This is a genomic window from Vibrio sp. ABH4_348, assembly GCF_056159765.1.
On the sequence record NZ_JBSWVW010000001.1, the window covers coordinates 863,713 to 1,786,458 of the forward strand.

A 922,746-nucleotide genomic window follows, 5' to 3' on the forward strand; every position below is an offset into this window, starting at 1 on the left:
CAGTCGGATGATTAATTTGCATAATGTGCACCGCATTCGGGTGATTAACTCGACACGGGGAAGACAGGTCGCTAGAATGCGGCATCTAAAAATCAATCTAGCGATTGGTTGGTGTTTTTTCATAAAAGTCACTAGCTAGTCGAGACCATGAGAGTGGTCCAAGAATGCAGTGGTACGTTGTTTGTAAAAAGTAACGGCCGCTAAAAGGATAAGGTCACTGTCGTGGCTTAAAAGCTCAGTTAAGCTGAGCCAGTTTTGAGGTTAATGAATAATGCAAGTTACTGTTGAAACTCTAGAGGGCCTAGAGCGCCGTCTTAACATTACTGTTCCTGCGTCTAACATCGAAGATGCTGTGACTCGTGAACTACGCAACATCGCGAAAAACCGTCGTTTTGATGGTTTCCGTAAAGGCAAAGTGCCTTTGAAAATGGTTGCTCAAATGTACGGCAAAGCAGTACGTCAAGACGTAATGGGTGAAGTGATGCAGCGTCACTTTATCGAAGCTATCGTTAAAGAAAAAATCAACCCAGCTGGTGCACCTACTTTTGAACCAGTAAGCAACAACGCTGGTGAGGACCTAGTATTCAACGCGTCGTTCGAAGTTTACCCAGAGATCGAACTTAAAGGCCTTGAAAGCATTACAGTTGAAAAGCCAGTTGCTGAAGTAAAAGATGCTGACGTTGAAGAAATGATCGAAACGCTTCGCAAGCAACAAGCTACTTGGGTTGCAGTTGAAGAAGCAGCTGAAGACGGCAAACGTGCAAATATCGACTTCGTTGGTTCAATCGACGGTGAAGAGTTCGAAGGCGGCAAAGCTGAAAACTTCCCACTAGAAATGGGTGCAGGACGTATGATTCCTGGTTTTGAAGACGGAATCCAAGGCAAAGTTGCCGGTTCTGAGTTCGAAATCGACGTGACTTTCCCAGAAGACTACCACGCGGAAAACCTAAAAGGTAAAGCGGCTAAGTTCTCTATTAAAGTAAACAGCGTAGAAGCTCAAGAACTACCAGAAATCAACGACGAGTTCGTTGCTAAGTTCGGTGTTCAAGAAGGCGGCGTTGACGCTCTTAAAGCTGAAGTAAGCAAAAACATGCAGCGCGAGCTTAAGCAAGCGGTTAAAGGTCGTATTAAAGAGCAAGTTCTTGATGGTCTAGTTGAACAGAACGACATTGACGTTCCTGCAGCATTGATTGATCAAGAAGTTGACGTTCTACGTAAGCAAGCAGCTGAGCGTTTTGGTGGTAATCTTGAGGCAGCTCAACAACTTCCAAAAGAACTTTTTGAAGAGCAAGCTAAACGCCGCGTAGTAGTTGGTCTACTATTAGGTGAGGTCATCAAAGCAAATGAACTTAAAGCAGATGACGAAAAAGTGAAAGCAATCATCACTGAAATGGCTTCTGCTTACGAAGACCCAGCAGAAGTTGTGTCTTACTACGAGCAAAACGAGCAAATGATGAACAACATGCGCAACGTTGCTCTTGAAGAACAAGCTATCGACGCGATCATCGAAAAAGCACAAGTAAGCGATAAAGAAGTTGGCTTTAGCGAGCTAATGAACCAGCAACAACCTGCTGCTTAATTCGCCCAACGGTGCGCAGAGAGTTGACCTCTAGTTAACTAATCTGCTAACAATGGTCCGTATGATACTTGTCATCCGGGCCATTTATTTTAGGGATATAACAATATGAACTACCAAGAAAATAACGCTATGTCGCCAATCCTAGACGCCCTTGTACCTATGGTGGTTGAACAAACTTCCCGTGGTGAGCGTTCTTATGATATCTATTCTCGACTTCTAAAAGAACGCGTGATTTTTTTGACCGGTCAGGTCGAAGATCACATGGCAAATTTGGTTGTCGCACAGCTTCTATTCTTGGAATCAGAAAATCCTGACAAAGACATTTTCTTATACATTAACTCTCCAGGTGGCAGTGTAACTGCGGGTATGTCGATTTATGACACTATGCAGTTCATTAAACCTAACGTCAGTACGGTATGTATGGGTCAAGCTTGCTCTATGGGTGCATTCCTTTTGGCAGGTGGTGCGCAGGGCAAACGATTTGCACTACCGAACTCTAGAGTGATGATTCACCAGCCATTAGGTGGGTTCCAAGGTCAAGCATCAGATATTCAGATTCACGCCCAAGAAATTCTGACTATCAAAGAACGCTTAAACAAACACCTCGCTGAGCACACAGGTCAGCCTTTAGAGGTGATTGAGCGCGATACTGATCGCGACAACTTTATGTCTGCGGATCAAGCCGTCGAGTACGGTTTAGTCGATGCTGTACTAACGCATCGCGGTATTGAACAGGCTTAATATTGCTTCGCGCAATTAAGAATAATTTGATATACACTCAATAGTAATGAGTGAAGGCTAAGAGGTTAGCGAATGACAGATAAAAGCAAAGAGAGTGGAAGCAGCAAGCTGTTGTACTGCTCTTTCTGCGGCAAAAGCCAGCATGAAGTTCGTAAGTTAATCGCCGGCCCATCGGTATACATCTGTGATGAGTGTGTTGATTTGTGCAACGACATCATCCGTGAAGAAATCAAAGATGTGTTGCCGAAGAAACAGGCGGAGGAGCTACCTACTCCTAAAGCCATTCGCGAGCATCTCGATGACTACGTGATTGGTCAAGACTACGCTAAAAAAGTTCTTGCTGTTGCCGTCTACAATCACTATAAGCGTTTACGCAACGGTGATACGACCGCTGATGGCGTTGAACTTGGCAAAAGTAACATCTTGCTTATCGGTCCAACGGGGAGCGGTAAAACGCTTCTGGCTGAGACATTAGCACGTTTCTTGGATGTACCATTTACCATGGCTGATGCAACTACGCTGACAGAAGCAGGTTACGTCGGCGAAGATGTGGAAAATATCATCCAGAAGTTGCTACAGAAATGTGATTACGACGTTTCCAAAGCGGAGCGTGGCATCGTATACATTGACGAAATCGACAAGATCTCTCGCAAAGCAGAAAACCCATCTATTACACGTGATGTATCAGGTGAAGGTGTTCAGCAGGCGTTGTTGAAACTTATCGAAGGCACTGTCGCGTCTGTACCACCTCAAGGTGGCCGCAAGCATCCACAGCAAGAGTTCTTGCAAGTTGATACGTCGAAAATCTTGTTCATTTGTGGCGGCGCATTTGCCGGCCTAGATAAAGTGATTGAGCAGCGTGTTGCGACTGGTACTGGTATTGGCTTTGGCGCTGAAGTTCGTTCGAAAGACGAAAACAAGACCCTTAGTGATCTATTCAAGAAAGTTGAGCCAGAAGACTTAGTCAAATATGGCTTGATTCCTGAGTTTATTGGTCGTTTGCCAGTGACTACGACGCTTGAAGAGCTTGACGAAGCGGCCTTAATTCAGATTCTTCACGAACCAAAGAATGCGTTGACCAAACAATACGCTGCCTTGTTTGAGCTCGAAGATTCAGAGCTCGAGTTCAGAGAAGATGCGTTGCGTGCGATCGCTAAAAAAGCGATGGAACGAAAAACCGGAGCGCGTGGTTTGCGTTCGATCTTAGAAGGCGTGTTACTTGAGACCATGTATGAACTTCCATCAATGGACAACGTATCAAAAGTTGTGATTGATGAGTCTGTGATTAAAGGTGAATCTGAGCCATTGCTAATTTATAGCAATGCAGATAACCAAGCTGCTGGGGCTGAATAACCCTAAATAATTACGGAATAAAGGAGGTAAATCATTACCTCCTTTTTTTTATTCTTTCATTGAATCCAAATAATTAGCCCCCATATAATTTCCATAAAGAAGAAAGCGGAAGAGAGAATAATATGAACTTGGAACGTTCCGAACGTATCGAGATCCCCGTTTTGCCGTTGCGAGACGTGGTTGTATACCCGCACATGGTTATTCCATTGTTTGTTGGCAGAGAGAAGTCGATCGCGTGTCTAGAAGCAGCGATGGACAATAACAAGCAAGTTTTACTTGTTGCGCAAAAACAAGCCGAAACAGATGAACCGTCTAAAGAAGATTTATTTAGTGTCGGTACTGTGGCAACTATCCTTCAGCTATTAAAGCTACCTGATGGTACCGTCAAAGTATTGGTTGAAGGCCTGCAGCGTGCCAAGATCCACAAATTTACCGATGAAGAGTTTTTTATCGCGGACGCTAGCTTTGAGCTGACTCCTGAGCTGGATGAAAAAGAGCAGGAAGTGGTGGTACGCAGTGCTATCAACCAGTTCGAAGGCTTTATCAAGCTTAATAAGAAGATCCCGCCAGAAGTACTGACTTCTTTGAATGGGATTGACGAAGCAGCGCGCCTAGCAGATACCATCGCAGCTCACATGCCGCTAAAACTTGAAGACAAACAAGTAGTATTAGAAACACTAGACGTTACCGAACGTTTGGAGTTTTTGATGGGGCAAATGGAATCTGAAATAGATTTGCTGCAAGTAGAAAAGCGCATCCGTGGACGCGTTAAGAAGCAAATGGAGAAGTCGCAGCGCGAGTACTATTTGAATGAGCAAATGAAAGCCATCCAAAAAGAACTCGGCGAGATGGACGACGCACCAGACGAATTTGAAGCTCTGCAGAAAAAGATTGAAGAATCAAAAATGCCTAAAGAAGCTCGTGAAAAAACCGAGCAAGAGCTGCAAAAGTTGAAGATGATGTCGCCGATGTCAGCGGAAGCAACTGTGGTTCGCGGGTACATTGATTGGATGATCGGTGTACCATGGGCAAAACGCTCCAAAGTTAAGAAAGATCTAGCAAAAGCAGAAACTGTACTTAACGAAGACCATTACGGGCTAGAAAGAGTCAAAGAACGCATTCTTGAATACTTGGCGGTTCAAAACCGTATTAACAAGTTGAAAGGTCCAATCTTATGCCTAGTAGGTCCTCCAGGTGTTGGTAAAACTTCTCTTGGACGTTCTATTGCCGCGGCAACAGGCCGTAAGTATACGCGTATGGCATTAGGTGGCGTTCGTGATGAAGCGGAAATCCGCGGCCACCGCAGAACTTACATCGGTTCCATGCCGGGTAAGCTGATTCAGAAAATGTCCAAAGTTGGCGTCAAAAACCCACTGTTCTTGTTGGACGAAATCGACAAGATGGCCTCTGATATGCGTGGTGACCCGTCATCAGCGTTGCTTGAGGTTTTAGATCCAGAGCAAAACAACGCGTTTAATGACCACTACCTTGAAGTAGACTACGATTTGTCTGATGTTATGTTTGTCGCGACGTCGAACTCGATGAACATTCCTGGGCCTTTGCTTGACCGTATGGAAGTGATTCGTCTTTCTGGTTACACCGAAGATGAAAAGCTGAATATTGCTAAGCGTCACTTAGTTAGCAAGCAGATTGAACGTAATGGCTTGAAAAAGAATGAAATTGAAATCGAAGATTCAGCGATTTTAGGCATCATTCGCTACTACACACGCGAAGCTGGTGTACGTAGTCTAGAGCGTGAGATTTCAAAAATCTGTCGCAAAGCAGTGAAGAATATTTTGCTAGACAGCGAATTGAAGTCGGTGACTGTCACTCAAGAGAACTTAAAAGAATACTTGGGTGTTCAGAAATTCGATTATGGTAAAGCAGAAGACGACAACCGCGTCGGCCAAGTGGTTGGTTTGGCTTGGACTGAAGTAGGTGGGGATTTATTGACTATCGAAACTCAGTCCATGGTTGGTAAGGGCAAGCTAACTCAAACTGGTTCGCTCGGCGATGTAATGCAAGAGTCGATTCAAGCGGCAATGACAGTAGTTCGCAGTCGCGCAGACAAGCTTGGAATCAACACAGACTTCTACGAAAAGCGTGATATTCACGTGCACGTACCTGAGGGTGCAACTCCTAAAGATGGTCCAAGTGCTGGTATCGGTATGTGTACCGCGTTGGTATCGAGCTTGACGGGCAACCCAGTACGCGGTGATGTTGCTATGACAGGTGAGATCACACTAAGAGGGGAAGTGCTTCCAATCGGTGGTCTTAAAGAAAAACTTCTCGCAGCGCATCGTGGTGGCATCAAAACTGTGTTGATACCGAAAGACAATGAACGCGATCTAGAAGAAATTCCGGATAATGTCATTGCCGATCTTAAAGTCATTCCGGTTCAATGGATTGACGAAGTGCTGAAGGTTGCACTAGAAAGAAATCCGGAAGGAGTGGATTTCGAGCCTGTAAAATAGTGATGTGCAGCAAAAATAAGTAAAAGAGTACGCTGATAGGTTCAAAAAGGGCTTGTCAGCGTTTTTTTTGAGCGCTAAGTTTACCCAGTGTAGCTTCAAGCCTTGCTGTACAAAGGCTCGTGCTTACAAAGTGAAATGAATGGAACGAAAGCTACCGGAACAATAATTACTTATTTGGTGGCGCAAAGGGGAATCACAGTGAACAAAACACAATTAGTAGAAAAAATCGCATCAAGTGCAGACCTATCAAAAGCATCTGCGGGCCGTGCTCTTGACGCTCTTATCGAAGCAGTATCTGACACTCTTCAGTCTGGCGACCAAGTTGCTCTTGTTGGCTTCGGCACATTTAGTGTTCGCACTCGCGCAGCACGTACTGGCCGTAACCCAAAAACGGGTGAAGAAATCCAAATCGCTGAAGCTAAAGTACCTTCTTTCAAAGCAGGTAAAGCGCTTAAAGACGCGTGTAACTAATTCTAGAGGCTGTTCTAGTCTCAAAAAGGTTTTCAAATCTTTAAAATATGCGCATCGTACTGATGCGCATTTCTTTTTCTGATATTATCGCAAGATTGCTGTATAACAGTTGGCAGTCGCTCAACCCCGGTCCTTCCTAAGTATTTCAATCTAGAAAGTGGTGAGACAAACGGGTGTGTAGAGCAAGGTTTTTATTTGCGGAGAGCAGTTAGATTATGATGGATCGAATTCGCGAAGGCACCAATAGCCTCGTGGTTAAAATCATCTTGGGACTCATCATCCTTTCTTTTGTGTTTGCGGGTGTCGGCAGTTACATCGTCGGTGGTGGTCAAAACACCGCTGCTAAGGTGGGCAATGTCGAGATTGGCCGTGCTGAGTTTGAGCAAGCGTATCAAAATGAACGCAACCGTATGCAAGCTCAGCTTGGCGATTATTTTGCAACGCTTTTAGCCGATCCTAATTACGTAGAAACGTTCCGCAGTTCGGTTCTTCAACGTCTGGTTACGGACGCCTTGTTGGAACAACACGCTGCTGAGCTAGGGCTTCGTGTTAGTGATGCTCAAATCCGTCGAGAAATTCTTGCCATTCCAGAGTTTCAGGTTGACGGCCAGTTTGATCAAGAACGCTATCAAGCTGCTTTGCGTCGTGCGGGCTTCAATCCAGAAGGTTTTGCAGAGCTAATGCGTCGCGATCTTGTTAAGAACCAGCTCATCGCAGCGGTTCAAGCAAGTGATTTCTCTTTGGGTAATGAAATCGATACGCAAATGGCGCTATTTACGCAACAGCGAGAAATACGCCGTATCAATTTGTCTGTTGACGAGTACGCCAGCAAGGTTGAGTTGTCTGAAGACGAAATTTCACAATACTATCAAGATAATCCAGCTCAGTTTAGTCGCCCAGAACAGGTGAAAGTAGGGTATCTAGAGCTGTCTGCTCAGACTTTACGCGATCAGGTAGAAGTGAGTTCGGAAGAGGCACAAAACTACTACCAAGAAAATCTTGCTCGCTACTCAACGGCTGAACAGCGTGAAGTGAGCCATATCTTGCTTCAAGATAGTGAACAAGCTGAAGCTCTATTGGCGCAACTAAATTCCGGTGCAGACTTTGCTGAACTGGCCGCAGAGAATTCTGAAGATGTCGGTAGCGCAGACAGTGGCGGTTCACTTGGTGCAATTGAGCGCGATGTTATGGATCCTGCGTTTGAAGAAGCTGCGTTTGCTCTGAGTGAAGTAGGCGAAATTTCTGACATAGTAAAAAGCGATTTCGGTTTGCATATTATCAAGCTTGATGCCCTAAACCCAGGCGTTGCAAAACCATTTGATGCGGTTGAAGCGGAAATCACAGAGCAGTTGACCAGCGACAAGGCGGTGGAGCGTTTCTATGAGTTGCTGAATGACCTTGAAACCGTAGCGTTTGAATTCCCAGATTCGCTTGATGATGCTTCGCAAGCGGTGGGTGTAGCATCAGTGACTACCGATTTTGTCGCCATCGATGCACTGCCAAGTGCACTGAGTCACCCAGAAGTTATTCGTGCACTTGAATCTCCTGAAGTGAAAGAAGACGGCTTAAACTCATCCGCCATTGAAACGGCACCAGAGCAAGTGGTTGTGGTTCGTGTTGAAGATTGGCGTGAGCAAACTGTATTGCCGTTTGAAGAAGTTAGTGAGCAGGCAAAACAGTCTCTGGCGAAAGTTCGTGGTGCGCAACAAGCTGAAGATATCGCGATCGAAGTTGTCGAAAGGTTGCAAGCTGGTGATGAGAGCTTGCTTGCTGAATACGGATTGAGTTTTGGTGAGCCTGAAACACTTAGTCGTGGCCAACAGTTATCTGAAGCCGTATTTGCTATGCCTAAGCCAAATGAAGGTAGCGAGTTTGCGCAAACTGTGGCTTTAAATGGCGATGTACAAATTGTCGAGCTACTGAATGTTACTCAAACCGCAGGTGCCGAGTTTACCGATCAACTTAGTCAGCAGATCTCGTCACAAGCAGGCCAAGTAAGTATTACTGGGCTAGTGGATATCCTAGAAACAACGTATGAGATAGAGAACTACATTTCGCAACCGGTTTCTCAGTAATCTGTAATTGATATCTAAGTTATAACGGACCGCAAATGCGGTCCGTTTGTTTTTTTGAAGCTGCTTCTTTGGCGGGTTAAGTAATTGAATGATGTTATGCACTTCAATTGGTTAACTTAAGGGAGAACACTATGGGTCTACGTCATTGGCCAGATGTACGGCAGAAAAGTCGAATTTGGATGTTTTGGTTATTGGTTGTTGCACTATTTGGTTTTCAAGCAACGGTGCTCGCTGACCAAAGTAACACAGACAAACAACATGCAGGGATTGAGATTACAGTAAATATCAATCAAGCACCTGCGGAAGAACTTGCCGATTTACTTAAGGGTGTGGGGGCGAAAAAGGCTCAAGCTATTGTCGATTATCGAAATGAGTTTGGCCCGTTCGAATCAGCCGAGCAGCTTCAAAATGTTCCGGGTATTGGGCCAGCGACGGTGGAGAAAAATGCTTCACGTATTTTGCTCTGACTGTACAAATAAAAACAAAAAGATATAACAGAGATAACCAAGTGTTATCTCTTTTTACGTTTATTGGAAAGATAAACGAGGTTTTTATACCGAACTCAATCCGATGATACTGGTCTTGATGTTTTTCCCATACCTTGGTGGAGATCTTTTGCATATCACTATATAATTCCGGCGTTTTTTATTGCTGTTAGTTAAGCAGCTGAGCAAATGGAGCACGAGTATGACTCTGGAAAGCAAAGTAATTACCGTTGACGGTCCTAGTGGCGCGGGCAAAGGTACACTTTGTATGCTGCTTTCAAAGAAACTTGGATTCAATTTATTGGATTCTGGTGCTATATACCGCGTTCTTGCGTTAGCGGCTATGCACCATGGTATCGACTTGGATTCGGAAGAAGCATTGGTACCGATGGCGACGCATCTAGACGTACAGTTTGTCCCTGAAGGCGAACTGGTTAAAGTTTTCTTGGAAGGTGAGGATGTCTCACATGAACTAAGAAAAGAACAGACGGGAATGGCAGCGTCAAAAGTCGCGGCATTTCCACGTGTTAGGGAAGCGTTGCTTCGCCGTCAAAGAGCCTTTGCAGCAGATCCTGGATTAGTTGCTGATGGGCGTGATATGGGTACGGTTGTTTTCCCAGAAGCCAATGTAAAAATCTTCTTGGACGCCAGCGCTGAAGAAAGAGCGCTTAGACGCATGAACCAGTTGAAAGGCAAGGGCCTAAGTGTTAAATTTGACGACCTTTTGAGCGAAATACAGCAGCGTGATCACAAAGATCGAAATCGTGCTGTCGCGCCATTGAAACCAGCAGACGATGCGCTGGTACTTGACTCAACGGAAATGTCGATCGAGCAAGTGGTAGAAAAGGCGTTACACTATATTGAATCTAAACAAGTGGCCTAGGCGGCTTGTAAGGAACGTTGGTCGCATGGATGATGACCGATGAAGTTAATAACCCCACGCGGTAGGATACCCGTGGACGTTTATATTATTGAAGATTAATTAAATGACTGAATCTTTTGCTCAACTCTTTGAAGAGTTTCTGAACGAGACCGAATTCCAACAAGGCACTATCGTTAAAGGTACTGTAGTCGCTATCGAAAACGGCTTTGTACTTGTAGATGCTGGCCTTAAGTCTGAGTCTGCTATCCCTGCTGAACAGTTCAAGAACGCTGCTGGCGAACTTGAAGTTGAAGTTGGTTCTGAAGTAGACGTAGCTCTTGACGCTGTTGAAGATGGTTTCGGTGAGACTCAACTTTCTCGTGAGAAAGCTAAGCGTCACGAAGCTTGGATCGTTCTTGAGAAGGCTTACGAAGAAGCTGAAACTGTTGTTGGTATCATCAACGGTAAAGTTAAAGGTGGTTTCACTGTTGAACTAAACGGTATCCGTGCTTTCCTTCCTGGTTCTCTAGTAGACGTTCGCCCAATTCGCGACACGGCTCACCTAGAAAACAAAGAGCTAGAGTTCAAAGTAATCAAGCTAGATCAGAAGCGCAACAACGTTGTTGTTTCTCGTCGTGCAGTTATCGAATCTGAAAACAGCGTAGAGCGTGAAGAGCTACTAGAAACTCTGCAAGAAGGCAGCGAAGTTAAGGGTATCGTTAAGAACCTAACTGACTACGGTGCGTTCGTAGACCTAGGCGGCGTAGACGGCCTACTACACATCACTGACATGGCTTGGAAGCGTGTTAAGCACCCATCTGAGATCGTAAACGTTGGTGACGAGATCCTTGTTAAAGTTCTTAAGTTCGACCGTGAGCGTACTCGCGTTTCACTAGGTCTTAAGCAGCTAGGCGAAGATCCATGGGTAGCAATCGCTAAGCGTTACCCAGAAGGTCACAAGCTTTCTGGTCGTGTTACTAACCTAACTGACTACGGCTGCTTCGTTGAAATCGAAGAAGGCGTTGAAGGTCTAGTACACGTTTCTGAAATGGACTGGACTAACAAGAACATCCACCCATCTAAAGTTGTTAATGTTGGCGACGAAGTTGAGGTTATGGTTCTTGAGATCGACGAAGAGCGTCGTCGTATTTCATTAGGTCTAAAACAGTGTAAAGCTAACCCGTGGCAATCATTTGCTGAAGCGCAAGCTAAAGGCGACAAAGTTACTGGTAAGATCAAGTCTATCACTGACTTCGGTATATTCATCGGTCTTGACGGTGGTATCGACGGCCTAGTTCACCTATCTGACATCTCTTGGAACGTTCCAGGTGAAGAAGCAGTACGTGAATTCAAGAAAGGCGACGAAATTTCTGCAGTAGTTCTAGCAGTAGACGCAGAGCGTGAGCGTATTTCTCTAGGTGTTAAGCAAATGGAAAATGACCCATTCAATGCTTACGTTGCAGACAACAAGAAAGGTGCTCTAGTTAACGGTACTGTTACAGCTGTTGACGCTAAAGGCGCAACTGTTGAGCTTATCGAAGGCGTAGAAGGTTACATCCGCGTTTCTGAAATCGCACGTGACCGCGTTGAAGATGCTTCTCTAATCCTAAGTGTTGGTGACAGCGTTGAAGCGAAGTTTACTGGTGTTGACCGTAAGAACCGCGTAATCAACCTATCTATCAAAGCTAAAGATGAAGCGGAAGAGCAAGAAGCAATGGCTTCACTGAACAAGCAAGATGAAGGCTCGTTCGGTAATGCTATGGCAGACGCGTTCAAAGCAGCTAAAGGTGAGTAATTCCCTTTAAGCGAATAAAGGAGCCCATGTGGCTCCTTTTTGTTTTTTAGAAGCAAGATAAGCGTTATTTTGCTTCAATGACTAAAAAATGTTCACATTACATTAGGCAGTGTGATGGAATTGGAACTAAAATAGAGCCAAGTGTTTGTTGAAACAAGTATTACTGTCTATAATCAATTGAAAATAGTTCAAGAGGAACAATATGACTAAGTCAGAATTGATTGAGCGTTTGTGTTCTGAGCAGACACATCTTTCTGCGAAAGAAGTGGAAGACGCTGTTAAAGATATCTTAGAGCACATGGCCAACACATTGGAACGTGGTGATCGCATTGAAATCCGCGGTTTTGGTAGCTTCTCATTGCACTATCGCGAGCCGCGCGTAGGTCGCAACCCTAAAACTGGTGAGAAGGTTGAACTTGACGGTAAGTTTGTACCCCATTTCAAGCCAGGCAAAGAGCTACGAGAGCGTGTTAACGCTGGAATGTGATTAGAATTTTAAGAAACGGCATACTTAGGTATGCCGTTTTTTTGTCTTTGAGAGTCGACTGCTCGACTTCTATAAATTACTACCATTACTCCGGGAGAATTGACCGACAAGTTCAATATGAGCTTTCTGCTCACTTAACGATGCTCAAACTGGTGGTCTATAAGATCTGTAGTTGACGTTAAATTTTCATCGCCCTGTCTATATTGTCATGGTGCAACTGCATGAAATCCTGCATAATCGTAGGCTACCAAGTAATTGGAGATGACCACCCATGAGAGTGATCAAAATTGTTATTGTATTGGCTTTGTTTTTGGTTGCCCTTGCCCTAGGTGCGCAAAATCAGGAAGTTGTTCAGTTTAACTATCTTATTGCTCAAGGACAGTTTCACTTATCGACCTTACTCGGAAGTGTATTTGTTACTGGTTTCGCTGTTTCTTGGCTGATATTTGGTAGCTTGCACTTGCGGTCCAAAATGCAGGTTCGCAAGCTTAATAAACAACTCACCAAAGCTCGTTCTACTTTGCCAGCAGAAAACAAGTAAAAAGACTGATAAGGTACTAATCTAGAATGCTAGAAATTCTCTTCCTGCTGCTACCCATCGCCGCTGCTTACGGCTGGTATATGGGGCACAGAAATGCGCAGCAGGAAAAGCAGAAACAATCTCACCAAATATCTCGTCAATACGTGACGGGTCTTAACTTGTTATTGTCGGATCAATCTGACAAAGCGGTTGATCACTTTATTGAGCTTCTTCAGGTCGATAACGAGACCATTGATACCCATTTAGCGTTAGGTAACTTGTTCCGTTCCAGAGGAGAAGTGGACAGGGCAATTCGCATTCACCAAAACTTGATTTCGCGAACTGGCTTGACCATAGACCAAAAAAATATCGCCTTACAGCAGTTAGCAAAAGACTATATGGTCTCAGGCTTTTTAGATCGAGCTGAGAAAATATTTGAGCAACTGGTAGAAGAGCCCGATCACCAAGATGCTGCAGTCACTCAGTTAGTTAGTATTTACCAACAAACACGCGAATGGCAAAAAGCGATACATTACGCGTCCATTTTATTAAAGCAGGGACGTAAAAAAATGATTGGCCCGATTGCGCATTTTTGGTGTGAAATAGCACATCAAGAAGAGCTCGATGGGGATGATGCTAAGGCGATTACGAGTTACAAACGGGCATTAAAAGAAGATCCAAGGTGTGTTCGGGCCAGTATTGCGCTCGGTAAACTTTACATGCACCAAGAGGATTACGAAACTACGGTCGATTACCTATCGCAGGTTATCGACCAAGATATCGACTTTGCCAGCGAAGTCCTTCAACCACTAGCTGAGTGTTATCATCAACTGGGCAGAGAAGATGAGCTGCTTGGTATCTTAAGAGAATGCATCGTTAAAAAAGCAGGCGTATCGGCTGAGCTCATGCTGGCCCAATTAGTGGCTCAGCATGAAGGTGTAAGTTCTGCACAGGAGCTACTGACTCGTCAGTTGGTGAAAAACCCGACGATGAAAGGTTTTTATCGCTTGATGGATTATCACCTTGCTGATGCTGAAGAAGGTCGGGCCAAGGCGAGTTTGGCAACGTTACAAAAGCTGGTAGGTGAGCAGCTCAAGGTCAAACCTCATTATCGATGTCGAAATTGCGGATTTTCTACCCATTCACTTTATTGGCATTGCCCATCGTGTAAAGGATGGGGTACGATCAAGCCAATTCGTGGCCTCGATGGCGAATAGTTTTTCAAGCTGGTGATTTTCACCAGCTTGTTTTATGTAAGGAGAAAAAATGCTAGATCCTAAAGTAATTGTTGCCCTTGATTATGACAAACAAGACGATGCGTTATCTTTTGTAGATAAAATTGATCCGGCAAGTTGTCGACTAAAAGTCGGCAAAGAAATGTTTACCTTCTTTGGGCCTGACTTTGTTAAAGCACTCCATCAAAGAGGCTTCTCCGTATTTTTGGATTTAAAATTTCACGATATTCCAAACACTTGTTCAAAAGCCGTTCGCGCTGCTGCCGAGCTAGGAGTCTGGATGGTCAACGTTCACGCCAGTGGTGGTGAAAAGATGATGACCGCATCTCGCGACATTCTTGAGCCTTATGGCAACGATAGACCACTACTTATTGGTGTCACCATTCTCACCAGTATGGAGCAAGCTGACATGCGTGGGATTGGCCTAGATGTCGAACCTCAAGAGCAAGTTATGAGACTAGCTACTCTAACCAAAAACTCAGGCCTTGATGGTATTGTTTGTTCGGCGCAAGAATCTAGCCTTATTAAAAGTAAGCTTGGTCAAGAATTTAAACTGGTTACGCCGGGTATTCGTCCTGCCGGTGCTGCAGTGGGTGACCAAAAGCGTATTATGACGCCTGTAGACGCAATCAGTGCTGGCTCAGATTACTTAGTGATTGGTAGGCCTATCACACAAGCTGCCAATCCGTCTCAAGTACTAAAAGAGATCAATACCTCCTTGTCGTAGTTGTTATACCCGAGTAACCTCGAGATGCTAGTTTCAGCGAGAGTTAACTGACCTTCAGACAAGGCATCGATTGGAAGCTATAGTCATTCTACATCGAGAATCGATAACACAGTATGAAAGTCAGTTAAACTCGCCCTAGGGAGCTCATATTCTGTCTCATTCCTTCGTCAAAGAACATTGAAAGGACTCGTCATTCCACTGCGTTCCTGTTCTTTAGGTAGAGAGGCTTGCACTGAACCAGAATATGTAGCTCTGAATCCTGTATCTTGAAGTCACTCGGGTATAAGTAGTATAAAAAAACCAGCGTTTGCTGGTTTTTTTGTTTATACGGGCAGACCACTATGGAACTTAAAATCAGTATCTGGCTCTGAAATCAACTTAGCTTCTATCTCACCAAAATACTGAACCCTGTCTGAAATGTCGCTCGGACTAATACTTTGTGCAAGCGTCAGATAATCTTGATAGTGTCTAGCTTCTGAGCGCAGTAACGAGATATAAAATCGACCTATACCGTCTTCCATGTAAGGGGCGAGTTTTGCAAAACGTTCGCAGGAGCGAGCTTCGATATATGCACCGATGATCAGCTTATCGACTAGAGTTTGCGGTTCATAGGTCGCCATGTTACTTATCATTCCTTTCGCGTATCGACTTGCTGATACCGGCTTATAAGCAATCTGTTTTTGATCGAGTATTTCAAGAACTTGATAAAAGTGATGAAGTTCCTCTTTGATAAGCAGCACCATTTTGTCTATCAAATCTTGGCTATAAACCTGTTGGTTTTTCGCCTGAATCGATTTACTGAATTGGCTTTTTCCTTTGAGCGTTGCCAAGCTACCTTTTTGCTTATATGCAAACTCCTCATACGGTTTTATCCACTCGGTAAGCGTGGTGGCACTGTCTTTATCTACGGCGTAACGTCTGATCAAAAACAGAGCGCTTTGCGCGGCTTTCAGTTCACACAATAAATGATCAGTAAGAACCACCGGGAGGTTTTTTGGTTTTTTTGCCTCATCAAGCCAAGCTTGCGGGGTACTACAGTGTAAAAAACCGTTAATTGGTTCGAGTAGGTCTTGGTACTTAGTCAGTTCAATCATGGTTACACACAAAAAATTGAGGCCGCGTTTGCGGCCTCTGTTAATTCCAGCATTAGGGCTATTCTACCACTTTTTCTTCTCGCCGAAGAGCGCTTCCATATCGTCTTTACGATCTTTATCTTCCACTTGGTGCAGTTCTTCAGCATTACGGTCGATGCGTTTTTGTTCAAGCTCGTCGTACATAGTTTGTAGCTTCTCTTTCGCTTGTTGCGAGTAAGGGTCATTTTTGGTGCTTAAGGCATCAATGCCCTTGCGCAGCAACTGCACGGCGGTGCCTAGTTGACCTCTAGCAATAGCATCATTCGAGCGCTTAATGACGTTTTCAATGTTGATTCGCATTTGGATGCTTTCTAAACGTGCATTTTCAGCTACATACGCCTGGGTATCGAAACGGCCTTTGTTGTGCTCAGTTCTTATCGTGTCTCGCAGCCGTTTCGCCAGCTTGAGCATCATGATCGCTTGTTTGTCATTGGCAGGAACTTTGAACTTACTTACGTCAGAATCGACTTGGCCATCTTCGAGTTGTTTAACTTGTTGTTTGACCGACTCAACGCGTTGAGCTAGGTGTCTGTTCTTAGGATCGAGCTCTAGCATATTGTTGAGAGAGTCTAATATGCGATTGTTTAAACAAAGGAGTAAGTCTTTACTGTAGGGCAGATTGTGTGCATGACCAATTAACTCTTCCGTTGCATCGATAATGGCAACATAGCGAGCACTCTCTTGCTTGCGAACCGAATCCGATTTGACTTTGTATTGCAGCATGATGTTGTAACCCAACACCAAGATCAGCATAACGACAACAAGTGCGATAATTAACCCAATATTCATAACGTCCGTTTTCTACTCGATTGCTTAGCTGGAGCTTTGTAAATTACACATATATTTACATGCTAACACTAATTGATAGTTGAATATTAACCAAAACTCTCTTAATTGACTTCGAACTGAGCGATTGGTTGCAAATTACTCTCGGTTTTATAGTTTGCTAACTTTGATTCGACACTTTTATGGAATAAAACTGTTATTTCAAGGTATTTAGCGTTATAACTAAACATTATAAACTATGCATGCAATTTTGCTTTGCGTGATTCGCTTGAACACACCGAGGGTTAGAATGAAACTCCAACAGCTCAGATATATTGTGGAAGTGGTTAACCACAATTTGAATGTCTCGGCTACTGCCGAAAGCTTGTATACTTCGCAACCTGGTATTAGTAAACAAGTTCGGCTGTTGGAAGATGAGCTTGGTATTCAAATATTTGAGCGAAGTGGTAAACATCTCACTCAAGTAACTTCTGCTGGTGAAGATATTATTCGCATTTCGCAAGAGATATTGTCACGTGTTGAAAGTATCAAAGCGGTTGCTGGAGAACACACGCACCCGGAAATGGGAACGCTAAATATCTCGACTACGCATACGCAAGCGCGTTACGCACTTCCAGATGTAATCAAAGGATTTACTTCTCGATACCCTAAAGTGTCACTTCACATGCACCAAGGTACACCAAGCCAAATGTCTGAAGCCATTGCCAAAGGCACAGCCAATTTTGCCATTGCGACCGAAGCACTTCATCTTTATCAAGATGCCATCATGTTGCCTTGTTACCATTGGAACCGCTCTATCGTTGTTCCTAAAGATCACCCACTGGCGCAAAAATCTCATATCTCACTGCAAGATTTGGCGAGCTTCCCACTTGTCACTTATGTTTTTGGTTTTACTGGCCGCTCTGAGCTGGATACCGCATTCGATAAGGAAGGGCTCACACCTAAGGTTGTCTTTACCGCAACCGATGCAGATGTGATTAAAACATACGTGAGAATGGGTATCGGTGTGGGTGTGATAGCCAGCATGGCAGTAGACAAGCTCAATGACACCGATTTGGTGGCCATTGATGCGAGCCACATTTTTGGTTCAAGTACCACGAGCATCGGTTTCCGCCGAGGTACCTTCTTGCGTAGTTATATGTATGACTTCATGGAGCGATTTGCACCTCATTTGACTCGTCCAGTTGTGGAGCAGGCGATCTCATTGAAATCAAACGCGGAAATCGATGACATGTTTAAGGACATTGAGTTACCAATTCGCTAACTAACTCGATACCTTGCGTGTAAAAAATAGCGCATTACAATGGCCACCTCAGTTTCGTACGGGTGGTCATTTTGTTAGTCACTAATCAGTATTTTCGCGAAGTCACGCAGGTTCTAACTCAATACTCTGATCTGTGGCGCATTAGTCCCTACCACCTTTGCCAAACGACTGGATTCGAACAGCAGTTTTCTCATCCATTAAGTCATTGGTTACTCAACCTTTCTCAATATCAATCTGAGCTCTATCTCAGAGATTGGCCGCGATTCATCGACGATGTGGTCAACGCTTTTCCTGAATTTATCACTATTCAAACATTGCTAGCGCAAGTTGAAAAAAATGAGCGCGGTTCTGAACACCACTATTCTCGAGAGCTTGAGGGAATTCCAGGAAGGAAGCTTGAGCAAATTCGAAGATTTGTTGAATCGATTGATAATGACACCGACAGTCAGCGCTGGGTAGAGTGGTGTGCAGGAAAAGGATTTTTAGGCCGAGTTCTAGCGATGGAAACTCAAACGCCAGTCGAGAGCGTTGAGTACCAAAAGCCTTTGTGTGAATGCGGCCAGTCTTTTGCCAAACAGCATGAGTTGGATATTCATTTTCACCACGTTGACGTGTTGCTTGAAGACACCAGTGAGCTCCTATCACGAACTCCTTCGCCACATGTTGTCGCACTCCATGCATGCGGAGACCTTCATCAAACATTACTCAAACAAGCGCCGAGTAAAGCAGTTCGTCAATTATCCGTTGCACCTTGTTGCTATCACTTAACTCAAGACGATAATTACCAGCCCCTTTCTCACACAGGTAAGCGTTTTGATATCAAATTGAGTAAGACAGAATTACGGATTCCTCTAACAGAGTTAGTCACTGGCGGCAATCGAGTGGCGAGAGACCGTGCAGTCGAGATGACTTATCGCTTTGCATTTCAAGCCTTACTTAAGCAGCAAGGTTTAGCTACTGAGGTGGTTGCGATACCGAGTATTAGAAAATCTGAATTAAAAAAGGGATTTAGTCATTTTGTATCTTGGGCGGCAACCCAAAAAAACTATTCAATCGACAAGTTTGACGAAGCCCATTTACTCAAGCAAGGAAAAGACTCGTTGGTGTTGTTTGACAAGCTGAACCTACAACAATCCTTATTTCGTCGCTTACTCGAGCTTTGGTTGATTTTAGATAAGTCTATGTATCTTCAGGAGCAAGGTTATAAAGTACAGGTACGAGAATTTTGTGCTAGAAAAATAACCCCACGCAATTTGGTTATAAACGCAACGCTTTCCGCTTAAAAAGCTCCCAAATTGGCTGATTCCTCCAAGGTCACCTTTTGTTACTCTAGTGTTAAAACCTGCTTCCCTTTGCGAGCAGATATTGGTATTAATGAGTGTCTGTGTACATAGTGTGCTCAGTAATATAAAAAAGATAAACACAACATCATACAACTAACCAATATTGCTTAAATCAAGGAGTTCAGATGAAAGCAGCAAAAGTTCTAGCGACCGCCGTTATCGCTGGTGCAGCAATGCTATCTTCAGCAAGCATCATGGCAAAAACTGCTACTGTCGCAGTGTCACAAATCGTTGAACACCCCGCATTGGATGCAACGCGCCAAGGTCTTTTAGATGGATTAAAGGCCAAGGGCTATGAGCAGGGTAAAAATCTAGACTTCGATTACAAAACAGCACAAGGCAACCCTGCGATTGCGGCGCAAATTGCTCGTCAATTTGTTGGTGAAAACCCAGATGTGTTAGTAGGAATTGCAACACCGACTGCACAGGCTCTTGTGTCTTCTGCAAAAGGCAAAGGGATTCCGGTCGTCTTTACTGCAGTTACAGATCCAGTAGGTGCAAAACTGGTTAGCCAATTAGAAAAGCCAGGAAAATACGTGACTGGACTTTCAGATCTTTCTCCTGTTACTCAACACGTTGAGCTCATCAAAGAAATTCTGCCAAATGTAAAATCGATTGGTGTGGTGTTTAACCCAGGTGAAGCAAACGCGGTAACTCTAGTTAACTTGTTGAAAGAAGCTGCGGATAAGCATGGTATCGAAGTGGTTGAAGGTACGGCTCTGAAAAGTGCTGATGTTCAATCGGCGACTCAAGCAATTGCGGCTAAATCAGACGTACTATACGCCCCAACTGATAACACGGTTGCAAGTGCGATTGAAGGTATGATCGTTGCTGCGAATCAAGCGAAGACCCCTGTCTTTGGTGGTGCAACGTCTTACGTTGAGAAAGGCGCGGTGGCGAGCTTAGGTTTTGATTACTATCAAGTTGGTGTTCAAACAGCAGACTATGTAGCGGCTATTTTGGAAGGCGCTAACCCAGGTGACCTAGACGTGAAGGTAGCAACAGGTTCTGACTTGGTGGTTAATCCATCAGCAGCATCGAAAGTTGGTGTAACACTTCCTAAGTCTGTGCTTGATCGCGCGACAGACGTTAAATAAGAAAAAGAATGCCAGCCAAGGGTTTGGCTGGCACTAGCTTACCGCTATACGGTAACTTTTAAGCAGAAAGGGAGTTGTTATGTCTGCTTTTGCCTTTTTTGGCGCATTAGAAATTGGTCTGATTTATGGACTGGTAGCCCTCGGCGTATATCTTACGTTTCGAATTCTTGATTTCCCTGACTTAAGTGTCGATGGCAGCTTCCCTATGGGCGCTGCAGTTGCCGCAACAGCCATTGTTGCCGGTATTGACCCTTGGGTAGCCACTTTTATGGCTATTTTAGCAGGAGCGGCGACGGGATGGGTCACCGCCTTCTTAGCAGTTAAATGTGGTATTTTGCATCTTTTAGCTTCAATCCTTACCATGATCGCGGCGTTTTCAATCAACATCCGCATTATGGGTCGCCCTAACATGGCATTGTTGGGAGAAGATACTATTTTGACCCCATTTGAAGCCATGGGCGATGCCATGTATATCCGACCACTCGTGGTTGGGATTCTTGTCCTGTTATCTTCTTGGTTTATTGTCCGCCTACTTAATAGTGATTTTGGCTTAAGCTTGCGTGCGACGGGTGTCAATGCTCGCATGGTTAGAGCTCAAGGCGGAAGTACAGCTTTCTATACCTATTTTGGTCTTGCGCTGTCTAACGGATTTGTTGGCTTTGCGGGTGCACTTTTTGCTCAAACGAACAGTTTTGCAGACGTCACATCAGGCGTGGGTACCATAGTAGTCGGTTTGGCGGCGGTTATTCTGGGCCAAACGCTAATCCCGGGTCGAAAAATCTGGGTTGCAGTGGTCGCCGTGATTGTCGGTTCAATTTTGTACCGCTTGGCAGTGGCATTTGCACTGAGTACAGGAATGTTTGGCTTACAAGCATCAGACCTCAACCTAGTCACCGCGGTTTTGGTTGCAATAGCGCTTATTGCTCCAAAATTGAAAAGTAACCTGAAAGCTAAAAAAGCTTAATGGCCGGTTCCCTTAAAAAAGAACCGTTCGATAAGCTGGAGAAGTAACAATGATTCAATTAGACAATATTCAGGTGACTTTTAACCCGGGCACCATTCTAGAAAACAAGGCGTTGCGAGGTGTTTCTTTGGAAGTGCCCGAACACCAATTTTTGACCGTTATTGGCTCAAACGGCGCTGGTAAGTCTACCCTGTTGGGCGCTGTGACGGGCGAAACACCAATGGTGGGTGGCCGAGTAGTCATCGACAACTTGGATGTCACCAAACAAACGGTGGACCAACGTGCCAATCAATGTGCCAGAGTATTCCAAGACCCGCTTGCAGGAACCTGTGGCGAATTGACCATCGAAGAGAACATGGCGATTGCTTACATGCGTGGCAAAAAACGCGGTTGGTCTTTATCGTTATCCAGCAAACGCCGTAAGCTATTCCAAGAGCGCATCAGTATTCTTGGGCTTGGTTTGGAAGACAGGTTGGGTGACAGTATTGGTTTGTTATCCGGTGGTCAACGCCAAGCGGTGAGCTTGGTGATGGCAACGCTTTCTGACAGTAAACTCTTGTTGCTAGATGAACATACCGCCGCATTAGATCCCCGTATGGCAGCCTTCGTAATTGATTTAACAAAGAAAGTCATTCATGAGTTCAACCTTACTGTAATGATGGTGACGCACTCGATGAAGGATGCGCTGGATTGCGGAGACCGAACCGTGATGTTGCACCAAGGGGAAATTGTTCTCGATGTTTCTGGAGAGCAACGAGCCAATATGCAAGTGCCTGACTTGTTAGAGATGTTTTCTAAAGTGCGTGGCGAGGAGTTGGCTGACGACAGCTTACTGCTCAACTAAATCGTTATGGCACAGATAAAAATGCCCAGCGGATGCTGGGCATTTTTTGTTGTTCTGTATGACCTAAATAGCACGGTTTTTTAGCTGTTCTTGATAGTCAATCAGGTACTCGACGATCGGCGCAGCTTTGTTATGGGTACGAATATCTCGGAACAAATCCCCTGCTTGGCTGTAATGTTGTCTCAAATAGGCCAACCATTGCTTGATTCGGTTCGGGTAGTAGAGGCCCTTGTCGCCTTTAATTTCGTAGTCAGAATAACGAATCATGAGTTGCACAACATCTAGCCATGGCATTGCTTGTTCGTTGTGTTTAACCACGTTGCCTAAATTAGGAACATTGAATGCGCCGCGGCACACCATCAATGATTCGGTACCTGTAGTGGCGATGCAGCGTTGCCCGTCTTCGTAATTCCAAATCTCACCGTTGGCGATAACCGGTATGGCGGTATTTTTCACTATTTCGCCAATGTACTCCCATTTGATTTCTGATGCTTTGTAACCACCAGTTTTGGTTCGACCGTGAACGGTCACTTCATCGGCTTTGGCGGATTCAATCGCACTGATTATCTCAAAACAATCATTAGGGTTATCCCAACCCAGTCTTATTTTGGCACTAACCGGGATTTCGTTTGGAACGGCATCTCTTACCGCTTTTACTACCTTATGAACTTGCTCTGGGTATTGGAGTAAGGCGGCGCCACCTTTATTTTTATTCACGGTTTTTGCAGGACAACCGAAGTTGATGTCAATGCCATGAGCACCCAACTCGGCTGCATAAACGGCGTTTTCAGCCATCCAGTTAGGGTCTTGTCCTAAAAGTTGCAGTTTGACTGGGACGCCAGAAGGAGTTGTAGAACCATTATCTAGCTCCGGGCACAATCTTTTGAACACGTGCTCTGGCAGCTTTTGATCGACAACGCGGACAAACTCGGTGACGCAAAAATCATAGTCATTAATTTGCGTCAAAATGTCACGCATCAGGTGGTCCAAAACACCTTCCATTGGACCTAAAACAACTCTCATACAAATCCTAACTGGGGTAGAGCAATATAGGGTCGCTGATTTTAGAGTGTGGCAAGCCAATTGTCACTGATAACAGCAAAGGTAGTTCGAGCATCTTGGCGAGAGTCGCGTATAATTTGCAGTTCAGTACTGAGGAACTCGCATGTCGTATAACGTAATTTCACCATCTGAACTGTCGTTAGAGCAGTCGTCTTTTTATCTGGAAGGGGTGTTGTTCGCTGCCAACCTGGCAACAGAGCCCACAGTTCCCGAATCTTGGATAACTCCGCTATTTGGGGACATAGATACTGGAGTCACTCAGCGGGTAACCGAACAGTTACAAAAGCAATATTCATACATAAAAGGTCAGCAATATTCACTGGAAAGTTTGTTGGTAGAACCTTCCGATTTAGCCGAGTTCGCCGAAGGTTTTCTTGATAACTGGCAGCAGATATCAACACAATGGCAAGATAAAGCTCTCAATGACGGTACGGCCAGAATGTTACAAGCTTGGTTGATGACCATGATGCTGGCGCAAGATGAAGCGCAAACACAGGCAATGTTACAAGAGCAAGGTGTTGAACCAGTTCCTTGTTTGCAGGACTACCGAGACAAACTCGATCTAATGGCAAATGAGTTGGCGTTTGCGGCCGACGAATTTGTTCAAGGTCACCAATCTAATAGCGTCAACCCGTTTAAAAAAGTGGGTCGTAATGATTCTTGTCCATGTGAGAGCGGCAAGAAATTTAAGCATTGTTGTGGGAACTAATTAGGTTAACGCGGTTACTAACCAACAAAGTAGTACGGAGAAAATAATGAGAACAAAAGTCTGGCTTGGTTTGATGTCTGGTCTGTTATCAACGACCGTTTTTGCCACCCCACAGAATGAACTCGTCGAAAGATTGAGCCTTCACAAAGGCTTTAGCGCAAACTTCCAACAAACCGTGACAGATGCGGATGGTGATTTGGTGATGGAAGGCTCCGGGACTCTGGACGTGTTGCGACCTAATCGTTTTCGTTGGTCAGCGGTTGAGCCGGAAGAAAACACCCTAATTTCTGATGGTAGTACTTTGTGGTATTACCACCCGTTTTTGGAGCAAGTGTCTTTGTACTCTGCCCAGCAGGCGGTTGAGCAAACGCCATTTGTTCTACTAACTCGAAACCAAGAGTCAGACTGGTTGCGCTATCAAGTGCGTCAACAAGACAATACCTTTGTTCTACTACCAACAGATGTTGAGTCTAACACTCAACAATATTCATTGACGATCACAGACAGGGGTGAAATTACCAGCCTTCAAGTGACCGAGCAAGACGGACAAATCAGTCGTTACGATTTTAGTCAATCGCAGTTAACCGCGCCTAACAACAAACTGTTTACCTTTGACATTCCCGAAGGTGTGGACGTTGATGATCAAAGGGCAAACTAATGAAGCCAATGGCATTTGATTTCTCTTCCGGGGAAGATTTTCGACCTCTTGCCGCGAGAATGCGCCCAAGAAATGTCGAGGAATACATTGGCCAATTACATATCTTGGGAGAGGGTAAACCGCTTCGACGTGCGTTAGAGGCAGCTCAAATCCACTCTATGATTCTTTGGGGGCCGCCCGGTACAGGCAAGACTACATTAGCCGAAGTGGCTGCGTTTCATTCCGATGCTGAAGTGGAACGAGTCTCTGCGGTAACCTCCGGTGTAAAAGAGATCAGAGCTGCAATTGAGCAGGCCAAAGAAAACCAACAAGTTGGTAAACGCACAATTTTGTTTGTTGACGAAGTACACAGGTTCAATAAGTCGCAACAAGATGCGTTTTTGCCACACATAGAAGACGGAACGGTTGTCTTCATCGGCGCTACCACAGAGAACCCTTCTTTTGAACTGAACAACGCCTTACTTTCACGTGCACGGGTATACAAATTAACATCATTGACAGCGCAAGATATTCAGCAGGTCATTGAGCAAGCGATGGAAGACAAATCGCGTGGTTTGGGAAATCAGCAGGTCGAGTTTGATGAGGGTGTTCAAGAACAGTTAATTCAGCGTGTTGGTGGTGATGCTCGAATGGCTCTTAATTATCTAGAGCTTTTGTACGATTTGGCAGAAGATGACGGTTCTGGTCCGGCGAAAATTACGCTAAAGCTGCTAGCCGATGTGGCAGGGGAAAAAGCGGCAAGGTTTGATAACAAGGGCGACCTTTGGTACGACTTGATATCCGCGGTACACAAATCAATTCGTGGTTCAAATCCCGATGCTGCTCTGTATTGGAGCGCACGCATGATTACCGCCGGCTGTGATCCACTTTATATTGCCCGCCGATTGTTGGCGATCGCTTCGGAAGATATTGGTAACGCCGATCCCAGAGCCATGCAAGTTGCGCTGGCAGCTTGGGACTGTTTTAACCGTGTTGGGCCTGCCGAAGGAGAGCGAGCCATTGCACAAGCCATTGTCTACCTTGCATGCGCACCGAAAAGTAACGCAGTTTACAGTGCCTGGAAGCAAGCGTTAAGAGATGCGAAAGAGTATCCCGACTACGAGGTTCCACCTCATCTACGCAATGCACCGACTAAGTTGATGAAAGAAATGGGCTATGGAGACGAGTATCGATATGCTCACAATGAAGCTAGTGCTTATGCGGCGGGAGAGAATTATTTCCCGGAAGAATTGAAGGATCAGCGTTACTATCAGCCTGTAAATCGGGGGCTTGAGAGCAAGATTAGTGAGAAGTTAACCTATTTGGCAGATTTAGACGCAAAAAGCCCTCAAAAGCGCTATGAAAACTAGTGTCTTTTCGTTATCTTTGTCCGGTTCACCATAGAGCTACCTGATTTGACTTATCAGCTGCTCACGCGAACAACAGAATGTTTAGTTCGCTCTGTCGTTTGAACACAACACCTTTTGAAATCATTTAATGGAAGCATAGGATTAACAATGCTGGATTCTAAATTACTTCGCACAGAGCTGCATGAAACAGCAGCTAAATTGGCACGTCGCGGCTTTACGCTTGACGTGGAGGCCATAGCTAAACTGGAAGAACTGCGTAAGTCCATCCAAGTAGAAGTTGAAAATTTACAGTCCAGTCGCAACTCCATTTCGAAGCAAATCGGTCAAAAAATGGCGGCCGGTGACAAAGCTGGTGCCGAAGAAATTAAAAAGCAAATTGGTACATTAGGTGCTGATTTGGATGCCAAAAAAGCGGAATTGGTTGAGATTCAAAAGCAGTTAGAAGCGATTACACTGTCTGTTCCTAACTTGCCGCATGACGACGTACCAAACGGCAAAGACGAAAACGAAAACGTCGAAGTATCGCGTTGGGGCCAGCCTGCAACTTATGATTTTGAAGTCAAAGATCACGTTGACTTAGGCGAGCTTGGTGATGGCCTTGATTTTGCGAGCGCGACCAAAATTACGGGTGCGCGTTTCATTGTAATGCGTGGCCAGTTTGCTCGTCTGCACCGAGCTATCGCTCAGTTCATGTTGGACTTGCATACTGATGAGCACGGCTACACCGAAATGTACGTTCCTTACTTGGTTAATTCAGATAGCTTGTACGGTACTGGCCAACTGCCGAAGTTTGGTGAGGACTTGTTCCACACTGAACCATTGACAGAAAAAGTTAACGACGAAGAACCGCGTAAATTGTCATTGATTCCTACCGCGGAAGTACCACTCACTAACTTGGTGCGTGACACGATTACTGACGAAGCGGATCTGCCAATCAAAATGACGGCGCATACTCCGTGTTTCCGTTCTGAAGCCGGTTCTTACGGACGTGATACGCGTGGTCTGATTCGTATGCACCAATTTGACAAAGTTGAGTTGGTACAAATTGTTAAACCTGAAGATTCAATGCAAGCGCTAGAAGACCTGACCGGTCATGCTGAAAAGGTGCTGCAACTTCTTGAGCTGCCTTACCGCAAAGTGGTGCTGTGTACTGGTGATATGGGCTTTAGTGCAACTAAAACTTACGATTTGGAAGTCTGGGTTCCGGCGCAAGAAACTTACCGCGAAATTTCATCTTGCTCCAACGTGGGTGATTTCCAAGCTCGTCGTATGCAAGCGCGTTTTCGCCGTAAAGGAGAAAAGAAGCCGGAATTGCTTCATACACTAAATGGTTCTGGTCTTGCAGTAGGGCGCACTATGGTTGCTATCTTGGAAAACAATCAAGAAGCAGATGGCCGAATTCGCATCCCAGCTGTTTTGCAAAAATACATGGGTAATCAAACCCATATCGGTTGATTATCTCAATAATAAAAAAACCGACCACTCAGGTCGGTTTTTTGTTTTTTGCGCATTAAACACTATTTCCCACAGCACTTTTTGTACTTCTTGCCACTTCGACATGGGCATACGTCGTTGCGGTTGACCTTAACGACTCCAGAGTCTTGCAGCGAATCAGGAAAGGTACCGTCAATGTAGTACCAAGCGCCATTTTCTTTTAAAAATCGCGAACGTTCCGCTAACGTGATTAGTTTGTCTTGTTCAAGAAATTGTGCTCTGAAGGTTACATAGCCCTCGTTTTGAGACTCTTGGTATTCGGTGTTTAGTACTTCCAACGCTACCCAGTTTGAATGCACCGAGTCAGCGATTCCTTGCCTTTGCTGTTCCGCTTGGCAGCTAGGGTGGTAGGTTTCCACCACAAAATCTACCAGTTTTAGGACGTGTGCACTGTAACGGGCTCGCATTATCTGCTCGGGTTGAGTGGCGATGGAAAAATCTTGGTGTATTGGCTCACAACACATCTCATAGCTGTGTTGGCTTTCACATGGACATAACATAATGATTGAGGATTAGTTTTACTGATTAAATAGGTCTGCGGCCCAAGCGACAGAATCGTTATAGCTTTGATAAAGAACCGAGCTATCCAGTTTAAGTTCTTCACACAATGATTGAACCGTTACCCATTCGGCTTGCTCATAAGCCTTGGTCAACCTCAATAAACTGCCCAGTTCTCCTTCGCCTTGAAGAATCGCAGCTTTCACCTCTTCTTCTATCGGAATGGACTCTAGAAGGCTATCAATAGGTTGGTCTAACAAACTGTCTAATAGAGAGAACATGCCAGTCAAAAACGCGGCCCCAGGTTCCAGAGACGAGTTGAGATGATTAAACAGCAGTTCGCAGTATCTTGCTCTTTGTATGGCCAGATTGTACAGATATTCGGGCTTGTCATCTTGAGTTGAAGCGACCGCAATAAGTGAAACAAATTTGCGTAGCTTCTCTTCCCCTAAATAGACCAATGCTTGTTTGAACGAACGTATCTTGGTGCTTACCATGGCCGATGAATTGACCGAAGCGAGCAGCTTGTAGGACAAGCTTACGTCTGTGCTAATCAAAGATTCGATTTGGCTATAGTCAATTTCAGAGCGTGCAATCTCTTTACAAAGTTGAATGACAGTCAATACAGAAGGTTGCAAAGACGCATGCTCTAACATTTCAGGCTTTGCGAAAAAATAGCCTTGGAAATATTCAAATCCAACGGCTTTTGCGGCTTCAAACTCTTCGTGCGTCTCAACTTTTTCTGCCAAAAACTTAATAGGCGTACCAGAAAGTTTTTCGATTAAGATCTTTGCTTTTTCAATGGGGACGATCTGGATGTCAAACTTGATAATTGAAATGTATGGAAAGAACCGCTTCCATTCGGGAGACGGAACAAAATCGTCCAGCGCAAATTGGTAACCCGCTGCAGCCATCTCTTTGATGGCGCTATAAAGCTCATCCGTAGGATTACAATCTTCTAAAATCTCAATGATCAGGTTATCCGACGGAAAAAGGGTTGGAACACGATTGACCAAGCTTTGATAAGGAAAATTAACAAAGCCAAGGCGTTTTCCTAGCGTATTGTAATGAGTCGACAAAAAGTGGTCAGAGAGCAAACGGCTGGTTGCCAGCTCGGGCTCAATCGCTGGAAAGGTATTCTTTGGACCATCGCGAAACAGCAGCTCATAACCTATGGTTTTTTTCTCTTCATCAAGAATGGGTTGGCGCGCGATATAGGCGTATTTCAACTTAGTTCTCTCGTTTCCAGTGATTAAGGGCTCTATGACCTTTTTAAGTATAGTTTACTTTATTCAGCCAATTGGCGAGTCGTAAAAGGCTTGTTTTTTAGTGAACTGTTGTTTTGGTCAAAGAAAAGAATCGAACCTTGAGAATACCAGTCCCCTAAAACAATTCGTTGTCTTTGATCAGAACTATAGTCCCACGAATGGATCTTGGGACGATGAGTATGACCGTGTATCATTAATGATACATTGTGCTGGTCCATGACTTGGTCGACTTCAGACGGAGTAACGTCCATGATGGTCATGGCCTTAGTGGCTTTTTCGCTCCGAGTTTGATTTTGCACTTTGGCTACTAAGCGACGCTTAATGCTTAGCGGTAGACGGCGGTATAACCACTGTAGCCAAGGTTTATGGACGGTTTTCCGAAATTTTAGATATCCTTGATCTTCCGTGCACAAAGTATCTCCGTGCAAAACAACCGCTTTTTGTCCGTACAAATCAATCACGGTTTCGTCACCTAATAGGCTCATTCCTGTGTCGCGAATAAACTTAGGGCCGACTAGGAAATCACGATTGCCTTTGACAAAAAAACAAGGCACTCCAGTATCGGTATACGCTTTTAAGATTGAACGAATATGATTCGCAAACTCGGTGTCATCGTCGTCTCCAACCCAAAAGTCGAACAAATCACCAAGAATATAAAGCGCATCTGCTTGTTTGGCTTCGGTTTTTAGGAAGTGCTCAAAACAGGAAGTAATTTCCGGAGTGTGTTCCGATAAGTGAAGGTCTGCAACAAATAATGTGGTCATAAAAACTAAAAAGGGCGTTTAAACGCCCTTTGTCACTAATTTGAATTAAGAAATAGTCGTGCCAGTAATGATCACATCGTCTAGCGGTACGTCTTGGTGCATACCGTAAGAGCCTGTGCTTACTGCTTTGATTTTGTTGACCACATCCATGCCTTCGACAACTTCCGCGAACACGCAGTAACCCCAACCATCAAGAGACTCAGAACGGAAGTCCAAGAAAGTGTTGTCATTTACGTTGATGAAGAATTGTGAGCTAGCTGAGTGCGGTTCCATGGTACGAGCCATTGCTAAAGTACCGACCTTGTTGCTCAGACCATTGTTTGCTTCATTTTTGATTGGGGCGCGAGTTTGCTTCTCTTTCAAGCCTGACTCCATGCCACCACCTTGAACCATAAAGCCGTCAATCACACGGTGAAATAGGGTGTTATCGTAAAAGCCTTCTTGGCAGTATTGAAGAAAGTTTGCTGATGTTTCAGGTGCTTTTTCTTCGTTAAGTTGAACCTTGATGTCACCAAAATTTGTGTGAAGGGTGATCATGACCGTTTCCTATGTTTAAAAGAGTCAAAATGAAGGCTTGATTCTACCCTAAGTTAGAGACAGACCCAAACCGGAATCAGTGAAGTACAGAATCCAATTGATTCGATATTGTGAATGACTTGCGCACCAGTCCATTGATATACTGCGTGCTTTAGTTTTATCAACCAAAATAGAAAGAGATCATGCTTAAGATTTATAACACTCTCACCAAACAAAAAGAGGTATTTAAACCCATTCATGCGAACAAAGTTGGCATGTACGTTTGTGGAGTCACCATCTATGATCTCTGTCATATCGGCCATGGTCGTACTTTTGTGTCTTTTGATGTGGTTTCTCGTTACCTTCGCTATTCGGGTTACGACTTAACGTTTGTTCGCAACATTACCGATATCGATGACAAAATCATTAAACGTGCGGCCGAAAACAACGAAACTTGTGACGCGTTGACTGAGCGCCTTATCGCTGAAATGCACGCTGACTTTGATGCGTTAAACATGAAACGCCCAGACGTTGAGCCTCGTGCAACCGAGTTCATTCAAGAAATCATTGATATGGTTCAGCGCCTAATTGAGCGTGGTTTTGCTTATGTCGCGGACAACGGTGACGTGATGTTTGAAGTGAACAAGTACGACAACTACGGCTGCCTGTCCAAGCAAGATTTGGATCAGCTACAAGCGGGTGCTCGTGTTGGTATCGAGCAAAGCAAACGCAACGCGTTGGATTTTGTATTGTGGAAGATGTCTAAGCCCGGTGAGCCGAAATGGGAGTCACCTTGGGGAGAAGGCCGTCCAGGCTGGCATATTGAATGTTCAGCAATGAACTCGTCGATTCTGGGTGATCACTTTGATATTCACGGTGGTGGTTCTGACCTTCAGTTCCCACATCACGAAAATGAAATCGCTCAGTCATGCTGTGCGCACGACACTCAATATGTGAACACTTGGATGCACAGTGGCATGGTCATGGTTGATAAAGAAAAGATGTCCAAGTCACTTGGTAATTTCTTTACTATTCGCGACGTATTGCAACATTACGATGCAGAAACGGTGCGTTATTTCTTGATGTCTGGTCATTACCGCAGTCAACTGAACTACAGCGAAGAAAACTTGAATCAAGCCAGAGCCGGTCTTGAGCGCTTGTACACCTCTCTACGCGGTTTGGACCTAACGGTTGAGCCAAATGGTGGCGAAGAGTATGTGTCTCGTTTTGAAGCGGCAATGAACGACGACTTTAATACGCCTGAAGCCTATTCAGTGTTGTTTGACATCGCTCGTGAAGTAAACCGTTTGAAAGCGGAAGATGTTCAACAAGCGAGTTCGCTTGGCGCAGTACTTAAAAAACTGGCGGATGTGATTGGTATTCTTCATCAAGATCCAGAATCTTTCCTGCAGGGCGACAGCGATAACGATGAAGTGGCGGAAATCGAAGCGCTAATAAAACTACGCAATGATTCACGTGCATCGAAAGACTGGGCTAATGCTGACATGGCGCGAGACAAGTTGAACGAGATGGGTATCGTTCTAGAAGATGGGCCAGAAGGCACGACTTGGCGTCGTAAGTAAGATTTATATTTTGGGGGTGCAATCGCGCCCCTTTCTATTTATATGCTCTGCTAATAATTCAAGACTAGGATCATTCAGTGGCACAACTATATTTTTATTACTCAGCAATGAATGCGGGTAAGTCGACAACATTGTTGCAATCATCGTTTAACTATCAAGAACGCGGAATGAACCCGGTGATTTTTACCGCGGCACTGGATGATCGTTACGGAGTCGGGAAGGTCAGTTCTCGCATCGGGTTAAGCTCGGAAGCACATCTTTTCGACGGTAATACCGACATGTTATCCAGTATTAAAACGTTGCATGAACAAGAGCAACTGCATTGTGTATTAATTGATGAATGCCAGTTTTTGACTAAACAACAGGTCAATCAGTTAACCGATGTGGTTGATAAGCTGAGAATTCCTGTTTTGTGTTACGGGTTGCGTACCGACTTTCAAGGCGAGCTTTTTGAAGGAAGCCAGTATTTACTTGCTTGGGCGGATAAGTTGATCGAGCTAAAAACCGTGTGTCACTGCGGCAGAAAAGCCAACCGAGTCATTCGGACCGATGAAAATGGCAATGCTATTGCGGATGGCGACCAAGTGGCAATTGGTGGTAATGACAGGTATGTATCTGTATGCCGAATGCACTACAAAGAAGCGCTTGGACTGTAAGGCTGCAGCCTAACTGAGATTAATAAACACAAAAAACGGAGCCTTGGCTCCGTTTTCTTTTAAGCGACAAGATTAACGTGCGCGGAAGACGATGCGTCCTTTTGATAGATCGTATGGAGTCATCTCAACAGTTACTTTGTCACCAGTCAGGATGCGGATGTAGTTTTTACGCATTTTACCTGAAATGTGAGCAGTAACTACGTGACCATTTTCTAGCTCAACGCGAAACATAGTGTTTGGTAGAGTATCAAGGACCGTGCCTTGCATCTCAATTACGTCTTCTTTAGCCATTTATTCCTCTGTCAAAAGTGGTTCTCAACGAAATTCAAACGGTGACTTCACTGAGATGAAAACAATTTGGGCGGTATTCTAACCTCGCCAAAGCTGATTTACTAGCCTTTGATGGCGATGGAAGCGGGTTTTATAATTCATTGCTGGGCATTCGTCAATTTGATAGCCCAAATAAAGCCATTGTTTATTCGTGTCTTGGCATAACTGGATTTGCATCAACACGGCAATGGTGCCCAGAGAGAGGGGGTGAGTCGGGTCAAAAAAACTGTAAAAGGCGCTGGCTGAATTGGACAGTATGTCAGTAATCGCTATCGCAATTAGTGTGTCTTGATCATCGTAGATGTGTAAAAAGCCAGACTGCATCCATGAGCAATAGGCAAATTGTTCAAATTCATCTCGATTTGGCGGGTACATACTTCCGCCTTTATGTCGTGCGCAAATGTATGGTTCGTATAGTTGGTACCAACTACTATCCAGCTCGTTTTTTAATTCGTAGCGAAACCCGGCCGCTTTGTTCAATAAACGCTTTTGACTGCGAGTCGGGGTGAAATCAGGAATAGACAATCTCAACGCTTCACAAGATTGACAAGTTTCACAATGGGGTCGATATACGGCATCGCCACTGCGACGAAAGCCATTGGCCAATAGGACTTCATAATCGTCAGCGTTATGTAAATTACCGTCGAGTGCAACGGCGACTCGTTCTTGCTGCTGTGGCAAATAACTGCATGCATGATTTGATGTCAAACCTATGCGAATTTGTTGAATGTCCGAGCTCATGGCGTCCTTAGTTCTTGTGGTTCAAAGCAGCCCGATAGGAGATAGGCCTGTTTTAAGGATAGCAGTGAATCAAGAAAGTCAGCGCGCGGTAGTTCGATTGCGCCAAGTGAAGCTAGATGAGGGTTCATTACTTGCGCATCAATTAATTGCCCATGGTGTTGCTGAAAGTGGTGACAAAAATGCCAAAAGCCAATTTTAGAGGCATTGTCCGCCAAGCTAAACATGGATTCGCCGCAAAATACCTGCCCAACATTTATCCCGTATAGCCCACCGACTAATTGTTGATTCGACCACACCTCTACCGAATGGCAAATGCCTTGCTCGGCAAGCGCTTTATAAGCGTGTTTCATTTCTGGATGCAGCCATGTTTCATCGGCACTTCGCGTGCTAGAACACAAATCGATAACCCTGTCGGTTGCTTTGTTGATGGTCACCTGATAACCGTGCTTCCTGTGGAATTTTTTGAGGCTTTTGGCAGGCTGGTATTCATTGGGTTTAAATACCGCTCTCGGCGCGGGGCTCCACCAGAGCAAAGGTTCGTTCGGACCATACCAAGGAAAAATACCCTTTTGATAGGCCTGGACCAGCCGTTGTGGATCCAGATCGCCACCAATAGCAAGTAATCCATTAGGGTCATCGAGCGCATCAAATGGAGAAGGAAACCAAGTCAGGTCATCATTTAGTTCGGAAAGATAGATAGTCATGGTCTTAAAAACGGACAAGAACACATAGGTTTTGGCTAGTGTCTGATACAGCGCGTCGTTTTTCCAGTTCAAATTTTGTGATTAAGCCTATTAGGCGGTAGCCAGCTTTAAGTTTTTTAGTTAGTCTGCAAACACGAACAATTGGAGATCACCGCAAAGGAAATGCGGGTGAAGGAATCGTAATTTTTAATGGAAAGCCTAACGTTAAACCCGATCAGTAAAGTTAACGGGGAGGTAAACCTACCCGGATCCAAAAGTGTGTCGAACCGAGCCTTGTTGCTAGCAGCTTTGGCTAAAGGAACGACTCGCCTCACCAATTTGCTTGATAGTGACGATATTCGTCATATGCTCAATGCGTTATCAACACTCGGTGTCAGCTATACCTTGTCTGAAAACAATACCGTGTGTGAAGTGCAAGGTCTTGGTGGCGCATTCGATGTGAAAGGTAGCCACGAGCTTTTTCTCGGCAATGCGGGAACCGCAATGCGCCCGTTGGCGGCAGCGCTCTGTCTTGGTCAAGGTGAGTTCGTATTGACCGGAGAGCCGCGCATGAAAGAAAGGCCGATTGGCCATTTGGTTGACGCCTTGCTCGAAGCACAAGCAGATATTGAATACTTGGAAAACCCAGGCTATCCACCTTTGAAGATCAAAGGCACAGGATTAGCGGGCGGTACCGTTTCTATCGATGGTTCAATTTCGAGCCAGTTCTTGACGGCTTTTTTGATGGCGGCACCACTTGCCAAAGGTGACACTAAGATAGTGATACAAGGCGAGTTAGTTTCAAAGCCATATATTGATATCACTCTTCATATCATGCAGCAATTTGGTGTGTCGGTGGCAAATAACCACTATCAAGAGTTCGTAATTAAAGGTAATCAGAGCTACACCGCTCCAGGTGATTTCTTAGTTGAAGGCGATGCGTCTTCTGCTTCGTATTTCCTTGCCGCCGCCGCAATCAAAGGTGGTGAGATTAAAGTTACCGGCATTGGGAAAAACAGTATCCAAGGTGACACGCAATTCGCTTTTGCGCTCGAAAAAATGGGCGCTGAAATCGAATGGGGTGACGATTTTGTGCTGGCTCGATCAGGCACACTGACAGCCGTTGACATGGACTTTAATCATATCCCAGACGCCGCGATGACCATTGCTACTACGGCATTGTTTGCTCAGGGTACCACTGCAATTCGCAACGTTTACAATTGGCGTGTTAAAGAAACGGATCGTCTAAGCGCGATGGCAACCGAGTTACGCAAAGTTGGGGCGATAGTGGATGAAGGTGAAGATTACATTACCATCACTCCACCTGAATCATTAACTCATGCTGCGATTGATACTTATGATGATCACCGCATGGCGATGTGTTTTTCTCTTGTGGCGCTGAGTGATACGCCAGTAACAATTAACGATCCCAAATGCACTTCCAAAACCTTCCCGGATTATTTCGACAAGTTAGCGTCACTATCAAGCTAGGTTTGGAACAAAATTCCAAAAGGCCCGTCAGGGCCTTTTTTGTGCTTGTAAAAAGTTATTCGCCGGACAAAGTAAACTTGGGTGAAAGTTCATGCGCTAACCACTTGTATAGGTTAAAAGCAGTTGGGCTGTGTTCGGTTGGCAATCCGTTGGCATCTAAAAAACATTCACCTTTAAAGACCAACACATCGTCTTGTTCAAAGACGCTCGAAACTCGAACTCCTTCTCGATAATCAGAGTGCTCTTGCAATAAATGGTTGGCAATCAATACCAACTCAAATTCGTTAATCTGTTGTTTTTCAGCTTGTTGTTGCATAAAGGTTGAGTGCTAGATGAGAATTGGACTCAGTATAGGTGTGGCTTGTTCAACTCTTTTGTGACCCAAGACAAAAATTCGTTTACTAAACTAAGGTTTTTATCAAAGTGACGTTTAGTATGGCAGCGTTTTCAAATTTGAGTGGTGTGGCAAAACTACAGAAGCAAGCCTCGGTAACCGTTACAGCTGGTTTTGACAATTGACATGAGTTCACTAGCAATGACGTTTTCACCCACTCAATAAGGTTGAATTTCATTGTTGAATTGTCGAGCAGTTAATACTCATTTGAAAAAAAGATATTGATCTTCTGATTATCTAGCTCGATATTAAAAAAAGAAGCGTATTTTGGGATGTTTGATTGAACAACATCCGTTATTAAGGGCATTTGAGTCAAATATGGGCAAATCTCTCGTTATTGTCGAGTCGCCGGCCAAGGCTAAAACGATCAACAAGTATCTGGGTAAAGACTTTATTGTTAAATCCAGTGTTGGACACGTTCGCGATCTTCCGACTGCCGGTCAAAGTACTGGTCAAAAAGCAGCTGCGGTCTCGACTAAAGGTTTATCTCCTGAAGAAAAAGCAAAAATAAAAAAAGAGAAAGACCGTAAAGCTCTAATCAAAAAGATGGGTATTAACCCCTTTAAAGATTGGGAAGCAAACTATCAGATTCTACCCGGCAAAGAAAAAGTCGTTGCAGAGTTGCAAAAACTAGCAGAAAACGCGGATAACGTTTATCTCGCAACCGATTTGGATAGAGAGGGAGAGGCCATCGCATGGCACTTGAGAGAAATCATTGGTGGTGATGATTCTCGATACAAGCGCGTGGTCTTTAACGAAATAACAAAAAATGCGATTCAACAAGCTTTCCAGTCACCGGGTGAGTTAAGCATGCCTGGTGTGAATGCCCAACAAGCCAGACGCTTCCTAGACCGTGTGGTCGGTTTTATGGTTTCGCCACTTTTGTGGAAGAAAGTAGCTCGTGGATTGTCGGCTGGCCGTGTTCAATCGGTAGCTGTAAAGTTGTTAGTTGAAAAAGAGCGCGAGATTAACGCGTTTGTACCGGAAGAATACTGGGACATCCACGCTCAAACTACAACAGCCTCCAAAGAGTCACTGCGCCTTCTGGTAGCCCAAAAAGACGGTAAAGCATTCAAACCAACCAATGAAGAACAAGCTCAGTCGGCGGTGTCAGTATTAGAATCCGCTAAGCTTGAGGTTTGTAAGCGAGAAGATCGCCCAACCAGCAGCAAGCCGTCTGCACCTTTCATTACATCGACACTGCAACAAGCCGCCAGTACGCGATTGGGTTATGGTGTTAAAAAGACAATGATGTTGGCGCAGCGCTTGTACGAAGCAGGTTACATTACCTATATGCGTACCGACTCAACAAACTTGAGTGCAGAGGCAGTAACCACGGTAAGAGACTTCATTCAAAGCGAATATGGCGATGCGTATTTGCCGGAAAAAGCCAAGCTATACGGTAGCAAAGAGGGTGCGCAAGAGGCGCACGAGGCGATTCGCCCTTCCGATGTATCGGTTAAAACTGACGATCTTCAAGGCATGGAAGCGGATGCTCACAAGCTTTATTCGTTAATCTGGAACCAGTTTGTTGCTTGTCAAATGACACCAGCTAAATACGACTCAACGACGTTGAGTGTTAAAGCTGCTGAATACACTCTCAAAGCAAAAGGCCGAGTGCTGAAGTTTGATGGTTGGACTCGAGTTCAGCGTCCGCTTGGTAAGAACGAAGACCAGCTACTGCCCTCAGTAGAAGTGGGTGAAGCCATTTCTTTGGAATCCTTAGAGCCAAAACAGCACTTTACTAAACCACCAGCGCGCTTTACCGAAGCGGCCTTGGTTAAAGAGCTGGAGAAGCGTGGTATTGGCCGACCGTCGACCTATGCGTCAATTATTTCGACTATTCAAGACCGAGGCTATGTCCGAGTTGAGCAACGTCGATTCTATGCAGAGAAGATGGGTGAAATTGTTACCGATCGCCTCGATGCTAGCTTTAATGATTTGATGAATTATGACTTTACCGCGCGCATGGAAGAAAAACTCGACCAGATTGCCGACGGTCAGGTAGATTGGAAAACGGTTTTAGACAATTTCTTTGGTGATTTTACTGGCCATTTAGCTACGGCAGAGCTTGATGCCGAAGAAGGCGGAATGGCGCCAAATCACATTGTCATGACTGATATTGAATGTCCAACTTGTTCTCGTCCTATGGGTATTCGTACTGCGTCAACGGGCGTCTTCTTAGGTTGTTCAGGTTATGCGTTGCCACCTAAAGAGCGTTGTAAAACAACGATGAATTTGGGTGACGAGGAAGGCATCGTAAATGTCCTTGAAGAAGACGTAGAAACGGCGGCACTTCGAGCTAAGAGACGTTGTGATAAATGTGGTACTGCGATGGACGCATACCTCATTGATGACAAGCGCAAAATTCACGTGTGTGGTAACAATCCAAATTGTGATGGCTATGAAGTCGAATTTGGCGAGTTCAAGGTCAAAGGCTATGACGGGCCAGTTGTTGAATGTGACAAGTGCGGCTCTGACATGGTGTTGAAGAATGGACGCTTTGGAAAGTACATGGATTGCACCAGCGAGACATGTAAAAACACTCGAAAAATTCTTAAAAATGGCGAAGTTGCACCACCAAAAGAAGATCCAGTGCACTTGCCAGAGCTACCATGCGAAAACTCTGACGCGTACTTCGTGCTTCGAGACGGCGCATCCGGTCTGTTCTTGGCTGCCAGTACTTTCCCTAAATCAAGAGAGACTCGCGCGCCATCTGTGGAAGAGTTAGTTCGGTTTAAAGATAGAATTTCACCAAAGTTCCACTTCTTGACGGACGCTCCTGTTAAAGACCCTGATGGTCGACCAGCCGTAGTACGTTTTAGTCGTAAGACAAAAGAAAACTACGTGAGAACTGAAGAAAACGGCAAACCAAGTGGTTGGACGGCATTGTATGTGGACGGAAAGTGGGAAGTCACAGACAAACGCAAGAAGCCGAGCACGAAAAAGAAATAATCAAATCCAATTAGAGCGACCCAATCGGGTCGCTTTTTTGTCACTGGATTTTCTTAATTTTTTCATATTGTTACTGCGTAGTCTGATCCAACTCGGACTTTCTGTCTTTGCTTGCTAATTCAATAACGTATACATGGACTTTGAAGCAATATCACGCCAACATAGCAGCAAGTAATTGGGTCTACAGGACTTAATCAATTTCAAGGTCAGGTAGATCTGTTGCGAATGCACTGGATTGACCAAGCAAACCGCAATTTTACTCTAGTTAAAAGACAGCTCTCTCGATGCGCAAACACTCCTTCACCCTTTTGATTTTATTGGCAGTTAGTGCTCTTTTTTCTGGGGTCACCTATTTAGGGTCTCAGTATTACTTATCGCACATTGTGAAGACTATGATGTGGAATTACGGCGAAATGGCATCTCAATACGATGTCATCGAGTCGCTTAAAACGATTGAAGAAGAAATTGAAAAGGTTGAAAAGTTAGCAAACCATCCAAATGTGACGGGATGGTCAAGACAGCCTGGTGATTCCGTGTATCAGCAGGCAGCGCATCTGACACTCGAAACGGTGCGTCCTCAACTGAGTTCGGAGAACTATTTTATCGTTTTGGATAGAAACTTCGGATACTACTTCAGCTCGCCAGAATCTTTGTTTGTCAAAGGGCAAACTCATTATCACGTGGAACCATCTAACCCCGAAGATGCTTGGTATTTTGAGCAGCGCAGCTCCGGTTTACCATTTGCACTTAACGTTGGTTACGACGAAGCGTTAGACGTTACTAAGCTTTGGATTAATTACTCAATTATAGATGACGGTGAATTTCTCGGTTTGATTGGCACTGGAGCAGATGTCACCCCGTTTATCGATCGTTTACTGCAAAGGCAGTTACCCGGTATCAGCACGGTTTTTGTCGATCACAATCTCAATGTTCAGTTAGGTGCCGATGCGCTGTCGATTAACAATGTCGGTGTAACAAGCCGAGACAAGATAAAGCTGCGCCACTATTTTTCTACCGAGGCTGACTATGTGGCGGTTGAGCAGGCAATGCTCAAGCAAGCCAAGCTAGGTGAAACTAGTGCAATTTTGGTTAACGAAAACAACAAACCTGCGTTGGCATCTGTTCGCTTTATCAAATCTTTGAATTGGTATCAGGTCACGTTTGTGGATGTGGCAGAGATGGTACCAAGTAAGCTGCTGGTGAATTTAAAGTGGACTTTTATCGTTGCTAGTGCCGGCTTATTTTTGGTGCTGTTCCTCTATGTGTATTTGTATCATATCAGGCCGGTTAACGAGTTGGTTTCCCATGTGCAGATCAAAGCTGATCGCAGACGCTCATTAGAGGTCGATGGTTTGAGTTGGTTATCTACCACCATAGATGGCTTGGTCAGAGACATCGATAGACTAGAATACAAAATTCAACTGGATGCGGAAAGGAAGCCATTCCCTATTAAGGAGACCATACTTGAAGATCCATTGACTGGTTTGGTCAATCGGCAAGGTCTGGTGAGAGAACTCAAAACAGAATTGGCCAGAAATGCACGCTATCACTTCCCGATGGGTTTAATCCATCTCGAGCTCATTCCCGGTTCGAACAGAGAACTCACTCCGGAGTTGGTTAAACAGACTAGTAACGTAATTCTAAAGGCTATTCGTGGTTACGACACTGCCTCACGGTGGAAAGAGAATGCATTTTGTATCTTTGTCCGTTACAACGAACACGAAACCTTACCTGCAATTTTGCGTCGACTAGAATCAGAGACGTTTTCGCAACAGGCCCATGTCTCTATCGTAGGTGTTGCGATTGAACACAACAGTCAACTAGATGTAGTGATCGAGGATTTAGAGCGTGCGGCCTACCAGTCAAGAACAAGCCTAAAGTCACCAGAACCGGTACCGGAATCCTAAATACACACCAATGCAATCGTGATTAAGCAATTTTCGGCTAACAAAACTATCTGTGTTATTAGCCACTTATGTGACTGTCGACAAACTAACAATATTCCATTCAGTAAAAAGGCGAATTCATTAAAATTACACTGTACTCCTAGCCCAAAAACTGCTTAATTTATAGTCGCTTGATGAAAAAATGAGACTTTCGCTTGCTGCTCTCTTCATCAAACAATAAATAAAAATAGTGACTCAGAAGGATGTCGAGTCAACAAAAACATTAAGGAGTACTTTAATGGCTGGTGTACTAGGTATGATCCTCGCCGGGGGGGAGGGGTCGCGCCTAAGACCTCTCACGTCTATTCGCAGTAAACCTGCGGTTCCATTTGGTGGTAGTTATCGCCTCATAGATTTTGCATTAAACAATTTTGTTAACGCAGACATGATGAGGATATACGTTCTAACCCAATTCAAATCTCAATCCTTATTCCATCACTTAAAAAAGGGCTGGAATATTAATGGTATTACTGATCGATTTATCGATCCGATTCCCGCGCAAATGCGAACTGGTAAGCGTTGGTATGAAGGTACTGCAGATGCCATATACCAAAATTTGAGATTTATGGAGTTGGCAGAACCCGACCAAGTTTGCATATTTGGCTCTGACCATATCTATAAAATGGATATTCGCCAGATGCTTGATTTCCACAAGCAAAATCAGGCCGCACTTACGGTTTCCGCTATTCGTGTGCCTATCGAAGAAGCGCATCAGTTTGGGGTGATTGAAGTGGATACAGATCACCGCATGATAGGATTTCAGGAAAAGCCTGAAAAACCCAAGTCGATACCCAATGATCCAAGACACGCGTTAGTGTCTATGGGTAATTATATTTTCGAAGCAGATAGTCTGTTCCGTGAACTGATTGAAGATGCCGATAACCCAGATTCAAGCCATGATTTTGGTAAGGATATCATTCCTCACATGTTCCCAAACGGAGACGTGTTTGTTTATGACTTCGGAAAAAACAAGATAGAAGGTGAAACGGATACGGTCTATTGGCGAGATGTAGGGACCATAGATTCTTATTGGCAAGCGCACATGGATCTACTCAAAGCAGATGCACCTTTTTCTCTTTATAACCGAAATTGGTCTTTACACACTTATCACCCTCCGTTACCACCAGCAACTTTTAAAGATGCGACAAATGAGCGAGTACAAATCATTAATAGTTTGGTGTCTAATGGTAGTTTTGTACGAGGCTCAAGGATTGAAAACTCGGTTTTGGGCTTTCGGTCAAATGTCGACGCTTCCTGTAATATCCAAGACAGTATCTTTTTAGGTGATGTCAAAATAGGGCGCGGTTGTACCTTAAACAAAGTCATTTTAGATAAAGATGTTGAAATAGCACCGGGCACAAAAATTGGTGTAGATACCGAGGCGGACAAAGCCATGTATCATGTTTCTGAAAATGGTGTGGTGGTTATTCCGAAAGGGGCAAAAGTTGGTTACTGATTGTTTTAGTGTGTTGTTTGTTGCGTCCGAAGTCGATGGTTTGATTAAAAGTGGTGGGTTGGCTGATGTAGCACGTTCACTACCTCAAGCGCTTAACTCTGCTGGGCACGACGTCAGAATTTGTTTGCCGTACTACCAAGCGATTCAATGTGAGAGTAAGCGACTGGTTATTGAAACTCAGCTTGAGGCCTGGCCATTCACCAGCTACAAAGTTTGGTTTACTGAGTTAGGTAATACACAGGTCTATCTCATCGAGTGCCCCCAATATTTTGACCGTCCCGAAATGTATGCCGAAAAAAATATCGCCTATGCCGATAATGGCGAGAGGTTCGCTTTTTTTTCTGCGGCAAGTCTAGATATGCTGCCTAAAATCGACTTTCGCCCATCGGTGATTCACGCAAATGATTGGCACACAGGATTAATCCCTTATTTTCTTAAGGAGCGCTACCGCAGTCACAACTTCTACTCATCAATACGGACAGTGTTGACTATCCATAACGCGGTTTTTAAAGGTGTGTTTGGATATGAGCAGCTGGAGTGTATCCCCGAATTTAAACAAAAACGGGTACCTGAGGCTGCAATTTCTGCGGATAGCCTGTCATTTCTCAAAGCTGGAGTGATGACAGCAGACAAAATCAATGCAGTGAGTCCATCGTATGCACGGGAGTTAACCAGTGATTTGGGCAGTCACGGAATGGGCAAAGAATTCCAACAACGCTCCGCTGACCTTACCGGTATTTTGAATGGTTGTGACTATTCTACTTGGCATCCTGAGCACGATTCTTACTTGGCCCAAGCTTACAATCATGATTTGGTGAGCTTTCGATTGGGTAAAAAAGTGAATAAGCGAGCTCTGCGAGCGGAAGTGGGATTACCGCAGACACAGGTTCCATTGTTTGGCATGGTATGTCGCTTAACCAATCAAAAAGGGCTGCATTACCTTATTCCAATTCTAGAGCCGTTTCTGCGCCATCAGGTTCAGGTCATCATAGTTGGCACTGGCGACCCGGTGATTGCCAGTCAGCTGCGACAACTGGCTGAACGTTTCCCGAAATCATTGCAGTTTATTGAAGCTTATGACGAAAGATTGGCTCATTTAGTGGAAGCAGGTAGTGACTTCTTTCTAATGCCTTCTGAGTTTGAGCCTTGTGGTCTAAATCAAATATACAGCTTGGCGTATGGTACGACCCCAATTGTCAGAGCGGTAGGGGGGCTCAAAGATACCGTGTCTGACTATTTTGGGGATGCTGATAATGGAACTGGATTTTCGTTCGAAGAGCCGAGTCCACAAGCCTTGTTGTTAACATTGCTCAGAGTGACACTACTCTTTGAACAAGAGCATGAAAATATTGAACAGATACAAAGGCGTGGAATGACACAAGATTTTAGCTGGGAACAATCCGCCCTACAGTATACGAACTTGTATAGCAGTGCCCTTAGCGGATAGTCGATAACAAGAGCGGTGACGGTCTTTAGTAGAACGTTGCCGATTCTTGATGACTGGGATGAACTTTAAACTTTGGCCTTGGCTGACAAGCGTCAATACTTGTTGAACCTCGCTTCTTGAAGCAACTTGGGTATATACTTGAACTAAGATTTAGTTCGCAGAGAGTTGTTGTGAGCACCGCAAACCCTTCATTACTTTTTCATCGCACCTATACACACCCACAAAGCCAAGAGTGGGTGGTTTTTATACATGGTGCTGGTGGTAGCTCGTCTATTTGGTTTAAACAGCTTAAAGCGTATAAAGAACGTTTTAATGTGCTCTTGGTTGATCTGAGAGGACATGGCAAATCGAATCAACTGCTTGCTGATTTGATGCAAAATCGCTACACATTTAAAACCGTATCCGATGATATCTTGCAGGTTCTCGACTATTTAAAAATCACTCGAGCTCATTTTGTTGGTATGTCTTTAGGGACCATCATTGTTAGAAATTTAGCGGAAATCGCACCACAACGTGTTAAGACTATGGTGTTGGGTGGTGCGGTTACGCGGTTAGATATTCGTTCTCAATTTTTGGCGCATGTCGGAAACTTAGGTAAGCACATCATTCCATACATGTGGTTGTATCGATTGTTCGCTTTCATCGTCATGCCGCAAAAAAATCAACGTGAGTCTCGACACCTCTTTATTCGCGAAGCCAAAAAGCTGTGCCAGAAAGAATTTAAACGTTGGTTTTCTATGGCGTTTGATGTCAATCCATTGATGCGGTATTTCAGAGAAAAACCTATCGCCATTCCGACACTCTATGTCATGGGAGATCGCGATTATATGTTTCTTACCCCGGTGCGTGACATGGTGAACCGACACCAAATGAGTGAGTTATACGAAATTACTGACTGTGGCCATGTCTGTAATGTTGAGAAGCCTGAAGAATTTAACCAACAGAGCATCGCGTTTATCGACCGAAATACAAGGAAAACAGACCTAACGATTTGATGACTGCAAACTACCCATCAGCTAGCCGCTTTACCGCATTGCCAGCAAAAATCAAACGCCCCATCATTGTCTTCCAAGCACTTGGCACATTTCCATGATGGTCGATGTTTCGCCGATTCATATTCACTAATGAGCTTAAGAGCGTGTTGTTGATCTGATAACCGTTCAATCACGACAGTGACCGCAGTATCTTCAGAGATCGGTACTTCACCATAAATACTACTAATACCATCACCACGAACCTGGCAGTCAATACCTGCAGATTGAAGTAAGCCTTGCACAATGTAGCACTCGGTGGGGAAGGTGCTCGAGAATACTTTTAAATCCATACAAGACAAATTAATTGGCTTGTGGGCGAAGCTTGTCCATAACCCATTTACTTAAAATCGGGAAAACGCCCAAAAGTACAAAAGAGGCGATAACCGCTGGAGAGACAATACCGGACAACGAATCGATTTGCGCGAGTTGAGTGCCCGCATTGAGGTATACCGCAGTGCCAGGCAACATACCAAGCTGACTAACCAAATAGAACTTAGATGTCTTAATTGGCGTTAATCCCATCAGCAAGTTAATCGCGAAAAACGGAAAGACAGGAATAAGACGCAATGAAAACAGGTAAAAGCTACCATCTTTTTCGATACCTTGATTAATGGTTTCCAGCTTAGAGCCGAAGCGATTTTGCACCCAATCGCGCAGTAGATAACGACTGCTCCAAAACGCAATCGTTGCGCCAATGGTACTGGCAAAAGAAACCAAAACAAGACTAGAGGTAAAGCCAAAAAGAGCCGCGCCTAATAATGTGACAACTGCTGCTCCAGGAATCGAAAGCGCTGTAATTAAAATGTAGACGGTGAAGTAGATAGCCGCAGACTGCCAGAAGTTGTTCTGGATGGTTTGGCTAAAATCCTGATGGTATTGCTTGGCATTTTCCAACGTAAACAAATGGCCAAACTGTGTTGATAACACGACAATGGCAATGACTAGCAATAAAGCGACGATCAGTTTTTTATTCATAGTTCTCTCAAACAACTTACATAACACACGCTGGCTTGAACTTACTTTACAAGTAGCTCTTATCTAACCATAAAATAAGACCGAAAATCCTCAAGAAAAATTCTGTTTAATTTTCATAGTTTCACTCTATTTGCCGTGAAAACAAAAAGACCACCGATTGGTGGTCTTCAACAAAGAATACTTAAGTCATGGGACTTAGTTGACTTGATGACTGAGTTCGTCGCGTCGTTCTTGCGGTATAACAGACCAGTGTTGCCCCAATATGGCACCTTCTAGGGCCCACAGCAGTTCGACACTGACCTCCGAGGAGTGAGTCTCTTGAATTGAGCGAAACGCCTCTACAGACCCAGCGTTTTCGAGCTGTTCTACCGTTTCAATTCCCGCTTTTTTCAGCATTCTTTCAGTCGCTAAACGCAAATTAGGGAGGTCTTTAAGACGGTTTGGTTTGGCTTGTTTCTGCTCTTGCTTTTCCTGGCGGGCTGATTCCAATGCCTCTTTAGCGACAACCAGCAGTTGCTCTTCAGAATCAAGCCATTGCTGAGGGACTGCAAAGTACTTAGTGACCACAGGGAATCCACGTTTTTTGTACACGTACGGTTCCAGATCAAGTTGTTTAAATTGCTTGGTAGTTGAATTATCTGCTCGAATATGGAGTTTATTGTTAACGACAAGTGCAAACATAACTTCGTTTACAAAAATGCCAAATCCACCGAACATTGAACGAGACTTAACAGTTCCAAACTGTTCGAATAGTCTCATTGAGTCTTTGAGTATTGGTTTATCCATGCTGTAGTTTCTCGGTTCTAGCTATGCCACCAATCAGGTCCGAGAGATTAGCAAATCGATGCAAAATGAATGTCAACTGGATGTAAACAATCTGCATTTTTACCATCGGCAACCCCGCTACCTTTCTATGTTGAAGACACATACTGCAGTCATACTTCTTCACAGATTCAGGCCGGAAGCTTTGCGTCCCATCCTTTCGAATGGTTTGCCCTGTGCGTGGCGGAAATCAGTGATTAAAGGATAAAATAAAATTTTGGGTAATTATCACACTACCGTGATGCATTTGTGATTGCAGTCACAATATATTTTATGCTCATCAGTCGGTCTTGCTATTAATGCCTGTCTGTCTCTCACTTTGTGCATAAAATTGCCTAAAAACTCGCACTTTTACACTTGTATGCTAAGGCGCCTATTTCAAGCGTTTAACGGTGTCACGAACCACAATTTCAGGTTGCATTTCGAAGACTCGTTTTTCATGAGCGCGATCTTTGATGCGTTCCAATAAGATTTCAAATGCATTTTTACCCACACGACGTTTGGGTTGGTGTATGGTGGTCAAAGGCGGTGAAAAGTACTCGGCCAGTTCGATATTGTCGTAACCAATCACAGAAATATCGTCTGGGACCTTCACGCCTTTTTGTTGCAGGCGGCTCATCAAGCCAAGTGCCATAGTGTCATTGAAGCAAAAAATTGCGGTTGGCTTTTTATCCATGGCAATAATTTTGTCGGCTGCTAATACGGCAGTATCACATTCGAAATTGCCTTCCAAAATCCAATCATCTTCAACAGTCAAATTGGCTTCATTCATTGCGCGTTTAAAACCGGCAATACGTTCTTTACACGCTGCGGTTTCAAAATAGCCACTTAAACACGCAATGTCCTTATGGCCACTGTCGATGAGATATTTTGTCGCTAGATAGCCGCCTTCTTCTGAATTATCTATGATTTTGTCCGCATGTGAACTTTCTGGTCCCCAATCCATCACCACCTTCGGGATGTCTGATTGGCGATCTAACATTTCAGATAGTTCCTGAGTTAAATCAGAACACATGACTAACATGCCATCCACGCGTTTTTCAGCGAGCATACGGATGTAATCACGTTGTTTTTCATAGATACGGCCGGTGTTACACAAAATCAGAGTGTAACCTTGGCGATAACAATAACTTTCTACTCCGTCGATGACTTCTGAGAAAAATGGGTTAGTCGACTGTGTGACTAGCATGCCGATAGTACGTGTAGAATTGCATTTCAGACTGCGTGCAACTGCACTCGGCGCGTAGTTGAGTTCTTTAACGGCTTCCATCACCTTCTCTTGGGTCGCGTCCGCGACAAAACGAGTCTTGTTGATTACGTGTGACACAGTGGTCGTTGAAACGCCGGCTAAACGAGCCACGTCTTTGATGGTAGCCATAGGTTGGTCCTGTTGTGTTATGCCTTTACTCTAATAATACACCGATCGCAGCAGAGTGAATGCGATTGCAATGGGTGTTAAAGGTCTTAATGAAACAAGAAAACCGCTGTTTTCAGCGGTTTTCTCGAATTTAGCGTCAATTATTCGCAATTTTGAACGATTTTAGACATTAATCGAAACGCTGGCAATAGATTGCACGGGTGAAGTAATGCACTTTATAAATGCAATCGTTTGGCTTTTTAAACTTTGGATTCCGATGCTTCAATCACCACTTCTTCGTAGCTTGATGCCCAGTTTCGCAGTTGCTGCCAGATTCGACCCAATGTTTCGTGCCAGTATCTTTCTGTCTGCTCTAAATACTTACCTTTTGGGGTGTACTTTTCCCATGGCGCATCGATATTCTTTTGTGCCAGAAAATTGGTTGGCGCCGCATACGGGTCAAGACCAGCCGAGTTGAATTCGAGCAGGGCACGTTTCATGTGACTTGCCGACGTTACCACCACTAAACGCTTTTGCAAGACAAATGCAGCAGCTTGGCGGGCTTCTTCCCAGGTATCTTTGGCTGTCTCGAGTAAGATAATGTCGGATTTTGATACGCCAAGTGCCAGTGCAACTTTGGCCATCATTCGTGCATTACTTACTTCAGAGCCTGCCGCATAACCAGACAAGATTAGTTTTGCACCGGGGTACATGCGCAGAATTCGTATGCCTTCTGTTAGTCGCATCAAACCAGTTCGACTGAGCTCAGAAGTGGGGGGGATGTCGTCGTCGACCACATGGCCACTCCCTAATACCATCACAAAATCGATCGGTTCATCAACGGGAAAAAACGCCGAATACTGTCTTTCGAGCGGCATAAGAAGTCGAGATGAAACGGGTTGGAATGCGATAAGAAAAATACCGACAAAAGATAACAATACCACCATACAGCCCGTTTTCTGGCGAGTGGTGAACATGATTAACATCAGCCCGAAAAAACCAATGATAAGCATGGCCGGTAACGGCATAAGTAATGCTGACACTACTTTTTTCAGCTCAAACATAATCAATTAGCCCGAAAAAACATCAATTGAATGTAAAAAAAGTCGAAGGCGCTTTATTCCTGAAGCGCTTATGACAGAATAGCGGAATCCGAACCATGATAGCGCAGCACCTGTGACAGAAGACCGCAATTTCGACGACATTGCCCACAAATTTGCAAAAAACATCTACGGGTCTGACAAAGGTGAGATTCGGCAAGTGGTTGTTTGGCAAGATATTAGCCGAGTTCTCGATACATTAAAAGCGTCAACATCAAGCTTGAACGTACTAGATGCAGGCGGTGGCTTGGCTCAAGTGTCTCAGAAAATCGCTACACTAGGCCATCAAATTACACTGTGTGATCTTTCTTCTGAAATGCTTAAGTTGGCGGAAGCGGAGATTGCAAAAAATGGGTTGAGTGATCAGTATCGGCTAATTCATTCTGCTATCCAAACTTTGTCAGACAAGGTAACTGAGCGATATGACTTAGTCTTGTTTCACGCCGTCATGGAGTGGTTGGAAGACCCCAAATCCGTGTTGGAACAAGTACTCGATTACGTTAAACCGGGCGGGTTTGCATCAGTGATGTTCTACAACCAACATGGATTGGTTTATAAAAATGTGGTGTGTGGCAATATTCCGCATGTTTTGCAAGGAATGCCACACAGAAAGCGCTTTAAGTTACAGCCTAAACAAGGCCTTTGGCCAGAAGATGTATATAAATGGGTTGAAGCAACGGGTTGTGAAATTATTGAGAAAACCGGTATTCGCTGTTTCAGCGATTACATTGGCAACCAAGAATACATGGGCGATTATAGTCCAGAGCAAGTCTTGGAACTAGAGACCAACTTCTGCCGTCAAGAACCCTATCGTTCAATGGGGCGATACATTCACGTGACAGCAAGAAAACCCTTACACACTTAACGTCTTTGAAGTGTGCAAAAGCTAGGTAACAACATGAGTGAACAAACAACTGCGCTCATGGAGCAATCCTTAGACGAGTTAGTCGGTTGGGTAAAACAGCACGACTTTTCTCTCAACCTCTCCACAGAAAGACTGGCATTTGTCATTGCGCTTTCTGTCTTAAGCCAAGAACGATATGACGAAGAGCTTGGAGAAGGTGAGCTTCATGATGCGTTTGCCATTGTCAGCGACTTATTCCCTGACACTGGTAGTACGTCAGCCTTTCGGGCAAACAATGCGATTAATGATTTGGTTCAACAACGTTTGTTGAGCCGGTTTACCAGCGAAGTCACCGATGGGGCGAGTATTTATCGACTATCTCCTTTGGCAGTTGGTATCAGTGACTATTACGTGCGACATCGCGAGTTTTCAAAGCTAAAGTTGTCGATTCAGCTGTCAGTGGTGGCAGACGAAATGGCCAAAGTGGTGTCCGCTGCCAAAAAAGGTGGTGATCTCAGCTTCTGGAAAAACAAAGTCTACGGCGTGCTGCGTTACTCGGTCGGTGAAATATTTGATCAAATTGACCTAAACCAGCGAGTTATGGATGAACAACAGCAATCCGTTAAACAAGAAATCGCTGAACTGCTGAATAAAGATTGGCGTGAGGCAATCAATAATTGTGAAAAGCTGCTGACAGAAACCTCTTCGACACTTCGCGAATTGCAAGACACGTTGCAAGCGGCGGGTAATGAAATGCAAACCCAAATACTCGATATCCAAGAGCAGGTTCAAGATCGCGAAGAATTGGACTTTATTGGTGAGACCTTATTTGGTTTGCAAATGAAGCTGGATCGCATCATTAACTGGGGCCAGCAAGCGATAGATTTGTGGATCGGCTATGACCGACATGTTCACAAGTTCATTCGTACCGCCATTGATATGGACAAGAATCGCGCATTTAGTAGTCGCTTACGACAGTCGCTAAAGGACTATTTCGATGCGCCCTGGTTACTTACCTTTGCCGATGCTGAGAAATTGGCCGATCTAAGAGATGAAACATTGGTACTGCGCAATGATGAAGTCACCGGATTTGCACCGGCGGAAGTTGAGTATCAAGAGATCGAAAAAGTGAACGACGAGCTTTCCAGTCGAATTGGTCATTTATTGAAAGCGCATAAAGAGCAAAATATGCCAATCGATCTCAGTGAAGTGTTGCGAGATTATTTGGCTACTCACCCTTATGCTCTCCATTTTGATTTAGCACGCATCCTAGTCGACCAAGCGGTTCGATTAGGCTATTCAGAGTCCGATTATGCCGCCATTCAACCCGATTGGCAGGCAATCAACGAATTTGGTGCCAAGGTACAAGCAAATGTCATCAACAGATATTAACGAATACATGCCAGAGAACTTGGCAAAGGCGATCGCCAACCCACTGTTTCCGGCGCTCGACAGCATGCTGAGATCAGGTAGACACATCTCTACCGAAGATATTGATAATCATGCATTACTTGCTGATTTTGAACCAGAGTTAGCGTTGTTTTATCAACGTTACAATACTGAACTGGTCAAGGCGCCGGAAGGCTTTTTCTATTTACGCCCACGCTCGACTACATTGATCAATCGCAGTGTACTTTCTGAGCTAGATATGTTGGTCGGTAAAGTTCTGTGTTTTCTATACCTAAGCCCGGAGCGTTTGGCTCATGAGGGCATTTTCACCAATCAAGAGCTTTATGATGAGCTTCTTTCGTTAACCGATGATAAGAAGCTGATGAAACTGGTGACCAACCGAGCATCGGGGTCCGACCTCGACAAAGATAAGCTATTTGAAAAGGTTAGAACCTCACTACGCCGCTTAAAACGCTTGGGTATGGTGATCAATGTCGGTGAAAACGGCAAATTCAAAATTAGTGAAGCGGTATTTAGATTTGGTGCCGATGTTCGAGTTGGCGACGATTTAAAAGAAGCGCAACTACGCCTAATTCGCGATGGCGAAGCGGTCGTTCACAACGAAGCCCCATCACAGGGCAGTCTTCTCGATGTTTCGGAAGCGGAAGCTACTGAAGAAGATACAGCATCAGAAGACGATGAATCAGCGAATCAAATGGCAGGTGAAGCATGATTGAACGCGGTAAATATCAATCACTAACTATGGTCAACTGGAACGGCTTTTTTGCACGTACCTTCGACATTGATCAGTTAGTCACCACGTTATCTGGCGGTAATGGTGCCGGTAAATCTACAACTATGGCGTCGTTCATTACCACGCTGATTCCAGACCAAAGCTTATTGCACTTTCGCAATACGACCGAGGCCGGCAGTACTCAATCGTCTCGCGATAAAGGTTTGTACGGCAAGCTACAACCGGGAGCTTGTTATGCGGCGCTAGACATCGTCAACTCGCGCAAGCAGCGAGTGATTTTTGTCGTAAAGCTACAGCAAGTGGCGGGGCGAGATAAAAAGGTCGATATCAAGCCGTTTGTCATTCAAGGTTTGCCAGTTGCTCTTAAACCCACCCAAGTTTTGATCGAAACGATAAGTGACAATCAAGCTCGAGTTAGGCAGTTACCAGAGGTCAAACAAGCGATCGCTGAACTGGAAGGCGTGCAATTTAAAGCCTTCAACTCAGTGACGGATTATCACGCCTACATGTTTGAAATGGGTGTGATTCCGAAAAAACTAAGAAATACCAGTGACCGCTCTAAGTTTTACCGTCTAATTGAAGCATCGCTTTATGGCGGGATCTCTAGCGCGATTACACGTTCTCTTCGAGACTACTTGTTGCCACAAAATGGCGGGGTAAAAAAAGCGTTTCAAGACATGGAGTCAGCACTTCGTGAGAATCGCATGACCCTTGAGGCGATCAAAACCACGCAGTCGGACCGCGATCTGTTTAAGCATTTAATTACTGAGTCCACCCAGTATGTCGCTTCAGACTACATGCGCCATACTAACGAACGTCGCGCTAAAGTGCAGCAAGCACTAAATTTAAGAGCTGAAATGTTTGGCGCGCAAAGCTCGCTCAAAGAACATAACCAAGCGTTGCAACATGCTCAAGAGCAGCTAGGCCTATTGACTGAACAGCAAAGCGACTTAGAGCAAGATTATCAATCGGCTTCTGACCATATGCAGTTAGTGCAAACTGCGTTACGCCAAAAAGAAAAAATTGAACGCTACCAAGATGATCTGTTTGAACTGTCCGAGCGATTGGAAGAGCAAACTATGGTGGTCGAAGAAGCGCAAGAGCAGGTCTACATCTGTGAAGAGCAAGCTCAATCTGCTGAGCAAGAAGTGGATAGCCTAAAAACACAGTTGGCTGACTACCAGCAAGCGTTAGATATTCAGCAAACTCGCGCGCTTCAGTACCAACAAGCGGAGCAGGCGCTGAACAAAGCCGCTCAATTGTTGCAAGACTCAGAACTGACCCCAGAGAGCGCTGCGTCACATTTGCAAGAGCTCAAGCAAACCGAGCAATCGCAAACTCAAGCCATCTTGTCGCTTAAACACAAGCTGGATCTATCAGCAGCAGCGGCTGAGCAGTTCGAGCAAGCGTTGGCATTAGTTAAGCAAATTGTTCCAGATGTAACTCGCGACAACGCCTCTTCCCATGCCAAAGCCTCCCTTCAAAAGGCAGTAGATTTCCAGCAAATTGTTGGTCAAGAAGCGCAGTTGATTGCAAGTCACAAAGAGCTATCGGCCAAACTTGCTAACCAAAAAAACGCGAACCAAGCGCAAGCCGAGTACCTCGAACTTAACCAAGTTCTTGTCGATAGTGAAGCCGAGCTGGAATTGCAAAAAGAGCTGCAACAAGAAACCATAGAGAATCTTAATCAGCAGCGCGAAGTGAAGCGTGACCTAGTAACCGAAGCAAAGCAATCTCGCCAACGTGCTGATGAACGTATTCAGCAGCTTGAATCTTTGGCTCCTCAATGGTTGATTGCTAACTCTAAATTGGAAGAGCTGCGTCAACAATCAGGTCTTGAACTCAGCGATCGTTCTCAGGTGATGCGAGAGATGCAAAACACCCTAGAGAACGAGAAGCGCTTGTCTGTCGAGAAAGATAAGCTGGCAGAGCAACGTTCATCACTGGAGCTTGAAATCGAGCGCTTGGCGTCACCAGGCGGTTCCAATGACCCACGTCTGAAAGGACTCGCGGATACCTTGGGTGGCGTGTTACTTACCGAAATCTACGACGACATTACGTTAGAAGATGCACCGTATTTCAGTGCCATGTACGGACCCGCTCGTCACGCGATTGTGGTGTCTGACCTGTCCGGTATTGAAGAAAAGCTGGTTGATTTAGACGACTGCCCTGAAGACTTGTATTTGATTGAGGGCGATGTCGACGCTTTTGATGACAGCGGTTTTAATGCTGATGAGCTGCAAGACGCTGTTTGCGTGAGGCTAAACCAACGTCAAATGCGTTACTCCCGATTCCCTGAAATTCCTGTGTTTGGCAGAGCCGCCAGAGAATCTCGTTTAGAAAAACTGAGAGCGCAGAAAGATGAGGTAGTCGAGCAGCACGCTAAGGCGGCATTCGATTCACAAAAGCTGCATCGCCTATACCAAACATTTAATGAGTTTGTTTCTCAATATATTCAAATCGCGTTTGATACTAGCCCTGAAATTGAACTGCAGAAGTTGCGAACTGAGCGCACAGTCAATGAACGCGAACTTCAGCAAGCTAAAGAAACGGTAAAGTCCGTTGAAGCTCAAATCGCCAGAAGCAAAAGCGCGTTAACACTACTTGATAAAATGGCGGTTAACATCGGACTTCTCGAAGACCACGGTTTGCAGGCAAGATTTGACCAGTTGCAATTGCAGTTGGAAACGTTACGTGATGCGAAACGTTTCTTACAAGCCAATCAGTCCGCGTTGGAAAAGCTTAGACAATGTGCGTCAGCGTTAGAAACGGACCCGCAAAAACTTGATGAATTGCGCTCTGAGCACGAGAGTGCAGACCGAGCGCTTCAGGCTACCAAATCGACCATTTTTGCCTTGTCGGATGTCATTGAGCGTAAATCTCACTTTGCCTACCAAGACTCGGTCGATATCTTGAATGAAAGCAGTGACCTAAGTGAAAAACTAAAAGCGAAGCTCACACAAGCTGAAGACAGCAAGGTTCGAACTAGGGAAGTGCTCAAGCAAAACCAAAATCAGTTTGGGCAGTACCAGCAGGTACTGGCGTCGCTAAAAAGTACTTACCAAGCCAAAAAAGAAACCATGAACGAGTTTCAACAGGAAATGGCGGAGTTCGGCGTTGCAGCAGACCACATCGCGTTAGAACGCGCTGAGCAAAGAAAAGAAGAGCTATATTTGGCGTTGACCACTGCTCGTCAAAAACAAGCGGAATTTGAAAAAGTGTCAACGGCGGCCGAGCTAGAACTTAAAGGCCTGGTCAAGCAACTCAAGAAACAGAAAAAAGCGTATGCGGAGCTAAGAACTTTTATTGTCTTAGCGAAAGCAGGGTGGCGTGGTGTGATGCGTTTGGCGAGAGCTCATGACGTGGAACGACGTTTGAACAAACCTGAATTGGCTTACTTGTCTGCTGGCGAACTTCGCTCCATGTCTGACAAATCCTTGGGTGCGCTTCGCTTGGCGGTAGCCGCCAACGACGATCTGCGAGATGCGTTACGTGCATCGGAAGACAATGCGTATCCAGAGAGAAAAGTGCTGTTTTACATTGCGGTCTACCAGCACCTGAGAGAGCGTATTCGCCAGGACATTATTCATACCGATGATCCGGTTGAAGCCATTGAAGAGATGGAAGTTGAGTTGGCAAGACTTACCGAAGAGTTGACCCAGCGAGAAGCTCGCCTAGCGATCAGCAGTGAAGCGGCAGCCAGCATTATTCAGAAGACCATTCAACGAGAGCAGAATCGAATTCGCATGTTAAACCAAGGTTTGTCAGCGATTGCCTTTGGTCAAGTGAAAGGGGTTAGGCTTAACGTTAAAGTTCGGGAAAGTCATGAGGTGTTACTCCGTGGTCTGTCTGAACAACAAGAGAACCACAAAGACCTGTTTGAGAGTCATAGATATACCTTCTCAGAGGCCATGGCGAAGTTGTTCCAACGCGTGAATCCACATATTGATATGGGGCAGCGTTCTGCTCAGGTATTGGGTGAAGAACTACTGGACTACCGTAACTATCTCGAGTTGTCGATAGAGGTCAATCGCGGAGCAGAAGGATGGCTTCAGGCTGAGTCTGGTGCTCTGTCGACTGGTGAAGCAATCGGCACGGGTCAGTCTATCTTGCTGATGGTGATTCAAAGCTGGGAAGAAGAATCGCGCAGACTGAGAGCCAAAGACTTAGTGCCATGCCGACTTCTTTTCTTGGATGAAGCGGCGCGTTTGGATGCCAAATCCATCGCCACGCTTTTTGAGTTGTGTGAAAGATTGGACATGCAACTGCTTATCGCGGCACCAGAAAACATTAGCCCAGAGCGCGGAACCACCTACAAGCTGGTTCGTAAAATCTTTAAAGATAGAGAACATGTACACGTCGTTGGCTTAAAGGGGTTTGGTCAGCAATCTCAGATGGAAACGCCACAAGTGTCACCCGCCAATTTAAGTGTAGAAATGAGCGAATAGTTCGATAGCCACAATTCCCCTAAAGCCAGTCTGGTTAACCAGTCTGGCTTTTTTATTATGCAAATATTCATGGTGTTATAAGCGTAAGTTTATCAATAGCAAAGAATTTTCTGCGTCAAGATTGATTGGAGTGATACGTCAAATAACTTGAATACTTAAGTTAATAACATTAATCTCTCATTGTTATTAATAATCATTCTCAATTGGTATGAGCAAATTTTTCCGCTACGAGTTCGACCACAAAGAAATGACCGAAAAGGCAACTGAATCATGTATTTTGTTGGAAGATAACAGTTTTGGTCAAATGTCCGTCAGAAACACACAATTACAAGATGGTATTCACCTAAACACCTATACCGGTCATTTCAATCGCGCAGTGGAGCTGTGGTCCGACAATACCTATGAAAACAAATTACTGAATCTGTTTGTCAATTTGGCAGGTACTTGTGAATGCTACATTGCCTCAATTAATCAAACTTTTGTCGTGCCGACTAAAAAAATAGTCGTGTATTACTCAGCGGAAACAGCGGGCTACACCAGAATGTTGAAAACCAACATGAAGGGGGTCTCGGTATCTCTACCGTTAACCATGTTTAAAGATATGATTAATGAAGATCAAAATGAGGCAGTGATCAAACGGTTTTCAGGAGTGTTTAAATCGGACCCTGAACCTTTTTACTTACTTGTTGATGCAACACCAGCGATATTAGAGTCAATTACACTACTAGATGGACTGCAAGATGATACGTTTTGCTCTCGGCTTAAACAACGTGGTTTAGGCTGGCAGTTGTGTGGTGAGATCATCCATCAAATATATTTGCAAAACGGTCAATGTAATTGTCATCTCAGTCCAATTGATGTTCAAAAGATCCATCAAGCGCGCGATATTCTCGCATCCAATATGGAAAACCCGCCGACACTTATCGAATTAGCTCGTCAGGTTGGTTTAAATGATTTCAAACTTAAACAGGGGTTTAAGGCGGTATTTCAACAAACTGCCTTTGGGTTCTTACAGCAATACCGAATGGAAAAGGCGCGAGAGTTGTTGGTTAATGGCGAAGAGAAAGTAATCAATATTGCCAATGAAGTCGGTTATAGGAATCACGGTCATTTTTCTGCGGCATTCAGAAAACACTACGGCCAAACACCGAGGCAGTATTTAAAAAACATCAAAGGAATCCCGCTTCCGATTGAATAGAAACGGGATTCAGCAATCAATTTATGATGATCTGTTGCTCTTGATCAGCTTGGTTTCTATAGAAGACATCTTTCTCACCACGATAGACGAGATAAATCAAAATAACCGATGCGATAGATAGTACAGCAGACAGAATAAAGAACTGTTTGTAACCTAATGACTCAGTAATCCAGCCGCTAAGCGTGGCGAGCGGCATGGCTCCAAGGTAAGGTAACACTGACAATATCGAAAAATCAGTTGCTGCGGTTTCTTCATCACAGAAGGTCATCGAGACAATACAAACTACGGTAAACGCCGCGAAGCTTGAAAAGATCAATAAACCGCAAGCGGGATACAGCCACAACAATGGCATTGCGTGGCCTTCTACCTGAATAAAACAAACAACGGATATTGCGAGTAGTGCCGCGAGCATATTCAGTGAATTTCTGGCTCCCAGCTTTTTCACCATGATACTGCCGAGTACACCTGCAATAACGCCAACGATTGAGCTGAACAAACCAGTCAATAAAGCGATTGATTGGTTGCTAATACCTACGTCAACCATAAAGGGTTTAATCATGGCGTATACCCCTTGGTTGGCACCGTAAAACAGCATCATGATTAACGCCCACTTGCGTATCCCTGGCTTTTTGAATAGCGTCCAAATCCGTTTGAATTGAACTTTTTCACTTGATTGGGTCTGCTGTGTTGTTTTGGGTAACATGAACAAGCCCAACAAAGATGCCAGAGCCAAGGTTAATAGCGAACCCTGCCACCCAAGTGATTCGTATACATACAAGAGCAACCCACCGCCTAAAATCATCCCAACTGACATAGTCGAAACCATCAAGCCGTTTAACCATCCTTGCTCATCTTTACTGTGTTGTTTCACCACAATTGAACAGCAGACTAAGGTGAGTAAATTACTGGTCAAGCTACCGAACATCATCAGGCCAAATATAAGCCAGAAGTTTTCTTTGAGCTCCAACATCGAAATAACACCCATGCAAAGAGCTGTTGCCACGAGAATAATCCCAAGCCATCCAGATTCTGCTTTTCCCAAGGGCGAAAATTTGTCGATAAAGGGGCCCCAGATCCACTTAAATAATTGCGGCATGGCGAGCGCGTACATCATACCTATCGTGGCTAAGTCAAACCCTTGTTGCCTCATAATAACGGGAACCACAAGCATACAAAAAGACAAAATGGATGAACTTAAGCACCACAGGTAAGCCAAGGGTGCAAATTTTGCAGATAAGATTTTCATGGGAAAACACACCGAAAAAGAAAAGCAGTTTGCCAGCCTGAACAAAATAAACCGCTCAAATACGGATTATCTTATAGAAATGATCAGGTTAAAATTCAATTAAAACAAAAGCTTGAAAAAATCCGTTTCTGGGCGGTTTTTCTATGGTGGTTGTTTAAAGTACTCCGCTCAATCAAGGAGTACCTAATGAAAAAACTATTTTTGCCAGGGTTGGTTGTTTTAGCTGGCAACGCAGTAGCGGACGACCAAAACGTCAGTGTTATGGAACAAGCTGACTCTCATGAAACCATTACCGTTACCGCGAACCGAGTAGAAGAATCTTGGTTGGAAAGTGCAGAGACCATCACCTTACTTACCGCTGATGATATCGCTGAACGTAACATTACCAACGTGTCCAAACTTATTGAGCAGGTTCCGGGCGTTTCCCTTGCGGGTGATTACAATGGCGTATTAGATATCAATTATCGCGGTAGCAATGCCTCAGTATTTGAGGGTAGCTCACCGATTGTCGTTTATGTAGACGGCATTCCCCTTTCTCATCGCAACGGCATCTCATTTGACATTAATGATATTGAGTTGGTAGAAGCAGTTCGCGGTCCGGCTGGTGCGATTTACGGCAAAAACAACATTGGCGGTGTAATTAATATCACCACACGACAAGCTCAACAAGAAACTGCCAGCGCGGTGAGCGCCAGAGCAGGTAGCAAAGGTACGTATAGTTTAAACGGATTTGTCACAACTGGCATTGGCGACAATGTAAGGGTAAAGCTGAACTCAACATACACCAATGTCGACGGGGATTTACCTTATGCTGATACTTCGGTTTCTTCGAAAAATGTAGACCGAGAGCAAGAGTTCTATGTGAACGGAGGTATTGATGCTGACATCGGTGACAACGGAACGCTCAGTGTTGCAGTTTTCCATGATGACAGAAAATACGGCTACAGCTATCAAGATACCGTTAGCTCGCTCGTTGGTGCGCCTACGTCTCACCCGAAAAACGTCAACCATAACTTTGACAACAACCAACGGATTAAATCGCTCAACTACAAACTAGGGTATACCCACCAACTAGATAGCGGTGAACTTGAGTTCTTAGGTTCATCTCGCAATCAAGATTACAAAGCACATTTGGATTGTGATACAGGTGCGCAGAATATGGAGTGTTTAACGGACGTTGAATTTCAAGAATTCAACTTTGAAACACGTTGGTCACACATAACTGACAGCAATTCATTGTTGGTAGGTGCGTACGCTGAGCAATTGATAACAAAGCATATTCACAATGGTTATTTTAATCGAGTTGGAAATCAATTAAGTGTGATGCTGGATACCAATGGCGATCAAAAAGGCCAAACCTTTGCTTTGTTTGGACAAAACATATGGAAGTTTGCTGATGGTTGGCAGTTTGTAACCGGCGGCCGATTGCAACAAGTTAAAAAATCGGCAGACCACAATAACCCTAAAATGGGAGGCACTTTTGCCAAATTTAGCGGCAGCGAGATAGACAGAGCATTCTTACCAAAAGCTGCGCTTAGCTGGCAGTTTAATGATCAGCAGAGTAGCTACCTCTCATATAACCGAGGCTATCTTCCCGGTGGATACAACTTCATTAACAATACCTCAAACATCGCAAGTGCGAGATTCGAACCACAAACGTCTGACGAGTTTGAATTAGGCTACAAATTTAGTTCTAACAATCTCATGCTTACCTCCAATGTGTTTTACATGCTTGTAAAAGACATTCATTCCATGGAAGAAAGTACAGCTGGTATAAGAGCCATAAATATCGAAGGGGCAACCGGGCGCGGTTTTGAAATAGAAGGAAACCTAAGCCTTGGAGAGCATGTCACCTTAGATGGTGGTTTTGCATGGGTAGACACCACTTACGATTCAGGTTCAAAAGCTAATGGCAAAGATGTCGGTGGTAAACGTATTGAAGAAACGCCAGAAATCACCGCCAATTTCGGGATTAGTACTTGGTATCAAGATTGGTTTGCCAGAGTAGGAACCCGCTACATCGGTGATAAGTACACGACTGCTACCAATGAATTTAAGCTGGATTCTTACCAAGTTTGGGATGCCAGCATCGGTTATGACGCTTATGACTGGAGCGCTAGACTGTGGGTAAATAATCTAACTGATGAGTTTGGTGTTCAAAGTGCTATGCCTTCGCTAGCGGAACCTTTTGTGCGCTCACTTATTAGCTCACGCCTGTTTGGTATTGACGTAAAAATCGAGTTCTAAACGAGGTTATCTATGAACGAAACCAGCAAAGCCAGCTTAAGCTGGCTCTTTAAAATGGCGGCTGAGCACAAGCTAAAACTGTGGTTTTCTATGGTGTTTGCAGGAATCAGCTCAGTCATTTCTCTAGCGCCCTACGTGTTTGTTTTTTTGCTTCTGGAGCAACTTATCTCAGGCGAAATGACACTTGAGTCTGCATGGCCGTTAGTGGCTTCCGCTATTGGGTGTATGTTACTTCGCTATTTGCTGTTGCTGTGTTCCTTGCTTCTCTCTCACAAAGCGGCGTTTGCTATTCAATATCACGTGAGAACCCAAGCATTGGCACACATGGCAAAGTTACCCTTGGGTTATTTCACTTCGCGCAGTTCTGGAAAGGTTAAAAAAATCCTATCCGAAGATATTGACCGTGTAGAGCTGTTTGTCGCTCACCACATACCAGACTTGGTAAGTGCTATTTTATCACCTCTCATGGTGTTTATTTTCCTACTTTTCATTGACGTAAGAATGGCGCTCATTTCTTTAATACCCCTTCCTCTAGCCATACTGATTCAAGTAATCATGTATCGCGGGTTTGAGAAAAAGACAGAGGCTTATCATCAGTCACTAGAACAGCTAAATACCACGGTTACTGAATACATGAAAGCGATGCCTGTGATCAGAGCATTTAATGCTGGTGATAAACCCAATAAGCAGTTATCGCAGAGCCTAGGCCACTATCACAAACTCGTTGATGACTGGATTCAAGACGCTGGATGGCCCTTTGCCTTTTTCAAGACGTTGCTTGATTCGGGTTTGGTGGTTTTGCTGCCAGCTGGTGTTTGGTTCTGGTCTCAAGGAACGCTAGATATACCGAGCTTAGTTTTATGTATATTGCTCGGTGTTGGCATGATGGAGCCGCTTTATAATCTAACGTTACTTTCAGGGTACTTGAGCCAGATATTCGAGGGGGTGAAACGTCTGCAAAATCTTTTGAGTGCTTCGACCTTGCCTGAGCCTGAAGTTAGTAAGTCTATCCAAACTACGGATGTTAGGTTCGAGAACGTGAGCTTTAAATACGATGAAAACCTTCCGAACGTTATTGATAACGTCAGCTTCTCGGCGTCCAAAGGCACGGTAACTGCGATCGTTGGCCCATCAGGAGCAGGGAAATCGACGCTAGCATTGCTGTTGGCTCGTTTCCACGATGTAACTAGTGGCCGTATCAAATTAGGTGACGTAGATATCCGGGATTTGTCTCGCCAAGACTTAATGGAAAATGTCTCCTTCGTGTTTCAAGACAGCACCATGCTGAGTTTGTCAGTTAAAGACAACATTGCAATGGGTGCAGTCGCAGATCAAAAAGAGATAGAGTCTGCTGCAAAAGCGGCGCAGGCCCATGAATTCATTTGCAGCCTACCGAATGGCTACGACACAGTTATCGGGGAAAGTACCAACCTAAGTGGTGGGGAAAAGCAGAGGATTGCCATTGCTCGAGCCATCTTGAAAAACGCTCCGATTCTTATTCTTGACGAAGCGACCGCATACGCCGATGCCAATAATCAAGCTCAGATCCAACATGCTTTAAATGCTCTGATTGCAGACAAAACCGTGTTTGTTATCGCGCATCGTCTATCCACCATCGTTGATGCCAACCAAATTTTAGTGATGGAACAAGGCAAGCTGGTGGGGGCAGGCAAACACTCAGTGCTTATCGAGCAATGCAAAACGTATCGTGCTATGTGGACTTCTCATGAAAAGTCGCAAGATTGGAGTTTGTCGACTCAATCTCAAAAGTCTGAACAAGCAACTGAGAGTAAAACACGCGAGGAAAAGGAGGTCGATTATTATGCTTAATCAGATGAAAAAAATGACGGGCAGAGACGACCTGGCTTTCCCAAAAAATATTGCATTAGGTTTTATAGAGGCGATGCTAACTGGATTGCCTTTTGTCGCGCTGTACCTTGTCGTTCGAGAGCTATTTCAGTCACAGCCTGATCTGGATTATATTTGGGGCTGCTGTATCACGATAGCAATCTTGCTGGCATTACGCGTAATTGCATCTAGATTTGCACTTATCTCAAACAATCAATTTGGCTACCAGTCTGGCGTTGATATTAGGAATAACATTTCTAATAAACTTAAACGTGTTCCTATGGGGTATCTACTCAAGCAAGATCCTGGCGCGCTCAACAATACCATGCTGCAAGATGTTACCTTTACCGAACAAATATTTTCTCACCTGTTCGCACAACTTGTGGTGACAATCAGCCTTGTTAGTTTGGTCGCAATCGGACTGTCGATTGAAGATTGGCGTTTAGGTTTGGCAATGTGTGCGGGTCTACCCCTAGCGATAGCAACCTTCATTGTTCTGCGCAAAATCGGTGCAGTAATGAGTCGAAAGCTACTGGATTTAGTAGCGAGTATTACTGGCTCACTGATCGAGTACATTCAAGCTATTAAGGTATTACAAGCTTACAACCTCACTGGCAACCGATTTGGTACTTTGGACTCGAAACTCAAAGACTTACAAGGTTTACTTCTCAAACACGAATTTGTGGCAAGTACCGCTCCATTGGGTTTTATTTGTTTAGTCGAACTGGGTTTTGGTGTGTTGCTTGTTACCTTGGTTTATTTGTCTGTTGGTGGTCAAATAACACCAGACGTCGTGGTTTTGTTCCTGCTGGTGTCGAGCCGTTTCTTCAGGCCGCTGACCGCTATTGCGATTTTTCTAGCCGAGTACAGCTTTATGCAGCAAGCGGCCAATCGCATATCTGATGTTCTAGATGCGCCTGAATTGCCTCAAGGTGTAAACCAGCAGCCTTTGGTGGCAGATGTCCAATTTGAACAGGTGACGTTTGGTTACGAAGATGACACCGTTTTAACGGACGTATCGTTTCAGTGTCAGCCTGGCACGCTAACTGCGCTAGTGGGGCCATCTGGATCGGGAAAGACAACCATTACCAGTTTGTTGGCAAGATTTTGGGATGTGGAACAAGGGCAAATCAGAATTGGTGGTCAAAATATAAAAACGCTTACTGCAGAAAACCTAGCAGACCATATCAGTATGGTGTTTCAAGAAGTCTACTTATTTAATGACACACTATTTAATAATCTCACATTAGGCCAAGACAGCGTGAATCGTGAAGAAGTGGAGCGGGTATGTAAAGCCACTCGTTGCTACGATTTCATTATGTCGTTACCTGATGGGTTTGATACCGTGATTGGTGAAGGTGGCGCCACGTTATCTGGTGGTGAAAAACAAAGGCTGTCTATTGCCAGAGCAATATTGAAAGATGCGCCAATAGTGTTACTGGATGAAGCGACAGCGTCATTAGATCCAGAAAATGAGTATGAAATTCAATGTGCTATCAATGAGTTAATTCACAACAAAACCGTGATTATGATTGCTCACCGCTTGAACACCGTGGTTAGCGCTGATCAAATTTTGGTTCTTGATAAAGGCCAAATAGTACAGAGCGGCAAACACAGTGATTTGATAGTAGAATCTGGATTGTATCAAACACTTTGGGACGCTCAGCAGCAAACGCATGGCTGGAAGTTAACTACTTCAGTAACTGCTTAAACGCACAACGCCCTTTTAATAAAGGGCGTTGTGACACTTGGTTAGCCGGGACTAGGGTTTATTCGCAACCAACGTAGCTCGGCGTGGGGCCGGGTAGCCTTCAACGGTTTTAGTTGGGTCATTGGCATCCAAATAGTCTGGCAACGAGTTATGCGTCATCCAATCAGTAGTGCGCTGTTCGTCGGTGGTCGTTAACGTTTCATCGACAATACGCACGTTTTCAAAACCGATTTGTTCCAACCAAACTTTCAGCGCTTTTGCTGACGGGAAGAAGTAAACATTGCGCATTTGCGCGTATCTGTCTTTAGGAACCAATACTGCGTTTTCATCACCCGGAATCACAATGGTTTCTAGCACTAATTCGCCACCTGACACTAACTGATTTTTAAGTTGAATCAGATGATCAAGCGGCGAACGTCTGTGGTAAAGCACACCCATACTGAAAACTGTATCGAAGGCGTTTAATTCCGGAAGCTGTTCAATACCAAGCGGCAGCAGGTGTACGCGTTGGTCATCGCCCATTAGCTTTCGAATCGCTTCGAACTGGATTAAAAACAAATGCGAAGGATCGATGCCGACACACAAACGCGCTTGTTCTCCCAACATGCGCCACATGTGGTAGCCGTTGCCGCAGCCGACATCTAATACTGAACGGTCTTTTAATGGACTAATATGGGGTAGAACTCGATCCCACTTCCAGTCACTGCGCCACTCGGTATCAATTTGAATACCGTGAACTTCATAAGGTCCTTTGCGCCAAGGATGAAAAGTGCGCAACAGACTTTCTAGTTTTTTAATTTCACCATTTGGTAATTCATCGCTGGTTGCAATACGCACGGCATCTTTGAGTTCGATTTGGTCTGGCTGCAAAGAAGGGATTTTCTTTAATGCTTTCAGCCAGCGGCCAAAATCACCGTGTTCTGCGTTTTGCCAATCAGTTAATTGTTTTGGTAGTGTGTTGAGCCAAGGCTGCAATAAAGTGTCATTCGCCAACAGTTGGTAGACATTCGCAAAGTTAAACATAGAAAGGCCTATTTAATGGCTAACATGGAGCCGAAGTTAAAACACTGGAACCAGACTTCACAGCTGGAAAAACCGATATCCGCAAAGCGCTGTTTGTGAGTCTCAATAGAGTCAGGACGCATGACATTTTCAATGGCACTGCGCTTTTGGCTGATTTCGAGCTCGCTGTAACCGTTGGCGCGTTTGAAATCGTGGTGCAAATCAATCAACAATTCGTTGGAGACTTGGTCGTCAAACACAAATTTTTCAGAAACGATTAAAACACCGCCGGGGTTGAGTCCTTGATAGATTTTTTTTAGTAACGCTAAGCGATCATCAGGATTCAAAAACTGTAGGGTGAAATTTAACACCACCACAGAAGCGTTAGAGATTTCGACATCGCGAATATCATCTTCAATGACGGTGACGGGTGTGTCGCTTTTATAGGCGTTGACGTGCAGTTTGCAACGTTCGACCATGGCATGAGAGTTGTCTACCGCGACAATTTCACAGCCTTTCGCCATAACGTGACGGCGCATGGATAAGGTCGCCGCCCCCAGACTACAGCCTAAATCGTAGAGTTTCGTATCTTCACTTGCAAAACGTTCAGCCAACATTCCAATTGCCGAAATGATGTTGCTGTAGCCGGGCACCGATCGCTGGATCATGTCAGGAAAGACTTCCGCCACTTTTTCATCAAACGTAAAGTCACCAATTTTATTGATTGGCGCTGAAAAAATGGTGTCTTTATTACTCATAGACTCTTACCCATCACGAACTGCTGTGAATACCGAAATTAAGGGCGCGTATTTTAGGTGAAATTGGTGCCAGTGTCACCCTATCTGTTGCGCTACGTAGTGAGCAAATTACAGTGGCACTTTTACCTGATACGCAGAGGAGAGAAACGAATGGTCAACCGAAAATATCCAGTTGTCGTTTATCTTCAGAAACGGGGAATTCATTCAATTGTGGTAACGCTGTGTTTTGGCTAAGTGCCTGATAAAGAGTAAGTGCTAGTTCCGGCGCACAGATATTGTCTGCAGTGTGGATCATCAGATAGGGCTGATGACCCGATACAATCCATTCTGGCAGTTTGTTGAGCCAAGGAGCAAAAAACTCAAGGTTCCGTTCCAGTTCGGGGTAAGCGATAAAACGAATCATAGGGCGGTTGTGGGTCACAATCGCATGAACTGGCACTCTTGGTTTTTTACGCTGGGCATCAATGATGGCTTGCGTGTTTGCTGGGGCGGCAAATACAGGGCGGCTGTCCATAATCACTCGATTGAGTTTTTGTTCCATTAGCCATTGGTTAAAGTGCTTTTCTTCAGGGCCTTTGGCAAAAAATGCGGGATGGCGCACCTCAATGCCGATAGAAGATTGAGCAGGCATCTTGGCGATTAACGCTTGTAAACTGGGTAAGTCTTGAGGTGAAAAGCTTTTTGGTAGCTGAATGGTCCATTGACCGATTTTTTCTTGCAGAGGCTCCATTAGCTTCAAAAACTCAAACAATATGTCGTCACTATGTGCCAGTGCGTTGTGATGCGTGATGGCTTGAGGGAGTTTGAAGGTAAAGCGGAAATCCTCTGGTGTTGCGCTATGCCAGTTGTTTACGGTGTGTGGAGTAGGGGATGCATAAAACGTCGTATTTCCTTCAACGGTATGGAATACCTGTGAGTAACGCTCCAATCTTTCCGCGTTTTTGGTGCCTTTGCCGTAAAATCGCTGCTGCCAGTCATTGTGTGACCACATGGCGAGCCCAAGTCGTAATGGCAAGTTTTTTGACATTTTAATGCTTTCCTTTCCAGCCTAAATTGGGCCAATCAACTTCTGATTTGTTTAAATGATAACCAACCAGATCTTCAGAAATAAATTCTCGTTACGAGAGTTTTGAAGAATTTGTCTGTTTAACGCTATAATCGGCGCAAAATCGTAGGCAATTGCTTGCTTGCGTGACATAGTAACGCGTCGTTGAATCAGTTCAACGAAATTCGAAATACCAAACGTATTGGTTACAACATTATTATTTAGATCGGGAAAACACTATGCGCACCCATTATTGTGGTCACTTGAACAAGTCCCTAGTAGGACAATCGGTTGAACTTTGTGGTTGGGTTAACCGCCGCCGTGATTTAGGCGGACTTATCTTCATTGATATGCGAGATCGTGAGGGTGTTGTTCAAGTTGTAGTGGATCCGGATCTAAAAGAAGCATACGAAGTGGCTAACCAGCTTCGCAATGAATTTTGTATCAAACTTGTTGGTGAAGTTCGCGCTCGTCCAGAAAGCCAAATCAATAAAGATATGGCAACGGGTGAAGTAGAGTTAGTGGCAACGTCGCTAGAAATTATCAACCGCTCTGACGTTTTGCCGTTGGACTTTAACCAAAACAATTCAGAAGAACAGCGTCTAAAGTTCCGTTACTTAGACTTACGTCGTCCGGAAATGAGTGACCGCATTAAACTGCGCGCTAAAGCATCGAGCTTTGTTCGTCGTTTTCTGGATGAAAATGGCTTCCTAGACATTGAAACACCGGTACTTACCAAAGCAACACCAGAAGGTGCGCGCGATTACCTGGTTCCAAGTCGTGTGCACAAAGGGTCGTTCTACGCATTGCCTCAGTCTCCACAGCTATTCAAACAGCTGTTAATGATGTCTGGTTTTGATCGTTACTACCAAATCGTTAAGTGTTTCCGTGATGAAGACTTGCGTGCCGATCGCCAGCCTGAATTCACCCAAATCGATATCGAAACCTCGTTTATGAGCGCAGAAGAAGTTCGTGCGACGACAGAAAAGATGGTTCGCGATATGTGGCAAGAGTTGCTGAATGTTGACCTTGGCGACTTCCCAATTATGCCATTTAGCGAAGCGATTCGTCGTTTTGGCTCTGATAAGCCGGATTTGCGTAACCCACTAGAGTTGGTTGATGTTGCTGACTTGGTGAAAGACGTCGAATTCAAAGTGTTCTCGGGTCCAGCGAACGATGAAAAAGGCCGAGTTGCGGTAATTCGCGTACCGGGTGGCGCTAAACTAACGCGTAAGCAAATCGATGGTTACGGTGAGTTTGTTGGCATCTATGGTGCGAAAGGCCTAGCGTGGATGAAGGTCAACGATCGTGAAGCAGGTCTAGAAGGCATTCAATCTCCAGTAGCTAAGTTCCTAAACGAAGATGTTATTAACGGCATTTTGGAGCGTACCAACGCTCAAACCGGTGACATTATTCTATTTGGTGCTGACAAGGCTAATACAGTTGCAGAAGCCATGGGTGCACTTCGTTTGAAACTAGGTACAGACCTAGAGCTAACCGATACTAAAGCATGGGCACCGCTTTGGGTTGTCGATTTTCCAATGTTTGAGGAAGACGATGAAGGCAACCTGCACGCGATGCACCATCCATTTACTTCGCCATTAGGTGTGAACGCGGAAGAGCTAAAAGCGAATCCAGCGGCTGCGAACTCAAACGCTTATGACATGGTTATTAATGGCTATGAAGTCGGTGGTGGTTCAGTTCGTATTCACAATGCAGAGATGCAGGCTGCAGTATTCGATATTCTAGGTATTGATGCGGAAGAGCAACAGCTTAAGTTTGGCTTCCTGCTAGACGCACTGAAATACGGTACACCACCTCACGCAGGTTTGGCATTTGGTCTAGACCGCCTGACTATGCTGCTATGTGGTACCGAGAATATTCGTGATGTGATTGCATTCCCGAAAACGACGGCAGCATCTTGTCTATTGACAGACGCACCAAGTTTGGCGAATCCAGCAGCCCTAGATGAGCTAGCTATCGCAGTAACCGCTGCTAAGAAAGAGCAAGACTAAGCTCTGAGTTAGCCCTTGATTAAAAAACGCCAGCTTATTTCAAGCTGGCGTTTTTTTGTAATTAAACCCGGTATTAGGAATCGGCTAGCTTCCAAGCGCCATTAGCGATGTTATCCACAGTCCAAGGCCCGACTTGATAGCGAATCAAACGCAGTGTCGGAAAACCAATATTGGCCGTCATACGTCTCACTTGTCGATTACGACCTTCAATAAGAGTGATAGCTAACCAAGTGGTTGGAATATTGGCTCTAAAACGCACTGGCGGATTGCGAGGCCACACGTTAGGTTCTTCCATCCTTTCTACTTTGGCAGGCAAGGTCAGGCCATCTTTTAGCTCAACACCGTTGCGAAGTTTGTCCAAATCGGATTCAGCTGGATCACCGTCAACCTGTACCCAATAGGTTTTTGGGGATTTCGATTGTGGCTGGGTCAGTTTGGCTTGAAGCTTACCGTCATTGGTTAACACCAACAGTCCCTCACTGTCTCTGTCGAGTCGACCAGCGGCATACACGTCTTTGACATCAATAAAGTCTGCGAGAGTCTGTCTACCGTCCCCATCGGTAAATTGGCTGAGTACATCATAGGGTTTGTTGAAAAGAACGATTTTCCTTTCGCTCCGGTCGATCGATGGCCTTACTGACTTGGGTTTACGCCGAGATCTGCGTTGCTTCTCGAGATGATTTTTAGAGCCCGAAGAAGTGGATGGCTTAGCTTTCTTGTGGCGCGGGTTTGACGTGCGAACGCCTGAGGACATGTTAACTACCTTGCAAAAATGTAAACGAAGTGTGGTTGACCATTTTAAGGAAAACTGAAATAAGCTATGATTTGCGCGCCCAATTTTCAATAAAGCTTTGACGTGCAGATACGTTGCGCTGTAAGTATATACTCGTGATTGGGTAGAACAAGTTCTCATGGACTTTGCCCTAAGGAAAGGCATCACACAATAACGAGACAAAGTAATCACAAGAGACAAGTCGGTTGACAAACTCTACTTGTGCACATTCACACAATGTCATTATCAATGATTGAAGAGCGACGTTGTATAGAACAATAGGGAAATTTCATGCCTACAGAAAAACCTACAATTATTTATACCATTACCGATGAGGCGCCAGCGCTAGCAACTTACTCTTTGCTACCGATTATTCAGTCCTTCACGGCTTCGTCTGGCATCAATGTAGAGACACGTGATATCTCGTTGGCTGGACGTATTATTGCAAACTTCCCTGAGTATCTAACCGAAGAACAACGCATTGGCGATGCGTTGACAGAACTAGGTGAACTCGCCAAAACACCAGAAGCGAACATTATCAAGCTTCCAAATATTTCAGCTTCTATTCCTCAGTTGAAAGCCGCGATTGCTGAACTGCAAGCAAAAGGTTACGCGCTTCCTAACTACCCAGAAGAGCCAAAAACTGACGAAGAGAAGAAGGTTCAAGCAACCTACGACAAGATTAAGGGTAGTGCAGTAAACCCTGTACTTCGCGAAGGTAACTCCGACCGTCGCGCGCCAGGCTCAGTAAAGAACTACGCCAAGAAAAACCCGCATTCAATGGGTGCTTGGAGCTCAGATTCTAAGTCTCACGTGTCTAGCATGGCTGATAAAGACTTCTTTGGTTCTGAAAAGTCTCATACCGTTGACGGTGCCACCGACGTACGCATCGAATTTGTCTCTAAAGACGGCTCAACAAAAGAGCTAAAATCTGCGTTCGCACTGCAAGACAAAGAAGTGATCGATTGTTCAGTAATGAACAAAAACGCGCTAGTGAAGTTCTTCGAAGAGCAAATTGAAGAAGCCAAACAGCAAGACGTATTGTTCTCGCTGCACATGAAAGCAACCATGATGAAGGTTTCAGACCCAATCATCTTTGGTCACTGTGTGAAGGTGTACTACAAAGATGTATTCGAAAAACACGGTAAGTTGTTTGAAGAGCTAGGCGTTGACGTAAACAATGGTATTGGTGATGTTTACGCTAAGATTGAATCTCTACCAGCTGACCAAAAAGCACAGGTTGAAGCGGATCTAAACGCGGTATACGAAACTCAACCGCCAATGGCAATGGTTGATTCTGATCGCGGTATCACTAACTTGCACGTACCAAGTGACATCATCATTGACGCATCTATGCCTGCAATGCTGCGTTCTTCTGGCCAAATGTGGGGTCCGGACGGTAAGCAAAAAGATACTAAAGCCGTCATTCCAGATCGTTCATACGCAAGTATTTACCAAGCAGTGATCGACTTCTGTAAAGAGCACGGTGCGTTTGACCCTACAACTATGGGTAGTGTGCCAAACGTTGGTTTGATGGCTCAAAAAGCAGAAGAGTATGGTTCACACGACAAGACATTTACTCTTGAGCAAGACGGCACGGTTCGTGTTGTCGATGCAGCAGGTACTGTTCTACTAGAACAAGATGTTGAAGCGGGCGATATCTTCCGTATGTGTCAGGTGAAAGACGCACCTATCCAAGACTGGGTTAAGCTTGCGGTAACTCGCGCGCGTGCCACTGGTGTACCAGCGGTATTCTGGTTAGATGAAAACCGTGCTCACGATGCTCAGTTGATTAAGAAAGTTAATCAATACCTTCCAGAGCACAACACAGATGGACTTGAAATTAAGATCCTAGCACCATTGGAAGCGTGTAAGTTCTCTCTAGAGCGTATCAAGCAAGGTCTAGATACGATTTCTGTTACTGGTAACGTATTGCGTGACTACCTAACTGACTTGTTCCCAATTCTAGAGCTTGGCACGTCAGCGAAAATGCTTTCAATTGTTCCTCTGATGAATGGTGGTGGCTTGTTTGAAACAGGTGCGGGTGGTTCAGCGCCTAAGCACGTACAGCAGGTTCAAAAAGAAAACCACTTGCGTTGGGATTCACTAGGTGAATTCTTGGCACTTGCTGCTTCTCTGGAACACCTAAGCATCAACTCAGGTAACAGCAAGGCAAAAGTACTTGCCGATGCGCTTGACCGCGCAACAGGTACATTCCTAGACAACAATAAGTCGCCATCTCGTAAAGTGGGTGAATTGGATAACCGCGGTAGTCATTTCTTCTTGGCTACGTACTGGGCACAAGAGCTTGCAGCGCAGTCAGAAGATGCTGAGCTAGCAGCCGAGTTTGCACCTATCGCAGCCAAATTGACTGAAGGCGAAGCGACGATTGTCTCTGAGCTAAACAACGCGCAGGGTGTTGCTGGTGAGCTAGGTGGCTACTACGCACCTGAAGATGCGAAAGCTTCTCCGTTAATGCGTCCAAGTGCTACTTTGAATGCTATTATTGGCTAACAATTAGCTGGAACGACAAAAACCCGCCAGTTGGCGGGTTTTTTTAATTCTAACCAATTACTTAGCGGCTTCGCACTCCACAGGTGTGACTTCGCTAGCATGGTAGCCTTTTGGACCTTCCTCCACTTCGAAGTTTACTTGCTGTCCAGCTTTCAGTGTACGGTATCCATCCATTTTAATGGTTGAATAGTGTGCAAACACATCACTATCCTCGCCTTCAGGGCAAATAAAACCAAATCCTTTGGCGTTGTTAAACCATTTAACTGTACCTGTAGCCATGCTATACATCCCTCTCGCATTTTTATTACTGAAGTTGTCAAAAATCGGACTAATTAACGCAACGCCATCAGCATGTTGAACGAATAACGATTCAATCAAAGACATTTTTTTAGTCACTATTTGACCAATGTAGTCGATGATCATAGACAGTCAATAGTAAAAAAGTCGCATAGTCGACATATTTGCCAACAAATCAGTTTTGAGATTTACATTTTGATAACTTGACTAATTAAGACAGAGCTGTTTTGTGGGAAGGGTATCAAAATGTCTTTTGCTGTTAATCGTTTGTCTTCAGATGTTACCCGAATAGCAATCTTTTATTTGCAGCGATACAATTGCTGAATTAGGCTCTTAGTAAGGCCAATTTTTAACAACTGATTCACGGCGCTTACTGACAACCTAGCTCGACTAAAAACATTTCAATAATGATAAGATCCCTAGCAAGGTACATGGTTTTAATAACGTCATGAGTAAGCATTTTGAATGGGTGACTCCAGACTCAGATCTACTGGAGAGAGAAGAAACCAAAGTTAAACCGCCGTCGATGTATAACGTGATGTTAATGAACGACGATTACACACCGATGGATTTTGTTATCCACGTCTTACAAAGTTTCTTTTCAATGAATATCGATGCAGCAACAGAAGTGATGCTTAAAGTGCATTACGACGGAAAAGCGATTTGCGGCACGTTTACGGCGGAAGTGGCAGAAACAAAAGTGGCGCAAGTCACGTCCCATGCAAGGGAAAATGAGCACCCTTTACTCTGCATAATGGAAGAAGCGTGATCAGACGCGACATTGCAGACGTATTTATTTCAGGAGGTCCATATGCTGAATAAAGAATTAGAATCGAGCCTAAATGGCGCGTTTTCAAGAGCAAGAGACAAGCGCCATGAATTCATGACTGTTGAACACCTCCTATTAGCATTACTTGAAAACGATGCTGCTAGAGAGGCGCTCATTGCTTGCCATACCGATATCGACGCGCTGAAAAGTGAACTCGATATCTTCATTGACCAAACCACACCTTTAATTCCTGAAAACGATGAGACTCGTGAGACTCAACCAACATTGAGTTTCCAGAGAGTATTGCAACGCGCGGTGTTTCACGTGCAATCGTCTGGCCGCAGTGAAGTTACTGGCGCAAACGTGCTAGTGGCTATTTTTAGTGAACAAGAATCACACGCTGCCTACCTGCTGAAGAAAAATGACGTTAGCCGTTTAGATATTGTCAATTTCATCTCTCATGGCATTACTAAAGCGTCCAACTCTGACGAAGAAGAAGATTCCTCTTCCGATTCATTCGGCAGTGATAATGTCGAAGAAAATAGTTCAGAAGAAAAGTTAGAAAGCTTTGCTACCAACCTTAATCAATTGGCTCGAATTGGCGGTATCGATCCGCTTATTGGCAGAGATAAAGAGCTAGAACGAACTATTCAAGTCTTGTGTCGCCGCCGTAAAAACAATCCGTTGCTTGTCGGTGAAGCTGGGGTGGGTAAAACTGCAATAGCTGAGGGATTAGCGTGGCGTATCGTTGAAGGACAAGTTCCTGATGTGATTAAGAACAGTATTATCTACTCGCTCGATATTGGTTCTTTGCTGGCAGGTACCAAATATCGAGGTGACTTCGAGAAGCGTTTCAAATCGATTCTGAAACAGCTAGAAAAAGAAGACGATGCGATTCTGTTTATTGATGAAATTCATACCATCATAGGCGCAGGTGCAGCGTCAGGTGGTCAAGTGGACGCGGCGAACCTTATCAAACCACTTTTGAGTAGCGGCAAGTTGCGCTGCATTGGTTCTACCACTTACCAAGAATACAGTAACATCTTTGAAAAAGAGCGTGCCCTTTCACGCCGATTCCAAAAAATCGATATTATCGAGCCTAGCTTAGATGACACCACTAAGATCTTAATGGGGTTGAAAACTAAGTACGAAGCGCACCACGAGGTTCGCTACACCAACAAAGCACTGAGAGCCGCGGTAGAACTATCGGCCAAATACATCAATGAACGTCATCTTCCTGATAAGGCGATTGATGTGATTGATGAAGCAGGTGCGAGAAGTCGATTGGTTCCGGCGAGCCGCCGCAAAAAAACGGTCAGTGTCGGCGATATTGAATCCATGGTAGCCAAAATGGCTCGTATTCCAGAAAAATCGGTTTCATCTAGCGACAAAGACACGTTGCAAACACTCGATGAGAAAATGAAAATGTTGGTGTTTGGTCAAGACCAAGCGATTGATGTTTTGAGTGAAGCAATTAAGTTGAGCCGCGCTGGACTGGGTGCTGATGATAAACCAGTTGGTTCGTTCTTATTTGCAGGTCCTACTGGTGTTGGTAAAACGGAAGTGACCGTACAATTATCCAAGTTACTTGGCATTGAGTTACTTCGTTTCGATATGTCTGAATATGGTGAACGCCACTCGGTTAGTCGATTAATTGGCGCTCCTCCGGGCTACGTAGGTTATGATCAAGGTGGTTTGTTAACTGATGCCGTTATCAAACATCCTCATTCAGTGGTTTTACTAGACGAGATTGAAAAGGCACACCCTGATATCTTTAACTTGCTGCTGCAAGTTATGGATAACGGTACCTTGACTGACAACAACGGTCGTAAAGCTGACTTCCGAAATGTGATTTTGGTGATGACCACCAACGCTGGTGTTGCAGAAACGGTCAAGAAATCGATTGGACTGATTCAGCAAGATCACAGTCACGATGCGATGTCGGAAATCAAGAAGGTGTTCACTCCAGAGTTCCGGAATCGCTTGGACAACATCATCTGGTTTAATAGTCTGGACGAAGTCGTTATTCATCAAGTCGTCGACAAGTTTATTGTAGAACTCCAAGCGCAGCTTGATGCTCGTGGCGTTTCAATGGAAGTGGCGGATGATGCGAGGCATTGGCTTGCGAAGAAAGGTTATGACAAAACCATGGGTGCTCGTCCGATGGGCAGAGTCATTCAAGAGCAGCTTAAGAAACCTCTGGCTAATGAACTCTTGTTTGGAGCGCTAGTGAGTGGTGGTACGGTGAAAGTTACCTTGGTAAAAGATCACCTAGAGTTCGAATACCAAAACAACAAAGAGCCTGCAGTGCACTAGCTTCTTGAAGTTACATAGGTATAAAAAAAGCCGAAGTCTGACTTCGGCTTTTGTTTGCGCGTTTAATATTTTGAATATCTTAGATCAAATCTAGAACGTGTTGATGTTGAAACTTAAACCCGGTTTTCGAGAGCTTATCTGCACATATTTCTTTGTCTGGTACCGAAGTCAGCACGTCTTCAGAAAGTGATTCGCCTCTTTTATCAAGTGCCGCTTGGTAGAATTCAGCTTTGCTGACGGTATTGGGTGTTGTCACATTAAACACCTCATTTTTTTCGAGAGTCAGTATATGAGTTATCGCTCGAATGACGTCGGATTGGTGGACCATGTTTGTCGGCGCTTGGTCACTCACTGACTTAAGTCTTGAGGCAAAATTTGCAGGATCGCGGTTCGGTCCAACTAGCCCGCTCAAGCGCGCAATGAAATAGGGAACACCACTGCCAATAACTTGCTGCTCAGCGTCTAGTAATACTGATGACTTATCGGAAAAATCCGCCGAAGACTTGGCAAGGGAGAGAGAAGCGTCGTTTTCCACCATTTGACCCTGTCGGCTAGGGTACACACCCGTAGTGCTAACCATTAGCAATGTTTCGACATTAGCTAGTTTGGCTTGCTGAGCGACGTATCGCCACATTCCCACGTAATCTTGTACTGGCTTCTTTCGCAAACCCGGAGGGAAAGCACCAATAATGACTTTAACACCATACTTTGAACACAGTTCAGCCAGCTGATTAGTTGATAAGCTTTGATTGATGTTGAACTCAATTGCAGTCAGCTGCGGGAACGCTTGTTGGGTTGCATTTGCCTTGTGAGTAGAAGTATGGGTTACGATAACGTCTTGGGAGTTGGCCAAAGCGCAGGCCAGCGGTAACCCAAGCCATCCACCACCTATGACTAATGTGGTCATGACCTTTCTCGTTTAGATGAAAACGTTACTCTAACGATAACTTAGGTCTTGTATCAAGCGGCAAAGTGTAAACCGATTGTTTTTATTCAATAGTTCTTGCTCAAGATTCATGAGATGAGTGTCGGTTGGCTCGGCTAAACTGCTATCAATCCCGTTTATTTCAATTTTCAGCCAATTCTTCAGATCTACATTAGGGTTACCATATCGAACGTTCGCCGAGTGCGATGTACCTGCAGCCAATATACTGTCGATGTGAACATCCATGCTTTGTTCCTCCATTGCTTCATCAGAATTTTTAAGGCATTTGGTGAATATGCAATGTCGCAATCATGAAACTTTTATGATGCTTGCTCATAAAATCTTGTCTGTGTATTGACAATAGCGTTATCCACAGAATCTGTGGATAACCATAAGGATGAAATCGTGGAAACATTACTTTATTAGTTTTAGTCACTTAGCGTCTATTTCACTTTTAAAGCCAAGATCTTTCTTAACTGACCGCGAGAATAAATCGAAAATTGTTTAACGATAGCTTGATAAAGAGAACTTCAACGCACCAGAAGTGCTAAAACCGTAATGACAAATAAGTTTTAAACAGGCTGCGATGGAAAGATTTGAGACGCTAAAAATCGCGACCATGATTAGAAATTGATATTTCACGGCAACCAGAGGATCAGTACCACCTAAAATTTGACCAGTCATCATACCTGGTAGTGTCACCAACCCTGTTGCGCTTATTGATGCCAAGCTTGGCGCGAGTGCTTTTTCAATTGACTGACTCACAAATGATCGAGTGGCATATTCCGGTGTAGCACCTAAAGAAATGGCTGCTTGATACTCTGCATGTCTCTCGGAGAATAGAGTGAAAAAAGTTTGCAGAGCTAAAATGAGGCAGGTCATGCTGTTACCAATAATCATCCCAGCTAACGGAATCATGTACTGACTGCTGTAAAGTGGTATAGGCTGTATTGCAATACTCAAAAGCAGAGCTAAAGCGGGTAATAGGCAAACGAGAATGCTTAGTGTAACCATAGTAAACAACGGCTTGTAGGGAAGCTTAGCTTTACTAACAATCGCACTTGAACCTATGACTACCATAACAAGTAGCCACAGGGTGTTTACCGCCAGAGAATCCAGAATAAAGAGGTAGTTTAAATAAACACCGACCATCAACAGTTGGATTGCCATACGAGACATTGAGATAACAACATCTCTAGTTACTTTAACCCCTATCATTCGGTTCAATGATACTGGGACCAGTAAGATCAGCAGAAATACGACAATAGATTGCCAGGAAACGTCGATAGTTTGCATGTTAAGTTGCCTGTTATCTAGGGACACCTAGTTCGAAATAATTAACCGTGAAAGATCAACGCACACTCGCTGCTAATTTCACAAGAACGTTTCAAGTTTGTTAGTTTGACTCGTTTGTGTAACTAATTGCACTTATGTTTCATTTTTGAGTCAAGTTTCATGTTGCAATCAATAGACAATCAGCGCAGCGAAATGCTCTAATCTGCGCCATTTGTTAACTCTCTGATTTTACTTACATGTCCGGCAATTATAGACTCGATACACATAGGCAAGTCAAAGTGACTCAGTCTAATGTTGCTGCAACGCAAAAAGGAGACGAGTTTCGCTTTCATTTTGTCGGGCTAAGTAACGATCCTGTTGGAGAGCGATTTGAACTTTTTCGCTCTTCGGCTGAGTTTGAATCAAGTGCTAAAATTGCTGCTGACGGTTTTCAAATGCTGTCCCAATATTCAGGGACCATCGACTCACCAATCGGGATTGGTCGCCTATCTGACAATAACCCGCAACTTAGAGTTTATCCATCTCAACATTCTGAGCGATTTTACAACTACCTCGTCATCGAGAGTGCAATCGGTTTTTTTCTGTGGGGCTTTACCAGCTGTCAGCGATTCTCTGGCTATTTCGAAATTAACCACCACCAAAATCAACGAGAAATAGTGGCGTACATTGATGGTGAGGGGACATATCCTGCTGAGTGGCCAGATACTTATTTGGAATCGGTTGTACTGCTTTTTGATTCAGATCTGAACTCCTTGTATCGACGCTACAGTCGAGCCATCAATCTCAATCACCCTAGTCGGAACTTAGCGAGGTCATGCCAAATTAGAGGTTGGAGCACTTGGTATGCGTATTACGACCAAATCAGCCGAGATGCATTACTCTCCGAATTAACAAAAGTGCCCGAAGACTTAGATCACTATTCGTATTTTATGATTGATGATGGTTACCAATTGGCAATGGGTGATTGGCTACTCTCTTCAAATCGATTCCCTCACGGACTAAAAAAACTTGCTGGCGACGTTTTAAGGTTGGGAAAGAAACCAGCATTGTGGATAGCGCCATTTATCGCAGAAGCTGATTCAAAACTGTTTCAATCCCATCCAGATTGGTTTGTGAAAAATTCGGATGGCGCTCCACAAAAATCAGAGGAAACGGGTGCAGTGGGGTGGAGGCGCTCACCTTGGTACACCCTAGACGCGTCCAAACCGGAGGTTCAAGAGCACCTTACCCAGCTTTTCAAAACGCTATCTGCTGAGTGGGGTTTTGAGTTATTTAAAATTGATGCCGCGATGTGGGGGTGCCTTAAGGGGAATAGAGAACTTGCGGGAGTCACGAGCGTAGAAGCATACCGGATGGGGCTGATGGCCATTGCTGAAGGTGCTGGCAACGCTAAACTTTGTCTGTGCAACGCGCCACTATGGCCGTCACTTGGCCTCACCGATATGATGAGAGTTACCGACGATATCGAGCGAACTGACCGTCGATTTATCCAGTTGTCCAACGAACTGTTTCAGCGCAGCTGGCAACACGGTAATTTATGGAACATCCATCCTGCAGCCCTTACGGTAGTTTCACTTGCCAATCAAACTGCCGACCGAAAAAGTTATCAGTATTTGAGAGATGTACATTTGGCAATCGGAGGGGTACTGTTTTCCGGTGATCCCGTATCTGATCTCACTCCATTTGCCAAGCAAACCCTAAAAAAGCTGGCACTGCGCCTTAAACATTCTCAACAATCGGTTCAGTTTCCATCCTTGACTTCGAACTACGGTCGTCTACAAATCTCACAGAAAAATGAACTACATTGTTTGTTTAACAGCCGATCGTCGGCCCAAGAAATCACTCTAACGTCCACAAGGCCGGTCCTCTGGTTCGATTACTGGACTGGAGAAAAGCTTACCTCTCAACCCAGTAGAATTTACGACGTATATTTAGAAGGCGGGCCATCAAGTCGTTCGTTGATCACTGTGGGCTAAGACCTAACTCACCTTGTTCGAGTCCATACAAACACGTTATCATCCTAGCCGTTTGAGTATTAGAGATTGGCAATGAGCATAATTCTAGGGGTAGATCCAGGTTCGCGAGTCACTGGCTATGGCGTGATAAGACAACAAGGTCGACATTTGCAGTATGTAGGCAGTGGGTGTATTCGAACTTCAGAAGGAGAGTTACCGGGTCGGCTGAAGCAAATTTATGCCGGTATCTCTGAGATCATCTTACAGTTTCAACCCGAAGTGTTTGCCATCGAACAAGTATTTATGTCGAAAAACGCCGACTCAGCACTAAAACTTGGCCAGGCGCGAGGCAGTGCTATCGTTGCAGCAGTCAATGCAGATCTACCTGTTTATGAATACGCAGCGAGATTGATCAAGCAGGCTGTAGTGGGAACTGGTGGTGCAGATAAAGCGCAAGTTCAACACATGGTGCAGCATATGTTAAAGCTCAGCGCTAAACCTCAATCCGATGCAGCAGATGCATTGGGCGTGGCGATCTGCCATGCCAATACCAACAAAACTCTGGTTGCGATGGCTGGTAAAGCCAGTAGTGCGCGTCGCGGCCGTTACAAATAGACGATTGAGGTGCCGATCTAAACACTAATTACTGGCTATCCATCCAGTGATTGATTATTATCGTTGCCATCAACTTCCTACTTTACACCGAGGACACAACTTTGATTGGACGTCTACGCGGATTATTAATCGATAAACAACCACCCGAACTACTCATTGAAGTGAACGGTATTGGCTATGAAGTTCAAATGCCAATGAGCTGCTTTTATGACCTCCCAAATGTCGGTGAGGAAGCGATTATTTATACTCACTTTGTGGTTCGTGAAGATGCACAATTGTTGTATGGCTTTAATACCGTCAATGAGCGAGCTCTGTTCCGTGAAGTGATTAAGGCAAACGGCGTTGGTCCAAAACTTGGCCTTGGAATTTTATCTGGAATGACTGCGTCGCAGTTTGTCGATTGTGTAGAACGCGAAGATATTTCTACTCTAGTTAAACTACCGGGGGTTGGTAAAAAAACCGCAGAGCGCCTCGTTGTTGAGATGAAAGATCGCTTAAAAGGTTGGGGTGCAGGAGACTTGTTTACCGAACCAACGGTTGAACGTATCGATCACTCTTCTGGTCAGGTGTCGACTCAAGCGGTGGAGGAGGAAGCACTTAGCGCGTTGCTGGCACTAGGTTACAAACCTGCTCAAGCTTCAAAAGTCATTTCTCAGGTCATGCAACCAGAAATGAGCAGTGAATCGCTGATTCGCGAAGCATTAAAGTCAATGGTCTAATGGCCACGTTATTGTATTAGACGTTAGGAATCATAATGATTGAAGCGGATCGGTTGATAGCTCCAGAAAACCCTCAGTTTAAAGAAGAAGAGGCAATCGATAGAGCGATTCGCCCTAAGTCACTAGAAGACTATCAGGGCCAGGATCACGTTCGTGACCAAATGGAAATTTTCATCAAAGCGGCTAAGTTGCGTAACGAAGCGCTTGACCATTTGCTGATATTCGGACCACCAGGATTGGGCAAAACGACGCTGGCCAACATTGTGTCTAATGAAATGGGCGTCAATATTCGCACCACCTCTGGCCCTGTTTTAGAAAAAGCGGGCGATCTTGCAGCGCTGCTAACCAACCTCGAAGAAAACGATGTACTTTTCATTGATGAAATCCACCGCCTTAGTCCGATGGTGGAGGAAGTTCTATATCCAGCAATGGAAGACTACCAGCTAGACATAATGATCGGTGAAGGCCCGGCTGCGCGATCGATTAAAATTGATTTGCCACCTTTCACCCTTGTCGGCGCAACAACACGAGCGGGTTCATTGACCTCACCATTGCGTGATCGCTTTGGTATCACACAGCGATTGGAATACTACAAAACGGCTGATCTACAGCACATCGTCCAGCGCAGTGCAAATTGCTTGAATTTAGGTATGGATGCAGACGGCGCTTTGGAAATCGCACGCCGTGCTAGAGGGACACCACGTATTGCGAATCGTTTATTGAGACGAGTAAGAGATTACGCTGAAGTTAAGGGTAACGGCCATATTGACGCTGACATTGCCGACAAAGCGCTTAACATGTTAGACGTGGATGTGAAGGGTTTTGACTACATGGACCGTAAGCTTTTGCTCGCGATAATGGAAAAATTTGCTGGCGGTCCGGTTGGTTTAGACAACATGGCTGCAGCAATTGGTGAAGAGCGCGACACAATCGAAGATGTTTTGGAGCCTTACCTGATTCAGCAAGGCTATTTACAGCGTACACCTAGAGGCAGAATCGCGACTGACAGAGCATACCTGCATTTTGGGATCGATAAAGCCGATTAATTTGTAGCCCATGCGTGACGTGCTTCAAAAATCCATATAATAATCACAACTTTTTTGTATGGATATTTGGTTACAAAAGCGAATGAGATGTTGCTGTGTGAGAATTGCACAATAACAAGCACCTCGCCGAATTAACCTATTAATAACATGGTTAACTCTATTGGAATAATTCGGCACGTTTATAGGCAAAAAACGTGTCAATCCTATATGTAAAATTGATATAAATCAAAGACGTTTAATAAATAACCTTCCTTTGCGTCTGGCTTCTTTTTGTCGGTAATATTAGTTATATCTGTATTAGATATTGCTTTAACAATATTACAACCAAAAAGTACAAATAAGTAACAATTCATCACTTTCCAACACATTTTTGATTTCGATGAAGCGTGCTTTAGATGTACTGGTGTCACAGCCGACGCTAAGGAGCATATATGTTCGACATAGTTGAATTGTCGAGGTTGCAGTTTGCACTCACGGCAATGTATCACTTCTTATTTGTCCCACTGACGTTAGGTATGGCGTTCCTACTTGCTATTATGGAATCGCTTTACGTCATGACTGACAAACAAATCTACAAAGACATGACCAAGTTCTGGGGCAAGTTATTCGGTATTAACTTTGCCCTTGGTGTTGCCACCGGTCTTACCATGGAGTTCCAGTTTGGTACCAACTGGTCTTACTACTCTCACTATGTTGGTGACATTTTTGGTGCGCCACTTGCCATTGAAGCACTGGTTGCATTCTTCCTAGAGTCTACGTTTGTCGGGCTTTTCTTCTTCGGTTGGGATCGTCTCAGTAAGAGACAGCACTTGACTGTCACTTGGCTAGTGGCCCTTGGTTCAAACTTCTCAGCGCTGTGGATTCTGGTTGCCAATGGCTGGATGCAAAACCCGGTCGGTTCTGAATTCAATTTCGAAACGATGCGAATGGAGATGACCAGTTTCGCTGACGTAGTGCTTAACCCAGTTGCGCAAGTGAAGTTCGTTCACACGGTTGCGTCAGGGTATACCACAGGTGCCATGTTCGTGTTGGGTATTAGTGCCTACTACTTGCTTAAGGGACGAGATGTTGCTTTTGCTCGCCGTTCATTTGCTATTGCTGCGTCTTTCGGTATGGCAGCGATTTTGTCAGTTATTGTTCTTGGTGATGAATCTGGTTACGAGTTAGGTGAAGTTCAGCGGGTTAAATTGGCGGCTATTGAATCTGAATGGCACACCCAAGAGGCACCTGCAGCGTTCACGGTTATCGGTATTCCAAACCAAGAAAAAATGGAAACTGAGTACGCCATCAAGATCCCTTACGTCATGGGAATTATTGCGACACGTTCACTGACTGAAGAAGTAACAGGGCTTCGCGATTTACGTGAGGAACACGTTGAACGTATTCGCACCGGCATGATGGCTTACGAACTGCTGGAAAAGCTGCGAGCTGGAGAAAAAACAGAAGCCAACAAAGCCGCGTTTGATGAAGTAAAAGGTGATTTGGGCTACGGCTTACTGCTTAAGCGATACACCGAAAACGTAGTAGACGCGACTGAAGAGCAAATCCAAGCGGCTGCAGATGATTCAATTCCAACGGTTTGGCCATTGTTCTGGTCATTCAGAATCATGGTTGGTTGTGGGTTTATCATGTTGTTCGTATTTGGCGCAGCCTTTGTTCAAACTTGTCGCCACAAAATTGAGCAAAAACCTTGGGTGTTAAAAGCCGCATTATGGAGTATCCCCCTACCGTGGATTGCTGTTGAGGCGGGTTGGTTTGTTGCTGAGTATGGTCGTCAACCTTGGGCAGTAGGTGAAATCCTACCTGTGGATGTTGCGGCATCTGCTCTAACAGCGACTGAAATTTGGATTTCAATGGGCATGATATTGGCGTTCTACACAGTGCTGTTAATCGCTGAAGTGTACTTAATGCTTAAATTTGCACGCAAAGGTCCAAGTAGTCTGAAAACAGGCCGTTACCACTTTGAGCAGAATGACGACTCTGTTGAAGCTCGCGTTGGTCGACAAGTAGAAGCATAAGGTAGGAACAAGATGATTGATTACGAATTTCTACGATTTGTTTGGTGGGTGCTGATTGGCGTGTTGTTCGTCGGTTTTGCAGTCACAGATGGATTTGATATGGGTGTCGCAGCGTTACTGACACTAATTGGCAAAAGCGACAATGAACGTCGCGTGATGATTAACTCAATAGCCCCACACTGGGATGGTAACCAAGTTTGGCTGATCACGGCAGGTGGTGCGTTATTCGCGGCGTGGCCTTTAGTGTATGCAACGTCGTTTTCTGGCTTCTACCTTGCGATGATCTTAACGTTGGCAGCATTGTGGCTTCGACCAGTTGGCTTGGACTACCGTTCAAAGATTGAAGATAAACAATGGCGTAAGGCGTGGGACATTGGAATCGCAATCAGTGGTATCGTGCCACCAGTGATTTTTGGCGTGGCATTTGGCAATTTGTTGCAGGGAGTTCCTTTCCAACTTAGTGACTTCTTGATGCCAACCTACCACGGTTACTTCTACCACTTGCTTAATCCATTTGCCCTATTGTGTGGTTTTGTATCCTTAGCAATGATAGTGATGCAAGGGGCGGCATGGCTTGAAATGAAAACCACCGATGAGCTACATAGCCGCGCAAGAGTGACGACCCAACTTTCTGGACTAGCGACAGCAGTTCTGTTTGTCCTGGCGGGATTTTGGATCCAAAGCCTAGAGGGCTATGCAGTTGTTGGTACCATGGACCACAATGCACCATCGAACCCTTTAAACAAAGAAGTAATCCAAGAAGCCGGTGCCTGGATGCGTAATTTTGATGCTTATCCTCTGTTGTGGGCAGCACCTATCCTGGGTGTGGTAATGGGTTTGCTGGCGGCGGTTGCATCTAAGCTCAATCGTGGTGGTTTTGCTTTCCTATTTTCAAGCTTGTCTAACGCAGGGGTGATTTTGACCGCTGGCTTTGCCATGTTCCCGTTTGTTATGCCTTCAAGCTTGAACCCAAACCACAGTTTGACGATGTGGGATGCGACCTCCAGTGAGCTGACTCTGCAGCTAATGACAGGTGTCGCGGTTGTGATGGTGCCAATTATCTTGGCCTACACCATCTGGAGTTACGTCAAAATGTTTGGCCGTCTCGATGAGCAATTCATCGAAGAAAACAAAAATTCACTGTACTAACCAAGGAGCAAAGTTATGTGGTATTTCGCATGGATACTCGGTGTATTGTTAGCCTGTGCTTTTGGAATCATCAATGCCCTTTGGTTAGAGCATTCAGAAATGATGGATAAGGACAGTGAGGACTAACTTTCTGAACGAAATTCAGAACTTGCTAGAAAAACAATGCTACGGCCCTATTGGCCGTGGCATTGTGATACTTCTAGCAATAAGCCATTTGGTACTACTGATGGGGGATTCTCAGCAGTATTTGACTCAAGTCGGTGGGTTCAATTTTGTATCACTTAGTGCCTTTGTTTTGGCTTTGTGCAGTAGTGTGATCATAGGGATCGGATTCAAACCTAATGCTCGTGTATTTAGATACTTGTTTCACCCAATAATCTCGGTTGTGGTGTTGGGGTATTTCACAATTGTTTACATTGCATAACGAGTTGTTCTAATTGTCACCAGTCGAAAAGCGCAGTTCTGTGGAGTCTGCGCTATTTTTGGCTTCCCACCTAGTAAATCTCCTTTTTACGCTTGCACTGACACTATTGAGTTGCGTTATAGTAGGCTACTGAATTTAGTAACTTTGGCGTGTGGCGTGTTCACTAACACACAGGTATTTGATTGGCCAATAACGGTCTACTACGAAGATACTGACGCAGGTGGGGTGGTGTACCACTCAAACTATGTCAAATTCTTCGAGCGAGCTCGAACCGAGCAACTTCGTTCTTTTGGAATTTCTCAACAAATCCTTTTGGAACAAAACCTGGCTTTTGTAGTCCGACACATGGATATTGATTTTCTACAGGGCGCTCGACTTGACGAGCAATTGACGGTGAAAACACAGATTGTTGAATTAAAACGGGCAACAGTCATTTTCAGTCAAGAAATTGTGAATACTGCCGGCAAAGTCTTGTGTAAAGCGCGAGTTAAGTTAGCCTGTGTTGATATTGAACTTATGAAACCTGTCGCCATACCTAATTATTTGTTAAACGGAGCATCATCGTAGTGACTGCTGATTTATCTATTCTTGATTTGTTTCTCCAAGCCAGTTTTCTCGTCAAACTTGTCATGTTGACGTTGCTTGGAATGTCTGTTGTATCTTGGGCAATGATAATCCAGCGCAGTAAGGCTCTAAAAAAAGCTGAGAAGGATGCTGATACATTTGAAGACAAATTTTGGTCAGGCGCTGACTTGTCAACGCTTTATCAAGATTTAAAAGTTCGCAAAGATGAGCTTTCCGGAAGTGAAGAAATTTTCTATTCAGGCTTTACCGAGTTCGCCCGCCTAAGAAAAACCAACTCTGCATCACCTGATTTCGTTATGGAAGGTACCGGACGTGCTATGAGAGTTGCAGTGGCTCGAGAAGTAGATGATTTAGAACTGCATTTGCCTTTCTTGGCAACGGTTGGCTCAATCACTCCGTATATCGGCCTTTTTGGCACGGTATGGGGCATTATGCATGCCTTTGTTGCGTTAGGCTCAGTTAAGCAAGCCACACTAGCTATGGTGGCGCCAGGCATTGCAGAAGCACTTATCGCCACGGCGATGGGCCTGTTTGCCGCGATTCCAGCCGTTATGGCTTACAACCGTTTCAGCACCAAAGTCGGTAAACTGGAACACAGCTACGCAACATTCTCTGAAGAGTTTCACAGCATTTTGCACCGTCAAGCAATGGCAGGTAGAGAATAGTTATGGCAGGTTATCAGCGTAAAAAGCGCAAGATGACCGCGGAGATTAACGTGGTTCCCTACATTGATGTCATGCTGGTGCTTTTGATTATCTTCATGGTGACATCGCCCTTTGTTACACAAGGGGTGGAAGTTGATTTACCGGATGCCAGTGCTGCTCAATCAGCCGCTGATTTGGCAGGTGATAGTGATGCGAGCTTTATCATTGTTGAGATTGATGCAGATGGCAATTTGGGGTTAAGCGTTAATGATGAAGAATTTAGCCGAGGTTTATCAATCCGTGAGATTGTTCAGCGCATTCAAGTTGAATTAGAAATCAACCCCAACACCCCAGTGGCGGTTGGAGGAGACGCATCGACACCGTATGCTGAGATTGTGTTGATTTTAGACTCTCTGGCGCAGGCGGGAATACCCAAAGTGGGACTATTAACGGATATAAGTGAGTAGGTGCAAGCAGTAATGAGAAGCGCCAACAAATCCAGAAATGGAATTTCCAAACCAATCATCGCATCGTTCGTGCTACACGGTTTACTGGTTGCGGCCTTGCTTTGGGGAACCGATTTCCAAATGTCAGAGCAGCAGGCGGTAAGTGGTCAAATGGTGGAAGCCATCGTGATTGACCCGGCACTTGTCAGGCAGCAAGCAGAGAAAATTCGCAACGAACGAAAGCAAGCCTCAGAGAAAGAGCAAGAACGATTGGATAAGCTTCGTCGTGAGACTGAGTTGCTGGAAAAAAATCGCAAAGCTGAAGAAGAGCGAATTCGTAAGCTGAAACAGCAGCAAGCGGAAGAAGCTAAAGCGACTCGTGAGGCTGAAAAGCTGCGTAAAGCGAAGGAAGCCGAGCGCAAGAAAGAAGAAGAGCGAGTTCGCAAAGAAAAAGAGAGGGCAGCTCAACTCGAACGCGAGCGCAAGGCAAAAGAGAAAGCGCTAAAAGAAGCCGAAGACAAACGCAAAAAAGAAGAAGCTGCAAAGAAAAAAGCTGAACAAGAACGCGTGAAAGCGGAACAAGAGCGTCAAAAGGCTCAAGAGCAGCAGCGTAAGGCAGAGCAAGAGCGTCTTGCAAAAGAGAAGGCAGCTAAAGAAGCGGCAGAAAAAGCGCGCATCGAAAAAGAGCGAGCAGAAAAAGCTGAACAGGATCGCTTGAAGAAAGAGCAAGCCGCGAAAGAAGCGGCAGAGAAAGCGAAACAAGAGCAACAGCGCCTTGAGCAACTTGAAAAAGAGCGCAAGCAAAAAGAAGATGCGCTTAATAGTATCTTTGACGAACTTCAAGTCGAGCAGCAGGCTATGGATTCTGCAAGAGGCAAGTATATAGAGTCTGAAAAAGATCGATACGGCTTAGTATACCGACAGCTTATCCAACAGAACCTGTTGGTGGAGGATAGCTTTCGGGGAAAGCAATGTCGCGTGAACTTGCGCTTGATCCAAGCCGGAGAAAGCGCACTAGTTGGCGATCTTAAAGTATTGGGTGGCGACAGCATTGTATGTGCCGCGACAAAACGCGCAGTTGCTAAAGTGGCTTCTTTCCCATTACCTAAAGATCCAGAAGTGATTAAAGAAGTTAAAAACATCAACTTAACCGTAGAACCAAGATAACAGGGAGTCCTCGTGCTTAAGCGAATTATTACAGGAATCATGTTGGTCATGCTGAGCGGAGCGCAATACGCGCATGCCGCATTGGAGCTCGTGATCACTGACGGTATCGACTCAGCAAGACCTATCGCCATTGTTCCTTTTAAATGGGACGGTCCGGGAGCACTGCCTCATGATGTTTCAAGAGTCGTGGCATCGGATTTACAACGCAGTGGCAAGTTTAGCCCGGTAGCGGCACGCAACATGCCACAAACTCCTTATGATGAAGCGGACGTTGACTTTGAACGTTGGATGTCAATGGGTGTTGATGCGTTGTTAACGGGTACCATTACTCAGTCGACTAACGGAAACTATGTAATCAACTACCAATTGGTGGATGTTGCACGTGGACAGTTGACGAAAGGACAAGGCAAATCGCTAAACAGCGAAGGTCAGCTAGTTCTTTCTAAAGATCACCTGATTTTCAACAAACGAGCAAGCGTGCCGGGTGAGCGCTTAAGAGAATATGCACACAGAATCTCTGATCTTGTATACGAAGCGTTAACAGGGGAGAGAGGCGCATTTTTAACTCGCATCGCGTATGTGGTGGTAAATGACAAAGATGACTACCCGTATCAACTTCGCGTGTCTGATTACGACGGCTTTAACGAACGATTGGTTTTACGTTCTCGCCAGCCATTGATGTCACCATCTTGGTCACCTGATAGCCGTAAGCTTGCTTATGTGAGTTTTCAAAATGGTCAGGCTGAAATTTATGTGATGGACATCTACACGGGCGAACGCGAAAAATTGACGTCATACCCCCGTCACAATGGTGCGCCAAAGTTCTCACCAAATAGTCAAAAAATGGCATTGGTATTGTCTAAGTCTGGCAGTTTCCACGTTTACACTTTGGACTTAAATTCACGCAAATTGACCCAGATTACGAGGGGTAGATCAAATAATACCGAACCATTTTGGCATCCTGATGGTAAATCGTTAATCTATACCTCTGATCGGGGTGGTAAACCACAGATATATCACGTAAATTTGGAAGACGGGTCTTCAAAGCGTTTGACGTGGCAAGGTAGCCAAAATTTGGGTGGTCAAATTACCCCAGATGGACGTTTCTTGGTGATGGTTAATCGCAATGATGCTGGCTTTAATTTAGCTAAGCAAGATTTGGAAACCGGTGCAGTACAAATTTTGACGCGAACGTTGCTGGATGAATCACCAAGTATATCGCCAAATGGTGCTATGGTTATTTACAGCTCGATCTATAACGAAAAAAACGTTTTGTCTATGGTATCCATTGACGGAAGGTTCAAGGCAAGGCTACCTGAAACAAATGGGCGGGTTCGAGCTCCTGCTTGGTCACCGTTTTTGTAGCAGATACGTATCTAAAGTAAGGAAATTAAAAATGCAACTTAACAAAGTTCTTAAAGGGCTACTGATTGCACTACCAGTAATGGCTGTTACAGCATGTAGTTCAAGCAATGATGCTGCAGACTCTTCATCAAACTCTTGGCCTCTAAAAAACCAGAGCGCTCAAACTACTAACGACGATGGCACAGTAGCAACGCCAATCGGTGCTGACGGCGCGATGACTGAGCTTGAACTTAAGCAACAAGCTCTACGTGAATCTTCAACTATCTACTTCGCATTTGACAACGCTACAATTGCGGGCGATTACGAAGAAATGCTTGCAGCTCACGCTGCATACCTAGTTAAGCACTCTAACCTACAGGTTAAAGTAGAAGGTCACGCTGATGAGCGCGGTACTCCTGAATACAACGTTGCACTGGGCGAGCGTCGTGCTCAAGCTGTTGCAAAATACCTACAAGCGCTAGGTGTTCAGGCTGATCAGATTTCTATCGTTAGCTTTGGCGAAGAGAAGCCGCTGCTTCTTGGCCAATCAGAAAAAGTTTACGCTAAAAACCGTCGTGCGGTTCTAGTGTACTAATTCTAAGGCTAATAGTATGTTCAGTAACTTCAAGCGCGCAGTTACGCTGACGTTGCTGGCAGGTGCAGCGAGCCCTGTGCTCGCTGCCCCAGCACCAGTATCTGATTTGTCTGCCCCAGTAACTCTCTCAAGCAATACTTCACTAAACAACACATCATCAACGCTCAACCCTGCCAACGAAACGGACGTTCAACGCTTAGAACGCTTGTTGCAAAACCAAAATATGGTCAATGCCCGAATGCAGCAGCAAGTCGATAATCTCGAGCAAGAATTGAGTATTGTCCGTGGCGAGTTGGAACAAAAAAATTACGACTTGCAGCAAATTCTTAATAGACAAAGAGATTTGTTTGTAGAGATGGACAAGCTGAGAACTCAGCTGCAAGACTTGGATAGTGCTCCTCCTGTATCTGTAGTAACCAATGAAGGGTCGCAGGTTACAGATACTCAGACAGGGGTGAGCTTCAGTTCTGATGTAGACGAACAAGCAGCCTATACCCAGGCGGTCGATCTGATACTCAAAAAGAAAGACTTTTCAGGTGCGATTTCTGCTTTGCAAAAATTCCAGACTGATTTTCCAGACTCTGTCTACACACCGAATACCCACTATTGGCTAGGGCAACTGTTCTTTGCTGGTAATGAGGATAAGAAAGCTGTAGAGCATTTTGCATCAGTGCTGGCGTACCAAGACTCCAATAAACTTGCAGAATCGCTTTTGAAACTTGGTGACATAGCGAAACGCAATAATAACTCGACTCAAGCTCGTAAGTACTATCAACGAGTTATAGATGAGCACCCTAATTCATCGTCTGCAAAATTGGCAGCGAAACAGCTTTAAGTCATATCGTATAACTATTTAAAGAGACGCAAAGCGTCTCTTTTTTGATCCAGCTGCAAAAACCGTTGTACAATACTCGGATTACTGGAATTGCATTGAGCAATAGCAATGAGCCACATATTAGACAAAATCGACACGGTATATCCTTTCCCTCCGAAGCCGCCGGTACTTTCAGACTTAGAAAAACAAGAACACATCGCAAACATAAAGCGACTGCTTAAAGAAAAAGACGCGGTTCTAATTGCCCATTACTACACTGACCCTGAGATTCAAGCCCTTGCGGAAGAGACAGGTGGCTTTGTAGGCGATTCGCTGGAGATGGCAAAGTTTGGTAATCGTCACCCAGCTAGCACCCTGATTATTGGTGGTGTTCGTTTTATGGGAGAGTCGGCAAAAATTCTAACTCCTGAAAAACGAATCTTGATGCCAACACTTGAAGCCGAATGCTCACTGGATTTGGGTTGTCCTGAAGACAAATTTACCGAGTTTTGCGATGCCCACCCGGATCACACGGTAGTGGTATACGCGAATACATCTGCTGCCGTTAAAGCGAGAGCTGATTGGGTGGTAACATCCAGTATTGCCTTAGAAATTGTTGAGTATCTTGATGAACAAGACAAGCCGATAATCTGGGGGCCTGATCGTCACTTAGGCTCGTACATTGCCAATCAAACTGGTGCAGACATGCTGCTTTGGCAGGGAGAGTGTATCGTTCACGATGAGTTTTCTGCAGATTCGCTAAGGAAAATGAAGCACCTCTATCCAGAAGCGGCAATTTTAGTTCACCCAGAATCGCCTGCGAGCGTGGTTGAGTTAGCAGATGCGGTCGGTTCGACCAGTCAGCTAATTAAAGCGGCTAAAACCTTGCCCAATAAAAAGCTCATCGTCGCGACAGACAAAGGTATTTTCTTCAAAATGCAGCAATTGGTTCCTGAAAAAGAGCTAATCGAAGCGCCAACCGCGGGCGCTGGTGCAACGTGCCGTAGCTGCGCACATTGTCCTTGGATGGCTATGAATGGTTTACAAGCCATAGAAAATGCACTGCAAAATGGTGGTGCACAACATGAAATTTTCGTTGATGAAGAGGTTAGAGTGAAGTCTTTGATCCCACTAAATCGAATGTTGGATTTTGCAGAGCAGTTGAACCTAAAGGTGAAAGGTAACGCTTAAAGTAGTTTGCCTGAATACAACAAAGCCAGCAGTCGCTGGCTTTGTTGGTTTTGAGCGAACGAAAGTGCGGTAATTTTATTCAACCAGCTCATTACCTTTGATCGCGATGCCCGAAAGCATCATAGGAATCGCTTGGTATATTTCTTCAAACTGATCCAAACCTTCTACACCCTGAGACTGAAGCGTGGTCAGCGCAGTTTCCGGGTCGTAAAGCATACTCACTGATAGAAGCACACCACCTAATAAGACATTGGCGTCGCTTTCTTCAGGCATGATGCTCTCCCAATCGTCTCGTGCGAGTTGCCAGCCTTGTAATAACCCTTCGCAAAAAGAACGAGTTGCGTCGTTTACAATTTCTTCTTCACTAAAACTACAACTTTCTGGCCATTGCCATTGATTAGAGAGAAGTGAAGGCCGGTAAGTATTGAACATCGCGACAATGACATCGATATATTGCTCTAACTGCTCACCGTCTTCGAACGGTGCCGACTCTTCGCCTCCCCACAAAAAAGGTAGCCAGTTACTAGGATCAAGTGGATAGGGTGCAGCGGCCATTGCAGTAACAAAACCGCGTGTTTGGGCGGCATTCAACAGATGGGACTGGCATTCAAGCTGTTCCAACAATTGCTCAATAGTCATGTGAGGTTCCAAACGCAAAAGCGCATGATAACAGTGCCTACCGCACATTTAAAACAGTTGGTTAGGAAATCTCTCAGGTTCCAACAGCGTCTCGCCACTTTATTGCATATAATTAGCACTAAAACATTAAAACACACTGATTTATGGCGCTAGGTTCTTCTCTCAAACGCAAAAGCATATTTGCTCTTGCCGCTTATTTAGTTGTCACGTTGACCTTAGTCGGTTCGGTGACGTATTCAGTCGTCAAAAAGCCTGTGATAGAGCAGCTTGAACAAAACCTCGATCTGCGTACTGAACTTATGGCGAATCAAATAGGTGTTTCGCTCAATGGTTCTTTAGGAGTACTGCGAAGCCTAGTCACTATAGGTGGGAGCGACCGGACACCGGAAGATTTAGAGCGTGTACTTAGTGCAATGTTTTCGGTGCTCAATGAAGTCACAATGAGTGGCGGTATTTGGCCTAAACCCTTTTCACTGGATCCTGAAAGAAAATACTTTAGTTTCTTTTACAATCGAGCTTCTGATGGCGCAATAGACCGGATTCATTCGTGGGATAACCCCTCGAACGGTGGCTATGATCAGCAGCCGTGGTATCGTTCAGTGGCGAATAAACCGCCTGGCACCGTGGCATGGTCAGAAGTCTATATCGATCCCTATACTCATGTGAAAATGGTCACGGCTTCAATGCCATACTATAAACGCGGTGAGTTTTGGGGGGTTGCGACCGTTGATATCTCTCTGAATGACTTGATGGCCTTTGTCAAAAAGAACGCAGAACAATACCAACTTGGTGTCATGCTCTCCGATAAAAATGGCGCACTTATTATCGAGCACAACTATAAGCTTCACCACAATGCTTATATTGGTAAGCGAACATTCGGCCAATTTCAATGGCAGGTACAAGTCATCAATGCTAACTATCGAGTTAGCGATGCAATGTTTAACTTAGTTGGCAAAGTAGAACTGGGTATTTTGCCAATTCTTTTGTTGTGTCTTGTGGCGGGCTATTGGCTGATTAACCGCACCTTGATTAGCCCGATTACAGTAATATCGAAACAAGCACAAGACTCGCAAGAAGGTGGAGTTGTAAAACTCGAATATCACGGCCAGGATGAAATTGGGCAACTAGTTACGAGCATTAACCAAAAAACTACTTTCCTTGAGCGAGAAAAGAAAAAAGCATTAGCGTCGACAAAAGCAAAGAGTGCTTTTTTGGCAACACTATCACATGAGATCCGCACACCAATGAATGGTGTACTAGGTACCGCGCAGATACTGTTGAAAACCGAGTTATCTCCCGAACAGGCCAAACACCTCAAAACCTTGTATGAATCTGGCGAGCATATGATGACATTGCTCAATGAGATTTTAGATTTTTCTAAAGTTGAACAAGGGCACCTCGAATTAGAAAAGAGTCCTTTTGCTCTCGAATCTATTTTGGGAAGTATTCACAGCGTTTACTACACCCTCTGCGCTGAGAAAGGTCTGCATTTCAAAATCCAATCGGATATCACCACTCGGCGATGGTACTCGGCTGACAAAGCCAGGATCCGACAGATTCTTTTCAACTTACTCAATAATGCGGTGAAGTTTACCTCCGAGGGTGAAATCGTCGTTACCTTCAATGAAGTTCAGACCATCGAGCAAACAAGATTGATAATCAAGGTGACCGATAGCGGAATAGGTATTGCTCCTTCTGCGCAGACAAAAATTTTCAATCCTTTTGAACAGGCAGAATCTTCGACAACCCGTCAATATGGCGGTACCGGTTTAGGGCTGGCGATAGTGAAACGCTTATGCGAGTTGATGGGCGGAACGATCGAACTAGAAAGCGAACTAGGTAAGGGCAGTAGCTTTGTTGTTGACGTACCAATTGATATCACCGAACCGGAATCTTTCAAGGCGAAAGTTGTGCACAAACTCGATTGTCAGGGGGGTAGAGCCCTGATTGTTGAAGATAACCGAACTAACGCAATTATCTTACAAACACTATTGGCAACAAAAGGCTTCAGCTGTAAATGTGTGGAAGATGGCCAAGCGGCAGTAGATGAAATGTCTATTGGTTCATACGATGTAATCTTTATGGACAACCACATGCCAGTAATGGATGGTGTCGAATCCATTAGTCAAATACGCGCTCTTCATCAACGAGGTGCCAACATTCTAATTATTGGCTGTACCGCTGATGTATTCCAAGAGACGCAGGAGAGAATGCGCAAAGCGGGTGCTGATTGCATTATTCCTAAGCCGATCGATGAAAATAAGCTTGATGATACTCTGCACGCCTTCTCGCAAAAGTTGACACAGTTTAGGCCTAACCAAAAAGTCGCGTTGAAAGAAAAGATCAGTCAGCTCGAAAGCTCAATTGCAAAGGCAGACGTCAATAACGCCTTGCAGCTATGTGAAGAAATCATCGCTAAGTTTGATGATAAGTTTAGTTCTGTTGAGCGCACTGTTGTTGGCAAGCTTCTGTCAGACTTATCTGCAGGTAAGCAGCCAGATAAATCGATAGTCGAGCAATTTGTCGTTGTATTGTTAGATAAATGTAATTAGATTACATAATTCTTCTCAGCAAGACGAATTATGTTGACTTGAATCACGTTATTGGTTTCTTATTCTAGTTTAATTACTAAATTTGGTCGTTTATCAACTTTATGTAATTAAATTTGGTGCCAAAATCTACAAAATCAATGTTTTAATAGCGAAAGTTTCTGCCATAAGTGGTAGGAGTGGATTTTCTGTCTATTAAAACGTTATTTAGTTAGGTTTTTGTGCGTGAAAAGTGCATCTAAGGCTCCTTTTTGTGTTCGCCATGCAGCAGCAGACACATTTGCAATGGTGGTGTTTTGCTTCGTAACCGGCATGGCGATTGAAATTTTTATTTCGGGAATGACATTTCAGCAATCGTTGGCATCTAGGACACTCTCTATTCCTGTAAATATTGCGATTGCTTGGCCATATGGTCTCTTTAGAGATTATGTTCTTCGCCAAGGTGCGAAGCTCTCGCCAACTGGATTCATGAAAAATGTCTCTGATCTCTTGGCTTATGTTTTGTTCCAATCTCCAGTCTATGCCGCCATACTATGGGTAGTGGGGGCCTCACCGGAGCAAATCATTACCGCAGTAGCAAGTAACGCAGCGATTTCTTGTGTGATGGGAGTCCTTTACGGTCATTTCCTTGACCATTGTCGCCGTTGGTTCCGAGTCCCTGGTTACGCTACACGTTGATTTTGGCTTAGTTTTAATCAAACTAGCCAAGGATTAAGCAAGTGTTTTGATTGTTGGGAATAAAGCAGATATTTCCCTTGACCTAACCCAATAGAATCATTAAATTAGCGCCTCGTTAGCAACGCGCTAACCACAATTTGATTCGGTGAGTTGTCCGAGTGGCTGAAGGAGCACGCCTGGAAAGTGTGTATACGGCAACGTATCGAGAGTTCGAATCTCTCACTCACCGCCACTTTCATGTTTAAAGACGTCCAAGGACGTCTTTTTTCGTTTCTATTGTACCGTCCTAAATAAGGTTGACACATTCCCAACATGAAATTGGAGAGTGTCATGAAATCAACAAGTAAACGAACCCAGCGAGATTATTCTCTTGCCTTTAAATTGGCGGTTGTTGACCAAGTAGAAAAAGGAGAAATGACCTATATACAAGCCCAAGAGCGATATGGAATCCAAGGTCGGTCCACGGTCTTGGTTTGGCTTCGTAAGCACGGTCGTCTAAATTGGTCTAAAGGAATAGAGAAACCAAACACAGTAGGTAATGATATGTCTGATTCTCCTTCTGCTCATACTCCTGAACAACGAATAAAAGAACTCGAACAACAACTTGAGGAAACTCAACTGAAAGCGGACTTCTTTGAAGCGGTCGTAAAAGTCATGGATAGAGATTTTGGAGTTCGAATCTCAAAGAAGCGCAAAGCCGAGTTATTAAGGAAAAAACGCTCAAAAGACTCACAGTGACGAAAGCTTGTCAGTTTATTGGCATTACTCGGCAGGCATTTTATAAACGTTGTACGTCAGAGCGTCAGCGAATTCGGAAAGAGCAGTCTGTCATTGGGTTCGTCAAAGAGCAACGGATTCAACATCCTCGCTTGGGAACTCGCAAGCTCAAACACTTACTCAGTCAACATAACATTGATGTAGGACGGGACCATTTGTTCTGTTTGCTAAAACAACACCGTCTATTGGTCCCCAATCGTAGGGCTTATCATCGAACAACCAACAGCCATCATCGGTTTCACTGCCATCCAAACTGCATCAAAGAAGGCATGGTTCCAACGAAACCGGAGCAGCTGTGGGTCGCTGATATTACTTACTTGGCAACGCAAACAGGAAATACCTATCTCAGTTTAATCACCGATGCCTACTCAAGGAAGATAGTTGGGTATCATCTCGATGACAATATGAAGACACAAACAGTGAAGCGCGCGTTCCTGAAGGCCTTGAAAAATCGACGCTACGAGGGTGAGCTTATTCATCACTCTGATAGAGGTATTCAATACTGCGCTGAGGAATATCAGTCATTACACAGAAAATATCATGTGAGGTGCTCTATGACAGATGGATATGATTGTTATCAAAACGCTCTAGCAGAAAGAGTGAACGGCATCTTAAAGATGGAGTACTTACTGAGTAAGCCGAATGACTTGAATGAAGCAAAGAAAATGGTTGCCGAGTCGGTAAAACTCTATAATGAACAGAGACCACATACAGCTTTAAATTACAAAACGCCCGATGAAGTTCACCGAGCGTTTTAACCAAAAGTGTCAACCTATATCAGGACGGGACATATTTCTAATTCCTGTCACCATCCAACACCATTTCGCTACATTTTCAAAAGTACTTTTTTGTTTATTGGATCTAGTTGGGCAATGATCATTTGCTCCGGGGATACTACGATTACTGTTTATTTATACAAGTTATTTTTGTTAAGATTAGCGCTATCATATCCGGTCGTTTCTTTGACCTTACAGTCAGTAAAGTTGCACACTATGTTGTTGAGTTACTATGAAATTAAATAAAAAAGACAGCGCTTTTGGGCGTCATGAAACTTTCCAACTACGCTATAGCTGGTTACCTAAAGGCTTTCAAGAGTTTAAGAAAAATGAAAAAATCTTTGAATGCGCTGAGTCTACCGTTAGGCTCGGTGTGGGTAAAAACATGGTTTCTTCAATTAAGTTTTGGATGAAAGCAACTCAACTTCTCAGTGAAGACAATGAACTAACTCCAATGGCCATCTACTTGCTAGATGAAAATGAGGGGCGGGACCCTTATTTAGAAGATGAAGCTACGATATGGCTTCTTCATTGGTTGCTATGTACCAATAGTAAGCAAGCAACAACGTGGTTTTGGTTTTTCAATAAGTTTGTTTCTACAGGCTTTGACTTGGTGACGATGCAAAGGTCACTACAGGGATTTATTGATGAAGAGCTTGATATCAAGCAGCCCTCTCTAAACACTTTGAAGAATGATTGCTCTTTACTTACTCGTATGTATACATCTATTGATGGCGCAACTAAGCTTCAGCTAGATGATATTCTTGATTCACCAATGTCACTATTGGGACTGCTTGACAAAATTAATAATAAACAATTTAGTGCTGAACTAGCTCAACGGCTAGATCTACCTCTCGGTATTTTTGGCTACGCGGTTGCGGAGTGCATTAATGAGTTTTCTGAAAACTTATCACGTCTAACCATTCCAACTAAAGAGCTCATTTATAGTTCAGACGGGCAACCTTCTGTAGCTGCTATTTTTAGGTTAACTGAGTCTGATTTCATGACTAAGTTAGAGCTGCTTCAACACGCCTACCCTGACATATTTACGATTAATGAAACAGCAGGAAACTCTCAGTTATATCTAGTGAAAGACGAGGTACTAGATCCTTATGAATTTTTGAGAGCGCACTACGAGGGAGAGCTGACAGCATGAACTTGACGAATTTAGTATCTGTTCGCTCAACATATACACGCTCGGTTAATGTTGAAAAGCACAAGTCTTCTTTAGAAAGTGTTATAGGTTACTTGCCGACTTCGAGAGCGGTTAATACATTAGAGCGCGTCTGTGCAACTTTAAATGGTAGTGAGGTTCCACGTTCTTGGTCTTTAGTTGGTCCTTATGGTTCGGGTAAGTCTGCATTTGCTGTTTTTTTGAGCGCATTGCTAGCGGATCCAAATTCGGATCTTTTCAATAGTGCTCACTCAAATTTGATGGAGGTCGATAGTGAACTTGCTAATCGTTTTGATAAAGACATTAAAGGAACGCAAGGCTATATCCGAGTTCTTATCAGCGGATCATCTGAGCCACTAAGCCGAAGAATTGTCAAATCCTTACAATTAAGTTGTGAGGAGGCATGGAGATGTGCACCAGGTAAAAAGCCAGCCATATTTGCAAAGTTACTCAGCACTCTCAATGCTAGTGAAATTAGCGCTACTGAGATCGTAGAGCTGATTGCAGGTGTGCAAACAGCAGTAGCAAGTTCTAAGGCTGTTAACGCAAAAGGCATTGTGCTCATCATTGATGAATTGGGCAAATTTTTGGAGTATGCAGCTCGTCACACTGAGAGCAATGATCTGTTCGTTCTTCAAGCAATTGCCGAACACGCTTTACAACCACATGAAGTGCGTCTTTTGCAATTTGTAATGTTACATAAATCCTTTGATCATTATGCCCAAGGGTTGACTGAACATGCTAAGAACCAATGGGCAGCGGTCCAGGGGCGTTTTGAGGAAATCCCCTTTATTGAGAATAGCGAGCAGGTACTAAAAATTGTTTCTAAAGCCATTAAGCATGCGCCAGAGATAATTAATAATACGGATTTGCATAACCTAATTAGTCGCTATTCTGGTACTTTGGTCTCTGAATCTGCACTGCCAAGTTCATTGGAAGAAGGTGCAGCTTCTCGATTATTCTTAGATTGTTATCCATTGCATCCAGTAAGCTCTTTATTACTTCCATTGCTATGCCAGCAGGTAGCTCAAAATGAACGTACATTGTTCAGTTACTTAGGTAGTTCTGAGATGTATGGGTTCCAAAGTATGTTGACAAGCTTGGGTGAAGAACTGAGCTTTATACATCCAGCTGATATTTATGACTATTTCATTTCTAATCAGGCTGCTGCGTTAGGTGACATGCAGACAAGTCGCCGCTGGGCAGAAGTTGTAACTGCTGTAGAAAGGCTAGGCGATGTTAGTAGCCAAGTAACTATTGATGTTCTGAAAACGATTGGGATATTGAATATCGTAGGAGCTCGAGGAGGATTTAAGCCATCTTTCAATGTGCTGAACACATGTTTTAGTCATGATGAACTTAAAACGGCAATTGATGAACTTAGCAAGAAGTCGATTGTTACACTAAGAAAGTTCAACAATGAGTACCGTGTGTGGCAAGGTAGTGATTTTGACTTGCAAGCAGCGATCTCGGAAGAGGTAGATAAGTCAAGGGGTGTAGGTCAATCAATTGCACAGTTGTTAACTTCATCTAGTCCAATGATTCCCGTAGTAGCTCGGAAGTACACAATTCAAACAGGCAATTTGCGCTTCTTTACTCCAATATATGCAGATTATAAAACTTTAAAAGAGGGTGGGTTATCCTCGGGCGATTCAAAGATTATTTTTTACTTAAAGTCAGAGGGTGAATCGTTCTTAAGCCAACAAGAGATAACTCAAGTTGATGCTAATAGCGTTTTATGTGTTGTGTCCAATAGTGCGCAATTAGTAAGTCTTACTCGTGAAATTAACGCATATAGACGCGTAGCTACCCAGCAGGAAGTGCATTCAGACCCAATAGCTAAAAAAGAGCTAGAGGCTAACTTAACAGTGCTATTAGCATCGCAAAAAGCGTTGTTAAATGAGCTAATTAGCCTACCTCAGAAATCGAGCTGGTACTACGGTGGAAAATCTCAGAAGATATCAAGTAAACGAGATATTCAGAGACTACTTTCGACGGTAATGGAGAAAAAGTTCCATTCGACTCCCAAAGTATTCAACGAATTGATTAATAAGGATAAGCCTTCTTCACAAGCTGCTTCAGGTAGAGCAAAGCTAATGAAAGCAATGTTGGCTTCTTCGAAGCAAGCATACCTTGGTATCGATAAGTTTCCTCCAGAAAAAGCGATGTATATGGCTATTTTGAAGGAACTGAAGCTTCACGTTGAATATGAAGGTGAGCATGTATTTCAAGCTCCTCCAGGAGGCTCATACATAGATGTATGGGTCGAGATTTCTAAGTTTTTGGACTCTACAGAGGGGGAGGCTAAGTCGTTTTCTGAGCTGGATAAGCTACTGATTTCAGAGCCGTTCGGGGTAAAACAGGGTCTACTACCAATTTTCTATCTTCACGCTTATCTTGTTTATCAAGATGACGTGGCTTTGTTTGAAGATGGTAAATATCAACCCACAATGACTGAAGAGCATGTTGAACGTTTCATCAAGAGACCTGATAGTTTTAAATTTCAGCTATATAAGTTGGAAGGCCTGAATGGTTCTTTGTTAGCTGCTTACAGCAAAGCTTTGTATCAAGGTAGTAAGGGAAATAAAAAAGTACTTCAAATAGCTCAACCACTTGTTAAGTTTTTTGGGGGACTACCAGAGTTTACACAGTCGACTAGAGAATCTAGTTTACTTAGCCGTCGTACAATTGCGATTCGAGAAGCGATTAAGATGTCTAAGTCTCCAGAAAAGTTGATTTTTAAAGACCTTCCTAAAGCTATGAATGTTGAGAGTATTACCAAGAGTGATAGCGTTGATGCTAGCCAGTTTGGGGATATATTGATTGAGTCGTTGAGAGAGTTAAAAGAGGTATATGCAAAACTCTTACAACACTTGGCTCTAATGCTGTCTGAGCAGCTTATTGATGGTCATACACATACACTTGCAGAACTTAGAAAAGTGCTCTTAGGAATGGGGCTAACTATACAGAAGTTGGCGGCTGGACCTGCAAAAACTTTCGTGAATAGCCTGGTCGATGAAAAAAGTGATAGCGATGAGTTGTGGCTTGAAAATGTTTTTGTTTCTCTTAGCAGGAAACACCCGAGTAAATGGAAAGATCAAGACTTTGCCAAAGCAGAAGCTACGCTAGCAGATTTGAGCCGGAGATTTAGGGAGTTACAGGGAATCGTTCAGGATAGTAACTATAAAGCGATATTGAAGAATGATAGTGACTTTGAAGTTATTATGTTGCGTTCTATTAAGCAGAGCTCAGAGCCAAAACAAAGTGTTGTAACGATTAGCAAGAGCGAAAGAAAGCTTATCGATGAAGAAGTTACAAAAGTACAGGCATCATTAAATGGTCTTAAAGGACAGATGCGAATGGCGGTACTAGCTCAGCTAGTAGAGCTTGAGTTACCAGAGAGTGAAGATAATGAGTAATAGAATATCTATTGAAGAGGCTTTGGTTCGTCCAAACGCACGCCATGTGATCGGAATCTCGGGTGGTAAAGACAGCGCAGCACTTGCTATCCATATCCGCAATAATTACCCAGAAATTCATGAAAAAGTCGAGTACTTTTTTACAGATACAGGCGCGGAACTAGAAGAAGTTCTTAACTTTATTGATAGTCTAGAGTCGTATTTAGGTAAACCAATCGCTCGATTATCTAGCGATAAACCTTTTGAGCATTGGTTGAAAGTTCATAACGATTATTTACCTTCACCTCGTCAGAGGTGGTGTACGGTAAAGTTGAAGCTAAAACCATTCGAAGAGTTTGTGGGAGATGATGAAGTAATCAGTTATGTAGGTATCCGCGCTGATGAAAACCGCGAAGGTTATGTCAGCCAGAAAGATACAATTAGTGCGGTGTTCCCCTTCATAGAGGATGGCCTAGTTCGTGAAGATGTTTTCCAAATTCTGGAAGATACAGTAGGCATACCAAAATACTATGAATGGCGTAGCAGATCTGGATGCTTCTTTTGCTTTTTCCAACGTCAAGATGAATGGTTAGGTCTGAAGCGAAATCACCCTGAACTATTTGAAAAAGCGAAAGAAATAGAAAAAAAATCTGGGAATGGTTACACGTGGGTGCAGGGGAAAACTCTTGATGAGGTTGTAGCTCACGCAGAAAAAAGAGAAAAAGAAAAGGGTATTATCTTCAAAACCTCTTCAACATCAGAGGAAAAATGGCAGAAAGTTCTAGCCAATATGGAAGAAGATGATGCAGATGATCAAGCATGTATAATTTGTAGCTTATGAAATTTAAGTGGGATGAAATTTATCTAGGAAATGATGATATACCGTCAGCCAGTGGGATATATGCTTGGTATTACGTACCACAATTGAGCGATGTCGATATCCAGAATATGTATTCTGAATTAGCAATGAATAAACATTCAATACAGGCACGTAAGAGTATAATTTATCAATTCTTAAACAGAAGGCTATTTAGCTTTTATGGCGAAGACCCATATAGTATTAAGATTTCTGGTCCTTTAAAGCCAACGTATCGTGGCTCTATTTTCCATGATGAATCTGTATCGGACTCGTTAGTTACTAAAATTGAGAGTGGGGAAGTTTCAATTAGTCAGCTTAAGGCCCTATTATCTAATGTCACTGAACCTTTCTTAAGTCCCATCTATATAGGTATGGCAACGAATTTAAATAAGAGGATTAATCAACATAAACATAAAATTATTAAGATTCGCGATGGGGTCCCTCAAGATGATGGGAAAGAAGAATTTGAGCTTAGAGACAATAACTTTGCATCTCGAGTCTGTGAACGTAAATATATTACGTCCTTTATGTTTGTAGTATGTATGTCAGTCGACTCAGAAGACAAAATACAAAATCCATTTGAAAACGTATTAAATCGAATAAATTATCCGATTTTAGGGAGAAATTAATGGCTATAGGGTTAAAACGTCAGTCATCACTTGATCTGCATTTAGAGGGTTCAATCGGCAGTTTTAAAGTGAGTAAAGAAAAACAGGAATCTTTAGAGGTTAAATATTTCCTAACTCATGTTAGCCTCGATCTTGCTGGTGGCGGACAGAATGAAAAGTTTTTAAAACAACTATGCCCTGTGAGAGAGATATTTGATGTAAATCAGCAGGAATTTGATGAAATGATGCAGAGAGATATCGATGATGCTCGTGTCTCAAAAGATCTTGTTCCGTATATCTTAGATTCATCACAAACAGGAACTATAAAGTTCTTTCCCCCTATAGTTGTAATGTGCTTACCAATAAAAAATGATAGTAATAACCCAGATGACTTTTACCCAGAGGTTTTTCAAGGACAAGCGGAGGGAGATGACTTTAGTCCTGATGGGTATTTCGTTACACGTTCTGGAAAGTTTGGCTCCGAAGTATTTGAATTCAAACAGCCAATTTCCGATGGTGAGGCATTATCCCATGATTTAGCTAGACTTTCGATAAATACTTCAAAGACAAGAATGATAATTGTAGATGGTCAGCATAGAGCAATGGCTTTATTGGCTTTGTACCGAAATCTGCGAGACGATTGGTCAGATGAAAAACGACGACCTTTCAAAAGTTACTATTCAGAATGGTCTCCAGAGTACATAAAGGAATTTGACTTAGACTCTATTCAGCTTCCAGTAATATTGTGTACTGTTCCTACATTAGACAAAGAATATAATGGTGATGCTGATCTTAAAAAGGCAGCACGTTCTATATTTTTGACACTGAATAAAAATGCTAAACCAGTAACAAAAACAAGAAATATGTTACTCGATGATAATGATTTGATATCACATTTTATGCGAGGGACTCTTTCTAAAATTAAAAATGGTGATGAGCGCTCAAATACTGCATTAGATATATATTGTATAGAATTAGATCAGGATGGTGATAAGCAGAAAATATCAAACCCGATAGCTTTATCCGCTGTGAATCATTTCTACTATATGGTTGAACATCTTATGCTGAACACTCAGGAAGATGTCAATGGCGTGAGTGCTAGGGGAGGGCGTTTTTCTACACGGACGACTAATGAGAAAATAAGGCCTGCATTGGAAAGGTTAGATTGTTTTAACCTACTTGGATCGGATGCTATGAATACCATTCGACGAGACTTTTTCAATAACCAGCAGGTTGAGTTGTTAACTCACACTTTTGAGTCTAGATACGGGCAGTTTATCGCGCGTATGTTTCAGCGCTTTGGAGTGTTTTCTGCTCATACTAAGGCCGCAGAAAAGTTAAGAAGGGAAGTTGAAAGTCATTCAGATGTACATTTAAAGCCGATGTTATTTGAAGGGCAAGGTATGATCCGCACATTTGAAGCACATCGTGAAAATCTTGCAGAGAAATTGAAAAAAGATAGCGGCTATTTTAGCGATGAAGTGCCAAAGATTGAATCAATTAAGTCGAAACTAGACTCTACCAAAGTAGCGTTGGAAGAAGCTATAGATAACTTTAAGGAGTATCGGGCAAGAAACTTCCTCTCAGCTCTCCCTGACTCACAAATTGTTGAAGGCGAAAAAATTAAACCATTTTTGCGGAAAATGATTGATGAGTGGTACTCAAATATTTTTACCAGTGTAGCTTTTCAAAGTGGGATTATTTGTGGCTTTTTCTTTGAGTTGGAAAAGAAGAAGGGATTTCTTCAGTTTGATGAATCAACCTTATCTTTGTTCGATCAGTATCTAGAAAGTATAGAGGCTTACCTCGTTCCTCAGAGCATTCCAAAACTTAGAGGCTTGATTTCATTGCTTTCAGGTAAAGTTGAAGGTTCAAGCGTAGATGACTTTGCAAATATTTCTAGAGGTTCTGCTGACACGTTTAGATCTGTTGTATACCCAGCTGAAATGCAGCCTGATGCATGGACTTCATATAAATACCTATTCTGTGAAATGTGGGAAAAACGTATTGATAGCGAGGACGTTAAAGAGTCATTATCCGAGGGGTTAGTTGAGTGTCGAGAACAAATTAAGTCTAATCTTCTCGAACGAATGAAGAGTAACTATATTAAGGAAAATCGTCTTCCTACCGATGAGTCTTTAGATGAAGATATCCTAAAAACTCTCAAAGCTACTCGAACCGAAAACTATAAACTAATGCTCAGCTACATCGAAAAAAGCTCGGTTTTATAGTTAGCGCAGTATTGCATGTTTATATAGCTTCTTCACAGGGTATTATGAAGCGAATACCCTGTGATTTTTTTCTTCTCTTTATCTAAAAGCACTTCAAACTCAGCTCGAATCATTTGAGTTTCTTCGGTTGTTTCATAGTCCATTAACTTAGCTAGACGCTTATCAAAGCTTAGTTGCTTCTTATAGTTCTCGTGTTCATTTGGCATGTACAAGTGCTTATTAAGCAGCGGCGGCCTACGCTTTTCATCCACGTAATCAAAAAAGTCGATATCTTGATCGGCCATTTTGATTTTTATCCGCTCTACTAAGAAAGGAACCGATTTTTCAAAGTCGTCATAGGCGGTTAGGGTTAGCTTACCAGAGGTGATATGGATTTTGATTAGGTCTATCTCTTCATCCAGTTCCCCATACATTTGTAGTCCAGCCCCTACGTATACACGTAGTAATAGTGGTAAAGCATCGATAAAATCTCGATGTAGGATTAGTGAGTGTTCTTCATTTAACAAGCTTGCAGCCAATTGCTGGTGGGCCTTTTCACATTGCTTGTTGATAAGGTCGGTGTCGGCAATCGCAAACAGTAGCTCTGCAGCTAGATTAAGTGCGGTTTTATAGTCATCAAACAGGGCTTTGATATCACGCTTAAGTGACTCTGGTTGTTGAGTGTAGGGTTTACGTTTTTCAAATAATCCCATGGCAAAGTAGAGCAGCAAGTCTTCTTTGCGGCTCTTTTCTGCTTGTTCGAACTCAGTGGTATCAAACATCTCTTGCAGTAGGCCGAACACTTTTTTGTGTGAGCCTATAAGCTCTCGCACTTGCTCTGATTGCTCAAATTCATCGTTCGCAGGAATACGCCCTAACTCTAAACAGGTATTCCAAAAGTTGTTGAATAAGTCATGGTGCTGGGTGATGAGCAGTTTGGCTTTATCTTTGGCTTCGATTGGCTCTGGCGAAGTTAGCTGTTGCCATTTATGGTGGCGTTTGTATTTACTTTGTAAGTACTGCTGCTCTTCTAGTTTATCTTTGAAGATATAAAAAATGCCGGGTGCAACAGTAATGGCATCTTCTTGCAAACTTCGTTCAATGTAAGCTTTTATCTCAGACTGAGCGTAATACTTTTGAAAGGTGTTGCGAGAGGTAATCACCCCATCTTTATACGGTTTGAACTGGGCAATATAGCTTTCGTTCGCGAGCATAACAGAGACAACAAGCAACTTATTAGCCAAATCCCAAGCACCCAATAAAGCCTCTAGCCTTTCATCTTGGTCTTCAATAACGTTAATAACAAATCCAAGGTTGACGATATCAGAGCTAACTTTGTCGTTATCAGGTTGAAAGTTCGGATCCCACCCGAGGGCATCTAACCCATGAGCTTCTAACTCTCGCAAGTCATCTCCGCGCCCACAGCCGTAATCAAAAATCGAGTGTGAGCCTTCAAGGTAGCCGTGCTTAACCAGAGACTTCATCGGTGCAGAGAGCTCGTGCCTAACTAATGCGGTTTTGTGTCTATCAATACCGGACTCTTGTTGTTGAATGACAGATGAACTGCGAAACAAGCGTCCATCAATAAGCTCATAACCGTGGCGAGCGATAAGATTTTGCCAAGAACGTTTGAAGCCAATTACTCGGCTGTTCTCATAAAGCCCTGCGTTTTCACCTTCTTGTGTTAGAGAGACAAAATGCTCGTAATATTCACTACCAGGTAAGACCATGGTCTCTTTTCGGTGTAAGATCGGTGGATTCTCAGAGCCTTCATAGCTAGTGATTTTATGGCTCAGCTTTGCTAGGTCGACATTTAGGCTTTGTCTTAAAGTAGGGTAGGAGTCGGTATAAAAATCAGGATAATGTAGTAGAGAAAGTCGGAACTCTTTTTTAAATATCTTAATTAGGTTCCAGTTTTCATCGTCTAAGTTTACGGCTTTCGCTACCGCGGGAATAAATTGAACGAGAACTTTCGGCAAGGCGTTGAGGGCATCTCTATGAAGGTAAATCGCGTCCGGTAATTGCTTCCCTATCTTAATTTGTGTCACCAGTTCAGCAAATTGCTCTTCGTTCATACCTATTCCTTTGCGACGTTTTTAGCCATTATAAGTGATCGAATAAGCTTCGTGTGGCGTTGCCTTTTGCACTTTTTGTGTTTACGCGAAGCCCATCACTGCGTGTTGAACGAACAAGGGCATAACGCGAGTTGTCCGGACCGACACTGATATGTATCGGCCTATCTTTGCCATAAAAATACAGTCGATCAAAATCTAAATGCGTACAGATGTATTTTGCGATTTCATCCATGCGCTGTTCGTATCCGTCCACATAAAAATCGCAAGCCGCTCCATCGCGTTTGCAAATTCGATTGCCTTTACTGTTGAGCTCCATAGAAGCATGCTGATCGATGCTCGGAGCCATATCCCCAGCGCTATTCTTTAAGATAAAGCGGAGCAATGAATGGTTAGTAAAACCGTAGGTGATTTGAGTTTTACCAAGGTGCTTGTTCAATGGCTCAAGTATTTGTTTTTCAAGCGCTGTCAGTTGAACTAGAGATCGCTCATTTGCGTGATTCTCCTCATCGAAATCAGGATGTTTTGTTAGGTGCCAATCCACAAGCTGTTTGAGCATGAAATGTCTCTTCAATAAGTGCCTAATGACCATATTTAATGGACGAGTCGAGTTATCGCAATGTTTAACTTGGAGTTTATATGCTGTTTTTTAGATTCCATCACCCTTGCTCATATCAAAACACTGAACTGTTTTTCCAGTGCAAATCGAGTGGGTCTTCAATCAATTTTCTCACGTAAATTTAGAGTAAACATTCAGATTTTCATTCGTGAAGAATTAGTAATTTGATGTGTCAAATCGCATATATTTTGTATTTACATCTGTGTAACAAGAACATTTCTCAATTACATCAATATTTCTATCTAAAATAGAGATTAATCGTACAAAATGCAGACTATTAGGGGCGGCGGTCAGACCTCTCATTACGACGAGAGTTGGTAAAATTGTTGTATAAACTAGCTAATACAAATTGCGATTCAAGTCACATTAATTCGTGTTATTGAGCTGTTATTACAGCCATGAATGGCACGAAGGTGAAGTATTTGTAGCGTGATTGAGTGGTTTTGAAGGTGTCACAATAGTGAGACATAGTGTAATGATACTATGAATCGAGTCGAGAAAATCGCACCTTTAAGTGATATAAATCATAATAGATATGTTTGTAGCTTTTGTGTGTTAGCTAAGTGTTAAATTTACTCAATCTGGCTGAATAGTTTAGGTGCTTTGTCGGTTGCTGAATGGGCAGTAAAAAGGGAATTTTACAAGGTATACCTAGTCCTTTTAATAGAACTGGTTTTGGGGCAAATCTAGTTGTGTTCCAAATTAGTGTGGATGGAAAATGAAAAATCTAAAACTAAAGTGTGTAAGTCTTTTGCTAAGCGTTAGTCCGTTTTGGGCATCTGCTGATGACTTACTGGATGTTTACAACTTAGCTCTGGAAAACGATCCAATTTACTTGCAAGGGATGGCTCAACACGATGCTGACAAGGAGATATATGAACAGGCCTTGGCGGTGTTGTTACCTACGATAAAAGTAGAAGCGAGTAGAACAGAAACCAAACAAGAGATTGTCAGTTCGGACAACACAGTCTACAACCGTGGTAAAACGTCTTTCCCTACCGATTCAATTAGCCTCTCGTTAACACAGTCTCTCTATAGCTACAGCAACTGGGCTAATTTTAAAAAGTCCAAGGAAGAGGTTAAACGCGTAGCAGCTGAACTTGAGAATGTTCGTCAGGAGCAAATTCTTCGAGTTGCAGAAGCGTACTTTAATGTATTGAAGACAAGAGATAACTTCATAGGTATTGAGGCGGAAGTAAATTCTCTCAGCAAACACAAAGAACGAGTTGAAGTCCAGCTGGCTAACGGCCTTGCTCGAACAACAGATCTTCTCGACGCCGAAGCTAGATACCTACAATCTCAAGCTCGCCAAATCGAGCTAAGCAATGAACTGCGTGATGCATTACAAGCCATCTATGAAATCACAGGTGAAACGCCAGAAGCACTGGCTACCTTGGGTGAAGAAATCCAGTTAAGTGCTCCCGAGCCATTTGAAATTGAGCCATGGTTAACTAACGCAACTACAAATAACCCCAACATCTTAGCGAAGCAAAGTGCGCTACAAGCAGCACGCGAAGAAATTCGTCGTCAGGAAGGTGGCCACTATCCAACACTTGATTTTGTTTTTACTCAAAACAAAACCGAGACCAAAGGCTCGCTATTTGGGGGAGGTAGTGAGGTAGATACTGGTACTTATCTCGTTCAATTGACTGTGCCTTTGTACGCGGGTGGAGCGGTTCAGTCCAAAGTCCGCGAGAGTGAAAGCTTATACAGTAAAAGCCGAGATGAACTAGAGGAGGTTTGGCGTAAAACGGCTCGCGAAACACAATCCTCATTTACCGGTGTCGTGAGTGCAATTAGTAAAGTTCGCGCGTTAGAAAAGTCAGTTGAATCATATCAGCTTGCAATGGAAGTAAAGCAGGAATCTTTTGAGTCGGGTGTTGCTTCGAGCGTTACCGTTCTAGATGCGTTGCGCGATCTTTTTGTTGCAAAAACAGAGTATGCCGCAGCCAAGTACGACTATCTCTACAACAACCTTAGACTCAAAAAATCGGTGGGTACATTAACCATCGAAGATCTAAAACAAATCAACAGTGCGCTAGTGGGCGAGAAGGTCTCGATGGATCTGAGCAATCTAGATTCGCTAAGTGCAATCGGTGGCGCTGAAGTTTTTCAGTAAAACCCTTTACCTTTGAACTAAACACTTATTTGGAGTGACACAGTGGCTAAACAGTTACTTATATATGACAACGTAGAAGCGGTAAACAAACAGCGCCATGCGGATTGGTCTATCAAAGCGCAAAACAACTACGACTTTGCAAAAACCGTTAATTCAGTTCCGCTAATGGCAGTTGAATTCCCAAGTGCCGCAGCGGAGTACAGCATTGTCTTTGCTGGTGAGGGCAACGACGTTTTACCTGTTGTGGTGATGGGCGTGCGAGAAGATGAAAACCTGTATGTAAATTCAGAAGGAAACTGGACAGCAAACTACGTTCCTGCATTCGTTCGTCGTTACCCATTTGTATTCGCAACTGGTGATGGAGGTCAGACGTTAACGCTATGCCTTGATGAATCATACACGGGATGCAACCAAGAAGATCGCGGTGAGCGTCTGTTTGACGCTGAAGGTGAACAAACCCAGTACTTGGGTAAAGTGGTTGATTTCTTGAAAGACTACCAGGGTCACTACCAACGTACTCAAGCATTTTGCAGCAAGCTAGCAGAACTCGATTTATTTGAAGATATGGGTGCAAAGTTCCGTTTGCCAACAGGTGAAGAGCGCACACTAACGGGTTTTAAAGTTGTAAACCGAGAGAAGCTCAAAGCGATTTCTCAAGAAGACCTGTCTCAGTTGTTTGCTAACGACGGGTTAGAGTTAGTTTATCTACACTTAAATTCAATGAAGAACCTGAATAAAGTGTTAGAAAACTTAGCTAAGTCGAACGAAAAGAACGAAGAAGCTTCAGTGTCAAATACTGAGGTGCATTAAGTTGTGTCGTAATCCGAACAACTTGATTTGAAAGATAAAAAGCACAGCTCACGCGGGTTGTGCTTTTGGCTTTTTAACGTCAAATAAAGCCACATAAAAAGTAATGATGTATGTGTTCTCGTGCCGGAGAGCCAACAAAGGTTAAGTATTATGACTTCACAACTAAAAAAACGTACACAGCGCGAAGCGAAAACAAAGATGGTGGGCAAATCCCGTTATCGTTCAAAACTGTCTGAACTGTTTCGCGGTGTAAAGCGAGCCATGGGGGAGAAATCTCGCCAGCGCAGTGCGGAAACTGATTTGTTCACAATCGAACAACTCGAACCGCGATTGCTGCTGTCGGCAGACCCGCTAGCCACGCTAGCAGCCGACTCCGCCAATGTGACGTTAAAAGTTGTTGAAAATAATAATGAGCAATTTATTCAGCTGATTAACAACTCCGATGGCGTAACCGTTATTGGAGAAAGAAAGCTATCTGATATTGCAGAAAATACCGTTATCACTATCACCGGCACAGATAGTGATGAAGAACTAACGGTTGATAAGTCATTTTTAGACCTAGGCGAGCGAGCATTTGTTATTCAGTTTAACGGTGGCGATGGCAACGACACGGTTAAAACGTCTTCGGATGTTACCAGCAGTGCATGGCAAATCAGTGGCGATAACTCGGGCTCAATGGGCACCAATGGAATTGTTGAGTTTACAGGTATAGAAAAATTATCCGCGACTCAAACCAACGAATCGCAACACGTTCTATCGGCAATCAACAACAGTTTTAACTGGCAAATTAAAGAAGAGGGCAAGGGCACTCTTACTACTCAAGAAATTGTTGCGGGCAGTATCTTAAATGGTTCTACCTCTATTGCGATCGAGTTTGAAGGTTTTGATGAGCTTGGTGGTAGCGGAACTGACTACCTTGACTATAGCCAATACGCCTCTGGAGTGAACGTAAACCTAGAAACTGAAGCTGTGTCTGGTTTTGACAGTGTTACTGGTATGAGCACCGTAATTGGTTCGACGTTTACTGACCAAATTACTGGTGACTCAAATGACAACTTGTTCGTGGTTGGGATTGGCGATACGGTTGATGGTAATGAAGGTTTTGATACCGTTCTCTTTGCTGAAAGCGGCAACACAGGTATCGATGCAACGGTAACGGTCGACAAGACACAATCTGATTTTACCATTAATACCGGTACTTGGGACGGAACCAGCTTTACTGCTGATGGAAATAGTATCAAGACAGTCGATGTCGATATTTTGTCTGCGAAGGGTGGCGATGGTGATAACCACTTTGATTTTTCCAACGCTGACATCATGGTTCACCTTGATGGCCAAGGTGGTGACGACACCTTAATCGGTAGTAGCAAAGACGATATTCTTATTGGTGGCTCGGGTGCGGACAGTTTTGTTGGTGGCGCGGGTACCGATGAGATTATTGAAGTCAGAAATGCCGATTTTGTCCTTAACGGCAATACGCTGACCATCAATAGTGAAGACGACACCCTAGACACTGTCGAAAAGGTCTATTTAAAAGCCGTTGCCATCGATACGGATACCACAGGTAAAACGCTTAATGCAAAAGACGCGGGTGATTACGACATTACGTTAGTCGGTACTGAGTTGGATGACACGCTAATCGCTTCGGCATTTGGCGACACACTGACGGGTTTGGGTGGCGCTGACACCTTCACTGCAGGTGCAGGCAATGACATTCTAGAAGAATCATTTGCAGGCCGAGCTGAGATTAATGTTTCCGGTGCTGACTACAAACTTGATCTCTCGCAGGGCACGAACGAGACTTGGACCCTTGCTCTACCTCAAGCGACGACCGGTAGTGGTTACACGCTGTCAATTGTCGTTGGCTCAGATACCTTTGTTACCGATGAAATTGCGTGGAATGCGACGGGACGCGATGTCTCTCGTGCGATTGAAAAGGCGTTAGACCTCAATTTTGGTCAGTTGGTTGTCAGTGAATTAAGTGGTGATTGGGTTGTTTCTTTTTCTGGCCTTTACGCGAGTAAACCTATTGCTGATTCTATCTCTGCAAATAATGGTGTAACCGCAACCATCACAGAGACCGGGACGGTTTCTGAAGACACTCTAATTGGATTTAATAGCGCTGACACAATAAAAATTGAAGGTAGCAAAGGTGCAGATAACGTTAATTTGTCTGCTTTTGCGGGCCAAGCTGATATCAGCACACTTGCGGGTGTAGATACTATACGCGGTGCTCAAGGCATCAATAAAATAGATGCTGGTGCGGGCGATGACTTCATCTATGTCTCAGGAAATAGCGCTGACACTATTGTTGGTGGAGAAGGTGAAGACACGCTAATCGCGGATATGAGCGGCACCGCTGATACAGCCTTCACTATGGATCTGGATAACCATCAACTCCTAGTTAACAGCACTACTATTACTCTCACGGGGATTGAATCCTCGGAACTAATTGGCTCGAATTTAGACGATACGATAAATGCAGCTGATTTCCATGGTGTAAGTTCTAGCACTTCAGTAAACCTTCTTTTAGGTTGGAGTAATGTACAAGATTTCACCTTGCGTTTTGAGCTGGATGACAACACAACCGTTATTGATCTAGATGTCCAAGGTGTACAAACTCTTGAAGACCTCATTGCACTGATCAACGCGGCTGATGACAGAGACAGCGGTGCAATGACTGCAAGTTTCAATCAGCAAACAGCGTCGATAGATATTGCCGGAATTAAAAATCTGAGCGTGGTGGGTTCGGATTCGTCTCTACTAGATGTTCTTGGTCTAAATGGTACGGTTACGACAGGTCAACTAACGGGTGTTAGTATGAGCCTGCTCGCGTCTGTGCAAATGACAAAACAGCGAGGTAACGCAGGCAGTGATACCTTCATTGGTAGCAAAGGGTCTGATGTTTTCGAAATTGATAGTGATGACAAGTCGGTTTCGGGTGGCCTGGGAAGCGATACCGTCTCTGCTTCAACGACCGCTAGTCATACTGAAATTGTAATCACAAACTCTACAATTAGTTGGAAAGGTGCTTCTCAAACCGATAAATCAGTTGCTTTAACTGGTATAGAGAAAGCTTCAGCATTAGCTACAAGTGGCGCGACCGTTCTTGATGCAAGCTCTGCAACTATTGATGTAGTTCTCGATGCCGCACAATCAAACGCTACCCTCAAAGGCGGCTCAGGTTCAAATGAACTCCGACTCGATGTTAATAATCGTACACAAGCGGTCACTGTCGAGCTTAAAGCCGCGACCAATAATGATGTTGTGTTTTATGGCGGCAGTTCAACATTTAGCGCATCTGACTTTTCATGGGCAAACATTACAGGCCTTGATTACACATTAGTTTCAGAGCACGCTGGCGATCTGCAAATACTGCAAGACATCAATCTTGCTGGCCAATCTGTTCACTTTAAAGCAAATGGTAAAGTCACTGTTGGTGCTGATATTAATACTTCAGATCTAACAGGGACGGGTGGCGAGATCAGCATTAGTGCCACCAACATCGTGGTTCAAGATAACGTCGATATCAATTCGTCTGGTGCCTCTCTGTCAACCAGTGGTGATATTAGTTTTGCCGCGACTGATGCTAGAAATACAATAAAAGGCTTAGGCTTCTACAACTACGACAAGTTAAGCGCGAGTATTGAAATTGGTGACGCAAGAATAACGGGTAAAGATATTTCTGTTATTGCATTTGCTGAGTCAAACCCCGAAAACACGGTTTCTTATGGCGGGAACTCGATTGATTTTGGATTTTTAAGCCTAGAGAATTTAAAGCGAGAAGTAGACCAATTAAGCTTGGTCGCAGGTTATTCTCGCTCGGTCGTTGATACCAAAGTAACGATCGCAGATGGAGCACTACTAAAAGGTGACAATGTCACTATTGAAGCGAGAACCATTGCCCGAGTCACCTCAGAGCCTATTTCTGCAATCTTGGCGGTTGCCATTGGCAGCATTAAGTCTTCGGCCTTTGTGCAAGTTGACGGTTCCATTATCGCCGAAGGGAATGTAACCATTTCCGGTCAGACTGAAAACTACCTAAAGGTGAAAGCCGAGCCATTATTTGGTTACGCCGGTTATGCCGCTAGTGTTTCAGTAGGACTGCTAGAGTCTGATACCGATGTATTCGTTTCGGAAAAAGCCAAGATCGTAGCGAACGGCAATCTAACCGTTAAGGCGAATACGTCTGACTTCACCTATGTTGGGGCGTTAAGTGACGCTGAGAGCAATGGTAAGCTGGCTGCAAGTGTCGCGGTACACATTGAATCTGGAGATACTGATGCCACGTTAGCGGGTGACATTGTCGTCGCTGGTGATTTGACCGTTGAAGCCAATCAGAAACAGGGCAGAGTTGACGGTGAGTGGGGAACAGAAGCGGTTGCTAAGGTTGATCGCGTTCCGAGTAAACTGGAAAAATTTGGTGATAAGTACAGATACTTAGCAGCCAATACCTCGCTTGCTAAAGCCATCCCATTGGCGAGCAATGCGATGACTCCAAGTAACCGATTGGCCCCAACTAAGTTTACCGCTGGTATTGCACTGGTCTATGCGGACGATACCAATAATGCGCAAGCCAACATGGGTATCGATGGCCAAGTATCAGATATCCAAGTGGGCGGTGCTCTTGAACTAAGTTCTGATGTAGATAGCCGACAGTTAACTAGCGTGAAGTCCATTTCTAGCTCACCTTCGCAGCTGGATCAGGTACTTGGTGCTGCTGGTGCACAAGGTGCGTTTAAGCAAGTGCCATTTGGTGGCGCTGTTTCAGTTGCAATTGCAGATTTGGATAACACCGCCAAGGCTTACATTCGCGGTACAACTACGATTGATGCGTTTAAATCTGTCACAGTGAAGTCAAACGCAGAAAATCAAACTGGAATCATTAGCAGCGATACCAAGTTTAAATATGTAAAACCGACGTTCATTAATAACTCTGCAATAGATACCGATTACAGCATAAAGACTGGTGATCTTATTGGTTTTGAATCCGGCACCTATGATTGGCAGCAATCTGAAGGCCAACAACCTGAAATGGGTTTCTTTGGCGCGGTCTACAAATACCTTGGAAGTGCGACAGACACCATGCGCTTCGCTCAAACAGATTTCTCCGATACAACGCTGTGGGAGCTGCTGGGAGACAAGTTTACTAGCTTGCCTAGCCAGTTATTAGGCGGCGAGTCTGACCTTTACCTGTTAGACAACTCAATTTCATCTGAAGCCGCCGGTGCCAAGGTATCGCTTGCTTTGAATTTTTCGTTGTTAGATTCCACTCAAGATGCTGAATCGATTATTAAATCTGGCGCTATCATCAACCAGAGAGAAGCATTTGCTAATGGGTTTAATGAAACGACAGAAAAAGATCTACATGACGCTTTTGACGCGATTATAAGTCAAGGCGCAACGATCTCAGGACGCGACTTGTCGGTATTATCTAACACAGTCAATAAGGCTGTTGACTATATCGGCAATAAAACCTCCACTGACACTGATTACAATTTCCTTAAGAAAATTTATGCATCTCAAGGAGCGTCGGCGAGTTTGAATGGTGCTGGTGCCAGCGTCTACCTCAATAAAGTTACTATGAACAGCCAATCGATTATTGAAGATGGCGTTCAAGCATATGCGGACAAAATTAAAGTTGATAGCCACACGGAAACATTCGCGATCAACATCGGCTATGCCTACGGTGTCGGTAAAGGCAATTTGGGCATTGGTGGCTTATACCAAAGTAACGACATAAACAGTACGTCGAAAGCGTTAATCGGTTCTGGTGTGGATTTGGATATCGGAACGCGTGTAAATAATCCATCCGGTGTAGAACGTCTATCGGTCAACGCGGACAACCGAGTTGACATTATCGCGGTAAGTAGCGGTATGGCAGCTGGTGGTTCTGTTGGTGTAGGTGGTTCTGCGATTGTTAACGACGTCGTGAAAAACACGATTGCTCGTGTCGGCAATTCGAACTCAGCCAAATCCGGTACGATTGATGTTAAAGGTGATGTCAATGTAACAGCTAACAGCGATGGTTTTGTAATTGGCTCTGCGATTAGCGCGGCTTGGGCAACGGGTAAAGTTACCCCGTCAGGCCAAAGCGAGCCAGATTTTGTTAATGCAGATTATGGCGTTGCTATCTCGGGGGCGTTTATTTTTAACGACGTCGATCATACAACGAAGGCTGAAGTTTACAATTTAACAAGCTTGAATGCTGACAACCTGTCGCTACTAGCAACAGAACAGAGCGGTATCTACGCATTCCCAATTGCTTATTCTAGTGCGACTGCAAACAAATTTGCATTGGCTGCCGCGGGAATTGGTCTAAGAAATGACGCTGACTTTACGGTTCATGCTGGAATTAATAATGTAGATTCTATTCAGGTTAAAGAACTGTCCGTACTTGCTGACAATGTCAGCACAGTGATAACTACGTCGATTTCAGCTTCGATGTCTGGAATTGCCCAAACATCGGTCGCTCCAAATAGCAGCAGTATCGCAGTCGCGGGCAATGTGTCGATCAACAACGTTAATATCGATGTAGATGCAAATCTTATCGACATTGCTAGCCTAACCGTTGCAGGTCAAAATTCTGATGGTTATGCCGTTGATGTCAACGCTAAAGATCGTTCTGAAATATATGCAATTGCACTTGGAGTGGCATATGCGGGCAATGGTGCGGTAGCCGCTACGTATGCTGAGAACAACATTACCGCCAATATCGATTCACTGTTCAGTAACACGCAGTTGACTTCTACGTCAGGTAAGGTGGCAAACAAAGCGACCAGTGATTCAGATATCTTATCAATTGCGCTTGGCGCAGCGGTCAGCCAAGAGTCAACGCCTGACTTTGATACTAAAGTTGGTCTATCTTTAGCTGCGGCAATTAGTCACAACAAAGTTCGCCTTAATACTCGAGCTAAAATTACCGATAACAGCGTAATCACTCTGCCAAGCCACGACCAAGCTGGCTCTCGCCTTGATGTGAATGCAAAAAACAATGCGAATATTATCTCAATCGTTGTTGCTCCATCAGTCAGCTTGCAAAGCGGTTCGACAAAAAGCATTAGCTTGACGGGTGCTGGTGCGAGCACAAAAAATGAAATATTTGGTGATACGCAAGCTCTGATTGATGGTTCTGAAGTTAAACAAACGACTACTGTCAATTCTGCCACCTCCGAGCCGACCGGAGTTTTCTTAGATGCACAAGCAACAGGCAAGATTCACTCTACTGTTGTCTCTGCCAATATTGGCTATGCTGGCGCGTCAGCGGGCACGGGCGTCTCGGGAGGTGTGGGTGTTGCCCTAGCCGAAAACTACGTTGGCGAAGGTGATAAAAGTAATATCTCATCAACCATCAATAACAGTGTTATCGACGTAACTGGTAGCGTAAATGTCAACGCCAAAGGTACTCAGGACATCGTGGCAAATACGGTTGCCGGATCGATTGCAATCGCGAAATCAGCAACAGGTTCAGCAGGTTCATTGACTGGTGTTGGCGCTGAAGCGGTAAACAAAGTCAATGTCGATATAGACGCGTCAATCCAAGCGACACAAAACAATGTTACGATTCATGCCGATGATGTAGCTGTAACCGCGATAGATAACAGTACCATCACTAGCAATGTTGTGGGGGCATCCATTGCTGGCGCGTATTCTCCGACTGCGAGTTCAGGAACACTTAGCATCGGTGTTTCCTTGGCTGAAAATGTCATTGATACCAACACCACTGCCGAAATTGACGGTGTCCAAATTGGCACTTCTGCCGATAAAGTTGGAACGGTTACTCTTTTGGCCGATTCTGACGCAACCATAAAAGCAACCTCAGTGGCTGCATCTTTAGCGCTTAGCTATAGCACTTCAGGTTCAATCGCCCTGAGTGGTGCTGGCGCCGAAGCTAAAAACACAATCATTGGTAAGACATCCGCTGCAGTGAAGAATAGCCACCTTGAAACCAGTGGTAAGCTTGATATCAGTGCAGAAAATGATTCTACCGTTGAAGCCCAAATAGCAGCTGTTTCTTTGTCTGCAGCAGGTGGTCAAGGCGGTGGACTTGGCGTTTCAATTGGCGCAGCGGTTGCAACCAATAAAATCGGAACATCTGGAAACCGTCATACGGTTAATGCTTATATTCAAGATTCATCAGCTAATATCGGTGGTTCAACAGAGATCCGATCTACAGCTAACCTTACTATTAAAGCTGGTGTTGGTGCTGGTGGCATGGCAGTGGCAGGCGGCTCTGGTGGCGGAATTGCGGCGGCGGGTTCTGGTGTAAATACCGAAAACTACATCTATGCCGATGTTGATTCATACATTGATAACAGTACTGATTCCAGCAAGCAAATTCAGTCACAGTCACTGACGTTAACAACCAACAATACTTCTAAAATAACAGCTGACGCTGGGGCAGCTTCGCTAGCGATTGGATTTGGTTCGGGTGGTGGCGTAGCAGCTACCATTGGGGTTTCTTTGGCTCGTAATGTCGTTGATACCAACAATCGTTCATACGTACGAAATGCGAAAATTGCTTTAACGACCGGAACTCTGGATATCAATTCATCCAGCAAATCTACCATCACAGCGACTTCAGTTGCTGCGTCTTTGGGTATTGCTATAGGTTCAGGTGGTGGAATATCGCTAACGGGTGCTGGTGCAAACTCTGAGAATACGATCCTTGGTGACACGCAATCCTATTTAGACGGTGCAGATGTTGTTAGCGCAGGAAACGTTGACCTAGATGCGAGCAATGAATCTACCATCACAGCAACCACAGTGGCGGTAACTGTAAGTGGAGCTGGTGGTTCTGGAGGTGGCTTTGGATTATCTATTGGTGCCGCTGTTACAGATAACGAAATAGGTCAATCAGGTAATCGCCTGTCAGTTTCAAGCTTTGTAAAAGACTCAAAGATCAATGCGACAGGATTATTGTCTCTGGACTCAGTAGGCAATATGACTGTGAAAGCTGGTGTGGGAGCGGGTGGTGCCGCAATCGCTGGCGGTAGTGGCGGTGGTATTGCTGCTGCGGGCACAGGTGTTAATGCGCTGAATGATGTTTATACCGATGTCGACAGCTACATTGATAACTTGACGTCGGCTGACACGATTAACTCTGTCGGCTTGACTCTCAATGCCTCTAACACTTCGAAAATCACTTCAGAAGCTGGTGCCGCGTCGCTCGGTGGAGCGTTTGGCGCAGGTGGTGGTGTGTCTGTCACTATTGGAGTGGCACTCGCTCAAAACAAAATTGATAGCAATACTCGTGCTCGCGTGAATGGCGTGTCGTCGCTCACTGCTGGTGCAGGTAGCGTGACAATTAATGCCACAAGCAAACAAACCATAAAAGCAACCTCTGCTGCGGCGTCACTTGCGCTTGCCGGAGGTGCCGGTGGTGGTGTCAGTTTGTCTGGCGCTGGGGCAGATTCAGATAATACATTATTAGGTGATACTGAAGCCTCCATTCAAAATACAGATATTGTTTCTGCTTCTAAAGTCGATCTAGACGCTAAGAATGAATCAACGATAACAGCAACAACAGTAGCGGCCACCGCGAGTGGCGCCGGTGGTGCCGGCGGTGGTATCGGCCTTTCAATTGGAGCGGCGGTCACAGAGAACAAAATTGGTGAATCGGGTGACAGACTTTCGGTTGCCGCATTTATCAAAGATTCCGATATCAACACAGCCGGTTTGTTGTCGATTGACGCTGTCGGTAACTTGACTGTTGACTCTGGTGTGGGTGCTGGTGGTGCAGCTATTTCAGGCGGTGCGGGTGGCGGAATTTCTGCCGCGGGCACTGGTGTTAATGCGACCAATAAAGTATTCAGTGATATCGATAGTTACATAGATAATTCGGCTGAGTCTGATTCGATAACTTCTTCTGGTCTAACGGTTAATGCCTCGAATACCTCAAAGATTACCGCTGATGGCGGAGCAGCTTCGATTGGTGGCGCATTTGGTGCTGGTGGTGGTGTTTCCGTAACTATTGGAGTTGCACTTGCTTCTAACTCGATTGACAGCAACACCAGTGCTTATGTTAAAGGTGCGGATTCTGTTAATTCTTCGAACGGCGCAGTCAACGTTACTGCGACTAGCAAACAAACGGTGAAATCAACATCCGTTGCCGCCTCTCTTGCTCTGGCTGGTGGTGCGGGCGGTGGCGTCAGCCTTTCAGGCGCTGGTGCTGATACCAGTAACGAGGTTACTGGTAGTACAAACGCTTACTTACAAAACTCAAAATTGAGCAACGCTTCTAGCGTTACCGTTTCGGCATCAGATGAGTCTACGGTTGAAGCGCTTGTGGTTGGAACATCAGGCAGTGTGGCTGGTGGCGCTGGCGGTGGTATTGGCTTATCAATTGGTGCAGGTGTTGCGACCAATAAGATTGGAACCAGCGGCAATCGCCACGGTGTTAATGCTTACCTAAAAGATACACAAGTTAGCACCTCAGGTGCGCTGAAAATCAACGCCACATCTGACATGACTATCAAATCCGAGGTGTTTGCGGGAAGCATTGCGGCATCCGGTGGTGCTGGAGGAGGCATTTCGGGTTCTGGTTCGGGTGTTAGCACTACGAACAAGGTCTACTCCGATACTAAAGCCTATATTGATAACTCTGGAAACTCTTCGCTTACCATTGGAGCATCGAGTCTGACAGTTTCTAGTGATAGCACGTCAAAAATCACGGCAGATTCTGGTGCGGCGACGGTTGCTGCGGCATTTGGTGCTGGAGGTGGTGTGTCAATCACCATCGGCGTTGCCATTGCAGAGAATACGGTCGATACAAATTCCGTAACCTACTTAAAAGGTATTAACAACGTTACTGTTGGCGCGGTAAACGTCACTTCAAATTCAAAAAATACCATTAAAGGTACATCGGTCGCGGCGTCGCTTGCACTTGCTGGTGGAGCGGGTGGAGGCATTTCCGTAAGTGGAGCGGGTGCCGAAGTTGTTAACAACGTCTATGGCGATACATTTGCAAGTATCGAAAATAGCAACTTAGGGTCAAACGCCTCTAAAGTGGGTGGCGTGACTGTTAAGGCGACGAACACCTCTACTACGGACGCAACCATTGCAACGGCTTCTTTGGCTGGTTCTGGTGGAGCAGGTGGTGGCATTAGTGCTTCTATTGGCGCATCGCTATCCCGAAACAACATTGGTTCCTCGAGTGACCGATTGGCCGTTCGCTCCTTCATCGACAATAGCAATGTTTATTCATCGGGAGACATTAATGTCGAATCCGACTCTGACCTGACAGTTAACGCCGGCGTCGGTGCAGGAAGTGCTGCCGCTTCAGGTGGTGCGATAGGTATCAGTTTGTCTGGTGCAGGAGTGGGTGTTCACAATAAGGTTTACGCCGACGTTGACAGTTATATCGAAGATAGCGCCAACATCGTTGCTAACAACATCAATGTGAAGAGCGATAGTGACGCCAACATTGACGCGACAGCGGGTGCCGCTTCATTGGCGGCGACATACGCTCCAATAAGCTTTAGCGTGTCGCTTGCCGTAACTGACGTGACTAACAAAACGGATATTTTGGTCGATAGTGCAGTTCGTCGTTCGACGCTAACCGCAACAACAGATGTGGATGTAATTGCTTCAGAGAAAAATGTATCTCGAACTGAAGGTATCGCAACGTCTGTATCGGCTGGATTGGGCATTGGTGGCGCTGGCGTTATCGTCGACTCGGACGTGACCAGTAAAGTCAATGCGACAGTGGACAGCTCTACGCTTAATGTTACCGGTCATACAGATGTAAAAGCCCTGTCAGACTCAGAGCAGAAGAGCTATTCCTACGGTATTGCGGGTGGTTTGATCGCAGCCGGTGTGGTTATCGCTGACGCAGAAACCACTAACGAAACGAAAGTGAATATTACGGATTCTCAAATTACCGGCGGCAGTTTAGACCTTGTCGCTCAAGGTAAAGACAACAATTATGTTCATGCTGTAGCCGGTAGTGGTGGTGTGTTAGCAGGAGCGGGTGTTGGCGCCGACACTAAATCTACAAGCACCACATCTGTTAACGTTGACGATGATTCTGACTTTACGCTCGGGCAGACCTCCGGTACAGGCGTATTCGGAGTGAAATCCGAACACACGGCCAAATTCGATGCCAAGATTGTCGCTGCGTCTGGAGGGCTGTTGTCCGGTTCAGGTGCGGAAGTTGACCACAAAATCATCGCAGACACTACGGTGAATCTGGGTAGTGGAACTAGCAACAGCGATAAATTTACCGTGACTGCGAGAGACATAAATGTCGACGCAATAAACAGAGCCCAAAAAGATTCAGGTGGCAACATCACCGCTTCGGCAGGTGGATTGGCCAGCGCCGCCGGTGCAGACAGTAGAACGGTTCTGGATATCGCTACCAAGATCAACATTGGTGAAGACGCTGAGTTAACTTCAAATGGAACTGGTACAACAGATGGCATTTCACTTAATGCACTGAATGATCTGAATATTAAAGACAAGGTCATTTTGAATGCAAATGGTGCGTTGGCTGGAACCGGAGCAACAGTAAAAGTCAGTGATGACGAACTACTTGCATCGGTTGTGGTTGGCAAAAATGCGGTTCTAGTAAGTGAAGGTGATTTGCAAGTTTCAGCACGTGGCCAAGGCACGGTAGAAACTAACGTTGAGTCTGACTCTAGTGGTGCAGTGTCAGTTACCGTCACTAGTTCAAGAGCTGACATTACGCCTGAGAATTCCATCCTATTTGATGAAGGTGCATCAGTAACTTCATATGGCGATGTCAATATTTCTGCAGGTACGGATACCGATTTCAATCGCGATGACTACAAAATTCACGCAATGATTGATAGCTTTGCTGCCAGCTTGATTCCTATCGACAGTGCTGATGCTTACGCAAACTTACAGCAAGCTAACGCCATTACCATTGCTAGCAATGCCCATCTAAAAACATCGCGTCAAATGAACATCCATGCAGAACGCTTTGGTTTTGCCGATATGAATGCGCAAACCAAGACCGTTAACTGGGCTTCGGCACTTGGTGGCACCGCTGACTTGGGTGGTGATGTTCGCTCTGGTGCTACTGGTACGGTTAACAACCTAGGCACCTTGGAAACGGGTATTCGTCGCAACCAATCTATCGAAATCATTAGCCTTAACGATGACGGCACCGTAAATGAAGTTAACAAAACGGATGGTATTACCTTTACCACCCGAGTCGACAAAGTTAACTCCCAACTATTTGATGACTTAGATTTCGCCAAAGAGCAGCTAGCAATATTCAATGATGGCAAGGCGACAGATACCGAAATCGAAGCATTCTACAAGTCTGAAATCACCCGTTTGCAAGACTTGTTGGTTTCAAAAGGTATGCTGGAAGAGGTGACGTACGGCAATCAGACTCTGTACTTCGCCAATGAAGTCTACACAACGGTAGTATCTATTAACGATATCCATGCGGAAGCAGGTCGTGTCGATATCCGCGCAGGAAGTTATTCCAATACTGGGACGGTAACAACGCCGGGTGATGCTTCGGTCACCATTCACAACAAGACGCTGGCTTCTCTTGAAGTTAACAAGATTACCATTCCGCAAGAAAACGGTGGCACTTACTTAAATGGTGAGCGCCAAGATACTGCTGTGAGCGCAGATCCATCGATTGAAATCATTAATTCCTTCGATGTTGATAAATACAATGCCGATCTCGCACTAGGTTACCAAGGTAATTTCTCTTCTGTTGTTGCTTGGCCGTCGATCACTTTGGTTGGAGAAGTAACTAACCGCTCAGGAAGCATGCTACTGAAAAGTACCTCGGGCAATACTAACGGTGGTACTGAAGTTCTGGGTAAGGGCGACATCACTATCCAAGCGGATATCGATGTTAAAGATCAAGTCATCGCTACCGCTGGTTCTACGGTAATCAGTCTTCCACCGGGCTCAACCTATTCAGCGGGCGGCCAAGAATACGCCAAGTGGAATGCTGAAATCGGCAACAATGGTTTGCAACAAGCGACGCAGACCGACATTAACAACATGGTTAATCGCGCCATTTATGGGCCTAATATCTACGCCGACAGTATTTCAATTACCGCTGAGTACATAAACCTCAACGGTAAGCTGCAGAGTGGTAAAGAGTCATTCACCCTTAACATCGACAAGTCGCTAGAGAATACCATAGCAAACTATCGAGCATCGGGTGCGACTGGCTTGATTCGAGTAGACTCTGGCAGCGAAGACTTCTCGCTGTTCTATGACGCAACTAACGACCAATTGGTGGTCGGCGATATGAGAGTGAGCGGTGGTTACATCGAGCTTGAAGGTAATATCTTCAATACCAACAAAAACTCAGCGATTGAGTTGCTTGGCGGTTATGCTGACATCGACGTAATAAACAACACGGATCTGGATATCAAGATCATCGGTCTGGATGCCTCAACCCGTGGTAAAGGCACGCTTATCATCCGTGATAAAGCAAAAGGCTCTTCAGGTACTCCAATGGAGACCAAGTACGTCAAAGATGCGAATGGACTTACCGTTACTACGTCTGATAATAGTTCAGCATCAACAGCGAAATACGATCCTAAAGCGGGAGGTCGCTATTCTTGGACGATGGGCCAAGAGAGCTTTGAGCGTCTCTACACGACAAAAAGTACGTCTTCTTGGCTTGGTATCGATGCTCTTGCAAAAGACCCGTCAGATGTTTCTTTCTCCGGAACTCCTGAAAAAGTGGGCTCTCCTGTACTAAGAGGTGCAGGTGCGTATTTTGAATACGACAATACGAATATTGGCAAGGACTACATCTATGAAACAAAACGCACCGAACTTTCTAATGAAAAATCTCTAGTTAAGAAGTGGTCGAAGAGCACTTGGTGGGGCAAAAAAACCTACTACTCTAAGTTTGTTCAAGAGAGTAAAGTTCGAGATGAGTCGACTCACTCAATTCGCGCCGATTACAGCATAAATATTAATTTCACCGGTAGAGATCAGGGTTCGATTGATATCGTTTCTAATGCGGGTGGCGATGTCAATGTCCATGGCAACATCAGTAATGATTTTGGTACCACAACCATTACCACAAATGCCGACCTATACAATTCTTCTACCGGTACGGTTGGCGGTAAAAACATCGTTTTGACTGCTAGTAATATCGGCAAAGCGCCATACGTCAATGCCGATGGTTCAATCAGTGCTGCTGGTACTGCGCTGAAAACTAACTTGACCAACAATGCTGGTGGTGGCCTACAAGCCAAGACTTACGGCGGCTTAATCAATATTGTTGAGACAGATGGCCCACTAGTCGTGAAGAAAGTCGAGTCGGCGTCTAACTGGCAGTTGGCAAGAGATACAGGTGGTAAAGTATTCTTATCTGCAGTCGGTGGTATTGAAGCGCAATCGGGTACGGCCGGAGTGGTTCGTGGCGGTATCATCAACATCAATTCAGAAGCGCATGTGGGGTCATCTTCACAAGCACTTGCAATAGATGGTGGTGTTAAGAACCGTGACTCTCTGACAATTTTAGCTACTAGCGATATTTATATCTCGGAAACCGACGGCGATCTGCGCGTTAAGGAGATTAAATCCGAGGCTGGAAATGTCACGATTTCAGTTGGCTCAGGTTCGTTGGTAGATGCCAATCTTTCTGCGGCTCAAGATGAACGAACTACAGAGCAGCTTAGTTCCATGTGGGAAAATCTTGGTCTATTGGGTGGTTCTCAAGCGGCTACAGACAAACTCGCTTCATTGATTGAGTCTTACCAAAATGCTCGAGAACGTGAGTACGCGCAATATTGGGAAATCCGTAATGGTGAATTCCAAGGTACTTACGACGCCAGTCAAAGTGCCACTATCACCAGTGGAGAAGAAACATACTACCGCAGCTACTACCAGTCATTGGGAGAAAGCGAGGGCAAAACAGGTGCCGAGCTTACACAGTATGTTGATGATGCCATTGCCGCCCTCAACCTAAAACGCAATGCGGAATACCATGCTCTACACGCTAAGTATGGGCAAAATGCGTTTGACGCAAATTACACCTACACACTCACTGCAGAAGAGAACAAGCGCTTTAGCGACAACGTCGGCGTATGGACAGAAGACAAATTAAACAACCTAATCAGCGGTAGCTTACTCAAGCCAATTACCAGCACTCAAGCTACCATTGAAGCGTCTAACGTTATTGCTGCAGGTAACATAACTATTACCACGTTGAACGATGTTGGTTCGGCAGCAGGCAGTGAATTAATTGCCTTGGATGGTGACTATTCTGACCAAGAGCAGATCTTGTTGGCAGCCGCTGAGCGAAATGATGTCTATTTCCTTCTAGAAACTCGCAACAGCAATGTCACGGTAAATGTTGAAGGACAAAATACTCTGGTTCGCTCTTCTGGTTCATGGTCAACGGATGGCTTTGTTGCTGGAATGCAGATACGAATTGCCGGTGACAGTGCAAACGCAAATGACGAAGGTACTTTCTACGAAATTGTCTCCGTTTCCGGTGACAAACTTGTACTAGATACCACTAGCTTGACTAACGAAGTGAACGTGGCCATAGATGTTGCTGCAATTAGTTCGACTCCAGCATTAACTACATTCGTAACTGCAGATGGCGCAGATTGGCAGATTGCAGGGTTAGCGGTTGATGGCTTTGTAGAGATCGACAGTACTTACTATCAAGTTAAGCGACTATCTGGTGCGGTAATTGACTTAGAAAAAGTCACGACTGCGACCAACGTCGTTTCGATTTCGAGCAATTACAAACAGTCTAGATTGACCCATGTTGTTATCGATCAAAGAGAAGACATTGATGTTGATGCACTTGGCTGGGTGTCGGCGACTGGTAACGGCAATGTTTATCTTGGTTCGGAGAAAGATCTCACAGTTAACCAGGTTGCCGGCGATAACGTCAGAATCAAAACAAAAGCGAATTTGATGGATCTTGCGAGTTCCAGAATTGCTGCTGCCTCAAGCTTGGTCGTTGAAGCTGGATACGGTCAAATTGGTTCAACCAATAATGCGTTTGATGTCGATTTAGCCGATTCGGCAATTTTGACGGCTCGAGCTCAAGGTGATATCCGAATCAATGAGATTAATTCAAATCTAAATGTAGCAACCATTTACTCAAGCTCTGGCACCGTATATTTGACGGCAGCTCAAGGCTCTATCCTTGATGGCTTGAATCATGATTATGAGAATATTCGAGCTCAGAATATCGAACTCACAGCGCTGCAAGGCACAATTGGTACTATGGCGAATGCCCTAGAAATCAATTTAACGGCTGGAAACCTAATTGCAAAAGCACAAGGTGACATTGTTGTTACAGAGACAGAAGGTAACTTCGATGTCGACAACGTTGAGTCGACCAGTGGTGATGTTAAGCTGAGAGCAAACCTGGCACTTCGCGACGCGGTTACTGATGATGCGAGTGAAGTCGCCGATATTATTGGCCAGAGCATCACGCTTATTTCTGATCTTGATACTGTTGGTGAAATTGGCCAAGATCTAGAAATCGATACTGGGTCTCAGCAAGGTCAGAACCTTACTATTTCCAGCTTTAACAATTCACATGTTGTTGAAACTCGCGGTGATTTGTACATCGATCAGATTCAAACTGGTGCTGCGTCTGTCGCCTTTATAGCGGCGCCTGCTGGACGCATTCTGAATGACAACAAATCAGGTGCGAATGTCATTTCAGGTAAAGCTTATCTAACCGCCCAATCTGATATCGGTACAAGCTCAAATGCACTTTCAACAGAAACTGGTGCAATTCAGGGCGAATCCGTAAGTGGCAGTGTATTTGTGACAAATACAGGTGCGTTGGAAGTTGGTGGTGTGACTGCAAGTGGCTCAGCTGGATTAACAGCAGGCGGTTCAGTGACCTTAACAACCAACAGTCCGATGACGATTACCGAAAGTGTAACAGCAGCCGATGAAATCATCTTAATCTCAAATGACAACTCAGCTGACGACAACATCCGTGTGGTATCGGGCGTTACCCTGAAATCAGACAAACAAATTACCGTGAACTCAGGGGACGGATTCTATCTTGAGGCTGGAGCAACGCTAGACTCTGCAAGTTATGTAGAGATAAACACTGACGTAAACAGCCAAGATGCTGAAGGTGCGATGACTGATATAGCGGGCTTAATTAAGGCGGCTAACTCAATCACGATAAACGGTAACTCTCAGGACGACACTGTAAAAATAACTGGGACATTGGAAGCACAGACCATTCTAGTTGCAACAGGTGCTGGTGATGATCAAGTTGAAATAGATGCCACCAAACTTACGGGCGACGTATCTCTTAAGGGTGGTTTAGGATACGATCAATTTACAATCAACCAGCTACATTCTCGTAGCGAAGCTTTCTTAGTTGATGGTGAACGTGGTAACGATACTTACACGATTAATCGCACCGGCAGCGACGCAAATTACATTATCGACGTAAAAGATAGCGGTGATGACAATCTGTCTTCAGACAAACTGACAATTAACGGTCTATCCACAGAAGATCATTTCTTGTTGCGCGCCAATTTTGTAGCGGCCATGCATACCAACCCAGACGGCACATACACCGACAATGTTGAGCGAATTAACTACGACAAGAATATCAATGCCCGTTTGACCATTAACGCTCTAGATGGGAATGACCATTTCTTTAGTGACGACACTAGTACTATAGTGACGCTTGACGGTGGTGCGGGTAAGGATACGTTCCAGATTGGACAGCTATTTGGTAGCGACCGTGTCGCACCTAATGTCGCTGCGGGTGACGAAATCGAAACTACAGAAACCACGCTTGGTTACTTGAGTAAGGGTAACTCATTACCAATGCTGGTTTACGGCGGCTCCGGAGACGACACTATCAAAGTGTACTCCAACAAAGCAATTACTAAGCTTTATGGTGAAGATGGTGACGACAGCTTTATTGTTCGAGCATTTTTGAAGAAAGGCAGCGGTCTCACTAATAACAGCCATGACGTAGAGCTTTTTGGCGGCAAAGGCACAGATACCATCGAGTACAGTATCAATGCTCCGCTTAAGATAGACGGCGGTGACGGTAATGACAAAGTCATTGTGTTGGGTACTGAAGCTGATGACAACTTCATGGTTACCGAAGACGGTATTTTTGGAGCGGGTCTAAATGTGAGTTACGTCGGGGTTGAAGCTGCTGAAGTGGATGGCCTTGAAGGTAACGATACGTTCTACGTTCTCAGTACTAATGCTGATGTAGAAACCACCATTATCGGTGGCTTGGGTGCAGACGTGTTTAATGTAGCAAGTGATGTGACCCAGCCAATTGTTTCCTACTCAGTTGAAGGGCGCAGCAGCTTTGTAAACCACAGCGTATTTAGTGATGACCCAGCCTACGATGGTATTTTTGTCGATGGTGTGTCGCTAAATGTTGCTAGTAAAGAAAACGGTGCTGTTGCTGTAGATACTCAAGGTCAAGTGTTAGTCAACGAGGGTGATGGTTCCGATACCTATCAGCTGGCCCTAAGTGTTGACGAGCCAACCGCAGCGACAACTGCATACGTAATGGTTTCAGCGGCACGCTCGTCTACCAGTGACAAAGATAAAGACGCCGATGCTCAGAGCATTTTAGTGTCTTTGGATAACGTCAATTTCTATGAGTCTTTGGTAGTTGAGTTTGAGTCAGGCTCAAACTGGACAGATACTCATACCATCTATGTGAAAGCCATCGATGATACGGCGGCAGAAGGTGGGCGTGACTACGTCATCAGCCACAGTGTGAGCAGTACAAACCCTGACTTTGACGGTTTAGACATTGCGAACGTTGAAGTTGTGGTTAATGACAATGACCAAGCAGGGTTAATTGTTGTACCGCAAGGTAACAACGCGCTTGTAGAAGGTGGTGCTCAGTCGTTTGATGTGAAGCTTTCTAAGCAGCCTGCAGTTGGCGAAGTTGTAACCGTATCGCTAAGCGAAGTTGTTCCTGCGAATCTGCTTGCTCAATTTAGCTTTGACAAAGACACTCTAGAGTTCAACGCTAGCGATTGGAACCAGGTTAAAACCTTTACGGTAACGGCAATTGATGACAGCGCAGTTGAGAATTTCTTCCGTGGTGACGTGTCACTTTCCGTATCTTCTACGGGTGGCGAATATGCTTCGGTAGATGCAGTACTTGAGACACTGACCATTACCGATAATGACAGTGGCGCTGTAATAGTGACCCAATCAGATAGTTCAACTTTGGTTAGTGAGACTCAAGGTGACAGTTACACCTTAGTGTTGAGCAAAAAACCAACCAGTCCTGTGACAGTCAATTTGTTGAATGATGGTCAAACGTTGTTTAGTAGCTCAGATGCACGTTTTGACGCAGTTTCTAACTCAGTGACATTTGATGTCGATAACTGGGATCAGCCAATTGAAATTGACCTTGCGGTTAATCCAGATTACGACTCACAATCGACAAACCAACCGGTGCAAAATCCGCCGCTTCAACCTCATACCTTGACCAAGATTCAGGGCAAGTTGATCATCGAAGGTGGAGTACCGGAAGGTAAGTCTAGAGAACTCAGTACGGCAGTTATTCTACCGACGGAGAGTGATAGTGAGTTACCGATTGTTAACATTACGCTCGATGAAAATCAGCAAACTGACCGTTTGAACGTGTTCAATGACGGCAGTATTGTCAACGACAGCGGAGAGTTAACCGACAGTCAAATCACCGGTCTAGGTATGGCGAGTGGGAAAGGTATTCAGTATTCCGACATCGAAGTGATTGAAACCTTCCTAGGTCAAGGTAACGATAACTTTACGATATCTAATACAGCTAAAGGTGCGATAACCGTTGTCCACGGTGGGGGCGGCAATGACACCATCACAGTCACTGGTAGTGATGCAGACGGTGCGCTTATCTTGCTTGGCGATACCGTACAAGATGGCTCGTCATACAATGCCACGTCAGACGCTAAAACAGACAAAGCACGTGAGTTTACTGTCGCAGGTAATGACGTTATCGATGCCTCCGGTGCAGGTGGCTCTGTCGTTATTTATGGTGGTAAAGGCAATGATACTCTCACGGGTAGTGCTTTTGGTGACCATATCGCTGGTGGTTCAGGTGACGACAACATATTTGGGTTGAGTGGTACCGACCATATCTACGGTGACGCAGGCTTTAACTTTGACCTGACGACTCGTTATGACTTGTCTACGCAAATCATGAGCGTAGTGCTTAAAGCGGCTAACGATGACAATGTTGAAACGAGTGATGAGTTGACCCTCGGCTTTGATAACATCGACGCCGGATCAGGCGATGATATCGTGTTTGGTGACAAAGGAATCATCACCCAAGTAGCGGGTACGAACCGAATCAAATCAACGTCATTGGACGATGTTATTCAGGTTACTAATCAAGATATAGATTTAACCTTACCTAGTAATACCAATGATGATGGTTTTGCCAACATTGTTTCGGGTAACAGCGGCAACGATATTTTATTTGGTGGAGCTAATGCCGATAAGTTGGAGGGTGGCTCGAATGCCGATATGCTCTTTGGTGATTTTGGCGTGGTTACACTAGAAAATGGCGCGTGGGTGACAGCTCAGACCACCAATGAGACTTATGGCTCTCAAGACCATATTTCAGGAAATGATGGTGATGACGTTATCTTTGCTGGTGCAGACAGCGATACCGTGTTAGGCGGTGAAGGTAATGATTGGATTCTTGGTGATTTCGGTATAGTCGATATAACCAATAGTATCCAAGTAGTGGCAACGACGTATCGTGGAACTGACAAAACTGGTGTTGACACTATTGATGCTGGTATCGGCAATGATCGCATCCTAGCTGGTCTTGGAGCGGATATAATTTCGTCTGACTCAGGTTCAAATCATGTTGTGGGTGACAATGGAACTCTGACGTATACGGCAACTGGACTGCTACAAACTGCTTCAACACAACAACCGAACTTGGGTGGTAACGATGAGATTACCTTGGGTGATGGCGATAACGTCGTTCTTGCAGGATTGGGTAATGACGAAATTACTCTGCAGAAAGGGAATCACCATGTGATTGCTGACAATGGTTCACTAACCTTCAACGCTCAAGGTATTCTGACCAACGCGACAACTTCAAACCCTGAACATGGCGGTGGTAATGACACCATTAAAACGGGTGCAGGTAACCAAGTGGTGCTGGCTGGTTTAGGTGAAGATACGCTTGACCTACTTGGCGGTGGTACCAATCACGTCATGTTAGACAGCGGCTCATTTACCTTTACCGATGCTGGTGTGTTGACCAATGCGACGACCTCTAGCCCAGAGCTTGGCAGCAAAGACGTACTTACTGTGGAAGATGGCGATAACGTTGTTCTTGCAGGATTGGGTAATGACGAAATTACTTCACAGAAGGGTAATCACCATGTGATTGCTGACAACGGTTCACTAACCTTCAACGCTCAAGGTATTCTGACTAACGCGACAACCTCAAACCCTGAACATGGCGGTGGTAATGACACCATCAAAACGGGTGCAGGTAACCAAGTGGTGCTGGCTGGTTTAGGTGAAGATACGCTTGACCTACTTGGCGGTGGCAACAATCACGTCATGTTAGACAGCGGCTCATTTACCTTTACCGATGCTGGTGTGTTGACCAATGCGACGACCTCTAGCCCAGAGCTTGGCAGCAAAGACGTACTTACCGTGGAAGATGGCGATAACGTCGTTCTTGCAGGATTGGGTAATGACGAAATTACTCTGCAGAAAGGTAATCACCATGTGATTGCTGACAATGGTTCACTGACCTTTAACGCTCAAGGTATTCTGACCAACGCGACAACCGCAAACCCTGAACATGGCGGTGGTAATGACACCATCAAAACGGGTGCAGGTAACCAAGTGGTGCTGGCTGGTTTAGGTGAAGATACGCTTGACCTACTTGGCGGTGGTACCAATCACGTCATGTTAGACAGCGGCTCATTTACCTTTACCGATGCTGGTGTGTTGACCAATGCGACAACCTCTAGCCCAGAGCTTGGCAGCAAAGACGTACTTACCGTTGAAGATGGCGATAACGTCGTTCTTGCAGGATTGGGTAATGACGAAATTACTCTGCAGAAAGGTAATCACCACGTGATTGCTGACAATGGTTCACTGACCTTCAACGCTCAAGGTGTTCTGACCAACGCGACAACTTCAAACCCTGAACATGGCGGCGGTAATGACACCATCAAAACGGGTGCAGGTAACCAAGTGGTACTGGCTGGTCTGGGAGATGATGAGCTAACGTTAGGCAATGGCAACAACCATATTGTGGCGGATAATGGATCCTTGAGTTACACCGATGCAGGAGTGCTCACTAACGCTACCACATCGAATCCGACGAATGGCGGAGGAAACGACACCATTGTTGCTGGTAACGGTAATAATGTGGTGCTAGGTGGCTTAGGTAACGATGTTGTGACTTTGGGCTTTGGTAAAAATCAGGTCATTGCGGATAGCGGCGTCTTTGAATATACAACACAGGGTGTGTTAACTCAGGCTCGGACAAGCAGTCCTGAGTTTGGTGGTAACGACCGCATTACTACTGGCGACGGTGACGACATTGTCTTGGCTGGTAATGGCTCAGACATTCTGTCGACCAACGCAGGAGACGACCACATTGTCGCTGACAACGGTGTCCTGAACTACTCAGAACAAGGTGTGATTACATCAGCTCAATCTACTGATATTTCTGATGGTGGTAGTGACGTTATCGATTCTGGTGCCGGAGATGACATTGTTATTGGTGGCTTTGGTTCTGACACCATTACTGCGGGTTCAGGTAATGATTCGGTGTTGGGTGACAATGGTCAGATTACTTTCCTTGACGGTGTTAGATCTCTGATTTCCAGTTCAGACACCTCGGGTACCACTGGTGGAAATGACACAGTTAATCTTGGTTCAGGCGAAGACCAATTAGTCGCCGGTGTTGGAAGTGATGTGATCACCAATACTTCTGGCGAAACGGTCATCGTTGCAGATAACGGCTTTATCTCAAGTGACGCAACAGGTCGATACACGCAAGCCCGCACTGGTTCAACAACGCTAGGCGGAAACGATACAGTAGCAGGCGGCGTGAACCGAGACATTATCCTGGGCGGTGTTGGTAACGATACGTTAAATGGAGGAGCTGGAGATGACGTAATCGGTGGTGATGGTACGCTAGTTACTCGTACGGCAACGCAGATTATCTTTGAAGCAGTCGATTTGTTCACCGGTGGTGATGACACTATTCTCGGTGGCGCTGGCCTGGACCGTATGCAAGGGCATTTTGGTAGCGATACGTTCTTCGCAAGCTTTAATGAAGATATTTTGATTGGTGAGTACGGTCGATTTACCTTTAGCGCTAGTGATACAGGTTCAACAGCTACCTTTATAATTTCTTTGGCACAAGGTGGTTTGGATTTGATTCGAGCAACTCAAACTAGCCTATTTAGTGGTTTAGCAAGACAAGTATTCGAGGAATCTAACCTAGGGCAAGCCGCAAGAAGTAGAACAGCGGTAACAACAGTGTTCACTGCAGATGCACAATCGGCATTTGCTAATCTTGGTCCAGCATTCCAAAACTTTGGTTCTGGTGGAGCGGAAGGTGCCGACTTCGTGATCCCAACCGACCCAACCGCTGCTGGTATTCTGCCTGAAGAAACAATTGACGATGTAGCTCCTGAGGATGGAGATACCGATGAAGTAAATTCTGAGGAAATTATCTCTGAAGAAGGCGATACAGCTCCTGCAGACGAGCTTACAGAAGAACCGGCTGTCAACGGCGAAACTGAGGAGCAGCCTGAAGCAGTTGGAGAAGAGCAACAAGCGTGTTCTGAAAATGAAGGCGAAGAATGTTCTACAGATGAGCAGGCCTTGAACTCGGCAGATAGTTCTTCGGAAAACAGTACTTCGGCAATCAGTAATATAGATGTTGAAGCGGCTGTTGCAGGAATGGGTGGATGGATGGTGATGAAAGCCAAGAAACCTCAAACACCTCAAGCCAATAAGCCTTCAGAAAAGAAAAAGAAGAAGGTGGCGTAAACACCGCTATTCAACAATGACAAGCTAAATTCAAAGTTGCCCAAGAGAAGTATTCTCTTGGGCCTTTGTTTTGTTACTTCAACGGTATTAAGAATATGTATTGCAGCGTATTCTTAGTTACATAAATAGATTTTTCTTAAGCGAACGATGACTGCTCAGTTACCCAACACAAATTTAGATCCTCAGCAGAATAACGCTGCTTTAAATGATTTAGGCTCATTCGACTCAGTTTTCTATCACTATCAACAATGGATGGAAAAACTCGACAAAGCGTTAGAGGAATTAGTCGCAGGGTATGTATTGATGCCAATCGAGGGCAATTGGTCGACAGTTGCAGAATTGAACGCCAGCGATACCTGTTTTCTTGAAATCGCGAAGCTGAAATCCGATTGTTCGGACTTGACGCAACCAACGGTGTTCGCGCTCGATCAGGTTGCCACCAATGCTTTTGCTTTGTTGTATCCTGTCGTTGATGAGAATGGTCAACCCATCGCTGCAGTGGCTTTGGCGATTAAAGTAAACGATCAGCAAAGCCTAACAAAAACGATTTCAATCGTTGAACTGTGTTGTGCCAGCATAGAAGTGGTTGAATACCAAAGTCGCTTAAAAGATGCGGAAAACAAAGGTTCTACAGCGTTTGAGCGTGTCGATGTGTTAGCAAAGGTATTATCTGAAAAAGATTATGGCAGTGCAGCTTTAAGGTTAGTCACTGAGTTGGCGACCTTATTTGACTGTGACCGAGTCAGCCTTGGTGAATTTAAGAACAAGCGTTCTCGATTGAAGCACATGTCACATAATGCCGAGTTCGGTAAAAAAATGAACTTGGTTAGACAAATTGAATCGGTGATGGATGAGACCGCCGATCAATTGAAATCCTTGATTTATCCTACTGAAAAATCTGAAACCATACTCAATGTGGTCAAGGCTCATCAAGAACTGTCCAGCCAGCAAAAAAACTGCTCTATATTGTCAGTTCCTATGTTCTATCAAAATGAGCTTTATGGTGTCGTAGTGTTAGAGTCGGCTGCTGGCAAAGGGTTTAGCAACTCGGATGCCGAAATTTGTCAGAGCTTGCTCAGCCTAGTGGTGCCGGCCTTAGAAGAAAAACGCAAGAATGACCGACATATCCTAACAAAGATTTTTTATTCAATAACAAGACAATTACAGCGGCTATTTGGTCCTTATTATTTAGGGCGAAAACTCATAGTTATCTCGATTGTTGCTTTGTCTGTTTTTTTGAGCCAACACAAAATAGATTACTGGTTGTCGATGGATGCATCGATAGAAAGTGGTATTCAACGGGCTGTGGTAGCACCATTTGATGGATACATTCAGCAAGCCTTCGCTAGAGCAGGTGATGCGGTTGAGACTCAACAAGTACTGGTCACTATGGATGATAAAGAGCTGAGATTAGAGAAGCTCAAATGGCTAACAGAAAAAGGTAAGCTCAATCGCCAGTATCAAGAAGCAACGGCAACTAGAGATAGGGCCAAACTGAATGTAATTCGAGCACAGTTAGATCAAGTTGATGCACAGTTGCAGTTAGTGGAAAGCCAATTAACGCGTTCCCAATTAGCTTCACCATTTGATGGTATTATTGTTAGTGGAGATTTAAGCCGTAGATTGGGCGGCGCGGTAACCAAAGGTGAATTGCTGCTAGAAGTGGCGCCAGTGGATAGCTATCGAGTTCGCTTGTTAGCTCGAGAAAGTCGTATCGGAGATTTGTCTAAGGGGCAAAAGGGCTCTCTCCATCTATCGGCATTTCCGCAACAAACGTTTGATTTTGAAGTAAGCCGATTGACGCCAGTGACTTCAATCGAAGATGGCCAGACTTACTTCGTTGTCGAAGCTGAACTCCAATCAAATGTCGAGTTACTTAAACCCGGGTTGGAGGGAGTAGGTAAAGTCGCGGTAGACCAAAGGCTTGCGATATCAGTTTGGAGCCGAGACCTCGTGGAATGGTTTAGGGTTAAAATGTGGTCGTGGTGGGGTTAGAGCAGTCTTATGTCTAGCTCTTTATTTAGTCAAAACTGGTACAAAGTCTCTGACGTTAAAGTTCGACTTCGTAACCACACCAGTATTCACCGTCATATCTATCGGGGGCAAGTTTGGTTTGTTTTACAGGACCATGTAACGGGCCATTTTCAACGCTTCTCTCCGCAGGCGTACCACCTGATTGGCTTGATGAACGGTGAACATACACTACAAGAAATATGGGATAGCGCCTGTGAAAGCCTTGGTGAAGATATTCCGACTCAAGATCAAGTCATCCAACTACTGAGTCAGCTAAACCGAGCCAATGCCATTCAAACAGACAAGTTACCAGACATAGAAAGCCTACAACACAGACGAATAAAGCAACGAAAAAGCAAGTTGCTTCAACAACTAAAATCACCGCTTAGTATAAAAGTACCGTTAGTTGATCCCGAAGGGTTTCTTTCGGCTACCTCATGGGTTGCTAATTTACTATTCAGTCGATTAGGTGCTCTGGTTTGGTTCGTAGTCGTGATGACAGGACTCATACTGGCAGGATTGAATTGGGAAGAACTCGTCCAAAACGCCAGCGACAGAGTGCTGTCTGTAGATAACCTTTTAGTAATGGCAATGGTTTATCCCGTGGTCAAACTGGTTCACGAGCTAGGTCATGGCTACGCGGTGAAGCGGTGGGGTGGGGAAGTTCACGAAATGGGGGTGATGTTACTCATTTTTATTCCAGTCCCATACGTAGATGCGACTGCTGCTTCATCATTTCACAACAAATACCAAAAAATGATGGTAGGCGGGGTTGGAGTCTTAGGTGAAGTGTTTATGGCAGCAATTGCGATGATAGTATGGTCACTCGCAGAGCCCGGCATTACGCGTGCGGTTGCCTTTAACGTCATGCTTATTGGTGGCGTGTCTACAGTACTGTTTAACGGTAATCCTTTGCTTCGATTTGATGCGTATTACGTTCTTGCCGATTACCTAGAAATTCCTAATTTGGCATCAAGGGGCAATTCCCAAGTCGGCTATTTGGTTAAACGATATGCGTTTGGAATGACGGAAGTAAAAACTCAAGCGAAGACAAACAAAGAGTCTTTCTGGTTAGTGTCTTATGCGACATTGTCATACGTATATCGCCTGTTTGTAATGGTTGCGATTTCCTTATTCGTTGCCACGAAATATTTGTTTGTTGGTACACTACTAGCGATTTGGTCAGTGTGGACCAGTTTGCTGTTACCTGTCTTTAAACTCTTGGGAAAGCCTATGACCGATCCTAATTTAAAACAGAAACAATCTCGTGTTCTGACAATAAGTAGTGTGTTCCTACTACTCGTTTTTGGGTTTTTGTGGTTTGTTCCCATACCTCATAGTACTCAAACTGAAGGGGTATTATACGTTCCCCAAGAGTCACATATCAGAACGTCAGTCAGTGGCTTTGTTAAGGAAGTTCGAGTTGAAGATGGCGAAATGGTTCAAGAAGGGCAAATCATTTATATCCTTCATGCTCCGGACCTGTCGGCACGAGCAAAAGTCCTTGCTGCCCAGCTAAAAGAAGCCCGTTTGCGATATGAAGCCAGTATCCAAGACGTAACAGAAGCCGAAATCTTATTGCAAGAGCTTAATTTTATTGAAAATGAGGTTTCGGATATCGAACAACGTTTGTTATCGCTCGAAATTCGTAGCCCGGTGTCTGGACAATATATAGTTCCTTCAAGAGTGGTTCCGTTGGCTCGTTATGTAAACCGAGGCGACTCCATGGGCTATGTCATTAACTATGATGACTTACCGCTTGCGACATTAATACCTGAGGATTACGTTGAATTAGTCGATCGCGATACTCTATCAGTCAGTCTGAAGATAGCTTCTCTCCCCAAAAGTACTTTTGAGAGTCAAATTTTGCGCCGCTACCCATCATCATCAAAAGAGCTGATAAGTGAAGTGCTGTCAATCGAAGGCGGAGGCGCAATTGCTCTTGATCCTAATTCCGAACAAGGGATGGAGACGTTTCAGAATTACTTTAGGGTGGAGCTAGATAGTCGCCAGTTACCTAAGACTCGTTATGATGAGCGGGTTTATGTACAGTTTGAACACAGTCCAGAACCGATTGCGTGGCGTTGGTATCGAAATGTTCGTCGGGTATTCCTGAGGCAGTTTGATGTTTAAATTACCACAGCGGTTACCAGGCGATAAGATAGAACGGCCGCAAAAGCATATTGAAACACAGGACTTGATGTTTCGTTTGTGGCGAACTTGTACCTCGTATTTGTCCAAACCTATTCGGTCGAGTATTTGGATCTATCGTCCCATTCTGTGGAGAATTAAGCGTCGTTCAAGTTACTACTTTCGGCTCAGTGAGCATGAGCTAGATGAAGCCATTTCAAATTTAACTTTAAAGTTAAGACAATCAGGGCTCACACACAGTGGTGTTGTGGAAGCCTTTGCTCTGATTCGTGAAGTGTCGGGTCGAGAGTTGGAGATGCGACACTTTGACAGCCAAATACTAGGTGGGCTGTCGATTATCTATGGGACCATTGGTCAAATGCAAACCGGTGAGGGCAAGACGTTAACGGCCACCTTGCCAGTCGCAGCCGCAGCTCTAGCTGGGGTTCCAACTCACGTGGTAACGGTTAATGACTATCTTACGGCTCGAGATGCCGAGTTAATGGAACCCGTCTATAAAAGACTCGGTTTATCATTAGGGGTAGTTACTCAGGAATCCAAACCAGCAGAGCGCATTGAAGCTTATCAGAGTGACATTGTTTACTGTACCAACAACGAACTGGCTTTTGATTACCTTAAGGACAGTGTGATCTTACGCGACGCAGGTCAGACGTTGTCACTCCATGCCCGACGGCTGTGTGATCATTCTAATCACGATATTTCTAAATTAATGATGCGAGGCTTGCATTTTGCTGTGGTTGATGAGGCTGACGGCGTATTTATGGATGAGGCGACAACACCGCTGATATTGAGTGGTGAGGAGTTGAATCAACATTCTCAGTTGGAAATGTACCAACAAGCATTATCGATTAGTTCACAGCTCTTGGCTGGTGAACATTACACAATTGATACTCAGTTGAGAACGATTGAAATCAGCTCCAAAGGCAAAGAAAAAATTGATGATCTCACATCGGATCTTGGAGCAATTTGGAAAGGACGAGTGCGTCGACTCGAACTGGTTAGGCAGGCGTTAACTGCGCAGTTTTTATTTTTGCCAGAGAAACACTACATAGTCGAAGACAACAAAATAGTGATAGTCGATGAGCATACGGGTCGCAAAATGCCAGATAGAACCTGGGAGCGAGGATTACATCAACTTATCGAAATTAAAGAAGCGTGTGAAGTGTCGAGCCCACGTTTGACCTTAGCATCAATAAGTTTTCAAAACTTCTTTAGGATGTACGAACATCTGTCTGGAATGACGGGTACTGCCGATGAGGTGAAATCAGAGCTTTGGAATGTATATGAGCTGCCAGTCGTTGATATCCCAACCAACAAAAAAAGCCGACGTAACAATTTAGGTCGAGCTGTCTTTAATGATGTCTCGTTGCAGAATGACGCTGTGGTTAACCGCATCAAATATTTACATCAAGTGTCCGATAGGCCGATTTTGATTGGGACGACATCGGTTAAATCATCAGAAATTTTGAGCAATGAGTTGACAAGGCTTGGTCTAAAGCATCAAGTATTAAATGCAAAACAAGATAGTGATGAAGCTGGGGTCGTGGCTCAAGCTGGCGTGGCGAAAGCGATTACCATTGCAACCAGTATGGCAGGACGAGGAACTGACATAAAATTAGATGACCTTGTTGAACAACAAGGGGGCTTACATGTCATTATTACCGGTTTGCATGAGTCGTCTCGAGTCGATAGGCAATTAGTAGGGCGGTGTGCGCGCCAAGGAGACCAGGGGTCATTTGAATTTATTCTAAGCCTAGATGACAGCATAATCACAAACACATGGCGAAATATCGCCAAGGTTGTATTGGGGTTACCCTTACCGATAAAACTTCGATATTTTGCGTGTGGGCTTATTTTTAGATGGTGCCAACGTTCGTTAGAGAATCGACAAAAACAACGAAGAAAAGAACTACTTATTAGAGATGAAAGAGAAAAAGAAGCCTTGGCATTCTCAGATCAAAGGACATAGTTTAATGAAAAAAGGTTTGAAATGGTTGCGATACTTTAGTGCAACGACATGTTTATTAACGTCAAGTGCGGTGTTTGCAGACGATTTTGTTTCCGACCAGACTCCCATTAGCTGTTTGTTACAACCCAGTATGGAAGTGGCGCTTAGTAGTGAGGTTCCGGGAGTGGTTAAGTCCATTTCCGTTCAGCACGGTGACAAAATCAACAGAGGTGATGTCGTTTTAACCCTGAAGTCGGATTTGGAGACTGCCGCACTGAATACAGTTGCGGCTCGATTGGAGTTTGCGTCAAGAAAAGTTGAGCGTAATGCCGATTTAGTGCGCAAGAACTTAATATCAGATATAGAACAAGATGAAATGTTGACGGAACAGCGTCTCGCGGCACTTCAACTTAGAGAAGCCCGAGTACGATTGGATCAACGTGAAACTAAGTCGCCAATCTCAGGCGTGGTAATTGAAAAATTAAAGCAACCAGGTGAGTTTGTAGACGAAACGCCGTTTTTGCGTTTGGCAACGTTAGACCCTATTCATGCTGAAGTTGTTTTACCCTCGGAACTTTATCGTACTGTGAAGAAAGGTGAAGATGTAAAACTAGCCGTTGATGGCAATGAATCAATCTACCAAGGAAAAGTAAAAACAATAGATCCAATTATTGATGCTGCGAGCAATACGTTTGCGGTTACTTTGACTCTACCCAACCCTTCCAATGAGTTGGCGGCGGGACTTCGGTGTGCTGTTGATTTTTTGTCAATTAAATAGCTTAGTAGCTGGTAATTCATATTTAAACCCGAGCCTTATTATTTTTAAAGGATACTTCTATCAGGCAATAAGTTGCTCAGACGGTTAGTATCCCTTTAGAAATATATTGATACAATCTTCCAAATATATATATCCCTTCTGTTATTAAACCCAGCTAATCCGGCTTTTTTAGACTTTAGAAAATTAGTGTATTCGAATTTACATTTCCATTATAACCCTTTTTATTTTGTGTTTTATTTTTGATACAAGGTTAAATTGGAAAGTTTTGGTGTTGATTAATCGAAAATAAATTGAAGATCTAGCGCTTCTTGATAGCAATGTTAATTATAAGTCTCACAAATTGGACTAACTTCAATACAAAATATGCCGCTCCAATGTTCAGGTGAATACTTGCTCGTTTGGGCAGGATATTGCCATTATCTTTTTGTATTTTCCCGTATTTATTGGGTTCACTAGTGGCATGTGATTTGCCTACTAGGTCGGACTGAGCAAAAACTTGTTCAATATTTCGAAATGCAAAAATAGTTTGTATTTACGTTTATATCTAGGATGGACGAATGGGCAATGGAACAGTAGTAGGTCATATTGGAACTGACCATGATGGATTTCCACCAACACCAGTTGTAGCTGGTTCTGGCACGGTAAAATACGATTTTATTCCGGCAGCGAGAGTTACTGATCCGTTGGCCCCACACGCAAAACCGAAACATCCTCCACACCCAAGAGCGATAGCATCGGGCTCTGGAACTGTTTTTGTTGATGGCTTGCCAGCAGCTCGTTCAGGTGATTCTGTTACTTGTGGTGGCGTTTTACAAGGAAGTACCAGTGTTACGATCGGTTAATCAATTAGTTAAGGCCCTAACCATTGGCACCATGGTCTGGACACTAACCACTTCTAACTCCTATGCGGATGAGTATGAATTGTTTGGAGTAGATGCTGAGCAGGCATATGAGCAAGGACGTTTGTTACGTGCTCAACACAAAATTACCCAGTCATTAGAGTACCTGCAGTATGCAGCAGACCGCGGTAATAAAAAGGCCGCCTTTCTTTTTGCTGTGGAAACCATCGGGTCCAAGGCTTCGGAAAGAGAAATTCAACAAGCAAACAACTATCTATTATTTTCCGCGAATTCCGGTTATCGCCCTGCGATGTATTTTTACAGCAAACATGCGAAATGGTTACCTGCGGTACACCGAGAAAATTGGGCTCAGCAGTACTTTAAAACCCTATTAGTAGACAGTAAACACAGTCCATTGGATGTCATGTTGGAAGTGGCCAAATTTCATAAAGTAAGCCGTCCTGAGCTATACAAGGATTATCTAAACACGCTCATGAAGAAAGGCGTGCCACAAGCGTATATGGAAGCGTCAATAAACCGAATGCAAAACGCCGAGTTTCGACAGCTAGACCCAAACGATAGGCAAGAAGTAATGAGGTTAATGAAACAAGCGGCGGAGCAAGATTATATTCCAGCTATTCGGTCTTATGTTCAAATGTTGGAAGCGAATAATGACTACATTTCAGCTCTAGAATGGCGAGAAAAGGCAACTAGCCTTGGAGATTTAACGTCACTTTATACCATGGCTTCCATCTATTACGGTCGTAGTAAAAATTATGATTTTGTTGAACCCAATTTGGCAAAAGCTAAAGCGTATTTTGAAACCTATATTGAGCAAGCTGGACACGAAAAGATGTCAACACTATATGATGCTTCCCAAGAAAATTATTCCGAATTGTCGGCCATGCTGACAGAGAAGCAAATAGCAAAAGCTCAAGAAATTAAAGAATCTATCAATAAGAGCACTACGTTCTTTAATCATGATATGTATTGGGAAATTTAGATGTGGTTACATAACTTACCAAACAGTGTGCGGCACATGTCAACTTTAAGAACAATAGATAAATAAATTATTGGTAGATCGTATATAAAGCCGCTAGCAAAAGTCTAGCAAAAATACACTTTTATCAATAGTCGATACAAGTCTAAATAGTTAAACACCATTATTTTACTTTAGGTTTTCTAGAGCGGCTTAGCTCGTTCTTAATTTACAAATCTAATGATTCTAATTCATAAAATTAATGAAATGCTCGCTTATCGCATCATTTCAAACAAGTGGAGACCAATTAATGTCAAAGGAAGGTAGCGTTGCTCCCAAAGAGCGAATTAATATCAAATACATTCCAGCAACCGGTGATAGCCAAGCTGAAGTAGAGCTTCCGCTGAAAACACTCGTCGTTGGTGATTTTAAAGGGCATGGTGAAGATACTCCTTTGGAGGAACGCGAAACGATCTCGGTAGATAAAACCAATTTCGAATCCGTGATGAAGGCCAGCAATTTGAACATTTCCACAACAATCCCAAACAAACTCGTTGACGAAAAAGATGCAGAGTTACCAGTTGAATTGAGTTTTGAGTCATTAGTGGATTTCACACCAGATGCCGTTGCAAACCAAGTTCCAGAGCTGAAAAAACTAACAGAGCTAAGAGAAGCGTTGGTCGCCCTAAAAGGGCCTCTTGGTAACGTTCCGGCATTTAGAGAACAGTTAGAAAGTTTACTTAACTCAGAAGAATCTCGTTCTAAGTTGCTGTCGGAACTCGATATCGTGAACAAAGAATCTTAATTAATAATTGACTTATTACATTTGTCATTTTAGGAAGGGAATATGTCTGCCAACGAAGCAGTGTTAGAAAAACAAACCACGACGCAGGTGGGTTTGCTCGATGAAATTATGGCGCAAACCAAAATATCACCCAATGAAGAAGCGTATGGTATCGCGAAAAAAGGTGTTGCCGCATTTATCGAAAACCTCGTTGAGGGGCAGCGACTTGGAGAAAGCGTTAACAAGTCTTTAGTCGACCAGATGATTGTTGAGCTGGATAAAAAAATTAGCGCTCAAATGGATGAAATACTTCACAACGAACAATTCCAACAGTTGGAGTCGTCTTGGCGTGGGCTAAAACTCTTCGTTGACCGTACAGATTTTCGTGAAAATAACAAAGTAGATATCCTGCATGTCACGAAAGAAGAGTTGCTTGAAGATTTTGAATACTCACCTGAAACGGCGCAATCAGGACTGTATAAGCATGTCTATTCTTCTGGTTATGGCCAATTTGGTGGTGAACCGGTTGGCGCGATGGTAGGTAATTTTGCTTTTACGCCTTCGTCTCCTGACATGAAGCTTCTCCAATATATGGCGGCTTTAGGAGCGATGGCTCATGCACCATTTATCTCAAGTGTTGGACCTGAATTCTTTGGTATTGACTCCTTTGAGGAACTGCCAAACATCAAAGACGTAAAATCTATTTTTGAAGGCCCTAAATATACTAAGTGGCGTTCGCTTAGAGAATCTGAAGATGCACGTTATCTCGGTTTAACCGCGCCAAGGTTCTTGTTGAGAACGCCTTACGATCCAGTGGAAAACCCAATTCGTTCTTTCAATTATGTCGAAAACGTCAGTCGCTCTCACGAGCACTACCTGTGGGGCAATACCGCTTTTGCCTTTGCAACACGACTAACAGATAGCTTTGCCAAATATCGTTGGTGTCCAAATATCATTGGTCCTCAAAGTGGCGGTGCTGTTGAAGACCTTCCAGTACACATGTTTGAATCTATGGGTGCGCTACAGAGCAAAATACCGACCGAAGTGTTGATCACTGACCGCAAAGAGTTTGAGCTTGCGGAAGAGGGCTTCATTGCGCTGACAATGCGCAAAGGTAGTGACAACGCGTCTTTCTTCTCTGCTAATTCTATTCAAAAACCGAAGATGTTCCCGAATACAAAAGAGGGTAAAGAAGCAGAGACGAACTTCAAGCTGGGTACTCAGATTCCATACATGATGATTATTAACCGTTTGGCTCATTACATTAAGGTATTGCAGCGCGAGCAAATTGGTGCATGGAAAGAGCGTCAAGATCTAGAACGCGAGCTGAATACTTGGATTCGTCAATACGTTGCCGACCAAGAGAATCCGCCAGCAGAAGTACGTAGCCGCCGTCCTCTCAGGGCTGCCAAAGTAGAAGTAAGTGATGTTGAAGGCAACCCTGGATGGTATCAAGTGTCGCTAGCCGTCAGACCGCACTTTAAATACATGGGAGCTAACTTTGAGTTGTCTCTTGTAGGCCGTCTGGATCAAGCATAATGAGTTATGTTTCTCCTGAAGAGACAGCGTTTGGTGTTGGCTTTCTAGAGCGTCTAGAAGCCAACGCACTGCCAACCAGTTTCACTCAAGGCCCTGATCCTCTCGACGTATTGGATTCAATTAAACGTAATGTCGCGAGAATACTCAATACTCGGGTTGGTGGAGCACAAAGCGCGCCAGGCTTAGGGTTAATCGACTTCAATGATGCCACTCTGGAAAGCATGGACTTGTCTCTGCGTATTCGTTTGGCCATCAAAAGCTGTATTGACCGCTTTGAGCCACGACTCACAAATGTGCGAGTTCAGGCTCTCAACGATACCGTCAATGAACTGACTTTAAAGTTCTATATCGTTGCCGAGATCAACAGCCAAGCAATACACGACCGAGTTCAATTTAGTTTGTTACTGGACCAAAACCGACAGTATCGGGTGTTTTAATCACAATGAAACAAGATAAGTATTTCAAAGAAGAACTCGCGTTCTTAAAAGACCAAGGAAAGCAGTTTACTGAGATTTATCCTCAGCTTTCTCGCTTTTTACACGGTCGAAATACCGATCCCGATGTCGAACGACTTTTGGAAGGCTTTGCGTTCTTAACGGCAAAATTACGTGAGAAAGTAGACGATGAGTTTCCCGAGTTAACTCATTCGATTATCCAAATGCTTTGGCCCAATTATCTGAGGCCTATCCCTAGCATGAGTATTGTGAGGTTCACACCGGACAAAAGTGTGAGCGAGAAACAAACAATCAAACAAGGTTGTGCACTCGACAGTATTCCTGTTTTTGACACAAATTGTCGTTTTACAACCTGTCGTGATGTTGACGTGTTTCCTGTGGCGCTAACGTCCGTAGACAGTTTTCACACTCAAGATGCCTCAGTCGTGTCACTAACCTTACAAGGTGACTCAGCGTTTGTTCCAGAATTTTTGCTTTTAGATAAACTGCGCTTTTATATCGGTGGTAACAAATTTGATGCACAAACACTTTATCTTTGGTTGAGTCACTACCTTGATGGAATCACCATTCAAACTAATGATGGCGAACATAAACTCCCAAAAAACTGTTTGCGTTTGTTGGGATTTGAGCAAAGCGATAGTTTGTTGCCGTATCCTAAAAATGTCTATGACGGTTATCGAATTATTCAAGAGTATTTGGCATTCCCGGAATCGTTTTTGTTTGTAGAAGTAAATGATCTTCTAAAGGCTCTGCCTAAAAAGCCCATTGATTCTTTCACCATAGAGTTTTCTTTTGCCAAAACGCTTCCCAATGAGATTCGCGTTAACAAAGAACACTTCCAACTGTATTGCACTCCTGTCATTAATCTATTTAAGCACGACGCCGACCCGATTGATTTAACGGGTAAGAAATCTGAATATCGGATTGTGCCGTCAAGCCGCTATCCGTCACATTATGAAGTGTTCAGTATCGAAGCGATGACAGGGTGGCAAGATAACAGCCAACTTGGAGAGAGGATTCGAGGACAAAAAAGAGTTTACAGTCCATTCGAAAGCTTTGAACACGAGGTCGAAAGGAGCAAACACCGTACTGCGCTTTATTATCGAACCCGTGTGAAAGAAAGCATACGTGGTGATGGCCTTGAAAGTTACGTTTCCTTTGTTAGAGGTGATGAATCACTTGCTTGGCAAATTGATGAAGCTGTTTCCGTGAATTTGTTGTGCACTAACCGCTTACTACCGTCTGAATTGTCTGCAGGTGACATATGTGTGGCAACCGATACCTCGCCAACTTTTGCATCTTTTGAGAATTTAGACGAACCGACACAGTCGCTACGTCCCAATTTAGATGGCAGTTTACTTTGGACATTAATTTCCAACTTGTCACTTAACTACTTATCAATTTTGTCAAAAGAAGCCTTGTCGAGCGTGCTTAGAGCGTATGACTTCAGAGCGTTGGTGGACAGACAAGCGGAGCAAGTCGCAAAGCTAAGAGACAACGCAATAGTTTCGATTGAATCAACACCTGTGGACAGAATTCTTAAAGGTCGTCCCATTCGAGGGATTCAATCGACCTTAGTTCTGGATCAATCGGGTTTTGCTACTGAGGGTGAGTTGTACTTATTTAGTGCGGTTCTGAGTCGCTTTTTTGCTTTGTACGCCAACATTAACTCGTTTCATGAACTTGTGGTCATTAACGCAACCAATAAAGAGAAGTATCAATGGGGTCAGCAGTCGGGCATGCAGCCCATGATGTAGTCGCTACGCCCAATACCGAAGCGTTGTTACGTCTGCAAGAAGAGATAAAAGACTACAACTTTTATCAGTTGGTTGACTTGTTAGCTAGGTTAAATGGTTGGGATCTCGACCAAGGAGAGCAAGAGCGCAACTGTAGCTTGATATATCGATCAAATCCAAGCTTGGGGTTTTCACCTTCTGATGTTAGCGATATGTCGATTGGGGAGGCCAATGTTCAGTTGGTGGTGAATTTTTTTGGTATGTCAGGTGCGCAATCACCTTTGCCTGGGTACATCACTGAACAATTGTTAATTGAAGAGGGAGAAGGGTTAAAAGCGCCATTCTTTGATTTTTTTAGTAACCGTTTGATTCATTTGGTCTACCAAATTTGGAAAAAGTATCGCTATTACATTCGCTTTAAAGCTGAAGCTGAGGATGCTTTTTCACAAGACATATTTGCCTTAGTTGGTTTGGCAGATAAATCGTTAAGAAGCAAATCAGATATCCGCTGGAGCAAGATGCTGGCGTATTCCGGTTTATTGGCTGGACGAAGCCGCTCACCTCAGATGGTAGCGGGCATTATTGGACATTGTTTTGATTTAAAAAATGTAACGGTTAACCAATGGCAATTGAGGTACGTAACCATTCCAAAGTTTCAGCAAACCCAGATTGGCTTGCAAAACTTTGCTCTGGGTAACGACACCATGTTGGGTGAACGAGTTGCGGATAGGGCAAGTAAGTTTTCTGTATGCATAGGGTCATTAACCAAACAGCGATTTAACGACTTTTTACCTAATGGCAAAGACTACAAAAGATTAGTGCAATTGGTGGAGTTTGTGTTGAGAGAGCAGATGGCATACGACATTGAGTTGACCATGGCAGAGCCGGAAGTCCCGGCATTTATTCTGAAAAACGACTCGGAAACGGCACTCGGTTGGACTTCTTTTTTAAGCCATGAGCCAGTTCCTGTAACCATTCAAGTAAGACAGTAGAGACGTATGAACGCAATAACAAGTCACATAAATCTAATGATGACAATCACCAATACTCAATGGTTGGAGTCTGGGCTGATTGCCAAGCATAACTGGCGTAGAGAAGGTGGATTCATTGGATCCAGTCCGTCATCAGAGTGGCAATTGAAAGACCGTAAAAACACCATTGAAGGAGCGCATTGTCAGGTGCTGACGGTTGATGGGGATTTTTGCGTCAAAGATCTGAGTGGCCAAACCTATGTCAATGGTTCACATATGCCGATAGGCAAGGGCGCACTGGCTAGATTGTCCGACCAAGATGAAATTCAAATTGGTCCTTATCTGATAAGAGTTGACCTAAACCCATTTGATGAGGCGAAAACTGAAGCCGATCGTCTTTATTCTTTGATCGATTTTGACGATTCATTGGTACCACATGAACTAACTCAAGATGAGGGTGAAGATTGGACTGAGCCGCAAGCTGTCGATCCACTAAAACTGATTGATACACCAAGCTCTAATTCTGCGGTTGAACGAGAACTATTGGTAGGTTTGGACCAAGCCGAAACTTCTGAGATGAATGAATCAAACGCAATCAATAGATCTCTTGTTGCCAGTGAGAATTTGGGCTTGTCGAAATCAAGAAACACTGAGCCTTCAGATTCAAAACAAGATTTAAGCACGTCATTGCGAATCAAACAGTTTTTTGGCTTCAAAAAGTCCAGTGAGCCTTTGCCAAATACCAACCATCAAACGTCTTCAACGGTTCAATCAGAGATACCCAAGTCTCAACCAGAAAGTCAGAACGTCGAAGAGCCCAATACAAAATCCGCATTGGTGGATTCTTTTCGACCACAGGAGTCAAATATGGATAAGCATGTCCTCGATTTGTTAGAAACTGAAATGCCATCGAGCTCGGAAAGCAACCAAACACAAATCGATACTCAAAATTCAGGACATCTACTCACAGGGCCAATGTTAGCAGGACTCGATGTTGACCTTTCAGAAGGGAAGAGCGTCGAGCAGCTTCAGCATTTGTCTTTTGAATTAGGACAAGCGCTACAAGCGAGCATACGGGGTGTTCTTGCGATTCAAGACGATTTCAGAAAAAGTCGCTTTGGTGTACTTAATCGCAACCTTCAACCAATCGAAGATAATCCGCTTCGTCTTGGTGAAGATTACCAACAGACGTTAAAAACGCTATTTGATGACAGTCAGACTGGTGTGCACTTGTCAGCTACCGCTTCAATAGCTGAAAGCTTACGTAACTTTCAAATGCACAATATAGCAATGCAAACAGCAGCGTCTGAGGCTTTGCAACACATACTGAAAGCTATGAATCCAAGCGTGCTGAAACGACGCTTTGCCCACTACCGAAACAGCGAAGAGACGGGGCAACCGGGTCAAGCTGATTGGGCTTGGTCTATGTACGAAAAATACTACGACGAACTAGCATCAAATCGCCAACAAGGATTTGAGAAAATTTTCTGGGAAATCTTTGAACAAGCCTATGACCGCAAAGTGCGTGAATTGCAGCTGGAGGTCGAGTAGTCATGAGGTGGATTACATACCTAGTTGCACTATTGGTTCTGATTGGATGTTCTTCATCAAGTGATTTGGAGCTTGAGCAGCCCGAGCAAACGACTGTGACCTTTAGCCTGGTCGTGGACGAAGGTGTTAACCCCAATATATGGGGTAAAGCTTCGCCAATCGAGGTTCAAGTATTTGAACTGCAAGATGACTCGATGTTGATGTCAGCTGACTACGACATGCTCAGAGAAGACTATGAAGATGCGCTAAAAAGCAATTTCGTCGAGGCTTATGATTACGTGTTGATGCCGGGGCAATTCAAATTCGTGAATGAGTTTTCGGTCAGTGAAGATACTAATTATATCGGTGTGATCGCCAGATTTAATGATCTTGAGCTGAGTGAGTGGAAAAAAGCCGTCAAAGTACTGAATAAGGGAAGACAGTATCACTTGCTGATGTACTTCAAAGACTACGACGTCAAATTAGAGAAAGTGGAATAGATATCAATGCATAGCCGTACACGCGTGATATGGAATGAGGGGCTGTTTATTAAACCTCAGCATTTCCAGCAACAACAAAGACACATGGACTACCAACTACAACAATGTTTGCAGTCAATAAGTCAGTACCTGTTTGGTATATCGCAAATTGCCATTAATCATGAATATTTATCGTTTGGCAGAATAGCCGTAGAACGAGCATCAGGCGTTATGCCTGATGGAACCGTGTTCAAAATACCAGAAGAAGACCACTATCCCGACCCAATTGATGCGTCACAAAAGGACTTGACCAACCAACTGATATACCTCGCTTTACCGCTGCGTTGTGATTCGCTGCTTGAAGTGAATTGGCCTGAAATAAAAGGTACAGGTCGATATGTTTCAGAGCAGGTACAAGTGCGAGATACCCACAGTGTATCGGGTGACAGCATGACGATGGATGTGTCACCGGTTAACTTGCAATTGATGTTGGAATCAGAAGACCGAAGCAATCATGCTTTCATCGCGATTGCTCGCGTCATAGAACAACGCCCCGACGGCAGTATTGTCCTGGATGAAGACTTCTTACCGTGTCATTTAAACAGTGCCTCTAACGTACGTCTAAAACGATTCATGAGTGAGTTGGTGGGGTTGGTTAAAGAAAGAGCCAACAATATCGCTCACCGTATCAGTGATCCTTCTCAACAGGGTGTTGCCGATGTTAACGATTTCATGTTGCTTCAAGCACTAAATCGATATCACCCTGAACTCAAACATTTGGCAGAATTGGGCAGCTTGCATCCAGAGAGATTGTACCAAACCTTGTGTGGATTAGCGGGTGAGCTTTCCACTTTTACCGATGAAAGTCGATTGGCGCCAACCTTTCCGAGTTATAACCATGAGATGCCTGCGGTATGTTTCCGCGAGGTGAGTAAGCAACTGAGACAGAGCTTAAGTGTCGTGCTCGAACCCAAAGCCGTGTCTATTCGATTGGATAAACGCAAATACGGCCTTATGGTTGCGGCAGTCCATGACAACCATTTGTTTACTGAGGCTGAATTCATTATTGCTGTTAAGGCTAATATGCCGCCTGAGCAACTCAAAAACGCCTTTGTTCAGCAAACCAAAATTGCCTCGGTAGAGAAAATTAGAGAGCTGATTTCGTTGCAGCTTCCCGGTGTTCCACTTATTCCGTTGGCCGTTGCTCCAAGAGAGCTTCCTTATCACGCAGGTTACACCTACTACCAACTCGACCGTGAAAGCAGCCAATGGCAAATGTTACTAAACAGTAGTGGATTTGCGTTCCATGTAGCAGCCGCATTTGAGCAACTGGATATTCAGTTTTGGGCGATAAGGAAATAAAGATGTATAGCGATAAAAAGAATACGCAATACAGCAAGTTGCTGTTTGATGACGTAGAGCGAATCAATCATGACCAAGACTATTGGTTTCAGCTACGCGGCGATAACCACAATCCACTAATCGACGCCGCTACGCCCCTATTTGGTTTATCCCTCCGCGTAAGAAAACTGACGGAATGCCCCAACATTGATGCGATTTATCATCAGACCATCGAGGAGATCAAATCCATCGATGTCGAGCTATCAGAACAAGGTTGCGATCAAGCGGTTCTAGTCGCATTTCGATATGTACTTTGCACTTTTCTTGATGAAGCAGTGATGAGCACGCCTTGGGGAGCCGCAAGCCCTTGGGCTGAGCAGTCGATGTTGTCTCGTTTCCAAAATGAAACTTGGGGAGGTGAGAAGGTGTTTTCAATCCTAAACCGCCTCGAAGAAGACCCGGTAAAGTATCGACTGTTACTGGAATTCATTTATCACTGCTTATTGCTTGGCTATGAGGGCAAATATCGCGTGATGGAAAATGGAACGATGGCGCGAGACAAGGTTATGCAGCAGCTTCATGACTTGATTCGTTCAATTAATCCAGCCAAAGAAGGCGCTCTGCTAGACAGCTCTAGCAAAGTTCAGAAAAAACGCTATCGCGTCCGCAAGCAGATCCCAATCTGGACGGTTTTTTTCAGCTTTGTCCTTATCTGGGCGGCAATGTTTGCTGGTTATACCTATGTCTTGGACCAAAAAACAGCCGACGTTCTTTCTCAATTAAACCAAATTTTGTAACTAGCTAGGTGACACCGTGATTCAAATAGAACTTTCATCACTGATCGACAAACTTAACCAGCAGTCCAAGCTAGCTCTAGAGCAGGCAGGCGCTCTGTGTCTCGATAAAAAAAGCCCAGAAGTTACCGTTGCGCATTTTCTCCATTCACTGCTAGAAAATCCCCTAGCTGATATTCGAGTGTTGCTTAAAAAGACGCACATTGACCATCAAGCATTGCGAGACGCGTTATTGTTTCAAGAGCACCACGAGACAAGCGTTGAAAGCTACCCTTCGTTTTCACCGCTCCTTATCGAAGCTTTGCAAGAATCGTGGTTGCTCTCTACGACTGAACTTGATCAAACAGAGCTGCGCTCTGGTGCATTTTTATTGGCGGTACTAAAACGAGCACCGAGATACCTGATGCCAAAAGCCGCCGACTTATTGTCGCCGATTAATCGTGAAGTTCTGCAGTCTGAATTTGCAAGCTTATTGCAAGATTCCTCAGAAAACCCTTCTCAAACAAGCGATAAAGCGGGTCAGTCTACGCTGATGAGCCCGGAAAGCTCTGTGTTAAATAAATATTGTGTAAATCTCACGCAACAAGCCAAAGACAATGAGTTGGACCCTGTATTGTGTCGTGATCCAGAAATTGATCAGATGATAAATATTCTGTGCCGACGTCGCAAAAACAATCCAATCGTTGTTGGTGATGCGGGGGTGGGCAAAAGTGCAGTAATTGAAGGGTTAGCGCAGCGAATAGCAGCAGGAAAGGTACCAGAAAAGCTCAATAATATTAGCTTGTATTCACTCGATTTAGGTCTTCTTCAGGCTGGTGCGTCTGTAAAAGGCGAGTTTGAAAAGCGTTTGAAAGGCATCATTGACGAGATAAAACACGCCCCTGAGTCGATTATTTTGTTTATTGACGAAGTCCACACTCTCATAGGTTCGGGAAATGCCGAGGGAACCAGCGATGGTGCAAACCTATTAAAACCCGCATTGGCGAGGGGAGAGCTCAGTACCATTGGAGCCACGACGTGGAAAGAATACAAGAAGTACTTTGAAAAAGATCCGGCACTGACTCGCCGTTTTCAGTTGGTCAAGCTTGACGAACCTAGTGTCGAACAGTCGGTAGATATTCTTCGCGGCTTAAGTGGTGTATATGAAAAAGACCACGGTGTATTGATTTCTGATGACGCGCTGAGAGCTGCTTCTGAACTATCGGCTCGCTACATCTCTGGGCGACAGCTTCCAGATAAAGCTATTGACGTGTTAGATACGGCATGTGCGCGAATCTCCATTAATTTGAGTTCCCCACCTAAACAGTTGTCTTTGTTGGAAACCAAGCTTCTGCAAATGGATCTTGAAATTCAGTCGATTGAGAGGGCGAAATCGCTTTATCTGGAGATTGATCAGCAGCGCTATGACGAGCTACTGACTGGAAAACACGAATACAGTATTCGTATCGAAGAATTGCGCACAGAATGGCAACACCAGAAAGAGCTGGTGGAAACCATCATTAACTTACGTGACCAACAGCTCAATCCAGATGAAGATGAAAAAGAACATGATGAGAACGTTGTTTCTATTGAACAACAGCTGAGAGAAGCCTATCTCAAATATCAAAACATTGAGCAAAACAAGCGACTTATTCACCCTGAAGTAGACCATGAGCAAATTGCAGAGGTGGTAGCAGACTGGACAGGAGTGCCAGTCGATCAAATGCGCTCGGATGAGTTAGATAAAATTACTCAACTCAGTGACATACTTGGTGAAACTATTAAAGGCCAAGATGTCGCCATTAAAACAGTGCACCGGCACTTACTAACTGCGAGGGCCGATCTGAGGCGACCGGGACGACCCAAAGGTGCATTTTTGTTGGTGGGGCCCAGTGGTGTTGGTAAAACTGAAACCGTTGTCCAACTTGCCGAACAGCTCTATGGCGGCCAGCAATACTTGACCACCATTAACATGTCTGAATATCAAGAAAAACACACGGTGTCGCGCTTGATAGGCTCACCTCCTGGCTATGTTGGCTATGGCGAAGGCGGCGTTTTAACCGAAGCGATTCGCAAAAAACCATACTCAGTTGTCTTGTTAGACGAAGTGGAAAAAGCGCATCCAGAAGTGCTCAATTTGTTTTATCAGGCGTTTGATAAAGGCGAATTGGCCGATGGTGAAGGAAGAAAAATCGATTGTCAAAATATCGTGTTTTTCCTGACCTCTAATCTAGGGTTCCAGACCATCGTCGACCATCAGTCATACCCTGAACAATTGGAAAAAGCACTCTACCCTGAGCTGGCAGACTTTTTCAAACCAGCGCTGTTGGCACGAATGGAAGTGGTACCTTACTTACCGCTAAATAAAGAGACACTGGCCGAGATTGTTAAGGGCAAATTGAGTCGATTAGAACGGTTGTTTGCAGAGCGTTACAGTGCTCAAGTCACCGTCGAGGACACATTGGTTGATGAGATTTTGCTCCGTGCCACACGTTCTGAAAATGGTGCGCGAATGTTAGAGGCCATCATCGATGGACAGCTGCTTCCACCGGTTTCTCTAGCATTATTGAATAAGCTGGCAAGCAACGAGCCCGTTAAAGCAGTGAGGTTGGCTGCCGCTGACGGAGAACTCATCGGAGAGGTGGACTAAGCATGTCTCAATGGTTGGCATACACAACAGATTTGGTAAGCGCCAAGAGTAAATCGGAGCTTAACCAAAAGCTGATACAAAACTTAACTCGCGCGTTAGGCTTGTCTAAATGCGAGTTGCTGTTACCCAATGCCGAAGGGCGCATGTTGGTCGCACAACGCACAGATCAAAGGCTGGCGTGGCAAGTGGATAACTTGGATTGCCCATTTGGGCATATTCTCCAGTCGTCAAACAGTATGTTGTTAAGCAGCGAAGACTTACTGTTTTGGCAGTCCGACCGCCAGTTTGCCAAATTAACCGCGAATGTTGGCATGTTTGAATGCGTGTCTATACAACCACTCCCAGTTGGACAATCCCATGTCCATGCCATTGCTATGATGATAGGTGACAAAGATCGGCTATCAAAAGTATTGGGAGACGACAGCTTTGTTCAGTTTTTACAGGTGTATAGCCATCAGTTAGATCTTCTTTCTAATATGGAAAAAGGCGAGCGAGGACGAAAAGACCTTGCCGAGTCTTACTCTGATTTTCAGAAAGACACCAAACAAAAAGAATTGGCGTCGATTTTAGAATCAACCTTGATTGGTGATTCTGTGGTAATGAACAAACTGCGCACCCAGATCGCTCGCGCAGCGGATTCGTCTCTTTCTGTTATGGTGCAGGGTGAGACTGGTACGGGTAAAGAGCTTGTGGCTCAAGCCATTCACGATTTGTCTTCGCGAAGAGAGCAACCTTTTGTCGCGATCAACTGTGCCGCAATCCCTGAAAACCTGCTAGAAAGTGAACTGTTTGGTTACGCTAAGGGGGCATTTTCTGGTGCGGAAAAGCCACACGACGGGCTACTGCTTCAGGCAAATGGCGGGACTTTGTTTTTAGATGAAATTGGCGATATGCCTTTGCCCTTGCAAGCCAAACTATTGAGGGTTTTAGAGACTAAAACGTTTAGGCCAGTGGGTGGTAAGCAAGAGCTGTCATCAGATTTTCGATTGGTCTCCGCAACGCATGTTAACTTGAATGAACAAGTGCGCCAGCGTTTGTTCCGACAAGACCTTTACTATCGTCTGTTCCAGTACCCGTTGAGTTTGCCCAAACTCGCTGAGCGTTTGGTCGATATCGAGCAGCTCAGTGAGCACTTCATTAGTGATTATAACCAGTCGCATAATACGCAGGTAAGAGGGATTGACTACAGAGCGTTGGACCTTTTGCACCAGTATCATTTCCCCGGAAACGTTCGAGAGCTCAAACACCTTATTGAATTTGGATGTGCGCAAACTTTAGACGGTGAAGTCATTTGCCCAAGAGTTCTGCATAACCGATTACCGGCCGCTTCATTTGAACAAATACAACCGTCATTTGAAGAAGCGAGTGTGTATCCGCACTTACAGCAAGATCCTAAGCCGAAGAGACCTTTGGGAACCTCGGAAGGTCAGCGACATCGTTTTGGTAATCTCGCCATCATTGATGACCTAAAAAAAGCCATTACTGAATACGAAGCAGAAATCATCCGAGATCGACTGGCGTATTTTTCCGGCGACAGAGGAAAAGCCGCAAGAAGCTTAGGCATTCCCAAGCGGACCTTAGCGTACAAGTGCCAGAAATTGGAGCTTTAATCGATGGCTGGGATTAGGTGGGTTTTAGGTTTAATAGTCTGTTTTACGTTGGTATCTGTTCAATCTTATGCGGCTGAATCATTGGAGGTGAGCGAAGCGAAAGTGTCGGAGTGCACGTCAATAGTCTCTCGCTTGGATCGATTAGCGTGCTTTGATGCTCTGTTTCAAACACCCATGAATATTGTTGAAAATACAGCAGTTATCGCTTCATTTCCGCAAGCTTGGTATCGAGCCAAAAATACCATGAAGTCAACCCAAGAGCCGATGCAGCTAGTGGTCGATGGTGAAGGGCGTGGAGCAGAAGCTTGGCTAGTGCTAAGACCAATGCGAACGTTGCAAAATGAGGTGCCACCACTGCTTATGATGAGTTGTATTGACGACATCAGTCGCATTGAATTGGTACTAGATTCTCCAATTGCGGCGGCAAGAAGTCGCGTCTCTCTATTTAAAGATGTGACCGAAGTTTGGCGAGCTGACGACAGCGGATCCGTTTTTAGTTCAGCAAGAGGCCTTCCTGCTATTCGGGCGATGAAGCGTCTTTCTACGCAGTCAACGCTGAGCGTAAGGGCGGACCAATCCCAGCTGGACGGCTATGTTTTCGATTTGACTGATATTCGAGCAGGTTTGTCTGAACTCGGTGACCGTTGTGGGTGGGAGGTGTAATGGATAGTCAATCTGTTTTAACGCTTATTGCTCAACCGATACCGGGTGATAGCGCCATTGGGGCAAAGCTTATTGATGATCCTTTGTTTGATTTTGTTGATGAACAAATGATGAAAATCGGTTCGTTGTCCCATGGTTCGATTCAGTGGGTTGAGACCGAAAAAGCGGCTTTGTCTCTGTTATCTGAAAGAAGCAAAGACATTCGCTTGCTCGCTCATTTCCTGCAGTGTCTTCATCATGCAGGTTCTGTAGATAAGTTTATTTTGTCATGCAAAGTGCTAAGTACGTTTGTCGAAAACTATTGGGTAGAAAGCTATCCCGCACCGGGTGAGCGAGGCAGGCTCCCACGTCGCAAACTGTTCAATCAGATCTTAAAGCGATTCGAACTTTATTTTGAAAAAAATCAGCTTGATAACTACCGTGAGGAAGATCTAGATCTACTGCGCAATGCGGTTCAAGACTGGACTCAGGTTTTTGAATCTAAAGAAATACTCACTGAGGGCGCGAGCAATCTGATCGCACACGTTGAACAAAAGGTACGCAGCGCCAAAAATACCGCGCAAGAACGTGCCAAAGTAGACCAGCAAGAAGCTCCTAAACCAGCGGCAACTGCAGCCAGCGTAGATACGTCTTCAGACAAAGACGCTAAACAAACTCTATTAAAAGTAGCGGATTTTTTATCCGACTCTGAAATGGGTATTGCTCTTGGGCTTAGGTTGCGCCGCTACGCTATCTGGTTTGCGCTAGATTCACTGCCTGACAGTGACAGCAAAGGAAAGACTCAGCTCAGAGCGCCTCAAGGGGATCGCATTCAAGAATACCGTGACAGCGCGGACTCAGGGAATTTGCAGTTGTGGCGGCAGTTAGAGCAAAGCTTAACCCTTTCACCATTTTGGATTGAAGGACACTATTTAAGTGCTCGCATGGCAAAAGCTATGGGACAAGCCGAATGGGAAGTCGCTATTTTGCAAGAGACCCAAAGGTTTGTTGCTCGATTCCCCTCAATCACAAGTCTCAAGTTTAAAGATGACTCAGAGTTTACCACTAGCCAAGTTGTCGATTGGTTGAATTCCGGGACGAACAATAGCCAGCACCAAAGTGGTTCCGATGACTGGCTGACCCGGCGAGAAGAGGCCCTGTCACTGGCAAAAGAGGGCGGGGTAGCACTAGCAATGACCAGTGTGAATGACAGCTTGAATCAAGCACGAGAACTCAGGGACCAATTCTATTGGCGCCTGCTTTCAGCAGAACTACTAAAAGCGAGTCAACTGGATGCGCTTGCCAAAGAGCAATTTTCAACTTTGAAAAACCAAATAACCGATTTGAAGGTGAGTGAATGGGAGCCTTCATTAATCAAACAATTACAAACAGCAACAACGTCAGATTGAACAAGGATTCAAAACCATGTGGAACTTCGTATTTAGATTGGCAAGAAAATTCAAGCCCGGCTTGGTTTCTGCATTTCCAGCCTTGTTACTCACACTCTTTGTGTTAGTGAATGTGGCAATTTGGTGGGCAGGTCCTTGGCTTAACATCGCAGGTGATTTTCCGCTTGCTCCACTTATGGCCAGAGCTATTGCCAGTGCATTGTTTTCACTCTTGTGTCTTGCGGTATGGGGAATGTGGCAATCGCAAAAGCTTAAAAACTTACAAAAAGAGCAAGCTCATGCTCTCGCAGTGAAACAAGACCCAATTCGAGTCTTGGAGCTAAACCAAGAAAAAGAACTCGATGCTATGATGTTGGAAATGAAAACCAGCATTAACCGTGGCAACTACTTGTACGCGCTGCCTTGGTATTTGGTGCTTGGCTTGGAAAACTCGGGCAAAACCAGCCTAATCAACCGCTCGGGGCAAAATTTCATCTTCTCAAGTGTGTTAAAAGCGTCTGGTCGTCGCAGTGAAAATCCGTACACCTTTGACTGGTGGGTGGGTGACAACAGTGTACTCATCGATCCTGACGGCGAGCTGTTGACTCAAGGGCAGAAAACCCAAGAAGAAGGTGAGATGGAGCGCAGACTTTGGGTCAATTTTGTTAAGTGGCTTGAAAATACTCGCAACCGTCGTCCACTAAACGGTGTCATTCTAACGGTAGACATATCACATATTGCTACTGCGACAACGGCTGAACGCAAGGCGTATGCCAATATCTTGCGAGCGCGATTGCGCGAGCTGATGGAAACCCTTTCCAGTCAGATGCCTGTCTACATTGCACTGACAAAATTAGACTTGTTGTACGGCTTTGAACCTTATTTTAAATCGCTATCTAAGGCTGAAAAAGAGCAAGCATTTGGATTTACGTTTTCGCTAAATTCAAGCGGTCAGAACTTGGATAAATGGTTAGATGAGTTTGCAGAGCAGTACTCAGAATTTGTCGACCGAGTTAATGATTCTATTCCAGAGCGAGTCTTGGATGGTCTGAGTTTGGAAGACCGCAATGCGGTGTACAGTTTCAGTAGGCAAGTTGCTGGGTTGCAACGAGTATTGCATCAGTTTTTTGATGACGCATTGTCAAGTGATCAGTTCTCAACATCTGCTTTGGTTCGAGGCACCTATTTCACTTCTGTCTATCAACAAGGTGTCCCAACTAACGCATTTGATGACGCGGCGTCTCGACGATATGGCTTGTCTCACGCAATCAATCGAGCACAAAAAGCATCAAATTCCACAATCTACTTCACTAAACGTTTATTCCAAGACGTGATTTATCCCGAGGCCGGATTAGCGTCGGATAACTTCCGCGCCAGTCGCCGCAAGCGTCGTGCTCTGGCTTTATCGATGCTTACCTGCAGCGTCGCAACTGCGTTACTTGGGCTGGGTTGGCACAAGCATTATGAATTAAACATGACTCGCGCTGATGAAGTGTTGGAACGAGTTAATCTATACACGCAAGATTTTCCTAATTCACTACGCTCTGAGACCCAAGCGGATATTTTGGAATCCTTAAATCAGATTCGCAATGCAACCCTTGCCTTTGGGGTGTTTAGAGAAACACCCAAGCACATCTCAGATATGGGGTTGTATCAAGGTCATGATATTGGTCCTAAGGTTGAAGAGACCTATTTGAGTTTACTTCGCAGCAAGTTTCTGCCGATGTTAATGGCCGATGTGATTGTCGATATGGAAAATGCTCAGTTCAGTGAAGAAAGGCTGGCTAAATTACGTGTTTACCGAATGATGACGGACAGTAGCGGAGGCTATCCAGAGTATGTGAAGAACTACTACGGGAAGCTTTGGCAACAGAATTTTGCTGGGCAAAAACGTCAGCAAGGTCAGCTAATGGAGCACCTAGAGTACGCATTGGCTCATATTAGTCTCGAAGGTGAGCGACAAGCAGGCCATGAAGTTTCGTCTCGAGTTCTAGCACCTTATGACTGGACCATCCGACAGGCGCAAACTGAACTAGGCCAATTGCCTACAGCGGAACGCGTCTATCGCAATATAAAAGCAGATGCCGAATCTACGTTGGGCGCGGATACCACGCTTAGAACTCTGGTCGGTCCGGTCTTTGATGTCGTGTTTGAGTTTACGGGTGAAACTGACTTTGAAACTCTCATTCCTCGCTTGATGACGAAAGACGGTTATCACAAATACTTTTCGCCAAAAACAGAGTCGGTGACTGAACTTGCTTTGATCGACAGTTGGGTTCTCGGACAAGTCGCAGAGAACAAGTTCACCGAGGCGGATAAGCAGCAGCTAAAACGAGAAATTCGAGATCTTTATGCATCAGACTATGTGAATGTTTGGCAAGACGCGATTGAGCAGATTGATGTGAAGTATTTTGCCAATATTCAAGACGGTGTCAGCTTGTTAGATAAGCTAACCAGTAATCTGCAACCAATGCAGAAATTATTGCTGACCTTACATGAACACACTCGATTCATGAGCGCGCTGAATTCTGAGGCTGACGAAGAAGTAACTCAATCACCTAAGTATGAGCTAGCATCCAAAATATCTAGCCCGTTCTCTGACTTAACGCAGCTGGTGCATAATGAAGGTGGTGCGGCGTCTGATGTGTCTGAATTACTTGGCTCAATAGAAGCGCTCGAAGGGTACCTCCGTTCTATTGGAGAAGCTCCTGATGTCGGTATGGCAGCGTTGGATGCCACGAAATCGAGAATGAAGCTGGTGAATGCCGACCCTATCTATACGATTCAGCGAGTCGCGTCCGGATTGCCAAAGCCACTGGATCGAATCGTTAATAAGTTAGCGGACGAAAGCTGGATTGCTGTGAAGCGTGAGGCGATAGAGCACTTAGAAGTCAAATGGTATGAAGATGTTTATCAGCCATTCTATGCTAAGTTTGCCACTCGTTATCCATTCAAGAAGTCCGCGAAAAACGATGTTTCCCTTGATGACTTTGAAGCCTTTTTTGCTCCTAACGGAACACTGGATAACTTTTATCGTTCACAACTCAAAGTCTTTATTGAAGAGAGAAATGCGGCTGGTGTGATTGGCGAAAAAGAGGCGTTGATTCGTGCTGATGTTCTTGATCAAATTGAGCAAGCGCAGCGCATTCGTTCTGCATTTTTCAACAGGAAGGGAATTCTCGATGTGAATTTTGCTGTTGAACCCTTGTATTTGAGTGGCAACAAAAGACGAGCCGTCCTTAACGTCGATGGCCAATTTGTTGAGTACGCTCATGGCCCCCGCGAAAGTGTTGAGTTAATTTGGCCAAACACACTTCGCGACAGTGCTGTGTCTAAGGTGACGTTAGTGCCGACAAAACGCAATGTATCTCCGCGCTCTGTCCATAATCAAGGCCCTTGGGCACTATTTAGATTGCTTGAGAAAGGCGCGGTTGTGTCTGCGAGTAACACCTTTGTGGATTACAAGTTTGAGGTTGACGGGGGCGATATGGTGTATCGATTGCACTCAGAAGCAGACGCTAACCCGTTTACTGATCGTTTGTTTAAATCATTTAAGCTCTCAAGAACTCTGTATTAATTCATAACTAATCTTGTATTTACGGGCAGCTATTTGCTGCCCGAACTATTTATATGACAATCAAATACTATATCGGTAAACGCTGCCTGACAGTGTGTTATGAGCAATCCTTATTAGTTGAGAATCACCACTACGATCAAATTCTCGAGCAAATTCGCAATCAAACTAACCCGTTAGCAGGTAGCACGGATTGGACTTTGGTAAGACGCTTACTGGAACAAATGGCGATACAAACGGGTTTGGACGTCAAGCTTGCCTGCTATTGGGTTGCGGCAAGTTTCAAAACACGCGGTCTTGCTGGGTTGGTAGAATCCTTGCCATTTTTGTGCTGCTGTCTCACTAATTCTGATAATAGTAAACTGAAAAACAATGCGCTTCAGCAGCGTTCGTTGCATTGGCTCGCGAGGCTGTTAACGGATGAACTTAATGTTTCAACGTTTAACGAAGACGATCTCATTGACTTGTTTACCTGTGAAAAATTGATAGCGCAATTAGACGATATTATTCAGTGCGAACAGCCTAATTATGCTGTCGATTTCGAGCAACTCGCCTACGCGATATATCAAGTGTTAGAAAGCATGTCTGGGCTCGACGGTCGAAAAGAAGTACAAGTTCAAATGGCACTTAAACCATTTGTTCAATACTCAAAAGTAACTCAGGGCGCTTGGTTGTTTATTGCCTCAGTAATTGGCGCCGGTACCACTTTGTTTTTCAATTGGCTTTAGACCTGTTTATATACCCAAGTAACCTCGCATCTTGAAGTTACTTGGGTATACTCAAGTTACAAGTTTGCATCTGCAAATTTAAATAATTGAGTAAGGGAAGCGATGAATTCAAGTTGGTTGTTTGGGCTGTGTATTACAGTATTTGTTCTGGGCGGATGTACCACAGTTTCGCAACTAGATTCTGTGGCAGACAACGAAACTATCGTGACAGTTGTCAATGACCAGTTCTCTCTCGATGTGCCCACACTTGGTCAGCCCCTGTCGGCTACCATTGAAAGTTACAACCGTCGTGTTCAGCGTAAGAATCGTAGTTTGGTTATCAACTCTCAACTCGCTAACTCTCAATCGATGCAAAGCTATTTGTCAAGCTTAAGTGCTGAAGACGCGCAGAGCATCCAAGATTGGATTGATAGCCGCGATCCTGATCAGGAAGATGTCCTGAGTTTAATTGGTGTCGCCGATGTAGGTGATCTGGCGTATATGTACGATGAAGTTGGGGGGAATTTTCGGATCTATCGCTACGCTTACCCAAACAATTACCTTTCCGTTGAGATATCGTCGCTGGAAAATACAGCAGGTGAAAATGAAATTTATCGTTTTGCACTCGAGGTCGATGTAAAAAATTACCAATCCATCGCTAAGAAAGAGCCTCAGACATTAGATAATCTATTACTAGCGGAACAAATGTGGATTAGTACTTTAGTTCCAAGTCTGGATTACAAACAATTGGGACAAGTTATTCGCGATAGCTATCAAGCGTTAGAGGATAATCAATCGTATAAGGCATCTATTAATCGTTTCATGGTCTCTAAATCTTTTACTTCGCCACAGACTTTAGTGTTATTGATCGAACCCAAATAGGAGGGAACCCCAAGACTTTTTTAGAATGTAGTTAGTTCACGTTGAAAAATTAACGAAAAGACAGAGTGTTACAACTCGGTTTGAAATATCGATGACTCGCCCCTTATAAATTTCAATTGACCACAACGCCGTCAAGCCAATCTAAATCGCACAAAAATGTAATCGATAACACTCTCAGCGGCTTAAGTGTGTGCTTTGGGGCAAGTATACGGTAAAAATTCTGACCAAAATACTAATGATATTTTTATAACCTCAACCTTTTTATTAGCTTAATTTCGCGCAATAAATTAATAGGGGGTTTAACATGCGTATTGGTCTTTTGACACTAGCAATGGCTTCAGCACTGGGGAGTGCTTCAAGCTACGCTATAGAGCCAGCAACACTTTCTCAACTCGGTGATGGAATTGACTTAACCTACACCGTGTTGGACAACAAGCAAGATGACTGGCGTACCTTCCGAGCAAGTATCTCGCTCACTAACGACTCTGGCGTAGCGCTTCCTGCTTCAGGTTGGGCAATCTACTTTAGCCATATTCGAATGATTAACCAACTGGATACACAGGCTCTAAAAGTTACTCATATCAATGGTGACATTTTTAAAATTGAGCCAACTGCGCAGTTTGCAGAACTTGCTGCAGGTGAAAATTTGACGTTTGAATTTGATGCTGCCAATTGGCAAGCTGCTAAATCAGATGTGATGCCAAACTGGTATTTTGTATCAGAGCACGAAGGGCAAACTGTTACGGCATTAATTAAAAGCACCAGTAACCGTGTTAATGGTGCAGTACCAGTTAAACCAGACGAAGAGCTCGCTTTCGTCACCGATTTCTCTCAAGAAAAGCAATGGAAACGATACGGCAGTGCGGCAATCACCGATTTTTACGATCCTTTTAGTGCCAATGACCGTTATCAGCGCAACCAAGATCTCAGTGTGATTGCTGACATAAAGGGTATTGTTCCGACACCAGCAGAACTGACATTGGGTACAAACGCGGTCAACTTGGACTCTGAATGGGTTGTCGTTTATGACAATGAGTACCAAGATCAAGCGATGTTCTTGGCCAATGCGTTGAACCTAAATGCGGTTGATTGGACTCCACAAACCGAAAAAGTCATCAAAGTGGGTTGGGGTAAAGTGACGCTTAACGGAAGTGATGCTTGGACCGAAGCTTACAACTTAAACATTGATTCCAATACCAATGTCATTTCTATTAAAGCTGCAGACCCTGCAGGTGCGTTCTACGCAGCACAGTCACTATTGCAACTACAAGACGGTAATCAAATTCAAGATGCACAAGTAGTTGATGCACCTCGATTTGGCTACCGCGGTTTGTCTGTTGATGCGGTTCGAAACTTCCGTAGCAAAGACTCAATGCTGCAACTTATAGATCAAATGGCAACGTTCAAGCTGAACAAGCTTCACTTCCGATTGAGCGATGATGAAGCGTGGCGTATTGAAATTCCTGGTTTACCAGAATTGACAGAGGTTGGTGCGAAACGTTGTCATGACCTTTCAGAAACCAACTGTATGTTGCCATTCTTAGGAGCGGGCCCTGACGGCACCCCAGAGTCAAATGGCTATTACACCATCGCTGAGTACCAAGAAATCTTAGCGTATGCAGATGAACGAAACATTGAAGTGATTCCTGAGCTGGATCTTCCAGGTCACGCTCATGCTCCTATCAAAGCGATGGAAGCGCGATATCACAAATATGCGGCAACAGAACCTGCTAAAGCAGAAGAATATTTGTTGACGGATTTTGCTGACACGACTCAATATCTATCGGTACAAATGTTTACAGACAATGCGGTAAACGTCTGTATGGAATCGACTTATAACTTTGTAGATAAAGTTATTTCAGAATTAACACAAGTACATAATACAGTTCAGCCATTGCAACGTTTCCACTTTGGTGGTGATGAAATTGCCGGCGCTTGGAAAGATTCACCTAAGTGTGCCGAATTCTTTGCTAACAATAGTGATGGCGTAACTTCAGTTGATGACCTTAGCCAGTATTTTGTGCAGCGTGTAGCCAGAATTGCCGCTCAGTACGACCTGAATCTAGGGGGATGGGAAGATGGTCTTATGCACAACGGTAAAGTGTATGACCGAGCGGCACTCCCTAATACCAGCGTAAGCGGAAACGCATGGCAAAACATTTGGGAATGGGGTGTTGCAGATAGAGCCTTTAACCTTGCGAACAATGGATTTGATGTTGTTTACAACCAAGCTTCTCACTTCTACTTTGACCATCCATACGAGCCCGATCCAAGTGAGCGCGGTTACTACTGGGCCCCTCGTTTTACCGATACGCGAAAATCTTTTGGATTTATGCCTAAAGACTTGTTTGCCAACGCAGACTTCACTCGTGCTGGTGCACCTCTAACCAAACAAGATGTGCTAGATGCCGCCACAGTTAAGACATTGCTCCGTCCGGAGAAGGTATTGGGCCTGCAAGGTTCGGTGTGGTCTGAGACTATTCGTACTGAAGAACAGTTCGAAGGTATGGCTTTCCCAAGGTTGATAGCATTGGCAGAAAGAGCATGGCATGAAGCGTCTTGGGAAGCAGAAGATGCGACAGGCAAAGTCGTTGACAACGCGGCACGTAATGCCGATTACAACCGCTTTGCTAACTTGCTAGCTCAAAAGATTTTGCCGAACTTAGAAGCCGATGGCATCGCGTTTAACCTGCCAGTACCAGGCGGTGTTATTGAAGCGGGTGTTCTAAAAGTGAATTCACCTTTCCCTGGGCTAGCGGTTGAATACTCAGTTGATAATGGTGCGACTTGGCAAGCATATAATGCTGCACAAGCGCCAGCTGTATCGGCAGGTGTTTTAATCAGAACGGTTTCAGGTCAACGTTCGAGTCGTACGGCTCAAGTGAACTAATCTTAAGTTCCTAACCTTTGCCCCGCGAACGCGGGGCTTTTTTTATATACCCCATTCAAATTCAAAACAAGCGCATTCGTGCGTCACATCGACCAAAGTTTCAACCAAATACGACTCGCCACTAAATGAATTAATTTGTTCTGCATGTTTGGTTAACGCATTCAGTGCCGCAAGGTAAGCGGCATCAGACGCAACCCATACCTTTAATGCTAGATAGTTACCCTCTCTAAGTATTAATGGTTTTTGTATTCCGATACGTGACTCCCTGCCAACGTATGCCTGAATATTGTCTACCGATTTTTCAAGTTCGGACGCTTGAGTAACGGTGGTAAGCCCGACGCCATAACGCGGTGGCTTCTCTAAATAGGTATCCCAGTTTGGTGAGATAACCGATTTGCCGTAGATTTTCCGTAGCGGTTTGTGAACGATAGAAAATGTCAGTTCTTTCGCGAGTATCGCTTCAAGTGAGCTTGAACCAACGGGGTGTGCTAGCTTGGAAACCACCGAAGAAATTTCTTTTAATGTACCATTCTCAGAAAGGCTAACTAACTCTTTTGCGGTTAAGTTGAGCTCACGTTTAAGCGCTTTGGCAAAGGCTTGAGATGTTGAGAACCCAACTTGGAATGCAACATCCGTGACCGACATTTTTGAGTCAGCCATCAGGATTTCAGCCGCATATTGAAGTCTTATTCGAGCCAAATACTTTCCCGGTGTCTGATGAAACAAAGCTTCAAATTGGCGCAGAAAATGATAGTGAGAAATCGCACATTGCTCTGATATTGATTTCCAATCTAGCGCATTGCCATCTTCGATGCTGTTTAGCATCAAAGTTAGTGCTTTGATGAAACGTTTCTGCAAATGTTCAGGTAACTTGTCGACTAGTGCTTTTTCAGGAATTAAGTATTGGGTTTCCATGAGATGACGACCAAATAATTCAGTAATAGAAGAATAAAATATAGGCGTGGGAATCAAAACGATTGGTGATGAAAACTGCTTTTACTTCCACAAATCTTAGATGAGGTCTGACTAACCGCAATTTGAGACAATCTTAGGAGTTAGGATTTACATAGGCTTTTGGTCTTTCCCTTCTAGGATTAGCCTATGTCTAGCGTTAACAATTCGATATCGATTCAACGTGTATTAAAACGATTTCCAATGATTATTAGTGTCACGTGGACACTAGTCGTTCTTGAAAATATTTTTATCGCACTGGTGCCGTTGTTTATTGGTTTAGCGATTGATGGGTTGCTACTACAGACCTGGACAGATTTTCTGATTTTAAGTGGAATGTTAGTTGCGATTATTGGGATTGCGATGTTTCGACAATTTGTCGACACACGAGGCTACACAATTATAAAGCGGGAATTGTCTATAGAAATTGAGCAGGCATATCGACATCATCCTTTGTCTTTAAGAGTCGCGCGAGTTCAAATGGTCGACAGCGTGACCTCTTTTCTTGAACAGGAACTGCCACCCTTACTAAGCGCTGTTACCCAAGTAATCACGGCTTTGACGTTATTAACTTACTTTTATTGGCCTTTGGGTGTAGCAGCGGTAATTACGGCTGCCTTAGTATTGGCAATGTACGCGGCCAATCATTCTACGTTCACCAAACTGTATCGTGCCCTTAACACTTTTCATGAACAGCAACTAAAGGTTCTCCGTTACAACTGGAGTAAAACCTTCAAAGCGTACCTGAATCAGAAACGTAAAATTGAAGTTGAAAAATCCGATCTGGAGGCGGGAGTTTACGGGGCAATTTTCTTTATTCAATTTGGATTTGTTGTGGTCTGTCTGGTGTTAACGGCCAAACTGCCAGAGATTAGTGCCGGACAAATTTTTGCTATTGTCAGCTATGCGTGGGATTTTGTGGAAGGATTTGTTGCTCTGCCCATCGTATTGCAGTCTTATTCTCACGTTGAAGATGTGATGAGGCGATTCAATCAACAAGAACTCAAGCCAACGACAGAAAATGATTCGCCGAATTAGACTTTCATTGAGTTCAAAAGTTGTTCAAATAGTGTCTATCGAGGCGCTTCATTTTTAATCCAATGCTGTAAGTGCTGCGAAAACTTCTTTAACAATGGTGATTGCTGTCGCTGTTGAGGGTAAATCATATACAACTCAAGCTCTTGGGTAAAAAAATCGTCGAGAAAGGGGACCAGTTGTTTGTTTGCAATTGCTGGTGCGACTAAGTAGTTGGGAAGCTTGATGATACCTTGTCCCGCTAGTGCAGCGCGATAGAGTAAAAAATTGTCATTGGCGTAAAGATCGCCACTTGTTTGAACTTGCTGTAATTTACTGTTTCCATCTCGATAGGACCACAGAGTTAAGTTTGGGTCACTTAAACAGTTATGTTTGGTAAGTTGCTCTGGCGAGGTAGGTGTGCCAAATCGTTCTAAATAGTTCGGAGACGCGCAGCATTGATGATGATAATTCATTAGTTTAACTGCCACCATGTTCTCGGGTGGCGTACGGGTTGCGCGAATGGCGAGGTCAAAAGGTTCCGCATTGAGATCATGATTCGTGTAGCCGACATCAATGTTAAAGTTAACCCTAGTGTGTGAATCAGTGAAGGTTTGGCAAGCGGGCATCAAGTATCTTTCAGCAAAAATGGCTCCGCTTGTTATTTTGAGTGTGCCCTCAACGTGAGATGAAGATTGTTCAACCTCTCTTTCCAGAGTTTGCAGTTGAGCGTTGACACCCTGCATTTGTCGATAAATCTTTTCACCTAACTGAGTTAGCCGCACTGTTCGAGTCGTTCTTATCAATAGCGACTGACCTATCTCTTTTTCAAGAAGCTTGATTTGCTCGGATAGGTAACCGCGAGAAATACCAAGTAGATCGGCGGCTTGGCTGAAGCTCAGCACTTTTGCGACTTGGCTAAACAGATAATAACGTTCAAATTTTTTGTGTGATTTCTCAAGCATGTCTTTCCACCCTTTAACGCTGAACTAGATTAACTCAATTGTTCGATATAGCGAATAAACATTTCGTATTTATGGGTTCAATGGAACAATCTCAATGAGTAAGATTAGCTACAACGTTAATTTGCAAAGGAATTCCTTAATGGATATCGCACAACACAAACTTACCCACGCAGACTTCATCCAAGGTTATTGGCGAATGGGAGAATGGGGCATGACGGCTCAGCAAGTGGTTGAGTTCGTTAATCAACATTTAGAATTAGGCATAGATATTGTTGATCACGCTGCGATCTACGGTGGCCTTGATAATCCGTGTGAGGCTTTATTTGGACAGGCGCTAAGTTTGTCTCCACAGTTGAGGGAACAACTGCATATTGTCACCAAGTTAGGGATTATTCCACCAATAGGTGGTTCAACGGTGGCGTATTACGATAGCGGCAAGCAAGAAATCCTGCAAAGTGTCGATCGTTCACTGGAAAGACTTGGCGTTGAAACGATAGATACCTTGCTTCTGCACCGACCAGATATTTTGATGGATCCGCACGAGGTAGCCGAATGCTTTGATCTACTTGAACAGCAAGGAAAAGTGAAAAGTTTTGGTGTCTCTAACTTTTCGACTCATGAGTTTGCGCTTTTGCAAAGTGTTGTGTCACAACCTCTTGTGACCAATCAGATTGAAATTAATCCACTGAATGTTCAGGCAACCGAAGACGGCACATTAGCCCAATTGCACCAGTTAGGTCGCAGAGCCATGGCGTGGTCGTGCTTGGCTGGTGGTGGACTGTTCAACCCGCAAACAGAGCAACAGCATCGCGTGGTTGCTACTTTAACTGAAATTCAAAAGGAAGTTGGGGCAAGCTCTATTGACCAAGTGGCCTTTGCGTGGGTAAGACGACTTCCAGCTAAGCCATCCGCAATTATTGGTAGTGGCAAAATTGAACGAGTTAAAGCCGCGGTAGAGTCGAAGACAATCGAACTCAGTCGCGAACAGTGGTATCGCATCTGGACTGCCTCTAAGGGACACGGCGTTGCTTAGATTGCTAGACGTTGCCTAGATCAAAAATGATAGCGAAATTTAAGTCGTGAAAGGGGAGTACTAGCTTCCCTTTTTAGTCTTCAACATGCAATTTTAGCCACTTTGGTCGGCGACTGATGTAGGAGTGAGATTTCGGTTTTAGCGCTTTACGGCTTGGTGAATCAAAACTGCCTAGCGTAAGCGCAATCACCGGCTCATCGTCAATAGCACCTAATGTGCTTCCGCATTTTGGACAAAAACTGCGGCTCGAATAGTCCGAAGAGCGCCATGTCGCGGGTTTCTTGTTTAACCACCGAACCTGTTCGGATCGAAACTCAAGCCAAAACTGGATCATGGCTCCCGAATGTCGTTGGCACTGCCGGCACGAACAGGTATGTGCACTTGTCGGCTCGCCGACGACTTCAAATTTGACGCTGCCACATAAACATTGGCCAGTAAAAGGTTTTGACATAGCGATACGGTTTAGTGTTGGTTTAAGCCGTATTGTAATCCAATGTTTGAATGTTGTGCTATTGATTAGTTAGCCGGAATTGTTTCTAAAAGAGACCGACATTTTTACGTATTTCACACCAGATTTGTCGAATTCGTCGCTATCGACAACCAAGCCAAACTTACGGTAAAAATCTATCGCACTAGTTCGTGCGTCACACCAAAAGCCTTCGAAACCTTCTTCCATTAAACAATCTATAATGTGGGAAAGAACACGTTTACCAATCCCTTGTCCTTGTAACTCAGGCAAAGTGGCAAACTTTCTCAATCTAGCCCTGTTGTCGTGATTGTATATGGATGCCACGCAAACCAGTTGGCCATCAATTGACGCTCCATAGTGTTCTGCTGAGTCGTCTCCATCAACCAAGCAAAACGACTCTGGTTTATTTGGCCATAGAACTTGCTGCCTCAATGGCAGAACTTGAGCAAGGTTAACTCTTGAAATTGTTATTGAATCTAATGGTAATGCGGACATCCGTTGTCTTACTCCATTTCAAAAGTGCTTTATGCAATTTGACCAAATCATTAGTCACTATGTTCATTTCGAATAGTAAATAAGTCAGTGTAACTACAGACCTAAGCAGTGTCTGCCAGTAGTCTAAATAAATCAACAACAGGAGGAAAAGTATGAAGTTTATCGATTCCAAGTCATTTACAGCAGAGCGAGCGTGGGGAGCAATTACTATTGCATCAATGCAGGGAGTTTCTACACGACTCCATTGGACAGACAAACCCTATAAGTGGCATACCAATGATGGTGAAGAAGTGTTTGTTGTCTTAGATGGAAAAGTTGAGATGAAATACCGCCAGCAAGGTATTGAGAGTAGTAAGGTAATGAATGAAGGCGACATATTTTTTGCTTCAGAAGGTATTGAACATGTCGCGCATCCGATTGGGGAAGCTCGGGTTTTGGTTGTTGAGAAAGATGGAAGTATTTAGACGTACGTTGAGTTAACTAAACAAAATCGACGTACATGAATCCATACGCTGCGCCTACCAGACAGAGCGCAGCACCAGATAACAACAATCGGCCAGCGTAACGCGCCTTTTGCCAGTTAATGGCAACGTAAGCAAATGATAAAGGTAAGATCAGTAAGGTTAAAACTCCGAATACATACTGCTTATTACCCAAAGCGATAATGGCGGAAAACAGGCTACCAGCAAAAATAAGCGCTAAGCCAATGCCTACAATTAGCGCCATAATGGACATTTCCATAAAACATATCTCACGAAACTTCTTCAGAGGCACTAGTTTACTTAATTCCCTGCAGTTAGTGCAGAAATATCAGGAGGTTTGCCATAAAACTATGTTCTACCTCTCGCTGCGTATTGTTTGCTGTTTTAACAAGTTTTTAGCGGCTTAGGGGAGTTAATGTAAAAACGGCTACATGACGCGCAGATAAGATTTAAAAATGACCATTTAGGATTGATTAACCTTGCAGTATATGTGTTAATTTCAATTGGTTTGTATGTAAGGTGTTGTTATGTATAGATTAATTTTTGTTAATGTATTTAGGCTTGTTACAGCAGCGTTTGTTTTGTGTGCTATCCCTAGTGTTGCACACGCGAATAGCCCTTATGTTGGCGTTTATAAAACCAACGATCCTCATGAAAGCTATGTCCAAGTAAAGAAGATTGACGATGAGCATTTTCTCTATACTCATCAAGGAGTAGGCAAGCTTCAGATCAAGCAAGATGGCAGTTATCTCATTGAAGACTATTATGCAAGTGGTCAGTTTAAGGACAGCGATAAAGGCAACTATCATCAGTTGTCGTACTCAGATTTCGCGTCGACCTTACACTTTGAACGAGTTGAAGTGAATAACACAGATAACATTGAAACCATTCATCATGGTCACATTAACTCGATCGATGTTGGGCACCCAAATCCAAATAAGTGCGAACAAGAGTTTCCTTTTTCTCAAGATCAACTTAACAACGATTTATTTGATTCGCTATGGCAAGACATTAGCGATGGCGAATATGGATACATAAATAGTGTGCTAATTGCGCAAAACGGGCATCTGATTGCGGAAAAATACTTTAACGGTTTCAATCAAAATGAAAAGCAAACCGTTCAATCTGTCACTAAAAGTTTGGTATCCCTAATGGCCGGTAAGGCTATTGCAGATGGTTATATTTCGAGTGTTGAGTCGCCAATCAAAAATCACCTTCCAGCTTACAAAGCTTTGTTTAAAGGTGGAAAGGAACAGATTCAAGTGAAACACCTCCTTGAGATGAGACCCGGTTGGCAATGGGACGAATGGTCTACGCCTTACACTAACTCGAACAATCCTAGAACATTGCAAATGTCTAGCAAAGACACGATCAAGTACGTAATTGAAAGGCCGTTGGCCTATGAACCGGGGAAGGTTTTTACCTACAGCGGTGGTGCAGTCGATGTGATGGCTGAAGTGGTTAAGAACGAATCACCGCAAAAAGATGCGGCAAAATATTTCAAAAAGGAGTTCGGTGAACCTTTATGCCTGTCCAACGCTAGCTGGTGGCTGATGCAAGACAAGCGAATTGGGGCTGGGGGTGGTTTGATTCTGAGACCTCGAGACATGCTGAAGTTTGGCCAGTTGGTATTGGATAAAGGTGAATGGCTGGGCGTTCCGATACTTCCTAAACAGTGGATAGTAGATAGTACTCAAAGCAAAATGTACGGAAAATTTGCCAGCTATGCGTGGTATTGGTGGAACGAAATGTCGTTAAGCCGAGGAAAACGCTACCCGAGTATTTGGGCAATGGGGTGGGGTGACCAAAATATTATGGTGCTCGACGATCTTGGCTTAGTAGTCGTAACGACGGGGTATAATTTTGAGCGAGATACTAGAGGAAAAAATATTCTAGACCAGCATATTTTGCCGAAGTTGACTCGCAAATAGCTCTAAAAAAATGTGCCAGCTCCCAAAAGGGCCGGCACATCAATTTACCATTCCGGGCTAGAGATTAACTAGGTTTATTATTCAAGACGTTATCGATATCTGCCGCTGAGTGGCGCTCCGCAAGTTGCTCCCATTCTTCCCCCCACGGTTTGTTCACGATTCGTCCTCGTTGAACAGCCGTGCGTTGGTCAATCATCTTCGCCCAACGGACCACGTTTTCATACGTATGGACTTGTAGGAATTCTGCCGCGTCGTAGGCTCTGCCTAGCACTAAATTGCCATACCAAGGCCAGATTGCCATATCGGCGATGGTATAGTCTTCACCAGCAACAAATGTATTGTTGGCGAGCTGCTTGTCCAATACATCTAATTGACGTTTTGCCTCCATCGCGAAGCGATTAATTGGGTACTCTTGCTTTTCATCGGCGTAGGCGTAGAAGTGACCAAAGCCACCGCCTAGAAACGGCGCTGAACCTTGAGCCCAGAAGAGCCAGTTAAAGGTAGTGGTGCGAGCTGCCCCATCTTTAGGTAAGAAGTGCCCAAACTTTTCTGCGAGATGTACCAGAATTGATGCGGATTCAAACACATTAACTTCAGAGTCACCGGACTTATCAACTAAAGCTGGAATTTTGGAATTTGGATTTACACCAACGAATCCGGAAGAGAACTGGTCGGAATCACCAATCTTGATCAAATGGGCATCGTATTCTGCTTCTTTGATACCCAAAGCCAATAGCTCTTCGAGCATGATAGTGACTTTTTGTCCATTTGGTGTACCAAGGGAATATAGCTGAAGTGGATGTTGGCCAACTGGCAATTCTCTCTCAAATCGAGCGCCAGCTTCTGGGCTGTTGATGTTTGCCCACTGATTGCCGCCCGCTGTATCGTTTACCCATACTTTTGGTGGAACGTATACGTCTTTGCTCATGGTTATCCCTTACTTTTTGGTTTAGCTTGCCGAATGAATTCGACCTACTGAATACGAGACCGGGATCAAAACGGTTTCATTACAAGAAGTTTGGGGAGGAAAGAACAAAAATCAAGGTCAAAAAAAACGCCAGTAATAAATACTGACGTTCTATTTGATTACTCCACAGTTCTATTGAACGGCGAATGTACCTTTCATGATTGCCCAGTGACCTGGATATGAGCAGAAGAAGGTTAAGTCTTTGCCTTTAAGATCAGCTGTTGCGAAAGTGACTGAAGTCGTGTCGCCACCGCCAATCAATTTCGTCGCTGCAAGGACACGCGCATCACCTGGTGGCAAGTATTCGTTGTCTAGGCCTGCCTTCATTGCGTCAGTTGCCAATCCTTGTAAATTAGCCGTTTCGGTTAGCACCCAGTTGTGTCCCATGACATTTGCTGGAAGTGCGCCAGTATGTTTTAGCGTTAAGTTAACGTTTTCACAGCTCGCCGGTACAGTAATCGCTGCTGTGTTGAACTTCATTGCGTCAGTTGCCTCCACGACAACGTCACATTCACTAGCAAATGAAGAAAATGAAGTAAGACCTAAGGCTAAAATCAAAAATTTACGCATAAATAACTCCTTATAGTTTTCATGGGTATAGTAGCAACTCATGATGCTGAGAAACGTTATCACTATCATATATTTGGCTAGTAACACGATTTCTTCGTGCAGATCAAAGTTTCTTCAGTTTTCATACGTGAGTTTAGAATTTTTGACTCAAACCACCTATCTCACCCTCTACCCAAACACTTCTTCGACCACTTGTGATAAAGGCGTGATGTGTTTTTCGATCAATTGACGTTCTTTTGGTAATGGCGTTAACGCCAAACGGTGTTGCCACAAGTAACGCATTTCGACTACCGCACCAAGTAGCGGAACAAAAAGCCCGATCGACTTGTATAACCACCAGGGTGTCGGTTTGGTCACAACACGTTTGTTTAATCTCTTTTCTAGCTCTGCGGCCAGTTCTTGAATAGTAAATTCTTGCCCCGTGAAATCTAGACTTCGTAATTCACCACTCGCTAACTCCTGATCTAAGGTTTCACTGACCAATCTCGCGATATCCGGTAAATAACCCCAAGTGTGTAAGGTGTCTGCTTGATGTGGCACCTGCAGCGTAACTTTGTTCTTAGATACATTAACTAAGAAATCGAACCAGGTATTTTCCGCATGGCGACCAATAAAATCGCCCGCTCTTACCGAAATAACTCGCCCACCTTTTGCACAGAACTCACTAAGACGTTGCTCCATCTGGGCCCGAATTTGTCCTTTTCGGCTCACTGGTTGAAAAGCGTGATGACTGTTTGCTTCTTCAATGTTTTCTGGATTGAACACGTAAACATTGGCTGGGAATACAAGCGTTTGTGTCTGCGGATCAAGTGAGTCTAACGTCATTTCTAACCATGATAAGCAAGACTCTTCCCACTTGTGATAGGCAGGAGATAAACCGTAAACCACCACATCTTTACCCTCAACAAATTGTTTTAGGCGCGTTGGGTTAGTCGCTTCGCCAGTTTCTGATTGCACGAGATGTGACAACTTATCCGTGGGCTTACGTACTAATGCATGGACCTGATGGCCGTCTTCAGCCAATTGATTGGCAACATAGTGGCCAAAATTACCCGTTGCACCTAACACTGCGATAGTTCGTTTTATAGAATTCATGGTTATGTCCTTCTCAATAGAGTGGTATCCGTTTGCGTTATTTGTATTATTGCTATACAAAAACGTATTAAGAACAGACAAAATCGAAGAGTGGCTATTCAAAAATGGATATCGATTGGCAAGAAGTACGTTTTTTCTATCACATTGCGACCAGTGGCAGTGTGTCCGCCGCATCGCGTGAATTAAATGTGAGTCAGCCAACGCTAAGTCGTCAGATTCAGCAACTTGAAGAAAAGCTTTCGACTTCGCTGTTTCAACGCTCAACACAAGGCGTGACTCTAACCGAAGCAGGGCAGAGCTTGTTGGGGTCCGCGAGAGCAATGTTTGAAGCATCGCAACAGTTTTCACTTGTAGCCAAGGGGCACGAGCAAGCGCTCAAAGGTGATATTCGAATTAGCGCTAACGAAATCGTTGGCCACTATTTGCTACCTCAAGCAATAACGGCTTTTCTAAGCGATCACCCTGAAGTTAATATCGAGATAGTGATTGATAACAAAGCGACTAATCTAGCGAAGCGGGAAGCAGATATAGCTTGGCGTATGTTTCCACCAACTCAAAAAGACCTTGTAGTTCGAAAACTGCCGTCGATCCCATTGGGTTTTTTCGCACATAAAGACTATCTGAGTAAGCTGGGAACTCCAGTTAAGCCGCAAGATCTGGCGAACCATGTATTTGTTGGGTTTGATTCTTCTACCGCGATAATAGACGCGGCGAGCAGTATGGGTATTCCCATTCAACGCAAAGACTTTGCGATTCGTTCAGACAGCTTGATACAGCACCTAGCCTACTTAAAGTCTGGTGCAGGAATTGTTGTTACCCACAAAGCGGTTGGCAAAATGCTAGAAGACGTTGAGGCGATTTTACCTGTGTTGCCGTTACCGCCGTTAAGTTGCTATTTGGTCGCGCATTCTGACGTGCAGTTAAACCCTAGAATCAAGTCATTGATGAGATTTCTGGGAGAGTGGTTCACAGACCAGTATGATTACAATTTGTAGTTTTTTGATCAAAACCGAGACTTGGGAAAGCTTTGTAAGCGATTGCTAACAAACTGTCAGCAATTCTCACTACTGCTGTTAAATTTGTATTGATACTATGCATTTACTCCATAAACACACGTCCCGCCTCGCGCTCAATAACGTGATGTAAGCCGAAATCGAAAATGTAATTCACTGCACAAATGGAGTCTGATGGGTTTTCACACAATTCTGGGTGATTAGGTGCTTAGTTTCATTTGTGAGATGTAATACAATGACGGAAGTATGTTGAGTTGTGACTAGGGTCTTTTAAGGTTTGCGTTACCGATTTTCTAGGATTGATAGAGGTAGTATGAAGTTGAAGCTTTTCGGCATTTTGCTGAGTGCATTGAGTCTCGGAGTCAATGCTCAAGATACAGAGCAATTGCAAGAAGCTATCGCGACCATGAACATGTACGCGACTCAAAAATCCGCTTTTACTGACCGCTTCAGCAGCAGCTATTTTATCCTCTATAAAAAACTCCACGGAGAAGAAGCGTATTTGTCGCAGTTTGAATACCTAACGGGTATTGCCGATGAAAACCGTGCTGCGCTTATGTATAGCGCAATGAACGCAGAGCTAAATCAATCTCAAGAATTTCTCATCAAGATGCAAAAAGTCGAATCAACATGGCATGTTAATTCGATAGAGAAATTCCACATGACCAATTTCAAACTGAAAAAATACACACTGCTAAAATCGCGTTAATTCCGTTATGTTTTAGGCTGATTTAGGCTTAGACGTTTAAAGCATTGTTTACCCATATACGTTTTGACTCGTCGCCATCACTGCTTTAAGTCTTGTAAAAAAGCCCACCAAGCAAGCTTGAGTGGGCTTTCAACGCTGTTTAGCAAGTCGAACTAGACGTCTATTCTCTGCTCAGTCTTAGCGTCAAAGTAAACCGCTTTACTAAGGTCGATACCCAGTACGGCGGAATCGCCTATTTGATGGGGGATCTCTGGAGATAAACGACAGGCAATTTCTTCTCCATTAATCTCAATCATGGCAATAGTATCTGGCCCTGTAGGCTCCAGTACTTCCAAAGTTGCATCAATCATGACCCCTGTCTCTGAACTGACCAACTCATTTTCTGAGATGTGCTCAGGACGTAAACCAATCACTATGTTATTGCCTTCGTGGATTGATAGTGCTTTTGGCAATGGAATGACTTGATTGTGGCCGAGCCCCAGACGAATCAATCCAAAAACTTTGCCCGACTCATCGACTTTTACTGCGGTATGGATGAAGTTCATGGATGGCGAACCCATGAATCCAGCGACAAACATATTGTTTGGCTTGGTGTAGATGTCGTGTGGTGTACCAAGTTGCTGAAGTTCACCATCTTTCATTACCGCAATTCGGTCGGCGAGTGTCATTGCTTCAATTTGATCGTGGGTGACATAGACAATCGTGGTTTTCAGCTTCTGATGGAGGCGTTTGATCTGATGTCTCATCTCAACTCGTAATTTCGCATCAAGATTCGAAAGTGGTTCATCGAACAGATACAGCTTTGGTCGACGCGCTAGAGCGCGCCCCATAGCGACTCGTTGTCTTTGACCACCTGATAGTTGAGCTGGTTTGCGGTCCAACAAATGGTCAATTTGTAGCATGTTGGCGACGCGTGATACTTCTTCATCTATTTCAGTTTTGGGCAACTTTCTAATTTTAAGACCAAATGCAATGTTATCTCGAACTGTCATGTTCGGGTACAAAGCGTAGGACTGAAACACCATGGCAATATCTCGGTCTTTCGGCTCGACTTCAGAGACATCTCGGCCGTCAATCACGATGGCGCCAGATGAAATGTTTTCCAAACCGGCGATGGTGTTCATTAAGGTGGATTTACCACAGCCAGATGGGCCAACTAAAATAAGAAACTCACCAGAATCGATACTGATATCAATCCCTTTTAACGTTTCTTGTTCAGCTTTTGGGTAAGTTTTTCGTATTTGTTTAAGAGTTAAAGCGGCCATAGTCTTATCCTTTTACAGAGCCAGCGGTGAGACCGCGAACAAAATATTTACCAGCGAGTACGTACACAACCAAGGTTGGTAGCGCGGCGATAATGGCAGCTGCCATGTCGACGTTGTATTCCTTCACACCTGTACTGGTGTTAACTAAGTTGTTAAGTGCGACGGTGATTGGTTGAGTATCAGAACCGGAATAGACAACGCCAAATAGGAAGTCATTCCAGATATTGGTGAACTGCCAAATCACGGTCACCATAATGATGGGTAGTGATAGTGGGAGTAGTATCTTGAAGAAAATAGTAAAGAATCCAGCGCCATCCAATTTTGCTGCTTTGACCAGCTCATCTGGAATGCCCACGTAGAAATTCCTAAAGAATAAGGTGGTGAAAGCGGCACCGTAAATGACGTGCACCAAAACCAATCCAGTTGTCGTATTCGCTAACCCGAGCTTCCCGAGTACGGCAGCCATTGGCAACAACACGACTTGGAAAGGAATGAAGCAACCAAATAGCAATAAGCTAAAGAACAGATTTGAGCCGCGGAATTGCCATTTAGAAATGACATAACCATTGAGTGCACCAACCATAGTGGAAAGTACGACAGCAGGGACGACCATCTGAATGGAATTCCAGAAATATCCTTTAACGCCTTCACACTTCACGCCTGTACAAGCGCCACTCCACGCTTTTCGCCACGCTTCGAACACCCACTCAGTAGGTAAACTCATCAGGTTACCAGCGCGAATGTCTGGCAGAGTCTTAAATGAGGTGATGACCATGACAAAAAATGGGATTAGGTACACCAAACAGAAAAACAACAAAATGCTGTAGATGGTGATCCGACCAAAATTTAGAGATGCGGTCATGATTTCTTCTCCCTAAGTTCTGAATACAGATAAGGCACTAATATTGCCAAGATTCCAGCCAACATCATCATTGCGCTGGCCGCGCCGAGACCAATTTGTCCGCGGGTAAATGAATGTGCATACATAAACAGGGCAGGTAAGTCAGATGAATATCCCGGACCACCAGCGGTCATTGCGGTGACCAAATCAAAGCTCTTGATCGCGATGTGTGAGGTAATAATTACGGCACTGAAAAAGACGGGACGCAAACAAGGTAAAATAATTCGCCAATACACAGTAGGTAAACTGGCACCATCAATTTGGGCTGCTTTCACTATTGAATTGTCAATCCCGCGAAGACCAGCAAGGAACATGGCCATGACAAAGCCAGATGATTGCCAAACGGCGGCGATGACCAAGGTATAGACCACCATTTCACTGTCTACAATCCAGTCAAATTGGGCATTTTCAAACCCCCAATCATGGAGCAATTTTTCAATGCCTAAACCGGGATTAAGAATCCATTTCCAAGCGATACCAGTAACAACAAATGACAATGCCATTGGGTAAAGATAGATAGTTCGTATGGCTCCTTCGTTGCGAATGTTTTGGTCCAGCAAAATTGCTAACAAAACACCTAGCCCGATAGCAACAATGATAAACAGCCCGCCAAAAACGGCTAAGTTGCCTATGGAAGTCATCCAACGGTCGTTTATGAGTAGCTTTTCGTATTGAGCGAAGCCAACGAATTTAAAACTGGGTAGAAATCGTGAATTTGTCATGGACAGCGCCGCTGTCCAAAATATGTAGCCATAGATACAAACGACGGTGATTAACATAGTGGGTGCCAACACTAATTTGGGCAGCCAATTTTGTAATTTATCACCGAACGAACGACTAGAGCGTGATTGCTGAAGTACTTGCTCCATGAAGAATCCTTCTTCAAAACGGTTTAGGTGCAACTACGGATTTACTGTGAGGCACCGACAGATGGGCAAAATAATGCATCTGTTATTGGTGACCCAGTCATCAATATCAGCGTGCATTGAAAAAGCGGCGACACTTGTCCCTACTGATGAAGCAATCTTCATCTATCAAGTGACGCCGAACCAAGGAATTAAGGTAAGCCGCAGGCCACGGCTCCCTGCGAATTACAACGCTTGTTGAACGGCGCTGGCTAACTTTTTAGTTGCTTCTTTAGCTGTGATTTTGGAGTCATTAAAGTAGTTTGTGACTACGTCGACAATCGCACCTTGAACGTAGCTAGTGGTCGCCATACCTTGAGAGAAACTAGGTACTAAGCCGCCATTTGACGCTGACGCTTGGAATGCTGAGAATGAATCTTTAGCACAAGAATCAAAGTTGCTGTAGTCCATGTCTGTACGAACTGGAATTGAGCCTTTGTTTAGGTTAAACGTCTCTTGGAAACTCGGATTTAAGATGGTTGATGCCAACGCTTTTTGAGCCGTTTCGTTGCCTTTGTCTTCCAATTGGAAGAATGCAAAGCTATCGACAACGTGTGTGAAGCTGTCTTGAGTTCCAGGTACTGCGACACAAAGGTAATCTTTACCAGCGACTTTGCCCGCTGCAGAAAATTCGCCTTTTGCCCAGTCACCCATGATTTGCATTGCCGCGTCACCGTTGATAACCATAGAGGTAGCAATGTTCCAGTCACGTCCAGTTGCATCTTTATCCATGTAAGATTTAACGCGTTTGAACTGTGCTAGCGCTTCTTCCATTTTTGAACTTTGTAGTGTTGCGATATCGTGGTCAATGAAGGCTTTTTTGTAATCTTGTGCGCCAAGAACACTTAGCGCAATAGCTTCAAATAGCGTAGAGTCTTGCCAAGGGTCACCACCGTTTGCCAGCGGAGTGAAGCCTGCCGCTTTGATTTTTTCCGCTGCTTCAAAGAACTCATCTAATGTTGTCGGTACTTTTGCTCCTGCCTTAGCAAACACTTCAGGGTTTACCCATAGCCAGTTTACTCGGTGTACTCCTACTGGTACGGCAGAGTATGAGTTGTCGTACTTCATGAAGTCCGCGATAAGATCTGGAAGAACGCCATCCCATTTTCCTTTACTGGCAACATCATCCAAATTTGTTAGAAAGCCCAAATTACCCCACTCTTGAATCTCGTGACCAACAATCATCGCAGCAGCTGGTGGATGTCCGGCCACTGCGCGTGTTTTAAGTACTGTCATTGCACTTTCACCGCCACCACCAGATACCGCAAAATCTTTCCATGAGTGACCTTGATCTTCGAGCATACTTTTTAGCGTTGCTGCTGCTTTGGCTTCACCGCCTGAAGTCCAGTAATGAAGTACTTCGACTTCACCAGCGTGCGTAGATGACATAACACCAGCGAGTGCTAGACCGAGTAAGGTTTTGTTCATTTTCATCTTTAGTTCTTCCATGTTTATTGTTCTTAGTTGAGCAATTTCTTAGCTGAGAAACCGCTTAGTTAAGCAATAGTTGCTTCACGTTTTTCTGAATCACAACGAGTTATGCGTGGAGTCATAACTCATTGCTTTTCGTCCATCCTTGGGAAAATTAGGATGTGAAAAATATGTTAACTATTGGTAACGAGCGAAAGGCTACAAATGGTTATAGGTTTGTAAGGGTGGGCTTACATTGAAATTTTGGTTATTTAAAACAATTGGATAGAGCAATGCTGTAGGTGTTTTAACTTGGGTTAATTCATGTTCAGTTGAAAGGCAGCACAATATGGAGCATGATTTGTAAGTGAATTGTTAATTATCTTGATGTTAAAAAATACTTCGATTAAGAATTGGTTTTTGGACCTTCAGATAAAACCGCCAGTTGTGTTGTCCACTTTAATTGTTGCTGCCGTGATGTTGCAGTTTTTGGTACCGAAGCTGTTTCATCCGAGTTTCAATTCGACTTGGATAGGAATCGATTTAATTTTGCTTGGACTATTTGTGTCTTTTACGGCCAAGTATCAACTGACGAGAGCTCGCTCGACATTCGAGACCTTTGATTTACCGACGAAACTGGAAACCACCGGGCTTTTTAGACTTAGCCGCCATCCAATTTATGTCGGGATGACTCTTGTCTTGGTTGGTGTTGTTCTCTTGGTTGGATTGAGTGCGGTGACGCTGCCACTTATTGTTTTGTGGGTTATGGTTATCGGCCAATATATGAACTACGAAGAGCGCATCATGCAGCAGCATTTTGGCCAGTGCTATTTAAACTACTGTTGCAACGTAAGGCGTTGGCTATAGTTTTCCTTAACTCAAATAGGGTTCCGCATGGTCTTTGGCCCAGTTTAAGGTGTGGTCGACAAATTTTGGGACATGTATGGCGTTCTACTTTTGGTTGAATGGTGCTCAAGTTTTAGGGGCCGCACCAACGACAACGGCCACGAATCTTATTCCTGTCTTTGCAACTGCCATTGCCGTTTTGTTGGGAATATGGCCAATTTGGGCCCAATGGTTGGGGTTAGCTATGGCTATTGCTGGTATAACTATTGCCAATCGAAACACAGAAAGTGCGGCTAAGGAAATTCAAAATACAAATAAGTCCTTGATTGGCAGTTATAAATAGTTAGCGAGTAGGGGGGAATTTCTTACTCATACCTTTACTTTTATTCAGCACTTTATAGCCAAGTTTCTCGTAAAAAAGGGGTTCGTCGGCAATCATGGCAACATAAGTACCATGATAAGCATTTTGACTGAGATAGCTGTCAATGTGCTCCATGATCATTCGGCCAATTCCTTTCCCTTGGTATTGTGGGTCGACAGCGACATCTACAATCTCAAAATGACACGCTCCATCACCAACCACTCTGCCCATTCCAATAAGAGAGCCATTATTACGGACTGATACACCATAAAAGGTATTCGGTAACCCAATTTCTGCCGCTTTAAGCGCTTTAGGTGACATACCCGCTTTGACTCTCATGTCACAATATTCTTGAGGTGTAGGCACAGAATCCTCAATCGTCAAACCACTATAGTGCGTTTCCATATTACAGCTCCTTCGTAAAGAGGCTGCATTTTTACATGGAACTGTATAAATATGCAGATCAAATTTTTATTTGACATTGAACAGCATACCGAAGTCTTTTTCAGTTCGAATACTACTCAAAAGAGTCTTTAAATATTCGTAGGCAGCGCTATGAGCATAATTACCCATACTGATGCGTTTTACACCTAACTCTTGCAGTCTACTGAAACTTGGTAATGCTTGGGAGCTCATCACATTCAATGGTATTTGAATGGAATCTACGATGCATTTGATATCCGCTTCCCCTGTCAAAAATGGTACAAATAGGCCATCTACTCCCGCGTTTTGATAGCATTGACCGCGAGATAATGTTTCGTCAGTTTGATTTTCAGATCCCAATAAAAAGGTATCGGTTCTCACGTTGATAAAAATGCGGGTATTTTGTTTTTCTAATTCTGACTTAAGCCAAGACACCTTCTCTGAAAAAAAGTGTTGGGGAACAAGAGACCGCTTACTTTCCCTCACTAAACTATCTTCTATATTGATGCCTACAACGCCCAACTCATGAAGTTGTTTGATATTAGTTAAAACCTGTTGTAGCGAGCTGCCGAATCCAGATTCGATGTCGACAGTTAGAGGTAAATTGGAAACACGTTTGATGCTTTCGACACGTTTAATTAACTCAGAAAATGGAAAATTTTCGCCATCAAGAAAGCCTAATGAAGAAGCGATGGCTGCACTTGAAGTGCCGATGGCTTGAAAGCCGGATTCCTGTGCAATTTCAGCACTAATTGCGTCCCAAACATTACATAAAATTAAAGGTTGTTTTTGTTGGTGTAAATCGAAAAATTCCATAGTGCTCTCACTGTCAAAATAGGTAGGAGAAGAATACTTTGCCGAAATATTTTGGTTGGCCATTTCCGGTACTTAAGGTTTAGCGCAGCGAATGACACAGCTTCAATTAGGTCAATCAAATCAGTTGTTCAGCATTGCATCTATGTTTTATGACAAGATTTGATGGATATTTAAATCGTAGAGCTTTTTTGTCCGATAACATTTATTCGCAGCATAAGAAATTTTGCCCAGTGGGCTACAAAAATTGCCCATATCTATTGAGGTGTCAGCAAAAATCCATTTTCTTGCGGCACCCAATTCCAAATTGGAAAGTTGCAGCTGATATCCAGCAATTTGCACTAGTGTTTTTGGTTACTATTCCATCAAACATTAACTCGGTGACGGCAAAATGGGTTATAAGCTACTGCGACTGGACGAGCTGATGTCGCATGAGTTTTCGCAGATAGAGGGTGACTGGCAGGTTGTTACGAATAGGGAATTGCTAGGTTCGGCAAAATCGATTTATTCGTATTCAAAAGCAAGAGAGCTGCTCAATTCTGGGGAGTTGGTACTTTGGACGGAAACACCTCGTTCTCCTTTATTTAAGTACGATTCTGACTCTCAAACATGGGGTATTGACCCCAAATTCGAACACACACTTTATTCCTCTGCTAAATGCCGATACCTATCGCGACTTAATATGGGTTCTGGTGTGCCCACGGGTTCAAGTGTTTCGAATGGCCTAACGCAAGCAGCTAGAGAAGCGTCGACGCAATCTTCAAGTCTCCCAACCGGTTCATCATCTAATGTCAGTTCAGAGTGCACAGAGCCGCAACCACTTCCAGAGAATAGCAGTAAGCCAAAATTTGAATATGTATTTGAAATTGCAGGGCCAGAGCAAATAGCGGCAAAAATCGGCGGCTATGAATTCTCTTTGGCAGCAACGGAGCAAAGCGCGGAGCTCTCGGGTTGGCAGCGTGAGCGCACTGAGAAGGGTTACCGCTACAAAGTTGTCTCTGTTGATGACGAAACGAGAAGCCTTAATGTAAAAATTGCTGGTGAGTTAACTCAGCTGACCATCCATGACATTACGCTTGACCCAATTGGAAGTAATGTCGTTCGGGACAAGTTTGTGCCGGTTATCCCTGCTCTGCAGTTGGGTAAGCGACTTGGGCTGCCAAGTTATGGCTTTTTATACCACTTTGTGGGGACTGAGCTTGTACACGAATGGTCGTTTCCCGAATCAGATAAAGCCGTCTTTAACACAACCAAATCAACTAAATCCTCAATTAGTGATGATTTGTTAAGTGACAAAAGCCAATCAGCATTGCTTCTTTATTGGCAAAAAAACAACCAAGCGGTGACAAATCAAACTTTGGTTCACTCTGCGGTACGGCTCGCTAATGATGAATTAGCGGCAATCGATCAAACTTGGTTGGAAGAAAATGGTATCATCATTGATGTAAATGCATTGCTCGAACATGTTTCTTATTCTGAATCTGATTTAATTGAGCCAAATTCCACTAATACACAAAATCAAGAAGAAACCGTAAACAAGTACACAGTTAGATCTTTACCAAATGGTGAGCGGGAATCTTGGGGAGAAATAGCCGCTAAATTTCAACTGTCAGCTAATGAACTGCTTGACCTCAATCCGCAATACGCAGACAACCCAATGAGCTTGGCTGTTGGCGATGAGTTGACAGTCATGGGACCTAAATCAAATCGATATGCTGGACAAAAGATTAGAACCTACCCAGATAAAGAACCAGTCGCTTACAACAAGCCCGCTGAGAGTACTTATTCATTTGATAATACCCATCTCATAGATAAAAAACTTTTGGCAGTTTCAAGCCGTCAGTTAGTTTCCAGTGCCTTACCCATAGTGAATTTACGCAGCTACAAACTATTTCGAATAGGGGTATTTTTTGATGGTACAGGAAACAACCGTGTCAACGACGAACACAAAGAGAAGCACGGTGACAAATCGCGAACTAACATAGTCAGGTTGTTTGAAAGCTATTCAGTAATAACAGGAGAGCAAGACAAAATTTACGTATCGGGCGTTGGTACCGTCGACGGTTTAGAAAACAAACCAGAAGTTATTGATGCCGGGGATGATGAAGAAAAAACATCCACTCAATCTGGTGGGGTGAGTCAAATATTTGGTTCGACGGGTGCGTTTTATAAATGGCAGTCTTTATTAAATGAGCTTCACAAGATGCTACGGACCGAGTCTCTAGTCGGAGAGATTCATATAGAATTCGACGTTTTTGGCTTCAGTCGAGGTGCAGCGTTGGCGCGCCACTTTGTTAACGCCATTTCATTAGGTTTCCCGAATTACAATCAAACGTTTGTAGCGGATGTATCTTGTTATGGGTACCCAAATTATTGTTCATTTACACCGGCTTACCCAATTACCCCAAATCTCTTTGGTTTAGCCGGCAGTCAAAGCAGTCAACGCTTTGATGACACGAGATTGTACAGAAAAAGTGACCTCGTTAGCTTGTCAGCTCGATTTGTTGGTCTATTTGATACTGTGGGCTCGTTTTATTGGCCCGGCAATGAAAACAATGGTGAGTTTAAGCTTGGATTAAGGCCAGATTGTGCGGAAAAAGTGTTGCAGCTTTGTGCCCATCATGAATACCGTAAGAACTTTCCACTTACTTGTTTAAAAAAAGATGGCCAGCTTCCTGCCAACTTTTTTGAAGAGGTATTTCCGGGGGCTCATAGTGACGTTGGTGGGGGTTATCCATCAAAACGTCAATACAATGAAAGGGGCTTTGACGAGCAATATGGTGTACCTAGAAATAGTAGCTATAACCGTATTTTGCTCCATCGAGAAAGTTATGGTCACAAAAAGATCGAAATGATGAAGCCTACGCAGTGGGGAGTTACTGATGGAGGTTTTAGCGAGTTTATAAAAAATCAAAGAGAAGTAGAGGCTAAAAAATTACAAGAAAAGTATGTTGAACAAGAGATACATACTAGAGTGCTTATTCATGGTTCAGACCTTTTATATTATGTATTACAACCAGCAAACAATGTACTTGCCTCTTTACCTTTGCTTCGAATGTATGAGATTGCGAAGAAAATTGGAATCAAGTTCAAAGGTTCTGGTGCTAGTCTGATAATGCAGGAGGATTGGGAGCATGAAACTGACTTTGAAAGTTATTGGATCTCTTTGAAAAATAAAGAGATAGGGGCAATTACAGAAGACGATTGGTCACACTTAATAAAAGACGATGATTTAGAAGTATTACATAGATCTCACGATACCGTTATTAATCCCGGATTTGATTCATTTTTAGAAAATCGTATTAATGGAATTACCAAAGACCAACATGGTAAGCCAAAGAGGAATATTTTTGAAAACAAGTAGTCACTATATAATCAGTCGGTATCTGGTAAGGTTAACTATATCGGTTGTATGTCTTATTATTATCGGTTGCGAACCAGTTAAAAATGATAAACAGGATATTATTTCAACCTCGGTATCTGGAGGTTCAGCTCAAGGTGATTATTCAATTCGTGAAATTGAATTAGTCTATAAGGGGGGAGGCTCTTCGAATCTTTCTTTTGGATTCGTTAATGGGCCGTCTGGTGCGCATATGTCTGTTGGTGGAATTGGTATACCAATAAAAATTAATGGCTACTGGTCATCACATGAAGATGTCGACAGTAGAGAAAAACAGGTTTTTTACAAACTACAAAGCCAAGTAGATATTGAATTAGTGGAGCAGAAATTAAACACATACAGAAATTTGTACAAAAATTTTGACTCAAATGTAGGGTATATTGAAGTCCTAGTTGATAAAGATATCTTTGAGTTATGGTTTGTTTCTCAATGCTCAATGAGTAATGACTGTTCATGGCGAGATAATGCCGATCCCAATAGTTATATTGTCGTAGAGGATTTTGACAAGTTCCTCATCCATAGAGGACGTGCAAAAACATCTGAAATTGCTTTTCCAAACTCACCTTACGATATCCGTCATTTTTGGAAGGACGAACATTTTAAAGACCAGCAATTTATTACTCACTTTGACGCCTATACTCGCGATGGCGAAAAACTGAGGTATGCACAGCTCATTGGGGAGTTTGAGCGTTTTGAAGCCTATTGGAAGGTGAAAACTTATGAAGTCGATGATGAGGGACTGCCGATTTATCGAGATTACTTTATGATAGAAGGGAAAATTGATCCGGCTGAACTGCGAGAAAAAACTACGGCAGTGCGCAATATCATGAAGCAAAGTAATCATCGTAGTCGATATTTAATTACTGCGGATTCAAACGGGGAGTTTGCAATCAATTACTTCCAATCTTGCCTTATAATTGGTTGCCCAGATGGGGGGAATATTGACGACGAAAGAATTACTTACCTAGAGTCTCAAAGAGGTTATTCAATTGAACTATTTCGCGGTCAAGGTATTCACTCTAATCAACCATTTCCAGGCGATAAAGAAAATCGATTGTTTAAGTGATTCTTACCAGTATGATTTTGTTTCAATCTCGTATTTTTCGAATTTCGTTAACTTTGGTTCTTATTTTTTCAACCATATTGGGAGCCAAATTTTGGTGGGAGTCTGAGGAACGAAAGTCAAAAATCATAGCCACTTCAGTTTCTGGCGGTTCAGAAGGGGGACCTCATTCAATTCGAGATATTGAACTTGTTTATGAAGGTGGAGGTGCGTCGCACTTGTCTTTTGGATACGTGAATGGCAGAGCTGGAGCTCATATGTCCGCAGGTAACGTTCAAGTTCCAATAAAGGTGAGGGGTTACTGGACTAAATATAGGGATGAGGATAAAGGAACCAAAAAAGTATTTTATAGATTTGATAATGAAGTTGACTCAGAGTTAGTAAAACAAAAAATACAAACATATCGGAATATGTACCAAAACTTCGATGCTGATATTGGTTGGTTGGAGGTAACCGTTAACGGTAAGTATTTTGAACTATGGTTAAAGTCCGAATGTCGTTTCAATAATGATTGTACCGTTAAGCCGGATATTGACCTTAAAGGACATATCGAACAAGGTCGTCGCGATAGACTTCTCATTCACAAAGGTGAAGCGCAAGTGTCTGAAATTGCCTTTCCAAATTCTCCTTACGATATCCGCCACTTTTGGGAGGACGAGCATTTTAAAGACCAGCAATTTATTACTCATTTTTCTGCCTATACTCGTGATGGTGAAAAGCTTAGGTATGCGCAGCTTATTGGCGAGTTTGAGCGATTTGAAGCTTATTGGAAGTTAGATACCTATGAGCTCGATGATAAAGGACTACCGATTTATCGAGATTACTTCATGATCGAAGGAAAAGTTGATCCGGTTGAACTGAGAGAAAAGACAACGGTAGTACGTGATATCTTCGGGCAAAATAGCAACCATAGCCAGTACTTACTCACCGCGGATTCAAACGGAGTGTTTGTCATTAGCTATTTTCTGCCTTGTTCTTATACAGGTTGTCCTGACACAAGCACTAATGATAGCAGAATAATTTTTAAAGATTCTCAACCAGGTTATTCAATTGAACTATTTCGGGGTCAAGGCATTCACTCTAATCAACCATTTCCAGGCGATAAAGAAAATCTACTTATTAAATAGTTGGTCATTTTCCAATAAACTAATAGGAAATGATAATAGACACGCCTTCCCAGCTGGCGGTTGGTTTTTTGTTTTCGCTTTGGTGCCATTGTTCTATTTCATCCCATGAATGATGGCCGCTCTCAGATTCACTATCAAACCAGGTTCCACGCTCATCGTTCAAAATCCACTGATTTTTCAGCAAGCCTTCATCATTTAGAAAAGAGATTAGAGAAATTTTTAACTGCCGTTTTGTCTCGTTTCGGTGAGAGCGTTGCTCGGTTAAATTAACTCCTAGCTGTTTTAGTTGTGAGAACTCAATTGGAAAACGCCTCCTAATCACCTTGTGTGCGTCGGGAACGATCTGTATCTGGATAGAAAATCCTAAAGACATCAGAACATGACTCATCATAAACAGTGGATTACCACCATCTTTAGCAACAAAACGGTTTGGGTTATCAAGAGCACCTATGCCGGTTATCGAATAGATCTTTGAGGCGAGTTTGTGTTCTTGCAAAGACGTATCAATAGTTGTCCACCGTTTTGAAAAAGTCTGTGTGGCAGTATCAAATTGAGCGACGTTTATTACGCTGTCTGGGAGTTCTAAGTCGCGAATACACGCTACGATACAGTAAGGTCCGCACATACTCGTGTGTAAAGGTTGTTGCAATTTGGGGAGAGCCATATTTGTAGTCCGGAAATACTTCGATAACAAACAATGCTCAATGTTACTAAGTCATTTTTAGGATTTCTTTTAAATAGAACAAATTAGAGTCAATTTGGTTTATAACATTTTCCAATGATGCACTTAAACAAACCATCATTAGTATCCGGTCAGCACCAAATATCCCATGACTACACTATAGTTAACTCAGTCAAAATCTTTCTGTGGTGACAAATCATGTATGGCTTTTCAGTAACCTTTAGAGGCAGTTATGAACAGGCAATTACGGCTGAACCTGATATCGGCTTGCTATTACCGTGCAATGTGGTGATTAGAGAAGAAGACAATGGTCAGATTACCGTTTCTTTTATGGACCCTTCTGCGGTATTAAATTTAGTCGACCGCCAAGATATCAATCCTTTAGCTATAGAAGTAAAACAAAAGCTGCAACGCGTTCGTGATGGTTTGGTTATCTAACTGAGACGATCTAAGTTTTGTCATTTTTTAAGGGGTTTTGAAGTATTGTTCTAATGCTTCTTACTGTTAATTTATAACAGCATGTTTCGCTGAAAGTTAAAATTTTGTATCGATTAACTCTCTTCTCCCTGACGTTTCTTTCTCCAATTTCCAGCATAAAAATTCGTGAAGTATTGATTCTCCAAGGCAAAGATCAATTTCAAGAGTTATTGATCACATTTTACGTGAGATCTATATGTCGTGTCTTTGAACGCGATCTGTGCCTACATATAGTAAATTTCTGCAGATCTTTCTTTGAAATATAAATGATAATGATTAACATTAAGGTGTTTTGAGGCGTTACCAACGTCTTAAGTAAAATCATCTTTCAAAGGGAATCATCATGAAAATTACTGTGTATTCAAAACCCAATTGTATGCAATGTGTGGCAACAACAAGAGCTTTGAGTGCCAAAGGTGTTGATTATGACTTGGTCTCACTAAACGAAGACCAAGCAGCTTTGTCTCATGTGGAGTCTTTAGGTTACCGACAAGTACCTGTTGTTGTAGCCGGGGATGACCATTGGAGTGGCTTCCGTCCAGATCGCATTCGTCAACTATGAGCGAATTGGTTTATTTCTCCAGTGCGTCTGGCAATACCAAACGGTTTATCGAAAAACTGGGTATGCCTGCCAAGCGCATACCGATAACTGAAGGCGAAGCCTTTCAAAATCCCGAGAAGCCATTTGTTTTGGTGTGTCCGACTTATGCTGATGGGAACGGCAAGGGCGCCGTTCCCGAGCAGGTGATAAGCCTACTCAAAAATCCATCAGTTCGAGACTTATTGCGCGGAGTAATTGCAAGTGGAAACCGCAATTTTGGCCATTTGTTTGCTTGCTCGGGTGACATCATTTCAAGAAACTGCCGGGTGCCAATACTGTACAAATTCGAATTAGCGGGCACCCCTAAAGATATCAACGCGGTCTCTCAAGGTTTACATTCTTTCTGGTTAAAACAATGACAACATCGACTACAGCGTCACGTTCAGACTTAGATTATCACGCACTCAATGCGATGCTTAATCTACTGGACGAGGCTGGCAACATTCAATTTGATGCGGATAAAAAAGCCGCACGACAGTACTTTTTGCAACACGTGAATCAAAATACGGTCTTTTTCCATAACCTCAATGAAAAACTCGGATACTTAAAAAAAGAAGGTTATTACGAGTCAGAAGTATTAGAACAATACTCTGAAACGTTTCTTCACGAAATCTGGGATAAAGCTTACGCCCACAAATTCCGTTTTCCTTCTTTCCTTGGTGCGTACAAATTTTTCACCGCGTATGCACTGAAAACCCGAGATGGAAAACGCTATCTAGAGAGATTTGAAGACCGAGTTGTGATGACTGCGCTAACGCTTGCTCGTGGCGATACTAATTTCGCGGTCAATCTTATGGAAGAGGTCTTGTCTGGTCGTTTCCAACCTGCGACGCCAACCTTTATTAATGCTGGCAAAAAGAGTCGTGGAGAGTTGATATCCTGTTTCTTATTGCGAGTTGAAGATAACATGGAAAGCATTGGACGTGCGGTCAACTCATCGCTACAGCTTTCCCGTCGTGGTGGCGGCGTTGCTTTGTTGCTGACCAACTTGCGCGAAAACGGTGCACCAATTAAGGGGATTGAAAACCAATCTTCTGGCGTAATACCAGTGATGAAACTGCTCGAAGATAGTTTCTCCTACGCAAACCAATTGGGCGCTAGACAAGGCGCGGGAGCGGTATATCTTAACGCTCATCACCCCGACATTATGCGTTTCCTAGACACTAAGCGTGAAAATGCCGACGAAAAAATTCGAATTAAGACATTGAGCCTGGGTGTGGTAATCCCTGATATCACGTTTGATTTGGCGAAGCAGAACAAGGATATGTATTTGTTCTCACCGTATGACGTTGAACGAGTCTACGGTAAACCGTTTTCTGATATCAGTGTTACTGAGCATTACCATGACATGGTCGAAAATGCGGAAATCAAAAAGACCAAAATCAATGCTCGTCAGTTATTCCAGACTCTGGCCGAAATTCAATTTGAGTCAGGTTATCCATATATCATGTTTGAAGACACGGTGAACCGACTCAATCCAATTGACGGTCGAATTACCATGTCGAATTTGTGTTCAGAAATCCTACAGGTTTCCGAAGCATCTGAATTCAAAGACGACTTAAGTTACGAAAAGTTGGGTAGCGATATTTCTTGTAATTTAGGTTCTCTCAACATCGCCAAGACTCTAGATGGTAACGACTTAGAAAAATCTGTTGATGTCGCGATTAGAGCGCTAACTGCCGTTTCAGAAATGAGTGCGATTGACAGCGTACCTTCAATTCGCAAAGGCAATGATGACAGCCATGCCATTGGTCTTGGCCAAATGAATCTGCATGGCATCTTGGCGAGAGAGCGTATCCACTATGGAAGCGACGAGGGCATTGATTTCACTCAAGCGTATTTTGCCGCGGTTGCTTTCTACGCAATTAAGGCGTCGTGCCAAATTGCACAGGAACGCGGTCAGAGCTTTGTTGGCTTTGAACGTTCTGATTACGCTAGTGGTATTTTCTTTGACCAATATCTAAACGAATCGTTTTTGCCGAAAACGGAACAAGTGGCGCAAGTATTTACTCGCTTCAAAATCAAACTGCCGACTCAAGCCGATTGGGCTGAGCTCAAGCAGCAGGTGATGGAACACGGTTTGTTTAACCGAAACCTGCAAGCGATTCCGCCGACAGGTAGTATTAGTTACATCAACTATTCAACGTCTTCTATTCATCCGATTACATCGAAAATTGAGATTCGAAAAGAAGGGCAGGTAGGTCGTGTTTATTATCCAGCGCCATACATGAACAATGAAAACTTGGAATTTTACACTGATGCCTACGAAATTGGCCCATTCAAGATAATTGATACCTATGCGGCTGCTACTCGTCACGTTGACCAAGGCTTATCTTTAACCTTGTTCTTCCCGGCGAGCGCGACGACTCGAGACATCAACAAAGCGCAAATTTATGCTTGGAAAAAAGGTATTAAAACCTTGTATTACGTTCGTCTCCGTCAAGAGGCGCTCGAAGGCACACAGATGGATTCTTGCGTATCTTGTACGCTGTAGGTGGTGATATGACTTCAACAAACAACTCTTTGGGTAATAAGCCTGTAGCGATTACTCGTGCAATCAATTGGAACCGATTAGAAGATGATAAAGATCTTGAGATTTGGAATCGTCTAACCGTTAACTTCTGGTTGCCAGAAAAAGTGCCCCTCTCTAACGATATTCCAACGTGGAATCAGTTAACCGAAGAAGAGCAAACCCTCACTATTCGCGTATTCACTGGCCTAACCATGCTGGACACCATTCAAAATACGGTTGGCGCTCCGGCATTGATGCCGGACGCGGTGACGCCTCATGAAGAAGCGGTACTAACCAATATTGCTTTTATGGAAGCGGTTCACGCACGTAGTTACTCGTCGGTATTTTCAACCTTGTGTACGACGCCTCAGATAGATGAAGCGTTTAGGTGGTCTGAAGAAAATGCGCATTTGCAGCGCAAGGCTGAGCTTATTCTTCGCGAATACCGCGCGGAAGATAATGCCTTGAAAAAGAAAGTCGCCAGCGTATTTCTAGAGAGCTTTTTGTTCTATTCGGGTTTTTATTTGCCTATGCATTGGTCGAGTCGAGCGAAGTTAACCAATACCGCTGATTTGATTCGCTTGATCATTCGCGACGAAGCGGTTCATGGCTATTACATCGGCTACAAGTTCCAAAAAGCCTATCAGCAGCTGAGTGAACAAGAACAAGCCGATATTAAAGATTATGCATTTTCATTGATGTTTGACCTTTATGAAGTGGAGAACAGCTACACTGAAGAGCTATACGATTCGGTTGGTCTGACCGAAGACGTGAAGCATTTTCTTCATTACAACGCCAACAAAGCGTTAATGAATTTGGGCTTTGAGCCGTTGTTCCCCGACGAAGTTTGCGAAGTAAACCCGGCAATACTATCGGCTTTGTCGCCTAATGCTGATGAAAACCACGACTTCTTCTCTGGGTCTGGCTCGTCTTATGTTATTGGACAAGCGGTCGCGACTGAAGACGAGGATTGGGACTTCTAAGTCAAGTTTTGATACGAAGCTACCATTGTATTTTCCATTGGTTGTCGATCAAAGTATCTAAATCTTTGTAATTGCATAGTAAAAGCTTGGGTGCGCACCCAAGCTTTTTTATTGGAAGAAAACAATCACAGAGGAATCCAAGATGTACCCAGATGTCATATTGCTTAACGGTACCGGTAGCTCAGGCAAAACAAGTGTAGCGAAAGAGCTGCAAGAACTTCTTGAACAGCAGTACCTTAACTTTAGTATCGATAGTGTGCTCTATGCTTTACCGCCCTCAGACCTAAAAAAGATGATTGCTGGTCAACCTATTGAACGGGGCGGGTATGATTATGCACAGCTAGTAGAAGGCTACCACAAGTCCGTCAGAGGGTTGTTACAAGCTGGCTGTAAGCTGGTGATAGATAATGCCTGGGTAGACAATGCCGAGTTTTCCAATCTGCTCCAAGATCTTCAAGGCTTCAGTTCTTTAATTATCGGAGTTGAGTGTGAGCTAGATGTTTGCAAAGCGCGTGAGATTGCCAGAGGGGATAGAGCGATAGGTCTGGCTGAGTATGAGTTTCCTCTGGTACATAAAGATAAACAGTATGATTACCGCATCGACACAAGCCATGTAACACCAATGAAAGCGGCGCAAGATATTTTGAGATTTATTCAACAATCTTAGGCTGCTAATCACTAAAAGATGAAAATGCGTATTTATATTATTAACAATAATTAATCATGCAGTTATACTCGGAACGCTGTTTTGTTCCCACATGTGCAGTACTTGCAGTTGCATTTAAGTCTCGGGCTGAAACTCAACTCGCTACACGTGCTGTTGGAACTTACCTATCAATGAGCCGTAATAGGAATAAGTATGAAGTTCGGATTTAAGGCCAGTATAACTGCGAGTGTGCTCGCACTGTTCACATTATCTCTCCTCGTTTTAGTTTCACTTAATAATTCTCAGCTCAAAAACACCATGCTGGATAATCTAGCGGTGTTAACCAGTAACAAACTTGAACGTCACGTCACTGAAATAGAGCAAGTTGTTGCCAAGAAAATCCATGCACTTGAGTATGCCGCTGGTCATTTTGGCAATGACTTGTCGGACGACGAAAACTTAGCCCGTGTCAAAATGTTAGCCGATAGTGCTGACATAGCCATTGTGCTGATGGCTTATGCCGATGGCCGGAGCTACCTGTCAGTAGATGGTGGTATTACTGAAGTTTCAGACCGTTTTGTTAATCGTCCTTGGTATATAGAGACTGCTCGTAAACGAGCCGTAGTGACCAGCGACCTATATCAAGATATCGTGACTAAAAAGCAAGTCATGAGTATTTCCGCACCAGTCATGGAGAATGGCAAGCTGGTGGGTGTTATTGTTGGTGATGTTCACCTAGATGAAGTTACAGAGCTAGTTAATACCATGCGATTTGCTGGTGGCGCTGCAACACTGGTAGACCGAAACCAAGTCTTTTTTGCTAGTGATGACCCTTCCGATATTGGGCGTACGCCGTCGCAAGTTAGCCCCACGTTTAATGAAATGGAACAGGCATTCCGAACGCAACAAAAAGGTATGATTGAATTCCCATACCTAGGAATCGATTTCCGCGGTTACTTCCAACGAATTGCTATAGATAACGACAACTTTTGGACGTTAATGGTGTTTGTTGACCAAGAATCGGCAACGGAACAAGTGGATGAGAGCTTATTCGAATCCATCCTAACCGGTATCGCGCTGCTTTTGATTTCTAGCGCCGTTATCTTTGTGGTTCTAAACCGCTTGTTTAAACCGTTAGACAAACTTAAGCAAGCCGTTACTGACCTATCGAATGGCAGTGGCGATCTTACGGTTAGATTGGAAGAAGACCGCAGCGATGACTTAGGTGATATAGCTAAAGGCTTCAATTTGTTCGTTGCTAACATCCGCAGCTTGGTTATTGAACTGACCCAATCTTCTCAGCAAATTGCGCATGATGTTCAGTTGCTAGCGGCAAGTACCTCTGAAAATGAACGTGTGCTTTTGGCGCACTCGTCAGAAACAGACCAAGTCGTCACGTCAATCACTGAAATGAGTGAGAGTGCGCGTTCAGTCGCTGAAAACGTGAGTCAATCTTCCGTGGTGGCTGAAGCAGCTAATCAGGAAGCTCAAGAGTCACAAAGAGTTGTAAATAGTGCTGTCGAAAATGTTCGCTCGTTAGTTGATGACGTTGAAGACATGGCCGAACGAATCCAAACGATGAACAACGATGCCAACTCCATCAGTGCAGTCCTCAATGTTATCGGTGATATTTCTGAACAAACCAATTTACTTGCGCTGAATGCCGCAATCGAGGCAGCTCGCGCCGGTGAACAAGGGCGCGGATTTGCCGTTGTTGCCGATGAAGTTCGAGCACTAGCGGGTCGCACGCACAAGAGCACAGAAGAAATCTCAGAAATGCTATCTCGCCTACTAGAAGGGACAGATAAAGTGGTGTCGGCGATGGATACCACAAAGCAGCGCTGCCAGAGTACGGCTGAAACTACTTCAGAAGTTTCAGGGAGCCTGGGTTCAGTCTCGACATCTGTTTCACAGATTGATGAGATCAGCTCCCAGATTGCGGTCGCCACTGATCAGCAAAGTGCCGTGTCTGACGAGATTTCCCGCAACATGTTAGCTATCCGCGATATCGTGGAAACGCTTGTCAATAATGGTCGCCAGACCGCTGAGAGTGTTGAATCACTGTCTAGTTCAAAAGCACGACTAGAAAGACTGGTATCTCAGTTCAAAGTAAAGTAAAACACTGCCAAATAAAATTGGGTGCAAATAAAACCCTTAAAAAACATGTGTAGTTAGTAAAAGTGACCAATTATCTTGGTCACTTTTTTCAATGCGCAACTTTTAGAATAATTTGAGAAAGTAAATGGATATTTCATTGTTGAAAAACACTGAGGCGAACGCAATCACCTCAGAATTTGATCGTACCTATCAAGAAGTGTTTCGTGATTTCTTTTCGCGTGACCCTGAACTTTGGCCTATGTACAAAGATCCTGGCTTCCAAGCGCTAAATCAATTCAGACAGTTGCATTTACCACCTAATCAACGTATCGATGCATTTGCAAATGGCGCGCAACACCTAGAAACATTGAAATCTAACGGCTTTGTTCCCGCCAATCGCACTCGACCAACCGGTACTCCTGATGAATTACTGGCTTTCTCTGCGGCGCTTTCTAAAGACTGGGAGAACCCTGCGTCGGTAGAAAATGTGATTACTATGCCATGTGACCCAAGTGTGTACGGCGCTATGATGGGCACGCTGGCGAATCCAAACCTAGTGTACAGCGAATATTCAGGCATGGCTGAACAGCTTGAAAAGTTTGTGGTTAAGCAAATTGCCAACGTTGTCGGCTACGATTCTGAAACTTCGACAGGTCTGTTTACTCAAGGTGGTACATTCTGTAACTTGTATGGCTACTTGTTAGGTATTCGTAAATCTCTGCCTCAAGCTATCTCTAAAGGCTTGGACTCGTCGCAAGACTACCGAATTCTGAATTCTCAGGGTGGTCACTACTCAAATATGACCAACTTGTCTCTACTTGGTGTGGATATTACAAACAAGACGATTCGTATCAAGGTTACAGAAAGCCATGATATTGATTTGGCTGATCTAGAACGCAGTATGCGAGCTTGTTTCGATGTAAATACGGTAATACCAACCATCATGCTAACGCTGGGTACCACGGACACTTTCGCGATCGACCGTATCAAGCCGGTTTACGAGCTGCGTGAGCGTCTGTGTCAAGAATACGGTATGAAGGTTAAACCGCACATTCACGTCGATGCGGCAGTGGGTTGGTCGATGATGTTTTTCATCGATTATGACTTTGCAAACAACCCACTAGGCATAAACGAAGCGACGCTTAAAGGCATAGAAGCGGTGGCAACAAAGGTTCGTGAGCTAAAGTACGCTGACTCATTCACTGTGGATTTCCAAAAGTGGGGCTACGTGCCATACACCTCAAGCCTTGTCATGATCAAAAACAAGAAGGATATGGACGCACTGAAAAACGATCCGCAAAACTTCTCGTATTTTGAAGACGACTTGCAAGAAGAAACGCATTTGCAATCAACCATTGAATGTTCGCGCAGTGCAACAGGCTTGTTTGGTGCGTACTCAGCGCTTAAGTACATGGGCCTAGAAGGTTACCAAACGGTGCTAGCCCATGGTCTACAAAATGCTAACTACATGCGCAATCAATTGTTGCTAGATCCAGCGGTTAAAGTTGTAGTGCCTGAGAACCAAGGCCCGTCGGTTACCTACCGTCTCTATGACCGAAATCTAGTGACAGATGCAGATGCTGAATTTAGATTGGAGCGTCAGGCGTTGGAAAACCCTGAAGTTGCGGCGCGTTTAGGGCGTAATACCGAGTTCCACCGCCAGATTTTCAACACTCGTGGTAAACACGGTCTGTACACCAACTGGGTCGAGTTTATTTCACGTTCCAATTACGTTGGGCGTGGCAAATACTCCTACATTCCAGGTGAAAAAGCCGTATTTATGAATCCAGCAACACAACGTTCACACATTGACACGTACCTAAAGGTGCTTTTTGGAAGCAAGTAGTGATCTAATTTCGGCAAAAATGTCAATGTAGACAAAATGTTAAAGCCAGCCTATGCTGGCTTTTTTATTGCCTATTTCATCTCAAAAAGGAGATTGGCAATAGCTAATCGCACGCTTACAAAAGGAAAGGCCCGATGCTAGAAGAATCCCCCGTCGTAATCATTACCGGAGCCAGTCGAGGAATTGGTGCAGAAAGTGCGATCGTGTTCGCCGAAAAAGGTTACCGAGTGGTAGTGAGTTATTTATCGAACCATAAAGAAGCGAACAAGGTAAAAGACAAAATCAACAGTCTAGGTCAGGAGTGTTTGTTGCATTCGGGCGACGTGGCCGATCCTAAGGTGGTCGATGTGTTATTTAAAACGACACTGGAACAATTTGGCCAAGTTGATGTGCTGGTTAATAACGCTGGCGTTTTGGACACCCAATGCCGTTTCGATGAAATTAGCCTTGAGCGGTTTCAAAACATCTTTCAAACTAATGTACAAAGCTGCTTCTTATGCAGTCAACAAGCCGTGAAGCTTATGTCTACTCGTCATGGTGGCAAAGGCGGCTCGATTGTAAACGTTTCCTCTGGCGCCGCTAAATCCGGTTCACCTTTTGAGTATGTGGATTACGCCGCATCGAAAGGTGCGATGGATACCATGACCCGAGGCTTAGCGCTAGAAGTGGCCGCAGAGGGGATTCGGGTCAACGGTGTAAGACCGGGACTAATCTATACCGATATGCATGCCGATGGCGGTGAACCGGGACGGGTTGATAGACTCAAAGAGAAAATCCCGATGCAAAGAGGTGGTAATGCAGTGGAAGTGGCAAATGCAATTTTCTGGCTAGCCAGCGAGCAATCCAGTTTTAGTACTGGCACTTTTGTTGATGTGATGGGCGGCTTGTGAGTTTGAATAAGTCACAAGATAAAAAAAACCATCTGGCAACTGCCAGATGGTATAGGATGGCTGATATATTCGATCAGCAAATTCGTTAACCAGTCGAATACTAATTGTTCAGTAGTGAGTAAATTACTACTGTAAGTATACGGATTGGTTTGCTTTCTCTACTTCAGACAAGAATAAATCCAAAAGTTCCGCACCTTTTTCACCATGTGTATCTTTTATGTATTCGATCACACCTGGTTGAGTAACTTCGCGCATTTTTTGACGCTCGGTTGCTGTTAGTGCGTTAACCTTCATCTTAGATTTCAATCCTTCTAGGCCACGGTCGCTAGAAGCCTCGATCAAACGAGATAGACCACGGTTAGAGCTCAGTGCGATTTCAACCGCGTCAGCTAGAATCTTCTGCTGTTCGGCTGTGAGATCGTCGTAAAACTCTTTGTTAATCATGAAGGTGTATGGGGCAAATAAGTGGTTAGTCAGTGTTAGGTAACCCTGTACTTCGTTGAATTTAGCGAATGAAACGGTTGGAATTGGGTTCATTTGACCGTCAATTACCCCCGTTTGTAGTGAAGAGTAAACTTCACCCCAAGACAGCGGATATGCTTCAGCACCTAAAGATTGAATGATTTTCTGGTGCGTCGGTAGTGTCATGGTACGAATACGCAAACCTTCGAAGTCTTCTAGAGTCTTGAGTGGACGCTTTGAGTTAGTTACTGAGAAGAAGCCGCCTGTATCCGGGAAACCAAGTACTTTCACGTCTTTCAATTCAGATTCGATATCGCTAGCCAGTGTTTGACCAAACTTGCCATCTAGAACTTCATAGGTGGCTGAGTTACTTGCAAACGCAAAAGGTACGTCAAGAACACCAATTCTTGGGTAGTAACCCGCAAGAGCACCAACTGAAGATAACGTACCTTGCAGTTGACCATCACGGACCATTTGAACGTGCTCTTTCGCGCTACCTAACTGGTTGCTTGGGAACACTTGAACCTTGATTTCACCATTAGTGGCAGTTTCAACAATGTTCTTGAAAACACCTGTGAACGCGTGAGCTGGGTTTTCCATGATGTCCGCTTTGTTATCGTGACCGATACGCAAAACTTTATCCGCCATGGCGAATGGAGCAGTAAGCAAGCTGGTTGCTAGTGCTGCTGCAACTAATGATTTATTGATGATTTTCATAATCACTCCATTGTTATGATTGCTTCCACTGTACTCATTAAGAGCTGAAGTGGGGCATGTAGGGTTTTATAGGTATTGTGTTTACACGGCTAGTAACCGAGTAATCTAGGTATGTACAGCACCACGTCGGGTGAGTACGCAATAAAGAACAGCAGTAACAACTGACCAATCAAAAATGGCATCAGTTCTTTAGAGATTCCTTCTATCTTGGCGCCGGTGACCGACGACAAAACAAACAGACAGGCTCCTATAGGAGGTGTCATCAGTGATATGTTCAAAGCAAGTACAAAAACGATACCTGCATGCAGCGGATCCATACCGATTTCAGCTGTCAATGGCACTAAAATTGGCGCAAGAATGATCAGCATGACATTGATGTCCATTAACATGCCGATGGTAAGCAGCAACACGATAATCATCGCTAGAACAACATGCGGGTTGTTCGAGAATGAAATGAACACATCGGCAATCATTTGCGGGATTTGATTGAAGCTAAGCCACCAACCGAGAATTGACGCTGAACCGATTATCAAATAAATGACAGCTGAGATTTGAGCGGTACGCACTATCATGGTGTAAAGCGCGGGCAGGCTTAAGTTACGATAAATAAAAGCGCCAATAATCAAAGCGTAAGCCACCGCAATCGACGCCGCCTCTGTCGGTGTAACGATGCCAAAGACGATGCCTCCGAGGATAATAAGTGGCATTAATAGCGCCAAGCTTGATTGTTTGAAAAGCTTAAGTACCGCCATCAAAGAAGCGCGTTGCTGCATTTTCGGAAGGTTTTTGCGCTTGCCCATTGAGGCGATGATGGCCATACAAACAAAGCACACGAGTAGACCCGGCAGTATGCCGGTTGCAAACAATCCACCAATAGATACACCCATCAACGAACCATACACAACCATCAAGCCTGATGGCGGAATGGTAGGGCCGATGATGGAGCCGGCAGCGGTGACCGCACACGCATAGTCTTTCGAATAGCCTTCTTTTTCCATCGCCGGCACTAATGTGCGACCAAATGCCGCTGCATCAGCAGTAGCCGAACCCGTAATGCCGGAGAAAAACACAGAAGCCACCATATTGGAATGGGCCAATCCACCGCGGAAGTGACCGACTAATGCTTGAGCCAAATGAACCAAACGACTTGTGATACCAGTGTGGTTCATGATTTCGCCAGCAAGAATAAAAAAGGGCATGGCAAGGAACGGGAAGATGTTCAGCCCATTAAAAACTTTACTAGGTGCCAGGGAGGTGAAATGTGATCCACCAATTTCGTACATACCGATAAGACCGGCGACACCAAGCGCAATTGCTATTGGTGCGCCAAGGAACATTAGGGCAAAGAAAAGAACGCCAACCATTATACATTCTCCTCATGTAGCTCAGATTCTTCGACCGATGGGTTCGATGACATCCTTAATAAATCTTCAATCAAAACCAGAGATGCCTGAAGCGCCGAAAGGCCGAAGGTGACAGGAATGGCGGCATACGCGTAAGCCATCGGCATGCCAAATACGGTTGATAGTTGGTTCATGCCTTTATTGGTATAGGTGATCCCCAAATAAGCGATGTAACAAAAGAAGGCGATAGTCAGAACGCTGATTGCGACTTTGAGCCATTGTTGTGCGATTTGAGGAAAACGTTTCACGACGAACTCCAAACCCATGTGCTCTCGATTTGCGGTACAGCAGGGAACTGCCATCAAGATCGCCCAAATCATAATGTACCTAGCCAGCTCCTCGACCCAAACGAGTTGTAATTTCAACCAGTAGCGATCGAGTACGCCTAGCCAAACATCCAATATCAGGAGGGTCATTAAAACCGCAACGACAATTTGGTTAGCTCTGTTAAGCCGGTTTTTAAACGTTGTCACTGCCGTTAACATTCCAGTGTTTTTACTCATGATGCTTCCTAATTCATGACTTCTGGTGTCATTTATTTAGTTATTGAGTAAGAACATTAAATGTGTGGTCGTTATTTAACCGAGATCTATCTCACGAATCTCTCAATGTTTGATAGTTTCTAACATGTAGTTTGGGCTTGAGGTTAAGTGTTTGAAATTTATTAAAAAATATATTCGTTTCGTTTTCGCTCTAGCGTCGTGATAGAAAAAGTAACATCGAGCTAAGTCCGATTTACCAATGTGATTGAATCACAGCGAGTGAAAATAAGTTAAAAACTATCATGGTTAAAATTGGTGGTAATTTGTTCTAAAAATGTGAACTTAGTCGGTGTGCAGAAATGAAAAGGCCCGATCAGTTTTTTGACTGTTCGGGCCGTAGTATCGATTAGAAAGGGTTGTTAGAAGTAGGTGTCAATCCACTTAACAACATTTTCAGACTGATCCGCTTTGACACCGATGTACCGCCATTTATCGAACGTTAGACATGGGTGCGACGTGGAAAACGCAATAATATCGCCAACTTGTAGTGCTCCCGCCTCACCAAATTCCACAAACAAATGCTGATCCATGATCGCTGTACTGTTGAGCTCTGGTAGGTCAATTAACTCGCCATTGCGGTAAACTCGTACTGCTTGGGGGAGGCCAGCGTCGAATGCTGAGTCTCGCTTACCAAGGCCAATTACAGCTTTGTCGTCTTCAGGGACCGAGAGTACGTGAGCATAAAGCTCCAAGGCTGATATCAGATCTCCACCAACTCGACAGGCTTCCCCATGATTTCGTTTTGCTCGCTCGATTACCGCATTTTGGGCATCTAAGTAGATGCCTTCGTCATGAATCATGTAGCATCCGGGGCGTATTACCGGTGTGAGTAAAATAGAGTTAGCAAACTCTTCGGCTACAACATCGTACCAAGCCGATCCTGCACCAGTGACGATGGGTTTATCGAGAGTCGATAGACCTACTAGTGATTCAGTTAACTGAACGGCTCCTTTCACAAACTCTCGCACCTGAGGTTCTGGGTCGTCTTCAGGGGTTTCGCCGTGAATTACGCCTTCATAAAACTCAATTCCAGCAAAACGAAGCTGTTCGGATTCTGCAATTAGTTCGGCAAGTCGTAACGCGTCTTTATGAGTACGTACTCCGCAGCGTCCACCAGGTACACCGAGTTCCACTAATAGCGAAAGTGGTATATTGCGAACCATAGCAACTTGGTTCCAATGATTGACTAGCGTTTCACTATCTACACAAGGGATGACGTCAATCTCGAATTTTTCAATGATGTCAAAAACAGCATTTTGATTAGCATTACCAACCACTTGGTTAGCAATAATGACCCTTTTGGCACCAGCTTCTGCGGCGATAGAAGCCTGTGCAGGATTGGCAACGGTTAAACCCCAAGCACCTTGATCTAACTGCATTTTAAACAACTGCGGCGACATGCTGGTTTTGCCATGAGGGCACAGCTTTACATTGCTTTGATTGGCAAACTTTTGCATCCAGTTCGCGTTGTGTTCGAGTGCACTTTGAGACACAACAGCTGCGGGTAAGGGGAGATCATCAAGTAGTGAGTATTGCCCGCTGGTTTTCGTTGCAAGTGGGACACCTTTAGCGCCAATTTCAAACGGTAGGGAATCGATTGCATGAAAATAACTATCTAAATTTACTTCGAACCGTGACATGGGTGGTTGTCTCCTAACATCTCTCGAATGTGCCTTGGAATAAGGGGTAAGAATGATATAGAATATTTTTCATGTTGGAAACTATCAAACAAAAAGAGTTTAAATGTGCGTCTGCTCACTTTCTAACAGCAGCCAACTCTTTACGATGGGCACAAAGGTAATCGGAATGACGATGGAAGTAGATATCTTGTCGCAGATCTCTCAGCGCTTTGATGCATTGAGGGACGCAGAAAAAAAAGTCGCCGCCTGCATCATGGACAATTTGGCCATTGCGGCAAGCGCTAGCATCACAGAGCTGGCTGAAGAGGCTGACGTTAGTGAAGCGACGATTACACGCTTTGCCAAAGCTGTTGGTTGTCGAAACGTGCGTGACTTAAAAATGAAGCTAGCCCAGTCATTGGCGGTTGGACAACGATTCATTAATGAACCTGTTGAACAAACGGGTACACAAGGTGTGTATGAATCAATCAAACAGGCAATGGATCTGAATCGCAAGCTGCTCAATGAAAAAGACATCGCAACTGCTGTTGAATGGCTGCACGGTGCGCGACAGATTCTGAGTATTGGCATGGGTGGCGGTTCAACCATGGTCTCTCAAGAGCTACAGCATCGTTTGTTCCGTTTGGGTTACGCCATAACTGCATACCACGATGGACTACTAACTCGAATGGTTGCTGCAACTGCAGACAGTAACGACGTTATGGTGGTGATGTCCACGACGGGTTACACACCAGGAATCCTGGATGCCACCCAGTTGGCAAAGCAATACGGAATTAAGGTTATTGCTATTACTCAGGCTGAATCACCATTGGCTGAAACCAGTGATCTAGTGCTACCGATTACCACAACCGAAACGGATTTTATTTATAAGCCTTCTGCTTCTCGATATGCCATGTTGGCGCTTGTTGACGTTATTTCGATGCAATTGGCGGTGACACATAAGCGGCGTTCGCGAGACAGGTTGAGAAGGTTGAAACTGGCGCTCGATTCATACCGAGGTGGTGGCGATCGCCAGCCACTCGGGGATTAAGCGGCGCAAAAGAGAATATTATGAATTATGACATCTTAATCAAAGGAGCGACGGTGTTGAATGGTTTGAACCATCCTCCGTTCAATGCTGATGTGGCAATTAAGGGTGAGGTCATCGCCGCAATAGGGCAGTTTACCGATGAAGATGCAGAACAAGTAATCGATGCTCAAGGGCTGGTACTCAGCCCCGGATTTATTGATGTTCATACTCATGACGATACCAATGTAATTCGCATGCCAGAGTGTTTGCCTAAAATTTCCCAAGGCATAACAACCGTTATTGTCGGAAATTGCGGTATTAGTGCCTCTCCAGCCGTGCTTACTTCACCTCCACCGGATCCAATGAACTTATTGGGTGAGCAAAAAGATTTTACCTATCCAACATTTGCAAGTTATGTACGCGCGGTAAATGAGGCGAAACCGGGCGTCAACGTCGCCGCATTAGTGGGGCATACCACATTGCGTAACAACGTGATGGACTATCTCTATCGCACCGCAAATGACGATGAAATTAGTGCAATGCGCTCAGCACTTAGCCAAGCGTTAGATGAGGGCGCACTTGGGCTGAGTACAGGCTTAGCGTATGCCAGTGCTAAGTCTTGCAAAGAAGATGAAGTGATTGCGCTCAGTACTGAACTGACGCGAGTGGGTGCAATCTACACCACTCACATGCGTACTGAGTTTGAAGGCATTCTCGATGCCATGGATGAAGCCTTTGATGTAGGCAAACATGCCAAAGTTCCGGTGGTGATTTCTCACTTAAAGTGCGCCGGTGCCGGTAACTGGGGCAGAACAGAAGAAGTTCTCGCCAAACTCGATGAAGCGCGAAAACAGCAAGATTTAGGATGTGATTGTTATCCCTATACTGCGAGCTCATCGACACTGGATCTAAAACAAGTTACCGACGAATATCCAATATTTATTACTTGGTCTGAACCCCACCCTGAACTTGCAGGACAGATGCTGTCAGAAATCGCTGAAAAGTTGGGACTAGAGCTAATGGATGCAGCAAAACAGCTGCAACCTGCCGGCGCTGTTTACCACAACATGGATGCGCAAGATGTAGAACGCGTCCTTAAGTACCCGATGACAATGATAGGGTCAGATGGCCTGCCCAATGATCCACATCCACATCCCAGACTATGGGGTGCATTCCCTCGAGTGCTGGGTTACTACAGCCGCGAACGCAAACTTTTTCCACTTCAAACCGCTGTGCATAAAATGACGGGGTTGTCAGCAAAACGTTTCAACATAGAGCGTCGAGGCGAAATTAAGGTAGGAAATTTCGCGGATCTGGTCTTGTTTGACGCAGAAAAAGTTAATGACGCCGCCAATTTTCAACATCCAGTACAGGCGGCGGAAGGCATTTACAAAGTGTGGGTAAACGGAAAACTCAGTTATTCAAATACGGACGGAGCGATCGGCAGAAATGGTCGTTTTTTACCGAGAGCTACTAACAAACAAATGGGCGACAACGCCAATACACAAGCAGTAATGGAGACAAATCAATGACAATTAAACGTTACGGAATCGAAGGCGGAACTGGAACAGGCGGTCAGCACTTACCTTTTGCTCGAGCAACGGAAGCTGGTGGCTTCTTGTATGTTTCAGGGCAAACACCGATGACGGATGGTGAAGTGGTGGAAGGTGGAATCATCGACCAGTCAAGATTGGCGATTCAAAACTGTGTCGACATAATGACTGAGGCTGGCTATACGTTAGCAGATGTGGTTCATGTCAAAGTGGTGTTGACAGACTCGCGTTACTTCCAGTCGTTTAACAAAGTATTTAAAGAATTCTTTGGCGAGCACCCGCCAGCCCGTATTTGTATGGTGTGTGATCTCGTCGTCGACGTGAAAGTGGAAGTGGACGTAACTTGTTACCGAGCTGATCGTGTCTAAATTGCTTTAGGTTTAAGTAGGTAGTCAAGTCATGGAACGAATAGTGTTTGTTGGCGAATGCATGGTTGAACTTAGTGGTGACCCGATGCAACGTACTTTTGGTGGTGATACCTTAAATACCGCCCTTTATCTCTCTCGATTGCTTAAATCAACCGAAATACAAGTTCAGTATGCCACGTCATTGGGTGATGATTCTTTGAGTGGGGAGTTACTTGAGCAATGGCGACAAGAAGGTATTGATAACAGCTTAGTTTCCATCGAAAAAAACAAAATGCCTGGCCTGTACTTAGTCGAAACAGACCAATACGGGGAAAGAACCTTTCACTATTGGCGCAGCGACAGTGCTGCTAAGAGTTACTTTGATACGATTTCTCCGTTAGAAAAATCATTAGCTTCCAATACACCAAGCCTAATTTACTTTTCAGGCATCAGTTTGGCGATATTGTCGACTGAGGCGAAGCGGTCTTTGTTGTCAACAGTAAAACAAGCTTCCCTACAGGGGGCGCTGGTTGTATTTGACAACAATTATAGACCGCGCTTGTGGACTGAAGGCGATGAGCGGGTTTGGTATGCAGAATGCTTGCGGCTCGCAGATGTTGCTTTGATTACTGAAGATGACGATGAGGCAGTATGGGGTAACACCGACATTGAAAATCGATGCAGAGACTTCGGTTGTAACCATTTGGTGATTAAGCGAGGCGAACATCCATGTGTTGTTATCGATAGCCTGCAAAGCGGTTCACCAGATTATTATCGGGTTGAAGGAAACGTTGTAGAAAACGTGGTGGATACCTGTGCTGCCGGCGATTCCTTTGCGGCGGGCTATTTAGCTGGAATGTTGCTTAATCAACCTGTTGTCGAAAGAGCGAAAATGGCTCATCGACTAGCCTCTACCGTGATTCAATACCCTGGGGCCATTATTCCGACGGGAGCAATGCCAACGTTTAATACTGCTCAATCGGAACCTGTTTAACTTTTTGGAGTAAATTGTGAGTACTTCACTATTAGAACAACTGGCAACACATCGTTTTGTTCCTGTCATTCAAATTGACGATGTTGCACATGCGAAGCCTTTGGCGCATGTACTGGTTGCTAACGGCTTGCCTGTTGCGGAAGTGACTTTTCGAACCGATGCTGCGGCAGAAGCGATCAAAATCATGCGAGAAGCGGAGCCTAGCCTTTTGGTTGGTGCTGGGACCGTTTTGACTCGAGAGCAGGCTGATCTGGCCAAAAATTCGGGTGCCGTATTTGCTGTGGCTCCTGGTTTGAATCCAAACATGGTCAAATATTGTCAAGATATTGAGCTGCCTATGGTATCGGGAATTAACAACCCGAGCCAAATAGAGCAGGCTTTGGAGTTAGGCTTAAACTTTTTGAAGTTTTTCCCTGCAGAAGCTTCTGGTGGCATTGCAATGGTGAAGTCACTGCTTGCGCCATACCGCGATGTGAAATTAATGCCAACGGGTGGAATCAATACTCAGAATATCAATGACTATCTGGCTATCGATCGCGTTGTATGTTGTGGCGGCACTTGGATGGTACCGACAAAATTAATGCATGAAGGCAAATGGGATGAGCTGGGCAAATTAATCGCTGAAGCGGCACAACTAGTGAAATCCTAGCCACGTTCAATAAAGCTGTTTAAAAATGACGCCATTATGATGGCGTCATTTTTGTTTCTATCGATTAATTATGGCGTTCGCTAGCTCTTGTGGTTGTTCGCTGATCACCATGTGACCCGCTGAATCTATTACCTTAATGTTGACATTGGGGAAGCGCCTTTGTACGTCGTTAATTTTGCAGGAAATTTCTTCACTTCCTATAACCAGTTCAACGGGAGCTTGCACTAAATCAGTAACTTCTTTGCTTAAAGAAAAACGATTAGTGTATGTCTTGCTTGATTCAATCCCTGTTTGCATCAGCTCAAAAATGAAAGGATCGACTTGATTGCCTTTGGCAACCAAATGACGAGTAAACTTGGCCACTTGTCGCTCTGTTTGATTGAAGATTAGACCGAGAGTGTCTTTTAAAATCGACCAAGAAAATTTGCCTCTTCCAGCGAATGGACAAGGAGCGACTAAAGAAAGCCTAGTCAACGATTGGGGTTGACGAGCCGCGTATTGAAGAGCAAGCCAACATCCAAATGAATACCCCAAGACTTGATGCTCTTCAATATCCAGAGATACCAAGCATTGCTCTAGCCACTCGCCGACAAGATGTTTCTTGGAGACATTGTTGGAGGGTATGGAAGCACCGGGTGAACCGGGAAAATCAATCAGATGACATCGAAAATGGGTACTCAGTTGTTTGATAACTGGCTTGAACATTAGGCTATTAACTGCAGTTCCGTGAAGTAGTACTAAGTGAGGTTTTTGTACATCACCACAGCTTACGATTCTAGTCATACCCATTACTGTTTCAGTTATCGAGTTGTTATAAGCGATTGGCCAAGTGGACCAACCATAAGTAAGCAGTGAATCGATGTCACTCATACCTTTGGCACTTCGATAGACCTTTTTAGAGGCGCCATGAAATTCTCTAGTCATGCCCATGTCTTAAATCCTTTTGCTTAATTATCTTGGAGATAGATTCATGGATTGGCACCAGCTTAGAAAGAGCAATTTGTCATGAATAGATATGACAAATGTCACTACTGGTTTAATTCAAAAAGACTTATTCTGTCCTTACTCAATTAAGTAAGGTTAACTTGTGCCGCTGACAAACCCCGATTGGTTTCCGGAACACATGCGCGCTTCGATGAAAAGTGTGCCATTGTTGTATTCACTCGTTTTTGTTCCCTTATTCTTCGAAGCAACTTCACTAATAGATAAACTTGTGTTTGCCATTTCGGCAATGGTTTATTTTGCTTTGTTTATCAGGTCACTTTGGGAGGGGCACAATACCTACAAACTTCTGGTGGCTAGCCAAATTTCCATCATTGTTCTTTCCAGCTTTTACAGTACGGGTGCGATTGGGTTATTAGCCACAATAGTGCTCTTGTTTGCATGGACCGATAGCAAAAAGCAATATGCGGTTAAACTGGGTGGTTTGCTTGCGCTTTTTTCATGCCTTGCTGTATTGCACGATTGGGCGATGTTAGCTTGGGTGATCGGTTTATTTGCCATCCTAATCAATGGGCCTAACGTATATTTTCAAATCCACGTTGCTAAAGCTGAAAGTGACCAGAAAGCGCGTGATGAAGCCATCGAACTTGAGCGTGAAAGGATCGCTCATGATTTTCATGATCTCATAGGTCAAAACCTAACAGCGATTGCACTGAAAGCAAAACTCATACAAAAGGCGATCGGAACTGAAAATGAATTGGTATCCAAACAAAGTGAAGAAATTGAGCTTTTGTCTCGAGAGGCTCTAACCTCAGCACGAGAGTCGATTAAATCACTTAACCGGTTAACAGTCGCTGCTGAGTTAGCAAACATGCGGTCTTTGATGGCACTAAATGGAATTCAATTCTCATTGGATTCCGTCGATCTTGAATTGACAGATGAAGAGGACAATCAGTTAGCTTATGTTATTCGAGAAGCTGCCACCAATATACTGCGCCACTCGCACGCGAGTTTCGTCTCTATAAATTCGGTGCGAATGAATAATGGGTGGCAGTTACGTATCCAAGATAATGGACTAGCAACCTTGCCTCTTCACGAAGGAGTAGGGCTATCTGGAATGCGTAAGCGAATAAGAAAAATTGATGCTGAGTTTGAGTTGTTTTCCAACCAACCAGGTTTGTCGGTAGTGATTACAAAGGAAGTGGCATGATTAGGCTAGTAGTGGTTGAAGATCAGGTTATGGTGTTAGAAGCATTTTGCGCTTTGCTGCAACTGGAGGAAGATTTTGATGTCGTCGCAAAATTTTCCTCTGGTAAAACGGCCCTCGACTATCTACGGGAAAATGAGATCGATGTCTTAATAACTGATATAGAGATGCCAAACTATTCTGGATTGGACCTTGTCAGGGACATCCAACTTTCTAAGATGAATACTAAACCAATCCTTCTGACAACGTTTGCAAAGTCTGGCTATGCTAACCGTGCGCTTGCTACAGGGGTTAGGGCGTATTTGCTTAAAGATTCTCCGATTGAAGCTCTATGTAAGACTATTCGACAGGTAAACGATGGCGAGACAGTTTTTGCACCCGAACTATTGGACAAAGCTTTTAACTCAACATCGCCACTAACTGAGCGTGAGACGGACATCTTGCAGCTCGTATTAACGGGCGCGTCTAGTAAAGAAATTGGAGAAAAGCTATTTATATCCAACGGTACGGTTCGAAACTACACACATGCGGCCGTACAAAAGCTAGGTACAAAAAATCGAGTAGAAGCGGCACAAATTGCTAAAAAACGCGGATGGATTTAACGATTGAATCCGGCATGAATTAAGTTCCTAATTTGCTAGTTAGCGCTAAGTTGGTTATCATCGTTATTGCGGCTTAGGGTGGGGTTAAGAGGGTGTTTCATGGGATACGAAAAGAGCAGATACCAGATTTTGAATGGTTTGGATTTTGTGGACTTCAGCTAATTACTTTCTGGCTGTATCAGACATTTTTACTCTAATCTCTCCGCTATAAAATCGATAAACGTCCTTACTTTAGCTGACATATGTTTGCGGCTTGGGTAAACCAAACACAAATCATTGGTAATTTTTGGTAGGTTGCCAAACAATTCGACTAGCTCACCATTTTGAATTGCTTCTTCTGCGATTTTTCCCGGTAAACGGGAAATGCCCATTCCTTTCAAGCACATGCTGAGTATCATTTCTGGGCTGTTTGCAGAGAAAACACTGTTTACCGTGACATCAATTGATGAGTCACGATCTTGCTTGTAAGTCCATTGCAGTGGATTTTTTTGCAAGCTGTAAGTAATAGATTTATGGTCTGGTAGCTCTGACGGGTGTGTAGGGGTTCCATTAGCCAACAGGTAACTTGGTGCCGCGACAGTAAACAAATCGATTGTTTTAATTTTCCGGCTGATTAACGTTGAGTCAGACAGTTTGTGTACGGCTCTAACGGCAACATCAATTGCATCGGCTACGAGGTCTACTTGTCGGTCATTTAAGTCAACGTCAATCGTCACTTTTGGATACGCTTCCATAAATTCTGCAAATAGTGGGCTCAGTTCAGTAACGCCAAAGCTAACTGGGCAACTAATCCGCAAGTGCCCTTGAGGTTCAGATTGTTTCCCTCCCAGTAACAACTCTGTCTCCAAGGCGCTATCAACTAACTGTTTGCAGTTTTCATAATACAACTGACCTTCAGGTGTTAAGTTTAGTGTTCGAGTGGTTCTATGCAATAAGCGAACGCCGAGTCTATCTTCTAATTTACTGATCTCTTTACTAATAAATGAAGTTGAATGCTGAGTTGCGTCTGCCGCCTTAGTGAAGCTTCCTGTGTCAACGACAGAGACAAAAATAGTTATGCTCTCAAATAGGTTTGTTTGCATTGCTTGCCCCTCAATGTATTGGAAGTCATTTGGAAATAATTATTCCACATTTAGGCTATTAATGCATTTTTAGACTTAATGTAAAGTTAAATCATTAAGAAACAAGAAGGACAAAAACATGAAAGCTCTTGTATTTGGCGCATCGAATAGTAAAAACTCAATTAACCAAAAATTGGCGCTCTATTCTGCAAAACAGATCTCGGGAGTCGAAATAAATCTTATCGACCTTAATGATTTGGAAATGCCGATTTTTAGTGAAGACCGAGAAAAAGAGCTGGGTTCACCAGAGCAGGCGCAAACTTTTTATAACGCGATTGGTGAGGCAGATGTTTTAGTGGTGTCATACGCCGAACACAACGGTTCTTATACTGCGGCATACAAAAATTTGTTTGATTGGACGTCGAGAATAGATATGAAGGTATTCCAAAACAAACCAATGCTATTATTGTCGACGTCACCGGGCCCTGGTGGGGCGAAGAACGTACTTTCTACAGCAGAAAGCTCAGCTCCCTATTTTGCTGGCGAGGTGAAGGCAGCGATATCATTACCTAGCTTTTACGATAACTACGATGCTGCAAGCGATTCGGTTAGTAACCAAGAGTTCAATACTAAATTGGAACATGCAATAGCGAGTTTATAGACCAAGCCGTTTTCAGCGAGATAAAAAAAGAGGTATTTGCATACCTCTTTTTTGCCTTAACCGCGATTTTTCGGGTCGTTGAACATTTCTTCTACTTTCAACCCCGTTAGCTTCTTCAAGGAGTGGAAGAGGTAAAATAAGGTCACAAAAAACAAAATCATGCTTGGAACCATAATGACTGGGTAACTCAGAGCTGTCATTCGGCCCAATTCGCTATTGTAGGCTTCTGTGCCAGGCTGACTGACAACGACCATCTTTGCCAATACATAATTTAGAACTGAAGATAGAAAAAACGAACCAGCCAAGATATTGGAAGCGACTATCTGTACACGTGGTAGCTTCGATGTCGTCCCTTTTTCTTCCAGTTTTTGTTCAATCTTATCGATATCCAACACATCTCGGTTAAACATCAAGGTCTTTAGAAGTGGGTACTTAGTGTATTGACTGACCACCACTGCTAGTCCGAGTAAGCCGGGAATGGCAGCTTCTTTGATCGCAATGTATTTAGGGTCAAGTTCGAGAAGACTGATCCCACCCGTTAGCAAAACAGAAACGATACCCATGCCAGAGATAAAACTGAATTTGCCAGTTTTCTTCATTTCCCAAATGCCATAGCCAATTGGGAACCCAAGGGCGACAAGAACACCCATGGTTGGGCCTAAGTAGTCTTCACCAGAAAAGCGAGAAAGAATAATGACAGGAATAATAATGTTGAAAAGAAGCTGGTTCAGAAAGCCTGGCTGCTTGGTGTTGGCCGTTGTCACGATAACCTCTGTGTTAAATATTCGTAATGCGACGTCGAGTGTAATGGAAACTGGCAAGAAGGTCAGCATTAGAAACGAAACAGCACGTGTCTGTCACTAATTGAAGTTTGTAACAGGTGATGGTTGTGGACTAAACCTTAAGTAGTCTCGTTACATAGGAAACGCGTCGATGAAAATTTGGATATTGCTACTAGTTACTATGTTTGTATTGTCTGGTTGCCAACTCACTCGGGTAGAGGGCGAGGTTGAAGATGTCGAAGTGTCTATTAGCAAAAAAGGTGAGGCAGACGATGACGACGATTCGCAGGGTAAATTTTGCCCACCGGGACAAGCAAAAAAGGGCAGGTGCTAAGTTGCCAACTTAGTGTGACTGGGTGGTCACACTCTAGATTTGCCGAGCTAGCTTAAATACGGTTATGGTACTGGGATGATGTTTTTGGGAGAGATGTATGAAAAAGCTTCATCGAGTAGGACTTTTGCTGGCTCTGATTATTACTGCGATAATTTGTTATGGCGTGGGTAGCGTAAAAGGTGCAACTACGTTTCTTTTGATGGGTTTAATGCTCGAAGGTGCGTTTTGGTTTAAATTATTGGGAACTAAGAAAAACTGAAACCCCAATAATGTTGGCCGTGTTTGACCTAGTCGAGAAAAGTCCCATTGAACCGATTTGACCGTGTAAATTCGATTTTGCTGTTAATGCAAACCCGCTCTGTAGTCACTGCGAAGTATTTGTCTGAGCACTTTAACGTTTCCGAAAGAACGATTTATCGTGATGTTAGAACATTAGAAACTGCTGGGATTCCCGTTTGTTCTGAAGCTGGTGTTGGTTACTTCCTCGACAAAAACTATCACTTGCCGCCTGTTCGATTCTCGTTAGATGAAGCATCTGCCCTGCTGGTGGGCGAAAAACTGCTCGCGGCTAGTTTAGATAGTAAGTCGAAGCAAGACTTCAATTTGGCTCTTCAGAAAGTTAAAGCAGTGTTCAGCAGCGGTGAAAAAGACGTACTGAGCACATTGGATAAACAAGTCGAAGTCCTGCCTATGGGGAGCTCTTTACCCAATGATCTCCGACAAATTCCAAGCAATGTCCAAGAATATAAACAACAGACCTCTTTAACCAGTGAGGAAAGGGATCTCCAATCTGGAGACAAGTGGTTGCAAGAATGTCGTAAGGCCCTAATTCATCAGAGTATTTTGAATGTTGAATATCAGGCAGTGAACCAAGATACTCCCGTGTTCAGAAACATTGAGCCAATTGGTTTGTATTATTACAGTTGGCATTGGCACTTAATTGCTTGGTGTCAGCTAAGAGATGGCTACCGAGATTTTCGGCTAGATAGAATGAGCTCTTGCCAGCTGACAGGTGACGTGTTTTCCAAGAGAAGTCGACTGACATTGCAAGAGTATCTGAACCAAAGACCAGGTCAGGACGAACTCAAGGAAGTGGTTCTGCTGTTTGGTTTTCGCGCTGCAAAGTTTGTACAAGAGCAGCGATATATGTTCGGGTTTACTGACGAAGAAGTGACGCCGGAAGGCGTAAAAATGCGTTTTTTAACGCCAGTAACAGACTATATGGCACGTTGGTTACTTCAATATTTAGATGAGGTAACAATAGAAAAAGGAACATTGCTCGAACAAAAAATGCGTTCATTTTCTAATGTTCTGAATGAACACTGGTAAATGTTTAGACGCGGTTTACGTGTGAGATGTGGGCTTATTTTTTTATCAGTTTTCGATTTTTCTATCTCTTTACTAATTTCTATCAGCTTCTAAAAACACTCCTGACATAGGGTTGTCAGTAGTCAGTGTCATTGTTTCCCTTGTTGAACTAAACACCATCAAATGAGGAATAACAATGAACAAGACAGCAATTAACCCGTGGCAATGGTCTCTAAATATTGGCTATAACCAAAGCGAGCTTGTAGAAGGTGCGACAACTCAACTCTACTGTGCAGGCCAAACGTCAGTTGATGAAAATGGCGCTCCACAGCACATCGGAGATATGCGAGGCCAAATTTTACTCGCTGTTCAGAATCTAGAAGCCATTCTTGAACAAGCAGATATGAACCTTTCGAATGTCGTTCGACTGCAGATATTTAGTACAGACGTTCAAGAATCAATAAAGAACTTTGATGTGCTAGGTCAAAAATTTGGCCCCTACAACGCTCGACCACCAATGACTCTGTTAGGAGTAACTGAATTGGCGATTCCAGGTTTGATGTTTGAAATTGAAGCAACGGCAGTAAAATAGGTATTCAACCATGGAAATCGTAAAACTGGACGGATTCACGGTCACTGGACTAGCAATTCGCACGTCAAATACTGCTGAGAGTGATCCCACTGCAGCTAAAATTGGTGAGCTGTGGCAGCGATTTGGTACCGAGTTAATGCCGCAACTCAGTACCAATTCAAAAGTGCTTGGAGTATATACCAATTACGAATCGGATTTTCGTGGCAAGTATGATGTCTATGCCGCCGCAACAGAATTAACGACTAATCACCAAGACGTTCAGTCACTCAATATAGAACAGGGTAACTATTTGGTGTTTACTAAATCTGGAGAAATGCCTCAAGCGGTAATTAAAGCATGGCAGGAGGTATGGGCCTATTTTGACGAGGAGAATTGCCCTTATCAACGTTCATACACGACAGACTATGAATGGTACAAAGCGGATACTGAAGTTCAGGTGCTGATTGCAATCCAATAAGGTATAAATACTCAGATATGGGTACAAGTGTTGGAAATGTTGGACTAGCTTAGTTAATCCAACACTTGTATTCGAACTCGGTTTTCAATGTCGGTTAAATACAATTGGAAATCGTCTTGAGAGCAGAAGGGGATCACCGCTTGATATCGCTCAGCTTCTTTCGAGTATTCAATTGGAATCAAGGCTCCTTCAAAAATCGGCAATTCAACGAAAATCTCGTGTGAGACCAATTTGTTGTACGCAATCAATGTGAAGTTAGCTTGTTGCAATGGCACAAAGGCACCATCAATTAAGTTCAGTTGATAACTGGGGTGATCACACATCTTTCTGGATAGTGAACACTCCACTTGTTGATAGGTATCGCTATCGGTTACAAATGACGCACTAGCTAAAGGGCTACTTAAAAATAAGCTTAGACTTAGCGTAACGCTCATCGCATGTCGTAGTGTAGAGGGCATCATCTTTGAGTATTCTTACTTGGTACTTTTGGTGCAGTTTGCCTGTGTCAGTCCTTTAGCTCAATGAGTTAGATCAGTTTGCTAGCTTCTAGTACGCAGTTTCTGTATTAGAGTCACGGTATATTGAGAATTCGATGATTCACCTAATTAGAACACTAGATCTGGTTCATTTTATTGACTAAAAAATCGATAAACGCGCGAATACCCGGTTTTAAATAGGGTGTATTGGCGTAGTACGCATAAATTGAACCGCTTCCTTCCTCGTACAAGGAGGGCTTCCAATCGGTCAGTAGCGGAACCAACTGATTTTTGATTTCCGCTTTTTTAGACATCCAAGATGGGAGTTGGACTATACCGGCTCCGTCTATGGCCGCACTCAACAATGCTTCACCGCCGGTTGATGTCAAATTCCCTTTTATTTCAACTTTATAGACGTCGCTTTGGTTTCTGAAGTACCACCAAGTTTGTTGCCGTTTCCGATTAAGTGTTAGGCAGTTATGCGCGATTAAATCGTCTGGATGGTTAGGGATGCCACGACGCGATAAGTAGCGTTCAGAGGCGAGGACTTGCGTATGATTGTCGATGAGCTTTCTTGCTTTTAATCCGGAATCTTTTGGCTTACCAATTCGTATCGCAATGTCCACTGGGTCTGAATACAGATCGACCACTCTATTTTCATACTCAATCTGCATGGTGACCGATGGATAAAGAGCCAAGAATTCGGCAATCCAGGGACCGATCACATTTCTTCCAAAGCTTTCAAACACTGAAACCGAAAGCAAACCAGTAACGGTTCTTCCCCGTGGGCTGACACTATTTAGCAGAGCTTCTGACTGCTCTACCAATGGTCGCGCACCTTTAACAAACGTTATTCCATCTTCTGTTAGCGAGATAGATCGAGTGCTCCGTTTTAGCAAGGTCGTTTTGGTTAGCGCTTCAAGCGAGTCCATTTTTCGGGCAACAGAAGAAGGCGCCATATTTAGCTGAGCACCTGCTTTTGAGAAGCTGCCTGTCTCGATGACTTTTAACAACACCTGAATCAGTTCTAACATCTATTAACCTTTGCGATTTGTGCAAAAAACAATTGCAATATCTCTGTATTCTATATTTTTTAGCAAAGATTAACATGGTTAGCGAACAACAAAACATAACCTGATAAAGGAGACTCTGATGTCTATTCGTCTACCATTTAATCGCGTACCTCAAAGTGCTATCGAAAAACTCATGTCGGTAGAAAATTACTTATCTGATCTACCTGAGTTTGATACTCGCACTTTGGAGTTGATGCGAATTTACGTATCAAACCTGAATCAGTGTGCTTACTGCGTGGATATGCATTACAAAGAAGCCTTGGCTGCCGGCGAAACACCGGAGCGTTTAGCCTCTATTCTTGTCTGGAAGGGTTTACCGTTTTATTCAGACAAAGAGAGAGCGATCCTAGCCTGGGCCGAAGCTTTGACACTACAAAAACCAGAGAGTGAAATTTCCCAAGCATTTCAGACATTGACGGAGCATTACAGCCAAGAAAACATTGCGAACTTGACCATAGCCATAACGCAAATCGATAGTTGGAACCATATTTGTAAAGCCTTTGGATGGCCCGGTGGCCATTACGAAGTAGGGCAGCACTAGCCGCTTATTTTATAGATAAACCATTAAAAGTTGGCGTTTGCCAACTTTTTTACTTTTGAGTTTTCCAATACACAAATGTCTAGCCTCCTGACAGACCCTGACAGGAGAAGTATGTCGAAGAGATGGAAAAGCGACGAAGTGTCAATATCCTAGCTAAAGGGAAAGAAACGAACTCATCGACAAAAGGAAAGACTATGTTAAAGGGTAGCTGTTGTTGCAAAACCGTAAAATTTGAACTCAGTGAGGCTCCCAGTATTATGGGGACTTGTCACTGTTCCAGGTGCCGGAAGCTGGGAATCAGTACATCGGTGTTTGTAAACTCTAAGGCGTTTAGAATAGTTGAGGGGCATGAAAAAATTTCAGTTTATAAAGCGGTTTCTCCTAACATCTATGACCGATGTTTTTGTTCCGTTTGTGGCACTGCATTAGGGGAAGTGTTTTCGAAAGAGGAGTCGTTTCCGGTTGCTGCGAACTGTTTTGATGATGAATTGAGTATTTCAAATCAAATGCACGAACACGTTGAAGACAAACCAAGCTGGTTACAAATTAGTGATACATAGTGGCAGTAAGATCGTTTGTCAGTTAAGTCTACTTTAAAGGGCTCGCATCAATAGCGAACGGCTTTTTGATAAGCAACAAAAAACCAAGACCGCATTTAAGGCCTTGGTTTTTATACTAGAGAGCTTCACGTTTTTATGCTGCTCACTGCTTGATTTAATTCGTTGACATTGCTGTGCAAATCTTGAACTAACGGGGTGAGTTCACCAATGGTTTGATTCATTTCTTCGGATAAGGTTTTAATTGAGGAAAGATTGGAAGAAATTTCACCACTTACTGTCAATTGCTCTTCGGTAGCTGAAGCTATTGACGAGTTGAAACTGTGTATTTCCGAGACCGATTGTTTGATGACCTGAAGAGATTGGTTGGCGCTCTGAATGTTCTCCGTCGTTAAGGTCATTTTGTCTGAACTACTCCCGATAGACTCGGTGGATTCATTGGCTTTTTGCTGCAAAATTTGAATCATATTTTCAATTTCAACTGTCGATTCTTGCGTTCGTTGTGCTAGCGAGCGGACTTCATCTGCAACCACGGCAAATCCGCGTCCTTGTTCACCCGCTCTAGCTGCTTCAATTGCGGCATTGAGTGCAAGTAAGTTAGTTTGCTCTGCGATTGCTTTAATTACGTCGAGCACGTTACCTACATTGTTGCTTTCCGATGCCAGTTGATTGATAACTTCGGTGGCTTGACCAAAATCATTTTGCAATTGACTAAACTCATTGGAAGTTCGACTGATAATACCAGCGCCATTGCTGGACTCTTTTTCGGCTTGAGCCGCGTGTTCTTCTGCTTGGTTTGTGCTTTGCGTAACATTCGACAAGGCCGATGTCATCTCTTCCATTGCGGTTGCCGCCATTTCTAGTTCACGGTTTTGCTTATCGGAAAGTTGGGCGTTATGAGTGGAAATGTGTTCGAGTTTAGAAGATATCGACGTTATAGCTTGGTTGAGCGAGTGAATTTTGGTGATAGTACTTGCGTAACTATTCAGGACTTTGTTGATAGCGCTGCCGATCACCGATAACTCGTTGTTACCTGATTGAGAAACGGCCAATGTTAAATTGGACTGGTCATCAATTTCTTTTAGTGTTGTCGCCATTGCACTGATGGGTTTAACTACTTTTTTGTTGACCAAAACATAGCCCAAAATGGCAATGACAAAGACGACGACCAGAATGGCGTTACCCAGCAATACCGTATTGATGACATTCCGCGCCGCTGCCACGAGTTGGTTCTGAGTTCGAGCTTCTAGAGCCACAAAAAATTTGTCAATTGGCGCCATAATTTTGGCTTTTTCGACATGGTATTCTTGGCTATGTAAAAGCTGAGTTGCACCTGCGAAATCGGGCTCTTTTTTTATGGTGTAGCTGCCGGAATTGTCAGGATAGAGACCCTTGACTGCATTCATGGCGCGAACTTCCATGTTGACCAATGCGTCTGAATTTCGTTGAGCTTCGTCGAGTAAGTCAAATTCTTGAGCGCTAAATCCTAAATCAGTTTTCATTTGCTTAAGGGCAATTGTTGCGCCGTCCGGTTTAGGTTTATCCCCATAATTCAGTACTAAATCCCAATAGATAGTGTGATAGTTTTCTGGACGAGGTTTTTTGCCGTTTCGTATATCCAAGATGTCCATATACATCTTTTCGTATTTTTCATCCCCGGTTACGACATAAGTGCGCCCTAAGCGAGTTAAGTCGTCAGAGCTTTGTCGCAATTCATCCGCCGCTTGATAGGATTGATAACGGATATCTGACATCACTCTCAGCTCTTCCATCAGGCCATTTAATCGCAAAATGGTGACAGCACTGATTAGCATGCCAATGGCAATGACCCCAAAAACGAGTTTCATCGTGTTGTTTATTGTCATCGAATTGTATCCCTAGCCTAAATGTCCACATTGTTTAACTGTTTTAAATATAGAGCATATTTCTAAAGTTTTAGCGGAAGGGAGCTTGGTGGTGAATTAGCGCAGGATATGATTTGTGTTTACGCAAACTTTGATCGTTATGACGCGAGAAAGTTAACAATTTGTTACCGAGCCCCTGGTTTTTGGCACACGGATTACAGTACGGTTGAGGTTGGTAATTGTTAAGGACAAGCTATGACCAACGACACACTCTTCCATAATCATTCTGCTCTATATCGTTCATCTCGACCCACTTATCCTCAAAGCCTATACGATAAAATCGAACAGCATTGTGCTGAGAAAACTGCTGCCTGGGATTGTGCGACAGGCAATGGACAAGCCGCCATTCACCTCGCGACGCTTTTTGAAAAGGTGCACGCCAGCGACATCAGTTCAAACCAAATAGAGCAAGCTATTGAGCAATCCAATGTTGAGTTTCTGGTTTGTCCTGCAGAAGAAACGCCTTTCCCAGATAATCATTTTGATTTGGTAACCGTAGCTCAAGCGCTGCATTGGTTTGATTTTGATAAATATTGGGTGGAAGTTAATCGCGTTTTAAAAGAAGGCGGATTGTTCTGCGCTTTTGGTTACGGTTGGCTATACGCACACAACGCTCTAGATTCAGAGGTGATAGAGCCCTTCAAGCGTGAAATTTCAAGCTTTTGGGCAGCAGAAAATCAATTGTTAATTGATGGGTACAAAGACGTAAAGTTTCCATTTGAAGAAATTGATTTTGGTGAACACCAAATACACGTCTCTTGGACTGTTGACCAGTTGTTTGACTATTTAATGTCGTGGTCTGCTTCTCAACGTTACCAAGCGCGATACGGCGATAAAGCGTTAATGTCACTTAAAGCGAGAGCTGTCGAGATTGTTGGGACAAAAACAGTGGTCGACTTAGTCATGCCACTAACCGTCGTTGCTGGTTACAAAAAATAGATAATTCAAAGTCTTATCAAGCAATGTTTCAATTGAAGAGAATACATCTCCCAAAAATGGTGTTATGTTCGCTTTGAATTTTGACAGCTAATTTAGGTGAGTTAAGTGGTATCCCAAATTAAGTTACAACCAGTCGATCAGCAAAACTTTCGAGAAGTAATCGGTCTTGAGCTCGACGAGAGCCAAAAGGCTTATGTGTCCACCAACGTTTTTTCTATGGCAGAGGTATCAATAAACCCTGACTACCAGCCGCGTGCGTTGCTGGTGGAGGAAAAAGTCGTAGGTTTTGTTATGTATACCGAGTGGGTCAATGCCAATTGGATGAAAGAGCAAAAGCCCGGCGAGTATTACATCTTTAGAGCCATGATTGATAAAAATGAACAAGGCAAAGGCTATGGCCGAAAAATGATGGAGCTGGTGCTCGATGAAATCAAAGCGAAAAACCCTAAGATTATTCACATCGTTTATTGTGATCAGAACGTCGCGGCCCGGTCTTTATATAAAAGTCTAGGCTTTGTAGAGAATGGACGTTTTGACTGTGGTGATCTCGCGGCAAGAATTGAGTTTTGATTAAACATACCTAAGTCAAAACGTCCTAGTCCTCACTAGCAACCGCTTTTGGTAAATTTTCTCTGATGTACTCGGCTAGCGCTTTGATATGCGCCGGTACGCCAAGTCTAGAAGGCATCAACAAACTTAAACTGGCTGATTGCGATATCCAATCTGGCAAAACTCTGGTTAGCTGACCTAGTTGAACCGGAGTTTTGCAGACGTAATCGGGTAATGCGATTACACCCAAGCCATTAATGGCCGCATGTCGCAATGTCGACATATCCTCAGAGCACATGACTATTTTGGTAGATTGATGAGTCCGCAAGCCATCTTTGTGCAGTAAGGGGATGGCATCTTTCGCATTGGCCCGGCCCACTTTTAGCATACGGCAATTAGCCAAATCATAAGGGCTCTCCAACTTGTCTATGGACTGAAGGTAATCGGGTGATGCGTATAACGGCCATTCCACTTTGGTAATAAAGCGTTGTATTAATGTTGAGTCGGGTAGGTCTCCGCTGTGGCCGCGAATTGCAATGTCTATTCCCTCGGCAACGAGATCAACATGTGTATTAGAGACTCTCTGTTCGACAAGCACTTGAGGGTGGAGTGACGCGAACTCAGCTATCAGGTCTATCAGTGCAAACTGTGCGACACCCGTTGAGCAACTTATTACCACTTTACCGCTAAGCTCTCCCGAACGACTTTCCATGGCGGCTTCTGCGAGCTCCATGTTGTCTACCAGATTTCTTGCATGTTGATAGAAGCGCATTCCTTCATTGGTCACAGTGACATTACGAGAAGTTCTCTGCAGCAGCCTGACTCCCAGCCGTTCTTCCAGCTGCGTAACATGCCGGCTCAAGCGAGATTTTGGCATGTTGAGTTCGCGAGCAGCCGCGGAATAGCCCTGCTTTTCCACAACGTGCACGAAATAAAAGTAATCGTTTAGATCTATTTTCATAGCGTTCTATTATTGGAACGAATGGTTTGAATTTTAGCCGTTTTTTTGATTAATCCAAGAGTCTATAGTGTTTTTAAGCCAACAAATGGAACAAATAAAATGAAAACACTTAATGCTCAACAGATAAAAGCAACGGGAAATCCACTAAGCGTAGGTAATGGTTTCAGTGGGTTAGGGTTTCGCCATTCTCAGTTTAACGGAACCATGGACCCAATTATCATGGTCGATCACTACACTATGACGACACCTACATTTGGAGCACATCCACATGCGGGAATTTCAGCAGTTTCTGTGTTGTTTGAAGATACAGAGGGAAAATTCAACAACAGAGATTCACTCGGTAATGATTTTGATATCGATGCGGGTGATTTGTACTGGCTAAATGCAGGTTCCGGTGCGCTACATGACGAAGCACCACGCGAGGGTGCAAAAATTCACGGCTTACAGATATTTGTTAATTTACCGGCAGTTCTAAAACACAAAGCTCCAAGCTCGTTGCATATCAAGAAACAAGCGATGCCGACAATAGAAGGTGTCGGCCATAGAGTACGTTTGGTTTTGGGCGAGAGCAACGGTTATCGCCTAGAAGAAAAAGCAGTATGGCCTTTTACCATTTTGGATGGTTATGTAGGTCAAAAGTCAGACTTTTCACACCAGATTCAGAAGGGGTTCAATACATGGCTGTATGCTGTTGAAGGCAATATTCAATATCAGGTCGATGGCGAATGGTTCGAACTACAACAAGGGACGTCGGTCACGATCAGCAGCGCCGATTCTGACCTTATTTCAGTGAAAGGAGAATCGGACAATCATAGCCATTTTGTGGTGCTTTCAGGTGAGACCGTCAACGAGGCATTTGTTCAGCAAGGTCCTTTTGCAATGAGTAATCAATCTGAGATTGATGATGTTGTCGCAAGATACCAAGCCGGAAAACTAGGCTCACTTTAACTCGCAACAAATACGCATATCTATTAAGCCAATTTGAAATAGGAATAAAGCATGAAACTACTTACTTTTGCCGCCAGTAACAGCAAGCAATCCATCAATAAACAGCTAGTAAAATATGCTGCAAGTAGAATCGCTGACGTAAATATTGATTACGTCGACATAAACGATTTTGACTTGCCAATCTATAACATTGATTTGGAAGAAGAGTATGGCATTCCTACAGCAGCTCATTCTTTTGCAAAGAACATTGCAGAGGCTGACGCAGTATTGATTTCACTTGCCGAACACAATGGCAATTACACAGTAGCCTTTAAGAACTTGTTTGACTGGCTAAGCCGTATTGACCGAAATGTATATCAAAGTAAACCATTAGTGTTATTGGCAACGTCTCCAGGTCCCGGCGGTGCTAAGAATGTTCTGAAACTTGCAGTAGAAGCTGCCCCTCATTTTGGTGGAAACTTAATTGGCCAGTTAAGTATTCCGAGTTTCTATGACAACTTTAGTACTGAAGAGCAACGTTTGATAAACCAAGACTTGGACGATCAACTTACAGAGTTACTGCGTCATTTAGAAAGCATAACGGCAAGCAAAGAGTTCCAAGACTAAGGAGGACGTGTTATGAAACAAGAGCGGATAGAGTTTTATCTATTTTCAGCCATCATGTCTTTGATCATGTCTGGCGGAATGTCATTAGCGATGGGGTTGATCACTGTTGAGTTGGTAGAAGCACTAAGCACGTGGCCAATGATGTGGATATTGTCATTTGCTGTTGCATTTCCGCTGAGCGTTTTTGTGGTACCAGTTACTCAAAAGTTGGTAAACAGACTAGTTGGTAATAAACCCTGAGAGGAAAATGTGGAACTTGTACAGCTGACATTTCAAGAGAGGCCAGCGGCTTATCAACTTTACCGTTCAGCGCTTTTTGAAGACATAGAACAAACGTTTGGCTGGGATGAGGAATTCCAACAGCAAAGGTTTAATACTAGCTACTCACTAGAGAACTGCTACTGGGTATTTTCTAACAAGACGCGAGTCGGTTTTGTGTGTTACCGACTCGACCATGACAACCTTCATCTTCATTTACTGGTTATAGAAGAGAAGTTTAGAAGAAGAGGTTTTGGGAAAACTTGCGTAATACTACTGCAAGACATCGCTAAAAAAGCTGAATGTAATCGGTTCACATTGAGTGTATTTAACAGTAATTCTTTTAACAAAAGTTATTATCAAGAACTTGGTTTTGAAGTAGTTGAACAAGACCAGCACTTCTCGGAGTTGGCTAAATACCTGTGATTATTCAGCATGATTGACTGATTAAGACATCAGGTTACCTTGGCTAAGTTGTTCAAACTTATGCGTTATAAACTCCAACAGTGCTTGTGTTTTTTTAGGCATAAACTGTTTCGATGGGTACACACCATAGATTGGGCCGGGTGTTTCAAGACGATAACTAGAAAGCAGTTTTATCAGCTTTCCCTTTCTAACAAACTCGTCACCATAAAGAGTGGGTAACACGCCTATGACAGGATTGTGAATGATGCCTTGCGCAAGCGGGCCAAAGTCATTGGCGTATATTCGGTAATTGGTGGTGAGTTGAAACTCTTTACCGGATTTATATAGATTCCAAGGCTTAGCTAGATAGGGCAGGGTAAATGCGTCTGCTTGGTTGAGATCTTGTGGCTTTCGAGGCAGCTTGTTTGTTTTTTGCCAACTTGAACTGGCATAGATGTTCATCGACGTATCGTACAGTTTGCGCGCGATTAAAGAAGAATCTTTAAGTGGTCCGGGTCGAATGGCCAAATCAACGTTTTCCGCCAGTATGTCTTCCATTGTGTTGCTAATTCGGTAATTCACATCCAAATTGGGATGCAGAGATTGAAACTCTGCTATCCAGTCTGACAAGCATAAATAGGAAACAAAAATAGGTGAGATGACGGTGAGTTTGCCACTCAGTTCTTGTTCTTGCTCTTTTAAAAAACTCACCCCGTCAAGAATTCCCTGAAGATGTGGTGCCACTTGCTGATAAAGCAATCGTCCTTGCTCGGTTAACGTTACTGTTCTTGAAGTACGCTGAACCAATTTGACGTCCAACTCTTTTTCTAAGGAAGCGAGGCGGCGGCTTAATGTGCTTGTTGGCAAATCTAGGTGAGTAGCGGCACTGACAAAACTGCCTTTCTCTGCAATCGCACGCAATATGGTTAGATCGTTAAGATTCATACTATCCCATTATTGGCATTCAGGGTTTTAAAAATGCTATTTTTTAGTGAGTATCCCGAGATTACCATGACTCAACAATATGTAAAGGAGTCAACGATATGAGAGTGATGTTAAGCGGGTTATTACTGGTGATTTCAGGAGTACTAAGTGCTCAGGACAATTCGCCAATTTCAACACGAGGTAATGTAGAAGTTTCTTTGTCGGCGATAGATTGTGGTCGCATCGAATCACGCCAACCCAGTATGTTTAATCCAAACACTAAACTAACCAAGCCACTAAAAATGGCGAATACCTGTTATTTAATTACCCATCCGCAAGGAACCTTGTTTTGGGATGCAGGATTTAACGACGGATTGAGTCAGATTAAAGAAGGAGTTGAAGCCTTGGGGGGCGCATTTCACTTTTCATTGCCAAAAACGACCCAGTCGCAACTTGACGAACTTGGACTGACGTTTTCGGATATTAAATACTTTGCCGCTTCTCATTTACATTCCGACCATATTGGAAACGCTAACAAGTTTTCCGAGTCAACTTGGTTGGTACAGAAACCCGAATTTGATTTGGCGTTCGCAAAGAATGCGGCCGAGTTGGGTTTTGATCCTTCAATGTATTCAGACCTAAAGCCTAACGCCAAAGTCATTCATGGAGATCATCAGGTCTTTGGAGATGGCTCAGTGGTAATCTTGTCGGCGTATGGACATTCGCCAGGTCACCAAGTGTTATACATTGATTTGCCTAATTATGGTCCAGTCGTTTTGTCCGGTGATTTGTACCACACTCGCAAAAACCGCCGATTGCGCGCTATTCCGATTTTTAATCAACCGAAACAAAGCAAGTTAGCGTTTGAAAAAATTGAAACCATTATTACTAAAACTGGGGCAGAACTATGGATAGGGCATGACTTAGAGGAGTTTAATCAAAGAAGGCTATCGCCATACGTGTATCGATAACCCGATTAGAAAAAGGTAAGGCACTCCGAAGAGTGCCTTGTTAACGTCAACGATAGGGAGAAAGCTGACGCTAATTCTGTATGATTCGTTTAGATTGCAGTTTTCAGCGCACGTTCGTGACGATCAAAAAGGTGACACTTTTCTGCTTCAATTCCCAATGTTAACTCAGAACCGTTCGCAAGATTGAGACTTAACGCTTTTTCTCCATCAATCATCATACTTAACTTATCAACTTGTTGCGATTGACAGTGCACATATGACGACGCACCTAGGAATTCTGCAACGTTTACAGTCATATCAACAACACACGCGAAGTTGTCCATGGTTTCTGGTGAAGCAATCTTAATATGCTCGGGGCGAATGCCTAGTGTGATTTGTTCACCTTGTGTCAATGCACTGCCATCTTTATCAAGCTTGATTTGGCGGCCATTGGTTAGTGCAACCACAACTTGAGAAGATGAGGCTTCTTCAACGGTAACCGGTAAGAAGTTCATTTTCGGCGAACCGATAAAACCGGCAACAAATTTGTTGTCTGGCTTGTAATAGAGCTCGAGTGGCGGTCCAACTTGCTCTACTTGCCCATCACGCAATACCACTATCTTGTCCGCTAAGGTCATGGCTTCAACTTGGTCGTGCGTTACATACACCATGCTTGATTCTAATGAACGGTGTAACTCGGCAATCTGTATACGCATGTCAACACGCAATTCTGCATCCAAGTTTGATAGGGGCTCATCAAACAAGAACAAGCGAGGGTTTCGTACAATGGCACGGCCAATCGCAACACGCTGACGCTGACCACCTGATAGCTCTTTGGGTAATCGGTCAAATAGCTTGTCGAGTTTCAGCATTTTCCCAGCGTAGTTTACCTTTTCGGCAATCTCATCTTTAGGGCGCTTATCCATCGAAAGTGCAAAACCCATGTTCTCACGAACTGTCATTTGCGGGTAAAGGGCGTAGGACTGAAATACCATGGCGATTCCACGGTCAGCAGGAGCTTGATTGGTAACGTCTTCGCCATCAATGAAAATGCTACCGCTGGTAGGCTCTTCTAAACCGGAAATCATACGAAGTAGCGTTGATTTACCACAACCAGATGGGCCAACAAAGGTTACAAACTCGTTGTCATTAATTTCTAAATCAATCCCTTTGAGAACTTCTGTTTTGTCGTAGGACTTTTTAATATTGTTGAGTTTAACGTGGGCCATAATTATTCCTTAATACCACCTTGAGTCAGACCTTGGATAAAGGCTTTTGACGCAAGTAAAAATGCAATGAGAGTGGGAGCCATCATGATGATTAAGCCTGCGAACATCATGTTCCAGCGAACGGCAAATTCATTTTCGAATTCTTGTAGCCCCAAAGTTAATGGGAACAATTCACGATCTTGTAAGAACAAGAGCGGGAATATGTATTCGTTCCATGCGCCGACAAATGAGAGTAGGGCAACCGTTGCAATTGCTGGCTTTACAAGCGGAAGTACGATTCGCCAATAGATTTGGAAGGGCAGTGCACCATCGACTCGCGCTGCCTGTTCGATTTCAGGCGATAATTGCTTAAAGAATGTAGTTAAGATAAATATCGCAACAGGCATCATACTTGCCGCTTGCACTAAGATAATGCCGAGTAAGCTGTTCAGTAAGTCCAGTTGCTGAACCACGACAAACAAAGGTGCCATCGCCAATCGAAGTGGAATGATCACGCCGAGCATGAACATGATAAATATGAGTTTGTTACCTTTGAACTCTACTCGCGCCAGAACAAACGCGGCCATGGTACTGAACAACACAGCTAGAACGACGGTTCCCGAGGCAATGATCAGCGAGTTCATAAAGTAACTACTAAAGTTAGCCTGTTCCCACGCTTCCACATAGTTACTAAAGAACCATTCGTTTGGCAGAGAAAACGGATGACGAATCACTTCGCCTAGGCTGCCTTTTAACGAGTTAATGAATGCCAACCCAAATGGAATGGCAACAACTAATGCCCATGCTAGTAGTAAAAACTGAACTAGAACCTGCTCGGTAGGGCGTAATTTAAAAATGCGTTCCATGAGTTCCCTTATCGATTGCGCAAGTTGCGAAGAGCCAAGAAGATAGACGCGGGTAGGATGAATACCGCAATCACCATACCGATAGCCGCTGCCATACCTAAATCTGCAGCGCCTGAGCCACCACTCGTACCAAATGCAGTTCGATACTGGAAAGTACCCATAATGTCAGTCGAATAATAAGGACCAGCATCTGGTCCCATCAGAATCAAGACATATTCGGCGTTGTTGAAGACATCGACCAAGGTAAGAATGGTGATCAAGATAAACGCTGGCTTAAGAACTGGAAATACAACGTGCTTGATACATTGCCAGCGATTGGCTCCGTCGAGAACGGCCGCCTCCAGCAAATCAGAACGCACACCAATGATGGCGGAGAGTATCAGCATGATAGAAAAGCCAAGTTTTTGCCAAGATTGGAAAATTGCGATGGTTGGCAGCGCGGAAGTTTCGTCACCTAAGAAGATAAATGGAATTGAAATAAACTCCCAATCCATCAAAATTTGGTTAATCGGACCACGTACATCGACAATTAATTGACCTAAGAAGGCAACGGCTACTGCCGCCAGTGGATAAGGCATGAAAAACAACAACTTGTAACCAGATTTACCAATCGTGTTCCAACTTAAAAGGAGCGCGAATCCCGTTCCTACAAGTAAGAACATGCTGATACAAATTGCGAAAAAGATGAAGGTTTGGCCAAGAGCATTCCACATTTGACCACTTAGGTAGTCATCGGTGAACAGTTTTACAAAGTTGTCCCAGCCAACGTAGGTTGCTGGTCCAATTCCCGGCCATTCAAAAAAGGATAAGAAAAAGGTGCCGATCAGAGGAAAAAGATTAAATACCGCATAAAGCAAACAACCCGGAATCAGCAATGCAGCGTATTGCATTTTTTCCTTTTGTTTGAAGCTGAACATCGACGTTTTCTTACGAGGTTTCGTTGCTTCAGTATCGATTGGGGTGCTTACCTCGCTGGTGCTAGGCGAGTGAGACATGCATTACTCCTAAATGTGAACTTGTATACCTAAATAACCTAGTTGCATAATTCAAGAGTTAAGCAACACAGTCGAAGTTACTTGGGTATAGAAAGGCTCAAGTCACCTTGAGCCTTTGAAATAAGATGAGACTTATAGGTTTTTCGCTTTGAAACCTTTTTCGATTTCAGCAGTTAGACCTTTCGCATCAACTTTACCTGCAAGGAATTTTTGGAATGCAGGACCAACGATCTCTTCATACTGAACGTTGTATGCACCTTTCCAGGTTAGGTACGGTTGAGCTTGATTTGCTAAGAAGCCTGCAGCCTCTGATTGGTAAGCGCCTTCATACGTGATACCTGAGGAGTAAGTAGAGATTTCACCTACGTGGTCAGCAAATAGCTGTGCAAACTCTTTTGTTGCTGTGTAAGCTAGAACTTTGTCTGCGGCTGAGCGCTGGTCGCTCTTAGCATTTACTAGGTAGGCGCCATCAGCAAACGCGTAGACTTTGCCGCCATCACCAGGTACCGGCATTAGCCCTAGACGGATATCTGGATCAGTTGCTGCCATGTTACCGTGTGGAGAGGTTGCCCATAGTCCATCAATAACCATTGCTGAATCACCGAGCGCAACGTTTGCGTGAGAAGTTTGGTAATCTAACGCTGATGCAGCTGGGTTTACGTATTGCTTCCAGCTTTCAAAAACGTCCGCAACTTTCTGGTAAGAAGCAGCAGTGAATGGCTCATCACGAGTTGAAACGCCCTTCATGTTTTCACCAGAAATACCAGCTTCAAGACCGGCACTCATCATCGCCAGTGCCCAACCTGCGCGACCAGGAACTTCTAGAGGAGTGACGCCGTTGTCTTTAAGTTTCTTCATGACGGCTTCAAACTCAGCGCGAGTTTTTGGCTCTTCGATACCATATTTTTCAAATACGGCCTTGTTGTAGATAACTTGAACGGTTTGAACCGCAAATGGAACACCGTACATGTTGCCATCTGAACCCATTGCAGATGCGAATGTTGCTTCAGCAATTCCACTTAGGTCTACATCAGAACCTAATGGTTCAATGATCCCGGCTTTAGCATATTGATCAAGGAAGGATGGACCTGGGCGACCTTGGAACAAATCAGGTCCATCCTCACTTTGCAGGCCAAGACGAAGGCGAGAGTTGTAATCTACGCCTTTAAATACTTCTACTTTAACTTTTACACCATCAATGCGTTTGCTGACCTCTTCCCAAAGAGGACGCTCTTGTTTACGCCAAGTCCATAGCGTTAGTGTTTCGTCTGCGAATGCGGTAATAGGCATCGCGACGGCCAAACCGAGTAGGGCGGTAATGGCTTTTACTCCACGTTTGATTTTCATCGATATATTCCCTTTTATTAGTTGCCGATGGAAACTTATTAAAAATCTAAACGGTTTGTAGAAAAAAACAACGATCTCAATCACAGTTACATTAACAAAAACGTTACAATTTAATAGTAATTACGTTGAAATAAATTTGACGTAAGTACTTGCAAAGTCTTTATTTGGTGTGGTCTGGATGCTGTTTTTTATTCTTTCTTGCATTTAGTGGTTAAAGTGGGCGAGAATGGGGGAATCAATTAGTTGATATTGGAAACTAAATGCCACTTGTCGCGGACAAAGTAAAACGAACTAATCTTGCCAGAGTGATTGAAACCCTTTGGCGACACCAGCCTATCTCTCGGGTCGACATTGCGGAGAAGTTAAGTTTAGATAAATCTACAGTTACGAAACTGGTATCAGTTTTGTCTGAAAAGGGCTTGGTGAACGAATCAGAAATGCGTAAACCAACCCAGAGTGGTGGCCGGCCTAAAGTTTATCTGAATCTCAATGATGAGACGGGTGTATTGGTGGGGTTGGAGCTCACTGATAGATTGATCAACATCTCTGTCGTTACTTTGTCATGCCAAGTAGTCGACCGACGCTTAATTTCAGTCGATAGAACTCAAGTTGAGCTAACCGATATTGCGAGTTTGATTTTGCCCGCTGTGAAAGAACTAGAGGAAAAGTGGGGTCCAATATTGGCCATTGGTGTTGGAATGCCAGGGTTAGTTGAACCCGATACAGGTCTTGTTCGTGTATCCGTGGCGTTTCAGATTAATGCACCAGTTAACTTAACTGAGATTCTAAGAAAAGAACTCGATTACCCTATTTACTGCGACAATGACGCCAATTGCGCGGCATGGGGCCAATTGATGCTGGGCAGACGAGATCTAAAAGACAATTTGGTTTACGTGCTGTTCTCATCCTACAGCCACAAACCCGGAGTTGATAATTTGGGTATTGGTATGGGTTACATATTCAATGGCCAAGTCTTTTATGGCGACGATTGTTGGACCGGTGAGTATGGTTTGGGGAAAGAGCCCGCATTGAAGAACCACAAAGAATTACTACAAAACTTTGTTGCAAAGCTTGCCGCTTTTTCTCGATTCCTAAATGTCCACCATTTAGTACTAGGTGGTCAGGTCGAGAAGCACTTTCACGCTATAGAAGAGCTCGTCCAGGAGGAATTGTCAGAGTTTTGTGGGCACGAAACCTGGCACCCAAATATAGAAATTTCAACATTAGGAACACAATCTGTATCTGCGGGTGCGGCGGCTATGGCTTGGAAGAAGTTAACCACACAAGAGTTAGTTCTTTTTGACGTTTTGTGATCGGTGTGACCTAGGATTTACCGACAAAGTAAACATTAATTAAAGTAGGACGTGTTTATGGCCTTAATTGACAAACTGTACCCTCAACCAAAAGAGAAAGACATATTAAGTGATGCGGTTGTGGATTTGACACACCTTATCGGACAGATCCCACTGACTTTTGGTCAGCGACTTGACGAAAGCCGTATTGTCTATGTTCAAGATAAGACCATTGATTCTCAGGGCTATCAGTTAACAACGGGTGTAGAGAACGTGCAGCTCAGTTATGCCGATGAGCATGGCCTGTTGTATGGACATTACTGTTTGGCTCAACTACTTGATATCTTCCAAGCGAAACTACCTGAGCTTAACATCAAAGATTGGCCGAGCTTTGATAAACGCGGTGTAATCCTTGATATCAGCCGTGACAGGGTTCCGACTAACGATACACTGTTTAAACTCATAGATTTCTGGTCTGAACTGAGAATCAACCAAGTTCAGCTCTATACCGAACATACTTTTGCCTACAAAAATCATCAAACCGCATGGGACGGATACTCGCCGATGCTGCCGGAAGAAATTCAAGCCCTAGATAAATACTGCATTAGTAAGGGCATTGAGCTTATCCCCAATCAAGCGACGTTTGGACACATGGAAAAGTGGTTATGCCATCCGGAGTATCATGACATTGCTGAACAAACTAGTGGCTTCTACGACCAACGCGGAGACTATCGTCCTGAGTCGTTTGGATTAAACCCCGTTAACCCTAAATCAGCACAGTTTGTTGATGAATTGTTTGCTGAGCTTTTGCCCAACTTTACGTCAGACACCCTCAATATTAATTTTGATGAAACCATGGATCTTGGTGTTGATGGCAGTCAGCAAGCGTGTGAAGAGCAGGGGCACGGAAAGGTGTATCTTAACTATCTAACCAAAATTCTTGATCTTGCTGCCAATCGCGGTAAACGATGCCAGATTTTCAGTGATATGTTGTTTCGATATCCAGACTTGTTACCCTACTTGCCCAAAGACCTTGAGCTTTTAAACTGGGGTTACGAAGAAGACCATCCATATGATGAAGAGCATCAAAAGCTTTCGGGATATGGCTACCCATTTCAAGTCGTCGTGTCAACGAACACATTTGCTTCGATAGCCGGACGTCGTCAGGCAGCCCGAGTACATATGCAGCGCGCCGCGATCTCCGCGAAAAAGTTTGGTGCCAAAGGTTATCAAATTTCTGAATGGGGCGACATGGGTTATGGGCAGGCATTTTTTACCGCGCTCCCGCACTATGTCTTTGGGGCGTGTGTAGCTTGGGATCATGAATCCAAATTAGAAAGCTGGGCAGATTTTGTTGCCAAGCATTTTGGTAAAGAGTTTATCGGATTGGAAAGTCTTATAAACAATATTCAAGACGCTTATCTAACCAGCGGAGTGACGACGCCAAACTGTGCGTATTACGGTCCTTTTGTGTTCGATCAACGCTCACGCAGACATATCAGACGCGCCGACATCGCTGATAAAGAGGTTCTACAACAAGCTCAAGAGTACCTTACTAATTTGACCAATGAGTTATTAAGTCAACCAGCTACCTGGCTATCTAAACAAATTGCCTGGACTTTGGAATGTATGAAAGTGGCAAATCAAATTGCCATTGAATATCAACAGTCTGGTACCAGAGAGCTAGAGCAGCTAGATGACCAAGCCAAAGAGCGTATTGCAGAGCGATTAAGTGGATTTAAACTGCGCTATCAAAACTTGTGGCTACAGCATTATCGAGAGGGCGGGTTAAAACAAAGTTCAAGCCGACTGACACTGCTGGAAGAGTTGTGCAAAACCAATGCAGAACAGCAAACACCAGTTAGCTAGTGTCATTTAACTAAGAAGTAAAAAAGGAGCCTTAGGCTCCTTTCTTGATGTTAGGTTAGTTGCTTACGCTGCAACTTCTTCAAGGCGAGCTAGATATTCATCTTTGCGTGCATTAAAACGGTTCACAAGATCATCAATTGCATCTTGATCGTAAGGTTTTAGGCCACTTGCGACCATGCGCTTAACGCCTTTACCCACTTCTTCGCCGTTTTCATTAAACGAGAAATTCAAAGTAACCACGCCACGTTTACCCTCAACATCAAAGGTTGCGCCTGCAAACTCAACTTGAGGGCGATGCAAATCTAAACGAGTAAACTCCACTTCCATACTCTCGTATATCACTAGAGGGCGCTGACAATTGATCATCATTTGCGCCTCTTCCATAAGAGGAACCATAATGTGAGGGAAGTTCATGCCTGAAAACTGGACGTAGTTTGTAACGACATATTCGATAAATTCAGCGTCGTGATTAACGTCGCCTTCGTGTGTCATGTGCAAATATTCTTTGCCATTGGCATCAACCACAACGGCGTCATGCTCTGACTTAGCATCGATATTAAGTGCAATACCATCGGTAACCATGCCTGCGAAGTCAAAACGCATTTTTTGACGAATACCTTGCTGGCTAAGCATTACAGCAAATAGCAGGTCTCCGGGTACACAAAAGCGTTTGTTGTCTTCGTCGTGAATAGGGTTGAAATCACCAGCTACTTTTTTAGCAAAGCGACTTGCTTGTTCACGAGTGAATTGGAATTGATTGTCAGTTAGCGAAAAGTATGGTGTCAAAAACATAATTAAAATGTCACATTAATATCTGCGGCGAAGTATACCCAAGTTCGACAGTGTTAATGGTCTATCCAGTGTTTCTGGAATCTATTCGCAATATCGAATTAGGGCCTAAATCAAAGCGAGTATTCTACTGTTGTAGACTCAATGTGCAATTAGTTTTATTTTCCACAGCGGTAACCTCTTATACGGAGTCATACATGTCAGCGAAATTTGACCAATCATTATTGAAAAATGCCCAGTATATTAATGGCGAGTGGCAAGCTGGAACGGAGTCTGACCTAGTGGTGGTGAATCCAGCAACTGGGGAAGAGTTAGCCAAGATAACGCAAGTAAGCAGTAAACAAGTCGATGTGGCGATAGAAGCAGCGCACCAGTGTTTTCAAACTTGGAAATCGACATTGGCCTCTGAACGCAGTCAGTTCTTGCATCGCTGGCACCAGTTGATCATTGAACATAAACAAGACCTCGCAAGTATTATGGTTCTTGAGCAAGGCAAACCGCTTAACGAGGCCATAGGTGAAATTGATTACGCTGCCAGCTTTGTCAAATGGTACGCCGAAGAGGCGTTGCGCAATTACGGTGAAACCATTCCTAGTCATTTGGCCGATTCAAAAATCGTCGTGAACTATCAACCTGTTGGTGTGGTAGCTGCGATTACACCATGGAATTTCCCAGCGGCGATGATCACAAGAAAATGTGCGCCCGCGTTTGCGGCTGGTTGCCCTGTGGTGCTAAAGCCAGCGCCAGATACACCATTAAGCGCTTTAGCACTAGCTGAGTTAGCTGCTCGTGCCGGTGCTCCGAAAGGTTTATTACAAGTCGTCATTGGTGATGCGAAAATGATTGGCGAACAGTTAATGAGTGATAAACGAGTTGCTAAGCTGTCTTTTACTGGTTCAACAGCGGTTGGCAAATTACTCATGTATCAAGCGGCAGACAGCATAAAAAAGCTATCCCTAGAACTTGGGGGGAACGCGCCTTTCATCGTTTGTGCCGACGCGGACATCAACAGCGCGATTGACGGTGTCATGGCAGCTAAATTTAGAAATTCCGGGCAGACTTGTGTCTCTGCCAATCGCATTTTTGTTCACAATGATGTGTATGACAAGTTCGCCAACAAACTGGTCGATAGGGTCAGTCGCCTTGTCGTAGGGGATGGGTTTAGTTCTGTTGATATTGGGCCACTTATTAACTCATCTGCGGTGGAGAAAGTTAACGAACACCTAGAAAATGCGTTAACCAAAGGCGCGACAATACTTTTTGGCAAGCGTCACATTGATTCGTCGAATTTGTTTGTGGCACCGGTTGTCCTGTCTGAGATGCAAGATGACATGATTGCAGCAAATCAAGAAACCTTTGGCCCTATTGCAGCCTTGTACCGTTTTCATTCCGACGATGAAGTGATAACTCGCGCAAATTCAACTCTATCGGGTCTGGCTTCTTACGTGTACACGCAAAACTTGAAACGCACCTACCTATACAGTGAGCGGCTAGACAGCGGCATGGTGGCGGTTAATAAAGGCATTTTGTCGACCAGCGTCGCGCCATTTGGTGGCGTGAAAGAATCTGGATTAGGCCGAGAAGGTGGTCGTCAAGGTATGCAAGAATTTCTGGAAGCCAAATACGTGCTGATGGGCGGTGTGTGAGTAGCGCTTTTCTGGTTACAGGCACAGTCAGGGACCTTTAGCGATAAAAAGTATTTGGAGAGTTTTTAATGTCGATAGCTATTGTGGTTGGTGCATCGGGGTTAGTAGGTTCAAACGTCGTGGATCAACTTGTACTTCAGCGGGAAGTTAGACAAGTTGTCACTCTAACTCGAAGGCCATGCATCCATGCCAATGAAAAAGTCGTAAATCATGTCATTAATTTCGATGATTTAGAGCAACACAAAGACCTGATAAAAGGCGACATGTTGTTCTCTTGTTTGGGCACGACGTTGAAAAGAGCAGGTTCTATTGCTGCGCAGCGAATCGTTGATATTGATTATCAGCTTAACGCTGCAAAAGTAGCCGCTGAGAATCAGGTTAAACATTACTTACTGGTGTCATCGAGTGGGGCTAACTACCAATCAAGAAATCAGTATTTGCGAATGAAAGGAGAATTGGAGCAAGCAATCGGCTTACTGAATTTTGAGAAAATCAGTGTTTTTCAACCATCGTTACTTTTGGGTGAACGAGATCATACGCGATTTGGGGAAACACTAGGAGGCGTGATTTTGCCTCAGTTATGTAAGTTGCCAGGCTTGCGTAAATACCGGCCAATCAAGGGTGAAGAGCTGGCTCAAAAAATGGTTAAATTTGCCCTATCTAATTACCAATCGACGGGTTGCAGTCACTTCACTTTGGACCAATGTTTCCCCTAGCTAATTTGGGGTTTTTATTATAATACAATCACTTAAACTAACTAATGGTGGAGTGCGGTTTATAATTAATCAATCTATCTATTAGCCGTAGTGAAATCAAAGAATCAAAAGGTTAGTAGAAGTACATTTGAAAAAAACAACAACGAATAACGGCTATGTCGACTGGACTACTTTTACAATGTGACGATACCGAAGAAACCAAACGATTCTATGAAGACTACTTGGGCTTCGACGTTATCGAATTTCTTCCCGATACTTGCACAGTCAAAAAAGGTGATTGTGAGCTGGTTTTCACCACTGAGGATATTCGATGCAGCGCCCCGCATTTTTCTGGCGTGATTGAGCTATATATTGAAGATCTTGAAGAATATTACCAAAGGCTACAACCTTATCTAGAGTCATCATTAATGCAAAGTGACGGCGTAGGGTTCACATTGACAGACTTCGATGGCTATCACTTGGCATTTTTGCAAAAGCAGGGACACAGCAACCTAAGGATAGATTCTTCTCTTTGACAAGTTACAAGAAGCCTAGTTAAACAGAAGAGGATATTTCCGTCGGTAGCGGCTTAACATAGATTCATTGCCTTTTAACCCCCCTTGGTGAATGTATAAATTGGGGTAGGGATACGATTTTTGTATAGCTGCAAATTGTTCTTCATTCAACAGACAATGCCACATTATCGGGTCATAGAGTAGATCAAACTCGATTCCGGTTTGCTCCCGAAGCTGCTGCCAAACCGTAAAATTTTCTCGATAGGTTTTGCCAAAGTGTCTCTTTTTGTCCACCGAGAGAATCGATGGAAAACTGCTTTCTCCCAAATCGGTAAATTGCTGTTGTAAGTAGTCATCATCTCCGACGCACGAACAAGTAAATACCTGAATTCGCTGGGGCTGCAAATATTTATGCAAGTACAAAGCGGTAGTTCCTGTGCCAGATGGCAAAAACACGTTGAGAGAGTCAAACCCCTGTTGTTCTCTAAATTCAATGATTTCAGACGCGAGTTGTTTTACACCCAGTTCTGCTTCTTTGATCCGCCCACCTTCCGGAAGACAAAGACTCGTTGCACCGAATTTTTGCTTTTCAAACCAGGTTTGTAAGTTTTCATGCTCGTCTAGTTGGACAGGAATAATGTTTGCTGACAAATTGACGGCAGCTTGGAAATTACCGATTGGGTTTGCCTGTAACCAACTTGGAATTCGAGTGACGTAGTAATCAAAACACCAACCTCGAAGTTTGGCCAGTGCGGCCATAGAATACAGTGAATTAGCTTGTGGACTCCCATAGCCAATCAGAGTATCAACATGCTCCAGCGGGGCACTCAACCAGTAAGCAAATTTTCTCGCCTTGTTTCCTGAAAACTCTGGATGAAGTAGATCATCTCGTTTTAAGTAAAACTCAACATGCTGGAAGGTGTGATGAGTCACTGGAGAGTGAGTGAGTCGAAACATAGAAGTAATCTATCAGAAGGCGATGTAATGCATTATACAAAGACACCGACGGTTAGTTCAGGATAAAAAGTAGAAGCCAGTGTATCTAGATAAAAAATGCCCAAAGCAAAGGGCTTTGGGCAATCAATAGGAGTTGGATTAGATAGAAAAAGCAGCATTAAAGGGTCACGGTCTAAATTCAAGTTGACGGCCAGTAAACTTCTCAATGCTCCGCGACCTACACAACTTCAGACGCTTGTTATCTCAATAAGTTCAAAAATTATTACCAAAAAAATGAAGTTTCTAACTTTTCACATTTATTCAATGTTTTAGATCAAGGAGGTTGGGTCGTTACAACGTCGAACGACGAATTTTTAGATTAACAACTTGTTAACTTCTGCTACTGGGCATATAGTCAAATGGTAATCTGGTTAGACCAGTTGTGGAGGTGTGCCATGAAACAGTTTAGACGTAAGTGGTTAAGCGATCCGACATTCGCATTTTTTCGCAAAGCTTTACCACCCCTATCAACGACAGAGCAGCAAGCCATGGAGGCGGGAAGCACCTGGTGGGAGGCAGACTTGTTTTCGGGCTCGCCAGATTTCCAAAAGATGTTGAGTTACCCCAAACCTGAGCTGACATCAGAAGAACAGTCCTTTATTGATAACGAACTTGAAACCCTGCTCGGCATGCTAGATGACTACACCATAGTCAAAAAAGATCGCGATCTACCAGCGCCTGTATGGGACTACTTAAAAGAAAACAAATTCTTCTCGCTCATCATTCCAAAAGCGTATGGTGGAAGAGAGTTTTCGGCATTAGCGAACTCAACGATTGTTGCAAAAATCGCCACTCGAAGTATCAGCTCCGCGGTTACGGTCATGGTACCCAATTCTCTTGGACCAGGCGAGCTACTCACTCACTATGGAACCGAAGCGCAAAAACAACACTGGTTGCCGAAGCTAGCGGTCGGTGAAGAAATTCCTTGTTTTGCTCTAACGGGGCCAGAAGCGGGATCGGACGCGGGTGGTATCCCTGACACGGGAGTGATTTGTGAGCAGGAATTTGAAGGAAGCCAAACACTAGGAATTCGACTTAACTGGAACAAGCGTTACATTACGCTAGCACCTGTTGCAACAGTTCTTGGTTTAGCATTCAAACTAAAAGACCCAAATCATCTTATTGGTGATGTCGAAGATATTGGAATTAGCTGTGCCTTGATTCCCACCTCTCATTTAGGCGTTGAAGTCGGTGAAAGGCATGACCCCATTGGTCTTGCTTTTATGAATGGACCCACCCGCGGCAAAGACGTGTTTATTCCTATCGACTGGCTGATTGGTGGGCAGGAATATGCGGGCAAGGGTTGGAGAATGTTGGTTGAGTGCTTGTCAGCTGGACGCGGTATTTCATTACCGGCATTAGGCGCAGCAATCGGTCATTTGACCACTCGGACTACAGGCGCGTATGCATTGGTCCGTAAACAATTTGGCAACCCAATTGGCAAGTTCGAAGGGGTTGCGGAACCTTTGGCTCGAATTGGTGGATTCACTTATCTGCTTGAGGCGGCGCGGACCTTTACCACGACGGCTCTTGATAGCGGCGAAAAACCTGGCGTTGTCACCGCGATTGCAAAATACCACATGACAGAAATTGGTCGGCAGGTTCTCAATGACGCCATGGATATTCACGCAGGGCGAGCCATTCAAGATGGTCCGTTAAACTACCTTGCCACTCATCACTTAGGAATCCCCATAGCAATCACCGTAGAAGGGGCGAATATTCTTACCAGAAATCTGATGATATTTGGTCAAGGTGCCACACGCTGCCACCCATTTGTCGGCCAAGAGATGGCTTGTGTGGCAGAAGCTCAAAAAGAGGGTGGGTTTGAATCAGCTGCAAACCAGTTTGATGAGCTCTTAGTTAAGCACATCAAACATGCTAGTAAAAATGCACTAGTTTCGTTGTTCCATGCTTTAACTGGGTCTAAGTTTGCATCTTCACCTGTATCGGGCCAGACTTCTGATTACTTCAAGCAAGTAGCTCGATTGAGTAGAGCCTTGGCAATTTCAGCCGATTTGGCGATGCTAAGTTTAGGAGGTGATCTAAAGCGCAAAGAGATGATTTCAGCACGATTGGGAGATGGCTTGAGCTACCTATATTTAGCTAGTGCGGTGTTAAAAAAATACCACGATGAAGGGCAACGCGTAGAAGATTGGGAGTTCGTTCAATATGGCGTGGAGTACTGCTTAACGTTAGCAGCTCGCTCGTTGCGACAAGCTTATCGAAACTTTCCTCATGTCTGGATAGGCAGGTTACTTAACTTCATCGTCTTCCCGTTGGGAAACCGCTATCGTCTGCCCAGTGACAAACTGGTCCATGGGTTGGTTAAACGCTTGATGACACCAAGTAATCAACGCGACCGGTTAACCCACCTGTGTTTTTGGCAATCTTCTGAACAAGATAGTGTCGGTCTGATGGAACTTGCATTTAACGCAGTTCACAAGGTGTCTCCGATTGAAGCGAAAATTACGACTTCGATTCGCGAAGGTAAGCTGGAGCGCAAAGCTACTTGGGCAGAAACGGTCATAGAGGCTGAACAAGCCGAAATTATCACCACCCAAGAAAGACAAAACATAGAGCAAGCGGATCGGCTTCGTTCTAAAGCCATTCAAGTCGACCATTTCTCAAATGATCTAGAAAAAGTGCTTACATCGAGCAACGAAGCATCACTTTCATCCACGAAACCGTCTGAGAAGATGAACAACGTGGCCTAACACCACAAACTCGAGTCACCCAATGATGTAATGGGTGACTCGAACTCTCTTTGAAATGAGCTCAGTGGTTCAACCACTTGGGCAAAATGGTCATTTTGAGAGAAATAAGATGAGTTATGTTTACGAACCTTTTATCCTATGCCAGTTTTTTAAAGGAAGTTGAATATGATCATCAAACCTAGAATTCGTGGATTTATCTGTACCACAACTCACCCAGTGGGCTGTGAAGCTAATGTAAAAGAACAAATTGCTTACACTAAAGCACAAGGTCCAATCGCAAATGCGCCAAAGCGTGTATTGGTCATTGGCTCTTCAAGCGGCTATGGATTGTCTTCTCGTATCGCGGCAGCTTTCGGCGGCGGCGCTTCGACAATTGGTGTGTTCTTTGAAAAAGAAGGCACTGAGAAAAAACCAGGTACGGCTGGTTTCTACAACGCAGCAGCATTCGACCGTCTAGCGAATGAAGAAGGCCTATATGCCAAAAGTCTAAACGGCGATGCGTTTTCACATGAAGCCAAGCAAAAAGCAATCGAGCTTATCAAGCAAGACCTTGAGCAAGTTGACCTAGTCGTTTACTCATTGGCGTCACCAGTTCGCAAACTGCCTGATTCAGGCGAACTAATCCGCTCAAGCTTAAAGCCAATTGGCAAGGCATACTCTTCAACGGCAGTCGACACCAACAAAGATGTGATTATCGAAGCAAGCGTTGAGCCTGCTACAGAGCAAGAAATTGCTGATACGGTAACGGTAATGGGTGGCCAAGACTGGGAGCTGTGGATGTCTGCGCTAAAAGATGCTGGTGTTCTGGCTGAAGGTTGTAAAACCGTTGCTTACAGCTACATCGGAACGGAACTAACATGGCCGATCTACTGGGATGGTGCGTTAGGTGAAGCCAAAAAAGACTTGGATCGCGCGGCAGCAGAACTGAATAAATCACTAAGTGGCTTAAACGGTACAGCGAACATTGCGGTATTAAAATCAGTGGTGACACAAGCGAGTTCAGCAATTCCAGTAATGCCTTTGTACATTGCAATGGTGTTCAAGAAGATGCGTGAAGAAGGCCTGCATGAAGGTTGTATGGAGCAGATTCACCGCATGTTCACTGACCGTCTGTACAAAGAAGATGGTTCAGTGCCTGACGTTGATGACAAAAACCGTCTACGTCTAGACGATTGGGAATTGCGTGAAGACATTCAAGCGCACTGCCAAAACCTGTGGCCGCAGATTACATCTGAAAACCTAAAAGAACTGACTGACTATGTTGAGTACAAAGAAGAGTTCTTGAAGTTATTTGGCTTTGGTGTTGAAGGCGTGGATTACGAAGCGGACGTTAGCCCTGCAGTAGAAACAGATTTTATCACAATTTAATTGCTGAACTATCTGAAAGTTAAAAAAGGTGCTGATTCAGCACCTTTTTTTGTTGGGGTTAGCCCAATTTATCCTGCTAGCTTTATACCCAAGTGACTTCAAGATGCAGGATTCAGAGCGACATATTCTGTTTTAGTTCTAGCCTCTCTACCTAAAGAACAGGAACGCAGTGGAATGACGAGTCCTTTCTAAGGGTATATCAAATCTAACTAGTTTTTCTTAGTGCAAGGGCAGCGCCAATTGCTACTCCAAGACTAGCACCTAACGCAATATTGCCAATAGCGGTTCCAATACCTATGCCAATCGCGGTACAGGCTCCTAGACTCAATGAATTAAATTGACGAGATTCAGTCACTATTAACCCTCAAACGTTCAATACGATAATAGACCCATATATGGTTATAAACTGACACGAATGATAATGATATGCAACAACTTGGTTTAATAAAACAAAAAGACGACCGCTTTGGGTCGTCTTTTCGATAAAACTCATAGGGTTTGTGCTTAGTCGAACAATCCTAGGTTTTCTTTAGCGTATGCTTCAAAGTCATCACAACCACCAATGTGGTCTTGATCGATGAAGATTTGTGGAACCGTTTCAACAGGTTTACCAACTGTCTTCTCAAGGTCAGCTTTGCTAATACCTTCCGCTTGAATATCAACGTAACGGTAGTTGAAATCATCGCGTTTTGCTTTCAGTGTTTCTGCGTGCTCTTTAGCGCGAACACAATACGGACATGCTGGACGGCCGAAAATAACTACAAACATATTAGTTCTCCTTTTTAGTAAGCCAACTATGCCTGAACGACGTATCGAAATAAAGCCACTATTACCTTTCAGTGTGATAGGTACAGTCTATTGCTGAAGTAATGAACGCATTTGATTTACCAAATATTGATCAGTCTCCGAGAGTGTGACTACAACGATGAATTAGTAACCAGATAAAGAGTATTGTTATTAAGTGCTCTTTAGTGAATTGGCGATGTTGGCCCAGCGTAAACAAGGAGTCTAAACGTGTTCAGTTTTATGACATCGACTCAAATAATCTTCGGCGAAGGCGCTCTGCAGTCCTCGTTATCTATGATTAATCATTTTGGATACAGTGTGTTATTGGTGACAGGCAAAGACCTAGAGCGTGCCAGCCCTGTTGTTAATTATCTCAAAAGTCAGAACATGCGTTATCAACACATGGCCGTAAGCGGGGAACCTTACATCGCTATGGTGGAGGAAACTGCCGTTCAGGGGCGAAAGTTCAAACCTGATATGGTAATCGCTATGGGGGGAGGCAGTGTCATTGATATGGGAAAAGCACTGGCAGCCATTATTCCAAATCACGGTAATGTCTATGACTATGTTGAGGTAGTCGGTCGCAGCGTTCCACTAAAAACACAGTGTTTACCTTTCATTGCTATACCTACCACAGCGGGAACCGGGTCTGAAGTGACTAAAAATGCCGTGTTAAAGTCGGGACAAGATAGGGTGAAGGTGAGTTTACGCAGCTCGGATATGTTGCCAGACGTTGCTATCATCGATCCGACCCTGACGTACGGAATGGATTTAGATTCATCAGGACGGGGCGCTATGGATGCGTTCACTCACCTAGTGGAAGCCTATGTATGTGGCGACCCCAATCCAATTACGGATATGATTTGTGAAGAGGGCTTACGTCGCTTGAGTCGTTCAATGATTGCAGCTTGTGTCCATGATGACTACAAAGCGCGTAGTGATGTTTCTTTTGCTGCTGTATTGGGCGGTATGGCGCGAACTAATGCTAAGTTGGGTGCTGCTCACGGTCTTGCGGCGGCATTGGGCGGAAAATTGTCGGCGCCTCATAGCGTAATAACTGCGCACCTCGCGCCTTTTGTTATGCATGAAAACATCCGAGCAGCAAAACAAGCCGGGCGCAACGATGTGTTGTATCGATACCGCCGAGTGGCAAGTTTGCTTACGGGGCGAAACAACGTAAATGTCGAAGATGGTGTACTTTGGGTGAACATGATGCTTGAAAAACTTCAGCTGTCATCGCTGAAAGATTTTGGAGTGTGTACCACCTCATTTGAGCAAGTCGCGGAAGATGCGATGAAGTCTGTTGCTATCAAAGGTAACCCACTTCCACTAACAGAAGAGCGTTTAATCTATATTCTACAACAAGTGTGTCAGTGCGATGTACAGTGTCAAGTAACGCAAACGTCGGACAATCAAGCGTCAATCGAATACGTAGAAGAGTCGGATGTTCACATGCCTTAGTGAATGTTCTACTAATAAAAAAGCGAAGCTGATGCTTCGCTTTTTTCTTTTTTGGTTACTACTAAAACTGTGAAAGCTTGTCGTAGCGAGAATCTTTCAGTGCGTCTTTTACGCGTCGCAGGTTTTCTCTAAAACCAGAACCGCGACGTAGCGTAAATCCAGTCGCCAGCACATCAATTACCGTCATCTGAACGACTCGGCTTGCCATTGGCATATAAACGTCTGTGTCTTCTGGAACATCAAGACAAATAGAGAGCGACGCAGCCTGATCAAGTGGCGAACCTTTAGCGGTGATAGCTATCACTGTCGCGCCATTTTCCTTGGCGAGATTAGCGATTTCTACCTGACTCTTGGTTCGTCCAGTGTGTGAAATCAACACAATGACGTCGTTGTCTGTACAGTTTATGCAGCTCATGCGCTGCATCACAATGTCTTCAAAGCAGGTAATTGGGATATTGAAACGGATGAACTTATTCTGTGCATCTTTAGCAACAGCGGAAGACGCACCCAGTCCGAAAAACGAAATGCGTTTGGCTTGAGTCAATAGATCAACAGCTCGATTGACTTGAATTGGGTCTAGGCTGTTTTTCGCTACATCCAAGCAGGCCATCGTCGATTCAAAGATTTTATGCGTGTATGCATCGGGTCCGTCGTCTTCTTCGACATTGCGATTTACATATGGCGTACCGTTAGCCAAACTCTGAGCTAAGTGCAATTTAAAGTCGGGAAAGCCCTTGGTATCAAGACGTCGGCAGAAACGGTTAACGGTTGGCTCACTGACATCTGCCATTTTAGCAAGGGTAGCAATGCTTGAGTGAATAGCCGTCTGCGGAGACGCCAGTATCACTTCAGCTACCTTGCGCTCTGATTTGCTAAAGTTTTCCAGATTTTTTTGAATTTTTTCTAATGTATTCATAGTGTTCACGAAAAGTTTGAGAACAACTTGTCAACTTGTGCGCGGATAAAACAGGGTACAAACATTCAAGGGCTATCCAAACGCAAACGAATTAAGTTGACACCTTTAGGCCAGTATAAACCTAAGCCAAACGTTTTCAGTACACTTTGTCAGATTGGATGAGCGAGAATATGATAAGCATCAACAAATTTTGCCTAAACTACATTTTTGTGCAGTTTAGGCGTAATTTGATCAGTGAACTGGCTTCAATTGACAGGCAAATTACAAACTTTTAGAAAGAAAGTTTCAACTTAGTAGCCCACGGTTGGCTATTCAACAATGCTGTCTGCCAGAGATAAAAGGCGTTTCATCAGGTTTGGTGCCTGCTTCGCGATTTCACGTTGTTCCTGCAAGATATTTTTTAAAATTGTATCTGTGGTTAGCGGGTTGGCGAGGACAACTCTGAACACAATGGTATCTAGCGACTGGTATGTCTCTGGATTCAGCTGGGTTCTGGAAACAAACGATTTACCAAGTTCACGCTGACGTTTTTGCATAAACTTAGTGAGCTCGTTAAGTAGTTCATTTAGCTGCTTCAACTGAGTCGAATTGGCTCTAGTCAATGCTTTTCGAACGGACACAGGAACGTATCGATAAGTTAGAAGACACAATTCAGGCTTAGAGATTAACTCAAAGTCTTCATCTGAATTGATCATATCAGCAAATCGTTTTGCTTTGCTGACACTCTCATCGATAAGCAATTGGTAACCAGGGCGACCAATAATGTGCATGGCTGCCGACACTAACATTGCCATCCCAGAACGAGAGCCCTCAAGTGTGTGACTGCCTAAGTCCTTTGACCCTTTGCGTAGAATATACTGGGCGTGGTGCTCGATACTGCTGACAGCACTTGGATCTTTAAACAACACCATGCCTGCCCCCATTGGGATGTAGAGCTGTTTGTGCGCGTCTATGGTAACCGAGTCTGCTTTATCGATGCCTTTCAACAAAATACGGTGTTGATTTGACATTAAGGTTGCGCCACCCCACGCCGCGTCGACATGGAAATGGGTATCAAATTTTCTACATATTTCGGCCATCGCATCGAGCGGGTCAACATTGCCCGTTTCAGTGGTACCGGCAACACCGACAACGGCGATGGTTTTGATTTGTTTGGCTTTGAGATCAGCCAGTGTTTGCGCAAGAGCATCGGGACAAATTTTATTGTCTGCATCGGTTTTAACCGTTACTAAACCCTGCTGCCCAATACCCAAGACATCCGCTGCTTTTTTTAGCGAATAGTGGCCGCGATCAGAGACAACAATAGCCAGCCCACGGTAGCCGTAATGGTTCATCGCTTCAAAGAGTCCAGCTTTCTCAACGCCAACAAACTCTTTTGTCGCACCAAGTGCTTTGTTTCTCGCTACCCACAGTGCTGTAATGTTTGCAATGGTACCGCCAGAGCAAAACGCGCCGAGACTGTGATTGGCACTGTGCATCCAGCGGCGATAGAACCCTTCATCTTCTTGGTAAATTAGATTGTGCAGCATGCCTAGTACTTGGCGTTCAAGTGGTGTAAACGCCTTAGAGGTCTCTATTTTTACCAAGTTTTGATTGAGCGCGATCATGATTTTGGACAACGGCATCAAGAAGTAGGGCAATGCAGAGGTCATATGCCCAATAAAACTGGGCGAGGAAGTATGAACAGAATGCGCGACTAGGTTATCGAGTAAATGCTGAGTATGTTCGGAAACAAAAACTGGTTGTTCAGGCACGCTTGCATTGGCAAACATCTGTTCGATCTCATGCAAGGGACGCTCTTCTGTCACGATATGATTGCGCAAAAACACATTGAGGTTGTTTGACAGTGCTTGGTCAATGCGTGTCAGAGTTGAATCTGGGCCCTCTGGCACGGTGAAGATACGCAAGAGACTGTCAAAGCTAATGTCTACGGTTTTTTGTTCAGATACCATACAAATAAGTGACTGATTAGGAGATCAAAACTAGGCGGTCAATCTAAACGAAAACGGGACGAATGTCCCGTTTAAAATGGAGCAGCTACCGGATTTAGCGGCATTGAGCGATATCAATTTGTGAAATCGCTGTGTTGTAGCGATTTAATGCCGTCTCAATTTTGACTGGATGGCTCAGCAAATCAGCAAACGCTGAACGCAAATCGTAGTTCTTCGCATGCGGCTTGGATTGTCTGTCAGAAAAGGTTTTGCTAGCTAGTTGGCCTAATTGATCACTGCGAGACGCGAGTACTTTGATATCCGCTTGTTCTAGTTGCAACCAGCTCTCTACCGAGCGCTCGGTCTTCACTTTACTCGGGTCTTTTTCCAAATAATGCTGAACAGCAGCGCGGTTTAGTTCAAAATGGTTTTTTCGGCCTTCTAGAAACCACAAACTGACTTCTTGTAGATTGGGTTGTTGCGACACAGTGAGGTCGGTTAAATCCTCGTACCAATTGAGGGAGGCATCAATGTAAACATCATATTGATTACTCAAACATTGTGTATCTGCCGCGCTAACACCAGTCGATGAAAGGGCGATTGCGAGAGACAAAAACAAACGTTTCATGGGCATTCCTTTTTAAAGTTAATTGCTTGCAAATGTTTAACTCGCATATTCCACCCCAAGGGTGCCATGAAAGAATGTGCGGAAACTATGCTATGTATACTTCGATGAGTATTGATAATTATATTGTGGTTTTAATTATGATACTAAGCGGGACTTTTCCCGTTTATTGTTCCGATGAACAATAGGGTAAATCGGAAAACTACCGCAATATAGCGGTTTGTCACATAATTTCTGAGATCTAGCCTGCAAGCCCAACAAAGAAGGTCATCAAGACCGGGACTAAAAGACTAAGAATAAAGCCGCTAACGATGGCGACCGGAACACATTTAACCCCCCCAGTGTTTTGAATCAGGGGTAAAGTGAAGTCCATTGCGGTTGCACCGGCGTAACCAATTGACGTACATGGGAAGCGGCGTATAAACAATGGGATGAAAGCCAGAGCAAATAGCTCGCGTAACAGTTCGACCAAAAATGACGCGCCACCGTAAATCGGACCAAAAGCATCTCCCATCAAAATCCCTGCTAGTGAATACCAACCGAAGCCAGAGGCCATGGCAAGGCCATGATAGGGACTGATATCTAAGAACCAAGCCGCGATTAAACCTCCGACAAAAGAAGACACGATCACGAGTAGTGCAATCATCATCCCTTGTTTGTTCAGCAAAATCTGTTTTAAGGTCAAGCCACTGTTTCTGAGTTCGATACCAATGAAAAAAAGTAATAGATAGAGTACCCATTCAATCGCTGTGTCGGCCCACGAGAAATCAAAAGGCAACCCAATACCTATCAAAAGGCCGCCGCCTACGACAACAATTAACTTGCTCGACTCTAGCATCATCGCTGACAGAGGAACTTTGGTAGATTTGTCTGTTGTCTCTAGGGGTAAGTACTTGTCTATGAGAGGTAACACCAGGAGGTTGCAGCCTCCAAGGCAGACAAAAAATACCGCGGTATACTGCAAGATGGTTTGTAGGTTATCGGCGAGGTTATCAAGTGCTGCCAGAGTTAACCCCATTAACCCCAAAATTAGATAAATCAGCTGGCAGGTGCTGCGGTTGATTGTTTTGATGGTGGAAGGGTTTTTAATAGAAACTAAATACCCCGCAACAAGCGGGGCAAATATTAAAAGAATTCCTGACGACATTAACTACTCTTGAACTACAATCCTGAAGCAGATATCACTTCATTTAGTTGACTACTAAAGTCATTGTCACTTAGATTGCTAATTTTGTACAGTATGTCAGCACCATTAACATCAAACTCTACGATGTGTTGATCAATCTCTTCGTCTTGGCGTCGGAACATCAGAATATGGTTGGCGATTCTCGCCACATCTAAATACGTCACGTCCGCATCACTTGAACCATAAGGTGAGTTAGAAGCCACCTCGAGGAAATCTTTGTCAAAGCCCCAGTTAGTTAGCACCATCTGACTGGCACTGGTGCACTGGTTATCAAAAATCTGTAACGCGATATCTTCATTCAGGTAATTTCCGCGCTCTAAATACCAGTGATATTCGTTCACGATACAGAACAAGCCGATATCCGCAAGTAGACCGGTTAACAAGGCTTTATCGGTTTCTAAATTATGGTATTTAGCATCCCCCGTTTCTTTGAAACCTCGTGTCACCATGACCATAGTGGCGGCCAGTTCACGAGAGTTGGCGGCACTATCAAACAGAATTCGGTCACAGGTTTTACTCAAGTTTACCGAGTGTTTGAGTTGTTCAATTGCTTGCGCGGTGACAATGTCTCTAACACGGCTAATCCCCAAACGAGAGACGGCGGTGATTAAGTCAGTGCAAGTGATGTTGCGACGATTGAAAATAACCGAGTTCGCTACGCGAATTACAATAGCGGCAAGACTTGGATCTTCAACTAAACAATCAGCAATGTCAGAAATACCCGTCGCTTCTTCAGTACACAGCTTCTGAATTCTCAGTACAACTTCAGGAATAGGGGGAAGGGTAATTTTTCCCGAGTTAATGGATTGCTCAAGCATTTGCGCAAATTCGGATTCGATACCTTGCAGCATGGCATCATTGTTGTCTGGCAGCCAATAGAACGATAAATGATTCATAGTTATTTTTACCCTGTGGTCACACCTTAAGTGTATCTTCTAGCTTTGTTGTCTAGCAAATGAAGCTTAATACCAAAGTGCAAGAAACTGTGATCTAATCCGAGTAATTCGATCCTGCTCAAATAAAATAGACGGCACACTTCGCAAATCCATATTCTGTCTCAGATTTAGGACAAACGAATTAAATCTCTGTGAACTGTGTACGGACTTCTTTCGATGCGTAAACTATTCTGGATTTCGTAGCGACACACTTTGATTACAAACTTATAAATAACTGTTGCTATTAGGTTTTTTGCTGCTGATTTCTGGTAACTGCTTACTCGGGGTAAACAGATGCGAGGATCAAGGAAAATGTCAGAACACGGTTTTTTGGATTACGTTGGCAACTTAGGTGACTTTCAAAAACGTTCTATGTTTGGTGGGACAGGTCTGTTCAAGGATGAGGCGATGTTTGCCCTGATCAGTCAAGACAGACTCTTTATTAGAGGAGGAGATGAGCTCGATAAAGAATTAAGTGCTTTAGGCTGTGTAAAATATCGACATGTAAAACGACAAACGACAGCTACTGTAAATTATTACGATGTCACTGAGTTATACAGCAAAGCTTCGCATGAGCTAGAAGCTTTGATCGAAAAATCGATTGCTAACTCTTTAACTCAAAAGAAAGACAAAAAATCTGTTTCTAATCGTCGTCTACGTGATCTGCCGAATATGCAGTTGACGTTGGAAAGAATGGTTAAGAAAGCGGGTATTGAAGATGTCGAATCCTTCTTGGATTTGGGTCCATCGGAAGTGTTTAGCCGAGTTAAACAAGCTTATGGTAATGATGTAGATGTAAAGCTGCTTTGGAAGTTTGCAGGCGCCAAACAAGGCATCCACTGGAAACTGCTGCAAGAGCCAGCGAAACGCGAATTGCTAGACGCTTGTCAGTAAATGGATTTTTACCAGTAAACTGAAAAGAAATTGCTTCATTGAGTACTGACTCATAATAAAAAGCCGAGGTTGTAAACCTCGGCTTTTTTACGTCTGTTTGTATGGCTGTTTAGCTAATCAGAACTTAAAACGGCTGGTGAACATCAATTGGTCACCATAAAAGTCGTTAACACGGGCTTCTGCACCAAGAGAAAATAGCTCAGTGGTATGGAATCTCGCATATGCTGACCCTGCCCAGTTGTCGTTGTCTTTGTCGTCAATCGATACATATTTAATCTGACCACCCACTTCTAGTTGTGGGCCTAACCACTGACGGACACCAAGATTGAGTTCAATGCCGGTATCAGTGCCATTTGGGCCATCGTCATCAGTTAGTCGAACTAGCATCTCACCGGTCAAATCCGCCCAGTTATTGATAGGAGAATGGAAGCCCAGACCAGCGCCTGTGTCGTAGTCACCTTCAAATTCTGAATCGGCACGTGCGATAATATGTGCGTTAGGGTGAACAGATGCGCTGTACGCTAGACCAAATGTAACCGGGCTGGCACCAATTCTTGCTTCTATGTAGTCGTAGCTGAAGTTGCTCATGACGGCGGGGTCATCGTTGTAGCTTTGCGCGAAAGCTGACGCTGAGGCAAGTAGCAATGCTGAGGCTGTAAGTATTTTACGCATGATTAAGATAAACCTTTACCATAATGAATTTCTGTCAGTGGATTCAGGAATGACAGCTTTCTGTCTTTCTCAATAAGAACCCGGTTTTCAACATCTTAACGAAAGCAGCGACAAAGTCATCAGCAAAATGTCAGAGAATTGTCGTTGTTTGTGTCTATCTGTGACTTTATGCAAGCGTCGTACCAGCTGACTTTACTTAGTCGCCGTAGTTGATTCTGTTATCAGAAATTGCTTGAAAGATTTTTTCTGTGTCTAACACTTGTGCCCATGGCATAAGGTCAGGTTCGTTATCAATAACGTACTGAGTAAGTTGATCTTTAATAACATTTCGCAGTTCATCACCACGCCAAGGTTTGGCGATAAAATAATCTAGGCTACTGTGGTTGACGGCTTCAACTGTATCTTCCAATCCCGCTTGCCCAGTGAGTAGCAATTTCTTGGCTGTATGGGTTTCAGGCTTGTCATTCAACTCTATCAAAAAACTGACACCCGTTTGCTCCGGCATAATGTGGTCACACAAAACCAACGCCAGTGGAATTCCATCGTTTTGGTAATCTTCAATAATGGATTTGGCTTCCTGGACTGATTCGGCTGGCTCAATATCAAAATGCTCTTCAAATTCATCAAGGTCTTGAATAACACTGTCTAGCACTTCTCGTTCATCGTCGATGCACAGTATTAGATATGGGTTCATCGTCTGTCCTATGGTTTAGAGGTTCGAATTCAGAGTAATGGGTAACATGACCCGCATTAGTGTGAATTGGTTTGGTTCACTTTCCACGTCAATAATGCCGCCGTGTTGGTTGGCTATCTGCTGACAAACCGACAAGCCAATTCCCAAACCAAAGTTGCCTTCTTTTTTGGTAGTGAAGTTGAGGTCAAAGATGTTGTCTTTCATATGTTTGGGAATACCGCAGCCATTGTCTCTAAAGCTGACAAGAATCCAGTCTTCCTGGTTGCGTGTAATGGGCTGAGTTTCTATTGTGAGCACGCCTTGCTCCGGAAATGCATCGATTGCGTTGGCAATCAAATTGGTCCAGATTTGCTGTAGAGCGTTTACCTGACCGTAGATTTGTGGAATTTCTCCATAGTGTCGTTCTATTTTGTGCCGCTTCAACGAGTTTTCAAAGATCAATAAGGTGTCTTCTAATCCTTCATGAATGTCGATGAGCCGGAAAGTTTCATCATCTTGCCTGGCGTAGCCTTTTAAGCTTTTGACCATTTCCGCGATTCGGTTACTACATACATTTAGTGAACGCAAAGTATTGCCAATAACGCCAAAGCACTCCAAAGCATGCAGTTCGGGTAACGTCAGCGTTTTGGCTTGTTTATCATCATCTAGGCCGAGTTTGATCAATTTTTTTGCAACGGATTTATCTACACCGAGTTGGGTCAATTGTTTGGCTGCCTGGCGTTCTTCGCTGGTTGACCGTGTCTTACCATACAAGCCGTGGCGTAGCACATGAATTTCTTGTGGATCTATGAGGTCTTTTCTACTGGCAAACAAAGATTCGAGTGACTGCGTAATTCGCTCACTTCCGCGCAAAATAGCGGCGATAGGATTGTTTATCTCATGGGCAACGCCCGCAATGAGTTGACCAAGAACCGCCATTTTTTCTCTCTCGACCAGTTGCTCTTGGGCGAGGTTAAGCGAGTCTAAGGTTTTTTGAAGCTCTATCTTTGTGGTGATACTGCGTTGTAAGCGTCGATTAAAGTGCCGCAATAATAAGTTTGTGAACAAAGGTAGCAGGTCAGTGTTGCTGTGCATCACTCTAGCAAAATCCTCGCGGTCGAGTTTTATTACGGATGTGGGTTCAAGGGTTATCCCGGTTGAAAACGAAGGTTCGCCAGTTACAAATGACATTCCGCCAACCAAATTACCTTTACCAAAGCGAACCACTTCCGTGTTGTCACCAAATTCATCTTTTTTGAACAAAGCGATCCGACCTGATGTTACAAACCACAAAAACCGGTTAGGACGACCTTCCGAGGTTAATACGTGCTCTTTGGAATACTGGCGTATCGCGTTTTGCTCGTCTCCGGTGTTGGAGAAATGATCTGTTAAGGTTGAGATGACTTTGTCGGCAAGCTCTTGGTCAGATAACTTGTGGTGATCCGTGATAAATCCTTCGCGGTAACGACGCATTTTGTTTTCTATGTGACTGCGAAGAAGCGCTTGGTGGTCCAGAACTTGGCTGTAGGTAAGGATATTATCGTTGTCATGGCGAATAACAAACTGAGTGAGTTCTTTTTTGGCCGTTTCCAGTACCTGTTTGTCTGGTAAGGGATGAGTTAAGCAGTGATCTAGCCTCCCTTCGTTGACGGCAGAGACAATAGCCTGAACGTCGCTACCGCAGCTGATCAAAATTCGGCGAGCACGTTTCGTATGAGCATTATCGTTAAGCTGAATTAAGAAGCTGACACCATCTAGGTCATCGTGTTGACTGGCAATGACCAGTGCCAGCTCTTGTCCTTTTTGCTGGGCAAATTCGAGAGATTGCTGGGCTTCTTGCAAGCTATAAGTCAAATAAACGTCAAATTTACTAGCGAACGGCTGCAATTCAATCCGGAATTGATCAAGCGTAACTGGATTGTTATCCAAACATAAAATGGCAAAAGGTGTCACACGGCTCCCAAAACGTACAAATAGACTCCAACCACCAATCTAGCAGGCTTTTTGTCCTTGAACTGCGAGCCGAGTTGTATAATGCTGCGACCTCTTGTTAGTTGAGTACTATGTTCTAAAAAACCGTGAAGCTGGCAACGTTTGGCATGATTTAAATAATCATGACGGCCGGTAAGCGTTAATCAGAGAAACGAATTTATGCATCCTTTAGTAAAACTTGGCGCCTTTGGTGGCGCATTCGCTTTAGCAGGTATTTGGCCGTTAGCCGTCGGGCATATTGGCGAGAAGGTCATCCATAACAGTGCACAAGCGACCTCATCAGATCAGTACAAACTAGAAGTTATTGAGTATGACCGTGGTTATTTGAGCTCAACGGTAAAAACTCAGTTTGAATTTACCGATCCGAGTATTACTGAAGCGTTTTTGGCATTGGGAATTGAAAACCGCGTAGTGCTGATTAGCCAATTAGACCACGGATTAACGGGTATTGATTCGGTTTCTTACATCGAAGGCTGGGATGAGTTCCCAGTAGAAATGCTGGCACGCACTCAACTTAATGGTAATACAGATTTTACCGTAAACACTCAGCAGTGGAATATCAAAGTTCCTGAAGAAGAATCAGGCAACATCGCGATTGAACCTATGACCTTAACAGGCAAGGCAACGGTTGACGGGAAAGTAGACTTTAACTTTGTGGCTCCTCTTATCACTGCCTCTTTTGAAGATGGCAGTCAAATGAAGGCTGCTGACATGTCTCTGACTGGCGAAACTTATTACCAATCTGGTATTTGGGCTGGCACGCAAAACATGACGTGGAGCTCGGTATCTGCTGTAGCTGCAGACGGTTTATCGATGTTCCAGATGGACAATCTGAAAACGGCAGCTCAAACGGATTTCTCTGAAGATGGTAGCAAGACGAGTAGTGCAGTTCAGTTCACCATTGATTCGATTCAATCTGAAATAGATCCAATTGAAATTCGCGATATCAAACTGGATTTTGCCTTAACAGACCTTGATGCTGACTCGTTTGTTAAAACCATGAAGCTATTGGAGCGAATGGATCGTCTGAACGCAGAGGAAGTGGCAGAGTTGCAACAGCAAGCACAAACGTTGATTGGTCAAGGTTTTGGTATCGCCATTGACAACTTTAGCTTTGTGAAAGATGGTGCTCCGGTCAACGGGCAATGGACAATGCAATTACCTGCAGGTATCGATAATGCATTATCGGCGCCGGACCAACTAATCGGAAAAATGACAGGAAAAATCGACCTTAATGTCTCACAGGCTTTTGTCGATCAAATTCCTGGTGCCCAATACACGGTTGATGATTTGATCGTCTCTGAATGGATCAGCGAAGAAAACAGCCAATATGTCTTTGATGGGAAAATTGAAAATGGTCAATTGGCCTTAGCGAATGGCAAGCAGGTACCACTTATGATGCTCTTTATGCAGGGTATGATGATGAGTCAGTAAACATCTGTTTTTGGCCATTAGAATGAAAAAGGAGCCTGAAAGCTCCTTTTTCTTTTTTTGTTTCTCAAAAAGTGGTATACCGACATAGGTCACACTTATTTTGGAGTAAAGGAATCTCATGTCGTCTGAACAGGAAACCATTTATAATTTCAGTGCCGGTCCAGCTGCTATTCCAGCACCTGTGCTAAAGCAAGCTCAGCAAGAACTCATCGATTGGAATGGCCTTGGAACCTCCGTAATGGAGATTAGCCATCGCAGCAAAGAGTTTATTCAAGTTGCTCAAGAAGCAGAGCAAGATTTCCGTGATTTGTTGTCGATTCCTGATAATTATAAAGTGTTGTTCTGCCAAGGCGGCGCAAGAGCGCAATTTGCTGCCGTTCCACTTAATTTGTTAGGTAAAGCAAAAAAAGCCACCTATGTCGATGCAGGCTACTGGGCGGAAAGTGCGATTACAGAAGCGAAAAAATATGCTGAAATCGAAGTTGTTGATGCTAAAACGGAAATTGATGGAAAAGTTGCCGTTAAACCAGCCTCAGAGTGGCAAGCATCATCAGAATCGGCTTATCTTCATTTCTGTCCAAATGAAACGATTGATGGTGTCGAACTGTCTGACCTACCAGACACCGATTTACCTATCGTCGCAGACATGTCGTCGAACATTCTTTCTCGTAAAATTGATGTATCCAAATACGGTGTAATTTACGCAGGCGCTCAGAAGAATATCGGCCCATCTGGCTTGTGTATCGTGATCGTCCGCGATGATCTTTTAGATTTGGCCAATGAATTAGTTCCAAGCTTTATTAGCTACAAAATCCTGGATGCTAAAGAATCGATGTTTAATACACCACCATCCTTTGCGTGGTATCTGTCGGGCCTAGTATTTAAATGGCTTAAAGAGCAAGGCGGTGTTGAAGCAATTGAAAAGGTGAATGCTGAAAAGGCGCAGGCACTATACAGCTATATCGATTCGTCGGATTTCTACAAAAACAACATTCACCCAGCGAATCGCTCTCGCATGAATGTGCCGTTTCAATTAGCGAAACCTGAGCTTGACGACTTATTCTTGGCGCAAGCTAAAGAGCAGGGCTTAGTTGCGTTAAAAGGTCACAGAGCAGTAGGTGGAATGAGAGCTTCTATCTATAACGCCATGCCATTAGAGGGTGTACTAAAGCTCGTTAATTTCATGAAAGAGTTTGAATTGGCTAACGCCTAGTTAAATCTCTACTTTTCAAAGACTAACAAAAAATCCCAAGCATAGCTTGGGATTTTTTTTGCTCTTTTTTTGTCTGCGGTTTCATAGAGTTCACTATTATGGACTAGTCTATTTACTAGATTATTACTTAAACACAGGGTCTAAAGTGAAAACCGGACATATGGTACTAGGCTTGTTTGTGGTTTCACTACTGACCAACAGTGTCATGTTTGGGGTCAGCTGGATGACTGTACTCTCAGCTTTATGTATTTCAGGTTTGTCCGTTGCTGGTTACAAGTGGAAAACATATCGCATCAATTTATCGTATCAGCATGTCTATCAGGCACTGCAGACCTCATTGTTTCCGACGTTGAACAAACAACTGGAAGGCTCGTTTTCATACACATCGAGCGCGGTTCGGCAGCTCACTAAAAAAATCATCGAGCTTAAGGAATTGTCTTACGAGCTTTGTCAGCTTTCTGGTCAGCAAGGTGAGGTAGAAAGACAAAAGGCTTTGTTGAGCCAGATCGAAAGTTTACATCAGGAACTAATAATTTTAATGCAGTTTGGTGACCGCATGCAGCAGAAGCAGGCGGGTGTGATTGAGGGCTTAGAGATCATATCAGCAGCGCTGCGTCGGGTTAAAGATGAACCAGACAGTTTTAACATCGAGCAGCTTGTTGATTCTTTAAAACAAATTGAACAACGTACCAAGCTGGAACAGGAAAAATCCCCTCAAGATGAGGGAAGCGTTACTTTTTTCTAGCGGTATTACGTAGGGTAAGGTATGAAGAAAACGATATTAATTGTTGATGATTCCGATTCGCTGAGAGAGGTAGTGAACATTGCCCTTACGGGTGCTGGTTACGACGTTGTTGAAGCTCGGGATGGTGTTGATGGGTTAGATAAGTTGAACGGCGACAAATATCACTTAATTATCAGTGATGTAAACATGCCGAATATGAACGGTATTGAATTTGTCAAAGAAGTGAAAAACCGTCCTAAATACAAATTTACACCCATCATTATGTTAACAACAGAGACTCAAGAATATTTAATGGAGGAAAGTCGAAAAGCAGGGGCTAAAGCCTGGTTGGTGAAACCATTTCGACCCGATCAGATGTTGCAAGCTGTCTCAAAGATACTCGCTTGTTAAGAGAGCTGAGGTAGCAAGATGGACACACCTATCTATCAATTGCCTTATGAATTGACGATTTACGAAGTTGATGAAGTGTATCAAGAACTTCTTCATCTTATGAATACGTCGCAAGCCATTTATCTAGACGCGTCGCTAGTAAAAGAAATGGATGCAGCAGGCTTTCAGTTGATCGTCTGGTTCGTTAAGTGGGCAGCGAAAAACAACGTATTAGACCCATTTTCAGACATTAGCGAGTATTTAGACGAGTACGTCAGCTTATTCGATTATCGATTGATCGTCTCTGAGGGCGATATATGAAGAATCAATATGAGCAAGCATTGCAAACCTTTGTTTCTGAAGCCAATGAGATGCTGGAAGAAACAGAGCACACTTTGCTCGATGTGAAACCCGAAACCGATTCATTGGCATGGGTAGATTCCGTCTTTCGCCACTATCACACGATTAAGGGTTCAGCCGGACTGTTTGGTTTAGACAATATCGTTGAGTTCACTCACTTATTAGAATCCACGCTCGATAAAGTTCGTCGTCACACGCTGGTGCCGGATGACAAATACCTGGAGCTATTGATTGAATCCAATGACATGATTAAAACCTTGGTGCAGGGTATTCACGGTCATTCACCTGCTATTAACGCCGATGTAGTAAATGCGACAATCAGCAAACTCAAAGGGTATCTAGAAGGGCAATTGACTGAAACGGTTGAGAAGGTCAACCAAAAAGAAGCAACGGTCCACAGCGGTATCTGGCACATTTCCTTCCGACCGCATAAAAACGTATTCCAAGATGGGCTCGACCCAGTCGCATTTATTAAATATCTGAAAAATCTCGGCAATGTACAGAGTGTGAAAATTATTGAGGAAGCTTTAGAAGCTCACTTTGATGATTTTGACCCAGAGCAGTGCTATCTAGGATTTGAAATTCGATTTTCAGGCACAGTATCACGACAAGATCTATTGGACGCGTTTGAGTTTACCGAGAAAGACGCGGATATCGTTGTGATTCCACCACACAGTCAAGTAGAACAATATCTGGATTTGATTCAAAAGTTACCAGATAACAACCAGAGGATTGGTGAAATACTGGTGCAGATTGGCGCGATCAGTGAAAAAGAGTTGAAGCAAGGACTAGAGCAACAGGCGAGCATTCAGACTAATCAACAAATTAAGCCACTCATAGGGCAGTTGTTAAAAGAAAACCAGCATTTACCGGAATCAGTAATTAACGCCGCGGTGGAAAAACATCAACCTCAAACCGTCGTAGCTAAAACATTGCGTATTGAAGCAGAAAAACTCGATCAATTAATCGATTTAGTTGGAGAGATGGTGATCACTGGTGCAAGAACCAGCCTCCTTGCTCATGAAACGGGCTATGAACCGTTAACTGAAGCTATGGCTCAACTAGAAAGATTGGTAGAGAGTATCCGAGACAATTCTCTTCAATTACGAATGGTACAAATTGGCGATACCTTTTCGCGGTTCAAACGCATGGTTCGAGATACAGCCAAAGAAGCCAATAAAAATGTTGAGCTACATATTAGCGGTGCCGAGACCGAATTAGACAAAACCTTTGTCGAAAAATTAAGTGACCCATTAACTCATCTTGTTAGAAATGCCATTGACCACGGTATTGAAAATGCGGAAGAACGTATCCGCCGAGGCAAGAATCCTATTGGCAAAATTCGCCTCCACGCTTTCCACGATTCGGGTTCTATAGTGATTCAAGTATCAGATGATGGCGGTGGGTTGGACGAGGATAGAGTATTAAAGCGTGCCATAGAAAAGGGTTTGGTTAGAGCCGGTGAAAGTCACAACCCGCGTGATATTTGGCGGCTCATTTTTGAACCTGGTTTTTCAACTCGTGACGTTGTCACTGATTTGTCTGGCCGTGGCGTCGGTATGGATGTGGTCAAGCGCAATATTGAGAGCCTAAGAGGCAATATCGAACTTGAAAGTGAGAAGGGTGTCGGGTGCAAATTTACCATTCGGCTGCCGCTTACTTTATCCATTATTGATGGCTTTCTGTTTAAGGTGGCAAACGTTGATTACGTCATCCCGCTGGATAACGTCGTCGAGTGTCTGGAACTTCGAGAAGTGACATCCGAAGAAGAAATCAAAGGCAAACAATTCGTTAACTTGAGGGATGGCCCAATGCCATTTATTCGCCTAGCTCAGTGGTTTGGGTTGGAAAGCGAGAGTGATTTTGAAGAAGAAGCCTTAGTTGTGGTTCAGTTTGGCACCCTTAAGGCGGGTTTGGTCGTTGACAGTTTAACTGGCGAATACCAAACCGTAGTTAAGTCTATGGGGCCTCTATTTGAAGGGCTACGTGGAGTCAGTGGCGCAACCATTATGGGAAATGGTGAAGTTGCCATAATTTTGGATATTTTTGCTTTGATTCAAGCAGCGTTGAGTCAAATTGAAGCCCCTGGGCGCTTTAAGCACTAATAGTTCTAAGTCTATATGACGGAGATAACATCATGTTTTTTAGACTATCTATAAAAAACAAAATCATACTCGCTATGGTTACTATGGGTTTGGTCCTATTAGTGATAGCGGTATCAGTTCAATCCAAGAATCGCACCATTGAAAATTACGCGCTTAGTGTGGGTAAGGAAGAAATACCCAAAGCGGTCCTTTCACTGGCTATGCTGGATGAGCTAGGCGACATGAACTCCAATGTGTTGGAGTTCATTACTGGCGAAGCGGAAGAAAAAGAAGATTTTCAAATTAACTACAATGAGTTCGTAGCATTCTTCGAACAGATTCGTCGCTTGCCAACGTCAGACCCGGTCGAGATGCGTCAAATTGACGACATGATGGGTCGATACTACAACGACTTACAAAATTTAGTGTTCAATAAATTTGATCCAACTTTAGAAGATAGAGCGGTAGCTGAATACAATCGTCTGCTAGATGACTATGCAAGACCACTTGAGGCGCTGCTTGATACGTTGAAAGAAGAAGAAGTGGCCGATGCCGGGTCCTCCGGAGACTTCCAGGAAGTAGTAAATGATGATTTGCCGGGTGTACGTTATTACCTTGAAATGATCGATGAAGAAGGTGACATGGTTAATGCCCTTAATGCCTATATGCGTGGCGAAATAGGTGCCGAGGCTCAATATGAGGTCGAGGCCAGAAACTTCCAATCGTTTCTAGCCGAAATTAAACCATTGGAACGTCGACCTGCTGAGATAAAAGCGCTAGGTGAAGTGACTGAGAGTTTTTTCCAATTGTATAACGGTGGTAAGGAAATTATGGCCACCTACAATCCACGCGACAAAATTGAAGCAGCGAGAACCATAGACCAACTTGAGCACGAGGTGTTTAACAAGATAGAAGACCTACTTGAACAAATAAGTGCTCGAGCGGATACCAGAGCAACAGGCTCTTTGGATGACTTAGTAGAAGCTGCTCGAGAAAGCATTTCTCTAGTTTGGTCTTTGTTGGTGATTGCGATTGTGCTTGCCACTGCCACTGCACTTTTCTTGATTCGCGGAATAGTTCAGCCAATCAAAGCACTTTCGGAAGCTGCAGAGGATTTACGTTCGGGTGAAGGTGACTTAACACGTAGAATCCCAGATTTTGGTAGCGACGAAATTGGCGAAACCGCACGAAGCTTTAACGGATTTTTAGAAAGACTGCAGCGCACCATGCTAGATATCCGTCGTTCGGTTGAGTCTATCTCGCATAGTACCAATGAGGTCACCGGCACCTCTCAAATGCTTAGCAGCACTTCCAGTCAACTTGCGGCCAGTGTGGAAGAAACAAGCGCTTCACTTGACCAAATGAGTTCTTCGATTTCTATGAATACTGAAAACTCTAAAGTAACCAACGGTATTGCTACCCAATCTAGCTCAGAAGCGCATGAAGGCGGTAAAGCGGTAAACGACACGGTTGATGCAATGACGGAAATTGCTGAGAAAATTGGCATCATCGAGGACATCGCATACAAAACCAACTTGCTAGCCCTGAATGCAGCGATAGAAGCGGCGCGTGCTGGAGAGCATGGCAAAGGGTTTGCTGTGGTTGCGGACGAAGTACGTAAATTAGCGGAACGCAGTCAAGTTGCTGCTCAAGAAATTAGTTCCTTGGCAGATAACAGCGTGAAAGTTGCACAGCATGCCGGTGACATGCTTAATCGCATGGTACCTAATATCCAAAAAACGGCTGACTTAGTACAAGAGATTACAGCCGCCTCAACTGAACAAAGTACCAGTGTTGCTGAAATCAATCGTACGGTTTCGCAGCTTGATGAAATCGCTCAACAAAACGCGTCTGCTTCGGAAGAACTGGCAGCGACTGCTGTGTTGGTTCAAGAGCAAACGTCTGACATTCGCAAAATTGTGAATTATTTTAAAGTATCGGGACAAGGTGAACACGGATACTCGACAAACTTGTCTGTTGCTCCGGCGCGCGACAGTGCTAGTAAAGGCAAAGCAGATCAAGAGTCTGGTTTTGTGCCTTTTGAGGAATAGCTATGAGCTCAATGTTAAGCGGTAAGAAAAAACATCTTGAGTTTAGACTTGGAGAAAAACTCTTTGCTTATCCTATTGAGCCAGTTCGAGAAATCATTGAATTTCCGGTGTTAGAGTCGGTAGACAGCTGTCCACAAAGTGTAATGGGGGTAATGAACTTGCGTGGCAGTCTGGTCATTGTGTTTGATCTTTCAATAGCACTAGGGCAACAACCTAACGCGATAGGCAACAAAACCTGTGTCGTGGTGACCGACATTAAACAGGGCGGACAAAGCTATACGGTTGGGATCAAAGTTGACCTGGTCAGTCAGGTCATTGACATTGAATATGAGCAGGTGGAGTCTGTCCCAGAACTTGATGGACGCTTGACCGCTCCCATGATCCGTGGCTTAGCAAAACTACCAGACCGATTACTGACCATTTTAGACATTGATTCTGTGCTTTCAGATGAGCAATGGAAATGGATAACCAAAGGCAAGTTAGACGCAATCGACACAGATAAGGAGCCAGAACCTCATGTCTGAGCTTTATCAAGACTTCAATCAAGTAGGGCGGCAAATTGAAGTGCTTATCGTGACAGTCGCTGATGAGCTGGTGGCGGTGCCTTTAGAATCGGTGAAAGAGGTGATTGAATACACCAAAGTGACAACGGTTCCAATGTGTCCTGAAGTAATCCGAGGGGTGATCAACGTTCGCGGAAGTGTTGTTCCCGTCGTAGATGCAGCATCCCGTTTAGGTTTTGGGACGACGAAGCTCTATGACAAATATAGCTGTATTGTTATTTACGAAACGCTAAATCGAAAAACCGGTGATTTAATTACCATTGGTCTAATGGTGTCGAGGGTACGTGCAATCGAAACGTTCGAGCTAAAAGCTCTTTATGACAAACCCGCATTTGGTGCCCATATTGATACTAAATTTGTTTGGCGCATGGCCAACTATGAAAATACCAATATCCCAATACTAGTGATGTCGAATTTATTTGAAATCAATGAGTTGAACAACCAGATGCTGTCCTTTCAATCGGCAAGCTTAGCAAAATGGGACAGCCATGGAATGTAGCCTGTCACGAGAGCAGTTTGTCAAACTGATTCAAATGTTTAGGTATCACACTGGAATACAAATCGCAGAGCACAAGCGCTTACTTGTTGAGAACAGGCTAGCCGCACGACTGCGGGAACTGGAAATCAACAACTACGACGATTATTTACTGCGGCTAGACAGTTCCGAACTAGAGCTGAGTTTCTTTATCGACAAACTAACCACCCATGAGACCAGTTTTTTTAGAGAGGCGGAGCAGTTTCAAACTCTCATCGATAACTTACACCACTTTCCATCCAGCTACTCTCTAAGAGCTTGGAGTGCGGCATGTTCAACTGGAGAAGAAGCCTATTCTCTGGCTATGGTGTTAGATAGCGTTAGAGGGCCGGCAACGTGGAGTGTAGTCGGTACAGATGTTTCTCAAGACGTCATAGACAAAGCGGTAAAATGCCAGTACCGCATTGATAAGGTGCAAAAAATTCCTTCTGAATACCGAGTTCAGTATTGCTTAAAAGGCATTGGGGATCACGAAGGAAGCTTTACGATTGCAAAGTCTATCCGTCGCTTTTGCCAGTTTAAAACCTGTAATCTGATGGAAAAACAAAAAAGCCTTAAATATCACGTTATTTTCCTTCGCAATATTCTTATCTACTTTAATTCGGATGATCAAAAGCAGATTGTTAACAACGTATTAGACCAATTGGAAGACGGTGGTCTACTATTTTTAGGTCATAGTGAAAATATACTACGCGGTCGAAAAGGGCTGACCGAAATTGGCAACTGTGCATTCAGAAAGGGGGATGAATGGCAGGAATAAAGGTCTTTATTGTTGACGATTCAGCGGTAATCAGACAGGTAATGGGCGGGATTCTCACTCAAGATAAGGACATCGAAGTCATCGGCTCTGCGCCTGACCCAATTTTAGCCTTGCGCAAGATGGAAAAAAATTGGCCTGACGTGATTATTCTCGACATCCATATGCCGAAGATGGATGGGATTTCATTCTTAAAACAAATCATGTCCACCAGACCTACCCCAGTAGTTATTTGCTCCGCCATGACTGGCGACAATCCACAACTATCCCTTGAAGCTCTTTCCTCTGGTGCCATTGAAGTTATCAATAAACCGAGTACTAATTTAAACGATTATCTGAAATCTGAAGAAGTTGGGCGCGTATTTAATGCAATTAAAGCGGCCTCTAAAGCACGGGTGAAGCAGCTTAAATACATCCATGGCGAGTCCTATCGAACCAAGCATACTGCCGACGTAATTTTGTCGACCGAGAAACCGGTTAATAACAATCACAATAACGGTAGCGTTATAGTGATTGGTGCATCGACTGGCGGCACTAAAGCGGTGGCTGATGTTTTGTCTGGTTTAAAACTCGACTCTCCACCAATCGTTGTCGTTCAACATATGCCTCCCAAGTTTACCCACGCGTTTGCCGAAAGACTAAATGGATTAGTTGCTTTGAATGTAAAAGAAGGCGAGCAGGGTGAAAAGCTGTTAGCTGGACATGTTTATATAGCCCCAGGAGGGATTCATTGCATGATTAGCAGCCAAAATCCATTTTATTACCTAGAATTAAAAGATGGACCGTTAGTTTCCAGACATAAACCTTCTGTTGATGTTTTGTTTAGATCTGCAGCTCAGACAGCTGGCGCAAAGGCAATCGGAGTTTTATTGACGGGTATGGGTGATGATGGCGCTCAAGGAATGGTTGAATTGAGACAAGCTGGTGCTTACACCTTGGCACAAGATGAAGATTCCAGCTTGGTGTATGGAATGCCTAAAGAAGCCTATGAAAGAGGCGGTGTGACATCCATGAGCAGTCTCTCAACCATAGCCTTCAAAATCCAGAAAAAAATGGCAAAGGCGTAGGTGAAGTATGGAGCGAATAGAAAGCAGACTAGAAGCATTAGGTGTGGCTTTTATCGAGCTAGACCAAGCTTTTCAAATCCAATTCTTATCTCCTGCCGCTAGAGTTTATTTCGATTCAGCAATTGGCAATAGCCTGTTCAATGACGACACCGTTTTTTTGGACGAGGAATACAAACGCATTGATGTCAAAACCCTATTTGAAGAATGGACACATAAAGATGGGACGGAATGCATCGAATGTGGTTTGAGTGTCAATGGTGGAAACGTCAATTGGGTGAAACTGTTTCTAAGCCCCTTTGAAGGTGGCTACTTACTGAATGTTGCCGAGCAAGGTGAACTAGTAGCTACTCGAAGACTCAATCGTCAACTTTCAATGCAGGACCCTCATACTGGTTTGTTGTATCGCGAGGCCTTCCTGAATCGCCTGTATCAAGAATTCGAGCAGGGTATCGTTTGCTGTGTGCGCATTTGCAACTACCAAAGAATTAATGAAATTTGGGGCAATGCGGTGGCAAACCTGGTGTTCATGGAAATTCTGGCCCGGGTCACTAGCGCTATTGATCAGGCGATTTGCAGCAAGCATTCTACAGATACCTTCAATGTTTTTGTGCCTAGTGGTGCCCATTTTGATATTGAAAGTTTCTACAGCATTTTGAACGAACCGTTCCATTTTAATGGCCGTCATTTCTTCAGTAATGTTGCCTTGGGTTATTACATTGAAAGACCGGGTGACGTGCATGAGCAAAGCTTAAATAAAGCTGAAATGGCCATATTGGATGTTTTGTCTGAACGAGTTCGTTTGTGCGAATTCCAAGAAGAATTGGCCAAACAGATTGAGCATCAGAATACGCTGGAGAACGAGTTTAGAGCGGCGATCAATCAAGAAGATTTAAACCAAAGTTTTCATTTGGTTTTCCAGCCAGTGCACAATGCGAACTCGGGCTACGTTACTGGGGTTGAATGTCTCATCCGGTGGAAACTGCACGATAAGTTTGTCTCTCCTATGGAATTCATTCCCATCGCCGAAAAAATTGGTGATATTGGCTTGTTAACTCAATTCAATATAGAAAAACTGAGTGAATTATTGGAGAAACTCAAACGGGAGAACATCAATACTAGTGTGATGCTCTTTGCTCTGAATATCAGCGTGGTAGAGATTCTTGATGTCGAGTTTGTGAGCAAGCTAGTATCGAGTATGGAGCACTTCGGCATTGACCCAAAACAAGTCAAATTGGAACTGACTGAATCGGCATTGATTGATAATTTTAATTATGTAAATCAAATACTCGGTAAGCTACAAGAGCTGGGCTTTAAAATATCCATCGATGATTTTGGTACAGGCTTTTCAAGTCTTAGCTATCTGTGTCGATTACGGTTCGATGAAATAAAGATCGACCGAGCGTTCGTTACCCACGTGATTGAAGATGAGAAGCTGCAAACTGTGTTTAATTCTATTGCGTCTCTCGCTACAAACTTGCATAAACCTGTTGTGGCAGAAGGGGTAGAGACCAAAGAACAGCTTGACTATGCCAAACTAAAATCAATTGATTACATTCAAGGCTATTACTTTAGTAAACCTTTACTAGAGCAAGAGTTGATTGATTACCTACATTTAAACACCGCTAAAAAATAGATTACCCCCACATAACTATCATTTCTTCGAATCTAGTTACAAGGCTTAACTTTGACGTTGATAAGCCGATTTGGTGACTTTTAATTGGTGTTAGCGAAACATTTAGTTGGAACTGGATTTCGAAGCGGGAGCGTCGACTTAAAACATCAGAAGACACGATTCGCAGATCTTGAGTCAGTAAAAACGCCCTTTTCTTGGCAGAGCAAACTTTTAGGTTGTTTCGGCAATAGCTTTTGCTATCCCGATACAGTTATTGTTGCTGGCAACACCGGCAAGAGGCCAGAATTGCCTTTTACTTGCTGTGATACGCATGAGAACTGAGTCTATTCGTTACTCTATAGTCGCTAGCATGATGGCTTTTATTCAACTAAAAAGACCAACCGTAAAGGTTGGCCTTGGTAGTAGAGGTAATCTTAGAGTTTGAAGCGAGAAACCAAACCTTCTAGCTCTTCAACTTTTTGATAAAGTTGAGAGACGGCGTTAGCCCCTTCTTCCGTTGCTTGAACCGAGCTGTTAGCGATCTGGCTAATCACACTGATATCTTTGGACATTTCTTGTGTTGCGGTTGCCTGTTCATTACCGGCAGTCGCAATCATATCAATCATGTTGTTCACGTCCTGTGCTCGGTCAACAATCTTAACCAGAGCTGCTCCAGCGGCATCTGAGAGCTTAACGCCATCAGCTACAAGCTGAGTACCTTCACTCATACGTTCAACTGCACTGCGAGTTTCATTTTGGATTGAAGAGATGAGCCCGCCAACTTCCTCTGTTGCCTTAGAAGTGCGCTCTGCCAAGCCACGTACTTCATCAGCTACGACCGCAAAACCTCGACCTAGCTCACCTGCTCGGGCTGCTTCTATTGCTGCGTTCAATGCTAGAAGGTTGGTTTGCTCAGCAATATCATTGATCACCTGGATGACATTGCCGATTTCTTCACCGCGTTTGCCTAGGCTATCGACGGTTTCGGCCGTTTCGTTAACCACTTCGGAAATTCGGTTCATTCCATCAACCGTTTCTTGCATCACTTTACCGCCGTTAGTCGCTTCTTCGCCGGCTATTCGAGCATTGTCAGCAGCATCGCGACTTTGGTCAGCGACCTGATTTACTGTTACGGTGATTTCTTCTACTGCACTGGCAATAATGTTTGCTTTGTCGGATTGTTCTTGAATGCCTTTCGCAACTTCACGGCTGGTATTGTCAACCATTTGGGTACTGGAAGAGACTTCTGTTGCCACATTTCTGATGTTCGCGATGATGTGTTTCAGCGAATCTTGCATATTATCGACTGAGCGTGCCAGTTCACCAAGTTCATCCTTGTTTTCATCATTGATAGGGTCACCCGATAGCTCTCCATCGGCAATGGCCTGAGCTGTTTTAGCAATACTGGCAACGCGAGTTTTGAGCATCGTAGACAAGCTCCACGCCACGAGGACACCCACAACCAGCACAACCACAACGTTAACCGTTAACCAGATGACTATGGTATCCATATTGCCGTTCAACTTGACCAGTGCTGAGTTGGCATCGTCTTTCTCTTCTTGAGACGAGTCATCCAGTATGTCTTCGAGCGGTGAAATGATACCGTGTTCAAGTTCATCCACTAAGTTAATGGCTGCGATTTTGGTTTTTGGATCGTATATCGTAAATACTTCGTCGGCCACGCTCAGTATGTCTTTGTAATACTGCTCAATTTGCGCAATTTGAGTGACTTCATTTGGCTTGCGCTCAAGCGGCTTTAACTGCTCGAGATAGCCAGAGAAAGAATTGGAATCTTTTTTGAACGCGTTTTTAGCATCTGGGTCACCCATGATGTACGCATTGAGCGAAGAAATCATATCGCCAGCTTCATCAACGAGTTCAAGGTAAAAGCGGACCCCTGGCAAGTCGTCATTGAGTGACTCGTTCAGGTCTGTAGTTTTGTATGCGTCCGCAAACTCCTCGTCTTTGAGCTTGTCTAATAAGTTTTCGAGTGGCACCCCAACATTCTTCGTTAAGTCATTGATCTTTTGAATGACGAGTTGCTCGTCAGCTGGGTTATATTTACCAAACACTTCCGCTTCCATGGCGTTAATGTAGTCTTCCGCATACTTTTTGATGGTATCCATCTTCTCGATATCTGAAGCTTTTGCCGATTCTAGAGGACGAAGGATGCCGTAGTAGTAGTTGTATTCTTCAACATTAACCCTAAAAGCTTCGACTTCATCAGCTTCACCGTTGAGGTATTCGAGTACATTGGTTTGCAAGTCACCGACTTCATCAAGAACGTTCAAATAGGCTAAGACACCGGGGACATCATCTGCTTCGATTTCAGCTGAGATAGCGGCGGAGCGGTTTACAACCGACCAAACCACAAAAGCTAATATTAAGGTTGTAGTTATTATTATCGAAAAGCCTAAAAATAGTGCGTGTGTCAGTCTCATCTTCATGACTTATTTCTCCGCGAGGTTTTCGGGGTAAATTCAAAAATAAGTATGGTACTGTTCGCACTATGTGCAACTAACTATTTATTAAAATATCGATAACATAGAGTAAGTGGTTGACAATTAAGATACCAAAAGTTTGCAGACAATTTCTGATTGGTATTTATTGTACGTGTGTTATTTCATATTTAGAATGCTCAAAACTGGCGCTTTGGTGCTAGTTTTGAGCTGGTCGGGAAATTACCGATTAGCGGTGACGTGAATTAACTTTGTGTTTAGTTTGAGTGGGTTTTGTCGTGTTTGAATGGTTCCCTTTCGACTGACCATTTCGCTGTGAATTAGTACCACTTTTAGAATCACGATTCTTTGAGGAAGACTTACCTTTCTTGTCAAATTGTGCCTTGGTGTGTTTAGTCGCGAAACGGTTAGCACCATGACGACCTGAACGTCTTCTCTGCGCAGGCGTTTGCTTTTCTTGATCTTCAGATGGTACTAGACAATGCGGTTTGTCACCGATGAGGTGTTTTTTACCCATAGATATCAAAGCTTCACGAATCATTGGCCAGTTGGCTGGATCGTGGTATCTAAGTAGCGCTTTGTGTAAACGTCTCTGACGTTCACCTTTCGCTACAGGTAATTCTTCACGCTTTTTGTATTTTACTCGTTTTAGTGGGTTGGTTTCCGAGTGGTACATGGCCGTCGCATTACACATTGGAGACGGGTAAAAATTCTGTACTTGGTCACACTCAAAATTATTGCCCTTAAGCCACAGTGCCAAGTTGAGCATGTCCTCATCCTCAGTTCCCGGGTGAGCCGATATAAAGTAGGGGATCAGGTACTGTTTTTTGCCAGCTTCTTTACTGTATTGCTCGAACATTTCTTTAAAGCGGTCATACGTGCCCATTCCCGGTTTCATCATCAGATTCAGCGGGCCTTTTTCGGTATGCTCAGGTGCAATTTTTAGGTAACCACCGACGTGATGCGTTACCAGTTCTTTCACGTATTCTGGTGATTCAATGGCGAGGTCGTAACGAACACCAGAGGCAATTAACACCTTGTTGATTCCCGGAACGTCTCGTGCAGCACGGTATAAATCAATTGTGTGTTTGTGGTCGGTGTTAAGTTTTGAACAAATTCCCGGGAACACACAAGATGGTCTCCGGCAATTGGCTTCTGCTTTTGGATCGCTACAGCCTAGGCGGTACATATTTGCAGTGGGACCACCCAAATCCGAAATAGTACCTGTGAAGCCCGGCACTTTATCGCGAATATTTTCTAGCTCATTGATGATCGATTCTTGCGAACGATTCTGGATGATCCGACCTTCGTGCTCGGTAATTGAACAGAACGAGCAACCACCAAAACAGCCTCGCATAATGTTGACCGAGGTTTTGATCATGTCATAGGCCGGAATTTTGGCTTTGCCGTATTTGGGGTGCGGTACACGCGCATAGGGAAGATCAAACACAAAATCCATTTCTTCTGTGGTCAATGGAATAGGGGCTTGATTGACCCAAAGCTCGCGGTTGCCATGCCTTTGTAGAAGTGCTCTACCCGAATAAGGGTTGGTCTCTAAGTGCATGATACGACTGGCATGGGCGTATAGCACTCTGTCATTGACTAACTTTTCAAAACTCGGGATACGAACCGCAGTGGTTTTAGCATCGTGGCGAGATGGACGAATGACAATCGGTTTGGCTTCCGCTTCACCTTCTGTCTTTTTGGTGTCGCACTTGGTTTCTACTTCATACGGGTTAGTCGGAACAAACGCCTCTTTACGCGGCTTTTCAATGCGAGAGCTATCGATAACCGTATAGCCTTCAGGAGCCTCGACCAAGTTGACGGCTGTGCCTCTTACTGTGGTCATGTCACTGATGGCTTCACCTGCGGCAAGACGGTGGGCGACTTCAATCAATGCGCGTTCTGCATTACCAAACAGCAAGACATCTGCTTTGGCATCAAACAAAATCGAACGACGTACTTTATCAGACCAATAATCGTAGTGAGCCAAACGCCTTAAGCTGGCTTCAATGCCGCCTAGTACAATCGGTGTGTCTTTGTAAGCTTCACGACAGCGCTGAGAATAAACTAGTGTCGCTCTATCGGGTCTTTTGCCACCTTCGTTGTTTGGTGTGTAGGCATCGTCGTGGCGCAACTTTTTGTCCGCCGTGTAACGGTTGATCATTGAATCCATGTTTCCAGCAGTGATGCCAAAAAACAGATTGGGTTGACCTAAGGCCTGAAACGCAGACTTATCCTGCCATTCAGGTTGCGAGATGATGCCAACTCTAAAGCCCTGAGATTCTAACAAACGGCCAATGATGGCCATGCCAAAGCTCGGGTGATCAACATAAGCATCACCAGTAACAATAATAATATCGCAGCTGTCCCATCCTAATGCATCCATCTCTTTTCTCGAGGTAGGAAGAAACGGGGCAACTCCATAACACTCGGCCCAGTATTTGGGATAGGCATTAATGGCGGTTACTGGCTCGTTCATAATCAATCTCTCATCTCATTTGAGCGCGGATTATATACATATGTTTAACATGGATACACATCAATTTGTTCTAGTGAGTGCGATTTTAAAGCGCATAATTATTGCGGTTATTTTTTTGAGTTACGCATCTAGATGAATTTGCATGGACTAAACTAAAGTCATACAAGGTAAATTTTTGGCTCAGCAATGCCTAATTCGACACAAGAGATGGATCTAAAACAGTTAGCGAATTCAGAAGCTGAATCAGACCAAGTTGGTGGGTCTGACCGTTCCGTCGTTTTGTTGGACTGGACTTGGGATATACGCAACAACGCTTTACAAATTGACCAAAACGCAGTTAAAAGCTTGGTGGGCAGTACGGTAGATGTTCGAAGAATAGAAGACGTCCTACAGTTTATTCCAAAACCGCAGCAAACTAAGTTTAAAACCTTTATTGCCGCTGTGGCGAAACGCGGAGAGTGCCAGTACTTTAGTTGTAATCTTCTGTCTGCGGAACGTCCTCTGGTTTATGTAGAGTTCTACGCTGAACGTCCAAACAACAACGTGCTACAAGGGACAATCCGCCATTTAGTTAGCATTGATGATAACCAAAACTTGGCGGACTTGTTTTACAGCATTTTCGAAAATGGCCATCACGGGTTGTTGCTAACAGACGCAGAAACTCGGATTCTGACCTGTAACCACTGCTTTGAAAAACAATCTGGTTATCAACGTAACGAATTATTGGGTCTGAAAACCAGTATTTTAAATGTTGGAAAACACTCTCAAGATTATTACCGAGATCTGTGGAAGCAGATTGAGCAGCAAGGTTTCTGGCATGGCACCATATTAACTCGCGAGGCGAGCGGTCGCAGTCATCCACAAGATTTAACCATACAAAAAATAGAAATGGCTGGCGAAACTTACTTCTTGGGCATCACCTTCGATTTGTCGAGCCACTTATATCGAGTCGCCGATACTGATATTGGTGGTGTGGAGTTGGTGACTCAATTGCCGACACAAAAAAAATTCATACGACTCTTGAATCAAGAACTCAATGACAACAATTCACAGGTGTTGATTGTTGCGATGAAACCTGAGTTTGATGAAGAAATTCAACATGAATGCAGACAGAACATTGCTGATGCCTTATCCCGGAAAAAACTCAATCTATTTAGTGGCTACATAGCGAATGGTATTTTTTTGGCGTGTGTGGACTTTTCTCATCTAAAAGCGGACGGCTCTTACCGAGCGATTCATATTGCAATTAGAGAATTTTACAAGGTCCTGAAAAAGCTGAGCTCAGCTCAAGCGTACCGGGGTATTGTTAACGGCAAAAGCGGTGTCTCTGTGGTGGGTGAAGATTCATCGTCGGCACAACTCGCGGTCAATCATGCCGTCCAGGCGATGCTGGAGAATCACTCTGGTCCTTCAAGTCATCTTAACTTCTATGACAGTAAAATACATAAGGAACAAGAGCGAAGAAAGGTCCTCGAATCTGTGGTGCGAGAAGCCATTGCGAAGCAGCAAGTGGATGTATTTTATCAGCCAATAATCGACCTGAACAAAGCTCGTATCGAAAAAGTAGAGGCTTTATGTCGATTTGGAGATGGCAATGGAGGTTATTACAATACACAAGAGTTGGTTTCGATAGCCGAAGACTTGAGTTTGGTTAATAAACTGGATGAAACAGTCGGTGAAGTGGCCTTAAGCCAATACAGCCAATTGCAATCGGTGTTAGGGCCGCACATACAGCTCACCATCAATCGTTCTTTAGACACTCAGGAATCCTTGACCAAAATCTTCGAAAGTATCAATGCCATGGTTGACCGTCACCTTGAAGTGGCACCAAAACTGACCATAGAAATAACCGAAACCGCGTATTTTGATGTGGGTAATCTTCAGTTTGCGGCGCTGTCTGCGTTAAAACAAAAAGGGGTCCATATCGCCATTGATGACTTTGGTACGGGGTATTCATCGATTGGTTATCTAAGTGATTGTAATTTCGAAGTATTGAAAATTGACCAAGCTTTTGTTAAGCAAATTCATAGCAGTAACAATCGCTGTATGATTGTCAAAATGATCACCCAACTTTCACACCGTCTCAACGTTCAAGTTGTCGCAGAAGGGGTAGAAACGGAGAAAGAATTGGAATTGCTAAAAACGCTGGGTGTTGACTACATGCAAGGTTACTTATTTGCTAAACCGGTGCCATTGGTAGAGCTTGGCGAAATTCGTCAATCAGTTGACAAACAGCTTCAACACTTGGTTAAGCATGTTAGGCAGCACCAAGTTTGTTCATTATTAAGCTCAAACATCCGCCGGCTCGATCCGGGTTCTCCAATTTCTTTGGCTTATGAGATGTTTAGGGAATCCAACGCATCAAGCTTGCCTGTGGTTGAAGGCAAACAGTGTGTTGGATTTGTTTCGCGAGAGAGCTTGAATTTAGTCTTGTCACCAGCCATGGGAACGGATTTAGAAAGCTCGCGTGAGAAACAAATATGGAATCGCCCAGTTAACAGTATGATGACGACCAAATACGACTCTGTGCTGGAATGCACCAGCTTAACCGAGCTGCCAAATTTGGTCGAAAGTAAACAATTTCCTTGGATACTAGTCAATGAAGAGAACCAATACAGAGGTATAGTCGAACAAAGCGCAGTGTTACATTTTCTCGCAAACTATGACCAAAAATGTTAACCGAACTTTTCCCTTGACCTGTCCTCGCTAATTAACTCGGGTATAATCTCGGACAATTTGTTTTCTCTGCTTTTAAATTATGCCGTTATTCAACAGTGCTACCGCGCTAATCTTTCCTGGTTTGGTCATTACCCAATTATTGTTAACTGTCATTTTGTTAAAGGGCGATATTTGCCCGGGACAACGAGGCCGTGTCCACAAGCTGTTTCCGATTATTGCTGTTTTGTGGCTAGGGTATGCCGTACAGCAAATAATGGCGCTGGCGATTATCGCGACCTTGGCGTACTTCTACACGCAAGTCAAAGTCAGTAAAACACGAGACTCCGGGCCAACTTGGTTGTTGTTTCTAATCAATGGACTGAGCTTTGGCATGCTTGCCGGTCATTTTGCCTCATTGCCTTTGGGAAGTGGGTTAATGGTGTTGGCTCAAGCAGCGTTAATTGGCGCGGCATTCACCCACTTGTTATTGCTGGTCGCTCGAAGCAGGTTACAAGCTTTCCATAGAATCTTGCCCTTTATCGGTGTGATTGCAACTATGGCAGTTTGCGTGATTGTATTAATTCTTGCATCGTCACTAGAGCAGAGCGAGTTAGAATTGTTCACTCAGACGTTGCTGTGGGTGCTACCGGCCAGCATATTGGCAGTTGTGATATGGTGTTGGCACATCCTCAAAAATTCACTCCCTATTAAGTTTCAGTTGAGCCTAAGTTTATCAATTGTGTTTGTCAGCCAGTTGTTTCTTATGCTAAGTACCTAGCCGATAAAGACAAATAGATATATTTATCAATAACCAGTTTTTTCAATCAAAATAGACTACTTTTAAATAAGGAAATCCTTTCAATTTAGGAGTGGAAACTATGGATATGAGTCAGCTTGGCGCGGTAGAAAATGCAATCCTACTCGGCATCGTCAATGAGAAGCTTCGTTTGGAGTGTGATAACTTGGATGAGTTGGTGAGTGTCTACGAACTGGATCGTCAACAAGTAATAGATAAATTGGATGGTCTTGGTTTTCATTACGATCCTTTGACCAACCAATTTAAGAGAATTTAGTGTCAATAAACTTTAATTTTTGGTGGCTGCATACAGGGCGGCCATCTTGACACCATCTAGATGTTGTTTACATTGCTGCCTTGCGGTGGAGAAAAAAGCATCAAGATAGCGCTTGTCTTTTTCACTATTTCGTACAGCGGCAAACAATCGTCTCCAAAGCCCGTTACCAAGCGATATATCGGCGACCAAACCCTGTCGCGAAAACTCGCTGATTGCCCAATTTGGCAGCGCGGCAACCCCCAAACCAGCGGAAACCATTTGAACCAACATCAGGGTGTTATCCGCTTGTTTCCACTTGACCGGCTCTACGCCTTTTGGATGTAAAAAGTGCTTTACCACATCAAGACGTTGTTTTTGCACTGGGTAGCTAATCATGGTTTGGTCTAACAAATCTTCAGGCTTGATTTGAGGCTGGCTGGCAAGTGGATGATTGGGGGCGGTCACCAAGCGCATTTCAAAATCAAACAATGGTTCGTAATGAACCTCACTTCGCGGTTGAATGTCTGAAGTAATCACCAAATCCAACTCTCCGTTAAGCAGTGCGGGTAGGGGTTCAAACCCGAAACCTGAAGAGAAATCGAGAGTAACGGACGGCCAAGCCACTTGATATTCTTTTAACGCCGGCATCAACCACTGGAAACACGAGTGACATTCTATTGCCATATGCAGGCGACCATTCACATCCTCTTTTAGACTGGCGAGGTCATTTTCCGCTTTGGCTAACTTAGGTAATAACTCGTCTGCAAGTGACAATAGTATTTGACCTTCTGGTGTGAATCGGACTGGGCGGGTTTTTCGCAAGAATAGTTGACCGCCGATACGTGTTTCCAAGTCTTTCAATTGGTGCGATAAGGCGGATTGCGTAAGGTGTAAAGAGGTAGCCGTAGCGGTCAAACTTCCCGTGTCTCGCAGTGATGAAATCGTTTTTAAGTGTTTTAACTCAATCATGAACCAGCCTCATATCCAATGTGAAAACCGTGAATTATCTTAACATACAGTTATGTTTTAGAGCTGTAAACATCTAGACGTCTATTTATTGAAATTAATGTATTGGTCGATAACTATGAATTTTAATAATGATCAAGTTGAGTATTTACTGATTGTTTATCAAGTTTAAACCTCTCATATTTTAAGTCATCAGTTTCACAGGCTCCGCAAGAATGCAAAAGCTTGAAAAATATAAAACTTAAAAATAGGAAATCACGATGACAAGAGCACACGTACTGGGCTACCCCCGTATTGGCGAAAAAAGAGAGTTAAAATTTGCGTTAGAAAAGTACTGGCGTGGAGACATAGACCAAGCGGAACTGAAGGCCGTTGGCTGTGACTTGCGAAAACAGAATTGGAAAACACAAGCCGATTCCAATTTGAGTACAGTGTCTGTTGGTGATTTTGCTTGGTATGACCAAGTATTGACGACGTCACTACTGCTTGGTCACGTACCCAAACGTCATAGAAACGGCTTCCCTACATTAGATACCATGTTCAATATCGCTCGGGGTCGCTCTCAGGTTCAATGTGGCTGTGGTGGCGCTTCCGACAAACAAGTCGATGGCCAAGCCGCGTCAGATATGACCAAGTGGTTTAATACTAACTACCACTACATTGTTCCTGAGTTCAGCTCAGACGATAGATTTGAGGTCAGCTGGCAACAATTATTCGAAGAAGTCAAAGAAGCCAAGGACGCTGGACATGATGTAAAACCTGTTTTACTAGGTCCTCTTAGTTACCTTTATTTGGGCAAAGAAGTTGAGCCAGATTTTGATCGTTTAACTTTGTTGCCACGGTTACTGACGGCTTATCAAGGTATTTTGGCCAAGTTGGTCTCGCTAGGTATTGACTGGGTACAAATCGACGAGCCTATATTGGCACTAGAGCTAGAAGCCAAATGGTTAAACTCGTTTAAACTGGCGTATCAAGTACTGCGCACTGATATTAAGGTCTTACTGACCACTTACTTTGACTCTGTTGAAAGTGTTTTAGATACCATAGTGACTTTGCAAGTCGATGGGCTGCATATTGACCTTTCTGCAGCCCCGGAGCAATTATCAGCCGCTTTATCAAAACTGCCACAGCATTGGGTGTTATCTGCCGGGATAATTAATGGCAGAAATGTGTGGCGAGCCGACTTGGAACACAGCTTTAATCTGTTAATCCCGGCCAAAGAGCAACTAGGTGAAAGATTGTGGGTAGCGAGTTCTTGCTCTTTGTTACACAGCCCAGTTAATTTGGAACTCGAGACAGAACTGAGTGACGAACGATACCAATGGTTTGCATTTGCCAAACAAAAAGTGGCCGAAGTCGGACTGTTAGCCAAGGCGCTATCCGGAGATGAAAGCGCAATAACCGCTTGCTCTGAATACAGTCAGCCGATTCAAAAGAGACAAGGCAATACATCAGTTCATAAAGCTGCGGTACAGAATAGGCTCGCAGGTATTTCTACTGAAATGGCGGAGCGCAGTGAGCCTTATGCTGTTCGAAGTAACGCGCAACGAAAAGCCCTATCTTTACCGCTTTTCCCAACAACAACGATAGGATCGTTTCCTCAAACCAATGAGGTTAGAGCTGTGCGAAGCGACTACAAAAAAGGCGCAATTTCTGCCGAGCAATACCGAGATGCAATTAAACACAATATTGCTGACGCAATAACGAGGCAAGAAGCACTCGATTTGGATGTATTGGTTCACGGCGAAGCCGAGCGAAATGACATGGTGGAGTACTTCGCTGAGCATCTCGCTGGCTTTCAAACCACTCAGTTTGGTTGGGTGCAGAGCTTCGGTTCACGTTGTGTGAAGCCAGCAATTGTCGTGGCAGACATCGAACGTGAAGATCCGATTACTGTCGAGTGGACTAAATTCGCTCAGTCGTTAACCAGTAAAAAAGTGAAGGGCATGCTTACCGGGCCGGTAACGATCTTGTGTTGGACTTTTCCAAGAGAGGACATTTCAAGAGAGCAAATTGCTAATCAGTTGGCGCTGGCGCTGAGAGATGAAGTCGCCGACTTACAAGCATCAGGTATTGATATTATTCAAATTGACGAGCCGGCAATTCGAGAGGGTCTGCCGCTGAAAAAAGCTCAGCATCAAGAGTACCTGAATTGGGCAGTGTCGGCGTTCAGAATTGCTGCAGGGTCAGCTAAGCCGCAAACGCAGATTCACACTCATATGTGTTACAGCGAATTTAATGAGATTATCGAATCCGTGGCGGCGCTGGATGCGGATGTCATCACTATCGAGACTTCACGTTCCAACATGGAGTTGCTCAAAGCATTTGAAGATTTCAATTACCCTAATGAAATAGGTCCTGGTGTGTATGATATACATTCTCCTAATATTCCAAGCGAAGAGTGGATTGAATCTTTGGTGAATAAAGCTACGACCAAGATTCCAGCATCAAGAATTTGGGTTAACCCGGATTGCGGATTGAAGACTCGTACTTGGGAAGAAACCGAGGCAGCATTGAGTAACATGGTGAGCGCTGCTAAGAAATTGCGACAAGCTCATCTGGTTAACTAAAAGCTAACTTTGATAGACCGCCAATAAAACCCGCTATATGCGGGTTTTATTGGTTGATGCAATTTTGAACTTCAAAAGTTGACTGCGAGCTATTGGCAACTGAGTTTAGATATTGGGCTATCCGCAACGAGTTGACCTCGAGCATTTCTCATTTGAATGCGGTAACTCAGCCCCAATGCCATGTTTTGCTGGATGTCGTCATTTTGACAATAACTTTGCAACGCACCTTGCAACATAGTTTGCGCGCTTGGAGCCCCTTGTACTTGGTCGTCATAAATCATCATCACCGTTACCTCTGCACCAGAGGCACGGGCTTGGACGATTTGTAATGGGCCCATTTGGATTGGCAGTTCAGACGACAACACTTGCGCGCGATTGCTCGCGAGTGCTTCAAGCTGAGGGGAAACCTTGGTTGATTGACAACCGGCAAGTATCAACCCGGCCAAGACAAACGTCGCCGCTTTAGCAAGTAATCTCATTAGAAGACTCTCTTGAAAGGTTTAACGATGACGGATTGATAAACACCTGCTTCCACATAAGGGTCAGCATCTGCCCACGCTTTAGCATCTTCAAGACTATTAAATTCCGCAATTACCGTAGAGCCTGAAAAACCTACGCTCCCTGGATCTTCTGAATCGAGTATTGGCATAGGGCCAGCAGTTAATAAGCGACCTTCGTTTTGAAGAGCTTCTAGACGAGCTAAATGTTTAGGTCTAACGGAAAGACGTTTTTCGAGCGAGTTTTCGACGTCTTGAGCGAAAATGACATACAACATGATGAAGGTTCCTTGGTGTAAACAATTACATTACTTTATATGAAGTTAGCTGTGGTTGCATCCAAAGAAAAATCGCTTTGTGTTCTAAACGAGACGGTTTGAAGATAAAAAGGGGAGTTTGACGAAAAGTTGGCGAAACTTACGCAATGAGCCTCTAATCTAAGGCAGATTGAGAGGCTCTATCTTTGTAGTACTATTTATACCCCTAGTTTTGGTATCGCGTGTTTGAGTTCTTCTAAATATCCTTCATCGCGCAGGCAATCTACGGTTAGCAGTAATTCTTCGTCGGACATTGAAAAACAGCTAGATTTGCCGGTTAATGATGACAAATACTGGTGATATTCGTTCTCGGTAAAATGCCCAATTCTATCTTGTAGCATGCTTTTGATGCCTTGATGAATCAGGTGATAATAGGTGTGTCTATGAATCTCCATAATCGGATTCCTCATACTGGCGAGACGCCAAAACTTCGCCTCTTAAATTGTTATACTTAAGTAAGCAGGAAAAGTGCCAGATTTAGTTGGTACAGAAATCTTGGGCTCAGTTATGAGTGTTGAGGGTCAATATTGAGTTGAATACCGGAGCAGTACTTGACTAGCATTTTTGCTAGAGAATGTTTGTTAGTCGGTTTTTCGAGTCGATCATCCATCAGCTGTGACATCAGTTGAACTTCTCGAGCGCCAGTTTCACCCGACAGGGCGATGATGGGAATATCAGGATTCGCTTGCTTAATGATTTTGGTCGCTTCAATCCCATCCATAACTGGCATTTGCACATCCATCAATATCATTGAAACTGGCTTGCGGGCTGCCGCTTTTGTCGCGATCAAGCCGTTTTCCGCTACCATGGATTTCACACCCAGCTGATTGAGTAGCAGTGTGACCATTTGTCTTTGAAAGTCCTTATCGTCAACCACAAGGACTAAAAAATCATTGCTGTTGTGTGAACGCAAAAAAGGCAATAGATCCAAAATACGGCGTTTAGCGCTGATAAGCTGCTTCAACATAACGATGTAAGCGTACAGAGTACGTTTTGTGCAAGAGTGAGTCTTTGATAACGCATCTATCAATTAATAAAAAGTGAAGGATTCTGTTTTGGGCGCAATTGCATATAAATAGCTGCAATAAGTGATTTGTTACACATAAAAACGGCCTCGTAATGAGGCCGTAATCAATTATACCCTTATTTAGGTATAGGAAAGAATTAACCGAGTTTTGTGGCCGCTTTCATTGAAGACACAAACACCGCTAATTGTTTTAGCATTTCGTCAACATCGTTAAGGTTAGCTTCGATAATCTTAACCACCGCTGAGCCTGAGATCGCGCCTGCGGCACCAGCTTGTATTGCTTGTTTAACTTGCTCAGGTTGTGAAATACCAAAGCCAAGTAGCGCTGGTGGAGCATTGTACGAACGCAGCGTTTCCAACATATGATCGACTGGCATGTTCGCTTTGGTTTCTGCGCCAGTAACCCCCGCACGTGATAACAGATAGGTATAACCAGAGCCAAGTTCAGAAACTTGTTTTAAGGTCTCTGCACTAGCCGTTGGTGGGGCTATAAAAATTGGTTCGATATCAAAAGCTTTTGCTGCACGAGTAAAGTCTTCGCTTTCCCCAGTAGGTACATCTGCAACCAGTACCGAATCTACGCCAACGTTAGCACATTGCTGATAAAACGCGTCGATACCTGGTGCAAAAACTAAATTTGCATAAGTTAGCAATCCAATCGGTAGTTGCGGGTAGTCAGCGCGAATTTTGGCGATTAAATCAAAGCAATCAGCTGGCCTTACTTTGGAGTCTAAAGCACGTGAGTTCGCGCCTTGAATGGTTGGGCCATCAGCAAGAGGATCTGAAAAAGGGATACCCAATTCCAGTGCATCTGCACCGTTTTCAATCAAAGTACGAATGATTTGCTCGGATACTTGGATGTTAGGATCGCCAATGGTGACAAAAGGAACAAAGGCACCTTCGCCTGTTTGCGAAAGTTGCGTAAACAAGTGTTGATAGCGACTCATTATAGTGCTCCTTTTTCTTCGAGAATTGAGTGAACAGTAAAGATGTCCTTGTCGCCACGGCCTGACAAGTTCACCACTAAAAGCTGCTCTTTTTCAGGGTTTTCGTGCGCCATTTTTACCGCATGAGCGAGCGCGTGGGCAGATTCAAGTGCTGGAATGATACCCTCGCTGCGTGCAAGCAACTGGAATGCCTCTAATGCTTCATCGTCAGTCACGTTATCGTATTCCGCGCGGCCGATTGAAAGTAAATGCGCGTGTTGCGGGCCGACTGAAGGGAAGTCCAATCCTGCAGACACTGAGTAGGACTCTTCAATCTGACCGTCTGGGTCTTGCATGATAGGGGCTTTCATACCGAAATAGATGCCGGTTTTACCGTGTTTTAGCGGCGCGCCGTGTTGGTCAGTATCAATGCCTTTACCTGCTGGCTCAACACCGATTAAGCGTACAGACTCGTCTTCAATGAAATCGGCAAACATGCCAATTGCGTTTGAACCGCCACCCACACAAGCAATGACAGCGTCAGGTAGACGACCTTCTCGAGCGAGAATTTGGTTTTTCGTTTCTTCGCCAATCATTCGTTGAAAGTCTCTAACAATCGTTGGGAAAGGGTGAGGACCTGCGGCGGTACCCAATAAGTAGTGCGCTGTTTCGTAGCTACCAGACCAATCACGTAATGCTTCATTACAGGCATCTTTTAGAGTTGAAGAGCCAGAATGTACAGGAATGACCTCTGCACCCATTAGTTTCATTCGAAACACATTTGGGCTTTGGCGCTCAACATCTTTAGCTCCCATGTAAACACGGCACTTCAAACCTAACAGGGCGCATGCCAATGCCGTTGCCACACCGTGCTGACCAGCACCTGTCTCGGCAATAATTTCGTTTTTACCCATGCGTTTGGCAAGAAGCGCCTGACCAAGAACTTGGTTGGTTTTGTGGGCGCCGCCATGCAACAGATCTTCACGCTTGAGGTAAAGACGTGTTTTAGTGCCCTTAGTTAGGTTACGAGTAAGGGTAAGTGCCGTTGGGCGTCCTGCGTATTCTTGTAGTAATGACATAAACTCGCTGCGGAACTCATCATCTTCACGAGCATCAACAAAAGCTTGTTCCAATTGGTCAAGTGCTGGGACCAAAATTTGAGGGACATATTGCCCACCATATTCTCCAAAATAGGCATCTAGCTTAGCCATGATTCAATCCTTTTTGTTGCCTCCCACCGAATGAACGGTCAGAGTGTAATCAGTGTTCTTTATTGAACTCGTAATTCTTTGATACGAGTTGTTTGTTAGTAATCTCTCAGCGCGTGGAAACAATGCTTGAGCTTTTCTGCGTCTTTTTTTCCAGGAGCCGTCTCCACGCCAGAATTAAGATCTAGACCTCGACAACCTAACAAAGCCGCTTGTTTGACGTTATCCTGATTTAACCCGCCGGCCAGTATGATTTTGCTTGGGTCATCAATAATTGACCAATCAAAGGTGGTGCCTGTTCCGCCAAGTTGGTCTCCCACTTGGGCGTCCAGTAAGTGTCTATCAACATTTTTGCTAAGTAGTGTTGGAATCGCATTAGAGTTCACGCCATAGGCTTTCCAAATTTCTACATCATCATTTAGGCGTGCTTTAAGTTCGTCAACGTAGCGCTGATCTTCTTGACCATGCAACTGCACCGCATAAAGACCAAGCTGCTCAACGACGCTAGCGACATCGCGAGTCGTGTGATTCTGAAAAACGCCAACATAGCGAAGTGGAGCGCCACTCATGGTCAATCGAGCTTGCTCGACATCGACATGACGCTTGGAGGATCCGACGAATATTAACCCACCATAGACAGCGCCCGAGCGGTAAACCTTAGCTGCATCGTCTGGATGAGTCAGACCGCAAACTTTGTTATCGCCAACAACAACCTGACGGGTTGCCAGCTCAATGTCGTCTTGTCCCATTAATGAGCTGCCAATCAAATATCCGTTGGCATGAGGACGCAGTCTCCGAACTTCTTGGTGTTGATAAATCCCAGATTCAGAAATCACAATAGCGTCTGGGTTTCCTGCGCGAACCAAGGGGGAAAGCTGCTCGGTACGGGCCAAATCGGTCGACAAGTCTCTTAGGTTGCGATTATTGATTCCGACCACTTTAGCTTGCAACGCTATCGCTCTGGCCACTTCTTCTTCGTTGCTGACTTCGGTAAGTACACCCATACCCAAAGAATGCGCGGTTTCTGCCAGCTCGCGATATTCATCGTCGGTTAATACAGAAAGCATTAACAATACAGCGTCTGCCTGATAGTGACGGGCAAGATAAACTTGGTAGCTATCTACCATGAAATCTTTACACAATACGGGCTGAGTGACTTGATTTCGCACTTTAGGGAGAAAATCAAATTGGCCCTGGAAATATTTTTCATCCGTCAAGACTGAAATGGCAGAGGCGTAGTTTTTGTATACTCCCGCAATTTTGTCCAAATCAAAGTCTTCACGAATCAGCCCTTTGGACGGTGATGCCTTTTTGCACTCAAGAATAAAAACGGCTTGTTCACTGGTGAGGGCTTGGTAGAAGCTTCGGTCGCTTTGCGTTAAGCCATCGACAAAAGACTCTAGCGGTTGAGCGAGTTTTCGCTCTTCAACCCAAACGCGTTTATCGCGAACTATCTTGGCGAGAACTTCTGCCATTTGCGCTTCTTTTGCGGTTACATGTTCAGATAGATTGCTCATAGTTAGGCTCTCTCCGCCAATCCTTTAACCAATTCAAATGCTTTACCAGACTGCATCACTTCTCTTGCGGTAACTGTGTTTGCCTTTAGATCTTCATGACCGAACAATCTCATTAACAGCGCCACGTTAACAGCGACTGCACTTTCTTGAGCATCGGTTCCTTTACCTGTCAAAATGTGTTCAACGATCAAACGGTTTTCACTTGGGCTACCACCCTTGATGGATTCAAGCGGGTAAGTTTTCACGCCAAAGTCTTCCGGCGTTAAGGTGTAGTGGCGAATATCACCATCGATAATTTCTGCAACAGTTGTCGGTCCGTGAATTGCAACTTCGTCCAAACCACTGCCATGGACTACAGCGGCACGTTTCAGTTTCATGTTGACCATGGTCTGCGCGATGGGCTCGACTAACGCTTCACTGTATACGCCCATGAGCTCGATATTTGGCTTCGCTGGGTTAATCAATGGGCCAAGAATATTGAAAATAGTGCGAGTTTTTAGCGTCTGACGAACTGGCATTGCATGTTTGACACCTTGGTGGTACTGCGGCGCAAACAAGAAAGCGACACCCAGGTCGTCCACCGCTTTACGAGTGTCTTGAGGAGACATCGCCAGGTTAATCCCGAAGGCGTCTAATAAGTCAGACGAGCCTGATTTACTAGAAACGCTTCGATTTCCGTGTTTGGCGACTTTCAGGCCGCACGCAGCGGCAACAAACGCCGCCGTCGTTGAAATATTGATGGTGTCGTGGCCGTCTCCGCCTGTACCAACAATATCAGCAAAGTCGTATTCAGGACGTGGGAAACTCACTGCGTTCGCTAATAACGCCTGAGCAGCTCCCGCAATTTCATTCGGGGTTTCCCCTTTGATTTTCAATGCGGTAAGTGAAGAGGCAATCAACAGAGGATCGAGTTCACCACGAATGATGGTGTCAAATAACTGGTGGCTTTCTTTCTGCGTCAATTCTTGCTGCTGATAAAGCTTTTCGATGGTATCAAGCATAGTAAGTTCCTTATTCGACCATTCCGTGTTGAGTTCGATCCTGTGCAGTGGCTGGTTGCTGTGCCCAGTCAATGGTGTTTTCCAAAAGTTGCGCGCCTTGAGTGGTCATAATGGACTCTGGGTGAAACTGGAAACCACACACTTTGTCTTGTTCGTTAACTACAGACATCACCATACCTTCTACTTCTGCAGTAACTTGCAGAGATTCAGGCACGTCAACCGCAATGAGTGAGTGATAGCGAGCGATTGCCATTGGTGCGGGTAGCTTGTCATAAGTTGCGTGTCGGTTGTGGCTCATCATTGAAACTTTACCATGAACAATCTGACCAGCGCCGGAGACTCGGCCACCATAGGCTTCAACGATCGCCTGGTGACCAAGACAAATACCAATGATTGGTACCTTGCCTTTTAGATGACGAATGATAGCGGGCATGTTACCAGCTTCTGATGGCGCACCCGGTCCCGGCGACAGCAGCAAAATGGACTGCTCTTTTTCTATTTGTTTTTCTACCACTGATAGCTCAACGGTATTTCTGAACACTTTGACCTCATGGCCCAGCGACCGAAATTGGTCTACGAGGTTGTAGGTAAAGGAATCAAAATTGTCGATGAAGATGATATTAGCCATAGTGATTCCTTATCTGCAATGCGCTGCTTGAATTGCTGAGATTACCGCTTGTGCCTTGCTACGAGTTTCTTCTGTTTCTGCCTGTGGGTCTGAGTCGTAAACCACACCTGCACCGGCTTGCACTTGAGCGACGCCATCTTCGACATAGGCCGAGCGGATTACGATACATGTATCCAATGTACCGTTTCCTTTTAGGTAGCCCACGGCGCCCCCATAGCTACCGCGACGCGCTTTTTCTACTTGGCGAATCAGCTGCATTGCGCGAATTTTTGGCGCGCCAGTTAACGTACCCATGTTCATACAGGCTTGATAAGCATGCAGGGCGTCTAAATCCTCGCGCAACTGACCAACCACACGAGAAACCAAGTGCATCACGTGACTGTATCGGTCAACTTGAAGAAGATCGGCGACGTGACGAGTGCCGGGCTGACTGATTCGCGCTACGTCGTTGCGCGCTAAATCAACCAACATCATATGTTCTGCGTTTTCTTTCATGTCGGTGCGCAGTTCTAACTCTATGCGACCATCCAAATCTAAATCGATACTGCCATCTTGTGCTTTGCCGCGTTTTCGAGTGCCTGCGATGGGGTAGATCTCCACTTGATTGGTGGAAGGATCGTACTTAAGCGCACTTTCTGGTGACGCGCCGAAAAGAGTGAAATTTTCATCTTGCATGTAAAACATGTAAGGGCTCGGATTGCTTTGCTTAAGTTCGCGATAGGCGCTGAGTGGAGCCGGGCAAGGTAAGGTAAAGCGTCTTGATGGCACAACCTGAAATACATCACCTTTAATCACGTAGTTTTTAAGTTCAGACACTAAATTGCCAAAACGCTCATCTGATACGCTTGGTTCAGGGTAGAGTGCGTCTTTTTCTAGTTTGGCTGGTGTTGGAATGGACTTAGAGGATGATAGGAGTTGATGGATTTCATCAATGCGCTGAGTTAAACGGCTTTGTTCTTCACTATTGCCACCAAAGACACTGATTGAGATTTCACACTGATTAGTCAGATGGTCAAAGGTAACTAGCGTCTCGGACAAGTAGAATACATAATCTGGGCAACGACTTGTTTGCTCCGCATCGCCAAGGGGTTCAAAATTGGCCACCAAATCGTAAGCAAATAAACCACCAATAAATACGGCGTTTGGATTGGACGAGTCGTATTCAAAATAGCGCTGGAACGCTCTCAATGCATCAAAGGATGAATGTTGACGTAATCGAGAGTCTTCGTCAGTTTCTAGGTCAGCTTCAGGGAAAACAAGCTCCAAGGTATTACCATCAAACTCACTAACCAAATGCGGCTCGATTGCTTGGCTAAGGTGCGCAAGTGCGTTTTTACCGTTGTTGGTGAGTGCTTTTAAAGTGACGGCTTGGCCAAGACAAGTGATACGTACTGCGGTATCGACAATCATCATGCTGTTGATGTTGCGTTTTGAGTCAATTTCCGCAGACTCCATCAAAATACAATCGGGACGATCTTGGCAAAGTGTATACATCGCCTCGGTTGGATCTTGGGAATAAGGGGCACTCTGTTTAACAGAGGTAATCATCATTTTTTTAGTATTATTGGCCTCGTTCACAAGACCTCCTGTCCTTTGTGCTTGGGCAAATTGATACTCGCATAAAATGCATGCTCAGTCTCGAATTATTCCAACGCTACGTTTTGATTTTTAATGGTTATACAACTATTGAGCTCTTGATAATGTTCTCATGACCCAAAATCAAAAAAGCCCGCTATTAAAGCGGGCTTTTTCAACAAATATCAGTCACACAGAAACCCGCACCATGCGCCTATATGACAGCCACCACCAAGCCCATTGGTTTACACCAAAGGTTACAGGCGTGTTATGAGCTGTGTTTTCTAGTAACATGGCAAATCAAAGTCGGTGTGAGATTTTGTACTAGTAAACTGGTACAAGCACAAAAAGTCAAGAGAAGTAACAAAATTAGTATGAGAATAGATCTGCACAGTCACACCACAGCGTCAGATGGCCGTTTATCTCCCCACGAATTAATTGATCGCGCGATGAATTTTAATATCGACGTGCTGGCAATAACAGACCATGACACTTTGGCGGGTTTAGCTCCTGCACACCAATATATTGCTGAAAATGAACTGGCGATTCGATTGATTGACGGAATCGAAATATCGACCGTATGGCAGAACAAAGATATTCATATTGTCGGGTTGGGTGTCGATACTGAGTGCCCTCAATTACTTGATCTCATTGAACAGCAGCAACAAAGACGAGTGGTCAGAGCACAGTTAATTGCAGAGCGACTGGAGAAGTCCACCCAAGCTGGCGTCTATCAAGATGTTGTAGAGATAAGCAATGGAGCGCCAGTAACACGTGCGCATTTTGCTAAATGGCTTGTCGATAAAGGCTACGCCAAAAATATGCAGCAAGTCTTTAAAAAGTACCTAACTCGAAATAATCCAGGTTATGTCCCGCCTAATTGGTGCACCATGAGCGAGGCTGTCGACGCTATTCATCATGCTGGTGGACAAGCAGTTTTAGCCCATCCGGGGCGTTATCAGTTAACGGCGAAATGGGTTAAGCGCTTGTTAGCGGCCTTTGTAGAAGCCAATGGCGATGCCATGGAAGTTGCGCAACCACAACAAGCGCAACAAGAAAGACGCAACCTTGCCGATTATGCGATACAATACAAACTATTAGCGTCGCAAGGCAGCGATTTCCATTATCCTTCTCCTTGGTTGGAGCTGGGTCGAAATTTATGGCTGCCATCTGGCGTTAATCCAGTCTGGGAAAACTGGGAAATCAACGCATCACAACATGAATCTGAAAACTAAAATTAAGAATAGACAGAGGAAACCATGAGCCAATTTTTCTATTTGCATCCTGAGAACCCTCAGGCTCGCTTGATCAATCAAGCTGTGGCAATAATTCGCAGTGGCGGCATCGTTATCTACCCAACGGACTCAGGCTATGCCTTGGGATGTCAGTTGGAAAACAAAAAAGCGCTAGAGAGAATTTGCCAAATTCGTCGTTTGGATGAAAAACACAATTTCACTTTACTGTGTCGTGACTTGTCTGAACTGTCTTTATACGCAAGAGTAGACAACGGCGCATTTCGTCTATTGAAAGGCCATACACCGGGCCCATACACCTTTATTTTCAAAGGAACCAAAGAAGTACCTCGTCGTTTGATGAATGCCAAGAAAAAAACCATTGGTATTCGCGTTCCTGATAACAAAATTGCGTTGGACTTACTCGAAGCACTTGGTGAGCCATTGATGTCAACATCATTGATTTTGCCGGGTAACGAACATACCGAATCTGATCCCGAGGAGATTCGAGACAAGCTAGAGCACCAAGTCGACGTTATTCTTAATGGTGGTTATTTAGGTGAGCAACCTACCACAGTTATCGATTTTAGTGACGACGAGCCTGTGATTGCTCGTTTAGGTGCGGGTGACCCGACACCTTTTGAGTAACTAATTTAGTGCGATATATGACAAGTTTTGGCATAATATACGGCCGCCCCAAAGGCACCTATTTTACTTCGACGTCTGTGAAGACGACATTAAAGGTTAATTGATGAACGAAAAACTTCAGAAAGTACTTGCTCGAGCTGGTCATGGCTCACGAAGAGAGCTTGAAGCTTTGATCAAATCGGGACGAGTCAGTGTGAATGGCGTAGTGGCCAAACTCGGTGAGCGTCTTGAAGATGATCAAGCCATTGTTCGTATCGACGGTCATACCGTTTCAGTGAAAGCTCAAGAAGAAGTAGTATGTCGGGTGTTAGCCTACTACAAACCTGAGGGTGAACTTTGTACTCGTCATGATCCAGAAGGGCGACGCACGGTTTTTGACCGTTTGCCTAAGATTCGTGGCTCGCGTTGGATTTCTGTTGGTCGTCTTGATGCCAATACGTCAGGTCTTTTGTTATTTACCACTGACGGCGAACTCGCGAACCGTTTGATGCACCCAAGTCGTCAAGTAGAGCGCGAATACCTGGTACGCGTATTTGGTGAAGTTAACGAAAGCAAAGTACGTAACCTAGTGAAAGGTGTGGAGCTAGAAGATGGATTGGCCCGATTTGAAGATGTAGTCTACACCGGTGGTGAAGGTATGAACCATACCTTCTACGTCGTAATCAACGAAGGTCGTAACCGCGAAGTTCGTCGCTTATGGGAGTCACAAGATTGCACCGTTAGCCGCCTTAAGCGTGTTCGATACGGTGATATATTCCTCGACAAAAAATTGCCACGTGGTGGTTGGATGGAGTTAGACCTAAAAGAAGTCAACTACCTACGCACCTTGGTTGAGCTTAAGCCAGAATCTCAGTCTCTACTGGATCTGGACAAGAGCAATACATCACGCAAGCGCGAGCGCAGCCGCAGTCAAAAAATTCGCCGCGCAGTAAGAAGACATGAAGAGCGTGTAACATCGGGTGGTCGCAGTAATAAACAGCCAAAACGCAGACGTTCTTAATCTCGTTTTCTCTAGAACTATTTTCAAAGCAGCCAACAGGCTGCTTTTTTGATCCTTCAATATATTCACATTCAATTCGCATCTAAAAACTCGAATCAGTAACTAAAAATCTCTATGCATTTTCGGTTGCAGTAGTTTATTAAACATTGAGCTACTTGTTTTACAAACGCTCATTTTGATTTGAAAAAATAGTATTTATAGAATTATCATCAATATGAACTAAAGTATTACTAGTCGTTGTTGGAAACGCTTTATGTTGAAATACTATCTAAAGTTCATAGCAGTCGTAGTCACGCTCGCTGGCGTGTGCTTTCCAGCATCTTCTCACACGAATTTCTATCCCATTTTTGAACGTCACAATGTTGTTAGTTTGCTTATTCGCCCATCCAGTGGAGAGATTGTGGACGCCAACCAGGCTGCAGCTGATTACTACGGCTATTCACGATTGCAGCTAACCGAGATGAATATTCAAGATATCAACGCACTCTCTGCTGAGGCCGTTGCCGCAGAAAGAGCCTTGGCGTTGGAGGAGAAGCGAAATTTCTTTTTGTTCAAACACAAACTCGCGAATGGTGATATCAGGTCGGTTCAGGTGTCTTCCGTTCCCGTCGAATTTGAAGAAGAAACTCTGCTCTATTCGATTATCTATGATGTTTCGGACTATCGAGCTGCTCAAGATTCACTGTTGCACTATCAAACACGCTTGGAAGAACTAGTAGAACAAAAGACCCAGTTGTTGGCTGCGACTAAGGACAAACAACTTATGGGAATGGCCTCACTTCTGCTCTTGCTGTTCATTGCGGTATTGGTGCTGATGAGAATGGTCTATAAATACAAATCAACGCAAAAGCAGCTTCACCATGAAAAACAACGATTAGATGAAGTTATTTGGGGAACCCACGTTGGGACCTGGGAGTGGCATATTCCTTCAGGAAAAATCTCTATTAATGAACGTTGGGCTGAGCTAATAGGGTATACCCTAGAGGAGTTAGGTGAACATTCAATTGATACTTGGGTAAAATTTTGCCATCCAGATGACTTACCCCGATCTCAGGAAATCCTAGACAAGAATTTCAGCGGCGAGCTTGATTACTATGAAGTTGAAGCCCGGATGCGTCATAAAGATGGACATTGGATTTGGGTACTTGACAGAGGCAAGGTGGTTGAATGGTCGAAAGATGGGAAGCCCGTTCGGATGTCTGGCACTCATCAAGACATTACGAGCCAAAAGAACTTGTTGAGCAAGTTGGAAAAAATGGCGCATTACGACTTGTTAACAGAGTTACCTAACCGTTCTTATTTCAGCGAGCGTGCAAGTCAACTAAGTCAATTTGCAGAGATGAATAGGCGACAGTTTGCCTTACTTTTTATCGACCTCAACGATTTCAAATTGGTGAATGATAAACATGGTCACGAAGCCGGGGATACAGTTTTGATTGAGGTAGGCCGTCGATTAAGAAGTTCAGTTCGCTCAAGTGATCTGACCGGCCGGCTCGGCGGCGATGAGTTTGCGGTGGTACTGAATGGCATATCAGGTGTGAAAGCGGCCGAGCAAGTGACACAAACACTGCTCGGCAATCTGAATATCCCCTATAAACTTAATAGTGGTCAATCTGTCGCGGTAACAGCGTCTATTGGTGTAGCTTGTTACCCTCAGCACGGCAATGATTTAGAACATCTGTTACAGGTCGCGGATGAAGCCATGTATCGTGCAAAAAGCGGCCCAGTGAAAGGCTCATATCAAATAGCTCCAACCATTCAATAATTGCTGGAGCTTTCGTGGACTTAGTGGTTTATGTTGACCTTAATGCCTGATTCAGCTTTGCATAGTGCCCATCTGCCGCTAATAAGTCGTCGTGTCGACCGGTCTCGATTAGCTTGCCGTTATCGAGCAAACAAATTTTGTCCATTTTATGTAGATTGACCAAACGGTGAGTGACAAACAACACCGTGCTTGACGAAAAGTACTGATCAAACAAGCCAAGCATTTCGGCTTCAGTTTGTTTGTCGAGGCCTTCGGTTGGCTCATCAAGCAATACAATTGGCGCAGGTTTAAGCATCGCTCGCGCTATGCCGATACGACGTTTCTCTCCGCCAGATAACTGTCTACCACCTTCACCAAGCCATGTGTCCAATCCCGGGGCTAATAACAGCTCTTCCAATCCAACTTGTTGTAATACGGTTTCAAGTTCTTGATCTGGATGTTCTTGACTCAGTTGAAGATTATCTCGCAACGAGCCATTGAGGATGTCGACTCTCTGGCTAACAACGGTTATTGCTGCGCGCAGTTCAGATTCTGAATACGTTTTGATCTCTCTTTCATCAATTTTGATAGTCCCTTGAGTTGAATCCCAAAAGCGGCAGAGAAGTTGAAGTAGAGTGGACTTACCACAGCCAGTTTTTCCAAGAATTGCAACTTTCTCACCCGCTTCAATATTCAACGTTAAGCTATCAAGTGCGGGTCTAGTCAAACTAGGTTCAAGATTTGAATTGTCGTGAATCGGGTATTGATAAGTGACATTGTCGATCTGAATAGCGCTACTTAAAGGTCGGTCATGGTTTTCGTCGGCCTTTTGGTTGTCATCGACAAACTGAACTTCAGGCTTGGTTTGCAATATCTCATTAAGACGACGTGCAGATGTCAGTGTCTGGCCTAAATGTTGGAACGCCCCAGCGATTGGCATCAATAACTCAAAGCTCGCCATGGTCGCAAAAGCAATTAAAGCGACAATAGGATCAGGTGCTTGACCAGCGATGCCATCAGCGGCAAACCAAAGAATGAAAACCAAGGTCCAACCGTTGGCAAGCAGTAGCAGTGCTTGAGCTAAGCCTGTGATATGGGCGTTGACCCACTGGTTCTTGAGCAAGTTCGTTTGTGCTTCGTGGATTCTCTCACGATAACGAGCTTCCGCGCCGAATAGTGTTAGCTCACTGTAGCCTTGAATCCAGTCGAGGGTACGAATTCTTAAATCAGCTCTATGCTCCGTTAATGAAGCACCATTGCGTTTGCCAAGTTTGTAGAAAAGTACTGGCCAAATTAGCAACAACGACAGCAGGACTGCAGCCAACATTAACCCAATACCAGGCGCAAACCAGGCCACGAGCGCAGAGACGCCGATGGTACCAAGCACCCCAACAATCATCGGGCTAACAAGACGCAGATAAACGTGGTCCATGGAATCGACATCTGCTGTGATTCGGTTGAGCAAATCCGCATCACGTAAGCTATTTGACGTACTTGGTATGAGTGGGACCAGCTTGCGATAGAAGTAGAGTCTTAAATCTGCCAATAGTTTAAAAGTAGCATTATGGCTAACGACTCGTTCGCCCCAACGCCCTGCGGTTCTACCCATGGCAAACCCACGAACAAAGGCCCCGGGTAACATGTAATTGAAGGTTTCGCGGGCGATTGTTAACCCGGCAACAGCCGCCGCCGATAAAAACCAACCGGACAAGCTGAGCAAACCTATCGACGCTGCCATGGTTAATAGCGCAAGCAGCATACCCAGTGTCAGCCCAAACCAGTGTTTTCTGTAGAGCTTTAGAAAAGGAATTAAATCACGCATCTAAATCTCCTTGAACTTGGTTGCTGTGGTCATGCGACAGTAGCTGAGCAAAGACGCCATCGGTATTAGACAATGTCTCAAAGTCACCTGATTCAACTAATGTTCCGTTATCAAGCACCAATATTTGTTGGCAGTCATTTAAATGCGCCAATTGATGGGTCACCATGACAACCGTTTTATCAATTAGGTTTTTGTTTAAACTTTGAGAAACAAGCTTTTCACTGTTGGCATCCAAACTGGCAGTCGGTTCGTCCAGTAGCCAAAAGTTACCGTCTTGAATCAGTGCTCTGGCGAGCGCCAACCGTTGTGCTTGGCCAACGGAAAGCCCCGTAGAGCGGTCGCCAACCATATACTCCATCCCAATTTGCGATACAAAGTCTGTGCTAAAGGATTCATCAATTGCTCTGTTCAAGGTTTCTGGTTGTACATCCTGGCGACCCAAGGTGAGGTTATCCCGAATTGAGCCGTGTACTAGAAGAGGGTTTTGTCCTACCCAGCTTACGTTTCTATGCCATGAGGCAATGTCTAAGTGTGAGCGCTCAATACCATTGATTTTGAGTGAACCTGAATAGGGGAGAAAGCCCAAAATAGCGTTGACGAGCGTGGTTTTACCTGCACCACTTTGACCAACGATGGCTGTTTTGGTTTTACTGCCAATAGAAAAGGAAATTGGACCCAGTAACGTTTTTCCTTCCGGGCTTTGCACCACAAGATCAGACGCGGAGATATGAATTTCTTGGTTTTCATCCAGTACGACATCACCATGATTGATGCTTTTCGCTTCGGTTTCCAAGAAGGCCACTATGCTTTCTGCCGCACCAATGGCTTGTTGTTTGGCGTGATAATAGGTGCCTAGCTCGCGAAGTGGCTGGTAAAATTCTGGTGCAAGAATCAAGATAAACAATCCAGCAAACAGGGTGACACCAATTCCATAGTGACCAAAATCGAGTTCGCCGATAAAGCTAAAGCCAAAGTAAACAGCCGTTATGGCAATTGAAATCGAGGTGAAGAACTCTAAAACGGCCGAAGATAAAAAGGCAATTTTAAGCACGCCCATGGTTTTGGTTCGCAGAACATCAGCCGCGCCCTTTAAGACTTCGTGCTCTGCGTCGGTACGGTCAAACAGTTTTAGCGTCGTCATTGCTTGTAAGCGGTCATAAAAATGACCGGACAGTCGCTGTAAAGCTTTGAAGTTTTTACTGCTCGCGTCGGCGGCTTTTATACCGACTAACGCCATAAACAATGGTACTAGTGGAGCCGTGAGAAGAAATATTAAGCCAGCCGCCCAGTTGATAGGAAATACCACTGCGAGGATAACGAAAGGAATCATTACCGACAGTGCCATCTGGGGTAAGTAGCGAGCGAAAAAGTCTTGCATGTTTTCGACTTGCTCTAGCAGCAATGTTGCCCAGGCACCAGCTGGTTTTCCTTTGATATAAGCTGGACCAAGCTCGCGCAACTTATCCAAAATGAGTTGACGAATATATACGCGTATTTGTTCACCGGCGCGAAAACCTGCCAGTTCTCTCCCCCAATTACAGGCAGCTCTTACCAGTACTGCGATCAGTAATCCAACGAAATAATGAGTGAGCTCGTGTTTATCTGTATTTTCGATGATGAGCTGGTGAAGAATATGAGCAATGAAATAGGCTTGGGCGACTAAGAAGAAACTGGCGGTAAACCCCAGTAAAATACTGACCATTAACCAACGGCTAGCTTGTCGGCTTTGTCCTCGTAACCACTTGTTGAGTACGCGCTGTTGTTTTCTATCCATTCGTATTATGTACGGGAAAAAAGAGAAGAAAATGAAGCACGTATTATACAACACAAAGCCCGATGGTTATACCATCGGGCTTTGATAATCACATACAAAAAGTAGGATTTAATCTCAATTTCGCGATAATCGACTAGTCGTCAAGAGAGTCTAAGTAGCGTTCCGCGTCTAGTGCAGCCATACAGCCTGTGCCCGCTGATGTGATGGCTTGACGGTAAGTGTGGTCCATAACATCTCCAGCCGCAAATATCCCAGGGATGCTGGTTTGCGTGGCGTTACCGTTCAGACCAGACTGCACTTTTATGTAACCGTCTTGCATATCCAATTGACCTTGGAACAGGTCGGTGTTCGGTTGATGACCAATTGCAATAAATACACCCATCAATTCAAGGCTAGTGATTGCGTCAGTTTTGGTGTCTTGGATTTCAACTCCTGTGACTCCCATGTCATCACCGACTACTTGATGCAAGGTTTTATCGGTATGCAAAACAATATTGCCAGACTCGACCTTATCCATCAGACGCTTGACGAGAATTTTTTCAGCGCGGAATGAATCACGGCGGTGAATCAAGTGTACTTCAGACGCGATGTTGCTCAGGTACAGCGCTTCTTCTACTGCGGTGTTACCACCACCCACAACGGCAACTTTCTGATTGCGGTAGAAAAATCCATCACAGGTTGCGCAAGCAGATACGCCACGGCCTTTAAATGCATCCTCAGAAGGTAAACCCAGATATTTGGCAGAAGCACCCGTTGAGATAACCAATGAGTCGCAAGTGTAAGCGCCTGAGTCACCCTGAAGTTTGAACGGTTTCTCAGAAAAATCGACGGTATGAATATGATCAAACACGATTTCGGTTTCAAAACGTTCGGCGTGCTCTTTCATTCTTTCCATCAACGCTGGACCTGTTAAACCTTCCGCATCGCCGGGCCAGTTTTCCACGTCAGTTGTTGTGGTCAATTGACCGCCTTGTTGCATCCCTGTCACCAGAACAGGGTTTAGGTTGGCGCGAGCCGCGTAGACAGCTGCTGTGTAGCCAGCAGGGCCAGAACCTAGAATCAGTAGTTTACAATGTTTGACGTCGCTCATTGGCGCTCCATTACCTTTCACTTGTCTTTCTTATTACGGTGATTTTAAAGGTTAGAAGGTCTATTGCAATGACAGATTCGTGCTTGTGGGCAATAAAAAGTTAGCCGCGAGACTTTTCCGGTGGTGTGAAACGAGAAAATTAGAAAATTCTGGATTAACTCAATGAAATATAAGCCTAATTTTTTCATTCGATCTTGACCATGGAATCTTAAACAACTTTTCCTAGTTAAAACTTCTAGATTTCAACCTGTGCGGGTGTTGTTGATTTTGGTTATGTGCTGATATTTTATCTGATTGTGGAATATTGAGCTAAAATTTAACTTAAAAAAGTCAAAAGAACTAAATTTTGTTGATTGGATAGTGCAATCGCGCAATACTAAGAATGTAAACAAGATGTAATCGTAAGTTGTTTTTACTGTTAACAAGGAGGCTGCGATGGACATCAATCATGAGAATACCCTACAACTCACCCATCTAAGTGATGGAGCAATACGTCAACTTTCCGGCTCGTTCGATGGTTTACCACATACCACTCATGCGGATGGTAAATATCGGTTAAGACGTTACTCCGTCATCCAGTATCGTTCCACAGGAGTCGTTGCCACAGACAAACACAGTTTTGTGCAAAGCGAAGACATTAACCACTTTCAAGGTGACGTGGTCCGTCAGTTCGAACCGGTAGAACACAGAACACTCAGCAGTGAAGGCTTTCAAGAATTGTGCGATATCTTTGTCGACAGTAATGCTCTGCCAGAAGATCAAGAAATAGAAGTGCATCAAATTCGCATTGAAACGGTATTTGATGAAACCCAAGTAGCACCGGAAGGTGTCCACCAAGACGGTTTTGACCATATTGCGATTGTCGGTATTGACCGTAAAAATATCGTCGGCGGTGAAATCATGCTGTACGAAGATAACCACGGAGCACCGTTTTATCGAAAAGTGCTGAACAATGGTGAAGTTGCGCTATTAGCAGATAGCAAACTTTGGCATAACGCGTGTCCTATTCGAGCAGTCGAGCAAGATCAATTGGGTCATATGGATGTGTTTGTACTGACTGCTAAGGTAAACAAATATGTCAGCTAGTTTTGATGTGCATGCACAAAGACGTCAGTTCACCGCACTTGATCAGCAGCACAACAATCAGCCCGTTTACTTCTTTGATGGGCCGGGTGGGGCACAAGTGCCCAATCAAGTTTTGAACGCGATGACATCCTATCTGGGTCGATACAACTCGAACTTGGGTGGCTCATTTTTTTCAAGCAGAGAAACGGTTAATCTGGTTGAACAAGCGAGAACCAGCGCGGCAGCATTGCTAAACGCAGAATCATCGAACAACATTGTGTTTGGCGCTAACATGACTAGCCTAACATTTCAGCTAAGTAGAAGCCTCGCGAGAACGTGGCGTTCTGGAGATGAAATCATAGTCACCGAACTAGACCACTTTGCCAATGTGTCCAGTTGGCAGCAGGCGGCGAAGGATAGAGGAGCTATCGTCCACACAGCACCCGTTTGCCCTAAAACATATCAATTAGACCTAGCAAAGCTCTCAATGCTTGTATCCGCAAAGACTAAGCTAATCGCCATCACGTATGCGTCAAATGCCATTGGCACCAATGTTGATATGCCAGCAGTCGTTGAAATTGCCAAGTCCGTAGGTGCAAAAGTGTATATCGATGCGGTGCATTACGCTCCTCATTCATTGCCTGACGTACAACAACTCGGGTGTGACTTTCTAGTGTGTTCGGCTTATAAATTTTTCGGCCCTCACTTGGGTATAGCTTATGTCGCGGATCCATGGCTCGAGGAGTTGCAACCATACAAAGTAGAGCCTGCACCCAGTCAAGGTCCTGGACGGTTTGAAACGGGCACACAATCGTTTGAAGCACTTGCAGGTCTGGTTAGCTGCGTGGACTATTTAGGACAGCATGGTGATCCAAAAGCGTCGTTGCGACAACGATTGATCGAAAGCTATGAATATTATCAAGCACACGAAACGCAACTGGCACAGTATTTTCTAGAGTCTATTGAGTCTGTAGAGGGATGCCAGGTGCATGGAATAACGAATGCTGACAGCAATCTGCGTACGCCAACCTTTGCGCTGACGTTTGATTTTTGCCGTCCTAGCGATATGGCGCAACACCTTGGAGAACACAACATGTGTACTTGGGCAGGGCATTTTTATGCAGTGGCGTTGATTGAGCGTTTAGGTTTATCGGATCAAGGCGGTGTGTTGCGAGTTGGTTTTATGCACTACAACACTAAGCAAGAAATTGACAAATTGATACTGGCGATTCAGTCGTACCAAAGTGATGTAAGCTAGTTCTTTGTCTGAATGGCAGTCTACTCCTTTTCACTGAGACAAACAGGCGCCCGTTTTTAACAGCGGGCGACTGTTTATCTAGGGCACTATTCGCTAGCGACACTAACCTCATAAGAACTGAACTTTCGGATGTTAATTACGCCAGTATCCAAGATCAGGTATTGACCTTTTATTCCCTGCAATAACCCGGACACCACGGGATTTTTATCAAAATTGTGCGACGTTATTTTGCTCGGATGTTGTTCAACTGGGTAGTGGATGTGCGTTTCTGAATCCAAAGGTAACCTTTCGATGGCGTCTTCACCAAACTGTTGCTTAAGCTCTTCAATTTTGGGCTCAATATTGGGCCAAATCGCTTCAAAACGAGCTTTCATATCTAACGGCTCACCATCTTCTTTAAGTAAGGTTCGCCAGTTGGTTTTATCTGCCACTTGTTTGGCTATTTCCACTTCGATTAAGCCAGATAAATAGCGCGTTTTCACTTTAAATACAGGGATGGCCTGAGTTGCCCCCTGGTCGATCCAACGGGTAGGAACTTGAGTATGACGAGTGATACCAACTTTGAGGCTTGAGGTGTTGGAGAAATACACATAATGGTCAATCATGCAGTTTTCTTCCCCCCACGAAGGTTCGCGGCAAGTGCCTTGATCGTAGTGACACGTTTCAGGCTTCATAATACACATGTCGCAGCTCGCGAGCTTTTTCATGCAAACAAAGCAGTGTCCTTGGGAATAACTTTTTTTGGTTTTCTTGCCGCATTCGCAGCAGTAAATATTGCCCGAATAGGTCAGTTCGATGTGTTTACCGATAAGTGGGTTTAACTCTACGAAGCTATCTCCTACTGGAAGGGAATAAGAGACAGGTGTGGTTAGCGAGGACTTAAGCTTGCGCAAAGTCCCAGTGGCGATTTGATTCATGACATTACTCTTTTATTGGTCTAGGTTTCGTGACCTAAACATCTTGTATCTAATAGTATATCTAATGCCTGTATAGATACTTAAAGAGTTTGTTTAAAAAAATCAAAACGCGGCGATTTACAAGGAGGACTGAGCGGCTGAAATACTGTTAGCGATATCTTCTGGCTGAGCAGGAGTTTCAGGGATAGGTTCTATTGGGCCTAAAAATTTTGGCTGAGTTTTAAATACATAGAGATCGAGTAGCGCTTTGGCGCGAGCAAATACCTCGCGAGTTCTCACTTTGAACCCGTTGTGTGAAACTGGATCTGGAACCGCAAAACAGCTCGCGTCAATACCAAAATGGTTGGCAATATACAGTGCGCGTTCACAATGGAATTTCTGTGTCACCACCAAAAATTCGTCGGTGGCAAAAATCTTTTTGGCGCGAACAACAGAGTCTAATGTTCTGAAACCAGCATAATCCAAGAAAATGTGGGCCTCAGGAACATCGGCTTTTAACAAATCCCGTTTCATTGTCCACGGTTCGTTGTAAGAGCGGTGGGCATTATCACCACTTAACAAAAACTGTTTTACCTTGTCGTTGTTATACAGAGACAGCGCTAAGTCCATTCTTGCGGTGTAATACTCATTTAAGCTACGGCCAAGATATTTGCTGGTGCCCAATACCACGGCAACGTTGAATGCGGGTACGTCGTCTATGTTGGTGTAGATTTGTGATTGAGTGGAGAGGCTGAACATTCTGTCAGTTGTGAATAAGCCCACTGCGATGATAAGCAGTGCGACCAATGCCATTTTCAACCAAGCTAACATATTCACTTTATTAAGTATGCTCTTCATCCAGTGGTTAATCTCTGGTACATCTTTGGATTTGATTCAAAAGCTAGCATCTCACGAGCTACCTCGATTTTTGGCTATATCTGACGGTGCTTTTGAGCCCACAAACCGATAGCAATAAAGGCTATGATGACGAATGCGACCAAGGATCCAGCATCAAGACTTCTAAGCCATTGAGAAACGTAAGGTGTTGCGTGAATTATAATTAAGCCGAAACCGAACGCATTTATCAAGACAAACACCAAGGTTTTGACCAAGAAAAATTGGTTTCTTAACTTGCGTCTGACGAAGGCATTAATGTCGCTACCAAACACCACCAGTAGACAAGCAACCAGTGCGACTGAAATTTCACCAATGTAAGGTCGGAACCACGGAGCAAGAGGGGCTAGAAATTCAAACATAAACTAATCATAAAAAAAGAAGCCCCCGTATGGTAACGAGGGCTTATCAGGATTAGAAGGAAGTTCGCTTGTATTTGCGATATACAGGCTGCCAGAACCAATTCTCAATGGATTCTACTAACGCATCATCTGTGATTGCTTGAGCAACGCCTTGTTCAATCGCTTTTTTCGCGACGGCAAACGCAATTTTCTTGGATACCGAATGGATGGCTTCCAATGGCGGTAGTAGCGCGCCGTGTCCATTGATAGCTAATGGTGAGCAGTCGGCAAGTGCACGACTAGATTCCATTAACATTTCATCCGTTACACGACGAGCACCCACGGCCAATACGCCAAGGCCAATACCCGGGAAGATGTAGCTGTTGTTACATTGAGCAATTTGGTAAGTCTTACCGTTTAGTTTTACTGCATCAAATGGACTGCCTGTTGCAACTAGTGCTTCACCATTGGTCCAGTTAAGAATATCGTGAGGTGTTGCTTCAACACGGCTAGTTGGGTTTGACAATGGGAATACAATAGGTCGCTCACAATGGGTGTGCATTTCTTGGATGACTTCTTGGCTGAACAAACCAGGAGCACCAGAGACACCAATTAGAACCGTAGGTTTGGCGTTGCGAATGACATCAAGTAAAGAATAGCCATTGCCATCAGATTCCCACGCTTTGGTGTTTTTGCCTTTTTGCACTAATCGTTGTTGGAAATCCAGCAGGTTAGGCATACCTTCTTGCAACAATCCCCAACGGTCAACCATATAGACTTGCGAACGAGCTTGTTCATCGCTGATTCCTTCGGACACCATTTGCGCAATAATTGCTTCGGCAATACCACAGCCAGCTGAACCGGCTCCCAAGAAGGTAACACGCTGGTCTTTCAGTTCTGTCCCTGCGGCCTTACATGCCGCTAATAGTGAGCCCACTGTAATGGCAGCGGTACCTTGAATGTCATCGTTGAAGCAACAAATTCTGTTTTTGTAGCGCTCCAATAATGGCATGGCATTTTTCTGGGCAAAATCTTCAAATTGAATTAAAGCTTCTGGCCAGCGACGCTGAACCGCTTGGATAAACTCTTCAACAAACTCCTCATACTCAGGTCCAGTAATGCGAGTATGTCGCCAACCCATATACATAGGGTCAGCCAGTCGTTGCGGGTTGTTTGTACCCACATCCAGCACGATTGGTAGTGTGTAAGCCGGGCTGATACCGCCACAAGCGGTATAAAGCGATAGCTTACCAATAGGAATACCCATACCGCCGATCCCTTGGTCACCTAGGCCAAGGATACGCTCACCATCGGTTACTACGATCACTTTTACGTTCTGAGTCGCGGCGTTGTTTAGCAAGTCATCGATGCGGTCTCGATTTGGGTAGGAGATAAACACCCCGCGCCCACGTCGATAAATGTTTGAGAAGTTTTCACACGCTGCGCCAACCGTAGGAGTGTAGATGATTGGCATCATCTCACTGATGTGGTTTTGTACCAGCCGATAGAAAAGCGTTTCGTTTGTATCTTGAATGTTGCGCAGGTAAATGTGCTTATCCATGTCGTTGTCAAAGCTAATGTACTGCTGATAGGCACGGTCTGCTTGCTCTTGAATGGTTTCTGTTGCCTCTGGAAGCAATCCTTCAAGGTTAAAAGAACTTCTTTCTTCAGCACTGAATGCACTGCCTTTGTTTAGCAAAGGTGTTGCTAGTAGCGCTGGTCCAGCATAAGGAATATAAAGCGGTCGTTTGGAATTATTCATTCGTGTCCTGGATTAAGCATAATGTCATTCGACATAAACAATAGAAATAACCAATAGAAAGGTTGGCAGTAGCACTCTAGGCAAGTCTTAATGCGCCTTTATTGAAAATGATAGGGAAGCGTTAACGGCTTGTAAACCGAGAAAAACACAAATCCCGACGAAAATGTTGTTTAGAATACTATGGACATCTTATTCCCAATATAAACTTCCATTTTATTAGCCAATTTTCCTTCAATCGATTCACCCAAGTAACTTGGGCTTGGCGCACTAAACAGATAAAATAAAAGGTCTTGTTCTCAGTTTCTAAATCCATATGTCTCGCTTACCCATTGATAGTATTCAACAGCAGGTTATCGACCTCGCGCAACACAACAATCTCGTGGTCGAGGCAGAAACTGGCTCTGGAAAATCAACTCGACTGCCTTTGTGGCTCAGTAAAACAAATCGTTTATTGGTGGTGCAACCCCGTCGTATCGCGTGTTTGTCGCTGTCCTCTTTTCTAAGTGAGCAACTTGAACAATCCGTAGGCGAAGACATTGGCTATGCAATCAAACTCGAACAAAAATTCAAGCCAACTACAAAAGCAGTATTTGTTACCCCCGGTGTTGCACTCAGATGGTTTGCAGAGAATCGACTCAGTGACTTCGACCTCGTGATTCTCGATGAGTTTCACGAAAGACGTTGGGACAATGAGTTGTTACTGGCCTTGCTTCGCCGTGAAACAAGGCTGCGTTTGATAGTGACTTCGGCCACCTTAAATGGCCAACAAATTGCCAGTTACCTTTGCGCAAAGCAAGTTCAAGCGGAAGGGCGAAATTTTCCAGTAAATGTCAAATACACTGCGCTCGAGTCACATCACTTGCCTGATGGCCGTGGGCTCGATAATAAGATTAATCAGGCCGTTCTCAGTGTTTTACAGTCAAATGATTCGGTTCACGATATCTTGGTTTTTCTTCCAGGGCGCAAAGAGATATCAGCCTGTTTGTCTCGCTTATCACAAAGCTTGTCGAATACAGATCTCGGTGTAAAAGTTGTCTGCTTGCATTCCAGTGTTTCAGATTCAGAGAGAGACATAGCACTTAATCAGCAGCCATTTCGGAAAATTGTATTGGCGACGAATGTGGCAGAAACCTCTTTGACCATTCCCAATATAAGCCATGTCATTGATTCTGGATTAGAGCGGCGCAATGAACAAAGAAATGGTTTAACCACATTAACTCTTTCCCATATATCACGAGCGAGTGCAGAGCAAAGAGCGGGTAGGGCCGGTCGTGTCATGGCGGGAACCTGCATTCGTTTGTTTGGACAACATGCCGCCCTATCGACGGCAACCGAGCCGGAGTTATTGAGAGAAAATTTGGCGGAACCCATGCTGTTAGCTGCCGCGTGTGGTAGCCGATTGGATTCGCTAGAATTTTTAGAGTCATTGCCGGAAAAATCGATGGCTCAAGCCCGTAACACACTACTGAGCCTTAACGCCATTTCCGAGAGCGGTAAGATTACTCCGCATGGAGAAAAATTGTATCCATTGCCGGTGGACATGGTTTGGGCTGATCTTATCAATCGGATGGAAAGCAAAAAAGACAAAGAAGCTATGATTGACCTTGCAGCCAGTTTGAGCGTTGGCGGCCAAATCTTTCAACTGTCTCAGTCAGAAACGGCAATAGAGCAGCTAGAACAATCAGAATCTTTAGGTTGCGATGCCAGTTTGCTTATTCGACTAGTGCGCGGTGACGCCATTGCCGGAGTGAAAACGGAATCCACTTTATTGGCCGAGGCGAAAGGATTAAGCCAGCAAATGCGCAGTTTGTTTGAGCTTCCTGATCTCAGTGTGACCAGCCGATATGAGAGGTCTTCGTTACTTAACTCTATCATCCGAACCAATCCAGAGTTGGTATTTGTGAGACGCGAGCGTCGACAAGAAGCGTTAAGCAATGGGGTTATCGAAGTTAAACTTGGTCGAAATTCTCGGCTACGTAATAGTGCGCAGGCCTGTATCGTCTTCGGCGTACATAGTTTACCGGGTAGAGGGTCTAAGCAAACACTTAACCTTACTCGCTATACCGCTCCAATCGAGTTGTCGTGGCTGTCGGATGCAGAACTAGGCGAGTGGCAAACTGTTTCTGAAAATGTCGAATCAGATTTGGCCGTTAGGACCGAGCAGCTCATTTATGCGAACCGAGTTATCGCGACTAAAAGGGAGCAAATAGCGCAGGATTTTTCGTCGGTGATCACACAAGAGATCATTAACGGTCATCTATGGCCTGGATACTTTGCCAATTTAGTAGAGGAAGTGAGATTGTGGAATCTGTATGTCGACTTTGAGCAATGCGGCGACAAAGTCGATTCCAAGTTATGGCTGGAAAGTCAAATGACCGACCTCGATATCAATAGCCTGGAAGAATTTGACCTCTTTTCTCCTAGCGATTTGCTGTTTGAAGGCATTCCGGAATGGGAAAAGCAAGATTTTGTCGAAAAGTACCCGGCGCAAGTCGTGCTTTCTGATTTGACCATGAATGTTGAATACAGTGTGAAAGCGAAATGTATTCAACTTATTCATGAGTCCGGGCAACGCAAAGTACCGCCAAAACGCTGGGAGCTGCCCGCTTGGAGTGGGTGGCGAATTCAATACCGAAAGGCAAGCCGTGTGGTTGATATCAAGTAGATTATGCGATTCATCCACAAACTTTAGGGGAAACAACGTGTAAGCGTTGACAGTTTGTAAAGGTAAAACGCTTTTCTGTTCATGTTTTGTTAGTTGCTTTGGTTGGATATGTCTTTTTGCCTAGCTTTGATGCTCTATTAGACTATTCATCCATAAGCTATTGATCTTCTTTATTTCTTGTTCAATTACTTATAACGTGAAATGAGGAGCATAGCTAGGTCGACATGGCCTTTGCTCCTGCACAGTTTAGCGGGGCGTTTGATTAAAAACGCTGCAAGACTCTAGAACAAATCTAAGGATGGCTTATGGGCAATTTAAGCGGTTCTGTACAGTTCGACTACATGACGTTTTTGGAATCGGCAGGTGAACATAGGCTGTCGCTCAGAGATGTCTGCTTCAATTGGTTTAATCACGTTACTCATTCTTCAACTCGGCAATATGACCAAGCTTCTGACGGGGTGGAAGCCTTGCTCATGCAACAAGCCATGTATGAACTCTCTGCGTGTCATAGTGACGATGCCAACTTAGAACAGTTGGTTCACTTGGCAAGGCAATATGGTGTCAAAGAGTTGGATGTGATCATGCCTTATGCACTAGAGCCCGAGCAGTTGTGTCGATTGCAAGGGTGTGGCCTGATTGTACGAAGCTCGCAAGAAGAGCATTTGTCTCTAGAATTATTGCCTGATCAGTAAGTTGTTTTCAGACCCAGTTTTGTTAGTTCACCACATAAGTCAGAATACAAGTTCGCTTTTCCAAACAGTTGGACTAACCTTTTATTATTGAAGCACTTTATAGGTTTGTTTGATGAAGCGATGTCTTGCCAAACTCTTAGCGCTGCTTGCTTGTGTGAGTAGTTATTCTGCGCTAAGCGATGATGCTATTACCAACCAACTCAGCTACCAACACCTATATACTCAACTGAGTTCCGGGTCACTTAACGAAAACCTCGGCGTGAACAGCAATATAACTGCATTGGCCATTGGTGGTAATTTATTGATTAGCCCTTATCTTGTTGCTTCGCTCGACTATTCTGCTCGTTTTATTCATCCTGGTTCTACTACAACTGAACATTACACTTTCTTGCCATCGGTCGGCTATCGCTTCCCGGTACAAGAACGTTTTGATCTGTTTATTCAAGGTTCTGTGGGAATACAGCGAGAAGTGATCACCCAAGATCAGACCGACAATCGTTTAAGCAGCCGAAATGAGCACGTTCTAGGTGGTAGCCTATCAGCGTTGTTTGCGCTAGACGAACAATGGTCTTTAACCACGACCGGAGCACTGTTACGCAGTGATATTGCGGATGTCGACAGTTTTAAACTGAAGCTGGATTATCGAATGTCGCCGCTTTGGTCGCTCGGTGGGTTTTACATTCATAGAGATGCGTCGAGTTATACCACCAACGAAGGTGGTATCAATTTCCAGTTTCACTACGCAAGATAACAAATCGAGTTTCACTTAAGCTCAGTTGGGTTTAAAAACGAAAAAAGGAGCCGAAGCTCCTTTTTTGGCGTTTGTTCTATAGAAATTAAAGAACTGCAGCGATGCCTTTGCAAAGCGGTAGCATGTTTTCTTTTGTCATGCCTGCAACACTGATACGGCCAGAGCCTACGATGTAAATAGCAAACTCATCTTTTAGGCGGGTTACTTGCTCTTTAGTTAGACCAGAGAAAGAGAACATACCGTTTTGACGAGAAATGAAGCTAAAGTCTTGATCAACACCTTGTTCTTTGAGCGTCGCCACAAATAACTCGCGCATTTCCTGAATGCGGTCGCGCATTTCTTTGACTTCTTGCTCCCATTCAGCGCGTAGCTCTGGGTTGCCCAAGATATGAGTCACAACTGCACTACCGTGAGCTGGTGGGTTAGAGTAAATTGAGCGGATGATAGCCTTAACTTGTGAAAACGCATTTGCTGCTGTTTCCGTAGACTGAGCGACCAGCGTAAATGCGCCAACGCGCTCATTGTAAAGACCAAAGTTTTTCGAGAATGAACTCGCCACTAGAATTTCGCCGTTGTGTTTAGCAAACTCGCGTAGACCAGCTGCGTCTTCTTCAACACCCTTTGCAAAGCCTTGGTATGCAAAATCGAATAGCGGAAGTAGACCTTTGCTAGAGACTAGCTTAGCCAATGTTTCCCACTCTTCTAATGTTGGATCGATACCCGTTGGGTTGTGGCAGCAACCATGAAGTAGAACCACATCACCCGCTTGTGCGTTTTCAAGATCCGCAAGCATAGCTGCGAAGTCTTTTTCTTTGGTTTCTGGGTTGTAGTAGCTATATTCAACCACTTCTAGGCCTGCAGCAGTAAATACACCACGGTGGTTTGCCCAAGTCGGGTTCGAAACCCAGATACGTGGTGCACCCAATTGACGCTTGATGAATTCGCCAGCAACGCGAAGCGCACCAGTACCACCAGGAGCTTGAGCAGTTTTAGCGCGGCTTTGTGCAACGATCTCAGAATCGTCACCAAATAGAAGTTTCTGCACGGCTAGTCCGTATTCAGCAGTACCTTCAATCGTTAGGTAAGATTTGGTTTTTTCTGTTTCAACCAATACTGCTTCTGCTTTCTTTACTGTTGCTAAAACCGGGGTAGCACCTTGTTCATTTTTGTAAATGCCTACACCTAAGTTAATCTTTTCAGCGCGGGTGTCTTTTTTAAACTCTTCAGTTAAGCCAAGAATAGGGTCCGCCGGGGCCGCAACAATACTTTCAAACATAAACGTCATCCGTGTTTAGATAAGGGGTTAATTAAAGTGAAACAAACCCTCTATTTATACTCTTACACGAAGCTGCTTACAACAGTAAAAATCAACAAAAATTGGTTTATTAAAGCGTTGGATGCAATCGCTGCGAAAAATTAACGTTTTGATAATGAAACTAAGAAAACCGAATGATATTTCGAGGAGTTTGGTGCCAAAAATCAGAGGATTTAAGGCACCAACTTTTTTGACTATTCGCCGTCTTTATAGCTGTTTGCTATGTCCTTAAACTCATCTTCGATTGCGATAAACGCCTCTACGACTTGAGGGTCGAAGTGTTGACCTATACCTTCGAGAATCATCGATTTGGCTTTATCGTGAGAAAAAGCGGGCTTGTATACGCGCTTTGAAATCAAAGCGTCATAAACGTCAGCTAATGCCATTAAACGTCCTGAAAGTGGAATATCTTCACCTGATAAACCTTTGGGATACCCCGAACCGTCCCACTTTTCGTGGTGAGATAGCGAGATTTCTTTAGCAACCGCGAGAAACGAACTGGTACCCAAGTGCTTTTCTGCAATTGAAAGCGCATTGGCCCCAATCTCCGGATGCTGCTTCATGATTTCAAACTCTTCCACCGTTAGTTTACCGGGCTTCAAAAGTATCGCGTCAGGAATACCTACTTTGCCGACATCGTGCAGCGGTGCAGATTTGTAAAGCAATTCAATATAATCATTGGTTAGCAGAGTCTGGTAGGCGGGTTTTTGCGCTAAGTGTTTGGCGAGGGCACGTACATACTTTTGGGTACGTAAGATATGTGCCCCAGTTTCGTTGTCACGGGATTCCGCGAGAGCCGCCAAGCTCACAATCGCCACATCTCGAGTTGTTTTTACTTCCTGTTGAGAGACTTCTAGGCTGTCGAGCATGGCATTGGTCAAGGAAGCCACTGAGCCAAACTCATTTGCTTCGAATACAGGCAATCTGCGCTCAGTTTCCCCGTCTTTGACTAGTTGCAGTTTGTCTTCATGTTGCTGCAACAATGCCTTAAAAAGTTTGCCCCACAGTACCAAGATGGTGAGGACATACCCGGCAACCACAATAGCGACATACATAAACTCTTTTATGACGCTGAGTGTTGCGGTCCGTTCAATAATCGTTTGCGGGTTCTGCTCTAGCCAGAACATGTCTTTTGAAGCAATCATTAGAAACAGTGAAATGAGCACTACGACAATCAGCGCCATCATACTCATAAAATACGCAACGACAGAGTACCGCTGACCGGATAAATGACAGTCAAACTTGTCGGCTTTTAAAATTGCCTTGAAAGATCGCAACTTGCTATCAATTTGAAGTACTTGCCCAGTAAAAAAACCGAACAGAGTCATGCCAAACAATACTTTAAAATTACTGTCAAGTGGGAACTGGAATTGATGGTTGTAGTAAAAGGCGAGGGGAAGAGAAAATAAGAAGAATAGCGCGGTATCGAGTCTACCGTGTTTTTGTTCCTGTAACAGCGAATGGTCGGCCAGAAGAAAATGTCTTACTAACCACATGGAACCAAATGTGACAAATACATGGGTGAATATTTCTGTCGAAGAAAGTTGTTCGAGCATCGGGCAGACACGCCCACCGTACAAACCAAAAAGAATTGCAGATAAAAGATAAAGTTTGGCGGTTTTCAGCGAGTCGTAAAACTGTTTTGGATCGCTGTCAGCAAAAGACGTATTAGTTGAAGCCGTTGAAAGCATGTTTCCACCTATTCCTGGTGATTGTTAATCCAGCCGTGACTCTGTTAAGAGTATTGCATCACATTAGACCTCGCGACCTAAGATTTGCTTTCGTGACATTTTAATTAAAAAGTGTGAGAGAGGGCAGTTACGGTGCCTAATGGATTGAAAGCAATCGGAAAACGCACTCAAATAAAAAAGGACCTGAATAGGTCCTTTTGGCATTGCGTAAACAAAAAGTTTAGAAATTTGCGCTACGTGGAGTACGAGGGAATGGAATTACATCACGTACGTTGCCCATACCAGTAACGTATGACACTAGGCGTTCAAAGCCTAGACCAAAACCAGCGTGCGGCACTGTGCCGTATTTGCGCAAGTCGCGGTACCAGCTCATGTGCTCAGGATCGATGCCCATGTCACGCATACGAGAATCCAGTACGTCCAAACGCTCTTCACGTTGAGAACCACCGATGATCTCACCTATACCCGGTGCAAGAACATCCATCGCCGCGACAGTTTTACCGTCGTCATTTAGACGCATGTAAAACGCTTTGATGTCTTTCGGGTAGTTTTTCACAATAACTGGCGCTTTGAAGTGTTCTTCAGCCAGGAAGCGCTCGTGCTCTGAAGACATGTCGATGCCCCACTCAACAGGGAATTCAAACTCACGGCCTGAATCAAGTAGGATTTGGATAGCATCAGTGTAATCAACTTGTGCAAAGTCAGAAGCAACAAACTGCTCTAGGCGAGTGATGGCTTCTTTGTCGATGCGCTGAGCAAAGAACTCTAGGTCATCACGACGCTCTTCCAACACAGCTTTAAACACGTACTTCAGCATATCTTCTGACAGCTTAGCAACGTCGTCTAGGTCAGCGAAAGCCACTTCAGGCTCTACCATCCAGAACTCAGCCAAGTGACGGCTGGTATTTGAGTTTTCGGCGCGGAAGGTTGGGCCGAATGTGTAAACCTTGCTAAGTGCACAAGCGTAAGTTTCGGCATTTAGCTGGCCAGATACCGTTAGGAAAGTCTCTTTACCGAAGAAATCTTCGTTGTAGTCTACTTTGCCTGCATCAGTGCGTGGTAGGTTTTCCATGTCCAGCGTAGAAACGCGGAACATCTCACCAGCACCTTCAGCATCAGATGCAGTAATTAGTGGCGCCGATACCCAGAAGTAGCCTTGCTCGTGGTAGAAACGGTGAATCGCTTGCGACAAACAGTTACGAACACGGGCTACCGCACCAATAACGTTGGTACGAGGGCGCAGGTGAGCCACTTCACGCAAGTACTCGATAGAGTGACGTGTCTTTGCCATCGGGTAGGTTTCAGCGTCTTCAACCCAGCCCACGACTTTCACTGCAATCGCTTCAAGCTCGAAATCTTGACCTTTTGCAGGAGATTCGACGACTTTACCCGTCACTTCAACTGAACAACCTGTTGTCAGCTTAAGTACTTCTTCTTGGTAATTATTCAACGAATTAGGGACCACGGCCTGAATCGGGTCGAAACAAGAGCCGTCATAAATGGCAAGGAAAGAGATTCCAGCTTTGGAATCACGACGTGAGCGAATCCAGCCGCGAACAGTGACTTCACTGCCGACTGAAAGTTTTGCGCTCAATACGTCAGAAACAGGCGCGTATGTCATTGAGTATTCTTCTCCGTTGAAGTGTTGTGCTGTAATCCATGGGGTTGTGGCGGTTAAATTTTCGCCACTAACACAATGAACTTGAAACATTTACTAGCAAACCGACAGTTTACCTGTGATTTCTTTCGCTTCAACCACTAATCTGCTGGAGGAAGCAAATAAATACCACTTTTACTTTCCTACCTAAGCTTAAACTGGCCAATCATGGATTCTAATTGCTCAGATAAAGATTCCAAATCAGATGAAATTTGACGAGTTTTGGCCGTAGATTTGGAGGTGTCAGTGGCATGCTGAGTAATGGTCTCTACTTTGGACTCAACGGTTTGACTCAGTAAGGTGGTTTGGTGGGTTTGTGTTTGAATGTTTTCGGTGTGTGTCAGTGCTTGTTTCATTTCAACCACGACTTCATGCATCTTCTGTGAAAGTGCCTCGACCTCGGACGAGCGTTGATGGGCAGTTGCGCATACTTGGTCAACCGAATCTAAAGAAGAACGAGAGCCTGCTTGGAATTGTGAAATAATGGCGGAGATACTTTCCGTTGCTTCTGCAGTGCGGCTGGCAAGATTACGCACCTCATCAGCAACGACTGCAAAACCACGCCCTTGTTCACCGGCACGAGCGGCTTCAATTGCAGCATTTAGTGCCAATAGGTTGGTTTGCTCGGCAATGCCCTTAATCGCATCGAGTATTTGCGACACTTCATTGGTTTGCGTATTCAGTGCTTCGATATTGCTTTTTACTTCATCAATATCAACTACAAGCGCCTTTATGTCGTCACTGGCATTGTGAGCAGACTGAGCCGATACATTAGCTGTTTCAGTAGTGTGCTGAATCAGATCTGAGGTATGAGTAATAGCTTGGTCTACAGCGCTCTGCTGGTTTTGTACCTCAGTCATATTGCTCTTTACGTCCACCGTTTCTTTTTGTTGGTTGGTGGCTGCGGAATCGGTGTGTTGGGCGACATGCGTTAGATCGACTGCAGAAGATGTTAATTGGTGCGAGGTGTGTTTCACTTTAAGCAAATTGTCATTAACCGTCGCCACAAATGAATTGATCGCCTTGGCAAGCTGTCCCACCTCATCATTGGTTGATGACGACAATTCTTGGCTGAGATCTTTGTCGGTGCTGATGGCCTGCATGTAACGAGAGGCTTGTTGAATCGGTTTGACGATAATTTTTCGAATCAGAAAAACGGCGATGGTAAACCCGACAACAGCGATGACTGCCATGATTCCAATCGCGGTTAACGTTTGTTTGTTAATCAGAGTATTGAGTTCAGATGTATTGTATTCAATTCGAATTGCACCTAGAACTTCACCTTCAGGTGCGGCGTGACAGGCGACACAGTTGGTTCCTCGGTAGTTTTCGCTCGATTTCATCGGCAGGGCAACCACTAAGCCTTTACCCCAATCGGCTGAGATCGGCTCGATCACTAACTCTCCGCTTAATGCGCGGTTATCAATATCATCGACGGGAGCTTGGCCATCTAATCCTGGCCCGTAGATCTTATTGACGGCTTCGGCACGGATCACTCGTACCGATTCAACGCCATTTTGCGAAAGGGCTTTTTCTCTCAAGGTTTCTTTTTGAAACATGGTGCCGGTTAGCATCATCATATTTAGGCTATCAAAATAATTACTAGCTTGGTGGTGTAACTGTTCACTGAGGACGGAAGACATAAGTTGGCGCTGTTGATAATGCTGGTAGCTAGTTGAGACGACAGACACCAATGCAAAGACCACGATTAATGTTGCTAGTAATTTTGTTGTAACTGTAGTTTTCATAAGTAAGTCTAAAGATTTAGATGACAATATGTTCTCCTAACTTAGGTATAGGATAAAACACTGCACATCGTAGAGTGTGACCTCACATTTAGTGTGGTTTAAGTAAATGTGATGTTGGTAACGTGTTGAATTGATTTTAAACTTACGGCTCTCATAAAAAACAAAGTTCTCAATAAGGTCTATAAAACAAAAGGTTATCTAGGATGCTGTGCGGAATGTGGAGTTTCAAACCACCTGAAAGATTGCTACACAAGACGTGAATGAAACAAGCTGAAAAACAGTGAGCCTTGTCACACGAGTTTGGATAATTTAGTATTGCCTGCCTTTTTTCTCCGGATACAGAATAATGAGAACCGAGCTTTACAAAGAATTTATGTTTGAAGCAGCACATAAACTGCCCCATGTACCTGAAGGGCACAAGTGTGGTCGTTTGCATGGTCACAGCTTTTTGGTTCGTCTGTATGTTGAAGGTGAAGTCGATCCGCACACAGGTTGGGTGATTGATTTTTCAGAGATTAAAGCGGCTTTTAAACCTATTTATGACAGACTGGATCATTACTACTTGAATGATATCGAAGGGTTAGAAAACCCAACCAGTGAAGTGTTAGCCAAATGGATCTGGAATGAACTAAAGCCAAGCCTGCCATTACTTAGCAAAGTTGAAATAAAAGAGACCTGTACAGCCGGTTGTATATATAAAGGTGACTAGAATCACCGTACATGGCGGCTCAATGAATCCAGAATTTGTGCCGTCATACCCCACACTAGTTTATCTTCGTAAACCAATCCCATCACTTTGTGTTGACGCGCATGCCGTCTAAAAGTGAATTTCTGCCAGTTGCGATTATCCAACGCGTAGCTCATTGGTATCTCAAACGCGTGTTCGACCTCGTTGGTGTCTAAGGTTCTGGTGTGAGTATCGCTTACCCAAGCCAAAATGGGTGTCACTGCAAATCCAGTTACCGTCGGAATTGTAGGAAGTTGTCCAAACACCTCTATCTCATGGTAACTAATACCAATTTCTTCGTTGGCTTCACGCATGGCAGTGTCGATCATAGTTTTATCTTCAGGCTCAACTTTGCCGCCGGGAAAGCTAATTTGTCCAGGGTGGTGTTTAAGGTGTTGTGCACGCTTAGTCAGAATCAAATGCAGCCCGTGCTCACGACCAACAATCCCAATCAAGACAGACGCTTGACGTAATTTCACCGCATCATCTGATGCAATAAGGTTTTTACCTCGGTAATGAGCCGGTGTGTTGAGTTGAAACTTGGCCAAAAAAGCTTGTTTATTAGAGTACGTATGCACGACAGATAGCATAGTTTTCCCATTCCTTGGTTTGAAAAACACCGTTTGGTCTTCCATTCTTGTAAATAGCATCCCTTGAAGAAGCAGACAAGAATGAAAGGTGTAATTTTTACCGAGTTTCTTGATTTAGTTGAAGATAAATTTGGCTTAGAGACGGTTGATCAAATATTGGATACTTGTGGCGACGACGGAGTCTTCACCTCTGTAGGCAGTTACGACCACAAGCGGTTGGTGAAGCTAATTGTCACGCTCAGCAAAAGTACTGGCATTGCGGCAGATACATTGCAGCAAGTATTTGGTAAGACCGTGTTTAACAATCTCTATCGTTCATTGCCAGAAGATGCCTCCATCTTATCTTGCAAAGACAGCTTTACCTTTATTCGACTGGTGCAGGACTACATTCACATCGAAGTTAAAAAACTGTATCCCGACGCCAATCCTCCTGAATTTGATTTTATCAGTGTTGACAAAACACAGATGGTATTTGATTACCAGAGTGCCCGCTGCATGGCACCTGTCTGTTTTGGTTTAGTGGAAGGGTGCGCGGAACATTTTGGCGAATCCCTCGACATCAGCTCAAGCAACATTGAAGAGTCAGGTTCAAAAGTCAGATTCACGCTAACCAAGGCCTAACTTTTATGCCCAACCCGCTTGAACGTAAGTTGAAACGTGAGCAAGCTGCGAGAAAAGCGGCCGAAGCATTACTTGAGCAAAAGAGTTTAGAGCTTTATCAGTCCAATAAGTCTTTGACCTACGCTGTTGAAAAACTGGAACGGCAAAGCGCCAAGGACATGGAAAAGTTCGAGTTTGAAGAGCACATTAGTGAAGCACTAATACAGTATGGCAGGCTGTTCTTAACTCGCAGCATAGATGACTCCATGCTGCATGGATTTGTTAGAAAGCTTTCAGATACCCCTTTAATCAACGACGCCTACTTGTCAATAAGTAGCGAACATTTAGATTCGCGTCACGTTGGGTTTTGGGGGAGTCAATCTTTGCATGATTTAGTGTTGCAATTAAACCATCTAAAAGGATTGGTGTGGTACGACAATGTACTTATTTTGTCACTAGAGGTCGGTGAGGAAAATTTTGGATTGTTAGCCATTGAAGCCATAAACGCAGAAACGCACCAGACTTTACTTGAAACTGGTTATCAGCAAATCGTTGACCTGATTTGCAGTGCAATCAACCGCCAGATTATGGCAGACAAAACAGAGCAAGCTCGAATCCGTGCTGAGAATTCAGAACAAGCAACGCAAGAGTTTCTGGCCATGATTAACCATGAGCTTCGCACACCTTTGAATGGCTTGTTGGGCAATGCCGACCTTTTGTCGCAAACTTCTCTATCAAAAGATCAATTAGCTCACTTGGAACATCTAAGACAGTCGGGCGGCATGTTAAAAGCCATCATTAATGATCTACTAGATTTCAGCAAAATGAACGCCGGAATGTTAGAAATCTTCCCCATCAATTTTCAGTGGCAATCCATATCTGATTTGATTGAAAGTGTGTTTTCGGAAAAAGCCAAGCAAAAGCAAATCGATTTCTCCCTGACGACCTCACCGTTACTCCCTGAGTGTTTGTACGGCGACTCAGATCGCATTTGCCAGATATTGGTTAACTTAGTGGGTAACGCCGTTAAGTTTACCGAGTCGGGAGGGGTAGAAGTACTTTTCGAGTGGAATGACAAAACGCTGGGCATGACGGTAAAAGACTCGGGCATAGGTATGACAGAAGTCGAGCAGCAAGAGATGTTTTCGCCATTTATGCAGGCTAATCGTCGGGCGAATCGGCGCTTTGAAGGTACGGGTTTAGGCCTGTCTATCTGTAAAACCTTGGTCGAGTTGATGGGCGGCACTATACATGTGAGAAGCGAGCTAGGAAAAGGAACACAGGTGAAAGTTGAGTTACCAATGGAACAAGGAGAATCCGCCAAACACACGGCCATTCAAGAAGAGCCAGTTAGCTTGCGAGATTTCTCGTCGTTAGCCATTTTAGTGGTTGATGACATCGTGATGAACCAATTGGTGATACGAAAAATGTTAGAGAAGCTCGCCATCACGCCCGAGTTTGCCAACAACGGCAAAGAGGCGCTTAACTGTGTGGCGCAAAAAAGCTTTGATTTGATCTTTATGGATTGCCGCATGCCGGAAATGGATGGGTTTGAAGCGACGCGATGTATGAGGGAGCAAGGGCTAGACTTGCCAATTATTGCCCTAACTGCCGGGACGACCTCTGCAGAAAAACAGCAGTGTATGGACTCGGGAATGGACGATTTTTTGAGTAAACCCTACACGGCTGAAGATCTCAGCCGTGTACTGAATAAGTGGCTGGACGTTAACTAAGCACCGGCAAAATTTTACTCACTTTGTCCAACGTTTCTTGGTATTCACTATCCACTTGGCTATCCGCAACAATGCCGCCGCCAGCCCATGCATAAATTGACTGTTCGTGAGCAATTAGAGTGCGGATGGTTATGCTGGTATCCATCTTTCCATGTCGGCTGATGTAGCCAATGCTACCGCAATATAGGTTGCGTCGATGTGGCTCTAACTCTTCAATAATTTCCATCGCGCGGATTTTAGGCGCTCCGGTAATCGAACCACCGGGGAAACAGGCTTTGAGCAAATCTGTCGCATGGTATTGCGTATCCAATTCTGCCGTCACAGTACTCACTAAATGATGAACCGCAGGAAAGCTCTCAATCTTGAAAATATGGGGCACTTTCACCGTTCCTGGCTTTGCCACTCGCCCAATGTCGTTTCGGAGCAAGTCGACGATCATTAAATTTTCAGCTCTATCTTTGGCTGAGTTCGCTAATTTGTCTGCATTGTCTTTGTCGATTTGAGTATCGCTGCTGCGCGGCAGGGTTCCCTTGATTGGCTTAGTTTCAATGTTACGATTGTCGAGCTGTAAAAAGCGCTCTGGCGATACACTTAGAATCGCCCCGTGTTCGGTACGAATAAAGCCAGAGAACGGCGCTTTATTTTGCTCTGCCAGTTTCAAGTAGGCTTGCCATTCACACCCTTGATACTGCGCTTCAAAACGTTGGGCGAGATTGATTTGATAGCAATCACCAGACAACAAGTACTCTTGTACTTTGTTAAAGCGCTGCGAGTATTCGGCTTTGGTTAGGTTGGATTGCCATGGCGCGGTCAGGGAAAACTCGCTCTCTTCTACAAGTTCTTCAGCAGATAACAGCCTTTGCCAATGCTTGGCAGCATTAACCCCAACCACAAATGCCTTCTGATCTTGGTTATCGAAAATCACTGCCCATTCATACAAACCAACGTTCATGTCAGGACTGTTGATATCGTGTTGGGCGAGTGAAGGTAGTGTTTCTACACGACGGCCCAAATCATAACCAAAATAACCTAACGCACCGCCAACAAAAGGCAAATGTTCGAAGTGGCTATCTGAGCAATTTGGTAGCCACTGTTCTAACAATGTATTGAGTAACTCGAATGGATCGTCTGCTGATTCGAAGTTTTCTTCAGGAGTGGCAACGTGTGTGGTTTCTCCAAAAGTCGACAAAGTGACAACCGGATTGGTGACCAAAATGTCATAGCGACTGTTAACGTGATTAGCTGAACTTGAGTCCAACAACATTGACCAAGGTTTATCTTGAATACGTGCAAACAACGACTTAGCAGCGTGGGCTTGGTAGTCGATGTTGATAATTTCAACAGTTTTGTGATTGATGTTATGCATTTGTGTAATTTGTGACAAAGAGAAGGCTCACTACATGGCACGTTTAGGCGAGCAAGAGTATCATAATCAAAACAACACCATCTACCGCCAACATAAGTAACACGGATGTTTGCAAGGATTTCTAAGCAAGCGAAGTGGATACAAAAAAATAATAGGTAGATATCTGGAAGCAAAAACGAGGCATACAATGACGGTTATACGCCAGCAAGACCTGATCAGCAGTGTAGCTGATGCTCTTCAGTACATTTCTTACTACCACCCTTTAGACTTTGTTCAAGCTCTCGAAAAAGCCTATCACAAGGAAGAAAGCCAAGCGGCGAAAGACGCATTGGCGCAAATCCTAATTAACTCGCGCATGTCAGCAGAAGGGCACCGACCCATCTGTCAAGACACAGGTATCGTGACGTGTTTTGTTAACATCGGCATGGCAGTGCAGTGGGATACTACTGAGCTAACCGTACAACAAATGGTGGATGAAGGGGTAAGACAAGCTTACACCAACCCAGACAACCCATTACGTGCATCAGTACTGATGGACCCTGCAGGTAAGCGAATCAATACCAAAGACAACACGCCAGCCGTTGTTCACATCAATATGGTGCCTGGCGATAAAGTGGAAGTTCAAGTTGCGGCTAAGGGTGGCGGCTCAGAGAACAAAACCAAAATGGTGATGCTTAACCCATCAGACGACGTTGCAGAATGGGTAGAGAAAACACTTCCTGCAATGGGCGCAGGTTGGTGCCCACCGGGCATGCTGGGTATAGGCATTGGAGGCACTGCAGAAAAAGCGGCAGTTCTGGCAAAAGAATCCTTGATGGAACACATCGACATTCAAGAGCTGATCGAGCGTGGTCCTGAAAATGCCGAAGAAGAATTACGTCTCGATATCTTCAACCGTGTAAATAAACTCGGCATTGGAGCGCAAGGCCTTGGTGGCTTGACCACAGTTGTTGACGTGAAAATCAAAACAGCGCCAACTCACGCTGCATCAAAACCGGTTTGTTTGATTCCTAACTGCGCGGCAACACGCCACGTACACTTCGAGCTTGATGGTTCAGGCCCTGCAGAACTGACGCCACCTAAGCTTGAAGAATGGCCAGACATCACATGGGAAGCAGGCGAGAATACGCGCCGCGTTAACCTTGATACGCTTACCAAAGAAGATACTTTGGAATGGAAAACTGGTGAAACTGTATTGCTATCTGGCAAGATTCTGACGGGTCGCGATGCGGCACATAAACGAATTCAAACCATGCTGCAAAATGGTGAAGGCCTGCCAGAGGGCGTTGAGCTAAACGGCAAGTTTATCTATTACGTAGGCCCAGTAGATGCGGTTGGCGACGAGGCGGTAGGCCCAGCAGGCCCAACAACCTCAACTCGTATGGATAAGTTCACCGACATGATGCTAGAAGAAACCGGCATTATGGGCATGATAGGCAAAGCCGAGCGCGGCCCGGCTACAGTTGAGTCGATCAAGAAGCACAAAGCGGTGTACCTAATGGCAGTGGGCGGCGCAGCTTACTTAGTGGCGAAAGCCATCAAAAAAGCCCGTGTGGTTGCCTTTGAAGATCTTGGTATGGAAGCCATATACGAATTTGAGGTGGAAGATATGCCAGTCACCGTTGCCGTTGATTCCAACGGCGCAAATGCACACCAAATCGGCCCAGATACGTGGAAAGTGAAAATCGCCGAAATGGATGCGTAATCACTCAGTGAATTAGTATTTTAAACTGAATTGATAAAAGCCTGCTGCTCTACGAGTGGCAGGCTTTTTTAGTATTTAGCGGGCGGTGCATACCCCCTCCAACTCCCCCCTAAAAGGGGGAGAGCTGTATCGAGCAAGTGGTATGTTCAGTAGATTGAACAGATTTATCATGTGCTCTAAGCTGCTGTGGTTATTGAGATAAAAGGCAACGCATTTTTGCTCCTCCCCTTTTAGGGGAGGTTGGGTGGGGTAAAGGACACGGTTTAAAAAAACTGTCGATATGGTTTAAACGTTTCATGCCCACTATCACGACGTCATGCAACATTGAGTTTGTTAACCCAGATTAGTGGTCGTTTTAGATCTGTATTACATCCTTCGGCAACTCAATTGGAGGTAAATCTTGGTACATCAAGCGGTGCTGCAATTCATGGTTCTCATTGAAATCTTCAAGTGCGTTAACCAACTGTTTAGTATTTGGGGCACGTTTGTAGAAGTCAGGTTCAGATAACGAAACAGCGTGAAGAATGAATTTTAACATTTCCACGGAAAACTCGTAGTCAATCGCCTCGATGTATCCTTGCTTTCCGTGAAAATTATAATCAGTTCTGCGTACTTCTGCAGCACTTAGCTCTAAAAGTTGACGATGCAAAGAGGAAAAGTTCAGTCTCTGTCCATCTTGCTCAAGATACATTTGTTCTAGAATTTGTTTAGAGCATCGCTCCAATCTATTTCGGTAGTGTTTAGAGACTTGGTCTATGTCACCCTTCTTGGAGTTCGGATACATCATTCTATACAGTCTTCGTATCTGCATAATTGAGGACTTTCTTCCGCTGATTTCGTTGAAAAAGGATTCGGCGTTTTTAGAAAACTCTTCTAAATGCTTGAAATAATTTGTGAAATTATTCTGTTCTCTTGTTGCGTCGACTTGTATACGCGCCAATTCAATCTGATTTAGGCTAACGTTTATTTGTTCTCTGGTTTGTTTAGAGCGATGCTCAAGTGAAAAAATACCAATTATTGCGATGGTACCAGTGGCAAGTGCGACAGGTACTTGGAGCATGTGTGTTAAGAAAAAAACTAGAGCTTTTACCGTAACGGCTTCTTTTTTAACTTCTAACACGAGTTTATCTTGCGAATCTATAAAATCTGCAATTGCTAACCCTGAAGAAAGGAAAATCAAGAAAATTCCAATCCCAAGAATTGTCCTTACGCGACTTAACTGGAAAATGCTTCTGTTGTCGATACTACTTTTAGTCATACGATATGTTTAATGAAAACAATGAATTGGAAAGAACTCTAATCGTATTTTAAGTTAAGTGAAAGGAGCCGTGAATAAAAATACGTACTTTACCTATCACATACTCCCTCAAAAAATGGTGTTAAACCAAAAGTTCCATTTAATGGTGGGCACATTCGCTATGTCTCGTACATCTTTAGCTAAAAAATATTAGAGCATTCCATTCCTCATATACCATTGACAAAGTGCGGCAATCGCTGCACTTTGTTGCTATTAAGCTTACGGCGCTTAGTAGTTGTAATTTCTAATAGTTAGCGGAGTGATATGGTCGGAATAAAACAAAGTGTTTCTGATGTGCTTAACCGAACGTTAGACAACAATGTGAGATTGGCAGTAACTGGGCTTTCTCGGGCGGGTAAAACGGCATTCATTACTTCACTCGTTGATCAATTGCTGCACAGTTCAACTCATCACAATCTGCCGCTATTGGAAGTATCGCAAGAAGGTCGAATCCTTGGTTCAAAGCGCATTCCTCATACAAACAGCATGGTGCCCCGTTTTGGTTACGAAGAGGGTATTAAACAGCTTCAGCAATCTCCGCCGCAGTGGCCATCTCCAACACGAGACGTCAGTGAAATTCGCTTAACCATCAAATACCGCTCTAAGCAAACACGCAAAAAACTGTTCTCCGAAACCTCAACGCTGACGCTGGATATTGTCGATTATCCGGGAGAGTGGTTATTAGATTTACCCATGCTCAATTTGAGTTTTAAAGAGTGGAGCGAAAGGCAGTTTTCTTTGCTGGAAGGAACAAGGCAAGAACTGGCTCAGTCATGGTTGGGTGAACTCGATGCACTAGATCTCAATGGTGAAGCGGATGAGAACAAGCTAGAAGCCATTGCCGCTAGTTATACAAACTATCTACATAGCGTGAAAGAAGCGGGACTGCATTGGGTGCAACCGGGGCGTTTTGTACTGCCGGGCGAACTAGATGGTGCGCCCGTACTGCAGTTTTTCCCGGTGCAAGCACACCCCGAAAAAGCGGCGAAAACCAGCCACTACGCGTTATTAGAGGCGCGATACAAAGATTATCAAACTCAGGTGGTAAAGCGTTTTTATCGCGAGCACTTTTCCAGTTTTGACAGGCAAATCATTTTAGTCGATTGTTTGTCTGCACTTAATCAAGGGCGAGAGGCGTTTCTCGATATGCGCCAAGCGCTGGATGAACTAATGCACAGCTTCCAGTATGGTCAGTCGAGTTTATTGCGTCGCATTTTTGCACCCAAGATAGACAAAGTGCTGTTTGCAGCGACCAAATGTGACCATGTCACGCCAGACCAACAAGTAAACCTCACTAAACTACTTAGACAGTTGGTGCAACCTGCGTGGCAAACGGCAGCATTTGATAATTTGACTATGGAATGCAGCAGTATTGCCTCGATTCAAGCGACCGATTCCGGTTTCATAAAAAACGGTGACGATAAACAAGCGGCGATTAGAGGCACATCCCTATCAGGCGAGTCTTTGACTTTATACCCTGGTGATGTCCCATCTAGCTTGCCACCCGAGTCGTTTTGGCTGGAACAAGCGTTTGAGTTTACTGAATTTCGCCCTAAAGAAACGGTGCCAGATTCTCCGCAACCTCACATCCGCCTCGATAGAGCACTGCAGTTTTTAATTGGAGATAAGCTGAAATGAGCGACATTAAAAACAAGCAGGTGTTTGATGATGATTTCCACAATGAATCGTCGAATAATCAGCAAGAGCATGCGGAGCCTCTTCAAAAAAGGCAGACACTTAACTCGGAACATTTGTTTGAAAAGCAGCAAACTCAGCTGCCTTCGAGTTTAGAGTCTGAAGAAAACAATGATGAGTTGGAATACAACCAAAGCGATGCACTAAACCCCAAAGGCAGTTCTTGGTTGATGTCGACCATGCTGGTGGGTTTTTCTGGTTTAGTTGGCTGGGAGTTAGTCGACAGCGTGGCAACCGCTTGGCAAACCAAAGATTGGTTATCACTAGGCTGGGCAGGATTTGCTGGCGTAGCCGCTGGCATAGTGACTTGGACGGGAGTTAGAGAATTTCTCTATCTGAGGCAGCTCAAAAAGCGCGACAATTTAAGAGAAAGTGCTAACCAATATTTAGACAGCGCGAGTATTTCCAATTGTACTGAGTTTTTGCAAAAAAATGCGTCTGAGCAGATCAAACAGTCTAAGCAATACCAGCAATGGCAAACAACCTTACAGCCACACTATCTCGATGGAGAAGTGGTCGATTTATACGATCGAATGGTGCTGGTGGAACTAGATAAACGGGCATCAGAGATTATTGCCAAACATTCGACCGAGTCAGCGTTAATGGTAGCAATCAGCCCGCTTGCAATAACGGATATGGCATTGGTGTTATGGCGCAACGTGGTTATGGTGAATCAGCTTTCAAAGCTTTACGGTGTCGAACTTGGTTATTGGTCTCGAATTCGCTTGATTAAATCAGTGTTCAAAAATATGGCATTGGCAGGGGCTAGTGAGCTAGCCATCGATGCCAGTATCGACTTAATGTCGGTTGATTTAGCAGGCAAGCTCTCTGCTCGAGCAGGTCAAGGCATTGCTATTGGAGTTATGTCGGCAAGGCTCGGGCTTAATGCGGTGCAAGCGTTAAGGCCAATTAGTTGGCGACAAGAAACGAAATTGAAATTGTCGACCATTCGCAAGCAAATTGTCGCCAAAGTAGCGTCAATAAGTCTGAAATAGCCCACAAAGCCTGCATTTGAGCACGTGTTTCACATGCTCGAGCTTGACCGAATTTGGGCATTAAGCCAAACTACTGTCAACTTTTCGTGACACCTAGTTTGGAGTGCGCGTGCGCTTACAAGTACATTGTGAAGACCGCTTGGGTTTAACTCGTGAATTGCTTGATATTCTGGCCTCTAAGAGTATCGATTTACGTGGTATCGAGATTGATATTTCAGGCATCATCTATCTCAACTGCCCAGATATTGATTTTGATACCTTCAGTGCTTTGATGGCGGAAATTCGCCGCATTGATGGCGTGAAAGACGTCAGAAAAATTCCATTTATGCCGATGGAACGCCACAACACTGAGCTTATCTCCCTGATCAACAACCTTCCAGACCCAGTGGTTGCGCTTGATTTAAATGGTGTGGTCGACATGGCTAACACGGCTGCCGTTGAGCTATTCCAATCAGAAAAAAACAGTCTGATTGGACTCTCGGTGAACTCGCTCATTCCAGCGTTTAACTTTGAACAGTGGGTCGATGGCAATATCAGTCGCCAGCGAGAAGATGTGGTCATAAACGGCATCGACTACATGCTGGAAGTAATGCCGGTTTACATCACCGACGAATCAGGCGAATCCATACTTGCCAGTACCGTGATGATCATACGCTCTCGCCAAGTGAAAGGGCTGCTCGATGACGCACTGCCTAACTACGACAATTTGGGTTTTGAACACTTTGTCGGTTCATCAAATCGCCACAAAACGCTGATTAACCAAGCTAAAAAATTGTCTTTACTTGACCAACCTTTGTTGATTCAAGGGGAAACGGGAACCGGAAAGGAAATGCTCGCAAGGGCATGTCACAATCGTTCAACCCGTGCCGCTAAACCGTTTTTGGTACTGAGCTGTGCTTCAATGCCCGACGATGTAGCGGAGACGGAACTGTTTGGTCATGCTCCGGGTTCATTTAACCACGAACAAGCGCAAACCGGCATTTTCGAGCAAGCGTCAGGCGGCACGGTATTCCTAGACGAAATCGGTGAAATGAGTCCGCATTTGCAAATCAAACTTCTCCGATTCCTACAAGACGGCACCTTTAGACGGGTCGGCGAAGAGCACGAAGTGCATGTCGATGTTAGAGTGATTGCATCAACGCGCTACAGTTTGGCTTCCCTGTCTGAATCGGGCCAATTCAGACAAGATTTGTTCTACCGTCTCAATGTGCTGACGTTAGAAATTCCGCCTTTGCGCGACCGAGTAAACGACCTTGCGCCGCTGTTGGATCTATTCATCATGAAATACGTCAAGCAGCTGGGTATCGACAAACCAAAAGTTGACGAAGAGCTTATTTCTAAACTGAACAGCTACCAATGGCCTGGCAACATGCGTGAACTGGAAAACATGGTGCTTAGAGCCTTGACTCAGCTTGATGAAGAAGTGCTGAGCGACAAACATTTCCATTTGCCTAAACACGATGGTACCGCAGGCGCATTTGCTAACTTGAATTTGGATGGCGCATTAGACGACATCATGAAGCAGTACGAGTCTAAGGTATTGGAGCGTTTGTATCAGAGCTATCCGTCGAGTCGAAAACTCGCGGCAAGACTCGAAGTATCGCACACCTCTATTGCCAACAAGCTACGTGAATACGGTATTCGTAAAAACTGATGGAAAGCTTTAGTTCAACAACTCGAGTCTATGAAAAGCGAGACGGCTTTTTGCTGAAAACCGCGGAAATAGTTGACTCTCAACGCATCGCGACTTATTACTCACAAAACCGAGAGTACCTTAAACCTTGGGAGCCTGAACGAGCGGAGTCGTTTTTTACTGAAATTGAATGGAGTAAAAAGCTCATAAAACTCAATGAGCTCCATCAGCTTGGACTTGCTTATTATCTGTTGATCATGGATGAAAAAGGCAAGCAAGTTCTCGGGACCATTTCGTTTAGTAATCTGTCTCGGTTCCCGTTTCACGCGTGCAGCGTAGGCTACTCATTAGCTCAAGACCACCACGGAAAAGGTTTGATGACTCGCGCGTTAAAAGTCGCGATTCGTTACATGTTTAGCCATCAAAATATGCACCGCATCATGGCTAACTACATGCCTCATAACCAAAGAAGTGAAGCCGTTCTAAAACGCCTTGGTTTTGAACGAGAGGGACTCGCAAAAGACTACCTGTTAATCGACGGTCAATGGCAAGATCACGTACTCACAGCGCTGACTAACCCAGATTGGAAAAAGACGCGATGACCTCGACTGAACGCTTGCAGAAACAGCTCAACCTAGTCTTAGAGCTCGATCAGCTGAAAAGTGTATTGAGAAAAACAAGAGTGAAGTCTGCGCAAAATCGTGATGAAAACTCCGCTGAGCACAGCTGGCAAGTAGCGCTGATGGCGTTGATGCTGGAAGAGCACAGTAATGAACCCGTCGATATTTCGCGTGTGGTGAAAATGTTATTGATTCACGACGTGGTGGAAATTGATTGCGGCGATGTGTTGGTTTACGACCAAGCGGCAATCGCAGCAAATACTGAGCTCGAGCTGCAATCCGCTCGCCGTTTATTTGGACTGTTGCCTGAAGACCAAGGTGCAGAGTTATTAGCGCTATGGCAAGAGTTTGAGGCAATGCAAACCGCTGATGCGAAATTTGCCAAAGCCTGTGATCGTTTGATTCCTATGTTGATCAACTACGATAACCAAGGTGTGAGTTGGCGCGAGAATAAGATTTCTCAGCAGCAAGCACTCAGAGTAAATCAAAAAATAGCTCTAGGTTCGGAAATCCTCTGGAACCAGGCCCAAACCATAATTGAAGATGCCACCCAAAAGGGGTGGCTCAGAAATGAAGAGAACCACTAATATGTCTTACCAAGCGCTTTCAGAATTTTCGCGCAAATGGATTTTTAACCACACCTCACTGCCTGTTCCTGAAGAAGACCAACAGCAAATCAAACCGATGACAGAAGCAAGAGCGGCGCAGCTATGGAAAGACTTTCTTAGTGCCACAAGTCCAGACAGTGAAAGGTTCAGCAGTTCAGATTGGCCTAGCAACGAAAAGAATTGGTCTGACACCATAGATTGGCAAACTGCATGGGATGCTGATGAAGATGCATTACCACAAGAAATTGCCGACTTCATTGATTGGCAAGACGATGTGACCGTGTATTTTTGCTATGACAAATACACGGTTTTAGAGACCAAATGGGCGGTATTTAAACGCCACTGGAAGAACTTCCTGTTTTATGACGATGGCCCAATTTTACTTGGTCGCAAACGCACGCAAGCGCTTTGGTTTCATGGGGACGGTTCGGTAAAGCTGGGGTCACGAGGCTAGTTCTGCTCATCGATTTAGCAAAAAGTAAGTAACGCCCTCTGCTAATGGTTAACTAATTAGTGATATTAGTGCCAATAATGAGCGTGTATGGATGTAACGTCTATACTTAGTCTATCTCTCTTGAGGTGATTCAGTATGGACACAAAAGTTCTGCAATCCGTTGTCGAAATAACCGAACAACGCAATACCCTGTCTCTCGGGCACTGCGTTATCGCAACTCTTGCAGAAATGTTGCCCGTTACTTGCGTTCAGCTAATGCAGTTCGAGGGCAATCGATCTTATCTGATCGCCAAATTGAAAGTTGAAAAAGGCAAAGACGGGTCCCGTGAATACAACTGGGAGTACGGGGGTGAAGTAGAGTTTTTGTCAGAGCATGACCACAAGCGCGATGAGATTGAAATTCTAAAGCGAGATAGTGGAGGATACATTTTCCACAACCCAATCCCGATAGATGATACGTCTTCTGCAATACTCTCTTTCTCAATGAAATCCAATCCAGAGAAATTTCAGTTACTCATTGATGGCTTTGCCAAAGTCTACAAAAACTATTTGCTCGTACTTCATGAAAGTGAGCGAGACAAATTAACCGGCTTACTCAATCGTAAAACCTTGGAAGAGCGTTTAAGCCGCAGCTTTGAGCTTAACAGTGACTATCACAACGAAGATGCGCCTCATGCTTGGGTTAGCTTGATAGACCTTGACCATTTCAAGAGTATCAACGATAACTTCGGACATATGATTGGTGATGAAGTTTTGCTGACCTTTGCTCAGCAAATGCAGAATTTTTTTGGATCTGATGAGCAGTTATTCCGATTCGGAGGAGAAGAATTTGTGATTATTTTTTCTCCGAGTGAGTTGCACGTAGTCAAAGCAAAAATGGAAGCGTTTCGCCAACACATTGAAGACTATAAATTTCCTCAAGTTGGAGAGCTGACTATTAGCGGCGGGTTATGTTCGGTGAACAAGCATGACTATATTCCAACCATATTAGATCACGCAGATAAAGCGCTTTACCACGCAAAAGGCAATGGGCGAAATCAAATCCATTGTTACGAACAACTTGTTGAGCAAGGCATTTTGGCTTCAAAGGTAGTGGTTGACGATGATGTAGAGCTGTTCTAATTGTGTAACTCCTTAGGGGGAAAGGTGACACTAGTCTCATAGTACTAGTTTGCTATGTGATGAATATTCCAATCTAGTTGCCGTCGCTGTGTTTTGAATCTGATAGTCGGTAAAGTGCTGTTAAACAAGGTTTTATCTTTTAAAAGGATCGGTAAAGTGAAGCCCCTAGTTCGAGAGCTCAAGAAAGAGTTTTATACCCAACTAGACTCAATGCAGTCTTCTACCTTACCGTTTTCTCAACCTTCGTTGTCAGTAATTAGTCCAGAAGAACTAGAGCAACTTGAAAGAATCTGGGTCGAACTGGCGATCTGGAAACATCAGCAAACTCATTAATCGGCATCTTTTGCTACCAACTCTTCGTTACTGTCATATCTATTAGTTATATCTCCTAACGAATCACTCCTACCAATGTGATCCATCTATTGAATTTTGGGGTATCTAACCTCATATTTACTAATGCATGCCTGGTGAAAAATAATGATATTAAAGGAAGTGAGTAAAGTTATGGCTGAAGTTCGTGCCAGAGTCGATTTCAAGGTTGGTGCCCAAAGTAACATAGATGCTGAGATACTTTCTTTTAGAGGGCTGTCATCAGACAAAGAACACGTCGCGATTGTATTCAAAAACGCCGACCAACAACCGGCAGCACCATTAGTAAGAATGCATTCTGAATGTCTCACTGGCGATGTTTTTCATTCTTCACGTTGCGATTGTGGTGAGCAGCTGGAAGAAACCATTCAGTTGATGGGCAAAGTTGGCGGTGTGATTTTGTATTTGCGGCAAGAAGGACGTGGCATTGGCCTCTACAACAAAATCGACGCTTATGTTTTGCAAAGCCAAGGAATGAACACATACGAAGCCAACAACCATTTGGGCTTTGGAGATGACCTGCGTGACTTTACCGAAGCGGCTGAAATGCTTCAGGCACTTGGTATCAACAAAATTCAATTGGTGACCAACAATCCGAAGAAAATCCGCGAATTGAAAGAGCACGGTATCGAAATCGCAGACGTAGTGAATACCTCTGCTCATGTTAAAGACGGCAACGCTCAATATTTGGCTGCCAAAGTGTCTCGAGGTAATCATGCGTTAAAGCTCTGAGCATTAACAAATAGACACATTCGTTAAGATATTGATAAAAGCCTCACAAATGTGGGGCTTTTTTTGTATTCAACTTGAAAAAAAAATGTAAGTTTGTATTATCGCGCTCAGTAGTACAAATGATAATTATTAGTACTTACACCTACTTTTGGCTCAACAAGGATGCAAACATGAATACCAAATCACGAGTAGCTCAAGCGATTCTCGTCTCTTTTGCCGTTTCGGCTTCTTCTTTCGCTAGCGCAGCGACGGTTACTCAATCTCAAGTTGTTGAACACTATGCTGATCTTGCACATGCGGTGTTTGAAGATTCATTAATTACTGCAAATCAACTAAACAAAGCGATTGATACATTTCTAGCAAGCCCTTCTCAACAGGGATTAGAAGACGTTAAAGCCGCGTGGATCGATGCTCGCGTACCTTACCAACAGTCTGAAGTTTTCCGTTTTGGTAACGCGATCGTTGATGATTGGGAAGGGCAGCTGAACGCATGGCCACTCGATGAAGGTTTGATTGATTACGTAGACAGCGACTATCAATACGAATTGGGTAACGAAGGCGCACTAGCAAACATTATTGCTAACAAAACACTTAAAGTAGGTGCTACTGAATTAGATGTATCAAACATCACGCCTAAGCTAATCGCTGATTTGAATGAAATTGGCGGTTCCGAAGCGAACGTTGCGTCGGGCTACCACGCGATTGAATTTCTACTTTGGGGACAAGACCTAAACGGTACAAATGCAGGTGCTGGACAACGAGCTTACACCGATTTTGTAGTAGGTTCTGGTTGTACCAATGGCAACTGTGATCGTCGTGGTGATTACCTAAAAGCCGCTGCGGATCTTCTTATCCAAGATCTAGAATGGATGGAAAACCAGTGGTCAGCTGATCACAAAGGTAACTACCGCTCTGAGCTATTGGCTGACAACGCAGAAAATGGCTTGCGTAAAATGCTGTTTGGTATGGGTTCACTATCTCTTGGTGAGCTAGCCGGTGAGCGTATGAAAGTCGCGCTTGAAGCGAACTCAACTGAAGATGAGCACGATTGTTTCTCTGACAATACACACAACTCTCACTACTACAATGAGCAAGGTATCTATAACGTATACACTGGCTTGTATGTTCGTGAAAACGGCAAACTCGTTTCTGGTCCAAGTATTCACGACCTAGTTGCTCAAAAAGACAAAGCGGCCGCCGCTTCGATTCAAAAGCAGTTTGACCTAGCACGTGCGCAGGTTAACCAACTTGTTGTTGCAGCTGAAAAGGGCAATCAACACTTCGATCAACTTATCGCTAGTGACAACAAAGCAGGCAACCAACTAGTTAACCAAACTATTATGGCACTAGTTAAACAAACGGCTGCTATCGAACAAGCTGCGGGTCTTGTAGGCATTGATAGCCTAAATCCAGATACCGCTGATCACGAGTTCTAAACACCCAACTCGCAACAAATAGCGGCTTTTTAAGCCGCTATTTTTCTAGTTAGCTGAGTTAACCATATTTTCCGCTACGTAGTTCTAGAGCAATGTCATTAAAAACAAAATTAAAAAAAATTAGTTATATCTCAATACTAGCGTCACTGACGGTTTCAACCTGTGTAGCGGCTTATGACGTTGCTTCGGGTGGTAAAACCTCGGTCAAAAAAGACGGCGCTAATGCCTTTTCACTTCCCGCCGCTAATTTACCTATGTCCAAACGCTTGGATTTTAGCGTTGGTAACAGTTTCTTCCGCAACCCTTGGGTTGCCGCACCGGCATCAACCGATGCAAGAGATGGATTGGGACCGCTTTTTAATACAAACGGCTGTCAAAACTGTCACATCAAAGATGGTCGGGGTCATCCACCAGAAGCTGGCGATTCTCATGCAGTGAGTATGCTTATTCGATTGAGCATTCCTGCTGTTACCCCGGAGCAACGTAAAGCGTTTATAAAAAACGGTGTGATTCCTGAGCCAACCTACGGTGGTCAACTACAAGATTTTGCTTTACAAGGTGAAACCCCTGAAGGGCAGATCGATTGGCGCTATGAGGTTGTACCTGCCGAATTTTCAGATGGTACGGTGGTAGAGTTGCGCAAACCCATTTTAAAGATCAAAGACCTTGGTTACGGCCCGATGCACCCTGATACATTAATGTCACCACGCATTGCGCCACCTATGATTGGCTTGGGCTTGCTCGAATCAATACCGAATGAAACTTTGTTGGCTTGGGCTGATGAAAACGACGCTGACGGTGATGGTATTTCCGGTAAGGTCAACAAAGTCTGGGATGTACAAACACAAGATTATTCTATTGGCCGATTTGGCTGGAAAGCTGGTCAGCCTACGTTAATACAACAAAACGCGGCAGCGTTTAACGGCGATGTTGGGTTAACTAGCCGTTGGTTCCCTAATGAAAACTGCACCGAAAACCAAAGCATTTGTGCTGATTTACCTAACGGGGGCAATCCAGAAGTCAGTGACAATATTCTCGACTTCGTGGAGTTTTATACTCAACACCTCGCGGTACCAATTCGTCGCAATGTAAAACAGCCGAACGTTATCAAAGGTCAGCAATTGTTTGCCAAAGCGGGTTGCGATGGTTGTCACATTCCGCAAGCGAAAACCGGTGTTCGCGAAGGCTTACCTGCGCTATCGAATCAAAAAATTCATGCTTACACCGACCTATTGCTACATGATATGGGACCCGGCCTTGCTGATAACCGACCAGAATATCTTGCCAATGGTCAAGAGTGGCGCACGCCTCCACTTTGGGGCTTGGGTTATACCAAGGAGGTCAATGGGCATACTAATCTTCTGCATGATGGTCGGGCCAGAAACGTATTGGAAGCCGTGTTATGGCATGGTGGTGAAGCTGAGAAAGCCAAGCAAACTGTGTTGCGCTTTAACAAAGAAGAACGAGAAGCTCTGGTCGCGTTTCTAGAGTCTTTATAGGGTGAAATGATGAAAAAACGGTTTGCACTTTTATTAGGAACTTTACTTGCGTCGAATGCTTCACTTGTTCTAGCGAGTCAGTCCAATGGGGTTTATCAAGTCCAGCTATCTGCCGCAAACAACTTAAGTGAACAGTTAATCAAGTTGAATGGCCAATTTGACCAATTCTGCCGACAAAAATCGGAACTGAGTTCTGTCAAAATGCAGTGGAAGGAAGCGATGACAGCTTGGATGGCATTGCAAGGTCAGGAGAGAGGACCGAAAGTCGCGGTAGAAAAAAGTTGGCAGATTCAGTTTTGGCCAGATAAGAAGAACACAACCGGTCGAAAGTTGTCTGCTCTTTTGAAACAAAACAAGGTTTGGAGTCAGGAAGAAATTGGCGAGCAGAGTGTCACAGTACAAGGCTTAGGTGCGATAGAGTGGCTATTGTTTGATACTGCAGCTGACCTGAATAAATCAGAAACTTGCCAAACTGCGGTCAATATATCCGGCTTCCTTGCTAATAATGGTCATCAGATTCATGCTGCGTGGAAACAAGGCGACCCTTGGAAAGCGCTCGATAACGCTCAGTGGTATAAGGAATATTTGGCGCTGATGAGTAATCAACTTGATTACGCGCTGAAAAAACTCTCACGACCGCTGGCGAAAGTGGGTAAACCCAGACCATACTTCGCCGAATCATGGCGCTCAAAAACGTCATTGCAGCATTTATACGCTAATGTTTTAGCTCTTGAAAACTTATATCAAGCTGAAGACGGCTTGCATTCAATACTCGTGTCACGAGGTGAATTAGAACTGGCGAGCCGAATCGAAAAGCAATTTGAGTCTTTGAAATCCTCTTGGCAAACCGAGGAATCATTATTTGATTTGTTAAAAACAGATGCAGGGTATACGCAGGTTCTGAGTCATTTCAACAAGCTTGAGTACCTTAAGCATTTGATACAAGAACAAGCAGCAGTAAAACTTGGCGTGATTGTAGGATTCAACGCAACCGATGGTGATTAACTGATGCCGACTGAAATGACCCGTCGTGCATTGCTAAAGAAAGCGCTGGTTGGTACCTCGCTTTTAGCAACCAGCAAGCTAACGTTTGCAAAGCAGGGTATTAGCTCAAATTCAGACCAGTTGAATAAAAAACCTGCGTTAATCGGTTGCGCGCGAACTGGTGAGGGTCGTTTTAGCGCTGTGGTTGCCAATGACGTTGGAGACGTGATTAGAACAATAGCGCTGCCAAGTCGGGGCCATGGCGTTGCTGTCAATCAAGCCTCACATGCCGCTGTTGTATTTGCTCGTAGGCCGGGCCGTTTTGCTATCGTCTTCGATTATCGAACCGGTGAGGCGCTGGTGAGGCTAACACCGCAACCTAATCGCTTTTTCTACGGCCATGGATGTTTCTCCAATGATGGAAATCTGTTGTACGTCACGGAAGGGGTTGAGAACACCAGTGAAGGGTTAGTTGGCGTTTATCAGGTAAACACCTGGCAAAAAGTCGCCGAGTTTTCAGGGTTCGGTATTGGTCCTCATGAAATAATCTCTCTTAGTAGTGGCAGTATCGCTGTCGCTGTGGGTGGGGTTCGCACTCGCGGCCGAGAAATACTTAATCTCGACAGTATGTCTCCTGCATTGATAGTGCTTTCACCTGAAGGTCAGTTGCTATCAAAAGATAGCCTTGAGCAGTCTCGTTTGAGTATTCGCCATTTGGCTTGCAATCAAAACGATCAAATTGTCTGTGCTCAGCAATTTCGGGGCGAGGCCGACGAGTATTACCCCTTACTCGCCATCAAGCAAGGAACCAACCCCATCCAACCTCTACTAGCAGACGATGAGCATTGGGCACAGTTTGATTATTATATCGGCAGCGTTGCGATGGATAATGACTGGATATTGGCCACTTCCCCGCGTGGCAACTGCTACGGAATTTGGTCGGCGAAAGACTACAACTTAGTCGAAATTGCTCGTTTGTCTGATGCGTCAGGAGTGGGTGTGAAAAACGGACAGTTTTTCCTCAGCTCTGGGAGTGGCCTAACGCAAAAAGTAACGAATGCAGAGCTGGGTCACAGGAGCGATAGCCAAGTACAATGGGACAACCATTGGACGCCAATAACGTAAGAAAACTGTGAGTTTTTTGCGACATTTTTCTGATAATTTTGTTGGCGTATTATCATGATTTGTCAAAAGTTTTATATAGAACTGGTACCTTAAGTCTAATTCCCTAAAAATAGATAAACGAACCTCAATATCTTTGCCATACTTTCAAAATAGCGGAAGGGAGTGTTCGATGCGTCTGTTGCAAATTCTAATAATCACGTTTCTCATCCTACCCTCTAAAGCGTTTAGCTTAGAGTATTTTCAAACGTTAGGCTGGCTTGATAAAGAATCAAAAGTGAATGCACTCGTAGAGTACCCAGAGATGGTAACGAAGCTCTACAACAAACACGATGATCAACTCATTTGGCTCGATTTACAGCAAAGCACTAAACTAGAGTTTCAACTGGAAATTATTCACCATGCTGGCTTCAGTCCGCAGTTTAGCGATCGCCTGGGGTATCTCCAGTTCTACCGAAAAAGTAATCGTTGGTTCGAATACGATTTGTTGGCAACGGATACCTTACTCTTGTACTTGAGTTACGCTGAATTTTCTCGCGAGCAAGGCTTTGACTGGTTTTTTCGTGATGGCCTAGCCAAGCGATTACCTCTTGCGCATAAAACGACGTTGGAGTTTTTGTCTACTGCAATAGAGCGTCAACAGCTATCCGAGTTGATTGACATCTACACTCCCAATAACGATTCATACAAACAGTTGGTCAGCACCTATTTACATCTGATCAAGTACCACAGCTTTGACTTGGCTGATTACAAACAGAAAGGCATTTTACGTCTCGGCGATAAAATCACTGAGCGACAAACTCTGATGAAGCGGCTTCAGTTAGTCGACATTGATTTGTCTCAAGTAAAACCTGACGTGCCATGGTATGACCATAATCTTCAACTAGCGGTAAAACAGTTCCAATCCATGCATGGACTCAAACCAGACGGAGTAATAGGGAAAGATACTATTCGCTGGTTGAACACAGACCCTAGAACACGTTTAAAAACTCTGGCGTTAAATGCTGAGAGAACACGTTTGTGGCCTGAGCAACGAGACACCATCATCTTAGTTAATGTCCCTGGTTATGAGATGAAGTACTGGCAATCTGGCAAAGAAGTATTTGAATCAAAAGTGGTGGTCGGTCGGAAATCCAGACCCACTCCTTTGCTACAAATTCAACTGGACGCGCTAATTTTGAATCCAACTTGGAATGTGCCGTACAAAATCATGGTGAAAGATATCATTCCTAAAGTGAAAAAAGACGTCAGCTATCTTTCCGATCAACAATTTCAAATCCTAACCAGCTGGACCGATAGTAGTCCCATTGATCCGGAAAGTATTGACTGGCAATCGGTTAACCCTAGGAAAGTACCATTTCGTTTAAGACAGCTTTCTGGTGATGCCAACGCGTTGGGCAGGTACAAATTCCACACACCAAACAATCGAGCTATCTATTTACACGATACACCGAGTAAACATTTGTTCGATGAAGACATGAGAGCGTTCAGCTCAGGTTGTATTCGCGTGCAGCATGCCGATGAGTTTGCCAAGGTGCTCGTTCGCACACAGGGTTTAGATGAAACGGTATTACAATCGCCAGTGAGCCGAGCGAATAAATCAATACCTTTAAAACGCGGAATTCCCGTTCATATTATCTACCAAACCGCCTGGTATGAAGAAGGTGTGATCCATTACCGAGATGACATTTATCGATTTGATAAGCTTAGTTACACAAAAAGCTAATTTGTCTCACAAAAAAGACAGTCAATAGTCAAAATAAATTTCTTTTACGTTCATAGACTAATTGAGATATGGATCCAATCGGTTAAAATTTGCACGCTTTATGCATTTGAACTTCACATAAGAGTTGGGTACCGTCGCAAACGGTATCAAATCGGAGTAAAAGTGAAGTTTAGCTATGTCGCAGATGTCTCGTCGCAAATTTTTGGGTTTATTGGGTGCGAGTGCCGCTTGTTTTGCAAGTCAGCCTACGTTTGCGCTTACTCAGCGCGATCTGCAAAAGCCTCGTGAGTTAGCTCTAACGCACTTGCATACGGGGGAGTGGTTGGAAACTTGCTACTTCGATGGCGAGAGTTATTTAGCGCCAGAACTCGATAAACTCAACTCAATTTGTCGCGATTTTAGAGCCAACCAAGTCCATCCTATGGACAAGCGCCTGTTCGACTTTATCAGCAAAATTCAAATGAAACTTGGTACTCAAGCAGAGGTAGAAATTATCTCTGGCTACCGAGCTCCAGCGACTAATGAAATGCTTCGCAAATCGAGCTCTGGCGTTGCTAAGAAAAGTTATCATATGCAAGGTAAAGCCATCGATTTTAGGCTAACGGGCGTTTCTTTATCCAAGGTGAGAGATGCAGCGGTGTCGTTAAAGAAAGGTGGAGTGGGCTATTACCCAAGTAGCAACTTTATCCACATCGATACCGGGCCAGTTCGTTACTGGACTTAGTCAAACCTAACCAAAGTGCTAATTGGTATAACTGTTGTTATCTAATCCTCCTTTTGTCATAGTGCGCCAAGATTAATCAAAAGTTATGGATAAACCTGTATGTCTCTGAAGTACAAAACCATTCCCGTTACCTCATATTCTCAAAATTGCTCAATTATTTGGTGCGATGAAACTATGAAAGGTGCCGTTGTTGATCCCGGTGGTGACGTCGACAATTTGCAACGCGAAATTCAAGCACTAGGGATTAAAGTCGAGCAAATTTTGCTAACGCACGGTCATCTTGATCACGTAGGGGGGACTGAGCCCTTAGCTGAAAAGTTAGGTGGTGTACCGATTGTAGGTCCACATGAAGCTGATCTGTTTTGGCTTCAGGGACTAGAGCAGCAAAGTCAGATGTTTGGCTTTCCACTTTGTAAAGCCTTTACCCCAACCAAATGGCTAAACGAAGGTGATGAGGTTCAAGTAGGTAATCAAACTTTATCGGTTTACCACACGCCTGGTCATACTCCGGGGCACGTAATTCTATTCAATGAAAGTGGGAAACTAGCATTTGTCGGTGATGTGCTGTTTAACGGCAGTATTGGACGCACCGACTTTCCGCAGGGTAGCTTTGATGACCTTATTTCGTCTGTGAAAACCAAACTTTGGCCACTTGGCAACGATGTCCGTTTTATCCCTGGTCATGGCCCAGAGTCAACGTTTGGCTACGAGCGACAAACCAATCCGTTTGTGGCAGACGAAATGCCGCTCTACTAGCGCCGAACAGCAATCAAAACTGACGGTTTATTGAGTGGCTGCTAGATAGCGTCTTAATAATCCAACAAAGTCTTCTAGAGGGCGGTCCAAATCGCCCTCCGCAATGAAAAAGTCATAACCATAAAACTGTCTTTGATACGCCATCCGATTTGCCATCATGGCTTGTAAGCCGGTAAACACTTCTCCACTTTCACTAACATAGTCTGTTGATTTTAAAACCATGTCTTCAAATGAGTCGGTGAGCTTAGCTTCTTGCGCTCCAACGTAAAGTAGCGCACGTTGGCCAAGCAGAATTTCGGTAGTGATTCTAGGACTCATCGCATTGAGAAACGGCCGGTAGTCTTTCAGTTTTATACCAATCCATGGCAGTGGTTTACCCCAGCCTTGTTCATTGAGCTGTACTTGACCGACGCGGCTGATGTTAGTCCAAGGAACCACCCATCCGCCTTTGAAGAAATGCTGTTGAAAATGGCTGCTGGTTAGGGTGAATTTAATGGTGCCTTTGATATGTAACCAATACAAAAAAGAACAGACACAAAGAATCGCCAAGCATCCGATAACAAAATGTCCCCAACTTTTCGCCAATAGCATGACACTGATAAAAGCAAGCGTTATGCCTACCGCCAACCAGTTTTTATAATTAGGCAGGTTTTGAAAAGGGTGATAGACAATTTGCATCGATTCCATTTTTACTTTTATCCTCCAGTTCGTCTGGTACTTGGGTATAAATATGTCCCCCAATCGAAAATGATCAGTTTTTCTAACTGCGATTGCTGAAAAGAAATGAGGGTTCAAGCTCATTTTTTGTGGCTTCAGTCGCCACGTACTACTAATTTGGGCTCCTTTTTGGTATAAAACGGCCTTTATTTTTTAACGCTGCGGATGGATGCAGCGAATCGGGAGAGACCAATGAGACTAGCTCACAAGCGCAAAGTACAACTCAAACTACAAAAGCGCATTAAAGCCGTGGCAGCAACGTCCAATCCAACTGTAACTAAAACGGCGAAGCCAGCTGTAGAAAAGAAGGTTATAAAAACAGCACCATCTAAGCCAGCAGTCGTTGAATCAGCAGTAAGCCTAACCCCTAAGCAGCAGCAAGTATTAGATATCGTGCTAGCTAACGCTGAAGGCATCAATCCAAAGGGCATTGGTCTAGCTGCAGGTCAAGAAGACGCAAAAGCGGCTTCTTGGGCGACTGGCGCACTCAAAAAATTGGTTGAAGAAAACCTAGTGGTACGTGAGCAACTTGCCGGTAACAAAGTTATCTACAAGGCCAACTAAGCTTGTGACGCCTACTATAGTGCTGTAGTTGCACACTATTTTTAACTGAAAAACTCCACCATTGCGTGGAGTTTTTTGTTTATTCACATTTGTGTCACATTTTTGACAACTGATTTGGCAAGAACATGTGTGCGTAGATCCTGCAAACCAGAACTCATTACCCATCATCACTGTATACGGTACATGATGCCTTAATGGCGTATGGACTACGTATAAATACGTAGTTTGGTGAGGTTGAATCTTTACGTAATTAAGTAAGTGTCGCGTGTTTTTGCTGATACAAATGATCTACTTGATAGTTCACTCTTTAAATGCAAATAACAACATCGTAACACTTGGTTAAAACAAAGGACGTGAACATGAGCCTGATCAGTAAATCAGTGAGCCGTGTATTAAAAGGAAGCTTAGCGGCAATCGCTGCAACGGTTTTTCTTGCCGGTTGTGGTGAGCAAAAAGCAGAAGATGCTCCTGCGGCACAAGCTGCTCCACAAAAAGTATACAAGCTTAAGCTAGCTGAAACGTGGGGACCTAACTTCCCAGTTTTTGGTGACGCGACCAAAAACATGGCGGCAATGGCGAACAAGATGTCTAATGGTCGTCTTGAAATCACTATTGACTCTGCTAACAAGCACAAAGCACCACTTGGCGTATTCGACATGGTTAAATCTGGTCAGTACGACATGGGTCACTCTGGCTCTTACTACTGGAAAGGTAAAGTACCGAACACTCTATACTTCACCTCTATGCCATTTGGTATGACGCCAGCTGAGCAATATGCTTGGTTCTACCACGGTGGTGGTATGGAACTAATGGAGAAAGTGTATTCTCCGCATAACCTTCTATCGTTCCCAGGTGGTAACACAGATATTCAGATGGGTGGTTGGTTCCAGAAAGAAATCAACTCAGTTGAAGACCTAAAAGGTCTGAAAATGCGTATTCCAGGCTTTGCTGGCGAAATCTTGGCAGAACTTGGCGCAAGCCCAACTAACATTGCACCGGGTGAGCTATATACCGCACTTGAGCGTCGTACAATCGATGCACTTGAGTGGGTAGGTCCGTCACTTGACCTTCGCATGGGCTTCCACAAGATCGCACCATACTACTACACAGGTTGGCATGAGCCAGGTTCTGAGCTTCAGTTCCTAGTGAACAAAAAAGTTTGGGAAGACCTACCAGCAGATCTACGTGAAATCCTTCGTGTAGCTATGCGTACCGCTGCGTACGACATGTACACTCAAGCGACTCACGAGAGCGGTAAAAACTGGGTTTCAATCACTTCTGAGTACCCAGATGTGAAAGTGAAAGACTTCCCACCTGCAGTTATGGACGCAATCAAAGAAGCAAACGATCGACTTCTAGCTGCGCATGCTGCTGACAATGAGCTAGCGAAAGAGATTCAAAAATCTCAAGCTGACTACCTAGAGCAAGTACGCTCGTGGACAGATATTTCGCACCGTGCTTACTTAAACAGCCAAGCAAAATAAGCCTGCTGTTTAACAAAGAATCAAAACAATAGCGGGTGTTCAGCACCCGCAAGCCCAAGAAAACCCCCTCGCACTTTGCCCCTAATTTTTAGGGGCCTTTTATCCATGTCGGGAGAATGGAATGAGAAGCCTCATATACATTGAACGAGTATTCAACAAAATCGGAGACTGGCTTGGCTGGTTGTCGAGCATGTTATTCATCTTGCTGTTGTTGAATGTCGTTTACGACGTTGTGATGCGCTATGCATTTAACAGCGTCTCTATCGCCTTCCAAGAAATGGAGTGGCACTTATTCTCAGCGGTATTCCTACTCGGTGTTCCGTATGCGATTAAAGCTAGCGGCCATGTCCGCGTTGACGTGTTCTACGAAAAGCTGTCCCATAAAGCGCAAGCGATTGTAGATATCTTAGGGACGATATTTTTCCTGTTTCCATTTTGTATTTTGGTTGCGTACTACGGTATCGATTTTGCTCAGCAAAGCTTTGAGCTGGCAGAAAAATCTGGCGATCCGGGTGGTTTAACTAACCGCTGGATTATCAAGTCCGTGATTCCGTTGTCATTCACGCTAATGGCAGTTAGTGGTGTTGGTTTGCTACTGCACTCAATAAACAAAATCGTGAACCCTCACTTAATCCATCAGTTATCCAATCAAGACAAGTAGGGACTTAGGACATGATCGGTATAGTAATGTTTTTTGTAGCCTTATTTGCGCTACTTTTAGGATTTCCTGTCGCTTTTACCTTCGGTGGTATTGCGTTAATTTTTGGTGTTTGGGCGGAAGGCTTCGACATGTTCGCCTTCATGCCGTATCGAATTCAATCGATAATGGAGAACACAGTCTTAATGGCTGTTCCTCTGTTTGTCTTTATGGGTTTAGTTCTGCAAAAAACCAAACTTGCAGAGCAGCTCCTTGAATCAATGGGCCGTCTATTTGGTGGCGTGCGCGGCGGTATCGCTATTTCAACAGTATTAGTTGGTGCCTTGTTAGCAGCTTCTACGGGTGTGGTTGGTGCTTCCGTAGTGGCAATGGGCCTTATTTCATTGCCAGTAATGCTCAAATACAACTATGACAAAGGTCTTGCGTGCGGCACCATCTGTGCATCTGGTACTCTTGGTCAGATTATTCCGCCTTCAATTGTATTGATCCTATTGGGTGACGTGCTTGGGGTTCCGGTCGGCGATTTGTTCCAAGCCGCGCTTTGGCCGGGATTGGTCCTAGTTGGTGCGTATGTGGTTTATATTCTGATTTATTCGCATCTGAATCCTGAGTCAGCAGCGCCTATTGAGCGCGATGATTCTATCAGCCGCAAAGAAGAAGTTATTAGTGCTCTTAAAGCGATTATCCCACCACTTGCACTAATTGTTGTGGTTCTGGGTTCGATTTTCGCTGGTGTGGCAACACCAACCGAATCTGCGGCTTTAGGCGGTGCGGGTGCGATTTTGCTGGCGCTGATTTATGGTCAATTCAGCTTTAGAATGGTTTACGACTCAGCAAAAGAAACCGTGAAAGTGACGGCTATGGTATTTGCCATCTTGCTAGGTGCGACAGCGTTTTCAATGGCATTTACCTACACAGGTGGTGATGAGCTAGTAGAGCAATGGATGCTACAAATCCCGGGTGAGAAATGGGGCTTCCTCATTATCACCATGATCGTGATTTTGATCCTTGGATTTTTCATTGATTTCGTAGAGATCTGTTTCATCATCGTGCCAATACTTGCCCCTGTTGCTGAGCTAATGGGTATCAATATGACTTGGTTTGCGATTTTGGTAGCAATGAACTTACAAACCTCCTTCTTGACGCCGCCATTTGGTTTTAGCTTGTTCTACCTGAAAGGTGTGGCGCCAAAAGGTGTGACAACCAATGATATCTATCGCGGGGTGATGCCATTCATTGGGATACAGATAGCTGTGCTCGCCTCAATCTTAGCTTTCCCTGGATTCTACGGAATGTGATCATTTAGTTATCCATGATGTAAAAGACTTGCTAAATTGATAGCCCACCGTCTGGTGGGCTTTGTTGTAATAGGAACCTAACCAAAGTATGTCTCTTAAAACCAAACTGATTTTACTGAGTTTGATGCCGCTGTTATTAGTTGCGGCCAGTATCAGTTGGATTGCGATCTACCAAGCCAAGCAATTGGGTGATAAAGAAGTTGAAATCTTTGAAGCCAAATTGATTGAAGCGAAAGAGAAAGCCCTCAAAGACACGGTTGATCTCGCGTTTGATGCTATTTCCCATGTGTATCTTGATGAAACGCTTCCTGAAGATATCGCTAAACAAGAAGTGAAGTCGATATTAACCAAACTCAGATATGGCACCGACGGTTACTTCTTTGCCTATGACGTCGATGGCATCAACCTTGTTCATCCCATCCTGCCAGAGCTGGTTGGCAATAACTTGATTGATATGGAAGATGAAAACGGCAATTTTTTGATTCAACTTCTGTTGGAACAAGCCCAAGGTGGTGGCGGTTATGCACAATATCTCTGGCAGAAACCATCGACAGGAGAGATAGTTCCTAAGCTGAGCTATGCGGCTTGGCTTGATAAATGGCAATGGATGATAGGAACCGGCCTTTACATCGAAGATGTGGATTTAGAAGTATCTAAGATGCAGCAGTCGGTGAATAACAATATCGAAACGACATTTTTTTCGCTAGTGGTCATCGTATTGATCACCGTCGGTTTGATCATTGTGATTACCTTAGCGGTGAATTTACATGAGCATAGGTTGGCGGATTTAAGCTTAAAAGAACTCGCGCACAAAACCGTTATGTTTCAGGAAGACGAGAAAAAACACCTGGCAAGAGAACTGCACGACGGTATTAACCAGCTTTTGGTGTCTAGTAAATGCCATCTAGAACTGTTGGGCAGTAAAATAGATGACGAAAGCCTTAAGTCTCATCTCGATAAGTCTCAGCATTCACTGCTGAGAGCCATTAACGAAGTGCGTCATATTTCCCACAAACTTAGGCCGAGTGCACTGGATGATATAGGCTTACAGGCTGCCATGAGTTCGTTGTTAGAAGACTTTCGTTCGCACTCAGAAGTCGAAATTGAATCGGTATTGGATACTCAAGCCGGTAAATTGAAGTCTGAAGTGTCGACCACTTTGTATCGAGTCGCGCAAGAATCTTTGACTAACATTGAAAAGCACGCCAACGGAAAACGAGTAACTGTGACTCTGCAGCAAATGGGCAATATGCTTCAGTTAATGATTCGCGATGATGGCGTTGGTTTTAGTGTTGATGAGGCGCTAAAACAGAGTGGAATTGGTTTGCGTAATATGCGAGAAAGGGTAGAGTTTATTGGCGGTGAGTTTGAGATAGAAAGCGAACCCGGTTTTGGCACCGAAATTACGGTTCTTCTGACACTTAATGGACTATTGCATGAAGAATGAAATTAACGTCGTGATTGTCGACGATCATCAAGTCGTACTTGATGGGTTCTTAGCTCGTTTGGAATTAGAACCAGAGATTAACGTTATCGGCACTGCCAGTAATGGGATGGAAGCGATAAGCGTGGTCGAAACTCTCAAACCAGATGTGGTGTTGATGGATGTGAGCATGCCCATTATGAATGGAATTGATGCGACTCAGCACATCAAAAATAGTGACCCAAATGCCAAAGTCTTGATGCTGACTATGCATGATAATCGAGAGTACATCATGAAAGTGATGCAGGCTGGTGCCGTTGGGTACATGCTAAAAGAAACGTCGGCAGAGAAGATGGTGTTGGCAATTAAAACTGTTAACCAAGGTTCGACTTATTTCTGTGAATCCGTTACGCAAACTCTATTTACTCAGTCTGTAGAGTTACAACCAAAAAAACAAAGTCCTTTAAGCCGTCGGGAAGAATCAGTCTTAAAACTGGTGGCTCAGGGCCATTCGAGCAAAAAAATAGCCAGTTTATTGAATATAAGCTGCCGAACGGTAGAAACGCACCGTCAAAATATTAAACACAAGCTGGACGTGTCCAGCACTGCAGAGCTCACCAAATACGCGTATGAACAAGGCTTGGTATAGCAAGCCTTTTTTGCGAACCCCTCAGGATATTTGACACAAATCTTGTAAGTCTTCTTTCCCTCATCTCCTACAATTGATTTAGCTATCAACAATATTATGAATGTAAAAGATGAAGGCAAAACCACGATTGCGCATGTTGGCGCTTAGCTTGTTGAGCGTATTCACGTTTATAAGCGCTATGGCGCAGGCAGAAGTCAAATTGACCATTGCAACCGTCGATAACCCGCACATGTTAGCCATGCAAAAACTCAGCTATGTGTACGAGGAAGCGAACCCCGGTGTGACAATTAAATGGGTGACCCTTGAAGAAGGGCTGCTGCGTAAAAAGGTGAGTCAAGATATCAAAAACCAGACCGGCGAATACGATGTGATGACCATAGGGATGTATGAAACACCCCTTTGGGGCTCGAGAGGTTGGTTGTATCAAATAGAAGATGACGAAAATTACCAAGCCAGTGATTTATTGCCTTCGGTAAGATCTGCGTTATCAGTTCAAGGTCAATTGCATGCTGTACCGTTTTACGCTGAAAGTTCAATGACCATGTACCGTTCCGATTTGGTCCAGCGTGCTGGTTTAAACATAGCGGGACGAGATAGCTGGGGACATATTCGAGATATTGCGGCCGCACTGCACAATCCAGACCAAGGTATCTATGGTATTTGTTTGCGTGGAAAACCTGGATGGGGTCAAAACATGGCACTGGTGGGAACCATAGTCAATGCGTTTGGCGGTCGATGGTTTGATGAAAATTGGCATCCCCAAATTAACAGCGGCGCGTGGCTCAATGCGATTGAATTTTACGTTGAGTTGCTTCAATCCTATGGACCAGAAAACGCTCATGATCATAGCTTTAATGAAATACTTAATCTATTTAGTAAAGGACACTGCGGAGTGTGGGTCGATGCCACGATTGCAGCATCGTATCTATCCAATCCTGCGACCAGTAAGGTCGCTCAGCAAGTGGCATTTGCGCAATCGCCGATAGCGGTTACCAGTCGCGGGTCCAATTGGTTATGGTCGTGGGCGCTTGGGGTACCTAAAGCGAGTCGGGAAGCACAAGAAGCGATCAAGTTTGTTAAGTGGGCAACGTCGAAAGAGTATATAAAGCTTGTGGCAGATAAAAACGGCTGGGGGCAAGTGCCAACGGGGACGCGCTTTTCTACTTATAACAACCCAGATTTTCAACAAGCGGTGGAGTATGCCATTGATGAACTCACAGCAATAGAAACCGCGACACCGGGAAACTCGACGCTGTTACCTTCACCTTATGTCGGCATTCAGATTGTGTCGATTCCTGAGTTTGAAGAAATCGGTAACTTTACTGGTGAACAAATTAGCTTGGCGTTGCAAGGAAAAATCACGGTTCAAGAAGCCTTGGAAGCGGCCAACAATCACGCCGATAATGTAATGAAGAAAGCGTATTACTATTAAGACCGACTTTCACAGAATTAACTAGGGCTGACGGCCCTAGTTGATTTTAAGAGCTAACTTCGAATCAATACCAAGCCTTGTGGTAAGGAGTCGCCATAAAGTTTGTTGCTGTCTTTTTGTTCAAGCTCAGCGACTTTGTAGACCATGTCATACCAAGATTTCGGGGCTTTGCTCTGGGTTAGTTTGAGCAATATTGACTCTCTAAGTTGGGGGTTGATATCGCTGGTACGGTCGCCCGTTTGACGAGCAAGGTTCGCAACTGCAAATCCTATACTTGGTTCTTGTTTCCAGTCCAATTCAAGCATAGTGTTTAACCATTTCTCAACTTGTTCTAGGGGAATCAAGTTATGTTTGCTGCCGTACATTGGAAATCTTGATCCCAAGCGTGCTAATGCCCACCAATGGCTTTGTGTGTAATTGCTTGAACGCTGTGCTTTGTTAAAAAACCAAGTCGCGAGCAGTGTTTTATCATCGTAATGCAGATGTTCGAGCGATGCTGCAAGACGAACCATGGATTCATACCCCAATGCGTGGACTTTCTTCAAGTTTGCCGCACTGTTTGTAGCACCTGGATGAAGATGTTTCGCCACCTTGGCTAAAATCATCTCTTGTTGCTCTTGGTTTAAGCCGCCGCTGACTCTACGCCAGAATACCCACCAATCTGACCAGCCTTGGTGATTTTCAAATTGGATACCTTGCTCAAACAAAGGCCAAATTTGGTCAACTCGCCACGTATCTGATAGATCTCCGAATCCTGGTCTTAAACCAAAACCTGCAAGGCGTAACCAGTTTTTCTCGTGGTCTTCACTGCGTCTACGACGTTTTCTGCCTTTGACGAGGGCATCAAAGACGGAGCGAGAGGTTTGTAGGTCCCAAGCATCTTTATTACCCAAACGCTTTTCGAGTATTTTTGCCAAACCTTTAATCTGTTTGGGATCTGCAGCTTTTTTATTACCACTGTAAGCCTGAGTGATCAGGGCTTCACACTCGTCAAATTTGGTTTTGTTGCTTGGTGAGTTGGCAGCCTTTGCATCCTCACTCGGCGCAGACTTTTTGCGCAGCTCAAAGTTCAACTCATAGGTTTTACTTGAATCCTGAACATCGTGGCAAGTGATTTCAAGGGTACCGATTGAAGTAAGCTGACAGGTTAAGGTGACTTCAATTTGTTTACGGTTTTGATGTGTGGCAGTTGTCAGCTGTGAAGATAAATGGCTCGGCGACGATTCTTTTGACTTCAATTGGTCCGCTGCAATGGTCACTACCATTGGTGGTAGGGGCGAAACCTGTTCTGCGTCTAGCGGTACGATTTGCCCATTTTTTAGCTCCTGATCTAGGTACTGAGTCGTTAGACTGGTAAAGAGATCAAAGCGTACTGGTTGACCGACCGTAAGTTGAAACCGTCGACTGGAAAGATGAAATTTCTCTCCTTCTTCTGTACCTTTGGCCATTAAACAAACCGCCTGAGGGTGCCCGGCATTGCTTTTACCCACGGAAAGCAAAAATGAGCGCGCAGACCCGCCGCCGATTTTAAGCTGCGCACCTTTTAGCGCTTTAGCGTAAGCTACAGCACCCTGCGCCACGGCAAGATCGGGTGATGGATTGTGTAGCGTTGTGACTTGTTGCCCGCGCCAATTTGTTAGCAGGGTCTGAACGCGAGATGTAATGATTGGGCTATTAAACGCACCACCATTGAGCAGCAGCGCATCAGGCACTTTGCCCTGATTATGGATATGCAAAAACTCAGCAATATGTTTACTTATTGCCGGTTCATTGGCGTAGGGCAGGCCAAACTCCACTACAGCAGCGCGTTTTTTAGCGGGTCGTTCGTCACTGCTAGTCAGCGGGAAATAACCCGTTAGCGCGATGTCTTCAACATTCGTTTTGGTAATCGGGACGGTTTTACTGCCGCCGATTAGCTTTGAGCCGGAACCCAGCAAGGTAATATTGGAACTTTCTTGCGCTGCGCCACTGAGAAGTTGCTCCTTTGCTTGGCGAGTTTGCTGAATGAGTTTTGACAACCTGGCGGCGGATAATCGACTTGAACCCAATTGCCTTTCGGCGAGATGGGCAAGGGCTAGGTCGATATTATCACCGCCCAACATCAAGTGTTCACCAACCCCTGTTCTATTTAGCGACAATGCTTGGTCAGTTTGGCTTGCTTGAATCAAACTCAGGTCGGTAGTACCACCACCGATATCAACCACCAGTATGTCGTTGATGTCATTAAGTTTTTCTTTAGCATTAGCTTGATTTCTTGCATACCAGTCGTAGACAACGGCTTGCGGCTCTTCGAGTAGATGGGGTTTACCAAGGCCGGCTAGATGACAAGCTTCAATGGTTAACGCACGAGCGGTTTCGTCAAATGAAGCAGGAACCGTCACTACCAATTCTTGTTTTTCAAGAGGGGAAGAAGAAAAGGCGTGATTCCAAGCCAAGCGAATATGATTGAGATAGCTGGCGCTGGCTATAACTGGCGACACTTTGGCAACGTCTTCGCTTGCGACCCAAGGCAGAATATCGGCACTTCTGTCAACGCCACTATGGCTAAGCCAACTTTTTGCGCTCGATACTTGTCGTCCTTCCACTTGCGACCCGAGTTGTCTTGCCCATTCACCTACAACGACATCGTTTAAATCACCGGTTAGTGGCTCGTTATCCCAAGGAAGCGACAAATTTTGGTCCTGAAACTGACCTGTCGCGGGATGGTAACGAAACGAAGGCAACTGAGGTTTGGCAACTACTTCTCCCGGACCAATAAGCTGTGGAATAGGGAATAGCTGTATCTTTGATTGTTCGAGCGGTTCGGTGTATTCACAATAGGAGACCACAATGTTTGTGGTACCTAGGTCAATACCCACTAAGAATTTACTAGGCGCAGACATCAGGCCTCCTTGTGATGAACTGTGATTTGAAACTTAAACGTACCCCAAACGAGTTCGGGGTAAGCTTTGGTTGCAATTAGCAATGAGCTATTTTGCTTATGACAATCGCCCTTATTGGCCCTCTCTCACATCAAACTCAACGTGCCAGCGTTGGCCATTGTCAGAGGCGACGGCTTCTAATCTTAAGGTGCCGATTTCAGTGACAGTGGAAGATAAGGTGACTGGAACAATTTGTCCCTGAGTGCGCCCTTCACTAACTGCAAGCGTGGCACTGATCTCCGGCAGTTCTTCTAACTCATTGTCGTTCCAGTGCTCTAAATGGGCACCGGCTTGATCCTCTTTGCGTGTGGATGAGCCAAAGAACTGAAAATGTACAGGTTCGCCAATCACAAGGCCAAACTCACGGCTTGTGATATCAGCTGTTGTGCCTTCTTCCATACCAAATGGAGCAACACACAAAGCTTCAACGGGAGGAGCCATTCCTGGAATCGCTGGCATAGCACTTTCAATTCCCACGTAGTAGGCGTTGGCTAATCCACCTCGAATTCGAACCCCATCACCCTGACGAACTTGGCCATAGTAGGAAGCGCCCGTTGCGACCGCGAGGTCTAAATCGCTGTCACTGAGTAGAGTGGCTGATTCAGCTCCTGATCCCTCTAACCAAGTATTGATGGTAGACAGGAGTCGGTTTGCCAATGACTCTGCTTTTAGTACGCCACCATTAAGCAATATTGCTGTCGGCTTAACAAAGTCCAGCGCGGTTTCAGTCGCCATTCCCGGCATACCAGCAAATGGATTTGCCTCTTGCGATGTGTTTTTACCGTGCTTAGTAAGAAATGCCGCAATATGGCGAGTGATTCCCGCGTCTTGTGCATACGGTAATCCCATGTGCGTCAGCGCGCCTTTGGCTCGTTGCACTGGATGCTCATCAATTGCCACACTTGGGAAGAAACCATCGACCAGTGTTTGTTGAACTTCTTGCTGAGTGAGTTCAGTTTTGAGCGTGCTACCAAGTAACTTGGAAGAACGGCTTGGTATTACGATAGGAACCGATTCAATACTTGAATCTGATAACAAAGATTCTTTGGCGTCACGACAGGCTTGTGAAATGGCTTGAATTTGCCAAGTTTGCAGCTCTTGCCCTTGTTGTGACATCTTCATTTTGATGCGGTAAGCCAACGCGAGATCCATATTGTCTCCGCCAAGCAAAATATGCTCACCAACGGCCACGCGCTCAAGGGTTAGGTTACCGTCTTGCTCACAAACCTCGACTAAAGAGAGGTCGGTGGTACCACCGCCGATGTCGACCACCAAAACGGTATCGCCCAGCGTTAACTGGTCTCGCCAAGTTTCTTCTGAACGATTTAACCAGCTGTATAACGCCGCTTGTGGCTCTTCCAATAGCGTAAGGTTAGTTAGCCCAGTATTGGCGGCAGCTTCTGCGGTCAGGTCACGCGCCGCAGGATCAAAACTTGCCGGAACAGTGATAGTCACTTCTTGCTGTTGCAGTGGATCATGACCGAATGTGTGGTTCCACGCATTTTGAATGTGCTCAAGATAAGCCTGAGTCGCTTCAAGCGGGGAGACTTTGGCAACGTCTTCCGGACTGCCAGCAGGTAGAAAAGCTTGATGACGATTCACACCGCCGTGACAAAGCCAAGATTTGGCACTGGCGACAAGACGAATTGGCGTTTTTCCACCTAAGTTACGGGCAATTTGTCCTACCAAGTACTTAGGTTCGCTCGTCCATGGCAAGACGCGCGATTGCGGATTCATTTCATGTTCATGAGGCTGATATAAAAACGAAGGTAGCTGATTTTTACTCTCGACCGTGCCTGGTGCGGTGAGCTGTGGAATATCGAAAACGTTAACTTTGGCGTTATCGTTGTTGAGTTCCAAATACGACACGACGCAATGCGTTGTACCCAAATCGATACCGACGCTGTATTTTGCATTAGACATTAGAGCTCTACCTCAGCAGGAGCAATCACAGCAGCGTTAAAGTTGTCGGCCGTTTTTGGCAAGGTAATCTGATCTACTTTCCAGCCTTTGTGGACTAGAGTGCCGTGGTAAGGCGCTTCACCTGTTACGTTGCCCACTAGACGAACGCTTTGGCTGTCGAAGCCTTGTTCTACTGAAATACGAGTTTCTTCTTGTTCGCTGCGAACTGGGGTCAGCGTCATGTAGTCATTTAGCACTTTTTGACCACCTGAGTGGATAACACGAGCGGCAGCACCCACTTCTTCGTCGCTAAACTGGCTGACGTCTTCATTCAGAAAATCGACCAATCTGGCTTCTTGTTGGAACAAGCCGAGCAATTGCAGTGCTGAATCCGTATTGGCTGTCGCAAGCTTTGATTCAACTTCAACGATCTTTTCGACCTCAACCACTTTTTCTACTTCTACAATTTTCTCGACTGGCTTTTCGACGATCTTTTCAACCGGCTTTTCGACCACTTTTTCGATGACTTTGGATTGACGAGACACAGCGATGGCCGTAAGTAAAACAGAAGAAACCATCAGACCAACGTGCAAGATGTCTAGGGTTTCGGGAACAAGTTGTAAATCGATATTCATAATCACTTTTCCGATTGTTGGGATGGCAAGGTTGGCTTGCCGAGATTACGCAAAAAATTGGCAGGATGTTAACACACCGTACCTTTGAGTCTGAATCAAATGGCGTAGTTTTCACGCAAAATAGGGTCTGAATGTCGATAAAACAGGCAAACATAAGCAGAAATAGGTATGGCTATCGCTAATGTCGTTATGAGACGTTAAACTTAGGTGTTTTAAATTTTCGTAACATGAGTACCCCATGAACCACAATCGCGTCGTTTGTTTTGATTTAGAAATGTGTTGTTGGAATGAAAACGGTGTGGGTACCACGGGCGAGATCATCGAAGTGGGCTTGGCTGAAGTCGATTTAACCAAAGGTGAAATCGTAAAACGCGCTCAATACTATGTAACCCCTGAACATGATGAAATATCCTGGTTTTGCTCGGAGTTAACCGGTATTACACCGCGAAAAATCGAGAAGCAGGGAAGGCCACTCGCTGAAGTGGTTAAGTCCATGGTGAAAAATTTCGGCGGGCCGAATAAAATCTACGCGGCTTGGGGACGCGATGACCACATTTTGTTTCAAGAATGCCAAGCAAAAGGCATAGAGCAACCCTTTAATGAGTTTCTAAATCTTGCGACCTTATATCGAATCGGACAACGTTCTAAAGACAAGCGAATTGGTCATCGGGCGGCGCAAGAAGCGCTGGGTATAGATTGGGAAGGACGTCAACATTCGGGATATGTCGACGCCTACAACTTAGCAAAAGTGGCGATAGCAATTCTCTAACGTCACATGTTAAACAAAGCTCCTAAAACAATTCAACCTCTTCGGTTTCCGCTTCTTGGTCATCGGATTCGAACAAAACTAGCAATTGATTGAGTTCTTCGCCGACACCGCGTCCAGACTCAAGCTTGTCATCAGCGCGGCTTCTCGCGCTTTCAATCATGGAAAGCAGAGCTTGTTCGGTGCTTTCTGACAGTTCGCCATCCACATTCAAAGCGCTAAATAAATCTTCGAGGTTGCGCTCTAAATCATCAATAATGTCAACGATACCTAATTTGATGGTCTCGTTTTGCTCTGAGAAACGTTTTACGGTGCGACGCAATTTAGTTTCGAGCAATATTTTTGCAGCCACTTGTTCCACGCCATCCATTAGGTAGGCTAAGTAGTCTTTCATTTCTCCGCATTCGGCCATATCGTCAGGCATGTTCTTGACCAAGAGGGAACACAAGCGCCAGTTGAACGCGGCACGGCTGTTACCAAATTCCATTATCCGGCGTGCACCCTGCAAAGATTCCAACAAAGCAGTATCGATGCCCTTCTCTAAGCCATCGTCAAAAAAGTACTCTTGGTTACTTTCATTTCGAAACACCAGCGAGCAATGCAGGCCAAAGGTTTCGGTAACTTTGAATATAGCGGTGGCCAACTGCTCAAAATCTTGGCTCAAATAGCTATTGGTAAAAAAGCGAATGATATGTCCCAATGAAGAAAGCTCCGACATTGCTCGTGCCGCAGCCATTTTGGCTTCTTGGCTTTGTTGAATATAGGGGTTGGTTAATAGAGACTGAATCTTTCTTTTAAGTTCAACAGGTTCGGCAGGTTTGGCGATAAAGTCGTTGCCACCCGAATCATACGCTTTTAGGCGCTCTTCCAATGATGTGAGCTGCGATAGGAAAAGTATAGGAACTTGGTTTCCTTTATCTCTTAGAGCGGTTGCCGTATCGTAGCCGTTCAACTTGGGCATTTGTATATCCATAAGGATCAAATCAGGCTGAAATTGAGGCACTTTATTCAATGCTTCCTCACCGTTATTGGCAGTGTCGATTTCATACTCACCTGATAAGCCGTTTATGTGGTAATCCTGAGCAAATTCATCGTCATCAACAATTAGAATTTTTGTCATGGTTTATTCCTTATCAGTGAGTGATTTATTGTGAATGTCGAGATGATCTTTTAGCCACAAATTGAAATCATTGGCAGACATTGGGCGCGCTACTAAAAATCCTTGGGCAAAGTCGCAGTTGAGTTTGGCCAGAAGGTCTCAATCGTCTTGTTCTTCAACGCCTTCAGCAACGATCTGCATCTTCAATTTTCTTCCTAGTTCAATACTCGACTCAAGGATCGCTCTCGAGGACGAATTTTTTGAAGCGCGGTGGACAAATGCTCTGTCAACTTTGAGTTCAGTAAATGGGATTTTGTTGAGTTGGTCTAAAGACGAATAGCCGGTTCCAAAATCATCAATGCTTAATCCAAACCCTTTGAGCCTCAACCTAACCAGTACATCAAGCGAAGTGGCTAAATTTTGTAGTAATCGGCTTTCAGTTATTTCGAGCACCACTGAACTGCAAGGCACATGGTAGACTCGAGTTAGATCTTCCACCTGTTCGGGTAAATCGATTTGACACAGGCTGTCACTGGACAAGTTGATACTGATTGCAAATCGCGTTTGATGAAAGGTATACCAGAAACTCAAGTTGGCTAACGCATTGCGGAATATAAGACGAGTCAGGGCATCGATAAGTCCAGCGTCTTCTGCGACGGGAATAAATTTGTCCGGCGGAATTGGCCCTTTTCTAGGATGAATCCAGCGAGCCAATACTTCAACCGCATGCAGTTGTTTAGATGCTAAACTGACTTGTGGCTGAAAGTATGGCTGGATTTCGTCATGAGCAATAGCATGTTGCAACTCTGCAACTGTTACGATGGACTCTGACGTAGGTTTTTTCTCCGCGTTTGACTTCAGCGTCTTGTCCAGTTCTTGTTTTAATCGTTCGGTGTGTACTGGTTTGGGAAGCGCGCCAATCACATTGAGTTTGTGCACTGATGCTAGGTTTTTCGCAGTTTCGAGCACTCTTAGGTCTTGAGCGCTAAACAAGATAATCGCACCCAGGTAGTGAAGGTTGGCTAAGGTTCGTATCAGCTCGATACCATCCATTTCTGGCATTTTTAGGTCGACAACCATGACATCAAACGTCACCCCATCTTTGACCAGTTGGATTGCTTCCATCCCACTGAGACAACTCACGTAGTTGGTGACTTGTAGCTCTTGCAGGTTGTGATGGATAGCCTCATGAAAAAAAGGGTCGTCGTCGACGATCAATACTTTAAGTTCTTGTAATGATTTTTCTGCCATTTGTAAGCCTGAACCGCTCGCTAGCCAAGGTAAGTTCTAACTAAATGACGTGGTTTTTAGAACAAACCGTGAGACATGAACTAATCCAAATTTAGCAGAGGAAACTCAAAAATGCGTAATTGGGTCTATAGTAAAACCAGAAACTAGTTAACTGGTTCATAAGGCTTTTGCTATGCAACGTTTAGTGAAGTTGACTCGAACTTGGCAACACTTTGGAGCAACGCAACTCTCGCTAGCACTGGTATTTGCACTATCTTTGTCGGGATGTCATCTGAAAGAGGATATTCGTGTTGGGACACATGTTTGGCCGGGGTACGAAACCTTACATCTTGCGAGAGAAATGGGGTTCTTGCCAGAAAATGTAGAAATGATCGAGCTGCTTTCTGCCTCAGATACGATGGAAGCATTCCGAAATGGTCGGATTGAAGTGGCTGCGCTGACTTTGGATGAAGCAATAACACTGAGCTCGGAAGGCTTTGACATCACAATATTCTTAGTCATGGATATTTCAAACGGCGCCGATACCTTGATTGCCCAGAATGGCATTAGCTCACTGGGTGAATTGAAAGGTAAGGTTGTTGGCGTTGAGCAAACGGCGCTCGGTGCATTTATGTTGCATCAAGCGCTGAGCCATGCTGGATTAGCGATCACAGAAATCGAGACCTTACCACTCCACATAAACGAGCATTTCAACGCCTTTGTTGATGGACAGATGGATGCGGTGATTACCTTCGAACCAGTCTCCACCCTATTAACCAATTTAGGACATAAAGTACTATTTGATAGCTCTGATATTCCCAATAACATCGTCGATGTTCTAGTCACCCAGCCTGACTTGCTTGAGTCAGATCTTGATGTGCTCAAAGGATTAGTCAATGCACAATTTGAAGCATTACTTTTTCTAGAATCTTCGCCGCAAACAGCGGCGGAAATTATGTCGCGTCGAATGGGAGTAACCCCAGATGAGCTTTTGTCCGCTTTACAAGGGCTAGTGATTCCAGATAGGGCGCATAACATCAGGTTGCTAGCCGAAGTTACAGGCCAAAGCCCAATTGGTAAAACACTGCAAATGCTCAGTCAGATCATGATTGATCATTCTATTATTCCGGAACAGAACCCAACCAAAATTATTGTAACTAGTGGGCTTATTGAGTGAAAAAAATACCCGCGCTTAGTTCTATCTCCATATTGCTACCAATTACATTGGTGATGGTGTTCTTGATTGCGACACTGCTTAGTTTCGGCACTGTGCTGTGGGGCAGTAAAGATATGACAAAAGAAAATAGCCTAGATCAGATTGGCTATTTGTTGCTGTCGATAAAAGCACGGACCGAGCTTGATTTAGCCAAAGGCGAGTTGGAAAAGCTTCACCATGATATTTCTATTATGGCAACCATTCCAGAAGTGGAGCGCATCGCCATTGTGGACGAATTCGGTGAAATCATACTTTCTAATCGCTATGCGGACGCAGGGAAAATATTGACTGATGTGGTGAAAACCTTATCCGTTGTTGATATGGAATCGGCCAGAGTACAAAAACGTATTCGCCACTACTTTAATGTTGAAGAATCCGAAATCGATGCTCTGCTGAGTTTTGCTTTGCCAAGCCAAGGGGAGTACCGCTCTACCAAACGGGGCTTAATCTATCTTCACTATGACCACAGCTCCGGACAAGGTCAGCTTTTCCTTATCTGGATTCAAAAGATTTCCATCAGCTTACTCATTGGCTTCATTTTGGTCATTCTAGCAATACTCTTGTTACGTCATTATCTTACTAAACCGCTGCGCTTTTTGGTCGCTCGTTCCACTGCACTGGCGGCGGGTGACCACAAGAAACATGTTCCATTAGCCGGTTTTTCAGAAGTCGTCGAGCTGGAGAAAGCCTTTGAGAGGATGCGCAAAGCCATCAACATTCAAATTGGTGAACTCAACCGAAACAAGCTGTATCTGGAGTCAAGTGTTGCAGTTCGAAGCAATGAACTTTATCAAGCCAATGTAAAATACAAACAAGCTCAAGAGATGGCGGGCTTGGGACACTTTGAAATCAACTTGGAAAATCTAAAGTGCGAGTTCTCAAGCGAGGCGTATGACATTTTGGGATTGAGCCGTCACTCGATGCTCACCCCTGAAATGTTATTCAACCCCATTGGATACCTGCCAGAAAGTTCCAAACAGTGGTTTGAAAAGATATTAGACAAAGATGTAAGAGAATTGGCGTTTGACTATTCCATCATCTTCGATGGCGAGATTCGTTACATCAGATTGAATAGCGAAAAAGTCTTCGATAGCAATGTGGCGGTCAAGGTGATTGGTGTTGTTCAAGACATCACTCAGCAACACAAAAAAGAAATCAAACTGGTGAAAAACCAGGCTATGACTCGTGCCATTATCGATACGGCTGCAGATGCGATAATAGTGATTAACAAAAGTGGAGAAATTCAAGAGTTTAGTCCAGCAGCAGAACGGATATTTGGTTACGACAAAAATGAAGTCCTATCTCAAAATGTGAAAATGTTGATGCCTGAGCCAAATCGGGGCAACCACGATGGTTATCTCACCACTTACTATGAGACTGGCGTACAGAAGGTGGTGAACAATAAGCGTGAAGTGAGTGCGCAACGTAAAAATGGTGAACAGTTCCCGATCGACTTAGCCGTAGCAGAAACTGTGATAGATGATACGGTATACTTTACGGCTATCATTCGCGACATTACCGAACGCAAACATTCAGAGCAAATGCTGCTTTCATCGATGCACGAAGCAAAATCAGCTGCGCAAGCAAAGTCTGCTTTTCTGGCAAATATGTCTCATGAGATTAGAACACCTATGAATGCCATTATTGGTTTATCGCATCTCGCCTTACAGTCATCGCCAAATGACGAGTTAAAAAACTACCTGACCAAGATTAAACGCTCTTCAGAAAGCTTACTTGGCGTTCTTAATGACATTTTGGACTTCTCAAAAATTGAGGCGGGTAAACTTGAAATCGAACTTGTGCCCTTTCATCTGCAAGACCTCGTCGATCAAGTAAGCAGTATATCTATGGTGCGTTCGGCGCAAAAACAACAACAGTTTGTGGTGAACGTATACCCGGATACGCCAACTAGCTTGATCGGTGACCAATTACGACTATCGCAGATCCTGATTAATCTGATTAGTAATGCCGTTAAATTTACGCCAGATAATGGCGCAGTCACTTTAGACATTGAAGCAACTGAGACAAATGCACTGTCCGCTGTATTGCGATTTTCAGTGACTGATACCGGAGTTGGGATTCCAAAAGAAAAACAAGCCAGTTTGTTTAAGGCATTTTCTCAGGCAGATGTTTCGACAACTCGCCAGTTTGGTGGTACCGGCCTTGGCCTGGCGATCAGTAAAAATCTCGTCAACATCATGGGCGGAGAGATTGGGTTCAATAGCTCTGAGGAACATGGGTCTACGTTTTATTTTTGTGTGCCATTTACCTTGTTATCGGAAGAGCAGCAACTGGAGACGGAGAAGGCAGTTGAAGACCAACCTTTAGACAAAAATGAACTAAAAGCACTGACCAATTTAAGAGTACTTTTGGTTGAAGACAACGATTTGAACCAAGAAATTGTGGTCGAGCTGCTCGATAATGTCGGAATGCGAGTGACTACTGCAAATAATGGCCAAGAAGCGATAGAGACTCTTTCAAAGCAAAACTTTGACTTGATTCTAATGGACTGTCAGATGCCGGTGATGGACGGTTATACTGCGACCGAAATCATCCGAAAAGACAAAAATTTAAACGGTACACCTATCATCGCGTTAACCGCCAATGTGTTCAAAGAAGACATCGAACGCATGAAAAATTCTGGCATGGACGACCATTTAGCCAAACCTCTAGACATTGAAATGCTCTACAAGAAAATCCACCATTGGGTTGATTTAGATAACCTGAATCCGCAATCAGCAGACAGCGATTTGCAAAAGCCGAGCGTAACTTTAGATAGTCAAAGCGCTAATCTTGAAGCGACAAGTATCAACGATGATGATCCTCAAAACACACCGCAAGAGTTCGATTACCAATCTTTAATGGCGAGTGGTGTGGACCTTAAACAAGGGCTTAAAAACGTCAGTAACAATCAAGGTTTTTATCAAAACATGCTGACTAAGTTTTCGGCAAAACAAAGTGAGTTCTCGGCCAGAATACTGGATGTCATAAACAATGAGCAATTAGAGGATGCTAAGTTAGAAGCGCATACACTAAAGGGGCAAGCGAGCTATTTAGGTTTCCATATTCTGATTGATCTTGCGTATGAGTTAGAGCAAATGTGCAACCCAGAGGAACCTGCCGAAATCGAACAGATAAAGTCGAAAGTTGCTGAAGTGCAGCAATCAATAATACGGAGCGTGGAAATACTGACCGGGGCGTTTTCATCGCAAGCCAGCAATGCTTGCTAGTCGTCTGAAGTAGGCGAGAGCTGCTATACCACTAAAAAGTTGTGGAAAAGGCTCGATCGACGCAGTGCATGGGTTTAGTATTGCCGCAAAGTTTGTTTAATCGGAATCATCTATGTCTTTACCTCCTTGTCCTCAGTGCCAGTCTGAATACGTTTACCAAGACCAAAGCCAGTTAATCTGTCCAGAATGTGCCTATGAATGGAACCCTGATGAAATTCTGGAACCCGAGTTTGTCGCGAAAGATGCTAACGGTGCGGCGCTAAGCGAAGGCGACAAGGTCACGGTTGTGAAAGATTTAAAGGTTAAAGGCTCTTCACTTGTAATTAAGATCGGTACTAAAGCGTTAATTCGCCGAATTGTGGAAGGCAAAGATCACGAGTTGGACTGCAAATTGGACGGCGCCGGCGAAATGATGATTACGGCCAAATTCGTCAAGAAAGCCTAGGCTAGCAGAAGAGTTTACCTAATTTGATTGTTTAAATGAGTAATTATAAGTACAGCATTATGAGTTCTTTTCTAACTGTCTTATGTCTTTGGCTTGTTGTATTTAACGCAGCAGCTAACGATGCGCTCGATATCGAAGAAGTCCTTGAATGGTTGGACTCGGAAATTGAAGAGATCCCCATCGACGAAAACGAGTGTTTTGTGTTTGAAGTCTATGATGCAGATTCGGACCAATGCGTCGTCGAGGTAGCATGTATCAACGATCAAGAATGTGAAGACTTTGACCTTGCTTACGACGACTTTCTTGAACGGCTAGAGAATTTGGATTTTGAGTTTGGTAATCACTACAGTGAAGGTGATGCTGAACAAATCGATAACTTATTTGCTATTGAAGATGGTCAATTAGCGCTGATTTCGGGTTCTCCAAGTACAGTTGCGACGGAGATGTGGTCTGTATTCTCGGAAATCATTCCACCACAATTGGTACAGCCATATCTTACCGAGTTCAGTACCTTTGATGATGGGGTGGGAAATTCGCTAGGCTTTGTACGTCAGACAGAGGGGAATTTAAATCAATGGCAACTAGCATTGGACTCAAGTGATTATCAGGATGGCGAGAACTACCGAGATTTCGTTCATACTTTGATTCACGAGTCTGCGCATGTCGCGTCACTTAATTCGACCCAAGTAAACTATGACAATCTAGATAATTGCCACGGTTATTTAATTGATGAAGGCTGTGTGAAAAAAGGTGCGCAATTAGATGCCTTTTATTTTCAGTTTTGGCACGGCAGCCTAATGGAAGCTCACTCGGCAACCGAGGAAGACCAAGAGCGCATCGATCAGTTTTACCAACGCTATTCGAACCAATTTGTTAGCGACTACGCCGCGACTAACCCAGTTGAAGATTACGCCGAGTCATTCGTGTACTTTGTCTTTAAAGCGGAAAACGCGTTAGGAAATCGAGTTAGGGATGACAAAGCCCGTTTTTTCTATCAATACCCGAGTTTGGTTGAGATCCGAAACCAAATCCGCGAAAAGCTGAGTCGCGACCCGAGATTTCATTCGAGTCTCTAATACCGGGCTTTGGTAAATACTAATTAAAATCGATGACGTCGCGATCAGCAGTTATTACACTGATGCGCTCCGCTTTACCTGACTCAGAGAGTTTTAGCCAACCCACGGCACTTCGATTAACCAAGTGACGGGTATCTCCCACAGTGGGTTTGCGCTTGGAGATTTTCAGCCGTTTACGCTTGGTGAAAAAGTTAAGTGGCGAGCGCGGTGCATAAAGCCAGGTATCCATCCAGTCACAGAACTTGAGTAGCTTGTTAGGGAATTGATTTTTAAACCCACTGGCGGTGACTTGAATGATTGATGGACTGGACTTTCTAAATCTTAGCTTGATGTCGTACGCAAAGGAATAATGCACATCGCCCGATAAGATGACAAAGTTCTGTGGCGTTTTACTGTGGGTGAATATGCTAACTAACGTATTAGCGCTTCCGGGGTGAGCCATCCAGTTTTCTGCGTCCACCATTAATGGCTTACCCATCCAAGTAACGATTCTTTGCAATGCTTCAATAAATTTGACCCCAAACATAGGCGCGGCAGACACAATAATAATCTGCTCTTGACCAACCAATTCATTTTGGAACTCCATCATGGATTCCCAATCCATCAAACCGGACGGTTTATTCATTTTTGATTCCGAGCGCCAGCGACGTGTTCGTGTATCCAACACCACAACTTTCGGCTTTAAGTCTAAGCTGTAGTGCCAATCCTCAAACGCCAAAACCTGATTGACAGCCTCAGCATGGTGATGATTTGCCGACATGGTTTCGATGGACCTTAGCGTTGGGAATAAGCTATCGAGAAACTTGTTGGGCTCATTGCCAATTCCCTGGAACAGCGCGTAGCTAATTAGCGCGTTGCCAATTATCTGTTTGGCGCTGTCGTTTTGGTACGCCGCTTGTTCCCAACCAACCGTTAGGTTCCAGTCATCTGTGACATCATGATCATCAAAGATCATATAGGTAGGAATGTGGGCGGTAAGCCGACGAAAACGAAACAACTCATCGGCAAATTCTTGAATCGATTGCTCGTCTTTTAGCCAGCTCTGCGCAATTTGCTCGGAGTGAGAGGTGCTCGAATCCAGCGTTTTGCGTTTCAATGCATGCCAGTCTATTTGTTCCCAAAGCGCAGGAGACCACACAAGCAAATACATGGCGTTGAATTCGGCCAAGGTGATCAAGTGATTACCTTTGTCGTTGGCGGTAAATATATCTTCTAGCGCACCTTGCGCCTTTTTAAAGGAAGCTTTGGGTGCTTTAGGTAAAAGTTGCGCGCGATTGGTGTAACAAAGTTCAGATTCGAAAAGACTTTGCCCCGATTTTATCCCGTTTAAATCCATAGATTCATCAAACAGTTTTAGCTGCGCAATCACATGGTGAATTGCAGCTAAAAGCGGCGTGGCGACATGGTCGGCATAGATTTGGTCACCGCTCATCAGCAACAGATCCGGTTGGTCTTGAAACTGACGACTTTCTATTAATTCATCTAACGAGCTTAATGCGTCACGTCCGGGGTGATGCGGTGCGCGACAAGAACCATGAAAAACTTCCGATGCGCGATCGGTAATAGTAAAACTCGGGGTTTTTGAGTCTGAATATGTGACGTTCGGGCACAATTTTGAAAGGGGTTGTGATTCCCCCAACAACTCATAGCTAATAGTCTGATTTATTGGCCAGTCACCATCAAAAACTAAAGTGTAAACATAGGCATGATCTCCAATCTGTATTGGAGTTTGCTCAGCAAGCTCTAGCGACGCCATCACGGATTGGTTTTGATTCAGTTGCCATTGACCCAAGAGTTTTTTGCTGGTGGCTAACCAAAACACAATCTGTTTCGATGTTGTCTTGCGTAACATTGGGCCGGCTAAGATAAGCGGCAAGGAGTTTGTATCATGCATCTTGTTATAATTATTCAGATATTGGTGACTAATTGAAACTTTTATTACTTTGGAAACAACAAATGGTTGTTCACTCTGGTTTATCGGATTTAGAAGGCAGATTCTCAATCGCTTCAATCACATCCGAACTCGAGCTTTCATGAGTGAGCATAAACAGCTCAACTAACTTATCTGCGGTAAATTCGTTTTTGTGTGCGAGCATATGTTCGAAGCGCTCTTTAATTAGCTCAACTTCGTGGCTAACAAACCCTCGTGGCTCTTCATCACCTTGAATGTCTTCCGGCGCGTTGTCGAATTCGAGAAACATTAAATTGTCTTCGACTCGACAACCAGTCAACCTTTCTGGTAGCCATTCATCACCAGTGACGACTTCCAAATGGGAATTACCCTCGTGTAGCGCTAAAAATTCTAAAAGGTCAGAAGCTTTCACTCAGTTGGCCTGTCTATACGTTTGCTTTGATGTAAGTGTAACGGAATTAATGCTGACATTTTTAATTTTTGAGTAACAAATTTGTGATGACTAATTGCAACCTGAGTTTGTGATACAATCCGCCGCAGTTAGAAAAATCAACAACAAGGCTACATTCTAAGTATGTCGAAGTCTGATATGCATTCTGAAATTAAAGCGTCAGCCAATACCGCTCAGTCATTGCGCAATGCAATTAAAGATTGTATGCGTAGAGACCAGTTTCGCTTGTCCAAACGAATCCAAGGGGCGAGTAAAATCAAAAACCAAGACTCTCGAAACAAGGTTTTTGATGAAATTGCACTTGATATTGCTCAGTCGATGAGTGTGCTGCAGCAACGTATTCAACATCAACCAAAGATTGAATACCCTGAAATTCTTCCTGTCAGTCAGAAAAAACAAGATATTGCCGAGGCCATAGCCGCCAACCAAGTGGTGATTGTGGCGGGTGAAACGGGTTCGGGTAAAACGACGCAGTTACCAAAAATCTGTGCCGAGCTAGGAAGAGGTAAGGCAGGTTACATCGGTCACACCCAACCTCGAAGGCTGGCCGCACGTTCTGTTGCCAATAGAATTGCCGAAGAGATGGAAACTCAACTTGGCGACTTTGTCGGCTACAAGGTGCGATTTAGCGATCAAGTTTCTGATAACACGCAAGTTAAGTTAATGACAGACGGTATCTTGCTGGCAGAGATTCAGCACGATAGATACCTGAATCAATATGACACCATCATTATCGATGAAGCGCACGAACGCAGTCTCAATATCGATTTTATTCTCGGCTACTTAAAAGAGCTGCTACCAAAACGGCCTGACCTCAAAGTTATTATTACCTCTGCGACCATTGACCCGGAACGTTTTTCAAAACACTTTGATAACGCACCAATAATTGAAGTCTCTGGCCGTACCTATCCGGTTGAAGTTCGTTATCGTCCGTTAGGCGGTGAAGATGACTCCGACAGAGATCAATTGGAAGGCATTTTCGACGCTGTCGACGAGTTGTGCGATGAAGGCTTGGGCGACATCTTGATCTTTATGAACGGTGAGCGAGAGATTCGCGATACCGCGGATGCGTTAAGCAAACGCAATTTGAAAAGCACCGAAATAGTGCCGCTTTATGCTCGATTGTCGGCAGGTGAGCAAAATAAGATTTTCCAACCCCATGCCGGAAGAAGAATAGTGCTTGCAACTAACGTAGCTGAAACATCGCTAACCGTTCCGGGTATTAAATACGTGATTGATCCGGGTACAGCGCGAATCAGTCGCTACAGCTATCGCACTAAAGTGCAGCGACTACCGATTGAGCCAGTGTCACAGGCCAGTGCCAATCAGCGTAAAGGTCGATGTGGTCGTGTTGAAGAGGGCATCTGTATTCGTTTGTATTCGGAAGACGATTTCCTTTCGCGTCCCGAGTTTACCGACCCTGAAATTCTAAGAACCAATTTGGCATCCGTTATTTTGCAAATGACGGCGTTAGGATTGGGCGATATTGAAGCATTTCCATTTGTCGAAGCGCCGGATAAGCGCAACGTGCAAGATGGGGTGAGATTGCTCGAAGAACTCGGTGCGATCAACGATAAGGCTAGCGATCCGCGAAAACGTCTTACGTCTTCTGGTCGCCAATTAGCCAAACTACCGATTGACCCAAGATTGGCTCGTATGGTGCTAGAAGCACCTAAGCTAGGCTGCTTGCAAGAAGTGATGATTATTACGTCCGCACTTTCTATCCAAGACCCTAGAGAAAGGCCATCCGATAAGCAGCAATCGTCTGATGACAAACATCGGCGTTTCTATCACGAAGATTCTGATTTCCTCACTTTTGTGAATCTTTGGGACCACTTAAAGAAAAAACAAAAAGAGTTAACCGGCAACCAGTTTAGAAAATACTGCAAACAAGAATATCTGAACTATCTGCGTGTCCGCGAATGGCAAGATGTCTATACCCAATTGCATCAGACGATGCGAGAGTTAGATTTTAAGCTTAACACCGAGCCGGGCAGCTATCAGGGCGTGCATAGCGCGATATTGACAGGTTTACTGTCTCATTTGGGTAACAAAGACCAAGAGAAAAACGAATATCAAGGTGCACGCAATGCTCGTTTTCACATTTTCCCAGCATCAGGTCTCTTTAAAAAACAGCCAAAGTGGGTGATGTCAGCTGAGCTGGTGGAAACCTCTAAGTTATGGGCCAGAGTAGTGGCGAAGGTTCAACCTGAATGGATTGAACCCTTAGCAAAACACCTCATTAAGCGAAGCTATAGTGAGCCTCATTGGTCGAAAAAGCGAGCGGCTGTGATGGCTTATGAAAAGGTCACACTATACGGCATGCCGATCATTGCCAAACGCTTGGTGAACTACAGCAACATTGACGCTACGATCAGCCGCGAGATCTTCATCCGCAGTGCACTTGTTGAGGGCGAATGGGAAACCAAACATGCCTTCTTTAAACAGAATCGACGCCTGTTACAAGAAGTGGAAGAGCTTGAGCATAAGTCACGCCGTCGCGACATTTTGGTCGATGACGACGAATTGTTCGACTTTTACGATCAGCGTGTGGGCACGGAAGTCGTTTCCGGACGTCATTTTGATACCTGGTGGAAAAAGGCGTCTCAGAAAAACAGTGAACTGCTGAACTTTGAAAAAGAAATGCTATTCAGAGGTGACGCAAGCCATGTCACCGACTTGGACTACCCTAATTTCTGGTATCAAGGCTCGTTAAAACTCAAACTTAGCTACCAGTTTGAGCCCGGTGATGACAACGACGGTGTGACGGTCCACATTCCGCTGCCGATATTAAACCAAGTGGAGCCAGATGGTTTTGACTGGCAAATTCCCGGTTTGCGCAAGGAACTCTTGGTTAGCCTGATTAAGTCGTTACCAAAAACACTGCGCCGCAACTTTGTACCAGCGCCTAACTACGCCGATGCTGTCTTGGCCCGAGTCGAGTCCGTTGATGCGCCATTGCTCGATACACTCGAGAAAGAGTTGCGAAGAATTACCGGAGTTGAAATCCTGCGTGAAGACTGGCAGTTAGACCAAGTGCCAGAGCACCTTAAAATCACCTATCGAGCTGTTGACCACCGAAACCGTAAGCTGAAAGAGCACAAAGACCTTTATGAACTCAAAGACAGCTTAAAGGACAAAGTTCAAGAAACCTTGTCAAAAGTGGCTGACGATGACATTGAGCAATCTGGTTTGCATACGTGGAGTTTTGGTACTTTGCCGAACGTCTACCAACAAAAACGCGGTGGATTTGAAGTCAAAGCTTACCCAGCATTAGTGGATAACAAAGACAGCGTTGAGATTAAATTGTTTGAAACCGAGCAAGAGCAACAGCAAGCGATGTCGGCAGGTCAACGACGTCTAGTTTTGCTCAATGTTCCTTCGCCAATCAAGTATTTGCACGCCAACTTGCCCAATAAATCTAAGCTGGGCCTGTACTTTAATCCTTATGGAAAGGTGCTGGATTTGATTGATGATTGCATTGCTTGTGGCGTTGACAAGCTAATCGCCGAACAAGGTGGTTTAGTATGGGATTCAGACAAATTTGAAGCTCTAAAAGAGCATATTCGCGCCGAGCTGGGTGATACCGTGGTTGAGATTGCTAAACAAGTTGAAGCAATACTGACCACGTCTTTCAATATTCAGAAGAAACTCAAAGGCAAAATTGACTTCACTATGGCATTTGCCCTTTCTGATATTAAGGCGCAGATGGAAGGTCTGATCTATCGCGGTTTTGCCACTGAATGTGGGTGGCAAAAGTTGGCCGACATTCACCGATACTTGAAAGCGATAGAACGTCGAATGGAAAAATTACCGATCGACCCGAATAAAGATCGTTTACATATGTTGAAAGTCGAATCAGTGACTAACCGCTATCAGGAGCTGCTTAACAAGATTCCAAAGGGCATGGCTGTTCCTGAGAACGTGAAAGAAATTCGCTGGATGATTCAAGAGCTTAGAGTGAGTTATTTTGCTCAGCAATTAGGGACACCGTACCCAGTTTCAGATAAGCGTGTTTTAAATGCGATTGAAGCCTGCTAAATGGCGGTGCGATTTTTGCTTAATAATAACCACAGTATTTGCAACAACAGGTTTGTTGCGCAAAAAGCCTGCTATGCTTCTAGCAGAACCAAATAGGAAAGCAATGATGAAAAAGACACTACTTGCACTTGTTTTAATGGGCGTTTCCTCATTCGCAAATGCGGATTCATGGATTTACGGAGGCGTTAACGTAGGACAAGCAGACCTGAACAACAAAGATTCTTCTAGCTTTGGTATTCATGCAGGAACAGGAATCTTGCCGTTTATAGGTGTTGAAGCCGGTTACCAAAACCACGGTGACTTCGAAAATGTCGCTTATGGCGCAAACAGCTCAATTACGCTTGAAGCTGATTCTATGTATTTGGCTATCAAACCGAGTCTAGACTTTGGTCCGCTGCATATATACGCCAAAGCAGGTTTGCATTCTTACGAAATGACCAATAAATCAAAAACCTTTAAAGAAGATGAAGTTGATACGGTTTACGGTGTTGGTGCTGAATATTTCTTGATGGGGCCAATATCGGTGGGCGCGAGCTATATGACTTTTTCGATGAAAGAAGAAGACATTTCAACACTAATGCTCAATGCGACGTTTCACTTCCTATGATTTGATTCTAAACTCATAACCAGAATGAATAGCGACTCACCATGGGTCGCTTTTTTTATGCATTTTGCTTCATTTTGTCGTGTGCTTTTGTCTTTAGGTTAAGTGCAAGTCATAGTTTTTTAACACTTTTTTTGATCTCGACCGCAAACAGACTAATAAACTAGTTCAGCTCCCAATACTAGTGATTTATACCGAATAGCGTTTTAAAGTTAACCGAAGCTAGATGGATGATAGTGAATAATCCGTTACGTATCTTGTTGTTTCACCGAGATTTTGCCGATAGTTAACATAAAAAAGTTGGCGATAATCAGAAGCTTGGCATACACTTTTGTGTAAATGCCGATATGTCGTTGATTGGCTGGCGAAAAGGTAGAGGGTTTTGAAGCCTCACCTATGTTTAACACAGCTTTGAGGGAAGTTTTATGGCGCTCACAAAGGCCGATTTGGCAGAAAACCTGTTCGAGAAACTTGGTTACAGCAAACGTGATGCCAAAGAAACGGTTGAAGCCTTTTTTGAAGAAATTCGTAAAGCTCTTGAAAATGGCGAGCAGGTAAAATTATCTGGGTTCGGAAATTTTGATCTTCGTGATAAAAATGAACGCCCTGGACGCAACCCTAAAACGGGTGAAGATATTCCGATTTCCGCTCGACGCGTAGTGACCTTTAGACCAGGTCAAAAGCTTAAAGCGCGTGTAGAGCAAATTGAAGTCGACAAATAATACAGTCTGATTTCAACAAAAATTCAAACCCTGTACATTGAGTGTGCAGGGTTTGTTTGTTTAGCGTTTTGGTATTTTATATCAGTTAACTGACAGCAGCCGGTACATAGGGGCTGAACTAGACTCTTTAGTGTTGGCTAAAAAAAGCGAGCTTGAAATGCTCGCTTATAAAAAACTAGTCCCGCTTCCACATGATGTGGCAGGTTTTGTCTTCAGCGACTCGGCTAATCAATACTCTGGCAAACACATCATCAAGAACATCATCTTGTTCGTTGACCAATCCGATTCTGACTTCAGCAAAACGTGTTTTGTCGATCGGTTGACCGGCTTGTTGCTCCCAATCATCTGCAACTTCGACTAATTCTGCGGCACCTCTGTCATCAAATTGTGCAGTGAATAGCATTAGATCTACAGTTTCTAGGTTACCTTCAGCCAACTCCAAAAAGATGTCATAGGCAGTTTCAATAGCGTCATCTAGGGATATGAGTTCTTCAGACATATTAGGCTCGGCTCATGTATTTTTTTTCAGCGGTATTAATAACAATACGATCGTTGGTTGCAATGTACTCTGGTACCTGAACAGTAAGTCCAGTAGCCAAACGTGCAGGTTTGGTGCGAGCAGAAGCTGAAGCGCCTTTAATTGAAGGGTCAGTTTCTTCAATCACCATCTCAACAGAAGAGGGCAGTTCGAGCGCTACCGCATCGCCATTAACCAACACAACTTGCAAACCTTGAATGTCTTCTGTCAGAAACAACAATTCTTCTTGAATATCGTCTTTCTGAAACGAATACTGGGCGTAATCTTCCGAATCCATGAATATGTATTCGTCGCCGTCAACGTAAGAAAAGGTTGCGTTGCGTTTGTTCATCTCCATAGTCTCGAGTATATCATCAGCTTTGCAACGCTCATCGACTTTGCCGCCTGTCGCCAAATCTTTAAATCGAAAACGATAAACAGTTGAAGCACCTCGTGCACTTGGTTTGGTTACGTCAATATCTTTGACTAGCAGGATTTTTCCGTTTCGCTCAACAACGAAGCCTTTTTTTATGTCACTTGCTTTTGGCATCAATACATTTCCGGTTTTTTATGAACGGCATCATTATAACAAAGAGTCGGAGCTTGATTCATTACTTACGCTGAGCGAACATTACAACTTGAGATGTATACCCACTCGGTCAATGAGCAAGGATTCCAAAATACCATGATGTTGTCGGTAATCGACCCAAACCAGCCGTTTCAGACAGAGTATCAAGCGGTTATTCAAGACTTAAAATTGTGTCTAACAAGCGGGCTGGGAGAAAATTTACATAGTATTTATGTGTTTGGTAGTGTCGCGACAAAAACCGCTCAGCCAAATCTGTCAGATTTGAATGTCATTGTAGTGGCTCACAATCCCTTCCCTGATAGCCGAAATGCCTTATACAACTCGATTAAATGGCGTTTTCAAAAAGACTATCCCCATGTCACAGGTGTTGATTTCAAGACAGCTTTGGTGGCAGACGTGACGTCAATTGAGCATATTCTGCATTGGGGCTTTATGCTGCGTCATTTGGCGGTCAACATTCATGGTGAAAATTTAGCAGAGTGTTTTGGAGATTTTGAACCTAGTTGGGAGATTGCCAAACACTGGAATATGGATACCGAAGACTGGCTTGCGGTCTATCGCCATCGAATTGGTCGTGCTGAAAAAGCCGATGATTTATTACGATCTCAAAAAATCCTTGCAAAGAAATTGCTAAGGGCAAGCTACTCGTTAGTCATCCCTAAAGACAAAAATTGGCATAATGATCCTAGATCTTGCGCGAAAGCGTTTCTTCGCTACTACCCAGATCGAAAAGTTGACGTGCAACGTTTGTTAATTTTGCTTTCTGGAAAACCCGTCCATAAACGTTCAGTCATTGGTCTGATTGATGGCTTTGGCGAGTGGTTGGTTGAACAGTACAAAAAAACCGAATTTAGGATCGGCTAGTCACGCAAGCCTTAGATGACTAAGGATTGCCAAACCTTGGTTGTACATTGCTACAAATTTAACTGACAAAACACTCAAAATCGCCATCTTGTGCTAACTTTATTAGAGACAACTTAATAAGGCGGCACTATGCCTGATCGCTTAAAAACGTGGTCTATTCGGGCTAATCGACTTTCTCTTATCCAACATGTATTTATGCCTTCTCTACACGCAATTAGGGAGGGCTTGTTATGGCTAATTCCTTGTTTAATACTGTCTTCTTTATTGCTATTTATCGCCAGTATCACCGAGTTTATAACTGGTGAACGCAGTGACTGGGTTGATTTACTGTATGTCATTCATTCATCAATCGCTGCTTACTTTCCCTTTCTGATGTCAGCCAGTATTGGCTACGTACTAGCGCTACAATGGAAGCTACCTAGACCGCCCATTGCGTTACTTTGTGTACTCTATTTAAGCGTAGTAAGCAGCCTTTTGGAGTCGGGAGCTGGTCTTCAGACCTATCTAATCGTTATGGCGATAACGATTCCCTTGTACGCGGTTCCTACATTAAGTGTGTTAACGCAAGTATCTTACTTACGTGTAACCAGAACCGACAGTGCGGGCCAAATTGTTAAGGAATCACTCAATCTGGTCATCCCGGCATTACTGACATTACTTTTTGTCATTGCCGTAAATCTTGTGGTCATCAATGGCATATTGGATAGACTTTCTTGGTTACCCATGGTCACGTTTGACTACGCCAACGAACCGACCTTATTTGGCGCAACCTTTGCCGCGCTAAACTCCACACTGTGGTTTTTTGGCATTCACGGTTACTACGCGTTGCTACCATTGGTGGATTTGCTGCAAGAAGCCAGTAACTTAAATCTCTCTACGGTGCTAGCTGGAGGAAACGCTTCAAATTTAATGAATTTGTCGTTAATGGGAACCTTCGTTTTTATCGGCGGCAGTGGTGCAACATTATCACTCGTCATAGCTTTACTTTTGTTTTCTGAACATCGCACTCATCGCTTGATGGCGTTGGCCAGTATCCCAATTGGCTTAATCAACGTGAACGAAATCTTGCTATTTGGGCTGCCTATCATTCTCAATCCTCGATTATTTTTGCCGTTTCTCATTGCGCCGATGGTCAACGTTGTAGTTTCGGTGGTCGCTGTATCCCTAAATGTGGTTCCCATTCCAACAGTTGCCGTGCCGTTCAATAGCCCGATTATCATCAATGCGTTAATGAGTACTGAAGGCAACTTCTCTGCTGTCGGATTACAGCTGTTTAATATCATGCTTGGCGTGTTTATCTACCTCCCGGCGGTTCGCGGTCTAAACAAAGCCCTCAAAAAGACCTCGATTCAGATGAAGTCGCTAGACACGACCTACACAAGGCGGCAAGAAGAAGTTCGCTATCAACTAGACGATCCGGTACTGGAATCAAAAACTAAGCTCAGAGATGCAACCATTCTAGAATCTCGCCTAGATATGCTGAGCCGCATTGAATTTTGCCTTGAATATCAACCACAAGTGGACCCTTCAACTGGGAAAACCAAAGGGTGTGAAGCCCTGATCCGTGCCAAAAACAGTGAAGGTGCTGTACTTTATCCAGGTGACTTTATTCCTTGGTTAGACAAGGGTGGTTTGATGAAGGACATGGATCTCTGGGTATGTCGACAGGTTGTGAAAGACATTAAGACACTGGAACTATCAGGCATTTACCTTACCGTAAGTATTAATGTGACAGCTAATCTACTTACCGATGACTCGTATTTTGAGCGGATGCTGAAAATCATTGAGCCGGTAGGTGACCGCATTCATTTAGAAATTGTCGAAGAAAGCATGCTCAACGATGAAAAGAAAATTGCATTAGCTTTGAACAAGCTACATCAAATTGGTTCGCAAGTTCATATTGATGACTTTGGGACGGGATTTTCTTCGTTAAGCTACTTAAACCAGTTCGATATTGATGCCGTAAAAGTGGACCGCTCTTTTGTACTCGCTTTATCTAACGAGAGAGGGGTAAAAGTGTTCAATGGTATTCTTTCTGTGGCTAATGAGTTAGAACTCAAAGTCATTGTTGAAGGTGTAGAAAGCCAAGAACAATTAGACAGTGTTCCTCGTGATGGAAGTGTACTAGTGCAAGGGTGGTTATATTCAAAATCACTACCACTAGAAAAATTGATCGCCTTTGTAAACCGCTAGAACAGACCTAGCTGAGGCGCGGTTAAATCCTCAAAGCGCATGCCAATAAAGGGGAGTATTCCATCTGCGACCGGTGCCAGTTGCTTGTCAATGTAGTGCTGATAATCTATCGGGCTTTGTCGGTATTCCCAAGGCTCAGGACCGTTAGTGGTAATGCAATATTCGATATAGCCTTTATTTTGGTATTGCAACGGACGCCCAAGTTGCTCATTCATCTGGTCAGCCAATTTTGCTGCTTTAACTTGAGGCGGAATATTCTTTTGATATTCTGAAAGCTTGCGCCTGAGTCGTTTGCGGTATATCAGTTGTTGGTCAAACTCGCCCGCTTGGGTTCGATTTACCATCTCTTGCACATACGCAGTTGGATCATCACCGTTGAACACCATTTTATACAAGGTTCTTTGGAATTCCTGAGAAAGCGGTGTCCAGTCTGTACGGGCACTTTCCAAACCTTTGAAAACCAATTCCGAATCACCTTGCTCCGATTGAATCAGTCCGGCATAGCGCTTTTTTGACCCTGTCTCTGAGCCGCGAATGGTCGGCATTAAAAATCGTCGATAGTGGGTTTCGTATTCCAGCTCAAGGCAGGAATCTAGGCCGTGCTCTTGTTTAATATGATGCTTCCACCAATCATTGATATGTCTAACTAAGTCTTTACCAATTTTATCTGCGTCGGCGGTGTCATATTTCCCGTTTAGCGACACAAATGTCGAATCAGTGTCACCATAAATCACTTGGTATCCCTTGGCTTCGATTAGGGCTTTAGTTTGTTTCATGATTTCGTGGCCCCGCATGGTAATGCTTGAAGCCAACCGGGTATCGAAGAACCGACAACCCGAGGAACCTAACACCCCATAAAACGAATTCATAATGATCTTTATCGCTTGTGAAAAAGCACTTCGTTTGAGTTTTTTCGCTTCGTCTCTTGCTGACCACAAGGTCTGAATTAAGTCTGGCAGAAAGTGTTTAGTCCGATGAAACTGCGCACCTTTGAAGCCGGCAACGGATTGATTTTCTTGCAAGCCCAGTGTTTGTTTCAAACCTTCGACTAAGCCCAACGGGTCGATTAAAAAAGTGCGTATAATTGCCGGATACAGGCTTTTAAAATCCAACACCAGCACTGAATCATACAAACCAGGAATAGAATCCATTACATAACCGCCTGGAGATGCCAGCCAATTTTCTGGCTCCAAATTTGGGGCGACGTATCCCGCTCGATGTAAGCGTGGCAAATAAAGATTGGTAAATGCCGCCACAGAGCCACCAACGCGATCGAGTTCTACACCGGTCAAGTTGCTACGTTCGATGGCGAACTCGATGAGGTTGGTGTGATCAAATATACGATTTACCAAGACGCAATCTTGGAGGTTGTACTTGGCGAGGGCAGGCTTGTCATGACGATACATTTGATTGATTTCATCCATTCGGTCATGAACATTGTTGATTGCTTTGCCTTCCCCTAAAAGTTCTCTGGACACCGACTCCAACGACCATGAACGAAAGTGATAGGTTGCGGTTTTGAGTGTATCGATACCATCTAATACCACTCTGCCCGGGATAGAGATAAAGCTCTTCATATTGGGTAACGCGCGATAATGTGCCTTTTGATTTCCTCGACCCAGGTTAAGTGGTACACAGTGGAATTCAGCACGTTTGTTCAGCAATCTGAGGTCAAAATCAATCACGCTCCAACCGACGATAATGTCCGGATCATATCGGTTAAACCAGACAACAAGTTCTTGCAGGAGTTGCTTCTCGTTATCCACCCATTGGATAGGCGTATCACTGTGTTGAGGCTGTCCTATCATCAGAACGCGACTGTCCAATTCGCTGTCTAAACCAATTGAGTACAAAATGCCTTTTTCGGAGCATTCAATATCAAGAGACACACGCGTTAAGGTTGGGTGATAACTGCCTTTACGGCATTGTGTTTCGGCAACTTCAAAATAGCCGTGTTTTTGATTAATGGTGCCGTGAAATTCAATACCGCCTTGGATAAATCGTTCCATTAAATATCGGTCGGAAAGTCGAACATCTTGCTCCCAAACGGGTTCTTGAATGGATTGTAGATAATCGAAAATACGTCGGTTATCTCGAATAGTTTGGGTATAGATTGCAGCGACGGCGACCTGTTTGAAGGTGTGTAAGCCGAGCGGCTTAACTTCGGCAGAGATGGATTGGCTGTTTAGCCATTGAGTGAGCGACTCAATTGAAGACTGAGCGACAAACATAACTGGTCGCTCATTTTGGATAAGAAGACGTTGAGGGCCATGATCTGTTTTTACCCAAAGCTCAATCAGAGTCGAATTACCGACATCACGAGCTTGCCGAGTAAGCAAGAAACCGTTTTCAACTGGCAATGGAGGCCTCAACCAATTCTGGATAAATAAACAGTATTGAGTATACCTTGTTTATTCGCCCTGCGAATACCCTTTAGTAGTACCAGTACATGGTCATTTGACCAACGAGGTCATCGCCATCCCATTTCTTGTATTGTGCTGAACTGCGCAGAGCCCACTGCCGCGACAACGACCAGTTCCAAGTTAACTTGGCTTGTGACATGAATTCATGCCCACCGGTTATTGCCTGTGCTTGTCCTTGAATACCAATTCGATGGCTTTCACCTAATTGAGCAACAAGCCCAAGCTCGACTCCCCCTCCGGCGGTTGCATCGTAATCGGTAAGTGGGCCTGATGAAGCGGAAACACCCGCTAGCAGGTAACTGTGAACCGAGTCAGCTTGTCCCCAAGCTTTACCATAACCGCCTTCAACGAAATAGCGGCCGCTAAATTTATTTCTTTCCGGAAAACGGTCGTAACCGGTGCGTAAGTTCCAAGCCCAGCTGTTGAATACTTTGTTACTCGGTGCCAGTGCCATAGTATCTATCGCGTACAGGTGTTCGAGCCGGGTGGTACCTTCTTCATCAACGCTCAATTGAGTATCTAAAAACGCAATTTTGGCACCGGGAATAAAACCGGCTTGGGAATCTAACAGATCATGATAGGCCACGCGCCAATCGAATGTGACGCGGTCACTTTGATCTTTGCGATATTGATAACCCAAGCCCGTACGAGCTGATGGATGACCTTGCTCTGGTGACACTGAAGGGACTGATACCTCAGGGAATGGAGAAGGCGCATCCAGTTTACTTCTTGCAATCAGTAGCTTAGTTAGTGTTTTAGCTGTGGTGTCTCGTTCTAACGCTAAGTCATATAAATCATAATTAAGCCACTCGTAAGCGAATTCTAGAATGGCGGCTTGTTCGCTTTCTGTAAATTTGTCGCTGCCGGGCAGTTCGCCCTGTTTGGCCGCAAGAGCAGCTTGATATTGTGCTTCGGTTAGGAATTCGACTTGGTGTAGTAATCGAGTGCCAAAAGCTTCACGATACTTTGGTCGCTCAACTAAATCGTTTTCCACTAAGCGTTCCACAGTATCAGACGGAATTGCGTACAAGTCGAATCCGGAAATGAGATCTAAATCATTTCGAGCAAGCTGCAACAACGCCAGTAATTGGTACGAGCAATTTTCATCAAAAAAGAAGTAGTCAAAATCGGCATCTTGCATTTCCCATAAATGCAATAACACTCTTTCTACTTCATCGTCGCTGAGTTTGAGTGGGTATTCCCAGATGTCGCGAGACTCGAAGTCATTATATTCACGTACCTTACGGTAGTACGGCATAACGCTAAATCGACCGGGGTAACTACCGACAATTCCTTTCATCGCATAAAGAGCAGCATTGTCGTTACCTTCTGGCTCCGCGGCAAAATTGACCGCGAAGGCAACAAGCTCTTTGTGACGTGTTTGGTCCTTAGCGTCGACGCGAATGAGCGTGTGACCAAACATAGACGATGGGTTATTCATAAACGCGGTAGGAAAAACTAACGTCATTCCCTTTGGATCGAGAGCTTGTCGCCACTCGTCCATTTCAGGACAAGAAAGCTCGGCCTTGTTGCCTTTTAAACTCTCTAACCAGGTATAGCGCGCAGGAAAGTCACATCTGGCTTTCTGAGCGATTGAAGAATCTGAGTGGTAAAGTTGCTCAACGGTTTGTCGCAGCTCTTTAAGTGGAGAGTATTTACCCTCATCAGAAAAAAAGAATTCTTCTGAGTCGACAGTACTTTCATAGCCCCACAAGGTATCTGGCAAATAATGTCCAAGCTTGAGCCAGTAAGGATCTTCAGCCAATTCACTGATCTGCTCATTGCCAATGAATGGTGAAACGGAAGCTTGTTGTTCAGCGTGAACTAGCGTAGCTGGCAAAACAGCAATGGTAACCAAGAAGGGTTTGAGAGGCTTGAACGCTGACTGGAAAAGTAGGGACAAATTCATAACTGCCGGATGTCCTGAGAAACAAAAATAGAAAAGTGCCCAAATAGGGCACTTTAATCAAATCAAAATTACTTGATTAGATAGCGTAAGCAGATAGTTCTGCGTCGCTTGAAACTAGAGTGTTTAGGTTTGCAAACACTTCGTCAGAAGTAACGTTTTCTGACTTAAATACTTCAGCAAAGTTAGACTTAGCTAGAGTGTTGAAAGCCGCTTTGTCTGCTTCTTCGATACCCCAAACTTCAGCAAGAGTCGCTAGAGTTTCGCCTTCGCCTTTTGCGATGTCACGAGCTAGGTTGTCTAGGTTGCCATCGATGAACATAGCAAGTTTTTGAGATGACGTTACTGGGCCAGAACCGTCACAGCCAAGAGTACCAAACGTGATACCGAAAGTTTGGTTACCTGAAGTACCGTTAGTAGTTGCACCTAGTACTTTTGAAACTTTACCTGATTTACCTTCGAAAACCATAGTACCTAGACCACAACCGATGTCCTGGTCAGCCATAGCTAGGTTAGATAGTGGAAGAGTGGTAGCCAGCGCAGCCACTGCAAGAAGCTTTTTCATAACATTTCCTTAATTGTAATGACGTTCCAACTTTTTCAATTGGTCTGTTAGCGCAAAATTGTGAGCGCAACTGCATATAACTAGCTGAAACTCGGTACATATTCAACTACAGATCGCAAAAATCTGTTACATCTTTGTCAGAATGAGAGCGACATTCAAAACCCATAGGCTTGATGATAAATTGAACGATAGCCCAATTGGTTACCGTTAGAGTTGCAAATAAGTACTTGCTAAACTTTGCGTTTCGGCACATATTCACTGGGAGTAATGTCAAACTAATTGAGTTACAATAACCGGCCTACATACCTTTTAAGTTTTACTGAGTGACCAGTGAGCTTAAAATGTGTTGAGCCAATTGAGAATGTGGAGATGCAAGTTTGATTAGTGTTTTCCTTGTAGATGATCATGAGCTGGTTCGCACAGGGATACGACGTATAATTGAAGACGTCCGTGGAATGACAATAGCAGGGGAAGCTGAAAGCGGCGAAGATGCAGTTAAGTGGTGTCGGGCAAATCATGCCGACGTGCTCTTAATGGACATGAATATGCCGGGTATCGGTGGACTCGAAGCGACACGTAAAATACTGCGCTATAACCCAGACATCAAAATCATTGTTTTGACTGTCCATACCGAAAACCCTTTCCCAACAAAAGTGATGCAAGCGGGATCCGCGGGCTATTTAACTAAGGGCGCGGCACCTGATGAAATGGTGAACGCGATTCGCGTTGTTCACAGCGGCCAACGTTATATTTCGCCAGAAATTGCCCAACAAATGGCCCTAAGCCAGTTTTCTCCGGCATCAGAAAACCCATTTGCGGATTTATCAGAGCGTGAATTGCAAATCATGATGATGATAACCAAAGGGCAAAAGGTAACGGATATTTCGGAACAGTTGAACTTAAGTCCTAAAACCGTTAACAGTTACCGCTATCGACTTTTCAACAAGTTAGATATCAATGGTGACGTAGAGCTTACCCATTTGGCGATTCGCCACGGAATGTTAGATACCGAGACCTTGTAGTGCAATCCCAGTTTGACTCGGTAGCCTTCCTAAAAACTGTTACCAACCAACCCGGCGTGTACCGTATGTACAACGTCGAGTCGGTGGTGATTTACGTTGGCAAAGCTAAAGACCTTAAAAAGCGCCTTTCTAGCTACTTTCGTAAAAAAGTAGACAGTGAGAAAACTCGCGCTTTAGTGAGTCACATCGCCAAAATTGATGTGACGGTTACCCACACTGAAACAGAAGCCCTCATTCTTGAGCACAATTACATTAAGCAGTATTTGCCCAAATACAATGTATTGCTTCGAGATGACAAGTCTTACCCATATGTGTTTTTGAGCGCGCACAAACACCCTAGAGTATCGATGTACCGCGGTGCCAAGAAGCGAAAAGGTGAGTACTTTGGGCCATATCCAGATTCAGGCGCCGTACGAGAGACACTTCACCTTATTCAACGTATCTTTCCAGTTCGCCAATGTGAAGACACGGTGTACAGCAATCGAACTCGTCCTTGTCTTATGTATCAAATTGGACGTTGCGCCGCGCCTTGTGTCAGTAGCGTAATTTCCGATGAAGAATACTCAGAGTTGGTCAATTATTTGCGCTTGTTTTTACAAGGTAAAGATAAACAGGTGCTTGAAACACTAGTTGGCAAGATGGAACAAGCCAGCCAGAACCTTGAGTTTGAAAGCGCGGCTAAATACCGTGATCAAATTCAAGCTATACGCCGTGTTCAAGAACAGCAGTTTGTTTCTGACAATAGCCTCGAAGACATGGATGTACTGGGTTTCGCGCAAGAAACCGGTGTGGCTTGCATACATATACTGATGATCCGACAAGGCAAAATACTGGGTAGCCGCAGTCATTTTCCTAAAATACCGAGAGATACTGATCGCGAAGAAGTATTCCACGCCTTTTTGACTCAATATTATCTCGGCCACAATGAAGCACGCACGATCCCATCTCGCATCGTTTTGAACAAAGAACTGCAATCGGATACGGATTCGTTGTCAGAGGTATTACTGGAATTGTCAGGTCACAAGGTACAGTTCAATTCGAACCCGACAGGTCATAGAGGTCGTTATCTCAAGCTTGCTAACACCAACGCATTGACCGCGATCACGACCAAAATCAATCACAAGATGACCATCTCGCAGCGCTTTAAAGCGTTGAATCAAGTCTTGGGTACTGAGTCAATCCAAAGAATGGAATGTTTTGATATCTCTCATACCATGGGGGAAAGTACGATTGCGTCTTGTGTCGTGTTTAATCAAGAAGGCCCGGTAAAAAACGAGTATCGTCGCTTTAACATTGATGGCATTACTGGCGGCGATGACTACGCTGCGATGGGGAAGGCATTGGAAAAGCGTTATGGCAAATTGCAAGAAGCTGAAAAAATCCCCGATGTCATCTTTATTGATGGCGGAAAAGGCCAGCTCAATCGCGCACATGAAATCATGCAAACGTGTTGGGAAGATTGGCCGCGAAAACCTTTGATGCTCGGCATAGCAAAAGGTGTAACCCGAAAACCCGGTCTAGAAACGCTTATCACCATTTCTGGCGATGAGTTTCACCTAGATAGTGACGATCCGGCACTGCACCTTATGCAGCATATTCGCGATGAGAGCCACAATCACGCGATAGCCGGACACAGGGCTAAGCGAGGAAAGACGCGAAGAACCAGTGCGCTTGAGGGTATCGAGGGTATCGGGCCCAAAAGACGACAAGCACTGCTCAAGTACATGGGCGGGTTACAAGAATTAAAACGTGCAAGTGTTGAAGAAATAGCCAAAGTTCCGGGTATTAGCCATGCCTTGGCAGAAAACATACATCAAGCATTGAAACACTGAGCAAAATCACTCACCATAGAGACCAACTGGCCAATGGCGAACTATTCACGCAAGCGAAAACAATAACTAACAATAATTATGCGTTTTACTATTCCAAATATTCTTTCTTTGTTGCGACTTTTTCTAATACCAGTATTTGTCGTCGCCTTTTATCTTCCTTATGAATGGGCGGCATTTGCAGCAGCATTGATATTTTTTATCGCAGGTGTGACAGATTGGCTAGACGGCCTCTTAGCGAGAAAGCTCAAGCAGATGTCGCGATTTGGCGCTTTCATTGATCCTGTAGCCGATAAAGTACTTGTGGCCACGGCATTGATACTGGTGACAGAGCACTATCACAGCATTTGGATCACCATTCCCGCCTTAACCATGATCGCCCGAGAAATCATTATTTCTGCGTTACGAGAGTGGATGGCAGAAATTGGTAAGCGGGCCAGTGTTGCGGTTTCTTGGATTGGCAAAGTCAAGACCATGACTCAAATGTTTGCGCTATTTGCTTTAATTTGGCGCTTTGATGAGTGGATAGTGTGGCTTGGTTATGTATCACTGTATGTTGCTACCGTCTTGACCTATTGGTCCATGTTCCAATATCTCGGGGCAGCAAAGGACGACTTACTCAACGAAGAACATCAGTAAACGGGCATTCGCCCGTTTTTTTGTATTCAATCCTTATTTTAAGCAACAAGCGCTTTTTCCTATAAACCATACCTCGGCTTTCGGGTCAGGATATCAGGCTTCAGTGCGCTAATACTTGGTTCTTTGACTAGCCTGAGCAGACGATAAAAACAAATCTACTAGTTAAAAAGTGAGTGATTTGACTAACTTTTTCTCAGTTGATACTGGTTTTGAGTGCTAATTAGTCAAACGATTCAAAAAACAAAAAAAACGTGTTGACGAACTTCGGTGAATCCGTAGAATGCATCCCGTACCCAAGAGGAGCACAGCGGAAACGCTAGAGCGACAAGGGTTACAGAGGCGCGTTGGCAGAGTGGCTATGCAGCGGATTGCAAATCCGTGGACCTCGGTTCGACTCCGGGACGCGCCTCCATTTGCGACACTAGCTCAGTTGGTAGAGCGCAACCTTGCCAAGGTTGAGGTCACGAGTTCGAACCTCGTGTGTCGCTCCAAATTTATTTGTGTTGACACGTCAGCATGAAAAATAATGGTGCTATCACGTTTGTGCCCTGGTGGTGGAATTGGTAGACACAAGGGATTTAAAATCCCTCGGCGTTCGCGCTGTGCCGGTTCAAGTCCGGCCCGGGGCACCATTATGCGACACTAGCTCAGTTGGTAGAGCGCAACCTTGCCAAGGTTGAGGTCACGAGTTCGAACCTCGTGTGTCGCTCCAAATTAAAAACCCAGCCTTAGGCTGGGTTTTGTCGTTTCTAGATGCTGAAATTCCTACTGAATCTTATAGATATTGCCATTATCCGTGGCGAAATAGATATAGGAATCTGGCCCGACAACGACATTGCGGATCCTTTCCTTCATTTCGCCAAATAACCTTGTGCTCTCGGTTACTGATAAGTCAGGTTCAATGGTCATAACATTCAAATGCGTCAGCTTAAGCGCGCCTGCAATCAATTTCCCATCTAGGCTGGGGTACTTATCGCCTCGATACAGAATCAAACTACTGGGTGCAATGGAGGGGACAAAAACGAGTTTAGGCGATTCAATCCCTTCTTTTTCTTCCGCTTCACCAACTTTGATCGGACCCCAGTATTCTTTGCCGTGTGACGTAATAGGCCAGCCGTAGTTGCGGTTTTCTTGAATCAGATTGACCTCATCGCCACCTCTTGGACCGTGTTCAATTGACCACAGATGATTAGTCTTCGCGTCAAAAACAATCCCTTGTGGATTGCGATGCCCATAGCTGTATATGGCTCCCAATTCTTTATTAGCGCTTTCGGGAATCTCGCCATTAGGCATCAGTCTTACAATGCTTCCTGCGTGGGTAGAAAGGTCTTGTCCGTTTTCCCGAACGCCCCTATCGCCAATCGTCATATAGAGGTAATTATCATCAAAGGTTACTCGACTACCAAAATGGTGACTAGAATCAGAATTGGAGCGGCTAACAAAGAGCTCTTGCCATTGCTCGAATCGCCCATCGACATAGTTGGCTTTAGCAAGCGCCGTGTCATAACCCGTGTCGGTCTTTTTACTGTAGGTAAAATAAAAGGTATTTTCTGCAAATGGCGATGCTTTGATATCAAGCAGACCGCCTTGACCACTCACGTGGATGTTTTGGTTAAATTTAATGGGCGTTACCACGCCGGAATCGATATCGACGGACTTAACTGACCCAGTCTTTTCGCTCACTAACAACTCGTTGTTATTAACAAATGCCATTCCCCAAGGAATAGAAAGACCACTCGCGACTTTGACCGCCACAAGTCTCTCTGTTGTATCACTGGCTAAGGCTTCATGTGCAATAAAGCTCGTTGCCGCTAGAGAAATTAATGCAATCTTCTTTGTTACTGAGAGCATTTCATTGTCCTCTCTTGTGTTTTTCAGAACATAGTATTTTTCGACTTTATAGCGATTACGTAATTTATGCGAATTACGTTTAAAAACTTGTTGCACAAACGATGAAATACACTATTATGACGAAAGGTCATTAATGACGATGCGTCATTATGTTTTTCGTTGCACGTATTGGAGATGTGGTAGACTAAGCGAACTTACGAGAAAAGCTGATAGGGGAATTATGTTCGGGTTTGGCTGTAAATCGAAACGAGACGGAACACTGAGCAAAAAACAGCAATCAATTGTTGAACGAGATCACGAGCTGATTTTGTTGGCTAAGTCTATCGTTCAGGAAGACGGTTTTTCAGGTCTGACGATGGACAAACTGACCGCCGCCAGTGCTTACTCTAAAGGTACGATTTATAATCACTTTTCCAGTAAAGAAGACGTGGTAGTTGCTCTGTGCGTTCATTCGCTAAAAAGTGAGATTGCACTATTTTCTCGAGCATTTAAGTTTGAAGGGTCTGCAAGAGATCGAATGACAGCGCTTAACGCTGGATATCGATTGTACGCAAGGTTGGAGCCAGTACTCTCTACTTGTGCGCTAATGGCCAAATCACCGGCGATTATCGAGAAGGCATCGGAAACGAGAGTAAAGCAGTTACAGGATTTTGAAGAAAAAATCATTGTTGAAGCGGATAAATTGGTAGAGCAAGCCATTGAAGCCGGGGATTTGAAGTTACCCCTGGGTATGAGTACCGATACCATTGTCTTCGCGGCATGGGCGAGTGCTTTTGGTGCAAATGCTTTGTCAGGTAATCACATTAAACAAGGTATGTGTGCACAACGTCTTCAAGATCCTTATACAGTTCTTCATACGATTAATATGCTGCTTGATGGCGTTCAGTGGTTTCCTCTTTCGAGTGAGAAAGACTACAAGAAAGTATGGAATCGAGCAGAGCAAGAACTGTATGGCGAAGAACTCCAATACTTGGAATCTATCGGACGATAGGATTTTAGTTTGAAAAAGCGCTTAAGGCGCTTTTTTATGACAACCATGTGACGATTCGTCAAAAAAATTAATGACCATCAAATACTGAACAACCTCAGTAGTAAGGTACCGGATTATCCGGTTTTTTTGAATACCAAATGACGTTTCGTCAATAATGGAGTGTGCAATGAGTATTGCTAATCAATCTCAAAGCGAACGAAAGAGCTGGGCGAGTTTGCCCACGCGTAGGTCAATATGGGTGTTGTTGGCAACCTTAGTTGTTGTCGTCGTTTCAACCATGGGAGCGGGGAATTTGTACTTTAGGGGGGATTATCGGGTCTTCTTTGATGATACCAATCCACAAGTGCAAGCTTTTGAATCCATTCAAGCCACGTTTGCTAAATCCGATAATCTGTCGATTGTGATCGCGCCAGATGATGGCAATGTGTTTGACCCGCGTGTTTTAGTCATGTTGCGTCAGATGACTGAAGAAGCGTGGCAAGTTCCTTATTCAAGCCGAGTTGATTCATTAGCCAATTATCAACACACCGAGGCGGTAGAAGATGATCTGATCGTTGAGGATTTACTCTTCGAAGGGAATGAACTGACACCAGAATACATCGCCAAAATTAAGGGGATTGCCCTTAGTGAGCCGAACTTAATCCACTCTGTTGTAAATGAAAATGCCAGTGTTACCGTCATCAACATCACTTTGCAATTACCCGGTAAAGATGACACGGCCGAGCTAAATGAAGTGGTAGACGCTGCGAAATTGTGGATAGACCAATATCAAGCCGCGTATCCCGATATCAAATTCTTCAAAGCCGGCGTTGTCGCAATGAACGATGCGTTTGCTAAATCAGCGGAACACGATTCGGCAACACTGATACCCGCAATGCTGTTGGTAATTCTGGTATTCCTAACGTTTATGCTGCGTTCATTCTTAAGCGTAGTCGCTACATTGGTCATCATAATCGGGTCGGTTTCCATGACTTTGGGCTTAGCTGGTTGGGCGGGAATGTTTATCTCAACCACAACGGTTAATGTACCGACGTTGGTGCTCACCCTAGCGGTTGCTGACTGCGTGCATGTTATCGCAACCATGCGCCAACAAATTCTGTCTGGTATGAGCAAGTCACAAGCCATTGACTATTCGATTCAAGTAAACGCAACGCCGATATTCATTACCTCTGTAACCACGGCATTGGGCTTCTTAATGCTAAACATGTCTGAATCACCGGCATTGAGAGAGTTTGGTAACCTTTCAGCCTTAGGTGTGATGCTTGCGTGTTTCTTAGCAATTTCGATGTTGCCAGCAATGTTGCATCTACTGCCTATCAAGGTAAAACAAAAGCCACAAACGGATAATCAATCAGATTGGATGAACCGTTTGGCTGATTTGGTGATTGCACATCAACGCAAACTATTGCCGTTGTCTATTCTTGCCATCGCAGGCTTTGGTGCTCTTATCCCACTCAACAAAGTCAATGATGAAGCGGTTAAGTACTTTGACCAATCCAGTGAGTTCCGTCAGGCCGCTGACTTCATGGAACAAAACATCAGTGGGATGACATCACTTAGTATTGCGATAGATTCAGGTGAGTCACAAGGTATTTCCCATCCTGATTTTCTTTACCAAATTGGTGAGTTTACCAAGTGGTTGAGAGCGCAAAATGAAGTCGACCACGTCTCGTCTCTATCTGACACCTATAAGCGTCTCAACAAAAATATGCACAGTGACGACGAGTCGTATTACCGTTTGCCAACCGATCGCGAGCTTGCTGCGCAGTACTTGTTGCTTTATGAAATGTCACTTCCGTACGGGCTTGATTTAAACAACCAAGTTAACGTGGATAAATCTTCTATTCGATTGATGGTCACACTGGCCAACCAAGGCAGCGTGGAATTGGTTGATATGGAGAATCGCATCAACGAATGGTTTGACAGCAACGCGCCTCAATACAAGATCACCATCTCAAGCCCAGAGCTTATGTTTGCCCACATTGGTGAAACCAATATGAACAGCATGTTGGGCACCTTGCCAATCACACTCATTCTGATTTCTGCCTTGATGGTTTTCGCTTTGCGTTCAGTAAAACTGGGGCTTATCAGCTTAGTTCCGAATATGGCTCCAGCGATTATTGGCTTTGGCGTTTGGGCTCTGGTTTCAGGTGAAATCAACTTAGGGCTTTCAGTAGTCGTGACCCTAACTCTCGGCATCGTAGTCGATGACGCAGTTCACTTCCTTTCTAAATATCAACGCGCAAGAAAGCAAGGCATGGGCGCTGAAGAAGCGGTTAGGTATGCCTTTAATACCGTTGCCCGTGCCCTTTGGATAACAACGGTAGTTCTAGTTGCAGGCTTTGCCATCTTGAGTATGTCGACATTTAGATTGAACTCAGACATGGGACAACTTAGCGCTTTAGTCGTGTTCCTAGCACTCGTTATCGACTTTGTTTTCCTTCCAGCATTGTTACTTAAATTTGACCGCAAAGAATACGCCGATGCTGAGCAAACCAGCCAAAAAGACAACCAAGCACCTGTTGGTGTGAATTCTTAATTAAGGAGTCAGTATGTTAATTCCGCAAAATCTAAAAAAAGTAGCCGTAAGTTTATTGATTGCAACAGGTGTTGGATTTTCGGCAGCTCCAGTATACGCCGATGCAGCACGTGGAATGGAAATCGCTCAAGAGCGTAAATTGAGAGATGAAGGTTGGGGGACCTCCTTCTCAGAAGTCGAAATGACCCTAACCAATTCTCAAGGTGAAAGCAGCAGTCGTAAGCTGCGCACTAAGACATTAGAAGTGAAAGATGACGGCGATAAATCGTTGACTATCTTTGATGAACCAAGAGATGTATCAGGAACGGCATTTCTAACCCATTCACATTCGGTTGGCCCAGATGACCAATGGCTTTATCTGCCAGCGCTGAAACGCGTTAAACGTATTTCGTCGCGCAACAAATCAGGTCCTTTCATGGGAAGCGAATTCTCTTATGAAGACCTGAGCTCATTCGAATTAGAAAAATACCAATTTGAATACCTGGGTGACGAAGAATTTGAAGGGACACAAGCCTACAAGGTGAAACAGATCCCTAAAGATGAAAACTCTGGGTACACACAGGTTTTGGTATGGCTTGATCAACAAGAGTATCGACCGCTAAAAATCGACTTTTACGACCGTAAAGGCGACAGACTAAAAACACTGACGTTTACGGATTACGAGCAGCACCTAGGTAAATACTGGCGTGCAAATAAAATGTCGATGGTGAACCACCAAACCGGGAAAAGCACCACGCTTACAAACACTGAAATGAGTTTTGGTGAAGACTTTGAAGAACGTGACTTCAACAAAAACGCGCTTAAGCGCCAAAAATAGAGGTGTTGAATGAGCATTTTCAAATTGCAGTCAAAATCTTGGAAAGCTCGACTCGCTGACGGCATTGCCGTCAGCCTGTTCGCCACGATGTCTTGGTCAGTCTGTGCTGACAGCAACATAGACATTTCAGGTTTGATTTCCCAAGAGCATCGCCAGTTTTTTGTTACAGGTAACGAGGGGCAGAGCCAAAACCAACAGTCTGTGGTTTTACAGCCTGAGTTGAGTATTGATTTTGAAGATTGGGGAACGTTTGATTTTGTCCCATTCTATCGATACGACGCCAGAGACGATGAGCGCAGTCACTTTGATATTCGCGAAGCGCTATACATGAACTACTGGGGTGATTACGAACTTAGAGTGGGTATCGGTAAAGTGTTTTGGGGCGTGACTGAATCAGTCCATTTGGTCGATATTGTTAACCAAAGCGATTCAGTAGAGAGCCTTGAAGGGGAAGATAAACTCGGACAACCCATGATTCACACAACCGTGGTAAAAGATTGGGGAACCATTGATTTATTGGCCTTACCATACTTTAGAGAACGTACTTTCGCAGGACGTGATGGACGTTTGAGAGGGTCAGTCATCAATACCGATAACGCTTTGTATGAGCACCAAGATAAAGAAAACCACCTAGACTTTGCCAGTCGCTACAGCACAGTACTTGGTGATTTTGATTTAGGGTTGAGTTACTTCAATGGCACAAGCCGTGACCCAGAAGTTCGCATCAGTGGTGGTCAGTTTGTTCCTTTCTACGGTCAGCTTGAGCAAATTGGCGTTGATGTACAGGGCATCATGGGTGATTGGTTATGGAAGCTCGAATCGATTTATCGCGATGACTCAGATTACTACAATACTTCAGCCGCAGGTTTTGAATACACATACATAGGAATCTTGGATTCTAATCTTGATCTCGGACTAATCGCTGAATATCAATACGATAGTCGCGATGAAAACGCCACAGTGCCCGGTCAAAATGATTTGTTCTGGGGAACTCGTTGGGTTTTTAATGATGAAGACGGAACAGAAATTCTGTTTGGTATGACGGACGATTTAGACCACAGTGATATTTACAGTGGCAAAATCGAAGCGTCCAGCCGTTTAAGTAACCATTGGAAATGGCGAGTAGAAGGTTACTTCTTCAAAAACGACACGCCGAGCGATCTGTTCTATTCCGCACGTAATGATGACTTTATCGAACTTGCTTTGGAGTACTACTTCTAGAGAGGTTCGTAATAATCTACGCATGACTGGTGCTAGGTAAAAAGCGAGATAGCGCAAGCTGTCTCGCTTTTTTGCTCTAGTCCAATGAATTGTTATATAGCCACTGATCAAGTGCAGGATTTTGCCTTTACTGACTCGCCATGGTTATAAGATTGGTAGAAAATGAAAATATAGGCATATCGAACTAATACCTAAACATAATCCTTTATGCCTGGCCCAAAAAATTGGGCACAAAGCGTAATGGTGAAACGAGAAGTTAGGTTGGGCGAGTCTATGGGATCATTTAATTGGGATAAAAACTTCGAAACGGGTATCGAAGATGTGGATGAACAGCACCAATATTTGGTGACGTTTATCAATCAGTACGGCGACTTAATTTCAGACAATACAGTTGAAATGACACACGTACGCAGTGCCTTGTTTGAACTCAATCGTTATGCTGAGTATCACTTCATCGAAGAAGAAACCTTAATGAGAGAGCAAGGGCTCGATCCAAGGCATATTGAGGAACACATTAAACTCCATCGCGCATTTATGCATGATGTGGTCAGTATGCAAGCCTTCATCAATGAAACGGACTTAACCAGCGCAGAGCAGTTACTCAACTTTCTAATCCATTGGTTGGCGTATCATATCTTAGGCATGGACAAAACCATGGCCAAGCAAATTGAACGCATTCAACAAGGTATGAGCCCAGATGATGCCTATCAAAAAGAACAAGCGAAGTCAGACAGTTCAACCCAACCTTTATTAGACGCACTAAACGGGCTGTTTGAACAAGTCTCTGATCGTAATAAAGCACTGCTTGAACTGAATCAGTGTTTAGAGCAAAAAGTCGAAGAGCGCACCCGCGAACTCACTTTAGCCAACAAAAAGCTCGAACACCTCTCCTTAACGGATTCGTTAACCCAGTTACCCAATCGTCGCTTTGCCATGAAAAACTTGGAACTGCTTTGGAATGAAAGTGAAGCAACGCAGAACGCTTTAAGTTGCATTATGGTGGATGTCGACCACTTTAAATCGGTCAATGATACTCATGGGCACGATGCAGGCGACCAAGTACTCATTGAGCTGTCACGCGCGCTTAAACACAGTTTCAGAAACGACGACCTAGTGTGCCGATTGGGTGGAGATGAATTTTTAATCATCTGCCCAAACACCGAAATAGGCGGTGCACATAAAGTAGCCACGCAAACACTAGATACCGTAAGAAAACTATCGGTGCCTACTGGAAGTGATTATTGGATCGGCAGTATCAGCGTCGGTATTGCAGAAAAGACCAACGAGATGCAAACCTTCAACGACTTAATGAAAGCCGCAGACCAGGCCGTTTATTTCGCCAAAACCTCTGGCCGTAACCGCATCTATGTTCAAGGGTATGAGTTGGCGGTGTAGTCGAATTCAATCGTCAATTTCTGCGACTGAGTCATTCAAGATGTGAATGATAACTGTATGTATTACATAACTTTATATGCTACTGTGACGCAGATAGCCACAAGCACAAAATAGTGCCTGTGGACGGATTATATGGACATTTTGTCTTTGAAAAATTGTTAGCTTACTCACAAACAGTAGTACTATAAGTAGACACAGAGATTTGGCCGTTTGCTACTATCCCAGAATTTTCATGCGTAATGTCGGTATCAACAATGTCTAATCTCAATGTTGTTCTGGTGACCAGTTTACTATTCAATTTGATGCAAGACTTAGTGGAAACTGAGAGTTCTAGGTCTGTAGCAGTAATAATCTCCTTTTTAGTGTCGTTGTCGTTTATCCTCGATGAGCGAACTTGGTTTCTGTCAACGATGGATAAGCTGGTTGAGTGGTCAAAGACCTTTTTCATTGCTTATGTGACTTGTGAAATTACGCTAGTAATAAACTTAGTGTATATCGTGGTTAATAAGTACAACGTGAGTTCTATGGCTTGGTACACGCCGAGTTTATTATTAGCCGCTTTTTCTCTCTATAGAATGCTCCATAAGCGTTAGGTGAAATTAAGCTAACCAGAATAACAAAGACACCCACTTTAGTGCCCGTTAACGAAATGGTTTTTGCTTCCATCGTCATTTTGGGACTTGAGTTGATTAATGTTGCTCCATCATGGTTAGGGGCTTAATAGAAACCAAATATGTCGGTTTGATGGGAAGTTTTCGAGATTTCAGGTATGGAAAACAAGAATGACAAGGACACCCACTTTAGTGCCCGTTAACGAAAAGGTTTTTGTCTACCATAGTCACCTTGGTATTCGAGTGGAATAATGTTGCTCCAACATGGTTAGGAGCTTAATAGAACCCAAATATGTCGGTTTGATGAGAATTTTTCGAGATTTCGTGCATGGAAAACAGCCGAAGGCCATCGGTTGGGTAAAAAGGGTGGTTGGGCTTTCGAAAAATTAAACGGTTGAAATGATGAGTCCAGTATTTCGTCGCCGCTTGAGTTTGGGTAGAGCAGATAACAGGCTTGGTTGGTTTCCAATAAGCGGCTTAGATTCAAATTTTGCGTAGGCGCGTTGCCAGTCTTTTCGGTCTATGTTGAGGCGAGTCAGAATACTGGGCTGCTTGTGCTTAATCGCACCTCTTTTGTCTTCGCGCTCAATTCGTCCTGTCCAGTCAACTAACTCTAGATAATCCATCAAACGAAATGGAAGACCTTCTGGCATGGTTTTTCTTGGATTTCCCACGAACGGGAACAGAAACGCTGGGGTGGGGCTGTTTTGTTCAATTGCTTCAATTCTGGCTTTGACAGATGTATGGTCTGAGCGCTCTGGCTTTTTCGTCATCTTCGCACGAATGGGATTTAAGTCCACATAGGCCATGGCTGCGGCAAGCGCTGCCTCATCAAGCAGTGCCTGACTCTTGTAGCGTCCTTCCCAAAATCGACCTGTGCATCCTTCTTCCTTGTTCGCTTCTCGCGCAATATGTTGGTTGAGCAAGGCCATAAACCAACTAATTTGAGTGAGGCGCACTCGCCATGTTTGAATGATGGATTTACAGATTTTCCATTCGGATGCAGAGACATGTTTCTCTTTTACATATTTTTGAATGAGAGGCGGCCCCACGTGAAAAGCTAACCAGCGTTCACACACTTCCATATCTGACAAGCTATTTGCTTTCGCCTCATTGATATGCAGAACCAAATGATAGTGGTTGCTCATAATGGCGTAAGCGCAGACATCAATACAAAAATGTTGAGCCAACAAAATCATCCGCTTTTCAACCCAAGCCCTGCGATGCTCGTAATTCTGGCCATCTGACTGACCACATAAAAATGCGCGACGAACACAGCGAGAAACACAGTGGTAGTAAGGGGTGATTTGGGAATCAATCAGTTGGTGGCGTGGCAGAGTCACAATTTAATCCAGAACTTTGATAGATGGCTCAACCCTAACGAAGCGCTTGGCAGTAACCAAATAAGACTAGCTGGTTTAAGAGCCAGTCGGGATACCAATGTAAATGAATTGTTTGTTGATGTTGATAACTACAAAGCCACTTCACTAAAGTGGGTGTCCTTGTATTTTGTTTTGTATTTTTGTTGCTTGTATCTAAATCAGCTTTCGATTTGATATCTCAATTTTCAATAATGAATTGTGAAGTCAGAGAAGCAGCTACATAACAAGGCCGTTAAACAAAGGACACAAAACAGCAGGCTTTTGCTCCTTCGTCGCCAGTTTCAGCCTGCTATTTTGTACCGTTTACAGCAAGCGTTATACCCCATTTTTAGTTAGTGCGTTTTGTGTCTGTATTTGTTGAAAATTCACCGCCTGCTTTAGTTCGTTACCATTCCAACTTCAGCTTAGTTTTGGGTTTCGAGCGGTTCAGAAAAAATCACCGCTAATCATTGAGTTAATCGCTTATCTTGGGCATCTTGGTGGGGCGGACAAGCCGCTTTGGGTTTAGAGTCAGCGTATTACTAAAACATGTTGGTGGCGCAAAACAGTCTGGCGGTTTTGGTTTAAAAATTCAGTGTGTGCTGCGGCTAAGTCGTGGCGCACCAAAGGCAAGTTTTATACCTCTTGTTCAAGTTAGTACTTTTGGGTTTCGCAATTGTTGAGAGTTTTTCACCATATTTGGTTCGTTTCCAATCTTCCTTTCCCACAGTTTCAGGTTTCGAGTGGTTTAGCAAAAATCACCACTGATCATTGAGTTAATCGATTGTTTTGGGCATCTTGGTGCAGAGGGCAAACCGCTTTGCGTTGCGGTCGGTGTCTAACAAAAACATATTAGCGACGCAAAACAGTCTGGCGGTTTTGGTTTGAAAATTCAGTGTGCGCTGTGGCTTGGTCGGGACGAGCGAAAAATTAGCGTAGTACGGTAAATTATACTTAAGACAATTTTTCAAGGAAGAATACTTTGAATACTAATCGGTTAGTTATTGATTCAAATGCTCTTATATCATCAGGTGGGGTTTTGACTCAGAATTTCGGAATTCGGATCTACGATGGGACAATTGCACCCTTTTCAAAGCAAGGTGAAAACTACCCGATACAAGGCTCCTACTCATTCAGTACAGATGAAGATATGCAGGATCAGATTACTTTGGAGTTTCATCGCAGTTCAGAAACCATAGCGACTAAAGAGAGCTTAATCGGTCAATTGAGTATTCGAGGATACAAACTAGAAAAAGCAAGAGAGCCTTTGATAAGGGTTCATTATGAGCTGTCTGGTGACCAAATTGCAGTCTGGGTGACAAATGAAAAAGATAACGGTGAGCTTTCAGTGTCAATGTTAAAAAATAGTGAAGGTTCGAATGTCCACTAAACATATATTTAAGGTCATATGAAATTGACGCTCGTTACTACGCTTATTTTTTGTCGCTGCGCTTTAAAAACAGTACAAAAGAAGCGTTATCATAATGAATCTATAGGGACTTAGTATGCTCCATAACAACATTCTTCGTGTTCGCGACGAAAGTGCCACTGGTAATGTACTCAATGAGTTTGATTTATCTTTTGACAAAATTACTATCTCTATTAGAGATGTTATTACTGTTCGAGTCCTCCATGAAGTTCAACGATATAATTCAGAAGCTTCAGAATACGAAAACTACCTCGTGCAACCAAATGACGATGAAATAAAACTTAATCGAACTAAAATGAAAAACAGAAAACGAATAGACGCAGATAAACAGATAGAAGTTGCATTCAATGCGTTTGAGAGTAATGGATTTTTTATACTTATAGATGATTATCAAGCTGAGTCACTTGATGAGCTCGTTGAAATCAACTCGAACCCAGCCATAAGTTTTATTAAACTGACTCCACTTGTGGGCGGGTGAAAAAAGATAACTATGCTAAAAGAATTAACTAATAGAATACTAAACAAAAGTGCTGAACCTGATCTACCCGCCGAACATATCACGCTATTTAAAGACATAGAGACATTCGTTTCAAATAGTAAGCAATATATATCTATATATTCTCGTCTAGAGTTAAAGGACTGCGAAACATACCAGGTTTTAAAAGGAATGAAACCTAGTGATAAAGTACCAATTCTAGAAAGCCTTATTATTTATACCAATAGTCTAGATAAACCAGATAAACGCTATAAAAATAGTCAACACTATAAGCACCTGCGCGGTGACGATTACACAGTTGCATCAAATTTGTTAGATGCCTTTATGCGTACGCGTTTTGATTTCGTTGAAGATTATAGTTTTGTTTGTTTATTCAAGGCACTCTATGCTTCCTCTAAGTCTATAGATCAGTACTCACTTGGACAACGTGCCTTTGGTGCTTTCGTTACAATGGTTGAAAAGCATGTCAAGCGCATAGGTTTAACAAATGTTATTGAGTATGAAATTAACACTCTTCTCTCTATACCTATTATCAAAAAACTTAATGAAAGTACAAACACTCAAACTAGCTATTATGGCCCTGATTTAAAAAAAGCCGTAAATAAACTATCCATGATATTAGCAACTAACTCAGACGACATAGCTGTTATTCCATACCAATATGGCAACGGCCCAATGGGTACGGTATTCACTGAAACACTTACTCCAGAGACCAATTCTGATATCGATAAATGGCATACGCTTTTTCATCATCTGGCGACCGCATCTGGTGGCAAGCCAAGCAAAAAATTTTTAAACCAAGTCAATGTTCTAATCGACGATATTGGTGCTGATAAATTTAAAAAGAACGCAAATATTTGGTTTAATGCCGCAGCAAACCTTAGCGTAGTCACTGAGACTAGAACCAATAACTTTAATGGGCGCGAGTATAACTATGAGACACATGAATATATTGAGAACCACAGTCAAAATCCTCTAAAAGGATTACTATGGTCTATGAGCCGATTTCATGATCAAGAATCGCTGAAGAACATCGCGCACGTGGCTGAAAAATGCTTCCAGAAAATCCCAGGTGTTGGCCCAGCAGCTGCTGGAGTTGGTAATTCAGCCATTTACGCTTTAGCGCAATCAAAGGGATTAATGGGTATAAGCCATCTATCTCGTTTAAAACTGCGTATTCGACAGAATAATACTCAGAAGTTGATTCAAAAATACATCGATGAACAAGCTGAAAAACAAGGTATAAAATCGTCAAAAATAGAAGAAATTGCAGCTTCAGATTACGGTCTTGTTAACGGTGAAAGGATAGAAACGTTTGATGAATACGGCTTTAAGATAACATTAAACCGTGTAGGAGAAGTAACACAACAATGGATTAAGCCCGACGGGAAACTGCAAAAGTCCGTACCCGCTTTCGTTAAAGAGTCAACAAAACTCTCTGATAAACTTAAAAAACTTCGTGAGCTAGTGAAGCAGATAAAACAAGCTTCTGTAACGCAGAGAGATAGAATCGATCGTCTATATTTAGAAAATTCGTCTTGGAATAAGGAAGACTTCGAAAAATATTACTTAAATCACGGCTTAATATGTGTGATCGCTAGGAAACTTATATGGGTAATCGATGGAAGACCAGCATTCTTTCACAATGGAAACTGGATCGATGAAAATAGTAACTCATTGTCATTTCATGAAAACTCAACGTTTCACCTTTGGCATCCGATAGAGACCGAACCTGATTCAGTAATTAAATGGCGCGATGTGCTTAATGACTTGGAAATCAAACAACCCGTTAAGCAAGCCTATCGTGAGATATATTTACTAACTGATGCTGAGATAACAACTCGAATCTACTCTAATCGTATGGCCGCACATATTCTGAAGCAACATCAGTTTAACTCCTTGGCTGCATTGCGAGGTTGGTCATATTCGCTGTTAGGTGCATACGATGATGGTCGTGATGGTGAGATAGCAAGAAAGCCACTGCCTGATTCAGCATTGACAGCTCAATTTTGGATTAACGAAATTATCGATGATGTCGATAGTTATAATGAAGCTGGAATTTGGAATTACGTAGCGACGGATCAAGTACGCTTTGTTAATGAAGATGAAGAGCCAGTGGAGCTAATACATGTTCCCAAGCTAGTGCTATCTGAAATAATGCGTGATGTTGATTTATTTGTCGGCGTGGCCAGTGTAGGTAATGATCCTCTATGGCAAGATGGTGGCCCAGAGGCAAGACAAGACTATCGAGACTACTGGCATTCATATTCCTTTGGTGACTTAACGGAAATTGCTAAGACTCGTAAAAGTGTTCTTCAACGATTACTTCCACGTTTGAAAATTCGCGATAAAGCAAAGATTGATGGAAAGTTTTTGTTTGTAACTGGGATCAAACATACATACAAGATTCACATTGGAAGCGGTAATATTTTGATTGCGCCTAACGATAAATACCTATGTATAGTTCCAGGGCGCGGCAAAGATAAAAATGTTGATAAGCTTTTCTTGCCGTTTGAAGGGGACAAAGGCCTATCAATTGTGCTTTCTAAAGCGTTCTTACTTGCGGACGACGATAAGATTACAGATCCAACCATTCTAAGTCAGATATAGCTATACGCTGTACAAGCCATTTATGAGAATTGCTTGTACATTAAATGCACAAGTAGGCATGTTACGAGTGTTATAAATAATGTGGGGATAACGACCCGCCAAAAGCGTTTGGCGAAAACGCGCAAATATACAAGGACAAGCATTAAGTGCCTCTTTTTTGCTTTCGTTGTTCGGCTGTAGTTGCGTTTATATAAAGGTAATTTAAATGGTCTTATCAACAGAAATCGAAGCCAAAATTAAAGCGTTGTGTTCGTATGGCGACCGTTTAGCTAGAAGTAATCGTTTTGAAGAGGCTAAGAACATGTACTTCGATGCACTGGAACTCATTCCTGAGCCAGCTTCCGACTACGAAGCATCTACTTGGATTTATGTCGCTTTGGGTGATGCTAATTTTCGAATGCTGGAATTTCAACGAATGAAAAATTGTTTTATTCAAGCAGTTCTTTCAGCTGGTGGAGTAGGGAACCCCTTTATCCACCTTAGGTTAGGACAGGCTTTTTTCGAATTGAATGAACTAAACAAAGCTTCTGAAGAGTTAACACGTGCATATATGTACGCAGGTGAAGAAATTTTCGAAGAAGACGATCCCAAATATTTGGAATTTTTAAAAACAAGAATCTTGATTTGATAAATCCAAATTGTACATTGTGACTAACTCATGAAATAGGAATTGGAAAAGCATTGTCTTCAACAAATCATTCAAAAGCGAAAGGGATGTTTCGCGTTCTAGCAATATTGTTGGTTGTCGTTGGCACGTCTGCCAGTATTCGAGAATTTAATAACGCGCTGTCTCCAGATTCTACCTTCATAGACTTAGTGATTTTGGCTTGTGTCGTCACCTCTACATGCGGAGTGGCGCTCTTTGCGTTAACTGGGCGTATGCCTAGTTGGTTGGCAGCAACCAGAAAATAGTTAAATAAGCCGGCTTCAATTCGGTAACTTTAGTTACTGCAGTCCGGCTAACCCGTAACGTTCAATCAGTTCATCTTTTTAATTCCATCTCCCATATATCGCTAAAAACGCAAATTTAGCCATTAATAGCTAAATTTGCGTTTTTAGCCTTTTGGAGCTAAATTGTCTCTGTGTGGATATTGGAGCTTGAACGTGAAAACGACCAACTGTGCTATCGCCGTGATAAGTGGCGATGTGGTTAACTCAACCAAATTGAATTCTGAGCAATTTGATCAACTGCTGCATCAGCTTAAAACCATTCAAAAATGGATTAGCCAAGGACATGCTGCTAATGACCATAGTATTTCACGTGGTGATGAGTTCCAGACTGTGGTTCACGATATTGAATACGCGTTAAAATATGCGATGTATTATCGAATTGGAATCAAAGCTTTAGGCAAAGCGTTTGACTGCCGAATCAGTTTTGCGATAGCTTCAAATGCAGATCTACGCGATTCGGTTTCGGAATCGATGGGAGAAGCATTTATTCTTTCTGGCCGTGGACTTAAAGACATGAAAAGCAGTCGTCTTTTATTCAGTTCGGACCAACCGAAGTTAGCCAATCAATTTGATTTGTTATTCAAGTATCTTGATAGACAGTTAAGTGATTTAACGGCACGTCAATGTGAAGTGATTTTACCAATGCTTCAAAATGCACAGGCCCTATCAGTGAACGAGTTGTCACAGCAACTTCACATTGCTGCGCCGACGGTCAGTAAATCACTCAAAGCATCGGGTTGGTCATTGATTAATGAGCTTAATGCTCACTTTGCAAAACAAGTATTGGAATTCAAACATGTTTGATTTTTGGGAAGTATTTATATCTTTCTTATTGATTCATATTGTTTTTGATTTTTACCTATTACCAAGCCGACTCAAGCAAGTATCCAAAAGATTAACGTACAAAGATGCTGAGCTGTATTTGCATTCGTTGATATATGGTGCGGCGTTAATCATTCCTGCGCTTATATTGGGCATTGATTGGCGTTCAACGTTTTGGTTGGTCATCATCATGATTGGCGGTCACTTGGCGGTTAACTTGTGGAAAGTCACTGTACGAGATAACAAAACCTTCTCTCATTTTCTATTCGTTCAAAGTGTACTTATCGTTTTGCTTGGGGGGATCGCTTTTCATATGTCCTCCAATGTAACGGTGGAGTCAATTCTAGCCCATGAACGTTTGTTTGATTCTCTTTTGGTGGCAGTAGCTTATCTAGTGATTTTGAAACCCACGTCGGTTGTTATCGGCTATGTGTTAAGCAAGCACTCTATTACAGAGGAAAACGAAAGTGCGCAGGTTAATGGGCTTATTGCTGGTGGAGAATTAATTGGATACTTAGAACGTATTTTGATTCTTACTTTTACGCTGGTGGGAAGCTATGCAGCAGTTGGCTTTGTATTAGCCGCAAAATCCATCTTTCGATTTGGTGATTTGAGCAAGTCAGATGATCGAAGTATTACTGAATATGTGTTGATTGGTACTTTGACTTCGGTGGTTGTAACGACATTACTCGGAGCCGCTGTATCACTTGGTTTAGACGTGAAAATAAAATAGATTCGCAAAAAAAGACAACGAGCATTAGGTACAAGAAGTTTGATCGATTCATTGTACCGGACCAAGAATACACGTCGTCTGTAAAGTGTTGTGGATTTAAATATCCAAGTAATTTATAACGCTTTCATCATCCAAACATCACAGCCTGTGTGTTCCGTTTCCAACGGCTGATCTAGGTGTTCAAAACCCATGCTTTCGTATAATTTGATAGCTGCTGTCATGGTTTTTAGCGTGTCTAGATAGCAGTGGGTAAATCCTTGTTCTTTGGCAAACTCTAAACAAGCAAGGCTTAGTGCTTTCCCGGCGCCTTTACCTCTAGATTTCGGAGAAAGGAACAGCTTTTTCAATTCACACGTCAATGTACTTTCATTAAAAGGTGCAACGCCACATCCTCCCAATACTTCACCGTCTTCGTCGAGAGCGACTAAATATAGACTGGAAAACTCAGGTCCATAGTGCTGGCTCATTGCTTGAACTTCCGGGTCTGATGGTCCGAAGCCTTCACCAACCGCTCCAAACTCTTTACCGACAGTTTCAATAATGTTTTTAATTTCGTCATCATAACGACTGGTAATAGGGACAATTTGTATCGACATACTGCTTAACTTATTTGATTTATTGGATAACCTGAACTTTTTTGTCGTAAGCCAATCTATCAGCGCTGTGCTTTTAGGACAAACAGCAAGTACTAATCAGAATGTCACTATTCATAAGTACAGCTTATGATGAATAATTCCAATTCACATAAAGTAATAGAGGTAGCAATTGCAAAGAGACTATGGGCGAAAAGTTCGATTTATGAGCACTTTATCTCGCAATTCCGCTTTGACGGTTTTATTTGATAGTAAAATCGAACAAATTTTAGCTAAAAGCCTATTTGAGTTTGGCTTTGACTAGCTGTTTTGGTTAGTATAAAAGGCTATTTATCTAATACTTTGTCTCCTTGTTCACGATTGAACGGGGATACCTTATGGACACTACCCAGCGGTAGATGAGGAAACGATGCAAAATCTACAAGAGATCATTGCCAAAGCGACCGCCGCGATTGAATCGGCTGACTCCTTGGTTGCACTCGATGATGTTCGAGTACAATTTCTCGGTAAAAAAGGGGAATTGACGTCTTTATTGCAAAGCCTAGGCAAATTGCCACCGGAAGAGCGCCGTGAAGCAGGCCAAGAAATCAATAAAGGTAAAGGCGCAGTTCAGCAAGCGATTTCGGCTCGTAAAGAAGCCCTACAACGTGCTGAGTTGGAAGCGAAATTGGCAGCAGAAACGATAGACGTTTCACTACCAGGCCGTCGCATTGAAAATGGTGCTATTCACCCAGTAACTCGCACTATCGAGCGTATTGAAAGCTTCTTTGGTGAGCTTGGTTTTACCGTTGAATCTGGTCCAGAAATTGAAGATGACTTCCATAACTTCGATGCATTGAACATTGCTGATGATCACCCTGCACGTACCGATCACGACACTTTCTTCTTTAATCCAAAGTTGATGTTGCGTACCCACACCTCTGGCGTACAGATCCGTACTATGGAAGAGCGTCAACCACCACTTCGCTTTATTGCACCGGGTCGTGTTTACCGCAACGACTACGACCAAACTCACACGCCAATGTTCCACCAAGTGGAAGGCATGTTGATTGACGAGAAAGTTAACTTTGGTCATCTAAAAGGCATTCTTAATGACTTCCTAACTAACTTCTTTGAAGAAGAGTTGGAAGTTCGTTTCCGTCCGTCATACTTCCCGTTTACTGAACCTTCAGCAGAAGTTGACGTTAAGCGTAAAGATGGCAAGTGGTTAGAAATTCTTGGCTGTGGCATGGTGCATCCAAATGTACTGCGCAGCGTTGGAATTGATCCTGAAAAATACTCTGGTTTTGCCTTTGGTATCGGTATCGAGCGTTTGGCTATGTTGCGCTACGGCGTGAACGACCTGCGTTCATTCTTCGAAAATGATCTTCGTTTCCTTAAGCAATTCAAATAATTCGGGGTAGTAAAACATGAAATTTAGCGAATCGTGGCTACGTGAATGGGTTAGCCCTGATGTAAATACTGAGCAACTTGCTCACCAAATCACAATGGCTGGTTTAGAAGTAGATGACGTTTTGCCTGTTGCTGGTGAATTCACTGGCGTAAAAGTAGGTAAGGTTGTCGAATGTGGTCAACATCCTGATGCAGACAAACTTCGTGTAACCAAAGTCGACGTCGGCGAAGACGAACTTCTAGATATCGTTTGTGGTGCTCCCAACTGTCGCCAAGGCCTGAAAGTGGCTGTTGCAACCGTTGGCGCTGTTCTGCCGGGTGATTTCAAAATCAAAAAGGCAAAACTGCGTGGTCAACCTTCTCACGGTATGCTTTGTTCGTTCTCTGAGCTAGGTATCGACGTTGAATCAGACGGCATCTTGGAATTAGTTGAAGATGCACCAATTGGTCAAGATTTTCGTGAGTTCTTATCGCTTAACGATGTCACTATCGATGTAGACTTGACGTCAAACCGCGCCGATTGCTTTAGCCTACGTGGTTTGGCTCGCGAAGTTGGTGTACTAAATCGCCTAGATGCTAACGAGCCAACTGTCGAGGCAGTATCCCCAAGTATTGATGATACCGTTTCTATTGACGTTAAAGCGCCAGCTGCTTGTCCGCGTTACCTTGGCCGTGTTGTTAAGAACGTTAATGTGAAAGCAGAGACGCCACTTTGGATGCAAGAAAAATTGCGTCGTTGTGGAATTCGTTCTATTGACCCGGTCGTAGACATTACTAACTACGTGCTGCTTGAGCAAGGTCAGCCAATGCATGCATTTGATTTGGCTAAGATCGAAGGTGGCATTGTGGTTCGTCTTGCGGAAGCGGGCGAAAAACTCACCTTGCTAGATGGCAATGAAGTTGAACTGACAGCTGAAACACTTGTTATTGCTGACCACAATAAAGCACTAGCCATTGGCGGTGTATTTGGTGGTGAAGAATCTGGTGTTACTTCTGAAACAACAGACATCTTGTTTGAATGTGCGTTCTTCGCTCCGGATCATATCCGTGGTCGCGCAAGAACTTATGGTCTGCATACTGATTCTTCAATGCGCTACGAGCGTGGTGTGGATTACGATTTGCAGTACCATGCAATGGAGCGCGCGACTCAGCTTTTGGTTGAGATTTGTGGCGGTGAAGTTGCTCCAGTTGTGGCGGTTGAATCAGAAGCGGATCTTCCTAAGCCAAATACTGTTTCCTTGCGTCGTGAAAAGCTAGATGACTTGTTAGGTCACCATATCCCAGATTCTGATGTGGTTGAAATTCTAGAAAGACTAGGTCTGACTGTTGTAACAACAGACAATGGTTGGTCAGCGACGGCACCAACATGGCGTTTTGACATTGCTATCGAACAAGACTTGATAGAAGAAGTCGGTCGAATCTACGGTTACGACAACATTCCTAATCAAGCGCCAATTGCTACGCTAGCAATGAATGATCACAAAGAAGCACGTCTGCCGCTAAAACGCGTTCGCGATTTATTGGTTGACCGCGGTTTCTACGAAGCTATCACTTACAGCTTTGTTGAGCCAGAGCAGCAGAAACTCATTGTTCCAGAAGTCGACGCATTGATTCTGCCAAACCCAATTTCTGCTGATATGTCAGCAATGCGCTTGAACCTAATTCAAGGCTTGCTGAATACGGTTTCTCGCAACCAAAAACGTCAGCAATCTCGTGTACGAGTATTTGAACACGGTTTGCGTTTTATTCCTGATGAGTCAGCTGAGAACGGCATTCGCCAAGAACCAATGCTGGCAGCAGTGATTTCTGGTGCGCGTAGCGAAGAGCATTGGTCAATTGAGACAGAAACCGTTGACTTCTTTGACTTGAAAGGTGACCTAGAAGCGATTCTTGAGCTTACAGTTAAAGACAAGTCATTTAGTTTTGTTCCAGCTGAGCATCCTGCACTACACCCAGGGCAAACCGCAGCTATCGTCATTGATGATGTACCAGTTGGTATCATTGGTACCGTTCACCCAGACCTTGAGCGCAAATTTGGCTTGAACGGCCGCACTATTGCCTTTGAGATTGAGTGGAATGCGATCGCTGAGCGTGTAATTCCTGAAGCTGTAACTCTATCTAAGTTCCCATCAAACCGTCGTGATATCGCTTTGGTTGTTGATGAGACGGTAAGTTCTAGCGACGTTGTCGATGCTTGTCTTGCATCGGAAGCGGAATTCTTAGTAGACGCTAGCTTGTTCGACGTTTACCAAGGTAAAGGCGTTGAAGAAGGTAAGAAAAGTTTGGCTATTGCACTGAGCTTGCTATCTACTGAACGCACCTTAGAAGATACGGATATTCAAGCAGCAGTAGACGCTGCAGTTGCAAAAGCATCTGAACTGACTGGTGCTGTGTTGCGTGACTAACTATTGGTGTGTTGATCAACACGCTTTTGAATCAAGAGCCCGGACTTTGTCCGGGTTTTTTTATGTCTACCTTTTCTCTGCTGATTTAAGTTTTTGTCTATCTCATCAGCGTCGCAACAAATTAAGCTATGCTCATTTAAGCCCCAAAAAAAGAGTGCTCAGTTAACTGAGCACTCTGGCTATTCAAAATCCTCGACAGGAACAGCTATATCCGAACCGTTGTGTGTACAGCATTTACGCTGGCGGCCAAGCAAACACAAGGCATAGCTAGGGGTTTATCCAAGACTTTGAATGGTAAGAAAACGCAACGTTTTTCTTACTGGGTACCTTTCAGTGTAGACACAGATCTTTTCACTCGCCAATTGTCAATACATTTCCTTAAGAACAAAAATGCATATAAGGATCCTATCCCTTTCAAAAAGCAAAAGATCATAATTTATAAAAATAAAATGCCGTTTTACTATGTGGCTCACACAAATTGAGTGCTAAAATCATTTAAAATGAAATCACGTTTCAAATAAGCCAGTATGCTGTGCTGGCCATGTTAAAGCATCGAGTTGAAGTAATGGGCTTAACAAAAATTGCCGTGATCGGCGAATGTATGGTTGAAATTCAAGAGTCCGGACAAGGCATGCGCCAAGGTTTCGGTGGAGATACACTCAATACGGCAGTCTACCTTGCTCGATTGACTGGTCAGTCTGATCTAGACATCACGACGCGTTATTTTACTGCGCTAGGGGCAGATGCTCTCAGCACCAAAATGATTTCTGCTTGGGAACATGAGGGTGTGGATAGTCAATATGTCGCCAGATATGAAGACAAGCTTCCCGGTTTGTACATGATCAACAATTTGCCGAATGGTGAACGAGAATTTTACTACTGGCGCAATGATGCGGCAGTAAGAGAATGGCTAGATCGCGAAAGTGAAGAAAAGCTCTACGACCAATTAAGCGGTCACCAGATCATTTACTTGTCTGGCATCACTTTAGCGGTTCAATCTCCGGAAAACACGGCAAAGCTGTTTAGATTGCTAACTCGCTTAAAACTTGAAGGCGCCAAAATCGTCTTTGATTCAAATTATCGTCCAAGACTCTGGGTGTCGCCAGCTCAGGCGAGGATCCGTTACGAGCAACTATACCGCCTAGTTGATATTGCGTTGTTAACGTTCGATGACGAGCAACTTCTATACGGTGACACCAGTATTGAAGACACCAAAAAACGACTACAACCTTATGAGCTGGATGTATTAGTACTCAAGCAGGGTGGTGACGGTTGTCAGGTGATAACCAAAGATGAAGAAACTCTGGTACCAACTCAGAAGCTTCACAAAGCAGTGGATACCACCGCAGCTGGTGACTCGTTCAACGCGGGTTTTCTATTCAAACTGATTCAAACTCAAGACCCAATTCAAGCTGCTAAGGCAGGGCATGCGTTAGCGGGCGAAGTTATTCGCCACAAAGGGGCGATCATCGAACGCCACCATATGCCAAAAATCTAAACTAATCATGGAGTTCACTATGAGCGAGTTGTCGCTAGAACAAAAACTACAGGCACTAAAAGTTGTACCTGTGATTGCAATTAACGACGCTGAGCAAGCGGTCGGTTTAGCCAAAACCTTAGTTGATAACGGGTTGCCTTGTGCAGAGGTCACATTCCGTACCGAAGCCGCTGCCGAATCTATCCGTTTGATGCGTGAAGCGTACCCAGAAATGCTGATTGGCGCGGGTACTGTATTGACCACTCAGCAGGTTGACCAGGCCATTGAAGCCGGTGTGGATTTTGTTGTGAGCCCGGGCTTTAACCCAACGACCGTTCGTTACTGTCAGCAACGCGGTGTAGCGATTGTTCCAGGCGTGAACAACCCAAGCCTAGTTGAGCAAGCAATGGAAATGGGTCTAAAAACGCTGAAGTTTTTCCCAGCCAGCGCCTCTGGCGGTACTGGAATGCTTAAAGCACTAAACGCGGTTTACCCAGTGAACTTTATGCCAACAGGTGGTGTTTCAGCAGCGAACATTGGTGAGTATCTAGAGATACCTTCAGTGTTGGCGTGTGGTGGTACATGGATGGTACCGGGCAAACTTATCGATAACGAAAACTGGGAAGAGATTGGTAAGCTAGTTCAAGACGCAGTATCTGCGTTGGCATAACAGATAAGAGAAAGCAGCAGTATGGCTTCGAATTTGTTCACACCGTTTCTCACTTGGTGGCCAAGTGTTAATCGCAATACATTAAAAGCAGATGTTCTCGCGGGGTTAACCGGTGCGATTATTGTGCTCCCTCAAGGTATTGCTTATGCGATGATTGCAGGCTTACCACCAGTGTATGGCCTGTATACGGCAATAGTTCCTGCCATACTTGCTGCAATGTTTGGTTCCTCTCGGCACCTTATATCTGGACCAACGGCGGCGTTGTCCGTCATTGTTTTTACTACCATCAGCCCGTTTGCTGAGCCGGGCACACCACTTTACATACAGTTGTGTCTCACACTGACGTTATGTGCCGGTATTCTTCAGCTATTGATGGGAATGCTGCGCTTTGGCGCGGTGGTCAACTTTGTATCGCACTCAGTGGTATTGGGTTTCACTGCTGGCGCTGCGGTAGTGATTAGCGCCAGCCAGCTCAAGCATGTATTTGGATTAGAGTATCAATCGGGTAGCACCGCAATTGATAACCTGATTCTATTTGCAAACCACATTGGCGATACCAATGTGGTTGCATCGCTTATAGGTTTGATCACGATTGCAGTTTGTGTGCTGATTAAACGCGTCTATCCCAAACTGCCCAATATGCTTTTTGCTATGCTGGCCGCAATGGCACTGGCGTATTTACTTAATGGCCAAGGGCAAGATGTTCGCCTAGTGGGTGAAGTATCCAGCGCATTTTTACAGCTTTCAGTTCCTGGCTTCGACTGGACCACGATAGAGTCCATGGCGACCGGCATTATTGCCGTTGCCTTATTAGGTCTAGTCGAAGCCATTTCTATCGGGCGCTCGGTTGCACTCAAATCTAAACAGCGCATTGATAGTAACCAAGAATTTGTCGGACAGGGCGTTTCCAATATCGCTGGCGCATTCTTCTCTTGCTATGTGTCGTCGGGCTCATTTACTCGCAGCGGTGTTAATTACACCAGTGGCGCGCAGACCCCACTTGCTTCGGTATTTGCAGCGTTATTCCTGCTGCTGATCATGATGTTTTTTGCCGATTACGCTGCCTATATCCCGATTGCAGGTATGGGCGGATTGTTATTGGTTGTCGCTTATAACCTAGTGGATGTTGAGCACATTAAAGATGTGATTGAGCACGACAAGAAAGAAGCGCTGGTGTTGGTGTCCACGTTTATCGCCGCTTTGTTCTTACATCTTGAACTGTCGATCTATGTTGGTGTTGCGGTGTCCTTATATTTCTATTTGCGTAAAACGTCTAGACCGCAAGTTGACGTGTTGGACGAGGATGATTTCGAAGATCACTACCCACTCGATCAAGACACCAAAATCGTCAGAATCAATGGCTCGATATTTTTTGGTTGTGTGCAGCACCTAGACCAAGAGCTTAAAAACTTAAATGCCAAGCGGCTCATTATTCTCGGTCGGGGTATTAACTTTATCGACCACTTGGGTGTGCAAATGCTGGATGAATTTGTCTCGCAAAGCCAGCAAGACATCTATTTCTGTCGATTCAAATCCACGCCCAAACAGACGCTTTTGAAACAAGCTCATCATATTAACGAAGAGCAGTTTAATGACAGATTAACTCCTTTATTAACGAGATTTAGCCAAGAGACTTAACAATGAAAATACTGGTAACAGGAGGTTGTGGCTACATAGGAAGTCACGCCTGTGTGTCCTTAACCCAAGCTGGCTACACGCCAATTATTTTGGACAACTTTTGTAACAGCAGCCCGGCGATTTTGGCACCGTTAGAAAACTTAATGGGAAAGAGTCCAATCTACTACGAGGGTGACATCCGTGACAGCGTGATTTTGAGCCGCATATTTAGCGAGCATGATATTGATGCCGTTATCCATTTTGCAGGCTTAAAAGCGGTGGGTGAGTCGGTTGAAAAACCACTTCATTATTACGATAACAACGTCAGTGGAACGCTGAATCTTGTCGATGCAATGGCGAAAGCAGATGTTAAAACCTTGATCTTTAGCTCTTCAGCAACGGTGTACGGCGATCCTAAGCGCGTTCCGATTAAAGAAACGGACGAAACAGGTGGTACGACTAACCCATATGGTACGAGTAAACATATGGTTGAACGTTGTCTGACTGACTATGCGGCTGCGAATTCAGATTGGAGCATCACTTTACTTAGATACTTCAATCCAATTGGTGCACACCCATCGGGCACTATTGGTGAAGACCCAAGTGGTATTCCAAACAATCTAATGCCATTCATTACACAAGTAGCGGTGGGCAGACGCGAAGTCTTATCCATCTTTGGCGATGACTACCCAACCAAAGATGGTACGGGTGTACGTGACTACATTCACGTTGAAGATCTGGTTGACGGTCATATTGCCGCCCTTGAAAAGAAAGGCAAAGAGTCTGGTTTACATGTTTACAACCTAGGCACCGGCAATGGCGTCAGTGTGTTGGAAATGGTTGAAGCAATGAATGAAACCACGGGTCGATTGCTGGCTACCAAAATTGAGCCGCGCCGAGCAGGGGACATTGCCGAGTGCTATGCCGATGCAACTAAAGCAGAAGCTGAACTTGGTTGGACTGCAAAGTACACATTGAGTGACATGGTTGCCCACAGTTGGAACTGGCAAAAACTGAATCCAACTGGCTACCAGAAGTAATCAATCTTTTAAGAGTAAGCGTTATGAGTAACCACACAGAATTCGATGCAACAGAGCATCCACATCGTCGTTTTAATCCGCTAATTGGCGAATGGATCTTGGTGTCTCCACACCGTGCAAAAAGACCATGGCAAGGACAGCAAGAAGCAACCGAAGATCAGCAATTGCCATCTTATGATAAGAGCTGTTTCCTTTGTCCGAGCAATGAACGCATTAGTGGTGATGTAAATCCAGACTACAAAGGCACTTTTGTTTTTAAAAATGATTTTGCTGCACTGACTCCTGGTGCTCCGATGGCTGATACCCATCACGATCCGTTACTTAAAATGGAAAGTGCTCGCGGCGAGAGCCGAGTTATTTGTTTTTCTCCTGATCACAGTAAAAGCTTGCCTGAGTTGCCGCTTGAAGCGATCCACCACGTAGTCGATACCTGGGTTGAGCAAACACAAGATCTTGGTGAGCAGTATCCTTGGGTACAAGTGTTTGAAAACAAAGGCGCCACTATGGGGTGCTCTCAGCCTCATCCACACGGTCAGATTTGGGCAAATAGCTTTATTCCCACTGAAGTCGCGAAAAAAGACACACACCAAGCGAATTATTTTGCTGAGCATGGTCGTCAGTTGTTAGCAGACTACGTCTCTCGTGAGCTTGAGCACCAAGAGCGCGTTGTTGTAGAGACGGAACATTGGGTTGTTGTTGTGCCTTATTGGGCAGCTTGGCCGTTTGAAACTATGGTCTTACCAAAATCGCCAGCAGCGCGATTGACGGATTTAACCGCTGAGCAAAAAACCGATCTCTCTGCGGCAATCAAAGCCATCACCATTAAATACGACAATTTGTTTAACTGCTCTTTCCCTTATTCAATGGGTTGGCACGGCGCACCATTTAAGCAAGACGAGTCGCCAGAGCATTGGGTCGTTCACGCCAGTTTTTATCCGCCACTTCTAAGAAGTGCAACGGTTAGAAAGTTCATGGTCGGGTACGAAATGTTTGCAGAAAGCCAGCGTGACCTGACTCCTGAGCAGGCGGCAGAGCGACTACGTTCGTTGCCAGGCATACACTACAAACAAAAGTAGTGCATCACATTTGATAAGTTGTCAGGAATTGTGCCTGAGCCTTATCACATTAACTAAAGACAAAATTTTTTTGACTTTAAATCTAGATGAAACAATGTTTCAATAAATAAAAATCAGAGTTTCTTTCTCGTTTTATGGAGAAACGAAACCAAAAAAACAAAAGGTAGTAGTAATGATTTTGGATTCATTCAATCTTGACGGTAAGGTTGCACTAGTAACGGGTTGTAATACCGGTCTTGGCCAAGCTATGGCGGTAGCGTTGGCACAAGCGGGCTGTGATATCGTTGGCGTTAACTATTCTGATCCTGAAGGCACACCTGCAATGGTCGAAAAACACGGCCGTAAGTTCCACTCAATCATTGCTGATTTAAGCAAACACGAAGAAATCAACCGCGTTGTTGATGAAGCAGTAAGCCTAGCGGGACGTCTTGATGTGTTGGTTAACAACGCGGGTATCATCCGCCGTAACGACGCAATCGACTTTACTGAGCAAGATTGGGATGACGTTATGAACGTCAACATCAAGAGCGTATTCTTTATGTCTCAAGCGGTGGCTAAGCAATTCTTGTCACAAGGTAACGGCGGTAAGATCATCAATATCGCGTCTATGTTGTCTTTCCAAGGTGGTATCCGTGTTCCGTCTTACACAGCCTCTAAGAGCGCGGTAATGGGTGTTACCCGTCTACTGGCAAATGAGTGGGCATCAAAAGGCATCAACGTCAATGCGATTGCTCCGGGTTACATGGCAACAAACAACACGGAAGCATTGCGTGCTGACGAAAAACGTAATCAAGAAATCCTAGAGCGTATTCCTGCAAATCGTTGGGGCCTACCGACTGACCTTGCTGGTCCAGCTGTATTCTTAGCGTCACCAGCGTCTGACTACGTTAACGGCTACACAGTGGCGGTTGATGGTGGTTGGCTTGCACGCTAATTAACACCGATAACAAAGGGCTGCATTTCGCAGCCCTTTTTGTTTTTACGAATAAAAATGAAATGCTGTTTTAAAAATGTGAGCGAGATTAATGATTCACTGTAAAGAGTGATTTATTATTAAAACATCGCAAGCATTAGTGTTTTGCTGCTGCAATTTATAGAGAGTGTATTCCTATGACCGAATCAATCCAGCTTCGTGCTCTGCCAAAAGCGTTAGACGAGCAACGAGTGCTAAATCATCTTCACACTGTTGTCGATTCAATTAAACGCAACATCCCAAAAATCGGTGAGCGCAACCCAAAGATTGGTACTGAAAACCACAACTGGCAGTACTGTGAGCAATTTGACTGGGTATCTTCATTTTGGACGGGTCAACTTTGGCTAGCTTACCAAATGACGTCAGAGCAGCAGTTCAAAAACAGCGCTAAATTGCGCAAGAGCTACTTTGCGGACATGCTACTAGATCCGTTCTGGTTGGATCACGATTTGGGTTTCCAATACAGCTTAAGCTGCGTGGCAGACTACAAGCTTACAGGCGATGAAGAATCAAAGATGATGGCGATTCGCGCTGCTGATCACCTGATTCATCGCTTTAGAAAAATCGGTGGTTATATCGTTGCTTGGAATGATACTCACCCGCTTGGCCCTGAAATTACTCAAGGCAAATCAATCATTGATTCGCTGCAGAACACAGCATTGCTTTACTGGGCATCAGAAGTTACTGGCTCACCGGTCTACGCCAAAGCGGCAACCCGCCACAGCGAAACACTAGCGAAGCACATCGTGCGTGATGACTTCTCAACTTACCACTCGTTTAACTTCCACCCAGTGACTCAAGAGCCAATCAAAGGCGAAACCTTCCAAGGTTACGCAGATGATTCTTGTTGGGCGCGAGGTCAGTCTTGGGCGGTACACGGTTTTGCACAAACTTACCTTTACACAGGTGACAAGAAGTTCCTCGAGCTTGCGAAGAAGCTAGGCCGCTATGCGGTTGAGCAAATCACAGACGATGGTGTTCCTGTCTGGGATTACTCACTACCGTTAGATGAAATCCAGTACAAAGACAGCTCTGCGGGTGCGATTACAGCAGCGGGTCTATTACTGATTTCTCAGTGCATCGAAGACAACGAAGAAGAAGCAAAACAGTTCCGTGACTGGGGTTTGTTCTTGCTGCAAGGTCTGATGGATAGCTGTGACTTAACAGCTGATGAAAATGCCTTGGGTCTACTGGCTCACGGTGCGTCATTTGTCAAAGTCGGCCTATGCGACAACATGCTTCCTTACGGTGATTACTACTACCTTGAAGCACTGATGCGCGCTAACGGATATCAGAAGTTCTTCTGGTAATTCCTCAGTCTTTTCAAAGACACAGATTTAAGTAATTGCGGGCGGTTGGGATAGTTTGCCCTTTACAGATTCCAATCGCTCGTCCCTTTTGTAAGACCCTTTAAGAAGATTCCCTTCTTACTATCCATTGTTGGAGATTAGCCATGACTACGGCGACCAATGGCAAAGGCCATATGACACTTCCTGTCGAAGTTGGACAAGAAGAAGTAGTGTTAGATCTATACAAGCGCTGGCAAGCGGACGCATTACGCGACAGTGATGGGACCACAATGCCAGATTCATTGGCTCAGCAAGATAGCGATATCTATTCTGTTATGTGTTTGGTTCGTGCAGATCAAGAATTTGCTAACCAGCATCCAGAATACCTACACCGCAAATACTTGATGTCTTTCCCTGTGACCGCAATGGACGAAACGGTTGTGATCAACCCGCTAGATGGTTACAGCAAAGATAAATACGAGCTTGACGATGACAGCAATCCAAAAGATTGGTGGGAAGTACGTAACCGCACTACCAACGAAGTGATCAGCAAAGACAACTGGGACTTTGATATTGCAAACAGTACGGTCACTGTAACCAATGTGACCCCATACCATGAGTACGCCGTGACATTTATGGCGCGCCAAGTGTGGGACAGCGTGTCTATGTACAATGCGCTAACCAACGATTGGAAAGGGCCACGAATCAAGAGCTTGGACCCGTACCACCCAGAGTGCCGCGCGCATCTTATTAAATATTTTCAAAAGTGGTTGGACGAGCATCCAAACACTACCGTAGTGCGTTTTACCACGTTTGCGTTCCTATTTGTCATTGATACGGGTGAGAAAAACCAAGATATCTACCGCGACTGGACTGGCTATGGCGAAACGGTTAGCCCACGTGCGCTAGAAGATTTTGAAAAACGCTTTGGCTACAAGTTGTCACCAGAAGATTTTGTCGATGCTGGTTACTACAACGGGACTTACAAGGTGCCAAGTCAGCGTTACCGCGACTGGATGACGTTTGTGCAAGATTTCGTGGTCGAGTTTGCAGGTGAACTGGTTGAAATGGCACACAAAGCGGGCAAAAAAACCGCGATGTTCCAAGGTGACCACTGGATTGGTACTGAACCTTTCTTAGCGTCTTACCAAAAGATTGGTTTGGACATCAACATTGGTGCAGTAGAAGACGGTGTGGCATTGCGTCGTTTAACGGATTCTGACGGCGATCAGATTCGCGAAGCGCGTTTTTACCCATACTTCTTCCCAGATGTGTTCCGCGAAGGCAACGATCCAGTTGTCGAGTCTATGTCTAACTGGACTAAGATTCGCCGCGCAATGCTGCAAAAGCCGCTTGATCGCATTGGTTACGGTGGTTACTTGTCACTAGCGAATAAATTCCCACACTTTATTGATCACGTTACTGAGATTTCGGCGGAGTTTGGTGAATACCTAGAAAACACGCAAAGAACCGAATCGAAAAAAGTGGCGGGCAAAATTGCCGTGCTAAGTGCGTGGGGTAAAGCGCGTAGCTGGCTACAAAACCAAGCGAAAGATCAGCGCTTCTACGTGCCACCACGTCCAGACGTGATGGAGTTTGTTGGTAACAACTTGCTAGAGTGTCTATCTGGTTTGCCATTTGAAGTGGAATTTATCAGCTTTGAAGACATCGCCACTAACGGTATCAGCGATGACATCAAAGTCGTGATCAATACTGGTGATGCGAATTCTGCATGGAGCGGCGGTGATTGTTGGGACAACGCGGACGTATTGGTTGAACTGCGTAAGTTTGTTGCCAATGGCGGCGGCTTGTTGGGCGTAACTGATCCATCGGCATTCCAGAAGAACGGACGTTACTTCCAGTTGGGTGACGTGTTCGGCTTAGAGAAAGAAACGGCACTCACTATGGGTCGTGTAGCAATGCCTCTAGAGCTCGATACAGCGCATTACTTGAGCCAATTCGTGTCATCTGACATTGATTTTGGTAACGCAAGTTACGTCTACCCACAAGCAGAAAACTTATCTGTGATTGCAGCTCAAGGTCAGCACCTTGCGTTGACAGCACGTGAATACGGCGAGGGTAGAGCGGTTTACTTAAGCAACTTACCTTTCGATATGACCAATGCCCGTTTGCTTCAACACATCCTAGTATGGCTTGGCCAAAACGATGCGCAAGAACAACCATGGTTGTCTAAGCATACATTGGTGGACGTGGCTTACTTCCCTGAAACGGGTAAAGCAACCGCGGTTAACTTTAGCGCGCAGCCGCAAACCACATCTGTGCTAGATACTAAAGGCAATACGGTTGAACTGTCATTAGCACCTTACGAGTGGAAGTGGCTCGACGCCTAATCTAACCAAGAGTTTGGGGTGCCTTCTGGCACCCCTTTTTGTTTTACCAGATTTCATTCAGTTATTGAGGACGTCTTTATGGTTTCTCAACACCATATTGAAATAAAGACCAAACTGGCCGATTTGTACTCCGAGCTCAGCCTAGGGCCTTTTGAGAGCGGTGAATTGTCAGAGCGCAAAAACAAACTTATTTCAGATTTTGAAGCCAATCGAGGTTGGCCTGATATTGACTTACCAGAGGGTAAAAAAGATGGCTTGATACTTAAAGCCTACTTGGAAAACGTTAATTTTATTGCTGCGTTCGCTTATCGATTTAACGACGATGAGTCTATTAAAACGAGCATTGCCGCTTTGGAATACTGGTTCTCATTAGATCTGGAAAACTGGAATTGGTGGTGGAATCAGATTGGGCCGCAGCGTTATCTCGGCCCTATCGCGTTTTACATTGAAGATTCATTGACTGACACGTTAAAGCAACAGCTTAGCGCCATTTTTCCTACGAGCCCGTCAATGACAGGCGCCAACTTGGCCGATTTGTGTCAAGCCAGTGCGTTAGGAGCGTTACTAGATGGAAATTCTGAGCAGTTAAAACAAGCACTTTGCCGCCTTCAAGAAACCTTTGAAATAACCACTTCTGAGGGAATGCAAGCAGACTTTTCATACCAGCAGCACGGCGAACAACTGCAAAATGGTGGCTACGGTGAATCTTTCCTTAATGTGGTGCTACCGTGGGCTTATTCGTCCGTTAATACGCAATTTCGCTTCGAGCAAGCCAATATAGATTTGCTGGTGAACTACTTTTTAGACGGAAGTATGTGGATGACCAAGCAAGGGCGCTGGGATTACAACGTTTGTGGCCGCGCTATTGCTAAACCGGATTTAGAAAAACCGAATTATCACTTGGTTCTGGCGGCTCAAGCCAAGATGCTACTGGATATTAAGCCGCAACTCAGCGCTCGTCTTGAACCTTGCCTTAAACACTTCCAAGGCGAAGACTACCCATATCGGGGCTACAAAAATTTCTGGCGTTCTGACTATTGCGCTTATGTTTCGAAGAACTATTCCGTTTCCGTCAAAGGCAATTCAGAGCGCATCATCCCCATTGAAACCGGCAATCAAGAAAATCTAAAGGGTTTCTGGTTAGGTTTTGGCTCGATGAACATCAATATTGATGGCGATGATTATCGAGATATTTATCCAGCGTGGGATTGGACGAAAATTCCTGGTGTGACTTGTCCACAATGGGAATCGGCTGCTCACGAATGGGGGCAAATAGAACAATCAACCAATTGGACCGGCGGTACGGGAGTCAACGGCCAAGGCTTGTTTGTCTTCCAGCTCGATTGCCAAAACACTCAAGCAATGAAGTCGTGGTTTTTCTATCAAAATACCGTTGTGGCCTTAGGTGCAGGAATCTGTTCCTCTAATCCAAACCCAATTTTTACCACACTGAATCAAACTCGATTGAAAAGTAGCGTGAAGTTGGATAACCAAGATTTGAACGTAAATTGTGTAAAAGATGGTACTTCGACACACGTGAAAACTTGGGTGCACCACAATCGAACCGGATATTGGCTGTTAAAAGGAGATGCCGAACTAAAATGTCCAACTAGGCAAAAAAATTGGCAAGCCATTAACCAGTGGCAAGAAAGTAGTGACGAAGAGGTATCACTGTTTGAGTTATCTATCGCTCACGGCTTAAGCCCAGAAAATCAAGAATATCAGTATGCGATAAGTCTTGATACTTCGGTTGAGCAAATGAATGAGCTAATAGAGCACCCACCGTTTGTGGTCGCTGAAAACACGGCGCAGTTGCAGGCAGTTGTGTTTAAAAATCCGCATGAAGCGCAGTTTGAGTATCCGAGCATTCAAGCCAACTTTGCAGAAAAAACCGACCTTAAACTGTGTGGCGGCATTAGTTTGTCTGTTAGTACAACTTGTTTGCTGGCTATTGAATTTAACCGCGGCGGTATTAACGGCTCTATCTCAACACCGGGCTGCGCTAAAGCGGTACAAGTCATCATTCAGTACAAAGACAAAACGTTTTCTCACACCATAACCACACCAGAAGACCCGCATATGGTTGGAAAATCAGTGGAATTTACAATTAAAAACAATGAACAGTGGAGCATCCAATGACAATTTTTCACTCGAACTCTTTTGAACTTGAGCTCGTAGAACCCGGAATTTCTCGCAAGATCCTTGCTCACAATGACAACATTATGGCTGTCGAAGTCCATTTTTCTGAAGGTGCAATAGGTGTTGCTCATAGCCATGACGCTCACGATCAAATGACGTATGTGATAGCAGGGAAGTTTGAGGTGACGGTCGACGGCGTAACCAAAATCATTGAAAAAGGGGATGGTTTTCTTGCGAGCCGCCACATCGAACACGGTGTAAAAGCGCTGACCGAAGGCGCTGTTTTGCTCGATGTGTTTAACCCTAAGCGCGACGACTTTTTGTAATCAAGATTAAAGCGATAGCTGGCTAATCGCCGAGGGCTTTTATTGGCGGTCTGCACGCTATTGTTTGTTTTATAGAAAAATAAATGTATAAGTATTCCCAAGTACTTGTTTTAGTTAGTCGCCTCGGGTACTTGGGAATTTTGCGATCTATAGGGAAGGGACTTTGTTACAAACGCTGCAAACTAGAAACGCTAAAGAAGCGGACAGTCAATTTTTGTATCAACTCAAAAAGCAAACCGAATTTCAGGCTATAAAAGACACCTTTGGTTGGGATGATAAGATTCAGTGGGACTACCATCTCGAAGAGTTACAGAAAGGTATGCCGACCATAGTCATGCACCAAGATAGGGATATAGGTAGCTTTCTGATCCAAGACCACTCAACGCACAGAGAGTTTGCTCGCTTTTTTATCCTTCCAGAGTACCAAGGACAGGGCTTTGGGCGAGAAATACTATTGCATGCGTTTGATACTTCACTTCCTATTAAACTTAGTGTGTTGAAGGTGAACCCTGTATTGGACTTGTATCGTAAATTTGGCTTTGAAATAGAATCGGATGATCAGTATTTCTTCCATATGATAAAGCCAGCGCGGTCAGTTTAACTCTATCTTTAATGGAGAAATACTTGAGATAAAACTTGTGCGCAATACAATAGTGAAAACTCTAAATGACTTTTCCTATGAGCAATCTCGACGACCAGAAACAAGCCAAACCCAATGACGAAGTGAGCTTAAAGTTGGAAGACCAAATTTGTTTTCCACTTTATAGTGCGGCAAACGCAATGGTTCGCGCTTATCGGCCACTGCTCGATGAAATTGGCCTAACTTACCCGCAATATCTGACCATGATGGTGCTTTGGGAGCAAAATGGTCTTGCCGTCAAGGAATTGGGCGAGCGTCTACATTTAGACTCAGGCACACTGACACCGTTATTGAAGCGTCTGGAATCAAAACATCTGTTGGTTCGCGCTCGCAGTGAAACTGACGAACGTGCTCGAGTCATCAAACTAACGGAGCAAGGCCAACAACTTTACAAACAAGCGCTGTCTATACCAGAACAGCTAGTATGCAATGTTTCTATGAATACTGACGAGTTACTGCAGCTAAAAGCCCTGTGTAATAAGTTACTCTCAGAATCTGATAACACGACAAGTAAATAGAAACGCAATTTACTTCAACTCACGAACTTTTAGCTTGTAAACAGAGCGCTTTTGAAATCGTACTGTAAACATCCAAGTTGATTGTAAATTCCAATTTACAGCGCAACATGTTTGGTATCGGTGTTCTGATTTCAAAATTGATATCAAACAAGAATCTAGGTCACTAGGTCAACTAGCTTTATAGATAGTTAAAGCGAATCTAAGTGGCCTTGTTATGCGAACCTTAACCATCAAAACGATTGGATTTGACACCCAAGAAACAACAGTGGTGCCCATCTCTTGTGCAGACATTCTTTTCCGTTTGTTGCCTAGCTCAATTAAGCAGCTGTTTGATACCAACCCAGAAGCCATGAGCACTTATCAGACTTACACCAAAAGCAAGTTTGTTACTGGAAAATTCCTCGAAATTAGCGATGAACAACAAGGTAAAAAAGCGATATTTACCATATCCGATTAGGTTTAGCGTTTTCCATTTGGGTGACAGTGTAGATATACTGGCGGCAACCCAAAGGAATTTAAATGATCAGACTTGCCACTAAAAACGATGCTCAAGCTATTTCCGCATTGTGTATTAATGTATGGATAGAAACCTATAGCTACAACGGCGTCGAGCCAGTACATGCCGAATATGTATTGGAGAATTTTTCTTGCGCTAACGTGGGTGATTGGATCAAGAATCACATAACCTTTGTGGCGCTTTCCGATTCCCAAGCTGTTGTCGGCGTAATAGTGATCAACGATAACAACGAAATCGTGACGCTTTACGTTCACAGTTGTGCCAAAGGGCAGGGTGTAGGTAAAGCTCTGATAGAACAGGCAAGAAAAAGTCAGAAAGAAAATTCAACTCATCGACCTTTGTTCTTAACTTGCTGGGAAGGCAATGATAGTGCCATCGCCTTTTATCAGAAGGTTGGCTTTATTCAAGCCGGAGAAACTTACTTTGAACTCGGAACAGAGCAACACCGTAATATCATTTTCCGTGATCGAAAATAACAACCTGTTACAGTTAGCGTTTTTGGATTTTTCACTCTTAACTATCTCCCGCCTAACATTTCTCTGACCATCAAGTGACGAACTTGTATCACTCTGTGACCAAATTCGTCTTTCTTGTAGCGAAAACTAAGATTTCGAGTTGCAGCACGTTATGGGAACTCCAATCCGAGTGTGTATCGAACTTGAGATATTATGGGAACAAATTTCAATCGGTGGCGTCAAACTAACTGATGAATATGATGTTTTAGTCTCTTGATTGTATTTCGTTCGTACAAGGTAGCGCCTTTTTTATCTGAATCATCTATCGACTTGAATGGTATTCATTGAGTCTAAGTACATATAAGTGAAGTGGTGACAGTATGCGACATTTAGCTATGGCAATCGTGATTAAAAACGACACTGTTTTGTTGCAACGCCGGCTGCGTCCGGGTAAAGGCATGGTATTTGAATTTCCGGGTGGTTCGGTAGAATCGCGCGAATCCGGGATTGAAGCCGCAAAACGAGAGCTATTTGAAGAAACCAAGTTAACCGCGCGCTCTGTGGTGGGCTGTCACTCGGCGACAAATCAATATGGTGGTGACATTCACTACGTCATATTGACCGTTGATCCGGATGCAGAACCCCAACCAGATTCCCAGAGACAGCAGTCTTTTTACTGGTTAACAGTTGACCAAGTTCCGTTGGCAGATATGTACCCGTCTGACATTAATTTTATTCGAACGCACTTAACGCCATTTGTCACTCACTATGATGCAGCACAGACGGCCTGATGTGAACGAATTAGAAAACTCAAACTTATGTTCCTGTTACACGCAACTACTGAACTTTACGTCTAAACCCATTTACCGCATTCGCTGTCATTGTCTGACCTGCCAGTCGTTCTATCAACATTGGTTCAACGATGAATGCGTGTATTTGGCTCGTGATATCGAAGGTTTAGATCAACTGGACATAACCTTTGAGAGAAAACAAAAAGGCGGAATAGCCATTTTACGTGGAACCTGTAATCAATGTGGTAAACCTGCATTCAGTAAAACACCAGACAACGCGCTTGTTCCTCTGGTGATGTTGCCGACACAACATTGTCCAAATACCCAAGGCATCAAACCGTCAGCAAACTTGTACTATCACCGAAAATCTTATCCCGGCGAGTTTCCTGAATTCAAGCTACGCAGGCCCATCACAAGTTTGGGTTTTGTTGTGTCACTGACTTTACTAAAGCTACCCGCTAGGATGCTCCGCTAGAGCAATTTACAAATTACAAGGAAGTTATGGATAACCACCGGTCTGTTTGGTTCGCGGCCCTTTGGATGTTGGGTACGCTGGCGTCGTTTAGTCTAATGGCAGTTGCTGGCCGCGAACTCAGCAATGTTATGTCAACCACACAAATACTTTTCGTACGCAGTGCAATTGGAGTTGTGGTGGTCTTATTGACCCTGTCAGTAAATTCCAATTTCTCATTATTGAAAACCAAACGAATTGGCTTGCACTTAGGAAGGAACGCCTTCCATTTTGTTGGGCAATACGGTTGGTTTGCAGGTTTGGGATTGATACCTCTCGCACAAGTGGTTGCGATTGAATTTACCGTACCAATTTGGACCGCATTGCTCGCCGCTATTTTGTTGAAAGAAAGATTAACTCTCGCGAAAGTAATTGCGATTGTGTTTGGTCTTATTGGTGTACTCATTATCGTTAAGCCGACAACGTCGAGCTTGGATTTTGGCACGCTATTAGTGTTTATGGCGGCTTGGGGCTATGCCTTTGCTTATGTGGGCACTAAAGCATTGGCGACAACAGAGCATCCAATAAGTATTGTTTTTTATATGTGCGCGATACAGTTGCCAATCGGTGCCGTATTCTCGCTGGGTGATTGGGTACCACCGCAAGGCATTCAATGGGTGTGGTTAACTATTGCAGGTGTGACGGCATTGAGTGCTCACTACTGTATTACACAGGCGATGAAAATCACCGATGCGGCGACCGTAGTGACAATGGATTTTCTAAGATTACCAACTATCGCTATCGTTGGTGGGATTTTTTATGGTGAGTCCCTCGAGATCAGTTTGTTGATTGGTGCTGTAATCATGGTAGTTGGCAACCTAATTGGGCTGCGCAAAACAGGGCGCACAAACAACCGTAATAGAACGGAAACTATAAAAAAGGTTTAAGAAAAATGCGGGTAACGCAACTCACTCCCCATATTGGAGCGGAAGTCACGGACTTTGCGCTTAAGAATGCCAATCACGACCAATGGGATCAGATCAAACAATTACTGTTAACCCACAAAGTTTTGATATTGCGCGACCAATTGCTCACGAAAGAGGAGCATGTCGCCATTGCTAGTGAGTTTGGTGTGGTAGAAAGGGCACATCCATTTTTTCCATTCTGCCCAGATCATGATGCGATAACTTTTATTGAAACCAAGGCCGGATTTCCTCCACTAGAGAGCCATTGGCACACGGATCATACTTGGCGAAACGTTCCTTCAACTCATGGTTTGTTGCACGCTCAGTACATTCCTGAAGTAGGGGGAGATACGCTGTTTGTTTCAATGACGGCGGTGTTTGAGAGCTTATCCGAATCGTTGCAACAAACGCTGAGAGGTCTGAGCGCAGTTCACAGTATGCGTGCATTTGAGAAGGTCAGCGAAGATAAACTCAATCAGTCTTGGCATAAAAATGTGATGAAAACCATTCAAGCACAAGAGTTGGTGGTACATCCATTAGTGAAAACACATCCCCAAACCGGAGATGAAACCCTGTTTTTTAGCCAGCAGTTTGTGAGAGATATTCAAGGTTTAAACGAGCGTGAGAGTAGTGAGTTGCAGAATCAGTTGAGTGAGGTGTGTTTGAAACCGGAGTTTCAATGTCGAGTAAAGTGGCAACCTAATACTCTGGTGATTTGGGACAATCAAGTCACACAGCACTATGCAGTGATTGATTATGGCGATACGCCGAGGAAACTGCACCGAGTGACGGTAAGTCCCAACTAAAAAAGCCCAGCATCAGCTGGGCTTGAAGATAATTATTTGCGCTGAGTATTAGCGGCTTTTCTCTTTAGCAATCACTTGTTGCAGTTTTTGTTCTAATTCTGCGACTTTTTCCGGCATTGAATCAGCAAGGTTGTTTAGCTGACCCACGTTGTCATTTAAATCGTAGAGCTGCGCCGAAGACATGTTGCCTTTTTCGTTGCCTGTATACTGACAAACAAAATCATCATCGTGTGGAGGAATATAGGCAAAATTCTGATCGCGGAACACTTTCTTGTATTGCATGCCTTCAAGCACCATATCGTCTCGGCCTTTTGAATCATTTCCTGTTAGCGCATCAAGCAGTGAAAAACTATCCGGTGCTTCCAGTTCGGACAAGTCGTACCCGGTAAGTTCTGCAAAACTGTGGTAAAAATCGACTTGATTGACCAGTGCATTGCTTTCACCAGGTTGAATTTTGGCAGGCCAACGCACAATAAAAGGTACACGAGTACCGCCTTCGAATAAGCTGTATTTGCCGCCACGTAGTGGTCCTGCCATACGATGTTCACCGTTTAACTCAACCGCTTCATCTTTGTAGCCGTCGTTGAGAACTGGACCGTTGTCACTAGAGAAGATAACAATGGTGTCGTCTTGTAAGTTAAGTGCTTCTAGCTTGTCGAGGACTTGGCCAATACACCAGTCCATTTCAACGATGACGTCACCGCGAACCCCATGTGGTGTTGCGCCTCGGAACTTAGGGTTTGGAATACGTGGTACATGCGGCTGGTGCAGCGCATAGAACAAGAAAAATGGCTCGGTTTGGTTCTCTTCAATGAAATCGATAGCCTTTTGGGCAAAGACTTCACCCATGGTTTCGTCATCCCACACTGCTGATTTGCCACCGCGCATGTGACCAATACGGCTTACACCATTGATGATGGTGCCATCGTGGCCGTGATCGTACATCACGTCGAGTTGTTCCGGGTGTGTTCGTCCATTTGGTACATCTGAGTAGGCTTGATCCCAGTCGTAAGTCACTTCGATGGGATCATTAGGATCTAGGTTGTCTACCTTGCGGTTGTCGATGTAAACACATGGAACACGGTCATTAGTCGCCGCCATGATGTAAGAGTCGTCGAAACCAACATCGTTTGGCGTACCTTGAATTTCTTTGTTGAAATCCAAATTACCGTCGCCCAAACCTAGATGCCACTTACCAACGATGCCGGTTTTGTAACCCACTTTTTGGAACATTTTGGGCATAGTGTCATCTAGCTTGGTGATGATCTGTGGTGCGTCACCAGGCAATACAGCGGCGTTTGGATTGCGCCAAGGATAAGAGCCAGTCAATAAGCTGTAACGCGAGGGTGTACAGGTTGCGGCGGTTGCATAGCCTTGATGAAATTTCAAACCTTGCTCAGCGAGTTTGTCTAGGTTTGGAGTCGGTATGTCATTCGCGCCATAGCAGCTTAAATCGCCAAAGCCTAAGTCATCGGCGTACATGATGATGACATTGGGTTTTTTAGTTTCAGTCATAGAGATTCCTACTGCTTACTTGTCTTGAAAATGAAAGAGGTCAGGTAATACTCGATTGGTAAACCAAGGGTCTTCAATACGAGCCAGTTCGTTGGCAAACAACTCGAGAAGCCATTGTTCACGCACATTTGCCTGATCAAACGGCAAATTGTTTAGTTGATAGGGGTCTTGCTGGTTATCAAAGAAAAAGATCTCAGCCAACTGGAAATTGCGGTCGATTTCAAACGCTAAGCTGTAGCGCTCAGTTCTAATCCCTCGACTCACCGGAAAGTAGTCAACCACCTGACCATCTTGGTTTTTTTCGCCGTCGATATTTCGTAGATAAAGCGCGCAATCTGGCATCTGAGCGTCTTGTTTACGTTCAATCAAGTAGGGTGAAAGATCCCTACCTTGGATGTCTTGTGGACATAAGTCGCCCAGTTCTAGCAGGCCTAGTACCGTAGGCATAATATCTGGACTACTGATTTGTAGTGGATGAATCTGAGGTTCTACATTTGGTGCGCGAATAATAAAAGGCACGGATAGCGACTCGTTGTAGATAACGTTCTTGGCGTCTTCAATACCATGCGTACACAAGGTTTCACCATGGTCACTAGTGAACACAACCAGAGTATTCTCTAGCTCCCCCGCTTGTTTTAGCGCGTCGATAATGCGACCAAACTCTTTATCAACGCCATCGACGTTTGCAAAGTAATAGGGTGCACATTTTGCCTTATCCATTTCTAGATCAGCGTTATCACGTACTAACAGGTCTGAAGTTGTCCAACCTTGGTAACGCTCAAGATCTTCGGCGCGACAATCATCCAAACTATTGTAAGGAGAATGGGGCGGGTTCATTGACACAAACAACGCAAACGGTTTGTTTGTATCTCGCTCACCTTCTTTGTTCAGGATGTAGCTGATGGCTTTGTCTGCCTCATGCTCGGCCGACCAAATTTTGGGTTCGTGGCGCACTCCGTTTGTGTCGTAATAATGCGGATTGGTATGTTGATCAAAGGTGCCGTAACCATACCAGTAATCAATACCATGGCGTCGTTGTGGCTCAGTGTACGAATCCCATGCCGGTCTGCGACTTTCAACATAGTGTCCAGGGTTAGCTGGATCATTCGGCGTTGGTAGATCGAGATGCCATTTGCCAATGTAACCAACGTGATAATCAGCTTGGCTGAGTACATCAGTAAAACAGGTCTGGGATTGTGGCAACTCGGAATTGATTCGGTTGGAATTGCAGTTAAGAGGCACGCCACTTTTATTCGGGTAATTACCAGTAAACAAGCTGCCGCGATGCGGACTACAAACCGGACAGTTACTCACGGCGTTGGGAAGTGTTGCGCCTTGTTTGGCTAATTTATCGAGATTTGGAGTTACAACCGGGTCTGGCTTGCCCGGAATATGTGACTGGTAACGCTCATCTTGCCAAAGACTTAACGCAACCGTTCGAAACTGATCGGGGAACACGTACAGCAGGTTCTTTTTCTTCATAACCACATCCACATAAAACATTGCCCATATTTTAAAATGAAATGTCGTTTTAATTGTGGATCGCGCTCACACAACGAAACAATGTGAAAAGCTGTTTCAAAAATATTGCCTGCTGCGATAGGAAGTTTATAATCAGTTTACTATCAATAAAGCTGATACAGAGGCACTGCTGCATGCAACGAATGACTATTCCAACCGTTAAGCCTAAGGCAAAACGTCCGTTTCATGTGCTCAGTAAGCCGATTGGTCCACTTTGCAATCTAGACTGTGAATACTGCTTTTATCTCGATAAAACAGAGTATTACCCGGGAACTAACCGGTTCGATATGTCTGACGATTGTTTGGAAACTCACATCAAAAGCTACATAGAAAGCCAACCAAGAGGCACCCAAGAAGTGACCTTTGGGTGGCAAGGTGGTGAGCCTACTATGCGGGGTGTTGAGTTTTATCGGCGGGTAGTGGCTTTGCAAAATAAACACCGCCGAGCTGGAATGAACATCGTGAATACTATTCAGACCAACGGTGTATTACTCAACGATGAGTGGTGTAAGTTTTTAAAGCGTAACAACTTTTTAGTTGGAATAAGTATTGATGGCGATGAAGAGCTGCATGATCACTATCGAAAAACTCGAAGTGGCAAAGGCTCTTATCAGCAAGTCATCAGGGGATTGCGTTATCTCCAAAAACACGGTGTCGATTTCAACATACTAACCGTAGTTCAAGCGAACAACGGAGACCACGGTCGACGCGTGTATCAACATCTAGTGGAGCTTGGAGCGACCTTTATTCAGTTTATTCCCGTTGTAGAAGCAGACAAAACTCATGGTGTGACTGATCGGAGTGTCAGCGCTCAGCAGTTTGGTCGATTTATGATTGATGTGTTTGAGACTTGGAGAAAATCGGATATTGGCAAGGTGTTTGTCAGCCACTTTGATAACGCGCTTGGGATGAACTTGGGAATACCCTCGAACATTTGTGTGCATTCACCAGTGTGTGGCGACAACATTGCCATTGAACACAACGGTGATGTATACAGCTGTGATCACTTTGTTTATCCAGAATTCAAGTTAGGTAATCTTAATCAAACTGATTATCCAGATCTGATTGAAACTCCAGTTCAACAGCAATTCTCAACTCGAAAGCCGATTGGCAGCGAAACTCATTGTCAGGGATGTCCGCAGCGCGATCTCTGTAACGGTGCTTGTCCGGCACAACGAATCAACGACGATGGCGAGTTAGATATTCTGGCGAAACATCGACTTTGCGAAGGCTATTTCGCCTTTTTTGCACATCTAAGGCCGTTTTTAAATGCCATGTCTTGGTGCGTAAGAAAGGGGGTTCCGGCAACCCAATATGAGAGATTTATGAATTAACGGGTTGGTTTGATAAATGATACCGGCATTTATGCAAATTGACGTATCGATTGAGTAGCTCTTGTGCATCGTTTGCCAGAACGTTAGGAACCATGTTAACCAACTTTTTTCGGTAATAAGGGTGTGAGAAAATACACTTTGTGGCTCCAACTAACGAGTCTTCAACACCATAAACAATCTGTTGAATACCCGCGTTAATGATAGCGCCAGTGCACATGGCGCAAGGCTCTAATGTAGAGTAAATAGAGGCAATACTGTTTGGCTTGATGGCGCTTCGGCCAAACAAAGCTTTAGATGCCATTTTAATAGCGATCATTTCAGCGTGTAATGTGTCGTCTTTCTTGTTGTCGACCTGATTGTACCCCACACCAACAATTTTATTATCGATTACGACACATGCGCCTATTGGTATGTTGCCGCTGCTTAATGCGTTTTCGGCTTGCTCCAGTGCAACTCTCATAAACGATTCATGCATGGTGATTTACCCCATCAAACTGAACGGACTCACAGCATAACCTTAACCAACTGGGTTTAGCACAAAGTGCCAAACCCAACTGAAAATCATGGATGTCAAATCACAGATTTCATGCGGTGGAACCAAGTGCAAAGTGGATCACTGTACTTTTGCATCTCTTGGTACATTTCATCCAAAAGGGTCTGTTTGATTTCGTGATGCTCAGGGCAATCGATCAAGTTTTTCATCTCACCCGGATCGGCTTGCATGTTGTATAGCTCGCTCTTACCACTGGCGTTGAAAACGAGTTTAAAGTCTTTTCTGCGCCACATCCGCTGCGGGTAAGGCGTAAAATGACCATTTTGCTGCGCTAGAATACCGGTTCGAGATTGATACTCTCCGCCACGCAGCAATGGCAACAAGCTTTTGCCGTCAAACGAATCCGGAACCTGTGCTTTACTTAAGTCCGCATAAGTTGCCGTGACATCGTGCAAGTAGACCATCTCCTCGCTGACTTGACCTGTGGAAACGGCATTTGGGTCTCGAATGATAAGTGGCACTTTATAGGTTTGGTCAAACATAAACTCGCCTTTTTCAATCATGCGGTGGGCACCCATGGCATCACCGTGATCGGCCGAAACCACAAACATAGATTGATCGTAAATACCTTTGGCTTCGAAATAGTCGACTAGGTTGCCAATCGCATCATCGATTAGGGTTATATAGCCCCAATATTTGCAGATAATTTGCTTCCAATCATGCTCAGGCATATCCCAAACTCCCCACATTTTAGCAATGTTGGTGTAATGCTCAGGTTTACCTTGCAAGGGTTCAAAGAAGCTAGGGTCAAGCTCGACCTGTTCAGGTTGGTACATGGAGAAATAGGGCTCTGGAATAATACAAGGCGTGTGTGGGCCCCAAAAATTCATCCATAAGGTAAACGGTTTATCTTTCGTTAAACATTCCTCAATGTGCGTAATTGCCTCGTCTACTAAGAAGAAGGGAATGGAAGCTTCTACAGGCGCGTTGAGCTTGCCGTAAAACTCTTGGATTTGCAGGTTAGGGTTGTTACCAAATACGCGGTCCGTGGCTTCTGGAATCGGAAAACCTTTTTCATGCAGCCAATCTAAATAGCGGTTACCGTTAAGTGGCACGCTATCAAATACCAAGTTTTTGTATACGCCACTGCCTGGGTAAGCATACCCATCAAAGTTGTGGCCTTTAAAGCCATACTCCTCAGGCAGCTTTTTGTGGCCGATATGCCATTTACCTATATAAAGATGCTCGTGTTCATCAAGTTCGGAAATAAGATTCGCTTGGTCGACAGGCACGTCTCGCTTTTCACCTTCTTTATCAGAATTGGCCATGACACCGTGGTGAGAGGGCATTTGGCCAGTGAACAAAGAAGTACGGGATGGCGTACAAACTGACGACGCACAATAGGCGTTATTAAAGCGTATTCCCTCAGCAGCAAGGCGGTCCATATTCGGCGTTTTTACTTGCTCATGGCCATAGCAGCCAAGCATATCCGCACGCGTCTGGTCCATTAATAATAGGGCCAAGTTCATGATTACTACTCCTTTATGAAATGGTGTTTTAATTATAGTGATTTAATGATTTCAAAATGTGATGTGAGTAGTCTTCGTTTCAAAAAACTGAAACGTAGTTTTGATCTATAACTCATAAATTCAAAAAACCGTTTCAAAAATGTTTTCGTTTTCGTTTTAATCTATCCATCGCGGAAATTGAGCAATCTGTAAATAACATGGCAATGACACTTCAATCTCTAGTCAACACAAGTGAACCCTTCGTTAGTCGTGAGTCGACAGAACGTACATTTGTTCGCCTAGCAGAGAAGCAGCTAAAAGTACTATCCGGTGAGAGCACACATTCTCCCTTGATTTACAGTGCCGCACACTACAACAAAACCACAGAATCAATTGAACACATCGCAAGACTGATGTGGGGAACCACACCGGCAGGGGAAGCAGTATCAGAATTACACTCCTTACTTATTGAAAAGGTTGTTGAAGGTACTGACCCTAAATCGATTGAGTTCTGGCAATTTCCCAAAAACTACGATCAGCGTGTTGTTGAGATGTCATCGATTGCAATGGCGCTGGTAGATCAAAAAGATCTTTATTGGAATGTGCTCAGCCAAGAGCAAAAAGACAACTTATCCGCGTGGCTAAGCTCATGTGCGGATTTAGAGCTACCGCCAAACAACTGGCGTTGGTTCCGCATTTTGATCTTGAGTGCATTGCAAATTCTTGGAGAAGATTTCAACCAAGATGTACTTGAAGCCGATTTAGATTTTGTTGATGACTTATACCAATCCAAAGGTTGGTATAAAGACGGAAAAGTCGGTGTTCTCGACTACTACAATCCGTTTGCTTTCCAGCTTTATGCGTTGGTCTACTGTCGCTGGAACGGCTACCAAGGTGAACGTTGTGACGTGCTAATGAGTCGTGCAATTGAATTTTCAAAGTCTTATGAACTTTGGTTTGCACAAGACGGAAAACAGCTTTGTTACGGACGTTCACTAAATTATCGATTTGCAAGCGCAGCGTTTTGGGCTGAACTTGCACGAACCAATTTGCCAACTGTCGAACACGCGAAAGCTCGCGGTTACTGGCAAGCCTCTATGAGCTGGTGGGCTCAACAAAACATCTGGGATAATCATGGTCAATTGGTCCCTGGCTATGCTTACCCGAATCTCCTTACCAGTGAGTTTTACACCAGCTCAGTTTCTCCTATGTTGGCATTTAAAGCGTTCAACGCGCTCGCAATGACAACTGATCACCCATTTTGGGCGACGCAAGCAGCGCAGATTGAAGCTAACGCAGACGCCATGTGGTTCAGCAATAACCATTTAATCTGGCGAAATGGCGGCAGCTATATGCTGACTAATGGTCCACTTGCCGGTGAACTGCGCGGCTGCACCGATAAATACGGAAAATTTGCTTACAGCTCAGATCATGGCTTTTGTGTTGAATCATGCCAATGGCTAGAGCAAGGATGGGCGGGTGACAACATGTTGGCCTTCAAACACCCTGAAACGGGTGTTTGGATGACCCGAAGTGCCAACATTGAAGCTTACCGAGACGGCGATACTTTAGTTTCTGTATGGCAACCGTTTGCGGGCTGCGCCGTTGAGACACGTCAAAGTCTAATTAATGGGGTGGAGTTACGCTGTCACAACATTGATTGCCAACAAGAAATTGAATTCGTGATGACAGGATATGCGGTTGACGCGTGGCAACCGTGGTTTAGCCACACTGAGCCAAAAGAAGCGGCTGTTGAATCAGAACAACTGTTTAGTGAAATGATTTTAAAGGATGGACAGGGTGAAAGTTGCGTTTACCCCTGTGCCCCAAACACCAATTTGCTTTTCCAACATGCAAGCGTTCCTGCCTTTAAAGGTACTTGTCATGTTGGCACTCAGGAATTCGTTCTTGAGGTAAGAGCTGGGCAAAAATAACCTCAATAAAACGCTAAATTAGCACTATTTTATAAAAACAACATCAGGGAGTGACTGATGAAAATTAAAAACAACTTACCTATGATCGGTAAAGTCGCAATTGCAGTAGCAGGCGCGATTTCTTTCTCCGCTTCAGCAAGTACCTACAACGAAGCTCCACAACTGGCTGAGCTAGTCGAAGCAGGCAAACTTCCTGCTGTTGAAGAGCGTTTGCCAGAGAACCCACTAGTTGTTGAACCAATCGAATCTATTGGTCAATACGGTGGTGAACTACGCCTACTTGGCCTTAAAGCAGACCGCGGTCACCGCATGCGTATGCTTAAGTACGACAACCTATTCAACTTCAACCGTCACTACACTGGCATTGAGCCAAACCTAGCGACTAGCTACACAGTTAACGAAGACTTAACTGAATACACTATTAGCCTACGTGAAGGGGTTAAGTGGTCTGACGGTACTGAGTTCACAGCTGAAGACATCAAATTCTACCTAGACTTGATCAACCGTGAAGATTGGTCTGGCAACAAACCACTTTACGCTCGTGCTCCTGGCGATGCAGTTGGTGAAGTGGTAGACAAGCACACAGTGAAAATCACACTGGCTAAGCCAGACGGTATGTTCATCCGTAAGCTAGCGAATACTGACGGTTCTAACATCGTTCAATTCCCTAAGCATTACTGTGAGCAATTCCTACCAGAAGTTAACCCTAAAGCTAACGACGTAGCCAAAGAAGCAGGCTTTGATAGCTGGCAGCAATACTTCCAGACTAAGTGTCGTGCGATTTACTTCCAAGAGAGCTACCAAAATGTAGAACGTCCAACAGTAAATGCATGGAAAGTTAAAGTAATCCCAGGTCCTAAAACCCAGTACGCAGTATGGGAACGCAACCCTTACTACTGGCAAGTAGACACCGAGGGTAACCAGCTTCCTTACCTAGATTCGGTTTACTTCTCTTACTCTGAAAACAAAGAAGAGATGGTACTGCGTGCGGCAGCGGGCGAGACGGACTTCCAAACACGTCATATCGGCCAAGCGAAATACCGTCCAATGCTAGTTGAGAACGAAACTAAAGGTGGTTACACCTACGCAACTCGTCCAAGCACAAGTATGAACGCGACGATTCTTGGCTTTAACCAAACTCACAAAGATCCAGTGAAGCGTGAGCTATTTGGTAACAAAGACTTCCGTATTGCACTTTCTCACGCAATTGACCGTGACGGTATCAGCGAAACTGTATTCTCTGGTGTTGTAGAAGGTTGGCAAGCAGCGCCTTCTGAAGGCAGTGCATTCTTTGATGAAGAGTTTGCAACTCAGTTCACTGAGTACAACCCAGAATTGGCAAACCAACTTCTAGACAAAGTTGGCCTAACTAAGAAAGACAAAGAAGGCTACCGCCTAGATAAAAACGGTGACCGTCTGCGTATTGAAGCCTTGGTTAACCAGCAGCGTGTAGGTGAAATGACTGACATCCTTGAGCTAGTTAAAAACGACTGGCAAGAAGTTGGCATTTTCCTAGACATTCGTATTGTTGAAGGTTCTTTCCTTCAAACACAGCGTCTAGCGAACGAATACGACCTAGTTCCAGCAAAAGGTGATGGTGGTATCGGTGTTCTAGATACATTCCGTAGCTACGCACCGCAAAACCCAGAGTCAACGTGGGGCCTAGGTTACTACTACTGGATGACTGACAACTCTCACGCTAATGCTGTAGAGCCACCAGCGCATGTTAAGAAGCAGATTGAGCTTTACAAGGCTATGGGTAAAACCGCGTCTCACGAAGAGCAATCTAAGCTTATGCAGCAAATCCTAGATATTGCTAAAGAGCACTTCTACGTGATTGGTACGGTTCAAGCTTTGGATGAAGGTGTACTCATTCGCGAAGGTGTACGCAACGCGGACACTGAAGTTCCAAACTCATACAGCATCGGATCTCCTGGTCCAATGCGTACCTCTCAGCTTTGGAAGGAGTCAAAATAACTCTAACCTAAGCTAGGTTTAGGTGTGGGTATATCCAGACCTGTTGGCCACGAAACCTTGCCCTCGTGGCCAACGAACTCTTTGTTATAACGATTTGCGATTACGCAAATGTAGGAAGAATTATGAGCAGTTTTTTTCTGTATATTGGACAACGATTAGTCGCCGTGATGACCACGCTGCTAGTTGTGTCAATTTTAGTTTTTGTCGTTATTGATTTACCACCGGGTGATTTTGCTTCTGCGAAGATCGCGGAAATGGCTGCCATGGGTCAAGATGTCGACCCAGAGCAAATTCTTGTTTTGCGTGAAATGTTTGGTTTAGACAAGCCACTCTATGAACGCTACCTAAGTTGGGTCGGGGGACTCCTTACAGGTGACTTAGGTTTATCTCTTGTTAATAACAAACCCGTTTGGGACAACATTCAGCCAACTTTATTACCAACTATTCTACTTGCTGTTGCTGTACTTCTGTTCAAATTCCTATTGGCGATTCCAATTGGTGTTTACTCGGCACTTCGTCAGTACTCAATTGGTGATTACATTGCCACTATCTTTGGCTTCATCGGAATGGCGACGCCTAACTTCGTGATTGCCATCGTCGCTTTGCTTATCGGTTACCATTCTTTCGACGTGATGTTGTCTGGTTTGTATTCACCAGAATACATTAGCGAACCAATGAGCTTTAACAAATTCATGGACGCGGTTAGCCGCAGCTGGTTATACATCTTGGTAGCCGGCACTGCAGGTATGGCGGGTATTATCCGCATCATGCGTGCCAACTTGCTTGATGAATTAACTAAACCTTATGTGAAAACGGCTCGCGCAAAAGGGCAAAAAGAATTCACTTTATTAGTTAAGTATCCAATCCGAGTGGCATGTCTACCACTAGCCGCAACAATTGGTTGGCAACTTCCACTACTTATTAGTGCCGACGTTATTGTCAGCCAAGTATTAAACATCCCAACAATGGGCCCAACGCTTTTAAGTGCATTGCGTAACCAAGACATGTACTTAGCGGGCGATATTCTTCTGTTTATGTCGATGCTTACCATCATAGGTACCATCATTTCCGACATCATTATGTACTGGGTTGATCCACGCGTTCGCGCTGGTCTGTAATTGGGAGCTCTGATAATGACTACTAACACACAAAACGCTCCTGCAACTGGTCTATTTGCTAAGTTGTTCAAGCGTAAGAAAAAAGAAATTGATCTTGCAGAAGCAACTGCATGGCAGTTAATTGGCATTAAGTTACGTCGTCACAAGCTGGCGTGGTACAGCATGTGGTTCCTAGGCCTGCTTTATTTTGTGGCTGCCTTTGCGGAGTTTTTTGCGCCATTTGACCCAAGTGACAACTGGCGTCGTTACACTTATGCACCGCCGCAAGAAATCAACTTGTTCGAAAAAACCGAGCAAGGTTGGGAGTGGGCACCGCATTTGATTGGCTACAAAGTCAAAACGGACATGCGTTCTCTGAAGCGCCATTACACTGAAAACCCAAACAAGAAGGTGTACTTCGAGTTCTTTGGTGAGACTAAGCCTTACACGCTAGCGGGCTTCATTCCAATGAAACACAAGCTGTTGGTACCTAAGAACAAGCGTGACCCTTTCTTTATTCTTGGTTCTGACCGCATGGGACGAGACATGTTATCGCGTCTAATTCACGGCGCACGTATCTCACTTTCTGTTGGTTTGATTGGTGTTTTCTGTACCTTCTTTATCGGTATCTTGATTGGTGGTATTTCCGGTTACTTCGGTGGTCGAATCGATAACTTCATTCAACGTGCGATGGAAATCGTCAAATCGATTCCAACACTACCACTATGGATGGCACTGGGTGCGTCATTACCTAGTGATTGGAGTTCGTTACAACGTTACTTCTTGATCACTATTATTCTTGGTTTGGTCGCTTGGCCTGATATGGCACGAGTTGTTCGAAGCCGCTTCATGTCTCTTAAGAGTGAAGAGTACGTCGCTGCAGCGTGGCTTGACGGTAACACACCATTTGAAATCATCCGTCGTTACATGGTTCCAAACTTCTTAAGCCACATTATCGCGGTTGTAACCCTTGCGATACCGGGCATGATTTTGGGTGAAACAGCATTGAGTTTCCTTGGTCTAGGTCTACAGCCACCAATGGTAAGTTGGGGTGTGCTACTGCAAGAAGCACAAAACATCCGTGCGCTTGCTGATGCAGTATGGCTATTGATCCCGGCTGCAAGTGTTGTGATTGCGATTCTTGCGATGAACTTCGTGGGTGACGGTCTGCGTGACGCATGTGACCCTTACCATGACCAAGGTGCAAAATAAGGTATATAAAATGGCTGAAAAAATTCTTGAAGTTAAAGAGGTTAACGTCAGCTTCCCTACGACCATGGAAACGTTCCATGCCGTAAAAAGCGTATCGTTCGATTTGTACCGAGGTGAAACTCTTTCTGTAATCGGTGAGTCGGGTTCTGGTAAGTCAGTTACCACCAGCGCGATTCTTCAGTTGCTAGACAAACCGGGTCGCATCGACTCTGGCGAAATTATTTACCACACAGACGGTTCAAAAGTGGACATCACTGATTTGGACCCACGTGGTGAAGAAATGCGTAACCTGCGTCGTTTCAACTTCTCACTGGTTTCGCAAGAACCGATGGCGGCGTTGAGCCCAGTTCATACGGTCGGCGACCAAATCAAAGAAGTACTTTGTCTAGTAGAGCCTGGTATTACTAAACAAGCAGCTCATGCCCGTGCCATAGAGTTGCTAGAACAAGTTCAAATGCCTGAGCCTGCGAGCTTGATCAATAAGTACTCTTTCCAACTATCAGGTGGTCAGCGTCAGCGCGTGGTAATCGCAATGGCGATTGCCAGCCGACCTGACGTTCTGATTGCCGACGAGCCAACAACGGCATTGGACGTAACGACGCAAGCTGAAATCTTGGATTTGTTTGCCAAGTTGCAACAAGAGATTGGTATGGCAATCTTGTTCATCACCCATGACTTGGGTGTCGTTGCACAGATTTCCGATCGCGTGGTCGTGATGGAAAAAGGTGTCGTTGTAGAGCAAGGTGATGTACGCCAAATTTTCGAAGCACCTGAGCATCCATACACCATTAAACTGATGAATGCGACGCGTGCTCTTGAGTTGCCATCGCAAGTTAAGAAGCCGTTTGTGTACGAAGGTCAAACGCCACTACTTGACGTTGCAAAAGTTACCAAAGTGTTCGAAAAGCCAGTCAAAATGTTTGAGAAAAAACAGTACATGACGGCGGTTAACGAAGCCACACTAAAGCTTCACCCGGGCGAATCTTTGGGAATTGTAGGGGAGTCTGGTTCGGGTAAGAGTACGCTTGGTCGCGCCATCTTAGGCATGCAGCCGGCCACATCTGGCAACATCAAATACGTTGATGAAAGCAATGGTATTGACCTGGAACTAGCGGACTACAAACGAATCAAGCGCGATCCTTTGTTCGCTGATTTGCGTCTGATTTTCCAAGACCCGTGGTCTTCGCTTAACCCACGTATGACGGTGGCTGATATCATCGAAGAGCCGTTAAAGCTGCTTCGCACTGAGTTGAGCTCGCAAGAGCGCAAAGACCGAGTCAAAGACATGATGCGCCGTGTGGGTCTGCCTGCTGAGTTTGCTAGTCGTTACCCACACGCATTCTCAGGTGGTCAGCGCCAACGTATTGTAATTGCTCGTGCTTTGGTAACGATTCCCAAGTTGATCATTGCCGACGAAGCAACAGCAGCACTGGATGTTTCACTGCGTGCGCAAGTACTGGATCTGTTGATTGAATTCCAAAATGAGTTTGGTACGGCCTTTATCTTGATCACTCATGATATCGCGACAGTGAAATACTTCTGTGACCGAGTAATCGTTCTGCAGCACGGCACCATCATGGAGCAAGGTACAGTAGAACAGGTCATCCACAACCCTCAAGATCCATATACTCAGCGTCTGATCGCCGCAGTTCCCGTTGCGGAATTGCCACAAGACGTGGCCTGACTATAGCTGGCCGTATGAGTTATACGGTCACCCTTAGTTGTTACATTAAGGCCGCATTAGCGGCCTTTTTTAATTTGAAATTATTCGTCTCTCAAATAATAAAGAAAAAAATATATAAGCCATCAATTTAACGTGAAACCAAAGTTGAAATCGATGAGAGACAGCGCTCGACACTATGAGGTATCCAATGAAGATTTGGTCAGATTTGTCTATCGTTCGCAAAATCGTTTTAAGCTTTGTGTTGCTAATCAGCGCCATTGTGTTTATTACCGGCCTGAGCTTAAAGCAAGGTTCTCAACAAGCTGAGAAAATGAACACCATTACCGATTTGGTGACACCGTATATGGTGGAACTGAATCGATTGACCGTTAACTTACTGAATGCGCAAAGTACAGCGCAAGCCCACTTTACTTCGACCGAGGTTGATCAGTTTGACTTGTTAAACACTCAGTTTTCTACGTTGTTGACCCAAACGCGCCAGCACTTAAACAACCTAAGCACAATGCAGGCAAACTTGCCCAATGATCTCAACAACAGTTTGGACTTCAAATCGACATTGCAGATTGAAACTCAAACCCAATCTTTGTTTGAACAGTACGAACACGTCGTTGTATCTGAACAATTGGTTACCAAGCAAAGCAGCCAATTTACGCTGGATGCAACAAAAATGAGGCGTGCAGCTTACAAACTCTCGGGTTCTGTAGACGACATGAACGCCAGTTTTATGGCTAACAATCTGGTCACCAATATTGATTCCCTGATCTTTAACACTGAGAAAGCTCTGCGCAGTCATGACTCAGAAGTGATCGCGAGTCTGCTAAAGAAAAATCAATCAATGGCAGCTAAGTTAAAGAAAACCAGCGAGTCACTAGCCAAAACGACCCGCAAGTACAATAAACGCGATCAAAAACTGCTTTCGGCCGTCATCGACCATGCGACGTCAGAGCAGGGTGTTGTGGTCGCGCACTTGCAAGCCATGAAATCTCAAGAACAAGTACTCAGTCAGTGGCAACAGATTCAAAGTGAAAACCAAGCCTACATTACGACCCTAATTGAAGAGTCGGAAGTGCTTAGAAAGGTAACGGGACAATATGTCGATGAGGCTCATCAACAGCAGCGCTTTGGTGAGCAAGCTATGTTGACGGTCAGCAGCATAGCGCTAGTAATTGTATTGTCTGTGGCTTTTGCTATCAGTCGCAGTATTAAACAGTCATTGGCGAGTTTGATTGATGTCGTAACCCGTATCTCAAACGGAAATTTGTCGAAACCCTGCACCAACGATTCGCAAGATGAATTTGGAGAACTGGCACGATATATCAACGAGATGCAAATTAATCTAAGAACCTTAGTCGATTCAATTAACCAGGTTTGCGACCAGCAAATGCAGTTAGCCCAGCAAAACTTACTAGCATCTGAAACCAGCCAAGCATCTATTCAGCAGCAAACGTCCGAGACAGAAAGTGTGGCTACGGCCATTCACCAAATGGAAATGTCATTTGGAGAGGTGGCAAGTTCGATTCACACCACAAAGAACAAGATTGATTCTATCGATCATTCTACTCAACAAGCTTTCGATGAAGTGACGTTAAATCTCAATATTCAGCATGATTTGTCCCAGTCACTAAACGTCTCTCGAGATCTAATAGGTGAAGTAAGCCGAGTAAGTGAAAACATTGGTCAGGTTTTGGATGTGATTCAAACCATCGCCGACCAAACCAACCTATTGGCACTGAACGCAGCGATTGAAGCCGCAAGAGCGGGCGAAATGGGACGCGGGTTTGCGGTGGTTGCTGACGAGGTACGTGAGCTTGCCAGCCGAACTGGCCGCTCGACACAAGAAATTCAGATCATGATTGATAATCTGCATCACGCCGTCAAACAAGCCGTTGAGCAAGTATCTCAGTGTGATGAGTTAATGGAAAACTCGCGCACATCGGCTGAGCAAACGAATCAAGCTGTACAAGGTATTCAAGCTGCCACCTCTGAGTTGGTTCAGCTTGGTGAGCAGATTTCAGCAGCAACCGAAGAGCAGCAGCGCACAGCGGTTGAAATTAGTCAGAATGTCAGCCGAATTGCAGAGATTGCCGAGTCTAACTTAAGTGGATCAGTTCAGGTTTCGGACAACGGTAAGATGTTGCAACAGCTTACCGACCATCAACACTCGCTTATCGAGGGTTACAAGCTTTAACCCTAGCTGAGTTGGCAATGCAAGCACGAGTTACACGCTAAAAACAGCAAATACAAAAAACGAGCACGACTTTCGACGAATTATTAAATTAGGGGATTTAATGATGAGACAAGGAATAGGATTGGCGAATAACGCCATACGCGTTCATAACAAACGCGCCGTATACAGTCATATCGTAAGGAGTAAAAGTCAGGTTAAATCGGAGTTGGCGAGCAAAACACAGCTCTCCATCCCTTCCATCACAAAAATTCTTGACGAGTTGGTGGCGGAAGGGCAAGTAACACTATTGGCGTCTCAGGAAACGATGCGCGGCAAAAGTGCCGGCCGATTTTGCTTAAATAGAAACTTAAAACCGACACTTTGTATAAAGGTTTCACCATTTGAACTGACTTACTGTGTGGTGGCATCTGATCATCATGTGCTAGTGCCACTGCGCAGAGAGAAGGTTGAGCCGCAAACACCAAATGAGTTAATAGAAGAAATTTGCCAAGTTTACCGCCAAGTTTGCTTAACTCTAGAAACTAAAAGCTGCCGTGTGGCCATTGGCTTACATGGCCAAGTGTCGCAAATGAGTGGTACTTCATTGCACATGCCGCAAGCGCCTTGGACCGGTGGTTTCGAGTGCCGCTATCTATTGTCACAACGACTGGCGACGGAAGTGGTAGTGGAAAATGACTGCGTGGGTCTCGCGTTGGCAGAGAAATGGCAAAATGATCGGCCGGCAAACTTTTGTGTTATCAATCTAGACTATGGCATTGGATCTTCGTTTGTAATCAACGATCAAATCTCAACGAGTCAAGGTCACGCAAATGGAGAAATTGGTCATACACTAGTGGATGTCAATGGTAACAGATGCGGTTGTGGTCAATCCGGTTGTTTGGAAACGATCGCTTCACTGTCAGCTATCGAAAAAAAATGGGCTGAGCATAGTCAGCAAGTAGACTTTTTTCAGGCTTTTCATGCAAACAATCCCGATGCCTTGACGCTTACTGAACAAAGTGTGACGGTTATTGGCCGGACGTTACGCAACGCGCTAAGCCTAGTAGGTGTGGAGCAAGTGGTGTTGTACGGACGCTTGTGTAATTTGGGTGATACATTGACTAACGGTATTCAAGCGCAAGTGAACGCGTTTCCGTTTATTGACAGCGAAGGGCTTGATAACGACCGAACCACAGTAATTCAAGGTCAGCTCAATATTGAGCAGCAGATTCAAGGCCTGGCCTACCTATATACGGAACAAGCGCTTAACTCCCACGAATATAGTCTTAGCGTAAGTTAGTTTATTGATACTCACTCCGAGAACAATACCGAGTGTTCTCGGGTGAGTCTGTAACAATACTTTCTTTATACCAGCGGTTTTAACCAGCGCTTGCTGATGATCCTTTTGCATGACCAGCCGATCTTAATGACTTCTTCGGTTAGTAGCAGTGCGAACACCCAATGAGCGGGCAATTTGAACATAACAGCTGCCGCAAAGACGACCGGTATGGTAACCAACCATTGAGCAACCAAGTCTTGTGACAAGCAAAATCTCGTATCGCCAGCAGGCCGCAATACACCGATCACCATCGCGATAGAAATACTTTTTAGCACGATTGCCAACAGCAACCAGTTATAGAACTGGGAGGCATAATTAATGGTTTCTGTACTTAGAGCAGGGGAGAGATTAATTACCCAATCTTTCAGAAGCCAAGTGACAAAAGCGATTAAGACTCCAGTAGCTGCGTTAAATCTGATGAACCACCAGGCGCGCTGATACGCTATCTCCATGTCTCCTTTTCCCAATGTCTCGCCCATAATGACGCTGGCTGCACTGCCTATTCCCGCCATTAATGCCAAACAGTAGGTTTCGATTGGGGTGACTAGAGACATCGCCGCCAGTGCATCTGAGCTCAAATGCCCAAAGATCGAATGGTAAATAAACATGGCAGCGGGCCAGGCAATGGCGTTTAGTGCCAACGGTAAACAAACTTTAAAATATTTTGCCCGCTCTTGAGAAAAATTCGAACTGAAGACGTTTTTCAAATGTGTAAAACCGAAACCAACCGGCTGTTTGTAATAGTAAACTACGATAAGAAGTAAACTTGCTTCGACGATGGCTGAAACCAAAGTGCCAATTGCAGCGCCTTTTATACCCATCTCCGGCGCACCAAAATGACCGAAAATGAACAGGTAATTGAGCGCAATATTAAGTAGTAATCCAATGCTGTTAATCAATGCAACCGTTTTTACTTTAGAGATAGCGCGCAAGCCAGACGCAAAGACATAAATGATAGCCATTAAAGGGAATGCCAAACTGGCAATAGCCAGATAGCTCTCGCCATGGTGCAAAATGGCGTTATCGTCGGTGGCTAAGTTAAGTATTGGCTGGTTGTAGAAGAAATAAATCAGGCTGCAGAGTAGAGCAAAAGGGAACGACAAACTGAACGCAAAACACGTTGACTGCATCATCCCTTGCGTATCTGCTTTGCCTTTGTTCTGGGCGGTAAAAATAGCCCCGGCACCACAAATACCGCCTAAAAATAAACTGGCGACCATAACGGCACGTAATGACAATCCCATTGCAGCGGTTTCGGCACTGCCGAGCTGGCTCAGCATCATGACATCAACGATGTTTCTCGATGACATTAAAAACGATTGAAGTGAAATCGGAATGGCCAAAGCTAAGGTTGCTTTGAGCAGTGATTGATTTTTGTTCATAGTATCCAAGTTTTTGGCCCTATTGCGGGCGAAAATGAGTAATTTGAGTTGCTTTGAAAACCGAAAAAGCCAGCTGGTCACTGGCTTGATATAATAAAATTTATTAGTTGCTTAGAAGTTAAACTCACCGCATTCGGACTGCTGCAGTTCGACACCCCTTAACTTAGCGCGTAGGTACTGGTTTCGATTTATCCTTCGCTGCTGCTGAGTTTTGAACTCCGCCTCTATTTCATCCAGTTGAGTGCTGGATAGTTTGCTGGATTGAAGAGGCTGGTTTTGTAGACTCGCGACCGGGTTATCGCGGGTGCTCAATCTCAACATTGCCGGAACCAAACTGTGCATGCCTTCTCGGAACGGCTTAGCGATAACAATGACGTCACCGGCAGTTTGAGTACTGCGAATGATGGCCGGTGCGCTTCCCCATTCGACGATTCTCGGATTGGCATCATCGTGATTATCAACTAGGCTAGCTTCACCGAACACTTCAAACTGGATCTTGTCACGAGCCAAGCGTTTAACGTTGCCGTCTTCATCAGTGACTTCTGCGATGATTGTCAACATGTCGCTACCATTGGCAATGAGTGACTCTTGAGAAACCGTCAAGTTAATTCGCGTCGGCCGTTTCGCGGGGTATTTAACTTCTTTAATCACACATTCGCCATCGACAAAGCCACGAGCAATGATACATGCCTCATCAAAACGCTCTTCTCTATGTAGGGTTTTAAAGTCCATAAAGTCAAAAGCAGCTGTAAACGTTGCGGGCAAAAACGGGATGCCGGGTTTGTCGTTGCGAATCGTGATTTTTCCGCAAGATTTGCCAGCCACTTCTAATGTTATGTAATCAACATTACCGACCACTGTTATGTCTGGTGAAGATATCGGGCTGGCTTCATGCAGTATTTTTAAGTGGTATCCAAGATGGGGCGACACGCCATTTCGCGCTGTTTCTTGTTGAGCTTTAAATAGGTGATAGCTGTATTTAGGCTGGCGGAACGCGTCCATAATGCCACCCCAAAATTGTTCAGGATGATAACCACGCTGATGATCAAACGCATGCCACAATGTTCCGCCAATGTGTTGCGGAGGAGCTTGATGTAATACGTTAAGATTGGTCGCGTACTCATTTTGATTTTGCCCGCTGCCAACACCGTAGTGTAAGGCTTGTATGACTTGCGCGGTTTCTCCCCAACAGCGATGAACACGGCTATTGGAATTGTGAGAGTTCCAATCGTCTACGTTATCACCCCATTCACGGGTAAAAATGGGCTTATCTATGTCTGAGCGATAAGTTAGCGCGCCTTTGTTGGTTGGCTCATCGGTCTTCATTTGGTTGGGGTGGGCGTAAATCAAATCGCAATGCTCAAGACTTTCGATGTAACTGTCGAGCGGAACCCAAGAATCTTGATGACACTCTTCATGGACAATGTTTTGCAGAGTTTTTAAAAACCATTGCGGTTGGTGGGTTTCATTCAATGCCGGTTCAAACATCCAGAGACAGGCGCGATTTCTATCTCTGCGGATTTTTTGGCGAACGTTAGTGTAAGCTTGTTGAACAAAACTATCTTCATCGTTCCAGAACTGCCAGCCAATTGAAGGCTGAATCACTAACACACCCAGCTCATCTGCGGCGTCGAGAAAGGCTGGATCTTGTGGGTAGTGACCGGTACGAATCACATCAACATTGGCTTCTTTAAGCAGTTTAACGTCTTGCCAATGTTGAGAATTAGCAAGTGCAGTACCTATATAGGCGTGGAACTGATGTCGATTTACACCTATCAGTTTTTTCTCAATGGGGCGACCATTAATAGATAAACCAGCGGCTTTATCAAAGGTTAGCGATTTAATCCCAATACGAGTGCGAAGATGATCGACGACGTTGCCGTTGGTATCGATGATGGAACATTCCAACCAGTACAAGTTAGGAGAGTCAGGATGCCAGAGTTCTGGTTGACTTAGTTGCAGACTGGCTGTGATGTGTGCGTTGTCTTTAAACTTGACCGGCTGGTTGGTTGTTGTAGCTTGTTGTTCGGTTTGGCAACTGGTTAATGAGAGTTGAAGTTGCCCGGCGAATCCAGTTTGAGCTTCATTGCAAAGATTAACGTGTATATCGATCGCCGCACTTACTTCACTGACCTGACGATAACTAACGTGGAGACCCCCACCTGCAACTTTGTCTTCGATTTGCTCATGAGTGATGTAGGTTTTCGCTGTGGTATATAGCCAGACATCGCGGTAGATTCCACCTACATAAGTAAAGTCGAGCTCACATTGGTTTTTACCAGCTGGATAGTGGGGATCGTCGCGGTTATCGGTTTTGACCGCAATGACATTGGTGGCTGGATACGGTAATAAGTGTTCTGTGATATCCATAACCACAGGCAAATAACCTTGATGGTTTTCACGGATCAGCTTTCCGTTTAGATAGATCTGCGAATGTCCTTGGATCGCTTCAAAATCAATCACAACGCGTTGGTCACACGTATCATGCGGTAACTGAAAGGATTTGCGATACCAGGCATCGCCTTGATAGTTGATCGAACCACTGGCGTCTTCGGGCAAAAGCTCGACACTGTGTGGCAGGCAAACGGTCTGCCAAGCAGAATCATCAAAGTCCACGCGCTCTGCTTTTTCACAACTTCCTTTAAGGAACAACCAGCCACCGTTGAAATCAAAAACTTGTCTTGGGCTCTCTGATTGTGGAAAAAAGCCTGATGTTGAAAACGTTTGGCTTGGTTTTACAAAATTCGAAGTAATGGTTTTAGCGGAATTATTGTTAGCTTTGTCATTAATGGCATTTTCGCGTCGCCATGTGAAAGAACGACATTTATGTGTTTGATTGGCTTGGTCTTGGCTAGACATAAGATACTACGTAATAGATTGGAAAATGTAAGACCGCACTATTATATCTAGTTACTACTTTGGGTGTTGAAGGCTTTTGGTGTGAGCTTCACGCGCATTACTAAACCTTGATTACTGAAAACTGTGTTGAGTACAACAGCTATTAGGATAGGTTTAGATCATTAAACTAGGTTTAGTGAAAACTGGTCGGTGGCGCAAAGCATTGCCGTTTGATTGAAATTAGATTGCTGAGCTTGTTGTTATATGGATCAAGCTGTAAGGACCAAATTAATGAATCAATCACTCGTAGACCATGTCGTAAACAATCACAAAAACAAGTTTAACCAAGCGCCAGCGATGGTGGTTCGAGCACCAGGCAGGGTCAATCTAATTGGTGAGCACACTGACTATAATGATGGTTTTGTGCTTCCTTGCGCTATTCCCTTTGCCACATATCTAAGCATTAGTCCAAATAACACCGGCACAGTGAATTCCGTCGCATTAGACCTCAATGATTCTGACCATTTCTTAATCTCTAAACCGATCACTAAGAGTGATAAGACTTGGAGTAATTACATTCGTGGCGTAGTAAGTGAATTTATAAAACGCACTCAGTTAGATTCTGGGTTTGACATTGTTTTTTCGGGTGATGTTCCGCAAGGAGCAGGGCTGAGCTCTTCCGCCAGTTTAGAAATAGCGCTGGCAAAAGCAGTCAATGAACTGTTTCAACTTCGGAAGACCAACACTGAATTGGCCGAAATAGGTCAGAGTGCCGAGCATCACTATGCAGGATGCCAATGCGGATTAATGGATCAACTGGCGTCCGTTGAGTGTAAAACGGACAGCGCGCTTTTGATTGACTGCGCTAACTATTCCAACCGCTCTGTAATGTTACCGCAGGGCTACAGCGTCTTAATCATTAACTCTAATGTAAAGCGTGGACTGGTTGATAGTGAATACAATTCTCGAAGAGAGCAATGTCAGTCGGCGGCCAGTAAGTTATCGCTGCCATCACTGCGCAGTGCGACGCTTGAGTCACTTAATCACTGCAAAGTTCAGTTATCAGAAATTGAATATAAACGCGCCTTACATGTTATCTCGGAAAACCAACGTGTTCTTGATTTTACAAACGCAATTGAAAATCAGGATTTATCACAAGCATTCGACTTGATGCGAGAATCACATAACTCTCTTAGAGACAATTACCAAGTTACCGTGACACAAACGGATTGGTTGGTGGAACGGCTCAATGAGTCATTACAAGATCAAGGTGCTGCAAGAATGACTGGTGGAGGGTTTGGTGGTTGTGTCGTTGCCTTGGTGCCAAATGATAAAGTGGAATGGCTAGCTCTAGAAGTGAAAAAGTACTACAAACAAGCATTTGATTTAGTCGCTGATACCTTTGTTGTTGAACCGTCACAAGGTGCAGAGGTAATTACGGAGTGAAAATTGATTCTTTCAAAACGGTTTCAATAAAAAACAATTTAGGTAGTGAAGCTAAGTTCATGTCATATGGAGCAACGCTGCTTAGCCTTAAAATTTCGATGCCGACTGGAGAGAGACGAGAAGTAGTATTGGGACTGAATCGAACCTCAGACTACCAAAATAATCCAACTTATATGGGGGCCGTGGTCGGTCCCTTTGCTGGCAGAATTCCCCGAGGAATAGTGGTCGCAGATAATAAAGCGGAGTCACTTCCCTGCAATGAAGCCTATTCCTTACTTCACAGCGGACAATGGGCATTGAGTTTCCAAAGCTGGAATCTAGTCTCTCACAAAACAAATGAGCTTGTATTTGAAATTGAGCAACTGGTTTACCAAGGACTAATCCAATCAAAGGTTTTAGTACAAGTTCGCTATCGGCTTAATGATGATAATGCGCTAGAGATTCAATATGTCGCTACTCCAAGTAATCCAGTGCCTTTGAGTTTTACGCATCACGCATACTTCAACCTAGATCGACACCAGACGGATCTCCATAAGCATCGGCTACAGGTTAATAGCAAGCAGTGTTGGCCAGTAGACTCGAAAGGTTGGGCTGACAGCCAAATGGTCAAATGCCAATCAACGGAGCTGGATTATTCAACATTGAAATTGTTGAATCTAAGTAGAGGGAGCAGCCTGACGGCGCAAACTAAGGGAATCGATCATTCTTTTAAATTGAAATCCAAACTCGAACCTGCAGCGAAATTGGTATCTACAGACCGAGATTTAACTCTTGAAGTTTATACGGATAGGCCGGTGGTACACATTTACAGCGGAAACTATTTGCAAAACACCAAAAGCCGCGACGGTGGTGTCTATAGTGACTACGCTGGGATTTGTTTCGAGACTCAACATAGCCCAATTACCAATTTTCAGGGAGATTGGATTCCCAATCTCAATAATTGGTACTCAGATAAATCGTCGTTTGTGAGTTCGACTCGTTTCGTATTTCTAGCCGAAACCTAACTTAGATCTCAAAGCGGTACATCTAAAACTTATGATATTTAAATAACTTGAAGTGAATCACCCTATACACTGGCTCTCAGACCAATCGTTTGCATAGAATACACACCGATGTAGAACTAGAACACCGCACTTAAGCTCGTGTCAGTGACTTGATCCAAGGGGTGTTGGTTACGATTCTCATTACTAATTTAGAAGCTTCAGAATCGGATTTGCTGGTCAGAATTCGCGCTGTACCAAATTTTTACGGAACAAGCCTTTTTTTTAGTAGAACATTGTTTTAAATTTACGTCTGAGTGATTTTTACTCTTGAATGCGGCCTAGTCTAACTCAGCATATTTCGCGCATTCAAACGTGCTCATCTTGAGGTGAGCTCGCAGAGCAGTTAATAGGTAATAATAATGACAAACGGGAAACAACCTGAATCTGTCTCATCGGTTTTGAAGACATTTGGAATTCTTCAAGCCTTGAGTACCCAAAAGGACATTGGCATAAGTGAGCTTGCCCAGCGTTTGATGATGTCTAAAAGTACGGTCTATCGTTTTTTGCAAACCATGAAAACGCTAGGCTTCGTATCTCAAGAGGGCGAAAGTGAGAACTATTCTTTAACGCTAAAACTGTTCGAACTTGGAGCTACTGCACTTGAATATGTCGATTTGGTCGATTTAGCCGACGTAGAGATGCGTCGTATATCAGACCAAACAATGGAAGCTTTGCACCTTGGTGCGTTGGACGGCGATAGCATCATTTATATCCACAAGATTGATTCAAAATATAATCTTCGCATGCAATCTCGTATCGGTCGACGCAACCCGCTTTATTCAACGGCAATAGGTAAAGTATTACTTGCAGAAAGAGAAGATTCCGAAGTTCGTGAGCTGCTTGCTGATGTTGAGTTCACCAAGTCAACAGAGAAAACCCATGAAAACGTGGATTCGTTGTTGGACGAATTGGCGTTAGTAAAATCTCAAGGAGTTGGTGAAGATAACGAAGAACAGGAAGTAGGACTTCGTTGCTTGGCGGTTCCAGTCTACGATCGTTTTAATCGTGTTATAGCTGGTATGAGTGTTTCCCTTCCAACTATCCGTTTTACCGAAGAGAAAAAAGAAGATTACATCGCGCAATTACATGCGGCAGCGGCAAGAATTTCTATGAAGCTTGGTTGCCAATCTTATCCACACGGACAGTAAACCTCCTCTCTCAACCTATACTTTATTCAAACCGCTCAACCGAGCGGTTTTTTTGTGTCGCTATAAGCCACAACTGAAATCCAATTTGGCTAGTATTTAAATAGACTGCTTTTGCGACACTCGATTCAATCACATATTCACTCAATGCCATTTAAAGTTTTATGCGCCTCTTTATTAGCCCCAAGTACTAATGAGGAGTTTAGATTAGGGCTAAAAACTCAGCTTGGCACCAAGCTTGTGTCTGCCGCAGCCATCATTATGAATCAGTACAAAGGTTGTTTTGGGTATATAGCGTATCGATTTTCGATCCAATGTTATTACGAGCTTGGTTTTTGACCAATTTTCCATCTAATGCTTACGAACTACTTACTTATGTCACATTTAGTTACATAAGTGGTAGGTATTGTCACTCATTGTCATCATATTGATACAAAATCATATAATTCTTCTTCATTATGATTTTAAGTATATGCTTAAGATCTGTATGTATTCATCAGGCTAATTGATTGCTTAAAACGAGATCAAAAAAATGAAACTAAATGCATTGTTTTGGGGTGAATAGTTTGTTGTTTTATAGATTTGAAACGGTCTTTTAAATTCTGTGGAATATGTCATAAAAAGCACTAATCCATTTTTTTTAGTGTTTACTTGTGGTTAGCGATTTTTATAATTCATCCCGCTCGGCAACATAAGCTGAGCAAATATAAAAAAACAAATAAATACTATTTTTTATAGGATGGATTTTAATATGAAACTAGTTAAACTATCTGCAGTTGCTGCAGCAGTTCTAGCTACTTCAGCTGTAAATGCTGATGTTATCTACTCTACTGACACTAACTCTGTTGAGTTCGGTGGTTGGTTGCGTGCACACGTTGACAACGTTGACGCGGCTGCATCTAACAGTGATGTTGACGCTCACGTTACTACTGACGCTAACATCAACTTTAAAGGTACTCACCAAGTAAACGAAGAAATCAAGGCTATCGCTTCTTTTGGTATCAACACAGGTTCTTCTGTTGACCGCAAAACAGTAAGCTTCGACGATATCGTTCTTAAGCTTGAGCACGCTACTGTTGGTACTTTCTCTTTCGGTGATACTGGCGATTCTTTCGCAGTGACAAAAGGCCACGTTGGTCTAGGTAACGACATTGCAAACTACGAGAAAAACGGCGTAGAAGGCAAAGGTGTACGTTTCGAGAAGACTGTAGATGAGTTCAAGTTCTCTGCTAACTACGAAACACTTAAAGAAAAGCACACTGCTGTTGCTGAAACCAAAGAAGTTGTAGCAGGCGCTACTCAAGGCTCTAACGCTACTACGAATATTACAGCGGCATCTACAACTACTCACTACGCTAACTACGCTGCATCGCTATCTTACACTGCTGACGACTACAATGTAATCGTTGCATACGGTACAGATGGTCAAGACGTTCAGTCTGTAGGTTTTGGTGGTGAATACACACTAAATGACTTAACTTTCGGTGCTCACTACGTTGACTTCGACGGTATCAATGAACTTTCAGTTGCTTCTGGTCTAACCAAGCACACTGCAGGCGCTGTCGTTAAAACAGCCGAAGGTAATGCTTTTGGTGCTAAAGTTTCTTACAAATTTAACGATGACGTAACTGTATACGGTTCATACCAGCTTGGTTCTATCGAAAACGCTGAAGCTGCTAATTCTGACGTTATCGAAGAAGTTAAAGCTAACCTGGTTAAAGTTGGTGCTAAGTACACATTCTCTAGCAACTTCTCTGTAGAGGGCGCTCTACAAAATGCTTCTGCTACTAAAGGTGAGCAAACTGAAGCAAGTCGTATTCACGTACGTGCACAATACACTTTCTAAGCTTGGCCGCACTTTAGAAAGTTAAATTTAACGTTTTAAAACTCCTTATTTCAAAGCCCCGAGAATGTACGCTCGGGGCTTTTTCGTTCTGAATATTCGACAAATTATATTTCACTAACTCTCTATTATTAATAGTGCTTTAATGTCGTTATCTATTGCTTTAATAAAGTGGGAAGTGTCGGCGGAATATTTAATATAGTCACCTTCAACAAGTTTATATGAGTTTTGTTTGTTACCTATTTTTGCCGTACCAGATATTATATAGACATGCTCAATGGTTCCTTTACTGTGTGGCTCGGAAAACTTTTGGCAACCAGATTTTAGTTCAATTAAATATATATCTCTTTTTCTCCCCGGAGGACATGCTGACAAAAATTCGGCCTGATAATCGCTTTCTTCAGAGTAAACTTTTGAACCATGACCTGATCGAATGAGTACAAAGTCTGGTTCTTCTTTTTTTATTAGCTCCGAGAAGTCGATCTGTAAGATCGAACACAAGGCCCAAAGTGTTTCAATACTTGGGTTTCCTTTACCTGCCTCTAGTTGGGATAACGTAGACTTACCAATTCCTGCGCGTCGAGCCAATTCACTCTGACTTAGTCCTTTGCATTCTCGTATTTCTACTAATCGCCTGGCAATCAGTTCAATCGGAGGTTTTGTGTTTATTTGTTCCATATATTGTAACTTAATCTTGATATAATGAACATAATTGTTCACTATGATGAACGAATAGCAAGAGTAAATCACATCTCTTGCGTAAAAACACGTTTGAGTTACCGAAATGATGGATAGAAAAGGAATACTTATGGATTGGTTTGTATCTGTTGCTCTGTTTGCTTTTGCAACCAGTGCAACACCAGGCCCCAACAACGTAATTGCGATGTCATCAGGGCTAAACTTTGGCATTCAGAAAACGCTTCCTTTATTAACCGGAATTTGTATCGGCTTTGCCCTGATGCTTTGGTTAGTTGGTCTTGGACTTGGGCAAGTTTTTGTTATGTATCCGTTATTACAATTACAGCTAAAAGTGATTGGATCTTTGTATTTACTCTATCTGTCATGGTCTATCGTTTCATCTACGTCGGAAGTGACCGCGAATGAACAGAGCCAGCCTTTAAGCTTTTTTCATGGGGCGGTATTTCAGTGGGTGAATGCCAAAGCGTGGGTGGTTGCGGTCGGGGCGTTAAGCGCATTTACTGCAGAAGGTGTTCACTATGGTGAACAAGCTTTGCTGATGGCACTGATTTTTTTGATCGTCGCGTTTCCCAGTGTCGGAGTGTGGGTCGGATTTGGGGCGTTAATGAAAAAGTGGCTTAATGAGCCAAGAAAACGCCGTTGGTTTAACTACGCAATGGGTGGGGCGTTGGCGCTATCAACATTTCCGATTGTGATGGATGTATTTGCAAGTTTGAAATAAGTAGGGTGAGTGAGTTACTCACCCTATAAGATAAAGCTATTGAACTCGAACTACAGGTAACGAGTACGTAAATGTTGTTCGAAGAAATTCGCGTTAAGATCTTGTCCCGTTGCGTCGGTGATAAGCTGTTGGGTCGTCTTTAGACTGCCGTGCTGCCAAATATTTTCAGCCAACCACGTGAAAATAGGAGTAAGGTCACCAGAAGAAATGGACGCAGAAACGTCAACTGTTTTCTTCATGCTGTCCATCATTTGAGCTGCATACATTGCACCTAGTGTGTAGCTCGGGAAGTAGCCGAATGCACCGTCAGTCCAATGAATGTCCTGCATGCAGCCATTTTTGTAATTGCCCTGAGTAGACAATCCTAGGTACTGCTGCATTTTCTGATCCCACAACTCAGGTACATCTTTGAAGCTAATATCACCATTGATTAATGCTTTTTCGATTTCGTAACGCAAGATAACATGAGCAGGGTAGGTGAGTTCATCCGCATCGACACGGATAAAGCCTTTTTCAACTCGCGTGTACAAAGCTTGGAAATTGTCTGCTGACAACAGTTTCTCATCGTGTCCTTGGAAGTGCTTTTGAGCGAGACGCGAGAGATGTTGGATAAACTGGTCACTTCGTCCTAATTGCATTTCAAAAAACAACGACTGTGATTCATGAATTCCCATAGAGCGAGCTTCTGAAGCTGGTGTACCGGCAATCGATTTTGGCAAACCTTGCTCATAGCGAGCGTGTCCAGTCTCGTGCACCGTACCCATTAGCGATTGAATAAAATCATCTTCTGCATAGCGGGTAGTTAGACGGACATCCTCCGGAACACCACCGCAGAATGGATGAACACTTTCATCAAGTCGGCCGTGATTAAAATCGAATTTAAGGAGCTTCATCACCTCTAGACCTAATGCTTTCTGCTGTGAAGCTGGGAAATGGCCCTCGGGCAAAATGATATTGGCACTTGACTGTTTTTCAATAACTTGATCAATCAGTCCGGGCAACCAAGTCTTAACTTGACCAAAAATTGAATCAAGCTTTTCTGACGTCATACCTGGTTCGTAAATATCAAGCATCGCGTCATACGGCGTTAGACCATTTGCCTCAGCTCGCAGCTGCGCTTCTTGTTTGGATAGATTGACTACTTCTTCCCAATTTTTAGCAAAACCGTGCCAGTCATTTTCGCCACGTTGTTCACGCCACGCGTGTTCACATTTGGAGCCTGCGAGAGATTTGGCTTGCACCAAGTCTTCAGGGAGGAGGTTAGCCTGTTGCCAATCACGATGCATCTCACGTAACTGGGCACTTTCGGCGTCAGTCAATGATTCTGACTCGGCTTCGCCCAGCCAGTGCTCTAACTCAGGGGCACTGCGTAAGTTGTGGATATGAACAGAGAGCTCCGCGAGTGCTTTTGAACGCGATTCGCTGCCACCAGCGGGCATCATGGTCGACATGTCCCAGTGACTCATCGCTGCCAGATGGTCAAAGTGATTGATTTTGTTGTAATGCTTGATTAGCTTTTCAAAGTTTGTCATGACTCTTCCATTCTGAGTGTTTTTAAGTACAGTGAAGATGACAGTGATTTTATCACTAAAGTCTTGAAGCGTTTTCGAATTTTCTGCGCCTAGCCACATTAGGATACAAAATGATCGTCGATTTCTATGCGTTTATCATCGCTATTACCCTACTAACCGTCACTCCTGGGTTAGATACTGCTTTAGTTATCCGAAATACACAACGCGGTGGCTTTTTAGATGGTTCCATCACCAGTATTGGTATCTGCAGCGGACTGTTTGTCCACGCGATGCTCTCTGCTTTGGGTATCGCAGCCATTTTAGCTACTTCCGCACAAGCGTTTATGTTGGTGAAATCCGCGGGTGCGCTCTACCTAATCTATTTAGGCGTAGTGTCATTGAAAAAGTTTCGTCATGCTTCGTTTGCCATCGGAAGTGAATCAAAGCTAGAAACTAAAATGACCCGTTCATTAACCGAAGGTTTTGTGTCTAACATCCTTAACCCTAAAACGGCGGTGTTTTACATGGCCTTTCTACCTCAGTTTATCAATCCTGAACAATCCGCATTGCAGCAGTCTATGTTAATGGCGCTGATTCATTTTGTGATCGCCATGATTTGGCAATGTGGTCTTGCTTTGTTGCTGCAGCAGTTTAAGCAAATACTTAATAAACCTCGTTTTACTCAAGGTCTAGAGGGGGTAACAGGGGCTGTTATGGTGATGTTGGGTGTTAAACTTTTAATTGAACAACCCGTAAAACTGTAAAGGGCAGTCAATAGTTTAGCTGATCCAGAGACAGCTTAACTATGTGACTCAAATATGCGACTTAAATATAGGCGCTAACTAAACACGTTAACTACACGCGTAGCGGAGTGAAAATGTTCGCGAACCAAAACTTATTGAGGATAGAGAATGATCAGACTTGGATTGATTGCCGCATTGGCAATAGTGGCATTTTTATTGCTTAGATATAACTCGAATGAAAAAGTGCGTCGGTGGATTGTCACTGGTATTGGCGTTACTTTTGTTGCCTATTTGGTATCCCTGGTAGTATTTGAGTTAATTAGGTAAAACGTAGATGGCAGACTCTAAGCATGGAAACAATCACGATGATGAAGACGTGGTTGTTATTGAAGAAAAAGACAAAAAAAGCCTATGGCTAATTGGGCTAGCAGGTGTGCTTGGAGTGGGATTGGGATTTGTTCTCGGCGTCAATGGTACGACACAAAAATGGCAAATGACGGTCGACGAATTGGAAACTCGTTATCAAACATTAGTAGAGGACAAAAAAAATTGGCTAGTCTCGATGGAAAAACAAGTAGCCAAAGTCGATCAAACGGCCATAGAGAACATGCAATTGGCCCTAGACGGTCAAAAAAGTGCGTATGAAGAAAAACTGATCGAACTCAATCAGCAATTGATCGCTTCACAAGCCGAAAAAGAAGCGTTAAAAATCCAACTTGAAACCTTAGCCAGTCGATTGGAAGTGTTAGATTCAGACAAACATCAACTTGAGCGCAGAACGGAATCAAACGAGCTACTGTTTGCACGAGCGCGCGAGTTGTTTCAAAGAGAGTTGTTAGTCAAACAACAACTAGAAGCGCTAGAGCAAGAGAAATCCGCGCTTACTCCTCAACTTGAAAAATTTGAAAGAGATTGCACCGCCTATCTTGACCGTTCAGACTGGGATGTGACCAAGGATTCTTGCGATCAACAAGACGCGGCAAGCTCTCGTCTCAGCCAAGTCAATCAAATGATTCAAGTACATCGCATGGATCTCGAGCAAATCCAATCGATTGCAGATGAGTTAGGTTTATAGAGTTGCAATTTGCATCGTAACGCGTTGATTGTCACACACTTGTTACTCGACAAGGTTACAAATCATAAAAAAGTCAGTATTTTTAACGAGATGACGACAGTTCGCTATACTGTGTATACCGTCGTGGGCTAAAACCATAACGGGGTCGCTATTAAAACAAATTAGTTGTCTTTTTATTTGTGCTGTTTGAGGTAAGTGGATGCAACGTGCTAGAAGGTTTTACGCTATTTTTGATAAGATACGCGTCGCTTGTTACCTCGGGTATTTCATTGCTGTAGCCGCCATTTCTCATACACTTCTTATTGCCCAGCCTGACCCAAATTACTTTTACATTACTTTCCCAATCCTAATGTTGACCGCTTTTTTCCTGTCAGATCAGCGCTTGCGTGTGATTACAGCCTGCGCAGCAATGTTGGTTATTTTGATTGGTGGTATCGTGACTCCATTGCCTTTGGATGCAGTAGAAGAAAACTTCATCATGCTGCCATTATGTTTTTTGGTGTTGTTTCCCGGTTCTTTATGGCCATTTACTTCTGCGGTCACATTAGTACTGATGTATCTCTATTCGTTACCAGCTGAAGAGTTTGATGAGTTTATTGAAGATGCAATTGAGCTTTTGGTGATATCGGGATTTGCGACTGTCATGATGTACTTCCAGACCAATATGAGAGAACTGATGACGGCTTATCGTCGTGACAGCGTCACCGATTATCTTACGCAAATTCCGAATAACAAAGCATTTTACGATCAAATTGCCCAAATTGATGATGCTTCAAAGTACGAATATGGCGTTCTGCAACTTGGCCTCAATGATTTTAGAAACGTCAACGATAGTTTGGGGTATGCCAACGGCGACAAACTGTTGTACGCATTTGCCCAACGTATCCAAGAAAAAACGCTAGATTTGGCGACTTTCTATCGCTTAGGAGGCGATGAATTCATTCTATTAGTGAAAAGTGCAGGTGCAATTGAGCCCAAGATCGAGCAGATTTTATCTGAGTTGCGTGACCAAGCGGATAATGTCTACGTAATTGACGCAACATCGCATCGAATCAACTTTAGCATGGGAATTGCGCTGTTAAAGGATGCGGGTGGAAACAAAGAACTCTGGGGTAAAAATGCTGATGTCGCGCTCTACAATGCAAGAGCAAAAGGTGCAAACACGACTCAGTGGTATGACGACCAATTGCTCGATGAAACCATTCGCCAGCACCAGATTGAAATGGAATTAAAAACCGCGATCAAAGAGTCACAGTTTTTGCTTAACTACCAACCCAAAGTGTCAATGGCAAATGGTGAAATTATAGGCGCAGAGGCTCTAATCCGTTGGCCTCATCCGTTATTGGGAGTGATTTCACCAGCCGAGTTTATCCCTATTGCTGAAAAAACCGCACTGATTGTTCCCATTGGCCGATGGGTTATAGAAAAGGCGTGTATGCAAGCTAAAGCCTGGGCAGATGCCAAGCAGCCCGTTTGCGTTTCGGTGAATGTATCGCCCGTGCAATTCGCCAATGATGACCTGTATCGTTTTATACAAGAAGTGTTACACGATATTCGTCTTCCAGCCCATTTACTGCAGATTGAGATCACTGAATCAACGTTAATGTTACAGCCTGAACACGTGGTTAACACTTGCCAAAAGTTGCGTGATTTAGGTGTCTCTGTGGCGGTGGATGATTTTGGCGTTGCATATTCTTCTCTGAACTACCTGAAAAAATTACCAATAGATGTACTCAAGATTGACAAGAGCTTTGTTGATGATTGCGTCACAGATCATACCGATCATATGTTGGTGAGAACCATAATTCAGATTGGTCACAACTTGAATAAAGTTGTCATTGCAGAAGGGGTAGAGAATGATGAGCAGCTAACACTGCTCAAAAATGAGGGATGTGACGAATACCAAGGTTACCTGTTTTCTAAGCCATTGGATCAGTTAGCCTTGACACAATTGCTAAATCAGCACAGCGGCTCAGTATAGTGTTGGTTAGGCTTTAATATTTGTTGAGCGGCTTCACTTTCAACCATATCTCCATATCCAAATAGTTGTTGTCAGAACAACCGTCCGGATCTGGCATAATGGGTTTGTTATAGTGTTCGATTAACGGCACGTCATCAGGTTCGTATTGGCTTTTTGCCATCCAATCACTGAAAATATCTAACTGCAATTCATAGAGTTCGGAACCATACCCTTGAAAGTGAAACACTGCGTATTTACCGGCGCCAAATTTTTGCGTTTTAAATGGAAATGCAACGCGCTCGGCAAGCTCATCGCTAATCTCAATGCACGCTTCATATCGTCCCTTTTCTTTTGGGGTAAACACGGGATTGTCGCACGCAAACCCAAACATACGATTATCTTTTGGGTTCAGGTTATGCATTTCTGCCCACTTTCGAAGTTCGCACCAGGTATCGATGATACCAGGAATGTCATAACCATTTTTCGATCTCAAGGTGCACATTTGAAATGAAGAAATCGTTTCAAACCTTACGGGTTGCGCGGGCGAGTATTCGGCGTCATTTGTACTGCGTTTGTGCTGAATTTGACTGACTTTTTCGACATCAAATGACAGCAAATCAGAATTGTCACTCAAGGCTCGAGATAGCTGTTTGGTCTTGCGAATGCTCATTGGTGTAACGCCAAACTGTTCTTTAAAAGAACGACTAAAGTTGGCGCTGCTCGAAAAACCAAACTTCATGGCAATTTCTGTGATTGAAAATCTCGTATCGAACAGCAAAAAGCTCGCGGCTTTTTCAAGCCTTATGCGATTGCAATACTGAGAAAAGGTTTCTCCCATCACCGCAGAAAAAATGCGATGAAAGTGATATTTCGAAAAGTGGCTCAATTGAGCCGCTTGTTCTAGCGATAGACTCCCATCGCAGTCTCGACGAATCTTGTCCAAAACCGGGCCCAGCCGGAACAAATACTCTGCCTGATTATCAGTCGTTTTAGTGTTGCTCGGCATATTCTATTCCTTGGTTATTTAGGTTTGTATCTCTTTTGAGCTTGCCAATCGCAGCGACCCCAAATATTGCTACCAATAGATTCGCACCAACGTCAGCTCCGACAATACCCCAGAATATGCCATCTAAGCCGTATTTTTCTGGCAACCAATATAACAGTGGTAGCATGACAATGATAACTCTAAATCCACTATGGAAAGTCGCGGCAGAAGCGTTTCCTTTTGCTTGATAAAAACCTGTTGCTAAGATTGAGAATGCAGCTAATGGCAGGCCCCAAATAGATGCCCAGACAATATGATGTCCAATATCGATGATTTCGTTTTGATTGCTAAATATTTCAATTAAGGGTCGTGTCGCTGACAAAAAGACAGCGGTTATTAGAACCCCAAATGTGAACATAGCTATAAATGCAACTTTGATAGACTCAATGACTCTGTATTGATTTTGCGCACCTAAATTAAAACCACAAATAGTTTGAAATGAAATCAGCATCGCAATAAGAGGTAGGGTGGCAAAGTTGGCTATTCTACCTAGAATTCCGTTGGCAATGATCCACTGGTCGTTTGCATACTCAATAAATAGAAGGTTGACCACCCCAACTTGAATCGCCATCGCCAATTGAGCAACCATAATTGGCATACCTAACGCCAAAACGGAAAGCCAAACAGGCATACTAAACGTGAAGTTAAACTTGGTCGAAGTTTGTCCATTTCTATATTTGAATAGGGCAATACTGACGGCGATACATTGTGCTAAAACTGTAGCATAGGCTGCACCTGTCACACCCCATCCAAACCAAGCCAAAAAAACGTAATCTAATACAATGTTGAGAATTGAAGCTGTCAACATCAGCTGCATAAGCACTTGCGGTTTACCTTCCGCGCGAAATATGTCGCCAAGCAGCGGTAAGAGAATTGAAACAAAACCAAACAGCGCTATTGGAAACGCGTAGTCCATTGCGTCTTTGTAATAGTGTGCCTCTACCCCTAAAGAAGTTAGGATCGTGTCCATAAACAGCCAAGCACACAAGGCTGAAATGATGCCAACCACAACAGCGATTAGAGCACTATTGCCAGCTACAATATTTGCACTATCTTGCGCTTTGGCTCCGAGCTTTCTTGTAATGATAGAGCCGGCACCCGCAGCTACCAGGGAACCGACCGCAGCTATTAACATTTGTAGTGGAAACACCATGGATACAGCTCCCATAGCCGCTTCACCCACGTAACGCGTAATGAAAATTCCGTCCACTACGTTGTAAAGACCGATCACTAGCATTCCAATAGTGATAGGGACCGCCATGCTGAAAAAAAGCGGCCACATCGGCTGCGTACCAAGATTGTCTGTTGAGTTGGTATCCATTTTGTCTGTTCCTTTTTCTAGCCAGCCAACATTATTCACAGACCTCGAATACCAAAATATTCAAATCTTGCGGAATCTAACTAAATGTTTTCAACTGAATGACCACTTTTAACATCGCGTTAAGGTGAGAATTTTATATGCGGAGTTAACTTTCGATAAAAACCGCTTCAATCTTGTGACCATCTAAGTCAAAAACATACGCAGCGTAATACCCATTACCGTACTCTGATCTAGGACCAGGCTTACCGCCACACAACGCACCCATCTTGATAGCGGCTTGGTAAAATGCATCCACTTGTTCCTTGTCTTCAGCATTAAAAGCGAGATGAAATCCCGAGCTTGGGGCAACGGTTTGTTTGTTGATAGGGTTACCAATCCAAAATTCAAAGTTAGCACCATAAGCGACTGCTTGATCGAGAGTCGCGGAGCGAGAAATGTTTAAGGTTTTAAGCACATGGTCATAAAAGTAAGACGCGGCGGAAAGGTCGTTGGTACCAAGAGATAAGTGATGAAACATAGACAACTCCAGAATTCATAAAAACATACTGTATTAATAACTAGGTATGTATATGTATCCAGTATTGCTGTTTTTAATGATTTAAGCGAGTGCTATGTTAAAGGGTGTGATTTCAGCCTTGTTCTGCAAGCTTCTGACGTTTTTCTGTGCGATACAATCTGAAAATAGTGATGCTATTTGCGAAGATCAAGCAAGCTTCTAACAGTGTCCCACCGATCGAACCGACATAAATATTATTGGCTAACCAACAAAAAGCTCCAACTAAAAAGGCAAGACGGAGTTGGATGCCTTTTAATCTAAACAGAGCAAAAGTACCAATACTGGTGCCGACAATAGGCAACATGTCGTAAGGAGATTCCGCTAAGATCCAACCAAGCACTAGGCCTACGGTAATAAACCCAGTTGCTAACCAACCTGAGTTAGTCTTAATAGAAAAGTAGGTTCTTAAGCCGGACAGCAAAGCGCCTAGTACCGCTGTTGTTGCGCCGAGGAGGGCGTAATGAACCATATGAGTAAAATTAAAAATAAGCATGCTGATTTTTAATTTGCGGTCATCTTTTTGGAAAAACGTGAAAATCCCGAGTCCAAAACTTACAAAACCGACCATCTGAGCAATATTTATGTCCATGAACTCTTTGTTTAGTCACAGTTAATCAAGTAGACGAATTATAGCGGCTTTATCCTAATTAGCCACCAATTTGAAATGGCGTTTTATTTAAGATTCAACTTTCGGTTATGTCGCTTGAAACGCAGAAACTGTAAAATAAATGTTACATAGATTTCTTGTTCATTTCACTGATTGAGCCTTTATGAATGGTTCAGTATCCGCCAATTTATCGATAGAGGTGTACGTTGGTAACGATAGTTTGACAGTGAGTCATTACAAAATGAGCCGATAAAACTTCACTCCGACATCTGGGCAAACGTTTCAGTTTGGTTCAGTGTGGTGTTAACGGAATGTTAATTTTGGAGTGAGTCATGGAACTGAGTAACACCGCAAAAGCCAAACAGAACGACGCAGAAACCTCTGCCATAAACTTTAATCCTTTGGGGACTGACGGTTTCGAATTTGTCGAATATACCGCAGCAAACCAAAAGGGGACTCAAGATCTAAAGAAGCTATTCATCTCCTTAGGATTCGCCGAAGTTGCTAAACATCGTTCTAAAGATGCATGGCTTTATCGTCAAGGTGATATCAATTTTATTGTTAATGCGCAGCCCAATAGCCAAGCTGAAGCCTTTGCGGCAAAACATGGTCCGTCTGTTTGTGGAATGGCATTTCGAGTCAAAGATGCAGCGATTGCACTCCACTATGCGTTGGATAATGGCGCGTCTGAATACCAAACAGAAATAGGGCCAATGGAACTTAGCATCCCGGCGATTCAAGGTATCGGCGGCAGCCTTCTGTATTTTGTTGACCGTTATGGTGACAACAGTATCTATGATGTCGACTTCAAGTTTTACGACAATTACCAACGCATTCTAAAAGACCAAGATGTTGGGCTGTATGAAATAGACCATTTAACGCACAACGTGCGACAAGGGAACATGAATCTATGGGCTGGTTTTTATGAACGAATCGGTAACTTCAGAGAAATTCGTTACTTTGACATTGAAGGGAAACTTACCGGTTTAGTCTCAAAAGCCATGACTGGACCCTGTGGAAAAATTCGCATCCCGATCAATGAATCCAGTGACGACAAATCGCAAATAGAAGAATTTATCCGCGAATACAATGGTGAAGGGATTCAACATATCGCGTTGACCACCGACGACATTTATCAAACCGTGCAAACCTTGAGATCTCGTGGAATGGATTTCATGCCCACACCAGATACTTATTATGAAAAGGTGAATCAGCGAGTAGAAGGTCACAGTGAAGACGTGGCGAAACTAAAAGATCTACAGATCTTAATTGACGGCGCACCGATGAAAGATGGCATTTTATTGCAGATTTTCACACAAACTGTAATTGGCCCAGTTTTCTTTGAAATCATTCAGCGTAAAGGTAATGAAGGCTTTGGAGAAGGTAACTTTAAAGCGTTGTTTGAATCGATTGAAGAAGATCAAATTCGAAGAGGAGTATTAAAAGATGCGTAGACCGATCCAGTTTCCGCATCGAGAAGGCATACACTCTCGTCAAGCGCACGCTGATTTTCCTGAACAAGCGATTTACGAAAGAGAAGCAGGGCGAGGGGGCTTTTTTGGTGCAGCGAGCCATTTTCATCACCGTCATCCACCCACAGGTTGGAGTGAATGGCAAGGCGAACATAAGCCGCGAGCCTTTAACTTCAATCATGTAGCAGAGACCGAAACAAGCAGTCCTTGGTCGGTTCCTAATTTGTTAGAAAATCAGGATTGTAAAGTGCGAGTGTGGCGTCTTAACGACAACATGAAAAATCTTTATCGCAACAGCGATGGTGATGAGTTGTTGTTTATTCACCAAGGGCGAGGAGATTTGTATTGCGATTACGGCCATTTGCCTGTGATGGAAGGGGATTATGTACTGATTCCACGTTCCACTAACTGGCGATTGGAAGTATCTAAGCCGCTTTTTGTCCTATTAATTGAAAACACTAACGCGTGTTATGAATTACCTGATAAAGGCATTGTTGGTAAACACGCCGTATTTGATCCTGCTGTATTACAAGTGCCACAAATCGACAATGCGTTCCAACAGCAATATTCGGAGCAACCCACGGTTGTTGAGATGAAACGTCACAATGCGATAAACCGCGTTACCTATCCATTTAACCCATTAGACGCAATTGGTTGGCACGGCGATTTGTCGGTTGTTAAATTGAATTGGCGCGACATCCGTCCGCTAATGTCGCATCGATACCACTTACCGCCTTCGGCTCACACGACATTTGTTGGGAATAACTTCGTTGTCTGTACTTTTGTTCCAAGGCCGATTGAAAGTGACCCGGGCGCTCTTAAAGTGCCGTTTTATCATAATAATGATGACTACGATGAGGTGCTGTTTTACCACGCAGGCGATTTCTTCAGTCGCGACAATATTGAAGCGGGCATGCTTACCTATCATCCAGCCGGATTCCCTCATGGTCCCCATCCCAAAGCGTTCAAAGCAGGGCAAGAGGGAACGAAAACCTTTACTGATGAAGTGGCGGTGATGATTGATACGCGTAACGCACTGGCATTTACAGCCGCTGCGCAACAGGTTGAAAACCCTGACTATGTGTACAGTTGGAAGGAATAAGAACAACAAGGAGTCACGATGAAATTAGCCAGCTTAAAAGATGGAACAAGGGATGGCACCTTAGTTGTTGTCAGCCGCGATTTATCTCAATGTGTTAGCGCTAAAAAGATTGCTGCTACGCTTCAGTGTGCAATTGATCAATGGGAGTCAACGGAAAGCAAATTACGTCAACTATCAGTGCAGCTAGAACAAGGTCATTGCGGTGACGCCATTGCGTTTGACCCTATTAACTGCATGTCGCCATTGCCACGCGCTTATCATTGGGCGGATGGCTCGGCTTACGTCAACCATGTTGAGTTAGTGAGAAAGGCGAGAGGGGCCGAAATGCCACCAAGCTTTTGGACAGATCCTCTTATGTATCAAGGCGGATCAGATACGTTTTTATCGCCAACTCAAGATATCCCCATTGCAGATGAAGCCTCTGGTATCGATTTTGAAGCAGAAATCGCTGTTATTACTGATGATGTGCCTATGGCCACACGCGCGATAGAGGCAGAAAAGCACATAAAGTTACTAATGTTAGTCAATGACGTTTCGTTGCGAGGTCTAATTCCTAACGAACTCGCCAAAGGATTTGGTTTTTATCATTCCAAGCCGTCTTCTGCATTTTCACCAGTTGCCGTTACACCCGATGAACTTGAGCAAGACTGGCGCGATAGCAAACTTCATCTACCTTTGAGATCTACACTAAATAATGAATTGTTTGGCTGCCCTAATGCCGGACAGGATATGACGTTCAACTTTGCTACGTTGATAGAACACGCAGCGAAAACACGAGCACTTGCTGCTGGTACGGTTATTGGGTCAGGAACCGTTTCTAACAAACAAGGAACTGATCACGGTAGCGCAATTGAAGAGGGTGGTGTTGGCTATAGCTGCATTGCCGAACTTCGCATGATAGAGGCCATAAGAGACGGATCGCCTTCAACTAGCTTTATGAGGTTTGGTGACCGAATTAGAATCGAAATGTTAGACCGAGAACAACGCTCAATTTTTGGTGCGATTGATCAAAGAGTGGTCAAAGCGAATGGATAAGCTCGAGCTATACAGCTATTGGCGTTCATCAGCATCGTATCGAGTTAGGTTAGCACTGCATTACAAATCTATGCAATTTGAGACGAAACCAATTCATTTGGTTAACAATGGCGGCGAGCAGCATCAAACGAAATTTAAAGAAAAAAATGCGTTCCAATTAGTACCGGTATTAAAAGTGACACAGCCAGATGGCCTGAGCGTATTGGTACGACAATCATTGGCCATCATCGAGTTTCTCGACCATTTACAGCCAAACAAGAGACTGATACCCGAAGAGCCGATATTGCGATGCCAAATTAATGCGCTATGCCATGATATAGCGATGGAAACGCATCCGTTGTGTAATCTACGGGTCTTACAATACTTAAAACAAAAAAAGTCTTCACAGTCACTAATCACTGATTGGATGCAACATTGGCTAACCTGCAATCTTACTTGCTTAAATACAGAACTAGTTAAAAACCGTGATGTATTTCAATATCTAAGTGACAATGTCACTCTGTTTCAATGTGTTTTGTTACCGCAGTTATATAACGCCAGACGCTTTGACGTAGACACATCGAAATTAGGTGCATTACTTGATATTGAGAAGACGGTGTTTAATGAAAGATGGGCAGTACAAGCGGCGCCAGCTGAGCAGCCTGACGCCGAATAACTTAGCTGTGTGTAAACTGACGGAGTTTACTGTAGATAATCAGTGGTTCCAGTGCTCCGTTGGGTAATCGAATGCAGTTGGCGAGAGAGGCTTCTCGTCGGTAGCCAGCTCTTTTCGCTACATTTTGCGCCGCTAGGTTGCTTTCCGCCATGGATATTTCCAAACGATTAGCGCCAAACTCCCCAAATGCTTTGGCTTCTAGAGCAGCAAGCGCTTGATGCATGATTCCTTTACCGGTTTGCGAAGAGCGTAACCAAAACTCGACGCCATAGTAGGGTACTTCACGATTGTGCAGCAGCAAGCCGATGACACCGAGTAACTGTCCGGTTTCTTGACAGGTAATCATATAGCGCAGCTCGTCTTCAAACTTTTTGTAGTTTTCGATGGCTTGTTCCATATCGATTTGAGTTTCGTGATACGACAATGAAAATGGTACCCAAGGCAAAAAGCGACTAAGCTCATTTTCGCTTTCAATTAGCGCTTCCAACACACTTTCACAATGTGTCATTTTGGGTGGCTCTAAACGAATACTTGGTTTGTGCATGACGTTTCCCTTTGCCACTGACAAGGCAATTTTGCTGGTTATAGTTCGCTCACTTCAAAAATGGAATCGATGATCAAAGGCAAATTACCTCGGACTGAATGTGCGCCAAACACCGAACGGGCGTGTACACCCTTGTCGCCAAATACCGCTTTCATGAGGTCTGAACAACCATCCAAAACCTTAGGATGCTGTTCGAAATCGGCAGTTGCATTGATGAAACCTTGAAGTTTTACCACGCGAGTTATTTTGTCTAGCGAACCCAAGTGCAATTGCAGTGCTGAAAGAATATCTAAGCCCGTTTCTTCGGCAAACTGATACCCTTGTTCGACAGAAAACTCTTGGCCAAGTTTTCCTGAGGGCGCTGTCTCATGGAACGCCGTGGGACCCTTACCGGAAACAAAAATTAAGTTGCCGGTTCGTACACAGTTGGTATAGCTTCCTTGGGGATCACTAGCCTTTGGAAGCTGAAAACCTAGTTCTTGCAAGCGTTGTTCGATAGACATGTTATTCCTTTAATCTAGTCCAATATTGTTGAGGTATGCTGGTTACAGCCGCTCTATACGGTAATGTATATTATGAAGTTGAGCGATATGTCACAGATTGCATTTAATTAACGCTTAGTTCAAGTAAAGAAAACTCAGTGGCTTTGGAAACTACTTGAATCGTTCTGGATAATCAGAGAACACACCATCGACCTCTGATAACAAAGGGAAGTCCTTAGGTTGGTTGACAGTGTAACACCACACTTTAAGTCCTCGATTCTTAAGGTACCTAAGATCCGTTTCTGTCAGATTCCGATAATCTAGGTTACACCTTGAAACTGACAACTTGTCTACCCAGGCTTTTGTGTTGGAGCAGAACTTTTCAGATAACAGGGCTACCTCAAATGCTTTAGCCAAAGACGTGAACTTGGAAAGCACTAAATTTCGGATTTCGAACAGTAACTCGGCGTTAAAACTAGACAGAATTATTTCACCTGAAAAGGAAACCTGAGAAAGCGCTTGCAATACAAGCTCAGCGACTTCGCTCTCATTGTATTTTCTACATGAGTAAGCTTCATTGGGTAGCTTAAGTTCCAAATTGACAGACAAACCCAAACGGCCAGTCAATTCCAATAACTCCTTCAAGGTTAAAATGCGCTGAGGTTCCTCCTGCTGATATTCCGGTTTCTCGAACCACGATCCAAAGTCAAGTTGCTTAATCTCTGCGAGAGAGAGGGACTCAACCGCCCCGTGGTGATCACTGCATCTATCCACGGTAAAGTCGTGAATCACCACGAGTGAACCATCCTTAGTGGGTTGAACATCGACTTCAACCCATTTCAAACCCAGGTTAGCCGCGGCTTCAATACTGACTTTAGTGTTCTCAGGATAATGTCCGGCAACACCTCGATGACCTATGATTATGGGTTTCATCTACTGACTCTTGATTTGATTCATTTCAACAGCTTACGACAATCGCACACGAATTCAATATTGGATACGTAGCTCAATAGTTAGCTTAATGTTTTGAAAGTTCGCCTTGGCGAGATAGATGTCTAAATTTCTGTTAAAATTCAGTTCATAATGTCGCAATGGAAAGGTTTTATGAAAATTGGTGTTATAGGTGCGGGTTCAGTTGGTGTTGGAGTTTGTCACTATTTAATTAACTTAGGCAGTGTTAGTGAACTGGTACTGTTAGATAGAGATTTGGCGCGAGCTGAAGGTGAGGTATTTGACTTTAGACATACTTCCGCACTGACGTTTAGCAAAAATACACATTTGGTGCCAACAGACAATTACCAAGATCTAAGTGATGCGAATATCGTCGTTATTACTGCTGGCGCCCAGATAAAACAGGGCCAAACTCGTAATGATTTGGCGGAAATTAATAGTAAAATATGTGTCGACATTGCCACGCAAATAGAACAAGTCGCGCCCAACGCGATTCTTATTGTCGTGACTAACCCCTGTGACATTGTCACGCACTTTATCGTTAGTAATACTGGTTTTCCAAGACATCGCGTCATTAGCAGTGGTTGTGTTATCGATACGGCTCGTCTAATGACTATTGTGGCAAATAGAGTCAACCTAGATCCCAAAAACATCTTTGGCTACGTACTAGGCGAGCATGGTAGTCACTGCTTCACGCCAAAAAGTTTGATTAGTATTGCGGCGCAACCCGCCGATTTTTACTGTGATACTCACAACATCGAACGCATTGATGCGGACCAGTTGTTGGAAGAAGTAAAACAAGCTGGTTATGAAATATTTCGTCGCAAGCAAAATACCACTCATGGAATCGCTGCAAGCGTTTTCCGAATTGTACAAGCGATAGTCGTTGATGAGCGGTCGGTACTGCCTGTGGGCGTGTATTTGGATGGCGACTATCAACTCGATAACTGTGTGTTGAGTCTACCTTGTGTAGTCGGTAAAAATGGAATTGAGCAGGTACTGCATCATCCATTTACGGAATCTGAAATAAGCCAGCTGCAATATATTGCCAAAGCTTTGTCAGACAATATTGATCAGGTAGCGCTCAAAACAGGCTTAGAGTCTAAGTAACCGGTTATCACTTTATACCCAAGTAACTTCAAGATGCAGTATTCAGAGCTACATATTCTGGTTCAGTTCAAGGAATAGAACGCAGCGAAATGACGAGTCCTTTCCAAGTTCTTTGACGAAGAAATGAGACAGAATATGAGCTCCCAAGGGCGAGTTTAACTAGTCTTCATACTACGTTATTGATTCTTGATGTAGAGCGACTAGATCTGCAAATCAATGCCTTGTCTGAAGAGTAGTTAATTCTCGCTGAACCTCGCATCTTGAGGTCACTTGGGTATAACCATTCGATATCGCAGAGATTCGTCGACATCGAATGGTTATTTGTTTTAAACCTTTCATTCCTTCTTCTGTCCGCCTCGTCTCGTTCACAGTTTTTCTGTATATCGTTCGCGACTGTCTATCATAAATGATAGGTTTCTCTGCCGCTAAGAAATTGCCGCTATAACACAAAGGTGCAAGGATGCGTTGGCAGCAAATAGGTTTCAGAAAAAGACTTCTTATCATCATGACACTAACGGGTTTAGTAGAACTCTTGGTGTTGGTTGCTGCGGGATTCCTGTATCTAAAATCTTCTCAAGAACAAGAAGTCGGAGAAAAAGCCCTAGGTGTGGCTACCTTTTTGGCACAGTCTCCTGATGTCGTTACGTTGATCGAAGAAAATCAGCCGTCTCAGGATCAGCAAGCAAAATACCGAGAGCTGACCAAACAAATTGGCGCTGCGTTTATCGTGATAGGAGATAAAACAGGTGTTCGTCTAGTTCATCCGGTTGATGAAAGAATTGGTTTACCAATGCGCGGCGGCGATAACACCAGAGCGCTGGTGGATGGGGAAGCTTACATTTCCTATGCCGAAGGCTCGCTAGGGTATTCGGTGCGAGGTAAAACGGCGGTCTTTAATCAAAACGGTGACATTATCGGAGTGGTTTCTGTTGGTTACTTGTTAGCGCGACTTCAAGATCGCGTAGAGCCATTTTTGTTTTACCTCTTGTTCATGACCATAGCGGTTGTATCTGTCAATGCAGTCATTTCGAGTTACGTTTCTCGCCGTTTTCAACGAGCAATTTTAGGTTTCGAACCCGAAGAAATTGGTCGCTTGTATGGTGAGCTAGATGTCACCATGAGTACCTTGAAAGAGGGTATACTTAGTATTGATGATCAAGCGAGGATCCGTTCTATAAACACCAGCGCTTGTCAAATACTGGGTTTGTCGAGACAAGGTGTGATCAACCAACCGCTCAAACAAGTTCTACCAGACAGTGATTTAGATTCAGTGTTGATCAGTGCCAAAACAGACCACGATATTAACCTCTACTTAAATGGCCACAAGCTTATTGCCAACCGCAGTCCAATCATTGTCGACGGTGCAGTGATAGGTGCGGTATCAAGTTTTCGTTTGCGAGATGAGATTAATGAACTGACTGAGCAGTTGGCCCAAACAAAAGCTTACGCAGATATGTTGCGCTCACAAACTCATGAACACAGAAACAAACTGAGTACCATTAGCGGTATGATCTCCATGGGTGAACTCGAATCCGTTCAACGTATCATCGGCCAAGAGACAGAACACTACCAACAGTTGATTGCATCTTTACGAGAAACGATTAAAGAGCCACTGGTCGCAGGTTTGTTGCTGGGTAAAACCGAACGAGCTCGAGAACTGGGTCTGACTTTGGTCATAGAAACGGGCTCCCGCTTGTTGCCGCTACCTCAATGGTTAGATGCGCAAGACCTGGTCACGATTTTAGGCAATCTGGTAGACAATGCTTATGACGCTGTTTTAGAACTGAGGCAGCGAGGTACTGCGTTAACTTCAGCTAATAAGTCGATAGAAGTCTCGATCAGCGACTATGGCAATGAGGTGATCTTAGAAGTCAGTGACTGCGGTTGCGGGTTGCCTGAAGAACTGAGTGGGAAAGACTTGGTCAAAATGGGGGTTACAAGCAAGCAAAATGATACTCGTGGTGTGGGTCTGTATTTAGTTAATCGATTAATTGAACGTTATTCTGGCCATCTGGAAATCATCGCCAACGCGCCATCTGGAACAAGGATGACCGTATATCTACCCAAGGAAATGGTATAGCAGTGAATAAAGTCATGATTATTGAGGATGACCTCAATATTGCAGAGCTCCATCGACAATTCTTTCAACAAAAACCGCAATTCGAGGTGGTCGGCATTGCCACGTCGTGCCAAGAAGCGGAAATGCAGCTAAACGTATTAGAGCCAGATTTAGTGCTGCTCGATGTTTTTCTGCCAGATGGTTCGGGATTAGATCTACTCAATACAATTCGGCTAAATCACCAAAATTTGGACGTAATTCTGATTACCGCTGCCCGCGATGTTGAGACATTACAAACAGCGATTCGCGGCGGGGTAGTTGACTATCTACTTAAGCCAGTTGTGTTTTCGCGTTTGGATGCCGCCTTGGACAAATATCTGATGATGTCACGTCAACTTGACCACATTAAGGAGTTTGATCAGAAGCTGGTGGATAAAGTGATATCAGGTCCCGCGGTTGAAACGTCGACAACCAGATCGCTTCCCAAAGGCATTGATTCGGTGACATTAGATAAAGTTGGTCAAATTTTTGATGAGCGCAAACAAGTGACCGCTGATGAAGCAGGGGAGTTGATTGGTGCCAGCCGAACAACGGCGAGACGCTATCTCGAATATCTAATTTCCACAGGTGAACTTGAGGCTGACTTACATTACGGATCCGTTGGTCGTCCTGAGCGCTGTTATAAAAAGCGCAAATAGTCAGCTTGATAGCCAATTATTGATAAATTGCACACTATACTGATTATATGAAGTTCTGATTGAAGTGCGAATAATGACGCGGCGGTTATTGAAGTTAAGGTTATTGAAGCTAAGGTTTTTGAAAATAGAGTCATTGAAAATAGTCTTACTTTTGACCATTGTTTTGTTGCTTGGTCTCCATATCCTAAAAGCCAACGCAGAAGAAACTATCGTTCTTAAACTTCCTACGCTGCGTGAGGGGCAACATGAGTATTACCACGATCTGTTGAAGCAATCATTAGAGGCGATTGGCTACCAAGTTCAAATTATTGAGCTTGATGAACATATTCCTCAATTGAGAACCTCAAAAATGGTCATGAACGGTCAACTCAGTTTGACTTGGTTGATTTCTACTTCCGAGCGCGATCAAACCTATTTGCCCGTTGATGTCTATTTGACGGATGGGTTAATCGGGAAACGGATTCTACTTATTCCCCCTTTACTTCAATCTGAATTTGATCAAATCAGTAATCTTCACGATCTTCGAGCGTCAGGTATGAATGCGGCTTTGGGCAAAAGTTGGTTCGATGTTGACGTTTGGCGGCATAATCGTCTTAGCTACCGTACTCAAGATGGCGAATGGCGCAATATCTACAGCAAATTAAATGTGTTAGGGCCGATGCACTATTTCCCCCGCGGCATGAACGAAGTGCTTTATGAGTCAGAGTTCAATTCCCACTTGGCTATCGAAACGAATCTTATACTTGCGTATCCGAGGGACTTTAAGTTTTACCTTGCGCCAGAGAATCGTGAGCTAAAACAAATCTTAGAAAAAGCGCTACTAAATGCTCAGAAGACAGGGCTTATGAAAGCATTGATTAGTAAGCATTGGCGCTCAACCTTTGATGCATTAGACATCGAGAACCGCAAAACCTTATACCTCTTGGATCCGAGTTCTTATTAGTCGCTTTGGCTTCAGGTCAATGAAATGCAAACTAAACTTGCTTAAACGAAATAAATGCAAATAATCAAGGTACGCACAGTCGTTAATTGTTGATTATGGAAAGCATTTTTTTAATTGTTGTTATTTTGGTGGTTTTCTTCGCATTCGCGCAAAAGAAGCTAGCGAAACCGGAAGTTCTTGCTGACAGTGAGTATCACCTGAAGAAGTCGGTTATGAGCGCCGCAGAAATTGCTTTTCTTAATGCCCTAGAAGAGGCGGTAGGCAAACACGGTAAAGTTCTCTGTAAAGTGAATATGGCAAATGTACTGTCACCCTCGGCAACAAACAAAAAACAATGGTTTATTGCAAATTCCCGAATAAACAAAAGCTTTTTTGATTTTGTTATCTGTGATCCAAGAACTATGCTGCCGCGAGTGGTGATTGAATTTGACAACGGAAAACCACTAGATAAAGGAAAAGCTGAGCGAGAGAAGCTGGTTATGCATGTGTGCAAATCGGCGAGTTTGCCTCTGATAGGCACGTCGATTAAACACAGTTATCAAGTAGGACGACTACGCCGTTTGCTAGCAGCGCACATTGATCTGATTGAACCAGATAAGGAAGTTCGATTTTGCAAAAAGTGTGGCGCGCCAATGAATATTAAAGTGGCAACTCAAGGTGAGCACAAAGGAAGACGTTTCTTCACCTGTGTAAGGCAACCAACATGTGATTACACGGAAAACTACAATGTGGTGTTTGAAGATTCGGAATGATGTCTCTAAGCCGGTTCGCTAACCATCACTTGGTTTCTACCATTTTGCTTCGCTTTGTAAAGCTCGACGTCAGCACGCTTTAACACGTCTTCCAAACTTCTAAAATGGTCACATTGATAAACACCAATACTGGATGTGATATTAATTGGTGTCTGATGGTTATTAAATTCGTACTGTTCAATTGAAGCCCGTAGAAGCTCGGCTTGTGTTTTCGCTTTGTCCAAGGAAGTGTTGTGTAGTGCAACACAAAACTCCTCACCACCAATTCGATATACCAAATGTTCGTCGCAAAGTGAGTCTATTAAACCAGCCGCTTGAACTAGGACCTTGTCGCCAACGTCATGACCGTGCTTGTCGTTCACCTGTTTGAAGTAGTCCAAATCGAGTATAAGCAAAGACAATGGAACCTTTTCACTTTCCTGGCGGTAACGGGTGAAATTATGGATAAGTGCGTGTCGGTTGTAGACTCCAGTGAGTGCGTCTCTGGAGGCCAATTGTCCAAGCGAGGTTTCAGAGACCATTCGCTTGTCTTCAAAAATATGGACTGCAACCCAAACACAAACAAAGCAAAGCGCGATGTTCATAAACAAGCTTGTATTTGTTACTTGCAAGAATTCAACGGTTTTGGGAAAGATGATGAAGCATTGCACAGCAATTGCGACTGACGTAGCTAACAATCCTTCCCGCTTTCCTAATAACAAGTAGAAGAAAGCTGGGAACAAAAATGCCCAGATGAAATTGGCTTGCCAAACCGGTTGAACATAGCTTTCAACACTCACAACCACAAGGAATGCACTGGCATAGAGCCTGACTTGGTTTGAGCCATGACGATTGGTTTTTGCCTTAAAGAAGATCCACGCAGACAGAGTCGAGAAAAGAAGTTGGCAGATACCTAAAGGCGTTAACTGAGAAATGAATAAATTGTAAATGCCGAGCAAGCCAGATATGACGCCCAGTAAGATACTAAGGCGAACCAAAACCATGCGACGCAGGTATCTTGATGGATTGAACAGATCAAGATTCATAACTCGGTTTGGTATGCTCCACATTGAATACTGATGCAATACTAATACTTTCGTCTTAGTCGTCAATCATTAAATCGACGAAGCGTTAAATATGATAGAAAAGTAACATTTTTTGTAAGTCTATTGTTAACATGCGATTTAAGTTATCAAGCCTGATTGATACTAGAAAACGACACTGGAGAGCAATGTTATTTGGTTTTAATCAGGATGGCCTAAACGATATCACTGGTAAGTTTTTGATCTATTTGTTTACAGGGTGAGCAAACAAACCAAAATTCGGAATTCAGGGCTTGCGTCGTCGGTCATCTATCGCTAATATCCTTTGCGTCCTCAGGGAATGCGTCCGTAGCTCAGTTGGTTAGAGCACCACCTTGACATGGTGGGGGTCGGTAGTTCGAGTCTACTCGGACGCACCATCGAGGGTTGAATAAAAATACAATGCGTCTGTAGCTCAGCTGGTTAGAGTATCGCCTTGACATGGCGGGGGTCGGTGGTTCGAGTCCACTCAGACGCACCAAATTTTACAATAAAGCCCGCTATATGCGGGCTTTATTGTATCTGAGTATTGAGACTTAATTACTCTATTCTTTCCATAACATTTGACGTCTCGCTGCAATAGGGCGGGTATCTTCCCCTTAACCACGAATAGAAATTTGCCATTGTCGAATGGTTAAACACAACATATTCGTTGGTAATTCTTGAGTAAAATAATGGGAATATACATTACTGATCTATGTATATAACTGATCTGCTCCAGCCAGACTGGACACCTCGTTTATCAATATTTAGCTGTTCAAACATTACTGGGCTCAGATACCCAAAAGCGATGTGCTTTCTTGTCCGATTATAATCAACCTCAAGGTACTCAAAGATCACATGGCGCATCTCATCTATGGCCGTGAACGGTACATATTGGATTACTTCTACTTTCAGTGAATGGAGAAAGCTCTCAGCACACATATTATCCCAGCAGTTTCCTTTCGTGCACTTACTTTGCTGTAGATCATAAGCAGTGATTAGGTCTAGATAGTCTTTAGAGCAACAATGCCTACATCGATCACTACAAACACTAACCGACTCAAAGGACCCTCGACGAAACAGAGATTTAGTTAATGTATCGTAGACCAGAGGTTTAGTCATCCTTGTATATATTGACCAACTAATTACTAGTCTTCAGTAAAGAACAATGATGACAGCCAATTTCATCCAACTTTCCCTTGTGGCGAGATACGTGATATCACCCGCCATTTTTAAATCGGTGCCGTTTCATTAAAGTGGCGAGCTGGTAAGTTCGAAGCGATAGGCATCTTTTGCTTTTGTTCTTTTGTAAACATAAAGTTGCGTGCCGCTGGCGTCAAACCCGTCCGTTTCATACTGGCTGCGATGGTTTTAACATTATGGCTATCACCATCCTCAGCCAGTGCTTTCTCGATGCGCCTTCCTTTAATGTTGCCTAAAGCATTTTTGACCTTTGTATCAAGCTCTTGGCGAGTTGTCTCGCGTTGGATAGTATTGTGGTGATACTTCATCCAGTAATAAATCCACTTTGAGAAACACTAAACACCTTAGTCATGCGGATAACACTAAAGCAAAGCAGATGTTCGAGCATAAATTCATGGCAACCTACTTTAGATTTTTCGCGAAGTAGGTGGCGGTCTTTCTTAAAATTTCTAGCTCTACGGCTAGCAATTGCTCTCGTTAACTAGTAGCGGTTTCTTTCTTCGAATTTTTCAACCACTAGTAGATTTGGGAATCAAACTAAGAAAGCTGCCTAGTCGTCGCAGCTACTCCGACTTTCTTTGCTAACTTTAGGGCTTCTACTTGAAATTCAGGGGAATGTTTAATCCAGTTTGCTTAGTTACCATTGTTCTCCTCTTTAGTGAATGTATTAATTAACTTAGTATCCCAAACTGCTGGGGCAGATCTGCTCAGCTGTATACATTAATTAAATTAACGGTCGCCATGCCACGAGTCTACGCGACCCGTACTGGGAGATACTGTGTTAGGTTCTCACCCACTTTGAATATTTCCCCTTCCTTCTTCTCAAACCTAAAGCCATGAATTTAATCTATATTTATGGTAACATTCCTAGTCTGCGTTCAGATATTGGCTATTGTAAAAAATGAGAAAAAAGATATATCCCAAAGAGGTGATACGAAAAGCTCGTCTCAGGAAGCATTTGAAAAATAGCATTAGTGCTGATAAAAGGCGGCGTAGAAAAGTTCGTGACCTAGAAGCTCGGAGAGAGGAAGCAAACATTGATGTTGCACAACTTTATTTTAAAGATGCAGATTTTTGCAACGAACTAATCGATAATCCCAAATTCATCAAATCGAAAAAAAAGTTTACAGAATACAAACTAAAACTACCTTCCACTTTTGATATATTTACAACACCTGAAGTGGCACTCCGAAAAGCTTACGAGCTTAGGGAAGCGTTGCTGATTCCAGAGTTAAAGACAGTTAAAGTTGACCACTACAAGGTATCTAGAACTAGTTTAGGTAGTGAAGCGTTACTTGGTATTCTTGCAAGTGAAATAGTAAGCTATAGGATTAAAGAACATTCAGATGAAGAAGGTGCTAAGTTTAGTTTTCTAGGAAAACCTCCCAAAAGTTCTGGCGCTTCTCAACTAGTTGACACGATCGGTTTGGTCAGGGAGCTAAATGATCCAGTTTTTGAGGATGCCGAGGAACATGAACATATAGATAACCTCCATTTTTTTAGAGCTGATAATCGATATTTTGAATCTGTAAGTATTAAAGAAGATAAAAAGCGGAAAGTTGCTGAAAGCTGTGTAGAGCACCTTGAAAAGTGCTTAGGCAGCCATATGTTAATAATCAAGGACGAGGCTAAGGACAGACTTGCTGCTTGCTTGGGAGAAGTTCTAGACAATGCCAATGAGCATTGTGCACGAACTAAGTCTGTATGGTATGTTAGAAGCTATTTCAATGATAAAGATGATTGCTCGCTAGAGCTTATGGTATTAAACATAGGCAACTCTATTGCACAAAATTTTGAAGCGTTGCCAGAAGATAGCAATATAAAAGAAGTGGCGAAAAATTATGTGGAACGACATGCCGATACTCATGACAGTCGTGCTTTGTTTACTGTCGCTGCTTTGCAAGGGAATGTCAGTTCGAAAAGAGACAGTGACCCAACAAGAGGCCAAGGTTCGGTAACTCTTATCGAGACGTTTGAATCAATATATACTGACTACTGTGATTTAAGGAGAAATGGAGATACATCAGATTGTGCTGAAATGAATCTGATTTCTGGAGATACTGTGGTCAGTTTCAATGGCACTCACCATTCGTTAGTTAAAGATAACGAAGATGGAAGCGAGAGCTTCGAAATGGCATTTAATTCCGAACAAAGTTTGCAGAGACCGCCAGATAAATCTAGTGTTTACACTATGAGAAACGTTTTTTTACCGGGCTTAATGATTAATATTCGCATCCCACTTACTGGGAGCACTATACCGCTTGAGGACGCAGTATGATGGCAGAACTTGAAGTAAAACCTGCTGTAGGTGAGTTCTTTAAGGTTGATTTCACAACAACTCAATTTAGTGGGATCACCCTATTCACTGGACGAAAAAATGGAAAAAAAGCAAAACCTTACTTTAATATTAAGAAAGCTGAAGGGTTTACTTTTGTTGCTAATTCAAATCAAGTAATTACAAGTTCTTATTTTTTGGGGCTAGTTGGCGAAGAGCTGTTAGAAATACTCGAATCAGTGGGAGATATAAATGCGTTGTTGGAAAGGGTTGATACGAGTAGCCTTAATGAAACGAGTAAGAACGAATGTGTAAGAGCTATTAAGAGAGGGCTTAGGTCAGAGGGTATTACCCTGTAATGAAAGCTGTAGTTGTTTTGTTTCTGGTTTTTGCCTTTGTCTATGCACTTCTTGGAAGTTCCTATTTATTTGCGAATGAGGCAAAAGATGAACAAGTGACAAAAATTATTGTAGGTAATGTGCCTGAGATTCAGTTACCGGATTTTAAAGTTAAATTAGATATAGACAAATTGAAACAACCTAACTCAATAGGGGCAACAGAAATTTTGTCTGGTTTAGCTTTGTTAGTTTCGCTTGGTACATTGCTTTACCAAGCGTTTCAGTTCAATCAGCAAAAAAAATTGTCAATTAAAGAAACGTTTTGGATGCGAGAAGTATTGATACCTCGTTTTCTAAAACGTTTCTTAGATTTTATTGAAGAAGCCCCTGATTTCTATCAAACTTCCGATGGTATGACAGATTTTTATCAAAGCTACGCGATCCACGAGATGAACAAATTGAAGGATGCTTCGGAATTACTAAATGTAGGGAAAAATGGGTTGGGTAATAAAGTATCGGAATTACTTATAGATTTCGATGATGATGTAGGACAAGTAGACTCTACTTCAGAACTTACAGCGCTTTTGAACGACTTAGCGGCTAAAGTTGTGAGGGAGATTCGCACAGCACAAGAAAAAATATCATGACTCTGAGTGTTGATACTCACTACTAACCGGCAATCTTTTCAAGAATTAAAACCTCGCCTAGTCAGCGGGGTTTTGTCGTTTTAGCGTTTCTGAATTCTTTAAGATTCCTTTTTGGGTATTTTCTATGGGGCAATATGGCGGTAGGACCTGCAGCGCCGCACATGCTGCTTATGAAAGCCACCAAACCAAAATTATCGTTACCGTCATTTCTGCACTAATTGTAGCTATATAATATGGGTCGACACTACGGTAAGCAGTAATCAAGTGTCACTGGCAACCGTGCAAACCTAGAAGCTCAGCCTTAGAGTAGATATTCAAGAACCCACACAATGTAATAACAATTTCAAGCGTCACTAAAAAATCGAAATGCGCGAACTAACGTTCGAGTCCACTCAGACGCACCATATTTAGAAAAGCCTGCTTTTAAGTAGGCTTTTTGCTGTTTACGGGTTGACGATTTTGTTCAGCCACATCTCTTTCTTAGCTCTTGCCAGTAAAGAACATGTTGTCGTGATGCTTGCTGAAGGCGAGAGTACGCGTTATCAAATCCGATCGAATACTCAGGATGCAGGCTGTCAACAGTTTTTAATGTTGGCGCCAATTGATAATATAAACCGCTTACTTTTGCCATATACGGCTGAAGTTGATCGATATAGTAGACTTGAAAAGCATTTTTCAAGCGATTGTATCGTGTTGGATCGCGCCCTGGTCCACAGGTAACAAGGGCATCATACTCTCGTAACTGTTGTTCCGCCTGATTGAGCGCACTGCTGAGTTGAACTAATGTGTAGATTAGCTTCCCTAGTAATGGACGTTTTTCCAAGGTTTCTTGATGTTCTATCAGTTGCGAGACTTCGGCTTCCAGCACTTTCTCGAGTGCCTGGTTGACTAGCGCTGCATTTTCGAAATCTGACTCTGTAAGCCATTGAGTATGTGCAAATTGTTGTCGCATACTTTCACTGGCGAACAAAAGATTGGCGTGGTGGCTTGCTAATTGAATTTTCTTGATTTCAACAATATCAGAAAGCTGTGTGTACAAATCTTGATCTAAACTATTTTCGGTCTGGGAAAGGCACGATGACGCGGTGGTTAAGAATTGAGTCTGATAGGCAAAATTTCGAAATTCGTCTTGCACCTTGCCCAATACCGAGTTTTTCTCTGCAATCAGGTTAAATAAACCACACTCTCTAAGCTCGTAGCTTTCTAAAAGCCCAATTCGCAACTCTTCAATTTCAATTTTCAGTTCACGTTTGTCAGGGAGCGACCAAGTGGGCGGTTCCCATACTAGAAGGGGACTTTCTTGGCTACCTGCGATACGTTCTAGGTAAGTTACCGCAAGTTTTTGTTGATTGTCACCTCCACAGGCAACTAAGAGCGTGATTAAAAATAGAGAGAACGCACCTCTAACCACCTTGTTTGAAAAACTGGTCTCGAATTTAGTCAATATAAACGGCTTGTTTGGGCTCATTGTTACTTGTTGGACTTATGAAAGGCATAACTTTTGTTACGTAATAAGAGGGTAATTGAAAGCAAACGGTTTGGCTATTATCAAAAATGGCACCCTAAGGTGCCATTTCTTTACCACGCGATGTCTATTTTTCGGCAAATACGAGTACAGCCTCGTCCGATTGTTTGAACATCCATAACAGTCGTTGGCCGAGTAATATCGCGGCGGTCGTCAAGCCGAGGATAAATCCAATCCAGAAGCCGTGTGCACCCATCGGTTCACCTAACCAATCAGTTAAACCAAACACGTATCCGACCGGTAAACCTACGCCCCAATACGACACTAAGGTACGCCAGAAGATGGCATTCATATCTTTGTAACCGCGTAAAACACCTGCGGCGATAACTTGTATCGCATCGGTGACTTGATAAACCGCCGCAAAAAAGATCAATGACAAAGCGATATCGATTACCACAAGGTCATCGGTATATATTTTGGCAATTTGCAGTTTGAATATCAGTGAAAGTGCTGCTGTCACAAAGGAGATTGCCACCCCAGTATACAAGGCGACCTTTGCTGCAACGGTCGCGCCATAAGGGCTTTTCTCACCCAATAAATGGCCGACTCTAATGCTAGCTGCCGCACCTATGCTCATAGGTATCATAAATACCATTGACGAGAAGTTGAGAACAACTTGGTGTGCGGCGACTGTGTCCGCTCCTAATGGCGCGATGAGCAGCGATACAACCGTAAACAAAGATACTTCGAAAAAGATGGCAGATGCTACCGGAACGCCGAGCTTGATTAAACGCCAAATCTCTTTGATTTCTGGAGCAAAGAGCTCGCGAAACAAAGCAATGTGTTTTAGTCTAGGGGTGATGAGTACATAGCCGACCAGCAATAATGCCATTACCCAATAGACAATTACCGTAGCAACACCACAGCCAACTCCGCCGAGCGCAGGAGCGCCAAATTTTCCATACACGAAAATCCAGTTGAGAGGGATGTTCAGTGCCAGGCCAATAAAGCCAATTACCATAACCGGTTTAGTCAGCGACATACCATCGGTATAGCTTCTAAAGGCTTGGAAGATCAAAAATGCTGGCGCAGCAAAAACCATCGCATCGATATAGCCGACAGTAATATTCGCCAAATCCAAATCGACATTTTGAAAGTCCATTATCAACCGAGTTTGCTTCAATACTATGATGGTTGGAATGGTAAGTGCCAACGCCAAATAAATGGATTGCTGTACTTCAAACGCGACTTTGTGGCCTTTTCCACTGCCATTGAGTTGCGCGATAATCGGCACCATGGCCATTAAAATTCCCATGCCAAACAATATGGTTGGAAACCAAATACTCGCTGCTACTGCCACTGCAGCCATATCGGTTGAGCTGACACCGCCAGCCATGACGGTATCGACAAATCCCATGCCCATTTGCGCAATTGACGCCAAAAGAACCGGGGATGCCAGTGCAATGAGATTGTTAATCTCTTTTTTATAGATCATGTCAGGTACTCCAAGAAAAACCCTGAGGAAACATCGATTGACTTATGGTTGAGAATGACTAGGTCCGAATAGGAGAGGATGAGGCAGTTCGAACGCGCAAAGTGTAATCTAAGACAAAACGTCAATCGCGACGCAATAGTATACGAATACAGTTACATTCCCAAACAAAATTTAAGAACAAAATAGCGAGTGTGGTGAACCATTAAGTGGTTCTCTCCATACAATTGGCACGTTGTAGAATTAACTCAATGGGTTATAGTGGCGCAGACTCCAATAGCTCTCAAAGACAGGTGATTTAATGTTCACAGGAATTGTTCAAGGAACAGCGGAAGTTGTAGAGATACATTCAAAAGCCGATTTTCAAACTCATGTCCTACTTTTACCAGAAACGCTTAGTCAAAACATTTCCACCGGGGCATCGATTGCTCATAACGGATGTTGTTTGACTGTGACCAAACAAGAGGGCGATCGGGTTTGGTTTGATCTGATGAAAGAAACCCTAAGACTCACCAATTTGGGAGAGATAGAGGTAGGAGATAAGGTCAATATCGAACGCGCTGCTAAGTTTGGTGATGAGATTGGTGGGCACAGCATGTCTGGTCATATCTCGACTGTAGCGAAAATCACTGACGTAGAGAAATCAGAAAACAATACAACGATCTGGTTTGAGCTGGACCAAGAACACCTCAAATATGTATTAGCGAAAGGCTACATCGGCCTAGATGGATGTTCGCTGACAATAGGTCAGGTTGAGGGCAACCGATTTAATGTACATTTGATTCCGGAGACGCTAACTCGAACTCTCTTTGGAACGCGCCGAATCGGTGACAAGATAAATGTCGAATTTGATCCGCAGACTCAAGCTATTGTCGATACCACAGAGCGCATCTTAGCGGCCAAAGGTTATACGGATTAAACACATCTAGAAAATTTGTTCGTCGTCTGCATCTACCTCAAGGTGCAGACGATCTTGCAAGTCATCGACCATTAACCTCAAATGAATGGGGTTACAACACGCGGAACAATCGTGGTAGAACTCCTGATCTCCGTTTGAACCATCGAGTGCTAAGGCATTGCTGAATCCGCAGTGTGGGCAGTTGACTCGGCGTTCAGTAAATTTCTTCATAATCCAAACTCCCTGAAGAACTCATTTTTACCTGTAAGTCGGTATAAGTTTAGCGCGAATAATTGGATTTGAAGGGTAGTATACCCAAATGACATCTAGATACAGGATTCACAGCACCTTGAGGTTATTTGGGTATATTAGAACTCTTGGATTTTTTCAACTAGTTGCTCGACTTCACCTAGGTAGTGGCCGCCAAACTGGTTGTAGTGGTTCATCAAATGGTACAGATTGTAAATATCTTTTCGCTGTTGGTAGCCAAAATCCAAAGGTAAAACGCTTTCATAACCTTGATAGAACTCAGGCTGGAAGCCTTCAAACAACTCCGTCATTGCTATGTCACATTCACGGTCGCCCCAATAGCTTGCCGGGTCGTAACAAATTGGTCCAAATGGGCTGCTGGCTACATTACCATGCCATAAGTCACCGTGTAACAAACTGGGTTTGGGATGATGTCCAATAAGCAAATATTTAATATGTTCCACAAAGTCGTGAATGTTAGTCAGTTCTGTTCCTTTTTCTCTTAACAGCTGTAACTGCCAACCAATACGTTGTTCAGCGAAGAAAATGTGCCATTTTTTTTGCCATTTATTTGGCTGAAGCGTGCTTCCAATAAAGTTATCGAAATCGTATCCGTACTCTGCTTGCTCACCAAATTGATGAAGTTCCGCTAACTGTTGGCCAAATTTGTAGCTTCCTTTGGCATCATCAAGCGGCTTGGTTGGCAAGTAATTCAGAATAAGGAACGCTTTGTCTTTGGTTTGCCCGTTCATGACGTATTCAGGCACTCTAACCGTGTTTGTGTTTCTGAGTTGCTGAATCATTTTCGATTCTATTTCGAATTTGGTTCCAAAACTACGCTCGTTAGTCTTCACAAAATACCGCTGAAAACCATCAGTGATCATATAGCAATCGCTGATATCGCCTCCGCTGAGTAACTCTTTTTCATCGATCTCAAAGTTAAACATCAACTCTTCAGACAATTGTTTTGCAATGGCTTGCCACATTTGTTGGTCCGCTGTATTTTGACAATATCCAAAGTGTAGGACATTAAATCGGATTCTCCACTATTGGTTCTTTTGGTTATCAATGAGTTGGACTTAAACTGGGTTATATACCTCAGCTATTTTAAAGCGCTGAGTTTGGCGTTTTACTTTCTAGCTCTGTTCAATGTTAAGGACGGCTGGTCACTTGCGAAGACTATAAGGGCGTTAACCTGCTGTGTTGAATGACCACCAAGTTTCTCGAATGATGATCTCAAGAAGAGCTGATAGAACAAAAAATGAAACGTTTTTGTACGAATAGCAGAATTCATGAACACTCAAACTAATGATTATTGTGTAAAACTCACCAGATGTCTTAGTATTATATAAGCAGCGAATTAGCTTGCGCTTTCAGTTGGAAATGGAGACATAGTGTGGTCGTAGAAACCGACGGTTACTTAGCGTTGATAGAACATTTGGCATTTAACCTGGACGTATTCAATAAAGAAGACGGGGATACAGGGCAAGAGAGTGTCGAAGATGTTGTGACCGATATGATTGCTAGCAACATTATGGCTATTTTTGAACAAAACCCAGAATTGCATTCAAGTGTGCGTTTTAAACTTCTTAAAGAAGCAGACTCGGTTGCTGAAGACCTGGGCGAGGTTTTGGCTGGCGTTTGGAATAAGCCTGCAACTAACGAGCAGATTAACTTTCTCGATGAATACATCGCGTTGGTCAAAAACTTATTTGATACGGCCGTTGCAAAGTACGACTAGTCGCGAAACGTCAATTCTGGTGAGGGGAATGTACCTAGGTTTCTTCTCACTTCTTCTCGCAGTTAAAGTCCGTTTATCTGACACTGAATTGTAATAAACCTGACCTACACTCATCGCATAAACTTTAGGATGAGTGTAGTTTAATGTCCCAAAAAGAAAAAAAGCCTGCGTCTAAGCTAGGTTCCCTTTCAATTGTTTATGTCCTGTCTGCAATCTTTTTGCTCGTCATTGTGCTAACTGCGTTGATCACATGGAGCAGTTACAAAAACCTGTCTTCAATAGAGCGCGAATTCGATGTACTTGCCAAGCGGGCGTTGCCATTGGCAACGATTAATTCATCTGTCACGCAAAATGTACTCGCGCAAATTAGTCAATTGTCGTACAGCATCGACAGCAAGAGCTTTGAACAGTTGGAAGCTAACCATCAGGGTTTACAATTACTGCAACAAGCAAACAAAAGCCAGTTAGAGCAGGCTAGACAGTTTCAACTTGCTTTAAATCTGTCCGACGTCGAAAGCGAAAGTTCCTCAGAGCAACTGATTGCAAAACTGCATCTGCTTTCAAATAGAATTATTGACTCTCAAAGCCAGATTTTAGAACTCAACCAGAAAATCGAAAGCAAAGTCACCAGCTTTCGCTATGGCGTTAGCTCTATCGGCCCCGAAATGAGTCGAATAGCATCATTTCTTGCCGTCGATAACCCCGAATCGATGGATGCTGCCAACCGATTCAGTGCTAGTGCATCTAGTATGGAAAGCACTTTTCTAATGTACTTAATGGAAACGGATCTACAAAAAGCGATAGTCGAAAAAAAAGAAATCGGGACCAGAATGGCCGGGCTTGAGTTAGCTTTTGATGATTTCTACCAATGGCATCCAGATGTTAAAGAGTTCGCCAGTCTTACTGCTCCCTATGAGATGGTGAAAGCAGAGTTCTCAGAGCAGGGGTTATTGGAACTTATTATCAATCGATTGGAGCTAGCTACTCAACAGCAAAGAGACATAGAACTAGCAGCGGAAATTGGCAATCAGACGATAGAAACACTTAATGCTATTTCCATTGAAATTCAAAACACCATAGCTTTGAAACAGACTTTGGTCGGTCAAACGATTACTTCATCAACAGTGACTAATTTGTTGAGTGGTGCAGCATTAATCGCAATTCTGTTGCTATGTTGGTGGACATTAAAAATCTGGATCAATAAAGGGATCAAAAATATAGTCGGTGCCCTTAACAGACTTGCCAATCATGATTTCCGGCAAGACATTAAGGCTATTGGACCACTAGAATTCAAGTCTATTGCCACCAAGTTAAATCTTGTAAGCCAATCTACGCGAGAATCGCTCATTTTGGTTACCGACAATTGTACCAGTCTCTACCAAAATGCAGAGCACAGCTGTGACAACGCTAAACAATCTAATCAAGCCCTAGTAGAGCAAAATGACTCTCTCAGCAGCATGGTCGAGACAATCAATCAGCTGGAATCGTCGATTCGCGAAATAGCCAGAATCACCAATGAATCAAATTCAGCCTCAGTTGAGGCATCGACCTTATCTCACCAAGGCGTTTCGGTTCTCAATGAAAATAAACACAGACTATCTGGATTAGAACTATCTTTGAATGAAAATGAAGCCCTGATGTCCCAGCTTGATGAAAAAGTGAGTCAGATTAAGCAAATGGTCGACCTGATATCTGGCATTGCCGAGAATACTAACTTATTGGCGCTTAATGCTGCAATTGAAGCAGCTAGAGCTGGTGAGCAAGGTCGAGGCTTTGCTGTCGTGGCCGATGAAGTGCGTAGATTGGCGAGCGATACCTCTAATCAAACCACAAGCATTCGGGCTTGTATGCAAGAATTGATTGATGCGACACAACGATCTCGAAATTCCGTCTTCGCCGCAAGAAACGAGATGCAACAGGCGCTGGTATCTAGCGATAGTGTGCAAACAACATTTGAGAAGATTGAAGAGGCGATGTCAGATGTTCAAAGCCGCGTTGAACAGATCTCAGTCGCAACGGAGCAGCAAGAGCAAGCGACGGCAGATGTGAGCCTCAACATATCCTCAATATCTTGTATGGGTGAGCAGACCCAACGGCAACTCAGTACCTTACTCAGTGGCTCAGAGGAGGTCGCAAAAATTGCAGCAACACAGCAAGTTATGCTAGCCAAATATGGCTTAACCTCTTAGAGCATGATTCTATCTAGGGCGCTATAGCGATTACTAAGGCATTACTAATCTTTGGAGTCACGGAATGGTTGGGTGAGCAAGTAGTCCAGACGTTTTTCTTTTGGGTCTCTAAACTCATCCAAGCCAATTGTCATGTTGTTATGACCTTCTTTAGGCTGAGGAATGTAGGTTTTGAAGGCTTTATCCCAGATTGACAAAAAGAAGCCAAAATTAGAATGAGTTTCGGCTTTCAGCACACTGTGGTGGACTCGATGCATGTCGGGTGTCACTACCAGCTTACGCAATTGCTTATCGAGCCAACTAGGAAGTTTACCATTACTGTGGTTAAACATGGCGCTGGCATTAAGAAGAACTTCAAAAAGGATAACCGCAACTATTGGCGCACCAAGCAAAAGAATAGCGGCAACTTTTATCACCATCGAAATCAATATCTCAAGTGGGTGGAAGCGCGTCCCGGTGGTGACATCGATGTCTAGGTCAGCGTGATGCATTCGGTGCAGCCGCCACAAAAATGGAACACGATGGAATAGCAAGTGTTGTAGGTAAATAACTAAATCTAGGCAGAATATTGTTAGCAGTATTTCCGGCCAAACACCCCAATTCAGATGATGTAAAAGCCCTATAGAAGACTGTTGAGAATAGATTGCTGTGTTAATCGCAATCGCAGGAGCGAGCAGAACAAGTAGCAGGCTGTTAAGACTTACTAGGGTTAAGTTGTTTATCCAGCGGCTCAGTTTTGTGTCCGTCAGTGGTCTACGCGGTTTTTGCCACTCCCAACAAGCACAAAGCAAAAACACCAGTATAAAAATTATCAATCGTATTGATTCAACTGACATCACAAATCCTTAAAACGTGGTGAAATGGTAGCTTGCACTAGGGTAAAAGGGGTAGAATTCGCGCCTATTTACTAGTTAAACACTTAGTCAGTTACAATGCGAATCCACGAATTTCATCATATCTATAAACATAGACAGTCTATCGCAACAAAACCTTTCAATGCGAGAGGTGCAAAAGTCGATAGATGTGAATATTGTCGAGTCGCAAAGCAACATTGTTTATGTCATCTACAACCTGATGTTACATCAAAGGTTTCTGCCGTATTATTACTGTCTGACAGTGAGATCCTAAAGCCGAGTAATACTGGTCGTCTCATCGCCGATGTGGTTAAAGACACACATGTTTTTGCTTGGCATAGAACCGAAATTGACCCCAAACTCATTGATCTGCTTGATAACAAAGACTATCAACCAATTCTGGTGTTCCCTGAAGAATATATCCAAGAAGAACAGCATCCGATCACTTTGCCAGTTCAAAATGTGTCAAAAGAGTCGGCTAAAAGACCATTATTGGTGTTTCTTGATGGAAGTTGGAGAGAGGCGCGAAGAATCTACCGTAAATCTCCCTACCTGAAAGCCTTGCCATTTTTGTCGCTCAATCCAGAGTCTTTGTCGCAATACATAATGCGTAAAGCAAGCAAAGATAATCATTTATCAACCGCAGAAGTAGCTAGCTTGGCAATGAAAAGACTAGGGGATGAATACAGTGCTAAAGTTCTGGAATTATGGTTTGATCTGTTTAGAGAAACTTATCTACTTAGCAAATCACGCTTGCCTCAGAGTAATACTCAACCACTAATTGATCGTTATCGCGAATTTGTAAATGACTAAAAAAACGGTAAACTTCAAGCGCTTGTTCGCAGTCAATGTTTGCAGTGGCGTTTGCAAAAGATGTTTGCGTTAAGTCAATGTCATTAACAGCATGGAAGACTAGTCTTACTACTTTAAGATGAAGTTTGTACGTGCTACTGACTTAAACTTGGGATAGGTCACAGTAACCAACCGGGACTTGTGGATAATCCACGCAGCCAGAGTAAAGCGCCAAGCGGCACTTTTTTGAGTGTCATTGGCATTTTGCTTTTATATTTACACCGGGTTAATGGGAGAAATGCCATGTTTTACGGCTTTGATGTCGGCGGCACAAAAATTGAGTTTGGCGCGTTCAATGATGCATTGGAACGAGTGGCAACGGAACGTGTTCCTACACCAACAAACGACTACCAACTGCTATTGCAGACCATTACTGATTTGGTAAACAAATACGATGCGGAATTTTCAGTTCAGGGTAAAGTTGGACTCGGTATTCCCGGCATGGAAGATGCGGAAGACGATACTATCCTTACTGTGAATGTTCCCGCTGCTAAAGGACACACTTTACGAGCAGACTTAGAAGCTAAATTGGGTCGCACGGTAAAAGTTGAAAATGATGCCAATTGTTTTGCCTTGTCGGAAGCATGGGATGAAGAGTTACAGGGTAATGAATCTGTTCTCGGTCTAATCTTAGGTACCGGCTTCGGTGGCGGAATGATTTTCGACGGCAAAGTATTTTCCGGCCGCAACAACGTTGCAGGAGAGCTTGGCCACGCACGGTTACCAATAGATGCTTGGTTCCACCTAGGCGATAATGCACCATTGCTAGATTGCGGTTGCAGCAACAAAGGCTGTATTGACAACTACTTGTCTGGTCGTGGCTTTGAGTTACTTTACGCGCACTATTTTGGTGAAACTAAGAAAGCAATTGAAATTATTGCAGCGTACAACGAAGGGGAAGCGAATGCGGTTGAGCATGTAGAGCGGTTCCTGGAGTTAACTGCGATCTGTTTTGCCAATATCTTTACCTCGATTGATCCACATGTTGTCGTTCTAGGCGGTGGCTTATCGAACTTTGAACTGCTTTATGAAGAATTGCCTAAGCGCATTCCAAAGCACTTACTTTCAGTTGCTCGTTGCCCGAAAATTGTTAAAGCGAAACACGGCGATTCTGGTGGTGTACGTGGCGCGGCATTCCTTAACTTGAAAGACTAGTTGGATATTAAAATCCAAACAAAAAGAAGAGCTCAAATGAGCTCTTCTTTTTTATCTGAACGCAAAAGCGCACGGCTATTTTTCACCAATCCCTTTGTTTTCTTTTGGTTGCAAAGCAATTTTTCCAAAACCTAACTTTTTGAAATGGCTATCTCGGTAATTACGCGCTGCCTTGGTATCCGACACCGCTTCGACTTGTTGCTCCATCTTCAGAAAATCCGTCAGATCAATACCTTCGGCTTCTGCTACCGCTTCCTGGATGTTTCTATGGGTTTGATAAGAAAAAACTAAGGTTTTTTTCTTCCCTTTGTATTCATATTCAATCACTCGTGAAGACACAATAGATACCTGACTATTTATTTTAAGTCGGGCATTTTGCCCTCAAAACGTGCTGGAATCTAGTACTTAAACTGACCGACTATATGTTTAAGTTGTTCACTGACATCCGCCACTTGTTCACTGCAGGTTGCAGAGGTTGAAACCGCCGCATGGGTATCGCTGGCTAGTTCTGCAATTTGCGTAATCGTCCGGTCAATATCATTGGATACCATACTCTGTTCTTCAGAGGCTGTTGCGATTTGTGCATTAAGATCTGACATATCAGAGACTTGTTTAACGATGTAACTAATCGCGTTATTGACCGCGTTTGTCTGATCTTTTGTGGTTGTCGCAGAACTCAGGCTTTCTTCCATAAGTTTGACTGATTCATTGATACCGATGACTAGTGTATCTATCGTGTTTTCAATTTGTTGTGTCGAGTCGTTTGTCATCAAGGATAACTGTCTAACTTCATCTGCAACGACAGCGAAACCTCGGCCATGTTCTCCGGCGCGAGCCGCTTCAATGGCTGCGTTTAACGCCAAAAGGTTGGTTTGCTCAGAGATACCACGAATAGTGGTAATTACTGCTTGAATATCTTTACTTTGTGCTTCTAATTTACTGACGTGTTGCTGAGACTGTTGGACCTTATTCGCCAGACTTTCAATGCCACTGCTCGCTGTATTGGTAAGTTTGAAACTATTTTCCGCTTCATCGCTAATCTGTCTTGCATTTTGCGCGGCATTTTCAATGTTAGATGTGATTTCTGCACTCGTCATGACCAATTCATTGACTGCAGTTGCGACCGATTCAGATTCAATTTTTTGCTGTTCGGCATTTTTTTGGCTTTGACGTGCTGCTGATTCTGAACTGCAGGAGTTATCAGTCAAGACGTTCATGACATTAGCCAGTTGTTTAATGTTCTGATGAAGTTTGTCGACAAAAGTATCGAAGGAATGGGCTAGCTGCGCCAATTCATCGTCGCCAGTGGCATTCATCCGCACCGTTAAGTCGCCATCGCCATTCGCAATATCGCGCATTAACTCATTTAACGAGGACAATCGAGAAGTGATTGAACGCCCAATAACGACCAGCATTGCCGATATAATTAGTGCGAGTGCAACACCTAGTAGATGAAGTTGATTCTTTGCAACTATGGCCTCCGAGCGAACAATCTGCTCAATTTGGTTTTGTAGATTGAGCATTGCTTCTTCGGTCTGGTGCACGCTAGAGCGCAAGCTTCCCTTCAAGCCTTCTTTTTCAGATAGACCAAGTTTCTCTTGTGCTTGCATCAGTTTTTTCATAGTTTCAATATACAAAACCGATGCTGCAGAATTGATATTGGAGCTACTGGAGTGCTGCTTAAACAACTCTTGCAGTTCAGCTGACGGCGAAATTAGATAGTCCGCACCGATATGATAAAGATGCATCAGATCAGAGCTATTCTGATCAGCGCCAGCAACAAAGCTCTGTGCTAATTGAGATTTGACTTGTTTAAGTTGAGACAGAAGTCCCTCATTGTCTGAAAGACCAATGATTGCAGTTTGGTCTCCAAGAGATTTGAATTTTTGTTGATAATCTACCAGCGTACTGCTGACTTTATCTAAAGAAGTCCGATAGCTTGTTTCTTGCGTGTTGTGATTCAGTAATCCACTTAAAGTGACGAGTCTTGCTTTCAACTCGTCTATCGTCTTATCAAACCTCTGTAAATACTTAGGGTCACGTCGAGCAAGAAAGTCTTTTTCATGTCGTCTGAGTGTCAGCAGATCTACCTTACTTTGAAGGTTTTCAAATGCCGCATTCTCTAGCTGATCCAGTTTGTTCAAACTGTATTGTTCGAACAATCCATAAGCTACGATACTTAAGCCTAAGCTCACTACGATGAGCCACACCTTTGCCTTTATAGACAAGCTTTCACGGTTAAACAGTTTTGTAATCATAATTAGCCTAACTGACGCTGTTAGATTTATGTTTCATTTTGATTTCATTTTTATTACTAACGAATAGCAGTTAGGTGACACAAAGCAAGTTAGATCGAGCAAGAAAATGCGCGGTTTATCGCTTAGATTTGAGAAAATACTGCTAACTCATTAAGAAGAAAAGAGTTCATAAATCTAAAGTTTAAATAAAGAATATGCCGTCAAAGTTGAACTTTAAGTGCATAGAAGTACAAAGCCTTTACAAACGCAGACCAAGGGAAGAGAAGTATTTGTACGGCTTATTGATTGTGGTTATTTTCATAAAAACAGCAAGTTATAGTTTTTATACCCAAGTGTCCTCAAGATGCGAGTTTCAGCGAGAATTAACTTGCCTTCAGGCAAGGCATCGATTTGAAGGTATGGTCATTCTACATCGAGAATCGATAACGCCGTTTGAAGGTCAGTTAAACTCGCCCCTGGGAGCTCATATTCTGGTGCATTTCATCGTCAAAGAACTTGGAAAGGACTCGTCATTCCACCGCGTTCTCTTCCTTGAACTGCACCAGAATCTGTAGCTCTGAATTCTGCATTTTGAGGTCACTTGGGTATCTACAAATGGAAAGTTGTTTTTGAGAGATTTGTCATTAATGTTAGTCTCAGATAGTTTCTACGGCTTAGTTTGTGTTTTTGATTGCTCTCTATCGAATCTAAACATACATCGTTTGCGGCCCTCTGATTAAGACTAGAGCACGGTTTAAAATAGCGTTGATAAGTAGAGGGTGATCATAGTGCGACTATGGTCGTAGAGCGCTTTTCTATTTGTATCAACTCAAGAATGCTAATCTATTAACACTACTCCTTAAATTTGAACCCATGAAGTAGGGAAGCATTGTGGCCTCAGATACCTATAAAAATATCGTGATTCTTACTGGCGCTGGCATTTCGGCCGAATCAGGGATCCAAACCTTTCGAGCCCAAGATGGCCTTTGGGAAAATCATCGAATAGAAGATGTCGCGACACCAGAAGGTTTTGAACGTAATCCAGACCTTGTTCAACAGTTTTACAACCAACGTCGAAAGCTGCTCCACAAAGACTCTATTCAACCTAACGCCGCGCACATCGCTTTAGGAGAACTCGAAAGCAACATCGAAGGTAAAGTCACCGTCGTCACTCAGAATATCGATAATCTCCACGAGAGAGGTGGTACTTCAAATATCATTCATATGCATGGAGAACTGCTTAAGGCGCGTTGCAGTGAGTCCAATCAAATATTTGAGCAAACAGGGGATATACAGCAAGGCGAACTTTGTCATTGCTGCCAAATCCCATCTCAAATGCGACCACATGTCGTTTGGTTTGGTGAAATGCCTTTAAGAATGGGGGAGATTCACGATGCGCTTGCTGAAGCTGACCTCTTTGTATCTATTGGTACTTCTGGTGTCGTTTATCCGGCCGCTGGATTTGTGCACGACGCAAAAGCTCATGGCGCCCACACAATAGAAATTAACTTGGAACCAAGTGCCGTACAAAGTGAGTTTGATGAACGCAGATATGGTAAAGCTACGGAAGTGGTGCCTAAGCTAGTTGAAGAAATTTTGACTCACTCACGCCAAACAGCCTAATTTTCAATAGTATAGAACTTCGCGAGAAGGACCGTTATCGGTTCTTCTTAGCTCTTTTTTTCATTTCGTACATGGCTTCGTCTGACTTTCTTAATGCCTCAAGTAAGGTCCGTTGACAAGCCGTCTCTATCCCAAAACAAAAGCTGATATTTTTGTCGACCGATAACTCGTTTATGCTGCGAACGTACTCTTCGCCGCGTCCTGCTTCAGTTATCACAACAAACTCGTCACCGCCAACTCGCATTGGTGTTTCGTTTGGTGTTGAGCTAGAGACTAAAATTTTGGCAAAGGAGGTGAGTAAAATATCTCCAGCATCGTGACCTTGGGTATCGTTGACGATCTTTAGACCATCGAGGTCAATATAGACCAAATCAAATTCTTTCTGCTTGATGTCTCTTAGTTTTTTTCGGTTGTAAAGGCCTGTCAGCTCATCGCGAAGACTTTCTTGTTTATAGTCTCTCAGTATTTCTGTCAGACCATATGCGATTAGCAGGAAACTAAGTTGAAGGATGCCGTCTTCCAAAAACGTATCAAACAGCTCTTCTTCATCGGCAAGTAACTCTAGATACATCCATTCGGTAATTAGGTCGTAGATTTGATTAAACAGGAGTAGCGCGAATCCATATGCGAACGCTTTGTTAGTTTTGCGAAGAGGGCGCGCAACCCAAAAGAGATAGCAGACGATTGCTACCGAGTTCGCTTCAAAAAAGAGGTCGTAGTAAGAATCAATCTCTAAATAGTTGCCAACCACAACCATGGTTGATGTGGCTAGAAACATCAAAGATAGAATCTTTAAAATCGCGTAACGTCCCAAAGTGTACCCCTTTATTTCGCTATCTATATAGTTTAGATAAAGAAAAAGCGGCTTGCCGCCGCTTTCTAAGATATCACTGATAAAATTTATTATCGCTCAATTTTAAGTTTCTGGAAGTACTCTTCATAAAGCGCGCTGGCTTCACCGACTTCATCTTGCCAAAAGCCGCTATCCATCACAGATTGTGGCGGGAATATTGTTGGGTCGTTAGCAAACTCTTCAGGTAATAGCTCGATGGCCGATTTCACTGGAGTCGGATAGCCAATCTCTAGCGCAATCTTGGCGGCATTTTCTGGTTTAAGCAAAAAATCGATCATTTGGTGAGCAGCATCGACGTTTTTGGCACCAGACGGGATTGCCAAGCTATCCATCCAGAACACCGCCCCTTTTTCCGGCCAAATAATATCAATCGATTCGCTTTCTTGACGGGCAATATAAGCAGATCCATTCCAAAGCATACCCAATGAGACTTCACCTGCTAAATAAGGGTTGGCAGGGAAATCGGAATTGAACACTAAGACGTTCGGCATTAGTGTTTTAAGCTCTTGGTAAGCGGCTTCAATTTCTTGTGGGTCTGTGGTGTTTGGAGAGTAGCCCAGTTTACTTAATGCAATATGGAAAACTTCTCGCGAATCATCCATTAACATAAGTTGTCCACTCCACTTAGGATCCCATAGGTCCGACCATGAATTGATACTGGCTACGTCTAGCATATCTTTATTGACGCCGATACCGGTTCCCCCCCAAATGTAAGGGACGGAGTATTCGTTACCCGGATCAAAGTCTTTGTTGAGGTAATTAGCGTCTAGGTGTTGGAAGTTTGACAATTTTGCTTTATCTACCGTCTGTAGCATTCCTTCTTTACGCATTTTTGATACGAAGTAAGTCGAAGGCACGACAAGGTCATAACCAGTTTTTTGCGTTTTTAGTTTGGCATACATACTCTCGTTGGATTCGTAAGTCGAGTAAATTACCTTAATACCAGTCTCTTTGGTGAAGTCTTCTAACACTTGGTTGGGTATATATTCTGACCAGTTGTAGAAGTAAAGTTCTTGATCGTGTGCAGCTAATGAAGCAGAAAACACAGAGGCTAAAGCAGCCGCCAAAGCAAATGTCTTTTTCATTGTATAACCATCCAATACCCGCCTGATATGGCGAATTTTTCTTTAAAAAGCACTACCAATCTCATGGGATAAGTAGCTAAAAAGTCTTTTGATTTGAGATCTAAATCACGGTGCTAAGTGAAGCATACCCTTGGCATAAACTCAAAACTTATTTGCCCGATTCACTACCTCGAAGTGTCGTAACCAAGTGAACACAGTCTTGGTTAAGCTTTCGAGCGACCGATAAATTGTGCCAATCCAACCAGAACAAGCGATACCACGAGCATGATGGTAGCCAGAGCATTAACTTCCGGTGAAATTCCCACCTTGACCATCGAATAGATTTTCAAAGGCAATATTTCATACGTTGGTCCGGTGACAAAAGAGCTAATGATTACGTCATCCAAAGATAAGGTGAAGCTCAATAGCCAAGCGGCGACAATTCCGGGTTTCATTAAAGGCAATAAAATCCGTTTCAAAATAACCCACTCACTGGCACCTAGGTCTTGAGCCGCTTCGATTATTTTGGAATCAAAGCCGTTAAGCCTTGAATAGACAGTGACCACAACAAAGGGTAAACAAAAGGTAATATGAGCGATGAATAGAGTGACAAACCCCAAGGATAAACCCAAGGTAAGAAATAGAGCCAAAAATGAAATGGCCATAACGATATCAGGAGACATCATGACCACGAACAACATGGTTTTAACTGTCTTCTTACCTCGAAATTGATATCGAAACAAGGCGATGGCCGTCAAGCTACCAATGATGACCGCAGCGGTTGCAGAAAAGACAGCTACCGTAATGGAATGGTAGGCGGCTTGAACTAAACTGTCGTTGTTGATGAGCGCTTGATACCATTTTGTGGTAAAGCCACCCCATTTCATCCCGAATTTGCTGGAGTTGAAGCTGTTTACAACCAGGACAATGATAGGCAAATAGAGAAACAGATAAACACCACCAAGATAGCTAAACTTCAACGATCTCACTGTAATTCTCCCTTTTTATTGGCGTGTTTACTGGCAACAAAGTTCAAGTAGAGCATAAAGGCCATCACTAAGGTGAGTGTAATGCTGGTTGCGGCACCAAACGGCCAATCTCTTGCATTGAGAACTTGGCTTTTAATGATGTTACCGACCAATGGGTTTCGCGCGCCGCCAAGCAGATCTGAAACATAAAACATCCCCATAGCAGGCAACAAAACCAGTAAACTACCGCCGACGATACCGGGTAGGGTGAGCGGTAAAGTAATTTTGGTGAAAACTTGAAAAGTATTAGCACCTAGGTCTTTGGCGGCTTCAATATAGCTCTTGTCTAGTTTTTCAATTGAGCTATAAAGGGGAAGAATCATAAATGGTAATAGGATATAGACCAGCCCAATCATGACCGCGGATTCGGTATACATAATTCTGATTGGCTTATCGATAAGGTCTAAGCTCAGTAAAGACTTGTTGATTACCCCTTGAGTACCCAAAACAATTTTAAGACCATAAGTGCGAATTAAGGAATTGGTCCAAAATGGCACAATGACTAAAAATAGCGCAAAAGGTTGCCACTTTTTGGGTAGTGTTGTGATCGCATAGGCAAACGGGTAACCAATAAGCAAGCACAGCAAGGTCGCAAACACTGCCAAGTACAAGGAATTCCAGATTACCTTAACGTAAAGTGGATCAATCAACTTGGTATAGTTTGTTAAAGTCAGTGGGGTACTGACTAAGTTCGCCTCATCTCTGGTTAGGAAACTCGTTACGACGATCATCAAATTAGGCAGAAGAGCAAACAAGACTAGCCAGCTGATGATAATGGCGACAATCCAGTTTTGCAGATTAAACTTAATCTTCATATGGCAAAACCACTTCCCAATTATCAACCCAAGTAATTCTGACTTTTTGTCCAAGAGAATGGTCTACATCCGGGTCATCTTCGTTAAAAAACTCGCTGACCATAATTTGCTGCCCAGAATCAAGCTCGATCACGGAATCAAGAGTCATGCCTTTGTAGGTGCGTTCAACAACGGTTCCGGTAATACCTTGCGTGTGGCTATCTGAAACTTCTTCTATTCTCAAGTCTTCAGGACGAAGCAATACATTAACCAAATCACCGGCTTCGCAAACTGTTTCAAAGTTAACGTTTGTTTCATTTCCTTCGACTAAGACTAGAACTTTACGAGCATCAATCCGCTTGACGACTTGCGCTTTGAATACGTTAATCTGCCCAATAAACTGCGCGACAAATAGGCTCGTAGGGTCTTCATACACCTCTTTTGGTGTGCCATCTTGTACTATCAGCCCGTCTTTCATGACTAGGATTCTATCTGACATCGACAAGGCTTCTTCTTGATCGTGGGTGACAAATATGAAGGTAATACCGAGTTTGCGTTGTAGCTGTTTAAGCTCAATCTGCATTTTTTGACGGAGTTTATAGTCTAGTGCAGACAAAGATTCATCCAGTAACAGGACTTTAGGTCTATTGACCACAGCACGAGCGATCGCCACGCGTTGTTGTTGACCACCGGAGAGCTGCTGGGGCTTTCTGTTGGCTAGATGCTCCAAGTTCACCATGGTTAACGCTTCAATGACGCGCTCATGGGCTTGATGTTTTTCAACCCCAGACATTTTTAAGCCAAAATTGACGTTGTCATAAACCGACATATGCGGGAAAAGGGCATAGCTTTGAAAAACTGTATTAACGGGGCGATGTTCTGGGGCGAGGGCTGAAACATCGTTACCAGCGATCTTGATTGAGCCAGAGTCAACAGTTTCAAATCCGGCAATAAGTCTTAGAACCGTAGTTTTACCGCAGCCAGACGGACCCAATATCGTCAAAAATTCGCCTTCATTTACCACGACATCAAGTTTGTCGACCACGGTTTTATCGTCAAACGACTTTACCAGTTGGGTGATTTCAATCACCGGATTAGCATGACGGTTTTGCAAAATTGCTGCTCACTTATTTCAATCAAAGTATGTAATAGAAAACCCAATTATTTTGAGTATAGATGTCGTATATCAGATAGACGATGTACGAATCGCGCGGATAATACGCCCAGTTTGAGATTTTGAAAAGCCCAGTTTTTACATTGCGTAATATCTTGAGTAGTACAAGTTACTTCTTGTTAATTCTCGGTTATGTGTATAATCCTAAATTACTCACTGCAACTCAGTGAGTGACGCATGCTTGATCCATTAACGCTCGGTAGGTTTGATGAGTAACAAAATAGAAAAAGATTTCGTTATCGGTGGTAGCGTTGAACGCGCTCTGTCAGGAGACTATGAACTTTCAGCAGCCAAAGTCCTAGGCGAGGCATGGCAACTGACTATTAAACATTTTTTGTCTTTCACTCCTGCGATTGTCGCTATGATTGCTCTGCAAGCGACCATATTTATTGTTGCGTTGGATTTCCAACTTGGGGACGCCAGTGTCTTATTGGATATTTTGGATAACCCGGACCTACTAGACGCGAACATATTGCAATCATTGATCATTGCCAATTTGAGCTTTGAAGTGATCAGTGCGCCGATATTTGCCAGCCTCAGCCTAATGAGCATGAGCCATGCAGCCGGCTTAAATTCCAAGTTTAAACATATTACCAAAGGTTTCCAATTCACTATCCCAGTAATGTTGGTCACTTTACTTGGTCTTGTTTTGCAAGGTATTGCTAGCTCTCTGGTTTCGGTGTTGTCTTTATATCTATCGTTAGCATTTACCCACTCAGTTTTGCTGGTTTGTGACAAGAAAATGAACCCGCTGATGGCCTTGTGGACCTCATTGAGAGCGGTAAACAAAAAACTGTTACCTCTGTTGGGAATTTTCGTTTTAATCGGAATTATGCTCGCCTTTGCTGCGGCATTCTTTGGAATTGGTCTGATTGTTGTGTTGCCATTCTACTTTCACGTCAAAGGCGTTTTGTATCGCATAATGTTTGGTGTAACGGTAAAAGTAGTCGCTGATGCACCAGATGATAATGACCGATCGAACGATGACAATGACAACAGCGACGATAATGATGATGCTGATCAGCCGCCTAGAGACCACTCTGACAACGGGCATCGTCCAGGCAGCCAAACGTTTGATGCTTAATTGTTTTAGTTTAACCACCTGAAATTTGGTTATTAATGCCCAATAAAATACTTCAATGGATGACGGCAGTGCTTGTAATAAGTACTGCCGTATTTGGTTGGTATCGATACGAATTCGAACCAGTACAAACTGCGCCAGAAATCCTGACCATTCCAAATTTTCCCTCTATGTCTGTAGCAGAACGAAAAACAGAATTTGCGCAGTATTTCTTCTTTCTCGTACAACAAGAAAACTCTGTTATACGAACGGAGAGGGCGAAACTAGAACAAATCGAAGCCAGTTTTAACAGCAATAATTTGAATGCCAAGTTAGTTAAATCAGCCAAATACTTAGGTAACAAATATCGACTACCTTTAGATAACACAGGTATTTCTGATGCATGGTTAAATCAAATGAAGCTTCGAGTTGGAGAACTCCCTGCTGAATTAGTCATAGCCCAGGCTGCTATCGAGTCGGCGTGGGGGACTTCTAGATTTGCACTTGAAGCCAATAACTATTTTGGCCAATGGTGTTTTTCAAAAGGTTGTGGTGTTGTACCCAAACAAAGGAATGCGGGTGCAAATCACGAAATACAAAGATTTGATTCTATTAGGGATTCTTTAACGGGTTACTTTGTTAATATTAATACCCATAGAGCTTATCAGGACATGCGTAGTGTCCGTTCGAATGAATTAGATTCAAATAAGTCAAGCCTTGAGCTGGCAATTCTCTATTCAAATACGCTGGATAAGTACTCCGAGTTAGGTACTCAGTATGTAGAACTGCTGAAAACCGTGATTAAATCGATTCCTTCTTTGTATCAGGAAAACTTAAATGAAACTGAATAAATCTCTTCTTTGGCTCGCTATCAGTTGTTGCGCCATACCAACTTACGTCCAAGCAGAGCAATACATGTTTACCTACTCCAAGCTGTTCAGTCAGGTAAAAGTGAATGCTGAAGAAAGAATTGATGATGTTAAAGTCGGGGTGTTTTTTATCGACGCAAAGACAAAAAAGACCTGTCGAATAGAAAAAGCATGGATGGAAAAAGAAGAGCATTACGAAGAAATTGCTTCTAGCGCTCACAACGAATTGCTATTGCCGCTGGACAATAACCTAAGAGAAGCGAATCCTTTAGTCTACGTTAACCTGCCAATGGACACGCGTTGTGATTTTGCTTTTATGGTCATGACGAAAGAGCCGTTAAAAGGCGAGGTCGGCTACCAACAAGTTGCGGACTTACTACCACAAATGCAAGTGACCCTTGAAGAGCTTGGCGGAATGTTTGCAAGTTGGTTTACCCCTGATGTAGAAGGCGTGACGCTTGAATTTCCAGAAGGGACTAATGGTAATATTGTTCTATCGAGTGGTGAAACGATCAAGCTTGTGGATAGAAAAGCAGTGGTAACACTTGCTCAAATTGGCAAAGGCGGTCATATGTTACTGCCATCTGAAACCATTCGAGTTTTGCCATACTTACCCAAAGCTAAATAACCAAATCAGGTCTGAATTAGTACCGAGTAAGAGCTTTTAAAATAGCCTGTAGTTGAGCCTGACGTAATAAGGGGTAGCATACGCTACCCCTTAATCTATTCAGTATGTTCGTTGAAAACTAGCTAAGGTTAGTGACATTGAGTGTCAACTCTGGATCAACGATTTGAACATTTTCTTCATCATTTATTGGCTCAGCCGGCATTGATTCTTTGTCAAAGCCAATATCACCGCCGTTGATAACACCTGATTCTTTGTTGATCGATTTAAAATCAAATAGATCGTAGTCTGCTAAATGGCTTGGAACAACGTTTTGCATCGCTCTAAACATACTTTCAATACGGCCTGGGAAACGCTTATCCCAATCATTTAACATCATCTTGATATTCTGGCGCTGCAAGTTTGGCTGTGAACCACATAAGTTACACGGAATGATAGGGTACTCGCGCATTTCTGAATATTTAATGATGTCTTTTTCACGACAATACGCCAATGGACGAATCACAACGTGCTCACCATTATCAGAGACCAACTTAGGTGGCATGGCTTTCATTTTTCCACCATGGAACATATTCAGAAATAGGGTCTCGATGATGTCATCGCGATGGTGACCAAGAGCGATTTTGGTCGCTCCTAGCTCGTTAGCTGTGCGATACAAAATACCTCGACGCAGGCGAGAGCATAGCGAACAAGTAGTTTTACCTTCTGGAATCTTGTCTTGAACTATCGAGTAAGTGTCTTCCTCTACAATTCGATATTCGACACCCAATGAGTCCAAATATTCGGGAAGAATATGTGCAGGAAACCCAGGCTGTTTTTGGTCCAGGTTAACGGCAATCAAATCGAAATGGATGGGTGCGCTTTTTCGTAAACTCAGCAAGATATCAAGCATAGTGAAGCTGTCTTTACCACCAGATAAGCACACCATGATTCTGTCGCCGTCTTCAATCATGTTGAAGTCTTCGATAGCTTGTCCGGTGTTACGGCGGATGCGTTTTTGCAGCTTATTAAAGTTGTATTGCTGCGCTTTGGTTCGCTCTTGTTGTTGCTCAGTCATCTCAGTGCAATTGTCGAGGTTAAAATCGAAGGTGTATGATACGGATAATTGACAGAGTTGCCAGCGAAAACGTAGTGACAGTGTAGTAGCAATAAAAAAGGGCGCTGAATACGCCCTAATCCGAAATCATAGATTAAACGGACTTAGTCACGGCGAGTTAGGATCCAGTGGAGAAATATAACCATCTGGTTTTAGAGCAAGAACATCGCATGTGATTTTATCTATCACCTGTTCAGCCGTATTGCCGATAAATACAGCAGACAAGCCGGTTCTGCCTGTTGTGCCTAAGATGACCATTCCCGCATTTAGAGACTCGGCTTTTTCCGCGATAACGTCTTCCGGTAGTCCTTGTTCTACAAATGTTTGCTCGTCATCATAGCTATGTTTCTGGCGGAATGATTTCATCGAAGTAAGGTGATGTCCACGAACCGTGTCTGAGTAAACATTTGGATCAAACTCTGGAAGTTCAATGGTGATGTTTGCTGCGGTGACTGGGTAGGCATTTACTAGATAAGGTCTTGCATCTAACCTTTGGCTAAGACTATTCAGCTGTTCAACCATCTTATCATTCAGGCCATGGTGAGTAGGGTTTTCAGATCCGACATGGATAGACGCGACAATAGAAGCGCCAGTTGGCCAATCACCGGATTTAGTCAGCAAAACAGGGCATGGACATTTTCTAAGAAGGTGCCAATCCGTGGGAGTAAAGATAACTGACTCTAGTGCATCGTGTTTTCGAGTCGCTTTCACCACAATATCGTGTTGACCTTCAAACACTTCAGAGATGATGGCTTCATAAGGACGATTGTGCCAAACCACCCGGATGTCAAAGTCAATTCCATCGACTAGATAGTCTGCAGCAACCTTACGCATCCACTGCTCTCTTTGATGAATGACACCACGTCGCATCGCGTTGCGTTCATCAATGGATAACATTGATGTCATGTCATACGAGAAATCATAAATCGACAGGAAGAAAGTAACGCGACTTGGGGAAACGCTTTTTGAGGCAAGTTGAAAAGCGCGGCTTAGAGCTGGTTGTTCCTCATTGTTTATGTCTGCAACAACAAGAATCTTACTATAAATACTCATAGACTCTCCTTAATTCCGTTTAGCAGCGACACTTTAACCTTAGCGTACTGCTGGTCTAGAAAAGAGAGATTTCGTTATAAAGGAGCAAAAATTTTGAAGCCGCTCAGAGAGAGCGGCTTCGATACAAGAAAATTGTTGGCAAAGTATACAGTGGGTTATTCGTCCGAGCTAACGCCGGCAAGTTCTTGTAACTCTTCGTGATTTAGGATAGTGATGTATTTTCCTTTAACAGCCAAAATTTCTGCTTTTTGGAAACGTCCTAACAAACGGCTGATGGTTTCAACGGTCAAACCTAAGTAGTTGCCAATATCACCACGTGTCATGGTTAAGCGAAACTCTCTTGGGCTGAATCCGCGTGCAGAGAACCTGGCAGAAAGGTTGTATAAAAAGGCAGCCAAACGTTCTTCCGCATTCTTTTTGGACAGCAATAAAATCATTTCTTGATCGCCTTTGATTTCATTACTCATCAAACGCATGATTTGCTGACGAAGCTTCGGCATTTGTCCTGATAGCTCATCGAGTGTGTCGTAAGGAATTTCGCAGATCATAGAGGTTTCTAGCGCTTGTGCGAAACTAGGGTGACTATGATCATTAATCGCATCAAATCCAACCAAATCTCCAGCTAAATGGAAAGCGGTAATCTGTTCATCGCCTTGCTCAGTAATGGTGTAGCTTTTTACTGTTCCTGAGCGAATCGCATACAGCGCCTTCATGTCTTCACCGGCCTTGAACAGCTCTTGTCCTTTCTGGATAGGCTTTTTGCGCTCAATGATGTCGTCTAATTGGTCAAGTTCTTGATCGTTTAAACTGAAAGGAATACAAAGTTGGCTAATACTGCAGTCTTGGCAATGTATGGCACAACCACCGGATTGGACTCGCTTAGTTGCAGGCTTTTCTGAAAACATAATTCATTTCACTGTTTGATTTGCATCAATACTTTACCACTGCCTAACATTAAATCCCAGTGCAAAAATGTGGAATAGACAGTTTCATCAGTTAGCTTATCGATAACATATTGATTGCACCGTGTAGCACATACATACCGTACATTAATAAACTAAGTGCGACAAGGTTTCTAAATAGGGAATTTTGCTGCAGCGCTTTTAAATAGTGGCCACTGTACGCTGCAATTAACATCGAAGGTAAAGTGCCTAGTCCAAAACTCAGCATGATCATTGCGCCACCGCTAGCACTTCCTGCTAACGCAGACCAAGTTAACGTTGTGTAAACTAAACCACACGGTAGCCATCCCCATAGCAATCCAGCAGGGAAGGCATGCCAATTGGATTTTAATGGCAAAAGTGAGGAAGCAACAGGCGAGATTACACGCCAAATCCGCTGGCCTGCTTTTTCTATTACCAACAAACCAGACCACCATTTTCCGATGTAAAGTGCGAGCGCGATAACAAAAAGCGCAGCTACAATACGCATCACGGCAAGGGCTTGGTTTAGATCACCGATGTTGGCTATGGTTGCGAAAGTTGCGCCAACAATGGCACCAAACAACAGATAAGTGACGATGCGGCCGGCGTTGTATAAAACGATGATGGAATGCGGCGCTTTTTGTTGTCCTAGACTTAGCATTGCCGATATGCCGCCACACATTCCCATACAATGCCCAGAGCCCGCAAGTCCAATCAAAAATGCCGCGATCCAGTCTGGATTCATTTTTTGTCGGACTCTTGTTGCTCGTCTTCGTCAAACAATATGTTGTGTCCTTGACGCTCAAGATCTTCAAATTGTTCGCTTTTAACGGCCCACAGGAAAATACCAACAGCTACGCAGACTAAGACAATCGCGATTGGAATGAGGATGTAGAGACTTTCCATGGTTTAGTCCTGATGTTCTTTTAGTAAGCGCAAAGAGTTCGTGACAACGATAATAGAACTCGCTGACATTCCGAATACTGCGAAGTAAGGAGCAACTAGACCAGCGACCGCTAAAGGTAGAATCAGCAAGTTGTAGCCCAATGACCAAGCGAGATTCTCACGAATAATCTTACGAGTACGCAGCGCCAGCTTCTTCGCTTGTAATATACGCTTCAGTTTGTCTCCCAACAGTACCATATCGGCTGAGGCTTTTGCTACGTCGGTTCCACCTCCCATTGCGATAGACAAATGGGCACCAGCGAGCGTTGGTGCATCGTTAATGCCATCACCTACCATCATGGATACTGACTTGCCATCGAGTGAATTTAAAAACGCGAGCTTATCTTCTGGCTTGGCACTAGCAACCACATGGTCGATGCCAATTGCGTCGGCAACAGGACGAGCGTTTCGTTCGATATCCCCCGTTAACAGAGTCACTTTTACGTTGGCGTCTTTAAACGCTTTAATAAAGTCGTGCGCTTCGTCTCGAATTGGATCTTGGTAATAGAAAGTTGCCGCGTGGTTGTCGTTAATCGACATGTAAATTGCATTAATTTCATTAACTTGGTTATCGCCCAACACATATTGCGCACTGCCAAGTTTTACAATTTTTCCTTCTATAGTCCCGACAATCCCAGAACCGATAATGTTATCGACATTGGTTGCTGTCATCTCAGCATTTTGGAAGGGTTTGAACGCACGTGCGATAGGGTGGTTCGCATGGCTTTCGATAGCCGCGGCAAAGCTCAAAGCATCCGTTTCGGTAAGGTCACCAAAGACTTTAGTCTGTGATATTTCTATCACGCCTTCAGTTAAGGTGCCGGTTTTGTCTATTACCAGATGATCAACCTTACAAAGCGTTTCAAACACGTGCTTCTTGCGAAGCAAAATCCCGAAGCTTCCCATAAGTGAAGTAGCACAGGTTAGCGCCGTAGGTGTGGCCAGAGACAAGGCGCACGGACAGGTCGCTACCAAAACGGCCAGCATGATCCAGAATGCGTCTTCCGGTCTATGTTGATGCCAAAATGCCCAGGTACAAGCAGAAATAACCAAGATAATCGCAACAAAGTAACGCGCAACAATATCGGCAACTTCAGCAATTTTAGGTTTAGACAGTTGAGCTTCGTCCTGCAGACGAACGATATTGGAAATCATCGAGTTTGCTTTGGTTGACGTGACTTCCAGTTCAAATGCTTCATCACCGTTTAAGGTACCCGCATAAACGGTATCATCGATGCTTTTAGTGACATGCAGTGATTCACCGGTCAACATACTTTCATCTACCAGAATCGAACGGTTAACGACTCGACCATCAGCTGGGATGTGCTCACCCGGCAATACTTTAATGGTGTCACCCGGTTTTAATGTTTTAACTGGCACCTGTTCATCATTCGTCAGCGTTGCCATCGCTGGGATCAGTTTAAGTAAGTTACCACTGGCGGCGGCCGCTTTCCTCCGTGCTCGCATTTCTAGAAAACGACCAATCAACAAGAAGAAGGTAAACATTGAAATGGATTCAAAAAACACTTCACCTTGTTCTGTAACGGTCGCAACCACACTCGCAATGTAGGCAAAAATCAATGCCAAGGACACGGGTACATCCATGCCCAAGGTCATTCCCTTTAAACTACGCCAAGCGTTCAAATAGAACGGGAGAGCGGAGTAAACCAATACAGGTGTAGCAAAAATGAGGCTGACCCATCTGAAGTAGTTTTTGAATTCCTCGTCAAGATCGCCAAACACTTCAAGATACAGCGCTACGGCGAGCATCATGACTTGCATCGATGCAAGACCGGCAACACCGAGTCTATACAAATATTGCTTCATTGAAGCGTGATAGGAGGCTTCTTGTTTGTCGGCTTCAAACGGTGCTGCTTTGTAGCCTAAAGAATGGATAGCTGACAACAATTCACTGAGTTTAGTTTCTGTCTTGACCCAAGACAAAAGAGCACGGTTTGTGGTGGTGTTAACACGAATGGATACCACACCAGGTTTGCCATTTATTTGTTTTTCGATTAGCCAAGCACAGGCCGCACAAGATACGCCATCTAGTGACAATGTCACTTCAGAAACATCTTCTTGGTTGCGAACAAACTCAGATTGAACGTCTTCATTGTCATAATGAACAAGTGCTTGGAGCTGTTCGGGTACCAAATCCGCTTTTTCAGCTGGCGCCGTCCGGTATTGATAATAAGAGACCAAACCGCTATCTACGATAGTTTGCGCCACCGTTTCACAGCCGGGACAACACATATCGCGAACTTCATCGAGTATTTCGACGTGAAAATCCGCACCCTCTGGGATTTCTTCACCACAGTGATAACAAGACTTACACATAGATTAGTTCGCCAATAAAGTCGGAGATTTTGATGGGAATGTTACTTTTCCTTGAATTAGCCATTGCTCGTCGTGAGGCAACAGTTTGACAAACCAAGGGCCTTGAATCGGGCTGTCTAATCTCAGGCGATAATTGCCTTTTGAATCCGAAGTTAATAACTGGCTGAAGTCTCTATCCGGTAACGTGCGATGAGCGAACTCTGCCTTAATTGCTGGGAAATGATCTAGTTTCCCTTTATTGAATTGAATGACAATACCGTCAGTATGAGAAGACACAGAAGCGGAAAGACCAAACGCTTTGGCCTCACTTAGCTTAGTGATATCAATATTGATACCTTTGCCTTTTTTATAGTAATCCTCGGTGACCAAGCTAACTGAATGCTGAGACAGAATATACACTCTGTACAAACTGGATGTAATCACGACGATGGGGAATGCCAAAAGAAACCACGGCCAAAACTGCTTATACCAAGGTTTTACCATAAAAAAGCTCTCGAAGACGTAATAGTTGTAGGGAAAATTTATAGAAAAGACAGCCCCTTAGGAAGGGGCTGTTACAGTGTTGTTACTCTTTACCAGAGTTGCTTAGACTCCAAACATAAGCTGAGACAAGTTGCACTTTATCTTCGCCTAGGATGTCTTTCCAAGCTGGCATCACGCCAGAACGGCCGTTGACGATAGTTTCTGTAACATCAGCACGACTACCACCAAACAACCAGTATTGGTCAGTTAGATCAGGTGCGCCTACAAGAGGGTTACCTTTACCATCTGTACCGTGACACGCAGCACAGACAACGAAACGCGCTTTACCCGCTTCGGCTTCACGAGCGTTGACTGATCGACCAGATAGGCTAAGGGTGTATGAAACCACTTCCTTCACACCTTGATCACCCAGTGCAGCTTGCCAACCAGGCATCTGACCGATACGACCATTCATGATGGTCGTGACGATAGCTTGAGGTTCACCGCCATATAACCAGGCGTTGTCCGCTAGGTTAGGGAACCCTTTCAAACCACGGGCATCTGAACCGTGACATTGCGAACAGTTTTGTAGGAACAAACGTTGTCCAACTTTTACTGCTTCACTGTCTTGCGCGATTTCAGGAATTGAACGTAAAGCTTCACCTCCGTCTACATAAGCTAAACGTTTAAACGCTTCACCAAAGTAGGTTTCTGCATCATCTAGCTCTTTTGCATACTGGTCCAAAACTTTGTTTTCTTGCGATGCCTTAATAGACGCGCGAGATTGCTCAATGTTAGTTACCGTTTGGTCTGAACTGGTCCAGCCCAATAGACCTTTGTAGTTGCCAAGTCCTGGGTATAGAGCAAGATAAATTGCTGCAAATACCAAGGTACCAACGAACAAATATGACCACCATTTAGGTAGCGGACTGTTTAGTTCGCGAATACCATCGTACTCGTGCCCCATGTCTGCGTTGTCTTCTACTCCCATTTTGTCTTTTAGACACCAGTAAAGTAGAGCCGCACAGCCAAGAAGAGAGCCGACAGTGATAATAATTATCCAAAGACTCCAAAATGTCGTCATTTCTTAGTCACTCCTTGTTCGTTAGAAGGGGCTTGCTCTTCGTCAGCGAACACTAGGTTAGCGGCTTCATCGAAACGAGACTTGCGGCTCTTTCCATACGCCCACCAAACAATGCCAATAAAGCTAACAAATAGCACTATGGTCCAAATACTGTGAATAGTACCTATGTCCATAAGTCCTCCCATTACTTCATTGCGTGACCAAGAGATTGAAGGTAAGCGATGATGGCATCCATCTCGGTTTTTCCTTCGACATCTTTCGCCGCATTTTGAATTTGCTCGTCAGTGTAAGGCACACCAAATTGGTTGCGGAACACCTCTAATTTAGCCTGAGTGTGTTTCCCATCTAGCATATTCTCTTCCAACCAAGGGAAGGCTGGCATGTTCGATTCAGGAACCAACTCACGTGGGTCAATCAAGTGAACTCGGTGCCACTCATCAGAGTAACGACCGCCAACACGAGCGAGATCCGGACCAGTACGCTTAGAACCCCATAGGAATGGATGCTCCCACACGTGCTCACCGGCAACAGAGTAGTGACCGTAGCGCTCTGTTTCAGAACGGAAAGGACGAATCATCTGACTGTGACAAACGTTACAACCTTCACGGATGTAAACATCACGACCTTCCATTTCCAACGCCGTATATGGACGCAGGTTATCAACAGGCTCGGTAGTTTGTTTTTGGAAGATTAGCGGAGTGATTTCAACTAAAGCACCCAAACTAATTGCGAAGACGATACAAATCGCCAATAAGCCAACATTGCGTTCAACAATTTCGTGGCGATTATTAGAATTAGAACTCATTCATCAATCTCCTTACGCTGGTTGCTGAATAGCTTTGAGGCTTTGCTTAGGTGCTACCAACGTCTTGTATGTGTTGTATGCCATTAGGAACATACCCACCAAGAAGATGAAACCACCGATAAAGCGAACTGTGTAGAACGGGTAAGAGGCTTGTACTGACTCAACAAAGCTGTAAGTCAAAGTGCCGTCGGAGTTAACCGCACGCCACATCAAACCTTGCATAACACCAGAAATCCACATTGCAACGATATAAAGAACAGTACCAATTGTTGCCAACCAGAAGTGCGCGTTAATCATGCCAACAGAGTACATACGCTCTTGGCCAAATAGACGCGGAATTAAGTGGTAAACAGCACCGATTGACACCATCGCCACCCAACCTAAGGCACCTGAGTGGACGTGACCAATGGTCCAGTCAGTATAGTGGGATAGGGCGTTAACCGTCTTAATTGACATCATTGGGCCTTCAAAGGTAGACATACCGTAGAAAGACAGTGAAACAATCAAGAATCGTAAAATTGGGTCATAGCGTAGTTTATGCCAAGCACCAGAGAGCGTCATGATACCGTTGATCATGCCGCCCCAAGAGGGCGCAAACAAAACTAATGACATCACCATACCGAGCGACTGTGTCCAGTCAGGTAGAGCGGTGTAGTGTAGGTGGTGAGGACCTGCCCAAATATAAAGTGATACTAGGGCCCAAAAGTGAACGATAGATAGACGGTAAGAATAAACTGGACGTTCAGCTTGTTTAGGTACGAAGTAGTACATCATCCCTAGGAAACCAGCAGTCAGTAGGAAACCTACTGCATTGTGACCATACCACCACTGAACCATCGCATCGATAGCGCCTGCGTAAATCGAATATGATTTACCCATTGCGACCGGGATTGCCATGCTGTTTACAATGTGTAAAACCGCGACAGTGATAATGAAGGCACCGAAGAACCAGTTTGCTACGTAGATGTGAGATGTTTTACGCTTGATCAAGGTTCCAAAGAACACGACGGCGTAAGCAACCCAGACTAGCGCAATGGCAATATCAATAGGCCATTCTAGTTCTGCGTACTCTTTACCCGAGGTGTAACCCAAAGGCAAAGTGATTGCTGCTGAGAGGATAATGGCCTGCCAACCCCAAAAAGTGAAGGGGACAAGTGGACCACCAAATAAACGAGTTTGACAAGTACGCTGCACAACGTAGTAAGACGTTGCAAAAAGCGCACTGGTACCAAACGCGAAAATCACCGCATTAGTATGCAATGGACGTAGACGACTGTACGTCAACCATGGCGTATCAAAATTCAACGCTGGCCATACTAATTGAGCGGCGATCAAAACACCAACTGCCATACCAACAATACCCCAGAGAATGGTCACTAGAGTAAATTGTCGAACGACGGTATAGTTGTAGTTTTGTTCAAGCTGCTTTTCTTGGCTCATTTGCATGCTTCCGATTTTTTAATTAACTACACTTTTACTTCCAACGCGGCAAGAAGCCGCAATGTCACCCAAACTTCGAAGAAAACCTATGACAAACAGTCAGTTAATTTCCCTTTCAATTTTAAGGAAAAGCGACATTTTCGGGTGACAAGTTTAAAACATTACATTTTGTAATGACAGGACAATAACCACAACAAAGCTCGGGTTTTACTCTTTTCTATCAAAACTTTGAACTTTGTTACACGGAGATATCACCGCTATGCCAGCACAAAAACTCACACCTGGAAGACTTGCTCAAATTATCGTCATGATGACGCTTTTGATCGTTGTCTTCTTTTGGCGAACCTTCACCCACGTTCCAGTGCAAACCGAAATCTGTACACAGAAAACGACGTGCCAGATGAGTATAGGACACGCGCAAAGCGTCAAAATTGAGTCAGATCATGATGGGATTTATTTAGAGCTAAAAAACGAACAAAAATTTAGCGTGGGTCACACGACATTAACAAAGCTAGAAATTCTATCAAAATCAAAAATTAAACTAGCTGAAGCGTGGTCTGGTAAAGAGGAAACCTTGGTTTTAGAGCTAGAAGACAAGAATGTTGAAATTATCTTTAAACCGTAAAGACATATAAATCACGACAATTATTACCGTGCGGTCTGATAAACGCTGACTTTACGCCTGAACTTTGATGATCTGTTAGAAAGGCGTTAACACCAGTTTTCTGGCGAAGCTTACAAAACAACGCGGCGACTAATTACCACCCAACGGTAGCTATAACGTGGCCAGTTTCTTTCAAGGAAATCTAATAATCAGTTGGTAAACCTGTTTAACCAACTGATTATTAGGTATTTTATGGTAAATCCATTATGTTTAATCAAGGGGAAAGAACGAATGCAGGCGGGGAAAAAATCCGAGCTAGTTGAGCTTATCAACAACACCATTTAACATAATATACATAATGCGCAGTGATTCTGTAGGCGCAATTTAGTAATGTCCGGTTTGAGCAATTTTAAAATGTCCACTTATGCTTAATAAACACGCTGAGCTTTGAGGACTTCAACCGATGCTAATTCCCATGAGTGACCGAGACATTAATCGTTTTAAAGTACTGCAAGATGTTCGTGAGTGCCGCCTTCGTCAAATAGATGCAGCCGACATACTCAACATAAGCCCTCGACAAGTTCGGCGTTTATTGAGCCAGTTAAGCCTGTACGGGGCTTCTTCTTTAGCCCATGGTTCACGTGGCCGACCGAGCAACCGACGTTATCCTGATGCTTTTCGTGCTGAAGTTCTGAACATCATACGCTCTCAATACGCTGATTTTTCACCCACATTTGCTTGTGAGAAGCTGACAGAACAACACAACTTAGTCCTGTCTGTCGAGACACTACGTCAGTGGATGATCGCCGATGGTCTCTGGGTACCACATTCACAACGCCAGCCTCGTGTTTACCAACCTCGTTACCGTCGTGACTGTTTAGGTGAACTGATTCAGATTGATGGCTCACACCACGATTGGTTTGAAGGACGCAGCCCTAAGTGCTGTCTCTTGGTCTACATCGATGATGCGACGGGACGGTTGATGAACTTACGCTTCAGTGATACCGAATCTGCCTTTGACTACATGGTGGCCACACGGGAATACCTAGATCAACATGGTAAGCCTGTGGCTTTTTACAGCGATAAACACTCGATATTTCGTGTCAACCAAGAGCATCTCAAAAAAGTGGGATTAACCCAATTTGGTCGTATTCTTGATGAACTTGGGATTGAACTGATTTGTGCGAACAGCTCACAAGCCAAGGGACGTGTTGAGCGAGCGAATAAAACACTACAAGACCGATTAATCAAGGAGATGCGTCTACAAGGTATCAATACCATTGAAGAAGCGAACGCATGGCTACCCTACTTTATTGAGGATTTTAACCGTCGGTTTGCAAGACCTGCTAACTACCCTAAAGATCTTCATCGTCCGGTTCGAGAAAGCCAAGATGAGCTGGATGACATTTTTGCTTGGCAGACTACGCGTAAACTCTCGAAGTCGTTGACGTTCCAATATGACAAAGTGCTTTATCTGATTGAAGACACAGAGAAAAACAGCCGCCTCGTCAATGAAGTGGTCAAAATACTCGACTATCCAGATGGTCGAATTGCCGTCCAGTATGGCGAGAGAAAGTTAAGTTTCAGAACCTTCGACAAGCTGGCTAAAGTGGACCAAACTCAAGTCGTCGATAACAAAAGACTGGGTAAAGTCCTTCAATTTGCCCAAGAGAAGCAGGAAGAATTTGACAAGGCTCAGCTTAGAGAAAGAAGTCAAAAGTGCCCTAAACGAACGGCTCAGAAGCGTGCTATGGCTCAGTTAAGAGCATTAAACCCAGTATTTGCCGATCCAGAAAGCTTTAAGGCTACTCACAGTAAAAATGGATAGAAAAATTTATTCAGATAAGCGACATTCGGAGCTGACCATCATATTAATGGTCTCGCGCTCAGCTTTTTTATCACCTAATTCATAATCTCTAACTACTGCTGACCAATACTCAACACAAGCATCGTAGTCTGAACGTTGTTCACATGCAGTTGTAAAGAAACAGAGTAAAAAAGAAGCTAAAAATCGTTTCATTCTGAAGAGAACATATCATCTCTAAACGCTTTATAACTTTCGTACGCTTGTTGCTTTCGTATCCAAGCTTGAGTTAACTCATCTTTAGAAGCACTCCCAAGCCTAAACTCTTCTACAAGCTTATCGTAAGCTTCATTCGCTTGGGTTTCCTCACTTTTCAGTAACATGAACTCATGCCAAGACTCCTTGTTAATGCTCCCCATCATTACCTCCAAACACCATTATGACACTAGGCACATACAAGTGTAGTTCAGTAAACAACCGGACATTTCTACTTTGCTGAGAACAGGACATTTTAAAATGGGATTGACAGATTCTGATCTGACTTATTGAAATTTGGATTCGTTTAAACTTAAACGATTTAGATAATCGATGGATTTTTCACAGAGTTTTTCTACAGTTTGATTTCCGTCTTGCTCAAGCAAAAACTGTTTCGTTTCAATGGCCTCATCTTTTATTAGTTCGTCGAACCAAAGACTTCTACCTAAGAAATTATTGCGCATCACTTGTGGATTTTCTGCGTGACTAAACCAAAGGTTTTTGGACTCTCTATCACTCAGTATCTTAGCGTCTACGTGTATCCAAATTGTGGAAACATTCGAATAACCAGCTTTATTTACCCAAGTTGGATGCATAAACCACCCATCAATTACGATTGGTGATTGAGAATCTTGTAAATGCTTTTGGATTAGAACTTCTATAAGTGGCCAAACAGCTTGGTGCTGTTTAACTGCATCTTGAATAAGCTTTTCAATTGAGTTGTTCGTGTAATAAGAATACGCTGATTGACTACGCATTATATGAATGTCTTGATGAGTCTCTTTTGTAGTCAAATTTATTGCAAGAGTTAAAATATCATCAGCAGACATGCATGCATATCCTAGGCGAGATGCCAACGCTCTTGCCAATGTCGTTTTCCCGGATCCTGGTGCTCCGCCAATCAGTATTACTTTTGAATACACTGTGTTACCTCAACTACTTAGCTTAATGTTGGTTCTTTATTTAAACTAAGTTGAGTGTTGTCTATACCATTCAGATTCACTGATTAGGTCACGAGGAGAATCCACTCGGTCTAGAAATGTTAACCCATTGAGGTGGTCTAACTCATGCTGAAAGATTCGAGCTAAAAAACCTTCAAAAACCGTTTCTTGTTCATTTCCTAACTGATCGAAGTAATGTACGTTTATTGATTTGAATCTCGGAACTAAACCTCGTATTTGAGGAACACTCAGGCACCCTTCCCAGCCTTTTTCAATATCCTTACTCGTTTCGATTATTTCTGGATTAATAATGGCTATTGGATCCATTCGTGGGGCATCTGGGTAGCGTACGTTAGGTTTTGAGCTCATAACAAAAATGCGCAAACTCTTATAAATCTGAGGTGCCGCTATCCCTACACCATTCGATTCTTCAACCGTTTGCATCATTTGGGCAATCAACTGCTGGCAGCTCTCGGCAAGAATATCAGTGACTGGACCTGCTGATTTACGAAGAGCTGGATGCCCAACTTGCGCGATCACCGGCAGATCATTTGAATTTTGTTTCTGCATACCATTCCTAATCATCTATACTTGCTTGTGTTTTCTTACGTTAACACAAGGTTTAGCAGAACGTTAGATGATACGTCGCTCACGACGAGATTAAGACAAGCAAACTCTATTTCGTAAGTTCTATTTTACCTGGATGCGAGTTTCTGATCTTTTCCAACGCACTTGGTGGCATTTGGACATTAGCAAACCAGAACGGTTTGTGTTTCTCTACAAATACGCCACTTCTATCAAGCCCGTCAAAAATTGCATAAGCTCGTGCCTGCGCTAACGCCGCGCCGTATTCGCTGCGTTCAATCACCGGAACGTTATCGAGGTCTTCTATCAGTGCATTTTTTAAATGGATATTGTTGGGTGCCCATTCAATGGCGTCAACAACGGTTCGGGTAAGTTTGTTTTCCAGCGATAACATCACTGCTGGTAACGCACTGAGTGTTGGTTTGATTTCGGCACATGCATAATACTGCTCGCGCATATTCTTCTCTCGAAAATGCTGCATGCGATCAATCAACGCATCTTCGAACAACTGACTGAACTGATTGGCAACGGCAAACAAACTTATCGAACGCAGTACCCCTAACAGAACACCAGTTTCCGGGAATTTTGTTTTACTGTCCTGCAAGCGCATGCGACAAACGTTGGCAGTCAGTATCATGTTTTGCCAAAGCTTTGGCGCAATACTCTTGGTATTGTCGTCATGCCACCTTAGCAGTGGTTTGGCCATCAGAACTGGAAACAACAATCGACAATTATCCACGCCAAGTGTCCCAAGTGCCATTTTAGGGTCATTGACATTGCGTGACGGTTTTCCCATTCGAGCACAAAATGCCTGGCTGCCAACAAGCTCGACCAAATTATTGCTTAATTGGTTGTCATTGGTGATGAGAGTTTGCAGTTTAGTAAATGTTAATGAAGGCGAATACGCAGTTTCAGCAAAGTAAGAAAAATCGGGGAATCGCCCAAACAGCTTTTCAGGAATCAAATCCTTCAGTTTTTCTATCATCAGTTCGTGAGTCTTAACCTTAACTTCACTGACGGCATCTTTTAGTACTTTTTGTCTGTCCAGCACTTTCTGTCTTTTCTCTTGCACACGAGCGCTTTCACACTCGAGTAAAAGTCGTTGATTCTTGGTGACTCTTTCAGCTTCTTTTGTAATTACAGTGTCACAGAATTCCGATTGACGACTTAAGTCTGAATCCACATCTGACTGGTCAAGAATGTACTTTATACTGACCAACCAACGACAATGTCTTTCTAAGGTGAGTCGAGTAACCTCTCGTGCCAATGCGTTGGCATCTTCATTGTATTTTTTGTTGGTGATGAGCAAGAAATGCACCGAGTATTGCTAGTCTACTTATAACTAAAGAGTAGCAGATCCAAATGCCTAGATGTAGCGTTAGTGACATTATTGACAATAGTCGAAGCAGTAGCTCGACTCCTGGCTTTTAAGCCCGTTTTTCGCCTTTGCTTTTAAATCCTTGATGGGGAAATACATTGCGTATTCTTTGCTGAATTTTTTTGGGGACTTGTTTAGAAAAGGTTAGCTTAACACCTTGTCGCGTTTGATAGACTTTAAATTCGCCATCGTAAGGAACGACCTCACCAATCTCAATGACATTGTGCCTAAACTTGGGCGGAAAGTGACCTCTGACTTTGGCAATCGTTCCTGCCTTTATCGTCACTTTTAATATTGGCCTGTCGATAAATACCAACCAAGCTATGGCGGCAATAGCGATTACGAGTAGATATTCCATACCCTTCCCTCACTTATTAGCAAGTATGGTCATTAGTCTGACAATAACTTACTCAAATCTTCTTTTAAGCTCGTTACCGTTTTACTAGCCTTCTCGCTTCGGTTAGCTTCGGAGACTAAGTATTCAATGGCGTCAGACAAAGTACAACCGAGTTCATTGGCTTTGAGAGAGAGTTTTTCCCATACGCGGTAGTCTAGATCAATAGACTTCTTCTTGGTATGAACTTGTTCGGCATTGAAGTGACGTTTTCTCTTCGCTCTAATTGCTTGCTTAAGCTTGTTATCAAGCTCTTCAGCCATATGAACATCTATCCATTCCAAAACTTGTACAGGTTCATGTTCGATCGCGATCAACTCTTCAACAGCAGCTTTATCTATGCTGCTGTCTATGTGGCGGGTGACTTTTTCACCGTCTTTCCATTTTTTGACCAGATAGTTCCACTTCCAGCCACATTCTAGGTTTTCTAACTGTTGGTACTTCATCAATCTTCCTCTGACACTCAGTGACAGTGTAACCCTATTTGGAAGTTTAGCAAACATTATGGCGAATTTTACAGCAAACAATCTCAGAGATGTCTCTTGTTATGGATTGTATTAGGTGCCCACGCGGTTTGCATTTATACTTACACGTTTTAAGAATATTATCAGAGACCTATGCCTAAAGAACAATGGTTCGATCTCGTTCCTAACTATACAAACGCAATTAATTCAGCGCTTTCTAAAAATTTGGCGAGTATTTCGAGTTATTGGCAGTTACAGGCGAAAGCAAACGTTGCAATAAAACGTTTTGTCAGTCTAGGTGACAACCATAATTTCATGCTGGTGAACGCCCCTGACCTTCCAGAATACCGATCTGTATTCCGTGAATTCTGCGACTTAGAGCCAACAGTAAGCGAATCACTAGACGCTGAGTGTTTGTTTGGTCACTATTTCGCTGATGCCAATGGCGACATCGTTTCGATTAACAACGGCTTGTTAGAGCAATCGCAACTAATAGTCCTCTCAGCCGCTTGGCTTATCAAAAACCACAAACTTTGGTCCAAGTTGCGTTCCTCATTGCATAACAAGCAGTTCACACCGCTTGAACACAAAAGAAGTGTTGGGGTGGCCAATCACCTCCCTGTCACAAAAACAACTGCGAAAGTTATCTTTGTAGGTGACAGAGAACAATTGGCGGATATCGAAGCAATTGAACCAGAATCGTTCTCGGGTCTTATGTCATTTGCCGAGATTGAACTTGAAACTAAGACTAGCGAAGAAAATATTACTGGGCTTGTTGAGTACTTTTCGAATAAATACCAAGTGTCCTTAACTTGTGAAGCCTGGAACGAATTGTTCATTCAAGGTTCACGCATTACTGAAGACCATAACTACCTGCCTCTCGACTTAAATTGGTATCAGTCAATTTTTGCTGAACTGAAGTTCGAATCGGGTTTTGATGATAATTCGATAGACCTCGTTACTGTGCAAAAAGTCTTTGGCTTACGAAGCCAAGCTAACTCGTATCTGACGGAGCGGGCAAGAGCTGACATTCTCGATGGACAAGTCATCATCGAAACGGAAGGAAAACGCGTAGGACAAGTTAACGGCTTAACCATTATCGACGTACCAGGCCACCCTACACCTTATGGTGAGCCCGCGAGAATTTCATGCGTGATTCACTTTGGTGATGGTGACGTCAACGATGTAGAACGCAAAGCGGATCTCGGCGGTAATTTGCACGCTAAAGGCATGATGATCATGCAAGCCTACGTGAGCAGTGCTCTTAATTTGGATGAACCCTTACCCTATTCCGCTTCGGTTGTTTTTGAACAATCTTATTGTGAAGTTGATGGCGATAGCGCTACCCTAGCAGAGCTGTGTTCTTTTGTGAGTGCGTTGTCTGAATATCCTGTCAATCAAAACGTTGCGGTAACCGGGGCTGTAGACCAATTTGGCCGCGTTCAAGCGGTTGGTGGTCTAAACGAAAAAATTGAGAGCTTCTATCGAATCTGTGAGCATCGCGGCTTAACGGGAGAACAAGGCGTTATCTTACCTGCCTCTAATTTAAAACACATCACATTGAATCGTGATGTGTTAGAGAGTATTGCAGAAGGAAGATTTCATATTTGGTCAGTATCTACGGTTGAAGAAGCGATTCCACTGCTACTAGACCAGCCATTTAGCGATGGTGAAGAGAGTGTGATTAACAAAATTGCTCAACGTATCGACAACTACAACCGACCTGAAGAGCCGCAAACACTACTAAGTAAAATCAAAAATTGGCGCTTCTGACACTGATCGGAGTTGTAAGCCACTGTTGGCGACACTAACATGCGTTAATCCGAAATTGGAGTAATTTAAAATGCAAAACAAAAAAGAGTCCTACACTCGCGAAGACCTACTAGCATCAAGCCAGGGTGAACTGTTCGGTGAAGGCTATCCTCAATTACCAGCGCCAAACATGCTGATGATGGACCGTATCACCAAGATGTCTGAAACTGAAGGTGATTTTGGTAAAGGTCTAATTTTAGCTGAGTTGGATATCACTCCAGACCTTTGGTTCTTTGATTGTCACTTCCCTGGTGACCCTGTAATGCCAGGTTGTCTTGGCTTAGATGCAATGTGGCAGTTGGTTGGTTTTTACCTGGGCTGGGTTGGCGGCAAAGGCAAAGGTCGCGCTCTTGGTGTTGGTGAAGTGAAATTTACTGGCCAAATCCTCCCAACGGCTAAAAAAGTTACCTACGAAATTCACATGAAGCGTGTTGTTAACCGCAGATTGGTGATGGGCCTTGCTGATGGACGCGTGTTGGTAGACGGTAAAGAAATCTATGTGGCGAAAGACCTGAAAGTTGGCTTGTTCCAAGACACGTCATCGTTCTAACAAGATTTTTGTTTATGTAGCGGCTAATATGGTCGCTATATTTTTCATCAACAGCTTTAGTTATAGTGCGCTTAGGGTTATATTAAAGCCCCATTTAAGGGGCTTATTGTATGTGGATTGAACCTGCTATTTATAGAGACCAGCTTGTTTATCTTCCCTGGCATCACGCCAACCGCCTAACCAATAAGACCGAGCATCCATCTGATTATATGGGCACATTTCAACAGAACGTCCGTTAAGGCCTGCTTTATAACCTTGGGAATGAGCTCTATCTAGACGGTCACGCTTTTGTCTCTTCATAATGACTTCCTCATACATAGTTCTAGTACTACTTGTGTGAAAGATTTGTGGTGTTTTTATGAACACTACCATTCTAGAATCGATCAAAAGATCACTTACTACAAGCGTTCCGACCTCATTGGTGTTGAATTTGTGAGACTGACTGAGTGATTACAATAACAGGATATTTTGTTACCACTGTTGGCATGATTAAAATTCAGCCACTTAGCTAATCACCTATTAAAATGATTGTCCTAAGTGGCTGTGATGAAAAAGAGATAGTCTTTTTTCAAGGGTTACATATTTAAAGTGATGGAAATCACAGTAATTGTGCTATTTCATCTCTTCCAATTCTTCCCATCGGATAAAAGCGTGTTCCAGATCTTGTTCAGCTTTTGCCAAGCTGTCCAGTGTCTGCTGTGTTTCATTAGGATCTTTTTGGAAAAAATCTGGTGCGTTGACTTGTAACTGCAGCGATGTAATTTTTTCCTCTAGCTTTTCTAATAACTCAGGAAGTTCTTCCAATTCACGTTGAAGCTTATACGAAAGTTTTTTCGCTTTTGGCTTTTCTTTGACTTTCTCTTTGACCTCTGCAGGTTTAGCTAATTCCGCTTCCATCATTGACTGTCGACTGGCCATGACTTGCGAACGCTGCTGCATCGCATCGTGATAACCGCCAACAAACTCTTCTATTAGTCCGTTACCATCGAAAATCCAACTGGTTGTAACTGTATTGTCGACAAATTGACGATCGTGACTGACTAGAAGTAATGTACCTTGGTAGTCGGCCAATAAATCTTCAAGGAGCTCCAAGGTTTCGATATCAAGGTCGTTCGTCGGTTCATCTAACACTAACAAGTTATTGGACTTAAGAAATATACGCGCCAACAATAAGCGATTCTTTTCACCGCCAGACAAGGCTTTAACCGGTGTTCTGGCGCGGTGAGGAGCAAAAAGGAAATCCTGTAAGTAAGAAAGCGCATGTCGCTGACGACCGCCCACCATCACTTCTTGCTTGCCATCGGCAAGGTTATCTAAAACCGTTTTCTCAGGGTCGAGGGCCTCACGATATTGGTCGAAATATGCAACCTCCAATTTGGTTCCGCAATGTAAGCGACCTGAATCGGGTTTTAGTTCATCGAGAAGAATTTTTAGTAATGTGCTTTTGCCACAGCCATTAGGACCAATCAATGCAATACGATCACCACGCATCACGTTAAAGCTAAAGTTGTTGACGATAGTATTGCCTTCAAATGCGTATTGAAGGTTTTCAGCTTCAAACACAATTTTTCCTGAACGCGAAGCATCATCAATTTGCAAATTAACTTTGCCTTGAACTTCACGACGTTCTGCACGTTCACGCCTCAATTGTTTAAGAGCTCGCACTCTTCCTTCGTTACGTGTTCGGCGAGCTTTGATCCCTTGACGAATCCATACCTCTTCTTGTGCGAGTTTTTTATCAAATTCTGCGTTTTGCAGTTCTTCTACTCGTAAGAGCTCTTCTTTGCCTGTCAGATAACCTTGATAATCGCCAGGAAAAGAGTTGAGATGGCCGCGGTCTAGGTCAACAATTCGTGTTGCCATGGATTGAATGAATGCACGGTCATGAGAGATAAAAATAATAGAACCTTTGAAGTCTTTCAAAAAGTTCTCTAACCATTCGATCGTTGTGACATCTAGGTGGTTAGTCGGTTCGTCTAATAGCAAAACATCAGGGTCACAGGCTAACGCTCTGGCCAACGCAGCTTTGCGTTGCCAACCGCCCGATAATTCTGAAAGCTTGGTTGCGCCATCAAGTTTCAATGCTGTTAACACATTTTTAATTCGGTCTTCAAAGCGCCACGCACCTGTATGTTCAAGCTGTTCTTGTATACGAGCTAGCTTATTAATGTTTTGTTCGCTTGGGTCTTCGGCTATCAGATCCAGCTGATCATGATAGATCTTGAGTTGTTCACCAATCTCAGCCAAACCACCAGATACGTAATCGTGAACCGTTCCAGTTTCATTTCGTGGTGGGTCTTGTTCTAAACGAGACACCACTACATCTTGCGTCACGGTAAGCTTGCCGTCATCCATTTGAACTTCACCGGCTAAAACCTTCATTAAGGTTGATTTTCCGGCGCCATTTCGTCCAACTAGACAAACTCTTTCGTTATCCTGTAACGCAAATTCAGCATTATCGAGTAATGGGTGATCTCCAAATGCCAACAGACCATTATGAATTGTTATTAATGCCATTTTCGTTTAACCAATTAGTAAGAGTTTGTGTATCAAAAGGCCAATTAAGCTCAGATTCGTTGTGATGAACCACAGGAATAGTGACACCGTAGCGTTTAAACAGCTCGTCGTCGAAGGCTATGTCCACCTTTTCAAACGAAACACCTAGATGAGCAAGCAGTTCCTCTGCTTGTTCACACAAATGACAGCCTTCCGTGCTAAATAGTTTCATTACTATCCTTTTGAATGAGTAATACGCCAACAATTGTGAATATGTTGATTGCGTTTGAAGTCCTGAGGTAACGTCTTGCTAGAAATATTCTGCGCGTCCAAACCCAAGGCTTTCAGAGCCTCAATGTCCATCTTAAAGTGACGTTTGTTGTTTGAGAAAATTAGCGTACCGTCCTGCGCTAGAATGCGCTTGAGATCTATTAGTAATTCAACGTGATCGCGTTGAACGTCGAATGTAGCTTGCATTCGTTTAGAGTTCGAAAACGTTGGTGGATCGATAAAAATAAGGTCGAATGTACGATCGCAGTCTTTTAACCATTGCAAGCAATCCGCTTGCTCAAACTGGTGTTGACGTCCTATTTGACCATTTAGTGCCATGTTTTCTTTGGCCCAAGCTAAATAGGTGTTGGACATATCCACAGTCGTTGTATTTTTCGCACCACCACAGGCGGCATGGACGGTTGCGGACCCCGTATACGCAAATAGATTGAGGAAACTCTTACCTTTGGCAAGCTCGCCAAGCATTTTACGAGTGAGCTTGTGGTCCAAAAACAGCCCCGTGTCCAAGTAGTCAGTAAGATTAACGATTAACTTAACGCCGTATTCATTAACTTCTAAATGATCTGCTTGTTGTGACAGTTTTTGATATTGCTGTTTACCCTTCTGTTTCTCTCGAACTTTCAGAATGACGTTGTTCGCATCGATTCCTGTCACTTGAATTGCAGCACGTATTACGTCTGTAAGGCGACGTTTCGCCTTCTCTGGCGCAATCTTCTTAGGGGCTGCGTACTCTTGGATTACAAGATGATCAGGATAAATATCAATCGCGACGTTGTAGTCAGGTAAATCAGCATCGTAGACGCGGTAACAATCTAGTTGCTCTTTTTTAGCCCATTTACCTATCTTTTGAATGTTCTTTTTCAAGCGGTTGGCAAAATCAGGGGCGATAATTGATTGAGTCGAACTGTTCCCGCCCTCTTTTATCTGAGTTTCCGCAACATCACGAGCACGATCTGAAACAAGATAGTTTTTCTGGTGACAGCGTAACGCACCGTTGCTGACTTTATACGTTTTGTCGGCACGCATTCGCAAGCAGCTCAACAGCTCTTCTGAGCTACTTAATAATGAAACGTGACAACCTGGGAAGTTATGCTTTAGGTTGCCACCAAATGCGGTGTAAAGAGCGATTAGTCCTGGATGCGTGCCCAATCGTTCGCCATAAGGAGGGTTAGATACGATAAAGCCTTTATCAAAACCTTGAGGACGGCTTGAAATAGTTGCATCCGCTTTGCAGAAAGAAATCAGGTCTTGTACACCTGCTCGTTGGGCATTTTCTTTGGCAACGGCCAATACTTTAGGCTCTAGCTCAATGCCGAATAGATTTGCTTCTGCTTTATTTATGCCGCGTTTTGCCTTAACGGAGGCTTCACTTTTTATTTCGGTCCATATATCGCGTTCAAAATCATTCAGATTCTCAAAAGACCAAGACTTACGATTGACACCCGGTGCACAATTGGCAGACATCATTGCAGCTTCAATTACAATAGTGCCCGAACCACACATTGGGTCTAAAAGTGGTTCACCTGGTTTCCAACCGCTGCGGATAAGAATGGCAGCGGCAAGAGTTTCTCTTAGTGGCGCTTGTCCTGCTCGGGTGCGATAACCGCGCTGGTGAAGCCCACTGCCAACCATATCAATGCCCAGCAAAGCCTGTTCTTTGTGTAGGCGGACATGAACACGTAGATCTGGATGATCTTTGTCGATCGACGGTCTTTTATGGCCTTGTTTTTCAAAGCTATCGACAATGCCATCTTTAACTTTCATCGCGCCATATTGACTATTGCGAATTTCGCGATTAGTTCCGTTAAAGTCCACCACAAATTTTTTGTTCGCCGCGAACTGCTGAGTCCAGTTCACTGCACTAACTGACAAGTAGAGATCCATATCGTCTTCGCAACGAAACTCACTCAGCACCTTCACAAAACGAGATGCCAAACGACTCCAAAGACAGCATCGATAAATGAGTTCATTGCTCGCTTTAAATTTTACGCCTGCCTGAATCGGCTCTGGGTTACTGACGCCAAGTTCTTTTAACTCATCAACCAGTAAGTTCTCTAGTCCATTAGCGGTCACTGCTAAATATTGGTGCATAAACGACTACTCAAGAAAATTTGGGGACGCATTATACCCTAGTTTACCGAGCGAATGAGAGTTACTGCGGCATTTAGCGAAAAAAGAAACGGCCAATGCGTAATTGTTGATTAAAACAAAGACAACTCCGTTATAAATTTTAGGTTTTGTTAGTCATGAACCGACTGAAATCGTCAAATATGTTACAGCGTAATTATTTTGCACGAACTTCAGCTAGCTGTTTTAAATCTAATCACTCAGTTGAACTTCGTTGTACACAGCCTTCAGATACAAGTCATTGAGTGAATTAAAGGTGATTCACTTCAATTTAGTCCAATCACCGCACTCAAAGCTTGTTTAGCCTTTTCCTATCACAAGACCTTTGTGATCAAACCGCTTTCCAGCCAAATCGCTCCATATTTTAGCGCTCAAATTGCCTATCACATTATTGGAACCCCAATTTTAGGGGCTTTCGAACGAAGTGCGCGCATACTTATTCGCCGTATAATTGGTATATACCAGAGCTGTTTTTACACTGTAAATTTATTACATAACGTAGCTAATACGGGAAATTTAGGTGGCATACCGCTCAAAACAAGCGAAAATCACCAGGATTTAGACGTAATTGTCTTTTCAAAAAAGGGATTAACATCACGAATTAATAGTGACGCTTAGTTGCTAATTTTGGTTTGACAGAACGGAAAACAAAAAAAAACCGGCTTTAAAGCCGGTGGGAAATGAAATTAAAGGAACGAAAATGAACGTAGGGCTTTGCCCTGGGGATTAACCTTTAGCCAACTTTGGCCATAGGCAAAACTTGAAACTCGTGATTGGCTAGTGCCATTCGGTCGTGCATAACCTTTATCGGTTCACCAAATTTAAGCGATTTACATCCATCAAGCTGGAAACCTTCTAGTGACGTACAGATGCAAAGGCTTGCGTTGTCACCTACTTCAACCAAGAGGAACAGCTCATTAGAATGAGCATTACTTAGGCGAACTAAGTCCCCTTCGTGCAAGATATCACCAGAATAATCAGTGTGGTCGAAATACCAACTTTTGGGCTGAATGGGTTTGTGAAATCGCTTGGCTGCAACAGCGTATAGAGCAAGTTCTGCAGCGCGCCATTGATTTACATCGTCGAGCTGCTCTAGTTGTTCAATAAAAGCTTGATATGCGGTTGCATCTTCGACACAAAATTCATTGACCCCTTTGGCGTGTTCCACCAATAGTTTTCGTGCAAGATTGGTTTTGAAGTGCATATCATCCAAAGACAGCATTAGACGTTCTTCGTGGTCATCATAGAACCAAGTCCAGCTTTCATTTGGCTTTAACATACTACTCCTCCCCTACACATTGATTAAATTGGATTTCAGATTGAAATAATCGTATGTAAAGGTCGGATAAATAAAAAGAGGAAACTGCATAACAGTTTCCTCTTAATTTCACGCTAAATTGCTTTTCACTATTTACGAATAGTTTATAAATTCATCGAGCTATATTTTGTGACAGTGTGACAATTAAATGTTCTTAACAATATCTTTGACCAAGTTTGGCCCATGATAGATAAAGCCACTGTAAACTTGCACCAAAGATGCACCTGCCATCATTTTTTCTTTCGCTGATACAAATGAATCGATACCACCTACACCGATAATTGGTAAACGGCCATCGAGTTCTTTCGCTAAGGTTCGGATCACTTCGGTGCTTCTCGACTGAACCGGACGTCCACTGAGTCCACCTGCTTCCGTTGAATGTTTCATACCTTCAACAATGCTTCGGTCAAGAGTAGTATTCGTCGCAATCACACCATCGATATTATTTTTGATCAGAGACTCACAGATTTGTGAAATCTCATCGTCACTAAGATCCGGTGCGATCTTAAGTGCTACAGGAACGTACCTTCCGTGTTTTTCTGCTAACTCAGATTGTTTTTCTTTTAATCGCTCAAGTAATTCATCAAGCGCCTCACCATATTGCAGCGAGCGCAATCCTGGTGTGTTTGGAGATGAAATATTCACCGCGATGTATCCCGCGTATTGATACACTTTCTCCATACAAATCAGATAATCATCAGTACCCTTTTCAATTGGCGTATCTTTGTTTTTGCCAATATTGATACCGAGAATACAATCGTATTTGGCTTTCTTGACATTTTCGACTAGGTTGTCGACACCAGCATTATTGAACCCCATACGGTTGATAATGCCTTCCGCTTCTACTAAACGAAATAGCCTTGGTTTGTCATTACCCGGTTGAGGACGAGGTGTTACTGTCCCTACTTCAACAAAACCGAAACCCATTGCATCAAATGCTTCGATGCACTCACCGTTTTTGTCCAAACCCGCGGCTAAACCAACTGGGTTGCGAAACGTAAGACCCATACATTCTACTGGGCGGTGAGGAAGTTGTTGACGATAGAAGAGATCGAATGGTGTACCAGTGAAACGTTTGAAATTTTGAATTGCGACATCATGTGCCTTTTCGGCATCAAGTTGAAATAAGCCAGCTCTGGCAAGACGGTAAAGCATTGTGCCTCCGAAAGAAAAAAGCCCCGTACAAACGGGGCTATATTATTTACTCATTCGAGGAACAATTCAAATTTAATAACATGAGTTCTCGCAATGCGACTGAGAATTTAGCAAATTCATGCACTGAACCAACTTTAAATTCATTGAGGATGTTTTCCCAACGATGTAAAGCCAGCTCATTTTTGGCAATCCACTCATCAAGTGCTTTGATTACATCGACGTCATCTCCGCAATTACAATTGAGCACTTGGCTAGTCAATTGACGTTGCTGCCAATCCAGGTCTTCTCGGAAAGCGGCTCTTGCTAACGCCTGCCAGTTATTATCAACTGCTTGGCCGTTAATTTGTTTCAAGAACCAATGCAGAGACAATCTATCACCCAAGGTGTAATAGAGTTTTGCACACTGCTCGACCGATACATTGATTTCACGCGCAACGGAAGAAATGTCCATGACCGAGTATAAACTCGACAGTCTTGATACGTAATGAGCGACATCTTTACTGATGCCTTTTTCAATCCATGACTGTGCTTTCTCTTTGTGCTCGGTCACTTCTGACTCTACCAAGGTAATATCAATTTTACCTTTCACTTCATCAACATCGTTTTGATACAAGGCTATCAGATCATTGACGTTACTCACTGAAACTTTATTTCTCAGTAACCAACGAGTCAGTCTGCGAAGTGTGCGACGCACGAAGAACAGCAAATCGTACTGAGCGTCGCTTTGAGCGATGTTGTCTAACTTACGGACCGATTCAAATACTTCACCTAAGCTGTATATTTCTCTTGCTGCGGTGTACGCATTGGCAATATCAACAACACTTGACCCAGTTTCTTCTTCAAGTCGAGTCACGAAGTTGCAACCCATTTCGTTAACCATTTGATTGGCTAACATAGTTGCGATGATTTCTGCGCGCAGTGGATGAGTATCCATTTTGTCAGCGTACTTGCCGCGAAGCTCAGATGGGAAATAATTGATCAAGCGTTGTGCATGGAATGGATCATTGGCGATCGCTTCATCTACCAACTGCTCTTTCAACACCATTTTGCCGTACGCCACCAAAACGGAAAGCTCTGGGCGCGTTAATGCAAATCCAAGCTTTTCACGTTCAAGTAGTGTTTCATCATCCGGAATGTACTCTAGTGCTCGATCGAGATAGCCTGCTTTTTCCATTGTATGAATAAAGCGAATTTGCTCTTTCACCAATGACACACCTTGATGTTCAGTGACTGAAATTGACTCTGACTGACAGTAAGCATCATCAAGAACGATTTCACTGACTTCATCTTCCATCGATTCAAGAATGTTATTGCGCTGCTTGACCGTTAAGTCTCCATCTGCCACCAGACTATTCAAGAAGATTTTGATGTTCACTTCATTATCAGAACAATCCACACCACCAACATTATCGACAAAGTCGGTATTAACGCGTCCGCCATTTAGTGCGTATTCCACACGACCTAATTGGGTTAAGCCTAGATTACCGCCCTCGCCAACAATTTTTGCACGCAGTTCGTTACCATTAATTCGCAACGCATCATTTGCGCGGTCACCTACATCAGTATCCGTCTCTTTCGAAGATTTCACATAAGTGCCGATACCGCCATTCCAAAGTAGGTCGACCTTCATCTTGAGGATCTTTTTGATCAACTCATTTGGTGTCACAGTCGACTTTTTGGTACCCAACATTTTTTGAATTTCAGGGCTAAGCGTGATGGATTTTGCTCGTCTAGAGAACACGCCTCCGCCTTTGGAGATCAGTTTAGGGTTATAGTCTTCCCAGCTAGACCTTGGCAAGTTGAACAAGCGGTCGCGCTCTTTCCAACTTTTCGCAGCATCAGGGTTAGGATCAATGAAGATATGCAGATGGTTAAACGCCGCTTGCAAGCGGATATGCTTGGAAAGCAACATACCGTTACCAAACACGTCACCCGCCATATCACCCACACCCATTGCGGTGAAGTCTTCGTTTTGACAATCAATACCAAGCTCACGGAAATGACGCTTAACTGATTCCCAACCACCTTTAGCGGTAATACCCATTGCTTTGTGGTCATAACCATTTGAACCACCGGATGCAAAGGCATCTCCAAGCCAGAAGTTGTATTCAGCAGAGACAGAGTTCGCAAGATCTGAGAATGTAGCCGTTCCTTTATCTGCGGCAACGACAAGATAAGCATCGTCTTCATCATGGCGAACCACGTTTTCAGGTGGTACCACCTGACCTTCGACAATGTTATCCGCAACATCTAGAAGAGCACGAATGAAGCGTTTGTAACAGCGTTGACCCTCGGCAAAAATCTCATCGCGCGAGGTAAACATGTGTTGCTTCTTACATACAAAACCGCCTTTTGCACCCACTGGCACGATAACGGTGTTTTTCACTTGTTGTGCTTTCACCAGCCCGAGAATTTCGGTTCGGAAATCTTCTTGTCTGTCTGACCAACGCAAACCACCACGAGCAACCTTACCACCGCGTAGATGAACACCCTCGATATCAGGCGCGTAGACAAATATTTCAAACGCGGGAACCGGTTGAGGAATCTCTGGGATTTCACTTGGTTTCAGTTTCAACGACAACCAAGGTTTAGGTTGGCCATCTTCACCTTCTTGGTAATAGTTAGTTCGCAATGTTGCTTGGATCATTTCCATGTATCGGCGGACAATTCGATCGTCATCCAAACTTTCAACATGATCCAGCTGCTCGGTGATGTCCTTAATAAGATCTTGTTGACCTTTTTGGCTGCCTTTGTTTTTTGGATCAAAACGTTTGGCAAACAACTTGACCAACGCCGTTGCTATTTTTGGATAGTGATTAAGCGTATCCTCGATGTATTGTTGGCTAAACGGGAAGCCAACTTGACGCATGTAACGAGCGTATGCGCGTAAAATAGAGATTTCGCGGCCAGTGAGTGATGCCCCCAAAACCAAGCGGTTAAAGCCATCACTTTCAATATTTCCACTCCAAATATCCGCAAAAGCGTGCTGGAATCGGTCGCGTGCTTCTCGCAAGTCTACCGAGTTCTCACTCTTATGCAGCATCGAGAAATCTAGAATCCAGAAAGTTTGACCATCAGATTTAACTATCTCGTATGGCGACTCACCTATTACACGTAAACCTAAGTTCTCTAACATTGGCATTACGTCAGAAAGGTGGATCGGCTCGTCCCTATGATATAGCTTTAAGCGTACCTCTTTAGAATTGATCCCGACCTCTTGAGGACGGTAGAACAACATATCTAATTTATGGTCATCACTCAGTTTTTCGAGGCGCTCGATATCTTCAACCGCAGCGCTTGGCAATACCGCCTCTTTGTATGAACGAGGGAACGCACGTAAATAGTCTTTTGAAAGTGGTAAACCTTTGCTATTGCCCATGCTACTTATCATCACTTCGGACAAACGGTCATCCCAAGTCGAAGATGCTTCCATAAGATTTCTTTCAATTGTCTTCACATCAATGTCTTTATTGTTGTTATCCACACGGACAATGTAGTGTGTTCTAGCCAATGGGCTTTCAGAGAAATACGTGGTGAACTCTACGTCTTGCTCACAGCCAAAATGCCGCTTAAGAATTCGTTGAGTTTGACGACGAAGCTCAGTGTTGTAGCGTTCTTTGGTAACGTAAACCATACAGCTAAAGAAGCGTCCAAATGGATCGCGACGCACAAACAAACGCAGCATGTCTCTATCCTGCATTTGTACAACACCGGTCCCCACTTCAAGCAGCTCTTGCTCTTTTGCTTGCAGTAGCTCGTCTCTCGGGTAGTTTTCAAGAATGTTGTGCAGAGCTTTATACGAATAAGAGCCCTCTCTATAACCGCTTTGCGCCAAGATGCGCGCCACTTTATCACCAATCAAAGGAATACTCTGAACACTCTGGTTGTACACCGCTGACGTGTAAAGTCCTGTAAAGCGATGTTCGCCAATGACTTTTCCGTTTTCATCAAACTTTTTGATGCCAATGTAATCGGTATACGCTGGTCTGTGAATGCGGCTCTGCTTGTTACCTTTAGTTACTATCAGTAAGTAAGGCTTTTTGGCCTCTTTACGTGCTGAGTCAGAAAACTCGGACAGTTTTACACCTCGAACGCGCTTGCTGTCAGCGAATAGTCCCAACCCAGATTCTTTAGTGGGTTTAAGCTCGGCGCTGTCACCTTCACCGACTAAGTCATATTCTTTGTAGCCCATGAAAGTAAAATTATGGTTGCCCAACCAACGAAGAAACTGAACTGACTCTTCGACGTGTTCAGATTCGAGTGCTGAGTTCTTAATTTGGTTGCCAACTTGGTTGGTTACCTCTTCCAGTTTTTCAACCATAAGAAGCCAATCTCTAACCACTAACCCTGTGTCAGACAAAATGCCTAGTAACTCATTTTTGAGCATACCCATTTGCTCTTTATTACTTAGGCGATCCACTTCCAAGTGGAATAGAGATTGAAGCGGTCCGCTTCCGCTGTTAATACCAGTGATAATTCCATTATCATCTCGATCAACCTGTGTGGGACCGTTCAACATAAGATGACATGACATATCTAAACGGCTTAATGCCATTTTTAAAGAATCCACCAAAAATGGACTGTCTGGAACGACGATTTCAACGATGGTATGAGTCGACTGCCAACCTTGTCGGCTTACTGTCGGATTGAATACTCTCACGGACACATCATTGTGCAGTTTCTCATTGACGTGATTCCAAAGACTGACAACCGCACCATAAAGGTCAGATTCGTTTCTTTCTATCAAGTCATCTTGAGAAATATTATTGAATAAATGTTGAGCAAGTTGAGTAACGAGGGATTGCTGGGTAGGTTCGAGTTTGTCTTGAATAAGTTGGTACACTTTTTCAAGAAGAACCGGCATTATTGTTTCACGCGCGGTCATAGACACACTCCACGTTTCGAATTGTCTGTTTTTATTGGGTTAATCTAAGCATAGTGCTTAAAACGGGTCTTGCCCGACTATTGTAAAAGCAATAGCACTAAAACGTTACCATTTTGCTAAATCCGCCCAGACAATAATTCAATTATTGTGATAAATGTATTATTTAATCTAGCGAAATAAGCCCATCTACAGCATTTCTAGCTTCAAGAACTTATTGTTTTGGTCAGTTGTCAATCTAAAACGACCTTTTATGCCCAACTGAGTTAAAAACGGACGAAAACGGGCAGCCGGTAATTGAAGTTTGAGTCCTTGATCGGTAACCACTAATACCGAAGATGCTGCACCTGAGTAATGTTGAAGAAACGCCTGATAAGTAATGGACAAGTTAAAGTAGAACTTTTGCATTTGATACGTTGCGCTTTACAAGGTCGAGTTGTAGTACGTCTTTCACAATACGAAAAGCACGAGCTAACTACAAGATTCAATACGAAAAAAGCTGGCAGAAGCCAGCTTAAAATAAAGTATGTTCAATATTGTATTGAATTAGTTTTCCAGTGCCTTACTGACTTTTTCAAATAGGTCTTTGGCAAGGTTGTCTAATTTTTGTAAAGACTCTAGCTCAGTGCGAATTAGCGCTTGACGCTGCTCATCATATTTCTTGAACTTCAACAGTGGATCAATAAGTCGAGATGCTACTTGTGGGTTTAGTGTATTCAGTTCTTTTAATATCTCACCAGCAAACTGATAACCCGCACCAGAGCGATTATGGAAATTGACTGGGTTTTGATTTAAAAATGCTCCAACCAAACTACGAGTACGATTTGGGTTTTTCAGACTAAAGGCTTCGTGATTCATCGAATCTTTAATCACCTCCAACGCATTTTCCGCAGGATTACTTCCTTGCAGCATAAACCACTTGTCCATGACTAGACCATCGTGCTTCCACTTATTGCTGTAGTCGTCAATCAACGTTTGACGGCAAGCAAGCTTAGCTGAGTTTGCTGCTTTCATTGCTGCAACCGTATCGGTCATATTGTTGGCTTGTTGATACTGAGATAACACCAGATCATTGCCTGAATCTGTGTACGCCAATAGGGCCAAACACACATTTCTCAAAGAACGTTTACCAATACTGATGTGTTCTACTGAGTACTTGTCTTGTTTATGACTGTGATACACCGCGGTAAGTTCATCAACCAATGCAACGGCAAGAGTTTTCTCGAACTGCCCGAGCACATCGGCAATCGCGTCTACATCGACAACATCGTACCAACCTGCTACTTCGTTGTGATTTGGCAACGTCAGCATTTCTGCAATGAATGCCGGCTCTAACGAATCGCTAAGCAATACGCCTCGGAATGCATCAATCACCGCTTCAGAAAATTCTAGATTGCGTCCAGCTTGGACATTTTCTACATTTGACTTGATGTATTTAGCTAGCAATAGCTGACCTGCATCCCAACGAGCAAAGTCATTACGAGCATGCGACATCAAGAAAATAAGTTCTTCGTCTGAGTAGTCATAACTCATTATTACCGGAGCAGAAAATTCTCTCAGCAGCGACGGGATTGGCTTTTCAGAAACACCTTCAAAGACAAACGACTGCTCGGCTTCAGTCACATTGAGTACATTGCCAACCGTTTTACCTTGGCTGACTAACTCAATAACTTCGCCATTACCGTTATACAGTTCAACATCAAATGGAATGTGCAAAGGTAGCTTTTCCGTTTGCTCTTGAGTCGCTGGAGTATGCTGCTTCACCGTCAAGGTATACGTTTGATTCTGGTCATCATAACTGCTGGTTACATCCAGTCTTGGCGTACCCGACTGACTGTACCAACGTCTAAATTGAGTTAGGTCGACACCACTGGCATCTTCCATTGCTTTAACAAAGTCTTCGCAGGTTGCCGCAGTGCCGTCATGACGATCAAAGTACAGCTTCATGCCTTTTTGGAAACCATCTTCACCCAGCAAGGTATGCATCATTCGGATAACTTCGCTGCCTTTTTCGTACACAGTTACTGTGTAGAAGTTATTCATTTCAATAACTTTATCAGGGCGAATTGGGTGAGACATTGGGCTCGCATCTTCGGCAAACTGAGGTCCACGAATAACTCGAACATTGTTAATTCGATTTACTGAACGTGAGCCGAGATCTGACGAAAACTCTTGGTCACGGAAAACCGTTAGGCCTTCCTTTAGACTTAGCTGGAACCAATCACGGCAAGTCACTCGGTTACCGGTCCAGTTATGGAAATACTCGTGACCAATCACAGCTTCAATACCAAGGTAATCAGTATCTGTCGCAGTCTCATCATTAGCCAGCACAAACTTGGAGTTAAAGATATTAAGACCTTTGTTTTCCATCGCGCCCATGTTGAAGAAATCAACCGCAACAATCATGTAAACATCAAGATCGTACTCTAGGCCAAAGCGCTCTTCATCCCACTTCATTGAGTTGATAAGCGATGTCATCGCATGAGGCGCTCGGTCTAAGTTGCCTTTGTCGACAAAGATTTCTAAATCTACTTTGCGTCCAGAGCCAGTAACAAATTCATCTCGCAACACATCAAAATCACCGGCCACTAGTGCAAACAAGTACGCTGGCTTTGGATGTGGGTCAAACCACTTCACCCAATGACGGCCGTTGTCTAATGTCCCCTCGTCTACTCGGTTTCCGTTAGCAAGTAAGTATGGGTAAGCCTCTTGCTGGGCAATAACCGTAGTGGTGTATCGGGCGAGCACATCTGGGCGGTCTAAGAAAAAGGTAATACGACGGAAGCCTTCAGCTTCACACTGAGTACAAAATGCGCCGCCAGATTTATAAAGTCCTTCCAATAATGTGTTGGCTTCTGGATTGACTTGAGTTTCTATGCGAAGTTCAAACGTTTTTGGAAGACCATGAATTGCCATCCCGCCTTCGACTAACTCGTAATTAGTCCAATCTTGATTGTCTACCTGAAGCGATTTCAGAATAAGATCTTCACCTTGCAGTTCTAGCGTTGAAGACTCACCTAGCTGCTTAACTTTTGAGGTAGCCGTAACAATCGACGAGGTATCAAATAAGTCGAAAACCAAGTCGATATCGGTAATAGTGTGGTTTGGAGCTTGGTAATCTTTACGATACTTAGCTTGAGGCGACTGTGACATGTCGTTTTCCTTATCACTTATAGTTGATTTTTCGGATGCTAGCTTACCTTCCAGCAAACAAAAATACGAGACGTGTTAACCAGCGTCTCGTATTAAACTGTAATAGAAATCAATCAATAGTGTTGGGTTTTGTTTACAGCGAGCTCTATTCAGAGTCCCGCGCTATTTTACTTAATCCGGTTCAACACCACCTGCATATCCCCTTCTTCGAGGTCAATGGTAAGCTTGTCGCGATTGAGCGTGTATTTGGTGTCGTGTTCACCGTCCTCATAAAGAAGCACTAAATGGTCGCCTTCGGTGTAATAGATGCCACGATGCACAGCTTCTTCGCCTGAACTATTGGTGATTCTGAACATAAAGACAAAGTCAGGTTGTAATACCAAGTCGAGTGCGTCCAAATCGTGTTCGTTCGATCCAGCTAAGGTTAGTTGCTCGCTGGACCACATCCCGGCTAGAGAATTGGATAACGCTTTAGTAAAAGTCACACCGTTTAGAGAGAGCGTGTTGTGACTGCCGGAATACTCGTAAACTTGAGGTTCATCTGAATTAAGCCCGAGAATAATGGTGCTATCATCTGCAGTGTAAATACCTTGCCAGTGATCAACCGTGTAGTCTTTCTTTTGGATATCAATGGTGAAGTCGTAATTTGAATCGAAGGTTAGCTTGATGGCCAAGAAGTTTTCTTGTGACATATCTGGGTTAGGGTTAACCAGATACCAGTCTCCAAGTAGGAACGGTACGTCGAACTGAGTGAGGTCATTTTTTGATGCAAAGGCATTAAATGACATCGACGTACAAGCAAACAAAATTAGAATCCACTTCATACTTTCTTCCTCACTTTTCTTTTAAGCGTAGGTTCAAGTATTCAACAAAGCGAGTTTATTAGATCTAAATCACATTAATTTCCAATCAAAAAAAAGCGGCTTATCAATAAGCCGCTTTCTAAGGGTTTGAATTTACTAGTTAGAAATCATATCAAGCATAATATCCACAGACTCGTCTAAATAAACGTCTGGTGCTTCATAATCCTTCGGAACATCATCTAGCGAGGCAAAAACTTTGCCATCAATCGATTTTTGACGCTCATTAATTCGGGCTAGTTTCAGTTCATCTTCTTTGCGATTTTCAGCTTGTCTTTGCGCCAAGTTCAGCGACAAAACATTATCGTCTTTTTTCTCGCGGTAATCTTTGATGTCTTTGAGAATAAAACCGAATTCCAAACTGCTATCTACACGTTCTTCATGCAGTTTTGATAGCTTAGACACCAAACTATCGTTACGGCGTAACTGGTTATAATCGGCGCGCTGAATGCTGTCCCAAGGTAGTGCATTGTCTTCGACACTCTCGCCTGTCTCATCCGGATTAATTGCGGTAGGGTAAGCAATATCAGGCACTACGCCTTTGTTTTGCGTACTTCCACCGTCAATACGATAAAACTTTTGAATAGTGTATTGAACGTAACCCAACTCTTTGTCAAACAAATCGTAGATATGATTTAGCGAGCGATGCTGCTGTACTGTACCTTTGCCGAAAGAGTTTTCACCAAGAATTATCGCTCTACCGTAATCTTGAAGTGCGGCAGCAAAAATTTCGGAGGCTGATGCACTGTAACGGTTAATTAGCACAGTCAGAGGGCCTTCGTAGCTGGTTTTGCCGTCGGTATCATTGTTGACATTCACACGGCCGTAACTGTCTCTGACTTGAACAACCGGACCTTCTTCAATGAAAAGTCCAGTAAGTGCCGTAGCTTCTGTTAACGCACCACCACCGTTGTTACGTAAGTCGACAATAATGCCTGAAACACCTTGCTTTTTAAGGTCTTGTATCAATGCATCAGTATCTCTTGCCAAGCCAACATAGAAACTTGGAACTTCAAGAACACCAACTTTCTCACCAGCACGCTCAATAACCTCAGCTTTAACAGCTCGGTCTTCTAAGCGAATCTTATCGCGAACAATAGTAACCACTTCTCTCTTGGAATCTTGACCTTCTGGCAAGATTTCAAGGAAAACCTTGGTTCCTTTTGGCCCTTTGATGAGTTGAACAACATCGTCAAGTCGCCAGCCAATGACATCAACGATGTCCTCGCCTTCTTGGCCAACACCTATGATGCGATCACCTTCCGCAAGCTGTTTGCTTTTTGAAGCCGGTCCACCAGCCACAAGAGAACGAATAACTGTGTAGTCGTCGGTCATTTGCAACACGGCGCCGATACCCTCTAAAGAGAGGTTCATTTCTGTTTGAAACTGTTCGGCATTACGCGGGGAAAGATAGCTGGTATGAGGATCGACTTCTCTAGCGAAGGCATTCATGTACACCTGAAAGACATCTTCACTCTGAGTTTGGCTCAAACGTTTTAGCGCATTGTTGTATCGCTTTGCCAAGACTTCTGTAATTTCATCCCAAGATTTACCAGTCAACTTTAGGTTCAGAGCATCGTGCTTGACGCGCTTTCTCCACAAGTTGTCTAGTTCGTCTTGGCTCTGAGGCCAAGGAGATTCAGCGCGATCAAGTTCAATAAACTCATCACCGCTAAAATCCATTTCTTCGTCAAGTAACGTTAAGGCGTATTGCAGTCTTTCGAAACGACGCTTCATTGATTCGTTGTACAAATCAAATGCGATTTGGTTATTACCGGCCTTTAGTTGATCATCCAGCAAAGACGACCACTTAGCGTATTCATCGACCTCTTGTTGGGTAAACAAGTGCTTGTTGTAGTCTAACGCTTCAAGATAACGGTCAAAAACAGCTTGAGAGAAATCGTCATTCAAATCGAAATGTTTGTAATGAGAACGAGTAAAGCGTGACTGGACACGTTTGCTAGCCGTTTTATGCTGAGCTTCGGGAGACAATTCAGGTAAGTCATTGATAGAAAGCGTTGACTCAACTGCTTGTAGAGGTGTTGCCGCTAGCACAAGGCTAGCAGCAACAAGGGTAAGTTTAGAGCGGCATTTCATGCGTAGGAGATTCTCCTTTATGCGCGCAAGTGCTCCACTTTAACAACCATTTGTAGGCCATTGGACAACTGAACGCGCACATCTTCCTTATTGATTTCAACAATGGTAGCAGCCATGTTTCCTTTGCCCATGTTTACGTTTACGTCTTTGCCTACGATCACTTCATCAGCATTGAGGTTACGCGTTTCCACAGGTTTTTGAGGCTTCTGGCTCTTACCTTGATTACGACGAGGTGCGGGCTTTTTCGCTTTCGCCTTAGTTTTGTTTTCTTCTTTATTCTTTTGCTGTTGCTCTTTTTTGCGAGCTTGAACGCGAGCCTTGCTTTCCGCCAACGCGTTTTGTGCGTGCTCTACGTGTTCTGCTTCAAGCTCACCACATGAGTTACCGTCCAAATCAACGCGTTCTGCGCCAACTTTAACACCATGAAGGTAACGCCATGATGAAGTGTACTGTCTCAACGCTGCACGGAGTTGAGTTTTGCTCACTTTAGGATCTTCATTCAATCTTTCAGCAAGATCTTGAAAGATACCAATTTTGAGTGGCTTAGCTTCACCTTTTACAGTAAAGCACTTAGGGAAACATTCAGCAATATATGCGATAACTTCTTTGCTGCTTTTCAACTTTTCAGTGTTTTCCATGAGGATTCCTGGTTATTACGGACTTTCCGTGAGCTTTTTTCTTCGCGCCAAAGGCGCTGAGGTAAAATAATGTCCGTATTATAGTGACCCAAATATGAAAAACCACCGTGTAAGTAGATTTTTATAATTTAATCGCGTGAGAAGTCAGCACCTTTTCCAATTCTTGTACCAAGTGTTCTAAACCTTGTTGATCCACTTCGCTAAATCTGCCCACTATCGGACTATCAATATCCAATACGCCAATTACGTTTCCGTTAACTGAGAGCGGAATGACAATTTCCGAGTTACTGGCGGCATCACAAGCGATGTGTCCCTCGAACTCATGCACATCATAAACTCGCTGTGTTTCATTTTTTTCAAACGCGGTTCCGCATACACCTTTGCCAATTGCGATACGTACACAGGCAGGTTTACCTTGGAATGGCCCCAGAACCAGTTGGTTTTCTTTCAACAAATAAAAGCCCACCCAATTTATATCTTTAAGTTCCATATTAAGTATGGCGCTCACGTTAGACAGGTTTGCAATCAGATCAGGTTCGCCTTCAGTCAAAGCAACAACTTGTTTAGAGAGGCTATTATATTGTTCTAGGTTCATTGGACTTCCTTACCACATTGGTCACAATTCGTTTAGAGACTTCTCACGAATTTCTACGTAAAATCAAATACAAGTCGTAAAAGCAAGGACGCGAGATGTCTCAAGTTGCCAACACTATTAACCGTTCTTGGTTGATAACACAAGCGAAAAAACACAAAGTAAAACTGCTTTTTGCCAATGCTATCGCTATTCTCGCCACGGTTATCAGTGTTCCAATTCCCCTACTCATGCCTTTGTTGGTGGACGAAGTGTTGCTCGAAAAACCCGCGACTGGCATCAGTCTTCTAAACATCGTGCTACCTCAGTCCTTACAAAACGCGACTGGATACATCTTTACCGCGTTGTTTTTGGTGGTCTTGATGCGGATTAGCAGCCAAGCTCTCAATATTTTGCAGAGCCGACAATTTACGCTGGTCTCTAAAACCATCACTTATAAAATTCGCACCTTGATGCTAGACAAGCTCTCTAGAATCAGCATTAGACAGTACGAAACCAGAGGCAGTGGAGGAATCAACTCCCATCTTGTCACTGATATTGAAACTATTGATCAGTTTATCGGAACCACCCTAAGTAAATTTTTAGTGAGCTTACTGACGGTCGTCGGGACCGCAGGTGTGCTTCTCTGGCTCGATTGGCGCTTGGGTTTACTGATCCTCACAGTCAACCCTATTGTGATCTACTTTTCACGAAAGTTGGGCAACAAAGTTAAACACCTTAAAAAGCGTGAAAACCAAGCGTTTGAAAAGTTTCAAAACAGATTGGTTGAAACTCTCGATGGCTTGTATCAACTAAGAGCGGCAAATCGAGAACGAGAATTCATACGAGAGTTAAAGCAGCAGGCAAACCAAGTTCGTCTCGACGCGGATAAGTATGCTTGGCAGTCCGAAGCTGCTAACCGACTGTCCTTTTTGCTATTTTTGGTTGGTTTTGAGTTGTTTCGGGCAGTCGCCATGGTCATGGTCGTGTTTAGCGACTTAACAATTGGCCAAATGTTCGCCGTGTTTGGCTACCTTTGGTTTATGTTAGGCCCGGTACAAGAATTATTAAGTATCCAATTTTCATGGTTTAGCGCCAAAGCCGCTATCAATCGAATTAACGATGTCATGTTGCTGGAAGAAGAACACAAGCCGGAATGCCAGCGTAACCCCTTTGAAAACCAGCAAGGTCATGAGAGCAACGTGGAGGTTCAAATCGATAACCTGTGCTTCTCTTACAATGACGAAAACCAAGTGCTCAACAACCTATCACTTCGTATACCTAGTGGTAAAAAAGTCGCGCTTGTCGGTGCTAGTGGCGGCGGAAAGTCGACCTTGATTCAATTACTCATTGGCGTCTATAGACAAACTTCCGGCAATATTTATTACAATGACGTTTCGACTCAAGAATCTGGATTTGATGTCGTTCGAAACAATATAGCGGTCGTCCTGCAGCAACCAATTTTATTTAATGACACGTTAAGAGCGAATCTAACCTTAGGTGCACAATTTAACGACGATGAACTTTGGCGCGCGCTCGACATTGCGCAGCTAGATGATGTGGTTAATCAGCTAACGGAAGGATTGGAGTCGCAAATCGGACGCAACGGGTTGCGTCTATCCGGTGGGCAACGACAAAGATTAGCTATCGCACGAATGATTTTATCTAGCCCTAAGTTCGTTATTTTGGACGAAGCGACATCTGCACTCGATACTGAAACTGAATCGCGGTTACACAATGCGCTTGATGCATTTTTGGTTGGCCGCACTACCCTAATTGTGGCGCATCGTTTATCTGCAGTTAAACGAGCCGATTTTATTTACGTTTTGGAAGACGGTACTGTGAGCCAATCTGGCACTCACGCCGATTTGCTCAGCGAAGAAGGAATTTACCAAACTCTGTATGGAAACGTCCAAACCGCAAGTTAGTTCTCAACATTCCCATGTCACGGATTCCGAGGACACGGGATACCCTGATGTGCGTTTGTGTCACGGTTGCGAGTTGCCTGTTGCCAATGGGCCACTTCGCCGTGGTAGAAGTGCTTATTGTCCTCGTTGTGGTAGCAAGCTTTATCGCGGTGGCCTATCTTCTTTGTCCGGTAACTTCGCCATTGCGTTGACATGCCTATTAATCTTTATTCCCGCCCACCTTTTCGATTTTGTCAGCATACGGCTGTTTGGCATGATGATTCCTGCCACGTTACCTGAAGGAATATGGGCATTAACCCAAGAAGGATTTTGGTTTCTTTCTCTTTTGGCACTGCTTGTTTGCTCAATTGCACCGCTGGTTTTATATTTCGCGGTCGTCGGCTTACATTTGGGCTTACGTCATCGCTCCTTTCTACTGTTTAAATACTCAGCCAAAACCGTGGATAAAGTAAAACACTGGGTTATGATAGACGTTTTCTTGGTTAGCGTCGCGATCTCGTGCTTTAAGCTTCAAGACTATTCAGAAATTTATTTACAGCCCGGTTTGTATGCATTGCTATTAATGCAGGTGTTTACCGTTCTACTTTTAACCCGTTTGAATACAAGACGCTACTGGGAATCTTGGCAACCAAGTATTGCTTTCAATACCGAAAAGCCTGAAATCCATTGTACGAATTGCAATTTGACTCAAGCAAATGGCAACGATTGCCTACGTTGCGAAAGCCCGCTACATCACGTCAAACCCAGAGCATTGCAAAAGACATGGGCATACTTGATCACTTCCTCTGTTTGTTTGTTTCCAGCCAATTTCATTCCAATCTCTATTCTGATGACCAACGGTAATCGACTTGAAGACACCATTATGTCCGGCGTCGCGTCGCTCATAACGAGCGGTAAAATTGGTATAGCTGTGATCATATTTGTCGCCAGTATTTTGGTGCCAATAGCAAAAATTCTTGGGCTCGCGTACCTGCTCGTCTCTGTTCACCTTAAAACTAAAACTCACCAACGGCATAAGATGCAAATCTACTTTGTGGTCAAATGGATAGGTAAGTGGTCAATGATGGATTTATTGGTCATTTCCATTATGATGACCTTAGTGGATCGCGGTCAGGTTCTCGACTTTACTCCAGGAATGGGTGCAGTTGCCTTTGGTCTCGTCGTCGTGCTAACCATGTTGGCAGCGGAAACTTTTGACCCCAGATGGCTATGGCATGCCAATAATCAGCAAGATAAAAAGACATAGATGACAGACAATAATTCTCCAATACCGGTTCAATCGCCTGAAATCAGACGCAATTTTGGTATCTCACCGTTGTGGTTATTGCCTATTTTGACCATGGCGCTTGCTGGGTGGCTCTTGATGAAGTCTATCCAAGACGCAGGACAACGTATCCAGATTCACTTTTCTGATGCTCAAGGGTTGATTGCTGGGCGTACACCCATTCGCTATCAAGGTCTTGAAGTTGGTATGGTGCGAGACATTAATCTTGCTGAAGATTTAAGCGATATTTTTGTCGATGCAGACATCTACCCTGAAGCCATCAAACTTTTGTCTGAAAACACGCGTTTCTGGTTGGTCAAACCAACAGCGTCGCTATCTGGTGTATCTGGCTTAGATGCTCTGGTATCTGGAAACTATGTCGCTATAGACCCCGGAAACGAATCTGAAGTCAGTAAAACCGAGTTTGTCGCGTTAGAGCAAGCACCTTCTGACCTGCACGCCAAACAAGGTCTTAATCTTACTCTAAAAGCAAATTCACTTGCGGGTATCAATATTGGTTCTCAGATCGTATTTAAAAAAATACCCATTGGTGAGGTTTACAGTTATCAGCTCAATCCAGAAGACAAGTCACTGTCTATTCAAGCCTATGTAAAAGAGCAATATCGCGGATTGATTAACGACAACAGCCGCTTCTGGAATGCCAGTGGCGTCAACGCCGAGCTCGGATTTCAGGGGTTGAACGTTCATATCGAAAGCCTCAGTGCGATCATAGGTGGAGCAATCGCCGTTGATTCACCGCAAGATGGTAAACCAATTGCCGATAGTACTGAGTTTACTCTCTACCCAGACTTATCCTCTGCAGGTAGAGGGATACCAATTAGTGTTCAGCTACCTGAAGACCACGGTATAACAGGTAGCCAAGCTCCCATCATTTATCGTGGGATCGAAATTGGTGAAATCACTTCTATCCATTTCGATAAAGCAAGACAAAACATATACGCAGATGCCGTTATCGAGCCAGCTTATCAGGACCTGTTAACTCAAGGTGCAATGTTTGTGGTTGAAGAACTGGAGGTGTCACTAAAAGGCTTAGACAACCTATCCAATCTAGTCACGGGCAATTACATTTCTTTGATTCAAGGCGGTGGTGACTCAACCACCAACTTTGTCGCGATCACCAAAGTTGAACAAGAAGAGCAAAACCTCAAAACGGACATCCTAACTCTCGCGGCGAACGAAAGCTTCGGCCTTAGCAAAGGCAACCCGCTACTGTATCGAGGCGTTGCCGTCGGTCATATTGTAGATATTGAGCTGGATAGAGATCAGGTTCGTTTCAAAGTGGCAGTTGAAAGGCCTTATGCTGACCTTGTTCGTTCGAAAAGCCGATTCTTTATCGATAGCCATATTCGCGCTGAATTGTCTGAAAAAGGACTTGATGTCACGCTTCCCAATGCGAAACAAGTACTGCTTGGGGGCATCACCTTCACCAGTGAAGGAAGCCAAACCAATAACACGTCGTTTACTTTATTTGCCAGCAAGGCGCTGGCTGAACTCGCATCGCAAACAGCCGTTGGAAACACTCAAATCGAATTGATTGCCAATAAACTTCCGCCGGTCCAAGCTGGTAGTCCTGTACTGTACCGCAATTTGCAAGTCGGTGAAGTGGTTGACTATCGTCTCGCCAACGAAGGTATCATCATCAAGTTGAGTCTCGAAAAATCCTATGACTATTTACTCAACCCCAATACGGTTTTCTGGAATTACTCTGGGGTAAGAGTTGACGCCAGTCTAGAGGGTGTGAAAATTGAAGCAGCTCCAATCAAATCGTTAATAAACGGAGGAATTGCCTTTGATACCCTCCCTAATGTGTCAAACCGTACAGGTGACAAATGGACTTTGTTTGAAAGTTTTGACGCAGCAAAACGCTCAGGTGCGGTGTTAACTTTGTTAGCTGATAAAGACGTCGAAGCATCAGTAGGCACACCAATACGCTATCGAAGCGTCGAAGTTGGAGAGATTACGGAAGTCATTCCTAACTTCACCAAGGAAACTCTAGTACTCAAAGCAATCATCGACCCACTTTTTATTAATCAGATTGCCAAGGAACATTCTGTATTTTGGGTTTCCAAACCGATCGTTGCTCTAACTCGCATCGAGAACCTTGAAAGCTTGATCGACAATAGTATCCAAGTTCAACCTGGCTCAGGTAAACAACAAACGCGTTTTCAGCTTCAAGATAAACCACCAGCAGAATCGAGTGTGCGCTTTGTATTGCAGAGTGAAAATAAAGGGTCAGTCACAGAAGGCACACCTATCCTTTACAGAGGAATCGAAGTCGGCCAAGTGGATGCAGTACACCTTGGAGAGGTCGCTGACAGAGTTTTGTTCGATGTGACCGTGTCACAAGAATACGCTTATTTAATTCGAACCAACACCCTATTCTGGAACGCGTCTGGATTTGATGTATCCATTGGTTTAACAGGTGCTGACATTAGAGCAGGCTCACTGGATAGCATTGTTCGCGGAGGCATCTCTTTTGCCACGCCTGAGAGTAAAGTTCTCAAGCCACAAGCTCAGGCTGGTCGCTCGTTCTATTTGCACCCAACCGCTAAACAAGATTGGTCTAATTGGCGAACCGCCATACCTAAGCCCTAATACCGAGTTCACCACATAAAAACGCAACCTTGTAGGTTGCGTTTTTTGTTATACTCACCAGCTAAATTCGCTATGCAGTTTCTCTACAAAATACTATGCACGACAAGGTTTATATACCCGACGCGTTTAACGATCACATTCGCCCACTGATTCCCGATGATCAGTTCGATGATTTCATTCGAGCATGTAAAAGGCCATTAAGAAAAAGTATTCGTGTCAATACTCTCAAAATCAGTGTTGAGGAGTTCAACCTCATAGCCCAGCGCAATAAGTGGTCCTTAGAGCCGATCCCTTGGTGCAAGGAAGGATTTTGGATAGAGGCTGACGAATCAACTACGCCGCTAGGTAATTGCCCAGAACACATGACCGGGCAATTTTACATTCAAGAAGCCAGTTCAATGCTTCCTGTTGAAGCACTAGCCCCAGAAAAATCATGTCGAGTATTAGACATGGCCGCAGCGCCAGGTTCGAAGACCACGCAACTTGCCGCTTTGATGGATAATCAAGGTGTGTTAGTTGCCAACGAATTTTCATCGAGTCGTGTAAAAGTGCTTCATGCCAATATCGAGCGTTGTGGTGTGCAAAATACGGCACTGACCAACTATGATGGCAACGTATTTGGTGGATGGCTAAGTGAATCGTTTGATTATGTTTTACTGGACGCTCCATGCTCCGGAGAAGGTACGCTTCGAAAAGACGAAAACGCAATGAAAAACTGGAGCTTGGAATCGGTTAATGCCATCGCAGAAAAACAAAAAGAGTTAATTGAGAGCGCGTTTCAAGCTCTAGTGGTGGGCGGGACTATGGTCTACTCAACTTGTACACTAAGCCTTGAAGAAAATCAGCAGGTTCTGCATTTTTTGAAAGACAAATTTTCCGATGCGGTTGAGTTTGTCAGTATCGCTGATTTATTTCCTGGTGCAGACAAGTCATTAACTGACGAAGGCTTTCTCCATGTTTTCCCTCATACCTACGACAGCGAAGGCTTTTTTATTGCCAAATTACGCAAGTTAGCTCCTGTAGAAACGCCGGTGGTAAACAAGAAACTGGGCAAGTTTCCATTCGAAAAAGCTTCTAAAAAGCAGAATCAACAACTTCAAGAAGCGCTAACGAAAAGCTTAAAGCTTGATATTCCTGTTAGTTACCAACTCTGGTTCAGAGACAAAGATGTGTGGCTGTTCCCTACTATGCTAGAACCGTTTCTGACTGAAATGCGTTTCTCTCGAATGGGAATCAAAATCGCTGAAGTCCACAAAAACGGTTATCGCTGGCAACACCAAGTCGCAACGTGCCTCGCTTCAGACCAGCTCAAACTCAACCAAAACGCCAATATGGTCGACTTAGATAGAGAACAAGCTAGAGACTGGTTTATGGGTAGAGACATCCGTCCCGAAGCCACTTCTAAAGGCGAAGTGATCGTCAGTCATCAAGGCGCTGTTATTGGTTTGGGTAAATGGGTAGGCAATCGTATTAAGAATGGACTGCCTCGTGAGTTGGTAAGAGATAAAAATCTCTTTTAAAGCTAGCAGCTTAGAATTTAGTCCCGTAGAAAAGTGGAAGTCTGCGCAATTTACACTAGCCTTATAGGTAACTGTCCCCTTACACAGTTTATTTAGCGCAGGCTCTTGTTAGGAGCCCTTCCCCAAGCCCAAGGTTTTGTTTCTTGGGCTTTTTTTCAAGGCCACCGAGTTACAATGTAACTATTTTGATTCGTTGTTGACCAAATAAATGCCGCTTTTTTCGATGCGGATTTTCTTCTGTTTGTACAAAGCACCAATTGATTTTTTAAACGTACCTTTACTGGTTCGGAACACGTCAAAAATGGCATCAGGGCTACTTTTGTCGCTAAGTGGTAAAAATCCATCGCGCTTTTCAAGCGTGTTTAGGATTTTAACACTTAAGTCATCCATTTTTTCCACACCGACTTTTTGTAAAGACAGGTTGATTTTGCCGTCTTCTCGAACCTCTTTAATATAGGCGGTTAAACGCTTACCAATAAACAGCTTTCCAAACACATCGGAAGGAAAAATCATTCCCCAATGCTGGCCATTAACAATCGCTTTGAAACCCAAATCACTGCGTTCGGCAATGAGTATCTGCACTTCTTGATTACGTGTGTAAGCCGCAGGTGTTTTGTCTAACAGTTTATTGAATCTCGTTGTACCAACAATTCGACCACTTGCTTTGTCGCTATAGACATAGACTAAGATGTTTTGTCCGGGACGCAATCGGCCTCTTTGCTCGCTAAATGGCACAAGTAAATCTTTGTCTTTCACTCCCCACTCGACAAATGCACCTGTACTATTAACACTTGCTACCTTCATCAAGCCCCATTCACCAATTTGGGCGATCGGCTTTTCCGTGGTCGCGACAACCTGACGATCGGCGTCGAAATAGAGAAACACATCAACTTGATCCCCAATTTCTATATCGTCTGGGGCAAATTTGTTTTTGAGCAAAACCGAGCCAAAATCATCGGCGTCTAAAAAAACGCCAAAATCGGTCTTTTTTGTGGCAGTTAGTCGATTAAATTGGCCAACTTCAATCATATATAGTGTCTCGTACAAAATTTGCGGTGATTATACCCAATCTCTGGTATTCTTGCGCAGTAAAATCATCGTAAAGGAGTTGTCGTTGGTCACCTTAGAAATTCAAGATGGCGTATCGCTAAAACTAACTCATTCATTAGCTGTCGCCAAACGCTCTAGATTGGATTACTACTTTTTCATTCCGGGCGAAATCGGATTTACACCTAAGGTCATCAAAGAAAGCGATTTTTACTACAATCACATCACGCAAAAACGCGCTTATTACAGTGACAAAACTCTACTCCCTCTGGTTCACAGTCGCTTAGCAAAACGTGGCAGATTATCCTCTACTCAATATCGAGTGAGTCTAAGCTTGTTTGCTTATCAATACGTAATTGCCTTAGACAAAGCGGTTGCACAACTCAACAAATCCAAAGAAGAAGCACTGACAACCGATGAGGTGGATGAATTACTTCACCTTGCTCTGGATATTTTAAAGCGGCTTCGACGCAGTGTGCCTTACGAAGAAAATCTAAAGCGCTATTACGCCAATATTGATAACTATTTGTCTTGGTACACTGGGCAAAAAATGTTGTCGTTAGTGGCGCACATGCCTCGCGAGGGTGACTATAAAGCTTTTAAAGACAGCTTATTGGCCATCGTCGAAAAAGAAGCGGCACATCGCAAGCTCAACAAATACAACTCTGAAAGTGTTCGTAAAGACGTCACAAGATTAAGTAATAAAATGCGTCTTCTTAGACGTCTTATTGAACACCCTATCGTTTTGCTGGAAAAAACCACTTCACTGGGTAACAACACCAAGCGCGCGGCGAAAGGTGTTGCTACAGGCTTAGTGATGATTTTGGTCACGATTGCCGTGTTAAGTGCACGTGATTATTGGGGGGAAATTACCGTCTCTTTTGTCGCTGCTATGTCCGTGGTTTACGCACTTCGAGAGATCTTTAAAGACGACCTACGAGACGTACTATGGCGATGGATACGCAAAGGTAAACCCAAGTGGAAAAAGACCTACAGCGACGCGACAACTCAAAAATCGGTCGGTTCTAAACTAGAATGGTTAGACTTTACCAAACGCGAAAAGCTGCCGGATGCAATCAAAGCAATACGCAAAAAGCGAGTTGTACAGCGTGGCGAAGACGTTCTTCACTATCGCTCTCAAACTGAAATGTCGACTTCACGATTTTTGAGTGGCTATGAAGAGACACGGGAAACTCTATCAATCGACATGCGAGCTATTATGCGTCATATGGACAAAGGCTCGAATCGCGTTTACGTGCTTAATGAAAACAATCAAGTTAGCCGAGAATCGGTAGAAAAACGACATCTTCTTAATTTGATCGCTCGCGAGCGTACTCCGGGTAAACCAGACAACTACTATCGTTGGAAAATCGTCCTTAACCGCAGCAGAATCGTTGCTATCGAAGCGATTAAGCTGGACGATCTTCCGTCTAAATCTTAGTGAAAATTCTGCATCCTTTCATGTACTAAGGTACACCTAGTACGGGAAATAAACGCTACTGGCTCAGTGTTTTAGACGCGTAATCGAGCTGATTGAATTTATGATCAAACGCTGCAACATGAAATCTTGAACCATCGTCGTAACGGAATACATAGTATTTTGGATCCTTCAACATCTGAAACTGCATAGTCTCTGAATCAAAATTGGGTAACGAAATAGCTGAAGTTTGATAGTTCGGATAGTGAATCAGATTAACCTGCCCACTTTTAGACAAACTGTAACCCACAAACTGCTTGGCTCGGTTTTCAGAAACATAAACATAACGACTGTGATCAAGGGAGTTCACCGAACCTACATTGAAAACATCGTCATGTTTCAACATATGAAAAACCTTACCTTCAGAGTCCTTAACGAAGTATCCCCAATCAAATGGCTTCATGTTGGTTGTTTTTCCCCAAATATCGGTTACTGGAAATCTAAACTGGTTCGACAACAGTTTTTGATTGAGAATTTCAGACTCGACTTTGTTGACACTGCCTCTTTCTCCATCAAAGACAACCAATTTACCGCCCGCAATAGCAAACATTTTCTCCGGAAATGGGATTGAACCAATACTGGATTTGGCATTAAACAACGGGAACAAAGCCCTATCGCTGGTTTTATTGCTTACCTGATACTGTAAACTCATACGCGATTGACGAATGTCGTTTTTTCCATATTGGCTGCCTTCAATTTCTATTGGTAACTGGCCTGTGATATCTAGGTTTTTCCAATGCTGAAAAGGTAATAACTGTTCAAAGCTTTTTTTATCAATCGTTTCATCTTGTGTACCGTATCTGAACTGATGATGTGGCAGGTTTTCTTGATAAACCAACCCTTTTTCGATGGGCGAATAAAACCAGTAGATATTGGCTTCTTGAGCGAGCAATCTATTGTTTAAAGTAAATGGTGCCGCGAGCAATAGAACTGGAAGTCCAACCGCCAAATAATTGAAAAGATTTTTGGGCTTATCATTGGCTTTCGTGTTTTCAATATTCAAAGCTAAAGTGAGAACGCTTAAAACAACCAATACAACTCCTACAAAAATTGCGACGTTAGTGTTGTTTAAGCTATGAAAGAAGAAAAGGAAGGAAAGTCCCAAACACGAGAGCCAAACCCGTTGAGAGTTCGATAACGCCATAATCAAATTAGCAAAGAACAGATAGCTCGCTACCGATAGCGCCAAAGCTGAAAAGCAATCTAGCGCAACTTGCGTCACTACATGTACCGGATAAAACCACATCATCGAAAGTATGGTTGTCGTACTTAAAGCCAAAGAGACTGCAATGACAAGACCGATACCGCATGAGAATAAGCCAAGGGTCAACTGTCGACTCGATATTGGCAGGTGGACTAATAGACGAATTCGGCCGGCTATCTGTTCATGAATAAATTGGGCACTGGCAAATAGACAACCTATGCCTAAGCTCAACCACCAAATCCAAAAATAAGGCCGATGACCGAGGGTACTGAATCTATACCAAACCATTGAGTTAGGTTCGATTTCTTCAGTAAGCCAGTATAGCTCGTGAAACAAATATAAACCGCTGATTATCGTCAACAGCAATGACAGAAAAAAATAAAGACGTAATTTTAGCCACTCTTTAGTAATGATGGCTGCTAGCGGACTAATATTTACCAACAAAACCCAAAAATCTCGCTTCAAATGTCATTGGAACTTCAACTAAATTGACTTGAAGCTCCGTGTGTAATTCAGTTAGATGGCGGAAAGAATAGATGAAATGTTTGCCCCGATAGTGTTCGTATCTGTGTACCATTGGGTGCAATTTGATGGCATTTTTTGATTGCTCATCAATGGATGTATTGTCATTAATCTGGTAGCAACGATAGCATTTATTGAAATTCCCCATATCGGATTGAAAAACCTCTGTTGATCGATCCACGATAGCAAAAGAGTCGATAAAGGATTCTAAATCATCCATCACGTGTGTAGTTAACAACACGGCTTTGCTTGTATTGGCTAAATAGTCATCCAAATAGTCAATAAATAGCCGTCGATAGCCCGCATCAAGCCCAAGTGAATAGTCATCTAAAATTAATAAATCGGCATCCTGCGCCAATAGCAAACCTAAGACGACTTGTGAGCGTTGACCAAACGACAATGAACCAACTTTCTGGGTGACATTTACATCCATCAAATCGAGTAGCTGTACAAAGTACTTACTTTTCCAATTCGGATAAAAGCTCGAATAAAACTGCTCTAAGTTACGTATCGACAAAGTGTCATAAGTTACAAAACCTTCAAACAGCAGCGCCACTCGACGTTTTGTTTGCACATCAAGTCGATTCGCTTTTTGTCCAAATAGGCGACATTCCCCTTTTTGTGGAGCAAGATACCCCATCAAAAGATTAATCAACGTCGACTTGCCAACACCATTTTTACCCAACAGACCAAATCGTTGTCCCGCCATAACTTCTAACGACAAGTTTTCGTAGATTTTTTTGGCTCCGTAACAGAAATCTACGTCAGCTACAGAAATAGGTAGCGATTCTAGGTCGTTATTGACTGATCTGGCTGCTTTCGATGTAGACCACATGCCCTTCTCCAGCATTGAGAACTAACACAAATTCGCCCTGAGGCTTTTCGATGTAGATCTCTCCAAATTCATCAAACTGACCTCGATACAATACATGGTCATTTTGCTCGATACGAAATTGCACACCTTGTGCAGAAGCACCGTCACTAAAGCCGCCCTCGCAAATCAGATAACCATTTCCTTCGTCATAACACGCCATCAATGCAGTATGGGCGTTGACCAAAGAGGTAAAAAACATAACGAAGCCAAATAAAGGCAGTCTCATCAATTCAAATCCCCAATAAAAAAGAGCCAACTTTCGTTGGCTCTCTGTCTCTCTATAAGCTCTGGGCTTCTATCCAAAGCACGGCGTCTTGCGACAGCTCTTTTCCTTCATACTCTTTGTCAGGTCCAGAACCTAGGCAAGCAAAGCCCCATTTACCAGCCGTTGGTATTCCGAAAGTGAAATAGCCGTTTTGATCAGTAATGGCGACAATGGCAGATGCTGGTGGCTCACGGAACGTATCTTTACCAAATGCATTCGCTTTTGAGTCTACCTCAGTATTCATAAACTCAATTTCACATTCCACACCAGATACCGGCTTACCGTCTGCTAGTACTTGACCAGTAAAGGTACTACCTGCAAATACCTGATACGGTTTGTTTAGTGGAACGATTTCTGTTTTTAAACCTAGCGGCTGTTCCCACCCTGTCGGCAAACCACCTTTGTTGACGTAACGTTTGGTAATTTGCTGAATGTAGATGTCTTCACCACCTTCGTAATAAGGTGTTGGCACCATTGAAAATATGTAGTCACCATTGCGGCGAATTTTGTATTCGGCTTGATAAGCTTTCGCGTCGTTATCTGGTCCGGTCCAAGTAATCGGCTTCAAGCTATCTAACAAATCTGTCGTTTTACCTTTAAAGGTAACCGAGAAGCTCTCTGGTTTTTCCAGATCCATGACATGACCATTGTCCATAGGATGACCAAAGACAAACTTCATATCTAAAGTTGCTGGTTTCTCCAACATGGATTCCGGTGTGTGCATAAGTAAAAAGTGAGCATTGGCGGCGCTAGACATACCAAGCGCAACCAAGCTTGCAATAAGTGTTTTTTTCATCGATTCATCCCCAAAAATGTACTACAAAAAATTATTCAACAATCTCGCTGCCTGGAATTTCAATTGCGTGTCCAGGGCCTGCATCAAACACTACGGTGTAATCGCCTTCTGGCTTTTGAAACTCAAACTCACCGTCATCATTAATTTTTCCTTCAATTAGTACTGCACCACTCGCGTCGAGTACCTTCATATCAACTCCAGCTGCTGAACCGCCATCTGAGAAACCACCTTCACACAAAATGGTGTTATCTCCGAAGTCGTAGCACGAGCATAAAGGCGTATGTGCACTCACACTTGCTGACAGTACCAGCGCTGAAAACAGCAAAATTAACCGCTTCATAACCTATCCTTAACAGTTTAATATTTTAAATTTCGATCGATTTTCATGCATTTACTGCGATTTTCGAAAAATACTAGGATGAAGCTTCATCAAACAAAAGTGATATTTATTATCAACTTCACTTCTGTTGATCTAAGTCAATCAAGTGATAATTGTTTGCATTATCAGCTACTCGTAACAAAGTGTAAGCAATACAATCACAGACACTAGACCAACTAGGAATCTCAGATGTCCATCCCTTTATCAAAACTTCAGCCAGGTCAAACGGGGACCATAGTCACTCACCGTTCCGAGGGTGCGATACGACAACGCTTAATGGATTTGGGTTTGGTTCCAGGCAGAAGTTTAACCCTAGTGCGCAGAGCACCACTGAGGGACCCAATAGAAGTCGCAATTGATGGAACTCATATCATCATTCGCCAATTAGAAGCACAAACTATCCATTTGCAGCTAGCCAAGGGAGATAACTGATCGTGCGTGAAATATTACTTGCCGGTCAGCAAAATGCCGGTAAATCAACCATTTTTAACTCGTTAACGGGGGCTAGGCAGCATGTTGCAAACTACCCAGGTGTAACGGTAGACAAGCGTTCCGGTACAACTACAATTGATGACATAAATTACACTGTCACAGATTTACCTGGCACATACAGTCTTTCTTCCTATTCGCTAGAAGAACGAGTCGCTCGCAAGGCTATCTTGGAATGCGAAGCAGCCACCATAGTTAATGTGGTAGATAGTGCTAACCTAGAACGCTCATTACTTTTAACAATTCAGCTAGCGGAATTAGGCAAGCCCTTTCTCGTCGCATTAAACATGTTTGATGTTTCCGAAAAGCTCGGGCTGCACATCGATGTTTCCGCTCTTTCGGAAAAACTGGGCGTTCCTTGCTTACCTGTAATTGGCCGAACTGGGCGAGGACTAGATGAACTGAAAGACAGTATTCAACTAGCAAAACCGAATACAGGAATTATTACTTACCCGCAGTTGGAGCAATCAATTCAAGAAATTGTTGCGTTACTTCCTGATTCAATAAATCAGTATTACCCCAAACGTTGGTTAGCGCTCAAACTCCTTGAAGGTGATATTGAAAGCAACAAACTAGTTTCAGAGAGTATTGAGACTAATGAACATGACGCTTTAAAGCAGACCATCGATGAGTTTGCTATAGCGTTTCAAGCGTCGAATGACATCAGTGTCGCAGATTACATATCAAAGACCAGATATCAGCTCGTTGAAGAATTGGTGACGGTATGTCGAACATCAAATTCAGATACTGCTAAGGAAACGCTGTCTGAAAAAGTTGACCGTGTTGTGTTAAACCCGCTAGGTGCCCCCATTTTTCTTTTAATGACAATCTTTGGCATCTATCAGTGCTCGATAGTGTACGGCTACGAGTTAACAAATTACTGGTGGCCCTATTTAGCTTCAGCCAGAGAAATCATCGCGGGTATATTGCCAAATGCAGGCTTTATCAATGATCCTCTAACCCGCTCTATGGGACTTTGGATTGTTGACTCAGCCAATACATTGCTCAACTACATCCCCATTTTTCTTATTCTGTTTGCGTTGATTGCGATTATAGAAGACTCAGGATACATGGCGAGAATCGCGTTTATAGCAGACCGTATATTGCATCGATTTGGCCTTCATGGACAAAGCACTTTGCCCATGATTCTATCCGGTGTTTTTGCTGGCGGTTGCGCCGTCCCCGGAGTAATGGCAACGAAAGGTATTCCAGATAATCGCGCTCGATTAGCTACGATTCTTACGGTCCCTTTCATGAATTGTCTCGCAAAAGTCCCTTTGTATACCTTATTGCTAGGCATTTTCTTTGTCGAAGATAAATCGCTAATGATGTTCTATATTTCGACGTTTTCCGTTATCGCTGCCCTGTTAGTTGCGAAACTTCTTACTAAAACCGTGTTAAAACGGACGGAAACGTCTCCCTTTATTATGGAATTGCCCCGCTACAACTTGCCAACAGCAAGAAGTGTTGTAACACGAACCATTGAGCGTACTTGGATGTATGTAAAAAAGGTAGGGACAATAGTCGTCGCGGTTTCTACCATTATTTTTGTCCTATTGCAGTTTCCCGGATTACCTGAATCTGAAGCTCAGCAATATCAGGTAAAGGCTGAACGGGCGGTCGCTAAATTTAAAAAAGTAGTCAAGAAAACCGATTATCAGGAATTGCTCTCTGATCAAGCAATTTTAGAATTGGTCAATTATTACTCGGATTTCAAACAGAGTAAATTGAATGCAAAAGGTGCCGAAGCCTCCGCCAAGGTTAATTCCATTTATATAGCACGCAATGCGACTTATTTTGAAATTGTTAATCGCAAAGGCGGCAAAGACTCTAAAGTCGCCTTCAAAGGCCTTCGTAAGCTCGTTTCAGAGCGTAATAAACTTAGACGTGCGATAAAAGAGCGACGGCTTGAAACCTCACTGCTTGGACAACTCGGTAAAGCCGTAGAGCCTGTTTCTCAGTACGCTGGATTTGATTGGAAAATCAATATCGCATTGCTGTCCTCCTTCGCTGCCAGAGAAAGCAGCGTGGCGACCCTGGGTGTGTTATTTCAGCAAGATGAAGAGAATCAATCCGAGAAACTTGAAAAACGCATGGCGAAAAGTGAAGAGTTTGCCAATAACGGGCAATTGGCGGCGGTTGCCTTAATTGTATTTTTCATATTGTATCCGCCTTGTTTGGCGACAGTCATGATGATTAAAGTACAAACTGGTGGTTACCGCTGGATGCTGTTGTCGATTACCCTTCCAACGTTCATTGGATTTGTAGCGGCCAGTTCAGTTTATACACTTGGTGGCGTGTTTAACTGGTCCGGTATCATTGCCATGAGTGTCGTTTACTGGACTTCTTTAGCCACGGTCCTGTTCTTAGGTATGAAAGGCATCTTTAGGAAGAAATCCGATTCTATGTCAATTCCAATTAAGGAGATTAGCTAGTGATGGATTCCGCTAACCATTGGAGTGATTGGATACTACCGACATTGGCAGTTTTGATGGCCGTTATGTTTTTGTTTCGAAAATTCCACCGAAAGCGAAACGATTGCGGCAACGGTTGCGGTAGTTGCCCCAGTTCGGCTAAAAAGTCTAATTTTTCTAGTCGGAACCGCTGATTAACAGTTTATTCCTGGTTTGGTTTCCGCTATCTTAACGGGCTTGCAGTAATCGAAGGATAGGCGACGGTATGCCCTTAAAAACAGACGAACTTAGAACCCAGCCTCTGGGACCTATGCCAACACCAGCAGAGCTAGGAAGCGCACACCCAATCACGGATGAAGTCGCCAATCGCATTGCTAAATCTCGCCGACAAATTGAAGATATTATTAGCGGTAAAGACTCTCGCTTATTGGTGATTGTTGGACCTTGTTCCGTACACGATACTGACGCAGCGTTAGATTACGCACAACGCTTAGCAGACATTCAAGATCAATATAAAGATAGCTTGTTTATCGTGATGCGTACTTACTTTGAAAAACCTCGTACTGTTGTAGGCTGGAAAGGACTTATCACAGACCCTAACCTTGATGGTTCTTACGCACTTGAAGCTGGCTTAAGCAAAGCGCGTAAGCTTCTTTTAGACATCAACAAGCTTGGATTGGCAACTGCAACAGAATTTTTGGATATGATAACGGGTCAGTACATCGCTGATCTTATTACTTGGGGAGCAATTGGTGCTCGCACCACGGAGTCGCAGATCCACCGCGAAATGGCTTCAGCGTTATCTTGTCCTGTTGGCTTTAAAAACGGCACAAATGGCAATGTAAAAATTGCTATCGATGCGATTCGCGCGTCTAATGCATCACACTATTTTTACTCGCCAGATAAAAATGGCCGTATGACCGTGTACCGTACTAGTGGTAACCCGTATGGTCACGTGATTCTTCGAGGTGGCGATAAAGGTCCAAACTACGATTCCGAATCCATTTCGCAAGCGTGTGAGCAACTAGCGCAGTTTGACCTACCACAACGTCTAGTGGTTGATTTCAGCCACGCCAATTGCCAAAAACAACATCGCAAACAGTTGGATGTTGCACAATCCATTTGTGAGTACATTCGAGCCGGTCACAAATCTGTAGCGGGCATTATGGCTGAAAGCTTTATTGTTGAAGGTAATCAACCAATGACTGATATTAATAACCTAGAATACGGTCAATCCATCACAGATCCGTGTTTAGGATGGGACGACACCGTCGCCATGTTAGACATGTTGGCGAAAGCCGTTAGAGAGCAGAAATAAGCTGAGGAATTCCATGCCTTCTTTTGACATTGTATCTGAAATAGATAACGTTGAACTTAAAAATGCCATCGATAATGCGTCGAGAGAGCTTAGTACTCGTTTTGATTTTCGCGGCGTAGAGGCGAGTTTCGAAATCCAAAAAGACGAATCGGTTAGATTAGACGCTGAGGGAGATTTTCAGCTAAAACAGATGCGTGACTTGTTACGCGGTCACCTCGCAAAGCGCGGTGTTGATGCCGGTTCAATGGACTCAAAAGATCCTGAACAAACTGGTAAGAAATGGCATCAGTTCTTGGTCTTTAAGCAAGGTATCGAAACACCTATCGCCAAAAAGATTGTCAAGTTAATCAAAGACAAAAAGCTGAAAGTCCAAGCATCTATTCAGGGTGATAAGGTACGAGTTACTGGTAAGAAACGAGATGATTTGCAGTCTGCTATTGCAGTAATCAAGGAAGCCGAATTGGGTCAGCCGTTTCAATACAACAACTTCCGTGACTGATTAAGTGGGTCATTAGGCAGGTACAAAATCCTGTAGTCCAACAAAAAACACCGCGATTATACTCGCGGTGTTTTCATTTCCGTTCTATCAACTTTACTGCTTGCCCAACTTAATTAGTGGTTTATCTTGTTGCAGTAACTTGTAGGTATGGTCGTTCGGAGGAGTGAAAATTAAAATGCGCGACTCTTTTCCAGCTTCGTGCATTAACTCAACCAACTCATGCTCATTGTTGAAAGGCATTCTTTCGGCATCTCTCCTAACCAAATCAACAAAGCTAAATGGACAATCGACGTGGTAAAAAACCCATTCGGCTTGCTGCATCAAGCGCATTGCTTTAAGTGTAAGCATTTCCGGATCATCGCCATACTCTAACCAGTTCACTTCTGCAGGATTCTCAGAAGCGTCAGTGCTGGACATGAGTTCAACGTATTCCTGCTCAAGTTCGGAATTGGTTTTGGCATTTTTAACCGCGTCGCGGTCAAAAAAGCGCTCCCAAAAATAACGGCGTTTATCTACTGAAGGAAGCCGCTCTTTTATGTCAACTCGTTTAGAAGAGCCATAATCGGCAAGTAATGCAAGATTTTGCGGAATAATGGTTTCAAGCTGTTGTCTGAGGTTGCGAATCAAAACCGGTGACGCTCCTCCGCTTGAAATGGCGATTTGGATACGTCCTCGATTGACAATCGAAGGTGTAATAAAGTCGCAATATGGTTGGTCATCGACAACATTAACCAGTAAACCCAACTTTTTAGCATCGGCATGTACTTGATGATTCAAGTGAGGATTGTCAGTGGTCGCCCAAACTTGGATGTATCGCGAATCCATGTATTCTTGAGAATAAAAGTTTTGGATCCAATGGACTTCGCCATTTTTTTCAAGAGTTTGAAGATACGGATCAATCGAAGGAGAAATGATAGTTACGTCTGCACCAGCACGAACCAACGCATCCACTTTTCTTGATGCGACTTCTCCCCCACCAACAACCAAAATAGGCTTGTTTTCCAAATTAATAAAAATGGGGAAATAACGCATTTTTCTCGGCCCCTGAAGAATTTACCGACCATAGTAGCAGATAACAGCATCAGGCTTCATCCGTTAAGTCAGTATGGATTTTAAAGATACCAAATTTGCTGCTATTGATAGAATTAAACTTCAAACTTAATGAAAATCAAAACAATATTTCTCGCACATTGCTTCCTTTACGAGCGTCCATTCTGATTTCGACCAATGTATCAAAAAGAACTATTTACAACTATTTAACATTTGGTCATGCTAATTGAGTTTCTAGGATGTGAAACCGGTCAAAATTCTTTTCAAATTATGAACTTGAGAATACTGATTTCCTTTCCTAGGCTAATAAATGATTGATTCGAGCTTTTAACAAGCCCGTCAACGACAAATAACAAATTATTACTCCAATAAGCGAACACACGAAACAACAAGGAATTACAGGAAGGAACATATGAATAAGAAGCTAACGCTACTGTCTGTAAGTATATTGGCTGGAGCCGTTTTAACCGGTTGTGGTGACAACCAATCTAGCGCTCAAGACAAAGAGACAATCGCTGCTCTAGAAAAGCAAGTAAAAGAACTTCAGGCTCAATCTTCTAGCACTGCTGCGCCAACATCGTCAGCTGGAACACTTAAAAGTGTTATGGAAAAAGACGTACTAAGCTGTGGGGTAAGTACTGGTCTACCTGGTTTCTCCAACCCTAACGCTAAAGGTGAATGGGCAGGTATCGACGTTGAATATTGTCAAGCATTGGCTGCTGCGGTTCTTGGTGACAAGACAAAAGTAAAATACGTACCGCTAACGGCTAAAGAGCGTTTCACTGCACTACAATCCGGTGAGATTGATGTGCTATCTCGCAACACCACATGGACGTTGCATCGTGATACTGCACTTGGCCTTAACTTTGTTGGCGTAAACTATTACGACGGCCAAGGGTTTATGGCTAAGAAATCACTCGGTCTTAAAAGTGCCAAGGAGCTCGATGGTGCGTCAGTATGTGTTCAATCAGGTACAACCACCGAACTTAACCTTGCAGACTACTTCCGAAACGAAGGCATGAGCTACAAACCAGTGGTATTTGATACTGCCGCACAAACATCTAAAGGTTTCGACACAGGCCGCTGTGACGTACTTACTACAGACCAATCTGGTCTTTATGCGCTTCGCCTAAACCTAGCGGATCCAAGTTCGGCTGCGGTACTTCCGGAAATTATTTCTAAGGAGCCTTTAGGGCCTGTCGTTCGCCAAGGCGACGACCAATGGTTCAACATTGCTAAATGGACTCTTTCGACAATGATCAACGCTGAAGAATACGGTATTAGCTCTTCAAATGCTGATGAAATGTTGAAATCTACTGATCCAAACATCAAGCGTATTCTTGGTGTTGACGGACCTAAAGGTTCAGGCCTTGGTATTCGTGATGATTGGGGCTATCAAATCATCAAGCAAGTTGGTAACTATGGTGAGAGTTTTGAACGAACTGTAGGTATGAGCTCTCCACTAGAGATCGATCGCGGTGTAAACGCCCTTTGGAATAAAGGCGGCTTTATGTACGCGCCACCTATCCGCTAATAACCAAAAATAACTATAAATGGGGCAGTGAATACTGCCCCTACTAACAATGGATTATTGAGGTTATCGTAGTATGAAACCTAAAAACCAATCAGACTCAGCTCCAAAGAGCTCAAAAAGTCTGTTTTACAACCCTACCTTTCGCTCTGTTGTATTCCAATTCATTGCCGTCTGTGCGCTCGCCTTTTTCTTTTACACCATAGTAAACAACGCACTAACTAACCTATCTGCTCGTGGTATTGCTACTGGTTTTGGTTTTTTAAACCAAGAAGCAGGCTTTGGAATCGGTTTAACGCTCATCGAGTACGACGAGACGTATTCCTATGGCAGAACGTTTTTTGTTGGACTTCTTAATACAGCACTCGTCTCAGTATTAGGGATTTTGATAGCAACGGTACTCGGCTTTGTTATGGGTATTGCGCGGTTATCATCGAACTGGCTTGTCAGTCGACTAGCTGCTGTATATATCGAAGTCTTTCGAAATGTCCCTCTACTACTGCAAATATTCTTTTGGTATTTCGCCGTATTGGCGACATTACCATCAACGCGCCAGAGCTTAAGCTTGGGTGAAGCCATCTTTTTAAACGTACGTGGTCTGTTTTTCCCAGCTCCAGTTTTTGAACAAGGGAGTGGAGTCGTCATTGCGGCGCTAGTCATAGGTATTATCGCGTCTATCGCCATTAATATCTGGGCTAAAAACAGACAAAATCTGACTGGCCAACAAACACCAATGCTAAGAATCGTTTTTTGCTTAGTCATTGTCTTACCAGTTGCAATATATTATTTTGCTGGCTCACCTATCAGCGCTGAGTACCCCGAGTTAAAAGGCTTTAACTTCCAAGGTGGTATTAGTGTTATCCCTGAATTAGCAGCGCTAGTTTTGGCACTCAGTATTTATACAGCATCCTTTATCGCTGAAATCGTACGTTCAGGTATCAATGCTGTCAGCCATGGACAAACTGAAGCGGCTATGTCTCTTGGTCTGCCGAGAAGTCGAACTTTAAAGTTGGTTGTGATTCCTCAGGCGATGCGAATCATTATACCGCCTCTGACGAGTCAGTACTTGAACCTAACCAAAAACTCTTCTCTTGCAATGGCCATAGGATATCCCGATCTTGTGTCGGTATTTGCAGGCACCACGCTAAACCAAACAGGTCAAGCGATCGAGATTATCGCCATGACTATGGCGGTTTACTTAAGTTTAAGTTTGTTGACGTCATTGCTAATGAACATCTACAACAAAAAAGTCGCATTGGTGGAGAGGTAACTTATGAATAAACACGAGTTTCTACCAGATTTACCACCGCCAGCAAATACGGTTGGTTTGGTAGGTTGGTTGCGAAAAAATTTATTTAATGGACCGGTCAATTCCATTGTCACTGTCATTTTGGCCTACTTAGCCGCGACATCAATTTGGGGTATTTTAGATTGGGCCGTGTTTACGGCAGATTGGGCAGGCTCAACTCGAGACGACTGCAGTCGTGAAGGTGCATGCTGGGTGTTTATTAGTGTGCGATGGGAGCAGTTCATGTATGGCTTCTACCCTGAAGCCGAGCTGTGGCGCCCTCGCCTATTCTACATCACACTGGCAATATTCACCGTATTGCTTGCGTATGAAAAAACACCCAAACGTTTCGCTATTTGGCTGGTTTTTGTAAACATCTACCCGTTCTTCATTGCTGGTTTGCTTTATGGTGGTGTCTTTGGACTACCCGTTGTAGAAACACACCAGTGGGGCGGTTTATTGGTGACCTTGATCATCGCTTTAGTTGGTATTGTAGTGTCATTGCCAATCGGTGTGGCGCTAGCCTTGGGACGCCGTTCTGAGATGCCAATCATTCGAAGCATATGTACCGTTTACATCGAGGTATGGCGTGGTGTTCCACTTATTACCGTATTGTTTATGGCTTCGGTCATGTTACCGTTATTTCTGTCAGAAGGCTCTGAAACCGACAAACTCATTCGCGCACTGATAGGTGTAGTCATGTTTGCTTCAGCCTATATGGCGGAGGTGGTACGCGGTGGACTACAAGCAATTCCAAAAGGTCAATATGAGGCTGCTGATGCTTTAGGCTTGAGCTACTGGAAAAAGACCGGTCTCATCATTTTGCCGCAAGCATTAAAAATTACTATTCCGTCTATCGTAAATACGTTTATCGGACTCTTTAAAGACACCAGTCTAGTCCTGATTATCGGTATGTTTGACGTATTGGGTGTTGGGCAAGCCGCGAACACCGACCCTGAATGGCTTGGTTTTGCTACGGAAAGTTACGTTTTTGTCGCGCTGGTTTTCTGGATATTCTGTTTTGGAATGTCACGTTACTCTATATGGCTTGAAAACAAGCTTCATACTGGCCACAAACGTTAATTGGATCAAAAGGATAAATTATGTCAGAACAACAAGATTACATGATCCAAATTGAGGACATGAACAAATGGTACGGTGAATTCCACGTACTCAAGAACATCAATTTAAATGTGAAAAAGGGCGAAAAAATCGTCATTTGTGGCCCTTCGGGTTCCGGTAAATCAACCATGATTCGTTGTATCAACCGCTTGGAAGAGCATCAAAAAGGTCACATTTACGTCTCAGGAACCGAGCTTACTGAAGATCTAAAAAACATTGAGGCGGTACGCAAAGACGTTGGCATGTGCTTTCAGCACTTTAACCTCTTCCCGCACTTAACAGTTTTGGAGAACTGTACGTTAGCACCGATTTGGGTAAAGAAGATGCCGAAAGACGAAGCTGAAGCCATTGCGATGAAATACCTTGAGCGGGTAAAAATTCCTGAGCAAGCGGACAAGTACCCAGGTCAGCTGTCTGGTGGTCAGCAGCAACGTGTAGCGATTGCCCGTTCTCTGTGTATGAACCCACAGGTCATGCTATTTGACGAACCTACATCAGCGCTAGACCCTGAAATGGTACGCGAAGTACTTGATGTAATGGTTGAGCTCGCCGAAGAAGGTATGACCATGTTGTGTGTGACTCATGAAATGGGCTTTGCCAAAGAGGTTGCAGACAGAGTGATCTTTATGGACGCTGGTGAAATCATTGAAGAAAACAACCCTGTCGATTTCTTTGAAAACCCGCAGTCCGACAGAACACAAAACTTCCTCGCGCAAATACTGCATCACTAATACTCACTAACAAGTAAAGGGCGACTTAGATCGCCCTTTTGTTTTATTTGCTCGCTTAAAGCTTCTCGTACGTACAATTATCTGTAACATACTGTTGGATAGACGATTGAGGGTGTTTTGCTAATACAGAAACTGTTATATCGTGTTACATCTTAACTCTCACTTAACATTAACGATCTATTATGATTTTAGTGTGTATTGAACCTAACCTTGAAATTAGGGACAAAAGCACACATATAATGCATTAGGAATCAAAACCTGTTTTTAAGAGGAAGATTATGAACAGCCCTATGTTTACCCGCACATCTACCCAAGAGAGTGCTCTACAAACCAACAAGGTTTTAAGAAACACTTATGCCCTACTCTCTATGACTCTTCTATGGTCTGCGGCAGTAGCTGGCGTTTCTATGATGATGAACCTGCCACACCCAGGCTTGATCATCACACTGGTAGCCTTTTACGGTCTGCTATTTATGATTGAAAAGAACCGTAACAACAGCCTTGGTTTAGTTTTCACCTTCGCACTAACAGGCTTCATGGGCTACACCTTAGGCCCAATCCTAAATGCTTACGTTGGCGCAGGCATGGGCGACCTGATTGTTACTGCACTAGGTGGCACAGCACTAGCATTCCTAGGTGCGTCAGCTTACGCACTTACGACAAAACGTGATCTGTCTGTACTTGGCGGTGTAATTATCGCAGGTGTGGTTGCGGTCGTTGTTGCTATGATTGCAAACATCTTCCTACAGATGCCTGCACTTTCGTTAGCAATTAGTGGTGTATTTGTTCTTCTATCTACCGCGATTATTATGTTCACAACTCAAAGCATCATCCGCGGTGGTGAGACAAACTACATCTCTGCGACGGTTAGCTTGTACGTATCAATCTACAACCTGTTTATCAGCCTACTAAGCATCCTAGGCGTGATGAACGACGACTAATAAGTCGTAGCATTCACAAAGCCCGAGGCATTGTCTCGGGCTTTTTTCTTGACCTAACCACAAGAAACAGTATCCTCTGGGTCCACTTTTCCAAACCCTAGTTCCACTATGTTCGAATTCAACGGCAAGCAAATTGAAACTGACGCTCAAGGCTACCTGCTCAACTACCAAGATTGGGAAGAAGCCATGATCCCTGTTCTAGCCGAGCAAGAAGGGATTGATTTGACAGAAGCACATGTAGAAATCGTTCTTTTTGTGAGAAAGTTCTATCAAGAGTACAACACCTCACCAGCAATAAGAATGTTAGTAAAAGCCATGGAAAAAGAGCACGGGCCAGAGAAAGGGAATAGCAAATACTTATTCAAATTGTTTCGACAAGGTCCAGCCAAACAAGCTACTAAACTTGCCGGTCTACCAAAACCAGCAAAGTGCCTCTGATTTACAGTTGCTGTAATCAGCTAATTTCAAATCCATAGATTGGATTGACAGCGTCATTACGGTCAACTTCAGTTACGCGATCCACTGACGCTGTTTTTGGCCCTGTATTTAGCCAACTAGCAAGTATATCAATTTTAGCTTCTTCGCCTTGCACTAACACCTCGACACAGCCATCTGACAAATTTTTTGCGTAGCCCGTTAATTCTAGAGACTTTGCTTCTCGAGCAGTAAAATATCGAAAGCCAACCCCCTGAACGTGACCGTAAACGATAAACTTAGCTTGATAAAACGGCATTCTGTACCTGTTTGTTGCAATATTTAGTATGGTGCACAAAAGTATCTACACTAACTATAGTTGTCCAACAGAGGCCATTCTATGAAAGAAATTCCATTTCGCTGGATTGACAAATACCTCATCCACTTAAAGTTACAGGAAAAATTTTATTTACTGTTTTTGTTACCTCTGTTTTCTGTATGTGTGTTAACGCTGATATTTGAAAACACTGCGACCAAAATGGTCGATACGCTGTATCAAGAAGAGCTTGCGCTAACAAAATCACTGATCGAAAAAAGCGGAATGGACCGTCAATCGGTACAGGAACTATTTGAAAAATCGCAGAGCGGAATAAGTATTTCCGACAATGGCCAAGGCTTGGCGATTTCAGGTGAAAATTACTCAATCACCTTCCAACATCACGTCACATTGTGGGAATCATTGACGAGCTTACAGATTGGCATTCTTGCTTTTACTCTCGTTATTTCACTTCTCGGTGTTTACTACATTATGACGTTCATTGGTGGCGCGATGTTTGCGATGAATAAGTCTCTACAAACTCTTGCGTCCGGCGACCTTACCAACCGAATGAACTATTTCGAAGTAAGGGACGAATTCAGCACCATTGCGATTACTATAGACAAAGTCTCTGAACGCGAACAAAAGCTTGTGTTGTCACTTCAGGAGAGTTTGGCCTTGATGCAACAGATAAGCTCTGATTTAAATGTCTCGGCCACTGAGTCTGCATCAGTATCAGATAATCAACAGCAACACTTAAGTTCATTAGCCAGCGCGACTGAAGAGATGGCAGCAACAATTCGTGAAGTTGCCAACTTAGCGCAAGAAGCCAGCAACGAAACTCACGAAGCGATGAAGGTCGCAGAAAATGGTCAGGTCAACGTTACACAAACTTTGAGCTCTATATCTGCACTAAGTGAGGAAGTGAGAGCGGCCTCAGTTGCCGTTTCGGAGCTCGATAGCAACGCAGTTAAAATCAATGACATTGTTACCGCAATTAGCGACATATCAGACCAGACCAACCTGCTCGCACTAAATGCAGCAATCGAAGCGGCACGCGCAGGAGAACAAGGTCGCGGATTTGCTGTTGTAGCTGACGAAGTCAGAGCGCTGGCTGGTCGAACCCAACAGGCAACGGTAGAGATTCGAGCCATGATCGAAGCACTGCAATCAAATAGTCATTCATTGACTCAGGTAATGCAGTCGACAGTTGAAGGTGCTGAAGACGGTCAGACCAAAATGAACTTAGTACAACAGGAAATCAGTTTGCTAGCGAGTAAAAGCCAGACTATTTCAGATGGTAGTACTCAAATAGCGACCGCCGCCGAGCAGCAAGGTGAAGTGGCTGAGAGTATTGCGGCCAGTGTCGAGGAGATTCGCCAACAGTCGCAAAAAGTGTGTGATGTCATCTCGTCAACCACCTCTCAAATTGATGGGTTACGTCAACAAAGCGATCAGTTAGAAACTCTTTTGATAGGCATTAAAGCCTAAGATACTTGTCAAATTAGCGATTGTCGAAACTCAATTGATTTTGGCTCATAGTTGAAAGACAATGAGCCACTTTTTTTATCATCGGTACACCATGTCTGCAATATATCTTGATAAAGGGCGCGACAAATCTTTGTTACGCCGTCACCCTTGGATTTTTTCGCGCGCAATCAAAACTGTTGAAGGTTCGCCTTCTTTGGGCGAAACGGTTGACGTGTACAATCATTCAGGAAAATGGATAGCGAAGGCCGCCTATTCTCCACACTCACAAATTCGTGCCCGTGTCTGGAGCTTTAATAAACAAAACATCGATAAAGAGTTTTTTATTAAACGTTTAAGCGAAGCTCAGTTGCTGAGAAACGAAATCATTGCACAACAAGGTTTAACTGGATTCAGGCTAATTGCGGGCGAATCGGATGGATTACCGGGTATCACGGTCGATAAGTTTGATAACTATTTAGTTTGCCAATTGCTTAGCGCTGGTGCGGAATACCAGCGTGATAACTTAGTCGCAGCACTGAACCAGTTGTACCCGGAATGTAACATTTATGAACGTTCAGATGTGGCAATTCGTAAAAAAGAAAGTCTAGAGCTGCGCACAGGTGTCCTTTCTGGCGAAACTCCACCACAAAGTGTTGTGATTGAAGAAAATGGCGTAAAGATTAGCGTTGATATTATCAATGGCCACAAAACGGGATTTTATCTCGATCAACGAGACAGTCGCTTTGAAGCCATGAAGTATCTGAAAAACAAAGAAGTGTTGAACTGCTTTAGTTATACCGGTGGATTTGGCCTTTACGCGCAAAAAGCGCAGGCAAAACGAGTAATTAATGCCGACGTTTCTCAACTTGCGCTCGATACTGCAAAAAAAAATGCAGAACTAAATGGTTTTGATACTTCGAAAAAGTCAGTGGTATTCTTAAACGCAGACGTTTTTAAGCTGTTGCGAGAATACAGAGAACAAGGCACAAAGTTTGATGTTGTCATTATGGACCCACCTAAGTTTGCAGACTCAAAAGCACAACTCAATGGTGCATGCCGTGGCTATAAAGATATCAATATGTTAGCGATGCAGATTTTGAAACCTGGTGGAACGTTACTGACCTACTCTTGCTCTGGCCTGATGGATCTCAATCTATTTCAGAAGATTATTGCAGACGCCGCTTTAGATGCAGGTCGAAAAGCGAAGTTTGTTGAACGTTTTCAACAAGCGAGTGATCACCCAGTCGACAGCGCATATCCTGAGGGTTTTTATCTCAAAGGGTTTGCAGTTAAGGTCATCTAAATGCAAATGCCGCGCTCGTTATTCACTTAGCGCGGCATTTAATTTTCTTATAGTCAAAACTTCTTTAGCTTTTTAGCAATATTCTGGATGAGTTTACATCCGTTGTTTGCTTCTTGTTTCAACGTCAATCTTACTTGGTCACCATCTTCTGTACCGGTAACTACAATTCCTTGTAAATCATCCCATGTGAAAGGTAAGCAGCTTTCTGACTGACGTTCTATATTTGATAACTTTGTTTTTTCACTTGGCATTCATCATTCCTTGTGTGGGTCTTTGCCATAAGCCCGTTGTTGCCAGGTACACTGACATCACACAGATGAGTTAATTATGTGACACAAATCACTTAAAGTCAACTTTTGTGATTTAAATCACTTATTTTTGTTCAGCCAGAATAGCGGTAATTACTAAACTTCTTTGGTAAAATACGGACGAATAGCGTGCTCAATTTTGCACTGTACTAAATGAGACTACGAGGGCCACATGAGCCAATTGACGCAAGATATCGACCAGAACTTCGAACTGTTTATTAAACAAAGCTTGGAGTCGAATTTAGTCTGGGGACTAAAAAATGAGGACGGTTGGCTTAGCTGCGAATCTACTCATTTCGAGGATTCAGAAGTAATGCCGTTCTGGTCTTCCGAAGAAGATGCAAAACGTCACAATGTAGAGGAATGGGCTGACTTTGAAGTATTGCATATTCCATTAGATATCTTCGTTGAAGACTGGCTGATAACACTTGACGAAGATGGTGTGTTGATTGGCCCTAACTGGAACGACAATTTAGATGGATTAGAGCTTGAAGCAGTAGAAGTTGCAAAAAAATATAGAGATGCATAACTCGAATTTTCACATCTAAAACTAGTCGACGCATTGCGTCGGCTATCTTCTCAGAACTTCCCCAAGCTACTCATTCCTACATTTGTCTTGATTCTGAACCCCTACTATTTTCGTTGCGAAGATAACGTGAACAAAATCAACAAACCGTTTAATGTCACACTCTTGTTCTGGAACCAATGACTTAGTTATTTTATATTGGCCGAGTGCAACGTATTGCACCTTCAGGGTTATGGGTCTCACTCAACCAACTATAAACTTAACTGAGTATTAACAACCTTAACCCACTTTTGCTTGTGAATTATGCTGCCACAATGGCCCTATATGATCTCTAAATTTTGCAAATTGATCTTGCTACTCGCAATTTGCGCGGTTAGCCCTATCTCGTTATCCCAGACTTATACAGACTGGGATGCAGCCTATTACAAGGCCGAAAAAAAAGGCGACCCTTCGGCGTTAACTCTGTTACAAGATCGTTATCACTCGTTAGAAGCTGGGCCAGAAAAACTCTATGTCAGCGCATTGATATTTGATTATTTGACAAGTCGAGGACAGCCTTACTACGGCTTAGGTAACCATATCGATACTGGATATTCAAAGAGAGAATCTCAACTCATTGCCGCACTGAATGCACAAAAGGATCTGGAATTCGATACCGCAAAAAAAATCCTGATTAAGCTACTCGACGAAGCACGCACCTACAAAGTGTCGCAGGCAGAGCTTCTAATACAGTATCATCTGTGTGTTTTACTCTCTCGTCAAGGTACACATATAGCAGCAAGTAAACACTGTACAGCTTCGCTAAGACTATTAGAAAGTGAAACTAATACCGTAATCCCAAAACACATTGCAAGACAGGCTATTGCAAACAACTTTGCTCGTCTAGGCAGCTATCCAGGCTCTTTTTCACAATTTAAACGAGTTTTGGACGAACTACCGCCGTATGAAGACCCCTCTGGTGTTTACAACCGATTAGGGGAAGTCGTCTACAATCTTGGTGATACACAAAGAGCGCTGAAATACCTTCATAAAGCGCTGGAGCTAAGACAAAATCAAACGGGTAACGAAGGCCAAGCACAAGTTTTACATACGCTTGGCGATATTATGCTGGCCGAAGAAAAATATGCTTTAGCTATGGATTATTACACTCAAGCACAGTCTTTACTTGGGCAATCGACTGCAAATCGTTTGGGTAGAATGTATGTTCTATTTGGTCTAGGCAAGGCGAATTATAAGTTAGGATTTAATGAACTCGCCCTAAATTATTTCAATCAAGCGCTTGATATCGCGACTGAAAGAGAAATGATCGACGTACAAAGCCAGATTTTCCTAAAGCTAGCAGAAACCTATCTAGGTCAGAACCAGTTGCCGCTCGCCAAGATCAACATTGATAATGCGCTAGCCATTTCAGCTCCTAAGACAATGCGCAGTGTTCAGTATGACGTCGCAAGAATCACAGCTCTTTACTACGAGAAAAGTGGTGACCCAGATAGAGCGTTAAGTATCTACAAAAGGTATGTTGAAACCTCTGCGCAAAGGCGTCAGAAGAATTTTAACAACGCGATGAAAAATATAGACAATTCTCGTGAGCAGTATAAAAACGATATTCAAACTGAAAACGCGATACAACAAAACAAGAATCTGAATCGAACCATTCAAGACCTCAAGACACAGCAAGCCTGGTATCACATTTTGTTAGTTGGCATGGTCGTGTTATTGATGGTCACGTTAATGACCGTCCGCCGCTACCGACTAGCCCGCCTTCGCGACCCAATTACAACTGCACTTTCCACTCAAGCTTTCATTAAAAAAATGTCGAGCCTTCGTGAGGTGTCAGAAGAAGACAAAGCGCATGTCGTTTGTTTGTACTCCATCAGCATGCTCAGCAATAAAAACCTTTCCGAGCTAGGGCATAATGTTGATCAAATTACAGTTAGCTCGCTAAAGCGTATCAATCGAATATCAGATAATAACGAGTTCTTTGTTCGAGTAGGGATGAATCGATTTATGATGGTAATAGCGGATTGCCCAATCAACGAAATTGAAAATCGTACTGGTGAGTATCAGCTATTGGTGATGCGTGAAATTCACTCCAAAGATCTGAGTGAACAGTTAACTTGCGAACACTCTTACCTGAACACACGTCAAGGAGAGCAGCGCTTGGCAAATCTATATCTATCGCTTTCCACTGGATTGACTGAGCATAAAGATAATGTTCAGCCAATCGACAGGTTTAGAAGTAAGGCGTAAGTTATAATCCCTATCTATGTAAGAGAGCTTAATACTTGTTGTTTGTCACTTAAGTAGTTGCTTAGTCCATTGGCTCTAAGATCACAGGCCGGGCAATCACCGCAGCCCTCTCCCACGATACCGTTATAACAAGTTAATGTATGCTGTTTGACCAACTCAAGTGCTCCTAGAGAATCCGCCAACGCCCAGGTCTGTGCCTTGTCTAACCACATCAAAGGGGTTTCGATTTTTAACTTTCGATCCATTCCCTGCTCTAATGCACTATTCATTGCTTTTACAAAAGAATCTCTGCAGTCTGGGTATCCTGAGAAGTCAGTTTCACAGACACCTGTAATGACTGAATCCGCTCCAACTTGATACGCATAAATGCCTGCCAATGTTAGGAACAGAATATTGCGTCCAGGAACAAATGAATTTGGCAGTCCATTTTCTTGTAGCTCGTGGGATACTTCAATATCGTCTCTGGTTAGTGAACTAATTGCCAACTCGTTGAGTAGCGTCACATCCATAACCTTGTGAGCGGCAACACCTAACTGATCAGCCAATGACTTTGCCACTTCAATTTCTTGGCGATGACGTTGCCCATAATCAAAGGTAATGGCATGAACTTCCTCATAGTTTTGAAGAGCTTGAACTAAACACGTTGTGGAGTCTTGACCACCACTAAATACTACAACCGCTTTTGACATGATCACTCCTAGGCAATATTGAGATATTTGTGAGTTTGAACTGATAAACGCCAGTTATTTTTGATGCAGTGCGTCATACATAACTCTGTGGCTCGCTTTTTCTGGCTAATTGGTTGTAAGGCAACTGATACTGAAGACTGATGTTGCTTTCTGCCTAATAAAGCATGCAAGCTATCAATATCTTTCTCTGTTCCAACTGGATGCTTAATCTCATTTGCCCTTTGCAGAGCTTGGTCCAATATTTCCTTCTTGCCCTTCATCGCCACTTTTGGTGACACCGTCACCCAACTATCATCCGAAACCACCACTAAACTTGTACCACTGGTTTCAATTTGACAACGACAGCCCAGCTTTTCAAATGCGTGCGTCAACGGAATCAAATTGTAGTCACAAGGCTCACCCCCCGTGATCACGATGTGTTTTGCAGAATAGCCCTGCTGTTGATACATGAAAACGATGTCATCGGCGGATGCAGAACACCATTTAGGATCGTCTGATTGCTTGACGATAATCTCTCCAAAGGTCTGTTCGCCTTTCGAATCGATTTCCCACGTTTGTTTGGTATCACACCAAGCACACCCGACTTGGCATCCTTGCAAACGAATGAAAACCGAAGGTACACCTGTGAACACACCCTCACCTTGTATGGTTTCAAACATTTCATTTACTTTATACAAGTTACCGCCTCAATACTGGGAGAAAGAAAATGGACGCCGACCATAAATAACCCGCAGCAAAAGATCAACCTCTTCCTATACAAAGTAGGCTATGCCAGTATGGAAGTAGACATTTAACCTATTGGATTAACGAAAAATGTATCAACTTCTTGCCATCGACATGGATGGCACTTTGCTCACGTCGGACAAGCAATTAACTCAACGAACTATAGAAGCTGTTCAAGAGGCAAAAGCTAAGGGTGTCAAAGTAGTGTTGGCCTCCGGCAGGCCGTTTGTTGGCATGAAGCCCTACTTAGATCAGTTGGGAATCTGTGGCGAGAACGAATATGTAATCAGCTTTAATGGTTCAATTGCTTATCAGCTTTCTGATATGTCACCTATTTATCAAGCGACACTCAATGGCAAAGCGGCCAAAGAAGTACTAAATGTCGCAACGTCTATTGGCCTGCATTTTCATGCTTTTAGCGAGAAGCTGGGTGCAATCACACCGAAAATGAACCCTTATACCTACAAAGAGACCTTAGTGAACAAAATAGAGGTTATTGAGGTCGATTTTTCTGAGCTAGACGACGAACACCCAATAATTAAAACATTAGCAGTAGGAGAACCGTCAGACGTTACTGCGGCTCGTTTAAAGGTTCCCAATGAAATGCACGAGAAATACGCTATTGTGCAAAGTGCACCTTACTTTTTGGAGTTCTTAAATCCTAATGCGAGCAAAGGAAACGCGTTAGCAAAAGTATGTCAAATGCTCGATATTGATTCAGACAAAGTCATTGCTTTTGGTGATGCGCAAAATGATAACTCTATGCTTAAATTTGCAGGTTTAGGAGTTGCCATGGGTAATGCCATGGAAGAAACCAAACAGGTTGCAAACCTAATAGCGGAAAGCAATAACGATGACGGTGTTGCAAAGATCATTGAAGGTTACGTTTTGTAACCTAGTTTTTTCATTTAATGTCAGGCATCGAGTTAACTCGCTGCCTGACACAAATTTGTTTACTTGGTTTCGCTTAGACTCTTTAGACGCGTAGTGCTTAGCGTAAAAATGATCAGTGGGTATAGCGATACCATCACCAACAAAGACCACAAACCACTAAATGACACCAAATAGGCAATCAGTTGGCTCATCCCGAACACTGCCAACGTTGCGACAATCGCGGTTGAAGATATGGTCAGTTTCTCAGTTTGATTCTTAACTGGCAAAAACAATCTAAGCGCCGCCAATGTCACCAGCACGGCCAACCAAACCATGAAATCTGGCTCCGGCCAAATCACTACCAATACCACTGATATAATCGCAACCGCCACCCAAGTTCCTAAACCAGAAACAACTTTGAACAAATCAAGTTCCGATTTTTTAGCTAAACGGGAAAAATGCCAAGCCACTAAGCTGCCAATAAACAAACCGGCGACCAGATCAATAATGTAAGCCGCCCCTAATAGATACGCACTCGCGCTATACAAAGACACTAACACCAGTGCCACAAGGTTAAACTTGTGTTGCCAGCGGTTATCAACGATAGGTTTAAGCATCCAATAAAACGCGATAATCACACCGATTATAATGTTCGGAAAACTAAAAGCAGCTAAATCCTCGTAACCCGCTTGAGGAATGAATGCCGTCGGAGACGGCCACAGAAGCCCTTTTTGCGCTATCAAGCTTAATAAACTAACACTTACTGTGGCTAGTATAGTCTTATCCATCTCGTGTAAACCGTATTTAACACCAACAAAAGCGATAACAGCTACTAATAGAAATGGCGTAAACAAGTGGTAAACAACAAGAGCTTTCGTTTTAAAGGCTTCAAAGGCTTCTGCGCCCAGTACAGAGAACAGTGTTTGATTCACACTTAATAGCAGCTCTAGCTCCGATTTTTGAATCGGCGAGTGCTGTGCATCGATTAAATGGGGTTGCAGCACAACATCCTGGCTTGGTATTTGTTGAAAAAGCTCAAGAATTTTGGGCCATGACTCACTATAGCGATAGTCTTTTGGATTAAGAAAATCAGGTTCTAACAAGGTGGCCGAGTGGGACTCAACACCGTAATGTGGTGCGAACCACATCGGGATGCTCCATCCATTAAACTGGTTGTTAGCGTCAATCGCGACAATCTCAGATTGAGATACACATTCGAATACTTCAGAACGGTCTACTCGTCCAAGAGAACGGACCGCCTCTACCACTAATCCCGTTTCTTCCCAGGTTTCACGAACTGCTGTTTGGGCGTGACTCTCTCCCGTTTTAATCCCTCCACCAGGTAATGAAAGTTTGTCTGTCATTACCTCATGAAATAGCACAATTCGGTTTTGTGCTTTGATCAAACATAAAGCGCCTTTGATCGATGGCTCGGTAGTGTTTGCTGACACTAGTAAGGGAAACAAGCTTAATAGACAAGCCAAGATTCGAGTAGTTAGTTTTGACATAGATATACTGAGTTAAATAGGCTTACGAAGCCAATTGATGTGATGAGAAAAACCTGAGCTTTGATACAATGCCATGGCACTTGGGTTGTCTTGCCACACCTCAACAAATAGTTGTTTTGCGCCACATTCTTTAAGACGAGACTCAATTTCACTTATTAGAGCTTTGGCAATTCCAAGCTGACGATATTCCGGTACTACATAGAGCTCATCAATACTGCCCATCAAAATCGCTTTTGAAACAGTCGAGTTCAGTTCACAAAAGTGCCCCGTTATAAAGCCGACAATTCTGTTTTCCTGCCGAGCGCACAACACCAAGCATTCTGGTGTATCTAAATAACGAGAGATACTTTTTAGTGTTTCGATGTCCGCAGCGGATTTAAAAAGATCTGGAGACAAAGCATGATGTTCATCATGTAATTCAAACATCATCGAGTTGAGCTGTTGCAAGTCACGCTGAGTCGCTGAAGTGATGGAACAAATTGACATAGACAAACCAGTTAGGTAGATGCCAGTATCTTACCCTCAAACCATACTGTGTTGTGAACTTTTGTTAGGTAACGCCTCATTGCTCTCACATTGTTTGCGCTGCGACAAAAACGAGCAAAGCAACCCACCAATGATTGCTTTGCTATAAATGATGACCTGACTGTCTGTGAATTAGTCGTTGAGCAACGCAGCTTCGAGCTCGTTCAGGCTCGCCGCATCGTCTATTGTGGAAGGTACAATGTAGTCTTCTCCATCAGCTATCTGTTTAATGACTCGGCGTAGAATTTTGCCCGAGCGAGTTTTGGGCAGACGATCAACGACAATAGCTTGTTTAAAGCAAGCAACGGCGCCTATTTCCTCCCTTACTTTTGTCACTAACTCCTTTTCGAGCTCGCTGTCTTCAACAGATACGCCATCTTTTAACACAACAAAGCCAAGCGGTAACTGCCCTTTAAGCTCATCGTGAATGCCAACAACCGCACATTCTGCAACCGCTTCATGGCCACCCACCACTTCTTCCATTTCACCTGTGGATAAGCGATGACCTGCCACATTAATCACATCGTCTATTCGCCCCATGATGAACAAATAGCCGTCTTCATCAAAATAGCCGCCATCGCCAGACACATAGTAACCCGGAAATTGCGTTAGATAGCCCGATTCAAACCTTTCGTGATTGCGCCAAATTGTCGGTAAACAACTCGGCGGGAGCGGTCTCTTAATGGCAACAAAACCCTGTGTTAGCAGGCTATTTTTTTCACCCATTTCGTTTAGAATTTCGACTTGATAGCCCGGCAACGGCTTGGTCGCTGAACCCGGTTTAACGCGCATTTTTTCAAGTCCTGTCGGATTGCCGGCTATCGCCCAGCCCGTTTCGGTTTGCCACCAGTGGTCAATCACGGGCTTACCAGTTTTCTCGGTCACCCACTCAAGTGTTGGTGGGTCTAAGCGTTCACCAGCCATGAAAATTTGTTTTACACTACTCAAATCGTATTGCCTGATGAAGGCTCCATCGGGATCTTCTTTTTTGATGGCTCGAAACGCTGTTGGTGCTGAAAACAATACATTGACTTTGTGCTCTTCACACACCCGCCAAAATGCACCTGGATCTGGTGTTTTCACTGGCTTGCCTTCGAATAAGACCGAAGTACAACCATAAATTAAAGGCGCATAGACGATATAAGAATGCCCCACCACCCAACCCACATCCGATGCAGCCCAAAACACACCATCTTTTGGCATGTCATAAACCACTTGCATTGAGTAGTACATCGCCACAGCATGACTACCATTTTCACGGACCACTCCTTTTGGTTTTCCCGTGGTACCAGAGGTATACAAAATATACAAAGGATCCGTGCTGGCTACTGGTACACAATCATGTGGCTGTGCTGATCTTAGTTCTTGTTGCCAATCATAATCGCGTTCTGGATTGAGCTGCGCAATTTGTTGTTCACGCTGCCAAACCAACACAGAATCGGGTTTCCACCGACTCTCTGTTATCGCTTGGTCAACAATGGGTTTGTATGCCAACACTTTGTCCACTTCCACACCACAAGACGCAGTGAGTACCACTTTAGGTTCAGCATCTTCTATCCGAACTGATAACTCGTTAGGGGCGAAGCCACCAAATACAACGGAATGAATCGCGCCGAGCCGTGCACAGGCCAACATACCAATTACTGCTTGGGGGATCATGGGCATATAAATAATAACCCGATCACCCTTGCCAACACCATGTGCTGCTAACATACCAGCCGCGGCGGCCACTTCATCTCGTAGTTCGCCGTAAGTAAAACGCTGTTTGGTGTTGGTCACCGGCGAATCGTAAATCAAGGCTGTATTATTTTCTCGGCCTTGATTGCAATGAAAGTCTAATGCGAGCCAAGCAGTGTTCATTACCCCGTCTGGAAACCAACGTTCAATGCCATTGCTATCCGATTGAAGTCCAACTTGCGGCGCCTTAAACCAATCAATCGATTTTGCCTGATGTAACCAGTAGCCTTGAGGATCATTGGCCGCTTGGTCGTACTCAGTTTGGTAATGAGACATTGCTCACCTCCCGCTAGTTGATAACGAACAAATCCATAAACTCATTGACTGGCAAAGAGTTAAGTTGTTTAGGTGCTTTACAAACATTGAAAATATGCTCAGCTTTGTGGCTTGGGAATCGAGTCTGTAAACTACGCATAAACTTGTTTTCCAGAACTGGAATACCTTCTTCTCGACGTCGTCGATGGCCAATCGGATATTCGACTTCCACTTTGTCAGTGTTGGTACCATCATTGAAAAACACTTGGATCGCATTGGCTATCGAACGTTTGTCTGACTCTAAGTACTCTCTTGAGTATCTGGAATCTTCAACGATGTGCATTTTTTCTCTTAGCTCATCAATCAATGGATTGGAGGTGTGGAAATCATCTTCATAATGCTCGGCAACGAGATCCCCGAAAATAAGAGGCACAGCGACCATATACTGTAAACAGTGGTCACGGTCAGCTGGATTGGCTAACTCACCTTGCTTGGAAATAATTCGAATCGCAGATTCATGTGTGGTTATTTCGATGCGTTCAATGTCATTGAGTCTGTCTTTGATTTGCGAATGTAACTTTACGGCGCACTCAACCGCAGTCTGAGCATGAAACTCGGCAGGGAAAGAGATCTTGAACAAAATGTTTTCCATCACGTAACTTGAAAACTCTTGTTTCAGTTGGAATGCTTCGCCGTTAAACAGAACATCGTAGTAACCCCACTTGGGTGCGCTCAACACTGTTGGGATACCCATCTCACCTTTCATGGAAATCATTGCCAGTCTAACCGCACGAGAGGTCGCATCTCCTGCTGCCCATGATTTTCTGGATCCCGCGTTTGGCGCATGGCGATAGGTACGCAACGCACATCCGTCGACCCAAGCTTGAGACACCGCGTCGATGACTTGTTGCTTGCTGCCTCCTAGCATATGAGTAACTACAGCGGTTGAAGCAACGCGGACCAGCAACACATGGTCTAAGCCCACTCGGTTGTAACTGTTCTCTAACGCCAATACTCCCTGAATTTCATGGGCTTTAACCATGGCTACCAGCACATCTTGCATGGTTAACGGTGGTTTTCCTTGTGAAACTGCTACTCGGCTCAAGTAGTCAGCTGTGGCTAGGATACCGCCCAAGTTATCTGACGGATGTCCCCACTCTGCCGCGAGCCAAGTATCATTAAAGTCAAGCCAGCGAATAATACATCCAATGTTAAATGCTGCAGTTACTGGGTCTAACTCGTGAGATGTTCCGGGCACTCTAGCGCCATTGACAACTGTGGTCCCCGGAACTATGGGGCCTAAGTGCTTAGTACATTCAGGAAACCTCAGTGCCAGTAACCCACAACCTAGCGTGTCCATTAAACAATTTCGCGCCGTATCCAAGGCTTCTTCTGACGTGATGGACCCATCACAAACGTACTCTGCAATTTTGATTAACAGCGCATCCGGCGCTTGACGTTGATTGAATTCGACGTTTTGACTCATGGTAACTTCCTTATCTTTTGTCTATTGGCAACCAATCTTGGTGCTCAGGCCCGATGTAATCGGCACTCGGTCTAATAATTCGATTGTTGGCGCGTTGCTCATAAATGTGTGCAGCCCAGCCAGTCAATCGACTCATAACAAAGATCGGAGTGAACAACTTGGTGGGTATACCCATATAGTGATAAGCGGACGCATGAAAAAAATCGGCATTACAGAACAGGTTTTTTTCGCGCTTCATTACCGATTCAACCCGCTCTGATACTCGATAAAGTGAATCGTCATTTTGAGAGAGTGACAGCTCCTTTGACCACTGTTTTATCAGGGCATTTCGTGGGTCACTGGTTCGGTAAACTGCATGACCAAACCCCATGATTTTTTCTTTGTTGGCGAGCTTTTCTAAGATCTTTTGCTCTGCCTCATCAGGTGTCTTCCAATCTTTAATCATATCCATCGCCGCTTCATTCGCCCCGCCATGTAAGGGTCCGCGAAGCGTCCCAATGGCTGACGCAATACAGGAATGGATGTCGGATAACGTGGACGCGCACACCCTAGCGGCAAACGTTGAAGCATTAAACTCATGCTCTGCATAAAGGATCAGCGAGCAGTGCATCACTTTTCGGTGTAACTCTGACGGTGTATTGCCAGTAAGCAGTTTTAGGAAATAGCCACCCGTCGTTTTTTCATCATTGTCTTGCGTCTCAATTCGAATCCCTTCATGACTAAATCGATACCAGTAGCAAATAATGGCTGGGAACAATGCCAACATGCGCTCAGTCACATCGAGTTGCTGTGAAAAGCTCTGTTCCTGTTCCAAGTTGCCTAATACCGAGCATCCCGTTCGCATGACATCCATTGGATGAGCGCTAGACGGAATCAACTCCAGTGCTTGCTTTAATGCTTGAGGGAGACCGCGCTGTTTAATCAGCCTATCGGTAAAATCGAACAATTCAGTTTGGTTTGGAAGAGTGCCGTGTAGCAGTAAATAGGCAACTTCTTCAAACGTCGCATGCGTTGCGAGATCGGTGATGTCGTAACCACGATATGTCAGTCCAGTGCCAGACTTACCGACGGTACACAACGCCGTTTCACCAGCACTTTGCCCGCGAAGGCCTGCGCCGCTGAGAGCTTGGGTAGTCATAATTGACCTCCTTTTGGCTGATTCCTGTGCTCTCTTTGGAGCTATTATGAAAAAATCAGCATTCACGTTATTGGATATAGCTTTTTTGTTTTACTGAGATTCGTTATTTGCTCTCAAAAAGAGAGTCTAATTTTTGTTCGTAGTCGTGATAATTTAGATAGTTGTACAGCTCGCTTCTTGTCTGCATCGAATCGAGGAGTTGAGTCTGATCACCAACTCGCAGTAAATGTTGATAGACATTTTCGGCTGCCTTATTCATTGCTCTAAACGCAGAGAGCGGATATAGCACCATATCCACGCCGCACTCAGACAATTCCGTTGTATTGTATAAAGGGGTTTGACCAAACTCGGTAATATTGGCGAGCACTGGAATGGTCCGACCAAATTCTGATTTGAGGGCGAGACTAAATGCTCTGTATTGGTTCAACTGATTCATTGCTTCTGGAAAAATCATGTCGGCACCTGCGTTAACACAGGCAATGGCTCGCTCGATTGCGCTATCAATACCTTCAACCGCCAGTGCATCGGTTCTTGCCATAATCACAAAGTCTGGATCGAGTCTCGCGTCTATCGCTGCTTTAATTCGATCCACCATTTCAGTTTGACTGACTATTGCTTTATTTGGCCTGTGCCCACAGCGTTTTTGAGCAACCTGGTCTTCTATATGTACTGCTGCTACACCCACTTTTTCCATTGCTTTGATGGTTCTCGCAATATTGAACGCGCCACCAAAACCGGTATCGATATCAACAAGCAAGGGAAGTTCACTAGCATTGGTTATTCGTTCAGCATCAGCCACCACATCATTCAACGAAGTCATACCAAGGTCAGGTAGACCATACGAAGCATTAGCGACTCCAGCCCCAGATAAATAAAGAGCTTTGTGGCCAATTTGTTCTGCCATCATGGCACAATACGCATTGACCGCTCCTACTATCTGTAGTGGCTTGTTTTGCTCGATCGCCGCTCTAAACTTTGCGCCCTGAGAGTTTGTTATTGCCATGGTATTTATGCTCCGTTTAGTTGTCTTGCTGATGATCTTGAATACTAGTTTCAATTAGCTTTCTACTACCTGAGATATGTCTGCGCATCAGCATTTCCGCAAGCTCTTCATCTCGATTTGCAATTGCTTGTAAAATAAATTTGTGTTCTTGCAGTGCATTGACAGGCCTAGAGTGAGAAGTCGGAGATTGATATCGGTACATTCTTAGTAGGTGATAGAGTTCCCCACACAGCACTCTGAACAAGTGCTGATTTCGGCTTGCTTTTATGATTCTGTAGTGAAAATCGAAGTCACCGTGTTGGTGGAAATAGGATTCACCGTCTACCTTATCAACGTGTTTTGAATGTGTTTCTAGTAGGTTGTTTAGTTCTTCGACTTCGCTATCAGATATATTTCTAGCCGCGCAACGTGCCGCCATCCCCTCTAGCGCTTCTCTGACTGCGTAGAGTTCAGTTAACTTCTCTTTACTTAACGAAACGACTCTTGCGCCAACGTGAGGTATGCGTTCGATCAATCCCAACCCTTCGATTCTCATAATCGCTTCGCGCAAAGGACCACGGCTGACGGAAAAACGTTTAGATAACTCAGGTTCAGAAATCTTTTCGCCCGCGCCCATTTGACCGCTCACGATAGCCTCTACCAGCTGTTCAGTAATTCCCTGTGATTTTGTTGTTTCCGGTGTGGTAACTTGTAAAACGTCTTGACTCATATTGTCGACACTTACCCAATCAATGCTTAATAAATAACCTTTAATAAGCTTACTATAGACCACATTGTCGACAATTAGACTTAGGTAGCATCTTTTACTTGAAGTTTTATAGATAAAAAAAGCCAACCGAAAAGGTTGGCAAGTTAAGGTAAGGTGAAACTCTTTGTCTCCGTGACTAGAGAAAAACTACACTTCGCTGGGCAGGGTGATTCGTTTATGGCCAACCACAATGCGATGTTGTTCGTGCATTGCTTTAAGTTTGGCTTTTCTCTCTTCAGCGCTTAAATCACCGTGATATTCTTCAATCATTCCTTGTAGCATTGACTTCAACTGACTAGATTGTTGTTGAGCTTGCTGGCAGACTTCTTTAGTCGCACGTATTTTCGCTCGTGCATCTTGGTAAATTTGGCTCATGCGTGAACTTCTCCCTGTTTTTGTGAAGTAAGCTGATAAACATTAATGCGGTTGAGTGTGCAATCTGGCAGAAATACCAAATCACCATGAACGTGAAGTAAATACGGCATCCAAAGCTGTCCTTTGCTTGGATCTGCTCCAAAGCCGTTGAAGCTGGTTACGAACTGCCCATCTGTATCAAATATTTTGATGGCTCTATTAACCAGGTCTGAAACAAACAGCCTGTTGTCTTGGTATTCGATACTGGTCGGTAAAAAGAAGTTATCGTTATCAACGCCATAACCCGCTTTACCAAAACTTTGAATCCACTTTCCTTTACTGCTCAGCTTAACAATTCGGTTGTTAGCTTGGTCAGAAACATAAATATTGCCAAGCTCATCCACGGCTAAGTCAGTTGGAGTATCAAACTGATTTTTGCCGTGTCCAAGTTTTCCGTAGTTGGCTAAATGGACTCCTTGACCAAACTCGTCAAGCTTCCACCTTGAGATCCGGTTATTGGCTGAATCGGCAATCAAAATATCGTTGGTCAGCGGGCACACAGTTATACCCTGTGGGTTATGCAGCTCAGTTTTTCCTCTTCCCATGTCCGCAAAAACTGAGTACGGGACTAGTTCGTCAATTAACGTATCATATTGATAAATAGTGACAATTCCAGTTAGATAATTAGTCACCAAAAGCAAAGGTAGTTGAGGAGCAATGCATCCCGGGAGCGCGTGTTTTGGTTGATAACGACAGACACCCAGTGAGCCCGGAAGCAGAGGTAGACTGTTGGGTTCTGCTGCAAACTCACTCGCGCGATCAGCCGATTGCATTTGAAAGTTTCCAGAATCGACTAACCACAATAGCTCTTTCGGATTTTCAGGAGAATCTTGAAATAGAATACGTAGCCACGATTGCTGCCAGCGCTGCATCCATTCAAGCTGCGTTGTTACCGCCATTTGACTCCAAGTACTCAAATGATGGGGAACCATTTTTTCTAGTAGATTCCATTGATGGTTAACGTTATCCAGTAATTTTTGATGATAGTCGACCACAGGATGCTGATTTGTTGGTTTGGACCAGCCACTAACTTGCCCCGCTGCTGAAGTGACAAAATGAAATTGCCCTTCTCCATCGCGTTCATCACCAATCACTTGGTCGACTTCAGCGAAGTTTAAATTATCTTTAGATAAATCTTTCCAATTAAAGCGATGCACCTGTAATTGAGCTAAGAAGGGCTCTGTGACTAGCCATTCGGAGTTCTCGCGCCCTTTGGTTATCTGCACGGGTGCGAACACGCCTCCCAGATAGCCTGCTAAATCGCCATTGGAATCATAAACCCCTATTTGATTGTCTCTTGCGCCGGGTACCAATACTTTGTCGTCGATAACGGCTACGCCACGAGCCAATTTGATACCTTCAATGCAAGGTGAACCATTGGCAAAGTTTATTGGATTCCCTTCCCAATCGCAGCGCACGATGTTCGAACATCCCGTGTTGGCAATATACAAGTTTCCAGCGGAATCCGTGTCAACGCCTTGCGGCCACAAAAATTTCTGCGGATTGTCGTCACCGACATGATGGATTTCACGAAGTATTTCACCATCTTCTGAGAAAATTACCAGTCGACTAGCCCCTTCATCACCTTCATAAAATTCATCGGCAACGCAGAGTTTTCCATCGTGAAACGCTAAACCATTTGGCCCTTTCAAATTGACAGGGTCTCCATGACCAAATGACTTGAGCGCGACAATATCTAGACCTTGATCGTATTCTAAAATTTGAACTCGAGTATTAGCTATATCACTAACATACATCCAGTTTTCAGTGGGATGCGGAAGAAGACGAAATGGCATGTTGAACTCACCCAAACCAGATCCGGTTTGTCCAAAACTCGCAATAATGTTTTTCAAGTCATTATCAAAAATCAAAATGCGGTTGTTGGCCGTATCTGCAAGCCAAATATTGCCATAATGATCGATGGCATTTCCAACTGGGGTGTTGAGCGTAATTCCACTATTGATGGTACGTGGCAAACGGCCGACCTGATGTTCAACAGAACCGATGAATGTTCGAAACTCGAGCTCCATTTCCAATCTCCTTGAGGTAAGTCTTTTGAAAATAGCAGCGCTAGTTTGGGTTTTTGGGCTATTTGCTAGCCCAAAACATGATTTGTGATTTAGTGAACAAGAATGACCAACAGTGCTGTCAATCTTATTAATCTAAGTTGAAGTGTATTATTTAGGCTTGTTCCGATAATACCTCGTCTTTCATCGTATTCTGCTTACTATCCCAGTTTTCGACTTTGGTATAGAGCGCAATCATCACAACACAAGCAAGAATACACAAAGACCATAGCCAATTAGGGTTCCACGTTTGCAGCATCACACCACCCACCAAAGGTGCTAGAGCAAATCCGAGTGAATAAACAGTAGAAGCACCGAAGTAAGAGCCACGTAAATGATCAGGTGCGACTTTATCAATTTGCACACTCAATGTTGGGAATGCAATCACCTCCCCAATCGCAATAACAAAACAGCTCAGTACCCACCCGGCTACCCAGTTTTCTGGAGTAATCAGAAAACCTGTCAACCCAATTGTCATCAATAACATTCCAATTTGTGTTCTTTTAAACAAAGGGAATCGCTCCATCAATTTGAGAAGCGGAAACTGGAAGATAATTATGGTCAAGGTATTTACGATTACGAGTGCAGCGATGAGTTTCGCAGCATACTCAATGTCAGTTCGAATCAATACTTGCGGTAGCGATGATTCTAACTGGCCGTATATAAACATCATCAACAAGTTAGCCACGACCAGTAAACGGAATATTTTGTCGCGAGCGATGACTTTCATAGTGCCACGAAAATTAGGTAGTTCCGCTGAACTGGCATCTTTGCTTTTTTCAGGCCATTTTATAAAACACACCCAAAACCAAACCATAAACATCAGATACACGAACCCAGTAGCAATGAACAGTAACTGAGGCTTGGATAACGCCAATGTTATCCCGATGAGCGGCCCAATTGCCCCGCCAAGATTGATCAAAAAGTAGCGAATGTTCAGTGCGAGTTCTCTATCTTGAGAGTCCGTTAGATTGTCACCAATGAGTGCTTTAGTTGGCGACTCGATCATGGCTCGCATCAAACCACAAATATTTATAAAAACCGCAAACTGCCATAATTCAGCGGAAATACCTATCCCAGTATAACCAATTGACGCTAACAACGCGCCTAGAATAATCATCCATTTCCGACCCAGTTTGTCCGATAGATAGCCGGCAAACAAACCCGCAATTACGCCAACAACGGCAGAGCCAGCCAACATAGCGCCGACTTCGATTTCTGAAGCACCATAATCGCGATACAAAAAGACAATGAGAAATGGCCAGGCCATAAAATAACTGGTTCGTGCGACCAGTGTTCCAATGAGAGCGCTCCAAATAATTGGGTTAAAACGACTTAACCTCTCCCTTTTAAACAAGCTTTCTACCTTTTGTTCCATCTTGGCTCCCTACTACTTAGAATCAACGTCATAGTAAGCCGCTTATCTCGAAACAAAAAGACACAAATTCTTATAAGTTTGTAAGTACAGCTTATAGTGTTTCCAATATTGGCAAAGGATAGTTATATAAACCGAATTAGCTTTGAATTAGCGGGTTTCTTAACGAAAGAAATGAAAAAGGCCGCAGATATGCGGCCTTAAAAGAGATTGTCTGTACTTACGACTTAGGGTCAATCGCTTCTTGCAGACCGTCACCTAAGAAGTTAATAGTGATTACGGTAAACAACACCATTAGACCTGGGTATACCGCTGCCATTGGGTAGCTCCACATCGCTTCACGGGCGGTTTGAAGCATGTTACCCCATGACGGTGTTGGTGGGTTGATACCAAAACCTAGGAAACTCAACGCACTTTCCGTCAAGATTGCACCACCGATACCTAGCGTTGTTGCAGTAATAACTGGTGCAATTACGTTAGGCACGATATGACGTAGCATGATGAAAGTATGACTAGCACCATAACCAATCGCGGCTTGCACGTATTCACGATGTTTGACTGATAGCGTGTTTGAACGAACCAAACGCGCTGCAAACGGCCAACCAAGCATAGAAAGAACAAATACAAGGCGGTAAATACTAAACTCATCAGAGCGAACCAACTCTTCAGAAAAGCCCAACTTAGTCATGTCGATACTTTGAATAAGGATCAAAAGCATGATGCTTGGCAAACTGATGATGAAGTCAGCTGTACGCATGATAAAGGCATCAACCTTACCACCGTAATAACCCGCCATTACACCGAGTAACGTACCGATCAACGAAGTAGTCAGTGCTGCCATGAAAGCAAACGTTAGTGAAACTTGGCCACCAAGCAATAGACGAGTAAAAATGTCACGACCTAGTTCATCGGTTCCCAGTACGTGTTCATCCGTTGGCCCTTCAAAACGACCAAACAAATCATCTTCGAAAGGATCGACACCCATCCAATCAGCAATAATGTTGGCACCAAAACACACAATGGTCAGCACCACCAAGAATGCCAAAGATACCATTGCTAATTTATGGCGAGACAGACGCTGCCAGACTTGTACCCATGGATTCTGGCTACGGTTTGCAATATAGCTCATTATTTGCCCCCCTTAGTCAAATCAATACGTGGGTCTACTTTCGAATAAAGAATGTCCGCAATAAAGTTCATTACAAGAATGGCAACGGTTGCCACCATGAAACAAAGCATTGCAACGTTGTAGTCGTTACCGCTGATAGAATCTACAGTAAGCTTACCTATACCCGGCCAGCTGAAAATAGTTTCGGTTAGCACCGCGCCACTCATTAGAGTCGCAACATCCATCGCTAGTACAGTTATCATCGGTAGCATGCCGTTTTTCAAACAATGTTTGAAAAGCACACGTTTCGAAGATGCACCTTTAGCCTTTGCAGTTCGCACAAAATCTTGACGGAATACTTCCAACATACTTGAACGCATAAAACGCGAAATAGAGGCAATAGAAAGCAGCGTCAGACTCAAAATAGGCAGAATCATATAACGCAGTTTTTCAAAGCCTTCCGCGCCTTCAGCAGCGCCCGTGCCACCTGCAGGGAAGATTGGGATCATTACTGAGAACACCATGATCAACATCAGTGCAAGCCACGCCGCTGGTGTGGACAAGAACACATAAGTTAAACCTGAGATGATGTAGTCCGTCGCTTTGTTTTGTTTTACCGCACAGATAATACCTACTGGTAAGGCAATCAAAATTGATAAAACTGTACCCGAGCCTACGAGTAGCAATGTATTTTTCATTGCATCCCACAGTACGTCGATTGCAGGCTGAGAGAACATACGCGAGTAGCCAAGTTCACCTTGCAACGCGTCACCGAGCCACAAAAAGTAGCGAACGTAGACTGGCTTATCTAAGCCGTGTTCAGCTTTTAAGCGGGCAATGTCTTCACTAGTGATATCTGGGTTATCTTGAACCAGCATATCAATAGGGTCACCCGGCATTAAGCCCATTAGGTTGTACGCAGCAAATGACGCTAGAAAAAGTACTAGCAGCATTTGAAGCAGACGAGAAAATAAAAATCGTTTCATTGCTCAAATCCTCAGTACTTATTTCGTTGCATTGCGGCGACGCGCGTTACCAATGTCCGGCACGGCATTTAGCAGCTCACGACTGTATTCGTGCTGCGGATTGGCGAAGAAGTCATCACGAGATGCTTGCTCAACAATCTCACCGTGTTTCACTACGACAACTTCATCAGCTAAGTGGTAAACCACCGCCATGTCGTGACTAATGAAGAAAAACGCGATTCCGTGTTCTTCCTGAAGGTCTTTAAACAAGTTAAGGATCTGAGATTGAACTGATACATCAAGCGCTGACAATGGTTCATCCGCTATGATCAACTCGGGCTTAAGCATAAGCGCACGAGCAATTGCAATACGTTGACGTTGACCACCGGAGAACTCGTGCGGGTACTTGGTCAATACATCTTCATGCATCCCAACCCACTCAAGAACTTCTAGCGCGCGTGCTCGTTGCGATTCCTTGTTACCAATTTTGTTTACCTTCATTGGTTCAACCAAAGAAGCCAAAATAGGCATTCTTGGGTTCAATGCGGAATACGGGTCTTGGAAAACAAAGCCGATTTTTTCGCGCAGCGGGCGCTGAGCTTTAAATGGCAGGCTCGTAATCTCAGTTCCGTTAAGAATGATTTCACCAGAATCAGGCTGCATTAACATACCAACCATGCGACCTAGTGTTGACTTACCAGAACCAGACTCACCTACTACGGCAAGAGTTTTGCCAGCTTCTAGGTTTAGTGACACGTTTTTAGTCACGTGCAGATACTGTGGCTTGTCACCAAAGATCGAACCTGGATCAAGCAAAAACGACTTGTTCAGGTTTTTAATTTGAAGCATTGCCATTACTTAGCGCCTCCTTCACGTTCTAGGTTGCGCTGTTTCGCACGCTCTACATAACTGTCGTAAAGCTCTGGACAGCGATCGCGGAACGTATAGTTTGGTCCACGCATATCTAGAGGAGGAACACTTCCTGGGATAGCCGGTAGGCGTTTTACATCAACGCCAACACGAGGGATCGTATCCATCAACGCTTGAGTGTAAGGATGCTGAGGGTTGTCAAAGATTTCGTTTACGTCTGCACACTCGACGACTTGGCCAGCGTACATAACCATAACTCGGTCTGAAATCTGAGATACGACACCAAGTGAGTGACTGATAAATTGAATCGCTGTTCCCGTGGTTTCACGTAACTCCTCAAGCAAGTCCAATACTTGGGCCTGAACAGTTACGTCAAGTGCCGTTGTAGGCTCATCTGCAATTAGCAGCTTTGGCTTACAAGCCAATGCCATTGCAATCATCACACGTTGACGCATACCACCAGATAGTTCGTGTGGATAGGCTTTTGCTCGTTTTTCCGGATACGGAATATGAACTTGCTTAAGCATATCGATAGCGCGGTCCATTGCATCTTTTTTGTTCATGCCTTCGTGAATGATGAACATTTCTGCAACTTGGTCGCCCACGGTCACTACCGGATTCAAAGCTGTCATTGGCTCCTGGAAGATCATGCCAATGCCTTCACCACGAATTTTTTGGTAGTGCTTCTCTGGAAGCCCGACAAGATTTTGTCCCATAAAGGCAATCTCACCAGACAGTTTAAGTTTTTTGTCTAACAAGCCCATCACAGACAGGGAAGTTAGCGATTTACCACAACCTGATTCACCCACGATACCGAGGATTTCACCAGATTTGATTTGATAACTGATGTTGTTCACAGCAAGGTGTGGCCCGTAGGCCACACACATGTCGCGAACATCAAGAATAATTTCACTCATAATGTTCTTTTAAAACGTGTTTCGCTTATTTGCGGAACCAGTTCTCTGCTGCAAAAGTTGAACCGAACTGATGACCTGTTGGCTCTAGACCACCCAACCAAGTTGGTAGTAGGAATGGTGAAGAACGGTAGTAAAGTGGCAATGCTGGAAGGTCAGCAGCGTAAAGCTCCTGAAGTTCTGCCCAAAGCTTCTTACGCTCTTCAAAGTTTAGTTCTACGCTGATCGCGTCGATTAAACGGTCCATTTCTGGGTTGCTGTAGCCAAGGTAGTTCTGACCAGACCAGCCGTTGTCAGCTGTTGGGATACTGGTTGAGTGAAGTGTTGTTTTTGGCACATTCTCTGGCGAGCTAACCCATGCGAACATCGCTAGGCCTTTGTGCTGACGCTGAGTTAGTGTAGTACCGAAGTAAACACGTGCAGGCTGGTTGTTGATTTCAGCCTTGATACCAATCTTCTTCCACTGACCTTGAGCAAATTGCTGTACAAGCTCACGAGTTTTGTTACCAGCAGTTGTCATGAATTCAAGCTCTAGAGGCTTGCCATCTTTCATTTGAACGCCGTTAACAAGCTCATAGCCCGCTTCTTTCAACAATTCTTTAGCACGTTTTGGATTGTATTCGTACTGCTGAACTTGGTCAGTGTAGATAGCATCTAGTTGTGAAATGTTTGTAGTTGCTACTGGGTTATGGCCTTCAAATAGCTTTTCTGTAATCAGCTTACGATCCAAGCCGTACATGATAGCCTGACGTACACGAATATCAGCTAGGTGCTCGTTTTCAAGCTGAAGGTCTAGGTGCTCGTAGATTGCTGAAGGTACAATTTGAATGTTGTACTTCTCGCCAAACTTCTTCTTAAATTGAAGAGCTTGGTCAAGAGTTAGACCTAATTCACCTGGAATCATGTCTACGTCACCAGATAGCAGATTCGCTTGAAGCGCTTGAGTATCTGATACGATTTTCAACGTTACTTCTTCGAAGTAAGGCTTCTTACCAGGCCAATGTGGATTATTGGTAAGTTTTACAAACTGACCTTGCTTAAGATCACTCACTAAGAATGGAGAGTGGTAAAGACCTGCAGTAGTAGGGTCTGTCACGTACTTAGAGTTTAAGTGGTATTCAGCAGGATTAGCTTTGTAGATTTCTTGCTCAATGTGACGAGGTAACAAATCAGGGATGAAGGTGTTTGCACCGTTGTAGCTGAAGTTAGTCTCGTTTACGTACACTTCTAGAGTACGGTCATTGATAACATTGATTTTTTCGATTTTCTTACGAGTAGTAAGCTGAGAGTTACCTTGCACTGCAGGGTCAGTTACTACGTCGTACCAGAAAAGTGCATCTTCCGTTGTAACCGGAGTACCGTCACCCCAAGTCAAACCTTCACGGAAGGTAACTGTCATTTTGATGCCTTGCTTAGACTCGCCTTCTTTAGCGTTTGGACGGTCAACAATTTCTGCTAGACCATTTTCCAACGTTGGCAGTTCTTCACAAAGGTAACAAACTAGGTTCCAGTCTGCGTCGTAACCTACTGTGTCACGGTGTGCAAAACCCAGTGTGTATGACTTTGCAGTCATCGAGTTAATTTCTGGGTGCAACGTCGACGGATACTGAGTGATACCGATCGTAAGAGACTTATCTTCAGCAGCTTGTGCTGCACCTGTCATACATGCGCCTGCGGCAACCATCGCCAAGGCAAATTTGTTCAATTTCATTTTATTTCTTCCTTTTATTAAATAAGTTGCACTCATTCTTTGAAGTCCATCCAAGAAGTACAGCTTAATTCCTTGTGCTGGGACAACTGCTCAACACATAAATGCAACAAGTTGAAATATCCTTGAGGCAAAAACGCTGCGATCATCTACGCATTATTACAAATAAACAAGTATTTTTTTTTTGCTTTCTATATTAGCTCTCACTATTGAAATCTATGTCCTAACAATTTGTAATAATTAATAGGATGTTGAACTAAAAAACAACACAACAAAAAGTTAACATATCAATATCATACGTTGGTTTTTTAATCAGTTATTACGTGGCTTAAATGCAAGTTACATTAAGAATTTGATACAAAATCTCGGAATATGAACCAACATTGATTTAAAACAACTATGTAATTCTTTCTTCATTAACCTGAATAAGAATTCAAATAACGCGAATAGAAGTAAATGAATACAATTGTACTAACTGGGTTTGAACCCTTCGGTGGTAGTGACGTTAACCCCTCATGGCTGGTAGCAAAAGCCCTCGACGGTTGGCAGCCTGAACCAAACTGGCAGGTGAAAAGTTACCTTTTACCTTGTTCTTTTGGATTGAGCCAAAAGGAAATTGAGCAGATTTCCAATCAAGTTAACCCATCAATTTTTATTTGTTTAGGGCAGGCATCTGGACGAAGTAAAATATCAATAGAAAAGGTTGCGATAAATTATGACGACGCAAGAATACCAGACAATTCTGGTAATCAGCCGACAGATAAACAAGTAATAACTGACGGACCGGACGCGTATTTCACGACGTTACCAATAAAGTCCATCGTAAAAAAATTGATTGATAATAACTTCCCCGCTGAATTATCTCTCTCCGCTGGAAGTTATGTCTGTAATCATGTTTTTTATACAACTCAAAACTTATTACTAAATAAAAATGTGAAATCAGGATTTATTCACATTCCTAATATTCCTCAGCAATCTTTAAATAACAACTTGCCATCAATGCCGCTCGATTTCATTTGTGATGCTATAAAACTCGCTATTATTGAAACCATCAATACCTCGGAAGACATTTCGACCCCGATGGGTAAAACAGAATAAAATTCAATAACTTACAATAACTTCAACATGTCGAATTAGGTGGGACACTTAGATCTATGTGTCCTCCTAATACTGTTTTACACTCAATATAAGCATTCTTTTTCTGCATACCGATTATTCTTGATTTTCATACTATTGTTATTACCATCAATAACAGTAAAACACAAAAAACCATGTAATCGCTTTCATTTCCGATTTAATAACCAGTTATTAATATTTAAATCAAAATTAAAGACTAACTAGTGATAACTTTATAGTTTTTTGTCTCATGAAACCAAAGTCCAACCGATTACATTCTATCGCTTTTTATGTGGTACAAAAAAAGCAGGCGAATCGCCTGCTCTAATGTAAAAGTTTTACAAGTTAACTAAGTTGTTCTCGCTTAACCAGGTAGTCTTCGTAATTTCCGCGGAAATCAATCACTTTATTATCTCGAATTTCCCAAATACGAGTTGCCAACGAAGAGACAAATTGTCTATCGTGGGATACAAAAAACAACGTGCCTTGGTATTGCTCTAACGCGAGGTTCAATGACTCGATGGATTCCATATCCATATGGTTGGTTGGTTCGTCAAGCAGCAATATGTTGTGCTTGTGCATCATGAGTTTACCAAACAGCATTCTCCCCTGCTCTCCACCAGAAATCACTTTCACTGACTTCTTGATATCATTTTGAGAAAACAGCATACGTCCGAGGTAACTTCTGATAACTTGTTCGTCGTCTCCTTCCTGTTGCCATTGAGACATCCAATCAAACAAATTCATCTCGTTAGCAAAGTCTTCGGCATGGTCTTGGGCGTAGTAGCCAATGTTTGCATTTTCAGACCACTTCACGCCACCTTGCTTCTCCGCCAAGCGACCAGCAAGCGTATGAAGCAGAGTCGTTTTACCCACACCATTCTCGCCAATGATAGCGATACGCTCACCAACTTCGACAATCGCATCTAACTCACTGAACAAAATTTCATCGTATCCTTGGCTAAGATCAGTGATTTCCAGTGCATTTCGGAAAAGCGGCTTTTCTTGTTCAAAACGAATAAACGGATTCTGGCGGCTTGACGCTTTCACTTCGCTCAGTTGAATCTTGTCAATTTGCTTTGCTCTGGATGTAGCTTGTTTCGCTTTGGATGCGTTTGCAGAAAAGCGAGAAACAAATTGCTGTAAATCAGCAATTTGTGCTTTTTTCTTTGCGTTGTCTGCCAATAAACGTTCGCGAGCTTGTGTCGCTGCAAGCATATACTCGTCGTAGTTGCCTGCATATACGTTCAATTCGCCATAATCAATGTCAGCCATGTGGGTACAAACGGAATTGAGAAAGTGGCGGTCGTGCGAGATGATGATCATGGTGCAATCACGTTGATTCAACGTGTCTTCAAGCCATTTAATCGTATAGATATCCAAGTTGTTGGTCGGCTCATCCAGTAACATGATGTCCGGTTCCGCAAATAAAACTTGAGCAAGCAACACACGGAGCTTCCATCCCGGAGCGATTTCCGACATTAATCCGTAATGTTGCTCAGTGGGAATACCAACACCAAGCAATAGTTCGCCCGCTTTCGCTTCCGCGGAATAGCCGTCCATTTCAGCAAATTGCGTTTCTAAGTCAGCAACCTTCATTCCGTCTTCTTCTGACATTTCAGGAAGCGCATAGATTCTGTCACGCTCTTTTTTGACATCCCACAGTGCCTTATGACCCATTATCACAGTGTCAACAACAGAAAATTCTTCGTATCCAAATTGATCCTGATTCAACTTGGCGATTCGTTCATTTGGATCGGTTGAGACGTTTCCAGACGTTGGCTCTAGCTCTCCACCCAGTATTTTCATGAAGGTTGATTTTCCACAACCATTGGCACCGATTAATCCGTATCGATTACCGCCACCAAACTTAACGGAAATATTCTCAAAAAGTGGTTTATCACCAAACTGCATGGTGATATTGCTAGAAGTTAACATCACAAACTCGACATAAATAAAAATTGGCGCAAGTTTAACACTCGTCACAGTTTTTAAACAGCATAGTACCAAAACTTCGTCTGAGATATGGTTTCACCCAAAGGCCTGAGCAAAAGATAATGAACGTTAACTTTGTTACACTAACCGCAATTAACTCTTTTGCGTTTTAACATGCTAAAAATTTCCAACTCTATTTCACTCGCCGATTGGGAAATCCAACTTACAGCGATTCGCGCTCAAGGAGCTGGCGGTCAAAACGTCAACAAGGTCTCTAGTGCTATTCATTTGAGGTTTGACATACATTGCTCTACGCTTCCGTCCTTTTACAAAGAACGCCTGTTGAAATTGAAAGATCAACGTATCACAAAAGATGGAATCATCGTTATCAAATCTCAGAGCTACAGAACTCAGGAGCAAAACAAAGAAGATGCATTAAAGCGTTTGCAACAATTGATCACTTCCGTTGCAAAGGTTGACAAAGCTCGTAAACCTACCAAACCCACAAAAGGCTCTCAGCGACGACGCGTCGACAATAAAACGAAACGCGGTCAAACCAAAATGCTGCGTGGCAAGGTCAACATTTAGGTTAGTTTAGAAAATTTGCATCATTGACTAGCCGAAGTTGACTGTCTTCCCATTAGCGCCAAACCAACCTCTCTGTAGACTTCCACAATATTTACTGGTTTGGTTAAATACTTAACTACATTGAGAGTTGCGGCTGTATTTAGCTCATCTACTCGTGAGCTGGAACTTAGCATCACAACTTTCGTTTCTGGTGCGAACTTTTGGATTTCTACAATAGCATCAAGTCCAGATTGTCTTGGCATATTCTGATCCATGACAATAAGTTCAGGTTTGAAACCAATGGTCTTCTCTACAGCTTCAACACCATCTCGAGCGATCTCCACATCAAACCCTATCGCTTTTAGCTTTTTTTGCAGCAAGTTTCGGATCATCATTGAGTCATCAACGACTAACACTCGTTTGCCTTTCAGCACGTTGTATGAATCATCTGCAATTACGACCTTAAACAACAGGTTACCTACGTCTAACGACATAATGATGATACGAGATTTACAGCCATAGTACGGCATCGAAATTAAAGTGCTTTCGTTTGCTTCGGGGGGTGACATCGCAGCGCTAAACCCGAGGTCTTCCCAGGCTGTTAAAGTATGCCCTACAGCAGTATTAAGCAGTTCACATAGGTAATCATCTTTAAAGGCCAGATCTTCCGGTGATCCTGTCGCCTTTGCAGTAGACATTGCAACACAATTAGCGACCTCAGAATCATCAAAGCAGAAGTGCACTGCGCCACTGATGTTCTTTTGTAAGTGGTTGTATTTTATGCTGTACGTTTGAGCGTAAATTGTATTTGGCCTAGCCTCCTCCTTTACAGTCACGCGTCTTACATGAATGTTGGCCATTTCGCTTAGAACATTCTCTGTCACTTTGGCCATGACATTGATGTAATCGTCTTTCATACTGTCCTCAACACAAGAAAATACTACCTAAATGATCAATCCAGCTCGTAGGGACTGTTTACCGTACGGCTGATATGGGCTGTATTTTTTTACAATTTGACACATTTATCAATAGAATGAGCAAAATTTAACTTTACTAATGAGCCCGAACTGTAAATTACCCTCTACAGAGATCAGCAAAACACAAACTTTAGTCACGTCAATTTCAAACTTATTCCACGCTACGAAAATCAAAATCGAGCGCCATAGGCTAGGACTAACTGGCTGAAGTAAATGATAAACAGATTCCAAAAATTGTCTGAAACCATGTCATCAAAGTATGGTTTTTCCCGTCGTCACTCCCAAGCGAGCCATCAGGCTAGGTGAAATGCTAAATCACCAGTAACACTTCTTGTTGGATATTTTTAATTCAAACAATGGAGTTTTTATGGCTAAGTACCTATCTAAAATTGCCATCCCAGCTTTTTTATGTTCGATGGCTGTCAGTTTTAATGTTTTTTCGGCAACCCCAATACCATGGGTTCCCGGCGAAACTACAGTCGTGAATGGAGACATCGTTTCTTTTCAAGGCCAGTGCTACAAGGCAGTAAATAGCCCTGGAAGTTGGGATTCGCCCGGTGCGAGTTCTTGGTTTTGGCAAGGTGTTAACTGCGATGGCACAGACCCAGTAAATCCCGGTGACCCTACCCCACCGGGAGAGCTTACGATTACGGAAGATGGTAATGGCGGTTACTACATTCCTCGTTCTGAGCTTGAAACGGTCGAAGCTGAGCTCACCAGTGGGCCACTTTTTGATTTGGTTCGAGCCGATATCGTTACCTTACCCAATATTGAAGTAGAAGCGGTTCAGCCATTGCGTTCTTTAAACCCAGATAACGTCAAGCGAGTTGAAAGTATCGTTAGTAGTGCAACTTGGGATTATTTCTTCCCAATACGAAATGAAAAATATACCTATACCAACTTCCTTAAAGGCGTAGCAAAATTTCCTGCATTTTGCCGCACGTATACTGATACGAGAAACTCAGATGAAATCTGTAAACGCTCTCTGTCTACAATGTTTGCCCACTTTGTTCAGGAAACAGGAGCTAACGCCCCAAACTGGGATGGCGCGCAAGGTAATCCAGTTTGGCGGCAAGGACTGTACTTTCTTAGAGAAAGATTTCAATCTGAAGATGTCTACACTACCACTTACAACAAATGTTATGGCTGGGTGCAAGAACGTTGGCCTTGCGCTCCTCAGAAAAGTTACTTTGGTCGAGGTGCGAAACAGCTCAGTTGGAATTACAACTATGGGCCATTTTCAGAAGCTATCTACGGTGAAAGAAGTGTTTTATTAGAAAATCCAGCTCTAGTTGCAGATACCTGGTTAAACCTTGCATCCGCAGTATTTTTCTACCTATACCCGCAACCACCCAAACCGAGTATGCTGCATGTTATAGACGGTACATGGACACCAAATGCTTCCGATACCGCTAATGGTATCGCGCTAGGGTTCGGCAGTACTATCCAAATAATCAATGGGGCATTTGAATGCGGAAAGGGACAGACTACCCCCCAAGCAGCCAACAGAATTAAATACTACAAGCTGTTCTCACAGTATTTAGGCTTAGATATCTCAGCAGAAAAACTAGATTGCGCTGATATGCAGCCATTCGATGCTGAAGGTGCCGGTGCGCTGCAGGTGTATCTATGGTGGAAGGATGGCTGGAAACCAAATACCCCAGGAAACAAAACCTTCGAATGTCAACTTGTTGGATATCAAACTCCATATAGTACATGGAACCAAGGCGACTACGAGAGGTGTATTGAAAAACACTTTAACGTAACAGCCACTGATCAAAGTGGCTCACCAATTTTGGATTAGTAAAAATTTGGTGTTAGTAAAAAGAGAGCAGGTTGCTCTCTTTTCTTTTACTTCAACACCTAATGAGCTATTGCTGAGTTTTTTATTGATTAACTAATTCTGTTTTTACCAGATGTACTTGGCTTTTTTCTTCAATCTCGAGGTTCAAAATCAAGCGATTTGCAGGTCGCGTAATTACCGAATTTTTTTCCGACAGAGTTGCAAATTACTCATAAAAATCGATTTTGAATTAAAGTTCACGATTGGAAAAAATAGGATTAAATTGAAACTTAAAAGTTTCGGCCGGTGGCCCTATTCAGCGCCTTCGACTGGTAAGAGATCTAAACTAGATAAATGTCTTTAAGTCATTTGTTATGTCACGGAAAAGTTCTTCTACTGTGAGCCATCCAAATTCGCCTCTGTAACCTTTTTCAAACTTACGACTTAAATCAAATACAATTACTTCATAGTCACCATTGGACATTTTCTTTAAGTCTAAGCAAACTGGACCAGCATCATTAGCATCGTACGCAAAAGGGAATAAGCTAAGTTCATTAAAGTAACTGACGTAACTTTCACAATACCCTTTCAGATCTCCTAACGGATTATCACTTTTAATTTCAGGTAATGTGACTAAAAAATCAGGCATCAAAATACATCTATATAAGAAGTAGTCCTTTAGAACCATTGGAAATTCAAACCCCAACTGAGTTTCAAAGTTGACTAGATCCTGTTCGATTGCGGGACTGTCTATCGATGCCCAAGAACACCAACCTTCAGAGTTAGGTTCACTTGTCCTCATTTCCTGAGGCACACCGACAGACCAACCTCCATCCCTATAGACTTCGAACACTTCCCAAAAATCTAATATCGCTCTTGATATTTCTTTATTCCCTGTCATACATTAAAACAAGAAGAATGACCCTAACTAACCGTTATAGCTTTCAACTTTTAAAAGTGGTTTTTAAAAAAATAAAAAATGGAGTGAAAAATATAGGAGTAATTATCTCCAAACACCTATTTCTTTCAATTTCATCATTCCACCCATCATAATCAAAGAATTATTCCAAAAAAGTTCACCCTCGGGTCGATCACTTTTTGCAACAACTATACCAACACCATATTCATCAGAAACTTGCGAAAAAGTGTAGAATTCTTCATTTCCCAAATCAATATTAAATGATTTGTTATCATCCAAATTTAAAACGTGGAGGCCATCCATAAGTGAGTAATAAAACAGAAAATTATTACTTACCTGAGCTTGTGTAACATTCTTCAAATCAAATTTAACTAAGTTATCTTTGTATGAAAATTCAATAAAATTTTTCCTAATCTTCAATTTTTACCCCTTTTTTAGCTTAGTATTTGAAACAACATTTAAATAAGGATCATCTGTAAAGTTATTTTCTAAGTTAGGAACAGCGTTTTTAAAATCACTGTACATTAATTTTACTTGTTGACCACCTCCTCTCAAATACTCAAAACTTCCGTCTTCCAGCTTGTTTATTTGAGGCCCGATTGGCCCATATTCAACCTCGAACGATTTGTTCACTTCATAAACCAATTTTCTATCGAGCGTTAATTTCCATTCATGAATTATTGCAAGATCTTGTCGGCCGTATTTGGCGTCTGGTATGTCAAGGGTAGATGCAAACTGACCTGGGTATCGCCCTCTTCCCGTATTAGTTATCATATAAAGTCGCTCACCAGGTTTAGTAAATCGAGTTTTCGGTGTATAACCAATTGGCCAAGGAGACTGTTTATCTCTTAGCTCGATGTAAGCTAGCTCCGCTTCAGCCGGTGAAGAAAATTGGCCATCGTGATGTTCCAAAAACTCCTTAAATACTTCTGATTCGGCCTTAGTTATCTTCGTAGGACAATTTGGATTTTGATTGCTTAACCCCAACGGATCCACCCACCCTGTTGGGTTGGGCGCGTATTGGTAGTTGTTTAAACCACCTGCTAAGCCGATTGGGTCTGCGGTAATGAAGCGTCCGGTGCTTGGGTTATAGTAGCGATGGCGGTTATAATGTAAACTGGTTTCCGCATCAAAATACTGGCCTTGGAAACGCAGAGGATTGTGAATATCTTCCACTGGCGCGAGAACCAGACTTCCGTAGGCGCGGTATTGTCCGCTCCATACGGTTTTACCCGTTTGGCTAGTTAGAGCTTGTGGTGTACCAAGGTAGTCTAGCTGATAGTGATAAACCTCGGCATCTTCACCCTCTCCTTGTATTAAAGCCAAGGGTTTAAAACTGTTTGGCTCGTAGAGGTAGGTTTGGTAATGCGAACCTGAGCTTTCAGCGATGAGATTATCACCCTGCCAAACGTAATCTGTTCGGGTTTGCTCACCGAAACGGTCAGTAATGGTCTTTTTAATCCGCCTCCCAAACGCATCGTATTGGTATTCAGCGGTTGCCTGGTCCGGCAACTCGACTTTTGTAAGGCGATGTTGGCAATCGTAATGGTAATGGGTAACCAACTTTTGCTCTTTGCCGCGCTTTTCTACCGATAGCCTGCCAAATTCGTCGTACTCAAAGTGACGGTCACCAAAGAAGGTCAGCTGATTACCGTTCGCTCCAACATGGTTACCTTCAAGCTGTGGGCCGAGTTTATGCTCAATAAGGTTGCCCGCTGGGTCATGGGCAAAACGCTCTTCTTGATTACCTCGAACCGCGGTTAATCGTGCCAGCGGATCATAATCATAGAAGGTATCCCCCCAATCACTGTCACTGATTTGGGAAAGGTTACCTTGTCCGTCGTATTGGTAGTCGCGTTGATGAAGGATTTGGCCTTGCTGCTGACGATAATGGGCTGTTAATCGTCCCTGTTCATCGTGCTCAAATTGACTGGTTAGCGCGCCTTGCTGGCGCAGTTTTTCTAGCCCGTGTTGATAATCATGTCGAGTCAGTAATTGCTCGTTTAGGTGGATAGCCGCGAGTGCACCGCCTTTATCCCTCTGATAATCCAAGCGGTTGGTATCGGGCAGTTGCCAATGTTTGAGCTGGCCGAGCGCATCATAGTCGTAATAATTGGAAGCCCATCCTTGATGCTCTTCGACTAGTTGTCCCAACAAATCATAGCGCCATGCCAGCGGCGTATGGCCGTCGTCGACGGAGAGTAATCGACCACGCTCATCATACTGGTAACTGACCTTGTCACCATCTGGTAGGGTCTTTTCGGTCACCCTTCCCATCACATCACGTTGGTATTCGGTGATGAGTTCTGTACCTTGGGTGCCTACTTCGGTTTTTTTGAGCAGTTTTCCGTTTAGGTCATATTGGTAATTGAATTGTCTACCATCAAAGGTGGTTTCCTGTTTAACCAGTCCATTGCTGAAATAATCAATCTGGTATTGCTCACCGCGTTCATTGGTGATTTGGCTGACAAAACGTTTGATGTTTTGATATTGGTAGTGGAGCGAGGTGCCATCGGGGTGAATCACGCGGCTGACTAAATGGCTATTTGGTTCGTAGTCGTACTCCGTGGCGGCTCCTTTAGCGTCAATGTGTTTGGTGATTTTGCCATAGGCGTTATACTCAAAACGCTCTATTGCACCACCGGGCTTTTGCAGCATGATTAGCCGGTCAGCATCGTCCCAAGTGTATTGGGTTACTCCACCTGCTGGAGAGGTTTGGTAAACAACTCGACCAAAAATATCGTGCCGATACTGAATTTCACTGCCGTCGGGATAGGTTTCGCCAACCAGCATCCCGAGTCGATTCCACCTCAGCTTGTGAATACTGCCATCTGGGTAGTGGATGGCATCAACATTGCCTTGTTGATTGTAAAAATATTGAGTGGTGTAACCGAGTGGGTCGCGTTTTTCAGTGATATCACCATGGCAATTGTATTTGTAGCGCCACTGGGCTTTGTCTTGAATGACTTTGCGAAGATTGCCTTTCCAATACTGAAATTCGGTGACACTGCCATCGGGGCTCACCGTGGCAACACGCTGGCCCTGAGTATTGTAGTGGTGATGAATCTCATTCCCCAACGGATCAACGGTTTTTGTTAAATTCCCATCTTGGTCAAATTCTTTAAGATGAACCGCACCATCAGGATCAACGGTTCGAACTGGATGGGCATTTGCGTCATGGGTATGCTCTTCTCGGCTACCGTCGGCATAGCTAACAAAGACGTTGCCCGTCTCATCATCCCAATCAAAACTGGCTTGGTAGCCTGTGTTACTCCAGTGCTTAACACAACGTACTTGCTTACTTTTTCCTTGCCATTTCCAACCAAAAGTAACGCCACCCGCCATTTTCCGTTCGCTGATGACGTTATCTTTATCGTATTGATAACTCTCTCCCTCACCGGCGGCATTTTTGTTACTAATAAGCTGTTGGACGTCGTTGTACTGATAGGTTTGACATACACGCTCAACATGCCATGTGTCTATGTTCGCGTTTTGTTGTTTGGTTCGAAGCTCTAACCGAGTAAGTAACTGCTGCTCATACACCAAACACAGAGCAATACCAGCTGGGTTCACCACCGCCAACGGCAAGCCTTGCTCATCGTATTCGATATCTAAACGATTATTGTAAGCATCTGAAATGGCTTTGAGCCGAGCTAAATCACCAATACGCTCAAAGTGATAAGTAGGACTACCAGACTGAACCAATACGTACTCAGCGGGCACTTTACCCAGGAAGATCGCCGCGCCCGCCAACTTATTCTGATGGGCTGGAACCTGCTTCGTGGGTTCGTTTAATTGTGTTCGTTTGTTTTCATTGTCAAACCAAAAAACCTTTTCGTCTTTAAACAATAACGTGTGGTTTAGTGAGTGGCTCCATCCGTAGCCCAAACCAGTGTTAATTTCGCAAGAACTGGTTCGATACAAACGTGAAAACTTAAAAGGTAAAGCACCTGGCAGGTTTGCATCATCTAGATTCAGTAACTCTTCACCGGTTACCAGTGAAACTGGACAACCGTTAGTGCTGGTCTCGCTGCTACTTTTGGAGCTATCCCCCGCTTGGTTCGTTGATGCAACATTATTATTCTCGGGTTGTAGCTCTTGTGTCTCGACATGCGTTTTTTGATCGCCATCTCGGCTCGCTTGCGAGGAGTTAGGTTCAGTTTGTCCTTCAAACGATTGTGTTCGGTTTCTATGGGGTGAAAATCCACCATTGCCCGCTTGGCTTGCTTTATTAATGAGTGGTAGATTCTTAGTGCCTTCTTCTTGCCCAATTTTTACCAAACTGTATATCTTGCCAATAAAATCTGGAATTCGCTTTGCCACCTTACACTCCTTGCGCCAGTTGAGCTGTTCCAGCGACACCGCGTAAGCGATTCACATTTCTCAATACCGCCCCTCCAGGAATGACTAAACTGATCACCACTTCCACTAGAATTGCTGACAAGTTATCAATGACACCTTTGAGTATCTGATCAGGACTTAACATTTTGAACCAACTAACCACGGCATAGAGCACCAAAAAGCACCTAGCTTCATCCTTTAATAAGGTCAACATTTTGGCTGCTTCATCTTTTGCATTGGCGAGCATATCAGCGATAAGTTCGGGGTTTTCCATATACTTACCCAGTTTTTCAGCAAGCTCTGTTGGATTCGCCAGTAGTCGAAATAGGTCTGCAATCTCATCCCACGCATCCACCACAGCATCGAGGATACTTTCGAAAATGTCTTTTACTACATCAACCGCGTTCATTGGGTTTGCCAAATAATCTTCCCATGCTAGACGCTGTTCTTGCCATTCGGTCGTCAACCAATCTTTGAAACGTTGAATCGTGCCATCATAGGAATCCAAGAGAGCTTTGATGTCGTTTTCGTTGATGTCAGGGTAAAAAACTATACGTAGCTGTTTGCCCGCATACTGACTTGGTTCGAGTTGAACATGGGCAATCCCTTGGTCATTCACTTGACCTGATACCGCTTCACCATCAGGCTCATAGCTAAAACCGTAGCCAAAGGTATTTTGTATACGTTTCATCGGTTGAATTTTGAACGGCGTATTTGGGATTGGAACGAAAGCTTCAGCTTCAAACGAATGAACAATGGTAAGTTTGCCATCCAGAGGACAAGTGATATGACCCGTTTGAATTTCATCCTCGTCAGTATCGGCACTTGCTTGCCATTCGTTGACTCGAACTTTTTGCTCCATATCCAGTGCCCAACCATATAGCCAGCTCTCACTTTTTTCTTTGTAGTCATCAATTGATGATTCGAAGTTAGTCATGATTTGGTTAAACATGGCATCTAGGTCGACAGGCTCTCGAACAACATTCGTGTTAGCTCGTCCAGTCGGAGTATAGTTGGATACCGGAGGCTGAGAGAGCCCTGCTTGATTCAGCATATAACTAGAAACCTGTGTCATCGGTACACCTCTTTACTTAATCGAGTAGCCAGGCTTTTTGTTAGTTCATGGGACTCTCTTTGCTGCGCTGGCATTTGCTGAATTATTCGCGTCACTTTTGCATTGAGCGTCGGTTCAGGCATAGCGAAGTACAAATCGGCTCTCTGCTCTTTAAGCCATTTCATACTGTTTTGAATGGAGACCTGTTGGCGGGTTTTGTCCATCTTAGCCGTGACTGACTCAGGTACATTCCACCATGGGAACTCGCTCCGAATACGCTCTGCATTTGGGTTTGGATTTTCGACTCGGTAACCTCGACTAAACCAAACCGAACAAGGCCCCATTAATTGTTCGCGCTGTTTTTCATTACAAAACTTGGCAACTTCAATTGAAAAACGCGGGTCGTAGAAACGGAAAAATACGTGTTGATTCGGTGCCAGCCACACTTGCGTTAGACTTTGAATGTGTTGATACACTGTCTCAAAGCTGTGCTCACTTAACACAAACATACCCCAATCGAGGTCAGCGCTATTTTCTACCCAAGCAACAAAATCAGAGTCTTTTGAGATCTGAGCCATATAGGGCATCACGGCATGCCATTCTGCATAGGGAGTGTTTAACCAAAGCGGTAAAGCATCACTGCCACCCAGTTCATAAAATTGAGCCAGCGCACTGTTCTCACTTGTGCCGTTGAAGATCGCGAATAACGTTTGTTGTTCGGACTGTTCGGTTAAATCGCGCATTGACCATCCTTACAAGCTTCACATTCTTCGCAAAATGGAGCAGCTGCTTGCATTGTTGCAATTTGAGCTGGAGTTAAAATTGGCACTGGATTTGCTGGCGCTGCGGCAAGTTGCCCCGGCTGCAGAGCTTGAGTGCCACCATATCCACTGCCGCTACCAGCACTACCACCGGCATTTAGATTGATCCCTGGACCGACCATGTCAACACCACCACCGTGGATTTTCATAAAGCTACCGCTGGCTTTTAAGGTAAGTTCCGCCCCTGCTTCAATGACAATTTTTGCACCGCTTTTTAAGTGCACTTCTCGTCCAGCCTGCACAGCCAACAAACCACCAGATTTTTGGTGATAGCTGGCGTCGTAGTTTTGAGTCACATCTTTAGCCACCTTGGTTCTTTTCTCTCCATCTACAGTTAGATGCTGATTGTTTTTGATGTGGCTAAACTCGTCGTTATCCACCGTCAGGTGCTGATCGTGTTTAATGTGGCTAATCCGGTCGTTTTTAACTTCGGTGTGCCAGTCTTTTTGCGCGTGCAGGTAGATTTGCTCTTCACCCGATTGGTCTTCAAAGGTGAGTTCGTTGAAGCCTTCACCTTGATGACTTTCACTGCGCCACGTGGTTTTAGTCTTGTGCTCTGGCAAGGCATAAGGCGGTGTATTGTTGGCGTGGAAGGTACGGCCTGTGATGATGGGCTGGTCTGGGTCACCGTTTAAAAAGCTGACGATGACTTCGTGACCAATTCGTGGAATGGCCATCATGCCGTATTGCGCCCCTGCCCAACCTTGTGACACTCGTACCCAACACGAGCTGTATTCGTCAGCATTGGAGTAGCGGTCCCAGAAGAAATGGACTTTGACTCGCCCATGTTCATCGCAGTAGATTTCTTCTCCCTCAGGACCGACAACCACTGCCATCATCGGGCCATCGACTTGCGGCTTGGCTTGCGGGTTGGCCTGCCAAGTGCGAGTGGACGGGATGACGGTGAATTGGTTAGCGTAGGTGGTGGCGCCGTGGTTACCATGCTCTTCCAAAGCTTGTGGCTGGCTGCCTTGGTGATTGACTTGCACCACTAGCCACTCTTGGTTGGCCGTCGGGTCTAAATGGTCTTGCAAGGTAAAGGCGTAACCTGCTTGCAGCGCTGGTTGGTTACTCTTACCGGTTGCTGTGTGGGTGTCACGGGTTAAATAGTTAAGCCGTATTTGGTTGTAGGCTTGACCGTTGCCATCGTCTTTGAAGCGTCCCGGATAATCAAAATGCTCGTAGTCGCTGCGCTGATGTTCGATATGAGAGGAAGTTTCGCTTTGACTCAACGGCGCAGTTGGCTTTTTGAAGCTGTAGTCTTTGAGCTCACTGTGGCTTGGGGCAATTTTTTTGTGCTGGGTGAAGGTGGATACATAAGGCACATGGATAGTGCCCCCTGACATGGCATTGTACGGAATCGGAGTGTCGATTCTGGGCAAACTGTGGGTTTGGTCGGTGATGACTAAAGTATGCTTACCTTGGTCGTGAACAAAGCTGTAAATCAGCCCTTCTTCAGCAGCTAAGCGATGGAAGAAATCTAAGTCGCTTTCTCGATACTGAACGCAGAATTCCCGTTTAGCGCAGTCACGCTGCACCGCAAAGCCGTAGTCGGTGATGCCCATCTCTTGCAGTAAAATTGACAGAATTTCTGGCACGGTTTGGGTTTGGAAGATGCGGCTGTTGTGGCGAAGGCCCAATCGCTCAAGCGATGGCACTAAGGTGAGTTGGTAGAACGTATGGTGATGACCAGTGTCACCTTGCTCAAAGGCTTTGACAATACCGTGCACTCGCTGCACCACTTCACCATCAAGAAACACGGTAAGCTCGGCGCCTTTATCCACGATATCATCGGCCAGTAAATCCGATTGACGACTTGCCAGGTCAATCTCATAGCGATAACCAAAACAGGGGTGTCCAGATTGGCGACCTTGGGTAATACCATGATTGGATAGTGACTCGACCCCATCGTAGCCCCTCACCACTAAGGTCTCGTCTTCCCTGCCCTCTAACGTCAGGTTGTACTGCAGCTGTGCCATGTGCTCTCCCACCCCACTTATTCCATCCTAAGCGGGTAATCCCTACAATCCATCAAGCAGCGGTTTTTTTAAACAAAGATGCTCTCAACCACCAAAACCTTAAGGCTCTATCGCAGTCTTTGAGTCCAATTAAAGGAGTTCGACTGAATAGAGCACTTAAGGTTTTGGCTCTGGCTGATGGAAGACCACCAGCCAGACAATCAAGCAGATTACGCTTCGATAGGCTTACGCCAGTCGTCGGCACCTGAAGTACCCGCGTTAACGTGGTCCCACGTCACTTTACGGTAAGTCAGAGCAACGGTTAGATTTTGAGTAAAGTCAGAGAACGATGGGTCTTGGCAGTGTGGCATTTCACACACAATGTCCACGATAGATGCGTTTTCTAGCTTAGTGGTGAAGAAGTTTTCTTGTTTGCCTTCAATTGACGTGCGGTACCATTTCAGCTCCACGTTTTTCAGCTTCTCACCCGAAGTCAGGGCGTTGTATAACAAAGGTACGGCTTTGTTTAGATTCACGGTGAACTTGAATGGCTTATGCACACGCTGGCCTGCAGGCTGGCCCGATTGTGGGTCGGTTGGCACGGTTACAACGTGGTCAAACTGCTGAACCAGCATTTCGTCTTCGTGACCTTCTACGTACGCATCACCGATAGAGTCAGCCGTGCACGCGCCTGCGGTAATCAAGCCTTGAGTTTCTCCTTCGATGGAGATGTAACATGGAGTTGGCATCTTAAATGTCCTTGTCTGTTAGCACTCGGCGCGATTCGACCGAGTATCGAGTTCAATATGAGTGAATTGCAATTCGGCAAGGACTAGAGCAAGGGCAATGCCAGAAAAAATAGTCAATAAATTTAGTCAGATACAAACAACCAAGCAAAGAATTGCTCGGTTATCTGCAAGGGTTTGGTTGTATCTGTGACAGGATTGCCTATCTGAAGTTCTCGTCAAACAAAGACGTGAACTTTATGAACAAAATGATTAAAACGCTCTTTATTATTTTTATAAACGTATTGCAGACAATGTGTTAACACAAATTTAACCTTCTGGTTATCTAAGCATAACTGTCTTATCAGTTGGGCTTGGCTTTTATAAAAATAATGGTGCTTAGCACCAAAACCACATAAGGAACGTGAACATGATAAAGGCTCTAAAACCTACACTTGCAGCTTCTCTCATCGCTGCTGCCTTTTCGTTTAGCTCTTTTGCAGCTGATATAGAAAAAATCCACTTTATTATTCCCGGCGGTGCTGGCGGTGGTTGGGACATGACTGCTCGTGGTACGGGTGACGTACTAGTCAAATCCGATATTGTAGAAAATGTGTCATTCCAGAACCTTTCTGGCGGTGGTGGCGGTAAGGCCATCGCTCATCTAATTGAAACGGCTGAACGTCAAGAAGATACATTGATGGTGAACTCGACGCCCATAGTGGTTCGTTCCTTGACAGGGATTTTTCCACAATCATTTCGCGACCTAACACCTGTTGCTTCCACTATCGCCGACTACGGCGCTATCGTAACTTCGCCTGATTCTGGTTATGACAACTGGGATCAAGTCGTCAAAGAATTTGAATCTAACCCACGTAAAGTCAAGATTGCTGGCGGTTCAGCGCGCGGTAGTATGGACCATCTAGTGGTTGCGGCGGCGTTCAAAGGTGAAGGATATGATGCACGTAAAGTTCGCTACATCGCTTATGATGCGGGAGGAAAAGCAATGGCGGCTCTTCTTTCCGGTGAAACTCAGCTACTCTCAACAGGACTTGGTGAAGTACTAGAAATGTCTAAATCTGGACAGGTTAAAATTCTAGCCATTACTGCACCTAAGCGCCTTGAATCTGCACCAGATATCCCAACACTCACCGAATTAGGCAATGATACTGTATTTGCCAACTGGCGTGGTTTCTTTGCGGCTCCAGGGACCCCTCAAGCAAAAATTGATGAGTGGAACGCAGCATTAACCAAGATGTACAACACGGATGAGTGGGCGGTTGTCCGCGACCGTAACGGCTGGATTGATAACTACAAAGCCGATAAAGACTTTTATAGCTTCCTTGAAGATCAAGAGAAACAAATGGGTGACCTAATGCGCGAGCTTGGCTTCCTTAAGTAACAACCTCTGGAGCTAGGTAACTGGCTCCTCATTTTTTCGTGCGTAAGGCGACAATCTCCTTTGTTTAGTGAACCAGAGTTCACTCCTTGAAAGGGAAACCAGCACTCTTCCCTCAGAGGCTTAGTTAATGAAAATTCGCTGCCAATACTTATGGTCTCGACTCATTAATTGTCCTTACGCACGCTTTTCTACTGGAGTTGGCAATGTCGGATCTTAACGCCACCAAAAACACAAATACATCTTTACTGACACGAGACAGAATATCCGCTCTCGTGTTTCTCACTTTTTGTCTAGGCTATGGCTATCAGACGTCTCTGATCCCGCTATTCCCCGGAGATGAATACGAACCTTTTACGGCAAGAACACTACCTCATATTCTTACTTTCGTAGGTATCGCACTTTCATTGTTACTTATGTTTTCGCCATCTCAGGGCGATAGTGAAAGCTTGGAAATACAAAAGCCGCAAAGCCACGTAGGATTGCTCCTCCAGTTTATCGTGCTGATGGCCCTGTACGGATTGGGATTAACCTACGTAGGGTTCGTACTGGCAACAATTGGTTTTCTTATTGTTGGCTTCTATTTACTTGGCGAAAGACGCAAAAAAGTCTTGTTCGGCGCCTCAATCCCGTTTGTGGTGTTGTTCTATTTATTACTTACCCAAGTCTTGGATATCTATCTAGAGCCTGGACTCATCTTTTTACTGTGGAAATAAGGAGTAACTCAGTATGTTAGATGGAATTTTACAGGGCTTGTCGGTGGCCTTTATGCCAACCAATATCATGATGGTAGTGGTTGGTTGTTTTGTTGGAACCTTTATCGGCATGTTACCGGGATTAGGACCAATATCTGCGATCGCATTAATGATCCCAATTACCTATGGATTGGAACCGAGCTCAGGTCTGATTTTGATGGCAGGCGTCTATTACGGTGCTGTATTTGGTGGTTCAACATCTTCGATTCTTATCAATGCACCCGGCTGTTCTTCTACAGTTGTTACAGCCTTTGACGGCTATCCATTAGCGCAAAAAGGTATGGCGGGTAAAGCTCTAGCATTAGCGGCCTATTCTTCCTTCACTGGCGGAACACTATCGGCGCTAATGTTGTTGGTAGCTGCCCCAGCTTTAGCAAAAGTATCTCTCAGTTTTCAATCATCCGATTACTTTGCCCTAATGCTATTAGGTTTGTCAGCTGTCGCCGCATTTGCAGGTAAAGGTCAAGTGATTAAAGCGTGGATGATGACTATACTCGGCTTGATGCTATCAACCATTGGTATCGACAAAGGCGTTGGTGTAGAACGATTCACCTTCGGGTTGACCGACTTAATGGATGGTTTCAGTTTCTTACTTCTGGCGATGGCGACCTTCGCGCTTGGCGAAACACTGATGGGTATCTTCAGACCTGAAAAGGATACTAGCCAAGAAGAGCAAAGCAAAATGAGCGACATTGGTAGCATGAAAGTGACTAAAGAAGAGGTTAAAGAGGTCGCGCCAGTGTCCATTCGCTCGTCCATTTTGGGCTTCTTTACTGGTGTACTACCAGGTGCAGGTGCCACTATCGCTGCATTTTTGAGTTACGGTATGGAGCGAAACCTCGCTCCAAAAGAAAAGAAAGAAGAGTTTGGCAAAGGCAGTATTCGTGGACTTGTCGCGCCTGAATCAGCAAACAACGCTGCATCTAGTGGATCTTTTGTTCCACTTTTGACTCTGGGTATTCCTGGCTCTGGTACTACCGCAATCATGTTAGGCGCTTTAATTGCTTACGGTATCCAGCCAGGACCTAGATTATTCGTTGATCATCCAGATGTGTTTTGGTCAGTGATTATTTCAATGTATGTCGGCAATGTGGTTCTGATTATCTTAAATCTCCCGCTTATCCCATACATTTCCAAACTGTTAGCAGTACCGAGAACCGTATTACTACCGATGATTCTTTTCTTCAGTATTACCGGTGTTTATCTCGTATCGTTTAACACTATGGATATCTTCATCATGATTATGTTAGCCGTAGCTGCGATAGGTTTGCGGTTGGCTAAGTTCCCACTCGCACCATTACTGCTTGGTTTCATTCTAGGTGGTCTGATGGAAGAGAACTTGAGAAGAGCGCTGATGATTAGCGATGGAGAGCTTAGCTTTTTATGGGATCGACCAATTACCCTAGTATTCACGGTACTCGCGTGCTTGGTTCTGTTTAGTCCACTGTTAGTAAAACTGGGCGCCAAACTTGTTCCTAACAAAAAGCCTCAAGCAGAAAGCAAAGGTTAATTACCAGACTCTATACAAAGCGGTGCTCTGCACCGCTTTTTTGTTTCGAATAAATACAAAAAAGCCACTTGTTAATTCAAGTGGCTGCGAAGTTAGGTTTGTCCTAACGGACTTTATAAGTTAACTAAGTCACCCAAGTTTTTCTCCAGTGCCCCATAAAAATGATTGTCGTTAAACTTATGATAAGTTGAAACGGGTTCAAAACTCGCTTCACGTATCTGATTCGCTTTTGCCAACAACTCTGCACCCGTTTCAGCCGCTTCTTCAAAACTGACATAAGGATTTGGAATCGCCGACAACAACAGTTTTGTATACGGATGTTGGGGATTGTCGATGACACTACCGGTATCACCGTATTCGACAATTTGACCTTGATACATTATCGCTATCTCTTCGGCAAAATAACGGGCGGTCGCAATATCATGGGTGATATAGAGAAAAGTGAATCCCAGCTCGTCTTTTAATCTTTTCAGCAGATCGAGCACATCCAAACGAATAGAAACATCGAGCATAGACGTTGGCTCATCGGCAAGAATCACTTCTGCTCCGACTGCCACAGCACGTGCAATGGAAACACGTTGACGCTGACCACCCGATAACTGATGTGGGAACTTAGGGGCGGTACTCTCTGCATCAAGCTCTACCATCTCAAGTAACTCGTTCACGCGAACCTTAGCTTCTGCATGATTCTTAACATGCTTGTGTGTAAGCAATGGGCGAGCAATATGATGATAGATGGTATGAGCTGGATTCAATGAACCATAAGGGTCTTGGAAGATCATTTGAATCTGTTTTCGATAATCTACCAAATCTTGGCGAGTGTTAATGTCACTAATATCCTGCCCTTTGAACAAGACTTTGCCACTGGTGTGGTCGTGCATTTTCGTCAAAAGTCGAGCTACAGTACTTTTACCAGAACCACTTTCACCAACCAAGGCCATCGCACGACCTTTTTTAAGATCGAAACTGACATTTCGAAGCGCTTTTACTTCTTTCTTCTTCACACCTTTCCCAGTGTGGAATGTTTTGGCCATATCTTTAACTGAGATTATGGTATCGCCACTTTTAAGATTGATCATGCCGTTACCTCTTCAGATTGTTGCTTCATTTTTTTGTTCAAATGCTGCAGGAATAGATTGCCACAGCTTTTTGGTATAGGCGTGTTGTGGGTTCATCAATATGTCTCGTGAAGCACCAACTTCGACAAGTTCGCCTTTGAGCATCACACCTATTCGGTCACAAAGCTGGGTCATCAAACTTAAGTCGTGGGTGATAAATAGAACCGAGAACCCAAACTGCTTTCGTAGTGCATGAACTTGCATCAAAATCTCACGCTGTACTACGACATCTAGGGCGGTAGTAGGCTCATCCATGATGATGAGGTCTGGCTTTAAGGCAAGGCCAATAGCAATGACGATACGCTGACGCATACCTCCAGAAAACTGGTGCGGGTAGTCCGACAATCTTTCTGGTGCAATTCCCACTAACTGTAATAGTTCACGGGCTTTTTCAGCAGATTGTTCACGGTTGTATCCTCGGTGCTTTTTGAACATATCGCGGAACTGTTCTTCCACCGTAATGACCGGGTTCAAGCTATTCATGGCACTTTGGAATACCATACTGACCTTATTCCAACGAATATCCGCCACCTGTTTATCTGTCATGGTGAGTGTATCTTCACCATTAAGCAGTATTTCACCATCTGAGATAAAGGCAGGCGGCTGAAGCAAGCGGCTAATAGCAAAAGCAATGGTGCTTTTTCCGCAACCCGACTCCCCTGCTAGTCCGAAAATCTCGCCTTGTTTGATATGAAAGCTCACATTTTTAACTGCAGAGAACTCACTGTCTTCTAATAAGTAATCAACGCATAGGTCTTTAATTTCTAATGTATTACTCATAGATTGCATCCTTTTTATCTAGATCAGGGTGCGATTTCATAGCTTGACGCTTACGCTCTCGAATCAGTGCGACGCGCTGTTTGAATTTCTTCATGCCTGTGAATGTACGCAAACGTGGGTTAGATATCTCATCAATACCGAAGTTAAGCAGTGCTAGTCCGACACCAAGTATTGCAATTGCAACACATGGGACTAACACTTCCCACCAGGCTCCGACCAGCAACGCTGACGTGTTTTGCGCGTTGTAAAGCATGGTGCCCCAACTTACGGATAATGGATCACCCAAACCGAGGAATTCGATTGTGGCTTGAGTAATAATGGTGAAGATGATCGAGCCAAGAAAGTTCAAACCAATAATCGAGGATAAGTTAGGCAATATTTCGACAAAAATGATGCGCCAAGCTGGCTCCCCTGCTAACTCACTCGCGTGAATGTACTCTTTATTACGGATCGATAAAGTTTGCGCTCGGGTTACGCGCGCTCCCCAAGCCCAACTGGTTAAACCAATGATTAAGGCGATGGTGAACGGACTCACCTCCCCGATAAACGCTGCTAACACTAGCAATAGTGGCAATTGCGGAACCACTAAGGCGACGTTGGTAACTAAGTTAACGATATCATCAAACTTACCGCCAAAATAACCAGCAGAAACGCCTAACGCAGTACCTACAATTACGATGATCACACCAGCACTAAAGCCAACCGCAAGCGACGTTGACGTGCCTTGGATGAATTGATGATAAACATCGCGCCCCATCCGCGTGGTCCCCATAACATGCTCTGCACTTGGTGCTTGGTGAGGTCTAGCTACACGCTTGTTCGCGTCGTGTTCGGTAAGTAAAGATGAACAAAGGGCAATACCGATATAGAACAGTACAATCGAAAGACCAAACGTCACTTTCTTGTTGCGCCCCAATAATTTTAAAAAACCTTTCATAACAACTTCCTATTAATCGCGGCGTAGGCGTGGGTCTAGATAAACATAAGCAATATCAGCAACAAAATTGGCACTGAGCATAGCTATCGTCATGATGAGCAATTGACCTTGAATCACCGGATAATCTCGGGCAACAATCGCTTCAAATAGTGTGTTGCCTAACCCTGGGTAGTTGAAAACTACTTCGGTAATAAGTGAGCCGCCCATGACGACACCCACGGTCATTGCGAACGCTGTAATTGAAGGAAGCAACGCGTTTCTTGCGCCGTAATTGAACATGACACGGCGCTCAGAGATGCCTTTTGCTCGGCCCATTACGATGTAGTCTTCGCCAAGTAAGTTGATAAGGTTGTTACGAATCGTCAGTAAGTAACCACCGATTTGCACTATCACCAATGAGATTATTGGCATGGTTGCGTGATGTAACACACTGGAAATGTATTCCCAGGACATAGCCGGATCGAGCTCGATGTTGTACGCATAGGAGTATGGGAACCAGTTTAGCGCCACACCGAATACAAACATAAAGGTCAGTGCCAACACAACCGCAGGAATTGACTGAAGTACCAAAGACAACGGTGAAAGAATCGTGTCCAACCAAGTACCACGATTCCACGCCGCGATGATTCCTGAAACTGAGCCAATAAAGAAACTAATTAAAGTGGATGAACCGACTAGAAATAGAGTCCAAATCATTGAACGACCAATTACTTCGCTCACTTCAAGAGGATAGAATTTTACAGAGAGACCAAGATCCCATGTGAATACACTTTTAAGATAAGTGAGATATTGAAGATACAACGGCCCATCAACAAAGCCGAAGGTTTGTTTGAGAGACTCTAAGCTCTCAACGGGTAGAGGGTTGCCTTGCGATGCGAACATAACCATGATCGGATCTCCCGGCATTAACCTGGGCAGGAAAAAATTAAACGTAGCCGCAAAGAAAAACGCCAAAGCATAAAAGGCGAGGCGGCGAAGCACGAAATCCATAGCTTGCTCCCTAAAAAAATGGAAGTAGTTTTTGTTCTTTTAGATATGGCCAAGCAAGCGTTTTACTGTTGGAACAGAAAGCAGTAATACGAACTCACTTGGCCAAGGTTTTACACGTCGATTAAGACTTCGGCTTAAGACTTAGAAGGTGTAACAGACGCTCCGGTACTTCTGGGTGTACCTGTGGACGTGCCACCGGATTTTCAGAACTGAAGAAGCCTTCGAATCGAGATTCGTTGTACTGGTACCAAGTTGGGTTATTGAACACAGGTACATAAGGCATGTTTTCTGCAACCACAAGCTGGATATCGTTCATCACTTCACGTTGCTTATCGCTATCGATAGTCAAGTAGAAACTGTCTAGCAACTTATCGAGTTCTGGTTTGTTGAAACGTGTAGCTGAGAAGCGAGATGCCCCTTCTTGACTACTGTTAAACGCAGTGTTGTACATGTAGTGCGGGGTGATACCCGGGAAGTATGAGTTGATCGCAGCTTGGTAGCTACCGTCAATTAGAGCCGATGTCCAGGCTGGTGCTTCCGGCGTTTGTACCTTGGCATTCACACCAACTTCCTGCATACCTTCAACGGCAATTTGTACTGTGTTAACCCAATCTGTCCAGCCATTTGGCACAATGACGTTAAACTCAATGCTTGAGCCATCTGCATTGTTAACGTAGCCATCACCCGTCGTGTCTTTGAAACCTGCATCAGCAAGCAGCTTCTTCGCCGCTTCAATGTTGTACTTTGAGTACTGCCCAAATTGTTGGTCAACTTTCTCGTTGTTCCACACGTGGTAAGCGGCACCCAAGCCTGATGGGTATTCGTTAATTGTCGGGTAACCGTAACCGGCAATGTTAACCATCGCTTGGCGATCCATTACCATAGACATTGCTCGACGGAAATCGACGTTATTGAACGCCTGATTGTTACCCTTGTGGTCAGACGCTAAGTTGAAGTTAAACGCCACCATTGACCCTGCAGGGAACCAGTATTTGTGGTTGTCTTTATCACTTGCGACATAGGTCTTGTCGATATCAGGTAGGAATGAACCAAACCAGTCTAATTCGCCGCGCTGTGCTAGAGCCAACACTTGGTCATTGTTTGCCAATTGCGGCAAACGTAAACAATCGATTTGCAGGTTGTCCTTATCCCAGTAGTGCGGGTTTTGACATTGAACGTAGAGACGCGAAGTAAAACGCTCGATTTCAGTCATAGGACCAGTACCAACGGGGTTTTCGTTGGTAAATGAAACAGGATCTTCTACATCTTTCCATACGTGTTCAGGAACAATAGGTACTCGCACAATCTCGATAGCTGCGCCACCATCAGGCTTTGGCAAGCTAAAGGTTACAGAGTTTCCATCGACGATCTCAATACCTTCAATGCGTTCCCAAATTGCACGGTTGTCTAACGCACCATGTTCTTTCAGCAGGTTAAAGCTAAATAGCACATCCTTAGCTGTGAATGGTTTACCATCTGACCATTTCACGCCATCGCGAATTTTGAATGTAACAGAGCGTAAGTCGTCTGAATATTCAATCGATTCCGCTAAACGATAGTGAATCTTGCCACCTTGCATTAGGTTGTAAATAGCTAGAGGCTCGTACACAAACTCGTTGGTAGTGGGTAGGAAGGTAGTTTTATTGTAAGGGTTGAAGTTGCGAACCCATGAGGTTCTCAAACGCGGTGCAATGTTCAGTACCGCTTTTTCACCTGTCGCGCCTGAATTATCAGCAGCTGCTATCGATGGAAAAAAAGCGGCACCAGCTAGTGCACTTGCGATGGTAGAGGATAAAAGAAGTGTCTTCACGGTCATTTTTCAGTTCCTTGAATATCTTTATTTTCATTTATAGTGACCCAAACTGTTTCTCAGAAACATTCCGCTTGGGCTTGGCTTGAAGCTCAAGGTCATTCAATCACGCGTACTCTAAAACCGACAAAGTAAAAACTCGTAAAACTAGCGTCAAAAACGTAAATATGGAACATAAGACATTGTTAAATATCAAGTTACCAGAGTTTACACTTTAGTAACAAAGCGCCAACCTTGTCACAGTTATGGCGCTTAAATAGACCAATTATCTAAAATTCAGCGGTAGTAAATCACCCCGTTTCTAGCACTCGATTAACATTTTTCATTAGGTGCCCAATATCGACAGCACGACTCACTTTTGTTTCTGCCGTCAATCCCATTGACCATTGCAACCGCACCAAGCTCTCGTGACTAAGCGGCTTAAGGTTACTTTCCCATTCAATCCAATCCTCGACATCACCGTGGCACGCTAGCACTAAGTCAATGCCAGCGTCTTGTACCTGTTTACAACGCTCCGCTATCGGTCCTCTTAAACTCTCCATATATACGCAGTCTGAGATAAGGCTGCCACCGAAACCCATTTGTTCTCGTAACAGGGACTTCACGGTTGTTGTAGACACTGAGGCTGGTTTATTGTCGACACCAGATATAACAAGGTGAGCCACCATTGCCATCGGCGCGCAGTGTAGTTGGGTAAAAGGGTAAAAATCGGTCTGTTCTAGCTCAGATAGTGGAGCATTGATGACAGGACGGGTTTTGTGGCTGTCCTCTGTTGCCCTCCCGTGGCCGGGAATGTGTTTAAGCATCGGCATGACGCCGGCTTCCATATGGCCTTGCACATAAACTTTTGCCAATTCAGTGACTATTTCCGGATCTGAGTGAAAACAACGGTTAGACATCACAGTGTCGGCGCCATTGACCAAGAGATCCAATATAGGTCCACAGTTGGCATTAAAACCCAGTTCTGCCATTTCCGTTGCCATAGCAAAGCTAGTGTCATAGGTTGCCTGTTTTGCGAGCGCCAAATCTTTGTCTGCCAACTCAGAAAAATCGCCATAAATTGGATAACGCTGCCACTCTTCTCCTTGTAGATACTGGATTCTCCCGCCTTCTTGGTCAGTCGTGACCATGACGAGCTCTTCTCCAACGGCATCTTTAAAGGTTTGAATCAGCTTAGCGAGCTGCGCTTTTGTTACTACATTTTGACGGCTGATCATCAGTCCAAATGGGCGATATTCGCGAATAAAAGCTAACTGTTGTTTAGTGAATTCGGTTCCAGGAAAGCCAATCACTAATGCCGACCGAGAGCGTGCTATTGGGTTGTTCGGCTGCATGCTTTTTCCTCTTATGTTGTACGATAAGCCCATTTTTACTTCAATTTGAACCAGTTCAAGAATTAAGCTCGATATTAACGATTTTTCTTTATTGTTAACTTTGCCTCGTAAAGACTGGCCTACAAAATTGTCATTTACACTAGGTTTTACTCTTTGGAGTTGGTTTAAATTGATCAGTGAATTGCGAAACATCAGTTTTAGAAACAAGTTGATTTTGGTCTTCTTGTTATTGTCACTCGCACCTATCGCTCTGATTTCCAGCGTGTTTTACTCTTCTTTTGTCAAAAACAACCAACAACAAGTTTATGAGAACCTTTTCTCGCTAGCTCAAGCTAAACGGGCAGCTATCAATCAATACATGGAAACGCTTCAGCAGCAAATCTATCACCAGAGTGATACCGATTTTGTAAGCTATTCGATGAGCCAATTTTACGGTTTTCCGTATGCGTTCAATTTGATTGACCCAGATCCAGAATCGGCCGCTCGCCTCTTACGATCAAGCTATGCTCAGCACAAAGATTTTAAGTCTGTACCCGCGACAATCCATGGCGCTTCAGGAACATACGAACAAGTCCATGGCCGTTTTAATACCGGATTTCGGCAGTTCATTGAACGAAGTGAGTTTAGTGACCTTCTACTAGTCAACTTGCACGGTCACGTGCTTTACAGCTATCGGAAAGATTCCTATTTTGGAGCTGACCTAAGCGACTCAGAATTCATGGATAGTGCACTTTCTGAAGCGTTTAGGGACGCCCAGCAAATAATTCCGTCAAACAATCCTGCAATTCACGGCGATCCTAAAAGAGAGATTGGCCATTTCAGCGATTTTAAGTTTGACCCGGTTACTGGTGAGATGAACGCCTATTTTATTTCTCCGTTAAACAACCACTCTCGCGTCTCTGGCTTTATCATTTATGTTCTACCTAGCCAATCGATAACCAACTTACTCAAAGGTGTCGGACAACTTGGCAGCGCCACTGAAGTTTACGTCGTTAACGAACGAGCCCAAGCCATATCGGAGCTTATGCACCCTCACCCGTCTTTTTCTGATCTAGAAGGTGAAAAGGTTCATCCACCAAGTCTAAATCTCGAAACAATTAGGCGCGCTCAAAATGGTGAGCAGGGTGTCATGAACACTACAAACTATGTATCTGAACCAGTCCTGTCCGCCTATGAATATGTCGACATTGGTGATTTGCGTTGGTCGATTGTCGTAGAACAAGACGAGAGTGTGGCCCAAGCGACCAGTCGAAAGTTTGGTCAGCAAATTGTTTTCTTCGGCGCACTGTTTATCGCTACAGTGATAGCGATTGTTTACTGGCTGTCACGATCACTGACGCAACCGCTCGACTCACTCATGAATGCGACAGAGTCATTGACTTACGGAGAGACACTTCCAGAAATAGTAGGTGCACACCGCAAAGATGAGATAGGACGTCTTGCATCCCGGTTTGACATTATGGCTAAAGCTGTCAGGCGACAACTTGAAGTAATAAATGATAAAAATCGAGAGCTGGAGGAGAAAGTTGAACTTATCGATAGTCAAAATAGTGCTTTGATTCATGCAGATAAAGTGAAAGACGAGTTTCTTGCGAATACCTCCCATGAACTTAGAACTCCGCTTACAGGGGTAATAGGAATTGGTCAATCGATGATAGAGGGTGTCGCCGGCCCGCTCGAAGATAAGCAAAAACAGCAGCTTTCAATAATGCTAAGTGGTGCTCAACGCCTCTCTCACCTAGTGGATGACCTACTGGATTTTCACAAAATAAAGAACAACAAACTGCGTGTTGAGCTTGGCGCTGTCGACGTAAAAAGAAGTGTCGAAAGTGTTGTTTCGCTATCGCAATCATTACTGGAAAAAAGTGCGCTAGAAATAGAGCTGATCTTACCTTCCGACAAATTGATAGCGTATGCAGACAGTATTCGTCTTGAACAAGTGATGCACAATTTGCTTAGCAATGCGATTAAATTTTCCGAGTCAGGGAAGATTACCGTTGCCTTAAGTCAGAGCTCGCAACAACACATAGGTATTTCGGTGACGGATACTGGTGTTGGCATCGAATCCGAGCATCATCGAGACATTTTTGACCCATTCACACAAGTTAACTTAGGGAACACACGTTCTAAAAATGGCAGTGGTTTAGGCTTAGCGATTTCTTCCCAATTGGTCACGTTAATGGGAGGGAACCTTAAAGTAGAAAGCCAATTAGGCGAAGGCAGTTGTTTTAGCTTTGAACTACCCGAGTTTAATGGGGCTGTACACAATGATTCAAATACATTATCTCACTATCAATGGCCATCTTATGGCAGCCACTTAGAGACTGAGCTGTCTGACCTACCAAATAGTGACAAGGTAACTAGTTCGCAAGGTACCATTCTTGTGGTTGATGACGAAATACTCAATCTGCAAGTTTTGCACAACCAACTGAGTTTGGCTTCTTATCAAGTCTTGTTATTCACAGATGGCTATAAAGCACTGGACTACTTAAACCACAATCGGGTGGATCTGGTTGTTTTAGATTTAATGATGCCGCAAATTAGTGGCTTACAAATGGCAAAAACCATTCGAAACAACGAGAAGCTTGCCAGCTTGCCTATTCTGCTACTAACCGCCAAAGGCCAAACCAAAGACCTGTTGCATAGTTTTGAGTCAGGTGTTGATGACTATTTACGAAAACCGTTTTTGCAACATGAGTTACTGGCTCGAGTTGGGCATCTATTAAAAGCCAACCAATCGGATAAGAATCTACAAGAAAACAAGCTGCTGAAAGCCGAAGTTGCTAAACATTTAGAAACGGAAGCCCATCTAAAAGCTGGTCAAGGAAGAATGCAGCAGTTGTTGGAGAAAATCGATGACGCCATTTTAAGCGTGAACGTGTTCAATCAAATCACTTTTGCCAACCCTGCTGCACTGACAATTCTTGAACATACCAATAAAGACTTAGTCGGTCGCGATATTAATGACTTTATTCACCAACAAGGTGGTAACGCCTTTAACTTTGGTGAATTAGAGAAATTAGACGATGGGCAAGAAAACCTATCTAGACATACGATCATTGAAATCTATAACGATGAAGGTGTTATTCAATCTTTGTCTGCACAACTATTCAAAACAGGCCATGCTCAAAACGTTGAATGGCATATCTTGGTCACATTAGCTTCCACTACCCAATCTGTACTGAATTCAACTGAACTCGCTGATAATACCAATTCAGAATCCGAGTTTCGAAAGAATCTAGTCACTTTGATGAACGACTCACTCACAGTATGGCAGGAAGCGACTGGCGGTTCTAAAGTTACACTGGCCGAAAAGAGCAAGATTTGGAGTGTGTACTTGGATAGAAGCTCTGCGCAAACTCGAACTTTGGATAAGTATTTCTTAGAGCAAACACTACCGAAAAAGCCGCGTTGGCGTGACGTTCTGCGCACGGCAAGTTATGTTTCTCATCATGCAGATGAAAGAAGACATAAAGAGTTACTGGCTCGTATTGCTAGCACTAGTAACAAAGTTAGACGTTACTTAAACGATCGTTAATCGAAGCGATGTCGACCACCGCTTCGTCGATTTGTACCGAGCCAAGATTATTTGGTATGTTCAGACTCACTCAACACAACAATCGGCGTCTTGACGCTGTTTGCCAAGAAGCAAGCATGATGGGCTTTATCGTGGAGCCTACTAATTTGCTCATCGGAAACCAAACCACTAAATTTTATCTTGGGGTGCAATTCGATTTTACTAAATGACATGGCTCCGCTTTCGTTTCGAGCCAATGTGCCTCGTGCTTGATCTATGTACTCTTCGACAACTAGCTTTTCTTTGGCAGCAAAATGTAAAAAGAACAGCATATGGCAGCTAGATAGTGAAGCAACAAAAGCCTCCTCAGGGTCCACCAACTTAGAGTCTGAATAGGGTTCTGGAACCACCGCTGGAGATGGCGATGCTTGGATTTTACTTCCTCCATCAAACGTCCACTCGTGAACACGGCTATATCGATTATCTACAAACACGTCATTGTTTTGCTTAGACCAGTTAACCGTTGCAACATGCTCAGACATCTCATTCTCCTTGTTTCGTCTTAAGTCATTGCAAATTATGCTTGCTTAGCATTGCCACAAGAAGCGATGATTACTCATAGTGTTTTGAATAAATCTAATATCATGAATCCATCAGATCTCGCTCGGTTGTATACTTTCTCAGTTGTCGCCGAGCATAAAAGTTATAGTCGAGCCGCAAAGCAGTTACATGTAAGCCCCAGTGCAATTAGCCACCAAATGAAGCAGCTTGAGGCGAACATTGGCAACCCTCTAGTCATTAGGCGATCAAAAGGGGTCGATCTAACCCCTTCTGGTGCTGAGCTGGCAAACCATTTAAAGCACGGAATCAGCCAGATTGAACGTGGCTTGAACATAGCTAAAAACACTAGACACGCTCGAATCGTGATAGCCGGGATACCATCCATCGTCGAGATGTTGCTACTGCCAAACTTACCAAAACTACAAAATGATCTTCCTGACGTTCAGATAGAACTGGTCACCTCACATCAATTTTTGGATCTCGAAAGCTCAGGTGTCGACTATCAGGTTCACTTTGGAGATGGCCAATATGGCACAACTACCGACAGTGTGTTTCTAGCAAATGAATGGGTCTACCCTGTTGGGCGAACTATCGACCAAACAGATCATACGTTAGACCAATGGATTGAGCTGCAGGGATACATTGAATATCGATCTGGTCTAGAAGACAGACCGGGAGCGCCAAACTGGTCTCAATGGTTAACCACATTGAACTACCCAACATTGGAAAAAACACCCAATCTGTTACTTCCGCAAATAAATATGATTATGCAAGCGACAGCCAACGGGTTAGGTGTTGCCTTAGCATGGCATCAGCTTTGTAAACAAAGTCTGTCGCGACTTGGACTCTGTCGTTTAACGGACGAAGCGATGAAAACGGCCTTTGACTATTACGTTATATTTCCTAGCCAGACCAAAACCACGAATCAACACCAGATAGTATGCCGCTGGCTAGAGAGCTTGTTTACCCAATACTGCCCTAATGGGGACAATGATTAGTAGTGTTGCAGAAACCTTAAGCAACTTGTTCGCTAGAGTGCTGTTGCTGAACGTCGACATACTTCTTAATATCAACCCCGTCCATCTGCCCCGACGGCAAGTACATCCTCGCGTATTTGATGTAAGTGCCGCTGGTTAAAAACAGCATAAATAAATCCATGTCTAAATGCTGGTCAAGAGCCATCTTGTACATGATGTCGACGGCAACACTCAAAGGTTTTGCTTTTTTGTATGGCCTGTCGGCAGCGGTTAAAGCTTCAAAAATGTCCGCTATCACCAGAATGCGCTCAGGAATCGACAAATCTTCTGCTTTGAGTTTTCTTGGGTAACCTGTTCCAATCAAGGTTTCGTGATGCGTTGACGCATAACGCGGTACACGTTTTAGCTCTTCAGGGAATGGTAGCGCTTCGAGCATTTTTATACCGCTGATCATATGCTCGTTTATTTTGTATCTTTCTTCTTTGGTGAGCGTGCCGCGAGAGATCGACAAGTTGTATATCTCTCCTTGGTTACTCAGCAATTCGGGTACATCCATTTTTATCCCCAATTTCGGGTCAAAAGTCACAGGTTCAGTGCGTTTAAAAATATGCTCAGGTCTGTCGCTGAGTAGAAACTCTCTTGCAGGTAGCGCCGCTGCCACTGACGGCTTATGCATTTCTTCGATAGGTCCAAGCCCCAATCTATCGTCAAAATGTCTTAACCATGTTTGTGACGCGATATGTTTAATTTTTTCTACATCTTTATCGCCAAGAAATTCCCCGCCCACATTACATTTGGCAATGAAAGCAAAGTCTTGCTGCAACGCCTGTTGCTTTTCTTTGAGTTGAGCTTTAGCGACTGAGACGTCTGCTTTTTCGTGATAGATTTCTTTTAGATAGTCGATTTCAGCGTCACGCCATAACACTTCAAAACGCATGCGAACTTCGTGAATTCGGTTATAAATAGCTTCTAACTTGGTGCCCTTGTCGACAATATGTTCCGGCGTTGTAATCTTTCCGCAATCATGCAACCAGGCCGCAATACGGAACTCTCTTCTCTCAGCGTCATTTTTGAACTTGAAGTCTTTAAATTTGCCCTCAGATTGTTCTTCAACAATTTGTGCAAACAGCAATCCAAGTTCTGGAACTCGATTACAATGTCCTGCTGTGTACTTCGACTTGTCATCGATTGCTTGTGCAATCAGCTTAATAAAGCTTTCAACAAAAGCTTGCTGATGCAACTCGTGCGCTTTGATTTCTAATGCCATTTCTTTGATTGATTTAGAAAGCTGCCACACCTCTTTGATATTGGAATCGACAAAATCCACTTCATCAAATTTTCTTGATTTAATCTTTTGTGTTTCTTCAGTTAAACGAGTAATTGGAGTAACAATCGGTGTACCGAACAACCAAGCGACGGGCAGCAAAACCGCCATAATGGTGAGTGTCATACTGATCGAAGTCCAAAGTTGCTGGTTCGCTTCTGCTGTTACTACAGTTTTTGGAATAAGAACCACCAGATACTCCCCACTTGGATTGTTTTTGAACAAAGGAGCGACATAAACATAGCGTTCGCTCCCATCAACGTTTTGTTCAAGGATCTGTTGATGAGTTTCTGGCTGGTCAATTCGAGCCACAACGTTGGAGTAGTTGAGATGCTTACTTTTGGCTGTTGATTCACCAAACCATTTTTCTTCTAATGCTTTGCGATAAGATTCTGGGATGGCTAAGATCGCCTTGTTAATAATGTTGAGCACTGGCCGCTGCTCTTCATGAACTTGCAGATGAAAAGGCATCATAGGCAGTTCTTTCAACTCGACCAGTGACAGGTTATCGCCCGATTGACGAATCAATATTTGTTGGAGCACAGGCGTGACATCAACCAAGACTTCTACTTCACCTCGATTAAGTGCATTCAGTGAGTCCCTAGAACTCGTGTAAGTGACAAATTCGGATGTGGATAGGTAAGGTAATAGATGTAAGTCAAAACCACGCTCTTCAACAATACCAACACGAATATTGTCTAAATCAGATAAGTTCGTGATATTTCGCTCCTCATGAGAGAGAAACGAGATTGGCAATTGGAAGAGAGGCAAGCTAGAAATTCCAACCCGACTTCCCGACGCTTGAAGCATCTGAAGGCGTTGTGCCGCGAATTGATCTTTTAGATCTCGCCAACTAAAACCATTGACGTACTCAAAACTGAGGCCTGTCATTTGAGCAATTGCATTTACTAAATCAACGGAATAGCCGTCGGGTCGACCTGAACTAGCGTAATCAATTGGCGACCAATCATTTTGGTTCGAGACTAACATTGAATCAGAAAAGATAACAAAGCTGCGTTCTTGTTCAGACAAAGTTAGGTTCGGTAATTCTGGTAAGGATACGGTAGGGTTTCTCGCTTGATTGGTTGCCACCAGCTCGCCAGAACTGCCAATGACATAAGCTTCTATCCCTTGAGCATCGGCTAAGCCTAGTGTTTCATTGGTTAACTTCTCATTGACAGAAGAAAGCACAATATCAATACCAATAACCACCGAATCACTTTTTACCGAATAGGTCTGACCGGTAATTTTCAAGTGTTTAAACAAATACGGATTGGTTTTAAACACCCCTTGTTTGCCAGCACCTTCGTACCAAGGGCGTTGTGTCGGGTAATAGTTACTGTTTTCGTAGAGCTGGCGTGTTTGTACTAAGTCTTGAGTTAAAAAACGAGTGGATTTTATTCTACTAATACCCTCTTCATACACTTCAATCACGGCCCAGCGTTCATTGTCCGTCGCTTGCATCCGCTCTCTAACAATAGGTGCAGAGTTAAGATTGATAATTTGATAGAAACTGTCGTCTTTTCGCGCGTAGTAAATACTGTAAAACAGAGGGTTATCACTGAGTACCTGAATCAACAATTCTCTAATTTCTTGTTGAGTGAACTGACCATCTGAAGCAATCGACACATGGCGAAGTACTTTCGCGTTACTTGATGCAGTTACATCGATATCTTTCACAAAGTCACTCACGTCTGCTGACGCCATCGCCAATTGTCGCAATATTTGCTCTTGTGACATAGAACGCGCAAAATAATACTGAGTCGCGATAGCAAACACCGCCGTTACTAATGTCGCCAGCAAAAACATGGTTCCAACAGTAAAGCGAATAGAGAATCTTCTAGCCGTTAACGTTTTAACATTCATGCCCAAATCCGAACCTTAGAGCAGTTTTATTATTGGTTTTCCACATAAGTGTAGTTGCCAATTCAAAAATATATCCTCATTGATGCATATATTTTCATTTTAATGAGAACTCAATCGTTATGAACTGATGGATTCGTAGTCGAATTTACGGCACCAGAAAGGCCCATTCATTACCAAGCTCAAGTAAAAAGACTCTTCGCCGAGCCCATTAAAAAACCGCCCTTGCTGAATTTTTCAGTCGACAATCGTAGTTGGTTGCGATATTTTTGGATGTATAGACGTCCAGATTTACAAAGGAAGTAAGACAGTGCCAATCAAGATCCCTGACCAATTGCCTGCGAGTGATGTGCTTAGAAAAGAAAACATCTTTATCATGTCTGAATCGAGAGCATCGACTCAGGAAATACGCCCGCTTAAGGTATTGATCTTAAATTTGATGCCCAAAAAGATAGAAACGGAGACTCAGTTTCTACGCTTACTGTCCAACTCTCCTCTGCAAGTGGATGTCGAGCTGTTAAGAATCGATGACCGCCCTAGTAAAAACACGCCAACTGACCACATGGATAATTTCTATCGTCAGTTTGAAATGGTCAAAAACCGAAATTTTGACGGTTTGATAATCACTGGAGCACCGCTTGGCTTAGTGCAATTTGAAGACGTGATCTATTGGGATCACCTGCGCACAATTATGGAATGGGCAAAAAGTCATGTAACGTCATCTTTATATGTCTGTTGGGCGGCTCAAGCTGGACTCAAGTTACTGTACGACCTACCTAAACGAACTCGTAAAGAAAAGCTATCTGGCGTTTATCGCCACGTTATTCACGACCCTTGTAATCCAATACTGAGAGGGTTTGATGATACATTTCTTGCACCCCATTCACGATATGCAGATTTTTCACAAGAATTTTTAACAGAAAATACAGACCTTGATATTCTCGCAACCTCAGATGTTGCCGGCGTCTATCTCGCTGCTACCAAAGACAAGCGTAACGTCTTTGTAACCGGGCACCCAGAGTACGATTCTCATACGCTTCACAACGAGTATGTTCGCGACCTTGGCGAAGGGATGGAACCACAAATTCCTGTAAACTATTACCCCAACAACAATCCAGACAATCCGCCAAAAGCGAGCTGGCGCAGTCATGGGCATTTGCTGTTTACTAACTGGCTTAACTACTGTGTTTACCAGCAAACCCCTTATGATTTGGACGGCTTTAGCGAAGATAAATTTACCAAAGACGTTTAGTTCATCTAAATTACCTACAAATAAAGAGCCAACGACTGGCTCTTTATTTTTGGCTTTCCACAAGTTGCACCAAACAAACTGATACCTAAGTCGCATAGGATGACTCAACCTCTGTCAATTGAACTCAAGCGCCATAGAATATCTAGCTAAATCAACTGCACATTGCACCTAACACCGATTCGGAGTAAATGAATGAAACACATTGCTATTGTGTCAGCGTTATTTTTATCAGCATGTGTCACGATGGAAACCGGAGAGGTATCCAAACCCGTAGGCGATCCGATTGAGAGAGCTGAAACGCGTATCGCCCTTGGTATCGGATATATGGAACAAGGTGACATGGGACGCGCACGCGAAAACTTGGAATTGGCGCTAAAGCACGCGCCGAGTTACTATCGCGCACAAATCACCTTGGCGCACTATTTCGAGCAAGTCGGTGAAAACGATGCCGCTCATGACATGTATAAACGCTCGCTGCGTCAGAATCCAAGAAACGGTAATGTACTCAACAACTTTGGAACGTTTTTGTGCAAACAAGGCGATTACCAGACCGCAGATCGATACTTTAACCGAGCGATTGAGCAACCTTACTATTACTTAATTTCCGCAAGTTATGAAAATGCGGCCTTTTGCGCGGCCAAATCTGGTAATGACGAGAAAGCCCGCCACTACTTCGAACGTACTTTGGATTATGATCCCAACCGCCCTCGTTCTATTTTGCACCTAGCAAAACTTGAAATAGACAGCCAAGACTTTACCGAGGCGCGTTTAAGATTAATGAGATTTCACCAGTCTTATGGCTTAACGGTTCCTTCACTTTCTCTCTTAGTCAGTTTAGAGAGTAAGGCCGGTAACAAGGCATTGGAAACCAAATACCAAAGCCAACTGGACAAACTAAAAGCCAAACAGGCTTCTTAGCTTTTACACTAAGCCGCGCGTGATCTTTTAGTATTTCAGCGCGGCGCATTCAACATTCCCTATTCCTTGCGTTTTCTCTTCTTAGATATTGCTTTCTCGCGGGCGCGGATTTTCAAATGCTCACGAACCAAAACAATGACGAAACCAATGAGCAAAGCCAATCCGAGCAGACCAAATCCGATCAAAATTAAGTCACAAATCCATTCAGGTCGACACGGTAGATAAATCTCGATTTCCATCGTTTCACACCTCCGTTAAATTGACTATCGACCAAAGAGATAGCGAAGCTTTGCTCTTACCAATACCATCAAATTTGATTACACTAGCGGCCCTTATTCAGAACACGACAAAAAAATATGGCCGCAACTCGAGTCGTCCTCTACGTTAAGGACAAATGCCCGCACTGCAAAGATGCACAACGTTATCTGGACAGTAAACGAATCAAGTATCGATTGTGCAATGCCAAGATGCAAAGAGGTCGCAAAGAATTGGACGCCATTGGTGCGCGTTCGTTGCCTGTACTAAAGATTGGTGACCGCATCATGATTGGCTGGAATCCGGGTAACTTTGAAAAGATGTTTAAAAGTTAAACGTCTAACGGCGATTCGATTTTACAAACTCTAAAAACGCCCGGTCGGCTTTAGATAAATAACCGTTCTTGCGGTGCGCCAACACCAAATTGAAATAAACCGGTTCTTTAAATGGGGTTGCTACCAAACCGGGTTCATTGTCTGTCACCAACTTAAGTAATGCGGTCACCGCAAACTCGTGTTTAACGACATTCAAAATGAATGGTAACAAATTGGTTTCAAATCCAATTTTTGGTGTTGAGTCTAAACTCACTGCGATTTGGTCAAGAAAATTTCGATGGAAATACCCCGGTTTGAACATCACTAGTTCTTCATCAAAAAACTCTTCAAAACTCACCGATTTTTTTTTCACAAAAGGATGCGAATCAGAACTCACGGCGACCATTTCCGCATCAATCATAGTTTCACACTGCAACGCGTCTGGCGCTGAATCTTGAACTACGACGCCGAGGTCTATCTCGCCTTTTAACAACATTTGTTGAACCAACTGGGTTCCCGCATCAATGATCGTCAGTTTTAGTTTGGGGTAACGATTTTTAAACGCCATCAGCAGTGGCGGCAGGTAATAGGAGGCAATCATGCTTGGCGCACCAATTCTCACCTCTCCTTTTTCCAGCCCTGTTAACTCATTCATTGCAAGCTGGGCATCAGCCAGATCTCGTAATACTTGCTCAGCGTGATGAAGCAAAACCCGCCCTTCTTCAGTTAGCGCTATCTGTTTGTCTTCGCGATGAAACAATACAATGCCTAGCTGCTGCTCCAATTTCTTAATTGAAATACTTAAAGCAGGTTGAGCAATATTCAAATTTTGCGCGGCCCGAGTAAAACTCAAGCAGGACGCGACTTCATAAAAGTGGCGTAGCTGACGACTTTCCATAATAATTTTTAATAGGTTTAATAATTTTAATATATTTTTTTAATTCACAGGCTATTGCTACTCTGATCACAGTTTCAGATAGAGGAAGCAAAATGATCCGTTATAAAAGTGCTGAATATCGACAAGTGACACTCAGCTTAGCCTTAGGCTCATTTCTTATCTTTGCGAATTTGTATGTGTTCCAGCCAATGCTGCCTGAGTTTGCCCAATCACTTGGCTACACGGCCAGTTTAACCAACTGGATATTCGCTGGCTCAACTCTCGCCCTCGCACTTTTTATGATCCCTTGGGCCATCGTTTCCGATGCAGTAGGCCGAAGAGTCATTATGGTAAGCGGGCTACTTGCTGTCCCTTTGCTGTCATTCACTATGCTTTGGTTTGAATCGTTTTGGCTTATCGTAATGGCCCGTGTCGCCATTGGTATTGCACTAGCCGCTTTTGCCTCCGTAGCGGTTGCGTTTATGGCAGAAGAGCTCGATAGCATAGCCTTCAAATATGCGATTGGAGGCTATATTGCGGCGAACTCGTTAGGTGGCATTTTTGGGCGCTTGTTGGGCGGCATGATCACCGAACATTTTGACTGGCAAATTGCCGTCACTGTACTGGCTGTTCTCACGTCTGTTGGCGCCATATTGGTTTTTAAAAACCTACCTCAAGCTCGTCATTTTAAACCTCAGCCAGTTAGCCTGAAACATCAGCTAACAAATATCGCTGCGCATATCGGCAACCCTAAACTTGTGCTCGCGATGATGATCGGTGGGTGTAATTTTGCGCTGTTTGTAAACTTGTATTCAATTTCAGGATTTAGATTGGTCGCCTCCCCCTTTCATATGTCCTTGGGCATGGCAGCTTTACTGTATCTTTGTTACTTGGCGGGTACGATAAGTTCAAAACTAACCGGTCAATGGACTAAAAAATACTGCGAAGCCAAAGGCATTTTCGTTGGCTGTCTGATATCACTGATGGGAATGTTGGTTGCTTACCTTCCTTCGGTAACAGCAATTATTGCTGGCTTATTGCTGATCAGTTTTGGTGCTTTTTTTGTTCATACCTTGGCCTATTCTTGGGTCAGTGCTAACGCAACTCATGCAAGAGCGACGGCAACGGCCTTGTATTTGGTGTTCTACTACGCTGGCGGCAGTTTAGGTGGTTTTTGGCTTTTGCATTGGTGGGAACAATATCAGTGGGCTGGTGTGATCGTTTCTGCTAGTGGATTGTATGCGTTTATTGCTTGGGCCAGTTACAAATTGGCAATCACCCAAGATCAAGCCGAGCGCGTTGCAACCTAACATCAAGTCAGAACTCAAGGTCGGTGTTCAATACACTTTCTGTTATCATGCCGCGCATAATTAACAATGAAGCTAGATTGTCGTGTCAGAAAATAAACACATAGAACAAAGCGTGGAAAACTGGTTAAACGATGCGGTTGTCGGTTTAAACCTGTGTCCCTTTGCGGCGAAGCCACAACGCAACGGCCAAATCAAAATAGCAGTAAGCAATGCCACTGAAGAATACCAACTCCTGTCTGATATTCTATTGGAGTTAAAAACACTTGAAGCCTCCCAACCGAATGAGCTTGAAACTACATTGGTTGTCATTCCAGACATGCTGCAAAGCTTTGACGACTACAACTGGTACATTGATTGGGTTGAAACGCTAATAACTGAAAACGAATGGGACGGCGTGTTTCAGGTTGCAACTTTTCACCCTGATTATTGTTTCGCTGACGTCGCACCTGACGATGAAGAAAATCTAACTAATCGAGCACCGTATCCGATTTTCCATCTCATTCGTGAAGAGAGTATGGAAAAGGTATTAGCACATTACCCAGATCCCGAATCGATTCCTGACAATAACATCGCGCGGGTTAAAGCCCTAACAGCAAAAGAAAAGCGCCAGATTTTCCCTTATCTATTTCAATAAAACCAACGTCAAGCGTAGTTCAAACCTTTTGCCTTTGTTACACTGCGCTCAGATTTGAACAGAGTTAACACCATGAAATACAGCCAATTAGATCAAACCTTGTTTGACCATTTGTACAAAGATATCTCAGAATTCAGAACCACTTTTGACTTGCCAGTCAACCAACCTAATACACTTGATGATCAAGCTGATACGCTTCATACGTCCCTAGCGATTGAAGAGCTAACGGAACTAGCTGAGGCGGACAGCAAAATCGAACAAGCTGATGCCATTATCGACAGTGTTTACGTACTGGTAGGCAGACTTGTTCATCTCGGCAATTCGAAAATAGAAGACAATCAAACTATTAGTTACTTAATTGACCTGTTGCTTAACGTTGCAAAAAATCGAGAAATCGAATTTTTACCATGTTGGGATGAAGTGCATTCGAGCAATATGAGTAAAGTGTGTCGCAACGAGCAAGAATACGCAGAAACCGAAGCTCACTACGCTGAGCAAGGTATCAAACTTATGGCGGTAGCCAAAGGCGAATACATCATCGCAAAATGCGCAGAAGATTTTATCTCCGAGGCAAAAACGATTAGGCAAGGAAAAGTCCTAAAATCGGTTTACTACCGCCCTGCCGACCTAAGTAACCTGGTATAAGCCGTCTAGTCACACAGTTTGGCTTCCAGACTAAAAAAACGGTAAAAACCAAATAGACAAAGGCCACATTGTGGCCTTTGTTATTACCCGTTTTGATAATGTCAGTTCTGCTGATTTGAACTAGTCAAATAGCAACACTGACTCGCCCTCAACCATCACCTTGCGAATTTGAGTTTGATAGACCTCTGACAACAACTCGCCGTTTAACACATTAGACGACACGTCGTAAGCAACCATTTGACCTTCGTTTAACAGCAGCGCTTTATCTGAATGGTGAAGCGTTCGGTTAAGATCGTGATTGGCGATAATAACAGTCACGCCGCGGGCCGCGACTTCGTGAATCAGTTGATACAATAAACCTTGCTGGCCAACATCTAGTGGCGCAGCAGGTTCATCCAACAAAAGGACTTGCGGGCCAGAGTTCAAAGTTGGCCAGATCTGAATAAACGCGCCCACCAACCTCACACGTTGCCATTCCCCACCAGACAGCTCAAATATATTACAGTGTAACTTATCGTCGATTTTTAACCGTGAGCAAAGTTGGTGAATAGCGTCATTTGCACGTTCCGATTCTGCTGAAATAGCTTTCGGCAAGGACAAGGCTAAATACTGAACAACGGATACATTAAACGCTGGTCGCTCCGATTGTGACAGAAAAGACCGAACATTTGTTTGTTCCTCAACAGAGAGTTTGGTCCAATCAGCTCCATTACAGCTCACCTCACCATCAAAGCCAATCATGCCAGCCAAAGCAGATAGCAAGGTCGATTTACCGCTGCCATTTGGCCCAATGATGTGAATCACTTCTCCAGCATCTATTGAAAAGGATATGCGGGCAAGCCTGGTATCGACCGTAAGCTGATTAACATACATCATGGTTTTTCACCAGCATCCAAATAAAGATAGGCGCACCGATAGTTGTCGTTACCACACCTAGTGGTAATTCCGTTGCACCAAAGCCAACTCTTGCAATTGTATCGGCTAAGGCCAGGACACAAGCTCCAGTCAACGCGCTTAACGGCAGCAGGTATCGATTTTCAGAACCAAGCCCGAGACGTAAGATGTGCGGCACCACCAGACCAACAAAGCTAATGACACCTCCCAGAGCAACGGTTCCTCCAATCAAAATCGACACTGCCAAGATAAGCTTCCAGCGGATTTTGTTTGCGTCTACACCAAGTTGCCGAGCATGCATGGCGCCTAGCATAAGTTTGTCCAATACATTGCCTTGAACTAACAGCCAAAGCAGTGGCAAAACCATGACAAGCAAGATTAAAATCTGTGACCAATTGACCCCGCTTACGCTGCCCATTAACCAATACATGAGTAACCGCATTCCCAAATCGTCACTATAATAGAATGCCCAAGTGACGACTGCACCAGACAAAATGCCTAGCGCAACACCGACCAATAAAAGCTTTGTGGTTGAGAGATGCATGGTCTTAGCGATGGTAACCAGCAAAAAAGTGAACACCAAAGCTCCCATCATTGCCGCTGCCATCATCGCAAATGGCGATACCAGTAGAGGGAAAGTGAAAATAAGAATGACCATGGCTACACTGGCGCCACCGGATATACCTAACACGCTTGGTTCAGCGAGAACATTGCTCAGTAAAACTTGCAGGACTGCTCCAGAAACCGCGAGTGCGGCACCAATTGCTAACGCGGCCAGTAATCGCGGTAAACGCAGCTCAAAAATTAGCTTTTGCTCCAAGCCAGATAATGGCTCAAACGGAGAGATCATGACGGAGCCAACCAACAAATAGAACACGGCGATGACGATTGTCATCACACAGGCAATGGCTATTGAAACCCGCCACTTGTTGCGTCGTTGAGCAAGTCGCTCACTGAATTGCATGTAACTGCACCTACCCCAAAAACCACGATCTTAGCTTTCTACGTTAGCTCTAACCATGAATTGAAACAACAAAAAGCACAAAACCCAAGCCTGGGCTTGGGTTTTGATGGACTAAATTCGACTATGTTTAATCGTAAACCAGCTCGTCATTTTCAAATCGAACTTTAACCGGACAGACCATCAATGCAGCCCGTTGTCCAACTTCAACATGTCGATTGGGAAACACGATGGCTTCGTCTTCGTTTTTGGCCATCAGAGGTTTGTCGCCATCATGACCAAAGACTTCCCCGTGTTTAAATGAGGTGAAGTTTTGAACATCGTCATCGAAGATAAAGTCGAAGTCCTCATGCAACCTGACTAGCGTTCGGCTTACTCGATACATACGAGCACGCTTAGGTAGATGTTCCGAGTCACTGCGGGCAATCAAATCGCGCAAAGACAAATCGAAAGCGACCAATTTGTCTAAATCATTTTCACCAAACGGTGCAACTCTACCCAGTTCGATGGTGATCGCTTGCGCGGCAAATTCCTCTGCACTAAACCAAGTAAATGTGCCCGATGGTGCGTTAGACAACAAGATGGCTTCAACGTGGGCGCTTTCTAAGAAGCTCATAAGCGCGCGTGAACGAACTTTATGGCGAACACGAGGACTTACTGCAAAAGAATAGTGTTTCGACAAGCGAATTGCACAATGCAGGTCCATATGCCAGCGAGTGTGTTTCTGTGTGCCCTCGTAGAATTGCGCCACTAATTCACACAGATGTGCGGCAATTTTGGTCTCGGTTGATTCGTCATGATCTTTGTTTGAGAACAAGCGATTCATGTTCTCATCGATAAAACGTACGTGTTTTAGCGTCGCTTCTGGGTGTGCGACAATGAATAGACAGCGCTCATTAACTGGCTGAAAGCCTGAAGTAATGTCACTAATGATCTTGTCGACAATCTCCATTGGCGCCGTTTCATCACCATGAATACCACAAGATACAACCAGATTTTTTGTGTCTTCGTTGTAGTCACGTGGGATGACTTCCAGCACGCCGCGCTCATGAAGAATGAGTTTGTGACCTTCGGTTAAGATATGCTCAGTCTTCTCAACCACTTGGTCCATATCCAAGGTATCGACTAAAAATGATTGACGAAAATAAGACGTCGTCATGCGCTACTCCTTTGTTGCACCGCGGGCATGGTAAGAAAATGGTGGCTCAAAATATACAGTGATTGTCTCACTTCTTAACTTTTACGAAAATTGAGCGCTGAAAAAAGGCCCTGTTGGCGTTGCACCTGATCACTTTACTCAAGCAAGTGTGGGCTTCACACCGCAACGGCGTTGAACTTTGATCTAGACGGCATTAATTAAGAGAGAATGTGACATGTCACTTTTCCAACAGTGGTTGACCTATCACTTTGATAGATTGGAACATTTGGTCACCTTTAAAAACTTGAATATGGGTAAGCGACGCGTTGCCAATTGACAAATGGGTATGCCAATTGGGGTTACTTGGTTCTATATCTAAAATGGATGCCAAGATACTGCGAATCACCCCTGCATGTGTGACAACCAAGGTATCTTCATTAACGGATGACGATATCCTGTCCCACACTCCAATCACCCTTTGATGGAACTCGATAAGACTTTCTGCGCCCGGCAATGGATTGTTAAAAGAGTCCGCCCAAAACTTTTCAAGGTGCGTCCAGTTCTCGCTGCCTTGTTCAATCGAATCAAATTCGACGCCGTCCAAATCACCGAAACTCATTTCTTGTAGGTCGTTCATACACGAAGTTGCTAGGTTGCGCCGACTTGCCACTAACCGCGCTAATTCAGCGCAGCGCGTCAAAGGCGAAGTGATAACGGAATTAGCATTGAGTGATTGCAGACTATCACAAATCGCTTGTTGAATATCTGAGCATACCGCGACATCAGTGCGACCATTTAGCGCCGCCGGACCGATGGTTTTGCCATGGCGAACCAAATAGATATTAATGGGAGTCATCTTAATAGCCTCTATTTCAGAGTCAGTGGGAGTCCAGCAGAAACTAGCGTGACATGATCGGCGATTGCGGCAACTTTTTGATTCATCCAACCAGCGTGGTCTACATAAAATCGAGTCAGTTTACCCATGGGCACCACACCCATTCCGACTTCATTGGACACCACAACTACTCTAGCGGGACACTTGTCGAGTGAAGCAGCCAAGGCATCGACATATCGACTAACTTCATTAGCACAATGCTGGTCCAAGTTATCGTCTTCACCTTTTGATATTTCAAACAAGACGTTGTTTAACCATACCGTGAGACAATCTACTAATACCACATCTTGACGAGTGAACTGGCAAAGGTAATCCGCTAACTCGAGTTGCGACTCGTGATTGATCCAACGTTTGTCTCTGCGTTGCTGGTGCAAATCAATTCTGTCTTTCATCTCTGAATCGAAAGCAACCGCCGTTGCAATGTAGTGAGCACGATCTTGAGTGGCACTGAGCACCAGCTGTTCCGCATGTCGCGATTTACCGGAACGCGCGCCGCCTAACACTAGGTGCACTGTCATGACAAGCCAACCCCGACTAGAACAACTAAATTAAACAAAAGCTCGAACACTTGCTGCGCACCACCCAAGCAATCGCCAGTAAAGCCACCGATTTTGGTCAACAGCCAACGTTTAAACACTGCACGAGTGACAAACAATACTGCTAGTACCGTGGCTATAAGTATGGGTTCAAACATAAAGAGCGGTAGTATTCCAATACCCCATAAACAAACCATTTCAAACACAGTTTGTTTGTTGATTGGTTTATCAGACTGATTGTCTGCAAGTGATTTACTTTTCGAATTGTCTGAATTGGATACATAAGGCAGTTGGTACATTAGGCTTGCAGCAAATGCTCGGCTGACACTGTAACCTGCTATCCACACCCAAAACAAATTAGTGGTGCTAACTAAATCCGAAAGTAGCGAAAATTTGACAATCAACGCCATAACAATTGCCACGGCACCATAGCTGCCGATTCGACTGTCCTTCATGATTTCTAGACGACGCTCGACCGTCATCCCACCACCCATGCCGTCGGACATATCGGCCAAGCCATCTTCGTGGAAAGCACCGGTTAACAACAGGCTGACAGTCATGGTAATCGCAATCGCTGAATTAACAGGTATTAGTTGAGCTAGCCCAAGCCAAACGGTCGCGCAAATTCCGCCGAGCAGCAGGCCCACCAGCGAGAGATAGCGAGCGGATTGCTGCATTCTGGTCTCGCTGTAGGGTGTTTTACTGGGAATGGGTAGCCGAGAGAAGAAACTCACGGCCAACCAAAATAACTCTAACTGATACTTCAGCCGGTTCACTACACTGTCACTCCAGCATCGGCAAAACTGGCCATATTATTGTAAAACTCAGCCGCCGAACGAACCAACGGAACCGCAAGTGCAGCGCCAGTTCCCTCGCCAAGGCGAAGCTCAAGATCCAGTAAAGGCTTGGCGTTCAGTTCTTCCAGCAAATATTTATGCCCGGCTTCATGACTTTGGTGAGCAAAAATCATCACTTCGCGGCAACTTGGCTCAATTAAAGTCGCGAGGTAAGCGGCTGAGGTTGCAATAAAGCCATCGACGATCACCGGAACGCGCTGACGTCCACACTCGATGAACCCACCGACCATTTGTACAATCTCAAAGCCGCCCAAATCGGCTAGAATTTCTTTCGCGCCTGTTGCTTCACAGCGCTGTACTGCTTTGGTTATTAATGCCACTTTTCGAATGTATTGCTCATTACTGATTCCGGTACCTAAACCCACACACTGCGGGACATCGCGGCCTGAACAATATGCGAGTAGCGCCGCAGCCGGACTGGTGTTGCCAATTCCCATTTCACCAAACAGCAATAAGTTTTTACCCGACTCGACCGCTTGTTTTACTGACTCCGCACCAAAGCTCAATCCTTGCTCCATTTGCTCTAGACTCATTGCGGGCTCGTTGGCAATGTTCGCGGTTCCAGCCCCTAAACGTTGCTCGGTAACGGATTCGCTTTCTATAGAAGCCAGCATTCCTGCATCCACCACTTTAAAGTCGATTTGGTTCGCACGACTAAAACAATTGATTGCAGCACCGCCACCAACAAAATTGTGGACCATCTGCTGAGTGACTTCGCTTGGCGCGATGCTCACTCCTTCCGCTGCAATCCCATGGTCAGCAGCAAATACAATAACTTGTGCATCACCAACCGTGATGTTTGTAGACAGTGAGCCCGCTTTAATACTCTCGTTTAGCGCCAAATCGTGGGCCAGTGTTTCCAATTGTCCGAGCGAACCTGGAGGCTTGGTTTTTTGATTGATAATCTCCCAGATTTGTTGGGATAAAATTTGAGTGTCCATTCATGGATTCCTGAAGTTAAAAATTATTTTGGTCGATTGACACTAAAGGCATCTTTTAATATTGCGTATTCACCACCGCCAAGTCGCGCGATAGGGTCCACTTTAATAGCGTCTACTTTGATTCGGTCGGTTCGCGAATCCAGTACCGTGTCGTCAATGTACACCTGCTCTATTTCTGCAAAAACTAAGGTCTGAGGTACCGAACCCACTTCTTTGATTTCGTAAAGCTTGCAGGCAAAGGCGATGGGGCAAGACTTTACTCTAGGTAAAGAAAATCCTTCAAACTCAACCAGCTCAATCTTATTTTCAACCACCTCTGATCTACCATGAGGTAGTGTAGCTGCAGTGTTAGTCATAACTTCCGCATCAGAGCTTGCCGCAATATGAATAACCATTTTTTCGGTTAGCTTGGCGTTGGCCGCGGTGTCTTTAAGCTCGCCAGTTGGTTTTTTACCCACCGAAAACATCATGATCGGTGGCTGACTGGCGATAGGAGTGAAGTATGAAAAAGGCGCAAGATTGTAGTTTTCACTTCCTGAATCGGTTAGTACCCAGGCTATCGGTCTAGGAATGATAGTTTGCGTCATCAAGTGATAAATTGAAGAAGCGTCTTGCTCACTAAAATTGATTTGCATCTTGCCCGGCCATCCTTAAGCGTTGTGTAAACTCGTGCGATGCAGATTGTAGCGCCTATGTCAGAGTAAGCTCAAGATCTCAAACCATTGCTTGTCCAACACGGTATAAAAAATGCTTCTCTAAACGAGAGATTCGAGAATAAAACAGTGAGTTGCTACGACTCAAATTCAAACTGACATATTATGTGAGGCTTAACATGCATTTAAACAGCCGCGGACTTAAAAATCGAAACAACAAAAAGCCAACTCATCAATCTTCAAAAAAAAGAATGCCTATATTCGTTTCAAATTGAAGTTCATTATGAGAACGAATAGGGCCATTAATTTAAGCTCGTTGTTACCGAACCAGTTCGTGAGTTGTACCAGATAACGTATTTAGCGGAATTGGGATCAGTTGAGAAGCCAGAACCCGTATAGATGTAATAACAAAGGGCCCACGACGTCACACTAGTGCCTTCTTTGGTTAAAAACGTCAGTTGTTCTCTTCGCGCGTAAAACTCAAATTCAACTGCAGGAGGCGAGCTTGTGGTCACAGAAAGATCAGTGTCGACAATTGCCTCCCATATACCTATACATCCATCATGGCCTCGCCCTATATTGTAAGGAGCTCCCATAGGATTATTTTTATCGATTCCTAAAGGGTAACCTTCATCGTTCATATCTAATTGAGGGTTCCCGTTAGCATCCAACCCATAGCCAGGCATGTCATTAATCTCAGCACTCGAAGTTCCGTTTAAAGCCCATCTCGTATGCGAGAATCTCACCGCCTCTTGAAACTGAGCTTTGACTCCCAACACTCTAGCTCTGTGTGTTTCCTCAGTTAAGTTAGTAAATTTTGGTGCTGCAATCGCTGCTAGAACACCAATCACTACAATCGCTACTATCAACTCAATTAAAGTAAATCCTTGTATTCGCAAGCTCAATCAACCGGATATAAAATCAAATGCACATAATAAAAGCGTAGCTTAAGAATGCTAAATTTAGGGAATTGTGTTCACACACACTATTAAAAGTCAGTCTAAAGTGAATAATCGACTCAATTCCTACCAAAACACAGACACTCGGCAAAGATTCCTCTATCATAACAACCTGAATTTACGTTTTACCTTCTTAGCAATTCACGATGCCAACTACAGATCCTACTTTTTTCGTTTTTGACTACGAAACATGGGGTGTTAGCCCTGCTAAAGACAGACCGAGTCAATTTGCCGGGGTCAGGACCGACCAAGATTTTAATATCATTGGTGATCCTTTGGTTATTTATTGCCAGCCGCCGAATGACTATCTGCCTTCGCCAGAGGCAGCGTTAGTTACCGGAATTACGCCGCAAAAAGCACTGAAGGACGGTTTGCCGGAACATGAGTTTATCAATCGAATTCATGCCGAATTATCAAAGCCCAATACCACCAGCTTTGGCTACAACAGCATTCGTTTTGATGATGAGGTTACCCGTTATACCTGCTACCGCAATTTCATCGATCCTTACGCGTGGAGCTGGCAAAACGGAAATTCCCGTTGGGATTTGCTAGACGTATTGCGCGCTTGTCACGCACTTAGGCCAGAAGGGATCGAATGGCCTGAAAATGACGAGGGGTTTACTAGCTTTAGACTGGAACATTTGTCCGTTGCTAACGGTATTGAACACAGTAATGCACATGATGCGATGTCCGATGTCATTGCCACGATTGAAATGGCAAAAAAAGTCAAAGCTGCTCAGCCAAAGTTATTTGATTACTTCTTGTCGATGCGCACTAAACGCAAACTCAATGAGTTAATCGATATCGTAAATATGACACCTCTGATGCACGTGTCAGGAATGCTCGGTAGAGAGTGTCAATACACAAGTTGGATTGTGCCTATCGCTTGGCACCCGACAAATCAAAACGCGGTCATTGTTGCCGACTTAGCAAAAGATCCAACCCCGCTGTTGGAACTTTCCGCGCTCGAAATTCAAGATAGGTTGTACACCAAACGAAGCGATCTACAAGAAGACCAACTACCCATTCCAATCAAGCTGGTTCATTTAAACAAGTGTCCAATTCTTGCTCCCGCAAAAACTTTAACTGCGGAAAATGCACAGCGGATTGGCATTGATCGTCAACAGTGTTTAGACAACCTAAGTCGAATTAAAGCCGATCCTTCAATTCGAGAGAAATTGGTTCAAATATATTCTTCAGAGCCTAACTACCCAGAAAGCAACAATGTCGATGAAAAGCTGTACAACGGTTTCTTCTCGGCTGCCGATAAATCCAATATGGAAATTATCCGTGAACGCAGCCCAGAGAGTTTAGCCTCTCTAGATTTGCAGTTTGATGATTCACGTGTAGAACCATTACTGTTTCGCTATCGAGCCAGAAATTTCCCTTGGACCCTCACCGCCGATGAGCAACTTAAATGGGCGTCACACTGCCGTGAATATTTTGAAGTCAATCTCCCAAACTATATGGCTAACTTAGAAGTCTTGGTGCATCAATATCAGGATGAGGAAAAGAAATTGGCTGTTTTAAAAGCGGTTTATCAATACGTGGAAGGACTAGCCAGTTGAGCAAAAACCTAATTAAGCCGCGATTGATTTTGGTAATTCAGTACCTGGTCTCCATTGTTTGCATTTATGCATGTCTTTTTGTAGGCAACTTTGTTCAATCATGGCTTGACGTGCCAATACCGGGTAGCATTTTTGGAATGTTATTGCTCTTCTTATTACTGGTATTTCGTCTTATACCTGCTCCATGGATTAAACCGGGCGCTAACCTCTTTATTCGATACATGATTTTGCTGTTCGTGCCGATTAGTGTCGGCTTAATGCAACATTTTGAGTTATTAATGAACAATGCCATGAGTATCATTGCAAGCGCATTAGGTGCCAGTTTTATCGTTCTTGTCTCTCTTTCTTGGTCACTGCAAAAAGTACTAGGTGAAAATAAACGATGAGTATTTGGTTAGCTTTTACCGTCATTACCTTTGTCAGTGCTCGTTGGCTGAGTCAAAAGTTCAAACACCCACTGTGCAATCCACTCATAATTAGTTTAAGCGTCATTATCCCCGCGTTAATTCTTTTACACGTACCATACGAAGAGTACTACGCAGGGAATAGTTGGATTAACGCTCTGCTACAGCCTGCAGTTGTAGCCCTTGCCTACCCACTGTACGAACAGTTTCCGCAAATTCGCGCCAATTGGAGAATCATAGCGCTTGCCTGTGGCGTAGGCAGTGTGATGTCTATGTTGAGTTCGATCTTGATTGCCGTATTGTTGGGTACAGACTTAACGTTAATCGCGAGTTTAATGGGTAAATCCGTGACGACGCCAATCGCAATGGAAGTTTCAACTGTGCTGGGTGGGGAAGCAGCCATCGCGGCGATTTTGGTCCTTCTGGTTGGGCTGTTTGGCGCTATCCTCGCCTACCCCATTTATCAATGGCTCAACATCACACATCCAATTGCACGTGGGCTAACCATGGGCACGGTTTCTCATGCATTAGGCACAGCCACTTGTGTGGAAAAACAACCCGGTGATGCGGCATTCAGTTCGCTTGCACTGGTTGTATGTGGCGTCATTACCTCTATTTTGGCACCCAGTTTGTTTGCGTTTGCGGTTTGGTTATCAAGCTAGTGTTGGGCTGTAAATCCTACTTCTAACAATGAAATCCATTGCATTCGTGACTTCACTCTAAATGTGTAACAAGAAAAACCAAATTTCATTATATGGTGATTTATATCACATTAATTATGTAACCAATGGGTAAACTAAAAGACCATAAACCCTGAAGGTACCATTGCAGGTGAAATAATGATCGAGCACATACACTCTGCGCTTAATGCGCTCAGCGAACCTCTAAAGTCTCATTTAATTCCCATTTTTGAACGTAACTATTACCGTGGTTTCCTAAGCAAAAAAGATGTTGACGCCCTTCTCGCTGAATCGGAATTGTCCATCCATGAACTGCGTTTAGCTCTGTTGCCCGTAGCCGCCGCTTACGCCTATGTACCGATTTCAGATTTTCACGTCGGAGCCATTGCAACCGGAGTCAGCGGAAACCTGTATTTTGGTACTAACTTAGAGTTTTCCGGTTCGCAAATTGGCCAAACGGTTCATGCGGAGCAATGCGCAATTAGTCACGCTTGGATGAGTGGTGAAAGTGGGCTCGCGAATATGACGGTTAATTACTCGCCATGTGGTCATTGCCGACAATTTATGAATGAGCTTCCCCTCGCCAATGAGTTGGAAATCTCTTTGCCAGGAAGAGAAACACAAACGCTCACTGAGTTGCTTCCAGATGCCTTTGGTCCTAATGATTTGGATATTACTGACCGCTTAATGGGTGCTTCTTCATTGTTAATAGAGTCGGCGACTGAAAGCCAAACTTTGGAGCAGTCGAACACAGTGCAAAGAGCCTTGCAAGCTCTTCAACTCAGTCATGCACCCTATAGTAAGTCGCCAAGTGGCCTTTGTTTAACTACCAAAAATGAAGAACACTTTTGCGGTGCCTATGCTGAAAATGCGGCTTTTAACCCAAGCTTGCCTCCTCTTCAAGTTGCGTTGTGTGTCATGCGTATGCACGCCAAATCGTTTGAGGACATCAATCAGGTAGCCTTAGTCGAATCTAGAAACGCTCATATTCAACAAAAAGCGGGCACCGAAAGCCTATTAACCGTCATGAATCCTAATCTGACATTAGATTACCAACAGATTAACTAACCTTAACTTGTTCTGGCGTTTGCCACGCCATAGACTAAAAATCACTCAACTAGCTATGGTGTGGCCCAATGAAAAAGTCAACATTACTCGTCTTGTCTTGTGCAGTCCTTGCACCTCTTAGTTATACCTATTACGTCAGAGCATCAACGCCCTCAACTGCCGAGTGTTTGGGATACCAAGCAACCGATAAAGTGCTAGTCATCAATGCGGATGACCTCGGCATGCACCCCGATCTTGATGCGGCAATATTAGATATGTACGAAAAAGGCGCGATCACATCGATGTCGGTAATGGCACCTGCGCCAAGTTTTCATCAAGCCATGGCTCAAGTGAAAGAAAAAGGCTTTAAGGTGGGCGTGCACCTTACTATGACTAACGAGTGGCAAAGCGCTCATCCTTGGGGCGGAGTCCTTCCAAAAGAGCAAACTCCTTCTCTACACAATAAAGACGGTTACCTATACCCGACTAGCGACTTGGTGGGGAAATTAGCCAAACCTGAAGAAGCGGAAAAAGAACTTAGGGCGCAAATTGAAGCGATACTGGCTTACGATGTGCCCGTGACTCATATCGACGCGCATATGTTTTTTTGGTACTACAATCCTGAACTGATCAAAATTGTACGCAGCCTTGCAAAAGAATACGATTTGCCTCTGGTTGAGCAATCATGGAAAACCAAACCAGAGCAACTTAAGCAAAGCAAGGTATACAAGGCGAATGGATTATTGGTCGAGGATTCCTACTCCATTATCTATGACTTAGACATCGCAACCAACCACCCTGACAAGCTGTATCAGCAATACCTGAACCTTGTCGATGAGCTTCCTGCAGGTTTTCACCATATTGCCATTCACCCAGGTTGGGTTACCGACCAGTCGTTACAAGACATTTCGGATATTAAGCTAAGACGGGCGGACTACGATGCTTGGCTACACCCCAAAATGTTAGACAGACTCAAATCATTCAAACTGACTGACTTTTCCGACATCAAAGTCAAGCAACAGGCGTATTATCAGGGAATAGATGCTTGCCAAAGCTAATATACCCAAGTAACTTCAAGATGCAGAATTCAGAGCTACATATTCTGGTTCAGTTCAAGGAAGAGAACGCAGCGGAATGACGAGTCCTTTCCAAGTTCTTTGACGAAGAAATGAGACAGAATATGAGCTCCCAAGGGCGAGTTTAACTAGGCTTCATACTGCGTTATTGATTCTTGATTTAGAGCGACTAGATCTGCAAATCAATGCCTTGTCTGAAGCCTAGTTAATTCTCGCTGAACCTCGCATCTTGAGGTCACTTGGGTATATCTACCCTATCTAAGGCACAACAAAGCAAACCTTAATCGGTTTGCTTTTTTCATCGGGCTCACCAATAGCCTAACGCAAACGTTGATACAGTTCTTGTTGATCTAACTCGTTTTGAAATTGAGCGGGATCGATTCCTGAATCAAACACAAATTGGGTGAGCAGTTTGCGCACTGCAATCACTAAATCGTCCGAATTCCATGGCTTCTCAAAGTAGTGTTGAATACCAGCGCCATTAATCGCACTAATTGTATCGCCATGGGTGGCTTGACCGGTAAGCAACACTTTTTTGGTGTGAGTAAATCTATCATCACGGTTTAATTCAGATAGAAACTCCACGCCCGTTTGCCCCGGCATCACATGATCTGAAATCACCACCGCGACACTTTCTCCCTCTGAGTCCAACTCATCGATTAGTCCCCAAGCCTCTGCTGCAGACTCACAGTCTTCTATGTTCACCCAATGCGACAATGAGTCTAAGTCTGCAACTACAGCGCTAAGCACTTCCCTCTGATCATCAACACAAATAACGTTAAGCGTTTGCATGCAAGCCGTCCTGTTCTTGAGCCTCTTGGAGAGTATCGAGAGGCAATTTAATGCGGAAAATCGTTTTCTCTTTAGTACTTTTGACAGCAATACTGCCACCGTAAGTCAACACAATACGTTTTACTATTGAAAGACCCAGCCCAAGTCCGAAATTTAAGCCCGTTTTTTTAGTAGTAAAATTGGGCTGAAATATTTGCCGTCTGATCGCTTCCGGGATTTCAGGCCCATTATTGCTGATCATGACATGAATCCGATTGTTGTCGACTCTAGACTGAATTTCGATAAGTGGATTCTCCGTACCACTCACAGCATCACAGGCATTTTTCAGTAAGTTGGTCCACACCTGTACCCATTCGGTCATAGACCCTAAAAAATTTGGTACCTCAGATTGCCGGAATCGAACTTCGACATGACGTAACTCGCCTTTTATTAACGTCATTGATTTATTCAATGTATCGTTAATGTCTAAGGATTCAGCCGGCGACACTTCACTGCGTCCGAGTTGCTTAACCGAGCGCACAATGCCAACTGTGTGCTTTGACGCCAAACGTAAATCATGAAGATCGCGGCCCAGAGACCAAAATCTCAGTGCTTGCTGCGGATCATCAAGCCACGCTTGGCAATTTTCATCTGCTGGTATTGCTTTGGCCAAACCCTTGGCGAGATGTTTTTCGCAACCAAATCTATCTATCAGCACACTGCGTCTTAGCCTAGCCTCTGATGACGAGACGCTTTGACCGTTGATTAATCCAGTATCAAAGAACTGGCTGGCTTCTGGATTGATCTGTTCCAACAAAGTAATCACTTCCGATTCAATGTTCTCAGTTTTGGCACTAACAACTCCAATCGCGTTGTTTAACTCATGAGCAAGCCCGGCGGCTAGTTGGCCTAAAGTCGTCATTTGTTCAGCAGCATGGAGTTGAGTCAAGGCGGCTTCTTTGGCTAATGCTTCTTCACTGGCCCGGGTCTGGCGACGCTGCAACTCTTTCAAAATGACTGGCATAAACTGTTGGCTAAGCGGACCATTTAACTCCGCATCAAGAACCGGCGTCTTTTTATCGATCCACGCCAATCGACTTTCTTGTTCAGCGACAATCGTCAGTGATGCTTCATCGGTCCCCGAAAAAAAGCTGTGTACGCCAAGAAAAGCGCCCGCTTGCGCGCTAAAAACCTTTGCAGATAGTCCATCACCCGAATCTAGTTGATAGTGCGCAGTTAAGCTGCCTGACAGCACCAAATACAAACGCTGATTAACCTGACCTTGCCTCAGTAAAACGTCTCCGGGAGAAAGCTCAATTTGTCGTTCTTCATTGGAAAAATAACGCTGAATTACTTGTTGCAGTTGGGTTTCTTTTGTCATCAATCTTATTTCTGCTCTCTGCCAACCCGTGTCTATTGGATGTAACCGACTAAATTTAGAATCCAAACCATCACAAAGCTGAGTAACACGCCCACTACACCTAAAATCACGCCAACTTTGGCCATCTGATTGCTTTCAACATTACCCGTGGCATGTGCCAAGGCGTTCGGCGGAGTGCTTATAGGTAAAGACATACCTAGTGAGGCGGCAAAAGTAACCACTAGGATTAACGTCATCTCACCACCCAGTGGTTCTAGAGAAACCATAGATGCACCCATAGCGGCCATAATCGGCATCAACAAGTTAGCTGTTGCGGTATGAGACATAAAGTTTGCCATCAGCAAACACAATAGCGCCGCGCCACCTAATATTACGTAAGGCGAAAAGTTTCCAAAGGGGATACTGTCTACCAATAGCTTGGCCAAGCCAGTTTGATCAAGGGCCAGTCCTAAGGCGATACCACCAGAAACAAGCCACAGTACATCCCAAGAGATACGTTTGAGATCTTCTTTGTTGATAATACCTGTTAACGAAAATACAGCTACCGGTATCAGAGCGACGGTATAGCTATTCATACCGTGGGCCGACCCCATCAGCCACAGCAGTATGGTGACACCAAAGGTAATGTAAACAACGATCGCCTGCCTAGTCTTTAAAAATTTACCTTTAATGGTGAGCTCTATAGATTGTTGCTGCGCGCGGAAAAGGCGATTTATCAATACCCAAGCTAGTGCCAACATAATGACGACAAACGGCACGCCAAACGCCATCCATTCACCAAAGCTAATTGCACTTTCACCCACGAGATATTTTAGGGCGATCGCGTTCGGAGGTGTACCAATTGGAGTGCCAATACCACCAATATTTGCAGCGACAGGAATACTTAGAGCAAAAGCAACTCGGCCAGGATCTTTTAAACCGAACACCGCAATGACCGGGGTTAATATCGACAACATCATGGCTGTTGTGGCGGTATTTGACATGAACATGGAAAAAATCGCGGTAATCAACATTAGTCCCAACATCACGTACTTAGGCTGTTGACCGAAGGGCTTTAACAACACTCGAGCTAAGTTGACATCTAGTCGATACTTGGTGGCGGCCATCGCTAGGAAAAAACCACCCAGAAACAGCATTATAATTGGACTAGCAAACGTAGCCATTATCGCCTTGTGACTCAATAACTCACCAAATTCTGGTTTGTCCTCGCCGAGTTTAAATAAGATAAATCCTTTGTCGGACAGCATCAGTAGTTCCAGTACGATGATCACCACGGAAGTTGCATAAATTGGTATTGGTTCAAAAACCCAACATAACGCCGCCAACAAAAAGATAGCAATCACCCTTTGCTGGACAATGGTCAAGCCCTCAAATGGAAAAGCACTAACCGGTAACAACAGAACCAACAGAGGGACAAAAATAGGAATAATGTACTTGAGATAGTGGCGCATCAAAGCTTCTCGCTAGTCAGGCGTTGGAGGATGGAAAAACCAAACAGTTGACAAAGTGTGCGCCGTTTTAGTTTGTAACATTTAGAGTCAGATCAAATTTGCTCGTAATAACTCAAATATTTTTGAGCCACAACAAAAAACTCTTAACTTATTTCGTAACTCAGCAAGCAAACGTTTGCTTTTGAGGTTCCGCAGAGTAACATGCTGACAATGTAATTCATGAATAGTTAAAAAAGGTTGAGTATGTTTGGTTCTGCAACGAGCAAAAGCGCCACAAAAGTCTTGTTACTAGGGTCTGGTGAACTTGGGAAAGAAGTCGCTATCGAATGTCAACGCCTAGGCTTAGAAGTCATTGCTTGCGACCGTTATGAAGACGCACCCGCAATGCAAGTAGCTCATCGTAGTTACACCTTGGACATGTTAGATGGTGAAGCTTTGCAGACTATCATCGCTAAAGAGCAACCTGCTTTTGTCGTACCTGAAGTTGAAGCGATTGCGACCGACACTTTAGTTGCACTTGAACAAGAAGGTATCAATGTTGTACCAACGGCAAGAGCGACCAAATTGACCATGAACCGTGAAGGTATTCGCCGATTGGCCGCAGAGGAACTTGGCTTAACCACCTCCCCGTACCAATTTGCCAGTGACTTTGAGGAATTCCAAAGCGCTGTGAAAACTGTGGGTCTGCCGTGCGTCTGTAAACCTGTGATGAGCTCATCGGGTAAAGGACAAAGCGTGTTAAAAACTGAAGCGGACATTGAAACTGCTTGGAACTATGCGCAACAAGGTGGCCGAGCAGGTGCTGGCCGAGTCATTGTCGAAGGCTTTATCGACTTCGATTACGAAATCACGCAACTTACTGTACGCGCTTCTGACGGCGTACATTTCTGTGAGCCCATTGGTCACCGTCAAGAAGATGGTGACTACAGAGAATCCTGGCAGCCACAAATCATGTCTGTTGCAGCAAAAGCGAAAGCACAAGAAGCAGCGGAGAAAGTTGTTAATGCGCTTGGTGGATACGGAATTTTTGGTGTCGAGTTGTTTATCAAAGGAGATGACGTCATTTTTAATGAAGTTTCTCCTCGTCCACACGATACTGGGTTGGTAACACTGGCGTCACAAGACAAATCTGAGTTTGCCCTGCACGTTAGAGCATTCACCGGACTTCCTATCCGAAACATCACTCAATACGGTCCTGCAGCCTCTGCGGTTATTTTGGGTCAAGGTACTTCAAACGATCTACAGTTTTCTAACCTTGCTCAAGCTCTTGAGCAAGCCAACACCGATATCAAGCTATTTGCTAAACCCGATATCGATGGACGCAGACGCCTTGGTGTCGCGATTTCAACCGCGGAAAATACTGAACAAGCAATACAGGCTGCCATTAAAGCCGCCACCAGCGTTAAGATTCACTACTAACTAAAGTAAATTAACCGAAAAAGCAGAGCATTTTTGCTCTGCTTTTTTGCGTTATGCTAAGTTTCATTTCTCGATCAAATAGACCACTTCATCCCAATTAGGATTATCTGTGCGTTTGTCCGAATTTGACAAGATGGTCACCTTTAGTCCTGAGAATAGAGTGTCTACTTCATTAGAGGTCAGATGAAACGGGGGGCCGGCTTGCTGGGCTTCGTGTCTTTCTATTCCAATCAATAACATTCTGCCATTGGGATTAAGTAGAGCGAGCAAACGATCGACGTACTCTTTTCTATCTTCAGACTTCATCGCTACCAAGGCTGCTCTGTCATAGATCAGATCACACTTTGGTAAAGGAGCAGTAAACAAGTCGCCTACATATAACTCGAGTTCATCAAACTGATAAAGCTCCACCGCAGGCGGAATTGTGGTTACGGTAGGTGTATAAAAATGCTCGGAAAAGAAACTGCGAATGGCAATTTGACTGAGTTCCACGCCGACCACGTTAGCGTGTTTTTGTGCAAGCCATACGAGATCTTCTGACTTACCGCAGAGGGGTACAAAAACAACCTCATCATATTTTGGTTCGAGTTTGTTCCAGTGTGCGGTTAAACTTGGATTCACATCCAGCTCGTGAAAACCAATATCTTGGCTTGCCCACTTTTGATGCCAAAATTCGTGTTCTTTCATACTATCATTGAGGTCTGCTGACCTTATCTTCATTGAACGTTATCGCATGAGTTTAGCACTCATGTTATGGCAGATTTAGCTGGTTGTTCTTGCTTATCGCACTCTTTGAGCCATTTCTGTTCGAACTCGTCTGCCGGTATCGGCTTTGAGTAATAGTAACCTTGTCCCAAGTTACACCCCAAATCTCTTATCTGATGTGCTTGCTGCTGTGTTTCAATACCTTCAGCAATACAAAGCATATTCAGGCTATCTGCAAGAGATACAATAGCTTCAACCAGAGATTGACTATGGACTTGATCACCACCACCGGAGACAAACGAGCGGTCTATTTTTACCCCATCAAACTGAAGTCGTTGTAAGTAGCTGAGAGAGGCATAGCCCGTCCCAAAATCATCTAATAGAACCGACACACCAAGCGATCTCAACTGAGAAAGCACTCGATTAGCGGCATCAATATCGTAGATTAACTGACTTTCGGTCACTTCAATTTTGAGTGACTGTGGAGTTAACTGATATCGATTTAAGTCATTGGCAACAATTGAGGTAATGTTCTGACGATACAATTGCTTGGCAGATAAATTGATTGCGACATGAAAATCACTACTGTAACTGTGTTGCCAAACAGAAAGCTGTTTGCAAGCCAATTCAATCAGATGACGACCAATGGGCAAAATCATGTCAGTGTTTTCTGCGATTTCGATAAATTCTGCAGGTGAAATAATACCCCGCTCAGGATGACGCCAGCGCACTAACGCTTCCGCTCCCATCGTTTTCTCTGTTGTCATACAGATTTTAGGCTGATACCAAAGTTCAAATTGAGACAAATCACTTAGCGCATTACGTAATTCACGCTCCATATCAATTCGTTGTTGAATGGCTTTGTTCATCGCCAAATCAAAGCGACAAAATGTATTCTTACCATCATTTTTGGCTTGGTACATCGCAATATCAGCAAATTTGATCAGGGTTTCTGCATCGTTTCCATGCTCAGGAAACGCCGCGATGCCCAAGCTACCGCCAACCACAACCGAAGACTCGTTTTGCAGTTCAATCGGTGTTTGTAGCGCATTTAATATTGCTGAAGCAGCCATTCTTTCTTGTTTACGAGTTAAGCCCGCAAAGCCAACCAGAAACTCATCGCCGCCAATTCTGGCAACACAGTTTTTTGAAGAAGGGGTAACGTCGTTGGCTGCCGCAGTCAAACGTTGGCCAACTTTAGACAACAAGGTGTCTCCTCGCGCATGGCCAAAATGGTCATTAACTTGTTTAAAGTCGTCCAAATCAATAAACATGACACTGTAACTATGAGTGTCGCCGGCAAGAAGCAACTCATCGATGAGCTGGACAAAGCGCAGTCGATTGGGCAACTGGGTTAGACTGTCGTGATAAGCCAAAAAACGTATTTCTCTTGCGTTATCATCGATACGAGCACCCATTGCGTTGTATGCGTTGATTAGCTCACCAATTTCATCTTGACGATCTTGTGTCGGCATACGCTTAAAGCGATCTAAACCCGATTTTTGTAAATTAGAAATCAAGTGAATAATTGGGGCTGTGAGTGAACGAGCGACTAGGCCGACCAGAATTAAAGCGATGATAAAACTGATCAAAGTGATGGTTAGATGATTGGCGGACAGCTCTTTTAGGTCGTTCCGATAGACTGATTCAATAACGCGGCGATTGGCATCAATATCCTCGCTAAGACGCTTTAACCCCATTTCTAGGTAAACAACGCCGACTTTTACACCAGATTGCTCAATTGGTGCAGCGTAAACCAGTTTGTCACTCAATTGATGTAAGTAGTAGCCGTTACTAATTAGTGCATGAGAAATCACTAACTGGTTTGGATGCAGCAATCCGAAGCTGTCCACATTTTTACTACCATCGTGAAACAGGCGTCCTTCCGTGTCCACGACGTTGACAACCAACACCTCTTCCTGTGAAAGAGCAGGCTCTATTACTCGGTAGGCAGATTCCAAATCGTAATTATACAGAGGATCGAAAAGGCGCTCAGAGAGATAACTACCAAGTGCTTTTCCTCTGAGTTTGAGTTGCTCTTTAAGAGTAAGCTGAGTGTGCTGTGTTAACGCTTCAGTAACTGCACTGCTGTGTTGTTGATAAAGGTGATTCTGAAAGAAAAAATGTACTAGCGACAGCATCAGCAAAATCCCAGCTGTTGCTATCATATACCTTGTCCTTAAGGTTAACCGTGCAATTCTCATTTGACGGATAAGTTCTCCACTTCTTGTAACCAAACTCTCGCAACATCAAGTGTTGCGAGCGCGCTAGCCGGCAATTCTTCAAACTTGGTGGTTTTTTGATACTCTTCTAGAGCCAATCGACCTGCTTCATCATTCTCAACATCGAGCAATGCCGCTTTGATAGCGTGAGTCATTTCGTCGCTAACGTGTTCAGACACTAACATTAATTCTCTCGGATAGTTGTCGGTTTGATAGAAAATTTTTAATTTATCTTTCATGGATGCGGGCGTATCTTTGTTTGAGTTCCAATTGTCACTACTAAACACTGCGGCATCGACACGCTTACCATAGGTCCAAGCCGTCATATTCACTTCATTTGAATCTGGCAAAACATCGTCGATAAATAAAAATCCAATGTTACCGTCTTTTGGCTGTTGGTCCGGTTGCTCTAGATGTTCGAGTCGATAACCATATTCTAACAAGGTTACCGCTGGTGCAAAGTAACCACTATGTGAGCTTGGACGCTCGAACAAGATGGTTTTACCCGCGAGATCGCTTACGGCAAAATCGTCGTTTTCAACGTGAGTAAAAAAGACCGAATGATAATGAGACTGACGCTTTTTCCAACGCTTTGCGACAATTTTTGCATTGGTATACTTTTCGAACATCAACGCACTGTAGACACTTGCACTGATCAAATCGACTTTACCAGTTCTTAATAGTTGCTTCATTTCTGGCATATCTTGCGCTACAACCACAGTACCATGTTGGTAGCCGAATTTTGTTAATCGTTTTGCCATCCAATCTGCCAAGGGTTGCGATGACTCAATTCGCTTTTTTGCCTTTTTAGAAACCACACCAAGGACAAAACTATCGCTTGGTGTAACTTCAGCCCACACTGGTTGGAACATTGAAATTGCAACACAGGCGGCAAGCAACCCGCCAATTAAACTGCCGTTTTTCATAGAGACCTCCAATATGGCGCTTTTCCGTATTTAACCTCGAGCCTTGCTCGTACTTTGTACGGAAAAATCCAATATTTACAAAGAGTTTGCTACTCCATTCTGTTCGAATTAACCCGACTAAGTCTAAGTATTAGCTCTCGTTTTGAGCGAAAAAACGAGTTGTATGTCACAATTTTCATAACCTATAGTTAAAGAAGTAATAGTTAGCTCTATGAGGAGCATCTATTGTCTGAAAAGCTTCGACATTTTTTGTTAGTTATATTTTGGGCAAATATCAGTATTTTTGCCTTGGTCACATCCGTGGCGCGCGCAAGCACAATTGAAAACTATTCGAGAAACACCTATTGGGGCCCGCTGCAAATCCACACTCAAGCCCCGCTTCACGTCAACAGCTTAACGCCACAGTTAAGGTCCAGTTTTGCAAATGAGATCAACCAAAAAGAAATTAGTATTAGAGGCAGTGTCGCGAGTATTTGGGCCAATACAAATGACTACCAGCTTGATTACTACCAAAACCAAATTGCCGTAGCATTGCAAAAACAGATAAATGAAAAGTGGTTATTCGAAGGTGGATACAAATGGAATTACGCGGGAAACAACTACCTAGATGGGCTGACCATTTGGTTTCATGATGTTTTTGATATTGACCAAAACGGTCGAGATCAAGTCGATAACGACAAGTTCGAAATCTCAATTCCGGAATACGATATCGAACTTAGAGACTTCCGTGGTCGAACCTTAAGCAGTGCGATCAGTCTCTATTCACAATACCAATGGCTTGAAACCAAACATCATGCCATTTCTTTAGGCGGCAGTGCTTACTACAACGAGGTGAATAAAGGTGTGTTTAGTTCAAGTAAGTTAGAAGTGAGCCTTCAGCTTAACTACAGCTTTCGTCAACAAGCTAACCAGTTTGATTTAAGCATCAGTGATACACATCGCTCAGAACCTGAGATTTTCCCTAGCTTGGCCTATAAAAATCACAACTTAGGAATAAACACTGGCTATACATTCTACTATAAGCCGAATCATCATTGGCTAATGCAACTCTCTGTGCACGAAGGCCTATCTGCTGGCAGCGATGACTTTAGCGAACCATCGGTAGAGTTTGCAGCGGGTTATCGCTACACACAAAAACGCTCAGCCATTGAGCTGAGCGTGATGGAAAATATGTTCAATGCTGATAACAGTACCGATATTGCATTTAACTTTACTTATCGGTATCGGTACTAACTTTTACACAGCCAGAATGCGTTTAACCTGATAATCCACTTCACTGTCTGATGCGTCGCGCGATAGCGTAAACGAAATGTACTGATCACCACTCAAGCTCAGCGATCGGTCAACCTCGGCTAAACAATGAACGGAGTCACCCGCCAAAATAAAGCTCAACTCGATTTCTTTATTATTGATTAGGCCGCCGCCACGAAACTCAATTTCTTGATAACAGCCAGAGTTAGAGCTAAATCCGTTGCCACGTAGGTATCCTTTTTCCACATCCGCTTTCATCAAAGAAAAGCCTGACGATTCTATCTGCCGGATAATTTTAGCGACGACGGGTAACGGATGAACTTCGATAAAATCCCTGTCTCTTGGATCTATCGCAAACTCAATATCCAGTGAAGTCTCAACCCAGACGTGGCATTGGTTATGATGCGCGTTTAACGCTGTGACGGGTGTCTCATCGTCCAGTTGAAGATGAAAAGGAACACTCTTTTGTTCACCTGGACCAATATCAAACGGTTCAACCGCGGCAATCTTAGCCAAAATGAAATTCTGATAAGAGGCACCGTTATCGGAATCTACTTTTACTTCCGTACACAGTTTCAGATGGATAGCGTCAATGCGCTGTTCAACATTACCACCAAAGATTTCAACGCGTCCGGTCAGGGTATCGCCCTGAGTAACCGACATTGAATCCAAAATAGTATCGACTTTTGCAGCACCGATTCCCAGTGATGCTTTTAGCTTGTTGAGCATGGTTGTTCCTTTAATAACGTTAAAGCGCTATCAGACTATCATTTCATCGTTTTAAATCGAGATAAATCCATTAACCAAAACCACATTTTTGTAAATTCAGCACCAATTCGCCGAAGAATTGGTCATTGATAGTTGCCAATACGCGGCGTTGCATTCATCATTTGTATAGTCAATAAACTAGTCGGTCAATACAATATGCCCCCTGCTCCGCGTTATTTACAAATTAAAACCTACATTCAAGATAAAATTGAGCAAGGTGAATGGAACCTAGGTCAACGTATTCCAACAGAGTTAGAGCTTACAAAACAGTTCGAAGTCAGCCGAATGACCGTAAACAAAGCAATTCGTGACCTCGTCGCGGAAGGCCAACTGCAAAGAAGACCTAGACTGGGTACGTTTGTTTGTTCAAAAGCAGATAAAGCGGAATCGCCCCTGCTTGATATCCGAAATATCGCGCTCGAAGTTGAGCAACGTGGTAAAGCGCATTCCTGCAGAGTGATTAAACTGACTGCTATTGTCGCAGATGAAACGGTGGCCACACGTTTGGGGGTAATGATTGACTCGAATGTATTTTATAGCGAGATCATACATTTTGAAGACAATCAGCCAATCCAACTCGAGCAACGTTGGATCAATCCGGATTTTGCACCAGACTATTTAAACCAAGATTTTACTCAGCAAACGCCCAACCAATTCCTATCAGAAAACTGTCCCTTGAGCGCCATTGAGCACAGTGTCGAAGCCATCGCACCAGATACTACTATTCGTGCATCGCTTAAGCTCGGTAATAATGAGCCTTGCTTGTTGCTTAGTAGACGCACTTGGAGCAACGACAAACTGGTCAGTTCCGCATTGCTTTACCATCCCGGCACCAAATACAAATTAAGCTCAAAAATAATTATAAATCAATAATATAAAAACCCACTCATCAAGTTGAATTTGCTAGCTTAGTATACTGAGCAAACTCGGTAAAACTGAATAGATCACAGTTTTGTAACATCTCACTTGAACAAATGACTATCCAAAGCTAATAATTTGTATATACATTTAATGTTTGAGTGACAATTTTGGGTAGTATCAAGCACTTTATCAATGCCAAACTCGTCTCTATGCAGGCTGGACCAAAGGGTTATCAGCCTAGCGAAGCTGCAACCGTAACGGTGGAAAATGGCGTAATCACTCGTATTCTCACATCACCTGAATCTGTTAAGAGTACTTCTTTGGATGGCATCAACCAAAGCGAAGATTCGGAAATTATCGATTGCCAAGGTTCGTTACTTACTCCGGGACTTATTGATTGTCACACGCATCTGATCTTTGCTGGCAATCGCGCCAATGAATTTGAAATGCGACTCAATGGCGTACCCTACGAAAACATAGCCAAACAAGGTGGTGGGATTTTGTCCACGGTTCAAGCCACTCGCAAGGCAAGCCAACTGGACCTCACCGAACTTGCTCTGCCAAGACTACAAGGTTTGTTAGACAGCGGAGTGACTACCGTCGAAGTGAAGTCCGGCTACGGTTTAACGCTAGAAGATGAACTGAAAATGCTTCGTGCCGCCAAAGCGCTTGAGCAGTATGCCAAGGTCAACATAGAAACCACATTTTTAGGTGCGCATGCACTTCCCCCCGAGTATCAAGACAACGCTGATGGCTATATAACCCATCTATGTGAGCAGGTGATGCCTATCGTCGCCCAAGAAAAACTTGCATCAGCAGTAGATGTCTTTTGTGAGGGCATTGGTTTTAACCTTTCACAAACAGAGCGTGTATTTGAAACCGCAAAGCGTCTCGGCCTAAACGTAAAAGGCCATACAGAGCAACTGTCTAATCTAGGTGGCAGTGCTCTTACCGCAAAGTATCAAGGACTGTCAGTAGACCATTTAGAATACTTGGACGAAATTGGTGTCCAAGCACTGTCCCAATCAGGCACGGTAGCAACGCTATTGCCAGGCGCATTCTATTTCTTGCGAGAAACTCAGCTCCCTCCAATCGAACTATTACGGCAATACAAGGTTCCAATGGCAGTCGCGACAGATTTAAATCCGGGCACTTCACCCTTTGCTGATCTCACCATGATGCTCAACATGGCATGTACCTTGTTCAGACTCACCCCAGAAGAAGCGTTAAGAGGCGTCACTTGCCATGCCGCTAAAGCGCTCGGCTTAGAGCAAATAATTGGTTCTATTGAAGTTGGAAAACGCGCTGACTTTACGCTCTGGGATGTTTCACACCCCGCAGATTTGAGCTATCAGCAAGGTTATAGGCGTGTTGCTGCACGCATAATCAACGGCGAGGTAATCTATGTCTAGTTCCAATTCTGTTGACCACACTAATGATTATCAGTGGACGGGGCGTGATGACAAAGAAGATGGTGATTTAAGAACGCGGGTCCATCACACGATAAACAATGTTCACGTTGACGACTTAGTTACCCACCAACAAGGTATCGCCATTTTAGGATTTGCCTGTGATGCAGGCGTGGCTAGAAACAAAGGCCGTATTGGCGCAGAGCGAGCTCCTGATCGTATTCGCGGCGCATTAGCGAATATGGCGTGGCATCAATCAAGTCCATTGTATGATCTTGGCACGATTCATTGTCAGAAAGATGATCTCGAGTTAAGCCAAGAAGCTTGCGGCCAAATGATTGCCAAGGCGCTAAAGCATTCGCCAGTACTTACCCTGGGTGGAGGCCATGAAATTGCGTGGGCTTCATTTCAAGGATTAGCAAACTACCTAAACAGTCAGATAAAAGAGCCAAAACCCAAAGTTGGAATCATTAACCTCGACGCGCATTTTGATCTACGCGCATTTAAACAAGATGAAACCGAGTCGAACTCAACAGTAATCCAACCAAGTTCTGGCACACCCTTTCACCAAATTGCAGACTTTTGCCAGAAGAATGAATGGCCGTTCCATTACGCTTGTCTTGGTGTAAGTCGTGCCAGCAACACCCCTGCTCTGTTCAAAACAGCGGATGAACTCGGTGTTTGGTACATAGAAGACAAAGAGATGACTTCTCTTAACCATGTTTACCAGTTAACTCAACTGCAACACTTCATTGATGGTTGTGATTACCTATATCTGACCATTGATCTTGACGTCTTTCCAGCAGCCACCGCTCCGGGTGTTAGCGCGCCAGCAGCGCGTGGTGTCAGCATCGACATGCTTGCACCCTTTCTAGAGCGGATACTGCACTACAAAAACAAACTCATATTGGCAGATATTGCCGAATACAACCCCAACTTCGATATCGACAATCAAACTGCTCGTTTAGCGGCGCGATTGACTTGGGATATCGTCAACGCATTTTCAGAAAAACAATAACGTGAATAAAGGAGTCTCATGATGACGGATCGCCCATCACAAGGTACGCGTCTTGATACTAGCCGTATTATAAAAGCGCCCACGGGTACAAAACTCAATGCAAAATCATGGCTTACCGAAGCGCCGCTTCGCATGCTAATGAATAATTTACACCCAGATGTAGCGGAACACCCTCACTCTCTAGTGGTGTACGGTGGAATTGGTCGAGCGGCAAGAAACTGGGAATGCTTCGACAAAATCGTCGAAGTCCTCGAGCGCCTTGAAGATGATCAGACACTGCTAGTTCAGTCTGGCAAACCTGTTGGTGTATTTCCGACCCACAAAAACGCGCCGAGAGTACTGATTGCAAACTCTAACCTAGTTCCTCATTGGGCAAATTGGGAACACTTCAATGAGCTCGATCGTGAAGGCCTAATGATGTACGGGCAAATGACTGCAGGCAGTTGGATTTACATTGGTTCGCAAGGCATAGTTCAAGGCACATATGAAACCTTTGTTTCGGTTGCCAAAAAACACTTTGACGGCGATGCCTCCGGCAAGTGGGTATTGACGGGGGGACTTGGCGGTATGGGTGGTGCTCAGCCCCTAGCTGCAACAATGGCTGGTTTTTCAATGATCGCAGTTGAATGCGATGAGAGCCGAATCGATTATCGTCTTCGTACTGGCTATGTGGACGTGAAAGCCACCAGCCTTGAACAAGCGCTTGAGATCATAAACCACTCAGATAAGCCTGTATCGGTTGGTCTTCTAGGTAACGCTGCCGATATTTTTGCCGAGTTGGTAGAGAAAGATATCACTCCTGACGTAGTAACCGACCAAACCTCAGCGCATGATCCGCTCAATGGTTATTTGCCGCAGGGGTGGACTATGCAGCAGGCCGCTGAGCGCAGAACAAATGATGAAGCAGGCGTAGTTAAAGCTGCTAAAGCATCCATGGCAGTTCAAGTGAAAGCCATGTTGGAGCTACAAAATCGCGGAGCTGCCACCTTAGACTATGGTAATAACATCAGACAGATGGCGTTAGAAGAAGGGGTGGAAAACGCGTTTGATTTCCCTGGCTTTGTCCCAGCTTACATCAGGCCACTATTTTGTGAAGGCATCGGTCCATTCCGTTGGGCAGCACTGTCTGGTGACCCGGAAGACATCTACAAAACCGACCAGAAAGTAAAAGAGCTAATTCCTGATAACCCTCACTTACATAACTGGCTAGACATGGCTAAGGAGCGAATCCAGTTCCAAGGTCTACCAGCGCGGATTTGTTGGGTTGGTCTAAAAGACAGAATGCGTTTAGGTTTAGCGTTTAATGAAATGGTAAAAAATGGCGAACTAAAAGCCCCAGTAGTCATCGGTCGTGACCACTTAGATTCAGGTTCCGTCGCCAGTCCAAACCGTGAAACGGAGGGCATGTTGGATGGTTCAGATGCTGTATCGGATTGGCCACTGCTCAATGCACTGCTTAACACAGCTGGGGGGGCGACTTGGGTATCTCTCCATCATGGTGGTGGTGTTGGTATGGGCTTTTCACAACACTCTGGTGTGGTGATCTGCTGTGACGGTAGTGATGACGCATCTGAACGTATTTCTCGAGTACTTCATAACGATCCGGCGACAGGTGTGATGCGTCATGCTGACGCAGGTTATGAAATCGCCAAACAGTGCGCCGCAGAGCAAGGCTTAGACTTGCCGATGTTAAATGAAGAATTGAAAGCATTGAAGTAGGAGCTTTCCATGATGAATCTTATTCTTAAGCCCGGACAATTGAGCTTGCATGAGCTGCGTAAAGTCAGCCGTTCTCCAGTCAACCTTTCATTGGATCCGAGCGCGATCCCGGCAATTGAAGAAAGCATGCAGGTAGTTGAGCAAGTTATTGCCGAAGATCGCACTGTTTACGGCATCAACACTGGGTTCGGACTTCTGGCGAATACCAAAATCGCCCCTCAAGACTTAGAGACCTTGCAAAAAAGTATTGTGCTTTCCCACGCCGCGGGTATTGGCGAGTGGATGGCGGATGAAACCGTAAGACTAATGATGGTGTTGAAAATCAATAGTCTATCGCGCGGGTTTTCCGGTATTCGAGTGTCGGTTATTCAAGCTCTTATCGATTTAGTCAATGCTCAAGTCTACCCATGTGTACCTCAAAAAGGCTCCGTTGGTGCTTCCGGAGATTTAGCACCACTGGCGCACATGAGTACGGTATTACTGGGTGAAGGTGAAGCGCGACACAACGGAAAAATCATCTCCGGGGCGGAAGCGCTTAAAATAGCTGGATTGGCCCCAATCACGCTGGCACCAAAAGAAGGCCTGGCGCTGCTTAATGGTACTCAAGCCTCGACTGCGTATGCATTAGAAGGGCTATTCGCTGCCGAAGATTTGTTCGCTTCAGCAACTGTATGTGGTGCCATGTCCGTTGAAGCTGCCTTGGGCAGTCGCCGTCCGTTTGATCCACGCATCCACAGAGTTAGAGGCCATCGTTCACAAATGGATGCAGCGGAAGCATTTCGTTATTTGCTAGATAGCTCTAGTGAAATGGGGGATTCACACACAAACTGTGAAAAAGTCCAAGACCCCTATTCTTTGCGTTGCCAACCTCAAGTCATGGGGGCTTGTCTTCAGCAAATTCGCAATGCGTCTGCAATCTTGGAGACGGAATCGAATTCAGTCTCCGACAACCCTCTGGTATTTGCCGATGATGGTGACATCATTTCAGGTGGTAACTTCCATGCGGAGCCTGTTGCGATGGCAGCAGACAACTTAGCTCTGGCGATTGCTGAGATTGGCAGCTTGTCTGAGCGTCGAATGGCCCTCCTCATTGACAGCGCATTAAGCAAACTACCGCCGTTCCTCGTGGACAATGGTGGCGTTAATTCGGGCTTCATGATCGCTCAAGTGACTTCTGCAGCTCTAGCAAGTGAAAATAAAACACTCGCTCACCCTGCATCGGTTGATAGCTTACCGACGTCGGCAAACCAAGAAGACCATGTATCCATGGCAACCTTTGCAGGCCGTCGATTGCGAGACATGTCTGAAAACACCAGAGGTATTTTGGCCGTCGAGTATTTAGCTGCGGCACAAGGTCTGGATTTTAGGAGCCCACTCCTCTCTTCGCCGAAAGTTGAAGAGGCTAAACAAATCTTGCGAGAAAAAGTGACGTTCTATGACAAAGACAGATATTTTGCGCCTGACATTGAAAAAGCCAATACGCTGCTAAAAATGGCGGTTCACAATCACTTGGTGCCGCAACACATTATGGTGAGTGTTTAGCTCTAAACGTCGCTCATTATCAGCTCGTGAATTTAAACCTGTCATTTGACAGGTTTTTTTGTGTTCATCAGATTGAATTAGACAAACCTCAAAATAGACGACTAAAGTATTACATGTGTTGCGCAATTTTTGACCCATAATTATCTCAATGTCACATAAAGAGCTGTTATCGCGATGAGCTCTGACTGAAAAAGTGCGTACAACATGGATGTTGAATCAATACACATGTGGAGAGTGTTATGTTTCGTCAGCTACCCGATACCGTTAACGACCTATGCCACTATGCCATCGACATGGCTGAAAAAGTTCAGCATGATGAGAGGTTTATGCAACGCTGTCATCACTTAGGCAAAGATGTGTTTGCCGCGGCGAAAGCTTTTATCTATCTCACTTTAGATTTTGAGTACACTGGTTGGGATTGGTGGGATAAACAAAGACTGATCACTGCTATCCGAGAATTGGAAGCTGCATTCAAGCGTTGGTATCCGGATCCAGAGGGCTATGCGGTTGGTACGCTTATCCATGTTCGACTGCAGTTAATCCAACATTAACAAGTACCTAACATGTCAAATTAGCACATTAAAGGCGCAAACGATTGCCAAACCTCAGTCGAGAACATCACGCTATAACCTTTGTTCTCCTTAGTTTAATAACCTTGTAATTCTGCTTCGCATGTTACAATTCAAAAAATAATTTGTAACATGACCGTTTTGTACAATTCTTAGTGATATAAATCGGTAATATAGTGGTTGAAAGTCGTTATAATCATAACTAACGAGGTCAGCCATGATTCAAACTAATGCTCTTCCCCAAGCTCAATCTTCTACTGATTTGCCTGAGTTACAGAATTTCTACAAAAAAACATTCGGTTTCGGCGCCAAACTTTTCGATAGCAACCACAAACTTTGCTTGACCTCATATGATGAGACTGTCCATTTCAACATTAATAATTCTCAAACGACCACTGAACATGATGTGGTGCTTCAGAAATTGATCTCCAATGCAGAATCTCTAACATTACAAGTTGATGATGTACATGCGGCTTATTTGACGGCGCAAGATATGGGGCTTTCGATTCTGGAAGACCTAAAAGAAGAGGTGTGGGGACATATTCACTTCGTATTGCAGGACGAATCTGGTGTGATGATTAATGTTGTTGAAACTCCAGAAGTGCTGCTCAATTAGATCCAACGTCTAACATCACGTAAGTATTGCTGATAAGGCTCTCCAAATAGATTTTGGAGAGCCTTTTCTTCAGGCGCAATTTGAAAGCGATTGATATACCAAACAAAAACCACACACAAAAGTAAGCTCAAGGGATTCGCGAGCCAGTAAATCCACGCGAGAAACCAAAGTAGAAGTCCTAAATACATAGGATTGCGGCTCATTCGATATATACCTGATGTCACCATATTTGAAGCAGTCGAAACCTTCATCGGATTCACCGTCGTACGAGCACGTCTGAAACTGATTAAGGCGGATATATCAATGACTAAAGCTAAGCCCGCTAGCAGCCAAGGTACTTGAGTGTTCCAAGGTAATTGCCAACCAGTAGCGAATAGATTCCAAGTATCAATTGCATAGGCGAAACTCGCCAATATCAGCATGACAATCGGCGGTGGGATTTTGTTGTCTAGGTTAAAACTCATCACGCACCGCCTCTAGATTGGTTTAGGTAATTATTTTTGGTAATTGTTATTGATTTAGAGCCTGCAACAGCGCTTGAACCGGATGCAAAGGCTGAACCTGCTCAAATCGCTTCACTTGACTCCGACACGAATACCCCGTCACTAGACACCTATCCTTCGGCAATTTCTCCAGATTCGGTTTCCAACTTAAGCCATATATGTCTTTCGACATTTGTAGCTTATCGGCCTCGTGACCAAAGGTTCCCGCCATGCCACAACACCCTACTGCGACTGACTTCAGGGTAGCGCCAAAATGATTGAAAATGGTGGACCATTCTTTTTCGCTATTCGGCAACTTAGTTTTTTCAGTACAGTGAGATAACAAATACCAAGCGTCATCTGCTACTGAATTTTGTGACTGAGCGTTGAACTCATTCAATCTAGGGTGCAACCACTCGTGAGCAGTCAGTACCTGAAAATCACCCCGAGAGTCATTTAAAATTTCTTGATATTCATCGCGATAACACAGTACCAAAGCGGGATCAACCCCAACCATCGGAATGTTTAAATCGGCAACCTGATTTAAGAATTCAGCGGTCGACTGCGCCGTATTTGAGAATTTTTTCAAGAACCCTTTAATGTGTTGTGCCTTGCCATTTGGTTTAAACGGCAGCACCACGGGGGTTTTACCTAATTTGATTGCCAATTGGGCAAAATCTTCGACCACTTGTGCATCGTAGTAACTGGTAAATGGGTCTTGAACAATCAATACGTGCTGCTGGCGTTGATGATCGTCTAATTGAGCCAATGCATCTAGATCAAAGCCTTTTAATGATTGCACTCGCGATTTTAACGTTGGTACAGACAACAGTGGCGTATCTATGTAACCAATCGATTTTCTAGTCAGGCTCTGAGTGATCGGTTGCTTGACCACCGCATTAACCAAACGAGGCGCTTTTGCCATCAGTGGTAACAAGGTCTCAATATTAGCGACCAAATAGTCTTTTGCAGGACGTTGATAGCGCGTGTAATACAAATTGAGAAAACGCGATCGGAAGCTCGGCACATCGACTTTAATTGGGCATTGACTGGCACACGCTTTACAGGCTAAACAGCCGTTCATCGCCTCAAACACTTCGTGAGAGAAGTCATTTTTACTTTGCTTGCTCAGCGAGTTTTTTACTCGATCAACAAGGGCTTTAACTGGAGCCGAACCCTTCAAGACTTGTTTTTCGACATCTAGAATGTCGACACCTTGTTCGGTCAGTTGGCGCAGCCACTCTCTTACCAAACCAGCTCTACCTTTAGGCGAATGTCGACGATCCGCCGTCACTTTCATTGAAGGACACATCGGAGAGGCCGTGTCGTAGTTGAAACAAAGGCCATTACCGTTGCACTCCATCGCTTGTTTGAAACTATCGCGAATGGTTATCGGGATCTGGCGATCGTAAAAGCCACGTTTAGTGTCACTAACTTTAACTAATTGGTCTTCACTATCGAGCGGTGTACAAATTTTACCCGGATTCATTTTGTTATCTGGGTCAAAGGCTGCTTTCACTCGCCTCAGCTCGAAAAACAGCTCTTCACCAAAAAACTCTGGTCCGTATTCCGATCGGAAGCCCTTACCGTGCTCGCCCCACATAAGTCCGCCATATTTGGCAACCAATGCCACCACTTGATCGGATATCTGGTGCATCATGGCTTCTTGGTTTGGATCGCATAGATCCAACGCAGGACGAACGTGAAGCACACCCGCGTCGACGTGGCCAAACATACCGTAATTCAGGCCTTTTTCATCCAACAGTGTGCGAAATTCAGCAATGAAGTCTGCTAAGTTCTCTGGTGGAACACAGGTATCTTCAGCAAAGGCAACCGGTTTGGCTCGGCCTTTCGCTGCCCCAAGTAGTCCCACTGCTTTTTTGCGCATGTTGTAGATCTTGCCAATGCCTGCAACATCATTACAAATCTGGTAACCAATAATGCCCGCTTCGCCCCGCGACATCATTTGATCCAACTGACTGCTCAAAGCCGCCACTTGTTCGTTTACTTCTTCAATATCTTGCCCAGCGTACTCGACCATGTTGATGCCCAGCATTTCTTTACCGGGGACATCGGTAAGTAAGTCACTCACGGTGTGCCAAACGATGTCAGCTTTCGCCAGGTTCAGTACTTTGGAGTCAATCGTTTCAACCGATAGCGCGTTTGCTTCCACCATAAAGGGGGCATTTCGAAGAGCAGAATCGAAACTGTTGTACTTGACGTTAACCAAAGTTCGAGCTTTAGGAATTGGCGTCAGATTCAATTTGGCTTCAGTAATAAAAGCCAGTGAACCCTCGGCACCACACAGAACGCGGGTAAAGTTGAACTCGCCTTCATCGGAAAGCGCATTTTTTAGATCATACCCAGTTAAAAAACGGTTTAACGGCGGGAACTTTTCATTGATCAGAGAACGATTTTCGCGACAAACGGACTCAGTAACTTGCAGCGCCTTAGACGCATAGCTGTCCTGTTTTGGGTCATCGCCACTTAAGTCAGATTCAAGAATCGAGCCATCCGCAAACACAGCTTGCAGTGACAGCACATGATCCGACGTTTTACCGTATTTAAGCGAACCTTGACCGGATGCATCCGTGTTTATCATTCCACCTAAGGTAGCGCGATTGCTGGTCGACAAATCAGGAGAGAAGAAATATCCATAAGGTCGGACGGCATCATTGAGTTGGTCTTTGACAACACCAGTTTGAACCCGGACCCAACCTTCCGCCTCGTTGATTTCAAGCACACGGTTCATGTGCCTTGATAAGTCAACCACGATATCTTGCGTTAATGACTGACCATTGGTGCCCGTACCGCCACCTCGCGGCGAAAATCGTACTGACTTAAATTGCGGTAATGTAGCTACTTGGCCAATCAGTGATACGTCATCTGTTGTTTTGGGATGAACAACGGCTTGTGGTAGCTGTTGGTAAACGCTGTTGTCGGTCGCGACGGCGAGTCGACTGGAATACTGAGTTTCGATATCTCCGCTGAATCCGAGACGACGAAGCTCGTCTAAGTAAGAGCAAACGTTTGCGTCTACTCCAGGAATTGAATCTAATTTTGGTAACATTGCTCGTTGTGCTTCCTGCCCCTCTCAAATCTGCCAAAAAACGAAATTGGCAAGATTGGCGACGTCCTGTTCACTGGGGTCTATTTTCCAAAGTTTTGAGTTCTGTCACTTTACCTTATTTATTTTGGTGATCAAATGACAAATCACAGGCAAAAATGGCATCTGAGGCCATTATTAACCACAATTGAATGAGGCACTTGCCGTAAGTAAAACGGCAAAGTGTTTACCAAAACACAACAATCGCAAAGAACTAATGAAACATGTAGACATAACTACATGAATTATATGAAAACCTTGAAAACTAGGTCGTATTGTTCGCCTAGTCGCTGTAATCGTTGAGTGAATAAAATGAAAAAAAATCGTATTGTTACAACCGAAGATATTCTTCTTAAGCTCTGCCAATCCGTTTCTAACGTTTTGACGTCTGCAACTGCTTCTCCTGTTACCTACTCTGCTATGGTGCAAAAAATCACCAAAACCAGCCTAAAACCGGACTTCGGTTGTTTTGTTCTTTTTGATGGTGGTTTTTCTGGTCTGGTGGTCATCAACTTCACGTCTAAAGCAGCATTGGAAGTTTATACCAACTACATGCGTAACATGGGGATGCCAGAAGAAGAGCTTGCTGTGTTGCACACCTCCGACGAGGTTGGCGATGTATTGGGTGAATTAATGAATCAGTTGGTTGGCGATTTTACCAACAAGGTTCGCAAAGAACTGAAAACCCACATCACGCAGAACCAACCTAAAATGTTGGCGCTGAACAAACAAGTTAATCTATCTGTCGACACTAACTTAGATCGCCCTCAAGCGAGACGTGTGACCTTCTCGACAGCTAACAACAACATTTTTTACTTGGAACTGGCGATGGACAAAACCGAGTTCATCCAACTTGGTGATATAGAGCAAGAAGACGAAGAGTCAACCGATGACATCTTAGAACGCGCAATTGCCGAGCACCAAGTTAAACAAGAGCAAGGCAGCGCTGCTAAATCATCTGGACCTGCTGCCGACGATTTGTTAGATGAATTAGGTATTTAATTCAGCCAGTAGACAATTGCTATAGAGTGGCCAGAATAGTCCTGGTCACTTTATCTTATCTGGCACGCTCCTTTCACCTTTCGATTTCAATCTTCTCCAGAACACGTTAAAATGGCCGACTTTGCTAATCTTGAGTGGTCGTGTTTTTAATGGACAAGCAAAAAGCCCTTAAAAAAATTGCTAAATGTTTAGAGTTGGGTAACTCCGCCAACGTAAACGAAGCGGCAAATGCCATAAAAATGGCTCATCGCCTTATGCTCAAATATGGTCTTGATAAAGACGATATTGAGTTCATCAAGCTTGGTAAAACTCAGTCCACTCATCTGCTTCCTGCAAGTATCGGCTCAGCGATTTTGCGCATTATTCGCGGTATAAACACACGCTTTGGCGTTGAAGCCGTTCTCATAAATCACAAGGGGTTGAAACGCGCCGAGTTCATTGGCGAAGCGGATCGTGCTATTTTTGCCGCCTTTGCGTTTGACATCATTTATCGTGAAATGAACGAACACACTGGCAAGTTTCGCAATAGCTTTGCGGGCACCGGGACGGCGGCGACCGAAGTCACCAGACGCGTTAACTCGTTTGTTTCAGGCTGGGTAGAAGGGGCATTAGAAAAATTGCCGATCATTACCCCTGATGACGAGTCCAATGGCAAAATTGAAGATTACATCGATAAAGAGTTCAAAAACATTGACCGTGAGACCTTCAAAAAACAGCTAAAAGAAGCGATGAAAAACCTGACGGATGACTACGAAAAAGGTCTCAAAAAAGGCAGAAAAATATCAGTTAGTCGCCCTATCGACGGAGCGCAGGCGCGCAAAGCTATCAGCTCTAACTGATAAATCTTCTTGAATAGTCACTTCAACAACACGCTACAACATCTTCTCAAATACATAACTACTCATACTGTACGTCACTTAATGGTGGCGTTTTGGTCTCTTTGTCCACAAAGTGTTCACTTAACGTCAAGATAGTGTAAAGAGCCATTGCATTGTATTGACCTCTACTTTACGCATGAGTTATTTATTTCAGCAACTAACGAGTAATCCGGGTGGGTAAGGCCCTATCTTGCCTCTGTTAAAAAAATAGGACTGACCTTGAAAAAATTAGCTTTAGCAATTGCAATATTGGCGACACTAAGTGGTTGTCAAATAACCCAACGTCAAAGTGCAACAACTGGCGAAACTGAAACAAACTCGGCTACCAAAGGCGCGATAATTGGTGCGATATCCGGTGTCGTGGCTGGTGTAGCAACGGGTGACAATGCCAAAGAGCGCCGCAAGCGAGCACTAATTGGTGCCGCAGGTGGCGCTGCTGTGGGTGGCGGTATTGGTTATTACATGGACCAACAAGAAGCCGCACTAAGAGAAGAGTTGCTCAATTCCGGTGTACAAGTTGAGCGAGTAAGCGAAAATGAACTGTTATTGAGATTAGAAAATGGCATTGGCTTTGCCACAAATTCTTATCAACTCAACGCCACAATTGAAAGAACCTTAGCGGGTGTTGCGAAAATTCTTGTTGAGTACCCTGACACTAGTCTAGTTGTCGAAGGACATACCGACAGCACTGGCAGCCATGAAACAAACCAAGTGCTCTCTGAGCGTCGTGCCGAATCAGTGCGAGCGCAACTTATTTCTCAGGGTGTCGTTCCGGGTAGAGCTATTGCCCGTGGTTTAGGGGAACGCTTTCCAATCTGTAGCAATCAAACTTCAGCCGGGAGAACCTGTAATCGAAGAGTGGAAATCCAAATTTTACCATTAAAATAGATCGTACCACTCCTCTTCTCAGTTGGGGTTTTAAACGAAAACCCTGACTGATTCTTCGCCTTGCAAATCGCAACGTATCTTTCTCGCAACTTCATTGCGTTAATCTTCTTAGACTCACCTACAGATATTTGATTATACTAACCCTATGGCGTGATGAGTGTTTTCTCAGCTAATCCAGATATATTCACATAGTTCAAACCTTGAGACCTATATGTTGACGTTAAGACTCTGTTTGCTTCTTCTTGTTTCTCCACTCGCCTTTTCTCAGTCAATCGAACAGATAACTCAACGTGCTAACGACAAAGACCCACGAGCCCAATTTGAATTAGCGGAACGCTACCGAATAGGAAATGGCGTTGCACGCTCCGATACCGATGCCTTGTATTGGTATGAACAGTCTGCTGTCAATGGTTCAAAACGAGGAGCTTATCAGCTCGCGCAATATCACTTAAATGGCTTTGCACCCAATCCTTCACCAGAAACTGCTTTGTTTTGGCTAACGAAATTAGCGCTTGAAGGAGATAGTTCAGCCAAATTTGCTCTTGGGGCTGCCCTAGAAACCTTGTCAGACTCACCAGAACCGGAGCAGCTTGCCAAAATTTGGTACCGTTTAGCGTCACCTAATAATACAGATGCAGAATTGGCTTATGAGAGATTGCTTGAACAGGAATTCAACAATCGTAAAGCGAAGCAACTGGCGTCATTCGATGAATTTGAGGCTCAAGCAAATCAGCCAATAATACAGCAAACAACTGAGTTTGTGCCCACTCAACCTCAGCAACATAATGCGGTTAACCTAAATTGGTTGTATCTTAGTATTGCAGTCGCTGGTCTGTTCGCTGTTACAACCCTGCACTTTCTCTTTCGTGCCAATCGGTTTAAGCAATCGATAAATGAGCTCGAACGCAAAAGTCTCAAGCCAGTTAAAGCAAGCAAGGGTGATGAACGAAATCAGATGCTCGAAAAACAGCTTCAAGACCAAAATCAAGTCATCTCAAAACAAAAAAAGCAGCTTGAGACGCTATTTAGGCAGTTTAAAAAGGTGCAGTCTCAAAACGGCACACCCTCAAAGCCTGTAGCCAAACCAGACCAAAAAGTTGCCTTAGCCTGTGCCCTGCTCGGCTTCACCGAAAACAATCTTCCCAATGAAAAAACACTAAAGCTTAGGTTTAAGCAGCTGAGTAAAATCTACCATCCAGACACCTATGGTTCTGAAGAAGAGATGAAACGCCTCAACGCCGCGGTCAAAACCCTTGTCCCACTTATCAAAAGAAACTGAATGGCCAACTGTTATTATTTTGTTAATTTCGGGCATTTTTGGCACTTTCTTTTATTTCACCCCTCGAAATATAATGCTTTCAAGAGCATTGGTTACAATTTTGATTAACATTTATGTAACCAAAAATCCCTTACTGTGTCATAATGGCTGGCGACAATTGCTGAGAAGCAACGAATGTCCTGAGACTTGGAGGATAGATGTTTACAATTGAAGGCACCTGCGATTGGTGCAAAAAACCCGGGCTATTAACTAAGCACGAATACATTGACGGCCAATGCCACTACTCTTGTGAAGACTGCAACGAGCTGGCGAAAATAGACGTTAGAAGTTATAACCAAGGTGAAATCGCGCAAAGAGAGCGCGAAGCAAATTCTTCTCAAAGCAGAGCCGCTTAACTGCTGCTGTCCAGATGTAATAGTTAATACCTTTCCTACCCCATTCACACCCGCTGACCGTCAGCGGGTGTTTTTGTATTCGACCAAAGAAATTCAAGTTACACCAAGCCCACATTCAAATTCGATCTAGATCTCTTTTTTACTCGTTTATAGCATTTTCTTGCTTGATCTTTGTCCAAACCAAAAGTACTGTATACACATACAGCATGTACAAATGGACAGTTATTATGATTCAATCAAATGGATTTAAATCAACAAATGAAGGTCACTACTCATCCGCTAATGTTCTAGCGCAGCCGACTAGGCCTTGCCGCTTCTCTGGAAACACAATGGCAGCGTTGGCGAGATTGTCTCAACAAAGACAATGGATCATTTTTACAGCTGAGTGTCCACGTCCAGATTATGTGCAGCTATACACAAACGACATTGAATACAAGAAAGTGCTACAAATGAAACCTTCTCGAACTAGTGACGAAGTAGCAACTGTAATTAAAGTGATTAGGTCTGGAAACGCGAGTGCGGTGGTCGCTTCTTCTAATATTGATGTCGTCAGTCAAAAGCTCTTGATTGAGTTAGGTCAGAAACACCAATGCGAAGTCTTTTTTGTTGAGGGCAGAGCAATACAGTATCACTAAGGATTTCAGTGTCTGTCCTGAATATCCCCAAGCTCAACAAAGATTTTATGTGAACGTCCATGTTTGCCCCTCTCCCGAGGGGCTTTTTTCTTTGCGATTTTATGCGACAGCAGGCTTTAAGATTTGCGAACTGTTAAAGCGCCTACATTAGATACCAAACCCATGTTTAACTCGTCTTCGGGTCATTTCCCGACCACAAAAAGCAAACGTTTGCTTTTTGTCTGGAAGTGTTGTGTTGTTCTGGTATTATTCTCTCGATTTTTTGGCTTTTAATGTAATAAGGGTTGCCCAATGAGCCTCGCTTCTCAAGTGTTAGCAGTTAATGATGATCTTCCAATCCGCACTCACCTACCTGTTCACAGTGGCAAAGTTCGATCTGTCTATTGGTTAACAGAAGAAGACAGCCGCAGGCTAATTAAAGAAAAAGGCTATGATGTACCAGAAGATGCACCACTAGCAATTATGGTCATCAGCGATCGCATATCTGCATTTGACTGTATCTGGCAAGCAGAAGGTGGATTAGCTGGCGTACCTGGTAAAGGCGCAGCCCTAAACGCGATATCAAATCATTGGTTTAAACTATTCAAAGACAAAGGATTAGCAGATAGCCATATTCTGGACATCCCTCATCCATTTGTTTGGATAGTTCAAAAAGCTAAACCAGTTATGATTGAAGCGATTTGCCGCAAGTATTTAACAGGTTCAATGTGGCGCGCCTATCAAAATGGCGAACGCGAGTTCTGTGGTATTGAAGTAGAAGAAGGCCTTGAGAAAGATAAGCCATTCAACGATCTATTATTGACCCCATCGACCAAGGGAATACTAAAAGGCATTCCAGGTGTTCCTGAAGTTGATGATGTTAATATCACCCGCAAAAACATCGAAGACAATTTCCAAGCGTTTAACTTTAGCTCGGCGTCTGATATCGACGTTTACGAAAGATTGCTAAAAGAAGGCTTTGCCGTTATTAGCGGTGCACTCTCTGAAGTTGGACAGCTTTTTGTCGATACCAAATTTGAATTTGGCTATGTAAATGATGCTTCAGGTAAAGAGAAATTGATCTACATGGATGAGGTTGGCACACCTGACTCATCGCGTATGTGGGACACAAATGCATACAGCCAAGGTAAAATCGTTGAGAACTCTAAAGAAGGTTTCCGTCAGTTCTTGCTAAATCACTTCGAAGATCCCGATATTTTACTCAACAAAGACCGTATGGATGAGCGTTCTGCTTTGGCGAAAAACAATCTTTTGCCGGTGCAAGCTTTTGAAGATTTGTCCAATGTGTATGTGGGCTTAGCCGAAAAAATCACCGGTAAAGCTATTGAGATAAGTTCTGATCCAAAACAAGAAATCATTGAAGTACTCAGAGCAGAATACCAACTGATTGATTAAGTTGGCTGATTGTCAATCTACGCTTGGTTGCGTAGAAACGCACAATAACACTATCCAAAAAGCCGCGTCCATCGCGGCTTTTTTCGTAGAACGAAGTTGAAAAGGAAGACAACATTGAAGGATAACCTGCAAAGCTATTTGTTACTTATGGGCTTCGTCGCACTTTGCAACTTCACCTTTCCTTCTGCCATCACCTTTGGTTCCTGGTTACTTGATTTGAATCTAGTAAATTTTGCCAGTGATGCCTTCTTCTACAGTTTTTGCTTGCAACTCGTCGCCGGATTCCTTCTTTTAGGTAGTGACAAAAGCTCACTTGAAAAACTCAAACACAGTCCGGTCAGATCGACACGAATCGTTGCAAGAATGGCTGCCCCATCTAATAACCAAAATCATACTCGCTTATACGACCAACTCTGCTATCGGCTTTTCATATCCGCTGGAGTTTCACTCAGTATTTGTTTTTTGGCTTAACGATAAAAATGGCACCCGTGGGTGCCAAGAGAAAACTCGAATCTGTCTTTACCACATAAGGTCGTCTGGAACGACAAAATGCGCATATGGATCATCTTCGTCAGCCGTGATTGTTTCTGGCTCTTTCTGATCGATTATGATGCTACTATCACGTTGTGCAATTTTGTTTGCAACACTGCTTGGGATAACTGAGTAGCTCTCGTCTGATTTAACAATACTTAACACCCCTTTGCTTAGTTGCGTACGCATCATCTCATCCACATAAAGGGATTTTACTAGCGTACCGTCAGTAAAGTTATACTTAATTTCGCCATCTGAGCTAGTAATTTTATTCATTTCAATCAGTTGCTTAATTTGCGCTTGAATTTCTTTATTTAAACGCTCAGCATTTTGCTGATCACTCAGCGCTTTGTCTCGCTCCAGTTGAGCTCGCTTTTGCTCTTCAACTGCCGCTTTTACTTCTCGATTTTGGACCCTGGATTTTTTCGAGCCTTTTTTTGCTTTTTTCAGCTTCTTTTCATTCACTAAGCCGGCTTTGAGCATCTGCTCTTGGAGAGTTAATTTTGCCATGAAGTTCTCTTTGCTTATTGGATATCGTGCAATGCACAGCAGTTTTGATGAATCTCGATAGTGTAGAGATTCCGCAAACGCAAATAAAGTACAGATGGAAAAATGGAGGGTTACCCCTCCATTTTTGTTCGCTTAGAACTCTTCCGTACGCATGGCTTTTATTAAACTGACGCACATTAGCAATAACACAAATGTGAATGGCAGCGCAGTCGAAATCGCACCAGCTTGTAAGGCTTGAATGGCCTGAGTACCACCTATCCATAGCAAGGCGGCAGCAATCGCACCTTCCATCACTGCCCAGAACACACGCTGCGGGACTGGAGCATCGACTTTGCCACCCGATGTAATACTGTCGATCACTAGTGAACCAGAATCAGACGAAGTGATAAAAAAGACCAAAACCAGAATAATGGCTAAGCCTGAGAGCAATTCACTCAGCGGCAACTCATCAAAAGCCTGGAACATCGCTAGCGAGACATCTTTAAGACCTTGAGTACCCAAAGCACCAACTTGGTTTGCAACTTGGTCTATGGCCAAACCACCGAATACTGACATCCAAATCAGAGTAATGACAGTTGGGACAATCAGGACGGCAAATAGGAATTCTCTGACGGTTCTTCCTTTAGAAATCCGCGCAATAAACATTCCAACAAATGGTGACCAAGATACCCACCAGGCCCAATAGAAAACAGTCCAACCTTGGAACCAAGCTTCATCTTGTCTGTCGTGTGGGTTACTTAATGGGATGATGTTTTCAAAATAAGCCATCAAGGTCATTGGTATTGCTGAAAGCGTAGTCGAAAACGACATTAATCCGACAAATATCAACAAAGCAAAGGCAAGTAACATATTAATGTTACTAATAACTTTGACCCCGCCATCGATTCCTCTTACCACAGAAACCACAGCGAGAAGAGTCACGACAACAATCACCACCAGCTGAATCGTCAAACCCGATTCTAAGCCAAGCACATGTTGTAACCCACTCGCCGCTTGTTGCGCACCCAAACCTAGCGAGGTAGCCAATCCAAATAAAGTGGCTAATACTGCCAAAATGTCAATAATGTGTCCGGCTATACCCCAGGTTCTATCACCCAAAATAGGGTAGAAGATAGAACGGATAGACAGAGGTAAACCTTTGTTAAAGGAAAAAAACGCGAGCGATAGTGCAACAACTCCGTACATTGCCCACGGGTGAATGCCCCAATGGTACATGGTTGCACCCAGCGCCATTTTTGCCGCTTCAGGTGTGTTAGCTTCTACACCTAAAGGAGTCTCATACCATGCTGTGAAATACGCGACTGGCTCAGCGACACTCCAAAACATCAAACCAATGCCCATGCCCGCAGCGAATAGCATGGCCAGCCATGATAGACCCGAATATTCTGCCTTAGCTTCTTTACCACCAAGGCGAATTCGCCCAAAAGGTGATAGAGCTAAAATCAAACAAAATAGAACAAAGATGTTGCCAGACCAAATGAAAAGCCAATCAAATGAACCAATAATCTGCCATTTGAGTCCATCTAACTTACTTTTTATAAGCTCTGCATCCATTAGCAAAGTAATGGCCAAGAATAGCAGGATAAGGCTTGCACTTACTGCAAATACTGGATTGTGGACATCAAAGCCCCACTTTTGAACATTGTCTTGACCCACTTCATAGTCGGTACTTTCGATACTGTACTTATCGTTTACTTCACTCATAAATCAATCCTGAGTTGTGTTACTCCAATGGAGTCATTCCTTACACCACAATAAACCGAGGTGCAGACATTGCAGGCGCAGGATCCTAACAACTTTTACTATAAATATCAGTACACGAAGCAATATTTATCCAGTTCTCCATGTAAAAACAGTTATAACCGCTTAAAAACAGAAACTTATAAAAACAAAACAATCACAAATACTTTATTGATCTAAACGTTACAATGTCGAAATCAAAGCCATAACATCTATTACCCGAACCTTAACATTCGTATACTAAACATACGTAGCGTAATTGAACTAGGCTTTTCACTCATTGCCTCTTTAGCCACCTACTACGCAAGTGATAAGCAAATCAAATGGTTGAAACAATCAGCGAGTATCTAATCTTTTATGGTGGTAAACTAGTTGCGTTGCGGTTCCATTAAACAAGGCAGCTTGCAACATTTAGCAGTAATTCAGCACTTTTTTGGAAAGACTCTTGGAAAAACACGAAGAAGTTTTAGTCTCATTGAGACAAATAATCAGAGCGATAGATTTACACTCAAAAAAATTGAGTAAAGAAGCTGGGTTGACCGCACCCCAGTTACTGTTAATGCGATCTATTCGAGATCTAGGCGAAGTTACCATTAAGCAGCTTTCTGATCATACCAACATGAGTCAGGCCACTGCGACTACCATCCTCGATAGGTTGGAACGAAACTCTTTGGTTGAAAGAGTTCGCAGCCAAACAGACAAACGTAAGGTTCATGCTCATTTAACTCCTAAAGGGAAAGAAGCCCTCGCCACGGCTCCTCTACCTTTGCAACAGCACTTTGTAGACAAATTTCAAAAGCTAGAAGAGTGGGAACAAACTTTGTTGCTCTCTTCGATTCAACGCATTTCTTCTATGATGAACGCCGAAGATATCGAAGTTGCCCCGGTGCTGGAGATTGGCAGCATTACTAAGAACGAACAGGAATAGAGTTTAAGAATCCCTGACAAATGGCTCGGTAAATCTTACAGTGGATTGACAAAGAAGGGTGACAAACAACTAGACTGAGTTTATCCAAGTGATTGATACCCGACACGGTATCTTGGGTAACCCCTGAACTTAGCCGGCTGACCAACAGCCGGCCTTTTTTTATCTTCTAGCCAGCCGAGTTATCTAAATACGCTTGTTGAGAATTTAGGTCCGCTAATGGCTCAAACATAGCGAAATTAAAGTCTGACAACTTCTGTTGATTTAGGACTCGGTTTGGCCAATCTGGATTGGCGAGTGCTGTTTTACCTAATGAGATAAGATCGGCACCAGTCACATTGAACGCTTTTTCCACCTGCTCAGCTGTATGTGCTCCGCCGTTAACAATGATTGGCAAGTTAGTGGCTTTAGCAGCGATTTCTCCCATCGTTCTCTCCCTGCCTTCAATCATTGGTCTAGTGACATCATATTCGGTGATATGAAGATAATCGGCGCCACATTTTTTAACCTGTTCAAAAATGTACTCCGCTTCGTCCTCGCTATCCCATCGGTATTCGTAATCATTTACCTTACTCTGAGAAAAACGCACTCCAACAATAAAACCTGGAGAGGTGACAGTTTTAATTCCCTCGAGGATCTGAATGATGAGCTTCAATCGATTCTCTACACTACCGCCGTACTCATCTTGTCTTTGGTTAGTATATTTAGTCAAAAACTGATCGAGTAAATAGCCATTCGCTCCATGAATTTCCACTCCAGAAAAGCCGGCTTTCTGTGCTAATGTCGCTGCGTGGACGTAACCATAAATAACTTGCTCGATTTCTTTTTTAGTTATTTCACGTGGAACGCTATAGTCCCCTTCCCCATAATAAAATGTCATTTGTTGGCCTTTGGGTTTGACCGCAGAGGGTGCAATCGAAATTGGCTTGTACTTATTAAATTGGCTTAATGCTCCCCCATGCATCAGTTGGGCAATAATCTTTGTCCCTACTGTTTCACTGCGTTTGATAAGTCCTCGCCAAGAGTTCGCCTGTTCTGGACTAGTTAAACCGGGTTGGTTTCTGTAGGTCTGGCTAAATGCCTTATCGGTGTAAAGTCCTTCTGTAATTACAAGACCAAAACCACCGTTCGCATAAGACATGTAATAGTCTTCTACTTGCTTAGTAATCATACCGTAAGGGTCTGAGCTTACCCGAGTCATCGGTGCCACAGCCAAAGAGTTCTTAAATTCTGTTTTCGAAATCGTCGCTGGTTTATTGAATGTGTTGTGCTTCATTGTTCTCTCCATCAAGCCTTAAATTGGCTTACATCTGAATCAATCTGATAGGAGCACTTTATATAATTTACTAAATATTTATAATACTCAGTAAAATTGAAATACAGTTAACCAAAAGTTAAATATGCGTGACATTAACTACTTAGAAAATCTAAAGGTCGTGATTGCCATATTTGAGAAGGGAAACTTTACACGCGCCGCACAACATTTAAATCTATCAAATGCCCGAGTATCCAAGGTCGTGGATGATCTTGAGGACAATCTAAACGTCACTTTATTCAAGCGCTCAACACGAAGCATCAAACCGACTATCGAGGGAGAAAAACTGTACCGGCATGCAGTGAAACTTTTACAAAACTGGCAAGATGCGCTGGATGATTTGTCTAATAAGCGGGATGACTTATCCGGAACAATTACACTAGCCGCACCTCTATCGTGGGGGCTGTCAGTCCTATCACCGATTTTGTCGGCTTTCCAAGCACAGCATCCTGAGATACAAGTTAATACGGTGTTCGACGATGAATTTGTTAACGCAGGTACCACTGAGTTCGACGTAATCTTACGACTGGCTCACCAGCTAGAAGATAGTAGTCTTATATGCCGAAACTTGACTCAGTATTCTTATCACTTGGTTGCGACGGAAGATTACCTACAAACTAAAGTGGCTATTAGAAAAACATCCGATCTTGCTGACCATCACCTCTTGGTCTATCAGCAGCTAAATCAAGTATCAACAGAGTGGATTTTGACTGATAAAGGCAAGGAACATCGAGTTCGACCAACTCCGCATGTAACGTCCAACAATAGTCAGCATTTATTAAATTTGGTGCTTAAGGATCTTGGCGTTGCACACTTACCTAGTTTTCTCTGCCATGAACTGCTGCGTAGCAAAAAGGTGACCGAAGTTTTACCAGATGTTCCCAAAAGACACCTTAACCTCTATGCTTTGCGTAGAAAGTCTGCCGTGCCACCAGCACGCCTCATCGCCTTGCTCGACTTTATTTCAAAAGCTATTAACCAATAAAGCAGCCAATGGCTGCTCTATATCTAATTACAATCGGTTTTCTAGTGCTCTCGATGTTTTTGCATTATCTATATTTGAGCGCTATCGATTTACCGAGGTCATTAACACACCTGCACCAACAAACACGGAGCCAGTTAGACGGTTAAACAGCTTTGCCCTACCTTCACTCAATAACCAGCGAGTCGACACGGCTCCAATGCGTCCATAGATAAGTAACCAACTCAGCTCCATCACAACAAAGGTTGAAGCGAGCGTTAAGTATTGGCTCCACATAGCGACTTCAGGGTTGATGAACTGGGGAAAAAGAGCCGTGAAAAACAAAATGGCCTTAGGGTTACTTGCACCGACAACAAAACCAGAAAAGTAATGCTGGTACCACTTTTGTTGTGGTACATCAATTCTCGTCTCATCAATTTCAAATGAGTTCTGATTCGAACGAAAAGCCTGAACACCAAGGTAAATTAGGTAAGCCGCACCGATGTACTTGATGGCGGTAAAAACCAAATCAGATGAGGCAATGACTAGCCCTAGACCAGTAAAAGATAAGCTCAAAATTCCAGTGATTGCCGTTAGACTGCCAAGTGCTGTCAGTACTGCAGCATGAAAACCTTGAGTCGCTCCTTTGGTAACACATAAAAGAGAACTAGGTCCGGGGGAAGCAGTAAGCACGAGCACAGCCGCGCAATACGCGAGCCACATTTCAATTGACATAGAATTCATCCTTAAATTCATTTGATAGCTCTCTTCTTGAGAGCAATATCTCGATAGGTTATGCGTGTAGCTTGAAACCTTTTGTTCACCAATTAATTAGACGAGACAATAAAAAAGCCGAGTCATCAGACTCGGCTTTAACATAGCAGCTTAATTAGCAATCACAAAGATTAATCTTCAGATGATTCTTCGCTATCTTGGCTTGGAGCTTCGGAGTCTTGCGTCGCTTCAGCAGATTCTGGCACTTCAGCATCCTCTGAACCGTCTTCAATCAAGTCTTCTTCAACTTCATCAATGCGCTGCAGCCCTACTACATGCTCATCTTCAGCGGTACGAATTAGTGTCACACCTTGAGTATTACGTCCAACTTGGCTGACTTCAGAAACGCGAGTTCTCACTAGTGTTCCAGCGTCTGTGATCATCATGATCTCATCGCCTTCTTCCACTTGTACTGCACCTACTACGCTACCGTTACGTTCAGAAACCTTAATAGATACAACACCCTGAGTGGCACGGCTCTTAGCTGGGTATTCCGCAAGGTCTGTACGCTTGCCGTAACCATTTTCGGTAACGGTTAGAACATCGCCGTCTGACTTAGGTACAATCAAAGAAACCACTTGGTCATTTTCAGCAAGTTTAATACCGCGAACACCTGCAGCCGTTCGACCCATTGCACGTACAGCTTGCTCGTTGAATCGAACCACTTTACCTGCTTTAGAGAACAGCATGATATCACTGTCACCATCAGTGATATCGACACCAATTAGCGAGTCATCATCACGAAGGTTAACCGCAATCAAACCATTGGCACGTACATTAGCAAACTGATCCAATGACGTCTTCTTAACGGTACCGTCACCGGTTGCCATAAAGATGTACTTGTCATCGCTGAACTCAGTCACTGGCAAAATGGCTGTAATGCGTTCGCCATCTTCAAGAGGCAACAAGTTAACAATTGGCTTACCACGTGCAGTTCGAGACGCTTGTGGCAATTGATACACTTTCAATCGGTAGGTTTTACCACGTGTAGAGAAACACAGAATGTTGTCGTGAGTGTTGGCAACCAGTAGACGCTCGATATAATCTTCGTCTTTCATTCGCGTGGCACTCTTACCTTTACCGCCACGACGTTGCGCTTCGTACTCACTCAACAGCTGGTATTTCGCGTAACCTTCATGTGACAAGGTAACTACGACATCTTCACGAGCGATTAGCTCTTCCATGTCGATATCGTGAATAGCAGCGGTGATTTCTGTACGACGTTCATCACCAAATGCATCACGAACCGTTTCTAACTCTTCGCGAATCACTTCCATCAAACGTTCTGTACTTGCCAAAATGTGCATTAGTTCAGCAATTTCTTCTAGAAGCGCTTTGTATTCGTCTAGAATTTTCTCGTGCTCTAGGCCTGTCAGTTTATGAAGACGTAGATCCAAGATAGCCTGAGCTTGCTGTTCAGTCAGGAAATACTGGCCATCGCGAATACCGTATTGCTCTTCTAACCAGTCAGGACGAGCAGCATCAGTACCTGCACGTTCAAGCATTGCAGCCACATTGCCCAAATCCCAACCGCGAGCAACCAAGCCAGCTTTTGCTTCAGCTGGTGTTGGCGCGTTACGAATTAGATCAATGATTTCATCGATATTGGCTAACGCGAGAGCTAAACCTTCAAGGATATGGGCGCGGTCACGTGCTTTTCTCAATTCGTAGATAGTACGACGAGTGACAACTTCGCGACGGTGGTCAACGAAGCATTTCAGCATGTCTTTTAAGTTAAACAGCTGTGGTTGACCGTTGTTCAACGCAACCATGTTGATGCCGAATGTAGTCTGCAATTGCGTGTTGGCGTATAGGTTGTTCAGAACCACTTCACCCACAGCATCGCGCTTACATTCGATAACGATGCGCATACCGTCCTTGTCAGACTCGTCGCGCAGAGCACTGATGCCCTCAACACGTTTTTCTTTAACCAGATCAGCGATCTTTTCAATCAAACGAGCTTTGTTAACTTGGTAAGGGATCTCGGTAACAATAATGGTTTCTCGACCATTTTTATCCGTTTCAATATCCGCTTTTGAGCGCATATAAACTTTACCGCGACCCGTTTTGTAGGCATCCACAATTCCTTTGCGACCACTGATTAGTGCGGCAGTCGGAAAGTCTGGACCCGGAATATGGTCCATCAGCTGATCAATGGTAATGCTCTCATCATCAATGTACGCCAAACAGCCATTGATGACTTCTGTTAGGTTATGTGGCGGGATATTGGTTGCCATACCAACCGCAATACCGGACGCACCGTTAACCAACAGGTTTGGAATTTTTGTAGGAAGAACCGCAGGGATTTGCTCAGTACCATCGTAGTTAGGTACGTAATCCACGGTTTCTTTATCGAGGTCAGCAAGCAGCTCGTGAGAGATTTTTGCCATGCGGACTTCGGTATAACGCATTGCCGCCGCAGAGTCACCGTCGATGGAGCCGAAGTTACCTTGGCCGTCTACAAGCATGTAACGCAGCGAGAAAGGCTGTGCCATACGAACTATGGTGTCGTATACCGCACTATCACCATGTGGGTGATATTTACCAATTACGTCGCCCACGACACGGGCTGATTTCTTATATGGTTTGTTCCAATCATTGCCCAGTACATTCATCGCGTAAAGCACACGACGGTGAACCGGCTTTAGACCATCACGCACGTCTGGAAGAGCACGACCTACGATGACTGACATCGCGTAGTCTAGGTATGAACCTCTTAGCTCATCTTCGATGTTAACGGGCGTGATCTCTTTAGCTAGATCGCTCATAGAGCCAATATCCCTCTATAGTTTCGTATTTCGAATACGTTGAAGACCGAGAAATATAACACACAAAATACTGGCTAGGCATCTCTTTCCCCCTTGTTTTACAAGGTTGTGAGCTTAGTTGTGAACCAAGTGCCGAGAAATCAAACGCATTGTGGCTACCAGACTGATTTTTGTACAATAAATCACCACAAATTGACAAATCTTCCTATATGTCTCTGACGGAGTATAATGCCGAGAAACCGTTGTAATCAGTAAGGAGCAGCGATGAGCGCTCAGCAAAATGTTGACCCGGCAGAAATCAAGAAGTTTGAAGACATGGCATCTCGTTGGTGGGATTTGCAAGGCGAATTCAAACCACTGCATCAAATTAATCCTCTCAGGCTCAAATATGTAATGGATTGTGCAGACGGTATTTTTGGCAAGACTATTCTCGACGTAGGATGCGGTGGCGGTATCCTTGCAGAAAGCATGGCACGTCAGGGCGCCAATGTTACTGGTTTAGATATGGGTAAAGAGCCGCTTGAAGTGGCGAGGTTACACGCGTTAGAAACCGATACTAAACTAGATTACATTCAAAACACCGTCGAAGACCATGCAGCTGAGCGACCGCAGTTTTACGATGTTGTAACCTGTATGGAAATGCTGGAGCACGTGCCCGACCCGCTTTCTGTAATCCAATCTTGCGCTAAGTTGGTCAAACCTGGTGGGCATGTATTTTTCTCTACTCTAAACCGCAATTTCAAATCCTATCTATTTGCGATTGTCGGCGCAGAAAAGCTGCTCAAGATCGTTCCTGATGGTACTCATGATCATCAAAAGTTTATCCGCCCTTCCGAGTTAATCGGGATGGTTGACCAAACTGAGCTCAAAGAACAAGGTATCACTGGCCTTTTGTACAACCCTTTGACGGACAGTTATAAGCTAGGACATAACGTCGACGTCAACTACATAGTGCACACTAAACTTTCAGCGTTTTAATCAAGTTACACAGTTAGTATGAGTAGCCGTTTTGCTGCTCGTACTAATTGCTTTGACATCCCTCTCAATCAAAAGAATTAACTTATTGCCCTGACTCAAATTTGTGCACTTTGTTCCATTTTAAATCAACACGCTCTGCACCCAAATTTTCCTAAAAGATCAAGGAATTTTTTTTTGTTTGTGGTTATGAATTCAACGATCCAAAAACATAAGTTTTCTCAGTCCCCGTGACGTCTGTTTTCATTCGGTTAGTGTTTACTTACTGTTTTTTTTTTATTTTGCTACTTATCCACAACTCTTCCAAGATCTGTTACTTGAAATCACCCCCTCATAGCTCTATCTTGTAACCCGAATAGCCAAACACCCCTATATGTTGTGTTTACGCTATAATCAAAACATACAACAACGATCACAAAGCCAGCTTACTAGCTTGCATAAATTGCACAAAATAGAGCTTTAATCAGTTTTGTTAGGGAAATGAAGCAGAATGAACCAACAACTCACCGTCACAAAGCGTAATGGACGCAAAGAGAATATAGATCTCGAAAAGATCCATCGCGTGATCACATGGGCTGCCGAAGGATTGGACAACGTCTCTGTCTCGCAAGTTGAATTGCGTGCTCATATTCAATTCTACGACGGAATTACCACTTCAGATATTCATGAAACCATTATCAAATCTGCTGCTGATTTGATTTCTGAAGAAACTCCAGATTATCAATATTTGGCCGCTCGCTTGGCGGTGTTCCACCTGCGTAAAAAAGCCTACGGCCAATATGAGCCACCAGCGCTTTTTGACCATGTATCTAAAATGGTGGAAATGGGTAAATACGATGGTCATATTCTGGAAGACTACACCCGTGCTGAATTAGATGAGTTGAACGACTACATCGACCACAAACGCGACCTAGATTTTTCTTACGCTGCGGTTAAACAGCTAGAAGGTAAATACTTCGTTCAAAACCGAGTTTCTGGTCAGATCTACGAAAGTGCTCAGTTCCTATACATTTTGGTATCAGCTTGTCTGTTCTCCAAATACCCAAAAGCCACGCGTTTAGATTATGTAAAGCGTTTCTATGACGCCGCTTCTACCTTTAAGATTTCTTTACCTACGCCAATTATGTCTGGTGTACGTACTCCTACACGTCAGTTCAGTTCATGTGTCCTGATTGAGTGTGGTGACAGTCTAGATTCAATCAATGCGACTGCGAGTTCGATCGTTCGTTACGTATCTCAGCGTGCGGGTATCGGTATTAATGCAGGTCGAATTCGTGCATTAGGATCAGAAATTCGCGGTGGGGAAGCTTTCCACACTGGCTGTATTCCGTTTTACAAATACTTCCAAACTTCTGTGAAATGTTGTTCTCAAGGTGGTGTGCGTGGCGGTGCGGCAACGGTTTTCTACCCACTTTGGCACGGCGAAGCGCGCTCATTATTGGTACTGAAAAACAACCGTGGTGTTGAAGAAAACCGCGTCCGTCATATGGATTATGGTGTTCAGTTAAACCGCCTGATGTACCAACGTTTAATTGAAGGCGGCAACATTACTCTGTTCTCGCCTTCAGATGTTCCGGGCCTATATGACGCTTTCTTTGAAGATCAAGATAAGTTCGAAGAGCTGTACGTTAAATACGAACAAGACCCTTCAATCAAAAAAGATACTATCAAAGCGCTAGAGATGTTCACCTTGCTAATGCAAGAACGTGCTTCTACTGGACGTATTTACATTCAAAACGTCGACCACTGTAATACGCACAGTCCATTTGACCCAAGCGTTGCGCCAGTGCGTCAATCTAACCTTTGTCTAGAGATAGCGCTACCAACTAAGCCGCTTAACAATGTTGAAGACGAGTCAGGTGAAATTGCTCTATGTACTCTATCTGCATTTAACTTGGGTGCGATTGAATCTTTGGATGATTTTGAAGAACTGTCTGATCTTGTAGTTCGTGCTCTAGACGCTCTGCTTGATTACCAAGACTACCCGCTTCCAGCTGCGCGTCGCTCGACAATGAACCGACGCACTCTAGGTGTTGGCGTGATCAACTATGCGTACTATCTAGCGAAAAATGGGGTCAAGTATTCGGATGGTAGTGCCAATGGCCTAACACACCGCACGTTTGAAGCCATGCAGTACTACTTGTTAAAAGCTTCTGTTGCGTTAGCAAAAGAACAAGGGCGTTGTCCGTCATTCCACGAAACCAATTACGCAAAAGGCTTGCTACCTACTGACACCTACAAAGATGCGGTAGACAAGATTTGTGACGAACCACTGCATTACGATTGGGACGCACTTCGTGAAGAAATCATGGAGTACGGTTTGCGTAACTCAACGCTAACAGCGTTAATGCCATCGGAAACATCATCACAGATTTCAAATGCGACTAACGGAATTGAGCCGCCTCGCGGCTACGTTTCAGTAAAAGCATCAAAAGACGGTATCCTGAAGCAAGTGGTTCCAGAGTTTACTCGCTTAAAAGAGAACTATGAGCTGCTTTGGGACATCGGCCAAAATGATGGTTACCTGCACCTCGTTGGCATCATGCAGAAGTTCGTTGACCAAGCGATTTCTGCCAACACCAACTATGATCCAACCTTGTTCGAAAGCGGTAAAGTACCGATGAAAAAGCTGCTGCAAGATCTTTTGACTGCGTACAAGTTTGGCGTAAAAACGCTGTACTACCACAATACGCGTGATGGAGCGAAAGACGAGCAAGACGGAAAAGTCGAGCAACAAGATGACGATTGTGCCGGCGGCGGTTGCAAAATCTAACTAAGCGACAGAGAACAATGACAAGCCCTTTGCAGATTCAAAGGGCTTTTGAGGAAATAGAACATGGCTTACAGTACTTTTAACCAGACTAAAAACGACCAACTCAAAGAACCAATGTTTTTGGGTCAATCGGTTAACGTGGCTCGTTATGACCAACAAAAGTTTGAAATTTTTGAAAAGCTAATCGAAAAGCAATTGTCCTTCTTCTGGCGTCCCGAAGAAGTCGATGTCTCTTCTGATCGCATTGACTACAACAAACTACCAGAGCATGAAAAACACATCTTCATCTCTAACCTGAAATATCAGACTCTACTGGATTCAATTCAAGGGCGCAGTCCTAACGTTGCACTCCTGCCTTTGGTGTCATTGCCAGAAGTCGAAACTTGGATCGAAACTTGGTCTTTCTCTGAGACAATTCATTCCCGTTCTTACACTCACATCATCCGTAACATCGTTACAGACCCTGGTTTGGTGTTTGATGACATTGTGGAGAACGAACACATCCTAAAACGTGCAGAAGATATTTCTCGCTACTACGATGACTTGATTGAAGCAACCTCTGACTACCACAAGTACGGTGAAGGTAAACATGAAATCAACGGTGAAACCGTCGACGTTAACCTGTACGAGTTGAAGAAAAAGCTTTACGTGTGTCTGATGTCAGTGAACGCGTTGGAAGCCATTCGATTCTACGTGAGTTTTGCTTGTTCGTTCGCTTTTGCAGAGCGTGAACTAATGGAAGGTAATGCCAAAATCATCAAGCTAATCGCTCGTGATGAAGCACTACACCTTACTGGTACTCAGCACATGATTAACTTGCTGCGCAACGGTCAAGACGACTTCACCTTCATGCAAGTAGCAGAAGAATGTAAGCAAGAGTGTTTCGATCTCTTCAAAGATGCCGCAGAGCAAGAAAAAGAGTGGGCAGAATACCTATTCAAAGATGGCTCCATGATCGGGCTTAACAAAGACATCTTGTGTCAGTATGTCGAATACATTACCAACATACGTATGCAAGCAGTGGGTCTAGCTCCAGCTTATCCAGAAGCAACATCAAACCCAATTCCATGGATCAACGCTTGGTTGACGTCTGATAACGTGCAAGTTGCCCCTCAAGAAGCAGAAATTAGCTCTTACCTTGTTGGTCAAATTGACAACGAAGTCAGCGCAGACGATTTTGAAGACTTCGAATTGTAATGGCTCGAGTTCAGATCAATAACGCGACTGTTGTCGAAAGCAATCCAGCCGATACTCTATTGGAAACAATGGAGCGTGCTGGATTGGCTCCAGAATACAATTGCCGTGATGGCCACTGTGGAGCGTGCAAGTGTAGTTTGATCAGTGGTGAAGTCGAGTATGTCGGCTTCGCTATGGCTTATATGCAGGGTAATGAGATATTACCCTGTATAAGCCGAGCAAAGTCTGATGTCGAACTGAATAATGTAGACTACCGGCCTCTAGAAAAGCTGGCCTAACTTTATCTATTGCTATTTGGGCAGAATTATCTCTGCTCAATAGTTCGGACACAGATGTTTACCTCCTAAAAATTAAAATTCGCCATCCCATCACAAATATATCTTGCCTTTTATTAGAACTAGGCAGATATTGGTTTTCTCTTACCCTTTGCAGACACTTTTCATGTCGGTTGAAATTAAACTCAGAGCGCTGGAACGCTCCGATCTTCGCTTTGTTCACGGTCTTAATAACAATCGTAATATCATGGCTTATTGGTTTGAAGAGCCCTATGAGTCGTTTGATGAATTAGAAGAACTCTATCAACAACACATTCATGATGATGACGAACGTCGATTTATTGTCGAATCTGCAAATGGTGAAGTTGTAGGATTAGTCGAACTGATCGAAATTGACTACATTCATCGCAAAGCGGAATTTCAAATCATTATTTCACCGAGTTTTCAGGGGCAAGGATATGCCCGGTCTGTTCTCAATAAGGCACTTGAATACTCGTTTAGCATTTTGAATCTCAATAAGGTATACCTGATTGTCGCCGAAGATAATCACAAGGCCATTCATTTATACAAGACCAGTGGTTTCATTGAAGAAGGACATCTAAAACAAGAGTTTTTTACCAATGGGCAATATAGAGACGCGAAGCGGATGTACATTTTGCAAAGTGACTATTTAAAGATTTGTCGTTAACCCTTTCCCCAGAGTAATGTTATTGAACACCAACACTCATATTCCACCGGAATTTCGGTGTGAAAAGACCTTAAAAGTCGATCAGGCACTGTTTAACCTAGTTCGTGATATTGAAATCCTCAATGCGGTTAACCCGTCAAATTTTAGCGACGAAAAACAACGATTTTTCGATTCAAACTGTTCGGTCGAGCCGAATTTTTGTTACGTTCCGAGAGAAATTAATAGCTATTCAATCAAAAGAGCGTTGTTAAACCTTCCTGTTGAAGAGATCCAAGACGACGACCTATGTCGTCTATATCGAGCGACTATTCTGTCCTACGTCGATAAGGTTGACCAGATTGAAACAGTGGGTACTCCTGAGTTTTTATATAACTCGCTGCGGTATTATGGCGAGCCAAGTCGCAAAGACATACAGAACGCTCAATTTATTCTGCATCTACCATCAGAGCAAAAAGCTGACGAATTACTCAATACAACTCAAATTCACCACGTATTGACTGAGTTTGCCAATACCCACAATTACTACCACACCGTAAGCATTGAAGAAAATATGATTGCCAATGCTTTGGTATCCGGCACTACTGTGAAACTGAACAAAAATGCCAAACTAAGCCGGCAAGATACGTTAGCGCTGGCCCATCATGAACTAGGGGTCCATTTGCTGACAACACTGAATGCGAGAGAACAACCACTTAAGCTGTTGTCGATGGGACTGCCGGTTAACACCAAAACTCAAGAAGGTCTGGCAATTTTAGCCGAAATGTTAGCAGGTCAACTTTCCATTAAACGTCTTAAAATATTGGCTCTAAGGGTGCTAGCCGTTAATTCAATGTTGGTTGATAAATCGTTTAAAAAAACCTATTCGATGTTAGTCGAGCAATACCACGTCGAAGCTAACGTGGTATTCACCATTACCGCGAGGATTTACCGAGGTGGCGGGTTTACCAAAGATTTTATGTACTTAAGTGGTTTGCGGCAGATATTACTTGCCAAAGAAAACGAAGTGAACTTTCATCATTTGCTGACAGGAAAGACATCATTAGAGTTTTTACCAGAATTGACTCGATTAATCGACAAAGGCTTGTTGTTACCTCCAAGTCGAATCACACCTGCATTTCACAGTACCACAGCTACTGATCCCGTAATGGAGTTGATCAGCAACGCTTTAATCTAATTAAAAGAGGTGGGAGTTAACTCACCTCTTTGGCTGATTCTGGTTTTATGCCGATTTCTTCTACTTTTTTGACCATGATGTTGCTTTTGCCAGTATCCGACAATTTAACCACCCCTTTCTGCAATATCAAATTATTGGGATAGCTAATGGTGTCACCGTCTTCATGTTTTATAAGCACGTGGAACATGGTGATATCAATGATTTTTCCTCGAATATCCGCATCTTTGTCAACCACCATGATCTTGTCGCCGATGCGATAAGGAAATACAAAGAAGATCAGGACACTGGCAGTCAAATTACTCAATATTGACCACTGAGCAAATAGCGCAACACCCAATACCGCGAATATTGAGGAAAGAAACAGAGAAATATCGCCAAATCCCACGCCCAGAACGATGGTAAAAACGGCAATAAAAACTAAAAAGGAAGAGACGTTCATTGATTTAACAATGAATTGCCTTCTTTGCAATGAGACACCTTTCTTCTGGGCTAAGGTCATTAACCACTTCGAGGAAAGTCTTTTAAAACTCACAAAAGCAATCAATAGCACTAATCCAATAGAAATTTGCTGGACTAATTGGTTATCCCACGTCAATTCCATAGTGGAGTATCCTTATTTACCTTAATAATGACCTAGTATTACGTTCGCGAGTGTAGTCACTAAGCCTCAGAATTAAAACGACTATACTGACATTTGGCCTAAAAAAATATCTATCGTCACGATAAATATTTTTCACTATAGTTCCGCGCGTCTTCCCGCTACATTCGCGCCAAAATCGATATACGTTATTAAGGACATATCGCTATGCGCATTGCCATCTTATCCCGAAATGAAAATTTGTACTCAACGCGTCGTCTTAAAGAAGCGGGAGAAGCTCGAGGACACACCGTCGACATTATTGACACTCTGCACTGCTACATGGACATCACCAGTAGTAATCCAAAAGTTCGCTATCACGGTGAAGAACTGCCCCACTACGATGCCGTAATTCCGAGGATTGGTTCCTCCATTACATTTTATGGTACTGCTGTGGTTCGTCAGTTCGAAATGATGGGAACATTTTGTGTGAATGAGTCTGTCGCGATCAGTCGCTCACGTGACAAGCTGCGTTCCCTGCAACTATTGTCTCGCAAAGGTATTGGACTACCTCGCACAGGGTTTGCCAGTAAGCCTGACAAAATTCAGGATTTGATCAAAAACGTAGGTGGCGCACCACTGGTAATTAAGTTACTCGAAGGTACGCAAGGCATTGGTGTGGTGCTAGCAGAAACCAATAAAGCTGCGGAAAGCGTGATCGAAGCGTTCATGGGATTGAAAGCCAACATCCTAGTCCAAGAGTTCATCAAGGAGGCTGGTGGCGCCGATATTCGCTGTTTTGTAGTGGGTAACAAAGTGATTGCGGCCATGAAAAGGCAAGCGGAAGACGGTGAGTTTCGTTCTAATTTGCACCGCGGTGGCAGCGCTCAATTGGTACGACTTACCAAAGAAGAACGACAAACTGCGGTTGATGCTGCCAAAGCCATGGGATTGAACTTGTGTGGTGTGGATATTTTACAATCAAATCGTGGACCAGTGGTTATGGAAGTCAACTCCTCTCCTGGTTTGGAAGGCATCGAAACCGCCACCAACAAAGACGTTGCCGGGATGATATTTGAGTTTATCGAGAAAAACGCTAAACCGAATGCAAATCGCACTCGTGGCAAAGGTTAATTAACTAGGAACTGGACAATGACAAACATACTGACAATTGCAGGTAAAGATATTGCCCCAGGCGAGTGCATCCAACTCGATTTGCCAGTGGCGAAACTCTACACAGACACAGAACTGTCGATACCTGTTCATATTGTTAGAGGCAAACGGCAAGGTCCAACAGTATTTGTGAGTGCGGCGATACACGGTGATGAACTCAACGGAATCGAAGTAATACGTCGCCTCCTTGACAAAAACATAGAGATAATCAGAGGCACATTAATCCTTGTACCCATGGTCAATGTGTATGGTGTGCTCAACCAAAGTCGGTATATGCCAGACCGCCGTGACCTCAACCGCAGCTTTCCCGGCTCGGTAAAAGGCTCACTAGCGGCAAGGCTAGCCGATACCTTTATGAAAAATATCGTCACTCATTGTGATTACGGGATTGATTTGCACACTGGGGCAATACATCGTACTAATTTTCCAAAAATACGTGCCGACCTCTCTGACCAGGAGACTCAAGCGCTCGCTAAAGCCTTTGGAGTTCCGGTTTTGCTGAACTCAAACTTGAGAGATGGATCGTTACGAGAAGCGGCCACTAAGAACCAAACACGGATATTGTTGTACGAGGCTGGGGAAGCATTGCGATTCGATGAGCTTTCAATCCAAGTGGGTGTAAAAGGCGTGATTAACGTATTGAGAAACCTCGGCTTGATGCGTAAAGCAAGGTCGAATAAGCGTCAATTAGAGCCGTACATTGCCAACCGTTCCGATTGGATCCGCGCAGCTGGAAGTGGGTTTGTGAACGAATACGTCAAACTGGGAGAGAGAGTGGAAAAAGGACAGTTACTTGCTGAAATTAACTCTCCCCTGGGTGCCCTGATTGGCAAAGTCAAGTCAACGCGTTCTGGGATCGTTATAGGGAAGCAAAACATTCCTCTGGTGCAAGAAGGGGACGCGATGTTCCACATTGCTTACTTTGGCAAAGACGAGGATGACGTTGCCGAACATATTGAACTAATGCAAGAAACATTTCAGTCTTAACACTACTTGAGAAATTATCATGTCGAAAATTGACAACCAACGACTTATTATTGGCAACCTAGAGCTCTGTAATCTGCCAGACTTCGGTATCCATGATCTTGAAGTACGAGTAGATACCGGAGCCAAAACATCGTCTTTGCATGTCGATAATATTCGTCGCTTTAAAAAAGCCGGTCAATTGTTTGTCGAATTCGATTTACATCCCGATGTTTACAATCTCGAACAAACCGAGAGATGTTCATCGCCGATAATCGACTCGCGAAAAATAAAGTCTTCTAATGGGGAGATCGAGCAACGGTATGTAGTGCAAACGACATTTTGTTTGGGCGGTCAATGTTGGCCAATCGAAATTACACTCACAAATCGAAAAGACATGAGCTATCGTATGCTCCTTGGACGTGAGGGAATGGGAAATCGTGTTTACGTGGATCCCAGCCGCGCTTTTACGCTCATTAATGATTAGGTTTTAAGGCCTTTGTTAGGCCATCACTAAATTGCGACTCAGTTTTAAGGGAGTGTCATGGCAGACAACCATCACCAAACCGTTATCGACGGAAGCTCAAACCTACTAGCCGAATTTCTAAACGCCCAAGTTCAAGGGCAAAGTTTCGAATTTCTACTAGACTACCAAGATCCGGAAATCGCTCACCTACTCGAGTCGGTCGATAATCAGCAGCGCCGCACGATTGTGGAAACTGTGCCAGCAAATCGCTACTGGTACATCCTTAATCTAGTGCAATACGAGACCGCTAAGCACATTCACAAAGCGCTGTCGGCTCAAGCCCAATCGGAACGACTAAGCTTTATTTCCGACAATGAAGTCATTGGCTTTGCTGATTTTTTGGATTCGGATTTTGTTGACGAGTATCTGCTTTCGAAAAGTGCTGAGCGCTTCTCTCAGATCCAACAAGCGCTTTCTTACGATGAAAATCAAGTTGGCCGCTACACAGAAGCACTGTTTATCGTTGCCAACCCAAAAAATAGCGTCGGTCGTATTAAGAGTGAAATCGCCAAAAATAATGAAAATCCCGTTCGACTAATTATTGTGTCCGATAGCACTGGCGTTTTAGGTACGGTGAACCCCTACACGCTGTTGATGAATGACGACTCGGTAAAGCTAAAAACCTTGGTCAAACCTTGCCCTTGCTTGGAAGACTCACAGGACATACGTGAAATCAGTAAGCAAGTGGCCATCGATGGGGGCACTCAATGGTTCCCGGTTTTGTCCAATGGCAAGGTGATGGGTGTGCTCTCTATGACCAATATTGCACTGACGCTGCGCGAACTTGGCTTGCAAGCCGTTGTTCAAGAAAACGTGCGAAGCGAGGAAGACTTGTTTACTCCGCTGACTGTCGCGGCGAGAATGCGTGCCCTTTGGTTGGTTATTAATTTGATCACCGCGTTGGCGGCTTCCGCCATTATTGGCGTATTCGATAACGTAGTGGAACAAGTGGTTGCACTGGCGATCTTAATGCCCGTCGTTGCCAGTATGGGCGGCATAGCGGGTAGTCAAACTCTGGCAGTAGCGCTGCGTGGTATCGCGTTAAACCACTTACACAAGGACAATTTAAAGCTCTTAGTTAATAAAGAGCTCAAAATTGCCTGCTTTAATGGTGTGATAATGGGCCTCGCGATTGCGGTCATTGTGTATTTCGTATTTAACTCTTATGCCCTTTCCGCCATTATATTTTGCGCGATCAGTATTAATAGCTTGGCCGCTGCACTCTCAGGGACACTAATTCCGTTTACATTGAAAAAATTTAATATTGACCCAGCAGTCGCTGGTTCGGTGGTATTAACCACAGTGACGGATGTGGTCGGGTTTTTAGTCTTCCTCGGACTAGGCGCTCTAATACTAATATAAGTGCTGTTAACTCACGCAAAATCACAACGCCTGAATTCAGGTGCCAGTGACAAAGAGTATTAACTTACCTATCTACAAGGTATTGATTCGAAGAGCCCTAGGCCATGGTCTAGGGCTTTTTTGTTGCACTGGCAAGGTTAAATGTTATTGATCACAAAGCGTCATTAAAAATTTTTCTGTCGATAAAATATTTTGTCGTCACGACAATAATTTTTGGTTAGACAGCCAGGGATTATAGGCCTATTTTTCACTTGCTAACGCCATTCTCTTTGAGGTTATTATGTTCGACAGTGACATTCGCTTTGGTGAAAAACGTTTTTTGACTTTAAAGCATTTCCACGCGGTTTTCGTAAATCTGGCTGCTTTACTATTATTGAAGATGAAATCTTAACGACATTAGGAAATACCCTGCTGGGATTAGAATCAGGTGAAATAATGCCTATTAATGCCGAAGAAAAGCATTTCGTAAAAACAATAAAGCAACCTGGAAAAGCGAAAACCAAAATAGAACAAACTTGGCAAAAATACATCAAAATTGCTCGTGGCAAGAAACGTTTGCATACACTATCTGGTGGTAAAAAAGTCCACTTCGATAAGTCACACGACTATGAAACGAACCAAGATGATTTGGTGGATGTTGCCTAGCCATAGGTAAAGCTACCGAACAAATAAAATAATCAAAATGGGCATATTATACCCAAACGACTTCAAGATGCAGAATTCAGAGCTTCATAGTCTGGCTCAGTTCTAGGAAGAGAACGAAGTGGAATGACGAGTCCTTTCCAAGTTCTTTGACAAAGAAATGAGCCAGAATATGAGCTCCCGAGGGCGAGTTTAACTAGCCTCCATACTGCGTTATTGATTTTTGATGTAGAGAAACTATGTCTTCAAATCAATGCCTTGCCTGAAGGCTAGTTAATTCTCGCTGAAACTCGCATCTTGAAGTCATTTGGGTATATTGCTACTTGGCAATTTTATGCCCATTTCTCTCTTATACCTTCCCACACCATAGCTTATAAATTCGCGTGTGTTGTTTCAGGATTTAAAAGTGTTAGAAAACTCTTACCTCTCTATCATTCCAGTATTAGTGGTATTGGCTGTCGCCATTACCGTTAGAAAGCCGATATTTGCATTAATTCTGGGTTCTTTGTCAGGATTGGCTTTACTTGATTACTCCAATATTCTCAGTAATTTTTCGAGTATTTCACTAAATGTAATGGGTGATGAGACTATCGGATGGTTGATATTAGTCTGTGGGAGCTTTGGAGCTTTAATTACGCTACTGGTACACACTGGTGGCGCCACTGCATTTGGGCAATACGCTTTGCAACATGTAAAAGGCCGGAAGTCGTCACTGATGATGACTTATCTATTGGGTATTGCCATTTTTATCGATGACTACCTGAATGCGTTGACCGTTGGAGAAACGATGCGACGCATCACCGACAAATACAAAGTATCGAGAGAGATGTTGGCTTACGTCGTCGACTCAACGGCTGCCCCAATTTGCGTGTTGGTCCCTCTATCTACTTGGGCCGTGTTTTTTGGTGGGCTGTTAGTTGACAATGGACTGGCTCACGACGGTGATGGTATCGCCGTCTATCTGCAAGCCATTCCCTACATGTTGTACGCGTGGATCACGGTAGTTATGGTTCCGCTGGTTATTTTTGGAGTCATTCCACTTATTGGCCCCATGAAAAAAGCAGAAGAACGTGTCCAAGCAGGTGGGCACACTCTGAGTTTTGACGATCATACAAGAGACGAACTACAAACTCCGGATGAATATACTGCCAAAGCGCTGGAACAAGAATTTGAGAAAACTGAAGTAACTGGGAAGTTATACAACTTTTTGGTTCCCATTCTTATGCTCGTGGGCTTTACCATTTATTTTGATATCGATATCTGGAAGGGATTGATCGTAACACTTGCGTTAACGCTTGCTATGTATCTGGTGCAACGCGCAATGACATTACCCCAGGGAATGGAGTGCATGATAGATGGTTTTAAATGCATGCTTCCAGCCATTGGTACTGTTATTGCCGCCTTTGTTTTCAAAGAAGTCTGTGATCAAATTGGCTTACCTAATTATGTGATTGAATCACTCAGTCCGTATATGTCGAAAGAAATGCTGCCGGCGCTGGTATTTTTAAGTATGGCCATATTGGCATTTGTCACTGGCTCTAGCTGGGGTATTTTCGCAGTTTCATTACCGATAGTGTTACCTTTGGCCAGCGCGATCGATGCAAATATGCCGTTAGTGATTGGCGCTCTGTTGTCCGCATCGTCGTTTGGCAGCCAAGCCTGTTTTTACTCGGATTCGACCGTTTTGGCCGCTCAAGGCTCTGAATGCAATTTGATGAACCATGCGATTACGCAACTTCCCTATACCTTAATAGCGGCAGCCTTGGCTTTCTTTGGCTTTATTGTTTGCGCGTCTTAAATTAAGGCACTAGACAATGAACCTAAAAAACCTATTTGGTACCACAAAGCGGTTCTTGAGAAACAACGGCTTAATGCTACATGAGCTTTACTCTAGCCTGATTGATTACCTCTCTGTAGAGTCAGGCGCTAAAAAAGACGTGGTGATCGTATCGGTATTGTCCAACTCTCTAAGTCAGAGTAAATATCGACTCGAAGAAGCCGAATACAGCCTTGAGTATGTGTTCCACTGGCACCAACATAGTCGAGTCCCCTATTGCAAACCGACCTACAATGGGGGTTTCTATACGCTGGATATTGATAGGACGGCAGAAACTCAGCACTTGGTTAAAACTATCAATGAGATGCGAGACCAAAATACAGTCGTTGTGATGTTTTCCAATACTAATCATGTCTTTTTGGAAAGCTGCGTCAGCACAGCAAATAAGTCGCTTGGGCTTATCAATATATCGCAACACAGCCTGACCAATAGTGGCCCTACTCTGTCATCAGTTCACAGCTATCCATTGATTGAACTGCGCAATCCTGGCATTCAAATACTGGAGGTCGGTTCTTCATCGCAAAGCTTGGATGAGGATTGGGCGCAGTTCAGTATAAATAAACAGGTCTTGGATAGTGAGAGTCTTGACCAAAGTAATGCAGTTCTGGTGGCGCAGTTCCTTGAGCGCCATGATGAAATTGCAATTCATTGCGAGCTGCAATCCATTGTACGAGGGATTACGCTTTCACCACCCTTTGCTCTCAATTTAGAACTGGTTACTGCGGTTTTCAAACAAATCACCCAAACGGGTAAAGTCACCTTGGTCCAGTTCACAGGCGATTCTGAAGCGACACTGGTGTCTAATGAAGTCACACAGCTACTCGATACACTCAGGGAAGGACATCAAGGAATCAGTTGACAAGGAGACAAACAAAAAGCATCAGAGCAAAGGTTGCTCTGATGCTTCAATTCCAAGGAAGACCAAAATGACAAAAACTACACAGTCAAATTAATGAATAACTATTCAATGCCACGTGTGGAATTAGATACTCGCTTCTTGAAGGCCCAATCCACCAAGAAACGCTTCAGCTGTCAGCATTGATACTGGCTTCTGGCCAATCTCTCTCCCACCATCATCAAACAGAGCAAGACTGTAACCTTGGCAACTTCCTGCGTCACCTTCTTGCGGAGCGCTTACCCACTGGGATACGGGGTCAGAAGAACCTTGTGCAAGTGCTTCACCTAAAACCATTTTTTGGCTAGCAATTTGGTAGCACACTAGGATTTTAGAATGATGATACATGTCAGCCTCCTTTGACATAACATTCAACGAAATCTGAGTTTATGTCGAATATTGAAATTTCGCAGTGACAATTTTGAGACGAAAACGGCCTTTCTTTTGTTTTCATCTGCTTATCTTTTATACCGTTTATCTATATCTGACAAAGCTTTTAAGTCTTAAAAAGAATATGCAATACCATCATTCACTTATTAGCTTTTTGATCATCTATGCACTTTTGCTCCATCACCAATCACTAATTTAACATCGAGCTCGGAATATGCATGTCTTTGATTTTTCGCATCGGTGCATAATCAACAAAAACTGGCTCACCGGATAAGTAGCGTCTAATCATGTCCCCTGCAATTGTCGCCATCCAAAGTCGTTTTGTGGCCGTTGCATAATGAGTATTGATGAACTCAAGTGTTTGTCCCCACTCTCCGTCCGGTGTTGAAATCGCTATCGAGTATTGTTCATTTTGCAATTCCCCGACAACCACCGCCAGATCACTCAAGCATTTTTCCTTAGTCGCGCCAGCTAATGCAAATGCCGCTGCTAAGCGGTCATTGTTGGCATCGCCAACACTCGTGTTCTGATTTAGAACCCAAGAATGCCCTAACCAGCTACTCGCCATGTCAGCTTGATGTAGCCAATGGGTCAATTCTCCTCTAGAACCCTGTTCCGATATCGCGAGAGTTTGTTTTTTCGTTTCTAACCAAAAACCAACCGATTCATTTAGCGGTCTATCAATGCCAACCACATGATCTTTAATTAACTGGTGAACTAGATTAACGGTTGCCTCTATTTTCACGTCGTCCTGCGGTGCAAAAATTTTTACTTCAATATAAGGAACATATGATCGATAACCCAAAGTGTAACCGTCAGGCAAGGTCACTTTGTCTAGTACATCAGACAGAGCAGATTCGGAAGAACCCAAGGTGTAAAGACGACGACAGGTCCTTGCTTGTGCTTCTGGAAAATTCGCTTTCAAGTCCGGAATAATTTGTTCAGTGAGCATTCGCTTAAACTCTCGAGGTACCCCAGGGGTAAAATAGAGCCAACACTCATTAAGACGCATTTTAAAACCACAGGCAGTTCCAATGGGATTAGGAATAACAACCGCATTTTCCGGCAGTGTGGCTTGTTTAATGTTGCTCTCTGGCATCCCTTTGCCACGTGCGGCAAAAAATGCTTGTAAGGCTTCGACCCATTCTTCAAAAATGACCAATGGTTCATCAGCTGCAATGGCGGCAGCCTCAGCACTGAGGTCATCCGATGTAGGCCCCAAACCACCATTTACAATCACGACATCTGAATTAAAACTCAGCATGTGAAGTTCTTCGACTAGCGAAGACAGATGATCACCTACTGTTGACCGCTTTGTCATCGCAAAACCTTGTTCGAATAGTGTTTCCGATGCCCAAGAAGCGTTGGTATCGACAATATCGCCATATAACACTTCTTCTCCAGTACTCAACATCGCGAGTTTCAACATCCTAGCTTCCTTCTGTGTTTAATTTTCGTGACACAAATTGACACAAACCGACACATAAACCTTGAGTTTTGTGTCAGTTTTAAGTAATTCAAAACCAATTCCTCGTGAAAGGCTCATATTCCCAGTATTATGGTTTGCAATTGTTCACTATTCAGTGATAATTGTGATTCTGATCATCAATTATTATCTAACTCGGAGCGTTTTGTGTCCCATTCTTTATCGCTGACAGTCGCGTTGACCGCGATGCTTTCTTCTTCAGCCTACGCTTTTAACGATTCTTCACTAGAACACAACGCCTTAGCCGATGATCGTTTTCAATTTTCGTACCAACCTGAAACCCTAAAGAATAGTACTTCATCGGTTTTACCTGAAAGTCGATTCCACTTCTCCAGCCAGTTTAGTGTTTCCGCATCACTTGCTAATGACAAGCCTCGTAAGAAATATTTTGTCATACAAGACGAAAAAGATTGGGATTACTTAACAGGTCAAACATATACCATATTAGGCCTCAGTGTTGCTACGGTCGGTTTAATGACTTTACTACCAGAGTCTGTGACAAAGTGGGACGAAGAAGACCGAGACTTAAGCCGCCTAGGACCTAAATGGAAAGACAACGTCACTGACGGCCCGGTTTGGGACAAAGATGAGCACTTCCTCAACTATGTGATGCACCCATATTTTGGTGGTGTTTACTACACAGCAGCTCGCCATGCTGGGTTTAATGAATTCGAATCTTTCGTCTACTCGGGTGTAATGTCGACATTTTTCTGGGAATACGGCGTCGAATCATTTGCAGAAATTCCATCGTGGCAGGACATTATTGTCACTCCTGTATTTGGTGCGTTGGTTGGTGAAGTTATGCTGGATCAAGAGCAAGAAATCCTGAATCGCGGTGGTACGGTACTAGGTTCCGAAACTCTAGGAAGTGTTTCCTTGTTTTTCTTAAACCCTGTTGGACACATACACGGTTGGATTTCCGGATTATGGGGTGGCAGTGCTGATGTCAGTTTCCGATACCAACCATTTGACCCGAATCCGTTTTCACAATCGTCTTATTCAAATAGTTACCATACAAGCTTCAATTTGCCTAGTGACAGCTTCCAGTCAGGGTTCCAATCTGCTCAGGACACTGAATTTTACGGTGTTGAACTGAAAATAACTTTCTAGCTCACTTTCGGCACCAGTGTGAAATAGCCACAATTTTTGTGGCTATTTTGTTATCTGTACCCTAAAAACCTTTTGTGTTCGTTAACTGGCAAGCACTTACAACCACAAATTCCCGCTACAATCATATTGATATCACCCCAAAGTCTTTTCCTATAGGGAGATTGAACTATGAATACGTCATTTATTGCTTCTTTTATTGGAACTGCTACGCCATCAACCATTAAGGAGCTCGCCGCTATTACACACAGTCATGAAGGTAAATGGCTAAATAGTAAAGTGAACTTTATTGGTGACAGAGTTGCGGGTATAGTCAAAATAGAACTACCTGAAGCCCGTAAGTCAGAACTTCAAAATACCTTTAATTCCGAGTTTGAACTCACTATCGAATTTTCAGATAGCGGAATCTTAGATAATGAGCCATCGCAAATTCATCGAGTCAGAGTAGATGCCAATGACAGAGCCGGAATCGTTAACGACATCTCCCACGTTCTTGATGAACAAGGAATAAGTATTCTAGATATGGATTGTCATCGTGTGTTTGTCGCCGACGGTGGCGGAATCAGCTCAAGCCTATTCAGCGCCGATATAGCGATTCAAGCACCGGAGTCGATCGACATTAACGATTTGATGAATGATATTGAAGCCTTGAGTGAAGATACCAAGGTAATTGTCGAGCAGGTATGAATCGACTCATTTATCAGAAGTAAAAGTCCATTGAGCGCAAAGCCCAATGGACTAGCGAGGGCGTGCTAACCTTTCGTGGTTAAATTTTGTTCGCGACAAAAGCGTTTTAATCACGGCGAGAAGTTTGCCGCCTAGTCAATCTATGCAAAACACTTCTCAACAATGAGTAAAACGCTTTTAGCCGAACCCTTTGGGCAGCGTTTGTGGGCACTTTCTACTGCGTTATCGGCTTATCGAGTAGAGCAACTACACATCAAAACCTCTGCCTTGTATAAAGAACCCACAAACTGCTGCAAAATTCAGCACGTAAGGTCAACACGCCCTAGAGTTACCTAACTCACACTCCATTGAGATAGCGAGCGCTTAAAGTCTGAATAATCAAACTCGTTCAGTTTTTCAATGCGCCCATCACTGCGCTCGCAGTAGATCGATGGCATTTTTAAACCGTTGAACCAATTAAGCTTCACCATGGTGTAACCCGCACTGTCCATGATGTGAAGCTTTTGGCCAATCTCTAGCGGCTTATCAAAGTTGGCCACACAGAATTGGTCACCAGCCAAACACGAACATGAACCAATCACGTATTCGTGTTCACCATTATCTGATGCTTCTAATATTGACGCCGGCTCATTGTAAATCAAGGTATCCAAACGGTGAGCTTCAGTAGCAGAATCGACGATTGCGGTCTTTTTCTGGTTCTCAACGACATCAACCACCGTCACTACAAGATCCGTAGTTTTAGTGATAATGGCTTCGCCTGGCTCTAAGTACATCTGCACGCCGTGTTTTTCTGAAAAACGCTTTAGGGCTAAGCCTAATTTTTCAATGTCATAGCCTGGCCAAGTGAAGAACACGCCGCCGCCCATACTGACCCAATCTAATTTATCTAGATGGTGGCCAAACTTTTCGGAGATAGAATCAAGAAGCCCAATAAACGCATCCACGTCTTTATTTTCACAATTCATGTGGAACATAACACCATCGATGCTATAAAAGACTTGCGAGTCGATATGATCAAACTGAACACCTAAGCGTGAAAATTTTCTCGCTGGGTTGGCAAGGTCTTGTCCTGCGTAACTCACACCCGGATTTAAACGCAAACCAAGTGATGCTTTACCCTCAACCAAATGACGATAAGCAGCCAGTTGGTTTTGAGAGTTAAAGATCATTTTGTCGCAGATATCCGCGACCTCTTTTACATCGTCTTCACTGTAACCCACGCTGTAAGCATGTGTCTCACCACCAAAGGTTTCATAGCCGAGCTTCACTTCATATGGGCCTGAACTTGTGGTGCCATCTAAATAAGGTTTAATAATGTCAAACACACCCCAAGTCGAAAAACACTTGAGGGCTAACACCAGTTTTACTCCGGAAATCTCTTTGAGTTGTTTGGCTTTTTCCAGATTAGCGATCAACTTACTTTCATCAATCATAAAGTAAGGCGTTTTCAAATCTTGTTTTTGCATGGCCTGTGCTGGCTCCAACATTCGAAGTAGTAGATGAAACAAAAGCCAATGATCAACATTGGCTTTTATCACGTTGCTTTTTATAAAAACCCTTAGTAATTACTTAAGAATCTTTATATCTGGCTGGCCAACTTCCAGTTCCTGTACATGCCAATCTAGACCGATTTCAGGCATCGTCTCTAGGAACGGGTCTGGGTCTAGCTGTTCCATATTGAACACGCCTTTATCAGCCCACTTGCCACGGAAATACTGAAGCGCTGCAGTAATGGCAGGAACACCTGTGGTGTAAGAAATGGCTTGATGCTCAACATCTTCGTAAGCCACTTCGTGATCCGCATTGTTGTAAATGAAGACGCTACGTTCTTTACCGTCTTTTTTGCCTTGTACCCAAGTACCAATACACGTTTTACCTGTATAGCCAGGTGCAAGAGAGGTTGGATCTGGTAACAGTGCTTTCAACACGTGAAGCGGCTGAACGACAGTACCATCGTGAAGTGTCAACGGGTCTGGGCTCAACAAACCAATATCACGCATGCAGTTAAAGTAGTTCAAGTAACGATCACCAAAGCCCATCCAGAACTCAATGCGTTTTGCAGGAATGAACTCTTGCATAGAACGCACTTCATCGTGTGCCATTGAATACACTTTGTGCGTGCCGACCAATGGGAAATCAAACTCAAGCATACGAGAGTGGCAAGCCACCTGTTTCCACTCACCGTTTTCCCAGTAGAAAGAGTCGCCTTGAATTTCTAGCATGTTGGTTTCTGGATCAAAGTTTGTCGCAAACTTCTTACCGTGGTCACCGGCGTTAACGTCCATCACATCGATAGTGTCGATTTCATCAAACAAATGTTTCACCGCGTACGCAGCAAATACTGATACCACACCCGGATCGAAACCCGCGCCTAGAATTCCAGTGATTCCTGCTTCGGCAAATTTCTCGCGGTAGCCCCACTGCCAATCGTAGGCTTGTGGCACTTGCTGACCTTCCGAACACAGGTCAACAGCAACTGAAGTATCCAAGTAAGACACTTTCGCTTGGTAACACGCTTCCATAATGGTCATGTTGACCCATGGAGGACCCGCGTTGATCACTAAATCTGGTTTGACTTCATTGATCAGCGCAACCAACGCCTCTACGTCATCGGCATTCACTGCGCGAGCTTCGAGTTTTTTTGAGGTGTCCTTTAGATTGTTTTTCTTCTGGATCGACTCAATAATCTTTTCGCATTTCCCCACAGTACGTGAAGCAATGGTGATATCACCTAAAACGTCGTTGTTCTGAGCCGCTTTATGCGCGACTACCCAGCCAACACCGCCAGCACCAATTTGTAAAATTGCCATTATTTCGGTTCCTTATTATTGCGCTAGCTCAGTGGCTAACGTGTCAATTTTGTTCAGTAGATTTTCAAAATCCGTCAAAGATAACGTCGGATTCAATATGGTAAATTTTAACGCCGTTTGCCCAGCAAATGTGGTTTCACCTAACACTGCTTCGCCACGCACAAGCGCTTGTAGTCGAATATTTTGGTTAAGCTGGTCAAGATTGGTTTCACCATGAGTGCAACGGAATAGTACCGTTGAGAGCGACGGTTTCGTCAACAACTCAAAGTTTGCTTTATTGGCAACCAAGGACGCGACTTGTTGGGTTTGCTCAAGCAGATGATCGTACATTTCCCCAAGCGCGGTTGGACCCACATTCTGCATCGTCATGTATACTTTCAATGCATCAAAACGTTTGGTGGTCGCGATCGATTTGTCCACCAAGTTTGGCAACTCATCATGTTCACGGTTTAAGTAATCCGCATGGTGAAGCAAAAATCTAAAGCTCGCTTTATCCTTAACTAACAATGCGCCACAACTGATGGTTTGATAGAACAACTTGTGGAAGTCGACAGTAATTGAGTCGGCTAACTCAATGCCGTTTAAACGGTCTTTGCTGTCACTTAGGATTAATGCACCGCCATACGCTGCATCAACGTGCATCCAAATGTCATGCTTGGCCGCGACCTCAGCCACAGTTTGCAGGTTATCAATAGCACCCGCATCGGTTGTACCAGCGGTACCTACTACTGCGAATGGAATCAAACCTTGGTCTTTTGCAGACTGAATGGTTGCATCCAACAGCCCCGCTTTCATGGTTCCGTCTTGATTAGCAGCGACTGGTAATACCGCTTTCTCACCCAGTCCCATCCAAGATGCCGATTTCTGAACCGTGAAGTGAGCATTCTCAGAGCATACAATGCGCAGCTTGTCCGCATAGTCAGGTAAACCTAGTTTTTGCACCGAGTGAGACGACAACTTATCCGCAATCCAGTCACGAGCTAACATCAAACCCATTTGGTTGCTTTGTGTACCGCCACTCGTGAAGATGCCGTCAGCTTGCTCACCAAGCTTGTATTGCTCACACATCCAGTCAACAACGCGCTGCTCTACGTAGGTCGCGGATGACGCTTGATCCCACGAATCCATCGATTGGTTAAGCGCGGCAATCATACCTTCTGCGGCGACCGCAGAGACCAAAGGTGGGGTATGTAAGTGAGCAATACAGTCTGGGTGCTGCACCATAATTGAATTTTTGGCGACCAATTCGCCCGTGTCAGAAATCACATCTGACAACGCATGATTACCTTGGTCTAAATCAACCGCGTTGATTTGGCTTTCTAATAGCTTTGGATCAAGCCCAGAATATGGTGCTTTTGTCTGCTCAAACACATCGCGCATCACCTCGGTAGTGTGATGCATCACTGCCGCGTACTGCTGGCTGCCTGCTTGCCCCGTTTGAATGAAGTGTTTTTTCCATTCATCGGCTTTGCACGAGCTATCGGTCAGGCTTGCGCCTGCCACCAACATGGCTTCTTCAAGCACACGAAGTGCAAAGTCAATTTGTTCAAAAGAAATGATAAGTGGTGGCAAGAAGCGGATAACGGAACCATCGCGCCCACCTTTTTCAACCATAAGACCGCGCTCTAGCGCAGCACGTTGGATTTTTAATGTAAGTTCGCCATCGGATACTGGCTCGCCAAATTTGTTGTTACCGCCGTTCGGTTTTTTGATTTCAACGCCTAGCATTAGGCCTTTGCCGCGAACGTCAGCCACACAGTTAACGCGCTTTTGAATCGCTTCCAAGCCCATTCTTAGGTATTGACCCGCGACATTGGCGTGTTCAACAAGGTTGTCGCGCTCGATGATTTCCAACGCTTTTGCACCGGAAACCATGGCAAGCTGGTTACCACGGAATGTTCCCGTGTGCTCACCCGCCTTCCACGTATCTATGCTTTTGTTAAACACCAATAATGACATTGGCAAGCCGCCACCAATGGCTTTCGACAAACACAGAATATCTGGGTTAATGCCTGACTCTTCAAATGCAAAGTGGTAGCCAGTTTTGCCAACACCACATTGAATTTCATCAAAGATCAACAAGATGCCGTGCTCATCACAAATACGACGAAGCTCACGCAGCCAAGAGGCTGGCGCTGGAATCACACCACCCTCGCCTTGAACAGGCTCAACAATCATGGCGGCAGGTTTCATGATGCCCGCTTCGTCGTCATTGAGTAGACGTTCTATGTAGCGAATGCTCGCTTTGGCACCTGCTTCACCGCCAAGGCCAAATGGACAACGTAAATCGTATGGGAATGGCATAAAGTGCACATCTGACATCAAGCCAGTTCGGCGCGCTTTAGTTCCCAAGTTACCCATCATTCCCATAGTGCCGTTTGTCATACCATGGTAAGCGCCGCGGAAAGCAAACATAGTGTTGCGACCAGTGGTTTGCTTGGCCAATTTGATCGCTGCTTCTACGGCGTCCGCACCAGAAGGACCACAAAATTGTATGGCTGAGTTCTCGGCAAAAGACTGTGGCAAAAAGCCTTTAACGGCTTTTACAAAGGTGTCTTTTGCTTGAGTGGTAATGTCTAGAGTTTGATATGGCAAACCAGTATCAAGCTGTGATTTTAGCGCTTGATTGATCTCTGGATGGTTGTAACCCAGCGCTAGCGTACCCGCTCCGGCAAGACAGTCTAAGAAGACTTGGCCACGGGTATCTTCGACCAACACTCCATAAGCTTGTTTGATAGCAATCGGTAAACGGCGCGGATAAGAACGCACCTCAGACTCATGCTGTTGTTGATCAAGTAAAATTTGGTCCGGTGTTAAATCATAAACACCATCGACAATAGGAATTTGCTTAGAAAATACGGTTTGCTCACCGCTTTCAAAATCAAAAGCTGTACTCATTCGGATACCCTGAACCTAAATGACAGTCAACGAATTTCGTTGGATAAAAAACACGAGGAATACCAGCACCTAACCAAAAATTGGTCATGCTGTATCAATTAGTCAGAAAGACTAGTTCTAGTTGGGAATCAAGGTTCCGTAATGACGCTATTCTGTTGAACAGGACATTTTCTTGGAATGAAGCTGATTACAGTGCGTTTGTTAAGTTTCAACGTTGGGTTTCCCATTGCGGCGTCTCCGCGGTTAAGTATCCCATCTACTAACAAAAGGGTTGTTAGTACCTACCCTACGCAGCATCACAATCAGCCTGAATGGTTGCTGCGCGTATCCCCCAGAGGACCATTTGGTTCACGTCCGAGATTGCGCGCGATGATAAACAAATCCAACCTGCGAGGCAATACATATTTGTTCAAATAATCGACATGTGACAAATTTATTAGTTAAAAAAATCCCCTCTTTTAAGAGAGGGGATTTTGTAATTTCTAGTAGAGCTTTTTAGGCGTTGGCTTTCTTAGGCAACGAGATGTGAAGCAAGGTATAACCAATAATAGCTGCGGTCGTTGAACCCATCAGAATGCCCAATCTCGCATAAGTATCAAACACTACGTGGTCCAAGCCAAACGCAAGTGAAGAGATAAATATCGACATGGTAAAACCTATTCCACACAGTACTGACACAGCAAAGATATGAATAAAGCGCACACCTTCTGGTAATTTTGCGATTCCAAGTTTCACCGCAACCCAACTGAAGCTGTAAATACCCAATGGCTTACCAACTAACAGACCAAGCGCAATACCCATTGGCAATGTCGCAGTCAGGCTTGACAAAGAAACCCCTTCTAGCGATATACCTGCGTTTGCAAAGGCAAATATAGGAAGAATTAGGAAAGCAACATATGGGTGCAGTGCGTGCTCCATGTGTTTCAGTGGCGATTTGCCTCCCGGCTTGCCTTTTAATGGAATAGCGAAACCGATAACGACACCAGCCAAAGTAGCATGAACTCCGGATTTCAGAACTGCGAACCATAGAATAGCGCCAACAATGATGTAAGGGGTTAACCTTGTCACTTCTCGACTATTTAAGATAAACAGAACCGCGGTCATGATGAATCCAACCGTCAAAGCGATCGTGGACAAGTCACCCGTGTAGAACAACGCAATGATGACCACGACACCTAAGTCATCAATGATGGCGAGTGCAAGTAAGAATACTTTCAAGCTAACAGGAACGCGTTTACCAAGCAGTGCCATGATACCCAAAGCGAAGGCAATATCTGTTGCAGCAGGAATAGCCCAACCTTGAATTGCGTCAGGGTCTTGGTAGTTAAAGCCTACGTAAACCAGCGCGGGGGCTAACATACCACCAACCGCTGCGATAGCAGGAAAAATTGCTGTTTCACGGGATTTTAGCGCACCTTCAAGTAGTTCGCGTTTCACCTCTAAACCGATAAGCAGGAAGAAAATAGCCATAAGGCCATCATTAATCCAGTGTGAAACTGACATGCCGAAAATGTAGGTATGTAGACCAGCTTGGTACATGTCATTAAGCGAAGAGTTTGCTACCAGCATTGCGATAGCAGCCGCGATAACTAGTAGAATGCCACCAGCCGACTCCATCTTGAAAAAATCGCGAACGATATCACTCATTAAGTGTTTCCTTTTATTAAAATTGTTTCCAAAGCAACAATACACCTGAGTCTAGCCTGTTGATCTAGCGCACAAAAATCGCTTGTACGGATATCATTATTCGGTATTTCCGATGATTTGGCGGCCAAACCCTTCCTTTTTTATAGGATAACGCTTTCGTTGCCCGAGTAAGTTACACTTTAAAACAATTGGTTAACACATACATGATAGCTGAAAATTGTTACAAGCTGTCAGGAGAGGAAACGGAAGATGGCAAGAGTCAATTATCTAGTCGAGACTACCTTGTCTAATAACCAGTCAATTGCATAAAGCCTTGGATGTTGATGTTGTTATCAACTTGGATTGGCCCCTGCCAATATGGAACCGCAAATTCGTGCCATGCATCTTTGACAGGAACTTCAATCGTGACGTCTAGATCAAACTCGTCGAGCTTAAGCTGCCAAGAGGTTGGAATTACTTTGCCGTTGTCGAGCTGATGGCTGGTCAAAGGTGTCAATGAGATTTGCTCGTTAGTTAAAGTTAACTGCTTGCCACTTGCGTCAGACAACGTTCCCGTGTTGTAGATAGGTTGCTTATTCGATCGAAAGCGATTTATTGACAACACTTGGCCGCTTTCTAAGCGTAGCACTAACCAATCCCAGCCTTGCTGCCTATCAGTAAATAGGCCGCTTCCCCATTCTTTTCCAAGCCAAGCTGGCCCGGAGACTCGCAATCTTTTATCTTCGAACATCAACTCACCGTTTACTCTTACAAATGGTGCGTTGAAACCGTAAGTCGCCACTGGCAGTAAATTATGCTTTTGTACAAAGCCATTAGTTCCTGGCAGCACATACGGCCCATAAGATCTTGCATTGAGGTCAACAGAAAAATCTCGGCCACTTAAATAGATCTCACCGGGAAAAGGTGTCGAATTCATTGACTCCCAACGCCAATCGTCTAACCAAAGTCGAAATGGGTTGGCAATCATACCCGCTTGACCAATCCCCCCGCGTGCCAGCCTTTGTTCAGAATAGACTTCACCTTGGTGGATGAGAATTTTCTGCGAGACAAACAACTGCGTATTTTCCCAGCTGCGAGGATTACTACTATCGTACCCCACTCGCATGGTGTTCCACTGTAGATAGTACGACTCTCCAGCATCATCGGTAAGCCACGCAGCCATTTGCCACCAGCCATGCTGATAATTGGGGTTGAACGAAAAGTCAGCTGGCAGTTGAACACCATTGGTCGGATCAACCTTCGCAAAGGCGTCTGATTGTGTGTTATAGAAAACTTGAGAAAAGCTGGAAGGCAGAATTGGCTCATCAGCACTATAGAAGCGATCGTAAAGCGCCCAACTAAAGCCAGTTAAAAACATCACTACAAAAATGGCAACCGCTCGAGCGCGGCTAAAAGCTAGCCAACGACTCATAGTGCATCCCTCAATAACTTCATTGGTCGATGCCTAGCCATTCTCACCACTGGGATGGCACCCGCCAATACCAAACTACCCAAGGCTAATAGTGCTGTTTTTAAGTATTCAATCGGCAAAAACTTCACTTCTAGTGTCCAACCAAATGAGTTTTTTATAATGATATCGACCACTAACTGAGCAAGCATAATTCCCAAAGGCATTGCGATTAATAGTGCCACAACACCAAACACCAATAACTGTAGAAGACTGGTAACGATCATTTCCTTACCTGAAACCCCCAGACAGCGCAGTAACATACTATGTCGTTGTCTCGATAGCTCTCCTGCCAAAGTGGCAAAGAAGATCCCAAAGACTGCGATAACCAACGTTATATGACCGAGCGTATTAGCGATAGAGAAGGTTCTATCAAACAGTTTCATTGCCTGGCCATGAATTTCATTGTTATTAAAGATTCGTTCATCACTGAGGCCAAACAAGGTTCTTAGCTTTCGTTTGATCAAGGTAGCGTCGGCATTGTTTTTGAGCATGGTGCCAAGCGCGACGTTGCCTGACCCCGCAAAGGCGTATAGCCAATTGCGATGTGATACCAAAATTTGATGATAAGGGTTGCCGTAATCGTAGTAGACCCCGACGACTTGCCAGCCACTACCCATCGCACCGGGCAAATCAATAATGTCGCCAGTTCTAATGCCGCGTTTTAGCGCCATCGACTCGCTAATCATCAAGCCTTTACCTTCGTGGAGATAGTGCCAATAGTTAGGTATCGCCAGTTTTACAGGTAACGCGCTCGATTCAGTTTGTGAAGGTCCAGTACTAACAACTTCCACCTTTCCTGAATCACTACTTAAAATCGTCTCCCACCGCCACCAGATTGACTCCACTTCTGGCTGCTGCACCAACCAGCGACTCAAGGTTGAGGCGTGGTCGTTGTTTGGATAAATGTATAAGTCTGCTGCAAGGCGTTGGTTTAGCCATTTATCTGTAGTATCTCTAAAACTGCCAACCATGGTTTCCACGCCAATGTTGGCGGCCATCGCCAACATAAAGGCCATGGTCGCCACACCGCGATAACTCATACTAGCCGCGGCATCAGCAAAGAACCAACGCGCTTTAATCCACTTGAGGCTATATGAGAACGATTGGAATACCTTCCAAATGACGTATGGCGTAATTAATGCCGTGCTCAAAAGCAACAGCGTGATAATTGTAAAACCGGACTCTTGTGTATGAGGCGCTTGATAAATCGCGATGGCCGAGACACACAAAACGCAAGCAAGCATCGCTTGCAAAAAGAACTCACGGCCAGCAAATCGCATCAATGACAATCTTGGGGTCAAACGAATTGGTTTCGAGCGCAACAACCGAATCAAAGGCCAGGTACAAGCCAGTGCAGACGCGAACAAACACATTGCAAAGCTGTAAAAACCAGCTTGCCAACTCCACTCCACGGCCAAACCAACATTTGCACCATACAAATCAGCCAAGCTTGCTGACACTTTAGGAATCAATTGATTTGCCAATATCAAACCAAACGTATTTCCGCATAGCCAACTAACAAATACCAACACAAATAATTCGATACTCAAGCCAGCTGCTAGCATCCATGCGGAAACACCGGTTTGCCTTAAAATGCCCACCATAGGTTGACGTTGAATCATAGACAGCGACATGGCTTGGTAAAAGATAAACAAGCCAACAACGAAAGCGAGCATGCCCATGGCGGTTAAGTTGGTGTGGAACGCTTGCGTCAACCCTTCTAACTCTGCTTTAGAGCTGCGAGTGAGCACCATACCATTGGGTAGTATGTGTTCTAGTCGGTCTATCTCGCTTTGAGACATTTCGCCACAGGCAATAACCGACACGCCTGCGCTGCGTTCAAGTCTTCGGAAAGTAGATAAGTCGATAATGGCGCGCGTACCATGAGTTTGACCATAACGGTCAACGATGACAGGTCCAATTTCACGACCATTCTGCAACACCAACTTATCGTTGTCTTTTAGTTTGAGGTGATACGCTAAATCTCGGCTAATCAGTACTGGGTGAGGCGGACGCATCAGAGACAAAGAGCGGTAATCCGCGATAACTTGCTCTGATTCAATTTGCATCATCGCCACCGGGTCGATTCCGACCAATTGAACATCAAGCCCACCAACCACAGGCACCCGTATACTATCTATCGGTGCACACTGGTTAAAACCTTGCTGACGAAGATGGATGTAAAAACCTTGCGGAATTTTGGCAACAACGTGCTTAGGGCGAATGCGATATGGCAGTGGATTGGAGAACAGCTTTTCACCGTGCTCGTAGCTCATTTGTGCGTGTTTATTTATAGACGTAACGCCAACGAGTAGAGAAACACCCAAGGTAAGCCCGAGCCAGACCAATAGGATCTGGAACGGATAACGCCGGTAGTGGCCCAGTAAAGCTTTAGTTACGGGCCACAACATGCAAAAGTCCTCCTTGAAGACGAATACAGCCTTGCATGTGGTCTGCAACCTTTTCACTGTGAGTGACCAGCAACAAGGTACAATTTAACTGTTGCGTCAGCGAGGTAAGGAGACGCATGACCGCACCTGCATTACGCTCATCCAAACTACCTGTTGGCTCATCCGCTAGTAGCAGTTTGGGCTCCATATAAAGAGCTCGAGCTATCGCAGCACGTTGCTGTTGTCCACCTGATGCCTCTTCTGGATATCGGCCAAGCAACGGCATCAAATCCAACGCTGACAATATCTGTCGCCACAGAGATTCGTTTTCCGGCAGCCCTTTTAGCTGGCGACAGAAGCGAATATTGTCAGCAATATTCAAAGTTGGGATCAAATTAAATTGCTGAAACACCAAGCCGATATTGTTACGCCTATAAAGGGTGCGTTTACCTTCGGAGTTTTGGTGCATTTCGAAATCAGAAAATGAAATTTCACCGGAATCAGCTTTATCAAGACCAGCGATTAGGTTCAGCAAAGTACTCTTTCCCGAGCCACTTTCGCCCATTAGTGCGATTTGCTGTCCCTGCTCCAACGATAACTCTGCACCTTGCAATACCGGATGAAATTCACCGCCATCGAGATAGCCTTTGCATAGGTTGGATAGTTGAAGCATTCAGAGATACACCGTCTATTTCTGACAAGGACGTTGAATCTACACTAAAACCTTTCGATGAGAAAGTGTTTTGCATGATTGATCACACTACTAGCATCAATATGCATGCGAATAACTACTAGCGTCTAATTTTCGATCAGATTTTTGATCCATTTGCGACTGCGTAAACGATAGATAGCACCAAACCATTTGATTGATTCTTCAGTCAAAAATAGTAAGTACACCCACTCAGGTGGCCAGCCAAGAAATATTGCCGCAAAGGCAGTAAAAGGAATACCCACCATCCATTGGGCAAATACATCTTGGTACAGACAGAACTTTACATCGCCGCCCGGACGAAGCACGCCTACAATCAGAGCTAGCGGAACCGAACGAATCGCTATACTCACACTAAGTACCAACATAAACTTTTCAGCAAGTTCACGAGTTTCCGAGGTAAGCGCACTAAACTGGTCAAGGACCCACCCATTAATACTATAAAGCCCAAGCGCAAACAGAATCCCAACCAACAAACAGATAGTCACTACAGCAATTGCTTGATAATAAACCGCTTCAAAGTTTTTAGCGCCGAGTTGATTGCCCGTGATAACAGAGGCTGCATTGGCCAAGCCAATTAACATCGCTAATGACAGCGATTCAACTGGCACCATGACAGACAAAACCGTTAACCCTTGAACCCCTGCCTGTCCCATAATCGCGTGGTATGCAAACAAGCCAGCAGCCCAGAGCAAAAAGTTAAAGGTGGTGGGTAGTGATAGCGACAAAAAGCGTTTGATATTCTGCCATTCAATGGTGGCAATAATGTCTTTCACCCCAAACGCCAACAAATGCTGCTTAAATCTCAAGTAGGCTAACAAGGCCAATACTTCGATAACACCACTTAAAACAGTCGCGAGCGCAGCACCTTTGATCCCAAGTTCAGGCATACCCCAGTTACCAAAAATCAATAACCAGTTTAAGAAGAAGTTAGACAGAATCCCGATCCCTGAGAAAAACGTACTAATTCCTGGCTGGTGCATTGCACGCAGGCCGCCGAGTAAACTGGCGACAAACGCGACATTTAACATGCTCGCCGCAGATATCATCAGGTATTCAGTACCTAATTGATTCACCAATTGAGAATCGGTAGTCAGCCCCATGATTTGCGAAGGAAAAATCATGTATGCCGCAACAGACAAGAGTGCAAATAGTGTCGAAATGACCCAGGTTAATGCGGTGCTTTCTCGAAGCCCCTGCTTGTCGCCTGCTCCCCAGTATTGAGCGGCTAACATGGCGCCCCCCGTCGTCACCCCAACCAACATGATCGTGGTAACGAACGTGGCACGAGCCGCAACCCCCACCGCCGCAATTTCAGCTTCTCCGAGCTGCCCCAGCATAAGCACATCCACCAAAGGACGACTTGAAAACATCATGCTTTGCAAAGTAATCGGAAACGCTATGCTAAACAGGCGCTTGATGAAATCTCCACGGGAGTGGTACAGAACTTGACTTACTAGTGACACGCAGCAACCTTCTAAAAAAACAACGATACAACAACGTCTTTGGACTCAATACAAGGATAGCGATTACTTCACTAAAGCAAGAAGTAGGATCAACTCGACAACCCAAGGTAGGCACAGAGCAAGAAATAGAAGTCAAAAAACGATTCGAGATAAAAGCTCAACACGAAATAGCATAAAGGTACGCGAAGTCGTTCAAATTCAAACCGAAAAGAAGCAACGAGTTGAGCAAAGGAACTGAGGAAAAGTCTACTGCTAAGTGACTATCTCCTCAACAACTTTATGGGTTTAATTTTCAGTTTTAAATCCGAAAGGAATCTCGGCGAGTTGCTCACCGCGATTCGCCGGATAAATCCAATATTCACCGTGATATTTTACGTTAGATTTGTAATCGGTAACTTTGTGAACCAGAAAGCCAGCTTTAGTAGCCAACTCGACAAACTCATTGTGATTCCCACGCACAAACCAACTCATTTTCTGAACTAATTCGGCACCATCAAAACAGTCATCACATTGATTTGCGCACAGCGCCAAGGAGTTTTTGCCATCGGTAAAAAATTGAATTTTCCCCGCATTAACCAATGGTTCTGATGTTGAAACACTCCACCCTTTTTCTTCTACCAATTCCAAAAAGGCTTCAATTTGCGCATCCGTCACCAAATGGTGCTTTTCATCGGAGAAAAACGTCTGATAAAACTGAGAAATTCGACGAAACGTTGTTACTAAATCAGACTGATTTCCCTTTGAACGACTGGCTTTTTGCCACGTCGTTAAATTTTTGGTTACGCACTTATCAAAAGCTTGTTGCTTGATCGTTTTAGCCAGCCAACGTGCCAAAAACGCATTATTTGCTGCCGACGCATTGATTAGTTTGCCGCTACTGTGTAACTGCGCCATTTCGTCGAGCGCAGATCCAACGACCTTTTGAATTTCTTCAGAATACTGAAACATTATGCTTTGCGTCCCCAGATAAGATAACAAAGCGCGGATCCTACCGCACACAAACCCATTGCTGCAATCATTGGCCAAACAGTTTCACTTGGAACCAAAGCAATCCCCACAGCAACTAGAGAACCAACACCAAAGCGAACAGAGCCTGACAAAGACGATACCGTACCTGAAATCTCTGGATAAGCTGCAAGCAACAGTGCCATGGTATTACTGCCAACAATAGCAATAGTAGAACAGAACATAGATACAAACGGTACTACGCCCCAAAGCCCCCAATCGAACCATCCGGCAAGAAATAAAAATGTGCCGGCTACCAATTGAATCGCAATACCTAAACGAAGCATGCCATGCATACCGACACGTTTAACAATACGGCTATTTACACTGGTCATAATGAATAGCGCTACAACATTAAGGCCGAAGTAATAACCAAAATGCTCCGGTCTGACACCAAATAAGTCGATGTAGACAAACGCCCCGGACGTCAAGAAGGCAAACAAACCGGAAACGGATAAAGCTCCTGAGATTATTAACCCAAACGAAATTGGATTTTTCAGTACTGAAATGTAATTACGTAGCACGGTGCTGAAGCTAATTGGCTGTCTGCGATCAGCCGGCAAGGTCTCGGGAATAAACCACCAAACCTTAATCAACAACACAACCGAGATGACGGCGAGCACCAAAAATATCGCGCGCCAAGACCACCAAACTGATAAATAGCCTCCAACAAACGGGGCAATCAAAGGTGCAACGGTCATCACCAATACAACAAACGACATGGCTCGAGAGAAATCTTCTTTTTCGAACATATCGCGAACTACAGCTTGAATGACAACCGCTGCAGCCGCGCCAAATAGCCCCTGAATTACTCGGGCATACGTCAACATACCTATCGAAATAGCACTCGCACACACCGCTGCCATTACCGCAAACAGTGCAATACCGATGATTAAAATTGGCTTGCGACCGTAGCTATCTGATAGTGGTCCATAAATCACTTGGCCAACTGCAAATCCAATTGTGTATGCAGTCAGCGTCATCTGAACATCGCCTGGGGTTACATTTAGTGAACGAGCAATTTCTGGCATCGCGGGCAAGTAGAGATCAATCGCAAGCGGCGTTAATGCTGAGACTGCTCCAAGCAATGCAAAAAGAAAAAAACCGAGCGAATGCGCTTTGGCATTAGTAGTGGTGTCTACCGACATATATTTCCTAAATCAAGTTAACAGAAACCCGATGCCAAATCCTCGATACTGCGGGCAGTATGATCCTTTGGCATGGTCAAAAAGAATATTGAAATGTCACCTCAGCAGGGGGCTGTGGTGTTTTTAAGTCAGTATAGTTTGAGTGATGAAGTTACAATTTACTAGTTCCATAATGGAATTAAAGCTTTTCCAAATTACTTAATTAATTCCATTAACCATCCTTTTAAACGGCTACTGGCTTAACTACGACCTGGTTCATTTCACTGTTCAAATAGACAACGATCGATAGTAGCGCCCAAAGACACAAGACCAAGAACACAAAAAACCATGAGGAATAGAGCACACCAAAGCCAGCGGATAATGAACCCATCATCCCCCCCGTTCTCTGAAATAGAGAACTTAAAGAAACCATGGTTGACCGAGCGTAGTCAGGAATATTGTTGTGTAACAGCTTGCCTGTAATACTTATCTTCAACCCCAGCGTGCCGAAATAAACCAACCAAGCGGCAACAAATACCCAAAGATTAGGGCTCGCGACCATTATCATGACAAAAATGACCTGTAACACCAAAGAGACAAAGGCTGCTTTGCCCAATTGACCGCCAAAGGCTTTAACCAGCTTAACTGAAAACTTTTGCGCAACCGCAATCAACAGCTGAGTAGAAGCAAACAGTGCATATAGAACCCAAAGACCCGAGTCTTTCATCGATAAAGCCACGCCAGAGAGTGTTGCCGCGTTTTCAATCAATATCGGCCAGTATTTTTCCATTGCACTTCCCACTGGCACAATTAGTAGTGACACGATTAGTAACCTGAAGACCACAGGATTTTTAACGAGCTTCCAAGTAGACAATTTGGCCAGCGGATTCACATTTTGATCGCCATCATTTTCGGGTTGTCGGACTGGTTTTGGTTCATCAATCCACCACACAGAAAAAACAAAGTGGGCAACATAACTAACTAAAGAAGCAATGATGATTGAATCCGTGTTTAAGTCACTGAAGAACGTACTGGTTACCAAAGCCAATATTGATAGCAACCCTATTCCTATACTCGAAAACAAACCAGCGACCTGAGTTACCTTCGCCAACCCAACTTGGAGGTCTGAATCTCCGGATAGCGTTGAAAAACGTTCGACATACCATGATTCCAACGTGCCCGAGTTCATTGCAATAGCAACGCCCCACAAGCCCATCCCCACCATCGCTCCAGTGAAGTTTTGCCAAACCAAAAATGTAAGGGTTGAAATACAGCAAAACGTAATACTTACCAGATACAGGTTTTTCCGGCCAAATCGATCCGAGAGAATCCCGCCCGGTAGCTCAGACAAAATCACCGATGTACTCATGGTAGCGTACACAATACCGATCTGCCCGGTAGTTAACCCCCAGTCGAGCATCATAATCGGCGTAAGCGCCACGATCATTAACATACTCAGCCTAGACCAACCTTGGTGTAACCCGAACTTACGTGAAAACTCCATTTTTGCTGTCATGATACTCCTTAATGACGATGTGCCGGACCGATTTAGATGCTCATTTGCCCCGAGAATATGTAAATAATGGGCGCATTGGCGAGGTGTTACGCAATGTCAACAAGACGAGAGACGTCGAAATCCCAAGTTTCGCACTGACGTTTGTCTGATTGAAATTGCAAGCGTTGCTTCGATATGTGCTGTTGCTGAAATAAACTAATCTGCCGTTATATTTATACCTTTATACGCTTAAACAACAAAGTACTATATTCTTCATCTTAAGCAATTGAATAAAATCTAACCTACAAAAAATGCAAAATCTTAGCAGATGATTTTACCAACTTTAAACTTGGCAGATTAACCGAACTAAATCCGCTACCTTCTGAAAATCCGTTTCACTTGACCCGTGATACCCAAACCGATAAAAACGACACCTTAGTGTCAATTCAAGGAAGTACAATGATTAAGGAAAATAGCTATTTTGAAGGTGGTGTGAAGTCGCTGGGTTTTGCAACGGCTTCTGGTAACTCAAGTGTTGGCGTAATGGCGCCTGGCGAGTACACATTTGGTACAGAGGCACCAGAAAAAATGACCGTGGTAAGCGGCGAGCTTATTGTTAAGTTACCGGCATCTGACCAATGGCAAAGCTTCCCAGCAGGGACAGAATTTGACGTGCCGGGTGATTCATCTTTTGATTTGAAAGTTGAGAAGCACACTGCTTATCTTTGCGACTATTTGTAATAGCAAAATGCTGACAAATAGAAACTGCAGCTTTAAGCTGCAGTTTTACTTTAGGAGTGTTCAAAAATTAAAGCGAGCTAGGCGGCCTGCGATGCTCGTTCTAACTGGTTTTCCAAAACATGTTTAACCAAGTTTGATACTGGGCTGCACTGATTTAACCCAATCCATTTGTATTCTGAGATTTCGTTGCTGGGTTTAAGAATACCGAGGAAATCTGCTCGGTAGCAATGAGATACGACTTCAACGTCATTAGAACTATTTGCGGCTTGGCAAGTAACAGTTTCGAGATATTCAATACTGTCAGTCAGTAGATGAACCGAAAGCTCTTCTCGAATTTCCCTGATCAAGGTCTCCTTGTGGGTTTCATCTTGTTCTACTTTACCGCCGGGCAAATAAAAACAGTCAATACCTTTACTCTTAACACACAGCAATTGGTTATCTTGAATCAGAATCCAAGATAATTTTGTGATTTGTTCAGCCATATCCCCTCACAAAGCTTATTACTACCGTCTAATCACCTTCTAACGGATCGAGCTTTCCGCTGAGCTTCATTTAAACGTCTAGGTGAAACGTTTCACCAATAATACACACTTAAAGCCACGGATCAATAGATTTAGTGAAACGTTTCACTTCAAGTTAAAAAGTTAACGCGATATGATTGAGTTGAATAATCGGAGACCAATTTGATATGGCAACACTAAAAGATGTAGCGGCAAAAGCTGAGGTGGCAGTAAGTACCGTCTCCTATTACCTAAACAATAAGAAGCAGTTAAAAGACAGTACCAAAGTCCGCATTCAAAATGCGATTGAAGAACTCAATTATCAATACAACACTGGCGCTGCACAATTAAAACGGGGTAAGAAAAAGCTACAAACCATTGGTGTTATTGCCTTGAGTAACGACAATCCATTTTTTATTGAGCTTTTTCTCGCGGTACAAAAACATATTAATCAGCAAAAGCTAACTATGTTGTCGAGTTTCCTCGATGGGGATAATGACACCATCGAGTCGCAGTTTGAGACAATGCGCCCCCAGATTGACGCTTTGATAATTCTTTCTAAAACATCTGACATTGGCATCGACAGACTTCAAACATTATCTGGCTTACCCATTGTCTACGTGAACTTTGATAGCAAACTCTGTAATAGCCACTGCGGTGGAACTTCTTTAGATATCAAGGACTTTGATGGCGGTTACTTAGTGGGTAAATATTTGTTAAGTAAAGGTCACATGAATATTGCCTGCCTTACCGGACAAGCTGACACCAATGCAACATTTGGCCGCTACCAAGGTCTGTGTAAAGCGTTAACAGAAAATGGTAACGCGACTTCTTCAGTGTGTATTGAGAGTGATTTTTCCTTTGAAGGTGGCAAAGAAGGAATGACACGTATTAGTCAGTTGGAAACGCTTCCATCTGCGTTATTCTGTTTCAATGACATGATGGCCCTTGGTGCCATCAATAGAGCTCATGAACTTGGAATCGATGTACCGGGAGACCTTTCCGTTATTGGTTATGATGGAATCTTCCATTCGCAACTCTGCTACCCAAAACTGACAACCGTTACGTTGCCACTCGATGAAATCGCCGTTCAAGCAGTATCGGGGATCCAATCAAAATTCAGTAAAGGGATAGACCATTGCAATATCTCAATCTCCCCCACTCTGCTTGAAGGGCAATCTGTTTCCGATGTTTAGTGTGCAATGCAACGTAGCATTTCGAGAATTTAATCTAGAAAATGCTACGTTCATACTTCTTGTTTAGACAAAAAGAAATGGTTACTTTTTCCACTCAAACGCGACTTTCTCTATACCGTAAGACGGCATCCAACGCTTTGTTTCTATGAACCCTGATTTCTCATAAAGCGCGATAGCGGGCAGATTGGCAGTTGCTGTCTCTACTGTCACAAATTCCGCACCCAACTCATTTAACACGTGCTCCAAAAGCTTGCGTCCAATGCCTTTGCGAAAGTGCGCGGGTTCAACGGTGAAGCTATCTATTTCTATGGTGTTGGACTGTTGTGATAGCTCCACTACTGCTGCCAATTCATTTTGTTCAAAAAAGCCATAAAAAAGACCACTTGAACTTTGAATATCGGAAGCACGACGCAGTAAAGGTGGAAAAACTTCAGCTTCAATAAGGTCTGCTTCAATTTTGTAACTATTCTGGAATACTTGATAGATGTCTGCCGCTACTGAGCTTTGGCAATGTTGCAATTTGTCAATCATGTTTGGTTAAAACCGTGGTTCTTAAGACGCGGTAACATAACCTAACTTTCCATGTAAAGATAGGAACCTAGCTAAGCCTCTATTTTAAAGGCGTTTCATCTATTTTTGTAGTGCCAAACTCGTTGTGGTTATACAACCTGATTCATTCACAAAGTAACTCGAGGCTAACTATAGTTCCTGTTAGTTGATAAAACTATCAGAGCACAATTATGGATATCGTCACCCTCTCCGTTATTTCGGTATTTCTGGCTTTTACCTATTCATTAAGCTTGCTACTGCTCAATCATTTGCACAGGCAGTATAAGGGTCTGGTTGTATTGTCACTCGCTCTGGCTTCAATTGGCACTGGGTTTATGCTGATTTCTTTGGGTAATGATGTCACGCACTGGATATCAAAAGTTCTTGCCAATAGCCTAATTGCCGCAGGCGCTGTTTTCTTAGTACACGGTTTCGGTACATTTCGAGGTTATGCTGCACATTACAATCAAATCGCCTATATCTCACTGGCTACATGCATCATCTCGTTGGTGTATTTCACCTTCTTTCATATTTCCACCGAGGCGAGGATCATTATTATCAGCGCGCACATGGGGCTTTGTATGATGCTCAGCATATTGGTTAACATCTATGGACAAAAAAAGGACAACCCATTTGCAAAAATGATGCTTACAACCGGGCTGACAGTGTTCGGTTTCTTCATGTTGTTCCGAATTGCTTGGACGGCAAACGCTCCGGGAATACCCGATTTCATGCAAGCTGGAACAGTACATCAAATTGCCTTCGTCGCTTTAATGCTACTCATTGTCTTTATCGGTTTTTCAGTAACTTGGATGGTGTCATCCAGAATGGTGGATACTGTCTATCATGCGTCTATCGAAGACTCACTGACTCGTTTGTACAACCGCAGAGCGTTGGAAGAATTTGTACCTAAAGAACTCGCTCGTGCAAAAAGGCATGGCGAGCACTTGTCTTTTCTGTTGCTAGATATCGATAACTTCAAGAAAATCAATGACACCTACGGTCATCAAACTGGTGACAGTGTGTTAAAGACCATCGCTCGAATCCTAAATTACGAAACTCGGAAAGAAGATTCGTGTTTTCGATATGGAGGAGAAGAGTTTTTGGTCACCCTACCGGCAACAGATGAAGACCAAGCGATGATAGTGGCGGAAAAACTTAGAAAACGGGTTAGCCGAAGTCAAATACTGCCCAGTCGTAGCGATATATGCACTATTAGTATTGGTGTGGCGACATTAGAGAGCGAAACCAATTGGCGAGACATTATTGAAAATGCCGACCAAGCACTTTATGTTGCCAAAGCGACTGGCAGAGACAGAGTAATGCGTTTCGACCTGGAAACCATGTCTCCAGCGAATGAAGTTGAATCCGATCATACTGGAAAAACTGGTAACGTCGCATTTATAAAAGACAGGGTCGCCAAAAAGCGGTAGCGCTACTAATGGATCTGCCTTTATCCAAACCAGCGCCAAAACCAGACAACTTGGCCATGGGCAATCAAATCAAAAATAGTAAAAAACACAGCAGTAATGACAATCAACTTTAAAATGCGCTTTGCAATTAACATCTAAAACTTCCCTAAAGCGAAAGCCTCGAAGTATATACCCAACTAACATCAAGATACGAGATGGAGTGAGTGATAAGAGCTGTTCTGGTCATTGTAGACTGTTATCAAATGTTACTGTGATAATGTGTTAATCAAAGAAAATGACGGGCAGTGCTAAACTCCCGCAGCGCTAGGTCGCGATTCATGGGTGCGATACTTAAAAATCAAGCCTACTATGACGAGCTGTAAAAAAGCGGTTAGCAAAAAGCTCAAAATTGACTGCATTTGAAAGTACTTTTCGGTGTAAATATATAACGACAAGTTACCGACCATAAACGCCGACCAAGACAACGCTGACACCCCGGCGGAGGACTTTGTTTTTAAAAGATGCACCAGTTGAAGCAATGTGGCAGCGGGAAAAATAATGGCAGGTAAGTACCCTATTAGTTCAATTATCGAATTCAATCGCTCGGCTCCTTTCTAGATCTAATAAATCACGACAAAGCCAAACCCGAGTTCAAACTCAAAGCTAAGCCGTGAAAACTAGACTACCTGTCAAACTCAATAGACACAATCACGAAAGCAGCAACCAAGTTACTTACACTCCCAAACCATAATTGTGGTTTCAAATTGATTAGAGGTTGCTTGATGGAGCGGTTCAAAGCCTTGAGAGACATAAAATCCAACATTGTGTTTTTCACACTGCAAGTAGAGCTTAGGAAACGATCTAGCTATTGCGATTTGCTGAGCTCGGCTGATCAGTGATTTGGCGATGCCTTGCCCGCGATATTGATTTGATACAAATACACCGCCTATCCAGTGTTCATAGCTTGGATAGCTTTTGTTTTCTGTCAATTTTAGTTCCAAGGTTGCTACTAATTCACCATCTATATGCGCAACCAAATTAAATGGCAACTCGCAATCAGCCGCATTGCTTTCGATTTTAGATTGAACCTTGTCTAAGGTGACATCCGCTACTTTGCTAATCCATTCATCAAAATACCATTGAGTGATGCGAGCTATATCGTCCGCTTTCGAGTCTTGGTCAGGCTCATTTGGGAGAGCTGAAATTTCCATCTTTATCTATCCCTAATTCTTTGATTGCGTCCTCTACCCACATAGCCGGTAATGAGTGCCCGCAAGAATACCAATACTGTTTTGACTGGCGGCAATCTAATTGTTCAAAGCACCACAGCAAATCCGCTCGACTGGAATCTTCATCCTGTTCACCACAAAAGAAGTACACGTCGCTGTACTTTAAGTGCGAGAAGTTATTATGAAGCGAATACTCATCGTCGTATTCACGCTCTGGAGTGGGTGATGCAAGAACAAAGCTTTCTACAGGAAATGTCAGCTTAGATGCTACTTTCACCCCAATAATGGAACCTGCTGAAAACGTCACTAACCGAATTGATTCAAAGCTATTCAGTTCAACGATCTGATTCACTCGGGAGACGATATGTTCCACTGACCGCTCAACAAACTTAGGCCATAACTCATCACTGATATTATGCGGATCAAATTCCGGTTCATCCGCAATAAACTCGCCATGCCCATACAAGTCGAAAGCGCAGAATGCGTAACCATACCTAGCGAGTTCCCGAGTGAAATTGCCACCTTTGGTATAGCCATCTAATTCAAGCCATTCTTGTTTCGAGCTTGAAAGACCGTGAATGCACACCGTTAAGGTGGAACCAACTTGATCAGCTAATTCAAGATGTTCAGAGTTGTTATCGTTCATAGAGGTAAACCTGCGCAAGAAGCCAAGAGCGATTAGAGTAACCATAACCGCTGAACCGTTGCCTAACTTAGATCAATACAATCATGAGGTTACTGATTCAAGATCACATTACGGGGTCTGGGTTCGCTGTTTGACATCGTATTGATTATGAAAACTTAACTCGCTTTGGCGACACAAATTAAACGCTTAGACAGTTGCGAAAATGGCGATTCATCCCAGTCAGCATAAAGTGCCATTATTTCCAAGCCCGCAGCGGTTAAGTATCGCTCTATTTCTTCGAGTGAACGATACTTTAGCTCGATACTACTCTGGTAGGACCGTTCGTCCTCGAACACCCGCTTAGTATGGTAAATCACTGTGTTATCAATGGATTCATGTTGGCTGCATTTTCCATAAACCTTAACAGTTGTTTGATCTGAGCTTTGGTAACTTTGCCAATATTGAAAATCTTCTGAGGTTTCAAAATGAGTTAAGCCGTTTAGACGAGTATCAAAAGCGAAAAGACCGTTCTCACTTAGGTGTTTGCGAATGTTGCTCAGTAAAGATTCAAGGTCACTATCTAACAAAAACGCCTGAAACGCGTTACCAGTCATCGCAACCAAATCGAAAGATTGGCTCAAGTCGAATTGGGTCGCATCAAGGTTTAAAAAATCAACGTTACCCTTGCCCATTGATTTACGCCTAGCATGCGCCAACATGGGCTCGGCGATATCTAAACCAATCGTGCGCTTGAATCTTTTTGATAATGGAATCGTTACGATTCCAGTACCACAACACAAATCTAAAAATCCGTTGCCGGGCGTTTGCTGAGCCAGATTTGTCAGAAATGCAATTTCACTCTCATATAGGTGGCCATATTGAGCGTCATACTCTTCTCCAGACCAAAACTCACTTAGATTTTGCTTCACTTCATACCTCTTATACTGAAGTTTTTCATAGTAAAACGCGCGAGTGACAATTTTTCAACAAAATCAGTAGCAAACAGCGAACATTAGAATGCAAAAAGCCAATCAATCGATTGGCTTTTGTTTAGCGTTTAGTAGTAAATATTAATCTAAAACCGTACAACCTATTAGGGACAATGAACCTTTGTTGATAGAATTTTATCTAAGTTGGTGTGAGGGTATTTTATAAGTACAAGCGCAAACCAAATAAACCAAACCACCCCGCTTATACCAAATGCAACTCGCAACATCATCTCTGTCGAAAATAGCGTAGCAATACCAATTATGCCTTTAACCACACTAAATATTGAAAACGACCGGCTAATTCTTTTCGAATAAATACCAAACATTCCAATAATAATCACCCAGACGCCGCCAATAAATTCTATACCACCTCCCAAACTATCCGTCATGAGTTTTGATGTCTGGTAGTAGTTTAGAGACGTTGATAATTCTAGTGGGGAATTGGAAATCAGGTTTGTACTGGTTATTGCGATCAACCCAGTTGACACTAACAATACAACCCAAAACAGCCCAAATATATACGCTACTGTGGCTAATATTTGCGATGTTGTGTATATGAGTTCCTTTACAGCCAAATTTGATACAAGTAAAAAACACGCAAAGAAAACGTAGCCAACGATATAAGTAAACTTAATTAGACTTGAGTTCTCAACAATAAATCCGATTCTATCTGCACCTTTAAGTTCCGCAGGTGCAACTAACACCGCACCGTAAATAACCATCAATAGCACATAGCTAATTGCCATCAACATAAGTGAAATAGCGGCAAGTTTGTTTAGAGTTTTCATGTTAACATTTTGGTTCATTCGTTTCGTTCTCTATCATCGTGTACAAGCGAGCACTCAAGCTCTGAGATGACTGTAGTTTTAACGAGCTAACCTAGATTTTTCGTCCTGTCCAAGCGAGAAGGACACATTTTTTTGGAGGTAGACATGGCTGAAGGTGCAACATTGGGCATGTGTCTTTTGTGCTTGTCGCATCAGCTGTTGTTTGGTGAACGCAAAAAGCTGTCCTTCACCATTTCAGCCATATTGATCCTTTTGACTTGGCTGAGTCTTGGTAGTTTTTGGATGTCTATCAACCCACTCACTGAAAAGATATTTATTGCCTTTATTCCATTGGCTTTTTTTCTACTGCTACTGTTGATGTTTTTCTACTATCAAATACTAGTGGGGAAGGAAGAAAATTGGACTAAAAAAAGAATTATTATTCATATCTTTCCTAGTGTCATCGCGTCCTTTCTGACGATTTCTTTATCACTAATGCCATATTCTGATTTCAAATCGATGTTTTGGGGATATGGGAGCGAATCAATATGGATTAATATCAATTCGATCTTTTTTGGCTCACTATTAATACTATGGGTGGCACTCAGCATAATTTATATCATAAATATGGTATTAATCAGTCAAAAATACCACCAGAGACTAAGCTATAGTTTTTCGAACTTCAAAGGGAAAACCATTAATTGGTTCACGTGGTTTATTGCACTGATTATTTTCACTTGGATATATAGCCTAATTACACTCACTTCACCGGGTGAAGGAATAAACCATATTTTTAACCTGACAGGTGTGAACCTTCTTGTACTATTGTTGGTTTGGTTCTTTAGCCTAAACTCAACCCGACACAAGCCGATTTCTATTGATGTTAAAGCTGAGAATCCAAAGGAGCTATATTCAAATTCTGGCCTGGATACCGAACGACTAACTAGAATCGCAACCAAAATTGCTGAGTCCATTCAGTCCAATAAAATGTACCTTAACGCCAATTTAACCGCGGCAGAACTCGCCCAACATCTAAATATCTCGGCACACTATCTGTCGCAAGCCTTTACTCAGCACCTCGACACCACGTTTTACAACTACGTAAATGAATGCCGTATACAGGATGCAAAGCAACAACTAACGGAAAGCAACGATAATGTCCTTGAAATTGCACTTCGCGTTGGCTTTAACTCTCGCTCAGCATTTTACAATGCTTTCAAACGTCACACTGGTCTCACACCCAGCGCTTATAGGAAAAGTACCCGCTAAATCAAGCCGAACTTGGATTGTGAAAATAGTATCGATAATATCCAACCAAGTTGCTGGCAATAAACAGAACTTCCATCACCACCGCAGTTGGCGAGCCAACAAGATAGTTGTGCAGAAGCCACAAACTGGTACCCACAATCATCAATTCTCTCAAACGCTTGTCGTTGTCTTGAAAGGCCGCGACTGTTTGAAATATAGAAGCAAGGCAACTTAATACGCTTATAAGACCAGAAAAAGTAACCGCAGTCGCGACAATCGACAACCCACTGAATAGATACATGAGCTTCGGATTTGTTGAAAATATACTGAGTAGATATCGCACTGTGGCGATAGCCATCAACGTAGCCGCCGTCCATTGTTCTAGCAGAGCAAAGTGGATTGAAATCAGTGTACCCGCAAAAAATAAGCAAGTAACATGTGTTTTCTAGATTTGAATTGAAAGGAAAGTAGATCAAACACGATCGCAATCCCCACCAGAACTTGTGAAAGTAAAAATGCGTCCATTCTTGATCCTTAACTTCAAAACGAAAAACGGAGCCCAAAGTATGGGCTCCGAAAATTTATTAGAAACTATTGTTGATGTGAAGGCAACTGCTGGCTGGCATAAGCATCGGCGAAGCCATGGTTACGGTCTCTATGACCGGCTTCATCTTCACGAACTCGAAGAATTACATCTCTTAGCATGGCGTAACTTGGCAACTGGTAATAATCGATAGCGATTTGAGGAGCAGGCGTATTTTCAACTTCGCCACTATCAATTTTGCTTAAATACTCAGTGTAGCTCTTGCACGCTTCTTCCTCGAAGTAACCCACCACACGGTGTGCCGTTCTAGAAGACAATAGGTAGATTAAGCCGTAAACGACAATGAAGGCACCTTGCCCCAACAAAACCAGCAGACGTTCAACCCAACTTGGTTTTGCGATATCGAGAAAAATCATTAAATGCATCCGTTCGTTTTCGGCTTCGTCAAGAAGTTCTCTAATCCAGCCTTCATCATCTTTCATTTTTCGGAGTGCTTTAAGATGATTGAACATTCCCGCGACCATTCCAGGAACCGCCGCTATCGTTTCAAGAATAACCGCGCGTTTAGCGTATTTTTTCCCATAAAAAATGTTCAAGGTGAATTTTAAAAGCTGGGTAATTCGGTAGGCAATACGTTCAGATAACTTGCTGGCTTTACGGTGTGTCAAATTGAACTCACTCATAATTATCGTCCCCATCGGATTTGTTGATCTGGTTTCAACCTACTCCTACTTTTTGACAAATTCAACTATTTTTGAATTATTAAAATTTATTTTAATAATGTTATATGAAAGTTAAAAGTCGACTTAACAAATTCATTTAAATAAAGATAACAGGTCAAATTTTAGTTCTTAAAATCGTTTACTGCGAAGAACTGACATACCTGTTAACAGATTCTTTTTAATACAGGTTTGCTGACTACTTAAAGTGATGGGCGTATGAAGACTCAATGCTGCGGTTTGAACTTTATGCCCCATTCCCCGTACCAAGAAGCAACACAACCGAGGGTCAAAGCAATGTTTTCAATGTTTAAACGAAATCCAGCAAAGAAGTTAACGAAGCGTCATTCAATGCTTCTCGAACAAGCGATGCAAGCGCAAAGACGCGGCGATATCAAAACATATTCGCTATTAACTGCGGAGGCAGAAGAGCTGCACGCAGAAATAAAAGCGCTTAGTGAAAAATGAGATAAAGATAATGGCGCCCCAGTTAGACATGACTGGGGAGCCAGACTGTTTTATGCAGATAGTCTTATGTTGCAGTTAGCGTGCTGGAGTAACGACTAAATTGTAGTTATCCAATCCCTTCCACTCGGTAGACAACACCGACATGAACACCTTGTCTACAAACTCTCCGTTACGATAGCTCGCCTGACGCATTATTCCTTCATGCTGAAATCCTGCTTTGGAGTATGCGGCGATCGCACCTTTATTTGCGGCACTGGCGGTCAGCTCTACTCGGTGTAATCCGAGTGTTTTGAATGCATAATCGGTTACTATTTGAGTAATTGATGAACCAATTCCCCTGCCCCAATACTCCTTCTCACCAATTAAGATAAAAAACTCACCGCAGCGATTAATCGTACTGATACCAACTAAACCTGCGTATCCTATCAATCGATGACTTTCTTGCTCACAGATTCCAAAAGACACATTCTTTGAGTTCGAATTTATGGACGTTAGCCATTTTTCAATATCCGCTTTTGACTGGGGGTAAGCGTAAGATGAGAGACTATAAATCGTGACCTGGCGGTCTAACGACCATCTGTAGAAAGCATCCACATCATCTACATTTATTGGGCGCAGGTAATACCCGTCAATCTCTAACTGCATAGCGTTCCTCAATAAAACTAAAAGTAGTGTATCCGGGTTAGTCCCGTCTGCTTGGTATAGTCTTTAGCAGAGGCCACTTAACTAGCCACTCTTTAGTGCTAACCCGTCTCTCAAATATTTCGCGTGACCGTTTGGGGTTGTGGGTAATACTGAAATTAAATAATGACTCAACACCAAACGCCGAAACTATTTCATATTCGTTTTGCTCTATTTGCCGTATTGCGACCGCGGTTTCTTTTTCAGGCCAATAGCTCATTGCGTCGATCGTGCTTTGATAGGGCTTATCTCCATTAGCGAAGTGCATTTTAGCTTGATTGCGAACTTGCCAATTAAGTTCAGGCACCCTGTCTCTTAAGTAGACTTCATAATCTGCACAAGCGTTGTCATTAGATTCACTGGGATCGAAATAAATCACATCAGCATCGTGCAGAGGTGTAGGTGACTTGTAATCGTGTAGCCAATCCCAAACCATATTTCGGACAAAGCCAGCAGCAATATAACATTGTGGAAGATTTAGTTGAGATACACATTTCAGTGCTTTCAATCTCAAATCATCTTGTTTGATTAGTTCGACGATTCTTTCCATGCTCTCAAAAGTTACTTATATTGGGTTCAGCCACCTTGTATAAGCCGTCGATGCTTCAACAACTCGCCATCTGCGCGTAAAGGCCTAGGCTGTAAATCCGAGAAAATCAGCTTTGTTAGATATTTGAGAATGATAAGAGCAGCAAGCTTATTGCGCTGATTAAAATACTGGTAAACGTGAGAGCCATCCCTTTGACTCTAAATTTAAAGTTCTCTTTTTCTTGAGAAACTCCCCAAGCATGAGCGCAACGCCCAACAAGTAATGTTAGACATACAAAATGTATAAGCCAAGTGCTACCGTTTGAAACTTCGACCATTAAGGCGAGCACTAACGCAATGGGAACATATTCGCAAAAATTTGAATGCACCCTCATGGCGCGAAGCATGACGTTACTCTCGCCGTGGCCAATTCCAATTTTTAAGCGGCGTCTTAAAACAATGGTTCTGGCACTAAGCCAAACAAACAAAAACGCAAGTAAAGCAGCATATATCCCGACAATCATATCAATCCTTGATCTAAAAAATGAGGTCACCGTTGATAATAGTAACGAGTAACCCAAATTATTCTAGTCAGCGAAATCTAACGAAGAAATACGACAAGTTCACTCGTGTTCAATTACTTTACAGCGCTTTCTTCAAACATTTGTTTATAGGACTTGGTTTGCAACTCTTTGTCTGACAAACCAAATTTAATAGCGAGAGTTTCGAGCTCCGATTTGTAAGTCGCCAACATCGATTCGTCATCAGTCATAATGGCGAACTCAGCAAAATCACCAATACCTTCCAACGAATCAACCGTAATATGAAATTTGCCCACAAAGTAAATACTGCGAGTTTTGGTTGCTTTCAAAGTAACCTGATAGCCCATAGTTGCAAGCATGCTCCTTGCGCTCTTGGCATCGGTTATATCCGTCGCTTCACATCGATCTGTTTCTGGACCTTTTACAATCCAAAGTTGGATACCGGATGGCTCCATAGTTCGAATACAAACACTCTTATTTTGCTGGCTTAGCGACTTATCAGCAGTATCAAAGTACCAATCGGTCTCTAGATTGTTTTCAATCATCACTTCGTACGGTATTTCATTTAAAACACTCAAAAAATGTTTCTTTGAATCAAGGCGATACTTAAGTTCTACCTCATACTTACCTTTAAAATGTTCGTTGCTCATTGGTTGTTCCAAAAGGAAATCGGTAATTTATAGCAATAAGAAAAGTCAGTCATGATTGGAAACAAAGATTAGGGGGCTTTTTTCGTTACTGAGCCAATCTGCCCATGCCATCCCGCATGTCCGACTGTTGTCATGTTTTTAAGAACTTGTGTCTTTTAGGTTAAGTGACCAATCTGCTTATCCAGCGACCTGTGCGAATTCTATAAAACGCCGGAAGTAACTTCGCGACTTCTTCTAAAAGTACGACGGCAACAACGGCTTGTACTGGCCAGTTCAACCAAAATGCAACCAAGATAGAAATCGGTACAGCCAACAGCCATTGCGCAATTAAATCTAACCAGAACGTAAACTTGGTATCACCGCCATTTTTTAGAATTCCAGACATCGCTGTCATTGTTATAGAGCGCAGTGCGATACTGGCTAGAATAAACGGAAATATCTGTTTAACTGCGTCCAACACTTCTTTTTCTAAGCCGTGCAGCCCTTTCCAAAGCAAAGGTTGGATAAACCATAGAATTGAGATCAACGTAATTGCCGCAACCATAGAGCTTACAAGCGCAGCCTTAATATAGGAGCCCAATAAATGGTCGTTATGTTCACCAATAGCTTGACCAATTAGCACACCTACTGCCGCAGCGCATCCCCAACTAAAAGAAGCTGCAACTATCTCTAACGGAGCCAATACCGCCATGGCTGCCAGCGCCGTATTATCAATATGACCATAGATAGAATGGTAGACAGAAAGCCCGAGGCTCCATACTAGTTCACCACCAATAAGAGGCAGAGCCAAAGTGATGTACTGCCTTGCTTTACTCGACACAAGCACTTCTCTGGCGACAGCCCAGCTTAGGCTCAAAATAGGTAGTCTACTGACGATAATCCAAGCCAAAACCGCGGTTGCTGTACTTCTCGCGATTAAGGTTCCTAAAGCCGCACCTTTGATTCCAAGCTCTGGGAGTCCAAATTGCCCAAAAATTAGCGCATAATTTAGGATTATATTCAGCACTAATTCGCCAACAAATAGTTGAAGAATTAGTTGAGGCCTTCCAATCGCTCTAAGACCGGCTCCCCAGATAAGTGCAAAAGAGCCGGGAATAAAACTAAACGCAGCAATTTGAATATAGGATGCCGCGAGTTCTACCGTATGTTCATCTGCCGCTATTAATCCAGCAAACATAGATGCGCCGAAATACAACACAGGCACCATGACAAAGCTAAAAGCAAGCGAAAATGCGATTCCTAGATGAACACTGTGCGCGACAGATTTATCATTTTTAGCCCCTGTACCTTGTGCAACAAGGATTGCCACCGCTCCCGACAGACCGATAATAATGTTGAAACATAGCCAAAGCACTCTGGCTCCCACACTACCTGCAGCCACATTGTGACCACCTAATTGAGCAAGCATGTAGGCGTCAACAAAGCCTAAACTTGAAAACAACACACTGTGCATTGCTATTGGTGCCGCCAAGATCAGTATTTTTTTATACACGTTCATAATTCTATATTTGGTAAATTTTGGACAGACTGAGCCCCAGGACATGTCCTGTAATCAGTTCAGATAATTGAGTTAGTTAAAACGGTCGATTAAATGCTTAATAAAGGCATTGATTTTTACGCTGCGTCGATTTCTTTCAGGATAAATGAGAAATACTGGCTTCAACGCCTGAGTATAGTTTTGCAGGATTGGTACTAATCGCCCATCGGATATGTATTCATACAATAAGTACTCTGGAGCTTTAACTATCCCTGCTCCTTGCAAAGCAAATTTGGATAACAATACTCGATTATCCGACCGGATCGCGCCTTCGGGGTAAGCTTCGATTAGATTGTTACCATCGAAGAAACGCCAGTTTTTTTCCCAAGATGTCATAAGACACGCGAAGTTCGACAATTCACTAGGCACGTCAGGTACCCCAAACTGGTCAATAAACTTAGGTGACGCACAACACAAATGTCGGTAACGAGTCAGCTCTTTAGCAATCATATTGTCGGGAAGCTCGTTTGTTGAGCGAATCGCTAAATCAAACTGGCTTTGGTCAAGAGCAATCGCTTCTGACCCAAGATCAATCTCGAACAAAATCCCCGGATGTTTTAGATTAAACTCATGACACACCTTTGGCAGAAAGGACTCACCAAACATAGATGGCGCTGTGATACGTATCGTGCCTTCAAATTGAGTTACGTCTTCACTGAGATCTTTTTCAACAGTCAAAAGCTCGGAATCAACTTGCAACATTTTATCTAGAAGCTTACTGCCATTGGTCGTCAAATTGACGGACCGCGTTGACCTAACCAGTAACGCAACACCTAAATCTTTTTCTAATGCCGTTATTTGGCTAGACAAGTAACCACGAGAAATATCAAGCTTCTCTGCCGCTTTAGCGAAGCTTAAATGCTTGGCGACTTCAGCAAACAAGAAATAGCGCTCAAACGTCTTATGTCGTTTAGTCATATCTATGCATACGATTGGGAAAACACGAGATAGCGAGAGTATAACAAACAACTATAGAGGCATTGTTTGCTATATCAAATTGTGTTTTTAGAATAGCTACATTCTGGATAAAACGGCATCGGGAATATTAAAGGCTGGGAACTTAATGCTGGCTATGGAGTAGTTGACTCTCGTTTATTGGCATTTGATAACGGGCGACATCGAAACCCAATGTTTCTTTTCTGTCCACAAAGTCAAATCCACAATTCTCATAGAACGCTCTTAAGCGCTTTCTAGCACCATGACAGTCACAGCGAACCCATGAGCAACCATGCTCTTCTGCCAACGAACGTATCGCCTTTAATGCTTGATACCCCAAACCTTGGGAATTAAAAGCATCACCAATTGCAAATTTGTGGAAAAACAGGCTTCCCTTTGTATCCATGTCTTTCCAGAAGTCATCACTATCGAAACTGATAAAAACGCAGCCGACGATCTTATCTGCATGTTTTAATAGAAATAAACTATCAAGAGCGTAACTGCTCTTTAATTCCTTTACTGAAACTTGTTCGTGAGTCCACAGAGGCAGTCCTTTCTTATTACACCGCTCAACGGTTTGAACCAAAAAATTGGATGCAATACTCCAATGCTCATCTTTAGAAGCTTTAACTAACTCCATTACGTCTCCTGAGAATGCTATCGACTACTTGATGCTGACAATTTCAAGTTAACTCAATCAAAACAACGCTTCTTGCCCAAATGCATGATAAATACCGTTTTCAGTAGCCGCCTTTATAGTTTCAACAACCGCCACAGCGCCCTCTTCAGCAGTATACTTGGCATCACTGGAGCCTGAATCGGTTTGCAACAATCCCGGGTTAATAGACAGAACCATATTTTCTGACAGCTCTGAATCACTTGATAGACACAAAGAAAGCATATTTTGAGAAGCTTTGGCGATTCGGTAGCTATATGAAAAGTCGCGTTTATCAAAATCGCCTCGCAGGGTTTGCGTAATTGAACCCAACCTTGAAGTGATATTGACTATTTTAGTGTTATTAAAAAACTGCTGACACCCCGAAATGACTCTTAAAGCCGATACACAATGCAAGTTCACTTGGTTCAAAACTTCTTCAGGATCGACCGAGGATATGTTTGTTCCAAAGCTACCCATACCAGCATTATTAATGAGTACGTCTATCTGACTTACCTTCAACGTGACCAAATAATCTTGAAGTTTCTTAGAAAAATTATTCGACCTAATATCCGCTGACAAATGTCGAAAACTATCGTGTTGTATATCATTAGAGGTACGCGAGACTCCGATCACAAAATGTCCAGATGAAAGATATTGTCTAGCTAGTTCATAGCCAAGTCCCTTTGACGTTCCGGTTACGAGAATTACATTCATACTTTTAATTTGTGGTTATTTGTGGGAAAGAAACTAAAATAGAGTGTAAGCATTGCGACTACTAAGTCTTTCACCCTGTATGTGGCCTCTACTAAAACCTAAGCTGCAAATGATGTAGATTAAACCCTTCAACATAGTTTGGGATTACCCCTATTTCTTGGTAACCAAGACGTTTGTAGAAAAGTACAGCTTTCGCGTTCAATGATTGAACCCAGATGCATGAGGCTCTTTGCTCTTTCGCCATCTCGACAACTTTTTCATGCAAGATTGAACCGTAGCCACTGCTTCTATGCTTTTCTGAAACCCATAGCGAATCCAGATAAAACTGCCTTACATGGGCTTTGCAAATCGCGCCGCCGATTACCTCATCGTCTGTTTTTAGCACCACCGAACATTTTTTCGGCTTTTCGTTATTTACTTCGCTTAACCCAAAGAGCATCAGCCCATCAACGACTTGTTGGATGTCTTCTTCGCTTGGGTTTGGATCTAGGACTACCTTCATGTTTTCACTCAGACTTACTACTAAAGGAAAGCGGGAAAGACGCTTCAACGATTTGAGGCACCAAAAGATGTGATGAGATTATGTAACTGCCTCTGTCGGTTCAGTTAGATCAAACTTCAACAATTACGGCATTTACACACGCGCTTGCTAGCTTGCTTTTTATCGGCATAACTAACTCACTAGGCACCCAAACATCGAGTGCTCCATTAGCGCTATTAAATAGCGACACACAGGTGCCAAAAATTGGGTTACTCGCAAACTGGATTCGTACCACATCAGACGAATTTATCGTCTCGCCCTTTAATCGAAACAGCCGCTCAAAAGCGTGTTTACGAATTTTTATATTGTCTTCCTCTACCTCAAGTATCGCGTCAAGCCGTGAAGACTTGACGCTGGCAATCACTACAAGTAGCGGAAGCAGAGCGGCCACCCCCCAAAAAGCAATGATGATAGTATCCAATTTCGTGTCATTCCAGGTTAGTGGTTATTTAACTCACCTTGAGTGAGTATCCCTATTAAATTTGTCCATACCCTAACGTGAAAAGTTAAGGGAGTGGGCTTCTCAATGAGTTCTGACCATAGATTCTCGCGACCTTCTTAGATTGCGTAAAGTATTGGACCCAGATCGCATAGTACAACCAAGAGTATGAAACTGGTCTAGGAAGCTCGAAACCTGATTTGAATACATAGTGAAAATATAGATATCCAAAAGCGACTATAGACATTTGGATAGTTAAGTCACAGCCAAGCCAAGCCCTAACCAACTGAGGAGTCTCGTGATGGTATTTTTTGAGTTTTCTCACAATCACTAGCGAAACGCTTATAGAGGCTAACTGGCCAACAATTGCAGACGTTGAGATAAAAACATCTGATCGCCCGTAGTCATTGTAATTACTAAACAAGTCGAGAAGCTCGTTAGAAAAGTAAAAAAGTGAAATGCAAACTACCAACCAGTTTATCGCAATAAAGAGCGCTAGCGACTCTGAGTTATCTTTTTTCAACCTGCCTCCCTGGTACCAAATTGTTGAATGGTTCTGTAAACACACTAAATGAATAAACGAAAGTCGTTCGAATCACATTAATTTATCGTTTCGGACGAGATAACATCTTTTGCGAGTACCAACAGGAACTATCGAATTATTACAAGACATTAAGCTTATTCAGCCTATATTTTATAAGCTAACAAGTAAACTGGATAGGCCAAGAAATAACCTCACGATATGTTGAGACTGTAAATACAAAAGAAACACTCTAAATTGAAAAGAGCAGCCCCAAAAGAATAAAGACAATTCATTGTCTCAACGTACCATTAACCTTAATGCTGGTTCTTCACTTCCAAATCGAATCAATTTCTTCTTGAGTGAGATAACGGTATTCACCGGGCTCTAGGTCCTCATCAAGCTCTATCGTACCGATACTTTCACGATGTAAGTGTTCAACTTTATTGCCTAGAGCAGCAAACATACGTTTTACTTGGTGGTATTTACCTTCGTGAATAGTGAGAAGCACTTCTTTTTCGTCAGCGTCTACAATTTCAAACTGCGCTGGTCTGGTTAGCTCTTTCTCGTTTCTTAGCTCAATGCCGGCTTCAAAGGCTTGTTGATAGTGCGCTTCAATTGGATCTGCAAGCCAAACTCGGTAGGTTTTTTCACATTTATGTTTTGGTGAGGTAATGCGGTGAGACCACTGGCCATCATCGGTAATCAAAACTAAGCCAGTGGTATCAACATCAAGTCTGCCGGCAAAATGCAGATCTTGCATGCGAACTTCATCGAGCAAGGTAAATGCAGTGTGGTTGAAGCCGTCTTCGTGCGAACAAACAAAGCCATCGGGTTTAAACAGCATGATATAACGAGGGCCGACTTGGTTTATCTCCCTTCCCTGCCATTCCACCACTGAGCCTTCTTTCACTTTGAAAGAGCCTGATTTTTGCATCACATCATCTACCGTGACTTCACCACTTTTAATGATTTTGGTTGCTTCTTTTCGTGTTGCTCCTAACGCATCACATAAGTATTTATCTAAACGCATTTACACCTCAAAACTGTTTGCGACACAAGTATATCTAGGCCAAGATAGCGTGTTCAATCTTTGTTTGTCTTACAGGTTAGTTTTCCGCCTCAATGTACACTCTTCGCCCTTACCAAGCTGATTCCGTGAAAGCGGTGGTTCATTATTTTCGAAAACACTCCACGCCCGCTGTGATTGTGTTGCCAACTGGTGCCGGTAAAAGCTTGGTTATTGCTGAATTAGCGCGCTTAGCTAAGGGCAAAGTATTAGTACTGGCACACGTTAAAGAGCTGGTAGAGCAAAACCACGCCAAATATGAAGGTTATGGGCTTGAGGGCGCGATCTTTTCGGCGGGTTTAGGGCGTAAGGAGACCGACTCACAAGTCGTATTTGCTTCAGTGCAATCTGTGGTGCGCAACCTCGATGAGTTTAAAGAAGCATTTTCGCTGTTAGTGATAGATGAATGTCACCGAGTACCTGAAGACATAAACAGCAGCTATCAAAAAGTCATTGAACACGTCAAAACGCTTAATCCGAATATTAAGATTTTGGGCCTAACGGCAACGCCCTATCGCCTCGGTTTAGGATGGATTTATCAGTATCACACACGTGGACAAGTGCGCAGCGAAGAACCAAGATTTTTCCGGGATTGTATTTTTGAACTGCCGATTCGCTATTTGCTTGATGAAGACTTTTTAACGCCCGCAAGAATCGTTGATGCACCACTGCTCAGTTATGATTTTTCGCAGATATCCCCAACACATATGGGGCGATATAAAGAATCTGACTTGAACATGGTCATTAACTCGCACAAACGAGCAACGCCACAAATTGTCGAGCAAATCATTCACCATGCCCAAGCTTCTACAGGCATTATGGTTTTTGCTGCCACAGTGCGCCACGCAGAAGAAATCGCCTCTTTATTACCAGTGGGCGAACACGCCTTGGTAATTGGTGATACACCTCTGACCGAGCGCGACCAAATCATTCAGGATTTCAAAAATCGAAAGATTAAGTATTTGGTCAATGTATCGGTATTAACCACGGGGTTCGACGCACCACACGTCGATTTGATTGCCATATTGCGCCCTACGGAATCCGTCAGTCTTTATCAGCAAATTGTTGGCCGTGGTCTGCGCTTGTCTGACGGCAAAACGGAATGTTTGGTACTGGATTACGCCGGTAACCAATATGACCTTTACCAGCCAGAAGTTGGCGACCCCAAACCCGAGCCCACCAGCGAAATTATTACCGTTCCCTGCCCTGCTTGTGGCTTCAACAACAATTTTTGGGGCAAGCTCGATAACAATGGCTACCTCATCGAACACTACGGTAGAAAATGCCAGGGCTATTTTGTAGAAGACGAAGGCGATAATGCTGGTGAGCGCGTTCATTGCGGGTATCGTTTCCGAGCGAAGTATTGCAGTGAGTGCGGCGCAGATAATGATATCGCCGCGAGAATTTGTCACGAATGCGATGCCACCTTAGTTGACCCAGACAAAAAGCTAAAAGAAGCGCTAAATCTAAAAGATGCCTTAGTGTTTGAATGCCACGACATGCAGTTCAAACGCCACGAAAACGACAAAGGACAAGCGCAACTTCAGGTCAGCTATTTCAGTGAAGATGGCGCTCAAGTCCACGAGTTTTGGCCACTGCGTACACCCAAGCAAAAAGAACGATTTGAGCTTCAGTTTGTTCGGCCACACTTAGCAGACAGGCATCGACCTTATGATGGGTTGTCACCGAGTAAAGTGGTTAATAATGAACACAGATTTAGGCCACCAAAATTTGTGGTCGCCCGTAAGTCAGGCCGTTTCTGGAAGTTGCGCGACAAGATTTTTGATGACGAATTGAACGGCTAGAGTTTTCTAAGTTGTATTTGGTTTGAAATCACTGAATTTCCTTGCTCAGCGTGGCTCACAATGCTAGTATCCGCGCGCTCTGTTAGTAACTTGTGTTACACAGAGCTTTTCCACTTTAGATAAGGTCGCATTATCAAAGTGACGTTTAATATTTATTTTGAGAGTAATACTATGAAATTTGAAGCAGTAGTACGTACTGAACTAGGTAAAGGTGCGAGCCGCCGCCTACGTCATGCAGGTCAATTCCCTGCTATCGTTTACGGTGGTGAAGGTGAGCCAGTATCAATCGCTCTAAATCACGATGACGTTGTTAACCAAATGGACAAGCCTGAGTTCTACGAAGGTCTAGTTCTAGTTATCGACGGTGCTGAAGTTAAGGTTAAGCCACAAGACGTACAACGTCACGCTTACAAGCCTAAAGTTGAGCACATGGACTTCATCCGCATCTAATTCCCCTTACCAAGGAATTATTCGGATTTAATCCAACCCTTTTGCATAAAATAGATTCTCGGCTTTACCACCCGAATATCTAAAAAATTTAAAACCCCAGAGCCTTACCATCTCTGGGGTTTGTCATTTCTGGTTGCCAATATTTCTAGCCTTCCGCACTTTTGATCATAGTAGTTTTCACGCCCTAAAACCAAAAACGCCCACCATATGGTGAGCGTGAGATAAATCGAGTCTGTATTTGGTAAAGCGACCTGTTAATGCAGTGATTCTTGCTGACGCAAACGCGCAAAGTAAACCGGATACTTAGCTCGGATAAAGCGCTGCTCTTCTACCATATTCTTAAACGACAGGCCTTGCCTATCGAGATAGATGATCATTTCATCACTATCAAAGCGCAAGATTGAGCCTTGAACCATGACGGTTCGGCCATCGTGCAGATTAAGCACGCCCGTTATAGTCAGGCCACGATAGAAATTCGAGAACTGGTTGAGCACCACTCGAATCCCTTTTTCAGAAACTTCACTGACGTGAAATTGTTCTTCCTGCATTTTGAAGTAAGGCCGTGCTTTTCTCGGATAGCGTAGTCGATAGTACTGACGTTTTTGGATTCCGGATTCTTGAGAGGCTTGCATTTGAATGCTCCGTTATTATTCGTTAAGCCCTGACTGCATACGAGCAATCAGACAGCATAGCTTACTTTTGTTATCGCCAACGTTAGCTAAAACTTTAGCATAAGGACTAACCGGATACCCTTGTATGTAGGGTGTTGCATGGTTTTCTGTGCTCTCGTCCAAAGTTTAGAAATGTTTTCCATATGCGTCTCATTTAACTTTTGTGGCAGGCCTTTGCCCAAGCCACGCTGCCAACAACACCCCAACTAAGGCTAAGAGAACTAAAGGATTAAAATCGCTAAACCCTAGCAATACTAAAGTCAATGTAGAGAGGACTGGTGAGAGGAAACTGGAGGAAGCAATAAGGCCTGTGTTACCTTTTTTAAGTCCAAGATCCCAAAGATAAAAAGCCCCCCCAATAGGGCCTAATCCCAACAAGATCGCAGCAAATATCTCACCTTGATTGCTTGGCACATAAGTCTTTTCAAACAATAAATGAATAGCAAAACAAATCACACTCACGGCTAAAGATAGCCAACCAATATCATCAACTTGAGTTTCTACTCTCGCCAAGTACCAAGAATAGAGAGACCAAATCATGGCACAACTCATCGCAAATCCGAGTGCGATAACACGGCTTGAAGACCAACTAATGGATAATTCATCATTAGTTTGTAGTATCAATAGCTGAGCAACGGAAAGAAAACCAATAACACCAAAAATTAAAGTCCGTTTTCGAGTACCGGGTTTCGCTACCAAGCACGCCAGTATTAGTGGCCAAAGGTAGACAACTAAGCTGGTTTGCAATACTGGTAAGCCTTTCATCGCTATGAAATAACAGAGATGAAAGCCGAGCAGTCCTATCAATCCTGCCACCCAAGTCGATAGCGGCATATTAGGTAAGGTCAATAACACCTCGTTTTGAAACTTTCGTTTCACCAACATCAAACCAAAAGAAATCGCGAAGCAAACAGATAGCAATAGAAATGGTGGCCATGCCAATGTCCATTGACTTAATGCTGCTAAACCACCCCACATTGCTATCGCCAATAATCCTAATCCTGTATAGCGCTGCTTCTCAGTTAATAGGTCTGGCCGTTTTTGTTTATCAATTAGTTGAGTCATCGAACACCTCTATCGCTCTTAGGTAATTGAGCAATAGTGTCTAAGTTTTCGAATAGAGTATTTGTGCAGATCGGACGGTTTAGTTTGCTAAATGTACCAATTTAATAGGTTTGAACTCTTTTGAACGCAAAAAAATAGGGACTGAAATGTGGCGTTTAATTTTTAACTCTTAGCTGTCTTGGGGTAATGCCAAAGCTCGCTTTAAATCTTCGCGTGAAAGCACTCATATCCGAATAACCCACCAGCTCAGCTACTAGACTCAAAGGGGTATCGGTAAACCTCAATAGAGACTCAGCTTTTTGCATTCTCAATGTTGTCAGATAATTCAATGCTGACTGACCGACATGCTGCTTAAAACGAGTTTTAAACTGAGTCGGACTAAGACAAGCAATTTCGGCCATTTTCTCAATTGTCCAAGTTTGTGAGAGGTCGTGATGTAAACGAGCTAATACAGGGTCAATTTTTTTATCCGAACTCGCAGCACGAGTTTGTTGTTGCACTAATCCCCAAAACAAACCCGTTAGCTGATCGAGTATTTGATTTGTTGTTCCTGTGCTTAAAGCTTCCGCAATGAATTGTAGAAAACGAACAAAGCTGTTCTCAAGATAGACTTTGTTTTGTTCCAATGTAGAAAGGTTTAGTGGCAAAACATCTAAATCTACGACCACAAATACCGAATGTTCATCGGCAGAAAATTCATGGTAAGTATTTGATTTGATCACCAGGCATTCGCCAGTATGAGTGTGTAGCGCGTTTCCAGAAAGGGTGACTGAGATAGAGCCAGACAAGGGCAGCACCAATTGATGATAGTCATGACTATGCCCTCTCACACTCTTTGTGTATTGACGCAAAGTTACCCGAAAGTGTTCTGGCTTGGTCGGCGTCGTTGTTTTTGAATTCAAAATATTGGTCATCGTTGAGTCAGTTTTTTCTAGGCAAGAGTGTTATCTAGCTTTAACACACAGAAAGTCGTTCAAGTTCTACAGCTGTTTTTGGCTATTCATGTAAAGCGAAAATTTCATAAATCTTTATTATTCGTTAACCGCTTAGTATTTCAAAAGAATTTCACTAACGTTTCAATCTGAATAAAAAATAATCAAATGTGACTTTGATCTCGCAGAATATGCTGTCTAAGTTTTAGGAGTGTCTCACACCATGGAGGTCCTAATGAATGAAACGTGCTAGCAATTCCTACCGATTACAAATGATAAAAGAAGTGGCGGTTAGTCAAGAAAGGCGGCAAAGCCTAGACCCAATGGTTGTACGAATACAATCTCTACTCGATAACCAGAATAAAGAATCAGAGCCGCAAACCGAATTCCGCAGTTTTGCAGGTGTACATTACGATGAGCGTGCCGGTGGGTATGTCAGCAACGATTGGTACGATAGTCAATCCAAATAGTGCCCCTACTAATCCAAGTTACTTCAGCAGAGCTCTTTGCTCTAGCTTCAACTATTGCTAAGACAGTTTGCCTCGAAGTAGCTTGGGCATTTATTCCGAATCATCAAAAAGCCCTGGTTGAGTGTTCTGCTCCTCGTGTTCTTTGTTCTTCGGCGTGGGCTTTCCAAATTTTTTCCGACGATAACGCTGACGACACAACTTAATGACATGAAGTTGCTCACTTGGCGACATCTCTAACCAGCGAAATCTTTCTTCTCGCTTTCTCATACAGCCATGGCAATAGCCTTTGTCGTCTACCGTACAAATGCCGACACAAGGGCTGGGTACAACAAAGAACTCTAGTTGCTCCATAACCTACCTCCTTTATCTCAGCATCACGTTTGTTTACATCAACTTAACCGCGGCTCGAATCATATGAACAGATTATCACTCATTTTTGAGACACGTACGTCACTTAGAAATACTCATGTGATTGCGCATCAAAAACGGCGTATACTTGCTGGCTATCAATCTATTCAACACAAAGTGAATAGCTAACCTATTATCTCTTTAACGCATTCAGTTGGATCAGGATCTCTATTATGAAGTGTTTCAAGTCCCTACCGCTCATCAAAAAGAATAGCGGAAAATTGGCTTTGATTCTTGTCGCAATGACTCTATCCGCTTGTGGGCAGACTCCAAAGCCCGCCACTCAATTTGACGTCTCTCATCTGTTTAATACTCGTTGGGAGCTGCAGAAAATTGATGGGCAGTCTATCGATGTGACAGCATTACGCGAAAGACCTGCTATTGAATTTAGTGATGAAGAGACAGCAGCAGGCCACGCGGGTTGCAATCATTTCTTCGGCCCAATTGAAATCGGTAAAGACTCAATCAGCATCAAACACATTGCCATGACACGAATGATGTGCGGCACAGCAGCGATGACTGTGGAAAATGCCGTCGCAGATACCTTGTCGTTTGAGAGCGAAGTGCAGTTCGATGGTGACACCCTATACCTTCGCAACAGCCGACACATTCTTGAATACCAACAAGTACCAGTTTCTGATTAGAAAAATATTCTCACACCCGAGTAACGTGTCGCTGCTCAATCTAGGCAAGCGACACTCATCAAATAGACCTTGCGCTACTCTCTGATAATATTCCGTGCATACCATCCCACCTCCTATGACCAGAAGTCACAAAACCCAGTAAATTGTTCATAAAGTAAGCCACTAAATACAAAAGAAAAAATATCTTCGCTACAATGAATAAAAACACGTAGCAACACGGTCTATTAGCGCAATGAGCTCGTGATGACCGATTTCAAGTGGTGCGCGAATTTTTACCCCAAAGGTTTAACCGAAATAGTTAAGGACAATTATGAAAAGGCTCTTAAGTTTTGCCACAGCTGCACTAGTTTCATTTGGTGCTGCTGCACAAGATTGGCACGATGTAACAGAGAAGGCCAAAGGCCAAACCGTTTACTTCCACGCATGGGGCGGAAGCCAGCAAATCAACAACTATCTGCGTTGGGCAGGTGAAGAGTTACAACAACGTTATGGCGTAACGTTTAAGCACGTTAAGGTGACTGACATCGCTGAAACGACGGCGCGCTTACTTGCTGAAAAAACTGCTGGCAAGAACGACGGTGGCAGCGTTGACATGGTTTGGATCAATGGTGAAAACTTTAAATATATGAAGACCAATGATCTGCTCCACGGGCCTTTTGTTGAAGAGCTTCCATCATGGCAATTTGTTGACAAATCTCTACCAGTAGACAGCGATTTTTCTGAACCAACCGAAGGATTAGAGGCGCCTTGGGGTGTGGGCCAATTAGTCTACATTCACGACGAAAACAAACTCAACAACCCTCCAAAATCCTATGCCGAGCTACTTAGCTACGCAAAGGCTTATCCAAACCGCATTAGCTATCCCAAGCCACCAGCGTTTCACGGAACCAGTTTCTTAAAATCTGTGCTGATTGAACTTATTGACAATGATGTTGCGCTAAGCCAGCCAGTTGATGATGCAACATTCGCCACCATTACTGCACCATTGTGGAAATACTTAGATGAGTTACACCCAGTGGCGTGGCGCTCTGGAAAACAGTTCCCAGCCAATTCAGCTGAGATGATCCAGCTACTTGATGATGGTCAGCTAGATTTGGCGCTAACGTTTAATCCAAATGCCGTGTTCTCAGCACAAATTGAAGGCAGTTTGCCTCAATCCGCTAAGGCGTATGCCATGGACGCAGGTGCACTTTCTAACATCCACTTCTTAGCGATTCCGTGGAATGCCAATGCAAAAGAAGGAGCTTTGGTGTCTATTAACTTCTTGTTAAGTGCAAAAGCTCAGTCTCGTAAAGGTGATGTTACCATTTGGGGTGATCCATCTGTGTTGAAAAATTCAGCCTTAACCGGAAGCGCAAAAAATACAACTTTGTTTAAATCGATAGCCGAACCTCACCCGAGCTGGCAGGGTGCGCTAGAAGCTGAGTGGCAAAAGCGATACGGCCAATAATTAATGCTACTAAGATTCACCTACTTATTGCTGCTGCTAATTTGTATTGCCCCCACCATACCTGGGTTAATTGGCGCAGCAATAACGGCCTTTGGCTACGCACCGAGTGTTGGTCAAACTCAATTGAACTTTGCGGGATTTGTAGCCGTTAGTCGCTGGCCAGGTGTATCGACCTCTCTACTGCATACGATTTCTACCTCTATTTTCAGCACCTATCTCGCACTGTTGCTGACCTTCTCTATTTTGCAGACACTTTGGCAAAACAAAGCCTGGCAGCGAATAGAAGGCATGCTTAGCCCGCTGCTTTCAATGCCACACGTGGCATTTGCCATTGGGTTTGCGTTTCTTTTTGCGCCTACAGGATTTGGAGCGAGACTCGTGGCTTCCCTTACTGGGGTTGAAGTGGATACGTCCGGCGCCCCTATCTTTATTAAAGACCAATGGGGACTGGGTTTAACCTTAGCATTGGCACTGAAAGAAGTGCCCTTTTTGCTATTGATGAGCATTCCGATACTCAAACAGCTCAAACTTGACCAGCAACTTAAGGTAAGCCAATCACTTGGTTATTCCAACGCTCAAGCTTGGTGGAAGACCATTTTCCCCCAGTGGCTATCAAAAATGCGTTTTGCCTTGTTCGCGGTGATAGCTTATGGCGCATCCGTGGTTGATTTGGCGCTGATACTTGGTCCTTCTCTGCCACCCACTTTCTCGGTGTTGGTATGGCAATGGTTCGCAGACCCTGACTTGTCATTTTTGCCGCGCAACGCCTCTGGTGCGCTGATCCTGTTATTGTTAACTAGCTCCCTCCTACTTCTAGTAGTAATTATTGAAAAAGCTATCACGGTTTGGGGTAATTCTTGGCAGTTCAGTGGGCGCTCTGGAAGCGGCCTTCCAGGTAAAACTGTTTTCTTACTACTTTCCTTGCTAGCTATCCTCATGGTGCCATTGTTTGTGTTGTGGTCTTTTGCGCAGCGTTGGCGATTCCCCGATCTGTTACCCAGTCAATTCAGTACACGATTTTGGCAAAACGAATGGATAAACGTGTGGCCGACTATTTATCAAAGTTTGACGCTTGCGATAACTGCAGCTGCCATCGCCTTGATACTGGCGATTTTTGCTCACGAATTTAAGATACGTCATGCCAAGGCTTTACCCGATTACGTGATTGCCTTGCCGATGCTGATTCCTCAGTTATCTCTCCTATTCGGCATTCAAGTCACCACACTTTGGCTTGCTGCCGACCAATTTATGTTGTGGGTAATTTGGTCTCATGTGTTTTTTGCTTTTCCTTTTGTTTACTTAGCATTAGATGGACCATGGAAAAGCTATGAAAATCACTACACCAAAGTTGCGATGAGTTTGGGACACTCCCCCTTATCGGTTTTCTTCACTGTTAAGGCTAAGCTCCTTGCACCGGCTCTTTTGTACGGTTTTGCTATTGGTGCCAGTGTGAGCTTGGCGCAGTATCTACCAACGTTAATGTTAGGAGCGGGTCGGGTCTCCACAATTACCACCGAGGCAGTTGCGGTTTCAAGTGGTTTTGACAGACGCGTGACCGCAATCTACGCGTTGTGGCAAGCAGCATTGCCATTGGTTTTCTTTGCTGGTGCACTACTCATTGCAAAGTTCACCTCCATTGGTAGAGTGCAAAGGCGAATACAATCACCTAATTTTTCTAAAGGATTCAACGTTTAATGGCTTTTGAGCTCAACAATATCACCCTTTTTAAAGCTGATGGCGCACGGTTGTTTTCGCCAGTCACTTTAACAGTTAAAGCAGGTGAAATAGCGACTATCATGGGCCCAAGTGGCTGCGGAAAGTCGACATTACTCAATGCCATTGCTGGTCACCTAGCAGACGAGTTCGATTTTTCTGGTGATATTGTTCTCAATGACCAATCACTGAAAAACGTAGCGCCACATAAGCGACGTGTCGGTATTCTGTTTCAAGATGACTTGCTGTTTCCACACCTAAACGTTTGGCAAAACCTAGCTTTTGCTCTGCCTAATGAGATAAAAAAAAGCGAGAGACAGCAAGCAGCACTTCAGGCTCTGGCTAATATTGAACTCAGTGAATTAGCTGAGTCTTATCCCGAGCAAATCTCTGGGGGCCAACGGGCCAGAATCAGTCTCACTAGAATGCTGCTCGCCAAACCTAAGCTCGCTTTGCTAGATGAACCCTTTAGTAAACTAGACATGGCTCTCAGAGCACGCTTTCGAGAATGGGTGTTTGAACAATTGAGAAACGCCAATATCCCTACCATTTTAGTTACTCATGACCCTCAAGATAGCTGTGGAAAGGTCTATAGATTAGACCATTCTTCATTTGCAGAGAGCTCGGCACAAGGTTTCTAAACATCTTGGTAGACACTAGATCTAGGTAAAGAGTAAAACATGCTAGATAGATACAGTATTCAAGTAATCCGAAAGCCGCTCGAATGGGGTGCACAGCACCTCGATCGCAAGGGTATGTCAGCGAATCAAGTGACCGTCTTCGGTTTTTTAGTTGGCCTATTGTCACTTCCCGCACTAGCATTTCAATCTTACGAGCTTGCGTTGGTCGCCATAGTGATTAATCGAATCGCTGATGGTGTTGACGGTGCACTCGCAAGGATTCAGGGCACCACAGATGCTGGTGGCTTCTTAGACATCAGCCTAGATTTTCTTTTTTACTCGGCGGTGCCGTTTGGGTTTGTTCTTGCCAATCCTGAACTCAATGCCATTGCCGGGGCATTTCTGATTTTTTCTTTTGTTGGCACCGGCAGCAGTTTTTTGGCCTTTGCTACCCTAGCAAGTAAGCGGAATATCGAAAACCCCGTTTACCAAAACAAGTCTCTCTACTACATGAGTGGGCTGACTGAAGGTACAGAAACCATCGCCTGTTTTATACTGATGTGTTTGTTTCCTAGTTGGTTTGCAGTTATTGCATGGGTATTCGGCAGCGCATGTTGGTTTACTACCGCGACGCGTATCTACTCCGGTTTTCACACCTTAAAGGGATGAGCGTTCATTTGGGTTAATTCTAATGAACGCAGCTGCTTTTTAGTACGCATTACTGCTTGCGAAATAGGAGTACCTTTAACGAGGCTTCAGGATCGCTGTCTTGGAACACCTCGGGGTTGTCTAATCGGCGGTTGAAGTGAATGTTTGGCGCATGTTCTGCCATGAGATCAATTAGGTATTGGCTATTGACCGCTGGAGAGTTAACACACGCTAATACTTGCCCACCTTCAGCTAACATGTCGTCTAAGCGACGTAAGATCTTTTGGTAATCTTTGGTGAGTGCAAAGCTGCCTTTCTGGAATGACGGTGGGTCTATGATTATCAGATCATATGGACCGCTTCTCTTAATTTTTCCCCAAGATTTTAAAATATCGTAAGGCAAAAATTTCACCTTGCGCAAATCGTGTTGATTTAGATGATGATTTTTCCGGCCTGTCGATAACGAAGACTTCGCCATGTCGACGTTGACAACTTGTTTTGCGCCACCAGACACCGCAGCCACAGAAAAACCGCAGGTGTAAGAAAATAGATTAAGCACGTTGGCATCTTCAGCGTTATCCGCGACCCATTTACGGCCGTTGGCCATATCCAAAAACAGGCCAATATTTTGGTTTCTGCCTAACTTTAACTGATAAATAAGCTGGTTCTCTACACCTACTATATCGGCTTGGAGTTCGCCAACAATCACATCAAGTTCTTGTGCTTGGTCATAGCGGTGCTGAATCACAATGGAATGAATCCATCGTTCATTGCTTTTCGCATCCAACTCCGAATGCCATTGCAATACATGTGCGGTCAGTTCTTGATAGAAGTCTTGCTCTACTGGCTTAAACAAACTAATTAACACAGTTGGGGAAATCCAATCTACCGTGATTTGTTCCAACCCTTGAAAACAACGCCCTCGCCCATGAAACCATCGCTGTAGATCGCCATTGGACTCGGCAGCTTTTTCATTCAGGTGAGAGATAAGTGTGGGTAACTGCAAGAGATTCATAGTTTGGGCCAGTTTAGATTCCATGGCTGTTGCCACTCGATAAGTTGTTGTGAGGTTTCAGCTGTTTGCCAATATTCACCAGACGTATTGCTATCGGGTGGGCAGACGATAGCAATCGACTCTTGTTGATAATGAAAACGCAGCGCATACGCGTGCAAATAACCTCTGTCTGCTTCATTGGCGTGGCTATAAATAGGATCACCTAAAATTGGAGAGCCAATGGATTTAAGTGCAACGCGGATTTGGTGCGTTTTGCCCGTTTTAGGTTTACACAAAAACAGGCGATGACCACTGCCCGCAGGCGCAGAGAAGAACTGTGTCACTGCAGGATTGTTCTGACTCGAACAGAGTTTCCAAGATGCTCGGCGAGACCGTTCCATATCTCCTTTCACTAAGCCTTGTTTCTTTTTCGGCTTTTTGTTGCCAATCGCAACGTAATACTTTTCTATTTCACGATTGGCAAACAAGCTAGACAGGTAAGAAGCCGCTGGTGAGTTTTTCGCTAAAATGAGTAACCCAGACGTCATCTTGTCCAATCTATGCACAAGATACAGCTTTTCGATATTCAAACTCTGCTCGACATAACCGACAAAGGCGGTGTCTTGCTCATCTTTGTGAACAGAGACGTTAGCGTGTTTGTTGACAACAACGAAGTCGGAATGCTGGTAAAAGAGATCAAACATTGATGGAAAAGGCGTGGCTGCAGGCTAGACGCGCTGAGTATATAGAAGTGACCGCAATAAGGGTATAGCTGATTTGATAAATCAATTCGCTATCCCTTATTCTTGTTTTAGAGTTCTGCCTACAAGCTAAAACGACGAACCAAAAGTTCTAATTCATCGACCTTTTGCAATAAGCCTTTTGCTGACTGATTACTTGATTGGGCGAGATTGAGAGACTGCGCTGCCACATCACTAACAGAAGTAATATCGCTGGATATTTCTTTGGTTACTGCGGCCTGCTCTTCTGTTGCTGTCGCAATGCCGTTTACCATGTTTTGAACGTTGCCCGCTCCCGCCACGATGTTTTCTAACGCTGCGACAGCTCCACTACTGTGCTCAACACTTCGTTCAACAGATAGATAATTCGACTCCGTGGCGCTTACCGCATTTTGCGTACCACTTTGAATGGCCTCTACGATGCTTGAAACTTCAGCAGTCGCTTTCGAAGTACGTTCAGCCAATGCTCTTACTTCATCTGCAACAACAGCAAAGCCTCGGCCCATTTCACCTGCTCGAGCCGCCTCGATCGCAGCGTTTAACGCCAATAAATTCGTCTGTTCGGCGATATCTTGGATCACGCGTATCACACTACCAATTTGCTCACCCTGCGCGCCGAGTTCCCCCATTTCAGATGACATTACCTTCATCTTCTGAGACACATCTTCTATGCTTTTCACCATTTCGACGATGACTTTACGACCGTCCTCAGCATGCACACCAGATTGTTTGGCTTCTTCAAGAGTAGCTGCACCTTGCTGGGCGACCTCATCAATGGTCATATTCAGCTGCTCAGCAGACGTTGCAATAAGATTTGCCTTATCGGCCTGGGTATTGGCTCCCTGCTCCATTTCATCACTGGTGCTTGCTAACGTGTTAGAGACGTCTTTGACTTCGGTTGATACGCTGCCAATCGCACCAATAAGCTCTCTTAGCTCTTTCTGCATCATATTGATAGCGCGAGCCAGTTTCGAAAGCTCATCCCCCGACTCATCGACAATGGTGTCTGCTGTTAGGTCGCCTTTAGCCACTAAACTTGCGACTTGTTCCAGTTTTTCTAAACGATTGGTTATTGATGATGAGATTAAGTAGGCGATGATCACCATAAGAACAGCAGCAAATACCGTTAAGTAAACGATGTTAAGCTCAATTTCCGAAAATGTTTCAAGAATAGTCATTAATGCCGCTTCGGTGTCTTGACGCTCATCGGTCGTTGCAGCATCTAATTCGTCTTCCATCGGCACAAGGTGCTCTTGATAGATACTGGACAACACCTTGTAGAGTGCTGCCTCACTCTCCCCTTTTTCCAATAATGGAACAACTTGTGTGTCTAGCTTGGAGAGAAACTGCTCCATGTGCTTCTCGGCTCTGAGTACCACGGCCATATCTTCTGAGCCTGGCTCCTCTAGAGACTTCACTCTTTCAAGGAAAACTAAGAACTCCTTATGATTGGCTAACATGTCATCTCTAGCGCCAGGAGATTTTAGAATCAGTCTTAGTGCATCGCGGTAGACGTCGCCGGCATCATCGACTAAACCTGTGTAAGCCAGTGCCGATGGAACGTCATCTTGTCTCACCACTTCGGCTAAGTCATGTGCCCCTTTTACTTTTAACCAGATAGTTCCATCCAGAATGACCAAGATCGTCAATACACTGGCGAATGCTAAATACAGCTTTTTGCGAACAGATAACTTCATTTGATGTGCCCTTGTTGCGAACAAATGATTTACAAACCCACCATTACAATAGGTATTGGTTTGAGATTTTTATAGTTTTTATAACTTTCGGTAAGTATAGCGGCCGGTAACGGCAAGACATGAGCGTAAAAAAACCTCCCAGAGGAGGTTTTTACAAAACTGAGTACGATATCTCTTTTTGTTATTGTTTTTCTTACATTATCGAAACAACAAACACAGTTAGAATCGCAACAGGACAGATGAACTTTACGTACCAAGGCCAGATTTTCCAGAACAGAGTCTGTTCAATTTCCGGATTGCCTTCCTTCAGCTCGTTGAGTACTTGATTGCGCTGCCAAATCCATCCAACAACGATAGCCCATACCACGCCAAGTAACGGCTGCATGTATACGGTAGAGATATCCGCAATGATGCCAAACAGTGCACCAAAGTTGAGTGAAATAACCGCGCTCAGTACCAAAATCGCACCACCAATCACCCACGCAGCTGTGCTACGTTGCATTTTCAGCTCATCTTGCGCACAAGCTACGGGTACTTCTAGCAACGAGATTGATGACGTTAATGCTGCAATGACCATAAGAACAAAGAAGCCCGTTCCAACCAGAACGCCAATACTGCCCATGGTATCAAACATAGAAGGAAGAACTGCGAACACCAAGTCGCCTGAACTCATCAATTGTCCAGCATCGTTAAAGATTTGAACACCATTGTTTTTAGCAACAAACATGGCTGGAATGATCAGCAAGCCGGCACCTAGTGCAACACCTGTATCAATTGCAGCAACTTGACCTGCTGTTTTTGGTAGGTTCACGTCTTTCTTCAAATATGACCCGTACACCATCATGGAGCCAACGCCCAGAGATAGTGAGAAGAACGCCTGGCCCATTGCATCAACGACCAGCGTTGGTGTCACTTGGCTAAAGTCAGGTACCAAGTACATTTTGAGGCCTTCCATCGCACCGTCTTGAGTGAAGATGTAGACGATCATCACCGCAAACAACGCGAACAACGTTGGCATTAAACGGGTTGACCACTTTTCAATACCGTCAGCTACGCCGTTCTTAACGACAAGAATGGTTAGTACAGAGAATAGAACCGCCAGAACAAGGTTACGGCTGCCGCTAAATTCGGTTAACCAACTTGCCGCACTTTCAAATCCAATCACTTCTAGCGTTGGCGCGCCTGCAAAGCCGATCAGCCATCCAGCTAGGATAGAGTAGAAACTTAGAATAAGAGATGCAGCGATCATGGCAATAACGCCAAATAGGCCAGCCGCAGCGCGATTGTTTTTCCAAACTTTTTTCAGTGATGAAATTGGGTTTGATTGTCCGTAACGACCAATGGTGAGTTCAGCAACCAGCATAGGGAATGCCAGTAGAACGACCATAGCTAAGTAAATGATAAGGAATGCGGCACCGCCATTACTGGCAGCTTTAGTTGGGAAACCCCAAACATTGCCAAGTCCAACTGCAGAACCTGCAGCGGCCATGATGAACCCCATCCTTGTTGTAAAATGACCTCGTGATTGACCTGCCATTGTTTAAATTCCACCCTAGAGCTAAAAATGTTTACAAACAAGATAAAAAGCGTAAATCCTTTTTTACGCCTAATAGTTTTATCAGCAATTATGCTGTAGGTGGCAAGTAAACCAGTTTAAATCTAAAATTGGAACCCCAATGCGTGCATTTAACTAATTCTAATAAATAGTTCCTCGTCAATCGCTGTCAATTTAACCAAAAACTAACATATACCTCCAACCTAAGCCGTAAAATCGGCTGATTCTACGTTTAACATTTATCCTCTAAGAAAAACTTGCTATCTCTGATTTGCTCAGTGTTCGTTTCGTTGTAAATTACAGATAGTGTGTCTAAAAGAGATGACTAACGCAGCTATGCAGCAGCTATACCATTACTTAACTATTGCCGGGATCGTTTTATATTGGCTACTGGTCGCTGGGGTTACGATACGTGTGGTGTTAAAGCGCAGTGCTGTCAGTGTTTCTTTAGCTTGGCTAATGATCATCTACATCGTTCCCATACTCGGTGTCATCGGCTATTTTTTGATTGGTGAACACAACCTCGGACGTAAGCGAGCAGAGCGTGCCAAAGACATGTTTGCACCTTTCAAACAGTGGTTTTTATCACTAAATGATTGCAACGCGCACGCGCCCGAGACTTTTAGCCGTCAAATATATCGAGTCGACCAACTCTGTAACCATCGACTTGGTTTACCAGCGCTAGCAGGCAACCACCTGCAGCTGTTTACTGATACTCACGATTCGCTAGACCACATCCTGCAAGATATTGAATCAGCCAAGCAGTCGGTACGTATGACGTTTTATATATGGCACCCCGGTGGACAAGCAGATGCTATCGCAGCGGCGCTCATCCAAGCTGCCCGGCGAGGAGTGCAAGTGAAACTACTGCTAGATTCTGCTGGTAGCCATAGATTCTTTAACAGCCATTGGCCTAAGATGATGCGAGATTCCGGGATAGAGTTGGTTGAAGCTCTGCAAGTCAAAGCTTACCGAGTATTCTTACGCAGATTAGATTTACGTCAGCATCGCAAAATAGTCGTGATAGACGAATCGATTGCCTATACTGGCTCGCTTAACCTAGTTGATCCAAAACACTTTAAGCAAGATGCGGGACTCGGTGAATGGGTCGATATCATGGTTCGGGTAACCGGGCCTACGGTCAGTGTACTTAGCGCTATCCATTGTTGGGATTGGGAAGTAGAAACGGGAGAGAGGTTTTTACCTCAAGTGCCAGAAGCACCTACTGAGTTTGAACAAGCCAGCAACCCCATCCAAGTCGTTCCTTCAGGCCCTGGTATGCCAGATTATCTGATACACCAAGTATTGATTATGGCGATACATCAGGCCAAGCATTCTTTAACTATCACTACACCCTACTTTGTCCCGAGCTCAGATCTTCTTGAAACGTTAAAGATGACAGCTCAGCGCGGCATCCGAGTTAAGCTGATTATCCCAATGCAAAACGATTCAACTATGGTGCAATGGGCATCGCGCGGCTTTTATAGTGAATTACTTAAATCTGGCGTTGAGATTTATGAATTTGACGGTGGGCTATTACACACCAAATCTGTTGTCATAGACGATGAGTTTTGTCTGGTTGGTACTGTTAATCTTGATATGCGAAGTTTGTGGCTCAATTTTGAACTCACCCTCGCCGTTGATGATTTAGAGTTCACTCAAACCATGTCCAAACTTCAAGTTGGGTACATCGAACAGTCCAAACAAGTCCTAGAGCATGATTGGCAAAAGCGCAGTTTAAAATGGCGCTTTTTGGAACGAGTTTTTTACCTGTTTAACCCTCTACTTTAGTACAGACATACCCAACTAGAATCAAAGCAAATTAACTATTTGAATTCGCTATATCAATCAGTAAACAAATCCGTATTCAATTGGTTATACTGCCCAGAAGTCAACGACACCCGTATCAAAAGGAAACAATATGTCAGAGGGAAAGAAAACACGTCTCGTCACCGCGGGCCGCAGTAAAAAATGGACCAATGGTGTTGTGAACCCACCTGTTCAAAGAGCGTCGACGGTCGTGTTTGATACGGTTGCCGAAAAGCACCACGCAACAGTTAATCGAGCTAATAAAACCCTATTTTATGGACGTCGCGGCACAACGACACACTTTGCTTTTCAAGAAGCCATGGTTGAAGTAGAAGGTGGTTTTGGTTGTGCACTGTACCCATGCGGAACGGCCGCTATTTCCAACGCTATCCTTTCTTTTGTGGAAACAGGCGACCATATCTTAATGGTGGATACCTGTTACGAACCAACTCGCGATTTTTGCGATGTCATGCTTAAAAAGCTCGGTGTTGAGGTTACTTATTATCCTTCAGAAATTGGGGCGGATATTAAAGACTTGATTCAGCCAAACACCAAGGTTCTGTTCTGTGAGTCTCCAGGTTCTATCACCATGGAAGTTCAAGACGTTCCAACGCTATCTCGTATTGCGCACGAACATGATGTCATTGTGATGCTAGATAACACTTGGGCTGCGGGGGTATTGTTCTCTCCTTTTGAGCATGGTGTCGACATATCCATACAAGCCGCCACCAAATACATTGTTGGGCATTCGGATGTCATGCTGGGAACGGCTGTCGCTAGGGAGGAACTCTGGCCACAACTACGAGAACAAAGCTACTTGATGGGTCAGTGTGTGTCACCGGACGATGCTTACTTAGGTTTAAGGGGGCTTCGCACGTTAGATGTGAGACTGAAACAGCACCATGAGAACAGTCTAGCGGTCGCTAAGTGGCTTGAATCTCGACCAGAAGTGGATCATGTTCGACACCCAGCTCTTGAGAGCTGCCCCGGCCATGAATTTTACCAACGCGATTTCGCTGGCAGCTGTGGCTTGTTCTCTTTTGTGCTCAAAACCAGCTACCCGAGGGCAACGACAGCCTTACTTGATGGCATGGAACATTTTAGTATGGGTTATTCTTGGGGCGGTTTTGAAAGCCTTATCCTTGCTAACGAACCTAAGTCATTTGAACGTTTGAGAAGTGTGGCTAATCCTAATTTTGAAGGGACACTGATTCGACTCCACATTGGTCTAGAGGATGTCGAAGATCTGATTGCCGATTTAGAACGAGGTTTTGCGCGCTACAATTCGTTAATTCTTGAAAAAGAATCGAATGTTTAGATTCTGATGTTTCCTTCCAAGCAATAAGCTCACGTCCTACGGTGAGCTTATTGCTTCTTAATCCAACACGAGACCGATAAACTCTAGGATGACCAGTAAACTCAACCTGAACAGCTCATCGTAAAGTTATTTAAGTATAGTCCTCAGTAGAAAACTTGGCTGAAGAATTGGAACAGCTGTTCTTCCACGATTCTCGGAAGATCACTGCTATGATCTCCATCGTAAACACGATAATCCAAACGTAACCCAGTTTTAACCAAGCTTCTGTGCAAGTTGTTTATCGGCTCGACAAGGTATAGATCTTGGTTTCCGACATCATATTTAATAATGGGTGAGTACTGATTTATCTTTTCTAAGTTACGGCTAAGGATTGAATCTAATGTCTGAGCTTTAAACGCTTCAATATGTTGGGGAGTTAGCGGGAATCGATAAAAGTCAGGAGCTTCATTGCTCGGAGTAAACGAGACCGCAAGCGAGTAAAAGAACAACACCTCAAACGGCCAAGATTCTGGTTCTTGTTTCAACGCAAGATTTAAATCTTCAAACGACATACCCGGTTGGGAAAAAAAGTCAAACAACGAAACATGAGGCATTCCCGTGCTCATTGGGTAGGCCGCGCTAAACAAATCTGGTCTGGTGAACACTGCTCGAAATGCGCCATAACCACCCATTGAATGCCCCGCAATACCGCGCGCGCTTCGATCTGCAATCGTTCTAAAGTTCTGATCGATGTAACCAACAAGTTCTTCATGAATAAAATCTTCCCAGTTACCCGTTACGACAGAGTTTACATACCAAGCGCCAAGAAAAGGTTCTTCATAAGCATCAGGGACTACCACGATCATCTCTTCGATCTGTTGCGTTTTATACAGATTTTCTAGGGTCTTATGTATATTCAGTCCATCGCTATCTTCATGAAACCAAGAACTCCCTTGCCCCCCTAACCCATGCAGTAAATACACAACAGGATATCGGCGAGCAGATTCTGATTGATATGATGGTGGTAGGCTAATCAGCACCTCTCGAGTAGGATTAACTTTCAGCTTCGACTCATTTAGTGAGTCACTTTTCAATAAGATTGTTTTCATTTCTGAACCTAAAATTGATGCGCTTAAAAACGCACTGATCGTTGCGGCGAGAATAAGACAATATTTGACTAGAAACGACACAATAAAACTCACCCACTACAATACTAATTAAGTATCAAAAGCTTAAAGCCAAAATCGCATAGAAAACTGACCATTTGTGCAATGAATAAAAAAATCCACCGCTAGGGTGGATTTTTTAAACTTACTTGAGGCTTATTGAGGTACTTCGATTCGATGGAATAGTTTGTAAAGTACGGGCACAACAATCAATGTCAGTACAGTCGCAAACCCAAGACCGAACATGATGGTTACCGCCATTGGTTTAAAGAACGCATCTGGCATTAACGGAATCATACCCAAGATGGTAGTGATCGCCGCCATACAAACCGGGCGAACACGACTTAACGCAGCATCCACAACCGCATCAAAGCCTTCTTTACCTGAGTTTATTTCAACCTGAATTTGGTCGAGCAAAACGATACCATTTTTAAGCAACATCCCCGTCAAGCTCAAGAAACCAAGCAATGCCATAAAGCCAAATGCGGTATCAAGCAGCAGTAAACCTGTCGCTACACCAACAATCGCCAAAGGCACAGTTAGCCAAACAATCAGTGGCTCTTTAACTGAGTTAAACAGAAACACTGTTACCATGAACATGAATAAGTAGCCCAAAGGCATTGTCACAAACAGGGAAGACTGTGCATCTGACGATGACGACTTCTCACCACCCCATGCAATGGTATAACCATCTGGTAGTTCTATGGCCTCAATGTCTGCTTCGATCCGCTTTTGTAACGTCGCTGCAGTTTCTTCACTGAGAAGATCTGGGTCTGCCATTACAGTTAGTACGCGTTTGCGGTCTTTCCTAACGATGATTGGATCTTCCCATACCATCTGGTATCCCAAAAGCACTTGTTGCAATGGAATGTAATCAGAAAGAACAGGGCTCCAAATCGTCATGCCCTCAATGTTTCTGATGTCTACTCTTTCCTCTTCAACAAAGCGAGAAACGATTGGCATTAAGGTCGTGCCATCGCGGTACATACCAATTGTGTCACCAGAGTACGCCATATTAAGAAGTTCATCGACGTCCATTTTGGTGATGCCGTAGCGACGAGCTTGACTCTCATTAAACTGAGGCTGAAGTACTTTGGTTCGTTCACGCCAATCATGACGAATATTGGTTGCACCCGGATCGTTATAAAGAACCTCAGTCACCTGAGCCGCTATACGACGAAGCTCTGTTGGATCGGAACCAGTAATTTTAGCTTCTATTTTAGCTCCACCACCAGGGCCTAACTCTATGAGCTTAAGCTTGTACTGAATTTCAGGATGTTCTAGCGCTAAGTGGTTACGGAAATCATCCATTAGTTCCGGAAGCAGTAAATGGTCTGTAACACGCGTGACAATTTCGCCATAAGAAGAGTAGCTCTTCTGAGGACCATAAGTCAGCATGAACCTCATCAAACCTTTACCAGCTGTGGTGGTAATATGTTCAACTTCGGAGCGTTCATTTAACCAGCCCGCTATCGACTCCAACTTTTCGTTCGTCGTTCTAATATCGGTACCTTCAGGCATCCAAATATCTACTAAGAACATTGGCGTATTTGAAGCTGGGAAAAACGCCTGCTTTACTTTGCCAAACCCGTAACCAGCTGCCACTAAACTTACGATAAGTACCGCGACCGTTAGCCAAGCACGGCTCATACAAGCAACGAGGAAGCTACGGTAAACCGTGAAGATAATCCCGTTATATGGGTCTTTTGCTTGTTCATTCTCGCCGTTATTTTTCTGCCCTTTTAAGAACAAGTCAGCAAAGAATGGAGTAAGAGATATCGCTGTTACCCAGCTCAACATCAATGAAATAAGCAGTACAAAGAACAATGAACCACAAAACTCACCAGTTGCATCATCTGAAAGACCAATTGGTGCAAACGCGGTAATTGCTATCACAGTCGCACCCAATAATGGCCATTTGGTTTGAGTAACCACATCGTTTGCGGCTTGCAAACGGGTCTTACCTCGTTGGGTTCCAACGAGTATTCCCTCGACCACCACTATCGCGTTATCCACCAGCATCCCTAATGCAATGACTAGCGCACCGAGTGAAACCCTTTGTAAGTCGATAGCGAAATACTGCATGAAAATGAAGGTGCCAAGAACGGTAAGAAGTAGAATCAGACCGATCAAAAGTCCAGAGCGCAGGCCCATAAAGAACAACAGCACGACAATAACAATGGCAACCGCTTGACCTAAGCTAGTGACGAAACCAGTAACGGATTTATCAACTTCTTTAGGTTGGCTGTAAACTTCTGATATATCGATACCAATAGGTTGATGTACCGATAGTTCTGCTAGTCTTTTCTCGAATTTTTGACCGATTTCAACAACGTTGACACCTTCAGCAAATGAAATCCCCAAATGCAACGCCAATTGGCCGTTATAGGTAATCACGTTTTTTGGTACTTCGATATAGCCACGGGTAATTTCAGCCACATCTCTTAGATAAATTAGTGACGTACCTCGTTCGGTGATAATCAAATTACCTAGCTGGTCCACATCGGTAAACTCACCCGTTGGCTGAATGCGTACCAATTCCTCACCAATTTTCACCGCGCCAGCACTTGAGACCATGTTTTGACTGGCAAGCAGGTTAGTAACCGTATCAGGAGACAAACCCAAGCTGCTCAGACGCTTTTGCGAGATTTCTATGAACAACTGCTCTTGTTGCTGACCTGCGACACCTACTTTGCTAACACCATCAATAAGCTCAAGTTCACGACGCAGGTAATCGACATAATCCAACAGTTCTTTATAAGTGTAATCTTCACCCGTTACCGCGAGTAAAATGCCATAAACGTCGCCAAAGTCATCAACGACTGTGGGTGGGTTAACACCTGGCGGCAAGCGACTTTCTAAGTCATTGACCTTTCTTCTAACTTCATCCCAAATCTGTGGTAGGTCATCCGGTCCATAGTTGGCCTTCATACTCACCGAAATCTGAGATAGCCCACGACTAGACGTCGAAGTAATTTTGTCTAAGTACTTCAATTGTTGAAGTTCTTTCTCTATAAGGTACGTCACTTCTTCTTCCACTTGTTGAGGCGTGGCCCCTGGATAAGAAGTGATAATTTGTGCATCCTTTAGCGTAAATGCTGGATCTTCTAGTCGACCTAGCTCAAAAAACGAAACTGTTCCGCCAATCAAAAACACTAACGTCATCATCCACGAGATAACTTTGTTCTGGATGAAGTAAGCTGCGATTCCCTTTACAGAGCTGTCAGAAGTAACCGGTGAATTACTCATCATTTACCTCCTTCGCCACGATTACTACTTCATGGCCTTCAAAAAGACGAGACATACCAGCGGTAACAACTTGGTCTCCTATTTTCAAACCTTCATCAATAAGAAGAGTATCTCGACTTGCTTTAATCACGTTAACCTGCTTTTTCGTTACTTTGTTGTCGCTGCCAACTACCCACACAAAACTATTTTCTGGGGACAACCCATCACCATCACCATTGAATACGGCTTCAATCGGAACAGACAACCCGCGTTCAAATGACACGCCTGCATTTTCGCCACGAGTGGTCACTTCTAGCGGCATACCATCAAAAATCAGTTCATCACTAGGCATTGGCATGATTAACGTAACCGTATAAGTACCAAAGTCTGGATCTGGCTCGGTTGTAAACGCTTTAATTCTTGAAGCATACTCATTTCCACCACCCGTTTTTACAGTGACAACGATGTCTTGGAAGGTTTCCATTGATGGCTTATTCGCATACAGACGATCCGGTAACTGAACAATGACCTCTACCGAATCAATACTATTGATATTGAGTATTGCTTGACCCGCTTGGATACTTTCAAAGTTTGCACCCAAAATTCTGGAAACCACACCAGAAAACGGTGCTCTTAGCTTAGTGTAAGAAAGTCTTAGCTCCGCGAGAGAAAGGTCTGCTAGCGCTATTTGTCTCTGAGCGGCTATCTCATCAAATTGGGACTTGGCAAGTAATCCCTTTTCAACCAGTGGCTTTGAACGTGTATATTGATTATCAATAACCTGGAAACGTGCCCTAGCGTTGTCGACTTCTAGCTGGTAATTGCTGGCATCTATCTCTGCAATCACTTGCCCCTTTTGAATGAGATCGCCTTCTTTCACGGAAATTGATACCAACTCGCCTGAAACTTTAAAGCTAAGTGGCGCTTTATTGGCAGCGGAGGCAACAGCAGGGTAAAACAAATCCCCTGTTGAGCTTTCAGTTTCCACCGTCGCCACCTTTACATTGGGCGCACTCCTCTCGACCACTTCTGCCGTCTCGCTACAAGCAGATAACATGGAAATCAACGCCAAAGCAGTAAGCGTTTTTTTAAAATGAATCATAATCCACGCTCCTTAACCCAACGTCTCACTTTCATACCTTCTGATAGAGAATCTACTCCGGCTGAGATTATCTCATCACCATTTTTCAGGCCTTTAACAATTTGCTGATTGTCGTCCAGCACAACTTCCACTTTTTCTACCGTTTGGTTAGGTGTAACTCGCCACACAAACGTCTTGTTTTGCTGGAAAACTAACGCATTGTCAGGAATTGGGGTAGGTTTGGTTGAAATTGCTTTTACCTTCACCGTTCCTGACATCCCGGGCAGGACACCCACATCATCTGGTTTTTGCATGATCATGGTTACCTTATAAGAGCCAGTTTTGTTATCGGCTTCAGTATCGATTTCCAAAAACTCCAACGGATATTCATTGTCGGGAAAAGCATCGAATGTCATATTCACGGTTGGCATTTCAGTTTGGGAGTACCGATTGAGCAAGTGCTCTGGTAACTGAAACACCACTTTAAGCGCCTGGTCGGTTTGAATGCTAATAACTGGTTGGTTTGCCCCAACAAACTCGAAGTTATTGACATCGATAAACGAAACTTGTCCGTCATACGGAGCCTTTAAGCTCGCGTAACTGAGATTTAGCTTGGCCTGCTCCCAGCTAGCCTTAGCGCTGTTGTAATTTGCTTCACTTGAATCAAAATCTTGCTCTGAGATTACTTGGTCTTTTTTGAGTTTTTTAGCACGGTCGAGCTGAACTTCAGTCAAAGTTAGCTGTGCTCGAGCCTTTCTCTCAATCAATTTATATTCGTTAATATCAAGTTCCGCCAAAATTTGTCCTTTGGAAACTGTTTGACCTTCCAAAACATCCATTGAGACAACTTGTCCGGGAACGCGAAATGACAGAACAGCATGTTCTCCAGCTTCAGAAGTAGCGGGAAACGTGCGCAGGAATTGGGAGTCACCTACTGAAACGGAATAAAATTTGGCGGGTCTAGCGGGTTCAGAATATACGTATTCGGAATTAACCAAAAACGCAAAAATTAATGGAGTGAGGGTAAGGGTTTCTCGAAGCATACTAATGGTCCGATGACTGTTGTTGTCAAAACCTTAGACCAATAGTAGATTGAATTCCAATGCTGGGAGACTGACTGCGGACTAATCACTCAAATTAATCAACTTGATAAATTAGTCCGTCTATTCAGATAGTTAAGTCTTATATCACAGCTCTTTGAACTGTCGATTTACTTGGAAAGAGTCGGAGGTGACGTGCGCTTCCATTTTTCTCAATGTCCGTTCGAATCCGTCAAACTCACGCTCTAAGGTACTCAGCATTTCACCTGGAGTCTGCCCTCTTTCCCATACATTTTCTTTTAGCTTGTGCTCGCGCGGCTGGCGTGGTGGCTCTGTTTTTGGTTCAGCTTTATGACCAACGCGCGCTACGGGCTTTTTTTCAAGCATAAATGCCAAACCAAAGTAACCAAATATCACTAATGGTCCACCACCAAGTAGAAACGCTGAGACAAATGCTATGCGGACGATCCAGGTTTCGATATCGAAGTAGTTAGCGATACCTGCACACACACCTGAGATCTTTCTGTTGTGCATATCGCGTGTAAGTTGACGCTTATTCATAACGTTGTCTCCATGAAGGGGATTCTGAATCTAATATCTTTTCAAGCGTGGCAATTCTCGCACCCATTTGTTCAGATTTGGCTGCCAAAGCCAGCAATCTGTCTTGGTCTTCACTTGTTAGGCCACCAGCAGTTTTTTTCTTACTGCGGTAGTGAAGAATTAACCACAAGGGTGCCACAAATATTAAGAACAATATTGAAGGCACAATAATGACGGCGGTGGACATAAGCTTTAACTCCTTTTACGTGGGTACAGAATTGTACCCACAACTAACGATTGATGGTCCCGATTATTTTGCTATTAAGACGACTTGTCTTCTTTGCCTAGACCTTGCTTAAGCTTGGCCAACTCTTGTTCGATTTCATCGTTAGCCTGTAGTTCAGCAAATTCGCGGTCTAGTGATTTGCCCTCACCTGTTTTGGCATATAGATCGGCTTCGGCTTCCAACTCATCAATTTTTCGTGAGTACTGGTCGAACTTAGCCATTGCTTCATTAGTGCGAGACGTATGAAGCTGCTTTTGCACATCACGACGGTTGGATGCTGCTTGACCACGAATCGCCAAAGCCTGCTGTTTTGCACGCGTTTCAGTGATTTTGGTTTCCAGCTTAGTAATTTCGCCAGTGAGTTTTTCAATAGTTTCTTCAACTAAGGTTTGCTCCGTTCTTAGCCCTTTAACTACGTCTTGCAGCTTTTTCTTTTCAATTAACGCCGCTCTTGCCAAGTCTTCGCGCTCTTTGTTAATGGCGAGTGTTGCTTTTTCTTGCCAATCAACAATCTGTGACTCAATGGCTTCTACTTTGCGTTGCAGCTCTTTTTTATCTGCAATGGCTTTTGCTGAGTTTGTTCTTACTTCAACTAAGGTGTCTTCCATCTCTTGGATGATTAGACGAATCATTTTTTCAGGATCTTCAGCCTTGTCGAGAAGCGCACTGATGTTTGAATTTACAATATCTGCAAAACGAGAAAAAATACCCATTTCGATCTCCTTACTATACAAAGTCAGCGTCACCGCCATAATTGTGAGTGAGCGGTTTCTCACTCAACCTGCTTAGATACAATCAAGTAGCGTGCCAACTTTTTAATCATTGTTTTATAACGATTTATTTAAAAACCACTTGCACTTCGACGTAATAAGTGTTCAATTTAACTCACAGTTGGTAAATTTCACCAAGGCTAATCAAATGCAACAAAACCTAATTGGCGAGAGCCCTGCTTTTCTTGCGGTCTTAGACAAAGTATCACGGCTCGCCGCAATTGAACGTCCCGTGCTTATTATCGGCGAACGCGGTACCGGTAAAGAGCTAATTGCTCAGAGATTGCATTATCTGTCCAAACGTTGGGATCAACCCTTAATCTCTCTGAATTGCTCTACTTTAAGCGAAGGCCTAATTGATTCAGAATTATTTGGTCACGAGTCAGGAGCCTTTACTGGCGCCAAAGGTCAGCACAAAGGCCGTTTTGAACGTGCTGAAGGTGGTACCCTATTCTTAGACGAGCTAGCCACAGCCCCACTTTCTGTTCAAGAAAAGCTACTACGTGTTATCGAATACGGACAATACGAACGAGTTGGTGGGCAAAAAACACTGAATACCAATGTTCGACTTGTCTGCGCTACAAATGCTGACTTACAAAAAATGGCTGCAGATGGCGACTTTAGAGCCGATTTATTGGATAGATTGGCCTTTGATGTCATCATGCTACCGCCGTTAAGAGAGCGCAAAGAAGACATTCTTGTACTAGCGGAATATTATGCAATCAAAATGTGTCGAGAGCTAAATCTCGAGCTATTTGTTGGCTTTTCAGAAAACACATGCAATGCATTGATCGAATATCACTGGCCCGGAAATGTGCGAGAACTGAAAAATGTTATCGAACGTGCCGTGTATCAGCATGGGCTAGAACCGGACCCCATCGACAACATTGTTTTTGACCCTTTCCAACGCCCTTGGCAATCCAACCAACAAGCTGAACCAACTCCATCAGGTAACGATGCCAATGCTTCTTCCATGTTCACCTTGCCGATGAACTACAAAAATTGGCAAGAAGAGTTAGACAAAACGTTGCTCAATACTGCATTAGAACAAGGAAAATTTAACCAGCGTAAAGCCGCTGAGTTGCTGGGTCTTAGCTATCATCAAATAAGAGGGATGATAAGAAAATACAACATACAAGTAGATTGAGTCATACCATACGCTAACAGCAAAAACATGAGCTAGGTTAGATACTACTAGCAATCCATGGCCTTAGCTTTGGTAGTAGCACTAAATAATGGTAAATTTGCGAAGCGAAGTAACCGCATTCTTGAATGTGGGTAACACGTCAGTCATAAAATGTCAGTAGTCAGGTGTAGAGGGCGTTTATTAGATGGAAATGCGAATTATGGGCCCGAGTGACTGTGCTAAATAGTCCTTCGAACAACAAGACGAGTTGGCTCGTCCGCTTAACACTTGTTTTCACCGGCCTGTTAGTTATGGCAGGTTGCGATACGTCCATTAGCCATCATCAAGTTCGTCAAGAAGGATTTGTCTACTGCGGTTATCCGTCTCCACATTCGTTCAATCCACAGCGTGTGCACGGCGGCGTTACCGCTGAAGCCCTTAGCGCTCAAATCTACGATACTTTGCTTGTTATAGACCCACTGTCTTTCCGCCCTGTTCCTAACTTAGTAAGAGATTGGAGTGTTGATTCAACGGGTACTCAATATACATTTGAGCTAAAACGGGATGTCTGGTTCCAAAACACAGCTTGGTTTACACCGAGTCGCCCGATGAACAGTGATGATGTGGTATTTAGTTTCCGCAGAATCATCGATCCTAGTCATCCTTTCTATCAATCGGTTGACGGCGATTTCCCTTGGTTTGAAAGTATTGGTTTCCACAATTTGTTGGTCGATGTGGTGGCGCTCGGGCCGCACACCGTCAAATTTACTTTAAGTCGACCTAATAACGCGTTTTTGTCTAACATTGCCACCCGATATGCGGTGATCTTGTCACAGGAATACAGTGAACAATTATTGGTGCAGAACAAACCCGAGAAAATAGATAGTACTCCGATTGGAACCGGTCCTTTCCAGTTATCTGAGTTCTACAAAAACGATTTTGTCCGCCTAAAACGACACCCAGATTATTGGGATGGTCTTGCGCACATGCAACAAGTGGTTTTCGATGTCTCAAATCAAGGGACAGGTACGCTTGCTAAAACACTGCGTAACGAATGCGATGTGTTAAACGCGCCAATTTCTAGCCAACTACAAACCATACGCTCGCAAACGAAATTGCGCCTTATCGAAACTCAAGCAATGAACAGTTCTTTCATTGCTATTAATACCGAATCGCCCGAATTACAAAACGTAGATCTAAGGCGCGCTCTTAACTTTGCCATCAATCGTCAGGCGATATTGGACAGCGTGTATTACGGAGCAGGCACTCATGCCTACTCTCTATTACCTCCTACCTCATGGGCCTACGCCCAAGACAACATTCAAATTCGCTACGATTTAAGCTATGCAAAAGGTCTTTTGCGGGAAGCAGGCATTGAAGATGGACTGCGTTTAACTTTGGCAGTGCCCAATCAGCCGACAGCGTTTAACCCTAGCCCAACAAAAACTGCAGAGCTAGTTCAAACGCAACTCGCCGAAATCGGTGTCGAGTTATTACTGATCAATATGGATGAACAACAAGACGGCTTCGCCGCTGATTTGTATTTAAGCGGCTGGATTGCTGATACGGGCGATCCTGACAACTTTTATCGACCTCTACTGTCATGCCTTGCTAAACGCTCGGGATTGAATCAAACCAACTGGTGCGATAGTGACTTCGACTTTTTGCTCGATTTGGCGCTGGAAGTAGATAGACATCGATACCGTGTAAATCTTTATCAACAAGCACAGAATATTTTGAACGCTGAATTCCCGCTGATTCCTTTGACGCATGGCACCCAACACAGAGCACAATCGACGTCGCTGGTCGGCATTGTCAGCAGCCCATTTGATGTACAACCGCTAAACACGGTTAAGAGGGTAGAATAATGCTGGTGTACTTAGTTCGCAGAATCAATCTACTGCTCATCACTCTGCTGATTCTATCTTTTGTGGGCTTTAATTTAGCGCGTCTTGAACCGAACTCGCATTGGTTACAAATCGAATTTTGGGCAGGCTGGTATCAATACGCGCAAGGTTTGTTACAACTAGACTTTGGGATTACAAGTGACGGGAACCCTGTGGTCGAAGAACTTAAACTGGTTTTCCCCGCCACGTTGGAGCTATGTTTTATCGCCTTTTTGTTTTCCATTGTGATCGGTATTCCTTTGGGTACCATTGCAGGAATGAGGCAAGGTAAAGCACTCGATACGGTCATCTCATTTGTGTCAGTGACTGGATTCTCCGCGCCCATATTTTGGATTGCATTGTTGATGATCATGCTATTCTCCTTGAATTGGGAAGTGCTTCCAGTTTCTGGCCGCTATGATTTACTCTATGAAATCCCCTACGTCACAGGCTTTGCCTTAATTGATGCATTCTTAATGGACGATCCAAAGAAGCCCTACGTAATACACAGTGTGTGGCAACACCTGCTGCTACCTTGCATGGTTTTGGCATTAACGCCTACAACGCAGGTAGTTGGTATGATGCGAACGTCGGTCAGTGAAGTCATGGCGACCAATTACATTCGAGCGGCGAGAATTAAAGGTCTTTCGACCTATAAGATTGTGGTGCAACACGTGCTGCGCAACGCATTTCCACCTATTATTCCCAAAATTGGCGCTCAGCTTTCCACCATGCTTACCTTAGCGATTGTTTTGGAAGCCATATTTGACTGGCCCGGTATTGGTCGATGGCTACTCGACGCCTTGTTCGAACAAGACTACGTCTCGATTCAAGCTGGTGTTATTGTCGTCAGCGCATTGGTGATGATGGCCAACGTGTTAGCTGAGTTCATCTCTGCCTTTATGAATCCACTCGCGAGGAAGGAATGGGATGCTAACCAATAACGTATACCAAGAAGAACGCATTCCTACCCAATTGGAGCGCTTTGGGGGCAGTTTTCGTGCCAACACCTTAGCCATGACAGGACTTTGGTTTTTGGCAATTCTCAGCTTACTTGTCATTCTATCGCCTTGGATTGTTCCACATGACCCTCTTCAACAAAGTGAGCTATTGCTGTTGCCACCTTCATGGCATGACGCTGGTCGAGTGGATTACTTCTTTGGAACTGATGACTTAGGTCGCGACATTTTGTCACGAATTTTGAGTGGCTCACAACATACTGTTGGGTCTGCATTTGTCGTCACTTTAATTGCGACATTGGCGGGTTGTTTGCTTGGTATTCTTGCTGGTATGACCCGTGGACTGCTATCGAGCACATTAAATCACTTTCTCGATACCGTTATGTCTATTCCATCCTTGTTATTGGCGATTATCTTTGTGGCCTTTCTTGGATTTGGTGAATTTAACATTCTAATGGCGATTACCTTAGCCCTAGTGCCGCGCTTTGTTCGCTCGGTATACACGGCCATTCACGCGGAAATGGAAAAAGATTACATCATTGCCGCTCGACTCGACGGGGCCAATGACTTCTATTTGCTTTGGAATTCTATCTTGCCCAATGTGTTAGTGGTGATGGCCGCTGAATTTACTCTTGCCCTATCGATCGCAATTCTTGATATTTCAGCGTTAGGTTTTTTAGGCTTGGGCGCTGACAGTAGCACCGCAGAATGGGGGTCGCTAATTGGCGATTCGACCGAACTCATTTATTTGGCCCCATGGACAGTAGCACTACCTGGTGTCGCGATTCTTCTCACCGTTATTGCAGTAAACCTGGTCGGTGAAGGGATTCGTCGTTCTCTGAATGCGGGGATAGAATAATGCCATTACTTGATATTCGACACCTAACCATTGAAATCGAGACCCCGCAAGGCTTGATGAAAGCGGTTGACCGTATGAGTTTGACCCTCAATGAAGGTGAAATCCGTGGTCTAGTTGGGGAATCAGGTTCGGGTAAAAGCTTGGTAGCGAAAGCCATTCTTGGTGTTTGTAAGGACAATTGGAAAGTCACTGCTGACCGGATGCGCTTGGGCAAATTGGATTTGTTGCAACTGACGGCCAAAGAACGGCGACGTGTGATTGCCCGTGACATTGCGATGATTTTCCAAGAACCGTCTACCTGTCTTGATCCGTCTGAGCAAGTCGGCAGTCAGTTAACAGAATCGATTCCATCAAGTGCGTTTGAGGGTAAATGGTGGGAGCGAATCAAATGGCGCAAAAAGCAAGCTATTGCCCTGCTGCATAAGGTTGGTATTAAAGACCACAAACGGATTCTTTCTAGCTACCCGTACCAATTAACTGACGGCGAGTGCCAAAAAGTGATGATCGCGATGGCGATCGCCGCAAAACCTAAACTGCTTATTGCTGATGAACCCACCAATGACCTTGACCCCATTACTCAATCGCAAATTCTGCGCTTACTGAGTCGTATGAATCAGGTTAACAACACTTCCATTGTGTTGATTGGTCATGATTTGGCGTCGATCACACAGTGGGCACATCGAATTACCGTGATGTATTGTGGGCAATCGGTTGAATCAGCAGATACGCAAAAGATTTTGTGCCAACCTAAGCACCCATACACCTTGGCTTTGTTGAAAGCCATGCCGGATTTCAATACCGAGGTCTCGCACAAGCAGAAACTGCACTCATTACCTGGCTCCATCCCTCCCCTTCAGCATTTGCCGATAGGCTGTCGGTTAGGACCACGTTGCCCACAAGCTCAAAAGCAATGTGTGGAACTGCCAAGGACTCGGAAAATCAAAGATCACAAGTTTGCTTGCCATTTTCCTATGAATACCAAATCACGTAAAAGTGACGCACCCAAAGCAATGACCCTTGATGTCACTCCCATTTCAAAGGAATCATCATGAGCGCGCTATTAGAAGTCAGAGATCTGAGTAAACACTTCACTACTCGTTCCGGCTTGTTTTCCAAGACCACAAAGCACGCCGTTCATCCGGTTTCATTTGATTTACAACCCGGACAAACCATTGGGTTTATCGGTCAAAATGGGTCCGGGAAGTCAACATTAGCGCGCATGCTGGCTGGTGTAGTTGAGCCGAGTTCTGGCGACATGCGCGTCAATGGCGAGTCACTGGTTCACGGTGATTATTCCACGCGGTGTAAATTAATCCGCATGATATTCCAAGATCCCAATACATCGTTAAACCCGCGCATTCAAATCGGCAGAATATTAGAGGGGCCACTTAAACGAAATACGGAAATGCCACCCGAAAGACGTATGCAACGAGTAAAGGAAACGTTGCTTCGCGTTGGTCTGCTGCCAGAACATGCTTATTTCTATCCACAAATGTTGGCTGCCGGCCAAAAACAACGGGTATGTTTAGCAAGAGCTTTGATTCTTCAGCCTTCAATTATTGTTGCCGATGAAGCCTTGAACGGACTTGATATGGCGATGCGTTCACAAATCATCAATCTATTTCTCGATTTACAGCAAGAAATGGGCGTTGCGTTTATTTACGTATCTCAGCACCTTGGAATCATTAAACACATTACCGACAAAGTCATGGTAATGCATGAGGGGCATGTGGTGGAAACCGGAGATACCCAAGACATTCTAACCGCCCCTAGCCACATAGTGACGCAACGAATGGTCGAAAGTCATTTTAGTCGAGCGAAGGTATGTCGTTAAAAGCGCTATTTTTGGGGCTAGTTTGCAGCATTCTCAGTGCTGGCTCGTTTGCCAAGTCCTTACAAAACACTGTCGCCTTCCAAAAAACTTGGCTCGACACTGAATTTGTCGAAGACGCGTTTGTTTCCGTTGCGCTCCGCAATGAATATCAAAAAGGTGAAAAGCCCTTAACCAAGTGGACTAAACCACTGCGTATTCACCTAAGTCACAAAGCGGGCGATGCAAAATTGCAACGAAAACTGACCTTGATGCACTTGTCTCACCTCCGTCAGTTGATCCCAGTTCCAATCCAACTAGTCGATTCGGAAGACAAGGCCAATATTCGCTGGGTGTTTACCAATCAAGAGAACTGGGGGGGTGAGGTAAAACGCCTACTTGGTCAAGCTGCGTCAGATAACCTGTTCGGCGCAATTTGTAAGGCGGGCTATAGATTGGACAACACAGGTGCCGTGAATAACGCTGCCATCATCATTCCAGTCGACCTTGCCCGAGAGAAAGGCAAACTTGTCGCCTGTATTGTTGAAGAAATCACTCAAGTTCTTGGCTTACCAAATGACTCACTAAACGCCTATCCGTCGATCTTTAATGACAATACGCCGGAAAACCTACTGTCTCCGTTAGACGTAGTATTAATCCGACTCTTGTATGAAGACACACTTCAGCCCGGAATGAATGACATCCAAGTTCGACAGGCGCTCAAGCCATTGCTCAAACAGTACCAAAAATCAGGTCGGTTAGACGACGCAGTACAGATCGCGCGCAAATCAGCCCTTGTTTCTATGTTTGGCCTCTAAAATTCAAACTCTTATCCGACGCTTTAGTCTCAATGTACTAGCCTATATTTGAAAATGTCGTTTATCTCAATTTGCGTTCAGTACCTAGACGCATTCCGTGTAAACGTCATTTTTAGCCAATGTAGTTAACGGTTGGCGATATACCCAAGTAACTTCAAGATGCAGAACTCAGAGCTACATATTCTGGTTCAGTTCAAGGAAGAGAACGCAGCGGAATGACGAGTCCTTTCCAAGTTCTTTGACGAAGAAATGAGACAGAATATGAGCTCCCAAGGGCGAGTTTAACTAGGCTTCATACTGCGTTATTGATTCTTGATTTAGAGCGACTAGATCTGCAAATCAATGCCTTGTCTGAAGTCTAGTTAATTCTCGCTGAACCTCGCATCTTGAGGTCACTTGGGTATAAGTATATTGAGTAGTTATTCGAACAAGGATTTTCGATATCGTGAAGCAGCAAGGAATGGTAAGGCTTCTAAACTGGGTAATCACGTTGATTATGTGCGGGTTAGTGGTGCTCACTACTTGGATTACCCAGCAGCAATTGGTCGTCAATGCAGATGTTGCATTCCTTACCCAAATTGCGCTACACGCTGAACATTCTGATTTCTACAAGCAGTATTTTGAAATTAACCCACCATTGATTGTTCTTATCTATCGAGCGTTTCTGCTTGGAGAAGAACTTGGCTGGAACCCCGTATTTGCCCTACGGATCGGGATGGTGCTGTGGTTACTTGTTGTTAGCGCAATATGTTCGCTCAACTTCCGTCTCGCCATTAGAAAGAAAGCAGCCGGCGTTAGTCCGCTTATTTGCAGTGCAGTTTTTATCAGTCTATTTTGGTTGCAGCCAGAGAGCTTTTTACAGCGAGAGCATTTTATAGCGGGCCTGGTGCTCCTGTACATGAGCTCGCTTGCCTTGGCTTGTTCAAAGCAGTCTGCACAGTTTTCATTGTTATCAGCCATTTCTGCATTAGCAATAGCGTTAGCCATTTGTTTGAAGCCACAATACCTGGTGGTTTGGCTCTTCGGAGAACTGTATTTAGCGATTCGTCTACGGAAAATCTTAAGCCTATTCAGATTATCCAATTGGGTAACCGGCATATGCGGGTTACTTTATCTGGGGTTCAGCTGGTTTTTCTTTCCAACTTATTTTGACTCTATTGTTCCTTTAGCCAATGCCAGTTACCACGGGTATTTTGCACCTTTGGAGCGACTGGCACTACAAGCCACATTGATGTTAGGTATGCTCTGGCTCGCCTGCAGAATTATTCGTGATTCAGCGTTACCCATGTGGTTTGCAGACATCAGCTTTTTGACTGGTGTAGCGTGTATTTTTGCTTTCGCCTTTGGCAGAACAGCATTTAGCTATCACATGATGCCTTTTTTCGCCGTGCTCGTTTTTTTGATGGTCACTGGCGCGGGAATACAGCTCAAAGCGCTAATGAAGACCAAATCGAGTAATACGGCATTCAGTCTTGTATTGCTCGCTGGTTTGTTAGCAATGACATTCCATCAAAAGCTATGGGGAGCGTCCGCATCTTTTCAGACAAACTTCAGTTTGAAATCACTAAACCAACAATGGCCATTAGCCACGCTGCAAGACAATCATCGACCTGAAATTGCGTCGCTATATGATTCTCTCAGTAAATACACGAAACCGGGAAACAAGCTATATGCTATTACTGCCACTCTGTTTCCGATGCATTCGATGACATTTTATTTGCAAAACCATTGGAGTGGTCGCTTTCCGGTTGTTTGGCCACTTCCGAGTTTACTGGCGCAGAACTTACCTACCCAAACCGTCGCCAAATGGATTGTTGCAGACGTAAAAACTCGCCAGCCTGACATTATCGTGATTGAGCGTTCCGAATTTCTATATCGTTATCCGGAGCATTTTCAGTTTAAGGAGTGGATTGCCACTCAGTTACCACAAGACAATTTCTTCGAAGATTATCAATACGTTGACTATATTCAATATAGCTATACTGGATTTAGTGTGTACACGAGGAAGGGTCTATGACAAGTACAAAACTTGTCTCAATTGTTTGCCCAGTGCTCAATGAAGAACATAGCCTTGGCCGGTTTGTCGACGCCATTGAAACGTGCTTTTCGCCACTGACAGAAAAACACGAAATCGTTTTTGTCGACGATGGTTCAACCGACGAGACATTGGGGTGCATTAAAGCCCTAGCTGAAGAATTTTCAGCGGTTAAGTTTGTTTCCTTGAGTCGCAACTTTGGTAAAGATGCGGCGCTTACCGCTGGCATCGAATTTTCGCGTGGAGATGCCGTGATTCCAATGGATGTCGATCTTCAAGACCCGCCCGACTTGATTCCAGAAATGCTCAGACAATGGTATGCCGGTAACGAAGTCGTACTGGCAAAGCGCCGTTCACGACTGTCGGATAGCTGGCCCAAACGCTTTACCGCCAGTCTATATTACAGCTTAATGAAGCGAGTAGCCGACAAACAACTTGAATCAAATGTGGGTGATTTCAGACTCATGGATCGCAAAGTGGTATCAGCATTTTTACGCCTGAAGGAGCGCACCCGTTATATGCAAGGGCTGCTTTCTTGGGTGGGCTACGACGTTGCAATTGTTGAGTTTGATCGCCAACCCAGGAAAAACGGTCAAACCAAATTTAACTTTCCCGGCTTACTGCAACATGCTTTGGATGGAATCACGAGCTTTAGCGTTATTCCATTGCGATTTTGGAGCGTGCTTGGAATGTTCTTTGCGCTGGTTGGTTTTGTCTATGGTGCATACATTTTGCTGTTCACCTTTGTTACAGGTGGTGATATCCCGGGCTACGCCTCTCTATTTACTGCTGTCGTGTTCTTTGGCGGAGTCCAGCTTATTGGGATTGGTGTGTTAGGCGAATACATCGGTAGAATCTACCTAGAAACTAAACATCGCCCATTGTATTTAATTAAGGAGAGTAGTCGTGGAGACGCACCTATACCAAAGCATGCGCGCGATTCAAGATAAACACTGGTGGTTCGAAGGGCGACGAAAAATCATCAACTCCACACTTGAGCAGCGCTACTCTCTCCACAATCGTAATTTCCGTATTCTTGATATTGGCACCGGCACTGGTGCTAACCTGTCTGTACTCGAACGCTTCGGTCAACTCACTTGTGTGGAGCCCAGTAACGAAGCGTTGCCCCATTTGGTCACCAACAAAAATATTGAGCTTGTAAAGTCCGTTTTTGAGGTTAATCAGCAAACAAGTGAACTATTCAACAACCAGTTCAACCTCGTAACCCTGTTTGACGTATTAGAACATATAGAAGATGATCGTTTAGCGCTCAAGAACATAAAGCAGTGTTTGCAACCCACCGGACATTTGATTCTCACTTTGCCCGCTTGCCCTAGCCTTTTCAGTCAGCATGATATTGCACACCATCATTATCGACGTTACTCAGCAAACAGCATCACTCTGAAGCTACAAGAATCTGGATTCAAGATAGAAAAGATTTCTCACTTTAATAGTCTTCTATTTCCCATTGCATGGCTTTCCCGCCAATACAGCAAACATCGGCCTACAAAGTACTTCTCGAAGAAAAAAAAGCCGATAGCTGACACACTTCCCATAAAGCCGGTAAACGATCTACTAACTGGACTATTTTCATTAGAGCGATTTTGGCTCAAACACGGCAATTTCCCATTTGGTTTGTCATTGCTGGTCGTCGCGACACCAGAATAAGCACTCGATAAACTGAGTGATATGAATCGTGTTGTGATAAGCCAAGGTGGATAGAAATGGCATACCAGAAAACCATTGGCAAAATGAGCCATAAATTCCATCGAGTTTAGTTGCAAATGATTCTCATTTGTATGATACTCTTTCCATCTACGCTGCTATGGAAATTCACGTTGGCTAATCAATCTGAAAAATTACATTCATGGTCTCAAAAACTGCCAGCTTGGTTGAGTACCCGACAATTTACAATAACTCACAAGCGTCTGTTCATCCCCATTGCACTGCTAGGTTTGGTTGTGTCAGACAGCACAAGAGAAATTGCAGTAGCAACCTTATCTGACGCGTTTTGGGCTGTATCGAGTTATGTCGCATTTACCTTGGCAATTTACCATTACGCTTCTCGATTTTTTGATAAGAAAAGCCATATCGTCACTCTTTACGAATCCTCTCGGTCTTATCAAGTCTTGTTTGCGTCTTTGCTCGGTGCCTTGCCTGGTTGCGGTGGCGCAATCATAGTCGCTACGCAGTTCGTACGTGGCAAAGTCGGCTTTGGCGCTGTGGTTGCAGTGTTAACCTCAACCATGGGTGATGCTGCATTTCTACTGTTGGCAAGCGAGCCAAAAATTGGCCTCGGTGTTATTGTTTTGGGTGCCGTCACAGGTGTGATCACAGGTCTGACAATCAATCTGTTTCATGCGGATGATTTCTTACGACCTCAAGCCAAAACAGCGTTTGGTTCTATTTGTAGCGATTCATCTCGTATCATTCATAAAAAAGCATTGAACCTTCAAGGTGTGATGTGGAAATGGATGCTGATTCCCGCCGCAATCATTGCGTTGCTCGGTTCGTTTCAGATTGACCAGAACCAATTATTCAATTTGCCCGACATGACCATTGAATGGACGGGTACGATCTTGGTGATTACCTGTCTATTTCTTTGGTCGCTAACTCAAGAGATCAGTGACTACCAATCTGCGGTTTCTGAAGACGACAAGCTAGTGGCTTCGCATCCAATTCAAAAAACAGCGCAAGATACTAACTTTGTCACAGCTTGGGTTGTGGTTGCGTTTCTCGCGTTTGAACTCACCGCAAGTCTTGGTGAAATTAATTTAGAACAAACCTTTACTGGCTGGGGAGTGTGGATGCCATTGATGGGAGTTGTCGTTGGCTTACTTCCTGGCTGTGGTCCTCAAATATTAGTGACTAGCCTTTATATTAGTGACTTAGCGCCGTTGTCTGCCCAAATATCCAATGCAATTTCCAACGATGGTGACGCTTTATTCCCTGCTATTGCAATTGCACCCAAAGCCGCACTAGCCGCAACCTTCTATTCCGCTATTCCTGCTCTGATTGTTGGCTACGGATATTACTATCTATTTGAAATGTAATTTAACTCTTAGACATTCACCACGATAAAAGTGAAAACAAAAATGCCAAGCGAAGTGCTTGGCATTTTGTTTTTATCTTTATTGGGACAAGTCTATTTATGTCGAGATCTCAGCTTATTGATAACGTCAGAGAAGCTTAAGCCTTGATCCTGTAAAAGTACTAGCAAGTGATACATTAGGTCCGCCGACTCCGAAACGAGCTCCTCCTTGTCGCCTGATGTCGCCGCAAGCGCGACTTCAACGCCTTCTTCACCCACTTTTTGCGAAATACGCTTTGTTCCACGGGCATAAAGACTCGCGGTGTAAGAGGAATCTGCGTCGGCATCTTTTCTAGACGCCAGCAGTTGTTCGAGTTGGTGAAGCCACACCATTTGTGTTTCATCTTGTGCATCACCATCAAAACAAGTAGTCGTACCTAAATGACATGTTGGCCCAATTGGCGACGCTTTTACCAACAATGTGTCTTGGTCGCAATCAAGCGCGATGTTATCTAAGCCCAAAAAGTTGCCGGAGCTTTCCCCTTTTGTCCATAAGCGCTGTTTTGAACGTGAAAAAAAGGTCACTTTGCCCGTTTCGATTGTGTGATTGATGGCGTCTTTGTTCATGTAGCCCATCATTAACACTTGGCTGGATGTAAAATCCTGAACAATTGCTGGTACTAAGCCACCCAATTTTTCCCAGTCAACCCTTTCCGCTAGTTCTGAGTAATTTAATTGCTCTTGGCTCATTTACGCACCTCAACACCGACTTGTTTCAAGTAGCTTTTTAGCTCTTGAATATTAATAATTTGCTTGTGGAAAACTGACGCGGCTAATGCACCGTCAACATTGGATTTTTGGAATGCTTCTGCAAAATGAACCATCTCTCCTGCTCCACCTGAAGCGATAAGAGGAACGTTACAGACTTCTCTAACCATGTTGAGCTGTTCAAGATCGTAACCGTTGCGCACACCATCTTGGTTCATCATGTTAAGGACGATTTCACCTGCACCACGTTTTTGGACTTCCTGTACCCAATCTCGGGTTTCCCACTTAGTCGCTTTGGTTCGAGACTCATCCCCTGTGAATTGATAAACCTGGTATTTACCTGTGTCTTTGTCGAAGTACGAGTCGATACCAACAACAATGCATTGCACACCAAATTTGTCTGAGAGTTCAGTAATCAAATCAGGGTTAGCTAGCGCAGGAGAATTAATGGAAATTTTGTCCGCGCCAAATTGTAGAATTTTTGATGCATCATCGGCCGATTTAATTCCACCTGCGACGCAAAATGGAATATCAATGACTTCTGCAACTCTTGCAACCCAGCTTTTATCGACAACACGTCCGTCACTCGAGGCGGTAATATCATAGAAAACCAGCTCGTCTGCACCTTCTTCAGCATAACGCTGTGCAAGCGGAACTATGTCACCGATGATTTCGTGGTTGCGGAATTGAACGCCCTTTACTACTTGGCCGTCTCTTACATCCAGACATGGGATTATTCGCCTTGCCAACATGCAAATGCCTCCTCTGCAGTAAACTTACCGTCTAACAATGCTCGTCCAACGATAACGCCTTTTACACCAGTTCCATTAAGTGCTTCAATGTCCGCTAAGCTGCCGATACCGCCAGAAGATTGAAACGCCACTTGAGGGTACTGGGCGCAAAGGTCGCGATACAGTTCAACGTTAGAGCCTGCTAATGTGCCATCTCGTGAGATATCTGTGCACAAAACATGCTGAAGGCCAACAGTCAAATAATCATCGATCAGAGCTTCAATTGTGACACCTGAGTCTTCTTGCCAACCAGAAATAGCCACACGCCGTTGACCGTTGTCATCAATATTAATATCGAGCGCCAGGACAATTTTCTCGGCGCCGTATTTTTCCATCCAACCTTTAACTTGTTCAGGTTGTTTAACTGCCGTCGAACCCACCACGACACGCTGAGCACCCGCCTCTAGCAGATCCACAACGTCTTGCTCGGTTCGCACGCCACCGCCAATTTGGATGTTTGCTGGTGTCGAAGCTAGTAGCTCAGCAATCAGTGTTAACTGTCTTGCTTGGGTATTTTTTGCTCCGGTCAAATCGACTAAATGCAACCAGTCAGCGCCAGCTGAGTGGTACAAATTGAACTGCTCCGCGGGATTGACCTTGTATTCCGTTACTTGACCGTAATCGCCTTGGTAAAGACGAACCACTTGGCCTTCGATTAAATCTAATGCAGGTATGATCACTGCGATTTCCTTATAATTCCAAGAAGTTACGAATTAGTTTTGCACCCGCTTTGCTCGAACGCTCTGGGTGAAACTGAACACCGTAAAAATTGCCACTTTGAATGACCGCGCTAAACGCGTTGCCATATTCACACGAGGCAACGGTATAGTCGCCAACCGGCATGGCATAGCTGTGAACAAAGTAAAAGTACTCGTCACTATCTATGTCTTTGAAAAGTGGATGTTCTGGTTGAGCATTAACCGTATTCCAACCCATATGAGGCAGAGGCAAATCGCCCGTTTGCATTAGCTTAACTTCACCATTGCATAGACCAATACAATCAACGCTATCGCTAGAGTCTTGCTCCGCTAGCGGCTTTTCTTGTGAGCGTAGCGACAACAATTGCATTCCTAAACAAATACCTAGTAACGGTTGTTTGACCTGCTTAACTAACGAAACTAGGTCGCGCTCTTGCAGGTTTTTCATTGCCTCTCGTGCTGAGCCAACGCCCGGTAGAAACAGTTTATCTGCGGCCAAAACCACTTCTGCATCACGTGACACCGTCACCCTATAACCCAGACGCTCAACGGCAAATTTCACGGATGAAACATTAGCACAGCCAGTATCAATGATAACTACGGTTTGCTGAGTCATCACAATACCCCTTTACTGCTTGGCAATTCGTTGCCCTCGACCTTGATCGATTGACGTAAAGTGCGACCAAACGCTTTAAAGAGGCTTTCAATGATGTGGTGATCGTTATCACCACTTGAAGATAAATGCAGGGTACAAGCCAAGGTATCAGTCAGTGAGCGGAAGAAGTGAACAACCATTTCCGTCGACAAATCACCAACTTGATCACGACTAAATTCAGCATCAAATTTCAAGTACGGGCGACCAGACAAATCTAATGCACACTGAGCAAGACACTCATCCATTGGCAGGCTAAAGCCAAAGCGGCCAATGCCTCGCTTGTCACCTAATGCTTCTTTCAGTGCTTGGCCAAGAGCCAACGCGGTATCTTCTATCGTGTGGTGATCGTCGATATGCAAATCGCCTTCAACTTCACACTTAAGCTGGAAGCCACCATGCGTCGCGATCTGATCTAGCATGTGGTCAAAGAAGCCCAAGCCAGTTGCGATTGTATTACCACCCGCAACGTCCAAGTTCACTGAGACTTTAATGTCCGTTTCTTTAGTCGTTCTCACCACTTGTGAGGTACGCTGTTTAACTGTTAACGCAGTAACAATATCGTTCCAGTTTTTAGTATCACGATGGTATTGAATACCTGCAATCGCCATATTTTCAGCCATTTGTACATCTGTGGCGCGATCGCCTATCACAGCTGAATGTTTAAAGTCGATTCGACCTTCTTGCAGATAGTGTTTAACCAGTCCTAAGTTTGGCTTACGGCAAGGGCTGTTATCTGACTCAAAGGCTGGGCTGATCAAGACTTCGTCAAACTTAACGCCTTGAGATGCAAATATTTCCATCATCATATTATGTGGCGCATCAAAATCCGCTTGCGGAAAACTATCTGTCCCAAGCCCATCTTGATTGGTCACCATCACTAACCGATAACCAAAATCTTGTAACTTCAACAACGCTGGAATAACGTTTGGCTCCAGTTTAAGCTTTTCTAGTTTATCGACTTGAAAGTCTACGGGCGGCTCTTCAATCAAAGTGCCATCACGGTCAATGAATAAAATCTTTTGTTGATTGCTCACAGAAAATTCCTTTTTAACTAACTACGTTGAGCTTCTGCTCTGCATAAAATTCTTGAATCAACGCAATTGAGCGCTGACACTCTTCGATACTACCGACGCTAATACGGATACCATTTTTCACTGGTGAACGTCGCCAAATTACGCCTTGATTCCAAGCCGAATCAAACAATTCTTCACCGTTTTCGAACTGCGTTAATACGTAATTACCCCAGCCCTTGAAAACGGTCGCTTGCCCAAATCGTGCAAGTTCACCCTCTAGCCACAAGCGGTTTTCGTTTAACTGCTGGACCTGAGTTTTGGTTCTTTTTATGCCTTCAGCAGAAAGTGCTTGAGTTGCAATCTCTGCTACTGGGATTGGCACTGGGTAAGGTGCGATAACTTTAAGCAATACCTGAATCACACTATCGTTTGCTAGCGTATACCCACAGCGAAGTCCTGCTAGCGCAAACGCTTTGGACATGGTACGCAAAATCGCCAAATTCTCATATTTTGCCAACAAATCAACAGTCGACGCTTCCGGGCAGAAATCAATGTACGCTTCATCCATCACCACAATCGCTTTATCTTTGGTAACGTCCAATAGACGAACGATGTCTTCCCGATTGACTAAGTTACCGGTCGGGTTGTTTGGACTGCACACAAATATCAGTTTTACTGAATCTAAGTTGGCTTCGATATTTTTCATATCCAGTTGCCAGTCATCAGTCAGTGGTACAGTTACGCGCTCAACACCTATTGTTTCGGCACTAATTCCATACATGCCATAGGTTGGTGGACAAAATAGAACAGCATCTTCACCCGGCTCGCAATACGCTCGGATGAGCAGCTCAATACCTTCATCTGCACCTCGAGTAGTTAGAACCTGGTTAGACTTAAGGCCGGCATATTGTGCATAGGCTTCCACCATTTCTTTCGGCTGGCACTCGCTATAGCGATTGAGATTGTCGAGAGAAAGAGAATACTCATTCTTATATGGTGATTCGTTGGCATTCAACCACACATCACCGGTGCCACCGATTCTTCTTGCCGACAGGTAAGGCGTGAGTGCTTGAACTTGTTTTCTTGCTAATCGGTTCATGCTCGCTCCCCTTTGACAAGAAGCTTTTCAACTCGAATGGTCACTGCTCTTTTATGTGCATCCAGCCCTTCGGCTTCCGCCATAGTGACTACTGTAGGCGCAAGTTCCAATAAGCCATCAGACGACAGCTCTTGTACCGTCATACGCTTGCTGAAATCAGCCAAACCCAAGCTCGAGTATGTACGAGTGTAACCGTATGTTGGAAGAACGTGGTTCGTTCCCGAGGCATAATCACCCGCAGACTCTGGCGACCAGTTACCCAAGAAGACGGAGCCCGCATTATCTAATAGAGGCAGCAGTTCACGTGAGTTTTTAGTTTGTACAATCAAGTGCTCGGGGCCGTAAAAGTTCGAAATGGCAACTGACTGAGGGATGGATTCAGCAATCACAATCAAACTCGATGCCAAAGCTTGCTGAGCGATATCAGCTCGACTTAGCTCTTTAAGCTGTTTTTGAACCGCATCCGTAACCTGATCGGCAAGAACTGGAGAAGGCGTCACCAAGACAACTTGCGAATCGGGTCCGTGCTCCGCTTGAGAGAGCAAGTCTGCCGCAATAAAGTCAGCGTCTGCTGTTTCATCTGCGATAACTAAAACTTCTGAAGGTCCAGCAGGCATGTCGATGGCCGCGCCTCTAAAGTCATTGCTGACCTGACGTTTTGCTTCGGTGACATAAGCGTTGCCTGGGCCGAATATCTTATCAACCTTGGCAACAGTCTCAGTTCCATACGCCATGGCTGCAACCGCTTGACCACCACCAACTTGGTAGACTTCATCGATTTTACAAAGCTTAGCGACATACAGAATTTCGTCAGCAATCGGTGGCGGTGAACATAACACCACTTTTCGACAGCCCGCGATTTGCGCTGGCACGCCCAGCATAAGTACGGTTGATGGAAGTGGTGCACTCCCTCCAGGGATATACAAACCTACTTTTTGAATCGCACGTGTAATCTGCTCGCAAACTACGCCAGGCTGAGTTTCAACTTTGATGGGTGTTGGTTTTTGTGCCTTGTGAAACTTAGAAATATTGCTGTAAGCCTGTTCGAGCGCTTGCTTCATCTCAGTGGTCAAACGCGAAGAAGCCGCTTCAATTTCGTCATTTGAAATTCGGATATTGTCGACGTCAACGCCATCAAACTTCTTAGTTAGCGCCTTGAGTGCCTGGTCGCCATCTTTCTTTACTTGGTCGATCACCGAGCTAACGGCTGCAGTAATGTTAGCCCCTTCTAAAATAGCAGGCCTCTCAAGAACATTGTTTTGCTGAGATTCGCTCAACGATTGCCAAACTACCGTTCTCATTTGCTTTACCCCATCATCTTCTCAATTGGAAGGACAAGAATAGAGCTCGCACCAAGCTCTTTGAGTTGCTCCATGGTTTCCCAGAACAAGTTTTCCGAACTGACTAGATGTACAGCCACGCGATTTTTTTCGGCAGATAAAGGCAAAACAGTTGGATCTTCCGCACCTGGTAGCAAAGCTTTAATTTGGTCCAGTTTTTCAGTCGGTGCGTGAAGCATGATGTATTTAGACTCTTTCGCTTGCTGTACGCCCTGCATACGCGTCAAAAGCTTTTCAATCAGCGCAGTTTTTTCTGCATCAAACTCGCCAACACGTTGAATCAATGTCGCTTTTGATTGGAAAATGACTTCCGCTTCTTTTAAACCATTTGCTTCTAGCGTTGCGCCTGTCGATACCAAATCAGCAATGGCGTCGGCTAACCCAGCTCGAGGGGCAACTTCAACAGAGCCTGTTAATACACAGGTAGAGAAAGGTACGCCAACTTCGTCCATGTATGCCTTAAGCAGTTGTGGGTAAGTAGTGGCGATTCTCTTGCCAGCCAAATCTTGTGGGCCGTTGTACTCTACGTCTTTATCTATTGCGATTGACAAACGACAACCACCAAAATCAAGACGACGCAGTGAAACAAATTCGTTTGGCTCACCGACCGCTTTACGGTCTAGACGAACCTCTTCCAGTTCGTTTTCACCAATAAAGCCTAGGTCAACGACCCCATCCATAATTAAACCCGGAATGTCGTCATCACGAACGAGTAGCAAATCGATTGGCATGTTGAGGGAGTGAACAACTAGGCGCTCCCCCATTAAGTTAAATTTAACACCGCACTTTTTGAGTAGTGTTTGACACTCTTTACTCAAACGACCTTTCTTTTGAATGGCGATTCTTAGACGATTTTGTGACATTACTCTATCCCTACCTGTCGATTCTAAAGTTCAAATTCTAAGCAAAAACGAAAAAACCCTCGGAAGTTTGGTCTCCCGAGGGTTTCGTATTGAATCTTAATGCCAATGACCTCCGGGAGTTTCCTGCCTCCCGGGTATGCGTGCATCTCCCGAAAGACTAAACTGGGTGATGATGGTGACGATGAATATTATTCAAAGAAAAACGCATACTTATTTAAATCATAACTGCAAACTTGTGATCACACTAACTAAGGATGTGTGTGATTGCAACTGAAATTTCTGTTTTTTTCATTTTTGTATTAGACAAATAAAAACGGGAGGCCAAAGCCTCCCGTTTATTACTAAACATGCATTTCACTTAGCTATGCTGAGCCACCGAAATTTTCGCCTTCGACAGCTTTGATAGTACCGCACAAACCACACCAAATACGATGGTGGCCGCCATGAACGATATAACTGTCGAACCTGTCCAGCCAAGTACCACAAATCCAACACAAGCTATGGCCGCCACAGACAGCGCATATGGAAGCTGAGTCGCCACGTGATCTATATGATCACACTTTGCACCAGTCGAGGATAGGATGGTAGTGTCGGAAATTGGCGAACAATGGTCGCCAAACACAGAGCCTGCCAACACAGCCGCAAGCATAGGAAGCATTAGTACAACATCAGTTGCAGCCGCCATATCACCTGCAACTGGTAGCATAATTCCAAAGGTACCCCAAGACGTGCCTGTTGAAAATGCCATTGCACCAGCTAATAAAAACAGAATCACAGGTAACCATTGAGGGGAAATATTACCTTGCGCTAATGTTGACAAGTACTTACCTGTATTCATATCACCAATGACTGAGCCGATACTCCACGCAAAGAACAATATCGCAATAGCACCAAACATAGACTTTGCGCCCACCCAAAGGGCATGTGCAATTTGTTTGCTTGGAATTGACTGTCTTACGTTAGCTAACAGAGCAAATGCGACACCGACGAGACCACCGTATATGAGTGACTTACCCACATCCGTGTTTTCAAACGCACCCAATACGCTAAATGCCTGACCATCACTCGATAGTGCTTGAGCACCCGTCATCATCATGAAGCCAACCGTAGACACAACAAGCGACAGTATAGGCAGAATAAGGTCTATTACCTTGCCTTTTTCGCTTTCTACGACGCCCAAGTCATCTTGCAAGTTATGAACAGAGTCGGTTTCGTTTGTTAGACCTTGTGAAGCTTTAATTTCGTGCTCACGCATTTTGCCCACATCTAGTCCGAACCAAATAACCGCAAACACCATCAAAACGGCAAATAACGCATAGAAGTTCATCGGAACTAAGTTTATATAAGCGCCTAATGCTGAGTATTCTTCAATACCGTGTGCAGTTAGAATACCGACAATGATCGTCATGATGTACGCACCCCAGCTCGATGCCGGCATCATTACGCACATTGGTGCGGCAGTTGAGTCAAGAATGTATGACAGCTTAGAACGAGATACATAGAATCGATCGGTAACCGGACGTGAGATAGCACCGACCGCTAGGCTGTTGAAATAATCATCGACAAAAATGAACACACCTAGAAAAGCTGCAAGGAGCTTAGAACCACGTTTGCTCTTCACTCTAGACTGAGCCCAGTTGGCAAATGCCCTAGTGCCGCCAGACAACGATAACAATGCTGTCATCATACCGAGTAGCAATAAGAAGCCGACAATGCTCATGTTCCAGCTATTTAGGCCGCCGTCTTCAAAAACCACCCCTTTCACTTTGCTACCGATATAACTCGCACTGTTAAGAAGTTGGAAATCGTTTAGTAACAAGGCGCCTAAAACCACACCTACACCCAAAGACAACAAAACTTTCCGTGTCAAAATCGCCAGGGCTAAAGCAATAATCGGTGGTAACACCGACAGCGGCGATGCCGCAAAATCAAGTAAATTCATGATCTTCAAAAACCATTTTATGTGTTATTGGAGATCTACTGTAGAAACTGAAGTTTAAATCAGAAAGCAAAAAGCTAGTGAAAGGAAAACGAATGTTTTCCCTACTGCCCACAGTAGCGCTCCATAGTATTAATAAACTATGGCAGTGTTAGCCCTATTCGAACTAACCCCAGCTAACGGCCTTGATATCAGCTCATTAACTTCGGCAAAGCAGCCTTTTACTTACATTCATTGGCATCACCCCAATGTAAGCGACTCTTCTACATTGCACCTCTACCGCGTGACATTGAAACATGTACAACTCGTTAAAATTGAAACAATATCTCAACATTTACGCATAAAGTCAGTGAATTATACCATCAACAAAACTATCATCAACAGATAAACCGTCACGACAGCCAGTATCTACCATATAATCTCAATCTATAGTTTGAGAACATATGCCACCAATGAAATACGCAACTTCGGAAAATAGACTTAGCCTAAACAAATAATTCGAACAGCCAGTATTCTTTATATATTCAATCTAATCGATATATTTTGATATTTAGTGACAGAATTAATTGGACAATCTAATTTCAATGGCTATTATTATTTGGAATTTGTTTGCACATTGACAAGATATTGATTTATATTGTTTTCAATATTATTAATTAGTCGCCATTTAAATTTAAGGAAGCAGCATGTCGGATCTGACTAAAACCCTTTTGAATATTCGTAGCCTGCGCGCACTAGCACGTGAATTAACCTTAGAGCAACTAGAAGAAGCGCTAGATAAATTCAGTACTGTTGTAGCAGAAAGAAAAGAAGCAGAAGAAGCTGAACGTGAAGCTCGTGCAGCACAAGAAGCCAAATTAGCAGAAATTGCTGAGCAAATTTCTGCAGAAGGTATCGACGTAGATGCATTAATTACTGCATTAAGCGGTGAAACTAAAACTAAGACAAAATCTAAGCGCGCTCCACGCCCTGCTAAATACAAATACCAAGATCAAAACGGCAACGAGAAAACTTGGACTGGCCAAGGCCGTACCCCATCAGCGATCCAAACTCAGCTTGACTCAGGCAAATCTCTGGAAGACTTTTTGATTTAATCTCAAAATAGTTAAAAAAAAGCCCTTCAAATGAAGGGCTTTTTTTATCTTTCCCAATAGGCTTCTTCCAGGCTATCTTCCCGTTCAGGTAAAGCGCCAGACAAACGTGGAGAATGCTGTACCAATACTTCGTAACTCACTCTGTTTGCGTATTTACAAACCTGCGAGAACGAGGAATAAGTTAAGTATTCGAACTTATGCTTGCTCGAATTTGGTACTTTCACTTTGTGATATTTATTGGCGGACATATCGTGCAGCAATGCAGATAAAGCAGCATCTCCAGCACCGATAGTATTTTTAATTTTTTCTGGACCACCCATATACGGAGCAATATGAGAATACACTTTCATTGGGGTTAGACATTTGTCTTTCAACATCGGACGGCTAAACTCAAAGCGATTAAATTCTGCAATTTTACCCGGTAGTAAAGGTCTCGATGTTTCTCGCTTACCACTTTCCTCGGTGTAACCAGCGATAAATAAACCTGCAGGCCCGGCGGTACACAAGACCAAATCGGTCCATTCAAGGGCAATATCGGCAGCGGTAAGTGGATCATCTTCTCCAGTCAAAGCACATGCTTCTTCTTCATTCATAGCAAGTACAGACACATGGTCGCGAATGAAGTTTTTCCAAAACTCAGGGTCTTGCTCAATTACAAACTTAGTACCTGTGGTCAACACAACCGGTACATCCGCGGCTTTCGCGTACTCTATGGCTTGATATACGGCTTGCGGCATCGGATCTGATTCTTTGCAACGAACCAAGTAAGAAGACAGAACTAATGCTGATGCATTTTCAAAAATAGACTCTGGAATACTATTCGGTCTCAGTTGGTTCATGTGACCGGCGTTGATCGCCATTGTTCGCTCGCCGTCTTCCGAAATAAGTGCAAAGCAGCGACCTATCGCACCATCTACTGCCTGCAAATAGTCCAGATCGACACGGCTTGAGGTATTACACAAATAGCGGTAACCATAACTACCAATCTTAATTTGTTGATTCATCACACCTAATAAGATGGATTTGTCGTCTGCCAACACAGAATAGTTGTGAAGCGTATTACCAATAGTTCCGCCGGCATGCTCTTCATGAACTAAGTCTTCTTTCTTTAATTGGTTGTATAGGGCCTCAGCTTGATCGTCACTGATTTCCAAAGAGTGTCCGCGACTTAACTGGTATTGCTCGATGACCGAGTTTTCTACTTTAGCTTCAATGTCCACCAAAGTTTGATCGATACCAATCACGTGTATGGTTTCTCGTTCTCCCATTTCATTCTGTGCGGTGACCAAGGGGTCACGAGAATCAACTGGAAAGTAGTGTTTGGACTTGCGTTTACCCGGAAATTTCATCAGCAGTACGGAGTTGTGTATGACAAAGCGCGCGATTGTAGCTTGACCCAAATCGAGCATCAATGGCTAAAATTATAGCAAACGTTTGCCCTAATAATTTCTTGAGTGGGAACAACAAAACAAAAGGCGGATTAATTGAGCAGGATTCATTCTGTGAGACCTGTCTAACCTCATTGCTTTCTGCTAGAATCTGCGACCAGTTAAACTTCGTGGTAAATGAGATGTCTGAAAACCATTCAATAAACAGCACTAAGAAAGTCATTGTAGGTATGTCCGGTGGCGTCGACTCTTCTGTATCTGCTTACTTGTTACAACAACAAGGCTATCAAGTAGAAGGCTTGTTTATGAAAAACTGGGAAGAGGACGACAATGAAGAATACTGCACTGCAGCAGAGGATTTAGCCGATGCGCAAGCTGTGTGCGATAAACTCGGTATTCATCTTCATACCATCAACTTTGCCGCGGAATATTGGGATAACGTGTTCGAATATTTCCTTGCTGAATATAAATCGGGAAGAACGCCCAACCCCGATATTCTTTGCAACAAAGAAATCAAGTTTAAAGCGTTCTTAGAGTTTGCAGATGAAGTGCTCGAAGCAGACTACATCGCCATGGGCCACTACGTGCGTCGTTCATTCCCAGCCAATGGTGAAAAGCCTGAGATGTTACGCGGCTTGGACGGAAACAAAGATCAAAGCTACTTCTTATATACGTTAAGTCATGACCAAGTGGCTCGTAGTCTGTTTCCTGTTGGTGAACTAGAAAAACCTGAAGTACGAAAGATTGCCGAAGAACAAGGGTTGATAACCGCGAAGAAGAAAGATTCCACGGGTATCTGTTTTATTGGTGAGCGTAAATTCACTGATTTCCTTTCTCGCTACCTTCCCGCTCAACCTGGTAACATTGAAACCCCGGAAGGTGAAGTTCTAGGACAACATCAAGGTCTGATGTATCACACCCTAGGCCAACGCAAAGGTCTACACATTGGTGGCCAAAAAGGCGGCGGTGGTAATGAGCAACCTTGGTACGTGGCCGATAAAGATTTGAAACGCAATGTCCTTATTGCGGTGCAAGGTGCCGACCACCCATTACTCAAATCAAATGGATTGGTCGCCTCCCAGTTACATTGGGTAGATCGAGAAACAGTCACAGAAACGATTAAATGCACCGTGAAAACTCGCTATCGTCAGCAAGATGTACCTTGTACCATCATTCCTGAAAACGACAGCACAATCAAAGTGGTCTTCGACGAACCTCAAGTGGCAGTGACACCGGGTCAGTCAGCTGTATTCTATCAAGGCGAAGTTTGCCTTGGTGGCGGTATCATTGAAAAGCGTATTTAGTAGAGGAAGACTTAAGTGGCGCACACTCAATATGATCGTACGATAGCTTTTGCAGGAATTTGCCAAGCGGTTTCTTTAGTTCAGCAAGTGGCCAAAAATGGAACTTGCGATGAGCAACTATTAGAAACTTCACTAAAAGCCATATTGAATATCCAACCTGCTAGCACCGTAGACGTGTTTGGCTCTGAAGAGAACATCAAACACGGATTGCAATGCTTGGTCGATGGAATTGACGGCAGTGCAAACGGGAGTGAATTGACTCGTTACATTATCAGTTTGATGGCGTTAGAACGAAAACTCGCGGGTCGCCCGGATGCTATGTCACAACTCGGTGATCGCATTCAAATGTTGTCGAGACAAACTGACCATTTCGAACTACTAGACGAACAAATGCTCAGTAATATCGCTAGCGTGTATCTCGACGTAATCAGTCCGATTGGACCAAGGATCCAGGTCACAGGTACTCCAACCGTTCTTCAACAATCTAGCGTTCAGCAGAAAGTTCGCGCATTACTTCTTTCTGGTATGCGTTGCGCGGTGCTTTGGCGACAAGTGGGCGGCAAACGACGCCACTTGGTTTTCGGTCGTAAAGGCATGACTGAACAAGCGAAACTATTACTAGCCCGACTTTAAGAAAAATGAGCTCATGTTTGACATGGGCTCTTTCTCATTAATCACACCCATTTCAGAAACACTATTCAGGAGAAAAACATGGAACTGTCAGCTTTGACTGCTGTTTCACCAGTAGATGGCCGCTACGGCAGTAAAACGATTGCGTTGCGCGATATCTTCAGTGAGTACGGTTTGCTTAAGTACCGCACAATCGTTGAAATCCGTTGGTTACAGAAGCTTTCAGCTACACCTGAGATCGCAGAAGTTCCTGCATTCAGTGCTGAAGCTAACCAATTCCTTGATGAACTTGCTGCTAACTTCTCTGAAGAAGATGCGGCGCGAATCAAAGAAATTGAACGCACCACCAACCACGACGTAAAAGCTGTCGAGTATTTCCTGAAAGAAAAAGTGGCAGGCGTAGCTGAACTTGATGCGGTTAATGAGTTTATCCATTTCGCATGTACTTCAGAAGACATCAACAATACGTCTCATGCGTTAATGTTAAAAGATGCACGTGACAACGTGATTCTGCCTGAAATTCGCAACATCATTGATGCCGTCAGTGAACTTGCAAAAGAATACCGTGATATTCCATTGCTATCACGTACTCACGGTCAGCCAGCTTCTCCATCTACTATGGGTAAAGAAATGGCAAACGTGGCGTACCGCATGGAACGTCAATACAAGCAGATCGAAAACGTTGAAATTCTAGGCAAGATCAATGGTGCAGTCGGTAACTACAATGCCCACTTATCTGCCTACCCTACTCTAGATTGGCACAAATTCAGTGAAGAATTTATCACTGAATCTTTGGGTGTTACTTGGAACCCGTTCACGACTCAAATCGAACCACACGATTACATTGCTGAACTATTCGATGCGATTGCACGATTCAATACGATCTTAATCGACTTCGACCGCGACGTTTGGGGTTATATCGCCCTAGGTCATTTCAAGCAAAAAACCATTGCTGGTGAAATCGGCTCTTCAACTATGCCGCACAAGGTTAACCCAATCGACTTTGAAAACTCGGAAGGTAACCTGGGTCTTTCTAACGCAGTACTTGCGCACCTAGCGCAGAAATTACCAGTTTCACGCTGGCAGCGTGACCTGACTGACTCAACAGTACTCCGTAATCTTGGTGTTGGTGTCGGCTACGCAATTATTGCTTATACTTCAACACTAAAAGGTATTAGTAAGCTAGAAGTAAACCGTGAAGCTCTTCTTGCTGAACTTGACCAAAACTGGGAAGTACTTGCTGAGCCTGTACAAACGGTTATGCGTCGTTACGGTATCGAGAAGCCATATGAGAAACTGAAAGAGTTAACTCGCGGTAAACGTGTAGATGGTGAAGCAATGCGTAACTTCATCGATGGACTAGAGTTGCCTGAAGATGAAAAAGCTCGTCTCAAGCAAATGACTCCAGCCAACTACATCGGTCAGGCGATTGAACTGACTGACTCTCTTTAATTTGAAGAGTTAAAGTTTGCACCAAAAGGCCTCATTCCGAGGCCTTTTGTTTTTGAAAAAAGATAGTAATGGTGCCTACTTCAACCCCAAACTTCTTGATGCTGGTTAAATTAAACACATGATTTTGATCTTGTCGATAAAGCCAATCATCTAGCGTGACCACAATCGGGCCGCTATCAAGTTGTAATTCAAGATCGTATTTCCAACGAAGTGCATTACCAACCACCTGTCCTGTGGCCTCACCAATTATGTCTCCCGCAGTGCCCGTGTATTGACCATCCGATTGACGGGTGATCACCCACACTCTTCGGTCTTCTTCGTCATCATCAAAAACAAAGTCTTCTTCCAACGTAAGAACATTTCCCTCTACTGTGCCTTTGAGAATAACTTCAAAGCGTCGTGTTTGCTTGCCCGAATAGTCTTGCACCATGCCCCATGCAGTGCTGTCACCTTCAAAATATTCAAACAGTTCAAAGTCTGGACTGCTCTCCTGGTAATCCGATAAATCAGCGGAACACCCTGCAATAAAAGACAAAGCGATCCCCAGAATCCATATTCTGTGAAATTTAAACATAATAATTTCCAATTAAAGAGAGGTGGCTTAATTGCCTATTAGTTGACGTCTTAACTTTGGATACTGGCTATTCTGAGCAAGCCATATAGAGAGAAACGCATCATTCAATTGTTCATCGTTAACTTCAGCAATTCGCTGAAATTCTTCGCCCGTCGGCCGGAAGTAGAAGTAACCATTTGAGCCGGTGGTTCGATAGGCCAAAACATCCCCGTCACGAACATCTGGAAAAACTTTAGCCAAAGTGGTTATCCAATCATCGGTGTCGCTGAAACCGAGCTTCTGCCATTGTTCTGCGGTCGCATTGAGCAGTTGTTCACCGGTAATATCTCTTTGGTACTGAATACTGAGCGTTAAAGGGTGAGGAGACACGTCTTCCCCTTCCTTATAACGTCCATCAGGCGTTAGCAGAGTCGATTGATACACATTGAAAAAGAGAACTTTCAGCTTTGCTTCTCCTACTACCGGCCAAGCCTGCCAATCAACCGATACATTAGCGCTAGAATCATCTACCGTGTTTGCCAAAACACTAAAAGAGACAGCACAAGTCAGCAAAGCTAGGAACTTACGCTTTGCCAAAGCCCAGGGATTACTCTTCTTCTGAGATAGTAATTTGTTCATGAGTACACCACCTCACGTGAACGGAACATCACCTTGTGAACGAAATAGCCAACGGCGGCCCATTGAAGAGCGAGAATCGCCATTGTCATTCCGGTACCGTATGGAAGACTTACCGCGTTAAACGTATATCCTGCGAAATAAGAAAATGGTCCAGAGATAGCGAAAGCAGTAATCACATACTTCGCTGCAAATTTTTTCAGCGTGGGATAGAGATAATAGGTATACCAGCTGAATATGACCCATAACATGATGAGCCATACCGGCATAAAGGTCGACCCAAAGTCAAACAAGCCAATCACTGTGTTCAGCGAATCTATTGCTATCCCGATTATCATTAACGCAGTAAGTCGGGCCACTGGCAAAGGCGACTTGATTTGATTCAAAATCAAAGTTGCCAAGACCAAAGGAGCTAAGAGCCATGCCCAGTTGTTCTGCCCAATAACGGCCAAAAACCACAATGACTGAAACCAAATTGATACGAACAACAAGGTACCCATTATTCACCACGCCTAAAGGTCATTTGGACAGTACTGATTGACTGTGCTCGAAAACCACCTTCGCAATAACACAGGTAGTAGCGCCACATACGAACGAACCGTTCGTCGTAACCCAGTTGTGATAAATGGTGCTTGGCCAGTTCAAATTGTTCTCGCCAATCTGCAAGTGTTCTGGCGTAATCGATCCCAATGTCGAACAAGTCTTTTACTACTAAGCTGGTATTTTTGGCACTGGTTTGCGCCAGCGCAGATACCGAAGGTAGGAAACCACCCGGGAAAATGTACTTTTGGATAAAATCGACATTTTGACTGTAATAGTCATATCGTTGGTCTGCGATGGTGATAGCTTGTATCGCCATTAAACCACCCGGCTTTAACAAACTTTCACATTTTTTCAGGAAGTTAGGAAGAAATTGCTTACCCACCGCCTCGATCATTTCGATTGACACTAGCTTGTCAAAACGGCCTTCTAGGTCTCGGTAATCGCGTTTCAGTAAGGTGATTTTATCCTCTAATCCTTCTTGCGCAATTCTCTCTTGTGCCCAGTTGTACTGCTCTTCTGAAATAGTGGTTGTCGTGACACGACAGTCGTATTGCTTGGCCATATAAATCGCCATAGCTCCCCAACCGGTACCAATTTCTACTACGTGGTCTTTTTCAGTGATATTTAGCTGCTGGCACAAACGCTCCATTTTGTTTATTTGAGCTTGGTGTAAAGACTCGTCATCCGCTTTATAAATAGCCGATGAGTAGAGCATATTGGTATCTAAGAAAGTTTTATAAAGGTCATTACCTAAGTCGTAGTGAGCCTCAATATTTTTTTTCGAATTTCCTAGCGTGTTTCGATTTAGCCAGTGCCCTAATTTAAATGCAATAGTAGTGAGTGGGTTGCGTCTTTTATTCATTGCATCAAGAGTATTGAGGTTTTTTGCCATCAGTTGCATTACTTTTGACAAGTCTGGACTGGACCACATGCCGTCCATATAAGCTTCACCTGCAGCAATACTGCCTCCGGAAATAAACGTTTTGTAAAAATCCGGGTCGTGAATATCAACCTCCGCGAACAAAGAATTGTCGCTGCCAAATACCTGTTTAAAATCCTGAGACCCAAATCGCTCGGTCACCATTACCTGACCAAACTGAATTTTTGATAGTGCCTCGAGAATGAATTTTCTCGCCAAATTTTGAAAGTGACTAAGACCAACCGGTTGGGAAATTGTTAATTCTGACTCAACCATTCTGTTTTTCCTTTTTATTATCTGGATGCAAATAACGATCGTCGGACGCATTCATTGCCGAGCTGGTTAAAGCTTCACTCGTTTTTGCTAATTTGTCTGGATGCGGATAGAAAGGTGCCTTCTTAAGCCACAGCCTCAACGCATGCCAATAAATACCTACACTCACTTTTACTGCCATTGCAGGGGTAGTGATCAAATTTGATAAAAATGTTTTTGTATCAAATGGTTGCGAAGACATCGCCAATGTCGCGTCAAACTCTCGGTCATCTCGATGACATTCAAGATGAACAAACAATCGCTCAGTGAGCGGTCTAAGTTTCCATTTGTAAGTCTGTTCAATTGGATTAAAGGGAGATACATGAAACTCTTTGTCTGCAGTATGCTCTTTTCCCGCTGGCACAGCGTAACAATGCGTTTGATTCCATGGCGTATTAGTCACTTCCGCTAGTAAATACTGCCAGTTTCCCTGTTCATCATATAAGTAGTAGAAGTTAACCGGACTAAAATAAAGTCCTAGGTATCTGAGGTGAAGCACAGCTTTTACTTTGCCAGTAAATCTATGGCCTGTGAGTTCAAAAACTTTATCTTGGACCGCGGTTTTCAGGTCGCCAGATCCAAAGTAGTCGCTTCGCTTAAAACGCGCCCAATGCCACCACTTTTCACCTAACCCCCACACTTTTTTTTGCAACGTTGACCATTCATCCAAATCGATGCAAGGCATGAACATGGGGTATTTCAGTTCGTGTTTAACAGGTGAATGTCGACGATGTCTGACATCACCAACCATGATGCGGCTAGAGAGCTCACCTTCGTAACCTTTGTTCACTAAGCTGCTCCCTGAATACGGCTGTCACTCAAAGACTTGACGTGTTCAACCGCATCTAAAGCACTTTTTACCCCATCTTCGTGGAAGCCGTTGTACCAGTATGCTCCGCAGAACGAGAAACTACTTGAATAGATTTCAGCTTTGCGCTGCTGTGCGGCAATTGTCTTTTTGGTGAACACTGGGTGGTCGTAAACAAATTCCCTTAAAATCTTGTCCTTGTTGATATAATCCGGGCTGTTCAGCGATACACAAAACGTTTTCTCGGATTCAATATGTTGGAGAATGTTCATATTGTAAGTCAGCGTTGGTTTTTGCTGCTCTTCATCGGCTTTGCCCGTCAAACGGTAGTTCCAAGAAGCCCAAGCCTTACGACGCTGAGGTAGCAAGGTTTCATCGGTGTGCAACACAACCTGATTGGATTGATATTCCAAATCGCCGAGAATTTCTGACTCAACCTGATTTAAATCTGCGATCATGTTTTTCGCTTGGTCGCTATGGCAGGCAAAGATGACATGGTCAAACTCTTCAGTCCTACCGTTGAACGCTACGACTACCTTCGCACCATTGCGAACAACGCTGTCCACCGGAGAATTGAGTCTGATGTTGTCGGCAAATCCTTTGGTTAAATTTGGAATGTAAGCTCTGGAACCACCTTTGACGACATACCACTGCGGACGGTTCTTAATGTCTAATAGACCGTGATTCAAAAAGAAGCGAGTGAAGAATCGTAGCGGAAAAGCCCGCATATCTGCCAATGTGGAAGACCAAATTGCCGCCCCCATAGGAAGAATATAATTGTCGTTGAAGTAATCACTGAACCCGTGTGTACGCAAGAAGTCGCCAAGAGTTAAGTTGTCTTGGATTTCACTCTGCGCTGCCTCTTTTGCCAATTGATTAAATCTCAGTATTTCTTGAATAAATCGATAAAACTTCGGATTTAGCCAGTTGCGTTTTTGGGCAAACAGGGTAGACAATTTGTGACCGTTGTACTCAAGGCCATTCGATTCGTTACATACACTGAAGCTCATCTGAGTTGGTAGACCTTCAATGCCTATTTCGTTCATCATTTTGATGAAGTTAGGATAAGTCCGGTCGTTGTAGACAATGAAGCCTGTATCTACTGAGTAGTCTCTGCCATCGACTTCAACGTCTACGGTCGCCGTATGGCCACCAATGTAGTCGTTGGCTTCGAAGACCGTGACGTCGTGTTCTTTATGTAGGTAGTAGCCACAGGTTAAACCAGAAATTCCGCTGCCGATAATTGCTATTTTCATAATGTTTTCTCGATTTAACCGTTAATGAGTTTTCGACCTAAAGCGATCTGCCAAGAGCTCGGAAGAAGCCTTAACATTCTTAATGTCCAAGTGAACCCTGCAGGGAAATAAATAAAGCTTTTGCCTTTCCGTAATGCATCGCGAATCGCTTTCGAAGCTTGTTGTGCGGTGACAATCATGGGCATGGCAAAGGTGTTTTTTTGAGTTAGTGGTGTGTCGACAAATCCTGGATAAACCACACTGACGTCAATTCCTTTGTGTTGTAAATCAACCTTCAGGGTCTTAGCTAAGTAATCAATCGCTGCTTTGGATGCGCCATAAGCTTCTGCTCGTGGCAAAGGCAAGGCGCTGGCGATAGAGCCGACAATTACCACTCTATCTTGCTGCTTGTACTGAGACTGAGTAGCTTCGATTGAATGCACAACTCCCATCACATTGATGTCGAAGACTCGCTTAAAAAGTGCCGAGTCTAACTCACCCTTTTCGATGTACTCACAATTACCAGCATTAAAAATCCACGTGCTTGGTTGCACTGGCAGTGAAGCAAACGCCTTTTTGGTTTCAGCTAAATCTGTTAGGTCACATGCTATGGTGTGAATGTTATTGCTGGATTCTGATAGTTCTTTGAGGACACTTAAATTGCGACCACATGCAATAACTTGTGTGCCGTTGTTGGCGTAATCTAACGCCAACTGCTTGCCAATACCTGATGTCGCTCCGGTGATCAATACCGCGCTCATTGCCCTAACCTCTTTTTGATTGCCGAAATGACATTGCCTAATATTGGTAAGTTCTCGTAGAGCATTTCACCGAGGTCGAAATAATCTCTGTGGTAAATCACTAAGCCATTTTCGAACTTGAGTTGACTGACCCCTTTTACCGAAACAGCTCGACCACCTTTAAGTTTTGGGTGCTCTAGCGTCATGGTCCAAGCCAAAAATGCAGTATCTTCTACTTGCTGCTGATGCTCTATCTCGAAGCTGCAGGTTTTGACGTTGGTATAGAGGCTATCGAAATACTTTTCCAGTGCAGGCCATCCTTCAAGTCGATGTGCAGCGTCCTCGAAAACAACATCTTGGTGGTATATCGTCGTCAAGGAATCCAAATTGCTTTTTTGCAAATTGGCATAGACATTGGCCACCGATTGAACGTCCATAATTACTTGTCCTGTTAGATTGTGTTTTTGACACGCTCTCTAGTTGAGAACGATTGTCTCTCTTAACTATGGGACTGTTTACGTAGCGAATTTTAAATAAGATCAAAAAAAGGCTTGGTATAAAACCAAGCCTTTTCAAAAGTATAGACCAATTTAACGCATTGTTTTATTGAGCGTATTACAAATTTCTTAGTGCATGAATACGTTTATCCAATGGTGGGTGCGTCATTAGCAGTTCAGACATGGTCTGTTTACCATTTATCCCAAATGCCATCATGCTTCCTTCAAGCTTGGAATCATGACTAACTTTAAGGCGCTCTAAGGCGGCAATCATTTTTTCCTTACCAACTAAATGTGCTGCACCCGCGTCGGCGTGAAACTCGCGGTGACGTGAATACCAACGAGTAATAAAGCTTGCTAAGAAGCCAAAGATTAACTCGAGCACAATGGATACCGCAAAATACACCATGAAGTTGGTGCCTTCACCTTCTTCCTCATCATTGGACGCAACTGCGTTAGCAATCAATCGCGACAAGAAAATTACAAAGGTATTTATCACACCTTGCATTAAGGTCATGGTCACCATATCGCCATTGGCAATATGACTCACCTCGTGAGCTAACACAGCTTCAGCTTCGTCACGTGTCATGTTGTGTAATAGGCCTGTTGACACGGCAACTAGCGACTCGTTCTTCTTCGCTCCGGTCGCAAAAGCGTTGATATCAGATGAGTCATAAATGGCGACACTTGGCATTCCAATTCCAGCTTGCTGCGCTTGTCTTGAAACCGTTTCCAGAAGCCAATGCTCAGTTTCGTTGCGTGGACTTTCGATAACCACACCGCCAACAGAGGCTAAAGCCACCTTTTTTGACATCAATAAAGAGATGAACGCACCACCAAAACCAAATACCGCAGCCATCACAAGCAGACCTGACAAACTGCCGGGTTGCATACCCGTCACTGCATAAACAATATTTAACGCAATACTTAAAACCAGTATTACGGCAAGGTTAGTTGCAATAAAAAGCATTGCGCGCTTCATTCATTTTCTCCAATGTGCGTGATGTTGAGTTTGTTTAACTAAGGTGTGGCTTGTCGCCTTTCTAGCGTAAGTCTCAGCTACCTTTATATTGTTGGCGCTGACGCACGATACGCCAAGTTATAAATGGCTTCTGTGACAGCTAAATTGCAACATTTAATGTCAGCCGCCGCATTCGACCCATTAGACTTTGGTCTTATTGTTACATCTTGGAAATGAACTATATTTAGTTCGAAATGACTTCCATGGGACAAAAGGACAACATCATGGTAGAAACTAGCAACTATCAAATGGCTATTGATTTACTTTGCTGCCACCTTGGCTTGTCGGAAGAAGAAGCTAGGAAGCAACTAGGCATTGCTGATCAAAACAAAGCAGAGCAACACATCGCGGAAACACAACAAGCCCTAATGGGACTGACTGCCGAGCACTAATCTATGCTTTGTTTCGGGTAACTACCAACTTGCTATAGCTAAAATTAGTGACCCAAATCATCACCCAAACAAAAAAAGCTGCCTTGGCAGCTTTTTTTGATCGCGGTAAATACTAGAGCTTCACTATTGATGAAATGTCGATAAAACCCGACAAATCGACACTATTCGGGTCAATTAAACGTGGGATCTCACCTAATAATGGGGCTGGAAGGTTTGCCTTCAAGAAGGCTATGTTCTCTTGATAGTGTGGCATGTCAGCATCAACGCAATTCGCGACCCAACCGATTAGTTTTACTCCATCGTTGCTAATGGCTTCTGCCGTCAGCAAAGCATGATTTAGACAACCGAGTTTGACGCCAACCACTAGCACAACAGGCAGTTGATGCTTTTCAACCCAAGTTGACAAGCTTTGCTCTAAAGTCATCGGAACTCGCCAACCACCCGCGCCTTCAACGAGAACGTAGTCAGCTTTGCTTTTGAGCTTTGCCAGCGACTCATCTAATACACTCACATCGATAGCAACGTCATCGATGTCTGCCGCGATGTGCGGCGAAGCGGGCGCCGTCAACGCAATTGGATTGACCAATTCATAGGGCACTTCGACCGAAGAGTCTGTTTGCAAGTGCAAAGCATCGTCATTTCGATTGCCTTCTGGTGTCGTTTCACAACCTGCAGCAATTGGCTTAAAGCCTACGGTCTTATGCCCTCCTTTCACTAGTCCCTGAAGAATCGCTTTAGAGACAACCGTTTTTCCCACATCAGTGTCGGTACCAGCGATAAAAAATGCCTTACTCATTTTGTTAATACTCCATAGGCAACGTGATAGGTAGCGGGTAATAATCCATTTTCATGGCGAAACGCCTTATAGCAGGACTCCAATTGAATCAAATCGGATTTAGTTAATTGACAACTACCTCCGGTACGATCAACCACCAAGTTCGCGCCGATTCCTTTAAGGTCTCTCATTAGTGACACTGCGCTCGAATAGAAAGTGACGTGTTGCTGCAGCCCAACATTTCGTTTAGAAAACTCGCACTGTTCGATTTCAGCTTGAATTAAATCTGCTGTTTTAAAACGATTGACATGTCTTTGATTATCAACATTTTGCCAAGACGAGTTTAATTCATAAAGTGAGCGATCGGCTAAAGTCGCAACCGCCACCATGCCACCAGCTTTTGTCACTCGGCGAGCCTCACTTAGTGGCTGAGATAGGTCTTCACACCACTGCAATGCCAAGCTCGAAAAGACAAAGTCGAACTCATTATCTTCAAAGGGCAAACATTCGGCGTCGGCCAATCGATAGTCTGCTCGACCACCACAGCGGATCTTTGCCTGCTGTAACATTTCCTCAGACAAATCCGCACACACTACCTGTGCGCCTAATCCAATAAGGACTTCCGAGAAGTACCCCGTCCCACAACCAAGGTCTAGCACCTTTTTACCTTGTAGATTTGCAGGTAGTTTTGAGATGAGCTCGCGCCCTACCTGCCTTTGTAGTTCGGCATGATTGTCGTAACTTTGCGCCGCTTTTCCAAATGACCGGGCTATAGCTCGTTTTTGTTGTGTTAGGTTGAAGGTGTGTAAAGGCTGCTGACTCACATCCTGCAAAGGTTCTAATTCTAACTGCATATTTAAAACCCTATCCTTTCAGATAAGTGCTTGGCTAATAACATGATGTCTTCTTTTTCATGATTAGCAGATAAGGTAAACCGGATGCGAGACGTACCTTTTGGCACGGTAGGCGGTCTGATCGCCGTTGCCCATACACCAGCAGACTTTAACTCTTGTGCTAACTGACAAGTTACTTCGCTGTCACCAGTAATAATTGGTTTAATTGGAGTATTGGTTTCCGCAACTCCCGCTATATCACCGCATTGATCGTGATAGAAATGGCTGAGTTCCAATAACTTATCGCGGCGCCATTGTTCATTTCGAACAATATCGATAGCTTTGGTTAGTGCTACGGCCTGAGAAGGCGGAATGGCCGTTGAATAAACGAAATGACGAGCAAACTGTTGTAAGTACTCGACGGTATCTTCACTCGCCAATATCGCCGCACCGGAAATCCCCAGCGCTTTGCCAAAGGTAACCACTAGCATATCGGGCTTTACACCGAATGCATCGATACTTCCTCTACCTTCGTGACCCAATACCCCGATGCCATGGGCATCATCGATAACCCAAGCCGCCTCATGTTGTTTGACCAAGGTCTCTATACACGATAGAGGTGCTTGGTCACCGTCCATACTAAACACGCCTTCGGTGACCACAAGGGTTTCACCTTCAGCGGTTTGCTTATTTAACTGCGAAGCCAAATGAGTGAGATCGTTGTGCTTAAAGCGCTTCATAGTAGCAGGCGAAAGAGTTCCGGCTTCTATTAAAGACGCGTGATTAAACTTGTCTTGCAATAGGTAATCTTGCTTGCTCAATAAGCTAAACAAGAGCGCTTGGTTAGCTGAAAAACCCGAGCCAAATAACAAGGCGGCAGGGTAATCTAGCCACTCACACAACGTATTTTCAAGCACTTGGTGAGCATAGCTTTGACCTGTTACTAAAGGAGAAGCGCCACTGCCACTACCGTATTCATCGATGCCTTTCTGCCAAGCGCGATTGATGTCACTGTTATTTGCCAAGCCCAAATAGTCGTTGCTCGAGAAATTGAGCCAACGTTGGCCGTCCTGAATTAAGAAACGGCCGGTATTCTGCTCGAGCGGAACAACTGTTCTGGTTAATCCAGTTTCTTGACGTTCATTGAGTGCTTGGCTAATTCTTGCCTCAAACGCTCGCATCGTAAAACAGATCGTCTTTGGTTGGACGAGCAGCAACACGTTCTACCACTCGATCTAATAATTCGTTTTCTTCAATCTCGTCTGGCTTTTGTGATACTTGCTGGCTATTAATTCCCAACTTGGCAAACAGCTGCATATCTTTATCTTCAGAAGGGTTTGGTGTGGTGAGAAGTTTGCAACCATAAAACACGGAGTTAGCACCGGCCATAAAACACAGTGCCTGCATTTGCTCGTTCATGTTTTCACGACCCGCAGAAAGTCGCACTGCTGATTCAGGCATCATAATACGCGCCACTGCGATTAGACGAATAAAATCAAATGGGTCAACATCATCAACGTTTTCAAGCGGCGTACCCTTCACTTTAACTAACATGTTGATAGGCACACTTTCTGGGTGAGTCGGCAAGTTTGCGAGCTCGACAAATAGACCGGCGCGGTCATTTACGCTCTCGCCCATCCCAATAATGCCACCGGAGCAGATTTTCATTCCAGCATCACGAACGTGAGAAAGCGTGTCTAGCCGGTCTTGATAAGTACGAGTGGTGATGATGCTGCCGTAGAACTCCGGTGACGTATCCAAGTTGTGGTTGTAATAATCTAAGCCTGCATCAGAGAGTTCTTTTGCTTGCTCTGGCGTTAACATACCCAAAGTCATGCAGGTCTCTAACCCCATGCCCTTTACGCCTTGAATCATTTCTCTTAAGTGCGGCATGTCTCGAGCTTTTGGATTTTTCCAAGCCGCGCCCATACAAAAACGCGTTGAGCCAGCGGCTTTTGCTTTTTGCGCAGCGTCAAGCACACGTTCCACTTCCATCAAACGCTCTTTTTCAACATCGGTAGTGTAGCGGGCACTTTGCGGACAGTACTTACAGTCTTCAGGACACGCGCCCGTTTTGATAGACAACAAGGTACTAACCTGCACGTAATTGTGTTGTTGGTATTGACGATGAACCTGCTGCGCTTCAAACACTAGGTCCATAAAAGGCTTATCCATTAGCTCGCGAACTTCTTGATGAGTCCAGTTATGACGCACTTCCACACTAATTCCTTTGTATCGTTATTATAGCTTGGCTAGTCTACCCATAGCCATTACACTGTCAACCTAAAGAAAATCACAAAGTTTACATTTGGTTATTTTTTGAGCAATTAAATGAAAGTTGATATTGAGTTCGACAAGAAGCATCTGTGGCATCCCTACACTTCTACCCTTGAACCTCAACCTTGCCTGCCAGTGGTTGGTGCAGAAGGTGTCTACATTGAACTGGAAACAGGTGAAAAACTCATCGATGGTATGTCGTCATGGTGGTCAGTGATACATGGCTACAATCATCCCAAACTAAATCAGGCGCTTCATCAGCAAGCCGATGCTTTCTCCCATGTGATGTTTGGAGGACTCACCCACCAGCCTGTTATAGATCTCGGCAAAAAACTTCTGCAGCTTGCACCCGATAACATGCAGCATGTATTCATGTGTGATTCAGGATCTGTGGCTGTCGAAGTGTCATTAAAAATGGCACTGCAATACTGGCAAGCCAAAGGAGAAAAGCGCAGCAAGTTTTTGACGTTACGCCACGGTTATCACGGTGATACTTTCGCAGCAATGTCCGTTACAGACCCTGATAACTCAATGCATAAACTTTACAAAGGTTTTCTCCCTGAGCACATTTTTGTTGATTCCCCAACTTGCCTATTTTATGAGGAATGGGATCCAGCAGATTTAGACCAGTTCACACAAGTTCTAGAAAACAATCGAAGAGAAGTTGCTGCGGTTATTTTGGAGCCAATCGTTCAAGGCGTTGGCGGCATGCGTTTTTATCACCCACAGTATCTTGCTGGTATTCGCGCTCTTTGTGACCAACATGGAATTTTGCTAATTGCGGACGAAATCGCGACGGGTTTTGGTCGTACCGGTAAAATGTTTGCAGTTGAACATGCTGACATTCAGCCTGATATTCTATGTCTTGGCAAAGGGTTAACGGGAGGCTACATGTCGTTAGCTGCAACCTTAACCACATCAAATGTCGCTCATACCGTATGTGGTGGCGAGGCAAAATGTTTTATGCACGGACCGACATTTATGGCCAACCCTCTGGCTTGTGCTGTCGCCAATGCCAGCCTAGAGATCTTGTTGCAAAATAAATGGCAACAACAAGTAAACAACATTCAAGATTGGTTTACTGAGTGTCTAACCCCGCTACAACATTTTGATTTGGTTAGAAATGTCAGAGCGTTTGGTGCCATTGGCGTGGTTGAAACCCATTTTCCTGTTGATCCTGTCGCAGTACAGCAAACTTTTGTTAAGCATGGCGTATGGGTACGCCCGTTTAGAAACTTGATATATATGATGCCACCGTACATCAGTGAAAAGCATCATATAGAGAAGCTTGCCAAAGCCGTTGAGGCCATAGTTTCCGACCAAAAGCACTTTAATCAGTGAACCTCTATGCCCACTTAACCTGATTAATCTGCTATCATCGGCGCCGATTTGAAAGAGGCGCCGCATGATCAATCCTAACGTCCAAAAAGCGATTAAAAAAAGCTACCAGAACCTTCAACATCAACTGGACAACTTTGTACCAAGACGAGCACAAAACTATCTCGTTGCTGAAATCGCTAAAACGTTATCCGGCGAATACCACAAGTCACAGCGCATGATTGTTGCCGAGGCTGGAACAGGAATCGGAAAATCACTGTCCTACCTAATGGCAGCAATTCCAGTTGCGATGCAAAATAATCGCAAAGTAGTGATCTCAACAGCAACAGTCGCACTGCAAGAGCAACTAATTGCTAAAGACCTTCCCCTCTTTAAACGAATTTCTGAATCCGACTGTCAGTTTGTGTTGGCCAAAGGACGTCACCGCTATTGTTGCCGAGAAAAACTGGCTCAAGCCAACGGCATGGACGCGGCTCAAATTGCGATGTTTGAGCAAAAACCGAGTGCACAAACGGGAGAACTTTTAAAAGAGCTCTACGATGCTCTATCGAGAGGTAAATGGGATGGCGAACGAGACTCATGGCCCACGCCCATTGATGACAATATCTGGCAAACTATTGTCAGCGATAGAATGACATGCAGTGCCAGCTTTCCAGCCCATCGCGACTGTCCTTTCCATCAAGCACGCTCTCGAATAGACAAATGTGACGTCATCATCGCCAACCACAGCTTGGTCATGGCGGATGCTGCACTTGGCGGTGGTGTTATTTTGCCCGAGCCTGAAAATACGATTTACGTGTTCGATGAAGCACATCACTTGCCAACCGTTGCCCGTGAACACTCTGCTGCAGCGGCGAGTGTCAAAGGTAGTATGTCTTGGTTAGAACGCTACAACAAAGCCCTAGACAAGTTGTGTGGGCTCGCTGAAGAAAAACGCGTATATCGCTATAAAGATACCGTTCGCGAGTGTATTCAAGACATCATTCCTAGCCTATCAGAGCTTCAAAGAGTGCTCATTGGTTTTGAATACACAGAAGGGACTAACCGATTTGAAAATGGTGAGCTTCCAGAATGGTTTGAAAACAAGTCACTTGAACTCAAAAACAGCACGCAAAAACTCGCTCAAGCATCAGGAAAGATCGCGGATTTAATAGGCGAGCGATTACGCCAAGGGGAAATTGGCAAACACCTTGGCGAACCTGCGTTGGCTGAAATCGGTTTTTTCTTGCAACGCGTCGATAACCTTCATGCCGTTTGGCTTTTGATGGCAGAGAAACACGAAACCAGCTCAGCCCCCCTTGCCCGTTGGATAGAACAAGTTCCAGATCAAAATGATGACCACATGGTTCATGTATCTCCAATCGAAATCGGTTGGGAGCTTGATCGTCAAATCTGGAGCCGCTGTGTGGGCGCAGTGTTGGTTTCAGCGACCATGAGAGCACTCAATTCATTTACCAGCTTTTGTATCCAATCTGGCATTAGTACTAAGCCAGAAGATGGCACACAATTTTTGGCGCTCGCCTCCCCTTTTGACTACCCAGGACGAGCGACCCTAGTGGTTCCTAAAATGAAGCACGAACCGCAACACCCAGATTTTAATGACTTGTTAGTAGAAACCATTCCTGATTTGATCAAGGAAAACAGCGGCAATTTGGTACTCTTCTCATCCTATTGGCAAATGAACAAGGTCGCCGAACAGTTAGAGAAACTGTTCAAAAACAAAACGTGGGGGCTTCAAGTTCAAGGAAATAAGTCACGCGAAGAAATCCTCGCTACGCACAAGTCTATTTTGCAGTTTGGAAAAACCTCTGTGCTATTTGGAACGGGCAGTTTTTCAGAAGGCCTGGATTTACCCGGCAAGCTCCTGGAAAACCTTATCATTACTAAATTACCTTTTTCTGTTCCTACCTCGCCTATTGAGCAAGCTCATGCCGAATACGTGGAGCAACGCGGTGGAAACCCGTTTATGCATATCTCAGTCCCAGAAGCGAGTAAGAAGTTGATTCAATCTGTAGGTCGCTTGATGCGTAAAGAGCAAGACTCTGGTACAGTCTACATACTCGATCGGCGGTTAGTCTCAAAACGCTATGGGAAGGCATTGCTCGACTCACTACCCCCATTTAAAAGAGAAATTCACTATTAATTGAGTTTCTCAATATAACTAGAAGAATAATTGTTTATGGAAATGCTTGACCCGACAATTTTTGTCGTGATTGCTCTCGTCGCGTTTATTGCTGGGTTTATTGATGCCGTTGCCGGTGGCGGCGGTATGTTAACCGTACCCGCATTGCTATCTCTCGGCTTACCGCCTCATGTCGCCCTTGGTACCAACAAGCTGGCTGCAACCTTTGCTTCATCTACGGCGGCGTTCACCTACTACAGACAAAAGCTATTTAGCCCCGAATTTTGGAAACGGTCTTTTATCGCCACGTTTATTGGCGCGGTAATCGGTACCTTAGTGGTCGACGCCATTAGTACTGAATGGTTGGAAAAAGCACTGCCTCTTGTCATTTTGATTGCCACAATTTATTCGGTCTGGCACAAAACTCCGCAGGGTGAAGGCACCACCCTTCCTAAAGTGGGTGCAAAACTGTTCCGTAGACAATACATACAAGGTGCAACACTGGGCTTTTACGACGGTGTAGCCGGGCCGGGAACAGGCGCATTTTGGACAGTCAGTACCATGGCGCTCTACCGTTTAAACATATTGCTCTCTTCTGGTGTCGCGAAAGCGATGAACTTCACCAGTAATTTTACCTCGCTGATCACTTTTGCCATATTAGGCCATATTGACTGGATGTTAGGTTTGACCATGGGTGTGTGTGTCATGCTTGGTGCCTATGTAGGCGCGCATTCTGCCATTCGATTTGGTGCCAAGTTTATTCGACCCGTGTTTGTCACCGTCGTATCTATTCTTGCAGTGAAATTGGCATATGACGCTTGGATCATTTAGATGAGTGATTTCAGCCAGTTAGAAGCTCAGCTTCAACAGATGAAAACTCAAGCTGCTCAGCTCGATAGAATGCGAGGTGAGCACCGCTTACCGCTATTTGATGAACGTTTATTTCGTTGTTTATCTCGCCTAATGACACCTTGCGTCGACGAGACTCTGTCAACGCTGAAAACGTTAATGCGAGAAAAAGACAGCGGTTTGCTAACTGGGCCAAGAGCCGAATTTCTAACGGAGAAGTTACTGGCGCAAACAGCGGCATTACAGCGAGAGCTTGCTACATCTGAACTTCGCAAAAAAGAGCCCAAGCATAGCCACTACTATCGAAAGCCAATAAACGAGCTTTATCAAGAGATGGCGCAACATCAAGAGTGGGAACGTAGACTGGTTCAACTATTAGATGAAAAACAACGAGCATTGCAAACTGCATCCTTGAGTATGCAAGCCTCGGCTCAACAAGCTGTGCTACAGACGGAACAAAGATTAAAGCGCTGCCAAGAATCTAAACTCAGAATAGAAAAACAAATCACCTATCGCGAGAGGAATCAATGATGGCTAATGACTCAGCAAATGGTTTGGAAAATGCGCCTGAGCACGTCAAACTCGCTGTGGATTTGATTATGTTACTTGAGCAAAACCAAATCGACCCTGCAACCGCCTTGCAAGCAATAGATATCGTGAAACAAGACCTCACGAATAAACTCACCAAAAGCTAAAAACCCAGAGCTAGCTATGTATTCCGTTACTTTTTCTTGGCAAGACTTTCTCGCTAAACACTGGCACCAATCGCCGACCATTATTCGTGGTGGATTTGCCAACTTTATTGATCCTATTTCACCAGACGAAGTCGCAGGACTTGCGCTTGAACAAGATGTAGATTCACGATTTATCAACAACGCTAATAACCAGTGGCAGGTTGAGCATGGTCCTTTTGACGAATCTCATTTCGAATCGCTACCAGAGTCGCACTTTCAGTTGGTTGTGCAGGCAGCCAACCACTGGCATCCAGACGTTCACGAATTTGAAAAAGCATTCGACGAGCTACCTAAATGGTTATTTGATGACGTTATGGTCTGTTTCTCCGCCCCCAAAGGCGGTGTCGGACCGCACATTGACCAGTATGACGTATTTATTGTTCAAGGTATGGGTAAACGTCACTGGAAAGTGGGCGCAAAAGATATCGGCCAATACCAAGAAAAAGTCAGTGGTGGCGCACTAAGACAAATCACTGGCTTTGAGCCAATTATTGATGAAGTTCTAGAACCCGGCGACATTTTATACATTCCACCCGGTTTCCCTCATGAAGGCGACACGTTAGAACCCAGTCTCAGCTATTCCGTTGGCTACCGTTCTCCCAAAGCGCAAGAGTTGTTTTCCAAACTCGCTGATTACTTAATCTCTGAAAACGCAGGCGATGTTCACTGGCACAGGCCGGGAGACGTTAGCTCACAAACTACTACAGCAATAGCATCCGACCATTTGTCAGATTTAAAAGCCATGCTATTGAACCTAGTAGAAGATGAAACTAAGTTAAACCAAGCAATCGCACTTGGTCTAAGTGAATCGCGCCACCATGTTGATTTGATTCAACCTGAACAGCCTTTTACATGGCAAGAACTGTCAGAAGCGCTTGCGCAAGGTGCTAGTCTTGTAAAAACCGCTGGCCTTAGAGTTCTCACTCTTCCAAAAAATCAAGACTCAGTATTCATCAACGGTGAGGCCTACGCTCTTGCTCCAGATTCCGAACTGAAATCCTTTGTAGAACACTATGAACTAAAAGTGGAACAACTGGTTGGGCTATGCTCAGAAGATCAACAAGCATTAGAATCTTGGGTTAACGAAGGGTATTGGTATCTGCAGTACTAAGTGAGTTACATAAAAAACGCAGCGATAACGCTGCGTTTTTTACAAAGAGCTTTACACTTTAAATTGGCCGACCAATTTCTGCTGCTCCGAGGACAACCTACTGATTTGTTGGCTGAACCCTTCAGATTCTTCAGCTTGGCTTAATATCTGCGCGCTCAAGTCTCGAATATTGCTGACACTTTGATTCACTTCACCAGAAACCGACTGCTGCTCTTCCGCTGCTCTTACAATTTGACTGTTCATGTCATTGATAGAAGCAATAGCATCATGAATATGTTGCAGTTCGGTCGACGCAAGTTTCACTTTTTCTGCAGCTTGACTGGCCGATGCATTACCGTCTTGGATAGCAGAAACCACATCTTGTGTCCCTTTTTGAACATTTTCGATAACAGTACGGATTTCTTCTACTGACTCTTGAGTTCGGCTAGCAAGGTTTCTTACTTCATCGGCAACCACCGCAAAACCACGACCTTGCTCACCGGCACGAGCCGCTTCGATAGCAGCATTAAGCGCCAACAAATTAGTTTGCTCTGAGATGCCCTCAATAACGCCCAAGATTTCAGTAATGTTGGCATTGTTAGTCGCGAGTTCTTCAACCACAGGAACCGCATTGTTCATTTTTTCAACCAGCATGCGCATTTCTTCTTCAGAAAGCTCTATCACTGAGCGACCAGCCTGCGCAGATTCACTTGCTTGTGTAGCAGCCTGTACCGCAACTTCAGCATTCTGAACCACTAAGCCAGCCGTTTGTGTCATTTCTTCTGACGCGGTAGCGACGAGATCCACCTCTTTAAACTGCGCTTCGCTGCTGCCTCTGGTGTGTTGGACCGCTTTGGCGGAGTCTTGAGTAACAGATACAATGTCATCCGTTGCAGTGATTACCTGAGAAATCGTGCCTTGCAGCTTGTCTAAGAAAGTATTAAAGCCTGTCGCGAGCTGCCCTATTTCATCTTTGTTTTTGACATCGAGACGTTGTGTTAGATCGCCTTCACCTGAAGCAATATCGTCAAGACGTGTCACTACTTCCCTGATCGGTTTCACCAAACGAGTGGCGGTTAACCAAATTGCCAATAAGCCAACCACAACTAAAATCAGGCCAGTAACTAGTTCCGACATAATGCCAGCTTCCACTTTGGCACTAATAACAATATCGAGGTTAGTGGCATCTTCTACCACTTTAGTTTTTGGCATATCAAATTGAATACCCCAAGTCTGATTCGCGACAGGAATCGGGGCAAAAACAGTAAGCCAGTTGTCATTCCAGTGAGTTTGCACTGAGCCGCTAAACAAATCGTTGGTAAGCTGATCCGCTGTGGTCGTTTCACTAGTAAAAGCAGTACCGATCTGACGCTCAGTTTCATCGCTCGCGATCAAAGCACCATTCATAGAAACTAGATTGACGTGCCCTTCTCCATTAAATAGCGCTTGGTCCGACTGACGAATAAACTCGTTCATAGCATCTAAACGTAAATCAATGCCAAAATAACCAATAGCAACTGTATCGACGATAATTGGTACTGAAATTGACGAAACCAAGAAGCTACCATTGTCATCTTGGGTTATGCGAGGGGTGGTAATACAGGTAGAGGCGCTGGCAATCGGGCAAAAGAAGCGTTCACTATCGCTGTCGCTTTTTATCGCTTTTTCACTAAGTAAGGCGGAGACAACATTCTCACCATTCGAAGCTGTCACCCAATATGGTGCGAAACGACCAATTTCGTTAGAACCAACGTATTCTGCACCTTCATAGTTAGTATCTTCACTATCGAGCATGTTTGGTTCAAACACCAGGTATGCCCCGTGAATGGCATCAAAATCGAGAACCGCTTTACGTGCCATTTGATCCAATGCGGTACGCAGCTCCTCACTATCTCCAAAATTTTCTTCGCTGTTGGTTTTTAAAAATAGTGCACTAGACGCTAACATTTCAGCACGATGTAATGCCTCTTCAATGTACTTGCTCACTTCGGTGGCATTGTACAAGGCACGCGTTTTGAGCAAATCTTCAGATTTGCTAGTCACTGATTCGTTGCTTAAATCGCGGATGACCTGTTGATTATTCGACGCGTTGAAAATCGAAAATCCGATTAGCGACATAGAGGTAACTAATAAACATAAACCCGCTAACAGGGTAATTTTCCATTGAACAGAGAGAGTTCGCATAGTACTTCCTTTTCCGCAAACACCAGTTGTAAATATAGGCCACTGCCTCTTAGCCATTACAGCACATTGACTCTAGATATCAATGGCATGGCGTCTCGTTTATCACAATAATTTAACAGTAGCTGAATATTCATACGGATTAGTGAAACAAGACAATTTCAATCCCAAATTGACCTACTTGTATCGACCTATGTTAGGATTATCTTTAACTCTAAATCGTAGGTTTTTCTTATACATGGGGAATTATTGAACCTAGCTCAACTTCTCCCTAAAACTACTGAAAATCCGTAAAGCGACATCAACCAAATTCGAGTTCGTCACAGTTAAGGACCTGAAATGAAGATAATTTCGTTCAACATCAATGGGCTAAGAGCTCGACTACACCAACTTCAAGCGTTAATTGACAAACACCAGCCAGACGTAATTGGCTTGCAAGAAATAAAAGTACACGACGACGCCTTCCCTCTAGCAGATGTTGAAGCCATGGGTTACCACGTGGAGTTTCACGGGCAAAAAGCCCACTACGGCGTTGCAATGCTCAGTAAGCAAAAGCCTTTGTCGGTTCAGAAAGGTTTTCCAACCGATAACGAAGACCACCAGAAACGTATGATTATCGGTAAGTTCCTTGATGAGAATGGAGAGGAAATAACAGTACTTAATGGCTATTTCCCGCAAGGCGACAACATCGAACACGAAACCAAGTACCCGTACAAACGTCAGTTCTACACTGATTTAATGACCTATCTAAATGAATACCACACTAACGAAGAACAGGTAGTGGTTATGGGCGATATCAACATCAGTCCGATTGATGCTGACATTGGCATTGGTGAGCCGAATCGCAAGCGTTGGTTAAAAACCGGTAAATGTTCATTCCAGCCAGAAGAAAGAGAATGGTTGGCGACATTGCTTGATTGGGGTTTGGTAGATACGTTCCGTCAACTTCACCCAGAAGTAGACGATAAGTTCTCATGGTTTGACTATCGCTCTCGCGGCTTTGACGACAACCGTGGTCTTCGAATTGACGTCGTGCTCGCAACACCTAGCTTAGCGAAAAAATGTGTTGAATCCGATATTGATTACGAATTGCGTGGCATTGAAAAACCCTCTGATCACGCTCCAATTTGGTCAACATTCTCTTAGTTTTGGCTTATACAAATCAAAAAGAGGCGTTAATCGCCTCTTTTTTGTTTGTATTGTACCGTCCTAAATAAGGTTGACACATTCCCAACATGAAATTGGAGAGTGTCATGAAATCAACAAGTAAACGAACCCAGCGAGATTATTCTCTTGCCTTTAAATTGGCGGTTGTTGACCAAGTAGAAAAAGGAGAAATGACCTATATACAAGCCCAAGAGCGATATGGAATCCAAGGTCGGTCCACGGTCTTGGTTTGGCTTCGTAAGCACGGTCGTCTAAATTGGTCTAAAGGAATAGAGAAACCAAACACAGTAGGTAATGATATGTCTGATTCTCCTTCTGCTCATACTCCTGAACAACGAATAAAAGAACTCGAACAACAACTTGAGGAAACTCAACTGAAAGCGGACTTCTTTGAAGCGGTCGTAAAAGTCATGGATAGAGATTTTGGAGTTCGAATCTCAAAGAAGCGCAAAGCCGAGTTATTAAGGAAAAAACGCTCAAAAGACTCACAGTGACGAAAGCTTGTCAGTTTATTGGCATTACTCGGCAGGCATTTTATAAACGTTGTACGTCAGAGCGTCAGCGAATTCGGAAAGAGCAGTCTGTCATTGGGTTCGTCAAAGAGCAACGGATTCAACATCCTCGCTTGGGAACTCGCAAGCTCAAACACTTACTCAGTCAACATAACATTGATGTAGGACGGGACCATTTGTTCTGTTTGCTAAAACAACACCGTCTATTGGTCCCCAATCGTAGGGCTTATCATCGAACAACCAACAGCCATCATCGGTTTCACTGCCATCCAAACTGCATCAAAGAAGGCATGGTTCCAACGAAACCGGAGCAGCTGTGGGTCGCTGATATTACTTACTTGGCAACGCAAACAGGAAATACCTATCTCAGTTTAATCACCGATGCCTACTCAAGGAAGATAGTTGGGTATCATCTCGATGACAATATGAAGACACAAACAGTGAAGCGCGCGTTCCTGAAGGCCTTGAAAAATCGACGCTACGAGGGTGAGCTTATTCATCACTCTGATAGAGGTATTCAATACTGCGCTGAGGAATATCAGTCATTACACAGAAAATATCATGTGAGGTGCTCTATGACAGATGGATATGATTGTTATCAAAACGCTCTAGCAGAAAGAGTGAACGGCATCTTAAAGATGGAGTACTTACTGAGTAAGCCGAATGACTTGAATGAAGCAAAGAAAATGGTTGCCGAGTCGGTAAAACTCTATAATGAACAGAGACCACATACAGCTTTAAATTACAAAACGCCCGATGAAGTTCACCGAGCGTTTTAACCAAAAGTGTCAACCTATATCAGGACGGGACATATTCAAGATGTACGAATACGGTTAACTTTGTCTTGGCTTCATATAGGCTAAGAATCGTTTCTCTGCTTGTTTAAAACAGAACAGAATTACAAAGGTAAGAGCCATATAGAACATACCCGCTGCCAAGAACGCCTCAAACGGTGCATAAGTACGGCTATTAACCAATCGCGCGGCTCCCGTCAGATCTAATATTGTCACAATCCCAGCTATCGCACTGCCGTGCAACATGAAAATGACTTCATTACTGTATGCTGGCAATGCTCGGCGCAGCGCACTAGGCAAAATAATGCGGCGATACGTTAGAAACTTACTCATACCGTAAGCTTTCGCAGCCTCAACTTCTCCTTTTGGAAGACCATTTATGGCACCGCGAACTATTTCAGCTGTGTAAGCACCGGTATTTAGGACAAAAGCAACGAGTGCACAAAACCAGGCGTGTTCCCAAAGTGTTCCCGGTACTTCAATAAACTGAGCGATTCCGTAGTAGATCAAGTACAGCTGAACCAACAATGGAGTACCACGGAAAAAGTAGATAAACAGCCAAGACGGCATCCACAAAATAGGGTTTTTACTATTGCGAGCAATACCCATTGGAATCGCAACAAATAAGCCAATAAACAAAGACACGGTAACTAACCAAGCTGTAGTCCAAAGGCCATCAAAATAGATAGGTAGGTTGTCCCAAATGATCGAAAAATCCATGTCCTACCTCGTATGAATACTGTATTTGCGTTCAGCAAGCTTGAGTAAGCCCGTCGACACGCTGGTAAAGAACAAGAAAACGATGGCGACTACCATATAAAAGGTAAATGGCATTTTAGTTGAGCCGGCAGCTAAAGCACCAACCCTTACCATATCTTCCAAGCCAATAATTGATACTAATGCAGTGGTTTTCAGCAATACCAGCCAGTTATTACCAAAGCCCGGCAATGCATGACGAATCATCTGCGGGAAAAGAATTCGTCCAAACGCCAATGATTTACTCATCCCGTATGCTGTTGCGGCCTCGAGCTCGCCTCGGTCAACCGCCATAATGGCTCCGCGAAAAGTTTCTGCCATGTAAGCACCGAAGATAAATCCTATGGTAAGCACACCGGCAAAGAACGGGCTGACATCGATGTAATCAGGAAGATAGGAAGTCCACTCATGGTCAGGGTTACGAGAAGTAAACCACTCGTTCAACCATTCATTGATTCCGTAGAGACTGTTGTTTAGAAGGATCTGACCACCGAAAAAAATCAGCATCATAAGGACGAGGTCTGGGATACCGCGAATAATGGTCGTATAGAGCGTTGCGATACCATTGCCTATTCTTGAGGACGACATTTTTGCCAGTGCACCAAGAATACCCAATACCACAGCAACAAGCAGAGAAAGTACTGCGACTTGAATGGTTACCAAGGCCCCTTGGAATAAGAGATTTTCGTAACCTTTTAGATCTAACATTGGTTTGTTCCTAACCCAAAAACAAAACAATGGTCATCAACGACAGCGTGGAACACGGTTGATGACCATTGCATTAGCGATTACTCGCCGTAAACGTCGTACTTAAAGTACTTAGCTGCGATTTCTTGGTAGATACCTTTTTCGCGTAGTGCCAAGATAGCTTTATCAAGCGCTGAAGTCAGGTCTTTGTCTTGCTTACGAGTTGCAATACCAAAGCCGTCGCCAAACCACTTAGGATCGGTTAGTGACGGACCAACAAACTCATATGCGTCGCCGCCTTCTGCATCAAGAAGACCAGATTCTAGTGCTGAAGCATCACCCAACACAGTAGCGATACGACCTTCTTTCAAGTCAAGATACGCGTCATCAAATGTACTGTAACGTACTACTTCTGCTGACTTGTAGTTATCTGTCACGTAACTGTCGTGAGTCGTTGAGATTTGAACACCAATCTTCACACCATCTAGATTGTTGAAATCGATATCCGCGCCTTTTTTCGCAACAAACTTGTTAGGAATAAGAGCGTATTTGTTGGTGAAGTCGATTTTCTTTTTGCGTTCTTCAGTGATAGACATGCCTGCAATGATTGCATCGTATTTACGAGCAAGCAGCGCTGGTATGATGCCATCCCAATCTTGCTGAACCAGCTTACATTTGACCGCCATCTCTTTACAAAGCGCGTTTGCAATGTCTACATCAAAACCTTGCAAGTTACCTTGGTTATCTGTGTAGTTAAATGGAGGGTAAGCACCTTCAATACCGAAACGTACTTGCTTCCATTCTTTTGCTTGTGCTACGCCTGAAACTGCGGTTGCTGCTAACGCTGCAGCAATAAACCATTTTTTCATTTCCTAACTCCTTTTTGGATTTTTCTTATTGAGGTATTCAAAGCCTAGTAAATAGAAGAGATAAATTGCTTTAATCTCTCCGATTTAGGCTGAGTAAATAATTGTGCAGGATCACCCTGCTCTTCCACCAACCCTTGATGTAAAAACATAACGTGGTTGGATACATCACGGGCAAATGCCATCTCGTGGGTTACCACCAGCATAGTACGGCCCTCAGACGCCAAATCTTTCATTACGCCCAGAACTTCACCGACGAGCTCAGGATCTAATGCAGATGTTGGCTCATCAAACAGCATAACTTCAGGGTCCATGGCTAGCGCTCTGGCTATGGCGGCACGCTGTTGTTGACCGCCGGACAAATGCCCAGGGTAATAGTCTTGACGTTCTAACAAACCAACTTTATCAAGTAGGTGCTTTGCATTTTCTATTGCCTGAGCGCGAGGTACGCCAAGTACGTGGATAGGCGCTTCAATGACATTCTCTAATACAGTTAAGTGAGACCACAGATTGAAGCCTTGAAACACCATGGCTAGGCGAGAGCGAATACGCTGAACTTGCTTTTCATCAACGGGCATAGCCTCACCTTTGCGGTTTGGCTTCATCTTGATCAATTCACCATTAACCCAAATCTCACCGTCCGTAGGGGTTTCCAGCAGGTTGATACAACGAAGAAATGTACTTTTACCCGATCCTGACGATCCGATAATGGAAATCACATCACCTTTGTGAGCGTCCAACGAAATGCCTTTCAACACCTCGTTATTGCCGTAAGTTTTATGCAGTTCCTTGATACTCAGCGCGGGTACCACTTGATTCATGCGCTTGTTTCTCCCTGATTTATCACTGCTTATATTGAGTTTATGCAGTACAAATTAGCACTGAGACCAATAACATGCAACAAATTATTAACCTAAATTATTCGACTAATCAGTTACATTGTATGACTAAAAATGCGTTCTACAGCTTAATATTGCACTATTTTATTCAAAAAGAATATTTACCAAGGTTCATATCTTTGTTAATCGAACAACCTGTTATCATTGTCATTCATTAACAACTTTATTCTCTATAAACACATAATTAGGCAGAACTTTTAGTCGGAAACTAGCCCACTAAAGTGAAATAAATTTTCATATAAAGACCAACCCATTTCAAAGTTCACCCGAAATTACGTAGCAAAATTACACAAGTCTCACTTTGGTGATCTAAATCAATCATAGGCCAAAACAAGCACGTTAAACTCCCAGTCATAGTGGTATGAGTTGGCTTTTATCTCCATTTCAAGGGCTTTGTTTTCACCCTTACATTTCATTTTGCTAACCATACTCGAAGAATAAATAATTGTTTTTACGAGGAATCTATGTCAGAAGCCGTCAAATCAAACTCAGCGGGCTCAGATGTTGACAACGATAGCTACGCTGCCAAACACCGCCCTGCCTCCGAGTTTGCTAATCGAGCAGATTACCTGAATCATGAACTGCAAATAATGAAGCCGCGTCGCTATGGTCTTAACTTGCCTGGGCGCGACTTTAGATTTGAACTTGAAGACTTGGTACCGGCACTTGCTGGAACAATCGGCATTATTGCGATGTATTCAGCAGTAATGATGTCTTGGGCTGATGGCCTCACCCAAGCTTGGGACCACGTGAACCTAGGTAAAGAGTTTGCCATTGAAGTCGCACGTGTCGAGATGCTGTTCCCTGCCCTTTTCTTCTGTGTTATCGCCTCTGGCTTTATCAACCCAAGAGCGAACTTGGCCGGTAACCACGGTCCAATGATCCCGCTTATTGGAGCAATCGCACTAGCGGGCGCTCACCCACTAGCACTTGCGATTCTTCTTGGCGTATTCGGATTGATTTTAAGCTACCTAAAAGGCGGCTCAAAACTCGTCAACCTCACCTCGGAAGGAACTGCTGGCGGATTGTTAATATTCCTTGGCTTTACCGGAACCATGAGCCAAATTGGCGCGATTCAAGATTGGGCGACTGGGCTACAAACTGCAGACAGTGCCGCCGGTAGTCTTGGCTATATCGGATTAGTGGTGTTAGGCGTCAATATTGTTCTTTACGCTTTCCTTGCAAAAATCAATATGCGTTGGCTAGCCATCCCTGTGTGTGCATTCACCGGTTTACTTCTTGCACTCGCGTTTGGCGCTGGTTTTGACCTTCAATTCGAAACTCAAATGGGTCTTCCTAACTTGAACCCTGTTTACTGGTGGGGCAGCACAGAGTCAGGTTGGCAATTAGGTCTACCAACAATAGAGCACTTCATTGCATCACTGCCGTTCGCGATCTTAGCCGTAGCAATGTGGTCACCAGACTTCCTTGGTCACCGAATCTTCCAAGAACTGAACTACCCAGCAAAAACTGAAAAAGTACTCATGGACGTTGATGACACCATGACCATGTGTTCAGTTCGCCAAATGGTAGGTACGGCACTTGGTGGCGGTAACATCACCTCTTCTTGGGGTACTTACATGATTCCTGCGGCCATTGCAAAACGCCCTATTCCAGGCGGTGCAATTATCCTTGGTGTACTAGTCATGGCCATTGCCATTCTTGGTTTCCCAATGGACGTTGCAGTTTGGCCTCCAGTCATGCGTGTTGCGCTACTTGTAGGTGTATTCCTGCCTTTGCTTGAAGCTGGTATGCAGATGGTGAAAAACACCAAAGACTCTCAAGCTGCTGGTATCTGTATCTTTGGTTCCGCTGTCGTTAACCCAGTGTTGGCATGGGCAATCACTATGCTGCTCGATAACAACGGTTTAATCGGTGACAAAGAGCGCGCAGCGAAACTGTCTTTCGTCGATAAAGTGGTTATCCCTGGCGGTGTGTTCGTTATCTGTTTAATCGCCATGCTGGCAGTCGGCATGCTTGAAGGGCAATACGGTATCCCTGCCTTCCTATAAGTCGACTAGACTCAACGGGTGACAACTATGTCACCCGTTTTTATTTGGATTTTTTAACTTTTATTGATTTAGTTTAAGTTTTGCAGATTATTTTTATCTTACTGTAGAACTCAAGGAACAACAGATAGTCTGAGTAATTAGAAGAACACACCAACTTACAATGACAATATCTATAGTTTTGTTCGGGTAGTTCAAGACGATACATATTGTTATTCATAAAGAGTGTACCGCTCGCTTCGGCGAATCAACTGGCTCAACGGTTTGATAGGTACGTGTTTTTTCTACTAAGAAAGGTAGGTATGTCATGGCAGAGCAATTTGCTAAAGCTTGGGAAGGTTTTGCTGAAGGTAATTGGCAAAACGAGGTTAACGTTCGCGACTTCATTCAGAAGAACTACACGCCATATGAAGGCGACGAGTCTTTCCTAGTTTCTGAAGGTACTGAAGCAACAAACAAGCTTTGGGCTAAGGTAATGGAAGGTATCAAGCAGGAAAACTCTACACACGCTCCTGTTGACTTCGATACGTCTGTTATTTCTACCATCACAGCTCACGATGCGGGCTACATCGAAAAAGATCTAGAGACGATTGTTGGTTTGCAAACCGACGCTCCTCTTAAGCGCGCCATCATCCCTAACGGTGGTATCCGCATGGTTGAAGGTTCTTGCAAGGCTTATGACCGTGAGCTGGACCCACAGGTTTCTAAAATCTATTCAGAGTACCGCAAAACACACAACGCTGGTGTGTTTGACATCTACACACCTGACATTCTTAAGTGTCGTAAATCTGGTGTTCTAACTGGTCTTCCAGATGCCTACGGCCGTGGTCGTATCATCGGTGACTACCGTCGCGTAGCACTTTACGGTATCGATTTCTTAATGAAAGACAAGCTTGCACAGTTCACTTCACTACAAGAGAAGTTTGAGAACGGTGAAGACTTGCAAATGACCATGCAGCTTCGCGAAGAAATCGCAGAGCAGCATCGTGCACTAGGTCAAATGAAAGAAATGGCGGCGAAATACGGCTACGACATTTCTCGCCCAGCTGAAACTGCACAAGAAGCAATTCAATGGACTTACTTCGGCTACCTAGCAGCTGTTAAGTCGCAAAACGGTGCGGCAATGTCTTTGGGTCGTACTTCTACATTCCTAGACGTCTACATTGAGCGTGATATTGCAGCGGGCAAAATCACTGAAGTTGACGCTCAAGAAATGATCGACCACTTCGTAATGAAACTGCGTATGGTTCGTTTCCTACGCACACCTGAATACGATGATCTGTTCTCTGGCGACCCAATCTGGGCAACCGAATCTATGGGTGGTATGGGTCTTGACGGACGTACGCTAGTTACGCGTTCAAACTTCCGTTTCTTGAACTCTCTATACACTATGGGTCCTTCTCCAGAGCCAAACATCACGGTTCTTTGGTCTGAGCAACTACCGGAAGGCTTCAAGAAGTTCTGTGCAAAAGTATCGATCGACACATCTTCTATCCAGTACGAAAACGACGATTTGATGCGTCCAGATTTCGACTCTGATGACTACGCAATTGCGTGTTGTGTATCTCCGATGATCATCGGTAAACACATGCAGTTCTTCGGCGCTCGTGCCAACCTTGCTAAAACACTTCTTTACGTTATCAACGGCGGTGTTGATGAGAAATTGAAGATGCAAGTTGGACCGAAAACTGAACCAATGACTGACGAAGTTCTGGATTTCGACAAAGTGTGGTCTGGCCTAGACAACTTCATGGACTGGTTGGCAAAACAATACGTTACTGCATTGAACGCTATCCACTTCATGCACGATAAATACAGCTATGAAGCGGCGCTAATGGCACTCCATGACCGCGATGTTCGCCGTACTATGGCGTGTGGTATTGCTGGTCTGTCTGTAGCTGCTGACTCACTTGCTGCTATCAAGTACGCAAAAGTGAAACCAATTCGCGACGAAGACGGTGTAGCGGTAGATTTTGAAATCGACGGTGATTACCCGAAATTTGGTAACAACGACGCACGTGTTGATGACATCGCATGTGAGTTGGTTGAAGTGTTCATGAACAAGATTCGTCAGCTAAGCACTTACCGCAATGCTGTACCTACTCAGTCTATCCTAACTATCACTTCAAACGTGGTATACGGGAAGAAAACAGGTAACACGCCTGACGGTCGCCCAGCAGGTGCTCCATTTGCACCAGGTGCGAACCCAATGCACGGCCGCGATGAGAAAGGCGCGGTAGCCTCTCTAACTTCAGTAGGTAAACTGCCGTTTGCTCACGCTAAAGATGGTATCTCATACACCTTCTCTATCGTGCCAAACGCACTAGGTAAAGACGAGGGTTCACAGCGCGCTAACCTAGCGGGTCTGATGGATGGTTACTTCCACCACGAGTCTGATATCGAAGGTGGACAACACTTGAATGTTAATGTTCTAAATCGCGAAACACTTGAAGATGCGGTCAAGAACCCTGACAAGTACCCACAATTGACCATTCGTGTCTCTGGCTACGCAGTACGTTTCAACTCGCTAACCACAGAACAGCAAAAAGACGTCATCGCACGTACGTTTACTGAATCACTATAAGAGATAGTGTTAGTTACTGGCCCCGCGGATGCGGGGCTTTTTTTGTTTAGCGAAATCTCCCACACCAGCTTACTGAGACCCACCGCACAATTTTTTGTTTATTTGAAGACAAGTTGCCAACAACTACTGCAATTACAGTAATATGGCATGCCTAATTTCCAGTCGCCATCAGCAAGTTTTATGCGCAAGTTGTTACCAGCCCTTTGTTTAGCCTTTAGCTCAAGTTTATATGCCAACACACCTTCTACTGTGTATTTGTCAGTTGAAAACGATGGTATTTATGGAACAGATAGAGATTACACCAGCGGTATCTTTCTAAGTTACGCAACCGGCGGTTTCAGTCCGGGATATTACACCAAACCATTCAGCCTTCAGGCTTGGGGAATCCAATCTCTAGACAAAGCAGAGTTTGTGTTGGGACATAAGATGTATACACCCAACGATATTTCCACCACCACGCCTGAGGTCAACGACAGACCTTACGCTGGCTACTTGTTTGGTGAACTTAATTATCTGAGCCTGAGCCCTAGCCTAGCGCAAAAGTTCAACCTTACCTTAGGAACAACTGGTGACCGTTCGCAAGCAGACTTTGCTCAAGATATCGTGCACGCGATTGTTGGCTCAGATGATCCGATGGGTTGGAAATATCAGATTGAAGAGAAGTGGCTCGGCAATGTTGGCTACGAGGGTCAATTTGCAATGACGCGCTCGAGTGGCTTTGAAATTTCTAATATCTCTAAGATTAATTTGGGCAATGCCCGAAGTGATGTTTCCACTGGCTTTATGTTTCGTTACGGACACAACCTTGAAGGTAACTTAGGCGCGGCAACTATCTCGTCAGAGAATCCATTTAGACCAAGTATGATCAGCGACAATCAAGGCGCTTGGTTTGTCTTTGCTGGAATTGAAGGTCGCTACCGTTTTAACGACTATTTGCTCGAAGGACCTAGACCTGGTATTGCTAACCCGTCAGCGTATCCGGTCACTTTAGAACCGCTGCAAGCGTCATCTGTTCTGGGATTTGCGTGGTACAACAACCACTTTGGCGCTGCAGTAACTTCAAGCACCCAATTACCTGAGTACAAAGAAGCGCAAAGCACTGTCTACAGTTCTGCGAGTTTGAATCTATTCGCCTTTTACTAGAACCTCGCCTAGCGCTTGGTTTTTCCCATTCTCTTTAGCTTTGTAAAGCCAATCATCCGCTAAGCTAAAGATTGAGTCTGGATTTTGGTTATCATTCGGAATAGTACTGACTATTCCGATTGATACCGTCACCATGGCAAATTTTCTATCTAAGTATTGCGGAAAATCACTGCAAAATTTGCGCAGTAGGCGATGACTTTCGTCTGGGTTTTGTTGACCAATAATCACAGCAAATTCATCGCCGCCTAAACGCGCAACAATGTCACTGCTTCGTCCGAAGCTCTCTTTTAATCGGCCAGAAAAGGTTTGCAATACCTCATCACCCGCAAGATGGCCATACACATCGTTTACTTCTTTAAAACCATCGAGATCAAACAGCGCTAATGTCAGAAAAGTTTGATTGCGCTTGTGGCGATACCACTCCTCTTCAATTGCTTCCTCATAGGCTCGTCGGTTTTTCAATCCGGTTAGCATGTCCTGTCGTGCGGTCAATTCAAGTTGTTGATTGAGTAATTCGAGCTCACGAGTTCGCTCGGCGATTCTCTCTTCCAACGACGCGTTCACCTGCAACAAGCTTTCTTGGCTAGCAATACGCGATACCACTTCACCGACGTTGTAACAAAACAGCTGAAACAATTCTTTTTGCTGATTGGTAAGAAGGCGGTGACGAACCAAATTATCGGCGCAAATCATGACCACCACTTCCCCGTTTATCGCAACCACAATACAAGCATTCCAACCTATGCCGACCTTTCGCCGCTCTTGATACAAGGGAACACTGTCTAGGACAATTAGTTCGTTAGGGTTAAGAAACGCCATGTCGGCTAACTGAGTATTCGGTTTGGGCATCGAAAAACCCGTTTCATCGATAACGTTCCCGTCAGTATCGACGCCATAAGTTCCTCTGAGTAAATCCCCATCTTGGAGAAAGATACCGACTCTATCGATATCTAAATGTTCAACGGTGAATTCAACCGCAATTTTGCATACCTCGATTGTGGTTCGGGCACTCGACATTAGCCCTAATGCTTTGCTGAGCAAACGTACTCGAGAGTTATGACGGATTTCCACCAAGAACCTAGCAATCGTTTTAGCAAAAATCGTTAGTGCTTCGTTCAGATGCTCTTGGTACGCTTCATGGCTTATCAGGTTATCCATAGCAAACCAGCCCAGCGCTTGGTCTTCATGTCTGAGTACCACCATTGCATTCCAACCAAATCCGGCAGGCTGCTCCTTGTGATATAGGGTGATGTCTTTTTCGACATGAATAATGGTAGATGTGTTCGAGAGTGCCTCGATAAATGGATCCGCCAGTTGGTCGTATCCATAGGCATCGCGCCTCTCATCGATAAAACTGCCCGTTGGGTCAATCCCATAGACGCCGTGATAACATTCGTCTCGATTGTCGATAATAAATGCCGCCGCGCGATCAATACCGAGTTCACCGTGAATCAACTCTACGCTTTTCTTTAGAAGCTCAAATTCTGTTCGGCATGCAGCCAACTCCGCAAGCCCGGTGGCGACTCTCTCCATCGCTTGGTGTTTTTGTGTTTCGTCTTGCAATTGGCGCAGTACTTTACCGTATTGCTTATCTATGGTTTTTCTTGCCTGTTTGGCCGACATTTCCGCATGTTGCAGACGCCAAAAATTCTGCAGAACCGCTGAGAACATACGCAGCTCAGAATCACGATGCGTCATCGGAGAGTCTGGGTCGCAATACAAGAGTAAAGATGCAGAATCGTCTTTGCTGTTTGCGAGTCGACAAGCGAAAATTTTGGAGCCAGCTTGAGTCAACATATCTGCTGGCAATAGCTTGAACCCAGTTTGACGTGTCATTAATGAAAACCATTGCCAAAGGTCACCCTCGCCTTTAGACAACATGTCAGAGGTTAAGACTTTCCCACTAGAGGCGTGGCAAATCTCATTTTCCGCTGGTCGGCAAACTTGTACTCCCTGAACAGGCAAAATCGAATGCAATTGCTCGCAAAAATTGGATGCGAAACTCAATGGTGATGAGTGAAAAGCATTCAGCTGTTGCAAAGTCGCCGCGGCATGGCTCAGGGTGTCAGGCATAGATCGCCCTAAAGTTTATTAATAACTAAATTAATAATAGCAGAAGACTAGGTCACCCTTTTTTATTAAATTATCAGTTGCTTGTTATTGTCTTGGTATAAACTTGAACTAGAATCACAAACGCTCTGAGAGCACGACTCAAAATACCACGACTTTTGCGTCAAATTTCAATAACATTTGCTCATTCAAAGGTTAGCTTTGGTGATCATTTCAGCGGTAGCGCACATCTTAAAATCAAAAATATTTGTAATAATTAAACTAAATTTGATTTGAATGCTGTATTACCCCTACTAATTGTCATAATATAAGCTGTGTTTAGGTTAGTGGAAGTAAACAATGTCAACACTGGGTCGAATTCATTCTTTTGAATCTTGTGGAACAGTTGATGGACCGGGTATCCGTTTCATTGTTTTCCTGCAGGGTTGTTTGATGCGCTGTAAATACTGCCATAACCGCGATACCTGGGATACTCACGGTGGACGTGAAGTCACGGTAAGTGAAATCATTAAAGAAGCGAGATCCTACCGGCACTTTATGAACGCCTCTGGCGGTGGCGTAACCTGCTCAGGTGGGGAAGCCATGTTGCAACCAGAGTTTGTACGTGATTTTTTCAAAGCCGCTAGAGAGGAAGGTATTCACACTTGCCTCGATACCAATGGTTACATTCGCCGTCATACTGACGTTATCGATGAAGTATTAGATAACACAGACCTAGTGATGCTCGATTTGAAACATATGAAAGACGAAATTCACCACGATTTTATCGGTGTTTCTAACAAGCGTACTTTGGACTTTGCTCGTTACCTACATAAAATCGGCCAAAAAACTTGGATTCGTTATGTCGTAGTTCCTGGTTACACTGACGACATAGAGGCGGCTCACATGCTCGGTGACTTTATCAAAGATATGGACAATATCGAAAAAATTGAGCTACTTCCGTACCACAAATTGGGTGCTCATAAATGGGAAGCCCTTGGCTTTGATTACCCGTTAGAGGGTGTAGATCCACCAAGCAAAGAAACCATGGAGCAAGTGGTTGCGATCCTAAGCGAGTACCACGATAACGTTAAGTATTAGGGTGAATTGAACTACAACAAAATCAATGTTGTGATGAAATTCAACGCTCAATCAGCCAGAAGGTTGCCATAACTATGCTGGGAATACTGTTTTGGATATTAACTCCGATGCTACTGTTACTCACAGTAAGTGATGTTCGACAGGTATTCCTTCCTAAACTTATTGCAGAAAGGCGTTTTCAACACCTGACCTTTGCCACTATCTTCATCCTCTACCTGTTGTGGATTACCAAGGCGGGAATCAAATCGGATTTAGACTTACATTTTTTAGGTCTCACCGCGTTATCTCTGATGTATGGATGGCGAGTCGCACTGTTGGTTGGCTTTATCGTGTCCTCATTGTTGGTCCTATTTCAACAGTTACCCGTCACTCAGCTTGCCCACTTTTTTATCATCTCCGTCGCACTACCAATTGGGATCAGTTACTTCACGTTTGCCAAGAGCTATCAGTATCTCCCGCGAAACATCTTTGTATTCATTTTTGTCGCTGGATTTTTCAATGCGACGCTAACAGCAAGTTTGCATTTAATTGTTAATGCGAGTACGCAACTATTGATGAACCACCACACCCTCGACACCATCATCGACCATTATCTTATTTTCATCCCGCTGATGGCACTTCCTGAAGGACTGCTTAACGGTATGGCACTTGCTATGATGGCAGTGTTTAAACCAGAATGGCTGCGAGTTTTCTCCGACAGAGCTTACTTATATCCCAATCAAAACGACGATTCCTGATAAGCAATCGCTCCAGAAACAAGTAGCACGTCTTTGCTGTGTCTTTTTTGACGATATCCACTAAAACCTGTGATCAGATCAAATTGAAAGACGAGTAGCAACGTTACTCTAACGTTAATGAAACGCTGAATTAGTAAAGAGTGAGGTTCCTATGGAAATGACAAACGCACAACGTTTGATCCTGTCCAATCAATATTACTTAATGTCTCAACTGGACCCAGAGAACTCAGATAAGTATCAACGCATGCAAACCATTGTTGAACGCGGCTACGCACTTCAAATTAAAGAACTTTCAAGCGACTTTGGCTGCATCACCGAGCACGTTTGCCAAGAAGTACTCAACACCATGGAAATGCACCATGCGATGCAGGAATCCAATCGCATGCTAGCGGCTGATGACCGCGAGTGTGTCGACCAACGTAGACTACGATTTTTGGGGTTCGATGCGGCAACCGAATCCAACCTAGTTAACTACGTGCGTTTCCTTACCGAGTCAGAGGGACTATACCCACAATTTGAAAAAGACGAACATCACTTTAACAGCCAAGTGCCTATGTTAGAGAAATACCGCCGCATGCTCACGGTTTGGCAGAGTTGCCCTCGGCAGTATCACCTTTCTCCGGCTGAACTAAACAAAATTTTCAACGCGTAATGTTTTAAGCCAGCCGAATATAAGCAACATGTTATTGGGTCAATCTGTTCAGATTGGCCTTTTTTGTCGCTCAAATTTGGTATTTTGAGCCGTTTTGTACTTTTTTAGCCATGCTTTATGCCCCCTCTCAATCATCACGTATTAGCAATTAAACACATATTTTTTAAGCAGAATTGCTAAAGCCAACTAGTCTTAAGTTAGGACGGATTGGTTATCAAACGTCATCGTTTGTCCAAATGACAAATTGAGAGGGAATCGAGCATGAGTATTTTTGACCATTATCAGGCCCGCTACGAAGCGGCGAAAGACGAAGAAATGTCTATCCAAGAGTTTTTGCAGCTGTGCAAAGACGACAAAAGCGCTTATGCCAATGCCGCAGAGCGGTTATTAATGGCGATTGGTGAGCCCGAGCTCGTCGATACCGCGCAAGACCCAAGACTCAGTCGAATTTTTTCAAACCGCGTCATTGCGCGCTATCAAACTTTCAAAGATTTCTATGGCATGGAAGAAGCTATAGAGCAGATTGTGTCTTACCTAAAACACGCGGCACAAGGTCTGGAAGAACGCAAACAAATCTTGTACCTACTTGGGCCTGTTGGTGGTGGTAAGTCATCGCTCGCCGAGAAACTTAAAGCATTGATGCAGCAAGTACCTATATATGTTTTATCTGCTGATGGTCATAGAAGCCCGGTTAACGACCATCCGTTCTGCTTGTTTGATGTAAATGAAGATGGCGACGTGCTCAAAAAAGACTATGGTATCGATAACCGTTACTTACGTTCTATCATGTCACCGTGGGCGGCAAAACGACTGCATGAATTTGGTGGGGACATAACGAAATTTAAAGTCGTGAAAGTTCGACCATCTATTCTTGATCAGCTTGCAGTAGCAAAAACAGAACCGGGGGATGAAAACAACCAGGACATCTCATCCTTGGTAGGTAAAGTGGATATTCGACAACTTGAACACTTTTCTCAAGACGACCCCGATGCATACAGCTACTCTGGTGCCCTGTGTAAAGCTAACCAAGGTTTGATGGAGTTTGTCGAAATGTTTAAAGCGCCGATTAAGGTGCTGCATCCTCTGTTAACCGCAACTCAAGAAGGCAACTACAACGGAACTGAAGGGCTTTCTGCACTGCCATTTGACGGCATGATTCTCGCTCACTCTAATGAATCCGAATGGCAAAGCTTTAGAAATAACAAAAACAACGAAGCGTTCTTAGACCGTGTTTATATCGTCAAGGTACCGTATTGCTTGCGCGTATCTGAAGAAGTCAAAATTTACCAAAAACTACTCGATCATTCTGAGCTCTCTCAAGCCCCGTGCTCACCAAGCACGCTCGAACTTCTATCGCAGTTTAGTATCCTGTCTAGGCTAAAAGATCCTGAAAACTCTTCCATTTTTTCCAAGATGAGAGTGTACGACGGTGAAACTCTGAAAGACACAGATCCAAAAGCGAAAAGCTACCAAGAGTACCGAGATTACGCTGGTGTTGATGAGGGTATGTCTGGCCTTTCAACTCGATTTGCCTTCAAAATCTTGTCACGCGTGTTCAACTTTGACCAAACTGAAGTCGCCGCCAACCCGGTACACCTGTTCTATGTAATAGAGCAACAAATCGAGCGCGAACAGTTTCCTCAAGAAATGGCCGAACGGTATTTAGAATTCCTCAAAGGCTATCTAGTACCGCGATACGTCGAATTTATTGGCAAGGAAATTCAAACCGCATACTTAGAGTCCTACTCCGAGTACGGTCAGAATATTTTCGACCGCTACGTCACTTATGCGGACTTCTGGATTCAAGATCAAGAATATCGAGACCCTGAGACTGGTCAGCTATTTGACCGCAGTGCGCTTAACGCTGAGCTGGAAAAAATTGAAAAAACCGCGGGTATTAGTAATCCAAAAGATTTCCGCAACGAAATCGTCAACTTTGTCCTACGTGCCAAAGCAAACAATAACGGTGAAAACCCAGTTTGGACCAGTTACGAAAAACTTCGCACTGTCATCGAGAAGAAAATGTTCTCGAATACCGAAGAGCTGCTACCCGTTATCTCCTTCAATGCCAAAACATCTTCTGAAGATCAGAAGAAGCATGACGACTTTGTCAATCGCATGATGGAAAAAGGCTACACGGAGAAACAGGTGCGCTTGTTGTCTGAATGGTACCTGCGCGTTCGCAAATCTTCATAGTGGACAATCAATACGTTGGGCCAAGGACTTCTGGCCCAACCCTTTGAATTCCGCTGCACTGGGGAGGAGCATATGGCCCAATTTATCGATAGGCGTTTGAACGGCAAGAACAAAAGCGCCGTCAATCGCCAGCGCTTTTTGAAGCGCCATAAAGAGCAGATTAAAGATTCCGTCGCAGATGCGGTCAATCGACGTTCAATTACCAACACCGAAACGGGTGAAGACGTTTCTATTCCATCGAAAGACATTACCGAGCCGATTTTTCACCAAGGTAAAGGTGGTTTTAAAGAACGGGTTCACCCGGGTAATGACCAATTTACGCGCGGTGACAAAATTGAACGACCTCGCGGTGGTGGTCAAGGTGGTGGTTCTGGAGAAGGTGAAGCAAGTGCTGATGGAGAAGGCCAAGACGAGTTTGTCTTCCAGATCTCTAAAGACGAGTATCTAGACATCTTGTTTGAAGACCTCGCGCTGCCAAATCTTGATAAAACCCAAATCAACAAAATCACTGAGTGGAAAACCACAAGAGCCGGTTATCAGACTGCAGGGGTACCTGCCAATATTGCCATCGTAAAGTCGCTGCAACAGTCATTCGCGCGCAGAACGGCAATGACCGCAGGTAAAAAAAGAAAACTGAAAGAGTTAATGGAAGAGCTTGAGCTTCTTAAGAAATCGGAACCCGCACAACCACTTGAAGTTCAGAAGTTAAACGACGAAATCGAAGTATTGCAGAGAAAAATCGATGCGGTGCCTTTTATTGATACCTTTGACCTGCGCTTCAAAAACTACGAGCGCCGCCCTATTCCATCGAGCCAAGCGGTTATGTTCTGTCTAATGGACGTGTCTGGCTCGATGGACCAAGCCACCAAAGACATCGCCAAGCGCTTTTATGTCTTGCTGTATTTGTTCTTAACTCGGACCTACGAAAATGTAGAAGTGGTTTTCATTCGACATCACACCCAAGCAAAAGAAGTCGATGAACACGAGTTTTTTTACTCTCAGGAAACAGGGGGAACCATCGTCTCCAGCGCTCTGAAGCTCATGCACGAAATTGTGGCCGACCGCTACCCCGAAGCACAATGGAATATCTACGCCGCTCAAGCTTCGGATGGTGACAACTGGGCGGATGATTCGCCAAGGTGTCGTGAACTTTTAGTGAAAAAGCTATTGCCGGCTTGTCAGTACTACTCGTACATCGAAATCACTCGTCGCTCTCATCAAACTTTATGGCACGAGTATGAAAAGCTTGAAGACACCTTCGACAATTTTGCAATGAAAAACATTAAGGATGTCGAAGACATATTCCCCGTTTTTCGGGATTTGTTTAAAAAGGAAACCGCTTAGGGAGGCCGGCTATGGCAACAAAAACTCAGCGCCGCACTAAGAAGAAAAATCATTTACCCGATGGTCCAGATTGGACCTTCGATATGCTTGAGCGATACCACACGGAAATAAAAAGGGTTGCCGCCCAATACCGATTAGACACTTATCCTAACCAAATTGAAGTCATCACCTCCGAACAAATGATGGATGCGTACTCCAGTATTGGTATGCCTATTAACTACAACCATTGGTCTTTTGGCAAAAAGTTTATTCAAACCGAGCAAGGCTACAAACATGGGCAAATGGGGCTCGCCTATGAAATTGTTATCAACTCAGACCCGTGTATCGCATATCTGATGGAAGAAAACACGGTAACGATGCAAGCCCTTGTTATGGCTCATGCCTGTTACGGCCATAATTCCTTTTTTAAAGGAAACTACTTATTCCAAGCCTGGACCGACGCCAGCTCAATTATCGATTATCTACTATTCGCCAAAAATTACATTTCTGAATGTGAAGAAAAATACGGGACACAAGAAGTTGAAGACCTATTGGATTCCTGTCATGCCTTAATGAACTTTGGCGTCGACCGATACAAACGGCCCGAAAAAATTTCCATAACAGAAGAGAAAGCGCGCCAAGAAGAGCGAGAGGCTTACCTGCAGTCGCAAGTAAATGATTTATGGCGCACGGTGCCCAAGTCCGATGTGAAATCCGAAAAATCCAAAGTGCGCTTCCCCACTGAACCACAAGAGAACATTCTTTACTTTATAGAGAAAAACGCACCTTTGTTGGAACCATGGCAACGAGAAACCGTTCGAATCGTTCGCAAAATTAGCCAGTATTTCTATCCACAAAAACAAACCCAAGTGATGAACGAAGGCTGGGCAACGTTTTGGCACTACACCATTCTCAATCACCTCTATGATGAAGGTAAGGTCAGCGAAAAATTCATTCTCGAATTTTTGCATAGCCACACAAGTGTCGTAGCCCAACCGTCTTACAACAGTCCGTATTACAGCGGTATTAACCCCTATGCGCTTGGGTTTGCCATGTTTCAAGATATCCGTCGAATTTGCGAGAACCCAACCGAGGAGGACAAGCAGTGGTTCCCTGATTTAGCAGGGTCTGATTGGTTAGAGGCGCTTCACTTCGCCATGCGCAATTTCAAAGACGAGAGCTTTATCAGCCAATACTTGTCACCCAAAGTGATGCGCGATTTTAAATTGTTTTCTGTTGTGGATGATGACCGCAAAAATTACATCGAAGTTAGTGCGATTCACGATGAGCTCGGTTACCGACAAGTGCGCGATAGATTAGCCGCTCAGTACAATTTGAGTAATTTAGAGCCTAATATTCAAGTCTATAATGTAGACGTACGAGGAGACCGGTCCCTGACGTTACAGTATGTGCCGCATAACCGTATACCTTTGGATGACAGTTACCAACACGTACTCAAACACCTTTATAGGCTTTGGGGATTCGATGTCATTCTGGAGCAAAAAAACGAGAGCGGACACAGAGAAATCATTGGCGCGTGCCCCAAACGCCAAGACTATGATCACACCATCTAACTAAGTGTTGTTCGCTAGCGTTGAAAACGTAAAGAGCGCCAAATTGGCGCTCTTTACGATTTAATCAACCAGATCAGCTGTTAGTTCCCTTTGCTCGCAAAGACTTGCCTAACTTTTTCAAGGTCTTCAGGGGTATCGACACCGGCTTCAGGTGCTTGTTTGGCAATATCGACATGGATTTTTTCACCATACCAAAGCACTCGCAATTGCTCCAAGCTTTCAATTTTTTCAAGCTGACTCGGTTGCCAATTAACATAAGTTTGAATAAAACCAGCTCGGTACGCATAAATACCAATGTGACGCTTTAATGGATTTTCTGAAGGCTCTCCAGCTTGGTAGGCGTCTCTATCCCATGGAATCGTCGCTCGGCTGAAATACAGCGCGTAACCTGACTCGTCAGTGACCACTTTGACCACATTTGGGTTACGAACATCGTCCTCGTCATCAATGTTGACTGCGAGTGTTGCCATTGGTGCTTGGCTCGACGATAAGTTATTCGCAACTTGGCTAATAATCACCGGCGGGATTAGTGGCTCATCACCTTGCACATTCACAACAATGTGGTCAGCAGGAAGTCCGAGCTTATCAACTACTTCGGCCAATCGTTCAGTACCAGACTCATGCTCTGCACTGGTCATGCACACCTCGCCACCAAAGCCAGTGACAACGCTTTCAACTCTCGAGTCATCTGTAGCAATAATCACGCGGTCGGCACCAGCAAGCTTGGCTTGCTCATAGACGCGCTCGATCATCGGCTTACCATTGATGTCTGCTAACGGCTTACCCGGTAGACGAGTGGATTGGTAACGCGCAGGAATGATGACTGAAAAACCCATTAACGTCCCTCATCCATCGACATCTGACGCGCTTCAGATTCCAACAATACAGGAATGCCATCGCGAATTGGATAAGCCAGCCTAACCGCCTTGCTAATCAGTTCTTGTTTGTCTTTGTCGTAAATCAGCTTACCTTTGCAGACAGGGCAAGCCAGAATTTCAAGTAGTCTGTGATCCATACTTCTGATTTTCCTCTCGTATTTTTGTCACGAGTTTATCTTCTAATAGTGTGTCAACGTCAGCCGTAACTGGTAAATACCACCAGTTGTCTTGGGCGAATGCCTTGCATTTTACTGCATCTTTTTCAGTCATGAACAATGTGGCATCTTTCGCTGCCAATTGAGCGATAGCATTTGAATCATAGTCTTTATGATCGGCAAATGCATGGGTCGAAATCAGCTCAACCGATAATGACGTTAGCGTGTCAAAAAAGCGCTGTGGATAACCGATACCGGCCATTGCATGAACCGATGAAAAATCTTGAACCTTGCGTTTTTCGCCACTAACCAGATTAACGGCCATATCTGGCTTGAGCGTCATTTGCCATTCGTTACCATGACAAGGCCCACCATTGTTAATTACAAAATCTACCTCTTCTAGACGAGTCACGGGTTCGCGCAGAGGTCCTAAGGGCATTAAGTGCTGATTGCCAAAACGACGTTTACCATCAACCACCACCAGTTCCACATCTCGCTGCAAGGCATAGTGCTGCAAACCGTCATCGGTGACAATGACATTAGCGTCAGGATTTTCGGACAATACGGCTTTGACAGCGTTCGAGCGATTGGGGTCAATGGCAACCGGGACTCCGGTGCGTTGTTTAATTAATGCTGGCTCATCTCCGACATCAGTCGCTTGGCAACTATCCGTCACCAATCTCGGGAAGTTTTTTGTTTTAGCGCCGTAACCGCGCGAAACCACCGCAGGGCGAAAACCGGACTGTTTGAGTAATTCCACCAGCCAAATCACTACTGGCGTTTTACCATTGCCGCCAACGGTTATGTTACCCACCACCACAACAACAACCGGAGGGCGATAAGATGGTTTAGTTCCAGATTCAAATTGGTTTCGCCTTTTGGCGCTGAGCAAACCAAAAAGCAGGCTGAGTGGTTTAAGCAGTGGCCAGGCTAGCCAATAAGCCAGTGATTGCCTGAACCAAATCTTTTCAATCAAGCTTAGTCTCCAAACTGAATTCGGTGTAACTGCGCATATGCGCCATCTTTTTCAATCAAAGTTTGGTGGTTACCGCGTTCGACAATTTCACCTTCATCCACCACAAGGATTTCATCTGCTTTCTCTATAGTAGAAAGTCGATGAGCAATCACTAATACCGTTTTGTTCTTCTGGAGTTCATCCAATGCAGCTTGAATCGCTTTTTCTGATTCGGTATCTAGCGCCGATGTTGCTTCATCCAAAATCAGCACTGGGGCATCTCTTAACAAAGCGCGAGCAATGGCGATACGCTGTCGTTGACCGCCAGACAAACTGGCACCGTTTTCACCGATAACTGTATCTAGACCATTTTCCATAGGCTCAATAAAGTCCATGGCGTGAGCTAGGCGCGCTGCATGTTCGATTTGCTCTCGGCTGTATTTCTCGGTCGCGGCGTAAGCTATATTGTTGGCAATGGTATCATTGAATAAGTGCACATTTTGCGACACTAAAGCGAAATGACTACGCAGATTAGTTAACTTGTAGTCGCGAATGTCTTGGCCATCCAATTCAATTTGACCACTATCGACATCGTAAAAGCGAGTAAACAGGTTGGCGATAGTGCTTTTGCCTGAGCCAGACCGACCAACCAGTGCCAACGTTTTGCCTTGTGGAATCGAGAACGACACATTATCCAGCGCCGGTTTTTCTTTACCTTGATAGGTAAAGGTGACGTTTTTCACATCTACTTTGCCGCTGACCTTGTCAACCACTTGAGTACCAGTATCTTTTTCAGTCTCAAGGTCCATTAACTCAAACAAAGTCTGGCTGGCCGCCATACCGCGCTGAAATTCTGAAGTCACGTTGGTCAGAGCTTTAAGGGGTCTCATCAAACCAAACATCGCTGAAAACACAACAGTAAACGTCCCTGGCGTCAGCTGCTCACGAATATCATCAAAACTGGCCAAAAATAAAACGGTCACCAACGCAACAGAGGCGATCATCTGAATAACGGGGTTAGCGATAGACTGAGCCGCGACCAACTTCATGGATTGCTGACGCATTTGATTGCTGACTGAGTCAAAGCGCTTTCGTTCTACCTCATGACCGCCGTAGCTCAGCACAACCTTGTGGCCTTTTAACATTTGTTCCGCCGAAGAAGTCACTTGACCCATGGCTTCTTGCATGTTTTTCGATATCTTCCTGAACCGTTTTGAAACAACACTGATACCCCAAGCTACAAGTGGTGCGACAACAAACAACACCAGTGACAACTGCCAACTGTTCCAGAACATCAAAACCAATAGACCGATAATACTCGCCCCTTCACGGACGATACTCACCAAGGCACGACTGGTCGCACCGGCTACTTGTTCAGAATCATAGGTAATTCTTGATAACAGTCCCCCCGTCGACTCTTTATCAAAATACGCCACCGGCATGTGCATAAACTGGTTAAAAATATTGCGGCGTATTTGCATCACCACATTGCCCGATACCCAACTCATACAATACGAGGATACAAACCCGCTCAGCCCGCGAACCAGCATCATGCCAAAAATAATAGCAGGAAGAATTTTCAGAAAGTTGGATTCCGCATCACCAAAGCCTTCATCAAGAAGTGGCTTGAGTAACGAAACCATATAGGTATCTGCGGCGGCATTAATAATAAGTGCGACAACAGCAACAGCAAGACCAGCTTTGTAGAGACGTATGTAAGTCCAAAGTCGCTTAAAAGTGTGCCAAGTTGATTTATCGTCTGAGCCAATCGGGGAAGTGTTCGTTGAGGACATATTAACCGCAGTATCTAAAAGGTTGCGCTCATTCTACTCCGTATCTAAGCATCTGCCTATACCAGGGTTCAAAACTCGGCTCTCTCTGAACGGTTACTTTGATTGAGTCATGGTAAAATGACACACTCACTTGCCCATTGACTCCGGTATCGAACCAACGGGCACCGATTTCTCGATAGCGCTGTGCCACATCTGGGTGCGGCAAGTTCCAGCGACCTGAATACGCGACTGACGCAATCGCAACATCAGGCGCCACCCGCTCGACAAAAGCATCAATCGATGAGGTTTTACTTCCGTGATGAGGAACCAAAACCACATCGCTATCCAATTCATAATCTTGCCGAATAAGGATCCACTCTCCGATTTTGGTGATGTCACCTGCTAGCAGAGCCGAAAATTGACCGTCAGTTATGCGTATAACACAGGAATGTGGGTTATAAGCACGTTTGACTTGCTTTGGAGGCCACATTGCTTGAAAAGCCAGACCATTTACTTTCCAATGTTCGCCAGCAATACAAGGCTGCGCGGAGGGAATTCTTTGGGAGGCGCGAAACCAAGTAGGTTTAAGCTGGGTTAGAATTTCGTTCATTCCACCTGCGTGGTCGAGATCTCCATGACTGACGATAAATCCTTCTAAACTATCAACACCGTGTTGGCTAAGCCAAGGCAATATAGTCGAACGAGCGTGGCTGCCCGAGTCCCAAGCGCTGCCTGTGTCATAGAGAATCCAGCGATTATCATGTTCAACTAACACTGCCAGACCGTGCCCCACATCAAGTACATGTAGTTTCCAGATGGGCTTAATGTACAAGGATGCAGAATAATAAATGCCCACCATCGCTAATATTATCGCGACCGCTCGTCGATTAAGTATTCGATGCAACAAGACCATTACGATTAACGACACTAACAACTCTTTCTCAGCCGTTTGAACATATATCCAAGACCACGCAGAGAATCGCAGCGCCCACTCTAGTGGATACAAAGCAGAGTCAATCAGTTGTAATAACGAAGTGGAGAGCTCGGGGAGAAGTGGCACCATCAGCAGCGATACGAGAACCCCGGGAATGATCAAGACACTAAAGACAGGGACGAAAATCAGATTGTAAACAATGCTGCCCACTGAAATTCCTGAAAACAACAGTGCAATGATTGGCATCATTAACACAGTGAGCCAAATTTGAATCACAAGCAATTTCGAAAACCAATGGTAGCGAGTGCCCATACTCTGTAACGAAAGCAACACACAGGTGACCGCGCCAAAGCTTAACCAAAAACTCATAGAAAGCACTGAGAACGGATCGATCACAAGAATTACCGCCATGGCAAGCATTACTTTCAGCCACACAGAGCAATGTAGCCGTATTTTCAACAGTGCTAAAAACAGTACGACCATCATGACTGCGCGCTGCGTTGGAATGGTAAACCCAGCCAAATACGAATAAACCAACGCAAAACACAAACCAGTGATCATTGGCAGCCAAAACCAACTTGGGGTCAATCTAACTAAGGCATTACCCAGTAACAAACCAAGGGTAAATGAGACTCCAACATGAAGGCCTGAAATCGCGATTAAGTGACTTAATCCACTTTGCTTCAGTTGCTCTTTTTGCTCTGGGGGTAGTTCACTTCGGTCGGCAAATGCTAACGCGAGTATCAGTCCGTGATGTTCAAAGTTTTCAGAAATGGCTGATAAGGACTGATGCCAAGACTGCTTTATAGAAGGTTTAGCGATCCAATACCAGTGCTGGTTGTGTTCCACATAGGCTTTGGCAACCACACCGATAGAAAAGTAGTATTTTTCTGCATCAAAACCGCCTTGATTTTTTATCCCTTTTACCCGAGAAAATCTGAACTTACCGGAAACTAAGTCACCTGGAAACGGTTTGAATGGCAAGGTGACTGCAATTCTACCCCTTTGATAAATGGGTAACTTTTGTCCATTTAACCAATGAACTTTCACCTGACCGCTAAAACCAGTACTATTTTTAGTAAAGTAGCTGTCAACTTCAGCAATTATGGTACTATCCAAGTCGGCTGAAAAAACGCTCTGGCTTTGATGTTGAATAATTTGAGCATGAAAAATTACGGTTAACATCCCGAAACAAAGGCCCAAGCACCATTTTCGGCACGGCAAGCAGATTCTGAGTATAATCAGCGGTATAAAAACCAAAATCCAATGCCACTGGGGCAAGATTGGACTGTGAAGCAAAGCGATAATAGATCCGATAAATGAAGCAAGAGTCCAGTAGTACCAATTAAGAGTCATCGTTATCCATGGCGAGAAAGTTCATTAAACGCTTAATGCCTGACCACAAACGCATTAAGGATCAAAAAGCGCTGAAGGTATTTGGTAAGGTGCTTTACAACCCAAATTTGTGGTGCCTTAACCGACGCTCTGCTTCTGGGGCATTCGCGGTTGGCTTGTTTATGGCATTTGTCCCTTTACCTAGCCAAATGATCATGTCTGCCGGACTCGCTATCCTTTGTGGTGTCAATTTGCCTTTGTCTGTCGCTTTAGTCTGGGTAAGTAACCCCATCACAATGCCTTTGCTTTTTTACTTTGCTTACAAAGTGGGCGCTTGGGTAATGCACACTCCACCCGTTGTATTTCAATTTGAACTCTCATGGGCATTTCTGATTGACCAAATGAGCACGATAGGCCCGCCATTTTTGTTAGGGTGCTTGATATGTGGCTTGGGTTCAGCAATGGCCGGATACTTTGCGATAAAGGGGCTTTGGCGCTATTCCGTTGTCCGTAGTTGGCAAAAGCGAGCCAACAATAAGCTCTAAACTGTCATGACAATGGTCACGAGAAAACAAAAAAAGCAGACTTTCCAGTCTGCTTTTTGTTTATCTGAAAAATGTATTAGTCAGGAGTATGAGTTATTGCAGGTGACTTCATACAAAACTCCTCTAACATTCAACTAAGACATAATTCAATTAAGACTGGCTACTTAACACAGTTGCAGGGTCAAGTTTCACCGCTCTGGACGCTGGATATAAAGTCGCTAAAGCACTCAATATCACCGAAGTCGCTACGACTAAAAACACATCTTGCCAATGCAGCTCAGAGGGCAAAAAGTCAACGAAGTAGATATCACCAGACAAAAACTGATGGCCAATGGCCGTTTCCAACAATCGAATCAGATGTGTCAGATTTAACGCAAGTAACACCCCTACCCCGGAGCCAATTAGGCTACCTATCAGCCCCGAAAACAAACCCTGATAGATAAAAATTCGTCGGACCAAATCATCAGACGCGCCCATGGTTCTTAAAATGGCTACCTCTCCGGCCCTGTCTTTCACCGCCATGACTAAGGTTGAGACAATATTAAAACAAGCGACCCCGATAACCAGAACCATCACCAAATACATGATAGTTCTCACCATTTGAATATCTCGGTATAGGTAACCAAATTCCTGACGCCAGTTCTTCAGATACACATACTCGTCTAACTGGTTGCCAACGTGTTTAACAATTTGCTCTGCCATCAATACATCATTTACTCGAACTGAAACACCAGAGACACCTTGGTCCAAATCACCGTATTGCTGAGCATCAACCAAAGGCACTAGCGCCAATTGGTGGTCGATTTGACCACTTAATTCTAGTAGCGCAACTATGGTCACTCGAATACGTTTTGGTGCTTGAACTTTGTTTGCATCACCACTTTTAGGCAACATCAAGGTAATGCGTTCTCCAATACCCACTCCCAGTAAATCGGCGATTCCTTTACCCAAAATGATTTGATTTTGTCCCGGGACTAGCTTGTCCAGACTGCCACCCACTAAAAAATGATGCAGGTCGGATACCTTTTTTTCCAGTTCAGTATCAATGCCTTTGACCTGAAGTGCTTTCATTACCGAGCCTTTTTCAGCCAATGCGGTTAATTTGACATAGGGAGCAGCAGCGATGACTCGTGGATCGCTTTCACTCGTTTCGACCACGCTTTGCCAGCGCGTAATTGGCCCCCGCACACCTTCAAATTCACCGTGCGGAATAACGGAAAGCACACGCTGATTCAACTCTCTTTCAAAACCATTCATGGCCGACAATCCCACTAGAATCACGGCGACACCAACCGCAATGCCTACAATCGACGACAGTGAAATAAAGGATAAAAGTCCGTTTCGTTTGCGACCTTTGCTAAAACGCTTGGCAATTTCTATGGCTAAAGAACTCACGCGTTAACCTCGGGCGCCAAGTCTCGGGAGTCATCGATTAGATCCTCGCTATTGCGAGCAAGAAGGCCGTCGCGCATGTGAAATTGAGTATCCATTTTAGACGCCAATTCAGTATCGTGTGTCACCACCAAAAAAGCAGTGCCAAACTCTTGATTGAGTTCGCGCATCAACTCATAAATCGTCAGTGCGGTTTTGTGGTCCAAATTGCCGGTTGGCTCATCGGCAAGTACCAAAGCCGGTCTATTGACTAGCGCCCTTGCAATGGCAACACGCTGACGCTCCCCGCCTGAAATTTCCGATGGGCGATGAGTCAATCTATGACTTAATCCTACTTTTTCTAGCAGCTGATCAGCCGCCTCTAAAGCTTGCTGTTTGGGTTTACCGGCAATCAACAATGGCATGGCGACATTTTCTCTGGCGGAAAAGTCAGACAGTAGATGGTGAAACTGATAGATAAAACCCAACTCTTGGTTTCTCAAATCCGCCTTTTGTTTGCTCGACAGTTCAGAAATATTCTGAGTTTTGAAAAATACCTCGCCGCTACACGGCTTATCTAACGTACCCAAAATATGCAATAGCGTACTTTTCCCAGAGCCAGACGTACCAATAATGGCGGCCAGTTCTCCCGTTTGCATTTCAAAGGTCACACCGTTCAAAACTTGGGTGGCGACCTCCCCTTCCAGATAGGATTTATTGACCTGTTTACAGGATAACAAACTACTCATAACGTAATGCCTCAGCAGGTTGAACTTGCGCTGCTCGATAAGATGGATAAAGGGTGGCAAGAAGGCTCATTAAAATCGCGGCTACTGTAACAAAAGCGATTTGTTGTGGATTGATGACGATCGGTAAGCTGCTTCCTGCAGCAAACAAAGCAACGCCAAGTAAATCAAGAATACTGTTTAAATTAAGTGACAGCGCCACCCCAAGCAAGCTCCCGGCTAATGCCCCTAAGGTTCCGCTTGTTGCACCCTGAACAACAAATACACTGACAATTTGTCCATCTCTCATGCCTTGGGTTTTTAGAATCGCCACCTCTGCGCGCTTTTCTACCACTACCATGATCAACGCAGAAATAATATTGAAGCCCGCAACGGCGACAATAAGACCCAACATCAGCCCCATCATGTTTTTTTCCATTCGAACCGCTTGAAACAGCTCTCCTCGCTGATCGCGCCAATCGTTCCATTGCCAACCTGATGGAATTGGGATTTGAGCCAATTCACTGACCACAAAAGGATCTTGAAAATGCAGGCGCCAACCGCCAAAGGAATCTTTTTTGTATTTGGTTAGTTTAGATACATCTCTTAAATGGCCAAACATCAACTGGGCGTCTATGTCTGAGCCTGTATTAAAAATGGCTGCAACTGTAAACAGCCGCTGACTTGGCATGCGGCCTAGTGGAGTAAACTGGCTCGCGCTAGTGACCATCAATCGAACCTGATCGCCAATGCGTACATTAAGCTGACGCGCTAAACTATGTCCCAAAATCACACGATATTCACCTTCCGACACATAACTCACTCGGCCCGCAATCATAGAACCAGACAAAGCCGCTATTTCGTCATTACCCAGCCCCACTAGATGCCCTGCCGCCAATTGAGTTCGGCTTTGCACTATAGTTTCAGTTTGAGAGATAGGTTGGGGTTTGGCGACGAGAGGCAACTGAGACAAATAGCTATCTGGCAATGATTGCTGGGTAGACTTGGCATCGGTGGGGGTAATTGTCGCTTGCGGCAACACTCCGAGAATTCGACTTTTCAGTTCATTTTCAAATCCATTCATCACCGATAAAACGGTGATCAGCGACATTACACCTATGGTAATACCGCAAGTCGACATCAATGACACGAATCGGCTAAACCTGTCCCCAGAACGTCCGCGTAAATAGCGGAGGCCTATGAACAACGATACAGGTAGCTGCATTATTCTCTCTCTAAAAACAGATTGTTGCCTACTCTACCGACTTCAACCACCGAGGTGTAGTGTTTATTGTTGCATTTTGCAGACTACTGACAGGTTTCGTCATCGGTCCATGAGATTCTAATCGAATGAGTAATTGGCTTGATTCCTGTCTTGTGATGACGATAATCATTAAAGAGCCACTTGATTCAACAAGTTGGTAAACAACGAGACGTCACTTATGAGCGAACAAGAGTATTTTACGGTCCACCAAAATCTGACGATGAATATTGAGTACCTTGATTCGGTTCAGAGCCTGCCCACTCAAACTCAGTTTGAAGCAGAAATCCCAGCTCCCTTTATTGTTGCAAGTGAATTCAGTCAATTGGATCGCACCGCGGAAGAAGCTCGTAAAGAATTGGGAAATTCAGATTTTCAGCAAGTTATCCGCTTGTTAGACAGTCAAAATTCCAAGTTAAATCTATTGCTCACCTTTATGTTGGCTCAACAAGATGACGAGAAGTTTAGAACCAAAACTCAAACCTTTGGCGCGAGCCAAATTACTTACCTTAGTTCAAGACAACCAGAACAAGGTGCTACAGCACGAGTAAAGCTATTTCTTGAACATCCAGCCGCGGCTATTTATTGCTATGCAGAAGTCGTTAAATCGCAGCCCGTGAGTCAAGACGATTCCAGCAGTTCAAATGCCAATGAATTCGAAATCACATTAAAATATTTGCTGCTGAGAGACGAAGACCAAGACTTGTTAATCCGCGCCGCGCTGCATCAACAACAGAAGCTGCTAAGACAGCGTTCGTTAAATCGAGACCAATCCTAAATCATCATGAGTAATACCCATTTTTTACAGCTGGCCACGCCCAAAGGCGCTGGCGACCATAAGTACGTCGGTAATTTAGTTGGCTCAAGCTTGGCATTGGCTATCGCTGATTACGCCAATCAATATTCAGGTCACACCTTATTAGCGGTAGCAGATCCTCAAACCGCGCTAAAGCTACTGCAAGAAATTGAACAGTTTACAGACGCTGATGTGTCACTATTTCCCGATTGGGAAACGCTGCCCTATGACAGTTTTTCACCACATCAAGACATTATTTCAGACCGCATTGCCAAGCTGTATCAATTACCTACGTCGCAATCCGGGATCACCATAGTCCCCATCAGCACCTTGCTACAAAGGCAGTCGCCAAGAGACTTTTTGCTGCAACACACACTGCTGGTCAACGTTGGCGACAATTACTCGCTAGAGAAACTTCGAATCAAGTTAGAGCATTCTGGCTATCGTCATGTTGACCAAGTATTTGGTCCTGGTGAATACGCGAGCCGAGGATCTATTCTTGACCTCTTTCCAATGGGCAGTCAGGACCCGTTTCGAATCGATTTTTTTGATGATGAAATTGATACGATTCGCACCTTTGACCCTGAAACTCAGCGTTCGATCGAAGACATGTCGTCAATTCGCTTGCTGCCAGCCCATGAATTTCCGACTAACGAAACCGCAATAGAAGACTTTAGAATTCGGTGGCGCCAACGCTTCGATGCTAGAAGAGAACCTGAGTCTGTATACATGCAGGTAAGCAAAGGCACGTGGCCTTCAGGAATCGAATATTGGCAACCGCTGTTTTTTGACAAAACCGAAACCTTATTCGATTACTTGCCTGAAGCGACACAACTTTTGACCGTGGGGGATTTGGAACACGCTATCGACCAGTTTTTGACGGACGTAGACTTTCGATACGATCAGCGAAAAGTCGATCCGCTTCGACCTTTGTTGCCACCGGACGAACTGTGGCTTAAAAAGGACGAACTGTTCTCCAACTTCAAGTCTTTGGCTCGAGTGTCGCTCAGTGAAGCACTGGTAGACAAAAAAGCAGGCCGCAGCAATTGCTCTCTTGAGAAGCTGCCAGACCTGTCTGTTGCTCATCAGAACAAAGAACCTTTGGCTGCGCTGAGACAATTCATCGAACAATACTCTGGCAAAGTGGTCTTCTCCGTTGAATCAGAAGGTCGACGAGAGGCGTTACTTGAGCTGCTAAATCGTATCAAACTGCGCCCTCAAGCCGCTGACGACCTGCAACAAGCGTTGGCGCGTGATGAAAAATGCACGCTCATCATTGGTTCAGCAGAAACTGGGTTTATTCACCAAGACCTCGACTTCGCCCTGATCTGTGAAAGCGACACACTTGGTGCGAGAGTAATTCAAAAGCGCAAGAAAGATCGCAAAGCGACCAACAGTGACGCGGTCATTCGAAACCTTGCTGAACTCAAACCAGGTCAACCTGTCGTTCATATCGATCACGGTATTGGACGCTACATTGGGTTACAAACTCTCGAGGCAGGTGGACTCACCACTGAATACGTGACGCTGGAATACCAGAATGACGCCAAGTTGTACGTACCCGTTGCCTCGTTGAATCTCATATCCCGTTATTCAGGCGGTGCGGAAGAATCCGCTCCCCTTCATAAACTCGGTGGCGAAGCGTGGGCAAAAGCCAGAAAACGCGCAGCTGAAAAAGTGCGCGATGTGGCGGCAGAGCTATTGGATGTCTACGCCAAGCGCGAGTTGAAACCGGGACATACCTTCGCGCTCGATCGCGACCAATACGCGACGTTTAAAACTGGTTTCCCATTTGAAGAAACCGATGACCAAGCGCAAGCTATCAACGCCGTTTTATCAGACATGTGTCAAAACAAGGCTATGGATCGCCTTGTATGTGGTGACGTTGGTTTTGGTAAAACAGAAGTCGCGATGCGCGCTGCGTTTGTCGCAACCGACAATGGAAAACAAGTCGCCGTGCTGGTCCCAACCACCCTCCTAGCGCAACAACACTTTGAGAACTTTAGGGATCGTTTTGCCAATCTGCCAATTCGCGTCGAAGTGCTATCTCGCTTTAAATCGGCTAAAGAACAAAAGCAAATCATCGAAGACGTAAAAGAAGGCAAAGTCGACATTGTTGTCGGTACTCACAAGTTGATTACGAGTGACATTGGTTTTAAAGATCTTGGGTTACTGATTGTTGATGAAGAACATCGCTTTGGTGTGCGCCAAAAAGAAAAAGTGAAGTCGATGCGTGCCGATGTCGATATCCTCACATTAACCGCGACGCCAATCCCGAGAACGTTAAACATGGCGATGAGTGGTATGCGCGACTTATCCATTATTGCCACCCCACCAGCACGCCGCTTGGCGATCAAGACCTTTGTACGCCAAAAAGACGAAGCTGTGATTCGCGAAGCGGTATTGCGTGAAGTGATGCGCGGTGGACAAGTGTACTTTTTGCACAATCAAGTCGAAACCATTGAAAAGGTGGCTGAAGACCTAGAGAAACTCATTCCTGAGGCTCGAGTTACCGTTGCACATGGTCAGATGCGTGAGCGAGAGCTTGAGCGAGTGATGAATGATTTCTACCACCAGCGTTTTAATCTGTTGGTTTGTACTACCATCATTGAAACTGGCATCGACGTACCAACCGCCAACACCATTATTATGGATCGAGCAGACAACTTAGGTTTGGCTCAATTGCATCAATTGCGAGGCCGTGTCGGACGATCACACCACCAAGCTTATGCCTATTTGCTGACCCCTCATCCAAAGGCTATGACCAAAGACGCCATTAAGCGACTTGATGCAATCGCGTCTTTGGAAGATCTGGGTGCAGGCTTTACCCTCGCGACCCACGATTTGGAAATACGTGGAGCCGGTGAACTACTGGGTGATGAGCAAAGCGGACAAATTCAATCGGTGGGTTTCACCTTGTACATGGAAATGTTGGAGCAAGCGGTGGAAGCCCTGAAAGAAGGAAAAGAGCCGTCACTCGAAGAGCTGCTGCGCGAGCAAACCGAAGTCGAACTGCGTATCCCAGCGCTGCTGCCTGAAGATTACATCCCGGATATAAACACTCGTCTATCCATGTACAAACAGATCGCTAGTGTTACCGATAGCCAACAACTTTCTGAGCTGAAAATAGAATTGATTGACCGATTTGGTTTGTTGCCAGATGCCGCCAAGCACTTGCTACTGATCGCCGAATTTAAGATCGAAGCTGCGGCCATCAAAGTAAAAAAAATGGAAGCGCACGATAAGGGTGGTTACATTGAATTTTATCCAGATGCTAAGGTCAATCCCGCTTATTTGGTCAAACTCTTACAATCGCAACCGCAAAAATTTGCAATGGACGGACCTACTAAGCTCAAGTTTACGATACCATTGGCAGATAGAAGGCAACGCTTAGATTTTGTCAAAAGCATGCTGAACGAGTTTAAGCAAAATTTACTACCCTAATTCTTCGTGCAGCCAATAGCCGATGAATTAAGCTGGAGCGTTAATGAAAAAACTGATTTTTCCATTATTAGTCATGATGGCATTTCCTACGTGGGCACAACGTCAATTTGATATTGAGGTCATTGTGTTCAAAAGGAATATTACCCCTGAGCAGACAAGCGAAGCTTGGCCAGAACAACTGGCACCAATTAGTTTTGAAACGGTTGGCTCGTTTGACGATGAGCTCTACACCAGTAATAAAGGTGTCACCTTGCTTCCGCTGAGTGAATATTACTTGCTCGATGAAGTGAAACGTCTCAACAACCACGCCAGCTACCAAGTACTTGTCCATACCGCGTGGCGACAAGGTGATGAAGCTCGCCGTCGCGCGCCTAAATTTCGTTTTCAAGGCGGTTTTGATTACTCGAATAGCTTTAATCCTGATGGTTCAGAGCTCACTGAGCTAGTTGGGGATGAAGTACTTTCTGGGATTACTGAAGTATCCATGCCAGAAAAAATTTCTGAGTTAGACGGTAAGCTTCAAATTTACGTTGAACATTACCTATATGCCGACGTTCAACTCGATTTAAAAATCCCAACTATTAAACAAGTGGAAGTTATCGATAACTCAGCTACCGAGAGCACAACGGAACAAGGTAAAGCGGGCGGTGTGCAACAGACCGTCTTTCAGGGCAATGACTCAGCAAGCACCAACACGTCTGAGTCTGTTCAACCTGGATTCATGAGTGAAGTTGAGCAAGCTATTACGACCAATCAAACGGTGACCTTCTTAAAATCGCACCGAATGAATCAGAAACGTCGCATGCGTAGTACGGAAACTCATTATCTGGACCACCCTTTGCTCGGAGTCATTATTCAGGTTAGACGCGTCGCTCAATCGGAAGCCAATCAATAATCCGATGGTTCCAGAATACAGTATTTACACTTCTAGATTGCGGCTAGCTCTGATTGATCCTCAGCAGGCCACTGACTTGCAAAGATTGGTTTCCAACTCCCCTACTTTGCACCGTTGGATTGATTGGTGCCAACCCGATTTCACTGAAGAGCAAGCCAAAGATTTTTTATTGGCAACCAAGGTAAATTGGGTAAAGTCAGAGGCATACGGCTTTGGCGTTTTCACAAGATCGACCAATCAGTTAATGGGCATGGTCGCAATCAACGAGCTTTATCATACCTTTAATATGGCCAGTATCGGATACTGGTTGGCGGATGAGTACCAAAATCAAGGCTATGGAAAAGAAGCGGTATCGGCTCTCATCAATTTCAGCTTTGAACAACTCAAATTAACTAGACTAGAAATCGTGTGTGATCCGCAAAACAAACCAAGTCAACAACTTGCGCTTTCTTGTGGCGCAACGTTTGAAGCCTTAGCAGAGAACCGATACTTGTACAATCGCGTTCCCAGACAAGGTGCCGTTTACTCAGTTACACCAAACTCCTCGAGTTAACCGTGCAGTGATGACAACTTGACTTCAGAAAAAAGGGCTTCCCAATGGAAGCCCTTCTTAATTAGTGCAGTTTCAAGTTAGGTCTTAACACTCGGTTAATACGACCCATTAATACGATCAACGCGGTTTTAAACACGCCATGTAGCGCCATCTGATGCATTCGGTATAGCGAAATGTAAACAATTCGAGCAATTCTACCTTCAATCATCATTGACCCTTTGGTTAAGTTACCCATCAGTGAACCGACGGTAGAGAAACGACTGAGTGAAACCAAAGACCCTTTGTCTTTAAATATGAACGGTCTCAACGTTTTGCCCGTTACCTTTGCCACGATGTTTTGGTAGGCACAGCTCGCCATTTGGTGCGCCGCTTGCGCGCGAGGCGGTACAAAGCTTCCGTCTTGTTGGGTACATTGCGCTAGGTCACCTAGTACAAAAATATCGTCATCGCGTGTCGATTGAAGCGTGTCTTTGACCACAATCTGGTTGATACGGTTAGTTTCTAGACCACCAATGTCCTTGATAAAGTCTGGTGCTTTAATACCTGCAGCCCAAACCATAATTTGAGCAGGAATGAGCTCGCCATCTTTTGTCGTCAGGCCATCTTTGCTCGCCTCAGTCACCATGGTTTGGGTGCGAACCTGAACGCCCAACTTGGTTAACTCTTGGTGAGCAGCGCCGGATATGCGAGGTGGAAGTGCCGGAAGAATACGCTCACCAGCCTCAACCAAGCTCACATTAAGCTTACTTGAGTCTAGATCTTTGAATCCATACGCTCGTAGTTCTTTAATCGCATTGTGCAGCTCTGCTGATAGCTCGACACCAGTCGCCCCTGCGCCAACAATCGCAATATCAACTGAACCTTCACCATTTTGAGCATGCAACTTCAAGAACGCGTTATTCATTTCAGTTCGGAAACGATGCGCTTGCTCAGGGCTATCTAGGAAGATGCAGTTATCTCTCACACCTGGAGTGTTAAAGTCGTTAGATTTTGAGCCGATCGCCAGCACTAAGACGTCGTAACTCAGTTCTCGACTTGGAACCAAGCACTCGCCCGCCTCGTCTTTGAGTTCATCGAGTTGAATGGTTTTGTTGTCGCGGTCGATATCAACCAAGCTGCCTAGCTGAAACTCGAAATGGTGGTTCTTAGCGTGAGCGCGATAACTAAGCGCATCTACCCCCTCATCCAACGAGCCTGTTGCTACTTCATGCAGCAATGGTTTCCATAAATGGCTGGGTTTTCGATCGACTAAAGTAATCTTGAATTCTTCTTTTCGGCCAAATTTTCGACCTAGTTTAGTAGCGAGCTCTAAGCCACCCGCGCCTCCACCGACAACGACAATACGTTTCAAAGTTCTATCCTCAAAAATAAAAAGCTAACAACGCGCCGCCACAGGCAACGCGATAAAATCATTGGGCAATGACAAGAGTGCTTACATTGCGCCGCTATGAGTGTTGAGGCTGAGTGTTAACGTATTTTATTGATCATTGTCGCTAACGGTTTTTTCAATCAGGTTTTGTTTCACTTTTGGTAGGAATGTTGCGGGCAAGTTGAACTTGCTCTTCATTTTTTCAATATTTTATTTGCGGTGTAAATTATATAGGTGGAAGTAACAGGTTAAAAGATGAAATTGCTATAGATCACACTTTTTACGTTCAACTGATTAACTTTAGCCCTGACACATTGGCAATGTGCCAGGACGTTAGCAAGCCAATCCGAACTAATCAGGCTGTCGTAGCTTAAGTGGATGCGCTTTCCTTGAAGGCTTTAATTTCTGATAGGTGATGTGAGATTTTTTTAAACTTATGGGGCTGGGTCTCATCCCACGTAACTTTGTAGAATGGAGCTAATGTTTGTTCAGCGCGCTGGTTGTCCAATACATCATCATTTTTGGACAGATAAACCAAACAACGTCCACGGTTTTTATTGCGAAAATCTTCAACACACTTGGTGGCGATATCTTGATATTCTTCAGGTCGATCAATTCGACATTCCATATTTTCATACGGGAACAGATTGGGGTTAAAAATAACCTGACGAATTCCACACAAAAATCCTATGCGTTCCGACCAGTACCCACCTAAACCAACCCCACAGATTATTGGATCTGAATCCTCGGATTGCTCAATCGCCTTATGCACCTCTTTCAGCAGGTGTTGCATGTCGTGTTTGGGATGCAGAGTACTGTAGTTGATAAAACGTACATCCTGGTCAATGAACTGAAGCTGAAGTACTTTTTCATGGTTACCTGGGCTGGTGCTATCAAATCCATGTAGATATATGATCATCTTAATTCCTTAAAGCCAGTCGAATTTGCACTCGTCACCTCTGCAGTATCGAGAGGAATACCTAAACTAACACATTTTGTATGGGTTTATTCAACCGGTTCAAAAAACTCAGATAAAAGTGATTCGGCTTGCTGGTGATAGTAGTTTTCACCCCAAAGCTGATAAGCCAATAAATACCAGAGCAAAGACATCAATTTGATCCTCGGTAACCAGGCTTTAACCCCTTCCACCCAGTCATCTACACCGTCTAATTGGCGCAATTTACAGTACTCAAATATTGGGGTGAGTTCTGCCTCACCTACAATGTTGAGTGATATCGCGAGGTCAAGTCTTGGGTCCGCTATTGTGGCATATTCCCAATCGATGACTTTTTTGTTGGAAGGTGTCTGCACCATGTTATAACCGGCTAGATCAAAATGGCATAGAGCATGTGGTAACTCGGCTATATTGGGGGCCACGCGCCATTGTTGATACAAACCCGTCACTAACTCGGTCTTTAATTTGGATTCAATTTGAATCCAGTAGTTATCCACTCGTGCCGTATAATTAAAAGGGGCGACCGCGACCCTTTCGGCATCCAAACCGTGAATTTGAGAAAGGCATTTTAAGAGGTTAGGCGTATCGAGTTGATCGGTAAGGCTCTGGCCTTCAACCCACTCCACTAACAAACCTTGATCACAAAGATATACTGGCTTTGGCGCAATACCTGAGTGCTCGATAGCTTTTAAGATTTGAAATTCTTGATGTCGGGAAATGGAAAATGCTTGAGTGATGGGCGTGACGGGCCTCCACACAAAAGCTTGCTGAGTGGGCAATACTACTTTCCAGCAACGATTGGTTAGTCCACCGGTGAGGGTTTGGGCGTATTCAGGGGGCGATGCGAAAAATCCGTCCAGAGATGCCAACGAGCTATCTAGCTGCTTCGCTTCTCTCCACGACAATCTAGCCATACGCCCCTCTCTTTTTACAAGCCTAACAAGCTCTTCGATTGCTGTTTGCGAATTTCGGTTTCATCCGCCCACTCAATCAAACCAGTTTCTAAGTCCATTAAGCGCATTGTCATTTTGTAATACACGTCTTTGTCGCTACCATCGCTCTTATTAATACTCGCTAGGTTGCCGTAAAGCATGTATTGCGCCCCTACCATCTTGCCGAACTGAATCGCAGTAGATTGGTTGACCAATTCATCATTGTTTTGGAAATTGAGTTGCTCTCGCACCGATTCCACTCGATTCATGTCGACAAAACGGAACTTGCCGGAGTTAAGCATCTTGGTTGAAATTGAATCTGTAATGGATTCGGTATCAATATGCTCTGAGGTTTTATTTTTAATGTTTTCAACAAATACGATTGGACGAGCATCTCTGGTGATTGCGGCAACTGAACCAGACATCATCATGCTGTCGACCATCTCTCCAGCGATTGTCTGCAAATCGGTTGAGCCAAAATCAATAGTTGTGGTCTCGACTGCTTGAGCATCACCATAGCTGACTTGATTAGAACAGCCAGCAAGAACAGCAGTTAAGCCAATTAACGCTGCTAACGTTGTTTTTTTCATTCTTCGTTCCTTAACTCGAACCGGGTGTTTTTATCCCATCTTAAGAAAATTAAACACGCTATTGCGCGCGGCGAATTTGTACTCTGAACTGTTCTCCATTTGGATTGACCGTCACTTCAGAGATGGATACGGTTTCTTGTCCCGCAATAATCTTTTGCTTCCATGGTGCAAGGCGGGTATTCACTTCTAACCCTTCTGAATCATACCAATAAAAGCGATACTCGATGTTTAAATCACTCGTGGTGGTATTGGCAAGTTGCACCACAGCTCTGGCGCGATCGTCGACCTGAGCTGTTGAGATATCAACAATGTCTAACTGACCGCTTAAAACTTTGTCTCCAAACAACACGGTTTGACTTTGCCCATCAATTCTGAGCCCTGCAGTATTACTGGAGCAAGCAACAATCAACAAGCTCGCAAACAGTGCTAGCCAAATTTTCATCCCATTTCTCCTAACTCTTTTTCTCGTTCTCTATGGCTCGTAATAACAAGCCAAAAGATGAACTTAAGTTACAACCGTCCTAACTGCTTATGCCAGATTTTAGCCGATTGACCCTGTCTAGAAATCCAAACTAGTGTTGTACCACCTTGTTTGACTTCAAATTGGTAAGTTTGTTCACTTATAGATAGTGTATGCATCCCCGGAGACAGCCATTTAGAGCCACTAGCCACCACAGAGGGTAAACTTTGCCAACTGCGCGTATCAGGTTGCTCAGTTAACGTATTCCAAACGTTCAGAATTAAATTTCCTACGTCTTCGGCTTCCTCAGTTGCTCCGCGCCTCAATTGCTCTTTGGCAATAATTCTCAAAAGCTGTCTAAACACCATGCTCGGCATTTGCTCGAGTAAATGGTATCTCGCCATGTTTTCAATATTGGCAAGTTGATCGAGCTTGATACTGTTTTCGGATATTTTCGGACTGGAATATTGGATGCCGGCTGCACTTGGATAAACCGGCAACGCGATGTTATACCAAGTAAAATCCCCATTACTACGAGTCACCGGTAAGGCAAACTCAGCCGAACTTAGAGAGCTCACCACCCCTTGTTCTTCAATTACGATGACCTGCCCTTGTTCAGTTGAACGAGTTGGTACATCGCCGTACTCAGATTGCAATAGTTTTACATCTTCAGACATACCCAAACGACGCGCAACTCGGAGCGTGGACTGAATCACCGATTGGTTGTCGCCTGCAACGGCCAACGCACGGCGGTAATCAACATAGGCGCTGTTTAAGTCACCATCCGTTTCATACAACAAACCGGAAAGGAAAAACAAATAGCCGTTTTGAACACTAGATAGCTTATCGCCAACGGAAGGTAGACTTGCTAACAACTCGCCCAAGTTAGCTTGAACACCTTGTTCGGAAAGCTGTCTTTCTCGTTGATCAAGCTCTGACTCTCGCGTTTTTTTCGCTTGCTCTTGGACTTGGTTGGCTTTGCGCACTTCGACCAAAGCAGACGATAAATCGTTGGATTTCAGGTAGTTTAAACTGGAGTACAAGTGCAAAAAACCAAGCTCATAGTCAGCGGGGTAATATTCGTTGAGGTTGTCATTTAACGCCAGCACGCCAACACTGGTTGCAACTTCACTTATTGACAGGGTCGCCCTGTCTTGCTGACGACGAACTGCCATTGAGCTGCGGTCTAAATAATCTAGACTGGCTTGGTAATCTTCTGCCAAATAACTCAAACGCCCTTTTTCCAGGTTGTCGAGTATTTCTCCTGCCGCATATTCAGGACGAATTTCGAGTGCTTGTTGATACAAGCCTGATGATAATGCCTGATAGGAATTTTGCGTTTGTACACTATAGTGACTGAACAGGTTACCCGTTGTGAAATTGGCGCAGCCAAACAACAAAGAGGAGGCACATACGATGCCCGTGGTTTTAAGCCATTTACTCAATTCGATACCTACTTCTATAAATTTGAATCGTTAACCCTAGAGATTCGGGTCTAGTATCGGTCCCAATGGCTGGCCGCCCACCAAATGCATATGTATGTGATATACCTCTTGCCCACCGTGTGTATTGCAATTCATGATCAGTCGGTAGCCATTTTGGTCAATTCCCTCTTTTTTTGCGATCTCCTTGGCAGCAATAAACAAACGTCCTAAAACTTGTTCGTCTTCAGCCGTTACGTCATTAACAGTAGGAATCAGTTTGTTTGGAATGATCAAAATGTGAGTCTTAGCTCTCGGGTTGATATCACGAAACGCCGTCACAAGTTCGTCTTGGTAAACGATATCTGCCGGAATTTCTTTGGAGAGGATTTTACTAAATATGGTTTCTTCAGCCATTTGAGCTCCTTGTTGATGATCAGACATCAATACGGTCAAAAAATTCACAAATCTACCCAAAATATGCAAGTTCAGCAGCAACATAGCGGGCAAAAAAAGAGTATGCGATAACTGCTGACAAACCACAATACAATGACCAGAAACGTCACAAAATTGAACATTCGCCTGACAAATAACTGTCGGGTTTAGATGTTTTTTGTTGAGAACTTGTCGCAAAAAGTCGCCATCTTGCAGGTAAATACACCTAGTTTCAGTTGAATTACTAAAAATGCTAGTAAGTTAACACATTGAGTCATTTCTGAGTGAATTCGCTCAAAAGTCGTGCTCATATCATAAAATAATTAACTTTAGTTCCATACAATGGTGACGTCGTTGTTAATTTTTTGGGACTAGTTAGTCCATTTGGGTAAGGGGGAGAAATATGAAGGGTTCCGTGATACGCCGCATGTATGCTGGCTTCACGCTAATCATCATCATGTTTATTGCAACAACATTAATGATGATGCGGGGAATGGAGCAGATACACGACAATTTTGAGACGGTATCTCGCACTTCATTGCCGCTGGTTTCGTTATCAAATGAAACCAGTGTAAGTCTGCTTTCAGCGGACAAATACTTTAAAGACTTTTTGACCACACAAAGTCCGGAACGCATGCAAGCTATGCGCGAGCAGTTTTCTAGTTCTAAAGTTCAGTTTTCCGAGACCATGACTAAGCTCGGGCAAGCTAGCCAGGATTACCCACAACTCGCGTCGCAAATAGAAGCGCTTATTCAAGTAGAGCAGCGTTACTTTAATGAAGCGTTTACCGCGATGGATAATTACCAAGCGATGTTTGAAGCTCAAGCTCAGGTACAAAAGTCATCTCGAGACTTCCAACGCTTGCACGGTGACCTGACTCTTGGCATGCGGCAGCTGATTTTTGATTCAGACAAAATCGCCGTTAAGGTTATGTCCAAAAGCTATTTCTCAAAATTAAAAGACGCCGAGACCATCACCTCTGATGCTCTGGCTAGCTCAGATTTAGCTTTTGTCGAACAGTCCATCAAGAAAAACAAAAAAGCGGTCAACCATCTCAATTTCGCTTTTCGTGGCCTAGCGACTCAGTTACCTGAGCTCAGAGAGCGTTTTGAAAAATCGGTTGAACAGTTTAGTACTGATATTGGTAAAAAAGGTGGCGTGCTTGACCAACATGGCACCTACTTGGCATCAAAAAACGCTCTGTACGACAACATTGCGGTTCTTACCGTCGAAGTCGACAATGCGATGCTTATTCTGAAAACCTTTGCAGATATCGCCCAAAGTGGATTGAACCAATCACTTACCGAAGCGGGTACTGTCTATGAAGACGGTGTAACCAAAGCGGTGATCATTGGCTTTGTTGTGCTATTGATCGCTGGCGGCATTGGCTATCACATTGCGCACAGCGTTCGTGAACCTTTGACGCGTATTCTGAAAACGTTGGAAAGCCTCACTGACGGCGATATGACTCAACGCATTGAAATACGATACAACAATGAGTTCAGTCGTGTAAGCAACCATATCAATGAGCTAGCTGATAGTCTGCACAATGTACTGGTCCGCTTAAATCAGGCGTCCGATAACCTTACCGCTACAGCGACCACCAACCAAACGACGTCGAGTCATGCGCAATCGCAGCTTAACTCACAACGCGAGCAAACCGCTGGTGTGGCCACGGCAATGACGGAAATGGCGCATTCGGTGGAAGAAGTAGCGCAAAATGCTCAAAGCTCGCAAAAGATGGTAGAGCAAGTCGAAGTGGCCTCTGAAACTGGTCGTCAAATCATGAGTAGTAATATTTCGACCATCAACCAACTAGAAACTCAGCTCAATCAATCGGTAGACGCCGTTGCGGAGTTACGCCAAATGAGTGGAAAAATCGGCGGTATTCTCGATGTGATTAGAGGGATTGCTGAGCAAACTAACTTGCTTGCGCTAAATGCCGCTATCGAAGCCGCTCGAGCGGGAGAACAAGGCCGAGGGTTTGCCGTGGTCGCTGATGAGGTTCGAGTTCTGGCGCAGAAAACGACTAATTCAACGCAAGAAATTGAATCCATGATCAGTAATCTTCAGTCAAGTTCGCTGTCAGCAAGTGAGGTAATCGAAAGCTGTGTAACTGAAATGACGCGCTCAGTTGATCAAGCCTCACAAGCCAACGGTGCAATGGAGGAAATTCAAGCGCTAATCATTGAGATCAGTCAAATGAGTAGTTTAATATCAGCAGCCGCTTCTGAGCAGAGCTCCACAACCGCAGACATCGCGAAGAATATTGAAGAAATCAATGTGATCGCCGATGAGAGCTACCAAGCGATGGCCGATATTGCAGGAACCAGTACTGCATTAACATCGCTAGCAACCGAACAAAGCGAGCTCGTTCACCAGTTTAAACTGTAACCTTCCAACTTGAGTAAAATCCACACAAGGGTGTTTTTTCGAAAACACCCTTGTTTTTTATTTGCTTAGTCTACATATCTTTATATAACGTCATACAAAAGGCATGTTAATGAGGACTTCATATGGCCGTACATGTAGGCATTATTGATTCAGATCCTATACGATTGGTCACTCCCCTTTTAGATAAGCGGATGACAGGCTCACACATTGTTCTCATTGGTGAACATAGCCAAATTCCAAATTACCACCGATTGGAACAGGTCCTCAGCCAGCGAAACATCACCACCGAATTTTTTGAAATCCCCTCTGATTCAAATACCTCCAAAATCAAGCAAGCCATCTACACTCTCGCCAACGATTTAAAAGAAAGAAATGTAGAGATCAAACTCAACGCCAGTTGTGGCTTAAGGCATAGATTACTTTCTGTGTATGAGGTGTTTAGAACCTATCATTGGCCGATTTTCGTTGTAGAACCAAATTCAGACCGTTTGTGTTGGCTATATCCGGATGGATTGGAAGACACTCAAGTTCAAGACCATATTACCATTCAAGATTACTTGACCATCTTTGGAGCTCGTGGCGAGTTTACCGATGTCCAATTACCTGCAACACTCGACGAAACGCTTTACAAACTCGGAGAACGTTGGGCAAGTAATGCCTTGGAACTTGGACCGGGACTAGCAACCCTAAACTACCTTGCCACTACCTGCCGCAAAGAAGGAAAGTTAGACGTCGCACTGACCGAAAAGCAGCAGGGCTACCGAGAGCTCTCAATGCTGATCTCTGATCTAGTCGATGCCCAAATAGCCAAATATCAAGACGGCATACTGGAATTTATCGACGAAGATGCCAGACGCTTCTCCAATGGTGAATGGTTAGAAACATTGGTTCACAGCACTGTGCGACAAATACAAAATGATTTGCCGACCATTCAAGACCATTCACTAAACGTGCAAGTTTACCGCAAGTTAGGTGATAGAGAGGTTCGCAATGAGCTGGACGTCGCTTCTGTGGTAAACAACAAGCTCCATATCATCGAATGTAAAACCAAAGGCATGCGCGACGATGGCGACGATACCCTCTACAAGTTGGAATCTCTTCGCGATTTGCTCGGCGGACTTCAAGCCCGTGCCATGCTGGTTAGCTTCCGCCCACTGCGCCACAATGATATTACCCGCGCTGAAGACCTCGGCCTAGCATTGATTGGCCCCGATGAATTGAAAGACTTAAAAACTCACCTCACCAACTGGCTGGTTGAAGCTGGGGGCGAATAAGTGTTATGAAAAAAGGCCTGAACAAATGTTCAGGCCTTTTTTATACAATTCAATCGATTCTGCAACCTAAATCAGCAATTATCATCTTGTGTGAAGTTGCTCGGTAAAGTCGTTTTCATTTGGTTCCAAATTTGGGCACTTTCCATACCGTAGTGGCGCACCGCGATGGAAATTTGATCGCGATTACCAGATTGACACACTTCCAATAACTCTTTGTAGAAATTCAAAGCAAGCGTTCGCGCTTTTTCATTTGAGAAATAGTAGCTTCCGACTCGGGCATACAATTTTTTCAACCCGTTGAAAATCAATCCGTAAATTTGGTTCCCGGAATGAAATGCTAAGCGTTGGAACAGCATGTAATCGTAGAAGTTAAATGTCTGCGCTACTAAATCAATCTGGCGCTGTTCTGCTGTCTTCTCGGCGTCTTCCTTTACGTGTGCTTTAATTTTTTCAGCGTACGGAGAAGACTCGACAAATGCATCCCAAGAATCCGCCGCCAATAATGACTCACATGACTCTATAACATTGGTTATAGTTTTCTCTGCCGCTTCTTTATTCGCTTTAAATGCGTATCTCATAAAGATAGGGCTGATGTTACTGCGAGCCGCTAACAAATCTTCAACGATAGAGCTTGCGTTACCCGTATCAAGGGTCATCAAGGTGTCGAGAATATGTAAACCCGACGTTTCCATAAACTCATTCACTTTAGTTGGTTTGCCGTGCTGTATGGTCAACCAACCATCTCGAGCTAAACGTTGTAATACTTCACGCAGCGTGGTGCGTGTCACGCCAATAAGCTCAGAAAGCTCTCGCTCGGCAGGCAGAATTGAACCTGGAGGGAAACGCCCCTTCCAAATACTTTCGATAATATACTTTTCGGCAAATCCTGCAGGGCTTTTTGCTTTTATAACCATCTAGCTCGGAATCCAGTCGTGTCTTACATATAAAAATTGGAACTCATCATACCACTAGTTCAAACACTTACAAACCAAGGACTGTGAGCTTAACAGCAACCCTGGAAAATAAAACAGAGTTTTTTTAAACTGAAATAAATAACATAGCGCTCGACTATCAAACCCAATTTTTCAACAACTTAACACCTTGTAACATGCAACAAGCCCAGTAATTACAACAAAGTAGGCCAATATTTTTTAATGCGAATTATCTAATTATCTATTCATGCAATCGCTAAAATGAACGCTTTTATACCCCTCTCAATTTAAAACCACCTCCTCGAAGCACGAATCGGCGTTTTTTTGCGTTTATTGATTGATAAATACGCCACCTAGATCTCGTTTTTCAATAAAAATCGGTAGGTAATCTAATTGTGCGCGAGTTTATGATTGACTCTAAAAATGCGAAGAGTAGAGTTGCGCCCGAGTGAAAAGTGCTTGCTCTCATCAGGGAGTGACTTGGCAAGACCACACCAAGATTGTTGTTTTTCTAAGTCACTGTTAATGAATTTGGAATCACTATTTTGATTCTGCTCGGGTAAGCGCTGTTTTTATCCCCAAAAAACAATATTTATTTAAGAGTGTCGTCCCATGCCTAAGTCGCTTGGAAGTGCCTTTCTAAGGAATTTTCTTGGTAAAGCACCTGATTGGTACAAAGTTGCCATCATATCTTTTCTGGTCATAAACCCGATTGTCTTCTTCTATGTCGATCCGTTTGTCGCGGGTTGGATGTTAGTTGGTCAATTTATTTTTACTCTCGCCATGGCGCTAAAGTGCTACCCATTGCAACCTGGTGGTCTTCTGGCTATTGAAGCTGTCGCGATAGGTATGACTAGCCCAGACCAAGTCCTCCATGAATTAGAACTTAACCTGCCTGTACTTTTACTTTTGGTGTTTATGGTTGCAGGCATCTACTTTATGAAAGAACTGCTGCTATATATCTTCACTAAGATACTGCTTGGCGTTCGATCTAAGACCATGTTGTCGCTATCATTTTGTTTTGCGGCTGCTTTCTTGTCTGCATTTCTCGATGCGCTAACCGTAATTGCGGTTGTGATTAGTGTCGCAGTCGGTTTCTATTCGATATACCACAAAGTTGCATCTGGTCAGGGTTCAAACTCTGCACATGACCACACCAGTGACGACAGCATCGGAGATTTGACTCGTGATGATTTGGAAAACTACCGTGCCTTTTTACGTTCGTTACTAATGCACGCGGGTGTGGGTACGGCACTAGGTGGTGTAATGACCATGGTCGGTGAGCCGCAAAACCTAATTATTGCAGACCAAGCTAGCTGGAATTTTGGTGAGTTCGTGGTCCGCATGTTGCCAGTTACGCTGCCAGTTCTATTCTGTGGCTTGGCAACCTGTGTGTTTGTCGAAAAGTTCAAGATATTTGGCTACGGTTCCCAGTTGCCAACTAACGTTCGTAAAATCCTGACCGATTTTAACGACGAAGATAAAACCAAGCGTACTAAGCAAGACATCGCCAAGCTAATCGTCCAAGGTTTCATTGGTGTTTGGCTGATCATCGCTCTTGCCCTGCACTTAGCGGAAGTGGGTTTGATTGGTTTGTCGGTCATTATTTTAGCCACTGCGTTTACTGGCGTGATTGAAGAGCATTCTCTTGGCAAAGCATTTGAAGAGGCCCTACCCTTTACAGCGCTACTCGCTGTTTTCTTTGCCGTTGTTGCCGTTATTATCGATCAAGGTTTGTTTAAGCCAGTGATTGATCTAGTGCTTCACGTTGAAGATAAAGGTCTACAACTCGTTCTGTTCTATATCGCCAACGGACTGTTATCCATGGTGTCAGACAATGTGTTTGTTGGTACGGTTTACATCAACGAGGTCAAAACAGCCCTTATTGAAGGTGTGATCACTCGCGACCAATTCGACTTATTGGCGGTTGCGATAAATACCGGTACTAACTTACCATCGGTTGCAACACCAAATGGTCAAGCTGCCTTCTTGTTCTTATTGACCTCAGCAATTGCCCCGTTGATTCGGTTGTCCTACGGTCGAATGGTAATTATGGCGTTCCCATACACCATAGTACTGGCGACGGTTGGTCTGATGGGAATCATTTTCTTGGTAGAGCCTATGACAGCATACTTCTACGAGATGGGTTGGATTGCCCATCACACCGCAGAAGAGGCCATGGGTGCTGTGAGCTCAGGCCACTAATTTTGCTTGAATAAAGGCCATAACCACGTTAAAAAAGCTCTGAGTGATCAGGGCTTTTTTGTTATCTATCTGCAACAGGAAATTTTCTTTGATTGAAATGGGTCTATTTGCTGTTACGTAAATGTTTGGAGTGTAGTGTGTCGTTACTATCAGGGTTATATGATTTTTCCGCACGTCGTTTATCTTGGATACTGTTACTAGCAAGTGTCGCCATATTTGAGCTGGTAGCGTTGTATTTTCAACATGTGATGTTACTTGCACCGTGTGTGATGTGTATTTACGAACGTGTTGCCTTGTTTGGAATTAGTGCAGGTGCTCTGGTTGGATTAGCCAAACCTGATTTACTAGTTTTTCGTTCACTTGGCTTAGCTTTATGGATTGGCTCAGCTTACAAAGGATTGGCACTGTCACTTCAGCATGTCGATTATCAATTTAACCCATCTCCTTTCGCCACCTGCGATGTATTTGTGTCTTTCCCAAGTTGGGCACCGCTAAATGAGTGGGCACCTTGGCTGTTTGAGGCTTATGGTGATTGCAGTAAAGTCGTATGGCAGTTTTTGGACTATTCCATGCCCCAGTGGCTAGTGGTAATTTTCGCTGGATACTTAATTGTTGGAGTATTGTTTATGTTGATCCAATTGGTGGGGCTAGTTAAAGCTCAAGAAGAGACAAATCACTCAGTTTTATAGCTTTCAAGAAGCTGAATTGGATGTAAAAACGCCGGCGAGAACCGCCGGCGTTTTTATTTTCAAATTGCGATACTGACTAATTGAACTCACGATCTGGCTTTGGAGCCAATACTTCACGGTTTCCGTTATGTCCGGGAGCGCTAACAATTCCTTGAGCTTCGAGTTGCTCAACTATTCTTGCCGCACGGTTGTAACCAATTTTAAACTTGCGCTGAACACCCGATACTGAGCCACGCTGGGTCTGAATCACGTGTTCAACCACTTGGTCAAACAATGGGTCGGTATCTTCATCTGCTTCAGCAGTTTCACCAGGTAATAGTGATTCTGGACCTTGGTCACCGTCGGTTATTTCAGAAATGTAATTCGGTTTACCACGCGCTTTCCAATTGTTTACTACCGCATGTACATCATCATCCGATGCAAACGCACCATGAACACGAATCGTATGACTCGAGCCCGGTGGTAGATATAACATGTCACCCATTCCCAATAGCGATTCAGCACCACCTTGATCCAAAATGGTACGCGAATCCGTCTTAGTCGACACAGTAAACGCGACTCGCGTTGGAATATTCGCTTTAATAAGGCCCGTGATAACATCCACAGAAGGTCTTTGCGTAGCCAGTATCAAGTGAATACCTGCGGCACGTGCCTTTTGCGCTAAACGAGCAATCAATTCTTCGACTTTTTTGCCAACGACCATCATCAGGTCCGCAAACTCGTCGACAATGACGACGATATAAGGCAGCTTCTCTAACAACGGTGGCTCTTGATCCATACTGTCACCTGCTTGCCACAGTGGATCATGAATAGGATGGCCCGCTTCGGCCGCCATTTTCAGTTTGTCATTGTAACCTTTGATATTTCGGACACCCAAAGCCGACATCAACTTGTAGCGTCGCTCCATCTCGCCTACACACCATCTCAAGGCATTGGAAGCGTCTTTCATATCGGTCACAACTTCAGACAACAAATGAGGGATACCTTCGTAGACCGAGAGCTCCAGCATTTTCGGGTCAATCATGATAAACCGCACTTCTTCCGGCGTTGCTTTATAAAGCATGCTCAGAATCATGACGTTAACCCCGACTGATTTACCCGAGCCAGTCGTACCAGCAACTAACACGTGAGGCATTTTCGATAAATCGGCCACTACAGCTTCACCGGCAATATCTTGTCCTAATACAACGGTTGTGGGTGATTTAGCCTGCTCAAATTGCGGGCTGCTAACCACATCAGATAAGAAAACGGTTTGGCGGCTGATATTGGGAAGTTCTAACCCGACGTAAGGTTTACCGGGTATTACCTCAACGACCCGCACGGCCATAGCTGATAAAGAGCGAGCTAAATCGGTAGACAGGCCAGAAATACGGCTGACTTTCACCCCAGGAGCCAAATCCAACTCAAAGCGGGTAATGACTGGCCCTGGGAAAATGCCGACAACTTTAGCCGCGATTTTGTAGTCCGCCAATTTAGATTCGACCAATCTAGCTATGTTTTCTAGCGCTTCTGTATCAATGAAGTTTTCACGTTTTTCAGGGTGATAAAGAAGCTCGAGTGTTGGCATCGGTTCGTCAGGCACGGGTAAGTCGATGGTCTTTTGCATCAAGAATGGGTTTTCTTTACCTGCGGCATTTTTTTGCGCATCGGCGACTAACGTTTGAAAAGCCTCAACATCCGGGTCTTCAGAGCCGTTAGTAACAGTTTCTGATTGCCCTTCTGAGCAATCTTCTAGCATCTCTTCATCTATATCGATATCAAGAGTAGAAATGGTTGGCGCAACTTTATCGAACTCTGAGGCTTCTAGTGAAACAGCATCCAAACTGCTCTCTGTTAACAAAGGTTCAGGTTCTTCGTTAATCTCGGTTTCAGCGGGTAGTTCGGAATGAGTGTCGTTGTAGTCTTGGCGATCATCAGTGAAACCGGTGTCTACTGAGTCAGATTCACTCTCAAGCTCTTCGATGGTTTTCTCAAGTGATATATCTCGATCAAATTCAACTGACTCAGATACCGAATTTATTTCTAAGCTTGTTGACTCAGAAGTCTCCCTTTCGTGGGACTTTTCTTGAGCACCATTAGGGATATGAATGTTGTATTGGGATTTCTCGCCGGTACCATTTTCTTGTAGCGAGCTAAATTTCGGTTCCTCATCGAGTTCGTTGACGTCACCAGTTTTGATATATTCGCTCTCGCTTAATTTCTGCTCAGGCAGCCGCGGTTCTTGCACATTGGCAGTCACGATTTGCTTGCTGTCACCACGCGCGGCATCAATCACAATTTGTACAACCCAGAAGCCCATCTGTCCCAGCTTTTCCACTACATAAAGCCAAGATATCCCAGTTAACAAAGTGAAGCCCGCTCCCCATAGAAACAGCAAGACAAGTGTTGTACCTAGGGTATTCAGTTGTGGTAGCAATAAACTGCTAATGACATCGCCAACCACACCACCGGATGAAAAATACCAAATATCGTCGAAGTTCACGTCGGCCAAACCACAGCTAGTTAGGACCAAAGTGATCAGTCCCAGCAGCTTCGCTCCCCATGCAAATAGGTCCAGCTCTCGATATAGATGACGATTAGCAAATCCCAAATAGCCCACTAAAAGGCATATAGGAGGGACAACATACGCGAGGGAGCCAAGGGCGAAAAATAAAGTGTCTGCAATCCAAGCACCTGTTGGACCTAGGTGATTGACAACTTCCACACCGGTTGCTGTTTGTGACCACGAAGGGTCGGCTGGGCTAAATGTCGCCAAAGCGAGTAACAGGAATACTGATGCCCCGAAAGAGACAATATAGAGCACTTCTCTGATACGCTGTAATCCAAACAAGCGAGAAGACGATTCTGGAACACCGGTTTTGACCACGGTTTCAATTTTATTGTTGTTCTTTTTGAACATAAACCACATTGACGTAACTGAGAGTTTGAAGGCAAAAAAATAGCCCGCAGCACTATTGTGCTCGGACTATCGATTTAAACACACTCGGTACTAAAACCCAATTTTATCGAGTCAGATTCTCGTCAAACTTGAGTATTCACCGAGGATTAACGGGTTTTGATCACCAACTGATTGGTTTGTTTCACTTCTTCCATCACCACATAAGTACGGGTGTCATTTACACCAGGAAGTCGCAACAAAGTATCACCCAACAGCTTACGGTATGCACTCATATCCGAAACACGTGTTTTGAGAAGGTAATCAAAATCGCCTGAGACTAGATGACATTCTTGGATATCATCCAGTTTTTGCACTGCAGTGTTAAATTGTTCAAATACATCTGGTGCACCGCGATTTAACGTAATTTCAACAAACACCAACAGTGATGCGTCTAGATATTGCGGGTTAAGCAACGCTGTGTAACCCGTGATGTATCCTTGGCGTTCCAATCGACGTACACGTTCCAGACATGGAGTTGGTGACAAGCCCACACGCTTAGACAATTCAACGTTCGAGATCCGTCCATCCTTTTGAAGTTCGTTCAGAATGTTACGGTCAATTCGGTCCAAATCCTTAGACGGCTTCTTGTTATTCTCAGCCATTTTTTATTCCACCTTATTACTTCCTTGCAAAAATATATACTACAACTTCTTAATATTCAGCATCTAATTTTACCAGACAACTTCTATACTAGTTGTTAATTCGATTAATAAACCCTACAACTAGTCAATACAACCATAATATAAAGAGGATTCAGGATGATCATTGGCGTACCTAAAGAAATTAAGAACCATGAGTACCGCGTCGGCATGATCCCGGCGAGCGTACGTGAACTCATCTCTCAAGGACACCAAGTTGTTGTTGAAACCAATGCGGGTGCCGGCATCGGTTTTTCTGATGATGATTACATCACCGTAGGCGCATCCATTCTTCCTACTGCTGCTGACGTTTTCGCGCAAGCAGACATGATTGTAAAGGTTAAAGAACCTCAAGCCGTTGAGCGCGCTATGCTCCGCGAAGGGCAAATATTATTTACGTATTTGCACCTAGCACCAGATTTTCCACAAACTGAAGACCTAATCAAGAGCAAAGCTGTCTGCATAGCTTACGAGACTGTAACAGATAATATGGGTCGCTTGCCACTATTAGCACCAATGTCTGAGGTAGCAGGTCGCATGTCTATCCAAGCTGGTGCTCAAACTTTAGAGAAATCTCACGGTGGGCGAGGTTTGCTACTAGGCGGTGTACCTGGTGTTGAACCTGCAAAAGTTGTTGTCGTGGGTGGCGGTGTCGTGGGTGCCAATGCTGCACGTATGGCTGTCGGTCTAAGAGCTGACGTGACGATTTTGGACCGTAACATCGACACTCTACGTCGTTTAGATGAAGAGTTCCAAGGTCGTGCTAAAGTTGTCTACTCAACTGAAGATGCAATTGAAAAACACGTTCTTGAAGCCGATCTTGTGATCGGTGCGGTACTTATCCCGGGTGCTGCGGCTCCAAAACTGGTCACTAAAGAGCACATCGCTAAAATGAAGCCTGGCGCGGCCGTTGTCGACGTGGCAATTGACCAAGGCGGTTGTTTTGAAACCTCAAAAGCAACGACACACGCAGATCCAACTTACATTGTTGATGAAGTAGTTCACTACTGTGTGGCCAATATGCCAGGTGCTGTTGCACGTACCTCTACCTTTGCACTAAACAATGCAACACTTCCATACATTGTGAAGCTAGCAAACAAAGGTTACCAAGCAGCACTGCGTGAAGACAAAGGTTTCTTAGAAGGCTTAAACGTTATTGAAGGTAAAGTTACCTGTCGAGAAGTGGCGGAAGCATTTAATCTAGAATACGTCGACCCAATCATCGCATTGGATGCAGCGCACTAACTTCCCGCTGGTTCTAAAAGATGTACTTTTAACAGCCTGCTTATGCGGGCTGTTTTGTTTTGAGCGAAATCAAAACGGCACCTACTCCAGTGATATACCATTGCGCCGTTTTACAAAATTAGGAAATGCCATCCGGTGATGTGACAAGCTTAGTAAGCGGCAAAACTGGAAAAGACTGAAATTCAATCAAATACCCCGTAACCACCTTTATCTATACCTTTTTATTAGGTAGGAAATGTTGCGGATGTTGATTGTCAGTCAGGCACTTAGATCTCATTCCAATCGTCCCCTCTGATTAGTTAACCTCCCTCGCCTACCTCTCAACTTTGAGAGACCAATTATGTTGATCAATAAACGACAACAAACCCAGATCACCGGCTATCTTACATCAGTTGGCTTAACCGCCAGTAGCCAGAGTAATGCGGACAAACACAAAAAAGTCGAACAAATCCTTGCTTACTTGGAAATTCTGCACGCAGAAATCAACAAGCTATCGACCAAAAAGACGCTGTATCTTTATGAGTGTGGCGCGGGTAACTGCTACCTAAGCTACGCAATTCAATACGTATATAGCGAGATTTTTCCTAGACCCGTTGTGATCACTTGCATCGACAAAAATATCGACCTGATGAACAAACACAGCCAACGAGTGAAAGAACTTGAAATCGTCAATATGAACTTCCACTCTGGTGAAGTGCAATCGTTTTGTCCGTCAGATCCTGTTGATGTCGTGTATTCTCTGCACGCGTGTGACCTTGCGACCGACCAAACGTTATCATTCGCCATTTTACACAAAGCACGACGAGTTTTGTCGGTCTCCTGTTGCCAGCACTCTATTATAAAAGCATTCTCCGCCAACGGAGTCATGCCTGGAGTCAGCCAGCACCAAGCGATTAAGCAGAAATTTTGTGCTTACATTGGGGATACGATGCGCAGCTTGATTCTGGAAACCAATGGCTACCAGACACATCTGATTGAGTTTGTCAGTGCGCGCTCCACCGAAAAAAACATTATGTTGCGCGCGCGAAGAACGGGGCAGGTTTCGAATACTGCGAATCAAAGCTATGAAACGTTAAAAAACAATTTTGGTATTACGCCAAAGCTGGCTGAGTACGTCGCCTAGCCTACATTAGCTGATAACTTAACAAGCCATATCGATCGTTAAGTATTAAAAAGCGCCTCATGGCGCTTTTCTTTTAGAACCAACGTTCTAACGATGATTTGTCGAGCTGTCTAAACGCTCTATTCAGAATGAACGCCAGCTCTTTGTATCTAGGTTTAGTTTTAGCAGGTTCTAGAGCAAAGCCACTTTCCGTGATTTTATTGTGAATTTCTCGATACCAGCCTGCAAGCGCTGGAGGTAGCTGGGTGTTTGCACGGTTGCCTAACCACCACATACCCTGCACTGGAAGACTCAAAGCAAAAATCGCCATGACTGCCGCTTGCGGTAATGCTTGATGATTATCAAACGCCATTTGCGTCAAAATGCTAATCGCAGCGATTGCTGGCATCACCTTCATGCCAAACTTAGTCGCTTTTATAATTCGTTGCTCAGGAAAAAGAGGATTGAGTTCCTTCCTCATTGGCCAAACATCAATGTACTTCTGGCCATCTTTAAGACTGTGCAAAAAACCGGTCCGATTTGTCATAACTCTGTCTCACTTTCTCCAAAACACCAATTTATGGCACTACTCACATTACTATAACTCTAAAATCGAGTTGAAGAATTCAACAATTGGCGTAAAAAATTGACAAAAATTAAAATGAATTCAAATTTTTTTGTTATATTTGTCGATTATCGCTATCCTTTGCGCGCTTTCAATTTCATTGTTGCTGTTATTTACAATTTCCGCAACTTTGAAACTCTACCGCAAGGATTGCACTGGTTGTTTTTAAACCGACAACCTATAGGGATGTATACGGTTTATTGACCGAGAATGATGCAATGAAAAAGAATCCATCATTCTTGTGAATCATTTTTATACTTACTGATGTGAATCAGATAACAACGGGTAGTACACATGTCCAAGCTAGTTTTAGTATTAAACTGCGGTAGCTCTTCTTTAAAATTCGCGATTGTTGATGCCAACAATGGTGATGAACACCTTTCTGGTCTTGCGGAGTGCCTTCACCTTCCTGAAGCTCGAATCAAGTGGAAACTTGACGGTAAACACGAAGCTCAACTAGGCAATGGCGCAGCGCATAACGAAGCACTGCAGTTTATCGTAGAAACCATCCTAGCTTCGAAACCTGAACTAGCAGACAAGCTGGCAGCTGTAGGTCACCGTGTTGTTCACGGTGGTGAAAAATTCACGAGCTCTGCCCTAATCGACGAAGCCGTATTGAAAGGTATCGAAGATTGCGCGGCACTTGCGCCACTGCACAACCCAGCAGCGATTATTGGTATCAAAGCGGCTCAAGCAGCGTTCCCAACGCTTCCAATGGCTGCAGTATTTGATACGGCGTTCCACCAGACTATGCCTGAAGAGTCTTACTTATACGCGCTACCGTACAACTTGTACAAAGAGCACGGCATCCGTCGCTACGGCATGCACGGTACTTCACACCTATTTATTGCTCGCGAAGCCGCTGAGCGTCTAGGCAAACCGGCTGACGAAGTGAACATCATTAACTGTCACCTAGGCAACGGTGCATCAGTTTGTGCGATTAAAAATGGCCAGTCAGTTGATACTTCTATGGGCTTAACACCTCTTGAAGGTCTAGTAATGGGTACTCGCTCAGGAGACATCGACCCTGCAATCATCTTCCATTTGCATGATTCTCTAGGCTACTCTGTTGAAGAGATTAACAACCTTCTGACCAAAGAGTCTGGTTTAGCTGGTCTAACTGAGATCACTCCAGATTGTCGCTACGTTGAAGACAACTACGGTAAAGAAGATGCCGCAACTCGCGCTATGGACGTGATGTGCCACCGCCTAGCCAAATACATTGCAGGCTACACGGCAACACTTGATGGCCGCTTAGACGCTATCGTATTCACCGGTGGTATCGGTGAAAACGGCGCACCAATTCGCGAGTTGGTTCTAAACCGTCTAGGTATCTTTGGTATCACAGTGGATGGTGAAGCCAACCTAAAAGCGCGCTTTGGCGGCGAAGGTGTTATCACCACAGAAGACAGCCGCATCCCGGCAATGGTTATCTCAACCAATGAAGAATTGGTAATTGCAGAAGATACTGCGCGTCTAGCCAATCTATAATTTGATTAAAAGCAGGCTAACTTTGGTTAGCCTGCTTTATTATTACTCTACCCAAGTGATAATTAAGCAAAGTTTTTGCTGAATACATCCAGTTTCTGAGGTTAAGACTCTATGTCTAGAACTATCATGCTTATCCCTGCCAGTGCCGGTGTTGGTCTCACCAGCGTGAGTATGGGTGTCCTTCGCGCTATGGAGCGCAAAGGTGTTAAGGTTTCATTCTACAAGCCAATTGCACAGCCACGTAGCGGTGAAGACCAACCTGATCTAACCACTACCATCGTGGGCACGAATAGCGATACCCGTATTGGTGAGCCGCTGACCATGTCAATCGCCGACAGCTTGATCGGCAACGACAACATGGACGAGCTGCTTGAAATCATCGTTGAGCGTTACAACCAGATCAACAAAGATGCAGACGTTACCCTTATCGAGGGTCTTGTGCCAACTCGCAAACACCCGTTTGCGAATAAGGTCAACGCCGAAATCGCGACCACACTAGGTGCCGAGATTGTGCTTGTTGCTACCCCTGGTACAGACAACCCGTCTCAGCTAAAAGAACGTATTGAAGTTGCTTGTTCTAACTTTGGCGGCACCAAAAACAAAAACATCTCAGGTGTTATCATCAACAAGTTGAACGCACCAGTAGATGAAGCAGGCCGCACACGACCTGACCTATCTGAAATTTTTGATGACGCGGACAGTGCGCAGCAAAACCAGCTGGAAGTGATGCAAATCTTCAACTCCAGCCCTATTCGCGTATTGGGTTGCGTGCCTTGGAGCATCGATCTTATCGCAACTCGTGCTACCGATATGGCGAAGCACTTGAATGCAGAAGTGGTTAATGCCGGTGATATTGATACTCGTCGTATTCGCAGCATCACCTTCTGTGCCCGTTCACTGCCACACATGATTGAGCACTTTAAGCCAGGTTCACTGCTGGTAACTTCTGCTGACCGTCCTGACGTAATTGTCGCGGCTTCACTCGCGGCAATGAATGGTGTCGAGATTGGTGCAATTTTGCTAACGGGTGGCTACGACATCCCGAAAGAAATTGAAAATCTATGTAAGCCAGCATTTGAAACCGGCCTGCCGATTTTCAAAGCGCAAGGCAATACCTGGCAAACGTCTTTGAACCTGCAAAGCTTTAGCCTAGAAGTACCAGCGGATGACAAAGAGCGTATCGAATACATCAACGAGCACGTCGCTAGCCATATTGACGGTACTTGGGTGAACTCTCTGACGGAAGGCAATAAAGTGAGCCGTCGTTTGAGCCCACCAGCGTTCCGTTACCAGTTAACTGAACTTGCGCGTGCTGCTAGCAAGCGAATTGTTTTACCAGAAGGTGATGAGCCGCGTACCGTTAAAGCGGCCGCTATCTGTGCTGAGCGCGGGATTGCGACCTGTGTACTACTTGGTAACCCAGCAGAGATCAAACGCGTTGCAGAGCAGCAAGGTGTAACCTTGGGTGTTGGTATCGAGATTATCGATCCAGCGGATGTGAAAGAGCGCTATGTTTCACGCTTGGTTGACCTTCGTAAGAACAAAGGCATGACGGAAGTTGTCGCTCGTGAGCAGCTAGAAGACACCGTAGTACTGGGTACTATGATGCTAGAGCGCAATGAAGTTGACGGCCTAGTGTCTGGTGCAGTTCACACAACTGCGAACACTATTCGTCCACCTCTGCAAATCATTAAAACAGCACCAAGTGCATCGATTGTTTCTTCAATCTTCTTCATGTTACTGCCTGATCAAGTATTAGTTTACGGTGACTGTGCCATCAACCCAGATCCTAATGCGGAGCAGTTAGCGGAAATCGCTATCCAATCTGCAGATTCTGCAACGGCCTTTGGTATTGAACCTCGCGTGGCGATGATTTCATACTCAACCGGTACCTCTGGCGCTGGTGCAGATGTGGAGAAAGTGAGAGAAGCGACGCGTTTAGCGCAAGAGAAACGTCCAGACCTGATTATCGACGGTCCTCTTCAATACGATGCCGCGATTATGGAAAACGTCGCTAAGTCTAAAGCACCGAATTCTCCGGTTGCAGGTAAGGCAACAGTATTTGTTTTCCCTGATCTCAATACTGGTAACACCACCTACAAAGCGGTGCAACGGTCTGCTGATCTGGTTTCAATTGGTCCAATGCTGCAAGGCATGAGAAAGCCAGTAAACGACTTGTCTCGCGGCGCATTGGTTGACGATATTGTCTACACAATTGCACTGACTGCAATCCAAGCAGGACAAGACGCACAATAAAACCTTTGTCTTCTGACAATAGTCTGATTGAGCCCTCATATTGAGGGCTTTTTTGTATCTTATTCAAACCAAAGTGCTAGATTGAGCTATGCGCTACCGAAATTTCAGACAAGTGTTTGAATACCATACGAAATAAATGGATTTTTTCGTTTCAACGGCGCTAAACACTGAAATAAAACGATTGTGGTTATCAACGTTTTCAGACAGAAATGACAAATGAATATCAGGGAGTTGTGTGGATATTCGATTTGAAACTCAGCGATTGCACACTGAGGTGCTCAAACGTACGTGCTTGACATTTGGTACCGTCACCTTTGTGTTTGCCGTCATAAATGTGTTTTATGGCAGTTTGGTCTTGTTTGCCATTGAGATCGGATTCTCTTGGTTTTCTTGGCACCTGTTTAAAACTACCCAATACCGCTTCGTCACCCGCTTCGAGCTATGGGTTTATGTGGCATGGGTGGCATTGATTGTCATTTCTTGTTTGTTTGTCTATCCAGACAGCTTTGGCACCTTTATTTGGCTGTATTGCTTACCTGCGGTTTATCACACCTTTCTGCAACGCAAAATTGCCAACGGCGCCTCTGGTGTAACTTACCTAGTGATGCTCGCCGCACTGATCAATAGCCAGCAAATTTTTCACTCGTTTGATTTACTGAACTCATCGCTGTTTTACCTAAGTGTCTGGATGTTAATTGGGTTTCATGATGACCAAAGACGCAAGATGCACCGACGTTTACATCAAGCCGCACATGAAGATCCTCTGACTCTTGCCAAAAATAGATTGGCCTTAAAAAGCGATTTTGACGCTTTTTCACGACAAAGAAACCAAGTCAAATTGTTTCATGTTGATATCGACCACTTTAAAACTCTCAATGATTCGTACGGACACGGATTTGGTGACAAGGTTCTGGTGGTAGTAGTCAAGCAAATGCAGGATTTATTGGGAGCGCAACACGTTTACCGAATTGGTGGCGATGAACTTTTTGCTATGCTGCCGAATGACGAGACAGATGACCACCTTGAATTGGCAAATCGAATTGTTGGGCGAGTAGCCAGCTACCCTTTTAAAAGCAGCAGTGAACATGTCAGTGTTTCAGTAAGCGTGGGTACTGCTCGTTGTATCCCCAGCTTGCTTACTGACATCGATGAGGCGTTGAGATTGAGCGACCGCGCCCTGTATATCGCTAAGTCACAAGGGCGCAATCAAGCTGCAACGATATCTGGACTAAGAAAGTGATTCGCGTCCGTGAGCGCTTTCCAAATCTAACGTAGGACCTTTCGGCACAACCTGCGTTGGGTTGATGCCGCTATGGCTAAAGTAGTAATGACGCTTAATGTGATAAAAATCGGTTGTCTCTTTAACGCCGCCTACTTGGAATAGTTCTTTGACATATCCTTGAATGTGCTTGTAGTCCGAAATTCGCTGTTTATTACACTTAAAGTGGCCCACGTAGACCGCATCAAAGCGAATTAGCGTCGTGAACAATCGCCAATCAGCTTCCGTTATTTGATTTCCAGCTAAGTATCGGTGAGTTGCCAAATGCTCATCGACTTTATCTAAAGCCATAAACAAACCATCAAACGCTTCTTCATACGCTTCTTGAGTAGTCGCAAATCCACATCTATACACCCCATTGTTAATATTCGGATAGATATAATCGTTCCAATGGTCGATTTCAGTCCGAATCGAATCTGGATAGTAGTCTTGTGTATTACCCGTCAAAGAGTTAAATGCGGAATTGAACATTCGAATGATTTCAGACGATTCGTTACTCACGATTTGATTGGTCTTCTTATCCCACAGGACTGGAACCGTTACTCTGCCTGTATAGTCTGATTTAGACTGGGTGTAAATTTGATGCATGTGGGTGTGACCAAACAAAGGTTCTGGCGTTGCAAACACCCAACCTTCACTCAACATATCTGGGCTTACCACACTAACATCGATATGAGGAACTAAGCCTTTCAACTCCCGGAAGATCAGAGTTCTATGAGCCCACGGGCAAGCTAACGAGACGTATAAATGGTAACGGCCCGACTCTGGTTGAAATTGGGCGTCAGGCTTATCTTCCACCCAGTTTCGAAACCCCGCATCTTCACGAACGAATTTTCCGCCGCTCGCTTTAGTGTCATACCACACATCATGCCACACACCCTCAACTAACTTACCCATAACCTTCTCCTACCCACTCGTGTTAATTTGATCCTCTTGATTTCCATGTATTATAGAAACCGTCCTAAGAATATGAAGTCAAAGCGGCTGGTAATCTTGTTCAAGATTTTTGAACACTTGCTGGACGAGTAATGGCAAGTTGATGGGCTATAGAAAAAGGAATTCACCTTGGATAAAACGGAAATAAATAAAAGAATACATAGCTACCCAACACAAGCACAGACAGCTCTGTTTGAGTTAATAGTTGAGATTGAGTCCTTGGTCAAAGAACATAAGCTAAAAGAACTCAATTATTCATTAAAATGGGGAGAACCCTCAGCAGCCGTCGCTGGCGGTAGTCCGTTCCGATTCGACTGGAAGGAAAAATCGCCAGACACTATTCGTCTTTATTTTCACTGCCAAACCAAACTCGTCGAAACATTTCGAGAAATATACTCCGACGAATTTCAGTTCGAAGGCAATCGCGCAATGGTTTTGCCGTTAGAGAAAAACTGGGACAGGGAGGTGCTACGACACTGTTTGTTAATCGCTCTAACCTACAAAAAAAGGAAACACCTACCGCTTCTTGGCGCCTTCCAAACTGACCATCCGCTTTAGCCACCCTATGGATTAAGTAAGCCGACTTTTAGGTTTTCCGCTGAGTAGATCGGTGTATCAGAATCAATCACTAGTCCATCAGCGATAACCATGGCTAATGGCTTGGCAATCACTCGTTTGATATCAAGACGATATCGGATTTCACGAGTCGACGGATAGATTTGCCCACGAAACGTGACTTTGCCTACCCCCAAAGCTCGTCCTTTCCCAGGTAAACCTTTTGCACCTAGAAACACCCCTGCCAACTGCCATAATGCATCTAAACCTAAGCAGCCCGGCATCACTGGATCCCCTTCAAAATGGCAAGCAAAAAACCATTGGTGGGGATTTATTGCAAAGCGAGCTTCTAGATAACCTCGGTCGTATTTGCCTCCTTCAAAACTGAGTGTTTCTATTTCGTCAATCATCAACATTTGATCACTGGGTAATTGAGCATTACCCACACCAAAAAAGTCACCTTTGGTAAGTTGCTGTATCTGAGTTGAACTAAAGTTCATTGAATCTCCTAATCATCGTGAACCAATTGCTGATGAGAGATATTGAACCTAGAGAAGGTGAGGCAATAGAATAAAATCGACCATTTTTGGTTAATATTTAAACATCCAAGCTCTGGGCACTTATCCGAATACGTCTTGGATGGCTGAAAAACCGCGTTGTTTGTGGTCGCGAATCATGTGTGATTGATCGCTGTAGCCATAGTTGTAAGCAATTGAAGTTAGGGATACTTGATTGCTTATTCGTTCGCAGCAGCTTAAATAAAACCGTTTACTTTTAACAAACTGACTAACACTACAGCCAAGATTTTTTTTAAAGTCACCATTAATGCGTTTGGTAATTTGGTGGCTAATAATTTGACGGCCAAGCGCACTCAATTGTCTTTTTCCTTCTTGCTCTGAAGGTTCAAAAGACTGTTCAAAATTACTAACTGAGCGAATCAGTTTGTTAAATGGGCTACTATGATCTCTCTTAAAATGTTGCACTAGCCAACGCTCCAAATAATGGTCAAAGTGAGTATTACTCTCCGAACCGATATCTATGACCGAATACAGCGAATCTCGTAACCGATTCTCCGACTCTCCAAAGAACGCTTCAGAAGGAGTAGTCAGGCCTTTCGTCGAACTCAGGCCATGAGTCGTAAACTGGCTAAATGCGCCCGGTTGAAAACGAGTTCCGTAATAAATTCCTGCATTTTGAAAATACAGCGGAATGACTTGGCTAACCGACGTTGAAACAAAAGAATGAGAGGGAGTGATAAAAATGGCGTTGGAACCGTCAGGTAGTACAGGATACGCGCAAGGTTTTGATACTCTGACTCGAATATACGAGTGCACTAAATGCGATAACTTAAAGTGTGGCCTACGGTGTTCAACAAGTAACCCAAGCTTTTTCAGCATTTTTTCTGACAATGTCGGTTGATACATCCCCGCCTCTGCGCCACATTGAGCAAATGTTTTTAATAAGAACAGCCTGCTATTAAAAGTACCTAAGCACCTTATCAAAGATTTAGTGATGAGTAACGGCATCTTAATCGACGGTGAACTGTTCAGCGCGCAACCTGTTGTTAATATTACGTATTAACTCACGAAACCTAAGTTTTCTACCTTAAAATCCCCTAGAATCGGAAAAATGGTCTCTAATTCGTTGGCTCCAAACCAGTTCGCTAAAGTCGCACTTATTTGATCGACTGAAACTTGAAGGACAATGCTTCGCTGTTCAGACAGAAACTAGTAAGGCTTAAGAACTTTCAATTTAATCACTAGCTAAGCCGTTATATGGGGGCCACATCTCTAATTTGAGACACCGGCAAAAAATCAATTGTTATAATGTATCAAATGATATTAATTATCATTAACAACAAATAACACCCGGTTAGACTATGAACACCGTCAATCACATTACCGAAGCCATTCAACACCCATTCATTGTTGATTTAGGCGACAACGTCTATGTTGCCAAATTCGAATGTATGAAGATTTACTCTACCTTATTTGCCCTCGAATATCTTTTGAAACAAGGAAAAATCCAGCCGGGAGATACGGTTGTCGATAGTTCAAGTGGAATCTACGCCCATGCGCTGGCGCTATCGTGTCACCGCTATGGACTAAAATGTCACATCATTGCCTCCAAAACGGTTGACGACAGCTTTAAAGCGCAGTTGTCACTACTCGGGGCAACGTACGAGCCCGCACCAGCTGGTCAATCATTAAAACTCGATCAGGAATTTCGAGTGAAAAGAATTCTAGAACTTCAGAAAGAAAATCCGCGACTCCATTGGATGCAGCAATACCATGATGATATCCATTACTTGGGCTACAAAAGATTCTCTGACCGAATTATTAGCGCATTGAAGTTATCCAAAAACATGCCAATGACCCTAATTGGTGGTGTAGGCACTGGATGTTCAACTGGAGGCACTAGCCATTTTTTGCGTGCGAGTGGTATTAAGCTCAACGTACAAGGCGTTCAACCATTTGGAAGCGTAACCTTTGGCGGTGAATTCATTGATGACCCCGAAGCAGTTATTGCAGGAATTGGCAGTGCAATACCATTCAACAACGTCTCTCACTCTATCTATCAAGATATTCACTGGATGAGTTTTCAAACTTGCTTAAGTGGCAGTATCGCCCTTATGAAAACTCATGCCTTGTTTGCTGGATTGTCTTCTGGAGCTGGATACTTAGTCTCAAATTGGCTGCGCCGTTCAGGAGACAAAAATCCGATTCTATTTATCGCTCCAGACACAGGGCACCGCTATCTAGATGCGGTATTTAAGCGGCCAGAGTTAGCAGAACCCATAGACACACTTGTTCCAAAAGATCTCGCTCAGTTATCTGAACTGGCGATGCCTTGGAGCAAGATTTCTTGGCAGCAACTTGAACAAGAGTTCAAACCAACCACATTCAAAAATAATCGAAAGAAACACATCGCATAGGACAAAATACACATGGCACATTTACTTGTTATGGAAAACTGGGTATTTGGCACAGGCATACTTTTACCTAAAAAAATTAAAGAGCTGGGGCATACGTTTACCTTCGTCACACGCAATCCTGATCACTACCTCGATCCAAGTCTAAATGGTTCACACCCAGTTCTAGACCTCGCGGAAAAAGTACTCGTCTGCGAAACAAATGACCCGCTGCTAATCATTCCATTTCTACAAGAGCATCATAAAACCCTAAAGTTCGACGGAATCCTTACTGTTTGCGACTACTACGTAGATGCCATTAGCGCGGTAGCGAGTGCCTTAAACTTACCACAAGCTTTTTCCTGTAAAATTTCAGATATCCGAAGAAAACATAAAGTTCGAGAACTGATCGACAATGCTGGAATAGCAAACTGCCGTTACCATGCATGTCGAAACTGGGAGGAAGTACAACTCGGTGCGAAAGATCTAGGTTACCCATTAGTCATTAAACCTTCCGATTTAGCGTCCAGTGCCTTAGTTAAACTAGTGCATAACGAAAATGAGTTGCGACTCGCCTTTGATGAAAATGACAAGATGGAGGTCAACTTCCGCAACCAGCCTCGCGAGAAACTCTGGTTGTTAGAAGAATACATGGAAGGTCCTGAATTCAGTGTTGAAGCCTGTACTTTCAATGGAGAGACTCATATCCTCGGTGTTACTGACAAAAGCCTGACTGGTCATCCTTACTTTATCGAAAACGGCCACATGTTCCCCGCTGATATCCCCTCAGAACTAGAACATGAAATCTGCCAACTAGTGCGCGACACCTTAGTGGCGGTTGGCCATGATCACGGCTTATCTCATACAGAGGTCAAGGTAACCGATAGAGGTCCGAGAATAGTTGAAATAAACTCTAGGCCCGGTGGCAACTATATCGCCGAACTCATGGAAATCGTCACCAACTTTGACGTGTTAAAAGCCCATATAGAGTTAGCCTTGAACATCAAGCCCGATACAACCAAACACAATACTAACTATCAAAGCGCGGCCGTTTACTTCACCGTACCCGAAAAAACGGGCCAAATTACGGCAATCCAAGGACTCGAGCAGTTGGAGAGCCACCCAGACGTTCATCGAGTACAGTATCAGAACCTGATTGGCAGACATATTGAACCTGCCATCGATAATGCTACCTATCTGGGCCATTTGATAACGAAAGATTCGAAAGGCAAAAATGCCCGGCAACTCGCCGAACAGCTTTCGGCAACGTTACAGTTTGAGGTGTCAGCATGAGCACATCTAAATCTTTTTCATCAGTAAACCAAGTACTAGAGTCTGCTTTAAAGGGAGAATTGGGACCTTCTCCAAAGGAAATTACCGCGACGGGTGCTTTTGATATTGTTCAAACGACACAGTTTCCCAATACAACACATCGATACTTCAACCGTTATATTGTCTTTCGTGTTGGTGCCAGTTTTGGTGCGTGTTGTATTGAGCCCGAGCAAGTCGAACGCAGCGAGGTCGCTCAACTATCCGGCTCAAGTATTAGTCAATTGCTTCAACATGAGTCATTAGTTATTCGTGTTGCCGCACTCGATGCTTATCTAGGTTTTGTTGCCTCTATAGATTCGTTCGAATATGCAAACAAAGTAACCTTACCAAAAGGTACCCCAATAGAACGCGCCATCGTTCGAGATCAAAGTATTGTTGAAATGTTGGATTGCAAAGAAAAAGAGAAAGTTGGTTTGATAGGGGTTGTAAACCCGCTAGTGGAAGCGATTGAAAATAAAGGCGCTCAATGTCTGCCTTGCGATTTCAATATGCAAAAAACCTCTACGGGGCTGCACGTCACCAAGGATATGACTGAATTGTTAAACAACGCTGACCAGATTATTGCAACCGGTATGACGCTCTCTAATGGTAGTTTCGACCACCTGTTAAACTGGTCACAGACAACTGGCAAAAAACTCACCATCTACGCACAAACAGGAGCAAATATTGCGCGCTTCTTTTTTAGTAAAGGTGTGGAAAATCTATTGGTCGAGACATTTCCATTTTCTCAATTTAGTGCTGACGAAACGCCTATTTTTCAATGTATTGGTAACCGCACGTGACAAAACATAGATTAAACCCCACTTTGATTGCGTTACTGGTGTACACCTTTTTCATGGTGCTTGGGTTTACTATGCTGATGCCCTTGGTGTCAGTCCACTATGTCTCTAACTTAGGTATGGCCGCGACACTAGTGGGCACTGCCCTTGCGGTTCGGCAATTTACTCAACAGGGTTTAAGTGTGGTAAGCGGGTTTCTTGCTGATAAGGTAGGCATGCGGCCGCTAATCCTACTTGGCTTATTAGTACGAGCGCTAGGTTTTATCTACCTAGCGGTAGCGCATGAACCTTGGCAATTATTTGCTGGGCTTATTCTAGCCGCCGTTGGAGGGGCATTGTTTGAAACGCCATACCAAGCGGCAATCATTCATCTCACCAGCGAAAAAGATCGCTCTCAGTTCTATTTGGTCAGCAATTGGGTTGTTGGTGTTGCCACCACACTTGGTCCATTGCTTGGCGCCACCTTAATCGGGTTTGGCTTTGAAACCGTTTGTTTAATTGCCGGTCTGTGTTTTTTAGTGAATTTACTCGTCGCAATATTTCAAGTTCCACGTGATATAGGAAAGCCAAGCAAAACTGCAGAGCAGAAAGAACGTTTGGTATTGAGTAATGAAAAGCCATTTTTACTATTTTTGGTATTCATGACAGGCTATTGGTTTGTTTCAATGCAAATTAATATTTCATTTCCACTTTTCATAGAGCTGCTTACCAATGACATTCGTAGTGTTGGGATTATGTTTGCGATAAGTTCGATCCTAACGATCGCGCTCCAATACTCTCTTGTTAAGTGGCTTCAAAAGCGTCTTAACGACTCCGATATTCTTATCTTAGGCATTTTTGTTATGTCGCTGTCCTGCTTGGCAATCGGGCTACTTGAACAAAGCTATTCAGTGTTTTTACTGTTAGTGGCGACATTTTCAATTGGCGCAATATTGACTCGCCCCACTCAACAAAGCTTAACCGCCCTCTTTACCCAAAACAAAGCAACGGCAAGCCTAATGGGAATTAGTGCGCTAAGTCTGGCCATAGGTGGTGGCTTAGGTAATGTAGCGGGTGGTTGGCTATTTGACATCACTTACATCGATAAAGCTGGCTCTGTTGTGCCAAGTTGGACACCTTGGGTTAGTTTCTTTGTAATAGGATTGGTTTCCGCTTTGGGCATGATTCGGCTATTTCGAGATAAACAAAGTGCTAAATTTCGAACCAAGCGTGTCAATTAGATGACTAGAGCTAGGCTATGGTTTTTGGGTGCCCATTGCGGTGCCCTGATCAAAGAAACTTACATCTCCCATTGCTAAACTGAACAACCTCTAGCAATTGTAAGTTTTTTGTCCTTGTATAGTTCAATTAAAGAATCCGTTACTCGTCCGATCGTTTTCGCCTTAACCATTATTTTGCTACTTTCGGTAGCTACGACCAGTTTCGCAATTCTTATATTTGTCTCAAGCCAATATGATGCTGAAGGCGTTAATGTTGCAGGTTCTCTACGAATGCAAAGCTATCGATTAGGTTATTCAATCCAAAAACAAAGTGATGATTTACAAGGGTTAGTTTCAGAGTTCGACAACACCATCCATTCCCAGTCGATGCAGCTCGTTCAGCACTGGTCAGTGCCAAATCATATTCAATACGACTACCAACAACTGGTACTGCGTTGGAATAAACTCAAAGACATTATTCGTAGCGATAATCCAGAGCCTTATCTCAATCATTTAGCGGATTTTGTTAAACAAATAGATGGCTTTGTCTATAAACTTCAAGCCAATTCAGAGCAAAAGCTATACAAGCTCACCATCACGGGTACCTTAGGCCTAGGTGGCATATTGGTGGTCAGCATCATTGTGGTACTGTTCGTAAACCTAGAAATCGTCAAACCACTTAATGCACTAGTGAAGGCGAGCAAGAGCATTGAACAACACAATTTCTCTGTTCACTTAAGTCATAATAAAGACAATGAGTTAGGTATCTTATCTAAGACCTTCAATCAGATGACTAGGGAATTGGGTAAACTCTACTTTGACTTGGAAAAAGAGGTAGAAGAACAAACGGCTAAGCTCAAACAAGCTAACCAGTCACTTGAAGTTTTATATCAATCCTCGCAAACCTTAACCGCTTCGCGAATCAATCAAGAACACTTTCAACATATCTTAAAGCTTATTATCGCAATGGACGGAATCCAAACCGTCAAACTTCAAGTTGCCAGATCAGGAGAGCCCGACTTGGTGTTGTTTGAAGGCAATCAATGTCCAAATCAGTGTACTGAACAATGTCACTCGCGAGTATTGGATATGGAAGGTGAACACTTGGGAACCTTGTACTGGAAAACAACTGCCCTCTCACCAAACGAGAATTTAATGGACAGTTTTGCGCAAATTCTGTCGCGCGCAATTCATTTTAAACAAGCGCAAAAACACTCCGAACAAATGATGCTGGTGGAAGAGCGCGCTACCATCGCAAGAGAGCTTCATGACTCGTTAGCTCAATCCTTGTCTTACCTAAAAATCCAAGTGAGTATTTTGAATAGGCGCTTAAAAACACTACCCAAAAACGATGCAAGTGATGAAATACAAAGCGTGGCAGATGAAATCAACTCTGGATTGAATGACGCCTACACACAACTCCGAGAGCTAATTTCTACCTTCCGGCTATCAATTAAAGAAGCTCAATTTGCCAAAGCCCTGCAAGAACTGGTCGATAGCTTTTTGGAGCAGTCTAGTGCCAAAATAACACTCGACAATCGTCTTTCCTCGTTTCAATTTACTTCTGAGCAACAGGTTCACTTGTTACAGTTGATTCGAGAGGCAATTCTCAATGCTATTAAGCACGCCAAAGCCGACCAGATCAGAGTTGTGTGCAGAGCTGAAGACCACCTTCATTGCATCGAAATCATTGACGACGGTATCGGCTTTGACGTGGAGAATAAAAAAGCAAACCACTTTGGGATAGGTATAATGAATGAGCGAGCGGAGCGACTCAATGCTGACTTTTCAATTGACAGCAAACCCAATGTCGGATGCCATGTCACAATTAAGTTTTAGGCCGTAGCCATGACACCTTTTAATATCATGCTGGTGGATGACCACCCTCTTATTCGGACTGGGATGAGCCAGTTGATTGGCCTAGAGCCTGATTTAAACATCATTGCGCAAGCCAGCAACGGCAGTGAAGCTCTAGAGTTACTCAAAACTATCGACCCTGACCTTGTTTTACTAGACTTAAACATGAAAGGTATGTCTGGGTTGGAAACTTTAAAGGAAATTAGAGGGCGAGGACTCACGACTCGAGTCGTGATTCTCACTGTATCAGATAGCCCGGCTGACATTGAAAACATCATGGTAGCAGGCGCAGACGGCTACTTGTTAAAAGACACAGAGCCCGATGACATCCTTGAGCTTTTACACCAATGTAAAAACGGTAACCCTATTTTCAGCAAAGCAGTTGCTGACTACCTTGCTAAAAGTGACTCTCAGCAAAATGTGTTGCAACAGCTCACTGAGCGTGAAGAACAAATTTTAAAGTTAGTCGCCATTGGCCTGAGAAACAAACAAATCGCTGACAAGTTGTTCATTACTGAGTCCACGGTCAAAGTGCACATGAAGAGTCTATTTAAGAAGCTAAATGTTTCGTCTCGCACCGCAGCTACGGTTCTTTACCTTGAACATCAAGATGGCACTATTTGAGCCCAACATTCTTAGCTCTGTAGAATGTAAAAAGGGACCAGATTGGTCCCTTACTTTTTTTAGCTAGCGAGATGTAACACAGTAGGATGTTTTCGAAACCAATCCAGCTTTTGATGAAGCTGCGTAACACTTCCTACCACTATTAGTGCTGGGCTCACAGCTTGGCTAGCAAGGTCGGATAATTGCTCCAGTCTTCCGGTAAAGACTCTCTGCTCGGGTCGTGTACCATTTTCAATGATTGCACAAGACATATCTGAATCCAGTCCATGTTCGATCAAGCGTTTCATAATATAGCCACTCTGTTTGAGTCCCATATAAAAAACGAGAGTGTTGTTGGATTGTGCCAATGAGGTCCACTCAATTTCTCGACCATCTTGCTGTACGTGACCGGTAATGAACTGAACACTTTGCGCATGTTCTCTGTGTGTCAACGGAATTCCTGCATATGCGGTCGCACCTGCAGCAGCAGTGATACCCGGAACCACTTGGTAAGGAATGTTTTGTTCGGCCAGTGTTTCAAGTTCTTCACCACCACGCCCAAAGATAAAGGAATCTCCTCCTTTAAGTCTGACGACGTGTTTACCTTCAAGCGCTTTATCCGCCAATAACTGGTTGATCTCATCCTGCGGTACACAGTGAAAATTAAGCCGCTTACCAACATAGATCATCTCTGCTGAGCTTGGAGCTAAATCAATGATCTGCTGCGAAACCAATCGGTCAAACACCACAACATCAGCGGATTCAATGACTTTTAGTCCCTTGACAGTCAATAGCTCTGGGTCTCCAGGACCCGCACCAACTAGAGAAACAAAACAGCCAGTTGGAGGCGTATTTAACGTATCTGTATTCATAAAACTGCCTTAAAACAGAACTTAAACTCAACACTACTTAATCCTGCTAATAGGATTGAGTTTAACCACTTAAACAACAAATGGGCCAGACCTCAACAGTCTAGCCCAACCAAAACATTAGCCCACATTACGAGCTGGTTTTGTGCGGCCGTGAGTCACGTATAAGCTCATACAAGTCACCATAAGACCACCTACTAGATTACCTAAAATTGTCGGAATTAAGTTCCAACCTAACCAATCCGCAATCGTAAACTCAGCACCCAACATCATGCCCAATGGAAAGAGGAACATGTTAACTACAGCATGCTCAAACACAAGCCCAAAGAAGATAAAAATTGGGAACCACATAGCCAAAACTTTGCCCGCAACATTTTTGGACACCATTGCACCAATCACACCTAGGCAAACCATCCAGTTACACAAGATGCCTCGTACAAAAACGGTAATCCAGCCATCGAGACCATGTTCAGCGAAACCCAGTGTTCTTCCTGTTGCTGCAGCGATAAATTTTTGACCCACTGCGCCCGGCTCAACACTAAAATTCATGGTAAAGCTCAGCGCCACTAAAAATGCCACACTTAATGAGCCAATTAGGTTACCCGTTGCTACCAAACCCCAGTTACGGAATATACCGCTCCAAGTCACCCCTTTGCGGTTCTCAAACTTAGCAAGTGGTGCCAAACCAAACACGCCGGTCAGCAAATCAAATCCCATTAAGTTCAGAATACAAAAGCCCACTGGAAATACCAACGCACCAACGATTCCAATTCCCGTTTGCACAATTGTAGTAATCGCTACTGCTACGGCAATCGCAAGTATGGCACCAGCCATAATACCGCGGATTAAAGTGTCTCTGGTCGACATAAATACTTTGCTTTCGCCAGCATCTATCATGTTTTTCACAAACTCGGCAGGTTTCACGTAAGACATAATCGTCCTTATCAAAAAGTTGAAAATAAAAGATAAAAAATGGGAGGCTCAGATGTATTGGCGATTGAGGAGGCACCAATACACCCGAGCGCAAATATATATCCGGTTAAACAATTACTTCGGTTTTCCGCTCACAGACACTTGGCCGTCGACCACCTGTGCAGGGAAGCTTGCAATACTAAAACGCTCGTCCTCCATGCATTTACCCGACGCTAGGTTAAATCTTTGTTTTTTTAGGGGGCTTGCAATCCACAATTCACCCTGATGTTCACAAACTAACCCGCGTGAAAGCACGTTTGACTGGTAAAATGGGTCAGTGTTGCTGAGCGCATAAACCTTATGTTCAGAAGTAGGCCTAAAAATCGCAATTTGCTTGTCGTCGACCAGTGCGCAAACACCGGTGCCCGGTACGATTTTTTCTATGTCGCATACATGTTGAAATGTCATATCAAACCTACCTTAAACTTCTGCTAGAGAAACGTGGATGATGTCGCCCTGCGTGTGAGAGCTTTTTTCGGCTTGGGTTGCAGGTCTATGTTGTGCACGCTCCTGTACAAATACGACGTTATCGTCACGTGAATCAGAGTTTATGAAGTGGCTGAAACGAGTTAACTGCTCTTCATCAGAGACTGTTGCGCTCCATTCACATTCAAACTCTTCAATCAGCCTATTCAGCTCGCTTTCTAGCTGCGAGTTGATACCAAGCTTATCTTCAACGATAACACTGCGCAGATAATCCACTCCGCCTTCCATATTTTCCAACCAAACGGATGTGCGCTGTAATGGTGCTGCTGTTCGAATATAAAACATCATAAATCTATCGATGTATTGCAGAAGAGTGGCTTGGTCTAGATCAGTAGCGAGCAGGTCGCCGTGGCGAGGTTTCATGCCACCGTTACCACATACGTATAGGTTCCAACCGGCATCCGTGGCGATAATACCTAGGTCTTTACCTTGGGCTTCGGCACATTCTCGAGTGCAACCTGAAACTCCGAACTTCATCTTGTGCGGCGTTCGAATTCCTTTGTAGCGATTCTCAAGTAAGACGCCTAATCCCACTGAATCTTGAACACCGTAACGACACCACGTTGAGCCGACACAGGTTTTTGCCATGCGCAGCGCCTTGGCATACGCTTGACCAGTTTCAAAACCAGCATCAATTAGCTGACGCCAAATATCCGGTAGGTCATCTTTTTGAGCACCAAACAAACCGATTCGCTGAGCACCTGTTACTTTGGTGTAGAGTTTGTATTGTTCAGCTACGCTAGCAAGTACGCCTAAAGCCACTGGAGTGACTTCACCGCCGGCCATGCGAGGAATCACTGAGTAAGTACCGTCTTTCTGGATATTGCCTAAGAAGTTGTCATTAGTATCGTGCAGTTTTACTAACTTTGGCTGGAGAATATGTTCACCCCAGCAAGACGCTAAAATAGAGCCCACTAACGGTTTACACACTTCACACCCATAGCCACTACCGTATTTGGCTAACAAGTCTTCGAAGCTCTTAATTTCTTCAATTTTTACTAGGTGCAGTAATTCTTGTCTGCTGTAAGCAAAATGTTCACAAACGTGGTTTTTCACTTCAACGCCTGCTTTCGCCAGTTCAGCATTAAGCACTGATGTGACTAGCGGTACACAACCGCCACATCCTGTACCTGCACCGGTTACCTCTTTAATCTCACCTATGGTGTGATAGCCATCGGCTACGGCTTGTGCCACCTTGCCTTTTGTGACATCAAAACAAGAACAGATAACTGCGCTATCAGGCAGGGAGTCAGCTCCTAGAGTTGGCTTCTCCGCGCCCGCATGCGCCGGTAAAATCAGGCTATCAGGATGTTCAGGTAACTCTATCTCGTTAAGCATCAGCTGCAGTAAGTCGCCATAGTCAGCGGTATCGCCAACCATAACCGCTCCCAACAACTTTTTATTGTCTGATGAGACGATTAGTCGCTTGTAAACCTCTTGCTCTTCATTCTGGTAAACGTAGCTTTTGCACCCAGGAGTACGACCATTTGCGTCGCCAATTGAGCCTACTTTCACACCTAATAATTTGAGCTTTGCTGACATGTCTGCGCCAGTAAACGCGCTCTCGGTTTGATCAAGTAGGTGATCAACGGCTACGGTCGCCATTTTGTAGCCCGGTGCAACTAACCCGTAGAACATATCATTCCATGAGGCACACTCACCTATCGCATAGATGTCTTTATCTGATGTTTGGCAGAAATCATTAATCGCTATACCACCTCTTGCACCAAGAGCTAAAGCCATTTGACGCGCCAACTTATCTTGAGGTCGTATTCCAGCGGAGAACACAATGAAGTCAGTTTCCAACTCAGAACCGTCAGCAAAGCGCATTACATTTCTTGTATCTGTTCCTTCCGCTGCAATTTCTAACGTGTTTTTACTGGTGTGAACATGAACGCCTAAACGTTCGATCTTTTGTCGCAGTTGGTTACCACCAGCCAAGTCTAATTGTTCAGCCATCAGCTTGGGCGCAAACTCGACAACGTGTGTTTCTACACCTAATGCCTTAAGAGCCCCTGCAGCTTCCAAACCAAGCAGACCACCTCCAATAACAACTCCCGATTGGCTTGTCTTTGCGCACGCTTCAATAGCTTTTAAATCTTCGATAGTGCGGTAGACAAAGCAGTCCTTACTCTCGTTTCCTTTAATAGGTGGGACAAAGGGGTATGAGCCAGTCGCAAGGACAAGCTTGTCGTAAGTAATTTCTCGGCCGGTACTTGAGTAAACTACTTTGTTTTCGCGATTTACATTTATTGCGCGCTCTCCAATGAGCACGTTGATTCCGTGTTTTAGGTAAAAACCTGTTTTTACTAACGACAGTTCGTCGGCAGTATGATGGGAAAAGTAAGAAGAAAGATGGACCCGATCATAAGCAACTCGTGGTTCTTCACAGAACACTGTCACTTCATACTGCTCAATATCGGCTTTTTCCACCAAGTCTTCGATGTAACGGTGACCTACCATCCCGTTACCTATCACGACGAGTTTGACCTTGCTCATTATGCTATCCAGTATTTTTATAACTGAGTGCATTGTTAGTTTTGACCACGGTCGCAGTCATGATTCAAATCAAATGCGTTTTTAAACTACCCGAAAGGGGTAGATGAAGGGGGTGTGTAGACTAAGAATGAAAAAGAGCGCTAATGCGCTCTTTTGTTAGGAATCGGTCGAGAAAACCTGATTGATGAGCTCATCAAACTCTTTTCGAGAATTGGATGATGCTAATGTCGATTCTACCGAACCAATCTCCGAGTTGTTAAATACAGTCACTAACAACTCGTATTGTTTAGTTGTAACATATACATAGCTGAATATGGCTATCAACGCAGCCAGACCACCTAGCGGATGCCAAATAAAGAAAGGGAACGCCAAAACAGCGCCAATCAGAGCCGATTTTTTAACCCGACTTTTTGTATCGTGCTTTTTTACAAAGATCTGCTCTATTTTGTCTATTGCTAAGGGTTCTGGGCTTTTTCTACTGTGTATGGCACCTGATTCAACCCACACATTTTTATCTTTCATAAAGTACTCACCTTTGACGTTGGAACATATAAAACCAAGAGCTAAAGGGGTTCCAATCAAAACTGATTTCTAAGATGACTTTTTACTTAGATAACTTTTTATTTAGATAGCTTTTTTTAGATAACTGTGTGCCTGTGTAAGAGAAACAACCCAAACACAGGTTCGATGACGATAGATTAAAATCTCATTAAAATCAATCTTTAAACGAGCAGGTCCTACGCTGAATAAACAGACTGCGCTTGCTTAAACCAAGCCACGACTTGTTGGTGATATGGTTGGCCATAGGCTTTAATAAACTGCCTAGTATGTTCATCTTTTTCAGATAGCAGTGCACTAAGTCGCTGCTCAATGAATTCGGGTGTAAGTTCCAACCCACATTCGACGGTAATACAGTGTTCCCATTCTGAATAATTTCTCGGTATAGCAGGTGAAGACATAATTTAAGTTCGTTAAACAACCAATAATTGATATGTTATATCATAACATTTTGGACATTATAAGTAGGTTGACTGAAGCAAACTGGTGGGTGTGAGTTATTGTTCAAAATCAACAGACTGAATAGCCTGTTCAATGCTCGAAAACCCTATCTTAGTTAAACAGGCTTCATGTTTGCTAAATTCGTGGCGACGAACCAATTCAGTAACATCCTCTATACTTAGAACCTTTACAACTTCGTTAGAATCATTACCCGAAACAACTTGCTCCAAATTGGATTGTTGGCCATCCGAGTCAATCAAATAGTCATTTGCGGTAACAATTAGGCCTTCACACTCTAAGTGTAGACTCTCACTATCTGCCACAAAAATCAGCTCGTCACTTCCATCCATTTTCACAATACATGGCCATCGAATCACAGATTAACTCCAGCGTTTACCATTTCGTCTATTATAAAAAAACGCGGTCAATTGACCGCGTTTTGTTCGTTCTACTGCTACTTACACTTCTACGTGAAGGCAAGATACCGCGTGAACATCGTTACCTTGAATTGTCGGCTTTTCTTGCGCACAAGCATCAGTTGCTTGAGGACAACGCGTTCTGAAAACACAACCTGAAGGCGGATTCATTGGAGACGGCAAGTCGCCTTCCAACATCTGAATCTTTTTGTTTCGTTCCAATTTAGGATCTGGGATTGGAACTGCAGACATCAATGCGCGAGTGTACGGGTGCTTAGGATCAGCAAACAAGGCTTCTGATTCACCAAGCTCAACAGCATTTCCTAAGTACATCACCAACACGCGGTCTGAAATGTGTTTCACCACAGATAAGTCGTGAGCGATGAACACCAAGCTCAATCCAAGCTCTTTTTGCAGCTCTTTTAGCAGGTTCACTACCTGAGCTTGAATCGATACATCTAGAGCAGATACAGGCTCATCGCAGATGATCATTTTTGGCTTAAGGATCAATGCTCGAGCTATACCAATACGCTGACACTGACCACCTGAGAACTCGTGTGGGTAACGGTTGATAACGTTAGGTAACAAACCAACCTTAGTCATCATCTCTTTAACACGGTCTTTTACTTCCTGTTTAGAAAGCTCAGGATAGAAGGTCTCCAAAGGCTCTGCAATGATGTCTCCAACGGTCATACGCGGGTTTAGAGATGCAAGCGGATCTTGGAAAATCATCTGCATTTCTTTGCGCGTATCACGACGACTCACTTCGTTCATTTTGGTGACATCTTGCCCCAACCAAACGACTTCACCATCTGTTGACTCAACCAAACCGATAATAGCGCGAGCAAACGTAGACTTACCACAACCTGACTCGCCTACTACACCCAGTGTTTCACCTTCATACAGGCGAATGTTTACGCCATCAACCGCTTTCAACGGTGTTGGCTTGGAGAAAAACCATCCATTTTTATTGGCAATACTAAAATGAACTTTCAGATCTTTAACATCTAGTAGTAATTTTTTCTCTTGACTCATCGTTTCCAAGCCTCCCAATCTGAGAAACACGCGCGCTGGCGACCATCAGCAAAGTTAGTCAAAATCGGAGTTTCAGACTTGCAACGGTCTGTGACTCGATGACAACGCTCTTGGTAAGGACAGCCCGGTGGCAATTTGAGAAGGTTTGGCGGGTTACCCGGGATAGTTGGCAAAATTTCACCTTCAGTATCCAAGCGAGGAATTGCCTTTAGCAAGCCTTCTGCGTACGGGTGACTTGGGTTGTAGAAGATCTCGTCTACCGTACCGTACTCCATAGTACGTCCGGCGTACATTACCAAGACCTTGTCACAAGAACCTGCAACTACACCTAAATCGTGGGTAATCATGATGATGGCAGTGTTGAACTCGTCTTTTAGCTCATTCAACAAATCCATGATCTGCGCTTGAACCGTTACATCCAGTGCAGTCGTTGGCTCATCAGCAATCAGCAGTTTTGGTCGACATAGCAACGCCATAGCAATCATCACACGCTGACGCATACCGCCTGAGAACTCATGCGGATACATAGTTATACGCTTGCGCGCTTCAGGTATTTTTACCGCCTCAAGCATGCGTACTGACTCTTCAAACGCTTCCGCTTTACCCATGCCTTTGTGCAGCATTAACACTTCCATTAGCTGATCGCTAACTTTCATGTATGGATTGAGGGAAGTCATTGGGTCTTGGAAAATCATCGCGATTTGCTCAGCGCGCACGCGGTTCAATTCTTTTTCAGGCAAGTTTAAGATTTCTTTGCCTTCAAATTTGGCACTACCAGAAATCTTACCGTTTTTGGCCAATAGGCCCATCAGTGCGAATACGGTTTGGGATTTACCCGAACCCGATTCACCTACAATGCCTAGCGTCTCACCTTGTTTTAGTGAGAAGTTAAGATCGTTTACTGCAGTCACAATACCATCTTGTGTGGTGAATTCGACTCGCAGATCTTTTACATCTAACAAGCTCATCATTGCTTTCCTGTGTAATTCTTTATTGCTCAGTGTTCGGATGTGAACTTATAGTTTTTTAATTTGGCATCGTTTTTGTTGTGCCGTTCACATCCGTTATTAGACCGATTATACGTTACTTAGCGGTCTTTCGGGTCTAGTGCATCGCGCAAACCATCGCCTACGTAGTTAAAGCAGAACAAGGTTACAACCATAAACAGCGCTGGAAACGCTAACTGCCAGATTGCAATTTCCATCGTTTGCGAACCTTCTTGAAGCAAGGCACCCCAACTGGTCATCGGCTCTTGCGTACCCAATCCTAGGAAAGATAGGAAAGATTCCGTCAAGATCATACTTGGGATAAGAAGCGTCGAGTAAACCGCAACTATACCCAATACGTTAGGCACAATGTGACGAGTAATGATTTTCCATTTACTCACGCCACAAACATGCGCCGCTTCAATAAATTCCTTGTTACGCAGGCTTAACGTTTGGCCACGTACAATACGCGCCATGTCTAGCCAAGCAATGGCACCAATCGCCACAAAGATTAGGAAGATATTACGGCCGAAGAAGGTGACCAATACAATAACCAAAAACATGAATGGTACTGCGTAAAGGATCTCCAAAATACGCATCATTACGCGGTCAGTACGGCCTCCAATGAAGCCAGATGCTGCACCATAAATGGTACCTATTACCACGGCAACTACCGCGCCCATAACACCAACCATCAGCGAGATGCGGCCACCAATTAAGGTACGGACATACAAATCACGTCCTAGGCTGTCAGTACCAAACCAGTGTTCGGCGTTTGGTCCTACGTGCATCGCATACCAGTCAGTATCATCGTAGGCGTAAGGTGCAATCATTGGTAAGAAAATGACCGCTAGTGTCATCACAAACAAGATGAACAAGCTCACCATTGCCGCTTTATTTCTGAAGAAACGAATCCGCGCATCTTGCCAAAGACTACGACCTTCAATTTCCAAGTTCTCAGCAAACTTCTCAACTGCTTCGAGGTTTTCTTTTTTCGTCAACATAACTCAATACCTCTGTTAGTAACGAATTTTCGGGTCGATGACCGCTAGTAAGATATCCACGATGGCATTGAACACAATGAACAACAAACCAATCAAAATAGTGATACCTAGTACTAGAGAATAGTCACGGTTGAAGGCGGCGTTAACAAAGAGTTTGCCAATGCCCGGTAAACCAAAGATGGTCTCAACTACCACCGAACCGGTGATAATACCTACAAACGCAGGACCCATGTAAGAAACCACAGGCAATAGTGCCGGTTTCAAAGCGTGTTTGATGATGATGTAACGGTAGCTCAGACCTTTTGCGCGTGCTGTTCGAATGAAATTACTGTTTAACGTTTCAATCATGGAGCCACGAGTTATACGTGCAAAAGTTGCAACGTATAGGAGAGACATAGCGATAACCGGTAGGACCATGTACTGCCACGCACCACCGTTCCAACCACCAGCAGGCGAAACGTCTAAATAGATAGCAAAGATGTAAATCAGTGCCGGGGCGAGTACAAAGGAAGGAAGAACCACCCCGAGCATGGCTGTCGACATGATGGAGTAATCAATCCAGGTATTCTGTTTTAATGCTGCGATAGTGCCAACCGTGACACCCATTAGAACGGTAAATATAAAGGCTACCACACCAACTTTTGCTGATACTGGCAGGGCTTGTTCCACAAGCTCGTTTACCGTTAGGTCCTTGAATTTGAAAGACGGACCGAAGTCGCCAGTCAAAATGTTGCCAAGGTATGTCAAGTACTGTTCGTGAACAGGCTTATCCAGACCGTATTTGGCGTTAATGTTCTCCATAACTTCAGGCGGGATACCACGTTCTGTTGAAAACGGGTTACCTGGAGCAAATCGCATTAGGAAGAAAGAAACAGTAATCAACACCAACAAGGTTGGGATTGCTTCCACTGCTCGTTTCAAGATGAACTTAAACATATTCGTTCTCTTCAGTCTGTGACTTTTAGACAAAAGAAGACTGCACGGATCGCTCCGTGCAGTATTTTTTTACTTCTATAATTTTAATTATTACTTCGCTTTCATGTATAGATCTTTCGTGTAGATCATTTCTTCAGCGTTTTCGTAAGGGAAACCACCAACAAGTGGGTTCAATAGACGTGGCTTGGTGTAGAAGAAGATAGGTGCGATAGGCATCTCGTCAGCAAGCAAGTACTCAGCCTTGTGGTAAATCTTCTCACGCTCAGCATCGCTAACTGCTAGGAATGCATCATCAAGAAGCTTGTCGTACTCAGCACTTTGGAAGTCCTGGTAGTTGTAGCTTGCTGTTGAACGCATAGTAGTCAAGAAAGTAGACGCTTCATTGTAGTCACCACACCAGCCAGCACGACGAACTTCGAAGTTGTGCTGCTCAGAGTTGTCTACATACGTTTTCCACTCTTGGTTTTCTAGCGTAATGTCTACACCCAACGATTTTTTCCACATAGATTGGATAGCCGCAGCTGTCTTCTTGTGGTTCTCGTTTGTGTTGTAAAGAAGGTTAACTTTTAACGGGTTAGACTTGTCGTAACCGGCTTCTGCTAGCAACTCACGCGCTTTCGCTTCACGTTCTTTTTGAGTCCAAGTCGCGTACTCAGGAGTAATTTGTGTGAAGTCAGCAGTGATTGGTGGCGTGAAGGCATAAGCTGGTTGCTGGCCTTGGCCCCAAATCGCTTTTGTAATTACGTCACGGTCAATTGCGTAGCTCAACGCTTGACGAACGCGCTTGTCGTCAAATGGAGGCTGTTGGTTGTTGAAGCCATAGTAGTAAGTACAAAACAGTGGAGAAATCAGTACTGACTCTGGGTATTCTTTTTCTAGACGCTTGAACTGCTCGTTTGGCACTGAATCTGTGATGTGAAGCTCGCCAGACAAGAAACGGTTCATTTCCGCTACTTGGCTTTCAATTGGCATAAAGCTTACTTTTTCGATAACCGTTTTGTCGTTATCCCAGTAGTTAGCGTTACGAGTCAGAACCGTTTTTTCGTTGATGATACGCTCAGAAAGTACATAAGCACCGTTACCTACGAAGTTTTCAGGCTTAGTCCATGCATCACCGTACTTCTCAACTGTTGCTTTGTGAACAGGCTTAACAGAAGTGTGCGCAAGCATTTTCAAGAAGTATGGGATTGGAGCCGTTAGAGACACTTTCAGCGTGTAATCATCTTCAGCCACAATACCTAGCTCAGATGGTGCTACTTTGCCTTCTAGGATTTCTTTCGCATTGACAACACCAGCATCGCCTAAGTACGTTGCGTAAGGAGAAGCCGTTGCTGGGTCTACAAGACGCTGCCAGCTGTAAACGATGTCGTGTGCAGTGATTTTGTCACCGTTTGACCAAAGACCATCTTTGCGGATGTTAAACGTGTAGTGTTGGTTGTCTTCTGTAGTCCAGCTTTCAGCAACACCCGGTACAAGGGAACCCGATGCGTCTTGGTTCAACAGACCTTCAAATAGGTCGCGGATTACGTGTGATTCTGGAACACCAGATACTTTGTGTGGGTCAACGGATTCGATTTCTGAACCGTTACCACGAACAACTTCTTGTACGTCAGCCAGTTTAGTGCCAGCTGGAACGTCTGCTGCAAATGCCGCCGTAGACGCCATTGCCATACCTGCGCCTAATAGTAGCGCTTGTGTAATTTTGTTTTTATACATGATCAAAACTCCAAGTTTTCTAAATGCATCCATGTCACCTTCTTCTGGTTGCTAGAACGGTTAGCCATATACAACAAGCTGAACATCCTGAAAAACAGCGGGTCGTAGCCCAAAAAAAGACTGCGGCACACATTAGCAACCATCAAAGGAATTTGCCATAAAAATGTCTTACTAAAACGTAATAATCTGATATTTTATGGCATTAATAGTAAATAAATCTAATCTATCCCCCTCGCGCAGTGGATTAGATTTAACGAGATATTTACATAATAAATTCGGCTGATAAGCCCAATAAAATACTGAGTTTGTAGCCGCTTGGGTTCAGTATCCTGCGGGAAAAACGTTTTCCAATTTGCTACATATTTAACATTTAGTGAGATTAATTTATTGAACGTGGTAAATGTGTGAGAAGCGTCACTACCAGATGGAAGTTTTTGAACAATAAGCAACCAATCCTGTCAGGGTTTTATTAACATTCGTCGGTCAAATAACCACAATTATCGATGGTTATGTCTAATAATTAATCAAAACACGTTATTTTATTCTATGCACTTTTGCTGTTTAAAAATGCATTAACCAACGATGTCATGTATTGGTTAACTCCTCCTTCAAGCTCGATACTATCGCTCAGTGTATCGTGTACTTCAGCCTTTATGACGCCGCCCACGCCAGTGATGTTATTGGTAATATTTACCGGTTTGACAAGGTCGTGAACGTTCCCCGCATACAGTATGCAAGCTTGCGCCAAGATCAGTTTTTCTCCACCCGATAACTGAATCACTCGTTGAGCAGTACCAACCACTTTTTTACCGTTAACATTGAGGTTGTAGTCACCATCACAATAAGAGCCGGGGGTTGCGTGAATCTCCGATTCAATATTAAATTCTTGTAAACTTTTCTGAATAAGCTGACAGAAAGCCGTATAGCTTTCCTCTATTTTGAAAGGTTCGAACTTGCTTAGTTTGTACAAAAAACTGCAGTTGATAATTCCTGGGCACTGTGGAACGGGTGCGCCGCCGGTTTTACGTTGCTCAACGAACCAGCCATCATCAAATAGAGCTTGAGTTAACCGTTCTGATTTCGGCCACTTGGCACCCGAAGGCAAAACCAATACACGATTTTTCGGCTGCCAAATCATTAACCCCTTCTCAAGTTTGCCTCGTTTAATCTGTTCGATAAGGTCTTGCTCTTTTTCAAACGCATTAGCGACGTCAATATGCTCGTATCTGAGTAGTTTGTTTTTCATGGAATCCAGAGGATAAGAAGCGTCACTCGGTTATAGCATATACTCAAGTGACTTCAAGATATCGGATTCAGAGGATGCATTTCGTGCCTCTCTACTTTAAGAACTTGAACGCATTCGAATCACAAATCCTTTCCATTTTTTTAAAAAGAAATGGGACAGAAGATGAGCTCCCAAGGGTAAAAATAACTGACCTTGATCTTGTGTCATCGATTCTCGATTTTAAATGAACACAGATTCAATTCGATGCCATGCCTGAAGACCAGTTAACGCCCACTGAAACTCGCACCTAGAGCTTACCTGGGGATTACATCCACCCAATCACCAAGAGAACTTAAGTGGTCAGGGGTCATCGAAAACACTGTATTCGGTGTGCCTGCTGCTACCCATATTTCAGTCATGTTCTTTAGGTCAGAATCGAGAAAGGTTTTAAGAGTGGTTTGGTGTCCTAAAGGTGGAATGCCACCAATTGTGAAGCCCGTTTTTTTCTTAACGTATTTTGCATCAACTGAAATCAATGATAAGCCGTAATTGGTATCCAAAAGCTTGGTATCTATTTGATTTACGCCACTAGCTATGACTAAGACTGGTGAATCGGATAATTGATCGTGAAATACAATGGATTTTCCAATTTGAGCCACCTCACATCCAATCGACTTTGCCGCATCTCTTGCACTCCTCGTTGAGCTTGGGTAAGTCTTTACTTTCAAGTCCCAGCCTAGTTGGTCGATTTGCGTTTGAACTTTTTGAGCGCTCTGCTTTAACGTTTGTTGCGTCATCTCTCTTCCTTATTGTTCGGTGAATCTTTTCTGTTACTATTATGTGCGTTATTGCGTACAAATCAGTTTAACACCGTGCGTTATAACGTACAATGCATCGAAGTGTAATTCAAAGTGAGTATTTTTTAAGTGGTAGAGAAAATGACAAACTCTTTAGATTTCAAACAAACCATTGCATTGACACTTCGACAAGCACGAAAACAGAAAGGATTGAGTCTCGACAAGACAGCAAAACTAACTGGTGTGTCAAAAGCCATGTTAGGTCAAATCGAGCGCGAGGAATCGAGCCCGACTATTCAAAAGCTGTGGCAAATCGCAACCGGCTTGGAACTGTCTTTCTCGAGCTTTTTTGCAGACATGCAAGACCTGAATTCTGCTCATAGGCAAACATTTCCCAACGATCTAAATATGCAAGTGGAAAGCCAGTTCCCCTTCAACCCTCTGACTCAGATGGAAAGCTTTATTGTGACTTTAGTTCATCACCATGAACAGACTTCACAAGCTCACCAGTTTGGAGTTGTTGAACATATTTGGGTCTTAGAGGGCTCAATTCAGGTGCAGTTCGATGGTATTTGGCATCAACTTGAATCGGGAGAGACTTGCCAGTTTAATGCCGACCAGCCTCATGGCTATCGAGCAGTCACCAAGAATGCTCGGTTTCAGAACATCATTTGTTACCCGGTTCAAACTTCCATTTCGCCGTCGAACTAAGGAAATATGTGCCCGAGCGCTCATTTCTCTAGGAGACTGTGATTGCTTCCACATCTCTTGATAGAACCTCCTCAAAAACCCCTTTTATTAAAGAAAGTTAATACTGTCTAAACAAGTGGTTAATCCTCACCTTAATAGTATTTATTTCAGAGCGCGAACTAAGTTGTCTGACTAAAACTACACTCGTTTTCAACTAGTTCAGGACTCCATGTGTTTTGGGGTAAAAGCGCCAAGTTTGAATTGGACTTTCATCTAATTCTTGGTTTGTGAACGAACGCTAAGCGTGGTTCACACGTTTGCCGGGGGGCAAACAGTCGAAGAGGATCTATCAAGTGAACATACTCGGATATCTACAAAAAATCGGTAAGGCATTAATGGTGCCCATAGCAGTGATGCCGGCAGCGGCACTGCTAATTGGTTTAAACTACGCTACAGGTGGCAGCCATCCCATTAGTATATTTTTAGGACAAGCTGGTGACGCTATATTAGGTGCACAAGGTTGGTTGTTCGCGATAGGTGTGGCTTACGGTATCGCCAAAGATAACAACGGTTCAGCAGCTTTGGCCGCGTTCGTTGGTCTAAGCATTATCGACAAACTACTCGACCCAGCGGTAAGCGGTTTGTTTACTGGTGTGACAGCGGACATTATGTCTACTGAAGATGCACTCGCATTCAGCCAACGTGCCAATCCATTCATCGGTATCATGATGGGTGTCATTACAGGTGAGCTTTACAACCGTTACTCAAACATTCAGTTCCCACCAGTATTCGCGTTCTTTGGCGGCAAGCGTTTTGTGCCAATCGTAACCTGTGTAGCGGCACTACTATTGAGCTTGTTCCTACTATTCGTTTGGCCAACCGTTTACGGCGCTTTGGTAACATTTGGTAAGAGCTTCATTGACTTAGGTCCTGCAGGTGCTGGTTTATACGGCTTCTTTAACCGACTACTAATTCCAACCGGTCTACACCACGCTCTTAACCAAATTTTCTGGTTTGACCTAGCGGGCATCAATGATTTGGGTAACTTCTGGGCTAACAACGGTGTCTTAGGTCAAACAGGTATGTACATGGCTGGCTTCTTCCCAGTAATGGGTTATGGCCTACCAGCTGCAGCTCTTGCGATCTACCACGCTGCAAAACCAGAAAACAAAGCAAAAGTTGGCTCGCTTATGCTGGCGGCCGGCGGTACAGCGTTCATTACAGGTGTAACAGAACCGATTGAATTTGCCTTCATGTTCGCTGCACCAGTACTGTTTGTGATTCACGCAGCCCTAACTGCTCTATCACTGTTCATTGCTGCAAGCATGGGCTGGATTGCAGGCTTTGGCTTCAGTGGCGGTATGATTGACTTTGTATTGTCGATGACAACACCGCTAGCTAACAAACCTTACATGCTAATAGTTCAAGGCTTATTCTTCGCAGCGCTTTACTACTCTGTATTCCGCTTTGCCATTGTGAAATTTGACCTGAAAACTCCAGGTCGTGAAGACGAAAAAGATGAAGAAAGCAGTGCTAAATCAAGTTCAAACAACGACATCAGTGGCGCAGCGGTACAATACATGGCGGCGCTAGGTGGCCGTGAGAACATCGTAAGCATTGACGCATGTATCACTCGTCTGCGCTTGACGCTAAAAGATGTGTCTATTGTCGATGAGAAAGAGCTTAAAAACCTTGGTGCCATGGGTGTTGTCCGAGTAGGAGAGAAGAACCTACAGGTCATCATCGGTGCTCAAGCAGAGCTAGTTGCAACGGCCATGGAAAAACTTCCAGCCTAAGTAATTTAAACCTCAAAGCAAAGGGTGAGCATGTCTCGCCCTTTTTTTACGCTCAATTACAAGTAACCTGTAGCTAACGTTTTTCATTCAACTGTTAATAGAAATCCCGACTTTTTGAAAGATCATGATTTATCTCGCCGTTTTTTACTGGCAACCTGCTATTTTTAAAACACTTGTTTGGCAAAAAACCATAAAGTTAAAGGAAGTCTTATGAACTTATCGCCTGACGTAACCATCCGCACCGCAGAGCTATCAGATGAAGCTGCTATTATCGATATCTGCTACGAAACTCGTTCGTTGCCCGAGCTGCCAGAAGATGAAAAGTACGTCTTTGCGCTACGCTGGGCGCTTTATTATCTGCGTCATCAAACAGACTTTTGTTTCGTAGCCGAGCAAAATCAAACCGTGATTGGATATGTGTTGGCCACACCGGATACCAAATCTCAAGAGTCCGGTTTCGTCTCAAAGGTGCTTCCCGAAATAAAACAAATTGTTCCACCTGATCACCCCAGCTTTCATCACTACACTAAAGTCGGCGATATTGGTGAAGAAGTAGAATCACTGCTTCCTGAATTTCCCGCGCATCTACATATCAACATGACTGAAGCTTGTCGTGGTAAAGGAATTGGGGCCAAGCTTATCGAAACGGTCGAGGAAAAGCTGCGAAGTGTTGACTTGCCGGGGCTACACTTGGGAGTCAGTAAGCTAAACCTAGATGCAGTTCGCTTCTATCAAAGGTGTGGATTTGTTCTGCAGCCTCATGATATTCATGACAAAAAAACACCCTTTATCATGACTAAGTCCCTGTAAGAAAGCTATATATATCCAACAATACGCTAGGACGATTTCTATAACGGTTAACGTTTGTTAACCGTCCACACGTCAATATTTAGGCCATGATAGGCAATGGCCTCATTTAAGCGAGTGAGATACCTATCTTTAGTCCTTGGGTTAACTATCAATACAATTCCAGCCTGTCTACCGGTCTTAGCGCTGTAAAATAACGCTTGGCCAATGGATTGTGCCCACTTATTGCCGTAGTCGTACTCAATGGCATGGGTATCCGTTAAACAATCAACTCGAGTGCGATCTGGCAATACATGTTCAATCTCACCACGACAATAGTGATCCACATAGTCATCTTCATGCCATTTTTCTGAATTAGTTTTCGCCATAGACAGAGTTGATATGAAAAGAAACAGCATGGAAATTGATTGAGATAAGCGCATGGCAACAATTCTGTTGTTCAATATAAGTAACAGTGTAACCCGATTAAAGATTTAAATCGCACAACTCCATACTTACCCCATACTATTTACGAAATAATATCCCTACAACACGCTAGTTTATTAACCACCTATTTCCCCATACACTGATCTTAAGAATCTGAAGTCAGTAAAACCCTCATAGAAAACAGAACACAAAAGGAATAAATAGATGATTGAAGTTGGTCAAACACTACCGAACGCCTCAGTTAGTGAACTCACCGCTGACGGCATGAACAACCATGACGTATCAGCGTTTTTTGCAAATAAAAAGGTCGTGTTGTTTGCCGTTCCTGGCGCCTTCACTCCAACCTGCTCTGAAGCGCACTTACCTGGTTACGTTGTCAACGCTGACAACCTAAAAGCGAAAGGCGTAGACACAATTGCATGTATCTCCGTTAACGATGCATTTGTCATGAAGGCTTGGGGAGAAGCTCAAAACGCTTCTGAATTAGTAATGCTGGCAGATGGCGATGCGAGCTTTACCAAAGCATTGGGTCTAGAAATGGATACCGCAGGTTTTGGCGGTGTACGTTCACAGCGCTACGCTATGGTCGTTGACAACGGTGTAGTTTCGGCACTATACGTTGAAGAAGCAAAAGGCTTTGAAGTGAGCAAAGCAGAATACGTGTTAGAACGCTTGTAACACGAAGCATGAATTTAAAAAGGAGCACCTGATGCTCCTTTTTAGTTTTTATTTTATGCCTTTGGCTTACATAACCAGTTCAAACTCAGTATCCGCAACAATTTTACCATTAATCTGCAGATCAACTTTGTGGACCCCGGGGTAATAAACCCGTGTGGTGATGGGCTTAACGCTGTGTTTTTTGCTAAGCTTAAGTGACTGCCCTGCTTTTAGAGTGGCGACTTTCCACTTGAACACTTTGGGCGATGTAGAGCCATTTGCCTTTTGATGATGAACGATGTAATCAATCATCAACTCTTGTACCTGATTACTATCACTCTCAAGCTTCAAAGATAACTCAACCGCACCACCAAATTCGAGTATCGGTTCTGACACTGCTAAGGTTACCGCTCTCAATTTAGCCGGCCCAAAACCAAGTACCGTTAAAGTTTTTGGATGTCCGCTTTTAACCAAGGTTCGGCACGCATGTTTGACCAGTTTTACTCGTTCGAGACTTGCACCTAAAAGCCAATCTTCTGCGATATCGGCAACTAAGTCTGGGTGATCTTTGGCAATGTCATTTAGATTGTTAGCTACAGACCGTCTGACATATTCGCTGGAATCATCTTTTAGCAGCTCTAAAACTCGCAATACAGGCTGCGGGTTTTCGACAAACCCTTTTAATCGCAATCCCCAAGGTAGTCTTGGTCTACACCCTTCACTGGCAAGTCGTCTAACGTGTTCGTTTTCATCTCGCGCCCAACCTTCAAGAACTTTGATCGTTTTTTCTGGTTCGGAATCTAAAAATGGGCGAATGGCAAATTCTGATGAGCTGCGTTTCGTCAATTCTTTAAGCAAGTGCATTGATAGATCAAAATGCGTTTTTCCTTGCGCAGCGACATAGTCGGCCATTGGAATAATCGCCCAGCCCGATATACCACTCGCATTGATATGGACCGCATCCCAATCGTCGACAATTTTTTCCCCTAATGATGCTTCGAGTACCTGAGCAGATTGTTCAAAGTCATCGGGTAAAAACTCAATCATTGCCTCGCAAATTCGATTACTTCTTTGTTTAAATTCAAGCAGTTCAAAGCCATTCAAAACATAAGTTTCAAAAGCTGTCGCGTCAAAGTCTGAGTCGTGCCGTAAAAAATGACCAGCCATCAAACCAATCATTTCTTCGTTAAAAACATTTTTAAAAGGTTCAGCCATATTAGTAGTACCAAGTTAACTCGTAAGATTGTTTTTCTCTTTCCATATAGTCGAGCAGACTCTTATTATTTGACGTCTCAAACTGTTGGTCGGTTAGTTGAATTTGATCAATTCTGTCGATTCGAAAGGCTCGATAATCTTGTCGTAAATGGCAGAACGCCACTAATGTCCAGTGCCTCACGTAACACATCAAACCCAGCGGCTCGATTGCTCTTTCACTAGTATTACCGGCCTCATCTCGATAACTGAGACAAACCACGTATTGGTCACGGATACATTTACGTAAATTAGTAAGAGTACGGTTCTGCAGTTCAGTCAAACTGTGTTTAGGCACGACAAGCGTTGATGTGTCAAAACTCTCCTTGCCACGTTCCGGTAATTGGGCTGCTACTTTATTTAAAACCTGCTCAGCCGCCTTTTTTAGTTCATCATCAGCACTGCCGCGAATCAGGCTCATGCCCAATCGAATGGTTGCCAATTCATTGTAATCGAACATAATTGGCGCCATTTGAAAGCGCCGATCAAGTTGATACCCGACACCCGCTTCACCATCAATAGGTATCCCTGATTGTTGCAATGCTGCAATGTCTCGATATACAGTGCGCTTGCTAACCTCGAGATGCTGACTAATTTGCTCTCCCGTCACGGCAACGCGACGACCTTGTAAATAAGTCAGCAGTTGAAAAAGTCTTTCGGCCTTGCGCACTGTATACCTACCTAAGTTTAAAGCTGATGTAGTTCTTTGTGCTCCATTTTAACCGATTCTGCATCAACCATTGCCATAAACTCACCCGCAAATGATTGCTGCATCAAGCTTTCTGACGCATTTTGTGCACTCTCGAGATCTGTCCACCAAACCAAATCTGTCCATGTGTCTCCACTTTGTGCCAGTTCGCGACGCACAAAACCCGGTTGGGCTTTAACAAAGGCTTGCATGGTTTTCGCCATAGTTAATAGAGACTGAGTGTCGGTTGTCGATTTGTAGTTTACGATTTCTAAAATGTTCATGTGATTCTCCTTGATTGAACTCGAGAAGCACTTTAATTCGGTGCTGCTGACAACGTTGTGTCAGCAGCTATATGAAATATTTATTTATCAACAAACAGCTGGACTAAAAGAGGGTTTTCCGCAGCCAACCACACACATACCCCACATAGCGACAGTGAGTAGATAATATTCAACGCTCGTTCGTAGTTTGCATGGTCTGAGACCTTGGATAACAAGTCGCCTAAGGCCACCCATATAATATGGGTCGAGACATTAAGTATTGCGAGCCAAGTAACAAGAACTAAGGTGCTGTATGAATCAAAGGTAGCTTCCGCTTGTTCGGAAAACAGAGTAAACATCAGAAAAACCATCAACCAACCTTTGCTGTTCAACAACTGAATCACAAGGCCGTTTACAAAGCCAAGCTTAGGTTTCTGCGAGTCTTTTTTTCCTACTTCGGCCACTAAAAATGTGTACGACAAATACAACAAATATCCAAGCCCAAACAGTTGAATAAAGTGCATTGTACTTTGATAAGACTGAACAAATTCAGCCAAGCCATATCCAATCAATAGAGATTTAATGACAAAAACCGTGTCAACTCCCGCAACTAAAGGCATTGACCGTTTCAATCCTACTTGTGCTCCCGACGCAGCAAAGACGATGTTGGCTGGACCCGGACTAAAAACAAGTGGAAACATAACCCCTAACCAGATGATAAAAAAGCTCACTACTACCTCCTCAATACAATGATGAACTGGCGGTAATGCTAGGTTTTACTTAGATTTGGGTCTTGTACAAAATTGAAAACGAATCAACTTTTTAGTGTGACCTATTGACCCTGTAGTTTGACGGACTTACGCCAAATGCTTTCTTAAAGTTCCGGGTGAAATGGCTTTGGTCATAGAAGCCACATGCCAAAGAAACATCAACACAAGTATTGCCAAGAGCGAGCATACCTTTTGCTTTGTTCACTTTGGTGAGCAACAAAAACTGATGAGGTGTTACACCAAACAAGGACTTAAAGTCTCGAATAATCTGAAACTTGGTTAGGTTGGTGAGTATTTCTAATTCATCAAGTGAAGGGTTTTCTGCAAAATTTTCCGTCAAATAATCCCGCGCGAGCATTGCCCCGCGCGTACATAGTGTCTGAGATTGATTATGTTCGACCTGACCATAGCTTCGAAAAAGCTGTTCGATGGCTAAGGTAAACAGACTTTGTTTAGACAGGTCCAAACTGTTTAACTCCAAAGAAACATGGAGTTTCAACAAACTCGTAAACAGTTCTGGGTTGTTAAGAATTGGGCCATCAATAGAAATGTCTAGGTGGCTGACTTGATTGTCAAAGTAACTAGAGAGTGTCGCTGCGTCAAAATAGAACATTCGGTAGCGCCATCCATCCGAATGACCTGCGAACCCAGTATGAATCTCACCTGGATTGATAGCAACGATATGGTTTTCAGGCACCAAAACATTTTGACCTCGGTAGAACAAACCTTCGGCACCGCTCTCAATGACCCCTATTGCCAATTCATCGTGCCAATGTTTTGTGAACTCAAATTTTTTGTAGTGAGCAGATAATAGCTGAACACCTTCAAATGTCGGATTCGACCAGATTTTCGATTGTTCCAAATTGCTACTACTCTTGTCCTTGAGTGAGTGAAACATCAAACCATCATTACAATTAATGGCTGTGCTTGTGATAATTACACAATCTATGTATTCTATCAATTACGGCTTAACTTAAAGTTAATCGCAAACACAGCAATTTGAGACAATTTTTTTCTTCGCCCTCCTGTCACAATACATTTTGTGTATCGGCCATTAATCTCAAGTGAGAAGAACATGATCAAATATCTAATCACAACATCTGTGGTCTTCGGCCTGATTAATATCGGCCTGTGGCTAGACGTCAGTTGTGATATTGGTATGTTTGACGCAGTCTTCTACTGGTTTGTCTCAACCTTCTCCATTAATACCTCTTTAATTTCTGAAATCAGCGAACTGACTTTGTTTTTGTTGTGGTAGTTTATTCATATTGGATAACAACGTGACTTGTTCTAATAGGTCACTTAGCTGTTCAAATCGACCTCACCTAACACGTCAACTAAACTCCCTTCTTAAAATGCAACTAACCGCATAACGTCCTAGACTTTAAAAATCACGAGTGATCACTTGGTCTGGAGATGAGTGAGCTAAAAAAAACTGTCTATTTATTGTGTAGAAGCTTTGGTCTAGTGAGGCTTGCGTCGTGGTTCAATAGAAAAAAAGTCATCATTTTGTGTTTCCACTCCAAATCGGAGTTGGATGAACATGAGTTTTGGCCGGGCGTTTTTATTTCTGATTCTCAACTTGAGAATCTACTGGACTACCTCAAACGCTCCCATTTCAATGTGATTAGTTTGCAGGAGGCCAAAAGGCATTTAGCGGGAGAAGTGAGCTACGATTATCCTTTAGTGCTCACGGTCGATGATGGCTGGAAAACAAGTCTTGATGGCCTATTGCCTCGCTTTGAAGCGTATCAGTTTCCATCCACCACTTATATCACGACTTACTACTGTGACCACCAAATACCTGTCATCAATGTCTTGCTTCAATACTGGCTATGGAAATCGCCAAACACTGATTTGGTTGTTGATTTTCGAGGTAAGAAATGTGCATTTTCTGGTGATACCAGCTCGATCGTCTCTCAGATAGAAAGCTTTATCGCTGAATTTGACGATGTCGATAAGCTCGCCTTTTTAGAGGGTATTGCCGACGCACTCGGAATGCCTAAAACTGATATCGCTTCTAGGCGTTTTCACAACGCGACATATACAGAAATAGCCAACCTTTCTCAAAATGAGATGCACGATTTTCAGCTGCATACTCATACCCATCGACTACCCGAAAAAGCCGATTTGATAAAACACCAAATCGAAACCAACCGAGAACGACTACGTTCAAAAACTATAGAAAACAGCAAATTAACTCATTTTTGCTACCCGAGTGGAATTTGGAATGAAAACCATCTGCCTACCCTTAAAAATCTGGGCATAGAAACTGCAACTACCCTTGATGAGGGATTGAACGAGGTCGGTTGTGACCTGCTCAAATTGAAACGCAACTTAGTGATGGATAACCGTTCGCTCAACCACCTCCTGTTTTCAATTAGTGGTCTTGCAGATGTTTCAAGAGCACTCTTTGGAAATAGTAAACCAAGGAAATAACTGAATTTATTTACTTCGGGGGAAGCCAATGGAAACGTCGCAAAATGAGAGTCAAATTAGAATTGCTTACCCACTGGAAATAGCAAAACTCCAAAGAACTCAAAAGCGTCTTAGACGTCAGCTGCGCCAACAGGTCAGCGGGCGTAAAGTGCGAGTTGCTATCCTCGGAGGCTCTACCACACAACCTATTGCTGAATTCATCGAACTCTTTTTGTTGCACGCTGGGCTGCAGGCCGACATTTATCAATCTGATTTCAATCGCTTTTATGAAGAAGCCGTGTTTGACAACCCAACTTTACAGGCATTTTCGCCCGATTTTATTTATCTACACACATCAAGCCTAAATATTTGCAACTGGCCAGAGATTGCTGACAGTAAAAACGTTGTGCAAGAGAAAGTGAATTTAGAGTTTCAAAGGCTCGAAGAAATGTGGACTTCCCTACAACAAAAGTATTCGGCGACCATTATTCAAAACAACTTTGAACTTCCATTTTCACGGCCTATGGGCAACTTAGACTCAACTGTTGAACAAGGTAAAACCCGCTTTGTTAATGCACTCAATCAACGCCTGTCTGATTACGCTCAAAAACAAACTAACTTCATTTTGCACGACTTAAACTACCTATCATCTTGGTTTGGTTTACAAAAATGGTACGACAAAAATCAGTGGTACAACTACAAATACGCCATGTCGAGTGATGCTTTTCCAGAACTGGCACACAGTATTGCTTCACAAATGCTAAGCACTTTAGGCTTTAGCAAAAAAGTCTTGGTTTGCGACTTAGACAATACCCTTTGGGGCGGTATCATCGGTGATGATGGGGCAGACAACATCGCAATTGGGGAAAGTAGTGCTCAAGCCCAAGCCTACACCGAATGGCAAGCCTATCTAAAACAGCTAAAACAAAAAGGGGTACTGCTAACTGTTTGCAGTAAAAACGAACGCGCCATTGCCCTTAAAGGCCTAGAGCACTCAGAAAGTGTGCTCGATATAAGTGACTTCTCTGATTTTGTTGCCAACTGGAACAACAAAGATAACAACATTATCGAATCCGCGAATCGACTGAACCTTGGCGTTGATTCATTTGCTTTTGTTGACGACAACCCAGCTGAACGAGAGTTGGTCACTCACGGTTTACCTTCTGTTTTTGTCCCAAATCTTGGGGATGACGTCACTCAGTACATTAGCATTCTCGATAAATCCGGTTGTTTCGAAACTCAAACCATCAATGCTGACGATTTAAGCCGCAGCAAAATGTACGCAGACAATACGCAGAGACAACATGCCGCAAACTCTTACGCCAATTACGATGATTATTTGGCATCGTTACAGATGTCCGCCCAAATTGGTCCATTAGACGATTCCAACATGTCACGTGTTACGCAGCTCGTGAATAAAACCAATCAGTTCAATCTCACCACGCTGCGTCTTAACCAAGACCAACTGCAAACCCGTACAGAAGCTGGCAGCTATCTAAATATAGTGGCGTCACTAAACGACAAGTTTGGTGACAACGGCATTGTTTCATTTGTGTCTGGAAAGACGGAGGGTTCTACACTAACCCTAGATATGTGGTTAATGAGTTGCCGTGTTTTTAAACGAACTCTCGAATTTTCAATCTTCGAAGAAGTAAAAAGACAGTCAATATTGGCGGGTATCAAGAGTATTGTCGGCATCTACAAGCCGACGAAGAAAAATGGCCTAGTGTCAGAGTTCTACCAGCAATTGGGCTTTGAAAAAATCACTCAGTTTGAAGATGGGGAAACTCATTGGCGTCTCGAATTATCAGACCAAAAATCAAGGTTTAATTCTCCAATTGAAATTTGTACAAACTAATAACACAACAAAGAAAATCGAGAGGGCTGAACATGAATATATTGCATACACTGACCGAAATAGTCACTGATATCTTGGACGAAGAAGATCTCACGGTAACCGAAGCCACCTCTCCTGAAGATTCTGACGAATGGGATTCAATGGCGCAGATACAAATTATCGAAGCCATCGAAAACGAGTTTTCAACCAAATTTAGTTTGCAAGAAATCGAGCAGCTCAACCAACTAGTAACCGTAGGTGATACTGCGCGATTTGTAGAACATAAGCTCGCACACAACTAACAAATAAGCTTAGAAAAGGTATATGGGAGCATGACCATGTTGGCACAGGAAACCATAAGTAATCAGGCAGAAAAAGAAGAGCAAAGCGGCTCAGAAATAGGTTTAAGCATCAGCTCTTTGCTCACCCGTATCAATTCACTTACTCTTAAACTACGCCAGCTAAAAGCTAATGAAAGTGTGGTCTCACTAGCAAGCGACATGGCAGACCAGTTTAACAAGGTGATCGTTGGCAGTGGCTATGACCACTATTCACCTGAGCTAAGAACTCTATTTGAACAAACTCAAAGCTTGGCCCATCCACAACAAGTCATCACAAGCCATTGTTTACTCTTGTTGTTAATGCAGCGCTCATTAAAGCAATCATCATTTAGCCACCTACCTGAAACAAACCAGATGTCAGTATAAGATTGGTTTGATTTTTTGGTGAGCGAAATTGAATCGGGAAACTACCATAGTGTTTATGGCGACGATTACTTTGCCAAAGACTGTGCCATTGCCAATCTGAGCCTGTGGCCCACTAGCACTATTGGTCACTATGAATTAAGAGCCCTTCCTCGTCGATTCATCGTAAACAGTGGCGCAAAACAATTCGCTTCTGGATTAGACATGTTGCTTCGAAAACTCAGTAACCATACCCAAGCCATGTATGAGTTTCACATGGAAGACAGAAGACGTTCACCCCACTTTTTGAAACCTGGTTGGCAGCGTTTTTTCAAAGAGATGGCAACCCGACTTGAGCATGAACCTCAAATTTCGGGTATCTATACTCAAAGTTGGTTCTGGGACCCTTCGTTAGCCAAAATTTCTCCCAAAATGGCCTACCTGACTGAACTCCCTCGACAGGGAGGCGCTAAGTTTTACTTTGCAAAAACCTGTGACGACTCAAGTCACGTTGCCTTAGATAATAAAAAGAGAATGAAACTTTACTCTCAAGGCGAATATGTGCCCAAAGAGTACCTAATGATTTGGCCACGCAAAGCATTGATTAACTGGGTTAGCAAAATGTAACAGCGTCAACATCTCAACTTAAATTGGTTTCTTTCAACCAATACTATCGATAGACAACATAACGGAATCGGGTCGCCAGTATTCAAATTCGCAGTCCATCAATACACCGTGTTGATTGTAGTTCACGCGACAAATCTTAAGCACTGGCTGACCTTCAACGAGATTAAGCGCTTTCGCCACGTTTTGAGGCGCGGCGGTAGGAATCACGTCAAACTTAGATCGTTGCGTTTGGTAACCAAACTTATTCTTGTAAATTGACGTTAAAGATTGAGAAAGATCTTCACGCAAAATTCCGTTAAACAGCGATTGTTTGAGAACATTTTCCACAAACAATACCGGCCTTTCATCTATAAATCTCAGCCTTTGAATGACATAAACCGAACTCATAGAGGATAATTCAAGCGCTGTGGCGCAATCACCCGTCGCAATTTCGCTGGTCACACCTACTAGTTGCGTTCGTGCTTTTCTATTTTGATCTGTGATCATTTGATGAAAGTGACACCGTGACAATGGATTGTAACGAATTCGATCTGGAGACACATACCAACCTCGCCGTTCTTCTCGATATATCACCCCTTCGTTTTCCAAAGAAACCAGCGCCTCTTTAACAGTAATTCGGGTGGTTGAAAACAGCTCACTCAGCTCGCGCTCAGAAGGCAGTTTCTGGCGTTTCACCAACAATCCCGAATGAATTTGGTCTCTAATAAGCTGCCTGATTCGCCCAGTTTGTGTAATTGGCTGATTTTGCGCTTTTTGTTGCACTTGTTTCTGCAAGGCTCGTTGTTGAAATACTTGGCTTTGAAAAGACTGACGTTGATTCATCTTTGAGGAATGACCTGACCTAGTCCAAGGGTTAATCGACACACCTTAATCGCGCAAAATAACAAATTGATGACAGAAGCTAAGACTTAACCCTTGAAACAAAACTGACACCTAAGTGATTAAAAAGTGTCAACTTTCTAACGCGAAATCGTCACATTTCAGGCCTAGCATAAATTTCGAATTTACTGACCTAGTCCAGAAGGATAGCGACAATGAAAACTCTACTAAGCCGTAAAACGTTAGTGCCTGCTGCACTGATTGCCACGACTTTTTCACCATTAAGCTCAGCATCAGATTTGGAATCACTGATTGCCGCCGCTCAAAAAGAAGGCCAAGTTTATAGTGTGGGGATGCCTGATAGCTGGGCGAACTGGAAAGACACTTGGGCCGACCTAAGCAACGACTATGGCCTAAAGCACCAAGACACTGACATGAGCTCGGCTCAAGAAATTGCAAAGTTTGAAGCAGAGAAGAAAAACGCCACTGCTGATATTGGTGATGTTGGCTTTGCATTTGCACGAGTAGCCGTGAAAAAAGGGGTAACACAGCCATACAAACCCTCTACTTGGGCAGACATTCCAAACTGGGCGAAAGACAATGATGGCCATTGGGCATTAGCTTACACAGGTACCATTTCTTTCATCTCTAACAACAACTTGGTTAAAAATCCCCCTAAGTCTTGGGATGACTTACTAAAAGGCGACTACAAAGTTACCGTTGGTGATGTGGGTGTTGCAGCGCAAGCTAACAACGCCGTTCTTGCAGCAGCTTTTGCTAACGGTGGCGATGAAACAAACCTCAAACCAGCGCTTAAGTTCTTTGGAGAACTAGCCAAACAAGGTCGTTTATCCTTTACTGACCCAAGTATCGCTAACTTAGAAAAAGGTGAAGTGGAAGTCGCTATTTTGTGGGACTTCAACGCGCTTAACTATCGCGACAAAATCGACCGTGAGCGTTTTTCAGTCAATATCCCACAAGATGGTTCTGTGATTTCAGGTTACACCACCATCATCAACAAGTATGCGAAAAACCCTAATGCGGCAAAACTTGCACGTGAATACATCTTCAGTGACCAAGGTCAAATCAACCTAGCTGAAGGCTACGCACGCCCTATCCGCACCAACATTACGTTGCCTAAATCGGTTCAAGACAAGTTGATTGCCAACGACCAGTACAGCAACGTTCACCCTGTTACAGACTTCTCCGCTTGGGAAAAGTCCGCACGCAAACTACCGCGCCAGTGGCAGGAAAGTGTCCTTATCCATCAACAATAAGAGAGCGTCACACTATGAGCAATAAGGTCATCCTTGTTGTTCTAGACGGACTCAACTTTCAGGTGGCCCAACAATGTATGGGCTACCTGAATGGTCTTATAGAGCAGCAAAAAGCCTCGTTATACAAAGTGCAAAGTGAACTCCCGTCTTTGTCACGTCCACTTTATGAATGCCTACTTACTGGCACGACGCCTATTGAAAGTGGAATTGTAAGCAATCAGGTGGTGAGATTATCCAATCAAGAGTCCATTTTTAGTTTGGCGAGTTCGCAAAACAAAGTTACTGCGGCGGCGGCCTATCATTGGGTGAGCGAGCTATACAATCGGGCTCCGTATGAGCCCGTGCGAGATAGGTTCACCAATGACCCTACCCTAGCCATTCAACATGGCTGCTTTTACCAATGGGATCATTACCCTGATGAAGCATTGTTTCTTGATGCAGAGAATCTAAGACAAACACATCAGCCTGACTTTTTGCTTATTCACCCAATGAACATAGACGATGCGGGCCATCAACATGGACTGGATTCTTGCCAGTATCGTAATACCGCGCGCCACGCTGACGTTATTCTGTCGAGCTTTTTACCTCAATGGCTTTCAATGGGGTATCAAATCATGGTCACAAGCGATCATGGTATGAACAACGATAAATCCCATGGTGGAACCTTACCGGAAGAACGAGAAGTCCCATTATTTGTTATTGGTGATAAGTTCAACCACCAGCCCAGTTCAGCGGAGTCCAGCTCAATCAAACAAACCCAAATTTGTGGCTCTGTCTGTGAGCTACTGCGATTGGATCATCAAAAGCCGTATTACGGAGCCATGTTAGTCTTATGAGTAGCTCAACCATCACGCAAACGTCGGCTGAAAAGATCAGTCAAAAAAGCCAATTTAGTTGGTTAAGTGCCAAAAAGCCCCTTCTTTTTCTTTTACCGCTGGTCGCCTTTTTTTATTTGTTTCAGCTCGCGCCAATGCTTTGGGTGCTTTTGAATAGTTTCATTTATGACGGTGAACTTTCGCTGGAAAACTACCTAGAGGTCCTCGACTCTCCTTTTATGCTGCAAGCTTTGTACAACAGCTTATGGCTCTCGTTTTGGTCAAGTATTTTGGGACTAATGATCGCGATGTTGCTGGTCGCCTCACTGAGGCGTATAGATTCCAAGATTCGCGATGCGGTGATCGCCTTTACCAATATGAGTAGTAACTTTGCCGGTGTGCCTTTGGCATTTGCCTTCATCATAATCTTAGGGACAAACGGTGCCGTGACCCTATTGCTGAAGCAATATGGGCTACTAGGTGATTTTGATTTGTATGGCAAGTGGGGATTGCTAGCGCTTTATGTCTACTTCCAAATTCCATTGGCCGTGTTATTGCTTTACCCAGCTTTTGATGCCATTGACGATGATTGGCAAGCCGCCGCTGCATTATTGGGCGCAAAACACTGGCAGTTTTGGCAACGAGTAGCAATACCTGTACTTTCTCCAGCCTTGCTCGGTACGTTCATTATTCTCATCGCCAATGCCATTGGCGCTTATGCAAGTGTATATGCGCTCACATCCGGTAATTACAACGTTATCACGGTAAGAATTGCCAGCTTGGTATCGGGAGACTTATTCCTAGAGCCCAACCTCGCCGCGGCAATTTCCGTCATTCTCATGGCGTTACTGGCTCTGATTACCGTCATCAATCAGTGGCTAATCGCCAAAAGCTACACCCAAAAAAGAAATCACAAGTAAACAGTATGAAACCCAATCTCTTATTTCATAAAACCGTGGTGTATTCCGTAGTTGGCATCATGCTGATTCCAATACTGGCCACCCTTGTCTATTCGTTTTCGTCGAGTTGGGGAGCGACCATATTGCCAGACGGTTTCACAATAAACTGGTATCGCGAGTTGTTAACAGACCCAAGATTTGTAGAGGCATTTCTCCGCTCTTTAGTGGTTTGCATTTCAGCTTTGCTGCTGAGTGTCATTTTGATTTTACCGGCCATCTTTGTGGTGTTTTACTATTTCCCAAAACTCGACAAACTCATGAATATCGCAATTCTGTTGCCCTTTGCCGTACCACCTGTCGTATCATCCGTTGGACTTTTGCAG

The 922,746-nt window shown here is 44.0% G+C and carries 795 protein-coding genes, 7 tRNA genes, 7 pseudogenes, 2 riboswitches and 1 other annotated feature (1 of these 812 only partly in view); of the genes and pseudogenes, 447 read left to right on the plus strand and 362 right to left on the minus strand.

The genetic code is table 11. The annotated features are described in order from the left end of the window. The first annotated feature begins 271 nt into the window (after positions 1-271). From tig to pyrF, 13 genes are all read left to right on the plus strand, one after another. On the plus strand, positions 272-1,579 hold the full coding sequence (gene tig, locus ACXAFJ_RS03990) for a trigger factor (protein WP_475321577.1): 1,308 nt from the start codon (positions 272-274) through the stop codon (positions 1,577-1,579). A 105-nt stretch (positions 1,580-1,684) separates the two neighbouring features. Then, positions 1,685-2,320 (plus strand): ATP-dependent Clp endopeptidase proteolytic subunit ClpP, encoded by a 636-nt coding sequence (clpP, locus tag ACXAFJ_RS03995; protein WP_475321578.1) that lies wholly within the window; start codon positions 1,685-1,687, stop codon positions 2,318-2,320. A 72-nt stretch (positions 2,321-2,392) separates the two neighbouring features. Beyond that, a complete protein-coding gene (gene clpX, locus ACXAFJ_RS04000; protein ID WP_475321580.1) occupies positions 2,393-3,673 on the plus strand; it encodes an ATP-dependent protease ATP-binding subunit ClpX in 1,281 nt (426 codons plus the stop codon). A gap of 122 nt (positions 3,674-3,795) precedes the next feature. After that, positions 3,796-6,147, plus strand: a complete 2,352-nt coding sequence (gene lon, locus ACXAFJ_RS04005; protein ID WP_475321582.1) for an endopeptidase La — start codon at positions 3,796-3,798, stop codon at positions 6,145-6,147. A 135-nt stretch (positions 6,148-6,282) separates the two neighbouring features. Continuing rightward, entirely contained in the window at positions 6,283-6,618 is a 336-nt protein-coding gene (locus ACXAFJ_RS04010) for an HU family DNA-binding protein (RefSeq protein WP_475321583.1), read from the plus strand. 215 nt (positions 6,619-6,833) lie between these two features. After that, positions 6,834-8,693 carry a peptidylprolyl isomerase gene (gene ppiD / locus ACXAFJ_RS04015; protein WP_475321584.1) on the plus strand — a complete coding sequence of 620 codons (1,860 nt, stop codon included), beginning with the start codon at positions 6,834-6,836 and terminating at the stop codon, positions 8,691-8,693. Between the two features lie 131 nt (positions 8,694-8,824). Then, complete coding sequence (locus ACXAFJ_RS04020) at positions 8,825-9,160, plus strand: ComEA family DNA-binding protein (protein ID WP_475321586.1); 336 nt, start codon at positions 8,825-8,827, stop codon at positions 9,158-9,160. 220 nt (positions 9,161-9,380) lie between these two features. Then, positions 9,381-10,061 carry a (d)CMP kinase gene (gene cmk, locus ACXAFJ_RS04025; RefSeq protein WP_475321587.1) on the plus strand — a complete coding sequence of 227 codons (681 nt, stop codon included), beginning with the start codon at positions 9,381-9,383 and terminating at the stop codon, positions 10,059-10,061. Between the two features lie 103 nt (positions 10,062-10,164). Continuing rightward, positions 10,165-11,835, plus strand: a complete 1,671-nt coding sequence (gene rpsA / locus ACXAFJ_RS04030; RefSeq protein WP_475321589.1) for a 30S ribosomal protein S1 — start codon at positions 10,165-10,167, stop codon at positions 11,833-11,835. Between the two features lie 202 nt (positions 11,836-12,037). Further along, the gene (gene ihfB / locus ACXAFJ_RS04035) at positions 12,038-12,322 is read left to right on the plus strand and encodes an integration host factor subunit beta (RefSeq protein ID WP_475321590.1); all 285 of its coding nucleotides are present in this window, start codon (positions 12,038-12,040) and stop codon (positions 12,320-12,322) included. A gap of 271 nt (positions 12,323-12,593) precedes the next feature. Further along, positions 12,594-12,863, plus strand: a complete 270-nt coding sequence (locus tag ACXAFJ_RS04040; protein ID WP_475321591.1) for a LapA family protein — start codon at positions 12,594-12,596, stop codon at positions 12,861-12,863. Between the two features lie 26 nt (positions 12,864-12,889). Further along, complete coding sequence (gene lapB / locus ACXAFJ_RS04045; protein ID WP_475321592.1) at positions 12,890-14,059, plus strand: lipopolysaccharide assembly protein LapB; 1,170 nt, start codon at positions 12,890-12,892, stop codon at positions 14,057-14,059. 49 nt (positions 14,060-14,108) lie between these two features. Further along, positions 14,109-14,804, plus strand: coding sequence for an orotidine-5'-phosphate decarboxylase (pyrF, locus tag ACXAFJ_RS04050; RefSeq protein ID WP_475321594.1), 696 nt, complete (start codon positions 14,109-14,111; stop codon positions 14,802-14,804). A gap of 323 nt (positions 14,805-15,127) precedes the next feature. Here the strand turns inward: pyrF and miaE are convergent, their stop codons facing one another. Together miaE and ACXAFJ_RS04060 are read right to left on the minus strand one after the other, a co-directional pair. Further along, positions 15,128-15,898, minus strand: coding sequence for a tRNA isopentenyl-2-thiomethyl-A-37 hydroxylase MiaE (miaE, locus tag ACXAFJ_RS04055; protein ID WP_475321595.1), 771 nt, complete (start codon positions 15,896-15,898; stop codon positions 15,128-15,130). A 63-nt stretch (positions 15,899-15,961) separates the two neighbouring features. After that, positions 15,962-16,726 carry a DNA repair protein gene (locus ACXAFJ_RS04060; protein ID WP_475321596.1) on the minus strand — a complete coding sequence of 255 codons (765 nt, stop codon included), beginning with the start codon at positions 16,724-16,726 and terminating at the stop codon, positions 15,962-15,964. A gap of 286 nt (positions 16,727-17,012) precedes the next feature. On the opposite strand from ACXAFJ_RS04060, the gene cysB reads away from it, so the two are divergent. From cysB to ACXAFJ_RS04085, 5 genes are all read left to right on the plus strand, one after another. After that, positions 17,013-17,987, plus strand: a complete 975-nt coding sequence (gene cysB / locus ACXAFJ_RS04065) for an HTH-type transcriptional regulator CysB (protein WP_475321597.1) — start codon at positions 17,013-17,015, stop codon at positions 17,985-17,987. Between the two features lie 71 nt (positions 17,988-18,058). Then, positions 18,059-19,270: a methyltransferase gene (locus ACXAFJ_RS04070; RefSeq protein WP_475321599.1), complete on the plus strand. Its 1,212-nt coding sequence runs from the start codon at positions 18,059-18,061 to the stop codon at positions 19,268-19,270. Between the two features lie 185 nt (positions 19,271-19,455). After that, positions 19,456-20,427 carry an ABC transporter substrate-binding protein gene (locus ACXAFJ_RS04075; RefSeq protein WP_475321600.1) on the plus strand — a complete coding sequence of 324 codons (972 nt, stop codon included), beginning with the start codon at positions 19,456-19,458 and terminating at the stop codon, positions 20,425-20,427. 79 nt (positions 20,428-20,506) lie between these two features. Then, entirely contained in the window at positions 20,507-21,391 is an 885-nt protein-coding gene (locus ACXAFJ_RS04080) for an ABC transporter permease (RefSeq protein WP_475321602.1), read from the plus strand. A 49-nt stretch (positions 21,392-21,440) separates the two neighbouring features. Beyond that, positions 21,441-22,235: an ABC transporter ATP-binding protein gene (locus ACXAFJ_RS04085; protein WP_475321603.1), complete on the plus strand. Its 795-nt coding sequence runs from the start codon at positions 21,441-21,443 to the stop codon at positions 22,233-22,235. Between the two features lie 63 nt (positions 22,236-22,298). Here ACXAFJ_RS04085 and dusC read toward each other — a convergent pair whose 3' ends face one another. Continuing rightward, on the minus strand, positions 22,299-23,258 hold the full coding sequence (gene dusC / locus ACXAFJ_RS04090) for a tRNA dihydrouridine(16) synthase DusC (protein WP_475321605.1): 960 nt from the start codon (positions 23,256-23,258) through the stop codon (positions 22,299-22,301). 142 nt (positions 23,259-23,400) lie between these two features. Between dusC and ACXAFJ_RS04095 the strand changes: the two genes are divergently transcribed. The 4 genes from ACXAFJ_RS04095 to serS all read left to right on the plus strand — a co-directional run bounded on the left by ACXAFJ_RS04095 (position 23,401) and on the right by serS (position 27,468). Then, positions 23,401-24,006 carry a YecA family protein gene (locus ACXAFJ_RS04095; RefSeq protein WP_475321607.1) on the plus strand — a complete coding sequence of 202 codons (606 nt, stop codon included), beginning with the start codon at positions 23,401-23,403 and terminating at the stop codon, positions 24,004-24,006. A 46-nt stretch (positions 24,007-24,052) separates the two neighbouring features. Then, positions 24,053-24,664 (plus strand): outer membrane lipoprotein periplasmic chaperone LolA, encoded by a 612-nt coding sequence (lolA, locus tag ACXAFJ_RS04100; protein WP_475321608.1) that lies wholly within the window; start codon positions 24,053-24,055, stop codon positions 24,662-24,664. Then, positions 24,664-26,013, plus strand: a complete 1,350-nt coding sequence (locus ACXAFJ_RS04105; RefSeq protein WP_475321610.1) for a replication-associated recombination protein A — start codon at positions 24,664-24,666, stop codon at positions 26,011-26,013. The genes lolA and ACXAFJ_RS04105 overlap by 1 nt, the downstream gene beginning before the upstream one ends. 147 nt (positions 26,014-26,160) lie before the next feature. Further along, positions 26,161-27,468 (plus strand): serine--tRNA ligase, encoded by a 1,308-nt coding sequence (gene serS / locus ACXAFJ_RS04110; protein ID WP_475321612.1) that lies wholly within the window; start codon positions 26,161-26,163, stop codon positions 27,466-27,468. A gap of 62 nt (positions 27,469-27,530) precedes the next feature. Here the strand turns inward: serS and ACXAFJ_RS04115 are convergent, their stop codons facing one another. The 4 genes from ACXAFJ_RS04115 to ACXAFJ_RS04130 are packed head-to-tail and all read right to left on the minus strand — an operon-like array spanning position 27,531 to position 30,574. After that, a complete protein-coding gene (locus ACXAFJ_RS04115; protein ID WP_475324054.1) occupies positions 27,531-28,013 on the minus strand; it encodes a YchJ family metal-binding protein in 483 nt (160 codons plus the stop codon). A 12-nt stretch (positions 28,014-28,025) separates the two neighbouring features. Further along, a complete protein-coding gene (locus ACXAFJ_RS04120) occupies positions 28,026-29,234 on the minus strand; it encodes an EAL and HDOD domain-containing protein (RefSeq protein ID WP_475321614.1) in 1,209 nt (402 codons plus the stop codon). 59 nt (positions 29,235-29,293) lie between these two features. Further along, the gene (gene lpxH, locus ACXAFJ_RS04125) at positions 29,294-30,037 is read right to left on the minus strand and encodes a UDP-2,3-diacylglucosamine diphosphatase (protein WP_475321615.1); all 744 of its coding nucleotides are present in this window, start codon (positions 30,035-30,037) and stop codon (positions 29,294-29,296) included. A 45-nt stretch (positions 30,038-30,082) separates the two neighbouring features. Beyond that, entirely contained in the window at positions 30,083-30,574 is a 492-nt protein-coding gene (locus ACXAFJ_RS04130) for a peptidylprolyl isomerase (protein WP_475321617.1), read from the minus strand. Positions 30,575-30,756: 182 nt separating this feature from the next. Between ACXAFJ_RS04130 and cysS the strand changes: the two genes are divergently transcribed. Both cysS and ACXAFJ_RS04140 read left to right on the plus strand, forming a co-directional pair. After that, positions 30,757-32,136: a cysteine--tRNA ligase gene (gene cysS, locus ACXAFJ_RS04135; RefSeq protein WP_475321618.1), complete on the plus strand. Its 1,380-nt coding sequence runs from the start codon at positions 30,757-30,759 to the stop codon at positions 32,134-32,136. A gap of 77 nt (positions 32,137-32,213) precedes the next feature. Further along, a complete protein-coding gene (locus ACXAFJ_RS04140) occupies positions 32,214-32,792 on the plus strand; it encodes a thymidine kinase (RefSeq protein ID WP_475321619.1) in 579 nt (192 codons plus the stop codon). A gap of 72 nt (positions 32,793-32,864) precedes the next feature. Here the strand turns inward: ACXAFJ_RS04140 and infA are convergent, their stop codons facing one another. The 3 genes from infA to aat form a co-directional block, all read right to left on the minus strand. Continuing rightward, positions 32,865-33,083 carry a translation initiation factor IF-1 gene (gene infA / locus ACXAFJ_RS04145; protein WP_001040192.1) on the minus strand — a complete coding sequence of 73 codons (219 nt, stop codon included), beginning with the start codon at positions 33,081-33,083 and terminating at the stop codon, positions 32,865-32,867. Between the two features lie 78 nt (positions 33,084-33,161). After that, positions 33,162-33,863: an arginyltransferase gene (locus ACXAFJ_RS04150; RefSeq protein WP_475321620.1), complete on the minus strand. Its 702-nt coding sequence runs from the start codon at positions 33,861-33,863 to the stop codon at positions 33,162-33,164. Beyond that, positions 33,860-34,567 (minus strand): leucyl/phenylalanyl-tRNA--protein transferase, encoded by a 708-nt coding sequence (gene aat / locus ACXAFJ_RS04155; protein WP_475324055.1) that lies wholly within the window; start codon positions 34,565-34,567, stop codon positions 33,860-33,862. The genes ACXAFJ_RS04150 and aat overlap by 4 nt, the downstream gene beginning before the upstream one ends. A 189-nt stretch (positions 34,568-34,756) precedes the next feature. Between aat and aroA the strand changes: the two genes are divergently transcribed. After that, positions 34,757-36,037: a 3-phosphoshikimate 1-carboxyvinyltransferase gene (gene aroA / locus ACXAFJ_RS04160; RefSeq protein WP_475321622.1), complete on the plus strand. Its 1,281-nt coding sequence runs from the start codon at positions 34,757-34,759 to the stop codon at positions 36,035-36,037. A gap of 55 nt (positions 36,038-36,092) precedes the next feature. Here aroA and ACXAFJ_RS04165 read toward each other — a convergent pair whose 3' ends face one another. Next, positions 36,093-36,353, minus strand: coding sequence for a DUF2498 family protein (locus tag ACXAFJ_RS04165; protein ID WP_475321623.1), 261 nt, complete (start codon positions 36,351-36,353; stop codon positions 36,093-36,095). 396 nt (positions 36,354-36,749) lie between these two features. Here ACXAFJ_RS04165 and topA point away from each other — a divergent pair, with 396 nt between their 5' ends. From topA to ACXAFJ_RS04190, 5 genes are all read left to right on the plus strand, one after another. Beyond that, complete coding sequence (gene topA / locus ACXAFJ_RS04170; protein ID WP_475321624.1) at positions 36,750-39,386, plus strand: type I DNA topoisomerase; 2,637 nt, start codon at positions 36,750-36,752, stop codon at positions 39,384-39,386. Positions 39,387-39,778: 392 nt separating this feature from the next. Then, a complete protein-coding gene (locus ACXAFJ_RS04175) occupies positions 39,779-41,293 on the plus strand; it encodes a nucleotidyl cyclase domain-containing protein (RefSeq protein WP_475321626.1) in 1,515 nt (504 codons plus the stop codon). 277 nt (positions 41,294-41,570) lie between these two features. Then, positions 41,571-42,788: a glucose-1-phosphate adenylyltransferase gene (gene glgC / locus ACXAFJ_RS04180; protein WP_475321627.1), complete on the plus strand. Its 1,218-nt coding sequence runs from the start codon at positions 41,571-41,573 to the stop codon at positions 42,786-42,788. After that, positions 42,778-44,235: a glycogen synthase GlgA gene (glgA, locus tag ACXAFJ_RS04185; protein ID WP_475321629.1), complete on the plus strand. Its 1,458-nt coding sequence runs from the start codon at positions 42,778-42,780 to the stop codon at positions 44,233-44,235. The genes glgC and glgA overlap by 11 nt, the downstream gene beginning before the upstream one ends. A gap of 170 nt (positions 44,236-44,405) precedes the next feature. After that, complete coding sequence (locus ACXAFJ_RS04190) at positions 44,406-45,230, plus strand: alpha/beta fold hydrolase (RefSeq protein WP_475321630.1); 825 nt, start codon at positions 44,406-44,408, stop codon at positions 45,228-45,230. Positions 45,231-45,247: 17 nt separating this feature from the next. Here ACXAFJ_RS04190 and ACXAFJ_RS04195 read toward each other — a convergent pair whose 3' ends face one another. From ACXAFJ_RS04195 to elyC, 5 genes are all read right to left on the minus strand, one after another. Beyond that, on the minus strand, positions 45,248-45,559 hold the full coding sequence (locus ACXAFJ_RS04195) for a putative signal transducing protein (RefSeq protein ID WP_475321632.1): 312 nt from the start codon (positions 45,557-45,559) through the stop codon (positions 45,248-45,250). 10 nt (positions 45,560-45,569) lie between these two features. After that, positions 45,570-46,244, minus strand: a complete 675-nt coding sequence (locus tag ACXAFJ_RS04200) for a TVP38/TMEM64 family protein (RefSeq protein ID WP_475321633.1) — start codon at positions 46,242-46,244, stop codon at positions 45,570-45,572. Between the two features lie 195 nt (positions 46,245-46,439). Beyond that, entirely contained in the window at positions 46,440-47,030 is a 591-nt protein-coding gene (locus ACXAFJ_RS04205; protein ID WP_475321635.1) for a TfoX/Sxy family DNA transformation protein, read from the minus strand. 104 nt (positions 47,031-47,134) lie between these two features. After that, positions 47,135-47,250: riboswitch (cyclic di-GMP riboswitch) on the minus strand. A gap of 189 nt (positions 47,251-47,439) precedes the next feature. Beyond that, complete coding sequence (gene purR, locus ACXAFJ_RS04210) at positions 47,440-48,444, minus strand: HTH-type transcriptional repressor PurR (protein WP_475321636.1); 1,005 nt, start codon at positions 48,442-48,444, stop codon at positions 47,440-47,442. Positions 48,445-48,683: 239 nt separating this feature from the next. Continuing rightward, positions 48,684-49,487, minus strand: coding sequence for an envelope biogenesis factor ElyC (gene elyC, locus ACXAFJ_RS04215; protein ID WP_475321638.1), 804 nt, complete (start codon positions 49,485-49,487; stop codon positions 48,684-48,686). Between the two features lie 112 nt (positions 49,488-49,599). Between elyC and cmoM the strand changes: the two genes are divergently transcribed. From cmoM to ACXAFJ_RS04240, 5 genes are all read left to right on the plus strand, one after another. Next, complete coding sequence (gene cmoM / locus ACXAFJ_RS04220) at positions 49,600-50,388, plus strand: tRNA uridine 5-oxyacetic acid(34) methyltransferase CmoM (RefSeq protein WP_475321639.1); 789 nt, start codon at positions 49,600-49,602, stop codon at positions 50,386-50,388. Between the two features lie 33 nt (positions 50,389-50,421). Next, the gene (gene mukF / locus ACXAFJ_RS04225) at positions 50,422-51,759 is read left to right on the plus strand and encodes a chromosome partition protein MukF (protein ID WP_475321641.1); all 1,338 of its coding nucleotides are present in this window, start codon (positions 50,422-50,424) and stop codon (positions 51,757-51,759) included. Beyond that, the gene (mukE, locus tag ACXAFJ_RS04230) at positions 51,740-52,489 is read left to right on the plus strand and encodes a chromosome partition protein MukE (protein ID WP_475321643.1); all 750 of its coding nucleotides are present in this window, start codon (positions 51,740-51,742) and stop codon (positions 52,487-52,489) included. Before mukF ends, mukE begins: the two co-directional genes overlap by 20 nt. After that, complete coding sequence (gene mukB, locus ACXAFJ_RS04235) at positions 52,486-56,958, plus strand: chromosome partition protein MukB (RefSeq protein WP_475321645.1); 4,473 nt, start codon at positions 52,486-52,488, stop codon at positions 56,956-56,958. Before mukE ends, mukB begins: the two co-directional genes overlap by 4 nt. Positions 56,959-57,166: 208 nt before the next feature. Beyond that, entirely contained in the window at positions 57,167-58,156 is a 990-nt protein-coding gene (locus ACXAFJ_RS04240) for a helix-turn-helix domain-containing protein (protein ID WP_475321646.1), read from the plus strand. A 16-nt stretch (positions 58,157-58,172) separates the two neighbouring features. Here ACXAFJ_RS04240 and ACXAFJ_RS04245 read toward each other — a convergent pair whose 3' ends face one another. Continuing rightward, positions 58,173-59,402, minus strand: a complete 1,230-nt coding sequence (locus ACXAFJ_RS04245; protein WP_475321648.1) for an MFS transporter — start codon at positions 59,400-59,402, stop codon at positions 58,173-58,175. Between the two features lie 186 nt (positions 59,403-59,588). Here ACXAFJ_RS04245 and ACXAFJ_RS04250 point away from each other — a divergent pair, with 186 nt between their 5' ends. The 3 genes from ACXAFJ_RS04250 to ACXAFJ_RS04260 are packed head-to-tail and all read left to right on the plus strand — an operon-like array spanning position 59,589 to position 65,208. Next, the gene (locus ACXAFJ_RS04250; RefSeq protein WP_475321650.1) at positions 59,589-61,649 is read left to right on the plus strand and encodes a TonB-dependent receptor; all 2,061 of its coding nucleotides are present in this window, start codon (positions 59,589-59,591) and stop codon (positions 61,647-61,649) included. Positions 61,650-61,661: 12 nt separating this feature from the next. Further along, on the plus strand, positions 61,662-63,479 hold the full coding sequence (locus tag ACXAFJ_RS04255) for an ABC transporter ATP-binding protein (RefSeq protein WP_475321651.1): 1,818 nt from the start codon (positions 61,662-61,664) through the stop codon (positions 63,477-63,479). Then, positions 63,472-65,208 (plus strand): ABC transporter ATP-binding protein, encoded by a 1,737-nt coding sequence (locus ACXAFJ_RS04260; RefSeq protein ID WP_475321652.1) that lies wholly within the window; start codon positions 63,472-63,474, stop codon positions 65,206-65,208. The genes ACXAFJ_RS04255 and ACXAFJ_RS04260 overlap by 8 nt, the downstream gene beginning before the upstream one ends. Positions 65,209-65,259: 51 nt before the next feature. On the opposite strand, the gene cmoB is transcribed toward ACXAFJ_RS04260, so the two are convergent. The 3 genes from cmoB to ACXAFJ_RS04275 all read right to left on the minus strand — a co-directional run bounded on the left by cmoB (position 65,260) and on the right by ACXAFJ_RS04275 (position 67,995). Next, on the minus strand, positions 65,260-66,231 hold the full coding sequence (cmoB, locus tag ACXAFJ_RS04265) for a tRNA 5-methoxyuridine(34)/uridine 5-oxyacetic acid(34) synthase CmoB (protein ID WP_475321654.1): 972 nt from the start codon (positions 66,229-66,231) through the stop codon (positions 65,260-65,262). A gap of 8 nt (positions 66,232-66,239) precedes the next feature. Then, positions 66,240-66,968, minus strand: a complete 729-nt coding sequence (gene cmoA / locus ACXAFJ_RS04270) for a carboxy-S-adenosyl-L-methionine synthase CmoA (protein WP_475321655.1) — start codon at positions 66,966-66,968, stop codon at positions 66,240-66,242. A 154-nt stretch (positions 66,969-67,122) separates the two neighbouring features. After that, positions 67,123-67,995 (minus strand): DUF72 domain-containing protein, encoded by an 873-nt coding sequence (locus ACXAFJ_RS04275; protein WP_475321656.1) that lies wholly within the window; start codon positions 67,993-67,995, stop codon positions 67,123-67,125. Between the two features lie 257 nt (positions 67,996-68,252). On the opposite strand from ACXAFJ_RS04275, the gene aspS reads away from it, so the two are divergent. Continuing rightward, positions 68,253-70,028, plus strand: coding sequence for an aspartate--tRNA ligase (gene aspS, locus ACXAFJ_RS04280; RefSeq protein WP_475321658.1), 1,776 nt, complete (start codon positions 68,253-68,255; stop codon positions 70,026-70,028). Positions 70,029-70,101: 73 nt separating this feature from the next. Here aspS and ACXAFJ_RS04285 read toward each other — a convergent pair whose 3' ends face one another. Beyond that, complete coding sequence (locus ACXAFJ_RS04285) at positions 70,102-70,782, minus strand: pseudouridine synthase (RefSeq protein ID WP_475321659.1); 681 nt, start codon at positions 70,780-70,782, stop codon at positions 70,102-70,104. A 309-nt stretch (positions 70,783-71,091) separates the two neighbouring features. On the opposite strand from ACXAFJ_RS04285, the gene ACXAFJ_RS04290 reads away from it, so the two are divergent. Continuing rightward, on the plus strand, positions 71,092-73,314 hold the full coding sequence (locus tag ACXAFJ_RS04290; RefSeq protein ID WP_475321660.1) for an NADP-dependent isocitrate dehydrogenase: 2,223 nt from the start codon (positions 71,092-71,094) through the stop codon (positions 73,312-73,314). A 57-nt stretch (positions 73,315-73,371) separates the two neighbouring features. Here the strand turns inward: ACXAFJ_RS04290 and cspD are convergent, their stop codons facing one another. Continuing rightward, positions 73,372-73,593 (minus strand): cold shock domain-containing protein CspD, encoded by a 222-nt coding sequence (gene cspD / locus ACXAFJ_RS04295; RefSeq protein ID WP_475324057.1) that lies wholly within the window; start codon positions 73,591-73,593, stop codon positions 73,372-73,374. 466 nt (positions 73,594-74,059) lie between these two features. Here cspD and clpS point away from each other — a divergent pair, with 466 nt between their 5' ends. Then, positions 74,060-74,380: an ATP-dependent Clp protease adapter ClpS gene (clpS, locus tag ACXAFJ_RS04300; protein ID WP_475321662.1), complete on the plus strand. Its 321-nt coding sequence runs from the start codon at positions 74,060-74,062 to the stop codon at positions 74,378-74,380. Positions 74,381-74,422: 42 nt separating this feature from the next. Continuing rightward, the gene (gene clpA, locus ACXAFJ_RS04305) at positions 74,423-76,696 is read left to right on the plus strand and encodes an ATP-dependent Clp protease ATP-binding subunit ClpA (RefSeq protein WP_475321663.1); all 2,274 of its coding nucleotides are present in this window, start codon (positions 74,423-74,425) and stop codon (positions 76,694-76,696) included. A gap of 79 nt (positions 76,697-76,775) precedes the next feature. On the opposite strand, the gene ACXAFJ_RS04310 is transcribed toward clpA, so the two are convergent. From ACXAFJ_RS04310 to ACXAFJ_RS04320, 3 genes are all read right to left on the minus strand, one after another. Further along, positions 76,776-77,603: an NAD(P)H-binding protein gene (locus tag ACXAFJ_RS04310; RefSeq protein WP_475321665.1), complete on the minus strand. Its 828-nt coding sequence runs from the start codon at positions 77,601-77,603 to the stop codon at positions 76,776-76,778. Positions 77,604-77,633: 30 nt separating this feature from the next. Next, the gene (locus tag ACXAFJ_RS04315; RefSeq protein ID WP_475321666.1) at positions 77,634-77,867 is read right to left on the minus strand and encodes a hypothetical protein; all 234 of its coding nucleotides are present in this window, start codon (positions 77,865-77,867) and stop codon (positions 77,634-77,636) included. Positions 77,868-78,125: 258 nt separating this feature from the next. Then, complete coding sequence (locus ACXAFJ_RS04320) at positions 78,126-78,917, minus strand: ABC transporter permease (RefSeq protein WP_475321667.1); 792 nt, start codon at positions 78,915-78,917, stop codon at positions 78,126-78,128. 278 nt (positions 78,918-79,195) lie between these two features. On the opposite strand from ACXAFJ_RS04320, the gene ACXAFJ_RS04325 reads away from it, so the two are divergent. The 16 genes and pseudogenes from ACXAFJ_RS04325 (at position 79,196) to nadA (ending at position 93,629) form a co-directional block, all read left to right on the plus strand. Next, entirely contained in the window at positions 79,196-80,893 is a 1,698-nt protein-coding gene (locus ACXAFJ_RS04325; RefSeq protein WP_475321669.1) for a glycoside hydrolase family 36 protein, read from the plus strand. Between the two features lie 72 nt (positions 80,894-80,965). Continuing rightward, positions 80,966-81,487 (plus strand): crossover junction endodeoxyribonuclease RuvC, encoded by a 522-nt coding sequence (ruvC, locus tag ACXAFJ_RS04330; protein WP_475321671.1) that lies wholly within the window; start codon positions 80,966-80,968, stop codon positions 81,485-81,487. 101 nt (positions 81,488-81,588) lie between these two features. Next, a complete protein-coding gene (gene ruvA, locus ACXAFJ_RS04335) occupies positions 81,589-82,206 on the plus strand; it encodes a Holliday junction branch migration protein RuvA (RefSeq protein ID WP_475321673.1) in 618 nt (205 codons plus the stop codon). A gap of 35 nt (positions 82,207-82,241) precedes the next feature. Continuing rightward, on the plus strand, positions 82,242-83,252 hold the full coding sequence (gene ruvB, locus ACXAFJ_RS04340; RefSeq protein WP_475321675.1) for a Holliday junction branch migration DNA helicase RuvB: 1,011 nt from the start codon (positions 82,242-82,244) through the stop codon (positions 83,250-83,252). A gap of 431 nt (positions 83,253-83,683) precedes the next feature. Further along, on the plus strand, positions 83,684-85,270 hold the full coding sequence (gene cydA, locus ACXAFJ_RS04345; protein ID WP_475321676.1) for a cytochrome ubiquinol oxidase subunit I: 1,587 nt from the start codon (positions 83,684-83,686) through the stop codon (positions 85,268-85,270). Positions 85,271-85,282: 12 nt separating this feature from the next. Then, positions 85,283-86,419: a cytochrome d ubiquinol oxidase subunit II gene (gene cydB / locus ACXAFJ_RS04350; protein WP_475321677.1), complete on the plus strand. Its 1,137-nt coding sequence runs from the start codon at positions 85,283-85,285 to the stop codon at positions 86,417-86,419. A gap of 15 nt (positions 86,420-86,434) precedes the next feature. Beyond that, on the plus strand, positions 86,435-86,545 hold the full coding sequence (cydX, locus tag ACXAFJ_RS04355; protein ID WP_475321679.1) for a cytochrome bd-I oxidase subunit CydX: 111 nt from the start codon (positions 86,435-86,437) through the stop codon (positions 86,543-86,545). Beyond that, entirely contained in the window at positions 86,535-86,843 is a 309-nt protein-coding gene (locus ACXAFJ_RS04360) for a cyd operon YbgE family protein (protein WP_475321680.1), read from the plus strand. The genes cydX and ACXAFJ_RS04360 overlap by 11 nt, the downstream gene beginning before the upstream one ends. A 144-nt stretch (positions 86,844-86,987) precedes the next feature. Next, positions 86,988-87,420: pseudogene (gene ybgC, locus ACXAFJ_RS04365) on the plus strand (tol-pal system-associated acyl-CoA thioesterase). Further along, positions 87,410-88,093 (plus strand): protein TolQ, encoded by a 684-nt coding sequence (gene tolQ / locus ACXAFJ_RS04370; protein ID WP_475321681.1) that lies wholly within the window; start codon positions 87,410-87,412, stop codon positions 88,091-88,093. Before ybgC ends, tolQ begins: the two are co-directional and overlap by 11 nt. A 2-nt stretch (positions 88,094-88,095) precedes the next feature. Beyond that, positions 88,096-88,539 (plus strand): protein TolR, encoded by a 444-nt coding sequence (tolR, locus tag ACXAFJ_RS04375; RefSeq protein WP_475321683.1) that lies wholly within the window; start codon positions 88,096-88,098, stop codon positions 88,537-88,539. 12 nt (positions 88,540-88,551) lie between these two features. Next, positions 88,552-89,685, plus strand: a complete 1,134-nt coding sequence (gene tolA, locus ACXAFJ_RS04380) for a cell envelope integrity protein TolA (RefSeq protein ID WP_475321684.1) — start codon at positions 88,552-88,554, stop codon at positions 89,683-89,685. A 39-nt stretch (positions 89,686-89,724) separates the two neighbouring features. Next, positions 89,725-91,050, plus strand: coding sequence for a Tol-Pal system beta propeller repeat protein TolB (gene tolB / locus ACXAFJ_RS04385; protein WP_475324058.1), 1,326 nt, complete (start codon positions 89,725-89,727; stop codon positions 91,048-91,050). A 31-nt stretch (positions 91,051-91,081) separates the two neighbouring features. Next, on the plus strand, positions 91,082-91,624 hold the full coding sequence (gene pal, locus ACXAFJ_RS04390; RefSeq protein ID WP_475321685.1) for a peptidoglycan-associated lipoprotein Pal: 543 nt from the start codon (positions 91,082-91,084) through the stop codon (positions 91,622-91,624). 16 nt (positions 91,625-91,640) lie between these two features. Then, positions 91,641-92,459, plus strand: a complete 819-nt coding sequence (gene ybgF, locus ACXAFJ_RS04395) for a tol-pal system protein YbgF (RefSeq protein ID WP_475321687.1) — start codon at positions 91,641-91,643, stop codon at positions 92,457-92,459. Between the two features lie 108 nt (positions 92,460-92,567). Further along, a complete protein-coding gene (nadA, locus tag ACXAFJ_RS04400) occupies positions 92,568-93,629 on the plus strand; it encodes a quinolinate synthase NadA (RefSeq protein ID WP_475321688.1) in 1,062 nt (353 codons plus the stop codon). 75 nt (positions 93,630-93,704) lie between these two features. Here nadA and ACXAFJ_RS04405 read toward each other — a convergent pair whose 3' ends face one another. Further along, positions 93,705-94,268, minus strand: coding sequence for a UPF0149 family protein (locus ACXAFJ_RS04405; RefSeq protein WP_475321689.1), 564 nt, complete (start codon positions 94,266-94,268; stop codon positions 93,705-93,707). Between the two features lie 143 nt (positions 94,269-94,411). Between ACXAFJ_RS04405 and ACXAFJ_RS04410 the strand changes: the two genes are divergently transcribed. The 9 genes from ACXAFJ_RS04410 (at position 94,412) to ACXAFJ_RS04450 (ending at position 107,318) form a co-directional block, all read left to right on the plus strand. Next, a complete protein-coding gene (locus ACXAFJ_RS04410) occupies positions 94,412-96,820 on the plus strand; it encodes an ATP-binding protein (RefSeq protein ID WP_475321691.1) in 2,409 nt (802 codons plus the stop codon). A gap of 222 nt (positions 96,821-97,042) precedes the next feature. Next, complete coding sequence (locus ACXAFJ_RS04415; RefSeq protein WP_475321692.1) at positions 97,043-97,495, plus strand: L-alanine exporter AlaE; 453 nt, start codon at positions 97,043-97,045, stop codon at positions 97,493-97,495. 144 nt (positions 97,496-97,639) lie between these two features. Further along, positions 97,640-97,727, plus strand: a tRNA-Ser gene (locus ACXAFJ_RS04420). A gap of 98 nt (positions 97,728-97,825) precedes the next feature. Next, positions 97,826-99,030 (plus strand): IS3 family transposase gene (locus tag ACXAFJ_RS04425; protein WP_475321218.1). Its coding sequence is split into 2 segments (ribosomal slippage): positions 97,826-98,213 and positions 98,213-99,030, totalling 1,206 coding nucleotides; the frame shifts between segments, so codons are not numbered across the junction. 250 nt (positions 99,031-99,280) lie between these two features. Then, positions 99,281-100,204: a DUF4007 family protein gene (locus ACXAFJ_RS04430; protein WP_475321693.1), complete on the plus strand. Its 924-nt coding sequence runs from the start codon at positions 99,281-99,283 to the stop codon at positions 100,202-100,204. Continuing rightward, the gene (locus ACXAFJ_RS04435; RefSeq protein ID WP_475321695.1) at positions 100,201-103,641 is read left to right on the plus strand and encodes a hypothetical protein; all 3,441 of its coding nucleotides are present in this window, start codon (positions 100,201-100,203) and stop codon (positions 103,639-103,641) included. Before ACXAFJ_RS04430 ends, ACXAFJ_RS04435 begins: the two co-directional genes overlap by 4 nt. Then, the gene (locus tag ACXAFJ_RS04440; RefSeq protein ID WP_475321696.1) at positions 103,634-104,461 is read left to right on the plus strand and encodes a phosphoadenosine phosphosulfate reductase domain-containing protein; all 828 of its coding nucleotides are present in this window, start codon (positions 103,634-103,636) and stop codon (positions 104,459-104,461) included. The genes ACXAFJ_RS04435 and ACXAFJ_RS04440 overlap by 8 nt, the downstream gene beginning before the upstream one ends. After that, entirely contained in the window at positions 104,458-105,108 is a 651-nt protein-coding gene (locus ACXAFJ_RS04445) for a GIY-YIG nuclease family protein (protein WP_171322284.1), read from the plus strand. The genes ACXAFJ_RS04440 and ACXAFJ_RS04445 overlap by 4 nt, the downstream gene beginning before the upstream one ends. Continuing rightward, a complete protein-coding gene (locus tag ACXAFJ_RS04450; protein WP_171322286.1) occupies positions 105,108-107,318 on the plus strand; it encodes a ParB N-terminal domain-containing protein in 2,211 nt (736 codons plus the stop codon). The genes ACXAFJ_RS04445 and ACXAFJ_RS04450 overlap by 1 nt, the downstream gene beginning before the upstream one ends. A gap of 32 nt (positions 107,319-107,350) precedes the next feature. Here ACXAFJ_RS04450 and ACXAFJ_RS04455 read toward each other — a convergent pair whose 3' ends face one another. Beyond that, on the minus strand, positions 107,351-109,372 hold the full coding sequence (locus ACXAFJ_RS04455) for a DNA phosphorothioation-associated putative methyltransferase (RefSeq protein WP_475321698.1): 2,022 nt from the start codon (positions 109,370-109,372) through the stop codon (positions 107,351-107,353). Between the two features lie 28 nt (positions 109,373-109,400). Further along, positions 109,401-109,928, minus strand: a complete 528-nt coding sequence (locus ACXAFJ_RS04460; protein ID WP_475321699.1) for a hypothetical protein — start codon at positions 109,926-109,928, stop codon at positions 109,401-109,403. A 778-nt stretch (positions 109,929-110,706) separates the two neighbouring features. Between ACXAFJ_RS04460 and ACXAFJ_RS04465 the strand changes: the two genes are divergently transcribed. From ACXAFJ_RS04465 to ACXAFJ_RS04590, 26 genes are all read left to right on the plus strand, one after another. Further along, positions 110,707-112,107 (plus strand): TolC family outer membrane protein, encoded by a 1,401-nt coding sequence (locus ACXAFJ_RS04465; protein WP_475321700.1) that lies wholly within the window; start codon positions 110,707-110,709, stop codon positions 112,105-112,107. 42 nt (positions 112,108-112,149) lie between these two features. Beyond that, the gene (locus ACXAFJ_RS04470; RefSeq protein ID WP_475321702.1) at positions 112,150-112,917 is read left to right on the plus strand and encodes a SapC family protein; all 768 of its coding nucleotides are present in this window, start codon (positions 112,150-112,152) and stop codon (positions 112,915-112,917) included. 150 nt (positions 112,918-113,067) lie between these two features. Next, complete coding sequence (locus ACXAFJ_RS04475; RefSeq protein WP_475321703.1) at positions 113,068-137,904, plus strand: LEPR-XLL domain-containing protein; 24,837 nt, start codon at positions 113,068-113,070, stop codon at positions 137,902-137,904. A gap of 147 nt (positions 137,905-138,051) precedes the next feature. Further along, on the plus strand, positions 138,052-139,899 hold the full coding sequence (locus ACXAFJ_RS04480) for a GAF domain-containing protein (RefSeq protein WP_475321704.1): 1,848 nt from the start codon (positions 138,052-138,054) through the stop codon (positions 139,897-139,899). A gap of 9 nt (positions 139,900-139,908) precedes the next feature. Further along, positions 139,909-142,050 (plus strand): efflux RND transporter periplasmic adaptor subunit, encoded by a 2,142-nt coding sequence (locus ACXAFJ_RS04485; RefSeq protein WP_475321705.1) that lies wholly within the window; start codon positions 139,909-139,911, stop codon positions 142,048-142,050. Further along, on the plus strand, positions 142,043-144,037 hold the full coding sequence (locus tag ACXAFJ_RS04490) for a preprotein translocase subunit SecA (protein WP_475321707.1): 1,995 nt from the start codon (positions 142,043-142,045) through the stop codon (positions 144,035-144,037). Before ACXAFJ_RS04485 ends, ACXAFJ_RS04490 begins: the two co-directional genes overlap by 8 nt. 4 nt (positions 144,038-144,041) lie before the next feature. Further along, positions 144,042-144,794 (plus strand): efflux RND transporter periplasmic adaptor subunit, encoded by a 753-nt coding sequence (locus ACXAFJ_RS04495; protein WP_475321708.1) that lies wholly within the window; start codon positions 144,042-144,044, stop codon positions 144,792-144,794. A 557-nt stretch (positions 144,795-145,351) separates the two neighbouring features. After that, a complete protein-coding gene (locus ACXAFJ_RS04500; RefSeq protein ID WP_475321709.1) occupies positions 145,352-145,636 on the plus strand; it encodes a type VI secretion system PAAR protein in 285 nt (94 codons plus the stop codon). Beyond that, the gene (locus tag ACXAFJ_RS04505) at positions 145,620-146,636 is read left to right on the plus strand and encodes an SEL1-like repeat protein (RefSeq protein ID WP_475321710.1); all 1,017 of its coding nucleotides are present in this window, start codon (positions 145,620-145,622) and stop codon (positions 146,634-146,636) included. Before ACXAFJ_RS04500 ends, ACXAFJ_RS04505 begins: the two co-directional genes overlap by 17 nt. Positions 146,637-146,922: 286 nt before the next feature. Further along, a complete protein-coding gene (tssB, locus tag ACXAFJ_RS04510; RefSeq protein ID WP_475321711.1) occupies positions 146,923-147,417 on the plus strand; it encodes a type VI secretion system contractile sheath small subunit in 495 nt (164 codons plus the stop codon). A gap of 42 nt (positions 147,418-147,459) precedes the next feature. After that, complete coding sequence (tssC, locus tag ACXAFJ_RS04515; protein ID WP_475321713.1) at positions 147,460-148,935, plus strand: type VI secretion system contractile sheath large subunit; 1,476 nt, start codon at positions 147,460-147,462, stop codon at positions 148,933-148,935. Next, a complete protein-coding gene (tssE, locus tag ACXAFJ_RS04520; RefSeq protein WP_475321714.1) occupies positions 148,935-149,372 on the plus strand; it encodes a type VI secretion system baseplate subunit TssE in 438 nt (145 codons plus the stop codon). The genes tssC and tssE overlap by 1 nt, the downstream gene beginning before the upstream one ends. A gap of 5 nt (positions 149,373-149,377) precedes the next feature. Further along, positions 149,378-151,147 carry a type VI secretion system baseplate subunit TssF gene (tssF, locus tag ACXAFJ_RS04525; RefSeq protein WP_475321715.1) on the plus strand — a complete coding sequence of 590 codons (1,770 nt, stop codon included), beginning with the start codon at positions 149,378-149,380 and terminating at the stop codon, positions 151,145-151,147. Continuing rightward, positions 151,111-152,118 (plus strand): type VI secretion system baseplate subunit TssG, encoded by a 1,008-nt coding sequence (tssG, locus tag ACXAFJ_RS04530; RefSeq protein ID WP_475321717.1) that lies wholly within the window; start codon positions 151,111-151,113, stop codon positions 152,116-152,118. Before tssF ends, tssG begins: the two co-directional genes overlap by 37 nt. Before the next feature lie 6 nt (positions 152,119-152,124). Continuing rightward, positions 152,125-153,648 (plus strand): type VI secretion system-associated FHA domain protein TagH, encoded by a 1,524-nt coding sequence (tagH, locus tag ACXAFJ_RS04535; protein WP_475321718.1) that lies wholly within the window; start codon positions 152,125-152,127, stop codon positions 153,646-153,648. Between the two features lie 2 nt (positions 153,649-153,650). Further along, a complete protein-coding gene (gene tssJ, locus ACXAFJ_RS04540; protein WP_475321719.1) occupies positions 153,651-154,127 on the plus strand; it encodes a type VI secretion system lipoprotein TssJ in 477 nt (158 codons plus the stop codon). A gap of 6 nt (positions 154,128-154,133) precedes the next feature. Further along, positions 154,134-155,468: a type VI secretion system baseplate subunit TssK gene (gene tssK, locus ACXAFJ_RS04545; RefSeq protein ID WP_475321721.1), complete on the plus strand. Its 1,335-nt coding sequence runs from the start codon at positions 154,134-154,136 to the stop codon at positions 155,466-155,468. A gap of 2 nt (positions 155,469-155,470) precedes the next feature. Next, positions 155,471-156,244, plus strand: coding sequence for a type IVB secretion system protein IcmH/DotU (gene icmH / locus ACXAFJ_RS04550; protein WP_475321722.1), 774 nt, complete (start codon positions 155,471-155,473; stop codon positions 156,242-156,244). Positions 156,245-156,260: 16 nt separating this feature from the next. Continuing rightward, a complete protein-coding gene (tssH, locus tag ACXAFJ_RS04555) occupies positions 156,261-158,870 on the plus strand; it encodes a type VI secretion system ATPase TssH (RefSeq protein WP_475321723.1) in 2,610 nt (869 codons plus the stop codon). A gap of 2 nt (positions 158,871-158,872) precedes the next feature. Further along, entirely contained in the window at positions 158,873-160,480 is a 1,608-nt protein-coding gene (locus tag ACXAFJ_RS04560; RefSeq protein WP_475321725.1) for a sigma-54 interaction domain-containing protein, read from the plus strand. A 3-nt stretch (positions 160,481-160,483) separates the two neighbouring features. Further along, entirely contained in the window at positions 160,484-161,143 is a 660-nt protein-coding gene (vasI, locus tag ACXAFJ_RS04565) for a type VI secretion system-associated protein VasI (RefSeq protein WP_475321726.1), read from the plus strand. After that, positions 161,143-162,531, plus strand: a complete 1,389-nt coding sequence (gene tssA / locus ACXAFJ_RS04570) for a type VI secretion system protein TssA (RefSeq protein WP_475321727.1) — start codon at positions 161,143-161,145, stop codon at positions 162,529-162,531. Before vasI ends, tssA begins: the two co-directional genes overlap by 1 nt. 16 nt (positions 162,532-162,547) lie before the next feature. Then, complete coding sequence (gene tssM, locus ACXAFJ_RS04575; protein WP_475321729.1) at positions 162,548-166,087, plus strand: type VI secretion system membrane subunit TssM; 3,540 nt, start codon at positions 162,548-162,550, stop codon at positions 166,085-166,087. A 53-nt stretch (positions 166,088-166,140) separates the two neighbouring features. Then, on the plus strand, positions 166,141-166,812 hold the full coding sequence (locus ACXAFJ_RS04580) for a type VI secretion system ImpA family N-terminal domain-containing protein (protein WP_475321730.1): 672 nt from the start codon (positions 166,141-166,143) through the stop codon (positions 166,810-166,812). 102 nt (positions 166,813-166,914) lie between these two features. Then, on the plus strand, positions 166,915-167,673 hold the full coding sequence (locus tag ACXAFJ_RS04585) for a hypothetical protein (RefSeq protein ID WP_475321731.1): 759 nt from the start codon (positions 166,915-166,917) through the stop codon (positions 167,671-167,673). 304 nt (positions 167,674-167,977) lie between these two features. Then, positions 167,978-170,563, plus strand: a complete 2,586-nt coding sequence (locus ACXAFJ_RS04590) for a family 20 glycosylhydrolase (RefSeq protein ID WP_475321732.1) — start codon at positions 167,978-167,980, stop codon at positions 170,561-170,563. A gap of 42 nt (positions 170,564-170,605) precedes the next feature. Here ACXAFJ_RS04590 and ACXAFJ_RS04595 read toward each other — a convergent pair whose 3' ends face one another. Then, a complete protein-coding gene (locus ACXAFJ_RS04595) occupies positions 170,606-171,478 on the minus strand; it encodes a helix-turn-helix transcriptional regulator (RefSeq protein ID WP_475321734.1) in 873 nt (290 codons plus the stop codon). Positions 171,479-171,664: 186 nt separating this feature from the next. Between ACXAFJ_RS04595 and ACXAFJ_RS04600 the strand changes: the two genes are divergently transcribed. Beyond that, on the plus strand, positions 171,665-172,552 hold the full coding sequence (locus ACXAFJ_RS04600; RefSeq protein WP_475321735.1) for an ABC transporter six-transmembrane domain-containing protein: 888 nt from the start codon (positions 171,665-171,667) through the stop codon (positions 172,550-172,552). A 35-nt stretch (positions 172,553-172,587) separates the two neighbouring features. Here the strand turns inward: ACXAFJ_RS04600 and ACXAFJ_RS04605 are convergent, their stop codons facing one another. Beyond that, positions 172,588-173,493 carry a LysR family transcriptional regulator gene (locus tag ACXAFJ_RS04605; RefSeq protein WP_475321737.1) on the minus strand — a complete coding sequence of 302 codons (906 nt, stop codon included), beginning with the start codon at positions 173,491-173,493 and terminating at the stop codon, positions 172,588-172,590. A 139-nt stretch (positions 173,494-173,632) separates the two neighbouring features. Between ACXAFJ_RS04605 and ACXAFJ_RS04610 the strand changes: the two genes are divergently transcribed. After that, entirely contained in the window at positions 173,633-174,526 is an 894-nt protein-coding gene (locus ACXAFJ_RS04610; RefSeq protein ID WP_475321738.1) for an aldo/keto reductase, read from the plus strand. 73 nt (positions 174,527-174,599) lie between these two features. Here the strand turns inward: ACXAFJ_RS04610 and ACXAFJ_RS04615 are convergent, their stop codons facing one another. Continuing rightward, entirely contained in the window at positions 174,600-174,977 is a 378-nt protein-coding gene (locus ACXAFJ_RS04615; RefSeq protein WP_475321740.1) for a GFA family protein, read from the minus strand. Positions 174,978-175,046: 69 nt separating this feature from the next. After that, positions 175,047-175,466, minus strand: a complete 420-nt coding sequence (locus ACXAFJ_RS04620; RefSeq protein WP_475324059.1) for a GNAT family N-acetyltransferase — start codon at positions 175,464-175,466, stop codon at positions 175,047-175,049. A 176-nt stretch (positions 175,467-175,642) separates the two neighbouring features. Here ACXAFJ_RS04620 and ACXAFJ_RS04625 point away from each other — a divergent pair, with 176 nt between their 5' ends. After that, on the plus strand, positions 175,643-175,954 hold the full coding sequence (locus tag ACXAFJ_RS04625) for a cupin domain-containing protein (RefSeq protein ID WP_475321741.1): 312 nt from the start codon (positions 175,643-175,645) through the stop codon (positions 175,952-175,954). Between the two features lie 16 nt (positions 175,955-175,970). Here ACXAFJ_RS04625 and ACXAFJ_RS04630 read toward each other — a convergent pair whose 3' ends face one another. After that, positions 175,971-176,231 (minus strand): hypothetical protein, encoded by a 261-nt coding sequence (locus ACXAFJ_RS04630; RefSeq protein ID WP_475321743.1) that lies wholly within the window; start codon positions 176,229-176,231, stop codon positions 175,971-175,973. 268 nt (positions 176,232-176,499) lie between these two features. Between ACXAFJ_RS04630 and ACXAFJ_RS04635 the strand changes: the two genes are divergently transcribed. Then, the gene (locus ACXAFJ_RS04635) at positions 176,500-177,903 is read left to right on the plus strand and encodes a serine hydrolase domain-containing protein (protein WP_475321744.1); all 1,404 of its coding nucleotides are present in this window, start codon (positions 176,500-176,502) and stop codon (positions 177,901-177,903) included. Between the two features lie 64 nt (positions 177,904-177,967). Here ACXAFJ_RS04635 and yghU read toward each other — a convergent pair whose 3' ends face one another. The 3 genes from yghU to ACXAFJ_RS04650 all read right to left on the minus strand — a co-directional run bounded on the left by yghU (position 177,968) and on the right by ACXAFJ_RS04650 (position 180,535). Next, a complete protein-coding gene (gene yghU / locus ACXAFJ_RS04640; protein ID WP_475321745.1) occupies positions 177,968-178,831 on the minus strand; it encodes a glutathione-dependent disulfide-bond oxidoreductase in 864 nt (287 codons plus the stop codon). Positions 178,832-179,002: 171 nt separating this feature from the next. Then, positions 179,003-179,440, minus strand: coding sequence for an azurin (azu, locus tag ACXAFJ_RS04645; protein WP_475321746.1), 438 nt, complete (start codon positions 179,438-179,440; stop codon positions 179,003-179,005). 168 nt (positions 179,441-179,608) lie between these two features. Continuing rightward, positions 179,609-180,535, minus strand: a complete 927-nt coding sequence (locus ACXAFJ_RS04650) for an NmrA family NAD(P)-binding protein (RefSeq protein WP_475321748.1) — start codon at positions 180,533-180,535, stop codon at positions 179,609-179,611. 104 nt (positions 180,536-180,639) lie between these two features. Between ACXAFJ_RS04650 and ACXAFJ_RS04655 the strand changes: the two genes are divergently transcribed. Together ACXAFJ_RS04655 and ACXAFJ_RS04660 are read left to right on the plus strand one after the other, a co-directional pair. Then, positions 180,640-181,530 carry a LysR family transcriptional regulator gene (locus ACXAFJ_RS04655; protein WP_475321749.1) on the plus strand — a complete coding sequence of 297 codons (891 nt, stop codon included), beginning with the start codon at positions 180,640-180,642 and terminating at the stop codon, positions 181,528-181,530. 331 nt (positions 181,531-181,861) lie between these two features. Then, a complete protein-coding gene (locus tag ACXAFJ_RS04660) occupies positions 181,862-182,257 on the plus strand; it encodes a hypothetical protein (protein WP_475321750.1) in 396 nt (131 codons plus the stop codon). A 152-nt stretch (positions 182,258-182,409) separates the two neighbouring features. Here ACXAFJ_RS04660 and ACXAFJ_RS04665 read toward each other — a convergent pair whose 3' ends face one another. The 4 genes from ACXAFJ_RS04665 to ACXAFJ_RS04680 form a co-directional block, all read right to left on the minus strand. Then, positions 182,410-183,522 (minus strand): ABC transporter ATP-binding protein, encoded by a 1,113-nt coding sequence (locus ACXAFJ_RS04665; RefSeq protein WP_475321752.1) that lies wholly within the window; start codon positions 183,520-183,522, stop codon positions 182,410-182,412. Between the two features lie 4 nt (positions 183,523-183,526). Continuing rightward, positions 183,527-184,384, minus strand: coding sequence for a carbohydrate ABC transporter permease (locus ACXAFJ_RS04670; protein WP_475321753.1), 858 nt, complete (start codon positions 184,382-184,384; stop codon positions 183,527-183,529). Further along, a complete protein-coding gene (locus ACXAFJ_RS04675; RefSeq protein ID WP_475321754.1) occupies positions 184,381-185,292 on the minus strand; it encodes a carbohydrate ABC transporter permease in 912 nt (303 codons plus the stop codon). Before ACXAFJ_RS04675 ends, ACXAFJ_RS04670 begins: the two co-directional genes overlap by 4 nt. Positions 185,293-185,514: 222 nt before the next feature. Continuing rightward, positions 185,515-186,762 carry an ABC transporter substrate-binding protein gene (locus ACXAFJ_RS04680; RefSeq protein ID WP_475324061.1) on the minus strand — a complete coding sequence of 416 codons (1,248 nt, stop codon included), beginning with the start codon at positions 186,760-186,762 and terminating at the stop codon, positions 185,515-185,517. A gap of 396 nt (positions 186,763-187,158) precedes the next feature. Between ACXAFJ_RS04680 and ACXAFJ_RS04685 the strand changes: the two genes are divergently transcribed. Together ACXAFJ_RS04685 and ACXAFJ_RS04690 are read left to right on the plus strand one after the other, a co-directional pair. Then, positions 187,159-187,605 carry a methyltransferase family protein gene (locus ACXAFJ_RS04685; protein WP_475321756.1) on the plus strand — a complete coding sequence of 149 codons (447 nt, stop codon included), beginning with the start codon at positions 187,159-187,161 and terminating at the stop codon, positions 187,603-187,605. A gap of 76 nt (positions 187,606-187,681) precedes the next feature. After that, positions 187,682-187,927 (plus strand): EamA family transporter, encoded by a 246-nt coding sequence (locus ACXAFJ_RS04690; protein ID WP_475321757.1) that lies wholly within the window; start codon positions 187,682-187,684, stop codon positions 187,925-187,927. Here ACXAFJ_RS04690 and ACXAFJ_RS04695 read toward each other — a convergent pair whose 3' ends face one another. Further along, a complete protein-coding gene (locus tag ACXAFJ_RS04695; RefSeq protein WP_475321759.1) occupies positions 187,928-188,350 on the minus strand; it encodes a GNAT family N-acetyltransferase in 423 nt (140 codons plus the stop codon). 66 nt (positions 188,351-188,416) lie between these two features. Next, complete coding sequence (locus ACXAFJ_RS04700; protein ID WP_475321760.1) at positions 188,417-189,247, minus strand: isocitrate lyase/PEP mutase family protein; 831 nt, start codon at positions 189,245-189,247, stop codon at positions 188,417-188,419. 325 nt (positions 189,248-189,572) lie between these two features. On the opposite strand from ACXAFJ_RS04700, the gene ACXAFJ_RS04705 reads away from it, so the two are divergent. The 3 genes from ACXAFJ_RS04705 to ACXAFJ_RS04715 are packed head-to-tail and all read left to right on the plus strand — an operon-like array spanning position 189,573 to position 194,771. Continuing rightward, entirely contained in the window at positions 189,573-192,545 is a 2,973-nt protein-coding gene (locus ACXAFJ_RS04705) for a phospholipase effector Tle1 domain-containing protein (protein ID WP_475321762.1), read from the plus strand. Continuing rightward, positions 192,532-193,647, plus strand: a complete 1,116-nt coding sequence (locus ACXAFJ_RS04710; RefSeq protein WP_475321763.1) for a hypothetical protein — start codon at positions 192,532-192,534, stop codon at positions 193,645-193,647. Before ACXAFJ_RS04705 ends, ACXAFJ_RS04710 begins: the two co-directional genes overlap by 14 nt. A gap of 11 nt (positions 193,648-193,658) precedes the next feature. Further along, positions 193,659-194,771: a hypothetical protein gene (locus ACXAFJ_RS04715; protein ID WP_475321765.1), complete on the plus strand. Its 1,113-nt coding sequence runs from the start codon at positions 193,659-193,661 to the stop codon at positions 194,769-194,771. Between the two features lie 19 nt (positions 194,772-194,790). On the opposite strand, the gene ACXAFJ_RS04720 is transcribed toward ACXAFJ_RS04715, so the two are convergent. Beyond that, positions 194,791-195,435 carry a hypothetical protein gene (locus ACXAFJ_RS04720; protein ID WP_475321766.1) on the minus strand — a complete coding sequence of 215 codons (645 nt, stop codon included), beginning with the start codon at positions 195,433-195,435 and terminating at the stop codon, positions 194,791-194,793. Positions 195,436-195,651: 216 nt separating this feature from the next. Between ACXAFJ_RS04720 and ACXAFJ_RS04725 the strand changes: the two genes are divergently transcribed. The 9 genes from ACXAFJ_RS04725 to ACXAFJ_RS04765 all read left to right on the plus strand — a co-directional run bounded on the left by ACXAFJ_RS04725 (position 195,652) and on the right by ACXAFJ_RS04765 (position 205,505). After that, a complete protein-coding gene (locus ACXAFJ_RS04725; RefSeq protein WP_475321767.1) occupies positions 195,652-195,891 on the plus strand; it encodes a DUF302 domain-containing protein in 240 nt (79 codons plus the stop codon). A gap of 382 nt (positions 195,892-196,273) precedes the next feature. Next, positions 196,274-196,492, plus strand: a complete 219-nt coding sequence (gene nrdH, locus ACXAFJ_RS04730; RefSeq protein ID WP_475321768.1) for a glutaredoxin-like protein NrdH — start codon at positions 196,274-196,276, stop codon at positions 196,490-196,492. Beyond that, the gene (nrdI, locus tag ACXAFJ_RS04735) at positions 196,489-196,890 is read left to right on the plus strand and encodes a class Ib ribonucleoside-diphosphate reductase assembly flavoprotein NrdI (protein WP_475321770.1); all 402 of its coding nucleotides are present in this window, start codon (positions 196,489-196,491) and stop codon (positions 196,888-196,890) included. The genes nrdH and nrdI overlap by 4 nt, the downstream gene beginning before the upstream one ends. Beyond that, on the plus strand, positions 196,887-199,025 hold the full coding sequence (gene nrdE, locus ACXAFJ_RS04740; RefSeq protein ID WP_475321771.1) for a class 1b ribonucleoside-diphosphate reductase subunit alpha: 2,139 nt from the start codon (positions 196,887-196,889) through the stop codon (positions 199,023-199,025). The genes nrdI and nrdE overlap by 4 nt, the downstream gene beginning before the upstream one ends. Positions 199,026-199,033: 8 nt before the next feature. After that, positions 199,034-200,026, plus strand: coding sequence for a class 1b ribonucleoside-diphosphate reductase subunit beta (nrdF, locus tag ACXAFJ_RS04745; protein ID WP_475321772.1), 993 nt, complete (start codon positions 199,034-199,036; stop codon positions 200,024-200,026). A 142-nt stretch (positions 200,027-200,168) separates the two neighbouring features. After that, entirely contained in the window at positions 200,169-200,693 is a 525-nt protein-coding gene (locus ACXAFJ_RS04750; protein ID WP_475321774.1) for a chloramphenicol phosphotransferase CPT family protein, read from the plus strand. Positions 200,694-200,885: 192 nt separating this feature from the next. Beyond that, the gene (locus ACXAFJ_RS04755; RefSeq protein WP_475321775.1) at positions 200,886-202,790 is read left to right on the plus strand and encodes a methyl-accepting chemotaxis protein; all 1,905 of its coding nucleotides are present in this window, start codon (positions 200,886-200,888) and stop codon (positions 202,788-202,790) included. A 124-nt stretch (positions 202,791-202,914) separates the two neighbouring features. Beyond that, positions 202,915-204,615, plus strand: a complete 1,701-nt coding sequence (locus ACXAFJ_RS04760; RefSeq protein ID WP_475321776.1) for a pyridoxal phosphate-dependent decarboxylase family protein — start codon at positions 202,915-202,917, stop codon at positions 204,613-204,615. A gap of 134 nt (positions 204,616-204,749) precedes the next feature. Beyond that, a complete protein-coding gene (locus ACXAFJ_RS04765; protein WP_475321778.1) occupies positions 204,750-205,505 on the plus strand; it encodes an SDR family oxidoreductase in 756 nt (251 codons plus the stop codon). A gap of 126 nt (positions 205,506-205,631) precedes the next feature. Here ACXAFJ_RS04765 and ACXAFJ_RS04770 read toward each other — a convergent pair whose 3' ends face one another. From ACXAFJ_RS04770 to ACXAFJ_RS04785, 4 genes are all read right to left on the minus strand, one after another. Beyond that, positions 205,632-206,684: a TRAP transporter substrate-binding protein gene (locus tag ACXAFJ_RS04770; protein ID WP_475321779.1), complete on the minus strand. Its 1,053-nt coding sequence runs from the start codon at positions 206,682-206,684 to the stop codon at positions 205,632-205,634. A gap of 89 nt (positions 206,685-206,773) precedes the next feature. After that, positions 206,774-208,048, minus strand: a complete 1,275-nt coding sequence (locus ACXAFJ_RS04775) for a TRAP transporter large permease (protein ID WP_475321781.1) — start codon at positions 208,046-208,048, stop codon at positions 206,774-206,776. Then, the gene (locus ACXAFJ_RS04780) at positions 208,048-208,590 is read right to left on the minus strand and encodes a TRAP transporter small permease (protein ID WP_475321782.1); all 543 of its coding nucleotides are present in this window, start codon (positions 208,588-208,590) and stop codon (positions 208,048-208,050) included. Before ACXAFJ_RS04780 ends, ACXAFJ_RS04775 begins: the two co-directional genes overlap by 1 nt. Positions 208,591-208,988: 398 nt before the next feature. Further along, the gene (locus ACXAFJ_RS04785) at positions 208,989-210,269 is read right to left on the minus strand and encodes an alanine racemase (RefSeq protein ID WP_475321784.1); all 1,281 of its coding nucleotides are present in this window, start codon (positions 210,267-210,269) and stop codon (positions 208,989-208,991) included. 166 nt (positions 210,270-210,435) lie between these two features. Here ACXAFJ_RS04785 and ACXAFJ_RS04790 point away from each other — a divergent pair, with 166 nt between their 5' ends. The 5 genes from ACXAFJ_RS04790 to ACXAFJ_RS04810 are packed head-to-tail and all read left to right on the plus strand — an operon-like array spanning position 210,436 to position 214,821. Then, positions 210,436-211,299 (plus strand): MurR/RpiR family transcriptional regulator, encoded by an 864-nt coding sequence (locus tag ACXAFJ_RS04790; protein WP_475321786.1) that lies wholly within the window; start codon positions 210,436-210,438, stop codon positions 211,297-211,299. 20 nt (positions 211,300-211,319) lie between these two features. Next, a complete protein-coding gene (locus tag ACXAFJ_RS04795; protein ID WP_475321787.1) occupies positions 211,320-212,810 on the plus strand; it encodes an N-acyl-D-amino-acid deacylase family protein in 1,491 nt (496 codons plus the stop codon). Continuing rightward, the gene (locus ACXAFJ_RS04800; RefSeq protein WP_475321788.1) at positions 212,807-213,199 is read left to right on the plus strand and encodes a RidA family protein; all 393 of its coding nucleotides are present in this window, start codon (positions 212,807-212,809) and stop codon (positions 213,197-213,199) included. Before ACXAFJ_RS04795 ends, ACXAFJ_RS04800 begins: the two co-directional genes overlap by 4 nt. A 31-nt stretch (positions 213,200-213,230) precedes the next feature. Beyond that, complete coding sequence (locus ACXAFJ_RS04805) at positions 213,231-214,172, plus strand: sugar kinase (protein WP_475321790.1); 942 nt, start codon at positions 213,231-213,233, stop codon at positions 214,170-214,172. A gap of 16 nt (positions 214,173-214,188) precedes the next feature. After that, on the plus strand, positions 214,189-214,821 hold the full coding sequence (locus tag ACXAFJ_RS04810; protein WP_475321791.1) for a bifunctional 4-hydroxy-2-oxoglutarate aldolase/2-dehydro-3-deoxy-phosphogluconate aldolase: 633 nt from the start codon (positions 214,189-214,191) through the stop codon (positions 214,819-214,821). Positions 214,822-214,878: 57 nt separating this feature from the next. Here ACXAFJ_RS04810 and ACXAFJ_RS04815 read toward each other — a convergent pair whose 3' ends face one another. Continuing rightward, positions 214,879-215,745 (minus strand): alpha/beta fold hydrolase, encoded by an 867-nt coding sequence (locus tag ACXAFJ_RS04815; RefSeq protein WP_475321792.1) that lies wholly within the window; start codon positions 215,743-215,745, stop codon positions 214,879-214,881. A 163-nt stretch (positions 215,746-215,908) separates the two neighbouring features. Here ACXAFJ_RS04815 and ACXAFJ_RS04820 point away from each other — a divergent pair, with 163 nt between their 5' ends. Further along, positions 215,909-216,973 carry a sensor histidine kinase gene (locus tag ACXAFJ_RS04820; protein ID WP_475321794.1) on the plus strand — a complete coding sequence of 355 codons (1,065 nt, stop codon included), beginning with the start codon at positions 215,909-215,911 and terminating at the stop codon, positions 216,971-216,973. Continuing rightward, entirely contained in the window at positions 216,970-217,572 is a 603-nt protein-coding gene (locus tag ACXAFJ_RS04825; RefSeq protein WP_475321795.1) for a response regulator, read from the plus strand. The genes ACXAFJ_RS04820 and ACXAFJ_RS04825 overlap by 4 nt, the downstream gene beginning before the upstream one ends. Before the next feature lie 188 nt (positions 217,573-217,760). Here ACXAFJ_RS04825 and ACXAFJ_RS04830 read toward each other — a convergent pair whose 3' ends face one another. Beyond that, positions 217,761-218,654, minus strand: a complete 894-nt coding sequence (locus tag ACXAFJ_RS04830) for a LysR family transcriptional regulator (RefSeq protein WP_475321797.1) — start codon at positions 218,652-218,654, stop codon at positions 217,761-217,763. A 118-nt stretch (positions 218,655-218,772) separates the two neighbouring features. Between ACXAFJ_RS04830 and ACXAFJ_RS04835 the strand changes: the two genes are divergently transcribed. Beyond that, positions 218,773-219,294 (plus strand): NADPH-dependent FMN reductase, encoded by a 522-nt coding sequence (locus ACXAFJ_RS04835; protein WP_475321798.1) that lies wholly within the window; start codon positions 218,773-218,775, stop codon positions 219,292-219,294. 56 nt (positions 219,295-219,350) lie between these two features. Here ACXAFJ_RS04835 and ACXAFJ_RS04840 read toward each other — a convergent pair whose 3' ends face one another. After that, entirely contained in the window at positions 219,351-220,058 is a 708-nt protein-coding gene (locus ACXAFJ_RS04840) for a VC0807 family protein (RefSeq protein WP_475321799.1), read from the minus strand. Positions 220,059-220,227: 169 nt separating this feature from the next. Here ACXAFJ_RS04840 and ACXAFJ_RS04845 point away from each other — a divergent pair, with 169 nt between their 5' ends. The 5 genes from ACXAFJ_RS04845 (at position 220,228) to ACXAFJ_RS04865 (ending at position 222,767) form a co-directional block, all read left to right on the plus strand. Continuing rightward, the gene (locus tag ACXAFJ_RS04845; RefSeq protein ID WP_475321801.1) at positions 220,228-220,410 is read left to right on the plus strand and encodes a hypothetical protein; all 183 of its coding nucleotides are present in this window, start codon (positions 220,228-220,230) and stop codon (positions 220,408-220,410) included. 97 nt (positions 220,411-220,507) lie between these two features. After that, positions 220,508-220,669: a hypothetical protein gene (locus ACXAFJ_RS04850; RefSeq protein WP_475321802.1), complete on the plus strand. Its 162-nt coding sequence runs from the start codon at positions 220,508-220,510 to the stop codon at positions 220,667-220,669. 47 nt (positions 220,670-220,716) lie between these two features. Further along, positions 220,717-221,739, plus strand: a complete 1,023-nt coding sequence (locus ACXAFJ_RS04855) for a helix-turn-helix transcriptional regulator (protein ID WP_475321803.1) — start codon at positions 220,717-220,719, stop codon at positions 221,737-221,739. Positions 221,740-221,914: 175 nt separating this feature from the next. Continuing rightward, positions 221,915-222,310: a RidA family protein gene (locus tag ACXAFJ_RS04860; protein WP_475321805.1), complete on the plus strand. Its 396-nt coding sequence runs from the start codon at positions 221,915-221,917 to the stop codon at positions 222,308-222,310. A gap of 10 nt (positions 222,311-222,320) precedes the next feature. After that, positions 222,321-222,767, plus strand: a complete 447-nt coding sequence (locus ACXAFJ_RS04865; RefSeq protein ID WP_475321806.1) for a GyrI-like domain-containing protein — start codon at positions 222,321-222,323, stop codon at positions 222,765-222,767. Positions 222,768-222,820: 53 nt separating this feature from the next. Here the strand turns inward: ACXAFJ_RS04865 and ACXAFJ_RS04870 are convergent, their stop codons facing one another. Then, a complete protein-coding gene (locus ACXAFJ_RS04870) occupies positions 222,821-223,201 on the minus strand; it encodes a hypothetical protein (RefSeq protein ID WP_475321807.1) in 381 nt (126 codons plus the stop codon). Between the two features lie 179 nt (positions 223,202-223,380). Further along, positions 223,381-224,277, minus strand: coding sequence for a LysR family transcriptional regulator (locus tag ACXAFJ_RS04875; protein ID WP_475321809.1), 897 nt, complete (start codon positions 224,275-224,277; stop codon positions 223,381-223,383). A 118-nt stretch (positions 224,278-224,395) separates the two neighbouring features. Between ACXAFJ_RS04875 and ACXAFJ_RS04880 the strand changes: the two genes are divergently transcribed. After that, positions 224,396-224,857, plus strand: a complete 462-nt coding sequence (locus ACXAFJ_RS04880; RefSeq protein ID WP_475321810.1) for a carboxymuconolactone decarboxylase family protein — start codon at positions 224,396-224,398, stop codon at positions 224,855-224,857. 194 nt (positions 224,858-225,051) lie between these two features. Continuing rightward, positions 225,052-225,417 carry a GFA family protein gene (locus tag ACXAFJ_RS04885; protein ID WP_475321811.1) on the plus strand — a complete coding sequence of 122 codons (366 nt, stop codon included), beginning with the start codon at positions 225,052-225,054 and terminating at the stop codon, positions 225,415-225,417. A gap of 125 nt (positions 225,418-225,542) precedes the next feature. Here the strand turns inward: ACXAFJ_RS04885 and ACXAFJ_RS04890 are convergent, their stop codons facing one another. After that, positions 225,543-227,279 (minus strand): methyl-accepting chemotaxis protein, encoded by a 1,737-nt coding sequence (locus ACXAFJ_RS04890; protein ID WP_475321812.1) that lies wholly within the window; start codon positions 227,277-227,279, stop codon positions 225,543-225,545. 234 nt (positions 227,280-227,513) lie between these two features. On the opposite strand from ACXAFJ_RS04890, the gene ACXAFJ_RS04895 reads away from it, so the two are divergent. Then, a complete protein-coding gene (locus ACXAFJ_RS04895; RefSeq protein WP_475321814.1) occupies positions 227,514-228,257 on the plus strand; it encodes a class I SAM-dependent methyltransferase in 744 nt (247 codons plus the stop codon). Positions 228,258-228,362: 105 nt separating this feature from the next. Beyond that, the gene (locus ACXAFJ_RS04900; protein ID WP_475321815.1) at positions 228,363-228,827 is read left to right on the plus strand and encodes a GNAT family N-acetyltransferase; all 465 of its coding nucleotides are present in this window, start codon (positions 228,363-228,365) and stop codon (positions 228,825-228,827) included. Between the two features lie 25 nt (positions 228,828-228,852). Here the strand turns inward: ACXAFJ_RS04900 and ACXAFJ_RS04905 are convergent, their stop codons facing one another. After that, positions 228,853-229,767 (minus strand): LysR substrate-binding domain-containing protein, encoded by a 915-nt coding sequence (locus ACXAFJ_RS04905; RefSeq protein ID WP_475321817.1) that lies wholly within the window; start codon positions 229,765-229,767, stop codon positions 228,853-228,855. A gap of 99 nt (positions 229,768-229,866) precedes the next feature. On the opposite strand from ACXAFJ_RS04905, the gene ACXAFJ_RS04910 reads away from it, so the two are divergent. The 4 genes from ACXAFJ_RS04910 to ACXAFJ_RS04925 are packed head-to-tail and all read left to right on the plus strand — an operon-like array spanning position 229,867 to position 232,005. Then, complete coding sequence (locus ACXAFJ_RS04910) at positions 229,867-230,715, plus strand: pirin family protein (RefSeq protein ID WP_475321818.1); 849 nt, start codon at positions 229,867-229,869, stop codon at positions 230,713-230,715. Positions 230,716-230,766: 51 nt separating this feature from the next. After that, positions 230,767-231,321 (plus strand): NADPH-dependent FMN reductase, encoded by a 555-nt coding sequence (locus tag ACXAFJ_RS04915; RefSeq protein ID WP_475321819.1) that lies wholly within the window; start codon positions 230,767-230,769, stop codon positions 231,319-231,321. Positions 231,322-231,333: 12 nt separating this feature from the next. Further along, on the plus strand, positions 231,334-231,561 hold the full coding sequence (locus ACXAFJ_RS04920) for a DUF2798 domain-containing protein (protein ID WP_475321820.1): 228 nt from the start codon (positions 231,334-231,336) through the stop codon (positions 231,559-231,561). Between the two features lie 9 nt (positions 231,562-231,570). Then, a complete protein-coding gene (locus tag ACXAFJ_RS04925; protein WP_475321822.1) occupies positions 231,571-232,005 on the plus strand; it encodes a GNAT family N-acetyltransferase in 435 nt (144 codons plus the stop codon). 21 nt (positions 232,006-232,026) lie between these two features. Here ACXAFJ_RS04925 and ACXAFJ_RS04930 read toward each other — a convergent pair whose 3' ends face one another. Continuing rightward, positions 232,027-232,929, minus strand: a complete 903-nt coding sequence (locus tag ACXAFJ_RS04930) for a LysR family transcriptional regulator (protein WP_475321823.1) — start codon at positions 232,927-232,929, stop codon at positions 232,027-232,029. 98 nt (positions 232,930-233,027) lie between these two features. Between ACXAFJ_RS04930 and ACXAFJ_RS04935 the strand changes: the two genes are divergently transcribed. Continuing rightward, entirely contained in the window at positions 233,028-233,879 is an 852-nt protein-coding gene (locus tag ACXAFJ_RS04935) for an N-acyl homoserine lactonase family protein (RefSeq protein ID WP_475321825.1), read from the plus strand. A gap of 89 nt (positions 233,880-233,968) precedes the next feature. On the opposite strand, the gene ACXAFJ_RS04940 is transcribed toward ACXAFJ_RS04935, so the two are convergent. The 4 genes from ACXAFJ_RS04940 to ACXAFJ_RS04955 all read right to left on the minus strand — a co-directional run bounded on the left by ACXAFJ_RS04940 (position 233,969) and on the right by ACXAFJ_RS04955 (position 238,274). Further along, positions 233,969-235,087 (minus strand): ABC transporter ATP-binding protein, encoded by a 1,119-nt coding sequence (locus tag ACXAFJ_RS04940; protein WP_475321826.1) that lies wholly within the window; start codon positions 235,085-235,087, stop codon positions 233,969-233,971. Between the two features lie 2 nt (positions 235,088-235,089). Further along, positions 235,090-235,932, minus strand: coding sequence for a carbohydrate ABC transporter permease (locus tag ACXAFJ_RS04945; protein WP_475321827.1), 843 nt, complete (start codon positions 235,930-235,932; stop codon positions 235,090-235,092). Positions 235,933-235,940: 8 nt separating this feature from the next. Then, positions 235,941-236,927 (minus strand): carbohydrate ABC transporter permease, encoded by a 987-nt coding sequence (locus tag ACXAFJ_RS04950; protein ID WP_475321829.1) that lies wholly within the window; start codon positions 236,925-236,927, stop codon positions 235,941-235,943. 132 nt (positions 236,928-237,059) lie between these two features. Continuing rightward, positions 237,060-238,274 carry an ABC transporter substrate-binding protein gene (locus ACXAFJ_RS04955; RefSeq protein ID WP_475321830.1) on the minus strand — a complete coding sequence of 405 codons (1,215 nt, stop codon included), beginning with the start codon at positions 238,272-238,274 and terminating at the stop codon, positions 237,060-237,062. A 260-nt stretch (positions 238,275-238,534) separates the two neighbouring features. Here ACXAFJ_RS04955 and ACXAFJ_RS04960 point away from each other — a divergent pair, with 260 nt between their 5' ends. Both ACXAFJ_RS04960 and ACXAFJ_RS04965 read left to right on the plus strand, forming a co-directional pair. After that, positions 238,535-239,587: an ROK family transcriptional regulator gene (locus tag ACXAFJ_RS04960; protein ID WP_475321831.1), complete on the plus strand. Its 1,053-nt coding sequence runs from the start codon at positions 238,535-238,537 to the stop codon at positions 239,585-239,587. Positions 239,588-239,644: 57 nt separating this feature from the next. Further along, positions 239,645-241,435, plus strand: coding sequence for a family 20 glycosylhydrolase (locus ACXAFJ_RS04965; RefSeq protein ID WP_475321833.1), 1,791 nt, complete (start codon positions 239,645-239,647; stop codon positions 241,433-241,435). Positions 241,436-241,498: 63 nt separating this feature from the next. Here the strand turns inward: ACXAFJ_RS04965 and ACXAFJ_RS04970 are convergent, their stop codons facing one another. Beyond that, positions 241,499-242,227 carry a DUF3581 domain-containing protein gene (locus ACXAFJ_RS04970; RefSeq protein ID WP_475321834.1) on the minus strand — a complete coding sequence of 243 codons (729 nt, stop codon included), beginning with the start codon at positions 242,225-242,227 and terminating at the stop codon, positions 241,499-241,501. Positions 242,228-242,421: 194 nt separating this feature from the next. On the opposite strand from ACXAFJ_RS04970, the gene ACXAFJ_RS04975 reads away from it, so the two are divergent. The 3 genes from ACXAFJ_RS04975 to ACXAFJ_RS04985 all read left to right on the plus strand — a co-directional run bounded on the left by ACXAFJ_RS04975 (position 242,422) and on the right by ACXAFJ_RS04985 (position 245,101). Next, complete coding sequence (locus tag ACXAFJ_RS04975; protein WP_475321835.1) at positions 242,422-243,870, plus strand: NAD-dependent succinate-semialdehyde dehydrogenase; 1,449 nt, start codon at positions 242,422-242,424, stop codon at positions 243,868-243,870. Between the two features lie 68 nt (positions 243,871-243,938). Further along, a complete protein-coding gene (locus ACXAFJ_RS04980) occupies positions 243,939-244,586 on the plus strand; it encodes an NAD(P)H-binding protein (protein ID WP_475321837.1) in 648 nt (215 codons plus the stop codon). Between the two features lie 155 nt (positions 244,587-244,741). Beyond that, positions 244,742-245,101, plus strand: coding sequence for a VOC family protein (locus tag ACXAFJ_RS04985; protein WP_475321838.1), 360 nt, complete (start codon positions 244,742-244,744; stop codon positions 245,099-245,101). Between the two features lie 15 nt (positions 245,102-245,116). Here the strand turns inward: ACXAFJ_RS04985 and ACXAFJ_RS04990 are convergent, their stop codons facing one another. After that, positions 245,117-246,037 (minus strand): 1-aminocyclopropane-1-carboxylate deaminase/D-cysteine desulfhydrase, encoded by a 921-nt coding sequence (locus ACXAFJ_RS04990; protein WP_475321839.1) that lies wholly within the window; start codon positions 246,035-246,037, stop codon positions 245,117-245,119. 434 nt (positions 246,038-246,471) lie between these two features. Between ACXAFJ_RS04990 and ACXAFJ_RS04995 the strand changes: the two genes are divergently transcribed. Further along, positions 246,472-248,790, plus strand: a complete 2,319-nt coding sequence (locus tag ACXAFJ_RS04995) for an acyl-CoA dehydrogenase (protein WP_475321841.1) — start codon at positions 246,472-246,474, stop codon at positions 248,788-248,790. A gap of 165 nt (positions 248,791-248,955) precedes the next feature. Further along, positions 248,956-250,158 (plus strand): enoyl-ACP reductase FabV, encoded by a 1,203-nt coding sequence (fabV, locus tag ACXAFJ_RS05000; protein ID WP_475321842.1) that lies wholly within the window; start codon positions 248,956-248,958, stop codon positions 250,156-250,158. 205 nt (positions 250,159-250,363) lie between these two features. Here fabV and ACXAFJ_RS05005 read toward each other — a convergent pair whose 3' ends face one another. Both ACXAFJ_RS05005 and ACXAFJ_RS05010 read right to left on the minus strand, forming a co-directional pair. Further along, positions 250,364-250,513 (minus strand): hypothetical protein, encoded by a 150-nt coding sequence (locus ACXAFJ_RS05005; RefSeq protein ID WP_475321844.1) that lies wholly within the window; start codon positions 250,511-250,513, stop codon positions 250,364-250,366. A gap of 149 nt (positions 250,514-250,662) precedes the next feature. After that, the gene (locus ACXAFJ_RS05010) at positions 250,663-250,926 is read right to left on the minus strand and encodes a GrxA family glutaredoxin (RefSeq protein ID WP_475321845.1); all 264 of its coding nucleotides are present in this window, start codon (positions 250,924-250,926) and stop codon (positions 250,663-250,665) included. 246 nt (positions 250,927-251,172) lie between these two features. Between ACXAFJ_RS05010 and ACXAFJ_RS05015 the strand changes: the two genes are divergently transcribed. Beyond that, on the plus strand, positions 251,173-252,405 hold the full coding sequence (locus tag ACXAFJ_RS05015) for an iron-containing alcohol dehydrogenase (protein ID WP_475321846.1): 1,233 nt from the start codon (positions 251,173-251,175) through the stop codon (positions 252,403-252,405). Positions 252,406-252,466: 61 nt separating this feature from the next. Here the strand turns inward: ACXAFJ_RS05015 and ACXAFJ_RS05020 are convergent, their stop codons facing one another. The 5 genes from ACXAFJ_RS05020 to ACXAFJ_RS05040 all read right to left on the minus strand — a co-directional run bounded on the left by ACXAFJ_RS05020 (position 252,467) and on the right by ACXAFJ_RS05040 (position 257,959). Further along, the gene (locus ACXAFJ_RS05020) at positions 252,467-253,321 is read right to left on the minus strand and encodes a MurR/RpiR family transcriptional regulator (protein WP_475321847.1); all 855 of its coding nucleotides are present in this window, start codon (positions 253,319-253,321) and stop codon (positions 252,467-252,469) included. A 308-nt stretch (positions 253,322-253,629) separates the two neighbouring features. Beyond that, positions 253,630-255,273 (minus strand): pyridoxal-dependent aspartate 1-decarboxylase PanP, encoded by a 1,644-nt coding sequence (gene panP, locus ACXAFJ_RS05025; RefSeq protein ID WP_475321849.1) that lies wholly within the window; start codon positions 255,271-255,273, stop codon positions 253,630-253,632. Between the two features lie 94 nt (positions 255,274-255,367). Beyond that, positions 255,368-255,880 (minus strand): hypothetical protein, encoded by a 513-nt coding sequence (locus tag ACXAFJ_RS05030; RefSeq protein WP_475321850.1) that lies wholly within the window; start codon positions 255,878-255,880, stop codon positions 255,368-255,370. A gap of 238 nt (positions 255,881-256,118) precedes the next feature. Next, positions 256,119-257,024 carry a LysO family transporter gene (locus ACXAFJ_RS05035; RefSeq protein ID WP_475321852.1) on the minus strand — a complete coding sequence of 302 codons (906 nt, stop codon included), beginning with the start codon at positions 257,022-257,024 and terminating at the stop codon, positions 256,119-256,121. A gap of 14 nt (positions 257,025-257,038) precedes the next feature. Beyond that, positions 257,039-257,959 (minus strand): HDOD domain-containing protein, encoded by a 921-nt coding sequence (locus ACXAFJ_RS05040; RefSeq protein ID WP_475321853.1) that lies wholly within the window; start codon positions 257,957-257,959, stop codon positions 257,039-257,041. A gap of 351 nt (positions 257,960-258,310) precedes the next feature. Here ACXAFJ_RS05040 and ACXAFJ_RS05045 point away from each other — a divergent pair, with 351 nt between their 5' ends. Continuing rightward, positions 258,311-258,892, plus strand: coding sequence for a TfoX/Sxy family DNA transformation protein (locus ACXAFJ_RS05045; protein WP_475321854.1), 582 nt, complete (start codon positions 258,311-258,313; stop codon positions 258,890-258,892). A 117-nt stretch (positions 258,893-259,009) separates the two neighbouring features. Here the strand turns inward: ACXAFJ_RS05045 and ACXAFJ_RS05050 are convergent, their stop codons facing one another. The 3 genes from ACXAFJ_RS05050 to ACXAFJ_RS05060 form a co-directional block, all read right to left on the minus strand. Next, the gene (locus ACXAFJ_RS05050; RefSeq protein ID WP_475321856.1) at positions 259,010-259,564 is read right to left on the minus strand and encodes a hypothetical protein; all 555 of its coding nucleotides are present in this window, start codon (positions 259,562-259,564) and stop codon (positions 259,010-259,012) included. Between the two features lie 196 nt (positions 259,565-259,760). Further along, a complete protein-coding gene (locus ACXAFJ_RS05055) occupies positions 259,761-260,258 on the minus strand; it encodes a response regulator (RefSeq protein ID WP_475321858.1) in 498 nt (165 codons plus the stop codon). Between the two features lie 15 nt (positions 260,259-260,273). Next, positions 260,274-262,190: an ATP-binding protein gene (locus tag ACXAFJ_RS05060; protein WP_475321859.1), complete on the minus strand. Its 1,917-nt coding sequence runs from the start codon at positions 262,188-262,190 to the stop codon at positions 260,274-260,276. A gap of 198 nt (positions 262,191-262,388) precedes the next feature. Between ACXAFJ_RS05060 and ACXAFJ_RS05065 the strand changes: the two genes are divergently transcribed. The 12 genes from ACXAFJ_RS05065 (at position 262,389) to ACXAFJ_RS05120 (ending at position 275,040) form a co-directional block, all read left to right on the plus strand. Beyond that, entirely contained in the window at positions 262,389-263,663 is a 1,275-nt protein-coding gene (locus tag ACXAFJ_RS05065; protein WP_475321860.1) for a DUF945 family protein, read from the plus strand. Positions 263,664-263,781: 118 nt separating this feature from the next. After that, on the plus strand, positions 263,782-264,876 hold the full coding sequence (gene serC, locus ACXAFJ_RS05070; RefSeq protein ID WP_475321862.1) for a 3-phosphoserine/phosphohydroxythreonine transaminase: 1,095 nt from the start codon (positions 263,782-263,784) through the stop codon (positions 264,874-264,876). A 178-nt stretch (positions 264,877-265,054) separates the two neighbouring features. Then, positions 265,055-265,621, plus strand: a complete 567-nt coding sequence (locus ACXAFJ_RS05075) for a hypothetical protein (protein ID WP_475321863.1) — start codon at positions 265,055-265,057, stop codon at positions 265,619-265,621. Positions 265,622-265,642: 21 nt separating this feature from the next. After that, positions 265,643-266,011 (plus strand): response regulator, encoded by a 369-nt coding sequence (locus ACXAFJ_RS05080; RefSeq protein ID WP_475321864.1) that lies wholly within the window; start codon positions 265,643-265,645, stop codon positions 266,009-266,011. A gap of 18 nt (positions 266,012-266,029) precedes the next feature. Continuing rightward, positions 266,030-266,311, plus strand: a complete 282-nt coding sequence (locus ACXAFJ_RS05085; protein WP_475321866.1) for an STAS domain-containing protein — start codon at positions 266,030-266,032, stop codon at positions 266,309-266,311. Then, positions 266,308-268,455, plus strand: a complete 2,148-nt coding sequence (locus tag ACXAFJ_RS05090) for a chemotaxis protein CheA (protein ID WP_475321867.1) — start codon at positions 266,308-266,310, stop codon at positions 268,453-268,455. Before ACXAFJ_RS05085 ends, ACXAFJ_RS05090 begins: the two co-directional genes overlap by 4 nt. Before the next feature lie 32 nt (positions 268,456-268,487). Then, positions 268,488-270,485 (plus strand): methyl-accepting chemotaxis protein, encoded by a 1,998-nt coding sequence (locus ACXAFJ_RS05095; RefSeq protein ID WP_475321868.1) that lies wholly within the window; start codon positions 268,488-268,490, stop codon positions 270,483-270,485. A 2-nt stretch (positions 270,486-270,487) separates the two neighbouring features. Continuing rightward, complete coding sequence (locus ACXAFJ_RS05100) at positions 270,488-271,009, plus strand: chemotaxis protein CheW (RefSeq protein WP_475321870.1); 522 nt, start codon at positions 270,488-270,490, stop codon at positions 271,007-271,009. Continuing rightward, positions 271,002-271,547 carry a chemotaxis protein CheW gene (locus ACXAFJ_RS05105; RefSeq protein ID WP_475321871.1) on the plus strand — a complete coding sequence of 182 codons (546 nt, stop codon included), beginning with the start codon at positions 271,002-271,004 and terminating at the stop codon, positions 271,545-271,547. The genes ACXAFJ_RS05100 and ACXAFJ_RS05105 overlap by 8 nt, the downstream gene beginning before the upstream one ends. Further along, a complete protein-coding gene (locus ACXAFJ_RS05110; protein ID WP_475321872.1) occupies positions 271,537-272,343 on the plus strand; it encodes a CheR family methyltransferase in 807 nt (268 codons plus the stop codon). The genes ACXAFJ_RS05105 and ACXAFJ_RS05110 overlap by 11 nt, the downstream gene beginning before the upstream one ends. Beyond that, positions 272,331-273,407, plus strand: a complete 1,077-nt coding sequence (locus ACXAFJ_RS05115; protein WP_475321874.1) for a protein-glutamate methylesterase/protein-glutamine glutaminase — start codon at positions 272,331-272,333, stop codon at positions 273,405-273,407. The genes ACXAFJ_RS05110 and ACXAFJ_RS05115 overlap by 13 nt, the downstream gene beginning before the upstream one ends. Before the next feature lie 7 nt (positions 273,408-273,414). Next, positions 273,415-275,040, plus strand: coding sequence for an EAL domain-containing protein (locus tag ACXAFJ_RS05120; protein WP_475321875.1), 1,626 nt, complete (start codon positions 273,415-273,417; stop codon positions 275,038-275,040). A 413-nt stretch (positions 275,041-275,453) separates the two neighbouring features. Here ACXAFJ_RS05120 and ACXAFJ_RS05125 read toward each other — a convergent pair whose 3' ends face one another. Both ACXAFJ_RS05125 and ACXAFJ_RS05130 read right to left on the minus strand, forming a co-directional pair. After that, positions 275,454-277,466, minus strand: coding sequence for a methyl-accepting chemotaxis protein (locus ACXAFJ_RS05125; protein ID WP_475321876.1), 2,013 nt, complete (start codon positions 277,464-277,466; stop codon positions 275,454-275,456). 241 nt (positions 277,467-277,707) lie between these two features. Continuing rightward, on the minus strand, positions 277,708-279,960 hold the full coding sequence (locus ACXAFJ_RS05130; protein WP_475321878.1) for a YgiQ family radical SAM protein: 2,253 nt from the start codon (positions 279,958-279,960) through the stop codon (positions 277,708-277,710). A 186-nt stretch (positions 279,961-280,146) separates the two neighbouring features. Here ACXAFJ_RS05130 and ACXAFJ_RS05135 point away from each other — a divergent pair, with 186 nt between their 5' ends. From ACXAFJ_RS05135 to ACXAFJ_RS05145, 3 genes are all read left to right on the plus strand, one after another. After that, positions 280,147-282,639: an EAL domain-containing protein gene (locus ACXAFJ_RS05135; protein ID WP_475321879.1), complete on the plus strand. Its 2,493-nt coding sequence runs from the start codon at positions 280,147-280,149 to the stop codon at positions 282,637-282,639. Between the two features lie 79 nt (positions 282,640-282,718). Then, a complete protein-coding gene (locus ACXAFJ_RS05140; protein WP_475321880.1) occupies positions 282,719-283,396 on the plus strand; it encodes a hypothetical protein in 678 nt (225 codons plus the stop codon). Between the two features lie 100 nt (positions 283,397-283,496). Beyond that, a complete protein-coding gene (locus tag ACXAFJ_RS05145; protein ID WP_475321882.1) occupies positions 283,497-283,691 on the plus strand; it encodes a DUF4250 domain-containing protein in 195 nt (64 codons plus the stop codon). Positions 283,692-283,703: 12 nt separating this feature from the next. Here the strand turns inward: ACXAFJ_RS05145 and metR are convergent, their stop codons facing one another. Next, positions 283,704-284,639 carry an HTH-type transcriptional regulator MetR gene (gene metR, locus ACXAFJ_RS05150; RefSeq protein ID WP_475321883.1) on the minus strand — a complete coding sequence of 312 codons (936 nt, stop codon included), beginning with the start codon at positions 284,637-284,639 and terminating at the stop codon, positions 283,704-283,706. A gap of 257 nt (positions 284,640-284,896) precedes the next feature. On the opposite strand from metR, the gene metE reads away from it, so the two are divergent. After that, positions 284,897-287,206, plus strand: a complete 2,310-nt coding sequence (metE, locus tag ACXAFJ_RS05155) for a 5-methyltetrahydropteroyltriglutamate--homocysteine S-methyltransferase (RefSeq protein WP_475321884.1) — start codon at positions 284,897-284,899, stop codon at positions 287,204-287,206. A gap of 89 nt (positions 287,207-287,295) precedes the next feature. Here metE and gspS2 read toward each other — a convergent pair whose 3' ends face one another. The 10 genes from gspS2 to ACXAFJ_RS05205 all read right to left on the minus strand — a co-directional run bounded on the left by gspS2 (position 287,296) and on the right by ACXAFJ_RS05205 (position 295,953). Then, positions 287,296-287,685 carry a type II secretion system pilot lipoprotein GspS-beta gene (gspS2, locus tag ACXAFJ_RS05160; RefSeq protein WP_475321886.1) on the minus strand — a complete coding sequence of 130 codons (390 nt, stop codon included), beginning with the start codon at positions 287,683-287,685 and terminating at the stop codon, positions 287,296-287,298. After that, positions 287,685-287,981, minus strand: coding sequence for a YciI family protein (locus ACXAFJ_RS05165; protein WP_475321887.1), 297 nt, complete (start codon positions 287,979-287,981; stop codon positions 287,685-287,687). The genes gspS2 and ACXAFJ_RS05165 overlap by 1 nt, the downstream gene beginning before the upstream one ends. A 197-nt stretch (positions 287,982-288,178) precedes the next feature. After that, positions 288,179-288,415: a hypothetical protein gene (locus tag ACXAFJ_RS05170; RefSeq protein WP_475321888.1), complete on the minus strand. Its 237-nt coding sequence runs from the start codon at positions 288,413-288,415 to the stop codon at positions 288,179-288,181. A gap of 110 nt (positions 288,416-288,525) precedes the next feature. Beyond that, the gene (locus ACXAFJ_RS05175) at positions 288,526-288,987 is read right to left on the minus strand and encodes a response regulator (RefSeq protein ID WP_475321890.1); all 462 of its coding nucleotides are present in this window, start codon (positions 288,985-288,987) and stop codon (positions 288,526-288,528) included. Positions 288,988-289,184: 197 nt separating this feature from the next. Beyond that, positions 289,185-289,994: a tryptophan synthase subunit alpha gene (gene trpA, locus ACXAFJ_RS05180; RefSeq protein ID WP_475321891.1), complete on the minus strand. Its 810-nt coding sequence runs from the start codon at positions 289,992-289,994 to the stop codon at positions 289,185-289,187. Continuing rightward, positions 289,994-291,184: a tryptophan synthase subunit beta gene (gene trpB, locus ACXAFJ_RS05185; protein WP_475321892.1), complete on the minus strand. Its 1,191-nt coding sequence runs from the start codon at positions 291,182-291,184 to the stop codon at positions 289,994-289,996. Before trpB ends, trpA begins: the two co-directional genes overlap by 1 nt. A gap of 95 nt (positions 291,185-291,279) precedes the next feature. Then, entirely contained in the window at positions 291,280-292,698 is a 1,419-nt protein-coding gene (gene trpCF / locus ACXAFJ_RS05190; protein ID WP_475321894.1) for a bifunctional indole-3-glycerol-phosphate synthase TrpC/phosphoribosylanthranilate isomerase TrpF, read from the minus strand. A gap of 2 nt (positions 292,699-292,700) precedes the next feature. Further along, entirely contained in the window at positions 292,701-293,699 is a 999-nt protein-coding gene (gene trpD / locus ACXAFJ_RS05195; RefSeq protein WP_475321895.1) for an anthranilate phosphoribosyltransferase, read from the minus strand. Between the two features lie 10 nt (positions 293,700-293,709). Continuing rightward, the gene (locus ACXAFJ_RS05200; RefSeq protein WP_475321896.1) at positions 293,710-294,327 is read right to left on the minus strand and encodes an aminodeoxychorismate/anthranilate synthase component II; all 618 of its coding nucleotides are present in this window, start codon (positions 294,325-294,327) and stop codon (positions 293,710-293,712) included. A 9-nt stretch (positions 294,328-294,336) separates the two neighbouring features. Continuing rightward, positions 294,337-295,953 (minus strand): anthranilate synthase component 1, encoded by a 1,617-nt coding sequence (locus tag ACXAFJ_RS05205; protein WP_475324062.1) that lies wholly within the window; start codon positions 295,951-295,953, stop codon positions 294,337-294,339. 323 nt (positions 295,954-296,276) lie between these two features. On the opposite strand from ACXAFJ_RS05205, the gene rnm reads away from it, so the two are divergent. From rnm to ACXAFJ_RS05225, 4 genes are all read left to right on the plus strand, one after another. Further along, positions 296,277-297,137, plus strand: coding sequence for an RNase RNM (gene rnm / locus ACXAFJ_RS05210; protein WP_475321898.1), 861 nt, complete (start codon positions 296,277-296,279; stop codon positions 297,135-297,137). Positions 297,138-297,161: 24 nt separating this feature from the next. Next, complete coding sequence (locus ACXAFJ_RS05215) at positions 297,162-297,782, plus strand: L-threonylcarbamoyladenylate synthase (RefSeq protein WP_475321899.1); 621 nt, start codon at positions 297,162-297,164, stop codon at positions 297,780-297,782. Positions 297,783-297,885: 103 nt separating this feature from the next. Next, positions 297,886-298,782: a 23S rRNA pseudouridine(2605) synthase RluB gene (gene rluB, locus ACXAFJ_RS05220; RefSeq protein ID WP_475321900.1), complete on the plus strand. Its 897-nt coding sequence runs from the start codon at positions 297,886-297,888 to the stop codon at positions 298,780-298,782. Between the two features lie 253 nt (positions 298,783-299,035). Further along, the gene (locus ACXAFJ_RS05225; protein ID WP_475321902.1) at positions 299,036-300,547 is read left to right on the plus strand and encodes a diguanylate cyclase domain-containing protein; all 1,512 of its coding nucleotides are present in this window, start codon (positions 299,036-299,038) and stop codon (positions 300,545-300,547) included. Positions 300,548-300,575: 28 nt separating this feature from the next. Here the strand turns inward: ACXAFJ_RS05225 and cydC are convergent, their stop codons facing one another. From cydC to trxB, 3 genes are all read right to left on the minus strand, one after another. Continuing rightward, a complete protein-coding gene (gene cydC / locus ACXAFJ_RS05230; RefSeq protein ID WP_475321903.1) occupies positions 300,576-302,348 on the minus strand; it encodes a heme ABC transporter ATP-binding protein/permease CydC in 1,773 nt (590 codons plus the stop codon). After that, on the minus strand, positions 302,341-304,122 hold the full coding sequence (cydD, locus tag ACXAFJ_RS05235; RefSeq protein WP_475321904.1) for a heme ABC transporter permease/ATP-binding protein CydD: 1,782 nt from the start codon (positions 304,120-304,122) through the stop codon (positions 302,341-302,343). Before cydD ends, cydC begins: the two co-directional genes overlap by 8 nt. A 133-nt stretch (positions 304,123-304,255) precedes the next feature. Further along, positions 304,256-305,212, minus strand: coding sequence for a thioredoxin-disulfide reductase (trxB, locus tag ACXAFJ_RS05240; RefSeq protein ID WP_475321906.1), 957 nt, complete (start codon positions 305,210-305,212; stop codon positions 304,256-304,258). 435 nt (positions 305,213-305,647) lie between these two features. On the opposite strand from trxB, the gene ACXAFJ_RS05245 reads away from it, so the two are divergent. Together ACXAFJ_RS05245 and ACXAFJ_RS05250 are read left to right on the plus strand one after the other, a co-directional pair. Beyond that, a complete protein-coding gene (locus ACXAFJ_RS05245) occupies positions 305,648-306,298 on the plus strand; it encodes a 2OG-Fe dioxygenase family protein (RefSeq protein ID WP_475321907.1) in 651 nt (216 codons plus the stop codon). Next, on the plus strand, positions 306,288-307,535 hold the full coding sequence (locus ACXAFJ_RS05250; RefSeq protein ID WP_475321908.1) for a cysteine desulfurase-like protein: 1,248 nt from the start codon (positions 306,288-306,290) through the stop codon (positions 307,533-307,535). Before ACXAFJ_RS05245 ends, ACXAFJ_RS05250 begins: the two co-directional genes overlap by 11 nt. 86 nt (positions 307,536-307,621) lie before the next feature. Here ACXAFJ_RS05250 and ACXAFJ_RS05255 read toward each other — a convergent pair whose 3' ends face one another. From ACXAFJ_RS05255 to ACXAFJ_RS05270, 4 genes are all read right to left on the minus strand, one after another. Next, complete coding sequence (locus ACXAFJ_RS05255) at positions 307,622-308,452, minus strand: DUF2797 domain-containing protein (RefSeq protein ID WP_475321910.1); 831 nt, start codon at positions 308,450-308,452, stop codon at positions 307,622-307,624. Positions 308,453-308,569: 117 nt separating this feature from the next. Then, the gene (locus ACXAFJ_RS05260; RefSeq protein ID WP_475321911.1) at positions 308,570-309,289 is read right to left on the minus strand and encodes a SanA/YdcF family protein; all 720 of its coding nucleotides are present in this window, start codon (positions 309,287-309,289) and stop codon (positions 308,570-308,572) included. Positions 309,290-309,363: 74 nt separating this feature from the next. After that, positions 309,364-309,687, minus strand: a complete 324-nt coding sequence (locus ACXAFJ_RS05265) for a DUF3392 domain-containing protein (RefSeq protein ID WP_475321912.1) — start codon at positions 309,685-309,687, stop codon at positions 309,364-309,366. Between the two features lie 52 nt (positions 309,688-309,739). After that, the gene (locus tag ACXAFJ_RS05270) at positions 309,740-311,428 is read right to left on the minus strand and encodes an NAD-dependent malic enzyme (RefSeq protein ID WP_475321914.1); all 1,689 of its coding nucleotides are present in this window, start codon (positions 311,426-311,428) and stop codon (positions 309,740-309,742) included. 313 nt (positions 311,429-311,741) lie between these two features. Here ACXAFJ_RS05270 and ACXAFJ_RS05275 point away from each other — a divergent pair, with 313 nt between their 5' ends. The 3 genes from ACXAFJ_RS05275 to ACXAFJ_RS05285 all read left to right on the plus strand — a co-directional run bounded on the left by ACXAFJ_RS05275 (position 311,742) and on the right by ACXAFJ_RS05285 (position 315,536). Next, a complete protein-coding gene (locus tag ACXAFJ_RS05275) occupies positions 311,742-314,093 on the plus strand; it encodes a helicase-related protein (protein WP_475321915.1) in 2,352 nt (783 codons plus the stop codon). Between the two features lie 305 nt (positions 314,094-314,398). Next, complete coding sequence (locus ACXAFJ_RS05280; RefSeq protein ID WP_475321916.1) at positions 314,399-314,785, plus strand: hypothetical protein; 387 nt, start codon at positions 314,399-314,401, stop codon at positions 314,783-314,785. Between the two features lie 112 nt (positions 314,786-314,897). Further along, complete coding sequence (locus tag ACXAFJ_RS05285; RefSeq protein WP_475321918.1) at positions 314,898-315,536, plus strand: porin family protein; 639 nt, start codon at positions 314,898-314,900, stop codon at positions 315,534-315,536. An 85-nt stretch (positions 315,537-315,621) separates the two neighbouring features. Here the strand turns inward: ACXAFJ_RS05285 and ACXAFJ_RS05290 are convergent, their stop codons facing one another. From ACXAFJ_RS05290 to ACXAFJ_RS05305, 4 genes are all read right to left on the minus strand, one after another. Beyond that, positions 315,622-316,812, minus strand: coding sequence for an amino acid aminotransferase (locus ACXAFJ_RS05290; RefSeq protein ID WP_475321919.1), 1,191 nt, complete (start codon positions 316,810-316,812; stop codon positions 315,622-315,624). 233 nt (positions 316,813-317,045) lie between these two features. After that, positions 317,046-318,542 carry an HD-GYP domain-containing protein gene (locus ACXAFJ_RS05295; RefSeq protein ID WP_475321920.1) on the minus strand — a complete coding sequence of 499 codons (1,497 nt, stop codon included), beginning with the start codon at positions 318,540-318,542 and terminating at the stop codon, positions 317,046-317,048. A gap of 220 nt (positions 318,543-318,762) precedes the next feature. Then, positions 318,763-320,163, minus strand: a complete 1,401-nt coding sequence (gene asnS / locus ACXAFJ_RS05300; RefSeq protein ID WP_475321921.1) for an asparagine--tRNA ligase — start codon at positions 320,161-320,163, stop codon at positions 318,763-318,765. Between the two features lie 179 nt (positions 320,164-320,342). Continuing rightward, on the minus strand, positions 320,343-321,947 hold the full coding sequence (locus ACXAFJ_RS05305; RefSeq protein ID WP_475321923.1) for a methyl-accepting chemotaxis protein: 1,605 nt from the start codon (positions 321,945-321,947) through the stop codon (positions 320,343-320,345). Between the two features lie 346 nt (positions 321,948-322,293). Here ACXAFJ_RS05305 and queD point away from each other — a divergent pair, with 346 nt between their 5' ends. Then, positions 322,294-322,656 (plus strand): 6-carboxytetrahydropterin synthase QueD, encoded by a 363-nt coding sequence (gene queD, locus ACXAFJ_RS05310; protein ID WP_475321924.1) that lies wholly within the window; start codon positions 322,294-322,296, stop codon positions 322,654-322,656. 2 nt (positions 322,657-322,658) lie between these two features. Here queD and ACXAFJ_RS05315 read toward each other — a convergent pair whose 3' ends face one another. Then, complete coding sequence (locus ACXAFJ_RS05315; RefSeq protein WP_475321925.1) at positions 322,659-323,264, minus strand: CoA pyrophosphatase; 606 nt, start codon at positions 323,262-323,264, stop codon at positions 322,659-322,661. 81 nt (positions 323,265-323,345) lie between these two features. On the opposite strand from ACXAFJ_RS05315, the gene ACXAFJ_RS05320 reads away from it, so the two are divergent. Continuing rightward, positions 323,346-323,885, plus strand: a complete 540-nt coding sequence (locus ACXAFJ_RS05320) for a heme NO-binding domain-containing protein (RefSeq protein WP_475321927.1) — start codon at positions 323,346-323,348, stop codon at positions 323,883-323,885. 5 nt (positions 323,886-323,890) lie between these two features. Next, entirely contained in the window at positions 323,891-325,597 is a 1,707-nt protein-coding gene (locus ACXAFJ_RS05325) for an ATP-binding protein (protein WP_475321929.1), read from the plus strand. Here ACXAFJ_RS05325 and pabB read toward each other — a convergent pair. After that, positions 325,590-326,963 (minus strand): aminodeoxychorismate synthase component 1, encoded by a 1,374-nt coding sequence (pabB, locus tag ACXAFJ_RS05330; RefSeq protein WP_475324064.1) that lies wholly within the window; start codon positions 326,961-326,963, stop codon positions 325,590-325,592. The two genes, ACXAFJ_RS05325 and pabB, sit on opposite strands and share 8 nt — an antisense overlap. 187 nt (positions 326,964-327,150) lie before the next feature. Between pabB and ACXAFJ_RS05335 the strand changes: the two genes are divergently transcribed. Next, positions 327,151-328,668 carry a fumarate hydratase gene (locus ACXAFJ_RS05335; RefSeq protein WP_475321931.1) on the plus strand — a complete coding sequence of 506 codons (1,518 nt, stop codon included), beginning with the start codon at positions 327,151-327,153 and terminating at the stop codon, positions 328,666-328,668. 355 nt (positions 328,669-329,023) lie between these two features. On the opposite strand, the gene ACXAFJ_RS05340 is transcribed toward ACXAFJ_RS05335, so the two are convergent. Further along, positions 329,024-329,788 (minus strand): hypothetical protein, encoded by a 765-nt coding sequence (locus tag ACXAFJ_RS05340; protein ID WP_475321933.1) that lies wholly within the window; start codon positions 329,786-329,788, stop codon positions 329,024-329,026. 441 nt (positions 329,789-330,229) lie between these two features. On the opposite strand from ACXAFJ_RS05340, the gene ACXAFJ_RS05345 reads away from it, so the two are divergent. From ACXAFJ_RS05345 to ACXAFJ_RS05420, 16 genes are all read left to right on the plus strand, one after another. After that, positions 330,230-331,603 (plus strand): YcjX family GTP-binding protein, encoded by a 1,374-nt coding sequence (locus tag ACXAFJ_RS05345; protein ID WP_475321934.1) that lies wholly within the window; start codon positions 330,230-330,232, stop codon positions 331,601-331,603. Continuing rightward, positions 331,600-332,655 (plus strand): YcjF family protein, encoded by a 1,056-nt coding sequence (locus tag ACXAFJ_RS05350; RefSeq protein ID WP_475321935.1) that lies wholly within the window; start codon positions 331,600-331,602, stop codon positions 332,653-332,655. The genes ACXAFJ_RS05345 and ACXAFJ_RS05350 overlap by 4 nt, the downstream gene beginning before the upstream one ends. Before the next feature lie 109 nt (positions 332,656-332,764). Then, on the plus strand, positions 332,765-334,309 hold the full coding sequence (tyrR, locus tag ACXAFJ_RS05355) for a transcriptional regulator TyrR (RefSeq protein ID WP_475321937.1): 1,545 nt from the start codon (positions 332,765-332,767) through the stop codon (positions 334,307-334,309). Further along, positions 334,309-334,890: a ribosomal protein S5-alanine N-acetyltransferase gene (rimJ, locus tag ACXAFJ_RS05360; RefSeq protein WP_475321938.1), complete on the plus strand. Its 582-nt coding sequence runs from the start codon at positions 334,309-334,311 to the stop codon at positions 334,888-334,890. The genes tyrR and rimJ overlap by 1 nt, the downstream gene beginning before the upstream one ends. Further along, a complete protein-coding gene (locus ACXAFJ_RS05365; RefSeq protein WP_475321940.1) occupies positions 334,887-335,495 on the plus strand; it encodes an HD domain-containing protein in 609 nt (202 codons plus the stop codon). The genes rimJ and ACXAFJ_RS05365 overlap by 4 nt, the downstream gene beginning before the upstream one ends. Before the next feature lies 1 nt (position 335,496). Continuing rightward, a complete protein-coding gene (locus ACXAFJ_RS05370) occupies positions 335,497-335,970 on the plus strand; it encodes a DUF2947 domain-containing protein (RefSeq protein WP_475324065.1) in 474 nt (157 codons plus the stop codon). 135 nt (positions 335,971-336,105) lie between these two features. Continuing rightward, positions 336,106-337,092: a GGDEF domain-containing protein gene (locus ACXAFJ_RS05375; RefSeq protein ID WP_475321941.1), complete on the plus strand. Its 987-nt coding sequence runs from the start codon at positions 336,106-336,108 to the stop codon at positions 337,090-337,092. Between the two features lie 156 nt (positions 337,093-337,248). Continuing rightward, positions 337,249-337,425: a hypothetical protein gene (locus ACXAFJ_RS05380; RefSeq protein ID WP_475321942.1), complete on the plus strand. Its 177-nt coding sequence runs from the start codon at positions 337,249-337,251 to the stop codon at positions 337,423-337,425. 171 nt (positions 337,426-337,596) lie between these two features. Beyond that, positions 337,597-338,193: a GTP cyclohydrolase II gene (locus tag ACXAFJ_RS05385; protein ID WP_475321943.1), complete on the plus strand. Its 597-nt coding sequence runs from the start codon at positions 337,597-337,599 to the stop codon at positions 338,191-338,193. A gap of 170 nt (positions 338,194-338,363) precedes the next feature. Further along, complete coding sequence (locus ACXAFJ_RS05390) at positions 338,364-339,629, plus strand: imelysin family protein (protein ID WP_475321945.1); 1,266 nt, start codon at positions 338,364-338,366, stop codon at positions 339,627-339,629. 92 nt (positions 339,630-339,721) lie between these two features. Continuing rightward, a complete protein-coding gene (locus ACXAFJ_RS05395; RefSeq protein ID WP_475321947.1) occupies positions 339,722-341,128 on the plus strand; it encodes a di-heme oxidoreductase family protein in 1,407 nt (468 codons plus the stop codon). A 9-nt stretch (positions 341,129-341,137) separates the two neighbouring features. Beyond that, positions 341,138-342,133: an imelysin family protein gene (locus ACXAFJ_RS05400; protein ID WP_475321949.1), complete on the plus strand. Its 996-nt coding sequence runs from the start codon at positions 341,138-341,140 to the stop codon at positions 342,131-342,133. A 3-nt stretch (positions 342,134-342,136) separates the two neighbouring features. Continuing rightward, positions 342,137-343,237 (plus strand): DUF1513 domain-containing protein, encoded by a 1,101-nt coding sequence (locus ACXAFJ_RS05405; RefSeq protein ID WP_475321950.1) that lies wholly within the window; start codon positions 342,137-342,139, stop codon positions 343,235-343,237. 169 nt (positions 343,238-343,406) lie between these two features. Then, positions 343,407-344,960: a L,D-transpeptidase family protein gene (locus ACXAFJ_RS05410; RefSeq protein ID WP_475321952.1), complete on the plus strand. Its 1,554-nt coding sequence runs from the start codon at positions 343,407-343,409 to the stop codon at positions 344,958-344,960. Positions 344,961-345,135: 175 nt separating this feature from the next. After that, positions 345,136-345,684, plus strand: coding sequence for a peptidoglycan L,D-endopeptidase MepK (gene mepK, locus ACXAFJ_RS05415; RefSeq protein ID WP_475321953.1), 549 nt, complete (start codon positions 345,136-345,138; stop codon positions 345,682-345,684). A 99-nt stretch (positions 345,685-345,783) separates the two neighbouring features. Beyond that, positions 345,784-346,440: an MBL fold metallo-hydrolase gene (locus ACXAFJ_RS05420; protein ID WP_475321954.1), complete on the plus strand. Its 657-nt coding sequence runs from the start codon at positions 345,784-345,786 to the stop codon at positions 346,438-346,440. A 27-nt stretch (positions 346,441-346,467) separates the two neighbouring features. Here ACXAFJ_RS05420 and ACXAFJ_RS05425 read toward each other — a convergent pair whose 3' ends face one another. Then, positions 346,468-347,127: a DUF2982 domain-containing protein gene (locus ACXAFJ_RS05425; RefSeq protein ID WP_475321956.1), complete on the minus strand. Its 660-nt coding sequence runs from the start codon at positions 347,125-347,127 to the stop codon at positions 346,468-346,470. A 222-nt stretch (positions 347,128-347,349) separates the two neighbouring features. Between ACXAFJ_RS05425 and ACXAFJ_RS05430 the strand changes: the two genes are divergently transcribed. The 7 genes from ACXAFJ_RS05430 (at position 347,350) to ACXAFJ_RS05460 (ending at position 354,665) form a co-directional block, all read left to right on the plus strand. Then, positions 347,350-347,721 carry a MarR family transcriptional regulator gene (locus tag ACXAFJ_RS05430; RefSeq protein WP_475321957.1) on the plus strand — a complete coding sequence of 124 codons (372 nt, stop codon included), beginning with the start codon at positions 347,350-347,352 and terminating at the stop codon, positions 347,719-347,721. Positions 347,722-348,080: 359 nt separating this feature from the next. Next, a complete protein-coding gene (locus ACXAFJ_RS05435; protein ID WP_475321958.1) occupies positions 348,081-349,205 on the plus strand; it encodes a TRAP transporter substrate-binding protein in 1,125 nt (374 codons plus the stop codon). A 121-nt stretch (positions 349,206-349,326) separates the two neighbouring features. Further along, positions 349,327-349,866 carry a TRAP transporter small permease subunit gene (locus ACXAFJ_RS05440; protein WP_475321960.1) on the plus strand — a complete coding sequence of 180 codons (540 nt, stop codon included), beginning with the start codon at positions 349,327-349,329 and terminating at the stop codon, positions 349,864-349,866. Between the two features lie 11 nt (positions 349,867-349,877). Continuing rightward, positions 349,878-351,161: a TRAP transporter large permease gene (locus ACXAFJ_RS05445; RefSeq protein ID WP_475321961.1), complete on the plus strand. Its 1,284-nt coding sequence runs from the start codon at positions 349,878-349,880 to the stop codon at positions 351,159-351,161. An 88-nt stretch (positions 351,162-351,249) separates the two neighbouring features. Then, positions 351,250-352,608, plus strand: coding sequence for a cache domain-containing protein (locus tag ACXAFJ_RS05450; protein ID WP_475321962.1), 1,359 nt, complete (start codon positions 351,250-351,252; stop codon positions 352,606-352,608). Next, positions 352,598-353,233 (plus strand): response regulator, encoded by a 636-nt coding sequence (locus ACXAFJ_RS05455; RefSeq protein WP_475321964.1) that lies wholly within the window; start codon positions 352,598-352,600, stop codon positions 353,231-353,233. The genes ACXAFJ_RS05450 and ACXAFJ_RS05455 overlap by 11 nt, the downstream gene beginning before the upstream one ends. A gap of 109 nt (positions 353,234-353,342) precedes the next feature. Then, positions 353,343-354,665, plus strand: coding sequence for an ABC transporter substrate-binding protein (locus tag ACXAFJ_RS05460; protein WP_475321965.1), 1,323 nt, complete (start codon positions 353,343-353,345; stop codon positions 354,663-354,665). Positions 354,666-354,718: 53 nt separating this feature from the next. Here ACXAFJ_RS05460 and ACXAFJ_RS05465 read toward each other — a convergent pair whose 3' ends face one another. The 3 genes from ACXAFJ_RS05465 to ACXAFJ_RS05475 form a co-directional block, all read right to left on the minus strand. Then, complete coding sequence (locus ACXAFJ_RS05465) at positions 354,719-357,547, minus strand: Hsp70 family protein (protein ID WP_475321966.1); 2,829 nt, start codon at positions 357,545-357,547, stop codon at positions 354,719-354,721. A gap of 111 nt (positions 357,548-357,658) precedes the next feature. Beyond that, the gene (locus ACXAFJ_RS05470) at positions 357,659-359,509 is read right to left on the minus strand and encodes an Hsp70 family protein (protein ID WP_475321967.1); all 1,851 of its coding nucleotides are present in this window, start codon (positions 359,507-359,509) and stop codon (positions 357,659-357,661) included. Beyond that, positions 359,509-360,123, minus strand: coding sequence for a DUF2760 domain-containing protein (locus ACXAFJ_RS05475; RefSeq protein WP_475321969.1), 615 nt, complete (start codon positions 360,121-360,123; stop codon positions 359,509-359,511). Before ACXAFJ_RS05475 ends, ACXAFJ_RS05470 begins: the two co-directional genes overlap by 1 nt. Positions 360,124-360,361: 238 nt before the next feature. Between ACXAFJ_RS05475 and ACXAFJ_RS05480 the strand changes: the two genes are divergently transcribed. Continuing rightward, a complete protein-coding gene (locus tag ACXAFJ_RS05480; protein WP_475321971.1) occupies positions 360,362-360,892 on the plus strand; it encodes a 3'-5' exonuclease in 531 nt (176 codons plus the stop codon). A gap of 22 nt (positions 360,893-360,914) precedes the next feature. Here the strand turns inward: ACXAFJ_RS05480 and ACXAFJ_RS05485 are convergent, their stop codons facing one another. Next, positions 360,915-362,009 (minus strand): response regulator, encoded by a 1,095-nt coding sequence (locus ACXAFJ_RS05485; protein ID WP_475321972.1) that lies wholly within the window; start codon positions 362,007-362,009, stop codon positions 360,915-360,917. A gap of 138 nt (positions 362,010-362,147) precedes the next feature. Then, on the minus strand, positions 362,148-363,239 hold the full coding sequence (locus ACXAFJ_RS05490; protein WP_475321974.1) for an EAL domain-containing response regulator: 1,092 nt from the start codon (positions 363,237-363,239) through the stop codon (positions 362,148-362,150). 172 nt (positions 363,240-363,411) lie between these two features. On the opposite strand from ACXAFJ_RS05490, the gene ACXAFJ_RS05495 reads away from it, so the two are divergent. The 4 genes from ACXAFJ_RS05495 (at position 363,412) to ACXAFJ_RS05510 (ending at position 369,185) form a co-directional block, all read left to right on the plus strand. After that, a complete protein-coding gene (locus ACXAFJ_RS05495; RefSeq protein ID WP_475321975.1) occupies positions 363,412-364,395 on the plus strand; it encodes an ABC transporter substrate-binding protein in 984 nt (327 codons plus the stop codon). Then, positions 364,392-367,664: a PAS domain S-box protein gene (locus ACXAFJ_RS05500; protein ID WP_475321977.1), complete on the plus strand. Its 3,273-nt coding sequence runs from the start codon at positions 364,392-364,394 to the stop codon at positions 367,662-367,664. Before ACXAFJ_RS05495 ends, ACXAFJ_RS05500 begins: the two co-directional genes overlap by 4 nt. A 112-nt stretch (positions 367,665-367,776) precedes the next feature. Beyond that, a complete protein-coding gene (locus ACXAFJ_RS05505; protein ID WP_475321978.1) occupies positions 367,777-368,109 on the plus strand; it encodes a zinc ribbon domain-containing protein YjdM in 333 nt (110 codons plus the stop codon). A 59-nt stretch (positions 368,110-368,168) separates the two neighbouring features. After that, a complete protein-coding gene (locus ACXAFJ_RS05510; protein WP_475321979.1) occupies positions 368,169-369,185 on the plus strand; it encodes a hypothetical protein in 1,017 nt (338 codons plus the stop codon). Positions 369,186-369,204: 19 nt separating this feature from the next. Here ACXAFJ_RS05510 and ACXAFJ_RS05515 read toward each other — a convergent pair whose 3' ends face one another. Together ACXAFJ_RS05515 and ACXAFJ_RS05520 are read right to left on the minus strand one after the other, a co-directional pair. Further along, complete coding sequence (locus ACXAFJ_RS05515) at positions 369,205-371,079, minus strand: alkaline phosphatase D family protein (protein ID WP_475321980.1); 1,875 nt, start codon at positions 371,077-371,079, stop codon at positions 369,205-369,207. A 70-nt stretch (positions 371,080-371,149) separates the two neighbouring features. Further along, a complete protein-coding gene (locus ACXAFJ_RS05520; protein ID WP_475321982.1) occupies positions 371,150-371,509 on the minus strand; it encodes a VC1380 family protein in 360 nt (119 codons plus the stop codon). A 162-nt stretch (positions 371,510-371,671) separates the two neighbouring features. On the opposite strand from ACXAFJ_RS05520, the gene hrpA reads away from it, so the two are divergent. The 3 genes from hrpA (at position 371,672) to ihfA (ending at position 376,915) form a co-directional block, all read left to right on the plus strand. After that, complete coding sequence (hrpA, locus tag ACXAFJ_RS05525; protein WP_475321984.1) at positions 371,672-375,589, plus strand: ATP-dependent RNA helicase HrpA; 3,918 nt, start codon at positions 371,672-371,674, stop codon at positions 375,587-375,589. A 106-nt stretch (positions 375,590-375,695) separates the two neighbouring features. Beyond that, positions 375,696-376,196 carry a porin family protein gene (locus ACXAFJ_RS05530; RefSeq protein WP_475321985.1) on the plus strand — a complete coding sequence of 167 codons (501 nt, stop codon included), beginning with the start codon at positions 375,696-375,698 and terminating at the stop codon, positions 376,194-376,196. 422 nt (positions 376,197-376,618) lie between these two features. Further along, a complete protein-coding gene (ihfA, locus tag ACXAFJ_RS05535; RefSeq protein WP_475321986.1) occupies positions 376,619-376,915 on the plus strand; it encodes an integration host factor subunit alpha in 297 nt (98 codons plus the stop codon). 175 nt (positions 376,916-377,090) lie between these two features. Here the strand turns inward: ihfA and ACXAFJ_RS05540 are convergent, their stop codons facing one another. After that, positions 377,091-377,414: an HI1450 family dsDNA-mimic protein gene (locus tag ACXAFJ_RS05540; protein ID WP_475321987.1), complete on the minus strand. Its 324-nt coding sequence runs from the start codon at positions 377,412-377,414 to the stop codon at positions 377,091-377,093. A gap of 1 nt (position 377,415) precedes the next feature. Next, complete coding sequence (gene efpL / locus ACXAFJ_RS05545; protein WP_475321989.1) at positions 377,416-377,982, minus strand: elongation factor P-like protein EfpL; 567 nt, start codon at positions 377,980-377,982, stop codon at positions 377,416-377,418. Between the two features lie 135 nt (positions 377,983-378,117). Here efpL and ACXAFJ_RS05550 point away from each other — a divergent pair, with 135 nt between their 5' ends. Both ACXAFJ_RS05550 and ACXAFJ_RS05555 read left to right on the plus strand, forming a co-directional pair. After that, positions 378,118-378,885, plus strand: a complete 768-nt coding sequence (locus ACXAFJ_RS05550; RefSeq protein ID WP_475324066.1) for a nucleotidyltransferase domain-containing protein — start codon at positions 378,118-378,120, stop codon at positions 378,883-378,885. A 129-nt stretch (positions 378,886-379,014) separates the two neighbouring features. Beyond that, entirely contained in the window at positions 379,015-381,078 is a 2,064-nt protein-coding gene (locus ACXAFJ_RS05555; RefSeq protein WP_475321990.1) for an EAL domain-containing protein, read from the plus strand. On the opposite strand, the gene ACXAFJ_RS05560 is transcribed toward ACXAFJ_RS05555, so the two are convergent. The 3 genes from ACXAFJ_RS05560 to ACXAFJ_RS05570 form a co-directional block, all read right to left on the minus strand. Beyond that, positions 381,075-383,438, minus strand: a complete 2,364-nt coding sequence (locus tag ACXAFJ_RS05560) for a DNA polymerase II (protein ID WP_475321992.1) — start codon at positions 383,436-383,438, stop codon at positions 381,075-381,077. The two genes, ACXAFJ_RS05555 and ACXAFJ_RS05560, sit on opposite strands and share 4 nt — an antisense overlap. Before the next feature lie 73 nt (positions 383,439-383,511). Beyond that, positions 383,512-385,410: an Lnb N-terminal periplasmic domain-containing protein gene (locus ACXAFJ_RS05565; protein WP_475321993.1), complete on the minus strand. Its 1,899-nt coding sequence runs from the start codon at positions 385,408-385,410 to the stop codon at positions 383,512-383,514. Positions 385,411-385,486: 76 nt separating this feature from the next. Then, complete coding sequence (locus ACXAFJ_RS05570) at positions 385,487-385,972, minus strand: DUF3015 domain-containing protein (protein ID WP_475321994.1); 486 nt, start codon at positions 385,970-385,972, stop codon at positions 385,487-385,489. Positions 385,973-386,349: 377 nt separating this feature from the next. On the opposite strand from ACXAFJ_RS05570, the gene uvrY reads away from it, so the two are divergent. The 7 genes from uvrY (at position 386,350) to ACXAFJ_RS05605 (ending at position 390,174) form a co-directional block, all read left to right on the plus strand. Continuing rightward, entirely contained in the window at positions 386,350-386,994 is a 645-nt protein-coding gene (gene uvrY, locus ACXAFJ_RS05575; protein ID WP_475321995.1) for a UvrY/SirA/GacA family response regulator transcription factor, read from the plus strand. Next, entirely contained in the window at positions 386,994-388,826 is a 1,833-nt protein-coding gene (gene uvrC, locus ACXAFJ_RS05580) for an excinuclease ABC subunit UvrC (RefSeq protein WP_475321997.1), read from the plus strand. The genes uvrY and uvrC overlap by 1 nt, the downstream gene beginning before the upstream one ends. Positions 388,827-388,904: 78 nt before the next feature. Beyond that, a complete protein-coding gene (gene pgsA, locus ACXAFJ_RS05585; RefSeq protein ID WP_475321998.1) occupies positions 388,905-389,462 on the plus strand; it encodes a CDP-diacylglycerol--glycerol-3-phosphate 3-phosphatidyltransferase in 558 nt (185 codons plus the stop codon). A gap of 338 nt (positions 389,463-389,800) precedes the next feature. Further along, a tRNA-Cys gene (locus ACXAFJ_RS05590) sits at positions 389,801-389,874 on the plus strand. Positions 389,875-389,877: 3 nt separating this feature from the next. Then, positions 389,878-389,953 (plus strand) — tRNA-Gly (locus ACXAFJ_RS05595). A gap of 54 nt (positions 389,954-390,007) precedes the next feature. Next, positions 390,008-390,094 (plus strand) — tRNA-Leu (locus tag ACXAFJ_RS05600). A 4-nt stretch (positions 390,095-390,098) separates the two neighbouring features. After that, a tRNA-Gly gene (locus tag ACXAFJ_RS05605) sits at positions 390,099-390,174 on the plus strand. Between the two features lie 53 nt (positions 390,175-390,227). On the opposite strand, the gene ACXAFJ_RS05610 is transcribed toward ACXAFJ_RS05605, so the two are convergent. Then, positions 390,228-391,313: a PQQ-dependent sugar dehydrogenase gene (locus tag ACXAFJ_RS05610; protein ID WP_475321999.1), complete on the minus strand. Its 1,086-nt coding sequence runs from the start codon at positions 391,311-391,313 to the stop codon at positions 390,228-390,230. Positions 391,314-391,533: 220 nt separating this feature from the next. Between ACXAFJ_RS05610 and ACXAFJ_RS05615 the strand changes: the two genes are divergently transcribed. The 6 genes from ACXAFJ_RS05615 to ACXAFJ_RS05640 all read left to right on the plus strand — a co-directional run bounded on the left by ACXAFJ_RS05615 (position 391,534) and on the right by ACXAFJ_RS05640 (position 398,869). Further along, positions 391,534-392,304: a TetR/AcrR family transcriptional regulator gene (locus tag ACXAFJ_RS05615; protein WP_475322001.1), complete on the plus strand. Its 771-nt coding sequence runs from the start codon at positions 391,534-391,536 to the stop codon at positions 392,302-392,304. Positions 392,305-392,470: 166 nt separating this feature from the next. Then, on the plus strand, positions 392,471-394,843 hold the full coding sequence (locus tag ACXAFJ_RS05620; protein ID WP_475322002.1) for an efflux RND transporter permease subunit: 2,373 nt from the start codon (positions 392,471-392,473) through the stop codon (positions 394,841-394,843). Between the two features lie 13 nt (positions 394,844-394,856). Next, positions 394,857-395,660 (plus strand): outer membrane lipoprotein-sorting protein, encoded by an 804-nt coding sequence (locus ACXAFJ_RS05625; RefSeq protein WP_475322003.1) that lies wholly within the window; start codon positions 394,857-394,859, stop codon positions 395,658-395,660. 87 nt (positions 395,661-395,747) lie between these two features. Further along, positions 395,748-396,881, plus strand: coding sequence for a hypothetical protein (locus ACXAFJ_RS05630; protein ID WP_475324067.1), 1,134 nt, complete (start codon positions 395,748-395,750; stop codon positions 396,879-396,881). 273 nt (positions 396,882-397,154) lie between these two features. Beyond that, the gene (locus tag ACXAFJ_RS05635) at positions 397,155-398,276 is read left to right on the plus strand and encodes a bacteriohemerythrin (protein ID WP_475322004.1); all 1,122 of its coding nucleotides are present in this window, start codon (positions 397,155-397,157) and stop codon (positions 398,274-398,276) included. A 254-nt stretch (positions 398,277-398,530) separates the two neighbouring features. Then, on the plus strand, positions 398,531-398,869 hold the full coding sequence (locus ACXAFJ_RS05640; protein WP_475322006.1) for a hypothetical protein: 339 nt from the start codon (positions 398,531-398,533) through the stop codon (positions 398,867-398,869). Between the two features lie 404 nt (positions 398,870-399,273). Here the strand turns inward: ACXAFJ_RS05640 and ACXAFJ_RS05645 are convergent, their stop codons facing one another. Beyond that, a complete protein-coding gene (locus tag ACXAFJ_RS05645) occupies positions 399,274-400,230 on the minus strand; it encodes a transposase (protein WP_475322007.1) in 957 nt (318 codons plus the stop codon). Between the two features lie 1,057 nt (positions 400,231-401,287). Between ACXAFJ_RS05645 and ACXAFJ_RS05650 the strand changes: the two genes are divergently transcribed. The 7 genes from ACXAFJ_RS05650 (at position 401,288) to ACXAFJ_RS05680 (ending at position 407,289) form a co-directional block, all read left to right on the plus strand. Further along, positions 401,288-401,638 (plus strand): Hsp70 family protein, encoded by a 351-nt coding sequence (locus tag ACXAFJ_RS05650; protein ID WP_475322008.1) that lies wholly within the window; start codon positions 401,288-401,290, stop codon positions 401,636-401,638. Positions 401,639-401,753: 115 nt separating this feature from the next. Further along, positions 401,754-402,155: a hypothetical protein gene (locus ACXAFJ_RS05655; RefSeq protein WP_475322009.1), complete on the plus strand. Its 402-nt coding sequence runs from the start codon at positions 401,754-401,756 to the stop codon at positions 402,153-402,155. 12 nt (positions 402,156-402,167) lie between these two features. After that, positions 402,168-404,783 (plus strand): DUF4132 domain-containing protein, encoded by a 2,616-nt coding sequence (locus ACXAFJ_RS05660; protein ID WP_475322011.1) that lies wholly within the window; start codon positions 402,168-402,170, stop codon positions 404,781-404,783. A 205-nt stretch (positions 404,784-404,988) separates the two neighbouring features. Then, positions 404,989-405,411 carry a tetratricopeptide repeat protein gene (locus tag ACXAFJ_RS05665; protein ID WP_475322012.1) on the plus strand — a complete coding sequence of 141 codons (423 nt, stop codon included), beginning with the start codon at positions 404,989-404,991 and terminating at the stop codon, positions 405,409-405,411. A gap of 53 nt (positions 405,412-405,464) precedes the next feature. Further along, the gene (locus ACXAFJ_RS05670) at positions 405,465-405,695 is read left to right on the plus strand and encodes a hypothetical protein (protein ID WP_475322014.1); all 231 of its coding nucleotides are present in this window, start codon (positions 405,465-405,467) and stop codon (positions 405,693-405,695) included. Positions 405,696-405,887: 192 nt separating this feature from the next. Beyond that, complete coding sequence (locus ACXAFJ_RS05675; protein WP_475322015.1) at positions 405,888-406,538, plus strand: hypothetical protein; 651 nt, start codon at positions 405,888-405,890, stop codon at positions 406,536-406,538. After that, positions 406,531-407,289, plus strand: coding sequence for a DUF3307 domain-containing protein (locus tag ACXAFJ_RS05680; RefSeq protein WP_475322017.1), 759 nt, complete (start codon positions 406,531-406,533; stop codon positions 407,287-407,289). The genes ACXAFJ_RS05675 and ACXAFJ_RS05680 overlap by 8 nt, the downstream gene beginning before the upstream one ends. A 113-nt stretch (positions 407,290-407,402) precedes the next feature. On the opposite strand, the gene ACXAFJ_RS05685 is transcribed toward ACXAFJ_RS05680, so the two are convergent. Further along, positions 407,403-407,885, minus strand: coding sequence for a GNAT family N-acetyltransferase (locus ACXAFJ_RS05685; RefSeq protein WP_475322019.1), 483 nt, complete (start codon positions 407,883-407,885; stop codon positions 407,403-407,405). A gap of 406 nt (positions 407,886-408,291) precedes the next feature. Between ACXAFJ_RS05685 and pheS the strand changes: the two genes are divergently transcribed. The 20 genes from pheS to ACXAFJ_RS05785 all read left to right on the plus strand — a co-directional run bounded on the left by pheS (position 408,292) and on the right by ACXAFJ_RS05785 (position 429,780). Then, positions 408,292-409,275 carry a phenylalanine--tRNA ligase subunit alpha gene (gene pheS / locus ACXAFJ_RS05690; protein ID WP_475322020.1) on the plus strand — a complete coding sequence of 328 codons (984 nt, stop codon included), beginning with the start codon at positions 408,292-408,294 and terminating at the stop codon, positions 409,273-409,275. Between the two features lie 16 nt (positions 409,276-409,291). Then, a complete protein-coding gene (gene pheT, locus ACXAFJ_RS05695) occupies positions 409,292-411,679 on the plus strand; it encodes a phenylalanine--tRNA ligase subunit beta (protein ID WP_475322022.1) in 2,388 nt (795 codons plus the stop codon). Positions 411,680-412,220: 541 nt separating this feature from the next. Then, positions 412,221-413,177, plus strand: a complete 957-nt coding sequence (locus ACXAFJ_RS05700) for a sugar kinase (RefSeq protein ID WP_475322023.1) — start codon at positions 412,221-412,223, stop codon at positions 413,175-413,177. A 19-nt stretch (positions 413,178-413,196) separates the two neighbouring features. After that, complete coding sequence (locus ACXAFJ_RS05705) at positions 413,197-413,826, plus strand: bifunctional 4-hydroxy-2-oxoglutarate aldolase/2-dehydro-3-deoxy-phosphogluconate aldolase (protein ID WP_475322024.1); 630 nt, start codon at positions 413,197-413,199, stop codon at positions 413,824-413,826. 21 nt (positions 413,827-413,847) lie between these two features. Continuing rightward, complete coding sequence (locus tag ACXAFJ_RS05710) at positions 413,848-415,464, plus strand: SulP family inorganic anion transporter (RefSeq protein WP_475322026.1); 1,617 nt, start codon at positions 413,848-413,850, stop codon at positions 415,462-415,464. A 2-nt stretch (positions 415,465-415,466) separates the two neighbouring features. Further along, the gene (galE, locus tag ACXAFJ_RS05715) at positions 415,467-416,483 is read left to right on the plus strand and encodes a UDP-glucose 4-epimerase GalE (RefSeq protein ID WP_475322027.1); all 1,017 of its coding nucleotides are present in this window, start codon (positions 415,467-415,469) and stop codon (positions 416,481-416,483) included. 23 nt (positions 416,484-416,506) lie between these two features. Continuing rightward, positions 416,507-417,559 carry a UDP-glucose--hexose-1-phosphate uridylyltransferase gene (locus ACXAFJ_RS05720; protein ID WP_475322029.1) on the plus strand — a complete coding sequence of 351 codons (1,053 nt, stop codon included), beginning with the start codon at positions 416,507-416,509 and terminating at the stop codon, positions 417,557-417,559. Positions 417,560-417,731: 172 nt separating this feature from the next. Further along, positions 417,732-418,493, plus strand: coding sequence for a 2-dehydro-3-deoxy-D-gluconate 5-dehydrogenase KduD (gene kduD / locus ACXAFJ_RS05725; RefSeq protein ID WP_475322031.1), 762 nt, complete (start codon positions 417,732-417,734; stop codon positions 418,491-418,493). Positions 418,494-418,669: 176 nt separating this feature from the next. Continuing rightward, the gene (locus ACXAFJ_RS05730; protein WP_475322033.1) at positions 418,670-419,842 is read left to right on the plus strand and encodes a glycoside hydrolase family 88 protein; all 1,173 of its coding nucleotides are present in this window, start codon (positions 418,670-418,672) and stop codon (positions 419,840-419,842) included. 143 nt (positions 419,843-419,985) lie between these two features. Continuing rightward, positions 419,986-422,172 (plus strand): 1,3-beta-galactosyl-N-acetylhexosamine phosphorylase, encoded by a 2,187-nt coding sequence (gnpA, locus tag ACXAFJ_RS05735; protein WP_475322034.1) that lies wholly within the window; start codon positions 419,986-419,988, stop codon positions 422,170-422,172. A gap of 78 nt (positions 422,173-422,250) precedes the next feature. Next, positions 422,251-424,311: a polysaccharide lyase family 8 super-sandwich domain-containing protein gene (locus ACXAFJ_RS05740; RefSeq protein WP_475322036.1), complete on the plus strand. Its 2,061-nt coding sequence runs from the start codon at positions 422,251-422,253 to the stop codon at positions 424,309-424,311. After that, positions 424,308-424,637 (plus strand): cupin domain-containing protein, encoded by a 330-nt coding sequence (locus tag ACXAFJ_RS05745; RefSeq protein WP_475322038.1) that lies wholly within the window; start codon positions 424,308-424,310, stop codon positions 424,635-424,637. The genes ACXAFJ_RS05740 and ACXAFJ_RS05745 overlap by 4 nt, the downstream gene beginning before the upstream one ends. A gap of 163 nt (positions 424,638-424,800) precedes the next feature. Beyond that, positions 424,801-425,238, plus strand: a complete 438-nt coding sequence (locus ACXAFJ_RS05750; RefSeq protein WP_475322040.1) for a GNAT family N-acetyltransferase — start codon at positions 424,801-424,803, stop codon at positions 425,236-425,238. Between the two features lie 77 nt (positions 425,239-425,315). After that, complete coding sequence (gene ohrR / locus ACXAFJ_RS05755; protein ID WP_475322042.1) at positions 425,316-425,795, plus strand: transcriptional regulator OhrR; 480 nt, start codon at positions 425,316-425,318, stop codon at positions 425,793-425,795. A 214-nt stretch (positions 425,796-426,009) separates the two neighbouring features. Further along, positions 426,010-426,252, plus strand: coding sequence for a hypothetical protein (locus ACXAFJ_RS05760; protein WP_475322043.1), 243 nt, complete (start codon positions 426,010-426,012; stop codon positions 426,250-426,252). 62 nt (positions 426,253-426,314) lie between these two features. After that, positions 426,315-426,788: an N-acetyltransferase family protein gene (locus ACXAFJ_RS05765; RefSeq protein ID WP_475322045.1), complete on the plus strand. Its 474-nt coding sequence runs from the start codon at positions 426,315-426,317 to the stop codon at positions 426,786-426,788. Positions 426,789-427,147: 359 nt separating this feature from the next. Beyond that, entirely contained in the window at positions 427,148-427,558 is a 411-nt protein-coding gene (locus tag ACXAFJ_RS05770; RefSeq protein ID WP_475322046.1) for an NUDIX domain-containing protein, read from the plus strand. 1 nt (position 427,559) lies between these two features. Then, complete coding sequence (locus tag ACXAFJ_RS05775; RefSeq protein ID WP_475322048.1) at positions 427,560-428,033, plus strand: GFA family protein; 474 nt, start codon at positions 427,560-427,562, stop codon at positions 428,031-428,033. Positions 428,034-428,059: 26 nt separating this feature from the next. Then, the gene (locus tag ACXAFJ_RS05780) at positions 428,060-428,956 is read left to right on the plus strand and encodes a DMT family transporter (RefSeq protein WP_475322050.1); all 897 of its coding nucleotides are present in this window, start codon (positions 428,060-428,062) and stop codon (positions 428,954-428,956) included. 5 nt (positions 428,957-428,961) lie between these two features. Then, complete coding sequence (locus ACXAFJ_RS05785; protein ID WP_475322051.1) at positions 428,962-429,780, plus strand: TauD/TfdA dioxygenase family protein; 819 nt, start codon at positions 428,962-428,964, stop codon at positions 429,778-429,780. A 48-nt stretch (positions 429,781-429,828) separates the two neighbouring features. Here the strand turns inward: ACXAFJ_RS05785 and ACXAFJ_RS05790 are convergent, their stop codons facing one another. Continuing rightward, positions 429,829-431,295 carry a sulfatase family protein gene (locus ACXAFJ_RS05790; RefSeq protein WP_475322053.1) on the minus strand — a complete coding sequence of 489 codons (1,467 nt, stop codon included), beginning with the start codon at positions 431,293-431,295 and terminating at the stop codon, positions 429,829-429,831. 15 nt (positions 431,296-431,310) lie between these two features. Then, a complete protein-coding gene (locus ACXAFJ_RS05795; RefSeq protein ID WP_475322054.1) occupies positions 431,311-432,777 on the minus strand; it encodes a sulfatase family protein in 1,467 nt (488 codons plus the stop codon). Between the two features lie 173 nt (positions 432,778-432,950). On the opposite strand from ACXAFJ_RS05795, the gene ACXAFJ_RS05800 reads away from it, so the two are divergent. Next, positions 432,951-434,150 (plus strand): anaerobic sulfatase maturase, encoded by a 1,200-nt coding sequence (locus tag ACXAFJ_RS05800; protein ID WP_475322055.1) that lies wholly within the window; start codon positions 432,951-432,953, stop codon positions 434,148-434,150. Here the strand turns inward: ACXAFJ_RS05800 and ACXAFJ_RS05805 are convergent. Then, entirely contained in the window at positions 434,140-434,625 is a 486-nt protein-coding gene (locus ACXAFJ_RS05805) for a nucleoside deaminase (protein WP_475322057.1), read from the minus strand. The two genes, ACXAFJ_RS05800 and ACXAFJ_RS05805, sit on opposite strands and share 11 nt — an antisense overlap. A gap of 95 nt (positions 434,626-434,720) precedes the next feature. Further along, complete coding sequence (locus ACXAFJ_RS05810) at positions 434,721-436,172, minus strand: sulfatase family protein (protein ID WP_475322058.1); 1,452 nt, start codon at positions 436,170-436,172, stop codon at positions 434,721-434,723. Between the two features lie 197 nt (positions 436,173-436,369). On the opposite strand from ACXAFJ_RS05810, the gene ACXAFJ_RS05815 reads away from it, so the two are divergent. From ACXAFJ_RS05815 to ACXAFJ_RS05845, 7 genes are all read left to right on the plus strand, one after another. Next, on the plus strand, positions 436,370-438,085 hold the full coding sequence (locus ACXAFJ_RS05815; RefSeq protein ID WP_475322060.1) for a DUF2264 domain-containing protein: 1,716 nt from the start codon (positions 436,370-436,372) through the stop codon (positions 438,083-438,085). Positions 438,086-438,142: 57 nt separating this feature from the next. Next, complete coding sequence (locus ACXAFJ_RS05820; protein ID WP_475322061.1) at positions 438,143-440,062, plus strand: ABC transporter substrate-binding protein; 1,920 nt, start codon at positions 438,143-438,145, stop codon at positions 440,060-440,062. 122 nt (positions 440,063-440,184) lie between these two features. Next, on the plus strand, positions 440,185-441,180 hold the full coding sequence (locus ACXAFJ_RS05825; protein WP_475322062.1) for an ABC transporter permease: 996 nt from the start codon (positions 440,185-440,187) through the stop codon (positions 441,178-441,180). A 15-nt stretch (positions 441,181-441,195) separates the two neighbouring features. Next, positions 441,196-442,371 carry an ABC transporter permease gene (locus ACXAFJ_RS05830; protein WP_475322064.1) on the plus strand — a complete coding sequence of 392 codons (1,176 nt, stop codon included), beginning with the start codon at positions 441,196-441,198 and terminating at the stop codon, positions 442,369-442,371. Between the two features lie 10 nt (positions 442,372-442,381). Continuing rightward, positions 442,382-444,055 carry a dipeptide ABC transporter ATP-binding protein gene (locus ACXAFJ_RS05835; RefSeq protein ID WP_475322066.1) on the plus strand — a complete coding sequence of 558 codons (1,674 nt, stop codon included), beginning with the start codon at positions 442,382-442,384 and terminating at the stop codon, positions 444,053-444,055. A gap of 187 nt (positions 444,056-444,242) precedes the next feature. After that, complete coding sequence (locus ACXAFJ_RS05840; RefSeq protein ID WP_475322068.1) at positions 444,243-446,243, plus strand: methyl-accepting chemotaxis protein; 2,001 nt, start codon at positions 444,243-444,245, stop codon at positions 446,241-446,243. A gap of 103 nt (positions 446,244-446,346) precedes the next feature. Beyond that, positions 446,347-447,522, plus strand: a complete 1,176-nt coding sequence (locus ACXAFJ_RS05845; RefSeq protein ID WP_475322070.1) for an ROK family protein — start codon at positions 446,347-446,349, stop codon at positions 447,520-447,522. A gap of 65 nt (positions 447,523-447,587) precedes the next feature. Here the strand turns inward: ACXAFJ_RS05845 and ACXAFJ_RS05850 are convergent, their stop codons facing one another. Both ACXAFJ_RS05850 and ACXAFJ_RS05855 read right to left on the minus strand, forming a co-directional pair. After that, positions 447,588-448,943 carry an MATE family efflux transporter gene (locus tag ACXAFJ_RS05850; RefSeq protein ID WP_475322071.1) on the minus strand — a complete coding sequence of 452 codons (1,356 nt, stop codon included), beginning with the start codon at positions 448,941-448,943 and terminating at the stop codon, positions 447,588-447,590. A 111-nt stretch (positions 448,944-449,054) separates the two neighbouring features. Next, positions 449,055-451,802 (minus strand): glycoside hydrolase family 2 protein, encoded by a 2,748-nt coding sequence (locus ACXAFJ_RS05855; RefSeq protein WP_475322073.1) that lies wholly within the window; start codon positions 451,800-451,802, stop codon positions 449,055-449,057. A 270-nt stretch (positions 451,803-452,072) separates the two neighbouring features. Between ACXAFJ_RS05855 and galK the strand changes: the two genes are divergently transcribed. From galK to ACXAFJ_RS05875, 4 genes are all read left to right on the plus strand, one after another. Beyond that, positions 452,073-453,227: a galactokinase gene (gene galK / locus ACXAFJ_RS05860; RefSeq protein WP_475322075.1), complete on the plus strand. Its 1,155-nt coding sequence runs from the start codon at positions 452,073-452,075 to the stop codon at positions 453,225-453,227. Further along, entirely contained in the window at positions 453,224-454,231 is a 1,008-nt protein-coding gene (locus ACXAFJ_RS05865; RefSeq protein ID WP_475322077.1) for a galactose-1-epimerase, read from the plus strand. The genes galK and ACXAFJ_RS05865 overlap by 4 nt, the downstream gene beginning before the upstream one ends. Positions 454,232-454,629: 398 nt before the next feature. Continuing rightward, entirely contained in the window at positions 454,630-455,418 is a 789-nt protein-coding gene (gene kdgR, locus ACXAFJ_RS05870) for a DNA-binding transcriptional regulator KdgR (RefSeq protein WP_475322078.1), read from the plus strand. Positions 455,419-456,166: 748 nt separating this feature from the next. Next, entirely contained in the window at positions 456,167-457,261 is a 1,095-nt protein-coding gene (locus ACXAFJ_RS05875; RefSeq protein WP_475322080.1) for a porin, read from the plus strand. A gap of 114 nt (positions 457,262-457,375) precedes the next feature. Here ACXAFJ_RS05875 and ACXAFJ_RS05880 read toward each other — a convergent pair whose 3' ends face one another. Further along, the gene (locus ACXAFJ_RS05880) at positions 457,376-457,936 is read right to left on the minus strand and encodes a helix-turn-helix domain-containing protein (RefSeq protein WP_475322081.1); all 561 of its coding nucleotides are present in this window, start codon (positions 457,934-457,936) and stop codon (positions 457,376-457,378) included. A gap of 130 nt (positions 457,937-458,066) precedes the next feature. Here ACXAFJ_RS05880 and ACXAFJ_RS05885 point away from each other — a divergent pair, with 130 nt between their 5' ends. Continuing rightward, positions 458,067-458,678: a LysE family translocator gene (locus tag ACXAFJ_RS05885; protein ID WP_475322082.1), complete on the plus strand. Its 612-nt coding sequence runs from the start codon at positions 458,067-458,069 to the stop codon at positions 458,676-458,678. Between the two features lie 50 nt (positions 458,679-458,728). Here ACXAFJ_RS05885 and ACXAFJ_RS05890 read toward each other — a convergent pair whose 3' ends face one another. Further along, a complete protein-coding gene (locus ACXAFJ_RS05890) occupies positions 458,729-460,210 on the minus strand; it encodes a carboxypeptidase M32 (protein WP_475322084.1) in 1,482 nt (493 codons plus the stop codon). 110 nt (positions 460,211-460,320) lie between these two features. On the opposite strand from ACXAFJ_RS05890, the gene ACXAFJ_RS05895 reads away from it, so the two are divergent. From ACXAFJ_RS05895 to ACXAFJ_RS05910, 4 genes are all read left to right on the plus strand, one after another. Then, positions 460,321-460,953 carry a LysE family translocator gene (locus ACXAFJ_RS05895; RefSeq protein WP_475322086.1) on the plus strand — a complete coding sequence of 211 codons (633 nt, stop codon included), beginning with the start codon at positions 460,321-460,323 and terminating at the stop codon, positions 460,951-460,953. Between the two features lie 147 nt (positions 460,954-461,100). Continuing rightward, positions 461,101-461,259 (plus strand): hypothetical protein, encoded by a 159-nt coding sequence (locus ACXAFJ_RS05900; RefSeq protein WP_475322087.1) that lies wholly within the window; start codon positions 461,101-461,103, stop codon positions 461,257-461,259. A 7-nt stretch (positions 461,260-461,266) separates the two neighbouring features. Continuing rightward, on the plus strand, positions 461,267-462,007 hold the full coding sequence (locus ACXAFJ_RS05905) for a chromosome partitioning protein ParA (RefSeq protein WP_475322088.1): 741 nt from the start codon (positions 461,267-461,269) through the stop codon (positions 462,005-462,007). 199 nt (positions 462,008-462,206) lie between these two features. Then, a complete protein-coding gene (locus tag ACXAFJ_RS05910) occupies positions 462,207-463,988 on the plus strand; it encodes a putative bifunctional diguanylate cyclase/phosphodiesterase (protein ID WP_475322090.1) in 1,782 nt (593 codons plus the stop codon). A gap of 13 nt (positions 463,989-464,001) precedes the next feature. Here the strand turns inward: ACXAFJ_RS05910 and ACXAFJ_RS05915 are convergent, their stop codons facing one another. From ACXAFJ_RS05915 to ACXAFJ_RS05930, 4 genes are all read right to left on the minus strand, one after another. Beyond that, positions 464,002-464,973 carry an AraC family transcriptional regulator gene (locus tag ACXAFJ_RS05915; RefSeq protein ID WP_475322091.1) on the minus strand — a complete coding sequence of 324 codons (972 nt, stop codon included), beginning with the start codon at positions 464,971-464,973 and terminating at the stop codon, positions 464,002-464,004. Further along, positions 464,957-466,333: an MATE family efflux transporter gene (locus ACXAFJ_RS05920; RefSeq protein WP_475322092.1), complete on the minus strand. Its 1,377-nt coding sequence runs from the start codon at positions 466,331-466,333 to the stop codon at positions 464,957-464,959. Before ACXAFJ_RS05920 ends, ACXAFJ_RS05915 begins: the two co-directional genes overlap by 17 nt. A 145-nt stretch (positions 466,334-466,478) precedes the next feature. Beyond that, positions 466,479-466,850, minus strand: a complete 372-nt coding sequence (locus ACXAFJ_RS05925; protein WP_475322094.1) for a VOC family protein — start codon at positions 466,848-466,850, stop codon at positions 466,479-466,481. A gap of 112 nt (positions 466,851-466,962) precedes the next feature. Then, positions 466,963-467,478 carry a YgjV family protein gene (locus tag ACXAFJ_RS05930; protein ID WP_475322095.1) on the minus strand — a complete coding sequence of 172 codons (516 nt, stop codon included), beginning with the start codon at positions 467,476-467,478 and terminating at the stop codon, positions 466,963-466,965. Positions 467,479-467,828: 350 nt separating this feature from the next. Here ACXAFJ_RS05930 and hppD point away from each other — a divergent pair, with 350 nt between their 5' ends. The 5 genes and pseudogenes from hppD to maiA all read left to right on the plus strand — a co-directional run bounded on the left by hppD (position 467,829) and on the right by maiA (position 471,760). Then, positions 467,829-468,950 (plus strand): 4-hydroxyphenylpyruvate dioxygenase, encoded by a 1,122-nt coding sequence (gene hppD, locus ACXAFJ_RS05935; RefSeq protein ID WP_475322096.1) that lies wholly within the window; start codon positions 467,829-467,831, stop codon positions 468,948-468,950. Continuing rightward, positions 468,943-470,070 (plus strand): homogentisate 1,2-dioxygenase, encoded by a 1,128-nt coding sequence (locus tag ACXAFJ_RS05940; protein ID WP_475322098.1) that lies wholly within the window; start codon positions 468,943-468,945, stop codon positions 470,068-470,070. The genes hppD and ACXAFJ_RS05940 overlap by 8 nt, the downstream gene beginning before the upstream one ends. Before the next feature lie 18 nt (positions 470,071-470,088). Continuing rightward, positions 470,089-470,262 (plus strand): annotated as a pseudogene (locus ACXAFJ_RS05945) (fumarylacetoacetate hydrolase family protein); the annotation flags it as partial. 24 nt (positions 470,263-470,286) lie between these two features. Further along, positions 470,287-471,105, plus strand: a pseudogene (locus ACXAFJ_RS05950) (fumarylacetoacetate hydrolase family protein); the annotation flags it as partial. Then, positions 471,098-471,760 (plus strand): maleylacetoacetate isomerase, encoded by a 663-nt coding sequence (maiA, locus tag ACXAFJ_RS05955; protein WP_475322099.1) that lies wholly within the window; start codon positions 471,098-471,100, stop codon positions 471,758-471,760. The pseudogene ACXAFJ_RS05950 and the gene maiA, both read left to right, overlap by 8 nt. 1 nt (position 471,761) lies before the next feature. Here maiA and ACXAFJ_RS05960 read toward each other — a convergent pair whose 3' ends face one another. The 3 genes from ACXAFJ_RS05960 to ACXAFJ_RS05970 form a co-directional block, all read right to left on the minus strand. Next, positions 471,762-472,304 carry a GNAT family N-acetyltransferase gene (locus ACXAFJ_RS05960; protein WP_475322100.1) on the minus strand — a complete coding sequence of 181 codons (543 nt, stop codon included), beginning with the start codon at positions 472,302-472,304 and terminating at the stop codon, positions 471,762-471,764. A 38-nt stretch (positions 472,305-472,342) separates the two neighbouring features. Further along, entirely contained in the window at positions 472,343-472,807 is a 465-nt protein-coding gene (locus ACXAFJ_RS05965) for a RidA family protein (RefSeq protein WP_475322102.1), read from the minus strand. A 150-nt stretch (positions 472,808-472,957) separates the two neighbouring features. Then, positions 472,958-473,719, minus strand: coding sequence for a glycerophosphodiester phosphodiesterase family protein (locus tag ACXAFJ_RS05970; RefSeq protein ID WP_475322103.1), 762 nt, complete (start codon positions 473,717-473,719; stop codon positions 472,958-472,960). Between the two features lie 171 nt (positions 473,720-473,890). On the opposite strand from ACXAFJ_RS05970, the gene ACXAFJ_RS05975 reads away from it, so the two are divergent. The 5 genes from ACXAFJ_RS05975 (at position 473,891) to ACXAFJ_RS05995 (ending at position 479,299) form a co-directional block, all read left to right on the plus strand. Then, positions 473,891-474,847, plus strand: coding sequence for a lactate/malate family dehydrogenase (locus ACXAFJ_RS05975; protein ID WP_475322104.1), 957 nt, complete (start codon positions 473,891-473,893; stop codon positions 474,845-474,847). A 460-nt stretch (positions 474,848-475,307) separates the two neighbouring features. Next, positions 475,308-476,927: an ATP-binding protein gene (locus ACXAFJ_RS05980; RefSeq protein ID WP_475322106.1), complete on the plus strand. Its 1,620-nt coding sequence runs from the start codon at positions 475,308-475,310 to the stop codon at positions 476,925-476,927. A 14-nt stretch (positions 476,928-476,941) separates the two neighbouring features. Continuing rightward, on the plus strand, positions 476,942-477,604 hold the full coding sequence (locus ACXAFJ_RS05985; protein WP_475324069.1) for a response regulator: 663 nt from the start codon (positions 476,942-476,944) through the stop codon (positions 477,602-477,604). Positions 477,605-477,737: 133 nt separating this feature from the next. Then, complete coding sequence (locus ACXAFJ_RS05990; protein WP_475322107.1) at positions 477,738-478,547, plus strand: hypothetical protein; 810 nt, start codon at positions 477,738-477,740, stop codon at positions 478,545-478,547. A 95-nt stretch (positions 478,548-478,642) separates the two neighbouring features. Further along, positions 478,643-479,299 carry a DUF2726 domain-containing protein gene (locus tag ACXAFJ_RS05995; protein WP_475322109.1) on the plus strand — a complete coding sequence of 219 codons (657 nt, stop codon included), beginning with the start codon at positions 478,643-478,645 and terminating at the stop codon, positions 479,297-479,299. Positions 479,300-479,304: 5 nt separating this feature from the next. On the opposite strand, the gene ACXAFJ_RS06000 is transcribed toward ACXAFJ_RS05995, so the two are convergent. Continuing rightward, complete coding sequence (locus tag ACXAFJ_RS06000; protein ID WP_475322110.1) at positions 479,305-480,324, minus strand: GGDEF domain-containing protein; 1,020 nt, start codon at positions 480,322-480,324, stop codon at positions 479,305-479,307. Positions 480,325-480,663: 339 nt separating this feature from the next. Between ACXAFJ_RS06000 and ACXAFJ_RS06005 the strand changes: the two genes are divergently transcribed. Continuing rightward, positions 480,664-480,740 (plus strand) — tRNA-Val (locus ACXAFJ_RS06005). A 24-nt stretch (positions 480,741-480,764) separates the two neighbouring features. Next, a tRNA-Val gene (locus ACXAFJ_RS06010) sits at positions 480,765-480,841 on the plus strand. A gap of 206 nt (positions 480,842-481,047) precedes the next feature. Here the strand turns inward: ACXAFJ_RS06010 and ACXAFJ_RS06015 are convergent. Further along, a pseudogene (locus ACXAFJ_RS06015) lies at positions 481,048-482,169 on the minus strand (IS3 family transposase). A 334-nt stretch (positions 482,170-482,503) separates the two neighbouring features. Here ACXAFJ_RS06015 and ACXAFJ_RS06020 point away from each other — a divergent pair. The 3 genes from ACXAFJ_RS06020 to ACXAFJ_RS06030 are packed head-to-tail and all read left to right on the plus strand — an operon-like array spanning position 482,504 to position 484,805. Then, the gene (locus ACXAFJ_RS06020) at positions 482,504-483,823 is read left to right on the plus strand and encodes a hypothetical protein (protein ID WP_475322111.1); all 1,320 of its coding nucleotides are present in this window, start codon (positions 482,504-482,506) and stop codon (positions 483,821-483,823) included. Beyond that, positions 483,820-484,179 carry a hypothetical protein gene (locus ACXAFJ_RS06025; protein ID WP_475322113.1) on the plus strand — a complete coding sequence of 120 codons (360 nt, stop codon included), beginning with the start codon at positions 483,820-483,822 and terminating at the stop codon, positions 484,177-484,179. The genes ACXAFJ_RS06020 and ACXAFJ_RS06025 overlap by 4 nt, the downstream gene beginning before the upstream one ends. Further along, positions 484,179-484,805, plus strand: a complete 627-nt coding sequence (locus ACXAFJ_RS06030; RefSeq protein WP_475322114.1) for a hypothetical protein — start codon at positions 484,179-484,181, stop codon at positions 484,803-484,805. The genes ACXAFJ_RS06025 and ACXAFJ_RS06030 overlap by 1 nt, the downstream gene beginning before the upstream one ends. A gap of 463 nt (positions 484,806-485,268) precedes the next feature. On the opposite strand, the gene ACXAFJ_RS06035 is transcribed toward ACXAFJ_RS06030, so the two are convergent. Continuing rightward, a complete protein-coding gene (locus ACXAFJ_RS06035; protein WP_475322116.1) occupies positions 485,269-486,273 on the minus strand; it encodes a DUF3080 family protein in 1,005 nt (334 codons plus the stop codon). Positions 486,274-486,397: 124 nt separating this feature from the next. Next, the gene (locus tag ACXAFJ_RS06040) at positions 486,398-487,765 is read right to left on the minus strand and encodes an MATE family efflux transporter (protein ID WP_475322117.1); all 1,368 of its coding nucleotides are present in this window, start codon (positions 487,763-487,765) and stop codon (positions 486,398-486,400) included. A gap of 298 nt (positions 487,766-488,063) precedes the next feature. On the opposite strand from ACXAFJ_RS06040, the gene ACXAFJ_RS06045 reads away from it, so the two are divergent. After that, positions 488,064-488,681: a riboflavin synthase subunit alpha gene (locus ACXAFJ_RS06045; protein WP_475322118.1), complete on the plus strand. Its 618-nt coding sequence runs from the start codon at positions 488,064-488,066 to the stop codon at positions 488,679-488,681. 6 nt (positions 488,682-488,687) lie between these two features. On the opposite strand, the gene ACXAFJ_RS06050 is transcribed toward ACXAFJ_RS06045, so the two are convergent. Together ACXAFJ_RS06050 and ACXAFJ_RS06055 are read right to left on the minus strand one after the other, a co-directional pair. After that, entirely contained in the window at positions 488,688-488,891 is a 204-nt protein-coding gene (locus ACXAFJ_RS06050; protein ID WP_475322119.1) for a CPXCG motif-containing cysteine-rich protein, read from the minus strand. A 137-nt stretch (positions 488,892-489,028) separates the two neighbouring features. Further along, the gene (locus ACXAFJ_RS06055; protein ID WP_475322121.1) at positions 489,029-489,895 is read right to left on the minus strand and encodes a fructosamine kinase family protein; all 867 of its coding nucleotides are present in this window, start codon (positions 489,893-489,895) and stop codon (positions 489,029-489,031) included. Positions 489,896-490,305: 410 nt separating this feature from the next. Here ACXAFJ_RS06055 and ACXAFJ_RS06060 point away from each other — a divergent pair, with 410 nt between their 5' ends. Then, the gene (locus ACXAFJ_RS06060; protein ID WP_475322122.1) at positions 490,306-490,650 is read left to right on the plus strand and encodes a DUF3802 family protein; all 345 of its coding nucleotides are present in this window, start codon (positions 490,306-490,308) and stop codon (positions 490,648-490,650) included. Between the two features lie 143 nt (positions 490,651-490,793). Then, entirely contained in the window at positions 490,794-492,839 is a 2,046-nt protein-coding gene (locus tag ACXAFJ_RS06065) for a methyl-accepting chemotaxis protein (protein WP_475322123.1), read from the plus strand. 44 nt (positions 492,840-492,883) lie between these two features. Here the strand turns inward: ACXAFJ_RS06065 and ACXAFJ_RS06070 are convergent, their stop codons facing one another. After that, positions 492,884-493,678: a sterol desaturase family protein gene (locus ACXAFJ_RS06070; RefSeq protein WP_475322125.1), complete on the minus strand. Its 795-nt coding sequence runs from the start codon at positions 493,676-493,678 to the stop codon at positions 492,884-492,886. A gap of 93 nt (positions 493,679-493,771) precedes the next feature. Between ACXAFJ_RS06070 and ACXAFJ_RS06075 the strand changes: the two genes are divergently transcribed. Next, complete coding sequence (locus ACXAFJ_RS06075; protein WP_475322126.1) at positions 493,772-494,506, plus strand: tRNA-uridine aminocarboxypropyltransferase; 735 nt, start codon at positions 493,772-493,774, stop codon at positions 494,504-494,506. Positions 494,507-494,788: 282 nt separating this feature from the next. Further along, positions 494,789-495,700, plus strand: coding sequence for an N-acetylglucosamine kinase (nagK, locus tag ACXAFJ_RS06080; RefSeq protein WP_475322127.1), 912 nt, complete (start codon positions 494,789-494,791; stop codon positions 495,698-495,700). 75 nt (positions 495,701-495,775) lie between these two features. On the opposite strand, the gene ACXAFJ_RS06085 is transcribed toward nagK, so the two are convergent. Next, entirely contained in the window at positions 495,776-496,039 is a 264-nt protein-coding gene (locus ACXAFJ_RS06085; RefSeq protein WP_475322129.1) for a DUF2960 family protein, read from the minus strand. Positions 496,040-496,098: 59 nt separating this feature from the next. Further along, on the minus strand, positions 496,099-497,958 hold the full coding sequence (locus ACXAFJ_RS06090) for a methyl-accepting chemotaxis protein (protein WP_475322130.1): 1,860 nt from the start codon (positions 497,956-497,958) through the stop codon (positions 496,099-496,101). Positions 497,959-498,828: 870 nt separating this feature from the next. Between ACXAFJ_RS06090 and cobB the strand changes: the two genes are divergently transcribed. Next, positions 498,829-499,560, plus strand: coding sequence for a Sir2 family NAD+-dependent deacetylase (gene cobB, locus ACXAFJ_RS06095; protein ID WP_475322131.1), 732 nt, complete (start codon positions 498,829-498,831; stop codon positions 499,558-499,560). A 34-nt stretch (positions 499,561-499,594) separates the two neighbouring features. Here the strand turns inward: cobB and ACXAFJ_RS06100 are convergent, their stop codons facing one another. The 5 genes from ACXAFJ_RS06100 to potA all read right to left on the minus strand — a co-directional run bounded on the left by ACXAFJ_RS06100 (position 499,595) and on the right by potA (position 504,416). Beyond that, the gene (locus ACXAFJ_RS06100) at positions 499,595-500,338 is read right to left on the minus strand and encodes a GGDEF domain-containing protein (protein ID WP_475322133.1); all 744 of its coding nucleotides are present in this window, start codon (positions 500,336-500,338) and stop codon (positions 499,595-499,597) included. 125 nt (positions 500,339-500,463) lie between these two features. After that, positions 500,464-501,498 carry an extracellular solute-binding protein gene (locus tag ACXAFJ_RS06105; RefSeq protein ID WP_475322134.1) on the minus strand — a complete coding sequence of 345 codons (1,035 nt, stop codon included), beginning with the start codon at positions 501,496-501,498 and terminating at the stop codon, positions 500,464-500,466. 203 nt (positions 501,499-501,701) lie between these two features. Continuing rightward, positions 501,702-502,466 carry a spermidine/putrescine ABC transporter permease PotC gene (gene potC, locus ACXAFJ_RS06110; protein ID WP_475322135.1) on the minus strand — a complete coding sequence of 255 codons (765 nt, stop codon included), beginning with the start codon at positions 502,464-502,466 and terminating at the stop codon, positions 501,702-501,704. Further along, positions 502,463-503,320 carry a spermidine/putrescine ABC transporter permease PotB gene (gene potB, locus ACXAFJ_RS06115; protein ID WP_475322137.1) on the minus strand — a complete coding sequence of 286 codons (858 nt, stop codon included), beginning with the start codon at positions 503,318-503,320 and terminating at the stop codon, positions 502,463-502,465. The genes potC and potB overlap by 4 nt, the downstream gene beginning before the upstream one ends. Further along, positions 503,310-504,416: a spermidine/putrescine ABC transporter ATP-binding protein PotA gene (gene potA, locus ACXAFJ_RS06120; protein ID WP_475324070.1), complete on the minus strand. Its 1,107-nt coding sequence runs from the start codon at positions 504,414-504,416 to the stop codon at positions 503,310-503,312. The genes potB and potA overlap by 11 nt, the downstream gene beginning before the upstream one ends. Before the next feature lie 265 nt (positions 504,417-504,681). On the opposite strand from potA, the gene ACXAFJ_RS06125 reads away from it, so the two are divergent. The 3 genes from ACXAFJ_RS06125 to ACXAFJ_RS06135 all read left to right on the plus strand — a co-directional run bounded on the left by ACXAFJ_RS06125 (position 504,682) and on the right by ACXAFJ_RS06135 (position 507,030). Continuing rightward, positions 504,682-505,557 (plus strand): hypothetical protein, encoded by an 876-nt coding sequence (locus ACXAFJ_RS06125; RefSeq protein ID WP_475322138.1) that lies wholly within the window; start codon positions 504,682-504,684, stop codon positions 505,555-505,557. A 68-nt stretch (positions 505,558-505,625) separates the two neighbouring features. Next, positions 505,626-506,384 carry a glucosaminidase domain-containing protein gene (locus ACXAFJ_RS06130; RefSeq protein ID WP_475322139.1) on the plus strand — a complete coding sequence of 253 codons (759 nt, stop codon included), beginning with the start codon at positions 505,626-505,628 and terminating at the stop codon, positions 506,382-506,384. Further along, a complete protein-coding gene (locus ACXAFJ_RS06135) occupies positions 506,371-507,030 on the plus strand; it encodes a DUF2987 domain-containing protein (protein WP_475322141.1) in 660 nt (219 codons plus the stop codon). Before ACXAFJ_RS06130 ends, ACXAFJ_RS06135 begins: the two co-directional genes overlap by 14 nt. A gap of 118 nt (positions 507,031-507,148) precedes the next feature. Here ACXAFJ_RS06135 and ttcA read toward each other — a convergent pair whose 3' ends face one another. From ttcA to ccoN, 11 genes are all read right to left on the minus strand, one after another. Beyond that, positions 507,149-508,084, minus strand: coding sequence for a tRNA 2-thiocytidine(32) synthetase TtcA (ttcA, locus tag ACXAFJ_RS06140; RefSeq protein ID WP_475322142.1), 936 nt, complete (start codon positions 508,082-508,084; stop codon positions 507,149-507,151). Between the two features lie 147 nt (positions 508,085-508,231). Then, positions 508,232-509,176: a universal stress protein UspE gene (uspE, locus tag ACXAFJ_RS06145; protein WP_475322143.1), complete on the minus strand. Its 945-nt coding sequence runs from the start codon at positions 509,174-509,176 to the stop codon at positions 508,232-508,234. Between the two features lie 155 nt (positions 509,177-509,331). Then, positions 509,332-510,081, minus strand: a complete 750-nt coding sequence (locus tag ACXAFJ_RS06150; RefSeq protein WP_475322145.1) for an FNR family transcription factor — start codon at positions 510,079-510,081, stop codon at positions 509,332-509,334. Between the two features lie 91 nt (positions 510,082-510,172). Continuing rightward, positions 510,173-510,844, minus strand: a complete 672-nt coding sequence (locus ACXAFJ_RS06155; RefSeq protein ID WP_475322146.1) for a sulfite exporter TauE/SafE family protein — start codon at positions 510,842-510,844, stop codon at positions 510,173-510,175. Further along, entirely contained in the window at positions 510,841-511,005 is a 165-nt protein-coding gene (gene ccoS / locus ACXAFJ_RS06160; RefSeq protein WP_475322147.1) for a cbb3-type cytochrome oxidase assembly protein CcoS, read from the minus strand. Before ccoS ends, ACXAFJ_RS06155 begins: the two co-directional genes overlap by 4 nt. A gap of 3 nt (positions 511,006-511,008) precedes the next feature. Continuing rightward, complete coding sequence (locus tag ACXAFJ_RS06165; protein ID WP_475322149.1) at positions 511,009-513,381, minus strand: heavy metal translocating P-type ATPase; 2,373 nt, start codon at positions 513,379-513,381, stop codon at positions 511,009-511,011. Between the two features lie 3 nt (positions 513,382-513,384). Then, positions 513,385-513,864 carry a FixH family protein gene (locus ACXAFJ_RS06170; RefSeq protein ID WP_475322150.1) on the minus strand — a complete coding sequence of 160 codons (480 nt, stop codon included), beginning with the start codon at positions 513,862-513,864 and terminating at the stop codon, positions 513,385-513,387. 82 nt (positions 513,865-513,946) lie between these two features. Then, positions 513,947-514,927: a cytochrome-c oxidase, cbb3-type subunit III gene (gene ccoP / locus ACXAFJ_RS06175; protein ID WP_475322152.1), complete on the minus strand. Its 981-nt coding sequence runs from the start codon at positions 514,925-514,927 to the stop codon at positions 513,947-513,949. Then, positions 514,924-515,100, minus strand: a complete 177-nt coding sequence (locus ACXAFJ_RS06180) for a cbb3-type cytochrome oxidase subunit 3 (protein ID WP_475322154.1) — start codon at positions 515,098-515,100, stop codon at positions 514,924-514,926. The genes ccoP and ACXAFJ_RS06180 overlap by 4 nt, the downstream gene beginning before the upstream one ends. 11 nt (positions 515,101-515,111) lie before the next feature. Further along, a complete protein-coding gene (ccoO, locus tag ACXAFJ_RS06185) occupies positions 515,112-515,732 on the minus strand; it encodes a cytochrome-c oxidase, cbb3-type subunit II (protein WP_475322155.1) in 621 nt (206 codons plus the stop codon). A 12-nt stretch (positions 515,733-515,744) separates the two neighbouring features. Continuing rightward, the gene (ccoN, locus tag ACXAFJ_RS06190) at positions 515,745-517,172 is read right to left on the minus strand and encodes a cytochrome-c oxidase, cbb3-type subunit I (protein WP_475322156.1); all 1,428 of its coding nucleotides are present in this window, start codon (positions 517,170-517,172) and stop codon (positions 515,745-515,747) included. Between the two features lie 259 nt (positions 517,173-517,431). On the opposite strand from ccoN, the gene ACXAFJ_RS06195 reads away from it, so the two are divergent. Further along, a complete protein-coding gene (locus ACXAFJ_RS06195; protein ID WP_475322158.1) occupies positions 517,432-517,797 on the plus strand; it encodes a hypothetical protein in 366 nt (121 codons plus the stop codon). A 454-nt stretch (positions 517,798-518,251) separates the two neighbouring features. Further along, positions 518,252-519,604, plus strand: a complete 1,353-nt coding sequence (locus ACXAFJ_RS06200) for an ISNCY family transposase (RefSeq protein ID WP_475324071.1) — start codon at positions 518,252-518,254, stop codon at positions 519,602-519,604. A gap of 188 nt (positions 519,605-519,792) precedes the next feature. Here the strand turns inward: ACXAFJ_RS06200 and ACXAFJ_RS06205 are convergent, their stop codons facing one another. The 6 genes from ACXAFJ_RS06205 to matP all read right to left on the minus strand — a co-directional run bounded on the left by ACXAFJ_RS06205 (position 519,793) and on the right by matP (position 523,579). Then, positions 519,793-519,999: a hypothetical protein gene (locus tag ACXAFJ_RS06205; RefSeq protein ID WP_475322159.1), complete on the minus strand. Its 207-nt coding sequence runs from the start codon at positions 519,997-519,999 to the stop codon at positions 519,793-519,795. A 123-nt stretch (positions 520,000-520,122) separates the two neighbouring features. Continuing rightward, on the minus strand, positions 520,123-520,758 hold the full coding sequence (locus ACXAFJ_RS06210) for a cytidylate kinase family protein (protein ID WP_475322160.1): 636 nt from the start codon (positions 520,756-520,758) through the stop codon (positions 520,123-520,125). Between the two features lie 45 nt (positions 520,759-520,803). Then, on the minus strand, positions 520,804-521,346 hold the full coding sequence (def, locus tag ACXAFJ_RS06215) for a peptide deformylase (RefSeq protein ID WP_475322162.1): 543 nt from the start codon (positions 521,344-521,346) through the stop codon (positions 520,804-520,806). Between the two features lie 106 nt (positions 521,347-521,452). Next, entirely contained in the window at positions 521,453-522,670 is a 1,218-nt protein-coding gene (locus ACXAFJ_RS06220) for an HDOD domain-containing protein (protein ID WP_475322163.1), read from the minus strand. A gap of 118 nt (positions 522,671-522,788) precedes the next feature. Continuing rightward, positions 522,789-523,097 carry a DUF3634 family protein gene (locus tag ACXAFJ_RS06225; RefSeq protein ID WP_475322165.1) on the minus strand — a complete coding sequence of 103 codons (309 nt, stop codon included), beginning with the start codon at positions 523,095-523,097 and terminating at the stop codon, positions 522,789-522,791. A 32-nt stretch (positions 523,098-523,129) separates the two neighbouring features. After that, the gene (gene matP / locus ACXAFJ_RS06230) at positions 523,130-523,579 is read right to left on the minus strand and encodes a macrodomain Ter protein MatP (protein WP_475322166.1); all 450 of its coding nucleotides are present in this window, start codon (positions 523,577-523,579) and stop codon (positions 523,130-523,132) included. 171 nt (positions 523,580-523,750) lie between these two features. On the opposite strand from matP, the gene ACXAFJ_RS06235 reads away from it, so the two are divergent. Further along, complete coding sequence (locus ACXAFJ_RS06235; protein ID WP_475322167.1) at positions 523,751-525,370, plus strand: S16 family serine protease; 1,620 nt, start codon at positions 523,751-523,753, stop codon at positions 525,368-525,370. 70 nt (positions 525,371-525,440) lie between these two features. Further along, positions 525,441-525,959 (plus strand): bifunctional 3-hydroxydecanoyl-ACP dehydratase/trans-2-decenoyl-ACP isomerase, encoded by a 519-nt coding sequence (gene fabA, locus ACXAFJ_RS06240; RefSeq protein WP_475322169.1) that lies wholly within the window; start codon positions 525,441-525,443, stop codon positions 525,957-525,959. 126 nt (positions 525,960-526,085) lie between these two features. On the opposite strand, the gene rmf is transcribed toward fabA (ACXAFJ_RS06240), so the two are convergent. The 13 genes from rmf to ACXAFJ_RS06305 all read right to left on the minus strand — a co-directional run bounded on the left by rmf (position 526,086) and on the right by ACXAFJ_RS06305 (position 545,571). Beyond that, entirely contained in the window at positions 526,086-526,259 is a 174-nt protein-coding gene (gene rmf, locus ACXAFJ_RS06245) for a ribosome modulation factor (protein ID WP_475322170.1), read from the minus strand. Positions 526,260-526,571: 312 nt separating this feature from the next. Next, positions 526,572-528,476, minus strand: coding sequence for an ABC transporter ATP-binding protein (locus tag ACXAFJ_RS06250; RefSeq protein WP_475322172.1), 1,905 nt, complete (start codon positions 528,474-528,476; stop codon positions 526,572-526,574). Further along, on the minus strand, positions 528,454-528,687 hold the full coding sequence (locus ACXAFJ_RS06255; RefSeq protein WP_475322173.1) for a glutaredoxin family protein: 234 nt from the start codon (positions 528,685-528,687) through the stop codon (positions 528,454-528,456). Before ACXAFJ_RS06255 ends, ACXAFJ_RS06250 begins: the two co-directional genes overlap by 23 nt. 2 nt (positions 528,688-528,689) lie before the next feature. Beyond that, complete coding sequence (rlmKL, locus tag ACXAFJ_RS06260; protein WP_475322175.1) at positions 528,690-530,837, minus strand: bifunctional 23S rRNA (guanine(2069)-N(7))-methyltransferase RlmK/23S rRNA (guanine(2445)-N(2))-methyltransferase RlmL; 2,148 nt, start codon at positions 530,835-530,837, stop codon at positions 528,690-528,692. Positions 530,838-531,606: 769 nt separating this feature from the next. Continuing rightward, positions 531,607-532,152 carry a cell division protein ZapC gene (locus ACXAFJ_RS06265; protein WP_475322176.1) on the minus strand — a complete coding sequence of 182 codons (546 nt, stop codon included), beginning with the start codon at positions 532,150-532,152 and terminating at the stop codon, positions 531,607-531,609. A 183-nt stretch (positions 532,153-532,335) separates the two neighbouring features. Continuing rightward, positions 532,336-533,346, minus strand: coding sequence for a quinone-dependent dihydroorotate dehydrogenase (gene pyrD, locus ACXAFJ_RS06270; protein ID WP_475322178.1), 1,011 nt, complete (start codon positions 533,344-533,346; stop codon positions 532,336-532,338). 46 nt (positions 533,347-533,392) lie between these two features. Then, positions 533,393-538,231, minus strand: a complete 4,839-nt coding sequence (locus tag ACXAFJ_RS06275) for an NAD-glutamate dehydrogenase (RefSeq protein ID WP_475322179.1) — start codon at positions 538,229-538,231, stop codon at positions 533,393-533,395. A gap of 186 nt (positions 538,232-538,417) precedes the next feature. After that, on the minus strand, positions 538,418-538,636 hold the full coding sequence (locus ACXAFJ_RS06280) for a DUF2835 domain-containing protein (protein ID WP_475322180.1): 219 nt from the start codon (positions 538,634-538,636) through the stop codon (positions 538,418-538,420). A gap of 138 nt (positions 538,637-538,774) precedes the next feature. Beyond that, positions 538,775-541,381, minus strand: a complete 2,607-nt coding sequence (gene pepN, locus ACXAFJ_RS06285) for an aminopeptidase N (protein ID WP_475322182.1) — start codon at positions 541,379-541,381, stop codon at positions 538,775-538,777. Positions 541,382-541,548: 167 nt separating this feature from the next. Further along, entirely contained in the window at positions 541,549-542,205 is a 657-nt protein-coding gene (locus tag ACXAFJ_RS06290) for a hypothetical protein (RefSeq protein ID WP_475322184.1), read from the minus strand. 135 nt (positions 542,206-542,340) lie between these two features. Next, complete coding sequence (gene prc / locus ACXAFJ_RS06295) at positions 542,341-544,338, minus strand: carboxy terminal-processing peptidase (protein ID WP_475322186.1); 1,998 nt, start codon at positions 544,336-544,338, stop codon at positions 542,341-542,343. A gap of 17 nt (positions 544,339-544,355) precedes the next feature. Further along, positions 544,356-544,976: an RNA chaperone ProQ gene (gene proQ, locus ACXAFJ_RS06300; RefSeq protein WP_475322188.1), complete on the minus strand. Its 621-nt coding sequence runs from the start codon at positions 544,974-544,976 to the stop codon at positions 544,356-544,358. A 121-nt stretch (positions 544,977-545,097) separates the two neighbouring features. Then, positions 545,098-545,571: a GAF domain-containing protein gene (locus tag ACXAFJ_RS06305; RefSeq protein ID WP_475322189.1), complete on the minus strand. Its 474-nt coding sequence runs from the start codon at positions 545,569-545,571 to the stop codon at positions 545,098-545,100. A 95-nt stretch (positions 545,572-545,666) separates the two neighbouring features. Between ACXAFJ_RS06305 and ACXAFJ_RS06310 the strand changes: the two genes are divergently transcribed. From ACXAFJ_RS06310 to rsmF, 4 genes are all read left to right on the plus strand, one after another. Continuing rightward, complete coding sequence (locus tag ACXAFJ_RS06310) at positions 545,667-547,475, plus strand: ABC transporter ATP-binding protein (protein ID WP_475322190.1); 1,809 nt, start codon at positions 545,667-545,669, stop codon at positions 547,473-547,475. Next, positions 547,450-548,721, plus strand: coding sequence for a PqiA/YebS family transporter subunit (locus tag ACXAFJ_RS06315; protein ID WP_475322192.1), 1,272 nt, complete (start codon positions 547,450-547,452; stop codon positions 548,719-548,721). Before ACXAFJ_RS06310 ends, ACXAFJ_RS06315 begins: the two co-directional genes overlap by 26 nt. Next, positions 548,722-551,355: a PqiB family protein gene (locus ACXAFJ_RS06320; protein ID WP_475322193.1), complete on the plus strand. Its 2,634-nt coding sequence runs from the start codon at positions 548,722-548,724 to the stop codon at positions 551,353-551,355. A gap of 95 nt (positions 551,356-551,450) precedes the next feature. Further along, on the plus strand, positions 551,451-552,875 hold the full coding sequence (gene rsmF, locus ACXAFJ_RS06325) for a 16S rRNA (cytosine(1407)-C(5))-methyltransferase RsmF (protein WP_475322195.1): 1,425 nt from the start codon (positions 551,451-551,453) through the stop codon (positions 552,873-552,875). Between the two features lie 180 nt (positions 552,876-553,055). Here rsmF and ACXAFJ_RS06330 read toward each other — a convergent pair whose 3' ends face one another. Next, positions 553,056-553,904 (minus strand): CvfB family protein, encoded by an 849-nt coding sequence (locus tag ACXAFJ_RS06330; RefSeq protein ID WP_475322196.1) that lies wholly within the window; start codon positions 553,902-553,904, stop codon positions 553,056-553,058. An 85-nt stretch (positions 553,905-553,989) separates the two neighbouring features. On the opposite strand from ACXAFJ_RS06330, the gene ACXAFJ_RS06335 reads away from it, so the two are divergent. Continuing rightward, positions 553,990-555,363, plus strand: coding sequence for a hypothetical protein (locus ACXAFJ_RS06335; protein ID WP_475322197.1), 1,374 nt, complete (start codon positions 553,990-553,992; stop codon positions 555,361-555,363). 55 nt (positions 555,364-555,418) lie between these two features. Here the strand turns inward: ACXAFJ_RS06335 and ACXAFJ_RS06340 are convergent, their stop codons facing one another. The 5 genes from ACXAFJ_RS06340 to ACXAFJ_RS06360 all read right to left on the minus strand — a co-directional run bounded on the left by ACXAFJ_RS06340 (position 555,419) and on the right by ACXAFJ_RS06360 (position 559,400). After that, entirely contained in the window at positions 555,419-556,834 is a 1,416-nt protein-coding gene (locus tag ACXAFJ_RS06340) for a DUF4857 domain-containing protein (protein ID WP_475322199.1), read from the minus strand. A 196-nt stretch (positions 556,835-557,030) separates the two neighbouring features. Further along, positions 557,031-557,960, minus strand: a complete 930-nt coding sequence (locus ACXAFJ_RS06345; RefSeq protein ID WP_475322200.1) for an ATP-binding cassette domain-containing protein — start codon at positions 557,958-557,960, stop codon at positions 557,031-557,033. After that, entirely contained in the window at positions 557,923-558,225 is a 303-nt protein-coding gene (locus ACXAFJ_RS06350; protein ID WP_475322201.1) for a hypothetical protein, read from the minus strand. Before ACXAFJ_RS06350 ends, ACXAFJ_RS06345 begins: the two co-directional genes overlap by 38 nt. Before the next feature lie 52 nt (positions 558,226-558,277). Continuing rightward, positions 558,278-559,060, minus strand: a complete 783-nt coding sequence (locus ACXAFJ_RS06355; RefSeq protein WP_475322203.1) for a DUF4198 domain-containing protein — start codon at positions 559,058-559,060, stop codon at positions 558,278-558,280. 31 nt (positions 559,061-559,091) lie between these two features. After that, positions 559,092-559,400 (minus strand): hypothetical protein, encoded by a 309-nt coding sequence (locus ACXAFJ_RS06360; protein WP_475322204.1) that lies wholly within the window; start codon positions 559,398-559,400, stop codon positions 559,092-559,094. Between the two features lie 228 nt (positions 559,401-559,628). On the opposite strand from ACXAFJ_RS06360, the gene ACXAFJ_RS06365 reads away from it, so the two are divergent. The 5 genes from ACXAFJ_RS06365 to ACXAFJ_RS06385 all read left to right on the plus strand — a co-directional run bounded on the left by ACXAFJ_RS06365 (position 559,629) and on the right by ACXAFJ_RS06385 (position 564,159). After that, the gene (locus ACXAFJ_RS06365) at positions 559,629-559,871 is read left to right on the plus strand and encodes a FeoA family protein (protein ID WP_475322205.1); all 243 of its coding nucleotides are present in this window, start codon (positions 559,629-559,631) and stop codon (positions 559,869-559,871) included. Between the two features lie 2 nt (positions 559,872-559,873). After that, on the plus strand, positions 559,874-562,363 hold the full coding sequence (gene feoB / locus ACXAFJ_RS06370) for a ferrous iron transport protein B (protein WP_475322207.1): 2,490 nt from the start codon (positions 559,874-559,876) through the stop codon (positions 562,361-562,363). 56 nt (positions 562,364-562,419) lie between these two features. Next, positions 562,420-562,536, plus strand: coding sequence for a hypothetical protein (locus ACXAFJ_RS06375; RefSeq protein ID WP_475324073.1), 117 nt, complete (start codon positions 562,420-562,422; stop codon positions 562,534-562,536). A gap of 71 nt (positions 562,537-562,607) precedes the next feature. Next, positions 562,608-563,660: a 3-deoxy-7-phosphoheptulonate synthase gene (locus tag ACXAFJ_RS06380; protein ID WP_475322208.1), complete on the plus strand. Its 1,053-nt coding sequence runs from the start codon at positions 562,608-562,610 to the stop codon at positions 563,658-563,660. Positions 563,661-563,673: 13 nt separating this feature from the next. Further along, positions 563,674-564,159: a YajQ family cyclic di-GMP-binding protein gene (locus ACXAFJ_RS06385; RefSeq protein ID WP_475322209.1), complete on the plus strand. Its 486-nt coding sequence runs from the start codon at positions 563,674-563,676 to the stop codon at positions 564,157-564,159. Positions 564,160-564,252: 93 nt separating this feature from the next. Here the strand turns inward: ACXAFJ_RS06385 and ACXAFJ_RS06390 are convergent, their stop codons facing one another. Then, the gene (locus ACXAFJ_RS06390; protein WP_475322211.1) at positions 564,253-565,191 is read right to left on the minus strand and encodes a precorrin-2 dehydrogenase/sirohydrochlorin ferrochelatase family protein; all 939 of its coding nucleotides are present in this window, start codon (positions 565,189-565,191) and stop codon (positions 564,253-564,255) included. Positions 565,192-565,621: 430 nt separating this feature from the next. Between ACXAFJ_RS06390 and ACXAFJ_RS06395 the strand changes: the two genes are divergently transcribed. From ACXAFJ_RS06395 to ACXAFJ_RS06420, 6 genes are all read left to right on the plus strand, one after another. After that, a complete protein-coding gene (locus tag ACXAFJ_RS06395; protein WP_475322212.1) occupies positions 565,622-566,743 on the plus strand; it encodes an amino acid ABC transporter substrate-binding protein in 1,122 nt (373 codons plus the stop codon). Positions 566,744-566,816: 73 nt separating this feature from the next. Next, entirely contained in the window at positions 566,817-568,010 is a 1,194-nt protein-coding gene (locus tag ACXAFJ_RS06400) for an amino acid ABC transporter permease (protein ID WP_475322214.1), read from the plus strand. 3 nt (positions 568,011-568,013) lie between these two features. Then, positions 568,014-569,111, plus strand: a complete 1,098-nt coding sequence (locus ACXAFJ_RS06405; RefSeq protein WP_475322215.1) for an amino acid ABC transporter permease — start codon at positions 568,014-568,016, stop codon at positions 569,109-569,111. Between the two features lie 20 nt (positions 569,112-569,131). Further along, entirely contained in the window at positions 569,132-569,881 is a 750-nt protein-coding gene (locus ACXAFJ_RS06410) for an amino acid ABC transporter ATP-binding protein (protein WP_475322216.1), read from the plus strand. Positions 569,882-570,159: 278 nt separating this feature from the next. Beyond that, complete coding sequence (locus ACXAFJ_RS06415; protein WP_475322218.1) at positions 570,160-570,822, plus strand: Bax inhibitor-1/YccA family protein; 663 nt, start codon at positions 570,160-570,162, stop codon at positions 570,820-570,822. A gap of 108 nt (positions 570,823-570,930) precedes the next feature. Next, positions 570,931-571,260 (plus strand): TusE/DsrC/DsvC family sulfur relay protein, encoded by a 330-nt coding sequence (locus tag ACXAFJ_RS06420; RefSeq protein ID WP_475322219.1) that lies wholly within the window; start codon positions 570,931-570,933, stop codon positions 571,258-571,260. Between the two features lie 16 nt (positions 571,261-571,276). On the opposite strand, the gene yccX is transcribed toward ACXAFJ_RS06420, so the two are convergent. After that, positions 571,277-571,555, minus strand: coding sequence for an acylphosphatase (yccX, locus tag ACXAFJ_RS06425; RefSeq protein ID WP_475322220.1), 279 nt, complete (start codon positions 571,553-571,555; stop codon positions 571,277-571,279). 81 nt (positions 571,556-571,636) lie between these two features. On the opposite strand from yccX, the gene ACXAFJ_RS06430 reads away from it, so the two are divergent. Together ACXAFJ_RS06430 and ACXAFJ_RS06435 are read left to right on the plus strand one after the other, a co-directional pair. Next, positions 571,637-573,043 (plus strand): methyl-accepting chemotaxis protein, encoded by a 1,407-nt coding sequence (locus ACXAFJ_RS06430; protein ID WP_475322222.1) that lies wholly within the window; start codon positions 571,637-571,639, stop codon positions 573,041-573,043. Positions 573,044-573,134: 91 nt separating this feature from the next. Beyond that, positions 573,135-574,325: a class I SAM-dependent methyltransferase gene (locus ACXAFJ_RS06435; RefSeq protein ID WP_475322223.1), complete on the plus strand. Its 1,191-nt coding sequence runs from the start codon at positions 573,135-573,137 to the stop codon at positions 574,323-574,325. 53 nt (positions 574,326-574,378) lie between these two features. Here ACXAFJ_RS06435 and ACXAFJ_RS06440 read toward each other — a convergent pair whose 3' ends face one another. After that, complete coding sequence (locus ACXAFJ_RS06440) at positions 574,379-574,576, minus strand: hypothetical protein (RefSeq protein ID WP_475322224.1); 198 nt, start codon at positions 574,574-574,576, stop codon at positions 574,379-574,381. A gap of 229 nt (positions 574,577-574,805) precedes the next feature. On the opposite strand from ACXAFJ_RS06440, the gene ACXAFJ_RS06445 reads away from it, so the two are divergent. After that, positions 574,806-575,162, plus strand: coding sequence for a DUF2750 domain-containing protein (locus ACXAFJ_RS06445; protein WP_475322225.1), 357 nt, complete (start codon positions 574,806-574,808; stop codon positions 575,160-575,162). Between the two features lie 321 nt (positions 575,163-575,483). Further along, on the plus strand, positions 575,484-577,409 hold the full coding sequence (locus ACXAFJ_RS06450) for a tetratricopeptide repeat protein (RefSeq protein ID WP_475322227.1): 1,926 nt from the start codon (positions 575,484-575,486) through the stop codon (positions 577,407-577,409). A 14-nt stretch (positions 577,410-577,423) separates the two neighbouring features. On the opposite strand, the gene queC is transcribed toward ACXAFJ_RS06450, so the two are convergent. Further along, positions 577,424-578,098 (minus strand): 7-cyano-7-deazaguanine synthase QueC, encoded by a 675-nt coding sequence (queC, locus tag ACXAFJ_RS06455; RefSeq protein ID WP_475322228.1) that lies wholly within the window; start codon positions 578,096-578,098, stop codon positions 577,424-577,426. A gap of 8 nt (positions 578,099-578,106) precedes the next feature. Then, positions 578,107-578,757 carry a 7-carboxy-7-deazaguanine synthase QueE gene (gene queE / locus ACXAFJ_RS06460; RefSeq protein WP_475322229.1) on the minus strand — a complete coding sequence of 217 codons (651 nt, stop codon included), beginning with the start codon at positions 578,755-578,757 and terminating at the stop codon, positions 578,107-578,109. 154 nt (positions 578,758-578,911) lie between these two features. Here queE and ACXAFJ_RS06465 point away from each other — a divergent pair, with 154 nt between their 5' ends. Continuing rightward, positions 578,912-579,715: a Cof-type HAD-IIB family hydrolase gene (locus ACXAFJ_RS06465; RefSeq protein ID WP_475322231.1), complete on the plus strand. Its 804-nt coding sequence runs from the start codon at positions 578,912-578,914 to the stop codon at positions 579,713-579,715. A gap of 59 nt (positions 579,716-579,774) precedes the next feature. Here ACXAFJ_RS06465 and ACXAFJ_RS06470 read toward each other — a convergent pair whose 3' ends face one another. The 15 genes from ACXAFJ_RS06470 to ACXAFJ_RS06540 form a co-directional block, all read right to left on the minus strand. Further along, a complete protein-coding gene (locus ACXAFJ_RS06470) occupies positions 579,775-581,202 on the minus strand; it encodes an NUDIX hydrolase (RefSeq protein ID WP_475322232.1) in 1,428 nt (475 codons plus the stop codon). Positions 581,203-581,214: 12 nt separating this feature from the next. After that, a complete protein-coding gene (locus ACXAFJ_RS06475; protein WP_475322234.1) occupies positions 581,215-581,688 on the minus strand; it encodes a GNAT family N-acetyltransferase in 474 nt (157 codons plus the stop codon). Positions 581,689-581,859: 171 nt separating this feature from the next. Continuing rightward, the gene (locus ACXAFJ_RS06480) at positions 581,860-583,740 is read right to left on the minus strand and encodes a propionyl-CoA synthetase (RefSeq protein ID WP_475322235.1); all 1,881 of its coding nucleotides are present in this window, start codon (positions 583,738-583,740) and stop codon (positions 581,860-581,862) included. 13 nt (positions 583,741-583,753) lie between these two features. Continuing rightward, positions 583,754-585,205, minus strand: a complete 1,452-nt coding sequence (locus ACXAFJ_RS06485) for a bifunctional 2-methylcitrate dehydratase/aconitate hydratase (protein ID WP_475322237.1) — start codon at positions 585,203-585,205, stop codon at positions 583,754-583,756. 10 nt (positions 585,206-585,215) lie between these two features. Continuing rightward, on the minus strand, positions 585,216-586,343 hold the full coding sequence (gene prpC, locus ACXAFJ_RS06490) for a bifunctional 2-methylcitrate synthase/citrate synthase (RefSeq protein WP_475322239.1): 1,128 nt from the start codon (positions 586,341-586,343) through the stop codon (positions 585,216-585,218). Positions 586,344-586,446: 103 nt separating this feature from the next. After that, the gene (gene prpB / locus ACXAFJ_RS06495) at positions 586,447-587,340 is read right to left on the minus strand and encodes a methylisocitrate lyase (RefSeq protein WP_475324074.1); all 894 of its coding nucleotides are present in this window, start codon (positions 587,338-587,340) and stop codon (positions 586,447-586,449) included. 22 nt (positions 587,341-587,362) lie between these two features. Then, on the minus strand, positions 587,363-588,055 hold the full coding sequence (locus ACXAFJ_RS06500; RefSeq protein ID WP_475322241.1) for a GntR family transcriptional regulator: 693 nt from the start codon (positions 588,053-588,055) through the stop codon (positions 587,363-587,365). 186 nt (positions 588,056-588,241) lie between these two features. Next, a complete protein-coding gene (locus ACXAFJ_RS06505) occupies positions 588,242-588,469 on the minus strand; it encodes a hypothetical protein (RefSeq protein WP_475322242.1) in 228 nt (75 codons plus the stop codon). Beyond that, the gene (locus ACXAFJ_RS06510; protein ID WP_475322243.1) at positions 588,466-590,538 is read right to left on the minus strand and encodes an NHL repeat-containing protein; all 2,073 of its coding nucleotides are present in this window, start codon (positions 590,536-590,538) and stop codon (positions 588,466-588,468) included. Before ACXAFJ_RS06510 ends, ACXAFJ_RS06505 begins: the two co-directional genes overlap by 4 nt. 151 nt (positions 590,539-590,689) lie before the next feature. Then, positions 590,690-591,952, minus strand: coding sequence for an MDR family MFS transporter (locus ACXAFJ_RS06515; protein ID WP_475322245.1), 1,263 nt, complete (start codon positions 591,950-591,952; stop codon positions 590,690-590,692). A gap of 217 nt (positions 591,953-592,169) precedes the next feature. Next, positions 592,170-593,078: an ABC transporter permease gene (locus ACXAFJ_RS06520; protein ID WP_475322247.1), complete on the minus strand. Its 909-nt coding sequence runs from the start codon at positions 593,076-593,078 to the stop codon at positions 592,170-592,172. Beyond that, positions 593,078-594,043, minus strand: coding sequence for an ABC transporter permease (locus tag ACXAFJ_RS06525; RefSeq protein WP_475322249.1), 966 nt, complete (start codon positions 594,041-594,043; stop codon positions 593,078-593,080). The genes ACXAFJ_RS06520 and ACXAFJ_RS06525 overlap by 1 nt, the downstream gene beginning before the upstream one ends. An 18-nt stretch (positions 594,044-594,061) precedes the next feature. Then, a complete protein-coding gene (locus ACXAFJ_RS06530) occupies positions 594,062-594,877 on the minus strand; it encodes an ATP-binding cassette domain-containing protein (protein ID WP_475322251.1) in 816 nt (271 codons plus the stop codon). Further along, positions 594,877-595,809: an ABC transporter ATP-binding protein gene (locus ACXAFJ_RS06535; RefSeq protein WP_475322253.1), complete on the minus strand. Its 933-nt coding sequence runs from the start codon at positions 595,807-595,809 to the stop codon at positions 594,877-594,879. Before ACXAFJ_RS06535 ends, ACXAFJ_RS06530 begins: the two co-directional genes overlap by 1 nt. A 25-nt stretch (positions 595,810-595,834) precedes the next feature. Further along, positions 595,835-597,517, minus strand: a complete 1,683-nt coding sequence (locus tag ACXAFJ_RS06540; protein WP_475322255.1) for a peptide ABC transporter substrate-binding protein — start codon at positions 597,515-597,517, stop codon at positions 595,835-595,837. A 453-nt stretch (positions 597,518-597,970) separates the two neighbouring features. Here ACXAFJ_RS06540 and pcp point away from each other — a divergent pair, with 453 nt between their 5' ends. Beyond that, positions 597,971-598,612 carry a pyroglutamyl-peptidase I gene (pcp, locus tag ACXAFJ_RS06545; RefSeq protein WP_475322256.1) on the plus strand — a complete coding sequence of 214 codons (642 nt, stop codon included), beginning with the start codon at positions 597,971-597,973 and terminating at the stop codon, positions 598,610-598,612. A gap of 363 nt (positions 598,613-598,975) precedes the next feature. Here the strand turns inward: pcp and ACXAFJ_RS06550 are convergent, their stop codons facing one another. Continuing rightward, positions 598,976-600,568 carry an ABC-F family ATPase gene (locus tag ACXAFJ_RS06550; RefSeq protein ID WP_475322257.1) on the minus strand — a complete coding sequence of 531 codons (1,593 nt, stop codon included), beginning with the start codon at positions 600,566-600,568 and terminating at the stop codon, positions 598,976-598,978. A gap of 171 nt (positions 600,569-600,739) precedes the next feature. Between ACXAFJ_RS06550 and arfB the strand changes: the two genes are divergently transcribed. Then, on the plus strand, positions 600,740-601,153 hold the full coding sequence (gene arfB / locus ACXAFJ_RS06555) for an alternative ribosome rescue aminoacyl-tRNA hydrolase ArfB (protein ID WP_475322259.1): 414 nt from the start codon (positions 600,740-600,742) through the stop codon (positions 601,151-601,153). A gap of 20 nt (positions 601,154-601,173) precedes the next feature. On the opposite strand, the gene ACXAFJ_RS06560 is transcribed toward arfB, so the two are convergent. After that, complete coding sequence (locus tag ACXAFJ_RS06560; RefSeq protein ID WP_475322260.1) at positions 601,174-602,049, minus strand: response regulator; 876 nt, start codon at positions 602,047-602,049, stop codon at positions 601,174-601,176. 427 nt (positions 602,050-602,476) lie between these two features. On the opposite strand from ACXAFJ_RS06560, the gene ACXAFJ_RS06565 reads away from it, so the two are divergent. Then, positions 602,477-603,913 (plus strand): glycoside hydrolase family 19 protein, encoded by a 1,437-nt coding sequence (locus ACXAFJ_RS06565; RefSeq protein WP_475322261.1) that lies wholly within the window; start codon positions 602,477-602,479, stop codon positions 603,911-603,913. A 325-nt stretch (positions 603,914-604,238) separates the two neighbouring features. Here the strand turns inward: ACXAFJ_RS06565 and ACXAFJ_RS06570 are convergent, their stop codons facing one another. The 7 genes from ACXAFJ_RS06570 to ACXAFJ_RS06600 all read right to left on the minus strand — a co-directional run bounded on the left by ACXAFJ_RS06570 (position 604,239) and on the right by ACXAFJ_RS06600 (position 613,734). Continuing rightward, positions 604,239-604,793: an SMI1/KNR4 family protein gene (locus tag ACXAFJ_RS06570; protein WP_475322263.1), complete on the minus strand. Its 555-nt coding sequence runs from the start codon at positions 604,791-604,793 to the stop codon at positions 604,239-604,241. 102 nt (positions 604,794-604,895) lie between these two features. After that, positions 604,896-605,231 carry a hypothetical protein gene (locus ACXAFJ_RS06575; RefSeq protein ID WP_475322264.1) on the minus strand — a complete coding sequence of 112 codons (336 nt, stop codon included), beginning with the start codon at positions 605,229-605,231 and terminating at the stop codon, positions 604,896-604,898. Positions 605,232-605,234: 3 nt separating this feature from the next. Further along, complete coding sequence (locus tag ACXAFJ_RS06580) at positions 605,235-609,134, minus strand: RHS repeat-associated core domain-containing protein (RefSeq protein ID WP_475322265.1); 3,900 nt, start codon at positions 609,132-609,134, stop codon at positions 605,235-605,237. Between the two features lies 1 nt (position 609,135). Continuing rightward, positions 609,136-610,227 carry a glycosyltransferase gene (locus ACXAFJ_RS06585; RefSeq protein WP_475322266.1) on the minus strand — a complete coding sequence of 364 codons (1,092 nt, stop codon included), beginning with the start codon at positions 610,225-610,227 and terminating at the stop codon, positions 609,136-609,138. Next, a complete protein-coding gene (locus tag ACXAFJ_RS06590; protein WP_475322268.1) occupies positions 610,224-610,949 on the minus strand; it encodes a DUF4123 domain-containing protein in 726 nt (241 codons plus the stop codon). Before ACXAFJ_RS06590 ends, ACXAFJ_RS06585 begins: the two co-directional genes overlap by 4 nt. Then, positions 610,937-613,006, minus strand: a complete 2,070-nt coding sequence (locus ACXAFJ_RS06595) for a type VI secretion system Vgr family protein (RefSeq protein WP_475322270.1) — start codon at positions 613,004-613,006, stop codon at positions 610,937-610,939. Before ACXAFJ_RS06595 ends, ACXAFJ_RS06590 begins: the two co-directional genes overlap by 13 nt. 209 nt (positions 613,007-613,215) lie before the next feature. Further along, the gene (locus ACXAFJ_RS06600) at positions 613,216-613,734 is read right to left on the minus strand and encodes an Hcp family type VI secretion system effector (RefSeq protein WP_475322272.1); all 519 of its coding nucleotides are present in this window, start codon (positions 613,732-613,734) and stop codon (positions 613,216-613,218) included. 406 nt (positions 613,735-614,140) lie between these two features. Between ACXAFJ_RS06600 and ACXAFJ_RS06605 the strand changes: the two genes are divergently transcribed. From ACXAFJ_RS06605 to ACXAFJ_RS06615, 3 genes are all read left to right on the plus strand, one after another. Beyond that, complete coding sequence (locus ACXAFJ_RS06605; protein WP_475322273.1) at positions 614,141-615,112, plus strand: tripartite tricarboxylate transporter substrate binding protein; 972 nt, start codon at positions 614,141-614,143, stop codon at positions 615,110-615,112. A gap of 203 nt (positions 615,113-615,315) precedes the next feature. Continuing rightward, the gene (locus ACXAFJ_RS06610) at positions 615,316-615,825 is read left to right on the plus strand and encodes a tripartite tricarboxylate transporter TctB family protein (RefSeq protein WP_475322275.1); all 510 of its coding nucleotides are present in this window, start codon (positions 615,316-615,318) and stop codon (positions 615,823-615,825) included. Between the two features lie 13 nt (positions 615,826-615,838). Next, positions 615,839-617,374, plus strand: coding sequence for a tripartite tricarboxylate transporter permease (locus ACXAFJ_RS06615; protein WP_475322276.1), 1,536 nt, complete (start codon positions 615,839-615,841; stop codon positions 617,372-617,374). Between the two features lie 113 nt (positions 617,375-617,487). Here ACXAFJ_RS06615 and ACXAFJ_RS06620 read toward each other — a convergent pair whose 3' ends face one another. The 6 genes from ACXAFJ_RS06620 to ACXAFJ_RS06645 all read right to left on the minus strand — a co-directional run bounded on the left by ACXAFJ_RS06620 (position 617,488) and on the right by ACXAFJ_RS06645 (position 624,343). Further along, on the minus strand, positions 617,488-618,453 hold the full coding sequence (locus ACXAFJ_RS06620; protein ID WP_475322278.1) for an ABC transporter ATP-binding protein: 966 nt from the start codon (positions 618,451-618,453) through the stop codon (positions 617,488-617,490). Between the two features lie 12 nt (positions 618,454-618,465). Beyond that, positions 618,466-619,272 carry an ABC transporter ATP-binding protein gene (locus ACXAFJ_RS06625; RefSeq protein WP_475322279.1) on the minus strand — a complete coding sequence of 269 codons (807 nt, stop codon included), beginning with the start codon at positions 619,270-619,272 and terminating at the stop codon, positions 618,466-618,468. Then, positions 619,265-620,209 carry an ABC transporter permease gene (locus tag ACXAFJ_RS06630; protein WP_475322280.1) on the minus strand — a complete coding sequence of 315 codons (945 nt, stop codon included), beginning with the start codon at positions 620,207-620,209 and terminating at the stop codon, positions 619,265-619,267. The genes ACXAFJ_RS06625 and ACXAFJ_RS06630 overlap by 8 nt, the downstream gene beginning before the upstream one ends. Positions 620,210-620,221: 12 nt before the next feature. Further along, positions 620,222-621,199 (minus strand): ABC transporter permease, encoded by a 978-nt coding sequence (locus ACXAFJ_RS06635; RefSeq protein ID WP_475322282.1) that lies wholly within the window; start codon positions 621,197-621,199, stop codon positions 620,222-620,224. Positions 621,200-621,320: 121 nt separating this feature from the next. Next, positions 621,321-623,015: an ABC transporter substrate-binding protein gene (locus tag ACXAFJ_RS06640; RefSeq protein ID WP_475322284.1), complete on the minus strand. Its 1,695-nt coding sequence runs from the start codon at positions 623,013-623,015 to the stop codon at positions 621,321-621,323. Positions 623,016-623,299: 284 nt separating this feature from the next. Next, complete coding sequence (locus ACXAFJ_RS06645) at positions 623,300-624,343, minus strand: glycoside hydrolase family 3 N-terminal domain-containing protein (protein WP_475322285.1); 1,044 nt, start codon at positions 624,341-624,343, stop codon at positions 623,300-623,302. Positions 624,344-624,512: 169 nt separating this feature from the next. Between ACXAFJ_RS06645 and ACXAFJ_RS06650 the strand changes: the two genes are divergently transcribed. Then, positions 624,513-627,881, plus strand: a complete 3,369-nt coding sequence (locus ACXAFJ_RS06650; protein WP_475322287.1) for an ATP-binding protein — start codon at positions 624,513-624,515, stop codon at positions 627,879-627,881. 47 nt (positions 627,882-627,928) lie between these two features. Here ACXAFJ_RS06650 and ACXAFJ_RS06655 read toward each other — a convergent pair whose 3' ends face one another. Next, positions 627,929-628,402, minus strand: coding sequence for an OsmC family protein (locus tag ACXAFJ_RS06655; protein ID WP_475322288.1), 474 nt, complete (start codon positions 628,400-628,402; stop codon positions 627,929-627,931). A 102-nt stretch (positions 628,403-628,504) separates the two neighbouring features. On the opposite strand from ACXAFJ_RS06655, the gene ACXAFJ_RS06660 reads away from it, so the two are divergent. Beyond that, positions 628,505-629,419, plus strand: a complete 915-nt coding sequence (locus ACXAFJ_RS06660; protein ID WP_475322289.1) for a LysR family transcriptional regulator — start codon at positions 628,505-628,507, stop codon at positions 629,417-629,419. A 16-nt stretch (positions 629,420-629,435) separates the two neighbouring features. Here ACXAFJ_RS06660 and ACXAFJ_RS06665 read toward each other — a convergent pair whose 3' ends face one another. After that, entirely contained in the window at positions 629,436-632,588 is a 3,153-nt protein-coding gene (locus tag ACXAFJ_RS06665) for an HD domain-containing phosphohydrolase (protein ID WP_475322290.1), read from the minus strand. A 307-nt stretch (positions 632,589-632,895) separates the two neighbouring features. On the opposite strand from ACXAFJ_RS06665, the gene metA reads away from it, so the two are divergent. Both metA and pilW read left to right on the plus strand, forming a co-directional pair. After that, complete coding sequence (gene metA, locus ACXAFJ_RS06670) at positions 632,896-633,837, plus strand: homoserine O-succinyltransferase MetA (protein ID WP_475322292.1); 942 nt, start codon at positions 632,896-632,898, stop codon at positions 633,835-633,837. A gap of 192 nt (positions 633,838-634,029) precedes the next feature. Beyond that, the gene (pilW, locus tag ACXAFJ_RS06675; protein ID WP_475322293.1) at positions 634,030-634,755 is read left to right on the plus strand and encodes a type IV pilus biogenesis/stability protein PilW; all 726 of its coding nucleotides are present in this window, start codon (positions 634,030-634,032) and stop codon (positions 634,753-634,755) included. A gap of 59 nt (positions 634,756-634,814) precedes the next feature. Here the strand turns inward: pilW and ACXAFJ_RS06680 are convergent, their stop codons facing one another. Then, positions 634,815-634,994: a hypothetical protein gene (locus tag ACXAFJ_RS06680; protein WP_475322294.1), complete on the minus strand. Its 180-nt coding sequence runs from the start codon at positions 634,992-634,994 to the stop codon at positions 634,815-634,817. A 117-nt stretch (positions 634,995-635,111) separates the two neighbouring features. Here ACXAFJ_RS06680 and ACXAFJ_RS06685 point away from each other — a divergent pair, with 117 nt between their 5' ends. Continuing rightward, complete coding sequence (locus ACXAFJ_RS06685; RefSeq protein WP_475322296.1) at positions 635,112-635,345, plus strand: glutaredoxin family protein; 234 nt, start codon at positions 635,112-635,114, stop codon at positions 635,343-635,345. 4 nt (positions 635,346-635,349) lie between these two features. Here ACXAFJ_RS06685 and ACXAFJ_RS06690 read toward each other — a convergent pair whose 3' ends face one another. Next, positions 635,350-636,222, minus strand: a complete 873-nt coding sequence (locus ACXAFJ_RS06690; protein ID WP_475322298.1) for a LysR family transcriptional regulator — start codon at positions 636,220-636,222, stop codon at positions 635,350-635,352. 92 nt (positions 636,223-636,314) lie between these two features. Between ACXAFJ_RS06690 and ACXAFJ_RS06695 the strand changes: the two genes are divergently transcribed. From ACXAFJ_RS06695 to ACXAFJ_RS06705, 3 genes are all read left to right on the plus strand, one after another. Further along, entirely contained in the window at positions 636,315-637,511 is a 1,197-nt protein-coding gene (locus tag ACXAFJ_RS06695; protein WP_475322300.1) for an MFS transporter, read from the plus strand. Positions 637,512-637,587: 76 nt separating this feature from the next. Next, positions 637,588-638,145 (plus strand): DUF1415 domain-containing protein, encoded by a 558-nt coding sequence (locus ACXAFJ_RS06700; protein WP_475324075.1) that lies wholly within the window; start codon positions 637,588-637,590, stop codon positions 638,143-638,145. A 72-nt stretch (positions 638,146-638,217) separates the two neighbouring features. Beyond that, on the plus strand, positions 638,218-638,790 hold the full coding sequence (locus ACXAFJ_RS06705; protein WP_475322301.1) for a nucleoside triphosphate pyrophosphohydrolase family protein: 573 nt from the start codon (positions 638,218-638,220) through the stop codon (positions 638,788-638,790). 120 nt (positions 638,791-638,910) lie between these two features. On the opposite strand, the gene btuD is transcribed toward ACXAFJ_RS06705, so the two are convergent. The 9 genes from btuD to ACXAFJ_RS06750 all read right to left on the minus strand — a co-directional run bounded on the left by btuD (position 638,911) and on the right by ACXAFJ_RS06750 (position 646,570). Further along, positions 638,911-639,666: a vitamin B12 ABC transporter ATP-binding protein BtuD gene (gene btuD / locus ACXAFJ_RS06710; RefSeq protein WP_475322302.1), complete on the minus strand. Its 756-nt coding sequence runs from the start codon at positions 639,664-639,666 to the stop codon at positions 638,911-638,913. Further along, complete coding sequence (gene btuC, locus ACXAFJ_RS06715) at positions 639,653-640,648, minus strand: vitamin B12 ABC transporter permease BtuC (protein WP_475322304.1); 996 nt, start codon at positions 640,646-640,648, stop codon at positions 639,653-639,655. Before btuC ends, btuD begins: the two co-directional genes overlap by 14 nt. 127 nt (positions 640,649-640,775) lie before the next feature. Next, positions 640,776-641,804 (minus strand): succinylglutamate desuccinylase, encoded by a 1,029-nt coding sequence (locus tag ACXAFJ_RS06720; protein WP_475322305.1) that lies wholly within the window; start codon positions 641,802-641,804, stop codon positions 640,776-640,778. A gap of 217 nt (positions 641,805-642,021) precedes the next feature. Then, positions 642,022-642,639, minus strand: coding sequence for a histidine phosphatase family protein (locus tag ACXAFJ_RS06725; protein ID WP_475322306.1), 618 nt, complete (start codon positions 642,637-642,639; stop codon positions 642,022-642,024). Positions 642,640-642,650: 11 nt separating this feature from the next. Then, entirely contained in the window at positions 642,651-643,196 is a 546-nt protein-coding gene (gene cobU / locus ACXAFJ_RS06730) for a bifunctional adenosylcobinamide kinase/adenosylcobinamide-phosphate guanylyltransferase (RefSeq protein ID WP_475322308.1), read from the minus strand. Beyond that, complete coding sequence (locus ACXAFJ_RS06735) at positions 643,193-643,990, minus strand: adenosylcobinamide-GDP ribazoletransferase (protein ID WP_475322309.1); 798 nt, start codon at positions 643,988-643,990, stop codon at positions 643,193-643,195. The genes cobU and ACXAFJ_RS06735 overlap by 4 nt, the downstream gene beginning before the upstream one ends. Beyond that, on the minus strand, positions 643,990-645,012 hold the full coding sequence (gene cobT, locus ACXAFJ_RS06740) for a nicotinate-nucleotide--dimethylbenzimidazole phosphoribosyltransferase (RefSeq protein ID WP_475322311.1): 1,023 nt from the start codon (positions 645,010-645,012) through the stop codon (positions 643,990-643,992). Before cobT ends, ACXAFJ_RS06735 begins: the two co-directional genes overlap by 1 nt. A gap of 23 nt (positions 645,013-645,035) precedes the next feature. After that, positions 645,036-645,647, minus strand: coding sequence for a flavin reductase family protein (locus ACXAFJ_RS06745; protein ID WP_475322312.1), 612 nt, complete (start codon positions 645,645-645,647; stop codon positions 645,036-645,038). A gap of 320 nt (positions 645,648-645,967) precedes the next feature. Then, complete coding sequence (locus ACXAFJ_RS06750; protein ID WP_475322313.1) at positions 645,968-646,570, minus strand: type II secretion system protein; 603 nt, start codon at positions 646,568-646,570, stop codon at positions 645,968-645,970. Between the two features lie 200 nt (positions 646,571-646,770). Here ACXAFJ_RS06750 and sbcB point away from each other — a divergent pair, with 200 nt between their 5' ends. From sbcB to ACXAFJ_RS06775, 5 genes are all read left to right on the plus strand, one after another. Further along, positions 646,771-648,192, plus strand: a complete 1,422-nt coding sequence (gene sbcB, locus ACXAFJ_RS06755; protein ID WP_475322315.1) for an exodeoxyribonuclease I — start codon at positions 646,771-646,773, stop codon at positions 648,190-648,192. An 11-nt stretch (positions 648,193-648,203) separates the two neighbouring features. Continuing rightward, positions 648,204-648,578, plus strand: a complete 375-nt coding sequence (locus ACXAFJ_RS06760) for a CidA/LrgA family protein (protein WP_475324076.1) — start codon at positions 648,204-648,206, stop codon at positions 648,576-648,578. Beyond that, positions 648,575-649,258 (plus strand): LrgB family protein, encoded by a 684-nt coding sequence (locus ACXAFJ_RS06765; RefSeq protein ID WP_475322316.1) that lies wholly within the window; start codon positions 648,575-648,577, stop codon positions 649,256-649,258. Before ACXAFJ_RS06760 ends, ACXAFJ_RS06765 begins: the two co-directional genes overlap by 4 nt. A gap of 177 nt (positions 649,259-649,435) precedes the next feature. Next, positions 649,436-650,344 carry a cytidine deaminase gene (gene cdd, locus ACXAFJ_RS06770; RefSeq protein WP_475322317.1) on the plus strand — a complete coding sequence of 303 codons (909 nt, stop codon included), beginning with the start codon at positions 649,436-649,438 and terminating at the stop codon, positions 650,342-650,344. A gap of 68 nt (positions 650,345-650,412) precedes the next feature. Then, positions 650,413-651,381, plus strand: a complete 969-nt coding sequence (locus ACXAFJ_RS06775; RefSeq protein ID WP_475322318.1) for a polysaccharide deacetylase family protein — start codon at positions 650,413-650,415, stop codon at positions 651,379-651,381. A 336-nt stretch (positions 651,382-651,717) separates the two neighbouring features. Here ACXAFJ_RS06775 and ACXAFJ_RS06780 read toward each other — a convergent pair whose 3' ends face one another. From ACXAFJ_RS06780 to ACXAFJ_RS06790, 3 genes are read right to left on the minus strand one after another with little or no spacing between them, the layout of a single operon-like run. Further along, positions 651,718-652,191 carry a response regulator gene (locus ACXAFJ_RS06780; protein ID WP_475322320.1) on the minus strand — a complete coding sequence of 158 codons (474 nt, stop codon included), beginning with the start codon at positions 652,189-652,191 and terminating at the stop codon, positions 651,718-651,720. After that, positions 652,178-653,551: an ATP-binding protein gene (locus ACXAFJ_RS06785; RefSeq protein ID WP_475322321.1), complete on the minus strand. Its 1,374-nt coding sequence runs from the start codon at positions 653,549-653,551 to the stop codon at positions 652,178-652,180. The genes ACXAFJ_RS06780 and ACXAFJ_RS06785 overlap by 14 nt, the downstream gene beginning before the upstream one ends. Before the next feature lie 32 nt (positions 653,552-653,583). Then, positions 653,584-655,002, minus strand: a complete 1,419-nt coding sequence (locus ACXAFJ_RS06790; protein WP_475322322.1) for an SLC13 family permease — start codon at positions 655,000-655,002, stop codon at positions 653,584-653,586. Positions 655,003-655,245: 243 nt separating this feature from the next. On the opposite strand from ACXAFJ_RS06790, the gene purT reads away from it, so the two are divergent. Beyond that, positions 655,246-656,421, plus strand: a complete 1,176-nt coding sequence (purT, locus tag ACXAFJ_RS06795; RefSeq protein ID WP_475322324.1) for a formate-dependent phosphoribosylglycinamide formyltransferase — start codon at positions 655,246-655,248, stop codon at positions 656,419-656,421. A 63-nt stretch (positions 656,422-656,484) separates the two neighbouring features. Here purT and ACXAFJ_RS06800 read toward each other — a convergent pair whose 3' ends face one another. From ACXAFJ_RS06800 to ACXAFJ_RS06810, 3 genes are read right to left on the minus strand one after another with little or no spacing between them, the layout of a single operon-like run. After that, complete coding sequence (locus tag ACXAFJ_RS06800; protein WP_475322325.1) at positions 656,485-657,108, minus strand: thiopurine S-methyltransferase; 624 nt, start codon at positions 657,106-657,108, stop codon at positions 656,485-656,487. Positions 657,109-657,167: 59 nt separating this feature from the next. Beyond that, entirely contained in the window at positions 657,168-659,294 is a 2,127-nt protein-coding gene (locus tag ACXAFJ_RS06805) for an EAL domain-containing protein (RefSeq protein WP_475322326.1), read from the minus strand. Positions 659,295-659,326: 32 nt separating this feature from the next. Next, positions 659,327-660,274 (minus strand): phosphate/phosphite/phosphonate ABC transporter substrate-binding protein, encoded by a 948-nt coding sequence (locus tag ACXAFJ_RS06810; protein ID WP_475322328.1) that lies wholly within the window; start codon positions 660,272-660,274, stop codon positions 659,327-659,329. Between the two features lie 225 nt (positions 660,275-660,499). On the opposite strand from ACXAFJ_RS06810, the gene ACXAFJ_RS06815 reads away from it, so the two are divergent. Next, entirely contained in the window at positions 660,500-661,507 is a 1,008-nt protein-coding gene (locus ACXAFJ_RS06815; RefSeq protein WP_475322329.1) for a DUF3187 family protein, read from the plus strand. Positions 661,508-661,510: 3 nt separating this feature from the next. Here ACXAFJ_RS06815 and ACXAFJ_RS06820 read toward each other — a convergent pair whose 3' ends face one another. Beyond that, positions 661,511-662,254 carry a sporulation protein gene (locus ACXAFJ_RS06820; protein WP_475322330.1) on the minus strand — a complete coding sequence of 248 codons (744 nt, stop codon included), beginning with the start codon at positions 662,252-662,254 and terminating at the stop codon, positions 661,511-661,513. Positions 662,255-662,449: 195 nt separating this feature from the next. Between ACXAFJ_RS06820 and hutC the strand changes: the two genes are divergently transcribed. The 7 genes from hutC (at position 662,450) to ACXAFJ_RS06855 (ending at position 670,027) form a co-directional block, all read left to right on the plus strand. Beyond that, a complete protein-coding gene (hutC, locus tag ACXAFJ_RS06825) occupies positions 662,450-663,166 on the plus strand; it encodes a histidine utilization repressor (RefSeq protein ID WP_475322331.1) in 717 nt (238 codons plus the stop codon). A gap of 197 nt (positions 663,167-663,363) precedes the next feature. Continuing rightward, the gene (gene hutI, locus ACXAFJ_RS06830) at positions 663,364-664,566 is read left to right on the plus strand and encodes an imidazolonepropionase (protein ID WP_475324078.1); all 1,203 of its coding nucleotides are present in this window, start codon (positions 663,364-663,366) and stop codon (positions 664,564-664,566) included. Next, a complete protein-coding gene (gene hutG / locus ACXAFJ_RS06835; protein WP_475322333.1) occupies positions 664,559-665,581 on the plus strand; it encodes a formimidoylglutamase in 1,023 nt (340 codons plus the stop codon). Before hutI ends, hutG begins: the two co-directional genes overlap by 8 nt. Positions 665,582-665,602: 21 nt before the next feature. Next, positions 665,603-667,300 (plus strand): urocanate hydratase, encoded by a 1,698-nt coding sequence (gene hutU, locus ACXAFJ_RS06840; protein ID WP_475322334.1) that lies wholly within the window; start codon positions 665,603-665,605, stop codon positions 667,298-667,300. A gap of 9 nt (positions 667,301-667,309) precedes the next feature. Then, the gene (hutH, locus tag ACXAFJ_RS06845) at positions 667,310-668,842 is read left to right on the plus strand and encodes a histidine ammonia-lyase (RefSeq protein ID WP_475322336.1); all 1,533 of its coding nucleotides are present in this window, start codon (positions 667,310-667,312) and stop codon (positions 668,840-668,842) included. Positions 668,843-669,081: 239 nt separating this feature from the next. After that, complete coding sequence (locus ACXAFJ_RS06850) at positions 669,082-669,393, plus strand: hypothetical protein (RefSeq protein WP_475322337.1); 312 nt, start codon at positions 669,082-669,084, stop codon at positions 669,391-669,393. A gap of 235 nt (positions 669,394-669,628) precedes the next feature. After that, complete coding sequence (locus tag ACXAFJ_RS06855) at positions 669,629-670,027, plus strand: VOC family protein (RefSeq protein WP_475322338.1); 399 nt, start codon at positions 669,629-669,631, stop codon at positions 670,025-670,027. Here the strand turns inward: ACXAFJ_RS06855 and ACXAFJ_RS06860 are convergent. Together ACXAFJ_RS06860 and ydiJ are read right to left on the minus strand one after the other, a co-directional pair. After that, positions 670,024-670,491, minus strand: a complete 468-nt coding sequence (locus tag ACXAFJ_RS06860) for a methyltransferase family protein (RefSeq protein ID WP_475322340.1) — start codon at positions 670,489-670,491, stop codon at positions 670,024-670,026. The two genes, ACXAFJ_RS06855 and ACXAFJ_RS06860, sit on opposite strands and share 4 nt — an antisense overlap. Before the next feature lie 46 nt (positions 670,492-670,537). Continuing rightward, on the minus strand, positions 670,538-673,579 hold the full coding sequence (gene ydiJ / locus ACXAFJ_RS06865; RefSeq protein WP_475322341.1) for a D-2-hydroxyglutarate dehydrogenase YdiJ: 3,042 nt from the start codon (positions 673,577-673,579) through the stop codon (positions 670,538-670,540). A gap of 348 nt (positions 673,580-673,927) precedes the next feature. On the opposite strand from ydiJ, the gene ACXAFJ_RS06870 reads away from it, so the two are divergent. The 7 genes from ACXAFJ_RS06870 (at position 673,928) to ACXAFJ_RS06900 (ending at position 680,087) form a co-directional block, all read left to right on the plus strand. Beyond that, entirely contained in the window at positions 673,928-674,617 is a 690-nt protein-coding gene (locus ACXAFJ_RS06870) for a DUF3334 family protein (RefSeq protein WP_475322342.1), read from the plus strand. Between the two features lie 149 nt (positions 674,618-674,766). After that, on the plus strand, positions 674,767-675,456 hold the full coding sequence (locus ACXAFJ_RS06875; protein ID WP_475322344.1) for a DUF2786 domain-containing protein: 690 nt from the start codon (positions 674,767-674,769) through the stop codon (positions 675,454-675,456). Between the two features lie 258 nt (positions 675,457-675,714). Next, positions 675,715-676,383: a YiaD family glycine zipper/OmpA-like lipoprotein gene (locus ACXAFJ_RS06880; RefSeq protein ID WP_475322345.1), complete on the plus strand. Its 669-nt coding sequence runs from the start codon at positions 675,715-675,717 to the stop codon at positions 676,381-676,383. A 211-nt stretch (positions 676,384-676,594) separates the two neighbouring features. Continuing rightward, positions 676,595-677,662 carry a tetratricopeptide repeat protein gene (locus ACXAFJ_RS06885; RefSeq protein ID WP_475322346.1) on the plus strand — a complete coding sequence of 356 codons (1,068 nt, stop codon included), beginning with the start codon at positions 676,595-676,597 and terminating at the stop codon, positions 677,660-677,662. Positions 677,663-677,859: 197 nt separating this feature from the next. Next, the gene (locus ACXAFJ_RS06890; protein ID WP_475322348.1) at positions 677,860-678,057 is read left to right on the plus strand and encodes a hypothetical protein; all 198 of its coding nucleotides are present in this window, start codon (positions 677,860-677,862) and stop codon (positions 678,055-678,057) included. Positions 678,058-678,284: 227 nt separating this feature from the next. Then, on the plus strand, positions 678,285-678,692 hold the full coding sequence (locus ACXAFJ_RS06895) for a hypothetical protein (protein WP_475322349.1): 408 nt from the start codon (positions 678,285-678,287) through the stop codon (positions 678,690-678,692). Between the two features lie 291 nt (positions 678,693-678,983). Continuing rightward, positions 678,984-680,087: a phosphoribosylaminoimidazolesuccinocarboxamide synthase gene (locus ACXAFJ_RS06900; protein WP_475322350.1), complete on the plus strand. Its 1,104-nt coding sequence runs from the start codon at positions 678,984-678,986 to the stop codon at positions 680,085-680,087. Positions 680,088-680,606: 519 nt separating this feature from the next. Here ACXAFJ_RS06900 and ACXAFJ_RS06905 read toward each other — a convergent pair. Both ACXAFJ_RS06905 and ACXAFJ_RS06910 read right to left on the minus strand, forming a co-directional pair. Continuing rightward, positions 680,607-681,128 (minus strand): DUF2058 domain-containing protein, encoded by a 522-nt coding sequence (locus tag ACXAFJ_RS06905; protein ID WP_475322352.1) that lies wholly within the window; start codon positions 681,126-681,128, stop codon positions 680,607-680,609. 132 nt (positions 681,129-681,260) lie between these two features. Beyond that, positions 681,261-682,832: a BCCT family transporter gene (locus ACXAFJ_RS06910; RefSeq protein WP_475322353.1), complete on the minus strand. Its 1,572-nt coding sequence runs from the start codon at positions 682,830-682,832 to the stop codon at positions 681,261-681,263. Positions 682,833-683,313: 481 nt separating this feature from the next. Here ACXAFJ_RS06910 and ACXAFJ_RS06915 point away from each other — a divergent pair, with 481 nt between their 5' ends. After that, positions 683,314-683,796, plus strand: coding sequence for a MarR family winged helix-turn-helix transcriptional regulator (locus ACXAFJ_RS06915; RefSeq protein WP_475322354.1), 483 nt, complete (start codon positions 683,314-683,316; stop codon positions 683,794-683,796). Between the two features lie 166 nt (positions 683,797-683,962). Here the strand turns inward: ACXAFJ_RS06915 and ACXAFJ_RS06920 are convergent, their stop codons facing one another. Then, on the minus strand, positions 683,963-685,069 hold the full coding sequence (locus ACXAFJ_RS06920; RefSeq protein WP_475322356.1) for an NADH:flavin oxidoreductase: 1,107 nt from the start codon (positions 685,067-685,069) through the stop codon (positions 683,963-683,965). Positions 685,070-685,193: 124 nt separating this feature from the next. Here ACXAFJ_RS06920 and ACXAFJ_RS06925 point away from each other — a divergent pair, with 124 nt between their 5' ends. Beyond that, a complete protein-coding gene (locus ACXAFJ_RS06925) occupies positions 685,194-686,093 on the plus strand; it encodes a LysR family transcriptional regulator (protein WP_475322357.1) in 900 nt (299 codons plus the stop codon). A gap of 81 nt (positions 686,094-686,174) precedes the next feature. Here the strand turns inward: ACXAFJ_RS06925 and ACXAFJ_RS06930 are convergent, their stop codons facing one another. Then, positions 686,175-686,804, minus strand: a complete 630-nt coding sequence (locus tag ACXAFJ_RS06930) for a LysE family translocator (RefSeq protein WP_475322358.1) — start codon at positions 686,802-686,804, stop codon at positions 686,175-686,177. 170 nt (positions 686,805-686,974) lie between these two features. Next, on the minus strand, positions 686,975-689,611 hold the full coding sequence (gyrA, locus tag ACXAFJ_RS06935; RefSeq protein WP_475322360.1) for a DNA topoisomerase (ATP-hydrolyzing) subunit A: 2,637 nt from the start codon (positions 689,609-689,611) through the stop codon (positions 686,975-686,977). 264 nt (positions 689,612-689,875) lie between these two features. Here gyrA and ubiG point away from each other — a divergent pair, with 264 nt between their 5' ends. The 6 genes from ubiG (at position 689,876) to ACXAFJ_RS06965 (ending at position 696,693) form a co-directional block, all read left to right on the plus strand. Beyond that, positions 689,876-690,589, plus strand: coding sequence for a bifunctional 2-polyprenyl-6-hydroxyphenol methylase/3-demethylubiquinol 3-O-methyltransferase UbiG (gene ubiG, locus ACXAFJ_RS06940; protein WP_475322361.1), 714 nt, complete (start codon positions 689,876-689,878; stop codon positions 690,587-690,589). 487 nt (positions 690,590-691,076) lie between these two features. After that, positions 691,077-693,359, plus strand: coding sequence for a class 1a ribonucleoside-diphosphate reductase subunit alpha (nrdA, locus tag ACXAFJ_RS06945; RefSeq protein WP_475322362.1), 2,283 nt, complete (start codon positions 691,077-691,079; stop codon positions 693,357-693,359). Positions 693,360-693,422: 63 nt separating this feature from the next. Next, complete coding sequence (nrdB, locus tag ACXAFJ_RS06950) at positions 693,423-694,556, plus strand: class Ia ribonucleoside-diphosphate reductase subunit beta (protein WP_475322364.1); 1,134 nt, start codon at positions 693,423-693,425, stop codon at positions 694,554-694,556. Beyond that, a complete protein-coding gene (yfaE, locus tag ACXAFJ_RS06955; RefSeq protein ID WP_475322365.1) occupies positions 694,556-694,834 on the plus strand; it encodes a class I ribonucleotide reductase maintenance protein YfaE in 279 nt (92 codons plus the stop codon). Before nrdB ends, yfaE begins: the two co-directional genes overlap by 1 nt. A gap of 163 nt (positions 694,835-694,997) precedes the next feature. Beyond that, positions 694,998-695,519, plus strand: coding sequence for a spermidine N1-acetyltransferase (speG, locus tag ACXAFJ_RS06960; RefSeq protein ID WP_475322366.1), 522 nt, complete (start codon positions 694,998-695,000; stop codon positions 695,517-695,519). 22 nt (positions 695,520-695,541) lie between these two features. After that, positions 695,542-696,693, plus strand: coding sequence for a flavohemoglobin expression-modulating QEGLA motif protein (locus tag ACXAFJ_RS06965; protein ID WP_475322367.1), 1,152 nt, complete (start codon positions 695,542-695,544; stop codon positions 696,691-696,693). 16 nt (positions 696,694-696,709) lie between these two features. On the opposite strand, the gene ACXAFJ_RS06970 is transcribed toward ACXAFJ_RS06965, so the two are convergent. Continuing rightward, positions 696,710-697,294, minus strand: a complete 585-nt coding sequence (locus ACXAFJ_RS06970) for a mechanosensitive ion channel domain-containing protein (RefSeq protein ID WP_475322369.1) — start codon at positions 697,292-697,294, stop codon at positions 696,710-696,712. 204 nt (positions 697,295-697,498) lie between these two features. On the opposite strand from ACXAFJ_RS06970, the gene rimK reads away from it, so the two are divergent. The 7 genes and pseudogenes from rimK (at position 697,499) to ACXAFJ_RS07005 (ending at position 704,632) form a co-directional block, all read left to right on the plus strand. After that, the gene (rimK, locus tag ACXAFJ_RS06975; protein ID WP_475322371.1) at positions 697,499-698,404 is read left to right on the plus strand and encodes a 30S ribosomal protein S6--L-glutamate ligase; all 906 of its coding nucleotides are present in this window, start codon (positions 697,499-697,501) and stop codon (positions 698,402-698,404) included. Positions 698,405-698,422: 18 nt separating this feature from the next. Continuing rightward, positions 698,423-699,430 (plus strand): succinylglutamate desuccinylase/aspartoacylase family protein, encoded by a 1,008-nt coding sequence (locus ACXAFJ_RS06980; RefSeq protein WP_475322372.1) that lies wholly within the window; start codon positions 698,423-698,425, stop codon positions 699,428-699,430. 19 nt (positions 699,431-699,449) lie between these two features. Beyond that, positions 699,450-699,893 (plus strand): ATP-dependent zinc protease family protein, encoded by a 444-nt coding sequence (locus tag ACXAFJ_RS06985; RefSeq protein ID WP_475322373.1) that lies wholly within the window; start codon positions 699,450-699,452, stop codon positions 699,891-699,893. Positions 699,894-699,950: 57 nt separating this feature from the next. Continuing rightward, positions 699,951-701,294: a magnesium transporter gene (locus ACXAFJ_RS06990; RefSeq protein ID WP_475322375.1), complete on the plus strand. Its 1,344-nt coding sequence runs from the start codon at positions 699,951-699,953 to the stop codon at positions 701,292-701,294. Between the two features lie 309 nt (positions 701,295-701,603). Beyond that, positions 701,604-701,939, plus strand: a pseudogene (locus tag ACXAFJ_RS06995) (MaoP family protein); the annotation flags it as partial. Positions 701,940-702,342: 403 nt separating this feature from the next. Next, positions 702,343-703,734 (plus strand): Na+/H+ antiporter NhaC family protein, encoded by a 1,392-nt coding sequence (locus ACXAFJ_RS07000; protein ID WP_475322376.1) that lies wholly within the window; start codon positions 702,343-702,345, stop codon positions 703,732-703,734. 16 nt (positions 703,735-703,750) lie between these two features. Beyond that, the gene (locus ACXAFJ_RS07005) at positions 703,751-704,632 is read left to right on the plus strand and encodes a hypothetical protein (protein WP_475322377.1); all 882 of its coding nucleotides are present in this window, start codon (positions 703,751-703,753) and stop codon (positions 704,630-704,632) included. A 123-nt stretch (positions 704,633-704,755) separates the two neighbouring features. Here ACXAFJ_RS07005 and ACXAFJ_RS07010 read toward each other — a convergent pair whose 3' ends face one another. Both ACXAFJ_RS07010 and ACXAFJ_RS07015 read right to left on the minus strand, forming a co-directional pair. After that, the gene (locus tag ACXAFJ_RS07010) at positions 704,756-705,016 is read right to left on the minus strand and encodes a hypothetical protein (protein ID WP_475322379.1); all 261 of its coding nucleotides are present in this window, start codon (positions 705,014-705,016) and stop codon (positions 704,756-704,758) included. A gap of 232 nt (positions 705,017-705,248) precedes the next feature. Next, positions 705,249-706,487 (minus strand): CinA family nicotinamide mononucleotide deamidase-related protein, encoded by a 1,239-nt coding sequence (locus ACXAFJ_RS07015; protein ID WP_475322380.1) that lies wholly within the window; start codon positions 706,485-706,487, stop codon positions 705,249-705,251. A 384-nt stretch (positions 706,488-706,871) separates the two neighbouring features. Here ACXAFJ_RS07015 and ACXAFJ_RS07020 point away from each other — a divergent pair. Continuing rightward, positions 706,872-707,654: pseudogene (locus ACXAFJ_RS07020) on the plus strand (DUF3943 domain-containing protein); the annotation flags it as partial. A 168-nt stretch (positions 707,655-707,822) separates the two neighbouring features. Continuing rightward, entirely contained in the window at positions 707,823-708,338 is a 516-nt protein-coding gene (locus ACXAFJ_RS07025) for a glycine cleavage system transcriptional repressor (RefSeq protein WP_475322381.1), read from the plus strand. 332 nt (positions 708,339-708,670) lie between these two features. On the opposite strand, the gene nspC is transcribed toward ACXAFJ_RS07025, so the two are convergent. The 11 genes from nspC to ACXAFJ_RS07080 all read right to left on the minus strand — a co-directional run bounded on the left by nspC (position 708,671) and on the right by ACXAFJ_RS07080 (position 725,356). After that, on the minus strand, positions 708,671-709,804 hold the full coding sequence (gene nspC, locus ACXAFJ_RS07030; RefSeq protein ID WP_475322382.1) for a carboxynorspermidine decarboxylase: 1,134 nt from the start codon (positions 709,802-709,804) through the stop codon (positions 708,671-708,673). 99 nt (positions 709,805-709,903) lie between these two features. Then, positions 709,904-711,148, minus strand: coding sequence for a carboxynorspermidine synthase (locus ACXAFJ_RS07035; protein WP_475322384.1), 1,245 nt, complete (start codon positions 711,146-711,148; stop codon positions 709,904-709,906). A gap of 15 nt (positions 711,149-711,163) precedes the next feature. Continuing rightward, the gene (locus ACXAFJ_RS07040; protein WP_475322385.1) at positions 711,164-714,046 is read right to left on the minus strand and encodes a diaminobutyrate--2-oxoglutarate transaminase family protein; all 2,883 of its coding nucleotides are present in this window, start codon (positions 714,044-714,046) and stop codon (positions 711,164-711,166) included. Between the two features lie 495 nt (positions 714,047-714,541). Next, entirely contained in the window at positions 714,542-715,693 is a 1,152-nt protein-coding gene (nhaA, locus tag ACXAFJ_RS07045; RefSeq protein ID WP_475322386.1) for a Na+/H+ antiporter NhaA, read from the minus strand. Positions 715,694-715,979: 286 nt separating this feature from the next. Beyond that, entirely contained in the window at positions 715,980-717,104 is a 1,125-nt protein-coding gene (locus ACXAFJ_RS07050; RefSeq protein WP_475322388.1) for a lipocalin-like domain-containing protein, read from the minus strand. Then, positions 717,101-719,554 carry an ABC transporter permease gene (locus ACXAFJ_RS07055; RefSeq protein WP_475322390.1) on the minus strand — a complete coding sequence of 818 codons (2,454 nt, stop codon included), beginning with the start codon at positions 719,552-719,554 and terminating at the stop codon, positions 717,101-717,103. Before ACXAFJ_RS07055 ends, ACXAFJ_RS07050 begins: the two co-directional genes overlap by 4 nt. Continuing rightward, positions 719,535-720,206, minus strand: coding sequence for an ABC transporter ATP-binding protein (locus ACXAFJ_RS07060; RefSeq protein ID WP_475322392.1), 672 nt, complete (start codon positions 720,204-720,206; stop codon positions 719,535-719,537). Before ACXAFJ_RS07060 ends, ACXAFJ_RS07055 begins: the two co-directional genes overlap by 20 nt. Before the next feature lie 125 nt (positions 720,207-720,331). Further along, entirely contained in the window at positions 720,332-721,708 is a 1,377-nt protein-coding gene (locus tag ACXAFJ_RS07065) for an MATE family efflux transporter (RefSeq protein WP_475322393.1), read from the minus strand. A gap of 285 nt (positions 721,709-721,993) precedes the next feature. Further along, complete coding sequence (locus tag ACXAFJ_RS07070; RefSeq protein WP_475322395.1) at positions 721,994-722,656, minus strand: DUF2913 family protein; 663 nt, start codon at positions 722,654-722,656, stop codon at positions 721,994-721,996. After that, positions 722,656-723,861 carry a Bcr/CflA family multidrug efflux MFS transporter gene (locus ACXAFJ_RS07075; RefSeq protein WP_475322396.1) on the minus strand — a complete coding sequence of 402 codons (1,206 nt, stop codon included), beginning with the start codon at positions 723,859-723,861 and terminating at the stop codon, positions 722,656-722,658. Before ACXAFJ_RS07075 ends, ACXAFJ_RS07070 begins: the two co-directional genes overlap by 1 nt. A gap of 223 nt (positions 723,862-724,084) precedes the next feature. Then, positions 724,085-725,356, minus strand: a complete 1,272-nt coding sequence (locus ACXAFJ_RS07080; protein WP_475322397.1) for an MFS transporter — start codon at positions 725,354-725,356, stop codon at positions 724,085-724,087. Between the two features lie 438 nt (positions 725,357-725,794). On the opposite strand from ACXAFJ_RS07080, the gene ppnP reads away from it, so the two are divergent. After that, the gene (gene ppnP / locus ACXAFJ_RS07085) at positions 725,795-726,076 is read left to right on the plus strand and encodes a pyrimidine/purine nucleoside phosphorylase (RefSeq protein ID WP_475322399.1); all 282 of its coding nucleotides are present in this window, start codon (positions 725,795-725,797) and stop codon (positions 726,074-726,076) included. A gap of 77 nt (positions 726,077-726,153) precedes the next feature. Here ppnP and ACXAFJ_RS07090 read toward each other — a convergent pair whose 3' ends face one another. Beyond that, the gene (locus ACXAFJ_RS07090; protein WP_475322400.1) at positions 726,154-726,558 is read right to left on the minus strand and encodes an NUDIX hydrolase; all 405 of its coding nucleotides are present in this window, start codon (positions 726,556-726,558) and stop codon (positions 726,154-726,156) included. A gap of 206 nt (positions 726,559-726,764) precedes the next feature. Here ACXAFJ_RS07090 and ACXAFJ_RS07095 point away from each other — a divergent pair, with 206 nt between their 5' ends. After that, positions 726,765-727,772 (plus strand): LacI family DNA-binding transcriptional regulator, encoded by a 1,008-nt coding sequence (locus tag ACXAFJ_RS07095; RefSeq protein WP_475322402.1) that lies wholly within the window; start codon positions 726,765-726,767, stop codon positions 727,770-727,772. Between the two features lie 81 nt (positions 727,773-727,853). Here the strand turns inward: ACXAFJ_RS07095 and ACXAFJ_RS07100 are convergent, their stop codons facing one another. Beyond that, a complete protein-coding gene (locus ACXAFJ_RS07100) occupies positions 727,854-728,303 on the minus strand; it encodes a GNAT family N-acetyltransferase (protein WP_475322403.1) in 450 nt (149 codons plus the stop codon). Positions 728,304-728,512: 209 nt separating this feature from the next. Here ACXAFJ_RS07100 and ACXAFJ_RS07105 point away from each other — a divergent pair, with 209 nt between their 5' ends. After that, a complete protein-coding gene (locus tag ACXAFJ_RS07105; RefSeq protein ID WP_475322404.1) occupies positions 728,513-729,754 on the plus strand; it encodes a GGDEF domain-containing protein in 1,242 nt (413 codons plus the stop codon). A 707-nt stretch (positions 729,755-730,461) separates the two neighbouring features. Here the strand turns inward: ACXAFJ_RS07105 and ACXAFJ_RS07110 are convergent. The 4 genes from ACXAFJ_RS07110 to ACXAFJ_RS07125 form a co-directional block, all read right to left on the minus strand. Beyond that, positions 730,462-730,944, minus strand: coding sequence for a GNAT family N-acetyltransferase (locus ACXAFJ_RS07110; RefSeq protein ID WP_475322406.1), 483 nt, complete (start codon positions 730,942-730,944; stop codon positions 730,462-730,464). After that, entirely contained in the window at positions 730,919-731,608 is a 690-nt protein-coding gene (locus ACXAFJ_RS07115; protein WP_475322407.1) for an alpha/beta fold hydrolase, read from the minus strand. Before ACXAFJ_RS07115 ends, ACXAFJ_RS07110 begins: the two co-directional genes overlap by 26 nt. A 155-nt stretch (positions 731,609-731,763) precedes the next feature. Continuing rightward, complete coding sequence (locus tag ACXAFJ_RS07120) at positions 731,764-732,516, minus strand: class I SAM-dependent DNA methyltransferase (RefSeq protein WP_475322409.1); 753 nt, start codon at positions 732,514-732,516, stop codon at positions 731,764-731,766. A gap of 164 nt (positions 732,517-732,680) precedes the next feature. Beyond that, complete coding sequence (locus ACXAFJ_RS07125; protein ID WP_475322410.1) at positions 732,681-733,382, minus strand: hypothetical protein; 702 nt, start codon at positions 733,380-733,382, stop codon at positions 732,681-732,683. A gap of 126 nt (positions 733,383-733,508) precedes the next feature. Here ACXAFJ_RS07125 and ACXAFJ_RS07130 point away from each other — a divergent pair, with 126 nt between their 5' ends. After that, positions 733,509-734,612 carry a helix-turn-helix domain-containing protein gene (locus tag ACXAFJ_RS07130; protein ID WP_475322411.1) on the plus strand — a complete coding sequence of 368 codons (1,104 nt, stop codon included), beginning with the start codon at positions 733,509-733,511 and terminating at the stop codon, positions 734,610-734,612. A gap of 1 nt (position 734,613) precedes the next feature. Here ACXAFJ_RS07130 and ACXAFJ_RS07135 read toward each other — a convergent pair. Further along, positions 734,614-735,116: pseudogene (locus ACXAFJ_RS07135) on the minus strand (YgjV family protein). A gap of 66 nt (positions 735,117-735,182) precedes the next feature. Next, on the minus strand, positions 735,183-735,818 hold the full coding sequence (locus ACXAFJ_RS07140) for an alternative oxidase (RefSeq protein WP_475322413.1): 636 nt from the start codon (positions 735,816-735,818) through the stop codon (positions 735,183-735,185). Positions 735,819-736,151: 333 nt separating this feature from the next. On the opposite strand from ACXAFJ_RS07140, the gene ACXAFJ_RS07145 reads away from it, so the two are divergent. Next, a complete protein-coding gene (locus ACXAFJ_RS07145) occupies positions 736,152-736,322 on the plus strand; it encodes a DUF6435 family protein (RefSeq protein WP_475324079.1) in 171 nt (56 codons plus the stop codon). A 75-nt stretch (positions 736,323-736,397) separates the two neighbouring features. On the opposite strand, the gene ACXAFJ_RS07150 is transcribed toward ACXAFJ_RS07145, so the two are convergent. From ACXAFJ_RS07150 to rsuA, 12 genes are all read right to left on the minus strand, one after another. Next, positions 736,398-736,967: a GNAT family N-acetyltransferase gene (locus tag ACXAFJ_RS07150; protein WP_475322414.1), complete on the minus strand. Its 570-nt coding sequence runs from the start codon at positions 736,965-736,967 to the stop codon at positions 736,398-736,400. Positions 736,968-737,004: 37 nt separating this feature from the next. Continuing rightward, positions 737,005-737,553, minus strand: coding sequence for a nucleotidyltransferase family protein (locus ACXAFJ_RS07155; RefSeq protein ID WP_475322415.1), 549 nt, complete (start codon positions 737,551-737,553; stop codon positions 737,005-737,007). Between the two features lie 115 nt (positions 737,554-737,668). After that, positions 737,669-738,055, minus strand: coding sequence for an MAPEG family protein (locus tag ACXAFJ_RS07160; protein WP_475322416.1), 387 nt, complete (start codon positions 738,053-738,055; stop codon positions 737,669-737,671). 113 nt (positions 738,056-738,168) lie between these two features. Further along, on the minus strand, positions 738,169-738,723 hold the full coding sequence (gene cyaB / locus ACXAFJ_RS07165; RefSeq protein WP_475322418.1) for a class IV adenylate cyclase: 555 nt from the start codon (positions 738,721-738,723) through the stop codon (positions 738,169-738,171). Positions 738,724-738,883: 160 nt separating this feature from the next. Further along, positions 738,884-740,221, minus strand: a complete 1,338-nt coding sequence (locus ACXAFJ_RS07170; RefSeq protein WP_475322419.1) for an MATE family efflux transporter — start codon at positions 740,219-740,221, stop codon at positions 738,884-738,886. 72 nt (positions 740,222-740,293) lie between these two features. Next, entirely contained in the window at positions 740,294-741,178 is an 885-nt protein-coding gene (locus ACXAFJ_RS07175; RefSeq protein ID WP_475322421.1) for a LysR family transcriptional regulator, read from the minus strand. A gap of 142 nt (positions 741,179-741,320) precedes the next feature. Beyond that, entirely contained in the window at positions 741,321-741,836 is a 516-nt protein-coding gene (locus tag ACXAFJ_RS07180; protein ID WP_475322422.1) for a GNAT family N-acetyltransferase, read from the minus strand. Between the two features lie 57 nt (positions 741,837-741,893). Beyond that, complete coding sequence (locus ACXAFJ_RS07185; protein WP_475322423.1) at positions 741,894-742,568, minus strand: SDR family NAD(P)-dependent oxidoreductase; 675 nt, start codon at positions 742,566-742,568, stop codon at positions 741,894-741,896. 91 nt (positions 742,569-742,659) lie between these two features. Next, complete coding sequence (locus tag ACXAFJ_RS07190; RefSeq protein WP_475322425.1) at positions 742,660-743,070, minus strand: GNAT family N-acetyltransferase; 411 nt, start codon at positions 743,068-743,070, stop codon at positions 742,660-742,662. 109 nt (positions 743,071-743,179) lie between these two features. Further along, positions 743,180-743,530, minus strand: a complete 351-nt coding sequence (locus ACXAFJ_RS07195; RefSeq protein ID WP_475322426.1) for a hypothetical protein — start codon at positions 743,528-743,530, stop codon at positions 743,180-743,182. A gap of 85 nt (positions 743,531-743,615) precedes the next feature. Continuing rightward, on the minus strand, positions 743,616-744,116 hold the full coding sequence (locus ACXAFJ_RS07200) for a DUF2569 family protein (protein ID WP_475322427.1): 501 nt from the start codon (positions 744,114-744,116) through the stop codon (positions 743,616-743,618). A gap of 283 nt (positions 744,117-744,399) precedes the next feature. Beyond that, entirely contained in the window at positions 744,400-745,101 is a 702-nt protein-coding gene (rsuA, locus tag ACXAFJ_RS07205) for a 16S rRNA pseudouridine(516) synthase RsuA (protein ID WP_475322429.1), read from the minus strand. A 92-nt stretch (positions 745,102-745,193) separates the two neighbouring features. Between rsuA and radD the strand changes: the two genes are divergently transcribed. Both radD and rplY read left to right on the plus strand, forming a co-directional pair. Next, a complete protein-coding gene (gene radD, locus ACXAFJ_RS07210; protein ID WP_475322430.1) occupies positions 745,194-746,942 on the plus strand; it encodes a DNA repair helicase RadD in 1,749 nt (582 codons plus the stop codon). Positions 746,943-747,113: 171 nt separating this feature from the next. Further along, positions 747,114-747,392, plus strand: coding sequence for a 50S ribosomal protein L25 (gene rplY, locus ACXAFJ_RS07215; RefSeq protein ID WP_475322431.1), 279 nt, complete (start codon positions 747,114-747,116; stop codon positions 747,390-747,392). 254 nt (positions 747,393-747,646) lie between these two features. Here the strand turns inward: rplY and ACXAFJ_RS07220 are convergent, their stop codons facing one another. The 3 genes from ACXAFJ_RS07220 to ACXAFJ_RS07230 all read right to left on the minus strand — a co-directional run bounded on the left by ACXAFJ_RS07220 (position 747,647) and on the right by ACXAFJ_RS07230 (position 750,042). After that, complete coding sequence (locus tag ACXAFJ_RS07220) at positions 747,647-748,024, minus strand: PilZ domain-containing protein (RefSeq protein WP_475322432.1); 378 nt, start codon at positions 748,022-748,024, stop codon at positions 747,647-747,649. Between the two features lie 189 nt (positions 748,025-748,213). Then, a complete protein-coding gene (locus tag ACXAFJ_RS07225) occupies positions 748,214-749,128 on the minus strand; it encodes a DMT family transporter (protein WP_475322434.1) in 915 nt (304 codons plus the stop codon). A 155-nt stretch (positions 749,129-749,283) separates the two neighbouring features. After that, the gene (locus ACXAFJ_RS07230; protein WP_475322435.1) at positions 749,284-750,042 is read right to left on the minus strand and encodes a helix-turn-helix domain-containing protein; all 759 of its coding nucleotides are present in this window, start codon (positions 750,040-750,042) and stop codon (positions 749,284-749,286) included. A gap of 257 nt (positions 750,043-750,299) precedes the next feature. On the opposite strand from ACXAFJ_RS07230, the gene ACXAFJ_RS07235 reads away from it, so the two are divergent. Continuing rightward, on the plus strand, positions 750,300-750,530 hold the full coding sequence (locus ACXAFJ_RS07235) for a hypothetical protein (protein ID WP_475322437.1): 231 nt from the start codon (positions 750,300-750,302) through the stop codon (positions 750,528-750,530). A 90-nt stretch (positions 750,531-750,620) separates the two neighbouring features. On the opposite strand, the gene ACXAFJ_RS07240 is transcribed toward ACXAFJ_RS07235, so the two are convergent. Then, positions 750,621-750,881: a DUF1289 domain-containing protein gene (locus ACXAFJ_RS07240; protein WP_475322439.1), complete on the minus strand. Its 261-nt coding sequence runs from the start codon at positions 750,879-750,881 to the stop codon at positions 750,621-750,623. 230 nt (positions 750,882-751,111) lie between these two features. On the opposite strand from ACXAFJ_RS07240, the gene ACXAFJ_RS07245 reads away from it, so the two are divergent. The 5 genes from ACXAFJ_RS07245 (at position 751,112) to ACXAFJ_RS07265 (ending at position 756,034) form a co-directional block, all read left to right on the plus strand. Further along, positions 751,112-751,582, plus strand: a complete 471-nt coding sequence (locus tag ACXAFJ_RS07245) for an META domain-containing protein (RefSeq protein ID WP_475322440.1) — start codon at positions 751,112-751,114, stop codon at positions 751,580-751,582. 310 nt (positions 751,583-751,892) lie between these two features. Then, on the plus strand, positions 751,893-753,032 hold the full coding sequence (locus ACXAFJ_RS07250; protein WP_475322442.1) for an ABC transporter substrate-binding protein: 1,140 nt from the start codon (positions 751,893-751,895) through the stop codon (positions 753,030-753,032). 3 nt (positions 753,033-753,035) lie between these two features. After that, positions 753,036-754,727 carry an ABC transporter permease gene (locus ACXAFJ_RS07255; protein ID WP_475322443.1) on the plus strand — a complete coding sequence of 564 codons (1,692 nt, stop codon included), beginning with the start codon at positions 753,036-753,038 and terminating at the stop codon, positions 754,725-754,727. After that, entirely contained in the window at positions 754,727-755,386 is a 660-nt protein-coding gene (locus ACXAFJ_RS07260) for an ATP-binding cassette domain-containing protein (RefSeq protein ID WP_475322444.1), read from the plus strand. The genes ACXAFJ_RS07255 and ACXAFJ_RS07260 overlap by 1 nt, the downstream gene beginning before the upstream one ends. A 39-nt stretch (positions 755,387-755,425) precedes the next feature. Beyond that, positions 755,426-756,034, plus strand: a complete 609-nt coding sequence (locus tag ACXAFJ_RS07265) for a CDP-alcohol phosphatidyltransferase family protein (protein ID WP_475322446.1) — start codon at positions 755,426-755,428, stop codon at positions 756,032-756,034. A 49-nt stretch (positions 756,035-756,083) separates the two neighbouring features. On the opposite strand, the gene ACXAFJ_RS07270 is transcribed toward ACXAFJ_RS07265, so the two are convergent. From ACXAFJ_RS07270 to ACXAFJ_RS07285, 4 genes are all read right to left on the minus strand, one after another. Continuing rightward, a complete protein-coding gene (locus ACXAFJ_RS07270; RefSeq protein ID WP_475324080.1) occupies positions 756,084-757,028 on the minus strand; it encodes a class I SAM-dependent methyltransferase in 945 nt (314 codons plus the stop codon). Then, positions 757,025-757,711 carry a TIGR01621 family pseudouridine synthase gene (locus tag ACXAFJ_RS07275; protein WP_475322447.1) on the minus strand — a complete coding sequence of 229 codons (687 nt, stop codon included), beginning with the start codon at positions 757,709-757,711 and terminating at the stop codon, positions 757,025-757,027. Before ACXAFJ_RS07275 ends, ACXAFJ_RS07270 begins: the two co-directional genes overlap by 4 nt. A gap of 119 nt (positions 757,712-757,830) precedes the next feature. Beyond that, complete coding sequence (locus ACXAFJ_RS07280; protein WP_475322448.1) at positions 757,831-759,444, minus strand: methyl-accepting chemotaxis protein; 1,614 nt, start codon at positions 759,442-759,444, stop codon at positions 757,831-757,833. Positions 759,445-759,637: 193 nt separating this feature from the next. Next, complete coding sequence (locus ACXAFJ_RS07285) at positions 759,638-760,981, minus strand: sodium-dependent transporter (RefSeq protein WP_475322450.1); 1,344 nt, start codon at positions 760,979-760,981, stop codon at positions 759,638-759,640. Positions 760,982-761,335: 354 nt separating this feature from the next. Here ACXAFJ_RS07285 and cls point away from each other — a divergent pair, with 354 nt between their 5' ends. After that, positions 761,336-762,790, plus strand: a complete 1,455-nt coding sequence (gene cls, locus ACXAFJ_RS07290; RefSeq protein WP_475324081.1) for a cardiolipin synthase — start codon at positions 761,336-761,338, stop codon at positions 762,788-762,790. 130 nt (positions 762,791-762,920) lie between these two features. Further along, positions 762,921-764,126, plus strand: coding sequence for a cystathionine beta-lyase (locus ACXAFJ_RS07295; RefSeq protein WP_475322451.1), 1,206 nt, complete (start codon positions 762,921-762,923; stop codon positions 764,124-764,126). 143 nt (positions 764,127-764,269) lie between these two features. Here the strand turns inward: ACXAFJ_RS07295 and ACXAFJ_RS07300 are convergent, their stop codons facing one another. The 7 genes from ACXAFJ_RS07300 to pspA all read right to left on the minus strand — a co-directional run bounded on the left by ACXAFJ_RS07300 (position 764,270) and on the right by pspA (position 772,159). Next, positions 764,270-765,214, minus strand: coding sequence for an alpha/beta hydrolase (locus ACXAFJ_RS07300; RefSeq protein WP_475322453.1), 945 nt, complete (start codon positions 765,212-765,214; stop codon positions 764,270-764,272). A 213-nt stretch (positions 765,215-765,427) separates the two neighbouring features. After that, entirely contained in the window at positions 765,428-768,520 is a 3,093-nt protein-coding gene (locus ACXAFJ_RS07305) for an efflux RND transporter permease subunit (protein WP_475322454.1), read from the minus strand. Beyond that, complete coding sequence (locus ACXAFJ_RS07310; protein ID WP_475322456.1) at positions 768,513-769,601, minus strand: efflux RND transporter periplasmic adaptor subunit; 1,089 nt, start codon at positions 769,599-769,601, stop codon at positions 768,513-768,515. Before ACXAFJ_RS07310 ends, ACXAFJ_RS07305 begins: the two co-directional genes overlap by 8 nt. Then, positions 769,598-770,623 carry an efflux RND transporter periplasmic adaptor subunit gene (locus tag ACXAFJ_RS07315; RefSeq protein WP_475322457.1) on the minus strand — a complete coding sequence of 342 codons (1,026 nt, stop codon included), beginning with the start codon at positions 770,621-770,623 and terminating at the stop codon, positions 769,598-769,600. Before ACXAFJ_RS07315 ends, ACXAFJ_RS07310 begins: the two co-directional genes overlap by 4 nt. 144 nt (positions 770,624-770,767) lie before the next feature. Then, positions 770,768-771,181 carry an envelope stress response membrane protein PspC gene (gene pspC / locus ACXAFJ_RS07320; protein ID WP_475322458.1) on the minus strand — a complete coding sequence of 138 codons (414 nt, stop codon included), beginning with the start codon at positions 771,179-771,181 and terminating at the stop codon, positions 770,768-770,770. After that, positions 771,174-771,407 (minus strand): envelope stress response membrane protein PspB, encoded by a 234-nt coding sequence (pspB, locus tag ACXAFJ_RS07325; protein WP_475322459.1) that lies wholly within the window; start codon positions 771,405-771,407, stop codon positions 771,174-771,176. The genes pspC and pspB overlap by 8 nt, the downstream gene beginning before the upstream one ends. A 74-nt stretch (positions 771,408-771,481) precedes the next feature. After that, complete coding sequence (gene pspA / locus ACXAFJ_RS07330; protein WP_475322461.1) at positions 771,482-772,159, minus strand: phage shock protein PspA; 678 nt, start codon at positions 772,157-772,159, stop codon at positions 771,482-771,484. Between the two features lie 205 nt (positions 772,160-772,364). Between pspA and pspF the strand changes: the two genes are divergently transcribed. The 11 genes from pspF (at position 772,365) to ACXAFJ_RS07385 (ending at position 784,762) form a co-directional block, all read left to right on the plus strand. After that, positions 772,365-773,363: a phage shock protein operon transcriptional activator gene (gene pspF, locus ACXAFJ_RS07335; protein ID WP_475322462.1), complete on the plus strand. Its 999-nt coding sequence runs from the start codon at positions 772,365-772,367 to the stop codon at positions 773,361-773,363. A 281-nt stretch (positions 773,364-773,644) separates the two neighbouring features. Then, a complete protein-coding gene (locus ACXAFJ_RS07340; RefSeq protein WP_475324083.1) occupies positions 773,645-775,210 on the plus strand; it encodes an ABC transporter substrate-binding protein in 1,566 nt (521 codons plus the stop codon). After that, entirely contained in the window at positions 775,210-776,172 is a 963-nt protein-coding gene (locus ACXAFJ_RS07345; protein WP_475322464.1) for an ABC transporter permease, read from the plus strand. The genes ACXAFJ_RS07340 and ACXAFJ_RS07345 overlap by 1 nt, the downstream gene beginning before the upstream one ends. Next, entirely contained in the window at positions 776,159-777,046 is an 888-nt protein-coding gene (locus tag ACXAFJ_RS07350; RefSeq protein ID WP_475322465.1) for an ABC transporter permease subunit, read from the plus strand. The genes ACXAFJ_RS07345 and ACXAFJ_RS07350 overlap by 14 nt, the downstream gene beginning before the upstream one ends. Next, on the plus strand, positions 777,046-778,098 hold the full coding sequence (locus ACXAFJ_RS07355) for a peptide ABC transporter ATP-binding protein (RefSeq protein WP_475322466.1): 1,053 nt from the start codon (positions 777,046-777,048) through the stop codon (positions 778,096-778,098). Before ACXAFJ_RS07350 ends, ACXAFJ_RS07355 begins: the two co-directional genes overlap by 1 nt. Further along, positions 778,095-778,880, plus strand: a complete 786-nt coding sequence (locus ACXAFJ_RS07360) for a peptide ABC transporter ATP-binding protein (protein WP_475322468.1) — start codon at positions 778,095-778,097, stop codon at positions 778,878-778,880. Before ACXAFJ_RS07355 ends, ACXAFJ_RS07360 begins: the two co-directional genes overlap by 4 nt. Continuing rightward, positions 778,871-779,674, plus strand: coding sequence for a DUF2927 domain-containing protein (locus tag ACXAFJ_RS07365; protein ID WP_475322469.1), 804 nt, complete (start codon positions 778,871-778,873; stop codon positions 779,672-779,674). The genes ACXAFJ_RS07360 and ACXAFJ_RS07365 overlap by 10 nt, the downstream gene beginning before the upstream one ends. A gap of 460 nt (positions 779,675-780,134) precedes the next feature. Next, positions 780,135-781,691 (plus strand): hypothetical protein, encoded by a 1,557-nt coding sequence (locus ACXAFJ_RS07370; RefSeq protein ID WP_475322470.1) that lies wholly within the window; start codon positions 780,135-780,137, stop codon positions 781,689-781,691. Further along, on the plus strand, positions 781,688-782,659 hold the full coding sequence (locus tag ACXAFJ_RS07375) for a glycosyltransferase family 2 protein (protein WP_475322472.1): 972 nt from the start codon (positions 781,688-781,690) through the stop codon (positions 782,657-782,659). Before ACXAFJ_RS07370 ends, ACXAFJ_RS07375 begins: the two co-directional genes overlap by 4 nt. Beyond that, positions 782,616-783,377 (plus strand): class I SAM-dependent methyltransferase, encoded by a 762-nt coding sequence (locus ACXAFJ_RS07380; RefSeq protein WP_475322473.1) that lies wholly within the window; start codon positions 782,616-782,618, stop codon positions 783,375-783,377. The genes ACXAFJ_RS07375 and ACXAFJ_RS07380 overlap by 44 nt, the downstream gene beginning before the upstream one ends. 131 nt (positions 783,378-783,508) lie before the next feature. Beyond that, entirely contained in the window at positions 783,509-784,762 is a 1,254-nt protein-coding gene (locus ACXAFJ_RS07385; protein ID WP_475322474.1) for a putative manganese transporter, read from the plus strand. Between the two features lie 92 nt (positions 784,763-784,854). On the opposite strand, the gene hisIE is transcribed toward ACXAFJ_RS07385, so the two are convergent. The 9 genes from hisIE to ACXAFJ_RS07430 all read right to left on the minus strand — a co-directional run bounded on the left by hisIE (position 784,855) and on the right by ACXAFJ_RS07430 (position 793,909). Next, positions 784,855-785,490: a bifunctional phosphoribosyl-AMP cyclohydrolase/phosphoribosyl-ATP diphosphatase HisIE gene (gene hisIE / locus ACXAFJ_RS07390; RefSeq protein WP_475322476.1), complete on the minus strand. Its 636-nt coding sequence runs from the start codon at positions 785,488-785,490 to the stop codon at positions 784,855-784,857. Beyond that, positions 785,487-786,260, minus strand: coding sequence for an imidazole glycerol phosphate synthase subunit HisF (hisF, locus tag ACXAFJ_RS07395; protein WP_475322477.1), 774 nt, complete (start codon positions 786,258-786,260; stop codon positions 785,487-785,489). Before hisF ends, hisIE begins: the two co-directional genes overlap by 4 nt. Beyond that, positions 786,242-786,979 carry a 1-(5-phosphoribosyl)-5-[(5-phosphoribosylamino)methylideneamino]imidazole-4-carboxamide isomerase gene (gene hisA / locus ACXAFJ_RS07400; RefSeq protein ID WP_475322478.1) on the minus strand — a complete coding sequence of 246 codons (738 nt, stop codon included), beginning with the start codon at positions 786,977-786,979 and terminating at the stop codon, positions 786,242-786,244. Before hisA ends, hisF begins: the two co-directional genes overlap by 19 nt. Positions 786,980-786,989: 10 nt before the next feature. After that, positions 786,990-787,613, minus strand: a complete 624-nt coding sequence (hisH, locus tag ACXAFJ_RS07405; protein ID WP_475322480.1) for an imidazole glycerol phosphate synthase subunit HisH — start codon at positions 787,611-787,613, stop codon at positions 786,990-786,992. Further along, positions 787,613-788,686 carry a bifunctional histidinol-phosphatase/imidazoleglycerol-phosphate dehydratase HisB gene (gene hisB / locus ACXAFJ_RS07410; RefSeq protein ID WP_475322481.1) on the minus strand — a complete coding sequence of 358 codons (1,074 nt, stop codon included), beginning with the start codon at positions 788,684-788,686 and terminating at the stop codon, positions 787,613-787,615. The genes hisH and hisB overlap by 1 nt, the downstream gene beginning before the upstream one ends. Positions 788,687-788,699: 13 nt before the next feature. Next, positions 788,700-789,764 (minus strand): histidinol-phosphate transaminase, encoded by a 1,065-nt coding sequence (gene hisC / locus ACXAFJ_RS07415; protein ID WP_475322482.1) that lies wholly within the window; start codon positions 789,762-789,764, stop codon positions 788,700-788,702. Continuing rightward, complete coding sequence (gene hisD, locus ACXAFJ_RS07420; RefSeq protein ID WP_475322484.1) at positions 789,761-791,065, minus strand: histidinol dehydrogenase; 1,305 nt, start codon at positions 791,063-791,065, stop codon at positions 789,761-789,763. The genes hisC and hisD overlap by 4 nt, the downstream gene beginning before the upstream one ends. Before the next feature lie 5 nt (positions 791,066-791,070). Next, a complete protein-coding gene (gene hisG, locus ACXAFJ_RS07425) occupies positions 791,071-791,967 on the minus strand; it encodes an ATP phosphoribosyltransferase (protein WP_475322485.1) in 897 nt (298 codons plus the stop codon). Between the two features lie 47 nt (positions 791,968-792,014). Next, positions 792,015-792,149: a sequence feature (His leader region), on the minus strand. Positions 792,150-792,325: 176 nt separating this feature from the next. Then, positions 792,326-793,909 carry a Na+/H+ antiporter NhaC family protein gene (locus ACXAFJ_RS07430; RefSeq protein WP_475322486.1) on the minus strand — a complete coding sequence of 528 codons (1,584 nt, stop codon included), beginning with the start codon at positions 793,907-793,909 and terminating at the stop codon, positions 792,326-792,328. A gap of 106 nt (positions 793,910-794,015) precedes the next feature. After that, positions 794,016-794,193: riboswitch (Lysine riboswitch) on the minus strand. A gap of 399 nt (positions 794,194-794,592) precedes the next feature. On the opposite strand from ACXAFJ_RS07430, the gene ACXAFJ_RS07435 reads away from it, so the two are divergent. Continuing rightward, positions 794,593-795,000, plus strand: a complete 408-nt coding sequence (locus ACXAFJ_RS07435) for an H-NS family histone-like protein (protein WP_475322487.1) — start codon at positions 794,593-794,595, stop codon at positions 794,998-795,000. Positions 795,001-795,044: 44 nt separating this feature from the next. Here the strand turns inward: ACXAFJ_RS07435 and ACXAFJ_RS07440 are convergent, their stop codons facing one another. Then, positions 795,045-796,349: an inosine/guanosine kinase gene (locus ACXAFJ_RS07440; RefSeq protein WP_475322489.1), complete on the minus strand. Its 1,305-nt coding sequence runs from the start codon at positions 796,347-796,349 to the stop codon at positions 795,045-795,047. Positions 796,350-796,570: 221 nt separating this feature from the next. On the opposite strand from ACXAFJ_RS07440, the gene mnmA reads away from it, so the two are divergent. The 3 genes from mnmA to purB all read left to right on the plus strand — a co-directional run bounded on the left by mnmA (position 796,571) and on the right by purB (position 799,774). After that, positions 796,571-797,692 carry a tRNA 2-thiouridine(34) synthase MnmA gene (gene mnmA, locus ACXAFJ_RS07445; protein WP_475322490.1) on the plus strand — a complete coding sequence of 374 codons (1,122 nt, stop codon included), beginning with the start codon at positions 796,571-796,573 and terminating at the stop codon, positions 797,690-797,692. 15 nt (positions 797,693-797,707) lie between these two features. Further along, on the plus strand, positions 797,708-798,325 hold the full coding sequence (gene hflD, locus ACXAFJ_RS07450) for a high frequency lysogenization protein HflD (RefSeq protein WP_475322491.1): 618 nt from the start codon (positions 797,708-797,710) through the stop codon (positions 798,323-798,325). A 78-nt stretch (positions 798,326-798,403) separates the two neighbouring features. Next, positions 798,404-799,774: an adenylosuccinate lyase gene (purB, locus tag ACXAFJ_RS07455; RefSeq protein WP_475322493.1), complete on the plus strand. Its 1,371-nt coding sequence runs from the start codon at positions 798,404-798,406 to the stop codon at positions 799,772-799,774. Between the two features lie 31 nt (positions 799,775-799,805). Here the strand turns inward: purB and ACXAFJ_RS07460 are convergent, their stop codons facing one another. The 9 genes from ACXAFJ_RS07460 to htpX all read right to left on the minus strand — a co-directional run bounded on the left by ACXAFJ_RS07460 (position 799,806) and on the right by htpX (position 806,999). Then, positions 799,806-800,348 (minus strand): DUF3833 domain-containing protein, encoded by a 543-nt coding sequence (locus ACXAFJ_RS07460; RefSeq protein ID WP_475322494.1) that lies wholly within the window; start codon positions 800,346-800,348, stop codon positions 799,806-799,808. A gap of 27 nt (positions 800,349-800,375) precedes the next feature. Then, the gene (locus ACXAFJ_RS07465) at positions 800,376-800,966 is read right to left on the minus strand and encodes a chalcone isomerase family protein (protein ID WP_475322495.1); all 591 of its coding nucleotides are present in this window, start codon (positions 800,964-800,966) and stop codon (positions 800,376-800,378) included. Further along, complete coding sequence (locus ACXAFJ_RS07470) at positions 800,963-801,463, minus strand: DUF2878 domain-containing protein (protein WP_475322497.1); 501 nt, start codon at positions 801,461-801,463, stop codon at positions 800,963-800,965. The genes ACXAFJ_RS07465 and ACXAFJ_RS07470 overlap by 4 nt, the downstream gene beginning before the upstream one ends. Beyond that, the gene (locus tag ACXAFJ_RS07475) at positions 801,463-802,701 is read right to left on the minus strand and encodes a class I SAM-dependent methyltransferase (RefSeq protein WP_475322498.1); all 1,239 of its coding nucleotides are present in this window, start codon (positions 802,699-802,701) and stop codon (positions 801,463-801,465) included. The genes ACXAFJ_RS07470 and ACXAFJ_RS07475 overlap by 1 nt, the downstream gene beginning before the upstream one ends. Continuing rightward, the gene (locus ACXAFJ_RS07480) at positions 802,694-803,488 is read right to left on the minus strand and encodes a DUF1365 domain-containing protein (protein WP_475324084.1); all 795 of its coding nucleotides are present in this window, start codon (positions 803,486-803,488) and stop codon (positions 802,694-802,696) included. The genes ACXAFJ_RS07475 and ACXAFJ_RS07480 overlap by 8 nt, the downstream gene beginning before the upstream one ends. Before the next feature lie 38 nt (positions 803,489-803,526). Then, positions 803,527-804,801: an NAD(P)/FAD-dependent oxidoreductase gene (locus ACXAFJ_RS07485; protein WP_475322499.1), complete on the minus strand. Its 1,275-nt coding sequence runs from the start codon at positions 804,799-804,801 to the stop codon at positions 803,527-803,529. 14 nt (positions 804,802-804,815) lie between these two features. Next, positions 804,816-805,541, minus strand: coding sequence for an SDR family NAD(P)-dependent oxidoreductase (locus tag ACXAFJ_RS07490; protein WP_475322501.1), 726 nt, complete (start codon positions 805,539-805,541; stop codon positions 804,816-804,818). Beyond that, complete coding sequence (locus tag ACXAFJ_RS07495; RefSeq protein WP_475322502.1) at positions 805,538-805,957, minus strand: nuclear transport factor 2 family protein; 420 nt, start codon at positions 805,955-805,957, stop codon at positions 805,538-805,540. Before ACXAFJ_RS07495 ends, ACXAFJ_RS07490 begins: the two co-directional genes overlap by 4 nt. Positions 805,958-806,135: 178 nt before the next feature. After that, on the minus strand, positions 806,136-806,999 hold the full coding sequence (htpX, locus tag ACXAFJ_RS07500) for a protease HtpX (RefSeq protein WP_475322503.1): 864 nt from the start codon (positions 806,997-806,999) through the stop codon (positions 806,136-806,138). A 263-nt stretch (positions 807,000-807,262) separates the two neighbouring features. Between htpX and ACXAFJ_RS07505 the strand changes: the two genes are divergently transcribed. Continuing rightward, positions 807,263-807,430 (plus strand): hypothetical protein, encoded by a 168-nt coding sequence (locus ACXAFJ_RS07505; protein WP_475322505.1) that lies wholly within the window; start codon positions 807,263-807,265, stop codon positions 807,428-807,430. A gap of 112 nt (positions 807,431-807,542) precedes the next feature. Here ACXAFJ_RS07505 and bioD read toward each other — a convergent pair whose 3' ends face one another. From bioD to bioB, 4 genes are read right to left on the minus strand one after another with little or no spacing between them, the layout of a single operon-like run. Continuing rightward, complete coding sequence (gene bioD / locus ACXAFJ_RS07510) at positions 807,543-808,226, minus strand: dethiobiotin synthase (protein ID WP_475322506.1); 684 nt, start codon at positions 808,224-808,226, stop codon at positions 807,543-807,545. After that, positions 808,223-809,029, minus strand: coding sequence for a malonyl-ACP O-methyltransferase BioC (bioC, locus tag ACXAFJ_RS07515; RefSeq protein ID WP_475324085.1), 807 nt, complete (start codon positions 809,027-809,029; stop codon positions 808,223-808,225). Before bioC ends, bioD begins: the two co-directional genes overlap by 4 nt. Before the next feature lie 32 nt (positions 809,030-809,061). Next, entirely contained in the window at positions 809,062-810,219 is a 1,158-nt protein-coding gene (gene bioF / locus ACXAFJ_RS07520) for an 8-amino-7-oxononanoate synthase (protein ID WP_475322507.1), read from the minus strand. Beyond that, positions 810,206-811,258, minus strand: coding sequence for a biotin synthase BioB (gene bioB, locus ACXAFJ_RS07525; protein WP_475322508.1), 1,053 nt, complete (start codon positions 811,256-811,258; stop codon positions 810,206-810,208). Before bioB ends, bioF begins: the two co-directional genes overlap by 14 nt. Positions 811,259-811,369: 111 nt before the next feature. Here bioB and bioA point away from each other — a divergent pair, with 111 nt between their 5' ends. The 6 genes from bioA to ACXAFJ_RS07555 all read left to right on the plus strand — a co-directional run bounded on the left by bioA (position 811,370) and on the right by ACXAFJ_RS07555 (position 817,469). Then, positions 811,370-812,656: an adenosylmethionine--8-amino-7-oxononanoate transaminase gene (bioA, locus tag ACXAFJ_RS07530; RefSeq protein ID WP_475322510.1), complete on the plus strand. Its 1,287-nt coding sequence runs from the start codon at positions 811,370-811,372 to the stop codon at positions 812,654-812,656. Between the two features lie 64 nt (positions 812,657-812,720). Beyond that, entirely contained in the window at positions 812,721-814,796 is a 2,076-nt protein-coding gene (gene dinG / locus ACXAFJ_RS07535) for an ATP-dependent DNA helicase DinG (RefSeq protein ID WP_475322511.1), read from the plus strand. A gap of 36 nt (positions 814,797-814,832) precedes the next feature. Next, complete coding sequence (locus tag ACXAFJ_RS07540; RefSeq protein ID WP_475322512.1) at positions 814,833-815,606, plus strand: TSUP family transporter; 774 nt, start codon at positions 814,833-814,835, stop codon at positions 815,604-815,606. Beyond that, on the plus strand, positions 815,607-816,155 hold the full coding sequence (locus ACXAFJ_RS07545) for a primosomal replication protein (protein ID WP_475322514.1): 549 nt from the start codon (positions 815,607-815,609) through the stop codon (positions 816,153-816,155). It abuts the gene before it with no gap. After that, positions 816,152-816,319 carry a pleiotropic regulatory protein RsmS gene (rsmS, locus tag ACXAFJ_RS07550; RefSeq protein WP_475322515.1) on the plus strand — a complete coding sequence of 56 codons (168 nt, stop codon included), beginning with the start codon at positions 816,152-816,154 and terminating at the stop codon, positions 816,317-816,319. The genes ACXAFJ_RS07545 and rsmS overlap by 4 nt, the downstream gene beginning before the upstream one ends. A 16-nt stretch (positions 816,320-816,335) precedes the next feature. Beyond that, the gene (locus ACXAFJ_RS07555) at positions 816,336-817,469 is read left to right on the plus strand and encodes a JmjC domain-containing protein (RefSeq protein WP_475322517.1); all 1,134 of its coding nucleotides are present in this window, start codon (positions 816,336-816,338) and stop codon (positions 817,467-817,469) included. 51 nt (positions 817,470-817,520) lie between these two features. Here the strand turns inward: ACXAFJ_RS07555 and ACXAFJ_RS07560 are convergent, their stop codons facing one another. Beyond that, a complete protein-coding gene (locus tag ACXAFJ_RS07560; protein WP_475322518.1) occupies positions 817,521-819,632 on the minus strand; it encodes a methyl-accepting chemotaxis protein in 2,112 nt (703 codons plus the stop codon). 336 nt (positions 819,633-819,968) lie between these two features. Between ACXAFJ_RS07560 and xthA the strand changes: the two genes are divergently transcribed. Together xthA and ACXAFJ_RS07570 are read left to right on the plus strand one after the other, a co-directional pair. Further along, positions 819,969-820,775, plus strand: coding sequence for an exodeoxyribonuclease III (gene xthA, locus ACXAFJ_RS07565; protein WP_475322519.1), 807 nt, complete (start codon positions 819,969-819,971; stop codon positions 820,773-820,775). Between the two features lie 107 nt (positions 820,776-820,882). After that, positions 820,883-822,087 (plus strand): IS3 family transposase gene (locus ACXAFJ_RS07570; protein WP_475321218.1). Its coding sequence is split into 2 segments (ribosomal slippage): positions 820,883-821,270 and positions 821,270-822,087, totalling 1,206 coding nucleotides; the frame shifts between segments, so codons are not numbered across the junction. 54 nt (positions 822,088-822,141) lie between these two features. Here ACXAFJ_RS07570 and ACXAFJ_RS07575 read toward each other — a convergent pair. From ACXAFJ_RS07575 to ACXAFJ_RS07590, 4 genes are all read right to left on the minus strand, one after another. Continuing rightward, positions 822,142-822,822, minus strand: coding sequence for an ABC transporter permease (locus ACXAFJ_RS07575; protein ID WP_475322520.1), 681 nt, complete (start codon positions 822,820-822,822; stop codon positions 822,142-822,144). A 3-nt stretch (positions 822,823-822,825) separates the two neighbouring features. After that, positions 822,826-823,566 (minus strand): ABC transporter permease, encoded by a 741-nt coding sequence (locus ACXAFJ_RS07580; protein ID WP_475322522.1) that lies wholly within the window; start codon positions 823,564-823,566, stop codon positions 822,826-822,828. Positions 823,567-823,646: 80 nt separating this feature from the next. Beyond that, positions 823,647-824,414, minus strand: coding sequence for an ABC transporter substrate-binding protein (locus tag ACXAFJ_RS07585; RefSeq protein ID WP_475322523.1), 768 nt, complete (start codon positions 824,412-824,414; stop codon positions 823,647-823,649). 44 nt (positions 824,415-824,458) lie between these two features. Continuing rightward, positions 824,459-825,232: an ABC transporter ATP-binding protein gene (locus ACXAFJ_RS07590; protein ID WP_475322524.1), complete on the minus strand. Its 774-nt coding sequence runs from the start codon at positions 825,230-825,232 to the stop codon at positions 824,459-824,461. A gap of 542 nt (positions 825,233-825,774) precedes the next feature. Between ACXAFJ_RS07590 and ACXAFJ_RS07595 the strand changes: the two genes are divergently transcribed. From ACXAFJ_RS07595 to ACXAFJ_RS07605, 3 genes are all read left to right on the plus strand, one after another. Further along, positions 825,775-827,322: a DUF3360 family protein gene (locus ACXAFJ_RS07595; RefSeq protein ID WP_475322526.1), complete on the plus strand. Its 1,548-nt coding sequence runs from the start codon at positions 825,775-825,777 to the stop codon at positions 827,320-827,322. Between the two features lie 304 nt (positions 827,323-827,626). Continuing rightward, positions 827,627-829,903: a formate C-acetyltransferase gene (gene pflB / locus ACXAFJ_RS07600; protein WP_475322527.1), complete on the plus strand. Its 2,277-nt coding sequence runs from the start codon at positions 827,627-827,629 to the stop codon at positions 829,901-829,903. Positions 829,904-830,083: 180 nt separating this feature from the next. Then, entirely contained in the window at positions 830,084-831,046 is a 963-nt protein-coding gene (locus ACXAFJ_RS07605; protein ID WP_475322528.1) for a lipid A deacylase LpxR family protein, read from the plus strand. On the opposite strand, the gene ACXAFJ_RS07610 is transcribed toward ACXAFJ_RS07605, so the two are convergent. Next, the gene (locus ACXAFJ_RS07610; protein ID WP_475322529.1) at positions 831,029-833,119 is read right to left on the minus strand and encodes a sensor domain-containing diguanylate cyclase; all 2,091 of its coding nucleotides are present in this window, start codon (positions 833,117-833,119) and stop codon (positions 831,029-831,031) included. The genes ACXAFJ_RS07605 and ACXAFJ_RS07610 overlap by 18 nt on opposite strands. 336 nt (positions 833,120-833,455) lie before the next feature. Between ACXAFJ_RS07610 and pflA the strand changes: the two genes are divergently transcribed. The 6 genes from pflA (at position 833,456) to ACXAFJ_RS07640 (ending at position 840,678) form a co-directional block, all read left to right on the plus strand. Beyond that, on the plus strand, positions 833,456-834,196 hold the full coding sequence (gene pflA, locus ACXAFJ_RS07615; protein ID WP_475322531.1) for a pyruvate formate lyase 1-activating protein: 741 nt from the start codon (positions 833,456-833,458) through the stop codon (positions 834,194-834,196). 74 nt (positions 834,197-834,270) lie between these two features. Next, the gene (locus ACXAFJ_RS07620; RefSeq protein ID WP_475322532.1) at positions 834,271-834,933 is read left to right on the plus strand and encodes an energy-coupling factor ABC transporter permease; all 663 of its coding nucleotides are present in this window, start codon (positions 834,271-834,273) and stop codon (positions 834,931-834,933) included. Between the two features lie 151 nt (positions 834,934-835,084). Further along, the gene (locus ACXAFJ_RS07625; RefSeq protein WP_475322534.1) at positions 835,085-835,585 is read left to right on the plus strand and encodes a YfbU family protein; all 501 of its coding nucleotides are present in this window, start codon (positions 835,085-835,087) and stop codon (positions 835,583-835,585) included. Positions 835,586-835,846: 261 nt separating this feature from the next. Beyond that, positions 835,847-837,781: a PrkA family serine protein kinase gene (locus ACXAFJ_RS07630; RefSeq protein ID WP_475322535.1), complete on the plus strand. Its 1,935-nt coding sequence runs from the start codon at positions 835,847-835,849 to the stop codon at positions 837,779-837,781. A 72-nt stretch (positions 837,782-837,853) separates the two neighbouring features. Continuing rightward, positions 837,854-839,125, plus strand: coding sequence for a YeaH/YhbH family protein (locus ACXAFJ_RS07635; protein ID WP_475322536.1), 1,272 nt, complete (start codon positions 837,854-837,856; stop codon positions 839,123-839,125). A gap of 11 nt (positions 839,126-839,136) precedes the next feature. Next, complete coding sequence (locus tag ACXAFJ_RS07640; protein WP_475322538.1) at positions 839,137-840,678, plus strand: SpoVR family protein; 1,542 nt, start codon at positions 839,137-839,139, stop codon at positions 840,676-840,678. Between the two features lie 80 nt (positions 840,679-840,758). Here the strand turns inward: ACXAFJ_RS07640 and kdsB are convergent, their stop codons facing one another. Genes kdsB through ACXAFJ_RS07665 form a run of 5 tightly spaced genes read right to left on the minus strand, consistent with a single transcriptional unit; the run spans position 840,759 to position 846,728 of the window. Further along, on the minus strand, positions 840,759-841,514 hold the full coding sequence (gene kdsB, locus ACXAFJ_RS07645) for a 3-deoxy-manno-octulosonate cytidylyltransferase (RefSeq protein ID WP_475322539.1): 756 nt from the start codon (positions 841,512-841,514) through the stop codon (positions 840,759-840,761). Continuing rightward, complete coding sequence (locus ACXAFJ_RS07650; protein ID WP_475322540.1) at positions 841,514-841,693, minus strand: Trm112 family protein; 180 nt, start codon at positions 841,691-841,693, stop codon at positions 841,514-841,516. Before ACXAFJ_RS07650 ends, kdsB begins: the two co-directional genes overlap by 1 nt. Further along, the gene (gene lpxK, locus ACXAFJ_RS07655; RefSeq protein WP_475322542.1) at positions 841,674-842,687 is read right to left on the minus strand and encodes a tetraacyldisaccharide 4'-kinase; all 1,014 of its coding nucleotides are present in this window, start codon (positions 842,685-842,687) and stop codon (positions 841,674-841,676) included. The genes ACXAFJ_RS07650 and lpxK overlap by 20 nt, the downstream gene beginning before the upstream one ends. 2 nt (positions 842,688-842,689) lie before the next feature. After that, on the minus strand, positions 842,690-844,459 hold the full coding sequence (gene msbA, locus ACXAFJ_RS07660) for a lipid A ABC transporter ATP-binding protein/permease MsbA (protein ID WP_475322543.1): 1,770 nt from the start codon (positions 844,457-844,459) through the stop codon (positions 842,690-842,692). A gap of 28 nt (positions 844,460-844,487) precedes the next feature. Further along, on the minus strand, positions 844,488-846,728 hold the full coding sequence (locus tag ACXAFJ_RS07665; RefSeq protein WP_475322544.1) for a DNA internalization-related competence protein ComEC/Rec2: 2,241 nt from the start codon (positions 846,726-846,728) through the stop codon (positions 844,488-844,490). Between the two features lie 8 nt (positions 846,729-846,736). On the opposite strand from ACXAFJ_RS07665, the gene ACXAFJ_RS07670 reads away from it, so the two are divergent. Further along, positions 846,737-847,252 (plus strand): DUF2062 domain-containing protein, encoded by a 516-nt coding sequence (locus ACXAFJ_RS07670; protein ID WP_475322545.1) that lies wholly within the window; start codon positions 846,737-846,739, stop codon positions 847,250-847,252. Between the two features lie 150 nt (positions 847,253-847,402). Here the strand turns inward: ACXAFJ_RS07670 and lolE are convergent, their stop codons facing one another. Genes lolE through lolC form a run of 3 tightly spaced genes read right to left on the minus strand, consistent with a single transcriptional unit; the run spans position 847,403 to position 850,573 of the window. Continuing rightward, positions 847,403-848,647, minus strand: a complete 1,245-nt coding sequence (gene lolE, locus ACXAFJ_RS07675; protein ID WP_475322547.1) for a lipoprotein-releasing ABC transporter permease subunit LolE — start codon at positions 848,645-848,647, stop codon at positions 847,403-847,405. Further along, positions 848,644-849,372, minus strand: a complete 729-nt coding sequence (lolD, locus tag ACXAFJ_RS07680; RefSeq protein WP_475322548.1) for a lipoprotein-releasing ABC transporter ATP-binding protein LolD — start codon at positions 849,370-849,372, stop codon at positions 848,644-848,646. Before lolD ends, lolE begins: the two co-directional genes overlap by 4 nt. After that, positions 849,365-850,573: a lipoprotein-releasing ABC transporter permease subunit LolC gene (lolC, locus tag ACXAFJ_RS07685; RefSeq protein ID WP_475322549.1), complete on the minus strand. Its 1,209-nt coding sequence runs from the start codon at positions 850,571-850,573 to the stop codon at positions 849,365-849,367. Before lolC ends, lolD begins: the two co-directional genes overlap by 8 nt. A gap of 217 nt (positions 850,574-850,790) precedes the next feature. Here lolC and ACXAFJ_RS07690 point away from each other — a divergent pair, with 217 nt between their 5' ends. Genes ACXAFJ_RS07690 through ACXAFJ_RS07705 form a run of 4 tightly spaced genes read left to right on the plus strand, consistent with a single transcriptional unit; the run spans position 850,791 to position 856,297 of the window. Continuing rightward, on the plus strand, positions 850,791-851,387 hold the full coding sequence (locus ACXAFJ_RS07690; protein WP_475322551.1) for a PilZ domain-containing protein: 597 nt from the start codon (positions 850,791-850,793) through the stop codon (positions 851,385-851,387). Positions 851,388-851,393: 6 nt separating this feature from the next. Beyond that, positions 851,394-854,849: a transcription-repair coupling factor gene (gene mfd / locus ACXAFJ_RS07695; RefSeq protein WP_475322552.1), complete on the plus strand. Its 3,456-nt coding sequence runs from the start codon at positions 851,394-851,396 to the stop codon at positions 854,847-854,849. A gap of 43 nt (positions 854,850-854,892) precedes the next feature. After that, positions 854,893-855,744, plus strand: a complete 852-nt coding sequence (locus ACXAFJ_RS07700; RefSeq protein ID WP_475322553.1) for a peptidoglycan binding protein CsiV — start codon at positions 854,893-854,895, stop codon at positions 855,742-855,744. Positions 855,745-855,748: 4 nt separating this feature from the next. Continuing rightward, a complete protein-coding gene (locus ACXAFJ_RS07705) occupies positions 855,749-856,297 on the plus strand; it encodes a GNAT family N-acetyltransferase (protein WP_475322555.1) in 549 nt (182 codons plus the stop codon). A 61-nt stretch (positions 856,298-856,358) separates the two neighbouring features. Here the strand turns inward: ACXAFJ_RS07705 and ACXAFJ_RS07710 are convergent, their stop codons facing one another. From ACXAFJ_RS07710 to ACXAFJ_RS07740, 7 genes are all read right to left on the minus strand, one after another. After that, entirely contained in the window at positions 856,359-857,648 is a 1,290-nt protein-coding gene (locus ACXAFJ_RS07710) for an NAD(P)/FAD-dependent oxidoreductase (protein WP_475322557.1), read from the minus strand. Positions 857,649-858,036: 388 nt separating this feature from the next. Further along, complete coding sequence (ycfP, locus tag ACXAFJ_RS07715) at positions 858,037-858,585, minus strand: alpha/beta hydrolase YcfP (RefSeq protein ID WP_475322559.1); 549 nt, start codon at positions 858,583-858,585, stop codon at positions 858,037-858,039. 86 nt (positions 858,586-858,671) lie between these two features. Beyond that, a complete protein-coding gene (locus ACXAFJ_RS07720; RefSeq protein WP_475322560.1) occupies positions 858,672-859,535 on the minus strand; it encodes a phosphotransferase in 864 nt (287 codons plus the stop codon). A 14-nt stretch (positions 859,536-859,549) separates the two neighbouring features. After that, complete coding sequence (gene lpoB, locus ACXAFJ_RS07725; RefSeq protein WP_475322562.1) at positions 859,550-860,143, minus strand: penicillin-binding protein activator LpoB; 594 nt, start codon at positions 860,141-860,143, stop codon at positions 859,550-859,552. A gap of 58 nt (positions 860,144-860,201) precedes the next feature. Next, the gene (locus ACXAFJ_RS07730) at positions 860,202-860,585 is read right to left on the minus strand and encodes a YcfL family putative periplasmic lipoprotein (RefSeq protein ID WP_475322564.1); all 384 of its coding nucleotides are present in this window, start codon (positions 860,583-860,585) and stop codon (positions 860,202-860,204) included. A 68-nt stretch (positions 860,586-860,653) separates the two neighbouring features. Beyond that, on the minus strand, positions 860,654-862,048 hold the full coding sequence (locus ACXAFJ_RS07735) for a COG3014 family protein (protein WP_475322566.1): 1,395 nt from the start codon (positions 862,046-862,048) through the stop codon (positions 860,654-860,656). 36 nt (positions 862,049-862,084) lie between these two features. Next, positions 862,085-862,441, minus strand: coding sequence for an HIT domain-containing protein (locus ACXAFJ_RS07740; protein WP_475322567.1), 357 nt, complete (start codon positions 862,439-862,441; stop codon positions 862,085-862,087). Positions 862,442-862,862: 421 nt separating this feature from the next. Between ACXAFJ_RS07740 and ACXAFJ_RS07745 the strand changes: the two genes are divergently transcribed. Further along, entirely contained in the window at positions 862,863-864,854 is a 1,992-nt protein-coding gene (locus tag ACXAFJ_RS07745) for a methyl-accepting chemotaxis protein (protein WP_475322569.1), read from the plus strand. A gap of 122 nt (positions 864,855-864,976) precedes the next feature. Further along, positions 864,977-866,128: a DUF1887 family protein gene (locus tag ACXAFJ_RS07750; protein ID WP_475322570.1), complete on the plus strand. Its 1,152-nt coding sequence runs from the start codon at positions 864,977-864,979 to the stop codon at positions 866,126-866,128. 71 nt (positions 866,129-866,199) lie between these two features. Here the strand turns inward: ACXAFJ_RS07750 and fadR are convergent, their stop codons facing one another. Beyond that, positions 866,200-867,042 carry a fatty acid metabolism transcriptional regulator FadR gene (gene fadR / locus ACXAFJ_RS07755; protein WP_475322572.1) on the minus strand — a complete coding sequence of 281 codons (843 nt, stop codon included), beginning with the start codon at positions 867,040-867,042 and terminating at the stop codon, positions 866,200-866,202. 630 nt (positions 867,043-867,672) lie between these two features. On the opposite strand from fadR, the gene nhaB reads away from it, so the two are divergent. Together nhaB and dsbB are read left to right on the plus strand one after the other, a co-directional pair. Then, positions 867,673-869,265, plus strand: coding sequence for a Na(+)/H(+) antiporter NhaB (nhaB, locus tag ACXAFJ_RS07760; RefSeq protein ID WP_475322573.1), 1,593 nt, complete (start codon positions 867,673-867,675; stop codon positions 869,263-869,265). A gap of 137 nt (positions 869,266-869,402) precedes the next feature. After that, entirely contained in the window at positions 869,403-869,954 is a 552-nt protein-coding gene (gene dsbB, locus ACXAFJ_RS07765) for a disulfide bond formation protein DsbB (RefSeq protein WP_475322574.1), read from the plus strand. A 76-nt stretch (positions 869,955-870,030) separates the two neighbouring features. On the opposite strand, the gene ACXAFJ_RS07770 is transcribed toward dsbB, so the two are convergent. Then, complete coding sequence (locus ACXAFJ_RS07770) at positions 870,031-872,853, minus strand: DNA translocase FtsK (RefSeq protein WP_475322576.1); 2,823 nt, start codon at positions 872,851-872,853, stop codon at positions 870,031-870,033. Positions 872,854-872,999: 146 nt separating this feature from the next. Then, positions 873,000-873,494, minus strand: coding sequence for a leucine-responsive transcriptional regulator Lrp (gene lrp / locus ACXAFJ_RS07775; RefSeq protein ID WP_475322578.1), 495 nt, complete (start codon positions 873,492-873,494; stop codon positions 873,000-873,002). Between the two features lie 156 nt (positions 873,495-873,650). Here lrp and ald point away from each other — a divergent pair, with 156 nt between their 5' ends. Continuing rightward, positions 873,651-874,775 carry an alanine dehydrogenase gene (ald, locus tag ACXAFJ_RS07780; protein WP_475322579.1) on the plus strand — a complete coding sequence of 375 codons (1,125 nt, stop codon included), beginning with the start codon at positions 873,651-873,653 and terminating at the stop codon, positions 874,773-874,775. 340 nt (positions 874,776-875,115) lie between these two features. Further along, on the plus strand, positions 875,116-875,898 hold the full coding sequence (locus tag ACXAFJ_RS07785) for a methyltransferase (protein WP_475322580.1): 783 nt from the start codon (positions 875,116-875,118) through the stop codon (positions 875,896-875,898). A 73-nt stretch (positions 875,899-875,971) separates the two neighbouring features. Here ACXAFJ_RS07785 and yfbV read toward each other — a convergent pair whose 3' ends face one another. Beyond that, a complete protein-coding gene (gene yfbV, locus ACXAFJ_RS07790; protein ID WP_475322582.1) occupies positions 875,972-876,424 on the minus strand; it encodes a terminus macrodomain insulation protein YfbV in 453 nt (150 codons plus the stop codon). Between the two features lie 372 nt (positions 876,425-876,796). On the opposite strand from yfbV, the gene ACXAFJ_RS07795 reads away from it, so the two are divergent. The 3 genes from ACXAFJ_RS07795 (at position 876,797) to ACXAFJ_RS07805 (ending at position 881,489) form a co-directional block, all read left to right on the plus strand. Then, complete coding sequence (locus ACXAFJ_RS07795) at positions 876,797-877,993, plus strand: acetate kinase (RefSeq protein ID WP_475322583.1); 1,197 nt, start codon at positions 876,797-876,799, stop codon at positions 877,991-877,993. Positions 877,994-878,104: 111 nt separating this feature from the next. Continuing rightward, positions 878,105-880,249, plus strand: coding sequence for a phosphate acetyltransferase (gene pta / locus ACXAFJ_RS07800; protein WP_475322585.1), 2,145 nt, complete (start codon positions 878,105-878,107; stop codon positions 880,247-880,249). 235 nt (positions 880,250-880,484) lie between these two features. After that, complete coding sequence (locus tag ACXAFJ_RS07805; protein WP_475322586.1) at positions 880,485-881,489, plus strand: GGDEF domain-containing protein; 1,005 nt, start codon at positions 880,485-880,487, stop codon at positions 881,487-881,489. Here ACXAFJ_RS07805 and ACXAFJ_RS07810 read toward each other — a convergent pair. Continuing rightward, positions 881,478-882,425, minus strand: a complete 948-nt coding sequence (locus ACXAFJ_RS07810; protein WP_475322587.1) for a glutathione S-transferase family protein — start codon at positions 882,423-882,425, stop codon at positions 881,478-881,480. The genes ACXAFJ_RS07805 and ACXAFJ_RS07810 overlap by 12 nt on opposite strands. A 168-nt stretch (positions 882,426-882,593) precedes the next feature. On the opposite strand from ACXAFJ_RS07810, the gene ACXAFJ_RS07815 reads away from it, so the two are divergent. Next, a complete protein-coding gene (locus tag ACXAFJ_RS07815) occupies positions 882,594-883,022 on the plus strand; it encodes a DUF1801 domain-containing protein (protein WP_475322589.1) in 429 nt (142 codons plus the stop codon). Between the two features lie 5 nt (positions 883,023-883,027). Here ACXAFJ_RS07815 and fabA (ACXAFJ_RS07820) read toward each other — a convergent pair whose 3' ends face one another. Further along, on the minus strand, positions 883,028-883,519 hold the full coding sequence (gene fabA / locus ACXAFJ_RS07820) for a bifunctional 3-hydroxydecanoyl-ACP dehydratase/trans-2-decenoyl-ACP isomerase (RefSeq protein ID WP_475322590.1): 492 nt from the start codon (positions 883,517-883,519) through the stop codon (positions 883,028-883,030). A gap of 120 nt (positions 883,520-883,639) precedes the next feature. Continuing rightward, entirely contained in the window at positions 883,640-884,443 is an 804-nt protein-coding gene (locus ACXAFJ_RS07825; RefSeq protein WP_475322591.1) for a DUF6597 domain-containing transcriptional factor, read from the minus strand. A 455-nt stretch (positions 884,444-884,898) separates the two neighbouring features. Between ACXAFJ_RS07825 and ACXAFJ_RS07830 the strand changes: the two genes are divergently transcribed. From ACXAFJ_RS07830 to ACXAFJ_RS07855, 6 genes are all read left to right on the plus strand, one after another. Then, entirely contained in the window at positions 884,899-885,954 is a 1,056-nt protein-coding gene (locus tag ACXAFJ_RS07830; protein ID WP_475322593.1) for a pyridoxal-phosphate dependent enzyme, read from the plus strand. 12 nt (positions 885,955-885,966) lie between these two features. Next, positions 885,967-887,223, plus strand: coding sequence for an ATP-grasp domain-containing protein (locus ACXAFJ_RS07835; protein WP_475322594.1), 1,257 nt, complete (start codon positions 885,967-885,969; stop codon positions 887,221-887,223). Then, complete coding sequence (locus tag ACXAFJ_RS07840) at positions 887,220-888,044, plus strand: Rossmann-like domain-containing protein (protein ID WP_475322595.1); 825 nt, start codon at positions 887,220-887,222, stop codon at positions 888,042-888,044. Before ACXAFJ_RS07835 ends, ACXAFJ_RS07840 begins: the two co-directional genes overlap by 4 nt. Then, on the plus strand, positions 888,041-889,261 hold the full coding sequence (locus ACXAFJ_RS07845; protein ID WP_475322597.1) for an MFS transporter: 1,221 nt from the start codon (positions 888,041-888,043) through the stop codon (positions 889,259-889,261). Before ACXAFJ_RS07840 ends, ACXAFJ_RS07845 begins: the two co-directional genes overlap by 4 nt. Before the next feature lie 114 nt (positions 889,262-889,375). Beyond that, complete coding sequence (gene narQ, locus ACXAFJ_RS07850) at positions 889,376-891,079, plus strand: nitrate/nitrite two-component system sensor histidine kinase NarQ (RefSeq protein ID WP_475322598.1); 1,704 nt, start codon at positions 889,376-889,378, stop codon at positions 891,077-891,079. 9 nt (positions 891,080-891,088) lie between these two features. Beyond that, the gene (locus ACXAFJ_RS07855; RefSeq protein WP_475322599.1) at positions 891,089-891,721 is read left to right on the plus strand and encodes a response regulator; all 633 of its coding nucleotides are present in this window, start codon (positions 891,089-891,091) and stop codon (positions 891,719-891,721) included. Between the two features lie 59 nt (positions 891,722-891,780). Here the strand turns inward: ACXAFJ_RS07855 and cobA are convergent, their stop codons facing one another. The 14 genes from cobA to ACXAFJ_RS07925 all read right to left on the minus strand — a co-directional run bounded on the left by cobA (position 891,781) and on the right by ACXAFJ_RS07925 (position 905,640). After that, positions 891,781-892,572, minus strand: a complete 792-nt coding sequence (cobA, locus tag ACXAFJ_RS07860) for a uroporphyrinogen-III C-methyltransferase (RefSeq protein WP_475322601.1) — start codon at positions 892,570-892,572, stop codon at positions 891,781-891,783. A gap of 117 nt (positions 892,573-892,689) precedes the next feature. After that, complete coding sequence (locus ACXAFJ_RS07865) at positions 892,690-893,502, minus strand: formate/nitrite transporter family protein (protein ID WP_475322602.1); 813 nt, start codon at positions 893,500-893,502, stop codon at positions 892,690-892,692. 114 nt (positions 893,503-893,616) lie between these two features. Further along, positions 893,617-893,949 (minus strand): nitrite reductase small subunit NirD, encoded by a 333-nt coding sequence (nirD, locus tag ACXAFJ_RS07870; RefSeq protein WP_475322603.1) that lies wholly within the window; start codon positions 893,947-893,949, stop codon positions 893,617-893,619. Positions 893,950-893,961: 12 nt separating this feature from the next. After that, the gene (gene nirB / locus ACXAFJ_RS07875) at positions 893,962-896,526 is read right to left on the minus strand and encodes a nitrite reductase large subunit NirB (protein WP_475322605.1); all 2,565 of its coding nucleotides are present in this window, start codon (positions 896,524-896,526) and stop codon (positions 893,962-893,964) included. 156 nt (positions 896,527-896,682) lie between these two features. After that, a complete protein-coding gene (locus tag ACXAFJ_RS07880) occupies positions 896,683-897,048 on the minus strand; it encodes a hypothetical protein (RefSeq protein WP_475322606.1) in 366 nt (121 codons plus the stop codon). A gap of 215 nt (positions 897,049-897,263) precedes the next feature. Beyond that, positions 897,264-897,485: a hypothetical protein gene (locus ACXAFJ_RS07885; RefSeq protein ID WP_475322607.1), complete on the minus strand. Its 222-nt coding sequence runs from the start codon at positions 897,483-897,485 to the stop codon at positions 897,264-897,266. A 96-nt stretch (positions 897,486-897,581) separates the two neighbouring features. After that, positions 897,582-897,902 carry a DUF4144 family protein gene (locus tag ACXAFJ_RS07890; RefSeq protein WP_475322609.1) on the minus strand — a complete coding sequence of 107 codons (321 nt, stop codon included), beginning with the start codon at positions 897,900-897,902 and terminating at the stop codon, positions 897,582-897,584. 81 nt (positions 897,903-897,983) lie between these two features. Next, positions 897,984-898,976: a murein tripeptide/oligopeptide ABC transporter ATP binding protein OppF gene (gene oppF / locus ACXAFJ_RS07895; RefSeq protein WP_475322610.1), complete on the minus strand. Its 993-nt coding sequence runs from the start codon at positions 898,974-898,976 to the stop codon at positions 897,984-897,986. Then, complete coding sequence (gene oppD / locus ACXAFJ_RS07900) at positions 898,973-899,944, minus strand: oligopeptide ABC transporter ATP-binding protein OppD (RefSeq protein WP_475322611.1); 972 nt, start codon at positions 899,942-899,944, stop codon at positions 898,973-898,975. The genes oppF and oppD overlap by 4 nt, the downstream gene beginning before the upstream one ends. 119 nt (positions 899,945-900,063) lie before the next feature. Continuing rightward, positions 900,064-900,966 (minus strand): oligopeptide ABC transporter permease OppC, encoded by a 903-nt coding sequence (gene oppC / locus ACXAFJ_RS07905; RefSeq protein WP_475322613.1) that lies wholly within the window; start codon positions 900,964-900,966, stop codon positions 900,064-900,066. A 15-nt stretch (positions 900,967-900,981) separates the two neighbouring features. Continuing rightward, a complete protein-coding gene (oppB, locus tag ACXAFJ_RS07910) occupies positions 900,982-901,902 on the minus strand; it encodes an oligopeptide ABC transporter permease OppB (RefSeq protein WP_475322614.1) in 921 nt (306 codons plus the stop codon). 90 nt (positions 901,903-901,992) lie between these two features. Continuing rightward, on the minus strand, positions 901,993-903,618 hold the full coding sequence (locus tag ACXAFJ_RS07915) for an ABC transporter substrate-binding protein (protein ID WP_475322615.1): 1,626 nt from the start codon (positions 903,616-903,618) through the stop codon (positions 901,993-901,995). A gap of 544 nt (positions 903,619-904,162) precedes the next feature. Next, positions 904,163-904,864, minus strand: a complete 702-nt coding sequence (locus ACXAFJ_RS07920) for a lipoate--protein ligase family protein (protein WP_475322617.1) — start codon at positions 904,862-904,864, stop codon at positions 904,163-904,165. Between the two features lie 293 nt (positions 904,865-905,157). Beyond that, complete coding sequence (locus ACXAFJ_RS07925) at positions 905,158-905,640, minus strand: YbaK/EbsC family protein (protein ID WP_475322618.1); 483 nt, start codon at positions 905,638-905,640, stop codon at positions 905,158-905,160. 141 nt (positions 905,641-905,781) lie between these two features. On the opposite strand from ACXAFJ_RS07925, the gene ACXAFJ_RS07930 reads away from it, so the two are divergent. From ACXAFJ_RS07930 to ACXAFJ_RS07940, 3 genes are all read left to right on the plus strand, one after another. After that, positions 905,782-906,351, plus strand: a complete 570-nt coding sequence (locus tag ACXAFJ_RS07930; RefSeq protein WP_475322619.1) for a helix-turn-helix domain-containing protein — start codon at positions 905,782-905,784, stop codon at positions 906,349-906,351. Positions 906,352-906,683: 332 nt separating this feature from the next. Next, positions 906,684-908,126: an N-acetylglucosamine-specific PTS transporter subunit IIBC gene (nagE, locus tag ACXAFJ_RS07935; protein WP_475322621.1), complete on the plus strand. Its 1,443-nt coding sequence runs from the start codon at positions 906,684-906,686 to the stop codon at positions 908,124-908,126. Positions 908,127-908,336: 210 nt separating this feature from the next. After that, entirely contained in the window at positions 908,337-908,936 is a 600-nt protein-coding gene (locus ACXAFJ_RS07940) for an N-acetyltransferase family protein (protein ID WP_475322622.1), read from the plus strand. Positions 908,937-908,983: 47 nt separating this feature from the next. Here the strand turns inward: ACXAFJ_RS07940 and ACXAFJ_RS07945 are convergent, their stop codons facing one another. Next, positions 908,984-909,301 carry a hypothetical protein gene (locus ACXAFJ_RS07945; protein WP_475322623.1) on the minus strand — a complete coding sequence of 106 codons (318 nt, stop codon included), beginning with the start codon at positions 909,299-909,301 and terminating at the stop codon, positions 908,984-908,986. Between the two features lie 262 nt (positions 909,302-909,563). Between ACXAFJ_RS07945 and ACXAFJ_RS07950 the strand changes: the two genes are divergently transcribed. After that, positions 909,564-910,037 (plus strand): redoxin family protein, encoded by a 474-nt coding sequence (locus tag ACXAFJ_RS07950; protein ID WP_475322625.1) that lies wholly within the window; start codon positions 909,564-909,566, stop codon positions 910,035-910,037. A gap of 66 nt (positions 910,038-910,103) precedes the next feature. On the opposite strand, the gene ACXAFJ_RS07955 is transcribed toward ACXAFJ_RS07950, so the two are convergent. From ACXAFJ_RS07955 to ACXAFJ_RS07975, 5 genes are all read right to left on the minus strand, one after another. Continuing rightward, on the minus strand, positions 910,104-911,231 hold the full coding sequence (locus tag ACXAFJ_RS07955; RefSeq protein ID WP_475322626.1) for a DNA alkylation repair protein: 1,128 nt from the start codon (positions 911,229-911,231) through the stop codon (positions 910,104-910,106). A 1-nt stretch (position 911,232) separates the two neighbouring features. Next, the gene (locus tag ACXAFJ_RS07960) at positions 911,233-911,937 is read right to left on the minus strand and encodes a helix-turn-helix transcriptional regulator (protein WP_475322627.1); all 705 of its coding nucleotides are present in this window, start codon (positions 911,935-911,937) and stop codon (positions 911,233-911,235) included. Positions 911,938-911,954: 17 nt separating this feature from the next. Then, the gene (locus ACXAFJ_RS07965) at positions 911,955-912,239 is read right to left on the minus strand and encodes an antibiotic biosynthesis monooxygenase family protein (RefSeq protein ID WP_475322629.1); all 285 of its coding nucleotides are present in this window, start codon (positions 912,237-912,239) and stop codon (positions 911,955-911,957) included. Between the two features lie 80 nt (positions 912,240-912,319). Beyond that, positions 912,320-912,949 carry a LysE family translocator gene (locus ACXAFJ_RS07970; protein WP_475322630.1) on the minus strand — a complete coding sequence of 210 codons (630 nt, stop codon included), beginning with the start codon at positions 912,947-912,949 and terminating at the stop codon, positions 912,320-912,322. Positions 912,950-913,040: 91 nt separating this feature from the next. Then, a complete protein-coding gene (locus ACXAFJ_RS07975) occupies positions 913,041-913,886 on the minus strand; it encodes an AraC family transcriptional regulator (protein ID WP_475322631.1) in 846 nt (281 codons plus the stop codon). A 177-nt stretch (positions 913,887-914,063) separates the two neighbouring features. Between ACXAFJ_RS07975 and ACXAFJ_RS07980 the strand changes: the two genes are divergently transcribed. The 6 genes from ACXAFJ_RS07980 (at position 914,064) to ACXAFJ_RS08005 (ending at position 918,553) form a co-directional block, all read left to right on the plus strand. Then, entirely contained in the window at positions 914,064-914,246 is a 183-nt protein-coding gene (locus ACXAFJ_RS07980; RefSeq protein ID WP_475322633.1) for a hypothetical protein, read from the plus strand. Positions 914,247-914,404: 158 nt separating this feature from the next. Continuing rightward, positions 914,405-915,427, plus strand: coding sequence for a polysaccharide deacetylase family protein (locus tag ACXAFJ_RS07985; protein WP_475322634.1), 1,023 nt, complete (start codon positions 914,405-914,407; stop codon positions 915,425-915,427). Between the two features lie 28 nt (positions 915,428-915,455). Beyond that, positions 915,456-917,264 carry an HAD-IIIC family phosphatase gene (locus tag ACXAFJ_RS07990; RefSeq protein ID WP_475322635.1) on the plus strand — a complete coding sequence of 603 codons (1,809 nt, stop codon included), beginning with the start codon at positions 915,456-915,458 and terminating at the stop codon, positions 917,262-917,264. 32 nt (positions 917,265-917,296) lie between these two features. Continuing rightward, a complete protein-coding gene (locus ACXAFJ_RS07995) occupies positions 917,297-917,545 on the plus strand; it encodes an acyl carrier protein (protein ID WP_475322637.1) in 249 nt (82 codons plus the stop codon). Positions 917,546-917,581: 36 nt separating this feature from the next. Beyond that, positions 917,582-917,950, plus strand: coding sequence for a hypothetical protein (locus ACXAFJ_RS08000; protein WP_475322638.1), 369 nt, complete (start codon positions 917,582-917,584; stop codon positions 917,948-917,950). 18 nt (positions 917,951-917,968) lie between these two features. After that, the gene (locus tag ACXAFJ_RS08005; protein WP_475322639.1) at positions 917,969-918,553 is read left to right on the plus strand and encodes a hypothetical protein; all 585 of its coding nucleotides are present in this window, start codon (positions 917,969-917,971) and stop codon (positions 918,551-918,553) included. Between the two features lie 33 nt (positions 918,554-918,586). Here the strand turns inward: ACXAFJ_RS08005 and ACXAFJ_RS08010 are convergent, their stop codons facing one another. Then, a complete protein-coding gene (locus ACXAFJ_RS08010; RefSeq protein WP_475324087.1) occupies positions 918,587-919,315 on the minus strand; it encodes a UTRA domain-containing protein in 729 nt (242 codons plus the stop codon). A gap of 272 nt (positions 919,316-919,587) precedes the next feature. On the opposite strand from ACXAFJ_RS08010, the gene ACXAFJ_RS08015 reads away from it, so the two are divergent. The 4 genes in view from ACXAFJ_RS08015 to ACXAFJ_RS08030 are tightly spaced (at most 14 nt apart) and all read left to right on the plus strand, a layout consistent with a single transcriptional unit that may run on beyond the window. Beyond that, positions 919,588-920,649 (plus strand): ABC transporter substrate-binding protein, encoded by a 1,062-nt coding sequence (locus ACXAFJ_RS08015; protein ID WP_475322641.1) that lies wholly within the window; start codon positions 919,588-919,590, stop codon positions 920,647-920,649. Between the two features lie 14 nt (positions 920,650-920,663). After that, positions 920,664-921,485, plus strand: coding sequence for an alkaline phosphatase family protein (locus ACXAFJ_RS08020; RefSeq protein WP_475322642.1), 822 nt, complete (start codon positions 920,664-920,666; stop codon positions 921,483-921,485). Next, the gene (locus ACXAFJ_RS08025; RefSeq protein ID WP_475322643.1) at positions 921,482-922,384 is read left to right on the plus strand and encodes an ABC transporter permease; all 903 of its coding nucleotides are present in this window, start codon (positions 921,482-921,484) and stop codon (positions 922,382-922,384) included. The genes ACXAFJ_RS08020 and ACXAFJ_RS08025 overlap by 4 nt, the downstream gene beginning before the upstream one ends. 5 nt (positions 922,385-922,389) lie before the next feature. After that, positions 922,390-922,746 carry the start of an ABC transporter permease gene (locus ACXAFJ_RS08030; RefSeq protein WP_475322645.1) on the plus strand. 429 nt of this gene lie beyond the right edge of the window, so the window shows 357 of its 786 coding nt (coding positions 1-357); its start codon is at positions 922,390-922,392; its stop codon lies off the right edge, out of view.

Excerpts from the sequence above, each read along its gene's own strand:
- tig (WP_475321577.1), top strand. The coding sequence starts at position 272 with ATGCAAGTTACTGTTGAAACTCTAGAGGGCCTAGAGCGCCGTCTTAAC.
- clpP (WP_475321578.1), top strand. The coding sequence starts at position 1,685 with ATGAACTACCAAGAAAATAACGCTATGTCGCCAATCCTAGACGCCCTT.
- clpX (WP_475321580.1), top strand. The coding sequence starts at position 2,393 with ATGACAGATAAAAGCAAAGAGAGTGGAAGCAGCAAGCTGTTGTACTGC.
- lon (WP_475321582.1), top strand. The coding sequence starts at position 3,796 with ATGAACTTGGAACGTTCCGAACGTATCGAGATCCCCGTTTTGCCGTTG.
- ACXAFJ_RS04010 (WP_475321583.1), top strand. The coding sequence starts at position 6,283 with ATGAATGGAACGAAAGCTACCGGAACAATAATTACTTATTTGGTGGCG.
- ppiD (WP_475321584.1), top strand. The coding sequence starts at position 6,834 with ATGATGGATCGAATTCGCGAAGGCACCAATAGCCTCGTGGTTAAAATC.
- ACXAFJ_RS04020 (WP_475321586.1), top strand. The coding sequence starts at position 8,825 with ATGGGTCTACGTCATTGGCCAGATGTACGGCAGAAAAGTCGAATTTGG.
- cmk (WP_475321587.1), top strand. The coding sequence starts at position 9,381 with ATGACTCTGGAAAGCAAAGTAATTACCGTTGACGGTCCTAGTGGCGCG.
- rpsA (WP_475321589.1), top strand. The coding sequence starts at position 10,165 with ATGACTGAATCTTTTGCTCAACTCTTTGAAGAGTTTCTGAACGAGACC.
- ihfB (WP_475321590.1), top strand. The coding sequence starts at position 12,038 with ATGACTAAGTCAGAATTGATTGAGCGTTTGTGTTCTGAGCAGACACAT.
- ACXAFJ_RS04040 (WP_475321591.1), top strand. The coding sequence starts at position 12,594 with ATGAGAGTGATCAAAATTGTTATTGTATTGGCTTTGTTTTTGGTTGCC.
- lapB (WP_475321592.1), top strand. The coding sequence starts at position 12,890 with ATGCTAGAAATTCTCTTCCTGCTGCTACCCATCGCCGCTGCTTACGGC.
- pyrF (WP_475321594.1), top strand. The coding sequence starts at position 14,109 with ATGCTAGATCCTAAAGTAATTGTTGCCCTTGATTATGACAAACAAGAC.
- miaE (WP_475321595.1), bottom strand. The coding sequence starts at position 15,898 with ATGATTGAACTGACTAAGTACCAAGACCTACTCGAACCAATTAACGGT.
- ACXAFJ_RS04060 (WP_475321596.1), bottom strand. The coding sequence starts at position 16,726 with ATGAATATTGGGTTAATTATCGCACTTGTTGTCGTTATGCTGATCTTG.
- cysB (WP_475321597.1), top strand. The coding sequence starts at position 17,013 with ATGAAACTCCAACAGCTCAGATATATTGTGGAAGTGGTTAACCACAAT.
- ACXAFJ_RS04075 (WP_475321600.1), top strand. The coding sequence starts at position 19,456 with ATGAAAGCAGCAAAAGTTCTAGCGACCGCCGTTATCGCTGGTGCAGCA.
- ACXAFJ_RS04080 (WP_475321602.1), top strand. The coding sequence starts at position 20,507 with ATGTCTGCTTTTGCCTTTTTTGGCGCATTAGAAATTGGTCTGATTTAT.
- ACXAFJ_RS04085 (WP_475321603.1), top strand. The coding sequence starts at position 21,441 with ATGATTCAATTAGACAATATTCAGGTGACTTTTAACCCGGGCACCATT.
- dusC (WP_475321605.1), bottom strand. The coding sequence starts at position 23,258 with ATGAGAGTTGTTTTAGGTCCAATGGAAGGTGTTTTGGACCACCTGATG.
- ACXAFJ_RS04095 (WP_475321607.1), top strand. The coding sequence starts at position 23,401 with ATGTCGTATAACGTAATTTCACCATCTGAACTGTCGTTAGAGCAGTCG.
- lolA (WP_475321608.1), top strand. The coding sequence starts at position 24,053 with ATGAGAACAAAAGTCTGGCTTGGTTTGATGTCTGGTCTGTTATCAACG.
- ACXAFJ_RS04105 (WP_475321610.1), top strand. The coding sequence starts at position 24,664 with ATGAAGCCAATGGCATTTGATTTCTCTTCCGGGGAAGATTTTCGACCT.
- serS (WP_475321612.1), top strand. The coding sequence starts at position 26,161 with ATGCTGGATTCTAAATTACTTCGCACAGAGCTGCATGAAACAGCAGCT.
- lpxH (WP_475321615.1), bottom strand. The coding sequence starts at position 30,037 with ATGACCACATTATTTGTTGCAGACCTTCACTTATCGGAACACACTCCG.
- ACXAFJ_RS04130 (WP_475321617.1), bottom strand. The coding sequence starts at position 30,574 with ATGATCACCCTTCACACAAATTTTGGTGACATCAAGGTTCAACTTAAC.
- cysS (WP_475321618.1), top strand. The coding sequence starts at position 30,757 with ATGCTTAAGATTTATAACACTCTCACCAAACAAAAAGAGGTATTTAAA.
- infA (WP_001040192.1), bottom strand. The coding sequence starts at position 33,083 with ATGGCTAAAGAAGACGTAATTGAGATGCAAGGCACGGTCCTTGATACT.
- ACXAFJ_RS04150 (WP_475321620.1), bottom strand. The coding sequence starts at position 33,863 with ATGAGCTCGGACATTCAACAAATTCGCATAGGTTTGACATCAAATCAT.
- aat (WP_475324055.1), bottom strand. The coding sequence starts at position 34,567 with ATGACTATCTATCTTTCCGAACTAAATGATGACCTGACTTGGTTTCCT.
- aroA (WP_475321622.1), top strand. The coding sequence starts at position 34,757 with ATGGAAAGCCTAACGTTAAACCCGATCAGTAAAGTTAACGGGGAGGTA.
- ACXAFJ_RS04165 (WP_475321623.1), bottom strand. The coding sequence starts at position 36,353 with ATGCAACAACAAGCTGAAAAACAACAGATTAACGAATTTGAGTTGGTA.
- topA (WP_475321624.1), top strand. The coding sequence starts at position 36,750 with ATGGGCAAATCTCTCGTTATTGTCGAGTCGCCGGCCAAGGCTAAAACG.
- ACXAFJ_RS04175 (WP_475321626.1), top strand. The coding sequence starts at position 39,779 with ATGATGTGGAATTACGGCGAAATGGCATCTCAATACGATGTCATCGAG.
- glgC (WP_475321627.1), top strand. The coding sequence starts at position 41,571 with ATGGCTGGTGTACTAGGTATGATCCTCGCCGGGGGGGAGGGGTCGCGC.
- ACXAFJ_RS04195 (WP_475321632.1), bottom strand. The coding sequence starts at position 45,559 with ATGGATTTAAAAGTATTCTCGAGCACCTTCCCCACCGAGTGCTACATT.
- ACXAFJ_RS04200 (WP_475321633.1), bottom strand. The coding sequence starts at position 46,244 with ATGAATAAAAAACTGATCGTCGCTTTATTGCTAGTCATTGCCATTGTC.
- ACXAFJ_RS04205 (WP_475321635.1), bottom strand. The coding sequence starts at position 47,030 with ATGGATAAACCAATACTCAAAGACTCAATGAGACTATTCGAACAGTTT.
- purR (WP_475321636.1), bottom strand. The coding sequence starts at position 48,444 with ATGGCTACCATCAAAGACGTGGCTCGTTTAGCCGGCGTTTCAACGACC.
- elyC (WP_475321638.1), bottom strand. The coding sequence starts at position 49,487 with ATGTTTGAGCTGAAAAAAGTAGTGTCAGCATTACTTATGCCGTTACCG.
- mukF (WP_475321641.1), top strand. The coding sequence starts at position 50,422 with ATGAGTGAACAAACAACTGCGCTCATGGAGCAATCCTTAGACGAGTTA.
- mukE (WP_475321643.1), top strand. The coding sequence starts at position 51,740 with ATGTCATCAACAGATATTAACGAATACATGCCAGAGAACTTGGCAAAG.
- mukB (WP_475321645.1), top strand. The coding sequence starts at position 52,486 with ATGATTGAACGCGGTAAATATCAATCACTAACTATGGTCAACTGGAAC.
- ACXAFJ_RS04240 (WP_475321646.1), top strand. The coding sequence starts at position 57,167 with ATGAGCAAATTTTTCCGCTACGAGTTCGACCACAAAGAAATGACCGAA.
- ACXAFJ_RS04245 (WP_475321648.1), bottom strand. The coding sequence starts at position 59,402 with ATGAAAATCTTATCTGCAAAATTTGCACCCTTGGCTTACCTGTGGTGC.
- ACXAFJ_RS04250 (WP_475321650.1), top strand. The coding sequence starts at position 59,589 with ATGAAAAAACTATTTTTGCCAGGGTTGGTTGTTTTAGCTGGCAACGCA.
- ACXAFJ_RS04255 (WP_475321651.1), top strand. The coding sequence starts at position 61,662 with ATGAACGAAACCAGCAAAGCCAGCTTAAGCTGGCTCTTTAAAATGGCG.
- ACXAFJ_RS04260 (WP_475321652.1), top strand. The coding sequence starts at position 63,472 with ATGCTTAATCAGATGAAAAAAATGACGGGCAGAGACGACCTGGCTTTC.
- cmoB (WP_475321654.1), bottom strand. The coding sequence starts at position 66,231 with ATGTTTAACTTTGCGAATGTCTACCAACTGTTGGCGAATGACACTTTA.
- cmoA (WP_475321655.1), bottom strand. The coding sequence starts at position 66,968 with ATGAGTAATAAAGACACCATTTTTTCAGCGCCAATCAATAAAATTGGT.
- ACXAFJ_RS04275 (WP_475321656.1), bottom strand. The coding sequence starts at position 67,995 with ATGTCAAAAAACTTGCCATTACGACTTGGGCTCGCCATGTGGTCACAC.
- aspS (WP_475321658.1), top strand. The coding sequence starts at position 68,253 with ATGCGCACCCATTATTGTGGTCACTTGAACAAGTCCCTAGTAGGACAA.
- ACXAFJ_RS04285 (WP_475321659.1), bottom strand. The coding sequence starts at position 70,782 with ATGTCCTCAGGCGTTCGCACGTCAAACCCGCGCCACAAGAAAGCTAAG.
- ACXAFJ_RS04290 (WP_475321660.1), top strand. The coding sequence starts at position 71,092 with ATGCCTACAGAAAAACCTACAATTATTTATACCATTACCGATGAGGCG.
- cspD (WP_475324057.1), bottom strand. The coding sequence starts at position 73,593 with ATGGCTACAGGTACAGTTAAATGGTTTAACAACGCCAAAGGATTTGGT.
- clpS (WP_475321662.1), top strand. The coding sequence starts at position 74,060 with ATGAGTAAGCATTTTGAATGGGTGACTCCAGACTCAGATCTACTGGAG.
- clpA (WP_475321663.1), top strand. The coding sequence starts at position 74,423 with ATGCTGAATAAAGAATTAGAATCGAGCCTAAATGGCGCGTTTTCAAGA.
- ACXAFJ_RS04310 (WP_475321665.1), bottom strand. The coding sequence starts at position 77,603 with ATGACCACATTAGTCATAGGTGGTGGATGGCTTGGGTTACCGCTGGCC.
- ACXAFJ_RS04315 (WP_475321666.1), bottom strand. The coding sequence starts at position 77,867 with ATGGATGTTCACATCGACAGTATATTGGCTGCAGGTACATCGCACTCG.
- ACXAFJ_RS04320 (WP_475321667.1), bottom strand. The coding sequence starts at position 78,917 with ATGCAAACTATCGACGTTTCCTGGCAATCTATTGTCGTATTTCTGCTG.
- ruvC (WP_475321671.1), top strand. The coding sequence starts at position 80,966 with ATGAGCATAATTCTAGGGGTAGATCCAGGTTCGCGAGTCACTGGCTAT.
- ruvB (WP_475321675.1), top strand. The coding sequence starts at position 82,242 with ATGATTGAAGCGGATCGGTTGATAGCTCCAGAAAACCCTCAGTTTAAA.
- cydA (WP_475321676.1), top strand. The coding sequence starts at position 83,684 with ATGTTCGACATAGTTGAATTGTCGAGGTTGCAGTTTGCACTCACGGCA.
- cydB (WP_475321677.1), top strand. The coding sequence starts at position 85,283 with ATGATTGATTACGAATTTCTACGATTTGTTTGGTGGGTGCTGATTGGC.
- cydX (WP_475321679.1), top strand. The coding sequence starts at position 86,435 with ATGTGGTATTTCGCATGGATACTCGGTGTATTGTTAGCCTGTGCTTTT.
- tolR (WP_475321683.1), top strand. The coding sequence starts at position 88,096 with ATGGCAGGTTATCAGCGTAAAAAGCGCAAGATGACCGCGGAGATTAAC.
- tolA (WP_475321684.1), top strand. The coding sequence starts at position 88,552 with ATGAGAAGCGCCAACAAATCCAGAAATGGAATTTCCAAACCAATCATC.
- tolB (WP_475324058.1), top strand. The coding sequence starts at position 89,725 with ATGTTGGTCATGCTGAGCGGAGCGCAATACGCGCATGCCGCATTGGAG.
- pal (WP_475321685.1), top strand. The coding sequence starts at position 91,082 with ATGCAACTTAACAAAGTTCTTAAAGGGCTACTGATTGCACTACCAGTA.
- ybgF (WP_475321687.1), top strand. The coding sequence starts at position 91,641 with ATGTTCAGTAACTTCAAGCGCGCAGTTACGCTGACGTTGCTGGCAGGT.
- nadA (WP_475321688.1), top strand. The coding sequence starts at position 92,568 with ATGAGCCACATATTAGACAAAATCGACACGGTATATCCTTTCCCTCCG.
- ACXAFJ_RS04405 (WP_475321689.1), bottom strand. The coding sequence starts at position 94,268 with ATGACTATTGAGCAATTGTTGGAACAGCTTGAATGCCAGTCCCATCTG.
- ACXAFJ_RS04410 (WP_475321691.1), top strand. The coding sequence starts at position 94,412 with ATGGCGCTAGGTTCTTCTCTCAAACGCAAAAGCATATTTGCTCTTGCC.
- ACXAFJ_RS04430 (WP_475321693.1), top strand. The coding sequence starts at position 99,281 with ATGAAATTAAATAAAAAAGACAGCGCTTTTGGGCGTCATGAAACTTTC.
- ACXAFJ_RS04435 (WP_475321695.1), top strand. The coding sequence starts at position 100,201 with ATGAACTTGACGAATTTAGTATCTGTTCGCTCAACATATACACGCTCG.
- ACXAFJ_RS04440 (WP_475321696.1), top strand. The coding sequence starts at position 103,634 with ATGAGTAATAGAATATCTATTGAAGAGGCTTTGGTTCGTCCAAACGCA.
- ACXAFJ_RS04445 (WP_171322284.1), top strand. The coding sequence starts at position 104,458 with ATGAAATTTAAGTGGGATGAAATTTATCTAGGAAATGATGATATACCG.
- ACXAFJ_RS04450 (WP_171322286.1), top strand. The coding sequence starts at position 105,108 with ATGGCTATAGGGTTAAAACGTCAGTCATCACTTGATCTGCATTTAGAG.
- ACXAFJ_RS04455 (WP_475321698.1), bottom strand. The coding sequence starts at position 109,372 with ATGAACGAAGAGCAATTTGCTGAACTGGTGACACAAATTAAGATAGGG.
- ACXAFJ_RS04460 (WP_475321699.1), bottom strand. The coding sequence starts at position 109,928 with ATGCTCAAACAGCTTGTGGATTGGCACCTAACAAAACATCCTGATTTC.
- ACXAFJ_RS04465 (WP_475321700.1), top strand. The coding sequence starts at position 110,707 with ATGAAAAATCTAAAACTAAAGTGTGTAAGTCTTTTGCTAAGCGTTAGT.
- ACXAFJ_RS04475 (WP_475321703.1), top strand. The coding sequence starts at position 113,068 with ATGACTTCACAACTAAAAAAACGTACACAGCGCGAAGCGAAAACAAAG.
- ACXAFJ_RS04480 (WP_475321704.1), top strand. The coding sequence starts at position 138,052 with ATGACTGCTCAGTTACCCAACACAAATTTAGATCCTCAGCAGAATAAC.
- ACXAFJ_RS04485 (WP_475321705.1), top strand. The coding sequence starts at position 139,909 with ATGTCTAGCTCTTTATTTAGTCAAAACTGGTACAAAGTCTCTGACGTT.
- ACXAFJ_RS04490 (WP_475321707.1), top strand. The coding sequence starts at position 142,043 with ATGTTTAAATTACCACAGCGGTTACCAGGCGATAAGATAGAACGGCCG.
- ACXAFJ_RS04495 (WP_475321708.1), top strand. The coding sequence starts at position 144,042 with ATGAAAAAAGGTTTGAAATGGTTGCGATACTTTAGTGCAACGACATGT.
- ACXAFJ_RS04500 (WP_475321709.1), top strand. The coding sequence starts at position 145,352 with ATGGGCAATGGAACAGTAGTAGGTCATATTGGAACTGACCATGATGGA.
- tssB (WP_475321711.1), top strand. The coding sequence starts at position 146,923 with ATGTCAAAGGAAGGTAGCGTTGCTCCCAAAGAGCGAATTAATATCAAA.
- tssC (WP_475321713.1), top strand. The coding sequence starts at position 147,460 with ATGTCTGCCAACGAAGCAGTGTTAGAAAAACAAACCACGACGCAGGTG.
- tssE (WP_475321714.1), top strand. The coding sequence starts at position 148,935 with ATGAGTTATGTTTCTCCTGAAGAGACAGCGTTTGGTGTTGGCTTTCTA.
- tssF (WP_475321715.1), top strand. The coding sequence starts at position 149,378 with ATGAAACAAGATAAGTATTTCAAAGAAGAACTCGCGTTCTTAAAAGAC.
- tssG (WP_475321717.1), top strand. The coding sequence starts at position 151,111 with ATGGGGTCAGCAGTCGGGCATGCAGCCCATGATGTAGTCGCTACGCCC.
- tagH (WP_475321718.1), top strand. The coding sequence starts at position 152,125 with ATGAACGCAATAACAAGTCACATAAATCTAATGATGACAATCACCAAT.
- tssJ (WP_475321719.1), top strand. The coding sequence starts at position 153,651 with ATGAGGTGGATTACATACCTAGTTGCACTATTGGTTCTGATTGGATGT.
- tssK (WP_475321721.1), top strand. The coding sequence starts at position 154,134 with ATGCATAGCCGTACACGCGTGATATGGAATGAGGGGCTGTTTATTAAA.
- icmH (WP_475321722.1), top strand. The coding sequence starts at position 155,471 with ATGTATAGCGATAAAAAGAATACGCAATACAGCAAGTTGCTGTTTGAT.
- ACXAFJ_RS04560 (WP_475321725.1), top strand. The coding sequence starts at position 158,873 with ATGTCTCAATGGTTGGCATACACAACAGATTTGGTAAGCGCCAAGAGT.
- vasI (WP_475321726.1), top strand. The coding sequence starts at position 160,484 with ATGGCTGGGATTAGGTGGGTTTTAGGTTTAATAGTCTGTTTTACGTTG.
- tssA (WP_475321727.1), top strand. The coding sequence starts at position 161,143 with ATGGATAGTCAATCTGTTTTAACGCTTATTGCTCAACCGATACCGGGT.
- tssM (WP_475321729.1), top strand. The coding sequence starts at position 162,548 with ATGTGGAACTTCGTATTTAGATTGGCAAGAAAATTCAAGCCCGGCTTG.
- ACXAFJ_RS04580 (WP_475321730.1), top strand. The coding sequence starts at position 166,141 with ATGACAATCAAATACTATATCGGTAAACGCTGCCTGACAGTGTGTTAT.
- ACXAFJ_RS04585 (WP_475321731.1), top strand. The coding sequence starts at position 166,915 with ATGAATTCAAGTTGGTTGTTTGGGCTGTGTATTACAGTATTTGTTCTG.
- ACXAFJ_RS04590 (WP_475321732.1), top strand. The coding sequence starts at position 167,978 with ATGCGTATTGGTCTTTTGACACTAGCAATGGCTTCAGCACTGGGGAGT.
- ACXAFJ_RS04595 (WP_475321734.1), bottom strand. The coding sequence starts at position 171,478 with ATGGAAACCCAATACTTAATTCCTGAAAAAGCACTAGTCGACAAGTTA.
- ACXAFJ_RS04600 (WP_475321735.1), top strand. The coding sequence starts at position 171,665 with ATGTCTAGCGTTAACAATTCGATATCGATTCAACGTGTATTAAAACGA.
- ACXAFJ_RS04605 (WP_475321737.1), bottom strand. The coding sequence starts at position 173,493 with ATGCTTGAGAAATCACACAAAAAATTTGAACGTTATTATCTGTTTAGC.
- ACXAFJ_RS04610 (WP_475321738.1), top strand. The coding sequence starts at position 173,633 with ATGGATATCGCACAACACAAACTTACCCACGCAGACTTCATCCAAGGT.
- ACXAFJ_RS04615 (WP_475321740.1), bottom strand. The coding sequence starts at position 174,977 with ATGTCAAAACCTTTTACTGGCCAATGTTTATGTGGCAGCGTCAAATTT.
- ACXAFJ_RS04625 (WP_475321741.1), top strand. The coding sequence starts at position 175,643 with ATGAAGTTTATCGATTCCAAGTCATTTACAGCAGAGCGAGCGTGGGGA.
- ACXAFJ_RS04630 (WP_475321743.1), bottom strand. The coding sequence starts at position 176,231 with ATGGAAATGTCCATTATGGCGCTAATTGTAGGCATTGGCTTAGCGCTT.
- ACXAFJ_RS04635 (WP_475321744.1), top strand. The coding sequence starts at position 176,500 with ATGTATAGATTAATTTTTGTTAATGTATTTAGGCTTGTTACAGCAGCG.
- yghU (WP_475321745.1), bottom strand. The coding sequence starts at position 178,831 with ATGAGCAAAGACGTATACGTTCCACCAAAAGTATGGGTAAACGATACA.
- azu (WP_475321746.1), bottom strand. The coding sequence starts at position 179,440 with ATGCGTAAATTTTTGATTTTAGCCTTAGGTCTTACTTCATTTTCTTCA.
- ACXAFJ_RS04650 (WP_475321748.1), bottom strand. The coding sequence starts at position 180,535 with ATGAATTCTATAAAACGAACTATCGCAGTGTTAGGTGCAACGGGTAAT.
- ACXAFJ_RS04655 (WP_475321749.1), top strand. The coding sequence starts at position 180,640 with ATGGATATCGATTGGCAAGAAGTACGTTTTTTCTATCACATTGCGACC.
- ACXAFJ_RS04660 (WP_475321750.1), top strand. The coding sequence starts at position 181,862 with ATGAAGTTGAAGCTTTTCGGCATTTTGCTGAGTGCATTGAGTCTCGGA.
- ACXAFJ_RS04665 (WP_475321752.1), bottom strand. The coding sequence starts at position 183,522 with ATGGCCGCTTTAACTCTTAAACAAATACGAAAAACTTACCCAAAAGCT.
- ACXAFJ_RS04670 (WP_475321753.1), bottom strand. The coding sequence starts at position 184,384 with ATGACCGCATCTCTAAATTTTGGTCGGATCACCATCTACAGCATTTTG.
- ACXAFJ_RS04675 (WP_475321754.1), bottom strand. The coding sequence starts at position 185,292 with ATGGAGCAAGTACTTCAGCAATCACGCTCTAGTCGTTCGTTCGGTGAT.
- ACXAFJ_RS04680 (WP_475324061.1), bottom strand. The coding sequence starts at position 186,762 with ATGAAAATGAACAAAACCTTACTCGGTCTAGCACTCGCTGGTGTTATG.
- ACXAFJ_RS04690 (WP_475321757.1), top strand. The coding sequence starts at position 187,682 with ATGGCGTTCTACTTTTGGTTGAATGGTGCTCAAGTTTTAGGGGCCGCA.
- ACXAFJ_RS04695 (WP_475321759.1), bottom strand. The coding sequence starts at position 188,350 with ATGGAAACGCACTATAGTGGTTTGACGATTGAGGATTCTGTGCCTACA.
- ACXAFJ_RS04700 (WP_475321760.1), bottom strand. The coding sequence starts at position 189,247 with ATGGCCAACCAAAATATTTCGGCAAAGTATTCTTCTCCTACCTATTTT.
- ACXAFJ_RS04705 (WP_475321762.1), top strand. The coding sequence starts at position 189,573 with ATGGGTTATAAGCTACTGCGACTGGACGAGCTGATGTCGCATGAGTTT.
- ACXAFJ_RS04715 (WP_475321765.1), top strand. The coding sequence starts at position 193,659 with ATGATTTTGTTTCAATCTCGTATTTTTCGAATTTCGTTAACTTTGGTT.
- ACXAFJ_RS04720 (WP_475321766.1), bottom strand. The coding sequence starts at position 195,435 with ATGGCTCTCCCCAAATTGCAACAACCTTTACACACGAGTATGTGCGGA.
- ACXAFJ_RS04725 (WP_475321767.1), top strand. The coding sequence starts at position 195,652 with ATGTATGGCTTTTCAGTAACCTTTAGAGGCAGTTATGAACAGGCAATT.
- nrdH (WP_475321768.1), top strand. The coding sequence starts at position 196,274 with ATGAAAATTACTGTGTATTCAAAACCCAATTGTATGCAATGTGTGGCA.
- nrdI (WP_475321770.1), top strand. The coding sequence starts at position 196,489 with ATGAGCGAATTGGTTTATTTCTCCAGTGCGTCTGGCAATACCAAACGG.
- nrdE (WP_475321771.1), top strand. The coding sequence starts at position 196,887 with ATGACAACATCGACTACAGCGTCACGTTCAGACTTAGATTATCACGCA.
- nrdF (WP_475321772.1), top strand. The coding sequence starts at position 199,034 with ATGACTTCAACAAACAACTCTTTGGGTAATAAGCCTGTAGCGATTACT.
- ACXAFJ_RS04750 (WP_475321774.1), top strand. The coding sequence starts at position 200,169 with ATGTACCCAGATGTCATATTGCTTAACGGTACCGGTAGCTCAGGCAAA.
- ACXAFJ_RS04755 (WP_475321775.1), top strand. The coding sequence starts at position 200,886 with ATGAAGTTCGGATTTAAGGCCAGTATAACTGCGAGTGTGCTCGCACTG.
- ACXAFJ_RS04760 (WP_475321776.1), top strand. The coding sequence starts at position 202,915 with ATGGATATTTCATTGTTGAAAAACACTGAGGCGAACGCAATCACCTCA.
- ACXAFJ_RS04765 (WP_475321778.1), top strand. The coding sequence starts at position 204,750 with ATGCTAGAAGAATCCCCCGTCGTAATCATTACCGGAGCCAGTCGAGGA.
- ACXAFJ_RS04770 (WP_475321779.1), bottom strand. The coding sequence starts at position 206,684 with ATGAAAATCATCAATAAATCATTAGTTGCAGCAGCACTAGCAACCAGC.
- ACXAFJ_RS04775 (WP_475321781.1), bottom strand. The coding sequence starts at position 208,048 with ATGGTTGGCGTTCTTTTCTTTGCCCTAATGTTCCTTGGCGCACCAATA.
- ACXAFJ_RS04780 (WP_475321782.1), bottom strand. The coding sequence starts at position 208,590 with ATGAGTAAAAACACTGGAATGTTAACGGCAGTGACAACGTTTAAAAAC.
- ACXAFJ_RS04785 (WP_475321784.1), bottom strand. The coding sequence starts at position 210,269 with ATGTCACGGTTCGAAGTAAATTTAGATAGTTATTTTCATGCAATCGAT.
- ACXAFJ_RS04790 (WP_475321786.1), top strand. The coding sequence starts at position 210,436 with ATGACGATGGAAGTAGATATCTTGTCGCAGATCTCTCAGCGCTTTGAT.
- ACXAFJ_RS04795 (WP_475321787.1), top strand. The coding sequence starts at position 211,320 with ATGAATTATGACATCTTAATCAAAGGAGCGACGGTGTTGAATGGTTTG.
- ACXAFJ_RS04800 (WP_475321788.1), top strand. The coding sequence starts at position 212,807 with ATGACAATTAAACGTTACGGAATCGAAGGCGGAACTGGAACAGGCGGT.
- ACXAFJ_RS04805 (WP_475321790.1), top strand. The coding sequence starts at position 213,231 with ATGGAACGAATAGTGTTTGTTGGCGAATGCATGGTTGAACTTAGTGGT.
- ACXAFJ_RS04815 (WP_475321792.1), bottom strand. The coding sequence starts at position 215,745 with ATGACTAGAGAATTTCATGGCGCCTCTAAAAAGGTCTATCGAAGTGCC.
- ACXAFJ_RS04825 (WP_475321795.1), top strand. The coding sequence starts at position 216,970 with ATGATTAGGCTAGTAGTGGTTGAAGATCAGGTTATGGTGTTAGAAGCA.
- ACXAFJ_RS04830 (WP_475321797.1), bottom strand. The coding sequence starts at position 218,654 with ATGCAAACAAACCTATTTGAGAGCATAACTATTTTTGTCTCTGTCGTT.
- ACXAFJ_RS04835 (WP_475321798.1), top strand. The coding sequence starts at position 218,773 with ATGAAAGCTCTTGTATTTGGCGCATCGAATAGTAAAAACTCAATTAAC.
- ACXAFJ_RS04845 (WP_475321801.1), top strand. The coding sequence starts at position 220,228 with ATGAAAATTTGGATATTGCTACTAGTTACTATGTTTGTATTGTCTGGT.
- ACXAFJ_RS04850 (WP_475321802.1), top strand. The coding sequence starts at position 220,508 with ATGAAAAAGCTTCATCGAGTAGGACTTTTGCTGGCTCTGATTATTACT.
- ACXAFJ_RS04860 (WP_475321805.1), top strand. The coding sequence starts at position 221,915 with ATGAACAAGACAGCAATTAACCCGTGGCAATGGTCTCTAAATATTGGC.
- ACXAFJ_RS04865 (WP_475321806.1), top strand. The coding sequence starts at position 222,321 with ATGGAAATCGTAAAACTGGACGGATTCACGGTCACTGGACTAGCAATT.
- ACXAFJ_RS04870 (WP_475321807.1), bottom strand. The coding sequence starts at position 223,201 with ATGAGCGTTACGCTAAGTCTAAGCTTATTTTTAAGTAGCCCTTTAGCT.
- ACXAFJ_RS04875 (WP_475321809.1), bottom strand. The coding sequence starts at position 224,277 with ATGTTAGAACTGATTCAGGTGTTGTTAAAAGTCATCGAGACAGGCAGC.
- ACXAFJ_RS04880 (WP_475321810.1), top strand. The coding sequence starts at position 224,396 with ATGTCTATTCGTCTACCATTTAATCGCGTACCTCAAAGTGCTATCGAA.
- ACXAFJ_RS04885 (WP_475321811.1), top strand. The coding sequence starts at position 225,052 with ATGTTAAAGGGTAGCTGTTGTTGCAAAACCGTAAAATTTGAACTCAGT.
- ACXAFJ_RS04890 (WP_475321812.1), bottom strand. The coding sequence starts at position 227,279 with ATGACAATAAACAACACGATGAAACTCGTTTTTGGGGTCATTGCCATT.
- ACXAFJ_RS04895 (WP_475321814.1), top strand. The coding sequence starts at position 227,514 with ATGACCAACGACACACTCTTCCATAATCATTCTGCTCTATATCGTTCA.
- ACXAFJ_RS04905 (WP_475321817.1), bottom strand. The coding sequence starts at position 229,767 with ATGAAAATAGATCTAAACGATTACTTTTATTTCGTGCACGTTGTGGAA.
- ACXAFJ_RS04910 (WP_475321818.1), top strand. The coding sequence starts at position 229,867 with ATGAAAACACTTAATGCTCAACAGATAAAAGCAACGGGAAATCCACTA.
- ACXAFJ_RS04915 (WP_475321819.1), top strand. The coding sequence starts at position 230,767 with ATGAAACTACTTACTTTTGCCGCCAGTAACAGCAAGCAATCCATCAAT.
- ACXAFJ_RS04920 (WP_475321820.1), top strand. The coding sequence starts at position 231,334 with ATGAAACAAGAGCGGATAGAGTTTTATCTATTTTCAGCCATCATGTCT.
- ACXAFJ_RS04930 (WP_475321823.1), bottom strand. The coding sequence starts at position 232,929 with ATGAATCTTAACGATCTAACCATATTGCGTGCGATTGCAGAGAAAGGC.
- ACXAFJ_RS04935 (WP_475321825.1), top strand. The coding sequence starts at position 233,028 with ATGAGAGTGATGTTAAGCGGGTTATTACTGGTGATTTCAGGAGTACTA.
- ACXAFJ_RS04940 (WP_475321826.1), bottom strand. The coding sequence starts at position 235,087 with ATGGCCCACGTTAAACTCAACAATATTAAAAAGTCCTACGACAAAACA.
- ACXAFJ_RS04945 (WP_475321827.1), bottom strand. The coding sequence starts at position 235,932 with ATGGAACGCATTTTTAAATTACGCCCTACCGAGCAGGTTCTAGTTCAG.
- ACXAFJ_RS04950 (WP_475321829.1), bottom strand. The coding sequence starts at position 236,927 with ATGTCTCACTCGCCTAGCACCAGCGAGGTAAGCACCCCAATCGATACT.
- ACXAFJ_RS04955 (WP_475321830.1), bottom strand. The coding sequence starts at position 238,274 with ATGAAAATCAAACGTGGAGTAAAAGCCATTACCGCCCTACTCGGTTTG.
- ACXAFJ_RS04960 (WP_475321831.1), top strand. The coding sequence starts at position 238,535 with ATGCCACTTGTCGCGGACAAAGTAAAACGAACTAATCTTGCCAGAGTG.
- ACXAFJ_RS04965 (WP_475321833.1), top strand. The coding sequence starts at position 239,645 with ATGGCCTTAATTGACAAACTGTACCCTCAACCAAAAGAGAAAGACATA.
- ACXAFJ_RS04970 (WP_475321834.1), bottom strand. The coding sequence starts at position 242,227 with ATGTTTTTGACACCATACTTTTCGCTAACTGACAATCAATTCCAATTC.
- ACXAFJ_RS04975 (WP_475321835.1), top strand. The coding sequence starts at position 242,422 with ATGTCAGCGAAATTTGACCAATCATTATTGAAAAATGCCCAGTATATT.
- ACXAFJ_RS04980 (WP_475321837.1), top strand. The coding sequence starts at position 243,939 with ATGTCGATAGCTATTGTGGTTGGTGCATCGGGGTTAGTAGGTTCAAAC.
- ACXAFJ_RS04985 (WP_475321838.1), top strand. The coding sequence starts at position 244,742 with ATGTCGACTGGACTACTTTTACAATGTGACGATACCGAAGAAACCAAA.
- ACXAFJ_RS04990 (WP_475321839.1), bottom strand. The coding sequence starts at position 246,037 with ATGTTTCGACTCACTCACTCTCCAGTGACTCATCACACCTTCCAGCAT.
- ACXAFJ_RS04995 (WP_475321841.1), top strand. The coding sequence starts at position 246,472 with ATGAAACAGTTTAGACGTAAGTGGTTAAGCGATCCGACATTCGCATTT.
- fabV (WP_475321842.1), top strand. The coding sequence starts at position 248,956 with ATGATCATCAAACCTAGAATTCGTGGATTTATCTGTACCACAACTCAC.
- ACXAFJ_RS05010 (WP_475321845.1), bottom strand. The coding sequence starts at position 250,926 with ATGTTTGTAGTTATTTTCGGCCGTCCAGCATGTCCGTATTGTGTTCGC.
- ACXAFJ_RS05020 (WP_475321847.1), bottom strand. The coding sequence starts at position 253,321 with ATGAATACATTAGAAAAAATTCAAAAAAATCTGGAAAACTTTAGCAAA.
- panP (WP_475321849.1), bottom strand. The coding sequence starts at position 255,273 with ATGGTATCTGAACAAAAAACCGTAGACATTAGCTTTGACAGTCTCTTG.
- ACXAFJ_RS05030 (WP_475321850.1), bottom strand. The coding sequence starts at position 255,880 with ATGAAACGTTTGTTTTTGTCTCTCGCAATCGCCCTTTCATCGACTGGT.
- ACXAFJ_RS05035 (WP_475321852.1), bottom strand. The coding sequence starts at position 257,024 with ATGTCGTCAGGAATTCTTTTAATATTTGCCCCGCTTGTTGCGGGGTAT.
- ACXAFJ_RS05040 (WP_475321853.1), bottom strand. The coding sequence starts at position 257,959 with ATGAATCATTTATCGTTCTATTGGCTGCCAGACAACAATGATGCCATG.
- ACXAFJ_RS05045 (WP_475321854.1), top strand. The coding sequence starts at position 258,311 with ATGTCAGAACACGGTTTTTTGGATTACGTTGGCAACTTAGGTGACTTT.
- ACXAFJ_RS05050 (WP_475321856.1), bottom strand. The coding sequence starts at position 259,564 with ATGCGTAAAATACTTACAGCCTCAGCATTGCTACTTGCCTCAGCGTCA.
- ACXAFJ_RS05055 (WP_475321858.1), bottom strand. The coding sequence starts at position 260,258 with ATGAACCCATATCTAATACTGTGCATCGACGATGAACGAGAAGTGCTA.
- ACXAFJ_RS05065 (WP_475321860.1), top strand. The coding sequence starts at position 262,389 with ATGCATCCTTTAGTAAAACTTGGCGCCTTTGGTGGCGCATTCGCTTTA.
- serC (WP_475321862.1), top strand. The coding sequence starts at position 263,782 with ATGTCGTCTGAACAGGAAACCATTTATAATTTCAGTGCCGGTCCAGCT.
- ACXAFJ_RS05080 (WP_475321864.1), top strand. The coding sequence starts at position 265,643 with ATGAAGAAAACGATATTAATTGTTGATGATTCCGATTCGCTGAGAGAG.
- ACXAFJ_RS05085 (WP_475321866.1), top strand. The coding sequence starts at position 266,030 with ATGGACACACCTATCTATCAATTGCCTTATGAATTGACGATTTACGAA.
- ACXAFJ_RS05090 (WP_475321867.1), top strand. The coding sequence starts at position 266,308 with ATGAAGAATCAATATGAGCAAGCATTGCAAACCTTTGTTTCTGAAGCC.
- ACXAFJ_RS05095 (WP_475321868.1), top strand. The coding sequence starts at position 268,488 with ATGTTTTTTAGACTATCTATAAAAAACAAAATCATACTCGCTATGGTT.
- ACXAFJ_RS05100 (WP_475321870.1), top strand. The coding sequence starts at position 270,488 with ATGAGCTCAATGTTAAGCGGTAAGAAAAAACATCTTGAGTTTAGACTT.
- ACXAFJ_RS05105 (WP_475321871.1), top strand. The coding sequence starts at position 271,002 with ATGTCTGAGCTTTATCAAGACTTCAATCAAGTAGGGCGGCAAATTGAA.
- ACXAFJ_RS05110 (WP_475321872.1), top strand. The coding sequence starts at position 271,537 with ATGGAATGTAGCCTGTCACGAGAGCAGTTTGTCAAACTGATTCAAATG.
- ACXAFJ_RS05115 (WP_475321874.1), top strand. The coding sequence starts at position 272,331 with ATGGCAGGAATAAAGGTCTTTATTGTTGACGATTCAGCGGTAATCAGA.
- ACXAFJ_RS05120 (WP_475321875.1), top strand. The coding sequence starts at position 273,415 with ATGGAGCGAATAGAAAGCAGACTAGAAGCATTAGGTGTGGCTTTTATC.
- ACXAFJ_RS05125 (WP_475321876.1), bottom strand. The coding sequence starts at position 277,466 with ATGAAGATGAGACTGACACACGCACTATTTTTAGGCTTTTCGATAATA.
- ACXAFJ_RS05130 (WP_475321878.1), bottom strand. The coding sequence starts at position 279,960 with ATGAACGAGCCAGTAACCGCCATTAATGCCTATCCCAAATACTGGGCC.
- ACXAFJ_RS05135 (WP_475321879.1), top strand. The coding sequence starts at position 280,147 with ATGCCTAATTCGACACAAGAGATGGATCTAAAACAGTTAGCGAATTCA.
- ACXAFJ_RS05140 (WP_475321880.1), top strand. The coding sequence starts at position 282,719 with ATGCCGTTATTCAACAGTGCTACCGCGCTAATCTTTCCTGGTTTGGTC.
- ACXAFJ_RS05145 (WP_475321882.1), top strand. The coding sequence starts at position 283,497 with ATGGATATGAGTCAGCTTGGCGCGGTAGAAAATGCAATCCTACTCGGC.
- metR (WP_475321883.1), bottom strand. The coding sequence starts at position 284,639 with ATGATTGAGTTAAAACACTTAAAAACGATTTCATCACTGCGAGACACG.
- metE (WP_475321884.1), top strand. The coding sequence starts at position 284,897 with ATGACAAGAGCACACGTACTGGGCTACCCCCGTATTGGCGAAAAAAGA.
- gspS2 (WP_475321886.1), bottom strand. The coding sequence starts at position 287,685 with ATGAGATTACTTGCTAAAGCGGCGACGTTTGTCTTGGCCGGGTTGATA.
- ACXAFJ_RS05165 (WP_475321887.1), bottom strand. The coding sequence starts at position 287,981 with ATGTTGTATGTCATTTTCGCTCAAGACGTCGAAAACTCGCTCGAAAAA.
- ACXAFJ_RS05170 (WP_475321888.1), bottom strand. The coding sequence starts at position 288,415 with ATGGAGATTCATAGACACACCTATTATCACCTGATTCATCAAGGCATC.
- ACXAFJ_RS05175 (WP_475321890.1), bottom strand. The coding sequence starts at position 288,987 with ATGTTGAAGCAGCTTATCAGCGCTAAACGCCGTATTTTGGATCTATTG.
- trpA (WP_475321891.1), bottom strand. The coding sequence starts at position 289,994 with ATGAGTCGCTATCAACACTTGTTTACGCAACTTTCGCAAACAGGCGAA.
- trpB (WP_475321892.1), bottom strand. The coding sequence starts at position 291,184 with ATGGCTAAGCTAGATGCCTATTTTGGAGAATATGGTGGGCAATATGTC.
- trpCF (WP_475321894.1), bottom strand. The coding sequence starts at position 292,698 with ATGAGCAATCTATCTGAACATGTAACCGCAAAAGAAGCGCAAATGGCA.
- trpD (WP_475321895.1), bottom strand. The coding sequence starts at position 293,699 with ATGCTTGATACCATCGAAAAGCTTTATCAGCAGCAAGAATTGACGCAG.
- ACXAFJ_RS05200 (WP_475321896.1), bottom strand. The coding sequence starts at position 294,327 with ATGGCTAATATCATCTTCATCGACAATTTTGATTCCTTTACCTACAAC.
- rnm (WP_475321898.1), top strand. The coding sequence starts at position 296,277 with ATGAGAATAGATCTGCACAGTCACACCACAGCGTCAGATGGCCGTTTA.
- ACXAFJ_RS05215 (WP_475321899.1), top strand. The coding sequence starts at position 297,162 with ATGAGCCAATTTTTCTATTTGCATCCTGAGAACCCTCAGGCTCGCTTG.
- rluB (WP_475321900.1), top strand. The coding sequence starts at position 297,886 with ATGAACGAAAAACTTCAGAAAGTACTTGCTCGAGCTGGTCATGGCTCA.
- ACXAFJ_RS05225 (WP_475321902.1), top strand. The coding sequence starts at position 299,036 with ATGTTGAAATACTATCTAAAGTTCATAGCAGTCGTAGTCACGCTCGCT.
- cydC (WP_475321903.1), bottom strand. The coding sequence starts at position 302,348 with ATGCGTGATTTAATTCCTTTTCTAAAGCTCTACAGAAAACACTGGTTT.
- cydD (WP_475321904.1), bottom strand. The coding sequence starts at position 304,122 with ATGGATAGAAAACAACAGCGCGTACTCAACAAGTGGTTACGAGGACAA.
- trxB (WP_475321906.1), bottom strand. The coding sequence starts at position 305,212 with ATGAGCGACGTCAAACATTGTAAACTACTGATTCTAGGTTCTGGCCCT.
- ACXAFJ_RS05245 (WP_475321907.1), top strand. The coding sequence starts at position 305,648 with ATGGACATCAATCATGAGAATACCCTACAACTCACCCATCTAAGTGAT.
- ACXAFJ_RS05250 (WP_475321908.1), top strand. The coding sequence starts at position 306,288 with ATGTCAGCTAGTTTTGATGTGCATGCACAAAGACGTCAGTTCACCGCA.
- ACXAFJ_RS05255 (WP_475321910.1), bottom strand. The coding sequence starts at position 308,452 with ATGAATCAAATCGCCACTGGGACTTTGCGCAAGCTTAAGTCCTCGCTA.
- ACXAFJ_RS05260 (WP_475321911.1), bottom strand. The coding sequence starts at position 309,289 with ATGAAGAGCATACTTAATAAAGTGAATATGTTAGCTTGGTTGAAAATG.
- ACXAFJ_RS05265 (WP_475321912.1), bottom strand. The coding sequence starts at position 309,687 with ATGTTTGAATTTCTAGCCCCTCTTGCTCCGTGGTTCCGACCTTACATT.
- ACXAFJ_RS05270 (WP_475321914.1), bottom strand. The coding sequence starts at position 311,428 with ATGAATAATTCCAAACGACCGCTTTATATTCCTTATGCTGGACCAGCG.
- ACXAFJ_RS05275 (WP_475321915.1), top strand. The coding sequence starts at position 311,742 with ATGTCTCGCTTACCCATTGATAGTATTCAACAGCAGGTTATCGACCTC.
- ACXAFJ_RS05280 (WP_475321916.1), top strand. The coding sequence starts at position 314,399 with ATGGGCAATTTAAGCGGTTCTGTACAGTTCGACTACATGACGTTTTTG.
- ACXAFJ_RS05285 (WP_475321918.1), top strand. The coding sequence starts at position 314,898 with ATGAAGCGATGTCTTGCCAAACTCTTAGCGCTGCTTGCTTGTGTGAGT.
- ACXAFJ_RS05290 (WP_475321919.1), bottom strand. The coding sequence starts at position 316,812 with ATGTTTGAAAGTATTGTTGCGGCCCCGGCGGACCCTATTCTTGGCTTA.
- ACXAFJ_RS05295 (WP_475321920.1), bottom strand. The coding sequence starts at position 318,542 with ATGCTTTCAACGGCTTCAACTAATACGTCTTTTGCTGACAGCGATCCA.
- asnS (WP_475321921.1), bottom strand. The coding sequence starts at position 320,163 with ATGACATACGCGCCTGTTTCTGACGTATTGAGCGCAAAACTTTCAGTC.
- ACXAFJ_RS05305 (WP_475321923.1), bottom strand. The coding sequence starts at position 321,947 with ATGAAAACTACAGTTACAACAAAATTACTAGCAACATTAATCGTGGTC.
- queD (WP_475321924.1), top strand. The coding sequence starts at position 322,294 with ATGAGAACCGAGCTTTACAAAGAATTTATGTTTGAAGCAGCACATAAA.
- ACXAFJ_RS05315 (WP_475321925.1), bottom strand. The coding sequence starts at position 323,264 with ATGCTATCTGTCGTGCATACGTACTCTAATAAACAAGCTTTTTTGGCC.
- ACXAFJ_RS05320 (WP_475321927.1), top strand. The coding sequence starts at position 323,346 with ATGAAAGGTGTAATTTTTACCGAGTTTCTTGATTTAGTTGAAGATAAA.
- ACXAFJ_RS05325 (WP_475321929.1), top strand. The coding sequence starts at position 323,891 with ATGCCCAACCCGCTTGAACGTAAGTTGAAACGTGAGCAAGCTGCGAGA.
- pabB (WP_475324064.1), bottom strand. The coding sequence starts at position 326,963 with ATGCATAACATCAATCACAAAACTGTTGAAATTATCAACATCGACTAC.
- ACXAFJ_RS05335 (WP_475321931.1), top strand. The coding sequence starts at position 327,151 with ATGACGGTTATACGCCAGCAAGACCTGATCAGCAGTGTAGCTGATGCT.
- ACXAFJ_RS05345 (WP_475321934.1), top strand. The coding sequence starts at position 330,230 with ATGGTCGGAATAAAACAAAGTGTTTCTGATGTGCTTAACCGAACGTTA.
- ACXAFJ_RS05350 (WP_475321935.1), top strand. The coding sequence starts at position 331,600 with ATGAGCGACATTAAAAACAAGCAGGTGTTTGATGATGATTTCCACAAT.
- rimJ (WP_475321938.1), top strand. The coding sequence starts at position 334,309 with ATGGAAAGCTTTAGTTCAACAACTCGAGTCTATGAAAAGCGAGACGGC.
- ACXAFJ_RS05365 (WP_475321940.1), top strand. The coding sequence starts at position 334,887 with ATGACCTCGACTGAACGCTTGCAGAAACAGCTCAACCTAGTCTTAGAG.
- ACXAFJ_RS05370 (WP_475324065.1), top strand. The coding sequence starts at position 335,497 with ATGTCTTACCAAGCGCTTTCAGAATTTTCGCGCAAATGGATTTTTAAC.
- ACXAFJ_RS05375 (WP_475321941.1), top strand. The coding sequence starts at position 336,106 with ATGGACACAAAAGTTCTGCAATCCGTTGTCGAAATAACCGAACAACGC.
- ACXAFJ_RS05385 (WP_475321943.1), top strand. The coding sequence starts at position 337,597 with ATGGCTGAAGTTCGTGCCAGAGTCGATTTCAAGGTTGGTGCCCAAAGT.
- ACXAFJ_RS05390 (WP_475321945.1), top strand. The coding sequence starts at position 338,364 with ATGAATACCAAATCACGAGTAGCTCAAGCGATTCTCGTCTCTTTTGCC.
- ACXAFJ_RS05395 (WP_475321947.1), top strand. The coding sequence starts at position 339,722 with ATGTCATTAAAAACAAAATTAAAAAAAATTAGTTATATCTCAATACTA.
- ACXAFJ_RS05400 (WP_475321949.1), top strand. The coding sequence starts at position 341,138 with ATGAAAAAACGGTTTGCACTTTTATTAGGAACTTTACTTGCGTCGAAT.
- ACXAFJ_RS05405 (WP_475321950.1), top strand. The coding sequence starts at position 342,137 with ATGCCGACTGAAATGACCCGTCGTGCATTGCTAAAGAAAGCGCTGGTT.
- ACXAFJ_RS05410 (WP_475321952.1), top strand. The coding sequence starts at position 343,407 with ATGCGTCTGTTGCAAATTCTAATAATCACGTTTCTCATCCTACCCTCT.
- mepK (WP_475321953.1), top strand. The coding sequence starts at position 345,136 with ATGTCGCAGATGTCTCGTCGCAAATTTTTGGGTTTATTGGGTGCGAGT.
- ACXAFJ_RS05420 (WP_475321954.1), top strand. The coding sequence starts at position 345,784 with ATGTCTCTGAAGTACAAAACCATTCCCGTTACCTCATATTCTCAAAAT.
- ACXAFJ_RS05425 (WP_475321956.1), bottom strand. The coding sequence starts at position 347,127 with ATGGAATCGATGCAAATTGTCTATCACCCTTTTCAAAACCTGCCTAAT.
- ACXAFJ_RS05430 (WP_475321957.1), top strand. The coding sequence starts at position 347,350 with ATGAGACTAGCTCACAAGCGCAAAGTACAACTCAAACTACAAAAGCGC.
- ACXAFJ_RS05435 (WP_475321958.1), top strand. The coding sequence starts at position 348,081 with ATGAGCCTGATCAGTAAATCAGTGAGCCGTGTATTAAAAGGAAGCTTA.
- ACXAFJ_RS05440 (WP_475321960.1), top strand. The coding sequence starts at position 349,327 with ATGAGAAGCCTCATATACATTGAACGAGTATTCAACAAAATCGGAGAC.
- ACXAFJ_RS05445 (WP_475321961.1), top strand. The coding sequence starts at position 349,878 with ATGATCGGTATAGTAATGTTTTTTGTAGCCTTATTTGCGCTACTTTTA.
- ACXAFJ_RS05450 (WP_475321962.1), top strand. The coding sequence starts at position 351,250 with ATGTCTCTTAAAACCAAACTGATTTTACTGAGTTTGATGCCGCTGTTA.
- ACXAFJ_RS05455 (WP_475321964.1), top strand. The coding sequence starts at position 352,598 with ATGAAGAATGAAATTAACGTCGTGATTGTCGACGATCATCAAGTCGTA.
- ACXAFJ_RS05460 (WP_475321965.1), top strand. The coding sequence starts at position 353,343 with ATGAAGGCAAAACCACGATTGCGCATGTTGGCGCTTAGCTTGTTGAGC.
- ACXAFJ_RS05465 (WP_475321966.1), bottom strand. The coding sequence starts at position 357,547 with ATGTCTGCGCCTAGTAAATTCTTAGTGGGTATTGACCTAGGTACCACA.
- ACXAFJ_RS05470 (WP_475321967.1), bottom strand. The coding sequence starts at position 359,509 with ATGTCTAATGCAAAATACAGCGTCGGTATCGATTTGGGTACAACGCAT.
- ACXAFJ_RS05475 (WP_475321969.1), bottom strand. The coding sequence starts at position 360,123 with ATGAATATCGATTTACAACTTGTTCCCGAAACCCTAGACATCTTGCAC.
- ACXAFJ_RS05480 (WP_475321971.1), top strand. The coding sequence starts at position 360,362 with ATGAACCACAATCGCGTCGTTTGTTTTGATTTAGAAATGTGTTGTTGG.
- ACXAFJ_RS05485 (WP_475321972.1), bottom strand. The coding sequence starts at position 362,009 with ATGACAAAAATTCTAATTGTTGATGACGATGAATTTGCTCAGGATTAC.
- ACXAFJ_RS05490 (WP_475321974.1), bottom strand. The coding sequence starts at position 363,239 with ATGGCAGAAAAATCATTACAAGAACTTAAAGTATTGATCGTCGACGAC.
- ACXAFJ_RS05495 (WP_475321975.1), top strand. The coding sequence starts at position 363,412 with ATGCAACGTTTAGTGAAGTTGACTCGAACTTGGCAACACTTTGGAGCA.
- ACXAFJ_RS05505 (WP_475321978.1), top strand. The coding sequence starts at position 367,777 with ATGTCTTTACCTCCTTGTCCTCAGTGCCAGTCTGAATACGTTTACCAA.
- ACXAFJ_RS05510 (WP_475321979.1), top strand. The coding sequence starts at position 368,169 with ATGAGTTCTTTTCTAACTGTCTTATGTCTTTGGCTTGTTGTATTTAAC.
- ACXAFJ_RS05515 (WP_475321980.1), bottom strand. The coding sequence starts at position 371,079 with ATGCATGATACAAACTCCTTGCCGCTTATCTTAGCCGGCCCAATGTTA.
- hrpA (WP_475321984.1), top strand. The coding sequence starts at position 371,672 with ATGTCGAAGTCTGATATGCATTCTGAAATTAAAGCGTCAGCCAATACC.
- ACXAFJ_RS05530 (WP_475321985.1), top strand. The coding sequence starts at position 375,696 with ATGAAAAAGACACTACTTGCACTTGTTTTAATGGGCGTTTCCTCATTC.
- ihfA (WP_475321986.1), top strand. The coding sequence starts at position 376,619 with ATGGCGCTCACAAAGGCCGATTTGGCAGAAAACCTGTTCGAGAAACTT.
- ACXAFJ_RS05540 (WP_475321987.1), bottom strand. The coding sequence starts at position 377,414 with ATGTCTGAAGAACTCATATCCCTAGATGACGCTATTGAAACTGCCTAT.
- efpL (WP_475321989.1), bottom strand. The coding sequence starts at position 377,982 with ATGCCAAAAGCAAGTGACATAAAAAAAGGCTTCGTTGTTGAGCGAAAC.
- ACXAFJ_RS05550 (WP_475324066.1), top strand. The coding sequence starts at position 378,118 with ATGATGTTGTCGGTAATCGACCCAAACCAGCCGTTTCAGACAGAGTAT.
- ACXAFJ_RS05555 (WP_475321990.1), top strand. The coding sequence starts at position 379,015 with ATGCCTGATCGCTTAAAAACGTGGTCTATTCGGGCTAATCGACTTTCT.
- ACXAFJ_RS05565 (WP_475321993.1), bottom strand. The coding sequence starts at position 385,410 with ATGAATTTGTCCCTACTTTTCCAGTCAGCGTTCAAGCCTCTCAAACCC.
- ACXAFJ_RS05570 (WP_475321994.1), bottom strand. The coding sequence starts at position 385,972 with ATGAAAAAGCTTCTTGCAGTGGCTGCGCTGGCTACCACTCTTCCACTA.
- pgsA (WP_475321998.1), top strand. The coding sequence starts at position 388,905 with ATGCGTTTTACTATTCCAAATATTCTTTCTTTGTTGCGACTTTTTCTA.
- ACXAFJ_RS05610 (WP_475321999.1), bottom strand. The coding sequence starts at position 391,313 with ATGCTCTCAGTAACAAAGAAGATTGCATTAATTTCTCTAGCGGCAACG.
- ACXAFJ_RS05615 (WP_475322001.1), top strand. The coding sequence starts at position 391,534 with ATGTTCGGGTTTGGCTGTAAATCGAAACGAGACGGAACACTGAGCAAA.
- ACXAFJ_RS05620 (WP_475322002.1), top strand. The coding sequence starts at position 392,471 with ATGAGTATTGCTAATCAATCTCAAAGCGAACGAAAGAGCTGGGCGAGT.
- ACXAFJ_RS05625 (WP_475322003.1), top strand. The coding sequence starts at position 394,857 with ATGTTAATTCCGCAAAATCTAAAAAAAGTAGCCGTAAGTTTATTGATT.
- ACXAFJ_RS05630 (WP_475324067.1), top strand. The coding sequence starts at position 395,748 with ATGTCTTGGTCAGTCTGTGCTGACAGCAACATAGACATTTCAGGTTTG.
- ACXAFJ_RS05635 (WP_475322004.1), top strand. The coding sequence starts at position 397,155 with ATGGGATCATTTAATTGGGATAAAAACTTCGAAACGGGTATCGAAGAT.
- ACXAFJ_RS05640 (WP_475322006.1), top strand. The coding sequence starts at position 398,531 with ATGTCTAATCTCAATGTTGTTCTGGTGACCAGTTTACTATTCAATTTG.
- ACXAFJ_RS05655 (WP_475322009.1), top strand. The coding sequence starts at position 401,754 with ATGCTCCATAACAACATTCTTCGTGTTCGCGACGAAAGTGCCACTGGT.
- ACXAFJ_RS05660 (WP_475322011.1), top strand. The coding sequence starts at position 402,168 with ATGCTAAAAGAATTAACTAATAGAATACTAAACAAAAGTGCTGAACCT.
- ACXAFJ_RS05665 (WP_475322012.1), top strand. The coding sequence starts at position 404,989 with ATGGTCTTATCAACAGAAATCGAAGCCAAAATTAAAGCGTTGTGTTCG.
- ACXAFJ_RS05680 (WP_475322017.1), top strand. The coding sequence starts at position 406,531 with ATGTTTGATTTTTGGGAAGTATTTATATCTTTCTTATTGATTCATATT.
- ACXAFJ_RS05685 (WP_475322019.1), bottom strand. The coding sequence starts at position 407,885 with ATGTCGATACAAATTGTCCCTATTACCAGTCGTTATGATGACGAAATT.
- pheS (WP_475322020.1), top strand. The coding sequence starts at position 408,292 with ATGCAAAATCTACAAGAGATCATTGCCAAAGCGACCGCCGCGATTGAA.
- pheT (WP_475322022.1), top strand. The coding sequence starts at position 409,292 with ATGAAATTTAGCGAATCGTGGCTACGTGAATGGGTTAGCCCTGATGTA.
- ACXAFJ_RS05700 (WP_475322023.1), top strand. The coding sequence starts at position 412,221 with ATGTTAAAGCATCGAGTTGAAGTAATGGGCTTAACAAAAATTGCCGTG.
- ACXAFJ_RS05705 (WP_475322024.1), top strand. The coding sequence starts at position 413,197 with ATGAGCGAGTTGTCGCTAGAACAAAAACTACAGGCACTAAAAGTTGTA.
- ACXAFJ_RS05710 (WP_475322026.1), top strand. The coding sequence starts at position 413,848 with ATGGCTTCGAATTTGTTCACACCGTTTCTCACTTGGTGGCCAAGTGTT.
- galE (WP_475322027.1), top strand. The coding sequence starts at position 415,467 with ATGAAAATACTGGTAACAGGAGGTTGTGGCTACATAGGAAGTCACGCC.
- ACXAFJ_RS05720 (WP_475322029.1), top strand. The coding sequence starts at position 416,507 with ATGAGTAACCACACAGAATTCGATGCAACAGAGCATCCACATCGTCGT.
- kduD (WP_475322031.1), top strand. The coding sequence starts at position 417,732 with ATGATTTTGGATTCATTCAATCTTGACGGTAAGGTTGCACTAGTAACG.
- ACXAFJ_RS05730 (WP_475322033.1), top strand. The coding sequence starts at position 418,670 with ATGACCGAATCAATCCAGCTTCGTGCTCTGCCAAAAGCGTTAGACGAG.
- gnpA (WP_475322034.1), top strand. The coding sequence starts at position 419,986 with ATGACTACGGCGACCAATGGCAAAGGCCATATGACACTTCCTGTCGAA.
- ACXAFJ_RS05740 (WP_475322036.1), top strand. The coding sequence starts at position 422,251 with ATGGTTTCTCAACACCATATTGAAATAAAGACCAAACTGGCCGATTTG.
- ACXAFJ_RS05745 (WP_475322038.1), top strand. The coding sequence starts at position 424,308 with ATGACAATTTTTCACTCGAACTCTTTTGAACTTGAGCTCGTAGAACCC.
- ohrR (WP_475322042.1), top strand. The coding sequence starts at position 425,316 with ATGAGCAATCTCGACGACCAGAAACAAGCCAAACCCAATGACGAAGTG.
- ACXAFJ_RS05760 (WP_475322043.1), top strand. The coding sequence starts at position 426,010 with ATGCGAACCTTAACCATCAAAACGATTGGATTTGACACCCAAGAAACA.
- ACXAFJ_RS05765 (WP_475322045.1), top strand. The coding sequence starts at position 426,315 with ATGATCAGACTTGCCACTAAAAACGATGCTCAAGCTATTTCCGCATTG.
- ACXAFJ_RS05770 (WP_475322046.1), top strand. The coding sequence starts at position 427,148 with ATGCGACATTTAGCTATGGCAATCGTGATTAAAAACGACACTGTTTTG.
- ACXAFJ_RS05780 (WP_475322050.1), top strand. The coding sequence starts at position 428,060 with ATGGATAACCACCGGTCTGTTTGGTTCGCGGCCCTTTGGATGTTGGGT.
- ACXAFJ_RS05785 (WP_475322051.1), top strand. The coding sequence starts at position 428,962 with ATGCGGGTAACGCAACTCACTCCCCATATTGGAGCGGAAGTCACGGAC.
- ACXAFJ_RS05790 (WP_475322053.1), bottom strand. The coding sequence starts at position 431,295 with ATGACTGAAACTAAAAAACCCAATGTCATCATCATGTACGCCGATGAC.
- ACXAFJ_RS05795 (WP_475322054.1), bottom strand. The coding sequence starts at position 432,777 with ATGAAGAAAAAGAACCTGCTGTACGTGTTCCCCGATCAGTTTCGAACG.
- ACXAFJ_RS05800 (WP_475322055.1), top strand. The coding sequence starts at position 432,951 with ATGCAACGAATGACTATTCCAACCGTTAAGCCTAAGGCAAAACGTCCG.
- ACXAFJ_RS05805 (WP_475322057.1), bottom strand. The coding sequence starts at position 434,625 with ATGCATGAATCGTTTATGAGAGTTGCACTGGAGCAAGCCGAAAACGCA.
- ACXAFJ_RS05810 (WP_475322058.1), bottom strand. The coding sequence starts at position 436,172 with ATGAACTTGGCCCTATTATTAATGGACCAGACGCGTGCGGATATGCTT.
- ACXAFJ_RS05815 (WP_475322060.1), top strand. The coding sequence starts at position 436,370 with ATGGCAATGACACTTCAATCTCTAGTCAACACAAGTGAACCCTTCGTT.
- ACXAFJ_RS05820 (WP_475322061.1), top strand. The coding sequence starts at position 438,143 with ATGAAAATTAAAAACAACTTACCTATGATCGGTAAAGTCGCAATTGCA.
- ACXAFJ_RS05825 (WP_475322062.1), top strand. The coding sequence starts at position 440,185 with ATGAGCAGTTTTTTTCTGTATATTGGACAACGATTAGTCGCCGTGATG.
- ACXAFJ_RS05830 (WP_475322064.1), top strand. The coding sequence starts at position 441,196 with ATGACTACTAACACACAAAACGCTCCTGCAACTGGTCTATTTGCTAAG.
- ACXAFJ_RS05835 (WP_475322066.1), top strand. The coding sequence starts at position 442,382 with ATGGCTGAAAAAATTCTTGAAGTTAAAGAGGTTAACGTCAGCTTCCCT.
- ACXAFJ_RS05840 (WP_475322068.1), top strand. The coding sequence starts at position 444,243 with ATGAAGATTTGGTCAGATTTGTCTATCGTTCGCAAAATCGTTTTAAGC.
- ACXAFJ_RS05845 (WP_475322070.1), top strand. The coding sequence starts at position 446,347 with ATGAGACAAGGAATAGGATTGGCGAATAACGCCATACGCGTTCATAAC.
- ACXAFJ_RS05850 (WP_475322071.1), bottom strand. The coding sequence starts at position 448,943 with ATGAACAAAAATCAATCACTGCTCAAAGCAACCTTAGCTTTGGCCATT.
- ACXAFJ_RS05855 (WP_475322073.1), bottom strand. The coding sequence starts at position 451,802 with ATGTCTAGCCAAGACCAAGCCAATCAAACACATAAATGTCGTTCTTTC.
- galK (WP_475322075.1), top strand. The coding sequence starts at position 452,073 with ATGAATCAATCACTCGTAGACCATGTCGTAAACAATCACAAAAACAAG.
- kdgR (WP_475322078.1), top strand. The coding sequence starts at position 454,630 with ATGACAAACGGGAAACAACCTGAATCTGTCTCATCGGTTTTGAAGACA.
- ACXAFJ_RS05875 (WP_475322080.1), top strand. The coding sequence starts at position 456,167 with ATGAAACTAGTTAAACTATCTGCAGTTGCTGCAGCAGTTCTAGCTACT.
- ACXAFJ_RS05880 (WP_475322081.1), bottom strand. The coding sequence starts at position 457,936 with ATGGAACAAATAAACACAAAACCTCCGATTGAACTGATTGCCAGGCGA.
- ACXAFJ_RS05885 (WP_475322082.1), top strand. The coding sequence starts at position 458,067 with ATGGATTGGTTTGTATCTGTTGCTCTGTTTGCTTTTGCAACCAGTGCA.
- ACXAFJ_RS05890 (WP_475322084.1), bottom strand. The coding sequence starts at position 460,210 with ATGACAAACTTTGAAAAGCTAATCAAGCATTACAACAAAATCAATCAC.
- ACXAFJ_RS05895 (WP_475322086.1), top strand. The coding sequence starts at position 460,321 with ATGATCGTCGATTTCTATGCGTTTATCATCGCTATTACCCTACTAACC.
- ACXAFJ_RS05900 (WP_475322087.1), top strand. The coding sequence starts at position 461,101 with ATGATCAGACTTGGATTGATTGCCGCATTGGCAATAGTGGCATTTTTA.
- ACXAFJ_RS05905 (WP_475322088.1), top strand. The coding sequence starts at position 461,267 with ATGGCAGACTCTAAGCATGGAAACAATCACGATGATGAAGACGTGGTT.
- ACXAFJ_RS05910 (WP_475322090.1), top strand. The coding sequence starts at position 462,207 with ATGCAACGTGCTAGAAGGTTTTACGCTATTTTTGATAAGATACGCGTC.
- ACXAFJ_RS05915 (WP_475322091.1), bottom strand. The coding sequence starts at position 464,973 with ATGCCGAGCAACACTAAAACGACTGATAATCAGGCAGAGTATTTGTTC.
- ACXAFJ_RS05920 (WP_475322092.1), bottom strand. The coding sequence starts at position 466,333 with ATGGATACCAACTCAACAGACAATCTTGGTACGCAGCCGATGTGGCCG.
- ACXAFJ_RS05925 (WP_475322094.1), bottom strand. The coding sequence starts at position 466,850 with ATGTTTCATCACTTATCTCTTGGTACCAACGACCTTTCCGCCGCGTCT.
- ACXAFJ_RS05930 (WP_475322095.1), bottom strand. The coding sequence starts at position 467,478 with ATGGACATAAATATTGCTCAGATGGTCGGTTTTGTAAGTTTTGGACTC.
- hppD (WP_475322096.1), top strand. The coding sequence starts at position 467,829 with ATGGAACTGAGTAACACCGCAAAAGCCAAACAGAACGACGCAGAAACC.
- ACXAFJ_RS05940 (WP_475322098.1), top strand. The coding sequence starts at position 468,943 with ATGCGTAGACCGATCCAGTTTCCGCATCGAGAAGGCATACACTCTCGT.
- maiA (WP_475322099.1), top strand. The coding sequence starts at position 471,098 with ATGGATAAGCTCGAGCTATACAGCTATTGGCGTTCATCAGCATCGTAT.
- ACXAFJ_RS05960 (WP_475322100.1), bottom strand. The coding sequence starts at position 472,304 with ATGCACAAACCAAGTATTCGTTTAGAGCCACCCAAAATGACACATTGT.
- ACXAFJ_RS05965 (WP_475322102.1), bottom strand. The coding sequence starts at position 472,807 with ATGTCTATCGAACAACGCTTGCAAGAACTAGGTTTTCAGCTTCCAAAG.
- ACXAFJ_RS05970 (WP_475322103.1), bottom strand. The coding sequence starts at position 473,719 with ATGAAACCCATAATCATAGGTCATCGAGGTGTTGCCGGACATTATCCT.
- ACXAFJ_RS05975 (WP_475322104.1), top strand. The coding sequence starts at position 473,891 with ATGAAAATTGGTGTTATAGGTGCGGGTTCAGTTGGTGTTGGAGTTTGT.
- ACXAFJ_RS05980 (WP_475322106.1), top strand. The coding sequence starts at position 475,308 with ATGCGTTGGCAGCAAATAGGTTTCAGAAAAAGACTTCTTATCATCATG.
- ACXAFJ_RS05985 (WP_475324069.1), top strand. The coding sequence starts at position 476,942 with ATGATTATTGAGGATGACCTCAATATTGCAGAGCTCCATCGACAATTC.
- ACXAFJ_RS05995 (WP_475322109.1), top strand. The coding sequence starts at position 478,643 with ATGGAAAGCATTTTTTTAATTGTTGTTATTTTGGTGGTTTTCTTCGCA.
- ACXAFJ_RS06000 (WP_475322110.1), bottom strand. The coding sequence starts at position 480,324 with ATGAATCTTGATCTGTTCAATCCATCAAGATACCTGCGTCGCATGGTT.
- ACXAFJ_RS06025 (WP_475322113.1), top strand. The coding sequence starts at position 483,820 with ATGATGGCAGAACTTGAAGTAAAACCTGCTGTAGGTGAGTTCTTTAAG.
- ACXAFJ_RS06030 (WP_475322114.1), top strand. The coding sequence starts at position 484,179 with ATGAAAGCTGTAGTTGTTTTGTTTCTGGTTTTTGCCTTTGTCTATGCA.
- ACXAFJ_RS06035 (WP_475322116.1), bottom strand. The coding sequence starts at position 486,273 with ATGAGCCCAAACAAGCCGTTTATATTGACTAAATTCGAGACCAGTTTT.
- ACXAFJ_RS06040 (WP_475322117.1), bottom strand. The coding sequence starts at position 487,765 with ATGATCTATAAAAAAGAGATTAACAATCTCATTGCACTGGCATCCCCG.
- ACXAFJ_RS06045 (WP_475322118.1), top strand. The coding sequence starts at position 488,064 with ATGTTCACAGGAATTGTTCAAGGAACAGCGGAAGTTGTAGAGATACAT.
- ACXAFJ_RS06050 (WP_475322119.1), bottom strand. The coding sequence starts at position 488,891 with ATGAAGAAATTTACTGAACGCCGAGTCAACTGCCCACACTGCGGATTC.
- ACXAFJ_RS06055 (WP_475322121.1), bottom strand. The coding sequence starts at position 489,895 with ATGTGGCAAGCCATTGCAAAACAATTGTCTGAAGAGTTGATGTTTAAC.
- ACXAFJ_RS06065 (WP_475322123.1), top strand. The coding sequence starts at position 490,794 with ATGTCCCAAAAAGAAAAAAAGCCTGCGTCTAAGCTAGGTTCCCTTTCA.
- ACXAFJ_RS06075 (WP_475322126.1), top strand. The coding sequence starts at position 493,772 with ATGCGAATCCACGAATTTCATCATATCTATAAACATAGACAGTCTATC.
- nagK (WP_475322127.1), top strand. The coding sequence starts at position 494,789 with ATGTTTTACGGCTTTGATGTCGGCGGCACAAAAATTGAGTTTGGCGCG.
- ACXAFJ_RS06090 (WP_475322130.1), bottom strand. The coding sequence starts at position 497,958 with ATGATTACAAAACTGTTTAACCGTGAAAGCTTGTCTATAAAGGCAAAG.
- ACXAFJ_RS06100 (WP_475322133.1), bottom strand. The coding sequence starts at position 500,338 with ATGTTTCTAGCCACATCAACCATGGTTGTGGTTGGCAACTATTTAGAG.
- ACXAFJ_RS06105 (WP_475322134.1), bottom strand. The coding sequence starts at position 501,498 with ATGAAAAAGACATTTGCTTTGGCGGCTGCTTTAGCCTCTGTGTTTTCT.
- potB (WP_475322137.1), bottom strand. The coding sequence starts at position 503,320 with ATGAAGATTAAGTTTAATCTGCAAAACTGGATTGTCGCCATTATCATC.
- ACXAFJ_RS06125 (WP_475322138.1), top strand. The coding sequence starts at position 504,682 with ATGAGTAACAAAATAGAAAAAGATTTCGTTATCGGTGGTAGCGTTGAA.
- ACXAFJ_RS06135 (WP_475322141.1), top strand. The coding sequence starts at position 506,371 with ATGAAACTGAATAAATCTCTTCTTTGGCTCGCTATCAGTTGTTGCGCC.
- ttcA (WP_475322142.1), bottom strand. The coding sequence starts at position 508,084 with ATGACTGAGCAACAACAAGAGCGAACCAAAGCGCAGCAATACAACTTT.
- uspE (WP_475322143.1), bottom strand. The coding sequence starts at position 509,176 with ATGAGTATTTATAGTAAGATTCTTGTTGTTGCAGACATAAACAATGAG.
- ACXAFJ_RS06150 (WP_475322145.1), bottom strand. The coding sequence starts at position 510,081 with ATGTTTTCAGAAAAGCCTGCAACTAAGCGAGTCCAATCCGGTGGTTGT.
- ACXAFJ_RS06155 (WP_475322146.1), bottom strand. The coding sequence starts at position 510,844 with ATGAATCCAGACTGGATCGCGGCATTTTTGATTGGACTTGCGGGCTCT.
- ccoS (WP_475322147.1), bottom strand. The coding sequence starts at position 511,005 with ATGGAAAGTCTCTACATCCTCATTCCAATCGCGATTGTCTTAGTCTGC.
- ACXAFJ_RS06165 (WP_475322149.1), bottom strand. The coding sequence starts at position 513,381 with ATGTGTAAGTCTTGTTATCACTGTGGTGAAGAAATCCCAGAGGGTGCG.
- ACXAFJ_RS06170 (WP_475322150.1), bottom strand. The coding sequence starts at position 513,864 with ATGGTAAAACCTTGGTATAAGCAGTTTTGGCCGTGGTTTCTTTTGGCA.
- ccoP (WP_475322152.1), bottom strand. The coding sequence starts at position 514,927 with ATGACGACATTTTGGAGTCTTTGGATAATTATTATCACTGTCGGCTCT.
- ACXAFJ_RS06180 (WP_475322154.1), bottom strand. The coding sequence starts at position 515,100 with ATGGACATAGGTACTATTCACAGTATTTGGACCATAGTGCTATTTGTT.
- ccoO (WP_475322155.1), bottom strand. The coding sequence starts at position 515,732 with ATGAGTTCTAATTCTAATAATCGCCACGAAATTGTTGAACGCAATGTT.
- ccoN (WP_475322156.1), bottom strand. The coding sequence starts at position 517,172 with ATGAGCCAAGAAAAGCAGCTTGAACAAAACTACAACTATACCGTCGTT.
- ACXAFJ_RS06195 (WP_475322158.1), top strand. The coding sequence starts at position 517,432 with ATGCCAGCACAAAAACTCACACCTGGAAGACTTGCTCAAATTATCGTC.
- ACXAFJ_RS06200 (WP_475324071.1), top strand. The coding sequence starts at position 518,252 with ATGAGTGACCGAGACATTAATCGTTTTAAAGTACTGCAAGATGTTCGT.
- ACXAFJ_RS06205 (WP_475322159.1), bottom strand. The coding sequence starts at position 519,999 with ATGGGGAGCATTAACAAGGAGTCTTGGCATGAGTTCATGTTACTGAAA.
- def (WP_475322162.1), bottom strand. The coding sequence starts at position 521,346 with ATGCAGAAACAAAATTCAAATGATCTGCCGGTGATCGCGCAAGTTGGG.
- ACXAFJ_RS06225 (WP_475322165.1), bottom strand. The coding sequence starts at position 523,097 with ATGGAATATCTACTCGTAATCGCTATTGCCGCCATAGCTTGGTTGGTA.
- matP (WP_475322166.1), bottom strand. The coding sequence starts at position 523,579 with ATGAAGTACCAACAGTTAGAAAACCTAGAATGTGGCTGGAAGTGGAAC.
- ACXAFJ_RS06235 (WP_475322167.1), top strand. The coding sequence starts at position 523,751 with ATGCCTAAAGAACAATGGTTCGATCTCGTTCCTAACTATACAAACGCA.
- fabA (WP_475322169.1), top strand. The coding sequence starts at position 525,441 with ATGCAAAACAAAAAAGAGTCCTACACTCGCGAAGACCTACTAGCATCA.
- rmf (WP_475322170.1), bottom strand. The coding sequence starts at position 526,259 with ATGAAGAGACAAAAGCGTGACCGTCTAGATAGAGCTCATTCCCAAGGT.
- ACXAFJ_RS06250 (WP_475322172.1), bottom strand. The coding sequence starts at position 528,476 with ATGGCATTAATAACAATTCATAATGGTCTGTTGGCATTTGGAGATCAC.
- ACXAFJ_RS06255 (WP_475322173.1), bottom strand. The coding sequence starts at position 528,687 with ATGAAACTATTTAGCACGGAAGGCTGTCATTTGTGTGAACAAGCAGAG.
- rlmKL (WP_475322175.1), bottom strand. The coding sequence starts at position 530,837 with ATGCACCAATATTTAGCAGTGACCGCTAATGGACTAGAGAACTTACTG.
- ACXAFJ_RS06265 (WP_475322176.1), bottom strand. The coding sequence starts at position 532,152 with ATGTTAAAGCCAAATGAAAGCTGGACTTGGTTCTATGATGACCACGAA.
- pyrD (WP_475322178.1), bottom strand. The coding sequence starts at position 533,346 with ATGCTTTACCGTCTTGCCAGAGCTGGCTTATTTCAACTTGATGCCGAA.
- ACXAFJ_RS06275 (WP_475322179.1), bottom strand. The coding sequence starts at position 538,231 with ATGACCGCGCGTGAAACAATAATGCCGGTTCTTCTTGAAAAAGTGTAC.
- ACXAFJ_RS06280 (WP_475322180.1), bottom strand. The coding sequence starts at position 538,636 with ATGCAAAAGTTCTACTTTAACTTGTCCATTACTTATCAGGCGTTTCTT.
- pepN (WP_475322182.1), bottom strand. The coding sequence starts at position 541,381 with ATGTCACAGTCGCCTCAAGCTAAGTATCGTAAAGATTACCAAGCTCCA.
- ACXAFJ_RS06290 (WP_475322184.1), bottom strand. The coding sequence starts at position 542,205 with ATGAAGTGGATTCTAATTTTGTTTGCTTGTACGTCGATGTCATTTAAT.
- prc (WP_475322186.1), bottom strand. The coding sequence starts at position 544,338 with ATGAAATGCCGCTCTAAACTTACCCTTGTTGCTGCTAGCCTTGTGCTA.
- proQ (WP_475322188.1), bottom strand. The coding sequence starts at position 544,976 with ATGGAAAACACTGAAAAGTTGAAAAGCAGCAAAGAAGTTATCGCATAT.
- ACXAFJ_RS06305 (WP_475322189.1), bottom strand. The coding sequence starts at position 545,571 with ATGAACCTAGAACAATATAATAGCCTCTCTAAACAAGTTGTTGCTTTG.
- ACXAFJ_RS06310 (WP_475322190.1), top strand. The coding sequence starts at position 545,667 with ATGTCTCAAGTTGCCAACACTATTAACCGTTCTTGGTTGATAACACAA.
- ACXAFJ_RS06315 (WP_475322192.1), top strand. The coding sequence starts at position 547,450 with ATGGAAACGTCCAAACCGCAAGTTAGTTCTCAACATTCCCATGTCACG.
- ACXAFJ_RS06320 (WP_475322193.1), top strand. The coding sequence starts at position 548,722 with ATGACAGACAATAATTCTCCAATACCGGTTCAATCGCCTGAAATCAGA.
- rsmF (WP_475322195.1), top strand. The coding sequence starts at position 551,451 with ATGCACGACAAGGTTTATATACCCGACGCGTTTAACGATCACATTCGC.
- ACXAFJ_RS06330 (WP_475322196.1), bottom strand. The coding sequence starts at position 553,904 with ATGATTGAAGTTGGCCAATTTAATCGACTAACTGCCACAAAAAAGACC.
- ACXAFJ_RS06345 (WP_475322200.1), bottom strand. The coding sequence starts at position 557,960 with ATGTGGTCTACATCGAAAGCAGCCAGATCAGTCAATAACGACCTAGAA.
- ACXAFJ_RS06350 (WP_475322201.1), bottom strand. The coding sequence starts at position 558,225 with ATGAGACTGCCTTTATTTGGCTTCGTTATGTTTTTTACCTCTTTGGTC.
- ACXAFJ_RS06355 (WP_475322203.1), bottom strand. The coding sequence starts at position 559,060 with ATGAAAAAAACACTTATTGCAAGCTTGGTTGCGCTTGGTATGTCTAGC.
- ACXAFJ_RS06360 (WP_475322204.1), bottom strand. The coding sequence starts at position 559,400 with ATGAAGCGGTTAATTTTGCTGTTTTCAGCGCTGGTACTGTCAGCAAGT.
- ACXAFJ_RS06365 (WP_475322205.1), top strand. The coding sequence starts at position 559,629 with ATGTCCATCCCTTTATCAAAACTTCAGCCAGGTCAAACGGGGACCATA.
- ACXAFJ_RS06375 (WP_475324073.1), top strand. The coding sequence starts at position 562,420 with ATGGCCGTTATGTTTTTGTTTCGAAAATTCCACCGAAAGCGAAACGAT.
- ACXAFJ_RS06380 (WP_475322208.1), top strand. The coding sequence starts at position 562,608 with ATGCCCTTAAAAACAGACGAACTTAGAACCCAGCCTCTGGGACCTATG.
- ACXAFJ_RS06385 (WP_475322209.1), top strand. The coding sequence starts at position 563,674 with ATGCCTTCTTTTGACATTGTATCTGAAATAGATAACGTTGAACTTAAA.
- ACXAFJ_RS06390 (WP_475322211.1), bottom strand. The coding sequence starts at position 565,191 with ATGCGTTATTTCCCCATTTTTATTAATTTGGAAAACAAGCCTATTTTG.
- ACXAFJ_RS06395 (WP_475322212.1), top strand. The coding sequence starts at position 565,622 with ATGAATAAGAAGCTAACGCTACTGTCTGTAAGTATATTGGCTGGAGCC.
- ACXAFJ_RS06400 (WP_475322214.1), top strand. The coding sequence starts at position 566,817 with ATGAAACCTAAAAACCAATCAGACTCAGCTCCAAAGAGCTCAAAAAGT.
- ACXAFJ_RS06405 (WP_475322215.1), top strand. The coding sequence starts at position 568,014 with ATGAATAAACACGAGTTTCTACCAGATTTACCACCGCCAGCAAATACG.
- ACXAFJ_RS06410 (WP_475322216.1), top strand. The coding sequence starts at position 569,132 with ATGTCAGAACAACAAGATTACATGATCCAAATTGAGGACATGAACAAA.
- ACXAFJ_RS06415 (WP_475322218.1), top strand. The coding sequence starts at position 570,160 with ATGAACAGCCCTATGTTTACCCGCACATCTACCCAAGAGAGTGCTCTA.
- ACXAFJ_RS06420 (WP_475322219.1), top strand. The coding sequence starts at position 570,931 with ATGTTCGAATTCAACGGCAAGCAAATTGAAACTGACGCTCAAGGCTAC.
- yccX (WP_475322220.1), bottom strand. The coding sequence starts at position 571,555 with ATGCCGTTTTATCAAGCTAAGTTTATCGTTTACGGTCACGTTCAGGGG.
- ACXAFJ_RS06430 (WP_475322222.1), top strand. The coding sequence starts at position 571,637 with ATGAAAGAAATTCCATTTCGCTGGATTGACAAATACCTCATCCACTTA.
- ACXAFJ_RS06435 (WP_475322223.1), top strand. The coding sequence starts at position 573,135 with ATGTCTGCAATATATCTTGATAAAGGGCGCGACAAATCTTTGTTACGC.
- ACXAFJ_RS06440 (WP_475322224.1), bottom strand. The coding sequence starts at position 574,576 with ATGCCAAGTGAAAAAACAAAGTTATCAAATATAGAACGTCAGTCAGAA.
- ACXAFJ_RS06445 (WP_475322225.1), top strand. The coding sequence starts at position 574,806 with ATGAGCCAATTGACGCAAGATATCGACCAGAACTTCGAACTGTTTATT.
- ACXAFJ_RS06450 (WP_475322227.1), top strand. The coding sequence starts at position 575,484 with ATGATCTCTAAATTTTGCAAATTGATCTTGCTACTCGCAATTTGCGCG.
- queC (WP_475322228.1), bottom strand. The coding sequence starts at position 578,098 with ATGTCAAAAGCGGTTGTAGTATTTAGTGGTGGTCAAGACTCCACAACG.
- queE (WP_475322229.1), bottom strand. The coding sequence starts at position 578,757 with ATGTTTGAAACCATACAAGGTGAGGGTGTGTTCACAGGTGTACCTTCG.
- ACXAFJ_RS06465 (WP_475322231.1), top strand. The coding sequence starts at position 578,912 with ATGTATCAACTTCTTGCCATCGACATGGATGGCACTTTGCTCACGTCG.
- ACXAFJ_RS06470 (WP_475322232.1), bottom strand. The coding sequence starts at position 581,202 with ATGTCAAAACTAACTACTCGAATCTTGGCTTGTCTATTAAGCTTGTTT.
- ACXAFJ_RS06475 (WP_475322234.1), bottom strand. The coding sequence starts at position 581,688 with ATGTCAATTTGTTCCATCACTTCAGCGACTCAGCGTGACTTGCAACAG.
- ACXAFJ_RS06480 (WP_475322235.1), bottom strand. The coding sequence starts at position 583,740 with ATGTCTCATTACCAAACTGAGTACGACCAAGCGGCCAATGATCCTCAA.
- ACXAFJ_RS06485 (WP_475322237.1), bottom strand. The coding sequence starts at position 585,205 with ATGAGTCAAAACGTCGAATTCAATCAACGTCAAGCGCCGGATGCGCTG.
- prpC (WP_475322239.1), bottom strand. The coding sequence starts at position 586,343 with ATGACTACCCAAGCTCTCAGCGGCGCAGGCCTTCGCGGGCAAAGTGCT.
- ACXAFJ_RS06500 (WP_475322241.1), bottom strand. The coding sequence starts at position 588,055 with ATGAGTCAAGACGTTTTACAAGTTACCACACCGGAAACAACAAAATCA.
- ACXAFJ_RS06505 (WP_475322242.1), bottom strand. The coding sequence starts at position 588,469 with ATGAGCCAAATTTACCAAGATGCACGAGCGAAAATACGTGCGACTAAA.
- ACXAFJ_RS06510 (WP_475322243.1), bottom strand. The coding sequence starts at position 590,538 with ATGGAGCTCGAGTTTCGAACATTCATCGGTTCTGTTGAACATCAGGTC.
- ACXAFJ_RS06515 (WP_475322245.1), bottom strand. The coding sequence starts at position 591,952 with ATGGAACAAAAGGTAGAAAGCTTGTTTAAAAGGGAGAGGTTAAGTCGT.
- ACXAFJ_RS06520 (WP_475322247.1), bottom strand. The coding sequence starts at position 593,078 with ATGAGCTATATTGCAAACCGTAGCCAGAATCCATGGGTACAAGTCTGG.
- ACXAFJ_RS06525 (WP_475322249.1), bottom strand. The coding sequence starts at position 594,043 with ATGAAACGATTTTTATTTTCTCGTCTGCTTCAAATGCTGCTAGTACTT.
- ACXAFJ_RS06530 (WP_475322251.1), bottom strand. The coding sequence starts at position 594,877 with ATGGCAATGCTTCAAATTAAAAACCTGAACAAGTCGTTTTTGCTTGAT.
- ACXAFJ_RS06535 (WP_475322253.1), bottom strand. The coding sequence starts at position 595,809 with ATGAGTGAAATTATTCTTGATGTTCGCGACATGTGTGTGGCCTACGGG.
- ACXAFJ_RS06540 (WP_475322255.1), bottom strand. The coding sequence starts at position 597,517 with ATGAAATTGAACAAATTTGCCTTGGCGATGGTTGCCGCAGGCGCATGT.
- pcp (WP_475322256.1), top strand. The coding sequence starts at position 597,971 with ATGAATACAATTGTACTAACTGGGTTTGAACCCTTCGGTGGTAGTGAC.
- ACXAFJ_RS06550 (WP_475322257.1), bottom strand. The coding sequence starts at position 600,568 with ATGTTAACTTCTAGCAATATCACCATGCAGTTTGGTGATAAACCACTT.
- arfB (WP_475322259.1), top strand. The coding sequence starts at position 600,740 with ATGCTAAAAATTTCCAACTCTATTTCACTCGCCGATTGGGAAATCCAA.
- ACXAFJ_RS06560 (WP_475322260.1), bottom strand. The coding sequence starts at position 602,049 with ATGAAAGACGATTACATCAATGTCATGGCCAAAGTGACAGAGAATGTT.
- ACXAFJ_RS06565 (WP_475322261.1), top strand. The coding sequence starts at position 602,477 with ATGGCTAAGTACCTATCTAAAATTGCCATCCCAGCTTTTTTATGTTCG.
- ACXAFJ_RS06570 (WP_475322263.1), bottom strand. The coding sequence starts at position 604,793 with ATGACAGGGAATAAAGAAATATCAAGAGCGATATTAGATTTTTGGGAA.
- ACXAFJ_RS06585 (WP_475322266.1), bottom strand. The coding sequence starts at position 610,227 with ATGACACAGGTTTCTAGTTATATGCTGAATCAAGCAGGGCTCTCTCAG.
- ACXAFJ_RS06590 (WP_475322268.1), bottom strand. The coding sequence starts at position 610,949 with ATGCGCGATTTAACCGAACAGTCCGAACAACAAACGTTATTCGCGATC.
- ACXAFJ_RS06595 (WP_475322270.1), bottom strand. The coding sequence starts at position 613,006 with ATGGCACAGCTGCAGTACAACCTGACGTTAGAGGGCAGGGAAGACGAG.
- ACXAFJ_RS06600 (WP_475322272.1), bottom strand. The coding sequence starts at position 613,734 with ATGCCAACTCCATGTTACATCTCCATCGAAGGAGAAACTCAAGGCTTG.
- ACXAFJ_RS06605 (WP_475322273.1), top strand. The coding sequence starts at position 614,141 with ATGATAAAGGCTCTAAAACCTACACTTGCAGCTTCTCTCATCGCTGCT.
- ACXAFJ_RS06610 (WP_475322275.1), top strand. The coding sequence starts at position 615,316 with ATGTCGGATCTTAACGCCACCAAAAACACAAATACATCTTTACTGACA.
- ACXAFJ_RS06615 (WP_475322276.1), top strand. The coding sequence starts at position 615,839 with ATGTTAGATGGAATTTTACAGGGCTTGTCGGTGGCCTTTATGCCAACC.
- ACXAFJ_RS06620 (WP_475322278.1), bottom strand. The coding sequence starts at position 618,453 with ATGATCAATCTTAAAAGTGGCGATACCATAATCTCAGTTAAAGATATG.
- ACXAFJ_RS06625 (WP_475322279.1), bottom strand. The coding sequence starts at position 619,272 with ATGAGTAATACATTAGAAATTAAAGACCTATGCGTTGATTACTTATTA.
- ACXAFJ_RS06630 (WP_475322280.1), bottom strand. The coding sequence starts at position 620,209 with ATGAAAGGTTTTTTAAAATTATTGGGGCGCAACAAGAAAGTGACGTTT.
- ACXAFJ_RS06635 (WP_475322282.1), bottom strand. The coding sequence starts at position 621,199 with ATGGATTTCGTGCTTCGCCGCCTCGCCTTTTATGCTTTGGCGTTTTTC.
- ACXAFJ_RS06640 (WP_475322284.1), bottom strand. The coding sequence starts at position 623,015 with ATGACCGTGAAGACACTTCTTTTATCCTCTACCATCGCAAGTGCACTA.
- ACXAFJ_RS06645 (WP_475322285.1), bottom strand. The coding sequence starts at position 624,343 with ATGCAGCCGAACAACCCAATAGCACGCTCTCGGTCGGCATTAGTGATT.
- ACXAFJ_RS06655 (WP_475322288.1), bottom strand. The coding sequence starts at position 628,402 with ATGTCTGAGCATGTTGCAACGGTTAACTGGTCTAAGCAAAACAATGAC.
- ACXAFJ_RS06660 (WP_475322289.1), top strand. The coding sequence starts at position 628,505 with ATGAATCCATCAGATCTCGCTCGGTTGTATACTTTCTCAGTTGTCGCC.
- ACXAFJ_RS06665 (WP_475322290.1), bottom strand. The coding sequence starts at position 632,588 with ATGAATGTTAAAACGTTAACGGCTAGAAGATTCTCTATTCGCTTTACT.
- pilW (WP_475322293.1), top strand. The coding sequence starts at position 634,030 with ATGAAACACATTGCTATTGTGTCAGCGTTATTTTTATCAGCATGTGTC.
- ACXAFJ_RS06680 (WP_475322294.1), bottom strand. The coding sequence starts at position 634,994 with ATGGAAATCGAGATTTATCTACCGTGTCGACCTGAATGGATTTGTGAC.
- ACXAFJ_RS06685 (WP_475322296.1), top strand. The coding sequence starts at position 635,112 with ATGGCCGCAACTCGAGTCGTCCTCTACGTTAAGGACAAATGCCCGCAC.
- ACXAFJ_RS06690 (WP_475322298.1), bottom strand. The coding sequence starts at position 636,222 with ATGGAAAGTCGTCAGCTACGCCACTTTTATGAAGTCGCGTCCTGCTTG.
- ACXAFJ_RS06695 (WP_475322300.1), top strand. The coding sequence starts at position 636,315 with ATGATCCGTTATAAAAGTGCTGAATATCGACAAGTGACACTCAGCTTA.
- ACXAFJ_RS06705 (WP_475322301.1), top strand. The coding sequence starts at position 638,218 with ATGAAATACAGCCAATTAGATCAAACCTTGTTTGACCATTTGTACAAA.
- btuD (WP_475322302.1), bottom strand. The coding sequence starts at position 639,666 with ATGATGTATGTTAATCAGCTTACGGTCGATACCAGGCTTGCCCGCATA.
- btuC (WP_475322304.1), bottom strand. The coding sequence starts at position 640,648 with ATGCAATTCAGTGAGCGACTTGCTCAACGACGCAACAAGTGGCGGGTT.
- ACXAFJ_RS06720 (WP_475322305.1), bottom strand. The coding sequence starts at position 641,804 with ATGACGACGTCTTATTTTCGTCAATCATTTTTAGTCGATACCTTGGAT.
- ACXAFJ_RS06725 (WP_475322306.1), bottom strand. The coding sequence starts at position 642,639 with ATGACTCCCATTAATATCTATTTGGTTCGCCATGGCAAAACCATCGGT.
- cobU (WP_475322308.1), bottom strand. The coding sequence starts at position 643,196 with ATGACAGTGCACCTAGTGTTAGGCGGCGCGCGTTCCGGTAAATCGCGA.
- cobT (WP_475322311.1), bottom strand. The coding sequence starts at position 645,012 with ATGGACACTCAAATTTTATCCCAACAAATCTGGGAGATTATCAATCAA.
- ACXAFJ_RS06745 (WP_475322312.1), bottom strand. The coding sequence starts at position 645,647 with ATGCAAATCAATTTTAGTGAGCAAGACGCTTCTTCAATTTATCACTTG.
- sbcB (WP_475322315.1), top strand. The coding sequence starts at position 646,771 with ATGCCAACTACAGATCCTACTTTTTTCGTTTTTGACTACGAAACATGG.
- ACXAFJ_RS06765 (WP_475322316.1), top strand. The coding sequence starts at position 648,575 with ATGAGTATTTGGTTAGCTTTTACCGTCATTACCTTTGTCAGTGCTCGT.
- cdd (WP_475322317.1), top strand. The coding sequence starts at position 649,436 with ATGATCGAGCACATACACTCTGCGCTTAATGCGCTCAGCGAACCTCTA.
- ACXAFJ_RS06775 (WP_475322318.1), top strand. The coding sequence starts at position 650,413 with ATGAAAAAGTCAACATTACTCGTCTTGTCTTGTGCAGTCCTTGCACCT.
- ACXAFJ_RS06780 (WP_475322320.1), bottom strand. The coding sequence starts at position 652,191 with ATGCAAACGCTTAACGTTATTTGTGTTGATGATCAGAGGGAAGTGCTT.
- ACXAFJ_RS06785 (WP_475322321.1), bottom strand. The coding sequence starts at position 653,551 with ATGACAAAAGAAACCCAACTGCAACAAGTAATTCAGCGTTATTTTTCC.
- ACXAFJ_RS06790 (WP_475322322.1), bottom strand. The coding sequence starts at position 655,002 with ATGCGCCACTATCTCAAGTACATTATTCCTATTTTTGTCCCTCTGTTG.
- purT (WP_475322324.1), top strand. The coding sequence starts at position 655,246 with ATGTTTGGTTCTGCAACGAGCAAAAGCGCCACAAAAGTCTTGTTACTA.
- ACXAFJ_RS06800 (WP_475322325.1), bottom strand. The coding sequence starts at position 657,108 with ATGAAAGAACACGAATTTTGGCATCAAAAGTGGGCAAGCCAAGATATT.
- ACXAFJ_RS06805 (WP_475322326.1), bottom strand. The coding sequence starts at position 659,294 with ATGATAGCAACAGCTGGGATTTTGCTGATGCTGTCGCTAGTACATTTT.
- ACXAFJ_RS06810 (WP_475322328.1), bottom strand. The coding sequence starts at position 660,274 with ATGAAAAACGGCAGTTTAATTGGCGGGTTGCTTGCCGCCTGTGTTGCA.
- ACXAFJ_RS06820 (WP_475322330.1), bottom strand. The coding sequence starts at position 662,254 with ATGCTCAACAAGCTAAAAGCATCACTGGGAATCGGTGCTGCAAAAGTC.
- hutC (WP_475322331.1), top strand. The coding sequence starts at position 662,450 with ATGCCCCCTGCTCCGCGTTATTTACAAATTAAAACCTACATTCAAGAT.
- hutI (WP_475324078.1), top strand. The coding sequence starts at position 663,364 with ATGCAGGCTGGACCAAAGGGTTATCAGCCTAGCGAAGCTGCAACCGTA.
- hutG (WP_475322333.1), top strand. The coding sequence starts at position 664,559 with ATGTCTAGTTCCAATTCTGTTGACCACACTAATGATTATCAGTGGACG.
- hutU (WP_475322334.1), top strand. The coding sequence starts at position 665,603 with ATGACGGATCGCCCATCACAAGGTACGCGTCTTGATACTAGCCGTATT.
- hutH (WP_475322336.1), top strand. The coding sequence starts at position 667,310 with ATGATGAATCTTATTCTTAAGCCCGGACAATTGAGCTTGCATGAGCTG.
- ACXAFJ_RS06850 (WP_475322337.1), top strand. The coding sequence starts at position 669,082 with ATGTTTCGTCAGCTACCCGATACCGTTAACGACCTATGCCACTATGCC.
- ACXAFJ_RS06855 (WP_475322338.1), top strand. The coding sequence starts at position 669,629 with ATGATTCAAACTAATGCTCTTCCCCAAGCTCAATCTTCTACTGATTTG.
- ACXAFJ_RS06860 (WP_475322340.1), bottom strand. The coding sequence starts at position 670,491 with ATGAGTTTTAACCTAGACAACAAAATCCCACCGCCGATTGTCATGCTG.
- ydiJ (WP_475322341.1), bottom strand. The coding sequence starts at position 673,579 with ATGTTACCAAAATTAGATTCAATTCCTGGAGTAGACGCAAACGTTTGC.
- ACXAFJ_RS06870 (WP_475322342.1), top strand. The coding sequence starts at position 673,928 with ATGAAAAAAAATCGTATTGTTACAACCGAAGATATTCTTCTTAAGCTC.
- ACXAFJ_RS06875 (WP_475322344.1), top strand. The coding sequence starts at position 674,767 with ATGGACAAGCAAAAAGCCCTTAAAAAAATTGCTAAATGTTTAGAGTTG.
- ACXAFJ_RS06885 (WP_475322346.1), top strand. The coding sequence starts at position 676,595 with ATGTTGACGTTAAGACTCTGTTTGCTTCTTCTTGTTTCTCCACTCGCC.
- ACXAFJ_RS06890 (WP_475322348.1), top strand. The coding sequence starts at position 677,860 with ATGTTTACAATTGAAGGCACCTGCGATTGGTGCAAAAAACCCGGGCTA.
- ACXAFJ_RS06895 (WP_475322349.1), top strand. The coding sequence starts at position 678,285 with ATGATTCAATCAAATGGATTTAAATCAACAAATGAAGGTCACTACTCA.
- ACXAFJ_RS06900 (WP_475322350.1), top strand. The coding sequence starts at position 678,984 with ATGAGCCTCGCTTCTCAAGTGTTAGCAGTTAATGATGATCTTCCAATC.
- ACXAFJ_RS06905 (WP_475322352.1), bottom strand. The coding sequence starts at position 681,128 with ATGGCAAAATTAACTCTCCAAGAGCAGATGCTCAAAGCCGGCTTAGTG.
- ACXAFJ_RS06910 (WP_475322353.1), bottom strand. The coding sequence starts at position 682,832 with ATGAGTGAAGTAAACGATAAGTACAGTATCGAAAGTACCGACTATGAA.
- ACXAFJ_RS06920 (WP_475322356.1), bottom strand. The coding sequence starts at position 685,069 with ATGAAGCACAACACATTCAATAAACCAGCGACGATTTCGAAAACAGAA.
- ACXAFJ_RS06925 (WP_475322357.1), top strand. The coding sequence starts at position 685,194 with ATGCGTGACATTAACTACTTAGAAAATCTAAAGGTCGTGATTGCCATA.
- ACXAFJ_RS06930 (WP_475322358.1), bottom strand. The coding sequence starts at position 686,804 with ATGTCAATTGAAATGTGGCTCGCGTATTGCGCGGCTGTGCTCGTGCTT.
- gyrA (WP_475322360.1), bottom strand. The coding sequence starts at position 689,611 with ATGAGCGATCTAGCTAAAGAGATCACGCCCGTTAACATCGAAGATGAG.
- ubiG (WP_475322361.1), top strand. The coding sequence starts at position 689,876 with ATGAGCGCTCAGCAAAATGTTGACCCGGCAGAAATCAAGAAGTTTGAA.
- nrdA (WP_475322362.1), top strand. The coding sequence starts at position 691,077 with ATGAACCAACAACTCACCGTCACAAAGCGTAATGGACGCAAAGAGAAT.
- nrdB (WP_475322364.1), top strand. The coding sequence starts at position 693,423 with ATGGCTTACAGTACTTTTAACCAGACTAAAAACGACCAACTCAAAGAA.
- yfaE (WP_475322365.1), top strand. The coding sequence starts at position 694,556 with ATGGCTCGAGTTCAGATCAATAACGCGACTGTTGTCGAAAGCAATCCA.
- speG (WP_475322366.1), top strand. The coding sequence starts at position 694,998 with ATGTCGGTTGAAATTAAACTCAGAGCGCTGGAACGCTCCGATCTTCGC.
- ACXAFJ_RS06970 (WP_475322369.1), bottom strand. The coding sequence starts at position 697,294 with ATGGAATTGACGTGGGATAACCAATTAGTCCAGCAAATTTCTATTGGA.
- rimK (WP_475322371.1), top strand. The coding sequence starts at position 697,499 with ATGCGCATTGCCATCTTATCCCGAAATGAAAATTTGTACTCAACGCGT.
- ACXAFJ_RS06980 (WP_475322372.1), top strand. The coding sequence starts at position 698,423 with ATGACAAACATACTGACAATTGCAGGTAAAGATATTGCCCCAGGCGAG.
- ACXAFJ_RS06985 (WP_475322373.1), top strand. The coding sequence starts at position 699,450 with ATGTCGAAAATTGACAACCAACGACTTATTATTGGCAACCTAGAGCTC.
- ACXAFJ_RS06990 (WP_475322375.1), top strand. The coding sequence starts at position 699,951 with ATGGCAGACAACCATCACCAAACCGTTATCGACGGAAGCTCAAACCTA.
- ACXAFJ_RS07005 (WP_475322377.1), top strand. The coding sequence starts at position 703,751 with ATGAACCTAAAAAACCTATTTGGTACCACAAAGCGGTTCTTGAGAAAC.
- ACXAFJ_RS07010 (WP_475322379.1), bottom strand. The coding sequence starts at position 705,016 with ATGTATCATCATTCTAAAATCCTAGTGTGCTACCAAATTGCTAGCCAA.
- ACXAFJ_RS07015 (WP_475322380.1), bottom strand. The coding sequence starts at position 706,487 with ATGTTGAAACTCGCGATGTTGAGTACTGGAGAAGAAGTGTTATATGGC.
- ACXAFJ_RS07025 (WP_475322381.1), top strand. The coding sequence starts at position 707,823 with ATGAATACGTCATTTATTGCTTCTTTTATTGGAACTGCTACGCCATCA.
- nspC (WP_475322382.1), bottom strand. The coding sequence starts at position 709,804 with ATGCAAAAACAAGATTTGAAAACGCCTTACTTTATGATTGATGAAAGT.
- ACXAFJ_RS07035 (WP_475322384.1), bottom strand. The coding sequence starts at position 711,148 with ATGGCAATTTTACAAATTGGTGCTGGCGGTGTTGGCTGGGTAGTCGCG.
- ACXAFJ_RS07040 (WP_475322385.1), bottom strand. The coding sequence starts at position 714,046 with ATGAGTACAGCTTTTGATTTTGAAAGCGGTGAGCAAACCGTATTTTCT.
- nhaA (WP_475322386.1), bottom strand. The coding sequence starts at position 715,693 with ATGAGTGATATCGTTCGCGATTTTTTCAAGATGGAGTCGGCTGGTGGC.
- ACXAFJ_RS07050 (WP_475322388.1), bottom strand. The coding sequence starts at position 717,104 with ATGAGTCGTTGGCTAGCTTTTAGCCGCGCTCGAGCGGTTGCCATTTTT.
- ACXAFJ_RS07055 (WP_475322390.1), bottom strand. The coding sequence starts at position 719,554 with ATGTTGTGGCCCGTAACTAAAGCTTTACTGGGCCACTACCGGCGTTAT.
- ACXAFJ_RS07060 (WP_475322392.1), bottom strand. The coding sequence starts at position 720,206 with ATGCTTCAACTATCCAACCTATGCAAAGGCTATCTCGATGGCGGTGAA.
- ACXAFJ_RS07070 (WP_475322395.1), bottom strand. The coding sequence starts at position 722,656 with ATGTTTCAGTATTCTGAAGAAATTCAAAAGGTCGTTGGATCTGCGCTC.
- ACXAFJ_RS07075 (WP_475322396.1), bottom strand. The coding sequence starts at position 723,861 with ATGTCGGTAGACACCACTACTAATGCCAAAGCGCATTCGCTCGGTTTT.
- ACXAFJ_RS07080 (WP_475322397.1), bottom strand. The coding sequence starts at position 725,356 with ATGACAGCAAAAATGGAGTTTTCACGTAAGTTCGGGTTACACCAAGGT.
- ppnP (WP_475322399.1), top strand. The coding sequence starts at position 725,795 with ATGATTAAGGAAAATAGCTATTTTGAAGGTGGTGTGAAGTCGCTGGGT.
- ACXAFJ_RS07090 (WP_475322400.1), bottom strand. The coding sequence starts at position 726,558 with ATGGCTGAACAAATCACAAAATTATCTTGGATTCTGATTCAAGATAAC.
- ACXAFJ_RS07095 (WP_475322402.1), top strand. The coding sequence starts at position 726,765 with ATGGCAACACTAAAAGATGTAGCGGCAAAAGCTGAGGTGGCAGTAAGT.
- ACXAFJ_RS07100 (WP_475322403.1), bottom strand. The coding sequence starts at position 728,303 with ATGATTGACAAATTGCAACATTGCCAAAGCTCAGTAGCGGCAGACATC.
- ACXAFJ_RS07105 (WP_475322404.1), top strand. The coding sequence starts at position 728,513 with ATGGATATCGTCACCCTCTCCGTTATTTCGGTATTTCTGGCTTTTACC.
- ACXAFJ_RS07110 (WP_475322406.1), bottom strand. The coding sequence starts at position 730,944 with ATGGAAATTTCAGCTCTCCCAAATGAGCCTGACCAAGACTCGAAAGCG.
- ACXAFJ_RS07115 (WP_475322407.1), bottom strand. The coding sequence starts at position 731,608 with ATGAACGATAACAACTCTGAACATCTTGAATTAGCTGATCAAGTTGGT.
- ACXAFJ_RS07125 (WP_475322410.1), bottom strand. The coding sequence starts at position 733,382 with ATGAACCAAAATGTTAACATGAAAACTCTAAACAAACTTGCCGCTATT.
- ACXAFJ_RS07130 (WP_475322411.1), top strand. The coding sequence starts at position 733,509 with ATGGCTGAAGGTGCAACATTGGGCATGTGTCTTTTGTGCTTGTCGCAT.
- ACXAFJ_RS07140 (WP_475322413.1), bottom strand. The coding sequence starts at position 735,818 with ATGAGTGAGTTCAATTTGACACACCGTAAAGCCAGCAAGTTATCTGAA.
- ACXAFJ_RS07145 (WP_475324079.1), top strand. The coding sequence starts at position 736,152 with ATGTTTTCAATGTTTAAACGAAATCCAGCAAAGAAGTTAACGAAGCGT.
- ACXAFJ_RS07150 (WP_475322414.1), bottom strand. The coding sequence starts at position 736,967 with ATGCAGTTAGAGATTGACGGGTATTACCTGCGCCCAATAAATGTAGAT.
- ACXAFJ_RS07155 (WP_475322415.1), bottom strand. The coding sequence starts at position 737,553 with ATGGAAAGAATCGTCGAACTAATCAAACAAGATGATTTGAGATTGAAA.
- ACXAFJ_RS07160 (WP_475322416.1), bottom strand. The coding sequence starts at position 738,055 with ATGATTGTCGGGATATATGCTGCTTTACTTGCGTTTTTGTTTGTTTGG.
- cyaB (WP_475322418.1), bottom strand. The coding sequence starts at position 738,723 with ATGAGCAACGAACATTTTAAAGGTAAGTATGAGGTAGAACTTAAGTAT.
- ACXAFJ_RS07170 (WP_475322419.1), bottom strand. The coding sequence starts at position 740,221 with ATGAACGTGTATAAAAAAATACTGATCTTGGCGGCACCAATAGCAATG.
- ACXAFJ_RS07175 (WP_475322421.1), bottom strand. The coding sequence starts at position 741,178 with ATGACTAAACGACATAAGACGTTTGAGCGCTATTTCTTGTTTGCTGAA.
- ACXAFJ_RS07180 (WP_475322422.1), bottom strand. The coding sequence starts at position 741,836 with ATGGAGTTAGTTAAAGCTTCTAAAGATGAGCATTGGAGTATTGCATCC.
- ACXAFJ_RS07185 (WP_475322423.1), bottom strand. The coding sequence starts at position 742,568 with ATGAATGTAATTCTCGTAACCGGAACGTCAAAGGGACTTGGCTATGAA.
- ACXAFJ_RS07190 (WP_475322425.1), bottom strand. The coding sequence starts at position 743,070 with ATGAAGGTAGTCCTAGATCCAAACCCAAGCGAAGAAGACATCCAACAA.
- rsuA (WP_475322429.1), bottom strand. The coding sequence starts at position 745,101 with ATGCGTTTAGATAAATACTTATGTGATGCGTTAGGAGCAACACGAAAA.
- radD (WP_475322430.1), top strand. The coding sequence starts at position 745,194 with ATGTACACTCTTCGCCCTTACCAAGCTGATTCCGTGAAAGCGGTGGTT.
- rplY (WP_475322431.1), top strand. The coding sequence starts at position 747,114 with ATGAAATTTGAAGCAGTAGTACGTACTGAACTAGGTAAAGGTGCGAGC.
- ACXAFJ_RS07220 (WP_475322432.1), bottom strand. The coding sequence starts at position 748,024 with ATGCAAGCCTCTCAAGAATCCGGAATCCAAAAACGTCAGTACTATCGA.
- ACXAFJ_RS07225 (WP_475322434.1), bottom strand. The coding sequence starts at position 749,128 with ATGACTCAACTAATTGATAAACAAAAACGGCCAGACCTATTAACTGAG.
- ACXAFJ_RS07230 (WP_475322435.1), bottom strand. The coding sequence starts at position 750,042 with ATGACCAATATTTTGAATTCAAAAACAACGACGCCGACCAAGCCAGAA.
- ACXAFJ_RS07235 (WP_475322437.1), top strand. The coding sequence starts at position 750,300 with ATGAAACGTGCTAGCAATTCCTACCGATTACAAATGATAAAAGAAGTG.
- ACXAFJ_RS07240 (WP_475322439.1), bottom strand. The coding sequence starts at position 750,881 with ATGGAGCAACTAGAGTTCTTTGTTGTACCCAGCCCTTGTGTCGGCATT.
- ACXAFJ_RS07245 (WP_475322440.1), top strand. The coding sequence starts at position 751,112 with ATGAAGTGTTTCAAGTCCCTACCGCTCATCAAAAAGAATAGCGGAAAA.
- ACXAFJ_RS07250 (WP_475322442.1), top strand. The coding sequence starts at position 751,893 with ATGAAAAGGCTCTTAAGTTTTGCCACAGCTGCACTAGTTTCATTTGGT.
- ACXAFJ_RS07255 (WP_475322443.1), top strand. The coding sequence starts at position 753,036 with ATGCTACTAAGATTCACCTACTTATTGCTGCTGCTAATTTGTATTGCC.
- ACXAFJ_RS07260 (WP_475322444.1), top strand. The coding sequence starts at position 754,727 with ATGGCTTTTGAGCTCAACAATATCACCCTTTTTAAAGCTGATGGCGCA.
- ACXAFJ_RS07265 (WP_475322446.1), top strand. The coding sequence starts at position 755,426 with ATGCTAGATAGATACAGTATTCAAGTAATCCGAAAGCCGCTCGAATGG.
- ACXAFJ_RS07270 (WP_475324080.1), bottom strand. The coding sequence starts at position 757,028 with ATGAATCTCTTGCAGTTACCCACACTTATCTCTCACCTGAATGAAAAA.
- ACXAFJ_RS07275 (WP_475322447.1), bottom strand. The coding sequence starts at position 757,711 with ATGTTTGATCTCTTTTACCAGCATTCCGACTTCGTTGTTGTCAACAAA.
- ACXAFJ_RS07280 (WP_475322448.1), bottom strand. The coding sequence starts at position 759,444 with ATGAAGTTATCTGTTCGCAAAAAGCTGTATTTAGCATTCGCCAGTGTA.
- ACXAFJ_RS07285 (WP_475322450.1), bottom strand. The coding sequence starts at position 760,981 with ATGGCAGGTCAATCACGAGGTCATTTTACAACAAGGATGGGGTTCATC.
- cls (WP_475324081.1), top strand. The coding sequence starts at position 761,336 with ATGCAGCAGCTATACCATTACTTAACTATTGCCGGGATCGTTTTATAT.
- ACXAFJ_RS07295 (WP_475322451.1), top strand. The coding sequence starts at position 762,921 with ATGTCAGAGGGAAAGAAAACACGTCTCGTCACCGCGGGCCGCAGTAAA.
- ACXAFJ_RS07300 (WP_475322453.1), bottom strand. The coding sequence starts at position 765,214 with ATGAAAACAATCTTATTGAAAAGTGACTCACTAAATGAGTCGAAGCTG.
- ACXAFJ_RS07305 (WP_475322454.1), bottom strand. The coding sequence starts at position 768,520 with ATGAGTAATTCACCGGTTACTTCTGACAGCTCTGTAAAGGGAATCGCA.
- ACXAFJ_RS07310 (WP_475322456.1), bottom strand. The coding sequence starts at position 769,601 with ATGATTCATTTTAAAAAAACGCTTACTGCTTTGGCGTTGATTTCCATG.
- ACXAFJ_RS07315 (WP_475322457.1), bottom strand. The coding sequence starts at position 770,623 with ATGCTTCGAGAAACCCTTACCCTCACTCCATTAATTTTTGCGTTTTTG.
- pspC (WP_475322458.1), bottom strand. The coding sequence starts at position 771,181 with ATGAATAAGCGTCAACTTACACGCGATATGCACAACAGAAAGATCTCA.
- pspB (WP_475322459.1), bottom strand. The coding sequence starts at position 771,407 with ATGTCCACCGCCGTCATTATTGTGCCTTCAATATTGTTCTTAATATTT.
- pspA (WP_475322461.1), bottom strand. The coding sequence starts at position 772,159 with ATGGGTATTTTTTCTCGTTTTGCAGATATTGTAAATTCAAACATCAGT.
- pspF (WP_475322462.1), top strand. The coding sequence starts at position 772,365 with ATGCAACAAAACCTAATTGGCGAGAGCCCTGCTTTTCTTGCGGTCTTA.
- ACXAFJ_RS07345 (WP_475322464.1), top strand. The coding sequence starts at position 775,210 with ATGCTGGTGTACTTAGTTCGCAGAATCAATCTACTGCTCATCACTCTG.
- ACXAFJ_RS07350 (WP_475322465.1), top strand. The coding sequence starts at position 776,159 with ATGCTAACCAATAACGTATACCAAGAAGAACGCATTCCTACCCAATTG.
- ACXAFJ_RS07355 (WP_475322466.1), top strand. The coding sequence starts at position 777,046 with ATGCCATTACTTGATATTCGACACCTAACCATTGAAATCGAGACCCCG.
- ACXAFJ_RS07360 (WP_475322468.1), top strand. The coding sequence starts at position 778,095 with ATGAGCGCGCTATTAGAAGTCAGAGATCTGAGTAAACACTTCACTACT.
- ACXAFJ_RS07365 (WP_475322469.1), top strand. The coding sequence starts at position 778,871 with ATGTCGTTAAAAGCGCTATTTTTGGGGCTAGTTTGCAGCATTCTCAGT.
- ACXAFJ_RS07370 (WP_475322470.1), top strand. The coding sequence starts at position 780,135 with ATGGTAAGGCTTCTAAACTGGGTAATCACGTTGATTATGTGCGGGTTA.
- ACXAFJ_RS07375 (WP_475322472.1), top strand. The coding sequence starts at position 781,688 with ATGACAAGTACAAAACTTGTCTCAATTGTTTGCCCAGTGCTCAATGAA.
- ACXAFJ_RS07385 (WP_475322474.1), top strand. The coding sequence starts at position 783,509 with ATGATACTCTTTCCATCTACGCTGCTATGGAAATTCACGTTGGCTAAT.
- hisIE (WP_475322476.1), bottom strand. The coding sequence starts at position 785,490 with ATGAGCCAAGAGCAATTAAATTACTCAGAACTAGCGGAAAGGGTTGAC.
- hisF (WP_475322477.1), bottom strand. The coding sequence starts at position 786,260 with ATGTTGGCAAGGCGAATAATCCCATGTCTGGATGTAAGAGACGGCCAA.
- hisH (WP_475322480.1), bottom strand. The coding sequence starts at position 787,613 with ATGACTCAGCAAACCGTAGTTATCATTGATACTGGCTGTGCTAATGTT.
- hisC (WP_475322482.1), bottom strand. The coding sequence starts at position 789,764 with ATGAACCGATTAGCAAGAAAACAAGTTCAAGCACTCACGCCTTACCTG.
- hisD (WP_475322484.1), bottom strand. The coding sequence starts at position 791,065 with ATGAGAACGGTAGTTTGGCAATCGTTGAGCGAATCTCAGCAAAACAAT.
- hisG (WP_475322485.1), bottom strand. The coding sequence starts at position 791,967 with ATGTCACAAAATCGTCTAAGAATCGCCATTCAAAAGAAAGGTCGTTTG.
- ACXAFJ_RS07430 (WP_475322486.1), bottom strand. The coding sequence starts at position 793,909 with ATGAATTTACTTGATTTTGCGGCATCGCCGCTGTCGGTGTTACCACCG.
- ACXAFJ_RS07435 (WP_475322487.1), top strand. The coding sequence starts at position 794,593 with ATGTCGGATCTGACTAAAACCCTTTTGAATATTCGTAGCCTGCGCGCA.
- ACXAFJ_RS07440 (WP_475322489.1), bottom strand. The coding sequence starts at position 796,349 with ATGAAATTTCCGGGTAAACGCAAGTCCAAACACTACTTTCCAGTTGAT.
- mnmA (WP_475322490.1), top strand. The coding sequence starts at position 796,571 with ATGTCTGAAAACCATTCAATAAACAGCACTAAGAAAGTCATTGTAGGT.
- purB (WP_475322493.1), top strand. The coding sequence starts at position 798,404 with ATGGAACTGTCAGCTTTGACTGCTGTTTCACCAGTAGATGGCCGCTAC.
- ACXAFJ_RS07460 (WP_475322494.1), bottom strand. The coding sequence starts at position 800,348 with ATGTTTAAATTTCACAGAATATGGATTCTGGGGATCGCTTTGTCTTTT.
- ACXAFJ_RS07465 (WP_475322495.1), bottom strand. The coding sequence starts at position 800,966 with ATGAACAAATTACTATCTCAGAAGAAGAGTAATCCCTGGGCTTTGGCA.
- ACXAFJ_RS07470 (WP_475322497.1), bottom strand. The coding sequence starts at position 801,463 with ATGGGTACCTTGTTGTTCGTATCAATTTGGTTTCAGTCATTGTGGTTT.
- ACXAFJ_RS07475 (WP_475322498.1), bottom strand. The coding sequence starts at position 802,701 with ATGGTTGAGTCAGAATTAACAATTTCCCAACCGGTTGGTCTTAGTCAC.
- ACXAFJ_RS07480 (WP_475324084.1), bottom strand. The coding sequence starts at position 803,488 with ATGGTTGGTGATGTCAGACATCGTCGACATTCACCTGTTAAACACGAA.
- ACXAFJ_RS07485 (WP_475322499.1), bottom strand. The coding sequence starts at position 804,801 with ATGAAAATAGCAATTATCGGCAGCGGAATTTCTGGTTTAACCTGTGGC.
- ACXAFJ_RS07490 (WP_475322501.1), bottom strand. The coding sequence starts at position 805,541 with ATGAGCGCGGTATTGATCACCGGAGCGACATCAGGTATTGGCAAGCAG.
- ACXAFJ_RS07495 (WP_475322502.1), bottom strand. The coding sequence starts at position 805,957 with ATGGACGTTCAATCGGTGGCCAATGTCTATGCCAATTTGCAAAAAAGC.
- htpX (WP_475322503.1), bottom strand. The coding sequence starts at position 806,999 with ATGAAGCGCGCAATGCTTTTTATTGCAACTAACCTTGCCGTAATACTG.
- ACXAFJ_RS07505 (WP_475322505.1), top strand. The coding sequence starts at position 807,263 with ATGGTAGAAACTAGCAACTATCAAATGGCTATTGATTTACTTTGCTGC.
- bioD (WP_475322506.1), bottom strand. The coding sequence starts at position 808,226 with ATGAGTAAGGCATTTTTTATCGCTGGTACCGACACTGATGTGGGAAAA.
- bioF (WP_475322507.1), bottom strand. The coding sequence starts at position 810,219 with ATGCGAGCGTTTGAGGCAAGAATTAGCCAAGCACTCAATGAACGTCAA.
- bioA (WP_475322510.1), top strand. The coding sequence starts at position 811,370 with ATGAAAGTTGATATTGAGTTCGACAAGAAGCATCTGTGGCATCCCTAC.
- dinG (WP_475322511.1), top strand. The coding sequence starts at position 812,721 with ATGATCAATCCTAACGTCCAAAAAGCGATTAAAAAAAGCTACCAGAAC.
- ACXAFJ_RS07540 (WP_475322512.1), top strand. The coding sequence starts at position 814,833 with ATGGAAATGCTTGACCCGACAATTTTTGTCGTGATTGCTCTCGTCGCG.
- ACXAFJ_RS07545 (WP_475322514.1), top strand. The coding sequence starts at position 815,607 with ATGAGTGATTTCAGCCAGTTAGAAGCTCAGCTTCAACAGATGAAAACT.
- rsmS (WP_475322515.1), top strand. The coding sequence starts at position 816,152 with ATGATGGCTAATGACTCAGCAAATGGTTTGGAAAATGCGCCTGAGCAC.
- ACXAFJ_RS07555 (WP_475322517.1), top strand. The coding sequence starts at position 816,336 with ATGTATTCCGTTACTTTTTCTTGGCAAGACTTTCTCGCTAAACACTGG.
- ACXAFJ_RS07560 (WP_475322518.1), bottom strand. The coding sequence starts at position 819,632 with ATGCGAACTCTCTCTGTTCAATGGAAAATTACCCTGTTAGCGGGTTTA.
- xthA (WP_475322519.1), top strand. The coding sequence starts at position 819,969 with ATGAAGATAATTTCGTTCAACATCAATGGGCTAAGAGCTCGACTACAC.
- ACXAFJ_RS07575 (WP_475322520.1), bottom strand. The coding sequence starts at position 822,822 with ATGGATTTTTCGATCATTTGGGACAACCTACCTATCTATTTTGATGGC.
- ACXAFJ_RS07580 (WP_475322522.1), bottom strand. The coding sequence starts at position 823,566 with ATGTTAGATCTAAAAGGTTACGAAAATCTCTTATTCCAAGGGGCCTTG.
- ACXAFJ_RS07585 (WP_475322523.1), bottom strand. The coding sequence starts at position 824,414 with ATGAAAAAATGGTTTATTGCTGCAGCGTTAGCAGCAACCGCAGTTTCA.
- ACXAFJ_RS07590 (WP_475322524.1), bottom strand. The coding sequence starts at position 825,232 with ATGAATCAAGTGGTACCCGCGCTGAGTATCAAGGAACTGCATAAAACT.
- ACXAFJ_RS07595 (WP_475322526.1), top strand. The coding sequence starts at position 825,775 with ATGTCAGAAGCCGTCAAATCAAACTCAGCGGGCTCAGATGTTGACAAC.
- pflB (WP_475322527.1), top strand. The coding sequence starts at position 827,627 with ATGGCAGAGCAATTTGCTAAAGCTTGGGAAGGTTTTGCTGAAGGTAAT.
- ACXAFJ_RS07605 (WP_475322528.1), top strand. The coding sequence starts at position 830,084 with ATGCGCAAGTTGTTACCAGCCCTTTGTTTAGCCTTTAGCTCAAGTTTA.
- ACXAFJ_RS07610 (WP_475322529.1), bottom strand. The coding sequence starts at position 833,119 with ATGCCTGACACCCTGAGCCATGCCGCGGCGACTTTGCAACAGCTGAAT.
- pflA (WP_475322531.1), top strand. The coding sequence starts at position 833,456 with ATGTCAACACTGGGTCGAATTCATTCTTTTGAATCTTGTGGAACAGTT.
- ACXAFJ_RS07620 (WP_475322532.1), top strand. The coding sequence starts at position 834,271 with ATGCTGGGAATACTGTTTTGGATATTAACTCCGATGCTACTGTTACTC.
- ACXAFJ_RS07625 (WP_475322534.1), top strand. The coding sequence starts at position 835,085 with ATGGAAATGACAAACGCACAACGTTTGATCCTGTCCAATCAATATTAC.
- ACXAFJ_RS07630 (WP_475322535.1), top strand. The coding sequence starts at position 835,847 with ATGAGTATTTTTGACCATTATCAGGCCCGCTACGAAGCGGCGAAAGAC.
- ACXAFJ_RS07635 (WP_475322536.1), top strand. The coding sequence starts at position 837,854 with ATGGCCCAATTTATCGATAGGCGTTTGAACGGCAAGAACAAAAGCGCC.
- ACXAFJ_RS07640 (WP_475322538.1), top strand. The coding sequence starts at position 839,137 with ATGGCAACAAAAACTCAGCGCCGCACTAAGAAGAAAAATCATTTACCC.
- kdsB (WP_475322539.1), bottom strand. The coding sequence starts at position 841,514 with ATGGGTTTTTCAGTCATCATTCCTGCGCGTTACCAATCCACTCGTCTA.
- ACXAFJ_RS07650 (WP_475322540.1), bottom strand. The coding sequence starts at position 841,693 with ATGGATCACAGACTACTTGAAATTCTGGCTTGCCCTGTCTGCAAAGGT.
- msbA (WP_475322543.1), bottom strand. The coding sequence starts at position 844,459 with ATGTCCTCAACGAACACTTCCCCGATTGGCTCAGACGATAAATCAACT.
- ACXAFJ_RS07665 (WP_475322544.1), bottom strand. The coding sequence starts at position 846,728 with ATGACTCTTAATTGGTACTACTGGACTCTTGCTTCATTTATCGGATCT.
- ACXAFJ_RS07670 (WP_475322545.1), top strand. The coding sequence starts at position 846,737 with ATGGCGAGAAAGTTCATTAAACGCTTAATGCCTGACCACAAACGCATT.
- lolD (WP_475322548.1), bottom strand. The coding sequence starts at position 849,372 with ATGAGTAGTTTGTTATCCTGTAAACAGGTCAATAAATCCTATCTGGAA.
- lolC (WP_475322549.1), bottom strand. The coding sequence starts at position 850,573 with ATGCAGCTACCTGTATCGTTGTTCATAGGCCTCCGCTATTTACGCGGA.
- ACXAFJ_RS07690 (WP_475322551.1), top strand. The coding sequence starts at position 850,791 with ATGAGCGAACAAGAGTATTTTACGGTCCACCAAAATCTGACGATGAAT.
- mfd (WP_475322552.1), top strand. The coding sequence starts at position 851,394 with ATGAGTAATACCCATTTTTTACAGCTGGCCACGCCCAAAGGCGCTGGC.
- ACXAFJ_RS07700 (WP_475322553.1), top strand. The coding sequence starts at position 854,893 with ATGAAAAAACTGATTTTTCCATTATTAGTCATGATGGCATTTCCTACG.
- ACXAFJ_RS07705 (WP_475322555.1), top strand. The coding sequence starts at position 855,749 with ATGGTTCCAGAATACAGTATTTACACTTCTAGATTGCGGCTAGCTCTG.
- ycfP (WP_475322559.1), bottom strand. The coding sequence starts at position 858,585 with ATGATCATATATCTACATGGATTTGATAGCACCAGCCCAGGTAACCAT.
- ACXAFJ_RS07720 (WP_475322560.1), bottom strand. The coding sequence starts at position 859,535 with ATGGCTAGATTGTCGTGGAGAGAAGCGAAGCAGCTAGATAGCTCGTTG.
- lpoB (WP_475322562.1), bottom strand. The coding sequence starts at position 860,143 with ATGAAAAAAACAACGTTAGCAGCGTTAATTGGCTTAACTGCTGTTCTT.
- ACXAFJ_RS07730 (WP_475322564.1), bottom strand. The coding sequence starts at position 860,585 with ATGAAAATTTGGCTAGCACTGTTTGCGAGCTTGTTGATTGTTGCTTGC.
- ACXAFJ_RS07740 (WP_475322567.1), bottom strand. The coding sequence starts at position 862,441 with ATGGCTGAAGAAACCATATTTAGTAAAATCCTCTCCAAAGAAATTCCG.
- ACXAFJ_RS07745 (WP_475322569.1), top strand. The coding sequence starts at position 862,863 with ATGAAGGGTTCCGTGATACGCCGCATGTATGCTGGCTTCACGCTAATC.
- ACXAFJ_RS07750 (WP_475322570.1), top strand. The coding sequence starts at position 864,977 with ATGGCCGTACATGTAGGCATTATTGATTCAGATCCTATACGATTGGTC.
- fadR (WP_475322572.1), bottom strand. The coding sequence starts at position 867,042 with ATGGTTATAAAAGCAAAAAGCCCTGCAGGATTTGCCGAAAAGTATATT.
- nhaB (WP_475322573.1), top strand. The coding sequence starts at position 867,673 with ATGCCTAAGTCGCTTGGAAGTGCCTTTCTAAGGAATTTTCTTGGTAAA.
- ACXAFJ_RS07770 (WP_475322576.1), bottom strand. The coding sequence starts at position 872,853 with ATGTTCAAAAAGAACAACAATAAAATTGAAACCGTGGTCAAAACCGGT.
- lrp (WP_475322578.1), bottom strand. The coding sequence starts at position 873,494 with ATGGCTGAGAATAACAAGAAGCCGTCTAAGGATTTGGACCGAATTGAC.
- ald (WP_475322579.1), top strand. The coding sequence starts at position 873,651 with ATGATCATTGGCGTACCTAAAGAAATTAAGAACCATGAGTACCGCGTC.
- ACXAFJ_RS07785 (WP_475322580.1), top strand. The coding sequence starts at position 875,116 with ATGTTGATCAATAAACGACAACAAACCCAGATCACCGGCTATCTTACA.
- yfbV (WP_475322582.1), bottom strand. The coding sequence starts at position 876,424 with ATGACAAATCGGACCGGTTTTTTGCACAGTCTTAAAGATGGCCAGAAG.
- ACXAFJ_RS07795 (WP_475322583.1), top strand. The coding sequence starts at position 876,797 with ATGTCCAAGCTAGTTTTAGTATTAAACTGCGGTAGCTCTTCTTTAAAA.
- pta (WP_475322585.1), top strand. The coding sequence starts at position 878,105 with ATGTCTAGAACTATCATGCTTATCCCTGCCAGTGCCGGTGTTGGTCTC.
- ACXAFJ_RS07810 (WP_475322587.1), bottom strand. The coding sequence starts at position 882,425 with ATGGGTAAGTTAGTTGAGGGTGTGTGGCATGATGTGTGGTATGACACT.
- fabA (WP_475322590.1), bottom strand. The coding sequence starts at position 883,519 with ATGAACTTTAGTTCAACTCAGATACAGCAACTTACCAAAGGTGACTTT.
- ACXAFJ_RS07825 (WP_475322591.1), bottom strand. The coding sequence starts at position 884,443 with ATGTATCAACCGACATTGTCAGAAAAAATGCTGAAAAAGCTTGGGTTA.
- ACXAFJ_RS07830 (WP_475322593.1), top strand. The coding sequence starts at position 884,899 with ATGAACACCGTCAATCACATTACCGAAGCCATTCAACACCCATTCATT.
- ACXAFJ_RS07835 (WP_475322594.1), top strand. The coding sequence starts at position 885,967 with ATGGCACATTTACTTGTTATGGAAAACTGGGTATTTGGCACAGGCATA.
- ACXAFJ_RS07840 (WP_475322595.1), top strand. The coding sequence starts at position 887,220 with ATGAGCACATCTAAATCTTTTTCATCAGTAAACCAAGTACTAGAGTCT.
- ACXAFJ_RS07855 (WP_475322599.1), top strand. The coding sequence starts at position 891,089 with ATGACACCTTTTAATATCATGCTGGTGGATGACCACCCTCTTATTCGG.
- cobA (WP_475322601.1), bottom strand. The coding sequence starts at position 892,572 with ATGAATACAGATACGTTAAATACGCCTCCAACTGGCTGTTTTGTTTCT.
- ACXAFJ_RS07865 (WP_475322602.1), bottom strand. The coding sequence starts at position 893,502 with ATGTCTTACGTGAAACCTGCCGAGTTTGTGAAAAACATGATAGATGCT.
- nirD (WP_475322603.1), bottom strand. The coding sequence starts at position 893,949 with ATGACATTTCAACATGTATGCGACATAGAAAAAATCGTACCGGGCACC.
- nirB (WP_475322605.1), bottom strand. The coding sequence starts at position 896,526 with ATGAGCAAGGTCAAACTCGTCGTGATAGGTAACGGGATGGTAGGTCAC.
- ACXAFJ_RS07880 (WP_475322606.1), bottom strand. The coding sequence starts at position 897,048 with ATGAAAGATAAAAATGTGTGGGTTGAATCAGGTGCCATACACAGTAGA.
- ACXAFJ_RS07885 (WP_475322607.1), bottom strand. The coding sequence starts at position 897,485 with ATGTCTTCACCTGCTATACCGAGAAATTATTCAGAATGGGAACACTGT.
- oppF (WP_475322610.1), bottom strand. The coding sequence starts at position 898,976 with ATGAGTCAAGAGAAAAAATTACTACTAGATGTTAAAGATCTGAAAGTT.
- oppD (WP_475322611.1), bottom strand. The coding sequence starts at position 899,944 with ATGAGCTTGTTAGATGTAAAAGATCTGCGAGTCGAATTCACCACACAA.
- oppC (WP_475322613.1), bottom strand. The coding sequence starts at position 900,966 with ATGTTGACGAAAAAAGAAAACCTCGAAGCAGTTGAGAAGTTTGCTGAG.
- oppB (WP_475322614.1), bottom strand. The coding sequence starts at position 901,902 with ATGTTTAAGTTCATCTTGAAACGAGCAGTGGAAGCAATCCCAACCTTG.
- ACXAFJ_RS07915 (WP_475322615.1), bottom strand. The coding sequence starts at position 903,618 with ATGTATAAAAACAAAATTACACAAGCGCTACTATTAGGCGCAGGTATG.
- ACXAFJ_RS07920 (WP_475322617.1), bottom strand. The coding sequence starts at position 904,864 with ATGAAAAACAAACTACTCAGATACGAGCATATTGACGTCGCTAATGCG.
- ACXAFJ_RS07925 (WP_475322618.1), bottom strand. The coding sequence starts at position 905,640 with ATGACGCAACAAACGTTAAAGCAGAGCGCTCAAAAAGTTCAAACGCAA.
- ACXAFJ_RS07930 (WP_475322619.1), top strand. The coding sequence starts at position 905,782 with ATGACAAACTCTTTAGATTTCAAACAAACCATTGCATTGACACTTCGA.
- ACXAFJ_RS07940 (WP_475322622.1), top strand. The coding sequence starts at position 908,337 with ATGAACTTATCGCCTGACGTAACCATCCGCACCGCAGAGCTATCAGAT.
- ACXAFJ_RS07945 (WP_475322623.1), bottom strand. The coding sequence starts at position 909,301 with ATGGCGAAAACTAATTCAGAAAAATGGCATGAAGATGACTATGTGGAT.
- ACXAFJ_RS07950 (WP_475322625.1), top strand. The coding sequence starts at position 909,564 with ATGATTGAAGTTGGTCAAACACTACCGAACGCCTCAGTTAGTGAACTC.
- ACXAFJ_RS07955 (WP_475322626.1), bottom strand. The coding sequence starts at position 911,231 with ATGGCTGAACCTTTTAAAAATGTTTTTAACGAAGAAATGATTGGTTTG.
- ACXAFJ_RS07965 (WP_475322629.1), bottom strand. The coding sequence starts at position 912,239 with ATGAACATTTTAGAAATCGTAAACTACAAATCGACAACCGACACTCAG.
- ACXAFJ_RS07975 (WP_475322631.1), bottom strand. The coding sequence starts at position 913,886 with ATGTTTCACTCACTCAAGGACAAGAGTAGTAGCAATTTGGAACAATCG.
- ACXAFJ_RS07980 (WP_475322633.1), top strand. The coding sequence starts at position 914,064 with ATGATCAAATATCTAATCACAACATCTGTGGTCTTCGGCCTGATTAAT.
- ACXAFJ_RS07985 (WP_475322634.1), top strand. The coding sequence starts at position 914,405 with ATGAGTGAGCTAAAAAAAACTGTCTATTTATTGTGTAGAAGCTTTGGT.
- ACXAFJ_RS07990 (WP_475322635.1), top strand. The coding sequence starts at position 915,456 with ATGGAAACGTCGCAAAATGAGAGTCAAATTAGAATTGCTTACCCACTG.
- ACXAFJ_RS07995 (WP_475322637.1), top strand. The coding sequence starts at position 917,297 with ATGAATATATTGCATACACTGACCGAAATAGTCACTGATATCTTGGAC.
- ACXAFJ_RS08000 (WP_475322638.1), top strand. The coding sequence starts at position 917,582 with ATGTTGGCACAGGAAACCATAAGTAATCAGGCAGAAAAAGAAGAGCAA.
- ACXAFJ_RS08015 (WP_475322641.1), top strand. The coding sequence starts at position 919,588 with ATGAAAACTCTACTAAGCCGTAAAACGTTAGTGCCTGCTGCACTGATT.
- ACXAFJ_RS08020 (WP_475322642.1), top strand. The coding sequence starts at position 920,664 with ATGAGCAATAAGGTCATCCTTGTTGTTCTAGACGGACTCAACTTTCAG.
- ACXAFJ_RS08025 (WP_475322643.1), top strand. The coding sequence starts at position 921,482 with ATGAGTAGCTCAACCATCACGCAAACGTCGGCTGAAAAGATCAGTCAA.